Here is a 922,746-nt window from a genome sequence, read left to right on the forward strand (position 1 = left end):
TAAATTAGCTAACGCACTTAAATCACTTGGTGTGGCTAAAGGCGACAGGGTCGCTATTTATATGCCAATGGTGCCCGACGCTGCTTACGCTATGCTGGCGTGCGCCCGTATTGGTGCTATTCACTCTGTTATTTTTGGTGGCTTTTCGCCGAACGCGATTGCCGATCGTATTAACGACAGCGATGCAAAGGTGGTTATTACCGCCGATGAAGGCCGCCGAGCAGGTCGTTCTGTGCCTTTGAAAGCCAATGTAGATAAGGCACTATCAAAAGGTGCTTGCCCATCCATTACTCATGTCATCGTTAAAAAGGTGACTGGCGAAGATGTAGCTTGGAACGACAGTCACGATGTCTGGTGGGATGAGCTAGTCGCAGATTGCTCTACTGAATGTGAGCCTGAAGTGATGAACGCGGAAGACCCACTCTTTATCTTGTATACATCAGGCTCAACAGGCACTCCTAAGGGCGTAGTGCATACTACCGGTGGTTATTTGCTGTATACCGCTATGACCTTCAAATATGCCTTTGATTATCAAGAAAATGATATTTACTGGTGTACTGCCGATGTCGGTTGGATTACTGGGCACAGCTATATGGTGTACGGCCCTATGATCAACGGTGCATCTCAAGTGTTTTTCGAGGGTGTTCCTACTTATCCAGATGTGCGTCGTATCGCGCAGGTAGTAGAAAAATACAAAGTGAATAGTCTTTACACTGCACCCACTGCTATTCGCGCCTTGATGGCGCACGGTGACAAGCCAGCTGAGGGCTGTGATCTTTCATCACTTCGTCTACTTGGTACGGTAGGTGAGCCTATTAATCCTGAAGCCTGGGAATGGTATCACCGAGTGATTGGGCAGAGCCGTTGTCCTATTATGGATACATGGTGGCAGACTGAAACCGGTGGGCATATGATTACGCCATTGCCAGGGGCGACAGCACTTAAGCCTGGCTCTGCTACGCGGCCATTCTTTGGTATTCAGCCAGCACTGTTTGATGCTGAAGGCAACGAACTTGAAGGCGCAGCCGAAGGTAACCTTGTAATTAAAGATAGCTGGCCAAGTCAAGCTAGAACCGTGTATGGCGATCATCAACGCTTTATCAGTACCTACTTTAGTGCCTACAAAGGTGTATACTTCACCGGTGATGGTGCAAGGCGTGACGAAGATGGCTACTACTGGATCACTGGGCGTGTAGATGACGTGTTAAATGTATCCGGTCACCGCTTAGGCACGGCTGAAATTGAGAGCGCATTAGTGGCACATCCAAAAGTGGCCGAAGCGGCGGTAGTGGGCTTTCCTCATGATATTAAAGGGCAGGGTATTTATGTTTATGTTACCCCAATCGACGGTGTTGCCGTTGATGATGCGCTAACCACAGAGCTTAAAACCTGGGTTAGACAAGAGCTAAGTCCCATTGCGACACCTGATAAAATACAGTGGTCGGCTGGCCTACCTAAAACCCGTTCAGGTAAAATTATGCGTCGAATTTTGCGTAAGATTGCTGCGAACGAACATGAGCAACTTGGTGATATATCTACATTGGCGGATCCGTCAGTTGTTGATACACTCATTAAGGAGCGATTAAACAAATCATAAAGGATAATGCAATGACAACCCTGTTAATTGCCGATGATCATCCGTTGTATCGGGATGCCTTAAGAGGCGCTTTGTCATTGTCTTTACCAGCGCTGACGCTATCAGAAGCTGGTGATTTAACATCGACAGTCGATATTCTCAATCGCGAGGATATCGACTTATTGCTGCTTGATTTACACATGCCGGGCAGCAACGACCTTTTCGGGTTAATTCATATTCGTAAACTGTTTCCTGACGTACCTGTTGCGGTAGTGTCTGGCACGGAAGATACCCAGCTAATATCAAAAATTATGAGTGCAGGGGCGCTGGGGTTCATCCCTAAAACTGCCAGCTCGGGTGATATTGCTAATGCGGTACAAGCTATTTTGGATGGGGATGTATGGCTGCCACCTAATTTAAGCGACAGCGTAGACGAAATTGATGAAGCGTTTTCGGAACTTGCGGATCATGTCGCTTCCCTTACGCCTTCACAATATAAAGTACTGTGTTTTATGCGAGACGGATTGCTCAACAAGCAAATTGGTTATAATTTGGATATTGCAGAAGCGACGGTGAAAGCCCACGTTACCGCGATTTTCAAAAAGCTTGGTATTAATAACCGCACGCAAGCGGTATTAATAGCATCGCAATTAGAGCTTGAGCCACCTGCTACAAGTGATCACTAGCATTCTTTAGTGATGGTTCAACCTGTTCGAGTACAGGCTTAGGGGTAAAATAAGTTAGGTAGTGTTTAAGTGCTGCCTTACTCTGTTCACTCAGCAGCGGATTTTCTATTTTAATCACAGTACGTCCACGCATTAGCGCCATGCTCTCTTGGTAAACGGGCTGTGCCATCAATGTTTTCTGAAACTCACCGGACGCCAGCAAAATAGTCAGACCTTCACTAATTCGGTTTGCCAACGCTTCCTGATCTGACGCGACAAAGTAAAACAGTGCGCTTTCATAAGACACTAACAGGTGTGGTTCAATTTTCAGTGTGCTATCAGGCTGCTTATCCAATTCATATTGTATTTCCATTACGCTTCGTGGAAACATATCGGCAAAGCCCTCAGCCACAATTCGAAACGATGCTTGATAGGTGGTTTCAAGTACGGGAATTTCATTGTGACGGAAAATACGCGTGTCAGGCCAGTCATAGCCTTGCACCGCGCGCATCGATTTTAAATTTTCAAACGTTAGGGGGGCATCGAAGCGATTATCATCGGCACGAATAAGCATAATTCGCTTACCAAAAAATCCGCCCATAATAGGAATACGAATTGCGCGATGTTGTTTTTCTCTGTCAATAGAAGACACACTCCATGTGATATCTAACATGTCGTGTTCTAAGCTTCTTAATTGGCGCTCTTGAGCAACTTCCTGTTCGCTCACTTTTAACTCGAAGGTACCATATTTATCTTCAGTTACTTCCAATGCTTTGAACAATAATGTTTTAGCGTACGCGTATACAGGATCGCGACCAGGATGAACATTGGGAAGGCGCAACTGACTATGCTGCATAGCCGGTTTACTTTCCTTTTCCATACGAGGCGACTCGGTGCTTTCGCCTGCAAAACCCGATGGGGAGGATAAGCTACTTAGCAGTAAGAAAGTAGATATTAATAATTTACGGCTAATCATTTGTCCTATCATTGTTTCGACTATTAATCCTTCCCTGTGAGTAAAAAGTCGTGCTCGGGATCAACTAAAAAATGGCCGCTCATGGCTTCTCTACCAAGTAACATAAGATACGTCATTTCAGAGCGGTCGGTTAAGGTTAATTGAATTTCCCATTGCACACTATCCATGATTATAGGCGTTACTATCACATAACGCTTCTCTCTTGTCGCGGTAGAGCTTTTAACTCGCTTTTTTGTTTCAACTTTGACTTCTCTTCTTACCACTCTATCTACATTATGAATATCAGGGTGGATATCGAAGCGTATCCACAATTCGTCATCTACCTCAAACTCTTCAATGTTATCTACATGCAAAGAGGAGGTTGCTGCGCCGGTATCAACTCGTACATTCAAATCGGTGATGGTAAACGCAGGTAGGTCGCACAACTCTACCGCTCCGATTACTTTTTTATCCGTCATGTTACTACCTTAATCAAGTATATTCTGTTTCACCTGGTAGCAGATTATCTTGTAATAATTCAACATGTTCTGCCACAGTGTCCGGTTGAGAGAAGTAGGCGATATGGTATACCGCTTCGCCTTCTTGAGTGAGAGGGATATTTTGCTTCCCAACCACCACACCTTCGGCTGGACTCTCGATACTGGCCAAATAGCCGCCGAAAGGGTCTGCTATAGTTGCCAGCTTATCGCCCTTGTTTACATGATCGCCTAACTGGGCTAAATGGGTAACAAAGCCACTTTCCGTTGCGCGTATCCAGCCGCTTTGGCGGGCAATAAAACGCTCTATATTGTGCCCTTTGCTACGACTCTTATTCAGCATACCTAAGTGACGCATGGTATTAATAATACCGCGAAGGCCCGCACGAATAGAAAACTCATCGTACCTAAGCGCTTGTCCTGCTTCATAGAGCAAAATTTTAACGCCACTCTCGCTAGCTGTTTCTCGCAGAGAACCTTCGCGCAGTTCAGCATTTAGCAACACGGGAACGCCAAACGCTTTTGCCATTTCAAGCACTTCAGGGTCGTCTAAATCGGCGCGAATTTGAGGTAAATTACTGCGATGTATTGCACCGGTATGCAGGTCTATGCCTACATCGCACTTTTGCACAATTTCCTTTAAAAATAGGTTGGCTAGTCGACCGGCCAGCGAGCCTTTCTTACTACCAGGAAAGCTGCGGTTTAGGTCGCGGCGGTCGGGTAAATAACGCGACTGGTTCAACACGCCGTACACGTTCACCATGGGTACCGCGATAAGCGTACCTCTTAACCGTTCAATGGCCCGTGAGCGAATGAGTCGACCTACAATTTCAATACCATTAAGCTCATCACCGTGAATAGCTGCACTGACAAACATAGTAGGTCCAGGGCGTTTCCCTCGGGTTACGTAAACCGGAATACTCATGTTTGTTGCGGTGTATAAAGGGGGCATCTCCAACTCAATCTTGACCGATTCACCGGGCGCAATACTCTGCCCACCAATGACTAAATTATCCACTGCCACTTAGCCTTTACCTCGCGTCTTCGTTTTGTGCGGCTGCGCACTTTTTTCAATAAATTCAATGATCATACCGGCGACATCTTTATTGGTGGCTTTTTCAATGCCCTCCAAACCAGGCGATGAATTTACTTCCATTACCACAGGCCCGTTGTTTGAACGTAAAATATCGACACCACAACAGTTCAAGCCCATGGTCTTAGCTGCATCTACGGCAGTTTTTCGCTCCGCAGGGCTTAGTCTTACCAAGCTGGCTTGACCGCCTCTATGCAAGTTAGAGCGAAACTCCCCCGGTGCTGCTTGGCGTTTCATTGCCGCAACCACTTTACCGCCTACTACAAAGCAGCGAATATCAGAACCGCCTGCCTCTTTAATAAATTCTTGCACTAAGATACTGGCATTTAGTCCCATGAAGGCTTCAATAATCGACTCCGCCGCTTTATGGGTATCGGCCAATACCACACCAATACCTTGAGTACCCTCAAGCAGTTTAATGACCACGGGGGCGCCACCCACGGTTTTTATCACGTCTTCTATTTTATCTGGGTGGTGCGCAAAGCCAGTACGCGGCATGCCAATGCCCTTGCGTGACAGCAATTGCAAAGAGCGCAGCTTGTCTCTGGAGCGGCTAATTGCTACCGATTCATTCACACTGTATGTGCCCATCATTTCGAACTGGCGTACGACCGAGGTTCCGTAAAAGGTAACAGAAGCGCCTATGCGGGGAATAACCGCGTCGTAATAGGGTAGTTTATTGCCTTTGTAACGTACCGATGGACGAGCACTGGTTATATCCATATAGCAATGCATGGTGTCGATAACATCTACTTCGTGACCGCGTGCACGCCCAGCCTCTACTAAACGAGAAGTAGAATAGAGACGAGGGTTCCGGGATAAAATCGCTATGCGCATTGTAAATTGCCTGTGGTTATAAAGTGTGTTTAAAAATGAGTGCTGCTTAATCATTAGCACCTTTTATGGTGCATAGCCAGATTAGTCGGACTACAGCGGATTGGCGCGCATCATAAAGCACCTTTTATTAATGGTCTTACGAATTATTATTGTGGTGGCGACAGTAATATCTGGATGAACTCAAAAACGTTACGCGATAGCATGGGGTAACATGAGGATATAATGAGTTTTTTACTATGATGCAGTGGTGGCAAGAGGTAGTGGTATGGCTAACGGCCTACCAATCAAACCTTATTTGGAGTGGGTTGGTTTTACTGTTTTATTTAGCAGCTTCAAGAAAAATCCTACCCAAACTTGAAACCAATATCGAGAAAACTAAATTAAAGTCTACCAGTGCAATTAAGGGATTATTTGCCGCTAGGGTTATAGTGGCCACGGTATCGTTAGCTTTATTGCTGCTTGCATGGGGAATAGACTTCTCTGGCTTACTGGTATTATCAACCTCCATTATCACGGTAACTGGGGTAGCACTTTTCGCCAGCTGGTCATTAATAAGTAATATTACCGCTTACTTTATACTGTTGACGAACGTTGCATATCGCCGAGGGAATTTTATTCGTATTCTCGATGGTGATAATTTTATAGAGGGTTACATTGCCGACTTAGGGCCATTTAGCACACGGTTGGTGACTTCTGAGCGCGAAACGCTAATGTACCCTAATAACCTTATTTTAACGCGCCCTGTGCTTATCAATCCGAAATCAACGTGGGGCACTATGGGTAAAGTAACCCCAACGACTGTGACGGGTAAAACGGAAGAAAAAACCGATAAGCCGACGAAAAAGAGCAGGGTGAAAAGCGACCCGCAAGTTTAGTCGCTATCGGTATAGTGTGACTCGCGAATGTGGCGAGTCATGCTTTGAAGTAACGCTCTTAGTTTTGCTGGCTTTAAGGGTTTAGATAGATAGTTAACTCCTTGCTCCTTACATTTAGCCACTAAATCTTCATCTGGCGTAGCTGTGATAAGCGCGGCGGGTAATATGGCATCAAGCTGGAACCTGATTTTATCTATCAAGGCTAAGCCGTTTTGCGTTTCATCGTGGCTTAATTGATAGTCCATCAATAATATCTGAGGGGACGTTTGCTCAATTAGGGCTAGGGCTTCATCCCAAGACCCGGCTAACATCACTTTAACGCCCCAGCGAGCTAGCAACGTTTGCATTGCATCTAAGTTCTCCCGTTGGTCGTCTACACAAAGTACCTGCAATCCAGTGAAAGTTGTGTTTTTAGGCTTGGTTGTTGTACTTACTGCAGAACCTGGCTGGGCTTTTGGCAGGCTAAAAGTAAAGCAACTGCCTTTTTGCGGTGAGGACGATACGGTTATATCGCTACCCAATTGCTGACTTAACCTTCGTACCACGCCTAGTCCTAAGCCAATACCATGCTCTGCACTTTGATTAATGCGATAGAAATCACTAAAAATGTTATCTTTTTTATCTTCCGAAATACCAATTCCTGTGTCATAAACACGAAAAGAAACGGATGATTTGGTGGGCTTTATAACAAGTAGAACTTTGCCTTTTTGTGTGTACTTCACTGCATTTGACAGCAAATTTTGCATAATTCGATACAAGTAGGTTTTGTCAGCCATTACCCAAAGTGGTTTCACCCATACCCGCAATGAAAGGCCTTTTTCCTGTGCTCGCATTCTTATATCGTCAATAAGCGGGCTGAGAAGAGCTTGTACATCTACGGGCTCGATGTCTGGTTTCATTTCACCTTGATCAAGGCGTGAAATGTCTAAAAGCGTACCGATAAGTGCCTCACTTGAGGTTACCGAATGGTGCAGCTTTTGAATGATTTCATGTACACCATTCGATAGCTCTTGTTCTTCTAGCGCTGAAATATACAACTTGGCGGCATTCAAAGGCTGAAGTACATCATGGCTGGCCAGTGCCAAGAAGCGCGTTTTACTGGCATTCGCATCTTCAGCCGCCTTTCTAGCCCTAATTAGTTCAGTTTCTGCACCAGAGCGCCGCTCTATTTCAAGCCGTAGTTCGGCGTTAATAGTATGCACCTCTTCGGTACGCCGCTTAATTCTGGCTTCTAAGTCGATATTTGATTCTTCAAGGGCCTGTTGAATCTCAATGTGGTCGGTGATGTCATTAAAGCTGGTTACAAAGCCACCGCCTGGTAGGGGATTGCCCACCATTTCAATCACGCGGCCATCTTTTCGCTGACGTTTAAATCGGTGGGGTGTACCAGAGCGCAAATGTTCCAAGCGCTTTTCTACTTCCGCTTCTACGTCCAGCTTGCCAAATTCCCCTTGTGATGCGTTGAACCGGATAAGTTTCTCTATGGGTATACCCACCGCAAGAAAATCCTCAGGGTAGGTATAAAGTGCTGCGTATCGCTTATTCCAAGCGACTAAATTTAAATGTTTATCGACAACGCTAATACCTTGATCCATGTTTTCCAACGAGGTCAAAAGCGCGGTCATATTAAATTGCATGGCTTGTGTGGTGTCGTCGAAAAAGTTAATGACTTCCGTGAAGTCCATTTTCTTGCCACGCAATGCGCTGTCTAACAATACTTTGGCGCTAGATGCCCCTATAACACCGCCAAGCGCGCGCTCACAAAACGTAAGAAAGTCTTCATCGGGAGAAGCTTGGTGGTTCAACGTGCAGCTATTGTGATGCTGATATTGCTCAATAAGCTGTTCGCACCGACCTGTCCCCATGAAGGTCGATAGTAGGGTAATAAGATCGGATACCGTTACATTGCTATTTGGCCCTTTAATGACACTATTTTTAACCACAGCGGGAGACACAAAAGCCTCGGCTTGAATTCTGTCGATAAGCCGGTGCGGGGCAAACCATGAGAAAATAATGTACATCACGGTATTCGCGCCAAGGCTAATCATCGCGCCTTGGCTGATAAGTTCGTTATTGGCAAATTGTGATGTTTGCTTTCCTACCAACGGGAATACTAACCACAATACCCAAAGTATTATTCCTACTAACAAGCCCGCGTAAACACCATGGGCATGCGCACGCTTCCAATATAATCCACCGAGGATCGCTGGCATCAATTGAATCACCAATGAAAATGCAATAAGCCCAATTGAATGGAGCGAGCGACTACTGGTCATCTGTTGATGATACAAAAATGCCATTAGCAGTATGAAGCCAATAACAATACGTCTTATAAGGCGTATTTGCGCAGAGAAATCTTTCTTCTCAGAGTGGCTGCCACGAAACGCTAAATAGCGGGGCAAGATCACATCATTGGTTAACATGGTGCTTAAGGTTAGGGTTGCCACAATTATCATTGCAGTCGCAGCTGATAACCCCCCAACAAATACAATGACTTGTAGCAAGGCTGAACCAGAGAACATAGCAAGAGACAGTACGTAAGAATCTGGCTCAACACTGGCACCAGCAAAAATGGCTTTACCCGCAATAGCAATAATGGGGATAACTGCAGAAATAATGGCGAGATAAAGCGGGAACAACCATCGGGCTGTTTTTAAGTGTGAAAGGCTCAGGTTATCAATGACCGCCACATGGAATTGACGAGGCAGGCACACAATAGCAGCCGCGGCCATGATGGTTTGAGCGATAAAGTTGAACGAGCTAAATTGCGATAATGCGGCAGTGTTCACAAAGGTCTCTAAAAAAGGGCCTGTTTCAGTTTGTCGCCATGCGCTATACCCCACAAACGCAACCAACACCAAGGCCAGCAACTTAATAGTGGACTCAAAGGCGATAGCGAGCATTAACCCTCTGCGGTACTCGGTTACATCGGCATGCTTAGTACCAAAATAAATCGCAAATATCGCAATAAATGTGGTGGCAGCAATCACGATGAAATTGCTATTAGGCTGTTGAGTTAACAACTGAAAAGTGGAGCCAATCGCTTTTAATTGCAACGCAATATAGGGAATGGTAGCCAGCAGCGCGATAACGGTCACTAACAAGGCGACGGTTTGGCGCTTGCCATAACGAGACGCAATAAAATCAGAAATAGTGGTGATATGTTGCTTTTTGCTCACCAGAGTTAGCTTATAAATAAATCGATATCCAAGCACATATACCAAAATTGGCCCTAACATAATGGGCAGATAAATCCATGTATCGCGGCTGGCTTGCCCTACCATGCCAAAAAATGTCCACGCCGTGCAATATATGGCGAGTGCCAGTGAGTAGATGGCTGGGTGCGAGGTTAACGCTCGTGCTCGAGGCGAGTTCTTATCGCCCCAACTCGCCAAAGAAAAAAGCAAAAATAGATACAGTACCGCAAGCGTAACCCAACCGAACGTCATGAATTTCCTTTAACCTAAAGTTAACAAGTCTGTGTGCATTATAATCATTTCGACCATAGTCTACCTACGACCATGGTCTCATTTGGAATTTGAATGGTGAGGTCTAGAGTATACATCGTGCTCCTAAATGCTTGACTTTTGCCGCTCTAAGGCCTGTTCGGTCTAAACAAAAAAGCTTGGCAATAATGTTAGCAAAGCCGGGCGTTAGGAAAATGTAAAAATAAAACAATTGATTAACCTGACATGAGGACGGAACAATGGCATTTAGAAATGATGACGACAAAAAAGCATATTGGAAGGAGAATTTGTCTCTCCTCGCCAAGCTTTTGGTCGTTTGGTTTGCGGTGTCGTTTGGCGCCGGCATTTTGTTTGTCGATGTGCTAGACAATATCCACTTTTTTGGATTTAAACTGGGTTTCTGGTTTGCGCAACAAGGTTCCATTTATGTGTTCGTCGCTCTAATTTTTGTTTATATGTCAAAGATGAAGGCGATGGATAAACGTTATGGCGTAAACGAGGAGTAATACCATGGACGTTCAACTACTAACATTTATTATTGTAGGCGCAACATTTGCGCTATATATCGCCATAGCTGTATGGGCTAGAGCGGGTTCTACTAACGACTTCTACGTTGCTGGTGGCGGTGTACCCCCGGTACTAAACGGTATGGCTACCGCCGCAGACTGGATGTCGGCAGCTTCATTTATTTCAATGGCCGGTCTTATTTCCTTTATGGGATACGACGGCGCAGTTTACCTAATGGGATGGACTGGAGGCTATGTATTACTTGCCTTGTGTCTGGCACCCTACCTACGTAAATTCGGTAAATTTACTGTACCGGATTTTATTGGCGACCGCTACTATTCCCAAACCGCGAGAACTGTTGCCGTTTTCTGCGCCATCTTTGTTTGCTTTACCTATGTGGCAGGGCAAATGCGAGGCGTGGGCGTAGTATTTAGTCGTTTCTTAGAAGTCGATATCGTAACCGGTGTGGTTATTGGCATGGTTATCGTGTTTTTCTACACGGTATTAGGCGGCATGAAAGGGATTACCTATACTCAAGTTGCGCAGTTTTGCGTAATGATTTTTGCGTATATTGTTCCAGCAGTGTTTATCTCTATCATGGTGACGGGTCATATACTTCCACAAACGGGGTTCGGCGCCACGCTCGCAGATGGGTCGGGGATGCATATATTACAGAAACTCGACAGTCTGTCGGTGGAACTCGGGTTTCATGAGTATACCTCTGGGTCGAAAAGTACCATCGATGTGTTCTTTATTACTTTTGCATTGATGGTAGGTACGGCTGGATTACCTCACGTTATCGTTCGTTTCTTCACCGTTCCGAAAGTACATGATGCACGTAAGTCGGCTGGTTATGCACTCGCGTTTATCGCTATTTTGTATACCACCGCACCGTCGTTGGCTGCATTTGCTCGAGTGAATATGATTGAAACTATTAACGGACCTGAGCTAACCGGAACAAGTTACGCTGAAGCGCCGTCGTGGATTAAAAACTGGGAGCAGACTGGGCTTATCGAATTCAACGATAAGAACGGTGATGGGGTGATGTTTTACTCGGGTGATGAACGCAACGAAATGAAAGTTGACCGTGACATCATGGTATTAGCTAACCCAGAGATAGCAAATCTACCTGCTTGGGTAATCGCATTGGTAGCCGCGGGTGGTGTAGCCGCAGCATTGTCTACGTCAGCTGGCTTATTGTTAGTTATCTCAACATCGGTTTCACACGATTTATTAAAACGAAACTTTATGCCGAATATTACTGACAAGTCAGAGCTATTTTTCGCACGGCTTGCGGCTGGGGTAGCCATTGTAATTGCCGGCTACTTTGGGATAAATCCACCGGGCTTTGTAGCGCAGGTGGTCGCCTTCGCGTTCGGTCTGGCGGCATCCAGTTTCTTCCCCGCCATCATTATGGGTATATTTAGTAAGCGAATGAATGATAAAGGCGCGATTGCGGGCATGATTGCAGGTATTGCGTTCACCGCCGCCTATATTATTTACTTTAAGTTTGTGAACCCTGCTGCAAATGTACCTGAAAACTGGTGGTTTGGTATTTCCCCAGAAGGCATAGGTACCTTGGGTATGATGGTTAATTTCCTTGTTGCTTTCGTTGTCTTTAAGTCTACCGATGAAGCGCCGGAAGAAATCCAAGAGCTAGTAGAGAGCATTCGTTATCCGAAAGGAGCGGGCGAGGCATCTGCGCACTAACGATGAGAAGCTAATTGTCAAAACAAGACACTGACGCTCGGTAATTGGCCGAGCCTTTGTTAAACCAACTCGCTCAAAGAGGTAACTCTAAACGGCGGGTTGGTTTTTATCGTTTCAGGAGCATTACGTATGACCGCTATTGCCCAGCAAGTCGCAGATTTTGTTGCTGCTTCTGCGCCCTTTGATACGCTTGATGTGGATTCATTAACTGATTTACTTACCTCGGCAGAGTTGCTCTACATAACAAAAGAAAACCTAAAAACCTTAATGGGGCAATCTCGCCGAATTTATCTCATCCAAAGTGGTCAGTTTTCGGTAAGTGCAGGGCAAGAGCCCCCCCGTTATGTCAGCGAGGGAGACTACTTTGGTTTTCAGCGTGTTTTGGACGGTAGCGACTATCCGATAGCGGTGACGGTAGAGAGCCCTGGCTTAGTGTATAGCTTTGAAGAAGCACCATTCAAAGCCCTTCTTCAATACGATAGCATTAATACTTTTTTCAATGCCCTGCGACATGATGCGCTGCAAAATCAAGCCATTACAGAATCAAAATCTATGTGGTTGTACAAACCACTTTATGATTTAACCGAAAATGCCCCCATTGGCACCGATGTAAGTACGTCTATTCAACAAGCCGCTCAATTGATGACGGATAACCGGGTGTCATCCCTTTTAATCACTGAAGCAGGGCAGCTGGTTGGAATTGTTACCGACAGAGATTTACGTTCTAGAGTGGTTGCCGCTGGCATTGACCTGACGAATCCTGTTAGCAGTGTTATGACGTCGTCGCCGGCAAATGTTGCCAGTAACCTAACGTTATTTGACGCCATGGCGTTAATGACCGAAAAAAATATTCACCATTTACCCATATTAGATAAAGACAGTCATGAACCTGTAGGTATGGTAACGGCCAGTGATATTGTTCGCCACCAACGAGGTAGCGTACTATTTATCATTGGCGAACTGTCGAAAGCGAGCAATTTGTACGAATTAACACGTTTAGCGTGGCAGCTTCCGCATTACTTTTCTGCACATGCTAAACACGCAGGTGATTATGATATTGCGGGTAAAGTGCTTTCTCAAGCAACTGATATTATGACGCGAAAGCTCATTGGGTTCTTTCAGCAAGAACACGGTAAAGCCGGTATGATGTTTTCGTGGCTAGTATATGGCTCCCAAGCCAGAGAAGATCAGACCATGGGATCAGATCAAGACAATGCACTGCTGTTAGCTGAATCACCCACGCAAGCACAAGCCGACTACTTTGCGGCCATGGCGGAGTATGTCTGCAAGGGGTTAGGAAAGTGCGGTATTAAGCTATGCAGTGGCAATATTATGGCAAGTAACCCCGAGCTTCGGTTATCGCTAGACCAAGCGGTTGAGCAAGCGCGGCAGTGGGTAAATGCACCTACCAAAGATGCTATTATGCACTTTAATATTTTTCTTGATGCACGCTGCGCTGCGGGTGATGTGGGGCTGTTTAAAACGCTACAGCGCCAACGAATGCCTTTGCTCAAACAAAGTTTATTTCTTGCGGCATTATCCCGTCATACAAATGAAGTCTCTGTGCCTCTTTCTATGTTTCAAAAGTTTACTTATGAAAAAGGCGGGAAACTTAAAGATACGATTGATTTGAAAGTACGCGCGGTGGCACTAATTAATAATATTGTACGTATTTATGCTCTAGCGGGTGGAATTTCAGTACCTGGGACCCTTGCAAGGCTATCTTTATTGCCCGAAAAGTCAGAGCTTTCAACCAAGGATGCCGCGAACTTACGGGATATCTGGATATTTTTAAATCGCTTACGATGGCGTCATCAGCTTCAGCATAACGTGGCGGATAATAGTGTGTCAGTGTCATCTTTGTCTTCTATAGAAAGGCATCAGCTAAAGGCATCTTTTCAAGCTATTGAAAGAGCCCAAAAAGCGATAGTCATGAATTTTTCAGGTGGTATGGCGTAAGTATGTTGCAATGGCTAAGTGACTGGTTATCCGAGCGCGGACGAGGGTCACTTGATAGGTTCAAAAACGCGACCTTACAAGACACTACCCTGATGTCTATTGATTTAGAGCTGACTTCCTTAAACGCCAATGAGTCAGAAATTACGTCTTTTGGTTGGGTGTGTGGGCGCAACAGTAGTATTGCTTTAGAAACCTGCACTTACAGTGTTGTGAAAACCAAAGCGCCTTTAGGGCAAAGCCCAGTTATCCATGGACTCATTCAAGACCATATTGCGAAGGGCGAAAAAGTAGAAGATGTGCTAACTAAATTTATCGCACAGTTACCATCGAAGATTTTGGTTATCCATAATGCTAACTTAGATTTAGCCGTGCTAGATGCGGTATTTAGGCGATTAGATTTGCCGGCACAAGAGGTTTATTACATCGACACTTTACAACTTGCTTTGTATGAATTGAAAAAAGAGCATGAAGTCGTTCCCTCAAATAGCGCATCCCTTGGCGCATGTTTACTGAGAGCCGGTTTACCGGAGGTGCCTCAACACAATGCATTAGAAGATGCCATGGCAGCGTTACTCTTATGTTATGCACAGCTAGCGTCATTAGGGTTAACACGACAAAGTTTCTTGGCGGACTTATCACATACCAATGCCCTTGGTAGGAAAACACTTGGCGTGGTTAAACCTTAATAATTTACCCTAAACTAGGCTTTACTATATCTCTTAAACTTCCGACTCCATTACATTATGAGCCGTTTCCACGCTACCTACCACACAGTTTCTACCTTGCCCTTTCGCGGCATATAAGCTTTTATCAGCTTGAAGCATAGTGAAGTCGATGGTTTTATTATCGTCTGGATTTTTCGTTGCCACACCAGCGCTAATCGTCACCCTTGCAAGGTCTGAATCGGCGTGGGCAATATTTAAATCGAACACGGTACTTAAAAGTCGATTGGCGACTAACTTTGCGCCTTCCTCATTAGTGTTGGGCAGAATAACTAAAAACTCTTCACCCCCCACACGAACTAATTTGTCCATAGGGCGCAACAAGCTATCGTTAATCGATTTACTTAGCTTCCATAAGCAGCTATCGCCCTCCATATGCCCATATCGGTCGTTGTAGCGTTTGAAATAATCAACGTCAAACAGCATAAGAGAAAGGGGGTTATGGCTCCGCTTACCATCTTTCATAAAGCGGGGAAGATAGTCTTCTAAATAATGCCTATTGTAGGCGCCTGTTAGCCTATCAATATAAATGAGGTTTTCTAACAGATCGTTTTTGAGCTTATGGTTAAGGTGCGCTTTCACGCGATTTTGTAACGTACACGCATTAATAGGTTTGGTCACAAAGTCTACACAGCCAGAATCCCAACACTTTGATTGTGCTTCGTCTGTCGTTGTTGCGGTAACAAAAATAATGGGGATATCAGTTTTACTCGGATTTTCACGCAAGGCTTGTGCTACTTGGTGTCCATCCATGATGGGCATATTCACATCCATCAGGATTAAGTCGGGCGTGTTTTTTTCACAGTAAGCAAGCGCAGCTTCTCCAGAAGAAACAGACGTACAACTCACCATATCTTCAAGAAGCCCTTCTAAAATCATTCGAGAGCTTGCTTGATCATCTACAATTAATAAATGGCAGTCTGATAATGCTCGTTTATTTACTTGCTCAATAAACATGTTAGTCCTTAACCTACAACGCAGCCGTTTCCAATTATTTGTAAACGTTAAACCCAGAGTAACGCGGCGTATGTAAAAAATGCATTAAACAAAAGTTTAATAATTAACATTATTGCGAATTTAAATTAACGAAACAAAGAGAAGCACATACAGTATTAGGTTAGTTACCAGCCCTATCATATAAAAATAGGTTCTCGGGCTCGGGTTACGCTCAGTAGCCATCCCATAATATAGTGCCATATGAACAATTCTACATAAGCCATACACCCAAGCTAATATAGCCAGATAGAGAGGGGTAACGCTAACAAACATACAAAGTATCGCCGGAATAATAAACTGGTTTACGTTCTCAAGTGAATTGTGAAACGTTCTATGGCTTCTAAATACGAAGCTGTCGTGACTTAAGTCTTCGGCCACTTTTCCCGGTACATAAGATGATTGTTTGCGATGCGCCACAGCGGCAACGATGTTTTGAATTAATACTGTAAAAATGATTACCGCAAGCCCTGCGATAGCGTAGGTGTAAACCGTGAACATGACTTCATCCTTGTAAACTAATTAACTGGTATACGCGCTACAAGATGGTTATGGATTAAAAAAAGCATCGGGGCTAATGGGTTTTGAAATGTAGTTTTGTACAAAAGTGGGGAGTAAGTAGCGGAAACCCGCTACTTATTGAGAATGGGCTACAACGCTTTTTTGACTTCAGCGGGAAGTAATACGGTATCAATAACATGAATGACACCATTTGATGTTTTCACATCGGCTTTTATCACGGTGGCATCGTCAATCATTACTTTCCCCATGGCGGTAACAACAGTGATATCAGTACCTTCTACGGTAGTGGCACTGGTTAGCGACATCACATCTTCAGCCATTACCTTACCCGATACTACATGGTATGTAAGCACCTGTGATAGTAATGCCTTATTTTCAGGCTTAAGCAGCATCTCTACCGTACCTTCTGGTAATTTTGAAAACGCTTTATTGGTTGGGGCGAATACTGTGAAAGGGCCCTCACTTTTTAGGGTATCAACTAAATCCGCAGCTTTAACTGCCGTAACTAAGGTAGAAAACATCTCTTTACTTGCTGCAGTATCAACGATATCTGCCTTCTCTGATTCCATATGATGTCCGGCAAAAGCCGATAGACTTATCAAGCTCATCATTACCAATGGGATTAACTTAACCATAAATACCTTCCTTAAATTTTGGGAGAACATAAATTGATGTAGCGAGAATGGTTACGCTTCTTCTACCAAAATTGATGATTAAGTTTACGTAATAGAAAGCAGAGCTTTAGATGAGAATGTAAAAATAATGTTAAATTTAGTAAATTGCGCTATACTTCGCCAAGGTGTTAATAGGGGAGGGCTGCATTATGTTACTTCGACATCTTATTACCGCACTACTCGTTTTATTCAGTTTAGCTATGCTAGGTTGTGCTAGCACTACGCCTGTTGTTGCCACGAATCCTTATCCAGCATTACACGATCATTTATTCCCCAGCTATGCGTCTTTTCCGATTGAGACACAAGAGCAAGTCTTTGCACTTGAGGAAGATGCGCAGCTATTTGTAGATGAGGCTGTTTTTGAGTCAGGAGGAAAGACAACCAACGTAAAAGGGCTAATTTCCTCAATCTTTGATCATTCTGAAATGGGGTTGTTGTACCGCAGCAATGCGAATTCGGTTGCCAGTGAGACGTTTAATAATCGTTCTGCCAACTGCCTTTCTTTATCAATCATGACTTACGCCATGGCGCAGCACGCAGGCTACGATGCCACTTTTTATGAAGTAGATATACCTGAATACTGGACGCGACGAGATGGCTTTAGTTTTTTAAACGGCCACGTCAATTTAACCATCAATGTACCTAAAGACCCATTAGTGACGAATATCGGGCCAAGTAGCGCAGATGTTGATTTTGATCCGCAAATGATTAGAACGCATTTTCCACGGGTGCCTGTTACCAAGCGCCTTGTGCTGTCTATGTTCTATAACAATAAAGGTGCAGACGCGCTAATTGCGAACAGTTATACGCGGGCATACAGCTACTTTAGGGCTGCTGCAGTTTTATCACCTGAGTTACAACAAAGTTGGGTTAATTTAGGTGTGCTTTACCGTATGGTCGACGCATTTGAAGCCGCAGAGCAAAGTTATCAGTTTGCGTTAAATCTGGATGAGAACAATCTGACGGCGTGGGACAACTTGTCTATCTTGTATTACCACCAAGGGCTATTTGATAAATCAGCACAGATTAAAGCAAAGGTGGAGGCGCAACGAAAAGAAAACCCTTTTTACCATTTCATACTTGGGGAACAAGCTTTGGATGAAGGAGAGTTTGCAGACGCTTTAACACATTACCAGCGCGCACTTCGCTTAGACAATACAAGACACGAAGTGTTTTTTGGGTTGGCTAAAGTGTATTACGAGATAGGCGATATCAGTAACGCTGAGCGTTACATCAAACGCGCCATCCAACTTGCACCCAATCCACAGGATGAGAACCGTTACATGAGTAAGCTTTCTAACATTGCTCTGAATTACTAATTCATAACGACTAACGACTTACAAAACAACTAATGACCACTTACATGCGGCGAACGCACGAATAAATTGCACCAACAAAAAAGCCACGTTTTAACGTGGCTTTTTTTTAAAGAGAATAGCGCTCTTTAGATAACACCTAGCTCTTTCAAACGTTCCTGCAGATATGTGCCTGCAGTATGGCGTTCTGAAAGCTTCACATCTGGACGAGGGTGCAAGAACAATGGCAATGAAATACGGGATTTGGTCATGTCTGCGCCATCTGGATTCACTACACGGTGAGTCGTAGATGGGAAGTAGTGACCCGATGCTTCTTGAAGCATATCGCCGATATTCACAATTAAGCTACCAAAATCGCAAGGTACGTCTAACCAGCTGCCATCTTGCGCTTTTACTTGTAATCCTGGCTCGTTAGAAGCTGGAAGAATAGTAATAAGGTTAATATCTTCGTGAGCCGCTGCGCGAATAGCATCTACTTCTTCTTCGCCACTTAGTGGTGGGTAGTGAAGTACACGTAATAGGGTCTGATCTGAATCTTTGATCATGTCGCCTAACGGTTGACTGTACTTGTCGCTTACTTCCTCTGGAGAGTGTTTTTCAATCCAGCCTAAAAGCTCAGAGGCAAGCGTGTTCGCTTCTGAATAGTACTGTGACAGCAAAGGACGAAGTTCGTCAGGACATTGACCCCAAGGGTAATAATGGAAGTACTCTTTAATATCTTTTTTCGTGAAGCCTTTGGCTACCTCAGAAACGCTTTGAGGGAAAAAGCCATCTTGCTTACCTTTGTTGTAAAGGTAGTCATTTTTTTCTTCACTATCGAAAAAGCCTTGCCAGCTATCATAAATGCCTTGCACAAGTGACTGTTGAATTGGGTGGTTTTTCAATACCCCAAAGCCCGTCTCTCGTAGTGACTTAACGAATTCTTCTTGGGCGTTTTCCGCCGTGTAATCAACAGCAACTAATTGCATAACTTTATCCCGTTTAATTTGATTGCGGCATTATAAGGGTAGACGGGCCGCCAAAAAAGCTTTGGTAGTTGACTTAAATCAATCAACGTCATCTAAGATGCCTAATGTAATCAATGTAGACCATTTAGTCTACATTTGGGCAATAACTTAGCCTTAAACTTAATCTAGTATTAGTTCAATCTAATCGTTTAGCCAAGTGTTAAGTAAAAGCCAGCGAGTGCTGCGCTCATCAAGTTTGATAACGTTGCTGCAATAACCGCCTTTAAGCCTAAATGAGCAATTTCTTTTCTGCGTGTCGGAGCCATAGCACCAATACCACCCATCAAAATAGCAATAGAAGACAAGTTTGCAAAACCACAAAGTGCAAAAGTGACAATAGCTTGTGTTGATTCAGATAACTCTGAACGTACATCAAGGTAGCTCAGGTAGGCCACGAATTCGTTAACTACCATTTTCTGACCGATGAAGCTTCCTGCTATTTGGGCTTCTTCCCATGGAACGCCAATTGCCCATGCTAGAGGTTGAAGTATGTAACCCATGATCCCTTCAAAGGTGACATTTTCATAACCTAATAAACCACCTGTCCAGCCAACTAGACCGTTGAACATGGCAATAAGGGCGATGAATGCAAGAAGCATAGCGCCCACGTTCAATGCGAGCGTCATCCCAGATGCAGCGCCGCTAGCTGCTGCATCGAAGACGTTGGCATAGCCTGAGTCTTCTGAATCTATTTCGCTTAAGCCGTCTTTAGGTTCTTCTGTTTCTGGCAGAATAATCTTTGCCATTAACATACCACCAGGGGCTGCCATAAAGCTTGCTGCGAGTAGGTATTTTAAGTCAACGCCCATACCTGCATAACCTGCCATTACGGAACCTGCAATAGAGGCAAGGCCACCTACCATCACGGCAAATAGCTCAGAACGCGTCATATGAGGTATGAAGGGACGAACGACCAATGGAGCTTCTGTCTGCCCTACAAATATATTTGCTGCCGCTGACATAGATTCAGGGCGGCTGGTTCTCAATACCTTTTGGAGGAAACCACCAATTACTTTAATAATTAAACCCATCACTTTTAAGTGATACAGCACAGCAATAAGTGATGAAAAGAAAACGATAACGGGTAAAACATTGAAAGCAAATATAAAGGCAATAGATTTATCGCCAATAGGGCCAAACAGGAAGTTAATACCGTCTTGGCTGTAGGCAATGATGTTAGCAACAAACCCCGTCGCTGCTAACAGAACTTCTTTGCCAGGCTCAGAATACAGAACAAATGCACCGATTAAAGCTTGCATAGCAAAGGCGCCACCAACAGTACGCAAACTAATGCTGCGTTTCGCCGACGAGAGCGCGAATGCAATACCTAAAAGGACTGCAATGCCCAGTAAACTCACCATAATATCAATCCTTTATAGAAGCGCTTGCTGTATGTGAGATTTGATCACATCTAGAGCAATTTGGTTTTTACCACCTTGTGTAACTACTACATCAGCAGTGAACCGGCTTGGCTCGATAAATTGGTGATACATCGGTTTTACAGTTTCTTCGTACTGTTTGGCAACTGACTCGATAGTGCGTCCACGTTCTTTGATATCTCGTATCATGCGGCGCATAAGACAGATATCCAGTGGGGTATCGACAAAGATTTTCACGTCATAAAGTGGCAGAAGATCTGCACGAGCAAGCAGCATAATTCCTTCAAGAATAATAACTGGTGCTGGGTTCAAACGTTCAGTGTCAGGCAGGCGAGTATGCGTTTTAAAGCAGTAATGAGGATAATCAATAGGTTGACCATCTCTAAGTGCCTGCAAATGCGCTTTAAGCAATTCATGCTCAAATGCATTGGGATGATCGTAGTTGTTTTTTTCTCGTGCTTCCATGGGCAAGTGGTCTTGAGCGCGATAGTAGTGATCTTCGCGAAGCACTTGCACAGGCCTTCCTTGAGCAGAGAAGCCGTTAAACAAATTTTCGGTAAACAGTGACTTTCCAGAGCCTGAAGCTCCAGAAATGGCAATAATTAAAGGCGATTGCATAATTCTAGAAAGCTGATTTTATTGGAGCAAAGATACGCGTTTAGCCTCTATGAATCAATGTTATATTCATACCAATTGGTCAAATGGATCGCTATTTGCTAGCTGAATCAATAACATTCGCTTATTTTGAGCGCGTTTTCATTCCTAAATTTATTTTCATATCACTGTCATAATTGATTAAAAAATAGCTAGTTCCCAATAATTTCCACATCTTCAGGGGACAAACTGGTAAGCGCATAAGAGTGTTGTTTTGAACGAGAGCCTTCCCCCTGAGCTCGTGGAGGGTAATAACGTTCTTTTTCCTCAGGGTACAAGGCAAACACTTCATCTAACGACGCGCGAATCTCGCTTAAGGTTTTATCTAAGTTGGCGTTAAAGTCTGGCCTTTTACGTTTGGTATGCCCTAGTTCAATCAATCGTGAAAAGGCTTTATTAGCTAGTGCTATCAGCTCAATCGGCACATCTTTGTGCGGTGGAAGTGGGTGCTCTGGGTTCTCGGTGCAATATTTAACGAGTGCCGTATAAAAGCAAAGGGGCTTGTTTTGCAATATAACAACGGTGTCATTTACGCTATTGCCTAACGTTTTATCTCGCAAATTAATAACAAGTTTGGGCTTAGGTGGGGCAACTAACTCTTCATTGATAATGTGCTTTGCTTTTCGCTGCCTAGGAATAGCAAACGCTGGCCCAAGCAGCACCGATACTATCAACGCCCACCAACTCATCGTCAGGTTTTGATACATAGGAAGCGATTGCATAGTTAGCGTAATTTTTTGCTCTGCATTTTCGAATATAAAAGTATGGGGTAAGCTGTACTCGGGATACGTTTCATCAGCATTTACACCCTGAATTGAGGTGACTCTAATCGGGTAATTGTCAGCGGCTAAATCTTCGTTGATAGTTTCAATATACCGACCTACCGCATACGTATTTACGGGGGTATTTAGCGTTGCATTCCCAACATCAAGAAACGCACTGTCTAATATAATTCTTCTTTCTACGTTGTCTTTCGCATTATGGCGAGCAGACTGAATACCAATAACCTGACCAAACGTACTGATGATTTGAAGTACCGCAAAAAGTATCAGTACACAAATTAGGGTAAACGGGCGAACAGTTGACATCATACTACTCATCTTTGCTACATCCATTCACGAGAACGAGAGTTTTGTAATAGGGGCGTGAGTGAGAATCGGCGATATCTTTCACTACAGACTGCATGGCGCAAAGTAAATCGGTGTTTTGCATTTGCATTTTTAAAAACCATTGCATGCCGCTAACGCTCTTTAGTAGAGGGGTAGCATAGTTCTTAGACAAAATTTGCTCATCTTCTTCAGCCCAATACGATGAGATAATATCGACTTCTCCCGCAAGCAATGCTCTGCGCAAATCTTTGTGGGAATTGAAGTACACAATGTCTACGTTGTTCTCAGTTAACCCAAGATTTTGAAGTATGGTTTTTGGAACGATGTGACCTGAGCGGCTGGAAGGGTAATCGAGCAGCCCAATTCGTTTGCCAAGCAAGTACTCTTTTTCAAGCAGGGGCTTTTCACGTTGAGATATAAAGAAAGCGCTGTAATTAGGGTGCGATGCTATTAAAGTTAAACCATAAATTTGATCTGCACCGAAGGCATCTACTACATTACGTTTAATCAACGCTAAATCGACCACGCCATGGTTTATATATCGAAAGGTATCGTAGTCGCTTTGCCCGACGATGACCCTGACTTGGCCAAATTGCCTTTTGATGATTTTGTTATCGCATAAACGTTCTAAGGCCATATTCGCGATAGAGCCATCTGTGACATACACTGAAAAGATGTCTAGGTTGTTTTGTAACTCGGTTTGGCAGGTTAAAGTTCGACCAGTTTGAGGGGGCACCGGAATAAATTCTATTTTCTGTGAAAAATAGCCAGCGCTGCCGCAAACAAGTGCGGCAATAAGGAGTATGATCCACCTTCCGGTAGCAATAATTCTGACTTTTGGCAAAAAAATAACCAAATGAGTTAGTGATTTATGTGCTAATTTCATCAGCTAAGGTTATTTATTGCAATAGGTAAATTTATTTTAATTGGTTATAGTCATGAAAAATAAGTGCTTTTTACAAATCAGACTGAATTTTGTTAAACGCTGTTTATTAGTCCATGATATGTCATCAATAGAAACCACAAGAACAAGTCAGACGACCTTGGTTTTGATAAGTAAAATAACTTGACCAAATGGTCAGGTGTGTGGTGCAAAAAATGCGATGAAATCACGTCACGGAATTGACGAAATATACAAAACTGTAATAAATATGACACGAAGGTCTATAACAATTTCATCCACTCAAAGAAGTCTTTTAGTCAATATCAGAGGTCGTAGAGGGGAATAAATTCCCTCTACGCTAAAAAAAAAGAATTTTAAACAAAAAGGGAAACACACATGTACTCATCAGCTAAGCTCAGCCGCGTTGCTGCAGCAGTTGCACTAACAGTGGGTCTAACCACGACTGCAATGGCTCAAGTAACGTCTTCAGATATGAATGGCCAGATAGTCGGTCCAAACGGCAACCCTGCTGTTGGAACCGTAGTTAAAGTAACTCACGTACCAACTGGTGCGGTTAAATCAGTCACGGTAAATAGTGCTGGTACATTTAACCTTCGTGGTTTACGTGTAGGTGGTCCTTACACTGTTGAAATCGACTCAGATGAATTCGCAGATCAAACTATCAGCGACATTTACCTAGAACTTGGTGAAGCGGCAACTATCCAAAGAACACTTGAATCTGCAGCTAACTACGAAAATATCGTAGTAACCGCTTCTCAAGTAGGTAGCTTGGCATTCGGTCAAACTGGTCCTTCAGCAAACTTTGACTTGGCAACACTTCAACAAGCGCCAGCGATCAACCGTGATATCACTGATATCGTTCGTATTGACCCTCGTATCTATGTGAATGAAGGCGGTAGCGGTGGTATCCAGTGTGTTGGTAAAAGCCCACGTTTTAACAGTTTGACTGTTGATGGCGTTCGCATGAATGACCTTTTCGGTCTTAACTCGAACGGTTACCCTACAGAAAGAATGCCTTTCTCTTTTGACGCTATCGAAGGTGTGTCAGTAGAAATTGCTCCTTTTGATGTAATCTACGGCGGTTTCTCTGCGTGTAACATCAGTGCAGTAAGTAAAACAGGTACCAACGAAGTTCACGGTTCTGCGTTCTACGACTATGGTAGCGACAGCCTACGTGGTGACTCTCTTGAAGGTGATGATATCAACCTTGGTAGTTACACTGAAAAACGTTACGGCTTCACAGTGGGTGCACCGCTGATTAAAGATAAGCTATTTGTTTTTGCTGCTTACGAAAAACTAGAAGGCGCGAACACATTTGACCGTGGTGCCATTGGTTCTGGCGCAATTAATGAAGTAGCGCTTTCACAAGCACAACTTGAGCAGATTCAATCTGTTTCTCAGTCATTGTATAACTTTGATGCTGGTACAACGCCACTTAGCATGCCTAACGAAGATGAAAAGCTTCTTGTTAAGTTAGACTGGAACATCAACGAAAACCACCGTTTTGCGTTTACCTATAACTACAACGATGGTAACAACTTCTCAGAATCTGACGGCGACGCAGATGAGTTTGAACTATCAAGCCACATCTACGAGCGTGGCGCAGAGCTACAATCATTTGTTGGTGTACTTTACTCAGACTGGACAGACAAATTCTCGACTGAAATTCGTATTTCTCGCACTGAGCTAGATAACCTACAGCGTTCTATGTACGGTGACGGCACTCCAGGCGGCAACGATTTCGGCGAAATCAAAATCGAACTTGGTAATGACACAGATGATTCTTCTGATGATTTAACCGTTTTCTTAGGTTCTGATGACAGTCGTCAAGCGAACGACCTAGATTGGGAAGCGCTTAGCCTAATGTTCCGTGGTAACTATTACTTCGACAACGGCCACGCGTTAACTTTCGGTTACGAGAGCGACAAACTAGATATCTACAACCTTTTCGTTCAGCACTCTGAAACATCTATTACTTTTGAAAGCCTAGATGATTTCGCTAACGGAACTAATGCAGAAATTGAATACGGTTATGCTTATTCTGGCAACCTATTAGACCGTGCTGCAGAGTGGGGTTACACGTCACACTCTACTTACGCACAAGATGAGTTCTATCTTACTGATGATTTAAAAGTTGTTGCTGGTTTACGTTATGACTGGATTACAACATCAGACGAGCCTGTTGGAAACGTTGATTTCGCAATTGAGAACGGTTACGACAATACGGCTAACCTAGATGGACTTAGCTTGCTACAACCACGTGTTGGCCTTAACTACACAGTAAGTGATTCAACTGAACTACGTGGTGGTGTTGGCTTGTTCTCAGGCGGTAACCCGAACGTATGGATGACAAACAACTATCAAAACACCAATGTTGTTGGTGGTGAAGTTGATGGTGAATACGCCAACTTATTCGACGGCAGTGTTACATGGGTTAACACAGAAGACGGCGTAACTGCTGGTCCTGGTTACTCAGTACCTTCTGATTTAGACGAAGCAATGTCTTCTGGTGCAGGTAGTAACTTTGAAAGTAACAACCTAGATCCAGGCTTCGAAATGCCTCGCGAATGGAAAATTTCTGCGGGTATGACTCACATCAATGACGAAGACTACGTATTTAACTTAGATTTCCTTCTAAGTGTGACGCAGAAACAAGCCATGATTAAATATGTGGGTCTTGAGCGTGTAGGTACAACTGACGAAGGTTACCCTGATTATGATTCAGTAGGTTACGGTTCACTTGAACTGACTAACTCTGATGAAGATTCAGTGTCTTACTCACTAACAGCGACCATGAACAAGTCTTGGGATAACGGTATTACTTTCACCGGTGGTTATAACTACAGCCACGCTGAAGATGTACAACCAATGACGAGTTCAGTAGCGTTCTCTAACTTCCAGTACAGAGCATTTACTGACATTAACGAAGAAGTATCTTCAGTGTCTGATTGGAATATCGAGCACCGCTTTACTGCTGACCTTCGTTACACCACTGAACTTATCGACGGTTACAGCACTATCTTCTCTGCTTACGCAGTAGCGCAGTCTGGTCGTCCGTTTAGTTACACCATCAGTGGTAACTCTGTATATGGCTACACGCCATACCTTGAAGGTAACAACGTGTTACCGATTGGTGCAGAGCGTAACGACCAAACTAGCCCTTGGTGGTTCAAAATGGATATCGCAGTTAGACAAAATATTCCTGCGTTCCGTGAAGATCACTCAGCTCAGGTTTACTTCGTAATGAATAACTTCACCAACTTCATCAATGATGAATGGGGTATTTTGGAAGAAGTTAACTTCAATACTGCTGCGCTAGGTACATCATCTCCTGAAAGTCGTCAGGGTGATGCATCACTTTGGGAAATGCGTGTAGGTATTGACTACCGCTTCTAAGCAACAGTTTAAAAAACAGTTGTAGTGTTAAATGCCACTTTCCAATTTTGGAAGTGGCATTTTTTTTATCTTGTAAATCAACTTCTCTCTATGTTTCTCATCGCATTCCTTTTCTTTTTCTGATCTAACCATTGTCGCCATACGAACGAATAACTAAATGAATTGTTCACATGGAGAACTTATGTCGAAACATATATTGATGGTAATGACCTCACATGAATTATTAGGTGATACAGGCAATAAAACAGGAATGTGGCTGGAAGAGTTCGCGTCACCTTATTACGCGTTCAAGGATGCAGGGTATACCATCACCTTAGCTTCACCTATGGGCGGCCAAGTGCCAATCGACCCCAATAGCTTGGCAGATGATGCCATGACCGACGATGCTATCCGTTATACAAAAGATGAGGTAGCACGAAGCGCAATGTCTTCAACAATTGTGTTGGAAGATGTTCGAGCAGATGAGTTTGATGCTGTGTTCTATCCGGGCGGCCACGGCCCGCTGTGGGACTTATCTGACAATACCCACTCCACAATGCTAATTGAAGATATGATCAAAGCACAGAAGCCTGTAGGCGCTGTTTGCCATGCGCCTATCGTGCTTAAAGAAGTAAAACGTGCCGATGGCGAATTTTTCATTAACGGGAAAACCGTTACTGGCTTTTCGAATAGTGAAGAAGAGGCAATGGAATTAACCGAGGTTGTGCCTTACTTAGTTGAAGATGCACTCATTAGTAAGGGCGGTAAGTACGAGAGTACAGAGGACTTTGGCGTTAAAGTGTGTGTTGATGGTCTTTTGGTGACGGGGCAAAACCCAGCATCATCAGGACCCGCAGCAGAAGCGCTTATTAAGCTACTGTCGTAGTTTAATTCACTCACTTACACTACTTACTTAGTCCACACCGACTAAACAATAGCCGGTGCGCCAGTTTTATAGAACGTTTATACTGGCAGAAATAAGAAAACGCCGCTGACTGTGTTGTATCTCAGAAGACAGGGGATACAACATAGTACAAGCGGCGTTTTTGCGTAAGTTACACGTTAGAAGCTAGCTTGAACGTTAAAGCTCATAGTGCGACCTAGTGGGTCATAAAGTGTGTCATCGAAACCGCGCCATTCGCCGGGCAAGTATTCTTCCAGCTCGTCAGTAAGGTTAGCGATGCCTGCTGATACTTTAACGTTATCGTTTACGTGATATGAAACCGTTACGTTATGTTTAAAGTAGTTATCCGCATAATCGTAAGAGGAGTAAAAGGTTTCTCCGTTGGCACCAATGAATAGTGTCCTCCAAGAGGCAGTCCACTTATCACCGTCTGTCCAATCTACAGTCAGGTTTGCGCGGTTATCAGGATAGAATAATTCACCCGCCCACTCAGTACCTTCTTCTTCGTAACTAAACACATGAGAATACTCAAGGTTAACCCCAAAATCCCCAATCTCAGTTGCTAAGTCGTAGTTGGCAGTAATATCAAACCCGTTTGTTGTCACTTCTGAGTAGTTAGTATAGCCCGATGTAATAGACGTAATTTTACCATCGCTATCACGTACGATACTGCTAGAAGTCCCATCTAAGTCTGCGGCAATTAAGTCTTCAACATCGATGTCTTCAATTTTGTTCTCATAGTCATACTGGTAATAAGACACTTCAAGTGACAAATCATCCGTTACATCATAAACCACGCCTAGTGTAAGTGACTCAGAGTTTTCAGGACTAAGGTCTGGATTACCACCGTAGTAGGTTAGATGCTGTTGACCCGATGAGCAGTAACTGTCATCGCTACCTGGGTTACCTAATGTATCGCAGTAGTAGGAGTCGTAGGCATCTGGGAAACCGTAAGAAATGGTCGCGAACATTTCACTCATTGTCGGAGTACGGAAAGCTTCTCCCCAGCTAGCACGAAGTAATAGTGACTCAGTTGGACGCCAGCTGATACCTAGCTTGGGTACCGTATCTGAGAACTCTGAGGTTGAGATGCTAGCACCCGTATCGCCTTCAAGCTCGTAGCCGTCGTAACGAAGCGCGGCTGAGACTTCGACTTCATGAGGTAATTCAATGGCAAGCTCAGTATAGTAAGACTGTCGTTCACGGCTTGCGTAAACGTCGTCACCGCCAGAACCGCCCGAGATAATGCCCAAACCCGATTCAGGATCAGATACCTGTTCAAAATCAAGGTACGAGTACTCAGCGCCAAACACAGCACTCACTGTCATGAAGTTATTTGAGAAAAGCTGACCTGAAATGCTCCCATCAATGATGTCGCGCATTTGGGTAGTTTGGTATGTACCAGTATGATCTGCGTTGGTTAAAAGCTCAGCGTTATAAGCATACCAATCATCGGTGCTAAGGCCTTGTACGTTGAATAAATCGAGTTGCTCAGTATCAATTAAATCTTGTACAACGGTGTCATTAACCAAGTTGTAACCGAATACTTCTTCTTTTGCTGATGTGCGCTGGTAATAAACTTGCCAGTCCCACTCGTTTCCAGCAATTTCAGTATAACCTTCAAGGCCTGAAACCATTTCAAAAGTGGTTTTTTCAGTTTTAGTATCGCGCGTGCCCAAGCTAGAGGTGCGGAAATAAACCGAACCGTCTTGGCCATATGGGTTCATTGCATTATCGGCGTCGATAGTTAGCGAAGATGTAGAAACCGGGGTAGCAGCATAACGCGTATCTGTAGATGTCTGCATTGCAGAGAAGCGAGTGATGAGTTGTAAGTTTTCTGCCAACTCATATTCCACTTTTGTCATCAGTGAGTTTTTCTCAGTCGCGCCGTATAGCCATGTGGTATTGCCGTAATAGTAACCACAACGGTCTGACTCAACAGACGTATCTGCTACATCGCCACACAAATCTTCGTTGTAAAGAAATTCACCTGCATCTGAATCGTAGAAGTTTGCCACTGGGCTATAGGTTGAATAGCTATTTAGTGCATAGTCACCTGATACCGCAACATCGCTAACTTCTTGTGTGTTTTCATGCTCGGCTATGAATACAATGCTGCCTTTGTCGCTGGTAACACCAGCAGAAAAATTGTACTTACTGGAATTACCACCGTCAGCACCTGGATCTTCAAAGCTATAACCTACATTTACGCCATCGAACTGTTTTTTGGTAATAATATTAATTACGCCTGCAACAGCATCTGAACCGTATATGGCCGATGCGCCATCGCGAAGAATTTCAATGCGCTCAACAATCGACATCGGGATCATCGACATATCAGAAGATGAACCACCATCGTACCCTAAACCAGGAAGGCGACGGCCGTCCATAAGAACGAGTGTTGCGCCTGCACCCAGACCACGCAAGTTTACTTCGCTTGAAGCTGAAGCACCGCTGCCGTAACCAGATTGGCCGCGAAACGAACCAAAGGTGTTAATTGAAGAGTTACGTAAAACTTGCGCTACCGATGTATCGCCAGATAACGCAATAGATTCAGCAGTAATAACAGTGACCGGAGAAACTGACTCTAAATCCACTCGTTTAATCCGAGAGCCAGTAACTTGAATTTTTTCTACAGGTTCAGCTGAATTTTCGTCATCTGATTGTGCGAGGGCCATTGGCGCGACAAACATGGTAGCGGAGCCCGCCAGTACTATTCCGCGCTTCACAGCAGTGCTGAGTTTATTGGTGTTAAACATTTTAATTCCCCTTGTCGAAGGTGATTACACGTTGTAATTACAAAGACGTTTATTAGTTTTTATTTTGAGCAGATGTTTTCTGTCGGGAGAATTAAGCACTTCGTCGTGCTGTTTGGCAATTTACAAAGTGTATAATTTGTTCTATTTAGACCTAATTTACTTTATTTATACGCAGAGTGATGAAACCTTTACGGTTCTATACATTGGTAAAATAATTATTGCTTTTATCTCTCTTAATATTTATTTAAAGATAACGCTAAATATTAATTAAAAGAGAAATAAAAAATAATGTGAGGGTGTAAATAGTGTGCAGGTTTTGTGTGCAAATGGTGTAGGCCTGGCGAAGAATCGGCGCAGGTTTTACGCAGATTCAGTGTGGGTAAATCTGGCTTGAAGTAAAAGTGGGGGATAGCGTTTCAGTACAGGTAAAAAAGTGAGAGAAAGTTTCTGTAATTATAATTAATGATAATGTTATTGTTTTGGGTTTCAGAATTTATACGTTGGTGAATAAGAGGCGGTTTTTAGTGATGGTGATATTATTTAATTTTAAATTTTGCTTTTTTTATTTAAGGAAGGTTTTTGAATTTTATAATTAATTTCTAGTTTTCGAATTCTTTACTTTTCTTTTCTTACTCTTTTCTAAGTCTGTGATAATTTAAATGCACAGCTACCAAGTTGTTTTGTATCTCCCTGGTACAAATTCTTTACCGCCATCTTGTGATGGCGGTTTTTTTTGTTCAAAACTTAAGGCGGTGCCTTACACGTTCTCGAATAAGTCTTCTACCCGTTGGCGCAACTCTTCAATAAGTGTCACGTCGGCTGGGGCGATAAAAATGGTATCGTCGCCCGCAATGGTACCGAGCACACCATCTTTTTTGCTTAATGAATCAAGTAAACGAGCAATAAGCTGCGCCGCACCTGGGCTGGTGCGAATAATTACCATCACATTATTATGCACAATATCGAGAACCAGCTGCTTTAACGGGCTTTTAGCCGTAGGCATGCCTAGCTCAGGCGGCAGGCAGTACACCATATCGCCGCGGGCATTGCGGGTACGTACCGCACCAAACTTACTTAGCATGCGAGAAATTTTAGACTGGCTAATATTGTCATGACCTTGAGTTTTAAGGGCATCCACTATTTCACCTTGAGATCCATAGCTTTCCGCTTTCAAAATTTCTTTAAAGGCTTTAATCAGTTGCTCTTGTTTTGCGTTGGCCATAGCATCCTGCACATCAGTTAGCGGTAATAAGTTAAATAATCATATATGTTATATTGTGCCTTACAGGTGACCTTTGCGCAATTTAATTGCATAATCATGCATGATAGTGAATATCGACGTAAAAATGCCTTAAATGGCCGTATTAAGACCATCAGATGATTGAGTTTTCCCCCGCGTTGCATTAGTGTGACGTTCCGTTTAAATACGTGAGCAATCCCATAGGAGAAATGGTATGAAAGTAGCCGTGTTAGGTGCTGCCGGTGGTATTGGCCAAGCGCTGTCTTTGTTGTTAAAAACACAATTGCCAGCTGGTTCTGAACTAGCGCTTTATGATGTAGCGCCAGTTGTTCCTGGTGTAGCTGTTGATTTGAGCCACATCCCAACTGCAGTAAAAGTAACCGGTCACGGTAAAGATGACCTAGCTGGTGCATTAACAGGTACAGACGTTGTTCTTATTCCTGCTGGTGTTCCGCGTAAGCCGGGCATGGATCGTTCAGACTTGTTCAACATCAACGCTGGTATTGTTAAGAACCTTATTGAAGGTGTTGCTGACAACTGTCCAGATGCTTGTGTTGGTATTATTACTAACCCAGTTAACACAACAGTGGCAATTGCTGCAGAAACGCTTAAAGCGAAAGGCGTTTATAACAAGAACAAATTGTTCGGTGTTACTACCCTTGACGTAATTCGCGCAGAGACTTTCGTTGCTGAGCTTAAAGACGTAGACGTTGCTTCTGTACACGTACCGGTAATCGGTGGTCACTCAGGCACAACTATTCTTCCTTTGCTTTCGCAAGTTGAAGGTGTTGAGTTCTCTGATGATGAAGTTTCAAGCCTAACTACTCGTATCCAAAATGCGGGTACTGAAGTTGTTGAAGCTAAAGCTGGCGGCGGTTCTGCAACCCTATCTATGGGTCAAGCAGCTGCACGTTTCTGCTTATCATTGGTTGCAGCAATGCAAGGTGAGAACGTAGTTGAATACACTTACGTTCAAACTGACGACAGCGACGATGCTGCATTCTTCGCTCACCCTGTTCGCCTTGGTGCAAACGGTGTTGAAGAAATCTTGCCATACGGCGAGCTAAGCGCATTTGAAGAAAAAGCGAAAAACGACATGCTTGAAGGCCTTCGTGGCGATATCAAGCTAGGCGTAGATTTCGTAACTGGCTAAAGCTAAGAATATGGGAGCGCTGCTCCCATGTATAAGGCAGGATTAGTAAGCTCTACACAAACACGCCGAGTATCCATCCATGGAGGCTTGGCAGCAGCATCCATGCTGCTGACAGTTTGTTACGCGCTTACTAATCCTGCCTTTTTGTTTATGGCACCCGCATAATAGCCACGCCGTAAATACTTCCATGTAGGCTCCGCCACCGCATCCTTGGCAAGGGAGGAGCTACTTATTTAATTTCAACTCGTATATCGACCCTAACTTCACACTCAGGCGTACGATGCTGTTCTAGTTGGGCGTGGTAAGGGACTTAATTGCGAACTCTATATAAGGTAAACGCCATGCTTTCTAGTGGTTTGTCCTTATAAACTGAATAAGCATAGCCGCTTAGAGAATCTGCTATTGGAAAAATAAACAGGAGGGAGTTGGCAAAGGTGGGATGTGATGTTTTAACGGTATATACGCTTCCTTCCTTATGAATATCTTCAGGGTTGAAACTCGTTTGATTGGTATAACTGCTACCATTTATAAACCGGACTAAACGGCCTTCTTTTTTTGGGTAAATCTCAATGCTTATGAGCTCATTTTTACCACTAATGCGCATTATTCCCACCCACAAGCCATAAATATCTTCAGTAGCCGAGTTGGCTAATTCTTCTATTGAGTCTCGGTATATATCTATAAAGTTGCGCACGGAAGATTGGTTCTTCTGCTTGTCCAATTGGTAGGTGTTACTCAAGATAGGTTTACCGTTTTTACGGGTAGTCGATTCTAATACTTTGTAACCGGTATCTATGTAGGGAGATAAAATTAGATGTTTAACATACCCTTCATCAAACGAAGGAAATGTTACTTCACAATTTAGCGTACTACATTTTATATCTTCATTATCAAATGGTAGCCGTCGGATATGACGAAACGCATTGCCTATGCCAGCTTCAAACAGGAAGTGTTCCCCGTTTTCATTTATCTGGAGTAACTTATACTTATAGTCAGACTCACTGACGCCCTCCCATAACCCAGGGGGCATAGTAAGGGGTTCGGATTGCGCCAACATAGACGTTAGCGCCAAGTAAAAGGTGAGAGTCAGGCTTGCAAGTAGTCTGTTCAAATGAGACGTCCTGTCTTAAGGATTAACGACTGAATTCGATTGGCTTTATCCTACGACATATCAATAGAGTTTTACAAAAGTAAGATAAAAGACCTAGAAAACTCATAATCATTGTCTACGCTTTCTTTAGTTAATTCTACATGAGTATATTGATGGATAGATTTATAAGGTCTTGTTTTCTCAACGTAAGGTTTAATGATTTTCTAATCGTTAAACCTATTCGTCAGCATCGAAAAAACTCACTGTAGAAATCATTATCTAATAACTAGAATGAAACAATGCTAATCAATAGATTGTATTGATGAAATCCTTTGTCGAACAGCAAGAGGTAACAAATATGAGTAACGCGAAGCTAGGCGATGTAAATGATTCAGGGCGTAAGTGCCCTGTTATGCACGGCGGCCTGACAGCTACTGGCAGTACAAATATGGATTGGTGGCCTGAGGCGCTTAACCTAGATATTTTGCATCAGCACGATACAAAGACAAATCCAATGGGTGATGACTTCAATTACCGCGAGGCCGTTAAATCTCTCGATTTTAATGAATTGAAAAAAGACATGATTGCGCTAATGACGGATTCTCAGTCATGGTGGCCAGCAGATTGGGGACACTACGGTGGCCTTATGATCAGAATGTCTTGGCACGCCGCCGGTTCGTATCGTATTGCTGATGGTCGTGGTGGTGCGTCTACGGGTAATCAACGTTTTGCGCCGCTCAACTCTTGGCCGGATAATGTTAACCTTGATAAAGCGCGTCGTTTATTGTGGCCAATCAAGAAAAAATACGGGAACAAGCTTAGTTGGGCCGACCTTTTAGTGTTTGCTGGTACTGTTGCTTATGAAAGCATGGGGCTTAAAACTTATGGTTTTGCATTCGGTCGCGCCGATATTTGGCACCCAGAAAAAGACACCTACTGGGGTGCTGAGAAAGAATGGCTAGCGCCAAGTGATGAGCGTTACAACGATGTTGAAACCCCAGAAACAATGGAAAATCCATTAGCTGCTGTGCAAATGGGGCTAATTTACGTTAACCCTGAAGGGGTGAACGGTAAACCTGATCCACTTAAAACCGCATTGCACGTTCGTGAAACTTTCGCCCGTATGGCGATGAACGATGAAGAAACTGTCGCACTTACAGCCGGTGGTCACACCGTGGGTAAATGCCATGGTAACGGACGTGCGGAAAACTTAGGTCCTGATCCAGAAGGCGCTGATATTGCCGAGCAGGGCTTGGGTTGGATGAATCACGAATCACGTGGAATAGGCCGCGATACGGTTTCAAGCGGTATTGAAGGTGCGTGGACAACCAACCCTACTCAGTGGGATAACGGTTACTTTGAATTACTCCTTAACTACGACTGGGAATTAAAAAAATCACCAGCGGGTGCAGAGCAGTGGGAGCCTATCGACATTAAAGAGGAAGACAAACCTGTTGATGTTGAAGACCCTTCAAAACGTTATAACCCTATTATGACCGATGCCGATATGGCCATGAAAATGGACCCAATCTATCGTGAAATTTCTGAGAAGTTTTACAACAACCCAGACTATTTCAGTGAAGTGTTTGCTCGAGCCTGGTTTAAACTTACTCACCGTGATTTAGGGCCAAAAGTACGTTATATCGGTCCTGAAGTGCCACAAGAAACACTTATTTGGCAAGATCCTGTACCAGCAGGCAGCACGTCTTACGATGTGAGTGCATTAAAAGCGAGTATTGCGGATTCTGGCCTAAGTATTGGTGACATGGTATCTACGGCGTGGGACAGTGCTAGAACCTTCCGCGGTTCAGACTTACGTGGCGGTGCTAATGGTGCCCGCATTCAGTTAGCGCCTCAGAAAGACTGGGAAGCGAACGAGCCGGAAAAACTAGCTAAGGTATTGTCGGTGTTAAAACCACTTGCTGAGGCCGCCGGTGCAAGTCTAGCTGATACCATAGTGTTGGCCGGTAATGTAGGTGTAGAGAAGGCCATTGAAGCAGCTGGTTTCAGTGCTGAGGTTCCTTTTGCCGCAGGCCGTGGTGATGCGACTGATGATATGACGGATGCTGATTCTTTTGCTCCGCTAGAGCCGCAGGCCGATGGCTTCAGAAACTACTTACCAAAAGATTATGTAGTTAAAGCAGAAGAGCTGCTGTTAGACAAAGCACAATTGCTTGGGTTAACCGCTGCAGAAATGACGGTGTTAGTAGGTGGTATGCGTGCAATGGGCACGAACTACCAAGGCACTGCACACGGGGTGTTTACCGGTAGTGCTGGCTCACTAACGAATGACTTTTTCACTACTATTACCGATATGCAATACACGTGGAAGCCCACAAGTAAAAGCACGTACGGTATTGTAGATAGAGTGTCTGGAGAGCAAGTTTATTCAGCTACTCGTGTTGACTTAGTCTTCGGTTCAAACTCTATATTACGTTCTTACGCTGAGGTTTATGCGCAAGACGATAACAAAGAGAAGTTCGTTAAAGACTTTGTTAGTGCTTGGACTAAAGTGATGAATGCTGATCGCTTTGAATTACAAGCTTAACATTCAGTATGTAATATAAACTCACTAAAAAGCCCGCTTTACGCGGGCTTTTTTATTTGTGCTATTTGTTTCAATAGCATGATTATGTATCTATTAATTTAGGTATTAACCTGTATTACGCATACCGGTTGCGATACCTGTAATAGTTACCATCATGGCACGCTCCAAATCAGGATTGTGTACATCATCACCTGCTTTACGAATTCTGTCTAGCAACTCGATTTGTAAATAATGAAGCGGTTGCAAATAAGCGGCGCGAATTTCCATCGACTCTTTGCCTAGCGGATCGGTCTTCATAATGTCGTCTTCACCAGTAAGCTTCAGTAATGAGGCAATACTTTCTTTGAGCTCCTCTCGAAGTGCTGCACCGAAATGCTTAAGCTCTTCTGGTACTAAGCGCTCATCGTAGGCTTCACTAATACGGGGATCCGCTTTATGGAATACCATGTCCAGCATTGAAAGGCGCGAACGATAAAATGGCCATTCGGCAAACATTTCATTCACGACTTTTTCATTTTCGGCATTTTTCACGCTATCGATAGCGCGCATTACACCCAACCATGACGGCAATACAAGGCGCGTTTGTGCCCATGCAAATATCCAAGGGATAGCACGCAGACTTTCGATACCACCTTGTGGTTTACGCTTAGAAGGGCGACTGCCTAAGGGTAACTTACCCAGTTCCTGTTCAGGCGTAGCCACGCGGAAATAAGGCACGAAATCTTCATCATGGCGTACTGTGCCGCGATAGTTATCACGACCTTGCCCCGCCATAGTGGTAATAAGTTCACGCCACTCTTCTTTTGGCGCCGGGGGTGGGAACAACATGGCTTCAATTATCGCGCTGGCATAAATGCCTAGGCTGCGTTTAGCCAGTTTAGGCATACCAAACTTATAACGGATAGTTTCGCCTTGTTCGGTTACGCGGAATCCACCTTCCAATGAACCTGGAGGCTGCGAGTAAATAGCCGCGTGTGCAGGTAAACCGCCACGACCAATTGTACCGCCACGACCATGGAACAAGGTAAGTGAGCAGTTAAACTCTTCAGCAATAGCCACAAGCGCTTCTTGCGATTGATACTGAGCCCAACCTGCCGCTAGTGCGCCAGCATCTTTGGCAGAATCTGAATAACCAATCATTACGAACTGACGGCCTTTCACATAACCGCGATACCAGTCGATAGAAAGCAATTTGCGCATAACACTTGGCGAATTATTTAAGTCATCAAGTGTTTCGAACAAAGGTGCTACTGGCATTGGCCAATCTACACCGCTTTCTTTAAGCAGCAATTGAACCGCAAGTACATCTGATGGCTCACTCGCCATTGAGATAATGTAAATACCAAAACCGTGTTCGCTATGCTTAGCTATTACTTTGCACGTTTCAAGCACTTCTTTCACATCATCAGATGCACCCCATTGCGCAGGGAATAGCGGGCGTTTCGAGCCAAGCTCACGTAGCAAGAAGGCTTGTTTATCTTCTTCGCTCCATTGTGAGTAATCACCAAGGCCAAGGTAACGGGTCAGCTCGCTAAATACATCAGCATGACGTTCTGAATCTTGACGAACATCTAAGCGAAGTAAGTGAATACCGAATACATGAGCGCGGCGAATGGTATCTAGCAATAAGCCTTTCGCTACCACACCCATACCGCAATCGATAAGTGACTGGTGGCAAAGTAGTAGGGCTTCTAATAGCTCGTCATTACTTTCAATCCAGTTCGACGTATCAGGGTTTTTACCGGCCAAATAGTTAGCAATACCATCGCGGGTAGCTATAAAGCGGTCTAGTAATGGGCGAAGTAGGGCGCGATAAGGTTCGTTTGCATCGCCTACTTTTTCTCGCAGTGCGTCGTTACAGTCGTACATAGACAACTCAACTTGCAAGCGGTCTAAGTCTAAAGCGAAAAGTTTCGCGGCGCGTTTACGCGCTAACAATAATACTTGCTCGGTAACTTTAGAGGTTACGAACGGGTTGCCATCGCGGTCACCGCCCATCCAAGAACTAAATTGTACCGGTGAAGCATCTAGCGGAAGCGACACACTGTAGTCTTCTTGCAAACGGCCATCTAACTCGCGCAAGAAGTCAGGAACGGCTTCCCACAGTGAATTTTCAATAACTGAAAATCCCCAGCGAGCTTCATCGACAGGGGTAGGGCGCACAGAGCGAATTTCTTCGGTATGCCAAGCCTGACTAATTAAATCAGCAACACGGGTTTCAACTTTACTTCTGTCTGCGCCAGTGAGTGATTCTTGATGAACTTCTTGTAGGCAGTCTGCTAACTCTTTGTGTTTATGAATAAGGGTGCGACGTGTTACTTCGGTAGGGTGTGCCGTTAACACTAGGTCGATATTTAATTTGCCTACTGCCTCTTGCACTTTATCAGCCGTGAGTTCGGCTTTATCTAGATGCTTAAACAATGCATCAATAGACGCGTCAACGTTCATGGCACTGTTATATTCTTGCTCAGCAATATTACCTAGATTTAGAAACTGTGCGAATGCACGACCTACCGTCAACAAGTCGCTGTCGGTCATCGTTTTGAAAGTTTCTTTCAGTTCGTCACTACAACTCGTGTCTCCCTGATAAGACGCTCGGCCGTCTTTTCGAATCTTCTCAATGCGATCAAGCCACTCTTGGCCTAATTGGTTTTTGATGGTTTCACCTAGCGTTTTGCCAAGGTATCTAACTGTATCTTTTAGTTCAGCATCGTAATGAGTGTGCATGCTATCCTCCCAATTATATGGCCTTCACCATACTAAGTACTTAACAAGTTGTAAAACCACTTTGCGTTATAATTTACAATATTTTGTTCCATTTGCACCCATCTATTTAATGCTCAAGGCAAGATAAATTCTGGTGTGCTACACTCTTGCACCGGAAAATGCAGAAACATATTCGTGAAACGCGGTTTGTTTGAAATTTGTACTGCATTTGTAATTTAATTTCAGGAGTTCTTGTGACTGATACATTCAACACAGTAGAAACCCAAGCAAGTTACGGCATTGGTTTTCAAATGGGTCAACAATTGCAATCTAACCCTTTCGAAGGTTTAGCGATTGACGCAGTAGTGACAGGTTTAAAAGATGCTTTCGCGGGTCAAGCTCCGCAAGTTGATAACGACGCACTGCGTGATGCATTCGGCGAAATTCACAAGCGTATGCAAGCTGAGAAAGAAGAAGCAAGCAAAGCGGTTATCGAAGAGGGTGTAAAATTCCTTGAAGAAAACGCAAAGCGTGAAGAAGTTCAAGTGACTGAATCTGGCCTACAATACGAAGTATTGGCTGAAGGCGATGGCGAAACGCCAACTGCAGATAGCACAGTTCGCGTTCACTACCACGGTACACTTACCTCAGGTGACGTTTTTGACAGTTCTTACGATCGTGGTCAACCGGCTGAATTCCCAGTTGGCGGCGTGATCAGAGGCTGGACTGAAGCACTACAGCTTATGAAAGTTGGTGCTAAACTACGTTTATACGTACCACACGATCTTGCGTACGGTGAACAAGGTGCTGGTGCAGCAATCGCACCTTACAGCACGTTAATTTTTGATGTTGAATTGCTTGATATCTTAGGTTAATTCACACAAAAAGGTGAGCTCTTGTGGGGGCTCACCTTTTTATTCATGTGTAGTCATGATTCACTCCACGTCATATTCAACGCCACATTTCACACTTCACTTTCCTGTCTCGGCCTTACTTATTTTCAGTTCGTAATATTGTTTCAACCCTCTGTTTCAACCCTCGCTTATTAATTTGCTTCTAGCGCAATAGTCGCTAATCACTTTTGTTTTCGTATACATTACATAGCGTTCCAAGATATTCTTTCGATATAGATTTAAAAAACCGCTTTCGAACTGCGCTACCCGTTTGTACATGTGTATCTTTTTGATGAATAAGGTGTTCGGTGCTTAGTTAGTGTCATCTGCTCCGAGTTGTTATAAGCCTTTGCACGTTTACAATAGGCGCACGCTTAAAAAAGGAAAATGATTATGGTTATCAAGCCTAAAGTGAGAGGCTTTATCTGCACAAACGCACATCCTGTGGGTTGTGCAACGTCAGTAGAACAACAAATTGCCTATATTGAAGAGAAAGGCAGCTTAGGTGATGGCCCTAAAAACGTGCTAGTTATTGGCAGCTCAACCGGCTATGGGTTGGCATCGCGTATTACTTCTGCATTTGGTTATGGTGCAAAAACCCTTGGCGTTTGCTTCGAAAAAGCGCCAACAGAACGTAAAACCGGTACAGCGGGTTGGTACAATACTGCAGCCTTCCATCAGCAGGCGTCTAAAAAAGGGCTTTATGCTGACACTATCAATGGTGATGCGTTTTCTGATGAAATTAAAGCGCAAACGATAGATAAGATTAAAGCCAATATGGGCAAGGTCGACCTTGTGATCTATAGCTTGGCGTCACCGCGCAGAACAGACCCAGATACGGGCGTGGTATACAAATCTACCCTTAAACCCGTAGGGCGTGAGTACACTACCAAAACTTACGATACCGACAAAGATAAAGTACATGATGTTACGTTAGAGGCAGCAAACGACGACGAAATCTTAAACACCATTAAAGTGATGGGCGGAGAAGATTGGGAGCGTTGGATGGATAAGCTTGCCGAAGCGGGTGTATTGGCTGAAGGTTGTAAAACCACGGCATACACTTATATTGGTAAAGCCCTTACTTGGCCTATCTATGGTCAAGCGACCATTGGAAAAGCGAAAGAAGATTTAGACAGAGCCGCTGCCGCTATCATTGGCAAAAATACCGAATTATTGGTTGAAGCGAATGTCAGTTCGTTGAAAGCCTTGGTCACGCAAGCCAGCTCTGCTATTCCTGTTATGCCGCTGTATATCTCATTAATGCAAGAAGTGATGAAGCGCGACGGCACCCATGAGGGCTGTATTGAACAAATTCATGGTTTGTTCTCTACCTGTCTATTTGGTGATACGCCCACATTAGATGAGGCAAACCGCTATCGCATGGACGGCATTGAAACCAATGACGTTACGCAAGCTAAGATTCAAGCCTTATGGGACAAAGTGACCCAAGAGAACTTTCATGAGCTAAGCGATTATGCTGGTTATCATCACGAATTTTTAAAACTGTTTGGTTTTGATATTGAAGGTGTTGATTACGAACAGGATATTGACCCACTCGTGAAATGGTAAAGGTTTACTATACTTAAATAAGCCTAATATTGAGTAGAGCCGTCGAATCAGACGGCTTTTTCGTTGTTTACTTACTACTTAAACGTAAATGGGGTTTACATTAAATTATAGAAAAGTTGCTCTTTATCTATGATTTGCGTGGCACAAACCGCTCGGTTAATGCTAAAATCCCGAAATTAAGTAGGGGTCTATTCTACTCCTACTCAACAACAGCGTTAATTGCAGTAATACAACAACAAAAATAAGTGTGAATTTTCACTGTTGGTCTATAAAAGAAAAGGCGTATAACGTCGCTTATACATTTGGAATGTAAGTTACGGCTTCATAACAGGCTGACCGTAACAGTAAGTAAATTCCGTCAATCTAAATATTAAAGGTGTTCTACACCTTAAAAATAGTACGCTTTTGCATGCTGATAAGCAGGGTTCTCTGCGGTCATGCAAAAGAGTATTTCTATTAGAGTAGTGCGATTACATATGATAAAAATCAAGAAAGGTCTCGACCTCCCAATAGAGGGAGCGCCGAAGCAGGAGATCACTGAAGGGTCTGCTGTTTCACGCGTTGCCATTCTGGGAGAAGAATATGTGGGTATGCGCCCTACCATGCACGTCCAAGTTGGCGATGTAGTGAAAAAAGGCCAGATGCTTTTTGAAGACAAAAAGAATCCTGGCGTTAAGTTCACTGCTCCAGCTGCGGGTGAAGTGGTAGAGGTAAACCGTGGTGCAAAGCGTGTTTTGCAATCAGTAGTAGTTAAAGTTAGCGGCAGCGATGCAGTCAGCTTTGATAAAATTGCTGCAGACAAAATCGCCAGTACTGAGCGGGAGCAACTCCAATCAATCCTTGTTGAGTCAGGTATGTGGACAGCGTTACGTACGCGTCCATTTAGCAAATCTCCAGCCCTTGACTCGGTACCAAATTCAATCTTTGTTACAGCAATGGACACCAATCCGCTAGCCGCGGATCCAGCGGTGATTATTGCTGAGCGCAACGATGACTTCGTGAACGGCTTAAAAGCGTTAACGCAGTTGAGTGGCGGCAAGGTTTACGTTTGTAAAGCAGCGGGCTCATCAGTAGCAACTGGCGATGCCGCAGTAGACGTAGAAGAATTCGGTGGACCACACCCAGCAGGCTTAGCAGGTACACATATCCATTATTTGGATTCTGCTGGCTTGAACAAAACGGTTTGGCACATTAGCTACCAAGACGTAATGGCCTTTGGCGCATTGCTAACTACTGGTGAGCTAGACACACGCCGCGTTATTGCTATCGGCGGTCCATCTGCTAAAAACCCTCGCCTGGTTCGTACCTCTATCGGTGCTGATTTAGAAGAGTTGCTAGCAAACGAACAACAAGACGGTGACGTACGTGTCGTTTCAGGCTCCGTGTTAAACGGCGTAACGGCACAAGGTGTTCACGGCTTCCTAGGTCGTTTCCACACCCAAGTATCACTGCTTAAAGAAGGTCGCGAGAAGAAATTCCTTGGCTGGATCACACCTGGTTCAGACAAGCATTCTGTTACGCGCGCTTATCTTGGTCACTTAGGTGGCAGCAAGAAGTTTGATATGACAACAACAACCAATGGCTCTGAGCGCTCTATGGTGCCAATTGGTAATTACGAACGCGTTATGCCCCTAGATATCATTCCTACGCTTTTGCTTAGAGACTTGATTTCTGGTGATTGTGACAGTGCTCAGACATTGGGTTGTTTAGAGTTGGACGAAGAAGATTTGGCTTTGTGTACTTATGTATGCCCAGGCAAATACAACTACGGCCCGATTTTACGCGACTGTTTGACCACGATTGAGAAAGAGGGTTAGTCATGGGTTTAAAAGCGTATTTAGAAAAGATTGAACCAAACTTTGAGCCAGGTGGAAAGCACGAAAAATGGTATGCACTGTATGAAGCAGCGGCAACGATTTTCTATACTCCTGGTAAAGTAAACAAAGCTAACACGCACGTGCGTGACAGCATTGACCTTAAACGCATCATGATTTTGGTGTGGTTAGCAACATTCCCAGCAATGTTCTTCGGTATGTACAACATTGGTTTCCAAGCGCAAGAAGCTATTGCTGCTGGTGCCGGTACACTTCCTGATACATGGCAAGCAGGGTTATTCACTGCTCTAGGCGGAGACTTAGCAAATTCTGGTTTGCTAGGCATGTTCTTCTACGGCGCCTGCTTCTGGTTACCTATCTATGCAGTTACCTTTATTGTTGGTGGCTTCTGGGAAGTATTATTTGCTTCGGTACGTAAGCACGAAGTTAACGAAGGTTTCTTCGTTACCTCGGTACTTTTCGCATTAACCTTACCGGCAACTATTCCGCTTTGGCAGGTTGCATTAGGTATTACCTTTGGTGTGGTTATCGCTAAAGAAGTCTTCGGTGGAACTGGCCGTAACTTCCTTAACCCTGCATTGTCTGGTCGTGCGTTCTTATACTTCGCATACCCTGCACAAATCTCTGGCGACCAAGTTTGGGTTGCTGCTGATGGTTACTCAGGTGCAACGTCATTGAGCCAAGCGGCTTCAGGCGCGCTTGATTACGCTAACATGGACCTTTGGTTTGACAGCTTCTTCGGTACTATCGCAGGTTCTGCGGGTGAAGTATCTGCATTGGCTATCTTAATTGGTGGCTTGTTCATTATGTACATGCGTATTGCAAGCTGGCGAATTGTTGCTGGTGTAGCAATCGGTGTAGCCGTGTTTGCCACCTTGCTGAACATGATTGGTAGCGATACTAACTACATGTTTGCAATGCCTGCCTATTGGCACTTCGTTATTGGTGGTCTTGCCTTTGGTATGTTCTTTATGGCGACAGACCCTGTGTCAGCATCGTTTACCAACCAAGGTAAGTGGGCATACGGTATTTTCATCGGCTTTATGACAGTACTTGTTCGTGTGCTAAACCCAGCCTTCCCAGAAGGTGTAATGTTGGCCATTCTTTTTGCCAACCTTTGGGCGCCACTGTTCGACTATTTCGTCGCACAAAGCAATATCAAGCGGAGGGTAGCTCGTGTCGGCTAAGAAAGAATCTTTAGGAAAAACGATTGGCGTTGTAGTTGCCGTTTGTCTTGTATGTTCAATTGTTGTATCAGGTGCAGCGGTAGGCTTACGCTCGCTACAACAAACCAATGCGTCGCTTGATAAAAAGAGCAACATTTTGAACGCAGCAGGGCTTTACGAAACAGGTATGACCGGTAAAGCAATCGAAAGTACATATAGCGAAAAGATTGAATCTCGCTACGTTGATTTGGAAAGCGGTGAGTTTGTAGAAGCACCTGAGCCAGATTACGATATGTATAAAGCAGCTAAGCAAACTGAGTACAGCACAAAAGTAACTAGCAGCAACGTTGGCTTCCAACGTCGCCCTAATGTTGCCAGTGTTTATTTGGTACGTGACGAAGCTGGCGATGTATCTCGCATTATCTTGCCTGTGCACGGTAGTGGTCTATGGGATCTTATGTACGGTTTTCTTGCCCTTGACGCCGATGGTGAAACAGTTCGTGAGTTGATTTACTATCAACAAAAAGAAACACCAGGACTTGGTGGCGAAGTGCAAAATCCAGCGTGGCAGGACAAATGGGATGGAAAGAAACTATTTGAAGATGGCGAAGTGGCTATCCGTGTAGTGAAAAACGCAAACCCAAGCAATCCACACACTATTGATGCGCTTTCAGGTGCTACCTTAACCAGTAAAGGTGTTGAAAACACCATTCAATACTGGGTAGGCGAGCAAGGCTTCGGCCAGTTCCTGAAGACTCAGGCATGGCGTTCATAAGGGGAGTCTCATGGCAGATACTAAAGAAATGAAAAAGGCCCTCTTTGGGCCAATTATGGACAACAACCCAATTGCCTTGCAGGTACTTGGTATTTGTTCAGCACTGGCTATTACTACTAAGCTGGAAACAGCCTTGGTTATGTCTTTGGCGCTAACCACGGTTGTTGCGTTCTCGAACTTGTTTATTTCAATGATTCGTAACCAGATCCCATCAAGCGTTCGTATCATCATCCAAATGACTATCATAGCGTCGTTGGTAATCGTAGTTGACCAAATATTGAAAGCGTATTCGTACGAAATTTCGAAGCAGCTGTCGGTATTCGTTGGTTTGATTATTACTAACTGTATCGTAATGGGTCGTGCTGAAGCCTATGCAATGAAGAGCCCACCTCTGATGAGCTTTTTAGATGGTATTGGTAACGGTTTAGGTTACTCATTCGTATTGATTGTTATTGGTACAATCAAAGAGCTATTCGGTTTCGGTACTATTTTAGGTTTCGAAATTCTTCCTTTAGTTCAAAACGGTGGTTGGTATCAGGGTAATGGTTTGTTAATCCTACCATTTAGCTCATTCTTCTTAATCGGCGGTATGATTTGGGTTATCCGTACCCTTCGTCCCGAGCAAGTAGAGCCTAAGGAGTAAGTCATGGAACATTATTTGTCGTTATTTGTTCGCTCAATTTTTGTTGAGAACATGGCGTTATCACTTTTCTTAGGTATGTGTACCTTCTTGGCGGTATCGAAGAAAGTTAAAACTGCTATGGGTCTTGGTGTTGCGGTAATCGTAGTACTGGGTATTTCTGTACCGGTTAACCAAATCATTTATGTAAACATTCTTGCACCTGGTGCGCTAGCGTGGGCTGGTTTCCCTGATGCAGATTTAAGCTTCCTAAACTTCCTAACCTTTATCGGCGTTATCGCGGCATTGGTTCAAATTTTGGAAATGAGCTTAGACAAGTTTTTCCCTGCGCTTTATAACGCGCTTGGTATCTTCCTTCCGCTAATTACGGTTAACTGCGCCATCTTCGGTGGTGTAGCATTCGCGGTACAACGTGAATATAACTTGACCGAAAGTGTCGTTTACGGCGTAGGAAGTGGTATGGGCTGGGCAATCGCGATTGTGTTATTGGCCGCCGTACGTGAAAAGCTTAAATATGCCGATATGCCTGATGGTATTCGTGGTCTGGGCTCTGTGTTCATGATTGCGGGTCTTATGGCACTTGGCTTCCAGTCATTCACTGGTATTCAGCTGTAATCGAGCTCGGGAGCATATAAATGAATCAAGTAGAAATTTTCCTAGGCGTCGGCATGTTTATTGCCATTGTATTGGCGCTAGTATTTATCATCATGTTTGCCAAGTCGAAGCTGGTACCAAGCGGTGATGTAACCATCACTATTAACGGTGACCCAGACAAAGCAATTAAAACTGAGCCAGGCGGCAAGCTTCTTGGCGCACTAGCTGATGCAGGGTACTTCGTATCTTCAGCATGTGGTGGTGGTGGTTCTTGTGGTCAGTGTCGTGTAGACGTGCATTCAGGTGGTGGTGAAATCCTTCCAACTGAACTTGATCACATCACTAAAGGTGAAGCCCGTGAAGGCTGTCGTTTATCATGTCAGGTTGCGATTAAGCAAGACATGGAAATCGAGCTTGAAGAGTCGGTATTTGGTGTTAAGAAGTGGGATTGTGAAGTTATTTCTAACGATAACAAAGCCACTTTCATCAAAGAACTTAAGCTTCAAATTCCTAACGGTGAAAGCGTACCTTTCCGTGCTGGTGGTTACATTCAAATTGAAGCACCTGCGCACCACGTTAAGTACAAAGAGTTTGAAATCCCTGATGAGTATCGCGGTGATTGGGAACGTTTTGGCTTCTTCGATATCGAATCTAAAGTAGATGAAGAAACCATTCGTGCTTACTCAATGGCTAACTACCCAGAAGAAGAAGGTATTATTATGTTGAACGTGCGTATTGCTACGCCGCCACCTAATAATCTAAGCCTACCTGCTGGTAAAATGTCATCGTACATTTGGAGCCTTAAAGAAGGTGACAAGGCAACAATTTCTGGTCCATTTGGTGAGTTCTTCGCTAAAGAAACTGAAAACGAAATGGTGTTTGTTGGTGGTGGTGCAGGTATGGCGCCGATGCGCTCACATATCTTCGACCAACTTCGTCGCTTAAAAACTGATCGTAAGATGAGCTTCTGGTACGGTGCACGTTCACTTCGTGAAATGTTCTATACAGAAGACTTCGATGAGTTAGCTGCAGAAAACGATAACTTCAAGTGGCATGTTGCCCTTTCAGATCCTCAACCTGAGGACAACTGGGAAGGTTACACTGGGTTCATTCACCAAGTTCTTCTTGAGAACTACCTGAAAGATCACCCTGCGCCAGAAGATTGTGAGTTCTACATGTGTGGACCACCTATGATGAACGCAGCCGTTATCAACATGTTGAAAGAGCTAGGTGTTGAAGACGAGAACATCATGCTTGATGACTTCGGTGGTTAATCCGAAATCTACAAGTGAGTAAAGGGGGCGAGAGCCCCCTTTTTGTTTAGTTAAAGGACCCAAAACGTGATTCGATTCTTTGCCAGAATAGCATTAGCGGTTATTGCTATGAGCATCCTTTTTATTGCCAGTTGCAGTGAAAAGCCACTTACGGTTGTGCATTTGCAAGGCCAAACTATGGGTACGACTTACAATATTAAGTACGTACTTGGTGAAGGTGAAACTGCAGTAGAAGGTTTGCAGGAAGAAATTGACGCTAAGTTAGTTAACATCAATAAAATGATGTCGACCTACGATACAACGTCTGAGTTGTCTCGTTTTAACCAATACCGATATTCAGATAACTTTGCGGTGTCTCCAGAAACACTTACCGTGGTGAATGAAGCGCTTCGCTTGGCCCGTTTGAGCGATGGTGTGCTAGATGTTACGGTAGGGCCCTTGGTTAATTTGTGGGGATTTGGACCAAATAAACGGCCAGAGAAAGTGCCAACCCAAGCGGATATTGAGGCCGTACGGGATTATGTAGGTTATGAGAAATTATCTACTACGCCAACCGGTCTTATGAAAGCTAATCCTATGCTTTACGTTGATTTATCGACCATTGCTAAGGGGTACGGCGTAGATGAAGTTGCAGCCATTTTAGACTCCCATGATTTACAAAATTACCTTGTAGAGATTGGCGGCGAAATGCGAGTGAAAGGCGAACGTGGTGATGGCAGTGAGTGGCTAATTGCAATTGAAAAGCCGGTAACGACAGAGCGCGCGGTGCAAAAAGTTGTGTCTATAGGCACTAACGCCATAGCCACATCAGGTGATTATCGTAACTATTACGAAGAAGATGGGAAACGCTATTCTCATTTAATTGACCCAAATACTGGCTCGCCGATAACGCATGATTTGGTGTCGGTTACGGTGGTAAACCCATCTTCAATGATTGCGGATGGCTTAGCCACTGCGTTCAACGTAATGGGGTGGGAACGCGCTATCGACCTTGCAGAGCAAGAACAACTTGCTGTATTCCTCATTCGTCGCACAGCGGACGGATTTGAAGAGTATGCCACGCCAGAATTTGATAAACTGGTAGAAGTAAATAATTAAGGAGTAGGCTATGTCTACGTTTATTTTAGCATTCGGTTTTTTCCTCACCATGGTACTTGCCATGGCGGTAGGCTACTTAGTGCAGCGCAAAACGATATCGGGTAGCTGCGGTGGACTAGGCGCATTGGGTATCGCTAAAGCATGTGATTGCCCAGAGCCTTGTGACAGAAAAAAATCTCGCATGGAAAAAGAAGAAGCGAGAGAAAAGAAATTGAATGAATGGAAACAGAATCAGATCCTTTAATCTGATCTAGTCGCGCTTTTGCTAAGTCAGAAACAATACGCAAAAGCGCCACAATGTATAAATATAGATGCGCGGTAAGTTAAAAGCTTACCGCGCTTTTTTGTATGCTTCATTTATTACTTGCGCAGTAATACCAGTCCGCATAGATAATTACCCTCTCAGCGAGACTTAAAATGTTCGTAATCGCGGCGTGTTACCACAGGTATAGTGGTTCTACACCAAGGTAACACAACAAAGAGTACGGACATTTTAAACTCGCCCTTCGGGAAGGTCTGGCAAGCTTCCTAGCTTCATTCTGGGAATTTGAAAGGGAACAGCCATTCCTGCATTCCCACGCTTTGCTAGGAAACTTGCCAGCGCCTTCTGAGTGGGCGATTATCTATGCGGATTGGTATAAGTAGTTGCTCACTATTCATCTCGTTCGCTGGTAAGGCGAATTAATATGCTCTAGAATACTGTCTTTCTATACAGTTTTTTGTAAAGCGGTTCATTTCGTTTGGCAGTTTAGGGGGCAATACGGCATGCGAAAAATCATCCATGTAGATATGGACTGCTTTTATGCTGCGGTTGAAATGCGTGACAACCCTGCGTTACGTAATATCCCTATTGCTATTGGTGGTAGCTCACAGCACCGTGGCGTTATCTCTACCTGTAATTACCCTGCTCGTAAATATGGCGTACGTTCCGCCATGGCCACCGCATACGCGTTTAAGCTTTGCCCGAATCTCACCTTAGTAAAAGGGCGCATGGAGGCTTATGTCAAAGAGTCTCAACGAATTCGCGAAATCTTTGCCGACTATACCGATTTAATAGAGCCACTTTCCTTAGATGAAGCTTATCTAGATGTCACCAATAGCCAGTATTGCGGCGGCAGCGCTACATTAATTGCCGAAGAAATAAGAAGCCGTATTGAAGCGGAATTGGGGTTAACCGCGTCAGCAGGCGTAGCTCCTTGTAAGTTTGTGGCCAAAGTGGCGAGTGATGAAAATAAGCCTAATGGTATTTGTGTTATAACCCCCGATAAATTAGACAGTTTTGTTAGCGCTATGCCACTTAAAAAAATTCCCGGGGTGGGCAAAGTAACAATGCAAAAGCTGCAACGATTAGGCCTAGCCACCTGTAACGATGTGCGCTCTTACCCCTTTGAGCGTATACAAAAAGAATTAGGTAAGTTTGGAGCGGTTTTATGGGAACGAGCGCACGGTATTGATGACAGAGAACTATCGGTATCACGAGAGCGCAAGTCTATAGGCGTAGAACGCACCCTAAGCAACGATATTCACTCGTTAGAAGAATGTCGAGATTTTATGCCTCACTTACTAGAAAAGCTTCAGGAGCGCATGGAGGCCCATGAAAAGCGCACAGGCAAGCCTGTTCGCATACGCACTCAAGGGGTAAAATTGAAATTTCAAGACTTCCAACTTACTACTGTTGAACACCGATGCCCTTCGTTAAATGCCCATTACTTTGATACCCTATTGCAAGAAGCTTACGAGCGCGCCAAAGGCCGCGGTATACGATTAGTCGGACTGCATATTGGCCTAGGTGAGGCGCAAACCATACATCAACTTCCTTTGCCCTTAGAAGGTGAGTGAATAAAAAGCGAACAAAAAGTGACTAGCAGGAGCCATCATGACTACCCCAGAACCTAAAGCCCCCGACCTTAGAACCCCAGGTCGCTACCGCCACTACAAAGGCAGTGACTATGATGTTTACGAAGTGGCGACGCATTCAGAAGATGAGTCTTCCTTAGTGGTGTATCGTCCATGTTATGGCGAAAAAGCCCTGTGGGTTCGCCCATTGAGTATGTTTCAAGAAGAAGTGGTGATAGAAGGCAAATCTGTTCCGCGATTTGCTTATATTGGTGACATCCCAGATGATGAAAAAATGATCTGAACCGGAAACTAGGTCATAGTGTATGTAGACCTAGTAAATAATAAGCACCTCCTAAGGAAACCCTAATGGCGCAACCACTTATCCGTAGTTTGCTACTTGCTGCAAGTTTAGTATCAACGACCTTCATTCCAGCCGCTTTTTCACAAGACCGTTTTGAAAAGGTTGAAATAGAAGCAACAGCACTTAAAGGTTCCGTGCATATGTTAACGGGGATGGGCGGCAATATCGGCGTTTCTGCAGGCGATGACGGCATTCTTATTATTGATGATCAGTTCGCTCCGCTTGCAGAGAAAATAGCTGCCGCGCTAGGGGAGCTGGGTAGTGATAAGCCAAAGTATGTAATTAACACCCATTACCATGGCGACCATACCGGTTCTAATGCGTTCTTTCACAGTCACAAAGGCGCGACTATTTTAGCCCATGACAACGTGCGTGTTCGATTGGCCAACGATGAAAAAGTCTCTCCTGATGCGCTACCGGCTATTACCTATGAAAACGGTATCAAGCTACATTTTAACGGTGAAACCATTCACATTATGCATCTTAAATCAGGGCATACAGACGGCGACAGCATTGTATGGTTTGAACAGCCGGATGTCATGCACACTGGCGACTTGTTCTTCAACGGATTATTCCCGTTCATCGACTTAAATTCCGGCGGCAGTGTTAAAGGCTACATAGAATCAGTTAAACAAGTGATAGCGAAAATAGATGACGATACGGTCCTCATTCCAGGCCATGGTGCACTTAGTAACAAAGCCGAGTACACCAGCTTTCTTGCAATGATTGAAGAGACCTTTGCTTTTGTAAAAGCACAGAAAGCAAAAGGTATGAGCCTTGAAGCCATTACTGAAGCAGGGCTTGATAGTAAATGGGATAAGTGGGCATGGAGCTTTATCTCGGAAGAGAAGTGGATTGCTACACTTTACGAAGAGGCCTAATCAAGCCGGTTTAGGAGCAGTCATAGCACTGCTCCTACTCCGACTCGTAGCTATATAGTTGCGTCAGTTTTATTCACCCCAGACTCCGGCATTAATACCTCATCAGTATGTGTACTATTGCTAGGACTAGATGCGGTGTCGATTACGCTTTTCTTTGCTGCTTCGTTTGTCGCTTGAGCAACCATTTTAGGTTTGCGTGGTGTTTTATATAGCGGCCAAACGAGTTGCTCTACCCAGTTAGCGTAAAACATTCCTTCAATACCATATTGAGCTGGGTATTTTCGCGTGATTTTGGCAGTTCCAAATAACACGTCCCAGAAAAACAATAGATTTCCGTAATTACCTTTATAGTTGGTGATGCCATCGTCAGCCTTTAGGCCGTGGTGTGCGCTATGGGTAGAAGGTGTAGAAATTGTTCTTTCCACAATCCACGCTAGCTTGTTAAGCATTGGCTTTTGGTATAAAAATCTGTCCCATTTCCATTCGGCATGCGCACCGGTAATGACACTTAGCTTTACCACAAGATAGAACGCGTAGGTCCAACCTAATCCTAAATAGATAAGCGCGCCTGAAAACCAAAGCGACGGCATCAACAAGTAATAGAAGACGTTATTACGATAGATAATGCGCACGCTCATGTACTTGCCGTTGTGGTGAGCACGATGCAAGTTGTACAGGAAACGGGTGGAGTGAGACAGGCGGTGCCACCAATATTGCATCATGTCATCGAATATCAGCAGCAATGCAATATGCAGAAAAATTGATGAGTCGCCCAATGCTCCTTGATTCAAAGCCCCTTGATTTAGCGCCCCTTGGTACTGGGGCACAATAAGTAACATTAACGTTCCAGCACTAAAAAGCACCAAAGGTTGGGTAATGACAAAAAGCACTAAGGTGCCAATGAGTTCGACTTTTCCATCATCACTCACTTCTGCGCTTTTCTTAAAAAGCTTACCTTGCTTTGCTTCCAGTAACGCAAATATTAAGAAAATACCGATAATCGCAATTTGATAGTTCATAGTTCTCTCCACGTATTGCAGTAAAGTTAACACTCTATTAACATGGTAAATATATAGAACTATAGATTTGGTGGGAAAGTGTCTTACATAAAAGCGCTCAATCAAATTATCATGCCTGAATCATTACTTGCGCTGTGCACGCAATTTGGTGCGCCAACCGAGTATGTCAAGGGCGCTATGATCCACAATCGAGGGGATTTAAAACCTGGGCTTTCTATCGTGGAGGCTGGGCAGGTGAAGGTGGGCAACTATGGCTTGGACGGTAATTATCAACTTACTACAGTGCTAGAGCGAGGCGACACTTTTGGTGAATTCACTTTATATGCATCGTTAGCCAGAACGCACCATGCGCAAGCAATGTCCGACTGCACCGTGCTGCAAATTAATGAAAGTCGCTTTCGGCAACTCGAAGATGCGCACCCTAAAGTGGGTGTGTTTTTAACGCGGAACCTTGCCATAAAGCTTCACGCGACACTGGAACGGTTAGATGACATTTTACGCTTGCCTACCCATGTGCAATTGGCAAAATTAATTTATCAAACCAACGTAGCGCAAGCAAACTCAGCTCAAAATAGCGCTGCTGCCGTTCAGCTTAGACAAAGCGACTATGCTGAGCGTTTAGGCGTAACGGTGTTAACCGCTCACAAAGCGCTTAATAAACTGGTATCGCTTTCACTGATTCGTAAGCAGTATGGAAAAGTAGAGATTATCGATAAGGCAGTTATGTCTAAGTGGCTTAGCGATAATATGTCTCTACTTCCTGTCTGATTAATTTTTAACTAAGAAAAAATGGAGTACCGTTGGTCTAGCTTATGTGGGTGTGTATGCGCCTTATCGTTCTGCTAACTTACAAAATAGACATGAAAGACAGGTGTAAATTAGGCGTATTGCGCGTTGCTTAGCGTGCCAAGCTTGTTTATGCTCAATGCCTGCTAATATTTACGTTCTAAAAAGGGTATATCGTGTGTGAACTGCTTGGCATGAGTGCCAATACGCCAACTGATTTGTGTTTTAGCTTTACCGGCCTCACCCGACGCGGTGGCGAAACAGGCCCGCACAAGGACGGTTGGGGTATGGCATTTTATGAAGGCAAGGGCATACGCCTTTTTCACGACCCTGAACCCTGTGCTACCTCTCAAATTGCAGAGTTTGTTTCCCATCTGCCGATTAAAAGCGAAACGGCTATTTGTCATATTCGCCAAGCCAATGTCGGCAATATTAACCTAGCCAACACTCACCCCTTTACCCGAGAAATGTGGGGTAAATACTGGGTGTTTGCACATAATGGGCAGCTACCTAACTTTGTGCCTCGTGAAGGCATGTATGAAGCGGTAGGTGATACCGACAGCGAAGCCATGTTCTGCGATTTAATGAATCAAGTGCGGGAAAGCCTGCCTCGAGATGCTATGCCGCAACAATTGGCCGATACGCTGGTAAATATCGCCAAAGGCTACGCAGAGCACGGTGTATTTAATTGCTTGCTGAGCAATGGCGAATGGTTGTTTTCATTTTGCAGCACTAAAATGGCCAGTATTACCCGCCGCGCGCCGTTTGGCCCAGCTTGCTTAAGTGACGTGGAAGTAGAGATTGATTTTGCCGCTGAAACCACACCCAATGACGTGGTGAGCATTATTGCCACCGCGCCGCTTACTCACGACGAACAGTGGGATATATACGAGCGTGGTGAATGGAAGCTATGGCAGCAAGGCGAAGTGATTGCTAGCGGCAAAGTAGATGTACCCGTTCATAAATCTGAAGCCGCTATGACCAGCCCCGATCCCGATTTGAGTGCTCAACAAGCAAGTTGACCTCGCATTGGGTGTGACTTATCTGATTGATTTTGTTGCTTTATTTAACTTAGTTACTTTCGAGTGCTTCAACAATTAGCGACTGAATTTTCTGATAGCGAAGTGGCAGTGAGCGGTGTGGCGTTTTCACAAAATGCAGCGGCTCTGTTACATCGTGCTTCGCGGGGTAAATGGTTAAGCTGTTTGCCGCATCAGCAAAGCTATCAAGCACCTTAATAGGCAGTACGGTGAAGCCTAACCCTTTGCTTACCGGCAATAAAATTTGAGACAGTTGGTTTATATAACCACGCTTTGGCAATCGGTTAGGATCTAACTGCATCAGCGCTTGCTCGCCGCTGTGACTAAAATAAAGCTTTAAGTAATGCATGGCATCTGGGTGATTTATCAATCCAAGGGCGAGCAATGTATCGTCAATGGCCTCATAAGGCGTACCCTTGGGTAAAATAAGCCCCAGTGATTCATGGCCTATCTTTTCAGATGAAAACAATTCCTCGTCAGGCTGCTGGGTAACTATGCCTAGTTCAAGGCTAGACGCTTGTATATTGTTTAATATGGTGCGGTTTGGGGCAACTTCTAAATGTATGCTCAAGCGAGGATGGGTGACTTGTAGCTCAACTAACACAGGGTACAAACGCTGTGCTAATGCACCAGAACACCCAATTACGCACTTACCTTCATAAGGTGCATCAAACTTTAAACTCTCTATAAGTGCCTGCTCATGCTTACTCAAACTTTGCGCATAGTCGTAAACTCGCTGGCCTTGTTCGGTCAGTTCAACCCCTTTACCCAAGCGAATAAGTAGCGCACAGCCACAGGCCTGTTCAAGCTTCTTAATATGCTGGCTCACGCCTGGCTGGGTCATAAACCGCTGTTCTGCGGTGCGGGTAAAATTACCCGTTTCAACTAACATCTTAAAGGTGTCGAGCCACAAAGGATTTAGCATGCTATAAATTTATATTATGGATTTAAGAAATAATCATAATTTCCAGTGGTGGGTTTGTCTAGTTAATATACCTGCATACTTTACATCGAGGAGATAAAGATGACTGAAGCAGTTAAGACCCCTTATCCACGTACGTTTTCACATATTGGTATTTCGGTTCCAGACCTTGATGCCGCCGTTAAATTTTACACTGAAGTACTAGGCTGGTACTTAATCATGAAGCCAACTGAAATTGTTGAAGATGACTCAGCCATTGGTGAAATGTGTACTGATGTATTTGGTGCAGGTTGGGACAAATTCCGCATTGCTCACCTTTCAACGGGCGACCGTGTAGGTGTTGAAATATTTGAATTTAAAAACCAAGAAAATCCTGAGAACAACTTCGAATACTGGAAAACGGGTGTATTCCATTTCTGTGTTCAAGACCCTGATGTTGAAGGCTTGGCAGAAAAGATTGTAGAAGCCGGTGGTAAGAAACGCATGAAAGCCCCGCGTTACTACTACCCAGGCGAAAAACCGTACCGCATGATTTATATGGAAGACCCGTTTGGCAACATCCTTGAAATTTATAGCCACAGCTATGAACTTCATTATGCGAGCGGTGCCTACCAATAAGTAAAGAAGCCAGTAGGTAAAGGCGAGTGGCTCACTCGCCTTTTTTAATGGGCAGAAAACTGTTCTATTGGCTCTTCTACTTGTTCTTGTATTAACACGTCTTATAGCCACTCAACCCCATTGCGATGCAACGTAAGGGTTACTGTCTTTTTCTTTTGCTACCGTGGTGGTAGGGCCATGACCAGGATAAATCACCATATCATCAGGTAGCGTTAAAATATTCGCGTTTATTGAATCGAGCAGCTGTTGATGATTTCCCTGAGGGAAATCAGTGCGGCCAATTGAACCAGCAAAAATCACATCACCCACAATAACCTTGTTACTTATTCGCTCCACAAGAACCACATGGCCAGGGGTATGCCCCGGGCAGTGCAACACCTCAAGCGTCAGCTCGCCAACTGAAATGGTATCCTTGTCGTTTAACCATTGGTTAGGCACAAAGGGCGTGGCAGGGGGAAAGCCAAACATTTGGCTTTGCTGCATAAGCGCATCTAGCCAGAATTTGTCACCTAGGTGTGGCCCCACAATCGGCACATCGTAGTATTTAGCCAGTTCGACAGTGCCGCCTACATGGTCTAAATGACCGTGTGTAAGAATGATTTTTTCAATAGTTACCTGATTATCTGACGCCGCGCAGATGAGCTTCTGTATATCTCCGCCAGGGTCAACAAATGCCCCTTGCTTGCTGCCTGCGTCCCAAATAAGCGAACAGTTTTGAGCAAATGGCGTCACCGGTATAATATTAATTTCCAATGTGCTTCCTCCCAACAACGACTATTTCGAAAACACATTTTTGCCTGCTATGTAGGTAGCCTGCACTTGGGTTTTCCAAATATCCTTTTTGTCTATGGTAAAGATATCTTGATCAACCAGTATAAAATCCGCCCATTTGCCCGGTGTAAGGGTGCCAAGGGTGTCTTCCATATGACCCGCGTAAGCAGCATCTAAGGTAAAGCCTTTAAAGGCTTGCTTAATCGTAAGTGCCTCGTGGGCATACCAGCCTTTAACGGGTTGGTTTTCTCTGTCTTGGCGAGTTACCGCAGCATGTAATCCATAGAAAGGGTTAGCCAACTCTACTGGGAAATCTGAGCCAAGAGGCAAAGGAATACCTGATTCCAGTAAAGTTTGCCACGCATAGGCGCCTTCCATTCTATCCTTACCAATACGATCTTCAGCCATGTTTTTATCGCTAGTAGCATGTGTTGGTTGCATGGATGGCAATACATCTAACTCGGCAAAACGAGCGAGATCTTCAGGCGCGATAACTTGCGCATGTTCTATCCGATTACGTAATTCACTACCGCCAATAGCCGTAAATGTTTTTTCAAATTCATTAAGCGCAACATGATTTGCTTTATCGCCGATGGCATGATAATTCAATTGGAAACCAGCACCGATTACCGAGGTAAATAACGGTGTCATAACCTCAGGCTGAGTGAGTAATAAACCATGCTGGTGGGGAGCGTCAGAATAGGGGGCTAATAATGCTGCGCCTCTACTGCCAAGCGCACCATCGCCATAGGCTTTGACTGAACGAATATATAAATAATCGTTAGCGTCACGAATGGGCCCTTTTCCTAATAGTTTACTTAAGTCGGGGTCAGTGGCGCTGATCATGGCGTATATTCGAATAGGTAATTCAGCTTGAACCGCTTGTTTAATATAAAAGTCGTACACACCGCGGCCGACACCAGCATCATGCATTGACGTAATGCCATTTGATAGTAAGTGCTTACTAGCTGCATCGAGTTGTCGTTTGTATACCCCATTACTTTGCGTCGGCAAATAGGGTTCGACTAACGCCATGGCATTGTCGATTAATACCCCCGTTGGTTCACCATTAGCATCTTTTACAATTTCACCACCAACCGGCGTGGGTGTATCTTTCGTAATACCCGCCAAGGTGAGGGTTTTAGTGTTTGCCCAACCCGCATGGCCATCTACACGGGTTAGCCAAACAGGGCGATCAGACACTTTTTTGTCTAAATCGTTGCTGGTGGGAAAGGCTCTGTCAGACCATAACTCTTGGTTCCAACCACGGCCAGTAATCCACGGTTGTGTGCTATTTGCCAGTGCATATTCCGCTACGCTATCTGCGGCGTTGCCAGCACTGGTGCTTTCTCGTAAATCCACTTCAAGTAGGTTTGCTCCCAAGCCTAATAAATGCCCGTGAGCATCAATTAGACCCGGCAGCATAACGCGGCTTTCACCATCAATGGTTTCTGTTATCGACACATCATCAGTCATGCCTGCTTTAGTGTCTTTTGCACTGACGTTTAGCGATACCACCTTACCGTCATCAATAAGGATATTTGAGAAGGTCACCAACTCAGCATCATCATTCAGCGTGTAACCTTTTACGTTGGTAAAAAGTGTTGCTGCACAAGCGATACTGGATAGTGTGGCTATAGCAAGCGCACCACCGAATTTAAGAATGGAGCGCTTTATGACGCGGCTGTTATTTTGACTAAGGGTAGTTTCACTTACTATTTCTGTCGTATTAACGTGCATTTTTAGCATGCTTATTCTTCCGTGTTAATAATAGGGGGTTGAAGCAAAAAGTCTCGTTCCCAAATTGCGGCCATAGAGGCTTGGCTAATATTGCCGCCAGACAACATAACCAAAGCCGTTTGGCCAGGTGTTGTGTTAGCAGCCCATGCCGCAACCGCCGCCATACTCATGGCGCAAGTGGGTTCTATGTGAAGTTTCAATAGGTGCTGCAGCCACTGCGTCCAGTAGGCTATTTGCAATTCGTCCACTTCGTAAAAATCATCAAGTTCTTGTAATAGAGGAAAGGTCACATTGCCCACTGAGGGTGTTGCAGCGCCGTCGGCAAGGGTCACCGGCGGTGCATTAAGAGCAACTATTTCGCCTTGCTGCAATGATTGAGAGGCATCGTTGGCGGCAAGTGGTTCAGCCCCAATCACTAACGCATCGGGTTGTAACGCTCGAGCAGTAAGTAACGTGCCCGAAAGCAAGCCACCACCGCCACAAGGGGCAAAAATCGCATCTACCCTGCCTACATCTTCTAACGCTTCCATGGCAGCAGTACCTTGGCCAGCTACAATATCAGGGTGGTTAAAGGGCGGTATCCATACCGTGCCTGCTTCCTCAGCCGCATTGGCCACGGCAATATCGGCTTCTTGGCGTGTAGGGAAGCGCTTCAACTGCGCCCCATAGCTTTCAGTGGCTGCTGCTTTGATAGGAGAAATGGTTTCGCTAGCGAAAATAGTCGCGGGAATACCATATTTTGCAGCAGCATAAGCCACGGCTTGGGCATGATTGCCTGAACTATTGGCAACCACCTTTTTAGGTAGTTCACCCCGTTCATCTAAGTGGGCCAAGAAATTTAATGCACCACGTAGCTTAAACGCCCCAATAGTTTGCAAGCACTCAGCTTTAAATAAAATGCGATGTCCCATCCATTTATTTAACAGGCTCGATTCCATAATAGGTGTGCGCTTAACGTGGTCTTTAATTCTGTCATACGCTTGAATTATGGACGAGTAGGAGAGTTCCGTTTCACTAGGGTGCATGAGTAACGCCTTGTATCTGCATTAGAAATACGTTTATTTAAACGCAGTTATTATTAAGTAAAGGTATACCCTACCATTTAAATGCTAAAAGGCTAATTCATAAAAAATTCATCTTCGCGGTTTATAGTCCCACCCTCTCGATGAGAGGTAATCGTAATGCAATCAAGAGTTACCCAGCGAATATACGGGCTGCCCCTAGTGCTGTTCGCGTTTCTATCCCTGCTTTTTGTCGCAGCAGGTGTCTATCTAGACAACGAAGACAAGCGAGTTCGAATTTCGAAAGCCCAATCCGTTGCCGAACAGGTAAAGATTAGCTTAGAAGCATTCTCTACGGAACGTATTCAAGCCGTTCATAATTTAATGCGAAACTGGCCAACCTTTGCGCCCAACCAAGTGGATTGGTTTAATGCGCAAGCGATGTCGTTGATGGGGATGCAGCGCGGATATAGTTCGCTAACCTTTGCTGATCAAAACGGTGTCATTCAGTGGGTAGCGACCCCTAGCCATGGAACGAAAACTCGCCTATCAAACGAACTTATCGGCAAGCCACTCGCATCGGTAGGGCTCACTATTCCCACACCTGTTGAATCCTTGGCCAGTACATTGGTTCATTCGTCGGTAACGGGGCATTATCATATTATTGTTGGCCGTACCATTAGCCCTCAAGAACTCAATCACGGGTACTTACTGGCGGGCTTTGATGCACAAACGATTTTGGGCGTTATGCTTGGCGAGCTAGAAGGTCCTCAGTTTAATTTTGCGCTTCAAGACGCTGGTCGCACCCTGTTTAGCAATGGTGAGTTAGTTAATGACGGGACCGTGATTGCGACTGAGCCGTTCTCATTTATTGGTCGTCAGTTTTCGCTGTCTATGCAGACCGAAGTGGGGCGTTATAGAGCAGGTGTATTAGTCGCGGTAATAGGGCTTTTCATGTCGGCGTTGGCCAGTTGGATTTTTCATAAGCAAATGAAAGGTGCGGTGAATCTATCGGCCAGTCAAAAGCGTTACCTTACGGCCAGTGAGGCCTCGTTAGATGCGTTAGTCATTTATCGCCCTGCAGGCAATGATTACGAATTAGTTGAAGCCAATCGCCACAGTCGATTCCTATTTCGTGGGGCATGTTCAGAGTTAAGTACTAAAACACTGAAAGATCAGTTAGCGTTTCTAGGCAAAGCTGACTTGTTTGATAGCGTAATTGCGGTGGCCATGAACCACACGCCCTTTGAAGAGTATGTCGCTGTTAAGGGCAGTAAAATTACGCCTGAATGGCTGAAGGTCCAAGTGGTTAAAGCCGGGGATAATCTTGCCTTAACCGCAAGGGATGTCACAGAGAGATTTAAGGCTCAGCAAGCACTTAAACATAGCGAAGAGCGCTATCGCAGGTTGGTAGATGGCATGCACAGGCACTTCGTTTATACCAAAACCGCTGAACATAAGTTTATTTATGTGAGTGCTGGAATTAGTACTATCTTAGGTTTTACTCCAGATAATTTCATCGAAAAACAATCTCGATTGGTCAGGAGAATACCAGACGAGACGTTCGATATTCGAGCGAAATCGGTGCAGGGGGTAAAACCCGACCCTTATCTGGTTCACTACACCAGTTATGATGATTCCGAGTTGGTACTAGAGTTTTCAGATACCCCTATATTAGATGAATCTGGCGTGCTAATTGCGGTGGAAGGCATCGCCAGGGATGTGACGAAAGAGCAAGAATTACAAGCTGAAGTGGCGTATCAAGCAAATCACGATCAATTAACGGGTCTACTCAACCGCTATGCTTTTGATAAGCAACTACGAGAAATTTTAGAGGTCAATACCGCCAATATACCTGCGACCAATGCAGAAATTGACAGACACAACGTTACTGCCATATACCCTTCACGAGCCTTGGCTGATACTAAAACCGCTGGCGTAATGTGCTTTATCGACATGGACAGGTTTAAGTTAGTGAACGACAGCTGTGGTCACCCCGCTGGCGACAAGTTACTTCAAGAAGTGTCTACTATATTTAGGCAGCACATTAGTGATAAAGACTTACTTGCCCGCATAGGCGGTGATGAGTTTTGTATTATTTATCATGAACAGCCTCTCGATAAAGTAAAAGTAAAGCTCGATAAGCTGTTAAAGGCCATCTCTACTTATCGATTTATGTATGGAGATAAACTATTTTTCGTTGGTGCAAGCATTGGTGTCATTGAAATAAACCCTCAAGAACATAACGCGGCAGAGCTTATAAAGGCCGCTGATAATGCCTGTTATAAGGCCAAGCATTTAGGACGAAACAGATACTTTGTCTATCACGCTCAAGATGCACAGCTAGGCATGGATAGCAGCGAAAATGACGTACTGCACACCCTGCATAAAGCGCTTCAGTTCGATGGTTTTGAACTATATAGCCAGGCCATTATGCCGCTTAATAGCATAGGTGAAGACACGGCCACCGCGCTTGAACACTATGAAATATTGCTACGCTTGACGGGAAGCGACGGCAGCCTTATTAGCCCAGGTTTATTTATTCCTCTTGCCGAGCGTCATGGCTTAATGAACAAAGTGGACTATTGGGTGGTAGATAATACGTTAAAGACGTTGGAGGCCAATCCGTTGCACGTAGACAATGTGGCTAAAGTGGCCATTAACTTGTCTGGGATTACCCTTGGTGACGAAATCACTTTGTTGAAAATTACCCAGCGGCTTCAAGGCACCACAGTACCTCTAGAAAAAATCTGCTTTGAAATCACCGAGACCACCGCAGTCACTAACTTAAGTGCGGCAAAGCATTTTATCTCTACGCTTCGAGCAATAGGCTGTAGCTTTGCCCTCGACGATTTTGGTGCGGGCATGTCGTCGTTCACCTACCTTAAGAACTTGGATGTAGACTACGTCAAAATTGACGGCTCCTTTGTTCGAAATATTGTTCACGATCCAATCGATCATGCTACAGTTACCGCGATAAATAACATTGCTCACAGTATGGGTAAGCAAACGGTGGCGGAGTTTGTGGTAGATACCGCAACGGCAAATGTACTAAAGGTATTGCAGGTAGACTACGGTCAAGGTTTTGCCTTAGATAAGCCCCAGCCCCTTGCTCATCGCGTACAGTGGCTTACAAAACTCGTGTCTGTTTAGGAGAATAAAATGGGCTTATTTGACACCTTGCTAGGTAACGCTAGTGAAACCAGCGCTGAAGCGGTAAATGAAGAACTCTCACCCATACTGGCTGAAAATGAAACCGTCACCGCCGCATTTAAACTAGTAAGAGATTTAAGTGTATTTACCAATAAGCGTTTGATTCTTATTGATAAGCAAGGACTAACAGGCAGAAAGGTGAACTACCACTCTATCCCTTATAAGTCGATCACGCAGTTTGTGGTAGAAACGGCAGGCCACTTCGATACCGATGCAGAATTAAAAATATGGTTATCAGGTAAAAGTGATGCTATCGAAATTGAGTTAAGTAAAGCGTCGGCGCAAGATGTGCAGAAGAACTTAGCCAATCAGATGTTCGCCTAACGCTATATTTTCTTATTACCGGCCTAGGTTTAACGGCGGGTTAAAAAAGAATAAGCGAAGTATAAATAAAAACGGCGGTGCTTTTAAAAGCACCGCCGTTTTTTTATTAAAACCTTTTTTCAAAGCTTAAAAATCTAAAACCTTATTGCTCAGGCGTTAAATTTCTATCGAAGAAGTTAGTAATGGTTTTGTACAAATGGATCCCCGTTTGCTTGCCACGAATACTGTGCTTCTTACCTGGGTAATCCATGGTTTCAAATGGAATTGCCAAATCCTGAAGGTGCTTGTATAGCATCGTAGAGTGGGTGAACAACACATTGTCGTCAGCCATTCCGTGATAAATCAGCAAATCACCCTTTAAGTCTTTTGCGTATGGGAATACGGAAGAGGCTGTGTACGCATCATCATCGGTGTTAGGGTTACCCATATAGCGTTCGGTGTAATGGGTGTCGTATAAGCGCCAGTCGGTAACCGGTGCACCAGATACGCCTGCTTGGAAGTAATCACCCGCTTTAAACATGGTCATTAGGGTCATGTAACCGCCATAACTGTGGCCATGAACACCAATACGATTAGCATCTACGTACGGTAGGGTACGTAAAAACTCAACACCTGCTACTTGATCGTCAACTTCAATAAAGCCCATTTTCTTGTAGATAGGATCTTCAAATGCTTTACCACGGTAGTTAGAGCCGCGGTTATCAAGGGTAAACACCACATAGCCTTTATCTACCCAATGCTGCATCAGCAGTCCACGGTTACCTGCCCAGCTATTCGTCACAACTTGCGCGTGTGGACCACCGTAAAGATACACAATAACAGGGTGTTTCTTTTCAAGGTTTTCAGGTTTGTAAATACGGTACTTTAAGGTTGCGCCATCTTTGGTGGTAATGTCACCAAATTCAGGTTTAGTCCACGTATCCATATAAGCATGTAGCGGGTGGCCTTCTTCAACTTTGTTTTCTTCAAGCCATGTAATACGCTTGCCAGAAGCATCATTTAAACTCACTTGGGCAGGTGAATTAATGGTAGAGAAACGGTCGATAAAGATAGAAGCATCTTTACTAAACGATACGCTGTGATAAGCACCTTCATTGGTAATACGTGAAATATCACCGCCGTCTAATGACACTGAATAGGCGTGGCTTTCAAGCGGTGTGTCTTTACGACCCGCAAAGTAAATTCGGTTACTCTTGGCATCAACCGCTTCAATGTTATCAACTACCCAATCGCCTTGGGTTAGCTGACGCACTAACTTACCGCTGTTCTCATAAAGGTAAAGGTGCTTGAAGCCATCTCGTTCAGAAGCCCAGATAAACTGGTCTGAGTCAGACAAAAAGTACAAATCGTTATGCAAGTTAACCCAGGTATTACTGGTTTCGCTTAACAACACGTTCTGCTTTTCTGATGGTACGTTGTATGCTCTAAGCTCAAGCGTTTGTTGGTCGCGAGTCTGCCACTGATACGTGAAGGTTTCACTGTTAGGCATCCACTTACCGCGGGCAAGGTAAATGTCTTTGTCTTCGCCTAAATCTACCCATCTACGTGCACCATTATTGATGTTTTGAATAGCCAGTTCAACAAGCACATTATTGGTGCCTGCTTTAGGGTATTTCTGTTCAATGGTTTTAATATCGTCGGCATAAATTTCAGAACGAGAAATGACATCTACAGGGCTTTCATCTACTTTGGTAAATGCAATAAAGCTTTCATCTGGAGACCACCAGTAACCGGTCATTCTGCCCATTTCTTCTTGGGCAACGAATTCGGCCATACCAAATTTAATGTTACCGCCGCCTTCTTTTGTGATGGCGGTTTCTTTACCTGACTCAATATGTTTTACAAACAAGTTTTGGTCGCGAATGAAAGAAATGTAATTTCCTTTAGGAGAAAGCTTAATATCAGTTTCGAATACGTCGGTATCAAGAAGTTGCTTTGCCCCTTTTTCGCCGAGCTTGTGGTAATACACATCACCACCAAGCGGGAAAAGGAGTGCCTTACCGTCTGCAGACCATTGATAGCTTACAATACCGCTACCCGATAAACGCATACGTTCGCGGCGGGCTTTTTCTTCGTCGCTTAACACTTCTTCGCCACTTTGAAGGTCATTCGAGTCAAATAAAAGGCGGGTTTCCCCACTGTCTATATGGTATTCCCATAAATCGAGACGTTCATAATCGGTCTGTTTTCCTTTTAAGAACGTAACTCTTTCTCCATCAGGAGAAACTTTAAGTGCGCGAGGCGCATTGCCATCAAGGGAAGGAGAAGCGAAAATACGCTCAATATCGAGCGGTTCGGCCTGTACAGCTGTAGAGAGCATAGCGGCTCCTATTAAAAGGGCTTTTTTCATTTTTATCTGCATATTTTTAACTGTCGAATGGTTGATTGTAGAGAAACTGTCTTAGGATACAAGGTACTAAGTATGAAAACCGCAATGGTGCTAGGAGCGACCGGATTAGTGGGACGAACGTTGGTAAATATACTTTTACAGGACCGTCGCTACAGCGAAGTAACCTGTTTGGTAAGAAAACCGCTGCCGTCCAGCCAGTTTGCCGATCCATATAACAGGCTGAAACCTGTGGTTATCGATTTTGATAACCTGCAAAATTACCAAGGATATTTTGGTGTCGATCACGTGTATTGCTGTTTGGGTACCACGCTCAAACAAGCGGGCTCTAAATCGGCGTTTAGGCGTGTTGATTTTGAATACGTGCATATTGCCGCGCAACTAACTCGAGCACAGCGAACCGGTAGTTTCGTATGGATCTCAACGGTAGGGGCAGATGCCAAAAGCAGTAATTTTTATTTGCGGGTGAAAGGTGAGTTAGAAAACGCGATAATGCGTATGCCTCAGCTTCCTCATGCGGCGGCAGTTCGTCCTTCACTTCTGTTAGGCACGCGAAGCGAATCTCGCACTCTAGAAGATGTGGCACAAAAAACCGCACCAGTTTGGAAAATGCTAATGCAAGGGCCGTTAAAGAAATATCGACCCGTGCATGCGGTTGATGTAGCAAGAAACATGATGACAAGGCAAAAGTGGTAGGGCAGAGCACAGCGCATTAAAAAGCCAAAACCAAAACCAAAAACAAAAAACAAAAACCAAAAAATAGAAATATAAAGAGAACCACCATGTTTCGCTGTAAGCAATTCGTTGTTAATCAAACCAATTGTGCCATGAAGGTAAATACCGACAGTATGATTTTAGGCAGTTGGGCTAAGCCCAATCAAGGTGCCCATATTCTTGATATCGGCACCGGCACGGGTATTCTTGCGCTAATGATGGCGCAACAGTCTATCCCATCGGCCAAAATTACCGCTATCGATATTGATAAAGGGGCTGCATTACAAGCAAGCGCTAACGTTGCTGCTTCGCCTTGGCCAACAAAAATAACCGTGCAGCATACCAAGTTGTCCGACTTAGCCGCGGATATCGCTTTCGATTTCATCGTGTCTAACCCGCCCTATTTCGAACAGGTTAAAGGCGATAGCCACGCCTACCAATTACAAAGTGAAATAAGAGAACATGCTAGGCAAACTGTTTCACTCACCCCTGCAGAGCTTCTTTCGTTTGTTGCTGAAACACTTACCCCTACTGGTGAGTTCTATTGCCTTTATCCGTTTGCCCGAGAGGTCGAAATTATAGGCATGGCTGCTGAGTTAGGTTTATCCACAAATCGTATATTAAGAGTGCAGCACAATGACCAGCGAAACCCTTATGTAACGGTATTTTGTATGAGCAAGCAACAGAACCATAAACAGAAAGACATTGAACACCTGGCGATTAGAGATGGCGCCGGAGATTATTCAAGTGGTTTCAAAGCGCTCTGCCGCGAATTTTATTTACGCTTTTAACAAAGGTAGTTAGGCATGTTGATTGTAGCTGAAGCGTTCGGTGCCATTGCCGTCGTACTTAATTTTATTGGTTATAGGCAAAATAGTGTTGAGCGCTATTTGTTTATCTCTGCATTTGCTTTGCTGAGCTTAAGCGTACACTTTTTTATGCTTGATGCCATGGCTGCCGGCGTGGGTACATGCTTAGCGGGGTTACGTAATTTTATCGCCATTAAAAATCGTAGCCGATGGGTACTGTTTATTTTTGTGGCCGCCAATATCCTGTTCATGCTGTATGAGTGGTTTATTTTGCACCATGACTGGAACATTTTTATTGCCTATGCCTCATCACTTATCTTTACGATAGGCTCAATTGTGTTAAGAGAGACAGATAAAATAAGGCGTTATTTCTTGCTCGCAGAAACATTAGGGCTCATGTACGCCCTATCAGTAGGCAGTATTTTTGGTACTATTTTTAATATCAGTAACTTATTTAGTATTGTGACAAAGATGATTAGTGATAGAAAGAAGGTAAACCATTAGTCTAAAAGGGCTGCACGAGGTTTTTAAAAAACCTTTTAAAACATTGCGTTATGCTTTCTACTTTATGCTAATAAGCCAAAGTTGAATTTAATCACACCACTTCAATGGGTATAAAGAATCATCTGAGGGTATCAGGCCCCAGATTTTTACCTTGCAAGAGAATTTATAAACTCTTCCGTAGTTTGAGAAGTGGTGTATTTTATGAATGTAGTGAACTTGCACGCTCATCGAGTGACATCGCTTGCCGAGCGTCATATTGATGAAGCAGCCGAGCCCTGTGCGAAGCTGATTGGTGGTCAATCTAAAGAAGAGACCGAACAACTTTGGAAAAAACGTCTTAACTTATATGTTAATGCAGAAAAAAAGTTGTTAAAAATTAAACGACTGCGTAAAGTAACAGGGGTTGTTACCTTAGCTTGTATGGGAGCATTATTTTTCTCTTTGTACATGGCGCCTATTCTTACTCCTTTCGTGTTTTTTAGTATGGTAGCGGTAATGGCACTGGGCGTGGCAACGTATCCTGCTTGGTTTTTATTGGGGCGTAGTAGCCAGAAAACTCGCGATAGCATTTCTCGAATGTTTTACCAGAGTAACCACGAGCTCGAAATTGCAGACGGTAAGGTTACGTTAATCAATAGAGCAAGCTATGCTAACGTGACTCACGTTAATATTTTGGATAGTAACCTTGGGCAATTCGTTAACTAACAAGCATCACACTCGTTATCTTCTAATTGCCCTATTTATTGCCTCAACGCTCCTAGGATTACTGCTTCTTGCCCCTATGGACGCAGCAGGCCAGCTAATCTCTTCTTCTGTTATTCTGGTTATCATTTCAATATGTAGCCGTGAAGCAAATTTCGCACAACGATTTCAATATTTCTTTAGAACACTCGCGCTGGTACTCGGCGTCGCTATTACTTTGCGCTATTTATTCTGGCGGGGCTTGTATACCCTTTCAGCCACTGACGTGTTTTCATTTATTGCGATATGGCTTCTTTTTCTAGCTGAAATTTATGCTGGAATTACTTCGATACTGGGGTGTATTGTAAATGTATTCCCACTTAGTCGCCCTCAGCTTACTCTTGATGATATAGATAAAACACAGTTACCCACTGTGGATGTCATGATCCCCACCTACAACGAATCACAAGATATTCTAGAGATAACCATCCGTGCAGCCAGAGTGATGGATTACCCTGCTGATAAAGTCAGCATTCACCTGTTAGATGACGGCGGCACTGACGAAAAAATTAACCAAGCAGACCCACAAAAAGCGCAAATAGCTGTGGAGCGACGTGCAGAATTAAAAGCGCTCTGTGAAAGGTTGGGAGTAACCTACCATACCCGCGCGCAGAACCTGTACGCAAAAGCCGGAAATGTGAACAGTGCCATCAATAATACCTCCGGCGAGCTCATTGTTATCTTAGATGCTGACCACGTCCCCACTAGCGACTTTTTAAGCCGAACCGTGCCTTGGATGGTTAAAAAAGAAAAAGTGTTCTTGGTACAAACCCCTCACTTTATGGCTAACCCAGACCCCGTCGAACGAAACTATTTCTCGGCGTTTACCCGCATGCCCTCTGAAAACGACATGTTTTACGGCACTATTCAAAAAGGTTTAGATTACTGGTCTAGCTCGTTTTTTTGTGGGTCGGCCGCGCTATTGCGTCGAGCACATTTAGAATTGGTAGGGGGCATTTCGGGAGAATCTATCACTGAAGACGCAGAGACAGCCCTCGATTTACATAAAATGGGCTATGAATCAGTGTATGTTGATCGCCCAATGGTAAGCGGATTAGCGCCAGAAACCTTTGATGCTTTCATCCAGCAACGTATGCGCTGGGCACAGGGTATGACCCAAATTTTATTGCTGAAAAAACCCTATAACGCGAAAGGCTTGTCTTGGTATCAACGTGTTGGCTACATGAGCTCTATTATGTTTTGGCTGTTTCCCTTCGCACGGGTTGTCTTTCTGTTAATGCCGCTGGGTTACTTGGTGTTTGGCCTACAGGTTTACCATGCCTCAATGATGGAAATTCTAGCGTTTACCATGCCCCACGTTGTTGCAACCTACATGATTTCCACCATGCTATTTGGGCGAACCCGATGGCCGCTGGTCTCTGAGTTGTACGAAATACTACAATGTGCTTTTACACTGATGGCGCTCATCAAAGTATTTTTAAAGCCTCGCGCGCCCTCATTTGTGGTTACTCCCAAAGGGGAGAGTTTAGATAAAAACTTTGTTTCGCCACTTTCTAGCGTGTTTTACTGGATAACCGCACTACTTTCGTTTGCCATGATTATCGGCATTTATAAATTCATTAATGAACCGCTTACCCGAGAGCTTACACTCGTTGTATTACTGTGGAATGGTTTTAATTTATTGCTGTTGTTCAGCGCTATGAGTGTATTGCTTGAGCGTAAACAGCTTCGAAGCCAATCGCGACTACCCGCCACTGATAACGTTGTGATTAGAACGCACGAAGGACAAGCCTGGGTAGGGGAGTTAAACGACTTGTCTTCTAGTGGGGTAAAAATTCAGATTAGGGGGGATTTACCGATGATTTCTTCTAATGTGGTATTAAGTTCGTGGGCAGAGGCACTAAATACTAATGTAGATTTACATCTTAAAGTGGTTGAATTCGATAGCAATAAGAAGACCTTACGTGCAACGTTTAATCCACAAAGTGATGTGGAACGAAATAACGTTGTGGCCTATTGTTTATGTGACAGTAGGCGTTGGCAATCGTTTCAACGACGCCGAACTCGTCCAATATCATACTGGTTTGGTATGCGACATGTTTTAAATGTAGGGCTAGGTCCTATATTTGCTCATCTGTTTTTTTTACTAAAGAAACTTCTTCTACGATTAAAATTGCGTACTGGGGTATTGAAGGAATAATAATGATAAAACCTTACTTCTTACTAATGTTTAGCTTGTTTTTCTCTGCAAGCATTATGGCTGAAACACAAACATTTCGACTGAGTGATTTTTATGCTGGTGACAGTATTGCGCGCTTAGAAGGGAAGTCTAGTAGCGTAGATATCGCAATACCGCTAAGTGCCATTAGTGACATATCAAAAGCGTCTCTTAAATTAGAAATTGTGAGTTCACAAGCGCTAATTGAGAAACGTTCACAAATGTATGTGCGATTTAACAATGCCACTATTGGGCAGATAGCCTATGCCCCAAATCAACCCAATATTATCTCTACAATTGATATTCCTTCTCAGCTTTGGCGAGAAGGCTTTAACAATTTAACGTTGGCGGCCAGCCACCAATACGCGATGCAATGCGTCAATGGTAACTCGCCGGAATTATGGAGCGAGGTGAACCTTTACACTTCTTCGCTCACAGTCGACGCCGATATAGATGTAGATGATTTTGGCATTAAAGATTTATCCGGATTCTTTAGTGCAGGCATTGGCGGGCAGCGTAGTGTTCAGTTACTCAGTGCTGAAGATGCTGATAGCGGTATTATTGAAAATACGTTGCCACTAGTAGCGCAAGCGCTGGCACTCAGAAACCAATATCAACCTCTTGGTGTCATGCATACGCACATTCCACAAGGATATGTTTTACCTAAAGTGATTCAAGAAGAAGAGGGATTTTGGAGTGAAAATAGAATAGATGCATATGAAAAAACAGCGTGGTATTTAGATGAAACCAAGACGCGAGAGATTCATGTTCTGGTAGGGAATAAGCAAGCATTGTCGCCAGTACTATCTGACGCGATGGTAAATGAAATTAACGGCCCTTTTCTAAAAGTGCAACGCACCGAAGCGTTTGTCGCTGCTGATAAAACCTGGGTACCAGCAGCGTATCGGCTTATTGTCAGCGGAAATAATAATGATGAGGTTTTAGACGCAGCGAAAGCTTTGTCGGTAATGGATGATGTATTAAACCCTGGTGCTCGCACTATTGTTCGTTCTCAAACGCAAATGGACGCAATAGGGTTACAACAAACTGCTGCATTGCAACCTGGTGAAAGTTACACCTTCAGCGATTTAGGGGTATCTAGCGATCAGTTTGTTGATGAAGGGCGCTTTGAGAAAAATGTCACAATGAAGCTACCTGCTGATTTCTTTGTACCGGAAAATGCCAGCGTAGCGTTTCTTCTCGATTTCGGTTATGGGGCGGGCATTGGCCCGGGCTCTTCAATGAACGTTAGTGTGAATGGCGAACTCGTTCATGGCTTGTACCTTGGCGACGTGAATGGTGAATCTTTTAGAGATTATCAACTGAAGATCCCTGCACGATTTTTTAAAGGCGGAACGAACAACGTCAGTTTTATCATTACTATGCGCCCGCCTGTTTCTGGGCTCGCGTGTAACGATGTGCAAGGCTCTCATCTGTTGTTCCAATTTAACAACAGCTCTAGCATACAACTTCCCCAAGCAGGTCATGTAGCCGTGCAGCCTGATTTGGGCTTATTTGGTGATACGGGGTATCCGTTAGCACGCTTTAATTCAGCGCCTAAAAGCCAAATATTTATACCATCTAACGACTATTTAGACAGTGCACTGACCCTTGCTGGCAAGCTTGCTCAAGTTGCAAAAATTCCCCTGCTGAATCTTTCAATCACTAAAGATGCCAGTGAAGGTGAAGGCTCATTAATTGTATTAGGAAGCCCAGAAACACTAAACAACCTTGAACAAGATAGTTTTGTTACTGCCATTGGAAATACTAAGCGTTGGCCCTACCGCGCACAAAATATGTTGTACAACCGTGTGAGGGATTTCAGCAACGATAAATCCTACCGCCAAATGCTTACCGAAGGCACTACAGTGCAGGAAAGTGACTTGGGCGACAATGCGGTGTTTGTGGCACAGCGTCACCCCAATGGCACAAATTCCGACACCCTGTTTTTATTGGTTGCACAAACACCTGAAAAATTGGCCGCCAGAGTGGATGATTTGATTAGTTTGTCTTTGTGGGGACAAATGGCTGGCGACTTCTTCGTTTGGAATGATAACGAATCACCATTGCTGGTTATGCAGGTTAACGATAAATATGAAATGGGTGAGCCGGACGATGTTTTGCTTACCCTTCGCTTGTGGTTGTCTAACAATCCTTGGTATTGGTTAGTCACCTTCATGGTACTAGTATTCTTCGTCAGCTTATTCATTTACTTGTTGCTACGACGCCGCAATAAAAGAGCACAAGATTCATGGTAGAGGGTAGCAGGGGCATGCGGTTCATTCGACTCGTCGGCCTGTTTGGGCTGCTAGGTATTTTGGTGTCATGTAGCAACCCTAAAGAGCATGAAATACAAGAAGCATTTCAAGCTTATAACGCCTTGTTTATCGACAATGGCCGTGTCATCGATACGGGTAATGGCGATGTATCTCATAGTGAGGGGCAAGGTTATGGTTTGTTGTTCGCCGTTGCTGCAAGCGATAGAGCAGCGTTTGATGGTATATGGACGTGGACTCACACTGTACTTCAGCGAGACGATAAGCTATTTCATTGGCGCTATCGTCCCTGTGAAAGTAAAAATAAGCAATGTATAGACGACCCTAACAACGCCTCAGATGGCGACATACTTATTGCTTGGGCACTATTGCGTGCAGCTGATAAGTGGGGAGACAAAAGCTATCGGCGTGATGCTCAAGCCATCATAACGGCAATAGAAGAAAAGCTGTTTATTGAAACCGAAGAGTACCTAGTGCTGTTGCCGGGAGAATTCGGTTTTAACAGTGATAAGAATAGTGATGAGGGCATGCAAGTCAATTTGTCTTATTGGGTGTTTCCTGCCATTGACGCGATTGCAGAGGTTTCGTCTAAGCCGCTTCGCTGGAAAGCATTACACAGTAGTGGTACTGCGTTTATTTACAAAGCGCGCTTTTCTGAACACAAACTGCCGCCCGACTGGTTAAGAGTGAACGAAGGTGAGTTGTCTTTAACCAATACGGTGTCTCAGGAATACGGTTTTAATGCCTGTCGTATACCCCTTCACCTTGCGTGGGCAGGTATTGATGATGCGGCATTTTATTCTGATTTTAAACGCTGGTGGGATATAGAAAGCACACCGGCTACGGTCAATTTAATCACAAACGACACGGCTGAATATTCGATGACACCAGGGATGAAAGCGGTTGAGTCTGCGGTAAAACATATTATTGATGATAGCCCACTGTCACTTCCATCGATTGACAGAAATATGGATTATTATTCAGCGAGTTTAACCTTGCTTTCTATGATTGCTGTTATGGATGCCAAGTCTTAATGCCTTCACTACTTTATTGCGAAAAGCGCCCATCAAAACTTTTTTTAGCCATGTTGTCGGCCAGTATGGTAGGCACGATGTTAGGCGGCGCCCAAGTCAGCGCTCAAGTCTCAACTACGTATAAAGAGCAACAAGATAGACAAGGACAAGTAACGCAATATGGCAAACCTGATGTTACTGGGTTGTGGTATCACATTAATCAAAAACAGACACAACTAGCAAACCAAGAATTAGGCCGGCTTAAAAGCGCGTTTCCGCAATGGATAGTACCTAGCGACATTGAAACGGCATTGTATCAATTGAACAACCCTTCCAAGCCCTCTGATGTTGTTACAAATCAGGCTGCTTCGAATCCGGGGTCATCAAAAACGCCATCGAAAAACAAGGTGGCGAAAGACGCACCACTGCAAAAATTTGCACAAAAAACCTCCGCGCAACGTGCATTCATTAGCGCAGGTGAGTTTACGCAGTTATCAACGTTAGCTAACAACCTAGCCCGTTACGATTATCACATGTTATTGGGGTGGACTGCCCTAGACAAAGGCTTGCTAAGCGATGCTCAGCATCATTTTGAGCGTGCTGAAGCTTTATATGAAACTGCAGTGCAGAAAAAAGGCGTAGTTGATGGCAAGCGTGCCATTGTGAATGCGCGTATTCAAAGTGCTCTTGGCAACAGCGCTAGCAACGTAAACTTAAAAGACAGCATAGCCAGAGAAAGCACGGCGCAACTCAAGTCGATGTTGTTGGGTGCCAATGGCCAGCAGGTGAGTGAAACGCTACTGGGCGAAGCCTGGAAGCGTTATGACGCCGAACGCTATCAAGGGGCTTATGTGTTATTTGTACTGTTAGATAATCATGAAGGCGTGTGGCTGAGTCTGCGGGGGCAGGGGGAGAATGCAAAGGCGGGGGCTTATGCGTGTGAACAAGCAAGCTCGCAAAAATTCCTCACTCGCTGCGCTGATTTTTTAGCATCCGAGCAGGCCGAATATTACAACAACGGGCAATTCCAGCGTAGTGTAGATGCTGGATTAGCGTTGCGAGATATTCGGCGTTTAAGCCCTGATGAACAAGCGCTGTTGGGCTGGAGTGCGTCACAAGCAAGCACGAGTCTTACCGATGAAAATGCTCAAATTGCCAGAGATGCTTTTTCCGCTACTCTTGCATCACAACGTACTGCAGGTGAGGCAAGTAACATCGATATCGCCAATGCGCTTATAGGGTTAGAAAATGCCGAGGGGCGTGCTGCATTAGCTAAAAAATACCCTTCGGTTGCACATATTTTGCAGCAACAAAACGCGGCGAGTGCATGGCCAAGAAAGCAATTTATCTTATCGTATAATCTTGAAGATGCTAGAGCGACAACAGCGCAAACTAAAGATGCACATACTGTGGTTGCAGGCTTAACTACTCGGTCTCGAAGTGGTGATGAGGGACTGGGTAATTTTGATGTGTTCACGAGTTATATTGGTGTTGGCGGTATGGTAGACAGTTGGCAATGGCAGGTGGCACTCGATTATCAACAGTTGTATAGCGGTAAGCCTGTAACGAACAGTTGGTTTGCCGATGGGCAAGCTTCAGATGACTTTGCGGGCATTGCTGGTTTTGAAGATAAAGGGCTGCGGGCAGAAATCACGTATCAACAAACTGCTTTCAATTTTTACGCTAACCTAGAGTATGAATTATTTGACCAGCCTGTGGACGCAGAGCTAACAGGGCAACTTTCTGCAACGTGGTTTTTACCTGAAGTCACGTTGGCGACAACGCTATTTCATTTACCTAAAACCGATAGTCTATTAAGTCAGGCCGGTACCTTTAATAGCGAACAAACCGAACGGTGGGGTTATGTTATTGCTGACGGTATTTCGGTGCTAGCTGCACACAGCTTCAAACCACAGTGGTCGGTTGCGGGGACATTAACGTGGGCAAGTTTAAGTGGCGATGGGGTTGCCGATAATAAATATTTATCCCTTCGTACGGATGTGAACTATAACCTTGCGCCACAAATATCGACTACGTTGGATTACTGGCGCGTAGGGCCTTTTTTCAGTTATTTAGGGTACGATGAAAATCTAAGCGGTTTTACTTACGGGCATGGTGGGTATTTCAGCCCAAATTATATGCTAAGTATTGGCGGGTATTCTGAACTGCTGACGATGGAAGCGCACCGTTGGCAATTTAAATTGAGTACCTCATTAGGACTGTCTAGATTAGCAGAGCCTAGCGATCCTAGGTTTCCACTATTAACGGCTAATGATACGAGCAATTCGCTATCAAGCTTAAACCTGCCTTATAGTCGTAGCACGGGCTTAAGCGGTAATATGATGTTTGAAGGCCAATATAGATTATCTGATGAATGGATAGTAGCGGGGTACGTAGGTAAAGCCTTTGCGGTGGAATATCAGGCCTTTGAGGCAGGGATACAAATACGTTGGCGACCAGGAAAAGGCGAAGGCGTAACCAGTGACGAGCTAATGCGCTCGTCACCGCGGTTATCAGGCTTTGCGCTTTAGTTTATTACGAATAAACACTACCGCTAATGCAGGAAGCATAAGAAGTATTGAGCCCGGCGCAGATACCTGCGTTACGCCGAAACTATAATTATTGACTTGCCCAGTGGGCGCTAAATATTCAACGCCATTATCATTGGTTAGGTAAACTTCTGGGGTAAACACGCTACTCGCGATGAGATTCCCATCAATATGGCCGTTGTAGAAAGCAATATCGGCATAAGGCGCTAGTATACTTCCCTTGACCCCAATTGACTGAATAGTCACGCTGGTGGCCTCTACAAAGTTAAATAGAATATTATTGGTGTAGGTGCCGTCGTGACGATAATCTGCATTTTGGTCGTTATCTTGATACTGCCCAGCAAACGCAGTGTTGAAAAAGCCGGTATTAAACAAATCGACCGCATCACCCGTTACGTTGATGATGTTGTAGCTAGTGGTTGAGAAGTCGTAAGTAATACTTTTGTTCGCCACAGATAACCAATCGGCATCGATGTCGTAAATATTGATACTGTCGTCACCAGAGAACACGATACCATCTACGTCACTGCTATCTGCACAGCTTGTATCACCTTGGCAATAAAAGGTGGTACTGCCGTTTGCTGTCATGTCAGCGAATTCTAACGACTGTGCTTTGATTTCAGATTCTATAGCGTCAAAGTCGATATTATCTATCGCCGAAGATGTGACAGTGTCTGCAATGATGCCGTCACTGGCTGTAGAGTTCATATCTATGACAACCGTGCCGCCAGCAGTAATGCTGCCATTGGTAACTTCAGAGCTAACGAGAGCAACACTGTCAACTGCACTAATATCACCATTTTCTACGCTAGTATTAGTTAGCTGTACACTGCCCGCATTAATATCGCCGTCACTGATTTGTGCATTAGTTGAGGTAAAAACACCCCCCACATTAACATCGCCGCTTAAAACCGTACTTTCGGTAATAGTGGCGTTGTCAGCTGCATTAACGGCGCCTTCAAATTCAACATTGTTAGCCACAATATTGCCACTAACGGTGGTTTGGCCGTTACGAATTTTTCCGTTTATGTAGACGATATCGCCACCCACAAACAATGAGCTTGTGGTTAAATCTGGGGAAAGTTGTAGGCCTACATCAAAATCGTTCACGACTAGGCTACCGCCAACAGCAAGGCTACCCTCTACATCGGAGTAGTAACCGGTATAGTCTTCGAAGATGAACGCATTGTAGTCGAATGCTTCGCTCAAGGTAATTTGAGCGGCATGACCAATACCTTGTGCACTAAGTGCCAAGGTTAGCGCGCCAAGGGAACTGGCGAGTTTCGTTGAGATTGAGTGTTTACGTATCGTTGACATATTTTGCTCCAGTGAAATCAGCAACTGGAATCAATTTTCAACATGGATTACCAGGCACACCGAATGGTACGATCAGAACAAAATGTGCGCATCACCACAAGAGATACTTTCGTATAGGTATAGATACGAAAAAGCCGCCCTTGAGGCGGCTTTTTTAAACTTTCGAAAGAACTAGCCTTTCTTAACCAGTACCGAAACTTTAGCGATACCAGCTACTTTAACCTGGTTCATTACTTCTACCACTGTACCGTGTTCAGTATCTTCATCAGCTTGAATAGCTGCTGAGTCAGTGTTGTTTTCCGCTAAAAATGTTTGTGTGTTTGCTACAACACGGCGGATATCAACTTCACGGCCACCCATCATAATAGTGCCGTCGGCATCTATACGGATAGACAATGCTTTAGAAGGCTGATCATTTTTAGCCTGATTGTCTTCTGGGCGGTTAGTATCTAACCCTTTTTCTTTCACGAACGAGGTCGTTACGATGAAGAAAATCAACATGATGAACACGATGTCCAACATGGGGGTCATATCAATCTGAGCCTCGTCTTCGGCCGAGGTATGCTTTTTTCTTTTCATCTCGTCTTCTTTTTTCTGTTACGTTCGAGCGCATTAGTATACTGCCTGTAACAAAAATAAACAGGGTTTTGTACAAAACAGCGTGCTCGTTAACACTTGTTGCTGAAAAATTGCTCAGTTTCCATCGTAAAACAACAAACTTAAGATTGTTTGTGGGAAATGGCGACGCCTAATTGGTAAAAATACAACATCAACGACTCATTGAGCGCTATACGCAAATTACCATGAGGATAAATGCCAAGTCTAGCCTCTGTTGATCTTTTTGTGCCTTGAACCAAGAAAGCGTTTTTGATCAAATGGTCTTGAATGCAGGCCTCAAAGGCTCTGGCGGCCATTTCTTGTGGCATTGCGTAATAATAGATTTTTAATGCGCGATCCGCTTCTACAGATCGTACAAAATAATCGTTAGGCCGATTATTGTTGTCTAAAAACAACGAAGAGAAGCATTTACTCAGTTTTTCATTAAGTGGGTGGGGGTTAAGTTGAGCATTATCTAACCAAGCTTGCGAGGCAAAACTGCCTACACCTACATCGGCAAACATTTTGGGTGCGATATAATGATCAAACGCATGAAACCACTCATGGGCTAATGCCCCTGCGCCGGCATTCTTGGCTAATGCGAGTTGTCTTCGTGCACTATTATAATGGGCACTAGCGCCTTTTTGACCGCCACTGCCAAAAGCCAACGACAATGTGCCGTTTAAAGACAGCACTTGTTCGTTAACATTTAAAATGGTGGCCAGATCATACAAGGCGTCGAAGAATAGATTCGCCGCTATTTGCTGTTCATCAGCCGTTACCCATTTTCCAATGGTGATACTCGAAAAGTTAAACAGTTTGCGAATATCTTGAAAAGTGACATCGGCACCATCTCTATGGCTAGGGCCATTACGATAGAAGTCTTGATGTATGCGCCCTTGGGTCACAGCTAACCCGCTAACGATATAAGCAGTTGTTCACACCATGCAGCAATACGCTCATCTGATTTGTCGTATTGGTTTTCGTCGTCTAACGAAAGCCCTAAAAACTGTGACTTGTCTTCGGTCAATGCTTTAGATGCGGTGAACTCATAGCCCTCGTTGGGCCAATAACCAATGATAGTGCAGTTGGATGGGGCGATAGCGTCGTGCAGCATGCCCAAGGCGTCTTGAAACCAATCAGCATAACCAAGTTGGTCGCCCATGCCATACAAAGCCACGGTTTTACCTTCCAAATTAAGCTGGTGGGCTTCTTCCCAGTGAGACTCCCAGTCTTCTTGCAGTTCACCGAAGTCCCAAGTAGAAATACCAAAGATAATAATGTCGTAGTCGGCGGTTCTAGCCAAACTCACATCTTTAATGTTGTGAACATCTACAATGTCTTCGTCGAATAAGCTGTTCAATTGTGCCTGAATTTTTTCCGCTGCCATTTCCGTATAACAGGTTGTTGAACCGTAGAACAAGCCAATCGACAGCGCATTATCACTCATGAAAACCTCTTTCGTACAAACTAATCATCTTTTAAGGGCGGGAATTCTACCTCTTTACCGTTGCTCAACAAAGCTTTGCAGCCAACAACTGTACTATTTTGTGAAATTTGTAATATACCGATGGCGCAGCCATTATAAAGCTCACCGTATCCTGATGAAGGTTCTCTGGCGGTGACCGACATATTTCTGCGGCGTGTGAACACGTTAAGCACAGATTTTGGCCCGTAGAAAACGCGGTTGAGCCTATCTAACCAGCGAATTAAGCCATCGGGAAAGGCGTTCTTTAATCCGCTACAAGTAAACTGGGTAATGTGAGGGCTATTGCGACGAAAGCGTAATCGTACATCGTATACAAACGAGTAGTGAACATCACCAGATAAGATTATAAATTCAGGGGGTGTTTTGTAATGTCGAAAAATGTTCAACATGACATTCGCAGTGCCCTTGTGCGCCATCCAGTTCTCGGCGTCCACAGTAAGTGCCTTGCCAAAGAAGGTGAAAGTCTTTTGAATAGCTTCTATAAACTTCACCCCATAAATAGGGGCAGCCGACACCACTATTACGGCATCCTTTCCAATAATATTGTGCTGAAAGTCGCACAAGGCTTCCCAGTCCATCAAGCCAGAGGGTTTTTTCATACTCGATTCAGAGCGCCAGCGACGGGTTCGGGTATCTAACACTTCAATAGGTGGCGTAGTGTCTAAGCGGTAATTCCAATGTTCAAAGTCTAACAAGTGGTCGATGAGTTCATCTTGTTTCACCATGCCACTGTCGGTAAAGGCTTCACCGGCTTTAGCTATTAACGTCGCGCACTTTTGCGGCGCATTACCCCATCCTTGGCAAAGTAAATAGCCGATAAGGGCGTTACCAATCATACGTTTAGAGAAAGGATTTCCGTAAACTTCTTGTTCCCAACCTCGTGTAAGATTCCAGTCATCGGTGACATCATGATCGTCAAAAATCATATAAACAGGAATATGCGCCAGTGCCCGTCGAACGTTTGGCAACTTACTTACAAACCCTTCAATGGCACTTTGTTCTTTTTCAAAGGTGTCTTTGTGTTGTGCGGCTATATCATTGATATGAAACGTCACGTTTCGCCACAGGACAGGCGACCACACCAAGAAATACATGGCCATCACTTCGGCGCAGCTTATTAAGTGATTTTGCGCATTAACCGAAGTAAAAATGGGCTTTCTTTTGGCACCAAAAAAGAGTGATGAAAGGGCGGTGTTTGTTTCTGTTTGTGGCAGTAACTGCTCGCGTTCATAAAAACCATGGGGGTGAGTAGGCAACTCTGCTGAGTTATCTAATACCGCGCCATCAAGAGGCTCTTCGAAAAGCCCAAGTAAGGCGATAGTTTGGTGAATGGCTTGCAGGGTAGGCCCGGCGACATCATCGGCGTAAACTTGATCTCCTGTCATCATAAGCACATCAGGGCGAGGGCTGTTTGAAGCAATGGCACTATCGAGCAAATTATCGACTTGGGCGAGGGCGTCGTCACCATCAAAATGAGGCTTTCGACATGAGCCATGCAGTATGGTTTCTGGCTTGTTGGTCCAGCAAAAGCTCAAAGCAGTTTGATTGGTATAAAGTAAGTCTGCTTGCTCTTGTTGCCACTTTTCTTGGCATTCAGTCGCTGCAAAGGTGAGTTGGTAGTAGATAGGTATATTGGCAGTAAAGCTTTCATCTACAGTGGCAGACAATAAGTGAATGAATGCGTGCTTACCTACTTGCACGCAAGTGCTTGTCACCTCTGCGTTAAGCTGCGACTCATGTTGAGTAAGTGCAAACGTTGGCGCTTTAGCCTCAGAGGTTACTAGCCAGATATGACACGCACTTTGTGTGACTCGTCTAACCATTGGGCCTGCAATCACCGCAGGAATATACTGCTTAGAAATAATATGCTCCTACCAAAAGCAATAAGAAGAAAAATGTACCTTACTCTTTTTTGGCTTTAAACGGTATGGTAGATATACTCGCTTACATTTTTTACCCTAACGGGCTTAACTCGTGACGGTTTGCGCCCATAAATTTGTCTTTGCCCTACGGCTAAAACTGCAGGCGGTATCGCAAATGGTGATATCGTAAATTTGACCGGCAGTAGAATTATAGGCCCTGATCCCGTTTGCGGGCTGATTTGTTGCCAGCAGTTTACTGATAGCGGTTTGTTGATAATAAGTTAGTGCTTACGGCTTATGCCAGGCGTGCGCTAAATGGGCATCTTAATGTTGAAGGAAGTGAATATCATGTTGAAAAATTGGCCGGTTGCCGCGTGTATTGTCGTAGCGTTAAGTAGTGTTATGGCAGGCTGTAGCGAGAACAAAGATGCCGCATTTAGCGAAGACGCAGCTAGCGCCACAACTAGCTCGGTTTTAACCTCTGTTGGGCGTTGGATATCCACTGATACTAGCGATGTAATGCAAGACCCTCAAACCTCAGGACTCATTGAAATTGATGGCCAACTAGTCACTATTGCAGATGGGAGTGCCGCGTTCGAGCAGCAAAGAAAACTGCATTTTCTTGATAAAGATACGGCAACACTGACTACCTCAAGTAATGCATTTAAACTTGCCACAAGAGTGCGCCGAAGTTGTTTTAGTGACTATTTAACCAATGCACCAGATTTAGAAGCGCTAGCAAGCGACCCAAGTAACCCGAATGTGATTTATACCGTAACTGAAGATGCCACCCGCACGGGGACTCTCTCTACCCGCTGCGAAAAGAAATATCAAAACACGGGCTCAACCGATTATCCCACCTTGTTGGTTCGATTAGAGCGGGATGAGAATGATAGCGTCACCATGACCCATGTTCGTCCTTTGCAGTTTCCTACCGAATTTGAAGTGGGTAACTTTCCCAACGACGGTATCGAAGGCATGGCCATGGCAGAAGATGGCACCTTGTACTTAGGTCTTGAGAAGGACAAAGCGGGGCAGCCGCGTATTTTCTCGCTAAACATAACAGATGATTTTTGGCAAAGTGCGGACTTCGCTGTGGTAGATGAACCTGATTTATCGGTTCCTATTTTTGATGCGGGTAGCCACCCTATTAATGGCTTAGCACTTTATAGTGCTGAGGGCGGTAATAACTTCTTACTGGCCGCGGCCCGAAACGATAACGAGGTCTGGGTTATTGATGTTGCTGGTAAGGTTGAAACAAAACGTATCTCTATGCAGTTTAATGTAAGTGCGGATAATGAGTGTGGCGAATATGTAATGGATAACGCTTCAATTGAAGGGCTGGTAGTAGTAGAAGATACCTTGTGGCTAATAAACGATCCGTGGAAAGTAAACTACTTGAAGAACATCAAATGTGACGCAGAGACACCACGTTACGAAGCCATGGCACCTTTATTGTTCTCAGTACCTTTAAATGACGCATGGTTTCAGTAGTGCTATGCGTCAGTAGCACTAAGCTCCAGTAGCAAAGAACTCCAAAAATACTGAGTTGCAATAGCGCTGTGCTTCAATGCACGGGCTATCAATAGAAATAAAAAATGCGGTTACAGATTTTAATCTGTAACCGCATTTTTGTTTGGCCGTTCAACGCGAGTAAGCCAAGCTAATTCTATTGTGGCTGCTTATGCCTGCGTGCGTAAACGTGAAGCAAATGTCTTTTTAAACTTCGCTAGTTTAGGTGCAACTACCATTGAACAGTATTGGTTTTGTGGATTATTTTTAAAGTAATCCTGATGGTAGTCTTCAGCCTGATGGTAGTTATCAATGGGCACAACTTCGGTGACAACCGGATTAGGCCAAATCTCCTCAGACGTAATCTCTGCAATAATAGCTTCAGCAGCGTCTTTTTGCGCATCGTTGTGATAGAAAACCGCACTGCGATATTGGGTGCCCACATCATTGCCTTGACGGTTCAATTGAGTAGGATCGTGTAGCGCAAAGAATATCTCTAATATTTCTCGATAACTGATGTTATCTGCATCATAAGTCACTTGAACCACTTCAGCGTGACCAGTACCGCCACCACAAATCGATTCATAGGTTGGTGAGGCATCTTCGCCGCCTGCATAGCCAGATACTGCCTTTTCAACACCTTCAACCGTATTAAATGCTGACTCTATACACCAAAAACACCCGCCTGCTAGGGTGGCTACTTGTAAATTTGCCATTGTGTTACCTCAGAAAAAACTTATGACATCAGTGTGGGTGTGAGCGCGGGTAAACTCAAGTCATCCAAGTGCATTTTTTTAGCGTATAAAAGTATAATAAATAAAAAGCCCAAAATACGAACAGCTTAAAACATAGAAAGTACAAAAACATAGAAAGCTACCGCCAAGTCAGAGGTGACTACATTGATAATTTTTTACGATGGCTACTGCCCCTTGTGTAAAACAGAAATGCGCCATTTACGAAAACGGGATAAAGACGGCGCATTAACCCTTGTAGATATTCAAACACCAGAGTTTGCCGCTCAATACCCTGAGTTAGATTGGCATGCGCTGAATGCCAGAATTCACGGGTTATTACCCGATGGCACGCTTATTACTGGGCTAGATGTAACCCACCAAGCGTGGAAAGCCGTGGGTGTGGGGTGGCTATATGCCCCTTTGCGCTGGCCTGTTATTCGAATTGTTGCCGATTGGTGTTACCTCAAATTCGCCAAACACCGCTATACCATTTCGTATTTACTGACCGGTAAAAAACGTACCTGTGACCGATGTGTGCCTGGCGAGATTCAACAGGAATCACCCTGTGATGCGAATGCTGCGCATACTAAAAGCACAGCTGGGGCGAAAAATAATGCGAGTATCGAAAGCACACAAGGCACAGGTGGCGACAATGACTGATAATCCCAAAGCCGAGCAAAATACTGCTGAGCAAAACGCTAGTACGGTGTCTCTTGTCATTGGGGCGTCGGGCGGGATAGGTAAGGCTCTGGTTCAATTATTGGCAAGCGCTGACGCCGGTGAAGGCGAGAACCCTAAAAAGGTTATAGCGCTTAGCCGCAGTGGTTATAAAGACCCTACGTGGCCAGATAATGTGACGGCAATTAGCTTGTCTGAACACAATGAAGCCAGTATAGCGGCGTTTGTTACACACCTTAAAGCTCAAGGTACACGAGTGAAGTTAGCGATTGTCGCTACCGGCGTACTTCATAATGAACCCTTGGGGCTTCGGCCAGAAAAACGGCTTGAAGATATTAGTGAAGGAGCGCTAGCAACTTACTTTGCAGTCAATAGTACGATGCCCGCTTTATGGATGAAGTACTTGGTGTCTGTAATGGTGAAAGAAAGCCCGTCTATTGTTTGTATTAGTGCGCGGGTGGGCAGTATTTCTGATAACAAACTCGGGGGCTGGTATGGATATCGAGCTTCAAAAGCCGCGCTTAATATGTTGGTAAAAACAGCCGCGGTAGAGTACACACGGCGTTTAAAAGAGCCACTCTTAATGTGCTATCACCCAGGCACTGTCGATACAGGGTTATCAGCACCGTTTCAGAAAAACGTAAAAGCAAAAAAGCTGTTTACGCCTGAATTTACGGCTAATCAACTGCTTACTCATTTGTCAAAATTGAGTGAATCTCGCCATCTAAACGGCAACGAAAGCTGCCACTTCATTGACTGGGACGGTAAAGTGGTAACTTGGTGATACGCCAATTGCCGCTTTCTGTAAGCCCAATATCAAGACTTTTTATTACACTGCTGTTACCATGCATTTCAGGGAATGGTGCAGTGTTTTGACTCGCTTAAAAAAGGCGAGCAATACGACGTAGTCGACGCCATTAGCACGATGAAATAATCATAAGTTATCGCCATCCCAGAAAACATAAAAATAAACTCAACAAGAGGAAGGGATATGAGCGGGGCCAGAGAACAGTTCGGATCGCGCATAGGTTTTATTCTAGCAGCGGCAGGATCGGCAGTAGGTATTGGTAACCTTGTTGGTTTTCCTGTGGGCGCAGCAAAAAATGGCGGTGGTGCATTCTTGTTAATGTACGCCATTTTTGTATTCGCTATTTGCTTACCTGTGATGTTAGCGGAAATGTCAGTGGGGCGTCATGCCAAAAAAGATCCATTAGGCGCATACAGTGCAATCAGTGGTAATTCTGGAAAGTGGAAAATCGCTGGCTGGTTAGCCATTGCTACGCCATTTATGATTGCCGTGTTCTACATGGTGATCACGGTGTGGATTTTCGGTTATCTATTTGAAACTGTCAGCGGTAATTTAGACATCTTAGCTAACCCAGATACCTTTGGGTTATTTATTAATTCATCGTCTATTTTTGCTTATATGGCTGTGGTTGTCGGTGTGGTTTATCTTATTCTGCAAGGTGGTGTTAAAGAGGGTATTGAGAAAGCCGCTAAGCTGCTAATGCCAGCCCTTTTTGTCATGCTAATTGGCCTTGTCGTATTTGTGCTTACTCGCGAAAACGCCATGGCAGGTGTGAAGTTTTATATTATTCCAGACTTCTCAAAGCTCACCGCAACTGTGGTTAATGGTGCGCTTGCACAAGCCTTTTTCTCCCTATCGCTAGGTATGGGGATATTGATTACCTACGGCAGTTATATCGACAAAAGAGCAGATGTACCTACGTCGGCAAAGTTAGTAGCCATAACCGATACCGCAGTGGCCTTCACGGCCGGCTTGATGATTCTACCGGCGATATTCTCATTCAACCCTGATATTAACCCTGATGAACTTAGTGAGTCATCGGTGAGCATGATCTTCACTTATTTACCTAACATATTTTTAGCGCTGCAAAGCTCTATTGGCTATGTTGGGGCGTCTATCGTGGCAAGCCTGTTCTTCCTATTAGTGTTCTTTGCCGCAATTACGTCTTTAGTGTCTATCTTTGAAGTGCCAGTAGCGGCGTTAATGGACGAGAAGGGCGTAAGCAGAAAGTGGGCGTTAGCATCACTTGGCAGCGTAATGCTTGTGCTAGCAATATTGTGTACTTTGTCTTTTGGCAAAGTGGAAGCACTTACTCAGTTTGCCAGCTACGCGGGTGTCGATAAGTCGCTTTTCGACGTTATTATTGACGTATTTTACGAGACCATTTTGCCATTAAACGGCTTCTTGATTTGTATCTTCGTTATCTATCGTTGGAAGAGTGCAAACTTCAATGCATCCCTTGAAGAGGGAAGTTCAGGCTATCGCGGCGGATGGTTTGAAAAGTATGTTGATGTATCGCTTAAGACCTTTATCCCTGCCATCTTATTGGTTATTTTCATCAATACCGTGGCGGTTAAATACTTCGGCGTTAGCCTGTTTGGCTAGTCGTTATTCTCGGCTAATAGCTGTTCTCAGTTAGTCGTTACACTAGGCTAATTGACGTAAAACGTATATCAATAATAAGGCGCTCAAATGTGAGCGCCTTATCTATTTATAACCCCCGCACCTTCTTTGCAAGCATGCATATTTCTTTGTAAGCCTGAACGTTCTTTATAAAACTAGTGTTTCTTTCACAACGTGCAATATGACTAAACCATGTCATCAGGGTTAGCATAGTCAGGGACTATTCCCAGTAAACCCCAACTCGCTTTTGCATCAATCACTTTGCCCGTAGGTGGTAATTCTGACTCACTAAACGTGGGTGCAGGTATCCCTTTTTTGTTTGCAGCTTGGGTATAGTATTCGCCTCTTTTCGGGTGCTGTAAACTACATAAGTGGTATAAGTTTGTGCTGTCAGCATTGCTACTGACACCCTCGCTACTAGTGGACAAAATAAGTGTCTTTAACGCGGCAACCACATCATGAATATGCACTAGGTTAATTCTCTTATTGCCCGCATTCAGGCTTCTTCCACTTAACGACTTCACAGGGTGACGATCTGGCCCTGTTAACCCCGCAAGGCGAACTATCTTAACGTCTGCCTTGGCATTCGTTTTTAAATCTAATAGGTGCTGTTCTATCGCGACATGGGCTTTTGCCGATGCGGTCTCAGGCTGGGTGCTGGCGTGCTCATTTAACTCTTCATTCCTAATGTCGCCGTATACCGAGGTGGTGCTGATAAAGATTATACGGGCTACGTTGGCCGCCACTGCCTTATCAATAAGGGCAAGCATGCTATTGGTAAAACCATCTAACTGGGTATTACGACGACCAGGTGGAATGTTTAGCACCAGTGTTGCGTCGCTAAGTTCATTACACAGCGCGGAGGTGTCGTTCCCCAGACTAAATACCAAACCTTGAATGTGTGTATTGCTAATTTGCTGCGCCTTTTCTTCGCTTCGCGTGGTGGCAATAATGGAGTGGGTAGCTGACATGGCTTCGCCTAGGTAGCGACCAAGCCAACCGTAACCGCATATAACGAGCTTATTATTCATAACGTCTTCTTAGATGAAAATGGGGCGTGAAAGTAAAGTATCAAAAATACGCGGTAAGGCGCAAAACGGATTGATTCAGGGGGCCAAAGCGAGGGCCCATAATTGATAAGGGTGAAAAGCGATTACAATGACATAAGTTAAAAAACAAAAACGCTAGCTGGAAAGCTAGCGTTGTAAGGCTATTAAACGTAATTGGAATGCAGTGGAGGGGGAGTCACTACACCAATAAAAACACACTTACATTTTCATTTCGCCACTGCGCATATCGATTAAGTCTAAGCCTCCTAACCCAGGAATGCTGGCTTGCATCTTGTTTTCTGCATAATTAGCTTCTTGCAATACTTCACACAGGGCATCGCCTTTTTCTTCAAGTGCTGCGGCTTGAGTTTCAACACGGTGTTCAATAGATTCACCAAAGCGTTCCATTTTTGCCTCGAACTCTTCCATGTCGCCACCGTTCCATAGCATTTGCGTACCAACAGCAATCAGAATGCGGCCAATTGATTCACTAACTAGCGACTCGAACTGCGCTTCAAATTCGTCTTCCCAGCTTTCGTCGAAAAAGCCTGGTTCGTCAAATTTAGTCGTATCCACTTTGATATTGCCGTTGTCGTCGTAAAAAGACGTTGCTAACTTTTCGTTAAGCGAAGTGAACATGGTATCGAAGTCTTCAGTAAGCTCATTATCGCCGCCAAGCAGTTCACCGAATACTTCAGAAACGGCAACACTCGCAATCTCTAACCCTTCACTTGCGATATTAAGGGTCATGGGGATGGCAGTATCGATACGGTCGTAATAGGTATTTACCCATTGTTGTTGCTCGTTGTTCAGCGTAACACTTTCGCCGTTAATGACTAAATGGTAAGTGTCATCAATCGACATGGTAGAACCATTTTGCATGTCGACAGTAATGAGGCCCTGGTGGTATTTAAGGTGGCCATCCAATTCGATGTCGCAGCTAGTCTCAAAAGCAAACGCTGGCACGCTAAGTAAAGATGTAGTTACTAAGGCGAGTGGAAGAAATTGTTTGATTTTCATTTTTTGAAATCCTATTAACCATGATGCTGTCTGGAAGACTGTCTAGCGTGATGAGCTCACGCGGTTTTAATAACCTGTTATAACAACCCCAGTTGTATCCTCAGTGGTGCAACCTCAGTGCCATTTTAATAAATTATCATTATTTCAATGGCTTAAGGTTTTTTGGGTAAGCTGTGGGATTCGCTATTTACCAAAAATTAGTAATTAGCTTAACTATTTGGCATTTTTGACTAAGATCAAAGAGGTAAGAAAAAGAGCGCATTACTCGTATTTAATGCTTTTTGAGGCATGTTCATCTAGATTGATTTCATGCATAATAACGCCAGAAAAATTAAAGGGTTTAGAGAATGACTGATTGGATTAACGCAATTGTATTTGGTGTTGCGCTAATTGCCTTCACTCTGGGGCTTAGCAGCATCGTAATGGGTTTCATGACAGCTGAAACTGGCGCAAAAGGCATGCAAGAAAAAATCGAGTATGGTTTCTTTGGTGTGTCTGGGTTAGTGGTTTGCTTGCTAATGGGTTATGCATTGGCTTAAGAAATGATTTCCATAAAAAAACCGGCTTAGGCCGGTTTTTTTTATGTCTAGCGTTTAAATTTCGTTGCTACACGCGCAAGCGCTAGTCTTGTTCACTCTGGCTTATGTCCATGGCACTGGATAAGTAACCTAAGTGACCGTCACGCTGATAAGCAATTAGGTCAAATAATGACAGCATGGCCATCACATGGTCAAATATATCCGCTTGAACCTTTTCGTACTTCACCCAATCTTTTTCAATACTAAAACAATACAGTTCCAGTGGCAGTCCAATCTCATTCGGGGGAAGCTGGCGTACCATCAAGGTCATTTCTTGGTTCACACTGGGGTGTTTTCGCAAATAAGACTCTAAATACGCTCTGAATGTACCTATGTTAGTTAATTTGCGGCTATTTAATAAATCAGACTCATCAATAGAATAGTCTCTGTGGTAAGCGCGCAGTTCATTAGTCTTCTTCTCGATATACTCACTGATGTAGCGAATTTTAGAGAAACGTTCTAGCATTTCGTTGTCACATAATTTTATAGAATGAACATCGATATACACAGAGCGCTTTATTCTGCGGCCACCAGACTCTTGCATGCCTCGCCAGTTTTTAACTGCCTCGGTAGTCAAATTATAGGTTGGCAAGGTTGAAATGGTTTTATCCCAATTTTGTACTTTTACGTTGGTTAAACCTATCTCTTTAATTTCACCGTCTACTTCGTATTTCTGCATGGTGATCCAATCGCCGGTATTAAACATGCGGTTAGCAGCAATTTGAATACCAGCCACAAAGCCTAATATGGTATCGCGGAAAATCAATAGCAGCACCGCGGCAATGGCAGTTAGCCCAGATACCAGCAGAAGCGGGCTTTTATCAACAATTAACGAGATGCTAAACAGTATGGTAAGAATGGCAAAGCCAAGCTTAGTAACTTGAATAAAACCCGTGATAGGCGCACGTTTAGATAATGCAGACGCGTTGTAAACATCTTCCACCGTACTTAAAATGGCATAAATACCCAGCAGTCCGCTGTACAGCATGTACAACAAAGCACTTTTTATTAATAAGCCATACAACACAGAGGCTTCTTCAATAAGCACTGGGGTAGCAAGGAATATAAACAGGGCAGGGAATAAATGCATAAGACGGCGGAAGAAGCCATGCTCTTGCAGTGCGTTATCCCAAATGTTGGTGGTTTTGGTAACCCATCTCGCTATTTGAGGGCGCACAACCAATCTTGCAAAGATATAAATGACTATCGCTATCGTTAAAATGGCGCCTAACGCTAGCGCATTATATAGCGGGTCGTGCATGGTTAGTGACGGAAAAAAATCCTTCACTAAATGCGTGAAACTATCACGTACAGTCGAACTTACTTCCACAATTACGACTCCAAAAGACGTTTGATACGGCTATCTTTATTTTTCCACATGGCATTGAGCCAATCTTGAAACGTGGTGCGAAACTCCGGTTCACTCAATGCAGAGTGTTGCTGAAGTGCAGGCACTGGCATCACATTAACATCGATTATAATTTTGGTCATGGTGCCACTTAGCATCGCCATCATGGGGTGGCGTTTGTTTTCTGGATACAGTAAAGAAATATCGAGTACATTCGTAAACAATTCCCCCATTGCCGCTAAAGTGAAAGAAACGCCACCCGCTTTAGGGGGAAGTAAGGTTTCATAAGGGCTGCGCTTCTGGTGATGTTTTTGTGTGGTAAATCGGGTGCCTTCAACAAAGTTAATGACAGTGGTGGGCACCGTGCGAAATTTTTCACAAGATGCTCTTGTCGTTTCTAAATCTTTGCCTTTTTTCTCAGGGTACTTTTCTAAATAGGCCTTGGTGTATCTGTGCATAAAAGGCATATCTAACGCCCAAGCACCTAACCCTACAAAAGGAAGCCAAATTAATTCCTTTTTAAGGAAGAATTTAGGGGCTGGTATGCGGTGAGTAGCAAATTCAATAAGCAACACAATATCAAGGTAGCTAAGATGGTTGGCGATAATTAAATACCATCTTTCTTTTGATAATTCACCATGCACTGCACACTCAATGTTTACGCTATTAAAAAGGCGAATGAGTAATACACTAACGCGGCCGAAACTAAACAAGCAAGCGTGCATCACGCTATTCCACGCCTCGGTAATTTTACCTGATGGTAGTATTAGTTTAACTACGCCGAACAAGATGATCAGTCCTCCCCACAGCGCTAAGTTAGCTATTTGAAGCACGGTGTGGATCACGAAAATTACAGGGGACAACAAGGTACGGATCATAGTGGCTTCTGAGTTGCGTTAATCGATTCTAATTGGTCGTTTTTATCTTGCCAGCGGCTATTTAACCAACGCTGAAATTGGCTTCTTACTTTCGGGTCGTCAAAGTAATTATCGTTGAAGTAGCCATTTTCGGTAATATCCGTGATAGGAGTCACCTTGATACTGACCCGTATATCACGTACTTTGCCACTGACGAAATCCCAAAATGAGGGAACGCCACCAGGGTAATCAATCGTTACGTCAATTAGCTTGTGTAATTGTGAGCCCATGGCAGAAAGTACAAAGGCCACGCCGCCGGCTTTAGGCTTAAGCAGGTGGCTAAACGGAGAGTTCTGTCGATCATGTTTTTCTTGGGTAAAACGAGTGCCTTCCACAAAATTCATGATACTTACCGGCTTGGTTTGAAACTTTTCACATGCTTTACGGGTAGTTTCCATATCCTTCCCTTTTAAATGCGGGTTCTTTGCTAAGAAAGATTTTGAGTATCGACGCATAAAGGGAAAATCGAGAGCCCACCAGGCTAGGCCTAAAATAGGTACGTAAATAAGCTCTTTTTTAAGGAAGAACTTTAAAAACGGGATTTTTCGGTTGAATACGCGTTGTAAAACCAAGATATCGACCCAAGATTGATGATTAGCAATAACTAAGTACCAGTCATTGCGGGTAAGTTGGTCAAGGCCTGTAACATCCCATTTTGTTCTACTACTTACTCGCTGATTAAGATTATTAATCGTAATCCATGCGGTTGCGCAAGCGTCCAAAATGTACGATATGAATCGTCTCCATGGCGCAAGCGGAATAAGTTTGAAAAAAGACAAAATAATGATGGGCGTTGCCCATAAAACCGTATTTAAAAAATAAAAAATTACTGAAATGGTGCCAACCAGATGATGCATTAGGCTTCTTATCATCGTACTTACCTCAAAAATTAGGCACTTAGTGTAAACGAACTTGATTTAAAATCCGATAGACCCTTTACTGTTTGCTACAGCAAAGTGGTTATTTTTCTAAATTTATTAGTGTACAGGAGCCATTATGGAGCTTATTAGTGAAAATCGTGCGTTTGGCGGTAGGCATTTACGCTACAGTCACGATGCAAAGAGCACCAATTGCAGTATGACATTTGCAATCTATCTACCACCGTTTGCCTCCGCTGAAAAGCCAGTGCCGGTTTTATATTGGCTGTCAGGGCTTACCTGTAACGACCAAAACTTTATGCAAAAAGCGGGAGCGATGAAGTTAGCCGCAGAGCTTGGAATGGCAATTGTTGCGCCAGATACAAGCCCTCGGGGTGAAGGTGTTCCTGATGACGAAAACGGTGCTTATGATTTTGGGCTAGGTGCTGGTTTTTATGTTGATGCAACACAAGCACCATGGAAAGAGCACTATCAGATGTATAGCTATGTCACTGAAGAGCTGCCTAGCGTTGTAGAGGAACACTTCCCCGTGACAAAAGAGCGTGCAATTAGCGGTCATTCAATGGGCGGTCATGGCGCGCTTGTCGCTGGTTTACGTAATCCGAATCGTTATGTCTCTGTTTCTGCGTTTAGCCCAGTGGCGAACCCTTCTGATTGTCCATGGGGTCAAAAAGCATTGGGCCAGTATTTAGGTGATGATAAATCAGCATGGGATGAATACGATGCTGCAAAGATTATTGCGAGTAACAATCATGCCATTCCATTATTAGTTGAGCAGGGAAATAGTGATGAGTTTTTGTCAGAACAATTAAAACCACTAGCGCTCGTGCAAGCGGCTCAGCAAACAGATACGCAATTAACGCTGAACATGCATGAAGGCTACGATCATAGTTACTTCTTTATAGCGTCGTTTATTGAAGATCACTTAGAATTTCACGCTGGGCATTTAGGCCTAATTTAAGCGCCAGCGTCCCGTATAAGTGCGTTAGTTAGCTGCGTGACTAAGCGTTATATCGCCGCTCTCTAATGCGGTTTTCTAGCGCAGCTTTTCTACGAAGTCCCCAATCGACATTGGTTTGTCAAAGTAGTAACCCTGGGCATAAGTACATGCGTTGTCTACCAAAAATGCTTGTTGATCTTGCGTTTCAACACCCTCGGCAATAATGCTAATATTTAAATTTTTGGCCAAGCCTAAAATAGCTTGAATAATAGCTTGATCGTCGGTGTTCGCTTCTAAATCGCTCACAAAAGAACGGTCTATCTTTAGTTCATCAATAGGAAGCTTTTTAAGGTAAACCAAAGAGCTAAAACCGGTTCCAAAATCATCAATTGATATGGTAATACCCATAGCTCTAAGTTCGTTCAGCAGCACAGACACAGTATCCAAACTGTCAATAAACACACTCTCGGTGAGCTCTATCGATAAATGCCTTGGGTCAATAGCGCGGCGCTTCAATGATGACTGTATTTGGTGAAGCAGCACAAGGTCGGTGACCTGTCGGCCAGAGATATTAATCGCTAGGCGAATGTCTAAATTAGCTTCAGTAAGCTTATCAATAGCATTACACGCTTCTTCTACTAACCATTCACCAAATGGGAATATCAGTTCAGTACGTTCAGCTATCGGAATAAAAACATCCGGTGGAATGTAGCTTCCGTCTTCTGTTTTCCAGCGCGCTAATGCTTCGCACTTAACAATTTTACCGGTTTCCAAATCAACGATAGGTTGTAAGAAAAGCGCTAATTGATTGTTTTCAATGGCGGTGCGAAGTTTGCTTTCCAACTCAGACATACTCTGATGCTGGCGTTGCAGCATTTCACTGTATTCAAGAATAACGTTTTTACCTTGAAACTTCGCAATCTGGAGGGCGATATCCGCATGACGCAATAATATATTCCCTTGCTCTCCGTGTTGGGGATAACTCGCAATGCCAATGTTGATCCCAAGGTTCGATTCAGCGCCATGAAGCGAGGTATAGGTAGTCACCAGCTTCTTCTTCATATCCTGCGCATAATCTAATGAGCTAACGCCACTGAAAGTATCGGTGCGTTTTACAATGGAAAACTCGTTGCTCCCTATTCTGGCGATAAACCCACTATTGCCAACAAAACCTTGCAATCTTGATGCAAAAGACTTGAGTATTTCATCACCTGAATGGTAACCAAGTTTTTCGTTAATCTTCTTAAACTCTCGTATATCTATAATAAATAGAGCAAATTTAACGTCTTCTTGAACCAACTTCTGAACATAGCTATTGAAAAAATTACGGTTGGCAATTTTAGTCAACGAGTCCATGCCCGTAGCAGAGAGTACGCTTTCTTCTTTATTTCGAATGTGACTGATATCGGTAAGAAGATATACCCAATGGGTGAGTTCATTATCGTGAATAACAGGATGAATGGTGACCTGTAACCATACTTCATAATTTTGCGTGGGTTGCCAATAGAGCTCACCTTGCCATGCTGAACGCTTTTCGATGAGCGTTGGGAGGAAAGTGTCTGGCACGCTCACGTCTTCAAGTAAATGTTCAAGCCTATTGGCACTGTCATTGGAACGGCTGCAAGAAAGGAGTTGCCTAGCGGACTTATTATCTAACACCGTTTCACGGTCTTTATCTAAAATAACCACCCCAGTTTCTAAGTGGTGGATAGCTTGTTTTATGGGGGGAACCAGCTTTTCGTAATTTTTGTTTTTAAGCAGTGTTTTATCTAGACGTTGACGGATGTATTCATGCTGACCAACAATTTCGTGATGGCTTAAAAGGAGCTCTCTGGCAGCTTGTAGTGTTTTTTGTTTTTCTTCGTATTGGGTTTCTACATTCTTTATGACTAAGAAGTGTTCGCCTTTGCCACTATTAATAGCAAGCGCTTCTAGATGGATCGATTCATTCTCTGTCTCTTCAGTCCAAAACCCTGAGGATAGCGTGAAAACGGTGTCGTTTTGCCAAATATCATTGGCATCTGTCATAAAGTCGTCTAGAAAAATGGAGGAGAAATTGTCTGGATTAACCTTGTTATCATCATCTAGGGTGGCAATCTTATGTAGCCACGAAACATCAGGCGTGAGGCATTGAAGGCTCGTTGTGCTTTTAAAGATAGCGCAGTCTGTTATTCCTAGCGCATTAAGAAGGTGTATATCCATACGTAGCTCCTACCAAAACGCAATTGTACTAAAGAGGTTTTCGACATTCTCTCCGGTCTTTGCACTGGTTTTTGTTAGTGATTCAAAATTTTTTGCATAGGAATCAAGTTCTTCTTCACTCCAGTGCCAGCTTGAAGGCAGGTCGGTTTTATTGACCACGAAAAAAGCCGGAATATCTGGGTAATGCTCCTTTGCCATCTCGAGTATTTCAATACCTTCTAAAAGTGATTGAGAACGAGTCTGATCAACGACAATGATATATGCACTAGCACCACGCAAGTAGCGAGGGTTGAACCCACAGTATCTGTCGATACCTTCTAGGTCCCACAGCAATAACTGAACGCCGCGGCCCTCTTTATTGACTTGTTTTTTATCTATTTTTACGCCAATAGTAGTTTTGTATTTTTCAGAGAAAATACTTTCAACAAACTGTTTTACTAAGCTTGTTTTACCAACGCCAGTAGGCCCTAAAATACATACTTTTTTCTGTATCAATTCTAAGCTTCCTTTCTACTGTGAGTCAGATATCAAAACGTTTAACATAACCGACCGTCCCATTGATGGCTGCTGTAATGGTAATTCTCCTAAACTCACTGGTATGAGCATATCACTATCTACCCCGAGTGATATCATTGAATCAAAGACATTCTGTGCTCTACGTTGACTAAGCTCGCGGTTATTAACACTAGAGCCCGTATTATCACTGGCGCCCATAATAATGATGCTGACATCGGTTTTCGTGGCCTGTGCTAGCGTTTGCAACGCCTTAATATCATTAGCTAACAATGCTAGTTTAGTTAACTGTACTTCAGAAATGGTTTCTTGGTTAGTAGCAAAAAGTACATTTTGCGAAGATATCTTGTTTGCCAGCTTAGTCAGCCTTGCCTTTTTAAGCGCCAAAGTTTCTGTTTGCTCTGAAGGGATAATAGTGATTTTACTGGTATCCAGAAATACTAAGTTTATACCTGGAATAGCGCGAATTCGTTGAAGTAGCTCGTTGGAATGGGCGGTGAACAGTGAGCCCGAAATTTCCCACTTTCCTTCGTCATTTTGCTCAAGGTTAAGAGATTCACCTTCACGTAACGACGCATTATTTACGACGGCTGAAAGCTTTTGCACAATCACTTCGGTTTTTAATGAGAGGTAAGGTTCCTCAATAATAGTTAGTTTATTGAGATTGATATCATTGTCATTGAGCCAGTTTGAAACGCTCATTGCAACGGGGTCACGAAACACTTTCGCATGAACCTTTCCTTTCGATATATAAGTATCGGTAACTAACAAACCAGGAGGGGGCGTAAGTTCGTGTAGTTCGCTTTTAAGAATGCTTAAAGATAATCGTGCAGCACAGAGAAAGCCTAACCCGCAGAGCAAAAGAAGGATAACAATACCGCCGAACATGCGCTTTGACTTGTTTTTTTCACTATCTTTTCTTTCACTTAAAAGGCAGTCAGCCAACAAGGTTTCAGAGCCGACAAAGGGCGCATTATCGCCATCATAGTTAATGAGTGGTTGCTGATAAAACTGGTGAAACTCTTCTAATGCCTGCTGCAACTTGCTTTTTACTTGGGCCGGAACACTTCCTGTCACTGCGGCAACTAATATGGCTTGAGGACCTACTGCGATTAATAACGTGAAATCCTCTGTTTTTATTTCGTCTAATTCATTATCAGTTTGATTGCTTGTGACCCCAAACGCATCTGCGACAAAGTCATTAATGGCCACTAACATTGAAGAAATAAGATCGGCGTCTTTTTCCTTATCTGGATCGGATGAAATACTGTGCAGTAATGTACCCGTTTCTCGATGGATGACGAGAAGCTGCTGAACTTGATATTGGTATATTTGAGACGCCACATACTCAGAGTATTTAATGCCTGACTGCCATGCTTTGAATCGCCAAGAGATACTTTTAGGGCTTAGGCTATTCTCTATAAGTGTGTTGGTACGCTCAACAAATTCCAACAAAAAGGAAGACACCGCTTTTCGTACCAAGGTGCCGACGAGTGGATACAAGGTCCCCACGATTTTTTCGCTATTAGCTTCTATTGAACGATGTAATGATTTCTCGACAAGAGGAACCAAGACTTTATTTACCGAACCGTCTTTAGCTTCTCGTTCAAATAACGCTTCAGAAACTACTTTACTGACAAATCCTTTAGGATCTTTATCAAACTTTTCTTGGATGTATTTTTCATCGCGACCGATTAATAACTCCCTGATCCTATCGAGAGAGTTGTCATCTTGCTCAGATGATGGAGCGTTATCCGTCATTTATTAGTTGTCGGTCGTTAAGTTAGTTGCCATAGTCGATAGCAAGTTGGCCAACGTTTTTCTGTCAGTTTTGTTTTCTGAAAGTTCACTGGTCACTTGTTGTAGTTTTTCAAGAAGCTCTTGATGACGCTTGCTGAACACGCTATCCAATGATTCCAGCTCTTTTACCACATGAGCTTCCAGTGCATTGTTGTCGTTTTTAGCTGTGGTTTCAGCTATCTCTAACTCACTTTGCAATTTATCTGTCGTACTTTGTAGCTGTTCTTGCACATTGCTGTGATTGTTGTTTGCACTGACAAGCTGAGTAGACAATTCACTGATTTGTGTATCAATCAATTTTCGGATTTCAGTAAATTGTTCATCTAAATGTTGATTTAGCTTTGAGAAATTATCATTAACTCGTGACTCAAGGGCCGATAAATCCGAGCGGAAATCACGATTGGTTTGGCCAAAGAGTATTTCCTTTAATTGAGATAACTCGTCAGCGGCTTGGGGCATGCTTTCAGCGCTATTAGCCGGTTGAGCTTGCTGATCCTTTGGCTTTTTATCTGCCATAATTAATATCTCCGAAGGGCGCAGTGTTATTTTGCTGGTGTCGTGAAAGGTGCTTTCACTGTACTGCTAACAATAGGGTATTTGTCATTTCTTATACAATAGCGGTAATTTATAAAATTTGAAATACACAATAGGTAGATAGCGCTTTGTGATACTTAAAAAAAATTTTGCTATTCAGTAAGTTGAAATAAGCACAACCCTGCTAACGAAATTGCTAAGCAGCAGGGATATTGAAGACGTATTAGTAGGGTAAAGTAGATAAAGTGCTGTTGATGTCTTTTTGACTTGGCAGAGCAATAGTTTCAAAAATATTTTGGTCTTGCTTATATGTGATATAGCCCATATCGCAAAACGTTTGTAACCACCGGTACATAGGGAAATAATCGTGCTTACGATTGAAGTAATTAGCGTTATCCACTATCGCTTCTAAGTAGTTTAAAGGCGGCATATATTTGTGATGATATTGATGAAGAACTTCATCGTCGACAAAAATGAAACGAATGCCTTTTTGATTAAATCGTTCAGCAAAATCGGTATCTTCACCACCATAGCCTGTAAAGTTCTCATCAAATCCACCGATGAGATTGAATGTTTCTGTGGTGATGGCAAAAACTAAAGACCAGAAGTTTTTATAGGGTAGGGGCGTATTGGTTTCCAGTGAAACTCGTTTTGGGTGCGTGCATGCGCTTTTTGCTACCATACAGTAATCCCCCGACAGAGGCACAAAAGGAAGATAGCGGGCGGGTGCAGATGTAATCGTTTTATCGTCTGCTTTAGCGATTAGTTTTTCCAGTAACCTAGGGCCACAAATGCAATCGACATCAAGAAATACGATCAAATCGTTGGTGGCTTGTTTAAACCCTAAATTTCTTGCTTCAGAAAGCGGCAAATGGTGACCCGCTAAATAGACTTGTTTAAGGAGGAGCTCAGGGTCTTCTACCGTGCTTTGCTCGGTTTGTGCTTCCATCCAAACAATAATCACCTCTTCAGGTTTTACTGAGCTTTGGCGTATGCTCTGTAGCATATTTTCTAGTTGTTTTTTTCTACCTTTTACTAATGTCACTATTGAGAAGGGCATAGCAAATTATCCTTAACGATTTTTTCAAATTCTGCAGACCAGTCAAGATTCACAGAGTCTTGATACAATGTGTTTAGGGTGCGGTCACATAAACCGCGTGTTTTTTCGATAGCCCGACTGACACTTTTTTCTTCATCTAACACTGCTGGGGATAGCAAAACGGCTGCATTCATATTGTCTAATCTGCGAGCTTTGGTAAGTTGTTCTTGATAAGGCTTTTCTTCGGGAATAATAACCAGTTTCTTTTTACGTGATAGCAGCTCACAGACTGTGTTATTTCCTCCCCCGCATATCACAACTTCTGTCTTTACGTGCTCAATAAGATTATCAACACGACCTATAAATGTTATATGAGAAGGGGGCGTCCAATGAGTGGGGCAACTACCGATAACCTTAACGGGTAAGTCATAATAAGAAAGCTGCTTACATACGCTGTCGATAACACGGATATCGTTGTGAACTAGCGTAACTCCCGCTTCATGTTTGGATAGCGGCGTGGTGTCATTGTTTAGCATACCCAAGAAGTGGGTTTTCTGTCGAAAGGTAAAATCAGGAGACTCACATAATTCAGGATAGGGCGCATAAAGGGCTTCAGAACATTGATAGGCAAAAACTTGGGTGGGGTCGACACTGGTATCACCCGAATGCCTTTGCATTAACACTTTTAGCCCAGCCCCCCGAGCATAAATGGTGAGTTCTGCAGAAACATCGCTAATGAAACCTGTGATATTTCGCTCTACCACAATACGATGAAAGGCACGTGCACGTTTTGCCGCGCCTTGACTAAACGGTACACCTTCAAATGCCCTATCAAATGTTCTATTTTGTACACCATTTATACCTTCCCATTTCGAAGGAAGGAGATGTATGGGAATGTGGGTAAACACACTTTTGAGGGTGTGTGAAAAGTCTTTATCTGCGGCGACTATTTCAATTTTTGCATGTTTTTTAATAACATTGATAAGCTTTTTACAGCGAGCTAAATGGCCTTTACCATGATGATGGATATACAGCAGAATATTAGGCTCGAGCATGTTCATACTCCATCTCATAAGCTTCAAGGGTATGTGAAATATCAAACTTTTTAGCAAATTGACGACAGCTTGCTGGTGATGTTTTTAACGCTTTTTGATAAGCCGTTTTTACTTCAAATTCATTGGTGATATCAATGACCTGTGTAAGCGGTGCACGACGAAGCTCTTCCGGTATCGCTGGGCTCGTTCCGATAACGGGAAGCCCCATCGCCAATGCTTCAAGGGTAATGAGGCCAAAAGGCTCTTCCCACAGCGCACTGATGAAAAGAACATTGTAATCGGTAAACTTCGTCAGTAGCGCGTGGTGTGATAAGTGTCCGCGATATCGCACGGTGTGATTGAGCAAGGGGCGGATTTGTTTTTCAAAGTAATCGGTATCGGTTATCGCGCCATAGATGTCTAAACCTATGTCCAATAACACCGCTGCTTTAATGGCTGCTACGGGGTCTTTTTCGGGGCAAATTCGCCCTGCCCAAACCGCGTCGCGGTTTGGTTTTACACTACCGACCGTGGGCAAGCTATCGAAATCTATGCCATTAGGTATGACTGCGATATCACTTTGTATCGTATTTTCCCAACCTCGCGCTAAGCGGGATGAAACCGCAATGTAACGATCGTTACCCCTGGCACTGTTAAGCTGGTGAGTTAGCGCTAATCGGTCTGATAAAGGACTATGAAGTGTAATAATATTGCTGCGTTGATGAAAAAATGCGAACTCGTACATCGCGTGATAGTAACTATGAAAATGAACAACGTCGTAAGCGGTGCTATCAAATAACCCAAACTGCGCAGCTTGAAACAGTTTCTGGCCTTCATTTTCAGAGGTGATGGCGTCTTGCATACGAAATGCCGACTCTTGCAATTGTAAGGTATTAAACTTGTTGTCCTCATCTGCATCTTGGCATAACACATCTACCTGATGGCCTCTTTTAGCAAAGCCATTGGCCACACTGACAACGAAAGCCTCAGTTCCGCCTTTAAAAGGTTGGCGCAGCGAGACAATAGGGCTGGTAACCATCAAAATTCTCATGCAATTTCCATTAATTTGGTGATATACCGGTTACACATGGTTGTGAGGGGGAATTTCTGTGCGCGGCTCAATACATCATCTTTGTGGACATCTAAAGAAGCGATGATGGCATCCGCCAGACTATCGACGTTATTGCCTAAGGCAAGCGCTCCGCCTTTTTGAGACACAACCTCGGGAAAAGCCCCTCGATTAAATGCAGCTACCGGTGTACCTGAGGCCATCGCTTCTACCGTAGACAAACCGAAAGGTTCGTCCCATCTCACGGCAAAGATTGCTGATTGAGCTGACTTAAGCTGCACTTGTAACTCTTGATGAGATAGGTGCCCTAAATAGTTAACACCTTTGCCAAGATAGGGGGCAATATCATTTTCAAAGTGATGTTTGTCGTAGATAGGACCAGCAATGTTGAGAGGAATACCAACTAACGCAGCTGCTTTTGCAGCTAAATCAAATCCTTTTGAAGGCACTATTCGGCCAAAGCTAAATAGCGAAGCCTTTAATGAGTCAGTGGAAGTTTTCGTGTCATACCAACTCGACAAATCAATGCCATTGTAAATGACGTCAATGGTATCGCTAATATAAGGTTGCCACTGTTCTGCCACACTAAAAGATACGGCATTGTAGTGCACATTCGGTGATAGTGAGGTTAACTCTGCGGAAGCTTTCAATCGGCTGTAAGGCGGAGTATGCAATGTTGTAAGTAGTGGAATGTCGTATTTACACGCCCATACGGCGGGAATAGGGCTAATTGCGTTATTGTGAACCGCATCGAATTGCTTAACTAAAATATCTTCCATGACTTTTAATAAGAAGTCATTCTCAATTAATTCAGGATAGGTTTCATGGGCCTTACTATCTAAAGGAAAAGTGACAAAGTTTACATGTTTGGGAATATCCGATTCAGGATGGGCATAGACAGTAACATCAACGTGTTCAGCGTAGAAGTCTATAAGCGACGACACGAATGCTTCTAACCCGCCGGGAAATGGGGACTTAATAGGAAACCTAGGATGAGCAATAAGCGCAATTCTCATTTCACGTCCCTGCCATGACCTGCTTTATAAAGTATGACCTGTTCACCTCGGTAAGGTGAGCGCAGTTCAAATGCCGCCTCAAGAAGTAGCCAGTCGGCACTTTTTTGTGTTGAAACGGGAGTAATTCCTCTAAAAAGGAGAGGTCAAATATGCAGGACTCTAATGGGCGTTGATAGTTATCGGGGGTTTGTAATCGTCTATCAAAATGGTGTGGTGTTACCGCAAAGCCTTCCCAGTTTTGACTGAGCAATTGAGCAGTAGCTTGCTCGTCGAACTCGTCGTCATCGGTTCGAAATAAAACTTTTCCCTCACACAGCGTACTCAGTGCCAAATTATAAGCATGAAATCTGCAGTTAATGTCACTTTTTATGAAGTGACAACGGGGAGTTAACCTTGCTATATGCTTTGCAAAAAACGAAGTATTCCTATACGCACAAGGCGAGTTATCAACCAGTACCACCCTGCCTGAGGGAATTGCCGAGACGAACCTGTCGATATTATTTAACGCCGCATCAATCATTTTATAGGTCACAAAAATAGCGGTTACGTCACAAGACATAGTGTTATCCCTGTATTTGATGCTTAAGCTGTTTCAGTCTTAGCTCTAACCTTAATTTTTGAGACACTTTCCAGTAGGGAAGTTTCCGCAGAAGCTTCTCGGACTTTTTCACTTCTGCATGCAACTGAGATGTATTTAGAAAAACCATAATCAAATTCCTTTTTGTCGATAAGCTAACACCGTTGAGCAACGCAGCTCCTCGGCGTTTAGTAGCGAGATACTTAATAGAAGATAAAAATACTGAATACGGTGTTACAGATTGCGCTTTGAAATACGAAGCAATAATTCGCTGCAACGTATGCCTACAATTTATGATTAGCAATACATGTGCCGCTTTCTTAATAGGGCTTTAGCCGTTGATTATTCGGTGGTCTGCAGCATTATCGTATTTATTCTCAATGAAAAGCTTTCCCCTCCTTAAGACAAATTTACAAAGACTGAATATTCAGCAAGTGATCTTAATTTACGTAGAAGGTTAAAAATAATTAATGACTTAAGCGACACCACTAAATAGTGGTGTCGCTTAAGCGTGCGGTTGCACGTTATAGACTTACCGAGTTAAGTGAACTGATTTAATAAGGATGCTGAAATATTATGTCGATACTTATTACCCTTACTATTGCCTTTATGAGTGCGCTTGCAAGTATCGTCTTTCACTATTGGTCGCTACGTTTTGTAACCCAATCTACTAAGCAATTCACATCACATTTTTTAATGAGCGTTACTGTGGTGATATGCCTTTTTATTATTCATTTTGCAGAAATAATGTGGTTTAGTGTTGTTCTGTTTATTTCTTACACCGAAATAGGGTTAGCAGGTTTCCAACAGCCAGTTTCACTAACAATGATTGATTACATTCAAATTGCCGCGGTGAGCTTCACCACGTTAGGCGGCTTCTTTTCTGCGCCTATTGATGAACTCGCGCTATTAATCGCACTGATATCGTTGACAGGTTTCATGATGCTGACGTGGTCTGCCACTTATTACTACAATATTTTTTCAAACTCTGACCTAAGAAGTAAATAAGTAAGCTGCTGTGTGGCATTTCCATAGAAGTCTACCTGAATAAATCCCTTTCAGATAAAAGCCCGCTTTACCCGTCACCCTTAGGAAGACATTTTTACTCATACCTGCCTGTAGTGTGAGTAATTTATACCTTAACGCTACATTAATGATCTCTGTAATGTTTGCCGGGTTTCTCTGCAGAGCCCTTGTATAAGGCGGATGTAGCGGTTTCTTTGATTATTGGCGTGAAGGTTGCTGCTTTACATTGCAAGTCTAAAAGCAATATTGCTTTTATAACCAACACTTTGAATAGAAGGAGATAATGATGAGTGATGTAATTACAGGTTTATTTAAACACCCGAGTGAAGCGAGCGCTGCAATAACTGCCCTAGAACAAAAAGGGTTCAGTGATGCAAATATTTCCCTAGTGGCTAATGAGTCTCTTACTAAAGAGAGCTTTGCGCTTACAGAGAATTCAAAGTTACCGGAAGGGGTAGCAATCGGTGCTTCTTCGGGCGGTTTGCTAGCCGCAGTTGTGGGCGGTTTAGCCGCTGTGGGTGTGGTGGCGACTGGCGGTGCAGGAATACTTGCCAGTGGGCCAATAGTTGCTGCATTGGCATCTGGCGGTGCGGGCGCAGCCGCTGGGGGATTGATAGGCGGTGCAGTAGGTCTCGCAATTCCAGAACATGAAGTTAAGTTCTACGAAGATGCTATTAAAGAAGGTGCCGTTTTAGTTGGCGTACATTACGAAGATAGCGATCAGAAAGACACCATTAAAGAAACGTTTAAGCTCTTTGATGATGTGAAAGTAGGCTCAGCGTAAGCTAGCTAAAAAGTAAGGGGAGTGCATTGCGCTCCCTTTTTGCTTACTAAGTGTAGTCTTACCATTCTTACAATAGCTTGATAATTTTCGTGTAGCTATTAAATCGTTACAGAAACACTATCCATAACAATGATTTCCCCGCTTATAATATTCTTCTTTGATTCATGTTAGTTTTAGCATACCAAATGAGTACGACTTGGCCATTTTGCGTTTGATGCGATTTAAGCCCTTTCTTAGTTTCTAAGTTTTATCGAAATGCTACAATAGGCCACTGCATTACTGCTTTCGTGTTCAAATATAGGCTTATTGTGAATTCTACCAACGTTCCATTACATCGCACCATTTCAGTCGCTCCAATGCTCGATTGGACCGACCGTCATTGTCGTTATTTTCTTCGGTTATTATCAAAGCGTGCATTGCTTTATACCGAAATGGTCACAACCGGTGCGATTATTTATGGCAAAGGGGATTATCTTGGGTTTAACCAAGAAGAACACCCTGTTGCGCTACAGCTTGGTGGCAGTAACCCTGAACACATGGCTAAGTGCGCGATACTCGCGCAGGAGCGGGGATATGACGAAGTTAATATCAACGTAGGTTGTCCTTCTGATAGGGTGAAAAACGGTAGCTTTGGTGCTTGTTTAATGGCTCAGCCAGACGTGGTGGCTGAGAATGTAAAAGCAATGCAAGCGGTAGTAGACATCCCTGTAACGGTTAAATGTCGAATTGGCATCGATGATATGGATGAATACGAAGACTTTGCTCGCTTTGTGGATATTGTCGCAAATGCTGGTTGTGAAACTTTTATTGTGCATGCGCGAAAAGCTTGGCTGCAAGGGTTAAGCCCGAAAGAGAACAGAGATATTCCGCCTCTTAACTACCCAAGAGTACATATGTTAAAAGAAGCTCATCCAGGGCTTTCTATTAGTATTAACGGTGGGATTAAAACCCTCGCAGATGCCCATGAACAGTTACGTCATGTTGATGGTGTTATGATTGGCCGAGAAATATATGCGAACCCCTATATTCTTTCTACGGTGGATGCGGATTTCTATGGTGACAATACCGCGCAGCCAATTAGTCGCCGCGATGTAGTACTAAAAATGCAGCAGTACATAGAATCGTGTATTGCAGGTCAAAACGACCCTTATTTTAAACCATGGCATGTCGCTAGGCATATGCTTGGTTTATATCAAGGTCAGGCGGGTGGCCGTATTTGGCGCCGCTATTTGAGCCAAAATGGGACGGGAAAATCGCCAGATCCACATTTGTTGATGAATGCGTTAGAAGCGGTAGAGGCTGCGCAGCAAGAAATTAATGACTACAATGCGCAAAAGGCGGCAAATAATATCTCCTAAGTTTTATTTAGTACCCCCTCTATAATAAGTGGTCAAATGCACTAACGCCCCGTGATGTATTTGACCAAAGCTTGGTGTTGTGTAAAAAAAATCGGCATGACACCAATGTGCTTTTTTTAGTTTTTCTATTAAATACAATAATTTAAATATTATTTCCTTAGGTGGCACGAGTTTAGCTATCTATTAATCAAAGCAATAGCGAAGGGCTGTTGCAGTGATTACCATTAAGGGAAATTATGAAAACTTCACTTTTAGCAGCATCAATCGTTTCTATCACTTTATTTAGCGCTGGCGCAAATGCGCAAGAATCAATCCTTCAGTCAATATTGACGAATATGGTTGATCACGCCGTGAGTATCACTACCAACGAAGTAAAAGCAAATGTGTACCAAACGGTGGCAAATACGGCATATCACTTTGAATTAGAAGGTGAAGCTACAATGGGTAAAGTACAAGTTACCGATATTGCATCAACATCACCTGCGGATACTGAAGAAGTATCTCCACGTGCCGAGTAAGCTATCAGCGGCTCAACCTTATTTATGAAAAGCGACCTAATTAGGTCGTTTTTTTTTGCCTTAATTTTTTAAAACGTAACGCTGATTTTGTCACTGGTTAAATTGACGAATAGTGAGTGGTTAAATTTGCTAAAAAGTTGGTTTATAGGAAAGTGGAGGAGCACCAATTATTTTTGTTTTTTAGTTTTAATTAATAAAAACAGTGCCTTACTGATTTGGCATGCCAATTGTAATGTATTTAATAAGCAAAGAGATGTAAGCGACAAGATTGGCGTCAGCATAGTTAATCGCCAACCGTAGCATGGCCACTGCCTAGTCTACGTTATTAATCACACTGAAACGGAGCAATAACAATGGGTATGTTTTCAAGAATAAATGACATCGTGCAATCAAACTTAAACGCCATGCTAGATAAGGCTGAAGATCCAGAAAAAATCATTCGCCTTATTATCCAAGAAATGGAAGAGACCTTGGTTGAAGTGCGCACTGATGCAGCACGTTACCTAGCCGACCAGAAAACCTTAGCTCGCCATATGGCATCAGCAGAAAAGGATATCAACGGTTGGCAGGATAAAGCACAGCTTGCCATGAATAACGACAAAGAAGGTTTGGCTAAGGCCGCGTTGGTTGAAAAGCAGAAGTATGTTGCCAAGCTAAGCCAATTAGAGCAGCAGCAGGTACAGCTGGCTGAAATTATCGAAAAGATCCAAGTTGATACTGGGCGTTTAAATAGCAAGCTAAATGAAGCGAAGCAAAAGCAAAAGTCGCTTGTTAGCCGCAAACAAACGTTAGAAACGCGCCTTAAAGTAAAAAGCGTGGATAACAGCAACAAAATCGATGATGCCATGATGCGTTTTGAGCATTACGAGCAGCGCATCGACACACTCGAAGCGCAGGTTGATGCTTACGACCTAACGAAGGATAGCGGCAGCGCTACCTCTTTAGCCGCTGAGTTCGACGCCCTAGAAGCAGATGAAACGATAGAGAATGAACTCGCTGCGCTTAAGAAAAAAAAGGTAGCGTAAATATCGCGTAGAGCGTGGGGTAGGTCATTACCTGCGCGCTCTTACCGTACAACCCTAAGCAATCTGAAATGAATTTGAGGAAATGAAAATGAAAATGCCATCACAAAAACGTATTTATAGAGATTTAGACAGCGCGGTTATTTCAGGTGTTTGCGCAGGCGTTGCACGGCACTTAGAGGTAGATCCAATTTGGGTTCGCGTAGGTGCAGCGGCAGGCCTTATCTGTATGCCAGCTATCGCCGTTATCGGTTATTTTGCAGCTGTCATGTTACTACCAAGGGCTTTGTAATGAAAAATTTTCTTATCGCCATTGTATTGGCAGTGATCTTGGTCAATTGTTTAGGAAGTGTTGTTGACGACTGGTTTGATATGCATATCGTGATGTCAGACGAATTACTTAGTCCTTGGGAAAACCTTGCTGCGCTATCTGTTATTGGTGTTCTGTTAGCGGTAGTGGGTTTTGTAGTGGCAGTGAGTGTTCTTGGCACACTGTTGTTGGTTGCTGGCGCAGTATTCTTCGCACTACTCGCTGCAGGTATAGGTGCTTTCTGGCCAATCGTCATTCTTGCTATACTTATCTATGCATTTAAGGACAAATCTAAGCGCGATCAACACCTAAATCGCCCTGTATGATGATTATAAGTTTATTTAAGTTGTGTTATTAGACCGTTAAATGGTGATATAACTGCAACCGTCATAAAGGTTTAGTCATTCTCGCGTATTTATAATTAGTTATACATTGCCGGTTAAGTCCGGCTTTGTGTCATTTGAAAGGAAGGTTGGCATTGATATGAGAAAATCAATTAGCACAAAACGAGTAGCCCTTGTCATTGCAGTGTTGTTTCTAATTTTTTGGTTAATAGGTCTGTATTGGAGCATGGCACCAGACGCCTACGACGTTAAAAATCGGGTCGCGCAACAAGCACAAAATATAAATCCAGAAGACGTGGCCGGCTATACGCTTACTGCAACCATGATTGATGTCTCTGAAACCTTATTAGATAAGCCTGGTGGTTACCTGTCGAACGATGTGATGCCGCCGGGTGTTTTCTTAGACAATATGCCTTCTTTTGAATTTGGCGCGCTGGAAATGATTCGTGACCTTGCGCTTTCTATGCGTAAAGACTTTAGCCGTTCACAATCTCAATCGTTAGAAAACCCTTATCTCACTAAAGCGCATCCTAAATTTAACATGGATCATAAAAGCTGGATGTTTCCGTCGTCTGAGTCCAGTTACCGAGACGGCATTGCGCTTCTTAAGCTTTATCGCGATCAGCTTGCGAACCCGCAAAACTCTGACAGCCAATTTTATACCCGTGCTGATAATTTACGTGAGTGGTTAAAACAAGTTGAAAAGCGTTTAGGCAGCTATTCTCAGCGTTTAAGTGCCAGTGTTGGTTCTGCAAGAATTAATACAGATTTAGCCGGCGATTCGAAAGCGAAGCAGTCTACGTCGGTAGCGCAGCAGCGCACCGTTAAAACCAGTTGGTTCAAGTTAGACAATAATTTTCATGAAGCGCGCGGAGCGACGTGGGCGCTACTGCATTTTCTTAAAGCGGTTGAAGTTGAATTCTACGATGTATTAGAAGATAAAAACGCATTGGTTAGCTTACAGCAGATTATTCGAGAGCTTGAAGCAACTCAGCAGTCTGTGTTCAGTCCTGTTATTCTAAATGGCAGTGGCTTTGGTATGCTGGCTAACCATTCTTTAGTGATGGCGAACTATATTTCTCGCGCTAACGCTGCTTTAATTGAACTTTCAGAACTTCTCAGTCAAGGATAACAAATGAAAAAGTGTCTATTGGCAACCTTAGTAGGTTGTGCTCTTTTCTCCGCATCTTCACATGCAGACACAATTGCAGGGGTGTACGCAGGTGCACAAGTTTGGCAAACCGATACCAGTGGTGGGTTTGCAGACAATTCATCTACCGCCGACTTTAATTTCGATGATGAAACAAACACGGCACTTTATGTCGCGTTCGAGCATCCATTACCGTTTGTGCCTAACGTTAAGATAGGACATACCACCTTAGATAACTCTGGCACCACTACGCTGAATACTAACTTCACTTTCGACGGTGATTTGTATACTGCAGAGAGCCAGATAGATACTATCGTTGAGTTAGATGCTACAGACATTATTTTGTATTACGAGCTGTTCGATAACGACTTAATTAGTTTCGATGTGGGCTTGAATGCTAAATATATCGATGGCGCGTTCTCAGTTTACGATACCGCTAGCGACACGCAGGGCTCGGGCGATTTCTCTGGTGTGATACCCATGGTGTATTCGAAAGTACAAGTTGGCTTGCCGTTTACGGGCTTAGCGGCGTATGCAGAAGGTAGCTATTTGTCATTTGACGATCACGAACTTAGTGATTACCAAGTGGCTGTGACCTACTCATTTATAGAAAGTCTTGCGGTTGATATGACCCTTCAGGTTGGTTATCGCAAAGTGACTGTGGATATTGAAGATCTTGATGATATCTATGCAGACATGGAATTTGATGGTGCGTTTGCAGGGTTAGAAGTCCACTTCTAATTAGTGCTAACTTTATCTGGTAAATAAAAAAACCGACGCATGTCGGTTTTTTGTTTTTTGATATAGGCACTGCTGGGTTAGTGGCCGAATTTAACTCTTATTCCTGCGTTGGCAATGAAGCCGTCGTTGCGAGACCATATATCAGTTGTCCACTGTCCGCTGGCAGCTCGACTAGGTAAAAGCAGCGGGTGTTCGTCAGTTTGGCGCACGTTTAAGAGGTTTTCTAAGTTAATGAAGTAACTGATGCGTCCAAGCGTAATTTCTCCCATTAAACCTAAATGCCAGTAAGGTTTGGTTTCATTAATATAGGGGTTGTCATTCAAACGCTGTACGCCGGTGTAATAGGCTTCGAAACCGGTTCTAAAACTGCCATGTTGTTCCCACATGGCAACAAAGCCTGCAGAGTGACGAGGTGTAAGTGCAATTTCTTGTCTGCCATCACTTGTCTGAGATACTTCACTTGCATCAACGTATAGGTAGCTTGCAGTTAGCTTTATGTCATGCCAGTAATAACGTACTAGAAACTCAGAACCCCTAATTTTACTTTCACCCTCAGCGTTCACCAACCTAACTCGGTCTAGCTCACTTGTTCCGTTGCTTGAAAAAGCCTCGAGCTCTGTAACATTATCAACGTTTGAGCCAAACAAGGTTAAGCTGGTTTCAACGTTGCCTAACGTGTAAGTGACATCAAGAGAAGCGGTTTCTGCCTTTTCTTCTTCTAAATCGTCAATACTGGCTAAGCGAGATAATCCCGCTGCTTCTATTTCTTCAACGAAGGGCGTTGGGGCGAAGTAACCCTGTCCATATGAGCCTCTCACCGTGATGTCGCCTGGACGGTAAAGCAAGGACACTCGTGGACTAAACTGAGTACCAAACTCGTTATGATCATCTACACGGGCACTCAATGAACTGGTGAGTATGTCGGAAAGTTCGTAGTCAAATTGAGTGAAAATTCCAGGTACTTTGTAATCATAATCAAACTCTGGATAGGTGTGTGAAGTGAAGGCTTCTGACTGATAGGCAAGACCAACCACCCAATCACTTTTATCCGTGTAACCAGATAAACTGGTTTCGGCTAAATAGCTTTCATGTTCATCGTCGTCAAAATTGTTACCATAAACATGCTCATGATCTTGCAACATGGCCGAGGCGCGAGCATTGAAGGTTAGGGTATTGAATAGCGGCGTTTTGAATACAAATCCACCATCGATTCGCTCAGAATCCTGCGTTTGTGCGAACGCTTCTCCATTGGCTACGGTTGCACCTAATACTGTGCCGCCTTCACGCTGCTCTGTCATGAAGCCAGTAGTGACATAAAGGGTTTCACCGTCTTCCCCTTCCCAAAAAAGACGAGGGCGAGCGGTGTAGCGTTCATAACCAGCCAAATCAATCCAGCCGTCGCCATCGATATCTTGCTCGTGCTGGTAGTGTGCACCCGCGGTGAGAGACGCTTTTATAGAATCGTTTATCGGTGTTTCAAAATAGGTAGTGAGATCTTGACCGTCTCGCGTAGTGGCATTAAGCAGGGTTTCGCCACTAAATTCATCGCCAGGTTGACGTGATACTAAATTAATAACGCCGCCAAGCGCTGAGCCACCATAAAGAGAAGACGCTGAGCCTTTGATAATTTCGATTCGGCCTAAATCAGTTGGCGGTATTTGAAGCAATCCGATAGAAGCAGCTTGGTTACCGTATAAAGGCAGGCCGTCGGCTAATAACTGGGTATACCGACCATACAAACCTTGCAGTCTAATATTAGCACTACCTAACGCTGGAGAGGTGGTTTGCATTCTTACGCCGCCTGTTTCCGCAACCAGCATCGAGATGTTTCCTGGTCGCATAGCCGCTTTTTCTTCAATTTCTTCGCGATTAATAAGTTCAACGCGAATAGGTTGTTCATCAGCTATACGGCCAGAACGAGACGCTTGAATCAGAATTTTTTCAACCTCGTCGTGATGGTCTTCATGAGCTTGATGTTCATCAATACTTTGCTTATTGTCTTCATCTTTATGCGCCTCTTGATTTAATTGAGATTCTGAATGCTCAAAAGAGTCAGCGTGACTAGATGAAATTGCGCTAAGAAAGAACAGAATGATAAACGAGGGGGTTGATCTAAAAAAAGAAAATTGAGACATAATGTAGCGGTTAAAGAATTTGTGTAATTACAACATACTTTAGCGTATTAGTCTTTATGGTTTGATTCTTAAACCTCTATATTTATTAGATGCTTAAGCTTTTTTTACGTAAACTGAAGTTACTTTGAATTATTCTTAAAACACCTTCGTTTTACGCTTAATTTTACGTTTTTACCTAAAGAAGGAATCACAATATGAAGCAGAAATACCATTTATTAGTTGCTTAACTTTAGAAATACCACCTGTTTATAATTCAATACTTACTCTTAATCACTTTCAGTAATAAAAAAGTCTCATTTATTCTTTTCTCTTCTGTAAGAAAGTCGTTAGCCTTATGCCCATCGAATTAAGGCTAAAGAATTATGTCACAACAATCGAACAATCCATCGGCTACTGGTGCCGTATTAAATGAACAACAGTTCAATGCAATTACCCAAGCAATTTCTGGGTTAAACCGTGATCAACTGACTTGGATCAGTGGGTATGCTGCCGGTATGGCCGCTGCACAAGGCGGCGCCGTTGCGGCAACTGCTGACAGTGCAGTAGCACCTGCGCAGACTGATGCCCCTACGCTTACTATTTTATTCGGTTCACAAACCGGTAATGCGAAAGGCGTGGCACAGCAATGTCAGGCTAAAGCGGAAGAAGCGGGTTTTAACTCTACGTTAGTTAGCATGGCAGATTACAAACCTCGTTCGCTTAAAGCTGAAACCCACGTGGCGCTATTTGTTAGTACCCATGGTGAAGGCGATGCGCCAGATGATGCAATCGAGTTGCATGAATTTGTTAACGGCAAGAAAGCACCTAAATTGAATAACACTAAATATGCGGTGTTAGGACTAGGTGATAGCAGCTACGAATTCTTCTGCCAAACGGGCAAAGACTTCGATGAACGCCTAGGTAAACTGGGTGGTACCGAGTTGGTTGCGCGTGCCGATTGCGATGTTGACTATGAAGCCCAAGCTGAAAGTTGGTTGAACGATTTAATTGCATCCCTTAAGGATGACTTTAGTGCAGCAGCGCCTGCTGCCCAAGCGGTTCAAACCGGCTCGGCGGTTCAAGGTGCACCTGAGCAAGCGTATACTAAAAAAGCGCCTTTCACCGCGACCTTGCTTGATGCTCAAAAAATTACCGGCCGTGATTCAGTAAAAGACATTCGTCATATTGAAATTAGCCTAGAAGACTCTGGTATCACCTATAAAGCAGGTGATGCATTAGGCGTGTGGTTTAAAAATGCGCCAAGCCTTGTTGAAGCGTTCATAGACACGCTTTCTCTTGATGGCGATGCAGAAGTGACGGTTGCTGATGCAACGCTCACGTTGCGTGAAGCACTAAGTAGCAAGCTTGAGCTTACGCTGAGCTACCCTAACTTCATTAAAGCCTATCAAGCAGCTACAGGTTCAGAAAGCTTAGCTGCGATGATGGAAGATAAAGCGAAACTACGTACCTACATGGCAGAGCGTCAATTGATTGATATTGTGCGTGACCATCCGGGCAGCTTAACTGCGCAACAACTTGTTGAAGCATTTCGACCGCTCACACCACGCTTGTACTCTATTGCATCTAGCCAAACCGAAGTTGAAGATGAAGTTCATCTAACGGTCGCTCACGTAGACTATGAGGCCTTTGGTCATCGTCACCAAGGCGGTGCGTCTGGTTTCTTGTGTGAGTATTTAGAAGAAAACGGTGAAGTAGACGTGTTTGTTGAAAACAACGATCACTTCCGCTTACCTGATGATGCCAATACACCAGTCATTATGGTTGGCCCAGGTACCGGTATCGCGCCATTCAGAGCATTCATGCAAGAGCGTGATGCACAAGATGCTGAAGGTAAGAATTGGTTATTCTTCGGTAACCCACATTTCACGCAAGACTTCTTGTATCAAGTGGAATGGCAAGGCTACGTCAAAGACGGCCTGCTAGATAAAATTACGTTGGCTTTCTCTCGCGACCAAGAAGAGAAAGTGTATGTGCAGCACCGTTTGCTCGAGCATGGTAAAGAAGTGTACGAATGGCTTCAGCAAGGCGCACATTTTTATGTGTGTGGCGATGCTATGTACATGGCGAAAGATGTAGAAAACGCACTTATCAGTATTGTGCAACAGTACGGCGAAAAATCAGAAGCCGATGCGAAAGCGTACTTAGTTGAATTACGCAAAGCGAAACGTTACCAGAAGGATGTCTATTAATGAGCAATGAAAAATCACCATTTATCGTTGAGGGCAAACTGGCTGACAACGAGCGCTTAAAGCGTGAAAGTAATAACTTACGCGGCACTATCGAAACCGATTTAAAAGACGATTTAACCGGTGGGTTCACGGCGGATAACTTCCAACTTATTCGCTTCCACGGAATGTACCAGCAAGACGACCGCGATATTCGCGGCGAGCGTGCTAAGCAAAAACTAGAGCCATTACACAACGTAATGCTACGTGCCCGTTTACCAGGTGGGGTTATTACCCCTGACCAATGGTTAGCTATCGACAAGTTTGCCGCCGATCACACTATGTACGGCAGTATTCGTCTTACTACCCGTCAAACGTTCCAGTTTCACGGTGTATTAAAGCCAAAAATTAAGTCGATGCACCAAATGCTTAATAAAGCAGGTATCGACTCTATTGCTACTGCTGGTGACGTAAACCGAAACGTACTTTGTACCTCTAATCCAGTTGAGTCTGCTTTACACGTTGAAGCGTACGCGTGGGCTAAGAAGATAAGCGAGCACTTACTTCCTAAAACCCGTGCTTATGCTGAAATTTGGCTAGATGGCGAAAGAGTGGAAACCACTGAAAAGCCAGTAGAACCAATTTTAGGTGACAATTACTTACCTCGTAAGTTTAAAACCACCGTAGTTATTCCACCGCAAAACGATGTAGATGTTCACGCGAATGATCTTAACTTTGTGGCCATTGCTGAAAACGGCAAGCTGATTGGTTTTAACGTACTAGTGGGCGGCGGCCTAGCCATGACTCATGGCGATAAGAGCACCTTCCCACGTAAAGCCAGTGACTTTGGTTTTATTGGTTTGGACGACACATTAGCCGTTGCAGCAGCAGTGGTGACTACCCAGCGCGATTGGGGTAACCGTGTTAACCGCAAAAACGCCAAAACCAAATACACACTAGAACGTGTAGGCGTAGATAACTTTAAGGCCGAAGTAGAGAAACGTGCAGGCGTGACCTTTGGCGAAACCCGTCCTTATGAATTTACAACCCGTGGCGATAGCTTCGGCTGGGTTGAAGGCATAGACGGCAAATACCACTTAACCCTATTTATCGAAAACGGCCGAATTTTAGATTATCCGGGCAAAACCTTAAAAACAGGGTGTGCTGAGATTGCAAAAATTCATACTGGCGACTTCCGCTTAACCGCGAATCAGAACCTGATTGTGGCGGGTGTACCAGCAGAAGATAAAGAAAAGATTGAAGCTTTGGCCCGAGAGCATGGCCTTATTGCGCCAGAGATTTCAAACCAACGTCTTGATTCTATGGCTTGTGTTGCATTGCCAACATGCCCGTTAGCGATGGCCGAAGCTGAGCGCTACTTGCCTGATGCGGTGACTGAGCTTGAAGGTTTACTAATTAAGCATGGCTTAGCGGATGACAGTATTATTTTCCGTGTAACAGGCTGCCCGAATGGGTGTGGTCGCGCCATGTTGGCCGAAGTTGGTTTAGTGGGTAAAGGCCCAGGAAAATATAATTTCCACTTAGGTGGCGATCGTGAAGGAACGCGTATTCCTAAGATGTATCGTGAAAACATCAGTGAACAAGAAATTATGGCCGAACTTGATTCATTAATTGGCAAGTGGGCGAAAGAGCGTAACGGTAACGAATCGTTCGGTGATTATGTTATTCGCGCTGAAATTGTCGCACCCGTTGTCGATTCAGCTAGAGACTTTTATGAGTAATTCGACGCTACTTAATAGCAGTCCGCTAACACTTGATATCAGCAAGGAAGCCCTTGCCGATATCAATGTTGAACTGGAAGAGATGAGTGCTCAGGCCCGCGTGGCGTGGGCGCTTGAAAACTTACCTGACAGTCACATTGTGTCATCAAGCTTTGGTGCCCAATCTGCGGTTATGCTACACATGCTTACCCAAGCTAAGCCAGATATTCCCGTGGTATTAACGGATACGGGCTATTTGTTTCCTGAAACCTACAAGTTTATTGACGAGTTGAAAGACGCATTGAATTTGAACTTGCACGTGTATAACGCAGATATTTCATCTGCGTGGCAAGAAGCTCGCTTTGGTCGATTATGGGAGCAAGGTGTTGAAGGCATTGAGCAGTACAACCGAATGAACAAGGTTGAACCTATGCAACGTGCTTTGAAAGAACTTAACGCAGGTACGTGGTTTGCCGGTTTACGCCGTAGCCAATCTGATACCCGCGGTAAGTTACCTGTGCTTCAAAAGGTGGGCAGTCAGTTTAAGCTCTATCCTATTATTGATTGGAGCAACAAAGACCTGCACTACTATTTGAAAGAGCATGGTCTGTCTTATCATCCTTTGTGGGATGAAGGCTATGTATCTATTGGCGATTGGCATACCACGCAATCATTGCAAGAAGGCATGAGTGAACAAGATACGCGTTTCTTCGGGCTTAAGCGTGAATGTGGGTTGCACGAGTTTGGTGACGGTATTTAACCTGTCACTCCGTTCGCCTAGCTCACCTAAATAGTGAGACTGGCGAAGCGGGTCTAAATTGGCTGGTCTAAAAAGGCCGGTCTAAAAAATTAATGAATATTAAAGACTTCGCTTAATACGCCCTTGAGTGCCGATAAATAAGCTGGGTTTTGTTTTCGTGGTACAAGCTTATAAAGCTCGCTACCTACTGCGGTAAATTTAAAATACACCAAGGCCACACCTGGCTGCTTACTTTCTAGTGTGAATTGTTCTGCACCACAGCGCCATCTTGTTTGTTGGCCTTCTGCATATTCACCGCTTTCTATCTCGCTGGCATAAAGTAGCTTCATATCTTGAAGCGCCAGTAAATCTGGATAGGAAAGGCCCACAGAGGCTAAATTTAGTTGTTCTGGAACGGCACGTTTGAAAAACGACAGTATGCCTTTTTTCCTATGGAAACCGACTAAAATACGAGGGATGGTATCGAGTTGCCGTCTACTGGCTATACTGACGGCCTTCGCAAAGACTTTCGCGTCTCTGTGAGTAAGCAATTTTAGCATTTGTAAACTGCGAAGAGAAAAGCTGCCGGGTTTACTTACCTCAACGGCAAAAATCTTGCCCCAAAGCTCCTGCATTCCTGGACTGTGGATCTCTTCTGCCATGTTGCTAAAGGCAAAAAACCAATCTGGATCAAGTCCATCGCTTTCCGATTCGGTTATAGTTACATTTAGTGCTATATTTAAGACAGCTTGAAGGTTTGCAGCTTTTTGTAATTCAATTATCTGCTTTCTTCGTTCTAACGTGTTTCGTTGGCTTTTCGGATCTTTGGCCATTGAAGGAGAAATGCCGACACGAGAGAACCAAGAGAGTATCTTTTGCCGTACAAAGTGTGTCGGTGTATCTTGTTGCACGTTTTGAGTCGCACTTTGGTTTGGATTATCGGTACGGTTAGCCTGCGATGGTTCAGTAGGGCGCTTGGTCTTAGGAAGTGAACTGGTATAAGGATCAGGGGTTATCTTCATTTTAATATGTAGATTGCCATTAAAAGCATAAACAATAGGTTACCACTATTGCATTGCAGTATCGATTTAGCAATTCTGATAAGCAGCGTACAGTCAAAAAGTATGTGTTAGTCAGTGACGAGGGTTTAAGCAGTTATGTCGGCAACGGATTACGATAATGATGAACTTATCTTCTTAGATGATGATGGAAGTTCTGATATCGACACTACAATCTACAAGGAATGGAATATTCTCATCGTTGATGACGACGAGGAGATTCATACCGTTACGCGACTCGCGCTCTCAGACCTTATTGTAAATGATAGAAAGCTCAATTTCCTTCATGCCTATTCGGCTAAAGAAGCTAAAACGTTATTACACGATTACGGTAAAACCATAGCTATTATTCTACTGGATGTTGTCATGGAAACTGACGACGCTGGTTTCGATGTTGTGCGTTATATTCGCGAATCTATGGGGCTAACCGAGCCACGTATTGTCTTAAGAACAGGGCAACCTGGTTACGCACCTGAAGAAGAGGTGATTAAGCTTTACGATATTAACGATTACAAAACAAAGACTGAACTTACCCGCGCTAAACTGATGACCACAGTTATCTCTTCTCTGCGCTCTTATCAGCAAATAATGACAATCAATCAAAACCGTGTTGGTTTAGAAAAAATCATCACCTCGTCGGCCAATTTATTTGAAGAGCATTCGGTTAAAGGGTTTTGCGAAGGGGTTGTTACCCAAATTAGTTCGTTGATTGGATTGGATGCTGAAGGGCTTGTTTGCGCTAGGGCGGGTTCGGTTTTAGATAAAGACGACAACGGTGTGTATGTCTTAGGAGCAGCAGGCGAATATGCTTCTTTCATCAATGAATCTATTGAAAACATTAACAACAGTGAAATTTCCGAGCAAGTAGGTCGTTGCCTTCGCCTTAAACGTCATATTTTCGAATCCGATTCATCTGTGCTGTATATCAACCGTTCTGGATTTGAAGCGGCAGTATACGTGAATATGGTAAGTGAAATTACTAATTTAGACAAAAGCTTATTAGAGGTGTTTCTATCCAGCATTTCGGTTGGCTATGAAAACGTAAACTTGTTTCACCAGTTAAGAAATGCCGCCTTTAGGGATTGGCTTACGCGACTTCCTAACCGTAATGAATTTATTAATATGCTCGATAAACCGCATATTTTTGCCTGCGAGAACTGTTCGGTCGCGCTTATTGATGTAAACCACTTTTCAGACATTAACGATGGTTTAGGCCAAGAGGCTGGAAACGAGCTTTTGCGTGCTATCAGTGATAGGTTTCAAGCTTGCTTCGATGACTCGGTAAAAATCGGGCGCATTGGTGCGGATGTGTTTGGGCTTATTGGGCCTTCCAATGTGGTTAACCCAGACAATATCAATTCATTGTTTCAATCGTCGTTTAAAGTTAGCGACCATACCTTACCGGTCAGTGTGACGATTGGGCTATGTCAGCTTGATGACAAACGAAATATTGGCTTAGAAATTTTAAAACGCATTAATATTGCATTAAACCGCGCGAAAAAGAACATCAGCGATAACTTCGAATATTTTGCGAAAGACATTGAAGACAAAACGACGTGGCGCCTTGAAATGATCCGTCGCTTACGTAGCGACTTCATGGCACGTAAGCTGGAGTTATGGTTTCAACCGCAAGTAGACTTAGTCAGTGAAAAAGTGGTTGGCATGGAAGGTTTGCTGCGTTGGCCTGATGGCAATAATGGCTATATTTCTCCTGCGGTGTTTGTCCCTCTGGCTGAGTATTCAGGTTTAATTGTTGATATTGGTGAGTGGGTGCTAGAAGAAGCGTGCCATCGTTTAAAAGATTTAAAAGAGGCAAATTTCGGCGATTTACGAGTTGCGGTAAATATATCAATGCCTCAATTCAGAGATAGATCTTTTGTTAATAAAGTACTTGGCACTATTAGCTCATCTGAATGCGATCCAAGTCTACTTGAGTTAGAAATAACAGAAAGTGTGGTGATGGATGAACCGCAAATTGTAATAGATGCCCTTAGAACGTTAAAAGAACATGGCGTAGCCATAGCAATAGACGACTTCGGTACAGGGTTTTCGTCTATGAGTTACTTGCAGCAACTTCCGCTAGATCGTTTAAAAGTCGACCGCTCGTTTATCCGAGACATTGAACCGGGTAAAAGTGCAGTGCTTGCCGAGACCATTGTGACCTTAGGAAACAAATTAGGACTACTCACTATTGCTGAAGGAATTGAAACCAAAGAGCAAGCTGAGTATATGATTGAATTGGGTTGTAACGAAGCGCAAGGTTTCTTCTACGCTAAACCCATGCCATTTAGTGAATTGATGGATTACCTTGTGTCCCACAAAGACGCGAACTAACGATTTACTTTAGTAGTGGAGTTAAGCGCTCTACCACGTGAGGTAAATACTCAGATTCAAACCAAGGGTGCTGTGCAAGCCAGCGGTTGTTTCTACCAGACGGGTGGGGCAGCACAGCAAACCTCTCATCACAATTGTTCTTTATAGCGTCTGTTAATGTTCGGTACTCAGGTAAGTAATATTGCTGGGCATATCTACCGACAAGTAAGATTAATTCTGGTTGTATGGCGTTTAACATCCTATTGTGCCAAGTGGGGGCGCATTCTTTTCTAGGTGGTGCATCAGCCCCATTTTTGTAGCCAGGAAAGCAAAATCCCATAGGCATAATGGCTAATTTGCTTTCATCGTAAAACGTTGTAGTATCGATATGTAGCCACTGCCTCAGCCTTTCACCACTTTTATCGCTGAAGGCTTTCGTGTTTTTATGTGCGATCAGGCCAGGCGCTTGACCAATTAGGACAACCTTTGCCTGTGACCCAATAGAGAAAATTGGGTTTACGCCATAGGGAAGGTGTTCAATACACAACGAACACTGTTTCGCCTCTTGTACTAAATTATCAAAAATAATCGCCGAATTAGTCATATTATTTCACTTTGTAATATTGCTGTCATATTCCCATGATCCGATTTGACATTAAAACGTATATACATTATTATTTGATCATCGCAGTAATGAACTGCAGAACAGGAGATAAACCATGCGTAAAGTAGTACTAGGATTAACCTTAATGTCCGTCTTTGGTATTGCGCATGCGGGCTCTGGCGAAAACCAGCTTTTCGATTGTATGGACGCAAAATCGTTCGAATTGAATAATGAATGTATAGCTGAAAACATCAATAACAACATTCATTTCCGTGATGCACAAACTGAATTGGTAAATGTTGCCAGCGAAAGTCTTGGAGACTACGCAACTGCAACAATGACATTTGACCAAGAAAAGATGCAGATCGATATCGTAGCACATAGAGATGCGCTTTCAGCGCTAAATACTCTGGCTGCAAACCGAGATTAATCGCACTAAAAAAAACCGGCACTAGGTGCCGGTTTTTTTGTGCCCAAATTTCCTTAAAATATTCTATTTAGCCCATTAATTGCTGCTACACGATAAGCTTCGGCCATAGTTGGATAATTAAAGGTCGTATTCACAAAGTAGTCGATAGTATTTCCTTCGCCCTTTTGCTGCATAATTGCTTGTCCAATGTGTACAATTTCTGACGCACGCTCTCCAAAACAATGAATACCCAAGACTTTCTTAGTTTCTCTATGAAATAGAATTTTTAAACTACCAACCTGTGTTGACGCAATCTGCGCGCGCGCCAAATGTTTAAACTGGGCTCTACCCACTTCGTAAGGTATTTTTGCGGCGGTAAGCTCTTGTTCGGTTTTTCCAACCGAACTAATCTCTGGAATGGTATAAATACCAGTGGGAATATCAGCCACCAATGCGGTGTGTGTCGTGGCCCCTAACATGGCTTCAGCGGCAAATCGGCCTTGATTATAGGCAGCAGAGGCTAAGCTTGGGTATCCGATAACGTCGCCTACGGCAAAGATGTTATCTACTTGAGTTTGGTATTTCTCATTGACGCTGAGTTGACCTCGATTATCTGCTTTTAGGCCAATGGTCTCTAAACCTAGCATGTCAGTATTACCGGTGCGGCCGTTGGCAAACAACAAGCAATCAGCTTTCATTCGTTTACCTGACTCTAGGTTTAATACTACGCTGTCTTCTTTACCTTCCACCGACTTATAGGTTTCGTTATGTCTAATAAGTACGCCGTTGTTCCATAGGTGGTAACTAAGCGCATCTGAAATTTCGGTATCAAGGAAAGAAAGAAGTCTGTCTCGCATATTTACGAGGTCGACTTTTACGCCCATGCCGCGAAAGATGCTGGCGTATTCTGACCCAATAACACCTGCACCGTAGATAATGATGGATTTAGGATCGTGATCAAGAGACAAAATAGTGTCTGAGTTATAAATTCTAGGATGATCAAAATCGATATCGGGTGGTGTGTAGGGGCGCGAACCCGTAGCAATAGCAATTTGCGCTGCCGTTAAAATATCTTTCGAACCATCATCACGGACTATCTGTAAGGTATTGGCATCAAGGAAGCTAGCTTCACCGTGGTACAAGTTAACGCGGTTTCTATCATAAAACGACGATCTAAGACGAGTCTGACTTTTTACCACGCCACTGGCGTGATGCATAATTTCTGCAAAAGTGAGACTTCGGCTTAAATGATTGTCTGCAAAAAGGGGGGAGTTGTTATATTCAATTAAGCGGCTAACGGAGTGCCTTAACGCTTTAGACGGAATAGTACCCCAATGCGTACATCCACCTCCCACCGCTTCATACCTTTCTACTACGGCGACTTTCTTGCCAGCTTTAGCCAATTGCATGGCTACACCTTCGCCCCCAGGTCCTGTACCTATAACAATGGCATCGTATTGGTAAGAAGGGGTTACTGGTTTATCTTTTTGCTTTGTCGCCATAACTACATCCTATTTTTGAGTGGCCGCTTATGTCGTAAAATAACTATTACTTATATTCTACGTTACTGGGTTTGTAACACTAACTCTAGTGCTAATCGCCAAATAAACAAAACCCACATGTGCAAAGCGCATGTGGGTTTTTAAATAAAGCGGGTGGAGCCAATAATCTACGCGGTATGAAGCGATAGACTTTGTAATTGTAGCCACTTTTCTTTTTGAACGGCTAACGCATGCTTAAGTTCTTTGTACTTGTAGGTAAGCTCTAAACCCTCTATTGAGCGTTTGAGTGATTTTTGCTTTACCTTCATCAAACGCTTTTTCGCCGCATAGTAATCAGACATACGTTGCATAAGTAGCTCGTACTCTTGCTCAATAGTGTGCATAAGCTCTTCTGCGTTGGGCAATACAGAGACTTGTTCGCTAGCGCGTTGCAATTGCATTGCCGCTCTTGCTTTTTCAATACGCTCTTCAGGCACACGACGTAGGTTATATGTTAGGCCCATGTAAGACAGTCCGCGGATTAACCATTTTGTTGGATCAAACTGATACCAACGAATACCGTTGCGATAGTCATATTCAAAAATATGATGGTAATTGTGATAACCCTCGCCAAAGGTGAAAAACGCTAGCACACCGTTATCTCTGGCCGTGTTTGAATCAGTGTACGGCTGGTTTCCCCAGAAATGTGCTAAGGAATTAATAAAGAAAGTAACGTGATGAACAAGCACCAAGCGCAATACGCCAGCCACTAAAATCATGCCCAGGATGTCGCCATTCAACCAACCTAAAAAGCCAGTAACGCCAAAGTTAGCAGCAAGAACGATAGGCAGGTAGTAGTTGTGTTGCCACATAACAACCTTATCTTTCTGCAAATCTTTGCAGTTTCTATAGTCGTCATATCGCTTTTCTTGATACTCGCGGAGCATCCAACCAATGTGTGCAAACCACAACCCGCGTTTTGCTGAATAAGGATCTTTTTCGTTGTCATCTACATGACGGTGGTGAATTCTGTGATCTGAACTCCAGTGCAATATGCTATTTTGCAGTGCCATTGCGCCGCCGATAGCAAGTATTACGCGCACGACAATATTCGCATCATAGGTTTTATGTGACCACAGACGATGGTAACCGGCAGTAATTGACATACCAGTGAAATAAAATAAGAAAATCGCAGTGCCTATTTCCGCCCAATCAATTCCATGATTGATAACCCATACAGGTACGCCAATAAAGGCGATGGCGCCGGTAATTATGAACACTAAGACATTCGTCAGGATAAGAGGTGGTTTATTCATTTTCTACAACTCAGCTTACAACTGTGCGCTAATTTATCGTTTTATTGCTCATCAGGCAAGCAGAATGGACAGAAGTTCTGCTTACGTGTGTAAACTTTAATTATAGTAAGCTTCAAAAAATTGCCTACTACACTTTATGCTAAGGGCGTTTCAATGTTGTTTATAAAGGAAATTATTGGATTACTTACATCGATAGGCGCTTCTAGCTGAGGGTAGTGACCAATATTAGGCAGTTTTACAATATGCTGCCTGGTGATAATTTCTTCATATCTTTGAACCATATGTTCACCGGAGATAGCATCCGCACTCCCATTGATTATTTGAATCGGGCAGGGGCTATGTTTTAGAGCATCAACCCATCTTTCTCTGTGTGTAATTCGCTCGTTCATATAGCGAATTAGCTTATGGAAAACCTGCCGTCCTCCTCGAGCATTTATTAATTGCCAAAAGTCTTCTAAGTCTTGTTCACTAGGTTGAGTGCGCTCACCAAATACATCGCACATGCTCCGAGCGATACTTTTTTTACTCATGCATAAGCCAATAATCTTACCTAACGGGCTATTTAAAAGCTTTTGTATGCGTTTCGCCCTATGGGTTTCGGGAAAGAGCCCTCCGTTAAGCAGGGTGACTGAGTTAAAACGTAAAACAGATGAACCGCTTCTTTCCCTCTGACGTGCTAGCATCTCTTGGGCTACAGTGTCGCCATAATCGTGAGCAACGACATGGCATAGTGTTATATTCAAGTAAGCCAACAAAGCTTCGAATAACGACGCTTGTTCGGCAATACTGTATTCGTAGCGCACCGGCTTGCTAGAAAAACCAAACCCCATCATATCTAACGTGATAACTCGATAACGTTCGCACAGCGCTGGCCATATTTTATGCCAATCCCAACTTGCGGTTGGAAACCCATGTATAAGCAGCATTGTGGGTTTGTCGGTAGGGTGACTATTTAACGGGTCACTGTCTTGATAAAAAATATCATAACCGTGATGCATGAATGTTTGACCGCTTTTGTGCCAGTTGGTCAAGTTGTCCGTTTCATTCGCCATTTAAATTACCTACTGCTTTGTGAGTGTTATGTAGTGCTCCATCACGAGAGGCACTTTTATGCGGGTTAAGATTATGCGGGTTAAGGTTTTGCCGAATGGCATCTTCCATAACAAACAATCTATCTTGGCCCCATACCTGAATACCTTTATATCTGAAAACAGGTACACCCCAGCTGCCTTTTTGGTATATATCCGCTTGGTTTGCACTGACCTCTTCTTTCCAGTCAGTATTGGTTAGATGCAACTTCGCTTCCTGCCAAGACAAACCTGCGCCTTCTACTATTTTTCTCATTCCACTATCAGTATCTGCCCTAACACCATGAGCATTTACCAACTTCGCGAACGACAGCAAATAGTCTACGTATTTATTGTTCGCTCGGGCATAGGCTAGTAATGCGTAGCATCGCTCTACACCTTCACCTAACGGGTCAGCAAGAAATCCATAATCAATCCCGAATTTCTGCGCTTCGCGCTTTGTGTCTAGAAAAATATAAATGGCTTTTTTAGGGGGGACATACAACCCACGCATCATCATCGGCAGTACTGGCTTTATTTCAAGGGGAATGCCGTAGTGTATAGTTAGTTTTACCGCCTGTAGCAACGCAATATAAGAATAGGGGCTACGGGCAGACCAAAAAAGCGTTAAGGGTTCAGCGCATTTTTTTGTATCTATCGAAACGTTGAGAGACTGAAGTAACGATGCGTAGGTTTTATTAAATTCAATTTGCGTGTTGGTTTGATTTGCATAGCCTTCATCGATAAGTCGACGTTCTAGGTGATCGAGCCTATCTACACCCCAATACCATTCGCCATCGTAAAAAATCGTGGCGGGCAGATAGTGACCTTTCGAGGAAAGCTGGTGCAGGTGTGCTTCAAAGCGTTTTTCTAATGCCGCCTCATTAACGCTCGTCGAGGCATTAATATGATCACCGTTCCAATAGGCGAGTAGCAATTCAGCAATGCCTGTCCATGAAGCGCCTTCATCTATTTTTTGCTGAATTGCATAGGACGCAATAAAAACTGAGCCAGCTTGGCGAGTAACCCCAGTAGCCGAGCACGGAAACTCAAGGCGGTAGACGTTTGCTAAATGCATCGCATCGTTAACTGAGTGTTGGTTCCACATAGCCAATTCGGGAAACATCACTGGATCTGAATTGATAATGACGCGAGCTGTTATTGTGACGCGATACTTTTCTTCTAGTGTAGGTAAAGCTTGAACAAGTAGAAGTGAGTAAGGATCATCTACTTTAATGAAAACCTCTAATTTAGGTACATCACGAGTAAAAAGGCGTGCACAAGTATAATAGGCACGTTTAATACTTCGTAGCGTGTCACTCGAAATTAACCGTAGCATGTAAGGCTGAATACTTTTTTTCATTATTAGGTCAGCTATTTTTGTTCATATAGGTCGTTAACTCCATGTAGACGCTTAGTGCCATAGCCTTATATTACCCACAGTAATTGGAGCTAGGGGGATAATGTCCATATGGTTAACAACTTGTTAAATAAGGATGTACAGTAACAACAGTTACTAAAAAACGCTACGGAGATAGTATTGAGTAAGGGCTAATAGTTTTTCGGCCTAACGCAGAATAAATTTAAGCTTCTCCCTATAGGTACTCATGCGATAGACTAGTGAAGACTAACAAACTGGTATTATTGTGACTCGTCAGGAACAAAAGCTTAAAACCCGCCAAAATATCATTCATGCGGCATTCCTATTACTGGATGAAAACCGTAGTTTGTCTGCTATTAGCTTACGTGAAGTAGCACGAGAAGCTGGCATCGCACCAACGTCTTTCTATCGACACTTTAAAGACATGGATGAATTAGGGTTAACGCTGGTGGATGAAGCTGGATTAGCTCTTCGTCAATTAATGCGCCAGGCTCGCCGTCGAATTGCTTCAGGTGGCGGGGTAATCCACACGTCAGTTGAAACTTTTATGGAGTTCATTTCTGCAAACAAGAATGTATTTCGGTTATTATTGCGGGAACATACAGGCACATCAGCTGCATACCGAATGGCGGTTTTTCGCGAAATTCAACATTTTATTGAAGAGCTAACCGATTACATCATCGAGCAACAAAGCGTAGAGTACAATATTGCGCAGCTCCAAGCGGATGCTATGGTTAGGTTGGTTTTTAGTGCAGGGGCAGAAGCACTAGAAGCTGATACTAAGTTGAAGATGGAAATTGGCGAAAGGGTTAAAGCCCAATTACGTTTCGTGCAATTGGGCGCAATGTCGAAGCTTTCATCAGAGACATCTTCCGACGCATCTTAAGCTTTAAAATCTAAACCTGCTGCGAATTCATTCACAATATACAGAGCATTACTTTTTGGTGAGTAACACACCTGCTTCTATATGGTGGGTGAACGGGAATTGATCGAACAGCGCCGCATTTGCTACTTCGTGAGTTTCACAAAGCAGGCTTAAGTTTTCAGCTAAGGTTTCAGGGTTACAAGAAATATAGATAATATTATCGTACCCTTGAATCATCTTTAATGAATCTACGTCTAACCCTGCTCGAGGTGGGTCGACCAATACAGTAGTAAAATTGTATTCAGTTAAGTTGATACCTTCTAATCGAGAGAAGGTTCTTTCCCCGTTCATTGCTTCAGTAAACTCTTCTGCAGAAAGCCTAACAATTTTCACGTTATCTAAGTGGTTTGCCGCAATATTGTATTGCGCCGCTTGTACCGAAGGCTTTGCTATTTCGGTTCCTATCACGTTGTCAAAATGAACTGCCAATGGCATTGAGAAGTTCCCTGCACCACAATACATTTCGAGTAAATCGCCAGTTAGGGGAGCAGAGCATTCAAGTGACCACTCAATCATGCTGCAATTCACTTCTGCATTAGGTTGAGTAAAGCTATTTTCGATATGTTTGAATTCAAATTCACGGCCATTAATAGGTAGACGTTCTATAATAAAATCGTTACCCACAATGCGTTTTTGCTTTCTAGCCCGCCCAATAATACTCACCGCGGTAAATTGCGTAGCTAAAAAGGTGCGAAGCAGTTCAGCTTGCGCTTCCCATTCATCATCAAGTGGCTTGTGATAAAGAAGGCTAATAACCAGTTCGCCGGATAGCCCAGTTAAATAATCAATTTGGAAAAGCTTTTTGCGCAGCAGTTCATTTGGCTTTAAATATTCTATTAACTGCTGCATTGCACTGTTGATGGTTTCACTTGCTGGTGGAAATGTATCTACGCGGTATTTCTCTTTAGACCCCTGATCGAACATGATGTGATAAAGATCGTCACCGTCATGCCATACGCGAAATTCAGCTCGCATGCGGTAGTTTTCAGGTTTAGATGGATACACCGACAGGGTAGGGGCGTTAAATGGCGCAAGGAGAGTACCTAACCGATCCACTTTCTCATCGAGTTGAGCTTGATAGTCTTTTGCAGTGGTGGTTGTCATGTGGTTCTCCGAACATCATTTAAATAAGGCTGCGAATTGTAGTGCCTTATATTATATGTGCAACGGATAAAACTCACAGAAGCAAAAATTTCGTATTAAAATTAAACAATACGTGATTGGTGCCGATAACTTGATTGAGGATAGTGAGGATCAAATTATGAACGTGAGTCAAATTAAGGCTTTCATGGGCGACCAGAAAGTGGATGAAAAGGCATCGGTTCACCCGAATGAAGCTATAAAGAAGCAGCTTCAACAGGAAGGCTTACAACAAGCAGCCGAGTTTACCAAGCAGCATTCAGCGACGGTCACCGTGAATAGCACGCAAACCAGTATTGGCTTAAAGGTCTTCAGTGGTAGCTTAAGTCAAAATGTGGTTGTTGATGGCAAGCGCCCGAATGAAAGCAAACAGTCAGATGACGGCAAAGAAAATAAAAGCTTATTCGATTTCGAGAAAGTCGCACGTAATGTACTTGGGTTCGTGACCGGAGTTATTCAAGGTGCGGCTGATGGAGGTGCGGATGATGATACCTTGAAAGGGTTGTTTGGTCAGGCCCGTGAAGGGGTAAGTCGTGGATTCGCTATGGCTGAAAAGGATCTCGCTGGCTTTATGAATGACGAGATTGAAGAAGGTGTTACCCGTAGTCGCGAAATGATAGACGGCGGCATCAATGATCTGGAACAGAATATCTTCAATCCTAATCCAGTGAGTGTGAGCGAGCTTAACGCGGTATCTGCATCTGATGCTAAATCAGGTAGTTTGCTTATTCGAACCAAAGATGGGGATGAAGTAAACCTTAGCTTTGAAAGTATCAGACAATTTAGTGCGGCGAGTCAGGCTTCGCTGTATATACCCGCAAATGACGATACTGAAGAATCTAGTTCGAATACAGGTTCAATTGTGGCGCAGCAGTCATCTCAATATGAATACTTTGAACGAAGTGGCATTAGCTTCTCGTTAAAGGGTGAAATAGACGAAGATGAAATGACAGCTATTGCAAACCTTGTGGGTGAAGCACAAGATTTAGCTGATACCTTCTATAGCGGAGACATGGATAAGGCGTTCGAACAAGCGTTGAATTTAGGTTTCGATGATAAAGAGTTAGTTGGGTATGCGTTGCAGTTAAACCGTACTACACAAACCGAAATGGTAAAGGCTTATGAGAACGTAAAGCATTATAGTGAAGAAGGTGAAGCAGAAAACCAATACGGTAATGTTGTAAGCCCAATAGCACAGTATCTAGAAAAGATGATGTCTACATTCGAAAATGCTGAGAACACCTTAGGCTCTGGCGATGACTACAATACATTGCTTGCAGGTATTATCAGTGAAATGAAAGATGTACAAATACCAGATTTAGTATCGGCGATAAATCGCTTCCATACGTTTAATCAAAACTTATTAAACGCGATGCCACAGCAAGCGGCTTCAGAATAGAGTAAAAAAAACCTGGGTCATGCCCAGGTTTTTTAATTTATGCTTGTTCTACTTTGTCTTTAGCTGGCCTAACTTTTAATGTTCGCTCTTGGAACACTGAGTCGTTAGTCTTCGCTATTACTGGGTCAAGGTCGCTCGTTATCACTTCAATAAAGCCATAACCTTTTCGCTTGCCAGTTTTCCTATCCTTCATGAGTCGGACAGATTGTACTTCGACAAAACTACCAAAATACTCTTTAACCGCAGATTCGTTTGCACGATACGGTAGATTACCCACATAGAGTGTTTCAGTGGTTGTGCTGCTGGTGGAGGGCGCAGCTGTTTCAGAGGGTGAATTGTTAAGGAGTGAAGCTAGCCACGGCGTTAATATACCGCTTATTAATAAAGACGCTGAAACCGTTAACGGAACGTGCGCTTCTATACTAGCTGATGAAAACAACAGATATCCTGCGATTGCAAAGATAGCACTAATAACAGTGCATTGAATAAAGCCTACTTTCATATACCTACCTTTCTAGTGTTTATTATCATAATGAAGGCTGGTCATAGTTTACTCATTTGTAACAATTAGAACAATAAAATGTGAAAGAACTATCCTAAAGACCAATGGAATACACCCAAATGATGTAAAAATGAGCGTTTGAAGGTGGAAATGGTATTAAATACAAATAAGTGTCAAATAACGGTTGATCTTTTACGCCACCTATCTATAATGCGCTCCACGTTTTGAGGGGGCTTCAGGCACTCACAAGACATAGCGCTTAACCCTGCTTTATGACTAATTAAAAAGTTTAAAAACAAGGTTGACATCGTTACTTAACGGTGTAGAATGCGCGCCTCGCTTCAAGGAGTTGGTGACAACACCGGAAAAGCAGTTTTCATTAACTCTTCGGAGTTAACAACGGTTCGAAAAGAAATTTACGAAAAACGTTGACACTGAAAACGAACGGCGTATTATACGCCTCCCGCTTCGAGAGAAGCGAAGCAAGAAAGGCGCTAGCAACTATATGTAGCCACCGTCCTCCTTGCGCAGAAGTCACGACCAAAAGCGTCGCGATTCTGCACTATGTTCTTTAACAATTTATAACAAGACAATCTGTGTGGGCACTCATTAAGAGTGTCACACAACGACGATTCATATTCGATATATTTAATTGAAGAGTTTGATCATGGCTCAGATTGAACGCTGGCGGCAGGCCTAACACATGCAAGTCGAACGGAAACATGTCTAGCTTGCTAGATGATGTCGAGTGGCGGACGGGTGAGTAATGCTTGGGAACTTGCCTTTGCGAGGGGGATAACAGTTGGAAACGACTGCTAATACCGCATAATGTCTTCGGACCAAACGGGGCTTAGGCTCCGGCGCAAAGAGAGGCCCAAGTGAGATTAGCTAGTTGGTGAGGTAAAGGCTCACCAAGGCAACGATCTCTAGCTGTTCTGAGAGGAAGATCAGCCACACTGGGACTGAGACACGGCCCAGACTCCTACGGGAGGCAGCAGTGGGGAATATTGCACAATGGGGGAAACCCTGATGCAGCCATGCCGCGTGTGTGAAGAAGGCCTTCGGGTTGTAAAGCACTTTCAGTTGTGAGGAAAAGTTAGTAGTTAATACCTGCTAGCCGTGACGTTAACAACAGAAGAAGCACCGGCTAACTCCGTGCCAGCAGCCGCGGTAATACGGAGGGTGCGAGCGTTAATCGGAATTACTGGGCGTAAAGCGCACGCAGGCGGTTTGTTAAGCTAGATGTGAAAGCCCCGGGCTCAACCTGGGACGGTCATTTAGAACTGGCAGACTAGAGTCTTGGAGAGGGGAGTGGAATTCCAGGTGTAGCGGTGAAATGCGTAGATATCTGGAGGAACATCAGTGGCGAAGGCGACTCCCTGGCCAAAGACTGACGCTCATGTGCGAAAGTGTGGGTAGCGAACAGGATTAGATACCCTGGTAGTCCACACCGTAAACGCTGTCTACTAGCTGTTTGTGGCTTTAAGCCGTGAGTAGCGAAGCTAACGCGATAAGTAGACCGCCTGGGGAGTACGGCCGCAAGGTTAAAACTCAAATGAATTGACGGGGGCCCGCACAAGCGGTGGAGCATGTGGTTTAATTCGATGCAACGCGAAGAACCTTACCTACACTTGACATGTTGAGAAGTTACCAGAGATGGTTTCGTGCCTTCGGGAACTCAAACACAGGTGCTGCATGGCTGTCGTCAGCTCGTGTCGTGAGATGTTGGGTTAAGTCCCGCAACGAGCGCAACCCTTGTCCTTAGTTGCCAGCATTCAGTTGGGCACTCTAAGGAGACTGCCGGTGACAAACCGGAGGAAGGTGGGGACGACGTCAAGTCATCATGGCCCTTACGTGTAGGGCTACACACGTGCTACAATGGCATATACAGAGGGATGCGAGACAGTGATGTGGAGCGGACCCCTTAAAGTATGTCGTAGTCCGGATTGGAGTCTGCAACTCGACTCCATGAAGTCGGAATCGCTAGTAATCGCAGGTCAGAATACTGCGGTGAATACGTTCCCGGGCCTTGTACACACCGCCCGTCACACCATGGGAGTGGGATGCAAAAGAAGTAGTTAGTTTAACCTTCGGGAGAACGATTACCACTTTGTGTTTCATGACTGGGGTGAAGTCGTAACAAGGTAACCCTAGGGGAACCTGGGGTTGGATCACCTCCTTACCAAAATGTCGATGGTGACATTGTTAGTGTAGTGCCTACACAAATTGTCTTGTTATTAAATGAAGAACGACACGAAGTTTTTTGTAGTTATACAGAAAATGGGGCTATAGCTCAGCTGGGAGAGCGCCTGCCTTGCACGCAGGAGGTCAGCAGTTCGATCCTGCTTAGCTCCACCACTTTGCTTGTAGTTTACTGGTTGCAGCCCTGCCCTCGAATAAGAGCGGTGAGGTCACAATGCCGACCTATTGTAAAATAGGCTTGTAGCTCAGCTGGTTAGAGCGCACCCCTGATAAGGGTGAGGTCGGCAGTTCAAGTCTGCCCAAGCCTACCATTCACCTTCACTTGCTTTGCAAGTGGTCGTGAAAAATCCGTTTAACCGGAAGCAGAGCTTCCTGACGGTTTTTCTACTCGCTAAAGTTAGCGGTAGTTATAAACAAACGTAGAAAGCTTTTTTTGTGTCATGTTGGACCAGAAATCCTAATGAATTTTTACTCGAATGAGTAAGCATTGATTAGGGTTTTTTACTCTAAGGAAGAAAGTAATGCTTTTAGCATGAAATCTCCAACGTTCTTTAACAATTTGGAAAGCTGATATTTAATTAGTAAATCAATCAAAATTTGAGTAATTGAGAAGTCGAAAGACGTACTTACTACTCTACTTGACTTGAATTGCTTGTTATCAATCTTTATTTGATAGCAAGGCAATTTCACGATTAGCTTGTCATGCATACAACTGAGTTAGATCTCATCCAGTCCTGATATCAAAAGGCGGGAGAGTTCTTCGCTCAATCATTGTTTTAATATTCTTATTTATAAGGTTATTAGTGCAATGGGCGAGGTAACAGTTTCTAGTCGACTAAATCGACGAGTAAGCGAAGGCACATACTTTTAGTATGTAACTGAGCGAACGAGGAAAATTTAGGAAGAATAGGAAGTGTTAACGAAGGCCATTTGGGGTTGTATGGTTAAGTGACTAAGCGTATACGGTGGATGCCTTGGCAGTTAGAGGCGATGAAGGACGTGTAAGTCTGCGAAAAGCTGTGGTGAGCCGACAAAATGCATTTGAGCCACAGATGTCCGAATGGGGAAACCCACCTATTTATAGGTATCGTTACATGAATATATAGTGTAACGAGGCGAACGAGGGGAACTGAAACATCTAAGTACCCTTAGGAAAAGAAATCAACCGAGATTCCCCTAGTAGCGGCGAGCGAACGGGGATTAGCCCTTAAGCAATTATGAACGTAGTGGAAGCCTCTGGGAAGTGGCGCGATACAAGGTGATAGCCCTGTACACGAAGTGTTTGTTTTTGTGAAATCGAGTAGGTCGGGACACGTGTTATCTTGACTGAATATGGGGGGACCATCCTCCAAGGCTAAATACTCCTAACTGACCGATAGTGAACCAGTACCGTGAGGGAAAGGCGAAAAGAACCCCTGTGAGGGGAGTGAAATAGAACCTGAAACCGTATACGTACAAGCAGTGGGAGCAGACTTGTTCTGTGACTGCGTACCTTTTGTATAATGGGTCAGCGACTTATATTTAGTAGCAAGGTTAAGCGAATAGCGGAGCCGTAGCGAAAGCGAGTGTTAACTGCGCGTTTAGTTGCTAGGTATAGACCCGAAACCCGGTGATCTAGCCATGGGCAGGTTGAAGGTTGAGTAACATCAACTGGAGGACCGAACCCACTAACGTTGAAAAGTTAGGGGATGACTTGTGGCTGGGGGTGAAAGGCCAATCAAACCGGGAGATAGCTGGTTCTCCCCGAAATCTATTTAGGTAGAGCCTCGGACGAATTCCATTGGGGGTAGAGCACTGTTAAGGCTAGGGGGTCATCCCGACTTACCAACCCTTTGCAAACTCCGAATACCAATGAGAACTATCCGGGAGACACACGGCGGGTGCTAACGTCCGTCGTGAAGAGGGAAACAACCCAGACCGCCAGCTAAGGTCCCAAAATATTGCTAAGTGGGAAACGATGTGGGAAGGCATAGACAGCTAGGAGGTTGGCTTAGAAGCAGCCACCCTTTAAAGAAAGCGTAATAGCTCACTAGTCGAGTCGGCCTGCGCGGAAGATGTAACGGGGCTAAGCAATATACCGAAGCTGCGGATACGTGTTTACACGTATGGTAGGGGAGCGTTGTGTAAGTGGATGAAGGTGAATCGAGAGGTTTGCTGGACATATCACAAGTGCGAATGCTGACATGAGTAACGATAATGGGAGTGAAAAACTCCCACGCCGGAAGACCAAGGTTTCCTGTCCCATGCTAATCAGGGCAGGGTAAGTCGGCCCCTAAGGCGAGGCAGAAATGCGTAGTCGATGGGAAACGGATTAATATTTCCGTACTTATATAATCAGTGATGGAGGGACGGAGAAGGCTAAGCAAGCTTGGCGTTGGTTGTCCAAGTGAAAGCAAGTAGGCCGAGAATTTAGGTAAATCCGGATTCTTAAAGCTGAGATGCGAGACGAGCTACTACGGTAGTGAAGTTGTTGATGCCCTGCTTCCAGGAAAAGCTTCTAAACTTATGATTATATGAACCGTACCCCAAACCGACACAGGTGGTCAGGTAGAGAATACTAAGGCGCTTGAGAGAACTCGGGTGAAGGAACTCGGCAAAATTGTACCGTAACTTCGGGAGAAGGTACGCCCTTGTTTGTGATAGGACTTGCTCCTTGAGCAGATGAGGGCCGCAGTGACCAGGTGGCTGGGACTGTTTATTAAAAACACAGCACTCTGCTAACTCGCAAGAGGACGTATAGGGTGTGACACCTGCCCGGTGCCGGAAGGTTAATTGATGGGGTTATCTTCGGAGAAGCTCTTGATCGAAGCCCCGGTAAACGGCGGCCGTAACTATAACGGTCCTAAGGTAGCGAAATTCCTTGTCGGGTAAGTTCCGACCTGCACGAATGGTGTAACCATGGCCACGCTGTCTCCACCCGAGACTCAGTGAAATTGAAATCGCAGTGAAGATGCTGTGTACCCGCACCTAGACGGAAAGACCCCGTGAACCTTTACTACAGCTTGGCACTGAACATTGAACCTACATGTGTAGGATAGGTGGGAGGCTTCGAAGCACAGTCGCTAGATTGTGTGGAGCCGTCCTTGAAATACCACCCTTGTATGTTTGATGTTCTAACATTGGTCCCTTATCGGGATTATGGACAGTGTCTGGTGGGTAGTTTGACTGGGGCGGTCTCCTCCCAAATAGTAACGGAGGAGCACGAAGGTTAGCTAATCACGGTCGGACATCGTGAGGTTAGTGCAATGGCATAAGCTAGCTTAACTGCGAGACAGACACGTCGAGCAGGTACGAAAGTAGGTCATAGTGATCCGGTGGTTCTGTATGGAAGGGCCATCGCTCAACGGATAAAAGGTACTCCGGGGATAACAGGCTGATACCGCCCAAGAGTTCATATCGACGGCGGTGTTTGGCACCTCGATGTCGGCTCATCACATCCTGGGGCTGAAGTCGGTCCCAAGGGTATGGCTGTTCGCCATTTAAAGTGGTACGCGAGCTGGGTTTAGAACGTCGTGAGACAGTTCGGTCCCTATCTGGTGTGGGCGTTGGATGATTGATGGGAGCTGCTCCTAGTACGAGAGGACCGGAGTGGACGAACCGCTGGTGTTCGGGTTGTCATGCCAATGGCATTGCCCGGTAGCTACGTTCGGAACGGATAACCGCTGAAAGCATCTAAGCGGGAAGCCGGCCCAAAGATGAGTCATCCCTGACTTTTAAAGTCCGGAAGGGTTGTTATAGACGATGACGTTGATAGGCAGGATGTGGAAGCGTTGTAAGGCGTTAAGCTAACCTGTACTAATTGCCCGAGAGGCTTAACCATACAACGCCCAAGAGGCTTTTTATGGCGCTACGCTTAGTCGTAGAAAATGGCTTAAACGTCGAGAAACTCGACTGACCATTTTCTTACTCGCTAAAGAAGTGCGATATGAAGAACTTCGGTGTTGTGTACAAGCTAATTAAAGCAAATAGAGTAGTAATACTCAGTGCTCAAAGATTGATTACGTGAATATCAGAATTCCAAAATTGTTAATTATTAACGTAATATGGACTGAATAAGTCGGTATTACGCGAACGAAAGTTTGCAACCAGTTTTTCCTGGCAGCCATAGCGATACGGTACCACCTGATCCCATTCCGAACTCAGAAGTGAAACGTATTAGCGGCGATGGTAGTGTGGGGTTTCCCCATGTGAGAGTAGCACACTGCCAGGTCCCATTCGAAGAAAGGGCTATCCTAACGGATAGCCCTTTTTTTATGCGTGATAGAAAATTAGTTAAGCCTCGCTGGCGCGAGGCTCGAATACAAAACTGTTCTATTTATTTTCTAGATACTGACGTAACTCTACCTTAGTAATAAGCTGGTTATTATCTTGGTCCATCTTATTGAAGTCACCATCGATATCAGCCTTTTTAATTTCCATCATAGATAGTTTGCCATCATCATTACGGTCGGCTTTTCCAAATTTCTCCGACATTGAAGCCTTCATGTCTGCCGACATTTCTTCACCCTTGGCTTTTACCATAGGTTCATTCATCGACTGGGATGTTGAAGTACTCATTCTGCGTGTAAGCACAGCATCAGTAGTGCCAGTGGTACTCACGGTTGCTACAACTTTCTCAGAAAACTTGCTCGGATTCGCTTCAACGTATTGCTTAAACTCCGACTGGGTTAGTTTTCCATTTCCATCAGTGTCCATTTTACCGAAGTTTTTCATCGACGTTGATTGTTGAAGTTCTGACTTGGTGATGTGTCCATTACCATCATTATCAAGGGATGAGAAGTCAGCAGAAATTTTGGAGTCTTGATTCATCTGCACGTTCCCTGCAAAGGCATTACCCGCTGCGGCGGTCGTTGACATTACTGCACCTATTACAAGTGATAGTGTAAGCTTTTTCATCACATTCTCCTTCTGTAGTGAATAAGGCATTGCTCGATTAGAGCAAGAAATAAAATACTCACTTGTCATCATTCATTGATTGTGCCAGCGTAGTAAGTTATTGAATATTAAACGTTACTGTGAGCAGCTGTAATATGGTGTGCTGTTCATTTTTGTTAAATCGAAACAAGAGTTTGAAATATATTCAGGCAAATATAATCGAATGAGACATTCATGATATGAATAAAAATTTACCGTTACCTTAATTTGGGAATAGCGATAATTGTTCGTTAGTGAGCTGACTAAATGAAAGGTTGATAAGAGGAAGTATGCTATCGGCGATAGGCATAATCTGCTTGTCGATATAATGATCGTAATCAAGCGGTGATAGTTGATGTTCAGTGGTTTGAGGCCCCTGTACGGTCATAACATAGCGGATTGTAGTATTATGTTGGTAACGTAGTCGTTTGCCCGCATTACGGTTAATGTCATCTGCAAGACGCGCTGCTTTAACGTGGGGAGGCAAGGATTTAATATAGTCGTTTAAGGGCTTCCTCAACCGCTTTGCGTAAATGAGCCTCGCATCTTCTTTTCCTTGGCGAATATCATCAACCGTTTGCTTTATGAAATCGGTCACCGGGGCTTTTTCAAAAACTCGTCGATACAATTCATACTGAAAGTTTTTAGCCAATTCAGTCCAGTCCGAACGAACATTTTCTAGCCCTTTAAAAACGAGTTCTTTTTTATCGCCAGTTTGCTTTAAGCCTGCATATCTTTTTTTACTGCCTAACGCCGAGCCTCTTATGGTGGGCATAAAAAAGGTTTCAAAATGCGTCTCAAATTCAATATCCAAATGACAGTCTATATCATATTCATCACGAAGCTTGCGTTGCCATTTGCGATTAATGGTGTTTGCTAGGGACTGTCCCGTTTCATTAGGCGTGCCTAACGAAGTGTTATTATTCACATGTACAAAGGTAGAGTCTGTATCGCCATAGATAACTGAGAACCCTGCTTCTTCTATCCATTTTGCAGTGGTTTGCATTATTTCATGTCCACGCAAAGTAATAGAGCTGGCTAACCTTGGGTCATAGAAAGGACATCCACCACTGCCTAATACGCCATAAAAGGAATTCATTAAAATTTTTATTGCCTGCGAGCGGGGCGCATCGTTTTGCTTTTTTGCTTCGTCCCTCTGACGCCACAGGTTATCTATAATATCGGGCAAAAAATGATTATCACGACTGAACATCGCCCCCTTGAAACCCTCGATAGCACAGCTTGGATCTTTAAGACCTTCAGCAAGCCCCATAGGGTCAATCTTAAACGTGCGAATAATTGACGGGTATAGACTCTTAAAGTCGAGTACGAGTACATCAGAGTACAAACCAGGCTGTGAATTCATTACGTAGCCGCCTGGGCTAGCCAAACCGCCGTGTTCCGGCCGAACACCACTTACATAGTGTTGTCGGTGTAACTTTGGTAAATACACATTGAGAAATGCGGCTACCGACCCACCGGGTCTTCCTAAATCTAGCCCAGTTAAAGTGCCTCTTAAAATAAGAAATTCGATAAATCGGGTTTTTGCAGCAATCTCATTTACCAATACACAGTCTTTGTGGTTATAGCTGGCAAGCGAAGAGGGGTCTTCGTAATACAAGGCTTTTATTGCAGCAAGTTTATCTTCGCTCTGTATAAGCTTTTTATCACCTAATAATTGTTGTGCTACGTTATCCAAAGAAAATGAGTCAAATTGATAGGTCATAGTCTTTAGTGCTTCAATGCCATCTACAATACTGCGACCGGGTATATCCACGATAGTTTGGCCATCCCAATCCCTTACGAAGGCTTCTCGTTTGTCTCTGCCTATTGTAAATTTGACGCCTTGTTTCTTTGCTCGCCTTGCAAGCACAGCCATATCAAATTGTTTGACGTTCCAGCCTAAGATAACGTCGGGATCAATATCGCGTATACGCTTTGCAAATGCGGTAAGTAGCGCTGATTCAGTAGAAAACTGACTCAGTGAAAATGTGTCTGGAACATCTAGCGACTTGGGGTGAGTGGACGCAGAAACCAACATCACTTCGTTAACGTCGCTGGAAGCTATCGCTATACTGAATAGGTTTTCATTTTCATCGCATTCAATATCTATGCTAACTGAGTAGAGGGTTGGCGTGTAGCTTGTAGGTCTAATTCGCGCTTCGGATATTAGTTTTGCGTTTTCATCCGGTGCAACAAATTCTAGTGAACCGTAAATAAACCGCTCCATTAAATACCGATCGACAAGTCTTATATCAGCTTCATACAAAGTGATGTGTAAACTTTTAGCAAGCTGCCTTAATTGATGCATATGAGAGTCAGACGTAGTTTTAAGGGTGTCTACTTCAACTTGCTCAAGTGTAAAGAAACTATCTGAGGAAACTTCAACCTGAATACCTTCTCGCTTTGCCTGTTCTACTATGTTTGTGGTGTTTTCAGTGGCAACAAAGCAAGAGGGTTTCTGTGGGGCGCTTTGAAGACATACAGGGCCATCATCGGTAGACACCCACACTTCAATACAAACCCCGTTATGCTTACCGGACGCATGTTTATTGATAGTATGTTTACTAAGAATATAACCTTTTCTAATCACGACACGTTAATTTTAGTTGGTGGAATAATGAAGGACTCATGATACAGGGCGGCCGATTTTCTCTACCAGAAGACAAACAGGTTAATAGTCACTATTGCTCGCTATCACGTAGTCTGCCGGTGCTATTACTTAACGCTATAGTTGATTATCAAACAGATACGTTTGTTTTTACCTACCTATCGTTATAGAACTAAGTATACCAGCGAAAAGGTGAAGATGTATGCATTACCCAGCAATTGAGCAACCGTCTCCCGGTGAGTGGACAGAGATAGCGGATGGCGTCCTTTGGCTTCGTATGCCATTGCCTTTCGACCTTGACCACATAAACCTCTATCTTGTTGAAGATGATGATGGCTGGGTGGTTATTGATACTGGGCTCGGTACGAATACAACTAAGGCATTGTGGAATGAGATTTTTACCGCATTGGATAAACCCATTTCAGCGGTCTTAGTTACGCATTTGCATCCTGATCATGTGGGTTTAGCCGGTTGGATAGCAGACCAATTCAAAGTGCCTCTTTACATGTCGCAGGTTGAGTATTTTAATGCGAGGGCTTTTACAGGGGGAAAAAGTGACACTTCCGCATGGCGGGATGAGCAATACTATCACCGCGCAGGTTTAAAAGCTGATGACGTGACATCGCTGATGTCAGGAAATAAAGGGTATAGCAATGTGGTATCGCCCATTCCCATCAGCTATAGACGATTGAAGCAAAGTGATGTGCTTACGCTAAAGGGTAACTCATGGGAAGTGATGATAGGGAAGGGGCATTCACCAGAGCACGTGTGCTTATATTCTAAAGAGCTTGGAATACTACTCGCGGGCGATCATATTTTACCAAAGATAACTCCTAATATAGGGGTATATTCAACGGAGCCTGAGGCTAATACGTTACAAGATTATTTGTGTACGCTACTGCCTTTCACTGACTTACCGGAAAAAACCTTGGTATTACCCGCACACCGGCAACCCTTTGTTGGTGTGAAAGACCGAGTGAATGAACTTATTGAACATCACCATCGTCATTTAAATGCACTAGTGGAGGCTTGCAGTAAACCTCAGACGGCGGTCGAGTTGTTGCCCGTCTTGTTTAAACGGGAACTGAGTGGTAGAAATATCGTGTTTGCCGTAGCTGAATGTGTGTCCCACTTAAACTACCTCTTGTCCCATGGAAAAATAACGCGGCATTTATCTGATGACGGAATTTATTTGTATGGAGTGCAATAATAGAGCTTACTGAGGTGCTGTTGCTGAATCGTCTTCTGAAGTGATCGGTAGCTCTATTGTAACCACCGTACCTTTGCCCACTTTGCTATTGATTGAAATTTTTCCTTTGTGCTTTTCTACAATGGTATAGGCAGTAGATAATCCCAACCCTTGGCCTTGACCTTCAGGGCGGGTAGTAAAAAAGGGTTCGAAAACTCTTTTCATATTTTTTTGCTCTATACCTTCACCGCTGTCCAGCACCTTAATGGTAATGTTCTCGCTATTTTTTAATAAGGATAACTTAACGTAGCCTTTGTCTGGAATAGCCTGGGCGGCGTTGAGTAATATGTTCATCAAGGCTTGTTTTATCATCCCGGGGTTGGCCATTATCTCTATTTTTTCGTCGGCTGATTCGATCTTATAGTGATGAGAAGCATATTGGGTAGATACAAGCTTGATGGTTTGTGAGGCAACGTCATTTAACTCTACAATCTGACTGCCTTGTGTGCTGTCGAGGGAGAATTGTTTTAGATTATCGACAATATCCTTAACGCGATTTAAGCCCGCTTTCGATTCTTCAAGCAACTCTTCAATGTCATCTTTTATCAAATCATAGTGCTGTGCTTCGAAAAGGTTTTTTATTTGTTCTTTTACTTCACCGTTAAAATCGGTAACGCGATTTTCTACCCCATCGCAAATAGATATTAAGTTATTAGCGTATTGTGACAGGGTGTCTAAGTTTGCATTGATAAAGCCAATAGGATTATTAATTTCATGGGCAATCCCCGCAGCTAATTGGCCGGTTGATGCCATTTTTTCGGCTTGAATGAGTTGAGATTGAGCGGTATCAAGTTTACGAATAAGTTTGCGTTGGGCTTCATGCTCTTCTTTCAGTGCGGCAGATAGCTTTTGTTGGGTACGGAAGTAGCTGGCTTGCGCGGTAACGTCTTGCAAAAAAATGCAGGCGTATTTTTTGCCAGTGCTTTTATCCTTTACCGGCAATATCTCCATGTTTTGATACATTTGCGTTTCTTCGCCAGTTATCGGTCTACTGCTTTTAAACGGAAATATATGGGGGCGCTGTTCCCAGTAGCTGAAACTAGGATGCTGGAGAACAAAAACCGATTTTAATCTTCGTTTTAGAAATTTGCCTTGGCCGCTAAAAATATCGGTAACTGGGCTGTCTTTGTACGAATCGCGATTCTCGTGAGGAAGACGATCTCTAAAAAAGTCGTTTAAATAAACAACCAGAAAATCTTCATCAACGATGCCAATTCCAACCGGAAGTTTTTCAACCAGTTGCTCAAACATTATTCTAGAAGTTCATCTAAAGTATCTTTCATTCTTGTCAGTGAATCGTCATCTAAGCAGAAAACAACACGCATAGAAAAGGATGAAACGGCTACGGTGAATTGCACTTCCATGACCAAGCTATGTTGCCACTTTAGCTCGTCGAAGTTCTCTTTGTTAGGGGTAAATAACGTTGGCATATTCAAATTGGTGGTCAGCTCTAATTGGCTTGATAAGCCTGCCAAACACGCGCCGGCTAGAATGTTAGAAAGCTCGAGTATAATTTCCTCTACATCTTCTTTACTCAGCGGTTCACTGTATTCCATCAGCTTTGCCATCTCGCTCAGACCCGAGCGGGAAAGTACCGACATCACTTCACCTTGAATATCACCTAGAAAAGACTGGCGGGTATGAAATGTATCTGCAGAGCCAAACAGCAAGGTGTAAAGCTGAGTAGGGGTAACTGACGTTATTTTAGGAATTGAAATATCAATTTTAGTTTCAATGAGTTGCGCGAGTGAATTTGCTGCTTGGCCCATTGAAATATTGAGCAATTCTTGCAGCGCGTCGCGTTGTTCCTCGTCTAATGGTATTACAGCGCTCATAGATACCCCAACTCGAACATAGTCATCGCCAGCTCTTCTTTGTCTAATGGTTTTCTAATGAATCGTTGTGCCCCTAAGGACAGTACGATGCGCTGTTTTTCTGGCTGAAAATCTGCGCTGATCACGATGACATTAGGGAAGGCTTCTTCACGCTTGGATAAGTATTCCAGCACATCCACACCATCAACCTCTGGCATGGTTAAATCAAGCAGCACAAGGTCGAAAGTGTTTTCAGCTAACAAATCTATCGCTTCTTGGCCATTCGTTGCCTCTGAAATATCGTAGTCTAATTCCGGCGGTAGCGACTTTTTTACGCTACGGCGTGACAATTTAGAGTCGTCAGCAACTAAAACAGATAGTGCCATCAACAGCCTCCTTTTACGTCTGTTAGAACAGTGTGTGCAATTTCTCAGCGCCTGAAAGAAGCTTAGTAGACATTCTAAGATTCTAAAACCTAGGTAGGTGTATTTGCACAAGGTACTTTAAGAGTATATGACAAGGAGGGCATTTATGAGCATTATACTTTACGTGTAAATGCTTGTGGATGGGGGAAAACGAGAGAAGCGTACAGCCTAGCGTGGCTGCACGCATAAAATAAAGAGGTGTTAACTCAATTAAGAATTCTGTTTTTTAGTCATTGTTTCAAGTGCTTGCGGAATAGCATCGACATAGCGCTGCACATCTGCGATTTTGCCCATGCTGACTCTTGACCAATTAGTATAGGTGCGATAAATACCGCGGATGTGAATATCTTTCTCCGCCATGGCGGCTCTAAATAATTCAGCATCTCCTTTACCAAGATCCACAAAGACAAAGTTAGTACTAGAAGGGAGGGCTGTTAGGCCATTGGCCTTGAGGCCGTCCATCACTAAGCCTTTTGCTTCTACAACCTTATCTTTAACAAACGTAAGGAAGGCTTCATCATTATATGAAGCAATGGCTGCAGCTAAACCTGCTTGGTTTAATGTGTAACCCCCCATGCCATAGCGATTGATCCATTCTGTATTTTCTTCAGAGGCAATCATGTAACCAACTCGCATACCGGCTAAGCCGTAAATCTTGGAAAAGGTTCGCGCAACAATAATATTGTGCCCGGCTTTCACTAACGGAATCATTGAGTTTGCAGGCGGATCGTCTGTAAGTTCATTATAAGCTTCATCAACAAGTACTAACGTCTTTTTAGAAGCTTTGATACAGAATTCTCGAAGCTTTGCAGGGTCTAGAAGGCGTCCTGTTGGGTTGTTAGGATTGGTGATATGCACCATGCCAACGCTGTCATCAATGGCGGCATACATGGCATCCAAATCAATTGCTAAGTCTTTTGTATTAGGTACCCGAACAATCTCAGGTGCACCTTGCTTCTCTGGTGCTTTAGAGGTGGTATCCCAAAAAAGATCGGGGCCTAAAATCTTTCCTTTCTTGCTCGCAGCAAGGGCGGCGTAAGAAAGAATGGGGCTAGAACCTGCACTTAACGAAATATTCTTAGGGGTAATCCCATGGCGCTCTGCAATCATATCTAGCAAAGTCATTGCGGCGGGGTAGGCATAGTATGCGCCACCCTCGGCAGAGGCAGTAGCAATTGCCTTTAACGCTGCTGAGCTTGGTCCAAATGGGTTTTCATTCGCATTTAATTTAGCGATACCTGGCTTTGGACCATACAGTACCTTGGACATAGTGGGCGTGGCAGCTTGAAGGCCCGCAGAGGTAATCAAGCCAGAAGCACCAATGGCAGTAGCGGCGGCACTGCCACCCAAAAATAGGCGTCTTGAAACATTATGTGACATTGTTAATTCCTTATCTCAAACATCGTAAGTGTTTATAGGGCCTTGTAAAACATAGCGCTAGAAACAATTACTAAGTAAATACCAAACATTCGTTTTAATTTTTTCTCGCTGAAGTTATGCGCCATTTTTGCTCCCATAGGTGCTGTAATAATGGCCCCTATACTAATAGCAACTAACGCAGGGATATTGATATAGCCTATTGTTCCAACGGGCAGAATGGCGGCTTCAGGATGTTTCATAAAGAGAAATCCGATAGCGCCAGGCAGACCAATTAGGAAGCCAACGCCAGCGGCTGTGGCTACCGCTTGCTGGATGGTGCGTTGACAGATAACCATAGTAATTACCATGGGTGTGCCGCCGCCAATACCCAGAAGGGCCGAAAAGCCTCCAAGTACAAAAGCAAGTGCAGATTTAGCAATACCTTCAGGCATAGATAACGCTACACCAGGGCGAATGACAAATTCTGGGAACAAGAAGTAAATAGAATAAAGTAAAACACCTGCCGCAAAAACGACCGTTAAACCGTCGCTACTTGTGCTACTGGCAATGTAAATACCGCCAATTACGCCCATTACTATCCAGATGCTCCATGATTTTAGAATATCAAAATCAACAGCGCCTTTTTTATGGTGAGCCATTACTGAGCGGGTACTAGATACCACAATTGAAGCTAAAGAAGTGCCTATTGCAACTTTGACTAACTCTTGTGACGGGGGCGTAAAAAATGGAAATACAGCTAATAGAGCGGGAACAACAACAAATCCACCTCCATTACCAAAAAGACCAGCAGTAATACCTGCAATAGCACCTGTAATACAAAGAGTAACAACGAACCAGAGAAGCTCTATTTCCATAAAATAACATCTCCAGCAAATACTTCTAATAACATGAACAGACCTTTAAATTTTACTTACAAAACGAGGGGTGAAAACATAAACACCGGCATTTGCCGGTGTTTATTATTGGTTGCTTTTAGAATCTTGCCGCTAGGCGGGTGTAGTAGTAACCACCCTGCCAGTCGACGACTGAGCCTGAGTCATAGACTTGGCCACAGCAAGCATCACCATTTATTGTAGGGTCTGGATAGCTATCAAATAGGTTACGTACACCTACTGATAACGTTAGGTTTTCATTGATAAGGTATGACCCTTCAATATCAAACATAAATTCAGAGCCGTAGGTTTGAATTGTTTCGGCATCGATTACGGTACCATCATCGCTGCCTACATTTTCGTATTCACCGTAGTAACTCAATCGTGCCACCGCAGACCACACATCATAACTATGTGTGACAGAGAATACGCCGCGCATTTCTGGCGTTCCATTTTCAAAATCGAACATGTCTTCAGGGTCTAGATATTCGCTAGGATCTGAGTCGAACGAAGTATCGTTATAGTTAATAGACCCTGTAATCATCGTTGAACCGTAGGTCGTTTCCATTTTATAAGTGGCAACAAGATCAACACCTTCAGTAACCGTATCGAACGCATTTTGGAAGAAGAACACACCACCAATTGATTCTGCACCAGATACACCTGCACCCGATAGTGCCAAGTAATTTTGGTATGCAGCATAACCATCAGCGTCTGGGTCGGTAACTACTGCAGTAGAAACGTCGCGTGTAGATACTGAGTAAAGTCTGTCTTCTAGTTTAATGTTGTAGTAATCGGCAGTAAGGGTTAAATCACCAAAGCTAGCAGTTAAACCAAGTGTAAAGTTAGTCGATTTTTCAGGAAGAAGCTCTTCTGCGCCTAATGCTTGAGCCACATCGCCACCAGCAGGGAACAAGCCCGTTGCTACTGGGAAACCATCAGGTAAACGGGTCGATACGTTAGTCGTACCCTGTTGACCTGGCGTCGGTGCTCTGAAGCCTGTGCCGTATGAACTTCTTACCGCAACTTCATCATTTATTTGATAAATACCCGCAACCTTATAAACCACCTCAGAACCAAAGTCTGAGTAGTCTTCATAGCGGATAGCCGCTTGTGCAAACAATTCGTCGGTAATATCACCAGAAATATCGGTATATACCGCGTAAGAATCTCGGCTATACGTACCTGAGTAGTCAGGTGAATAACCAGGGAAACCGTTTGAGCCTACACCCACCACGGTATAAACCGCATCATCACTGTTAGCACAATCTAGCGTTGAACCGGTCGCAATGACGGCTAAACCAGCTGCACTAGCCGCATCTCCGTCACAGAAGCCCCAAGGATCAGATGTTGCGTAAGGCCCTGCAAAGTAAGAATCAACTTCGCCTTCTGATATTTCATAAGATTCATCAAGGTAGCTTGCACCAAAGGCTAGAATATATTCGTCAAAGTCATAGGTGAAATCGGCTTGAATTTGTGTTTCTTCATTGGTTAAGTCACCGGGTTGAAATGATGTAGGTGACTCATTACCCATAGACGGGTTAATGGTATTGGCAAGCGTATATGAAATATCGTTGTAGCCGTAACGACCACTTATGTCATAACCTAAGTCGCCAGACATCCCTTTAATACCACCAACAAAAGAGTAGTCGGTAACATCGCCAGAAAAGCGCGGTGTAAAGCCACCTGGGAAAAATTCAGTAGGGCTCCATATAGAACCATCTTCTAAGCGGATATCCTCAATAGTGCCGTTACCTGGGTAACGATAATAGAATGAACCATCACCTTCACTTTCAGAATAGTTACCAAATGCGTAAAGCTCCATCTCAGCAGTTAATGCGTAGCCAGCATTAAAGAAGATACGAGCGCCGCTAGTGTTTGGCTGTCCCCAAGGCTGAACTACGTCCGACCCGTGCACAGTATTAGCCATTGCAGTGGCATCTGCGATGTATTGTTCTGACTGGTCATCTACACAAAACCAAGATTCACAGTACTGCTCGCCGCGATATGTGGCTTCGCTGTCTGAGTATTCCGCTGAAATACTTAAGAAACCATCATCACCAAGTGCGAAACCTTTGTTTCCTGTAATGGTAATTTGGTCGCCATCACCTTCAAAGTAGCTTCCGTAATCGGCGGTAAATGATCCACCTTCGGTATTTTCTTTTAACTGGAAGTTGATAACACCAGCAATAGCATCAGAACCATATTGGGCTGCCGCACCATCGCGTAATACTTCTACACTGCCAATCGCAGCAGTAGGGATAGTGGCAATATCAGGGCCTTGTGTACCAGAACCCCCAATAGATACCAAGGCTGCTCTGTGACGACGCTTAGAGTTAACCAACACCAACGTTTTATCTGTGGGCATACCACGTAAGGTTGCAGGACGAATGAAAGTACCACCATCAGAAATTGGCTGTCGAGCTACTGAATAAGATGGGACCAAAGTCATTAGTACGTTGTTCATGTCGGTGAAGGCTACTGCTTCAATATCTTCAGCACTTAATACATCAACAGGTACAGGGGAGCTAGTTACCGACCGAGGTGCACCACGTGCACCAACAACAGCAATTTTTTCAACATTTTGAGTATCTACTGCGGTTTCTTCAGCTTCTTGCGCTAGCGCGAGTGGTGCCGCCAAAGATAGAGTGATTCCAGTGAACGCTAGTGCAATTGAATTATGTATTTTGTTTTTTCTCATGTGTGTTCCCTAAAACGAGCCGTTATGAGTTGTTATTCTTCACTTGGAGCAGGGACTAATGCCGCCCACGTTTGGCATAACAAGCACCACCTTGATGCATCCTGCATCTTATAAATGTTTTGTGTGGTTACCTGTATTAGTGCTCAGGCTAAAAATTCTTTTAAAATCGCGAAAGAAAAAAGAATATTGAGGGGTATAAGGAAAGTATTGAGGTTCTATTTAACTGACTGATTTTACTAATCTTAATTGTTTTAGTTTGACGATAAAAAAATAAATACAGCTTCAAGTTTAACTTTGAATTAACAAATGTCAGTTGGGCTTTACTGGTCTGTGGCATGTAACTTGCTGATTTTAATCTCAATAAAGCGACCTGTGCTTTATGACGATGTGTTACAAAACTGTCATATTCGGGAAACTAGACATTGAACTCTAAACAACTTCAGTATTTTTTGACCACAGTACACAAAGGCAGTATTGCAGGTGCAGCACGTGAGCTTGATATCGCTCAACCAGCCATTAGCCAGCAATTGGCTAGCCTCGAAAGAGAGATGGGGGCGCAATTGCTAAGTCGAACCTTCTCTGGAGTAACGTTAACACCAGCAGGTGACTTGTTTCTCACCCATGCCACTAGGCTCATGGATGATATCAATACGGCTAAATCTGAACTGCGAGAGTTAGTGGGTAAGACCGCAGGCACGGTAAAAGTCGGTATGCTTCCGTCTATTGGCAATGTACTCTCTATGCCGCTTATTGCTGAAGTAAAACAAAACCATCCGAAACTGAAATTAGAAATAAGTACTGGCCCTTCGTATTCAGTAAAGGGGTGGTTAGAAGGGCGGCAGGTCGATATTGCATTAACCTATGAGCAAGACGTTGACCCAAGGTTTATGACGGTTTCACCGCTTATTCGTGAGAATTTGCATTTAGTGATGGCCAATCAAGCAACGTCCAGTGAATACAGCCATCTTGCGGGCAGAGAAAGTATTCCGTTTTGGGCATTGAGCCAATTCCCTTTGCTATCGCCTGGGAATAAAGATGCATTGGGCAAACTTATCGAACATTATGAAAACGCGACAGGGGTAAGTTTACAGCACAATCTAGCCTATTCGGGGCAGTTAATGACAGGTTTGCGACAAGTTATGCAAGGTGAGGGGGTAATGATATTACCGACATCGGCCATTTTTCATCTTGAAGAATCGGGCTTGGTTTCAACCTTAAAAATAGTTGAGCCAGAAATGCAGCGTCTGGTACTGGCTGCTACAAACAAAACGAGTCCGTTGAATGAAGCCGTCTTAAAAATGCTTAAAGTGATAAAGCAGGTTGTCGCCAGTGAGCAGGCGCTGCAACACTGGCGAGGTTCCTTGGCATTTACTGATCAGTCAGAAATGAAAGGGGTATTAGCTTCTGGAAGTCTAATGTCCAGTTGAACCGGCAGATGATCAGAAAAGACCCTTGCCTTTTTAGATGTGAGCTTTTTGCACTGTGAAACAGTGATGTCATCACTTACCCACACACGATCTAAAGAAAAAATAGGAAATTGACTAGGAAAAGTCGGACCTACCTTTTTTTGATTCAAAAGCTGGTTTAACGAGGTGAAAGCCCGAGAAAAAAATTGCCACTCATTGAAGTCTCCGGCCAATACCAATGGCATGGGGTTGGCTTGCATCCTTTGTTCAAGATAATCATGCAATAACGCAAATTGTGAGCGGCGCTCTAATCGCTTCAACCCTTTGTGGGTGTTAACCACGGTAAGCGGCCCCTTGTCAGTTTGTAACACCACCACTTGTACATTTCTGGGCTGACGTCCATGCTGGCTTACATCGAAGGTTTCTCGTTCAAGAACTTTGAAGCGGGAAAGTATGGCATTACCGTACCATCCGCTTGGCTCGTTTAGCGCTGGAGAAGACACCAAGTTGTAGACATTTTTAGCGCAAATATCTTCAATATCTCGCTCAATTGCGCGCTCTGAAGGACGGGTGTCCATCTCCTGTAACAGTACAATATCGGCACCCGATTCAGCTAGGAATTGCCCAATTCGCTGATAGTTTTGTAACTTGTCTCTGCCCAGCCCACTGTGAATGTTGTAACTGATTATGCGGCACATTCTTTACTTTCCGACGCTTCATTATCTGATGCACGCTTTTGACGATTTTCCTGATAATAACGAGCGAACTTTTGAGAACCCCAAATCATTAATCCCCACAGCACGATACCACCCACTAAATAGCTAATGGTTTCAACCGACGGGTTGCGGAAGATTTGCGTGATAGAGTCGCCTACTAGTCCTTTCGCAATCATTGGAGGGAACATGCCAAAGAAGGTACCGATTAGAAACTGTAATAAACCGATAGACGAAATACCGGCGACTAAGTTCACTAAGCTGAACGGCGCAATAGGCAGCATTCTGATAGCTGCTACACCCACTATCCCGCTTTGTTTAAGCTTCTCATCCAAGGCTTCTACTTTAGGTCCACCTACTTTTCGAAGACCAGCGTCACCAGAAAGTTTACCGATAGCAAATAAAATAGCAGAGCTTAGCAGTGCACCCATGATGCCGTATATTGGCCCCCAAATGGGTCCAAAAATAGCGGCAACCGCTAACGACAAGACAGTAACTGGGAAGAAGAGTATGCCTCCCACTACGTAAACTAATAGTACCGTAGGCAGTGCAAAATAAGTTCCTCGACTCTTTTCAAGAAACGCATTAATGCTTTCACCACTTAACCATGAAATGGATTGGCTAGCCCAAAACATAAGGCCACCGAGCAGGGCAATAACGGCCACCCCCAGCATGATCATAATAGTTCGACGTCTTGGGTTACGCGCGGGTAATGCCCCGCCATCAAATGAAGGCATAGAAATCAATGGCTCCTCTGGATCTGACAAAGAACGAAATACGTTGTTCACTGACTGCGTAGTGAATACTTCATCACGAACTTCTGTTAATACATACCCGTGAGCAATTTGCCCATGGATTAATGCTTCAACAGGATATTCTTCAGCGAACAATGCAGGCATATCTGAGATGTCTCTACCCGTATGCTCAGCAAGCAAGTCGTTACGGACATTCAAAATAGCCGCTCTGTTTAAGTCGCTGTTACCGCTAAGTACAACGTCAATTTCGGTATCAAGCGTCATTGAACGGTTACTTAGGTTAGACGAACCTATCACTAAGTATTTGTCGTCAACGGTCATAACTTTGGAATGAATGCGTTTATAGGCTTTCCTGCCTTGTAAGTCTTCGCACGACGAATAAGTCAACTTTACTCTTTTCGGGTCGATATCTTTTTCAAGAATAGATTTAAATTCAATGCGACTTGCCCAGAAGGCTTCACACTCAAACTTACCTTTAGGCTCGTAAGAACTGACGATAATGACGTGTAAGTCAGGACGCTCTTTCATACGTTTATTAAGCGCCTCAGCAATTTCCTGACGAGTAGTAAATTGATTCTCAATGTAGATAAGCGATTCAGCTTGACCAATCAAATCAAGCAGCATAGTGCGTACTTCTTGCGCGGGTTCAACTTCGTCCATAAACGGAATGGTTCTGGCTAGCGCACAATCGACTTCTTCAAATATAGGCGGGAAACCCTCCGGCCACGTGTCCGGAATAGGGCCATCTAAAGACGTATCCGCTTGCTCGCGAATCTCTACTGGTTCACTATCGGCAACCCGCAGCCATCTCCAGCGAACTAATTTAGAAAAGTCGGCAACCACGGGGCCTGAAGAGACCATTTGCACATCGTGTAGTGGCGCATACTCACCGTCTGGACCATCTCGCTCTTCTGACACAACAGGATGGTCACGGGTGTCCCAACGGTTCGTTGAAATATCCATGCCGCCAGAGAAAACCAGTTCATCGTCTATCACGATAATTTTCTGGTGCTGACTGCCGCCCATTGGAATGGTGTCATCAAGCTCGGTTTGCACGTTATCTGGGGTCTTTTCTTCCCACACTTCTTTTGCCCACATTTCTCGTTTAGAGAAAAACGCGAGAGAAGAATCCCAGCGAAGTAGGTAAATATTTAAGTCGGGGTTATTTTCTGCTTTCCACGCAAGTAAATCACTGACAACACTCGGGGCTTCACTGTTTGCTTCATCATCACCTCTTAAAAGGCGTATGCGACTATCAATATCCCACCCAATGATAAAAATACTGTGCTTGGCTTTTACAATAGCGCTGTGTAGCGCTTTGTAATAGTTTCCACAGTCTATCAGTGGTGCAACAAAATTAGCTTTACTGCTAACCCAACAGTTTTCACCTGGTTTGAATATATTATTGTTATCAACCATGTCGTCTCCCGAAATCGCTTCCGTGTAATAAAGTAAATATACGTGAGAAGTTGCAGGAAACGTTCCGGATCACTGAAGAGGTAAGTTTGAACGCTAACTTATTAATATTATTGGTTTTAAGGGTTTTTTAGTGAAAATTTTTCAATGGGCTAAAATTTAAGAGTGTAACTTTTTCACAGAAATAGAGTAATTGAGGCGTAATGAACGGATGAACTAAAGATGGGGGGGAAGCATATAATTTACAGAGTCGCCGTTAAAAGCGTTGGCAGCATATAAACCAAACTGGTTCCATCTTGCCGTTTAACGCTGTCTACATCGAAGGACTCTCCTTGTTGCCACGAAAATACGATATCAGATGAAGGCGCAATACCAATACTGGCAGTAAACATGGGGGCGCTTTCTAATGTTTGGACATTTTTAGAAAACACTTGTTTCACTAATCTATCTGCGACTACATGAACCGAATCAATGGTGACACCGCTTAGCATAATCGCAAATTTACTCTCACTTATTTGTCCTGCTATATCATTTGAGCGGGTAAAATGAATGAGAGACTGACCTACTTGATAACTGGCGCTTTCACCGGCACTTGCACCGTAGTTATCGATAACTTCCTGATAGCCATCTATTTCAACTAGCAAGAGCACGTTTTCTTCTTTGTCAGTGTGTTGAAGTTTCTTTATGGCTTGTTGAATAAAGTCGTCACGGGTTAGTACCACTGCACCAGAGCCACTAAGCGAACGAGTATAACGTGATTGAGAAGCTGACTGTGTGCTGCATCGCATCAGCGATAAAACAATTAATGCTGCACTTATCACCATTAGCATAGAAGTGAGTTGGTACAACAACGATAAATCATCCATACCTCCGGTAATAGAATGCACCACCGATACCGTGCCATGTAAGAAAAGCGAAAAAGAGGAGATAAGCAGCAAATGGCGAAGCAAGGCGCGCCTTTCCTCTTTTACTCTATTGTCGTTGTAAAGTACGCCCTCGCTTAACAGCACAAGCGCGGCACAAAAAAACATAGCCACAGACTCGGCTAGGGCAGGCATTGTCCATAACACGAAAATTCCACTTACACCCACCCCGAGCACAGGAAGTGCATGGCGATTAAGTTTGTAGTCTTTGTGCTTCTGAAGCGACTCCAGCCCCAAAAATATCTGATAGAAGCCCACTAGAAAGGCAATGAGCCCTAAAATAAAAAAAGAAGAGGGAAGTGCAAATAGGGTGTCACTAAGGCGAGAAATTAAGCTACCGCAAAGCAAGCCACTGGCAATTGACCAGTAGCGAAATATTATCTTTTTCTGATATACCGTTTTTATCGTGAAGTAGCCGCAAAGTGCCGCACATACTGCGATAGAAACAAGAATGCAGGTGGCTAGAAAAAAATACAACACACAGCCCTTAAGATTGATTCGAGGCAGGATTATACCAAAGTATAAAAAGTGCAATAGGGCACTCATCCTAAGGCTGGTATTGTAAATTAGATAAAGTTATTAAATCCTATACTTTATTATGGCCAATCTTTCGTTGAAGTTTTGCCTTTATTCAGTATCACACTTGTTTAGCCTCATCCTTTTTAAACTTACCCTTCTTTAACCTCGTTGGGATTAACGGTACTGTCGCAGGTATTAAACTTATCTTTTGCTTCAGTATCTTGTGCTAATACTTGGGTGAGGTCATCCATCCGCTGTTTAATTGCTACGCCATAAGAGTGGTCGTCGCCCCACAACTCAGCAAGTAAATTCATAGACTCAACATCATGTTCTCTAAATAATCTTCCTGCACGTTCGGCGTCGATATCATCGTTCCCTAATAATTTTAATGATTCAACCGCAAGTACCAATGCTGAGTCGAAAGTCTCTCGGTTAAACGTGCCGACCTTCATACGGATAAGCTCATAAGCATGTCGCCGGTCTCTAGCACGAACCGCTAGCTTCAAGTTTGGATAGTGCTTACGGGCAATGTCGATAATTTCGATGGTTTTGTGTGGATCATCAATGGCGATAACAAGCAGATCGGCGGTGTTCGCCCCTGCTGCTTCTAACAATTCTTTTCTGGCGGCGTCGCCGTAGAAAACTTTGTTGCCAAATCGTCTCAACAAGTCGATTTGACTAGGGCTATGATCAAGCACACTTACTTCATAACCTTGGGCTTTCAACAGTCGTCCAATAACTTGTCCGAATCTACCGTAGCCCGCAATAATCACGTGTCGAGAAGCTTCTATTTCCTCAGGCTTATCAAATGCAGGTGCTGATGACTTTTGAAATTTCTGTGCGCGGTCGTAAATCATTAACAGCAATGGGGTAATAACCATGGAAAGCGCTACTACCAAGGTGACAATACTCGCTTCCTCAGAACTTAAAATACTTAATTCTCGAGATAGCGAAAGCAACACGAAGGCAAACTCCCCGCCTTGTGCTAAGGCTAAAGAGAATAACAATCGTTGACGAGAATTAATCGAAAACAGATGGGCTAAGCCATAAAGTACTAAGCCTTTAATAGCGACAAGGCCAACAACCAGCAGCAAAATAAGTAAACTGTTCTCAGCTAATAATCCGAAATCAATGGATGCGCCAACGGTAACGAAAAATAGCCCTAGTAGCAGCCCTTTGAAGGGTTCAATATCAGCTTCTAGTTCATGCCTAAACTCACTTTCTGCAAGCACCACGCCCGCCAAGAAAGTGCCTAGAGCCGGAGAAAGGCCCACGGTCTGCATGAGTAGTGCTATTGCAATCACTAAGAATAGCGCAAAAACCGTGAATATTTCTCGCATGTGGGTTTGGGAGATGTACCTAAATATAGGGGTGGAAATGTATTTGCCCGCTAGGATAATGGTAACAATCACGGCAATAGAAATACCCACTTTACCCATGGCTGACCAATCCGATACTAGAGAGTGGCTCGAACCATCAACGGCACTGGCGGGAAGAAATGAGAGTAACGGCATAAGTGCCAAAATAGGAATAACGGCGATATCTTGAAATAACAGTACCGAGAAACTATTTTGCCCTGCGTCTAATTTTAACCAGCCTTTCTCTTCCAATGATTGAATAACAATAGCGGTTGATGAGAGGGCTAACATTAAGCCAATTGCTAATGCGCTTTGCCAAGCAAGCCCTAACCCGTAATAGGTAATGGCAAAGATAGCCCCAGTAGAAAGTAGCACTTGCAGCCCACCTAGGCCTACTATGGAATGCCGCAACGTCCATAAGCGTGAAGGTTGCAACTCCAGCCCAATAAGAAACAGCATCATTACCACACCAAACTCGGCGAAGTGCATGACTTCGGTTTGGTCGCCTACTAGCGATAAAACAAATGGACCTATAAGAATTCCGGCAATGAGATAGCCTAGCACTGAGCCCAAACCTAATCGTTTAGCAATAGGTACAGCAATTAGCGCAGCACCAAGATATATAAGAGCAAGTGTTAGCATGGAGTCTCTGCCGTTATTCTGTGATATGAATTATTTATGCTATCTCAAAAACATGTGGTTAGCTTGATATTCATTTATCTGTTTTTGAGGTAACTGTTTATAGAAAGGGATGCGAATAAAAATGCGGCGCTTTGCAGCGCCGCATTTAGGAGTAACTCAATTAACTTTTAGTATTTAGAATCGGTATTCAACACCGATGCTTGCCTGCTTCAGGTCTGTCTCGAAGTTTGTGTCATCGATATCATCTACTGCTTCGTCCGCATCTAGCTCTGCGTCGTACACTGTGTATTCGGCGTTAACTAAAAAGTTTTTAGTAATAGCGTAACTTAAGCCTGCACCAACGAAAAGACTTTCGTCATCGTAGTCGCTAGAAATACCACCTAAATTGTATTCAGTTTCTGACCATAATTGACCTACTTTCGCGTACAAAGAGAAACGATCTGTTACCGGAAGGATACCTTTAATTGCTGCCGTGTACCCATCGGTATCCCCGCCAGCGATATCGTTGCCATAGTCACCGAAATCGATGAAACTACCTTCTACCGCAACCCACTCGTTAAATTTATAGCCTAGCAATCCTTGCCATACATCTTTGTCGTCATCAAAATCGTCTTCACCTTCTACGCGAAGGTATCCGTAGTTACCACCGACATAAAAGCCACTTTCGTCGACGGAGTAGTCATTCGACTGAGCGTAACTACCGAATGATGTAAGTGCTGCAATACCTGCAAGTGCTGTAAGTGTGTTTTTCATAATGACATCCTCGTTTTAATTTCCAACGTTCCATTAGCTTCCAATAAAGGAAGATCCACGTGAAGATGAAATGCTTCACGTTTGATAACACTAACTATTCAATCGGCGTGCCAGCGTAAAATTGTCATAAATGGGTGGATTAGTGGGAAAGAGTTTCACGATCTGACCTAATTTTTAATTAGGGTTGAATAAGTTTTAGTCGCCGATTAAAAGTTGTACGGCATAACTTTCTTACAGTATGAAAAGAGTACATGGCTAATAAATATCCAAAAAAGGAAGCTAATAACCCGTACATAATGAGGGGAGTTTTGCATTTAACTCGAACGAAAATAGCTTAATCAGTATTTCCTATCGGGTTCATTCAATTTATTAACTGTCTTTTAAGCTACCCAATCACTATCTTACCTAATGTAAATTAATTGTTAACCTTGCAGTAAGGTTGGTCGGCGGTTCGCCAACACTATTGTTTGCGGGGTAAACACCACTAAATGGGACAACAACATGAAAATTACCAGGGTACGCAAAGCGACATTAGCAGGTTTGATTTCATTGGCGCTAGGAACAACGCATTCATTTGCTAACAGTGAAATTAGTAAACCAGCAGGCGCAAAAGGAACCGGCATGGTTCAGCCTTTTCAAGCAAGAACGAATAATTTTTGGTGGCCAGAACAATTAAACTTATCTCAACTTAGAGACCATGACAGCCGCTCAAACCCGTTTGGTGAAGACTTTGACTATGCAAAAGCATTCTCTTCACTCGATTTAGACCAGGTTAAAGCCGATGTGAATGAATTGCTGACTACGTCGCAAGATTGGTGGCCTGCAGATTATGGTAACTATGGCCCCTTCTTTATCCGACTTTCATGGCACAGTGCAGGTACATACCGTACGTTAGATGGTAGAGGCGGGGGCGATGGTGGTCAAATGCGCTTCGACCCGCTTAATAGCTGGCCTGATAATGCAAGCCTAGATAAAGCACGTCGATTACTTTGGCCAATAAAGCAGAAGTACGGCAAAGCATTATCGTGGGGAGATCTCATGATACTTGCCGGCACGGTAGGTATGGAAAACATGGGTTTTGATACCTATGGTTACGCGGGTGGTCGTACAGACGATTGGGAACCTGATATGGTTTATTGGGGGCCAGAAGTAGAAATGTTGGCTAGTGATCGCGAAGAAAAAGGCGGTGAGCTGCAACGCCCATTAGGCGCGACTCACATGGGTTTAATTTACGTTAATCCAGAAGGGCCTAAAGGTGTACCTGATCCTATGGGATCAGCGAAAAATATTCGTACCGCATTTAATCGTATGGCCATGAACGATGAGGAAACAGTGGCGCTAATCGCAGGTGGACATACCTTCGGTAAAATGCACGGCGCTCACAAGCCTGCCGACTGTTTAGAAGCTGAACCCGGTGGTGCAGGTCTTGAAGAACAAGGCTTAGGTTGGAAAAACAACTGCGGCAAAGGGCATTCTGAAGATACCGTTACTAGTGGTTTAGAAGGGGCGTGGACGCAGCTTCCAACGCGATGGACCAGTTTATATCTGCAAAATCTATTAGGCTTTGAGTGGAAACAAACTCGTAGCCCTGCAGGCGCTATTCAATGGATACCTACTGATGAGTCGGCGCAAACTGCAGTGCCAGATGCTCATGTAGAAGGGAAGCGACACGCGCCAGTGATGACAACGGCAGACCTCGCCCTTAAGTACGACCCTGAATATCGCAAGATAGCGGAACGCTTTCTTGCTGATCCAAAAGAATATCAAACCGCCTTTGCGAAAGCTTGGTTCAAGTTAACTCACCGCGATATGGGCCCTAAAGCGCGTTATCTTGGAAACGATATTCCTGAAGAAAATTTTGTATGGCAAGACCCAGTCACTAACACTGATCACAAGTTGGTAAGTGATGGCGATGCTAAAAAGTTAAAAGCGGCTATTTTAGATTCGGGCCTGAGCGTACAACAGTTAGTTAAAACAGCGTGGGGCTCTGCAGCAAGCTTTAGAGCATCAGACTACCGAGGGGGCGCAAACGGAGCTCGTATCGCACTTGCACCACAAATGGATTGGTCGGTAAATGAACCTGAAACCGTTAAAGCTGTAGTATCTACGTTAAAAGAGATACAAAAAGACTTTAATGGCGGTAAATCATCAAGCCCTAAAATTTCGTTGGCTGACCTCATTGTATTAGCAGGTGGAGCCGCTATTGAAAAAGCGGCTGCTGATGCAGGCGTTGATGTGTCGGTACCGTTTGTACCGGGACGAGGTGATGCTACACAAGCGCAAACTGATGTGAACTCGTTCTCACTGTTAGAGCCAACAGCTGATGCATTCCGAAACTACTACAACGCAGACACTAGCTATCGCTCACCTGCAGAAATGTTGGTAGATAAAGCCGACCAACTGAACTTAACCGTTCCAGAAATGACGGTGTTAATTGGTGGTATGCGTTCCTTAGGTGCAAATAATGGCAATAGCACTCATGGTGTGTTCACAAGTAATGTAGGTACACTGAACAACGATTTCTTTACTACATTGCTTGATATGAATGTGAAGTGGAGAAAAACAGACGATGCTGCGGTTTATGAAGGCGTAAACCGTAAAACCGGTGAAGTGCTCTACTCAGCTACACCTGTTGATTTAGTGTTTGGTTCAAATAGCGAATTGCGCGCCGTGTCAGAAGTTTACGCTTATGACAATGCAAAAACTAAATTCGTAGAGGATTTTGTAGATGCGTGGACAAAAGTGATGACACTAGACCGCTTCGATTTACGTCATGACTTAAGCAGTCCTTTAAAGCAGTAAAGTCAAAGATTAACTGACTGAATAAAAACGCGGGCATGCCCGCGTTTTTTATTGCTAAGAAATTAGACACTACGTGAAAGAGGTAAAAAGATACCAAAGATTAACGCTGCACCTGCCGCAAACTTTCTATACACTGAATAGCTTAGATAAAAAACAATACGCGCTAGCAATGTTGTAAATTACTTCGATATAACTGCAGAGAAGCAGTTGCATAGAATAACTATGAAGACATGACAGTCACAGCAGTGTAGACAGGTAGTGCAAGCGAGATGTTAATGGCAGAGAATATCTGCAAAGTCTTGATGAGAAGGTAGTGATTGATACTGATGCATCAGCTAATAACCCTGAAAACCACCGAGCATACCTAAGTATTTAATAAATAATCATGGCAACTATACAGCGACAGCTTGTGAACCTAGAAATACTGGCCGAGGATTTGGCTTCACTTTCAAGTGAGCAGTATGGGGGCGAGCAGCATATTAAGCTCATTGAAGAATACAAAGAAGCCCTTGAGCACTTATCAGATAGTGCCAAACCTGAAACGGAAAGTGGCTTTAAAAAAAGGCTGGCGACGTCTACGTTAGCCCACATTCTGGAAAGTAAGCAGATGATAGGTGTACACCTAAAACTTATTGGCTACGTGCTCACTTTCTGGGACGCAAATCAAAAGGCCAATCAAATATTAGACAGTAACTTTGGTGAAAGTGCCGACAAACGCTTAGAGTTACTACAGGTAAAAGCTATAAGAGCCAAAGCTCAGCTAAAAACGGTGGCCCATGCCATGGGGCAGGCCGACTATCAGAAGTTTATCGACCTGCTAAATCTGCGCGATGCCCAATGGCAGTGGAATGTATTACTTTCTCGCTACTAAGGCGTGGTATTTCGAATACCAATACCGTTTTCGTTAACCACACGCACTTCACGTTGAGGGAAGGGGATTTCAATCTGGTGTTCTCGCAGGGTTTCGAACACGGTTAATAAAAGGTCGCCGCCAACGCGATTTTTTCCATCATCAACGCCATCCATCCAAAACTCAACAAACATATTAACGCCTGAGTCACCAAAACTGTCAATTTCGCAATCAGGCAGTTCTTCAAAAGGTATGCCTTCGCCGCTAATAACCTGAGGGTGCTGTGCTACTGCATCTTTTATAATTTCTACCATTGCTCGAATATCAGTTTTATAAGCAACTGAAAAATCGATGCGGTAGCGCTGTTTAGGATCTTTGTGGGTCCAGTTTATAAGCAATGAGCTAATAAACTTTTCGTTAGGTACGAGTATGTCTTTACCGTCGAAGGTTTCCAGCACCGCGTAGCGCATTTTAAATTCCCGCACTATACCTTTTTGGCCATCTTCAAGTTCTACGAAATCACCTACCGTAAGCGACCTATCAAGCAATATAATAATGCCTGATATAAAGTTTGAAGCGATAGATTGCAGCCCCAAACCTAAGCCCACACCCAATGCACCACCGAATACCGCCAAGGCAGTTAGGTTTATTCCCATTACGTTGAGTAGCAGCAGGAATACAATGCAAAATAGGGCCACTTCAAAGAGTTTGGCGAACACTTCTTTAGTAGACACATCTAGCGTAGTGTGGCTGCGAATAATATCTTTTCCGAGGGTATTCGAAGCTCTGCCTAACCAAAACAACAAGCCGCCAAAAAGCAAGACTCGTGTTATTCCATAGGCCGAAATATCGACATTGCCAATGGACAACGACATCGATTCTAATGCACCGGTAACAACAGGTAATACACCGACTAGATGTAGAAATAAAATAGGTAAGCCTATCCACCGCATGAAACCGGCGAAAACGGGATTGTCTATAAAACCTTTAATTAGGGAAGCAACAAATAGCATAACAGCCACAACCACAGCTATTTCAAGCACCCACGCATCGAATTGAAATTGCTCACCTAACACGGTAGTCAGTTTCAGTATGCTAATGGTAATGACGGGAAACAGTGTTCCGCCAATTTTAAATAGCATGCTGTGTAAAGTATGTGCCCCGCTTTTTGGCGCATCCCGTGTAAACTTAAAAGGCCTTCTAACTTGTCTTGCTAGAATAAAGGCTAGCGCGTATATCACGGCGATGAGCAAAACTTGAATGAGAAACGTCGAGGTATAAACCGATGCTTGTATCAGGGTCCATTTTTCTTGTATGAAGTCGAAAAACGTATTTAGGATCATTTGATTATAATTCGCAAAACCATGACGAGCAGAATACTCGAAATTATAGACTAAACAATAGCGCGCTTTTTAAACTGAATTTTGCATGCCGTAAAGCAATTTTCTACACAGAGTAGGTATTTATATAAAACTATCAGCGTTGATGAAGCTAACGGTATAGTTGCTTACAGTTTATTGGTAATGCTTATTGGTAATGTCTTTTTGTGTTTGTGGTTGACAAAGTGGCGTGATGTTTATATATTTTGAGCTGAAGTTAACGCGACTAATACTGACGCGCTACTTTTGTGACACCCGTATTAGTAAAAACAGATTTATCCAAATACAAACTCATATCAAGAAAAATAAAAATACTCTGAGTACCCTACTAAGTAACAGGCTTCGAAAGAAGCCTGTTTTGTTTGTGCTATTCGCAAAAGGATTTACACCTTTTAACCGAGGTAGATGATTTATTTACTTAGATGAGAAATTGAATATAAGCCTCTCGTCTTATCCGTCTTGCGCTTAATCTCTTCTAACTCTCTTGCTTCACTAGCATCAAATAACGCATTTATTAGTCGGTTGAAGTGGCTATGCATAGCTTTACGAGCCGCTGCGGTGTCTTTGTTAGCAATAGCATTGAAAATTTCCGTGTGCTCTTTTATGCGTTGATCAATACCTTGAGAGCAGACATCGTTATAGGCCGCTACTATTTCAGGCGTTGAACGACGAAGTTCCCATAAATTTTCAACCGAAAGCTGCACGGCATGGTTATGTGTGGCTTGGGAAATTATATGGTGGAAGCGTTGATCCGCTTCATCTGCAAGACCAGGGGAGGCCATATCTGACAAGGCTTTTTGAAGGTCAGAAACCTCATCGTCGCTTATTGTCGATGCGGCAAGCGCGGCCGCTTCACCTTCAATTAACGCTCTGGCTTGCGTGAGCTCAAAGGCACTTATCGTTTTCGATGAATGCTGAGTATTTTTTTGCGCTAATACGTAAACTCCAGAGCCCGTTTTCACTTCCACACGTTCACGAACCTCTAACGCTATTATTGCTTCGCGAATAGTAGGGCGGCTTACATTATAGGTCTGTGCTAGCTCTCGTTCCGCTGGCAGTCGGCTCCCAGCTGGGTATATGTCTTGATCGATTAAGTTTTCGAGTTTTTCTACGATACTCCAGAAAAGCCGGCGAGATTTCATGTTTTAACCTTATTTACATATATTGGTAACGTCGTTGTTACAATGATTGTAGCCTGAAAGTATGTGTATTCGCAAAGTGCGACAATAATCGCATGACTGATTACGAAAATATGCTCGAACAAAACCAAAGAAATTTTTTCTTGGTAATAACTCGTCTAGCTTCTGGTAAAATAAATTGGTTGTATTTGGTCGTCCAATTGGTTAGATTGTATTTATCGTGTGACATTTCGTTTACACAAAACGAACATCGCTAATGCCCTAATAAGGCTGAGTGGCGAACAAAACGTGAAATCAGTTAAGAGCCAGTGCGATTAGGCTAGACAGCGATGATAGTCCCATAAAAGACGGGATTAAGTAAGTGAAGTCTATCTAGTACTAGCAATCTTTAGCTGGCCTTAGGATTGAACGACTACTACGTTAAGTAGAGTGCATATTAAATTGGAGTCTGTGTAGCATGAGAGTTGGTTTTATTGGCGAATGTATGTCAGAGCTTAGAGAAGCCGAAAACGGCTTACTCTCTCAAGGTTTCGCAGGTGACACATATAATTCAGCTGTTTACATGAAACGTACGTTTCCTCAACATGATGTTTATTACATTTCGGCAGTTGGTAACGATGCGTTAAGTGATGAAATGGTTATGCATGCGGTAAATGAAAAAATAAATCCGCGATTTATTGGCAGGCATGCAGAAAAGCACTTAGGCCTTTATCGTATATATACTGATGATACTGGCGAACGCTCATTCGTTTATTGGCGTTCGGATTCTGCTGCAAAAAGCATGATGCAAACCCTCGATAGCAACGATATTGCTGCAATGACTGCTTTCGACATGGTGTTGTTTAGTGGTATTAGCCTAGCGATAATAAACGAAGACGATCTTCCTAAATATTTCGCTTTATTAACTCGATTAAAATCGGCTGGTGTTAAATTAGTTTTCGATATCAACCATCGTCCGTCATTGTGGAAAAGCAAAGACGACGCCAAGCGTCTATACGCAAAAGCTTATGAACTTGCTGACATAATCCTTCCCGGTATTGAAGACTTCAATTTCTTGTACGGCATAGACACAATTGACGAAACACTGAAATTTTTGAGTGATTACACGTTTGACGAAGTGATTATAAAAAATGGCAGTGATGCTGTTACCGTTATTAATCAGCATGGCGATATATCTCAAGTTCCGCTTACGCCAGTTGAAAATGTCGTAGATACCACATCTGCAGGAGATGCCTTCAATGGTGTTTATCTTGGAGCAAGACTTGAAGATGCTTCACAGAAAGAAGCGGTTGAAAAAGCATCTAAAAGTGCAGGGTTTGTCATCCAGCATAAAGGCGCGATTGTGGATGCCACCGCTTATAGCCTCTTTAGTAAAAATTTAACCTGATCCTTACGCAAAATTACACAGAGAAAACTATGAATTCTATATCTTCAATTATGGGAGAGCAGAAGCTTTTACCTATTATCCAAGTCAACAATGCAGATGATGGTGTAGATATCGCAAAAGCGATGTACGAAGCGAACTTGCGCACGGTAGAAGTGGTACTACGCTCAGAAAAATCTGCCGAAGCCATTACAGCAATAAAAGCTGCGCTGCCTGAAATGATTGTAAGCGCAGGCACAATTATTGATGAAGCATCACTGAAAATTGCCAAAGACGCAGGTGCCGATTTCATCGTAACACCGGCTGTCACCGAGCGCTTGCTCACAGCATTAACCGCTTCTGGTTTACCTGTACTACCTGGTGTTTCAACCGTTGCTGATATTGTATTAGCAAGAGAGCATGGCTTTCGTGAAATGAAGTTATTTCCTGCATCACTATCTGGCGGCGCTGCGTTTTTGAAAGCGGTAGGCGGACTATTTAAAGATACACGTTTTTGCCCAACTGGCGGTGTATCGGAAAGCAATTACAAAGATTACCTATCTATGAGCAATATCTTTGCTGTGGGTGGAACTTGGGTAGCAAAACCCGAGTGGGTTGAAGCGAAAAACTGGCAGGCAATCACTGAAGCTTGTCTAGACGTTAAATAGTAACATAGACCTTCTATATTACGCATTGCTACCAGAGTGAGGGGCTCACTTTTACTTCTGGTAGCGCATAGCATTTCCTTGCAAAAATAATTCTCTTAACTGACTGTCCAAACTGGCGAAAAGTGGATTTTAGGTTAATAATCACAAGATACTGGTGAGAGTTAATTTAATACTTGTTTGCTTATAAGGTTTCCCTTTGGTTAGTCGGTTCACATTACTGCTTTTAATTGTGAGTTTCACTTCATTTGGCACGCTCGCAAAAACGTCAAATGATTTACAATTTTCTGGTTTTGCGCGTTTGGTCGGCGGTTATCTATCTACCGATGAAGCTAAGTACGAGGGCTACGATAATTCAGTAAGTTTTTCTGAAAAATCGTTAGCAGCGCTACAAGCCGATTATGTCATCAATGATTACTTTTCTCTTTCAGGCCAATTATTGTGGCATAGCGATGATACAAGAAAATCAGGTGTAGAATGGTTGTATTTAACCTACCAACCTAGTGCCTCGTGGCAGTTTAACCTTGGCCAAATACGCACGCCTTTTCTAAAGTATTCTGAAGTGATAGACGTGGGGTTCGCTTATCCATGGTTGAATGCGCCACAACAACTCTACAGTAGCTATCTCTTTTCCCAATACAAAGGCGTGAATGCACGTTATCTCGGCTCTCTTGATGAAGTGTCGTATTCCTTTGAAGCTTATTGGGGGAACTACAGTGATGAAATATACTCCAGTGGAACTGCTTTTGACGTTACTGTCGATGGTATGTATGGCGGGGTGGTAGAGGTAAGTTACCGTGGGTTTCAATTTCGTACTGCCACTATTCACGCCAATAACACAGATACTGATTTAACCGAGCTGGACCCATTAATTCAAGGGTTGCGAGCTGCTGGTTTTTTCGACACCGCAGACATTTTAGATATTGATGGTGGCGCGCTCTCTTATTTGTTCGGAATTAGCTACGACTCGTTGAATTGGTTTACTTCAGCCGAGTGGATGTCGGTTAAATCAGACTTGGACATCCTAGCTGGTATCGACAGTTTTTATGTCTCCTTCGGTTACTACTTTGATGATGTTTTAGTTCACGCCACCTTGGGGTCATCTCGACAGTCTTTGAACGATATTGAAAACCCGATCCCTGTTGGTATTGCACCGCAACTGGATGCGCTTCATTTCGCTGTAGAGGAAGTAACAGCGTACTTCCCAACAGATGACCTAGATTCATTAACGTTAGGGGCTAGATGGGATTTTCGAACCAATCTAGCATTTAAAGCGGAAGTTTCATTTTTGAAAGGAAAAGAAGGTAAAACATCGTTTTTTGAATTAGATGCCATTGATTCTGATTTTGACCGGCGAGCCACACTTTACCAGCTAGGCGTGGAGTGGGTGTTCTGATGTCGAAATTTACCTTCGCTATATTCATCATCTCTTTTATGTTTTGTGCTGTAGCTCAAGGGCGCGAGCGAGTGGTAGTGGTCACGCATTTAGCTAATCAATCTGTTTCATTGAGCAGGGGCGAAATCCGAAATATCTTCATGGGTGGGGTATCAGAATCTAATCTTACGGCTGTAGAAATAGCTAGTGGATCCCATATTCGTATTGTCTTCAATACTTACGTTATAGGGCTGCCAGAGTCAAGAATTCAGTCTTATTGGGCACAGATGAAGTTCAGCGGCAGGAATAAGCCGCCCATCAGTGTCGATAATGTCGATGAAATGATAAGTTACTTAGTTGAAAACGAGGCCAGTATTGGCTATTTACCCGAAGGCGTTGAACTTCCCGACAGTCTTACCGTTATCCTTACAACTCAATAAAGTAACTAGCGTCGCATCGGGGATTTATCAAAAAGTATAAACATTACACAACACTTCATTTAGACTGGTATTTGTACGCACCTCTGCTATTAATAATGTAATAAAGACAGGAGCTACCCTTTTGTCTTGTTCTGCTATGGATATCTACCGAGTTATAACCTGAATGCTGAAATATACCACCGCTGCTTTGCTTACCTTGGCCTTTTCTGCCTCTTTTGCAGTTGCAGGTATCCCGAGTAACCTTGAGTTTTCTGGGTTTGCTAGAGGGATTGGTGGCCAATTATCTACAAGCGAAGCGTCTTATGCCAATTACGATAACTCATGGAGTTTTTCTGAAGATTCACTCATCGCACTGCAAGCTGATTATGCCATTAATAATCAGTTTTCGGTTTCTGCTCAGGGAATACTTCACAGCGGCCCAGATAGAGATTCTGGCTTAGATTGGCTTTATCTTACTTATCAACCATCATCTTCGTGGCAGTTCAACCTTGGTCGACTTCGAATTCCTGTCCTTAAGTATTCTGATGTTGCCGATGTGGGATTTTCTTATCCTTGGCTAAATGCACCCGAGCAGGTTTACAGCAGAAGGCTTTTTTATTCAGGTTATGAAGGTCTGAACATAAGGCATAAAACACAAATTAAAAACGTTGGGTTCGAGATTGAGGGCTATTGGGGCGATTTCGATGGCGAGCTTTTTTCAGGCCAACAGGCATTTGATGTTGATATTAATGGTATTTATGGTGCGGTGCTTTCACTGACTTATCATAGGTTTCACTTTCGTTCTTCTTTTATGAGAGTGACTGAAGTAGTAGACAATAGCGTGATAATCGACCAATTAGTAGGAGGATTAACCTCTGCAGGCTTCGACGAGCTTGCTGAAAAATTTAGATTAGACAACGGTGTATCTGTTTATGTATTTGGTGCAGGTTACACATCGCTAGATTGGTTTGTTAGCGCAGAATCCATGTCGGTAGATTCTGATCTTGATGTTCTATCGGGTATCGACAGTTACTACCTCACAATTGGGCGTTACTATAATACGTTGCTATTCCACGCTACGATAGCCACGTCACGTCAAGACGAGAACAGTATCGTAAACACCATCCCATTAGGCGTAAGCCCGTTATTCGATTTATTATCAACCACGGTTGATTCTATTAACGCTTTGTTCCCCACGGATGACTTGGATTCTTTAACGTTCGGTGTTCGTTGGGATTACAGTACTAGCTTAGCGTTCAAAACCGAAGTGTCGTTTTTGAAGGGCAAAGAGGGCAAAACATCGCTATTTTACGTTCCGCCCGAAAATACTGATTTTAATAGGCGAGCGACTCTCTATCAAGTAGGCCTAGAATGGGTATTTTGATACGTTATTTACCGTTACTTGTGCTGATGTCTTCTATGGCATTTACACAGATTACGCAAGCGCGAGAGTCTGTACTGGTGGTTGCTAATTCTGGCGAGTCATCACTTCAGTTGAGCAAAAGCGAACTACGTAACCTATTTATGGGGGGCGCTATTAATGGGTTGTCACCAGTAGAATTCGAACCTGGTTCCTATCTTCGAAAAGTCTTTAATACGCAAGTTATTGGATTACCCGAAGCTCGAATTCAGTCGTTTTGGGCGCAAATGAAATTCAGTGGGCGCAGTGTTCCCCCTTCGCACGTTAGCAATATTGAAGAAATGCTGACTTTTCTCAAAGAGCATAAATTCAGTGTGGGCTACTTACCCGAGGGTACATCTATTCCTAAAGGGCTCACCGTGGTGTATGTATCCATTTAGTTTATTAGCCGCAGCAAGGCTTGCTCTTCTTGTTGCGAAAACAAAGCATCCAGTGGGATGGGTTTGCTGTAAAGGAAACCTTGTAAGATATTGCAACCATTATCGGTTAAAAAAGTGGATTGCTCTTGAGTTTCAATACCTTCAGCACATACATCTAAATTAAGGTTTTTTGCCATTTCAATAATGGTGATAGTGATAAGCTCAGAACGTTTGGATGTCCCAATTTGACTCACAAATTGTCGGTCTATTTTAAGCGTGTCAATGTTGAACTCTGTAATGTAACTCAATGACGAATATCCAGTTCCAAAGTCGTCCAAGGATATCTTACAGCCCTCTTTTTTCAGGTCGGCCAAAAAGGCGTTTGCGATAGAAAAGTTATTCATATAAGCCGATTCGGTGATTTCAAATTCCACATTATTGCTAGGGATCCCACCAGAACGTAAACCCTCTAAAATAAACTGGGTTACATAAACGTTTTTTAGGTCGTAAGCAGATAGGTTGATTGAAACTCTAATGTCTTCACCATAGTGCTCTGTTATATGAGGTATCTCCAAACAAGCTTGGACGATAACCCAAAGTGTGATTTCTGAAATCCGGTCACTTTGCTCAGCAATCGGTATAAATTCTGCTGGGGAAATGTTACCAAGTTCATTGTCAAACCAGCGTAATAAGACCTCAAACCCGACAACTTTTCCTTCGCCGTTAACTTTAGCTTGATATACTAAGTGGAATTCATTGTTTTCAATGGCTTGAGGAAGGTGAGTAGCCACCTGAGTTTTGCGTTTGGTGGCTTCTTGCATTGACGCGGTAAACCAAACGTAGCGACCTTTACCTTCGCTTTTCGCTTTGTACATAGCCACATCAGCGTTTGTAACCAGAGTGGACGCTGCATAATCGCTGTCTGTGGCTAAAGCAATACCTATACTAACGCTTGGGTCTACTCTCCAACCATCAATATGATGTAATTGGGTTATTTTAGTGATGAGCCGTTTTGCAATTGCGCCTAATTGTGGATTAGTAGGGTTACCCACTAAGATAATAAGAAACTCATCGCCGCCAAGCCGCCCCACGATGTCGCCATCACGCATAGCATCAGAAATTTCAGCTGAAATACCGCAAAGTAATTTATCACCCGCGTCGTGGCCAAAAGAGTCATTAACTTGCTTGAATCCATCCAAGTCTAGAAACATCAGCGCAACTTGCGTCTTGTCTCTTTTAGCGCGAGCTAATTCAATCGACAAGCTCTTCATTAGGTATTGCCTGTTGGGTAAGCCTGTTAATGTATCAAAATTGGCAAGCTTCTCCATCTGAGATTGTTGCCTTTCGAGTAACAGGGTTTTACGCTTATTAATATCTATTTGATTCTTAATATGTAGCATCATGCTATTAAAACCGCGTCCAAGAGAGGCAATTTCAATTTTGCCTTCTTCAGATACTTTGACATCGTAGTTTGCTTCTTCTTCCACTTTTTTCATTTTCGCGATTAACGACGTCAAAGGTGTGAGCAAACGTCTTTGTAGGCGCACCGTAGTAATGACGGTGATAAGAAGCAGAATGATGACAACAGGCGTAACTAAGCCAATAAATTTCCAGCGGTTTTCGGCAAGAGGGTGTTGAATGTCATAGGATAGAACGAGCTTTCCCATGGGGAGATCCACTTCACCAATAGTTTTAATAACAAAGATGTTGTTATTAATGGTGTGAAAGCCATTGTCTAAATGAAGGTAATCAGCTTCATCAACAACCGAAGTCACCGCTGACCCACTACCAATATTTGGGTTACCAATATAATGATTGACCAATTCATCGTATTCGTTGTAAATACGCGCAAACTCAACATACTCGTATTTGTCTAACCGAAGTAGAACTTGAGTTTGGTCAAAGCTTCCTGCGCTATAATTGATGACGGGCAGTAAATCGACAGCCATATTTTCGGCCAGTGCGTCAAACTGGTAAGCCACAAAATCTTGATATAGGGTTTCGTAAACACGAATAGACAAAGCCATTATCAATACACTGATAATCGCAACCGAAGCTATAGATGTAAGCGCAATGTCAGAACGAAGACTTTTCAAATAAGAAACCCAAAATAATTAAAATGTCTGATGTCATTGTCATGGCCTAGTTAATTTTAATTAGTAAACACCAACGTGATGCCATTTGACGATGAGTATAATACGGGTTACCTAGTTTCGCTGGCGAAACGGTTGATAACCCCAGTATCAGGCGCATGTAATAGTTAATAATAGGTTGTTTTACACACAATTATGTCGTTTTCTCAAATTATTTCAATTAGACACAAGCGTAGTTTTTAATCTGTGGTTTCTAGCGGGTTATCGGTGGTGAGCTGCAAAGGGGAGGATAATAGCTATCGATAGCCTAATCATATCTTCTTTGCTCTTGCACTCAAGACCAAGGTTAAAAATTAACCTAGCGAGTAAGGGCAAATAGTGGTAGAATACGCCCGCATTTTGTAGGTACTATCTTAATTTGATAATTGTTTCTGCTTTTATAATTACTTTGGCAAGTCCCTCTCGCGTTTCACATTACGAACTTTACCGTTTTACACCTGCTTCAGACTGATAACCCTTCAGCGCAGACCGGTTACGTTGCGTAACCTAATTTTTATTTCCAGGAGTTATCCATGTCTTTTTCTGAGTTGGGCTTAGCTGCCCCGCTACTACAAGCTATTGAAAAACAGGGCTATACAACGCCTTCGCCTATTCAGCAGCAAGCTATTCCCATTATTCTTGAAGGCAAAGACATACTGGCAGCAGCGCAAACAGGTACAGGTAAAACCGCGGGCTTTTCTTTGCCTTTGCTACACCGTTTATTAGATGGCAGACCCGCCGCATCAAACTGTGTTCGTGCACTTATTTTAACGCCAACCCGAGAGCTGGCGGCGCAGGTAGAAGAAAACGTTAAATCGTTTAGTGAATTTCTACCGCTTAAAACCGCAGTGGTATTCGGTGGTGTGGGTATTAACCCGCAAATGAAAGCGCTACGCTCAGGTGTTGATGTACTTATCGCCACCCCAGGCCGCTTGCTTGACCTTTACCAACAAAACGCGGTGAAGTTCAGCCAATTAGAAACTTTGGTGTTAGATGAAGCGGATAGAATGTTAGACATGGGCTTCATCCATGACATAAAGCGTATTCTTAAATTGTTGCCAACTAAGCGACAAACTCTATTGTTCTCGGCGACGTTCTCGTCTGAAATAACCACGCTGGCGCAAACCATTACGAACAACCCTGAAAAAGTGTCTACGGCACCTGCTAATACGACTGTTGAAACGGTTCTGCAGCATTTAGTGCCTATCGACAAGTCTAAGAAGACAGCAGCCTTAATTAGTCTAATTAAGAAAAATGGTTGGAAACAGGTGTTAGTGTTTAGTAGAACTAAGCATGGCGCTAACCGTATTGCAGACAAACTGAGTCGAGCGCGTATTCCCAGTGCAGCAATTCATGGCAATAAAAGCCAAGGTGCACGTACTAAGGCGCTATCTGAGTTTAAAAGTGGTGAAATTGATGTGCTAGTAGCGACTGATATCGCTGCCCGCGGTATCGATATCAACGAGCTACCGATTGTTATTAATATTGACTTGCCAAATACGCCTGCTGATTACGTTCACCGAATTGGCAGAACTGGTAGAGCAGGGGCGAGTGGTCAAGCATGGTCTTTCGTTAGTATTGACGAACTAGATCAACTTAAAGATATCGAAACCCTAATTCAACAATTGCTTCCGCGCCACGTTATTGAAGGTTTCGAGCCTCAAGCTAAAGTACCAGAAACCACATTGTCAGCGCCTAAAAAGCCAAACAAGCCTAAGCGTCCACGCCAATCTCAAGGTGGAAATGGTAACGGTAATAGCCAAGGTGACAGACCAGCACGTCGTTCAGGTAGCCGAAATGGACCTCGTGGGCAGGGTAGGCCGGGCGGTTCTGGAAAACCCAGTGGTTCAGGTCGTTCAAACGCTGGAAAGCCTAGCTCGCGTAGAGCACCAACGATTAAAGCTTAAGACATAAACTAACGTGTTCGGGATTAGCCCGAACACGTTAGCGCTTTCCTTTAATTAGCTTCAAGCGTTAATACCACGCCGCTCTTTTTAAGCTGTAGATGTTGCCGGCTATTAAGTAAAAATAGGCGATTCGCGTTAACTTCAAAATTATTCGCCAAAACGTTCTTCACTGTTTTAGCACGAGCCTCGGCTAAATTAGCAAGTTCCCGCTTCGGTATATCAATACCACTTCTAACTTGGTTGTACATGGCGATATAGAGTGCTTGTTCAACTAGTGCTGCATCAGGTGTTACTTGAGTAGGTGTTGTTTCGCTATTCGCAGTATATCCACGTGTATCTTCGCGTATACCATCACCTGAACCTTCACCGTCCGCGCTTTGCTGCAATTTAGCTATTACCACTACACGTTCTTCTTCCACGGTTTTACCGGTGGTGCTAACGAATAACTCACTTAATGCGTCAGCGAGAGGGCCGCTCACCGGCATAGTACTTGGTGATAAGCCTTCTGGTAGTGCTTCTTGGCCAGAAAGTGCTAACAGCTGTTGTTGCAGTTTCTGTTCTGCTAGTTCATAAGCGTCAGGTACTTCATCTACTGTACCCTCAATGTTTACGCGAAGCCCTGGGCGTTTAGATAGCGCATCGGCAAGGGTAGCGAGCTTGCTTGATGCGGCGTCAGTTAGCTGTGATGAGCCATGCGTAAAGTCAATTTCGTTAAGCTCTTCATCGTCGCTACCTACTAAGTTTGCTAACAATGAGAATGGTGCAGTCACGGCTTTCGTGATCAAGTTTCCAATTGCTTTTAATATGATGGAGCCAAAACCAAAGGTGGGGCTATCTAAATCACCTGACACTTCAAGACCAAGATCAATAACCCCGTTCGAGTCTTCTAATAATGCAATGGCGAGCCCAAGGGGTAAGCTAAGTGCTTGGTCAGAGTCTGTCTTTCTACCCAAGGTAAGCTGGTCGATGACCACGTGGTTATTACCCGCTAATTGATTGTTTTCTAGCAAATACTGTATATCAAGTGACAATAAACCCTTGTCGATGAAGTGGCCCATATACGTACCCGAATAAGGATTTACTGAAGTTAATTCAGCGCCCTCTACGGTGAACGTGAGGTCTAAAAAGATATCTTCTATTAGCGGGTTAATAGAACCGTATAAAGTGACTGGTGCGTAGCCATCTATTTTGCCTTTTATGTCTACATCAGCGGCGGTGTCGGCACTAGATGAAAGCTTGGTAATACTGCCGTTTAGACTTTCAATACCGGACGCAAAGCGTGGGCGTAAAGAATTATCAGCAAAGTAGGCGCTACCATCATTAAAGACTATTTCTTGAATGCGGATAACAAGCTCAGAGGCTGCTTCGGTAGAGGCGGGTTGAGTTTCCTGATTAGATTCAGATTCAGAATCAGAGTGGACACCTTCGGGCGTATTAGTTGTCGAGGCTATTTGCTCCACCACAATATTACTAAAGTTAGTTTGCTTATCTTCAGCGATTAAAAGCTTCGCGTAGGGTTTATCCAGCGTAATTTTTTCTAAAGAAAGGGTACTGTCAGTAGAACTATATGCAATACCCTTTGCTTGAAAGTCAGCCCATTGCAATAAAGGCTCTTGCTTTAAGCCATCGATAATTGTGAGTGACGCTATATTTGCCTGACCATCAAATATTATTTTACTGTCACTATCCGCTTCGAAACTCCCTGAAAGGGTTGCACTACCGTCTTTAAGAGCAAGGTTTAAATACTGTTCCACATAAGGCTGAAGTTGTGAAAGGCCGAACTGGCTGACATCAATAGTACCCGAGACGGCTTGCTCATTGGCTACAATAGTGCCTTTACTGCTTATTGATGAAGCGGGTGGGGCTATCGATGAAGTGTCTGATAGGTCTGAAGGGGAAGACTGCACTAAGCTGCCACCGAGCTTCATATCAATAGCGTAATCGATAGGCGTGGTCAGAGTTGAATCGATCACGCCTGTGCTTACGTTTAACGGGAATACTCGCCAGTTAACCCCGTCAGAAACCATACCTTCTTGAACGAGTACATCGCCATTGTTTAGTGCGAACCCTTGCAGTATTACGCGCCAAGCCGCTTTATCACTTTGTGTGGGGTCAACAGAAGCTGAGTTCCCTGTGTTTGGCGCTGCGCTGGCGCTAGAATCTGATGACGTAGGCGAAGCTTCTGCGGCTGTTGTAGAAGACGGGGCTGTTGTAGAAAGAGAACTCGAGGCCGCTTGCGGCGCTTTTTCATCAAGCCCTTTTGGGGTAAACATTGAGACCAAATCTACCCCCGATTGGTCGATTTGTGCACTTATCCAAGGTTGCTGTAGGCTAAAATTGGCCACATCAACCTGCTGGGTTTTTGTGTCTAGATTTATGTCACTAACACGTAATTCAGCTAGCTTAACTCTAGGATTTTCTTTGTCAGAGATAACTAAATGAGATAGGGATAACTTCGCATCGTTGGCTTGAAAGCGAAAATCGTTGTTGTCTTCTGAAAGGTGATAATTGAGGGCGAAGCTTAGGGCGCCGTCTGTTATTTTTGCATCAATCACGTCATCAGATAATGGCCACAGCGGCGCTAGCGCAATTTGGCTAACTTCAAAACTACCCGCTATATCTATAGGAGAAAGCTGAAACTGCCCATCAAATTGAACGCTTCCGCCTTCGGTGGTCGCTAAGGTGAACGCATAGTGATTAGCAGATTTTTCTTCGCTGCTATTGCCTGTATCTAGGTTTAAGGAGGTGGCGAGGGTATCAAGGTTGGTTAATGTGAATGACAGTTCTGGATAATCAAGTTGTGTGTCGGTGACATGATCGGCCACTGAAATATGACCATTGCTCAGGCGAAATTCTGCCAAGCGAATATGAGGTATTTCGCTTTGCTCTTGCGCTTCAGGCTCTGGACTGTCTTCGTCCGCTTTAGCGAGCGTGTCGATAATGTCAGAAAAATTAAATACAGTGGATTTTTGATCAGGCTGCGGTGAAGTATCACTCTCCGATACCCTAGCAAGGTGTGCATAAGGCGTATTTAAGTAAAAATGCTCTAGGGTAGGGGTAAAGCTGAATAGGGTTTGCCAAAAGCCCACATCAAGCTCAAGTAGTGTAAACGCAATAAATGCGTCGTCGCTACTCGCTTCTTCAATCGTAAATCCAGACACCCTGGCGCGCAGCAAGAAAGGATTAATTCGAATATTGTCGATACTGACATTTCGCCCTAACTTTTCACTTAATATTTTGGGCGCTTTAGATTCAAGAACCAAAGGCGCAACTAGGCCCAGTATTAACGCGTAGAATAAGTATGCCAACAGAAAGTAGGTAGCAATACGCCGCCATTTAGGTTGCTGCTTAAATGAAGTGGTTAAGTTTTTTATGGGCATAATTATTCTAGACGTATTAAAAAGAAGAGGAAAAGGCGGCGAATAAGTGATGGCATAGGTCACTCACTCAGCCGCCAAAAATAAATATTAAAGCATTGAGGCTAAATTACCTAAACCAGACTGAAGTAAAGACTGTGTTTCTTCATTGCTGTTCAGGTAAGTGTTAATTTGTGAGATAAAGCTGCTTATCATATCTGCATCTAAACCCAGTGCATCGAATTGTTGCTTCAATTCGTTTATAGAACCTAGAGAACTACTGTATTCAGAGGCTTTGCTTAGTAAACCTGACATGGTTGAACCGCCATTGGTAGAATCTGCCGCAACAGAAGGTACGTTTTCTAACAAAGAGTCTAACCCAGGGATGGCACTGGCAAGTTCTGAATAATCAGCAGTAGTGAGGTTGCCTTTAGCATAATCAAAAATAGATGCTAAACCACCTTCAGATTGCGTTTCACTTACGCCTAAATTTTCTGACACCATACTGACCAAACTAGACACATCCAACGAGCTAGCCTCAGCTGCTTCTGTGGTTTGTGAAGTGGATGTATTGGCATCACCCAACATACCTTTTAGTTTGTTAAGCGTGTCGTTGGCAGAAGCGTGTGCCGAAAATGATAATGTAGCGATAACGAATAAAGATAAAATTTTCATAAGACTTTCCTTTGAAGTAGAAATCTACCGGGCTTTAGCTAGTGTGTCAGCTCACTAAAAGTAAGGTGTTCGCAAGCATAGCTCGATAATGCGATAGGTGAAATTTCGGCGGTATTCTGAAGCGCTATCCTAACGTAAATTTAGTGCTATTGCCTGAAATAAAGTGTAAAGCCGCTTTACATTCGTGTGGGGAAATACGATGCGTGCAGTAAGTCCTGTGGTCATTATCTTTTATAGAATAGGCGGGCGTTTTATATGAGGCTAAGAGTTGTTATTAAGCTAAGTGCTTTGGGTCGAAAGCATCGTGTAAAAGCGCAGGGGGAAATATCGTCTACACACATTGGGTAGGGAAGTAGTACTTGAGGTTGTTACTTCATAAGGCAATGTAAGCCGGCAGGTAAATGGCTACAACCTGTGTGTTGTAGCCATCGTCAATGCTTATTTTAGTCTAAATCTAGTCTAGCTTTTTCAGTGGTTCAATTTTAGGGATTAATACCCATACTGCCGCCATTGCTACAATGGCAAGTGACGCACCAATGATAAACGCAGGAGCATAGTTACCATCAGCGGTAAGGTATGGGACCAATGCAGTTAAACCGACCGCGCCTAACTTTGCAGCCATGCCTGAAAAACCCGCTAAGGTGCCTACGGCTTTTTTACCCAGTAAATCGCTAGGTAGTGTTTGTACATTACCAATGGCGGTTTGGAATCCAAACAAGATAATCGCCATAATAATCACCGCCATAGTTGGGGAACCAGGTTGCGACATAGCCAAAAGCGAAGGAAGCATAATTAAGCAACCAAGGGTGATGGTTAGCTTTCGGGTTTTATCTGTATTCCAGCCAGCTTTAAGTCTATTTTGAGCAAGAAGCCCGCCAAACCAAGCACCGAACATTGCGCCCACATAAGGTACCCAGCCGTAAATACCGATAGACTTAACATCCATGGCATAAACTTCATTTAGGTAAATAGGGATCCAGAATACAAACAGCCACCAGATAGGGTCAATAGCAGCAGAGGCTATGATTACGCCCCAGCTTTGCTTGCGCTTAAGTAGCTCGCTAGTAGAAGGGTTATATTCTTCTACTTCAGTCTCAACTAAGTCAGCTGACATGGTGGTTTGACGTTGACCAGTAAGGATGTACTCACGCTCTTCATCAGTAATCCATGGGTGTGCGCCAGGTGGCGCTTTCACTAGAATTAACCAAGGAATCAACCAAAGTAATCCTACTGCACCCACAACAACAAACAGCATTTGCCAACTAAAATAAACGGTTAAAAATGCAATCAAGGGTATAGCGATTATGCCACCAATGGCAGCACCGGAATTAAATATACCCTGTGCGAGTGCACGTTCCTTAGTGGGAAACCATTCTGCATTCCCTTTAGCCGCACCTGGCCAGTTGCCAGCTTCCGCAACACCTAATATGGCGCGAAAGAGGCTAAAGGTTAATAGACCTTGTGCAAATGCATGAGCAATGGTGGCCAACGACCATACACCGATAGACAATACAAAGCCTAAACGAGTACCAACCCAGTCGAAAATCTTACCAAAAATGGCTTGCCCAAACGCGTAAGCAAATACAAACACAATGGAAATATTAGCGTAAATTTGCTTGCGTTCTAACGCTGATTCATCCGGAAATAACTCTTCAACAATATCAGGCCACAATACGCTGAGCGCCTGACGGTCGATATAGTTAATCACGGTGGCAAGCGCAATTAATGCGATTACCCACCAACGTAAGCCATTTAATTTCACAATGTTATTCCTCTAAAAAGTCTTCGCGAGGAGGACTAAATGTGTCAATTAAAATGCCGCCAGTAGGACAAACTGCGCCGTGGTCTGCATGAGGTGGAATAAGGCAGCTATCACCCGGTTTCATTACCTTAACTTCGCCGTTGATGCTGAAGTGGAATTCACCTTCAATAACGTAAGTGACTTGAGAGTGTCTGTGCGCGTGCACGTACCCTTCTGCGCCTTTGTCAAAAAAGACTTTAACCATCATTAATTCTTCGTTATACCCAAGCATTTGGCGTTTTAGCCCGCCGCCGATATCTTCTATTTCAGTTTCGTTGCCTGATAAAAAAAGTGCGCTTTGCTTTTGCATTTTACTTGCTCCTAATAATTAAATAGCTCTTAAATGGCGGTCTACCATTTAACAAATAGGGTTTGAATTCTTATGTGAATTTGAAACGAGTGTCATTCAGAGATGTGTTGTTACTAAACGAAGCAAATACGGTAGAAAGAAAGGGTCTTGTTTGTGTGATGTAGGATAAGAAGCACATAGGGTGTTACCTCACCTTTTTATTGTTAATGAAACAGTTCAGTTACTAACACAGTAAGAGTTCGGTTAACTTCACAGCACGTTAACTACAGGTGTGCGCTTTCGTTATAGCCTAGTAACCCCAAAAATCACAGTAGTCTAGTTATTTGCTTTGTAAATTGAGGTGTAACAGGGGGCTTAATACTAACCAATATTAATAAAGCGATTGGTTGGCATCAAGCACCCAAGTAGTTCAGACAGGATCTACTTTTTTAATTTTAGAAAGTAATCAAAAATTTCTGGTACGTTTCCGTTACCCATGCCAGCTTCAAATGCAGCCTGCAAGTTAGAAGATGAACCTTCTGCAATTTTAGACTGTGTTCCTAAGTCTTCTACCATTTGTAAGAAATAGCCAAGATCTTTATTCGCATTTGCGATTGAGAAACCAAGATCACTTACATCATCAACGGCATAGTTCTTACAGAACTGCATGAATGGTGAGCTAGATGGACCTGTCGACATAATATCGAAAAGTTGTTGGCGATCAACGCCAGCCAAGTCAGCTACAGCAAATGCTTGAGACATTGCACATACTGTTGTCATACCCATGAAGTTATTGATTAACTTAGTTGTATGACCAGCACCTAATGCGCCAAGGTGGAAAACGTTCTCGCCTTGGTCTTCTAGTACAGGCTTAACCTTGTTGAAGGTATCGATATCGCCTGCAGCCATAATATTAAGCAAACCATCTTTAGCGTGAGCTGGTGTACGACCAAGAGGTGCGTCAATCATACCAACGCCTTTCTCTGCTAGGTCAGCACCAATCTTGCGAGTAGATGCAGGAATTGAAGTACCAAAGTCTACCAATACAGAGCCTTCTTTCATGCCTGCAAGAATGCCGTCTTCTGCATACATTACTTTTTCGACAATGGCTGAAGTAGTTAAACAAAGCATAACGATATCTGATGCTTCAGCTAGTTCTTTAGCCGAAGAAACTGCTTTAGCACCTCTAGCAACACATGCTGCTACCGCATCTTTGTTAAGGTCCATTACATTAAGCTCGTAGCCTTTCTTTTGTAAGTTTTCGACCATATTGCCGCCCATAAGGCCTAGACCGATGAAACCGATGACAGGTTTTGACATGTATAACTCCTAAAATATCATGGCACAGGCTGTGATGAGAGTGATGTGAACTTCACTTCATAGCCGAGTGCGCTATCTTGCTTCTAATTAATTTAATAAGTAATTTGAGCTTAAGATTAACGTCTCGCTAAATAATTGGGCTCAGTAATGAACAGAGTAACTGATGATAGATGTACCCGCTAAAATTGAAGGGGCAATACATTCTTCCTATCAAAAGACCACTTACCAATTAAATATTCACCATTAACCAATGCCAAACTTAATTCGTGTCTCTTATCGACTAGTATGATGACAGTCCATTTTGCTTCTTGAACCAATCAGCATATCAAAAACATTATTAGTATCATGCCATATTGTCAACCAATAATTAAAAAATGGTACTAATTTGGTTTGTTTTTTAATTTTAATTTGAATTTTTTGTTAACGGTTTTCTTTGCCGTAAAATTGTATTTTACAAAGCTTAATTAATTCATGCTACTGAAATCTAATGGTTTTTATTGTTCATTGATAGTGCATTTGAAATGTTTAATAACCGTGAATATCTTGATCTATTTGGTAATTTTAATTGGTAACTAGTGGTTTGGTAGTGGGTTGACGACTATGATTGGGTTGGTTAGTCTTTGAACAGGTTGAGGGTTAAACCAGATTCAGATATTCATTCTAGCAGTTTTCGCCATAGATTCGAGTCATCCAGTTCACTGGTTTACTATCAACGAGCCTTTCGCGTGAATATCTACTTACATAGAAACATGAATTTCGGGAGATAAGACAATGTCGATGACAGGTAAAGTTGCAATTGTATCGGGTGGGGGCAGAGATATTGGTGCTGCTTGTGCGGTAGAGCTTGCTGCTCGTGGTGCTAATATTGTTATTACGTATCAGGCAAGTGCAGACAGGGCGAAAGACACTGTTGAGCAGATAGTTGCTGCGGGAGGGAATGCTATTGCTATTCATGCCGACCTCACTCAAAAAGCTGATGTTCATAATACGGTTGAAACCACATTGTCGACTTATGGGGCAATAGATTGCCTAGTCCACGTATCAGGTGGTTTGGTAGAGCGTAAAAAGATAGTGGAAATGGACTTAGCACATTGGCATAAAGTACTCGATGTAAATTTAACGTCTTTGTTCCTCATGGTGCAAGGGGTTATCCCCCACATGAAACCGGGTAGTTCAATTGTTACCTTCTCGTCTCAAGCCGCACGAGATGGCGGTGGCGGTGGCGCTATCCCATACGCAACATCTAAAGGTGCTGTCTCTACCTTTACAAGGGGCTTAGCGAAAGAGCTAGGACCAGATATCCGCGTGAATTCAGTTTGCCCAGGTATGATATCCACCGGATTTCATGACACCTTCACTCCAGACAATGTACGCTCAAATGTAGCAGGGGCCACCTGTATTAAGCGAGAAGGTACATCTGAAGAAGTCGCAAAGCTGGTGGCATTTTTAGCGTGTGATGATGCGTCTTATATGACCGGCAATAATGTGGATATTAACGGTGGCTTACTTTTCTCTTAACAGTTAATAACTAAACTCTATCAACGAAGATGTTGATAAATTATTACCGATAGTTAAATAAAAGCCTCCTCCGAGAGGCTTTTATTTTTACTTGGCTTACAAATTCGAAGTTAATATAGTCCCATTAAATCATGCTCTTATGCTTACCTTAAGGTTTGGTAATATCAATAGGTATATTAATTGGTAATATAGAAAGTTAACAACTGGTTGACATTGTGTTGTGGGGTTGGTTACATTGATACCTAGTATCTTTCGGCTCAAGTTGAAACATTTTTGACTTTTGCTATGACGCTAATCAGCACCTCATTATTTGATATCGCTGCTATGCTTCATGCAAGTGTTAAGTGTTGAAGAGCCCCTTCTTTAATCATATAAAGACGATTGTCGTCTTTCAGATAACTTAGGTTGTTTGCATGAATGCTAGTGTGTTTTCTGTTCCTGTTTTAGTCACTTGTAGCCTACTTTTTGTTGCCGGCTGTAATTCAACTTCCCCACAAGCTGGTGTAAAAGAAGACAGCGCCTATGTTTCCAATCCTTTGTTACAAGTATCTCAATCAGGTGGCATTTTAGTTGCCGACAAAGAGCAATTTCTCAAACAAGCTGAGTCGTTAAAAGCGGGTGATACCATTGTACTTGCTGATGGCGTTTGGGAAAATTTTGAAATTTTATTTAAAGGTGTCGGTACACCAGAAAAGCCCATTACACTAAAAGCGCAAACTAACGGTGGTGTCGTCTTGTCAGGGTTATCTAACCTTCGACTAGCAGGTGAGTATCTTGTCGTAGAGGGCTTAGTATTTAAAGACGGATATAGTCCTACCGGTGAAGTAGTATCATTTAAAGAGAACGACGATAACCTTGCTTACCATTCCAGGGTTACTCAAGTGGTTATTGATGGGTTCAGTAATCCAGATAAATTCAACTCTGATAAATGGGTTGTGATGTACGGTAAGCACAACCGCTTCGACCACAGTCATCTAGAAGGGAAAAGTAACGCGGGCGTCACAATGGCGGTGCGCTTGAATACGGAAGATAGCCAACAAAATCATCATCGTATCGATCACAACTACTTTGGCCCTCGTCCAATTTTGGGCTCTAATGGTGGTGAAACCCTTCGCATTGGTACCAGTAAGTATTCATTAAGTGACTCATTTACCATTGTTGAAAATAACTATTTCGACAGATGTAACGGCGAAGTAGAAATCATTTCGAATAAATCGGGTAAGAACCAATTTTTAAATAACGTATTTTTTGAAAGCAGAGGTACGCTTACCCTTCGCCACGGCAATGGAAACCTAGTGGAAGGGAATGTGTTCTTTGGTAATGGCAAACACCACACCGGTGGTATCCGTATTATTAATGCCGACCAAACGGTTCGTAATAACTACATGGAAGGGTTAACGGGTATTCGATTTGGTGGCGGTTTTACCGTAATGAATGGCGTACCAAATTCATCGATTAACCGATATCACCAAGTTAAAAACGCCAAAATTGATAACAATACCTTGGTGAACTTGGATAATATCAACCTAGCAGCGGGTAGTGACGCAGAACGCTCGGCGACGCCTATCAACAGCAGTTTTTCTAACAACCTAGTTGTAAATGAAAGCGCTGAAAATCCATTTAAAATCTTTGATGATGTTTCTGGCATTACCTTTAAAAATAACTTCGCTAGTCAACGGCCTCAAGATGAGCTAGCCCAGGGATTCGATGTTAAAAATATCGAATTAGTACGAGGCGAAAACGGGTTGTTGCAAAGTAAACAAGCGCAGCAATTAGAGGTTGGCGCACCCGCATCTTTAAACCCAACGCTAAAAGAAGACACAGGCGTAAACTGGTATGAGAAAGCAGGTTTACCTATAGAATTTGATTCTGGTAAAACTGTTAGCGTAAGTTCTGCTGATGAGCTTTACCGTGCTGTGGCCGAAGCAGAAAGCGGAAGTACGATACTGCTTAAAGCCGGAAGTTACTCGCTAAACAAACAGATGCAGGTTAAAAGCGTAGTAACACTTAAAGCAGAGTCACCGCGCTCAGTTACCCTGTACCCCATGCGCTCTTTAATGATTGAAATTGAAGATGGGGGAAGCTTGAAACTGGATGGGCTAAATATATCAGGTAAAAAATCGCCTGACAGTGCAGGCAATGTACTTATCCGCAACACTAAGTTGCCTACTTTGTTTAATCACAAGCTTGCCATTCACAATACGCACATTACCGATTTAAACGTGAACCATTCCTCTCATGTATTTGATGCGGGTTACAGAAGCTTAGCCGATAACATCGACATTACTGACAGTGTATTTGAAAACATCACGGGTGACGTATTGCGACTAGATAAAGAGCAAGATGATTTAGGCATTTACAATGCCGAATACGTCACCATCAAAAATTCTACTTTTTCGAACATTGAAGGTGCCATTGCAAAAATTTATCGCGGCGGCACAGATGAAAGTACCTTTGGCCCGCACTTCACCTTGACGGATAGTGATATCACTAATGTTGGAAAGGGGAAGCGCAACAAATCTAAGTCTTCTATTTTCCTACTGGGTGTGCAACAAAGCCTAATTAGTGGCAATACGTTTGTAGATAGCAAGCTAGTAACTATCGATCACACGGTAGGTGAACCACAAACTCAAATTCTTAATAACACCTTTGATTCTACGCCACTTCCTGAAGTGACCGAAACCTTTACTAAAGGGGCATCAACGGCAACGTTAAAAGGGAACCAGTCGAAGTGACACCCTGCGGGCTAACGCTTTAGACAGTACGTTTTATAAAAATGACGACAAAGTAATATTAGGTAAGGTAGTAACATGAAGAATTTGAGATGGTGGGTAATTGCACTGGTTGCACTGGCAACAGTGATTAACTACATAGATAGACAATCGCTTAGTGTATTGTGGCCGTTTATGGGAAAGGAGATTTACCCCAATAAAACGGATGCCGAATTAAAAGAAGTGTACGGTATTATTAGTATTGTATTTCTTTTTTCCTATGCCTTCGGCCAAGCTATATTCGGTAAGGTGTTTGACTGGGTAGGCACACGCATAGGTTTTGTTCTTTCTATTGGTATTTGGTCTATTGCTACCGTGCTGCATGCTTTTGCACAAGGCATATTAACCTTCAGTGTGTTCCGTGCCATCTTAGGTGTTTCAGAAGCAGGAAACTGGCCAGGCGCAGCAAAAGCTAACGCCGAGTGGTTTCCCACTAAAGAGCGTGCTTTAGCTCAAGGTATATTTAACTCTGGTGCAGCCATTGGCGGCATTATTTCTATTCCTCTCATTGCTTACCTTGCCTTATTTTTCAGTTGGAAAGCCATCTTCGTAATAGTGGGTTGTACCGGTCTACTTTGGCTTATTCCTTGGATCATCGTGGTTAAATCGCCACCAGGCTCACACCCTTGGATCACCGATGAAGAAAGAGAGTACATCCTTACCGGCCAAAGAAACGAAGCGACCAATGCCGATGGCAGCGCTATTGCTGAATACACGCCTACCACTGGGCAGTTGTTATCACACAAACAGAGTTGGGGCGTGATTATCGCCACTGCGGCAATCGACCCTATTTGGTGGCTATTTATTGTTTGGATCCCCACCTATTTGGTAGAAGTTTATGCCATGGATGTGAAGGGCTTGGCTATTTATGGTTGGGTTCCTTATGTAGGTGCCATGTTAGGTGCTTGGTTCGGCGGACTGCTTGCGCAAAACAGACTGGGAGCAGGTTGGTCAGTAAACAAAGCGCGTAAGTTAGTGATTACGCTGGGTTGCTTAATCATGTTGCCAGCATTGTTGATGTTATCTAACCCGAACAGTGAAGTTGCTGCTGTATTAATTATGGCCACTATTCTATTTGGCTTTCAAACGGCAATTGGAAACGTACAAACCTTGCCTAGCGATTTATTCGGCGGTAAGTCGGTGGGGACATTGGCTGGCTTTGCGGGTATGGCGGCCAAACTAGCGGCAGGACTTTTGATATACGCAGTACCTTCGTTAACTGCTGACGGTAGTTACACAGTGGTCTTTGTTATTGGTGCGGCACTTGCCATCGTTGCTGTACTAAGTATTTGGGTTCTATGCCCTAAAATTGAACCGGTTGAAGCTAAGCGATAGTAATCGCTTAGCTTTATGGCTGTGTAAATAGGGTAGGTAGCGTTTATGGCGGCAACAGCAAAAGCGTTAATACGCAGTGTAGTTTTTACTACATTAACACTGGCGAACACCGTGGCTGCTAATACTTCACTAGCTGAAAGTTTAGCGGCTACCCATACACTTCCTGAATCACATCAAGCACTTCCTCAAGGGGAGTTGCTTGGTGATTTCAATTCACTTGACCCTTCAAAATCTCCCAATGATAATTTTGATTTATTAAGTTGGACACTTAGTCTCCCAACCGATTTAAATAAAGATTTAAAAGCCGACATCATTTATGAAAAAGCGTTAAGCGATAGTTTTTCATTGAAGCCGCTTTTTTACACAGCTACAGACGGAGGAATGGTATTTGCCTGCCCTAATGCTGGGGCAAAAACATCTAAAAATACCAAGTACGCACGAACTGAATTACGAGAAATGCTCAGACGAGGTAACACCCGCATTAAAACGAAGGGGGTCACCGAGAACAATTGGGTGCTTAATTCGGCGCACGGTTCAGTCAAGCGTAAAGCAGGGGCGGTGGAAGGCAGTCTAGAAGCAACTCTTGCGGTAAATCGCGTTTCTACTACCGGAGACAAGAACAAAGTTGGTCGAGTTATTATAGGGCAAATTCATGCGACTGATGACGAACCCATTAGACTCTATTTCCGCAAGTTACCTGGCAATGACAACGGCTCAATCTACTTTGCCCATGAAATTAACGGTGGCGATGATGTATGGGTCAACATGGTGGGAAGTCGCTCTCATACGTTAGAAAATCCTGAAGAGGGGATAGCCCTTAACGAAAAGTTTAGTTATAAGATTACGGTACAAAACGACATCTTATTTGTGACCTTAATCCGTGAGGGTAAATCAAACCTAACCAAAAGCTTTGATATGAGCAAAAGTGGTTATAACAAAAACAACCAGTATATGTATTTTAAAGCGGGTGTTTATAATCAAAACAACAGCGGCTCAGATAAAGATTACGTACAAGCCACCTTTTATCATCTAGAGAATCAACATTAAAAAGGGGTAATCAAACTCGTATTATTAACCCTAATGATGTCCCTTTTTCACTTCGTTCTGCTCAATTCAACTCTTCTTAACTCTACTCCACATGGCACCATGCCTTACTTTTAGCACTTCTTCGCGAGTGTATCTTGACGCTTTATACCCAACATTCACCGTAAAAATAAATTGGTAATAACAATGTGTTCACCATTGGTCAAAAGTTGCTAGCCCTGTCAGCAAGATCTAGAAACATCTTTGTGAATTAAATGTTATCGCAATGGCATGATAATGGTGGTAAAAGTTATTTTATTGTGGTTATATGTGCCGACAGGTTAACAATGTTGTCTTAATGTAATTTCAATTGGTAACCTATAACTCTTTAATTTGGTAATAATATGGTGTGGTTCGCTACTTAATAACCAAAACCAATCACTCGGAGAATAGAGCCATTATGAAGTTTAAAACATTCGCACTTTGTGCCATTGCTGCAGCAATTACAGGCTGTAACGTTAGTACAGATGTTAGTTCAGACAACAATCCCAATACATTGGGTTCAATTGTGCTTTCAGGGACGGCAATAAGCGGTGAAACACTAAGTGCGACCGTAAGCGATCCTGATGGTATTTCTGACACCGTAACCTATTACTGGTACGCCGACGGTGTTGCTATTGAAGGCGCTAACTCTTCATCATTCACACTCACCGATGATCAGATTGGTTCACCAATTACAGTTCAAGGCCTTTATACCGATGATGGTGGCATTAATGAATCCCACATCAGTGACCCTACCGACGATGTAATGGCTATTGCATCAGATGCGACAATTACGCTGAGTGGCGACGCACTTGTAGGTTCAACGTTAACAGCCACCGTTGCTGACGAAAATGGAATTGAAAATGCGGTTATCGTTTACGCATGGTTCGCGGACGATACGCAAATAGAAGATGAAGTTACTGCAGAATTAGAACTTACCGACGCTCAGTTCGGCACAGTCATAACTGCTAATGCCACATTCGAAGATGATCGTGGTTTTAGTGAATCTGTCACTTCAGCGGCAACGGATGTAGTGGCACGAGTTAACTCTGAGGGTGCAGTTGTTATTACAGGTACGCCGACAGTAGGCAATACGCTTACCGCCGAAATTGCTGATGAAGACGGTGCAACAGGTGATATTTCTTACCAGTGGTATGCTGATGATGCGGCCATTGATGGCGCAACCGACAGTACTTACGTGGTAGGTGCCTCATTGGTTGGCACAGTGATCACCGTGCAAGTCACCTATGTAGATGACAACGGTTTTGAAGAAGACATTACATCTGCACCCACTATTCCAGTTACCAGCGTTGCGGTAGACCAAGCGGGTAGTATCGAAATTATGGGTACTGCGCCTTACTTGGCCAGTGCCACACTAACGGCTGAAATCACTGATAATAACGGCATTGATGAAGCGAACGTTGTTTACACCTGGTCAGCTGATGGTGTTGAAATTGCCGATTCAAACGCTAAAACTTTTACGCCAACTGCTTATGCAGGCGCGATTATTTCAGTGAGTGCAGCTTATACCGATAACGATTCGTTTACTGACACAGTAACGGATGCGTTAGATTCTGTGGTTTATACCCAAGTAGTAGGTGATGCTACAGCGCTTGAATCTGCATTAGTTAGCTTAGCTGATGGCGATGTACTCGGCTTAAATACGAATACCTATACAGGTATGGCTGCGCTGGAATTAACCAGTGGTATTGAACTTCGTGCGGTTGAAGGTGAAACCCCTACCTTTACTGGTGATTTTTGTATTCACGTTGCAAGCTCGGCTGATGGCGCTGCGGTAACAGGCTTAACCTTCACCGATATCGATACCCTTTCAGGTTCTACTTGTGATAGCGGCGAAGAAGCCATGATTTATTCTGAAGGTGATAACTTCGTTTTCTCGCAAAACACCATGGGTAATGAACAAGCTTCATTGAACTACCCTGATGACGCTTTCCATTGGATGGTAGTGAAAGGTAGCGGCGCACTTATTGAACGTAACAACTTCTCTGGCCGCTCAGTGGCTGCAGAAGGCTCTATTATTAAACTAGCTTCTTCTGGTGCTGACCACATTATTCAATACAACTTGTTTAGCGAAAGCCCGAATGAAAACTTCGGTAATTCTAGCCTTCTTCTGCTTAACCTAGGTAGTACTACTGGCGACGATTCAGCGGACATGGCTAACTTCACGGTTCAGTATAACTTGATTGACAATGTGACTACTGGCCGCCGCTTGATGCGAGTTCAAACCTCAGGTGCCACTATTAAAGGCAACACTATCGTTGATGCTAGTGGTGGTATTTCACTAGAAGACGGTGGGTTTAATACGGTTAGCGATAACATCATTATCCGTACAACCGATATTGCAAGCTCTAGCGAAAGACCAAGTGGTGTTCTTGTAACGCCATTAGGCCACACCATTACCAACAACTATATTGCGGGTATTCGCTCTGGCAACAAAGAGGCTGGCGGCATCGTATTCACGGTAAACCCATTCTCTCAAGCTGACGGCGGCGTTCCAAATTCTGGTAACCAAGCGGTATTAGACGGTTCTGGCGACCTATCGCTTACCGTGACTAACAACACGGTACTTAACTCGCTACAACCTATCGTCTTTAGTACTGAAATTGGTTCAAAAGCAGGTGTTGATGATTGTGATGATTTAGCGGAAACCACAACACTATACGGCCTTAGTAACCAGTTTTTCGTTATCGACTTTGACGCGAACTTAATTGCCAATGGCTTAAACAATGACGCTTCGACTGAAGGTTTATACCTTAATGCCGACGGTGGTTTCAGTGACCATTCCTTCGAATACGACTGCGACCTAATCAACCACACAGAATCAACCCTCACCAACAACTTTGGTTTTAGCGACAGCTACATGTCGGGTGATACCTCTGATGACTGGGTAGATATTAGAAATATCGATGGAAATGGCGAGTTTGATACCGATGGCGCCATTGACCAAGACCCTGCTGGAAATGGCAAAGAAGTGCCTGAATTTGTCGTTGCTGAGAGCACGCTTATCGAAACAGACGGAAGCGGTGCGCAGGCAATTGCTGGTGCGAAAGGCCTTTACTACATTCAAGCATCTGATGTGGGCGTAGGCTCTACATGGACAGCAGACGATGAATAACACAACACACACAGCCCTATACACATTAAAAGACACAACGGAGATCTCGTAATGTCGTTGAAAATACAACAGAGTAAAACCTTGAGCGGTGATAACGTGGAGAATGCTGAATTCACGCTTCGCCCTGTGGCCAAGTGGGTACGTACGGCAATTATTGCCAGTGTAGCCACTACCAGCGCATTTTCACTTCACGCTCAAGAAGCCAATGTAACTGAAGAAGACCAGGCTGACGTCGAAGTTATCGACGTAGTTGGTACACGAAAGACAATTCAAGACCAAATTGCTATTAAGCGTGAATCAACAACGGTTGTTGATGGTTTATCATCAGAAGATATTGGTGAATTGCCTGCACTTTCAATTGGTGAAGCACTAGAGTCTATTACTGGTGCAGCTTCTCACCGTGAAAATGGTGGTGCTACTGAAATTACCATTCGTGGTCTTGGCCCGTTTTTGAGTGCTACACATATCAATGGTCGTGAAGCGACAAATGGTAGTGGTGACCGTTCGGTAAACTTCTCACAGTTCCCTTCAGAGCTTGTGAAGAAAGTGGCTATTTATAAGACCCAAGACGCCTCTATGATTGAAGGTGGTGTGGCCGGTGTTATTTCACTAGAAACAGTACAGCCGCTAGATTACGGCAAGCAACGTATTCAAGGTGAAGTTAAAACTAACTACAACCCTGACGAAGGTAACGTAGACAACTCACTTCAAGGTGATCTAGGTTTTCGTGGAACCTTTAGTTACGTAGACCAGTTTGAATTTGATAACGGCCAAGCGTTAGGTATTTCTTTTGGTTTGCAACGTCAAGATATCAGTCAGCCAGAAGCAGAATACAGAAGTTCAAGCCCTACAGGTTCTTCACTGTGGGCGTGTTTGAACGACCCAACTAACACTAACGAAGGTTTCTACCGTAGTAGTGCAGGTGACTGTGAAGACCAAGTTAGCGGCAGCAGTAACCAAGGCTACGATACGGCCATTGACCCTGAAACAGGCAAAGCGGTTAGCGATGGTACGCCGTACGCATGGACTGGAAGCAGCCGTAGTTACCGTCAAAATGAAACGTCTGATGAACGTGATGCACTATTCTTAGCGCTTCAGTTCCAACCTTCTGAGTCTTGGGATATTAACTTTGATGCGCAGGTGTCGGATAGAACGCAACAAGAATCACGTCACGATTTAATCTTCTTACAAAAACGTGCTATTCCTGGGCTTACTGGTCCTACATTGGTGACCAACGATGTGGGTGGTATTCTGCATTGGGAAGGGCAAGATCGTATTGAATCTTCAGGCGAGCAATTTTCTCGTGAAGAGAACTACCGTGGTTACGGCTTGAATATCGAGCACTACGCGACTGATGCATTAACGGTTAAATTGGATTTGGCTTACTCAAAAACGTCACGTGAAGAGTTACAAATATCTAACCGTGCGAGAACTGCTGACAGACAATCTTTTAGCTGGGACATGGGCGAATATATTCCTCATTTCACTGTAAGTGACTTCGATGTTACTGATATTTCTAACTACACAGATAGCCTTCGTACTCGTATCGATAGAGAAAATACACGCGATAACGAAATTAAGTCTGCACGTTTAGATTTTGAATATGCACTAAGTGGCGATGTGTTCACCAGTGTTCAAGCAGGCTTGAGAACATCTGAACTGAGCTTCATTCAATATGGTGGTAGCCAAGGTAATGGTTCACGCAACGAGTTTACGCTAGATACTGCAAATGCAGATGCACTTGAGTTATTGCAGAGCTGTCAGAAAGACTTTCCTGAATCGGACTTCTTAGACGGTGTGTCAGATGGCGACCTCATTACAAATGTCGATAGTGACGGCAATGTAATTGGTGGCGGCTCTTCTTGGGCTACTTACGATAACGTGTGTTTCTCACAAGCTGTAGTTGCATCTCAAAACGGAGAGTTTGGCTACCCAGATGTAGAGTATGAAAACAGTGGTACTATCGACGTAACTGAAAAAACTAACTCTGCATACGTGATGGCCAGTTACGATACAGAAATGTTTAACAAGTACATTCGTGGTAACTTTGGTGTGCGTATTGTAGATACCGAAGTTACTTCAGTGGGCTTTAGAAACTCATTCGACGTTGTTACTGACGAGCTAGGTGTTATTAGCTTAGTGAGCGGCGACTCACTCGAAAGAATTGAAGGTGGCGGTGACTACACTGAAGTGCTTCCAAGCTTCAACTTAGTTGTGGACTATAGCGATGATATTCTTATTCGTGGTGGTATATACCGTGGTATGTCACGTGCCGATCCATCTGATTTAGGTTACAGCCGTACGTTCCAAACCGATGATGACTTAGCGCCAACGTCACTTGCCGATTTATTAGTAGGTGTAAACGGTTCAGGTAACCCTGATACACAGCCGCTTATGTCGTGGAACTATGATGTTGCTTTCGAATGGTATCCTAACGAAGATTCAATCTTTGCGTTTGGCTTGTACTACAAGCAATTCCAAGGTGGTTTCCAACAGCGTACAGTATTAGAAAACTTCGTTATTGATGGTCAAGAGTTTGCACTTCCAGTGACCAACTCTGTAACTACCGATGATGAGAGTGACATTTTTGGTTTAGAAGCGTCAATCGCTTACCGTTGGGACAACGGCATCGGTGTTAAAATAGGCTACAACTACGCAGACACAGACTTCGAGTTTGAAGACAGTTTGTATGGTGACACCTTTATCACTGACGTAGACGGTAACACCACGCAGTTAACAGCAGGTATTGTTGACCCAGCTTCGGTACCAGGTTTCTCTGAGCATGTATTCAGTACTCAGGTTTACTACCAAATTGGCGATTTAGATACGGCTATTATCTACAAGTATCGTAGTGAGTACTTCCAACCTTACACTAGTAACGGTACCCGTTTACGTTATGTAGATGAAGTAGGTGTATGGGAAGCGCGTATGTCTTACAAAGTTAACGAGCATGTGCGCGTGAAACTTGAAGCCATTAACCTATTCAGTGCGCCTAAATCACAGGATTACTATGTACAAGGTAACCTAGGTGAAGTGAACGATTACGGTCCTCGCTTATTCGCAGGCGTTAGCTTGAAATACTAATAGATAGCGCGAGGATAGCCGCAATACAGTGGGTTTATCTTAGCAACAAAAAAGGCTGCGAGTCGAAAGACTGGTAGCCTTTTTTTTGTGTTCATCACTTATTGTTCCAAAGCGTAATTATCAAAGTAGGGGGATCTCCCTATGTCGTAGAAGTCTTCCCGCTGTCTATTATTTAAGCGTAAATGTGTCGTTTATCGATAATTTACTACATCGCCGAAATCAAAAAATAAAGGAGTTCGTATGCGATTAAATATGAATAATATGAGAAGCACGCTGCTCAGAGTATGCCTTACAGTGGGTATAGTGGCAGTATCAAGTTCTATAAACACAGTGAATGCGAGTGTTATCAGTAGTAGTTACGGAAATGCCGTACACATTAATTTGACGATAGACTCTTTGGCAAGTGCGGTTGTGGATATTTCTCACACAAATGGCAGTGCCCCTGATGCTTATACGGATAGTAGTACCCTAGCAGCGGCAGATTTAACCGCAGGGATTTATTCACATACATTTATAGATAATTCGAGTTGGCAAGGAGATATTTCAGCTAGTGTCATAGATGGATTATCAACTTCCTCGTTAACCAGCGTTTTGCCTAGTTATTTTTCTACTTTAGGTGCCGCTACTATAAATGAACTGTCACTTGATTTGATTTCAAGCATACTGGGGATCAACGGTTTCTTATCTATAACTGCAGATTTACTGAGTACAACGTCAAAAGTTGATGCAAACGCCATTTCAGGAGAGTCATATTCGCTTGCTACTGCTGGTGGTTCAACTATCACGAACTTGGAGGTAGATTTGTTAGGTGTCAAAGCCACAGCGTCTGCGATGGAAAATCAATCTCTGTTTGCAGGGTTAAATATTGCTGATTTCGGGCTAGGTATATTCGTCAACGAAGTAAGTAGTGAATGCTCTAATACGCTATGCGCTGAATCGCGAAATGCAGTGAGAGTAGCGTTCAGCGATTTTTCTGTAAGTAATTTATACAACTCAATTTTTTCGGTCTCGCCCCCAGGTATTGGAGGAGTGTTTGACGATTCCATTATTAATGGAGAAATTGTACTGGCTAGCTCGTTCGCTACAACGACAGCAGAGGTCAGCGAACCATCGGGATTAATACTGATAATATTAGGGGGGATAATGATGATAATTGGACGTCCGAAGACGTTGATTAGGCATGGCTAAGCACAAGGATGCGTTATAGAAGCTTAACTTATATATGGTGTGTAAGCGTCTTAAACGCTCTAAAAAACTAAGGTGCTAATGGGTCATTAGCACCTTACTCTTTGTCTATTCGCTGCTTGTATACCCTGTATGGCTATTTTTAATTTCATAGAATGTAGCTTGCGCAAATTCGTCGGGATCACTCGAGTTATTTAAGTGGTATACACCCACTTTAAAATAGTGATATTGACCGTCTTCATCGTACTTACTTTCACTCATATCATAGTGTGCAGTAACATCAGCTTTACCTTCACGGCTAATGGTCACGGTCAATAAGTTTACGTTCACGTTTATGTGGTAACTAAATTTCTCATCTAGAGCAATGCCATCAACAGGATTGCTGGTTGAATTGCTTCTTGAGCCAATGAGTTCGACATAGGTTTCAATATTATCGCCTTCACTGTCTTCAACACGGCTTTCGTGCGCGAAGTACACTGAACCAAGTTCATTACTCGGTAACTTGCGATAATACAAGCGAATTGGCTCATCATCATTGGCATGTATTTGACCTATTACTAGTCGGCCAATTTGATAGTTTTCACCGGTGGTAGTCACATTGTTTACTGCAAGGGTTACACGTAAATCACCATCTACGCCGCCAGCATCTGCTTGCCCTGCTGCGGATGCACTGCCAAATACCCAATTATTTTTATTCACTCCTTGTGTACTTATAGCACGGTTGCCTCTTCGTAACATTTCACGCAATTCGACCCGTACATAGTTGGTGTTTGTTGAGGTTTTAAAGCCATAGCTTGGTGAGCGCATAACAATGCCGTCATCATCTGACGCATAAAAGTACTCTGAGTTACTGTAACCGCCAGCAAGCTCAGTTTCCGAGATAGAATCAGACGTTCCAGTATTGTCATCGTCGGTAGGAACACTTAAATACCAATCCACAAGTTCAATACCTACCTCGCTCGGTAACACGTCGGTAAATAGCCCTGTGGCGTCTTCACAACGGTGAACTTGTACTTCAACAATGCCGTTGTTGGTGTTTTCACTATTACCTAACCCAGTAATTTTGACATAGCGTGCTTGCGATGAGTCGACATTGACGAGTTCGAAGCCACTTTGGTTACCTTTCGATTCAGCTTGAGTGAGAACAGTAACCCATGTGTTCTGATCAACAGAGGTTTCAACCGAAAAGCTGGCAACCCGTTCAGCGCCTTCAAACCACTTTATGGTAAGCGCGCCAACGGTTTCAGTTGTTCCTAAGTCGAGCGTGAGGGCTTTATCTACCCCATCGCTAGACCATCTTGATATTGAAGCGGTGTTTCCATCGATGGCATTCGCAGGCGAAAACTCTGTTGCCGAACTGCCATCATCGGTTGCACTGACTATGGTATGTATTTTGTTAGAGCAAACTTCAGTTACAGGTGTTTCAACAGCAGGTGGAGCGGTTGTTGTAACCGGGGATGTACTGCCGGAGCTTCCACCGCCACCACAGCCGGTTAGCAGTAGTGGAACGAGTAATGAACTCGTAAAAAGGGAAAGGTAAGATTGATTGGTCAGTACTTTTTGAGAAAACACAGCGCACTCCTTAATGTAAACGCAATGTAATTAATAAGTTTCAAGTATAAGGGCGTGGATAGTTTTATCCAACACTTATGTCATACCAAAATTCTTTATTGTTCTTACGCTTTGGTAAGTCTGCTGGTGTGAAGGTTTTTGTTACTGAATATCTTCTAGAAGGGGGGGGACAGACATAAAAAAACCGCTTAAGGTGAATTAAGCGGCTTAATATTAAGTGATAGGTCTAGCTGTCGGCTTAACCGACTAAATGAGTAATAGAGTATCTGTCTCGGGTCTCGCTTGATTTCTTTTTGATTTCTTCCAAAGCTTTGGCCTCTGAAGCTTCAAATAAAGCATTAATCAATCGATTAAAGTGTCCATGCATAGCGGTTCGCGCACTTTGTGAGTCACGTGATTTTAACGCCATAAATATACGCTTGTGCTCTTCTAGCCGGTCTTGACTACTGGAGCTGCAAACGCTTTTGTACGACGATATGATTTGAGGCTGAGACTCTCTTAACTTCCAATAATGTTGAATAGACAATAACAGTGCGTTATTGCGAGTAGCCTTGGCGATAATAGAGTGGAATTCTCTATCGGCTTTTTCCGGCTCGTCGTCATTTTCCATTGCAATAAGGGTGTCGTTAAGACTATTAAGCTCTTCATCGGTTATTGAAAGCGCCGCCAGTGCCGCCGCTTCGCCCTCTACCAGCGCGCGGGCTTGTGTAAGCTCAAAAGCACTAATACGTTGCACTTCACTTTGTTGAGGCTGATTGTCTAGCACATACACACCAGAACTTACTTTAACTTCCACGCGGCCTCGCACCTCAAGTGCAATAATGGCTTCTCTGATGGTTGGTCTGCTGACGTCGAAATTTTCGGCAAGTTCTCTTTCTGGCGGCAAGCGACTTCCAGGGGGATATCGGCCAGCGTCAATTTGCGCTTCTATTTTTTCAACGATATGCCAGAACATGCGACGATTTTTCATCAACTAAACCTTATAACTGCAATAATTAGGTACAAACAGATACAACTTAATCGGTTAAATTGTACTTATTGTTCAACACAATTCAATTGCTTTAAAAGGTTCAAGCATACCGGTGCCTAGCTGCGTTTGTTCTGCTAAATCCGCTAACAAAACCTACCATTTAAAACAATCAATTCAGGATATTCTACGTCTTATTCTACAAATACAGAAGTATTTGTTAAAAGAGGCTTATCAAATCATATATTTATGTGCACCAACGAGATTGAAATTATGCTATTTACAGCTGAAGGTGCTCAAAAACTAAGGGTTTGAAGGATTTTATCTTCTATTAGTTATAGCATATAGAGTGTATTGGTCAACAATTTGGGGTGTTTTTTTGCGCTTTAAATTATCAATTGGTTAACATTTAATGTTCATTTTTCACTGGTTTCATCTGTTCAGTATTAACATAATTGATTATTCATAATAAAATTTCGAACCCGGTTTCCAAATACAACATAAATACTTACTAATCAATTTCCCCCTAGACACTAAAAGTTTGTAAGCGTAGTTGCAGGTCGAAGAACCAATCACTTTTGATCTCTCGCTCATAGGCATTGGTACTAGTTATGTGAGCAAAACAAGATGAGAGACGCAAACTTGTCTTTTTTTGCAGATTAGCGATGGCAGACAAACTAGGAGGGTTTAATGAGTACTAATACGGTTGTTGAAACGCAATACGCTAAAATTGAAGGTCATAATATTGCCTATCAGGATGTTGGTGAAGGAGTGCCGGTGTTGCTTTTGCATGGCATACCGACTAATAAATTTCTTTGGCGCAATGTAATTCCAACTCTTAGTCAGACACACAGGGTGATTGCCCCCGATCTTCTCAATTACGGTGAGTCTGACATGCCAACCGATGTGGATGTATCCATTAACGCGCAATGTCGAATCATTTTAAAGTTGATGGATGCACTGGGTATAGCTAGCGCACACGTGGTGGCGCATGACATTGGCGGTGGTATAGCACAATTGATGGCTGTGAACGCTCCTGAAAAGGTAAACAAGCTAGTGTTAATTGACAGCGTTTGTTTCGACTCTTGGCCCATTCCCGAATTTGAACCCATGCTAGAGCCTGGCTTCGAAGAAAGCACGAGTGTGGAAAAATTTAGCGGTATTCTTGAAGATTTCATTCCAAACGGCGTTTACGGAGACAAGGTGCCGGTTGATGAGATGATAGAGTTATACATTACGCCGTGGAGTAATGAGAAAGGGAAGTCTGCCTTTTTCCGAAATATGCGTAGGCTTAACAAAGAATATACTGAAGCCATAGTGGGTGCATTGCATAACCTTCCCCATGAAACACTGATTCTGTGGGGTGATAAGGACGAGTTTCAGAAACCGAAATATGCACCAATGCTAGCGGATACCATCCCTGATTCGTCAATCAAATGGATAGAAGGCGCGGCACACTGGGTTACTGATGAGCAACCTGAATCTGTGTCAGAGTCACTTGTAGCGTTCTTGTAACTTTACTAAAGTACTTCTGGCGGCTTAACATCGGTAATATGGGTAACTATCTTGTTAGCCGCCTCTATCTTCTCCTCCTTTTGAATGAATAAAACAGCGCTATTGCAGGATGTGTTTGTTAACGATGAATGGTTAGCATAAATACGTCTATTTTGTGTTTATGGTGTTGCCATGTCGGGATTTAAGAAAATATCCAGTGCCATCGTGGCCGTCTTTATCGTGTGTTTTGTTGTCTTTTCTTGTTCGGTCTATTTCCAAATTCGTCAAAATATAAATGATGAAACATCAAGTGCGCTAAACCAAGTGCAAGAGATGCTCAAAGCGAATATGAATGCTAACGATATTAAAGCAGTGGCAGAGCAAAGCCCGCATTTATCGGTAACAGGCTTTACTGGTCGGTTATCCATGCCTACTAATTATCATTCTGACAATCAACCTATCTATATTCCCATCCATGAAAACCAATATTTGGTGGTAAGAGCCCACGATACTGCCGAGTTGGTGCAAAATATGAACCTATTTTGGCTAGTGGCCGCGTTGTTTTTTACAACGCTAAGCGTGTTGCTATTTACGCTTAAGGTTGCCGTAACGCAGCGATTGAAGCCCTTAAATCAATTAGGTGACGCTTTGCAACAACTTGTAGATGGCGAAACAACGAATGATATTGAAGACAGTGATATCAAAGAAGTAAAGCGTGTTATTGGGCAATTCCAACGTCTACAAGACTCACTACAAAATAAAGAAAGGCAGTTAGTTAAAATAGATAAAAAACTCGCACTGTTACAGGAACAAGAAAGAAGCTATCTGGCGAGAGAGTTACACGATAATGTGGGGCAGCTACTTACCACCATTAAAGCCCACGCCTATATTTTAGTGAATTCACATGAGCCCAGTGTACTTGAGTTGTCGGCTCAAAAAGTGCAGACCATGAGCCAGCAAATTAGTGACGCCATTCGCCACTTAACTGCCCATCTTCACCCGTTAGTATTAGATAGGGTATCGTTACAGCAATCTCTTGAAAAACTGGTATTCGAACAAGAGTTAGCCCACCCTCAAATCGAATGGCAAGTGTCTATCAATTTGAATAAATTTGCCCAAGAGCATGAGCGAGATATTCATATTTATCGCTTTGTTCAGGAAGCTATTAATAATGTGGTAAAACATGCTGATGCGTCAAAAGTATGGGTGCACATAGCCGGTGACAAGCAAGGGCTTACTATCAATATTCGAGATGACGGCAAAGGGTTTGACGGGAATGCCGTTGAAAGTATTGGTATGTCATCTATGCACAGTAGAGCCAGGTGTATTGGCGCTATCTGCGCGGTAAAATCACACAAAGAAGGCGGTGTAAAGGTTCAGTTGTCCTTGTGTTTATTGGGCACTGAAAGTTTGCGTCAGGTTAACGTGGCATGAATATCTTGCTTGTAGACGACCACGCAGTAGTAAGAGAAGGCTATAAAGCACTGCTAAACGCCATGTTGCCTGAATATACGGTTTTAGAAGCCGCTGATGGCCAGCAAACTCATCATTTACTTAGAATGCATACTATCGACACCTTGGTTCTGGATATTAATCTTGCGAAAGAGAGTGGTTTATTATTAGCCGCTGACTTTTTAAATGAACAGCCTAGTTTGAAAATCATTTTTTTCAGTATGTTTGAAGATTGCGCCATTTTACAGCGCGCCATGCAAACGGGGGCTATGGGGTATATCAGTAAAAGTAGCCCGCCAGATACACTTATATCAGCCATAAAAGTGGTTGCTAAAGGGCAAAAATACATAGAACGTTCATTGGCGGTAAATTTGGCTAATCAGCTGTTAAATGCCGAAGTTGATATTGCTGCAAAACTGACGAAGCGGGAGTTCGAAATCTTCATGGCAACCGCGATGGGGAAAACCCGTTTTGACATTGCCAATGAATTAGCCTTATCTTCGAAAACAGTGTCAAACGCGCTAACAGTGATAAAGCGAAAGTTAAATACAACCCCTTCAGAATTTACTGAGCTTGCCACTAAGCATGGCTATATTGGCAAGACATAGACTTCCTTTCCCCTCCTAAAGTAGGAGCCAAATCGGCCTATCGCATTATGGTAGATTGGCAGCAAAAGTACGATTATCAAATGACACAGTAAACGATAACTAGCCGCGTGTTGACGCGCTAAGCATTCAAAAAAGGTGTCATTATGATTTACGCAAATCCAGGAAGTGAAGGTTCAGTAGTCAGTTTTAAAGAAAGTTATGGTAATTTTATCGGCGGTGAGTGGGTTGCGCCGGTTAAGGGTGAATACTTTATTACGACATCGCCTGTAGATGGCAGTGATATAGCACAAATTCCACGTTCTACCGCTGAAGATATTGAGCTGGCTATTGATGCTGCTCATGCGGCTAAAAAAGGATGGGCGGAGACGTCGGTAGCAGAGCGCTCAAACATTCTTTTGAAAATAGCCGATCGTATTGAAGCCAATCTTGAAATGCTTGCGGTAGCGGAAACATGGGATAACGGTAAGGCCGTGCGTGAAACCCTGAACGCCGATGTCCCATTGGCTGCTGACCATTTCCGCTATTATGCTGGTTGTATACGCAGCCAAGAAGGTACTATCGGCGAAATAGATAAGAACACAGTGGCTTATCACTTCCACGAACCCTATGGCGTAGTAGGCCAAATCATTCCATGGAATTTTCCACTACTTATGGCGGCGTGGAAACTCGCACCGGCTATCGTAACGGGTAACGTAGTGGTATTGAAACCTGCAGAGCAAACGCCCGTGTCGATTTTGGTGTTTGCTGAACTTATTCAAGACTTGCTACCGCCAGGCGTACTCAATATTGTAAATGGGTTTGGTGCAGAAGCAGGCCAAGCGCTTGCCACAAGTACCCGAATTGCCAAAATCGCCTTCACGGGTTCCACCCCAGTGGGTGAACATATTCTACGTTGCGCCGCTGAAAACCTTATACCGTCTACGGTTGAACTTGGCGGTAAGTCACCGAACCTGTTCTTCCCAGACATTATGGATCATGAGCCTGAGTTCATTGATAAATGTGCAGAAGGTTTAGTACTTGGTTACTTCAACCAAGGTGAAGTGTGTACCTGCCCATCTCGAGCGGTTATTCATGAGGATATCTACGATGCGTTCATGGATAAGGTGATTGAAAAAATCCACAAGATTAAACGTGGAAACCCACTTGATACAGAAACTATGGTCGGCGCGCAAGCCTCTAGCGAACAGTTCGATAAAATTCTTAAGTACATTGATATTGGTAAATCAGAGGGGGCTGAAGTTGTTACGGGCGGAGAGAAAGAGCGCCTTCCTGGATTAGATAAAGGTTACTACATTCAGCCTACTATTTTGAAAGGTCACAACCAAATGCGTGTGTTCCAAGAAGAAATCTTTGGGCCTGTTATTGCGGTACAAACCTTCAAAACCGAAGAAGAAGCTATTGAAATTGCTAACAATACCAGCTTTGGACTAGGCGCTGGGCTTTGGAGCCGCGACGCGAATATTGCTTTTAGAGTAGGTAGAGCTATTGAAGCGGGGCGCGTATGGACAAACTGTTATCACCTTTACCCTGCACATGCCGCTTTCGGTGGATATAAAAAGTCTGGGATCGGCCGTGAAACGCACAAGATGATGATGGATCATTATCAACAGACTAAAAACTTGTTGGTGAGCTACGACATTAATCCACTTGGTTTCTTTTAATTAAGGGGAGGGCAGCACATATGTGCTGCCTATGTCTTTATGTTGAAGTCGCTCCTGTTTCTCTGTTTTACGATAACCTCTATCTCGCTAGCCTTTGCGCAATCTGACGCCACTGCGATCCCCGAAGAAGTACACCGCATTTTTCCTACCGCTACCCGTGTAGGCGCTGCGCACACCGACATTAATGTAATACCGGTTTATCAATTGCAGCAATTGCTAGGGTACGTATTTGAATCGAAAGATTTTGTCGACTTTATCGGTTTCTCGGGTAAGCCTGTTAATGTATTAATTGGTCTTGATCCCCAAGGTAACTTTGCTGATTTAGCCATTAAAAAACACAGTGAACCCATTTTTTTGCATGGATTAGGCGAGCAGTCGCTAAGAGACTTTATCGCGCAGTATAAGAACCACAATGTGAAAGAGCGCTTTGTCGTTGGGGGCAAGAGTCATGTAGGCAAGAATGCGACTTACTTTGATGGTGTGACCAAAGCCACGGTATCGGTACTGGTAATAAACGATACTATTGTGACGTCGGCGTTGGCGGTAGCACGAGCCAAGCTAGATGGTTTTGTGGTACCGAGCACACGCATAATTAACCCTGACTATTTTGAAGCGCTAACCTTTGAGCAGCTTGTGAAAGCCGGTTATATCCGAAAACAAACCATTTATCGTAATGAACTAGATGGCCTTGCCACTGAAATCATCGATGCAGCCAACAGCGTTACCAATCCAGAGGAGCTATTATTTTCTGAGCACTACTTTGGCTTTCTTAGTTTACCTATCGTGGGTAAAAACCTGCTCAGTGAAGATGAATACCTCAGGCTTCAAGAAAGCTTAAAGCCTGGTGAAGTAGCCATGTTGGTAATCAATACCCAAGGCTTTAGTTTTGTGAGCGATGAATTTATCCCCCAAACCGCGCCAGAGTTTTTTCGCCTTTCCCAGTCGGCATTTACGATTGATGCCCGAGATATAGATTTCTACAGTTTTTATGACCCCAGCTTTGCTCAACCAATCCCTGCATTCAACGAACTGAAAATCCTGCGGATTAAATCACAAGGTGGGCTGTCACTTGACCAGGAAATGACAGCCTCCATTAGCTTGCCCTTTAGCCCTCGATTTATGGAGCAAGATGAGCACCTGTTTAACCACACGTTTTTATTACCTGACGTGCTATTTATGGAAAATCCCGATGCACAGCAAAGTGCTGCTGTGCCCCTTTGGCAGCAATTGTGGCAAAGCAGGTGGCTGGAGCTCAGTATTACAATTATTTACTTAATTGCGCTGTCATTGTTCTTTGGTTTCCAGCGAAAGCTAATGAAATACACGCGCATGGTGCATGTAGTCAGAGGGGCATCACTGCTATTTGTCTTGTTCTTTATTGGCATCTACGCACAAGGGCAATTGTCGGTCGTCAATATCTATACTTTGTTACTCGATTTAGCGGATGGTTTTTCTATTGAAGTCTATTTGCTCGACCCTGTCATCTTTGTGTTGTGGTGCTTTGTATTTGTGTCGTTATTTATTGTGGGGCGCGGGCTTTATTGCGGCTGGTTATGCCCCTTTGGCGCGCTACAGGAGATCATGGCAGTTGTTGCACAAAAGTTAAAAATAAGGCAGATTCGAATAAAGCCAAAACACCATAAATATGCACAAAAACTTAAGTATGTCGTGCTTGTTGGCTTGGTTGCAACGTCGTTTTACTCACTGACATTGGCCGAGAAGCTGGCCGAGGTTGAGCCGTTTAAAACCTCAATTACGCTCCATTTTGTACGCTACTGGCCGTTCGTACTTTATGCACTTTTACTTTTAGGATTAAGCTTAAAAATTCACAAAGTCTATTGTCGCTACCTTTGCCCATTAGGTGCCGGTTTAGCGATTTTAGGGCGCTTTCCTATCGTGAAGCTTTTAGAGCGGCGTAAAGAATGTGGTAATCCTTGCCAACTGTGTAAACAGAAAAAGTGCGGCGTAGATGCCATCGAGCAAGACGGCAGTATTGATTACGCAGAATGCGTACAGTGCTTTGAATGTGTCGTAACGCTAGATAATCCCAATCTATGCAAAATTGATAAATATAAGAAAAATAAGGTGCCAACACGTGTCAAAAACTTCCATCCTGTCCGCGCTGAGTAAACCCGCAAGCCAGTCTGTGCATGCCGCCTACTTGGCGGCAGATGCGTGTCACGATGTGGCCAGTGAAATATTATCTAAAGCAGCACTAGATGAAATAGAACTCGTACTTTTTCACACATCCACATCCTTTGATTTAGATGACGTTGCGAAGCAAATGACATCTCTGTTTGCCAATGTGCCCACAGTAGGTTGCACTAGCGCAGGAGAGTTTAATAAAAACGGGTACTGTACTGAAAGCCTAGTTGTTGTGGCTTTTTTAAAATGCGAATTTTCCATAGCTACCGCGCTAGTTTCAAACTTAGATGAAATTAATTTCGACGAAGCCCACGATACGGCAAGTGGGCTGCGTAATACTTTGCAGGCAAGAGACAAACGATACGATACCAATCAACATTTTGTAATCTCTGTTTTAGACGGGCTTACCCGCCACGAGGAGCATTTCCTTGAGACGTTCGCTACCGCGTTTGGCAATATTCCTCATTTAGGAGGAAGTGCCGGCGATGATTTAAAACTTGAAGCGACCTATGTTTTTTATCAAGGTGAGTTTCACCAGAATGCCGCGGTATTGATGTTGGTGGGAACCGGTAAACCTTTCTCTGTTTTTTCAGTTGATCATATCGACTCGCCAGTATCTAAGCTGGTGGTCACCAAGGCAGATCCTGAATCTCGTACGGTTTACGAGATTAACGGCGAACCAGCTGCGCAATACTATGCGAGTTTACTTGGGTTAAAGGCTGCTGATTTAACCCCTGATGTGTTTTCAGTATTTCCATTGGCGGTACTGGTAGGGGATAGGTATTTTATCCGATCGATACAAAAAGTCGATTTGGCCACCAACGCTATTACTTTTTACTGTGCGGTAGATATCGGCATCATTCTTACCTTTGTGCAGCTTGGTGACTGTATTGATGCTATGGAGCAAAAGTTAGAAACCCTTAGCAAGGAACTGGGGGAAGCCGAGTTTGTGTATACGTGTGATTGCTTTTTGCGGCGCTTAGAAATAGAGCAAAATAAAAAAACGGCTGAAATTCAGCGGCTACAAAATAAATATCAAGTAGCTGGGTTTAATGCTTATGGTGAACATATACATTCGGTGCATTTAAACCAGACCTTCACGGGGGTGTATTTTGCTAAAAACTGAGTCGCACATCGAGACTGAAGTAAACAAGGCGCACGAGGAAACTGAACTAGAGAGGCTTCGTCGCGAACTCACACGCCAAGTTGATGAAAACGAAAAGCTTGAAAAAATTAACGCTGCACTCATGTATCGCATCGAAGAAGGTGGGTTCAATCACCATAGTTACCGTGCCTTTGAGCACGCAGTGCAGCTATCAGAAAAAGTAAATGAAAAAACCGAAGCCCTGCAAGTTGTACTGCAAAAGTTAGAAAAATCGAATGCCGAGATAGCTAGAGCCCATCAAGAAACGAACCAGTTAAAGCAGCGCTTAAATGATGCTATTGAAAGTATCAACCAAGCCATGGTGTTACTCGATAGCAAGGGTGCAGTCATCTATTTTAATCGTCACTTCACCATAGTGTGGGATAACTTGACCATTACGCCCCAAATTGGCGATAACTATTACGATATCACCCAGCATGCAAAGCATTTAGGGGTTATCCGTCGGGTGCTTCCTCCTGATTCAGAAGGTCGTATTATCTACCAGCTGTCTAATAGCAGGTGGTATCAGCTTACTATTCGCCGCACCCAAGAAGGCGGCAAAGTTATCTTGTTCAACGATATTACCGAAGTGAAGCTCAATGAGTCGAACCGGTATGAGCAGGTCATCAAAGAGAAAAATAAACTGCTGCAAAGCCTCATTGATAGTGTTGATGTTGGTATATTACTTATTAACCAAGAGGGCGGCGTTGCCTTTTGGAACGATACGTTTTTAACCCAATCTAATTTGTCAAAGCAGACAATGTTCGATTGCAAGAACATCTATTCCCTGCAAATGCATACTGACTGGAGCGGGTTAAACCTTGAAAAAACGGGGGATACCACCCAAATCATCAACGAAAACTTGGTAGTTGATAGACGTATTACCATGCTGCCCGATGGTAACACCCTGTGCACCTTTACTAATGTAACGTCCCAGCATCAGTATGCGGAAACCTTAAAGCAGAACGAAAGCTGGATCCGTATGATTACCGATAATGTGCCCGCACTTATCGCCTATATCGGTACCGATAAACACTTTCTATATACCAATAAGGGTTATCGAGATTGGTATGGATTAGGCGCAGAACCTTTGTATGGCGTAGCGATGGAGCAAAGCCATCTTAAACATGTTTACCCTAACCTGATGCCTTATGTTGAACGAGTGAATAAAGGAGAAGTTGTCACGTTTCAAAGTGAAGAAACCAATGCTCAGGGCGAAACGGGTTTCTTACAAAAAGTCTATTTGCCGCATTTCAACGATAAGCACGAGATAGAGGGGCATTTTGTATTAGCGACTGATGTGTCGGAACAGGTAAGAAGTAAGCAGCAACTGCAGGCCGCGAAAGATCAGCTGGAGTCAAATGTTGAAAAACGTACCCGCGAACTCCACCACGCGAATATTGCGCTGCAAGAAGCGATGAATTCTAAGAGTAAGTTTTTAGCGGCGATCAGTCACGATTTAATGCAGCCCTTAAGTGCAGCAATTTTGTTCAATGAGTCGTTACGAGATCAAGTGCAAGCCTCGGCGGGCCCAATTGTGAGTGCATTAGATAACTCGCTGTCTGATTTGAACAGTCTAATACGTACATTGATTGAAACCTCGAAGTTAGATGCGGGCGTAGTGCAGCCTGATAAACAGCGCGAGAATGCGCTTCCGTTGCTAACGCAGTTAGCCGAGGAGTTCAGCCACATTAGCCACGACTACCAGGTAAATTTTCGCTACAAATTTCAAGACGCTATTGTTCATACAGACGTAAGCTTACTATCCCGAATTTTACGTAACTTACTGAGTAATGCGATGAAGTACGGTGCCAAAGGGAAAGTGCTTTTTGCGGCTAGGACGATGGGTAGTCATCTTCGTATTAGTATATTTGACCAAGGCGTAGGAATAAGCCAAGCAGATCAAACGGTAATCTTCAAAGAATTTAGCCGTTTGGAAAATGACTTTAACTACTCTTATAGTTTAGGACTTGGGCTTTACATTGTAGATAAAATGAGCCGGTTACTTGAGCACGACATCAGCGTTTCATCTACGCAAGGGCTAGGGTCTTGTTTTACTTTATCGGTGCCCCTAGCATCTGTTCAGGAAGTTGAGCACGAGGCTACGTTTGATGCTACACCCCAGTATAATTTGCCTGATAACCTTCTAGATAAGCAAATATGGCATATCGACAACGACACTAATATGCGTATAGCAATGCAAACGCTATTTGAAAACTGGGGAATGGAAGTGGTTACATTTTCTGGTTTCGCGCAATGCATGGCGGTGATGGACAACTGCTTTGATGACTGTGATTTACTTATCGTCGATTATCATTTGGATGACGGAGAGAACGGCTTGGAAATAGCGAAGCAAATTAAGCAAACATTGCCTTCTATGCCCATCATGTTGTGCACGGCTAATCACTCAAAAGCGCTAGAAAACGAGTTAGAAGGGACAAGCATACAGTTGTTACACAAACCCATTAATTCAGCACGCTTAAAACAAGCACTAAAATCGTCTGTTTCATAATACGTGCTATTTACTTAAGCCAATAGACAAGCGGCATGCAGGCATAGTACGTATTAATTGAATACGTACTGGTTAAAATCGATATTAGCAGCGCTGGCCACTACTTTGACTCGATTGCTTGCTCCTAATTTTTTCAAAATCGATGATACATGTGATTTCACGGTTGTTTCTGAAATATTGAGCTCATAAGCAATAACTTTATTCGCTAGCCCTTGGGTTAAATACTTCAAAACCGCTAATTCTTTTCTGGTTAATGATCGAATTTGATCAAGCGAAATAGCATCTTCTTTTTTTACGCGATTTCGGACTGATGACGTACGCAAGATTTCAGATGGAAGGCACACGTTGCCTTCAAAGATAGATTCGACTGACGTTGCAATCTCTTCGATTTTACTACTCTTTGATATAAACCCGACTGCACCATAAGAGATGGTTTGAAGAATGTTATGTTTCTCGGTTTCCGCCGAGATGATAACAACAGGAAGGTTAGGATGTTGGTTCCTAATTTCAAGTAAACCATTAAGCCCGCAGGTTTCAGGCATGTTTAAATCAAGCATTACAAGATCGAAAGCAGAATCAGCTTCAAGTAACTCAAGTGCTTCAGATAGAGAGTTGGCTTCAAGGGTCTGAGACTCAGGAAATTTTTTACCCAATATCGTCACCATGGCGTGACGAAAAATGGGGTGATCGTCAATAATAAGAATTCTTTGCATACTATTACTACCCTCGGCTTAGCAAGTACCCAAATGCACTCACACAATACGTAACTCGACGCATGTTTGTTAAATTTATTTTAACAAAATAGTTACAATGTGAGCAAGCGAATACGACCGAAGTCTTATAATAAAAAAGCCTTAAAAATTATCATAAATTCCCTAAAAGTACTTTACGCTTTTGTTGATATTCTTCTTGGGTAATTAGCCCCTCTTTTCTAAGCTTTTCAAGGGTTTTAAATCTTTTTATAAGTGTATCTTCATTAGGTTTTAAAACTTCCTTAAGGGCCTGTGATGAGGATGTCGTTTTCTTCAACTCTTCTAGGTTTACCGTCACCCAATCAGTTCTATCAGGCTTCATGGCTACACCCGAAAAAGTGAATTGTAATTTTTCGCTAAATGGAAATTTAGACGCAGCTCGGTCACCGTAATTAAAGTCGTATTCAACCAGACCTTGGTTGGTGGGATCGTAAGCCATTTCATAGGCACTGTTAGCTAAACGGTTGTACTCACCAATAATAATGTTGAGTAGCGCATTGTTGTAAAATGCTCTACCCGCAATATAGTAAGTTTGTTTTTTTAACCCTCCTAGGGTTCTGCTTTCTTTTGCCATAGAAAATACAATATCTTGGTGAGGGCCTGCCTTTTGTAAGCCTATCGATAAATATTTTGCAAGTTGACTTTGTTGTTCTTTCGTAAAAAGGGGCTCAGTAGTATTCTTATTTTTTACCACTCTTATACTTGATAAAAAGCTTAATACATTTTTTTCATTTAATACTACGGGTTGGCTATTGTTTCCACCGTTTAAATATTTTTCTTCAACATTATTATCTTGTATTTTTATTTCTGTGTTTTTATCACCACGCCACAAAATCGTACTTGATGAAAATGATGGCGTGGCGAAAATCATAAAAATAATAGCTAACAGGATTTTTGGCATTAATTTAGTCATTGTTTATTACCCTGCAAATTTGAGTGCTATAAAAATCACCTATTTTAAAAATTGCCAGCTTTAGTGACGCAATTTTGCGTCCTAAAGCTGGTTAACAATTAAAAGAAAATAGTGCCACCTAGTTGAATAAGTGTAAGATCCTCTGCGCTGTTATATATTGACTGAGCGGTATCAGAACCTGTGACATCTAAACTCAAATTTTCATATTTAGCGTAAATGAGAAAGCGAGAGCCAAAGTATTGTTCCGCTGCTATGCCCCATTGGCTTAACTCAGAACCTACTACGCCATCTAAATGCGCCATACCATATTGGTCGTTATAGCTTGCATATTCTGCGTAAAAAGCGGAATCACCAAAGTTGTTGTATTGCTTTCGGATACCCGCTTTAAAATAGTATGCGTCTGTATCATCACCAGAACCGACAATAGCGTCATCAGTCTCTTCCATTTGATAGGTGGCCACCCCAAACACGCCAGATTCTAAATGCATTACACCGGCCTGAAATTGCAGGGTCGAAGAGCCGTCGCCACCCACGTTGGAGCCGCCATCTTTATTCACCGAATACCCGCCATGTAGGTTTGTTTTAAACCCATTGTGTTCAGCCGAGTATTTAACCGCGATGTCATAGATTTCATCATTGGCATAGCCTACCGCCACACTAAAATTACCCATTTTAGGTAAATCATAACGTACGCCATTGCGGTAAATCCCATTGCAGTCTAGGCCTATGCCCAGCCCAGGGGTGGCCAAGCACTGTGCAAATTGCCCCCACGCCACATTGGTTGAGCCTTCATCAATCCCCCGAATAAAGAACCCGTTGGCTCTAAATAATGGCGAAATGCCTGACCAAATAGTGCCGGAGGGATCGGCAAGTACCGCAATATTATCAGTGGGTAAGCTTTGTAGGCCGATGGTGACTTTTCCCCAATCGCCGCCAATATGAAGGCTACTGCCTAGAAGCCCAATATCGCCGCCATTGAAGGTGTCTAAGTTATCTTGATTGGCAAATAACAATGGTGTTTGATGGCCGCCGCCACCATAGTTCGGTGTACCGGAAAGCGGTTCAATAATAACTTCAAACCCTACGTCTAAACCATGCTCTTCAAGTTTGTAATCTCCCGATAGGGTAATACGACTGCCAAGTGTGGTACCGTTATCTGAAAGCTGGGCAACATCACTGCCTATGCCGTCATCGTAATAGGTTAACCCTTCATTAATCCAGCCTGAAATATTCCAAGAATATTTTTCATCTTCGGCATAACTGTTTAAACTTAATGTACTTAATATGGCAATTGATAAATACGACTTAACAAGTAATTTATTTTTCATTTTACTGTCCCAGTGTGAGTGGTGTTTTTTAATAATGAGAATTTATTCTTTTCTCATATGCCCTAATGTAAATTTCGGGTGTCAGTAAAATTGATAATAGATTTATATAGTTTTTGAACCATTGGACGTAAGGCTTGTTAGCCTCGTTCTTTAGGACTAAGAAAAATTAGGCGCATAGCGCCTAATTTATATTTTTAGTTTAAAAGCTCGCTAAATTAAAATTTAGCTTTCACATTTAAACTCACCATGCGAGGTTGGGCTGGGCCAACAAATAAGGGGCTTTCTACATCAGGGTAAATGTCTTCTAATACTTCATCTGCTTCGCCATAAGTGCCGAAGGTTTCATAGTCTTTATCAAACACATTGTTTACCCGCAATTGCGCACTAAAGGTGTGATTAAACTGATGGTTCAAGTAAAGGTTAGTCACCACATAGCTATCTAAAGTGTTATTTTCGTTGGCCTCATCACCACGGAAGTATTGGCTAGAGGCTGAAATAACTTCTGCACCTAATGTGGTTTCTTGGCTAAACGCGTAGTCTAGGTAAAATTTGATATTGTGCTTTGGTTGTCCAGGAATGGTGTCACCTGCCTCAACTTGTCTATTTGCCCCTAACGGATTGAAAGGGCTAAAGGAGGTGAAGGAAGATTCGAAGGTCGCGTCTAGATAGTTATAATTAAATCGATAATTAAGCTTTTCCCAAACAGAACTAATGCTAAATTCAACGCCCTGTCTACGAGTAGCGTCAATATTAATAAAGTAGCCTCTAGACGCAACCGAGCCTGCCTGCTGAAATATGATGTCATCTTCACTTTCGCTGCGATAAACATTCAACATCATATCGATATTGTTAAAGGTCGCGGCATAATTTGCTTCAATGGTTTGGGTTACGACTTGATCTAACGGTGGATCGGCAACAAAACCATTAGGTAGGCGACATGGGTCGTCTTCGTCTGCACAGCTTAATTCTGCAGGGCTTGGTGTTCTTGATGACTGACTAAACGCAAGGTTCAGCTGGGAGGTATCACTCAGCGTAATATCTAACCCTATGGCGGGGTTGAACTGCGTGAATCTATGGTCGCCATCAAGTGAATCATCACCATCTTCGCTTAAGTCTTCCATTAGCACATGGTCGCGATTGAAGCGGCCACCAATGTTTAGCGATACCTTATCGGTAAGTTGGGTGGTATTAACAAAAAGCAACGACCAGGCAGTGGTGTCTACATCAAGCCTTACTCTCGCTTCAGCTGATTGTAGCCCTTGAAGTGGGATGACCGTGCGTGAATCGCTTGCGGTATCGTTTTCTAATATCCCAAAGGTTGTATCGGCAGAATAATTGATATCACCTTTATTGTAAGTCGCGCCAATCACCAGCACAGATGGTTTGCCTAATAATTCATAATTGCTGGCAAGCTGAGAAGAAACACCGAAAGCTTCTGAGCTTGATAACCCCGTATTGTAGGTGCCGTCTATCACATCGGGTGATACATCTGAAATATCTGATAGGGCAGTATCTTCATCGTAGCCAATGAAAGCAACGGCTTCTACATCATCGCCAACCGTGGCTAGTTCGTCATCATCGTCGTCGTCACCGTTATCAAAATCATCATCGTCATCATCATCATCGTCTTCCAATTCACACAAGGTGATGCGACCATCGCTAAATTGGCATGCGCCAAAGTCGCTGTCATCACCATTTATACTGGTGGTTTCATTGTCGCGGTAAAAGGCGTTGAACGAGAGTAGATGGTTGTCGCTTAACTGTAGATCGCCAGAAAGACTAAAGTGATGTAGCTCGTTGTTCGTTTGATCGGGGTGAGTATACACCGCTTCGCGGCCTTCTATTTCTAGTAGTTCAATTGGTGAGGCACCATTGCCTAATAGCTCGCTATCGGCATATAGATAGTTGAAATCGATTCGTCGCTTACTGTCTTGGTAAGACACGGCGCTGAATACTTGATTTACCTCTGAAGGTGAGTAATCCCGCCACCCATCTTCTTCATAATGATTAGCGTTAATGTAATAGCCCCAATTACCATTATTCCCGCCAGATTCTATCGACAGCGCTGACTGACCATATTGCCCTACAGTGGCATCTACTTCGTTGGCATCGAAGGAAAAGCCGGTTTTGGTATTTAGTGCTAGTGCGCCACCCAATGTATTTTGCCCGAACAGGGGATTAGAGCCTGAATACAGCGACACCGTATCGATAGCATCAAGGGGCATAAGATCCCAATTCACGGTATCGCCAAACGCCTCGTTAATTCTGCCACCATTCATGTACACCGAAATACCTTGGGGTAAGCCTAGCAGTGGCGACGCGGTGAAACCTCGGTATTGTAAATCGGGTTGAAACGGGTTGTTTTGCGCATCATTCAAATTCACGCTAGCAAGTTGGGATTTTAAGAGTTCTGGCAAAGAGCGGCTTACGCTGGCCTCAATTTCCTCTTGAGACAAAGACTGTACGCTGCCGAAAATTGGCGCTGCATCACTCCCGGTTTGCAACGATGTGGCACCATGAACTTCTATTACTTCTACATCATTGTTTGGCTGTTGGCTTTCTGTTTTAGAATTTGCATAGGCTGGGCTACAAAGTGCTAAAGAGACGCTTGAAGCGATGAGTGCGTAAGATAAAGGCGTTGTGGTTTTTATTATCATGATTCTGATTCTTCAATGTACGAGCATGCAATCAGTATCGTGTAGCTAGGTCCCGAAAAATATCCTCCTAAAGGGGGAGGAAGAGTCGTAAATTGGTAGTATATAAAAGTCCTAAGTGGGCGGTTTTTATTATGCAGGGCTATGACTTACACCAGCATTGATGTCAATTTGGGCGAGCCTGTTTTCAAACCAGAGGTCACGACTCGACGCTTGTCTATCTTGCGCTCCATAAATGACAATCTCACCATTAAACTGTGCTACCCCTAGTGCGTAACACTCTCCGTTTGTACGAGGTTGCCAAAACGAAGCGCCAGTCACGATATCTATCAAGTAATGATGGAATTGGGTATCTACTCGATACACCCAGTGATTACCAATACATTGGAACCTGTTCTCCGGGTTTTGTATCGTTTGTGTCGACAGTACCGACTGTGCGGATCGAGCCGTTTGTGCGGATTGTATAGTCTGTGTAGTTTGTACCGAAAGCGCGGCGAGCTTATGCAGTAATCTAGGTAATACAGGTAGATTATCTAATGACAATAACGAGGCAAAGCTGGTAGCAAGTAGCGCGGTTGTATTGGGTTTTACCTTGTCCTCACCCCCATTTTCATCCCCATCCCCATCCCCATAGTCAATTTCAACCTCAGCAGTAGGAAACCAACTACTGTTTATCTGCGTGTCTGGGTTCTTATTTTTAACATCAACTTCATGCATAGCTGCTTGGCAAACATGCACACTACAAAGATAGTCGGCGAACGGTGATAATTTTAACGGCGAGTGCGGTTCCCTATACCGAGAATGCGTTTGTTGTTGAAAATCTCTAATAAGTTGCTGCACTGCGTTGGGTAATTTAGCGTCGGTAAATAAACGAGGTTTGGCTTCAATGTTAAGGTCAGTTAATAGGGACACCACATTTTCGAGTGCATCTCTACGAGCTTGAGCATTGGCCTTGGTATTGTGCACAAACCGAAGAGCAATCATGCCCGCATGGTTTACTTCACCATCGATAAAAAAATGGCCTAAAGCGTCAGAGCTGCTTTTAAGCTTTTCTTGAACCAAACTTTCAATCTTACTTTTAATCAGGCTTTCGACCTCAAGCAAGTCGTGAGTAAATTCTTGTGGCACCCACCACGTAGACACATAATTTTCTGTTGGCTTCAAAGTGCTTGCGGGCGCTTCAGCAGCGTTACCACGAGGCATAGCATCGCCTGACTTAGTATTAAAACCTCCAGCACCAACCTCTGCGATAGCCTGGCTACATAACGAAATTATTTCATTGCCGTCAGTATCTTCGCCACTGACTAAAAGGGTGATGTGATCACCGTCATACCATGTTTTCTTATAGTCAATTAAGTCGTCAAAACTAATCTCTAATACTGAATCTGAAAAGCCGCCGGCATGTTGATAGGCCATGGGGCTGGTATCATTTCGCCGTATTGCAATGTTATTGGCATAATCGATATTACCTTCAAGCAGCGTGAGTTCATTGAAAAGTACGCCGCTTCGTTCTGCTTCAAAAGCGCACTGGGAGTAGTGGGTATTCACAAGGCCGCTATACAGGAATTGGATAGCATTAGTGAAAAGCGCTTTATTATAAGATTGCACATAAAAATACGTACAGCCTGCGTAGGTCGTCGCGTTTATCGATAAGGGTAGCAGGGCATTTGCTACAAAAAGCTCATGGTCGGCGGGGTAGTACGGCGACCCACGAAAGCACATGTGTTCTGCCAGGTGAGATACGCCAGAATGATCACGCGCTGGGGTATTAACAACAAATACCCCCGTGAATGTTGATGCGCTGCCTTCAGGACTTTGAGCATTGTGTGGTACATACCGAATATTAATCATTGCTGAGCGTTTAAGCATTTAAACGGTAAGGTCTTGTATCATCTTCACAGGAATATTGTTTTTCACTGTGCGAAATTTCAGAGTAGAGCTGGCTTGCTGCCCAGCTTTGTCGGTAATGGTTTTCATTAAATGATGGTCGGGCGACTTATCGCACACGGGGTCAGTTTTGTGCATATCACCAGTCAGTAAGAAGGCTTGGCAACGGCACCCGCCAAAATCTTTGTCTTTTTCATCACAGGTCTTACACGGCGAAGGCATCCAGTCATCACCTCTAAAGTGATTAAAGCTAAAGTCGTGTTCCCAAATATTCTGCACCGAAGATTTTTTCACGTTAGGAAAGGTAAGAGGAAGAATTTTGGCGCTGTGACAAGGAAGCGCACTGCCATCTGGCGTTACCGTTAAAAAAGTAGTTCCCCATCCATTCATACATGCCTTGGGGCGGTTCTCGTAATAGTCGGGGGTGACAAACATAAACTTGGGGCCACCACTTTGCTGGTCTCTATAGCGGTTGATGGCCTGCTCAGCTTCTACTAGCTGGCTTTGTGTAGGTAGTAAGTGCTCACGGTTTTCGTACGCCCAACCATAATATTGCACTGTGGCAAGCTCTACAAAGTCTGCCTTAAGTTCAGTGCTAAGAGCCATCACTTCTTCAATTTCATGAATGTTTTGTGCAGTAATACAGAAGTTCAGCACCATAGGGTAGTTGTAGGCTTTAACCAATTTAGCAATATTCAGTTTTTGTTTGAACGAATGGCGTTTATTGCCAATAAGGTCGTTAACGTCGGCATTCGCTGACTGAAAACTAAGCTGAATGTGATCAAGCCCAGCGTCTTTTAATTTGGCTATGCGCTTTTCTGTCATGCCTATGCCTGAGGTGATCAAGTTAGTGTAAAACCCAAGTTCGCGTGCGTACGCTACCAACTCTTCTAAATCTTTTCGTAGCAAGGGTTCACCGCCAGAAAAACCTAACTGAACCGCACCCATTTCTCTGGCTTCCCTAAACACCTTTTTCCACTGAGAAGTGTTGAGTTCGTTAAAAGTTTCTTCCATGTTCACGGGGTTAGAACAATAGGGGCAATGCAGCGGGCATTGGTAGGTTAACTCGGCGAGTAGCCATAAAGGTGGTGTAGTCGCTTTTGTAGGTTGTGAAGCCTTGGTAGCTTGAGATGCCTGGTTAGTCATAAACCACCCACTTTTTCTCTTCAGCGTGTTGCAGAAAAGTGGTTACGTCATCTTCTAAATCTTCAGGGGCATCTGGGAATGCTTTTCTAAGCGCTACGGCAATGTCATCAGTGGTACGCACACCATTAACAAGGGTTAAAATTTCTGACGCCGATGGGTTTAATTTAATCATGCCTTCGGGAAAGAGAAGCACATAACCATCTTGCACTTTTTCGTATTGTAAGCGAAACAAAGGGTTCATTAACGGGGTTTTTGGTGTGCTTGTCATTAGAATCTCCCTGTATGGCAAACTTGTTGGTCTGCAATGCCATCGAAAGGTTTTCTGCCATATTCGTAGGCAAAACAGATGGCATCGGCAATGCTCCACAGAATATCTATTTTAAACTGAAGAATGTTTAAAGCACGCTCTTGCTGCTCTCGGGTAACAAAGTGGTCGAGGGTTATTTGAAGCCCGTGTTCTACATCGCGTCTTGCTTGCCCTAAACGCATTTGAAAATAGGTAAACCCTTCTTGGTTTATCCATGTGTAATGGGTAGGCCAGGTATCAAGTCGGCTTTGATGTATTTCAGGGGCGAACATTTCGGTGAGCGACGAACAAGCAGCTTCTTGCCACGATGCGCGGCGGGCAAAATTCACATAGGCATTTACCGCAAATTTAACACCGGGCAATATGTGAGATTCATCAAGTAATTCACCGCGGTTAAGCCTTACCGCTTCTCCTAAGCGAAGCCAAGCTTCAATACCACCTAAACTGGTATCACCTTCGCGACCATCATGGTCGATAAGGCGCTGGATCCATGTACGTCTTACTTCTTGGTCTTCACAGTTGGCTAATATGGCGGCGTCTTTAACCGGAATGGCCATTTGATAATACAGCCTGTTTGCCACCCAGCCTTGTATTTCTTCTTTGCTGCAAAGCCCTGAATTCATACGTTTATGAAAGGGGTGATGAATATGGTAGTAAGCGCCTTTAGCGCGTAGTTGTTGTTCGAATTCTTCTTTAGTCCATGCAGGTTTCGACATCTTACACCTCTATTTGCATGCCATCGTAGGCCAATTCTATATTCTGCTCTTGTAAGGCATGGAAGGCTGATGAATCTTCATTCAGCACGGGGTTAGTGTTGTTAATATGAATCAGCACTTTGCGCTTAACGTTGAAGCGGTTAAGCAGCGCAATGGCACCATTTTCGCCATTTACTGGCATGTGCCCCATTTGCGTACCTAGCTTTTGGCTAAAGCCGTGTTCAATCATTTCTTCATTCACCCATAAGGTGCCATCGAAAAGCACGCACTCAGCGTCGGCCATAACCTGTTTCACTGTGTCATTGGCCTGCATGCATCCTGGTGCGTAAAACAGCACGTGACCTGTTTGGGTATCGGTAATTTTAAGGCCAATGTTATTGCCCGGAACAATGTTATCGCGGTAAGTAGAATAGGGCGGCGCATTCGACTCTAGCACTACAGGTTGGAATAAAAGCCCGTCTGCGCCTTCAGGCACAAAGGTATGGGTAAAGTCAGTACTAATTGAGCGTTGCTGAAGGCCACCGTGCCAGTGTTTCAGCACAGTAAATAAGGGAAAGCTGGTGGTTAAGTCTTCGTTTACCACATCGGTGCAATAAACAGGGAGTGGCAGGCCTTCTCTTAGGGTAAGCAAGCCGGTGGTATGGTCTATTTGGCTGTCGGTTAGCACGATAGATGAAATACGTGTACCTCGGGCGACGTGCTCTTCAGGCCAAAGTTGTGGGTGGCTATTTATTTGCTCCCGTAAATCGGGCGAGGCATTAATGAGTACCCATTTATTACCATCGACACTAACCGCAATACTCGATTGGGTACGAGGGGTTGTCTTAATAGTGTGCTGACGTGCGCCTTTGCAATTCTCGCAATGACAATTCCACTGAGGAAAACCGCCGCCTGCGCCTGCGCCAAGAATCAATACCTGCATAACTACTCCTTGGGTATTTGAAAAAGGCTGCAATAGCAGCCTTTTGATTACTTATCACAATGGCTTAGGTTTAGCGGTTGCTGATATATAGCGTTACTTCAAAACCTAGGCGCATTTCAGTGTATTGAGGTTTAGTCCACATTGTCATTTCCTCTGTCTTTTGGATGAGTTCAATATGAGTATATGTTGATTACCTGTTAACAGATATCCTTCTAAAGGAGGAGAATTACCATGAATCATGATGATTTTCGGGTAGTGGCTAAGCGTTGTAAATAGGCCACCAGTAAAGGGATAGGGCGGCCGGTGGCCGAGTTAGCAGTGCCATATTTAAATGCGGTACCAGCCACGTCCATATGAGCCCAAGGAAAACTCTGAGCAAAGCGAGATAAAAAACAACCTGCGGTAATCATACCTGGGGAGTTTTTCCCTGCGTTAGTCATATCAGCATGGGAAGAGGCGATGGCGTCATGATATTCAGGCCACAGCGGAAAGGGCCATGCTGGGTCGTGGCTTTGCTCTCCGGCATTAACTAGCGCTTGTTCTAGCGAACGGGAGTTGCTCATTACGCTGCTGCACGTGTGCCCTAATGCGGTGATTGCAGCACCGGTTAGGGTGGCGATATCTATGACAGAGTGAGGGGAAAACCGTTCGCTGTAACTTAGTGCATCACACATTAGCATTCGCCCTTCGGCGTCAGTGCTTTTAACTTCAACAGTTTGTTTGGAATGGGTAGTAATAATATCGCCGGGTCGGTAGGCATTGCCGCCAATACTGTTTTCAGCGGTAGCCAATATTCCAATAATATTAATATTCAAGCCTAGTTCGGCAGCGGTTTTAATTACTCCGAGGACGCAAGCGGCACCTGCCATGTCGTAAATCATGTGATGCATGTCACCACCGCGTTTTAAGGTGATGCCGCCTGAATCAAACGTCACACCTTTACCTATCAAGACCACTGGCTTGGTGTTTTGACTGTTGCCGTTATCGGTAATGCTATCGTTGTTTTCACCGCTGTGGGCACTATTACCGCTGTGGGCACTATTACCGCTATGGGCATTATCACCGCTAAAGGCACTGTCACCGCTAAAGGCACTGTCACCACTTTCGGCATTTGCAAAGTGATTACCTGAATAATGAATTACCGGCATAGAGGCAGGGAATGCTGATGCGCGATTAACCGCTAAATACGCATTCATGCCTAGTGCTTCTAACGAATATTGGTCGATAATCTCTGTGGTAATTTTAGAATACGTATTCGCGAGTATTGTCGCTTGTTCTGCCAAACACACGGGGGTACATAAATTCGCTGGCATGTGTGATAAATCTCGCGCTAAGCCCATACCCTTTGCTAGGGCTGCCTCATAGTTTACGCAAGCTAGTAATACATTTGCGGTATTGTCCGAGGCTAGCTCTGGACTTTCATATGATTGCTCGCCTGATGCTGCATCTAATTCCTTATCTAACGCTAGGTTATTTATCTCGGCTGTTGAAGATACTTGTATGCTTAAGCTTTGCGCTCTTTTTACCGCTAGGCTTGGCGCTCTCGTCACCGCTAAGCAGGGAGCCGATTTATACCCTTCAAACTGGTAACAACAAAAATGAAATGCGCGCAATAACTGGCTAACAAGTGTTATTTCTTGCTTACTCTGTTTACTTGCGTCTTTCAAACTGCGAGAAACAGCACGGCAAGGTAGCACCAAAGTGATCGTTGCCGCTTTTAACGAAAGGGCGTACTTAAACACATCTACAAATAGCTTACGCGTGCCATGAGAAGCCGAGGGATGGTCAAAACTAAAATTGAGGCTTTCTGCTAAATCACCCACTCCCCAAATAAGCCATCGTTTTGCAGCCGCCCCTACAGGTCGATGCAATAAAATGCTTTGCCCCTTAGCCCCTATAAACGCTTCATCAACAAATACCTGCTGGATAAAAGCTTGCGTGTTCTTGGGGAGGTTGTTAACGGTGGGATTTATATCTGCAAGCGAGCAAAGCCAAATCACGCAATCGGCGTCTACTTTGTGTAAGTTGCACTCGGGTACTAACATCACGTTTGTCATGGGCGGCCTTGTTGGTCAGGACTTTTTATGCGCTGTTTTTTCCGAGGCTTCTGTTTCCAAAGCCAACGGCAGCCGGTTTTGGTCTAAAGCTTCTCACTGCTAGGGTAAAGGTAATAAAGGTAAGTACGGATACAATCATAAGCTCTTTTGTCGCAAGCTTTTCATACAGCCCAAAGCGTAGCAGTTCAACGCCGCTGGTAAACGGATTAAACGCGCATACTTGATACAGCCACTCACTTGCTTCTTGCATTTTCCACAAAGGGTAAAGTGCGCTCGAAAGGAAAAACATAGGAAAGATAACGAAGTTCATCACCCCAGCAAAGTTCTCTAATTGTTTAATGGAATTTGCCAACAATAAGCCTAGCGCGCCAAGAAAAATCGACAATAATGCAATGATGGGTAGCGCGTAGACATAACCCATTAAGGGCAATTGCACGTCAACAAATAACGCCAAGCAAAAGAATAAATAAACCTGTATTGCTGAAACCAGTGTATTGGCTACTAACTTACTGCATAACAAAAATGAGCGGGGCACTGGGCTCATTAGCAGTACCTTCATGCTACCCATTTCACGGTCGTAAACCATAGATAACGAACTTTGCATGCTATTGAAAAGGATAATCATCGCCGCTAAACCCGGCACAATATATTCCTCATACAAAATGTAAGTTTCATAAGGCGGGAGCATCGAAAGCCCTAGTGCCGAACGAAACCCCGCGGCAAATACAAATAACCATAACAAGGGGCGCACTAAGGCACTAAGCAGTCTAGACCGCTGCTGCCAAAACTTCAGCATTTCTCGATTTAAAACACCCACAAAACAGCGCCAATACATCATGCCCGATCCCTAGCCTGTTCGCACTTACAGTAGGTATTGATATTAGTTTGCATGAGTTAATACCTCCCAAAGCCGATGAATATCCGAGACGTGATGTTTAGCAAGCAATGCCGAGCAAATATCTCGTTCTACTAGTCGGCCATTTAACAATATGGCGAGGGGATCAGTTAGCGATACCTCTTCAAATAGATGGGTAGCCCACAACACAGTCACGCCTTGTTTCACTGCTAAGTCATGAACCACCGAATGAATTAGCTGTCGAGAGGCAATATCTAACCCTACCGTGGGTTCATCGAGTAACAAGGTGCTGGGTTGGTGAATAAGGCATCTTGCCAGCTCAACACGGCGGCGGTGGCCTCCGTTTAAATGGCGGATTTTAGTATTCAGACGGTCGCTAAGATCAAGTTCGTTTAATAAGTCACTGATGCGTGAAATTGACTTCTCTGGGGCCAGCCCATGGAGGGATGCAAAATAGGCGAGGTTCTGCTTTACGGTAAGGTCAATATCCAAAGTACTTTGCTGAAATACCACGCCAAGCTGTTTCATTATTGGCGCACGTTTATGCGCTATCGTGCTGCCATTAAATAAGATATTGCCATGGCCAATTCGTTGTAACCCTGTGAGTAACGCAAACAGGCTGCTTTTCCCTGCACCATTAGGGCCAAGTAAAATATTAAAACCAGGCTTTAAGGTAAGTGAAATGTCATCAAGGGCTGTCACTTTACCGTAAGTATGGCTAACCCCTTGGATATCTATTTCCATTTAACGGCAATTCCCCATGGGTAACGTCCCACCTTAATCGTCTTTTCAACATCGAATGTTTCAGTATTGATAACCGATACGTCGCCGCTTACCCCGTTTGTGGTGAGCAATAATGACTGGTCTTGGTTAAACGCTAATTGCCACACGCGTCTACCTACCACTATGTATTTTTCTATTTCAAATGTGTTGGTATTCACCACAGCAATGCGGTTTGCAGGGCCAAGGGCCACAAACGCGTAGGGGGAGTCTCGCATCAACAATATCCCTACGGGTTGTATTTTGTCGCGGTATACGCCCTTAACTGCAAAAGACAAGGTATGCGCTTTTTGTTTGGTTTGAGTATCAAATATGGCGACTGTGCCGCCGATTTCGGAGCTTACCCAAAGATACTTATCGTCGGCGGTGAAGTGGGCGTCACGTGGGCGAGCATCCACTAAGCTATTGGCAATGTTCTCGTGGGTGTTGGTGTCTATCCAGTGCACCATGTTGGTGGTTTCTGAGGTAACCACCATCATGTGGCCGTCATGGCTTACCGCTAACCCTTCTGGTTCAACCCCTACATCTATTTGTGCAATTACTTGGCTGGTGGGAATATCAATAACGGTGAGCAGGGCATCATCTTCATTAGCGGTGTAAATGGTAGTGCCATTGGGATGAAGGGCAATGGTTTCAGGATCTTCACCTGACGGTAAGTCGCCCACAATAGTATGGGTGTCTAAATCAATAATTTGAATGCGATCTGAATCCGAGGCGCAAATATAAGCACGAGATTGATCAGCACTTAATATAAATCCCCTTGGCCGCTCGCCAATGTCTAATGTATCAGTCACTTCAAATGTATTCATATCAATGACTGATAGGGTATTGTCCTTTTCATTGGTCACATAGGCCTGTGGCATAGCGTTTACACTCAGGCTAGAGGCCAACAAGCCTAATAACAAAATGCGAGTGCCTGAAAAGCGAATTTTCATAAGGTGTCCTTACAAGTGTTAGTGGTGTCACCTAAGGTGTCTAGTTCATCGCGCTGGTGTAAAAAACCTGGGAGAGGGGCGTGTATTACCAGGGCGTCTTCATGTGCTAACGCAATAGGTTGACGAAGTTGGCGCGTGCTTTCACGAAAGGTGAGCTGTCTTCCTTTATAGGCGGCAACACTTAGTTGTTCACCAATGAGTGCGTTAAATAATTGAGTTCCTGTAACAGAGCCGTTGTTTTCAGAATCACTACTTTCACTTCGCTGCAAAGCAGTCGATATAGCAATAATGGCGGCATAAGCAGCAAAGTCTACTTCATTCATGGTGCGTGAGAACTTGTCTTTAAAGCGATTTTGAAGCTGCCTTGCTCCCCACTGCTCATGGGTAAAATGCCACCCTAAAGGTTTAAGACCTGCTGAGCCCATAATGGGCACAATAAGGTGGGTATTAAACGGCAAACTGTAGGCATATTGGCGCTGGGTATCGGCAGCAAAAATAGCGTCGTAAGGTTTCTTAGTTCGAGTGAAAAGGGGAATTTCAGAAAAAGCAGAGCGCCGTAAGTCGAAGCTTGCCTGCCAAGTTTTCGCTTCAACAATGTTTAACTTAAATTTCTTCGCGGTACGTAAAAACGCGTCTAAGTAAGCCTTGTCACTTTCATGAGCGCCGCGCAAGGTAAGCACAGAGCCCAAACGCTTAACTCTAAGCCACTGACCAAGCGCATCGGCTTTCATTTGGTAGCTAGGGTAGGTGTGTAATACGTTAAGCTCGCAGTGCATGTGGCGAAATGCATCCTTACCACTGGCTACATTCATAACCAATGCGCTGGGGTTAATCGATGCCACTGAACGGACGGCTTCTTGATATTGCGCATCTGGGCTATCGATAAGCACCACGGGGGCATGGGTAATAGCGTCGATAGCAGCTGAATCTAAAGCGTTTATGTAGGCAAGCGTCAACGCGTAGCCTAAAAACTTTCCCGTAATATTGGCATCTTCAATACCAATTTCGGCACCTGCAATTCCTTCGTCAGTAGGGCTAATTAAATACGAGGGCGTGCCCGCGGGCGGAGTGCGTCTCAGATTAAGGTAAACCATGTTCGTAGTGTTAGGTTGAGCTTCAGCTTGCCCTTTAAATTTGGTTCCAGACTTGTTTGGGGATTGGGCATGCAAGGCTGATACGCTTAGCAGTAGGGTTGATATCCCTATCCATACTTTTGCTTTTTTCATAAACCAGCGAAGGGCTCTATTCACACTTCTATTCACACTTCTTTTTTGAAAGTGCGCCTTTTGTCAGTCGCGATACAAAAAGGGTATATGGCATTATTCCCGAATAACATCCTCCTAAAGGATGAATGCTATGGCGCTAAAGTAGCATTCGGGAATACCCGCCTGCGCATTAGTATAAAAAGCACCTAGCGTAAACAGAGTTCTTCAAGTGGCAGGTTTTCGAATTACCTTATTTTTTCCTTTAGTTTTACTTTGCTGGTGGAGTGCGAACGTCTCTGCTCGGTCTTTTGATGACATTGTCGAAAGTAAGTACATCAATATCGCGGTTTATAACGATTACCCTCCTTATTCATATTTAGACGCTGACACCGCTAGGGGAATAGATGTCGATATTGCTAAAGAAATTGCAGCAAAGCTTAGTGTGAAGCTTATCTTGACGTGGATGACGCCAGGGGAGACGACTGAAGATGATTTTCGCAATTACCTGTGGAAGGGCCATATCATTCACAAAGTAAAAGCTGACTTGATGATGCGTGCTCCTTACGATCGTTCATTTTCCCAAAAGCGAGACGATATAGGCTTGTTGGCCAATGAGTTAGTTCATATGTTTGCGCCCTACCATCAAGAAAGCTGGCAGATAATTCACAACACTGAGCAATTGCCAGAGGTAGAGACCATGGCGATGTTTCAATATCACAAGATTGGCGCTGAAATTGACAGTATTCCTCATTTTTACCTCACCTCTGCCTTTGGCGGAAGGTTAAGAAAGAACACTACGCAGTATGCCAGTAACGAACTCGCCATTGATGCCATGAAAAAAGGGGATGTTGATGCGGTAATGGGGCTTCGAACGCAAATCAGTTATTTGTCTCAATTTCTTGATAACGCAAAATTTCAGCTTGCTAGTAATGCGTTTCCTCTTATAGGAAAGCAGAAGTGGGACCTAGGTATAGCCGCGAAAAACGACTACCGAACGCTGGCTTACGAGGTCGGTGATGTGATCACCGAGATGGTTCAAACCGGCAAGATGGCAGATATATTTAGTCAGTATCATGCCACCTACGAAGTGCCCGATTATTATGCGGGTGAGTAATGTCGTTGAGCAATGCGATTGAACTAAAAACCCGCCCTTGCTAGGCACTCTTCCTGTTAATTCCTCCTACTAAAGGAGGGGACAAATCACTCAGCCGTTCCATAGGCACGGCCGTTATGCACCGCTATTCTAATTCTATCGAATAGTCCGCACGTCAGACTCATTCATGGCCAATACGCATTAGGAAACGTTATGAATAAACAACTACCACTAAAAAGAATTGCCTTAGCTTTATTGGTTTGTGCCGGTGCCGTTTTACCTGCCCAAGCTAACGTGACCGATAACGACATACAAAACGATCAAGCCACTACTGACGATATCGTATCCTATGGCATGGGGCTACGGGCACAGCGATACAGCCCATTGTCTGCGATTAATAAAGACACCATTGAAGAAATTCGACCAGTCTGGGCATTTTCACTAGGCGGCGAAAAGCAGCGGGGCCAAGAGTCTCAGCCTATGGTGAAAGACGGTGTTATGTATGTCACAGGTTCTTACTCTCGTGTCTGGGCTATTGATGCTATGACTGGCGAAGAGCTATGGCAGTACGAAGCCCGTTTACCCGATGGCATAATGCCTTGTTGTGATGTTATTAATCGTGGCGTTGCCTTGTACGACAACTTAGTTATATTCGGCACACTAGATGCCAAACTGGTAGCCCTTGATAAAGACACAGGCAAAACCGTTTGGAAGAAAAAAGTAGAAGACTATAAGGCTGGTTATTCTATTACTGCTGCGCCTATTATTATTGATGGCATGGTGATCACGGGGAACTCAGGTGGTGAGTTCGGTGTGGTAGGAAAGGTATACGCCTTTGACGCTAAAACCGGCAAACAAATTTGGGTTAGACCTACCGTTGAAGGCCACATGGGATATATGTGGAAAGACGGTAAAAAAACCGAGAATGGTATTTCTGGCGGCGGAGCGGGTAAAACCTGGCCTGCAGATTTATGGAAAACCGGCGGCGCTGCAACCTGGCTCGGCGGCACATATGATGCTGATACCGGGCTGTTATTTTTTGGTACAGGTAACCCATCACCTTGGAACTCTCACCTTCGCCCAGGTGATAACTACTTCTCATCATCTCGTTTAGCAATTAACCCTAAAACGGGAAAAATTGTGTGGCACTTTCAAACTACGCCTCACGATGGCTGGGATTTTGATGGTGTAAACGAGCTTATATCCTTTGATTACGAAGATGCTGGTAAAACAGTGAAAGCTGCTGCAACAGCGGATAGAAATGGTTTCTTTTATGTATTGAACCGTGAGGATGGAGATTTCATCCGAGGCTTCCCGTTTGTAGATAAATTAACATGGGCTAAAGGTTTAGATGAAAATGGACGTCCTCTTTACATTGACGATGTTCGCCCAGGTAACCCTTCATTATCTGACGACGGAAAGAAAGGCGCACAGGTTGTTGCTCGCCCTGCTTTCTTAGGTGGTAAGAATTGGATGCCGATGGCGTATTCACCTGATACAGGTTTGTTTTACGTACCTTCCAATGAATGGGAAATGGATATCTGGAACGAGACTACTTCATATAAGAAAGGGGCGGCTTACCTAGGCGCTGGCTTTACCATCAAATCGGTTAATGAAGATTATATTGGTGTGCTTCGCGCCATTGACCCGAAAACTGGGAAAGAAGTGTGGCGTTATAACAACTTCGCGCCACTATGGGGTGGGGTAATGACCACGGGCGGCGGGTTAGTCTGGACCGGTAACCCAGAAGGCTACTTAATGGCCTTTGACGATAAAACTGGCGAGATGGTTTATAAGTTCCAAACAGGTTCAGGCATTGTAGGCTCACCTGTAACGTGGGAGATGGAAGGCGAGCAATATGTGTCTGTCTTATCCGGCTGGGGCGGCGCAGTACCTTTATGGGGCGGTGAAGTCGCTAAGCGGGTTAAACACCTGAACCAAGGTGGAACGGTATGGACATTCAAATTACCTAAACGTTATGAGCAGGTCGCCAAAAACTAATAGTTCATAAATACAATTGAGGCCGGTACTGTCAAAGGTATCGGCTTTTTTTATATCCGAAATAGCCTTTATCCTCCCAAAGGAGGAGCCTTTCAAAACCAAAGTAGAGTTACCCAAATTATCACATTAAGTATAATTTTTTCATCAGCTTTTTGAGGATGTACGAATGATGAAAGTAAAAGTATCTCTTTTAATTACAACGCTTTTTCTAGCCTTAACGGCGCACAAGTTAGCAGCACATGGCAACGTGACGCCACAAGGCGCCGACAGCTCTGAAATGCAAAAAATTACCAACGGTGATGAGTCTGAAGACGGCTGGGTGTTTGAAAATCCATATCGTAATTTAGATGCAGAGACACACAAAAAAGTGTACGAATTTGGTGAGTCAGCCTATTCCAATAACTGCGCTGTTTGTCATGGTCTGCATGCGCAGTCAGGTGGCATAAACCCCGATTTGCGTTTGCTCGACCCAGAAAGTATGGAAGACGATGAATGGTACGTGGAGCGCCTTCGTTTTGGTTCATCAAAAGGCATGCCTGCTTTAGGGGGGATACCTGAAGGTCAATCAGAGCCTATTTTAGATCAAGAGACATTATGGGCCATTAAAACCTATGTAGAAGCACGCAGAATAGTAGCAATTGAAGAAGGCGAGATTGAAGTAGATTAAATGCATTCCCGTTTTGTCGGCCGGGTCGAGAAATCGCCCGGCTTTTTTTGTTTTTAAGATGGCTTCACCACAACGCTTACTCTCCTAAAAGCATAAATTTGCAGCATTAAATGACACCAGCTTATTTTAAAATCCAAGCTTATGCCCAGCTCTCTTATCTCTAGGGCTATCTCTACTAACTATCTTTACTAACTATCACAGCGCTTATTGCTAACCCTTCAAAATTATCCTCACAGTATTTGCTATATGGCTGCCACTAAAACATGTCGATTAATTGGTTTATTGCTACAGGTGTTAACTTTTGCTCTCAGTATTTTGAGTGGAATTGTTAATATTAAGTTTTGGCGAACCTAGTTTTTCTCATAGTTTAACCAGTGGTATTTACATGCCACATCAATTTAGCAAAACTTAACTAATGGTTAAGTTTATGAAAATAAAGGTTTTGTAATAAATTAAAGAGTAAATGAAAATTAATTGTTAAAAAAGTTGTTGACGTTAAAAAATAAAAATGGTCATATGCTCTCAAGTTGAGCATCTGACCGATTTGGTTTTTATCGAAGGTTTTTTGCTCAAAGCGAACAGAGAATATGGGTGGACAAAGGTTTGCCTAAAATTCCAATAACTTTATAAAACCAAACATAGAAACTTGAGGGTTCACCATGTTAGAAAATAACCAGCATCAAATAGCAACTTCTCGACCTAATTCTAAAATTGCCGTAGTGAGTGCATTAGCTTCTGCAGTTATGCTTGCAATGGCGCCGTCCGTAGTGACAGCGCAAGAGTTAAGTGAAGAAAAGCCTATGTATGTTCCGCCAAATGAACCTAATGAGTTTTTAGATGGCCGGGTTCAAGTTAATTTTCTAGCGATGCAGAACTACCAAGCTATACAAGCCTCAGAGGGTGCATTTCGCCCTGAAGACGAAACCCAATCAGATGGTTTTGGGCGTTTGCGCGTAAACTTGATGTTCAAGTTTAAAATTACTGACAACATCACAGCCGATATTGATATTGCTGAAGAGCCGAACGACTTTGGTAATAATGGCGACAGAGACTTCTCGTTCCACCAAGACTTCGCCGGCATAGAGTTTGATATGTTTGGCCTTACTGGTTATGAAAAAGAGAATTCAAGCCTTATCTTGCGAGTAGGTAACATTGGCGCATCTCCTTTCCAATTCAAAGGATTCCAAGATGGCGCTGACAACCAAGGTAATGCGTTAATTGGTAATGGTATCAACGACTACGCTACAGCTGAAAACGGCATTCAATTAAGCTACACCGAAACCTTCGATAGCGGCATTCTTCGTTCATACAACGTGGCGGGCCACATGACCACATCAAGCTTTGGTGAGGCGTTTCAAGATGATCGTGGGTATAACTACCGCCTACAAGGCACATTAGAATTTAAAGGTGGTTTCAAAGCCGGTTTGAACGTTTTCAAAGCTAATCAAGGCGACCAGCTTGTATTTGCCGATGGTGTAGCAAGCCTTGATGGCGTTACGACCACCAACTATCGTTTCGGCGATGGTGAAAACTATAACTTTTCTGCTTCTGCATCTAGTGAGCGTGATACCCATGTTGGCGCACTGCCAGGCTTGAACCAATCAATCATGCAATTGAACTTAGCTTACCAGCCTTCTGATCAAACGAGTGTTGTTGTCATGTTAGGTAAGTCTTCTGACGACTACACTTTCGCAGATGCCAACGGTAACGCGGTTGCTGGTATCACCTATTTCGGCACTGATGGCGTGGCAGACCCTACTGGCACTACCTTTGATTCAAACCAAGTAATTGAAGGTGACTCGTCGGTGGAGTACTGGGCGCTAGAAGCTCAACAATATATTCTTCCAGAAAAGCTTTACGTGGCAGCACGTTACGCAGAATCTGAAAATACCTCTGACCTAATTGAACAAACCGACAATGAAGTCACACGTTTACAAGTATCTGCAGGTTACTGGATAAACAATAGAACATTGTGGAAAGTAGAATATGTCAATCAAGACGAAGGCGTTAACTCAGGTGGCCAAATAGGCACAGGGTTTGACGGCATCACCTCTGAGATTTCAGTTAAGTTCTAATCAGTTTACGAACCACAGAGCGAGTGGCAGGTCCTTAGCGACTCGCTCTTTTAAACCAACCAAAACATTAAGTAGTGAAAGCAGTATGACTTTCGTCCCCAGCTGAATATAGGGGAGGGGAAAGTCATACCCTTCAAAACCTAAAGGGGAAGAACCCGATGTTGAAAAAACTATCTTTAATGCTTGCTGGTGCAATGACGATGAGTGCAGCAGTGAATGCAGAAACTATTACTATTGCAACGGTAAATAATGGCGACATGATTGCCATGAAAGAACTTAGTAGCGACTTTGAAAAGAAGAACCCAGGTATCGACCTTAAGTGGGTAACACTAGAAGAAAACATTCTACGTCAACGTGTAACGACTGATGTAGCCACCGGTGGTGGTCAGTACGACGTGATGACAATTGGTACTTATGAAGTGCCAATTTGGGGTAACCAAGGATGGCTAGAAGAGCTTGATGGCCTTGGCGCTGATTACGATGTTGAAGATTTATTACCTGCGATTCGAAGCGGTCTGTCAGTAGATGACAAGCTGTACGCTGCCCCGTTTTATGGTGAAAGCTCGATGGTAATGTATCGCACTGACTTAATGGCGAAAGCTGGCCTTGAAATGCCTAAAGCGCCTACGTGGAAGTTTATTCGCGAAGCTGCTGCTGCAATGACAGACAAAGATGCAGGTGTTTACGGCATTTGCCTTCGTGGTAAAGCGGGGTGGGGTGAAAACATTGCGTTGTTAACGTCTATGTCTAACTCGTTTGGCGCACGTTGGTTTGATGAAAATTGGAAACCTCAGTTCGACTCAAAAGCATGGAAAGACACCCTAGAATACTATGTTGATGTAATGGACAAGTATGGCCCTCCAGGTTCATCAGCGAACGGATTTAATGAAAACCTAGCGCTGTTTCAAACCGGTAAGTGCGGTATTTGGATTGATGCAACGGTTGCAGGCGGTTTTGTGACTAACGAGAAAGACTCTGAAGTTGCCGACAAAGTAGGTTTTGCACTAGCGCCGGATAACGGCTTAGGTAAGCGTGGTAACTGGTTATGGGCATGGACATTGGCTATTCCTTCTAGCAGCAAAAAGAGTGATGCGGCGATGAAGTTCATTAGCTGGGCTACCTCAAAAGAATACTCTGCATTAGTAGCTGAAAAGAAAGGATGGGCAAATGTACCTCCAGGTACCCGCGCTTCACTTTATGAAAATCCTGAGTACATGAGTGCGGCGCCTTTTGCACAAATTACCCTTGATTCAATTAACTCAGCAGATCCTAAAAACCCAACGGTAGAGCCTGTGCCTTATGTGGGTGTCCAGTTTGTGGCTATACCCGAGTTTCAAGGAATAGGAACGGCGGTAGGACAACAGTTTAGTGCAGCATTAACCGGCCGCATGACGGTAGACCAAGCACTACAGAGCTCACAGCGATTAGTTGAGAGAGCCATGCGCAAAGCGCGTTACCCAAAATAATAAATATTAACTACGGGTAGGTGCAAGGTGCACTTACCCTTCATTTACTTGTAAGGGGCTTAGTAATGGCGACAACCCAATCTCGTACCTTAGCCAAAATGATGCTGTTTCCTTCGGTCACCTTGCTGTTAGCTTGGATGATTGTTCCACTTTGCATGACGTTATATTTCTCATTTTTAGATTATAACCTGCTCATGCCTGGCGATAATGAATACATAGGCTTTTTAAACTACGAGTTTTTTCTTACTGACCCTGCCTTCATAGAGTCATTCTTTAATACCTTATTGCTAGTAGGAGGTGTGCTGTTTATCACAATCTGCGGCGGTATAGGTTTAGCCATATTGCTCGACCAAGCCATATGGGGCAGAAACTATGTCCGCATAATGGTATTAGCACCGTTTTTCGTCATGCCAACGGTTTCAGCGCTGGTATGGAAAAATATGTTCATGAACCCAGTAAATGGGCTGTTTGCTCACCTTGCCAAGTTCTTTGGTGCAACACCAATCGATTTCTTTGCAGAAATTCCGTTGCTGTCCATCATCATTATTGTGTCGTGGCAGTGGCTACCTTTTGCAGCGCTAATTCTGCTTACCGCAATTCAATCGCTAGATAGAGAGCAACTAGAAGCCGCAGACTTAGATGGTGCAGGTCCGTTCAGTAAGTTTATTTATATTGTATTACCTCATTTATCACGGGCGGTTACCGCAGTGATTTTAATTGAGACCATTTTCTTACTGTCTATTTTTGCAGAAATTTTGGTCACAACCAGCGGCGGGCCTGGCTATTCGTCCACCAATATTACGTATCTCATTTATACCCAATCGCTACTTCAGTTTGATGTGGGCGGCGGTTCAGCAGGTGGAATAGTGGCTGTTATAATTGCCAACATTGTTGCCATCTTCTTAATGCGCCTTATCGGCAAAAATTTGGAGGGTTAAGTGATGGCAATGAACAACAGCAATAAATCAAAAGCCATATACACCATATTGGCATGGACCATAAGTGGAATGATTTTCTTCCCTATTCTTTGGACCATGATCACCAGCTTTAAAACGGAATCTGAAGCTATCTCGGCAACACCAAGTTTATTCATGTTTGAGTGGACGCTAGAGAACTACAAAGATGTGTTAGCACGTTCACCTTATTTCGATCACTTTATGAACTCTGTGATCATTTCATTAGGGGCAAGTTTACTTGGACTGCTTATTGCTATTCCGGCCGCATGGTCGATGGCATTTGTGCAAACCAAACGTACGAAAAACTTATTAATGTGGATGCTATCAACCAAAATGCTGCCACCAGTTGGGGTGCTTATTCCTATTTATCTATTGTTTCGAGACTTCGGATTGCTAGATACCCGCTTAGGTTTGGTGATTGTAATGACACTCATTAACTTACCTATCATGGTGTGGATGCTTTATACCTATTTCAGAGAAATTCCTCATGAAATTCTTGAAGCTGCACGTATGGATGGTGCTGGAATAAAAGAAGAAATTTTTCATGTGTTACTGCCAATCGCCTTGCCCGGCATAGCATCAACCCTGCTATTAAACGTTATTTTGGCGTGGAATGAAGCCTTTTGGACACTCATTCTTACTGCCGCGAATGCAGCGCCGTTAACTGCGTTTATTGCCAGTTATTCAAGCCCAGAAGGCTTATTTTACGCGAAATTATCAGCCGCCTCTGTGATGGCTGTGGTGCCAATCCTTATTCTTGGTTGGTTCAGTCAAAAACAATTAGTGCGCGGATTAAGTTTCGGCGCGGTTAAGTAGGAGTATTCCAATGGGAAGCATTACTTTAAAACAAGTGACAAAAAGCTTTGGCGATGTAAATGTTATTAAGCCGCTAGATTTGCATATCCGCGACGGTGAATTCATTGTATTCGTTGGGCCATCGGGCTGCGGAAAATCCACCTTGCTTCGCATGATTGCGGGGCTTGAAGACACCACAAGTGGTAACATTGATATTGACGGTGAAGATGCCACGAATATGCCGCCAGCGAAACGTGGCTTGGCGATGGTATTTCAGTCTTACGCGTTGTACCCGCATATGTCTGTGCGCAGCAATATTGCGTTTCCGCTTAAGCGCGCAAAAGTAGCCCCTGCAGTGATTGATGAAAAAATTGAAAAAGCGGCTAAAATGCTGAACCTTACTGATTATCTTGACCGCAAGCCTGGACAGTTATCTGGCGGGCAGCGTCAGCGTGTGGCGATTGGGCGTGCCATTGTTCGCCAGCCTTCGGCTTTCTTGTTCGATGAGCCCTTATCTAACCTTGATGCCTCGCTACGGGTTAATATGCGCCTTGAAATATCAGAACTTCATAAAAGTTTAGACACCACCATGATTTACGTAACCCACGATCAGGTAGAAGCCATGACCATGGCCGATCGTATTGCGGTATTTAATGGCGGTATTATCGAGCAAGTCGGCACGCCGCTTGAGCTCTACCAAAAACCAGTTAACCGCTTTGTAGCTGGTTTTATTGGCTCGCCAAAAATGAATTTCATTGATGTGATGCCTAAAGCAGGTGACGACACTCATACTATTGGGGTGCGGCCAGAACATCTTAAAATTACGCAAGAACAAGGGCTGTGGACAGGTAAAGTGGGTGTGGTAGAGCACCTAGGTTCTGAAACCTTTTTACATGTTCATGTAGAAGGTGCTGGTACACTTACGGTTAAAGCGGATGGTGACTGTCCTGTGAGTTATGGCGATGTGATTAACTTGACGGCAGCGCAAAGCAAAATTATGCATTTTAATAAAGCAGGCGTGACGATTGCTTCACTTTCTTGGGGCGAAGCGCACTTAGCATAAATGATTGTGGATGACAGCGGGCTATTGTAAACAGCAGTAGCTCGCTTGCGTCTAAGATATAAGATACAAGGAACTTTACATGGGCAGCAGTAAATCTTGCCAACAAGGGATTGATATTCAGCTTGTTATTTTCGACTGTGATGGCGTATTAGTTGACAGTGAAGTGCTGTGTAAACGGGTCATCATCGCCATGCTGGCTGATTTAAAAGTTGTGGTTTCAAGCGCTTACTTTGACGAGCACTTCCTAGGTAAAAGTTATGAATCTGCACATAAGCAGATTTTAACCGACTTCAACATTTCGCTTCCTGCTGAGTTTAGAGATAACTACCTAACCGCGCTATTAAAGGTGTTTGCTGAAGAGTTACAAACTACGCCCGAGCTCAACAGTGTGCTTTCCGGCTTGAATGTTAGAAACTGCATTGCAACCAGCAGTAGCCCAAAGCGGGTTGCGTTTGCGCTAGAAAAAACAGGTCTTCTTTCTTTTTTTGAAGGGCGCATTACCACAAGTACAGAAGTTGAAAATGGGAAACCAGCCCCTGATATCTTTTTACTTGCCGCATCAAAGATGGGAATTAAGCCTAAAAATTGTTTAGTTATCGAAGACTCAGAAGCGGGTATTCAAGGCGCACTAGCTGCTGATATGCAGGTGGTGAAATATACCGGCGCAAGCCATTTTAAAGGTGCACTGCCAACTAGCGCAGATAAGAACGACAAGGTACCGTCGATTTCTCATTGGTGTGAGTTTTTCAATCTGTACCCAAATTTAAAAACAACTGACTAGGCAAAGCGTTAAGTTAAAGCCTAAACCTCGGTTATTAAACAGCCGCTAAAAATTGCGAAATGTGGTTAACACTACACCTTTTGCTGATGTGCTGAAAGGTGCCTAAGTAAGGCATAAATTTGCTTTGGGGGAAGTTTAGTGGGTTCAAACTCGGTTTGTGATAATCGAGCAAGTAACTCAGTAAAAATTGGTGTACTGCCAGCGTAACCCATATTCCACTCGGTGAAGGTGGGCTTATCGATATATTCGTAACTGGTGATAATGATATCTGAGTGTCGATCATCATCTGATTCATGCAGAAAAAATGGCTTCTGTTGGTCATTATGGCAGCTGGAATTGCCCATGAAATAAATAATCCGTTGGCGTTTGTTATCAGCAACTTCGACCCCCTTGATCATTACGTAGAAATGCTAATCAGCATGGTGGATTTGCATGAACAGCTTATTCAATCTATTAACGAGATTGAGCAGCCAGTAAATCAGAAACTCACCCAATCAATACAAAGCTTCAAACAAACTCGTGATATTGATTTTGTGACCGAAGATATAAAAGCGCTAGTGCACGATTCAAAAGAAGGTTTACTGAGAGTAAGGGATATCATTAATGATTTAGGGAGCTATTCTCGTAAAGAGTCACTAGAGAATCAGCCAATAAACCTCAGTGAAGTAACCAAAGAAACCGTTCGAATGCTCAAATACGAATTGAGTGATGACGTTGAAGTTCAACTAGCTATTGATAGTGATATTCAGATAACGTCACATAAAGGATTCATCCAACAGATAATCGCCAATTTGGTTAAAAATGCGATTCAAGCCCACGCCACCTCAGAGAAGCAAACTCAGCAGAAAATCATCAAAGTCAGTGTTGAAGAAAAAGCGGAGTTTGTGCTAATGAATGTTTCAGACAACGCGGGCGGTATAGCAGAAAAAAGTCGTAAGCATGTTTTTGACCCTTTCTTCACTACAAAAGACGTTGGTAAGGGAACAGGCATGGGGTTGTCTGTCTGTTCTAATTTAGCGAAGAAAATACATGGAACGTTAGCACTTTCCCCTGTGGATGAATCGAGCGAATTAGACACTACATTTACGCTTACCTTACCCAAGCAGGTAGGGGTGGAATGACCCTTTGACTGGCATTCTCGACTTTTTATTTCAGTGTTGTACAGTGCACCTGCTTCATCGACGAATAAAATTATAAGGGCAGGTTATGACGACACTTATTGGCGGGAAAACAAAGGAAGAAGCACTGGGCAGTCTTTCAAATATGACTAGCGATCTAGCGCCTATTCAAAAAATGAATACTTATCTCGAATAGATAAAGCTCAGCACTATATGCAGCAAAATAGTATTGCTGCGCTGTACCTTAATGCCGGCACTAACTTAACTTATTTTACGGGTATGCAGTGGTATGCCAGCGAGCGTTTAGTGGGCGCTATTCTTCCTGCCTTTGGCGATATTATCTACGTAGCACCTTATTTTGAAATTGACTCCCTTGAAGAGCGTAAAGTGATAAACGGCGACATTATTGGATGGCAAGAGCACGAAAGCCCTTATGCACTGGTTGCTCATTTACTGGGTGAAATTGATACTGCTGGTGGCAAGAAATTCGCGGTAGATGAATCGACCCAATTCTTCGTTGTTGACGGGTTTAATAAAGCCCTCCCTGAAGGCGTCAGCATTATTAATGGCGCAGAGATTACTGCCCACTGCCGAATGCACAAATCGGTAAATGAGCTTGCACTTATACAGCGTGCTATGGATATGACCCTTGCAGTGCATAAAGCTACAGCCAGCATGCTCTATAAAGGAATTACTACCACAGAAGTGGAAGCCTTTATCAATGATGCCCACAAAAAAGTGGGCGCTAATGGCAATTATTTTTGCATTGTACTTTTTGGTAAAGCAACGTCATTTCCACATGGAGTGAAAGACCCGCAAGTGTTGAAAGATAACGACTTGGTGCTTATTGATACCGGCTGTAAGGTGCATGGTTATTTATCTGATATCACGAGAACCTACTGTTTTGGTAAGCCAACGGAGAAGCAAAAGGCGATGTGGGAAAGTGAAAGACGCGCGCAGTACGCTGCATTTAATGCAGTAAAGCTAGGCGTACCCTGTGGAGATGTTGATAAGGCCGCGCGAGACAGTTTAGCGCCCGATGGCTTAGGTCCAGATTATAATCTCCCTGGTTTGCCCCATAGAACAGGGCATGGTATTGGTATGGACATTCACGAGTGGCCATACTTGGTGAAGAATAATCCACACCCTCTGGCACTAGGTATGTGCTTTAGCAATGAGCCCATGATAGTGGTTCCTAATGAGTTCGGTATTCGTTTAGAAGATCACTTCTATGTATCTGACACTGGCGCAGTGTGGTTCACTGAACCTAGCAAAGCTATAGATGAGCCTTTTTAAAGACAGGGTAGACGCATTTTACGTTCTGCCAGTTTTGTTAGAAAAAGGAAAAGCCAACGCTGAGTGTTAAAGCCTGCTGATATAAGGCGACTTGAGTGTTTAAATAAATTAGTGTATTTTTTGAACAATACTTTGGTGGCGTAAATGCATGTATGGAAACTCTAAGCGTCTCTTTTCTCAAAAGATCAGTAGCTTTGCTATGTGGTTTCCCTTTCTTTATTTCTATGCTTTTTGTGTTTTCTTTCTCTGGATGGGCGGAAGAAAATACATTGATTCCCACCGTGACAGTATCGGACGCTACCACGGCGGATTTTCAATTAAGCCTTAATGAAAAAGCAACGTTTAGAGTTATCCCTACAACGGGGGTGACAGTGCTTATTAAAGCGACGCAATCAGTAGCAAATGTTCGCTTAGCACTTTATGGCACTGAAAATAAAACTAGCAAGCCCTTACTCACCCTTGATATTCCAGCCGCCTATAGACAACCTGAATACCTACTCTTCGATGCGAACGACTGTGTCACTTGTTACGTTGAAATAGATACTTCGGCATCATCGCCAACGCAAGGTCGCAGCGATATCCTTTTTAGTGCAATTGGTACCGGATTGGATGCTCACAGGAATTTCTACAATGCCATTCAACTCGCTTCGTTAACGTGGTCTGTGGCAGAAAATCAGCTTGCAGAGATGGAGTATAAAGAAGCCTTGCATGATGTGCGTTCGCACTATGAAAAAGCAGAGAATATTGCAACATCGTTAGAAGATCACTCTCTCATTATTTTCAGTGCCTATATGCAATCCATAGTGAGCCACTACCTTGGAGAATACGACAATCAAGCTGATTTACTGAAACGTATTTTACATCAGACATCTATTCCCCAATCCTACCTTATTAAAATTAACATGGATTTAGCGAGTTACTATATTTATGAAAAAGGTGAATTTGATACCGCGGTGGCGTATTTAAGCATTGTGTTCGGTCATCTAAATTCTGGGCACTATCCCTTGTTGTATGCAGAGGCGAAAGAGTTAGAAGCGTCAATAGAAATTGAAAAAGGAAGCTATTTGAATGCTGTAGCGGCGTTTGAAGAAACCAGCAAAATTTTCTTGGAACAAGGTGATGTGTCAAATGCTATTAAAAGCATGACCTCTTTAGGGTGGCTTTTTTATCACACGGGCGATTTTAACAACGCCATGCAGCAATACGTTCTCGCCAAGAAATTAGCAACTCAAGTTTCAGATAACTACGCAATCACGAACTTGCATATCAAACTCTCGGGCGTGTATCGACAACTAGGCAATATCGAGCAAGCCAATCATCATGTTACACAGGCGCTAACGCTAAGCGGTAGGTTTAAGCATGCATATTTAGATGCATGGGCTAATGTAGAAAAAGCGAAGCTTCTGCAAGCAACGGGGCAGTATATTTATTCGAAGGATACGTTTGATATAGCAAAGCGCAGATTTTTTAAATTGAATGCCTCAAAGGGGGCGAGTGAAATAGACTTTTTTGTTGGTTTACTCAACATGCAACTTGGAGAGCATCAACAGGCGAAAGAGCGGATAGAGAGTTACTTGTTTAACACTGACGGAATTGCCACGGATTACGAGCATGCTATTGCTGCTTCAAATCTAGCGCATGCCCTTACGTTACTTGGTAGCAAAGATGAGGCAATGAAATATCAGCAAAATGCGTTAAATGTTCTAATGCAAACGCAAGATATTCGGTCAATCGGCTTAGCACAAATACAAATGGCCACGCTGCATGCATCCATGGGTAACGTTAAAACTGCTGAGACCTATTTTAACAAAGGAACGAGCAAACTTATTCAAACGCGTTCTACGTTGACTCAATTAGACAGTACATATGCCTATGCCAATGAAGTAGCCCACCTCGACCCAGTGCTTGCACTACAAATAGGCCGTGATATTAGCGAGCAAATCAATGCTATTTTTTCAGAAATAAAGCGAACCGATTTACGCAGGGGGTATTTCTCCACCTATCAGAAGGTGGTCAGTTTGCTGGTTCGTGTTGATAACTCACTTTCTGCAGAGCAGAGCTTATTACTTGCTGAGGCTGCGCGATCACGCACCATAGGGTATGGGCTTTACCGCGACAACAATACTAATAATGACATTCAACGTGAACAAAAAAAGCTCAATCAAAAGCAGCAGGTGAAATTGATTGAGCTTAGTACACAAATTGAAACACAGCAGAGAAAACAGACCATTAGAGAGATACGGGTATTGTCAGAAGCCTTATATCAGCTTGAGAGTGACAATTATGTTGCTCCGCAGTCTACCGCTAAATTTTCGGCCAAATCATTGGCCCAACTTCAGCAGTCTTTAACAGAGCATGACGTGGTGTTATTTATTGATACCGCAGAAGTGGAGTCTAGGTTGTGGTTTATTGATCAGCAGCAGATTGTAAGCTTTAAGAGTGAACATGAGCGTTTTTTTAGTGAACGTGTGGGCGCTGTACTGAATGTGATATCGCAAAAACTGCCTTTGCGTAAAATGCGTAAAGAGGTGGCAGAGCTACGCAATACACTTTTTCCTAGTAATGCAGAGTATCTATTCAAAGGCAAAACGAACTTAATTGTAATACCGGATGGCGCGTTAACCCGTTTACCATTTTCGTTACTGTCAGCATCTTCCCCCGCGCAGAATGGGTGGTCAGTAAGCTATCAACATTCTTTGCAAAACATAGTAGATTCGAGAAAAGACAATTTCGCTACGGCTGTGGATGAAGGCAGTATTCTTGTTGTGGCAAACCCTTTAATGAAGACCATGCCAAAAGGCCAAAACAGCCCGCTAACCTATGGTTTTCAGTCTTCTTCATTGCCTTATACAGCAAAAGAGGCAAGTTACATAAACGCGTTCTCTGCTCAACCGATAACCCTTCTAAACAAAGGTAACGCCAGTAAACAAGCGTTAGTAGAATTAGATTTATCTACCTTTAATATTGTGCATATGGCGACACATGGGCTAGCAAATAATCACGTGCCTGAATTGGGCGGACTCGTTTTATCAAATGCTTCAAGTGCCGACAATTTGCTGTTTGCCTCAGAAATTAGGCGGCTTAGGCTCAAGGCTCAACTTGTTGTGTTAAGCGGTTGCGAAACTACCCAAGGACACTTAATAGAGGGCGAAGGCATGCTTGGCTTAACCCGTGCTTTCATCGAAGCTGGAGCTCATAGCGTTATAGGCAGTTTGTGGCAAGTACAAGACGATGCAACCGCGATGCTGATGAAGGAGTTTTATCGTTATTTACTACAACACGAATTACCCATCTCTGAAGCATTAGAAAAAGCGAAAGTGGCGGTGAAAAATCACAAAAGAAAAAACGGAACTCACCCGTGGCGATCGCCCTATTACTGGGCGGGATTTGTTTTACATGGTAACGCGGCATGACTGAATCTGAGAGCGCTATTGCAACCGCTTTAGTGAAAGGGATTTTAGCGGGTGATGCTGCCGCAGAATTACAAATGATAGAGCGATATAAAAGGGGGTTACGTTTTGTGCTTCGGCGAAAGTGTCACGACCTTGATTTGACCGCAGATATTAGTCAAGAAACGTGGCGTATCGTTATTGAACGTATTCGAAATAATGAGCTACGTGAACCAGCAAAGTTGTCAGCGTTTATTCTTCAGACGGCCAAAAATCAGCTACTGATGCATTTTAGAAAAAGTGACGTTAAGCGCCAACAAACGGGTATGGGGGAAGCGTTGGAGTCTGAGTATTCCGCTCCGTTGACACAATCGCCCGAGGATGCGCTAGAACGACATAATTTAGGTTTGCTTGTTCAAACGGTTATCAAAGAACTGAATACCTCGAGAGATAGAGAATTACTCCATCGTTACTATATACATGAACAAGATAAGCAGATGATTTGTAATGAGCTAAATGTAAACGCTAAAAATTTCGACAATGTGCTTTATCGCTGTAAACAGCGTTTTAAAACGCTGTGGTTAGCGGTAATGGAAGATAACTGATATGAATTTCACTGAGAGGTTTAGCCTAGTTAGTGCACAAGAAGTTAGTACACAAGAGCATAGGCATTTCACAAACAATAGAACCAGAGTACTTATGGTTAGGAGTTTGCGTAGTGAAGCAAGATGAAAGAATAGAACGGTATGTGCTAGGTAGAATGACACCGAGTGAAGAAGCGGAGTTTGAAGCTTACTTTTTGTCTAACCAAGCGTGTTTAGATCAACTAGAGCTTACAGAGCGCTTGTACAAAGGAATGCAAGCAAACAGTGTTGAGAAAATAACGCCTATGCAAAAAAAATCTCGAATGTGGAAGCAGCCTATACCACTTTGGGCCGCGGCAGCTGCAATGATTCTCGTTTTGTTAATGCCTACGCCGTTCAATACCTCTCAGCGCTTAGCACCCAACCCCGATTTAAATGTTTATCGCTTAGAAATGGCTAATGTTCGAGCTTCAGAATTTGATGCGGTTAAGGTGACTCAATCGGACAGCCAGCTCGTGTTTGCAATCTACGTTGATACTGAAATACCTGAATTTGATTATCCCAGTTATGGGTTCACGTTAACTAATCAAAAAGGAGAGCAAATGTTCACGACAAGCGCTTTACATTTAACCTCTACAAGCGAAATTTTCATCAACATGGGATTACAGCACGTCGAATCAGGAGTATACGATTTTGAAGTGTTGGGCTACAACGATATGACAAAAACACCACTGCATAGTGGATTAATACAATTTAATTAGTCAATGACTAGGAGCGGACCCTAATGACTTTATTCAAAAAAATGGTATCAAGTGTAGGACTGACATTATTACTTTTAACATTACTTGGCTGTTCGCATGACAGTGAAAAGTGCGACGACAAAGACGCTGAGTGCATGCTATCGAAAGTTACAGCTAGCTATACAATTAAATTTTTAGGTACTAACGATGTTTCACCTTCTGAAAACTTCGCTTTTCAGAGTCAAGATGGAAAGGCGTTAGGTGCTATGATCTTGGATAAAAAGAACGAAGCTGAAAAAATCGAAGAGGATTGTAGTTTAAAAGAAGCACTTAATAACAAACCTCAGCCATACATAAATGTAGAACTTGATTCCCCAAAATTACTGGAGCATTTTGAGGCCGACTACATAAGTTACGATGGTAATTGCTATGAAATTTTAGAAAATGACGGAAACATTACGGCTCTTCATATACCAGTATTAGATAACCCTAGCCATGAAACAGAAAGCAGTAATATAACGGGAGGCCTTCCCCATTCCATGCATATGTATATCTATCGCACAAAAAGTGAAAACGTGATGACGTATCGTGTTTTTCACAAAGGAGAGCAATTTAGTAACAACGGAGCTCATAATCACGATGGTGATGGTTCCCACTCGCACGATAAAGGGACATTTGAAGTTCAGAATCACAATACTACTCATGGCGGAGGCATAGGTACCGCAACCGCGAACTAGTTAGCTGTATTCTTACTTTGTAGTTGCGCTGGGCTAGAAGTTAAGCCTAGCTCAGCTTAATCCTCTTTTTATTATCCCGCCATTTGTATTGTCTCTCCCCTAAAAAATAAAAGTATTATTTAGGTGAGAGAATTATCAACGTGCATGCACTGCTCCTATATACCAATAAAAATGGATTGTGAGGGCAACATGAACGTGATTAATTCCGATTGCTATGCCAAATTTGGCAAGTCATTGAACCGATATAAAACCGCAAGTCGATTATCCTCAGTGTGTATTTTGGCAAGCTCTCTGTTTGGCTGTACTACTTTTCCTTATGTTGAAGATCCTCGCCCCGAATTCATAAGAGCGTGCACGATGTGTGAGTCAAGCGAAGTAGAGCTTCAGCGGGCAATGGCTTACGTCGATTACACTTACGACGGCTACCGCAGAAAGCTTTTAGAAGATGCAAAGCAAAGCCAAGATCTAAGCCAAGGCCTGATTGCTCTTGGCACAGTAACATTGGGTTTAGCAGCATTCGAGGCCAATATTGATACGTTCAAAGCGGCGGGGTTGCTCGGAGGAGGCGCCTATCATCTAGGTACGGCAAATGAAAATGTTGGCAGGCGTTCACAGTATATTGCTGGTATGCGAGCAATGGTGTGCATAAAAGATATTGTTAGCCCTATGGCGGGAATTACTAGTAATTATGAGCATATTCAAAAAAATGCCGAACGGCTTCGTAGCGCAATGGACGAGTACGCCATAGCGGCTGGAGACTTGACCAATAACATGAACCAACTCTTTCTTTATGATGACACCACCAAAAGTTTAAAAGCGGCAGCCCAAGCACAGCTAAAGGTGGTAGACAGCGACAGAGAACGGGCCGCACAGTTACTTCAAAGCACCAACACCTTGCTTGCAAAGTCTTCCACGATTGGGCCTAGGGTATTTGCGCAAGTGGATAACATTCGTGTCGCCGTTGACGAAGCCTTAACGTCAACATTGGCGAGTACAGATAATATCAGTTCTCATATCGCGTTATTGAGTGATTACGCACAGTATTTTACGCCTGGGCTAGACTTTGCTCAAATACTACAAACCACACTCGCTAGTGCGGGCAGCCCTGCTACCGATAAGCAGATGACTGATATTATTCAGCAGTCATTGAATAATCTTGATAAAGACTCAAAAGGAAACGCTGAGAACGTTAAAAATGCGATTATAGGCGTTTACGAAAAAGTTATTTCTAACATCAGTGCTGCCATGGGAGAGATACAAGCGAAGCGTCAAATTATGTTGGCAAGAGCCAGCGAATTAAATGGTTTATTGGCGATGCCCCTCAACTTAAATGAAACTACTTTTAAATCTTGTGGCGCCCTTACTGATAATATTACTACTCAGCTAAAACTCGATCATTCCTCATTAGAATTCACACAGGGCACTATTCAAACGGCCACTGTTGAAGTATCTGGTGGAACGAAGCCTTATACCGCACAGTTGACTAGAACACCTAACTCCTCGGTAAATGTTGCGACGGTGGCAAGAGGCTCAGGCATTATCGTTACGCTTACTAGCGAGGCAAAAGCGGGTGAAGTCTTTACGATTAAAGTGAAAGATAGCAGTACTCAGCACGCCATTATTAATGTATCGATTAAAGAGCCGGTTAAAAATAAGACAGCGAATAATAAAGGGGCGGCGAACGATGTAGAGATAACACAAGCCGCGTTGAAAAACTGCGAAAACAGCAAAACTAATATGTGGAATGAAACCTTCGGTGTTATTGGCTACCCGGTAATGGGAACACATGCGAATGGTATTGTTTTGGAAAACCCAGCGTTATTAGGAAGCACTATATCAGGAGAAATAGCGCTTGCCGGTCAGTTTTCTCTCCCCCCTGAAGCGAGGAATATAGAGGCGGTAAAAAGCGCATTGCTCGCGAAGCTCGCCACCGACCCTCTACTAAAAAGTCTACATTGTAAAAACATTACCAGTAACGAGAAGCTAACGCCTCATGCAAGCTTAGCAAATGCCTTGAGCTCAACACCAGATGTTTGCAAAGCCGATGACGATGTAGGAAGGCTAAAATGTGCATTACGCACGCCAATGGAAGCTGGAGATTGCGGTGATGATTTTACGTTAGCCTACTCGAATTTTAGTCAGGGCATACTGACCGTAACACTGCGTGACCTAGATTCAATTTGCCCAACACTTTATGTAGATAAAGTAGATGATTTAGTGGCTCAAGCAAAAGTGACGATTAACAAATCACTTAAGCGGTTTACAGGGGGGAATACATTAAAATACAGCGATTTGAAGTTCAGTAATTATGAGGAAATAAAAGCCAAAATTGACGGTTTACAAGAGGGGAAAGTGCAATGAGTTATATAAAAGTCATTGATACTAAAAAGTCAAAATACGACCAAGGCAGTGCGGTTGCATTAATACGCCGTACCCGAAAAAACCTATCCGTTGAGCACTATCTTGTAAGTTGTTTTCATCTATTTGGATTATTAGCGAAAAACGCAAAGCAGCCTTGTCAACAGGCCGTCATTGAGCATGACGGAAAAGTTATTGCGCATTATAACGATATTTGCGGAAGTATCGCCCCGCTAGGTACTGATACATGGAGCTTCGATGTGGCGTTTGCCAAAGTAGAGCCAAAGAACCTCAAACTTGTACGTAACGCTATTCCCGGTCCAGTACCAACAAAAATTTTGTATTACATGGATGAATTACCAAAGACCGCCATCATGCATAGTCCGCGCGCCAAAATCACTCTATCCAATGTATGTGCTAAAAGGGGTAACCAACAAATTGTTACCTATGGGCCCGAACTTAGCCGTCTTCAAGCGGTACATCGCCTTATTGCAAGCTACGATGGAGAGACAATGGCTGGAGATAGTGGTTCGCCTGTTCTCAGTGAAGATGGAGAAACACTATTGGGCATGCATATCGCTGGGAATGGGAGTAAGGGCTATATGCTTCCTGCTGTCGATTTTATTCAAAATGCCAACCGGTTTATTCCTAAATTTAATAACGATATTTTATCTTTAGATTTGTGAGGTGAATTATGGATTATCTTGATACCGCTATAGTGTTGACCTTAGTGATCATTACCGTTGCTGAGTTTTCAGCACTGACTACCGATAAGCTCATGTCTATGATGGGTTCTCGAACCCGTGGCTATGACTATTGGTGTGAATGTGTAGTTGAAGAAGTCCGGTTGTCTTTAATACATGATGTCGATTTTACTGCAGCACAAAGCGCACATGTGCTAGAAAAGCTTAATATCTTAATGGCATATGAGCGTGAAAAGACAAAGCCATATTTAAATAGGTCAGTATTGTTGAATAATATTTTATCGTCAGCCAGTAAAGTATCAGCACCAAAAATGGCTGATAAATTAGCGCAAGTATTGCCCGATAGAATAGCAAAATGCGATCACAGTGCCACAAGTCGATTTCGTTTGAGGACTGGCATTAAAGTGGCTTGTGTTGCCACCATTGTTGCCTTGGCATTAAATATCAGCAGCTTGTCATTGATAAATGAGCTTGAAAATACTGATGCCGAAGATATGACCCGTCTTCAAAGTCAAATTGAGAGTTTAAACACTAGGCTTGAGGCAGAGGACGACCCGACTAACGCAGGGGCGATAATGATTGAGTTAAGAAGTAGGTTAAATCAACGCTCCGATTTAGAGAGTAAAACATTTTCAGTTGGACCCATAGCGCCAAGTATAAATCGAATGTCTATTGAATGGATTTTTGGCTGTGTGTTGACGGGATTGCTCGCTGGATTAGGTGCGCCATTTTGGCGTCAACAATTAAGTAGGCTAATGACGCTGAAAGACCTTAAAGAGCAAGTTTCAGTAGATAAATCGGCGGAGGGTAATGATGGCGAGGCGCCAGAGAATCAATGGGGGGACGCCTCAGTTAATGAATCTGCAACCAAAGACTCCGCAATAAATGTACCTTCCGGTGTCACCGGAAAATTTATTCCAACAAATATAAGTTGGGATCCTTTAAGCAATCAAATTGACTTGGACGTCATTGCACAAGGGAAGCCAGAGCGCGTATACACGCCGGAAGAATTAATGCATACATTACGTTTAAGATTGGCCCCTCAATATAAAACAAATCTTGCTGCGGTAAATATAAGACCAGAATCACTGAAGAAATTGGCGAACAGTTTTTTTTCCAGTAACTAAAGTGGGGTTACTGCATAGACTGCTTCATTTAAACATGAAGGTTGCGCACCTTTGAAGTTCGCCACTAATGTGTCTTGATGGCGAGTGGTGATTAATTCAAAGGTGCAACGCAGCCTTGAATAAGCGCTATGGCCTATTCACACTTCTCAGCCGCGACTACCGTTATTTCAACCAACAAAGCTTCACGAGCCATGTTAGCGGTAACGCAAGCGCGAGCTGGGGCATGTCCTTCTGGTACCCAGTTATCCCAAACGGCGTTCATCTCGGCAAAGTATTCCATGCTTTTGATGTAAATAGTGGCTGATAGGATATGCGCTTTATCGCTACCCGCTTGTGCTAGCAAGGTATCTACTTTATCTAACATAGTTTGGGTTTGTTCAGTAATACCTTGGGTTGCATCTGCGCACACTTGGCCGCATAAATAAATAGTGCCGTTATGTTTTACTATACGGCTCATACGCTGTTTTGTTTCTATTCGCTCTATGGTCATTGCTAAGGTGTCCGTGCTTTAAATCTAAAAGTTTAAATGGTTTAATTCTCATTTCTACAAGCTTGCTGAATTTCATGCTCTATTTCTTTTGCATCAGCAAGTTGTTCAAACATGTCGCGAATTGGTGCGCCTTCAATCAAACCCATGAGTGTACCTAATACAAAACCACGGTGCACGTTATCCCCTCCTACATTGGCGTTAGCGGTGAGTGCTTTTTTTCCATCGGCTATGTAGCGGTAGGCAAAATACAGCACACTGGGCCATGCATCAGAAATGTAGCAGGCGGGAGAGAATTGACGGCCCACTATTTCGATATCACTTTTATTCTTGGCGATCAGCTTTGCCAAAGACAGGTGGCTCCCTCGCAAGGCAATATCTTCAAGTATGTCTTGAGGAGATTCATTCGTGCGATAGAGCAATCGATACAGCAGCTCGACATAATAGTCACACACTACACCAAGCTCGTCACTGGGGTGAGTTAAAAACAAATGGTTTCTGCATAGGTTTTGAATATCATTCAGGTCATCACCTTTTAACGCGCAACTTAGGGCTAAAGGCCCAATGGTAACAAGGCCACCTATAGATGCCGTATCGTGGGTAACTGCGGCGCATTTGTCGGCAGGTTTACCGTCCACTAGATTTGCAAAAAAGCCCCTATGATACGATTCCGCGTAGGTATCTGGGTGGGCGGGCTTGTCTGCACACACCAGCTTGATGTACCCATCTAAAAAAGCAGCTTGTTGATAGTGCGGTACTGAAGCGTTAAGTACCACTCTTGCACAATGAGCATTCAGGGTATTTTCACCCGCTTTCATACCCTGATGATAATGCTGGTTAGCACCAGTCCAATATTGTCGTTTACCTTTTAAGATAACATCGCCCACAATGTCTTTCTTTTCCTGCTTAGATACTTTGGACCTCCCACCTTCGCTGGTGGAATGCAGTGACATTATAGAGGAGGGGTGAAATGACGGTGCGTCTTCGAACTGCTGAATGCCGCCGGGAAAATCTTTTAAAATGTCGGCAGGGTTATAATACCAATGTACTGGCATTGCCAAAGCGTCAGCAATAAATGCATTTTTTAGCGCCGCGATTACCCGTGATTTATATAATTCAGATGACACTTAGTTTTCCCCTTAAAGGCTAATGCACTTATTGGTTTTGTCTAATACGCAACAAGTAAAATAACATCGAATGATTAGAGGGTTTAATACGTGGTTTGATTGAATATTGATCGCAGGGTGGGCGTTTCTAAAAGCCATTTGCTAAAAAGTGACAGTCTCATTACTATTCTTTTTTTGGTTTGAGTTTTAGTGTGGGTTTTAGTTTGAAAATAAAGGGTAAAGATATGCATGCATCGCCATCAAGTACCGTAGGGAAACCTTTAAATTTTCTATTGTATGTAGAGCAAAATTACTCCTTCGATATTCTTCGACCCATACAAAATGAAGCGAAAAAGCACGGTCATCAGGTTAAGTGGTTGGTGGTGGGAAATGATGCGTCTAAACACTTTTTACATGAAAATGAGCAGGCATTATCTTCTATTGAACAAGCTATAAGCTTTAAACCTGATGCGGTGTTTGTCCCCGGTGATAGAGTGCCCAATTTCATCCCCGGCATTAAGGTGCAGGTCTTTCATGGTCTTAATGAAAGCAAACGAGGCAATGTTTACCCTGAACGAGGGTTGTTCGACTTGTACTGTACAGAAGGGCCAGAACGCACGGGTACGTTAACACGCAGTAATAAAGGCCATTACAATGTAGTTGAAACTGGGTGGGTAAAGCTAGACTCATTATTCCAATATCAATCGTCAGAGCATTTCGATAAACCGCAGGTGCTATTTGGTTCCACTTTCTCTGCGTCCTTGTCTTGCGCTGAACTCGTCTATGAAGAGGTAAAGCGATTAAGTCAAAACGGGAGTTGGCAGTGGTTAGTCACATTGCACCCCAAAATGGCAGCGTCAACGGTTGAAAAATACAAAGCGTTAGAAAGTGAAAACCTAATGTTTTTTGAAAACAATCAAGTCATCGAAGCGTTGCACAGAGCGGATGTGATGATTTGTGATAACTCTTCTATTTTCCAAGAGTTCTTATTATTAAATAAGCCTGTCGTTACGGTAAATAACCGCGACCCACTCGATTGCTTTATTAACATCACAGATAGCAACGCGCTTGAGGGCGCAATAAAACACGCGTTGTCACCATCGTCTGAACTTATCGATAGCATAAAAAAATACGGGCCATCAATAACACCCTACCTAGATGGAAAATCGTCACAACGCGTGGTGAAAGCGGTGGAAGAAATGGTGGGTAGTCATTGGGTTGATAAAAAGCCTAGAAACCTACTAAGAAACTTTAAAATTAGAAAGAAACTAAACTATTGGAAGTTGTGATCAGGGCGTTCGATTTAGCGCGCTTTTGAAAGAGCGCCTGATCGGCAAGCGCTAACTTGAACCTTTCACCCAAACTAAGCTAGTTACAGCATTAGACATAAAAATGGATGATTGTGAAAACTAATTTCATGTAATTCAAGGTCTTGTTTCCATAGGTTAGTTCAACATTGATAGTTGTAGAGCAAAGATATTGTGGCGTACTATAGCGTTTTCTCCTTTTCGACATTAAGACTTCTCTATGTATCAAGATTTTCAAGCTGAGCTTTCCTGGGCCAGTTTACACATGCCGCGCACTCGTGAAGCTATTTCCTCTCTTCCCAGCTTAGACGGCATTAGGCTAGCCTGTAATATGCACCTTGATTTAAAGATGGCCCCTTTGGTTGAAGGGCTATTATCTCGTGGATGTGAGGTGTTTCTGACAACCTGTAATCCCACTACAGTTCAAGATGACGTAGTGAAGTATTTGGTAGATAAAGGGGCTACGGCTCACGCATGGCGAGATATGAGCAACGCCGATTGGTCAGATTCTTTTGATAACGCATTAGCTTGGCAGCCAACCCACTTGTGTGAAATGGGGGCCGATTTAACCACGCGTCTGCATGAAAAAGTGCAAACGAATGAAGCGGTTCCAAGCATTGTTGCGGGCTTAGAGGCGACAGGTTCAGGTATTACGCGATTAAACGGTATGCAGCCCGAGTATCCTATTTTTAACTGGGACGATTTACCGGTTAAAGAGGGCTTACACAATCGCCATATGGTGGGTTTGAGTGCATGGCAAACGTTTTTCCAAACCACTCATCTAACCCTGCATGAAAAAGTAGTAGTAGTCATAGGTTATGGTTTAGTAGGGCAGGGCGTTGCGGCATCTGCAAAAGCTTTTGGTGCACAAGTGCAAGTGGCAGAGCTAGACCCTGCTCGTGCGCTACAAGCTAAATATGATGGCTGGCCGGTGGTTGATTTGGGCATCGCAGTAGAAAATGCCGATGTTATTGCTACTGCCACAGGTGGTTACGGCGTGGTAAGTGCGAAACATCTGGATGCGATGAAAGAAGGCACCTTTATATTGAACGTTGGTCATGTAGCGCAAGAAATTGATGTGCCTTATCTTAAAGAGCATGCCGCCCACAGCGAGCCAATGCCTTACGTGAATGCTTATACCCTAAATGGCAAAACGCTATTCTTACTTGCAGATGGCTCTATGTTCAATCTGACAGCAGGCTATGGTGATAGCTTAAACGCTTTCGACGTAACTTTAGCTGTAATGGCTGCAGGCATTGGGCACATTGTAGGGGACGGTAGTACCCACCCAAATGGGCTATATTTATTACCTGAAAAGGCATGGAAAGCGGCGCTTTAGGGCGCCAAATTTTACCACCATGGGTAAGGGTTTTATTTCGAAAAGTAAGCGAGCAGGGCACATTTACGCTAACATATACATAATTTAAAAGCGTAAGCACTGGACCAGTGTTGTCTGTTGCCGAGAGCGTTTCTTTTGCTAAGGCGCTGACTCAAGGTATAGCTAAAGGGAGTTGGGGGTATGGGAAAATAGTATGGTTCAAGCATCTTCTATCCCTTTGTTTATTACTGCCAGTATCTGCTTACTCTTAAGCTTTTTCTTTTTACTTTTATATTACCGCCTGACTTCCCGCCATGAAGAGTTTGTGAAGTATTACCTGATTTTCGCGCTCTCAGCGTTAACCAGTGGCATTTTTTTTGGTGCCTTCGCGGTGCTCGTTAACTCAAGCAATAACCTTATTTATCTTAGTATTTCTAACCGTATAACCGTTATTGCGGCAATGTTTACCATAGTGCTGAGCTTGCATTTTTACGTTGCTTTTTTTCAATACAAAGTGCCCACCTTCCTGAAATGGTGCTACGTCATTTGTGGTGTCTTTTCATTATTAACTTTGGTGCCTAATCCTTACTTTCTAGAAAATGCTTTCTACACAACATCTCAGTACTACACAGGCCTAAAGTATGGTGCGCTATTCCAGTTGTGGGGGGCATGGATATTAGTACTCGCCGCCTATTGTATATTCATACTCGTGAGAGTGTTTAATCGCCAGCGTGTTAGGCAAGAAAACAGCAATACGAATACAGTGTTGCTGCTGCTGATGGCTAACACCGTATGGGTGATTACAGGACTTTGCGATACGTTTACGGGCATTCAGGTAGTTGATTTACCGCCATTGAGTTGGATAGGCTCATTTTCGGTTACTTCATGTATCGCGTGGGTCTTGGTTTTACATATAGATGAACTTTATGAAGAAAGGCGCTTGCTAAGTAACCGCCTTATGTATGATCATTTAACCCAAGCATTCTCACGCAGTTATCTAGAAATACGTTTAACTGAAGCCGTGAACCTAATGCTTCGTAAAGAGTTGAAATGGCTATCAGTATGCGTATTTGATGTAGATGACTTTAAAAACATCAACGATCAATACGGGCATGCAAACGGTGATGCGTTGCTCACCCAAATTACGAATATTATCAAAGACAATATTCGGCAGTCTGATTGCATCGCACGGTTGGGCGGGGATGAGTTCGTCATTTTATTTGCCAGTAAACAGGATGAAAATTACGCTCCTGCTACTGTCGAGCGAATTCGAAAACGCATTGCTGAAACAGGCTTTGGGAAAGGGGATTGTTCATTTAGTGCGTCTTGTTCGTTTGGTATAGTCAGTGTTGCCCCTGACCAGCTAACGATGGCCGATTTGCCGAACCAAATGTTATCAAGCGCAGATGAAGCCTTGTATAGCGCCAAGCATAAAGGAAAGAATGCTGTGGGTATTGCTACTCTCAGTGATTTTTCCTGACCTTACAGAAATTAGTCGACATCCCCCTTTTCGTTATCATCTTGGTTTATGTCTTCTTGACCGCTTTTTTCTTGCTTGGCCTCGGTAACCATTTCGATTGTGTGCTGCACTTTGGGGTCGGGTAAAATCATCTGCATCAACATACCGAATACTATTGCTGCACCTTTTTGTTTTCTGGCCCATAAATACATGAGAACAAAGAAGCCTACAACAAAAGTGAAACCTACAAATACGCTAAGTGCAAGCAAGGCATCGCTATAAAAATCCATATTGCACCGCCTTTTCCAATTCCACTTATATGTATAGATGCGACAAGACGCTGTATTTGTCGTACCAATTAAAATCCTTTCCCTGAGTTTTAATGGTAATGTTTAAAAAAAACACAAGTGCATGAACTCATTAAGGTAATGCGAATGACTAATGAATTAAATATTTAAGCCTTTACCGTATGGCTAAATACGTTGCACTATATAAATCATAAGAACCTATCCTTAATAAACCACTAAATATAAAAAGGCCTTCAATGATGACATTACGGCGAACACTAGCCGCTTTAGTAGTATCTATTAGCACGCTGGTTAGTCTCTCTTTTCCCGCAATTGCGTTAGAAGATACTGTTAACCCGAAGCTTTTCGAAAAAATGGAATATCGTAATATTGGCCCTTTTCGTGGCGGTCGCTCTGTTGCCGTTTCAGGTGTTGATGGTAACCCCAACCTGTATTATATGGGCGCCGCAGGTGGCGGTGTCTGGAAAACAGATAACGCCGGTTTATCTTGGAAGCCGTTGTCAGATAAGCACTTTGAAGTAGGTAGTATTGGCGCTATTGCTATTGCACCTTCCGATCACAATGTTATTTATGTAGGCACAGGGGAAGGACCTATTCGCGGTGTAACTACCAGCCATGGTAAAGGTGTATATAAGTCTACCGATGCAGGTGAAACATGGGAGCTAGTCGGTTTAGAAAACCGTGGTCAAATCCCTAAAATTCGCATTCACCCCACCAATCCAGATATAGCGTGGGCGGCTGTTCAAGGTAATATTTGGGCGCCAAATGAAGCTCGCGGTGTGTTTAAAACTACCGATGGCGGTAAAAGCTGGAAGCATGTGCTTAAAGTTAATGCCGACACGGGTGCTGCAGATTTAGCACTCGACCCGTCTAACCCTCGAGTGTTGTACGCCAGCATGTGGCACCACGGAAGAACGCCATGGTTTGTAAAATCAGGTGGCGACGGTGGCGGCATTTATAAGTCCACCGACGGTGGCGAAACTTGGGATAAACTAGAGAAAGATTTACCCAAGCTTATCGGAAAGGTTGGAATTGATATTTCTGCCTCAAACCCTAAGCGCGTTTACGCCATTATTGAAGCTGACAAAGGTGGCTTGTATCGAAGCGATGATGCTGGTGCTTCTTGGCAACTAATGAATGGCGACAATATTCTTAAAGCCAGAGCCTGGTATTACAATCATATTAAGGTCGATCCTAACGACGAAAACACCCTGTACGTGATGAACGTACAGTTGCATAAATCTATTGATGGCGGCAAAACCTTCGAAATAAAATCATTGCCACACGGTGATACCCACGATATGTGGATAAACCCTGAAAACAGCCTAAATATGATTAATGCCAACGACGGTGGGGCAACCGTAACCTTTGATGGTGGCAAGTCTTGGTCTAGTATTTACAACCAACCTACTGCGCAGTTTTACCGTGTAGTAACCGATAACCTTGAACCCTACCATGTTTATGGCGGCCAGCAAGACAACACCACCATGGCAACCCCTTCTTCTACTTATGACAGTGGTATTGGTATAGCAGAGCAGTTCGCCGTAGGCGGTGGAGAGAGCGCACATATTGCATTTGATGCAAACAACCCAACGCTGATTTACGCCACCACTATCAATGGCACCCTAACCGAGTTTAATAAAGATACAGGGCTTACTCGCCCTATCATGCCTTACCCTGAATATGTGTTTGGGCGAAACGCACGGGATCAAAAATACCGTACCAACTGGAATGCTCCGGTATTGGTATCGCAGCACGACCCCAAAACAGTGTACTACGGTACACAAATGATATTGAAAACCACTGATAGAGGCGTTAATTGGCAAGAAATCAGCCCAGACTTAACGCGCAACGATGCCGAAAAGCAGGGCTTAAACGGCGGGCCTATTACCAACGAGCAAGCTGGGGCGGAATACTACAATACGGTTTTCTATATTGCAGAATCGCCAGCGAACGCGGGTGAATTATGGGTAGGTGCAGATGATGGCAAGTTACATTTAACCAAAGATGAAGGCAAAAACTGGAAAGACATAACGCCTCACAAAAAAGAAGCTCAAGTTAACGCGATTGAGCTAAGCGTTCACGCTGAAGGTAAAGCCTATGTGGCCGTTACCGGCTATAAATTGAATGACTATAGGCCTTATATTTATAAAACCGAAAACTATGGGAAACGCTGGACTCGTATAGATAAAGGCTTGCCGGAAGATGCGTTTGTTCGCGTGGTACGCGAGGACAAGCAGCACGAAGGTATGCTGTTCGCGGGTACAGAAAGCGGTATGTTTGTTAGTTTCGACGATGGTAAAAACTGGCAAGAAATGGCGCTTAATTTACCACCTGTTGCAATAACCGACATGCAAGTCAAAGGTGATGACTTGGTTGTGGCAACTCAAGGTCGTGGCTTCTGGATTTTAGATGACATAAACCCGCTGCGTGAAGTGAGTAGTTCGTTACACAACGAAGCGCTGTTTCAATTTAGCCCTGTTGATGGAGTGCGTTTATTATCGGGCGGTAATATGAGCGGCCAACCAGAAGCGAAAAACCCCGCTCGTGGTGCAAGGTTCCGTTACTACTTAAAAGATGAACTTGAAGAGAACGACAGTCTTCGCATCGATATTTTTGATTCGAAAAATCAACTCGTGCGCACGTTATCGTCAACCGCAGATGCGTTTGAAAAGTGTGCGAAAGGTAATGAAGATGCACGTAGCCCGTTGAAGTTTAAACACCCCTCTACAAAAGCAGGCTACAACCAGTTTGTGTGGGACTTACGCCGTTCACCATTGCATTGTATTGATAATGTAAAACTGTTTGGTGGATGGAAAGGCGCTAGGGTAATGCCTGGCGACTATAAAGCCACTATAACCGTAGGCGAGCAGTCTCAAACCAGAGCCTTTAAGGTATTACCTGATCCTAGAGAAGAAGCAAACGCTGCGCAACTTCAGGTTGTAGAACAAAGTATTCAAGCTAGTGAGACCTTACTAAATGAACTGTTTGAACATTTGCAAAAAGCCCGGAACGTGCGTAAAACGCTCAATGGGGTTATTGAGTCGAATGTGGTACTGGCCAGTGAAGTATCGGCCTCTATTGACCGTATTATTAGCGCAATTGATGACTGGGAGGCTTTGGTGATTCAACCTAAGCACCAAACGTTTGAAGATGATATTAATTGGCCTAACATGTTAGATAGGCAAGTGCGCTTTTTAATGGATAACTTCGATAGAACTGGCGCGCCAGCGCAAGCTGGTGCAGTGCAACGTTTAGAAGATTTAGAAGCAAGATGGCAAAAGTACAAACTGCAGCTAGAAGTTCTATTTAACGAAAACGTTAAGCCAGTAAATGAAGCGCTTGCTGAAAAAGGCGTTTACGATTTAGACAGTTTGTAGGCTGCTTGTAAGCCGGCTAAGTCCATAAGGTATGGTCCTTAAAGTATGGCCCATAAAATTGGGCCTATTAGATAAACGCGTTAAATGATTGCGTTATATAGGATGTATCAATTAAGCGATTGGTGCGGTGACAGGTGTTCGATAGCACTTTCGAGCGCTCTAAACACTTGGCCTAAAGTAAAAATTATCGATATATTTTGTACATTTAAACAAAAACCGACTTAACGTCGGTTTTTTATTTTTGTAAGCTCAATGTATTTTAGACTTCTCGTATAAGCATGCCCTAATGCTCATCAAATAATGATTTATTTCTAATGTACTTTCGCATGTAGTGGTAGGTAATAGGCCGAAGTAACCAACTACGTAACGATTTTAAAAAACGCTCGTGCGTGGGCGTGTTTTCATAAATTTGATCATCATGCAGCCACAGCATTTTACCTACATGCCAAAAATAGAAAGGAAAGGGGGGCATAAACGTGACTACGTCTAAGTCGCAACAAATACGATATGTTTTATGGTGTAACAGATAATTTTTGTACCACGAACGACTGCCTACTGCAGGTTGACCAAAGGTCACAACGCGTTTAACGGCTTTCGCATTTTTTCGTTCAAAATAATCGGCCATTAATACTGCCACTGCGCCGCCGGAAGAATGCCCGATAAACGTAAAGCGCTTACCTTGTTGTTGCAAAGGTTCTAGTACTTTTACTAGTAGCTCCTGTAGTGGTAGTGCTTGGTCAATCGTTTTAGTACTTGAATACATGGGTTGATGAAGCAACCGGCTAAAACCCCAATGCACATAGAATTTTTTATCTACCTGTTGGATTTTAGCCGGCAAGAAGACCAGATTTGCTAACCAGTCTTTAAGACCTAGTGAGCCTCTAAATACCACGATAGCTTCTTTCTTTTTATCTACCCATAATATTCTCACACTCATCCGGCCATATTTATCGACTAAATGACGTTCGTAAAAGGGTTTAAGTATTTGACGGTAATGCGCTTCGGCGTCGGGATAGGCAAGTTGGCAAAGAATAGCATATCGTTCATATTGATAGCGTTTCAGCTTTTTCATAGAAAACTATATCAACTCGCTTTGCTCTGTATTGTGATCTGAATAGATTCACACACAATTACTCGAATTCTATAAAGCTACAGCGCTTTTATTTCAGTGATATTACGCACAGAATAATGAGGGCGAATAAAAGAAGTCACGTAGAGGGCGGAATAAGCAGGGCGAACAAAAGAGGAGAAGTAAATCATCATAACCAGGCTACAAAACCGCAGTATGCGAAGCTCATAAAAATGCTGATACACCATTGATTGCAATCAAAGTCGTCCCCGAATAAAACGCAATAATGCGGTGCGGTAAAGTGATCTAACTGTATATAAATCCCCCTATTAATTACATGGGAATACAGGTCTTCACTAAGGAGTTTTTATGTCAAACGTGACACGTCGCCATTTTATTCGTATGACAGGGGCTGGTTTATTGGCCGCTCATAGTCCGTTCTCCTTGGCATTAGGAAGCTCTCAATCGCAGAGAAAGTTGGGCGTTGCGTTGTTAGGGTTAGGAAATTACAGTGCTAATTTACTTGCACCAGCACTTCAGCATACCGAGCATTGTGAACTACGCGGCATTATTACCGGTACAGAAAGCAAAATTTCACAGTGGCAGCGTAAATACGGTATTCAGGATAGCAATGTGTATACCTACGATACTTTGGATGAGATTGCGAATAACAAAGATATTGATGTTATTTATGTCGTTACGCCAACTGGTACACATAAAGATTTTGCAGTAAAAGCCGCGAACACAGGAAAGCACGTTTGGTGTGAAAAGCCTATGGCCATGGACAGTGACGAATGCCAAGCCATTATAGACGCATGCAACAAGAATAGCGTAACGCTATCTATTGGTTATCGCATGCAGCATGAGCCAAACACACGCACTTTTCATCACTATCTGCAAAGCATGCCTTATGGGAAGTTCAAAAAGGTATCTAGCTTTGCTGGTTACGCAGGGCAAGGTAGAGACGCTAACAATTGGCGAATGCAAAAACAGATGGGAGGTGGAGCGCTTTATGACATGGGAGTATACGCTATAAATAGCGCCCGTTTTTTAACAGGCAAAGAACCATTGTCTGTTACAGGTAGTCATCCTCCCCAGCGTTTCCCCAATAAATTTACCGACGTTGATGAAACTACTATGTTTACCATGGATTTTGGTGATGGATTGGTGGCTGATTGTGGTACCAGCGTAGTAACAGAATTTAACCACTTTAAAGCGGACTGCGAACAAGGTTGGTATCAGTTAAAACCCATGCAAAGCTACAACGGTGTAACGGGTACAACCTCTGACGGGAAAATACTTGAGCCTATTAAGGGCATGCAACAAACCCTTCAAATGGACAATAATGCTTTAGCCATACTTACTGGTCGACAACCGCTAGTAACAGGAAGCGAAGGGCTAGCCGATATTCGCATTGTTAATGCAATATTTCGCGCTGCACAAACCGGAAAGTCGGTGCCGGTTTGAGTGGTGGTTAGACACAATAGACCGACTACGTCGTATAAATCGCTACCAGCTTGTATTCTTCGGTGGGAGTGATTGTCGTTCATAAACACCTCTTTATTTATAGTAAGAATACTTAACTAAGAGGTGTCTAAGAAAGCAGTGGCGATTCAAATAAAAAGGCAATCAATAAGGTACTAGCCTTCTTTGGCCTGGAATAAATTCACCTATTTAACGGCCATAGGCAACGCAGGACGGGTCAACTTTCTTATCAGAAGTGAGTACAAATGCAGACACTAAAACGAAAAATAATACGGTAAGCCCAATAATTTTGTACGCATCGGCGAAGCCAATTCCATCGTACAACATGCCAAGTAATACTGATAAACCACTGGCAGCAACTTGTCCCATAAATTGAAAGCCGACAATATAAATAGTCGCCGATAGTCTAGCGTCAAATATCGCTGCAATATATTTAAAGATTGCTACCAGCATAATAGGTAACTCTGCGGCGTGTAAAAGCTTCATGGCTGAAATTGAGATAGGGTCTGCAGCATATCCTGAACCTATAATACGTAACGCCATAATTGCTCCACTTAAGAGCAGTCCGTTTTTCGCGCCAATTTTATTTACGATGAATGGTGCAATGAACATACCGCCAGCTTCAAGAAAAACCTGAAACGAATTTAGGTAACCATACATAGCATTCCCTTCGGCTTTAGTGGGAAATTGAGCTGCAAAATAGACGGCGAATTGTTGGTCATAAACACCGTAAATGCATGAAACCCCAACAACCCAGGTAGCAAAAGCCCAGAACTTACGCTGACGAAATAGACCAAGGGCGTCACTTAATTTCAATGAGTTAGCTTGCTTGGAAATATCTAATTCTTTCGCAGTATTTTCACTTATTTTAACGAAGTAAAGACATGACAAAAATATTAACGCACAGAAGCTAGCAAGCACAAAGTTCAAGCTTGCAGATACATTAAAGATTTGACCCGTAAAGAAAGTCGCAATAGCCCAGCCTACAGAGCCCCACATGCGAGCTTTACCAAATTCGAACCCTGTTGAACGGCCAACTCTTTCAATATAAGTTTCGACAGCGCCAACACCGGCAAAAAAAGCAGTAGAGCAATAAAAGCCTCCTACTATTGCGCCTAAATAAAGAGAATGCGTAAGTAAAGGTGTGTATATATAGATAAAAAATGGGCCGCTGAGTAGCAGCATTGCTCCAATAAACCAGAGTAAGTTTTTACGCATACCTAATTTATCTTGCAGAAAACCGTAACAGGGCATTATAAAAAGAGCGGTTAAAGCATTAATGCTAAAAACTAATCCTGTTTCTGTACCGCCTAAACCAATCGACTGATTCAGCCAAATTGGGTAAATCGAAAAACAAAATGACCATGTTAAAAAAAAGCTAAGTATGCAACCGCTGAGTAACCAGTAATTGCGTTTTGATATGGCATCGGTCATTAGTTTTCCTTGGTTTTGATGTTAGATTGCGCGGTGCGAATCACGCAAAAGTAATTGCCCGCTAATCTCTTGGGTTTTAGTGTTTATTTGTAATGCTTTATCAATAGCTATTTGTGCGGCAATTTGCCCCATGTCAAAATACGGAAGGCTTACTGTAGTGAGTTTCGGCACAAGGTTTTCTGCAATCAATTTATAATTGTCGTAACCAACGATTGAAATAGTTTCAGGTATTTTGTACCCCATTTTTCGAATAAGCATAAAAACACGCATCGCCATTTTGTCGTTACCACAGCAGATGGCGGTAGGCCTTTCTGGCATAGACATAATGTCCTTTAAGACATCTGGGAGATTAGCAAACTCATCATCTGGGTTCTTACAAACACCCTCTACAATCAATTCGTTTTCAACGCTAAGCCCCGCTTCTTCGTGCGCTTTTCTAAAGCCCTTTACTCGAAGTGGGGTTGCGGTCATCTCGTCAAATAATGTTAGGTAGGCAATTTTCTTATGGCCGGACTTGATCAATTCACTGGTGAGATTGAACGCGCCTAAATAATCGTCAGGTACTATTGTTGGATGTCTCAAAATGCTTTCGTAACAGTTGACCAATATAAGTGGGCACTTGTTGAATGACTCTTTAATGCTTACTTCTTTATGAGATACGGTAGCAAAAATGATTGCTTCAGCGCGTTGTCGCCTGAAATCATCAACGAGACGAGAAAAGCTTTTAACATTGCCACCTGACTCACCAATCATGAGCAACTTGCCATGCTTTTCGCACTCGTGCTGGATCCCCGCAATAATGTCGAACGAGTCAGGGGTAGTGGTCAGGTTCTCAGTTATAAGACAAACAATGCCTTTTTCCTGTCCTCTCAAGGCTTGAGCGGCAGCTGAAGGATAAAATTCTAACTCCTCCATGGCCTTGTTTACTTTCAGCCTTGTTTTAGCGCTTACACCTTCATAATTGGTTAGCACTCTTGACACTGTTTTGACTGATACACCAGCTTTTACGGCTACGTCTTTTATAGATGACATGAATATATACTGCGATGTGTTTATGGAGACACTAATTGTCTCACATTTGTTCGAATTTGTTGACAAACTGTTAAAATCAGTCATCATAATGACCAACGATAGACATTTAATCAAGTCTTTTTTCCCACATTCGTATTGATGAGTAAGTTATGCATAGTACCCTTCGCGAGACATCCCCATCGCAAAATGGCAAATGGGAGCCACACTTTCATTTTTACAAGTTTGGTCATTGGATAAATGACCCTAACGGGCTGTTTTATTTAGATGGAAAGTATCATCTTTTCTTTCAGTTAAACCCTGATGCGACTGTGTGGGGCAATATGCACTGGGGAGCAGCAGAGTCGACTGATTTGATCAATTGGGAGCACAAACCAATTGCGTTGTATGCTGAGCCAGAAGGGTTGGGATACATTTTCTCGGGCGGGGCAATAGTCGATGGAAAAAACACTTCAGGCTTTGGTATAGATAATGTCCCTCCAATAATTGCTACTTTCACGCAACAGTCTATAGAAGAGGAACAGGTACAAAGTATCGCCTATTCTGTTGATGGTGGTAATACGTTTAGCATGTTTAATGAAAACCCTGTAATTGCTAACCCTGGTATTAAAGACTTTAGAGATCCAAAGGTGGTTTGGTTTGATGGACAAGACGAACAATATTGGGTTAAAGCTGTAGTCGCCGGGCACTGCGTACATTTCTACAAGTCTAATAATCTTAAAACATGGACAAAACTGTCAGAGTTTGGTGAGGGCGTTGGCGCTCATGGCGGTGTGTGGGAATGCCCTGATTTGTTTCCTTTACGGTGTGAAGAAACTGGGCAGCAACTTTGGGTGCTATTAATCAGCATCAACCCTGGTGGGCCTAATGGTGGCTCGGCAACTCAATATTTCATAGGTAGCTTCGACGGTATCGAATTCGTACCGCAAGATGGTGAAATTCGTTGGTTAGACCATGGTACAGATTGCTATGCGGGTATTACTTGGGATAACACACCAAATATACTGGAAGAAAGAGTGTACACAGCGTGGATGAGCAATTGGGACTACGCAAATAATACCCCTGATGATACGTGGCGTGGTGCGATGACGCTACCTAGAAGCATTAAGTTAGGTAAAAGTAATCATTCATATCGGCTGTTGACGCCAGTCTTTCCAGATTTTAGTTCATATGGAACGCAAGAAGCCGAATTTGCGTGTAATCAGGCTCTACCCCAAGCCTACAAGCTCTCATTAAATATATCTCCACGCGAAACGCAAACCGATATCGTATGGACTAATGAGGAAGGTGAAGTCTTTTCTATTTCTATTGACCTAAAACGCTCTGAAATAATAGTAGACCGAAGTCAAACGGGCTTTTCTGACAAAGGATTTGACTCAACGTCGACCATACCCATCGTGTTCGATGTGAATGATACTATTTGTTTAGCGGTTTATGTTGATGTGTGTTCATTCGAATGCTTTTTTAACGACGGTGAGCAATGCATCACCTCGTTAGTATTCCCTTCATCCTCCCTGAATAACGTGAATATTTCCGAACATGTTACCAACATTGCTTTAAAAGACTTAACTTAAAAACTTAAGCGCTGTAATGCAATATCTAGTGAGTTAGCCATACAAGATATTGCGTTTCAGCGCTTATGCAAACTAGGTTTTACAGTAATTCTCTACGTAGGCGCCGTGTTCCGGAATCGACTTCGCGTTTACATCAATTATGTGTTTTATATCAGCCATTCTCTTCTTCAGTTCTTGCTCAGAGTAAATGTCTGCATTTGCATCATATCCGCGAGAAGTAAGACCTTGCCCAACCATGACAGCAAGCCAAGAATAACGATTAAATAGCTCCTCGTTTTCTCTGAAGATCCGCCCTCTGCTTTCAAACAGAGAAAGCTTGCGGGATAAGCTATCTGGTACTTCCATGTTTTTGCAGAACTGCCAATAGCTTGAATCAGTGCGCTCTGTCACTTTGTAGTGACAAATTAAAAAGTCACGAATCTGTTGGAACTCGGTGGTTGATTGTTCATTAAAGTGGTCGATATCGATTTGTTCAAAGTCTAAATCTGGAAAGAGTTTGATGAGCCTAGAGATACCAGACTGAATCAAGTGAATGGATGTCGATTCCAAAGGCTCTAAGAAACCAGATGACAGTCCGATTGCAACACAGTTTTTCACCCAAAACTGTGCACGATGACCTGTTTTGAAGCTTATTTTTCGTGGTTCACCTACTAATTTCCCTTCTATATTTCGCAGCAGTGTATCTTGTGCACTTTGATCATCGGTGTGCGCACTAGAATATACAATGCCATTGCCTGTACGTGATTGTAGTGGTATTCGCCATTGCCACCCGGCTTCTACAGCGGTAGAGCGGGTAAAAGGGGGTTGAGAGTTTAGCTTTTCACTACCCACGGCCCAAGCGCTATTATTTGGTAAATAGTGGCTCCAATCGACGAAGGGGACCTTAAACACTTTGTCTATAAGTAAACCGTAAAACCCAGAACAGTCGATAAATAAGTCGGCTTCTAAGGTTTGTCCATTTTCCATTGTAATGCTTTTCAAAAAGCCATTGTCATTTCGCAATGTCGTATCAACGACTTTGCCTTCTATGCGCTTGACGCCCTTACTCTCTGCGATATCACGCAAATAAGACGCGTATAGAGTGCTATCAAAGTGATACGCATAGCCAATTTCAGATAGCGGCGTATTCTTCTGCTGAACGGGGTGCCTAAAGCGATGTTGTTTAGCAGCCATCGCCATTATGTTGTACTGATCTAAGGTGTCTTTATGGCCACAGGCCTGCAATCGCTGCCAAAACGCGTGGAAACTCACGCCATCCATATCTACGCCATATGGCCCGAAAGGGTGAAAGTATTGATGGCCTTTTTGCTTCCAATCAACAAACTCAATGCCTAGTTTAAAAGTGGCTTGAGTTCGTCTCATAAAGTCTTTTTCAGTAATACCAACGTGACGGTTAAATGTTTTTATATGCGGAATACTTGCTTCGCCAACACCAATGGTGCCAATTTGGTCAGATTCCACCAAGGTGATATCTACGCTGTTGTTTTTAAAGGAGCTTGCTAAAGCAGAAGCACTCATCCATCCAGCAGTACCGCCACCAACTATGATGACTTTCTTTATCGCATTATCAGGTTTGCGCATATTTAAACTCTCAATACCAACATAAAATATTCAGTGTACTTATAAATGTCGTAAAACGTGCATAACGAAAAAAAGAGGGCCAAAGGCCCTCTTCCATGCTCTTATAACAAGAGCCACACAACACTCTCACATATTGGGCTGCACACTGACCCATAATGGAGAGGCATACTTACACTTTGGCAAGTAAACTCACTTAGAAAGTATAGTTGATGCTTGCAACTGCACTTCGGCCACTAATTGAACGCATTCTTACGTATTCATTAGTAAATGGCTCTGATGCACCTACAGCAGCATTCTCACCTTCAGTTAAACCAATTTCATCTGTTATATTATTAACGTTCAGCGATACTGAAAGGTCATCATTGAAACGATAAGTTGCAAACACATTTGTTGTTAGGTAACCGGGCATGACCAATACATTTTCATTTCGTACATATGAGTCAGTTGTACCAACTATGTTTAGCCCTACTGTGTATGAATCTGTGTCATAAGATGCGATTGCAGAATATACCCAATCCGCTTGGCGTTGTGGTACGTTTCCAACAAAGTCAGGGAATAAATCGTCTGCTGCAATTTCAGCATCTGTCCAGGTTACATTACCAGAGAAGTTAAAGTTGTTGATAGAGTAGAAGGCTTCTACTTCGATACCTGAAGACTCATAATCACGTAACGATAATGGACCGCCGGTAACACGGCTTTCGCCAACGACTTCTTGGGTTTCTGCTGAGAAATAAACGGCGTTGATATCTAAACTATCGAAACGATACTTAACACCGACTTCTAACATTTTTACTTGATCTTCAATACGCTCATCATCAATATCACCTACTTTTTTGCCAAAGGCCGAGCTATCTGGATCTGCAACATTCGCAGGTGAATAGACCAAGCCAATAAGACGTTCTGAATTAGCGCGATAGCCTACGGAGTAGCGTCCAAATACACTTAAACCAGTGTCTATTAGGTAATTTGCACCAAGTGAATATGAAAAATAGTCATAGTCAAAGTCGACAGCGAATTCAGGCTCTGGGTTATGCAAAGACACCTGACCTTCTACGCCCTCTATCGTACCGTTGTTATTCACGTCGAAGTCTGTAACTCGAATTGAATTAGCATCAAGTGAACGAGAGCCGGTAGTACGTCCTGAGTCGTAACGGATACCTGCATCTAACGTTAAGTCTCCACTGTAATAAGTCGTATTTACATAAAGTGCATCAATCTTAGTGTTTAAGTCGAAACCACCATTACAACAATTTCCCCACTCAGCTGGACCGTATGAAATTAATCCGCCACTAGTCAGAGTTTCTCCACTCACGTCATCTACAACATCGACATACGCAGTGTCACCACCGCCTTCAACTGATGTTAGATAAGAAGGCCAACTTTGAAAGTTTTCTATTGCTTGCTCTGAGTGGTACCAACCCGTATGAACTTCTAACTCTGAATCATCAGATAACGTGAACACCTTGCTTAAATCTAAGTTATTCATCAGGTTGCTTAAATCTTGCATCTCTGTATTAAACGTGTGAATCACGGCAACAGAGGTATCCGGCGCAAGTGCTTGACCTGTATTGGGACCCGTTGCATAGATATAGCTGAAGTCTGTTCGCCCTTCAGAGCCTGCAAGATAATTTCCAACGAACGCACCACGATTGTCCTGCGTGCCTACCGACGCGGGGAAGGGAACGACAAATTCACCACTTATATCAGCCATTTTAAAGCGGTTTAATAATGACCAGCCGCCGCCAATGTCATCCAAGCTGGCTTCAAAACCAAATTGCTTAACGTCAGACTGCATGCCATCTGAAAGTCGCTTTTGCACAACATTATTTTGTTCATCCAGTACTTGAATAGTATCTGTATGCACACTTTGCAGGGTGTCGCCATTGGCTGAGTAGCCAGGAATAGAGCTATATGTTGGGTTCGCATTTGTACCACTTACGAACATAGGTGTTGGCATATAACCTACTGCACGATCGTTAAGAATTTTCACATTACCGCGGATATAACCGCCATCAAATTCTTTCGTTAGGTTAGCTTTTATCTGGCCGCCTTTGTTAACATCATATCCAGCTTCACGAGGGCCTTCACCTACTCTATAAAAGCCGCCGATGTGTCCGTACCAACCATTTTCCCAATTATGACCGGCCTCAAAATCTAATCGAGTAGTATCGTAAGTTAATCCTTTAGTAAGTCTTGCTGAGCCGCCGCCTTGCTCGCCCGTTTTGCTAATAAAGTTGATAACACCACCCGGTGAGTTACTCGCCAGTATAGATGCTGAACCACCTCGAATAGCTTCAACACGTGCGACGTTTGCGTCTGCGCGTAAAAAGATATCTGCGTTAGCAAAAGAAATATCGCCAAACTCTAATACTGGAAGGCCGTCTTCCCAAAGCTGCAAGAATTTCGCACCGCCAGATGCTATCGGTAAGCCACGAATAGCAATGTTCGCATTACCGTCACCACCAGATGCTTCTGAACGAACGCCTGGAATTTGTCTAAGTATCTCGGCTGTTGTACGAGATACTTCAAAAACGGGGCTGTCTGCGTCTATGCTAGAAATCGATACTGAAGACTCCAGTGGATCTGCACTTCCACCTGGCACTGCAGTAACAAAGATTCGTTCTATTTCTTTTTCCGGCACTTCTTCTTGAGCATAAGCAAGATTGCTCATTGCTAGCATGCTTACACCAGTGCATGCGAAAAGTGAGGATACTAAAACAGACAAGCGCTTTTTCTGGAAATGCTTTGTATTGTGTTGACTTATTTGACGATGACTCATGAAGCCTCCTGACAGACCTAATAATTTTTAGTGTGCTTTTTACACCGAAAATTGTGTAGCGTAATAATGTGTGTGTTTATGACCAACGTTGGACATTTTACAAATATTTTACTCACTTGCAACAACAAAATGAAGGTTTTTAGCCTTTTCAACTAAATTTATACTTTTGATTAATGAAAAGGTTCCTGCAAAATAATCCGCTGAATCTAAGAAAAGCTATAAAATACAATCGCTTTCACATATAAATTTGCCGCCCCGCAGTACTCCCTTCAAAATTGGCATATCGTTCATTAAGTTAATTGAATGTTAGAGCACTCTTATGGAAATAGGTATGGCCCTTTAAGGGGAGGGTTACCCTGTTACGAGAGGGGAGAGATGCTTTCAATGAAGCTACGCGGAACAGTATTGGAGTGCGTTTTAAAGCCTGTCTCTACTACCCCTAAACTGAGACAGACTAATTAAAGTTTTCTACAATAATTGATGCAGGAAACGACTAAGGAACATCACGCGATTCAAATTCTCAGATCATCGGAGTATTAAAAAAGTCGAGCGCCCACTACGCCTGAGTGGCGACTTCATATATTTAAGACACAAAAAAACCGACATTAAGTCGGTTTATTGTTTATCTCTTTCATTGGTAAGAAAAGAGATGGTACCAGTGGGCGGACTTTAGGTTGGTCGCCACGCGAGGGGCCGACACTCGGCCGACACGCTTGCGTGGCGATTTCATGAATTTCAGGCACAAAAAAACCAACTAAAAAGTTGGCTTAAATGTTTGGTACCAGTGGGCGGACTTGAACCGCCACGCCATTGCTGGCAACGGATTTTGAATCCGTCATGTCTACCAATTCCATCACACTGGCTTAGATAGGCTTGCTATCAATGAGGCTGCATTATAGCGATGTAGCTCAGGTGTACAAGTTTTTTTTAGGGTTTTATTACCGTTATGTGTCTGACTGAATAAAAGATAAACACTCTAGACGTTAAGTTGTCGTATTAGCAAGAATGTTAATGCTGGCTACGCTATTTTCATTGAACGAACATTATGTATCTTTAACCACAACAATACGCCAAAGTGAGACAGTGCCATTACCACTAACATTGCCGAAATCGCCGCTATCTGCGGCAATTGTTGAGAGCCTACTAGCATTAACCCCCAGCCAATCAACAGCCATTGAATAACGTAATAGGTCGTAACGTTTCTCCCCCAAAAGCACAAAAGTGAAACAAAACGATTAGCACTCTGATTTTCTGTTAAACGTTGGCAGAGCCATAAAAAAACTAGCGCACCACCTGTTAAGCTAATAACCATACCAGGGCCTGGCCGCATGTTACTTGCCATATGATACGCCGTGTCGGTGATGGTTATTGGTAAACCCACCGCGATTATGGCGGTGCCTACCCACAATGACTTTTGAAAGAACTCACGAATGTTGCACGACTTTCTTAACCAATGGCCAAATGCCATGCCCACTAGTGGGTATGCTAACCAAGGAAAAAGTGGAAACATTGCGCCTTGATTTACGTTTCCAAATAGTAGTTTCAATACGCTATCAATATATATCCAGCCTGTAGATGTATCCCATATAGAGGGTGAAGCGAAAGTTACTAAAAGAGCACTTATTAGCCAATGCTTGGGCTCTGGCAAAAGATGCTTTACAAGTAAACAGCACGCTAACGCTAAGCCAGCAAATTGTAAAATATCCACAATAAAAAATTCAGTAGTAGGCGTATAGCTTCCCAATTGCTCCTGTGTTACTAGCCCGAATTGTAGCGAAAGCCACATTGGAATGGAGCCTCTGGCAATATTTAGCGCATAGCCCAGTGCGAATAACCCTAACGCGCGTTTTAAACCCGTTGATAACGATTGTTGGCCGCTGTAGGTAATAAACATTCCCATAATAAATACAAACCACGCGGCCACTTGCCAGTTGGCAAGAAGCCTAATAGTAGAGCCCACTAAACTTTCACGCGTACTTGTATCGCCATAGAAGTCTAGGACGTGGACCAGTACCATTAAGATAATAAGTATTCCTCTGGCAAAATCGAACGTGAGAAGGCGTTCATTAGCAGGCTGAGAAGCCCGTATTGGCGTTGTGGCCGAAATGGTCATTTTTACTTCCTTACTTACTATACAAGTGGCCGTCTATGCGCTTAAACATGTTTGTTGTAATTGCTGAATTAAATATCTATCGCGACTGAGCACTTGTTTGCAATGGTTTCCGAACCACTCCAATGAGGTATCTGCATTGGCTATACCTGCACCATGGTGTAGGTGTAAATACTCAATAAAATGTTCATAATCTACGGCCCCTTCAAATATAGGTACCATGCCTTCTCGCGTTCCTGCAGCGGCATAAACGTTTTCAGGCGCGAAGACAGAAAGGTGGCTTTCACTGCTAATATTCTTAAAATGGAAATGATTAATATGAGGCAGTAGTTCATCAAGCGCGCGGGTTATATCTGCGCCTGATTCCCACACGTGGAGTACGTCGAAATTAAGCTGAAGGTTAGCCCTATCCACATGAGCAAACATTTCTTGGGTTGATGTTACTGAATCGGCATAGGTTTTGGGATGGGTTTCTATCACCAAATTTAAGTCATGGGGAGCTAGCCAGTCGCATATTTTTTGTAGACGATTGAACAACTCTGCTTTTTGAGTTTCTGTGTAATCATGGCTGCCTTTTCCCCCAGCGAAAGTGCGAATTTTGCTTGCACCCCAGTGTTTGGCTAGTCTGCAGAGGTGTTGTACTTTGTGGTAAAGCACGTTTTCAGAAACCAGCAGCGGAAGATAATCACTAAGCATAGTGGCCTTTAGACCATATGATGCTAGCCAATGTCTATCATAATGCGGTTGGTCAGTAAGGTTATTTGCATGTGCGCCCCAAAGCTCAATGCCCTGAAAATGGTTGGCCTGTGCCCACTGCGCTATTTCTTCTATCGATATCAATTGGTGTCGAAAAGAGATGGTACAAATTGAAAGGTTCATGCTGTAGCGTCCTCTGCGACGATCTGCGAGTTATTAAGGTGTAGGTTGTGTAAAGCAGACCACTGTGAAAATACGTCGAATAAATGCTGCTTAATCCTGAATTCTCGTTCATCTTGCTGATCTAACAACATGAATATTTCAGCGATTAATGCGTTCTTATTCGTTAAGCTAAGCTGCTCTGTCGCTAATTTCATTGCGCGAAATTGAATGTTTTTATAATTGCTAACCAGTGCTTCAATCACATCACACCAGTGTTCAAATTCAGCTTCAGGAAAGCCAATGTCACGCCAGAAAAATGCGAAGCCATGTTCATAGGCATACTTTCGAATGGCTAATACAGGAAGTTGCTTAAGGGCTTCACCTAGCTGGGTGGCATCAGTGTCGTTATTGTCATTATCAATGTGAGCATGAACAACTTCGCGCACTTTATCGGTCATGGGGTTGTTTTTTGCATTGAAGCTGGCAAGAAAGTACTCACCGACAACGGTGTTATTTGTAGGCGTTATGTCTCTGCTATCAAAAATATAGCCGCCCGCCACAGCTTCCGATTCAATAGCTGCGATGACTTGGTTTTTGTTTTGGGTCCCTTCCCAACGAAAGTCAGGGTCGTACATGAACCATGTAGCTGGGTCGTTTGTTTCTTCCAACATCACATAGTGGGGGAAGGGGTTTTGATTAAATTTGTTCTCCCGCTCTGGCAGTAAATACATATCAAGCATAACCATGATATGTTCGCTTTTAGATTTTTGTGCCAATAACGTTTGTAAGGTATGAAGGTTCTCTTGTTTACTGAGGGTCTCGCAGTACCACGAGGTAACCGAGACACCATAAAGTTTTTTATACCATTCCCTAAAGACATCGTGGTTGATATCATCTGAGTGATAGGCTAAATGGTGATCTTGGTTGACGAGCACTTCAGCGTCCCATACTCCAAAGTAAAAAGGCCTGTGATCAACTTGTTCATTAGCTTTAATGCTTTCACATAAGCAACTCACGAAGCAGTGCACCTTAATATCTTCAAATTCTTCCTGAGCTTGCGCTATGTCATTAGGAGCATGGCTGCTGTTACCGTTATCGCTAGTAGATTGCGTTAATAGGAAGTCCGCTAACGAAGACACGGTAGCAACGTCGTCATTGCTTAACGACGCGTCAGGTATATCGATGCCAAGGGTTAATTCAATATGCACGAGCAGCTGCATAATTTGTACTGAGTCTAAATACAAATCTTCATTTAGCCGCGCCGACGAAGTGAAATGGTCTAGCTTCTGATTATTAAGCTCTTGTTCAAGTACCAATTTGATGGCATCAATAATGGTGTTTTTATTCATGGCTAACCTGTTACCTGCTCAAGCGCATTTTGTTGTTTTTGATGTGCGTAATTTTCTGCCAGTTTTTTCCGATTTACTTTGCCATTCGGCAAGCGCTCTATATGTGCTACGGCGTGCAAAAATTGTGGAATTTGGTATTTGGCAAGTTTGCCGCTGCACCATGTGCGCAGCGCATCAGCATCGAGTGTGTCAGTGGTGAAATATAAACAGGCACGCTGGCCCGCTGCGGAATCGTTCACTTTAAATAGTACGGCATCTAATACGCTTGGGTGCTCCAGAACAATATCTTCAATTTCTTGCGGATATACATTTAAACCCGACACAATAATGGTGTCATCTTGGCGGGCAACGAAATGCAGAGTAGGCGACCCATTTTCTTCCTGTTCAAAATAGCCCAAGTCGTTGGTATGGATAACCTGTGGCTGATGGCTCGCATTAATTGCAGGTATGGTTATAACAATCTCTTTTGGATGGCTGGCATCTAGCCCACTCGATATTTGAACATGAGGGAGAACTTTACCAATGCTGGTATTGGACGATTCGATACGGCTTAAGCTTACACATCCAGACTCAGAACACCCATATTGTTGGTATAGATGTGTTATCCGCCCTCTCACTTTTTCAAGTGCTGGTTTTGACATCAAAGTACCGGAGGTCATTGCAGCATAAAGCGAGCTGTTTTTAGGCCAAAGCAAGCTAATCATGCTTAGCATCGCGGGCGAGGAATATAGCAATGGCTTCTTAGCTGCCATTACATTCTTTATAATGAATTTAGGATTAATATTGGTAATAACGGTTGGGCTTTTGCCTCGGCCTAAGGCTACCAGAACGCCGCAAATGAGGCCGTAGGAGTGGGTAACGGGGCATGCTACGAATGGGGTCATGTCATCCGCGTCTTGAAAATGAGAAATGTAACTGGCAATTTCTATATCAATGGCCACCCAGCTTCGTTTTATGCATTTGGGTTCACCTGTGGTGCCTGAACTCATCTGAATAAGCCCTGCTACCTTGTCGTTCTCGCCACTATACTCAACAGTTACTTGATTGTGCATGTCGCCGTAAAACAACGCTGTACACTTTGCCCGGCTTGCCGTTCGTTTAGCAAGTTCTAGTGGTGTGTCTGGGTGTATTGGCAGTACAGAAATTTCATGGTTTTTAGCATAAAGGCATAACGCTAACCAAGTCGCAGTGTCATAAAGACAGACTGCTATGTTGACGTGCTTAACATGCAATGCGGTAATGCTCGAGAACTGCTGGTAGAAACGTTCAAAATCGTGGGTGGAATAGAAAGTGGAATCGACACTTAACATGAAAATCTCCTGCACATTAAAGAGGATGTAAAGGGTTAGGAATAGTGTGATGGAATTCTTGTGTACCTTGTCCGCTGAGCTTTTTAGCGAGCAGAGACTCTGTTTGAACCTTGGGTGCAAGCAAATCGATTTTTTGTATACGGCTACGCCACGATTGTGCGGTTTTCTCATAATCAGATAATGCACGAGTAACCTGTTGCCAAAACTGGGCTTCTTCATAGTGGTAGAAGCGCTGCATTAGTGTGGCCACATCGGTAAGGTTGTATACAAACAAGGTATCGACCAATAACTCCCGGAGGGCATCAACTTCAGACATCCAGTAATACTGATTATCGGGTGCATCAACATAGTCGGGGTGTAATTCACAGAAATCAGGTTTTAGCTCAGGTTGTGCTAGGTAGTCTTCTACATACTCAACACTTTCGTGAAAATCTCGAAGCACGACCGATGTTGGCCATCCTTTTTGATGCCGTAAAATCATATTTTGGGCGTGTGCTTCCACAGCGATGCCATGCTTGACTAACAGATGCCAAACTGGAATGACGGTAACTTCAATGAGTTGATTTAGCCAAGTTTCGCAGCCGTATTTATTTATCCATGGGTCGATGAAAGGTAACCCGTCTTGCTCAATAAGTGACAGTGCAGCAAAGGGGAGGGCGTGTGAATGTGTCTCCTGTAGAGGTTGGCTATTACGAAATATCACACTCAGACTTGGGGCTAATTGGCTTGCCCAATGTTCGCTACTCGCGTCGGTACTAGGGGGGCGAACCACAATGCCAGCATATTCATGTTGGATGGCAAGATGTTGCTTTTCTTGATACCAGCTATCTTGCTTGATAAGCGTATCTAACCAGTTTGAAATTGCCGGCGATGTTGTGACCGAATGAGGTTCAATGGTACGTAAAGATGATGTATTTACCATGTTCATCGGTAATTTTACATGTGCTTTTTGGGGGGAAGTGATATTCAGTAAAGTCCTTACTGAAATGGTGGCTTGATAGCTATCACCACATTCACCCAAGTCGATAATATCTTTGGTATTAATAGGATGTAAGAGTGCTGCGCCGAGGGCGTTGCGTTGCCACGGGTGTATTGGCAGCAATCCATACTCTTGACTATGTGGGCTTAACGCCTTTAGACGTTGCTGAAGTACATGTAGGGTCTTATCGCCAAGTTCTTGCTGCCAAAAACAATCTTCCTCAGTAGGTAGATTTGATGCTAAAAAAGTGCGTTTGATAGCTAACCAATGAAGTTTGAAATAACGACTTGCTTCGGGGCTATAGTTAGCATGATCGGCAAGGCTGAAACCGGTGCGCGCTTTAAAACAAGGGTGATAAGGGTGCCCTTCTAAAATAGCTGACTCTAATGCCGGGTAATCAAACGAGCGCCGGCTTTCAGGCCGGGTTAAATGAGCAGCGTTCCATTCACAGAACCCAATGGTCTGAGATAACTCGTTCAGTAATTGGCCTTTAGTGGCAGCGCTTGCGGGCAAGGCATTTACCAACGTAGGCAAATCAATAGTAGCTGTTTTAAAGGGGGCAATTTGTTTTATATAAGTAGCATCTAATCGAATGCGGCCAAAGCTTGATATCTGGCCGCGGGCAATATACCGGGTGTCACCAACGGCAAACCAAAAATTGCCATTGGTGTAGTGGTAAGGAACAATCTGTTCAAAGAGCAAGGCTTCAACAAGCTGCTTGATCATGCGTGCTTTTGACGCTGTATTTTGCCCAACCAACCAATGCGCTAATTGGGTTTTTCTTTCTATATTAGGCTGATTCAAGGCAGGCCTCGCGCGTGGTTGTTACGTTTACGGTTACAGAGATAGAGGGGGCTTTGCGATAGAAAGGGTTTTTAATCTGGGTATAAACAGCTTGCTCCATCTCAGCCTGTAATTCATCAACGTCATCTACACGAGTCAGTAAATTTCCTTTGCACGGTATAGATTTACGCTCTGTAATGGATTGTATTAAATGTTGCCCAAGGGGCGAGAGCTGGGTGAATAGTTTATCTAACTTGGTGCGAGCTAGGTTTAACAGGGTTTCTTCACCAACTAGCGCATCTATGCCAAAGCGATTAATGACAGAGAAAAGTTGGTTAATAACTAAGTAATAGCCGAATCGGTCAAAAATCATATCGTTATCATAAAATAACTCAGGACATTTAATGAGATCGGGCTCTAGCTGCATTAGCCTGCTTTTAACCAAACTAGAAAGATAAAACCCTTGGTTATCGCGATAAAAATACGTTTTTGGGTAGCCCTCTGTAAGGTCTAACAAAGAGTTTTGTTGGTGGGCTTCTAATGCAATACCAAATTCATCGAATAATCGTATGGCGGGCTCTATTGCGCATTGCCAGTAACGGTTGAACCATGCAATGCTTGTCTGATGCAATGAGCTGCCCTGCTTATCCGAAAGGGTGTGAATAATGGTGGCAAGCTTTGAACGGTCATTAGGAACAATAGCGTCCTGTACCAGTGCTGCTATCGACTGTATTCCTCCAATGCCTAATTCATGCTGGGTTTGCGTAAACGGGTTGTCCCGCAAGATCATTTCAAAGCCACTTTCATCCCTGTTAGGTAAAGAAAGTGAGAGGTAAGCGGGGTCGCCTATCACTTGAAACTGAGGATGAAGAGAAGAAAAGCGTGTTGTGTTAAGTAGCTTCGCTAACGTCACGCCAGCATCAAGCTCATGACCCATATTAATACGCATGGAATTAGTAATTTTAACCGGAATGGAAACTTTCACCATGAAGTTAAGCTGTTCACAATAAAGGGTTCGTACCGACGACGTTGGTGTGAACGTTGCGCCCAGCGGTCCTAAGGGCTGTAGTTGCTGTGTGGAAACTAATTGTTGAATGTAATCTTGTTTCAATAACCACTCTGCTTGAAGTGGGTGCACTGCCACTAACGCCTTGTCAGATTCACTGAACTGTTTAACCACGGCGAGTTGTGCATCACAAGTTTCTTGCTCAGCAATACGAAGCACAATCTGTTCGCCAGACAGTGAAATTGCCGAACTTTGATTTAACCATTTGCGTTTTACGGCAAAAAAATGGAGCTTGAAGCTACCTTTAAGTTCAGGGGCATAATGGGTGTGTTGCCATCGGTGCATACCTTGACGCGATTTGGGCGTTGGGTGCAGCCAATGACCAAACAATACCGATTGTTCAGAGTCAATAAAGCGAGGGCTTTGTAGTGCGGGATCATCTATTCTTTCTTGAATATAATCAGCCATGACCTGATGGCTTTCAATAGTGCGAGATGTTAGCTCTAATTCCTGGTCACAAACATAAGTGTTGTTTGACCGAGCGTAAATTTCTTTAATCAAAAGCATGATGGCTGACACTGAGTCTATCGTGTGCCATTCCATGCTGTTAGGACGTTGATGGTATATGCCAGTGAGTTTGTGCCTTCCTACGATTGACCGATACGCCACACCGAATACTAGCTTTATTTCACTGTGCTGAAGTTGTAATTCCAGCATGAATTTGTCGTGATTTTCTGTGTCGAAACCACTCGCGGTTTTCCATTGTGCTATCGAGTGCCAAACTCCTTCATCTATTTCTTTTAAATAGCCGTTAACAAAAGCTTGGTAGGATGCATTATCTGCGATTTGCTTGGCGGTTGTGGCCATGCTTTTCTCCCATTACTCAGACATTAAAATTCCCCGCCATCGTAATGAGAATGATTATCATACTCAAGTTGGTTTACATTTGTTACTTATTCCAAAAGCGTAGAGGGGCGAAATCGAAAGCTATATATGAGTGCAAAGCCAAAGGTAAGCCATTCGGCAATAGGCAGTGCGATCAGAAATAATAGCGGGGAAGGTGACAGCGGCAATAGTGTGTTGTGATAAAAAACAATGTAGAAGAACACCAGCAATGCTGCGGGAAATATAATACTACGGCATAGCGCCAACAGTGCGGATGGCGCGGGTTTATGAATGGCCGTTAGGTAGCACCCTAAAAGAATATTAATACCATTTACAATAAATACCGGCCACATTAGGCCAATAACGTCACCAACAAGTTCAGTTACCTCGCTGTCCCGTTCATTTAAAAATAAGGTTGTGAGAGATGTTTGTGCAAAAATCAGCGCCCCCGCCAACAGCAAGCCGGTTAGTAATACACTTGAAAGTGAAATCTTTAAAAATGCGTAAACTCGAGGAGTGTTCTTGGCGCCGTAATTCTGGCTAACCAGTAAATGAAGAGCATCGGCTACCCCATAAGACACCATCACGCTAAGAAAAATAAAATAATTCACCACGCTAAACGCAGCAACACCATTTGTACCTAACTGCGCAATCAGTAGCCAATTTAGTAGTAAGAATAGCGCACCAACTGATACTTCATTTACGAATTCTGAAACGCCGTTATAGGCAGTGGACACGATAGCGCGCCAATTTCGCTGTTTAAAAGAAAAGCGTAAGGTACGTTTGGGACTGAAAAAATAGGTTGTTAGCACCATGCACTGTATAAGTTGCGCGATGGCAGTAGCATAGGCGGCGCCCGCTATTCCCATATCAAGGTGCAGTATGAATATCCAATCAAGGGCAACATTAGTAAGCGCCCCTATGACTAAGGCTTTTGTTCCTAGCACAGGATGACCATCGGTGCGCACAAAGTAATAAAGCACCATGGTGCTAAGTTGCAAAATAAACACCCAGCGAATAATGGCAAAATACTCTGTCACCAGCGGTTGGATAGGCTCAGGTACGTTTAAAATGACATAGAGCGTAGGCTCTAGAGCAAAGCTAAGCAGTGCGAAAAAAAGGTTAACCGATACGGCGGTTATCAGTGTTTTACTCATGATGCCAGAGGCGGCGGCAGTGTTACCTTCTCCTAAATACTTGCCAGCAGTGACGGCGCCGCCAATAGCGAGCATGAGTGATATAGCGATAAGAAAGGTTAAATAAGGCAGTAGTAAACTCACTGCCGCGAGGGCATCTGAACCAACGATGTTTCCTACAAAAATACCATCTACAAGGCTAGCTGTGGTGAGTGATAGCAAACCTATCATGGATGGAATAACGTAATAGAAAAACGTGGGAATAGTGGGGCCTGCCAGAACCCGGTTTTGCTCGCGACTACTCATTGCTTGCTCATTTGTAAATATTTAAGCCTGTGCTGGAAACCTCATCGGTGGCCAGCGCGAAGAGGCAAAGGTTATGCGCGAGAAGCGTTAGGTGCAATTAAGGTTACATTTGTGACATTTGATGTGCGTTTGATATGGCATCCAAAAAAGCCGCTTAATACTTTTAGAAAGCGGCCAGTAGGGAAAGCGTAGTATTAATAACCTTTACCAGCGCTGAATCGTCCAATTAGTGGCAATAATAGCAATAACTAAAGAGAGCAGTGGCATCAAGGTTTTGGCGTAAAACGCGAAATGTCGCAGCCACAATAGCAAAGGCAATAATACTGCCACAATAGCTAACTGACCCACTTCCACACCAATGTTAAAAGCAGCCACACTAAGCACAAGGTTATTTGACTGGGCATTTAAATCGGCAAATACGCTGGCAAACCCCATTCCGTGTAATAAACCAAAAGCAAAGGTGATAATACCTAATCGCACAATCAGTGGGTAAATATTGTTAAGGGCCGTTAGCAGTACTGAAATAGCAATACCAAGCTCCACTAAACGGCTATCCAGCGCAATAAAATCAAGTGCGGTAGCGGTTAAGGTAATAGAGTGTGCAAGCGTAAATGCGCTGACTAAAATTACCGTATGCTTTAATACTCGAGAAGCTGAAGGTTCTTTTTGCCAGCGTTTTTGTTCTCTTACTAGGTTAACCGTAAGCAAGGTGGCCACGAGAAATAAGATATGATCGATGCCAATAAATATATGCCGTACCCCTTCGTACACTAGCGAAATGAACAGTGCGGTTAACGACGTAGTGACAGCATCATAGGTCACGCTGCGGTTATCAATATCAAGTACGCTGGTAACTGATGTGTTCTCTGTGCTGCTTTGCGAGCTGTTTTGTGTTCGGCTTCCTGACTGACCCGCAAGATTTACGTTCACTAGAAGCTTGTGAGTAGGGCTATGTTCAAAAATACCGTCATAGCGAATACCGAGTGTGCCAGATGATTTACACATGACTTTAATAGGTGAAACCAAGTAAGAGTCACCGGAAACACTTCTGATATTTGGCATACTAAGGCTAATTTTACAGGGTGAGTCATCTACTCGAATGCTTAGTACATTTGCTATATAGTTCTCTAATAAAGACTGGTTTTGGTGAATTTCACCCCACGTTAGTGCGCCATTGCCGTTAGTATCTAGCCCTGCTACTTGCCCAATATCATCTGGCTTTAACAAAAGCTCGCCGCTGTAAGTGTTTTCTTCGCCTGCGTTTAGCGTTAAATACCCGCTACTAAGTTCGTGGGCGTTTACAACGCTTGCGTTCATAACAATAAATGACAATAAAAGAGTAACTACAAATGCTTTCATATATGTTCTTTAATTCAATGTAGATGATGTGGCCACGGCGCTTTCAGCTCGCGCAAGTAACCTTGCGTCACTTCGTGTTTGAGCCGCTTGCCAGTTTAGCCTAGCGAACTTCAGGGCTATGGCTGGTTGATAGTCAATATCTAAAAAGTAACTAGCCACTTGCGCTGCATGAGACACATCTTCTCGCCAAGTACGTAAGGCCATTCTATCAGCTAATTGCTTTTGAATTTCAGTATCATGAAGACTTAATTGTCTTTCTGCTTTTGCCCAGCGAAGCAATAAACCATCGTCTATGTTCTTGTCTGTGCTGTAGGATGTGCGATTCGAAGCAGCCTGAATTGCGGTAAACCTTTGAATGACATCTTGGGGTTTTGAAAGTTTGAGCTTTGCATCAGCCCATAGCAGCAATGCGCTTACGGGCAGTTTTTGTGCGTCTACTTTTTTCAGGTGTGAAAGTGTTGCCTCGAGTTTATCCAGGGTATAGGCCATTGCTGCCAAGGTTTCGTAATACCACAAACGTTCGCTCGCAGCCGCTTGCGCAGTGTTATTAGTATTAGGGTCTTCTAAACGAGTTTTTTCTATTGAGGGCTTTTCTACACGAGATTTCTCGGCAAATGCCTCAAGATTTAGTAATTTCTCGTAGCTAGCAGTATTGGTATTTAGTGTGAACTCGGCATTTAAAATACACGTGAAAGCTAACAAATAACTGGTTTTACCAATTAGTTGTTGGCATAAGTTTTTGGCCGCTGCGGGGGCGCCTTGTTGTATGTTGATGTCTGCTAGTAGCAATAAAGCTGGAGCATAAAGAGGCGATTTGATTTCGTTTAAAATAGCTTCAGCTTCGCTAAATTGGTGGGTGCCTTGCAACACCTTAGCTTCTAACACCTTCAGCTGAGTTTGCGTGCTGGCTGAAAGCGAATTTTTTTGCTGTTTTTGATAATGGATGAAGCGCATTACCTGCTGCCTTTCATTGCCGGTAGCATCGGGGTAACGGCTTTTATTGAGTATGGTTTGCGCCAGTGCTACGGTCATTTTTGCTTGAGGTTGCGCATGCCATGTTGCAATAACCATATCGCTTGGCATATTGCTAGGTGTGTCTTTAGGTGAAGTCTCATCGTCAAACGCATAGGCCGATAAACACAAGGTGCATAAAGCACTAAACGCGACAAGCCGAGTCAATAATCTCATTGCCTAATCTCCTAGGTTTGATAAGCATAAGGTAAGCAACTTTAAAAAAAGAGCGCCATCCATGGCGCTACTGCTATTTACTGTTGAGGTAGTAAATCATCAAAACTACTTTCTTCGGCATCCTGAGTGAATTCTCTTCCGTTAACCGGAAGGGGCTCATCAGTAGCCTCTTGATTAAATGCATCTCGTGTATAGCTAGAAAACGAGACTTGTTGCGCATCGATAGTAATAGTGACTTCACCTGTGTCAGCATCGGCTACGCCGTCAGATACACTGAAAACAAAAGAGTCAGTACCGGTAAACTGCGCATTCGGTGTATAAGTAAAATCACCGTCTGCTGTTACCGTTGTGGTTCCGTTTTCGCTGTCTGTGGTTAGCGTATAAGTTAAAGCATCGCCATTAGCATCACTTGCACTTAGCATGTCGGTGAACGCAATATCTGCTTGGGTAGTGAACATGGCATCTTCAGCTACCGGTGCTATGTTTACTTCTGGCTTATCATCGTCATTATCAAAGCATCCAGTGAGCGCGCTTACTGCGCCCACTAACACTAAGCCTCTTAAAAGAGTGTTGTTCATAATCATCACTCCTTATTCAGAACCCGCAATAGGTGTTTTAAGGTAAGGGAATGACGCATCAGTCATACTGGCATCAACTGGCGCACCATCAGTGAATGGCACATTACCTACGCTCGCATCTTCTTCTGCGCACAAGCCAAGATTGGTTTCTTCACCATTCACTGGAATGGGATAACACAAACGACCCATCACAACGCGAAGGGCAATATCTACCACATCATCGCCAGGTCTTCTTCCGTTCGGGAAACCAGCTAAGTCGTCGCCTGCTACACCGAATGCAGATTGATCGGCTGCAGGTGTTGCTGGAATGCCTGTATTTAAACGAAGCATTTCAGACGCCGTTACCGTGGCCTGTTGGTTAACGCCAGGGAAACCCGTTAAGAACGCAGCAACTAAATCGTTTCTAGGGAAATTAGTAGGTGCTAGGGTTTCAATTGATGTTCCTAACGTTGTGTTTACTGCATCTTTAAACAAGATATTTAGTAATTCTGGTAGTGCAGGGTGAGTAACATAATCAGCGAACTGGCCGTCATCACTTGGGTGGGCACTAGAGAAGGTATCTTTATCGCCAATACCGATAACCAGTTCGTTAACTAATGGGCTGCCTAAGCGAGATACTTGGGTCATAGCGCCGCCATTAACTTCTGGCGATGCAAAGGTAGCATCAGGATTTAAAATACGGGCTTGAGGAAGACTTGCTGTTGTCCAGCTTCCTACTACGCCGTTTCCATCACCAGTCACACAGGTAGAAGGCACCTCTACAGATATCGACGTCACATTTTTATCGGCCAAATCATCGTTGTCATTACTTTGGGTGATACCGCCGGGGAAACCGCCTCCATCACCAGCGCCAGGTGAACTGTCGCCTTCAACGGGCACATAATTCACCAAGTCGAAAGTTTTACCTAGGTTTACCACAAAGGCATCTTTGCGCTGACCTACAAATACTTTCGCCATGTCATCACAGCCCGGTATCGAGAATGAATAAATAAAGCTTTCGGCATAACGAGCGTATTCTGCTTCGCTGGTGAAGGTTTTATTACCGATGTAATCGAGCGGTTTGGTAAACATATCACCAGCACTTGGCGTTAGCGTAGTTCGCTCACCGCTTTGCATGTCGCCCGACACCATAGTTAAGCTATACATTTCTGAAAAATTAGCGGCGCCTTGATCGTCTGCGCTAACAGGGCCAATGTTCTTTAATGGCACTTTGACCATTTTTTCTTCGCCAGCTGCGCCAATAGGCAATGCAATGCCTTCGTTTTCGGCTGCCAGCATAGACTGAAACTCAAAAACAAAACTAATGTCTTCTACTGCATCGCCATCGCTGTCGATATGAATGGTGTATTGCGCGTTAGGATCCATGGCAAAATAATTAGGACCGCCGTAGGCATCTTGCAGTGGAATGTAATTTGCGATGAAAGTCACGTAGCCCTCACGTCCTTCTTCATAGCTATTAAATGCGTAAAAGTCGGTACTGTCTAAAGCAGGGTGACGTGTAATATTAGGTGCTTCTCGGTGACTTGAAGCCACTGCGCCTGCGGCAATAAGTGCGCAAGATACAGCAACTACTGAACGTTTAATCGAAATCATATTATGTCTCTTAGTGAGTGAGTTCATAAAGCCAAACGATTCGGATGGGAAGTTGGATGCAAAATAATTTACTTTTATTTAAAACCTTTTTATCAAACATAAAAAAGCCGACTTGAATGCCGGCTTTTGTCAGTGTTTATTAAAACTTCTTCGCTATTAAACGGAAACCAGTGGGGCTATATATAGCACTTCAGTAGGTGCACCAGTTTTGGAGCCGCCTGGAGCTTCCAAACTTACCGCAAGCGCTGCAATGCTGCCATCAAGTAATATGGCATTCGTCGCAAAATGCTCAAAGCCAGATTCAGGCAACAAGCCTAACGAAATAGGGGCTTCGCCATTTTCGGGAACCATCCATAACTCATAGTCTTTGTCGGTAATCGCAGCAAATGCGCTGGTTACTTTTACATCCATAGTAGACTCAGATACTTCTATTACCCACAAAGGTGCGTTGTCTGCATTATTAACAACGGCAACATGTGAAATTTCTTCATCAGCTACCGGCATCATTACGACAAGAAGTACTGCAAATATCATTGCAGCCGCGGTAGATAGAAAAGAGAAATAGCGCCACCTAGCCTGCTTTGCTTGTTCAAATTCAAGCACGTTAGATGCTGGTTTTGTTGAATTGCCGTGATCAAGACGGCGCTGAATTTGTTCCCACACCGCATGAGGAGGTTCTACGGGAGTAATGCCGTCTGAAAAGCCCGCTAAGTATTCTTCCCACTTCGCTGTGGTTTCACCTACGATTTGGTACTGCATCAATAACTTTTGATAGCGTAAACGCGCTTTGCCCCGTAAGGTGCCCACCACATATTCGGCCGCAAGTGCGTTTAACCGTTCTTCTTTTAAATAATTCATAATGACAAACACCTTTGTAAGCTTTGAAGGCCACGTCGGATCCAGCTTTTAATAGTGCCCAGAGGCGACGACAAATGGTTCACAACTTCTTGATGGGAAAGTCCGTTTACATAAGCTAGTTGTATGGCTTGGCGTTGGGAGTGGTCCAATTCATCCAAGCATTCGGCTAATTTATCTTGCTCGGTATTCATCCGAACGTTGTTAGAAGACTCATCTAATTGAGGCGCTTCGTTATCCAATTCAACTTCGTTTCGCACATTGTGATAGCGCATTAAATCTAATGCGCGGTAGCGCGCAATGCTTACCATCCAAGTCAATACCGTACCTTTACCTCGTTGGTAACTGCCTGCGTTATGCCATATTTTTATAAACGCATCTTGGGTGGCTTCATCGGCTAGTTCCGGCCGCTTTAAAAGCTTTAACACCACAGCATATAGCTGAGGGCTGGTTAATTTGTATAGCTCAGCAAAAGCGGCTTTATTGCCATTCGCTGTTTCACACAGTAGGGGAAACAAGGTTTCATGTTCCATAAAGTATCCTTCTTTACCGAGCCATACATGGCATTTAGAAATTAAATGGCCTTAAGCATCGGAACTCTGATCAGGGTATAGACACAAGAATTTTTTCGATCGATTATTTGTGTTTACATGTTATTAAACGTTTACCACCTGTAATTAGATGCAAAAAGTACAAATTTTCTTTGTGAGCTTCACCCTACAGCTGTTTCTAATCGATTACGGCTTAGCAGTACACATTACTAAGTATTAAAACTAGCCCTGTTTCACTATCGGTTATTTATGCCTTGTCAGCGTTGTGGCACACTAGCGCGGTATTGAACTGTATCGGAAGTATTTTGAACAAAAGTAACAACAAAGCGTCACGTGCCGCGCGCAAGATTAAAAAAGTAAATAAGCGTGAAGAACACACCGAAAATGAAGCTGTCGAGTTAAGCTCTTCCTCCGAGCGAGCAGGGTTTATTCGCCGTTTAGCTGCCATGATTTACGATACTCTGGTTGCTGTAGCAGTGGGGATGTGTGCAGCTATGGTGGTAATAGTGACGCTTATCGTTTTGCTTTCAAACGGTGTGTTAGATTTACAAGGTTATGAGCAACCTGCTGAATTAATTCAGGCATCGACGGGGTATAAATTACTTATCCAGGTATGGGTTGGTTTGTGGGTAGTTGGTTTCTTTTTATGGTTTTGGAAGCGAGGTGGGCAAACCTTGGGCATGCGTGCATGGCGACTGCGTATTTTCAGTACGGTAGATGCGCCCATGACATGGCCGCGTCTGATTATCCGCTTAGTGGCATCATTAGGGGGATTAGGCACTTTGTTAGTACTTTTTGATTTTAAGCACAAGCAGTCGTTGCAAGATAGATTGGCGCAAACCCAAGTACTTAAATTGACGAAAGAAAGTAACGACCATAAAAGCTGGTAAGCGAAATCCAGTTTACAGATTTAAGGAAGGGAAGCAGTGCTTCCCTTTTTTGTATCCAATATTGAACGGTAGAACTTAGTGTCTGGTAATTCAACGCCTAATCCGCTTTAACCTATGCTGATTCAACCAAACGCTTAATTTAAGCGACTCAAACTAGGCGATTTTAAATTATGCTACTGAAATTAGACTACTTCCGCAGCATAATAGCGGCAATGGCCGCAAACAATAAGCTTGGTAGTAAAGCCCCTAAAAACGGCGGAATTTGATAAACCAAACTAAGCGGGCCAAACACTTCATTTAAGATAAAGAAGCCAAAGCCCGTTAGTACGCCCATGATCACCCGGGCGCCCATGGTAACGCTTCGTAATGGCCCAAAGATAAACGACAGGGCCATTAACAGCATTACCCCTACTGACACAGGCTGTAATATTTTACGCCACAGTGCCAACTCATAGCGTGATGGATCTTGCCCGTTATTGGCTAAATAGCCCACGTAATCTAGCAAACCAGAAATAGATAGGGCTTCAGGTTTTACCGCCACAATACCCAACTTATCTGGCGTTAACGTCGAGTTCCATTGCATGCTTTTTTCATTATCTAGCGTTACCGCAGTTTCACTAAAACGGGTAACGTCTACATCGTTTAAGCGCCACTCATTGCCATCGAAATTACCCGATTTAGCATAGGTAATACTTTCAAGTGAAAGGTCGTCGTTAAAGTCAAAAATATTGATGTCTTTAAGTGAATCGCTGCTCAGCACTTCACCGATACTCACGAAATGCTCGCCATCTTTTGCCCAAACCAGTTGCTCTGAAGAGAACAAGCTACCGCCTGAAATGGCCTCGGTGCGAATTTGTTTTGCTTTAGATTCACTGAACGGTGTTACCCATTCGCCCACCGCCATCACCAATAAAATCATAATAGTGGCAGACTTCATGGTAGAGACAATAATGTTCCATCTACTCATGCCCGCTGCTTGCATAACAACAAGCTCGCTGTTGCTGGCAAGTACACCCATACCAATTAATCCACCTAGCAGGGTTGCCATAGGGAAAAACTGTTCTAAATCTCTTGGTAAGCTAAGCACCACGTAAAGGAACGCCACCATCATGTCGTAGTCGCCTTCGCCTACTTTACGCAGTTGCTCTACAAATTTAATAAGAGCGCTTAAGCCAATAAGGACCGATAAAGTAACCGTTACTGTACCTAACAGCGTGCGAGCAATATATAAATCGAGGATTTTAAACATCTATTTTTTCCCCAATATCCAGGCCCTAAATTGGGTGCCTGTTTTTCTGTCTCGCACAATTAGCGCAACCCCAATAAATAGCATGATGGTATGCACCCACCACAGTCCAAGTTGAGGCGGTATTTTGCCATCTTCTAGTACTCGTCTGCTGGCGAGTAACAACAAAAAGTAGCCAAGATAGAGCAGTATAGCGGGGAACATTTTTCCAAATCGACCTTGGCGAGGATCTACAGCACTCAAGGGCACGGCGATTAGAATCAAGAAGGGCAGTGAAAGTGGAATGGCAATACGCCACTGTAACTCTGCACGGGCTTCTATCGACTCATCACCCCATAATTCGGTAGTGGGCAATACGCTTACCTTGCGCCTTGCTTCCTCTGCGGGCTTATCTGCTATTTGAATTTGGTACTCATCAAACTCTACCTTTCGGTAGCTTTTTTGCGACTGCTGACCTTCGTACTGCACCCCTTGTTTTAACACCAAGTTTCGAGTGCCGTCTGGGGTGCTAGCCACTTGCCCGGTTTGCGCGTAAACCACTTGAACCTGATTTTCACCATTTTCAGTTTTATTTTGCGATAAAAACACGCGGCGTAATTGGTCGTCAGTATCAATGTCGTGAACAAAAATAACCGCTTTTGCATTACCGGTTTGTTGAAAGCGACCAGGGATAATGGCAGAAAGACCCGCCTCATTACGGGCTTTTTCCCTAAGTTGGTATTCGTTTTCAGCCGCCATAGGGGCAAAGTAGAGGGTAATGGCCCCCGTTACTATCATAATGAGTACAGATAAGAACAACATTACCCGGGTGATGTACCACTCACTGATACCGCATGCACGCATGACGGTCATTTCGCTGTCTACATACAGCCGCCCATGGGCAAGCATAATGCCTAAATAAGCACTGATAGGCAGCACGAGTGATGCGAGAATAGGGGCGTAGAGCCCAAGAAAGCCAAGTACTAGTCCTGCTGGTATATCGCCGTCTGAGGCATCACCAAGCACACGTACAAATCTAAGGGTGACAAATATCGCCATTAGAATGAAGAATATGGCTAACTGAGACTTAAGGGTTTCCTTAAGCAAATAGCGGAATATCAACATCTCAGTCCTACCGGAAACTTTGGAATTTTAGTGAAAGAAACCACAATTTTGAGTAAACTTACCGTTTTTACAAGTTTTGCCTGCAATCATAAAATTAATTGCATGGTGTGGCGAAGCAAATTTGACATAATTTACGTCAACATTGCGTCATTCGCAGCTAGCATGCAACTATGGCTGCGTATTAAAACATAAAGCAGCGCGAAACGTTATGTGAATTTAGTCAGCATGCAAATCTTAAACGACGAAAAACGAGGTGATATCGTGGAGTTTAGTGTAAAAAGTGGCAGTCCGGAAAAACAACGCAGTGCCTGTATTGTTGTCGGGGTCTTCGAGCCGCGCCGCCTTACCGCGGTGGCTGAACAACTAGACGAAATCAGTGAAGGCTACATTAGTAACTTATTACGCCGCGGTGACCTAGAAGGTAAAGCCGGGCAAATGCTATTGCTACACCATGTACCGAATGTACTGAGTGAGCGTGTATTGCTAGTAGGTTGCGGAAAAGAGCGCGAACTTGATGAGCGCCAATACAAGCAAATTATTGCCAAAACCATTACTACCTTAAACGAGACGGGTTCGATGGAAGCGGTGTGTTTCTTAACGGAATTACACGTAAAAGGTCGCGACACGTATTGGAAAGTGCGCCAGGCCGTAGAAGCTACCGAAGATTCTTTATATACCTTCTTGCAACTTAAAACCAAGAAAGGTGAGCCACGTCGTCCGTTACGTAAAATTGTATTTAACGTACCTACACGCCGCGAACTCACCGTGGGTGAGCGCGCGGTAGAACACGGGCTCGCTATTTCTCGCGGCGCGAAAGTTACCAAAGACGTGGCTAACATGCCGCCGAATATCTGTAACCCTGCTTATTTGTGGGAGCAAGCGCAGTCATTAGCTAGCCAGTACGAAAGCATAAGTGCTGAAGTTGTGGATGAAACCCAAATGGCTGAATTAGGCATGCAAGCTTATTTAGCTGTGGGCCGTGGTTCTGCAAACGAAAGCATGATGAGTATTATGCATCACCGTGGCGGTCCAGCCGATCAAGCGCCAATTGTGCTGGTGGGTAAAGGGCTTACCTTCGATTCAGGTGGTATTTCAATTAAACCTGGCGAAGCCATGGATGAAATGAAATACGACATGGGCGGAGCAGCTGGTGTACTTGGTACTATGCATACTATTGCCGCGTTAAACCTACCGATTAACATAATTGGTGTATTAGCCGGCTGTGAAAACATGCCAGATGGTACCGCATATCGTCCAGGCGATATCCTAACCACCATGTCAGGCCAAACTGTTGAAGTATTAAATACGGATGCAGAAGGGCGCTTAGTACTCTGTGATGCGTTAACTTACGTTGAACGCTACGAGCCAGAGTTAGTGATTGACGTGGCTACCCTAACCGGCGCCGTTATTATTGCGCTAGGCCACCATGCAACTGGCGTAATGAGCACGCACAACCCGCTTGCCCATGAATTGCTAAATGCCTCTGAGCAAAGCTCAGATCGCGCATGGCGTTTACCCGTGTGGGATGATTACCAAGAACAGCTTGAAAGCCCGTTTGCTGATATGACTAACTTAGGTGGTCGTCCGGCAGGCAGCATTACCGCGGCGTGTTTCTTGTCTCGTTTCACCAAGAAATATAACTGGGCACACTTAGATATTGCCGGTACTGCATGGCGCAGTGGCAAGAACAAAGGTGCAACAGGGCGACCTGTTCCTATGTTATCGCAGTTCTTAATGAACCGCGCTGGCACCAAGTTAGAGGACTAACGCACGATGCCTCAAGTCGTGTTTTATCAACTAAGTGCGAGCGACACCAGTGTGGCGTCTCGTGCGAGCGAACTTATTGCAGATGCTTTTGCGAACAAGCAAAAGATAAGCGTGTTATGCGATACGCAAAAGCAAGCCGAAGAAGTTGATGAATTTTTATGGCAACTGCCAGCCAATCGCTTTGTTCCCCACAACCTATATGGTGAAGGGCCACAAAGCGGCACGCCGGTGGAAATATGTTGGCAACCCGAGCAGGTTGCCCGCCGTCAAATGGTGGTTAACGTTGGTTCGGGTATGGTGCCTTCGCCAAATCAACATCGCCAAATTATCGATTTTGTTCCCGTAGATGACGAAGCCAAACAGGCTGCGCGGGTGCGATATAAGAACTACCAGCAAGCCGGATGTAATATGCAGTTTAAGAAAACTGCCTAGTGATCACATCAGAATCGAGCTTCACAACGAGAGTAAGTAATGGATAAAACCTTCGAACCACAGTGCATTGAGCAGCAATGCTATGAAAAATGGGAAAATTCGGGCCTTTTTAAAGCATCGGGCAGCGGCGATCCGTATTGTATTTTGCTTCCACCGCCTAATGTTACCGGTAGCCTTCATATGGGGCACGGTTTTCAACAAACCATTATGGATGCCTTAACCCGCTATCGCCGCATGAAGGGTGACAACACCCTATGGCAAGTGGGTACCGACCACGCGGGTATTGCTACCCAAATGGTGGTAGAACGCCAATTAAATGCAGAAGGTAAAACCCGTCATGACTTAGGTCGTGAAGACTTCATCAAAAAAGTCTGGGAATGGAAAGAACACAGTGGCGGCACTATCACGGGCCAAATGCGCCGTTTAGGTACATCACCTGATTGGTCTCGTGAAGTGTTTACCATGGACAACAAGTTGTCTGATGCGGTAACCGAAACTTTCGTAAAGCTTCACGAAGAAGGCCTAATTTATCGCGGTAAGCGTTTGGTAAACTGGGATCCAGTGCTGCACACCGCAGTATCAGATTTAGAAGTACTAAACGAAGAAGAAGATGGCCACATGTGGCACATGCGCTACCCGCTTGCTGATGGCAGCGGTGAGTTAGTAGTCGCCACAACACGCCCAGAAACCATGCTAGGTGATACTGCAGTAGCGGTGCACCCTGATGACGAACGCTACCAAGCTTACATTGGTAAAGACATTAAACTGCCTATTACTGGCCGTTTAATTCCTGTTATTGCCGATGACTATGTTGACCAAGAGTTCGGTACAGGCTGCGTTAAAATTACGCCAGCGCACGACTTTAATGATTACGACATGGGTAAGCGCCATAGCCTACCAATGATTAATATCTTAACTGACGATGCGAAAATTAACGATGAGTCGCCAGAGGCTTATCGCGGCCTAGACCGTTTCGATGCACGTAAGCAGATAGTGGCTGATTTAGACGCTCAAGGCGCATTAGTCAAGATTGAACCGCATAAGCTCAAGGTACCTCGTGGCGACAGAACCGGTGCGGTCATTGAACCTTACCTTACCGACCAATGGTATGTTGCGGTTGAGTCACTGGCTAAGCCTGCTATTGAAGCGGTTGAAAGCGGCGAGATTCGTTTTGTGCCAGAAAACTGGAACAAAACCTACTACCAGTGGATGCACAATATTCAAGATTGGTGTATTTCACGTCAGTTGTGGTGGGGGCACCGCATTCCTGCATGGTACGACGACAACGGAAAGATTTACGTGGGTCGTACTGAAGCAGAAGTTCGTGCTAAAAACAGCTTGGGCGACGACATTTCCCTTCGCCAAGATGATGATGTACTTGATACCTGGTTCTCATCTGCACTATGGCCGTTCGCGACCATGGGCTGGCCTGAGAAAACGCCTGAACTAGAAACCTTCTTGCCTTCATCGGTATTGGTAACCGGTTTCGATATCATTTTCTTCTGGGTTGCCAGAATGATCATGATGACGAAGAAGTTCACAGGTCAAATTCCGTTTAAAGATATTTATATCACCGGTCTTATCCGCGATGAGAATGGCGATAAGATGTCAAAATCGAAAGGGAATGTACTAGACCCTATCGACCTTATTGACGGAATCGATTTAGAAACACTAGTGAAAAAGCGTACGTCAGGCATGATGCAGCCAAAACTAGCTGAAAAGATTGAGAAGCGTACGCGTAAGCAGTTTCCCGATGGTATTCATGCTTACGGTACAGATGCACTTCGTTTTACTTTTGCTGCAATGGCGTCAACCAGCCGTGATATCAACTTTGATATGGCGCGGGTTGAAGGCTACCGTAACTTCTGTAACAAGATTTGGAATGCATCACGTTTTGTACTGATGAATACCGAAGAGCACGATACCGGCCGTGATGGCGGCGAAATGGTATTAAGTATTGCTGATCGCTGGATTTGGGCTAAATTCCAACAAACCCTTGTTGAGTTTGAAAAAGCGTTAGAAGACTACCGTTTCGACATTGCTGCGCATATTGTTTATGAGTTTACTTGGAACCAGTTCTGCGATTGGTACTTAGAACTGACTAAACCTGTGCTTAGCAACGAAGCCAGCAGTGAAGCTGAGAAGCGTGGTACACGTCATACGTTAATTAACGTACTAGAAAACTTGCTACGTTTGTTGCACCCATTAATGCCGTTTATTACCGATACTATTTGGCAGCGTGTTGTGCCATTAAGCGCGCTACAGGTTGAAGAGAATGCCAGCATTATGGTGCAAGCATTCCCAGTACAAGATGCTGCTAAGCAAGATGAACACGTGCTTGCCGATATTGAGTGGGTGAAGAAGTTCATCGTGGGTATTCGTAATATTCGCGGTGAAATGGATATTTCTCCAAATAAACCGCTTAATGCCTTACTTAAAAACGTAAGTGCGGAAGATAGCCGCCGTTTAGAGGCTGCTAAAGCCTTCTTAGACAAGTTATCTAAGCTTGAAACAGTAACTATCCTTAAAGACGGTGAAGAAGCGCCTGCGAGTGCGACAGCGCTAGTCGGTGAAATGGAAATACTTATTCCAATGGCGGGTCTTATCGACAAAGATGCCGAGCTTGCTCGTATCACTAAAGCCATGGATAAAGTGGATAAAGACGTTTCACGTACACGCGGCAAGCTGGGTAACGAGAAGTTTGTAAGCAACGCTCCAGACGCCGTAATTGAGAAAGAGCGCGCTAAGCTGGAAGAAGGCGAGAAGCAGCTCGAGAAGCTTAAAGCACAGTACGAGACGATTGCTGCGTTATAGCCACGGTTTAATAAATTAAGGCTAGCAAGCTAACGAAAAAAGGTTGTCGTAAGACAACCTTTTTTTTGATTACTCGTTACACAATATGTACCGCGTAACATTTGAATGCTTTTAGTGATTCATGTACCGCTTTAACATATCTACCAAGGCTTTGCGTTTAATTGGCTTAGTAAGATAGTCGTTCATGCCTACATCGATAGCGCTTTGTTTGTCTTCTTTCATAGCATTAGCCGAGAGCCCGATAATGGGAAGGGTAGTAAAGCCCGCTTTTCTTAGGGCTTTTGTTGCCTCATAACCATCCATTACGGGCATTTGTACATCCATTAACACCAAATCATAATGAGGTGCGTTTTCTATTTTGCGCACCGCTTGATTGCCATCTTCTGCTATATCAAACGTAATCCCTAAGGTTTTCAGCATTTCACCGGTAACAATCTGATTTATATTGTTATCTTCAACCAACAATACATGTCCTTCTAAGCTAATATCTTCAATGATATCTGCATTTTTAGTCATGGTTTTTCGTGTTTCATTACTGACTACCATAGACATGAAATGTTCAAATTGTGCAGGCGTGAAAGGGTGCATAATAAGCGGGCCTTTCCACAGGCTGTTGTACTTATCTTGCAGCGCACTCCCCACGGTATCCATGATCAAGCCAACATGGGTGCCTTTGTCCGCGAGCTCATGTAACCAGCGGATATTGTCTTTAAACACGCTAAAGCTTGGAATATCAACAATAAGGTGTTTAGGCAGAGAGTCGAGGGACTGAGCGGCTTTGATGTCCATGATATTGGCTTGGCTTATCTGTATTACCGACTGATAGATATCTGGTAGAAGAGGTGAAGAGGTCAAGTACACACTGGATGTGGGCAACTGAGGCGTAAGGTCAAAAATACCAGGCTGGTTCTTAAATACACGAAGGGGCAAGGATATTGTAAAGGTACTGCCTTTACCTTCTACTGAAGTGGCTGATAGTGAGCCCCCCATCAAGTCGGTGAGTTGTTTTACAATGGTTAAACCCAAACCTGTTCCACCATACTTGCGGTTGGTCGCGTCATCTGCCTGAGTAAAGGGGTTAAAAATACGAGCAAGTTGCCGCTCACTCATTCCAATACCCGAATCTTCAATGTTCATTGTTAGGGACAGCAAATTACCTTTATCGTTAATATTGCCATCAAATCGAATGCAAATTTGCCCTTGCTCGGTGAATTTCACCGCATTGCTTCCAATATTCATGATGATTTGCGCAATACGTAGCGGATCGCCAATAACCTGGGGTGGTATGGATGGTGACACAATAAAACGAACGGCTAAGTTCTTTTCTTTGGCTTTAAGGGCAATTACAGCAATGAGATTATCGAACAAAGAATGAAGGGAAAAACTGACTTCTTCAATTTTAAGTTTACCGGCTTCAATTTTGGAGAAATCTAAAATATCATTGATAACGCTCATTAAAATTTGGCTTGAATAGGCGGCTTTATCAAGATAGCCACTTACAATATCAGGCACTGGGTGTTGCTGTGCAAGTTCTATTAAGCCAATAATACCATTCATGGGCGTACGAATTTCATGGCTCATATTGGCCAAGAAAATACTCTTCGAGGCCGTCGCTCGCTCAGCTTTAATTTTACTTTCAGTCAGTTCTGAGTTTAAGGATTCCAATCTGCCATTCAGTCCACGGGCTTCCGATAGTAACCTTTCTGTTTGCTTGTTTTTATCACTAAATACATGGGCGGCTCGAGCAAGGTTTCCAATTTCATCGTTGCGGCTGTTGCCTGGAATACTCGAAATGTTTTGGCCTTCAGATAGCCGATTGAATACGTGGGTTATGGTACGAATAGGGCCTAAAATACGATAGGCAGTAAATATAGCGGCGATGACCGCAAGTAGAATGGCGACCAGTGAAAATATCTCACCATTACGTTGTGTTTCTTGCGCTACCAAATAGGTGTTGTGAGTAATAGATTCGGTTTTCGATGTTACTTGATTGGCAAGTTCGCCGCTTAAATATAAAAATTCATTCGCCGAACCGGCCATAACCACATTAACCAAAAACAAATTCCCTTGGGTTATTTGTGTTAGCTTAAATAGGTCAGCTTCGGCCTTTTCAAGTAACTCATTCACTTGGCTATGAAGTGTTTGATTGTTTATGGTAATCGCTTTAACTGCAGTAATTGCTTCATTGAATTGAGTGATTAACGCCATATCAGGCTTCATCAAATAGAGAAGGATTGCATTTTCCGCTTTAGCAATGTGGAAGTTAAGTTTATCAATGGTACTTTGAGGAAGCGCGAAGTCTTCATTGGCAGTATCAAATAGCCGCTTAATCGCCAGTAAATCTGACAATGACCCATCAATGATTAAGTCGTCTTTTCTAGAGCGTGCATCAATAACCTGGCGGAAATTTTCTTGGTAGGCACTAAGGTGCTTATGCATACGAGACAGCACATAGGTATCGTCAATCTCACCGCTTTGGGTAACTGGATCGGCAAGCTCATCTAGCCTTTTATTGATAGAGAGCATCAACCTTTCAAAACGCGTTACCGCAGATTGGCTCGCATTTTCTTTGTAGATAAGTACATTACGCTGTAAGTCGATAACATCTCTTTCGAGTTCTTTTACTATTCCTACATCAACCACAGCACGACTCGATGCCGCCATGCCGCTGCTTAATACAGATTGGTTCTCTCTAGCAATATACCCTTGTACTAAGAGCAGAGCGACTAAAGCAATTAATACGAGAATAAGTTGCGTTCGAATCGATGACAGCATAGCTATTATTGTGCCTTTGACTTAACCAATGGGGTTAAGACGTAATAAATTCATACCATTTTTGGAGGCTATATTCGTAGGTTGGCATGACAGTATTCCATACTGCGATGTTACTAAACCTATCTTCATAGCTTCCACCTGAGCGCTGTTCACCTTTTTGAACGCTAACCTTACCTGCCGGGCCTTTTAAGTTTTCGCTTGCAGGTAACCCTTTGTACCAATAATCCCATTCGGCTTGCGACAAATATTTTGCAGAACGCTCTGGATTAGATATGTAATAGCCCTGACGAGCAATAAACGCCCCGGGCCAGCCTGACAGCCACCAATTCATATATTCATAAGCCACATCTTTACTTCTTCCTTGTGAAGCTGACGATAAACACATTACCCCATGCCAGCCTCGGTAACCTTCCTTCGGCGCAGCAAATTTAACGGGGATGTTCTGGCTGTTTAACGCCGATACCGCAGGAGAGAACATGCTTTCTATAGAGACACGTTGGCTTTTCATAAATTGCACAGATTCAGGCACTGATGTCCAAAAGCCACTGAAGTGATTTAACTGGGATAACTCAATAAGAATACTGAATAAGTTATCTAGCTCTTGCGTGGTCATTGCCCCTATATCTTCAAATGTAATGTAGCCCTTTGCTTGTGCCGCCAACGCTAAGTCGAAAAGTCCAATGGTGGGATCATTTACAATCCCCACTTTGCCAGACAACCGACTATCGAGTAGCCATCCCCAGCTTTCTTCTTGGTTTTGCAGTTGTTCAGGAAATTGAGATGTATTGTAGCCAAACGAGTCTACGTTGTGCACATAGGGAAGGAAGCTAATGGTGTCTGTATGTTCTACACCCAAACTGCCATCAGCTTGTACATTAATAATCTTATGAGGGGCGTCACCAGCGCCTAATCGTGCTGCATCCGTCACTTTACCTGTTTTGGTTAAATCGTTTATTTCATCCCAATAGGTAAGCTTTTTCTTTTCGATAGGTTGAATAGCTTTTGAACGCCACAAAACATTAATGCTGTTTGACCATTGTTCATATAAATCGAAAGCATCAGGGTTCATTGATGCTTTTTGAAGTACGGTAGCGCTTCCACCCGGCTGAAACGCTATATTGATGCCTAGGTCGGCCATTGCATGTTGACGGATTTCTTCTTGCAGTGTGACATGAGTACCCATGACTTTTAACGTTGGCTTGGGTTTGCCAATAGCAAAAGGGGTTACCCCGGCAGTGACGCCAGCGGTTACTCCCAGCGCGGCCGCTCCCTTGATAAAACTACGCCGAGGGCGAGAAGATAAACGTTGGCTGGGTGGCATTAGAACGATTCCAGTTGTTCTTTATAGTATTTTTATTCTGGCATCGATTTTCGATATTTACCAAATTATTTGCCAATATGAGTAAAGCTTTAGACAAAAGAACGATAAAAATTAACTCAACATCCCTGTTCCCAGTATGTGATTAACTCACTGAATTAAATTCTGTTTTATCTTGTTTAGCTAGGCAAACCTGATTTCTTCCGTCCCGTTTAGCACGGTAGAGTGCTTCATCAGCCTTGCTTACGATCTCTTTTGTTTGGTTAGGGCTTATCTCGCTCACATAATAAGCCCCAATACTAATAGTTACGTTGTACCCCTTAAGTGAAGGAAGTGTACTTGAAATTACTTCAACCCGCTTCCTGAGACGCTCAAGAATATCTATGGGGTCGTGGGAGCCGGGTAATACCATGCAAAAAGCAAACTCTTCTCCGCCCACCCGGCCAATGCCATCTTCTTGACGAAAAAATTGTTTCATCGACTTCGCAATAGCTATCAGTACATCATCACCGAAGGCATGACCATAGGTATCGTTGAGTTTCTTGAAGTGGTCAACATCGGCAATGCCGATTAATAGGGAGTGTCCATGACGATGAGCGAAATGCACAGATTTATCTAATGCCTCTTCAAACGCCCGCCTGTTTGGAATGTCTGTGAGAGGGTCGAAATAGGCGAGCTTTTCAAGTTTCACGTTAACGTTACGAAGCTCTCTAGTGCGTTGGGTTACCAAGTTTTCTAAATTTTCTCGAATACTTTTTAGCTCAAAGTTACGGCTGTTCAGTTGCTCGGCTTGAAACTTAACGGCACTTACATCTCGTTCAACCGAAGCGAAGTGAGTCACTTCTCCGAGTTGGTTTCGCAAGGGGAATATACTCATTTCAACCCAGTAGGGGGTGCCGGTTTTAGTATAATTGAGGAGCGTTTCAGTAATGGGTTTTTGCTCTGCAAGGGCGCTGTGAATGCGATTGGTTGCCTCTTTGTCTGTAAGCGTGCCTTGGAAAATTCGAGGTGTTTCCCCTATGAGCTCTTCTCGAGAGTAACCTGTCAATTTACAAATCGCATCGTTGACGTAAATGATTTTAGGAGACAAAGGACCATCAATGGCTTTAGCTTCGGTAACTACAATCATGTCTTGTGCACTTTGCACGATATCGAGGAATGAGAAAGCGGCAATTTTTTCGGTGATTTCAGTAAAATAAACCACCACAAAGCCTGCATCATTACTATTCTCTGGGTAAGCACTTACACTTAACCAACACACTTCAGCACTGGTTTCGTCAACCAGTCCTATCACTTCATCAGTAATAGAGACATTGAGCGATATTACTTTATTGACCGGATATTCGTCTGGATGCAATCGACGATTTTGCCGGTCTATAAACTCCCACCCATCTTCCAAATGGTGCTTGTTTTTTAAGCTATCAATAGATGTTTTAAAAAGTTTCATCGCGGCAGGATTCGCATAAATAATCTGTGAATCCCAAGAATGTATCACTACGCCAATATGCGCATGTTCCAAAAGGTTTATCAGGTTTACATTTTCAATTTTCATCGCACGTATACCATCTCGACTTAACATATCGATGTGGTTGCCATTTGGTAACCACGTTCGTAAGTCATTATGCGGGCTGACCTTATTGCATAATGCTTATTTTTTGTTCTACTACTTTAGTATAGTAATAAACGGATAAAACACCGCTTTTCAATGAAAGTCTTTTTAGTAAACGCTAACGTACTATCGTTGAATTCCTCTACGTGCTACTAGAACAAAGGCGATGAATAGTAAACCGAAGATAGTGGTGCTACCGCCGTGCTCCTCTACCACTATGACCGTATCTTCGTAGATATACTCATGGTTGTCGCTTTCTAAACTTAAGTAAGCAAGGTCGGCATCATCATAGCCGTCAGAAAAAGCGACCAGTTGCTCTGAGTAGGCATCATATAGTTCGATGAGCACATCATAATCTGCCGCAGGGAAGCCTGAAAGCAAGTGGCTTTCCACCACAAAAGCATCTGAAGAATCTTCGCCATACAGCACAAATTCAGAGGTGACATGAATGGCTTCGTACCGATCGTTTCTACCTAAGTAAATAACCCCATATACAAGAGCACTGTCGTAAGCAGTATCTGCATCGAACTCAACGGTAAATTCAGAATAATATCCGTCATAATCAATATCACTATCTAAAGATACCCAGCTGTCATAAATCCAGTAATCGGGCAATAGTGTGGTTGATTGTGCTTCGGCATAGGACTTACTGGTGCCACTAAAAAGACTTTCACGTTTCGCTTTTTTCTCGGCCAGTGACGCCGCCCCCAACGTGTCAGATTTTGTAACGTTATTGCTTTTAGTATCGTTAATTACACTAGTAGTGGCAGTCTTGGCCGCCGCGTTAATTGTAGCCTGAGTAGATGCTTCAGTAGGAGAGTAAACCGCGCCGTAGCGATATTCTGTTGATTCAACAGACACAGGGTCACTTGATAGCGTTTGTTCCGCGTATGAAGTGTTAATCAACGAGCAAGGTAATAGGGCTAGTAGGCAGAGCTTTGCTAGGGGTTGAATGGGTGATTTCATTGTTAACATCCTTTCTAATCAAAATGACAGGTGCCATTGTTGATTAAATAAGATGAACAAAAACTGAAGCCACCCTTAATGTAGTGTTGAGTAAAGGGAGTAGACTGCGAGATTTAGTCTTCTAGGTAATCGTCTTCGTACTCATCTTCGTCATCGCCGCGGGGCATGAAATACGTTCCCCAGCCATCGTATTGAACGTCTTGTTTGTCAGCAATTTTAAGTAAAGCATCGGAATCAGCATTGAGTTTTTCAAGGTTTAACTCTCGCTCAACGATAGCATCGAAACAAAAAATTGTACCGCCATCATCAAGCATTAACTCTTCGGCGTCAGTCACTTCAAAACCTGCTTTGAACGTATCAACCGCGGCTTTTTCTAGCTTGTCGAAGTCGTTACTCGCAAAGTGATGCTCAATGGTGTATTCGGCATCGGCCTGACTACCGTCTTCTAGTAGCGCTTCTATGGTTTCCTCGTTAAAGGAATACCATTCTTCTCTTTCATCAAACTGACTCATAACGCAAAACCTCAATCATTTTTCGCAAGTTTACCTGCTTTTTTCCATTTCAGCGACTTCAGCATCCAACTCAGCCATCTTGTTTTTCATCTGGTCGTTGAAATACTGCATCCACGCTTTAAGTGGCTTGTCGTCGGTAAGTGGTTCAGGTGCACTAATATCGATAAGTACTACGCCATTGTTCCATCGGTTCCACTTTACTTTATTGTGTAGATTACTGGCAGTCACCATAACAATGGGTTCATTAGTGGTTTTCGCTAGCCTGAATGCACCTTGTTTGAAAGGCAATAAGCCACGTCCATAGCTTCTTGTTCCTTCAGGGAAGAACCATACTGAGGTACGCTTTTTGGCAATGCGGTTGGCAGCTATATCTAAGGTGTTTCTAGCTTTACCTGAATTTTTACGGTCGATGAGAATATTGCCTGATAGCCAATAAATTTGACCGAAAATGGGGATCCACTTAAGGCTTTTCTTTCCAATAGTCACCACGCCCGGTAACGCGGCCTTACAAATAGTCATCAGGTCGTAATTATTTTGGTGATTCGCAATAAATACGTAGGGCTCTTTGATTTTTACCGCAGGATCTCGTCGAACAATTACCTTCAAACCCATCACATACGACATTAATGAATAAAGTTTGCCTGCCGTATGTACGTTATCTTTGTGAAAAGGACGAAAAATGCATACTGCAAATAGGGCTAGATTAACTAGCAAAAAGGTGAGTAAAAGCGCGGGAACGCGTAGTAAAGCAATCAAAGTGGCTCCTGAATATAAATGACGCGCGAAGTATAAAGTAAGTTTCAGCGTACACTTGTCCGATGAGTTATTATAGATGCTTTAGCGGTTCTCTTGCCATGGTATAGCTAGAAATACGTTCAAATTAGGTAAGTTAATCTAAAATACTTAACTTTAGTATGAGGTAACTTTGTCGATAGCATCTTACAATAAGAGAAAGCGTAACCTCACCATCACCAACCCGGTATCTATAATGCAGACATTTGTACCTGACGACCTCGAAGAAGATATTCTTTGTGACTTAATGGAAGAAATTAATGAGCTTTACGAATCAAGTGAGCAGACATTAATCGAATTAGAGCTTCGTCCAGAAGACAATGAACTGCAACGTGCGTTGTTCCGGTCAATCCATACCATTAAAGGCGACCTTGGGTTAGTGAATTTCTCACCTATGATCCCCTTGCTTCAGCATGTAGAAGACTTACTCGATTACTTACGTAAAGGGCAGGTGTCGTATACCAGCACCATGAGTGACTTGGTGTTACTTACCATGGATAGGGTTAAGGCATTTGTAGAAGCTGTTATGGCTGAAGGAAAAGCCGAATATGACGATACCTTGCACCAACAGTTGGTCATGGCGATAAGTCGAATTACACCGGATAATGGCGATGAACATGAGAAGCGTCTTACTGAGGCGGTTTTGTTACTCAACCCCGCTTTAGATGTCATTACCGATGACAGCAACCCTGAAAATATCCAAATAAAACCGCCGACATTGGCAACGTCGGGCATACCCAAAGACATGAGTAATGAAAAGAAGCTGGATGTGCTTTTCTTTCGCGACCTTATGCAAACTATCGAAAAACGCTCAAATTTTTGGGTAGGAAGAGGGGATAGGGTTGCTAAGCTAGCGTTATATATTAATAGCACTGCGGGCAAACCAATTGATGAATCTCAGCTAGCCGTAGCCAGTTATGTACATGACTTTGGCATGGCATTCATGCCATTAAAGCTCTTGCATAAAAGCGAGGCATTAACCGATATAGAGTTTAACTTAATGCGGTCCCATGTATATAAAAGCTCTCGTTTGCTCGAACACTTAGACCAATGGGATTTGGCGCGTAAAATAGTGATGCAGCATCATGAACGTACTGATGGTACCGGTTACCCATTAGGCCTTAAAGAAGAAGATATTTGTGATGGGGCTAAGTTACTCGCCATTGTTGATACTTATGATGCGATGACACATTCTCGGGCTCATAATGATGAAAAGCAACTATCCAAGAAAGAGGCGGTTATTGAAATTAACCGCAGTGCCAAAGGCCAATTTAGCATGCAGTGGGTGAGGTTGTTCAACCAAGCGATGACAAGTTTGTTGAAAAAAGGCGGCTAGTCTCCGATTACTAACGAACCTATTTCTTGTTTTCAACAAACATAAAAAAAGCCCGCTATTTCACAACGAATAAAGCGGGCTTTTGTGTATTAGCAGGTCTTAAAACCTAGCGTAAACTAAGTAATACCTAGCTCTTTTAGCTTGCGAGTAAGAGTATTACGGCCCCAACCTAATCGCTTAGCGGCATCTTGCTTATGACCGTGAGTGTGCTGAAGGGCACGTTCCAACATGATTTTTTCAAACGTAAGCATGGCGTCATTTAGAATATTGTATCTGCCATCGCGAAGTTGTTTGTCGGTCCAACGGGCTAGTAAATCTGGCCAATCTCCAGCTTCGGCGGCGGGCTTTTCTATGCTGCTGTCAGAGTGGATTTCAGGAGGTAAGTCACTGGGTAAAACTTCTTGTCCGCTGGCCATCACGGTTAGCCATCGACATACGTTTTCGAGTTGTCTCACGTTACCTGGCCAAGGAAGCTGAGCCATCAACTTTTCAGCATCTTTGCTTAAGCTTTTTGCTTCTACATCTAGCTCTTTCGCCGCTCGGCGTAAGAAGTGACGCGCTAACAAATGAATATCTTCACGGCGTTCAGAGAGGGAAGGCAGATGCACACGTATAACGTTTAAACGGTGAAACAAATCTTCACGAAACTTTCCATCTGCCACACGCTTTTCTAAATTCTGGTGGGTTGCGGCAATAATACGTACATCTACTGCCACCGATTGGTGTCCGCCCACACGGTAAAACTGTCCGTCGGCCAATACCCGTAATAAGCGGGTTTGAACGTCTAACGGCATATCACCTATTTCATCAAGAAAAAGGGTGCCGCCATCAGCTTGCTCAAAGCGACCCTGACGCGCATTTTGTGCACCGGTAAACGCGCCTTTTTCATGGCCAAATAGCTCAGACTCAACCAAGTCGGCGGGAATAGCGGCCATGTTAAGTGCGATAAAAGGCTTGCTAGAGCGCGGGCTATGGCGATGCAAAGCGTGGGCAACAAGCTCTTTACCGGTACCAGACTGGCCATTAATCAATACACTAATTGAAGAGCGAGATAATCTACCTATGGCTCGAAACACTTCCTGCATGGCAGGGGCTTCACCAATAATTTCGGTTTCCGGATCATCCTGCGGGGCTTGCTGCGTTTTTGACTGTTCCCTTGCATGCGCTAGCGCACGTTGAGTAAGCGTGACCGCTTCATCTATATCGAAGGGTTTAGGTAAATATTCAAATGCCCCTTTTTGATAGGCGTTTACCGCACTGTCTAAATCGGAATGCGCAGTCATGATGATTACAGGCATCATGGGGTGGGTGGCATGCACTTCATTAAGCAGTGTCATACCGTCCATCTGCGGCATTTTAATATCAGAGATAATCACTTCTGGCGCTTGACCGCTTTGTAACTGAAGGAGTAAATCTTGCGGGTTTTCAAAACACAAGCATCCAATGCTTGCTGTTTGTAAGGCCTTTTGAAGCACCCAACGAATAGAACTGTCGTCATCGACAATCCATACTGACTCATTCGTCATTGCCTGTCTCCTTGCGGTCTATCGGAATATAAATTACGAATTCGGTGTGCCCAGGGTGGCTTTCTACATCTATTTTTCCGCCGTGATGGTTTATCAATGTTTGCGATATCGATAACCCTAAGCCGGAACCATTTTGCTTACTGCTCACCATGGGGTAAAAAAGCGTGTCTTTTATTTCTGAGGGAATACCAGGGCCATTGTCTATCACTTTTATTTTAGCGATTAGCGCATGGCGGTTTCCCTGAATTGTCATCTGTCGCTCAATCCGCGTTACTAAACGAATTTGAGGGTTAGGTGTTTCACTTTCAGTAAGCGCCTGAATGCTATTTCTAACGATATTCAACACGGCTTGCTGAATCATATCAGCGTCGATCATCAGTGGCGGAATACTAGGGTCGTAATCACGAATGATGGTTATGGGGGTTTCTGAGTCAACCCGCATTAGGCTTCTCACTTGCTCCAATGCTTGATGCACATTGCTCCAATTAAACCGAGGAAGTGAATTTGGCCCTAGCAAGCGGTCAACTAGATTTCTTAGTCGATCAGATTGCTCAATGATCATCTGAGTAAATTCTTTATGCTCTTCACTCAATTCTTTTTCAAGTAATTGCGCCGCCCCGCGAATGCCACCTAGCGGGTTTTTAATTTCATGAGCTAACCCACGGACAAGTTCACGCGCTGCATAATGTTGTGCGTTTTGTAAATTTTCACGGGATATTCTTTTTTGCTGGTCTATTTTTTTTACTTCAAAGAGTAGCCTAGCCCCTTCTTCTAACTGCAAGTTCGTTACGGTTAAATCAACCATGACATTGCGGTTGTCTCTAAAACACAGTCGAATTTCGTTTTCGGTAAAGTCTTCTCCGTGTCTTAGTGCTGCGCGTAAGCGAGCGGTGTCAATATTTCCAGGCAAGAAAAAGTCATCAAGACGATGGCCGCATAGCTGCTTTCTGCCTGTTTCAAACAGCGCCTCCCCTGCGTGGTTGGCGTAAACGATATTTAACCTATCGTCCACCATCACAAGCGCAGTATTCAGGCTATTTAAAAATTGTTGCGTGTCTAACTCGGTTGATTGCATCCGAGCTTATCTCCTCTGCACTATATAGGTGCATTGTAACGTATCAACAAAAATTGTAGGCACAGAATTGGTGTTACTTTTTTTCTGTTCCCCGCTATGGTGCGGGCTTTGCGCTACGATTGAACGTTAGTTGCTATTTATTAACGCTGATGCTTGATGCAGAAACAGCGTTTGTAGTGCAGAGGATGCAAGAGTCTTGCCCTTATTGTCTGTCAGCTCAACCTTATACTGATGTTCGCCCCGATTTATGCCATTTAAGGTAAATACGCCTGTTGTATTGCTCTGCAATAGGGCGCCATCGAAGATTAATTGATAGCGCGGCGCCTTTACTGAAGTCGGTTGGTTCGCACGTATGGTGAAGTTTCCGGCATTGTTTCGAAGGGTGGCGTTAGGGGCTGGAGAGGCAATAACCACTTTATAGGTTTTTGTCTTCGATTTAGTCGTTTGAGCCAGAATGGGTTTTGGTGCTGATGGGCTAGACACAACATTCTGTGTTTTCGCGTCAAACTCGACGGTATCGCTTTTTGGTGAAGGGCTATCCGTATAAAGGATAGTGCCATCGGCTTGCTTCACTTTATACACAGGTGTGCTTGTGGTGTTAGTCTCCTCTTGGACATTTGAGGTGCTTTGCCCATGGCTTTCATAAGGGATTAACGCAATCGCGGTAAGTAACGCAATATAAGGATAAATTTTCAATAGATAGGCCTGCTCATCGTTTCTTACTTATATAGTAGAAAAGCTTTGGCATAAAAAAAAGCCCGCATAAGCGGGCCTTTGTATATTCAAGCACTTAAACGTTGATTAAACGCTGTAGTACATATCGAACTCAACTGGGTGAGTTGACATGGCAAGCGTAGTCACTTCTTCAGACTTAAGATCGATGTATGCATCAATCATGTCGTCAGTCATAACGCCGCCAGCTTTAAGGAATTCACGGTCGTTATCCAATGCTTCTAGTGCCATTTCTAGCGAGCTAGCAACGGTTGGAATTTCTGCCGCTTCTTCTGGTGGTAAGTCGTACAAGTCTTTATCCATAGAGTCGCCAGGATGGATCTTGTTCTTAATACCGTCAAGGCCAGCCATAAGCATTGCTGAGAAAGCAAGGTATGGGTTAGCTGTTGGGTCAGGGAAACGTACTTCGATACGACGCGCTTTATCGCTCGTTACGTATGGAATACGGATAGATGCAGAACGGTTACGTGCAGAGTATGCAAGCATTACCGGTGCTTCGAATCCTGGAACCAAACGCTTGTAAGAATTTGTTGATGCGTTAGCAAAAGCGTTGATTGCACGAGCGTGTTTAATAATACCGCCAATGTAGAAAAGCGCTTCTTCAGACAGACCAGCATACTTATCACCCGCAAAGATGTTTACGCCATCTTTAGAGATTGATTGGTGACAGTGCATACCAGAACCGTTATCACCTACAAGAGGCTTAGGCATGAATGTAGCAGTTTGACCGTAAGCGTGAGCTACGTTGTGTACTACATACTTATATACTTGGATTTCATCTGCTTTTGTTACTAGTGTGTTGAATTCGCAAGCGATTTCGTTTTGACCAGCAGTAGCAACTTCATGGTGATGCGCTTCAATAACTAAGCCCATTTCTTCCATTACTAGACACATAGCAGCACGAATGTCGTGAGCTGAATCTACTGGAGGAACTGGGAAGTAACCGCCTTTAACACCAGGACGGTGACCCATGTTTCCGCCTTCAAAATCAGCGCCTGAGTTCCACTTTGCTTCAGCAGCATCAATCTTATAGAAAGATCCAGCCATATCGGTGTGGAATTTTACATCGTCAAACAAGAAGAATTCTGGCTCTGGACCGAAGAATACTGTGTCGCCAATGCCGGTAGATTTTAGGAATTCTTCTGCGCGGCGTGCAACAGAGCGTGGATCACGCTCGTAACCTTCCATTGTTGAAGGCTCTAAGATGTCACAACGAATGTTAACTTGTGTTTCTTCTGCGAATGGGTCGATTACCGCACTCGTAGGGTCTGGCATAAGAACCATGTCTGATTCGTTAATGCCTTTCCAGCCAGCAATTGAAGAACCATCGAACATTTTACCTTCTTCGAATGTCTCTTCGTCTACTGTACCAGCAGGAATAGATACGTGTTGTTCCTTGCCCTTAGTATCAGTAAAGCGCAAATCAACAAATTTCGCTTCACTTTCTTTAATTAGCTCTAATGCCTTTTCTACTGACATCGTGTCCTCCAGGTTTAATGTAAAAATGCGGAATGATCAGCTTCATCCCAACAGTGGAAAAACTAAAAGCGATTTTCATGCCATCTATCGTGATTCCGATTTTGCTGGCTTAGCAGCAAGAGGATTACTGAATGATTAATGGTGATGCACCCAAATGGTGCTAAATCGCTATATTTTGGTGCAAATTAAAATTAAGTAGCCGTTAGCTAGCCTAGAGTAACTCGTCTTCAGTTACCACCGAAAACAGGGCGCAAAAGTAATAAATTCGTTAATCAAAGACTATAATAATGAAAAACATGCCTCCCTTTAAAAAAAAGGTGCGCAAACGCCGTGGTTTTTCTGTACAATCCGCGCAAAATTTACTATCTGCATTTTTTGCAACAAATCTAATGCATGCTTATTGGCATGTAATGATTTACACAGGCTCCCTAGATGACTACCACTGATATTAATAAATTACGTAACATTGCTATTATTGCTCACGTTGACCACGGTAAAACAACTTTGGTTGATAAACTGTTACAACAATCAGGCACTCTTGAAACTCGCGGAGAGCAAGAAGAGCGCGTGATGGACTCGAATGACATCGAGAAAGAACGCGGAATCACAATCTTAGCTAAAAACACTGCTATTAACTGGAACGACTACCGTATCAACATCGTAGATACTCCAGGACACGCCGATTTCGGTGGTGAAGTAGAGCGTGTAATGTCAATGGCTGATTCAGTGTTGCTTCTAGTAGACGCGCAAGAAGGCCCAATGCCTCAAACGCGTTTCGTAACGCAAAAAGCATTCGCTCAAGGTTTGAAGCCAATTGTTGTTATCAACAAAATTGACAAGCCTGGCGCACGTCCTGATTGGGTTATGGATCAAGTATTCGATTTGTTCGATAACCTTGGTGCAACTGACGACCAGTTAGACTTCCAAGTTGTTTATGCATCAGCACTAAACGGTTGGGCTTCATTAGATGCCGACAAACCTGAAGATGACATGAATGCGTTGTTCCAAACAATCGTTGACCAAGTATCTCCTCCAGACGCAGATGCATCTGGCGCATTCCAAATGCAAATTTCTCAACTCGATTACAACTCTTATGTAGGTGTAATAGGTGTTGGCCGTATTAAGCGCGGTACTGTTAAGCCAAACCAACAAGTTACTGTGGTAACTGCTGAAGGCGAAAAGCGTAACGGTAAAGTTGGCCTAGTATATGGTTACCTTGGTTTAGCACGTCACGAAGTTGAAGGTGCAAGCGCAGGCGATATCATCGCAATCACAGGTTTAGGTTCGCTTAAAATCTCTGACACTATTTGTGATGTTAACCAAGTAGAAGCAATGACTCCGTTATCTGTTGATGAACCAACAGTAACCATGACTTTCCAAGTAAACACTTCACCGTTTTCTGGTAAAGAAGGTAAGTATGTTACTTCACGTAACATTCTAGAGCGTTTGAATGACGAACTAGTACATAACGTTGCACTACGTGTTGAAGAAACACCAGATCCGGATAAATTCCGCGTATCAGGTCGTGGTGAACTTCACTTGGGTATCCTTATTGAAAACATGCGTCGTGAAGGCTACGAGCTAGCAGTATCACGTCCAGAAGTTATTCTTAAAGAAGAAGATGGCCAAACACAAGAACCGTTCGAAACACTAACGGTAGACTGTGAAGAAGCGCATCAGGGCTCTATCATGGAACAACTTGGTCTGCGTAAAGCTGAAATGACCAATATGTCTCCAGATGGTAAAGGCCGTGTACGTATCGACTTCGTTATTCCTAGCCGTGGTTTGATTGGTTTCCAAACTGAATTCATGACGATGACGTCTGGTTCTGGTTTGCTTTACCATACATTCGATCACTATGGTCCGTACAAAGGCGGTATCATTGGCAAGCGTAAGAACGGTGTTCTTATTGCCAACGCTAATGGTAAAGCGCTAACTAACGCCTTGTTTAACTTACAAGAGCGTGGTCGTTTGTTTATCGGTCACGGTGTAGAAGTTTACGAAGGTATGGTTATCGGTATTCACAGCCGCGACAACGACCTAACTGTTAACGCCCTTAAAGGTAAGCAGTTAACCAACGTTCGTGCTTCTGGTACTGATGAAGCGCAAACTTTGGTTCCGCCGATCAATATGTCTCTTGAGCAAGCGCTTGAATTTATCGATGAAGACGAACTAGTAGAAGTAACGCCTGAGTCTATTCGTATTCGTAAGAAACTTCTTACTGAAAACGAACGTAAGCGTGCTTCACGCGAGAAAAAGTAATCACTTTTGCTTTGTTAGCCTCATAGGTTATTAAAAGCAGTAAAGATGATTCAAGAAACGCCAGCGTTAACGCTGGCGTTTTTTTATTTTGCTAAAGCATTTTGCATAAGCTTTTTGCTGAAATTTCGACGAAAGATGAGTTGGCAACATCGAGTTTGGCCTCTATCATCAAGTTAATGAAACTAAAAAGGCAAAGCCCGTGTTCTCTGTAGCAGTTATTGAAGACGATGTTATCACGCTCGATCTTATTACCGATGCATTAGAAACCCGCTTGTCGGCGACGGTTTACCCGTTTAGCCGAAGTAAAATTGCCCGTGAATTCTTACTCCAACAAACACCAGACACCCTTCAGCTTATTATCAGCGACCAAGTCATGAAAGAGTATGACGGGTTAAGTTTGTTAAAAGCATGCCGATCTGCGAATTTATCCGTTCCTTTTTTACTTATCACTAGCGATCCCAATAAAGAAGTCGTCATGGAAGCGCGCAAATTAGGTGTATCTGGATTTTTAGCGAAACCGCTGGAAATGGACGCCTTGGCCGCAAAGGCGAAATCCGTAGTGCTAGCAAATACGAAAAGTCGCGTTAGTTAATAACGAGCTACTCGTCAGTAAAAGTATGCAATGGTGCTAGCAAACAAATAAAAAAGTCCTAAATGGTCTAAGCAGCGCTAGTTTATATGCTTACGAATTATTACACTGGTGCCCATAATGTAATGGCAACAGGATGTATGTGTGACGATTAATTTTGACCAAACTCCACCTCGTAAAGATACCTATTCGTTTAAGTGGCAAAAATATAAAGGTAAGGACATTATTCCTGCTTGGGTTGCCGATACTGAATTTCGTTGCGCACAGCCTATTTTGGATGCAATTTCAGCACAAGTTGAGCACGGCAACTTAGGTTATGTACTACCGGGTCAGCATCAAGGCGCTATAAGCGCAATTCAGCGCTGGTTGAAACTCAAACATGACTGGGATGTGAAATCAGAATGGATTGTGTGGACACCAGGCGTAGTGCCTGCGTTCAACGTAGCCTGTAAAGCGTATTGTGAGCCAGGCGATAAGGTGCTTATTCAAACACCTAACTACCCCCCATTGCTAGCGGCGCCAAAATTAAATGAACTAGAGCGTATCGATATTGGCACTGTGATTGACCCAGAATCACAAGGAAAGCGCTATACGTTGGATTTCGAAGCTCTAGAAGCCCATGCGGCCGACCCCAAATGTAAGCTATTCATTCTTTGTAATCCAATGAACCCAGTTGGCTCGGTATTAACTAAAGCAGAGCTAGATCGGGTTGCTGATATTTGTAACGCCAATGACGTGCGTTTATGTTCAGATGAAATCCACTGTGATTTAATCTTAGAGCCAGGCCTTAAGCATATACCTGCAGGTCGTGAGGCTAACTTAGCCGACAACAGTGTTACCCTAATGGCTGCTAGCAAAACCTTTAACGTTGCGGGCTTAGGCACTTCTTTTGCGATTATTCCAGACTCTAAACTTAGGCAGCAATTTACCAGCGCAGCCGCGGGCATTATGCCTTGGGTTACCGTGCTGGGATTAGCCGCTACCGAAGCCGCATTTACGTTGTGTGATGATTGGCACAGTGCTCAAATTGACTATTTACGTGCGAACCGTGATGCCGTGTTTGAAACCATAAACGGTATCGACGGGTTATCAATGTTGAAACCTGACGCTACCTTTTTAGCCTGGGTTGACGCAAGTGGTTTAGGCGTAGAAAACGTGCAAACATGGGCAGAGGAAAAAGGCGTAGGGCCTTCTCCTGGCGCAGATTTTCATAAAGCGGATCATTTCAGAATTAACTTTGGCTGCAGCCAGTCGATGCTTAATGATGTACTACAACGTTTAGCTAAGTAGTTCACAAGTTAGCGACAAATTACACGCTAGCCACTATTTACGCGCTAATTACTAATTAAACGCTAGCATATAAAAAAAGCCCGTTTGCTTAACGCATAACGGGCTTTTTAGTGGCTAAAATTAGCGGATTAGATGAATAGGCTAGTCAGTTTATAGAGACCTAATCCCACCACAACCGATACCACTAAAACCCCTGCAAGATTGCTCCATAGGGTATTTTTGAAATCACCGAGAGCTTTGCTTTTATTCATCACTACTAACAAAAAAATAGCAATAATAGGCAGCAATAAGCCGTTGGTAGCCTGAGCAAATAAGATAGCTGGCAAGGGTTTAAATCCTAATGCAGCAACGGCAACGCCACACACAATGATTGCTAACCATACTGCGCGAAACCCTTTGCTCTTCATGTTGTCAGATAACCCCAGCGCACCACATACTGCATATGCAGCCGCAAGAGGCGCGGTTATGGCGCTGGTTAGCCCAGCCGCAAATAAGCCTAGTGCAAAGAACCACTGGGCTTTGTCGCCTAACACCGGCTTTAACTGTTCGCCCATGTTACCTGCATCCATGGTGGCGGCTTGATTGAAAAAAGCCATCATGGCCGTGGCCATCACCACAAGGGTAATTAAGCCGCCCATACTAATAGCCGTTGCCGATTGTTTTCTGCACGCTTTAATCGCATCGCTTTTATCAGAATTCGTTTTATCCGAGTTTTGGGATGACTTCGCCACAAGACTCGCATGAAGGAATAAGTTGTAAGGCACAATGGTGGTGCCTATTAACGCAAGTATGGTAGTAATGGAATCGGCGGCTAAACGGGGCTGCAGTAACTGGCTAAACATTAATGATATATCAGGCTTAGCTACAACAAGGGTAACGAAAAACACCCCAGCCATAATAAACACGAGGTACACCAGTACGCTTTCTATCCATGAATAGCTACCCGTCCAAAGCAGTGCGATAGCTAGCGCACCAAGAATAAGTGCCCAAGTGCCTGTGCCAATTTCCCAAAACGCATCCAGACCAATGGCGGCGCCGGTTAGGTTGCCTGATTCATAGGCGGCGTTCCCAATACCAATTGCGCTAACAATTAACGCAATAAAAAGCATTTTCAGCCATGGCGTAGACACCATATCTTTCATCGCTGATGCCAAGCCTTTGCCCGTTGCCACCCCTAGGCGAGCAGCCATATCTTGTAATACGATGGTGGCAAAAATTGAAAACAATAATGCCCACACCAAATGAAAACCGAAGTTAGCGCCTGCTAGACTTGCCGTTGTTACTGTACCTGGGCCAATGAAGGCGGCCGCGATAATATATCCTGATTTATCTTTTGCCATTGCAGTCACTCTTAGTTTAGTTTTGCTATCATGACAATAGGTTAGCTATTGCGCAACTACGCAAACAAACGCTATTGCTATTCGCTCACTATGTTCTCGTGCTTTGGATACAATTGAAAAAATACGTTTTTAGCCAACGTTTTTAATCCAACATGGTAAACGGGCGCGAAGGGTACAGGTTATAAATAGGTCATTTCAACCGCTAGTAGGAAATTTTAATGTCAGAAACGGCGCGTCCCATCGATATTCTTTTGCCTGTGTTTGAAAAGGGCAAATTAACGCACGTACTACCTAGCGCTTACAAAGCCGACGGTATGATATTCGCCGTTGCGGCATCACCAGAAATCCCTATGCCAGAGCAGTGGATGCCATGGTTGATTCAAAGCTCTTCAAGTGCACTAGTAGACAAAGATGTAGATGCTTTAGCGGATGTACTGATGAATAACTTAAGGGCTCACCTGCAGTGTATGACAGACGAAAAAACCTTAATGCCCACGCGCTGTGAGTATTCAGATGGTGAACTTGATACTGCGCCTGAAATCGCCCCTGAACTAGCCCAATGGCTTGAAGGTTTACTTTATGTGCACCAGCAACTTGAAGAAGTCTGGCAACAGGCGTGGGAAAAGCTAAGTGCAAAAGAGGCCCTGCCTGAAGATATCAATGCCTCAGATACCCCAGAGAAAAGGCTGTCTCGTTGCTTGAAGTTATTTACTACCCTAGCGAATGTTGAACTGGCGTTGCAGTATCGTAACCCCGGCCAAGCTCAACAGCTAAAAGAAAACTTACCCTTATTGTGGAAGCAGCTTCCTGCGATGATCCAAGATTATATTGCTCTGGCTGGAGAGCTGAGCGCAGCATTACCTAACCAGTTTGAAACCTTTACGAAAACCTCTTAACGGGCTTTCTGGCGTTGTAGGTGTTTGCGCTGAGAAAGCGTATTTCGCAACGACTTCATATAGGCGTCTAACTCAGCCTTAGCGCTGTCGTAAGCGTTACTCAACTCGCTAGAGCTAGGTTGGCGCATCAGCGCTTTAAACGCTAAATCAGTTTGCGACAACAAGTCTTTTAAATGCTGGTTACTATCATCCATGTAGTTTCCTTTAGGTTATTTAACGGTTATTCCATAACATCAGTCCGTGGTAATACGGCCTGTATAATTTATAGCGGTTTTACTACTGCTAAACAAACAATAGCCAATATTAGCAGTACCGGAGCTTCATTAATAATGCGGTAAAATTTGGCACTGTGACGGTTTTCATCACGGGAGAATTGTTTTACTAGCTTAAACAAATAGAAGTGATAGCTGTAAAGTGCAAGCAAAAGCATGAATTTAATGTGCAGCCAACCTGACATTTTAAACCACGTACTGCCGTAGCTTACGATAAGTGCGACGCCAAACGCTAAGGTTAAAAAAGCGAAAGGGGTGACAAAAAACCACAGCCTTCTCTCCATCACTTTAAACTGATCTTTCACGTCTTGCGATGTGGCTTCTGCGTGGTAAACAAAAAGCCGAGGAAGATAAAAAATTCCTGCCATCCACGCAAGCATGAAGAAAATGTGAAGTGCTTTAAACCATAAAATGTACATTGTTAATACTGTGCCTTTTGTAAAAAGCTTTGCAAAATATTCCAGGTAATAACGCCAATGATGTCGTTGTGTTCCTGATCGTAAATATAGACCGCGCCAGAGCGCGTATTTTTAAGATGTTCATACACTTCATGTAGAGTGCTTTGGGCATTCAAGCCTTCCATCTCGTGATAACTGAGAGCATTAGCATCGTGTTCTAAGCTCACATTATATTGGACCAGACGATACTGCACATCTATTTCAAATTTTGACTGCTGAATGACGATTTTTGTCGGGTTTTTCGACAAATAGTCTTCTAGCGCTTTATCTGGGGCATCATGAAAAAGCTTATAGTCTTTACTTAATGCCGCCAGTACACCGGTTTTTTCAAGGGCTTCGCGAATGGAAGAGATAGCATAGGGTAAGTTCTGATAGTCTAATTGGCGAATAAAAATAGACCGATTGCCGAAAAACTGTGTTGATGTCACATACGCAGGCACGATGACCAGCATAGCGGGCAAGATAATTTCAGGGCTGTAAGATAGCTCCATTACCGCAGATAAGGCCGCTAACGGCGCATGAAGTACGGCGGTAAGCATGCCAGCAATGCCTAATAAGGCAAAGCTGTTAGTAAATTCAGGCACATCGATAAAATATGACAAGGGCACCAATAGTACAGCGCCAGCAAGCATGCCGATAACCATGACAGGCCCAATAATGCCGCCGGGAATACCCAGCCCAATAGCAAATACAGCCAGTACAACCTTGCTCACTAAAATAGCACACAGCAAAAGGGTTTCTGGGTTACTGGCAAACAGCGTTTCAACATCAATAAAGTTCGCCCCTAATGCCTCGGGCAACAGCATACCCACGGTACCCGTTATTAGCGCCGCCAGCATGAGTCGCCACACCATAGGGACAGGTCTAAACCAGGTCATTACCCGCATAAGTTGGTTATTAAATAATGTAGCGAGCATACCGAGTAATACGCCTAGTAAAACGAGGTAAAGGTACATCCATTGACTAAATGCGGTAAAAGACAAAAATGACAGTTCGTTTACCTGCCCAAATACGATACGGGTTAGTACCGATCCGCAGGCGGCGGCAAGCATTACAGGCACAAATATATGTATTTTATATTCCCGCAGCACCACTTCCATAACGAAGATAACTGCCGCAAACGGGGTATTAAATGAGGCGGATATACCCGCAGCAATACCACATCCCGCTAAAATACGAATGCTGTTGTAGGGAAGCCGTAGCCATTGACCTAAGAAACTGCTGGCCGATGCACCTAAATGAACACAGGGGCCTTCTCGGCCTACCACGAAGCCGCCGGCTAAGGCCAACATACCGCCGAAAAATTGATTAATAGTGGTGCGAAAGGGAATATGGCCGTAGTAATATTTTACTCGGTGGATAACGAAGGGAATACCCATTCGATAGTGCTTAAAACCGGTGATATAGGCAATAAGCAAAATACACAGCACGCTAAGTAAGGGCATGAGAAACCAAACCGGCCATTCATCATTGAACCACTCCCGCAGTGCGCCGAAACCTGAAGCTTGGAGCCATTCCACGCAAAGACGAAACATGATGATCAGCGATGCAGCACTTACGCCGCCCACTATACCCAAGAGGCAAAGTTGTATAGACGTCCTCGGGTGAGCCACTTCTTGTCGTAAAGCCTGCAAACGCATGTTGTGATACAGTAGAGAAATCGTAGATATAAGCAGCTTACCACAAACACTTGAAATTCATAATGTTAAGAATTTTAATGTCTCTGGCTCAAGCAAATTAAGAACCAAAACTATTCATGACAACCGATAAATTGAAACAACTCCTAGGCGATTATAAGTGGTCATTGCTTGTCGCTGCTTTGTTACTGGTAATGATAGCGTTTGGCTACAAGTTAGCGCGAATAGTGGATGAGGGTGATAGCCTGAAGGTAGCCGCTCAAGATAAAACCATTGCGATATTAGTCAGTGAAAATAATCAATATGTGACTCAGGTTAATCAACTGGAAGTCGCGTTACAGTTAACAGAACTGGAAAATAAATCGATAGCTGAGCAGCTCAACAACGTTCAAATCGAGCAGGCTCAGCTACAACAGCAATTGGCTTTTTACCAGCGAATTATGGCACCTGAAACCACCCAAGATGGTTTTGTCATTGAAGGGGTAGAGGTTGTCTCACTGCCAGAGCCTAATCAATTTCAAATGCGTTTTGTAGTGCTTCAGCAGCGACAAAACAAAGCGTTAGTTAAGGGCAAACTTGCTGTCACCTTAGTAGGTGAGCGGGAAGGGAAGGAGTACACGGTTGCTATTGGTGAACCAGAGTTTATTCAGCAAGAAATTGAGTATAGGTTTAAATATTTTCAAGCCATTAATACAAGCTTTACGCTACCTGATGGATTTCAACCGACATCAATTACCCTTGAAACTACCGTGTACCAATATAATACTAAGCGCGGAGACTTAGCTAAAACGGTCAAATGGGAAGACGCATTAAACCGTGACAGTTTGTCGGAAGATACTCAGTAGCGCCTCGTCGATACATTAAATGCAAACCGACAGTATCTTGCAACGGTTAGCCTTACTGACATCGCTATCTCTCAAATAGAAAATAATACCCGTAACCTACTGCTATGGCAGGAACCGCGGAATAAACAGTGGCTAGAATGGCCGCTTTTGGCGATAGGGCGATGGCGGGAAACAATGCATCACCGTCGTTACTAATAGCATTACCAAGCTGAGCTGAAAATGGCACTGCACCATTCAAATACAGGCTGGTCACTAAAATTTGTGGACCACATCCAGGTAAAAAGCCAACTAAAATTGCTAGGCCTACAACGCTTGCGCCCATTGATGTTAGCGTGGCACCTATATCTAGTCCAAACCACAGTATCGATAATTCAAACAATAAAAAAGCGACGACAACCCAAGCTAATACAAATTGGGTGTCTAACGCGGCTTTACTCTGCCAGCGTGGTGGAGGCGTAATAGCATCTTCTTTGGTAAGCGAGGCGTAACCTGCACTGCCACCATTTAATGACCACAGTGTAATTGCCGATAGGCACAACACAGCACCAATAAGTTGCAACGTTGGTTCCGTAATACCTAGATATTCATGAACTGGAGATTGAAACGACAAGCCCAGTGCGATGGCAAGTGACGGTAACGCTACAATCAGCCAGAAGTAGGTAGAAAGTTTATCAATAGAAGAGGGAGCCGTGCTTGGTGCTTGCTCACTATCGTCACTATTGCTACCTACATGGCCATCGGTACTATTTAGTGCTCTAGTTGAGGACGGTGGTTGGTAATTGTGGAAACGGTTCACAATAACGCCGGTTAGGGTACCTACCACCATTCCAACACCCATGACCGTTAAACCGTCAAACGGCGCTTGTGCCAATAATAAGAACGCGGCGTCACCCATGGTACTTGTAAGTACAGCAACTACCGCACCAAAGCTTGTGACACCTCGGGTGTATTGAGTGACCACTATGATCGCGCCCCCGCAGCCGGGAAGTGCACCGAGGAAAGAGGCTAAGCCTACTTCATAAAATGGATGCTTGCGCATAAAGTCGCCGATGGCTTCAGCGGAGACTTTTAACGTGGCAATGTAGTAAATAGAAAGTGATGCGTAAACAAATGCCGCTACTTGAAAATAGGCATCAGACAAAACCGCAATGGTCGCTTCCTGAGTGAATGAGTAAACAAGGAGCATAACGACAAACGCCGGTAAGAAGAGGCGCTTGTTTAACATTAGTGTTTTTTGCCTAATGCTGAATTTACTGACTTTTTCAGTTGAGGTTAGGGAAGACACTCTCGATTCCAAATGATAGCAATATGTGGTTAACCCACGCGATATGGTAAAAAATAAAAGTTTTACCGAAGACTCTTACAACGTTTTTCGTTAGCGAACTGTATTAATTCCTACGAATACTTGCGTGTTCAGATCATGCTGTAAATGCCGCTAATGATAATAGTAATTATTATCATTCAATAGTGATCTGTCAATCTTCATCTTCAACGCTTATAAAACACATGTATCGGGCAGTGCTTCTATCAGTGCTTTTGATGTGGGCTTTGATGAATGTATTGACAGATGCACTGTTGTTGAAAGGTAAATAAGGATCCAAACCGTGCAGGGCGAAGTAGCCAAGAGTAGCAGTAAGATTTATTTCTTCAGATTAAGGGGATCGTTATGACAAATACCCGAACAGAAAGTGACAGTATGGGGGAGCTAGAAGTCCCTAGCGATGCGTTATATGGCGCCCAAACACAACGCGCAATTAATAACTTTCCAGTAAGTGGTGAGCGAATGCCGCTTACTTTCATTCGCACTCTAGTGACAATTAAAAAAGCCGCTGCACTTGCGAATAAAAAACTCGATACACTTGATGCCGACATTGCCGACGCTATCGAACAAGCCTGTGACACATTACTGAGTGAACCTGAGTTACAGCAGCACTTCCCTGTAGATATATTCCAAACAGGCTCAGGGACTAGCACAAATATGAATGCCAACGAGGTTATCGCAAACTTGGCGAATCAACAACAGGGGAAACGTGAAGGGGGAGTGGTTCACCCTAACGATCATGTGAACAACGGGCAAAGCTCAAACGATGTTATTCCCACTACTATTCACGCAAGTGCCGCCATTGAACTGAAAGAGTCGCTTATCCCTGCCATTACTAAGCTAATTAGTATCATTGATACCAAAGCGAATTCAGTGTCTGATTATTGCAAAACGGGCCGTACTCATTTAATGGATGCTATGCCGGTTAGGATGGATCAAAGTTTACGTGCTTGGTCTGCGCAGCTTGGCCAGCAGTTAGAAACAGTAAAAATGCTTCAACCTGCCATTCAAACGTTAGCGCAAGGTGGAACAGCAGTGGGCACAGGTGTAAATGCACATCCTGACTTTGCTGAAACCTTTGCTAATAAGCTATCTGAGCTTACTGGCATCGCATTTAGCCCTGCTGACAATTGCTTCGCATTAATTAGTTCGCAAGACACTGCGGTAACCTTATCTGGCGCGATAAAATCCCTCGCGGTCACCTTAATGAAAATTTCAAATGACTTACGCTGGATGAATTCAGGGCCACTTGCTGGATTAGGTGAAGTATCGCTACCCGCATTGCAACCAGGGTCATCTATTATGCCGGGCAAAGTGAACCCAGTAATACCCGAAGCGGTGGCAATGGCTTCGGCGCAGGTGATAGGGAACGATGCAGCCATAACAGTAGGCGGGCAGTCGGGTAATTTCGAGCTTAACGTTATGCTGCCCATGATTGCCGATAATTTGCTTTCGAGTATTAAGCTAATGTCTAATAGCTGTGTGCTGTTGGGCGAACAGGCCATTGAAGGATTTACGGTTAACCAAGAAAACCTTGAGAAAGCATTGGCAAAAAATCCTATTTTGGTGACGGCGCTTAACCCTATCATTGGTTATGCGAAAGCCGCAGAAATAGCGAAAAAAGCTTACAAAGATAAGATGCCTGTTATCGATGTTGCAGAAGCGATGACCGACTTGCCAAGGTCGGAATTGGAATCGTTATTAGATCCTAAAAAACTGACTGAAACTCAGCGTTAAGGTTGTTAATAGAGCGTTTAACTTGGGCTTTAATGCGCTGGTTGAAACGCTCTATGGACAAAATGTAGATATACAAAGCGTGGAGCCCCACGCTTTTTTTATGGGTTTCGAATGTTATTTTTGGTCGATACTAGATGCCCAGTGCAAAGGAATGTTAGATTGTGATTATTTTGTGAGCAGTTGTGCGCTTGTTAAGCGCTTGCCTATTGCCGATGAAGCGGAATTTGATAGAGTGCATACTCGCTTTAAGCCCTCATGGTTGGGCAGTTGAGCAATAAAAATTACTCAGGAATAATTAATGACAGATACATGCTTTCGCATGAAGGGCACTACACTAACCAGTATCGTGTTAGAAGTGATCGATTTTGATCCAGATACCTTTGAATCTCAGCTTGCTGAAAAGGTAAATAGTGCACCCCAGTTTTTCACTCGTTCATCGCTAATTTTGCATTTAGTCAAATTACTGAATGCCACCGAGTTCGAGTTGCTCGTTGCATTGTGTCGACGCTTTAAGCTTCAACCTATGGCTGTACGCGGTGAAGTAGGGCCACTGAGAAGTATCATCAACGACTTGGGCTTAGCGGATGTTAGCCAAAGTAAATTCACAGAAAGCTCGTTGAAAACAACAAAACCAGAAAGCACCACGTTAAAAGAGCAGGCCGCGAATGAGCCTGCAGCACCTACTCCAGTTTCTTCACCAGTGCCTACACCAGCACCTGTCACAAAACCAGTAAAAGTTATTAGTCGCCCAGTACGCTCAGGGCAGCAAGTCTATGCTGAAGGTGGTGATTTGGTCATTACCGCGGCAGTAAGTGAAGGGGCGGAAGTACTTGCAGATGGAAATATTCACGTTTACGGCACACTTAGAGGCCGAGCTCTGGCGGGCGTAAAAGGCAACGTGCATGCCCGTGTTTTTTGTCAGTCGTTAGATGCAGAACTTATCTCAATTGCTGGGCAATTCATTATGCATGAAACCGTAAAAGCATCATGCTGGAAACAGCCCGCACAAATCTATTTAGAAGAGGACACGTTACGCATTGAGCCTATCGCCTAAGTGTTAACGTATTCTACAAGGAATTAAAAATGGCAAAGATTATCGTAGTAACATCGGGTAAAGGTGGGGTGGGTAAAACCACCTCAAGTGCGGCTATCAGTACAGGTTTAGCCTTAGCGGGTCATAAAACCGTCGTGATCGATTTTGATGTGGGTTTGCGTAACCTTGATTTGATCATGGGCTGTGAACGCCGAGTGGTTTACGACTTCGTTAACGTAATAAATAAAGAAGCTACGCTGAAACAAGCGCTAATCAAAGATAAGCGTACCGACAACTTATTTATTCTGCCAGCATCGCAAACCCGTGATAAAGACGCGCTTACCATTGATGGTGTTCAAGCCGTACTTAACGAGTTGAAAGAAGACTTCGACTTTATTATTTGTGATTCGCCAGCGGGTATAGAGCAAGGCGCTCAGATGGCATTGTATTTTGCCGATGAAGCTATTGTGGTTACTAACCCAGAAGTATCTTCGGTACGTGATTCAGATCGTATTTTAGGTATTTTGCAAAGTAAGTCTTTGCGTGCTGAACAAGGAAAGCCGGTAAAAGAGCATTTATTGCTTACCCGCTACAACCCTCAGCGAGTAGAAAGTGCAGAAATGCTTAGCGTTGCTGATGTTGAAGAAATTTTAGCCATACCATTGTTGGGTGTTATTCCTGAATCAGAAGCCGTACTTAAGGCCTCTAACCAAGGTCAGCCAGTTATTCTAGATTTAGAAGCTAACGCAGGTCAGGCATATTCAGACGCCGTTCGCCGTTTGTTAGGCGAAACCATTGAACATAGATTTCTAGAAGCAGAGAAGAAAGGGTTCTTTAAACGCCTGCTAGGAGGCAAGTAATGAGTATTTTCGATTACCTACTCAAGAAAAAGGAAAAGCCGAGTACTGCGGCAGTGGCCAAAGAACGGTTACAAATTATTGTTGCGCATGAAAGACGCAAACGTACTGAGCCTGATTATCTGCCGATGATGCAGCAAGAAATCATTCAGGTAATACGCAAGTATGTGAGCATTGCAGATGACCAAGTATCGGTACAGTTGGAGAACAGTGACGATTGTAGCGTGTTAGAGCTAAACGTTACCTTGCCTGAAAGTTAAGACTCACACGGCCACGACTTGCCATAAAATAGTACTACCCATGTCTTAGTAACAAGGCATGGGTAAACTGCTGTCGTTTATTTGCTTTGGTCAAACGTAATACCAAGTTGCTGCTTCGCTAAATGCACCACGGTTGGGTCGATTGGCGGAGGTTCTACTGTCACGCCTTCACTCAGCGCCTCAACAATGGTTTTTAACACGCTAATACGAGCAAACCATTTACGCTCAGCCTGTATCACATGCCATGGCGCCATTTGAGTATCGGTTTTATCAAACATCTCTTCTATGGCAGTAGTGTAGTCATCTCGTCGGCCACGATTTCGTATATCTTCTTCGGTTAGCTTCCAGCGTTTGTAAGGGTTATTTAAGCGTTCTTCAAAGCGCTCTAATTGCTCGGCTGCTGAAATATGCATAAAGAGTTTTATAATTGTCACGCCGTCATCAATTAACAGTCGCTCAAACTCATTAATCTCCTGAAAGGCTCTTTCCCATGCAGGTTGTGGTGTGAAGCCTTCAATGCGCTCGACCATGACACGACCATAGTAAGAGCGATCGAAAATGGCAAGCCTACCCGGTGTAGGGAGTCGTGTTTGAAACCGGTAAAGGTAATGGCGACCTTGCTCTTCTGGGGTAGGTTTGGCAAAGGGGTGGACTCGAAAACCGCGAGGATCGAGCTTTTCGGTTACCCTTCTAATCGCGCCGCCTTTTCCTGAGGCATCCCATCCTTCAAATACAATAATTGCGCGTCGGCCTTGGTGGTAGTAAGCCTGTTGAACATGGAGCAACTTTTTTTGCCAGCTTTTCAATGCTTGTTTGTAATGTTCACGTTCATCGATAGCAGGTGCTTGTGCACCTTCTGGCAGCCTAAGCTTACGATTTTGAAGGGAAATAGAAGATACTGAATGCGTCATGTTAATCCCGCCGGTTTCTTTTTAGAGTATGCCTTAAGGCCAGTAGTGTCCATGTCGCCACGCATTTTCATGCTAAATGAAAGGCCGATAGCTATTGTTTCAGTTAGTTTCACCCCAATAGTTGATAGCATTACTCAAGTATTAGATAATTGGGTTATCAATGCGTGTACGTGAATCCGTGCAGGCGCACATGGTTAATGAAGAGGTGAGTATGTCCGTAGAAATGGCGTTGCCAATTGAGTTCTCTGATGCAGCGGCGACAAAAGTAAAAGCGCTCATCACGGAAGAAGAAAATCCTGCGTTAAAACTGCGGGTTTATGTTACTGGAGGCGGTTGCTCTGGCTTTCAGTATGGTTTCACTTTTGATGAGAAGGTGAACGACGGCGATATGACAATTGATAAAGATGACGTTACCTTGGTGGTAGACCCTATGAGCTTGCAATACTTAGTGGGTGGCGTTGTTGATTATGTAGAAGGTTTAGAAGGGGCACGCTTTTTAGTACAAAACCCAAATGCAACCACTACTTGTGGATGCGGCGCTAGTTTCAGCGTGTAAATGATTATCGGGCGTACACCGCATCTTGGTGTATGCTTGTCTCGCCTTTACGGTATAGTGCTTTTCTCCTCGTTAATTTTATGGCTAAACTAAGTGTGTAAGTAAATTCACTCAGGTTGAAGCTATGAAATTGTATGGTTCGGTAACATCTCCATTTGTACGTCGAATTCGCGTAGTACTTTCCAACACGCCCCATGAATTCCTCGATTTACAAATATTCTCTGGGGAAGACAGAGCGCTACTCGCATCACGAAACCCCACCTTGAAAGTGCCTTGCCTAGAAGACGATGGGCAACTCATTTTTGATTCTAGAGTTATTTATAGCTATTTGGCGAGCAAACTCGACCATGACTCTCTGTCATGGGAGGAAGAAAACCTGCTTACTCTGATAGACGCAGCTAACGATTCATTCGTGCAATTGATGCTACTTAAGCGCTCTGATATCGATATCAATCAAGATAAGCTCATCATTCGTTTGCAAAAAGAACGTATCGAATCGGTTTTTTCATCACTGTCTAAGCAGCTCGAAGCGGGTGGTTTTAGTGGCTGGACGTATCCCGAAATATGTTTGTACTCAATGGTAGATTGGGTGCTATTCAGAGAATTGCACAGTTTTAAAGACTATCCTTTGTTACTGGAATTCCATGAAAAACACCGCGACCGTATAGAGCTAACCGCTACCGATCCCCGTCAGTAGCCTTTGTTAAAATCAAATTGATATAGAAGCGGTTCGTTGGTCATATAACGCGTTGCATTCGTTACAAACACGCCAGCTACATCCTCAGGTGATGATACTGCCGCAGTATGTGCAGTAACCACCACCTTAGGGTGGCGCCAGAACGGGTGCTGCTCTGGCAGGGGCTCTTGGGTGAATACGTCAAGAACGGCGGCTTGCAGTTGCCCGCTGTTCAGTGCGTTTAAAAGCGCATCATCGACCATCGCACTTCCACGCCCTGCGTTGATAAACACACTGTGTGGCTTTAGTGCTTCAAAGAAAGCCTGGTCTAATACCCCTGTAGTCGCGGGGGTATCTGGCATCAGGTTCACTACATGATCGACTTCTTGAGCAAACTTGAGCAGGTCAGTTGCTGCATAGACGTTATCAAATCCCTCTACCGCTTGACCGCTTCTCGATAAGCCTATGACCTTCATTTCAAAGCTTTTAGCCACGGGAATAAGTGCTTGGGCTATTGAACCTGCACCTAAAATGCCAAAGGTTTTACCCGTAAGAGGCGCGCGAGGACTTTCTTTCCAAATTGGAGGCTGATGATTTTGGTTATGCGCGAACGCTGGAATATTGCGTGCGTATTGCAAAAGGTAGGCAAACACATATTCGCGCATTAGTTTTCCAAACACGCCTTTTACGCCAGTGAGTATGTAATCGCTTTTGTCCAAATTAAGCAGCGGTGCATTGCCAGCCCACGTGGATTGGCACCACTTCAAGCCCGTGCATTGGTCGATAACTTTAGCCGCCAAATTAGGGTCGGCAAGTAGTACCTCAACCTCGTCAGGGTTAATTTGTTCAGAAGTAGTAACGGCTTGGCAGATATGCAGCGAAGTAGGTTCGGCCCACGTGTTGGTTATTTCCTTTGCTAATGCGTTAGCATCTTTGCTGAGTATAGAGACGTTAAGTGTAGGCGATTGAATTGACATGGATGAGCCTTAGTAATCTTTAATAGTAGCTTTATGTGTTTCTAAGTACTTTAACTGCTAGGCGTTACCCTACCTGCTTTACCTAATACGACGAAAGGCATGATCATGCAATGTGCTAAACTTGATAGAGCGCGAATAGGTAACGGCGAGTTGCAACTTGCTAATGACGATACCCTAAGGTAATCATTCACATAAGGCAACGCTATTTGCTGAACTAAAGAAAATGTCGAACATAGCCGATAACATCTTAGAATTCTTTTCTTCTAGCGCCTAAACTTTCCAAGGCACTAGGCTTTTTACAGGCGACTTATCATGTTTCAATTCACCTTAAATGTCTCTCTTCATGCGCCCATTTCTTTTCTATTTGCTGCATTCCATGAACCTGAATACTTATCAGAGTGGTTCGCGCCGGGTAATTGTAAGGTATCGCAAATAATGAGTAGTTTTACAGAGGGCGGAAGGTATCGCATAAAAATGCTTGAACCCAGCGGTGTTGAAATGGCACTAACTGGCGAATATGTGACTATTTTAGCTAACGAGAGGCTTGTGTTCTCTTGGGCGTGGGAAGATGGTGTAGAAGAAACCGTTATGAGCTCAGTGGATATTTCATTTGAAGAAACGAGCGAAGGGGAAGTGGCGTTAACATTAATTCATAGTGGTTTCAGTAACCAACAAGAATGCGATCAACATCAATATGCATGGATGTCTTGCCTAGAAAAGCTCGCGGTATTAGCCGATAAACAAGTGGCGTTTAACTAGCGCAGTGTTACTCACGAAATAGTACTAACGCAGTATTACTAAAGATATAAAAAAGCAGTCATCAAATGACTGCTTTTTATCAACTGACTACAAGATATTTGTTCCAGCAATGAGGTTAACCTTGTAAATTAGGCTAACCCTATTATTTAGTTTAACCCTATTATTTAGGTTAAAGACTCCATGGCTGCTTTGCCGCTTTCTTCGCGGTAAGTATTGTAATCGGTGTAACCTTCTTCACCGCCACCGTACCATGTAGATGGGTCATCAAACGCTGCTAGCGGGTAGTTGTTTTTAAACCGTGTCGGTAAATCTGGGTTGGTGATCCAAGGTCGCCCGAAAGCAATCATATCGGCATCACCGTCGCTAATACGTTTCTCTGCCTCTTCTTGGGTATAACCACAGTTACCCATTAACATGCCGTCGAACAATGCACGAAACTCAGCAAGTGTCATCGGCTCACCGCGTTCATGGAAACCAAACGCTAGACCATCCATCACATGTAAATAGCCAAGGTTAAGTTTATTAAGTGCTTGGGCGACATAAGTGAACGTATCTCGGAAATCATCAGCACCCATATCATTAAATACGCCGTTAGGCGATAAACGCACACCGACTTGCTCTGCAGGCCAAATCTCTAATACCGCGTCCATCACTTCACTAAGGAAGCGATATCGATTATCTACACTGCCGCCGTATTCATCACTACGTTGATTGCTGCGACTGTCTAAAAACTGATTTAGCAGGTAACCATTAGCTGCATGCACTTCTATACCATCAAAGCCTGCAGCTTTAGCATTTACCGCCGCATGTTTGAAATCAGCAACCGTCCTACGAATGTCATCTTGTGTCATTGCTCGTGGCACTTCGTAAGGTTTTTTACCTTTGGGCGTGTGAATTTCATCGCCTTCAATGGCAATAGCAGAAGCAGAAAATGGCAAGTCGCCGTTATGAAAGTCACTGTGTGACGCACGGCCTGTATGCCATAACTGAAGGATAATTTTACCGCCAGCTTCATGCACTCTTTCGTTAATAGAGCGCCACCCTTCTACCATTTCATCGGTATAGATTCCGGGGGTGTCTACCCAGCCAATACCTTCTTCTGAGATAGCTGTCGCTTCGGTAATAATAAGACCAGCATCGGCGCGCTGTACGTATTGATCGCCCATGATTTTGTTAGGTATGCGGTCACTACCTGCACGGCCACGTGTCATTGGTGCTAATACCATGCGGTTTTGAAGCGTATTGTCTGCCCATTCTAAAGGCTTAAACAGAGATAACTCTGACATTTGTCCATCCTTTTAATACTGTGTGATAGTGATTACAGAAATGGACGCGACTTGGATTGATTCAAGATGAAAGGATATGCCGATTGGAACTAATAAATAGCAAAATGAGAGCAAGAGAGGCTAGGGGGAACCCTGCGTAGTTGGTAATGCAGGTGTTAATAGCGTAATACGAAAAGAAGCGTTAACTAATGAAAATGTGCATAAGCTAAAAAGAAAAAAGGTCATCAAAATGACGACCCGTCCGGTGGAAATGAGAGGGAAGTTTGCTGTAATTAGTGCAGTAGTAATCCAGCTAGGTTAACGTCAAACCGAACCCCGACAACCCATACATCATCTAACGATTGAAGGCGATCACGCTCGCTAAACTGGTCTGGATTGATAATATAATGCACGTTAGGTTGAACCCGTATGTTGTCATTAATATGGATGCCATAACTTAACTCCATCATGGTTTGGCTGCTTGCAGGGCGACCTAAGCCGCCATTTGCTTCGCGCAATATACGTTGGTCTTCAATGGCATCTTCATTGTAAAACTGTTGAGTGACAACAAAGCCTATCGTGTCCTTATCTCGTCCTTCGAAGGTACCGCGTTTAACAAAGCCAGCTTTAATATATTCATCTTCTATAAGCTCACCCGATGTGCCCGTTAACACGGCACCAAAAATCGTAACGCTGCGTTTAGAATTTAAATCTGGACGTAAAATGGTTTGCTCGAATCTGGCAAAAATACCAGAGCGCCCATTTAGCGTTGCATAGTCGTTGCCCGTGGCAGCCGCAAAATCACCATTCTCATCTTTAGCTGGATCGGTATAGTCAGCGCCATCGTACCAACCGCCAATTTCGTAACGTCTCGGGTAGTCGTCATTTTCCCATGTAGTCTGATAGCCCAATGTCACAGGTACGACTACGCCAGTAGATTCATCCGTTGACCAATCAAAACCATGATCACTCAAATCTTGGTGAGGAGTGTTCTCTTCATACACACCAGTATGAAAATAGATTTCAGGTGATAGCCAGTACTTTGCGTGGCCTCCCCAACTTGAAACAGGCCACCATGTAAAGTTACTGGTTTTAAATACAAAGGTGGGGTTACCGCAGGCAGAATTCGTTTGAAAGTACTGGCATAGCTCTGAACCAAGAAAGCTGATGTTAGCCACAGTTCTGCCAACTTCTACTTGTAGCTGGTCGTCAAAAAAGCTTTTTTCTACGGTAAGCCTGGCCAAACGGGAGTTTTGGCCACCATAGATTTCTTGAACAGACGTACTGCTTCCAATATGCGTAGCCGCTAGGTTTTGTCCGTGACGATTAGTAAATGCCACATGGACTTTAGTATTGTCCCAACCTGCAAATTTTTCTAAGTCTATTTCTGCGCCCAAAAATAATTGACCAGCATAAGCACTCCCTTCACGCTTACCCCCATCAACATTAGCAGCGGCTTCTCCCGTGTAGCTAGCCTGCCATTCTATGTATTCCGATGTATCTTGAGCAGACAATGTAGGAAAAGAAAAACTGACTAATAGATAGCAGGAAGTAAGTGTAAGTGGCTTTAAATCGAGCGTTTTTTGCTTTAACCAATGAAAATTATGCTTCATATCTTACCCTTAGAGTTGATTGAACGTGCTTATAACTTGCACTTATCTTTGTGCTCATCACGATGTTTACATTTGATTTCAATGCCTAGAACAGAGTGATCTTGAGTTACATTGTGTTAACAGTTTTCGTATAGGAAACGCAATTTAATGCAGATAAAGCAATAAATCAATCATGTTTATTTATTTTTATTTTACATGGGTGTTAATGGTTAAGGTGAGGCGGTATGACATTTTTTGAGTTCGGAAATGCAATTTTTATAGACTTTTGTAGTATCTTTTTCAGCTGGGAATACCTTTTAAGCCTTGTTTAATATAACGAATTTATAAAAATTGGAATAGTGTGGATAGTTGAAGTAATCGCATGAATGTGAATTTGATGAGAGTTTTACAGTTTGGTTTATTATTAAATAAGCTTTGTTGATTTATTGACATGAACATTTTTTGTTGGTTAAATTGCTCAACAAATTGTTTACAAGACGAGGTTGGGGTGATGCAAACTAAAGCGCCTATAGTTTCCAGAGATACGCTATTACCGTTTATTTTATTAACGGTGTGTTTTGCTGCATGGGGTGTTGCCGCCAACATGACGGATCCACTGGTAAAAGTCTTTAGTAAGATATTTACTATGTCGTCACTACAATCGGCCTTAGTTCAGTTCGCTTACTACGGTGCTTATTTCTGTTTAGCGATACCCGCAGCCTTTATTAATAAACGATACTCTTATAAAACGGGTGTGCTAGTAGGGCTAGGATGTGCTGCTGCTGGTGCCTTTCTATTTTATCCTGCAAGTCAAACAATGACTTATGGCTTTTTCCTGTTGGCCTTGTTTGTGATGGCCGGTGGGTTGTCTATTTTGGAAACGTCCGCTAATCCTTATGTCATGGCGATGGGCAACGAGCAAAGCGCCACCAGAAGATTAAACTTAGCACAGGCATTCAACCCTGTAGGGACAAACTTTGGCGTATTCTTAGCCGCAACGCTCATACTCCCTAATTTGAATCAGGCTTCAGCTGAAGAGCGAAGTGCTATGTCTATGACTGAGCTAAAATCTGTTATAGGTGCTGAACTGGATGCGGTGATGATCCCTTATGTTGCTATGGCGTGTGTGCTTCTTGTGGTTTGGGTTGCTGTAGCTTTGATTAAAACCCCTGTGGATGAAGCCACTGAGTCTAAAGCTGATGATATCGACATTGCAGCGTCATTGAAGCGCCTAGTGGCGAACAAACATTATCGTTTTGGTGTAATGGCTCAGTTCTTCAACGTTGGCGCGCAAACTTGTGTGTGGACTTTTACTATCCAATACGTCATGAAAGCGATTGGAGGTAATGAGGTACAAGGCGGCGATGTACTTCAATACAGCATGATAGTGTTTCTTATTTCACGTTTTGTGATGACGTGGGTAATGCAGTATCTCTATCCAGCACGACTGCTTATGGTGATGTCACTGGTGGCAGTAGGGTTGTGTATTGTTATGACACAATCGCCAAATATAGTCGGTGTGGTGGCACTAATTTCAATATCTGCATGTTTATCGCTAATGTTTCCTACTATCTACGGCATCGCGTTAGAAGGGCTAGGGAAAGATACTAAACTTGGCGCGGCGGGTTTGGTAATGGCTATTTTAGGTGGTGCAATTATGCCACTCTTCCAAGCTGCAATTATCGACTCAGCCGGTATCGTTATTTCTTATATTGTTCCTGCTGTATGCTTTATGTTTGTGGCTGGCTATGGACTGTTTGATATTAAAGCAGTTAAAAGTCCTCAGAAAGTATCCATTGACGATTTGAAGACCAACAATTTGAAGACAAACATGGCGAAGTAATACTTACTCTACTGTAGTGATGCTCATCATGATTTAAAAAAATGCCAGCCTTTGCTGGCATTTTTTATGTGAGATGAACAGCGAAGTCGCTTGTTTCAAGAAGCAAGGAGCTAATAGTTGCGGGCAACGTTGTGCGGACTGAAAACACGAGTAGATAAGATTGCTGTCTCAATATCAAAAGGCCAATTACATAAAATTCGAGTTGCGCGAAAAACTAGATTAACTGGCAATTTCGGTCGTTCATGCCAATACTAACTTAATGGTTTTCAACTGCTATTGAGATTATGAATAATTGGTCTGGTTCTATTAACTCCAATATCATCAGTCTTTTTTCGATATTTTTGATTCTATTTGGAAGCTATACGTTTTCGCTTGGCGTTTACGCCGATCAACGAAACACAATTACTTTAGCCACCTCAGAAGCGAGTCCATTCAGTAGCGCGCACGACCCTAAACAAGGGTACGTAAACGAGGTCATTCACCTTACATTTGAAAAAATGGGCTACATCCCCAAAATTGAATTCTTTCCGCATGCTAGAGCGATATATCTCGCCGACGGCGGACAAGTTGAAGGTGTTTTTCCGCTTCGCGATAGCACAGCACGTGTTGAGGGGATGATATATTCCGATGCTATCCGTGGTGGGAGCATCAACTATCTTATCCATAACAGTCGAAACATTCAGAGCTTATTAAACGCCGAATTAGGCGATTCGATTAAACAATTCAATAGCTTAGGTCTTTCCCGTCTTGGGGTTTTACGCGGCGCACAGTTGCCGTCGAGTCTTCGTGAGGCTGAAAATGTCGATGTACTTTTAGCCAAATCATTACCGACATTGTTAGATATGTTAGATAGGGGGCGAGTTGATTTCATTTATATCGATGAGTACAGCGCAAAACAAACAATAACTAATCATCGTCCCCATTTATCACAGAAATTTAAATTCATTAAATCGCTTAGGAAAAGTAATCCCCATTTCTTAGGGATATCTAAAAAACTACCCAACGCCCCACAAATTATGGCGCGTTTCAATCAAGCATTGGCTTCTCTAGAAGCTGATGGAACTATCGATACAATATTAAAGCGATACGGTATTTTCCTCGAGCCGGATAATGTTGTTAGGGAAAGAGGATTAATAGTTGGAGCGCCTAATATTAATGGTATTGAAACCGCTATTAGATACTTGAATGACAGTGGTACGCCTTTTTCAGAGCAAAAAATTCAGTGGCGTGTCATGGAGGAGAGCATACTAAGAAAGCACCTTCAGGGAGATTTTGCAGTTAACGAAACACAGTTTGACTTGGTAATGCTAGGTAATTTCGAAGTGCCTATTTGGGCTAGAAATGGTTGGTTGTTACCTTTCTCCGATCCGCCCTCGAACTACGATATGAAAGATATTGTACCCATCGCAAAGCATTCAAATACGTACGAAGGTGAGGTCTATGGTTTACCGTTTGTAGGAGAAACAACGCTGACCTTTTACCGAAAAGATCTGTTGCAGAACGCTGATATTAGTTTGCCCAAGCAGATGACTTATAAAAACCTAAGTGCCATAGCTATGGAAATTCAAGATCCCAAATCGCAACTGTATGGTGTAGGGCTGCGCACAAAAGTAGGTTGGGGACAAAATATGGCATTAATTGGCACCATGGTAAATACGTACGGTGGAAGCTGGTTTGATGAAGATATGAAGCCGTTGCTTACTTCTAGGTCGTGGGAGCGAGCAATCAAGGACTATGTTTCAATCGAGGTAAACAACGGTCCGCCAGGTGAATACGATTTAGGGTGGAAAGATAACCAGCAACTCTTTGCTGACGGAAAATTAGCATTCTTTGTTGATGCATCATCATTAGGTGGCTACATCCTAGATCCTTCTTCCTCGAAGGTTTCGGAGAATGTCGGTGTGACTTATGCGCCAATAGGAACAACACCAAAAGGAGCACAATGGTTTTGGTCGTGGAATTTCGCTATACCTCATTTATCTCAAAATAAAGAAATAGCACAGGAATTAGCTTATTGGTTAACGTCTAAAGCGTTTATAACTTCGGTTAAAGGTAAGTATGGTTATTACGCAGCGCCAGCTGGCACTCGTCATTCAACCTACAGTGACAGCTATATAAGCGCTATTCCTTATGCTAGCTATGAATACAACGCATTGCTAGCGACTGAGCTTGATAATATTAATATCCCCACGACTGGAAGCCAGTTTGTTCCAATCCCTGAATTTACGGCACTCGGTTACCTAGTGGGAGTACAGATAAATTTAGCAGTGAAGCGGCAAATTACTATTCAAGAGGCATTAAAAACAGCGCAACACCAATCTGAAGCTGTAATGAGGCGCGCTGGTTATTATCAAAACTAAAATTCCCACTTACATTTAGTTTGCAGGGCAAAAAACACCCAATACAGCCTCTCGCGAAGCGCCGGTAACAGCTGGTACGTTGCCTGGAATACTATTTCGATGTGCAAAAGCGAGCCACGCAAATGCGGCCCCTTCAACGTGTTGGGGGTGAATATTGATACTGTGGCTGTCACTCACTTGATAACTTGGCAATAAGTTGGCTATGCGTTGCATCAATACAGGGTTAAAGGCACCGCCCCCACAAACGATGACTTGTGCGCCTATAGGCATTTTTTGCTTGTTAATCTCATCGGCAATGCTTGTTGCTGTTAGCGCTAGTAGTGTCGCTTGCACATCTTGAGGGGGAAGTGTACTGGCTTGTGAACTGGCGAGCGTATCAAGATAAGACGTTAACCATGCTATATTAAAATATTCTCTGCCAGTGCTCTTCGGCGCGGTTTGATGAAAATAACTATCTGAAAGTAACTTTGTTAATAAGTCATCACTTACTTTACCGGTATTAGCCCATTGCCCCTTGTCATCATAGGGCTTATTCAAATGCAGCTTAACCCACGCATCCATTAGGGTATTGCCTGGGCCAGTATCATAGCCAAGAGGAGCAATAGTATTTTGTTTTGCTGCTAATACTGAAATGTTCGCAATACCGCCAATGTTAACCAACACTCTTGGCTGGATATCGTGCGCGAAGATAGCATTATGGTAGGCTGGAACTAAGGGCGCACCTTGGCCGCCAAGAGCAATATCTTTACGCCTAAAATCAGCAATAACATCAATACCTGTTAACACGGCAAGAGTATTAGGGTCGCCAATCTGACACGTAAAACCTTTTTGTTCTATGTCGTTTTGAAGTTCGATTCCCTGCGGAAAGTGCCTTATGGTTTGTCCATGAGAGCCAATTGCGGTGATATCGTTTGATGAAAGCTGAGTTTCTGATAGCAACACATTTACGGCTTGTGCAAAGCCTTCGGCCACCAACCTATCGGCGGTTGCCATAGCATTGAGTTCGTTAGGAGAAGGTGTGCAAAGTGAATGAAGTAAAGAAAGTAGATTGGCTGGATAAGAAATAGATACCGCATGTAAGGTTTGGCACTTATTGGCAGTGATATCGCAAAGGACGGCGTCAACGCCGTCCATGCTAGTTCCTGACATAAGGCCAATGTACTTTGCCATAAGTAGGCTATTTCATTGCAAGCATTATGCGTTTGTTGTTATTAAGCTGCTGTTGACGTACATGGGCAATGTCCATGAATGCTTCACGCTCTTCAGCGGCAATAGGTAATGCTTTTGGCAGCGAAACAGTGCGAGGGTTACGGTGTACGCCGTCTACCAAGAATTCATAGTGCACGTGCGGGCCAGACGCCAAGCCAGTGCTACCTAAATAACCAATAGTTTGACCCTGTTTTACCGTGTCGCCTACTTTCACTGCACGTTTTTTAAAGTGCAGATACTTAGTGGTATATTTTTCACCGTGTTGAACAAATACATGGTGACCATTGTATTTGTCGTACGCTGACTTAATGACTTTACCATCACCCGCCGCCATCACTGGCGTACCAACTGCAGCTACGTAATCAGTACCACGGTGTGCTTTCCAGCGTTTTTGCACAGGGTGGAAACGTGCTTTGGAGAAGTTAGAGCTCACGTACCTAAAATTAATTGGCGCGCGTAAGAAGCTCTTACGCATACTTCTGCCTTCAGGCGTGTAGTAAGTACCATCTTCATGCAAGATAGCGCTAAAGTCTTCACCTTGGTTAGTAAATTCTGCGGCGACTATGTCGCCATAGCCTACGAACTCACCATCGATGTATTGTTCTTCAAACACCACATTGAAGGTATCGCCTGAACGAATTTCTGTCGCAAAATCGATATCCCAGCCAAAAATACCCGCAAGGTTCATAATTTGATTGCTGGTTAATCCCGCCGTTGCCCCAGCATTCCAAAAGCTTGAATGAATTTCACCTTGTGCAAAGTTATAGCGAATATCAACGTCACGTTTTTCAAGATCGGCCGTTAAACTATTATCTTCGCTGGTGGGGTCGGGGCGAATGAATAAGGTTTCGGTAGAAGAAAGCTTATATTTAAGCTCACCAAAGGTACCGTCGTTATTAATTTTAAACGAAAGCTCATCACCAGGTAATAAGGTCACCAGTGTTTTAGCAAGGTCACCAGCTTGAGTAACATTGTAAACGTCACGAGAGGTAAAACCCGCACGCTTAAACAGTTTTGCAAGGGTATCGCCGCTGCGAACTTTATAGGTTTGCCAGTTCGACTCTTCTTCAATTGAAAACACGTCGGTTGACGGCATAATGTTCAAATCGAGAGGGTAACGAATACCGGTATCAAGTACCAAAGCGTCTTGATGACGACTCGCTTCTACCGTGTCAGACGGCAAAAGAATAAGCCCACCTAAAAACATACTAGCAATAGCTAATCCTGTTCGGTGTTGCTTTGGCAATTGTTTAAATATGTTTAGCGCCTTTAGGGCGTCTAGTTTGATTCTCATAATACTACCTACTTGAGAATTTTATGTGCAATGTACTTGTCACATAAGTTGCTCAAAAATGCAACTTTTCTCATTGTTTTTTAGCGCAAAAGTTAATTATTGAACGCAATGGCTATAATAAATAGCGAAAAGCGACTTTGACTGCTGGTAGCTATGCATCGAGGTCATGAGAAGGAGGGAGGGGGCTGTAGCAAACCCTCTATCGCATGGATGCGATGGCGGAGCGCCCATGTATGGGTTTACCGCGTGTTTGCGGAAGCCCCCTCCCTCCTGATCTCAATGCCCTCGACGTGCACCTTGATATGCAAAGTGCAGCAGTTAAAAGCCTGTAACCATTGCGTTCAATAACGAACGTGACGACAAGTCATCCGCTTTTTGACGCAGAAACCTTTTAATGGTTCCAATGTCCGCGTAAAATGCCATTCAAAATAGATTCTACAACATCAAGAGTGTGAAATAACCGATGAAAGACTGGCAAACAGCGCTAGCTGAAATTAAACGGGGAACGGATGAAATTCTCCCCGAAGAGGATTTAATTGAGAAATTAAAATCCGGCAAAACCCTAACCATTAAAGCGGGTTTTGATCCTACTGCGCCTGATCTTCATCTTGGTCACACTGTTTTGATCAATAAACTGCGTACCTTTCAGCAGTTAGGCCATACCGTTGTTTTTCTTATTGGGGATTTTACTGGCCTGATTGGCGATCCTACAGGGAAAAATGTGACACGCAAGCCCTTAAATAAAGAACAGGTATTAGAAAACGCGCAAACGTATCAAGAACAAGTGTTCAAAATTCTTGATCCTGAACTGACTCAAATTCGCTTTAACTCAGAGTGGATGGATCAGTTAGGCGCTGCGGGCATGATTAAACTAGCTGCCAGCCAAACGGTTGCACGTATGCTTGAGCGTGATGATTTCAAAAAGCGTTACAACAATGGCCAACCTATCGCGATACACGAATTTTTGTATCCACTCGTGCAAGGTTGGGATTCAGTAGCGCTTAAATCTGATGTTGAGTTAGGCGGTACCGATCAACGCTTTAATTTGCTAATGGGCCGCGAGCTTCAAAAAGAGCAAGGTATCAAGCCACAGTCTATTGTGATGGTGCCGTTACTTGAGGGCCTAGATGGCGTTCAAAAAATGTCTAAGTCATTAAATAACTATATTGGTATTACTGATGCGCCAAACGATATGTTTGGTAAAGTGATGTCGATTTCAGATGACTTGATGTGGCGTTATTACGACCTACTAAGTTTCCGTCCGCTTGAAGAAATTGCTGAACTTAAACAGCGTGTTGAAAACGGTGAAAACCCACGTGATATTAAGATATTGCTAGCGAAAGAAATTATCGCTCGTTTCCACGACGATGCGGCAGCAGAAGGCGCGCACCAAGACTTCATTCAGCGTTTCCAGAAAAATGCTATTCCGGATGAAATGCCAGAGTTTGAAATTGCACTTGGCGAAGAAGGTATTGCGATTGGTAACTTATTAAAAGAAACCAAGCTAGTAGGCTCAACGTCTGACGCTATGCGTATGATTAAGCAAGGTGCAGTTAAGATTAACGGCGATAAAGTAGAAGATACTCGTCTTGTACTGACCGAAGCTGGCGAAAACGTTTATCAAGTGGGTAAACGTAAATTTGCGAGAATTACGTTAGCCTAGTTTGGTATTAGCGCTTAGGCCTTAGCATTTTGGTGTTAATGCAAATACCAAAAAGCCCCGACTTATCGGGGCTTTTTAATGTCTGTAGGTTTTAGGAAAACCGCAGTAACATTTCTGCGCCTTCGCATTCGCAGGTTTCAGGGCACACAGGGCAGTCGTAACCTTCGTGGATTGACTCATAGCGCCATTTGTTTGGGTGTTTCTTAATGAGTTCGCCGCCGTTTTTAGTAAAGTATTTAAACGCACTATTACCTGGGCTAGAAAGCCAAATATGGGCAAGTCCTGCTTCAGCGCCTTGTGCTTTGGCCGCGCTTACCGACTTCGCTAATAAGGTACTTCCAATGCCCGCTCCTTGCATAGCAGGCGATACCGTATTGCATTTGAAATAGCATACTTTCTCCGGAGCCACCGGCCATAGTTCTGGGCTGCACCATTTATCACATTGCCACTGCGAATGAGCGTAGGTAATTCGAAAGCCAACAATGTCATTACCACAATAGCTTACCAAGCTAGCATTAATATTTTTGTGCCAGCTTTTATCGTACATGACCTTTAATGTATCAGGCATCAGGTAATTTTCACCCTGAACTTCATTGCCTAAGCGTATAACATCATCAAAATGTTCGGGCGCTAAAGGTAGGTACCTAACGCTATTTAAGTTTGGTGCTGTCATGTTGCTCTTTCATACCATCAAGGTGAAAATCTAATGCTTCTACAGAAATGAGTATTTCTTTTACCGACATCCAAAGTGAATATAGAAGAGACACTAGGCTTAATGCGAATATCCAATTCCCCACTTGTTGATAAGTAAGGTAAATCGCAAGCATAGATACGACACACAAAAAGAAACTGCCAACCCCTGCAATTTGCATCCGCTTAATAAGCTGAATACGCAGTCTCAAGTTCTTGATTTGGGCTAGGGTATTGTCGTCACGCTCTTCTTTTGAAAAGTTACGAATAAGCGTAGCAAGGGTTAAAAAACGGTTGGTATAAGCCAGCAACAGCAATGAGATTGCTGGAAAAAGCATGGCGGGTGTTGCGAGATCTATTTTCATGAATTGCCTGTCACCTTGGTGAATGCGTGTCAGTGTATCAAAAGTGTAGGGATGTTGTCGTCTGATAGTGAATAGCGGTGTAGAGGAGCGTTTAGCTGGCTGTCGAAAGTGAAACGCCGTTGCAAAGGCTCTATTTACAGAAGTTATATTTACAAAGGTTTTAATTACACAGGTTTTAATTACAGAAAGCTACATTCTGTCAATTGGCATTTGAGACGCATTCCAGCCCAGCATGTCGCCTTCTAAATGCATGACCTCAGAAAAATCTAAGTCTTTAAGAAACTTCATAGCAAGTTTAGCCTGAGTGCCAGATTGGCAATAAATAATAATAGGCTTGTCTTTATGGCCTTCTAACTCGGTAAGATAGTCGTTAATGTTTTCTTGAGGCATATTGATGGCACCAGGAATGTGTCCATCGACAAAGTCGCTTGGAGAGCGCACGTCTATAAGCATCCAGTCATTGTTTTTCACCCGCTCAATGAGGTACGGGGAAGCCGCAACCGATCCTTGAGAGGTTGCTTTCGCTGTGCATTGCATCGACACAAATAACGTGATTGCAACAACGCAGAGAAACATGACTAAAACGATTCGCATGAATAACCTTTAGATAAAATGAGGCAGTATTATACCTTGTGGCAGTGCTAGTTAATACCCTTACACAGTGTTTTTAGTTCATTAATTAACCGCAGTGAGAACCTGCTGGTAATGTCCGGATTGACGACAATTAAAGGGGCTGACATAAAGCGGCGGTGGGGATGCCAAAATTGCTCAAGATCGGACGCTGGCTGGTTGCTTGCCGCTACCAATGCAAAGGGCTGTCTAGATAGCACTTCTTGTACCGACACTTGTGGGTAATCGACTGGGCTGTCAGCAAATAAGGTTTGCGCACCACATACGTTAAGTAGCTTATTTGGCCACGCATTGTCACCTATGGTCATTAGTGGCGATGTCCAAGAGTAGTAGAACACTTCATGCTTTGATGGCGTGGCGTACTGGTCTCTTAATGCCGCTAAATGGCGTAAAAACGCATTGGTGAGCGCGTTGGCTTTTTCTTCTGTGTTAGTCGCTTTACCTAAACGCTTCAACTCACTGGCAATGTCTTCAACTTCGGTGATTTTGGCTCGAAACACCTTATAACCTAAGCTTTCTAAACGGTGCAAATCTTGCGGCTTATTGCCCCCCTCCCAAGCCAAAATTAAGGTAGGCTGCAGCGCCATTATTTGGGATAAATCTGCCCCTTGATAGTCGGCTACTTTAGGTAATAGCTGAGCTTCTTGAGGAAAGTTGCTGTAGTCGCTAACGCCAATTAAGTGTGACTCTAACCCAAGACTATAAACCCACTCGGTTAAATGAGGTGCAAGCGTGATAATTCGCGGCGTTGACTCGTTAGCAGAAGCACAATGAGGGGCTAGCGCGAGTAGCAATGTAGCGGTTATTGACGCAACTTGCGTGCGCAGCTTGTGATATACGCTTTTCACGTTAGAAGACCTCGCTTAAAGTTTGTGTTTGTACTGCGACTAATAACAAACAGACACTCGCGATGGCGGTAACTACAGCCATGGCACCGACTATTGTGCGCTTGCTGCGTATCATATCTGAATACTTTACTTGCTTGGCACCACCCACGCGAGGGTAGCGGTATTTACGGCCATGATAGATAGCCGGGCCGCCTAATTGAATGTTTTGTATTCCACCAAATAACGCGAGCAATAAGGAGGTTTTATCTCTTGCCTTACTTCGTTTTACCGCTCGAATGCCTTTTACAGGATGAGTGAAAAGAAGCACAGCAATACAACCGAGTAGTGCAGGGGGAATAACTAACAAAGAAACAAGCTTTCTCACCGGTTTAGCAAAATGCACCATTTTAGGATTTCGATAGTGCCATTGCCATGAGGTGAGCAATAACAGACGGTAGGTGAGCGCCCCAATCGGGCCAGCCAACATAAAGTAAAAAATAACGCCGCAATAAAGATATAAAAACTTAAGCCATAACGATTCGATAGCGGCTTTCGCAATACCTACATCGGTTAATTGGGTGCATTCACGGGCAACTATGGCGTCTACGGTTTCTCTGGTAAGTACTTTTTTATTTTTACCTACGGTTTTTAAAATTTGACTGAATTGATGGCGCTGATAGGCAAAGTCGAGCAAGGCAACCATAATCACGGCTTCGAAAAAAGCAGGGTATTGGGCCATGTATATGAGTATGGCAAGGCAAACAATTAAGGGCGCCAATAATACAATGGCGGCTAATGAACCGGAGATATAATGTTGAGAACGGGAGTAGCTTAAAGAGGGGAGAACTTTAAACCCCATCTGCCTAACCAGATAACGCATAAGGGTAAGCGGGTGGCTGCTAAGCGGCCACCGCCAAAGGGCATCTAAAATAACTGCCAACCATAACACCAGCACCGACTGATATGCTGATTGGGTCAGCAATGCTTCCATTTACCGCTACGCCAACGCTTTGATCATAGCCATAACGAGTTGTGCTGAATGCTTTGCCGCAGTATCTAAATATTCTTTGAAACTGACCGTTGATGTCTTGCCAGCGATATCCGACAACGAACGTATGACGAGAAACGGAACATCAAGCATGTGACAGGTTTGGGCTATAGCAGCACCTTCCATTTCAACCGCTTTCGTATCGGGGAAACTTTCACGCAGCGCTTCTACCGCTTCGTCGGTACCGATAAACGAATCGCCAGTACAAATAAGGCCACTGGTAGATTGGATATTTTCTAACTCGCCCGTAGCCGTTTTCGCAGCTTCAATGAGCGTATTGTCACAGCGGTAGTCTTCAGGCATACCAGCACATTGGCCAAGCTTGTAACCGAAATGGGTTAAATCCACATCGTGATGGATAACGTGGGTGGCAATCACCAAGTCACCAATGTTTAAGCTTTTATCAAAGCCGCCCGCTGAACCTGTATTTACTACAGCATCTGGCGCGTATTGCTCAATAAGTACCGTAGTGGCAAGTGCCGCTGCTACTTTTCCGATACCGCATTTTACCAACACAACCTCAACGTTATTAAGGCTGCCTTCATAAAAGGTTAAGTGCTTCCACGTGGTTTCTTTTAGGTTTGAAAGTGAAGCTTTAAGTAACGCAACTTCTTCGTCCATTGCGCCTAGAATGCCAATTTTTTTCATGCCTGTCTCTTTCATGTCAGTCTCTTTCACGTCATTAACGATTTAGTCAAATATGGGGGGAAGCAAAAATTGCTATATATATGGTAATGAATTGTATAAGGAAATGAGGAAAACTGACAGGAAAAAGCCTTTGTCACCTGCTATTACAGCAATAATGGAGCGCAACAAAGGCTAGGGGGAAATAGTAGTATTTTACGCAGCTGCCGCGCGGCTAGACCTTACTGGACGAGTAGGGCGCTTAGTCGGCTCAGGGTTGTGCGTAGGAAGCTGTGACATTTTTTGTTGAATTCTTCTATAAGGAATAAGCTTGTTTTCAAGGCATTCACGAATGTCGTCAACGGTATAACCCGACTTAACCTTAATGCGAGCATGGGGAACACCCGCTGCATCTAATGCGCCAGATACAAACCAATCGCGCTGGGTTTTGTAACCTTCCTTCCCTTGGTTGTGCACAAGGTCGATAGCCAATATCGGGCTCATGTCCTGCTTGTCGACTAAGATAAAATCGAGCTGGCGCGAAGAGGCTCTAGAGATAGCTTGGCTGGCCGTTTTCTTATTGGCCGATTGCCTTACTGACACTATGTCGCTCAAACGAACACGGCAAATGATACGAAACTCTCGCCCCATTGCTTGCTCAATAAGGTTTAAAAATGAGTGCTCTACAGGCGTGAAAAGCTGTGGCTTTCGGCGAAAAGGAAACGCTACGCCACCATCTGATAATTTTATGGCGCCTAATGCCACCACAATAAGTAACATCATTAAAATAATTGCCAGTTCCATCATATTCCTCGCATATCAACGTGTAATGCGCGTCATAAAAATGACGCTTTTTTTGACACCACTGTGGTTCTTTACTGAAATTGCAAAGGCAGTGCCACATTGAACGAGGAATGAAGCTAGGCGAAAATAAAACTTAGGGGAGGTTACGGCTTACTAATGATAAGTACATCAACTTGCGTGCCCATATTATCCGGTGACACCACAATACGAACTGAGTCATCTATTGCTGCAAGCATGGTGCGTTGATTGACCGGCGATTTTTTTACAAATTGCGGATAGGCATTTTGATAGTAGGCAATAACATCTTTAGGTGTGTGCTTAGTAAAATAAACCAAGCTAGCAGGCAAGCTATCGTCGAATTGCTGACACTGACGGGCATTGGCCATCAGCGAGACGTCAAAAAAGGAAGCAGGGCAAGACTGAACAACAGGTGCATCTAATGAACTGTTGGTGGTCACAGTATCGGCTAAAGTTTGACTGGCCATTGCTAGCCCGCCAAGTAAAACTATATTGATGCTTTTACGTAAACCGCTTGCCATTATTCTTGTTAACCTGTAATCACTCTTTGTATCGATAATAGTGGGCTAACTATATAAGAGCAATAGGTAAGTAGTTGCACAAGGTATGTTCATAACATGATGGGTATATAACGACTTTGCAACCGTTTTTCCCATTCGCACCCAGTATATAGCGTAATCTATACCTAAACATTAAACTTCAAAAATTATGCCCCCGAGACCTAACAAGACTATGCACCAATCGTTTTGCGCAAATGCTTAATATTAACAATTCACTCTCATTTTAATATTTATATAACACTTTTTTGAAATTGAGCTAACATATAATTGCCACCGGTAGCATTTGGTGGCTTAAGTAGATATTTTAAGTTGCATTAGAGCTTTTACTTTATTTTATCTTTAATGTCTTTTCTATAATCATTGAAGGTATTGTTTTCTAATATTTAGTAAAAGTTAATTGTTAATTTTATTAAATTAATTCAAGGGTTAAAGATGAATTTTAGAACTAAGATGAAGAATGGAAGGGCCTCGTTGGCCGTATTACTTATGTGTTCAATGTCAGGCGCTTATGCATCAGGTTTTCATACTCAAAATGGAGGTGCAACCGGTGGCAATGGCGGTAATGTAGTGCGCGCAACAACGGGCAAACAGATACATGAAGCTCTATGTAATCGGAACACCAGTGAAACACCGATTATTATCGAAGTAGAAGGCACTATAAATCACGGTAATACCGAAAAAGTGTCAGGAAGTAGCTGCAATACTGCAGATGATAAAATTGAATTAAAAGACATTAGTAATGTAACCCTCATAGGGGTAGGGCAAGGTGCCTTGTTTGATGAGCTTGGAATACATATACGGAATTCTACTAATATTATTATACGAAATGTTCATGTTCGAAATGTTAAAAAATCCGGCTCTCCAACGTCTAATGGGGGCGATGCCATCGGAATTGAAACCGATGTTAGAAACGTGTGGGTAGATCACGTAACATTAGAAGCAAGTGGCGGCGAAAGCGAGGGGTACGACGGTTTATTTGACGTAAAGGATAATTCAAAATACATCACGCTTTCGTACAGTCGCTTACTCAATTCTGGCCGAGGGGGTCTAGTAGGCTCAAGTGAATCCCAGGTCAACAATGGCCCATTAACGTATCATCACAATATTTTTCAGAATTTAAATTCACGTGTTCCCTTAGTACGTGGGGCAACTGCACATATTTATAATAATCATTACGATGGTATTGAATCGTCGGGCATAAATTCACGAGCAGGTGCTGAAGTAAAAGTTGAGAACAACTATTTCGAAGATGCTAAAGACGTGCTAGGAACGTTTTATACCACGACTGACGGTGATTGGCAGGTGGCAGGTAATGTCTTTGGAAGTGGTGTCACATGGAGTTCGTCTGATGATGATTATCAGCCTGCCGGTCCAAACGTAGTTTCTACCACGAGCGTAAGTATTCCGTATTCCTACACCCTTGATAACACTTCTTGCCTCCGTAGTATTTTACAGCAGACTGCTGGCGCGAATAAAAATCTGCAAGTATCTGATGGTAGTTGTGGGAGCACTGGAGGTGGTGGCGATAACGGTGGTGGCGATAATGGTGGTGGTGATAACGGTGGTGGTGATAACGGTGGTGGTGATAACGGTGGTGGTGATAACGGTGGTACCCCTACCGGTGTTAACCTCTCTCTATCGGCTGATGCTGACGGAAGCTCAAAAGCAAGCGGAACCAGCTATGGCAATGTAAAAGATGGTGATACCAGCACCTATTGGTCTCCCAATGGTTCAACTGGTCGAATTAGTATTAAAGGGTTAGATACCACGGTTAATGCGGTTCGAATTGTAGAGCGAAGCGGCGCTGAAGGACGAGTTACGTCTTGGAGGTTGGTCAATAACGACACAGGCGCACTCATTACGTCAGGAAATACTATTCCTGAACCGATAACGTTTTCAGATGTAAACGTAGGCAAACTTAACTTTGTCATTGATTCATCGTCATCAACACCTCAAATAGCTGAATTTGAAACTTATTTTGGACTAGACAGTAATGGAGGTGGGAGCGACGATGGTGGTTCGGGTGTCGTTAATGGCACAGTGAATGGAATTTATAGAATTACCCCAGTACACAGTGGTAGAAGTTTAGATGTAGCCAACTGCGGAACGTCAAGTGGAGTGAATATTCGCCAATGGCAATGGTTAGACAATAACTGTCAAAAGTTTACCATTTCTCAAGTGGATGGAATTTGGCATCGTATTTCACCACTGAACTCACCGCAGCAAAGTGTAGAGGTAACAAATAGCTCGGCGTCTGCAGGAGAAAATGTTCAATTGGGACAATACAGTGGCGCGCAGAATCAAATGTTCCGTTTTCAATCTGCTGGTTCAGGAAAATGGAGAATTATAGCTAGAAACAGCGAGTTGTGCCTTGATGTCGCGGGGCAGGGCGGGGGCAATGGCGCTAACATAATTCAGTGGGCTTGCATTGCTCAAGCAGATAATCAAATGTTTGAATTAACTAGGCAGTAAATAAATGTGCGCCCGATTCTTTGAATGGGCGCCTTAAGTGCCACCGGTAGCATTTTATTTAATTCATGTTAATATCGACTTCATTGTTCAAATATGGAGCAAATAAGCAATGGAGCGATATATCATTCCCAGTGTTTTTCAAGCAATTCAATTGTGCCAATTCATTGCCGAATCTAAGACTGGGCTAACGGCTACTCAAATTGAAGTGGCGCTTCACTTGCCACGGACATCTGTATTTAGATTATTAAAGACATTATCGAGTGAACGGATAATTGAAAAACGCGGAACTCGCTATTTTTATGGGAGTAGAGTTTACGAAATTTCTTCGGCTAATTCTCGTGCTCGCTATGTGCAAAGGCTTATCGCACCGTCACTTGCCTCTTTGTTAACATCTTCAGACTGCAGTGCCATAATATGTGTGCCAGGCGATTATTGTGCATTTGTTATTGATGTCTTGGATGCTCACCCTAGCCGTATTTCAAGTATTCGTCCTGGAAGCAAGCTTCCACTTTTTCACTCTGCACCCGGTCACATAATGTTAACGCACCACGACCGTTATGAACCCCATAGATACTCTGAAGAGACAACGTTTTTCGATCAAAACCTAGCTACAAAACATCGAACTGAAGTATGTACTCGTGGATATGCCATGAGCTATTACAAAAAACGGAATACGACCTTGCTCTCGGTTCCTGTATTTATAAAGGAAGGAGAGCTTGTTGCAATGCTAGCCGTGGAATTAGAGGGCGAGAAAACCGACTATAAGGCATTACAGGCATGGGGCGAAAAACTGAAGTCCATCGCTCGCATTCTCGTAACGTATAGTTTTACCGATGAAGAGGAAGTCGTGTGAAATATTTAGTATCTGCTCGTTTAATATTATCGTCTGTCATTTTCTTTTACGGTTTGTCTAACTGTGAAGCAACACCGCTGGCGTTTGAGGGAGCAAGAGGGTTTGGAAAGTATACCGAAGGCGGAAACCATGGAAGAGTACTGGTCGTTTCATCATTAAATGATAATGCTAAATCCCCTCAAAAAGGTACGCTTAGGTGGGCAGTAAGACAAGCTTATCCTCGGCTCATCGTGTTTAGCGTTTCAGGTATTGTTCACTTGGAAAAGGAGCTTGAAATAAAGCATGGGAACCTGACTATCGCGGGGCATACCTCGCCGAGAGGCATCGTTATTTCGGGAGCTTCCACTAGCATAAAGGCTAATCAAGTTATTGTTCGACACCTGCGTTTTCGACCCGGCCACCTCAGCAAAGAGGGTGATGCGCTTACGGTGCGCAATACGAAAGATGTCATAATAGACCATTGTTCGCTTAGCTGGTCTAGTGACGAAGTGGGCTCCTTCTATAACAATGAACGTTTCACTCTTCAAAACAGTGTTTTGTCTGAAAGTCTCAACAATGCGGGGCATCACAAGGGTAATCATGGGTATGGCGGAATATGGGGGGGGAGTCATGCTAGTTTTGTACAAAATTTACTTGCAAATCATACTAGCCGAAATCCTAGAATTAATGGATGGCGGCTTAAGCCTCCTTATGCTCAGAAAAATGAATTTGTTGACATCAGAAACAATATTATTGCCAATTGGCAGAGTAACTCTACCTATGGTGGGGAAAATGGGAAAGTTAACCTGGTGGGTAATGTATACATACCCGGACCAGCCACAAAGAAAGTATGGTTCTATCAAGTATGGGCCCTTGATAACCCCGCCACGTCGGTTTTTATTGCCGGCAATGTGATGCGTTCTCACCCCCAAATGACATCCAATAATCGTTTAGGTATTGTTGTTAAGAAACTTAAGATAAATACCCCAGTTGCACAGCTTATTTTAGACAATGTCTTAGAAGATAAACCGCTTAAAGCAGAGCTTATTGAAGCGTTAAAAGACCCTATTCTGAGTGCAGAAGAAAGTTGGCAAGCACTAATTATTAAAGAAGACATAGGGGCAAATCAAACCCGATATGGCTTGCAGTTAGATCCTGTCGATAGTCGCATTCTCGCTCAGCTCAGAGATGATGCTTATAAGTTTGAAAAGGGTATTATAGATAATGAGTTAGATGTGATGGATTGGGACGTTTATAGTGAATACTTTAACCTGAAAACGCCTTTTAATAATGAAAATCACCAGCCTATTAGTGAGACAAGGTGGAAAATCCTTGCTGGAATTACCCCACAGCAGAGTAAATGATTCATATATTAATATTTTGTTAATAAGCGGTTAAATTTTGTTTGCACTTCGATTGTTTTGATACATAATGCCACCGGTGGCACGGCAAAGGCAGCTTCGGCGCTGTGTTGATTTTGGCATTTAGGAGTTCAAAACATGAAAGTGTTTAAATGGACAGCGCTTGCGCTAGCGGTTTCCACAGCCTTTTCAGGCATGGCACAAACCAATGAATCGGTTGAAGAAAAAACCGAACAAACCCAAGTTAGTGACACCCCTGATGATATAGAAGTGGTTGAAGTAAAAGGGGTAAAGCAGGCCGATTTGAAAGCTCGTGATTTAGAGCGGATGAAAAGCGGGTTTAGCTCTGTGATTTCGACGGATGACTTAGGGAACTTTGTTGACCAAAACGTTGCAGAGTCTCTTAGACGATTGCCCGGCGTTACGCTTCAGCGCTCGGAAGGTGAAGGGAAGTATGTAACGGTTCGAGGTCTTGGTCCTGGCTTTGTTTCTATCAACATGAATGGGTCACAGATGTCTGGCGCTGGCGAAGAGCGTAAAGTAGGCCTTGATGCTCTGCCAGCCGATTTGCTGGGAACCATTGAAGTACTGAAAACGCTGACCCCAGATCAGAACTTAAATTCGATTGGTGGAACCGTTAACGTAAAAGCAATCTCGGCCTTTGATCGAGGAAAAAATACCCTAAAAATGCGCATTCAAGATGCATACTCAGATGCTCGTGAAGCTCATTCTCCTAAATTTAGTATCGACGGCACCCAGTTTTTTCTAGAGGGGGCCTTAGGAATAGGCTTTGCACTTTCTCATGAAGATCGAAAAAGCCAAATAGACGAAACGCGTCATCATAGTACTAATGAAATGAAGTTTTATACTGCTGATTTAGGTAAAACGGATGAAGAAATTGCAGCGGGAGAAGAAATTCTCGCCCCTGCTCAACTTGAAGTTCGCCGAGAGATAGCAGGAAGAACCAGACAAGCCGCAGCCCTCAATATTGAGTACAAGCCTTCACCAGATGCGTATTACTATGTTAAAGGGACTTACACTCAATTTGAAGATGATGATTTAGCTTTAAGAGAGTTCTACGATTTTCAAGATGCTGGTTCGGTAGGAAATAGCGAAATTGTTTACGTAAATAGTCAAACAAAAGAATTTATTCTCAGCGATATTGATGTTTTTCATCAGCATTTTATTCAAGAAAGTGAAAACAAGACGGCAACCTTCAGCATTGGGGGAGAAAATCGTATTGCCGATAGGTTTGTATTTGATTATGAGTATGCTCAGTCCCGCTCTGACGAGGACTCAAATGGCGACAGACGGGTGCAATTTCGGGAGCGGGACCTGATTGTATATGGTCAAGCATCTAGGGATAACATACGCGCAAAAACGCTTAGTCCAGATGAAGCAGCAAGTATCGCTGGTCTTTCTTATGACCCTAATAACAGCATCTTTGGCACGTCGGGAAGTGGAGACGGCTCTGACCTTTCCAATTATCAATTCGATAATTTGTTTCTCGAAGGAGGCAACCGCGTTGATGAGATTAAGACCTTCAGTTTAAATTTACGCACCGATGTATTCAACGACTGGTTAGACTTCATTAAGATTGGGGCCGAAGTTACCGAACGAGACCATGTGCGTGATAAAGACCGGTGGAGTTTCGATCCGTCCGCAGGTGATTGTAGCGATGAGGCGTGTATTGCGGCGGTTAATTCAACCCTAGCTGATTATGAAAGCAGTATTCCAGCTAACAGCGCCTTTCAATTGCCCTTCGAAAGTCGCAGTGTTGTTGATGACATTGTTAATGCTACACGGCAAACGGTCGTGCCCGCGACCAATGGTGAAGTATCAATAGAAAGTACTAAAGGCGACTACAGTATTGTTGAAGATACACAAGCGGTCTACGCAATGGCTGAACTTCCCCTTGGAGCTGACGCAACGTTAACAACGGGGGGTCGGTGGGCACAAACAGAATTTTCATCTGCGGGTTATATGTCACTTGAAAACGATGACTTTGAGTTTAATGGGGCAGGAGCGGGTACGTTAGATATTGCTATTCCTCTTCCTGATGCAACCATAAAATACAGTGAGTTTTTCCCAAGTGTGCACGTAAAATGGGAACCCTCTGAAACGCTGTTAGTTCGGGGAGCGGTATGGACCAGCTTTACACGTCCATCCTTTAAACAAGCCCGAGCATATGCCATTTTTGATAGTGATATTGAGCTGTGCCCACCGGGCTCTGACGACTGTGACGATAGCCAAGGTGGCGCTTCGTTACAGCAGCTCAGTCAGTTTGTATTGGGGTCTGACAATGCATTAGATGTTGGCAATCCCAATCTATTGGCAATGACGTCGATTAATTACGATGCATCAGTTGGATGGTATCCCAGCGAAAACTTATTCATGGAAGCGGCTGTCTTTTACAAAGACATCGATAATTTTATTGTTGATGTTAACGGCATAGGCATGTCGCTTGATGAGCTTCCCCTTACGTTACCGGTTAACCAAGTGACCGAGTTTGTCATTCCACAAGATTTATACCTCAACGAAATCAACATTACCGTGAATGGAGATAAAGCCACCGTATTTGGGATAGAGCTTAGCTATAACCAATACTTTGAAAACGGCTTTTTCTTGCAAAGCAACGCGACTTTGCTAGACAGCGAAGCCACTTTGGATAGCAGTATTCGACAAGGGACTGTGGCCTTACCCGATCAGGCTGATACTACATTTAACCTTGTTATTGGGTGGGAAAGTAAAACCTTCTCGGCTCGATTAATTGGCAATGTGCGCTCAGAAGTACTTGAGCAAATTGGTTCTTGTCCAGGTTCTGCTAATTTGAACGATGCTAAAGCGTGCAAGGTTTGGGGTGACCAATACCAAGATGACGTAAAAAGTCTCGACTTTAAACTTCAATACGACATCACCGATTATGCCCAAGTGTATTTCGATGCAATAAACCTTACCGATGAAGCCGATTTGCGTTATTTCGAAGGCAATGACCTAAGTGGTGGCAACGTGCTGTTTCAAAAGGAAGAGTATGGTCGCAGCTATCAGCTTGGCGTAAATATTAAATTCTACTAATTGTTTGTGCCGGAGTAACCCGGCCTTATCCACACTATATCGCTGGAGCGGACAATTTAAGGCGTAGTGCGCCCAGTAGAAAATGGAGATTGAGTACCATGAAACTCACAAAAATAGCAGCCCTTGTGGGCGGTGTTATTCTTATTAGCGCCTGCGGCGAAAAAAGCAGCACTAATGTTACCCTTCCGCCGGATCCTGCATTAACAGGGGTGTTTGTTGACAGTCCAGTGTCGGGACTGGGTTATACCTCTGCATCGGTCCCTAATGACATAACCAATGCCAGTGGAGAGTTTTCTTATTTTAGAGGTGAGCAATTAAGCTTTCATATCGGTGACCTCATATTTCCTGAGGCGCCAGCATCCAGTGTTATATCACCTTTAGATTTGTTCGCTACCGACAACCCATTTAATCAATCGGTAGTGAATACCATTCGTTTGCTTCAGTCGTTAGATATTGATGGCGATGCTAGTAATGGTATTACTCTTAGCGATAGTGCGGCTAATGTGGCAGTGGCCACTCTCGATGACGGACAGTCACTTGGGGATTTCTTTAATCAATCAGATACTGATTTTGCTGCCGACGTAGAAGTTTGGCTAGGCTCGGCAGGTGGGGCGAGTAATACCCTTGTTGATAAAGCAACTGCCGTCACTCACTTCGTCAACTATCTGGAAACTGATCTTGGTACATTGTTTCCCAATACGTTCGATGTGACAAAATTCACTGGTGACATATACGCCCCTAATACTGAAGGGCGCACGGTTTCTCAGGCCACTTATACCTTTACGCCAAGCGATGAAACAAATTTAGCGGGTGGTTTTGTGCGAGTTCATGGAGAGGCTAACGTTACTGGTACTTACACGTTTTCATTTGGCAGGAAAGTTATTACGCTAAATTATGACGATCAGACTGAGCACCTTATTTCTCGTGCATACAATACGGTAAACGATGTATACAGCCTATGTCTGGTAGCGGGCGAGGAAGCGACTTCTACCGCGTTGGCATTACATGTTGAAAGTTGTCTGGCCAAAGACGATCCCTCAGCATATTTGTTCGCTTTCACTTTAGCTCAGGCTGATGCGCAACGGGTGAAGTTAGAGGAGGCCGCGAACGCTATTCAAGCCGCACTAGAAGAGAATTTTGATACCGATACCGATACATTTTTTTCGTCTTCCTATAAACGACTAAATGACGAGCCCGACGCCGGTGCGCTTTATTATGTCACCGGTGGTAGCCCATTAGTGGACGCCTCTACAGGACAGCTTACCTTGGAAGGCGATCGCTTTAGCATTGGAAATGCCGCTCAAAACCCTGGTGCAAATACATCAGCATCTAATACTGTTGGCTCGGGAATTTACAACCTGAGTGAAGGTTTTACTATTAGCTTCGATGTTATTTCTCATAATAGTGGAGGGTCATTCTCGCTTTACGTCGACAACAACACTACTGGGCAAGATAACTCTGTCCATGGTGCTGCTTCTAAATTTGTGAGTGAAGGCTTAGCTGACGGCGCAATAGTGGCGGGTGAACGCTTCACCTACACTTACGAGCCTGGCGACGACATTGGCGGCGGTGATCCCGCAGCCCCTGATGCCAAAATACTTGACAGTACTGTCACTAATAGCTTCTTCCAATTACGCACAGACTCAAGTGCAACAATTACCATTGATAATTTAAAAATTGAGACGATAGCAGATGCGGTTGAACCGCCTCCGCCATCAGAACCCGATCCTACAGAGCCGGACGAACCCGTTATTATTCCAAGCGTATCCCTACCCCTGTCGTTCAGCTTTGCTGGTGAGAGCGAAGATATATTTTCAACTAATTTTGCTGCTATAGAGAATCAGGCTGGTGAGCAGGTTCCTATGCTTAATATTACCGGCGGCTCGGTAACACAGATTGCAACTGGTATTGAACTGGATGGAGGTCGTTTCACGTTAGGAAATACAGAGCCCGGTGTAATAAGTTCGCCTGACGATACATCTTCTACCGGTGCGCTTGATTTAAGTCGTCCATACATGGTGGTATTTGATGTTGTCTCAACGGAAGACACGGAAGGCGATAATAACTTTCAAATTTACGTAGATAATAATACTTCAGGTAGCGCCAACTCGCACTTAGGGAGCGATTCACGCTTCTTTAATGAACCAGTGGTTGATTTAGTGGCAGGGACTACCATGACCGTAGAAGGGCAGGTAGCGACACCAAATTCATACCTACAGTTTAGAACCGAAAGTGGCTCTGTTGTCGTCATCGACAATATTCATATTGAGTATATCGAAGCGAATGTTTTGTTAGATGAAACGTTTGAAACCGATATCGACACTTTCTTTAGTGCAGAGTATAAAGCGACCGATGCCGCTACCACGCCTTTTTATAGTGTTACTGGTGGTGGTTCAGGTATTACCATCACTGACGGCGAATTATCTATGGACAGCGCTCGATTCACGCTGGGTAATACCACGCCCGAAACCGATACCACAGCTGAAGATACCACCACGACCGGTGTGCTTGATTTAAGCCGTGAATACACAATTAGCATGGATGTGATTGCCATAGAAGATGCCGAAGCTAATAACAACTTCCAACTCTATGTTGATAACAATACCAGTAGTAGTGGTAAGTCGATACATGGCAGTGATTCTAAGTTCTACAGCGAACTCATTACCTCCCTCATACCAGGCCAAAGGTTAACGATAGAAGGATTGATTGCAACGCCCACATCGTTTATTCAAATGCGAACTGAAAGTGGCGGTAAAGTAGTGATTGATAACGTGGTTATCGCCTACGTTGGTGATGCGCCTAACACTAGTCAGTTCAGTTGTGATAGCGAGCCAGAACTTTATTTTTGTGACGATTTTGCAGAAGGTTCATTGGATAACTTAACCTTGATTGCAGACGATGCAGGCAATAACGGACCTCAAGGCGTATTCGATATTCTTGATGATAATGGCAATAACGTTCTTCGATATACCGCTGGTGGTGAAGGCGGGGAAATTTTGTTAGTTAAAGAAACGGCACTAGGTGGATTACCTGAAAGCGGCAATTATTATGTCGAAGCCCGTATTCGTCCGCGTCAGAATAGTACTACTCGTAACAAACAACTCTTCTTGATGGGGCGTTATGATAGTGCTGGCAACTGGTATGCTGGGGGACTTAATGTACAAAACTCATCGAGTAGCACGCAAGTTGAAGTAGCGATTAGTACCGATGGTAGCATTGCCCGTCCTGTGCAGAAAAAATCACCTATCTTGCTAGGTGAAAAAGAGGAAACTGATGGCACTTGGTATCGAGTACGTTTTGAAATGGATGGTGAAACCCTAACGGTTTACCTCGATGGTGAAAACATGGGTAGTACTGTGGATTCAACCTATAACGCAACGGGTTTAATAGGAATTTTTACCAACAACAGATCTTTTGAAATAGATGACCTAAAAGTGGGTAACCCGTCGATAAAACCGATTCAGCTTACGCTCGATTATAAAGAGCCTAATTGGGAAACCACTACCAGTAACGATCCGTTGTTTATTTATGTCACCGCTGTGCAAGATGATGGTATTACCGAAGATACATTTACCGTAACAACCAGTGATGCCAATGTAGTAACGATTGTGCAAGATGGCCCCCTTGTGACACTTACGCCTGCGGCTGAAGGAAATGCGATAGTCACAATCACGTCGGGTTCTGATCCTACTTTAGTAAAGCTCATTACTGTCACTGTCGAGGAAGGATTTACTATGCCTACGGCCGCTTATGGTGATTTGTCTGCGGATACGATCCCCAGTGCTGGCAATCAAAATGCGTATGTCGATACGCTACTCACCTTGACGTTTGACGATACGCCCACGTTAGGTAGTAGCGGTGAGGTTCGCATTTACAGCGCGGCTGACGATACGCTTGTCGATGTGGTGAACGTAGCTGGTGATACCGACTATATTGGTTTTAAAGGGCAGGAAAGACAGCGCAAAGTTAATTATCGGCCAGTTTATATTAAGGGGAGTTCAATTGTTATTAAACCTCATACAAATGCACTCGAATACGGTCATTCTTATTATGTGTCTATTGGGGATAACGTCTTAACCAGCGGTACGCTGAATGGTGAAACATTTGTAGGCCTCGGGAAAGATGCTAATTGGGCCTTTAGTACTCGAGAGGCCGCTCCTTCAGGTAATTCGATTGTCGTTGATGACGACGCTGAGGCCGATTTTCGTACGGTGCAGGGCGCGCTCAACCACATTATGCAAAATATACCTGTTGATACACCGTCGACCGTCACGATTAGAGAAGGTGAATATCAAGAAATGCTGTTCTTACGGGGTAGCAACAAGGTTACTTTGCAAGGAGAGAGCCGTGACAATACCCTTGTTTATTACGACAACTTTGAAAGTTTTAACAGCGGGAGTGGCAAAAGCGAAGCGCCCTCAACAGGTACTCCTTCAGGCGGAAGAAGTGTATTTCTTATAGAGGGGGTAGATGACTTAACCTTTAATAACTTTACCCTGAAAAATTCACATATTCGAAGTAATGCCTATTCAAACCAAGCAGAAACGCTTTATTTTAATAGCGATGCAGGAAGGTTAACTGCGGTGCGCATGAACTTCGTCAGTGAACAAGATACGCTCTTACTTAAAGGCTTCAGTTGGTTTTATCAATCGTTAGTGGCAGGCAATGTAGATTTCATATGGGGCTATGTTGACACTGCATTGTTTGAAGAGAGTGAAATCCGAACCATTGGTGATTCTAAAAATGGGGACCCAGAGGAAGACACCGCTGGCGGATACATTCTGCAGGCAAGAGTTCCTGAGATTACCAACAAAGGTTTTATTTTCTTAAACAATCAATTCACCAATGGTCCAGGTCCTATTGGTAATGGTGTACTTGATAACTCTACTTATATTGCACGCAGTGGCGGAAGTGCTAGTTACTTCGATAATGTCACCCTTATCAATAATCGACTTGATACTCACATTGCCACAACAGGCTGGGCGGGTGAAGGTGTCCGAGATCAACCAGCACCCAACCCTAGTCCTGCAACATCGACGGCAGGCTGGCGCGAGTATGGCAGTATGGACATTAACGGTAACCCACTAGATCTTTCAGCTCGGGAATTCGTGTACATTTTGTCTGATAGTGAGGTTGCTGCGCTTACCAATCGAAGCGATATTTTTTCTCATTATAACAATGGTGAAGGCTGGGCACCGCAAGCACCAGATGTACCTGAGGTGGCGCCGGCACCTACCTTGACGGCAAGCGGTTTCGCTCAGTATAGTTTTGATTTAACAGGTGGAGCGGGTGGAACTGTCGTTACCGTAGATAATGGGTTGGATTTAAAGGCCGCACTGGAAAATGCAAGTGCTGCGAATACACCGGTAACGGTCTATATTGACGGCACTATTACTGATGCCAACTCAGGAGGCACGGGGGCAGCTATTGAAATACGCGATATGAATGATGTGTCGATTATTGGTGTGGCGAACAGAGGTGAATTTGATGGAATCGGTATTTTAATTAAACGTGCCAATAATGTGATTATTCGCAACTTACGTATCCATCATGTACTCACAGAAGGTAAAGATGCTATCTCTATTGAAGGTGATAATGACGGCTCAAGCACAAGTAATATTTGGATTGACCATAACGAGCTATATAGCACCTTAGCGGTAGATAAAGACTTTTACGATGGGTTGGTTGATAGTAAGCGGGGCGCAAAAAATATCACTATTTCGTACAATTACCTTCATGATCACTGGAAGGCATCCTTACATGGTCATACCGAAACTGATACTGCAAGTGCAAACACTGAGCGCTTAATTACCTTCCATCACAACCGTTTTGAGAATATTGAATCTCGTCTGCCGCTATTTCGCTATGGCCACGGGCATTTGTATAATAATTATTATAACCAAATATCTTCTACCGCCATAAATTCGCGAATTGGTGCTGAATTACAAGTTGAGAACAATGTATTTGAGAATACCAAAAACCCAATAGTATCTTTCTACTCCGAAGTTATTGGATATTGGAACACGTCGGGCAATATATTTGGTGAAGGGGTTACGTGGTCTGAGCCTGCAGAAGGGGATGTTGTCGCTGGGCCAGATGCAACTCCCACATCAAGTTATGAAGTACCTTACGACTATGAACTTGATAACGCAGATGTTGTGAAGCAGCGTGTTATTAACCACGCTGGCGTAGGTAAGATTACCCAAGATGCGAGTGCTATCCCAGACATAAACTAATACGCAACGGGAAAAATTAGTTCAAAGCGCTATTATTGAGAAGATAATGGCGCTTTTGATTATCAGAAAAATATCTTAAAGCGCACGTCTATAAGGTATTATTTTTTGCGTATTAATGGCTTCACTCCTCCTCTTTCGAATACTGAAATACCTCATTAAACGGCTTATTAAATACCAAAGCAATTTTGAAGGCGACTTCAAGGGAAGGGGAGTATTTTCCTTTTTCAATTGCCATGATAGTTTGTCGCGTAACGCCCACCTTTGACGCTAGTTCTTGTTGAGTCATTTCATTTGAGAGAAAGCGTAAGGTTCTTATATTGTTGATAATTGTGTATTTATCAACCATTAACTTTCTTTCCGGCAATAGTAAATCTCAGTACCGAAGCGAGTTACTTCCGATAGCCAAAAAATAAGGACTAATTTTAGCTCGATAGGTGCAAGAGCATAATTGGTGTAGTTATTTTGCGCTTCAAAGTCGATGTTACTGTTGATCATGTGCTGTATCACGCAGCTCACGATACCAACTGACAGTACCCAGTAACCCGCATTGTTCGCGGTAAGTCGATGAAAACGCTCTCGTTCATCCTCAGGTGTGTTGGCGTCTTCTTGCTGGCTCATGGCTAACGCAATATGCAAAGCTACCTCTAAGATAATGAAGGCAATAGTAATTCGCACGATGAGGGCGGTAGTGTCACTAGGGCTAATATTTGGTTGCAAAAATATAAGTGCATATACGCTATCTCCATAAATAGAGGCGATCACCGCAGATACTAACAAAGACACCCACAAACTTTTCTCTCTGAACGAAATCATTATCTTTCTCCATGCCCTAATAATGGTGATTAAATTTTACTTTGTGTATGTTAAATTTAACTCAATGTTAAATATACTATACATTTGAGCTTGTAGAAAGCTAGCAGTAGGTTGTTACAAAGTATGTTATAGGTGAAGGCGCCCAGAGCGGATTTATTTGAAGGTTTAGATATATTGGCCACAAAAAAGCTCGCCTTAGCGAGCTTTTAAATAGATTACATGCGGCGGGGCATGGTTAACGTGCCGTTTTACACGTCGATATTAAACGCTAATATTAAACGCCAATATAATCCATGATTCCGTCTGCGGCTTTTCTGCCTTCGTCGATAGCGGTAACCACAAGGTCACTACCACGCACCATATCACCGCCTGCAAAGATTTGCGGGTGTGAGGTTTGGAAAGCATATTTACCGGCAGCAGGCGCGCGTACGCGGCCTTTTTCGTCTAGCATAATGCCAAACTCAGCAAACCAAGGGGCAGGGCTAGGCTGGAAACCAAACGCGATAATAATTGCATCTGCTTCAACCACGTGCTCAGAACCTTCAATTTCAACTGGACGACGACGTCCGTTAATATCCGGTGGGCCCATTTCGGTTTTCACGAATTTAACACCGCAAGCTTTGCCTTCGCTATCAACAGCAATGTCTAAAGGTTGAATGTTGAACATGAATTCAACCCCTTCTTCTTTTGCGTTAACTACTTCTCGGCGAGAACCAGGCATGCTTTCTTCGTCACGACGATATGCACACACTACACGGTCGGCTTCTTGGCGAATAGACGTACGTACACAGTCCATGGTGGTATCACCACCACCAAGTACCACTACGCGTTTGCCTTTCATATCAACAAAATCGGCTTCGTCTTTTTCAAGACCCATCACGCGGTTTGTATTTGAAATAAGGAAAGGCAAGGCATCGTGAACACCGTGTACATGTTCATTTTCAAAGCCGCCCTGCATTGATTTATACGTACCCATGCCTAAGAACACGGCGTCGTAGTCATCTAGCAGGGTTTGCATTTCAATGTCTTTACCAATTTCAGTCTTAAGTACAAACTCAACACCCATGTCGGTAAAGATTTCGCGGCGAAGCTTAATCACGTCTTTTTCAAGCTTAAACGATGGAATACCAAAAGTTAGCAAGCCGCCAATTTCTTCGTACTTGTCAAATACAACAGGCTTCACACCGTTACGAACAAGAATGTCGGCACAAGCTAAACCGGCAGGGCCGGCACCTACAATAGCAACTTTCTTATCCGTCCAAACTACGTCAGACATATCTGGGCGCCAGCCCATTTTAAATGCGGTATCGGTAATGTATTTTTCAATACTACCAATGGTTACCGCACCAAAATCGTCGTTTAGGGTACATGCCCCTTCGCATAATCTGTCTTGAGGACAAACGCGGCCACATACTTCTGGCAAGCTATTGGTTTTGTGCGACAACTCAGCCGCTTCAATAATACGACCTTCATTCGCAAGGTCTAACCATTGAGGGATGTAGTTGTGTACTGGGCACTTCCATTCGCAATACGGGTTACCGCAGTCCAAGCAGCGATCTGCTTGGCCTTCGGTTTGTGATTGACTTAACGGCTGATAAATTTCAGCGAACTCGTGTTTACGCACCATGATCGGCTTTTTCGGCGGATCGATACGTTCAACATCGACAAACTGGTATACGTTCTTTGCCATAAACTTTTCTCCTCCTACTGAGCCTGAATGCGCAATTCAGCGCTTGAACGACTGATGTGGCCTAATAGGTTCTTCACATCACTGGTCTTCGGCTTAATAAGCTTGAAGCGTTTCAGCGTTGCCGCGAAATCGGTTAGCAAGCCTAACGAATGGTCGCTGCCAGTTTCTTCGTAATGCTGATTAATAAGGCCACGTAAGTGCTCTACTAAAATCGCTTTACCGTCAACAGGCATAATCTCAATAAGATCTTGGTTTACACGGTTATCGAGGTCGTCGTTGTCGTCCATAAGGTACGCAAAACCACCTGTCATACCGGCACCGAAGTTAACGCCTACTGGGCCAAGTACTGCAACAATACCACCGGTCATGTATTCACAACCGTTGTCACCAATACCTTCAACTACCGCAATGGCACCAGAGTTACGTACACCAAAACGTTCACCAGCACGGCCCGCAGCAAATAATTTACCGCCCGTTGCACCGTATAAGCAGGTGTTACCCATAATGGCACTTTCATGCGCATCGTAAGTAATATTTCTTGGTGGATGAATAACAAGCTTACCGCCAGTCATCCCTTTACCTACGTAATCGTTTGCGTCACCTTCAAGATGCATGTGCAAGCCGCCCGCGTTCCACACACCAAAACTTTGGCCGGCAGTACCGGTAAGATTCACTTTAATCGGTGTATCTTCAAAGTCGTGGTTACCATGGTGCTTGGCAATTTCACCTGATAGCAATGCACCAACCGAGCGGTCGGTATTGCGCACAGGGTACTTCAATTCAATAGATTCGCTATCAACTACTGCTTGTTGCGCGTCTTTTAACATTTGTGCGTTAAGCACACCTTTATCAACGGGCTCATTGGTAGTTTGTGAGCAGAATAGACGGGTATGTTCACCTGCTTTCGGTCTTACCAACAATGGCGTTAAATCAAGGCGGTTTTGCTTCGCAGTCACACCATCTATCACTTTAAGTAGCTCAGTACGGCCAACAAGGTCGTCAAACTTAGTCACGCCAAGGGCGGCCATAATTTCACGTACTTCTTGGGCGATAAACTTAAAGTAGTTCATTACCATGTCTGGTAAACCAATGAAGTGGTCGTCACGCAGCTTTTGATCTTGTGTTGCTACACCGGTCGCACAGTTGTTCAAGTGACAAATACGTAAGTATTTACACCCTAACGCCACCATAGGGCCCGTACCGAAACCGAAGCTTTCCGCACCTAAAATACCGGCTTTAACCACGTCTAAACCTGTTTTCAGGCCGCCGTCAGTTTGTACGCGTACTTTATGGCGAAGGCCGTTTTCAATTAGGGCTTGTTGTGTTTCAGACAAACCTAATTCGAACGGGCTTCCAGCATACTTAACCGACGTAAGTGGGCTTGCGCCTGTTCCGCCGTCGTAGCCTGATACTGTAATAAGGTCTGCATAGGCTTTTGCTACACCCGTAGCAATAGTACCTACACCAGGTTCAGACACTAACTTCACTGAAATCAGTGCAGTAGGGTTCACCTGTTTCAAGTCGAAGATAAGCTGGGCTAAATCTTCAATTGAATAAATATCATGATGCGGTGGAGGCGAAATAAGGGTTACACCAGGCACTGAGAAGCGCAGCTGAGCAATATACTTATTCACTTTGTCGCCAGGTAACTGACCACCTTCACCAGGCTTCGCGCCCTGAGCCACTTTAATTTGAATAACATTCGCATTGACTAAGTAATGCGGTGTTACACCAAAGCGACCAGAAGCAACCTGCTTAATTTTTGAGTTCTTTTCAGTACCAAAGCGTGATGGATGTTCACCACCTTCACCTGAGTTCGACTGCCCGCCTAAGCGGTTCATAGCAATAGCCAAGGCTTCATGCGCTTCAGGGCTTAATGCACCAATAGACATAGCAGCGGTATCGAAACGCGGGAACAAGTTCTGCGCGCTTTCTACTTCGCTAATATCAACAGGCTCGTTTTGTGGGTCTAGCGCTAACAAGTCACGAATGTGCGCAGGAGAGCGCTCATTAACCAGTTTTGCATACTGCTGGTAATCGCTGTATTCGCCGGTCATCACTGCTTTTTGCAGTGTGCTAACTACATCTGGGTTGTACGCATGGTATTCGCCGCCATGTACATACTTAAGCAAACCACCGTGATCAACAGGCTTACGTTTCAACCAAGCAACGCGGTTTAGGTTAACCGTATCTTGTTGGAAGTCGTCGAAATCGGCACCTTGAAGGCGCGAGGTAACACCTCTGAAACACAGTTCCATTACCGCATCGTTAATACCAATCGCTTCGAATAGTTTCGAGCTACGGTAACTCGCCACGGTACTGATACCCATTTTCGACATTATTTTGTACAAGCCTTTATTAATACCTTTACGGTAGTTCAATGTGGCTTGCATTGGTGAAATGTCGAGTTCGCCTTTTTCACAAAGCTGCTCAATGGTTTCGTAGGCTAAGAACGGATATACCGCTGTAGCACCTAAACCTATGAGTACGGCAAAGTGATGTGGGTCACGGGCACTGGCGGTTTCAATGACTACGTTCGCGTCGCAACGTAGTGATTTATCAACTAGACGGCGCTGTACTGCACCAACGGCCATAGCAGCTGGAATAGGTAAGCGGTTTTGTCTGATGTTGCGGTCGGATAAAATCACGAACGCCGCACGCTTTTGTTTAACTAAGTGTTCTACTTCGTTACAAATACGCTCGATGGCTTTCTTCAAACCTTCTTGCGGTTGGTACTGAAGTTCAACCACTTCTGAATAGTAGTTATCAGGGTTAAATTCACGTAGCTGTTTTAAGTCGGTATACATAAGTATTGGCGAGTTAAACAATACGCGGTCTGCATAACCTGAGGTTTCGCTGAATACGTTTTGTTCGCGGCCGATACAGGTGGCTAACGACATTACATGGTTTTCACGTAACGGATCGATAGGCGGGTTAGTTACCTGTGCAAACTGCTGACGGAAGTAATCGTAAACGGTACGCTGGCGTGAAGACATGACCGCCATTGGCGTATCATCACCCATAGAGCCTACGGCTTCTTGTCCGTCTTTCGCAAGTACCTTGATAACTTGCTGAATTTCTTCATAGCTATAGCTGAACTGCTTATGGAATACTGAAATGGTGTCGTCATCAAAAACGCGCTTACCAATCAGTGAAGCATCTAGTTCTTCAATAGGGGTCAAATGACGAATATGTTTATCGAGCCACTCTTTATAAGGGTGACGCGCTTTCAAATCTTCATCAATTTCAGTGGAACGCCAGATTTTACCTGTGTAGGTATCAACGGCTAGCATTTCACCTGGGCCTACGCGGCCTTTTTCAATAACGTCAGCTTCTTCGTAATCCCAAATACCCACTTCTGAGGCAAGAGTGATGAAGCCATTTTTAGTGATAACGTAGCGGGCAGGGCGAAGACCATTACGGTCAAGGTTACATGCCACATGGCGGCCGTTCGTCAATACGATACCGGCAGGGCCATCCCACGGTTCCATGTGCATTGAGTTAAACTCGTAAAATGCACGTAGGTCGTTATCCATGGTTTTGTTGTTTTGATATGCAGGCGGCACTAATAAACGCATGGCACGGAATAAATCCATACCACCGGCTAAAAATAGCTCAAGCATGTTATCAAGTGACGATGAATCAGAACCTTCGGTATTAACGAAAGGGGCTGCTTCTTTCAAATCAGGAATAAGCGGCGTAGCAAATTTAGATGCACGTGCCATTGCCCAATCTCGGTTACCTTTAATAGTGTTAATTTCACCATTGTGGGCCAAGAAACGGAACGGCTGAGCCAACGGCCAACGTGGAAGCGTATTGGTTGAAAAGCGCTGGTGGAATACACAAATAGCACTTTTTAAACGCTCGTCGGCTAAATCTAAATAAAAGGCTGGTAAGTCTTTCGGCATTACCAAGCCTTTATATATCGTTACCAAACCAGATAGGCAGGCAACATAAAAGTCTGGATCGCTTTCAAGGCGCTTTTCAGCGCGTCGACGCACCATATAAAGGCGGCGTTCAAGATCGCGCTTGCGCCAACCTGCTGGTGCATTCACAAATACTTGTTCTATTTGTGGCACGCCGGTAAGAGCAAGTTCACCCAAAACAGAGCGATCGACAGGCACTTCGCGCCAGCCAACAACACTAAGGGTTTCTTTTTCAAGTTCTTCATTCAACACCTCACGCGCAGTTTGCGCAAGGGCCTGGTCCTGGCTTAGAAAGATCATGCCAACGCCGTATTTTTTGCTGAGTTTCCAGCCATTTTCTGCGGCGATAGTATGGAAGAACGCATCCGGTTTCTGCAGTAGTAAACCACAGCCGTCTCCGGTTTTCCCGTCAGCGGCAATACCGCCTCGATGCTGCATACGGTCTAAACCGTGAATAGCAGTTTCAACTAGCGCATGGCTAGCTTCTCCGTGGGTATGGGCGATTAAGCCAAATCCACAGTTATCCCGGGAATCGTTGGGGTTGTATAAACTCATCTCTTAACTCCTTCAACCTTTGACTGGGGCAAGGTGTGCGTTGCGTGTAGATGCGCCTAGGTATTGCGTATCACAACATTGTTCAGACGTCTTTTGTCGAGCTGGCACTATTACCGCTCTATGCGCCTTTTCTTGTCGTTATTTATTATTAGAGGATTCCAGTCGTGTTCCGCATTTTTATGCATTATTGCTTTGCGGGGCGTACAAAATACCTATATTGATATGTAAAATCAAACGCTAAAACAGGGGGTATAACAAAGATTTAGCATATAGTTTAAAATCTTCACTATTTTCATAGTGTTAAACTTATAAATTCATCTTTGTAATAAATTTGTTATAACCCGATATATCGTCTTATTGGTAGGCAATGTAATTATAGCAAGTATCATTAAATCACCAATAATGAATAAAAATTCACATAGAGGAGTTTAATATCTAGTCAAGGGCGTGTTTGCTGTATTTTTATGTAGTTGTAAAGCCTTTATTACACGATACCAGAATCACAATGCGTTGTACAAAAAATGCACCGTGTAATCAAGATTCATTTTGCCGCGCCATTGCTCATCAAGCGCGTCGGACCTCGTGAGCATTTCCGTAACGCATAAAGCCTGATAGGATATGCTGAAAATAATCCTAACAATAAGTCGTTCATGCATTCAGATTCTCCAAATGACTCTTGGGCTATTCGCTTTGCACAATTTGTGCAGCGCTTCGGTACGCTTAAGTTAAGTATTCTGTTCGTGGTGCTGTCGCTGGTTTTCACACTTGGTGGCTCTTACGTCATTCGCGTAAGCATGGGCAGTGCGGTACAACCTGATGACTTTATCAGCGCGGTTATCCTCACCATGCTTTCGGCACCTTGGGTGCTGTACTTTTTTAGCGAGCTGATAAAACAGTTAGAAAATTCACGTACCAATCTTAAAGAAGTGGTGAGCCAATTAGAGCGCTTGCGAGAAGAAGATGTTTTTCTTAACCGTGAACTGCAAACTAATATTCGCCAATTAAATCACGAAATTGAGCAGCGTAAATTAGCGCAAGAAGAGCGTGAAGCCTTATTTAAAGACTTAGAGCGTGAAATTCAGGATAAATCTGAACAAGAAGCGCAAGCCCGTCGTTTATCTACCTTGCTTCGCTCAATTATTGATGCCTCGCCAGATCTTATTTACTACCGAAACGAAGAAGGGCGCTTTGCTGGTTGCAACCGTATAGCAGAACTCATGACCGGTAAAACAGAGCAGGAGCTGTTGGGCTTAACCCCTACCGATGTTTATGAAGAAGACTTGGCACGCCAAATTGTTGCCAGTGATCACGAAGTACTAGAAACAAACGCCAGTATTACCGAAGAGTTATGGCTACGCTTTGCCGATGGCCGCCGCCGCTACTTCGAAATGAAGCGGGTTCCATTCTTCGATAAAGAAGGCAACCGTTTAGGCTTGCTATCATTTGGTCGAGACATGACTGAACGTAAACAAGCAGAAAATGCAGCAGCGAAAGCCAGTACCGATAAAACGCGCTTTATCGCCACGATTAGCCACGAGCTACGTACGCCGCTAAACGGTATTGTTGGCTTAAGTAGAATGCTGCGCGATACCGAATTAAGTGAAGAGCAATTTAGCTGGGTAAGTACCATTTATGCCAGTGCTATCACGCTAGGTAATATCTTCAACGATATTATCGACCTTGATAAGCTAGATAGAGACAAAGTTGAACTGAGCTTGAAGACCGTATCGCTTCGAGATTTTACCGAAGAGCTAAGCAGTATTATTCGACTGTTAGCCGGTGATAAACAGCTAGAACTTAAAACGACAATTAAAGAACCTCTTCCAAGGTTGGTTGAAGTAGACGGTACGCGCTTGCGCCAAATTTTGTGGAATATCCTGTTTAACGCAGTGAAGTTTACCCAAAAAGGTCACGTAAGTTTATCGATTGAAGCCACCAAACCTGAAAATGACTTAGCGTTCGTCACCTTTGTGATTGAAGATACTGGGGTAGGAATACCTGAAGAAGAGATAGAAAAAATCTTCGCCATGTATTATCAAGTTGACCACCCTGATCATCAATCAGCCACGGGTACCGGTATTGGTTTGGCTATTTGTAAGCAAATGGTCGATTTAATGAAGGGGAATATCAAGGTTACCAGTGTGGTAGGTAAAGGTACGCGCTTTGAAATAGAGCTACCGGTAGAAATATCGAAAAAGCCTATGCAAGTGGCGCAGCTTCAAGTTACCGATTTGAATATTCTGTTGGTAGAAGATATTGAGCTTAACGTGATGGTTGCCAAAGCCTTACTTGAAAAAATGGGGCAAAAGGTGGATGTGGCCATGACAGGGCAAGAAGCTATTGATAAAGCCCGCGAGAATCAATACGACTTAATACTGTTAGACATTCAATTACCTGATATGACCGGCTTCGACGTGGCCAGTACGCTGCATGAAGAAGACTTAGTGATGCAAACGCCTATTGTGGCACTTACTGCAAATGTGATTAAAAAGCGGGAAGAGTATTTGCAGAACGGCATGGACGATATTATTGCCAAGCCCATTAAGAAGTCTCGTGTGATTGAGGTGTTTAACGAGTTATTCCATGCGCCACCTGCACCGTTAGAAGTTGAAGGGCAGGTAGAGCGCCCACCAGAGCCTAGCAAAATATTAAGTAACATTTTAGATATGGACTTGCTCCAGATGTTAGTGGATACAATAGGCGATGACATGGTGCGGGCAAGCGTTAAAGTGTTTCAGGAAAAAATGCCTGAATACATGGAAATTTTGCAGTTAAGCCTAAGTGCCGATGAAAAATCTGAAGTGTGCTCACAAGCACACAAGATTAAAGGCGCGGCAGGCTCTGTAGGGCTTGCACGTGTACAGCGTATTGCTAATCAAATCCAACAGGGTGACCACCCTACGTGGTGGCAGAACGTCCACGATTGGGTTGAAGAGTTGCAAATGGCCGTTCAGCACGATATGAAAGCCTTACAAGAGTGGCTTAATCAGCAGCGGGTAGACGATTAAATCGTTTAACAAAAAACGGGGCTGATTAAGCCCCGTTTTTATTTGGAAGTCGATTTCGCTAGTTTACAAGGGGTAGACGTAATGACAATGGGCACCGACAACGAGACGTTTAGCAATGCTCAGCTAAACGCTGTAACAACTAATGAGCACAAGACTGCATCAGACATACCGCAACTTAACGAACTTAATTTAGAAGCTATTTCTCCGCGTTACCGCGTTATTAATATCTCATTGGCTTTTGGCATAGCGTTTGTTTTAATCATGGTTGCAAGCGCATTACGTTATCAGTCTTTCTTTATGCTGCCCGAACCTCTAGCCATAGCGTATCCATACATTATTATAGGAATTTGTGTATTGGGTTGTTTATGGGCGACCTATCATTTCTTTGCCGATCCGCTTATTAAATATGCCCTACGTGAACAAGACCTAAGCTTGCAGTCAGGCTTAATATTTAGGTCGTTGTCTTGCCAACCTATATTGCGTGTTCAACACGTTGAATTGAAAAGAGGGCCGCTAGCCCGATTAGCGGGGTTAGCTTCTTTGCAGGTATTTTCAGCTGGTGGCGCCACCCACACATTTGAAATTCCAGGTATAGAGGTGGAAGTGGCCGAGCGATTAAGGCAGTTCATTCTCGATCATAAAGATGTGAGTGCAAAATAGTGGCTTCCCCCGAAGTAGACACAGCGAAGCCTTCCGAAAGCAGGGCGGGAGGGCAAGCCGTCAAGGTGGACACCGGCGAAAACTGGCGAAGACTTTCACCCATCGCCATTGCGTATTTCACCCTTCGCAGCATTAAAAATATGGCGCAAGGCGCTATTTATGCCGTACCCGCCATTGCCGTAACGGCCAATATTACCGATAACATTCAATCGCCAAACACCCTATTAGGTATTGCGGCTATTCTCATTATTTTCTTTTCAAGCGGTGTTGTTAGCTTCTTTATGTACCGCTTTAGAGTAAACAATCAGCACGTTGAAATTCACAGTGGGGTGTTTTCAAGAAGTTATACTAATCTGCCTTTTTGGCGCATTCAGAATGTAAAAATTGAATTACCTTTCTACTACCGACCGTTCGGTTTTGCACTGGTGATACTTGATACCGCGGGAAGTGCCGGAGAAGAGGCCAAAATAGTTGCCGTTCCTTTGGCCTATGCCCATGCGCTAAGAAAGCAGGTACTAGCCGAGCATCAAGACCACAAGTTTGTAGAAGACAGCGAGGACAGTTCTCATACAAATCACGGCACTGCAGTTGCCAATGCTTATAGCGCTATTAATAGTGCGGTTAATGGCGATCAAGGCAAGCGTTATTCACAGACCAATGGAGATGGCGAAACCGTACTCAACAGGCGCTCTATCACCGATATTGTCATTCACGGCATTACCAACAACCGAGTATGGATTTTGTTAGGCGCCGCAGCCCCTTTTTACGACAATGCCTTTGGCTATCTATCGGAATGGTTGGCTGAAAAGGGCTTGCAGCTAAACCAGCTGGTTGGTGAGCAAACCATAGCCTGGTGGCAGTTTGGTTTGTACGCCTTTGTCATGCTGATGATGGCTATGGCAATAGTGGCACTTATTAGTATCGGCGGCGCGTTATTTACCTTTTACGACTATACGTTATCTCGTCAGCATGACAGGTACATCCGTAGAAGTGGTTTATTGAACAAACAAGAAGTGAGTATGCGGGCATCTCGCATTCAGGTTATCTCGGCAAAGCAAGATTGGTTAGACAGAATGCTTAAGCGCGTGAACTTGTATTTCGAGCAAAACGCATCAATTGGGCACAGTACCAATGAGCTAATGTCGCCAAACCGGCTTATTGTACCTTCTGTTACCGAAGACGAAGCGGATGAATTAAGCCAAGAGGTCATGCCGCAGAGTAAAATTCGCCGTAGCGATTACCAGCCCATTAGCAAGCGGTATATTTTACATTGGGTTATCGCCGGGCTTTCTATTCCTTTCGTGGTAGGTACTGGATTTGGTATCTATATAGAGCATTTAGATATTACCGCAGGCGTCACCTTTGTTAGCGCAGTACTGCTGGGTGTTATTGCGCTTAGATGGTGGCGCTGGGGCGTGGCAAGTGATGATAAATACATTTATGTAAGGCGAGGGCGCATAGGCGTGGATTATTTATGCTTCGAACCCTACAAAGTTCAGCAGGTGGTGGTAAAGCAAAGTGTATTTATGAAAAGGCGAAAGCTGGCAACGGTGCAGTTTGTATTAGCATCTGGCGCTATTTCAGTCCCGTTTTTACCTGAAAATTATGCGAATGAATTGGCGAATAATGTGTTGTTTGAAGTGGAATCGAAACGAAAATCTTGGATGTAGCGGCAACGTTGTTAAAAAGCTAAGTGCCGCGGCACCCAAGGTATTAAAGTGTGCCGCTGCATCCAAGGTATTAAAAAGTGATAATGCTACTATCAGCTATCTACTATTTATCAGCATTAAAGGTTAATGCGTCCATTACATCGTAGCAGGCTCCCATAGTATGGTAATCGGTTTTGCCGACTGGGCTTTTAGTGGTTTCTAACTTGCCGTTTTCAGGCGATAGAATTCTGAACCAGGCTCCATACTCATGATCGACAAAATGCGTCCACGCGTATTGCCAAATACGATGGTACCAATCCCAGTATTTATCATCTTGTGTGACGATAGCCAATCTTGCTGCACAGGCGAAACTTTCTGCCTGCACCCAAAAATATTTCTCGTTGTCGCATACACTGCTATCTGGCGCAAACCCATAGGCTATGCCGCCATTTATGCTATCCCAACTTATATCTATCACAGCATCAAACAGGCTTTGCGCTCGCTCAACCAGCCAAGGTTGAGGGCTATACTGATTAAGCTGTAACAAGAGTTTAGACCATTCAGTATGATGACCAGGCTGAAAACCCCATGGGCGGAATAGGTTTTTAGGATCGTCTTTGTTGTACTCCCAATCAACCTCCCAGCTTGAAGTGAAATGTTCCCATATGCGGTTATCAGCTTTTGCTGCTTGGCGTAAGGTAATATTTTCGGCAACCAGTAAAGCGCGTTTTAAGAAGCGCTGGTCTTGAGTGGCTTCAAAGGCCGCTATTAACGCTTCGCAGCTATGCATATTTGCATTCTGTCCACGGTAGTCACTGCAAATACTAAAATCAGCATTAAACTCGTCTTTGTAGAGCCCGTAATCCTTATCCCAAAAGTGGGTGTCCATTAACGCGAAGGTCTCGTCTAAATAGTCTTTCGCCTCAGTCATACCAGCTCGATATGCCCAGCTGTAAGCCAGCATCACGAAGGCTAATCCATAACAATGATTGGTAGCATCTTTAACGTTGTGCTCAACACCCTCTACATTTAACACCCACGCATAGCCTTGAGTTTCGGGGTTTAAGTGATACTCGCGAAGAAACTTAATTCCAGACGCTACTCTAGATAGGTACCGGCTATCACCAAACGTTAAATAAGCGCGAGCATAATTAAAAACAAATCTGGTTGAGCTAACCAAATGGCGTGTGTTTTCATCAAACACACTGCCATCATCAGAAAAGTTTTGATGGAAGCCTCCAGACAGGGCGTCAACATTCGGTTCATAAAATGCCAAAATACTTTTTATATGTTGGCTAAGAAAATCCGGTGATGAGAACGCGAGATCGCGAGATGTTTTATTCGTTGTCACTGAAGTCATCATTATTCCCTCACCTTGTTATTCTTGGTTGGGTAGAAGCCAATAAAGTGCCATGGCCGCTGTCCATGAAAAGTCAGCTCCACCACTTCTTGCGCCTGTTTCTGCATGGAAAGACTCATTAAACCCGCTAGTGTAAATAAGGTTTCTGCTCGCATCGGTCACTTGTTTAGCTTGCTTTAAGAAACCGTAGTCTTCTAATCCCAGCGTAATCATCCAGTTAATGTGTAACCAAATAGGTCCGCGCCAATAACGTTGTGGCTCATAACAAGGATCTTCAGGATGAGTTGACGATATAGCAAAGGGTTGATCGGTAAGCCAGTCATCAAGCACGTCGATAAGTTTTGGCGTGAGGTTTTCGTTTACCAGCCCTGCAAAAAAAGGCAGTAATCCAGCATTGGTTCTTGCACTGCACAGTTTGCCGCTGCGGGTATCAAAGCTATGAAACATACTGGTTTCGCCAGACCACAGTTTACCTATTGCCGCTTCGGTTAAATCCATACGATGGGCTAAATAGGCCGTTTGTTTGTTATCGATGTTTAGCGTGTCGCATAGGGCAAGGAGATCCTTTGTCCCGCGATGCAGAATCGAGATGATACTTACATCATTAACACGATAAGGGCAGTCTTGATAAATCAGCGTGTCATCAAAATTCATTTTGCGGAAGAAATCTACAAGGTATAGAAAACGGTCGTACTCTTCTTTGTGCGGACGCTCAGAGGCATCGATGTGATTAATATCGCGGCGGGTGTATTCCCAACCCACTTTGGGTACAGCGCGTAATGCATCATCCCACGCTGGGCTGTTATCCATGCCTGATTCCCATGGGTGATAGCTTACCACTAGCCCAGTGTATTCAGGATCGCGCTGCTTATACCACCATAAGTGATAGTCAATAAGTTGTTGAACAATCTGCGATATTTGAGAGTCGACTAGCGCTCTATCTTTAGTTTGTTCGAATAATTGGCGAATAACCGTGGCCAGCACCGGCGGTTGAGTAATCGATGTACTGTCGGGATTATTTTTAACACCCCAAATATCAGGGCCAGGGAAATAGGTATCAGAATGCTGGTGGAAAACAACGTGAGGCACCATGCCGTTTTTCCATTGAGCACTTAACAGTGAAGTGGTTTCTTCCCATGCACGAGGTTCATCAAACGGAAGCCAGCCTAGCGCCACAATGGCAGAGTCCCAATTCCACTGAAACGGGTAAAGGCCGTGAGTAGGCACTGTGTACCCACCTAAGTCGTTTTTAATTAGCGTAGCTTTTGCGTCAGCAATTAACTGTTCGTCAGTTTGTGTGGCGATAGTAGTCATCTAAATACCCATCTTGAGTTCGAATTAAGATGATTATTACACAATAGTTAAAAAAATAAACCCATTTTGGGTTGAAAGTAAGAAAAATGTGTTTTATTGTAAATGCGAAGTTAATTATAAATAGGTGATGTACGGCAAAGTGGGAAGCCGTTAGCAACACCAAATGCCAAAACATATTGGAGATACACCGTGAACAAACTACTTCTAGCCACTACCATTTCTTCGCTATTAGCAGGAAATGCATTAGCGCAAGACACAAATCAGCAAACCAAAGAAGAAAGTGTTGATAAGAAGAAAGTCGACTACGAACAGATTGTCGTAACAGGAACGAGCCGAGCGCGCCTAATTGCCGAAACGCCGCAATCGACAACTTCACTTGGTGAGGCTGAAGTGGCAAAGCTTTCGATGAGTAGCCAAGCAGATGTGTTGCGTTATGTACCAGGCGTTAAAGTTGAAGGTGGTGGAGGTGAAGTAGCAACTAACCTTCAAGTTCGTGGTTTACCTTCTTCAGGCCAGTTTCAATTCACGCCTTTGTTATATGACGGGTCGCCAACATTGAGTGCGTTTGGCTTAAACTCGTCCGCTTACGATGTTTACTATCGAAATGACCTAGGTATTGAACGGGTTGAGTTTGTGCGAGGCGGTGTATCTAATTTGTTTGGGCAAGGTTCTGTCGCCGGTGTCATTAACTACCTGTCTAAAAAGGGCACTGAAGAAGCGGAAAGCACAGTGCAACTTGAGCTTTCAGACAATAATCGTAAAAGAATAGATTTTGCGACTAGCGGCCCGCTTAACGAAAAAGGGCTATTTTACGCCCTATCAGGTTTTTATCGTTACGATGAGGGCCCCATTGATACTGGTTTACCTACAGAGGGCTATCAGCTTCGCGGTAACTTACACAAAGAATTCGATGATGGGAGTGGTTATTTCACTATTTATGGCCAAGCTATTGATGATCAAGTGCAGTTCTTTTTACCTATACCGCTGGATTCTCAAAGCCGAGACCGCGTAGCCGGTAATGATGGTAGCGAAGTAGAGTCGACACAAACCTTCTATGCTTCTGGCTTATCCTACGATACCGCGAACGGCAGATATACAACCCCCATTGAAGAAGGTGTGGCCACTCAGGGTGGCTCAATTTCTATGGAGTTTCAAAAAGAACTGGGCAACGATTTCAACGTGCTTGCTCGTGCTAAGTATGCCAGCTACGACCATCAATTTAACTTATTTCTTGATGGCGACGGTATAATCAACGTACCCGAAACGCAGAGTGAATATTTAGCAAGCCGTGGCTTAGGCGATGTTCAAGATGCGCAGTTTACCTATGCTGGTACCGATATTGCGTTACCTGAAGGTGACTTGTTATTTGCTAACCGTATTCTGGACCGAGACAGACCGGTTACCGACTTTTCATCTGAACTGAACCTAGTGAAATACTTAGATGTAGGCGACTTTTCTCACAGCATTACTGTGGGTACCTTCTTTTCTAGTTCAGAAGCAGAAGACAACAATGTTATTACCCGTTACTTAGGTGAATTTAACAACCAAGCAAGATTGGTTGATTTAACCATCACCGATGGCGACAACAACGACATTATTGTTAGCCAAAACGGGGTAACAGGCCCTGGCATAAGCTTCTCTGATGCCACTATTTCTGCTCGCAGAACCGCATTCTATATTGCCGATCAAATGCAAAGCGACGATTGGATTATTGACGTAGGTATTCGCTGGGAAGATATTGACGGCACCATAACACGCGAAGGAAGCCAAACAGTAATTGTAAATGATGACCCTTCTCTTTATACCGATTTACAGCAAAACGTCACAGGTAATGGTGCGCTTACACATGGCAACGTGTCTAATTCTGAAATCGCTTACTCGGTTGCAGCATTGTATAAAATGGCAGACAACTTCAATGTGTACGCCAACTATTCTCGAGGGTTCTTCTTCCCAGAACTGCGTGGTGTTGCGTTCGGTCCGAACGGTGAGCCAGGCACCTACGAAAGTGAAATTGTTAAGCAAGCGGAACTTGGAGCCAAATTCTTCTTCAACGATTTCGTGGGTACCGTAGCGCTGTTTAAAACCGACCTTGAAGATCGCCGCTCAGTCGACTTTGTAAATGATGAAAATGGCGTTGCTGTAGAAGTGCCCGTTTTTCAATCTACCGAGGCTTACGGGGTTGAGGTAGTGGGTAGCTACAATATTACCGAAGACCTTATTTTCGATGCTAACTTCACCTACACCGACCATGAGTTCACAGAGTATGAATCTGATCCAAGTGTGGTAGGTAACGAGTTACGCAGAAAGCCGAAAGTTATGTTCAACTCTTCACTACGCTATACGCTAGATGACTGGGACATCTCTTTTTATCACAACTACCACGGTAAAAATTTCACCAATGATGCGAACTCCGTTGAGCTAGATGATTTCCATGTGTTCCGTTTAGATACAGGTTACACCTGGGAGCTTGGACAAGGTGAACGCATTCGAACCAGTATCGCGGTTTGGAACTTGTTTGATTCAGATGGTGTTACAGAAGGTTCTCCACGTCTTGGCAATAGCCAAACGGCGGGCGAGTCTTATTTTGTAGGTCGTCCCATTTTACCACGCCGCGTATCGCTGCGTGTACGCTACGATTTTTAGTCGACGTTGACCTCCCCATTGCTGATAGTTCCGTATGGCGCTATCAGCATTTTTTATTACTAACGCATAATAAGAACCGCATATGAATTTACTAGATTATATTGTCGTGGTTGGCTACTTGGGTGCTTTGCTTGTAATGGGTTTTTCCATGCGACAACAAGAAAGCAAGGGTGATTATTTTCTTGGCGGCCGTTCATTAGGCTGGAAACCTCTTACTCTTTCAGTCATGGCGACTCAACTTTCTGCCATTAGCTTTATCTCTGCACCTGCATTCGTAGGCTTGCGTGAAGGTGGGGGCATGATTTGGCTTTCCTACGAGCTAGCAATTCCTATTGCGATGATATTGCTACTAGGTACTGTTTTGCCCACACTGTATAAGTCGGGCGTGGTTAGTATTTATGATTACCTTGAGCAACGCTTTGGCCGCGCAACGCGGGTGTTAATTAGCGTTGTGTTTCAATTTAGCCGCGCGTTTGCCACGGGAATAATGATTTATGCGGTGTCTATCATTCTACAGGGCACTATGGGTATTGAAGCGTGGCAAGCGGTAATATTGACCGGTATTATTACCGTGCTTTACTCGCTTCAAGGCGGCATGAAAGCGGTGGTTTACGCTGATGCCATTCAAATGGTTATTATAGTGCTTGGCACCATTGCTTGTATCGCCATTGGCCTTAATGCACTAGGTGGGCTAGATGTGCTTATCGCCGAGGTGCCAAAAGAACGTCTAGTGGCGATTAACTTTACATCATTCGGCTTCAATGGTGATGGGTTTGGCTTTCTACCTATGCTATTTGGTGGTCTTGTTTTATATGCATCTTATTATGGCTGTGACCAAACACAGGCGCAGCGCGCTTTATCGGCTAGGAATGAAAACGACCTAAGAAAAATGATTGTGGCAAACGGTATAGTACGTTTTCCGATCACCTTACTGTACTGCTTTTCAGGGCTTATTGTCGGTACGCTGGCGTTAACGAACTTAGATTTCTTTGAAAAAATTCCAGCCAATAACCCTGATTGGCTAATGCCCACGTTTATTCTTAATTATTTGCCACATGGACTTATCGGCTTGCTGATTGTAGCCATATTATCAGCGGCTATGTCTTCACTAAGTTCGGCCATTAATTCTTTATCTGCGGTTACCGTTGAAGACTATTGTCGCATTACCAATAAAGACTTAGAGCATTCTAACTACCTGCGTCTGGCTAAGTTTACAGGGCTGGTGTGGGGCGCTATTACTCTAGTGCTTTCACTGTTCGCAGGTAATATTGCGCCTACTATTATTGAAGCTATCAACAAAGTAGGCTCGGTATTCTATGGTCCTATTTTGGCGCTGTTCTTATTGGCAGTATTAAGTCAAACGCTAAAAGGGCGCCATGTGAACCTAGGACTTATCGCTGGCGTAGGCACTAATATCATAGTGTGGTTATTTGTACCCGAGGTTTTCTGGTTCTGGTGGAACGTGATTGGGTTCGTGGTGACATGTTCGGTAGCGTGGGTTACTAGCATTGCATGGCCTACACATCACCCAAAAGGGGTAGCACTGCAAAAATTAACTTTCCATTCAATTTTAACGTGGAAAGACATCATTTTACTAAGCGCATTTTTCGCTTTCATGGTGATAACCTGCATGATTTTACCATCACTTTTTAGCTAACAGGATGTGCTATGAATAAAGATTTCTTAACCTCGCTTTACCTGTCAGGGGTAGACGTAAGTAAACCTAAAGCGTGTCTTGGCTCCTATTTTACTGCTTTCTCGCCTTACGAGAAGGTATGCATACTCGGTGCGGGTAAAGCCGCCGCCGATATGGCGCAAGAGGCCTATCGTTATTTTGGCAACAATGCTTACGGCGCGGTGGTTACCCGTTATGGGTACGAAGCCACGGGGTCAACTGGGAATATAAAGGTAATGAGTGCTTCTCATCCGGTACCCGATGAAAAAAGTGTTATAGCGGCTAATACCTTAATGGATATCGCTAGCCGTGTGCCGAAAAACGAGCACGTTATTTTTCTTATCTCTGGTGGTGGCTCTGCGCTGGCCTGTGCACCGGCTAAGGGCGTTACTCTTGAAGAAAAACTAAAACTACATAAGTTCTTACTACGAAGCGGTGCCAGTATTGAAGAAATGAACACGGTACGAAAGCATGTTTCATTAATTAAAGGTGGGCGGTTAGCCGCAGCCAGCAAAGGTAAAAACACGTCTTTGGTGATATCGGATGTTGTGGGTGATAACCCCGCCTTTATTGCGTCTGGTTTAACGGTACAAGATAACTCCACCCCTGACGAAGCACTCGCTATATTAGAGCAATATGGTTGGGATGAAGTCAGTGGTATTGCCGAACATTTGAAGCACGCCCCACCGTTGCCCAGAATAAGTGGTGATTATCACATTGTTGCCAACGCAAATACAGCAATAGATGTTGGGGTTAAAAGAGCACAAACCGAGGGCTGGAATACGCACGTTATTAGCTACGCTGAAACTGGCGAAGCCGCCGAGGTGGCAAAACGTCATGCTGAGATAGCGTTAGACTATAAAAGAAAAGGTGAAACCTGCTTATTGTTTTCTGGTGGTGAACTCACAGTTACTTTGGGTGATACCGAGGGCGAGGGCGGGCCGAACCAAGAATATTTGATGGTATTGGCCGAAGCCTTGCGAGGACAAGCAGGTATATGTGCGCTTGCCGCCGACACTGATGGGGTTGATGGCAGCAAAGATGTAGCGGGAGGTTATATTGACGAAAATACGCTTTCTCGCGCATCAGAAAAAGGGCTAGACTTAAATAACCTTATTGAACAGCACAATAGTTTTGCGTTTTTTGATGGCTTAAAAGACCATATTGTCATCGGGCCCACTCGCACCAACGTAAACGACTTTCGTGTTATTTGTGTTTTTTAAAACTGTAACTGTGTGATGGCAAGGGTATAATTCGGTTTTATACCTTGCCCTCTTACGTTAATGAAGTGCTAATTATGCTTGCGTCTATTAAAAATAATCAGCTTTTACGATCGGCTTTTACTGTTAGCAAAGGTGATAAATTATTACCGGATAACCCTCGCGCTATTGTGCGTGAAGTGTTTTGGAACATGAACACCACGCAAAGCAAAATAGCAGAGCAGACCCAAATTCCTCAGCAAACCGTGTCACGACTTGTGAAAGGACTGATTGAACAAGGCGTACTTCGAGTTAACGAAGAAAAAGACGAAAGCAGCACTGAAACCAAATCATCGAAAGGCAAAAGTGTATCAGGTATAGCGCCCAATCCAGCGTTCGCCTATTCGTTTGGTTTATCGGTATTACTCGATGCAATTTCGGTAGCTGTGCTGGACTTTACTGGCGAGGTTGTCGATACCTTAATTCTTGAGCTTGATGATATGGGTATTGAGTCGGTATTGCGAAAAGCGGTAGCCATGGCGAATGAATTGATTGAGACCCACGCTATTCCTACTGACCGAATTTTAGGTATGGGAGTGGGGATCTCTGGCTTTTTCAGTTCTACTGATGGAAAAATGAATACCCACCATGCCATTGAAGAGTGGGCGGAAATTAATATTGCAGAAACGGTTGCAGAAGCCTTTCAACTGCCTACTTGGGTGGTTAACGATGGAACTGGCGCGGCAGCTGGAGAGGGTATTGCAGGGGTAGGGCGACAGTACAAAAACTTTGTGTACTTGTTTGTTTCAAGTGCGTTTGGTGGTGGGCTGGTCAATAACGGCGACATGATTCGTGGTACGCATGGCAACGCCGGTGAGCTCGGTGACATGCTTCCAGCCAAGCTTTATAGTCATCCTAACTTACAATTGCTACAGAGAATCTTGTCAAAGCACGGTGTCGACGTACCTTCAATCTATAAGTTAAATGAAACCTTCGATCCTAACTGGCCTGGGGTAGATGAATGGATTTATAAGGTTCAGGATTCTTTTGATTTGGTCGCTACCGCAAGCTCCGCGTTACTCGACAGCCAAGCTATAATAATTGGTGGTCATATTCCTACCCAGCTGGCTGAGAAGGTCATTCCTCGAATTGATGTTTATGCGCAGTTCAGGCGAGGCGCAAAGCGACCCTTACCTGAAATTGTGTGCGCGGAAGTCACAAGAAGTCCGGTTGCGGTTGGCGCGGCTACGCTACCTTTAAGGGAATGGTTTCTTTAGTCACCGGATCAATAGGATGTAGCATTGCTGTCACTGGCAATAATCCTATCTTTGCCAGTACGCTTGGCCTGATAAAGCCGCTTGTCGGCTATATCAATTTGCGTTTCAAGGTTAGTGTGTTTTTCTGCGCAAATACCAATGCTGCACGTTATGTTCAATTCGTGTTGCGTGAAACGTGAGCTCCGGACAAGGTTAATAAATTGCGAAACGTTTCCAAGGTGCTCCTTCAACGTGCGGGTAGATATCACCGTAAACTCTTCACCGCCGTAGCGAACCACCAAGTCTTCACCAAAGTGTTCTTTTAATAGAGTGGCAAACTCTTGAAGCAACATATCACCCGCTTTATGGCCTTGGTTATCATTCACTAATTTAAAGTTATCGATATCAATCATACATACGGTCACCCCTGAAGACGGAGTGCTCTGTGTTAATATTGCGCCACCTTGCTCGATAAGGTAGCGGCGGTTATAAACTTGAGTAAGGGGATCGATATTGGCAGATTGCCTGATGGTTTGAATCATTTCCTGGGCTTCTAAATTTTGCATCACTCGGCAAAAGAACTCTTCGTGGTAGAAAGGTTTAGACAGGAAGTCATTTGCGCCGCTTTTGATGAACTTAGAAGAAAGTACGCCATCGTTGGTACCTGAAAGCCCAATGAAAATTAAGTCTTGCATGCGACGCTCATGTCTTATTGCTTTGATGAGTTCGTATCCATCCATATTGGGCATGCGGTGATCGGAGATTACCATACGGATATCTTGATGCTCAGACAGCACATTGAGTGCGTCTATGCCATCATCTGCCTCATATATCTGGAATTGAAATTTTTTAAGGAGGCTACAAATATAGTTTCGACTGGTAACAGAGTCTTCAACAACCAGTACCTTAGTCGTGAGGTTTTTTCTCAAGCGATCAATGAGTTTAATAACCTGATTGTAGGAATAGCGAGATTCTTTGGTTACATAATCAAGTACGCCTAAATCGAGTAGTTGAGCACGTGTAAATTCATCAAAGTTTCCAGTTAACACTAAGGTGGGAATTGAATATGATAAGCTGAGATCTACGCTCTCACCGTTGGGGGCATCTGGTAAATTTAGGTCAACAATAGCGGCGAGAAAATCGCTCCCTCTTTCAAGTTCCTGTGTCGCCTCGGCAAAATCTTTGCAAAGGATTGGCGTTAAGTAAGGGTTGTCTTCTAACAGTTTACTTAAAATTTTGCGGACGGTTAGGCTGTCTTCTACCACCAATACTTTATTCATGACGACATCGGCTCTTAGAAACTAGACGTCAAGAATAACGAAAATGTAGGAACAATGCGCCCCTAGGAGCGCAATATTATACTGAAGTCTACCTTCGTGATAAGCGAAGAAAAGCCTTTACACCTCAATGGGTTGAATTTTGTACTGCCAACTAATTCTGCTCTTGGGGCACGCGAACCCAGCCTTCCATTAAAATTCGAGCGCTTCTGCTCATAACCGCTTGTTCAATGTTCCATTTATCATTTTCGAAGCTAGCTTTTGCGCCTACACGCAAGGTGCCTGATGGGTGCCCGAAAACAACGGCTTCACGATCTGTGCCGCCAGCCGCTAGGTTTACGAGTGTGCCAGGGATAGCCGCAGCTGCAGCAATGGCTACAGCGGCCGTGCCCATCATGGCGTGGTGCAATTTACCCATCGACATAGCGCGCACGAGTACATCAATGTCATTTCCTAAAATGTCTTTACCACTAGAGGCCTTATAGCCTTTAGGTGACGCAACCATAGCTACCTTGGGGGTATGCTGGCGTGTGACTGCTTCGCCAATATCGTTAATTAGCCCCATTTTAACTGCGCCATAAGCACGAATAGCTTCAAACTTGGCTAGGGCGGCATCATCATTATTAATATCATCTTGCAGTTCGGTACCCGTGTAGCCAATATCTTCAGCGTTAATGAAGATAGTAGGAATACCAGCGTTTATCATAGTGGCGCTGAAAGAGCCTACATCAGGCACTTCAAGGGTATCGACTAAACGGCCAGTAGGAAATATTGCTCCTTCACCATCGGCTGGGTCGACAAAAGCCACTTCCACTTCAGCGGCTGGAAACGTCACTCCGTCTAACTCAAAGTCGCCAGTTTCTTGCACTTCACCATTAGTAATAGGCACCTTGGCAATAATGGCTTTGTTGATATTCGCTTGCCAAATATTTACTAGGGCAACGCCGTTGTCTGGAATTTTACTGGCATCGACCAACCCATTATTGATTGCAAATGCGCCCACAGCGGCAGTTAAGTTACCGCAGTTACCGCTCCAATCTACAAAAGGCTTGTCGATAGAGACTTGACCAAACAAGTAGTCGACATCGTAGCCGTCGCGCTCGCTCTTACTAATAAGCACGGTTTTACTGGTGCTCGATGTCGCACCGCCCATACCATCGGTTTGCTTACCGTAAGGATCTGGGCTGCCAATCACTCGCAATAAAAGCGCATCTCGCGCCGGCCCAGGCTGCTGAGCCGCTTCGGGTAAATCAGATACGTTAAAGAACACACCTTTACTTGTACCACCACGCATATAAGTAGCCGGTACACGGATTTGAGGAGCATGCTTCATTGGTTATTCCTTTTTTGATTGGTGGCAATGGTTGGTTACGATGATTTGTTACGATGATTTGTTACGATTGCTGGTTGCAATGGTTGATTATGATGGTTGCTTACTAAAAGTGATAACGATTAAGCCCTGCTCAAAACACACCAATCCATACTGTAGTTAAGGGAGGTAAACATTTAAATTCTGAACAACCTCTAAATCTACCACCTAAATTCATCTTCTAATTAACGCTGTTGGATAATGCATGGGGAAAGGTAATGTCGGTTCAGGGCCCTCAATTCGCATGGATGCGAATTGGGAGCCTACAGGGACGTATTTACGGCGTGCCCTGTACCGACATTACTTTCCCCTATCCCAGCGATAACTACGTAGCTTCAGCTTCTAAGAAGTCTTTGGCAAAACGCTGAAGTACACCGCCTGCGCTGTAAATCGATACCTCTTCTGCGGTATCTAAGCGACAGGTTACCGGTACGTTTAAGGTTTCACCATTGGCACGATTCACCACCAAGGTTAAGGTTGCTCCCGGTGCAGGTTCACCTTTAACGTCGTAGGTTTCAGTGCCATCAAGCTTAAGAGTTTTACGGGTTGTGCCCGGTTTAAATTCAAGTGGCAATACACCCATGCCAAGCAAGTTGGTACGGTGAATGCGCTCGAAGCCTTCTGCGGCAATCACTTCAACCCCAGCTAAGCGTACACCTTTGGCAGCCCAATCACGTGAAGAGCCCTGACCATAGTCGGCACCCGCCACAATAATCAGTGGCTGCCTGCGCTCCATGTAGGCTTCAATGGCTTCCCACATGCGAACCACTTTGCCTTCAGGCTCAATGCGAGCAAGCGAACCTTGCTTCACTTCGCCATTTTCAAGCACCATCTCGTTGAACACTTTCGGGTTCGCAAGGGTGGCACGAAGCGCCGTTAAATGATCGCCCCTGTGGGTGGCATAAGAGTTAAAGTCTTCTTCTGGCAAGCCCATTTTCGCCAAATACTCACCGGCTGCACTAGCAGCCATAATCGCGTTCGAAGGCGATAGATGATCGGTAGTAATGTTATCGCCTAATATCGCCAGCGGACGCATGCCCGTCATAGTACGTTCAGCATCCATCGCGCCTTCCCAATAAGGTGGGCGGCGAATATAGGTGCTCATTTCACGCCAATCGTATAGCGGGCTGATGTCGCTGCCAGTATTCACTTTTAAGTCGAACATGGGCTCGTACACTTTACGAAAATGCTCTGGTTTTACGCTTTGCGCGACAATGGCATCAATCTCTTCATCGCTTGGCCAAATATCTTTAAGCGTGACCGGGTTACCGTCGTTATCAATACCTAGCACGTCTTTTTCAATATCAAAACGGACAGTGCCTGCAATAGCGTAAGCCACTACTAATGGCGGTGAGGCCAAAAAGGCTTGTTTCGCATACGGGTGAATACGGCCATCGAAGTTACGGTTACCAGAAAGTACTGCTGTGGCGTATAAGTCGCGGTCTATAATTTCTTGCTGAATTTTAGGGTCTAGCGCGCCGCTCATACCGTTGCAGGTTGTGCAGGCAAAAGCCACTACACCAAAGCCTAACTGTTCTAGTTCGCCCATCAAATCGGCTTCTTCTAAATACAGTTTTACCGCTTTAGAGCCAGGGGCTAGCGAACTTTTCACCCAAGGTTTACGGGTTAAACCACGCTGGTTTGCATTGCGAGCAATTAAGCCTGCTGCAATCACGTTACGCGGGTTAGATGTATTGGTACAACTGGTAATGGCAGCAATAATTACCGCGCCATCAGGCATTTTGCCTTCTTCTTGTTCCCAGGCACTAGCAACACCGCGCTGTGCTAAATCGCTGGTGGCTAAACGGGCATGTGGATTAGATGGGCCAGCCATGTTGCGACCAACAGAGGATAAATCAAAGGTGAGAACACGCTCGTACTCGGCACTGACTAATGAATCTGCCCATAAACCGGTGTGCTTCGCGTATTGCTCAACTAAGGCAATTTGCTTTTCTTCTCGGCCGGTTAAACGCAAATAATCTATGGTTTGCTGGTCAATGTAGAACATCGCCGCGGTAGCGCCGTATTCTGGCGTCATGTTTGAAATAGTGGCGCGATCGCCAAGGGTGAGGTGAGTGGTTCCCTCGCCGTAAAATTCCAAATAAGAAGACACCACGCGTTCTTTACGTAAAAACTCGGTAAGGGCTAACACGATATCGGTAGCAGTAATGTTTGGCTGAGGCTTACCAGTAAGCTCAACACCCACAATATCGGGTAGGCGCATGTAAGAAGCGCGCCCTAGCATGACGCTTTCCGCTTCAAGGCCGCCTACACCAATAGCAATAACGCCTAGAGCATCAACATGCGGGGTATGGCTGTCGGTGCCAACCAAGGTATCTGGAAAGGCTACGCCGTCACGTGATTGAATAACTGGTGACATACGCTCTAAGTTGATTTGGTGCATGATGCCGTTACCGGGCGGTATCACGTCCACGTTTTTAAAAGCTAATTTAGTCCAGTCGATAAAATGAAAACGGTCGTCGTTACGTCTGTCTTCAATAGCGCGGTTTTTTTCAAACGCGTCGGGTTCAAAACCCGCATGTTCAACGGCTAATGAGTGATCGACAATTAACTGGGTAGGCACGACTGGATTTACTTTCGCCGGATCGCCGCCTTTTGCGGCAATAGCATCCCGTAAACCAGCCAAGTCGACTAACGCGGTTTGCCCCAAAATATCGTGGCATACCACGCGGGCAGGAAACCACGGAAAATCTAAGTCGTTCTTGCGGTAAATAAACTGCTTGAGTGAATCTGTTAGTGCGTCTGGGTTACAGCGGCGCACTAAGTTTTCAGCAAACACACGAGAGGTGTAGGGAAGTTTGTCGTAGGCGCCAGGTTCAATGGCTTCCACTGCCTCGCGGGTATCGAAAAAATCGATTCCTGCGCCAGGCAAAGGTTTTCGGTATTCGTAATTCATATTACTCATGATTTTAAGCCTTAGTCGTTAACTACGTGCAGACATAGGAGGTACGTCACGAATATCTTCACCGGTGTATTCTGCTGACGGACGAATAATGCGGTTGTCAGCGCGCTGTTCCATTACGTGGGCAGCCCAGCCAGTTAGGCGAGACATTACGAAGATAGGAGTAAACAACTTAGTAGGAATACCCATAAAGTTATAGGCTGATGCATGGAAGAAATCAGCGTTACAGAACAGTTTTTTCTCGCGCCACATCACTTCTTCACAGCGCACAGAAACAGGGTAAAGCACATCGTCACCCACATCGGCTGCAAGCTTTTCAGACCAGCCTTTAATAATTTCGTTACGTGGGTCAGATTCAGAATAAATGGCATGACCAAAGCCCATGATTTTGTCTTTACGTGCCAGCATTGCCATCATCTTTTCTTCAGCGTCGTCTGCCGATGTAAAGCCTTCTATCATTTCCATGGCTGCTTCATTCGCACCGCCATGTAATGGGCCGCGAAGTGAGCCAATAGCACCAGTGACACATGAGTGCATGTCTGACAGGGTTGAGGCACAAACGCGAGCGGTAAAGGTAGAGGCGTTGAATTCGTGCTCTGCGTACAAAATAAGTGATACGTGCATCACTTGCTCATGCAACTCGCGAGGCTTTTCGCCATGTAGCATGTGTAAGAAATGACCACCGATTGAATCGTCATCGGTTTCTACATCAATACGAATGCCATCGTGAGTAAAGCGATACCAATAACAAATAATACTTGGAAAACAAGCTAGCATGCGATCGGTTGCGTGATCTTGCTCGCTGAAGTCGTTTTCCATTTCAAGGTTACCCAACATAGAACAACCCGTACGAAGTACATCCATAGGATGGGCGTCTTTTGGGATACGCTCTAGAACATCTTTAAGGGCCTGAGGTAATCCGCGCATACCACGAAGCAAGGTTTTGTATTCATCTAACTCGGATTGGTTAGGCAATTTGCCTTTCAAAATAAGATAAGCCACTTCTTCAAATTGGCAGCTGGCTGCTAAATCTTTTACATCGTAACCACGGTATGTCAGGCCAGAACCTGATACTCCTACAGTAGACAGTGCTGTTTTTCCCGCAACTTGGCCGCGTAATCCCGCGCCACTTAATTGTTTAGCCATCTTGTTGTCTCCGGTCTTGTGTATGTAAGGTACAAAAGTTTGTTTAGTTTTATTAATTATCGCAATTTGCTTGAGGCCGCTTTGCTGCAGAGGTATAGAGTGCGGCTCTGCCACGCCGTGAACCCATCCATGGGGGCTCCGCTTCGGCATCCATGCCTCAGAGGGGCAGCGCTCACACTCTCTACCTCTACATCAGCGGCCCAAGTGAAGTCGCTCTGCTGCAGAGGTATAGAGTGCGGCTCTGCCACGCCGTGAACCCATCCATGGGGGCTCCGCTTCGGCATCCATGCCTCAGAGGGGCAGCGCTCACACACTCTACCTCTACATCAGCGGCCCAAGTGAAGTCGCTTTGCTGCAGAGGTATAGAGTGCGGCTCTGCCACGCCGTGAACCCATCCATGGGGGCTCCGCTTCGGCATCCATGCCTCAGAGGGGCAGCGCTCGCACTCTCTACCTCTACATCGCCGACCTCAGCAGGACCGCGCATATCTGATGCAAAGATAAACAGCGTGGCAGCGCCGTATCCCTGCCTCCTCAGCCAAAGCGACCTCAGCCGTTAGCTTTTGCCTTTGGCAAACAGTTCGTCGAGCTTTTGCTCGTAGTCGTGATAGCCAAGGTAATCGTATAACTCCATGCGGGTTTGCATGGTGTCGACAACGGCTTTTTGATCGCCGTTATCAAGTATTGATTGGTACACGTTTTCAGCGGCTTTGTTCATGGCGCGGAATGCGCTAAGTGGATAAAGCACCATCGCGGCCCCCCATTCGCCAAGTTGCGCTTTGTTCCATAGTTCGGTTTGTCCGAATTCGGTAATGTTGGCAAGAATAGGTACGTCTAACGCTTCTGAGAATGCGCGGTAATGCTCTTCAGTTTTTACTGCTTCTGCAAAAATGCCGTCAGCACCAGCGGCTACATAAGCTTTGGCTCGTTCAATGGCTTTTTCTAACCCTTCTTGGGCGAAAGAGTCGGTGCGGGCCATAATGAAAAAGTCGGGGTCGGTTCTAGCATCTACCGCGGCTTTAATGCGATCGACCATTTCTTCTGTGCTCACAATTTCTTTGTTAGGGCGATGACCGCAACGCTTTTGCGCTACCTGATCTTCCATATGCACAGCCGCTGCGCCTGCTTTTTCCATATCGCGAATGGTTTTTGCAATATTAAATGCGCCGCCCCAACCGGTGTCTATGTCTACCAATAACGGTAAATCGCAGGCTGATGTGATGCGTTGTACATCAACAATCACATCGTTAAGTGATGTCATGCCCAAATCGGGTAAACCGTATGAAGCGTTGGCAACGCCGCCACCGGAGAGGTATATCGCTTTGTGGCCGATAGATTTTGCCATCATGGCGGTATAGGCATTAATGGTGCCTAATATTTGCAGTGGCTTATTGTCGGCCAGTGCTTGTCTGAATTTCTTTCCTGCACTCATAAATAACACTCTCTGGTTTCAAATTAGGTTGGTGTGGGGCTAAGTTTGTTTTCAATATTGTTCTTTGAATAAAGAATATGGCGGCGCATTAGCATTTCGGCTAGCTCTTCATCGCGATTCGCAATGGCATTCACAATGTGTCTGTGTTCATCAAAAGCAGTGCTTACCCGTGGGCCGGCCATACCGAGTTGAACGCGATACATGCGTACAAGATGATAAAGTCCATCAATTAACACGCTAATCAGATGGCTATTTTTACTGCCAGTAACAATACGGTAATGAAAATCCACATCACCCGCTTCTTGGTAATAAAGCTGTGCATCTTTTACTGTGTTGAAATGAGAATCTAGCAGCCCTTGCAGTGAGCCAATTTCTTCATCGCTCATATGTCTAGCGGCAAGACGTGCAGCCATACCTTCTAACGCTTCTCGCACTTGATAAAGCTGAATAAGCCCTTCTGGCGTAAGGGAGACAACTTTAGCTCCTACGTTAGCTTTTCGTTCTACAAGGTGGCAGGCGGCAAGACGGTTAATACCTTCGCGAATAACTGCGCGGCTGACTTCGTATTTTGTCGACAACTCAGTTTCACTGAGTTTGGAACCCGCAGGAATAACCCCTTCCACAATATCTTTTCGCAATTGAAAGAAGGTTCTATCCGCATTAGTTACGGGCTTTTCTAGCTCTATTTGCACCGACAAGTTAGGCACCATGAAATCAATGATATGTCGACAATATAGGCGCTAATAGCCATTTAGTCAAGCGAACTGCCTTATATTGTCGACAAAGTGATAAATATAAAGAAAGTGTACAAAGTGGTTTTATAGGGTTGGTTAATGCGAGTTTTAATGCATTTAGCTAACATCGCCTAATGCAATCAGTGCTACGTATAGTTATTACTAAAAATGACCATTTAATGAGGTATTAATCGTTCATCGGTAGCTTTAGCATTGACCAACGGCAACCCTGGTTGTTTGGGGGAGTCAGAGACAAGCGAAGTAATTATTGTCTGAATGGTCTAGTGAATCTAACGTAAATAGCGATCTGTTTAAACTCCTGCCACTATCTAACGGTATGATTATTTGAGATAAAGTTTAATTTAATGGTGGGTGAACTGAGTAGTAAATAGTCTAACCAATTGGTCTAATTTTAAAGTCTCAATTTAATAAAAGTGCAATATTTCGCTATGCAAGCTAAACGGAAGTCAGTATTATATTTTTCCAGTCTTCAAGCCAAAACTCCAGTCGTGAGTAGATGGGGGCTGGTAGGGTAGAGAAAGTGACATTAAAACCAGTAGGGATACACGCCACTTTCATCAGGATATCCATAAATCAGCTAAATGTTACGGTTCGTAACGCCCTCTATTTGTGAGTCAATTGGTTTTCAACGTTCCGTAGAGAACGGGAAGCAGCCTAAAAACAATAAATTTTCGACACTAAACACTCTCGCAAAGGGGTTACACATGATCACCAATACTGACGTGTCTAAGACACTAGCCAGTAAGCTTTCGCCTGTCGCTTTGGCAGTAGCACTAACTGTACCTGCTATTTCTCACACTGCATTTGCTCAAGAAGTTGAAGCAACTGAAGAGCAACAGTACGAAGCAATTACCGTTACTGCGACTAAGCGTCCTCAAGTTATTTATGAAGTACCAATTGCAATCAGTGCATTTGACGGTGATATGCTAGCTGAACAAGGCATTACTGACTTAACGGATGTTGGTAAGTTTGTTCCAAACTTAAACGTAACCGGCTTCTCAGCGGGTCACACTTCCTCAGTAAACCCTTTCATTCGCGGTATTGGTCTTCAAGATCATCTTATCACCACTGATCCGGGTGTGAGCGTGTATGTGGATGGCGTGTATTTAGGCCGCCAAGTTGGTCAAAACTGGAGCTTGAACAACATCGAGCGTATTGAGGTACTTCGTGGTCCTCAAGGTACGCTTTATGGTCGTAACTCTATTGGTGGTGCAATAAACATCATTACTAAAGAGCCAGATCAAGGCGATGTGACTAAAGTAAGTGCAGAATTTGGTACCCGTGGTCGAGTTAAAACTGACTTGTTCGTGAACCATGCATTGTCTGACACCCTCGCATTTAACATGAACCTTGCTTACAACACCCGTGATGGTTTGGGCGAGTTCATTAACGTACCTAATGCAGAATATGATGTTGGTGAAACAGAAGATATTTCAGGTCGTATCTCGGTAAAATTTGAGCCGTCTGATGATTTCCGTATGGTATTAACTGCCGATGCCAACAATGGTGATGGTGGTTTACGTCCATACACTGTGCTTATTGATGAAATGCCTGAAGGGCGCTTTTATGCTGGCACAAACAGCTTAGGGCTAGAGCTTAGAAATACCGATGTTACCCCAGAAGGTGCTGACATTTACGATAACGCTACTGGCACACCTGAAGTGACTAGCGTATCGAATGAAGCCCGCGGTGTGTCTCTAACTACCGAGTGGGATATTAGCGACGATTACACCGCGAAAGTGGTTGCTAGCCGCCGTACATCTAAGTACAAAGCTGGCCTTGATGATGATGGTACTATTTACTCGTTAGACCAATACCCAGAGCGCGGTGAAGCAGACCAAACATCAATTGAAGTTCAATTGAATGGTTACATCAATGAGTACACTGACTTCGTTGCTGGCCTTTATTACTTCAATGAAGAAGGTAGCAACCGCCAAGGTAGCGATTCAAGTTTCGATGGCGGTGGCAACACCCTTCAACTTGATCAAGAAACCACAAGTAAAGCGGTATACCTAAACCTTCGTCATGATGTAACTGACGAGCTTAGCGTGTCTGGTGGTATTCGTTACACTGAAGATGAAAAAGACGCGTCTGCAAACGTATTTGATGCCCTTGGTACTGTTTTCGACTCAAATGAGTGGGACGAAGTAACGTGGGAATTAGCGACTAACTACACCTTTGAAAATGGCATGACAGGTTATGCCACTATTCAAAATGGGTATCAATCTGGTCAATATCCAGCACGCCCTTATTGCTTGATTGGCGAGTTCTTTGGCGCTGGTGGTTTTGATGATTTAGACAATGCAGTAGCGGCAGTTAATGCAAGCAACTGTTTCGTTGCTTCTGATAACATCACTGCTGTGAACTACGAAGTGGGTGTTAAAGGCCGTATTAATGAATACTTCGATATGAGTGTTGCAGTATTTAATACTGAGTTTGAAGACCTACCGTACCAAGTTAGCCGAGTAAGCGAAGGTGGTTTTGATACAGCAAACTTAGTGGTTGAACAAACCTCTCGCGGTATCGAACTAGACACTACCTTGAACGTAGGCAACTTCAGCATGCTAACCAGCATTGGTTACATGGATGTTGAAGTAGATGAGCAAGACGGCTTTAATCCTGTTGCGCCATTAACGCCTGATTTAACGTTTGCGATTGGCCCGTCATATACCTTCGATCTTGAAGGTGGCGACAAAATTCGCGCACGTATCGACTATTCATACCGCGCAGATATGTACGGTGAGCCTAGCTCAGAGCCTGCTCGCATGACAGAAATTGAAAGCCGTGAATTAGTTAACTTTGATGTGGCGTACACGCCAGCTGATGAGGCTTACACAGTTGCATTGTATGGTCGTAACATTTTTGACGAGCGTTATGACAATGCTCGCTTGAATACGGGCGATTATATTCTGCAAGTATTAAGCAACGACGCTAGCGAGTTTGGCGTACGTTTCTCAACAGAGTTTTAATTAACGAATTGAGTAAGCTAAAAAGCTTAAGAGCAAAAAATAACCGCTGCATTTGTACTAAATGCAGCGGATATAGACAAACAAAGGCTGGTTTATAACCAGCCTTTTTGTTTTGCGATTCTGGCGGCATCGACACGGTTTGTTGCATCTAGTTTTGCTATAGCTTCAGATAAATAATTACGCACAGTACCTTCTGACAAAAATAGCGTTTTCGCGATATCTTGAGTTTTTAATCCATCTCCCGCGAGCTTCAACGCTTTACTTTCTTTTGCCGAAAGCGGGTTACTGTCATCCAATGCCATCAACGCAAGTTCAGGGCTAATAACCCTCTCACCTTTTGCTATTTTTTGTAGCGCATTCACTAGGTATTCACTGTCGGCCTCTTTTAGAACAAACCCTTTAGCGCCCAATGCCAGCGCTCGCTTTATATAGCCAGGTTTAGAGAATGTGGTCATTACCACCACTTTGCTGCTGATAGATAAAGCGTTTAGCTTTTCTGCCAAATCTAGCCCCGATACTAAGGGCATTTCAATGTCGGTAAGAATAATATCGGGTACATCGTTCTTGCCAAGCCAATCTAGTGCTTCTTGTCCATTAGCGCATTTTCCACTTATTTCAAAGTCGTCCTCTAACGACAATAAAGTGGCAATAGCATCACGCACTAAAGATTGGTCTTCTACCACTAAAATTCGATTCATTGCTGGTTGCTCGATATTAAATTAGTCATTTTTATCATGTGCACATGCACATGTACTATGCGCTCGGCTCGCTACTATTATGTTTAACAAGTAGCGGTAATTTAAGTGTGAGCACCGTAGGGGAGCCCCACTGAAACTCCACTGAGGCATTAATTAGTTCAGCCCGCTCGCGGATACCTTGAACGCCGTTGCCCTCTGTTTGGCAGTGGCTGTTTCCGTTGTCTGCAATAACAAGGTTCAATATATCGTTTGTGCATTGAAGGGTAAGCGTTACTTGATTGCCCTTGCTGTGGCGCAGAATATTCGTGGTCGCTTCTTTTACTATTAACGACAATTGGGTTTCTTGAAGGGGAGTAAGGTGAGTGAAGCTGCTCTTGTCTACATCGCTCACTGCATCATTCACCACATTAAAACCTTGCTCAGACAATTTAGCCATGTTCTTAGCTATTTCTTCGCGCAACGATAGGTGTTTAATGCCACTTACCGTTTGCCTAATCTCACTGAGCAATTGCTGAGAAAGCTGAGCCAATGCTTTTACTTCTGCTTGGGCTTCAGCAGTGCGGCCTTTAGTTAGTAGCTTGTCGGCCACTTGAGCTTTCAATGAAATACTACTTAATGCATGGCCAGCTACATCATGAAGATCACGACCTATGCGCTCTCGTTCGGCAATGGCACTTAAAGTGCCCAATGCGGCAGCGTGTTTCGCTTCCTTTTGTTGGAAAAGGGTTTCTTTGCGTTCCATTACGCCAAAGCCAAATAGTACAGCGATGTTTGCCCCTGCGGCGAGGAAGAAAAACAAACCGGTAGGGTATAGATACACTTTCAAAAAAATAAGCGACGCAGATACTGCCAGTAACAAGATAATGCCGATACTGAAGCGATAATAGTAGCCAACAATAAAGTTAACAAAGCCAAAAAACACCGTGCCACCCGGGTTAACCAAGCTGGTGGTATAGGCTAAAAAAAGCATTGCGGTTAGGTAATAAGGCAGGCGATTTAGGGGTTGATTTACACTCAGTACGTAAAGAATAACAAAGGTGACAAAGCCCATAACAATAAGCGCCATTACCCAACTGGAAGGCGTATCTTGCATAAATAGCATTGGCACAAAGTAAAACAGCGAAAAGACCAGAGAACTGTAAGACCACTTTTTCTTACGGCCATCTGCCAGCAAGGGTATTGCTGGCGATTGTAGGTTAGCGGAGGCTTCGCCAGCGTTGATACCTGCAACGCTCGTGGCCTTATCGCTGTTTTTTATTGAATTGCTATTCATCTAGGTATTTCGTCCTTATTGAAATACAACGGCAGACTTGCTGGTGATAAGCAAAGTACCTGAAACAATTAATATAATACCCATTGCAGCATAGAAGTCGAAAGTTTGTTTCCATAAGACTACAGAGGCTGCGGTGATAAGAGCGATACCCATTCCAGACCATATCGCATAAGCAACACCTACCCCCATATGCTTGAGCACAGCGGCAAATAAAATACCAGATACGGTATAAAGCGCGATGGCGCCATAGCCGAAGTACCATTTTCCCCAGCCATCCGAGGCTTTCAATGAAAGTGTCGCTGCTACTTCTGTCACAATGGCTAGGGCGAGTAATAAATAAGTCATGTTTTTCTCCGGTATAAGTCTTAGGTCGTTTAGCTGTTTCGGTTATTTAAGTTTGGCTTTGACTAAACCTGCCCTACTTTGAAAAGCCATAGTTTGAAAAAGCCGTAGATTAAGACGACTTTCTTCAGAACCGCTTCTTATCAAAAAGTAGCTAGTGACGTTTTAGTGGCAACTTTCGGATTGGCCTGTGAAGTACAGCCAGTGTCAGTAGCAGAGGTATTAGTAGCATTAGTTGCAGCACCGTCAACGGCGTTCGAAGTGGCAAGTTTAATATTCTGGTATCTAGACTCTAAAGTAACGAGTGAGACTAAATACACCGCAACAATAACCGCTGATATGGCTTCAATACGGGCTTCTGGAAATACAAACCAAGCAATGAGAATGCCCAAGGTACGGGCAATAGTGTGAAAGTAGCCAACCCAGTGTTGAATAGCCCATGATAGCGGCATCCACATGAGTCCGGTTAATATGCCAATACTGAGTGGAAGCGTAGTATGGTCGATAGCGGCAACGGGCAGGGCGATGGCAAATACCAGTAATGCCATGGCCATGCCAATAAAAAACAAGGTATCGAACTCCGTATTTTGGCGGTCTTTCGAAAAGAAGCGTTCGCCAGTTAAGTAAGAAAATCCTGAACCAATATAGAAAATAGCGCCCGTACCAAGGTAAAGCATCCAGGTTTGAATCACTTCATCGAAAAAAGGCGCTGTACAACCAATGGCCGCCCAAACCAGAGTGCCAGCCAGTGGCATCGCGATAAAGCGGCGTTGTTTCATAATGTCGCGTTGCTGTTCTAGCGTTAGTGTTTGTGTGTTCATCACGAAGCCTTTTTAGTTAATAAGTAAAAGTGCGTAAGCAGTGATGAAAGTATGTAATGCGCGGCGGGTTTTAGTTAGTCACAAAGGTAAGCAAAGTAATGTGACATTTGTCATGAATAAATTGTGAGGTCGGGCACCGTTAGGCAGTCGGTTGTGGGCAAGAAACGGACATTCAATGCCCAAATAATAGGCTTAAAGTTGTGAGCTAAACTAGCTAGGCTCGCGTTAGGCTCGCAGTGTTTAGTCCTATTGATTTGCTTGTTATAGGGTGGCATTTTCATCTCTTAGGATCATAATACGGTGCCTAATTAACTGTTCTATACCTTGTTTGTGACTCTCATTCATAAAGGAGTCTGATACAGTTGATACTGCTTTTTCAATAGACTTTAATAGGTCATCAAGTAACTTGACTGCTGCTTGCTTTTTAAGGCCAATCTCTTCACCTAGTTTGATGAAATCTTGTCTATCGTATTGACCATATTTACGGTCAAATCCTGTCTCAATATCCAATACACTCTCATGCTCTTCTGTCGTCAAAAGTGGAAGTGCCATATAGGAACCACGGAAGTACTCACTGTAAGGTAGCACAGAAACGACGTCATAAACGGGTGATAACGTCGGTATTGCACCTCTATTCGAATATAAAAGCGAAAAGTTTCTTAAATGATGGTCATTATTGCCAACGACATAACTGAATATTACACGTCGATAGAAGTCTGCATACTGTTGCACTGCCTTTAGGTTTTGTGCAATGAAAGCACCTGCTTTAGAGTAACTTATCGTTTGAAAACCGTTTATGTTGCCGAACTTATCATTGACTCCCATGGCGCTATCAAGTTGCTCTTGGTGCAGCTTGGTACCACTTTCACGATCATAGCGCTGTATAATAAACGCCAACTCACCATTGCTTAGTTGAATAAGACCAAAGGGGGGCACTTGAAACTTACAGGTGCTCGCTATCGTCATGATAGCGTGTTCATTTTCTGCCAAGTTTGGAAATTGCGCTGGTGATGGCTTAATGATGAACGTACCATTTTCTTTGACCAAGACCAATTCGTCGTCAATGACCGTCGCAGACATTTTAGGCTGAAACCCAGAAATGCTCATTTTGCCATTGTGTGACGTCGGATAGGACTCCAAGTCCTGCCTATCGAAATTTACCATTGGAGATACTTTCAATGTACCAAACAAATGGCGCACTCCGACATCAGAAAAACCTTCGTACTTTGTTCTCTTGGGTAATGTTTTAAGCGTAATTCTACAGTTATTCATTTTCTATAATTGGCTTAATAGCAACCGCTCCGAGCAAATCTTCACCATTATTAACAAGTAGGCCAAATTCATCCCGCTCATCTATTTTTTGTGCACGTGCATACTGCTTTAGTAGCCATCCCTCGGGTAACAAAGACTTAAAGAATGGAAAGAGTGTTTCAGAATTGTACGGAAATTCATTCAAAGGCAGTGACAATGATAAGGAAGGTCCAAAATAGTCTCTCCGATAGCTAAACGTATACCCTTTTACGTGCTTTTCTAACACACCTACGCGCTTGTTGTACAAAAAAACATCTGCTCTCAGCTCGCCCACAGCGACATTCCTAATGTATCTAGAAAGCTTTCAATGGTGGATAATTTAGCATTAAAAAATGCATCTTTATCTTTGAAAAGTTTGCGTACTGTGTTGGTATGTAGGCCGCTCTGCATAGCTATGAGTTCTACATCTATGGAATTTGTATAAAGTGCATTTACGCAAGTAAATGTCTCTTCAAGAGAGAGATATTTCTGACTTTCTGGTTCAGAAGCTTTGCTTAGCTGACGCAATTCATCTGATATCTGAACTAAACGCTCTGATACACGACTTGCTCTGGTTTGATTACTCATTTTACATCCTAGTGTTATTTTATACACCTATATAGGCAGCATATAACACTAGACTGTTACTGTAAAGCAGTGTGAACGTTATAGTGTTAAAAAGGCTCAATAAAAACCAAAAATTAACTCTATAGTGTTATTTTGCTCATATATTTATGTAGGTCAGAAAATGGTATTGAGTAGTACTTTGCTGACTGGAATTGTAGCGAGAGAACGGAGCGTCTCCTTACTATACCAGTCTGCTTAGAGACTACAGCAGACAAGCGAATCAGTAACTTCAAAGGTCCGCTTAACACTCATCGGTGTCATTAAGCTCTGAATGAGCCAATGTCTGTAATACTTACAGTACGGCCTGTCAGATATAATTAAGTCGGTTGTTGATGTATCGGTTTAAATAGAGATAATCCTGAGGTAATCACACCCTTGGTAATCACCCTAATTCACTTTACCTGAACAACAGCACCTGCCTGTACTGCCTCAGCTTACCTGTTTTTTTAGTCGCTTTTTCAAAACCGAATCGCCATCGGTTTTCGATAGCATCAGGCTGTCGGTAATACTAAGCAGAGCAACAACCGCCATCATGGCCATGGCAATTTTGAAGTTGATAAGCGACGGGTCACTACTTGAGTTGCCTACCATCAGTGAAGCAACGGCGAGCATAAGCGCAGAAATGGTGATCCCCATGCCACGGTTCATTTGCATCAATATAGCCCCAAGCGTATTTGCATCGCGCATTTTATCTTTTGGTACATCAGCAAAGGCAATTGTGTTTAACAAGGTTAAATGCATCGACCTATTCACACCGCTAACAAACAAAATAACAGCAATAATAAACGATGAGCTTTGTTGGGTAATTAACGATAGCGCTACAAATCCCAGCGAAATCATAATGCCATTTACGATAAGCACCCTCTTAAAACCAAAGGTATTCATTATCCATGTCGTCGCTGGCTTAATGGCAATATTACCTACAAACAGCCATAGCAATAATGTTCCTGCTTCTACTGGCGAGTAACCCATACCCAACTGCAGCATAAGCGGCACCAAAAATGGCGCACTGCCTAGGGCAATACGTACCACCGAGCCGCCATACATTGATAGTCGAAAGGTTCGATATTGCATGGCTTCAAAGGAAAACAAAGGTTTGTTTGCACGGCGAATATGAAACACTGCAGTTAACAATAATGAAAGCCCAAACACGGTCACCCCGCCGCCCAGTAGGGTAGAGGTGTTGTGACCAGCAAATAGCTCTATACCAGCCATGAAAGAGGCGAAGCCTATACCGGTAAGCAGAAAACCTACCACATCAAACTTACCTACATTCGCGGTGAAGTTCTCAAGCAAATAAGCGGAAGCGATAAGGGCGAATATGCCTAGTGGCACATTCATAAAGAATATCCATTGCCAACTTAGGTGGGTGGCAATCCAACCGCCAAGGACAGGACCAAGAATAGGCGCACTTAATGCGGGCCACGTAATAATGGCCACGGTTTTAACCAACTTTTCTTTGGGTAAGTCTCGCAGCACCACTAAGCGACCTACGGGCACCATTAGCGCACCGCCAATACCCTGCATAATACGAGACAAAGTAAAGCTAGTTAGGTTAGTGCTAACACCGCACAGTATCGATGCCACCACAAAAATAACAATGGCAGCCATAAACACATTACGGGCACCGAATTTGTCGGCCACATAACCGCTTAGCGGAATAAAAAAGGTAACGGCAACAAGGTAGGCAGAAACGCCAATAGAAAGCTGGGTTGCTGGCACGCCGAAATCAGCGGCAATAACGGGAAGCGCGGTGGTGATCACCGTGGCATCCAGAATTTCCATAAACAAGGCCCCAGCAACAAGTAGGGCCGTTGCGGTATCGCGACTAAATGATCTCAAATGCGCGCACTACGCGGGCTACGCCCGTTATGTTCCTTGCAATATCTACAGCAGCGTTAGCTTCCGCATTGGTTAGCCGACCCATTAAGAACACTTCAGAGTCTTGCACTACTACACTTACCTGTAACGCTGGCACACGTTCGTCGGCCACTATTTTGGTACGGACTTTTGATGCAAGCCAAATATCATTAGCTTGGGTACCCGCGCCAATAGGCTCACCGATGCGAATTTGATTATGAATCTTCTTTAGGTAATCGACTTCCTGCGCCCGTCTAACCGCCTCATCAATCAACGCTTGCGTGGGGGCTTGGCCGGTAAGCAAAGCAATGCCGTTGTACATATCGACCTGAAGATTGGTTTGCTCTTTTAGCGCTTCACTTTTAGACCACTGATAAGCCACAGCACGACCAGCGTTTTGATCGTCAAGTTGAGTGCCAACGGTGCGTCTGTCGTTTGCCACTTTCGCTGCCATTGCACCAGCGGCGCCAACGGCTACCACGCAGCCCTGTAATTGCATCACAAAAAGCAGTGATGCAAGAATAATACTTAACGTTTTAACTCGTTTCATAAGTGGGTAAACGTTATTCGTCTCCATGATCGGCTGGGAATAGGCTGTCATCAATGCATTCACATAAGTTGTGAATAACCAACAAGTGAACTTCCTGAATACGGGCAGTGCGGTTAGAAGGCACACGCACTTCAACATCGTGCTCGCTTAAGAAACCTGCCATTTCACCACCGTCTTTGCCGGTTAAGGCAACAATGGTCATATCGCGAGATAAAGCAGCTTCCATGGCGGCTATTACATTGCGAGAGTTACCGCTGGTTGATATAGCAAACAAAATATCGCCAGACTGACCTAATGCACGCACTTGCTTAGCAAAAATCTCATCGTAGCTATAGTCGTTAGCAATTGACGTAATAGTAGAAGTATCAGTACTTAACGCGATAGCAGGAAGGCTAGGGCGATCGCGTTCATAGCGGTTAAGCATTTCAGAAGAAAAATGCTGTGCATCACCTGCTGAACCACCATTACCACAGCTTAAAATCTTATTGCCGCGAATTAGCGCTTCAACCATCATCATGGCTGCTTTTTCAATTGATTCAGGCAAAATTTCAGATGCAGCAATTTTGGTTTGAATACTTTCAGTAAAATTCGCTTTAATTTGTTCAATCATACTTCTTTTCTCTACATGTCAGGATATCAAGCAATCTCAATAATGAGTGCTCTTCACGCTGTAGGAGGTAGGGCTTGAGAATTTGGCTCAGGCAGTACTTAGGCTTCCGTAAACACGCTGTAAACCCATCCATGGGAGCTCCGCCGCCGCATCCATGCGGCGGAGGGTTTACTACAGCCTAAGTACTACCTACACCTATTCACTAGCACACTTAACAGCTACGCGCTTTTTATCCGATATTTTTAAGCCACTGAAGGTCGCTTCCGTCAATGGCGATAACGTCTATGCGTAATGGGGTAGACGCGGGATTAAGCTTATTATCTAACAAATAGAACGCAAACGCAGCCTGAATTCGTTGAAGTTTCTTCATTGTGACAAATTCGGCAGCGTGACCATACTGCGATTTTTTGCGAAACTTCACTTCTACGCAAACAATGGTGTCCCCATCTTGCATAACAATATCGAGTTCACCACGTTTAGTTCGGTAATTACGACAACGTAATGTAAGCCCTTGTTCCTCTAAGTAATCAACGGCCTTCTTTTCTGCTGCATTCCCTTGCAATACGGACAATGTAGTTTACTCCATTAGCATTTGCACGCGCTCGTTACGAATAACGGCTTGAGGTAAATTTCGTTCTACTTCACTGTTTTTATTCAGCGTAAGTGTGCCGGTTAACCCGTCGAATGTGATGTACGACAGGGCATTAAGCATCCCTAATTGAGGAAGTAACTCGTAAGCATCTACACCGAAGGCGAACAGTCTATTTTGCAACGTGCTGCGATCGGGCCAGGTTTGCTTAGTTTCTTGAGCAAGTTGCTGCCATTTATGATCTGGCATCATCCAAGGCATATCGATAAAGCGTACGTTTTGTAAATCACGCCATTGGTTCTTGCCGCTGTTGTAATCCATTGAGCGAGAGGTCGCATAAACAGGCACTTGTTTTCCATCGTACGGGTTTAAACTCGCTTCAATAATGGGGTTTAGAAGCTCGGTATCTTGCGGCGATGCGAACGCGACAATGGCATCGATGTCTCGTCTGCTACGGGGCATGTTGTAGACTTCTTCGTTCGTCATGTATTCAATTTGGTTAATGCGCTGATTACTTTGCGCTACATCTAAAGCTTGGGTGATGCCTTCTCGTAACGATTCACTATCATTAAATGTTACTGAGGTAATATTGGCTTTTCGGGCTTGCGCTTCTTGTTCGTGCAAGCTGTTCCAACGAGATTTAAACGCATCGTTCATACGCTGGTACAAGTTACTTTGGGCCGCAATAACGATAGGGGCTCTAAAACCTTTGCTATAAATAAACTCTGCAAGCTGGTTTGCTTCATCTTCCGGCGCAAGGGCGAAATAATTAACGGCAGGTGCAGCGCTTGAAGGCATCTCAGATTCAGCGTTAACTGCTTCTGGGTCTAAAGGCTCTGAGTTTACTGAGGCTGAGCTATCTAACATTGTCGGCATTTCGTCTGGTCGGTTTAACGCTAGCATGTTCACGCCAGGTGGTAACGCTGGTATTAATTGCTCGACGGTTTCTTTTAGTAGCGGACCCACTATAAATTTAGCGTCGCCAATGGCGGCGACCATGGTTTGTGTATCGGCGTTGGTGGTATCTACAAACCGAATGGCAGGCAAGCTATTTGGGTTGCTGCTTCGTTGAAGCTGTTGATAATAGCCCGCCATAATGCCGTCTTTCACTGCTTCACCGGTAGCTGCTAGTCTTCCGCTTAACGGTAATAAAACGACGAGTTCGCGAATTTGAGGGGCAGTGAGTTCTTGAGCTAAGGCAACCTCTTTAGGTAAATGCTGTGCCAACATATGGCCTGCATAAACCTGTTGGTATTGCGCAATTGACTGGTTCAACTGCTGCGAGTTTCGTGCACTTTCAATGGTTAATTGACGAAGGGCAAAGAAGGGCTGCAACTTAGGGTATTCGTTTTCACTTTGCGTAAGTGCATCGGCAGGTATTTGATTCAGAAATGTCCACACCTGCGTCACTTTTTGCTCATCTTCTAGCTCGGTAGACAATACGCTATTGGCCGCCTTAGCCCACAACCCTTGCTTGGCAAAAAGGTCTGCTTGTAGGGCTGCCAGTTTGGCAATAAGGGCAGGGCTAGTTTTTACGTCTTCTAACATTGCCGTAAGTTGTGCTGGCGATGAAGAAGGGTCGTTCTGGTACGCCATTGCAACATGTATGGCGTAGCTGTCTTGTAGCGAGGTAGCTACACCGTCTTGTTTCATTTCAAACAAGATTTGCTGCGCTAAAATGGTATCGCCTTGCGCGAGATAAAGACCCACTGCATCTAGCAGTAAGGTATCTCGCTTCACTTTATCCCTAGTTTGAAGCCATACTTTTTTGGCTTCCACCAGCTTGTGTTCAGGTGTAATGTGCTGCTCTACTGGCGCTGCTACTGGTTCAGTATTGATAATTTTAGGTGCCGAGGTGGGTTCAGGTGTGCTCCCGCAGCCTGCTAAATATAGCACGCTGGTGGCTGTCGCCATTGCAAAGGTAATGCGCTTTGTAAAATGTCCAATGTGACCCACAGTCTGTTTCCTTTCACTTCGTTTAACGGCAAGTAGCGGCAAGTTTATCCTAACCACGATGAAAATCTACGTTTGCCGACGTAAACTAGCCCAATGGCGTGGTACACTTTCTTTATTATTCGTTATTTTTTTGTTTCTATGACCCATTTCGCCACCTTGTATATCGTTCCTACACCTATCGGCAACCTTGATGATATTAGCGCCAGAGCTATCGAGGTATTAAAACAGGTTAATTGGATTGCTGCGGAAGATACACGACACAGCTCGCGATTGTTACAGCACTTCAGTATTTCTACCCGTACCTTATCGCTGCATGATCACAATGAAGACAAACGTACCGCAATGCTAGTGCAGCGCTTGAAAGACGGCGAATCGGTGGCGTTAATTAGTGATGCGGGTACGCCGTTAATTAGCGACCCAGGTTTTGTATTTGTGAGGCGCTGTCGCGAAGAAGGTATTCCTGTTACTGCATTGCCAGGCCCATGTGCAGCTATTACGGCGCTAAGTGCTTCAGGGCTGCCAACAGACCGATTCATTTTTGAAGGTTTTTTACCGGTAAAAACTCAAGCCAAAGACAACCAACTTGCTGAATTAAAAGAGCGCACCTGCACGAGCGTATTTTATGAAGCCCCGCGCCGTATTTTAGCCACAGTAAGAGACATTGCCCGTGTGCTAGGAGACAGGCACATTGTGGTAGCCAAAGAACTGAGCAAAACCTTTGAAACCTATGTGAGTGGTACTCCGGGTGATGTTATTGAATATTTGGAAGCTGATGCCGCCCACCGAAAAGGTGAGTTCGTGGTAATGGTGTCGCCAGCCCAAGTGAATTTATCTGAAATATCGGCTGAAGCCATGTCGCTTTTAACCACGTTATGTGATCACATGCCATTGAAAAAAGCGGCAGCCGTTGTGGCCGATCACTATGACTTGAAAAAGAATGCCTTGTACCAAGCTGGGCTTGAAGCAAAAGGTGCAAAAGAAGCAAAAGAGACTGATTGATCTCATACCCGGGGGTTTAGGGTACCTATCTAACAATATAGTTAATACGAGGTAGGCTTAGCGCATTTTGCACTATTGCTTATCGCGTTAAGTGTAAGGTTGGAGGATAGTTATGAGTCAGCAACTCTTAAGAATTGAGATGCCAGAGGGTAAGTGGGTCGTCGATATTTTTGGTAAAGCCGGTGATTCAGGTGAGTATGATTTGATTCATCCCAAAACTCAGGTGAAGATAGCCTTAGCCGATGAAATGCATGGCTTTCGCTATAACCTTACTGGCCCTGAAGGTACCCCATTTGCCATTTATCTTGATGATACGGTTATCGCGGAAGGTACGGTAGATAAAAGCCAAAACCTTAACGGTACTGGTATTTTATAGAATAGGTGCTTATCAACTACGCTTTATTCAAGCGCCACAAATAAAAATGCCCGCTAGCGTTCAGCGCTGCGGGCATTTGTTTTTAGAAGTCGCTATCTATTGTTTATGACAAGCGGCCTTTAAAGTCTTCATATGTAAACTGACGAACGATCTCAAACTCACCGTTTTTGCGCAAGATACCAATGGCGGGGTGTTCAACGCCGTTAAAGAATGACGTTTTCACCATGGTGTAGTGCATCATGTCTTCAAACTGTACTCGGTCACCCGCTTTTAATGGCGCATCGAAAGAGTAAGTATCAATGACATCGCCCGCTAAGCAGGAGTTTCCACCTAATCGGTAATCACACGCTCTCACTCCAGGGAGGTCAGCATTTAAAATAGTAGGTCGATAAGGCATTTCAAGTACATCCGGCATGTGTGCGGTGGCTGAAATATCTAAAATAGCAATGTCGCCATCGTTGGCCACCACGTCCACGACTTCAGCAATCAATGGTCCGGTTTGCCATGCAACGGCAGAACCGGGTTCCAGAATTACATCTAAATGCGGATAACGCTGTTTAAAATCGCTAAGAGTTTTGATTAGATGTTCTACATCGTAACCTTCGCGAGTCATCAAATGGCCACCACCTAAGTTTAGCCACTTTAACTGACCTAAGTAACCGCCAAAGCGTGCCTCTATCGCGTTAAGCGTACGTTCGGTAGCGAATGAGTCGCACTCACAAAGATTATGACAATGGAAACCGTCAATACCCGATAAATCTACGCCTTCTAATTCACTTACCCTAAGCCCTAAACGCGAGCCAGGTGCAGCAGGGTCGTAAAGTGGGGTATCTGCTTCTTGATGCTCTGGATTAATACGCAAACCCAAAGATACGCCCGCAAGCGCATCTTTGTGAGCTTGCCACTGTGACAGACTATTAAACGACAAGTGATTCACCAGCGTAGCCAGCTCTTCTATATCCGCCTTTTTATACGCAGGAGAATAGGCATGGACTTCTTTACCCATTTCAGCGGCTAATTTGGCTTCCCACACCGAACTTGCTGTTGCACCATGCAAATAAGGCTTAATGATGTCGAAGCTCGACCACATTGAAAACCCTTTTAAAGCCAGGATTATTCTAACGCCTGACTCATCTTGTACATGTTTCATCAATTCAAGATTTCGGATGAGTTTTTCCTCTTCAAGCACATAGCAAGGAGAAGGGATATCTGTTCGTTGCGTTAAGTCTGCCAACCTTTATTTGCTCCAGTTACAGTATAATATTACTTAGTGAATGGGCTGCTATCACATTCAAGTACGTGCCAAGGTAGGCCGTGCTCGTTAAGCATATCCATGAATGGATCTGGATCGAATTGTTCCATGTTCCAAACACCGTTTTCTTTCCAAGTGCCGTTTAGCATTAGTGCTGCGCCAATCATGGCCGGAACACCTGTGGTGTAAGATACCGCTTGTGCGCCCACTTCATCATTACACTTAGCATGTTCACAATTGTTGTATATGAAGATGGTTTTTTCTTTGCCATCTTTCATGCCCGTAATGTAAGTACCAATACAGGTCATGCCGGTATAGCCTTCAGCCAGTGAACCTGGATTAGGCAAAACCGCCTTCAAGAATTCTAAAGGCACGACTTTTTGGCCTTGGAATTCTACCGGTTCAATACTGGTCATGCCTACGCCTTCTAATACGCGAAGGTGTGTAAGGTATTCATCACCAAAGGTCATCCAAAAACGAGCACGTTTAAGGGTAGGAAAGTGCTTCACCAACGATTCCAATTCTTCATGGAACATTAGGTAAGACGCGCGCACGCCAATGTTTTGGTAATCTAAATCTTCACGCACGCTCAGTGGATCGGTTTCTTTCCACTCGCCATTTTCCCAGAAACGACCACGTTGAGTAATTTCACGAATATTGATTTCAGGGTTGAAGTTTGTCGCAAATGCTTGACCGTGATCACCACCATTACAATCAACAATATCCAAATAGTGAATTTCGTCAAAATAGTGTTTAGCCGCGTAAGCGGTGTACACGTTGGTTACACCTGGATCGAAACCACTGCCTAACAAGGCCATGATGCCTGCGTCTTTAAATTTCTGCTGGTAAGCCCACTGCCAAGAGTATTCGAATTTAGCTTCGTCTTTTGGCTCGTAGTTTGCGGTGTCTAAGTAGTCGGTATTAGTCGCTAAACACGCGTCCATAATAGGCAAGTCTTGGTAAGGCAACGCAAGGTTAATTACTAGGTCAGGCTTAACATCGTTAATAAGCGCTTCTACTTCTTTGGCGTTATCGGCATCAAGGGAAAATACACCTTTAACGCGGTCTGCACCTACTTCTTGTTGCAAAGCTTCACACTTGGACACTGTGCGGCTGGCAAGAAAGATTTCGTCAAAGTGCTGTGGTAAACGTGCACACTTTTTTACGGTTACTGAGGCAACGCCACCAGCACCAATTATTAAAACGCGAGACATAATAATTAATCCCTAAATAAGCTAATGAATTTTGGGCTGAATGCTAGCAGACGATACCAAATTGGCAAGCAAAGACAGCATAGGTTCGACAAAAAATAGTCATCGTAAACACAAGGAAAACGAATAAGCGCAGTTTATGCGCGATAATGTCTATTCTGGCATTGTATTGATGGGAGGGGAAACCACAATTTTGTCGCCTACGCGATAATAAGGATAGAGCAACAGTTGTTCCTCGTCGTTAGGGCATGCCGCACTGATCGCAATAGCATCTAAGCGGGTATGCTTTTGCGTTTCGACCGTCGCCGCGTAAACAAGAATACTATAACTGTCAGAGTCTGTAGTGGTGTCGATTATTCGCCACTGTAAGCATTCAATAAGCTGACTTTCGTCGATACGGTAATTAGTCTCTTCGCTGAATAAACAGCCAACTTTGCCATCTTCATAGATAGCGGCGAAGGGGTAGAATACGGAACTGGTAGACAGTACCAGCTCGCATAATTTAAGTGCCCTAGAAACCAGTATGTTTAAAGGGGGTGGTAAGCTACTTGTTCCTTTTATCATGGTGCATCTCCTAACGATTATTGCGTTTGAGCGGTAGCTATGAGTAACGCGAAGCTAGATACAACCAGGCTGTGTGTATGAGTAAATACTTCCACAGCCTTGATATTAGGTTAAACGAATATGTGGGTCTATAAGATCAAGGGTTTTTATTTTTTCTGGCGCCTTGCATACCGCCAGTGTGAAGGATGATAAGTGTCTGTCCTTTTTCAAAGGCACTCGGGGAGGCATTCGTTGACGTAAACGTTGCTAGTAAGTGTTTAAGTGCCCAAAACACTTTTCCAGAGTAAACCCCTTCAATACTAAATGGCATTGTTTGATTGAAGTTTTCACAGAATGTTTGCAGGTACGGGGGAATTTTCCCGTATCCACCGCAATGAAAATCATGATTAATGCTGAATTGGTTTTTTTTGTTAGCGGCCGAAGCAGATGCCTGAGCGGGAATTGAAGTATGAGCAAGATTAAGTGCAAGCCCTGGCGTTAGAAATTGCTCAACAAGCCCTTCTAAATATCCTTCTCCTTTTAACACCCCGATGCCAATAGCGTGTTGATGGGGTGAGAGAGCAGAGGTTAATCCTGCCAAGGTCGCGCCACTAGCCACAGGGGCAATAATACGGTCAAAGGGGATGTCTATTTCGTTTATGACATCTTGAACGCCTTTTATCGCTGCCATTTGGCTTCCGCCTTCAGGAATAATTAACGCATCAGGAAACTGTTTTTGTAGGCCTGTTAAATAAGCTGGGTTATCTCTTTGTTGGTAGGTTGCTTTATTCACGTAATGAATTTGGGTGCCCCATTGCACTAAATCCTGAATCATCGGGCTGGGGTGTTTTGTGTAATCGCCGCGAATAATAGCGTGAAAAGGAATATTCAGCTGATTACACAAATAACCTAATGCGTGCAAATGGTTGGAAAACCCTCCACCAAAACTAACTACTGAGGAGGGGGGTTGGCTGTACAAACCCGAATTTACACTCAAGCCCGATCCGGTATCTAAATCCACTGTGTGCGGGGGGGGAAGATTAAACGCGTGCTTTAATTTACGCCATTTATTGCCTGAAATAACGGGGTGTATTCTATCGTCACGCTTTACAAACATTGATACATGTTCAGCACCTTCCCAGTCTGGCGTGAAGGGCTCGAGCGGCGAGGGTAAGCACAGTGTGTCGGCAAAACGTTCTAAATTCAAAATGCGCTGTTCAAATGATCAATGTGGCAATCACAACAGTATAACTAGAGCACACCGTAAAATAAAAAGTGTATCGCTTTTTGGCCTCGTCGTTTTTGGTTTTTCACTACAATGTTGGAGTTGAAGTATCTGGAGCATAAACGCAGTGGCTCAGATTTTAAACGACATTTATAGAAGGTACATAAACATGTTTCAACGCCGTTTTACCTCTTTAAACCTTGTTATCGCATTAGGAATATCACTTTTGGTTCTATCGAAAAATGTGCTGGCGCAAAGCGTACCTGATTATGTAACCAAACAGGTGCCTGAGGCGAAAGTGGTGGGTAATGCTATGTTTACGTATCTTTTTTGGGACGTATATGACGCTACGCTCTATGCCCCTAAAGGAAAGTGGCAGTCTGACGCGCCATTTGCGTTAAAGCTAGATTACCAACGAGGGCTAGACGGTAAAAAAATAGCACAGCGTTCTGTAGATGAAATGCGCAAGCAAGGTATTAGCGACGAAGCAATGTTAAGTGAATGGGAAGACAAAATGGTCGCGCTTTTCCCCGATGTTGAAGACGGTGATGTTATAACCGGCGTGGCTACCGCAAACCGAGCCAGTGAGTTTTATATTAATGGCGAGCTAGCTGGCACTATTGAGGATACAAACTTCACGCAGTCTTTTTTCGATATTTGGTTATCAGAAAAAACCTCTGAGCCTAAATTGCGTAAAGCCTTGTTACAAAAGTAATAAGCATATTCTTTATGGAGCATGGGCAGCGCTCGACGCTTATTAACAAAGTTTATCAAATAAGCTTCCCAACAAGGCCCATAAATAAAGGCTATAAACACAAAAATTAACTATAAAATTAGCTAAAACGATCAGCTTATAAAAAATTAAAGCGCATTAACAAGCGCAGTGAATTGTACTTCTTTAGCGAAAGGCTTATTGAAAAAGTAAGTAGCTAAGCAGCCAGTAGCTAAGCAGACAGATATGTAAATCAAAAATCGAGGTCATAATGAAATTTATACAACGCACGGTGTTAGTCGGGCTTTTATCTTGCCTTACTCTTATAGCCGGATGTTCTACATCGGTAGATGGCAATACATACAAGCAAGTTTCACCCACGTTTAATATTGAGGAATTCTTTGCGGGCAATGTTCGAGCATGGGGAATAGTGCAAAATCGTTCCGGCGAAGTGGTTCAGCGCTTTGTAGTAGATATTGAGGGTAAAAACGAGGGCGGCACATTAACGCTAGATGAGACATTCACCTACGGAGTAGGCGAAGGGCCAAAAACTCGTACGTGGAAAATTGTAAAACAAGCCGATGGCACCTATGTGGGCAATGCGGGTGACATCGATGGCCCTGCAACAGGCACTTCATACGGTAACGCATTTAACTTTCACTACAATATGGATTTACCGGTTGATGACACAACTTACGCCGTTACCTTCGATGACTGGTTTTGGGCATTTGACGATAGTGCCATGATGAACCGCTCATACATTAGAAAGTTTGGCGTGGTGATGGCAGAGGTGACCATCTTTATGCAGAAACAACCTTAATAAATAGTTTACCTATGGTAACGGGGGAAGGTGAAAACAACACCCAACCCGTGACCTTGCATAAGCGGGTCGTGCACAAACCACAGCTTACCTTTATGCAGCTTTATGATTGCCGAAACGAGCGATAACCCCAATCCATTTCCTTCACAGGTTCTGCTTTTATCAGCCTGAAAGAAGCGGCGTTCTAAGCTATCAAGTTCATGTTCATCAACACCCTTACCATTATCGTTTACGCTAATAATCACATGCGAAGATGTGGCGGTGAGTTGTAGCGTTACGGTTCCGCCATCAGGGGTGTATTTTATGGCGTTATCTAGCACATTCGCGACTGCCTGAAACAGCAAATTTGGGTCGCCATAGAACTGAATGTTAGACAGTTGGCTAATAAGCTTAATATCGCGGTCTTCGGCCAATGGCTGATATAAATCCTCCACATCGGTAACCATATCGCTAAGCTCAGTTTCACAAAACCCTTCTTTTTTGTGAACTGTTTCTAGTTTGCTAATACGCAAAAGACTGTTGAACATGTTTAACAGTTTGTCAGCTTCGTAGGTCGTATCGTGTCGTAGCTTTTCATCATCAATATGTTCTAAATTATTGCGTAAGCGAGCCAGCGGTGTACGCAAATCGTGGGCGATACTGTCGCTTACCGACTTTATATTGTTTACCGCACTTTCAATGGTATCGAGCATATGATTAAACACAACGGCTAGTCGACTTAAGTCATCCCAGCTGCTGTCTATTTCCAAACGTTCTTCCAAATTACCGGTACGAATAATGTAATCAGCAGTTTGTGCCATACGGTTTATGCGTTTAACCACGTAAAGTGCGACCGCAAAGCTTATGGCGCCCAATACAGATAGCAAGGCAATAATTATCCAACCAAACGTTTTTCCTAACCACTGTGCACTGTATAAATCATCGATATTGCGGCCAACAAATAAAGAATAACCCTCTAGGTTTACCCTCTCAAAAAGGATACTGTTGGTCGACTCAGAAAAAGAGTAGTTGGCGTCCTCTGTTGTAATGCTACTTTGCTGAGAATTACCGTTGCTTTCAATTAAGGGAGGTAACTCAATAATGCTGGCGGAGGGCGTGCCAGAATCAACGCTGGTAACCATGGCAATAGGCCAAAGAGGGTAGTTACCTGCAATTATCTTATTGTCGCTGTCGCGTAAAACCACAATTAATCGGGCAGGTGTAAAGAAGTGGGATGTATCGGACTTGTTAGAATCTGTCGTAACGTTAGAAACCGCTCTTGTCTGAATATTGCTGATTACGGCTTCAATGCCTGCTTGTTCATGCAATAGCGTAAACGCATACGTTTCTGCATCAACCGCGGCGCTTGCCTCACGAATAAATACGTCACTACTGGCAAGACGCCAGAAGTAAACGATAAATAAAATAGCAACAAGCGCTAGCGAGGTTAATAATACCCCTACACGGAAACTAGAACTTCGAGTGAAATTACCTATTGCTAACACACAACAGGGTCCGCAATTCTGTATCCCGTGCCTCTTACGGTTTCAATCAGAGGAACGTTAAATGCTTTATCAACCTTTTGTCGCAAACGGCTGATATGCACATCGATAACGTTAGTTTGCGGGTCGAAATGATAATTCCAAACTTGTTCCAACAGCATACTACGCGTTACCACTTTTCCTTGATGGCGCAATAAGCACTCTAGCAACTGAAACTCTTTTGATTGTAAGTCTATTTCGGTGTCGCCGCGTTGTACCTTTCTGTTCACAAGGTCAAGGGTAAGGTCACCCACTTTAATAAGTGTTTTGTCACCGCTTTCCCGTTCTCTTCCTGCCAACCCTTCAACCCGAGCCAGCAGCTCTTCAAACGCAAAAGGTTTAGTTAAGTAATCATTGGCACCAGAGCGCAGGCCGCGCACTTTGTCTTCCACCTGGCTTTTCGCACTAAGCAGTAGTACAGGGGTAAGCACGTTGTCATTTCGTAAACGTTCCAAGATAGTAAAGCCATCTAATAAAGGAAGCATTACATCTAGTACAATAACATCTACATCATCGGACAAGGCTTCAGCTAAGCCTCTTTCGCCATCACGCGCTGCAACGCAGCTGTGCCCTTCACCAATAAATCCTTTTTCAATGTGAGCAGCAACCTTGGGATCATCTTCAACAAGTAGCACATTCATGATTTTGGTACTTCTAATTAATGGAGTTAAATATCAACGTTTATACATACAATCTATCGTGTTGCGATCACTTTGAGATGCTATCAGCACCCCTACTAAAACGGACATTAGCGTTATATGGCGTAAAATGTTGAATGTCCCCACGGGCACATTTCATCTGTACTTCATGCCAGTATTCAGGGGTCATTAGGTCACCATGTAACGACTTTAAAATATCCTTAAGTTTCCGTTTTCCAACAATAAAGTGCTCAAACTGCTCAGGGAAAACATCGGTTGGCCCAACCGACAACATGTCCATCGCATAAGGGTCATCTGATTTGGGTAGCGCCCTAAAATGACGTTCGTTCATTAAACATATTTCATCATAGTCGTAAAAGATAACTCTGCCATGTCGCGTAATACCGAAATTTTTATGCAGCATGTCGCCAGGGAAAATATTCGCCATGGCTATTTGTTTAATACACAGCCCTAATTCGTTTAATGCACTGCGCACTTTATCTTCATCTTCTTCTTGTTGAAGGTACAAGTTAAGCGGCGTCATTTTACGTTCTATGTATAAATGCCTTATGACCAGTTCGTCTTCAGTAAATTCTAGGCTAGAGGCGCAGGTTTCCTTTAACTCATCAATGAGTAATGGGTCGATACGAGACAGAGGAAAGCGAAAGTTAACGTATTCATGGGTGTCTGCCATGCGGCCGACACGATCTGACATTTTTACTAACCGGTAGCAGTCTTTAACATGCTCACGAGTAATTTTCTTACTTTCAGCAAACTCATCTTTGATGATTTTAAACACCACACCGTAAGAGGGCAGGTGGAAAACCATCATTACCAATCCTCTAATACCAGGCGCGGCCTCGAAGTGATCGTTAGTGGTATCCATATGATCGAGGAAGTTACGATAAAACACTGTTTTCCCGTGCTTGTAATGGCCCAGTGCCATGTAAAGCTCAAAGTGTTTTTTATTGGGTAGGAGTTCTTGCAGAAACGCAGCCACTTCTGCTGGGTTTTGGGTATCAGCCATGAAGTAACTTCTGGCAAAACCGAAGATAACGCTTAAATCACTTCTGTGTGTAAGCAATGCGTCTACAAACAAGGTATGCTCATCACTACGTTGCAATGAGATAACAAAAGGAAGGGTTTCTTCTGGCATGCATATTCTGCCAATAAGATACGCTGATTTTCCTCTAAAAAACGTGGGCTTTAGAAGTTCGACGGTATGAACGCTGGCCAATTGCTGTGTGGTTAATCGCTTTCTAAGTGCTTCTTCAAGGTTTTGCATGTCACGTTCGTAGTCTTCAAAAGGGATGCCGTAGCGATAGATTTTGAAAATAGACACGTACATCTCACGTACCGTGGTAGTGGTGTCGAAGCTGTGAATGACTTTATCTCGGTCTTGGCCGGGTAAAAAGCAGCGACTTGGCAATACAAACATCATGCTGTTGTCTATTTTGCGGTGCTTGAATAAACGTCCAATCACAGAATTGTAAAAGGTTTCGGCTAGCTCAAATTGCGGGTGGCCTTCAAGTTGTCGTGCGAAGGTCTTCTTTAGGTCTTGCCAAAATTCGTCATTTTTTTTGTGTACTTCAGTTAAATGGTAAACATCGGCAACGGCATCTGAAAGGCTTTGTTCGTAAATAGTAATACGCTCTTTTGACGCTAACTGAATTTCTTTCCATTGGCCTTGTTCAAACCGCGATTGGGCACCTCTTGTTATACGTGTGAACCAACGATAGCTCTTATCAAAATGAGAAAGAATTTGATAAGCAACTTTTTTAGAAAGGGTGACATCCAGCATAATTTAGCCTTTAACAATAAGTGATTTTCCATGCAGCGCAGTGAGTTTTATTTTTAAGTTTGGCTGCATGTACTTTACTAAAGTAACAAAAATTTTCGATAAGCTACTGGAAAATTAGCCTAAAAGTGTTTTTTTATACTTTCGTTTAATATAGTCTTGACCTTACTTTCTTCATCCACGTATTCGACAATACTTTCGCTGCTACCAATTCTATGTGGCGATATAAGTACTTCTAGATTACTAAGAGTAGACCATGAGCTTCAACATTCTGATTTGTGATGATTCGGCGCTAGCGAGAAAAATGGCGCGCCGTAACTTGCCCGATGGATTAGCGAGTGAAATTTATGAAGCATCTAATGGTGTGGATGCGCTCGAAATAATGGGGCATCATCGCATCGACTTAGTGCTGCTAGATTTAACCATGCCGATACTCGACGGGGTAGGCGTGCTTGAAGAAATAAAGCGCCGTAAAATTGAAGTATTTGTTGTAGTGATTTCAGGCGATATTCAGCCGGTCATGCAAAATCGCGTGATGGAGCTAGGTGCGCTAGCGTTTATTGAAAAGCCGCTTAAACGACTGCCTTTAGAGACTACTTTAAAACGCTACGGGTTTATTCTGCCAGAAACCATGGCGTGCTAAAGAATACGTAATAAAGAAAAGCTAAAAATAAAGAACATTAAAAAAGGAGCTCAATGAGCTCCTTTTTGCTTTTAATCTTTCTAGCGCAAACTGATATGAGCTTTAATCGAACCAGTGGCGGGTTCTATTGGCAAACCAAACCAGCGACAACATTACAGGCACTTCAACCAACACACCAACTACAGTCGCCAACGCGGCACCACTGTGTAAGCCAAATAATGAAATGGCAACGGCCACGGCCAGTTCGAAAAAGTTAGACGTACCAATCATACAAGCGGGCGCGGCTACATTATGAGGTAGTTTCATTTTTTTCGCCGCAAAATACGCTATCGCAAAAATTCCGTAGGTTTGAATAAGAAGCGGAATCGCGATAAGCACTATATCTTGAGGTTGGGCTAATATTGTTTCTGCTTGAAAGCCAAACAGCAATACAATGGTAATTAACAGCCCAAGTACCGAGAATGGCTTTAAGCGTTCGATAATTGCGGTAACGGCTTGCTCGCCTTTTTTCTCAATCTTTTTACGGGTCACAACCCCTGCAATTAAAGGCAGTACTACGTAAAGGACAACCGAGAGAAGTAAGGTATCCCAAGGTACTGTAATGTCAGTAACACCTAGAAGCATCGCGGTAATAGGGGCAAACAAGATGATCATGATTAAGTCATTAATAGAGACCTGTACCAAGGTGTAGTTGGCATCGCCCTTAGTTAAATGACTCCATACAAAAACCATGGCCGTACAAGGCGCTACGCCAAGTAAAATCATACCCGCGATATATTCTGTAGCCGTTTGTGGGTCTACCCAGTCGGCAAAAATGCCTTTAAAGAATAACCAACCAAGCAGTGCCATAGTGAAAGGTTTGATAAGCCAGTTTACTATTAAGGTTAGCACTAGCCCTTTGGGCTTTTTACCGACATCTTTGATAGATGAAAAATCGATTTGAATCATCATGGGATAAATCATGAGCCAAATCAGTACTGCAATGACTAAATTTACATGGGCGTATTCAAGGCTTGCAACAAGCGCAAAAAAGTCAGGGAAAAGGCTCCCGACGGTTACGCCAGCAACAATACAAAGCCCTACCCATACAGAGAGGTATCGTTCGAAAAATCCCATGAGACAGCGTCCTTAATGGTTTTAATGTCTTTCGTGTTTATAGTGATAACTAGTATCGCGTCGACTAAATCGTTTTTTGGTTAACCCGTTTGCTTAATTCCTCTGCGCTTTCAACACGCTCAGAATAGCGATTAACAAGATGATCTTTGTTGTCGCGAGTCAGCAGGGTAAATTTCACCAGTTCCTCTACCACATCAACGATGCGGTTGTAATAGGAAGACGGCTTCATGCGGCCATCATCTTCAAATTCTAAAAACGCTTTTGCCACCGATGACTGGTTCGGAATAGTCAGCATGCGCATCCACCGACCAAGCACTCGCATTTGGTTCACTGCATTAAATGACTGTGAGCCACCACTTACCTGCATTACCGCTAGCGTCTTCCCTTGAGTTGGACGAACCGCGCCAATACTTAATGGCACCCAATCGATAATACTTTTAATAATGCCAGTCATGCTGCCGTGACGCTCAGGAGAGCACCAAATTTGCCCTTCAGACCACATCATTAATTCACGAAGCTCTTTTACCTTGGGGTGGGTTTCATCTTCGGTATCCGGCTGAGGTAAGCCTGTTGGATCGAAAATTTTGGCTTCACAGCCATAGTATTCAAGCAGTCTAGCGCTTTCTTCAATCACGAGTCGGCTGTAAGAACGCGCTCGTAACGATCCGTAAAGTAATAATATGCGCGGCTTGTGTTCAGAGTACGTTTTTGCGAAATCTTCAGCACTTGGTGCAGGCGCAATGCTTGTCACTAAATTGCTGGATGGTGATGCTTGTTCAGACATTATTGCGCTCCTTTTTCTTGCAGGGCTTTTTTAACGTCTATCATGGGCATTTTGCGAGAAACGATATCACTAAGTGCGTCAACGCGTTTCTCGATAATATCGATGGTGTTATAAAACGCTTGAGCTTTCTCTGCTTCACTACCTTCTATTTTTGATGGATCTTCAAGGCCCCAGTGAAGCTTTAGCGAATTGCCGAAGTATACAGGGCAGGCTTCACCGGCTGCAGAATCACATACAGTAATAACGATGTCAGGCTGGTAGTCCTCAAAGTCATCCCAAGACTGGCTTTTAAGCCCATCAGTACTATAGCCTCGCTCGGCTAGGTACTTTACTGACAAAGGATGGACTTCACCCACAGGTTGGCTTCCCGCACTGCGCGCTTCTAAAGATGCATTGTTTGAAGCATTAGTAATGGCTTCGCAAAGGATGCTACGGCAACGGTTGTGCGTGCAGATATACAATATTTTCATTACAAAAATCCTGGTGTTTTATGTCACATATTTGAATAAAGTAGGAAGGTCGCTTAACAGCCCGAGTCACATTTAAGGTTATTCAATGCGTCTTTGATGTAATCAGCATTGCTGGTGGCAGATAAATGAAGAACTTCTTTGGCCCACGCTGGGAGGGCAGGATTTAAACGATAATAAACCCACTTACCACGGCGTTCGTCAGCCACCAGCTCGCACTTGCGTAAATCCGCTAGGTGACGAGAAATTTTAGGTTGACTAAGATTAAGTGCTTCGGTGATATCGCACACGCAAAGTTCGTCTTTTACACAAAGCATAAGCAGCGTTTTTAGCCGAGTTTCTTCCGCTAGACATTTGAACAATGAAAGCGGTGAAAGCGACACACATGTGGAAGATACTGATGTAGTCATCACTCATCTCAAATACGTTAAATCATATGTGTTGTTATCGTATGTGATTTTCCGTATATGTCAAGCTAAAAAACGCGCTGATGACTCAGGGTATAGTTCAAAGAAACACAACTACTAATCAATAGAGACTAACCGCTTAGAAGGCAGGTTATTGAGGTGCGGGTTCTATCTGTGGGCTTACGGTTGTGGCAATGTTTGCGTTGTTTCTTGCATTGAAGTCGTCGATAACCGTATTCATAAACGCAAACCATGTTTGGTTAGGTTGCCAAATAGCAAGTAAGTCTTGTTTTGCTGATAGTTCTGATACACCAAGTACTGTAACGCTATAAAGGTAGGTAAATACAGCGCCCCGCCAATTCAATTTACAATGTGTAAGCACTTTATCGCCATTTGAACTCCCTAGCGCCATGTAGCTAACATAATCGTTGAAGTTGGCTAGGGTAGGGTTTCCCCATTCAACCTGAACATTGTGATAGCTTAGTGATAATGCTTCAACGACTTGTTGTTCTTGCAGTCTATCGCCGGGTATTAAATCGATAACCCGATTTACGCCTTCGTCTTTTAATAATTGAAAGTGTGCAGCCGATGGCAAGCCAGAGCTTACCATGTGGCCGTTATTGACTTGATAGTTGGTTAACGAGTCGAGAGTGACTTCAGTGTCAGGCGTAGTGTCAGAGCTTGTTTTGGTTTCTGCGCCAGTTGTTGCACTTGCGTTATTAGGCTCTGTGCTTTTAGCTGTTGGGGTCGCAAATGCATTATTTAGGGTAAAAGCGATAGATAAAACTGATGCCAAAACGGCTAATACCTTTATCTCTTTTTTCACAATGTTAGACACTCTCTTTGTCAAAGGTATACACTAATACGTTATTTGGGTTGTTCGCAAGTTCACTCTCTTTGTTATACATCTTTTGTTAACGAAGTTGAAGAAACCACTGGATTAAACAACGTAAAATACTTCCTACTTAGCCAAACAATAAAAGGGACGCCGATTAAACTTGGTAATACCCAGCTTCCTATTTGAAGTAAGGGGAGGTTTTCAAAGACCGCGTGTTGAAATAGTGAACGGCCACCGAAGGCGAAAAATGCTGTGTATGCTCCAATACCTGAACCAATAATATGTCCTATGTGTTGAATGACCCACTCTCCTTTGGCAATGTCTTTTTTAAATGCATAACGGGCAATACCAATACAGTTAAAAAGAGCTAGGGGGGCAAAAATTTGCGTCAACGTAATGTTGTATTTTATGCCTTGATATAAGGCAATACTGGCCACGATAAATAATGCGCAGGGTAGCCATAAGTATTCAGTATTGCGAAGTTCGGCGCGATTCGCTTTTACACTCAGCACCCGTTTGGCGTGTCTGACATTGTTCCAAACCAGCAGGCTTAGCATAAGTAAAAATATGTATTGGCCCTGAAGGTAAGCAAGAAAATACGCTACAGATTCAAAATGTGCTGGCATAGTCGGGAAGATAAGAAGCGGCGCTAGCAGTACTAATGACGAGCTAACTACACCACTGACGGATGTCAGTGTCATCGTAGCCAAATAAATATTACCTATCTTGTTATGATATTTTCCGCCTTTTTTACTGAGGCAGGGGCCCCAAAAGAGTAGCAGTGAAATTGCACCGCAAATAATGTGAAATATAATGATAGCACTGTGAATGTTTTGCATGACTTACACCTTAAACGTTTGATGTAGTCAGTTTGCCAATAACTTCTTTTTAGTATTAGTGCTGAAAGTCATAAGATAAAAAATGACTTTTGGCCTATGTATTTATTCCCGCTTACGTTAATAATAGGCGCATGAAAATACTAAACTTTTTTAATTTAGAGCGAATAAGTGCATTCATAACGTGGGTGTTCGTAAGCAGCTCTGCACTCTATTATTCTTTTTCATACTACGGTGCCTCATCAATTAGACCTTGGCTAACTAGTAGTGTAGTGGTGGGAATAGCGCTGTGTTTTAGTGTCGTGACACGGCGGGATATGTCACTTCCTCAATGGCGAATTCCACTGTTGGTCACAATGTATTTACTGGCAGTGGCAAGCCTGTTTTTACAGCCGTACACCTATCTCGCTATTTTCCTGGTGATATGGTCGGCATTATTGCCTTACTATTTAGCATGGAGAAAATGCTTGCCAGTGTCTGTATTGGCAGCTTTACCCCTAGGGCTCATTCACACCTTTTACTGGCAAGATAGCGACGCATGGCTTTTAGCTGCTCTATTTTGGACGTTTAATTTTTTCGCCATGATGATGTCAAATGTTGCCATTAACGAAAAATTAGCGCGAGAAAAATCTGACGAACTGAACCGTCAACTAACCAGTACTCAGCAACTTGTTCGACAAGCCGGGCAGCAAGATGAAAGGTTGAGAATTGCTAGAAATATCCACGACGTGTTAGGCCATCACTTAACCGCACTTACTATTAATTTGCAGGTGGCTTCCTTAAAGGCCAAAGGCGCTGGTCAAGATGAGGTAAAGGCACATGTAGATCAGTGTCATAGCTTAGCAAAGCTATTACTTTCTGATGTAAGAGAAGCCGTTTCTGAAATTCGTGAAAACGCCGCTCTGGATTGGCAACAAGCAGTTAGCGCTTTGTTTATCGGCCTGCCTCGGCCACGCTTGCAATTATCTATTGCAGATAACGTTAAAGTGGAAGATGTTAGAACCGCAGATATTTTACTTCGGTGCGTTCAAGAAAGCCTAACCAATACTATTAAGCACTCTCAATCTGCGCAATTATACGTCAGTTTGTCTAAGCACAAAAATAGCTACCTATTGACACTACAAGACGAACAATCAGTGACAGAGAAAACCATGAAGCAGGGTAATGGGTTAACAGGTATGGCCGAGCGCGTAGCGCAATCAGGCGGAGTGATGAAATATGGTTTTAATAGCCAAGGTTTTCTCATTGATATTTTATTGCCGGAGCATTCATGAGTATTCGGGTTGTGTTAGTAGAAGATCAAATGTTAGTGCGCCAAGGCATTCGGTCGTTGTTAGCACTTGATAGCAGCGTTGACGTGGTAGCCGAGTGTGATGACGGCGCTCATGTTATTGATACACTTAACGCAAATAGCGCAGATATAGTGTTGATGGATATTCGTATGCCTGAAATGACAGGTATTGATGCTTTACGTGCTATGCGTAATCTTAACCTTAATATCCCCGTTATCATGCTGACCACATTTGACGATCATGAACTGGTTACCCAAGCGATGCGGTCGGGAGCGAAGGGGTATTTACTTAAAGATGTGTCACTTGAGACCCTGGTTAACGCTATTAAATCCGTCGTTGCGGGAGAAACGCTGATTCAACCAAGCGTGACAGAGAAAGTACTCAAAGGCTTGCAAGGGCTAGAGGTTAATTTCGAGTCGTTTGAGCAGCCAGAAACCTTAAGCCCTAAAGAAATAGAAATTCTACGCTTAGTTGCCGCCGGTTACAGCAATAAAGAAATATCTGAAGCGATGTTCAAATCAACCGGTACAGTTAAAAATCAAGTGTCTGCGATTATGGCGAAAATGGGGGTGCGAGACAGAACCAGAGCCGTACTTAAAGCGCTAGAATTGGGGTGGCTATAAACACAAAAGAGCCCGCATGAGTTACTCAATGCAGGCTTTTTTTCACTTAACGGTCATGGTGACAGCTACGTGCTATTTATTCATATGAACAACAGAGCGAATACTTTCACCTTTGTGCATTAAATCGAATGCATCGTTAATTTCATCCAACCCCATGGTGTGGGTGATGAATTCTTGCAATCCAAATTCGCCATCTAGATAACGCTCAACAATGCCTGGTAGCTCAGAACGACCTTTAACACCGCCGAACGCTGAACCACGCCATACTCGGCCAGTTACAAGCTGGAATGGGCGAGTAGAGATTTCCTGACCCGCACCGGCAACACCGATAATCACCGATTCGCCCCAACCTTTATGGCAGCACTCTAACGCCGAACGCATTACGTTCACATTACCAATACACTCAAATGAGAAATCAACACCGCCGTCAGTCATTTCAACAATGACTTCCTGAATAGGCTTGTCGAAATTTTTAGGGTTTATAACGTCAGTCGCGCCAAGTTGTTTGGCTAAGTCAAACTTACTTTCGTTAATATCAATACCAATAATGCGGCTAGCGCCAGCCATACGGGCACCAATAATGGCTGAAAGCCCAATGCCACCTAAACCGAAGATAGCAACGGTATCGCCTTCTTTCACTTTTGCAGTATTAAGTACTGCGCCCATACCGGTAGTAACACCGCAGCCTAACAAGCAGACTTCTTCAAGGGGCGCTGATTTATTTACTTTCGCCAATGAAATTTCAGGTAAAACAGTGTACTCAGAGAAGGTAGAACAACCCATGTAATGATAAATTGGCTCACCGTCTTTCGAGAAACGGCTGGTACCGTCTGGCATTAAGCCTTTACCTTGGGTTTCACGTACTGCTTGGCATAAGTTAGTTTTGCCAGACGTACAGAATTTACATACACCGCATTCTGCTGTGTATAAAGGAATAACATGGTCGCCGACTTCAACAGAAGTCACGCCTTCACCAACCATTTCAACAATACCGCCACCTTCGTGGCCAAGTACTGAGGGGAAAACACCTTCTGGATCGTCACCTGAAAGGGTAAATGCATCGGTATGACACACGCCAGTAGCAACAATACGTACTAGCACTTCGCCTTTCTTTGGAAGCTCTACGTCTAGCTCTTCCATTTTTAATGCTTCACCTGGGCCCCAAGCAACAGCTGCTTTAGACTTAATATGAGTCTGACCTTCTTTCAATGCTAATGTCATGGCATGCTCCTAATATAATACAGCGTGGGTAAACAGCACGATGCCGCTACCTGTAATGTCTACGTTATGAGATAGATTATAGACCTGAGGTCTGGCTTTATAAATACAGATTTGGTAATTCATTATTACTTGAGTGTAATAATTGGTTGGTGTTTAATGATTAGCTAAATGGGTCTTCTGATATTTTTTACTAACCATAGCGCCAAGCTAGAAACGCTAGAGTTAATAAAGGTTAACGCCATGTCGTGGGAAGGTATTGTTGAATTTTGCGCTGTTGCTAGTACCGGCAGTTTTACTTCCGCAGCGGCTAAGTTAGACACGTCTGGTGCGCAAATCAGTAGAAAAGTCGCCAACGTGGAAAAGCGTTTGGGGGTGAAGTTATTTAACCGCACTACTCGAAGTGTGTCTTTAACCCAAGCTGGGCATATTTATTTTGAGCAATGCCAACCCGCACTGAAAGCTTTAGAAGATGCTGAACTGAACGTGAGCCAACTTCAGAAAGTGCCTCAAGGACTGATTAAGCTTACTGTGCCCGTCGCCTTTGGCGAGGCCTTCATTGCGCCGCTAATTAATCAATTCTTAAAAAAATACGAAGGCATAGAAGTAGAGTGCCGTTTTACTAACGACACTATGGATATTATTGATGAAGGGTTCGACCTTGCTATCCGCATCGGCAATTTAGAAGACTCGACAATGGTGGCCAAAAAGCTGGCTACCCGGCAGCTATATGTTTGCGCCAGCCCTGCATATTTACATGCTTTTCCTGCACCGAAGAGTACCGACAAGCTAAGCGAACATCAGTGCTTAGTAGGTTCACAGCCTCATTGGCGCTTTCATTATAATGGGCAAGTGCAAACAGTACGGGTAAAGGGGCGAGTGAAATATAACAGTGGTAATGCGCTACATCATGCTGCCTTAGCCGGGCTGGGCTTAGTGCAACTGCCTGGTTTTTATGTGCGTGACTCGCTAGCAACAGGCAAGTTAATTGAAGTGCTATCGCCCTATCGAGACAAGCGAGAGGCGGTATGGGCACTGTTCCCATCGAATAGGCATTTAGTGCCGAAAATACGCTTGTTAGTAGATTTTTTATCGGCGAAGTTAATTGATGATGAATAGTGAGTTTCGCTATATTCTTTGCCACTTATAATGGATTATCGCTGAAATCGAAACATGAAATGGTTTGTGTTTCACTTTTTGCAATACAGTATGGTGAAAACTGCGGTTGACAGATAGACGTCTATACGGCAAATTGACCCTATGAAAACGATTCTTCTTATTGGCACCACCGGCATTATGATTACCACCTTAAAACGGGCGGTCGCTGGCTAGTGCAAGTAAGCATAAGACAACGAAAGCCCGCCCTCACAGAGAGCGGGCTTTTTTTTACTCACGTCATAGTAACCGATTAAAGCAGTAACCTGGCGTAACCGATATAGGAGCAGCACATGAAAGTCTTAAAGTTTGGGGGCTCATCACTTGCCGACGCACCGCGCTACTTGCGCGTGACCGACATTAGCACGGCCACCCACCAAACCGATGGCGCTGCAGTGGTACTTTCTGCCCCTAAAGGGGTGACGAATGCATTGTCACTTTTATGTGAGCAAGCAGCCGCTGGCGAAGATTTCCACCCTCTATTTGAAAAATTAACGTCTACCGTAACTGGTATTGCTGATGCCTTAAACGAAGAGCTTAGCGGCTTCGCTCATGCAGATGTCACCGACTTCATTCACGCGCAACTGCGTGTACTTAATCAACACCTTGATGGTATTAAATTGTTAGGTGTAGCGCCTGACAATATTGCAGCCGGAATATTGAGTATTGGTGAATACATCTCGGTAACGTTATTTAGTGGTATTTTGACGGCTAAAGGCGTAAAAAATCGTATTATCGACCCTGTAACTTACATTCTTGCAGAAGGCGAGTATCTCGATAGCATTGCAGATGTATCGTTGAGCAAAGCCCGCTTTACCGATGTGCCAAACGACGGCAGTGAGTTATTGGTGATGCCAGGGTTCGTTGCGGCTAACGAGGTTGGTGAGAAAGTCACGCTTGGTCGTAATGGTTCTGACTACTCAGCGGCTATCTTAGCGGCGTGTATCGATGCGAGTTGTTGTGAAATCTGGACTGATGTAGATGGTGTTTATAACGCCGATCCAAATCAGGTTGAAGGCGCAGTGTTGCTTGATAAGTTAACGTATCAAGAAGCCATGGAGCTTTCTTATTTTGGTGCCAAAGTACTTCATCCAAAAACGATTGGCCCGATTGCACAGCACCATATTCCTTGCCTGATTCGTAATACCCTAAATCCTGCTGCTCCTGGTACGTTAATTAGTAACGAAGCCAGTGAAAAATGGACCTCGGTTAAAGGCATCTCTCAACTTGAAAATGTCACTATGTTCAACGTGGCAGGACCTGGTCTTAAAGGTATGGTTGGCATGGCCAGCCGAGTTTTTGAGGTGATGTCGAATGCGAATATTTCAATTAGTCTCATTACCCAATCGTCTTCTGAATACTCAATAAGCTTCTGTATTCAAAGTAAGGATGCAGACCGTGCGTTAAGCTTGTTAGAAGATGCCTTCGCGCTGGAACTGCAAAATCAATTGTTAGATCCAATAGAAGTGCGCCACGATTTAGCGATTGTTACCCTAGTGGGTGACGGTATGCGTCATGCGAAAGGCTTAGCGGCACGCTTCTTTAACTCGTTGGCGCAAGCTCGCGTTAATAACGTAGCGATAGCCCAAGGCTCTTCAGAGCGTTCTATTTCGACGGTTATCGAAAACAAGCGGGCGAAAAAAGCGGTTAAGGTTATCCATCAGAATTTTTTCTCAGACCGCCATACCATTGATGTATTTTTAGTAGGCTGTGGCAACGTGGGAACTGAGCTTTTAAGCCAAATTGCAAAACAACAGCCAGCTTTGCTTAATCGCAATATCCAGCTGCGAGTATATGGAATAGCTAATAGTCGTAAGTTGTTACTCAACAGCCAAGGAATTGACTTAAATCAAGATTGGAAACCAGCATTAGATGCTGCTAGCGAAGGGCTTTCTGTAGAACGCCTAAATCAGTTCGTAAACGATAACAGTTTAGTGAACCCAGTTATTGTGGATTGCACTAGTCACGATGCTATTGCACAGCAATATGTAGACATGATGGAAAATGGCTTTCATGTCGTGACTCCAAACAAGAAAGCCAATACCAGTTCGTTAGATTATTATCGTAAATTGAAAAAGACTGCACTGTCGACAAATCGTCAATATTTGTACGAAACCACCGTAGGAGCTGGCTTGCCAGTTATCGATAACTTGCAAAAGCTATTTAGTGCCGGCGACGTACTGCATCGTTTTGAAGGAATATTATCAGGTAGCCTATCTTACGTATTTGGTAAGCTTGAAGAAGGGATGACGTTATCTGAAGCAACGCAAACTGCAAAAGAAAATGGCTATACTGAACCGGATCCGCGCGACGACTTAAGTGGTATGGACGTAGCACGCAAACTGCTTATCATGGCCCGTGAAGCAGACTTAGAACTTGAGCTTTCTGATATAGAAATTGAGTCTGTATTACCGGTAGGTTTTGCCGAAGACTGTTCCATTGATGAATTCATGTCACAGTTGCCTGAACTTGATGCTGAATTCGCTAAGCGTGTAGATGCTGCAAAAGCCGAGGGAAAAGTACTTCGCTATATTGGTAGCATTGAAGGGGATAAGTGCAAGGTAACGATTCAAGCAGTGCCTGCATCTAACCCATTATCGCAAGTGAAAGATGGTGAAAACGCGTTGGCTATCAACAGTGATTATTACCAGCCTATTCCTTATGTAATTAGGGGCTATGGTGCAGGTGGTACAGTAACGGCTGCTGGTGTGTTTGCTGATATATTGCGAACTATGCCGTGGAAGCAAATGGCACACTAATTGGTTCTTCTTTTAAAATAAAAGAGCCGCCGAAGTTAAAAGAGTAATTAAAGAAAAGTATTATGAAAGCATTACGAGCATATGCGCCAGCATCTATTGGCAATGTTAGTTTAGGATTTGATGTACTAGGCGCTGCACTTGCCCCTATTGATGGTTCGCGCTTAGGCGACGAAGTCAATATTGAAAGTGCAGATACCTTTTCGTTAAACACCGTGGGCCCTTTCGCACACAAATTGCCTGGCGACGCTGACAGTAATATTGTTACGCAATGCTATCACTACTTTTGTGCGAAGATGGAAAAGGTGGGTAAAACGACCACGCCAGTGGCGATGACCTTATCTAAAAACTTGCCTATCGGCAGTGGACTGGGGTCGAGCGCGAGCTCTATTGTTGCGGCCTTTGTTGCTTTGAATGCCTTTTTTGATACTCCCTTTGACGAAGATACATTGTTGACTATGATGGGGGAGTTAGAAGGGCAAATCAGCGGTAGTATTCATTACGATAACGTAGCGCCATGTTATGTCGGTGGCATGACATTAATGACTGGGGCAACATCTCCTGTAACCTTGTCGCTGCCGTTAGTGAAAGACTGGTACTATGCTATTTGTTATTCTGGTATTAGCGTTTCTACAGCGGCCGCCCGTGACATATTACCTAAGCAGGTAGACATGTCCACGGCACTTACCTTTGGTCGCCAGCTAGGGGTATTTGTACATGCCTTGCATGCAGGTGAAAACGAGCTTGCTGCGTCGGTGATGAAAGATGTGATTGCAGAACCCTATCGTAAACAGTTATTGCCGGGCTTCGATGACGCAAGAGCCTTCAGCGAGCAAGAAGGCGCGTTAGCCTTTGGTATTTCGGGTTCAGGTCCAACGGTATTTGCCGTGTGTGACAGTAAAGAAAAAGCGCAGCGTATCGTTGCCTATTTAGACGAACACTATATTCAAAATGAAGATGGCTTTAGCCATGTGTGCCAAATCCCAGAGCAGGGAACCACGGTTGGCCCTATCGCTTAATCAAAGTGATACAGCAGCTAGACAATATGACGGCACAACGATAAAAGGTATTAAAACGTGGAATTGGTTAATTTAAAAGATGCACAGGACACTGCCTCATTCTCTGAAGCAGTAAAAAGAGGGTTGGGTAAACAACAAGGTTTGTATTTCCCGACGCATATTCCGACACTAGACAACATTGATGAACTGCTTGAAATGCCGTTCGCAGAGCGCAGCATAGCGGTACTTCGTGCCATTATTGGTGATGAGCTTAACAATGGCGAACTAGAAGAAATCGTGAATACTGCATTTGCCTTCGGCGCACCGGTAGAGCAGGTAAGTGACAACGTTTATACCTTGGAGCTTTTTCACGGGCCTACATTGGCGTTTAAAGATTTTGGTGGCCGCTTTATGGCGCAAACCTTATCAAGAATTAGTGAAGGTAAACCGGTCACTATTCTTACTGCTACCTCTGGTGACACGGGGGCGGCGGTAGCGCATGCGTTCCACGGTATTGATAATATCAATGTGGTTATTTTGTTCCCTAAAGGGAAAATTAGCGCACTGCAAGAAAAGCTGTTTACCACCCTTGGTGGCAATATCCATACGGTAGCCGTTGAGTCTGACTTCGACGAATGTCAGTCGCTAGTGAAGGCCTCATTCGACGACCCAGATATTCGTGAAGGTTTGCACTTAAATTCAGCGAACTCAATTAATATTAGCCGCTTGCTAGCGCAAGTGTGCTATTACTTTGAAGCGGTAAGCCAGCTACCTAAAGAAAAGCGTGACCAACTGGTTATCTCGGTACCAAGTGGTAACTTTGGTAACCTAACTGCCGGTATGATTGCGAAATCGATGGGCTTGCCGATTAAACGCTTTATCGCGGCAACTAATGCTAACGATACTGTACCTCGTTACCTAAAAACGGGGGAGTGGTCTCCAAAGAAAACGGTTGCGACTATGTCGAATGCAATGGATGTTAGCCAACCTAATAACTGGCCGCGTATTGAAGCCTTAATTGAGCAAGGTTATGTAGATAAAAGCTGCTTGAAAGGCGAAATGGTTGATGAAGAGTATACTCAGTTAGCCATGCGCCAATTAGCGCAACTGGGCTATACCAGTGAGCCTCATGCTGCTATTGCTTACCGTGCCGTTAGCCACGACTTAGAAGACGGCGAAATCGGTCTATTCTTGGGAACTGCACACCCTGCAAAATTCCGTGAAACGGTAGAAAACGTTTTGGGCACGCCTATTAGCTTACCTAAGCCGTTAGCTGATGTTGCTGGGGAAGACAGCTTAGCCGTTGATTTACCTGCGTCTTACGATGCGCTTAAACAACACATGCTGGATTTACTAAAAGCGTGACCACATGGGCACAAGCATTGGGCGGTGAAGAAGACAAACCTTACTTCAAAGCCTTAATGCAAAAAGTAGCATCTGAACGTGAAGCGGGTAAAATTATTTACCCGCCTTCGGAAGATGTATTCAACGCACTGAACATAACACCGCTTGAAAAGGTTAAGGTAGTGATATTAGGGCAAGACCCTTATCACGGCCCGCATCAAGCGCATGGCTTATGCTTCTCAGTCTTACCTGGCATCAAAACGCCCCCTTCGTTAGTTAATATTTATAAAGAGTTGGCTGACGATATTAGTGATTTTTCTATTCCAAATCATGGCACCCTTACCTCGTGGGCAGAACAGGGCGTATTGTTGCTTAATACGGTGTTAACAGTAGAGCAAGGTAAAGCACATAGTCATGCAAAGTGGGGTTGGGAAACCTATACCGATGCGGTAATAGAGGCGGTAAACACGCACACAGAAAATGTGGTGTTTTTATTGTGGGGCAGTCATGCTCAAAAGAAAGGTAAACACATCAATCGTACAAAGCATTGTGTGCTACATGCACCGCACCCGTCACCGCTATCAGCCTACAGAGGCTTCTTTGGCTGCAAACATTTCAGCGACACTAATGCCTACCTAACAAATAAAGGGCGTTCCCCCATTCTTTGGCAGGTATAGTTTCCGATAGCGGTAGGCTGCTCTCTCTGGTAAGCATCGCGGGTCAAAACGACCCATATCAGGCGTAGTACCCTCGAAGCTTTACATGCAGCGGTGCAAGTAAAAAATTAGAAAGTAAAAAGGCCGCCTGTTATTAGCAGGCGGCCTTTGTATTATCTTTCCAGTGTTTCTAGCTCGTATTCGAAACCACAATCGAGTTCAGAGAGCTCCTTTTCTAGTTTAAAGCGATCTTGAAGTGCTTCAATCTCTCTCCACTTGCGTTTTTTACTTTTTGTTTTCGCTGGGCTTGCTTCAATATCTAGCATGGCAAATAAGTCTGATTTGTCCACTGGGATTCTCCTTTTTATTACCACTACAACAATACAGAGTTTAGTTTTTATTCCCTCTGTACGATTTTGTATCACAGCCACAATTAAAATAAAACAAGTAAATTTACTTTTTATTAACAAATTGTGACAGTGTGATGACACAGGTAGATATCGTCAGTGTGCTAAGCAAAACAGTTGGCAGGTAACATACTTAACAGCGAGTTAGCTTGTACGTTCTTATTTACTGCCAATAAAAACGGCCGGGGGTAAGCCGGCCGTTCAGTTATTATTTGCACCAAATCTGAGTGATTACTTCACTCGAACTTCCTTATTTTGGTGCATTCGCTGCTCTGAAACGGGCAATCAATTGTTGGGTAGATGCATCAAAACTTTCTTCTTCTGCATTTCCCTGAATGCCTGCTAGTACTTGGTTGCCCAGCACTTTTCCTAACTCTACGCCCCATTGGTCGAATGAGTTAAGGTTCCAGATAACACCCTGAACGAATACCTTATGTTCATACATTGCAACTAGTGCGCCAAGTGTCTTAGGCGTAAGGCTATCAAACATTAAGGTGTTACTAGGTTTGTTACCCGGCATCGTCTTGTGCGCCGCCAAACGAGTGCGCTGCGCTTCGTCTAAGCCTTTACCTTCTAGGTCTGCATAACACTCATCAAAGGTTTTGCCTTGCATAAGCGCTTGCGCTTGCCCAAAGCAGTTTGATGCTAACATCGCATGGTGTGTGTCATCTTGGTTAGGCACGTTCAGTGGTAACATAAAGTCGGCGGGAATAACCCCCGAACCTTGGTGAATAAGCTGATGGAAGCTGTGTTGGCCGTTAGTGCCTTCACTACCCCAGATAATAGGGCCTGTAGCGTAATCTACCACTTCGCCACTTTGAGTGACTTGTTTACCATTACTTTCCATATCAAGCTGCTGTACGTAAGCTGGTAGGCCACGAAGGTAGTGATAATAAGGTAATAGCACCTGAGATTGCGCATCGAAAAAATTACGATACCACACGCCCAAGAGGCCAAGTAGTACAGGTAGGTTTTGCTCTAATGGTGCTGTTCTAAAGTGCGTGTCCATGTCGAACGCGCCTTCAAGTAAGCCTTTAAAGTTATCAAAACCCAAAGCTAATGAAATAGGCAACCCAATGGCTGACCACAACGAATAGCGACCGCCAACCCAATCCCACATAGGGAAAATGTTATCTTCTGCTATTCCAAATTCAGTGGCTGCTTTTACGTTTGAAGACACGGCAACAAAGTGCTTCGCGATATCTTCTTGCGTACCGCCAGATTTCAAGAACCAAGCTTTGGCAGAAAGGGTATTCTGCAACGTTTCTTGTGTAGTGAATGACTTAGAAGACATCACAACAAGGGTTTCTTCATGATCGAGTTTAGTTAACACATCATGGATATGGCAGCCATCAACATTCGCTACAAAATGAACCTTAACCGTCTCAACCGTATGAGGTTTCAGGGCTTCAGTCATAATTTTGGGGCCAAGAAAAGAACCCCCAATACCAATAGCAACAATATGCTTCACAGCTTTACCTGTGTAACCTTTGTGCTCGCCACTGTGAACTAATGCCGTGAAGTCGCGAATTTTATCAAGGGTGGCACGTACTTCTGGCATAACGTCTTCGCCATCAACCATGACAGGTGAATCAGAAAAGTTACGTAGTGCCGTGTGAAGAACCGCTCGTCCTTCAGTGCTGTTAATTTGCTCGCCGTTAAACATGGCGTCGCGGGCTTCATCTAGCTTACACGCACGGGCTAAATCAAACAGTGCACCTAACGCGTGTTCGTTTACGCGGTTCTTAGAGTAATCAAGAAAAATGCCGCACGCTTCTAACTGCATTTTTTTAGCACGTTTAGGATCGGCGATAAACCAATCACGCATGTGTGCGTCTTTTATCGACGCTGCAATTTGATTAAGTGCTTGCCATTGTGGCAATGATGTCAGTGTACTCATTTACTAATTCCCTATGGTTTATGCACTTAACTTTTCACGAAGCATCACTTCAAGCTTGTCTTGGTCTGCTGCGAAATTGCGGATACCTTCAGATAATTTCTCTGTTGCCATAGCATCTTGGTTCATTTCCCAGCGGAATTCAGACTCGGTCAGACGATCGCCAGGAGTTTTTGTCGCGCCGTTATCTTTAAGCTTCACAGTAAGCTCGCCAGGTTCATTGGCAAGTTCTTCTAATAAAGCTGGGCTGATCGTTAGGCGATCGCAGCCCGCTAGCGATTGAATTTCGCCAATGTTGCGGAAGCTTGCGCCCATCACTACCGTGTTGTAACCATGTTCTTTGTAGTAGTTATAAATACTGGTAACCGACACTACACCTGGATCTTCATCCGCAGAATATTCAGTTTTACCGGTCGACTTTTTGTACCAATCTAGAATACGGCCTACAAACGGTGAAATTAGGTATGCGCCTGCTTCGGCACAAGCACGTGCTTGGGCGAAGCTAAATAATAAAGTTAGGTTGCACTGTATGCCTTTTTTCTCAAGTATTTCAGCTGCTTGAATACCTTCCCAAGTAGATGCCATCTTAATTAAGATGCGTGACTTATCGATGCCGGCATCCTGGTAAAGCTGAACAAGACGCTCAGCTTTTTCTACCGTGGCATTTTTGTCGAATGATAAACGGGCATCTACTTCAGTCGAAATACGTCCTGGAATAGAATCTGAAATCTCTTTACCAATAGCAACAGCAAGTTTGTCTGATGCATCAATAAGCTGTTGTTCGCTATCAGATGATTGTAGTTTAGCCCATGCTACTGAGTCGTCGATTAGGCTGGCATACTGAGGCAAGCTGGCGGCCTTTAACAACAATGATGGGTTAGTTGTTGCATCTACTGGCTGGTATTTTTTGATTGCGTCGATATCGCCGGTGTCGGCAACAACCGTGGTGATCTCACGTAACGAAGCTAGCTGGTTGCTCATAATTCTCTCTAATCTTAAATTAAAAAACTCGGACGAATTGCCAGAAAGGCAGTTCGCGTAAAGCGGTTCGCTTTCGCGTATGTAGGGCTTAACGGTTTGATAGATTCAAACGTTTGCGTATTTGGGTATAGTTATACCAAACCCGTGTGACAATTTATAGCGCAGACACGGTAAATACTGGCTAATCGGATTTCTCTGTTAACTTGATTTAAGGGTTTTTAACGGTAAATTCAACCTCAACTTTTTCACAGTGGTATAATGAAGCCAGAAAAAGATAAGGAGTCGAAGATGTTAGTTGTAGTATCCCCAGCGAAAAACCTAGATTTTGAAACCCCCATTAAGGTGGATGATTTCACGCAGCCTACCATGCTTCAAGACACTGAGCGTTTGATGGAAGTGTGTCGTACCCTTTCGCCAGCCGACCTTTCTTCATTGATGAAAATTAGTGATAAATTAGCCACACTTAATGCTAATCGATTTGCTGAGTTCTCTACCCCTTTCACTGCTGATAATGCGCGACAAGCCATGTACGCATTCAATGGCGATGTATACACAGGGCTAGACGCTAATACATTAAGTAATAAAGCAGTGAGCTATGCGCAAGACCACTTGCGAATTTTGTCAGGCCTTTATGGGTTGTTACGCCCATTAGATTTAATGCAAGCATACCGTTTAGAAATGGGTACCAAGCTAGCTAACCCTGAAGGTAAAGATCTTTATGCGTTTTGGGGTAGTCGCATTACACAGGTTCTAAATGACGCCATGCAAGCGCAGGGTGATAACGTTTTAGTGAACCTTGCTTCTAATGAGTACTTCAAGGCCGTTAAGAAAAAAGAACTTGAAGGTATGGTGATTACACCCGTCTTTAAAGACTATAAAAACGATCAATATAAGATCATCAGCTTTTTTGCCAAAAAAGCTCGTGGATTAATGGCAAGATATATTCTTGAAAACGAAGTGAGTGATGTGGAAGGGTTGCAGGCTTTCGATAGTGAAGGTTATGTTTATAGCGAGTCACAAAGCACAGCCACTGAGTTAGTCTTTTTACGTCGCCAAGACGCATAAGTTGTTTGCACCGCGTTTTGGTTTCAATATGGCTTTATGCTGTTAAATTGAAGTATTTTTAAACGGGGAGCACGCAATGTATACACTTTATGGATACCCGAAAACTCGCTCGGTGAGGGTGGCATGGGCTTTAGAAGAAATTGGCTTACCTTACGAGTACAAGGTGGTGAATTTAAAAGCCGGTGAACATCTGGGGTCAGCGTTTAAAACACTTAACCCGGCCACTAAAATTCCTGTATTAGTCACTGAGGAAGGTGCGCTTTCCGAGTCGGCAGCCATTGTTACTTTTTTAGCTGAAAAGCACGCAATGGAAGAATTTATACCTGCACCCGGTACTTTCGCTCGCGGACTGTATGAGCAAATGATGGTATTTGCTGTTACTGAATTAGAGCAGCCATTGTGGAGTAAAGCAAAACATACCTTCGCTTTACCTGAGCAGCATCGTATTGTCCAAATGCAAGATACAGCGGCATGGGAATTTGATCGAGCGTTAACGGCTTTCTCGCTACTTCTTAACGACAAAGAGTATGTGTGCGGAAGCTTATTCACAATGGCTGACATTGTGACAGCCCAAGTATTGTCATGGGCTAAAGGTAGCGACCTTGATCTTAAGTTCGACAATGTGAAATCGTACGCTGAAAGGGTGTTATCTCGCCCAGCTTATGAAAAAGCATGGCGTAGAGAGATGGCACAGTTGTCTAATGCTGATGCTTAAGACTGCTTTATGAGTCAGATGTTGGTCGCTCATTTTGATAGTCGATGTAGAGCGAGTTAGCCTGCGGTTAAATAGTCAGCCCAGTTTTGCGCTATTAGGCATAGGCTTGTCGGGGCTGACTAACACCACACCATCTTCACGATAGAAACCTGTTACCAAGCATTCTGACAAAAATGGGCCTATTTGCTTGGGCGGAAAGTTAACTACAGCCACAATTTGCTTTCCCAACAATTCTTCAGCTAAATAGTGTTCAGTTATTTGGACACTGGATTTACGGGTTCCAATATCCTCTCCAAAATCAATAAGTAGTTTGTAAGCTGGCTTACGAGCCTCAGGGAAATCACTGACTTAAATAATAGTTCCTGTTCTTGATTCAACCATATCAAAGTCTTGCCACGGAATAGTGTCCATCACATCCTCCTAGTTTCTGCCTAATTGCTTATTCAAGCCAGCATAAAGGCTGTCGCCAACAACTAAGTTGCAGATAAGCCGTAATTAGTGGGTAAATAGACACTAATTGCAAAATTGTTTCGTTCATGGACACCCACCTTTTCGATATCCTACGTGCTGTCAGATTCGCAATTCAATTTATAGACACCCACATATTTGGAAGATTTACGAGTCTACCTAAGCTAGGTTCGTTCATAGTCCTGAAATCGAGTCCTGAAATCGGACACCCATCCTTTTTGGCTAGTGGCTGACTCCCAAACATCCACAAATACAGGGCTCACATTAAGAATCTCACCAATGGGCTCAAAAATGGACACCCACACATATTTTTAATATCGAACCCTCCTTTACATTTCACCACTACATATTGAGCAATCGTTCTCCACAATCAAATGAATGAAATGAAAGTATTTTGTAATTAAATTGTTTGAATGTTAAATTGGTATTACATTAATTCTTGGTTGGTAATGTTTTCTGGTATTTTAAATCTGCTCCTAAAAGCGACCGTGATGGTTTATTGGTAATGCCATGGGTTGTTTTTACGGAGGAGGTACGTATCAAGCAAGTACCGCATAAGAAGTACGCTTAACATATTATTACAGAGGTTTTTTATGAGAGCTTTTCCTCAACGAGTAAGTCGTAGCAATGCGGCTATGTTGCTCCTACTTTCAGTATTCAGTGTTGGTGCTATTGCGGATGACGTTCCCGCTGATAAATTTGATTTGAGTGAGTGGAACATTACGTTGCCGACTGATGAAAATAATGATGGGAAGCCGGATAGTGTTTCAGTTAAAGACATCCAAGATTTTTCCCATCCTGACTTTTTTTACGTAGACGAAAAGGGCGGTATGGTTTTCACGTCTCCAAACAAAGCGCTGACAACCGCGAATTCAAGTAATACGCGAAGTGAACTGCGCCATATGTTACGCGGAAAAAGCACACGAATTAAAACTAAGTCTCCTAAGAACAACTTTACTGTAGCGAGTAACCCTATAGCGAAACGCTTCGGACGAGTAGGGGGCAAGATGGAAGCTACGTTAAAAGTAAATCATGTTGCTCTACGTGCGAAATATCCTGAAAAAGCGCCAGCTTATTCCGTAGTTATTGGTCAGATACATGCCAGCAAATGGGAGAAAAAGGTAAAAGGTTTTGGTTGGGGGAACGAGCCGCTTAAAATTTATTACAAAAAATGGCCTAACCATGAAAAAGGCTCGGTATTTTGGACTTACGAAAGAAACCTTCCAAAAGATGATGCTAATCGAAGAGATATAGCTTACCCAGTGTGGGGCAACTTATGGACAAACCCTGAAGATCCAGGGGAAGCTGGACTAGCTTTGGGCGAAGCACTGAGCTACGTAGTGAATGTGCACGGTGATGTGATGTATTTAACCTTCGAAGCTGAAGGTCACGAAACCGTTGAATACAAAATCAACCTCGCCAATGCTGTAGATGCTTACGGTAACCTCGATGAACACGACCATCCATACGGTTACACTCTAGATTGGAATTACTTTAAAGCGGGTGCCTATAACCAATGTAGTACTAAAGACGATCCAGGTTTCTGGTATCCGGCGTGTTTAGGTACAGGCAGCTGGGAAGAAGATAAAGCAAATGGCGATTACGCCAGTGTGACGTTCACACGATTAGAAGTAGGGGAGAGCGTTGCGCCAAAAACTAATCATGGTGAACAAGCTAAAATTGGTGCCACGCTAAACGAAAAAGTAAGTATGAGTGTTAGTGAGGTTCCAGCCAATGCATTAACCGCTATCAAAGCTATTGAGCCATCTTTTACAGTAAATGAAGTGGAAAAAGAGCTAAAACATGGCAAGACTTATCTTGATGTTGAAGGTGTATTAGCCGACGGCAGAGAAATTGAGTTTGATATGCTACAAGTGGCTGACGAATGGAAAGTAGTTGAAGTACAAAGAGACATTGTGTGGTCGCAGTTGCCTGAGAATGTTAGTGGGGCATTAAAACAATCTTCACCTGATTTCGAAGCCAAACGCATTATTGAAAGTATTCAGCATGGCACTGGCATAACTGTTTACGAGTTTTACGCTGTAAACAGCCAAGGGAAGGAGTCTCGCAAAGAAGTGAAGGTAGAGGGCGGCGAAGCAGTTGTGCTGACGAAAGAGTGGCAGCACTAAGCAAGCGTAAAAACTGAACGTTTTGCGACCAATTGCCGTGATCTTGCTCGTGCACTTATCTACAGTATGTAATTCATTCTGTTAGGTTCTTAGGAGAACACAGTGCAACCTGGGCTTTTTTCGTTAAGTTTAGCGGTCAGTGACATTGCCATCTCGAAGACGTTTTATGAAACACTTGGTTTTGAGGCTATGCCGTCATGCGGTTCGGTGGAAGAAAAATGGGTGATCATGAAAAGTGGGCAAACCATGATTGGTTTGTTCGAGGGCATGTTTGAAGGCAATGTTTTAACCTTCAACCCCGCTGACGTGCGCGAACTCGAGCAGCGCTTAATGGACAAAGGCATTGAAATAGATGTACCAGTCAAAGGCGAAGAAGGGCCGGGGCATTGTGTGGTGAAAGACCCAGACGGCAACACTATTATGTTCGACCAATTTTAGTAAACATTTAAGAAATATGAGAAATATTAAGAAGGGAAGCTAATTAGTTTCCCTTCTTTTTTATAAAACTAAACTGGGACACAACTAAACTGGGACACCCACCCTTAAGTACCAATCTTTAAATTTTAGCAGCTAGCTCAGCACCTTGGCGAATAGCTCGCTTCGCGTCTAGTTCAGCGGCAACATCTGCCCCACCTATAATGTGGACACTCACACCGGCAGCTTCCAATGGAGCCTGCAAAGGCTTGAACGGTTCCTGTCCCGCACACACGATAACGTTGTCTACGGCTAAGCATTTAGGTTTGTCATTTATTAGTACATGCAAACCTTCATCATCAACCTTTTCGTAACTTACACCATTTACCATTTGTACATTATGAAGCTTCAATGATTGGCGATGGATCCAGCCTGTCGTTTTACCTAAGCCCTTGCCAACTTTAGACGTCTTGCGTTGCAGTAAAAATACCTCTCGACTTGATGGAGTATATTTTTTCTCAGTGAGTGCGCCTTCATTGGTATAGTTTTTATCAATCCCCCAATGAGACAGCCACTTATCAGTGTTGAGCGACAGTTCTTTGTCTTCAACCAAATACTCGGCTACATCGAACCCGATGCCGCCCGCACCAACGATAGCTACTTTTTGCCCCACAGGTTTGTGGTCGCGCAGCACATCGATATAACTCATGACTTTTGGATGCTCTGCACCATCGATAGTTAGCTTTCGAGGATTAATACCCGTAGCCAATACAACCTCGTCAAAACCACTTTCAGTGAGAAGTTCACAGGTAACATCGGTATTAAGTGCTACTGTAACGCCGGTGCGCTCGAGTTGATTGCTGAAGTAGCGAATAGTCTCGTAAAACTCTTCTTTTCCAGGTACTTGTTTCGCATAGTTGAATTGCCCACCAAGCTCACTTGCTTTGTCGAATAGGGTGACTTTATGGCCTCTATCAGCAGCATACATAGCGAATGCAAGCCCTGCAGGACCAGCCCCCACCACTGCAATCTGTTTACTATGCGTTACCGGAGTAAAGGTAAGTTCTGTTTCATAGCAGGCCTGAGGGTTGACTAAACAACTAGCACGCTTTTGTTCAAACGCATGATCTAAACATGCTTGGTTGCACGCAATACAAGTATTAATTAACTGGGACTCATTGCGCATCGCTTTAGCTACAAACTGAGAATCGGCTAAAAAAGGCCGTGCCATAGATACCATATCGGCATGGCCGTCGGCTAAAACACTTTCCGCCACTTCAGGTGTATTAATTCGGTTAGTGGTAACGAGCGGTAGTGATACTTCTTTTTTCATCCGCTGGGTTATCCATGTGAATGCAGCGCGCGGCACCGAAGTAGAGATAGTTGGCACACGTGCTTCATGCCAACCAATACCTGTATTGATAAGCGTAGCACCGGCTTTTTCTATCTCTTTTGCAAGATAAACAACATCATCCCATTTTGCGCCACCTTCAACCAAATCCAGCATTGATAGACGATAAATAATGATGAAATCAGTGCCCACCTTTTCACGGATACCTTTGACAATATCAACTGCTATTTTCACCCTGTTTTCTAGACACCCACCCCATTCATCATCTCGATGATTAGTTCGCTTCACTAGAAACTGATTAATTAAATAGCCTTCAGAGCCCATCACTTCTACGCCATCGTAGCCAGCTTCTTTCGCAAGGGCCGCGCAACTTATGTAATCTTTAATTGTGGATGTCACAGCTTTTGAGGATAAGGCGCGAGGTTTAAACGGCGTAATTGGAGATTTCATAGGGGAAGCAGATACTGCAAGCGGATGATAACCGTAACGACCAGAGTGCAAAATTTGCATACAAATTTTACCACCTTCAGCATGCACGGCTTCAGTAATTACTTTGTGTTTCTTAGCATGACGTTTGGCTGTCATTCTGCCAGCAAAAGGAGCTACCCAGCCTGAAATGTTGGGGCTAATCCCACCCGTTACGATAAGTGCGACGCCGCCTTTAGCTCGTTCTGCGTAAAAGGCTGCAAGCTTGTCAAAACCGCCTTTTTCTTCTTCTAGGCCTAAATGCATAGAGCCCATTAACGTACGATTTTTTAACGTGGTGAAGCCAAGATCTAAGGGCTCAAGTAAGTGAGGGTATGCGTTGGTCATGGTTATTCTCGTTATAATTTTTATTCGGACAGCCACAAACTTGCCCGACCAGTATCTTAAGATTATTTACCAGTATGCTTTGAGGGTAAAGGATTGAGCTATAAAAAATCGAAGATATTGTTAAGACACCCATAGTTTTAAGCACAAATTTAAGCACTACGACATAGGTAAATTAAGGTTTTCAGGATCGATACCGAACATTGGTGAGGCAAAAGGGTGCAGCGAATACTCACTTAAAACTAAAAGTTTTAAGTGTGGCAAATATTAAGAAAAACTTGTGATTGATCTGATTTCAGTGCACCTGGCTGCACGCTATTTTAATGAATTTGATCTATTTAGGTGATATTAACCCGTTCTAGAGAGGGCTAGCTTTCGCTGGGCAATTGAAAGGCCAATAGAGTTCGAAAAGATATCTTCAATTCCAATGACCATACGATTCCAGTTTATTTGCGATAAACCGGTACGTTGTAAAATTGGCGAGGCATTGGGGAGCATGTAACCGGGTTTGCCAGTGCTAATTTGCCTAGCAGTTTCATCGACCAAAGTTAAGTAATCTGCTAAATTAAACGACAACCCCCTTAAAGCTGTCGAAGAGCTTCCCACTAAAGGTTTGAGGAACGTTGGTTGCACCCCAAATTGCGCTGCCTCTATTCGATGCTTAATGCTGGTGAATTCAGATGTTTCTGGCGTTTTTGAAATTCCCACGCGTAGTGGATTTAAATCTACGTAGGCCATACACGCCGCCAATGCGGCTTCATCAAGTAGAGCCTGCGATTTAAATCTTCCTTCCCAAAAACGCCCAGTGCACTCATCCTCCTTGTTAGCTTCACGAGCAATAAACTCATTAAGTAACCTCATAAACCAACTGATATCGTACAACCGTTGTCGATATATATTTGCTGTCGATATGATGGTTGTTATCTGAGCTTCTGTAAGTGAGGCTCGCTGTGCGGGCTGCATATATTGCTGGGTTAATACAGTGCCCTTATGCAGTGAATGCCAACGCCTTAATACTTCCTCGGTGGTCCACGACAACGCTTCGTTTCTATCTACATGTAATACCAAGTGGGTATGGTTACTCATTACTGCATAGGCACATACATCAATTGAAAATACGCTCGTTAACGCTATGAGCCTATCTTCAACCCACTGGCGTCGATGCTCGTAACTCTTCCCCGAGTAACGGTCTGCACCACACAAAAATGCTCGCCTCACACACCGAGATACGCAGTGATAGTAAGGTGTGTTCTGTAAACAAATTAGTGACTTTCTAGGGCTTGGCATAAGTGAGCTCAATCTCAAAATAGTGATTAAGATACTGAGCTATCTTTCAGGTTAAATATACTGAACAAGAGGATAGTTCGGATGGGTGTCCAAGCTTTTAGCGCGCATAAAAAAGGGCGAGTTTTCACTCGCCCTTTGGTGTTTTTACACAATCACATCACATGTTTCATGCTTTTGGACTTACGCTAAACCCTAACCATCAACAAACATTTCTTGTTTAAAATTCAAGGTTTGCATGGTATTTCCGCGTTGAACATCAATACTAAACCGATAGTTTTCTCTGTCTCTAAAAGGCAGCACAGCTAGGTAATAAATAGCATCGCCTTCTTCTACCTTCTTAAAGGTGAGTGTCTTAGTGGTGCCTATCAAGTTTTTAGCAGTACCTGAAACAGATACGCGTTGAGCGGTTCCTGTTACGGCGTCTAGCACTGAAATATTGACCAGGGCGTTAAACTTACTACGAACTATGCCATAAGAGGCCGCAACTTCTGGGGTAAGAAAAGGAGTACTCACTACCATGTAATGCACATCCCACTCACCTAGCTGTTGCTTTTGCTCGGCGTGCGATGAGCTACTTATAATAAGTAATAAACTACCCAATAGACCAAAAAATAACGTACTGATTTTTTTCATGTTTTCACCCAACATTTTCAGCTTAAAAGAACCTAAAGGTGTCTTGAAGCAGCAATTGTAAAAACTGTAGCCCAATAATGGCAATCAGCACCGATAAGTCTAGACCACCTAATGGCGGTATAACTTTTCTAATGGGGGCTAAGAACGGCTCAGTGAGTTGATAAAGCAAGTAGTCGATAGGCGTTTGGCCTTGGGATACCCAACTTAGAATCGCGCGTAAAATTAACACCCAGAACATGATAGAAAGGGTTTCTTTTACTACTTCAATCAGTGCAACAATTACAATACCTACCGGATTCAAACTCCCACCAACCATCAGTGAAAGCGTAATTATTTTCAACGCCGCAACAACTAACGCTAGCACGAAGGTAGCCGTGTCGAAGCGGCCAATCGAAGGGATTATTCTGCGCAACGGCCCCACGATAGGGTGCGTGGCCTTTACAATAAACTGGCTCATAGGGTTATAAAAATCAGCCCTAACCAGTTGCAACCATAGGCGTAAGATAACCACCATTAAATACAAACCAAATAGTGTATCTACCAGAAAAACCGTTGCATTCATGTTTTGATGTTCCTAAAAACGTTAAAGCTGTTTTGCCATTTCTTCAGCGCGAGCTACCGCAGCGCGCATCGCGTTACTTACGATATCACTCATGCCTTGATCAATTAAGGTATTGACTGCCGCCGCTGTGGTGCCGCCCTTAGAAGTAACTTGGGCACGAAGCTCACTTAATTCAAGGTCAGGATTGTGACAAACCATTTCAGCAGCGCCTAACATAGCTTGTTGTACCATCAAACGGGATTGGGCTTTATCAAAGCCCATGTTTATGGCTTCCTCTTGCATGGCTTGTAAAAACAAGAAGAAATAAGCTGGGCTGCTGCCAGCCGCGGCGATAACGCCGTTAATTCCATCTTCCTCTTCAACCCATACCGTTTCACCTACGCTATTCATCACATCATCAACGTAAGTTCTGTCGTCTTCTGACACGGTATTATCTGCGTACATGCCCGACATTCCCTTACCAAGTAGGCTTGGTGTATTCGGCATAATACGAACAACCGGATATTCACCACCTAGCATTTCTTGTAAACGAGAAACGGGCAACCCAGCTGCAATACTAAGAAATAGCTTGCCAGATAAATCGTTTTTTTGCTGAAGGTCTGCGCACATATCACCCATCATTTGGGGTTTCACGGCTAGCACAATAGCATCTGCAAACTGGCAGGCTTCATCATTAGATTGGGTAATTTGAATACCGAATTCTTCTTTTAACTTATCGAGTTTCGGAGTAGACGGGTTGCTCGCTAAGATGCGTGTCTTATCGTAGCCAGACTGAATTAAACCACTAATGATGCTGCGGCTCATGTTGCCCGCGCCAATAAATGCCAATTTCTTTTGTTGCATATGAATCCTATTGTAAGTTGAAAAAACGAACAGCGTTCAGTAAAAATAGTAGGAACTAGTTTCGTGAGCCAAAGATAGCAGTGCCAATTCTTACCATGGTAGACCCATGAGCGATGGCGCTTTGCATATCACTGCTCATTCCTACGGACAGGGTATCAAAATTGGTCAAGTTTGTATGGTATCGGTCAAACAATTCCTTTAAAGCTCCGAGGCTTTGCGCTTGTTCATGGCTGTCTGGGTTCGCTTTTGGAATTGCCATTAGCCCACGTAAGCAAAGCTTGTCTTGCTGGCTAATAAAGCGTATTAGTTCGTCGACCTCTTCAGGTTTTACACCAGATTTGCTCGCTTCATCATCGATATTCACTTGAATACACACATTCAGAGGCGCCATCTCTGCCGGGCGTTGGTCATTCAAACGACGGGCTATTTTTTCCCTATCAACGGATTGAACCCAATCAAAATGCTCGGCGACTACTTTTGTCTTGTTCGATTGAATGGGGCCTATCATATGCCACTCAATATCACTAAGTGCAGACAGTTGCTGTATTTTATCTACACCTTCTTGTATATAGTTTTCGCCGAATGTACGTTGTCCCTCTTCATACGCTGCCATAATATCCGATACCGGTTTAGTTTTGCTCACGGCTAGCAATTTAACTGAATTTGGTGGACGATTAGCGTTGGCAGTAGCTAGGCTCACATCCTGTCGTGCACTATTGAGTCTTTCTGCTATTGTTTGCATTATTCACCTTTTTGAGGAGTTGTTGTGGATATTACCGAACTTTTGGCTTTCAGCGTTAAAAATAAAGCGTCAGATTTGCACTTATCAGCAGGTCTGCCACCTCTTATCCGCGTAGACGGAGAAATGCGTAAGCTTAATGTACCCGCATTAGATCATAAACAAGTGCATGCACTTATTTATGAAATAATGAATGACATGCAACGTAAAGAATACGAAGAGAACTTGGAAACCGATTTCTCATTCGAAATTAGTGGCTTGTCGCGGTTTCGTGTAAATGCTTTTGTGCAAAATCGCGGTGCAGCAGCTGTGCTCCGTACTATCCCCAACACGGTTCTTACGCTTGATGATTTAGGTGCGCCTGAAATATTCAAAGAAATAATCAACCAACCTACCGGAATTGTTCTAGTCACTGGCGCCACGGGGTCGGGTAAGAGTACAACCCTTGCCGCGATGGTTGATCATATCAATTCGCACAAGCGTGAGCACATTCTCACTATTGAAGATCCTATCGAGTTTGTGCACGAAAATAAAATGAGCTTGATAAACCAACGTGAAGTGCATAGAGACACCCACTCTTTTAGTAACGCACTTCGCTCAGCATTACGTGAAGATCCGGACGTGATATTAGTGGGTGAATTACGTGATTTAGAAACTATTCGCTTAGCCATTTCAGCTGCGGAAACGGGGCATCTAGTATTTGGTACCTTGCATACTAATTCAGCACCTAAAACAATAGACCGCATTATCGATGTATTCCCCGCCGAAGAAAAAGCGATGGTGCGCTCAATGTTATCTGAATCGCTAAGAGCTGTAATTTCTCAAACCCTGTTAAAAAAAGTGGGGGGAGGGCGAATAGCAGCGCATGAAATCATGGTAGGTATTCCAGCAATTCGAAATCTTATCCGTGAAGATAAAGTGCCTCAAATGTATTCCGTTATTCAAACGGGGCAAGCTACGGGTATGCAAACTATGGATCAGTGTTTACAACGCTTGTTGGCATTAGGTGCAATTTCTAAAGAAGACGCCGCTGCTAAATCGAAAGACAAGCAATCGATGAGTAATTTTTAAGGACGGGTAATGTTAGATAGCTTTTTAGAAAAAATGGTAGAGAAATCTGCTTCTGACTTATTCGTTACCGCGGGCTTTCCCGTCAGCGCGAAGGTGCACGGTAAGCTTACACCCATTTCGGAAAATTCATTTAGTGATGAAGACGCATTAGCACTTGTACATGAGGCCATGAATGAAAAGCAAAAAGAGGCTTTTCATACTACCAAGGAATGTAACTTTGCCATTGTACGAGAAGGCCTAGGGCGTTTTCGTTGTTCAGCATTTTGGCAAAGAGATCAAGCCGGAATGGTGGTACGTCGTATTGTGACCGAAATTCCTAAGGTCGATGACCTGGGGTTACCTTCGGTGCTAAAAGATATCATTATGTCAAAACGCGGTTTGGTGCTTTTTGTAGGTGGTACTGGTACCGGTAAATCAACCTCTTTGGCAGCACTTATTGGCCATCGAAATAGTAATTCTTTTGGGCATATTTTAACCATTGAAGATCCAATCGAATTTGTGCACGAGCATCAATCTTGCGTGATAACTCAGCGTGAAGTAGGCATAGATACTCATTCATTTGACGATGCGTTAAAAAGCTCATTGCGACAAGCGCCGGATGTCATCCTTATTGGTGAAATTCGTTCAATGGAGACAATGGAATACGCCATGTCGTTTGCTGATACGGGGCATTTGTGTGTGGCGACACTTCATGCCAACAATGCTAACCAAGCCATTGAGCGTATTATGCACTTAGCGCCAAAAGATCAGCACGACAAGTTACGCTTCGATTTAAGCCAAAATATAAAAGCCATTGTGGCGCAGCAACTCCTGCCAACCAAAGATGGAGAGGGTAGGGTTGCGGCCATTGAAATCTTATTGAACTCTCCGTTGGTGAGCGACCTTATTCAACGTAATGAAATAGGTAGCTTGAAAGAAGCCATGAAAAAGGGCAAAGAGTTAGGCATGCAAAGCTTTGACATGGCGCTGTACGATTTGTATCGTGAAGGCAGTATTGATTTAGACCAAGCTTTACATCATGCGGATTCTCCCAATGATTTACGCCTAATGATAAAACTAGACTCTAATGATGGGTCGAGCCTAGGCACATTGTCGAATGTCTCGATAGATATGGATGACTAACACACTTGATTAAACTTTTTATGTCTTCCGACCCTTTCCTGCTGCAGTCGGTAAAAAGTGAACTCGATGCGCTCTCTATACCTTACCTAGTGAAAAACGAATTTGCAGGTGGGGCGATGGGGGAACTGCCATGGCAAGAATCACAGCCTGAACTTTGGCTAATTGATGAATCTTGGTCTGCCAGAGCCAATAAGGTTGTGAGTTCTTTAATGGACAGCCACGAACCTGCCGAAAAATTTCCATGGGTGTGTAGTAATTGTGATGAGCCTAATGGTGAAGCTTTTGATACCTGCTGGAAGTGCGGAGAAAGTAGACCTTAGCGTTACAGATTGCTGATTTACTTATTCGTTAATTTGTAATTGGAACTGTGGGTGTCCAATAGGTAGTGATTAATTCATAATTGAAAATGTGGCTGTCTTGCAATGACGGCCTCTGGCTTAGTTATTAAAAGCTGGCTGTAAAAAGAGTGGGTGTCTTAAAAGAAGGCATGTTAAAAAAGGAATTCCAAACCTTTTAAAAGGTGGGTGTCCAAGTGGTAAATATGACGCATTAATCAAAGCCTAAATAAGTGGATGTCCAGTTAGTAGAAGTGGGTGTCCAGCTAACAGAAAAGGTGAGTGTCCAGATAACGGCGAGCTAACAGAAAAGGTGGGTGTTCAGATAACGGCGAGTAGCTAGTCGCCGTATTGGTTTTCAACCCAGCTAGTAAAAATCACGCAGGCCGATACGCTGTCTATTTTTTCCTTAGTTAGCTTTTTATAACCGCCAAGTTCGAACAACATAGATTTTGCATCTGTGGTGGTAAGCCTTTCATCGCATAAATCCACTGCTACTTTGAATCTACCATGCAAGCGGTTAGCGAATTTCTTAGCGCGCTGGGTGACTTCTTGTTCGGTACCATCCATATTTAATGGTAAACCAACCACCACAAGGTGTGGTTGCCATTCTTCATACAGCTTTTCAATTACATTCCAATCTGGAATACCATCACGGGCTTTAAGGGCTGCAAGCGGCGACGCTGTACCGGTAATTTCTTGTCCAACTGCTACCCCAATACTTTTTGTGCCGAAGTCGAACGCTAGTACTGTTCTGCTACCAATATCAGGCATGCCCAGCTCCTGGTGCAAGTTGCCACACATCTACCCCAAGTTTATTAACCGCTGCTTGCCACTTTTTATGAATAGGCGTGTTGAACAAAATTTCGTCATCGGCCTCTATAGTTAGCCATGAGTTATCTTGCATTTCCTGTTCAAGTTGCCCAGCAGTCCAGCCCGCATAACCTAGCGCGATAATAGATGAATCTGGCCCTGTATTAGTGCCAATTGCGGATAAAATATCTTTTGAAGTGGTAATCATAACGTCAGGCGATAAGTTCAAACTTGAGTCCCAGCCACTTTGACTGGAATGCAGAACAAACCCTCGCTCTTGACTCACCGGTCCGCCAGCAAGAATAATTTGCTCGGCTTTATCTTCCGCCACGGTTAAGTCTTTGTCGGTTTGCTCGAGCAGCTCTTTCAAGTTCATGGTTGAAGGTTGATTGATTACCAGCCCCATGGCACCGTCTTTATTGTGTTCGCAAATATAAGTGAGAGAGCGAGAAAAATACGGGTCATCTAGCGAAGGCATCGCTACTAGAAAGTGGTTTTGTAAACTTTTCAGTTCTGTCATTGTTTCCTCTACTTCTCACTTAACTACTGTTAGTGCTAAACGCTACTTAGCTACTTGTTTGCCAGGCGTTTTTCAATTGCGTCGAATAACGAGGCCATAATATTAATATTATAGTGTCCCTCTATTTCTCTTACGCAGGTTGGGCTAGTAATGTTTATTTCTGTGATTTTTTCGCCAATCACGTCCAACCCAACAAATAAAATATTGTTATCTCGTAACGTGGGAGCCACGGCTTCAGCCAACGCACGATCGGTTTCTGAGATCTCTTGGGGTCTGCCCGTTCCGCCTGCAGCCAAATTACCGCGGGTTTCCCCTTTAGTCGGTAAGCGCGCTAAGCAATAAGGAACCACTTCACCATCTACTATTAGAATACGTTTATCGCCATCTTTAATTTGTGGCAAGTATTCTTGAACCATCATGTAACGTTTTCCCAAGTTGGTTAACGTTTCAATGATTACGCCTAAGTTATTTCCATCTGGCTTCACTCTGAAAATTGAAGCGCCGCCCATACCATCTAAAGGCTTACAAATAATATCTTGATGCTTGGCATGAAATTCACGAATAAGCTTCTGATTATTAGTTACCAGCGTGTTAGGAATGTGCTCAGGAAACAAGGAGGTAAACAATTTTTCGTTGTAGTCTCGAAGCGCTTGCGGATTATTTACAACCAGCGCGCCCTCATCTTGGGCAAGCGATAAAATATGGGTAGCGTATAAAAATTCGCTGTCGAAGGGGGGATCTTTACGCATAAGCAACGCATTAATGTCACCAAGTGAAACAGTATGCTCTTCACCTAGGGTGTAAAAGTCAGTCGCTTGGTCGCGCACGGTGATGGTTCTAGCCAATCCCATTGGTTTGCCATTATTGATATAAATATCTTTAAGTTCGAAATACAGTACAGTTGCGCCACGGCGCTGGGCTTCAAGCATCATAGCTAGGCTGGTGTCTTTATGCGGCTTAATCACCGCGATAGGATCCATAATCACGCCAAGGGTGTATTGCATGTATGTTCTCACTCTTTGATAAAGGTAGATAAATTGGCAACAGCGTTACGCATTAATTGCGATAGTTGGCTGTTGGTGCATTATATATGTCGAAGTTGGTTCTGGTATGAATACCACTAAATGCTAAGTGGGGGCACTCAGCATTTAGATCAAGTATTGGAAAAACCAAACTCTCTAATAGTTAACCTGTAAAGCTCGCGTAAACTGATCGCTTAAAAATCGCCGTGCTGGGCTTGCAGAATACTAATACAGCTAATGGCTGCAGTTTCCGTACGTAGTATTCGAGGTCCTAAACTGCATGATGTAAAACCACTTTCGTTCGCTTGATGAATTTCGCCTTCGGAAAGTCCACCTTCAGGGCCAATTAATAGTCGAAAACCTTGTGTATTATATGGCTGTCTCGCTAACGGCTTTTCTGCACCCGGCGCCAATACTAACCGTGAACTCGAGGTCGACTCAGATAACCATTTGTTAAGCGCAATTGGTGGGTTCAGCGAGGGAAGCGTATTTCTGCCACTTTGTTCGCACGCACCGATGATGATTTTTTGCCATTGAATCAGCTTTTTTTCCCATCGGGCTTCATCTAGTTTAACGGTGCACCGCTCGGTTAAAATAGGCGTGATCTCGGTAACACCAAGCTCTACACTTTTTTGCAGAACCGTATCCATTCGGTCACCTTTAGATACACCTTGGCCTAAATGAATATTTAGCGATGATTCTTTGGATAACGATAAACACGCATCTGCTTCTACAAAAACCTTTTTTCTTTGAGCATTAATTATCTGTGCGCTGTATTCATTACCGTCACCGTTAAACAGTACGATGGGATGATTCGCTTTCAAACGAAGCACACTGGCAATGTGATGACCAGCTTCTTCAGTTAACTGAAATTCTTCTTCAAGAGGAATTGGATTGGGGTAATAAATTCTTGGTATGCGCATTGGGAAACTAAAAATGGCGGATAATGTGGATATGATACGTGGCTAGAGCAAGTGGATGCAACGCATCGTAGCTGAAAATCGCTACAATGCGTTGTAAAAAGCTATTTTTGCCGAGATTTACGGTAGCCTTAATAGTACTAGGGCTAGTTAAGCTGCCGAAGGTGTTGAAGTGGTGTTTTGCGTTTCGTTTTGATGAGGAGGTACTGCTTGCCCGTCCTTTCGTGCATATTTGGTATGTTCGCCTTTATCTGTTCTTAAAGAATACAAGAACAATGCTGCTACGATAATTGCCAGTAATATAAAGTAAAACATAGATTATTCCTTTTATTCTATTTGCTAAGCTGTACAAAGTTGACAATAGCAATACCTGCTAACGTCATATCCGGTTCACATTCTTTTTGAATGTATTTCAGCGCTTTGCAGTCTATAAAAAGCATCCTGCTTATTTTGACGGAAAACTTTACACTAATTGGACTAAAAAATCATCAGTTCTCGTAAAATTTTTCGATAGTCCGTTATGGCTAATGTGCTTTTCTGTTCTGCTAACTAACATGACGAGATATTGAGATTAGGTTGCTTAAATGACACCCTAATGACGAATTTACGACAATACGCTTAAACAGCTCGAGTGAAATTGTGAAGAAAAAATTAGCAGGAAAAAAGTCGACTTTAGGATAACATTTATACGCTGTAGGCCACGTAAATATTAGACTTTTGACCTAAAATGGCTGTTTGTGATTCAAAGTCGTTGGCGTAATTCTAAAAGCCTGCTACCTTATTTCAGCTTTATTATGTTTGATAAAACAAGGACAAAATTATGGAAGAAAATTTATCATTATTCTCATCAAGTGATGTAGAACGCTATATTAACGATTATGCAATTCCATGGGGCATTAATATTGCCATGGCGATTGTCATCTACGTTATTGGTCGAATCGTTGTAGGATTCATTCTATCTTTATTCCGCCGTCTAATGGCAAAATCAAAGTACGATGCAATGTTGGTGGACTTCTTAGAAGCCATAATAAGCGCTATTTTGATGTTGTTCGTTATTGTCGCGTCGTTAAACCAGCTTGGTGTTGATACAACCTCACTTGTTGCAATATTAGGTGCTGCAGGTTTAGCTATTGGTTTGTCACTGCAAGATTCTTTGAAGAACTTTGCTGCTGGCGTAATGCTTCTTGTATTCAAGCCTTTCAAATCAGGCGATTTTGTTGAGGCTGCAGGTACTGCGGGTACTATCAACAAGATTGGTATCTTTACTACCACTATGACTACACCTGATAACAAAGAAATTATTGTTCCTAACGGTGGCATTTACAGCAACAACATTACTAACTACTCGGCGAAAGAAACACGTCGCGTAGATATGGTTGTTGGTATTGGTTATGACGCTGACTTACGTAAAGCAAAAGAAATTCTAAATGAAATGGTTCGTGCTGATGAGCGTATCCTTAGCGAGCCAGCACCTACTGTTGCTGTTTCTGAATTGGCTGATAGCAGCGTTAACTTCGTGGTTCGTCCATGGTGTAAAGCGTCTGACTTCTGGGGCGTTAAGTTCGACTTCACTGAGCAAGTTAAACTACGTTTCGACCAAGAAGGTATTTCAATTCCATTCCCACAAATGGATGTTCATCTTCACAAAAACGACAGCGAATAATTTTTTATTCTCTGATACAAAAACGCCACGTTGATGTGGCGTTTTTTTTGGCTCTATTTTACGTTGGCGACGGCTAATAACTAGCCACAGTTAGGTCTATACGCAGTGGCCTGATAATCAGTGTACGCAGCGTTCATGTTTGCCTGTAAGTTACTGATCCGCGTTTGCGGGGCAGGGTGAGTAGAAAGCAATTCTAAAGGACGTTCGCCGCTGCTTGCTGCATCCATGTTCTGCCATAAGTTTACAGATTGACGAGGGTCAAAGCCTGACATCGCCATAAGTTGAAGGCCAATAACGTCCGCTTCAGACTCATGGGTACGGCTAAATGGTAGTTGAACTCCAACTTGTAAACCTAAACCAATGGCTGCCATGATAGGGGCAGTTTGAGATACTTCGTTCATTGCCAAAGCTGCACCTGCTGCTTGGGTGCCCATATTGATAAGCGTGGATTGAGACATACGCTCATTACCATGTTCTGCAATAACATGACCCACTTCATGTCCGATAACCGCCGCAAGCTGGTGTTGGTTCTCAGCAACATTTAATAATCCGGTATAAACGCCAATTTTCCCTCCAGGTAAAGCAAAGGCATTAACTTGATCATCATCAAAAACCACAACTTCCCATGTACCATCGAACACACTGGTAGGGACTTTCGCGGTGATGGCATTTGCCACACATTCAACATAGCTATTTTGAACTGCTTTGTTTGAAATTTTGAGTTCTTCTTTCATTCCGCTAAATGCTTGGTCGCCCATTTCTGCCAATTGAGACTCAGAATATAAGAGTACCTGATTACGACCTGTAGGCGATGTAGCACAAGCTGTCACTGCTAGGGCTACTGCGGCGATTGATGCGGTAAACCTCAATTTCATATTTTAATCCTTGTTGTCGCGAAATAGAGAAATATTAGTGAATTACAACTCTTATATTTGTTACGTATAGTGCGCAAGAGCAGACCAATATTAGCTTCTATTAATACTACAAATCGGGGTGTTATTCATTTGTAAATTTACCCTTTTGCCAAATTAATATTTGTGTCATACACTGGCTCTAGCTTATATACAGATGTAATTAAAAATAATAGCTAAATCTACATTGTATGTCATAGGTTCGTTCCCGCGCTGAAGGCGAGAATTTAGTAGCCCTCTTGGCAAGCTGAGGTTTGGCGTAACAACATGATAAAAAGGAAATCAAATGTCTGCGCAGTCAAAATTCAAATACGGCGTCTTAGCGCTACTTATCTCAGCGGCCCTTTCTGGCTGTGGTCTAGATGGCGACGATGGTGAACAGGGTGAAACAGGAGCTCAAGGTCCTCAAGGGGAGCAAGGCGAAGCTGGCTCTGATGGCGCCGATGGTGTTGACGGTAGCGATGCATCGTTAGGTGTTTCTCTTGACGTTGTTGCCCGTGCCTTTTTGGGTAACCTAACGTCGGCAGAAATCGTGCAATATCATGCTGACACCCAAACTATTTATGCCACTAACGGTGATACCAACGCTATAGCCGTTATTGCTGCTGATACAGTTACCACTACTGCAATGAGCGACCCAATTAATACTACCAACCTTACGGTGAGTAATATTACGTTACCTGCTGATATTGACGGCGTAACGTTAGGAAGTCTTACTAGTATTGCAATTAGTGGTGACCTAATGGCTGTTGCAGTACCCGCTGACGTGAAAACCGATAACGGCTACGTACTTTTCTATAATGGTTTAGACACTTCTGCACCGGTATTTTTAGATTCTGTGGTTGTTGGCGCCCTACCTGACATGGTGACATTTACGCCAGATGGCGGAAAAGTATTGGTGGCTAACGAAGGTGAGCCTTCAGATGATTATACGGTTGACCCAGAAGGTTCTATCTCGGTAATTAATATTCTTGCAAGTGGTGAGCCTGAAGAAACAGCAACTTCTGTAAGCTTTACGGACTTTAACAGCACTCAAGACGACTTAGTCGCGCAGGGAATGATGTTCCCTAATCCAACTGGCCGTACGATCAAAGGCGTTGATATTGCTACTACTGTGGCTCAAGACTTAGAACCAGAATATATCACGGCGACTAATGATGTTGCGTACGTGAGCCTACAAGAAAATAACGGTTTAGCGATTCTCGATCTTGAAGAACTAACGGTAGAAATTGTTGGGCTAGGTGTGAAAAGCTGGTCTGATTTGAATATTGATATTCAAGAAGATAGCAGCGTGAGTTTTGGTCAGTATGATGGCCTTTACGGTGTGTATCAGCCCGATACGATTGCCAATTACTCGTGGAAAGATGCCACTTTCATTGTCACTGCTAACGAAGGTGACGCACGTGAATATTTCTTTGATTCTGCTGATGAAGCAACCTGCCTAAGTGAAGGTGGATTAGCGTTTGATGCAGACGATGGCTGTTTAGCTTACACCGATGAAGTTAAGGTTGAAGACTTAACGGCAGAAGCGAACTCTGAGCTTGCTGACTTACAAGCGACTGGGGAAGCAGATAATTTGCTTGTCACTAGCGCGATGGGTGATGTGGATGGAAACGGTGAGTATGACGCAGCTTATACGTACGGCTCACGTTCATTCACGATTTGGGATCAAAACGGCTTAGCGGTTTACGATTCAGGTGATGATTTTGAGCGTATTACCGCGTCGGTTCATGGTGCATCGTTTAACAATGGTGATGATGAAAACGCAGGCGATTCGCGCTCTGAGAATAAAGGCCCAGAGCCTGAAGCATTAACCGTTGGTGTTATTGGCGATAGAACTTATGCGTTTGTTGGAACTGAGCGCATGGGCGGCATATTCGTTTACGACGTAACTAACCCTTACGATGTGCAATTTGCAGATTACATTATCAATCGCGACTTAACAGAAGGCCTAGTAGCGACCGACGTTATAGGCGACTTGGCGCCAGAAAGCCTAGTATTTGTAAGTGCAGATGATAGCGCAAGCGGCGTTCCTTTGTTACTTGTTGGTAACGAAGTTAGTGGCACCGTAACGGTATGGCAAATTACTCAAAACTAAGTGAAAGATGTTAGATAGACAATGCTAAGCAAAAACGCTAGCTAAAAACCTTTAATGAAACGGCGCCCTTGGCGCCGTTTTTTTATTTACGCAAAAATCGTGTACATCTTGTGCCTAGGGTAAATCGTCGAGCGGTGATTACATACGGGATGGTTTGAGTTAAGCTATAACTATACGTATTAACATTGAAACGATAAGTGCAGCGCAGTAGCGCTCAAATTGTCTGAGTACAGATTGTGGTTGCCTGCTAACAGTCTGTCGGATTTCACTTATCTTATTTCTTCGTTATGTCATGGCCGTAGGGCTTAAACAGAAATATTAGAAAAAGAGAATGCAGATGTCTCAACAGATCGTTGTTAGCGGTGTGGGTGTTTGGCACCCTGAAAGCAGTATTACAAATCAGGAACTGGTAGACAGTTATAATGCGTATGTTGATTCGTATAACGAAGAGCATAAAGCAGAAATAGAAGCGCAACAGGTTACTGCAAAACCTTATTCAAGTGCTGAGTTCATTGAAAAAGCGTCAGGAATTAAAAGCCGGTATATTTACCAAAAAGAAGGCGCGCTTGATATTTCGCGCATGAAACCAAAAATTGAAGCTCGCGAAGATGAAGCGCTATCTCACCAAGCAGAAATAGCAGTAGAAGCAGCAAAGTTGGCGTTGGCTTCTGCCAATAAAACCGCCCAAGACGTTGATGCGGTTATTGTATCTTGCGCGTATACCCAACGTGCCTACCCCGCTATTGCAATTGAAGTGCAAGAAGCGCTAGGTATTGAAGGCTTTGGTTTCGACATGCTAGTCGCGTGTTCTGCTGCCACGTTTGGTATGCACCGTGCATACGAAATGCTAAGTGCCGGTAATGCTAAGTGTGTATTGGTAATCAACCCTGAATTAGTGTCACCGCAAATTAACTATACCGACAGAGACAGCCATTTCATTTTTGGTGACGTTGCGACAGCCACGGTATTAGAAACTGCCGATACCGTGAATAGCGAACACAGTTACGATGTTATGAGTACCAACGCGGTAACTAAGTACTCCAACAACATTCGCTCAAACTTCGGTTACGTTACACGCACAGAAGATGTAGACCCATATGGTGCAGACAAGCTCTTTCATCAAGCAGGGCGCAAAGTGTTTAAAGAAGTCTGCCCAATGGCAGCAAGTCATATAGAAAACCACTTAAGCAGACATCAGTTAACGGCAACTGACGTAAGACGTTGGTGGTTGCATCAAGCGAATATCAACATGAATACGCTGATCATTAAGCGTTTGTTGGGGCGTGATGCTAATGCTGATGAAGCACCTATCGTGTTAGACGAATACGCGAACACGGCGTCAGCAGGATCGGTTATTGCTTTTGGCTTAAACCATGAGGATTTAGTGACCGGTGATGTTGGTGTGTTGTGCTCCTTTGGGGCAGGCTATTCAATTGGGTCATTGTTACTAAAAAAACGGTAGGCCTTTAGCGCAAGCTGACAGTAACCTAGTTTACTGTCAGCGCCACCTGATTGCACCAGAACCTCAAAAACAGAGCTTAAAAAACAGAGCCTCGAGAACAATAAAAAAGCTAGGTGAGAATAAATAGGGATGATTTCAGATATAGGCTATGCCCTTAACAGTTTGGCTTACTTACTGTTAATGCTATTACTTTTTGCAGTACGAAAGCCTGGGTTAGCCAATCACTTGTTGGTACTGGCCACAGCCACTACGCTGTTTTGGTCTACTAGCATGATAACGGCGCTGTTTGGTCCCATCAGCCTTTCTTGGTTGCTTACCATTGATGCACTCAGACAAGTTGCTTGGTTGCTCTTCCTCGCAGGTTGCCTGAAAAACAATTTCACCAATCTGTTTGATGTTCTGCGCCGCCCCACAACTCTTTTTATATTACTTCCCGGCTGCATAGCTTTAGTGCTGCCCCATGTCTTGTGGATTGATGCCTCCTGGCGTTATCTGATGCTGATTATTTTGGCGCTTGAAGTCCTTATCTTATTGGAAGTTATTTACCGTCAAGCGGATGCAGACCAATGGGCTTATAAGCCGTTAATTTTATATTTAGGCGCTACCCACCTTTTTGATTTTGTTACTTACGCCAATGCCACCATGGTGAATCAGGTTGAGGTTAGTTACATTGCCGCTCGGGGCTATATCTATTTCCTTCTTATTCCATTTTTGGTTATTGCCATTCGACGTATAAAGCACTGGGGCGTCGATATATTTATCTCCAGGGATGTAGTACTACATAGCTCTTTATTGCTGGTAGCGGGCGCTTACCTTTTCATTATGGCTATCATTGGGTATGCCATCAGCTACGTAGGTGGAAATTGGGGCGCCATGGTACAAACCATCTTAGTGGTATTGTCTCTTGCCTTGCTCGTTACCGTATTTTTGTCGAATTCATTTAGAACCAAGTGTAAGGTTTTTATCACCAAGCACTTTTTTGCTAACCAGTTTGATTACCGCGTAGAGTGGATAAAACTAACAAAAACACTCTCTAGCTCAATGGACGCCCCTAATACGGTTCACGAAAGTGCACTTCGCGGCATACTGGAAGCTATCGAATATGACTCTGGCAAGTTGTATAAACGGGTAAATAATGACTTCGAGCAATTGGCACAAGTTAACCCGTTACCAGACACCCGAGATGATTTAACCATCATTCGTGCGCTTACAGAGTATTGTGCGACTAATACTTGGTTAATTGATGTCCATGAATACCAGGCCAAGCCATTTCATTACAAAGGGCTGCAAATCGACAGAGATACCTTAAAAGGCTGGGGTTATCAGCTTTACCTGCCGTTTTATAAAAATGATGAAATTTGGGGCTTTGCTGTACTTGCAGCCGGGGATAATGAACGACTGAGTTTAAATTGGGAAGTTCGAGATTATCTTAATGCTATTACCGAGCAAGTAAGTATGTTTGTGTTCCATCATGAAGCTTCAAAGTTGGTGGCAGAGAATGCCCAGTTTGCTGCATTCAATAGAATGTCTGCGTTTGTTGTGCACGATTTAAAGAATGTAATGGCGCAAGTCGATTTGATCCTTGCGAATTCGCAGCAACATAAACATAACCCTGAATTTATTGAAGACACATTTGAAACATTGGAACATACCAAAGCGCGTATGGATAAAATGTTAAAGCAATTAACCGATAAAAAGATTAATGATGATGGGGCTCACACATCGTGCTCGTTATCGCATATTATTAATGATGTGGTGGCCAATCGATGTATGGGGCTTTCTCCCACTCCCAAAGTGCACTGCAGCAGCGAAGAGCCGGTATTAATTGATAAAGAAAAGGTTGCCAATGTTTTTTATCACCTCATAAGTAATGCGCAGCAAGCAACCGAAGATAGCGGCGAAATAGATATAGTATTAACACATGACATCCAAAACCGTGTTCAATATGTAATGATAGAGGATACGGGAACCGGAATGGATCAAGACTTCATCGAAAACCGTTTGTTTAAACCTTTCGATACCACGAAAGGAAACGCAGGAATGGGAATTGGTGCGTACGATGCGAAAACGTACCTTGAATCTATTGGTGGTAAAATAAGCGTTCAAAGTGAACCAGGGAAAGGAAGTTGTTTTACGCTAGCATTCACGCTTCATTGAGCAAAGTGAGCGATAACAACCAACCTATGTTGATACGGAAGAAGTAACACAGGAACAGACTGATGACAGATACCGTTTTAGTGGTAGATGACGATTTAGGTATACAGAAACAATTAAAATGGAGCTTAACCGACTACGACGTTGTTTTTGCTGACGATCATACCTCGGCAATTGCGCAGCTGCGCCGGTATGAGCCTAAAGTCGTTACACTAGATTTAGGATTGCCACCCGACCCAGCTAATGCGTCTGAAGGCTTGAGAATATTACAAGATATTATCGCCTTAGCGCCTAGAACCAAGGTCATTGTTGTCACCGGAAATAACGAAAAAGAGAATGCCCTTAAGGCTATAAACTTTGGTGCCTATGACTTTTACCAAAAACCTATAGATTCAGACACCATAAAGTTACTTGTTTATCGCGCACTTAATTTGGGTAAATTAGAGCTGGAAAACAGCATTTTATCTAAAGTGCGCACAGGTATGAGCCGTATCATTGGTAACAGTGAATCTATTCAAACGGTAGTACGTAAAGCTGAAAAAATAGCGAATACGGATGTGAGTACCTTACTGCTAGGTGAAAGTGGAACCGGTAAAGAAGTGTTTGCTCGTAGTATTCATGAACATAGCCCTCGCAAAGATAAACCGTTTGTTGCCATTAACTGTGCATCTATTCCAGAAAATTTGCTAGAAAGTGAGCTTTTTGGTTATGAGAAAGGCGCATTTACTGGAGCCAATAAAACCACACTAGGTAAAATTGAAACCGCTCAAGGTGGTACGCTGTTTCTAGATGAAATTGGTGATATGCCTATCGGGCTGCAAGCCAAAATGCTACGTTTTTTACAAGAGCGTGTTATTGAGCGAGTGGGGGGCCGTGCCGAAATTCCTGTGGATATTCGGGTTGTCTGTGCTACCCACAGAGATTTACAAGCTATGGTGGCAGAAGAGCGTTTTAGGGAAGATTTATATTACCGTATTGGTGAAATTCCCATTATGATCCCGCCCCTGCGAGATAGAGATCAAGATATTATCCTGCTTGCGCGTACCTTCCTGAATATTTATCGAGAAGAGTTTAATGCCAAGGCAAAGAGCTTTTCTGAATCTGCGATAAATTCCATGCTTGCTCACAAATGGCCTGGCAATATTCGTGAAATGCAAAATAAGCTTAAGTCGGCTGTGATCATGGCCGAAGGCACCGTTATACAGCCTGATGACTTAGGTTTGTTCGCGGTTGATGGTAGTGGAGAGTCTGAAACATTGAATCTTCGCGAGGTTCGCGAGGTTGCCGAAAGTAAGGCAATTCGTAGAGCGTACCACCAAGCGGATAAAAATATGTCTAAAACCGCCGAATTGCTAGGTGTTACTCGCCCAACCTTGTATTCATTAATTGATAAATACCACTTGGATGACTTAAAAAGTTCAGCGTGAGACTAATCAGAAAAAGCGCGGTTTGATGCGACACTTCTGGGTATCGCATCATTTGGTGCGATACCTTTAATAAATTCTCTGTTTCGTATTTTGGTAAAGCCTGCTGCTACGACAAGTTTAGTTGAGCATACAAGTCATGGTTACGGCTTTTTGTCGACAGTTTCACTGCGACAACTTCACTGCGACAACTTCGTTGCGACAACTTCGTTGGCACAACTCACATGAGTCAATGCTCATGTGGTGGCTTCTAAAGCATTGAAGCTGAGCTGCCTAGTTAGGGGATATGGTATTGGCTGTGATGTTTAGCTAATAAATCATGCCCGTAAAAGGCGACATGCAGCCCAATATTGCCATGGTCATCTTCGGTAAAAATTGGCGTTGAGCATTCATTACAGAAAAACTGTTTGCGGCTTGGTGATAGCTGCAATTCCCCTAACATAGAGGGGGCGCAATCTATGATTAAGTGCTTACGTGCCCCTGCAATGGTGAGGTTAAGCGTTTCACTGCAAGATAGCGTTTCAACGTCCAGTTCATCTTCGCTAATATCAGGCAACTCAAATTGCACGGCCTGACACTGACAACTACCTTTATACATAATGTACGCTCCTACTCATCGGGCCAATTTATGCTCGACAGCGTGTTAAATGATGTAGAAATGTATGACTGCTTAAAATGAAATTTCTTATCAAGCGGGGTTTGCTGCACGTCGCCAATCAGGGCTTTATTAGTATCAATAACCCCAATCCAACCATTACGACCAGACATCTTGGTGGCGTATAAACAATAATCTACCACTGAAAATGTGCTCTTCCAGCTCTCTTCGAAGGACACATGTTCAACAGGGGGAAGAATACTAAAGCCAATACTGCAGGTAACGCGAAGCGAGCGAGTATCGTCAATATGAAATACTTTATCGCTCACTGCGGCGCGGCAACGTTCTGCCAGTTGAGGAAGGTCGTCTCGCATAGAGTGACGGCAAATCACCAAAAATTCCTCGCCGCCCCAGCGAATGAGTAAATCAGTTTGTCTGAAAACTTCACGAAGCACATCGGCAAACTGACTTAATACTTTATCGCCCGCTAAATGGCCATGTTCGTCATTAATACGCTTGAAATGGTCTATGTCTATTAAGAAGCAAAGCAGATCTTGGTTACGTTCGCTGTGGCCTTGCTGATGCTTATTTGCATGAGAGCTACGCTTAAGCTCACCTGGCAACTGAGATTCAAGGTAGTGCCGATTGTACAAGCCGGTCAGCGAATCATGAAGACTGACTTGCTCAAGGGTTTTATAGGCTGTTTGTAGCTCCGAGTTTTTTTGTTCAAGCTCTTTCGTTCGCTGCTTAACTTCACGGCGAAGCCTAATGGTTTGTTGGCGCTGAGTGTATCTGCTCCAAATCAGAAATAGTGTTAACAACCCGGCAATTAACGTGCTCCAGAACAATGTTGTGCGCAAGTTAAGTTGTTCGGCCTCAGCCAGTGCGAGTTGTTTGGTTTTTTGCAGTACTTGAATTGATTGTGCCTGTCGCTCAATTTCTATTTCGGCCTGAAGCTGCGCAATAGCAACCTCGCTACCTGAACTTAGCACTTCTTCTCTTATATTTTGCAACACCGACTGAATATCTAATGCGCGCTTAAACTCTCCCTTTGCTGCTAAGGCTTTCACTTGAATCGATAAGAAGTTCAACTGGCTGCGCAAATCACCACGCCGTCTCGCTTCAATAGTGCCATTTTTTGCATATGCCAATGCATCGTCAAATTGTTGCAACGACATCATTGCATTGGCCAGTGCAAGGCGAGATTGCTGGAGTAATTTTTGCTGACCGGTAGATTTAGCTACCGCAAGTGACTCTTCAAGTAGCATTAAGCCTTGTTCTGTGTCGCCGGTTTTTACCAGCGCTTCGCCTAACCACGCTTGGGTGGTGGAGATTTCACTCGTTTCTCCATTCTCTTTCAACAGGGTTAGTGCGTACTTAAGCGCTTCTGACGCTTCTTCAATATCGCCCTTAAGTAACAGTAAAGCGCCAATCTTACCCAGTATTTGTGCTGTAAGCGGCTTATCATCGCTGGTTTTCGCTATCTGTAGTGCATCTTGATAATAGGTGTTCGCCTCAGAAAATTGATTTAATGTGGCGTAGATGTCACCAATAGTTGCTAGACCTTGGCCGGTACTTTTATCGTCATGTTGTACTCGGAACAAGCTCAATGCTTTTTTTAATGTGTAGAGTGCCGCTTGTACTTGGCCTTGTTCTTTTTGGACAAGACCAATTTCCATTTGAATGGTCGCATTTAACGGGAGGACCCCTTGGGTTTGCGCAATAGATTGTGCACGTCGCAGGTAGCCAATAGATTGCTCATAGTTCCCTAAAAAGCGTTGTGCGGTACCAAGATGGTGTAAGGTTTTTGCCATATCAATAAGTTGTCCGTGGCGGGTGAAGCCATCTAACGCAACGTACAGCGCATCGTTTGCAACGTTGAAACGAGATGCACTTTGTAATAGTACACCTACCTCAAAGAATGTATTGGCCGACAATGTGCTAACCGACAATACGCCGCTTTGATGAGCTTGTTCAATAGCAAGTAGGGTTTGACGCTCGGCCTCTTCGAAAGCGCCGCTTTGAACGAATTCTTGAACAGTTTGAGTAAGGGCATTAGAAACTGCTTTTGTAGGCGAAGAAAAACCCACTAGAGCAAAAAGTAGCGAAACGGTGACAATGCTGGTGGCAAAACGCCGAGCCGACTGTCTGGGCATTATAGAAGTTTCCTTACGACTACGCATTTATTGGCCTTCCCTTTAAAAAAGAAGAAGGACGGAAGTTTATGAGTAAAGCTGAAGTGTTAATATCGTTATCAGCAGTCAATTTCTATCACTACTATTATGGCGAACAACCCGAAGAAATAACGTATCAGCCATTAGACTAAAGTATAAAATTGACGCAGAGAGTACCTGTTCCCATCAGAACTTACACATTACATAAAACAGTTATGCTTATTTTTGAGTTCGGTTTGCCGGAAGCGTAAGGCGGAATCGTTCCCTGACCAGTTAAAACTATTGTCTAACGTAGAATAAGAATATAGCGAGAGACATGGTGTTGAAAAGCATTAATATCATTTGATACGCATTAATATTAGTGGTTACGCATACTAATTTATACCTTTGTTCGGATTAGGTGAACCGGGGCTGTTCTTTTTTCTTAGATTTCTCTATTCTAGCAACTTCACTTATTTGCCAGTAGCGAGAACACTATGTCAGAAAGTCGTTTTATTTCAAAAGAAGGTCAACCAGTACCTTCCGTATCTATTCCTGTTCGCGATGGCGAGACATGGGCAACCAAAACTACTGAAGAATTGTTTAGTAACAAGACTGTGGTGGTTTTTTCACTTCCTGGCGCGTTTACGCCAACATGTTCTTCTACGCATTTACCTCGCTACAATGCACTTGCTAAAGTATTTAAACAGCATGGCGTTGATGACATTCTATGTATATCTGTAAACGATACGTTTGTAATGAATGCATGGGCAGCCGATCAAGAAGCAGAAAATGTAACCGTAATACCAGATGGTAACGGTGATTTTACTGACGGCATGGGCATGTTGGTAGACAAAGCCGACTTAGGTTTTGGAAAGCGCAGCTGGCGCTACTCTATGTTGGTTAAAAATGGCACCGTAGAGAAAATGTTTATTGAGCCTGACGTGCCTGGCGACCCGTTTGAGGTTTCTGACGCCGACACTATGCTTGCTTATATTGCCCCAGACGCAGAGACAAAAGCATCGGTATCGCTATTTACTAAGCCTAATTGCCCATTTTGTACAAAAGCGAAAGCATTGTTAACCGACAAAGGTTACGACTACGAAGAGATTGTACTAGGTAAAGATGCCTCGTTAACCAGCCTTAGCGCAGTGACGGGACGTGATACCGTACCTCAAGTATTCATTGGTGGTAAGCATATTGGCGGGTCAGACGACTTAGCATTGTATTTTAGCTAAATAAAAGTAACGACGGTAACTAAGTGCTTATTAAAGCAACATTTGCGGTTAAACCGTAGGTAGTCAAAACAGCATACCGTCACAGTGTAACTGTAATAGTGTAAGGCCATTATTTAATGGCCTTATTTTGTTATTATTGGCCAAACGTAATGCCTTTTGGAGAATATACGTGCATTCAAAGTTTGCTCTCGCAAAATTATCCCTACTTCCTGTTGCTGTAAGGTGCTGTGCACTAATAGGTGCATTAATAAGTACATTGTTCGCTAGTGCTGCAGGAGCCAGCTCCCTTGAAACACAAGACGCATTAACGCGATTTGCTGATTTTTATAAGCAAGAGTGGGGCGAAACGCAGCGATGCAAATCTTCTAAACTGCACCGCTATACCGTTTGTGGCAACGTACTTCGCAACGAAGGAAATGCTCCCTTTGTGCTGCATCATGATACCCCGGCAAAGAAAGTGGCCGTGTTAGTACATGGGCTTAGTGACTCGCCATTCTTTATGCGAGAAATTGCCAATATTTTATTTAACGAAGGTTTCGACGTTATTGTTCCGTTATTACCTGGCCATGGTTTACGAGATGATGATGGTGCAATGAGTGACAGCGACTTAGCGGAGCGTTGGCAAGCGCATGTCGATGAGGTTATCGCGTTAGCTGATGATATGGGCGATACTTTGATTGTGGGTGGCTTTTCTACTGGCGGCGCACTGGCGGCAGATCAGTACCTAGATGCAAGTGAAAACATCGATGGGCTTATGTTGTTTTCTGGTGCATTAGCACTTTCAGAAAATGCCGAGAGTATGTCACGGATTTGGGGTATCAAGTGGATTGCGAAAATTGTGGATGGTAGTTATATCACCCATGGACCAAACCCTTTTAAATATCCAAATGTTGCAGGCTTTGCGGGGTTAGAGCTGATGGATATTATCGAAAAAATCCGCAACGACTTCGAAGACGGCAAGCGTATTGAAGTGCCTCTTTTTGCTGCGCATTCTCAAGCTGATGCCACCACGCCTATTCACGGTGTAGAAAACCTAATGGAAAATAGCGCAGGGCCGAATACGTTTTTTGTTATCGATGCCTCTTATGCGTTGTGCCACGCCGACCTTGTGGTGAATACGTCAATGTTACACGATATGAAGTTTAATAAAGTCATGGTAAATGAAAACGAAGAATGTGCAGTACCCAAAGCAAACCCTTTATTTTCAACCATGACAATGATGCTAAAAACCTATGCGCAACAATTCTAGCGTTTTACAGCCATAACAAATGCGATTAAGCTTTAAGGCATGATTGATAAATTGAAAAAGCAGCGACGCGGCTATGTCGTAATATTGGTAATGGTTATTTCCTTGGTGACTCAATTGTCGCCGGGAATGGCTATGCCAATGACTATGCCAACGGCTATGTCAAAGCCTACGCCAATGTCTGTGGACGCAATGTCTATGGATGTAATGTCTATGGATGTAATGTCTATGGATGCAAATTCTGAGAACCATTCATCAGAAGAAAGTCGCGCTAATAAAACTATGCAAGTTAGTGCTAGTGGGTGCCATTCAGCTAGTCACGCTTCGACTAGCATTCAATCAACCGCAAAAAATGACCTCACCATTCATAACGTCTCAAGCGCTCCTAGCAAAGCTATGAAATCAATGGACCATAGCACGCACGGTGTCACACCTGATTCGTGCTGTGACGTTCAGTGTCAATGCCCTGCAGGCGCATGCGCCGCCGTTTATGCAGTAATAAATAATGAAGTCTCGGTAGCGGTTATTGCTCATGCTCCGTTGGTGCTTTTTGTAAACCACCAAGCCCCTCACACTATACCTAACGCTCAATTTCGCCCCCCTAAATTCGCTTTCGCAGGATAGTTGTATCTGGCGGGCGCATATAGCACCCACGTTTTTCTTTTTATTCCCTTAGTGCACGGGGAATTAATGTGGTTTTCTCATGTTTAATTTTAATCTGGGTATGATTTTTACTTGCCTAACCCAAGCTCACTCTCGAACTTGTTATCTTCAGCGTGCTTGGCTAGGAATGCTGATTTTTTTGGTGGGAGCGCCTTCCTTCGCTACTACCCTTAGCCTTCAAGAGGCGCAACAGCTCGCGCTCAACCAAGATATTTATTCTCAAGGCAGCAAACTTCAAGAGGCTGCGTATCAGCATGACAGTGATGCGGCTGATAGCTGGGATAATCCTACTATCACCACGACACTGCAAAGCGTACCAACAGATGGGTTTTCACTTAATCAAGAGCCCATGACTCAGTTGAAACTGGGGATTCGACAAGCTATGCCAAGAGGAGACTCTGCCAGCATTTCTCGCACCATCGCTATTGAACAAGCCCAAAAAGAACCGGTGAAAAGAGCGGCAAGGCGAGCCTGGTTGTTGCGAGAAGTGTCGATGGATTGGTTGGCGTGGTATCAAGCGGAACAAACCGTAATCTTATTGCGTGAAGAGACGCAGTCGATACTGCAACTGCTCGAAATGGTTGAATCGTCTTACCGAAGTGGTGTGGGCGGTACGCAGCAACAAGACATCATTCAACTACGTCTTGAGCGCTTACGCCTAGAAGATACGCTTTTGCAGGAACAGCAAGCTGCATCGGTGGCGTTGGCGCAGTTGTCGAGGTGGTTCGATTTCTCCAGTGAAGTTAGTTTTACTGTGCCCGAAACACTTAATCATCGCGACATATATCCTTTTAATGCCTCCTTCGCTAGGCAGGTTGAGCGACGTGACTTACTATATATTATTGATGCTCACCCTTCTGTGCAGTTGCTTGCCAAAGACGAGATAGTTGCCACGCAAAAATTGAGTCTTGCGAAAGAACAAACCAAACCTATGTGGGCCTTCGAAGCAGCCTACGGATATCGACAAGATGCGCAAAATGGGATGAGCCAAGCTGACTTTGTTAGTGTGGGTGTCCAAGTTGATTTACCTTTGTTTAGCAGTAAGCGGCAAGATGCCAATGTGTCGGCGTCAGCGGCAAGGTTAGGGGCGACATCCACACAGCGACGACTAGAAGTCAGACGATTAGCAGCCCTTGCCGAAGCAAGTGAAACACAGCTTGTCAGCTTACTTGCCAGGCAGCAGTTATTTGATACCGCATTACTTGCACAGTCCGAGCGGTTAGCCGAATCCGCGCTTAATGCTTACATGGCCGATAAGGGCGCATTCGACGATGTAATGCGTGCACGTATATCGCACATTTCAGCAAAGTTAGATGCCCTAGCACTTCATGTCGATATAGCAAAAAATTTAGCCGAACTCGCTTATCTGTATTACCCGCTAATACAAGAACAACCTAAAGACACCCATACCTTAAACAGCCAGACACACCCCCGATTCAGCCAATTCGGTTATGGACACTCACTTCAATTCGGCGGTAGACACCCACTTCAAACCTCCGATTCAAACAGTGGACAACTAATCACTAACATGGACACCCATAAATCAGCTATTGGTTCAAGCAGAGGTTCAAACATAGACACCCACACAATCACTGCCATAGGAGCACAACAATGAAGACGCTATTTATTCTTATAGTCGGGTTACTTGGTGGTGCAGCCGCAGTGTTTGTTTGGAATACACATATTCATGGCCAGTTCGGTGTTGAAGCGTTGGCTACCAACGGTGATAACAAATCAAATAATAAAGCGCCCCTTTATTGGGTTGCGCCAATGGATGATGCTTATCGTCGAGATAAACCGGGTAAGTCGCCTATGGGTATGGATTTAGTACCAGTATATGCAGCATCAGGTAGCAGCGAAAAACGTGATGATGGAGAGGTGATAATTTCGCCTCAAGTACAGCAAAATATGGGCGTTAAATTTACCACGGTAAAACGAGGGAGGCTGGATTTAACCTTCGACGCTGCGGGAAATGTTACCTACAACGAAGACTACTTAGTGCATATTCACCCCAGAGTAGAGGGCTGGATTGATAAGCTATTTATTAAAACGGAAGGTGAAGCTGTTAGCCAAGGGCAAAAATTATATACGCTTTATTCGCCCGCGCTGGTGACTGCCCAAGAAGAGTTTGTGATTGCGCTAAAGCGAGGAGATACGCGTTTAGCCGCAGGTGCAAAACAACGCCTTAAAGCACTGCATTTATCTGCTGGGTTTATTGCGCAACTTGAAAAAAGTCGCGAAGTTTCGCAAACCATTACCTTCTTTGCTCCCCAAGATGGCGTGGTCGAGCATTTAGGCGTACGCGAAGGCTTCTATGTTCAACCTGGCACTACGGTGCTTAGTATTGCTCGCTTAGACAGTGTATGGGTTGAAGCCCGTGTATTTGAGCAAGATGTTCCTAACGTAACGCTTGGCCAGCAGGCATCTATCACGTTCGACTATTTGCCAAGTAAGACCTTTACAGGAAAAGTCGATTTTATCTACCCAGCACTAGATGTTGAAACCCGTACCCTTAAAGTGCGAGTTACTTTAAAGAACGACAGTGGTGATATTAAGCCCAATATGTTTGCCAATGTGACTTTTACTAAGCAAACCGAACAGCCTGTGCTGTATGTGCCTTATCAAAGCGTTATTCACATTCAGTCGCAGGGTCAAAATCAAAACCGAGTCGTTATGAACGTTGAAGAAAGCTTTAAATCTATTGCTGTCAGCGTTGGGCGAAAAGCAGGGGAGTTCATTGAAATAACCCAAGGCGTAAACGAAGGTGACAACATCGTATTGTCGGCGCAATTTTTGATTGATTCAGAGTCGTCTAAAACATCAGATTTCAAACGCATGCAGACGCCTCTTGACCAAGAAAAGCACAACGATGAAATGAATCACCATGAAATGAACCACCAAGAAGTACATCAAGATACCAAGCACCACGAGGACATGGCACGCGACGGCATGTCACACGATGGCATGTCTCACGATGGCATGTCTCACGAGTCTGGTCAGCCTAATGCCGAGGACCAAAAGGCGAAGAACGACGCGGCCATGCACAATGAGACCAAGAACCACGAGGGTATGCACCATGATTGAAGCCATAATTCGCTGGTCGGTGGCCAATCGCGTATTGGTGCTGCTGGCAACGGTATTTATATCCATTGGCGGAGTAATAGCGGTAAAGCATACCCCCATTGATGCCATTCCTGATTTATCTGATGTGCAGGTAATTGTAAAAACCAGCTATGCAGGGCAATCGCCTCAAGTAGTGGAAGATCAGGTGACCTATCCGCTCACCACGGCCCTAATGTCGGTGCCGGGTGCAAAAACCGTTCGAGGGTTTTCGTTTTTTGGAGATTCTTATGTGTACGTTATTTTTGATGACAGCACAGATATGTATTGGGCGCGCAGCAGGGTACTGGAATACCTAAGCCAAATAACGCTGCCCGATGGCGTGGTACCCAAACTAGGTCCTGATGCTACTGGGGTAGGCTGGGTATACATGTATGCTCTAGTCGATGAGTTAAATAACCACGATGCTGGCGAGCTTAGGGCTCTGCAAGACTGGTTTTTAAAGTATGAATTGCAAAGCGTGCAAGGGGTGTCGGAAGTCGCCTCTGTAGGCGGCATGGTTAAGCAATATTTACTACAACTGCATCCGCAAAAGTTGCAAGCGTATAACGTGCCTTTGCGCCATATTGAAACGGCACTCGCCCAAGGCAATAATGCCGCGGGGGCGTCAGTGATAGAAATGGCTGAAGCCGAGTATATGGTGACATCTTCCGCTTACCTTTCGGGTACCGAAGATATTGCTAGTATTCCCTTGGGCATTGCTCACAACGGCGTGGCGGTAACAATAGGTGATGTTGCAAATGTTATCGAGGCGCCCCTTATGCGCAGAGGTATCGCTGAGCTAAACGGAAACGGCGAAGTGGTAGGTGGCATAGTAGTCATGCGCTATGGCGAAAATGCGAAGGCGACAATCGATAACGTAAAAGCGCGTCTTGAAACCTTAAAAGCCAGTTTGCCTGATGGTGTAAGCATAGTACCTGTATACGACCGATCCACCCTTATTGATAATGCCGTTAATACCTTGTGGAGCAAGCTTGTTGAAGAGCTTTTCGTGGTAGGTGCAATATGCTTAGTGTTTCTTTTTCATGTGCGCTCATCGCTGGTTGCCATAATCACTTTACCTATTGGCATATTAATGGCCTTTATTGTGATGAAATTCCAAGGGCTTAACGCGAACATCATGTCTTTAGGCGGCATTGCTATTGCCATTGGAGCTATGGTGGATGGCGCTATTGTGTTGGTTGAAAATCTGCACAAGCATATTGAGCAGGCCAAAGTGCAAGGGAAGCCTGTTGAAGGGGAGGCCCGTTGGGCACTGGTAGTGAAGTCAGCCACCGAAGTGGGCCCCGCCTTGTTCTTTTCACTGCTGATAATAACGGTGTCATTTATTCCTGTTTTTACCTTAGAAGCACAGGAAGGGCGTATGTTTGCCCCTCTTGCCTTCACGAAAACCTATGCCATGGGTGCTGCAGCGGCGTTAGCCATTACGTTGGTGCCAGTGTTAGCTGGCTATTTCGTCAAAGGCAACTTAAAGGCGGAGCATAGCAATCCGTTAAACAAGGCTATTTCAACAGGGTATGTTAAGGCGCTAACGGCTGCGCTGAACCATCCTCGAAAAATACTGTTCGCGGCCCTGATTGCTTTAGCTTCTGTGGTATGGCCCATGCAACATATTGGGAGCGAGTTCATTCCATCCTTAGATGAAGGTGATTTGCTCTATATGCCTACCACTTACCCAGGTATTTCGGTGGGGAAAGCAAGGGAATTACTTCAACAAACAGATAAGTTGATTGCCACAATTCCTGAGGTGCAAAGCGTATTTGGTAAAGTGGGCAGGGCAGATACAGCTACCGATCCTGCGCCTTTAACCATGATAGAAACCTTTGTGCAATTAAAGCCAAAATCGCAATGGCGTGCCGACATGACGACATCAAAACTAAAGGAATTATTAAACAGCCAAGTACAATTTCCAGGCGTCTCGAATGCTTGGGTGATGCCAATCAAAACCCGTATCGATATGCTTGCTACCGGCATTAAAACCCCAGTGGGTATTAAAATAGCGGGGCCAGAATTGGCCGGCATTCAGCAGGTGGGTAAACAAATAGAAACTGCTCTAGAAGACTTCGAAAATACCGCATCGGTATTTGCCGAGAAAGTAGCAGGCGGACGTTATATCACTATTGATATTAGTCGTGACAGGGCGGCACGATATGGGCTCAATGTTGTTGATATTCAAGAGGTTATCAACACGGCAATAGGTGGGCGCAAGCTGGGTGAAACAGTAGAGGGAAGGCAGCGCTTTCCTATTAGTATGCGTTACCCGCAGCAGTATAGAGACTCTCCAGAAGCACTTAGGCAACTTCCCATCATATTAGCAAGCGGCGTTAATATTGCGTTGGGCGAGGTAGCCACTATTGCCGTTGAGGGGGGACCCGCGGCAATAAAAAGCGAAAATGCCCGATTAAACGGTTGGGTATTTATCGATATTGAAAGCGGTGACCTAGGCAGTTACGTGAAAAGTGCAAAACAGCATATTGCCAATACGGTTTCCCTGCCCCCAGGCTATTCCCTAACGTGGGCAGGGCAGTTTGAATACTTAGAAAGGGCTGAAGCAAGGCTTAGCGTAGTGGTGCCCTTAACGTTAGCCGTAATTGTGTTACTGCTGTATTTAAGCTTCAGGCGAATTGCAGACGTAGCCCTTATTATGGTCACCTTACCGTTAGCATTGATAGGCAGCTACTGGCTATTGTATGCACTGGAGTTTAATTTCTCGGTGGCTGTTGCCGTGGGGATTATTGCCTTAGCAGGTGTCGCGGTAGAAATAGGCGTTATTATGCTGGTATACCTGCATCAAGCGGTCAAAGCTTTTGATGAAAAAGCGTGCTCTACTTTGAATGCTCAAGTATCTGAAAAGCAAATGAAACACGCACTTAAACAGGCAGTCATTGAAGGCGCTACTCGGCGTGTAAGGCCAGTAATGATGACGGCGTTGTCTATTATTATCGGCTTATTGCCCGTGCTGTATGCAACGGGAACCGGTGCTGAAGTTATGCGGCGTATTGCTGCCCCTATGGTGGGCGGTATGGCAAGTGCGCTGGTACTCACCCTGTTTGTGCTACCTACTCTGTTTTACCTTGTTCAGGTGTGGCAGTTGAAGCGACGTTCGTGAGAGAAAGCTAAACATAGGCACTGCGACCTTAATAACCCAAAAGAACAGCCAAAAAAGGCAGTTAGATCAACCTAACTGCCGATTTCCATCAGTTAAAAATAAACGCTAAGGCACTATTAGTGCTTGCTGGCGTAATCTTCCACTTGGGTCCATACCCGTAACAAATTGCCGCTCAAGATCATTTCAATATCTGCACGGCTGTATTTTCTGTCCAGTAACCCTTGAACTAAATTAGGGAAGCTAGCCACGTCTTTTAGGCCGATAGGTAGCGAATCACCTACGCCGTCATAATCAGAACCAATCCCCACGTGCTCAATACCAACCAGTTCTACTACATGGTCAATATGGTCAAGTACTTCATCAAGTGTTGAGTAAGGGTAAGGCACTTCTTTGCGGTAGTTAGCTTCGAAGTCTTCCAGTTTCGGGCTATCTTCACCTTCGGCGGCGATTAATGCTTTGCGCGCTTGTGTTAGCCCCGTGCGCCACTTACCTGCTTCTTTTGTCACAAAGCTTGAGCCAAAGTTAATCATAATAACGCCGCCATTGTCGCCCAATGCTTTTACCATCTCATCATTCATATTGCGCTCGAAACCCGGTGTAAAGCGGCGAAGAGACGAGTGAGAAGCAATAACAGGCACCTTCGTCAGTTCAATAACCTGATAAAAGGCATCATCTGAAACGTGAGAAATATCAAGCATGATGCCGATGTTGTTCATTTCAGTCACCAGCGTTTTACCAAACGGGCTTAATCCGTTCCACTGACGACGCAAATCGTAAGACGAGTCTGAAATATGGTTCGACTGACTGTGGGCTAATGTAATGTAGCGAATACCACGTTCGTGAAATGCTTCTAAATTAGCTAAATCGCCTTGAAGGGGAGAGCCATTTTCCATCCCCATAGGTAAGGAAATTATGCCTTTCTCGAACTGCGCTTTTACGTCTGACGGGCTTTTTGCAATAGCAAATTTATCAGGGGCTCGCGCCACAATGGCTTCCACAGAGTCAATAAGCAGATGAGCAAGCTGGGTAGATTCCGGTGAATTATCTAAACTCGCAGGTACATAAATTGACATGAAAGGGGCGTTCAAGCCGCCTTTTACAGCGCGAGGGTAATCAAAGTCTCCATCTTCTGTGGCTTCGGTTACATCTACCCATGCGTTTTTAACGCGATAAGGCACATCAATATGGCCATCAACAATAATTGTTTCGTGGGCTATTTTTACCGCTTTTTCGCCTGCAGTGTAAGTGGGGGCATCGTCAGCAATGGCTGATGCGCAAAGTAGAGTGGAAATTGCGAGTGCACAAGATTTTAGCGGGAAGAAGCCCTTCATTCTGTTTTTTCCTTATCGTTGTTGTAAGACAAAAGACTAAAAGAAAACCTTGATACCTACAATGCTCTAAATGCCTTAATCTTTTATTTCTTCTAATTTCCATTCATTTCGGGCTTTTTCATTCCCCGAGCCGCTAAAAACAGTAAAATTGTGCGTTTTTAGAGCGGTTACTACCATTCACTTTAATTTTACATTGCAATAAAAATTTAAAACTTGTTATTGTGTGGACGCGTGACTTCATAACGCGAATGCGGGATACTCCCGAGCGCGTCGCCGAATAGGATGAGAGTGAGTTCATCCGCGCGGCCTACATAATTTTTCGTGGCACCCCTCACTTCTCAGTTATTTTACAGGGGCCACAGTAAACAAGTATGAGAAAGAAAATGGCTATTAATTTTGTACCGCTAGATAAAGAAAAACACAAAGACGTAAAAGTCGCGGTTAGCAATACCTTTAAGTTTGCGAAAGATACGCACCTTGCTGCAGCCACTATCCGTGAGTTTGCTCAATTAGCTGCTACTATGCCGCTAGTATTTATTGAAGATGCTAATGCTAAACGCCACCATGTTGTTGCAATGCTTGGTATGGAACAGAACAAAAACCTGTTTCTTACTGGCGACAAATGGCAGGGCCCTCACGTTCCAATGAATATTCTTCGTTACCCTTTCGATGTTCGCCCTGATGGCGATAAGTTAGGTGTATACATTGATGAAAACAGCGATTTGATCGGTGAAGAGGGCGAAGCCCTATTTACTGACGCTGGTGAGCCAACGGAATTCTTGCAAAATCGTCAGCAGTTCTTAGCTGACCTTGCTAACAGCGAAATGATGACTCAGCGTTTTGTTCAACAAGTTGTTGACCTAGACCTGCTAGATCCAATTCAAATTCGTCTTACTTACCAAAGCGGCCAACAACGTAACGTTACTGGTATGCTAAGCATCAATGAAAAGAAAGTACTTGAGTTGCCAGAAGAGAAAGTAACTGAGCTTCACAAGTCTGGTTTCTTAGGCGCCATGTACGCTGTAATGATGTCAGCAGGTCAATTGAACCGTTTGGTTGAGCTTTCAAACGGTACAGACAACCCAATTCGCAGCATGCAATTGTCAGTTGTTAAGCCTGAAGAAGCACAAGCTGAAGCGCCAAGCGCATAGGCTTTATCATCCACTAGGATGATGTAAACCGCTAAGCTAGATAAAAAACCGATACTGGGAAACGAGTATCGGTTTTTCGTATTTAAAGTCTGTAGTTTTTTCTAACCCCTATTTATTTTGCCCCTCTTTTCTTAGGGGTTATCAACTACTTCGCCAAAACACTGTATGTAACTACAGTTTAAAGCCAGTAAATACGTGGCCTTCACTATGCTTTTTAGCTTGACAGTGGGGATCATTGATACCTAAACTGTCAGTTAGTGGGTAAATGTGGCGAATAGTGGATCGAACCATCATTGTTTTGCAGATCAGTACTCAAAAAACAAGAAAACCAAGAGCAAAATATAGAAGGCTAGGGGAATGTTCCGCGGCGCTAACGCAATCAATCTAGACACAAAAGGCAGACTAGCGATACCAACAAAGTATCGGCAGTCGCTGCTGGATGATTGTAATGGACAGCTGGTCTGTACGGTCGATACACAGCAAAGTTGTTTGCTGCTTTACCCACTTCCCGAATGGGAAGAAATTGAGCTTAAACTCATTAAGTTTTCAAGCATGATTCCGGCGGAAAGACGCATGCAGCGTTTGTTGCTGGGGCATGCAACAGAAGGTGAAATGGATAAAAGCGGACGAATTCTGCTGCCTACTCCTTTACGCCTTCATGCTCACCTATCAAAAGAAGTCATGTTAGTTGGTCAGTTGAATAAGTTTGAAATTTGGGATGCCGAAGTATGGGCTGAGCAAGTTGAGCTTGATATGGATACCGAACGCAAAGGCGAATTTGAACTCACCGAACGTTTACAGGACTTTTCCTTATGAGCCAATCTAACGAATTCAAACATGTTTCCGTGTTACTCGATGAGTGCATAGAAGCCTTAGCCATCAAACCTAACGGCATTTATATTGATGCCACATTTGGCCGTGGAGGCCATTCTGCGCATATTCTTGATGCACTTGGTAGCGATGGAACTTTAATTGCGTTTGATCGCGACCCACAGGCCATAGAAGCGGCTAAGCGTTTTGCCGATGATAGTCGTTTCCGTATTATTCATTCTCCTTTTGGTGACATGGCTGAAGAAATTGAAGCCCTTGGTTTAACCGGAAAGATTGACGGCGTATTAATGGACTTGGGTGTTTCATCCCCTCAGCTTGATGATGCCGAACGTGGATTTAGTTTTCTTCGTGACGGCCCGTTAGATATGCGTATGGACACTTCACGTGGTGAAAGTGCAGCCGATTGGCTAGCCCGTGCTGAAGAACAAGACATTACCCAAGTGATTAAAGAATTTGGTGAAGAGAAGTTTGGCAAACGTATTGCGCACGCCATTGTAAATACCCGTGAAACCACACCGATAACGCGTACTGCTCAGTTAGCCGCACTTATTGACGAAGCGGTACCTGTTAAAGATAAGTTTAAACATCCTGCTACTCGGGCATTTCAAGGTATCCGAATTTACATCAATGCTGAACTAGAACAGCTGCGAATAGGCCTAAAAGCAGCCACTCAAGTGTTAGCAAAAGAAGGGCGTTTGGCGGTTATTTCTTTTCATTCTTTAGAAGACCGTTTAGTAAAACGCTTTATAAAAGACCAAAGCAAAGGCAAATCAGTACCGCATAATTTGCCCATAACCCAAGCTGAGATAGATGCCGATAAAGTATTAAAAGCCTTAAGTCGGGCCATAAAACCCTCTGAATTGGAGATTGCGAACAACGTTCGCTCACGCAGTTCCGTGCTAAGGGTGGCCGAAAAGCTATGACGTTAGGTAAGCCTGATAGGGCAAATACAAACTTCAGTTTACTACTGATTATTGTGTCAGATTTAACCCGCAACAAGTTGCGGGTTTTGTTGTATTTAGCGGTTCTGCTTAGTGGCATGGCGGTTATTCTCGGTAGCCACCAAAATCGTCAGCAAGTTATTGCCCTTGAAGACCTGATGCAACAAAAAGATGAGCTTGACGTTGAATGGCGAAACTTAGTGCTAGAACAACGTGCGCTTACCGAACATAACCGCATTGAAACCTTGGTTGAAAAGCAACTTGATATGTACCGTCCTACAGCCGATGACGAAGTGGTGGTAAGACTTAAATGACCACGCCTACCGTCAAACGTAGCCGCAAAGCGAGCGGAGCAAAACAGAATGTCACACCAAGTTTGGTGCATTGGCGCTTTGTGGTTGTGCTCCTCGTCGTTATCTCGGTTTTTGCGGCGCTTGCTGCCCGCGCGGCGTTTATTCAAGTTATTGAGCCTGACGAACTTATTCAACAAGGTGATAGCCGTACATTGCGCACGCGCAACATGCCTACCTATCGCGGTTTGGTAACGGATAGAAATGGTGTTGAGCTAGCGGTAAGCGTGCCGGTTCGTGCTATTTATGCCGATCCTAAAATTATTCATGAGAACGATGGTTTGGCTGAGCCCCGCCGTTGGCAGGCGCTTGCCGATGTATTAGGGCAATCGGTAGATAGCTTGCAAGAAAAAGTAAGCAATCCTAAGCGTCGATTTGTGTACCTACAACGTCAAGTGTCGCCAGCTATGGCAGAGTATGTCGATAAGCTTGATATTCCGGGCATTTACTTGCGCCGTGAGAGTCGTCGTTATTATCCAACCGGTGAAGTATCAGCGCAATTAATCGGGGTAACCGATGTGGATGATACGGGTGTTGAAGGCTTAGAGCGTATGTACGATGACTGGCTAACTGGCACGCCAGGCTCACGTAAAATTCGTCGCGATGCCAAAGGCCGTCAGGTAGAAATTTTAGAAACTACCTCGGGTGAAGATGCGGGTAATCTGCAGCTGACTATCGACCAGCGTATTCAGGCTTTGGCGTACAAAGAAATTAAAGAAGCCATGATTTACTATCAGTCTAGCTCTGCTTCTGCAGTGGTGATTGATGTGAAAACTGGCGACGTACTGGCCATGGTAAATGCGCCTTCGTTTAACCCTAATGATCGCAGCAATATTTCCCCTCACCGTATGCGTAACCGGGTTATTACCGATGCATTTGAGCCAGGCTCTGCGTTAAAGCCATTAGCCGTGTTGACCGCCATGGAGTTTGGTGACGTTAACGCAGAAGATGTGATTGATACCAATCCTGGTTGGATGCGTTTAGGCGGAAGCTTAGTTAAAGATTCACGCAATTACGGTGAACTTACCCTTGAAGAAATTATTCAGCATTCGAGCAATATGGGTACCTCGAAACTCGCGCTTTCTGTTCCTAAGCAGTTTCTACTCGACACATACTACAATATTGGGTTGATGTCAGATACTGGTCTTAATATGGCCGGTGAAAGCAGTGGTATTTTCTACGACCGAAGTCGGTGGTCTGAGTTTGAACTGGCAACATTGTCATTTGGGTACGGTATTTCCGTGACTACCGCACAACTTGGTAGGTTGTATGCCACTTTGGCTAATGGTGGTATCAAGCAGCCATTGAATATTATTAAGTCGCCACAGCAAACCGGATGGCAGGGCCAACCTGAACGGGTAATCAGCGAAGAAAATGCGAAAGCCATCGTGCAAATGATGGAAAGCGTAACCCAGCGAGGCGGCACAGCGAAAAAAGCAGCCGTACCAGGTTACCGCGTAGCAGGAAAAACCGGTACAAGTCGTAAAGCAGTCGCGGGCGGTTATGGCGAAGAATATGTGAATATTTTCGCGGGTATAGCCCCTGTTTCCGACCCCAGACTTGTTACCATTGTGCTTATCAATGAGCCGGGCGGTGATTTGTATCACGCCGGTGACACGGCAGCACCCGTGTTTTCGTCAATTATGGGCGGCGCATTACATATGCTGAACGTAACCCCTGATGATAAGCATGTAACCTCAGGCGCATGGCTAAAAGGGGGCAACCATGGTAGTTAATTCCTTTATTCAAAGTGCCCGTGCGCTACTGGCAAAATTTGGTATCGATGCACCCGATATTCGTATCGAAGGGTTAACCTTAGATAGCCGCGAAGTGAATACTAAAACCGCATTTGTTGCGGTCAAAGGTCACGAACGTGACGGAAGAGATTTCATACCTCAAGCCATTAGTTTAGGGGCGCGTGTCATTCTGGCGCAAACTGACGACAGTCAGGCCCATGGTCATCTCGAAATGCGTGACCATTCGGTGATTATTTCGCTATATCAATTACCTAGCATGTTATCGGCACTGGCGGCTGCGTTTTACGACTATCCGGCTTTGAAAATGATGACGGTGGCGGTGACTGGGACTAACGGAAAAACCTCGACAGTTCAATTGCTTACCCAGTTAAAAGATGCTCTGGGGACGCGCAGTGCCAGTGTGGGAACCTTAGGTAGTAGCGTATATGAAGGTGAAAATACCCAATGGGTAACAACCGCTGCAGCTAATACCACCCCCGATGCTATTCGTCTGCAGTACGTGTTGGCAGACTTTGTGCAATGTGAAGTGCGACATACGGCGTTTGAAGCCAGTTCTCATGCATTAGTGCAAGGCCGGTTAAGCCAAGTGAAAACAGATATTGCAGTATTCACTAATTTAACCCGTGACCATCTAGATTATCACGGCACCATGGAAGAGTACGCGAAGGCAAAACGGTTGTTGTTAGATCAACCTGGCCTTGAAGCTGTAGTGTTGAATGTAAACGATAGCGAAAGCCAGAATTGGGCTAACTATTTAGATACAAATGCAGCTAAGCATAAAGGGTTAGAGAGAAGCGAAGATAAAAAGCCGAGCGTTATTCGAGTATGGACAGGATTTGAACCCACTGAAGACATTCTAACCACGCACAAACAACCACAAGATCGCCATTGTTTCGCCACAAATGTTTCATACCATTCCTCAGGAATTCGATTCGACCTTGTTTCTTCATGGGGCGCAGCGCCTATTGAATTGGCATTGTTTGGCTCGTTTAACGTGAGCAATGCGTTAAGCGCTATTTCATGCTTATTGGCGCAGGGCGAACGCTTTGAAAATGTAGTGCGGGTAGTGAATGGTTTACAACCTGTACCGGGAAGAATGGAAGTGTTTCCCGTCGAAGGCAGTGCCAGCATGGTCGTTGATTATGCGCACACACCCGACGCGTTAGAGCAAGTGCTGAAAAGCGCTAAAACACATACCGCGGGTAAAGTGTGGTGCGTGTTTGGATGTGGTGGCGATCGTGATAAAGGCAAACGCCCCTTAATGGGAGAGGCGGCTGAGCAGTATGCAGATGTCATTGTCATTACAACTGATAACAGTCGTAGTGAGTCGCCTGAAAGCATTGCTAGTGATATTAAGGCGGGTTTGCAACGTGCCAACGATGCAGTAGAAGAAGCAGATAGAGAAAAAGCTATTCGCTATTGCTTAGAAAATGCAGATAAGAACGACATCATTGTAGTGGCTGGTAAAGGCCATGAAGATTACCAAATTATTGGTACCCAACAGACAGACTATAACGAACGTACAGTTGTGGCTCGACTACAACAGGAGTACAAAAAATGATAACTACAACACTGTCGTGGATAGCCAGCCAAATAGACGGCAAACTTGACGGACAAGATTGTGAAGTCAATGCAGTAAGTACAGACACGCGAACCTTAGATTCGGGCTCTGTGTATCTTGCATTAAAAGGCGAGAACTTTGACGGCCACGCCTTTGCAACAAGCGCTGAAAAAGCAGGCGCAAGTGCAATTATTGCCAGCGAACCTGTGAATGTATCCATTCCTGTGGTGTATGTTGAAGACACTAAACTGGCCTTAGGTCTTTTAGGCGCTGCCGTAAAACGCGAAGTGGCACCTAAAACCATCGCTGTTACAGGAAGTAGCGGTAAAACTACCGTGAAAGAAATGTGTGCGGCCATCCTTGAGCGCCGTGGCTCAGTACTCGCCACAAACGGCAATTTCAATAATGATATTGGGGTTCCGCTTACCTTACTTCGCCTAGAGCAACACCACGAATATGCGGTGATGGAATTAGGCGCAAACCACCTAGGTGAAATTGCTTACACCACTAATCTGGTTAAGCCAGACGTTGCCACTATTGTAAATGCCGCTGCTTCTCACCTTGAAGGGTTCGGAAGTTTGTTAGGTGTAGCGCGTGCAAAAAGCGAAATTTTTAAAGGCTTAGGCGATAGCGGCATTGCCATTGTTAATCTAGACAGCCAATTTGCCGATTTCTGGCAAGGTAAGCTTAAGCAAAAGCGGGTGTTAACCTTCTCGCCAATGCAAAAGAACGAAGCCGATTTTACGGCAGAAGACATCATTGTAGGCCTTGATGGCTGCGCAGCATTTCAGTTGTGTAGCAACGAAGGTGAAGCTGCTATTCAATTAACTATTCCAGGTATTCACAATGTTGGGAATGCGCTAGTAGCTGCGGCCCTTACCATGCAATTAGGTGCCACCCTTGAGAACGTGCGTGACGGTTTGCTTGCGATGAAGCAAGTGAAAGGGCGCTTAAATGTTAAGACCTTGGGCAGCCAAGTGCGTTTGCTTGATGACACCTACAACGCCAATGTTGCCTCTGTGAATGCGGCTATCGATACACTAAGTACTTTCTCTGGCATCAATGTTTTGATATTGGGCGACATGAAAGAGCTGGGCGAAAAAGCGCGCTTTTATCATGAGCAAGTAGGTAATTACGCATTGAGTAAAGGCATTGATTACCTGTATTCGTTTGGTGTGCTAAGTCAGTCTGCGAGTGCCGTGTTTGATGATGTTACAGGAAAAAATGCGGCTGGAAAAAACAGCGGTCATTTCACCGATATCGACAGTTTAATGCAAGCGCTAGAGCAAGACTTACAAGTAGAACAACAAGATATTTCAATTTTAGTAAAAGGCTCACGCAGTTCTCGTATGGAACGCGTGGTAGAGGCGATTGAGGCCTCTTCGCTGGGAAAGTTTGAACGCCGTCGGGAGCGTATTGCATGTTAATTTGGCTAGCTGACTGGCTGACACAATTTGATACTGGGTTTAACGTATTTTCATACCTTACCCTAAGAGCGATTTTAAGTACGTTAACGGCGTTGCTCATTGCTATTTTAATTGGCCCAAAAATGATTCGTTATCTGCAAACTATGCAGATAGGGCAAACCGTTCGTGATGATGGCCCGCAAAGTCATTTATCTAAATCGGGTACACCTACTATGGGCGGCCTACTGATTTTAGCGGCTATCGTAGTCAGTGTTTTACTGTGGGCAGATTTAAGCAACCGCTACGTATTAGTGACCTTAGCCGTGGTGGTGTCTTACGGCATTATTGGCTTTGTTGATGATTACCGCAAAGTTATTCGCAAAGACTCAAAAGGCTTGATTGCTCGCTGGAAGTATTTCTGGCAGTCGGTGGTGGCTATTGGGGTTGCTTTTTTCTTATATAGCAGCGCCACGTTAAGTGCTGAAACCTCGTTGCTTATCCCCTTCTTTAAAGAAGTGTTTCCGCAACTAGGCGCCTTTTTTATCATTATTACTTACTTTGCCATTGTGGGCACAAGTAACGCGGTAAACCTAACTGATGGCCTAGATGGTTTAGCCATCGTGCCCACTATTTTAGTGGCAGGCGCTTTCGCTATTTTTGCTTATGTAACCGGGAACGCAAACTTCGCCGATTACCTCAACATTCCACATATTCCACTTACTAGTGAGTTGGTTATTGTGTGTACGGCCATTGTCGGCGCTGGGCTAGGATTTTTATGGTTTAACACTTATCCCGCACAAGTGTTTATGGGGGATGTAGGTTCATTGGCGTTAGGTGGAACATTAGGCGTGCTCGCTGTGCTAGTTCGCCAAGAAATTGTACTGATTATTATGGGCGGTGTGTTTGTCGTTGAAACGCTATCGGTCATTTTGCAGGTGGGGTCATTTAAGTTGCGTGGACAACGCATTTTTAGAATGGCACCTATTCATCACCATTACGAATTAAAAGGTTGGCCAGAGCCTCGAGTTATAGTGCGCTTCTGGATCATTTCTATCATTTTAGTCCTTGTTGGGCTGGCAACGTTGAAGCTTAGGTAATGACATATAACGTACGTGCACATTCTTATGTGGTAGGCGGCCTTGGAGTAACAGGTCAGGCTTGCGTGCGTTTTCTAAAGCAGCAAGGGGCGAAGGTAAAAGCTTTCGATACCCGCGATACTTTCAATGTGTCAGCACCATTAAATATCTGCGTCACCACTGGGTCATTGCCTCGTGATTTTTTCGCAGGCGTTGATACCTTGGTGCTTAGCCCAGGTCTACCTCTCGATATTGAACAAGTAATACATGCCAAAGCCTGTGGTGTTGAAGTGATTGGCGATGTGGAATTGTTTGCTCGTCTTAACACTACGCCGACGATAGGTATTACCGGTTCTAACGGAAAAACCACGGTTACACTGCTAACCACTCACATGCTAAAGGTTTGCGGGTACGAGGTTTGTGAGGCGGGTAATGTAGGGCGTCCAGTGCTTGAAACTCTTCCAGAGTCCTTGGAAGAGCTTGAGACTCAGTCTCCTGCTTTGGATGTTATTGTTTTAGAGCTATCCAGTTTTCAGCTTGAAACGACAACTAGCTTGAAGCTAAACGCCGCATCAATTTTAAATGTCAGTGATGATCATTTAGACAGACACGGCGATATGCAGCACTACACAGCTGCCAAACAACGTATTTTTAGCCATTGTGATACCGCAGTAGTATGGCGCGGCGACCAGCAGGTAGCACCAACGTCAAACTGTGAAAACACCATCACCTATGGCCTTGATGCTAGCGATACCGGTTTTGGTTTAAGCGAAGGTGCTATTACTTTTGACGGTGAATTGGTGCTTAATACCGCCGATATCCGTTTGGCGGGTATGCATAATGTGCTAAACGTGATGGCGTCGTTGGCATTATGCCAAGCGTTTAATACTTCAATGAATAAACCAGACTTACTTAGCAAAGCTGCCCTTGCGGTGGCAAGCTTCACTTCAGCGCCGCACCGCTGTGTAGAAATTGCCAACATCAATGGCGTGAAGTGGATAGATGACTCAAAGGCTACCAATGTGGGGGCCACCATCGCTGCTATTCAAGGGCTTGCACCTACCACCAAAGGAAAGATTATTCTCATTGCTGGTGGTGATAGCAAAGGGGCAGACTTAAGTGCATTAAAACCAGCGCTGGTTGAAAGTGTGAGTGAAGTGATAGCCCTTGGCAAAGACGCAGAAAACTTCAGCGCTATTTTTAGTGAAACCACGATAGTGGCTTCAATGGAGATGGCAGTGTCGGCTGCTAACTTACGTGCTAGTAACGGCGATATTGTCTTACTGTCTCCGGCTTGTGCCAGTATCGACATGTTTAAAAACTATATGCACCGCGCACAAGTATTTACCGACGCAGTCACACATATTACCACAAGTGTAAAATTTGCCCGTGACGCAGGCGCAATGAAAGAAGCAGGAGGCTTGCCATCATGATGACAGCTGCCAATGCTTCCCACGCAAATAGCGGGCAAAAAACAAAAGATATGTCGTCAGCAGACACTAAATTAAGTGCATTATTTGCCGCGCGTCATGACGAAAAAAATCTTCAAAGCCCTTACGATATCGGCTTAATCATTGTTGCGTTAGCGCTAATGACGATTGGTATTATTATTGTGACATCAGCGTCAATGCCGGTTGCTGAACGAATTCACGATAACCCTTTTTACTTTGCTATTCGCCACGGCATCTACATAGTGGGGGCAATTATTGCTGCCATGGTGGTACTAGAGCTTCCCATGCAGTTTTGGCGTACAGCAAACCCTTATTTGTTATTGGCGGCCATTGGGCTGTTGGTGGCAGTACTGCTTATTGGGCGCACCGTAAACGGTAGTACCCGTTGGTTGGCACTAGGCCCCATTACCATTCAAGCGGCAGAGCCTGCCAAACTTTTTTTCTTCACTTATTTAGCGGGTTACCTCGTTCGCCGTTATGAAGAAGTAACCGAAAACTTAAAAGGTTTTATTAAGCCGTTAGTGGTGTTTTTCGCGTTAGCTATGTTGCTGCTGCTACAACCCGACTTAGGTACTGTGGTTGTGATGTTTGCCACTACCATTGGGCTGCTATTTTTAGCGGGCGCTCGCTTGTGGCAGTTTTTTGCATTGGTATTCGCGGGCGTATTGGCGGTTGTTGCTCTTATCGTATTTGAAGAATACCGCATGAAACGGGTTACCTCTTTTCTCGATCCTTGGGCAGACCCATTCGGCGCTGGCTATCAGCTAACTCAGTCATTAATGGCTTATGGTCGTGGCAATTGGTTTGGCCAAGGTTTGGGCAACAGCTTACAAAAATTAGAGTTTTTACCAGAAGCGCATACCGATTTTGTTATGGCTATTTTAGCTGAAGAGCTCGGCTTCGTGGGTGTGCTTGCCGTACTCGGTTTAATTTTATGGATGGTGGTGCGTGCCCTACAGATAGGGAATAAAGCGTTATTGAAGTCACGTCCGTTTGAAGGGTATTTAGCTTACAGCGTAGGTATTTGGTTTAGTTTTCAAACCGCTGTAAATATTGGTGCAAGTGCAGGTATCCTGCCCACCAAAGGGTTAACGCTGCCATTAGTTAGCTACGGCGGCTCATCGCTTATTGTTATGTCTGTTGCGGTGGCCTTACTGTTGCGAATCGATTTTGAATTGCGTGTAGACGGTGTTCAAGCATTAGGGCGTGGCGATAATAAGAAAACCAGCAAAGTGAAAGCAAAGCCTTCCGCTAAGTCTGGGGCGACACCGCCTGTGAAAACCAAGCACACCAATGCTGAACCTTTTGCTGACGCCGATGCGGATTACAACCAAGACTCTGGTGTGAACGCTTCTGATATAAAAGAGACTAAGGAAGAAGCGCCAGCAGCTACATCAAAAAACGCTGGAGCAAAAAAAACGGCTAGTGCAATTTCTCCTGAAGACGAAGGCAAAGCAGGCATCAAAGCCATTTTAGCCCGAGTATCTAAGGAGGCCACAAGTGAGTAAGCGTTGCTTAATTATGGCGGGTGGCACTGGGGGGCATGTTTTCCCTGGTTTAGCTGTTGCTCACGCGTTGCAATCAGCTGGCTGGGAAATAGAATGGCTTGGTACTGCTGAGCGAATGGAAGCCGACGTTGTCCCTAAACATGGTATTCCCATTCACTTTATTCCAGTGAAAGGTATCCGCGGAAAAGGGCTTAAAGCGAAGTTGTCGGGCGGAATAGCGCTGATCAAAAGTTTATTCTCGGCTCGGCGTATCATTAAGCGGATACAACCAGATTTAGTGCTGGGTTTTGGTGGTTATGCCAGCGGACCTGGCGGTATTGCGGCAAAATCCTTAGGCATTCCCGTGGTTATACACGAGCAAAATGCGGCCGCAGGTATGACAAATAAGTTATTGGCCAAAGTCGCTACGCGGGTGTTACTCGGTTTTGAAGATGCTAAACCACAATTTGCTAGCGTTGCGTCTAAAGTGCACACCGTGGGCAATCCTGTGCGGGACGAAATTTGGCAGGTTAACCCGAAAGAACAAGTTACAGATGAGTCAACAAACGGCAAACTTAACGTATTGGTTGTTGGCGGAAGTTTGGGTGCCAAAGTACTTAATGATACTGTGCCCGACACTTGCGCGGCGCTAAACGGTTTATCTATTCGTCATCAATGCGGAAAAGGCAATAAAGCGTCGGTAGAGGCGCTTTATGCGGGGTCGGATAATTCCGTTGAAGTTAGCGACTTTATTGATGATATGGCAGCAGCCTATGAATGGGCTGATTTTGTGATTTGCAGAGCGGGCGCACTTACCGTTGCAGAAGTGGCGGCAGCCGGCAGGGCAGCATTGTTTGTACCTTTGCCACACGCGGTAGACGATCATCAGACCAAAAATGCGCAGTCGCTAGTGAAACACGGCGCAGCCATTATGATCGCGCAATCAGCATTGAAAGACAATTTAAGGCAGGCAGTTCGGCACTGGGTTACACACCCTAGCGATTGCCTAAAAATGGGTGCAGTAGCAAGGCAACACGCCAGTACTCACGCCACTGAACAAGTAGTAAGCCATTGCATGGCAGTAGTAGGAGTAGGGGAATAATGGTTTTTAAGACCCCATTTGAGAGCCCGCAAATGCGCAGGGTGAAGAAAATATTTTTTATCGGCATTGGCGGTGCGGGTATGGGCGGTATTGCAGAAGTACTGCTTAATGAAGGTTACGACATTGCTGGTTCTGATATAAATTCAGGGCCTATGACACAGCGCCTTAGTGATCTGGGGGTGGATGTAAAAATTGGTCATAAAGCACAAAACGTTGATGGTATGGACGTGATTGTGGTTTCTAGTGCCATTAACGAAGCTAACCCAGAGATTATTACCGCTAGAGAACAACGTATTCCAATTATACGTCGTGCGGAAATGTTAGCGGAATTGATGCGTTTTCGCCATGGAATTGCTGTGGCCGGAACCCACGGTAAAACCACAACAACCAGTTTGATCTCGACCATATTTGCACAAGCGCAGTACGATCCAACGTTTGTGATTGGCGGCTTGTTAAATAGTGCAGGTACTAACGCACGTTTAGGCCGAAGCCGGTATTTAATTGCTGAAGCTGACGAAAGTGATGCATCGTTTTTGCACTTGCAGCCAATGGTGTCGGTAGTCACGAATATTGAAGCTGACCATATGGATACCTATGGTGGTGACTTCTCGAAAGTGAAAGACACCTTTGTTGAGTTTTTAAGTAATTTGCCATTTTATGGGCAAGCAATCGTATGTGGCGACGACGCCAATATTCAAGATATTAGCCCTCGCATTGGCCGAAGTATTATTACTTATGGTTTTGAAGCGCATAATGATGTTCGTGCCCAGGATATTACATTATCGTTTGGACAAGCTAATTTCACTGTTATACGCCCAGAGCGCGAGCCGTTGAAGGTAACACTAAACCTTACCGGTAATCACAATGTGCTAAATGCATTGGCAGCTATTGCGGTAGCGACTGATGAAGGCATTGATGATGACGCCATTGTGGCCGCATTGGCAAGCTTTGGTGGTATTGGTCGTCGGTTTGAAGTACTTGGCGATTTTGATACCAGTGTGGGTAACGTTACCTTGGTTGACGACTACGGCCATCACCCTACAGAAGTGAAAGCGACAATAGCGGCTGCAAGGGCTAATTGGCCCGAGAATCGCTTAGTGATGGTGTATCAACCACACAGGTTCACCCGTACTCGTGATTTATACGAAGACTTTGTTAACGTACTTTCTACGGTAGATGTATTGCTATTGCTAGACGTTTATCCGGCCAGTGAACAGCCTATTGAAGGTGCTGACAGTAAATCTTTGTGTCGTTCTATCCGTCAACGTGGCCAAATCGAGCCCGTTTACGTGGGCGGCAAAGAAGCGCTTCCCGCTATTCTTGCCAATATTTTGGTAGAAGGCGATATCGTGATGACGCAAGGTGCTGGGAATATTGGTCAAATTGCTAAGTTGTTAGCGAGTCGTGAGATGGAGCCCAAAGCGCTGCATCAGGAGAGCGACGCATGAGTCTTTTTAGCAACGTAACAAAATATGATGCTGCCGCCTTTGGAAAAGTAGCGGTCATGTTTGGCGGCGATTCCGCCGAACGTGAAGTGTCGCTAAACTCAGGTAACGCGGTGCTTGCAGCGCTTTTACGTAAAAATGTAAACGCCATCGCTTTTGACCCAGCAGAGCGACCGCTTACTGATTTGATCAGCGAAAAAGTCGACCGCGTGCTTATCATGTTACACGGCCGAGGTGGTGAAGATGGCTCAATGCAAGGGGCACTACAACTGCTCAAAATTCCTTATACCGGTACGCCGGTTTTAGGTTCCGCATTGGCGATGGACAAGATTCACACCAAGCAAGTATGGCAAAGCCTTGGCTTACCTACTGCTAAATATGAAATTGCTGATAAAAGGCGCTTTGAAGCTGGTAAGTGCAGCGCTATAATGGAAAAGTTGGGGAATGAAGTCATGGTAAAACCGGCCCGAGAAGGGTCGAGTATTGGCATGGCAAGAGTGACAAGTGCTGAACAACTCGAAAATGCCATACAGGACGCCTTTAACTATGACAATCAGGTTCTGTTAGAGCAATACATTAATGGCCCTGAGTTTACGGTTTCAGTAATTCAGGGGCAGGCATTGCCGTCTATCCGCATGTCTACTCCACATACGTTTTATGATTATGCTGCAAAGTACCAAGACGATACCACCGAATACTTTTGTCCAAGTGGTTTGTCTGTCGAGCAAGAAGCACATCTTGCTCAGCTATCGACGCAAGCATTCGATTCTATTTCTGGCTCTGGCTGGGGTCGCGTTGACGTAATGCAGGATAGTGATGGGCACTTTTATTTGCTTGAAGCGAATACGGTGCCGGGAATGACGGAAAAAAGCTTGGTGCCTAAAGCGGCCAAAGTGGCAGGGTTAAGTTTTGATGAGCTGGTATTGGCAATATTGGCCACCAGTTTTGACCCTGACAGCAGAGCATAAAACGCAATGACGAGTAAGACGAGCACTGCAAGCGCTGCGAAAAGTAAACCAGCCAAAGACAAAACGTCTTTGTGGGGCGGTGTAGCGTTCTTATTGTTTGTTATTGCGGCATTGGTGTTTGGGGCTGTGAAGGCCAACGACTATATGCAAGATGAGCAGCAAATGCCTGTTCAGGTAATTGATTTTTCTGGCGATTACCAACATGTGAATATTACTAGGCTAGAGCGCCTGATAAGAAAATCACAACCGGGCAGTTTTTTCGCCCTAGATGTGAATGAAGTGTTTGAGCTGGTAGAAGCACAGCCATGGGTATATCGGGCGTCGGTACGCAAAAAATGGCCAAATACGTTAAAGATATATTTGGTTGAGCAGCAACCCGTTGCCAAATGGAACGAAGATTTGTTGCTAAACCCCTACGGCGATACGTTTAACGCCGATGGGCATGATTTAGCCTTACCAAGGTTATACGGCCCAGGTGGTAGCGAGAAGACCGCGCTTGAAGGATATAACTCCATGCATGCGCTGTTAGCCACTACCGCCATGAATATTGAAGAATTATCGTTGAGCGAGCGCTTCGCATGGCAAGTTCAACTTGAAAATGGTATTGAATTGAATTTAGGGCGCAAGGAATTTATCGATAGGTTACAACGCTTTATCGATGTATATCCTTTACTTGCGCAGCAAGAGAAGACGGTGAAATATATCGATCTTCGTTACGATACGGGTGTCGCGGTTGGCTGGGAAAACAGCAGCAGCGATACAACAAACAAAGAGAGTTAAGGAAACCATGTCAAAACCTGCTGAACGTAATTTGATTGTAGGCTTAGATATAGGCACTAGCCAGGTAAAGGCTGTAGTGGGCGAGCTGTTAGACGACGATCAAATCAGTATCGTTGGTGTCGGTACGCATGCTGCAAAAGGCATGGATAAAGGCGGCGTAAATGACTTAAACCTAGTGGTTAAGTCGGTGCAACGTGCGGTAAATGAAATGGAGCTAATGGCAGATTGCCGTGTTTCTTCAGTTTTCATGTCTATTTCAGGCCGTCACGTAAAATGCCAAAACGAAAACGGTATGGTGCCGATTAATAACCAAGAAGTAACCCAAGAAGACGTAGACAACGTTATACATGCAGCACGTAGTGTTCCTATTGCAGCTGAACGCAGGTTACTTCATGTTTTACCACAAGAATTTACTATTGATGTGCAAGAAGGAATTAAGAACCCAATTGGCATGTCAGGCGTAAGAATGGAAGCCGACGCACACATCATTACGTGTGCAGACGATATGGCGAAAAATTTAGTGAAGTGTGTTGAGCGCTGCGAACTAAACGCCGACCAATTAATATTTTCAGCATTGGCATCAAGTTATGCTGTGCTAACGGATGATGAGCGTGAATTAGGTGTGTGTGTAGTCGATATTGGTGGTGGCACCATGGATATCGTTATCTACACAGACGGTGCCATTAGGCATACTGCTGTTATCCCTGTTGCCGGTAATCAGATTACCAGTGACATCGCTAAGATTTTCCGTACGCCAATTAGCAACGCAGAAGAAATTAAAGTTAATTATGCCTGCGCGCTGAAAGATATGGTCAGTATGGAAGAGAGTATTGAAGTGCCGAGTGTAGGCGGGCGTGCCGCGCGAGTCATGTCGCGACATACGCTAGCTGAAGTGATTGAGCCTCGATACCAAGAACTTTTTGAACTGGTACATGATGAAATTCGTGCCAGTGGTCTGGAAGAGCAAATTGCTGCCGGCTTAGTGCTAACCGGTGGTACCGCCAAAATGGAAGGTGCGGTTGAATTTGCCGAGGAAATTTTCCAGATGCCTGTGAGAGTAGGCAACCCAATCAACGTTAAAGGTTTATCTGAATACGTTGATGATGCAGGATTTGCAACCGTCGTAGGGCTTCTGCAATACGGCAAAGTGCAAGCAGATAATAAGAAGTCCAGTAAGCAAAAAACCGGTGAGAGTTTATTTCATCGCGTGCAAAGCTGGTTTAAAGGTGAATTTTAATTTTTTGGGGTCGCTATAGCTACGGCATCACGATTCGCAGGATGCAGATAATCGACTATGTGTCGTAGCGAAGCATAGAAGACGTACAACCGGAGAGTAAGTATGTTCGAATTAATGGATAGTCACGGCGAAGAAGCCGTAATCAAAGTCATCGGTGTTGGTGGTGGCGGCGGAAATGCAGTTGAGCACATGGTGTCTCAAAGCATTGAAGGCGTAGAGTTTATTGCGATAAACACCGACGCACAGGTACTACGTAGCTCAAATGCTGACGTTACCTTACAAATTGGCTCTAGTGTTACTAAAGGTTTAGGCGCAGGCGCCGATCCTAACATTGGGCGCGACGCAGCACATGAAGACAGAGAAACCATTCGCCAAGCATTAGACGGCGCAGATATGGTTTTCATCACCGCAGGTATGGGTGGTGGTACAGGTACTGGTGCGGCACCTGAAGTGGCAAAAATTGCCCGTGAAATGGGAATTCTTACTGTGGCTGTTGTTACCAAGCCATTCCCATTTGAAGGTAAAAAGCGTACTACGTTTGCAGAGCAGGGCATTGTTGAACTGGCTAACAACGTAGATTCACTTATCACTATTCCTAACGAAAAATTGTTAAAAGTGATGGGGCCAGGTACGCCTCTACTTCAAGCATTCAGTGCAGCGAACGACGTATTACGTGGTGCTGTTCAGGGGATTGCAGAGCTAATTACTCGCCCTGGATTGATCAACGTGGATTTCGCCGACGTACGTACAGTAATGTCTGAAATGGGTAAAGCCATGATGGGCAGCGGTTCAGCAAGTGGTCCAGACCGTGCTGAAGAAGCGTCTGAATCTGCTATTGCTAGCCCGTTACTTGAAGATATCGATTTATCAGGTGCGCGCGGTATTCTTGTGAATATTACAGCTGGCCCAGATTTCGCTATCGATGAGTTTGAAACTGTTGGTAACGCGGTTAAAGCGTTTGCTTCTGAAAATGCAACAGTGGTAGTGGGTACGGTTATCGACATGGAAATGACAGATGAGCTTCGCGTGACGGTTGTTGCAACCGGTATTGGCGCAGAGCGTAAGCCTGACATTTCGCTAGTAAGCTCAGAAGGTTCGCGTTTAACTACGCCAGCTAAAGAGTACGGTAGCACAACAGCGTCTGAACCTCGTTCAGCATCGGTTGGCAGTACTGAAGGCAACCAAGCACTTAAAGCTGAAGATGAAGCGCAACCTGGTAATGATTTAGAGTATTTAGACATTCCAGCGTTTTTGCGTAAGCAAGCAGACTAATTCACCTCGCTGAAATTGAAGTGAATTTTTCTGAAATACCGTTGTCAGAACGGTATTAAGGGCACTATCTGTCTGGTAGGTTTTAAACTGGAAATTTTCCAGATTAGTGACCAGAGTAGCTACTTGCGCGTAAAATTTTGGATTAGCGAATGGTCCAAATTGCGTATTTTTTGACAAACAAGTGGTAAGTCACTATAATTCGCGACCGCTTTTTTTATAGGTAAAAGCATAAGCAGATGATTAGACAACGTACAATCAAGCACCCGGTGCAAGAAACCGGAATTGGGCTTCATAAAGGGGAAAAGGTCACAATGACTCTCCGGCCTGCGCCTGCGAACACGGGAATTGTGTTTAGGCGTGTTGACCTTGAACCTCATGTTGATATTCCGTCGCGTGCAAACGCGGTGGGTAATACCATGCTGTGTACCTGTTTGAATAATGAAGACGGCGTAACTATTCAAACCGTTGAGCATTTGGCATCTGCGCTTGCAGGGCTTGGTATCGACAACATCATTGTTGAAGTTGATAGCAACGAGCTGCCTATTATGGATGGTAGTGCTAGCCCCTTCGTATTCTTGCTTCAATCAGCAGGAATTGAAGAGTTGAACGCCCTTAAGCGCTTTATCCGTATTAAGAACACCGTTCGCGTTGAAGATGGCGATAAGTGGGCCGAATTAGTGCCTTATGATGGTTTCCGTGTCGACTTCCAGATTGACTTCGATCACCCAGTTATCAGCCAAACTCGTCAACATATGACCATGGATTTCGATTCATGCTCTTATGTGAACGAAGTAAGTCGTGCACGTACCTTCGGTTTTATGCGCGACCTTGAATACATGAATGCTAATAACTTGGCATTAGGTGGCAGCATGGAAAATGCGGTTGCACTTGATGAATTTCGCGTGTTGAACCCTGAAGGCTTACGTTACGACGACGAATTTTTAAAGCATAAGATTTTAGACGCTATTGGTGATTTGTACTTAGGTGGGCATAGCCTTATTGGCGAATTGCGTGCTTATAAAACAGGTCACGGCTTAAACAACAAACTATTGAACGCCGTGCTTGCGCAGAAAGACTGCTGGGAATTTATAACTTACGATTCTCAAGACAAAGCACCTATACATTACGCTCAACCAGTATTAGCGTAAACCGATATATAAAAAGCCGCCTACATGGCGGCTTTTTTTCGTTTAGCTTTTAGACTAAACAATGATAAAGTAAGCAATCTATATAATTATAATTAATGTGCCATAACTTCTTTACGTTCCAGTTCGGCCTTCAGCCGAGTCTATGTTTGTCAGCAAACAGGTATTGGAAGTTAACTGAGCACGACAGAAATTTCCTATTTGTGGTATGAAGCTAACAATAACGCTATCAGGCAAGAACAAACGCTATCGTCATAGCATCAGTGTACGTACGCTGGTGAGCGCGACCGTGTTGTCGTCGATATTTATGTTAGTGTCTAGTCGTTCCACAGAATCTGTGTCTGAAGATGTTGCTAGGGTTCGCCTGGCACAATCTGAAGTGAATGAAACGCAACAAGACGTTGAAGCGCTTAAACAACAGACCACCATTAAATTACAAACTTTGATTTCCCATATTGCCGAGCTTTCAGCACAAGCGTCTATGCTCGATGATAAAGGAAAACAGATAGCAACAGAATTAGGTATGACAGCGGCTGACCTGGACGCTTTTGTACCTGTATCGATACCGGACAACCTCCAAGATGATCCCTTACTCAGCGAGATTAATAAGCTCCAGCAATCTCTCGACGTAAAATCTCAGCAGCTTTCTATGCTTGAAAGTTTGGTGAGGGGTCACCATATCCATGAGCAGAGTCAATTATCTGGTCGACCGATAGCATCGGGATGGTTGTCATCTTATTATGGTATGCGCGCCGACCCCTTCACTGGTGAAACAGCCATGCATAAAGGCTTAGATTTCGCTGGCAAAGCGGGTAATGACGTTTTAGCGACTGCGGCAGGTATTGTTACCTGGGCAGGCGAACGTAGCGGTTACGGGCATCTAGTAGAAATAGAACATGGTGATGGTTTTATAACCCGTTATGGGCACAATGAAACTTTGACTGTCTCAATAGGCGATGTGGTGACCAAGGGTCAACCTATCGCTAAAATGGGCAATACAGGGCGCTCTACTGGCGTTCATGTTCACTACGAAGTAATAAGAAACGGTAAGCAAATCGATCCTCTGCCATACGTTTATAAAAAATAAACACGGCAGCAGCCAGGTAAGTAAGCATTCAGCTTACGCAACAATTAGTAATCGCTTGGCATTATCTTAATGAGATAGTGTCTTTTACGTTTAATCGCAGCTGTGCTCTTACCGTGCGGCGTCTCGACAAGTAGTGGAAATAACAAGCTAATGTTTTCAAGCATCCTTAGAAAAGTGTTCGGTAGCCGAAACGACCGTCTATTAAAAAAATTACAAAAAAATGTAGATGCCATCAATGCACTGGAAGCAGAGTATGAACAGCTTTCTGATGAGGCGTTAAAAGCAAAAACGGCTGAGTTTAAACAACGAATTGAAAAAGGCGAAAGCCTTGAAGATCTCATGTACGAAGCTTTTGCGACCGTTCGTGAGGCAAGTAAACGTGTGTACGGTATGCGCCACTTTGACGTACAAATGCTGGGTGGCCAAGTATTACACGAAGGCAAAATTTCAGAAATGCGTACCGGTGAAGGTAAAACCCTTACCGCGACTTTGCCTACCTATTTAAATGCATTATCTGGCAAAGGTGTTCACGTTATTACCGTGAACGATTACCTTGCTAAGCGTGATGCTGAATGGGCTAACCAGCTGTTCACTTTCTTGGGTATGCGCGTAGGTTGTAACGTACCTGGTATGGCGCACGAACAAAAGCGCGATGCCTATCAAGCTGACGTTACCTATGGTACGAACAATGAATTCGGCTTTGATTACTTGCGTGACAATATGGCGTTTAGCCCGCAAGACCGCGTTCAGCGCCCACTTAATTTTGCTGTAGTGGATGAAGTGGATTCAATCTTAATTGATGAGGCACGTACTCCGCTTATTATTTCAGGCCAAGCAGAAGATAGTTCTGAACTTTACCGCCGTATTAATTTAGTTATTCCTGAATTGATTCAGCAAGAAGAAGAAGACGAAGAAGGCAAAGAAGGCGACGGTGATTACACTATCGACCTTAAAGCAAAACAAATTCATTTAACTGAACGTGGCCAAGGTCATGTCGAAGAAATTTTGCATCGTGCAGGTATATTACCAGAAGGCGAATCGTTATTTGCTGCGGGTAATATTTCATTACTTCACCACATTAACGCTGCGCTTCGTGCCCACAAGTTGTTCTCAAAAGATGTAGATTACATCGTTAAAGAAGACCAAATTGTTATTGTTGATGAACATACCGGTCGTACAATGGAAGGCCGTCGTTGGTCTGAAGGTTTACACCAAGCTGTTGAAGCAAAAGAAGGTGTGAAGATTCAAAATGAGAACCAAACCTTAGCGTCTATTACTTTCCAAAACTACTTCCGCTTGTACAACAAGCTTGCAGGTATGACGGGTACTGCCGATACGGAAGCGTTCGAATTCCAGCATATCTACAGCCTAGAAACGGTTGTGTTGCCAACGAATAAACCTATGCAGCGTAAAGATAAGGCCGACCTTATCTACTTAACGGCAGAAGAAAAATACGATGCTATCGTAGAAGATATTAAAGCGTGTGTTGAGCGCGGTCAGCCTACCTTGGTTGGTACGGTATCGATTGAAAACTCTGAGTTGTTGTCTCGGGTACTTAAGAAAAGCAAAATTCCACATAAAGTGCTTAATGCGAAGTTCCACGAACACGAAGCCGACATTGTTGCTCAAGCAGGTAAGCCTGCTGCGGTCACCATTGCAACAAACATGGCAGGTCGTGGTACGGATATCGTGCTTGGTGGTAACTGGCAAGCAGAGATTGAAAAAATTGAAAACCCTACTCAAGCACAAATCGACAAGATTAAGGCTGAGTGGAAAGTGCGTCACGATGCCGTTTTAGCATCAGGTGGTTTACACATTATTGGTACAGAGCGTCATGAGTCTCGCCGTATCGATAATCAGCTACGTGGTCGTTCAGGTCGTCAGGGCGACCCAGGTTCAAGCCGTTTTTACTTGTCACTAGATGATGCCCTAATGCGTATTTTTGCCTCTGAAAAAATGGGCAACATGATGAAGCGCTTAGGGATGGAAAAAGGTGAAGCCATTGAACACCCATGGGTAACTCGTGCTATCGAAAACGCCCAGCGTAAAGTAGAAGGTCGTAACTTCGATATTCGTAAGCAACTACTTGAATACGATGATGTAGCAAATGATCAACGTAAAGTGATTTACGAGCAACGTAATGAGTTGCTTGATGAAGGCGACATTAGTGAAACCATCGCAGTAATCCGTGAAGATGTGGTAAGCGGTGTAGTTGATGAATATATTCCACCACAGTCTTTAGAAGAAATGTGGGATGTGAAAGGATTAGAAGAGCGTTTACGCGCTGACTTCGCCGTAGACTTACCTATTCAAACGTGGTTAGAAAACGACGATAAGCTTTATGAAGAAAAGCTTCGTGAGCGAATTCACGATGAAGTGGTTTCTAGCTATAAAGAAAAAGAAAGCGTAGTAGGTGAACAAGTGCTTCGACAGTTTGAAAAAGCAGTGATGCTACAAAACTTAGACAGCCATTGGAAAGAGCATTTAGCGGCAATGGATCACCTTCGTCAAGGTATTGGGCTACGCAGCTATGCGCAGAAAAATCCAAAGCAAGAATACAAGCGCGAGTCGTTTGCTTTGTTCTCACAAATGCTAGAAGCACTGAAAGTTGAAGTGATTACTATTCTTTCACGTGTGAAAGTACAAGCTGAAGAAGACGTTGAGAAAGTAGAAGAACAGCGTCGCCAAGCGGATAACGTGTCTAAGCAATTTGAGCACGAAAACGCATCAGCCACTGAAGCACCACCAGAAGCTGCAAGCGATAAGGTACGTACCGAAGTGCGTGACGGTCCTAAAGTAGGTCGTAACGATCCTTGCCCTTGTGGTTCAGGTAAAAAGTACAAGCAGTGCCATGGTAAATTAAGCTAATGAAACTTGTGCATGTTGCCGTTGGGGTAGTACTTCGCGGCACACAAGTGTTTATCAGCCTTCGGGCTGACAACGCACATCAAGGCGGCAAATGGGAATTTCCAGGCGGTAAAGTGGAAGCCAATGAAACCGTACTTGATGCACTACGCCGAGAGTTGCAGGAAGAAATTGGCATTCTAGTGCAATCTAGCGAGCCTTTACTGGTAATAGAGCATGATTATGGCGATAAGCTGGTTAAGCTTGATGTGCATGCTGTGAGTGCGTTTGACGGTGAGCCTGAAGGTAAGGAAAGCCAACAAACGCGCTGGGTTGAAGTCAGTGCATTGGAAACCAGTGAATTTCCAGCAGCGAATGTGGCTATTATCGATGCGCTTCATAAGAAATATTCAAAGTAGCGGCTGGCTTCTAACTTAAAACATACTTCAAAATAAAAACAAAAAGGGCGGTCTCAATAGACCGCCCTTTTTTGTATCTGTATCCCGTCCTGAAATACGGGTTTTAACGGCTTATAGCATAAGCCGTGTTGCAGTGGCGAAGGCCACATCAAGCTTGTGATACGCCGCTTCATTAATGAAGTGAGGATAGGTTTCTTGCGCTTCTTGCCATTCAATGTCTTTACCATCAAAAGATCGAAATACTGGTGCGCCAGGAATGAGCGGGGCGAAATCATTGTCTTGCAATGAATGGTGGATCATCGCAGTACGTTTACCCTCGGCATTTAGTGGAAATTTAATATTTTCCCCTAGTCTAAATACCTCGCACTCGGGATATTGTTCAAGGCTATCTGTGTTGTAGGCTTGGCAAAAATCGAGGATCACTTCAGCCATGGTTTGGGTAAGCAAATAAACGTCTTCTCGCAATACACCTTGAGGCTGTGCGCCTACTTCAATCATCACGCCACGTTTGCCCGTGGTACACAAATAACCGTGTTCTAAATACGGTTTTTCATCTTCCAATAGAATGTTCGCTTCAGGCATATGATGTTTTACAAATCGAGCAAGCTGAACGTGGAAGTCATCAGCTTCTAAAATAATAAGCGTTGCACCCATGTTACTGGTGGTGTTGTGAATATCAATCACCAAGTCAGTGGCAGAGTCGCCTTTCGGGCCAAATTGTTGGTTAAGCTGTTTGGCCAGCTTAGCCTCTTTAGCATCACTATTTTTTTCTAACGCTTCTAGCGTGAATTGACGATTCAAATCTTCTTCAACAAACCGTACATTAGCGCTTAGGGCATCTGGGTTAGCTATGGTCAGCGAAATATCCAATGATGAAAATCGCGATGATAGCTCGTCAGAAATTCCTTCAGATTGCCAATTATGAATAAGCTGAATACCACTGGTTTCATTACCATGGGTTCCACCAACAAGCGCAATTTTATTAATCATATACTTCCTATTAGTGTTTGAAAAAGTCGTCAGACTGTTTAGCAAGCATTGCTTCTATTTCTTCAATATCGACTTCTTGGGCGGAAGGCTGTTCAGAAGGCTTTGCAGCAATTTTCCTTTCCTCTGACGCCCATTCTCCTAAATCAATAAGTTGGCACTTTTTGCTACAAAAGGGGCGAAATTCGCTGTCGTTATTCCAAGGAACCGACTTCGCGCAAATCGGGCAATCTACAACCATGAATTACTCCAGTGGTACAATAAAAGTGGTACAGTAAAATTACAATGGGAGTAGTTTAACAGGCTGCCAGTTTAAACTGAATATTAGATTCGACAGCGGCGTTTTGGCCTTGTACAGGAGAAAACCATAAAAAGCGTAGGGCGTAGCGGTATTTATTACCACTAAGGGTAGGATAGTAGCCTTCATCTACACGGCACTTAATACGGATAAGCTCGTTTTTATCTTCAGCAGCACCTTGGTAGAAGCCGTTGTCAGCGGTAACCGTTTTGAATTGCCCGCGTTCTCGAATAAAAGACAAGCTAACGGCTATGGTGTCGTCTAGTAAGCTCAAGGTGTCGAGCCATTGCCCGATTTCTTGTTGGCGAACCTCGGCGGGTTGCTGTAGCCAAAAGTGAAGATTGGGTAGGTCGAAACTACATGAACCACCTGGAATAGCGAAACGCTGCCTAATGGCACTTAGCAGCTTATCTTCTTTAAGCGCACTGCCAAAGCGGCGGTCAGTTTTTAGCTTTTGCTTGAGATTAACAATCGTTTTAAGTGCTTGATCTAATGCGGCACTGTCAATTTTGGGGTGTTGTGACCAGTAAACGAGATTTTTTTCATGGGCATCTAAATCTTTGCTCATGTCTGAGCGCAAATCTAATCGCTCAATCAAATCGAGTAATTCAAACAACTGCTCAAAGAAAACCATTTGCAGTGGCACACTGTCAGATTTCGCGGTGCTCTTTAACTGCCCAAGAAGCTGCTCTACGCGCAGATAGTTACGCACTTTTTCCTTTAGGGGAAATTCGAATACAGCTTCGCTCATGGATATCCTTAAAACACATAGACTTAACCCTAAAGCCTAATGCATGAACTGCCCTAAGCCAAGCCTACTTTCATAATCAATTAAACTTTTGACGAGTTTTAAGGAAAAAAGTTGCAGTTAAACCAGATTTACGGAGAATTTTCGTTATTTGCACTGTATTTACCAGTTACTCACCGGTGTACTTACTGTGTAGGGTGAGTACTTGCTCATTCAGAAAATCGAGGGTTTTACTATTATCGATGACATCATCTGCAGCAGCTAATCGTTCTTTTCGCGTCGCTTGCGATGCCATAATACTTTCAATAATTTGCTTGGTACTGCCATCGCGTTGCATGGCTCGTTCAAGCTGCATAGACTCGGGGCAATCTACCACAATTACGCGGTCGCATAATTCTGTGAGGTTGCCCTCAACCAATAAGGGAACCGATAATATACAATAATGGCTGGTCGCATCAGCTATTTGTTGCAGCATAGTTTTGCGAATAAGCGGATGTAACAATTGATTGAGCCATTGCTTTTCTTCGCTGCTATTAAAAACTCGTTCTCGTAAAGCAGCTCTGTTAAGGGTGCCATCTTCTAACAAAATATCGGACCCAAAGTGCTCGGTTATTTTAACTAGCCCCTCGCTTCCGGGAATAACAACATCTCGAGCCACTTCGTCGGCATCGATAATATCAATACCTAACGCTGCGAATTGACTTGTAGCGGCAGACTTCCCGCTACCTATTCCGCCAGTAAGGCCAACGACTATTTTATCATTTGTGTTCGAAGGCACTTTCTTTTCTGCTTCTGTTGTTTTACTTGCAGCCATTACTGTAGCACCCATTTTATATAGTGGGTAATAATCGTGTCTTTATAAAACAGGGTTATCCAACCTGCGACGGCAAGATATGGCCCGAAGGGGATAGCTAATGATTTGCCTTTATTTTGGAATAGCATAATAGCAATGCCAGCAATGGCCCCTACAATTGAAGACAGTAAAATGATGATAGGCAAGCCCTGCCAGCCAGTGAAGGCGCCAAGTGCTGCTAGTATTTTGAAGTCGCCATATCCCATACCTTCCTTTCCGGTGACTATTTTAAACAACCAGAATACAGACCATAAACTTAAATATCCGGCGGCAGCACCAATAATGGCGTCAACTGGTCCAACAAAAATGGATTGGGTGCTAAGTATTAAACCAAGCCAAAGTAAGGGTAGAGTAAGTTGGTCTGGAAGCAGCATTTTATCTAAATCAATAAAAATTAGGGCAATAAGAATATAAGTAAATATCACCGCCCATATTGCTTGCGGCTTTGGGCCAAAATAATAGGCGGCGAACGTACAGGTTAGTGCAGTGAATAACTCTACTAACGGATAGCGAATAGAAATAGGGGTTTTACAGTTTGAACATTTCCCGCGAAGGAATAAATAGCTAACGATCGGAATATTTTCCCATGCCCGAATTTTGTGACCGCAACTAGGGCAGGTGCTATCTGGCTTGGCCAAATTAAACGTTTCAGGGGAAATTTGTGTACTAGCATCTAGAACAGCGTTTTTCTTGCTACTGGCTGTATCGCTATCTTTTGCATCGCTATCTGTTTCACTAAAGTAACTGGCGTATTCCTGCTTCCAACTGTTTTCCATCATAATAGGCAAGCGATGAATAACCACATTTAAAAAGCTTCCTACCATTAGGCTAACCACAAAAACAAATAGATAGAATAACCACGGATATAATTGGCTGGTAAGCAATATCGCTTCCATAAAATAGCGTTCTCTTTTTTATTTTAGTTAATAATGCAAAAAAGGCCTGCGCTGGGCAAGCCTAATCATGTGTAGTGCACGAACAAAAAAGTGCTAGCTGGCGTAAAAGGTTATACCACATTACCCATTTCAAATATGGGAAGGTACATGGCGATAATAAGGCCGCCAATTACCACACCAAGCACAGCCATGATCATTGGCTCTAATAAGCTGGTTAAGCCATCGACCATATCATCCACTTCAGCTTCATATATGGTAGCAATTTTACTTAACATCGCATCTACAGCACCAGATTCTTCACCAATGGCGACCATCTGCGTCACCATATCAGGGAATACATTGGTGGCGCGCATCGATGTATGCATGGGCATACCACTCGCGACCTCTTTTCTTATATATAATATAGCATCTCTGAATACCGCATTACCGGATGCGCCGGCTGCCGATTCCAGTGCGCCGATTAGCGGTACACCTGCGGCAAATGTAGTTGCAAGGGTACGAGTAAATCGCGCGATACTAGCTTTTTTGAGTATTTCCCCTATCACTGGAATTTTAAGTACGACCTTATCAACCCTATCGCGAAAGTTTTGACTTTTCTTGTGGGCTCGCGAAAACATAAAACCTATAATCGCTAAGACTGCACCAATAAATATCCCATAACTTTGTACAAAATTTGAAATTCCCAGTACTAATAGAGTGAATCCTGGGAGTTCCGCACCAAAACTGCTAAATATTTCTTCAAACTGAGGAACTACGAAAATCAATAATATGGTGGTTACAATAAGCGCTACAACAACCACAGCAATAGGATAAAACATGGCCTTTTTGATTTTAGATTTAAGGGCTTCCGCTTTTTCTTTATAAGTTGCTATTCGGTCGTAAATAGTTTCTAAAGCACCGGATTGTTCACCGGTATAAACTAAGTCACAGTATAAATCATCAAAATAGTCTGGGTGTTTACGTAGCGCTGAAGAAAGTGGATTACCTGCGCGAACTTCGTCAGTTATCTCCGATAGGAGTTTCCGGGCTGCTGGATTTGCATGACCTTGTGAAATCATTTCTAAGGACTGAATTAAAGAAACGCCCGCTGAGAGCATTGTTGCAATTTGGCGAGATACTATCGATATATCTGCAGCTTTGATTTTTTGTTTACGCTTAAACAGTGAGGCGCTTTGTTTTCTGACTCTGTTTGCGGAAATCCCTTGTCTGCGCAATAGAGATTTAGCTTCAGTAATGTTGATAGCGGAGAGTTCGCCTTTTTGGCTATTACCTTTTCTATCTTTCCCCTGCCATTCAAATACTAATGTTGCCTTTGCCATTTTGAGTTTCCATTTAGCTAGACAAAAAAGCCCAGTATTCACTGGGCTGTTCAATCAAATATGATTAGGTGGTAGGTGTTGCTGCTGCAGTTGTACAGCTGTTAGAAAGTGAATCGTCACTACAAGTAATTGTCCAAGTTAAACGATTACTTGTTACAGTAGGAGTAAATGTAGCAGTTGTGCTAGCCAAGCTAGAGTGGTCAGCATGCGTAGCTACCGATATAACGCCTGCAGCTGTCGACACTCCAACTATATCACCTGAAGCAGTTATAGCCGTAGGGATCCCATTTGTTCCAGAATTACAGTTTGTTAAAGCAGCATTTGACTGGTAACAAACCTCAACAGCGGTTTTAGCTGCGGCAGATGCATTAAGAAGCTCTGAGAATCTAGCTTTCTTCACATAATTTTGATAAGCAGGTAAAGCGATTGCCGCCAAAATACCGATAATGGCAACAACGATCATTAATTCGATTAGGGTGAAACCCTTTTGGTTTTTATTATTCATGTTCATCATGGTTTTCTCCGGGACGTGTATAGCACGTTAAGTTTAAATGTAATTCAAATTGACGTTTATACCCGAGTCGTCCTTAAACGCCCCTGGTACTTGAATCTAAGTATATAAATTTATTGGTCAGTGACAAGTATGCAGAAAAATACCTATGTCTGACTTTTTCAGTATGACACGTTCAAAAAGGGCTTTGCAGCCCTATGTTGTTGAACTTTGGTATAAATTTACAACTTTCGTACGTATAGATAACTATACTACCTAGAACGAAACCGGTGAAACGTGCCTATAAAGTAGTAAAGTAATTTTATACCCAAGCACGTCATTTGAACTGTTACATGTGAACTTAACGCAAGCTAATCGACAAATCTGTTTTACGCTAAATTCACTCTTAGCGATAAATCAATTGCCTTCACATTCTTGGTTAGTGCACCAGATGAAATATAGTCTACACCCAGTGTTGCTAGAGACGATAACCGTTCATCGGTAATGTTACCTGACACTTCCAGTTTACATTGCCCTTGGGTTAGCGCTACTGCCTTTTGGATCTGTTCGTTGGTAAAGTTATCCAACATAACGATGTCAGCCCCTGCAAGAAGTGCTTGTTGTAATTCATCTAAGCTTTCTACTTCTACTTCAACAGGCTTACCAGGTTTCATTTCTTTGGCGCGGCTTATTGCTTTCTCTATAGAGCCGCAGGAAAAAATGTGGTTTTCTTTAATTAAGAACGCATCAAATAAACCGATACGATGATTTTGCCCGCCGCCACAATGCACCGCGTACTTCTGTGCCATGCGAAGACCAGGGAGGGTTTTGCGCGTATCAAGAATTTTAGTGTTGCTTCCCGCAAGCAATTTAGCGTAGCTTGCCGTCACTGTCGCGGTAGCAGAAAGGGTTTGAAGAAAATTAAGCGCTACACGCTCTGCAGTAAGAATGGCACGAGCCGAGCCTGTTAAGGTAAGCAGAGTAGTATCGGCCTCTACGGTATCGCCATCTTTCACTTGCCATGCTAATTCTAGGCTCTCATCAATTAACGCAAACGCTTGCTCAACCCAAGCTACGCCGCAAATAACACAATGCTCACGGGTAATAATAGTGGCCGTCGCGTTTTCGCTTTCATCTATTAAATTCGCAGTAATGTCGTTATGCGCGTTAAGCTCGCCACCTAAATCTTCAATAAGTGCGAGAGAAACTTGTTCGCGGATGGCGTTAATGTCGGGTGAAATCATGATGGCTGCTGTTTAGAATTAAAGGGTACGCAATATTAACCAATCTCCGCGCTGAGTAAACTCTAATTGCCGTAAAACACTCATTCCAAGCAAGATATGTTCACTTTGCATACCGGGGTTTAAGTTTGCGCTAACATTGTTTAATACAATGTCGCCAATTCGAAGGGTATCGATACGTGATTCAGCAACGGTAACGGTTCCATTCGCCGTATTGGCTAAGCCTTTACGACCAGCTTGTAGTTGCAGCCTCTGGGCTAAATGAGCAGGAATAGACACATCGGTAGCACCGGTATCAACCAAAAATACCACTTCCTCGCCATTTATATAACCAGAAGTAACATAGTGACCAGCCCGATTCTGCTTCAAACGCACTTCGGTTTGAGACCCAATACGCTGTGACTGGGGCTCGCTATTCGGGTTAACTTGCTTATCGAGCAAGCCGGAAAACACATAGACCAGTAGGCCAAACCCACAAATCCACGCCAGCACCACCATATACTTACCAGCAGAACTCTCGCCCACAGAATCATCTTCACTCATATAAAACATCTCACTTCTTTTTATCGTTCTCTTTATACCGCCTTTCTACGTACATATAAATGTATCGGCCTAACTAATAGAGTTCGTAACCATTTATTCCTTGTGCAGCAGGGAGCTGCATTTCTTTCTATTCTCAAAATTATTAGCGCTCTAATAAGTGTAAGGTGAGAGTGAAGATAAAGCCGTCTGCAGCATGGATGCTGCAGCCGAGCCTCCATGGATGGATTCACGGCGTGCTTTACCTTCACTCTCACCATGCACAGATACGCAGTGCGTTAAGCTTGTGCCTGTGGGCGGCTGGTGTCACACTGTTATTAATGAAAACAACGTAACGAATTTTCAAATTATATGGTGTTATACGAGCCCGCGACGCAAATTGATTGCCCCCATTATGATGAACGGCCCGACGAAAACGATGTGAGCGTGTTGGTTATTCACAATATTTCGTTGCCTCCCTCGCAGTTCGGTACATCAGGCATTCGTGAATTGTTTACCGGTACGTTAAATCCTGATGAGCATCCTTTTTATAAAGAAATAGCAGGTATTAGGGTGTCTGCGCATTGCGTTATTTACCGCACCGGTGAGATAGAGCAGTTCGTGCCCTTTAATAAGCGGGCGTGGCATGCAGGGTTATCAACGTTTCAAGGCCGCTCTCGTTGTAACGACTTTACCATTGGTATCGAGTTAGAAGGCACCGATACTTTGCCTTACACAGATGCCCAATATGAACAACTTTCGAGATTGAGTAAGTTTATATTGCAACAATACCCGCAAATTTCGTTAGGGCGTATAGTAGGCCATAATGATATTGCGCCAGGGCGAAAAACCGATCCGGGTGTTGCGTTCGATTGGGCACGCTACAGACAGTTACTCGATTTAAATAGCATCTTAAGAGACACCCCAAGAAACATCATAAACAAAAAAAGATAAATAGGGCGCTTAACCGCCAGTCCATTACCCCATAATTCAGCATTTCTACGGTAGGGAATAACATGATACTAATGAGTTTACTGCTGGTATTAAGTCTTGAAAGGCTTATTACTAAAACACCGGTATGGCACATCGAGCGTTATGCAGTTGCCTATCAAAATTGGCTTTACGAGCGAAAATGGCTAGAAGAAGACACGTCATCTGTAGCCTTCTATTTATATATGTTACTGCCAGCGCTAATAATAGGGTTAATTGAGCATTGGCTGTTCGGTGCTTTTCTTACCTTTATAGAACAAAGTATAATTCTGTTTATCTGTATAGGCTGCCCTGTATTGCGCGCCACTTACAAATGCTTTTTGAATGCCGCAGACCGTGGCGATTTACAGGCTTGCAGTATGTACACCGACCAATTAGGGCATTGCGGTAGCGAGCGTGATAGCGACGGTACGGCCATGGCTGAAGGGAAAAGCTTCGGGCAACACCTTACTTGGCTGAACTACCAACATTATGCAGCGGTTATGTTGTGGTTTATTGCATTTGGCGCACCGGGCGCTGTGTTCTACTGTTTTAGTAGAAGCGCCACAGAGCGTTTTTGTGCATCTCAGCATCCGTTGTCTATGGCGGCAGGTAAGTTAATGTATGCGCTTGATTTTATTCCGGTACGCATTACCGCTTTTGGCATGCTGATGATGGGGCACTTTTCCCGCGCGCTGCCTGAATGGTTAAAGGACGGCTTATCATTGAATATTTCGGCGTATGACTTACTTACTCGAGTGTCGTCGAAAGCGGAGATGTTAACGCCCGAAGAATATAAAGCTCAATCGGAAAATGCCGCGGTAGAACCTAAAGTGTTAGTCAAGTTAGCAAAACGTAATGTTATTTTTCTGCTCGTAATTACCTCTGCGCTTACCGTTATAGGCACCGTAGCTTAACTATTCCCATTAACAAACGTATTACCATTCTATCCTGGTCTATAAATTTTTCATTTATAGATCAGGCATTTCACGTCTCACAGGCTGGTTGCTTCACCTCATCAGACCAGTGCGTCTTTGCTAAATTTTTGCAACAAATTCAACAATAAAGCTTAACAACAAGCAACTCCTTACAAGTTTGCTATGCTTGAGAGTATTTACCTCGGTTTCAATCTATCTTAAACTGTATAGGTAAAATGGTATTACCAATTGTGACTGTAGACCTTACTTGTTTACAAAATAGTCGCATACTCAAGTAAACGAAGGAATATAGTCACGCATGCGTCAGCAGCGAAAAAAACTTGCCGATGTTATCACCGAGCAGCTTGAATCCATGATTTTGGATGGGAGCTTATTGGCAGGTCAGAAATTGCCACCAGAGCGTGAACTTGCGATTCAATTTGAGGTATCGCGACCTTCGTTACGAGAAGCCATTGGTAATCTCCAGGCCCGTGGATTAGTTGAGCGCAAGCAAGGGGGCGGCACGTTTGTAAACCGCAACCTCAACTCAGCTATGAAAGACCCGTTGATGGCGCTGGTAAGTAAACGGCCTGAAACTCAGTTTGATTTACTTGAGTTTCGTCATGCCCTAGAAGGTATGGCGGCGTATTACGCAGCGCTTCGTGGGCAACCTGAAGATTATGAAGCACTGAAAAATGCGCTTAATGAACTGCCCACGCCAGCCCCCGAAGAAAGTAAGCGGGAACAAGCTGAAGCGCTAGGTAAGTTCTACATCATTATGGCAAGAGCATCCCATAACATGGTGCTTTTACATGTAATGAGCACCATGCAGAGTATGCTGGTGGAAAACATTGAACGTAACTTTGACATGTTAGCGACTCACCCCGATGCAGTGGCCGATATTGCTCGTCAAAGACGAGAAATCGTTGAGGCTATCGCGGCAAGGGATCCAGAAGCGGCACGTCAGGCGTGTAATACGCACCTTGCGTTCATTGAAAAGACACTATTAACCATTAATCAACGTGACACCCGTGTACAACGTGCGTTACGACGATTAGAAATTTAACATGCCTTCTTGTTTACCCAGTTTTATGAGGCGTGATTATATAAGCAGAGGCTTAAAGCGAATTTTAGCTACTGCGATAGGCAAAAAGCACAGGTGAGCCATTAAGGGTCACAGCGAGTACAACGTAATTTGGTCATTCTTCTTTCGATAATTAGGTCGAAGGAAGAATTCTCTATATATAAAGCAAAAATAGGATGGCACCATGACTGATATGATGCACCAAGATGTGGATCCTCAAGAAACTAAAGAGTGGATTGACGCTCTTGAATCTGTTTTGGAAGAGGAAGGTGTAGAACGCGCCCATTATCTACTCGAGAAACTTATTGATAAGGCTCGTCGTAGCGGAGCGCACTTACCGTACGACGCCACCACAGCGTACATCAATACAATTCCTTCAGCGCAAGAGCCGAAAATGCCTGGCGACCTAACGATTGAAGCGCGTATTCGTGCTGCTATTCGTTGGAATGCATTGATGATTGTATTACGTGCTTCTAAGAAAGACTTAGAGCTTGGTGGTCACATTGGTAGTTTTGCGTCATCTGCCATGCTATACGATGTTGGTTTTAACCACTTCTTTAAAGCGCCTACAGAAAATGCTGGCGGCGACTTTATTTTTGCCCAAGGTCACATATCTCCGGGTATTTATGCTCGTTCTTTCATTGAGGGTAACCTTTCTGAAGAACAGCTAAACAACTTCCGTCAAGAATGTGCTGGTGAAGGCTTATCTTCATACCCACACCCTCACTTGATGAAAGACTACTGGCAGTTCCCAACAGTATCGATGGGCTTAGGTCCACTTCAAGCCATCTATACTGCACGTTTCCTTAAGTACCTAACTAACCGTGGTATCAAAGACTGTTCTGAACAGCGCGTATACTGCTACATGGGTGACGGTGAGTGTGATGAGCCAGAATCATTAGGTGCTATTGGTCTTGCGTCACGTGAAGGCCTAGACAACCTAACTTTCGTTATCAACTGTAACCTACAGCGTCTAGACGGCCCGGTACGTGGTAACGGCAAAATTATCCAAGAACTTGAAGGCACATTCCGCGGCGCAGGCTGGGAAGTAGTCAAAGTTATTTGGGGCAGTTACTGGGATGAGCTTCTTGCCCGTGATAAATCAGGCAAACTTATTCAGTTGATGGGCGAAACCGTAGACGGTGAGTACCAGAACTGTAAAGCGAAGGGTGGTAAATACACTCGCGAAAACTTCTTCAACAAGTACCCAGAAACGGCTGCACTTGTAGCGAACATGTCTGATGATGACATCTGGCGCTTGAACCGTGGTGGACACGATCCAGTTAAAGTCTTTGCTGCTTATCAAAAAGCGAAAGAAACCAAAGGTCGTCCAACGGTTATTCTTGCTAAAACCGTTAAAGGCTTTGGGTTAGGTGCTTCTGGTGAAGCCTTGAACATTGCGCATAACGTGAAGAAGATGGACGTTGATTCACTTAAAGTATTCCGCGATCGTTTCAACATTCCAATCGCTGATGAGAAGATTGAAGAGCTACCTTACTTCAAGTTCCCTGAAGACAGTGAAGAAATGAAGTACTTGCGCGAGCGTCGTGAGTCTTTAGGCGGCTACTTGCCTTCTCGTAGAGAACAAGCAGAAGAACAACTTGAAGTACCTGAACTAAAAGCATTCGATGCAATCTTGAAAGGTTCTGGCGATCGTTCAGTATCGTCTACTATGACCTTTGTTCGCGTACTTAATGCGTTGTTGAAAGACAAGAAAATTGGTAAGCGTATTGTGCCAATTATTCCTGATGAAGCACGTACATTCGGTATGGAAGGGCTTTTCCGCCAAGTGGGCATTTATGCTAACGAAGGCCAAAAGTACGTTCCACAAGATGCAGACCAAGTGGCTTACTATCGTGAAGATAAGAAAGGCCAGGTACTGCAGGAAGGGATTAACGAATTAGGTGCAATGGCATCGTGGGTAGCGGCGGGTACGTCTTACTCAACCTGTAACGCCACGACGATTCCGTTCTACATCTACTACTCAATGTTTGGTTTCCAACGTGTTGGCGATTTAGCATGGGCAGCAGGCGATAGCCAAGCAAGAGGCTTCTTGTTAGGTGCTACTGCAGGTAGAACAACATTGAACGGTGAAGGTCTACAGCACCAAGATGGTCATTCACATGTTCAAGCGAACCTGATTCCGAACTGTGTAACTTACGATCCAACTTACGGATACGAAGTGGCTGTTATCGTACAAGACGGTTTACGCCGCATGTATGGCAACAACGAAAACGTATTCTATTACCTAACATTGATGAACGAGAACTACCAACACCCAGCTATGCCTGAAGGTGATGACGTAGCAGATCAAATCATTAAAGGTATTTATAAGCTTGAACGAGTTGAAAACAAGAAGACCAAGACCAATGTACAGTTAATGGGCTCGGGAACTATCTTGAATGAAGTACGTAAAGCGGCACAAATTCTTTGTGATGACTACAACGTTTCTTCAGACGTTTACTCGGTAACCTCGTTCAACGAATTGGCTCGCGAAGGTCAAGAAGTGGCGCGCTGGAACATGTTGAACCCAGAAGCCGATCAGAAAACCGCTTATGTTGGTCAGGTAATCACGAAAGATGCAGGTCCTGCTATTTCTGCGACCGACTACGTGAAGAACTACTCTGATCAGGTTCGTGCATTTATCGATACTGATTACCGCTGCCTAGGTACTGATGGCTTTGGTAGAAGTGATAGCCGTGAAAACTTGCGTACTCACTTTGAAGTCAATGCTGCATACATTGTAGTGGCTTCATTGTACGAATTGGCGCAACGCGGTGAGTTCGATAAGAAAGATGTTGCCGAAGCGATTAAACGTTTTGATATTAACGTTGAAAAATTAAACCCACTTTACGCGTAGCCTCAGGCAGATAAGGTATTTTACATATGTCAGATATTCAAAAGATTATCGTACCCGATGTAGGCGGTGACGAAGTTGAAGTTATCGAGCTATGTGTTGCCGTAGGCGACACCATTGATGCAGATGAAGGCGTTGTTACCGTAGAAAGTGACAAAGCCTCTATGGATATTCCTGCACCATTTGAAGGTGAGATTGTTAGCTTGTCTGTTGCTGTTGGCGACAAGATTAAAGAAGGCGATGTTATCGGCGAAATGAAAAAAGCAGGTGGCGAAGAAGCCTCTTCAGAAGAGAAAGATGAGCCAGCTCAAGAAGCGCCTGCTAAAGAAGAGTCAAAAGAAGCACCAAAAGAAGAAAGCAAATCAGAAGCGGCACCAGCATCATCAGGTGGCGGTGAAGTGATAGAAGTTGCGGTTCCTGATATTGGTGACGATGGCGAAGTAGACGTTATTGATGTATTGGTTTCTGTAGGCGATACCATCGAGAAAGAAGATGGGCTTATTACGCTAGAAACCGATAAAGCGACGATGGATGTGCCTTCTACTCACGCAGGTACGGTGAAAGAAGTGTTCATCAGCACTGGCGATAAAGTGAAAGAAGGTACGCTAGTTATTAAACTAGAAACCGCCGGAAGTGGTGAAGCAGCTAGCAGCGATGCGCCTGCGCAATCAAGTTCTGAAAAAGCGGCACCTGCGGCCGACTCTTCTTCTGATGAAGCAGCTTCAGATCAATCTTCAGAGAATACAGCCGGCGGCGTAGTAGAAGTTGAAGTACCTGATATCGGTGAAGATGGCGAAGTAGACGTTATCGATGTATTAGTTTCTGTGGGCGACACCATTGAAAAAGAAGATGGTCTTATTACCCTTGAAACTGATAAAGCGACAATGGATGTTCCCTCTACCCATGCAGGTACAGTAAAAGAAGTATTCATTAAAGCCGGTGACAAAGTTAAGCAAGGTACGCTAGTTATCAAACTAGAAACCGCTGGAAGCGACGATGCTGCAAGTGCAGCACCTGCTCCTAAGAAAGCGGAATCGGCCCCTGAGAAGCCAAAAGCGGCTGAAAAACCAGCCGCTCAGAATAAGTCACCTGTACCAGCACAAGAAGCGCCAGCGCCTAAAGGCAATGGCAAAGCACATGCTTCACCTTCTGTGCGCCGCGTAGCGAGAGAGTTTGGTGTAGACCTTACCCTTGTTAATGGCTCAGGGCCTAAGAATCGTATTCTTAAAGAAGACGTTCAGGCTTACGTGAAAGCTGAGCTTGCTAAGCCTAAAGGTAATGCAAGCAGTGCAGCTGCCCCAGCAGGCGATAACGTACTTCAAATTGTGCCGGTTAAACCTGTCGATCACAGCAAGTTTGGTGAAGTTGAAGAAGTTAAGCTGTCGCGTATTCAGAAGATTTCTGGTCCATTCTTACACCGTAACTGGGCGACTATCCCTCATGTAACACAGTTTGATGAGGCTGATATCACCGACGTAGAAGCGTTCCGTAAAGAACAAAATGCGTACCATGCGAAAATTAAGTCTGGCCTTAAAATTACGCCACTTGTATTCGTTATGAAAGCGGTAGCTAAAGCGCTAGAGAAATACGAAATATTCAACTCTTCGCTTTCTGATGATGGTGAAAGCTTGATCATCAAGAAATTCATCAACATTGGTATTGCGGTTGAAACGCCTGGTGGTTTAGTGGTTCCTGTTATCAAAGATGTAAACAAGAAAGGGATTGAGCAGTTGTCTCAAGAGCTGATTGAAACGTCTAAGAAAGCCCGTGACGGCAAACTGAAGTCTTCAGACATGCAAGGTGGTACGTTCACTATTTCTAGCTTAGGCGGAATTGGTGGTACAGCGTTTACGCCAATTGTTAACGCCCCTGAGGTTGCTATCTTAGGTGTGTCTAAGTCTGATATGAAACCGAAGTGGAATGGTAGCGAGTTTGAACCTCGTCTTATGGTTCCATTAAGCTTGTCATACGACCATCGCGTTATTGATGGTGCGGTAGGTGCAAGGTTCTCCACAGAAGTGGCGGCAAACTTGACTGACTTGCGCAGAATTATACTTTAAATCAAAATACGAGAATGTTTGTTATATCATTAACATTCTCGGTGATTTTATAAGCCCTTGGGGCAGTATTTAGGTTATGCTATTACGCACAAGGTGATAGCTAACAAAAAATAGGATTGAGGTTCACAATGAGCGAAATTAAAACGCAATTAGTGGTACTGGGCGGCGGCCCTGGCGGTTACTCTGCAGCATTCCGTGCTGCCGATTTAGGCATCGAGACCGTTATTGTTGATTCACGTGAAGTGCTAGGCGGCGTATGCCTTAACGTTGGTTGTATTCCTTCAAAAGCATTGCTTCACGTAGCGAAAGTAATGAAAGAAGCGAAGCACTTGGCTAGCCATGGTGTGACTTTTGGTGAGCCAAAAATTGACCTAGACAAAATTCGTGAATACAAAGACAGCGTTGTTAAGCAGCTAACAAACGGTCTTGGCGGCATGTCTAAAATGCGTAAAACCAAGCACGTTAAAGGTTACGGTAAATTTACCGGTGCTAATACCCTTGAAGTAAAAAATGGTGACGACGTTACTACTATTACTTTTGAAAAAGCGATTATTGCAGCAGGTTCTGAACCAGTAAGCTTGCCGTTTATTCCAGAAGACGATCGTATCATCGATTCTACTGGCGCTTTGGAAATGAAAGATATTCCAGAGAAAATGCTAGTACTTGGTGGCGGTATCATTGGCCTAGAAATGGGTACAGTGTACGAAGCACTAGGTTCAAAAATTGACGTTGTTGAATTTTTAGATCAGCTTATCCCAGCTGCTGATAAAGACATCATGAAAGTCTTTATGAAAGACTATAAAGAAAAATTCAACATCATGCTTGAAACCAAAGTAACTGCGGTTGAAGCAAAAGAAGACGGCTTGTATGTAACGTTTGAAGGTAAAAATGCACCTTCAGAGCAAGTACGCTACGACAAAGTGTTAGTTGCTGTTGGACGTCGTCCAAACGGTAAAATGGTTGGCGCAGACACTGCTGGTGTTAACGTTGACGACCGTGGCTTTATTAACGTTGATAAGCAAATGCGTACTAACGTTGAACATATCTTCGCTATCGGTGACTTAGTAGGCCAACCTATGCTTGCGCATAAAGCGGTTCACGAAGGTCATGTTGCTGCTGAAGTTATTGCCGGACAGAAACATTACTTCGACCCACGTGGTATTCCTTCAGTAGCGTACACTGAGCCGGAAGTTGCCTGGGTTGGTGTTACCGAGAAAGAAGCGAAAGAGCAAGGTTTAAGCTACGAAACAGCCGTATTCCCATGGGCTGCTTCAGGTCGCGCCATTGCCTCTGATGCCACTAACGGTATGACTAAAATGATTTTTGAAAAAGACACCGGTCGTGTACTTGGTGGCGCAATGGTAGGAACTAACGCTGGCGAAATGCTTGGCGAAATTGGTCTTGCTGTTGAAATGGGCGCAGACGCTGAAGATGTTGCATTAACTATTCACGCTCACCCAACGCTAAACGAGTCAATCGGCCTAGCGTCTGAAATTTTCGAAGGTAGTATTACCGATTTGCCTAACGCTAAGGCAAAGAAAAAGAAGTAAGTTAGCTTAGTAGTTAACGCAAAAACCCGCCATTTGGCGGGTTTTTTTATTTTTAGCGAAGCTAACTTGGCGTAATGCAAAGGTAGCGCCTATTATTAGTGAAGGTAGTTAGCAGTTAGTTTTAAACGAGACAAAATGGTCCCGAGCAACATTCATACTATTGGAAAAAACACCTCTCATGCAGAAACCAAACACGCCGAATATGATATTGCGCTCATAGGTAGTGTGCTACGTGTAGACGGACGAGGCGTGGTTAATGAAGAGATTTTAAAGCAATATCATAACGACGTAAAAGATATTGTTATTAGCCTTAAAGGGCAAAAATGGGGCTTTCTTGGCTTTGTTCTTGGCACGGGTATTTTAACCCCAGCAGCAGAAACTATCCTGATAGACTCAATTAAACTTCGCAAAATATACGGTATGTCAGCCTGCGCTTTAGTGGTTAACAACGCTGACATTCCAGCGCTGGTGCAAAGTCAGTTTGAGCGGGTGTATTTGGCAGCCGAAATCGACTATTTCTTTTGTGTTGATGAAAAAGATGGATTAGCGTGGCTTGCCAGTAAAGGGTGTAAGTACAAGTAACGCTAAGAGGGTAAAGCCGCCTATCACAGGGGTAATAGCGGCTTATCGCAAAGAGACACCAATAACGCTTATCAAAACACTATGCGGTTACTTTTCCTTTCGCATCATTCACGGCTTTATCTAAGTTCAGAATATCTGCTGTTTCGGCAACCTCTAATGCTTCATCATGCTTTATATGTGATGGTGTAAAGTCGCCGCTGTCCATATTATTACGCTGCGCCAAAAAACGCTTAACTGTCTCAGCGCAGTATGCTTTTCGACAACACTGAGATAGCAGCATTTCATGGCGTTCTACACGCTCTCGAATAAACTTCACGACGAGTTTGCGTAACCACTGTAATCCTGCGTCTAAGTCTTGGCGTTTGTGCCACATTACAGACATTGGTAAGCTTTTAATTTCAACGGGTGTTTCAAATACCGCAAGCTCACCAGAGAAAATTTCCTTCTCAACGACCAGTGATGGCGCAACACAAATCAAGTTACTTTCTTTTAGCAGCGGCGTGGCGTTGTAGAACTGATTGACCGACATGGCAATACGGCGTTTTAACCCCATGTTAGCTAATACCTGATCGGTAGGGCCGGTGACATCACCTGTTACCGACACCAACAGGTGATCTGCGGCAATAAAGTCTTCAAGAGTAAGCTGTGCTTTAGCTAGCGGATGGTCGGGGCGCATCACCACTACCCAACTAGGATCTAATACGTGCTCGGTACGTATCACAGCATCTGGTTGATGATATTTAGAAAAGGTCAGCTCAGCTTCTGCGTCTTTTAAAACCTTATCAGTGCCTAAATCGTAACTGGGAATAGCGTGAATATTAATACCTGGCGCTTCATTTTCAATTACCTTGCGAAGCGGCCCCCACACCATGGCAACGATGCTATCGGTGGCTGATATACGAAAGGTACGCTTGGCCGTAGCAGGGTCAAATTCCGCCGGGCTGACGGCAACTTCAAGTTGCCCTAATGGGCCTTGAATTTGGCTCCATAAGTTGGTGGCAAACGAGGTAGGTTGGATACCACGGCCATCCTTTACGAATAACTCGTCTTTCCATGCGGTACGCATGCGAGAAAGGGCGTTCGAGACAGCTGGTTGGGTCATCGACAATCTATCAGCAGCTCGGGTAATCGCGCCCTCTGTCATGATGGCATCAAATATCATCAATAAATTTAAATCATGTGGACGCATCAGTCTCTCCGGTTATTCGTAAATTAGTTCTGTACCAGTATATTAGGCCGAGCAGAGGAAATACGCCGTAAACACGTGGTAAACCCATCCATGGGCGCTCCGCAATCGCATCCATGCGATTGAGGGCTGCTTCACGTTTACGAGACACGTATTTCCTCACCTCGTCCTTAGTACGATATAAAACCGAGGTAAGGAATACTCCTTAAACACGCGGTGTACCCATCGCTTTTTATCACGTGAGTTTATCGCTACACGGCGCGTTTAAGTATTGTCTCTACCTTTATTTGCTTCATATCGTGCTGCCAAATTACATGTAACACCTTGAGCAAAATAGCCTAAATTTCATACTTCTCAATATATATCATTTTATGATGTGTTGCATACGAAAATATAATTATTTTTATTGTATTGCGATGTGCATAATGCACGCCTTCACACTTTTAGAGACTCTTGCAATGACGACTTTAACTCGATTTTTGGCAATTCTAAGCCTAACAGCGCTTGTCGCCGCATGTGGTAGCGACGATACGGATCCTGGCCAACAAATGCATGCGAATGCAGGCATTCCTGTAGATGTTGCGCCAGTGGTCTCGCAGCGTTTAACTGAATGGGACAGCTTTACTGGCCGTTTAGAAGCTCCGCAAACCGTATCGCTTCGCCCTCGTGTTTCAGGCTACATTGAATTTGTAGCGTTTGAGGAAGGCGAATATGTAGAGCAGGGCGACACGCTGTTCCTTATTGATAACCGTGCTTTTAAAGCAGAAGTTGAGCGTTTAACCGCGCAACTTGAAGAAGCAAAAAGCCGTTACGACTTATCTGTGCAAAGCTACGACAGAGTCGTAAAGCTTCGTAAAACCCAAGCGGTTTCGCAAGAAGTGCTAGATGAGCGATTAGCGGGTAAGAATCAAGCTTTTGCTAGCATTAACCAAACAAAAGCGGCGTTAGACGTTGCCCGCTTGAACCGCGGTTTTGCTCGTGTTGAAGCGCCAATTTCTGGCCGTGTTTCTCGCGCAAACATCACTGAAGGTAACTATGTAACAGCTGGGCAGTCAGAGCTGACTAGCATCGTGTCTACTCATCAGCTTTACGCTTACTTCGATATTGATGAGCAAACGTACCTAAATTACGTGAGTAGTGATGATAAAGCCGACTCAGCGGTTAACGACCAAGCTGTGGCTATGCGTCTTGCCAATGAGCAAGATTACGGCCATTGGGGACAAATCGACTTCGTAGATAACCAAGTTAACGGCAATACTGGCACCCTGCGTGTTCGCGCAGTTTTCAACAACGAAAACGGTCGCCTAATGCCGGGTTTATTTACTCACTTGAAACTAGCTGGAGATACCAACGAACAAGGTATCTTAATTAAAGACAAAGCGATTGGCACCGACCTAAACAACAAATTTGTGTTGGTGGTAAACAGCGAAAACAAAGTGGAATACCGCGCCGTTACCTTGGGTGACAAAGTAGGCAGTATGCGCATTATTAAAAGTGGCTTAGTGGCTGGCGACACCATTGTAGTAGATGGCCTTCAGCGCGTACGCCCAGGTGCTGTTGTTGCGCCAAACCAAGTTGATATGGGTGATAAAGAAGCACTAGCAAGCCTGCAAAACTGGCAGTCTCGTGTAGATAACGTAACAAATTTGGCTAACGTTGACGCCCTTACCGGTAGCGCAGCGGGTACTGGAATTAACTAATGAATTTCTCGCAATTTTTCATTCGCCGCCCTATTTTTGCAGGTGTTCTAAGCCTGCTCATTTTCATTGGTGGCGCCATCGCTGTTTGGCAGCTTCCTATAACAGAATATCCAGAAGTGGTGCCGCCTACGGTAGTGGTAACGGCTAACTATCCTGGCGCGAACCCCAAAGTTATTGCCGAAACCGTGGCTACGCCATTAGAGCAAGAGATTAATGGCGTGGAAGACATGATTTATATGTCATCTCAAGCTACGTCAGATGGCCGTATGACCCTGACTATTACGTTCGCTATTGGTACCGATCCTGATGATGCTACTACGCTGGTTCAAAACCGTGTTAACCGCGCCACACCGCGATTGCCACAGGAAGTACAGCGCTTAGGAATTGTAACCGAGAAGTCATCGCCTAACTTGACCATGGTAGTACATTTAACTTCACCTGATAAACGTTACGACATGCTTTATTTGTCGAACTATGCCGACCAATTCGTAAAAGACGAACTAGCCCGAGTTGAAGGCGTGGGGCAAGTGCGCTTATTTGGTGCTGGTGAATACAGCATGCGTGTATGGCTAGATCCAAACAAGTTAGCTTCACTGCAAATGAACCCTGGCGATGTGGTTACGGCTATTTCTGAGCAAAACCAACAAGCAGCGGCCGGTAGCCTTGGTGCACAGCCTACGGGTACCAGTGAGTTTCAATTGCTGATTAACGTGCGTGGTCGCCTTGAAGATGAAAGTGAATTTGAAAATATCATCGTTAAAACGGGCGATAATGGCCAAATTACCCGTTTAAAAGACGTAGCCCGAATTGAGTTAGGTGCCGATTATTACACCTTGCGTTCATTGCTAAATAACAATCCGGCAGCTGCATTACCTATATTTCAGGCTCCCGGCTCTAACGCTATTCAAATCTCTGACGACGTGCGTGCTCGCATGGCAGAGCTTGAAAAGATGTTTCCAGAAGGGTTGGAATACGACATTGTTTACGATCCTACCGTATTCGTACGTGGTTCAATTGAGGCTGTGGTTAATACGTTATTCGAAGCTGTGCTATTGGTTGTATTAGTAGTAGTTCTGTTTTTACAAACCTGGCGCGCGTCTATTATTCCTTTAGTGGCTGTGCCTATTTCATTGGTAGGTACCTTTGCGTTTATGCAAATGATGGGCTTCTCGTTAAATGCACTATCGTTGTTTGGCTTGGTACTGGCTATCGGTATTGTGGTTGATGACGCCATTGTGGTGGTGGAAAACGTAGAGCGAAATATTGCCGACGGTAAAGCGCCATTCGATGCTACCGTTCAAGCCATGAAAGAAGTCACTGGCCCTATTATTGCCACGACCTTGGTATTGGCTGCGGTATTCATCCCTACTGCCTTTATGAGCGGTTTAACCGGTCAGTTTTATAAGCAGTTTGCGTTAACCATTACTATTTCTACCTTTATCTCGGCGATTAACTCATTAACGTTAAGCCCGGCATTATCGGCCTTGTTATTGAAGCCTCATGGGCAATCGAAAGATTGGCTAAGCCGAAGTATGGATAAAGTATTTGGCCGCTTTGTATTTACGCCATTTAATAAAATGTTCGATCGCGGTGCGAAAAAATACACTGGTGCTGTAGGCGGGCTTATTCGCAAAAGCGGTGTGGTAGTGGTGCTTTATGCTGGTTTATTAGGGTTAACCTACTTCCAGTTTGCGAACACACCAACCGGTTATGTACCGCCTCAAGATAAGCAGTACCTTATTGCATTTGCACAGCTTCCTAATGCGTCGTCGTTAGATAGAACCGAGGAAGTTGTACGTGAAATGTCGCGTATTGCAATGGAACACCCAGGTGTATCTGATGCAGTGGCATTTCCAGGGTTGAACATAAACGGCTTCACCAACAGCCCAAGTTCGGGTGTGTTGTTTACGCCGCTTAAACCGTTCAATGAGCGTCAAAGCCCAGAGTTATCAGCCGGTGCTATTGCTATGCAATTGAACCAGCAATTTGGCTCTATTAAAGGTGCTTATGTGGCTATCTTCCCGCCACCACCGGTAATGGGTCTTGGCACCATCGGTGGCTTTAGGCTACAAGTGCAAGACAGAGGAAACTTAGGTTTTGCTGAACTTGAAAAAGTAACCCAAGAAGTGATTGGCAAAGCGTGGGCGCACCCTGCATTAACCGGTAACTTCACTAGCTTTACGGTTAACGTACCTCAGTTAAATGTGGATGTAGATCGCGAGAAAGCCGTTAGCCAAGGGGTAAACATAGGCACCTTGTTTGACACCATGCAGGCGTATTTGGGCTCGGTGTATGTGAACGACTTCAACTTGTTCGGTAGAACCTATCAAGTAAATGTTCAGGCCGATGCTCAGTACCGCCAAGATGTTGAAAACATCACCCAGTTTAAAGTGCGAAACGATAAAGGCGATATGATCCCGCTAGGTTCATTCCTAAATATTGAGCACAGCGCAGGACCAGACCGAGTGATGCATTACAACGGCTATGTCACCGCTGAAGTTAATGGCTCTCCGGCGCCGGGTTACAGTTCTGATCAAGCCAAAGCAGCAATAGAGCAAATTCTTGATGAAACCCTGCCATTAGGTATGACCTACGAATGGACCGAGCTAACTTATCAGCAAATATTGGCAGGCAACGCCTCGGCCTTTATCTTCCCGCTGGTGGTTCTGTTAGTGTTCTTAGTCTTGGCAGCGCAGTATGAAAGTTTACGCTTACCACTGGCCATTATATTGATTGTACCCATGACCTTGCTGAGCGCATTAATTGGTGTGGTGATATATGGCGGCGACAACAACATATTTACCCAAATTGGCTTAATTGTGTTGGTGGGGCTAGCCACTAAAAACGCCATTCTTATTGTGGAATTTGCCAAAGAGCTACAAGACAACGGCATGGATGCGCTATCCGCCATTAAAGAGGCCAGTAAGTTGCGTCTTCGCCCAATCCTAATGACGTCTATAGCCTTCATTATGGGTGTGTTGCCTATGGTGCTTTCCACAGGCGCGGGTGCAGAAATGCGCCAAGCCATGGGGGTTGCAGTATTCTCAGGCATGATTGGCGTAACCGTGTTTGGCTTAATTCTTACTCCTGTATTTTACTATTTGTTGAAACGTAACGGTTAACTCTCCCGTTTACCCAAGCGTTGCCTCCTCCTCGTACTTTGGAGGCACTTTAGGCCACTTATTTAAGTGGCCTTTTTTTATGGTAGGCGCTGGGGGAGAAGGGCGCAGTGGCGCAAACCTATTGCGCTCTGCTTTTTGGTAGCAGACTATTGATAGCAAAATGCATTTGTACTGTATATTTATACATGATATAACGTTTTTATATTCTGAAAACGCTATTGTCGATACACACGTCTTTTTTCATCAGTGATTACTGAACCCACTGACGCTGTGTATTTGCTAAGAGAAAGTACAAATCTGCGATGCATGACAAACTGATTCAAAAACTCGAAATCCTCTCAGATGCAGCCAAGTATGACGCTTCATGTGCAAGCGGTTCTGCAGGTAAACGAAAGGCTGGCAAAACCGATAAAACGGGCATAGGCTCTCTTACCGGTGGTACAGGTATATGTCACAGTTTTACCCCTGATGGGCGCTGCGTCTCTTTGTTAAAGATACTCATGACGAACTACTGTATTTACGACTGTCACTATTGCATCAATAGAGTATCGAGTAGTGTTCAACGTGCCCGTTTCACTGTGAAAGAAACCGTAGATCTAACACTGAATTTTTATAAGCGTAACTATATCGAAGGCTTATTTCTTAGTTCAGGCATTGTGGGTTCCCCAGACCTTACAATGGAAAGCATGGTGCGTATTGCCAAATCTTTACGCCTCGATCACGGGTTTAAGGGGTATATCCACCTTAAGACAATTCCCAATGCCTCGCCGGAACTGCAGGCCGAAGCGGGCTTATACGCCGACAGGCTAAGCATTAATGTAGAAATGCCGACCCAACCTTCTTTAAACAAGTACGCACCAGAAAAAGATTTAGGCGCTATTCATAGCGCAATGGATACGCTGAAAGACAAAATTGCTGAGCATAAAGTAGATAAAACGCATACAGGTAAACGTCCTCCTCGCTTTGCCCCAGGTGGGCAGTCTACTCAAATGATCATAGGAGCCGATGGTTCTAATGATAAAGTTATCTTAGGCACGAGCGTAAAACTTTATAGTAAACAAAAGCTACGCCGCGTTTACTACTCAGCATTCTCGCCAATACCAGATGCGTCTGAGGTTTTACCGCTAAAGCCAGCGCCTTTAATTCGAGAGCATCGCCTTTATCAAGCTGATTGGCTTTTGCGTTTTTATGGATTCAAGCTTGATGAAATATTGCACGATGACATGCTAGATATGGATCATGATCCTAAACTTGCCTGGGCACTACGCAATCGTCATGTGTTTCCAATCGATTTAAATAAAGCCGACAAACTGATGTTGCTACGGGTACCTGGCCTTGGTGCTCGCACCGTACAAAAAATTCTGACTATTCGTCGTTATGCAAAGCTTAGCTGGATGGATCTTACTAAAATGCGCCTGCCTCTACAAAAGCTGAAACCTTTTATTAGCGTAAGCGACTACTCGCCAAATATTCATTTACTCGATAGCAATAACTTTGAGTTGCAATTCAAACAGCCAAAGCAGTTCGAGCTATTTAGTGCCTAATTGAATTAGGATTAGCAGTAAGAATAAGATGAAAACAATCACCATCACTTCAGTGCCAGGATACGAAGAGTGGCGCACAGCATCAAGAGAATGCTTGGCGCTATCTATCCCCCCTGAAAACATTATTTGGCAAACTTCAGAGTCTATACAAGACGACTTGTTTGGCGGCGGGGAACAACTTATAACAGCCAGTAAGTCAAAAGCGAAACACACCATTCCCAAGTCAGTCTTAACGCTTATCAAATATGCGCTGTGTCACCAAGATGCTAGCCGCTTCGCATTGTGCTATCGGGTGTTATGGCGTGTTATTTTCGAAAACAAAAATCTTATTCAGTTAAAAACTGATGAAGATGTCATGCAACTTATTACGTTAGCCAAAGCAGTAAAACGCGATGCGTATAAAATAAGTGCTTTTTTGAGATTTCGAGAAGTTAACCATGACGGACAAGAGCACTTTATCGCTTGGTATGAACCGGAACATTTTAGCTTAGAGATTAAACTCGACTTCTTCCAAACTCGCTTTAAAAATATGCGGTGGTCTATTTTGACGCCTTACCGGGCTGCCCATTGGGATACTGAAAAGCTAGTTTTAGAAGACAACCCCGATCCTAGCGTGTTCCCTGATGACGACCGTATCGAAAAATATTGGCTCACTTATTACGCTAATATTTTTAATCCCGCCCGCATCAAAAAATGTGCGATGTTAAGCTCAATGCCCAAAAAGTACTGGAAGAATATGCCTGAAACAGCATTGATTGACGATATGATTCGAAATTCGGATGCAAGAGCGCGCAAAATGATAATTGATGGGAATAAACGCTAATACATTTCTTCAGCCTCTTTGCGGCCACATTTGGTCATTATGTATCGTTAAGTATCAATAATTTTGGCTTTTTTCCTCCCTAAATTCGACTCCAACAGAACGTAAGCTAGCACTATCAACAATAAAAACTGGAACGAGAGTTATGAAGATAGGTGCAGCAGTGGTAGTGGCATTAGGCATGGTGAGTGCGCTTGGCATATTGGGTCAACAGGTGTCTTCGGCGCTAAACGACATGCAAACGTGGGACAGGGTAGTTACCGTTAAAGGGTTGTCAGAACGAGAATACGTGGCAGATCGCGTAATTTGGCCTATTCAATTTGTTGATGCAGGCAATGATTTACCCGCGCTGTACAATCAGATAGAAACAAACAGCATCAAAGTGTCTAACTTCTTACAGAGCAAGGGTATTGCCAAAGAGGGTATTACCATTGGTAAGCCAGAGATTACCGATAAACTAGCTCAGCAATATGGCGGCACAGAAAAAGCGCCATTTCGTTACACCGCAGTGCAAACCATTACCGTGTTTTCAAACGAGGTCGAAAAAGTACGCGTAGTCATGAGCCAGATAGGTAGCTTATTAAAGTCTGGTGTTGTGCTAACCAATCAACACTATCAGGCACAGCCTGACTATGTATTTACGCGTTTAAATGAAGTAAAGCCGGCAATGATTGAGGAAGCCACCGTTAATGCCAGAGAGGTTGCTGAAAAGTTCGCGCAAGACTCAAAAAGTACGTTAGGGAAAATAAAACGGGCTAATCAGGGGCGGTTTTCTATCTCTAGTAGAGACCATCATCACCCACATATCAAGCAGGTACGGGTAGTTTCGACTATTGACTATACACTGGTAGATTAATACTGGTGTATTATTACAGAGTTGCTATTTTGGTGAGTTTGCCCAAAATATACTGGAGTAATGTAAAAGCTATCTTAAATTACGTGGCCAGCTTAGGTTGCCAATAACAATGCGTTAGTGGCATTAAGAGGGTGTTTTTAATTTAACGAAACGCGTGTTAGCAAGCGCATACAGGTAAACATGACAGACCAAACACCGCCAGCACAGCAATTGGAGTTCTTTGAAATTCCTAGTCCCTGTATTGGTGTTTGTGAGTCTGGAGTGCGAGGGTATTGCAAAGGATGTTACCGCAGCCGAGAAGAGCGGCTGTATTGGCTTAAGATTGATGATGGAACTCGCCGAAAGATAATTGGGGCATGTCAGCGAAGAAAGCAAGCGGCGCTAAGTAGAGTCCGTCGCCAAAATGAAAAACCAATAGAAGTACGAGAGCCTAGTCAAATAAGTATGTTTGATGTGCCTCCCGAGACAATTGATAAAGCATAAACAGTGAGGCTTACCTCACCATAGCTGTTAATGCAGATGATAAAAGTGGAACCTTTGCATGTCCTTAGATAAATATGTGTCGTTTGCTACAAAGTCGTTTACCTTGCCTGATATATGTATACGTATCCGCTCGGTATTAGATAACCCTCGTTCAAGTGCAAGCGATCTTGGCGATTTAATCAGTTTAGATTCGTCATTAACAGCCAAGGTGCTGCGATTGGCAAACAGTTCACTGTTTCGGTTTCCATCACAAGTAGAGTCTGTTTCAAAAGCCATCAACATTATTGGTGGTGAAGCTTTGTATAATTTGGTGGTAGCAGAAACCGCCAACACCGCCTTTAAATACTTTGATACCCAGCTTATTAACCTTGATAAACATTGGTTTGACTCTGTTTATTGTGGAATGGTGGCGAAGCATTTGGCTAAGGCCAGCAATATGCGCGGCAGTGAGCGTTTCTTCGTGATGGGTATATTGCAAAACCTCAGTGAGTTAGTCATTGCTAAACGCTCGCCAGAGCTTTATAAAAGCTATATTGAGCAAGATAGCGATATGCTGCTAGGGGCAAGACAAATTCAACATTTTGGTTTTACCTTTTCAAACTGTAGCGGTACCATATTAGAAAATTGGAAGCTTCCTCTTGTGCTCTACTATCCGGTTATGCACGCTAATGATATGTCTAGACAGGCTACAGATAGCGATATTGCGCTACTGGCATTAGCATCAAGGGTCACTGCCATGCAGCAAAATGAAAAAACTGACGCTAACATTGAACTTTTCTTAGAAGACATAGCCAATAATAGTGGCGTGAACATAGATGACGTGGCAAATGCCATAGAGTTCGCCGATAGAGAAACAGCAAAAATTTCCATGCTTATCCATTGATTTACCGGCAATGAGGTAAAACAGAGATAAGCAGCCCTGAGCTTTATAAAGCCAAGGCAGCTTGATGGTTGTTGAATGTAAGTTCATAAGCCGCTTTACAAGTGTTCAATCGTAAAACTAAGCGGTAAAAAACACATAGCTAACGTAATACCCATGGAAGGGCATGATAGGGTGTTAAATGGCTATGCCATAACAACACCAAACCAATAAAAATTTATTAAAAATTATGCTTAATCTAACAAAATTATTCTGTGTAGTATGCTGTCTTCTTGGCATAAGTACTGCCGTCTTCGCAGCAGATCGCGACTTAATTCAAACGCTTTATCACGCCGACTTTACGCCAGACACTGACGACGAAGTACCAAGATTCTCGTTAAATGGTGAGTTAGGCATACTCTCAAACACGGGTAATACCTCTGCAGCAAGTATTAAAGCGGGTATTAACGCCGATCATGAAACTGAGAATTGGAGCAGTCTGTACTTTGCAGAAATGCTTTATCAAGAAAGTAACACCGATGGCACGGGTCGCGATGTGTCGGCCAAACGCTTCTATGGCAGTGCTCAGTTCGATTACAAATTAAACCAGCCTGGTCGACGCTTGTTCATGTACGGCGATTATGAAGATGATGCCTTTAGCGGCTATGATCATCGTGCTTCACTGGCAGCCGGTTGGTCACAACGGGTTTGGCGAGATGAAGTCAGCGAGTTCCGTTACAGTGTTGGGCCTGGCTATGCTTTTGTTGAGCTAGAAGAACCCCTTGAAGAAGATATTAACAACGGGGTAATTGTTCGGGCATCAGCTGAATACAAATACCATTGGGCTTCAGGTGCTAACCTTCGACAATTTGTAAGCACGGAAGCGGGCGATGAAAATACTAAATCTCGTTCTGAGACGTCTTTGTCGGCTAATGTTTTCGGCTCTTTAGCCATGAAGCTATCGTTTATTCTGAACCACGAAACTGATACTACCGAAGATGTAGATGGGTTAAGTACCGAGACCTCGGTTGCCCTGGTTTATCAATTCTTCTAATAATTACGCTTAAAGCTTATCAATAAGTGTAAATTTTACGTCTTATCGTCTAATTTTTGTTCAACCCTCATTGACTCGCACTAATAGGTAGGTACTATTGGCGCAGAATTTTTCAAGCTATGCTGGCTAGCGCTTATGCTAGGTGTTTGCAGCATGGTAAAGGATAAAACACTACTAGGATTGCTAATGAAAAAACAGCTTCTCGCATCACTTTTGGCCTTGTCTTTCTCTTCTGTTACTTTTGCTCAAGACGATGTTAAACCTTTCACGATGGAAGGTGAGTTAGGTATTATCGCAACAACAGGTAACACTGAAACATCATCAATCAGTGCCGGTATCACTGCTCACCAAGAATTAGAGCAGTGGAGCAACGACTACACGCTTGAAGGTCTTTACAAAAAAGAAACTGTTGATAACGATGATGGTACTGAAGAAGAGTACACATCTGCGCAAAAGTTTTACGGTTCTGCACAGGGTAACTACAAGCTAGATAACCCTGATTACCGTTTATTTGGTTTCGCATCGTATGAAGATGACCGCTTAAGTAACTTCGATTATCAATCAACACTTGCTGTGGGTTGGAACCAAAAAGTACTTGAAAACAACCGTCATACTTTAGAGTACTCAATCGGTCCTGGTTACTCGTTTGCTGAAACGCAAGAAGGCGAAGAGCAGAACAGCATGATTGTTCGTGCTTCAAGCGCATACTCTTGGAAAATTTCAGATACGGCTAAATTCACGCAAACTGTGAGTACGGAAGTGGGTTCTGACAACACGAAGTCTCGTGCTGAATCGGCGCTTACGGCTACTATTAGCGGTAACCTTTCTATGAAGTTGTCATTCAAGTTAGACCACAACTCTAATGTGTCTGACGACGTAGAAAAGCTAGATACTGAAACAGCGGTAACGCTAGTTTACAACTTCTTCTAAAATCGTATTAACGATTGTAGAAACAAAAAACGCTGCCAATAGGCAGCGTTTTTTTGTCTTTAAAAGTGTATGACGATAATTAACTACCGTCATACAGAGCATTAGTGAAGAATACGGGTCTTAATCGTACCGTCAATCTGCTGCAGTTGTGCAAGCGCGTCATAAGCTCTGTCTTGCTGAACATCTACCACTACATAACCAATTTCAGCGTTAGTTTGAAGGTACTGGGCTTCAATGTTAATGCCTTTCTCTGCAAACGCTTGGTTAATTTGAGTAAGAATACCCGGCTGGTTTTTATGCACGTGAAGCAGGCGAGATCGGCTAATGTGCTCTGGCAATGATACTTCAGGGAAGTTAACCGCAGACAAAGTAGAGCCATTATCGCTGTACTTAGCTAATTTACCGGCCACTTCAATACCAATGTTTTCTTGCGCTTCTTGGGTGCTACCACCTACATGCGGCGTCAGAATAACATTATCGAACTTACGTAGAGGCGATTGGAATTCCTCATTGTTCGATTTAGGCTCAACAGGGAATACATCAATAGCTGCGCCATTTAACTGGCCGCTTTCAAGTGCGTCGGCTAGGGCATCAATATCTACAACCGTACCGCGAGACGCATTAATAAAAATGCTGCCTTTCTTCATTTGCGCAAATTGCTCAGCTGCAAACATGTTTTGCGTTTGCTGAGTTTCAGGCACATGTAGCGATACCACATCAGAGGTGTTTAATAGCTTCTCTAACGACTTTATCTGCGTAGAGTTACCTAATACCAACTTATCTTCAATATCGAAAAACTGTACACGCATACCAAGGTGTTCAGCAAGAATACTTAGCTGGGTACCAATGTGTCCATAACCAATAATACCCAGTGTTTTACCTCGGGCTTCGTATGAACCATTTGCTGTTTTTTCCCATTCACCACGATGCGCTTTTGCGCTTTTACTCGGTACTTGGCGAAGCAAAAGAATAAGCTGACCAAGAACAAGCTCTGCCACTGAACGGGTATTAGAAAATGGTGCATTAAATACCGGAATACCGCGGCGTTGTGTTGCTTCTAAATTAACTTGGTTTGTACCAATACAGAAACAACCAATAGCCACCAATTTCTGAGCAGCATCAACTACCTTCTCAGTAATTTGAGTACGTGAACGAAGGCCAATAAAATGCGCATCTTTCACCTTCTCAACAAGCTCTTCTTCAGGAAGGGACGTTTTGAGATACTCAATATTGGTGTATCCATTATTCTTAAAGGTTTCTAATGCACTTTGGTGTACACCCTCTAACAACAATATCCGGATCTTATCCTTCTCTAGTGAAACTTTGCTCATGGATTTGCTATCTCTCGCTGTAGTAGAACTTAATAAGTACGCTGTTTTGGCGGCAGCTGGGAGTGAGCAAGGCCTACACAAACACGCGGTAAACCCATCCATGGGCGCTCCGCCACCGCATCCATGCGGTGGAGGGTTTGTTCCGGCCTTACTCCCTCCCATCTGCCACGCTATATACATTCTTTGACGTGGGCAGCTTCATCGAATCGGCGAGTTTTATCCGCGTAAAACGACAAAGGTACATCCGACTAGTACTAGCCTCAAACTCTCGAAAGGCCATCTAGACGTCTAAACGGAAATCTAACAGAAATCGGTTTAACTTGAAAGCTATTATTTAAAGCTGTTATTTAAAGGTATCAACACCGCTTTCGGTGGCAGACAATACGATGTCTGCGCCACGTAGGGCGAATATGCCGTTGGTTACCACACCAGGAATGTTATTAATCGACTGCTCAAGCTCTCTAGGGTTCAGTATTTCTAGATTATGAACGTCTAAGATGACATTACCGTTATCGGTAACTACGCCTTGGCGGTATTCAGGATCGCCGCCTAGTTTTACCAACTCACGAGCCACAAAAGAGCGCGCCATTGGAATAACTTCAACAGGAAGCGGGAACTTGCCAAGCACAGGTACACGCTTGCTGTCATCTACAATACACACAAACGTGGTTGATGCACCGGCCACAATTTTTTCGCGGGTAAGGGCAGCGCCGCCGCCTTTAATCATGTGTTTGTGTTCAGTAACTTCATCAGCACCGTCGATATACACCGAAATATTGCTTACATCGTTTAGTGCGAAAACTTCAATGCCTAGGGCTTCTAGCAACTTGGTAGAGGCATCAGAACTTGATACCGCCCCTTCAATGTTGTTCTTAATTTTGCCGAGTTCTTCAATAAAAAAATTAACTGTGGAGCCAGTTCCTACACCAACAATACTGCCGTTTTCAACATACTCAATGGCTGCTTTAGCTACTGCTTGCTTCTTTGCATTCTGATCCATAGTGACTCTCCTAACTAAATTTTCATCAGTTTACCGGAAAACCACGGGCTAACCCACCGTGAAGGGGGAATTAACGACGCGTTAGGCTCGATTAAAGGTCAGTTGCTGCGTGGGGGTAACAATACGGTTTACAGGAATGTCCCAATGCTGAACGGGAAGTTGGTCTACTTGTTGGCAATCGTGGGCAATACCAATGAGTTTTGGTCTTATCGTTTGTGTTTGAATACTGGCTAACGTTCTATCGTAATAGCCGCCGCCCATACCTAAGCGGTTTCCATTTGCATCGAATCCCACCAATGGCATAAGTATCACCTGATGATGAAAGGTAGGAATAACATCTGGGCAAGCGAGTATTGGCTCTTCAATGTTGTATTTGTTCACGCGCATTGGCGTTTTATCTGTATACCGAAGAAAAAGCAGGTGGCCTTTGCAAACAGGGTGCAATACAGGCAAAGAAGTATGCAGGGCAGCCCCTTTGTTTAGTTCCCAGCATGCGTGCATAAAAGGGCGTAAATCTACTTCACCGTCGTTTGGCAGGTAACAAGCAATAGATGATGCATGGGTAATAGCAGGCAATGACAGCAGGTTATCTCGAACTGCTAAAGAGGCATGCTGCTGCTGTGAACTAGATAATGCGTTGCGTGCTGCTCTTAATGTTTTTCGTAGCGTTACTCGTGACGTGATTTTTGACATTTTTTTTAATGTACTTGGGGCGTTCTGTGGCTCCACCTTTTTTACTTCCCTAAATAGTGATTAAGTACCCTTATAAGCTCTGCGTTTTCGACAGGCTTGGTGAGTAGGTCGTCTAAGCCACTTTTTAATAACTGGTCTTGGTGCGTAATAACATCCGCGGTCAAGGCAATAACAGGCAATGCGGCGCGCATGTGCTTAATTTGCCTGGTGGCTTCTGTTCCGTCAATACCCGGTAAGTTAATATCCATTAGTACCAAATCTACAGGGTTTGATTTTACATACTCAACGCCTTCTTCACCGCTACCTACAATCGATATCGGCATACCAAGCTTATCAAATATAGTTTTAATTACTATTTGATTAATGTAATGATCTTCAACGACCAATACATGGGAATCAGCAGGAATACTTAGTTTTTGAGGCTGTAATAACCTAGGATCATGCTCGATAGTATCGATGCTAACTTCGTCTGCTGGAATCGCCACGCTCACACGGGTGCCTTCGTTTAACTTACTGCTAAGCTTTATAGAACCATTCATAAGTTCTATCAGCTTTTTGGTAATATTTAAGCCTAAGCCAGTACCATCAAATTGATGCGCGTTTTCCATTCGCTCGAAAGGTGCGAACAGCTTTTTTTGCTCCTCTTCACTAATACCAATGCCTTCGTCTTTAATAACCAGCAGTAATTTTCCCTTCTTGTATTTCACTTGAATAGAAACGTGTTTGTTGGCGTGCGTGTATTTAATGGCATTTGATAATAGATTTAGCGCTACCTGACCAAATTTAGTATCGTCAAAATTAAGAGAGTGGGGGACATTGTCATCAATCACAGCATTAAAAATCACATTGCCATCTTCAGCGCGAATGCGAGTTAACGAAAATAAATGCGTGAAAAAGTCAGTTGTGCCTACAGGTCGAGGCATAACGCGCATTTTACCCGCTTCTATCTGCTTCATATCTAGTACAGAGTTCACTATTTCAAGCAAACGCTCACCGCTTTTGCTTATATGCCCGAGCGAGTCGGTAAAATTAGCGGGCAGAGAATACTGTTTGGCTTCACCTTCCAGTAAATGGCTAAAGGTATTTATTGCATTTAACGGGGTTCTGATTTCATGACTAACGTAAGAAAGAAAATCCGATTTGAACTGACTAGTTCGCTCGAGTTCTCTATTTTTACGTTTTAATTCCAAATGGGAAACTACTGATTCACTCAGTGTTTTAAGGGCATTGCGTTGATGGGGAGTAAGGGTTTTAGGCTGGTAGCCTATAGTGCATAGTGTACCAATAGCATGCCCTGACGGGGTAATTAACGGAGCACCAGCGTAGAATCGAATATTGGGCTCGCCCGTAACTAATGGGTTGTCGTGAAAGCGCGGATCTTCTTTTGCGTTAGGTACTTCGAACACTTCACGCTGTAAAATAGCATGAGAGCAAAAGGCGATATTACGAGAGGTTTCGGTCGCTTCTATTCCTACACGAGATTTGAACCATTGTCTGTCGGGGTCTACTAGGCTAATTAACGCAATGGGTGAGTCGCAAATTTGCGATGCAAGTTGAGTTAAGTCGTCGAAGAGTTGCTCGGCCTCTGTATCGAGGACATCATAGCTTAGTAGCTCTCTTAGGCGCTGTTCTTCGTTCTCTGGAACCTTGGCAGGGATCATACTTTCACATTTCCTCAACTAAAATGTGAAAGTAAGAGGCTGACTACTGTAGAACAGCCTCTTTTCACACTTATAAAGCGTAGGTGTCTATGAACAATTGTTCCAATTTAGCGTGATCTACTTTTGTAGCCACTTTAATGGTGTTCGCATTGTTCCACAGCGGGCTAGGGGTTGTTCCCTTAGGCGCCACTGCTGTTTGACCACGATCTAGCTCGCCAGTACCTACACGTACATGACCTTCTGTGAGTTCGAACAACTCAGGGTGGCGTAAGTGTGCAAGTGGGAAAGCATCGTGGAAAAAGCAAACACGATCTTCACGGTTGGCAGAATAGAAATCCATGTAGAACTGAGCCGTGTCTTTTACAAAACCGCCAAGCTTCTCATTTTTCGCTTCAAGAGTTTCAACGAAAGAAGGAGAAAACGGCGTATCGTTGGTTACATCTAAACCAAACATGGTTAAGTCCCAATCTGCACCAAATACAATCTCAGCAGCGTAGGCATCGTTCCAAATATTGGCTTCGGCAAGTGGCGTTACGTTGCCACGTACAAATGCAGCGCCGCCCATAATGGTAACGCCTTTCACTAACTTAGGTAGTTCAGGCTCTAAACGCAGTGCTAGCGCTAGGTTACCTAATGGGCCAATAGCCACTAGGGTTATTTCCCCAGGGTATTTACGGGCCATATCTACAATAAATTGTGCAGAACTACGAGGGTCTAGCTCAGTTTTTGGGGCTTCAGGTTTAATGTGACCAAAACCATAGTCGCCATGTACAAAGTGCGCGTAAGTTGACTCAGGACCTACCCAAGGCATACCAACACCTTTGGTTACCGGAATATCTTTACCTGCAATTTCGCAAAGCGTAAGGGCGTTTTGTGCCGCCATAGTGACCGGAACATTACCGTAAACCGTTGTTAAACCAAGTACTTCGATATCTGGAGATTGAAACGCAAAAAATATTGCCATCGCATCATCGATGCCAGGATCCGTGTCTAAAATTATCTTATGTGCCATTAATAATACTCTAGTGCGTTTTCTTATTTAGTGTGCTTTGCCAAAAAACGGTCAACTTCTTTTTGCGTAGGAATGCTTTGTGCAGCGCCCTCGCGGGTAACCGCAATAGCAGATGCTGCACAGCCTCTAATCAATGCACGTTTAGCATCAGTGTGAGTACTGTAAGCAGACAAGAAGTAACCTATAAACGTATCGCCAGCGGCTGTGGTATCTACTGCATCAACAGAAAACGCTTCCACTTCAATGGTATCGTTTCCTCTTAACATCATTACACCCGCTTTGCCTAGTGTAATGATAACTTCGCAATGAGACCACTGCTCTTTGAAAACGTTAAGAATATCGTCAAGATCTTCTTTGTCGGTTAATGCTGCTGCTTCCGTCTCGTTTACAATCAGTAAATCGATACAATCTAAAGGAAGGGCTTTAACCGACTCGCTCATAGGCGCAGGGTTAAAGGCAACTTTAAGCTGACTTTCTTTTGCTAAGCGAAGTACGTCTGCAATGCTGCTGGTTTCGTTTTGGGTTAGTACCCAATCAGAAGACGACGTATCTAACAACGCTTTGTTTACAGTATCGGCAGTAATGGTTTGGTTTGCGCCACCAAATAACACAATGGCATTTTCACCACTGGGCGTTACTTGAATAATGGCATGGCCTGAAGGGGTTTCAGAACATTTAACGCCACGGCAATCAACGCCTTTTTTGATTAGCGTTTGTTTGAACGTTGCGTCATTTTCATGAATGCTGCCTACATGACGAACATCAGCACCCGCTTGCGCTAGGGCAATTGACTGGTTCGCACCTTTACCACCAAGCAATTGTTGGTAGTGAGTAGACGCAAGGGTTTCACCAGGTTGAACGAAGTGATCTACCTGATAAACATGATCGATATTTATAGAGCCAAAATTTATTATTGCCATTTCTTCTTCCGTCGAAAGAGGGCGTCTCCCGAAATGCCGCTGTTCATCGTTCGCCCGTGAACCGAAAGTTCAGGGCGGAAGCATCACTATGGCCGTAGGCTTCTCGATACGAGCCGAGCTTGCACAGTAGCCATTGTTTCAACTTCCTAGTTTAATAGCATCGGCCAGGGACAAGAGTGAACTGGCGAACATTCCAGGAAACATTGTTATTGTATAACGCAACAGGGTATATCAAACGCGGTGTGGGGTGAAGTAGATCACCAAAGCGCCAATGAATTATTTGCGTAGCTAATTTAACCATTACTGATGAGATTCGACAAATCTAATCTTGACCAGTTGGTCAGCAATTATACACGCTATTCACTTAAGCTCAAATTTGCTTGGCTTAAGCAAGCTTTACCTTACTGCTGCAAAGGAAGCTCCATATCCAATAACGTCGATCATAGAGCAATTAATACTAGGTTGCCAGTTAAAACCCATAAGACCAGTACTACTTGAATAACAACTGACCAAATCAGCAATAGTGTGTTTTGTAGCGCTATTTTGCTAATATTAAGTTTCAACGTAAAAGGAAACCTATTTGTGGAAAAACAGCTCGATTACGACAGTGTTAGCAACAAGTTATCGCAACACGGCATAGTAGTAGATGGCGCCGAAGTTCACGGTATTTTATGTGGCATGTTGTGTGGCGGTATGTCGCTAACCGATCAGAAGTGGCTTTCTGCATTAAGTGACACTATTCATCAAGGTGAAAACTTCAACGATGCCACCACGCATCTATTGAACACACTGTTCAACCAAACGTGTCAGCAATTGCTTGAGCCTGAGTTCGCCTTACAATTAATGCTACCTGACGACCAAGCGCCAATTAATGATAGAGGCGAAGCACTGATTAACTGGGTGCATGGTTTTATGTTGGGGTTTGGCTTACATCAGCAAGACCTTATGCAGTGTTCTGCCGACGTGAAAGAAGCGCTAGAAGATTTTGCTGATATCGCGCGTATGGAAGAGCCTATGGAAGCCGATGAAGAGTCAGAGCGTGCTTTATTCGAAGTCATGGAATACGTGAAGATTTCCGCTATTTTATGCTTCAGCGAGTTAGGCCAATCGTTACTTGATGATCAGCAAGATAAACCGTCCGTTCATTAATTTAATAATCTCAAGCTTGTTGGAACGCGTAAGTAATAAAACGTTGTTCCGTAAGGCACGAGTGAAGTGACAAGCAAGAGTAATGTTGCAAATAGCATTAATGTCATTGGATGTATGAGTTTTATAATATTGATGAAGAAAGGCGAATGAGATGATTAGTGCGCAAGAATTTATCGCTCGTCAAGATAGGCTGTTGGCGCAATGTTTACCTAACAGTGTTTGTGTTATTCCGGCTGCGGGGCTAGTGACTCGAAGCCGAGATACTGAATACCTGTTCAGACAAAACAGCGACTTTTGGTATTTAACTGGATTCGAAGAAGCTGACGCGTGGTTAATTTTGTCGAATCATCCACGCTATGGCGAAAGCTATCGGGCTATGGTGTGCTTACCCAAAGATAAAGACGCTGAAATTTGGCAAGGCAGACGTTTGGGTGCAGAAGCGGCACTAGCGCGCTTTAGCCTAGATGAAGCGTTTGAACTGTCTGAATTAGGCGATGCTTTGCTTGAATCACTTCAAGGCCAAGACCATCTTTATTTCGCCTTAGGTGAAAACGATAGCGCCGACGCACAAGTTAATAGCGCCCTTGCTACTTTGCGTAATGCACCTAAAGAAGCCTTAGCACCTACTTCTATTACAGACGTTCGCCCCATTTTGCATGAAATGCGCGTGTTTAAATCGGCCTGTGAAGTCGCCATGATGAAAGCCGCGGCAGAAATTACGGCAAGTGCACATAAGCGCGCAATGCAATATGCAACACCTGGCTGCTTTGAGTATCAACTTGAAGCTGAACTTCATCATGAGTTTGCAATGGCAGGCGCTCGCGCACCGGCGTATAGCACGATAGTGGGCAGCGGTGAAAATGCCTGTATTTTGCATTACACCGAAAATTCATCTCAAACTAAAGACGGCGATTTAGTGCTTATTGACGCTGGCGCTGAATTTCAAGGTTACGCCGCTGACATTACCCGTACTTTTCCCGTTAATGGTAAATTTTCTGCGCCCCAAAAAGCAATTTACGAATTGGTATTAAAAGCGCAAGAAAGCGTGTTAGCTATGCTTGGCCCGGGTATCACGTTAACGGATGCCATGATGCATAGCGCTGAAGTGATTACTGAAGGTTTAGTCGCCCTTGGTGTATTGAAAGGTTCGGTAGCTGAAAATCTTGACGACAAAGCATGGCAGCAATTTTATATGCACGGGCTTGGGCACTTTTTGGGTTTAGACGTGCACGATGTAGGAAACTACAAAATTAACGGTCAAGACCGCTTATTAAAACCTGGCATGGTGCTAACCGTAGAGCCGGGTATTTATATTGCCAGCGACAGCGATGTGCCAGAACAGTACAAAGGTATTGGCGTGCGTATTGAAGATGATGTTGTGGTTACCGCAACAGGCGTAGACATACTTACCGCAGACGTTCCTAAAACCGTGCAAGAGATCGAAGCGCTGATGCAAACAGCCAAAAAAGAAAGTAAGAAAGAGAGTACGAAAGAAGGTTCAAAAGCGTGAACCAGCAGGATGTAGTGATTGTAGGTGGCGGTATTGTAGGTTGCGTATTGGCGAAAGGCTTATCTGAACAAGCCGGCCTTTCGGTGACTTTGGTCGATGCAGCCAGCCCTTCGAATGCAGCTAGCTTGTCCAAGACAAGCAGCACTTTTAATCCGTTAACCGACACACGAGTAATCGCCCTTGCTAGACGCACAGTAAATGAATTAAACGCCATGGGGGTAGGCTTAGCTGAGCTTGCAAAGCAGAACCAAGGCAAAATTGAACACATTGAAGTAAGTGATAAAGGTGGTATTGGCCTAACGAATTTATCGTGCAGTGAATTTGGTATTAACACCTTTGGTCAAGTGGTGTCGCTAAGTGCACTTACCCATAAAGTGATGACGCAAAGTAAGCAGTATCAACACATTGCGCCAGCCACGGTTACTGACTTAAAACGCGAAACTGATGCAACGGTAGTTACGCTTGATAACGGCAGCACCATTAATGCAAAGCTGCTGGTAATTGCCGATGGCGGCCGCTCTTCACTTGCCCAGCAAGTAGGGCTTACTCGCCACACTGATAACTACGAACAAGTGGCTATTATTTTCAATGCCCATACTAGCGAGCCTCATCTCAATAAAGCCTACGAGCGTTTCACCAAAAATGGCCCCGTAGCGTTTTTGCCTTTCGACAGCGAAATAAACGGGCATGTGGCGAAAGGAAACGGGTTCTCGGTAGTATGGACGGTTGCAAAAGATCACGCGGAATCACTTATTCAACTTAGCCCTGAAGCCTTTATTCATCGGTTACAGCAAGAATTTGGTTACAGGCAGGGGCAAATTACCGCAATCAGCGAATTAGCCAGCTATCCACTAGCCTTGAGTTACACCGATTCATTAACCGCGCACCGTGCAGTAGTAGTAGGTAATGCTGCCCAAGCATTGCACCCCATTGCGGGGCAAGGGTTTAACCTTGGCCTTCGAGATATTATTACGCTGGTAAATACGCTGAAAGGCGTGACCGATCCCGGAGAATTTAACGTACTCAACGAATACGCTACTAAGCGTAACAAGGACAGAGCCGCCACCATTACTTTGACCGACACGTTAGTACGTACGTTTTCAAATCGCCATTTTCCGCTAGTGGCTGCAAGAAACATGGCACTGACTGCATTAAATATGATGCCAGCGGCCAAACGTGCTTTTGTGCAGCAAACCACCGGATATGGGCGCAGCGCTTAAGTGATATAGTTAAGCTATGCGCGAATAGGTAGCACCATAAATAGGTAGCACCATAAATAGATAGCACCATAAATAGATAACACCATAGTAGAGTTTGGATTAATAGTTGTAAGCAGCATAAATAGAAAATAAGAGAGCCGATATGCAACATGCCGATATCGCCATTGTAGGCGGTGGAATAGTAGGGTTAACCCTGGCCGTAGCGCTTAAAGACGCCCCGTGCCGCATCGCTATTATAAATAAAGGCTCTATAGACCAGCCTCTTGGCGACAAACCAGGCGCACGTGTAAGCGCCATTAATCAGGCCAATATTAACGCGTTAAAAAAAGCCGATGTTTGGCAGCATATTGATGAAAGCAGAGCCAACCCGTATAACGCGATGCACGTATGGGATAAAGACAGCTTCGGTGATATTCACTTTGCTGGTAACGATACTCACTTTGTGGATAACGGCACTCACTTCGTGGGTAACGATACTGGGGGAGGGGAGCTTGAAAGCGATACCTTGGGCGTTATCATTGAGAATCAGGCGTTAATAAATGGCTTAGCTCATTCGGTATTAAAGCAAGAAAACGTTGTGGTAATTGATACCACTATAGAGCGCGTATTAAGTAGCCCGCAGCAAAATATGCTAATGCTAGAAAATGGCGATGCGCTATCGTGCAGATTATTAGTGGGCGCCGATGGCGCTAATTCCTTCGTGCGCAAACACGCTAACTTTCCTATTACATTCCGCGATTACGAACACACCGCCATTGTTGCTAATATTCGTACTCAGCAACCTCATGAAAACGTGGCGCGCCAAGCGTTTACGCCAACAGGGCCGTTAGCCTTATTACCTATGCGCGACTCTAACGTGTGCTCTATTGTGTGGTCGCAAACCCCCGATGCGGCCAAAACGTTGCAAGAGTATTCCGATAGCAAATTTTGTAATGCGCTAGTAGCAGCAAGCAATAATGCATTAGGTCCTGTAACGTTAGAAACCTCTAGAACTGCATTTCCACTTACTATGCGCTATGCCCGTGAATGGGCCAAAGACGGCGTTGTGCTGGTGGGCGATGCTGCCCATACTATTCACCCACTTGCAGGGCAGGGCGCTAATTTAGGCATGCAAGACGCATTAGCATTGGCCGCATTATTAGGCACCCTGCTAGAAGCACAAAAAGACATAGGCCAGCTTCGCTACTTGCGCCCTTACGAACGAGCGCGTAAAACCGAAGCAATGAAAATGATTGCCGCTATGGATGGGTTTAAATTCCTATTCGCTGGCAACGACCCCCTTAAAAAGTTGATTCGCGGTGTCGGCCTAGCCGCTACCGACAAACTTGGCGCGGTTAAACAGGCATTTGTTAGCCACGCAATGGGTTTGTAAATACAAGTTCACCTTTATCGATTTCAAATTGGCTGCAAATAAGAGCAGCCAAATGCACCTCAATCATTGAGCTAGGCGCTTTATAACGATACTCTTAAGCTATCCGTTTTATAAAAGCGCCTAAATTAATGATAATTCAACAATTTATTCAGAAAGTCGCCTTTTCATCTTTGATGGCGATCTGCACTTCACTTTCTTTTTCCGTTTTAGCTAACGCAGAAATAGCAGCTTCTAAGAGCGGCGATCCCGCACAAACTATCGGTATCACCGCTAGCATTACTGATGCCGATTTAGACCTATACCGCACTCATGTAAGTACCTTAGCAAGCGACAAGTTTGAAGGCCGCGGGCCCTTGTCAGCTGGCGAAACCCTTACCGTTAACTATCTGGTTGAAGCCTACAAAGCCCTTGGGTTAAAACCCGCTTTTGGCGATAGCTACACCCAGCCTGTGCCATTGGCAAAAATTACGCCCTCGAGTGATATGGCGCTAACGTTGGGCCAGCACACCTTTGCCGGTGGCAGTGCATTTACCGCTAGAACCCAACGAATAGTTAAAGATATTACATTAAAAAATAGCGATGTTATTTTTGTGGGGTATGGCATTAATGCCCCTGAATATAATTGGAATGACTACGCGGGATTAGACGTAAAAGGAAAAACGGTGGTCATGCTAGTAAACGACCCCGGTTTTGCCTCAAAAGACCCTGATTTATTTCAAGGTAATGCCATGACTTATTATGGACGCTGGACATACAAATACGAAGAAGCGGCTCGCCAAGGCGCTGAAGCGGTATTTATTGTTCACGAAACCATGCCAGCAGGTTATGGCTGGGGCGTAGTTGAAAATTCGAATTCAAATACCAAGTTTACTTTAGTGGATAACAATAAAAACTTGTCTCAAGTTGGCGTAATGGGATGGTTACACCTCAATACAGCACGTACTGTATTTGAACAAGCTGGGCTAGATTACGCCACGCTTAAAGAGCAAGCATCAGCGCCTGGGTTCAAAGCTATTCCTATGAATGTAAAGGCTTCGTTGACCTTTTCAAATACCATCACGCATGCTCAATCACAAAACGTAGCAGCCATTTTGCCTGGCGCGTCTGCACCTGATGAGTGGGTAATGTTACACGCCCATTGGGATCATCTGGGTAAAAGTGAGAAAAACGGCAAAACGGTGATTTATAATGGCGCGGTAGACAATGCCTCAGGTGTGGCAGGTGTGCTAACCCTGGCCAATAGTTTGGTAGCAAAAAGCAAGCAAACACCGTTTGAACGCACCTTAATGTTCAGTGCGTTTACTGCTGAGGAAACCGGCTTGTTGGGGGCTGAACACTTTGCCAAAAATCCGCCTATTCCAACTGCTAAAATGGTGGCGTTTTTAAATATAGACGGCATGAACGTGAACAATGCGGTTGATTACATTTTACAGTACGGCGAAGGCTATTCTTCACTAGAAGATGATTTGCGTACAGGAGCGGCTGCACAAGGACGTTCGGTTAAACTGGATCCACGCCCACAAAATGGTCTGTTCTTTCGGTCTGATCATTTCGCGCTTGCCCGCCAAGGTGTGCCTTCGTTATTGTTTATGAGCTTAGGCGATACAGACCCTAACTTCATTGCTAAACGCTACCACAAAGCCGATGATGATTACCTACCAAGTTGGTCTTTGGGCGGAGTGCAGCAAGACTTAGCCTTAATTGGCACTATGATGTCAGATTTAGCGAACAGCCAACAATGGCCGGTTTGGAAACGAGACTCTGATTTCAAGAAAAAACGTGAATTGGATACCGCCGCGGCCAACGCATCAGATGCGGTTCAGTAAGCGTAGATTCAGTATGTGTGTATATACACGTACATCTGGTAATGCCTGTAACACGAAGTTAGCAACAAAAAAGCGAATCTATATCGATGAACTGGGTCTTTTACACCCTAGGCGCGGTAGTCTTACAAACCGTTCGTAATGCCCTGCAAAGCAAACTTAGCACCCACGTAGATACCGTGGGTGTAACGCTTTCTCGGTTTCTATTCGCGCCACCTATTGCCCTTATTTACGTGGTGGCGCTGCATACAACATCGCCACAGCAGATACCTAGCTTTAGCCACGCTTTTATGATTATGGTTTTACTCGCTTCGGTGCTGCAAATAGCTGCCACGGCATTTATGGTTATGCTGTTCAAACAAAAGAACTTTGCCATAGGTGCAGGACTAGCTAAAAGTGAAGCGCTGGTAGCCGCTGTGCTGGGTATGCTTTTCTTTGGTAGCTATTTAACCTTGCTTGGTTGGATAGGCATTGGTATCGGAGCCGTGGCCGTCTTTGTATTAAGTAGCGGGAATAGGGCTAAAGGCTTAAGCTTAAAAACCCTAATGATAGGGATAGCGTGCGGAACGTGCTTTGCACTTACCTCGTTATTCGTAAGAGAGGCCAGTCATATGCTTGCCATGCCATTTGTGCATGGAGCCGCATGGGTGCTTTTATGGGTGCTATGTACACAAGCCATTGGGTTAAGTACGTATATACTCTTTACTAATCCAAATGTTTTTAAGCAGCTATTTGACCGATTCACCCATACGTTGGTGATCAGTACGATAAGCTGCCTAGGATCTATATGCTGGTTTACTGCTATGGCACTTCAGCATGTCGCTTTGGTGAAAACATTAGGTCAATTAGAAGTATTGTTAACCCTATTGTTAGCGCACTATTGGCTTAAACATAAAGTGACTGTTCAGGAAATAGCTGGCTTATTCTTAATTGCGATTGCCGCAGTGCTTGTTATGTGGGCGTAGACAAAGCCTTTACCACGTTTATTACTAAAGGAATAATAATGAAAAAACGCGATTTTCTTCGACTTTCAGGCGCGGCAGCATTAGCTCCTTTGGCGTTAACGCCACTGACCAGCCTTGCCGCTGCCAATGCAACAGGTAGCACTAAAGGCAATTCGTTATCGTTACAGCCAATTACCTCAAGCGTTTCTCCTATTACCAACGCCGAGCGCGAAGCGCGAATTAAAAAGGCGCAGTCGTTAATGGCCGAAAATGATATGGCAGCAATGATAATAGAGCCGGGTGCAGCCATGGATTACTTCTCGGGTATTCAGTGGTGGCGAAGCGAGCGACTCACCGCGTTAGTTATACCGCAAAAAGGTGAGGTTGGTGTGGTAACGCCTTATTTTGAGCAACCCAGTGTTTTGGAAAGCTTGAAAGTAGGCGACGATGTTCGCGTATGGCAGGAACACGAAAGCCCCTTTGATGTGGTTGCCAGCATTTTGAAATCTCGCGGTATTACCAAAGGCAATATTGGCTTTGAAAGCAGCGTTCGCTACTTTGTGGTTACAGGGGTAACTAACGCACTGCCTAATATGAATATTGTGGCGGCAGAGCCGGTTACTCGCGGCTGTAGAATGTATAAAACCACCGCCGAGCTAACCTTGATGCATAAGGCGAATGAAGTAACGCTTCGTGCTTACGAGTATGTATTTAGTCAGCTAGAAATCGGCATGAGCCAAACGCACGTGAAAAGCTTGATGAAAAGTGCACAACAGCAGCTCGGCGGCAGCAGCCCTTGGTGTTTAGCATTATTCAACGATGCCAGTGCGTACCCGCATGGCACTAATGCAAAACAAACCATTAGTGAAGGCTCAGTAATATTGCTCGACAGTGGTTGTAGCGTTCATGGGTATCAATCTGACATTAGCCGCACCTTAGTGTTTGGCAAAGCCTCGCAAAAGGTAGTAGATGTATGGAATACCGTGCGAGAAGGCCAAAACGTTGCATTTGCGGCGGCTAAAGTAGGTACGGCTGCGGGCAAAGTAGACGATGCGGTGCGCGCTTATTATGTTACCCAAGGCTACGATAAAGACTATGCTCTACCTGGTTTAAGCCACCGTACCGGCCACGGTATTGGAATGGAAGGACATGAAAGTGTGAACTTTGTGCGCGGCGAAACCACGCCACTTAACAAAGGCATGTGCTTTTCGAACGAACCCGGCTTGTACATACCCGGCAAATTCGGCGTTCGCCTAGAAGATTGCCTATACATGACAGACAAAGGGCCGGCTTATTTCACCGAGCCGCCAGAAAGCATTGAAAAGCCGTTAGGGCGTTTAGTGCCATTAAGCGCATAGCCCTTAAATGCGTAGCGCCTACATTTTTATCGAAGTTTAGGCGCTTACGCGCTGTTTTTTAATCTTGATGTAATAAACTCTGCCAACGTTTTACTAATAACGGGGTGTTGGGTGTCTTGGTTAAATAAACAAATATTCACTCTGCCTAGCTTTGGCAGTTTAGGGTGATTAAGGGGCGATACGTTTTGCGGCAAACTGGAACGGGCAAGGGCGGTAATGCCTAAGCCTTGTTGAATAGCGGCCACTAGGCCACTTAAGTCTGCGTTGGTGTAGGTAATTTTCCAAGCAAAGGTTTGCTGCTTTAATTGTTCTATAACGCGGCTTCGGTACATACAACCATCAGGGGCAAGTACCAGCGAAATATTGTCACCTACAAACGGGCGGGTGGTATCACCTACCCATACTATTTCATCCTCTAAAACCACTTCCCCTTCAGTATCTTCATTAGGGTTTACCAGCGCTAAAATTAAATCGAAGTGATCGCGCTGGCTAGGGTGCAGTAAGTCGCGGCTAAGAGATGAGGTAACTTCAAGGGATACATCTGGGTAGCGGTTAGAAAATTCACCAATAAGCCCAGGTAGTAGCGTTGATGCAAATTCGTTGGGAATACCCAAGCGTAAACGGCCGCTTAATGGCGCTGGGATCAGGCTTTTAAAGATGTTGTCGTTAAGCTCTAGTAGTTCCTTTGCTTTAGGATAAAGCCAATTACCATCGGCGCTAGGTAAGTGTCGTTGCCCTACTTTGGTAAACAGTTTTCGCTCTAGTTGGGTTTCTAGCTTTTTAATTTGTAGGCTGATGGCTGGCTGAGAGCGACCCAAAAAGTCACCCGCTTTAGCATAGCCGCCAAGCTCTATTACACTGACAAAGGTGCGCAAATTATCTAGCGACAGCTGCTTCATTAAGATTTGAATTCCTGATGTAGTAAATCGTATACATTACCTTTATAAATGTATTGATAAGAATTTTCAATTTGTTGTGTGTTATTTCACTCACTATACTCGATAGCGTTTTCTACCCTTACCTAAGAGAAAGTGGAATGTCTAACACCACCGCCCTACATGCAAAGCACCTAGAATCTGGTGCCAAAATGGTTGATTTCTTTGGCTGGGATATGCCAATTAACTATGGTTCTCAAATAGAAGAGCATCACGCTGTTCGCCAAGATGCGGGCATGTTCGATGTGTCGCACATGACCATCGTTGATGTAAAAGGCACACAAGCTAAAGCATACCTTCAACACCTTCTTGCAAACGACGTTGCTAAACTTCAAGTAAAAGGCAAAGCGCTATACAGCGGCATGCTTAATGAAGAAGGCGGCGTGGTAGACGATTTAATCGTGTATTACTTCGATGAAACTAATTATCGTCTAGTAGTGAATTCAGCCACACGCGAAAAAGACATGAACTGGCTAAATAGCAACGCCGAAGGTTTCGACGTATCTATTACCGAACGCCCAGAGTTCGCCATGATTGCTGTGCAAGGCCCCAACGCCAAAGAAAAAGCCGCTACGCTTTTCAGCGCTGCACAAAAAGAAGCAGTTGCAGGCATGAAGCCATTCTTTGGCGTACAAGCTGAAGATTTGTTCATTGCTACTACGGGTTACACCGGTGAAGCAGGCTACGAAATTATGGTGCCTACCGCGCAAGCAGCCAGCTTCTGGCAAGACTTGTTAGACGCAGGCGTGAAACCGTGTGGTTTAGGTGCACGTGACACCCTTCGTTTAGAAGCAGGCATGAACTTGTACGGCCAAGATATGGATGAAACTGTATCACCACTAGCCGCAAACATGGGCTGGACTATTACGTGGGAACCAGCAGAGCGTAACTTTGTTGGCCGCAGCGCACTAGAAGCACAGCGTGCAGCCGGTACCGACAAGTTAGTTGGCCTAGTAATGACAGATAAAGGCGTGTTGCGCCACGGTCAAAAAATTAAAACCGAAAGCGGCGAAGGCGTTATTACCTCGGGCACATTTTCACCTACGTTAGGTCATTCTGTCGCGTTAGCACGCGTACCTTCAGATGTAGGCGAAACGGTTGAGGTGGAAATGCGCAAAAAGTGGGTTACAGTAAAAGTGGTTAAGCCCTCCTTTGTTCGCAACGGAAAAAGTGTTTTATAAGTTAACAGAGAATAACAGGAACGATTATGAGCAACATTCCAACAGATTTACGTTACGCATCTACCCACGAATGGGTTCGTCCAGACGGCGATGGTGTTTTCACAGTAGGTATTTCTGAGCACGCTCAAGGCTTGCTTGGCGATATGGTATTTGTAGAACTACCAGATGTTGGCGACACTGTAAGTACTGGCGACGATATCGCTGTTGCTGAATCGGTTAAAGCGGCTTCAGACGTTTACGCGCCTATTAGCGGCGAAGTAGTTGGCGTTAATGAAGAGCTAGAAGATTCACCAGAGCTTGTAAACTCAGACCCTTACGGCGATGGCTGGTTATTCAAAATTAAAGCAGATGATGCCGAAGAAGTTGAAGGCTTATTAGACGCTGAAGGTTATGAAAACAGCATTGACGAAGAGTAATTCGTTAGTTGCTTCTGAACCGGAGCGTAGTAATCAGTAATTAATAAAAAGGGGCTTCTAATTAGCCCCTTTTTATCTTTACGTTTTTATTTGTGTTTTATCCTGCCTTTCGGGGCAATACATTGCGAGTGCTTAACAACGTTATGTCGAATACTTCCCCTACATTAGCTCAACTAGAGCAAAAAGACGCATTCATTCGCCGCCACGTAGGCCCAGGCGAAGAAGAAATTCAACAAATGCTGTCGGCTATTGACGCAACATCGTTAGACGATTTAATTGCGCAAACCGTACCGGCTGGCATTGCGCTACCTGAGCCGCTTAAAGTAGGCGAAGGGGCAACTGAAGTAGATGCATTAGCAGCATTGAAAGAAGTGGCTGGCAAAAACACGGTTAATCGCTCGTTTATTGGTATGGGCTATTACGATACCCACGTACCCAATGTTATTTTACGCAACGTATTAGAAAACCCAGGTTGGTACACAGCATACACGCCTTATCAGCCAGAAATTGCCCAAGGCCGTTTAGAAGCCATTCTTAACTTCCAACAGTTAACCATTGATTTAACCGGCTTAGAATTAGCGTCTGCTTCATTACTTGATGAAGGTACCGCAGCGGCTGAAGCCATGGCATTGGCCAAGCGCGTATCTAAAAACAAAAAAGCCAGCAGCTACTTTATTGCTGATGACGTACACCCACAAACACATGACGTAGTAGCCACACGCGCTGAAATGTTTGGTTTTGGTATTATTACCGGCCCAGCAAGCGAAGCGGCAAACCACGACGTATTTGGTGCGTTGTTACAATACCCAAGCACCACCGGTGAAGTAACCGACATTTCCGATATTATTGCAGCAGTACAAGCGAAAAAAGGCATAGTGGCAGTAGCCGCCGACTTAATGAGCTTGGTAATGTTAAAATCGCCCGGTGAACTAGGCGCAGACGTTGCCCTAGGTAGCGCACAACGCTTTGGTGTACCTATGGGATACGGAGGCCCACATGCTGCCTTCTTCGCAACACGCGACAGCTACAAGCGTTCATTACCTGGCCGTATTATTGGCGTAAGTAAAGACACTCGTGGCCGCCCAGCACTTCGTATGGCGCTGCAAACCCGCGAGCAACATATACGCCGCGAAAAAGCCAACTCAAACATTTGTACCGCACAAGTATTGCTAGCTAATATGGCCAGCTTTTATGCCGTATACCATGGCCCTAAAGGCTTAAAAACTATTGCTCAGCGCATACACCGCTTAACCAGTATTTTAGCGACAGGCCTAACGAAAAAAGGTGCAGCCCTTAAGCACAGCACTTACTTCGATACCCTAACTGTATTGGTAGATAACAAAGAAGCAGTACTAAACAAAGGCTACGAGCATGGGTTAAACCTACGTGCCGACCTAGAAGGCGCAGTAGGGGTTTCTATTGATGAAACCACCACCCGTGAAGACGTTGCTACTTTGTTTAACGTTATTCTTGGCAGCGACCACGGCCTAAGCGTAGAAGCGCTAGATGCCGAAGTAACTACGCAGCCAACTAACGCTATTCCAGAAAACCTAGTACGCACTAGCGATATTCTTACGCACGACGTGTTTAACCAGTACCATTCAGAAACTGAAATGCTGCGTTATATTAAAAGCCTAGAGAATAAAGATTTAGCCTTGAACCACTCAATGATTTCATTGGGGTCGTGTACCATGAAGCTAAATGCTACTGCGGAAATGATTCCCGTAACTTGGGCAGAGTTCGGCCAAATTCACCCGTTTGCACCACTAAACCAAGCAGAAGGCTATCAAGAAATGATTGCCGAGCTAGCCGAGTGGTTAATTAACGTAACGGGGTACGATAACCTTTCTATGCAACCTAACTCAGGTGCACAAGGTGAATACGCAGGCTTGTTGGCCATTCAGCGTTACCATGAAAGCCGCGGCGAAGGGCACAGAAACGTATGCTTAATTCCAAGTTCAGCACATGGTACTAACCCAGCATCTGCGCAAATGGTTAGCCTGAACGTAGTGGTAGTGAAGTGCGACAACAACGGTAACGTAGACATTGCCGACCTTCGCAAGAAAGCTGAAGAAGTGGGCGATAACTTATCGTGCGCTATGATCACTTACCCATCTACCCACGGCGTGTACGAAGAAACCATTCGTGAAATGTGTGAAATTGTGCACCAGTACGGCGGCCAAGTGTATATGGATGGCGCGAATATGAACGCGCAGGTGGGCATTACCTCACCGGGTTATATTGGTTCAGACGTATCACACTTAAATCTACACAAAACTTTCTGTATTCCACACGGTGGTGGCGGCCCAGGTATGGGGCCAATTGGTGTTAAATCGCACCTTGCGCCTTTCTTACCAAACCACACGGTAGTGAATATTGAAACAGCCGGTAAAGACTGCGGTGCGGTTTCGGCAGCACCATGGGGCAGTGCGTCTATTCTGCCAATAAGCTACATGTACATTAAAATGATGGGCTCGGCTGGCCTACGTAAGGCAACTGAAGTAGCCATACTTAACGCCAATTACGTAGCTAATGCCTTAGAAGGACATTACAACGTATTGTACAAAGGCCAAAACGGTCGCGTAGCGCATGAATGTATTATTGACCTGCGCCCATTAAAAGAGGCCAGTGGTGTAACCGAAGTAGACATAGCAAAACGCTTGAACGACTACGGTTTCCACGCGCCAACTATGAGCTTCCCAGTAGCCGGCACGCTAATGATTGAGCCGACTGAATCGGAAGCTAAGTACGAGCTAGACCGCTTCGTAAACGCCATGATTAGCATTCGCCAAGAAGTGGCGAAAGTAGAAAGCGGCGAGTGGGATGCTACCGACAACCCACTACACAATGCACCACATACCCTAGCCGATATTTGTGACAACGACTGGAACCGCAGTTACGACCGCAACCTAGCGGCGTACCCTGCACCAGAAGTACACAGAAACAAATTCTGGCCAACAGTTAACCGAATTGATGATGTATTCGGGGACCGTAATTTGATTTGTTCTTGCCCTAGTATAGAGAGTTATATTGAGGGGTAGGGGAGTGCCCTACTAGATACTTCAAGCCCACTTCTTAGTGGGCTTTTTACACATTAGCGCAAGGTTTTGAGGGGCAGTTTTCGGCCAATAGCGGACATAACACGAACGGCAAATAAGAGCGATAAACGGTCGCTCATCAATCAACTTACCATAGTCAGTTTCAGACAAACTGCGGACGATCGGGGTGAAACGATCTAGCCACGTTTTAAATAAATGACTGGCCACATTTACTGAGCCACTACGTAACGACCTATAGCAGGATCATAGTATCGTGCTTGCATATAAATTAGTACGAACTACGATCCGTCAACCATTTAATGTATATATTTAAAAGTCATCGTACATTTATTGCTTTAAACAGATTTTAGCTGGGTATCAAGTTAGCGCTAATGGTTAACTTCTTTTAATTGGGTTTGACACTTTATCTCTGACGTTTGTTGTTAACTCAATTATTTTGCAACCTTCCGCTTGGTCTAGTTTATCAATCAACTTTGGGTGCATAATAACTTCAGCGCCTTGCAACTCAATTACATCTACTTCGTAAGAATTTTCATAAACTTTTTGCCAACTTCGAAAAACTACAACTTCTTCCCCAGTGTCATCAGTTAACGTAAATAGACTATCCGGTTTCAAATTTAGAGCTGATATTAGATTTGAATGAGGGATGATTATTTGAATTTTGCCTAGAAATGTCCTGTAGTCAGCTATTCCAAAACATAGCCCCATTGGAATATCTAATCCATTAATCGGGGAACTTTCCCAGCTAATATCATCCGCCGTGAATATTGGGGCAATACCCTCTGGAGCAGGAGAGTCATCGGGTTCTATTGCTAAAGCGGATTGGACTTCAACCTTTTCTTTCGCTTCTTTGGAATAGCCCCCTTTATCAAAAAGCCATTGTTGCTCGATATATGCAGCTCTTATCCAGCCTCTATATGGGCCGCTGCTCATAATGTAAGTAAATTCGTTTCTTTTGCCTGTCTCTTTAAGTTCAACGGGGAGAGGATAGTTTTCTCTAGCGCATTGAAGCTCGTGAAATGTGATATAGACTTCTACGTCTGGAAGAAGTGATACTGCCAAATCAATTGCTTCAGATGTATCTGAGAACACTTGCTGCTCAATTTCTAAATTGTTAAGCACCTCATTAGTAGTAATTTCTGCTAGTTCCTCGTTCCAACCAAGAACTTGAACACCGGGGTAGCAGTCTCCTCTTTCTCCGTGTTGTAGGTGTAACCGTACCTTCCATTGTTCTTTATTAAATTTGGATTTTGTAAGTCTGTGGTTAAGAGTGTCGGTATAGGCTTGGGCGAATTTATCCCAAACTGAACTTAAAAAAAATGTTTTCCTCGATTTATCCATTGAAAGAAGTTCGGGAACAAACCTTTTCTCTAATGGTTTCTTAGTCATATCAATTTTATAATCTTTATGTTTGTAGTCAGTAATTTGTTTTAATAAAGCCCTAGCGGAATTTTTTACAATCCATAAAGGCGAATCTGCTAACAGCTCTAGCGTTGCTGTTATTTTTTTAGTTATGGAATAGCTCACAGTGTCATATCTTAGTAACAGGGCTAACAATACTTCCAAAGATGTAACAAGTGTCGATTCAGTAAGATACCAACTCAGAGGTTTAATCAAGTTCGAATCAGCAGTTTCGATTAAGTGTTTTATTGCTAGCATTGCTTGATGTTTAATTGCTATGTATGGAGAGTCTAACTTTGCTAGGAGAACAGCTATGATTCCTTCCTGTGAAGACCAGCCCCGTGACTTCGCAACAGGTGTTGAGTTTAACCAACAGTAATCATCCTCTTCAGTTAGAGGTAATCGATGCTTTATGACTTCATACGCGGCCCACCAAGCTTGATTAGCATCATCGTATAAGCCGATACTTGACAGCCTACAAATAATACCTTCCGTAATTCCATGATTGTAACTGCTGGCAGATAATAAATGACCAACACCTCTTGCATATATGTTCAGCGCAAGCTCTTTATTGATCTCAACTGCCTTTAAAAGGTGATGTTCTGTTAACTCATCACCAATGTTTCCCCAGCCCCTATTTCCTCTTCGATACACATGCGCAAGCGTATAAGCAATACAAGACAATTTACGTTTCTTTAAACGACTAAATCCTTCTGCTAAATCTATGATTGGGTGATGATCAGACATGTATGCCGTATGTGCTTTTTCAACAAATAACAACAAAAACTCTCCAGCTTGGTGCTCTCCATTGGCTTCAGAATATTCGTACAATGAATAACCAAAATAATTTATGAAGGAGTCTAAAGATACTCGCCCCCTAGAATCCATTCTTTCGGTAACAAAATTTATAGTTTTTCTAAACTCAGTCTCTTTGCTGTTAGAAAGAGCACTGCTTAAAGGTAATCTGATTAGCGGGGTTATTTTCTGTCGAATGCAACCTGAAAAGTTATCTGATTTTAAATATTCGGACTTCTTTTCTTTTGGCTTTAGCGAAACTTTTCGATTGAAGTTCAAGGAATGTGTTTCTGCAAATTTTTCTAATTGTGGCAAAACCTCTTCAGGGTATTTGGATGAACTACCAAGATAACGCTTAACTAAGTTTTCAAAGTACCTTGTGCCGAGCTTTTTATCATCATTTAAGAAGTCTTCAATTATTTTCAGCTCTTCATTAATTCTTTCTTTTGCATCTCCTTCATACCTGAAGTTGAATTCGGTAGTGCAAAGAACATGGTAAGCTATTGGATCAATTGATTTTTTAAAATATTCGTCAAGCACGGTGTGCGTTGCAGTATCTAATACCCAACTGACACCACCGTCATAGTCGTGGAGAGTGCCACTTAATACTTCTAGAGCTATGTTTAAATTTGAACGACAGAGACTTGAAAACCAATTATTGATTGCATGTTTTGTTTCCCTGCCATCGGTATGTCTGCGTAAAGCTTGAGCCAATGGAAGAGATTTAAGAAATGCATCTTTTCCCGTTGACCAGTTTGGCTTAGCGATGGAAGGCAAAGAGTTCAATATTCCATTAATGGTAACATCTTTTCGCCAACCATAAGCGCACAGGTATTGCGCGATTTTCCGCCATTCTTGCTTGGATTCATCATGAAAGCCAAATGAAGAAAGCAAATAAGCTAAAGACATACCTATCTCAGCATGGCTTTCAAAGTAAGTACCGGAGGATTCGAAGTCCTTCACAACTTCCATGCAAAACTCCAAAATCTCATTTTGAGCACATTTTAAGTGACTTATGGCACATAACTGTGTAAGTAAGGGGATTGTTTGTATCGGCCCTGACTCACTTCTATCCATAGATGTCCCTGTTTCATCCATAGCTATTTTTACGCAGCGAATACACTCTTTAAATTCTTGCTCTGTATTGGTCAACTGCAAGCCATCAATAATTGACTTAATTATTAGCGGTTGAACACGGTACAGATCGCAAGAGCGAGGCTCCCCTTTGAACGGAGCTGTATTCTCAGAGATAAGTTTGAAGATTTCTGTAATTTTTAAAGAATTATTAGAAGTGCGGTACTCAGCTAGTCGAATTAAAAACTCTAGCCATTGAGAATACCAATTATCACCTTCCCTTACCCTTTTTAACTCTTCTTCATAACACTTTGGGTTAATATGAAGGGACAAAAACCACTCTAGAATATTCTCATATTCAGGTGAATATTTTCCAACCGAAAGGTCTATTTCGCTTGGTTTTTGGGAAGTAGCTGTACAATTTTTTGGATCAGCACCAAGCGTTAGGCAAAGTTTAATTTTATCTCTACTTTTCAAATACCCTATTGCTTGATCTGCTTCGGAAGCCCGTTTTTTCCCAGTTTCACCCTCAGCTCTGCATAAATGAGCCACTCCTAAAATTGAACTATTATTTATACATCTATAACGAGATAGAAATTTTGCTAACCTTAGGCTTATATCGATGTCAAAATAGTTTTGTAACGCTGTGATTAATTCATAAATGTAATCCTCTTCTAGAGCTTTTCGTTGTTTTAGAAGAAATTTAACTAATCTTTTGTAACCTACTAGCCTTCCTTTTGTCGCTAATAGTCCTTTGAATCGATTTATAGAATGTTGGAAGCTATCTTCATAGTCAGTGTTACTCCCTGACTGAGTAGAAGAATTACTGACTTTTTCCGAGGAGTCTTTGGAAAGATACTCTCTCCAAGGAGCAACATGTTCAGCATCTGCTATAAGAGCACACACAGCTAGTCCTATACTGGTAGGCAAAGTTGGTTGCCCTTCGAAAAGTAAACGTTCTGCTGTTAATTCCGCACCGAAAACCTTTGTAAAAGTTTCCCAGTAACTTAATTGGTCGTTAAGTTTTTCTTCAAAGCAAGTGTGCAAAGAACGTTTTAATTCGGCGAGCCTTGTTAAGGCTGCCCAATTATTAAGCTGAGATGCTACTTCTAAAGCTATCTCAAGATTCTTTTCTATCGCTATTTCGGTATGGCCGAATTCAAGACTTTTAGAAACAAATTCGGTTGTAACCAGTTCCATGACTTTATGAGCTTCTTTTTGCCGTCTAAGTAATACAAGTAAAAAGCGATAAGATTTTGCGGATTTGAAAAAACCAATTTTAACAAGCCACTCAGTTATTGGTTGTAAGATATCCCTAATGTGAACCGTATTAGGTTGACTCTCAACAACAAATCTCCTGAAACTCTCATGGTAAATCCTTACGCCACCTTGCCCTGTAACGTCGGTTAGGATAGGTGATAAATGCTTGATACTTGAGTCTACGATAGGAGATAGTAATGGCGAAACTTGCTTCAGTTCTTCAATTGATATTCCAAAGTCTATTAGTCCCAAAATGTTAGCTATTAATAGCGTTCCATCATCTTTATTTGATAATAGATACTGATAATACGAAGTTACATTTCCATTCAAGCTAGGTTTTAAATCAAGCCAATCATCTAAATCTTTGTCTGTATTTATATCATTGCTATTGACTAGTTCCTTTGCCAGAAAAGTGGCATATAGTGGATTACCATCTGATCTTATCAAAACTGCATCTGTTACCTTTTTAAAGGAAATAGATGCAGCGCTATCGCAATAGTAAGGTATGTTAAGAGAATGCATCAGGTCTTCGATTTCGAATCGATTCCAAGATGGTACAGAATTCAGGTAAACACGTTCGCCTAGAGACTCAGTTATTTTTTTTATATGCTCGCCGGGTTGCGAGCCAAGTATTAAAACGACATTATCTGGAAGTGATAAACTACAAATTTGGCCTATTATATCAGTGTCAGAAAAGCTTAATTGTCCCGCTTCAGACAAAATCCTGCTTATATGGTCTAAGCCATCTACTATAAGTACCACTAGTTCTTCTTGCTCAGATGCAACTTTGATAGCTTCATCTAATGATTCGAAAGTGGATGAGTATCTAGAAGTAAGGTTATCTCGTAACTCCGTATTTTTGCTCGTTAGTTCATATAGCAAGTTAGCAAACAAACTTTCCGTACTGATTCGTCTCTCTAATTCTTCATCTCCCGGTTCAAGATAACAGTAATGTTTTGCTACACATATCCCTTGCTCTTCAAGCTTTTCTGACAGCCGGGTTAGGCTCCAAGATTTTCCTGCTCCGGGGCTACCCAAAACAACTTGGTGATTTAACTTTTTTGCATTAGAAATAAGCGATGTTTCGAAAGAATCTCTGTTAACAAAAACATCAAAGTTGACAGGGAAACTCTGATTGATTTTTCCAAAATCAGTTCTCAAACCTAGCTCTAATTCGATGCTAGTAGGTGTATGAGTTGCGTTTTGAGTTCTTGCCAAATTAGCGAGGGAAATTGCTAAAGCTGAAAAGTCAACAGGGTCTCTGTCCTGATTTGGGTATGAACCTACACCTACTTTATGCTTAGCTAAATTTATGAGTTCTTGCTCTAAGATACTTGGTTCAATTAAGGTTTCGCTAGAAATAGGAAGGGCTAGTTCAATCGTAAAAGCATCGCAAAAATCAATGAAACTTAATCTGTCGTATTTTTCATTTTGTAGAGGCTCCCAAATAGGAGCTGCATTAATAGGCCAAATGGCGTTAGCATCCAACTTAAAACTAATGCTTGAGGTGCTATTCATACTTTTTAAAGTTCGATCTTCACGCAAATAGTTCCTATCTTCAGGAGCTAACCACGTAGCACATAAAATATAGAGGTCTTCATTACTATCAGACTGAAGAAAACTGTCGAATAATAAATCAATTCGAATGTCAGATGATTTTCGAAGTAACTGAGAATGATGAAACTGTTTGCTCTCATTTCTACTGGATTTTACTTGGTAGTGTGTAGCGATAGGCCCCTTTTGAATATGTAGATCGTCAAATATATCCCCTTCAAAGCGTTTTTTATCTACAGAAATGCTTTCATACCTTTCGCTAAGACATCGCATAAAAAAATATGCAGTAAAAATATCTTGATAACGATAGCCCTGATGAGCTGGGGTTAATCCACGACCTTTCAAACTAAATCCTTATTCTAATATGTGACTTCCTGAAATAGGTTGTAATCTTGAATAAATTCAAACATTCATATGCTTTATGACTCTAGGAACTTCTAGGTTAATTTACAACCAGCGTGTTGTTACGATACGACCGTTTTACGAAAAAACAATTATACGCAACAGGATTGCTGTTTGATAACTTATTCTGAGGTTAAAGAAAGTTACACCCTTATATATTCGATATTTACTACGCCCGAATTCAAGGTTTATAAATAAAGGGGTCAGAGTCTGAGGGATCCCCACGCGAATAAAGGGGTCAGAGTACATTATCCCTCAAAAACTCTCAGCCCTCAGTTTTTGGAGGGCGCCCTAATTTTTCGTTTTTTAGGGCGATACCGGTTAGGTTTTCAATTTGTTGTTTAAATTTATTGTTACCTAATACTAACTCTTTTTTTGAGCAGTATTGAATATTACCAATAAGTGTTTGGGAGATTTCAGTTTCGAAAAGTGCACGGTAGGCTTTCATGCGCTCAGTTTCAGTTTTCCCTAAAGATAAATATACTCCATGGGCACTGCATAGTGTCGATTTTACCCCTAACGCGTTTATTGAGTAGCTAGACCATTTATATTCAGCTGGGTCTAACACCATTTTCGCCCTTACAGGGTTGAGTTCAATGTATCTGTATACGGTAAGCAGATATTTTTCTGAATCTACCAAGCTAGAGGTAAATCTACCTTCCCACAGGGTTCCAGTCCGCTTGTATTTTTGGTTAAAGTACCTAACATACATGCGCCCTAAAGACTGCATCATAGCGCTCACACCGCGGTTATCATCTTTAGGGGTGCAAAGGAGGTGGGTATGATTAGTCATTAGCACCCATGCATGAATGCTAACATCAAATTGTAGGGAAAATTTCTTCAACCAGTGGATGTAAGCAATGTAGTCACTCTCACAGGCAAAACAAATTGACCGGTTATTGCCTCTTTGAATAACGTGCTGTGCAAAGCCTACTGGTGCTAGTCGTCTTTTCCTGGCCATTTCTAAATCTGCCCTATTGAATTTTTACTTATCACGATGGATAAATTCAGCTTTAGCTACAACCCTGTACCAGTTAAAACTAATCTAAAAGACAGTGATGAAAAGTTGGGACGGTAGGCATTTATACAAAATAAAAGTACTCTGACCCCTTATTCTTGACCCCTTATTCTTTGGCTAATTGGTAGATTTATTGTTACCTCACGCGAGTAAAAGGATAAATACCGTTAAGTAAAAATCAGACTTACGCACACATCTACTTTTAAAGACAATCTCAAAACAGGTAAAGTTATCTGCATCAATAACCTAGAGCAGAGTCGTCACGCATGTCATTTTTCCATTTCTAAAGATGACTGTCTTGCTTATTATGTAAACCTATAGTTTTATGATTCACGTCGATATCGCAATATTTAAATTAGAGAAAAGTAAATGAATGGAAAAGTCGAACAAATAAAGGAACTTGTAAAGCTAAAAGAAAGCGGCGCATTGTCTGAAGGTGAATTTCAGAAACTTAAGCAAGAATTGTTGGCAAGCGAAACCGAACAAGATTTAAAAGCCCAAAAACCCAACAATACAATTAGAAACCTCACTATCGTTACACTTGCCCTACTAATTATTGGAGTGGCATATTATTTTTTGATATTTGATGCGTCGAATAAAAAGCAAGTAAACAAAAATACCATTAAAGAGAGTGCTTCTGTGGAGTTTTCTTTCTTAGGTTCATGGGCAGGTGTAGGGTATCAAAGTGGCGGATCTAAATGGACAATTAAGGTGGTTTTGAATGAAGGCGATTATCGCATTGATTACCCATCATTAGCTTGCGGAGGGCCTTTAACGTTGATCTCAAAATCGACAAATAGAATGGTTTTTAGAGAAAGTATTACCAGAGGCGTAGGAAAATGCACTGATGGTGGGAAGCTTATAATATCAAGAATAAACAACAACGAATTGAAATGGTTTTGGTTAGATAGCAATGATGAAAGCGAGGTCAGTTCTCGCGTTTTTCGTTATGAAACACAAAGTGAATTTGATCAAATAATTAATTTGATGGATCCTAGCCTTGGTTTGAAAGCGGGTGATTGCGCGCAAGTGAACTTTGTTGGAAAGGGACTGTTTAATTCTGGTGAAAGAAACACAGTACGAGGCAGGCTTACCTATACTGGGTCGAGTAACGCTTTTATGAAGATAGTATCTATGTCTAATGGCAGCCTTTATTATGATGGAGAAACCCGTTACATAGGTAATGAAATAGAAGTGCCAAAGTCCTGGATAAATACCTGCGACTAAATGTTGCAAACTGTCTTTTTGACTGAAGCGCAATAACAGTAAAACCATTACATGATGGCCTAATAACGACGACGGCATGAAACCTGCCGAGAGTGAACTAATTTGGTGTAACTGCCTATCTCAAATTACTCAATAGAGAGTTAAAGATAGGCAGATGAACATGATGAATAAAAGGGGCAGAGTACATTATCTCTAGAAAGTACTCTGCCCCATATTTCTTACTCTTTCTTCTCACCCCGTATATCATCATCCATCACAATCGTCTTAACGATTCCGTTGTCGTCAATCTCAAAGCTAATACTACTGCCGTTCTTGGCAAAAAAGCGGCCATCACCCTCATGAAAATACCTTTCATTTTCAATGTACGGTAAAGCATTAAGCACGAAGCCGTTTTTTGCTTCCTGCAATACCATTTCAACATTAACAGGGTCTGTTACCACGTAAGTACCTATATACTTACTCAGCTGCGTTTGGCTGATTGGCACTAAAGGTATAACCTCAGCTTGCGAGTACCCCACATCCAAGGCTTCTTTTAGGCGAACTTCTAATTCGCTAATTAACTGGCTACCGTTATCGCCGTTAGTCATGATGGCGTAGCCGTTGCCGGTATCTAACTCAATATATAACTGCGACATAAAACCTTTATCTGCGCCGCCATGCCCAAAGCCAACAATTTCACCATCTTCATCCATATTGATAAAAAAGCCTATGCCTACATTGGGCGCTTTATTGCTTGGCGTATTATTGGTTAATATTTCTTGTGCAGTGGCCTTCGTTATCCAATTTGTGTCTAACCCTAAATACGCGCTACGTACGCCGCTTGCCATTTTCAGCATATCAGACGGCGTACTCCACATGCCCGCAAAATAATGGGGTCAGAGTACTTAATTCGTTTAAAGTACTCTGCCCCCATTTTTTTGGGTGGCAATTTTACTAGGCATGATGCTAGTAGTCTCAAACAATCATCGTCGCTTCCAAGCGAATACTGAGACCAACAGCGTGTTATCGTTTTGCTATCTTAGGCTCAGGACTATTGCGTGCCGTTTACGTTTTACTGTAAAACAATGGAGAGTCGCACTAAAGTGGTGCGACCACCTTGGTAGGCGGGGCTTGGGTCCGAGGAATATAAAATTAACTTCGTGCGGTTCTTCAGATATTGTGCCCATGTTTATTTTAAAAATCTTTAATAAACTAATGTGGTAATAGATTTAAAAATTTTACTTTAATGGTTTAAGCTTCTGAAATATATAGCTTTATTCTGAAAAGTTGAAGCTTTCACTTTGCGTAAGTTGGCAGGTCTAATGTCGGCGATTTTGTTTTTTTTCACCAATGAAATATACCTTCAAGACCAAGTGAAACCTCAGTTTTTTGGTTAATAAAAATACACTATCAATCCGCTAATTTGAGAGGTAAATGCGTTAAGTTTTATTATTTTCAGCATATTGACAGATCCAAAATATTGTGCCAGTTTAATTACGCAGATGAGTATTTTAATACTCAAGTTCAACGGATTGAGCTGTCATTCAGGGATAGGGAGTATCATCCTCGCAATAATCACTCAATCCATTGAAAAGTTCTGTGTTTATTAACATTTATAAATCGGAGAATAATAATGGAATTGATCCAATCGAATGAAGATAGCACTAAAGAGAACGAAAAAGACAACCTTGAAGTCATTTCTACTTTTGACGTTGTAGAGTTGGAACAACGTTTCGAGTACGACACAAATGTCACCATTTGTCATTATGAATGGCATTAAGAGGTTTGACATGGAAAATCACAAATCTGTAAACGAGCAAAATGAACTATTAGTTATAGAGTCAATTGACGATGTCCAGGAGTTGGAGCAACGTTATGAGTACGAAGATACCGTATGGTTATGTAAGTACACCGTGCACTTTTAACTTTTAGGAAGCATAGTGGCTGGTTACCAGCCACTTTTTAAATTATGCAGAAAACTATTAAGCTTACTGTCATCTCAAACTTTTTACGATTAGGTGTGTCACTGCCACAAAATGTATACTCACATTTGAGGAAGTGGCTTCAATATCAAAAAAAACTACAAAGCATTTTATTCACTCAATCCATCGACCAATTCAATCTACAGCCAGAAAGCCAATCACAAGATCTGCAAAATCGATTTTTTGTTACAGCGCATTTTGGTATGTATCCGTTAATTATAAAATACCTTTCGAATATCTTCCCAGACCGAAAGATTATCTGTTTAGTAGGGAAGCAAAAGTCCATTCAAGGCATTATCCAGCTAACTAATAATCTCGAATTAGACGTTCAATACGTTGAAGTGGGTGATTCGTTAATGTTTTTCAGAAAGCTGATTAAACTGAATAAAAGTGGCGCTGTCTTTTTATCCCTAATTGATATACCTCTCGGCGTTTCTGACAAAAATGAACAATGGCTACCCTTTTTAAATGGCAACATTAAAGTTAAGACTGGCTTACTAAAAATTGCTAAAAAGCTCAAACTTCCAATCCGTTTTATCGTTTCTCGATACAATTTAGAAACAAACGATGTGCCTATTACCAGTAACACAGTTAACGATATAGATACTATTTTTGGCCTGTTCAGCAAATATGTCGAGAATGAGCCTTACTTGTGGGACAAAGTCATGGACATATTCAAGTTTTACGAAAGCTCAATGCAGCCTGGTATGTTTATCCCATTTAAACTAGAAGGCAACTTTTTTGCTCTTGACGTTTCCAGTCACCAGGTGCATCGAATAAACGAAGCTTTCTATAATAAAATTTGTGACTTAAAGGCGTCTAAAAAAATAAGTAGCGAACATGTTGAACAGTGTAAGAAGCATATAAATGATCAAACAAATTTCAATATTCAATGCGCAGTTTGAGTCGTTAGTCGAGTCGATTAATGAGGCTGATGGTAAATATGTCATCCGTACCCATGATGACCGTTTTTTCCTTTTTGGGGAAAACTCTGTTTCTTTGTTAAATAGACTTGAAACAGCCACCGCGAATGAGATAGAGGAAGACGAAGAACAGCGCTTAGCACATTTCATTGAAAAAGTGCTATTGCCAAAGGGTATCTATCAAACTAAGGGAGCTCGTGTCACCTACAAACCAAAGAAACCTACACTCTCTTTACACTTTGAGATATTAAATGCTTCAATGGTGAACCAATTATGCAAAGGCTTGGTCTGGCTTTTTATTCCATTAGTGGTTTTGTCAGTGGGGCTGATATCGTTGGTTGCTCATGTAAGCTATTTTACCAGTCACCTTCATGTGTTCTCTTATGAGTATATTTTATCGTACACCCCCATTGAGCTGGCCACTATATTAGTATTATCTTTAATTACGTCATTTTTTCACGAGCTAGGGCACGCGAGCTGTTGCAAAAGGCTATCTGGTAAAGCCGGTGGAATTGGTTTTGGTATGAATTTTTTTATACCAGTATTTTATGCAAATGTATCAAATTTGCATATTTTACCTAGATCGAAAAAAGCGGCGATTGCGATATCAGGTATCTACTTACAGTTTGCAGTGGCTACGCTATTTATTTTACTAGAGCCTTATTTCCCCGCGGTAGAAAAATATTTAGTACTTAACTTAATTGGCATATGTTTTAACCTGATTCCATTTTTTAGAAATGATGGTTATTGGCTTCTTAACGACCTGTCAAAGAAAGACGACTTGTTGAGTGAAACTTTTTCAAGGATGAAACGCCTTGATAATATTGAAGTGATTCACGTTATATATGCGCTGCTATTGGTGACCTTCTTTGCTGTTTCATTCGCTCTTATGGCAAATTTTTCCCTGTTTCGCGGCCCAGACATTATCGAACAACTACTCAATCAAAGTATCTATTCATTTTCTGCTTATCTAAAAGGTGGCTTAGTCCTTCTTCATTATCTAGTTATTGCGATTTCTCTATTCCTGTTAATACGTCATGTGGGCAACCTTATCATCTTAAAATTTAGAAACTTACTAATTTCAGAGGCAAATTAAATGAAAAAAATTAAAATACTAATAGCGTTCATATTTATATTAGTTACCACGGCATGTTCAATAACAGTAAACGAAGATATGATTACATCACCATCTAAAGAGATAGATAGTGAAAATTTAAGAACGCTTCAATTAGCCTACCGACCGGTTGAGCTTCTCTCTGAAGATGGCTCAAAACTCTTTGCGTTAGAGAAAAGCAACTCAACAAACTCTACGACTGTTGTTATTTTTCATGGGAATGCCCTGAATTTAACCAAACAGCCATGGTTTGGAGTATTAAACACGCTTAGCGACTTAAATGTGAATGTCCTAGCCATCGATTATAGAGGCTTTGGTAAAAGTGAAGGTAAAGCTAACTTCACTAATATGAAAGAGGACGCAATCACAGCAATTGAATCTATTTCTAAAGAGCAAGATATCTTTCTTTATGGCCTGTCTCTTGGCTCTGTAATGGCAGCAGAGACGGCTAAGGACCCACGAGTCAAAGGGCTCATAATCGAAGGCGGCATAACCAACGAAACTGACATGATTGACCTATTTAAATCACGTAAAACATTTGGATCCTTGTTTAGTGTAGAGTTGGATGAAAACCTTAAATTTGATATTCCAAATATAGTAGAACAAAGCAATTTACCCTTATTGGTAATTCACGGACTACAAGATGAAAATATCCCAGCCAGTATGGGGAAATCAATCTTTGCAGCATCGTCGAACCCAGATAGTGACCTATATTTGGTTGAAGATGGGGGACATTGCGATACATTTTCAGTCGATAGAAAAGCTTATCTGAAAAAAATTGATACCTTTATTAATACAGTCAATCTTAGGGATAGTAAGTAGGTGAGTGATGATCTCAAGGATAAATACGCTTACGCTATACCTTATATTTCCGTTCTACTTTTGACTGCCTTTGGCTCAACATCGCCACAAAGCTATCAAAAACACAGCGGTTGAGAACAGAAACGAATACTCTGATTTAGAAGGCATGCAACAGTATCAAAATGATCAGTATTAACTAATTTACGAAGCCTAAATGAAATGTTAAGAAAGGCTCATCAATAGTGTAATAGCGAAAAGTTCACAACGTAATGTTTCAAACCTAAAATTATTTATGTTTCGCTGGGCTATGAAAATAGCTACCTTACATCGTATACGTATTGCGACTATAAAATTTCTTATAGTAAAAGTGCTCGAGCGTAAATGTCTCAATTATCTTGATTTTTTTGTTGGTACCCAGTGTATTGATATCTCCTATAAATGCCGATATTTATAAGAGATATCAATTTAAAAGGCGCTATTTAGATTGGCGTTTATCAAGCGCATACTGAACTGCCATTCGAGCAATACCCGCTCCAATGCCTGACACTACCGCCCAAGTGACGGCCTCTTTAAGGTCGGTGTTTTCGCTACCCTTATCTTTAGGAGCAGGTTCGTTAGTTACCTTTTCCCACGACTTTTGTAACGTTTTTCGTGCAAGAATACCTGCAGATGCCGCAGCAAGTCCGATACCAACGTTCGTAATCATTTGTTTATTACTCATCATTTTCTCCATTGGATATTTAGGGTAATGCTATTCCTATGCAGCGTTTTAGGCTCGCAAAGGGCAACCAGTAATATATTCGACAACTTACGTACCTGAAAAAAAACAGCCATTAATCAATTGACTAATGGCTGTTTAATTCAGACTCAAAATAAATCTTCAAACCAATCGCTAAATTGGTGATTGTCTATTTTTTGCCTCTAACCATATTCATCACAATTGAAATGATGAGTAAGATGACAAAAATACCGAATATGATTTTAGCGATACCGGCTGCTGAACCAGCAATTCCACCAAATCCTAATACTGCTGCAACTAATGCAATAACTAAAAATATCAAAGCCCAACGTAACATAATGTATCCCTTCAGTTTGTGAGTTAATGTGACTTAATATTAAAAATGCAAAGCATAGGCCTACTTTCCAAACTTTTTAGGTTATTGTTTAAAAGTCAGTCAAAACGTGGCTTGTAGCTTGGTTGCAAATAAAAAAGTATCGTATCTTTTGGTGCCTCGATAAGAGTACTTGCGAAAAACGTTAACGATATTACGAAAAAATTGTAAAAATTTCTTGGTACTGAATAAAGACATCTGCGTACATTATTCTGCGCACGTATCTTTTGATGTACTCTCCCTCGATTTTTCTAGCGGGCGTAAAAAATCGATATGTTGTAGCTGGTATTTGTTTAAGCTGGAGAAGCGTAATGCAAGAAGTCACCAAATCAGAACCATCGCTAACGGAGGGCTCAATAGTCGCTCACATGCTGCGGCTTGCTATCCCGGCATCAACGGGCATGATCTTCAATACATTGTATAACCTTACCGATATTTGGTTTGCTGGCTATTTGTCAGATAATGCGCTTACCGGTTTATCCATTGCATCTAGTGTCTTCTTCTTACTGCTATCTATTGGTATTGGCATTCAAACTGGGGCATCAGCTATGATTGCACCTGGCGCAGGAAGAGGCGAGACTCACGAAGTGAAAGGATGGCTTGATAACGTCAGCGGCCTTGCCATTGCCTTCAGCGCACTATCATTTGTTTTGGGCTATTTTGCTGCGCGGCCTCTTGTTGTATTACTTGGCGCCGAATCTCACATTGAACCTCTCGCTATGGAATATTTATGGGTAACGCTGGCAGGTTCGGTAGGCTTCACTTTATCCTTCGGTGCTGCGGGCGCATTAATGGCATTAGGAGATACCAAATCTAACCGAAACGCACTTATGATTGGCTTTTTTGCTAATTTTGGGCTCAACCCATTCTTCACTTTCGTACTCGATTTAGGGGTAGGCGGTATAGCGCTAGCTACTGTTGTTATTAAGTTTGCTACCGCGTTCTATCTGTTTCGAGTACTCATGAAGCGATTGAACATATCGGTTATGCCAGCCTTTGATAAAGCGCGGTGGCAAGAACTACTTAAACAAATATTGCCCGCCAGCTTTAACATGCTCACCATCATTCTAGGTGGGTTTATTACCGTTGCGCTTATTGGACAATTTGGAAGTGAACATGTAGCTGGTTACACCGTTGGGCTGCGCTTAGAGCAGGTTTTGTTGCTACCTGCACTAGGCTTAAATAGCGCGGTAATGGCTATTGCGGGTCAAAATATGGGCGTAGGTCGTTATGAACGCGTGGGTGAAACCTACCGAAAAGGACTGTTAATCGGTTTCTTTATGGCGGTAGTGTCTATCCCTATTATGTATTTTTTATCGCCGCTGGCGATGAACCTTTTTACAAGCGACAGCGCCATTAAAAACACAGGCGTTACCTACCTTCGAATTGATACGTTAGCCTTTTACGCTTACGTGGTGTTGTTTCAAAGTGTGGCTATTCTACAGGCCATGCAGAAACCTATGTTTCCTATGTATTTAGGCATTGCTCGGCAACTTGTTGTGCCCGCGTTTATAAATTATATGCTGGTTGTGGTGTGGGGCTATCCCATGGTGTCTATGTTTTACACCATCGTTACCGTTGTCATCCTAAGCGCCATACTTGCCTTCTTCTATACAAGACGGAAGATAAACAAAGTAAAAAAAGAAGGGGGCAGTACTGCTTAAATGTACGCCGCCCATCGCTTTGTCGCTTTATTAGTCACAACTAATAAGTTGCGTAGAACTGCTGTAAAAATCGTCCTCTAGAGCAACTTTATCAAACTTATATTCTTCATCCTGATATATTCTTTCTATTGAGCCTGCCCAATGGTACGAATCAGATTCTACATAAATGAAATAAGCATCGGCTTGGGTTTCTAAAACCGTTTTTGTTGTGTATGGCGCTACGTTTATCCAACCGTTAATTTGCCAATCGTCCTCTATGAACGTAAGAACAGATATGGTTTCGTTGCACGTATTTTTCACTTTTATCGTGTTAAAAAGGTTGAAAGATGCTTTTAGTAACTTCCCGTTGTCGTACTTTCCGTATATTGTTCTTCCGCGCTCTTCATCGTATAACTCCCAAACGCCGTCCATTTCACCGTCTAAATAAATTCCGGCTTCTAAAATTTGGCCGGTGCTATCAAGCTTTTGGTATTTCCCTGACTTGGTCTCGTTTATGTAGGTAGTTTCTTCTGCTAAGTTACCATTTGGGTGGTATTTATAATATCTCCAAATGCCTTTCCTGAAGCTTTCAAGGCCGGTACCGTCGATGTTTTCTTGAGAGTAGTACCCACGCACTGCCAGTTGTCCATCTTCGTGGAACCTTACATACAAACCACTTTCTAGTCCGTTGAATGTATCTGTATGCGTTTTGAGTTGGCCATTATCATAAAACGTATTTACCTCACCTAAACCCACTTTTTTTCCATTCTTGAGCGTGTATTTTTGTACGATTTCATTCTGAGCCGTTAGGTATAGAATTTCTCCGTCTTCTTCACCATCCTTAAAACTGCCTTTATAAGCGATATTACCGTTTGGATGATACTCAACTAAAGAACCTGATGTATCTTGGTGAATGTATTCCATAGCAAAGTCAGAAGCGTCGGTCATAAAGCTCTCTAGCTCTTTGGCTTCGTTATTAAACTCTACAATACTATCAATCTTAACAATTCCGTTGCTGTGATATTCCTTGTAAGTCAATTGCGTTAACGTTGACGAACCTGAGATACGTGTTTTTAAATCACCGTTTGAGAAATAATCGTTAAATACGAAATCTCCGAGTAATTGTCCGTCCTCCATAGTATGTTTTGTCGACAGCAGACCTGGAGCGACGTAATTTACTATTTTGTAGTTATGCATACCCCATTTTTCAGGTGCGGTGACAAAATGCATACTAAGTTCACCGGTGTCGAAGTACTCTTTGTAGTTTGCTATTAAATTGCCTTCCTCAACTACGGATATACCTTCGAATCTAAGCTGACCATTTTCATGGTAGTCTCTTTCTATTTCCTGAGCGTGAACAACACTCTGTAGTAGAAAGGTAAAAAGAATAAATTTAAAACTTCGACGCATGTGCTTTCCTTTCAGTAACTGAATCACCTTCACCCTCAAAAAAGGGCAATAAAATACGCTTACACGGCGCACTAAAAATTGTTTTTATTCATTTCCTGCTTACTCAACGGAAAGGAAAATGCGCTCTGACTTTTTAGGTTTAGTGCAACACGTGTTAAGCAATCATTTTGTTGATTATTTTTTATTTTATTTAATATTAACTCTTTTTTTAAACAGTATTAAATAGTCGTTATAAATATTGGCGATTTTAAGTACATTTTTTAAGTTTGAATAATACACTGTTGGCTTTCGTGGGCAGTATTTCGGTTTACCCTTAACTGCGAATAGCCCATTCCTATTTTTATCAGTGAAACAGGTTATAATAGCTGATAAATGTAAATAGGAATTGATATGAAAGTCTGTGGTGTAGATTTAAAAGGTAACGAAGCAAATGTATGTCTGTTGTCGCTGATAGATGGGTTGTTTCATGTTCCCGACTGTCGTACGCGTCGGTTAACGTTAGCTGACAGCAGTGCCAAAGGGTTAAAAAGTTTTCAAAGTACGTTTGCTAAACTTGTCGCAGACTACCAAATTGATGCCGTGATCATTCGCCAGCGTCAAAGCAAAGGTAAATTTGCGGGTAGTTCTATTGGCTTTAAATTAGAAGCGGCTATTGAATTAATTGAGGGGTTAAACGTTGTGGTATATAGCCCTACTGATATTAAAGAATCTTTACGCCGAAACCCAATGGCAGTGCCTTTTGCCGAAACCGGTTTGAAGCAGTTTCAAGAGCCTGCTTTTACTACTGCCTATGCGTGGTTAATGCAGAACCATTACGCTTCGCAAACAGACGAGTAAATAAAGGGGGCAGGGGAGTTTATCTATTAATACCCTTGCCCGGTTTAAGCGTCACAAGGTGGTGAAATAAGCGCGCTATTTTGTCTGCGTAAGCGCCTGCATTAGCTCCTGCACCAGCTCCTAGAACAGCTCCTTCCTTTTCAGAGTAAATCGCCATGGTAAAGTTGCGTCATCTTCGGCGTAGTCTATACCAATGCGCGGCGAACACGTGATGTCATCACTTAATATTTTGTTTCCTTCATCATTACCTTCATCTTGAACCCAAACCACGTTTTGATTCATTACTGATGTTGCATTAAGAGAGGGCGTCAACGCGAGCGCTTGGGTCAGTTTAGCTGGGCCAGAGCATAGGTTTTTGTTGGCAGACTTCATGTTTCTTCTTGATAACATGGTATCTAGTCCTTGCGTCGGTTCAATTGCCCGGATAAGTACAGAGTCTGCAAAAGACTCGCCGTTTGTTACTATGTTGAACATACTGTGGTAGCCATAAACATTATAAATATACGCAATGCCGCCGTTGCGCTTCAATGTTTTTACAGAAGAAGGGCGCCTCAGTAAATGCTTTTGCATTGCCAAATCATTGCTATGAGAATAAGCCTCAGTCTCTGTAATAATGCCGCCGGTACGTACACCATTCATTTCACTGTATAGGTACTTGCCTAGCAAATTCTTCGCGATGCTTACAACATTGCTTTGAGTAAAAAAAGAAGAGGGCATCATAATGAGTGCAATAAATAGCAGAGAAGTTAAGACGTTTTCTTAAGTTCGCTATGCGATTTCAGTAATTCAGTACCATCATCTTGCTCAATAAGGTAAGCCGGGTCATTTTCGCTGGCCTTACGTTTCACTGATGAGCCTTTTATCGTGCGTTCAACATCGCTTGTATATTTCTTTCGAATATTACCCGAGGCGCTACCTTTACCCCATTCCCATTCAACTTCTGTGTTAATAGCATAATTTTTCATTTTAAATCCCTGTCTAAATGGAAAAGAGGGTTGTGCTAAATTAAATTTCTTGAACCCCAACCATGGTGCTTAATAGCGCATTTGTATAAAGTTTATAACGGGGGCTGTGCGGGTTAAGTTCACTATTAAAGCGGGGAGCAAGGTACATTACCCTCTTAAAAATTCCCGACGCCTTTACTTGCACTGGCAAAATGAACAAAATTTGTCGATAATCAAATCTTTAAACTATTCAAAGATATAATGGAAACACGACTCCCTCTGTACAAAAAGTTGTTGGTGATGTGTCGCATTGAGCCTGGCTGCCTTGGGCCGCAAGGCACAGATTACGTTGAGGAGTTTTGTGTTTTCGCCAAACAAAAGCTGAAAGACAACCGCGGTCATTGCTTGCGATGGGCTGTTAAACCTCGTTACGACAAATCACTTCCCGAGCTAGAATTCCAGATGAAAAACATTACGGTATCGCGTGAGAATGCTGACAAGTATATGAACAGTTTCGATATCGACATTGATGTTTTCGAGGAAGAGTTGGAAGAAACCCTTGCCGATTTAGTTGATGTGTTTTTTGAGCGATGATTGCTCTGAAGTAGAAATATCAGCGTTAGCGCACATTATTTAATGTAGGTTAGCTAAAGTGCACTATCTATTGATTGTCATCCGACGCCATTATTTCCTTTCCTGTTTATTGGAGCTAGCGGCGCTTTCTACGTCCTTTCGACCGGCCTTTACCCTTAGAAATAAAGGGGTCAGAGTACATTACTTAGACCCCATTTTTTCTTAGGCTATCTAAAGTGATCTACCTGTTAAATGTACACCGACCCCATTTTTCAAACTAGCGGCGCTTTTTACGTCCTTTCGACCGGCCTTTACCCTTCGGTTTATCGTCAGCTTCAAAATTCCCGTATAAGTCTTCTTCTATCTTAACTGTAGGTGGCTTCGGTTTTGGTTTTGGCGCAAAACCGGAAATAAAGGTCTTTTTAAATTGTCTGCCCAGAAGGCGTTCGATGGTTTTTAGCTGCTTTGCTTCGTCGTCGCTGAATAGCGAAATAGCCAATCCCTCTGACGACGCTCTGCCTGTACGGCCAATTCTATGAATATAGTCTTCGGCTACATAGGGCAGGTCGACATTAATCACACAGGGTAATTGCTGAATATCAATACCTCTAGCGGCAAGGTCTGTTCCAATCAGAACCTTAATGCTGCCATCTCTAAAACCATTTAGCGCTAATGTGCGAGCTTGCTGTGTTCTATTTGCATGAATAGACTCTGCCGCAATGCCTTTCGCTTCAAGCTCATTCCTTAAGCTATCTGCACCGCGTTTAGTGCGCGTAAATACCAATATTTGAGACCAGTCATTGTTTTCAATAAGGTAAATAAGAAGCTCGTTTTTTCGCTCCTTGTCTACCGGATGCAATACTTGCGTGATCTTTTCGATATGATCTTTGGCTGTAGCTAACTCGATAGTTTTAGGGTTGTTCAGCATCGTGGCTGCTAATGTTTTAATTTCTTTTGAAAATGTGGCTGAAAATAACAGCGTTTGACGCTTCTCTGGCAGAAGCTTTTGTATGTGATGAATATGGTCAATAAAGCCTAAGTCCAGCATGCGGTCGGCTTCATCTAGCACCAATATTTCAAGATGGTCGAAGTTAATATCACCTTGCTCATATAAATCTAGCAAGCGCCCCGGTGTTGCGATGAGAATATCGACACCTTGCGCTAATTCATATTTTTGAGGCTCAATTCGCACGCCACCAAACACGGCGGTTGAGCGAAGATTTAGATTTTGGCTATATTGTTCAACGTTTTGAGCAACCTGTGCGGCAAGCTCGCGAGTAGGGGCAATAATAAGCGCCCTTATATCCTTGGTTTCTAGGCGCGGCTTGTCTACCAATAGCTGCAAAATGGGTAATGAAAAACTCGCTGTTTTCCCCGTTCCTGTTTGAGCAATTGCGATAAGGTCTTGCTTACTCAATATTGCTGGAATGGCTTCCTGCTGAATTGGCGAGGCCGAGGTATAGCCCTTGTCAGCAACGGTGTTTAAAAGTTCAGTACATAAGCCTAAATCGCTAAATGACATAAGAGGGAACCCTACAACGCATTAAAATTGGCGCCATGATACTTGAATATAGGGGGCAGAGTACACTGGCTACCCAAAAGTACGTTATCTCCCAACAAGTTCTTACTCTACTTAAAATTGCTTTGGTTTCATTTCTGCGCCGCTTCTACTTGAAGGCTATTTTTTTGAATTCTGTTTCTGTAGCCCTGTTTCTAACTCATCATTTCTTAGTTATGTCCTTTTTGACCCGCTAAGATTAAGTTTTTGCCCTACCATCCATGTATAAACAGGCATAATATCTTTATCAACAATCATCTGGGCATACCTGTATGTTGATACTTAAACCTAATTGCGAATGCTGTAATGCTTCATTACCTGCAAACTCATCAAAGGCTTACATTTGCACTTACGAATGTACGTTTTGCGAAGATTGTTTAACGGGAATATTGCAAGGGATTTGCCCTAACTGCGGCGGTGACTTGCAAAAAAGGCCTATACGCCCTGAAAAAGCCTATCGGCCAGGGCTGGGTTTACAGTATCACAGTGCAAGTACCCAGAGGATAATAGGGCAACTTAGCGACCAAGAAATCACTACATTTGTAGACAAAATGAAACATATTCCGGCGCATCAGCGCTAATTTAATTAATGGCAGCGAAAAGGGTAGGGTATGTTAGGTAAAGATTTATTGATCGCAATATTTATTGTGGTGATATGGGGCGTGAATTTCGTTGCAATTGCTTGGGGGTTAGAAGGTATGCCTCCTTTATTAATGGGCGGTTTACGCTTCTTGCTAGTAGCTTCGGTGGGAGCCTTATTTTTCAAACGACCCAACACGCCGTTTATATGGTGGGTGGCCTATGCTGTGCCCATTAGCTTCCTGCAATTTGCATTTCTATTTTCGGCTATGGCCTATGGCATGCCGGCAGGATTAGCGTCGCTTGCATTGCAAGCACAGGCGTTGTTTACCATGATTTTTGCTATGTTTTTCTTGAAGGAATCAATAAAAAATTATCAGGTGTGGGCCTTTTTTATTGCCGCGTTTGGTTTAACGTTTATTGCACTGAGTAAAGATGAACACAGCATTACTGCGTTGGGGTTTGGCTTAACCATGGCAGGCGCGGCAAGCTGGGCTTTGGGTAATATTAGCGCCAGAAGCATTAGCAATCGGGGCTTTAATTCGAACGTTAATTTAGTGGTGTGGAGTGCATGGGTACCGCCTATTCCATTTTTTATTGGTAGTTATTTTATTGAAGGCCCCGAGCAAATCATCGCTAGTTTAAGTGGGTTTAGTTGGGTGTCGTTTGGCGCGTTATTGTATTTGGCGGTTGGGGCCACTATTACCGGATATGGGCTTTGGAGCTACCTGTTAACTCGTTACCCCGCTGGCCAAATAGCTCCTTTGTCACTAGGTGTTCCCGTTGTAGGGCTAAGTTCTGCTGCGCTAATGCTTGGCGAAAGCATTACGCCTATGCAGTGGTTGGGTATTATTTTGGTATTGTTTGGCCTTCTACTTAATACCTTTGGTGGTCGTTTTCGCCGTAAAGTAGCAGTGAGTGTATGATGGCTGAGTCTATTAACACTTATGAAGCTGACACTTTGGATGCTGACACTCTAGATACTGACAGTTTCGGTACTGGCTCTCTCGGTACTGGCATTCTTGGCGCTGGCATAAGTACAAATGCCGATACTGAAAATGATACTATTCCCATCTACATAGTATTGCTGCCTGAACTTTTGATGTTAGATGTGGTAGGGCCCGCAGAAGTGTTCGCTTATGCTAATCGCTACGGAAAAATTCATTTTAAACTGCATTTTGTTGGGCCAGAAACCACACTTAAAAATTCCCTTGGTATGAGCTTAACGGTAGACCCTCTACCAAGAACCGTCGAGCCAAACGCTTGGCTATTAGTAACCGGCATGGTGGGTAATGAACTTAAGCTTGATACGCTGCCGTTGCAAAAGGTATGTGGGTGGTTAGCAGAGCATCAATTCGCAAAAGTGATAAGTGTGTGTGCGGGGGCCTTAGTGTTGGCAAAAGCGGGGCTGCTCAATAATAAAAAATGTACCACGCACTTTATGCACTGCAATGAGTTATCTGCTTTACTTACCGCTAAGCAAGTACTCGAAAATCGCTTGTTTGTGCAAGATGGTAATGTTTATACCAGTGCTGGCGTATCGGCTGGAATTGATTTGGCGCTTCACTTGGTACAACAGCAAGTTGGCCCCCAAGTATCTGCAAAGATAGCCAGGCAAATGGTATTGTTTATTCGCCGAGGAATGCAAGATCCTAGCTTGTCACCGTATTTGGAGCACAGAAACCATTTACAGCAAAGAATTCATACTATTCAAGATAAGATTCAGCAAGACCCCGCTAGAAGTTGGAGCCTAGATGAACTGGCTGATTTAGGGCATTGCAGTAAACGCCATTTTGCGCGCATATTTAAAGACAGCACCGGCATTACTAGTAAAGAGTATATTTACAAATTGCGATTAAGTCTGGCCCAGCAACTCTTGCAGAGCTCGCCGCTACAAGTAGAAGAAATCGCCCAGCGGTGCGGGTTTGAAGACTCAAGGCAGTTTAGGCGCCTTTGGGCTAGATACCACAGCAGCCCGCCATCATCGTATCGGTAGGGTGTTGGCGGTCTGCGAAATAAAGCAAAATTAGCCGATGTTAGCGCAAGTGAGCCGTAGTGAATAAACATGCGTAAACATCGTTATTAATCATTATTTGCGTGGCACATTACGATGTGACAAGTATTACGCGAACCTTTTACAAGGTTAAAAACGACTATGCGAAAACGTATCACGCGACAAAAAATAGCCCTCCTTATTACCTTGCTAGCGACCTCCTTCGTTGCGACGTCTCAGTCTGAGTTGCCAACTCAAATCGACATGAAAGGCAGTAAGGGCACTACACTCGTTGGAAAAGCCATTACTTCATTTGAAAACCCATGGGCGATGGCGTTTTTACCTGATGGGCATAGTTTGGTTACAGAAAAGGCTGGCACGCTGTGGCTGCTTGATAAGAACCAGCAGAAACGCTTTGCAGTCACTAACACTCCCAACGTTCAAGCGCGAGGACAGGGCGGTTTAGGCGATGTTATTGTTCACCCTGAATTTAATACTAATAACACCATCTACATTTCTTATATCGAGCGCGATCCTAAAGACGATGCCTACAGCGGGGCAGTGATTGAACGCGCAACGTTAACCATTTCTGATAGCGGTGCAAACTTGTCTGACAGAGAGCTTATTTGGCACCAATCCCCCAAAGTTACCGGAAATGGCCACTATTCCCATCGAATGGTGATTTCTCCAGATGGCTACTTGTTTATTACTTCCGGAGACAGACAAAAATTTACGCCGGCCCAAAATATGGCAATGAATTTGGGAAAAGTTTTACGCTTGAACGCTGATGGTAGCGTGCCCCAAGATAATCCTTTTTATGGCAACGGTAGCGTGACAGAACAAATATGGACGCTAGGTCACCGCAATCCCCTCGGCATTGATTTTGATGAGCAAGGGAATTTGTGGTCCCACGAAATGGGGCCGCGTCATGGTGATGAACTCAACGTTATTGAAAAAGCACGCAACTACGGTTACCCCATTGTTTCGCAAGGCGACCATTATTCAGGCGTGAAAATACCGAACCACGAAGATTACCCTATTTATAAAGCACCAGAAAATGCGTGGGTACCAGCCATAAGTCCCGCGGGCTTTATTATTTATAAAGGTGATTTACATAATGGCTGGAAAGGTAATGGCTTCATAGGTGGTTTATCATCTGAAGCATTAGTGCGGGTTACTTTCAGCCAAGACGGACAAAAGTGGAGTGTGGAAGAAGCGGAACGTTACGAGTGGGGCAAACGGGTTCGTGAAGTGGAACAAGATAATAAAGGCAACATATATGTACTTGAAGACAAAGAACACGGTCGTTTAATAAAACTTCAGCCAAGTAATTAGCAGCTAAAACATAATAGGTTAAATTGAAAGAGCACAAAAAAGCCCGAGTAAATCGGGCTTTGATTACCTAACAATCCGTTAAAACGCGTAACGGGCATTCAGGCTTATAAAATCTACACCATCCCATGCTTCGTAAGTGGCACCTACCGCGATGTTGTCTGTAAAGTAATAGTATGCAGATACACCCAACGCCGTTTCTGACTCTTCGGCAATATCTAAGTAACTGATGTTAGCACCCAGTTCAAGTGCGTTTGTCACCATAGAGCGTACGCCGATAGTGGCACCAAAACCGTTGTCATCTTCAGATTCCGAATTACCTTGAGCTGAAGCGCCTACTTCCAAGTTCTCATAAGTCACTTGGGCATATACATCAGTACTTTCTGTTACATTAAAGCGATACCCACCACCCAGTGACAGTTGGGATAGATCTACGTCAACGTCTTGGCCAAAAACATTTACGTCTTCGCTCACATCGCGATAGCGTCCAGTAAGGTAGAAACCTTCACCAAGCGCTTTAGAAAATGAGGCGTTAAAACCTGATGGCGAAAAATCATCGCCGTCGATTTCAGTTTGTACATAACCAAGTTCAGCGAGATCCCACTTCGGGTCTTCAGCTAAAGCTGGCGAAGAAGCCACAATAAGTGCGACCATAGATGCGGCTAATTTATTTCTTAATTCCATTTAAATGTCCTTATAAAATCACATTGCTTTGCGAATGCGGCCTAAATTTAGCATCGACTAAATTTTGCGTCCACCGATTAAACCCATTTTATTTATTGCTATTGATTAGCGTGAGTTAGCAATTTTTCGTAGGCTTGCGAGAACCCATCAAGGGAAAAGGGGAGTGTCGTTTGTTCTTTTTCGGCATTCATAAAAGCAACCATAAAGCGCTTGCCATTATTAAGTTCTGCTAGCATGGTATCGTCGACAACAATATTACTTTCACACACTTTAGTATCACACTGCTGAATGCTGATGCGAACCGGCTTTCCTTCATCTATTTTTATACCTAAACCGAATTCTTTCTTTGCAGTGCTGCTAAATCTTAGCGTAAGAATAGGTTGTTTTTGTGCAGAAAGTGCAATGTTTATAGCACCTACAACGCCAGCTTTTTCATTGTTGCGAGCAATCAATACTTGGTTAATGAAGCAATGGTTATCTTTGCACTGATAGCTCCACCTCTCTGAAACACTGCTCTTCGAAGTCATTGGTGCCGCAGTTGATGGAGAGGCGAGGTGTGTTTGTGCTTTTGCGTTAAATGTAAATACGAGAAGAAGGGCTGCTAATTTCGCAATATTGGGTTGCGATAATATGAAACTCATTGTCAATTTCCAGTGTAAAAAAAGAAGGGGCTGTGAAGCCCCATGTAAACAACTTAAATTAACCGATAATGGGCTTATTTAGTTCTTTTACGTGCGCGGATGGCGAATAATCCAAAAGCTGTTAGTAGAACGAAAAACATTCTTGGCTCGCTTACCGATGTAGGCTCAGCAACAAATTCAGTGATAGGTGTTTGAGACATAACCACGTCACCAGAATCAACGAATGATAAACCAGTAACAAATGCCAATGCATCGTCTGGGTCAATCATGTTCGTAGTGTCGATACCCAAAACACGAAATTCAGTCACGCCGTCAGTACCAAAGAAGTACTCTTCTTCAGCCGTTAGGTTGTCAGTGAATTCCCATCCAGAATCACCCATTAACCACAATTCGTAATCAGCATCGAAGCCCGTTGGCAAAATAACTGAGGCTATTTCTGGACCAGACTCCACCACATAGTCGTAACCAATCGCTACGTCAGGGTCGATAAATACCACTTGATCGTCTGAAATACTAAACTCGAATTCCCAACTGCCATCAACATCATCTGAAGGCATGAAAGGGTCAAGCTCAGTTCCTGTGCCTTCGCTACCCGTTGACGCTGTGGCTAGTGTTACTTCACCGTTACGAACAGAGTATGCCCATATACCATCCTCGCCTACATTTGAGGCGTTAACGAGTTCTAAAATCGCTTCTGAATCACTACCAGGTAACGCAATAAATTGTTCGTCAGTTAGAGATATCCCTGCTCTTGATTGACCCCAAGTAATCCCATCAAATGAGATCCCTTCATCGCGGTATGAAAGCTCGTCGTAGCGAAATTCGATATCAACATCACCAGCGAGGCCGGTCTCGTCAGAGCGGTCGATGATCAATGCTTGAAAAGTGTTTTGACGATTGTTTTCGTCGTCGTCGTTATAAAATGCATCTACGCTCATGTTTAGCCACGTAACAGCGACAACACCTTCTGACGGTGAGCCAATATAAGTGTCACCGCAGCTCCAGCAGTCGTAGTTTCCCGATGCAAAAAAAGGCGTTAGGGACGCTATAGCAGGCTCTAAGTCAGAAAGCTCACTGCTATATAAATCGATGCCCCCGCTTGTAAATGCGTTAAACGTGTCAAAGTTTACTCCATCAATATTTACATCGAAAGGGAGGTCGATCGTGGGGGAATACTCGGTAAAAGTTTGGTCAGAACCGTAGTCGGCTGCGCCGCCCATACCTGAGATAATAACGTCAGCATGAGTTTGCAGAGAAAGCACAGCAAAAGACAGAGTGGCGGCAATGAGTGTGTGTTTGAATTTCATTATAAATTATACCCTAATAGACAATTTTTTGTTTTTATTTACAGCGTAGCGCGGGCTGAGTTAGCGAAATCCATGCCATAAGGTAACAATCTGATTTATAAAGGGTAATTTTTGTCTTTCGATATGAATGATAAGAGTGTGTAAGTAAAGCTGACAGTATAAGTTATTGATTGTACTAAATTTAATCAATCGGGGTTGGGCGTAGCGGAGGGCGATGATATTTATAGAGCGTACACCAAAGAGGCCGAGTACATTTCTTTTAAAAAATGATTCTGCCCCATTGTTTTATCTATCTATAAATTATCATCATCAGAAAAATTAATGCGGGCTAATCGTTCTTGCTCTTCGTCAGCAGCAGCTTGTATCTCTTCGAGTATTGCGCCTACGTCAGCCTCTTCACTGTCATCTTCAAACTCACCGGTTAGCACAGAGTTAGGCGTTAAGTTAGCTTCTTCAAACAGCGCCCACATTTCTTTTGCGTAGTTAGTATTTAATAGCTCAGGAGCAAACTCGCCGTAATAGCGTCGAATATTGTTAACGTCGCGGGCAAACATGGCCTCGGCATTATTGTTCGCCGAAGCATTAACCGCTTGAGGCAAATCGATGATTACCGGCCCATTGTTGTCAACAAGCACATTAAATTCAGATAAATCGCCGTGAATAATACCCGCGCAAAGCATAAGCATAATATTATGCATCATGATTTTATGCTGTTCTATAGCGTCTTCTTTACTAAAGCTAACGTGCCCTAATTGTGGGGCTACATCACCGTGTTCATCAGACACCAGCTCCATCAGCAGCACGCCGTCAATACAACAGTACGTATCAGGCACACGCACGCCCGCTTCGTTCAAGCGTGATAGGGCATCCACCTCTGCTGTTTGCCAAATCTCTTCCTCTATTTGGCGACCGTAGCTAGAACGTTTGCCCATGGCGCGTGCCTGGCGTCCGCCTCTTACTTTTCGGCCTTCTTGATACTGCGCCGCTTTTTTGAAGCTGCGTTTAACGGCATCTTTATAAACCTTTGCACAGCGAACATGTTCACCACAGCGAACAACAAAAACATCGGCTTCTTTACCGCTCATTAAGCGGCTTAGTACTTCGTCGATTAAACCATCATCGACGAGGGGTTGTAGGCGTTTAGGTATTTTCACTCACTGCCTGCTAAATGGTGTTGTGTTTTCATCATTGTTTATAAAGGTGCTCTATGTGTTTATTCAATTTGCTTAACTAGTATACCAGTGTTGAAAACTAAGAGCAGTGAAGTAACAGCACTTTTTTACCAATCCCTCTTTAAATGAACGACATAAATTAAATACCACTTTATTACCTAAGTGAAGTAAGCACAGGACTTTCACTAAAAACGACGCTTTCCTCTTTTTGTTCAGCAGATCTGTTAAAAGCCAATGCGCGTATCAAATTTAGGAATGGATTTCTAAATAACGGACAACGACATGAACAATAAGCAACCTGTCACGCCAAGTTTGTTACTTGCCTTAACCCCTGTGGTGCTAACCCTAATTATCTTGGGCACGCAAATTTTTTACTTTGGGGTATTTGAACCTCATATTCCTCTTACCCTCGGTCTCGCGCTAACCAGTTTAGTTGGCATGTATTTAGGCCTTACTTGGGTAGACATACGAGAAGGTATCTTCCACGTTGTTCATGTTGCACTCCCATCGGTATCGGTCTTGATAACCGTTGGTATGATTATTGGGGTTTGGATAGCCAGTGGAACGGTTCCCACCATTATTTATTACGGTCTAAAAGCGCTTTCCCCTGAAATTTTCTTGGCTGCTGGCATGATTATATGTGCGGTAGTGTCGGTTTCTCTAGGCACCAGTTGGGGAAGTGTCGGCACAGTAGGGCTGGCATTAATGGGTATCGGTGAAGGCTTCGATATTCCCATGTATTGGACTGCTGGGGCAGTTGTATCTGGCGCATTTTTTGGTGACAAAGTATCACCGTTATCTGACACCACTAACTTAGCCCCAGCAGTAACGGGAACCGACGTGTTTTCTCATATCAAAAATATGATGGCGACCACTATTCCCGCCATGTTTATAGCGTTAGTTATCTACATAGCCGTTGGCTTTTTTGTTATTGATACACAAAGCGTTTCCTTTGCAAAAATTGCAGGCATAACTAATGCGCTAGAAGATAATTTTTACATCTCTCCTTGGGCACTGTTGCCGGCGGTTGTTGTAATGGCTTTAGCGCTTAAGAAATGCCCGCCATTGCCCTCGCTATTTGCAGGTGTAGTAGTGGGGAGTGCCATGGCAATGATTACGCAAGGGCAAAATTTGCAGTCGGTCTTTGATTTTGCAAATAACGGATATTCAATTGAAACCGGTATTGCAGAAATTGACGGTCTATTGAATCGAGGTGGTATTCAATCGATGATGTGGACCATCTCCCTTGTATTAATTGCTCTTGGCTTTGGTGGTGCGCTTGAAACTACAGGGTGTTTGCGAAGTATTATCAATGCGATTAAAAGCAAAGCAACCACATTTGCAGGCACACAAACTGCCGCCGTTGGAACCGCATTTGCGACTAACTTAGTAGCTGGTGACCCCTACTTATCTGTGGCGTTACCGGGGCGTATGTACTCACCGGTATACCGAGGAATGGGCTATTCTACCTTGAACCTTGCCAGAGGCATTGAAGAAGGTGGTACCTTGATGTCGCCGCTAATTCCATGGAACGCGGGTGGGGCATTTGTCATTACTGCACTGGGTTTAGGTGTAACTGGCGATAACCTAGAAAACCTACTGTATATACCCTTGGCCTTTGCATGCTGGACCGCGCCATTAATCGGCATTTTTTATGCTTACACGGGGCTTTTTTCACCAAAAGCGACCGAAGAAGAGCGTGAACGTTGGGAGACTTCCGGCGAAGCAATTGCTGAATTTAACGAAGATGGATCGCCCAAGACCGATTAAGCCACTGTGTTAAAATAAGCAGGAGCAGGGTACATTTCGTTATAGCAACGCGAAAAATACCCTGTTCCTTTCCTTTTAATATTCCCCTGTTCCTTTCCTTTTAATATTCCCCTAACCCTTGCTCTGTAAAATCACTCTGTTTCACCTTCATTACCTACCCCAAAATATTCGAACAATACTGTTCGATATCGAACATACAACCGCTAAGTATATAACTGGTTTAATTTTAAGTTATTGAGTTATTAGTGTTTTTTAACTTGGCATGGCTTTTTCATTGTCAGTTGCAAAGTGAAAAGGCAGAGCACCATGAAAATAGAATTAACTCGGAAGAAAAACCATAAACATTGGTACGCGATGGGCACATTAGTGGTGGTAGCGCTGATCGCTACTTTCTTATTGAACGCAGAAGATGCACTTGTAGTATCAAGTGGCGAAGTGGACGTGTTGAAAGTTGAGCAAGGCAATATTGATTTATTCAGTCATGCTTTTGGCGAGCTTTTTTCAGAACAAGAGCGATTATTAACATCGCAAGCATCGGGTAAAGTTGCAGAGATTTATCTTCGCCCCGGCGCTTCCGTTGAACCTAGCACGGTAATACTGTCACTTGCCAACCCTGAACTTAATAGAGCTTACCAGTCAGCCGTGGGCGATTACAATGGTCAAAAAGTACAGTTGGAATCCTTTGAGTTAGAGCAGCAGAATGAACGTTTAGATTACCAGAGTCGAATGGCAGATATTGAAGCAGCATTAGAGCGTGGCCAGCTTGAACTCAGTGTAAACAAGCAGCTTTCTGAGCGAGGGGTATCAGCAAAGCTTGAAATACAGCGGGCTGAACTTACCGTTAAACAAGAAGCGAAGAAACTCGAATTCGAACGTCAAAAATATCAACACTTCTTAAAAGTACAAGCCTTCCAGCTCAAGCAACGTCAAATTGAGTTAGAGCAACTAAATCAGCAAGTGGCGTTACTTTCAAATCAATTAGACGATATGCAGGTTAAGGCTGGCATATACGGTACGCTGCAAAGCTTAGAGGTAGGAATAGGTGAAACACTTCCTCAAGGTACTGTGCTTGGAAGAGTGGGCTCGGTAGATAAACTCCTTGCTCGCTTACGAGTGCCACAACATCAGGTCGACCAAATTACCTTAGGGGCACCTGTTGAACTTACCACCCGAAAAGGGCAAATAAGTGGAGAGGTCAATCTTATCGAATCTGTTGTTAGTAACGGCGTGGTTATCGCTGAAGTAAAGTTAACCAGTGAGCTACCCTCTGATGCTCGGCCCTTGGCGCCAGTGACTGGGCAAATATTTATAAAAACGCAAATTAATGCCTTGTATGTCACCCAGAACGCTGGATTACGGCCTATGTCTCAGCTTGATAGGTTCGTCCTGGGGACAGATAAAATCCATGCTGTGAAAAGACGCATTCAGCTAGGAGGATTAACCAAAGGTAAGCTCATCATTCAGTCTGGCGTAGACGTAGATGAACACTTCATATCGCAAATGCAGGACGAATGGTCTGTACACGACTTAATGACAATCAGAGAAGAGGGATAAGAGATGGGAAATGAAACGGTAGTGAGCATGCACAACATACACAAGAAATATTCTGGCTCTGAAATAGAGACACTAGCGCTGCAAGGTATTTCGCTTGATATACACAGTGGTGATTTTGTTGCTATTACTGGCCCCTCTGGTTGCGGTAAATCTACCTTGCTAACCATTATGGGGCTGCTAGATAGTGCAAGCGAAGGGGATTATCAAATAAGTGGTATTGATACCAAAGGGTTATCAGTAGACCAAAGAACTCAAGTACGAAATCAACATATAGGCTATGTATTTCAGTCTTTTAATCTCATCGATAGCATGACGGTTTTTGACAACGTTGCACTTCCCTTAGCGCATAGAGGCGAGAAAACAGAAGTAATAAAAGCCGCTGTTTTTGAGGCACTAGATAGAGTGGATATGCAGCATAAAATTAACTATAAGCCTAACCAGCTATCGGGTGGCCAACAACAGCGCGTGGCAATCGCCAGAGCACTTGTTGGTAAGCCAGACTTAATACTGGTTGACGAACCAACTGGAAATCTTGATACCAAAAACGGTGATGCAGTGATGAAGCTGTTGATGGAGCTAAATCAGCAAGGAGCCACCATCGTTATGGTAACGCATGACAGCCGTTATAGTGGCTTAGTAAGTCGTCAGATTCAATTGTTAGACGGTAAAATAGTGGGCGAGAAACAAATGCGTTTTGAGCATGAGCAGGGGGTTGTATGAAGCTATACATCAATGCGTTTAAACAAGGCATCGCTAAGGTTTTTATATTGTCCCGGCTAAGCTTGCCGTTAATATCAACACTGGGTTTAACCCTGGCTGCGGTTCTCACAGTGGTTGCTGTAGCCAATACTCTGCTGCTTAAACCTTTGCCTGACATAGATGAAAACAATCTTCATTACGTTGAGTTAAATCTAGAATTTAATGAAGGTCTTGTGGTTCCCTTTTTCAGCGATTTGCGACGAGTGGCCTCGGCTAAACAATATTGGGGAAAGCAATTAGACTGGGGCTATCTTTCGCCCAACAATACCAATGTTAGCATTGCAAATACCGATATCAATGTGACGTCCTTTAATGCTTCAACAGGAACGCCAGAAATACTAGGGCTTGAACTTCTCATTGGCCAAAGTAGCACCATTGAAAACGCTGAAGAAGGGATATGGATTTCAAAAAGCTTGTGGCAATCGTTTTTTGGTAGTGCAACGGATATATCGCGCATGACACTTCGCGTTGAAGGAAGTGATGTCCCCGTATTTGGTGTGTTTGACAACTACACCAGTTTAAACACGGTAAGCTTGAGTGACGATATGCCAGAACAAGTGTGGCGTTTCGAAAAGTTAGATGACAGTTTGGCGTCACCAGACACCATTACTCTTAATATGGGCCCAATTACGGTGGTGCGGGGTCCCATGAGTGCCTTACCCCAGCCTAGCGACCTAGAAAGTTGGTTTATTGATTATGCTAACAACGACATCACTGCCGAGCGCGCTCGAGACTTTTTGTTAAGCAAGAAGGTAGTGGGGCAAGTATCTAGCTATAGAGATGCCTTTATTGGTGACAGTGAGCAATTAGTTTTTGTACTTATTATTGCCATGGTCTGTTTACTGATTATGGCGTGCCTCAACTTGTTGAACCTATTTATTGCGCACTATCAAACTCGAAGTAAAGAGTTTGCGATCCAAATTTGCATGGGGGCATCTGTGGGTAAACTTCGCCGTCTAATATTCGTAGAAAACCTACCTATGTTTTTGATGGCGACTTTACTCGGACTAATATCGGCAGGGTGGTTAATTAAGATTCTACCCATATTGGCAGGGGACAACTTACCTTTGTTAGATCAAATTTCAGTCGATATGAGCAGTGTGTTGCTAGCGCTCATTTTTATTGTACTGATTAACGTTACCTTCGCCACCATTGCGCTTCTATATGTCGACAAATTGGCATTAACCGATAGCCTAAATTCAAGCGGAAAAGGCACTCCAGCGCAGCAGAAACAAATCATTAGCAAAGTACTTATGGTGTTTCAACTTTCCTTAGCGTGTGTGTTACTTACTGCCGCCAGTGTGTCGGTTAAAGATAGTTACAACAGTGCCTACCAAAGCTTGGGTTACAGTATGCCGAACGCCTACGAAGTTGGCTTGCAAGTCAGTGATGATACATGGCGAGGATCGCTTGAAGAGTTTGAAACTTACCAAGGCAGTGAATGGCAACAGTTAAGACAAGAGCTTACAGAGCGCCTATCTACTCTTGGTGGCGAGGTTTTCGATATTAATGCACTACCATTAACGGCTAATGTATCTATGAGTGCTTACCCAGACCCAGATACGGGAGATTCAGTAATGATTCGACCGTTAATGTGGGCACCAGAAATGTTGTCGGCGTTTGATATCCAATTACTTGCTGGGCGTGATTTAACCAAAGATGATATCGATCTGCCTAATGTCTTAATTTCTCAGTCTTTCGCTATCGATCGTGCAGGCGAAAGCGAGTGGATGTCTATGGTGGGGAAAGAGATTAAAATGGGAGAAGATGCTGAAGATATTTACAAGGTTGTAGGTATTGTCATAGACATCGACCCCATGCCATCAGGCACACTAAATGTAGATGCGCCGGAAGTGTACTTCAGTAGCCCAACCAGAATGAACTTCGATACACTCTCAGCGGTGGTTATTATGCCCGAAGGAGAAGTGCTAACCCGAGATGACGTAGTTAATTTGCTGGTGGGAATAGATGAACGTTTAGGGGAAGTAAGTGTAGTGTCGATGGATGAGCGCTGGGATAGCATTACACAAGCTACACGTTTGAATATGATTGTTATTGCAGGTTTAGCCGGATTAACCCTAGTGTTAGCAATTATTGGCGTTTCGGGATTAAGCCAAATGACTGCCAGCCAAAGAAGCTATGAACTTGCTGTAAGAATGGCAACCGGAGCAAAACAAATTCGACTTCTTCAATTACTCATGAAAGAGTCGTTATGGATACTGATTGTTGGCCTAAGCGTTGGCGCGATTGCCGGCGTGGTTGTTTATCAATATATTTTAGGCCTGTTTGAAAGTGCGCCTTCGCTTGACTGGACTGCCACAGCCATAATAAATTTTGCTTTGGCGCTAGCTATGTTGGTATCGGTCGCTATTCCTGGTTGGAAAGTGATTCGAAAAGATCCAATGCGCACGCTCAGAGAGTTGTAAGTCTGTTACAACGAGATTAAAGCTATAACGCTCCAAGACTATGAGGTCTTGGGCGTTCATCAAAGGTGTCAAATGCCTAGTACAAAAGGAATGGTGGTCGTTGTCGACGACGATGAAGATATTCGCTTCGCGTTGTCAATGCTGCTATCGAACGAAGGGTATCAAGTTTTAGAGGCTAACGACCCAAAACAGTTGGCTCGCATTCTTGCGCAGCAGACTCCTAATCTCGTGCTGCTTGATATGAACTTCCGCAGAGATACCACCAGTGGTGGAGAAGGGCTTGAAGTCCTTGAGCTTTTAACACAGCAAAACATAGCAACCGTACTAATGACGGCATGGGGAAATATTGAGCTTGCGGTGAAAGGTATGCAGTTAGGTGCGGCTGATTTTGTAGAAAAGCCTTGGGATAACCAAAAGTTGATTGAATTGGTCAACAAACACGTATTTGCTAATCCACAATCTCCCCAAAAAAGAGCGCGTAATACCCCCGTGGAAGGGGTCACAAAAATAAGTGCGTGGATTGCACAGTCACCCGCTATGCAAGCACTGGAAGCCATGATTGAGCAAGTTGCTGATACGCAAGCTAGTGTGCTTATTTTAGGCGAAAACGGGACGGGTAAGTCGCTGCTTGCTGAGCGTATTCATCATTTATCAAGTCGACATTCCGCACCTTTAGTGTCTGTTAATATGGGGGCTATACCCGAAAGCCTCTTTGAAAGTGAGCTTTTTGGACATGTTAAAGGCGCCTTTACAGATGCCAAAGAAGCCCGCAAAGGGCGCTTTGAATTAGCGCAAAACGGCACGTTATTTTTCGATGAAATTGGCGCGTTGCCTAACGCAGTTCAACCGAAGCTGCTTCGGGTGCTGGAAAGTAATGAATTTGAGCCGGTGGGTTCAAGCATAACGCATAGTGCAAATGTCAGAATTATAAGTGCTACAAACGCGAACTTAAATGACATGGTGGAAAGTGGCACGTTTCGACGAGATCTCATGTTCCGCCTAAATACGTTTGTGCTATTGCTACCACCTTTACGAGAAAGAAAAGAAGACATTGCTCTATTGGTAAAAAATCTTGTTGATAAATTTTCCGTGAAGTATAAGAAAAGCAAATTAAAACTAAATGACGAGGTGGTGAGACTTCTAAATGATTATAGTTGGCCTGGGAACGTGCGTGAACTCAGTCACGTTATTGAGCGTGCTGTCATTCTTTGCCGGGAAAACGTTATAGAGCCATCGCATATCATGTTGACGGATAAAAAAGCGCCGCAAGATGAGATTGATAAGCGCGCTTTGCGTTCCTTAGATGAAGTTGAATTTGATATGATCATTCACGCGCTAAAAAAATATCAGGGTCATATGAGTAAAGCTGCTTCTGCATTGGGGATCTCTCGTAACGCCTTGTACCGAAGGTTGGAAAAATACCAGCTAAACAAAGAGGACTTTGAGATTGAATAATGGAAGTTATTCGGTAGAGTTCAAGGTTAAAGCCGGACTGGCTGGCGTAGTTGTTATTTTTCTTGGTTTAGCGGCCTTTATTGGACTCACATTAAACTGGTCCTTACTGGCTATATTCACACTTCTTTTTTTTCTATCTTATCCACTATGTTGGGCAGCGTGGCGAGCATGGGATTTTTGGCGTTCATCCATCATGCGGGTAACGGCTTATGTGCAAAGCATTAACATGGGAGAGTCGGGAGTAAGCTTAACTCAGCGCGGCAAGTCAGTGCTTATTGGCGATTTAGTTCGTGAAATTAAACTACTGCAATCAACACACTCATCAAACACAGCTTCAACGCAGATGCTCACGGTATTGTTGGCGCAATTGTTTGAAGATATTCCCATTGCCATTATTCTGTTTGACGATAATTTCACGTTAATTTATGCAAACCGAGAAGCCTATGCCATTAGTGAGATAAGTTTGCTGCAAGGCATGAATGCCTCTCAGTTGGGCTTCGTTGTAAAGAATGCAAAAATCCATCATCCATCACTTTCAAAAAGTTGGCGCTCTCAGTCTAGTGCGCTTAACTACCTGCAACAATCTGCACATTTGTTTACTGCTGTGAATATCGATTCCGAATTAAAGCAAAGCGAGCAAGCCGTTCAGAAAAACCTTGTTAGAGTGCTTAGTCACGAGTTACGAAATACCCTTACGCCCATGTCGTCAATGGCCGAAACCATTCTTTCTATGCAGCAATGGGATACCGAGCAGGTACGTAAAGTACTATCAAGGGTTAAAACGCGCTCTGACGGTTTGCTTAACTTTGTTGAGCGGTTTGCTGAAGTAGCAAAAATCCCCGAGCCAAGTTATGAATACTTCGATTTAACACTCCTGATTGAGCAAACCAAAGTATTGCTAGGCAGCAATGACACGCTGAGTTTTGTGGGGCAAAAAAGCGGTTACGGTGATCCTCAGTTACTGGCTCAGGTGCTTATTAATTTGATTAAAAATGCCGTTGAATCCGTTGATGGAAAAGGGGTTAACATAGAGATTCAATTTTATATAAAAGACACCCAACAACATCTTATTGTCTCTGACAATGGCACGGGCTTTTCAAACATAGAGAACGCCATTACCCCGCTTTTCACCACCAAAACCAATGGCGCTGGTATTGGTTTGACCTTCGTTGAATCGGTTTTAAGTAAGCATGGCGGTAAACTGAAACTCTCAAATAAATCGACGGGTGGGGCTCACGTCGAATTACTATGGCCCTCGAGTAGCGTAAGCAGTGTGGCTAACTAATCACAAATAATAGGGGCAAAGTACGTTTTACGTAAAATGTACTCTACCCCTTTTTTTATTTTTCTATAACTCATCTGTACCTATATATATTACCAATATAAATATTACTGATAGTGGTGTCATGTTAGTTTAGCTCACACATTGAGTTTGATTAACATAGCGAGACAACCAAAATGAATAAATCAAAACAGCTGTTTACTCTTATCAAATCAGAAGGCGAACTAGAGGTTTCTATCAAAGAGATAGACGTTCCAGAGCCTCAGTCCCATGAAGTAGTAGTTCGTATGGAAGCTTCACCTATCAACCCTTCTGATATGTGGCCCATGTTTGGCCCTGCCAGCCTCGATAAAGCCACCTTTGATGCCAGCAAAAATGCGTTGGTTGCACCGGTGCATAAGTCAATGTTGATGCGTATTAAGTCACGCCTCGATCAAACTTTACCTATCGGAAATGAGGGGGCTGGAACGGTTGTTGGGGCAGGCGATAGCCCTGAAGCTCAGGCGTTGATGGGTAAAACGGTTTCTATTCTTACTGGCGCTGCGTACACCGAGTATGCGTGCGTTCCAGCTCAAGCATGTTTGCCACATATGGACAGCACAACGGCGCAGCAAGCAGCGTCTTCGTTTGTAAACCCGTTGACAGCATTGGGTATGGTAGAAACCATGCGTATGGAAGGGCACAAAGCCTTAGTTCATACCGCAGCGGCATCTAACTTGGGCCAAATGCTAAACAAAATCTGCTTAGAAGAAGGCGTAGATTTGGTTAACATTGTGCGTAGTCAGCAACAGGTCGATATTCTTAAAGGTTTAGGCGCTAAAATTGTGCTTGATTCTACCAGCCAGAATTTCAAAGCAGAGCTTTATCAAGCTATCGATGAGACGGGCGCTACGTTGGCGTTTGACGCCATTGGCGGCGGCGAGTTAGTCAGCGATATTCTTACCATGATGGAAGCGTCTGGCAGTAAAGATGCTAAAGGCTTCAATACCTATGGTTCAGACAGCAACAAGCAAGTGTATATCTACGGCGGCTTAGACTTCTCTCCAACTACGCTAAATCGCGCATTTGGTATGACATGGGGAATTGGTGGCTGGTTGCTAATGCGCTTCTTAGGCAAGCTAGATAAAAAGCGTGTTGGTGCACTTTATCAGAAAGTTGCTGCTGAAATTAACACTACCTTTGCGTCTTCTTACACCAAAGAGTTAACCCTTGAAGAAGCGCTGCAGCCTGAAAATGTAGCGCTATACAACGCTAAGAAAACCGGCGAGAAATACCTTATTGTTCCTAATAAGTAAATAAATAACGGGTCAGAGTTAATTATTCCAAAAAGTACTCTGACCCCATTTTATTAAAGAAAACTGGCTATTTCGTTAAGTGATTTTTTCTGCTTAGCATGAGCCGGTACGGTGGCTTCGGCTGCGGGATAGCCAGCAATAATTAGCATATAAGCCCTTTCATTTTCTGGCCTGTTACACACTTGCGTTAAAAAGTTCATGGGCTTTGGGGTATGAGTTAACGTAGCCAAACCCGCATTGTGTAGGGCAGTGATCAGCATTCCAACCGCAATGCCTACCGATTCATGAACGTAGTAATTCTGACGCCTGTCTCCGCTTTCTGTTTCACCAGACTTCTGGCTAAATACGGCAATAAGCCAAGGTGCCAATTCCAAATAGGGTTTACTTGAGTCTGTACCTAACGGTTTAAGATCTTGTAGCCACTGCTCTCCAGCACGCCCTTCATAAAACCCACGCTCATGGGCTTCTGCTTGCTCCCTTACCTGCTGTTTCACGGAAGAAGAGTTAATTGCCGCAAAATGCCAAGGCTGGTGGTTAGCACCGCTTGGTGCAGTGCCAGCCGTTAGTAGGCAATTTTCGATAACCTTTTTGTCTACAGGCCTGTCGCTAAAATGGCGAATGCTGTGGCGACGTTGCATGGTTTGCAAGAAGTCAGCGCTGCGCGATACCATTTCATTTTCTGGATATTCAACAAAGTCATCTAGCGGTGAGTGGTCGTGTGGTTGCATTTTGTAGTCTCATTTCCAGAATTAATGGGGTCAGAATATAGTAACTGAGCACATTAACCGAATACATCAGCTGAGTACATTAGCCAGAGCGGTTTAGATGAAATTAGCGTTTCATTCGATAGCGCCGTGGCTTGACGAGCTGCCTTCATATAGCGTTTCTTTCCATATCGTCCTTTCATATCTTCCTGTCCATAGCGTTCCTGCTCGCTTGTGTTTTGCTATAAAGGCTACGTTAATCGCAGGTAGATTGTGTGTGTGCTTTGCACTTATAGTAGAATAGGCATAAGCAGATCATCACGTAATCATTATGGTGTGTTATTTAACCTGAACCTCAGATAAGCAACGCCTGTAAGCCAAGCTTTCCTCTCTGTTTTTATCGCCCAGCATGGATTGAAAATAGATAGCCAATAGTTCATTAATTGAAATGTTTGGTAGGAATCACTGTGTTTTGATATTTCTTATCTAAGATTTAGGTTGGTTAGCTAATTTTTGTGGTGATTTAAAGATAATACCTACCTTCTACTTTTACATATTTGGAACACCAAATGTCAGATAAATTTTTTTTTAAAGGTCGTAAAGACGCCCGTCAAACGACCCTAACATACGGTTATGAAAGAAACGCTAGCCGTATTGCAGGCAGTAAAAAATACCCGCTTAAATTAATGGTAACCAATGAAGCTAGAAAACAAGAAGTAGATGCATTAGTGGCGGAAGCTGGTTTGTATGCAGATATTACCGTTGATACAAAGGAAGGCGCGATAGAGTCTATACAAGAATTAACAGTGTTGCTGAATAAAAAGGGTACTGTAACCGTAGAGAAAGTCCCTGCTCGTAACGACCCGTGTATCTGCGGTAGCGGTAAAAAGTATAAGAAGTGCTGCGGTTAGTAAGAATCTAAATTAATGGTGTCAGAGTACGTTATTGCTTTGCTTGAAAAGTACTCTGAACCCATCTTTGCCTTTTTTATTTGCAAGTCACACCAGAAAGCATTTCGGTTTCACCGGTTTGATTGTTGCGTAAAATGCAGTGCTTACCATCGGTCAGCAAAGTAAACGTAAACGCAGGGTTGTTGTGCCTTCCTTCAATAGGCAATCTTCGCTCATCCATATGCGCTTTGCGCTCAATGCTGACCTGCGAAGACTCAGAAAAGACATCGTCGGCAAGGGTAATTTTTACCCCGCCAAACCAACTGCTTATTTTACTCTCAATTTGCTGTTTTTGCGCTAAGTTCAAGTTGCTAGCATAAGCTTCAACCAAGTCGCTTTCTTGGTTGGGCGCGGTGGTTGCGCAACCACTTGCGAAGGCAAGTGGAATCGCAACTAAACCTATTACAGCGTTAATAATGAGGGGCTTATTAAGCGCCATTATTTGCGCTCCTCAATAACAGGTTCGTTAATTTTATTGTGTAAAATTAACGTTTCTCTTTGTGTGTTGGGGTTATCGATGGCTAGCAAAGTGCTTCCTTGAGCTTGAGCATTTTCCGAAGCACTCGCCGTATTTTCTTTACTGGTCGATGCATCGGCTAAGTCTTCTACTGAAGTCACTACTGGGCAATTTCCTGTCGCAGAATATCCTATCGCTGCTGCCAACATACCTTCTTCGGGATTACCTAGTGCTGTTGTAAAGTCGTCCTCTACAGCACAACCTGGTAGTTCAAAGTCGAAGTTGGGTGAATCTGTTGGCATAAAGCCGTCAGCATAATCACCAAACCCTTTATTATTCACGCCTTGGAATTGAATTGTAAAATAGGTTTCGCCGCAGTTGTCGGTAGGGTAAAAACCATAGGGTTTGCCACAGGTAGTAGAGCCTATTTGAATCACATCTACATCTATACCCCGTAATCCATTCATTACCGCCTCACTGGCGGAGCATGTTGAGTCTGTGGTGATCACATATACGCGAGTTAGCGACAAGCTAGGTAACAAGGTACTGGTTAATACGCCAGCATTATAGTCAATCTCATTGCTGTAAAACGGCGTGGCTTGGAGTGCCGCTCCGGTTACTGGGTTCGTTGTTGTGCTCTTATCATTAAAGCGGGTGGTTTCGAAAATAGCGTTATTGGTTTGGCTTGGCCCCGCGACCATATAGGAAACCTGAGAAGCCAGTGCCAACAAGCCACCACCGTTGTAGCGCAAGTCTATAACCAGTTCGGTTATGTTCTCTTCTACAAATAAATCAAACGCATCGATAAGATCATCTTGAGCCGTGCGAATAAAGGTATTGAACTGAAAGTAGCCGGTTTTGCTAGTATCAAGGTTAAGCACACTTACGTTTTGCACTGGCGTTACATTTATATCAGCGGATGTGATATCTACCACCAGTGGGCTACCATCAATAAGTTCGAATTCGAAGCTGGTTTCAGTGCCTGCGTTGTCGGGAAACAGTGCTTCGTTAATGGCATCTACACCGCTTTGGCTGTTGTCGTTAACGAAATCGATACCATTAATTGTAATCAATGAAGCGCCGCGAGGAACATTGGCTAGCGCTGCAGGAGAGTTCGGTTCAGTAAATCGAACCACAAGCTCACGGGGCGAAGTGTTAGCAACAAACTCCCAGTCGAAGCCGTAGCCAGAAGAAACACCGGTTTGTGTGAGTTCATTGTATTCAGCGGTATCCTGAGAAAAGTGAAAGTTATCTTTTGCAGTTCCGCTAGGGGTTAATTCGTTGGTTTTTAATTGATCGAAGTAACCCAATACCGAAAAGTTATCAGGGTTGTTGTCATCAACTTCGTCGTACCAAAGGTAGGTGTCGTTGGTCCATGAACGCAACCATAGTTTTTCTTCTAATGCTGAGCCTTGTGAATCAGGGTAAGCACTACCCGTAAAAGGATCTGTGCCTGTTCTAGGTGTTTCACACTTTGCGATGAACGTTGACTGTGATTCATAAACACCAGGCTCCCAAGACGGCCCGCTGCTTACCGGTGGTGTAGGTGTTACGGTGTTGCCGCCACCCCCTCCGCCGCCACAGCCACTTAACATGGCAACAGTTACTGCAAGAGCAACACCAGTACATTTACGCGCGTTCATCAGCATAGATTTCCCTTATCTAGTCGGCCAACAAAGCGCAGGCCTTCGAATTAAATAAATACTGCCACATCAAGATAGACCTGACTACATAGGAACTTTAAATTAATGTAGGGATTCGATAGGGGCATGATAGTGATTCCTTTATAATGGTACGTACTAAGGAGAAAGTGAAGTGAGTGAATACGCACGATATTTCAATGGCTACCCCCAGACTGTTGTTGCGCAAGCACTTCAACTAATAGCCGACAACAAGTTAAGTAATTACCTCGTTAAAAAATACCCCAATGCGCATACTATAACGACCGATAAATTACTTTATAGTTATGCAACCGCCTTAAAAAAGCGTTACGTAAAAAATGCGCCACCCTTTGGCCGAGCGGCATTTAAAAAGCAAGGTGATATGGTTACTAATGCCTTAGGTACGCATACCTATCGCATGCAAGGTAAAACACGTAAACATGACTTAGCCATTAACAGCGACTTATTGCACGCCCCCGAACCATTATTAAAGGCGCTTGTGGTACATGAACTTGCTCATTTCAAAGAAAAAGATCACAACAAGGGCTTTTATCAACTTTGTTGTTATATGGAGCCGGATTACCACCAGTTAGAATTAGATTTACGTTTGTTTTGTGTTGCGGTTGCTATGGGCGAAAATCCTTACAGATAAGTCGGCGAGCACATGTTTAAATTTGATGGGTAGAACGACTTTCGCTAATTATCCGTTGCGATGCACGAACTACCCAGCCTTTCCCTTACACAATCAAAAACAAGGTTGCAGCAGTGGCTGCGGCCATCGTGAAGTTAAAACGCTTTCTGCGCATGGGCGAACTAAGCCAAATTTTGATTTTTGCGCCCACGGCAGCCCATATAGAAATGCACGGAAACCCAATGAGCGCGAAAGCGATAACAATGGCAAGGCCAGATTCCACGTAGTGTTCACCAGGAACCGTGAACGTACCTACACTTGCCAGTGCCATCATCCACGCTTTAGGGTTAATTAATTGAAATAGTGCGCCCTCCCACCACTTAAGAGGCCCTTGGCGGGTGGTTTTCTTTATTTCAATTTCATCAGTAGGGGCGGTCGCAATTTTGATCGCCAGCCACAATAAGTACGCAATACCCAATACTTTTAACACGGTATATAAGGCGGGAAACAAAGTGAAAAGTGCACCTACGCCTAAAAGCGTACTAACCATAAGCCCTGCAACGCCTATAACTATGCCCAACATGTGTGGAATCGACTTCTTGTAGCCATACTGTGCTCCAGATGCTAATAGCATTAAGTTGTTGGGGCCTGGCGTTACTGTGCTAACAAAAGCAAAGGTAGCGAGTGCAAAAAGTAACGAAGTTTCCATGGTTTTCCTTTCCTCTAATGTTCTATTCAAACCAATAAGCGACAGTTGAGCTGCACATATATGGGCGTTATTTAGTAACGCCACAAAATAGTACATTTAAAAATGTGTATGCATCAGAGCCAAAGGTGCTAAAAATAAGCCATACAGATGGGTGGGAAAGAGCACTGTATGCTTAAATACCAATAGAACTGTATGGTAAATTCTTACTGTAAGTTAAGGTATAGTTATCTGTATGGTTGTCGTCTGTATGATTCTTATTTGTATGGTTATTGTCTATGTTGGGAAATTTAAATGACACTGTATGAGTCGCTTGCCTGTGAACTGAAAGCGCAAATAGATCGTGGGTTATTTGAGGAAGGAGATAAACTTCCCTCGGTAAGGCAACTGTCTAAAGAGCATCACGTTAGTATCGCTACAGTACAAGAGGCCTATCGGGTTTTAGAGTCTCAAATGTACGTTGAAGCGAAGCCTAAATCAGGCTATTTCGTTTCGTCAAATACCACATTGAATAACACGCCTAAAATGACCAAGCCGCCGCAACGGCCTATGGATGTGTCTCAGTGGGAAGATGTACTCAACATGTTGCTGAATACCTTTAACAAAGACAACGGTATTGAAACACGGTGCCAATTTCAGCACGCCATGCCTAATATGACCGCTAAAACACTAAAGCCACTCACAAAACGTTTGCATGAGTTAACGAAAAATCGGCCACTTGATGGCATGGTGTATGGCGATGTTAAAGGCGATCATAACCTAAGAAAGCAGCTTAGCCGTCTTACCGCTGCATCGGGTTGTAGGCTGCAGTCGGATGAATTTATTGTTACTTCAGGTTGCCAAGAAGCGTTATCAGTATGTCTTCGTGCGGTGGCCAATGCGGGTGATGTGATTGTGGTTGAATCTCCGGGTTTTTATGGTGCCATGCAAGCGATAAAAGGCGCGAATTTAAAAGCACTAGAAATACCTACCGACTCCGAAACTGGCTTGAGTTTAGATGCCCTAAAGCTGGCGCTAGATCAATGGCCGGTGAAAGCTATTCTAGTCGCCCCAACCGTCAATAATCCTCAGGGCTTTGTTATGCCCGATGATAAGAAAAAAGCGCTTTACGACATGGCCAGAGAATACGATGTTGCCATTATTGAGGATGATATTTACGGCGACATTGCCTATTCGTATCCGCGGCCAAGAACGGTTAAATCGTTTGATGAGGATGGCCGAGTATTGCTGTGTTCGTCATTTTCGAAAACCTTGGCACCAGGGTTTAGGGTAGGGTGGATAGCACCCGGAAGTTTCAGGAACAAAGTACTTCATGCAAAGTATGTTAGCAGTTCCATGTGCCCCACATTGCCTCAGTTAGCTATAGCAAGCTACATTGAACAAGGCGGTTACGATAAACACATACGGGCAATGCGACACTATTATTTAAGTGCAAGAGAGGCGCTTCGCTCTGATATTAAGCGCTATTTTCCATACGATACGTGCGTGAGTTACCCACAAGGCGGATACGTACTTTGGGTTGAACTAAATGCGAAATATGACGCGGTTAAACTGGCAGATAAAGCCAAAGAATATGGTATTTACATTGCGCCAGGGCAGCTTTTTTCGGCGACAGGGAAGTATCGAAATTGCTTACGCTTCAACTTTATTGACGGTACGCAGGAGGTTCGTACCCAAAGCATAAAATTGCTTGGCGAATTGATTGAGTCATTAACACAGTGAGCGGCAAAGCATTATGTGTTTGGTAACAAACGTACCAAACACATAATATTGGAGGGCGTAAAGTTAGTCTTTACTATCACATTCGCTTACGTCACCACCCATTTTTTTCTTCATTGCAATACAGGCTTCACGTACTTTTTCAGCGCCAGCGTCCATCATATCAGCACCTTTTTCTTTACCATCTTCATACGCATCAGAGGCCATGTCTTTGCCGTCTTCATAGGCATCTGAAGCCATATCTTTGCCATCTTCATAAGCACTTGATGCTGAATTTTTAGTCTCGTCCCAAGCATCAACTGTTTTTTCTTTTGCTTCTTCGTAGCCTTCAGCTGTCGCGTCGCCAGCTTTCTCCATTTCCATCATGGCTTCTTTTTTGGCTTCTTCTGCTGACTCTTTGTTTGACTCAGAACAGCCTACAATAGTAAGTAATAATGCTAACGCAATTGCTTTGTTTTTCATGGTGAAACTCCTTTTGCCGAATTTAGTGCAAGTGTTAAGGTTAGTTAAAATGTTGCATTCATCTATTAGCGCTAAACCAGATTATGCTGCTAGCTTATATAACTAATATTTGATATTTCCAGTCTAGCCTAAATAATCCTCAAAGTGTAAAGAGTATTGTATGTACCTACTTACTTTTTAACTAACTAACCGGCTTGATTGATGGTTGAATTTCAATTTGTGGGTCGCAGTTAATCTTATCTACAATAAATTCCCCAGTTAGTTGTGAACGGTAGGTGTGCTGTACCCATACATCTAGCGCCAACTCACAGGTGTTTATGCTTACCCAGCGCTTCCCCTTTTTGTATTGCATTTTATCGGTTAAGAAAAATGACACTCTGTCATTCTGCCAACTTTCCATTTCGAACCTCTGACCCCGTCCAATATATTCTTCTTCATCACCCGCTCGGCGTGCATGGATCCAAGCAAATTTATAGCCTGTCTTTTCCTGCTTGTGTGCTGGTGCGGATTGATTCAGTTCTAAAATGATCTTCACGTCCGCTTCAGCGAAATTGCTTTGGGGTATTGATAATATTCCGTTTAAAAAATCTTTACCCTCATACTTGAAGAAGTAGGTTTCACCTTCTTCAGTGCCTTCGCCTCCTTTCAACGATTGCCCTAGTAAGTTGTCAGTAAAAACCGATAAATTTAAGGTGTAGCTATGAACAGTTTTATGGCAATGCTTTTTATGATGGTCCATCTGAAGCTCCTTTCAGGGTTTAAATGTCGTCTTTAGCGCGATTAACGGCGTCTGATAACTGAGGATGTAAGTACCCTTTTTTTTGCAGACCTAGCAGCACATCTTTAGCCGCACTTCGCTTAGATGACACAAGTAAAAAATAGAATTCAGTTAGTGAAGCATTCATATCTTTCGATAGTTTGTCAGTGTTCGCTGATGTGAGATGTGCGAGGGCTAAGCTTTCACGTTCTCCTCTGTCTACATCTTTTCCGGTATCCTCACCAAGAGTGCAGGAGTGATTTCTGCATTTTAAATGCAATTCCCAAAGTAGGCGTGGGGTAGACTCACTATTGAAATCTAAAGATGGCTTAGCAATATCTAATATTACCTGTGAGTTTTCGCGGTTTTCGAACCCCAATTTCACACTGTAAATTTTCTGTTTTATGGGTAGATTTTTGGTTTTGTTAAATGCAGCATAAGTGAGGTTGAGCAGTTCTGGGGCAGGTTTCTTTTCTTGTGTGTCGAAGAGTAAATGATAATCCCAATAGAAGAACATTAATGTAGCAACTTTGGTCATCCAGGCTTCATTTTCAGGTTCCTGTTTAGCCAGTTTTTGTGCCAGTACTACACCGTCGGCTATTGTTTTTTCAGCACCTGACGTGTTGCCAATGGACATTTGAGCTTGTATCAGCAAATTGGCAGATGACAAGGTTTGATAGGCAATGTTGTAGTCGTCAGGGTTTTCTAATAGCAACTTACCCGCAAGGGTATAGGCTTCTTGTGCCAGTTGCTCGGCTTCTCTAAATTCAAAAGTTTGAAAGGCGACCGCCACTAGCCCCAATAAAGAACCTCGCAGCGAAGTTTGAACTTCACTATGGTTAGGTTGCGACATTAGCATTTTGCGTTTTAACGCAATGGAATCACGGAAGCTTTGGCTGGCTTTTTGGTACTGGGAAATACGAAGCGCTAAACTACCAATATTGTGTTGAGCAGAGCTAACTTCCAGCATCCATTTGGGATTTAGCTCATCAAGCACTAACAGCTGTTGTGAGTAGTTAAGGTACTTCGTCCATTCTTCAATGGTAGTGGTATAGTTTTGTTTAAAGTAGGCGATGACGCCAATCCAATAATGAATATTTCCTTTTAAGAACAGCACTTGCTCACTAGTTTGTGCTGTACCTTGTGAAGTCGCATTTGCTGCAGCTATGCCCTCTAGTGACGTTTCTTTCGACAAGCCATAAGAAGCTTTTAGTGGCGCAGTGTCCTGTTTATTTAAAATATTTAACGCTTGAGACAACTGCTCGCTGGCATCTTCAAACTCTCCTCGGTTAATGTTTATTTCGGCTAAAAGCTTCAACGAATTGGCTTGCCTTAGCCCATCACCGGTTTCAATACCTGCGTAATAATCTAACGTTTTTTGTCCAACGCCTTCGAGTACATCTAGCTTTCCTATGGGCTCTAACTGACTGCGTAAGTCGCCCAGCATGTAATCAACTAAGCTTTCCGCTTTGTTTCGAAGTACCTGTGCGTGGTGACTTTGTTCAACGGCTAGCTGAGTTTGATTATTGCTATAAATGGCTAGGCCCGTTGTGGCCACAGCCAATATCGCTAGCGCGGCGATGGCCGTGGTTTTATAGCGCTGCGTTTTTTTATGCCGGCCTTCAGACAGACGAATGAATAGGGATTCCTGCGGTGTTAAGTGCAAGTGGGGTTGTTTTGCCATCCAGCGAGCGTCGTCTAACTTTCTGCCTGAGGGCAGCAACATGTCTTGAGGTTGGCCCGCATTTAACCAGCGACTGCAATCGGTATTGAGCTCCGTTCTTTTTAGCAACGCCGCACGGTTTTTTTGTGCCCAGTCGGTAATGCGATCCCAGTGTTTTAACAGGGCTTCATGGGCTACACAAACGCGCGTATTGCTTTTCACATCAAAGGGCGGAGTATTAGAAGCATATTCATTGGCTGCAATGTCAGACTCGGTAACAAATAATCGAGCATCAACAAACTGCTGAATAAAAGCTAAGTCGTTCTCATCACTGAATTGCTCGAACGGTACTTTTCTAGCAATCAAGCCGGTTTGGTTAACATCGTTAACGGTTACCAATTCGTGCATTACGCTCTTCCAACTCGCTTTAGCTGTGTCGCTCATGCTTTGGTAAGTACTCTCGGCTTGTTGCGCTATTGCGCCTTCTAAACCGCCAATGTCGGCAAAGGCAGAAAACAGCAGCGTGTTTTCTTTGTCGCGGCGCTGGTAAAGCAAGTCTAGGGTGAACTCCATTAAGGGCAGTGCATCGGGGTGCCCAATCGCCGCTTCTAGCAATACCTCATCAAGCTTTTCTCCCGTTTGTAAGTTTTCTTCAAAGCTAAGCCCTGCGGAAAGTGCCGGCAGGCGTATCATACGGGCAATATCTGTAGCATTTGGAGGTTGAAGATCGTATTGCTGGCCTTCGTCTTTAAGCCGTGCGAACCCCTCTAATTCCATGCTGTTGGCATAAAAGTCGTTTCGTAACGACACAATTAAAATAAGGCGTTGGGTTTTTACCAGCACGGTTAAAAAGCTAATTAAGCTAGCCGCGTCATCTTTTGATAAGTTTGCGTCTTGTAGCACTTGCTCAAATTGATCGATAACAATTAGATTGTTAGGGCGCGCTACTGAGTCCCTTGATGGCGCACTGTCATTTAATTCAGAATTGCTATCACTTTTTTTAAGCAATGCTTTTAAGTGAGACGGGTGTTGGCTTAGGTCATAGGCATGGGCGTCTAAATTCCAAGTATCAACCAACATGCCCATATCGTTAAGGGCCCCTAACAGCTGCCTGAATATACTACTGGCTTTGCCGCGGGTAGGGGTGATAACCGTGTAGTGCTGCACTTTTATACCCGCTAAACCTTCACTTCGGGTAATAAAGGGGATAACGCCAGCACGCAGCAATGATGATTTACCGCTGCCGCTTTTTCCCATTAATAACAAAAAACTGAAGTCATCATCCATCGCTTGGTTAAGGTGATGAACCACTTCAGCAATCGCTTTGTTTCTACCAAAGAAAATAGCCGCATGCTGAGGCTGGAAAGTTTGTAATCCTAGGTAGGGTGAGCCTTGGTTCCACTGAGTGAGTTTTTGAAGGTTGCCCCACCGCTGACGCTCGTCTAATTGCACCACATTCGCAATAATGCGATAGCCACGGCGCTGAACGGTTTCTATGTATGAAGGTTGCCTTGAATTATCGCCAAGCTTCTTGCGCAACATGGCAATACATTTTTGTACTGGAGCATCGCCATAAAACGTACCTTGCCAAAATTCTATAAGCAGTTGTTCGGTACTTATCACCTCGCCTGCGTGGGCTGACAGGTAGGCAAGCACGTCCATCATCTTAGGTTCAAGGTGAACAGATGTGTTGTTACGAGACAGGGAGTTCAGCGATGTGTTGACTTCCCAGTCACCAAGTTGAAAGGTTTCGCTCATGTCTACAGATATCCCATATCCAAGACAGACTGAACTCCAACCCCTTGATGGTTCTTCTTTTTGGGTCATCAATTTGCCATGTATAAGTCTAAACCGAGCGGGTGAGTTTGCAAGACTATTCATCGATTCTAAGGTTTTAAGTAGGTTGAACCCTGCCGCAAAAAACACTGCGGCAGAAGCCAATACGCCATGATTAATCCAGTTGGGCTACTTCGATGCTATTGTTTGTGGGAACGTCTAAGTGATTCAGAATAACGAAGTCGTAGGCGGTGTAACCGCGTTTAATAGACGTATTACATCGGGCAAGCGTTAGGGTACTTCTGCCTTGCGGTGATGTTAGGCATTTTCCACTACGTTGATTTTTAATCTTGCCAGAGCTTGTTATTGTCCAAGTATCGTAACTATCTATGCGGCAGTTTTCATAAGTTAACACATTGGTGCCCTTACGATTATAGCCGTAAGTCGACAAGCACTTAGTTTCATCGCTGTTATAAATAACCATTTGCTGCGGCGCATCTAGATTGTTACTCACCACACCCACTTTGTTCAATTCGTTGAAATTTGCTGCCTGAACGGCAGTGAATAAGAGTACTGCAGGGACTAGGCTAAAGGCTGCTTTTCTAATGACGTTTTTCATTATCGTTTCCTTTTTCTATAAATTTCGATAGTAAATTTAGGGTCTAAGTTAATTTTTTTAAGGCCATTAAACTGCGATCATCAGTGGCGGTAAGTGTGATGCCAAACAACTTAAATGAGGTCAGTCGTTCACGCTTCCCAACGAAATCTAATAAGGTTATTTCGTTTTTGTGATTGGCCCACGCAATATGGGTGAAATCATCGGCTGACATGGGCAAGGCATAGCTGTGTTTACGTAACGGTGAATAAACGCGAGGGCGAGTTTCTGTTTGGTTGTGCGATATAAACAACAACCAATTTCCTGCGCTTGACCATTGGGGGGAGTATTTGGTTTTTGATGCTGTACTTGGCATCGACTCAATAAGGCGGAGCGTGGCAAGCTGTGTATCATATAACCACAGGTGCAGGTTATGCGTCGTAAAGGTAAGATAGCGATTGTCATTCGACCAACTAAACTCACTAGCTTGCTGAACACGAGGAAGGTGAACTTCACGTTTAGACGTATTGGTTCCCAGCTCTATAACCAGAGTTTCTGGCTCACTCATATAGGCAACATAGCCATTGCTTTTATTGGCAGCATAGTGATTATCTGTATGTGTAACTGCGCTTACCCAGGTAGGAAATACCAAGATTATTGCGCAACAACCTAGCATTAACGGTTTCATGTTCATTCCTTAAAGTAGGGTGGAAAAGACCAATCCTTCTTGTCGCGACATCAACCTGCGCTTTTAAAGCGATTGGTGTTGGAATGAGTATTGCCGGTTACCAAGAAAAAGAACTTACGGAAACTTAACGGTTTGAAAATACTTCATGAAGTCAAACTTACGGGGTGGGAAAGCTATTATATTCAGTGGTATAAGAGTATTTTTTAGCAAACTACTTAAACGTTAAATAGTTTGGTGAATTCCTGTTTTGCAGCTATACGACTAAGTGTTAGGGTTGCTGAGCGTAATATAATAAGAAATTAAAGGGAATTTGATGAGTAAAATATGGTTGGTTCTGCTTGGTACGCCGTTTCTGATTGCTGCCTTAATAGTAAATTTTCTATTTAGCAGTGAGGACATTCCATTAGCGCAGAAAGCGGAAAATACAGCCATGTCTGGTAATCATGCCACGGCAGAAAGAATCTATGATGAGATGTTGCTCTCGGACCCATTAAACATAGCGCTCCACAGAGATAAAATTCGTAGCCATTTCAATATCCCAGAAAAAACGGGTAGAAGTTCGTATCGGGATGACAAAACAATAAAAGAGAATTACAAAGATTTATCTCAATCAGCTAGAAGGGAAAAATCTGATATTGGTTTTTATGGTTTGGGATACATTGAAATCATGGATGGAAATTCGGATAGAGCCTTAGATTTCTATCAATTAGTTAGGGATCCAGAGTTACCTTATTTGAATAACTCCATAGGCTACGTTTATTTAGAGCAAGAGCGCTACCTTGAAGCAGAGAAATACTTTTTAAGAGAGCTTGACGCCAACGCCAATATATCAGGTGCCTATTCAAATTTAGCTAATGTTTATAAGGCTACTCAGAATGACGCTAAGTTAACTAGGTTATTAAGCAATGAAGAAGTTGTTGGGTATGTTTCTAAAAGGCTTCTAAGGCATCACATGCTAGGTCAGGGCGATTTTGAGACATACAGCCATCATGCCTTCAAACTAGGTGATTACACAACATCAGGCGTGGTGGGGGCGGCATTAATTCTAATCGTTTGGGTGATTTTCTTGTTGTGGATAGACGTTTATGAAACTGAAAAAATTAGGCATATCCTTTTTGCACTGGTGATAGGTTGTGGTTTCTCTATGTTAGCCACACCCTTATACGATTTATATTTTGTTTGGCTTGGATGGGAGCTCAACGGAAACTACATTAACGATCTGCTGTACTGTATATTTGCTATCGGCGTAATAGAGGAAGCCGTAAAAATTATACCCTTTCTAATCTTGTTAAGATTCAAAAGTATTATCAACGAATCAATGGATTACATAGTATACGCATCAGTCTGCGGGTTGAGCTTTGCTTTTATGGAAAACATAATGTACTTCCATGAAGGTGGCTTAGATAATGTTTTGAGCCGATCTGTTTCTGCTACCGTCCTTCATATGACATTAACTTCTTTTGTTGCTTACGGTTTAATGTACGCTAAATATCAGGCCAAAAGTGGTGCGCTAGTTTATTTCATCTTCGCATTTTTCGCAGCTTGCGTAGTGCATGGGCTATATGATTTTTGGATAATATCTGATGGGTGGGTTGGTCATTTTAAGATCTTTTCGGTTGCAATTCTGTTTTACGCAGTGCATCGGTATGCGCTAGCTATCACCAATGCATTAAACGCTTCAGAGTTCAGTATTGGTAGGGGACAGTTGGTGCGTAGTGCAGAATTTCTCGGTGCTGCCATGACGATCATCGCCGCATACCAATACACCATAATTGGTTACAAGTTTGGTGCTGAAAACGCAAACTTAAACTTATTTTCAATGCTAATAGGGTCGGCCTTTTTAGCATTTATCCTTGTAACAGTGCTTGGAAATATCAGGGTAACCAACGGAAGATGGGTAAGCATACTCAAATTTTGGTAAGTAAAATAAAGTATAATTAACGGAAGTATTCGATTTTTGTTTAAGTTTAGCGCCTGTAAACGCTAAACCTTAAGATGGATCCCATAGATGAAAAAGCTTTCTAAAGTGCAAATTAAACAACAAGCACTTGTCCTTGACGTTGCGAACATGCTTGAAGCGCAAGGGCGCGCTGAAATTCCTGGCATGCTGCAATGCTGGTTTGATATGAAATACGAGCTATTCCCAAGCTCTTTACTACTGCGCTTTCAGTTTGAAAATGAGCAAGCCCTAGCAGCTGCAGAACCGGAATTATTAAAATGGCGAAAGCGCTTAAGCGCCGCAATGGTCAAGAAAGGCGTTATTTTAAAAGATATGCGCAGGCACTTGGTGTTTACCCTAGAAGGGCCTGATGATTAAATCAGGCCTTAAACTGGGCTTAAATGTCACTGCTGCTTAGGCTGGAATAATTTTATTTGAAATCAACCAATCCTTGGTAACATCGTCTAACGTTTTGTTATTTCTAGATACGTGGTAATCAAGCTGAGCAATAACATCATTGTTGAAACGCAAAGCATTTAGCGCATTTAATTGTGCTTTGGTAAATAACTGCTTTTTGTCGTCACGAATTAAAAGCACGGCACGATCAACAACACCTAATAGCCCTTTGGGCTCTTTAATTTCTCTAATCTTATGTTTGAAGTGCAAAAACTGAGGCTTCCAAAGCGGAACAACAAACCAATCTTCTCTTTCAACCTGTTTTTCAAACGCAGTAAAACAGTCCTCTTCAGTGCCAGTATGGAATTTATAACCCGCGTTATTTAGACCATATTTTTCCATCATTTTAATTGAAAACCGAGTGATACCCGCACCAGGATTTATTCCCTGAATATTAGCGTTGGTTTTTTCAATGACAGAAGGTTTTAGTAAATCCGCAACTTCAGATACTGCAGATTCAGGAATATAATCCGGCACTCCCCACAAGGCATAAGGTTCATAATGCAAACCGAGCTCTGTTAGTGAAATTACTTCCTCAATATTAGCCTTGTATACACCATGACTAGACGGCAACCAAGCAGACGCGAGTAGGTCTACTTCACCAGATTTGAGCTTTTCAAAGTTACTTTCATGAGGAGAATAGATTCTTTGTACATCAAATCCCATATCGCTGAGCACATTCGATACTAGCGACGCCGCTACATGGTGAAACGATAGGTTAGTAACACCTATCTTGATTAAATTTTTCATAACGTACCCTGATTCACTTTCATCATTTCATCAACGGTAAATTGCTCAAAGGCACCTTTTGTCGCGGCAACGAATGCCGTTAAATGCTTACTCTCATTATGTGCTTGCCACAGTTCTCGGGTTTCCCATATTTCGTAAACCATAAAATGCGCTTCGTTTTCTAAGCCTTGGTGAAGGTCATAGGTGATACAGCCTTCTTCGGGTAAAGTCATTTCAACAAGTTTTATCAGCTCAGATTTTACAACATTAATGTTGTCTTTCTTTGCAGTGATATTGGCAACAATCGTTAATGTATTCATGAAACGTTCCTTAACTGTGTGGCATTTGGGGGAGTTATTAGAGAATAAATGAAAAAATGAGAGTGAAATGGGTGCATTGCACCCATTCAAAATAGTTTTTAAGGCTGGTAGCTAAAACGATAAAGTGTGTAAGGTGGTTTAGCGTTTCCTAAACCTTGGCTAAATGCAGGATGTTGATGCAGTTGATCTTGGGTTACGTAAATATAACCGTTGCTTACCGCTAAGCTATCAGGCCATGAAAGACGTTTATCTTGAATCAGTATTTCGTAATTCCCCTTCGTTGTTAATCCCACCGCATTATGCTCTAAATCTGTGGCTAAAATGCCGCCGCCAGGTGCATAAGCAATACCATCGCTAGGGTTTTTAGGGCCATAAACTTCAATGCTTTGTGCTAGTTTTTTGTCTGAGTTTTTTGTGTTGCTAATGGCTGATGTCGGAATTCTGTAAACTTTTGTGCCAGTAAATGCACCAAAATATAACCACTCGTTTTTATCATCAATGGCAATTGGGTTTAAACCAAAGCGTAATGCGTTAGTTTCACCTTCTGGTGTTTTCGACGCCAATAAAGAAGCTTCAATCACTATGTCTTGGTCTTCAGGCATTAATTGTGCTGCACTTTCCAGTACACGCTTTGACTTGCCAGATTTCAGGTCGACAACGATAATGGCAGGCTTAGTAGCCCCTGCAAAGTTACCGAACGTCATATCGGCAATATAAATTTTGCCGTGTTTTTCATCAATAGAGAAATCTTGGATGAATGAATTTGGTTGAAGCGATGATTTTGCCAATGTAATCGTTGTGTGAAGCTTATGATTTACGCTGTCCCACGCGACTATTTGAGCTGGCGATGTTTCGCTACCCATATCAAGGATCCATACTACGCCTTGACTATCGCTGTGAACGCCAATAACAGATGTTAGTCCTACTTCCCCAGTTTCTGAGCCATCCGCCCAATCAGTGGTAGGGAAAGGTTGCTTTGAGCCATTTGCCATCACTTCAACCACTTTCACTTTAGGGTTATCTAGCGGATGCATGCTGATAATAGTACGACCACTTGGCGTAATAGTAATACCACCACCACGATATTCAGTAAACTGAGTAACAGGCTCTAGCGGGCCCACTTCTGCTGCATTTACCAGCGCGCCTACAACACTTGATAAGCCAATAGCAGCAGTAATAAGAGATGCTTTAAATAGTTTCATTGTCTTTCCTGTAATGGAGTAATAATTCAAAAAGCCCAAATGACACCCTTAAAGTCTGCTGTGTATTTGCACTGGTTTGGTGTTGTTTATTTCGAGAGGTATAGAATAGAGGTTAATTGCCAAGTTAAAAACAGTGTTTAATTTGAATGATTATCAAATTTTATTTGATAATTAATGTGAAGAGGAAACTACTGATCGTTAAAGCATCTTCATAACCAGTCACTCTGATGTTTGATCAATATCAATTTACGCTTTTTAGGTATCCGCTATATTAAAGATTCTATAGTCACTACGCTGAGCATCATTGAATGGAATTTAAAGATTATTATCAAATCCTTGGTGTTAAAGAAGATGCTGATTTAAAAGAAATAAAAAAAGCATATCGTAAGCTTGCTTTAAAGCTGCACCCAGATATGCAACCTGACAGTAATTCCGATGAAGAATTCAAAGAGTTAGTCGAAGCTTATGAGGTACTTAAAGACCCACAACGCAGAGCTGAATATGACGAATTGAAAAAATATGGTGCTGCCCCACACGATAATTTTCAACCGCCACCAGGCTGGCAAAGTAACAATGATTTCAATGGTGCTCACACCGGCGGCGACTTTTCCGACTTTTTTAATTCAGTATTTGGCGGTGGGTTCAACCAGGGGCCGCGTAGCCATCATTCAGACGACTTTTCAGGGTTTAACAATCACGGGCAAGATGCTGAGATTGAAGTTCCAGTATTCCTCGAAGATTTGTTTTCAGAAGCGCCCAAAACCATTCAGTTTTCGATGCCAATGCTAGAAGATGGAGAGGTTAAACACGTCAATAAAATTCTCAAAGTTAAAATACCTACCGGCGTGGTTGACTCAGAGCGGATAAGGCTAAAAGGTCAAGGCGGCAAAGGGCTGGGGCAGGGTAGAAACGGCGATCTCTATTTACATATTCGTTTAGTGCCGCATCCACTGTTCGATGTAGAAGGACACAACCTCGTCATTACAGTGCCGATATTGCCGTGGGAAGCCGTACTTGGATGTAAAGTTGAGGTACCTACCTTGGCAGGTAAGATTAACCTGAATATAAAGCCAAATAGTCAAACTGGTCAAAAACTGCGAGTGAAGGGTAAAGGGCTTAAAATGAAAACGGGCCTTGGTGATATGATTGCTGTTTTAAAAATCGTTGCTCCAGATAAAACGACTGACGAAGACAAGGCTTTGTGGCAACAACTAGCGCAATTAGAGCACGATGATCCTCGCGCGCACTGGAGTAAGTAAAATGACTAATTCACTGCTAATAATATCATTTGAAGAACTTTGCCACGTTGAACGACTAGACCAAGAAATGATTATCGAAGTTATTGATTATGGCATTGCTGAGCCTATCTCGGGTGACGGTACGAGTAATTGGATATTTGACACAAATAGCGTGCGGTGGGTAAAAAAAGCCATCAATCTGTACTCTCAATTAGAGTTGGATTGGGTAGCGGTTGCGATGATTGTTGAGTTGCTAAAACAAAAAGAAAAACTGGTAGTGGAAAACGAAAACCTTCAACGTCGGCTAACGCGGTTTTAACCTTTTTTTACGTTTGCAGTGCTTCATGGCTTGCCATTTTTTCTGTCAGCCATTCACAAAAATGCGCGATACGTTGCTGCTTCGGTGAGTTTTTAAGATAAACAAAGTGAGATTTCCAGCGTACTGGATGAGGAGTATCAACGGGCACTATCAATTGCCCTGATTTTAAATACTGCCCAATCATAACATCAGAGGCTAACATGACGCCTTGTCCTGCCAGCGCAGCGCTAAGTGCAAGATCGCTTGACGATACCACTGTTTTTCTCAACACTTTATTCGATAGATTTATTTTATTGTGTTCGAAGTATGACTCCCAACTTGCTTTCTCTTCTCCAGCAAGTGCTAGCAGGCGCGTGCCTAGCATATCTTCAACAGTATGCAGTTGCTTTTGAGTTTGAAAGGCAGGTGAACAAGCAGGTACGACGCCATTTTCACCAAATTTTCGCGTAATAAGGCCTTCATCCTGAGATGCGGTGGTTGAGGTATAAAAACGAATGGCTACGTCGATATCGCCTTTATGTAAACTTTCAATGCGATTAGATGCTTGAATATTGATATTAATATTGGGGAACTCATTAAAAAACTCGAACAAATTAGGCATAAGCCACAATGAACAAAAAGCTTGAGTAGATGTAACGGTTAAGCTTCCCTCTAAAGGCTCTTCGTGTATTTGGTTCAACCCATTAACGATTTCGCTAAATCCTTTTTCACATGATGCATAAAGTGTTCTGCCCGGGCCAGTTAAAATCATCTTTCGTGATTGCCTACGAAATAAGCTTACGCCTAGATTGGTTTCTAGTTGTCTCATCTGTTGGCTAACTGCCGCTTGTGAAATAAATAACTCTTCTGCTGCCTTGCTATAACTCTCATGTCTTGCGGCGACTTCAAAACAAAGCAGGTTATTCAGCCATCGTAATCGCTTATCCATTATTTTCTATTATATAAGTTCAGCTTATTTTATAAGTTAGATTTAATCGTTGGTTTAGTAAAGAACTAATCGCGACACTAGCTACACTAAATGACAAGGAGCTAGTGGCGTGAATACGAAAAAAAGTGGGGCGGTTTCATATTTAATGGCAATAAAAGATAAGCTTGCAGGCAGTTTTGACTACGCGAGCAAACGAGATTCTTTACAAGGTGATAATATTGCTAACGTTGAAAGCGCTGACAGTAATGAAACAGATGATACTGGTAAGAACAGCGCTTCAAAGGGCATGCTATCTAACATGGGAGATAAGTTGTACTTATCAAAGTGGAGTGCGTTTAAGTAGCCGAGGAAAAATGCGCCTCTAGTCTTGGTTTAACTACAAAGCTCATTAAACATGCCATTGCAATACCAATAGGTAATGCGGCAAATAAACTTAACGCTGCTTCTTTTGCGAATAGCTCAAGTGAAGGGAAACCTTGATTACTAAACGTTGTAACCATCGCTAGAATCGATTCCATGATAAAGGCCATTGTAAACCCGTGAATTAAATTGCGCTGCAACACTGAGGATGAGGCGAAAACACGCTGCACGAGTTTATTAACGAAATAAAAGATTATTCCGCCTATGGGTAACATGACTAAGAATGCAAACCTAAACGCGCTTAACCACGTTGGAATGAATGCTTGTTCTGGTAGAATACTCACAGATGTCATTATGGCCGTAAGTACTCCAATCAGTAGCGACGCTACTGGCAGCAGCATTAAGATTTTCTTGATATGGTTCACGATGATTTTACCCATTTAATTGGTTGACAATGTCAACTTTAATGATTTAAGTTGATAAAGTCAACTAAATAGGTTCCGTGTACGCTATGAAATTCAATGACGCCTTATTCAATTTGCTCAATACTATTCGAAATAATATTTTCTTAGAGATTAAAGATACTTCTTTAGCATTGGCACCAATGCAGTTGAAATCATTAAAAATTATCAGTCAAATAGATGCCTGCACGGGGCAAAAGCTGACAGATTTTTTGTGCAGAGATAAAGCGCAGATAAACAGATTAATCAAAGAGTTGGTCGATAACGACTTAGTAAAAAAAGTACAAAGTGAAGAAGATAAACGCAGCCAGATATTATCGTTAACGGAAAGTGGAAAACGCGCACTTGATATATTCGTAGAAATAGAAGAGCGCGTTTTTTCTGACATGCTTAAAGATGTTAGCGATGAAGAAAAAGAGATATTTAAGAAACTAGTACTTACATTCAAACATAATTTAGATGAAAGGTGAGTTAACTCACCTTAGTGTTATAAATGCTTTTCAATTTCTACTTCTATACATTCGCTATTGCCAGCGCTTTCGATAGTTAGCCAAATTTGGCCATCTTGCACCGTTACTTGCATTTGCATAGAACGGTCTACGGCACTGGCCAACGTGGTAGATAAGCTTTCAGGTAAGGTAAATACCGATAAGTTTTTTCGGGTGCGCAAGCTGTTCTGTTCTTTCTTCCACCAAGCATCGAAGCTGTTATCAGCGTATGCGTAAATCATCATCTGCTGGCTTTGATTGCAGCCTTTTTTAATGCGTTGTTCAGAAGGTTGGCCTAACTCAATCCAGAGTTCTATTACATCGCTGAAATCTTTTTGCCAAATGTCAGGCACTTCGTCATCGGAAAGCCCTTTTGTAAACTGCAATTGCTCGTGAGCATTAACAATAAATGCGACGATACGAAGCATCATGCGTGCATCATTTTCAGAAGGATGACGAGCAATAGTGAGATTGTGCTCATTGTAGTAATTACGATCCATATCAGTTATCGATATGTCCGCTTTAAAAATGGTTGCTTTAAGAGCCATGGTAATCCTGGTTATTCTTCACGACGCGTTACATCGCGCCTGACACTAGCATTACGATAATAAAGAGAGTACTACCGTTTTACGCGCATAGTAACAGGTAATAGCGATTGCAACACTACACAACCCTTTATCTGAATAGCGTTTGGCCAGGGTAAAACGCTCACTTTCGGCTTTAAACCCCTGACTGATCTCTAGTGCCCGGTATTAAGGCGCAGGAAATAGATCTGGTCGGTTCATAAACGTTACTATGTATTTAGCGATTTCAACTGATTTTTCTTCAACGCTGAAATGACCTGAATCCAGCAAATGTAGCTCAGCATTGGGTAGGTCTGTTAAATAAGCTTCTGCCCCTGCGGCAATAAAAGCCGGGTCTTTTTTACCCCATACAATTAGTGTGGGGGGCTGTTTCTTTCTTAAGAATGCTTGCCATTTTGGGTAGTCTAATAAATTGTTGTAGTAGTCTTGAAGCAACTGAACCTGTATGGCTCTGTCTTGTTCAGATTGCAAGAAATGTAAATCGTGAGTCCAGCTATCTGGGCTCATCACTTCTGTATTATGTTGAACATCACGTAAGTACTGTTTATGAATAACAGCTTCTGGAGAGGTAAAAGAGAAGATTTTTGTAGCTTGAGCAACCGATTTATCTTGATTGGCCGCTTTAAAAAAGGCTTGTCGCGGCGAAGTTAAACCGGCTAAGTAGGCATTGCCGTTTTGCACAATAAGCGCGTCTAACTTATCGGGATCACGCATTAGCATTCGAAACCCAACAGGCGCACCGAAGTCTTGAATATATAAACTGTATTTCTCTAGTTTAAGTACATTGAGTAAGCCATTAACGTGTTCGGCTAAGACATCAAATGTATAGGTTTGTTCTGAGGTACTAGGGCGATCACTATAACCGGACCCTAAATAATCTGGGGCAATGACATGGAAGCGACCAGACAATAACGGAATTAATTCTCTATACGAATGCGAGGAGGACGGGTATCCATGCAGCAGCACAATGGTGCGCTTGTGTTGTTCGCCCGCTTCGCGATAACAAATACGCTTTCCATTTACCATTTGGTATCGATAAAAGGTTTTAGATGGCCACGTTGCGCCATTGTTTTCAGAGTGAACTTCTGTTGCCGGCGTTTTGTTGATTGCAAACATTAAGGTTAGACATAACAAAAACGAAAGAAGTGCGGTTAGTGTCCCATTTTTAGACCAGCCTTGATTATATGAATTACCGGTTGTTGAACGATTTGGTGTTGCCATAAATACCTTCTATGCGTTGCGGCTAGAGCCATAGGTATTTACGCTAACAAAAACATTCCTTTTCAATGCACTTGTACACAAACACTTAAACTCTTGATACGAAAACTGAGCATAAATCCTCTTTAATACAGACCTGAAATGTCTGGTTTTCTTTCAAAAGTTTATAGGTTTTTCCTTTTTTGTTAACGGGTGGGCACCCGTCAAGCATTTCGCACTAGCATCAATTGCGTCACCATCGTCAATACATCAGCATAGCGGCAATGTTCACAGTGGCCAAAACCAGTTACCTGTCTTACTTTTAAGCGGGTGAATAAAGGCATAGTCATGCCTGTCAAAAACCTACAATAGATAGACGTTGTGATAGTGTCGCTAAATTTTCCCTGTAAATGAAAGTCTAGTGCTTGCATTGCCTCAGACACTTGAGTTTCATCTGGCATAGCGATGGGGGCAGAGTAATCTAGTTTGGCCACTTTACCATTGCACACACTGCAATGGCCGCATGCTTTTGGCGCCTGTTGGTCATCAAAATAGGCCGATAAGTTATAGTTTAAACAGCTATTAAGCTCGAAGAACCGTACCAGAGCAGCAATACGTTTTACTTCTTTAAGCTCATTTTCAGCAAAATACCGGGCTAAGCTTTCTGATAGATCATCTGCTAACAGTGCTTGTTGATTCACCTCGTAAACATCGGTGATTAAACGCGACGCGAGTTCGATATGATTATGTTCGTGTAAATATTCTAACGCCGTCACCACTCTTGAACGCTCGGCGCCGTAATGCTCAAAAATACTGTCAAAATTCACTACGCCCCATACTTTTTTCATATCGGTATGGGTGAAAACGGCGTTTAGGAAATCGCTTCGTTCTTTACTAAATAAGTTGAGAATATCGGTTTTTTCGGTATTAAAGCGGTATTTGAATTCAGCAAAATAGGCGTATAACGGACGGATAACTTTGGCTAGTTCCAACTGTACTAACAGCGTTTTAAGGGGCAGCTGACGAATATTACTTAACGTCGATAAGCTATTAATTTGTGTTTCCCATTGATACATACCTTTGTCCGATGCACTGTTTACAGTACTGCCTGAAGTGCCAGAGACTTGCTCTGGCGCTTGACTGGCAATGTCCTTAATTACCCGCTCAATAGCGGACTGGTCTGGCGTATCGCCATAAACAAAGTTTTCGATAGTTACCAGACCATCAAGGTTAGCCAGCACCGTGCAGTTGGCGTTTTGACCGTCGCGCCCACCACGGCCAATTTCTTGGCTGTAGTTCTCTATAGACTTAGGCAAATCGTAATGCACAACAAAACGAATGTCAGATTTATCAATGCCCATGCCAAACGCAATGGTGGCCACTACCACTTGTAGCTTGTTCGTCATGAAATCTTGTTGAATGTTCTGGCGAACATCACTATCTAGCCCCGCGTGATATGCACTTGCTGCACAGCCGTTTTGTTGTAAATAGCGGGCCACTTGTTCAGCGGTTTGTTGCAACGTGACATATACAATACCCGCACCTTGTTGAAGTTGAAGCTCGTTTAATAGCGCTTGGTTTTTATTTGCTTCTACCACCGGCAGCACATTCAAATTAAGGTTTGGGCGGTAGAAACCGGTTTGGACAATATTCTCGGGCGCAATATCAAACCGGCGTGCCATATCGAGTTTCACTTTTTTAGTGGCCGTTGCGGTTAGCAGCAGCACTAAAGGGATATTTAATTCTTGTTGATAGGCTGGCAGTTTCAAATAATCAGGGCGAAAGTTGTGCCCCCATTCAGAGATACAGTGTGCTTCGTCGATGACCAACATTGAAACCGCAACAGACTCTATAAATTGCCTGAAACGTTCGTTCTTAAAACGTTCTACCGACACCATTAAAATTTTACACTCACCAGAGCGAACATCGTTCATGACTTGCTTATTTTGCTCAGCAGTTAGTGTTGAATCGATGCTCGCGGCAGCAATGCCTTTGCTATGTAGAAAAGCGAGCTGATCTTTCATTAAGGCTAATAACGGGGATACCACTAATGTTAAATTAGGCAGTTGGGTTGCCACAAACTGATAACACAACGACTTGCCAGAGCCGGTAGGGAATATGGCAAGCGATGAGCGCTGATTTAACAGACCTTCTACAACCTCTTGCTGGCCGGAACGAAACGAGGGAAATCCAAACAGGTTTTGTAATAGTGAAGAGTAGTCTGTGGTCATTTAGCTGCGCATAGCCTTAAAGTATTTGAGGTTATGATACAGTAAGTAGCAGCATCTTTGTGCCTTCAACATCAACTTCCCCTCAAATCCTCTGGCGTGTTATCTGCTACCACGGCATCTCGTTCACCCATAGGTTTGTCTTCGCCTACGGTGCTGTCTGCCGAGGTTTGAAGCTCAATGGACGAGTTTACTTCCGCGCCAATAAGTATGATATAAGCGCTTAAGTACAGCCACATAAGTAGAATAATAATGCCACCTACCGAACCGTAGGTTTTGTTGTAACTGGCGAATTCATTCAAATAAATAGAAAACCCATACGATGCGGCAATCCACAATAAGGTAGCGAATAACGACCCCGGTGTAACCCATCGCCACTGCGCTGAACGCCTATGGGGTGCGTAACGGTATAGTGCCGATAGGCCGATGTTAAAGAGCAATAGCAACACAGGCCAGGTTATCCATGAAGCTTGCTTAAAGCTTATTAAGCCGCCAGACACCCAACTTATCATTTCTGGCAGTACCGTAATGCAAACTAGCGCAACAATAACGGTAGCTATCATACTGATGGTGCCGGTTATGCGGGCAAGCAAGCCTTTAAAAAAGCCTCTGCCATTATCTTCGATGTAGGTAATGTTACATGCGGTAATAAGTGCGTTGGCACCTTTGCTACTACTCCACAATGATAAAAAGAGCGTAAGAAAGAAGCCCCAACCCAGTGCTGAATTCGATTTTTGGGTAAGATTTTTAAGCTGTTCTTCAATAATATAGCTACTATCGCTAGGTACTACGTTAACCAATAAGGCCATGTGGCTTTGTAATTCTTCCGGCGACACCATTAAGCCATATAAAGAAATGGTTGCACCAAGAAGTGGGAATATTGCCAGCAAGCAATAGAATGCAACGCCTGCGGCAATAAGAGGAATGTTATGGCTTTGGATATTGGTAAAGGTTCGTTTAACAATACTCCACCAGTTTTTTAGCGTTAATCCCAAAGCAGATTCTGCTTGAGTAGATTGCGTCGTGCTCATGTAATTCCGTTCACTTTGCCCTTTGATAACGTTTATACAGTGCGCAGTACCAGTCAGATTATAAAAAAAACTGCTAGCTCGTTTGTACTTACGATTAACACGCACCAGTATCGCATCTAGCAATACTAAGTTGGCGTGATAAACGGGGCTGTTTTGCTTCTTGAGCAACTAGCAACATTTTTAGGTGTACCGCAAACGACTATTTTTCCACCCGCATCACCCGCACCAGGGCCGATATCTATTACGTAATCACTGGCCGAAGCAACCTGCATATTGTGCTCTACCATTACCACGCTGCTGCCTTCATCCACTAACGTATTTAAATGCTTCATGAGTAGTGCGATATCAGCGGGGTGAAGCCCAGTAGTAGGTTCATCTAGTACATAAAGTGTGTGTTTCTTTTCGGCGCGTTTTAACTCTGTAGCGAGCTTTATTCGCTGTGCTTCGCCGCCTGAAAGTTCGGTGGCGGGCTGGCCCAATCGTAAGTACCCTAAACCTACTTTCATCAGTGCATCGAGTGCACGATAGATAGGGGCTTCATTAGCAAATATACTATGGGCTTCGGCAACAGTTAGCGACAGTACATCAGCTATCGATAAGTCGTTCCAGGTAATGTCTAGGGTATCTTGGTTGTAGCGTTTTGTGTCGCACACGGGGCAGGGGGAATACACCGATGGCATAAAGAGTAATTCTACCGACACATAGCCTACACCCTCGCAATTAGCGCACCTTCCTTTGGTGGTATTAAACGAAAATCGCCCTGCGTCGTAGCGTCGTTTCTTCGCTAATGGCGTGGCGGCAAACAGTTTACGTACATGGTCGAACAAGCCTGTGTAAGTCGCTAAATTCGAACGGGGCGTTCTGCCAATTGGTGATTGGTTGACTACCACCAACCGCTTTATTTGTTCGGCATCACTTTTATTCGCACTATCAATATAGCCACCAACGGCTTTATCATCGTTGCTTTCCAACAGCGTGGCTTCGGTAATATCGGTCGCTGTTTTTTTAATGGGGGCGTTTTTAACCGCTGCGTTTTTATCTGAAGCTTTACTCGCATCAAGTGACGCTTTCACCAATTCCACCAAAGCATGACTCACTAAGCTCGACTTACCGGAACCCGACACGCCGGTTACCGTGGTAATAGTACCTAGTGGAAAGGCGCAGTCGATATTTTCAAGATTATTTTTGGTAATGGCTTTTAATGACAACCAACCTTTCGGTGCGCGGTTATGGTGCTTAAGGGCTAATGCGTTATCGAAAAGATACTGCGAGGTTATTGAATTAGATGCTTGCTGCAACGTACCTACTGGCCCACTAAAAACTAATTCCCCGCCATTTGTGCCGGCATTCGGGCCAATATCAACAACCCAGTCGGCGTGTTTAATGACTCGCGGGTTATGTTCAACTAAAAATAAGCTATTTCCCGCTTCTACCAGTGCATCAAATGCCTCTAGTAACGCATTTACATCGTTCGGGTGAAGGCCAGAGGATGGCTCATCCATAATATATACCACACCAAACAATTTTGATTTTATTTGGGTGGCCAGCCGTAACCGCTGTAGTTCACCTGCTGAAATCGTCGTGGTACTTCGCTCTAAGGAAAGATATCCCAATCCTAGGGCAATAATAGGTTTGATGCGCGCTACTATGTCTTTAGCAATGTTGCGAATAACTAGTGCCCGTTCATTGTTTTGGGCTTCGGCTGTTTCAAGAAGCGTATTTAAATGTTCCACCACGTCGCTTAAAGACAGCCGAGAGAAGGCGGTGATGTCTAGGCCACAAAGTGTCACTGAAAGCGACGCTTGTTTTAACTTCTTACCTTGGCATCGTGGGCAGGTTGAAACAGCAAGATATTGGGCGACTTTTTGCTTAACCTTTTCTTTTTGAGAAGTTTTAAAGGTTTCAAGTACATAGCGTTTAGCCCCAATAAACTTACCATTATAACTGGCGGGTTCTCCTTCTTCCTTGGCGGCGAGGGTTTGCGCCAAATTGTAGTTTCTGTAAACAGGCACTTGGGGGGTATCGTCGGTATACAAAATCCAATCTCGGGTAGACTCAGGTAAGGCTTGCCATGGTATGTCGACATCAATATCTAACGATAACAAAACCCTAACTAAATTTTTTCCTTGCCACGCACCTGGCCACGCGGCTATGGCGCCTTCTCTAATGGTGAGGGATGGGTCGGGAACAAGTTTATCTTCGGTAACATCAAATACCGTTCCAATGCCATGGCATTGCTCGCAGGCTCCCTCAACCGTATTCGGCGAGAACCCGTCTGCGTAAATGATCTTTTGACTAGCAGGGTAATCACCTGCACGGGAATACAGCATACGCAGGCTATTTGAAATGGTAGTAATACTGCCTACCGAAGAGCGAATGGAAGGAGCGCCCCTGTTTTGATGTAATCCTACAGCAGGAGGTAAACCTTCAATACTCTCTACATCGGGCGTTTCAATTTGGTCGATTAGCCTTCTAGCATAGGGGGAAACCGAATCTAGATAACGATGCTGCGCTTCCGCGTACAAGGTGCTAAAGGCGAGAGAGGACTTACCAGAGCCAGAAATGCCCGTAAAGACAACAATTTTATTACGGGGAATATCAACATCTATGTCTTTTAAGTTATGAACCCGTGCACCACGAACCTGTAAACAGTTGTTGTTAGCTTTTGTCATGCGTCCCTTACCATCCTTACCGTTTCCAACCTTGCAAAATAGGGCGAACCTAGAATGAGTAAGGTTTAAGCTTTTATAACGATCATAAATTGGGTAGATAAATCTATTGCTAGAAGGGCTAACCCACTCCACTTAATTTACTTAGCATGCTAACTAATGCTATTATACTTAGCATGCTAAGTAAGTTGAGGGTGTTTATGTCTTCGCAAAAACCGTTTCACGAAACGTTAGATTTTACACTTATTGGAAATATGGGCCGGGTACACCGGCTATGCCGAGAAGCCGTTACCTTAACGGTTGAGCCCTTAGGTTTAACGCAATCAAGATGGCTAGCATTAATGCACATCAATCTAATTGGGGAAGGGGTTACTCAATTAGCGCTAGCGCAAAGCTTGGGTATAGAAATGCCCTCGTTAACCCGCACGTTAAAGCAGCTTGAGCAGCAGACGCTGATTAGTCGTCAAGTTGATGGTAATGATAAACGCAGCAAAAAATTGTATTTCACTCAGGAAGGCCGTGTTGTTTTAAATTCGCTAAATGAAAAAATAGCGGACGTTAAACAGCAGTTTTATGCAGGACTCACCCATGAACAGCTCGATGCAATGGCGCGGGTATTGTTGCAAATAGAGCAAAACGCATCAGCCTGCATTTCTCTACAGGAGAAACGTGCTAAAAGTAACACAGAGGAAGACGAATAATGACGCCTGATCAAAAATTTTCTCGCTACGTAAGGTTATCCCTAGTCGGCTTTGTGTTGATATTTATTTACTACCTTATTGCTGACACCTTTATGCCAGTTACGCCCCAAGCGCGAATTTACCACCCTGTTGTGCAAGTAGCGCCTCAATTAAGTGGTGAAGTCACACAGGTTTTTGTTAGCAACAATCAAACGGTAAAAGCAGGCGATGTGTTGTTTCAAATTGATAGAGGGCCATACGATATAGCGTTAACCCAAGCAAAGTTAGCGTTAGATGATGCCAAATTACAAAACAAACGGCTTGATACCAATATTAAATCGCTTGAAGCTCAAATCAAGGCGGCTAGTGCCAAGCTACACGAGCAAAAGTTACTTCAACAACGTAGTACCGCGTTATACAAGCAGCGCGCGATTTCAGAGCAAGAACTTGAGGCTATGCGGGCTAACTATGAAGCGAGTGTTGCCAATAAATCGGCGCTTGAAGCGCAGTTATCTGAGGCCTTATTGGCAAGAGGTGATTCGGGTGAAAATAACCTTACTGTTCGCCATGCCGCAAACCAGCTTGCCGAAGCCAAACTAAATTTATCGTATACCCAAGTGCGTGCGCGAAATGATGGTGTTGTGTCTAACATGCAGTTACGTGAAGGGGCCTATGCAGTAAAAGGTAATCCGCTACTCGCGATAGTAACCAGCGAGACCGATTTGGTAGCCGATTTTAGAGAAAAGTCGTTAATGCACATGGCCGAAAACAGTGCTGCTAAAGTGGTGTTCGATAGCTTACCTGGTGAAGTATTTGATGCGCATATTGATTCGTTTGAGGCCGGGGTTAGCGATGGCCAGTTAAGTGCAAATGGCACATTAAGCAAGACCGAAACAAGTAATCGATGGGTGCGTGATGCTCAGCGTCAACGGGTTCACATTGTGCTACAAAAAAATGAAGACTTAGTAGAAGGTATGCCAAGCGGTGCCCGTGCCACTGTGCAATTGTTACCTGAATCAACATTAGGCCAGTGGTTTGGTACGTTACAAATTAACGCCATTAGTTGGTTACACTACATTTACTAGCGGAGGTTAAATGTCGACAACAGTTAGCCAACGGCCGCAGTTAGATCCCAATGGTCTGCGCCAGGCATTGCGAATAGCGGGTGGTTGTACGCTTGGGTTTACCATCAGTAACTTGATGAACTGGCCTTATGGTATTTTCTTTACGGTTTATCCCATGTTGTTGCTGGGGTTAGTACCTGTTATTAGCAAGCCAGTGATAAAGCAGTTCATCGCCAGTGCGGGGTTTAGCGCCTTTATTGTATTGGTATTGCAAGGGCTGTTTTCCCACCTTCCAGTGGTGATGACCCTAATTGTATTTCTCTCTTTTTGTGTTTTGTTCTATCAAATGAGCAGTGGCGGCGGCTTTTTGTTTGGAGCGTTAGGTGCAGTAGGGCTTTCAATACAGCTACACTTCTCAAGCTATGTAACCGGCGTAGATACTGTATACCCGTTAATAGTGAGTAACGGTGCAGCTACGCTTTTATCAATTGTTATTGCGGTTCTCATGCATGGCATATTTCCGGATGTTGCACCGCGCATACCTCGTGTTCCACCGCCTAAGGCGAAAGAAAGTATTCGTCACGAAGTGCTGTTATGTGCAAGTGTGGCAACCTTATCGTTTGTGGTGTTTCAAGTGCTGGATTTACAAGACTCGATATCAGCTCAGGCGTCATCGGTGCTAATTCTATTTTCACTTTGCTGGAAAGCCGCAAGTTTAGCCGGGTGGCAACGGGCTATTGGTACACTCATTGGTTGTAATTTAGCACTGCTGGCGCAATTGTTTTTGTACAATCACAGTGATTTTTTACTTTTTCCGGTGCTTGTGTTGTGGATTTTAGCGTTCATTTTTAGCCGCTATCATATTTTAGGTGGCGGGATGCCGGGCATTGGGTTTGGTGTGCTAACCACGTTTGGTATTTTGTTTGGAAACTCGCTAACACCCAACCAAGATTTAGTTTACAGCGCGCTTTACCGTTTTAGCTCTGTGGCCGTAGCCATTGCCCTTAGTTTGAGTGCCGTTTACGTTATGCATCATATATTAAATCGCTTTAGCGTTACCCGTCACCATACCTATGAATAGCAAAGTAGAATGACCAAGGGCTTGAGCCGAGTGTTTATCGAAAGCGGAAACTAACGGGTAAATAAGCCATACTTTTTTGCTACTTGGGTGCAAATGAACGTGGTCAAAAAAACGACCACAATCACCAAGAGCGTTTTAGCATTCTCTAAAGGCCAGATCATTTCTACAATCTTTACGGTGGTTACGGTGATAACAATAATACATGCCATTAAAAGGGTATAGCTTATAATCTGTTTAATATTCTTCAGCATATTGGCTCCTAATAAGGGGCCTTAGCCCCTAAAATTACTCATCAGTTGTGGATGTGGTGCGCTCGGACATCTTGTCGCCAACTTTACTACCTGCATATCCTAACCCACCAGAAATAGCACCTATAGCAGCACCAACCCAGCCACCACCACGGACACCGCCTAGAGCTCCAGCTCCCATTGATGCAGCTAATCCTGCTACGCTAAAATCGCCCCAGCAATGTTCTGCGTAACCGCCTGATACAAGGTTTACCTCATTATTCGTAAGCACTTCCATTATTAATTCCTTCTAAAAGTGTTAACCCAAAAGTGGGAGTACTTAGAATACTCATGCTTGCTAACAAAGGTACCTGACCTTGGGAATAGTTCTTGTTATATACAAAAACGAAATACGGTTTTATGGCATGTGATTTTGTAATGTAATTTTGGCTGCTAATATTGCTAGCATATAAAAAATGCCGGATGTTTTCACATCCGGCATTTTTTTTGAGTTTTAACTTACAAGATTAATTAAAAGCTATAAGTCACTTTTCCGTAAACATAACGGCCCGTGAATCCATAGGGCGAGAAGCCTGAGTATGGGAAAATCATCGAGAAGGTAGTTACGTCATCTACTAGATCGCGTGTAGCTTCTGGGTATACATCGAAGATGTTATTCGCACCAACTGAAACCGCTAAGTTGTCGGTAAGAGCTACGCGTACATCTAAATCTGTGATCCACTCAGAAGGAATGATTTCGTTACGTGCTTCAATTGAAGATGGGTCTTCTACTTCGCCGTAACGTGTGGTGCGCAATGTTGCATTGTAACGATCGTAAGACCAAGTAACGCCAAGATTCACTTTGCTATCTGGCGAGCTTGTTTCAAAGCGGCGTAGTTCAACATCGTCAAACAAGTTACTTTGATCGAACCCTGCATTTTGAAGTACATCTGGTGCATCTATAATATCGGTCACTTCGTTATCATTGAAGTTGATACCCGCATTGAAGTTAAACGCACCAAAATCAGCTGTGTTTAATGTATAAGTAGATACAATATCTACCCCTTCAGTACGAGAATTAATCGCGTTTAAGAAGAAGCGAGCTTGGTTAGCACCAGTACCTTCAAGCAACGCTTCAATAGCATCACCCGATAGGTTGTTCGACAACACGATACGATCGTCAATATCAATACGGTAGAAATCTACCGTTAAATTGAAATTAGCCGTAGGCGAATAGGTGAAACCTGCACTGTAGTTATCTGACTCTTCAGCATCAAGACCTGGGCTACCCAATGCCTGTGCAACATCACTTGAAGCGGCAAACGTACCCGTTTCAGTTGGCTCGCCATCCACAAATACTGTGGCAATAGAAGTAAAGTGCTGTTGTTGAAGCGATGGCGCTCTAAAACCAGTAGATACTGATGCGCGAAGGGCAAGTGCATCGGTAATGGTTACTCGATGTGACATTTTCCAGTTAAACGTACTGCCAAAATCTGAATAGTCTTCATAACGACCAGCTACTGCCACATTCCAGTTTTCGAGCACATCGGCTTCAACATCTACATAAAAGCTGTAGTTGTGGCGAGTGTTTTCACCTGCTGACTCTGGCGTGAAGCCAGGGAATACTTGTGATCCCGCTGAGCCAAAAGGGCCATCTACAGGGTCGGTAACTACACCACCTGGGCCAAACGTACCTTGGATATACGAGTTTTCTTCACCAGCGGTAATTTCATAGCTTTCGTGACGATATTCCGCACCCATGGCGAAGTTCATTTCACTAAAGAAATAGCCTGTATCCACCAAACGCGACGCATCAGCGTTAACAATAGTGGTGTTGTATTCAAGCTCACCCGCGTTAAAGCTGGTTTGGCTTGTTGGCCCAAGAGAGGTGTTTAAGCTATTTACTACGCTGTACTCTAGTGCATTTCCACCGTGGGTGAGTGATAAATCGTAGTTCCACACATCGCCATAACCCTTAATGCCGCCTAGTACAGACATATCTTGAATATCGGTTTGTATAGAAGGTAAAAAGCCATCAGGATAGATAGAGGTAATGTTACGGCTATCTGATGCTCTTCGATAAAAACCGCCACCAATAGAATCACGTGAACTAAAGCCCGCAGTACCATAAAATTCGATGCTGTCGTTAATGGCTTTACCTGCGTTTACGAACAGCGCGTAATCTTCTACTTCACCGTTACCATATACATGGTTGTAGCGGTTAACCGTAAATTCTCTTTCATCTAAATTACCATCAGCGTCACGAGCATAATTTTCGCGGGTATCGAAGTCGGAACGATTTGATTCACCGCGATCGCGGTATTCTGCTGATACATTTACAAAGCCATCATCGCCCCACTCAAAGCCCATGTTGCCGCGAAGGGTAAAAGTTTGACCGTCGGTCAGTTCACGGTCTGAACCAGTATTGAATGCAAGGTTGCCATCAGCATCTGCACTTACGCCTTCTAAATTCGGCACGCCGTCCATCGTAGTTACGTTCGCGCCGTATGTGGCCGACACTTCACCGCCTTCGCTAGCATCTTTCAATACAATATTAATTACGCCCGCAATGGCGTCTGAACCGTATTGTGCCGCCGCGCCGTCGCGAAGTACTTCAATGCGTTTAATCGCATTAGCGGGTATAGCATTTAAATCTACAGCCGAAGAGCCACGGCCTACAGAACCGTTTAGGTTAAGTAGCGCTGAAGTATGGCGGCGCTTACCATTCACTAAAACAAGTGTGTGATCTGGCGCTAACCCACGAAGCTGAGCGGGGCGAACATGGTCTGTTCCATCAGTAACAGAAGGCTGCGGGAAGTTGAAGCTTGGCAACAACGAGTTAAGGATCATGTTGGTTTCGGTTAAACCAGTGGCTTCAATAGAAGACGCATCGATAATATCGATAGGAACCGGAGAGTCATTAACAGTGCGGCCTACACGGCGCGAACCAACAATTTGAATCTGTTCAACATCTTGTTCGTCAATATTGGTTTGTTCTTGAGCGAAGGATGAAGTCGAAAAAGGAATAGCAGCGATTGCGCCAGCGATTAAGGAAAGCTTAAAAGCAGAAGCGTTAAATTTTGCCTGTTGCATTGTGTGTTCCTGAATTTTTATAAATGTATTTCAACATGAGCATAAACTGCATTTACAGGGCGCTAAAAGCGCGTCTGTTTTACGCGTATTTTTGGTACGCATACTGCACCGCAGTTATTGCGATTACTTTCTTTTTATGTGGGGTACAGCTAAACGCCGATTTGTCTGATTAGACTTATTATTATTAGATGTGATAAACGCGTTTCGTTCATGTGCTTGAGTAAATCACAAAAGAGAAGGTAGGCACAATACTAAAGTTGCAACAATTTCTATATATCAAATAACGTAGGAGTGCTTCTCTGTGGTACAAAACATACATCACATTAACTTTCTGGTAAGAGAGTTAGATAAAGCTGTAGCGGCATTCGCCGAACTCACCAATACCCATCCTATATTTGAGCCACTCTCTAGCCGTGGGGCTAATTCGGCGCGTTTCCAATTGGGCGACACGTGGCTTGTATTTGTCAGCCCAACAGATGAAAACGGCATTATCGCGTCGATTTTAGAAGAAAAAGGAGAGGGGGTTTTTCTCATTTCATTTGGCAGTGACGATCTTTCAAAAACACTCGCTGGATTAACGGGAAACCCTCGCATGGGTGAAATGCGTAAAGGGCTGGCCAATTGGTATGTGCAAGACATTTCATTAGATTATGATTTCGGTTCAATACTGCAGCTTTGTGAAGCGCTTTAATATTTATACCTATATATACCTACATTATTATTTCAAATTGAAATTTATTTATTTCATGTTGAAATATTAATGCTGGTTATTTTCTCATCGATATGACTACACTGGGCGCTTGATTATTGTACAGCCCCCGTGAATCCTACCACACACTGTTTTTTTATTAAGTTGGCACAACTGGTGCAATACCCAGTGTAACTATAATAAAAATTCACGTTACTTCATGGGGCAACCTATTGGAGAAATGTGATGGAAAACAACAACGTGAAATCGGTAAGATTGGTTCAGCCTCAACTTCGTATCCTTATCGTTGGTTATAACGAATTTAGCCAGCTGGTGGGGAGCGTGCTACCTGAATACGTCGGTGAAGCCCAATTTAAGATTGTAGATTCCATCGTTGGAAGTACGAAAGAAATTCAACAGCATATTTCAGAATTTGACCCTGATGTAATAGTCAGCGCAGGTTCAAATGCGCGATATCTACAATCTGCGTTGTCTATTCCAGTAGTCTCGATGCAAACAACAGAATGGGACGTATTCGAAGCGGTTGAAAAAGCCTCTAAGGTCTCAAAGTCAATTCACATCATTTCTTTTGCAGAAGCATCGTGCGCAGCAAAGCTTGCTGATTCCCACCTCAATATCAATATTGTAGAGTCGATTTACTTAACGGCCGACCAAGCAAGAGAGCAGTTTCATATTGCGAGTCAATCTGAAGGCATCGCAGTAGTGGGAGCTAGCCTAGTATGTGGTTTAGCGAATAGCAAAGGTATTCCCTCATTCTTAATTTATACAGAACGCTCGTGTAGAAAAACCCTTCAAAGCGCCATCGACGAAGCTAAGAGAGCCCGTTTGTTAGCCAAAGAACAAGCGTTGGTATCATGGTTACTCACTAAATCTCAAACCCCCATTATCATGGTCGATGAGAGCGATGATGCCTTAACCCTTAATAGCGCTGCCAAGCATCACTTGAATCTAAGTACAAATGCAGAAGTTGATTTAGATGCCCTTATTCATCCAAGTGGTGGAAAACGTGAAACTGATGGCGAATGTGAAATTAACGGTGAGGAGTGGTGGTTTCATCTAGACACGTTATCAGAAGGCAGTACGAGTAAATTCGTTTACCAACTTTATCGCAAAAAACTTAGAAAAACGCCATCCAAGCAAGCGGCATCCCCTCGCCACGATTTAGTCTACCAATCTAACGAGATTGAAGCGGTGTTACAGCAGGTCAAGGCGTTTTCAACATCGCCAAGTAACGTATTGCTGTTTGGAGAGTCGGGCACGGGAAAAGAGTTAGTTGCCAGGCAAATACATCATCAAGGCCCCTATGCGGGTGGCAAGTTTGTCGCCCTTAATTGCAGTGCTATCCCATCTGAGTTGTTTGAAGGTGAACTGTTCGGACATCAGGATGGCGCGTATACAGGCTCAAAGCGAGGTGGTCGCAAAGGGTTAATAGAGGAAGCCGAGAACGGCGCACTATTTCTTGATGAAATTAGCGAGCTAGCGCTAGACCAACAAGCTAAATTGCTAAGGTTTTTACAAGAAAGAAGCTACCGTCCTTTGGGGGGGAACCAAGAGCGAGAAGTTGACCTAAAACTGATCGCCGCTTCAAACCGTTCGTTATCTGAAATGGTTAATGAAGGCGCGTTTCGTGAAGATCTCTACTACCGACTCAATGTATTCAATATCTCTATTCCTCCTTTGCGCGAGCGCCCCGACGATATTCTTCACATTGCGGCGCACAAGCTTGAAAAACTATTAAATCGTTATGGGGTTTTACACAGCCCATCAACCATTCTTGAACATCTCAATGACAGCTTCGCTGCGCACAACTGGCCTGGAAATATACGCGAGTTAGAAAACGTGTTAGAGCGCGTGGTGGCTTATCTTCATACCGTAAACGACCTTGGTCGATTGCAAACAGCATTATCTCAAATTGCGCCAGAGTTAAGTGGGGGGCGTCAGCCTGTATTGACAGACAAAGGAATAATAAAAATAAAAGAAAACGAACTCATTCTAGCCGCATTGGCGCGATGGAAGGGTGATAAACGTAAAGCAGCTCAGGACTTAGGAATTAGCCAAACCACATTGTGGCGAAGGTTAAAAACAATAAATCACAACAATAATTAGTGTTCGGAGATAGTCATGCAAACCACCGGAAAAACATATTTAGCATTGCAAGTGTCGCTCGCGTTAACCATAGGAAGTTCAGCCATTCCTGCTTTTGCACAAGAAGAAAAGCAAGCAACGTCTGAGCTCGTTGAAATTATCAGTATTTCACGAAAGCGCCCTGAAAGTATTCAGGAAGTGCCGATTGCGGTAACGGCGTTGTCAGCAAGGGAATTAGAGGCTGCGGGGGTAGAGCGTCCTTCCGATTTTATTAGCCTGATTCCAAACGTAAGTATTGTTGATGCAGCCAACGTAGGTGATACGCAGGTAAATATCCGGGGGATTATTTCTACACGCGATGCAGAGTCTACGTTTGCGTATGTAGTGGATGGGGTGTTGCAGACTAACCCGAATAGTTTTAACGAAGGGCTAACCGATATAGCCCAAATAGAAGTTTTAAAAGGGCCTCAGGGGGCGCTATATGGCAGAAACGCGGTAGCCGGTGCCATTCTGATAACAACGGAAAAGCCCTCAGACGTGATGGAGGCCAGAATTGAAGGTGGCGTTGGTAATAACAATTCGCAGCGCTATTCAGGAATGCTTACCGGGCCGCTTGCTGACAACGTGTTTGGGCGCATCGTTGTAGCGCATTCAACCACTGATGGTTTTTATGAAAATGTGTATCTGGGACGTGACGACGCGGTAGATTACTTAGAAGATACATCGGTAAAAGGGCGTCTTATTTGGGAAGCGACTGATGACCTTACTTACGATTTTCGCGGTTCGTACAGCGAGGCAAAAGGCGGTGCAATAAACTTCAACGCTGTGTTCGCGCTTCCTAGTTTTGTAGAAGATTTTGGGCAAGATGCATTTTTCAAAGATGTAAATGATCATGAGTTTATTTTTGCTTTTAATGTACCTGGTGAAAATGAGCAAAAAACCACAGAGTTCTCAGTAAAAGCTGACTGGCAAGGCGATGGTTTCGACGTAACCTCTGTGCTTGCATACAATAATTTAGAAGAATATCTGTTATCAGATGGTACAAGCGCTTCATTTTATGGCTATGAAATTACAGAGCAATGTCAAACCGATCGTGCCACATTAAATAACCTTCCTGTCGATTTTGGTGGAGCAGGAAGAAGCGACTTATTTGGCGATTTCCTATCTCCATTTGTAGTCCTTCCGCCAGGACAGGATTTTCAAGGCGTATATGGACCCTACACGCCATCTACGTGTGATGGTTATCAATATCAAGAACGAAGCCAACAAGATTACAGCGGAGAAATTAGATTTACATCGAACGACACAGATTCGCCCCTGCAATGGATAGCGGGCGTCTATTTCGCCAATATTGATAGAGATGTTGTCGTAGCTTACGGTGCTGATTTAGGCCAAGGTTTCTTGCGTCAAGCATACGTTCCGGCCGACGGGCCAAACCCTACAGACTTACTGTTTGATGATACGTTTTCAACCACGGTGTTATCTACGTTCGGCCAAATTGAGTACGACGTTAACGACAAATGGGAAGTGTCTTTCGCACTCAGGTATGACAACGAGTCGCGAGAAGTGGCAAATAATGTACCCAATGTATCTGCCTCTGGTTTTAATGTGAATACCATTGTCGACGGTGTAGTAGGGCCTATCAACCCTGCATTTACGGCTAATCCTGATGGTATTCCCGATCGCGAGCAAAGCTTTAGTCAGTGGCAGCCAAAGCTAACCGTTAGTTACGAAGCAAGCGATGCCCTAAACCTTTATGCCAGTTATGGAGTGGGTTTTAGAAGCGGTGGATTTAATTCTATCGGCACTGAAGCCACGTTAGATTTTTGGTTCAATGCAAGTGGAACCGGTACACCTGGTGATGCGGTTGATGCTCAACTTATCGTACCTGATAACTATGATAAGGAAATTACCACAAGTATTGAATTCGGTGGCAAGGGAACGTTTTTAGACAACCGGTTAAAAGTGAACAGCGCGGTGTTTCACACCAAAGTTGAAGATAATCAGTTCTTTGAGTTCTTTGCTGGCCCGTTTGGATTATTAAGGGCGGTTACCACCATTGATGAGCTAGAAATTCAGGGCTTCGAAATGGACGCAAACTACCGGGTTAACGACAACCTTAGTGTCTTCGCAGGATTGGGGCTTATTGATAGTGAAATCATTGAGAACAGAAATAGACCGCTCTCGGTAGGTAATGAAGCACCACAAACACCAAAATCTTCTTACACCCTAGGTATTTCTTACGATCACGAGATTACCAGCGACTTACAACTTACCACCCGAATTGATTATCAATATGTGGGAGAAACCCATTTCCATACGCTGCAAGGTGAAGAAACGCCTACTATCTGGGATTTCTTCGGCACGTTGGGTGGCGGTGTTCCTCCCGGCCCTCACTCTCAAAACTTCAGTAACGCTCAGCGTGATGCTTATAGCACCGTTAACGCTCGCATTTCCATAGAAGGTGAAATGTGGACGGTCGCATTGTGGGGCAAAAACTTAACTGATGAGGCTTATTTGCAAGAGGTGATCCCTGCGCCAGAATTCGGCGGCTCGTTTGTTCACCCCTCGGCGCTACGTTCCTACGGTTTAGAACTTAGCATGAGTTTCTAATCCCTACGCTTTGAAGATTGAATTGTAATCAGGAAGAATTTATGAATAAACCATTGTCAGGCATTACTGTCATTGACCTTACGCATATGCTGTCAGGGCCATACTGCGGAATGATACTCGCCGATTTAGGGGCAGAGACGATTAAAGTGGAGCCATTGCAAGGGGAAGGCACTCGAAAGCTTCTCGCAACCGACCCCGATAATTCGTTGGACGGTATGGGCGCCTACTTCATTACACTGAACCGAAACAAAAAAAGTGTCTGCATCGATTTAAAATCTGAAGAAGGCTTAAACGTATTCTATGAATTGGTAAAAAAAGCCGATGTGGTGGTCAACAACTTTGGTGCAGGTGTACCAACGCGTTTAAAAATCGACTATGAACAGTTAAGTAAAATAAACCCCGAGATAATCACTTGTTCAATTACGGGTTTTGGTAGCAACGGCCCCAAATTCAAACGTCCAGCGTTTGATCAAGTGGCACAAGCGACTGGTGGCGGTATGTCTATCACGGGTACCGATCCAAATCACCCTGTTCGAGCCGGTATTCCAATCGGTGATTTGGGCGGCGGTATGTTTGCCGTCATGGGGATTCAAGCCGCGCTTTTGGAACGGGCAAAAAGTGGTAAAGGACAAGACGTTGATATCTCAATGTTAGATTGTCAGATATCACTGCTTAACTACATGGCTACAATGTACTTTCTGTCAGAGAAAGACCCATTCCCCATTGGCAATTCGCACTTTGTTCACGTGCCCTACAACACTTTTAAAACAGCGGATGGTTTTATTGTGATTGCAGTTATCACCGATAACTTTTGGCAGAACTTAAAAACGGTGGTGAAGATAGATGCATTGGACTTACCCGAATTCGATACCCAGCCAGGACGGTGGGCAAAGAAAGACTTTATCGACGAAACCCTTAACCAAACACTGCAAACACAAACCTCAAGCTATTGGATTGAAAAGCTAGAAGCGGCGCGTATTCCTTGTGCGCCTGTTAATACGTTCTCTCAAGCCCTCAGTGATGAACAAGTACAACACCGTAATATGGTGGTTGAGCTTACCTCGGGTGATGGCAACAAAACCAAAGGGCCGGGAAATCCTATTAAGTTTTCACGTACCACAGACGAAGTATTCTCGCCTGCACCCAAGGTAGGCGAACACACTAAGGATGTGTTGAAAGATTTAGTAGGCATGAGTGACAGTGAGTTAGCCCTTTTATTTGAGAAAAAGGTAGTTCGCTGATGAAAACGAAAGGAAAAATCATCATCAACGATGTTGGCCCCAGAGATGGCCTACAGAATCAGAAAAAGCACCTGAGTGTGGATGAGCGACTTGCATTAATAAATGCATTAGTTGCAGCTGGATTACCCGCCATTGAAGTAGGGGCTTTTGTATCGCCTAAAGCGGTTCCCGCTATGGCGGGGACAGATGAGGTGATTAATCAACTCGCGGCCAAAGATAAGGTGGCGTATTCAGTGCTTATACCCAACGAAAGAGGGTTTAGCACTGGGGTTGAATTAAATGTGCCGCTGATGTCACTGGTAGTTGCTGCCAGTACAACGATGAACGAAAAAAATATTCGAATGACGACTACCCAAGCGCTGTCTATGTCATCTGACGTGCTTGCTCTAGCCACACAATTAAATCGTAAAGTGCAAGCTTATGTTGCAACAGCATGGGAATGCCCTTTTGAAGGGCACATCAGCGTGGATGAAGTGATTAAAGTATCAGCCGCATTATTAGATGCTGGGGCTGCTCACATTGTGGTGGCCGATACGATTGGTGCGGCATCTCCAGATCAGGTACATGCGCTGATGAGCAAAATGGTATCGGAGTTTGGCGCCAACAAATTGTCGTGCCATTTTCATGATACACGCGCAATGGGCGTTGCAAACGTTTACGCCGCGATTGAAGCGGGTATTCGACAATTTGATGCATCAATAGCGGGCTTGGGTGGCTGCCCATTTGCACCGGGCGCCACCGGAAATGTAGCGACAGAAGACGTGGTGCTGCTAGTAGAGCAAATGGGTTATAGCACAGGCATAGATATGGGCCTGTTACTTGCAGCATCGGACAAAGCCAAGGCATTAACAGGCACAGCACGTGGTGGACATGCTAAAACCTGGTTAGAACAACAAGAAAATAAAAGGGGAAGCAAATGAGTTATCGATTAGGGGTTGATGTAGGCGGAACCTTTACCGACCTACTATTAATTAACGAAATATCTGGGGAAACCTTTACTGCAAAAGTGCCTTCTACACCGCACGATTCTTCCGTTGGGGTGCTTAACGGCATAGACCGTATTTGTGAAGAATCAGGTGTTAATGTTACTGATATCGCGCGTGTTATGCACGGTACAACTGTTGCAACCAATGCGGTATTAACTGGCAAAGGGGCAAGTGTCGCACTGGTTACCACACAAGGCTATAAGCACGTGCTGCAAGTGGCACGTTCATTTTGTCCGGGGGGGCTGGGAGGCTGGGTAAGCTACATGAAGAAGCCTTTGCTTGCACCGTTAGAACTCACCATTGAAGCAAGTGAAAGAGTGGGCGCTGATGGCAGTATTGTAAAAGCCCTAGACGAAGAGAAGCTCACGCAAAGCTTACAGGCATTAAAAGATAAAGGTGGATTTACTGCACTCACTATCTCTTTTATAAACGCCTATGTGAACGGAGAGAACGAGCGCCAAGCTCAAGCGGTTGCACAGCGTGTTTTCCCTGATATGCCAATCTCTATTTCTTCTGATGTTGTTCCTGAATTGCAAGAATACGAGCGAACTGAAACCACAGTGGTAAACAGTTACGTTCGCCCTGAAGTAGCCAAATATGTCGATAATTTATATGGCGCGCTAACCGATCGTATGGGCAGTGATATTCATCTGTCTATCTTGCGCTCAGATGGCGGGCTGGCGTCTGCACGTTCAGCCGCAGAAAGCCCAGTTAACTTGCTAATGTCTGGTCCTGCTGGCGGTGTAGCGGGGGCTATCCATTTTTGTAAACAAGGTGGGTTTAACGACATACTCACTTTTGATATGGGCGGTACGTCTACTGATGTTGCACTAATACAAAATGCGACAGCACGGGTAAGACGAGAAACTCGTGTTGGAGATGTTACCGTACGTGCACCATCGGTAGACGTAAGAACCGTTGGCGCTGGTGGTGGCTCTATTGCTTTTGTGCCTGAACTGACTAAAGCACTGCGCGTAGGTCCAGAGTCAGCTGGCGCTAAACCGGGCCCAGCGGCTTATATGAAAGGCGGTGTAGAACCAACGGTATGCGACGCCAATGTGGTACTCGGTTATCTTCCTTCAGATGTGCAGCTTGGTGGCAAAATGGCTATCAATCGAGACGCTGCAGTAGCGGCGGTAAAAAAAGTGGCAGACGCCATGGATATTTCGGTTGAAGAAGCGGCTGAAGGTATCATTAAGATTGCTAACGAAGCTATGTTCGGCGCCCTTCGGTTAGTGTCGGTAGAGCAAGGATTCGATCCAAGAGAGTTTGCCCTTGTAGGGTTTGGCGGAGCTGGTCCATTACATGCCAATGCACTGGGTATGCTAACCCAAGCGTGGCCTGCCATTATTCCTCCTGGTCCGGGCGTATTATGTGCTTATGGTGACGCCACCACACAGGTACGTGACGAGGCCTCCCAAACACTGGTTTCGCTAATCGACAACCTCAGCGACGATGCATTTAAGCATGTACTCACTGAATTAGCAGAAAAAGCATCTTCTACCCTGCTCGCCGATGGAATTTCAATGGACGAGCAAACTATTACTTATGAAGCGGATGTTCGCTACACCGGGCAAGCCTTTCAACTCTGCGTTCCTTTTTCTAAGCAAGATATTGAAGACAATGGACTTTCTTTACTTAAAAAGCACTTTGATGCTGAACATACGCAGCTATTCACCTTTGAGTTAGAAGAGGGCCATGAGGTTGTGATGGTTCGCGCAGTTGCCACAGCAAAAAGCAAAGCGCTCCCGGCTCCTCCGCCTGTCAACACCAGTTATACCTTGGAAGATTGCATGTTAACCGATAGCCAAATTTATTATGAAGGTAGCTATCACGATGCAATCATTTATGAGCGTAGAAAACTTCACGAAGCGTTATCGGTCAAGGGCCCCGCTGTAATTTGTGAAATGGACTCGACTACCGTGGTTCTCCCTGGTTACGTTGCAACCGTTGATGCGGTGGGCAACCTATTACTTAACCCGTTAAGCAGCCCTGAATCGACTGGCAAATAAGGAGGCGTTATGAATAATAAAATTAAACAAACGAACACAGCTGAGTTGACCAGAATTGACGTTGATACGGTTACCGTTGATATCATTGAAAATGCATTGCGTAATGCCAGAGAGGAAATGGATGCGGTGTTATTTCGTACCGCAATGAGCCCAGGGATCCGCGAGCAGGGTGATTGCTTTCCCATGATTGCTAATAAAGACGGCAAAATGGTAGTAGGGCAATTTGGTTCTTTTATCCATGGCTTCCTAAGTGCATTTGAGGGCGAATTGGAAGAAGGGGATATCATCCTTACCAACGACCCTTACATGACAAATGCAGCCGTTTCCCATTTACCCGACTGGATTATTCTTGTTCCTATCTTTAAAGAGGGGCGACACATTGCGTGGACTGCAATGTTTGGTCATATGTCAGATAACGGCGGAATGGTGCCAGGTTCTATACCCATTAAAGCGGAAACCATATTTCAAGAAGGTATTCGAATTCCACCCACAAAACTTTATAAAAAGGGTGTGCTACAACGCGATATATTAGAGCTCATTTTACATAATGTGCGAACGCCACAGTGGAACCGATTTGACTTAAACGCACTTGTGGCAGCGTGTAAAACGGCGGCAAAACGCTGCCAAGAAATAGCCGAGCGTTTTGGTGACGATATGTTTTACTCCACCATGGAAATTATGCTCGAGCGTAACCATGTTGCGATGGAAGCCATTATCAATATGTTGGTGCCAGAAGAGCCTCGCGTATTCGAAGATTATTTATGTGACGATGGTGTGGGCATGGGGCCATACAAAATACGCTGCAAGATGTGGCGTGAGAATGGCAAGGCAATTTTCGACTTTGAAGGCACCGACCCGCAAGCGAAAAGCTCAATAAATTTCTACTTAAATGAAGACATGTTCAAGATGTTCTTCGGCTCCTTTACTATCAATTTGGTTGACCCTCAAATACTGTTCAATGATGGGTTTTATGACTTAGTTGATGTGCGTATACCTCAAGGCAGCTTACTTAAACCAAACTTTCCAGCCGCTCTTTCGGGAAGAACGCACGCATTAGGCCGTATCTTTGACGTAATGGGAGGGCTATTAGGACAAGGTGCACCTGATGCCATGAATGCAGCCGGTTTCTCTGATTCTCCTCATCTGTTTTATTCTGGCTATGACGATAAAGGAGAGTGGTTCCAACTCTTCCAGATTGGCTTTGGTGGGATCCCAGGCAGGCCTGTAGGTGATGGGCCAGACGGACACTCTCTGTGGCCGGGTTTTACTAACGTACCGAACGAATTTATCGAAGCGTACTTTCCTCTACGTGTTGAAACTTACGAAACTATTCCAGATTCCGGTGGCCCTGGTTTTCACCGCGGCGGTAATGGCTTGTCGGTGGGGTATCGGTTCCTTTGTGATGGGGCCATCGCTATTCATGATGACAGATGGTTAACTTATCCTTGGGGCGTTAATGGAGGGTTGCCAGGTAAACGTTCAACAAAACGCCTCATTCGAGAAGATGGCAGCACAGAAACTCTCCCAGCCAAATGCGAGGGCATTGTAGTAAAAGCGGGTGATGTATTGTATTTCGATACATGGGGCGGCGGCGGTTGGGGCGATCCATTTGACCGCGAACCTAATGCGGTAGCTGATGATGTCGCCAGAGGATTAGTATCTTTGGAAGGCGCGCGTCGATACGGTGTGGTGATTGAAAATGGGTCGGTAAACGACACCGAAACCCAGCGCTTGCGAGCGACATTGAAAGAAGAGAGAGGTGAAGTGTCGTTGTTTAATCGTGGCGGAACAATAGAAGAAATTAAAGCCAAAGCGAAAGAGGAAACGGGCTTAGCCGCACCAGTATCACCATCGTTCAACGTTGCGAGACAATAATATGCAGCTTAGTAGCAGCGATTTACTAACGCAAGGTGTCGCCTTTGGCGTGCGCCCTGCGTTAATTGTTGTCGATATGACAGTAGGCTTTGCGTCACCTGAGAGTCCTCTTGGCGGTGTATTTGATAGTGAAATTACCGCCGCTGAAGCACTAATTCAGCACTTTGATGGCGCAGGCTTACCTGTTTATTTCTCAACAGTTGTGTATGACAACGACAGCCAGCAATCGGTGTTCAGACAGCATTTGCCTGACTTAGATATGCTTGCTCGGGGTAGCCGGTGGGTTGAGATAGACCCCCGCCTATCGTTTTCTAATAATGCCACTTTAATAGAGAAAACCGCCCCAAGTGCTTTTTTTGAAACCCAGCTAAACGAGAAGTTAAAAGCCGGCGGGGTGGACAGCGTAGTGGTGTGTGGCTTAACAACTAGCGGTTGCGTTCGCGCAACCGCAGTAGATGCATTGTCGTGTAATTTTCCTGTGTGGGTTGTTGAAGAGGCCTGCGGAGACAGAAATATTGACGCTCACAAAGCGAACTTGCACGACCTACACGCAAAGTATACTGAGGTTGTCAGCCTTGACACTGTGTCGTCATATTTTGCTAAGAAAAAAGCGGAGGACGACCATGCCTAAAACACTTTATGACAAGCTTTGGGACAGACATTTTGTTACTTCAGTTGATGGTGACGGGTTGCTTTACATTGATAGGCACTTGATTCATGAAGTGACTTCACCTCAGGCATTTGATGGCTTAAAACAATTCAACAGAAAAGTACGACGACCTGACTTAACGATAGCAACAATGGATCATAGCATTTCTACGCAGTCGACGAGTCTTGATGCATGTGGTCCAAAGAACGCGTTGCAGTTAAAGACATTAATTAAAAACTGCCAAGCTAATAATATCGTTTTATATCCAGTAGGAGACAGTCACCAAGGTATTGTGCATGTTATGGGGCCGGAAATGGGGCTTATCCATCCTGGTATGACCGTGGTGTGTGGCGACTCGCACACAGCTACCCACGGCGCCTTGGGTACGCTAGCGTTTGGTATTGGCACATCTGATGTGGAGCATGTGTTAGCAACCCAAACTATTCGGCAAAGCAAAGCAAAGAATATGCGGGTGAATTTTAATGGCGAGCTACCCGAAGGTGTCTTCGCTAAAGATATGATTTTAGCCTTAATTCGAGAAATTGGACACGACGGTGCAACCGGGTTTGTTGTGGAGTATAGCGGAGACGCGATATCGAGTTTGTCGATAGAAGGGCGAATGACAATCTGCAACATGAGTATCGAAGCCGGCGCGAAAGCAGGCATGATTGCACCGGATGATGTCATATTTCGCTACTTAGACGGAAAAGCATTTTCGCCTAAAGGAGAGAAGTTCGAGGCAATGAAAGTCGCTTGGTCGGCGCTTTATTCAGATGTTGATGCAGAATTTGATAAAACAGTCGACATTGATGTGTCTCGTTTATCCCCTCAGGTGACGTGGGGAACTAACCCAGGGCAAGTTATCGGCATCGATGAAGCCGTACCTCAATTGCCTGACAGTTATTCTGATGGCGACAGTAACGCTATGCAAAAGGCGCTGCAGTATATGGACATTAACGCTGGACAAAGCATAGACGATGTTGCTATTTCCCATGTGTTTATTGGTTCGTGTACAAACAGTCGAATAGAAGACTTAAGAGAAGCCGCTGCGGTGGTATCAAATGGGCGAGTGGCCGAACAAGTAAAAGCTATTGTGGTGCCAGGTTCTATGCGAGTAAAAAAACTGGCGGAAGAAGAAGGGCTAGACCGCGTGTTTATCAATGCGGGGTTTGAATGGCGATTGCCCGGGTGTTCAATGTGTTTAGGGATGAACGATGACGTGCTTAAAGAAGGCGACCGCTGCGCGTCTACCAGCAATCGAAACTTTGAAGGCAGACAGGGGCGAGGCGCTAGAACACACTTAGTCAGTCCAGCCATGGCCGCTGGGGCGGCACTAAAAGGTAAACTCACCGATGTTAGATTGCTATTAAGGAGGCAGCCATGAAGCCATTAATAACGGTTGAATCTAAGGCAATACCTTTTGTAGAAAATAACGTGGATACTGATCAACTACTGCCAAAGCAATTTCTGACAGAAATAACGCGTCAAGGTTTCGGAAAGCATCTTCTCCATGATGTACGTTACCTCGACGCTAATGAAAGCGTTTTGAACCCAGATTGTGTGCTCAATGACCCTGTGTATGTTGGAGCGGAAATACTGCTTGCGGGCGAGAACTTCGGTTGTGGCTCTAGTCGAGAGCATGCGCCATGGGCCATTGCCGACTTTGGATTTCGTGTAATTATAGCCAAAGGATTTGCCGATATTTTTTATGCTAATTGTCTTAATAATCAGATTCTACCAATTACATTACCCCACGATGTGGTTGACGATATTGCAATGCAATGTCGGCAGAATCCGAATCAACTGGTATGTGTTGATTTAAGTAATCAGCAGGTTCGTTTTAACAGTGATGTTTTCAATTTTGCTATTCCGCTTCACCATAAACAAAATTTGATAACTGGAGTAGATAAAATAGGAAGAACATTACTGGAAGAAAACGCTATCGCTGGGTACGAAGCAAAAACATTGTATTATATGTAAACGTTCTATTAAACGCCCAATAGAGAGCCTTGTTTGAAGGTGGATAGGCAATTGATTGGGCGCCAGCTAATCTGACAGTCTCAAGTGTACGTGAAGCGGATGTTCACGATTTTTAATTTCTAATCAAACCTAAGCCAGTCTGAGGTTTGCATTTTTTATTTTAAAACGAAGTACAACAGCTAAGTAGATGTTTCCAGTCGCAAGTTTTCAGAAGAGAGTAGAGCAAATCGTTCTTCATCACAGAATGGTGTTACGCTAACGCGTAGATAAAAAATAAATATGACAGTGGAGCGTCAACCAAGTGAATCAGAAATCAACATTAGTTTTTATCCTATTTTTTTCCTTTTGCTCTTTTGCTTTTGGTGACGAAAATGACCAAAACGCAAAGAATACGACTCTTCCTGCAATCGCGAACGACATCGCAACGCAATTTCATGATATGGGGTGGTTTTCCGGAAGTGTACTGGTAATACAAGATGATAAAGAAATATTTGTATCGTCTTATGGTTTTCAGAACATTAAAGAGCAAATAAAGAACACGGGGCAAACTCGGTTTAACCTTGGTTCGATCATGAAGGACTTCACTAAAGTATTGGTATTACAACAAATTGAAAAAGGCAAGCTTAGGTTGAACAGTCAGCTGATTTCCTTTGATTTGGGTTTCAAACAGTCTTTTACTGAAGACATAACAATCGAACAACTACTAAATCACAGCGCTGGTTTTGACGATATCTTTGTCGCTGAATATCGGGAAAACCCTCTTGCATTTGATACTCTCGATAAGAAACTGAGTATATTGATCGATCGCCCCCTCATATTCAAACCCGGTACTGACAATCAATATTCGAACTACGGATATATCGTATTGGGTAAGATTCTTGAAAAAGTTACGGGTGAGCCATTCGAAGAACTACTGAAAAATAAGATATTCTTACCGACGGAAATGACAGACACCACATTCGAGCCTTCTCATTCACATGATCACCAGTCGGTAAAATATACTTATCAATACGACAGCACATTGAGGGAAGTGGGTGTTGTTGAGCATCCAAGTCCAGATGGCGGTATTGAGTCAACTGTAAGAGACGTACATCGATTTTATAAAGCGCTCTTTTACACCAATAAACTATTACAAAATTCAAACCCAATTAATCGCAAAGTATTTGCTATGGATAAGCCTCATTGGGGGGCATATGGTGGCGGACTTGGAGTCAGTGCCGCCGTGGAAATTGACCTAGCTAGTAACTATCAAATTGTGGTTCTTGCAAATAGTGACAACTTAGTCGCGGAACTCATATCTGGTCGAATACTCTCGTTTATCAAAAACGGGGAGTATGCGCCAGTTAGGCAGTTGGAAAAGAATTTTGCTTACGAATACTATAAGACCAACGGGAAAAAGAAGTTTTCAAAGCAATTTAAACTGGCTTACAGCGATGAGGGATACGAGCGATTCATTGGCAGAACCATCAATGAACTTGGAATGGAACTCCTTAGGGCAGAATCATTTACGGAGGCATTTGACATGTTTTATTATTTAGTTTCACTTTTTCCAGATGCACCTCAGGTATACGACAGTCTAGCCTTTGCCTATCTATCTAAAGGGGATGAGACGACTGCGAAAGATACTTTCAGTCAATCTTTAGCGATCAAAGCTGATTTTGAAAGCGATTACGTGAGTGATAATTATGGTCATGATGACACTGTAGTTGACTGAGTGCACAGTATTTCTAGCTTTAAGCACTGCATTGCTCTACTTGTAACTATCCACACGAAGCTTTTAATTTGGGATGTAGTGGCATAATTTTTTTGCAATTAACTACCCAAAGGTTAGTCAATTTTCTGCATGCTGAATGTCCGCTCCTTGTCTCAAGGTGCCTCTGAAGCTATTGGGCTGCTCAGTACGTGAAGCGGACGTCTAATATCCTTTCCATGAGTAAATGTTAGATGGTTTTTTAGGCAAAACGGGTGTTAGTATGAAGTCTTTGTAGGCAGCTTTTAGTTAGCCCTTAATCTACATGGATGTAATATGAGAGTTTTGGTTTTCTTTTTCGCTGTTTTCATTGCAACTAGTAGTAATGCTGTAGTGAAACGGCACGATATCCCCTCCCGAAATTATGTCTTAGAAAAAGCACCCGAATACTTAATTGATCTACCTCATGAGGGGCATGGGGTATTGATAAAACCTCAATGGGTTGTGACAGTCGCTCATACCATTTTTTATAATTACATAGGTAAAAAATTACGCGTTGGCGATAAAGTCTTTGAAATAGAAGAGGTTCACATACATCCACTTTATATTGAACCAGATGAGGTTCTCTTCAAAGGTGATGCAGCTCCCTTAATGAAGTTTCTAGAATCTAGAAGTGACATTGCTTTAATAAAGCTATCTTCCCCTGTTACAACGAGAGAACCAATTGATATCTACCCAAACATTGATCAAGCGGGCAAAGAGATCACAGTATTTGGTCGTGGAGCAACAGGTGACGGAGAAATTGGTGAAAACCTCGAAACAAAATCATTGCGAGAATTAAACCATTGTAGAAACATTATTGAATCTTCAAAAGGAAACTGGCTCTCATATAAATTTAACAAGCCACCTGATGCATTGCCCCTTGAAGGAATGCACGGTGCTGGTGATAGTGGCGGAGCTTCAGTGATAATTGAAAACGGTAAAGCTTATTTGGTTGGTTTATCGAGTTGGCAAGTTTGGCGTGGAGATCTTGCTAATTTTAAAGGCGGTTTATATGGTACTACCGCTTATCAAGTTAGGGTGTCAAATTACCGAGACTGGATTGAAAGTGTATTGGGCAACTCGTGAGTCAGCCTAAAGAATACTTATCGTTTAGTTTCTTCTCCTTTTTACCTAGTTTAATCAAGTATTCATATGCCCATAGGTAAAGGGAAAACGGCGGCGCCTTGTCTCAAGGTGCAGCTAGCACTTAAGGGCTGAAACGCTCGAAAACGGAGCTTCGAGCTTTCGGCTCTGTCTATTGCCTTCATTCATCTCATGGCTTAGCAAATGCACATTATTTCTTGGCATTTATTTTTGCTAAAACGATTTGGTTCTGTTCCGATATTGGCATTGATTTAAATGCGCTGATATTGCTGCCGCCAGTATTACCATGAGGTAAAAGTCCTACTACCGTTTTAGTTATAGCTCCCAATAAGCGCACAGATTGTCCAATGACTTCGTTGAGAATCCTATAACGAACGCCAAATACCAACATCTGCCAATGAACTAGCGTATGCAGATACGTTGAACGTTGGCCGATGACATGAGCATCCTCAAGATGTTTAAACTCAGCTTTAACATCGCCTGTTTCGCGAGCTGTGTTTGCTTGATTTAGTTTTGTTTGTACAAATGGCTTTGCTCTTTCACAGTAGCCTTTTTGGTGCTTAGAACCAGAATTTCCAACGTTACGCTCACGATAACTAAAAGCTATCAATGAGAGGCTGGCTAGAAGCACAATAGGGTGTAAAACTAAGCTATGAACTACGCTTTGCCCTGTGAAAAAACCATGCACTAAACATATACAAATGGAAATTACACCAATCCATACTCCAACTGATTTCATTTCGAACTCCTCGCTCGCTTTTGCTTGCCGTTTAAAAACAAAACTATAATGTCTATACTCGGTATAGGGTCAAATAAGAATTGAAAGTTATGCAAATAGGCGAACTGGCTAGAAAAACAAGCTGCACTGTTCAAACGATTCGACTCTATGAGCGAAGCGGATTGTTAAAACTGCCTTCGCGCAGTGCAGGAAACTATAGAGTTTATGATAGCGAAGCGTTAGAAAGGCTGGTCTTTATTCGACAATGCCGCGCACTGGGAATATCAATTAAAGAGATTGCGACATTGTTACACCGGAAGGAGGCGCTCGACGAAAGCTGTAATGAGGTAAATCAGCTTATCGCAAAACATCTTTTAAAAGTTCAGGAAAAGATATGTGAACTGCAAGGACTGCAAATCACATTAGAGCAACTATCAAACGAATGCTCAGGTACGAGTACAATTCAAACTTGCGGTATTTTCAGTAAGCTCGAATCCACTTAAACCTTGACCAGTTGGTAGATGAGAAAGTTACTCTCTTTAGAGACTGGTAAGGTCCGCTCTTTGTCTATTCCTGCCCGTCAGATTAAATCGAATCTTCCCTGCGACAGTATCAAATTAGATATAAGCGACTAGACATAAGGCGCGCTATCGCTGTCACCGCATATGTATTTTTATTGATGCACTAATAACGTAAAGGCACACCTCAAAAGCCTTTTTATTGACTTTTGTAAGCCGCTGAATAAATGTAGAGCGCGCAAACGCGTACTTCAGCGTCTAGATTCTATAAAACAAATAAAATAATAAGGGACAGAATGAAAACATTTTTTAAATGGTTAGGCATAGGTGTGCTAGTAATTATACTGGGTTCAGCTGCGTGGGGAACGTATGAATGGAAAGCGGAAAAACCGCTTTCATTTCGTGTATTTCTAGACAGAACGCTTATCAAGCAAGCATTAAAAAGCCCTCAAACGTTAACCTCAATTGGCGTGTTAGATGGTATGGGTATAAAAGGCCATAACGCCCACCTTGATGATGCGAGTTTAGCGTCTTCACAAGCTACGTTTGATGAGCTTATGCAAGTTAAAAGTGTACTCATGCAATATGAAGACTTGGATGAAGACCAGCAATTATCCAAAGACATCGCAATGTATTTGCTCGATACCTTAAGCGGGTTCGAAAAGTACCAATATCATAGTTACCCGTTCAACCAAATGTCTGGGGCACAAAGCAACTTTCCGAGCTTCATGGATGGGCAGCACCCAATTACTGATGTAGAAAGCGTTGATTTCTACGTTAGCCGGTTAAGTGAAAGTAAGCGCTACTTTACGCAGATGCTTGAAGGCATGAAGTTGCGCGAAGAAAAAAATATCCTTCCACCACGCTTTGTTATTCAGCGTGTGATAGATGAGATGCAGAGCTTCATCGATAAGCCAGTGAAAGAAAATATTTTGTATACCTCAGTTCAGCGCCGTATGGAAGAGTCTGAAGCCATTGTTGAAGCTGACTACAAAGGGCTTTTGTCCAACGTTGCTACAGAAATAGAAAGTACGGTTTATCCTACTTACCAAATGCTTATTGACTACTTCACTGGCCTTAAAGAAAAGGCGGGTACCGATGACGGCTTATGGCATTTAGACGGCGGAGACGAAGCGTATAAATTGGCTCTGCGTTTCTTCACTACCACTGATTATACTGCTGACTACATTCATAATGTGGGTTTATCAGAGGTTGATCGTATACAAGCTGAGATTTTGGCGATATTAGCGCAAGAAGGTTTTGATATTAGCCAAGGCTTTACTGCGGCAATAAATACGCTAGCAGAAGACGAGCGCTTTTATTATGAAGATACTGATGAAGGACGGGAGCAAATTCTAGCCGATTACCAAACTATTCTAGATGAAATTGATGCAGGCCTTGGCGATGCATTTTTAGTGCGCCCAGAAGCGGGTATGGAAGTGAAACGCATTCCACTGTTTAAAGAGAAAACGGCGCCAGGTGCATATTATCAACCGCCTGCTTTCGACGGTTCTCGTCCTGGTGTTTTCTTTGCCAATCTTTATGATATTAAAGCAACGCCTACTTACAGCATGCGAACACTTGCTTACCATGAAGGCATTCCTGGCCACCACTTCCAAATTGCCATTGCAATGGAGCTAGAAGGTTTACCAATTTTTAGAACCGTTGCGCCTTTCGTGGCTTACATCGAAGGCTGGGCGCTCTATTCTGAACGCTTAGCATGGGAACTCGGTTTCCAAGACGACCCGTTTGATAATATCGGCCGTTTACAAGCCGAGCTTTTCCGTGCAGTAAGGCTAGTGGTAGATACTGGTATTCATGCGAAACGCTGGACGCGTGAAGAAGCAATAGCGTACATGCTTGCTAATACAGGCATGGCCGAATCTGATGTAACCTCTGAAATTGAACGTTACATCGTGATGCCGGGCCAAGCCACTGCGTACAAAGTGGGCATGATGAAAATTTTGGAACTGCGTGAAAAAGCCAAAGTAGCGTTAGGCGATAAATTTGTTTTGGGTGAATTTCATGATGCAGTACTGAAAAACGGTGCCGTGCCGTTAGATGTATTAGCACAAATAGTTGACGGCTATATTGAAGATACGCTTAATTAAATAGTGCTTATAAACAGCGTTCAATAATAGCGCAAGCAAAAACTGGCAATGCAAAGTTAGAACTAAACGCTGTAAACAAACACTTAATATACAAAGTAAAAAGGCGTTACCTGTGTGAGGGTAACGCCTTTTTTGCTTACACAGTATTGCTACTAGGCTAACCCATCCACAAAGCGTTGAATGCATGCATTCACTTTGTCATATTGCTCGGCAAACACCATATGGGTTCCGGCTTCTACAATCTCTAATTGGGCATTAGGCAATTGCGCGAGTAAGTATTCAGAGTACTTAACGGGGGTCATAATGTCTTTGTCGCCTACAATTAGCTGAACTGGTAATGGTAGATTCGCTAGGTCGTGCATAATGTCGAAATGGTCACAAGCAGTAAAGTCGTTCAACATAACCGCTGCACCGTTGTTAATAATTGCCGTATTCACCTGGGTTCTTAACGGTTCTTGCAGTTGTTGGTTTGAAGCCAATAGGTAATCGGGAAATTCGCCGCCTTCTTCTATAAGCGTGGCTAGCGAGGTAAGCAGTTGAGGCATTACCTTTAATTTCGCGCCAGCCCCAATCAGCACCAGTGCTTTAAGTCTATCGGCATCAAAAGTCGTTGAGTTGCTATGCGCAAGCAGAGCAGCTTGCATGGCAACTGCACTTCCCAAAGAATGGCCTACTAACACCACGTTGGTTAAATCTTCTTGTTCAACGGTGTTAAGCACCCATTGCGCAATAGATTCCACATCGCGCAAGGCTTCCCCTTCAGGGTGGCCTGGAAAATTAAGCGCTAAGCTATCGTTGAAAAACGAAACTTGATGTTCCCACACGTTACTTGTGCAACCAGAGCCGTGTAAAAAAACGAAGGTCATGCTGAAGCCTCTCTTGTGTTTATATTTTTTTGCGGTGCTGCTTTACACATGCTGTTTTCTTTTTTGAAGAAGTGTAAAGCAGCGTCCTCGATAGGGTCGTTCAATAGCATTTTTCTGTCTTTTCCATAATGCATAGTGACTTTCCAAGGGTATTTAGCGCCTTGACGAGGAAGTTGGTGTTTGCCCCTTTGTACATAGCCTGCTTGCAGAGAATCCATGACACCGTCATCCAGCGCACAGTTATCATGATCTTCAGGCACAACTACTTCAAAATCATTATTTTGCATGTATTTAAACAATCGACAAAGGTATGTAGCGGAAATGTCTGCTTTCAATGTCCAAGAAGCGTTAACGTAACCAAATATCCACGCCATGTTAGGCATGCCCTCAATCAACACGCTTTTGTAGGTCATTTTTTCTGAGAATGAGCAGGGGGTATTGTCGACGCTAACCTTAATGCCACCTAAGGTAAGTAGGTTTAAGCCCGTTGCAGTAATGATAATATCCGCCTGAAGTGTTCTACCGTCTTTCATGGTAATACCGTTTTCAGTGAACGACGCTATTTCGCCCGTTTCAATAGCAGCTTTTCTACTTCGAATAGCATTAAATAAATCGGCATCAGGTACTGAACAAAGGCGTTCATCCCATGGCATATATTTGGGGGTGAAATGACGCATATCTACGCTGTCGCCCACATGCTTTCGCACATGTGAAAGTAGATACTTTTTCATAAAATTTGGCCAACGACGACAAGCTAAATAAATCCCCCGCTGCAGGGCCAAGTTCCGTTTGCGCGCAAGCTTAAAAGCCCACTGCTTAGGTAGAATTCGTTGAAGCATTTCAGTCATTTTGTCTTCTGAAGGAACTGAAAAAATATATGAAGGGGAGCGTTGAAGCATGGTGACACGAGCCGCGTCATTTGCCATCGCGGGCATCAAGGTTACCGCGGTGGCGCCACTTCCTATAATGACAACGTTTTTATCCTTGTAATTAAGGTCTTTTGGCCAGTGTTGCGGATGAATCTTCCGCCCTTTAAAACATTCCTCATTAGGAAATGTAGGCCGATACCCAGCATCTTGATCGTAGTAGCCGGTGCAGCTTATGAAATACCCACAGGTATACTGACGTTTCTCACCCGATTTTTCGTGAAGCGCTATAACCGTCCAGCATCTTGATTCACTATCCCAATTGGCACTTAGCGTTTTAACGCCAAATTGAATTTTCTCTGTTACCCCAAATTCATCTGCAGTATCAGAAATATATTGTTTAATTGCGGGGCCATCCGCCAAAGTGTGCAACTTATTCCAAGGGCGAAAGTTATAGCCAAACGTCAGCATGTCAGAGTCTGAACGAATACCTGGGTAATTAAATAAATCCCATGTGCCGCCCAGTGTTTCACGCCGTTCTAGTAGGGTGATAGTTTTTTTGGGGAATGTATTTGTAATATGACAAGCGGTGCCAATACCCGAAAGCCCAGCACCGATAATGAGTACATCAAAATGGGGTATATCATCATGTTGCACTGACGCCATGTCGTTCTTCCCTTTCAAACTTCAGTAACTGGATAATAACGCAAATGTTAATTTTATGTTTATTTTTAAGTGGGCGGAACGTGGATATAAAGGTGATTTTGCCCTTATATCGATCAATTCGTTGGTGCGCGGTGTAGTCGGTACAAATATTGTAACTACCTATCTGTTGGCATATTAAGTGGTTAAAGTGTGAGCAATTTACAGGCTTAGGAGTGTAATCAAGTAAGTGTTTCTTATGGAACTTGTTTGAATTGGCTTTTATAAAGCATCGCAACAATCGGCCGTCATTCACAGCGATGGTAAATATCACTACATATCAACACATACTGTCAAGCAGCTCGCTGAGAGTACTGCACAGCAACGTTAGTAAAAGATGCTATTAGCGCGTTTTATGCAATCGAACCAACACTATTAGCAAAGATGAAAAAAGGGGAGAAACATGAGTAAAACTGCAATCCTTTACAGAATGGTCACCGACAATCATATTTGCCCATTTGGCTTGCGATCAAAAGATTTGCTGGAAAGAGAAGGCTATGAGATAGACGATCGACCGCTTACCTCCAGAGAAGAAACCGATGCGTTTAAAGCTAAGCACGATGTAAAAACCACGCCACAAGCTTTTATAAACAATGAGCGGATAGGTGGATACGATGAGTTGCGTACGTATTTTGGCAAAGGCGAGGCGGGACAAACTGGTACAACGTACACACCCGTAATCGCCATATTCTCTGTTGCAGCGCTATTAGCTTTAGCCGTTCAATATGCTGTCGCGGGGGCGTATTTCTCGCTTCGCACGCTAATGCTCTTTATTGCGTTTTCAATGTCGCTGTTGGCAGTACAAAAGTTGAAAGATCTTTTCAGCTTCACCAATTCATTTATTACCTACGATTTATTAGCCATGAAATGGGTTCGCTACGGGTATATCTATCCGTTTATAGAAGCCTATGCAGGTATTGGTATGGTGGCTCATTTGCCCGCACTAGTAGTAGCGCCGTTCTCCCTATTTATCGGAACGGTAGGAGCGGTTTCAGTTATCAAAGCGGTGTATATCGATAAACGGGAGCTTAAATGTGCCTGCGTAGGTGGCGACAGCAATGTGCCATTGGGTTTTGTTTCGTTGACTGAAAACCTGTTTATGATAGCTGGTGCTCTGTTGATGTTTTTCTACATGTAGCTGGGTTCATCCTCATGTAAAACCTTCATAAATGCTGAAAAAGTCGCACGCTCAAGGTTCCGGCCAAAGCACTGTAACTTTTCATCTCTAGTAAAAAATTGCATATAAACAGAAGCTTAAGGTTTTTATAGCACTGGTTTGGATATTGCAGTCTCAAAGCTACACATACAAATTAGTTATTCGAATTGCCGGCTTAGAAAGTGTACCGCTGAATAGCGTACATACAAGCAATCTTCATTTTCAGCTTTGCTTTACGCAAACACTGAATGGGAAGCGGCATTAGATGTTGTTTAAGAGATAGGAGTTTCATTATGAGTAATCAGCAAAATTTGGAAGGCAAAAAAATCGCTATTTTAGCTACCGATGGTTTTGAGCAAAGTGAGCTTGTGCAGCCAAGAGATATGCTGACAGAGCAGGGCGCCACAGTAGAGATACTATCAATTGATGACCAAAGCAGTATCACTGCATGGAATGAAGGAAATTGGGGTAAACAAATATCGGTAGATGCGCAAGTGTCCTCGGTAGCGCCAAGCGATTACGATGCGCTGGTATTGCCTGGTGGTCAAATTAACCCTGATATTTTACGTACAAACAGCGATGCGGTTTCATTTATAAAGCAAGCGCACGCTGAACCTCGCATTAAAGCCCTTGCCGCTATCTGCCATGGACCTTGGTTACTCGTTGAATCGGAAGTGGCAAAAAATAGCGCCCTGACTTCCTTCCCAAGTATTAAAACCGATTTAATAAATGCGGGCGCAACATGGAAAGATGAGCAGGTGGTGCAAGATGGTAAATTGGTTACCAGCCGAAACCCAGATGACATTCCTGCCTTTGTAGAGAAAATTAGTGAACTCATAGCTTAAGCATTTTAGGTGAGACTAGAAACTCTCACAAAGAACTTTAGGCGAGTAAATAATTAGATTGACCAGGAGTATGTATGTCTAGTCAGAAAACAGATTCAAAGGTTATTGTTATTACCGGTGCATCAAGCGGGATTGGCAAAGCAACTGCCCAAGCATTGGTAAATGAAGGCAATAAAGTTGCCTTAATTGCAAGAAGCGAAGATAAGCTTAACGACCTAGTGGCAGAACTTGGCGATGAAAATGCATTTGCAGTTACTGCCGATGTGAGCGATTTCGATGATTTAGAAAAGGCGTTTAGCAAAGTAACTAAGCATTACGGCCAAGTAGATGGTGTATTCGCCAATGCGGGTACAGGCGCTAAAAGCGCAGGTATCGAAAATGGCGATGTTGAAGAATGGCAAAGCATGTTGGGCGCGAATATAAATGGACTTTTATACACTGCAAAGCTTGGACTACCTTTGCTGAAAAAGACTAAAGGTCACTTTATATTGACCAGTTCGGTAGCGGGCAGAATTGCGCTTAAAGGCTCAGTATATGGCGCGAGCAAATGGTTTGCTTATGGCTTTGGGCAAAACTTAGCGGAAGAAATGAAAGAGTGGGGCGGGCGATGCACTACCATTTGCCCAGGTATGGTTAATACGCCATTTTTCGATGAGCCCAAAGAAGATAAGCTACAGCCCGAAGATATTGCCAAATCGGTGTTGTTTGTATTATCTGCTAATGATTCGGCCTGCGTACGAGAAGTTTACGTAATGCCAACATCGCAGACGACTTAACAGGCTTAATGTTTGTAACTTCACGGTAGATCTATGGCAGCGGATGTAAGCATGTCCGCTGCCATATGCTTTAAATGTTCCTCATATCCCACTCATTGATCGCACATACTTAGCATATAACCTATAGACAAGGCCTCGCCGCACAACGATGGAGTGGCACTACAATAGCGATGCACATTCTCAATTAAATCCCGCGCTTGAACACTTGGGCTAGATGAATTAGGCCACAATGCATAGATGGGGCGAGTAAATAACTGCTCACTATGAAACTGCAACTCAGGCGTTTTATCATCTATGAGTGTCTGAATTTCAGTACTGGGTAACAGTGCTGCCCCATTTCCTGACGCTACAAACTGTCTCGCTAGCGTAATATCACCCACGAAATGCACATTGTCATACGCGCCGGCTAAAGTAGTAAACTGCTCAGCGTTGGGAATTTGTTTGATGGTGTAGGGTACAAAAAGATGAGAAGTATTTAGTTTATTATCCCTTCCAACAATGTGAACAGAAACACTGCCCATTTTTCTCTGTATTAATGAAGAGTCTTGCTGTTCTCCTACCCGAAACGCGATATCAAATTGCTTTTGACTCGTTAATACGTTTCGGTTGTTAGGCTCTATACGCAGTTGTAATGTTGGGTGAGCAAATTGAAATTCACTGAATGGCGTAAATAATGGGCCGGCTACCAAATTTTGTGGGCATAACACACTAAGCATATTTAGTTGTGTGCTGTCGTATGCTTGCACCTTTTGTTTTACGCGTAAAATAACATCGGCAACATCATCGTATACCATTTTACCAAATGCAGTCAGCACTACGCCCCTAGACGAACGAGTCAGTAGAGGGGTACCAAATCGCACTTCAAGTTTTGCGATACGTTTTGATAACGCTGAGGGAGATATATGCAAATCTTCCGCCGTTTTAGCGAAACTGCCTCTTTGGATCACTTCGATAAAAAGCGTTAAGTCATCTAGCACATCATTTCCTGCAATCTAAGGTTTCCATTTCGCTTATTCTCACCAAGCGACACACGTATACACTAACATCGCTTTAAGGAGGAATGGATGGAAAGAATTATCTTTACTGCGCTGTTTTCATGTTGTCTGTCTGGACTGATGTCCGGTTGGGTGACATTTATTAATTTAGGGATCACAGATACGTTTTTGTCAGATTGGTCAATAGCATTCATTAAGGCTTACCCCATGGCCTTTGTGGCTGCGTACGCCCTTGCTAAGCCAATTAAATTATTAACCCAAAAAATCATAGGATCAAATTCATGAAGAAAGCCGACAAACCGGTGCATATTGTTGCCATTATTCAACCACAGCTACGCTATTATGAAAAGGGAATAGAGGCACTACAGCGCCTTCTCATCCCCACTAGAGGTGAGCCTGGGTGTATTCGCTTTGATGTTTTTGAAGATAGAGAAAATGGCCAATATATTTTGGTGGAACACTTCAAGTGCCAGGCCGACTTAGACTTTCATTACGCGCAAGAATATACCAAGTCGGTATTTGCACTGTATGAAACCATTTTGGCAACAGCACCTGAAATTCGCCATCTTTCTCCCATAGAAGCGAGCTAGCACCTAAACCGCTACGTAAAAGAGTTTAACTAAAAAAGGCTTAAAACGTTGCTGTGATAATCCACAGCCATGGCAATTGAGAGCGCCGTGATATTGATAATCGAAAACCCGAACACTTGGCGCGCCCAGCCTTCAATATTGATATCGCGGCGATATCCCCGTAGCGCCATTATCAACCACCACAAGCTTGTGGAAAAGGCGACAGCCAAAAAGCCTACGCCAGTATAACCACCAATTGGTAACAGTAGTGTGACCATGGCATACACCGCAATGTATAACACAATGTGTTGCTTAGCTTTTGCAATGCCTTGTGCCACAGGAAGTACCGGTATATTGGCCGCTTCGTAATCTTTGTAACGAAAAATAGCGATTGCGTAAGAGTGAGGCATTTGCCATATACTGAACATCACTAGTAATATCGCGGCGGCCATATCAAATGTGCCAGTTACTGCGCAGTAACCTACCACGGGCGGCACCGCGCCAGACAAACTGCCCACAAGGGTGCCATATACAGAGTTACGCTTCATGTATAAGCTGTATACACCTACGTAAACCACATAACCCAAGGCAGCGAAAAACACTGCCGTTAGGTTTGTATAAAAAGTCAGTAAAGCGAACCCTGCAACCCCTAGCACTGCGCCGTGCCAGAAGGCTGCTTTCAACGACATTTCGCCGGTAACTGTCACCCGAGTGCGTGTTCGCTGCATTTTGTTGTCGATGTCGCTGTCTATGCAGTTGTTAATCGCACAACCAGAAGCCACCACTAAAGACAAGCCAACCAAGGTCGCTATCATTAAAGGCCAGTCAACATCCCCGCGAGCAGCGAGTAAAAAACCACCTGCTACGGAAATTAAATTGCCCATAATGATGCCGGGTTTAGTCACCGATAAATAGCGGCGAAATATAGCGTTCATTTAACTGTTTACCTTTTTCGTTGTCAGTGCCTAACCTTCGTTACGCGCGAAGGGCTAGTACATCATCATGGCGTTCGATTCGTAGATTATCCAAATCGACAACCCTACTACCATGAAGATAATGAGTGCGCTGAATAAAAACGAAATAGTACTGGCTCGACCGTCTTCAGTAACAAAGTTAAGGTGAAGGAAGTACTTTAGATGAACCCAAATTTGTACAATCGCGAAAACGACGATGCTCCATAAGGTGGTCACTTTTGAGAAGTCTCCTTCCATTACCATCCAAAATGGAATAACCGTTAAAATCACTGACAATACAAAACCAATTAAATAGGTTTTCACGTTGCCATGGTCTTGCGCATGGGCGCATTCAGCATGAGTTATGGCATTTCCGTTACTCGAATTGGCGGTTATTTTGTTAGAACGATGACCCGTCATCACATTGCCCCCATTAAATAAACCACAGTGAAAACACAAATCCATACAATATCGAGGAAATGCCAGAACAAGCTTAAGCAACTTAATCTTGTTACCGTTTTCTCCGGTAAGCCACGGCGCAACACTTCGATAAACAAAATTGTCATCCAAATAAGCCCCGACGTTACGTGGATACCGTGTAAGCCTACTAGCGAGAAAAAGGCAGTAAGAAAGGCGCTTTCTTGAGGGCCGTTACCATGCACGATTAAGTGATGGAATTCATACACTTCCATACCTATGAAGGTAGCACCCAACACCCACGTAATAGCAAGCCATGCCAATGCACCACTTTTGTTTTGCTTGTGCGCGCAAATCATGGCGAAGCCGAAGGTGATACTACTAACGAGTAGCGCGGCGGTTTCAACCGCCACAAAGTTAAGTTCGAAGATATCTTTACCAGACACGCCTCCGGCCGTGTTCATGAACAACACGGCGTAGGTAGCGAAAAACGACGCGAACAACAAGCAATCGGTCATTAAGTAAAGCCAAAATCCGAATACCGTATTGTTTTCGTGATGTTCGTGCTCATGTTCTTGTTGTATATCGCGAGCCATATCAGTTGCTAATGCGCTCATACAGACACTCCTTTCGCATTGGCAGCTAAATGCGCTTGTTCAATTTTTTCAATCTCATCTACCTGAACGTAGTAATCAACATCACAGGTGTAACAACGCTTAATAAATACACCTATTCCAGCGATAAGCGCAGCAGCGGCTAACCACCAAATATGCCAAATAAGCGCAAAGCCCATTACGGTGAAGCTCATGCTCATGAATACGCCAGCAGAGGTATTCTTCGGCATGTGAATAGGCGCGTATTTCTCAGGTTTTTGATAAGAGTCACCTCGTTCTTTTGCGTCTGTCCACGCATCGATATCGTGGATGTGAGGAATGTGCGCAAAGTTATAAAACTGAGGCGGCGATGCAGTTGACCATTCCAGTGTGTGTCCATTCCATGGATCGCCGGTGGTGTCATCAAGCTTGTCTTTATTTTTGAAGCTTATGTACAACTGTAATAGCTGGAAGAAAATACCAAGGGCAATAACAAACGCACCCACTGCTGCAATGTATAGCCACAAGTTCCAGTCAGGGTTGTTGGTATGGTTAAGCCTACGGGTCATGCCTAAGAAGCCCAGCACGTACAATGGTAAGAACGCCATCATGAAACCAATTTGCCAGCACCAGAAAGCGGCCTTACCGGTTCTTTCATCAAGCTTGAAGCCCATGGCTTTCGGGAACCAAAATGCAAAACCTGCCAAGTAACCAAATACCGCTCCACCAATAATGGTGTTGTGGAAATGAGCAATCAAAAACAGACTGTTATGAAGTACATAATCGGCGCCAGGTATAGCCAGCAGAACACCGGTCATTCCACCAATGGTAAAGGTCACCATAAAGCCTAATGCCCATAGAACAGGTACGCTAAGTACGAGACGGCCGCGGTACATGGTGAATAACCAGTTGAATAGTTTCACCCCTGTTGGCACCGCGATAACCATGGTCATAATACCGAAGAAGGCATTTACATTGGCACTTGAACCCATGGTAAAGAAGTGATGCAGCCATACTACAAAGCCTAAAATGGCAATTGCCCCCGATGCATACACCATTGAGGTATAACCAAATAAGCGTTTTGCCGTAAAGGTTGAAATAACTTCTGAGAAAATACCAAAAGCAGGTAGCACCAAAATGTAAACTTCAGGGTGGCCCCATGCCCAAAATAAATTAATGTACATCATCGAGTTACCACCAGCTTCGTTCGTGAAGAAGTGGAAGTCTAGATAGCGGTCTAGTGTTAGCATGGCTAGCACAGCCGTAAGAATAGGGAACGACGCGGCAATAAGGATATTTGCCCATGTACATGTCCACGTGAAAATTGGCATTTGCATCAATTTCATGCCCGGTGCACGCATCTTAAATACAGTCACTAAGAAGTTAACCGCAGTAAGTAGCGTGCCGAGCCCTGATATCTGCAAGGCCCATATGTAGTAGTCGACGCCAACCCCCGGGCTTAATTCAAGCCCCGCTATTGGCGGATAAGCTACCCAACCTGTTTTTGCAAACTCACCTATACCTAATGAAATATTAATGAGAATGGCACCGCCAGCGGTAAGCCAAAAACTTAAATTATTCAAAAACGGGTAAGCAACATCACGGGCACCAATTTGCAGCGGTAGCACAATGTTCATTAAACCAATCATAAATGGCATGGCCATAAAGATGATCATAATAACGCCGTGAGCGGTGAAAATTTGGTCGTAGTGTTCTGGTGGCAAATAGCCAGGTGCGCCATTCGTTGCCACCGCAAGTTGGGTACGCATCATAATAGCGTCTGCAAAACCACGTAGTAACATCACCATAGCCAGCACAATGTACATAATGCCTAGGTGTTTATGGTCAACAGACGTGATCCAATCATTCCACAGTGTGCCCCACTGCTTATATTTTGTTATGAGCAGTGCAATCGCAATACCCACTACAGCAATCACTGCCAACGTAACCATAATAATGGGTTCGTGGTAAGGCACTGACTCTATAGATAATTTACCTAAAAAAGACATAATTATTCGTTAACCTCTTCATGATGACCCTTGTGCATATCAGGCATCGCTTTTTTCATACCTGTAGCCGCGTTATTAGGCTTGCTGTAAAAATCCATCGAGCCGTGGTCTTTCATGTATTTCATTAGTATTTCGTGGAATAACCCATCACTTACATCGCCGTAGTAGGTCACAGGATGATCTTCGGTGGGCTCTGCGAGTTCTTTGTAAGAGCCAGAAGTTAATGCCGTATCTTCTTGCTTAACCTTCTCTACCCAAGCGTCGAAATCAGCTTCTGTAGGGGTGGCAATAGCATTGAATTTCATGCCCGAGAAACCCGCGCCACTGTAGTTGGATGAAATGCCTTTGAACGTACCCGGCTCATTTGCAATGAGGTGTAGCTTGGTTTCCATTCCGGCCATTGAGTAAATTTGACTGCCCAATTGTGGAATGAAAAACGAGTTCATGGCGTTTTCAGAAGTAATTTTGAAAGCGATGGGTTTGTTAGCAGGAAAAACTAATTCGTTCACCGTAGCAATGCCTTGCTCTGGATAGATGAATAACCACTTCCAGTCTAATGACACCACTTCTACAGTAAGGTGTTCACCTTGACCTTCAAGCGGTGCATAGGGGTCTAACGCTATGGTTGAACGCCAAGTTATAACGCCTAAAGCAACAATAATGAGTACGGGAACTGACCATACCAAAGCTTCAATTTTGGTAGAGTGGGCCCATTTGGGGGTGTAAATTTCAAAGTCGCGACTGGCGCGATATTTCCAAGCGAAATAGAGTGTTAGCACAATGACTGGGATCACAACAATGAGCATAAGAATGGTGCAAAGAATGATTAGATTCTTTTCATCCACACCTACTTGCCCTTTAGGATCGAGTACGCCGCCACTGCAACCGGCTAGCATCAGCACGATTGTGGTAAAAGTTAGTTTCAAGAGGTTACGAATAGACAAAAATATTTTTCCTATAACCCGTAAGTTCAAGGGGTTGCGGCAATTAGTCAGCACAAATAAACAGTGCAGACGAGCAGCAAAGATAAGTATCAAAGGTAAGCAGCAAATAGATCATCGATATGCATACCGAAGACAATAGATGGCCGCGGTGCTTAGTCCGCAAAGACAAGCACGCCATTTAGCGTTTTCGGGTAACGATCAGTGTTTACACATCGATATCAAAAACGGTTAGCTGAGAGTAGGAGGTGCTCGGCTACCAATTTTTTGAATAAAGGGGTGAGGGTATTCGTGAAAAACGAAAGGAACAGGTTGGTCATTGCCAATAAACTGGGCTCTAGCGGTGGCGCAAGCATGAACTTGAAGGCCAACCAGCACCAATATAATGGTAGGAAGAGAAAACAGGGAGAGCGCTTGGTTAAAAGCGGCAATGAAAAAAGGCTCAATAACAATATTGTCGTGGAGCGCACTAACAAACTCGCCGGAGTCGGCCATTGTGCCGCTGGCTATCAATGCTACGTTAAGCAATAAGGCGGCGTTTGCAATCCATAGGAATACCCCTACACCTGTGGTGTAGCGTTGAAGTTTCTGCACAAATGCAGCGAAAGCAGGCTGCAGAAAAACATCAATTGAAGGGTGTGGATTAGCCATGCTTAAGTAAAAATCCTCGAAAATTGCCGGGGCAATTAAATGAACTTGAGTCGCTATTTCAGCGAGGGAGAGTAATGATTAATTCTATTCATCACAAGGGGCGACTGCCCACTTTATTAAAAATCACTTCAATAAAAAACTTTCGATTTTTACCCGCGTTAACAAATAATTAATTTTTAATAAGGTTGGGAGTGTAGAGGCTGTGGGTAGTTGAAAGCCCTAAGAATTGGACGTGTGCGTTCGATTTGTGTATTTAACTCACTGCTAAGATATGATTTTGTTAATTTAATGTTTTGTTTTTTCGCGTGGTTAGGCTTACATGAAGTCAGTTGGGATAACAGTTAAGTAAGCCGATTTTTGCGATGAGTAGAAGCACTCTATTATGGCTTACAGCCTAAATATATTTTGAAAATCAGTCATATTCTATTAAGAAGTCATATTATTAGAATAATAAAGACGGGTTGGTTTTATTAGCTTCACTAAAAAGCAGTAGTCTATTTTCTTCCCATTATTGATTTCATGAAGTATCTGAAATTAGGCAAATAAAGTATCTACCCTCACATCTGCAGACTACTCTACTTATCGATTATATAACTCATTGAGCTCCGCTTCTTTGTTGACCTTACTTCGTCTGGTCGTAGTGGTGGCGGCAAGCAGACGTTGCAGCAATCGTATTTGCTGCGCTAATAAAGGCAACAGGAGAGCAGATGTCTCAGTCTAATGAATTTTCAGGTAAAACCGCGGTTATTTCTGGCGCAGCGGGTGGAATTGGCTTAGCCCTAAGTGAAGCATTGGCGGCGCAGGGAATGAATATTGTGATGGGCGATATAGATGCCGCAGCCCTTGCACAATCTAGCGAAGATTTGCGCGCTAAGGGTTACAAGCTAATAACCTGCTCACTTGATGTCACCGACTATGCCCAGTGGGAAGAGGTTGTCGCGAAAGCCAAAGAAGCGTTTGGCAAAATACATATGGTCATCAATAACGCGGGTGTTGGTGGTTCGCCTGGAAAAATAGAAGACTCAGAAGCTGAAACCTGGCGCTGGGTGATGGATGTGAATGTGATGGGCGTTCTTTATGGTGCTCAAGCTTGCGTTCCTGCTATCAAAGAGCACGGCGAAGGGGGCTGGGTGTTAAACGTGGCGTCGATGGCCGGCATGATGGGTATGCCATACGCTGGCGCATACTGCGCCTCTAAGGCGGCGGTTGTGTCTATGACTGAAGGTTGGGTGCCAGAGCTTGAGCCATTTAATATTCACACGTCGGTATTATGCCCTGCATTCGTAAAAACCCGTATTCATGAGTCTTATCGTAATAGACAAGAAAAGTATGCGGTAGCCACTGCAAAGCGTATCGATAAAGAAAAACTAAAAGCAGGGGCCAAAGCTGCCACTATGGCCGTGGAATCTGGAATTCCTGTATCTATGTTGGCTGAACGTGTGTTAGAAGCATTACGTTCAAAACAAACGTACATTTACACGCATCCTAATTACCGCAGGGTAACGCGTGGGCGCGCTAAAGCCATTGATAACGGGTTTATCGATGCTGAAAACAGCCCGATAGTCGGTCATTTGATTAATGATGACATCGTCACTTTTTGATAAAAGCGTACGTTTAACAAGAACGTACTTTTAAAAAGAGCACACCTTTAATTAGAACTTACTTTTACTCATGCTGCACTTTCTAAAAGCAGCTTAGTTTTACTGAGCGCATACGCTTCCAAAAGAGCCAAGTTTTCATCAGAAGCTTGGCGCTTTTTTAAATGGTGTCCACTCAACTGGGCAATATATTTTTTCGCTTATTATCTCACCAGAATTCGTTTTCCACTCACGACCATTTTTTAACCTCTATATTCGTTAGTTGGTCGTGTGTTTATTGAATCTTTAAAGGTTTGTTAGTAGTTGTATAAAATCACATTTACTTAGCGTGATAATATAACAACTAATCTGTGGATAATAATAATGAAGAAGCTTTTTAAAGCTGCAGTAGCTGTATCTCTTGCACTCTCATGCTCGACTGTTTTTGCAGAAAAATCTAACGACGACAAATCTATTTTTAGCAGTTCAACTTTTAAAGCCATGGAGCTTCGAAATATTGGGCCCGCTTATATGTCTGGCCGAATAGCTGATATTGCTATCGATCAAAATAACCCTTCAACATGGTTTACCGCAGTAGGTTCTGGTGGCGTATGGAAAACTACGAACGCTGGTAACACCTGGACGCCTATTTTCGATAAACAAGCGGTTTACTCTATTGGCGATGTGACCATTGCGCCTAGTAACTCAAATATTATTTGGGTAGGTACAGGTGAGAATAACGGCGGGCGTCATATTAGCTTTGGCGATGGCGTATACAAATCTGTCGATGGCGGTCAAACATGGGATAATGTGGGCTTAGAGAAATCTGAACATATCTCTGACATTATTATTCACCCAACAAACCCCGATATTGTGTGGGTTTCAGCCCAAGGGCCATTGTGGTCTGGCGGCGGTGAACGTGGCTTGTACAAAACCACCGATGGTGGTGATACTTGGAAGCAAGTACTTACGCCTGCCGACAAATGGACTGGCGTAACCTCCTTACTTATCGATCCGCGCAACCCTGATAAACTTTATGCAGCAACGTGGGCTCGCCAGCGTTCTATTGCGGTATATGTAGGGACTAATGAAGGCGCAGGCATTCATACCTCTGACGATGGCGGTGAAACCTGGACCGAACTTAAAACTGGTTTGCCAGAAGGCAACATGGGTAAGATAGGTATGGCGATATCGCCTATGAATCCTGATGTACTTTACGCCACTATCGAAACTGATAATCGCAAAGGTGGCTTCTATCGCTCAGCCGATCAAGGCGCAAGTTGGACCAAAGTGTCTGATGAGATAGGTGCTGGAACAGGCCCTCATTATTACCAAGAAATTTTTGCTGACCAACACCAGTTCGACCGTGTTTATATTGCCAGTAACTACAGTAAAGTGTCTGACGATGGCGGTAAAACGTGGACACCAATCAATACCAAACGCAAGCACGTGGACGATCATGCCATGGCATTTCATCCCACCGATCCTGATTTTGTGTTGATGGGATCAGATGGTGGTATTTATATGTCTCATGACAGAATGGCGAACTGGCACTTTATGGCGAACTTGCCGCTAACCCAGTTTTATAAAGTGGCACCGGATGACTCAAAGCCCTTCTACATGATTTATGCGGGTGCTCAGGATAACTCGACCCAAGGCGGGCCATCACGCACAATGCGCAAAGACGGCATTAAGAACAAAGATTGGTTCTTAACCCTAGGCGGAGATGGGCATCAGCCAGCAGTTGAGCCGGGTAACCCAGATATTATTTATTCACAGTGGCAGCAGGGTAACCTTACCCGCGTAGACATGACCACCAAAGAAGGTGTTTACGTTAAGCCGCAGCCACTTCCAGGCGACCCAGCAGAGCGCTACAACTGGGATGCACCGATTAATGTGTCTAGCCACGATCCTGCGCGTATTTACTTTGCTTCACAGCGCGTATGGCGTTCAGACAATCGCGGCGATAGCTGGACAGCCGTTTCTGGCGACCTCACCCAAGACGGAAACCGCATGCACATGCCTATGATGGGCAGAACATGGTCGGTAGAAGCGGGGTGGGATTTGTATGCCATGACAGAATTCCACACGATTGCTAACTTCTCTGAAAGTCCAGTGGATGAGAATATTCTGTGGGCAGGTACTGACGATGGCATTATTCAAGTCACTACCAATGGCGGTGAGTCGTGGAAGAAAATCGAATTAGACGATATTAAAGGTATTCCCGCCACCGCTTATGTGAATGATATTCGCGCTGATTTATACGATCCGAATACGGTATATGTTGCTTTAGATAACCATAAATATGGCGACTACAAACCTTACTTAATTAAGTCGACTAACCTAGGTAAAAAGTGGACATCACTTGCCGATGATTTACCTGCAAAGCATCTTGTTTGGCGTATTGTTCAAGATCACGTGAACAAAGATTTGATGTTCATTGGTACCGAGTTTGGTGTTTTCTTTACGGTGAATGGCGGTAAAAAGTGGGTTGAACTAGATGGCGGTATGCCAACCATTTCTACTCGCGATGTGAAAATACAGCGCAGAGAAAATGACTTAGTGGCTGGTACGTTCGGTCGTGGAATTTATATTCTAGATGATTACGCTCCGCTTCGTGCATTAACTGAAAAGTCGATGCAGCAAGACGCGCTTTTATTCGCGCCTAGTCGCCCTGTGAAATGGTTTCAGTTAGATACTAAACACACCGACTCAGACGGCGATGACCGTTTTGTGGCAGAGAACCCTGCACATGGTGCTACGTTAACCTATTTCTTAAAAGACAGTTTGTTAACCGCGAAGGGCAAGCGTCAAGAAGCTGAGAAAAAGCTACTGGAAGATGACAAGTATCCTAAGTACCCAAGTTGGGAAGCGATTGAAGCCGAGCTTCAAGAGCCAGCGCCTGCTATTTATGTTGAAATTCGTGACAGTGCGGGTGACGTCATAAATCGCGTAGCGGGTAGCACTAAGAAAGGGCTACATCGTATTACGTGGGATATGAAATACTCAAATACCACACCGCTTACTAAGAAAGACAGCAAAAATAATGGCTTAATGGCATTGCCAGGCACCTATAGCGCTACGTTGTTTAAGCGTGAAGGAGCAACGGTTACTCAGCTGGCTGAACCTGTTGAGTTTACGCTGGAATCTATCTATGAAGGTGCATTGAAAGGGGCATCTGCTGAGGACATTACCGCTTACGGCAACGCCGTTACTAAAGCGCAGAAACGTATAATGTCTTCTAGCACTGTGCTTAAACAAGTGAAAGAGACAATGGAATTGCTTCGTGTCGCTATTGACCGTACCCCTAGTGATGTAAGCCAACTAGAAGCTAAGTTTGCGAGTATTCAAAGTGAATTAAACGATATTAATAAGGCGTTTAGTGGTCTAGAGTCGCGCAATCGTAAAGGCATTAAACCGGCGAATATTATGAGCCGTTTACGCTATGCAAGATCGGCACTGGGTTCATCTTACGGACCTACTCAACAGCATAAAGATCAACTTGGTTATGCTGAAGATGAATTAAACAAAGTGAGTGCACGTATTAAAACACTGCATGAAACTACTGTGCCTGCACTACAACAAGCCGTAGTGAATGAAGGTGGTCCTTGGACCGCTGGTATTCCTGTTATTACAAACTAGCTTACGTTAGTAAAAATAGATGCGGCAGCATTATGCTGCCGCGTTTTTTATTCTTACCCTTCCTTTTATTAGTTTTATCACCGTAGCAAGACCCAATGAAAAGCCTGTCGTATTCTTTCTGTTTTATCTTCCATGCAAAGTTTTTTGAATTGCCTTCTGCTAAGTTATCGATGTTTGGATTAGCCCCCTTTAAGCTATTTTTAGCCGTTTCATTTTTAGCTGCCCCCATTTTTTGTGCCGCTGCCACTGATGATAAAAGCGCTGACGATATAAGTCCTGATAGTAAGCGCGTTGAGGAAGTCGAGCGGTACACTGTCACCGCAGAGCGCCCTTATTACAATGAAACCTTAAACAGTATTTTTCCCCAATATAGCTACGATAAATCAAATCTTGTGGGTAGCCCTCATATCAATGATATTTTGCTTCAATCGCCTTCAGTTAATTTAAATGGGCAAGGTGGGCAAATTCAAAACATCAATATTCGCGGCTTTTCTCGCTGGCGAATTCAATCGTTACTTAATGGCGTACCTATTGTGAGCGACCGCCGAGCGGGGGCGAGTGTTGGCTTTGTTCCACCGTCTTTTATTCAAGGTGTTGCCGTCATTCCAGGTGCTGCATCTACCTATTTAGGCTCGGGCGCTATTGGTGGCGCAGTGGATTTGTTACTTCCTTCCAATACTGAATCTAACCTTCAATTAGGGTGGAGCAGTAACCAACAGGCACAGGATTACAGTTATGCCGATTACGCAGGCAATACCGATTGGAATCTGTCATACCGTAAAGGGAATAATGGCTCTGACGCACAAGGGAATACCCTGTTTGATAAGTTTGAACAAACCGCGCTATTCATAAGGCATCGACCGGAAAGTGGGGTGCTGAAAGAAGCGTGGACTTTGTATTCAGACAACCGTGATATTGGTAAATCCAGCAGTGATTTTCCAGAAGATAGAGTAACAACCTACCCAGAAAACACGCACTGGCTAGGCAAAATGACCTTTGCATTCTCTGACTTATTTAGCGAAGACATAGCTAGCTCTGACACATCTAGCACAGACCTAGTAAGCCACCTTTGGTGGCACCAATCCACATTGGACACCCATATTTTAAGGCCAGAGGATCGGATAAACGAAAGTGAAAGCGAGGCGTTAGATTTTGGGTTTGATGTGGGCAGTAACGCACGCATTAATAACTGGCAGGTAAACTGGCAAGTTCAACTGATGGGGCGAGAGGGGGTAATTATTGATGAAAGAGAGTTCTCTTTGGTTTCCTCTGCTAGCGGATCGCTTGTAGACGACTCTCTTGTAGACGAATCCCCTACAAATCAGCCTCTTTTAGATGAAGCTTCAAACCTAACAGACTCATCTTTTATCTCGGAATTGGCTTACGAGCTTCGTACATTGGATGCTAGTGAAACCACAGTGGCAGGTATAACCGATGCCTCGCGTACCTTTGGTGCTACTTCGCTAGCATTTGGAGGCAGGCTTGATTGGCAGCAGCAGTCTAACAACGCTGATGATGTCACTAATACTAACGTTAGCGGTTTTATTGGGGCCAGCCATACGCTTTCAACCCAATGGTCGGCAAGTGTTTACTTATCTAGCGCCTTTAGAAATCCGTCATTAACCGAACGCTATTTTTCGGGAGAAACCCCTAGGGGCACCGTGCTAGGTGATGCCGATTTAGACACAGAGCAGGCCACAAATATACAGGCTTCGTTGTTGTACAACAGCACTTTTTTAACCGGCTCAGTTGAAGTATTTCGTCAGAAAATCAATCACTATATTGAACGAACTACGGTATCTGAGGATGTGCAGGTTTATAGCAATTTAGACAGTGCGACCATTCAAGGCATAAGCTATCAGCTAGATTGGCAACAGTCACAAGCTGTAATCAGACCGCAAAATAACGGAACAGATCCGGGGTATTGGTTTGCTCAGTTAAATGGTGCGTGGATTGATGGAGAGGATGCTGCAGGAAACGCTATCGCTGATATTCCGCCAAACAGTCAGCGATTAACCCTAGGGTATGAACTAGAGGGAGTACGATTATTTTCAACGCTTGTTTATCGTGCTAGCAAACGAGATATTGGCGATGGTGAAAAAGCACTCGATAATGTAACTACGTTAGATATTGGCGCGGCATGGGAATTGAGCCAACGTACGTCGGTGCAAGCGAGTTGGCGGAATCTTACTAATCAGCAATATTATGTGAGCGCCGACGACAAAGCAGCATTTGCTCAAGGTGAAAGCGTACAGTTAGCACTAACCTTTTTGCTGTGAGCGATAATATTGCTTTAGATATTTGCTTTTAAGCGTAGTAAATAACATTACTAAGCCCGTCAGCCATAAAATGAACAGCAAAATGGCGGCGGGCAAAAACAACCATAGTTTTGCCCCTTCAAAAAACCAGCTGCCATCGTGAATAGCTTCGATAGTATCGGTGCGCCGGTAAGCAACCTGCAGCACTTCGCCACTAATTGCATCTAGCTGCACTTCCCAATGATTCTTTCCGCGTACTTTTATAATGCCTTTACTGGGGCGAACGTCTAACCGGTCGATGTCATCCCAGCTATTCAGTTGAGCTTCGGGGGCGAGTTGCACTGATTCGATAACTTTTTCGAAGCTAATAGATGGCGCACTACCCGTGGCTTTTTGGGTAGGCGGTTGTAGCCAGTCGAACTCTTTTTTCACCTGCAGCAACAAGCCACTGCCAATCACAACAACGACAGGAATAAAAATGACCAAAGAAAGCCACAAGTGAAGGTTGCGGCTTGTTTTACGCAGGTTAATCGACATTCATTTACTACCTAAAAGTGGACACTCACTATACTGCATCTGACTTTAGGAGTAAAAATGACCTAAGGTACTTCAACGTATATCGCCCCGCTTTTAGCGCATTATTTCCATCTTTACTATAAAAGGTTTTGTCGCCTTAATTAGCGAGCTTGCTTGGTGATGGCAATGCTACTTTATAAACCTCGAACTCCATGCTACTTACGTCACTGCCAGCATCTTGAATTTTACTGTTGGTGTAGTAAAGCGAGTCATTATGAATACTAAATGTATCAGCCCAATTTACTGCATCCCCATCTACTAAAGTGTGCAGTGTTAAATCGGGCGTTAAGTACTGAACTAACTGCTTCTCTAAATCGGCGAGGTACAAAATCCCATCATGATAAATTAGGCCGTCAGGTGCCCCTGTAGTGGCGACTTTGCGTACTTTACTGGCAATGTCGTTGTTACTTGTAGGCTTTATATCTAGGGTATCTATCGCGTATAGGGTGTAGCCACTTAATGCGTGAAAATAAACAATGTCATGTTGGCTATCAAGCGCTAGGCCATCAGAGTGAACTGTGTTCGTAAACGGTTTTCCAGCAATGTCTAACGTAGAAGTTTCTGCACGGGTAAATTGATGGTTATCTAAAATACGGTAACTATTGTCGTCGCCTAAGTCGTAGATGACGAGTCCGGCATGGCCAGAATCTGTCATGTAAATTCGATTCGTTTTATCATCAACGCGCAAATCATTAATGTAAGAATCAGAGTGATAGGCATTGCTGCCTATGGTGAGCACACTTTCCACCTTATTTGTTTCAAGGTCTATTACAAAAATACGAGGGGCATCTTTAACCCCTTTAAATTGCGGGTTGCGGGTATCTAAAACATATAATTTATCTTCGTGAGCCACTACCGATTGTACCGCTAAAAAGCAATCGTCACTTACTCGGACTGAAGCCACACAGCTATTTAATTCTTTATTTGGATAAGCTTCAAAATGGCCTGAATCTGATATTTTTGCCACGGCAAACTCGACGCCACTTCGCCAGGTAGGGGCATTAACAAATACCTCGCCTTTATCACTGACTGTGACACCGGTTATTTGCGTCCCCTTTACACTTGCTAGCTTTTGTATTGTTTGTGCACTTAACGCATTTGCTGAAAAGAACGCTAATCCCATCGTGAAAAATAACTGTTTTAAAGCCATGTCCTTGCCCTGTATTATGAATGAGTAGAGTTTGCCGGATAATAGTTAGTGTAAGAGATTTTTATCATTGAACTTGATAAATGCTACGTGTGGCTTAAAAGAAAAGCCCAATGGTAGATTGTATTGGCTTTAGCTCTTTAGTTGGCTGTTACTGCGCAATTTATATTTTCCAGTTACCTAACCGCCCGTTATTAAATTGGTTTCAAATGAGTAAACTATATGAAAAATAAACTCGTCGCACTTTTCTTGGTGGCTTATTCTTCTGCGCTTAGTGCGAACACACTAAAAGTCGCTACGTTTAACGTCAGTATGGAATCAACTAATTACGAAGCGCTTGGTTTAGCGCCTAGTGCTAAAGTTTTAAAGCAAGTGCTATCTAATGGTGATAATCAGCAAGTTAAGAATATTGCTGAAATTATTCAGCGTGTTAATCCTGACATTCTGCTACTTAATGAATTTGATTATATCGCGGACCAGTCAGTTGGAATTGATAACTTTATAAAACACTACCTGAATGTTTCACAGGCGGGCCAACAAGCGGTGAATTACGAGTATGTTTATACCAACACTGTGAATACGGGCGAGCCCACGCATTTTGATTTAGACAACAACGGCAAGAAAGAAAAATACGGCGGTGATGCTTATGGTTACGGCTTATACCCTGGGCAATATGGGATGGTGGTGTTATCTAAGTATCCTATTGAACAGGCCAATGCACGCACCTTTCAGACCTTCAAATGGAAAGATATGCCTGGTGCACAACAGCCTATATTACCTGCTACTAATGCGAAAGAATTGGGTACACCATGGTATTCAGAAGAAGAATGGCAAGCCTTTCGCCTAAGTTCGAAATCTCATTGGGATATTCCGGTTAATGTGAACGGAGAAATAGTGCATGTGTTAGCGATGCACCCCACACCGCCAAATTTTGATGGCGAAGAAGACAGAAACGGTACCCGTAATCACGATGAAATTCGGCTCATGGCAGATTATTTAACGCCTAATCGTGGTGACTATATTTATGACGATGCTGGCGCGCAGGTGAGTTTAAAAGAGAACGAACGGTTTGTGCTAGTTGGCGATTTTAATGCAGCTGATATGGGCGATAAGCATAGAGTTGATGTGATTGAGCAATTGACGGAAAGCCCTTTGGTGAACAATAGCCTTATTCCGACAAGTGCGGGTGGTGCAGAAGCATCAAGGGAAGATTTTAGTAACCGGTTCACTGCGTATTGGGGGGCAAGAGCCGATTATGTGCTGCCTTCACAGTATGGTTTTGACGTAAAAGACGCTGGCGTATTTTGGCCTAGTAAAGATAGTGACCTATATCGCTTGGTCAAAGACAGGCAAGCAAGTTCTGACCATAGGATGGTGTGGGTGTCGTTAACGATAAAATAGCTTGTCTCTAGCCGCTAAACGTTAAAAAAATTTAATGAACTGCTAATCTATTCTGGTTACTTGCCCGTTTATAACCTCATACACCTTCGCCTATGTCACCTGACGTAGGCCATGTTTCGGGAGAGGCAAGTTTCTATGGACGATCCTACGCTAATAATCCTAATGTATTTCATCATTCCCATCTGGTTTGTGGCGGGTATTGTCGATTGGTACTGCCATAAGCGAAGTAATATTTCCGGTACTAGCGGCGCAAAAGAATCGCTTATCCACTTACTCATGTTCGCCGAAGTGGGCATTCCACTTTTCATGGTGCTGATATTCGAGGTTAATAGCTTAATTATTGGTATTAGTATTTTGCTCTTTTTTGTGCATGAAGCTACCGCCATGTGGGATGTCTCTTATGCGGTAACTAAGCGCCGTGTAGGGCCCATTGAACAGCATGTTCATAGCTTTTTAGAAATGATCCCGCTATTAGCATTAGTTTTAGTGGTGGGCCGACATTGGCCTCATTTCACAGCGCTGTTTGGTATTGGCGATATCCCCGCCGATTTCGCACTTCAACTTAAAGAAGACCCTTTACCTACATGGTATTTAGTTACCGTGCTATTGATAGCGCTAGCCTTAGAATTTGTACCTTATTTGGAGGAATTAATGCGTGGTTTAAAAGATAAAAATCAAGTTAATAGCGGCAGAAGCAACGGCACCCGTGGCACCGGTGATAGAAACGTCACGCCCGTTTCAGATGCTGAAGCCGAGGCTGCTAGTCCCTATGCTACGTCAGTGGCTGGGGAAGAAGACCCCGGTGTAGCATTAGAAGAGTTGGTAGAAAGTCGCAATGGGGGTACGCCAATCAACAAGAAGCGGTAAACAGCGGTAATTGGGATGTATTGATTCGGTTTACCGACATAAGTGAGGGCTCCTTAATCTGCGTGCTATCCTCTCCATGTAATGCCTTAATAGGCATGACATGGAGTTAAATTCAGCGAGGTTTATGCGCCTTGTTTTACCTTATTACTCGGTCTGCTTTTTCCTCATTTCAGCTTGCTCTACTTGCCATTCCCGATAATCTTCAAAACGCTGTTCGTAGCGAAGCACCTTACTGTTAGGGTCAGCAATTACTGCATCGTATTGGCTTACTGCTAAGCTGGTTTGGTTTTGCATATCAAGCGTGGTTAATTTACCGTTTACGCTAACTTCTAACGGCATAGGGAAGGGTAAGTCACCTTCTGTTTTCCACGTAAATGTAATGTCATTTTCGGTGCGAGCAACAACTAATTTAGGTAAAGCTGCACTGAATATATACACGTCAAAAAACCAATCTAGATTGTGCTCACTGTTTTTATTGACGATATCAATAAAATCTTGAGTATTGGCAAAAATCGGTTTGAAATTGCCAGGCTTGGGGTCACTGCGGCCATACACTAATTCGGTTACAGAGCGGAAAAAGTCTTCGTCGCCCATTAGCCCTCTAAGCGTATGAATAACCCATGAACCTTTGGCATAAATATCACCCGCAGGGCCTTTTTCATAAACATCTTCTTCAGATAACAATTGGTTGCTTACAATAGGGTGAGCGTTTGCCAACCCTTTTCGCTGTGCATTCAGCTTCACAAAGTAGGCTTCGTTGCCGTGTAGATATTGGGCATATAACGGTTGCATGTAGGTGCCAAACCCTTCGTGTAACCACATATGATCCCAGTTGTCGTTGGTAAGCTGATTACCAAACCACTCATGCGCAAACTCGTGCTGCATTAACCAATCGTATCCTGCATCGTCTTTTCTATATTGGTTGCCGTAGGCGTTTATGGTTTGATGCTCCATACCCAAGTGAGGGGTTTGTACTATGCCTACTTTCTCGTCAGCAAAAGGATAGGGGCCAATCATACGTTCGAAAAAAGTAACCATTTCAGGTAGCTCGGCAAACAACGCTTTTGCTTTGTTTTCGTTTTCTGGAAGGTGGTAGTAGGTTAACGGGTAAGTGTTGCCGTAAATGCTGGTAAAACTTTTGGTCAGCTTTTCGTAAGGCGCTATGTTCAAGGCAATGCCGTAGGTATTGTGCATTGATTTGGTTTGCCAATGAAAGGTGCGAGCATCACCATTTTCTTCAGTTGCAACTAATACTCCATTGCTGGCCGCTACTAGTGGCTTGGGAACGGTAATGAAAAGTTCGGTGTTAGCGGGTTCGCCATAAGGTTGGTCGATACACGGCCAGAAAAGATCGCACCCTTCACCTTGCACTGCAGTTGCCAACCATGGGTGTCCATCAGGGGTTCCTTCCCACATCACGCCGCCATCCCAAGGGGCTCTAATCGGCGTGCGAGGATGGCCTGAATACACAACCCGTAAGGTTGCAGGAAAAGCCACATTACTAGTTGGCGATACAATAAGCTCGCCTTCAAGGTTACTAAATTGCTGTGCAGGTAGCTCAGTATCATTCAGCCAAACGCCTTCAATAGCAAAACGCGTGTCTAAATCCACAGAGATTTCTTGTTGTGGTGAAGGCGCTTGCAGGGTGAGGGTAGTATCCCCAAACAAAATCTCTTTATCGAAATCGAAGGAAAAGGCGAGCGTTGCATGGCTAATAGATAGGTTCTGTTGCCTTTTAGGAATTTCTCCCCCGGTTTTTAACGTGTAGGGTGTTGATAGAACGGCAGCGTGTATAGGATTCACTGAAGAAGCGGGTTGAGTTGCACACCCAACAATAATTGATGATGCGCACGCTAAGGCCAGCGTTTTTAATTTCATGTGTTTTCCGTTTTTATTATTGTGAATTCGTTATCTCGTTCTTATGGTTATACGAACGGGAGCAAGATAAATCAATCACTTATCTTTCACAAAAGTCTCAATACAATGCAACGGGTAAACGGTTAATACGAGGGTAAGTAAGATGAAAGGCGGTAACCGACTGCGTGGCTAATTCAATCTTTGATAAAGGCGCCTTTGTATAAGCCGATTATTTTAATGGTCTATCTTAGCTGGCTATCTTTACTGCCTCTACGGTTAAACAACGACTCAACCTTGCTTGTTTTTTCCATTTCAGCTTGGCAGTTAATACACAATTGAACGCCAGGCACTGCTATGCGTCTGCGCTCAGGAATAGGGGCGTCGCACTCTTCACAGAACTCAGCACTCTCACCGTGATACATGTTGTTTTTAGCACGCGCCACGGCATCTTCAACGCTTGCATCTATTTGGTCTTGTACTGCACCATCTTTTGCCCAGCCACCAGCCATGTTTCCTCCTAAATGTTACTTGTGCGTTGTGCTAACTAACCTACATTGAAACTAACCAATATCGAAACTAATCAGCATCAACCATAAGAACTTGCTTTAACCATAGAGTGAAGCAAAGACAGTGCCGAGCCCTCCTTTAATTATTTTTGATAATAATTACAGGAGGTTAGAGAAAATGAATACGATGAAGCATGGTATGGCGTATGAAGTGCCCGTAGTCTTTACTGATAGCAGTGAAATATTTGCTTCGTGCTATTTTGGTATAGGCAAAGACATAATAGGTTAAGAGAGAACAGCTTAAGTGAGAAAAGCCTTGTTTGAGGAAAACACTAAAAGGAGCAACAGCTCCTTTTAGTATTCTTACTTGTTAGGCTTAAGCCTATTTTTCAGTGCCCGCCGTTAAAGGCTGATCAAGTTTATAGTCGAGCTGTACTAACAAACCCGTTTGCCTGCGGGCAACACCACCTTTAATTGCTGGTTTGTATTTCCATTGTTTGAGCGCGGCTTTAGCACTCTCATCAAATATACCGTCGGGAGTGGCATTGACTACCGTGATATTGTCGGTGCTACCGGTTTTAGTAATATCGAATTGCAGTACAACGAAGCCTTCAATATTGCCTTTTTCGGCCGCTTCGGGGTATGCAGGCGATACAAATTCTACCGGTGCAGCGTCGTTAACCTTCGACTGTTTGTGTTCAGTATTGTGAAGCGGGGCGTTAGCTAATGCCATATTGGCAGTGATTAAGGCAAAAATAGCCGCTGTGCCAGCGGCAAGTAACTTATTACCTTTATGCGGGGTTTTAATCGCGTTTAGTCTTTTCATCATTGTACTTTTCTCTCCAAAGGTGGGGTACAGGTTTACTGCTTTTGAATTATGCTCGGCACAACAAACAAGTGCTTTTGCATAAATGAGTTTCTCGTCTGGTGATTTGTTGGCTAGCACTGAGTTATCACATGCTAATTCTTGACTACTACGAAACGATTTCAAGGCAAGCCAGGTTGCAGGGTTGAACCAAAAAAGTACTGTAAAAGCTAACGCAATAGCATTCCATACGTTGTCTTTGTGTTGGTTATGTACTCTTTCATGTTCAAGTATTAATGCTTGCTGAGTACCTGAAAATGCAGTCTTGAAATAACTAGGCAGCAGAACGACAGGCTTCAAAAAACCAAAGAGCATAGGTGTAGAAGCTTTATTGGAATAATACGCGCTAAGGGAAGGTGACGTATTAGAGCCTACTGAAACGGTAGATTTAGGCGAAGGAACAACGTGCTTTTTATCAATAGAGCGAAATAGGCTTATATGATGCACCAATATGTAAGCTGCTACTGCACTAGCACCTGTTGCCCATAGCCAAAACAGCACGCTGAATTGCGAACCGGATACATTAGGGTTAATACCCACTATATAGCGGCTGATGCTATTAGCAGAAATAGAGACCAAATCAACGGGCAGGTTGTTCATCACAAGTGCGACAGGTATTAACAACCACGCTTTGTAAACAAACTTAGTACCTAGTTGGTTAGTAAGGAAGCGTTCACAAAAGATCAAAAGCGCCAAAACAACCGTTAACATAGCTTGCTGAGAAATCACCCACTCAATCATTGTTTTGCTCCCACTGTTTGATAACCGCTTTAAGCTCATCGATATCTTCTTTAGATAATTCGTTTTGGTTAGCAAAGCCCGCAATCATTGGAGCCACTTTACCTTTGAACATCCTGCCTAAAAAGCTACTGGTTTCTTCTTGAACATATTCTTCACGGGCCATTAATGGGTAGTAAAGGTATTGGCGCTGTTGCTTGTGAAAACTGACAGCCCCCTTTTTAACTAGACGGCCGAGTAAAGTTTTTACCGTTTTTTCATGCCAAGGTTTATGTTGATTTAGACGCTCAATTACCTCGTTAGACGATATTGGGTTTCTGTCCCAAATTACGTCTAATACTTCAAACTCAGTATTACTAATATCTGGCTGCGCTTTAGATGTCGTCATAAGTATTTTCGCTTTACCCAATCATGTAGTGGCTTTTTAATTAAATAGATTACAAGCGTAGTCTAAACTTAAGATTACATGTGTAATTCTAAAGTGCAAGTTTCTTTAGCACTTTTTTGAGTAATGGCTGTAGGTGTAGGGCGGAAGCGGGGGAAATGGCCACAAGTTAGTGACGGGCCATTATCTATTCATTGTTGTAAATTTCGTTTTGTAATTGCTCTAACTCATCCAGTACTTTCATAAACTTACTACCAAACTCGGTTACTTCGTACTCCACTCTTGGGGGGACTTCGTTATAAGACGTTCGAGCTAAAATGCCAAATTCGATATTTTTCCGCAAACACTGGTTGAGTACTTTTGTGGTAAGGCCATCTACACGACGAACCATTTCGCCGGGGCGATTTATTCCATGGCTCAGCAATTGATAAATAGTGAGAGACCATTTGCAACCGCAAACAGCTTGCACCATTAATGCTGCTTTACTCGGCGCTACTTTTTTTGAAAAATTCTTCTCTATAGTTTTCATTAAGATGTACCTAAAAGTACCTACCTTACCGATAAGTGCTTACTTTTTAAGTCTATTAATTGCCGTTAGATTGGCCTTTCATTTTAACACAAGCAAGGTCATTAATAATGCAAACTTCTAATATTGCAGTGGTAGTCGGTGGTTCAAGTGGAATGGGATTGGCAACGGCTAAACAGCTTTCTGCAAAAGGAATTGATACGGTTATTTTAGGTAATAACAGTGGCAAGCTAGCATCAGCAAAGGTTGATATTGAATCATATGCTTCAAGTGGTGCTACTGTTGAGACTATTCAGGCCAATTTACATAAACAACAAGACGTCGAAAAAGTGATACAGCAATTGAACGCCGAAGACAGGCATATTCAATACTTGGTTAATGCAGTAGGCTATTTTAGTCCTAAGCCATTCCTATCACATGAGCCTGGTGACTATGATATATATGCCACATTGAATCGCGCCATATTTTTTATCAGTCAATCGATTGCTAATAATATGATTAAGCATGGCGGGGGCGCCGTGGTGAATATTGGTTCAATGTGGGCTAAACAGGCAATTAAAGCCACGCCTTCTTCTGCATACTCAATGGCTAAAGCGGGGCTACATGCATTAACGCAACACATGGCGATGGAATTAGCAGAATATAATATACGCGTAAATGCAGTGTCGCCTGCGGTAGTGAAGACTCCTATTTACGAATCATTTATTAATCCGGCTGATGTCGATGAGGCATTAAAAGGGTTTAATGGATTCCACCCTATTGGGCGTATTGGTACTTCTGATGACATTGCAAATAGTATTATGTTTCTGCTTCAGGAGCAGAGCAGTTGGGTAACTGGTGCAATATGGGACGTTGATGGTGGTGTTATTGCCGGGCGAAACTAAGCGTATTGTTTGGTAGCGATGTTGTTGTCGAAGAAGCATAAAGGCCAGCTTTTCTCTCTGGCCTTTACATATGAGTGAAAGCGCATAAAGAAAAGTGTATGGGGCATCTGAAGTTAGTTAGCAAAATCAACAAGCTATCTGAAAGCGTTTAATTGACTCTACGCGCCACATATCTTTTTAATAACACAAGCACACAATAGTGATAAAAGCCCCACCGTTATTCCCGTAAGTAAGCCAACCCAAATAGCGTGCAATGGAATAAAAATTAAAGCCAGGCTGGCTGTTGATGATAAATGCCCATCTGTATAAGAAGAGTAGTTTACCCCCCAATATCCCCAGCAATGAAAAAGAGTGATGGCGATTAGAGCTGCCCAAAAGGCTATTTTTTCATGGACACAATAATGACGACCTTGAAATGCGGCTAGACCAGCAAGCAGCAAATAAGGAATAAGTTGAAAAATAGCGGAATCAAAGTAACTAGAAAGGGAAAAGTATCGGAAGGTATGTTCATCACTGGCATCGAAACTATACCCACCAATGGTAATCGCAAGTAACCAATCGACAGTTTCTGCATTAACCATTAAAAAACACAAAATCAATACACGCCAAAACCATTTGTTCATCTAGAAATCCATTTTAATTAATCTATTTGCCGCCACTGGTTAATAAAAACCATAATTAACTTTCAGCCAATATGCCTTAGGCTTTACGTTTAATTGATGGTTCTTTACTTGTATTGACAACGGGGCAGCAGCACTGCAAACCTGTCTTCCTATTCATTTTCTTATTGCATGACATAAATACAAAGTAGGGGGCTTGATACGCTTTCGCCTATCGAGGAGCAAAAGAGGCTCAATTTGAAGGAACACACATTAATAAATCATGTGGTTCAACAATTGCTTTGTTTGGCCGTAGAAGATTTTTTGTGGCTCAAATTCATTGAAATTCAGGCCTTTTTTATTTTTTCAAGCGTAGTAGTGAGGGGAAACCCATGAGTGTAGAGCCAGAGCATTTAAACCGCAGACATATGCTAAAAGCCCTTGCAGGAGGGGCGTTAGGATCGCTAGCGGTGTCCCAGTTGGTTCATGCTAGCAGCGAGGTGGCACCATTGAGAACGGTCAAAATCCCTCCAAGGCCTAAAAATATATCGCCCGAAATACTGGCAAAAGATGAGTCATTTTGGGCTCAAGTTGCACTGAATTATGACAAAGTGCAGGGCATTGTTAATTTAGAGCATGGTTATTGGGGAAAGATGTCTAAGCAGGTGCAGGAAGTATTCATTGCGAAGACGGAAATGGTGAATACACAGCTTTCTGTTTATGGTCGTAGACACTTTAAAGATGACCTAGCTCATAGCACCAATAGAGCAGCACAAGCGCTCGGCGCTGAAAACGAAGAAGTGGTTCTTACCCGTAATGCCACTGAGTCTATTCACAATTTGATGCGGCAGTACAATAATTTTGAGGCAAACGATACAGTGCTGTTTGCCGACATTGATTACCCAAGTTTTAAAGATACCATGCGTTGGTTGGCAAAAACGCAGAACGTAGAACCTGTAGAAGTTATTTTACCCGCGCAAACCGACCAATCTGAAATCCTCGATATTTACGTTAAAGCATTTGATAAACATCCTAATTTGAAGTTAATGCTGCTTACCCATGTGAGTAACCAGCACGGGCTCATACTGCCCGTTGCAGACATTGCTAAAGCGGCAAAAGCGCGAGGGATAGATATTATTTGTGACTGTGCCCAATCGTGGGGCTTGCTCGACTTTACCATTGCCGAATTAAATGTGGACTGGGCAGGCTTTAATCTACATAAATGGATTGGCAGCCCTGTAGGTGTTGGGGCGCTATATATGAAGAAGGGCAGTTTAGAAAAAATCTCTCCCTATCCGGGAGAAATCGACCCCAATAATACGTTAGTAGATAAACGAGTTCACACTGCCACTTCAAATTTTGCATCTATCCTAACGGTTCCTACTGCTATCGATTTCCATGAATCTATTGGGCCTGCCAATAAAGAAGCTAGATTGCGTTACTTGCGTAATCTGTGGGTAAAAGAAGCAAAGCAGTTACCCAATATTGAAGTGCTGGGCGGCGAAGATGATGCATCAAGTACGGGAATGGGGGCATTTCGTATAAAAGGTAAAGTGTCGCTAGACGAAGCAAAGATGCTACAGCAAAGACTGGAAAATGAATTCAATGTATTTACGGTGGTAAGGGTAGGGTTAGCCAGTGGCTGTTGTATAAGAGTGACCCCACAAATATTTATTTCAGCTGAAGAAATTAAGCAATTAACGCTTGCGTTAAAAAGCCTATAGAAAGGAAAAACGATGAAGAAATTTATACTAGCGACAGCCGTCTCATTAATGTTTGCGCCCATAGTGGCAAGTGCGAATACGCCAGAGCAAAGTTTGAAAGCAGATGGCTTTACACTGCCTGCGCCAGTGAAACCCATTGCGAATTACGTTACATGGCGCCGTGCTGGCAACCTTTTGTATCTGTCGGGTCACGGCGCCTGTGAAGGCAAAAGTGTACTTGGAAAATTGGGGCAAGATGTAACAGTAGAGCAGGGTTACGATGCCGCACAATTGGTGGGGTTATGTGCTTTGGCAACGATTAAAGAAGCCACTGGCGATTTGAGCAAGGTTAAACAAGTGCTGCAGATTACGGGCATGGTAAACGCCACTGATGATTTCACGGGGCATTCACTGGTGATAAATGGTTTTTCCGATATATTCGTCACCGCGTTTGGTGACGATGGCAAAGCAGCAAGAGCCGCCGTTGGCATGAGTAGCTTGCCCGGCAATATGTCGGTTGAGGTAAGTGCTATAGTCGAACTGAAGAATGAGTAAAGAGCACGTATGCTTAACTAAAAAGCTCAGCGGAAAAAAAGCCTGTGGAATGGTTAAGCCATAGAGAGTAAGGGTATTTACCGTTAACTAAAATAGACAGCTTTCAAGCGTAAAGTGAATTGCGCACATGCTCATTTACTCCCACCTAATCAAACCAATCAATACATAGCCGGCATGCCCGGCTTCATTTTGCACGCCTTTCAAAGCGATAACCACTCAGCGCCACGCTTTTTGTGTGAAGAAGAACACCCCGCAGATGATTACGCAATATTGGCAGTACCTACCATTGTGTCCTCAACGCGTTTTTGCAACGAAAGGCCTATTTTTGAACTAAAGTAATAGCGAAGGCTTGCGGAGGTATTTGAAGAAAATATATGGCGAGCTTGATGACAAAGGATAAGTTGATATGTATTTCACTATGTTTATATATTGTAAATTAAACCTTTGTCTAGAACGATTAAGTTAATTAGGAGTGAATTTTGAAAGTAAATTGAACTTTTTTTCTTGTTGTTGTTTTTAGTTAGGCTTTTGATTTAACTTTATTTTAAATAATTCTGCTTGTTTCGGTTAAAATATTTTTAGCTATTTTTTTAAACAAATAATTTACATGTCAGCATTCTTCGAGTAATCTTTAACTTAATCGATTAAGTTGACGTTTGTTAATTTATGACTTTAGTTCTCTTTCGCTTCTTCTCACACAACTAAGCGTAAGAGAGTTTCGCTTAGCTTTGGAGAATACCCATGCACACACCATTTAATAAAAGCGCATTGGGCATAGCAGTGTTATTAGGCCTAAGTGGCGCTGCTTTAGCTCAAGAGAATCTACCTCAAGAAGCACAAGAAAAGAAAGCAAAAGAGACGTATGAACAAATCGTAGTGACTGCCAGCCCCGCAGGTGTTTCTGCGCAAGAGGCGAGTGTTTCTGTCAGTTCATTCAATGAAGAAGAAGTGATGAAACTAGCTCCTCGCTCAACAGCTGAGGTTTTCCGTGCACTGCCAGGTATTCGCGCTGAATCTTCAGGCGGTGGCGGTAACGCAAACATTACTATTCGTGGTATTCCTTTAGCTACAGGTGGTTCTAAATTCATGCAAATTCATGAAGACGGCCTTCCAGTTTTAGAGTACGGCGATATCAACTTTGGTAACGCAGATAACTTCCTGCGCTACGATTGGTCTGTAGAGCGAGTAGAATCTGTACGTGGTGGTTCTGCATCAACATTTGCCAGTAACTCACCGGGTGGGGTCATCAACATGATCAGTGCTACCGGTGAACAAGGTGGTGGTGCAATTGGCACATCGTTTGGCCTTGATTACGAAGAGTTTCGTCTAGACTTCGCTTACGGCGGTGAAGTAAACGACGACCTATACTTCCATATTGGTGGTTTCGCGCGTGGCGGCGAAGGCGTTCGCGACACTGGCTATAACGGCGACCAAGGTGGCCAAGTAAAAATCAACTTCACTCAGTTGCTAGATAATGGTCATCTACGTTTTTACTTCAAGCATTTAAACGACAGAGTGACTACTTACTTACCTGCACCTGTAATGGTAAAAGGTAATGGTAGCTATGGCGCGGTTGATAACTTTGATGCAAGCAGCCAAACACTACATTCTGCTTACACTACCAATGTGTCGACGTTCGATTCTTTCGGTAACCCGGTTAATCGTGATCTAACAGACGGTATTGAATCTGAAGTGACCTCATTCGGCTTTGAAGCTGACTTGGAAGTGGCAGAAGATCTTTACCTGCTTAACAAATTCAGAACGTCTGATGTAGGCGGTGGGTTCGTTTCTCCTTTCACTGATACTTTCGGTGCTTATGGACCGCAGTCTGCTAGCAGCATGGCGACAGCGATATGTGCCTCAGCCTTAGATGGCGACGGTAACGCTTTCAATTGTGATTCAACTAGCGTAACCCTTGCGAACGGTCCAAATGCCGGTGACGAGTACAACGGTTTAGCGTTCCTGAACTTATTGTTTGATACAACTTACAATGATTTAGGCAACATGATCAACGATTTAAGTCTTCGTAAAGAGTATGACAATGGCGTAACGCTTACCGCGGGTTACTACTACTCTAAGCAAGACATCGCGATTAGCTGGAACAGCTGGAATACCTACATTCAAACAGTAGATGGTACTAACTCTCAGTATCTTCATATTGAAGATGCCGACGGTACTGCACTTGTTGACCAAGGACTTTGGGCACCAAGCTTCCTTTCATGGGAATGGGATTTAAACTACACCACTACAGCACCTTACATTAACGTAGGCTTTGAGGTGGGTGACAACTGGTTGTTTGACGTGAGTGCTCGTCGTGACACCGTACAAGCAAACGGTGAGCTTATAAACTCATGCTGTGGCGGTAACACTGACGTAGACATTAACGGCGACGGCATTATTTCAGGCAATACCGAAGATGCATCTGCATCAAATGGTTTCGGCTTTGGTGGTGGTGCTATTCGCCTAAATCGTGCTAATGCAACAAGCCAAATAGTTGATTACGAAGCAAGTAATACATCATTCTCGTTAGGTGGTTCATACCTGTACAGCGACTCTGTGACTTTCTTTGGTCGCTATAGTGAAGGTGGCCGAGCGCTAGCGGATAGACTACTTCAAATTGCCGGTACCCTTAATGGGGATGGTAGCTTAACGAGTACGACAAGTGGTTTCGATGAAACAGAGCAGTTAGAGTTTGGTATCAAGTACGGTACACGAGACTTTAAATTTAACGCGACATTGTTCAATACGGTAACCCAAGATACTCAAGCTGAAGTGACAAGCGGTTTAACCTTTATTCGTGAATACGAAGCAACAGGTTTAGAACTTGAGAGTAAGTACGATTTCGGTAACGGTTTCACAATGTCAGGAAACGCAACCTGGACAGATGCAGAAATTAGTGAAGACAAGTTCAACCCTGCATTAGTAGGCAAGACACCTCGTCGCCAAGCCGATTTCATTTATACGGTTATTCCACAGTACGACTTTGAAAACTTCAGTATTGGTGCGTCGTTACAAGGTTCAACAGAGTACTATGTTCAAGACTCTAACGAGCTTAAGCAAGATGCTTACGTAGTGGCTAACTTATTTGCCACTTGGTATGTATCTGACCAGTTCTCGGTATCGTTGAATGTAAATAACGCTACTGATGAATTTGTTATTACTGAGTCTGAAGAGAGTGCTGCTTCAGCTGGCGATATCATTCGAGCTCGCCCAATTAGTGGAAGAACGTCTTCAATTCAATTGAAGTACGCATTCTATTAATGGTCGTTATAACTATTCACTGCGGCGCTTTTTAATAAGCGCCGTAAGTGATAGTTCTGGTATTTCGGCGTAAGCGCTAGATAAGATTTTTAAGCGCAGCAACGCGTTTATCTTTCTTAAGTTTCTAAGGTAAATCTCCATGTCTACTAACCAAACGAGCGAACACAACTACGGGTTAATTCGCTGGTTAACCTATTTGATGTTTATGATGTTCGCGATGACATCCGACTCAGTAGGCGAAATCATTAAAGAAGTAAAAATTGAGTTTGCAGTTACCAATACTCAGGCGAGTTTAATGCATTCTTTGTTCATGATAGGTATCGCATTTTCTGGGCTGTTTCTTGGCTTCTTAGCCGATAAGTTTGGTCGCAAAAAAACGCTAATCTTAGGTTTAGCCTTATTCGCGATTTCTTGCTACTTGTTTATGGTAGGCAGTACCTTTTCGTTTATTTTAAGTTTAGTCACGTTATCAGGCTTGGCGGTAGGGGTATTTAAAACCGCTGCACTTGCGTTGATTGGTGATATTTCTCGCTCGACCAAAGAACATACGGGCACCATGAACGGCGCTGAAGCTTTCTTCGGTGTTGGTGCTATTATTGGGCCAATTTTAGTTGCTTGGCTTATTGTTCAGGGTGTGCACTGGACGTGGTTATACGTTATAGCCGGTGGATTATGTACCGTACTAATCTGCATGGCGCTGATGGTGGAATACCCTGAAAGCAAGGCGGTAAAAGAAAAGCCTACCAGTCTTGTCGATAGCCTAAAGCTCCTTAAAGACCCTTACGCGCTAGGATTCTCTATTGGTGCGTTTCTGTACGTTGCGGCCGAGAGCGCAATTTATGTGTGGATGCCAAGTTACTTAATATGTGATGCCAATGCTGCATCAGATATTTACAGCTGCTACGCCAATGAATCTACCCAAACACTCGCTATTTACGCGGTTTCCGTTTTCTTCGCTTTGCGTGCAGTAGGCCGGTTTGTGGGTATTTGGATGATGCAGCATTACGAGTGGACCAAAGTACTACTGTTATTTAGTTTCATGATAATGCTGTGCTTCGTGGTTGGCTTATTATCAGGCCCATCGCTGGCCGTTTTCCTTTTCCCTTTAAGCGGCATATTTATGTCGGTCATTTATCCTACTTTTAACTCTAAAGGCATTAGCTGCTTCGAGAAGCGACAGCACGGTTCAGTAGCGGGGGTTATTTTGTTTTTTACCGCTGCGGGCGCGGCCGCGGGGCCTTTTATCATGGGAGTGGTAAGTGATGCCTATGGTGGTGATGCCAAGTACGGATTTGTCGTTGCTACAGGCTTCTCTATCTTGTTGTTCCTAGGCTTACTTTACAACGCTATTGCACAGCCAACACGTGAGCGACTCGCCATGATTGAGAAACGTGAATATGGCGTTGACTCAACCACAGCTAGCTAAAACAAATACGCTTAGTTAGAACAGTATTACGTTTCACTATTTACATAAATCAATGCAGTGTTTCTTATTGCCATAGAGGCACTGCAAATTTTCGGTGCATTTTTGCTTTTTCAATACGCAGCACCCCGATATTTGGAGAATTTTCATGCCTTTACGCAATGGCGTTCAACTTATTACCTACGCAGACCGCTTAGGTGAAGGAAATATGTCTGGCCTCAACACGCTTCTAAGCACCAAGTTGAAAGGGCTGTTTACCGGCGTTCATATTTTACCTTTCTATTACCCTTTCGATGGCGAAGATGCTGGATTTGACCCTATCGATCATACTACCGTTGATTCACGTTTGGGCAGCTGGGCCGATGTGAAACAGGTTGGTGAGTCGATGAATATTATGGCAGACCTTATTGTTAATCATATGTCTGCGCAAAGTGAGCCATTCTTAGATGTGATTAAGCACGGTCGTGAATCACAATACTGGCCGCTATTTTTAACGAAACAGTCGGTGTTCAGCGAAGACGATGCGGCTAATGTTGCAAACATCGGGAAAGTATTTAGGCCTCGCCCTACGCCTTTTTTCTCTGAATATGAGTTAGATAACAAAGAGGTTGTGCCTTTTTGGACAACGTTCACCGCGAATCAAATTGATATTGATGTTGAGTCTGACTTGGGTAAAGCGTATCTAGAGTCGATCCTAGAGGCTTTTACACAAAGCAATGTTGACCTAATTCGTTTAGATGCAGCAGGTTATGCCATTAAACGCGCGGGCACTAACTGTTTCATGTTAGAAGAAACTTTTGAGTTTATCGAAGCATTGAGCAAGCGTGCGCACGAGATGGGCATTCAAAGCTTGGTTGAAATTCACAGTCATTTTGAAACCCAAATTGCTATTGCATCTCGTTGTGACAGCGTTTACGACTTTGCGCTTCCGCCATTGGTATTGCATACCCTATTTAGCAAAGACGCGTCTGCCTTAGCGCATTGGTTGTCTATTTCGCCACGTAACTGCTTCACGGTGCTAGATACCCACGATGGAATAGGTATTGTTGATGTAGGATCAAGTGGCGATAAGCCTGGGCTTTTAACTAATTCGCAAATAGACAACTTGGTAGAAACGATTCATGTTAACTCTGATGGTGAATCAAGAAAGGCCACAGGTGAAGCCGCTAGCAACGTAGATTTGTACCAAATTAACTGTACTTATTATGATGCGTTAGGAAAAGACGACTATAAATACTTGCTCGCCCGTGCAATACAGTTCTTCAGCCCAGGTGTACCACAAGTGTATTATGCTGGGTTGTTAGGGGCGACCAACGACATGGAGTTGTTAGCGAAAACGAATGTGGGACGAGACATCAATCGTCCTTACTTAAGTGAAAGCGATATTGATGACGCGCTCACAAAGCCAGTGGTAAAAGGCCTCGTTGAATTAATTCATATTCGAAACAACACAAATGTGTTTAACGGCGATTTCTCTGTTACTGAAGACACAGGTACTTTGTTGCTGGTTTGGACATTAAATGAAGATCGTGCCGAGTTACGGGTGGAGATGAGCACACTTGATGCAACTATTACATTGCTAGAAGGCGGGGTAAAATCTACTCTTTCGCTGGCGAAACTTACGGCATAGTCGTGTTCTAGCCGGAACAAAAAAAGAAATAAATAAAGATTAAAACAAAAAAATTCGGACGTGACTTCCATCACTCTATCGAAGTCACTTCCGATTATTCAATATTAAATTCAAATCGTTACCCTTCTAAATAACCGCAAAGCCTAGTCTCTTTAAATGTACGCTTACCATTCTCTTCGAATTGCCCGTAAAGTTGAAACTGAATTGGTTGTATTTTGTACAAATAATGTTAAGTTAATATAATAGTTTAAATAATAACCATCGAAATGAAGTATGTTTCAAGGTTGCATGGACACAACCCAATGCACTTCACCACTTCAGAACGACTAAAACGAATTCAACAACACTTGGGTGTATCACCTGATGGTGTACTTGGTGGCGAAACGCTTTGTGCACTTGAAAAGCGGTTACTTCCCATTTCAGAACGCCTAACCCAAGTTACTTCAACAACCACGCCTGTCACATCAAATGAAATTAGCCTTACGCTCTCACAAAAGGGGATAGATCTTATCGTGCAACATGAGATCAGTTCGAAGCAATACTATAAGAAAAGGCTTACCCATCCTACGTGGCCTAAAGGTGATTCGGGGATCACTATTGGTATTGGCTACGATTTAGGTTATGCAAGTAAGAGCCAATTTCAATCAGACTGGCAGTCGCTTCTTAGTACCTTTGATATGAAGAAGCTTACGCGGGTATGCGGCCTGAAAGGGCAAACCGCTAAAATTCATGTTTCATCTTTACGTTCTGTCACTGTGCCTTTCGATGCCGCAAAGCATGTATTTGTGCACTCATCGCTACCTAAATATGCACAAAAAACAAAATCTACTTTCCCTGGAGTCGAGTACTTGAATGCTGATGCTCAAGCTGCCTTGGTTTCATTAGTTTATAACCGTGGGGGGAGCCTGAAAGGTGACTCACGACGAGAAATGGCTGCCATAAAACCTTTGGTAGCGAGTAAAGATTATATTGGAATAGCGCAGCAAATTACGAAGATGAAACGATTGTGGCAGGGCAGAGGGCTTGATGGCTTGTTACACCGACGAGATGATGAAGCTAATTTAGTTAGGAATTCAGATAGAAGGTATTTAGTTGACGACCTGGTGAGGGTTGCGTAATGAAAACCCTCCAGCACGATTTACATTTACGGTACGAAGCCTACACCCGAGCACATCAACGTTTCGCAGAAAGGGGAGAGTTTCGAGTTGAAATTTACCAAGGCAGATTGGAAATCGACAATCAGCACGACTTGAAGCATTTGGCTACTTATCCATTTTCACCAGAAACGGTTGAAGAAAGCGCCGTGATACCTGCATCTATACCCGCAGTTCAGGGCTCCGCCTTGCCCTTATTTAAAGCGCTATTCAATACAAACTTTGTTAAGGCAATAAAGCTGCTTTTTTATTAATTTATAGAAGGAATTTTATGATGGGAAAGTTCAAAGACGCAATGCAAACCATGGCAGACGGTATTGGTGATTTGTCTAAACTTGATGTAGTGACATTTCAAGGCTCAGTAACACTGAACGCGGCGGATACCGCGCCGTTAAAGTTTGATGACGTCATGTCGTCTGCAATGGGAAACGCCACGGTGGCAGTTAAGGTACTCGCTAGTACTCAGACGAGTATTGATGGCGACATTGTTGCTTTTTACGATAAGGATATCACCGAAGAACAGCGACTTGCTCATGCCGATTTGGTGCTAGCGGGGGCTGAATCTCGAGCAGCATCTATCGAATTCGTGAGATCTATCGTAGGGGAAATTGCGGATTTGTAGTGATGGACGACAAATTTGGCATACCCGACAAGTTGGGAAGGGGGCTTGATGCTTCGATATCTAAGCATTATTTGCCCAACCCGACGTTAGGCTCTGATAATCCGAATGAGACTGATTCTTCTGCCTATATCCGCGCTATTAGAGCCCGTTTAATTGAGCTAGGCTACTTAGGAGAAGGGCACAAATTTACAAATCGCCATAACCCGCAAATTGACCGCATTCTGATCAAAAAAATAAAGCAGTTTCAACATGATGCTGGTATTACCGAAGACGGTTGGGCCGGAAAGCTTACATGGCAGGCTTTGGAGTGCCTAGTAAGCTTTGAAAATCAGCAAAGTCCTGCGCTATGGGGAAATGTTTGGCGAAATGCTTCTAGTGAAGAATGGAGAAGCTCATGGCAGCAGTCACGGCAGCAATTATCCCAGCAGTTATCGCAGCAACCAATGCAGCAGTTATTGCAGCAACCGACGCCAGAAAATCAACACCAAGTTTGGCTATTTAAAGATGGGGTATTACACAACAAAGCAGTGATGCGGGCGGCGTATTGCCGCCTCTATACCCTCGGTTTTTTCTCTGAGTGGGAACCACATCGCATTCACACTAAAACCATAATCAACCCCAGCGATAATGCCGACTTTCAACATGCGATTGACCAGTTTTGTGGGTTTGCCAAGCAACTTAAATTAGTAAAAATCACGTGTTCTGGATTAAATATGGACTTACTCAATGCCATGTTTGAATACGACAACATTGTTGCGACGTTAAGCGACAATACGTACTTTGACCCTGCAATGACTGCGTACCCCAAAACGATAGAAGCAATAGCCAGAATAGAGCTTTGGATGCTTGGTTATGATATTACACCGGGGAAAGATCAAACTGTTAGAAGAGCTACAAGAAGGTTTAAAAAGCGCACTTTTATTAGCGCCTCAAAAACTCAACTTGCGATTAAACAGTTTTATTCTGACTACCCTGTTGTAAGCCTAAGCAATGAAAGTAATGATAAAAAAAGTAATACCGAAAGCGCTAATAGCACCAGCGGCCACCCACTAAATGCTTATTTAATGGCGGCATTCTCTGCGCTTTCCACCGATGTAGAAGTGACTGAGAGTGACAATGAAAGTTTAAACGCTTCGGTAAACCAATTATGGCAAAGTAAAAGTAAGCAAAATGCGTTAAGAGCGCAGTTTAACAAGCTAGCCAATGGTATTTTCGACGGATTAAAGCGAATGGTAAGTTGGCTGTTTGGCGCAGTAAAACGCGTGCTTGAAAAAACAAAGGAAGTGATTGCGAACATTGCACGTTACATTAGCAAAAAAGCACGAACATGTTATTTAAGTGTAGTGAAAGCGTTTGATATTGTTTATTCAGGCATGTCATATCTAAAGGGGAATGCATTTCATTATGGCGCTCCCTCTAAAGCTTGCTTTGCTCATGATAATGACTTTGATCAGTTTTGTTGCATAGATCCTATGGCTCAGCCCCACCATATTAGTTTTGATAGAACCCAGTATGGTTTTCAAGCTAAACTTTATGCCGCAGGACTCACTATTGTTGGTCATCTTTTAGGTATAGCGCAGCGAGTAGTACGAACAATCTCATCACCGGTGGGGTGGCTTTTAGCCCTGCTTTCATTGGCAAATGTTGCTAACGCAGTAAAAGAAATAAATACGCAAGTTAGGCTTATTGAAAGCTATGAACTGGATATTACACACCGGAAGTCTTTGTTTAAAACCCGTATCTCTTAGCTTTCTTGCTTTCTTTCCTTCCTTTATCTTCTTTCTCTCCCTTGTCCTCTTGCTCCTTTATTCCCCACGACCGGTTATTTTCTATATTCACTTATTTCAAACATAAGCTTATGCCTATTGCGGCTTTGAGCGATGGCATGCGGGTGCTAAATCTTCAGCATACCTTTGCGTTAAAATTCGTTACCATGGCTTCATTACATTCATTTTAGCAATCAGTGGTATTGCTTGTTGCGCTTACGTAGCAAGGTTGACGTGGTTGTATCTTGATAACGTAGAAATTGAGATAGAAATAAAAGAAAGGATACGTAAATGAGTAAAAACACCAAGCTGGCCTTCGGCGTAGTGGTAGTACTAGGCGTTTGTTATGTAGGCGGCAATATTTATGCTTCAGCAAAAGCTAAAGACGCAGTAGATGAAATGATTGCCGATCTTCCTGCTACCACTCAAGTTTCTTACGGCGATGTGAGTGCGACTATTTTTGGTGATGTGTCCATTGATGACATTCGCATTGGTGATGACAGGCAAGGGCATATTGTGGTTAAAAACGTTGCCCTTTCAGGTTTCGAAGAAAAATTAGAAGACTCTACTGAAGGAGAAGTGCACTTTTCTGGCGTCTCGTTTTCTGAATATAAAGGTCATGGTGTTGATGATACGCCCGATGATATTCAAGAAATTTTAGTTCACATGCTGATGAAAGAAGGGAAAACCTTAGATCAACGTTTTGCTTTTGAAGTAAACGAAGATGACAATGAATACCGTATTAAAGAGCTGACCTTCGATGTGGAAGACGCAGGACGCATTTCACTTTCTACTGACCTTTTCACAAAAGCCCCGATATCATCAGCGCCTGAACTTATGGCACAACACTTAATGGCGGCGATAGAAATTGGTGAGTTTACCCTTTCGTTAGAAGAGGATGGGTTGGTTGATAGGTTGTTTGCCCCACAAGTTACTGACGAGAAAAGCCTTGATGATTTGCGCGCAGAAGCGATAGATGGATTGAAAAGCGCATTGAAGCAGGCCGAACCGCAAAGAAAAATGCTATTAGAAGGAACAATCGCGTTACTCGAAGGGGACGAAGTTACGTTGTATCGCGAAAATGATGAGCCTTTTTCCATAGTGCCTATGACGATGATGGCAGGCCCTAATGGCGCGCTGTCTAATTTCATACGAGATGGCAAGTTTCAAATTGAGGTAAAATAGACGCGTATCCAAAACATCCGATTTTTTGGCTGCTCATCATTAGAAGAGCAGCCTTGTTGTAACTAACAACAGCCGGATATACCGCTATTTTTACTCACGCTTGCATTCACCTCAATTTCAGGCAAATCCTTCCTCTAATTCCACACTCTTATCTATACATCTATATTTCAGAAAGAGCTTTCTAGCGCTTTACGTTTTTACGTTAAGACACATACCTTCCTTTGAAATATCAAAATGAACAAAAACCTCAATTTTTACTGCGAGGTTTTCTAACCACAGTGCACATAAGTCTTAGGTTGCCTAGATTTTGACGGCTGTACAAAGGGCATCCATTCATTTGACTTAAAAAATACTTAAGGAAATAGCACTATGGCCCTTCCAGAACAACGTTCAGAACAAGAACAACGCATCATTGATAGCGAGAAAGTTCGAATTAATGCAGCCCAAGTGGCTCGCCAAAGAATAGAATCCGAATACGGTCCACTCTCGCCTGCCGAGACTATCCATAAAGCGAATAGTGATGAGATGCTTACGTCAAAATCCATGAGTTTTACTAAAGGCTTACAGCACAATGAACTCACTGGTTTATTGTCTAATGAAGACGACTTTGTAAAGTTTGTAAAAGGCATTAATACTGGCAATCCACACGACATTTTAGACACCCCTATTGGAACAACGGTTAACTATAAATGGCGAGGCTGGGAAAGTTCTGCCGCTGGCCTTACTTATGATTTACAGGGGCCTGATAGTCACTCGGTCACTATGCCGGCCCCTCCAGGTTTAGAAAACAAAGATGAATTGAGTGCGGAAATAGGTGAAGTTTACGCGCAGGCATTGCTAAGAGACGCACACTTTGCTGCTTTTTCAATGAATGAAAATGTTTATAAAAAGTTTGTTGGACAAGAGTTAGAGAGCAAGCGGGTTAAAACAAAATACGCTCATGTTGAATCGGTGGTCGAGTGCCTAAATAGAATACCTTTTTTTGCATCTAACAATGCTCGCGGCCCCTTTACGCCGGTGAATGCATTTCGTGGTATTTCCAAGGGCGATTTAGATGGTCCTTATCTATCGCAATTTCTACTGACGGGTGACAATGGCTTAAATAATAAGAACGATGGCTCTCCTGAACATGATGCATGCGATGGAATAATTTCTTACGGCGCTCAAACCATTAATCAAAAGGTGCGAAATGCACGTTCAGATGACTATTTGACTGATTGGAGTGAGTGGTTAGATATTCAAAATGGCGGCGATGCCCGCGGTTGTGAAAAATACGTAGGCGATCAAAGACGCTTCATAACCACCCCTAGAGATTTAGCCACATATGTACATTATGACGCGCTATATCAAGCGTATTTAAATGCTTGTTTATTACTATTAAATGTAAAAGCTCCTCTTGGAGAAAGTATTCCATACGCCAAGAAAGAGGGGGAAACGGACGTAACCTATAAGCAGCAGGGCTTCGCACTCTATGGTGGGCCACATATTCTGTCATTGGTGACAGAGGTTGCCACCAGAGCCCTTAAAGCGGTGCGTTATCAGAAATTTAATTTGCATCGTCGTTTGCGTCCAGAAGCGCTGGCTGCGAGATTAGAAAAATGCCAAGCATATCCTGCTAGCTTCGAGCCTCAATTTGCAGAGATACGCGAAGTAATAGAGAGCTCGGGGTTGGCTGATAAGCTTGATAATAGTCTGTTATTGCCAATGGCATTTGCTGAAGGATCGCCAATGCACCCATCCTATGGTGCTGGACACGCAACGGTGGCAGGGGCGTGTGTCACAATTTTAAAAGCGTTTTTTGATGGAAGTTGTTTTCTACATATTACCAATGATGGTGAGAGGTTTTCTGTAGATAGACACAGTCGACAGAACGACAATGCTTTTATTCCTTCGTCGGATGGCCGCCGTTTACGAGTCGTCGAAGTTAGTCAGTCATTGAGTCTTGAGGGTGAGTTAAATAAGCTAGCTGCTAACATTTCTATCGGGCGAGATTGGGCAGGCGTACATTATTATTCCGACTATGAACAGTCTCTTTTAATGGGAGAAAAAATAGCTATTTCTATGTTACAAGAGCAAACACTAGGACACAACCCGTTAGAAAATCTCGCATTTACACTTAACCGGTTTGATGGCAGTGAAGTGGTTATAACTGAGGGGCAAGTGCATTAGCACAGCTTTTAAAAGATGACTGAAAAAGGGAATTAAGGGAATATTTACCGCTCCCTATGATTCCCCTCCCCAAGGGGGAGTTTAAGAAGGCTTCCACAATTCATACTGTGTCATCACTTTATTAAACATAACACTTTGCAAATACCCGTTTAGCCACTGCTTTAGGTTTGGGTAGGGCGATTCTCGATACCACTTTCGTTCAACTTTCGAAAACTGACGAATGAACGGTAGTAGGGCGATGTCGGCCAAGCTTTCTTTTGCGCCGAAAATAAACCGCTTCGATTGGCCTTCTTCCAAACCTCCTTCAGTGTTACCACCACCTAAACGGTCTTCCAAGTCTTGGATGTATGCCTCGCAGGCTTGCCTGCACTCAACTACGTTGTTTTCACGATAACGTTTAGCGCATTTATACGCATTTAACTGTGTTTTGAATCCATCATCGAATGTTGCAATTAATGCTAGCATGGCAGGCAGGGCGGCAGTGTCTTGCTGATGCAGTAGGTCTTCGGGATCGTTTTGATGCAGCGCCCATAGCATCACATCTAAGCTTTCATCTATTACTGTATTGGTGCCGTCTGCATTTGGCAATACTAGCGTGGGCACGGTACCTTTAGCTGAGGCCTCAATCATGGCATCAGGTTTATTGCTTAACACCACTTCGCGCACTTCAACGTCTTGCGCCGCTTTATATAAACCAATTCTTCCGCGCATGGCATAAGGGCAATTGCGTAAAGAGTAGAGTATGGGGCGCTGATCCCTGTGAGACTCGGGTTTAACACCGTGTTGTTGTGAAAATTCAGTCGCGAATTCTGATTTTGCTTCTGGCATTGGGTGTTTTATCTCCATTTACCTCGATTAATCTGCCGTTATGATATTCATTGGGCAAATATGTAGGTAAAATCCTTGGCATAAAGTTTCCCACAATATAGCATCTAGATGAACAGTACTCACACGAATCCGAAAATTGAATTATTAGCCCCAGGTGGCGATGTTGATGCGATTAAAGCCGCCATTATTGCAGGCGCCAACGCGGTGTACTGCGGGTTAGATAATTTTAACGCTCGAAATCGTGCGTCTAATATTTCATTCGATGCGTTAATTGGCGTTATTCGATTGGCGCATCAGTATGACTGCGAAATATTTTTGACGTTGAATATCGTTATTCTGGAAAAAGAATTTCCAACGCTTGCCAAGCTATTAAGTAAATTGGTTAATACCACGCTTGATGGTGTGATTGTGCAAGATATTGGTATGTTCAACCTTATCAAAAAGCATTTTCCTACATTAGATATTCATGCTTCTACCCAGATGACTACACATAACGTGGGGCAAATACCTTTTCTTAAAAAGCTAGGGGCATCACGGGTTAACTTATCTAGAGAATTGAACCTACGAGAAATTACTGCCATTGCCAAGGTTAGCCGCGAGCATGACGTGCTAACCGAAGTGTTTGTGCATGGTTCTTTATGTGTGGCGTTCTCAGGTTTATGTTATTCAACCTCTGCCAGTGCGGGGAACTCGGGTAACCGAGGCCGTTGCAGTCAGGCTTGCCGCGAAGAATACGAAACCACGGAATCTGGGCATAACTTCCCGTTAAATATTAAAGATAACTCGGCGTTTTTCGACCTGCCAGCATTGATAGAAGCTGGCGTGTACTCGTTTAAAGTAGAGGGTCGGATTAAAGGCGCAAGTTACGTTCATACAGTCATCGACAGTTTTAGAAAGCAGATAGATGGCTTTTTGGAAACTGGCGAATTGTTAGAAGACGGCGAACGTCTTTATAAGGTATTTAACCGAGACTTTTCTAACGCGTTCTTGCGTGGCGATTTGAATCAATCGATGTTTATTGATAATCCACGCGATAACTCAAAAAATCATGCCATTGAAAAAGCGGTTCAAACGGAGAGCACAAGCGATGCGTCTTCAAAAGATGTTAACCGTATTTCAGTGGTGCAAATACAAGAAGTGAAACAAACCCTTTATCAAGAAAAGAACGAACTACACGACTTGGTAAGAGAAAAAATTCAGTATTTATCTATCGATAAAATACCTACTACGCTAGTGTTTTCGGGTGAAGAGGGAAGTTGTTTAACCCTCACTATTAAAACCCATGGTTTAGCAGCCGGCCAGTCGATTAATACTGAAGACGGCTCTGTTAAAGACGACATCAATTCAATTGCCCCTAAAACCATTACGCTGCGTTCTGAAGGTGTGTTGTCTAAAAGCGAGAAAAACGCGTTAGACGAAACCTTGTTAGAGAAGCGTTTTAGAAGTTTAGGCACGGGCGAATACAGTATTAGTGGCCTTGAACTTGAGCAATTAGGTACTGGCCTTAGTTTGCCATTTCGCGATGTAACGGCGCTTAAAAACGAAGCCATGAAGCAGCTTAATGGTGAACAGTCGTTAATACCTGAAGTGATATTACCAAAACTCACGAGTTACCCTAAAAGCGAAGCCGATAAGCCGCCAGCGCTTTCGTTGCTAATCTGTGATGAGGCAGACGTGCATTTAGCCGATGCAACGGATGCTGACATTTACTTTAAATTACCTGATGCCTACAAGCGCAATTGCACCAAGTATGTTGGTTTCTTAAAAGATAACCCACGTTTGATACCTTGGTTCCCCGCAGTGCTTATTGGTAAAGACTACGATGTGGCAGTGAACATACTTGAACAAGTTATGCCGCCATTAATTGTGACCAACAATACTGGAATTGCCTTTAAAGCGAATGAACTAGGTATTAAGTGGATTGCAGGGCCTTTCTTAAATACCACAAACTCGTATGCGTTGATGGCCATGAAAGAAGATTTCGATTGTCATGGTGCGTTTATTTCAAACGAGTTAAATCGAATGCAAATGAAGAACATTGCACGGCCTGAAAACTTCAAACTGTTCTACAGCATTTATCATCCTATATTGTTGATGACCAGCAGACAGTGTTTCTTCCAGCAAAGTGTAGGTTGCGAAAAACCGCGTATCGATAACGGGTGTATGCTCTCGTGCGACAAATCAACCAGCATCACTAATGTGAAGGGCATGTCGTTTGCCATCGATAAACAAAAAGCGGGTTATCCGAGTATTTACAACGAAGATCAGTTTTTAAATATGGAAGTCATGAACGATTTATCTGACTTGTTCGACGGCTTTATGATTGATTTAACGAATATTGGGGCGGGAGACAAAGTATCGCCGGACAAAGTAGCGTTAATTCGTCAATTCGAACAGCTATTGGCCGGTGATAAGCAGGTAGAAGATACGCTAAATAGCATGGTGCCAGCTTCCACAGTAAGCCAGTACCACGCGGGATTATAAGCTAGCGCATACCCGTGTAAGCATTAATAAAAGCCCTTGGTTGTTACAAAACACCAAGGGCTTTTTTGTATCTTACTCTTGAGTATAAGACGCATCTTTATCGAAAGTAATGGTACAGCGCTGGTTATCAAGCAATACAAAATCTGCTTTAGGAATGAAGTCGTCGTGTTCTTTTTGTATTCTAGCCTGCGCTTCACGTTTTACTTTATTACGCTTAATCGTTGTTACAAAATGGCGCATTTCGTGCGGGTTGCTGAGTTCCAATTCTGGCACTTTTACCGGCACACCGTTGTCGTCTTTAGCGACCATAGTGAAAAAACTGTTGTTGGTGTGCTTTACTTTATTGTTCTTGATATTCTCAGACGTGACTTTTATACCAACCACCAAAGAAGTGTTACCAACGTAGTGCACGGTAGCGTCTAGCGATAATAATTCGCCTACTTCCACAGGCTGTAAAAACTCAACGCCATCTACCGTAACCGTTACGCAATAGGCGCCGGCATGTTTACTGGCACAGGCGTAGGCCACTTTATCCATTAAAGACAAGATAATACCGCCATGGACTTTTCCGCCAAAGTTGGCAAATGAAGGTACCATTAGCTCAGTTAAACGTGTTCTTGAAAATGCGACAGTACGTGGGCTCATAGTTAACCTTTATATTTTTATAGTTGATGTAGTTGTAGGGTAAATTGCTTTTTAGGGTAATGCTTTTAGGGTAATAGTTAGGTTACTTGTTAGGTAAAGCCCTACTATAGCAGTGGGAATTCAAGCATCAATATTTAATAAAAGAAGGGAAGGCATTCCCTTCTTTCTTTTTGATTTTTTCCACGAGTGCAAACATAAGCGCAAAGAGGTACAAGCGTTTTAGGTATAAGCTCGCTTAGTGCTTAGCTTCGAATGCGTCGAGTAAATTCACCTATCGCGTTAATGAAGTAATGAGTTCATCGTGTTGAGGAAATTGCTTAATTAACTCTGCTCGTTCGCCTAATTGCATATCGATATATTCGAAGCCAGGCGCTACCGCTTCCCCTATAAGGCCATAACCATACGGGCCTGTAGTCAGTATTTTTGATGCCTTCCAGGTACCGCCTTTCACCATCATTTGCATTTTATGACCTTGCGTAGGGTCGGGGCCTAAAATATGAGTTTCAAGGCTGCCGTCTTGATTAATTAGGTAGTACGTAATGGGGTCGCCCATGTGAAAGTAATGCATGATGTCAGAGCGATTCATATGAAAATGCCCGATAGGAGACTTTGCGCTTAATAGGTAATAAATAGAGGTCATATTCACTCTATCGCCGTTATCTGTACTTATTCGCGGCCTGTGATCTGCTTTAAACGTTTGGCGAAAGAAGCCGCCTTCAACGTGGCCGGTTAAATCAAGGGACTCGATTAATTGTTCTGCGGTGAGTTTCTTATCTAATGACGTTACAGCTTGCGTAGTGCTAGCAACATGAGTATCAGCAACGAGAGTACTAGTAACATTAGTACAGGCACTTAACAGGGTACACGGTAAGGTTACTGACAAAACAAAGGGCAGAGCGGATTTTTTGGTTTTAATATTAAGCATAGTAGCGCCATAATGTAATACGTAGATTCGTTTTCTAGCATACCTAGATAAACAAAAAAATATTAGCTTTTTCAGGCGCCAGAAAAGTAATCACATGGCATGTATTGGCACAGTGGCAGTTTAGCAAAAAGACAAGTACACAATTGAAAGGGTAGAAAAGAGAAGGCGGGTTTAGTGAATAAGGGAAAAACTCACACCTGTGGATTCTAAAAACTCACCCTGAATACGAGCTTGCTGATTTCCGCGAGGTACCATGACATAACAGGGCGGGGCAGGCTCCGTTTCTTCAAGCTCAAACCAGAGTGTATCCAGCACATCTTTCCCGTGGAATAAAAAGGTTTCGCCCCACGATGTGGTGTACAACACTGAGACTTCTTCAACGCTCGCCTTTTGCCTGAGCGTGTTAAAATTCACAATAGCTAGGCAGGTTGTAACGCGAGCGCTAGTTAGTAGGTTTTCTCTTTGCAACGCAGAAACTTTAATTGGCGGAAAGTAGCGGCAAATATGTTTCAATAAGTCGTTCAAATCCAGCTCACTTACCTCCCCGGCATTGTAATCAAGATAGATGGTGGTTTTTGCGTCGATAATACGATTTGCTACGCACCATACGATTAACTCAATAGCAGAGAATGTTTGCGTTATTTTCTGACTTTGCGCTATTTTTCCCGACTTGCTGAGCGTGTCCGTAGCATATACAGTCCAAATCTCTTGCCCTGTTTTGTTTTGCTTTAATGCCACGGTTACCGTGTCGCAGTAGAGGTTTTCATCAAACGCGCGGCGTAGAAACTCAATTTTGTTAGGCTTCTTGCCATAAAAAGTACTAAGACGACGACCTAGTACGGTCATGTCTTTTTTATTCATGGATTGTTGTTCAGCACCAAGCTGACTTGAAATACGTCGATAGCATTTCAAAAGAAATCGATGAATACGTCGGCTTAATTGAACCCGTTCGTGAAACGTCCATTCATGCTGATTATCTAAGTGGTAAAGGTCTTGTTTCGTCCATCCCCACTTCTTAGCATATGCCGCTATTATCTTGCGCTTAAACGTAGAGGTTTCACCACGTTGCGGTGGTTGGCTTAGTTTGCAATTACATTTGAGGTACAGGCACTGTTGAAGTAACAACATGTCTTCAGGCTGCCCCTCTTTTTCGTAATGCTCAATAAGTTGGTCGAACATTAGCGCATAAGGGTCGATAACCGCGACTTGTCCAGGTGCTTCGGCACCCCGATGAACATGCTTTTTAAGCAAGCTACACAAGGGCTGACCGTGCTCAATATGAGCAAGGTAAACTTCTAACTTCGCAATTTTCAGTACTGACTTAAACGGCGAGTCCATGGCCTTGCTTAACTGCCATATTGCAGCGCCGAACAATTCACTGGCGTCGAGCCTTTCAAGGTTGCCAAGATCCATAAACCAGCTTAAATCTGGAGAACCACCGTCTTCTAGATGACTTTTTAATGCAGTATATTGCTGGTCATTGGTTTTTTCTGGGGTTAACCACCAAAAAGGTGCTTTTCCTGCCACAACAATATTGGTGGTATAAAATTCAGCTTTAAGAAATAGCGCTTGGGCTGAGCCTGCGCTTTCTCCATCGGCAATGCCAAAGTCGTTGCGTCGAACATTATCAATTTCAGACAGGAAGAAGTGCACTTCAATACTGAACTTGCTGTCTGCCCAACGTTCAATGGCCGTTAACTTTTCTTGTAGTTTATTAAGCGACGCTTCTGAGAGTTGATTGCTATCGACACACACCCAATAGTCGAAATCAGAGGTGTCAGTTTGTGCAATGGTACCAATACTTCCCATGAGCACTAACGCATCAATAGCGCGCTGACGAGGCCACAGAGACTTTATATCAGCAAACAAATCTCGCTTCTCTGGGAAACACTGCAAAAGTGCATTTTCAACAACATCGCGAAATGAATAATTATGAATACCAAAGGGGATCTCTCCACCTTCAATATAGCCTGGAAGATCAGGATGATTTACGTGCAGTAAAAAGGGCAGCACATGAAACAACGGCTTGTGCTCAGCAGGCATAAGCATAAGTGCACGTTCTACCCTTGCCTTGTTGTACCTAAGTACTCGTAACAGGCGTATTGTTAGATTCTTTTTAATTGATAGAGACTGCTGCTCTGTCATTACTGCTCTTTTGTATCGATAGTTATTTCAAAAATAGCGCGATTTCCCTTTGTCTGCCTCTTATTTCTAGTGCTGCAGTGAAAAGTAGCCAATTAGCCTGCGCTTCCATTATCAAAAATTTGTGTAAACTCATTCAATCATTAATGGGCTTATCGCCTTTAGTATAACTCGTTAAACTTCTCGGCATCTAAAGTATTCGCATTAAATATTAGGAGTTACTTGTGTCTAACCAAATTATCAGTGATTTAAACCAGCGCTATACCGTTAAAAAGTACGACAGTAGCAAACGTATTTCTTCAGAAGATTTAACCATTATATTGGAAGCGCTAAGATTATCAGCTTCTTCAATAAACTCGCAGCCTTGGAAGTTTGTTGTAGTTGAAAGTGACAGTGCAAAGCAGCGTCTACACGACACTTTTGCTAATAAGCATCAGTTCAACCAACTGCATGCAAAAGAAGCATCGCACACCATCTTATTTGCTTACGACCCTAAGTTTACCAAAGAGAAATTTGTTAAGCGTGTTGATGCAGAAGTGGCGTCTGGTCACTTACCAGAAGCAATGCGTGAGTCGTTTATGGGGGCTTACGCTTTTGCCGAAGCTAATACGGATGAGAACGGCTACAATGGCGCATGGACAAAAGCACAGGTTTATCTGGCGTTTGGAAACTTGCTTCACACATTAGCCCGCTTGGGTATAGCGTCTACACCGATGGAAGGCGTAGATGCTGACTTGATTGGTGAGCTGTTTAGCGAAGAACTAGACGGTCATATTTGTGAAGTGGCGCTAGCACTTGGCTATGCCGACGAAGAGCAAGACTGGAACCACGGTTTACCCAAGGCTCGTTTGCCAATGGAAGATGTCATTACCGTAGTGTAATGGCGTTAGTCCTGCGCTCTAGCGAGAGCTTCGCTCCATAACGTCACTTGATTACGGCCTAACGATTTCGACTTAAATAGGGCGAGATCGGCTTGGTCTATGAGTTCAGATGGCGATTTCGCATCAAAGCGAATAGATGAAACGCCTAGGCTACAGGTCACCGCGATATCATCAAAGCGACGAACTTGAATAGTTTCTCGTAAATTTTCAGCTATGCGCATAGCTTGGTGATAGGAGGTATCTGGCAATACAATACAGAACTCCTCTCCACCAAATCGTGCGACCACATCGTTTTGGCGAACGCAGCTTTGTAAGGTATTAGCAACCCCGCGAAGCACCGAGTCACCTATGGTATGCCCGTAATTATCATTGATAGATTTAAAGTAGTCGATGTCTACCATTATTACGCAGTAGTCTTCTGGCTGCGGATTTCTCGCAAAATCCCGTTTCATTAAATCAAATAGGACACGGCGATTAAAGCTGTTCGTCAATGGATCGCGTGTGGCTAAGTAGCCCAGTTCTTGGTTGCGTTGTTTCGATACCATAAAGCGTCGATAAATAAGCAGTACCAGTATTAAGCAGACGGCTAACAATAATGCTAAAGCGACACTGGCATATCTGTTTTTAGTTAGTTCTAATTCTGAAATGGTGGTGGCTTGTTGGGCTATCTCAATTTCATTGTTCTTTCTAGCCAACTCGAGCTTGTCGAGTTTGGTTTTTTCTCGCAGAGTTTCTAATTCTATTTCTAGTCTTAAAGAGTGTAGTTTAGCTTTTTCAAGCGCGAGTTCGTTGTTATTATTGTCTTCTTGAATAACTTCGCTCATGGCAATTTCTTGTTCAGCGTATTGTAATGATGCTGCTGTATTGCCTCTACTTTTCTCTGCTAAACGTAAATAACGATAACTCTCTAACATAAAGCCCTTGTAGCCATTCTTGTGTGCTAATGTTGCGGCTGTTTTTAACAGTGTTATGGCCTCTTCCATGTCAGTATCAAAAAGCATGGTAGCGAATGGAATAAGGGTTTTAATTTGGTAAAAATCACTTTCTATCTCTGTGGCTAAATCCAGTGATTCTCTATAGTAATTGAGTGCGCTTGAAACGTTATTTTCGTCTCGTTGAATGTTCGCCATTATTCTCTGGGTTATTGATTGCTTTGCCTTGTCGTTGCTTTTTCGATAAATATTATCTGCTTTTTTCGCTAACGTGGTTGCCGATGCATAGTCACCCTTTTTCCAATCAATAATCGCGCTTTCTCTAAGCGCGGTAGCAAGGGTTTTGGGCTCGACTTTTTCCTCTGGCAAGCTAATAGACAGCATGTAAAATGAACGGGCTTGGTCGAATTGTTCTAATCTAAAATATATATGACCTATCTGGTTCGAAGTTTTAGCAATGCCCGTTGCATTATTAACCTTCTTATAATATCGATGAGCCTGGTGAACGTGCTTTAAAGACTGTTCATAACGACCAATGTGGCGGTAAATAATTCCCGCTCCCATTAACGCTTTAGCACGGCCTTTAGCATCATCTATTTGCCCGTGAAGGGCCAAGCTTCTTAATGCATAGTCTAGTGCAAGCACTAAATTCCCTAGGTATCGCTCTGCTTCGGCCAGTGTATTGAGCGTACGCGCCATAGACTTTACTTCATTTAAATCAGTAAATACGGCTAAGGCTATTCCGTAATGTTCGGCGGTTTTTTCTCGGTTCTCTAATCGCTTGTAGGCCTCTGCAATTCTTACGTGGGTTCTTGCGTTTAGCTTTTGAATGTGACTTTCGTTGGCGGTCAGGTATTCAATGGCCATCAAGTATTGTACAACCGCAATAGAGTATTGAGTTTTTGCAAAATGGTAATCGCCCTTGGCCCTTAATGTGATGGCGATAGGAAAAGCTTCACCATATTGAAAAGCCAAAGGTACCAGCGTTGCAATAGCGTTTTCTGCTTTGGTTAACTGTTTATCTTTCACCAATACATCGATATAGCCCACATACGACAATATGTAATTTTCCGTATCGTTGAGCTTTTCGAATATGGCTGAAGCTGCAAAAAAATGGTGCTGTGACGTTTTGTTTTGACCGGTTCGAATCGATAATTTTCCAAGCAGAAAATGTGCTTGTGCAGTAGTGCTGAAGTCGTCTATTTCTTGTGAAAGTTCCAAGGCTTGATTAGCCCATATAGTACTGCGTTTTGGTGAGGAATCTTGTGCTAATTGTGCTTTTGAAAGGAGTGCATCAGCGCGCTGAAATGAAGCTTTATCCGCAGAAAGCAAGGGGCTAGCCTGCTGCGCATGGGCAGAAGTAAGCACAATTAATAACAGAGTGAAAACGAAAAAGCGCATTTGCTATGGGTTCGGGTTAAAACAACTGAATGAACAGAGTATAAATGCTCAAGCTTTCTACTAACAGAGTGAATATAGTGCTATCAAAGGTCAAATAGTCTAAGTGGTTGTACAATAAATCATCTGTTACTGCTTTTATTGTTGTCTATTGCTTTGATTGCCCCCACTTAAACTACAAATGAAGCCACTTGGCCACTTAACTATAAGGATACTATTTCAATGAGCCGACACTTTGATAACGCTCAAGGGTTATGTGAAGACAAAGATAAAGCCACCGAAGGCTTTGTTTTCAACCAAACGATGTTGCGTATTGCCGACCCTGCACGCTCACTCGATTTTTACACGCGAGTAATGGGCATGACATTGTTGAAACGCCTAGATTTTGAAGAGATGAAATTTAGCCTTTATTTCTTAGCGGCGGGTGATGACTTTTCTGATATTAGCGAAGACGATAGTGAGCGCACCGCCCAAACTTTTGGAAGGCCTGCCATGCTAGAGCTCACTCACAATTGGGGGGATACCGCAGATAGTGTTGACTATCATAATGGCAATAGTGAACCAAAAGGCTTTGGTCATATTGGCTTTCACGTACCGAATCTAGATGCTGCATGTGAAAGATTTGAAGCGCTAGATGTCCCTTTTCAAAAACGCCCTAATGATGGTTCGATGAAAGGTATCGCATTTATTAGAGATCCAGATGATTACTGGATTGAAATTTTTGATGCTAAACAAACGGCTAAGGTATGCGCCCCACACTTGAGCAAGTAATGCAAGGCGCCACATTCTTGTAAACCAAACTTAGTCAGCGTAGCCCCATGGTGCTGCCGGTACGGGTATTGATTGGGTTAAATCAAAATCTACCCGGAACTCTCTGCCTTCTCTAATCAATCGGTAGGTAAAGGTTTCCGGGTAAATAAACATTTGCCAAATATTGGAGCTTGATTGGGGAATGCCACTTTTTGCAAACAAGGCTTTAGAGTAGGCGTCGGCGGGGAAAGATTGGACCTGGGGCCAACCAGCATCGAGGGTATGACCGCCGTACATGGTCGATTCCGAATAGCTACCATCTTCATGTCGATGATCATGCTTAAGCGATAATCCAGAGCCCGTTTTAGTGATGATCCACGTTCTAGATGCATTGTCGCCTATGTGGAAGGGAATATGTAACACGGTGTCTGTACAGCGGCGAACATGCATGACCAAAGGTTTACCTGCCATGCTGCTAGTAGGCTGGTTATCAACCGTTATTTTTCCAGCAAACGCTTTTCCGCATAGCGCGCGTATACTGTCAAAAAAGCTATCGTGGCTGGCAATCGACACTAACGGAGCTGGCTGAACAATAGGTTCAGCGTTAGAAGTCTGTGCGGCCATCAGCACTGGCACTGGTGTAGAAACAAGCGCCAAGGTGCCTATAGCCACTAATCGGGGGGCTATTTGAAGCAGTGTTGAGCTAATCTTCATGCGTTATCTTCTTCTTATTATTATCATTATTGATTAGTTGTTCCAGTTTCTTGGCACCAATTGAACAGCACCTTCAACAACTTTCATGTCTAGCGGTACTTTACTCAATAGTGCCACTTTAGGGTTATTCATATCTAGTTTATAAACAGGGTTAGCAGCCAGAAAAGCGTTGAGTAAGTTCATCACTTCGTTGTTTAAAGGCTTTAAGTTCCCTTTGTAGTTTCCCGCTTCTACACTTGAATTTAACAGATTAAGATTGCGCAGGAATACGGCTTTTTGCTCACTGTCATAGTAAGGGCTGCCTTCAATCTGAAAGGTTAAGCGTACAGGGTATTTAAATGCGAAAGCATTAATTTCTGCGCCTGTGTCTAAACCAAGGGATATAACATCGCGATTATCAGGGCCGATATTCACATTTATATCGTTCACATTTAGCTGTACGGGCAAGCCCATAAGATTAACGTTTTCAGTCAAATTCGGCATTTGCTTATTAAGCAATGATTGGACTTCAGCATTTGTAAAAGAGAAAACGGCTATGCCATTCGTACTTGCACATCCGGTAAGAAAAAGGGTGATAGCAAAGAGTATAACTTTCATAAAAAACCTTCTGTTTAGAGTTCATAGCCTGCAATGAATACAAGAAAAAATCTCATAACAAGCAAGCTAATTACTCCCATTATGCCATTTGCTTCATATAAATGACGTTTATTTTGCTGGAAAGGCTTCAAGTAAACTGACCACTAACTCGCTTAGTTTATTTTGGATAGTGACGGCATCGGTAGACTCTACCTCTACCTCTACACTGCCCACTGCACTGTAAATAAACGTATCGCCACGTACCACATCAATTTGAAGGTTTTGATATTGGGTCACGCGCTCACCAATAGGTACACTGAAAATACTGCCAAGGGAAATACCGCCAGAACGGCCAAATACACCCGTGCCTAAGCCTAGGTTTAGTCGTGTGTCATTTTCTTCACTGGCAGTTGAAGGAAGGAAACCTACCAGTACATCTGCACCTTCTTCAGGCGAAGGCTTGAGCCCCTTGGCGATAAGTGCTCGGCTAATAGCCGATGTGAGTTGGCTTTCTATTTCGGGGTTCAAGCTATTAAGTGGCGGTCGAACAAAAAACGTATCTATTTCGGCAAAGTTCTGGCTTTCATCAATATTAATTTGCGGGCCCTTGTTGGCACAGCCAGCTAAGAAGCTTAACGCCACTAAGGCAAAAAGCATGTAAAAAGGTTTTCTTGCTCTATGTTTACTTCTATTTGTTGGTGTCATAAGTACGCCCAATAAAGAACTGCTGTAGTGGTTTAAAGATGAAAACCACCATTTAGGATCGATTTATTATCGTAAATAGCGCAAATTGAACGTCAAGCCTCATCAATTCACGTAAACCAGTGGTTTTAATTCGCGGTCTATTAGCCATTGCGATAAACTACGCCATAATAAATGAGCCACTTCTAGATTAAGACGAAAAACCATGATCCACAATGATGTTCTACGACGCCTACGCTTTGCTTTGGCAATTAACGATACCGCTGCTATTGGTATTTTCAAGTTAGTAGACTACGACATGGATGTAGATTACCTTCATTCAATTATGAAAAAAGAAGGTGAAGAGGGCTATTTGCCTTGCAGAGATAAAATCATCTCTTTGTTCTTAGACGGCTTAATCATTAAAAGACGTGGCAAGCAAGAAGGTGTTGAGCCAGTTATTTTAAAATCCGGTGAGCGTTTAAGTAACAATGAAGTGCTTCGAAAAATTCGTATTGCTATGAGCTACAAAGACGAAGATATGATAAACGCGCTTCAAATGGCTGATTTTAGATTAAGCAAAAACGAGCTTTCAGCTTTTTTCAGAAAACCAGATCACAGAAACTATAAAGTGGCTGGCGACCAAGTGGTACGTAACTTATTACAGGGCATGGTGAAGAAGTATCGCCCTGATGCGAAAAAAACAGCGCATACAAAAGAGCAAGTACGCGAGAACGTAAAAGCGGATATTCAGGCCAAAAAAGCCAAAGAGAAAACTAATAAGCCAAGTTCTGTGTGGGGCAAAACCTCTTAACCGTGAACTCATAACTATTGGGCGTTACGCTTTGCACCATGTAAAGTGGGCAAAAGCATGAAGATTTAAACTGTGCGTAACGCTATCTTCCTCGGCAAGACACCATATTAAACCTGTATGCTACATTCCTCGCCGCTTACCAAATATCAAGCACTAGTCGATTCGGGAAAGCTTCAAAAAGATCCCTCTCAACAACACGCCATTGCATTGCTACAGCAGCTGTACCTTTCATTACAGCAGGTTCACGAAAACGCTTCTCATAAAAGTACGCAACTACAGAGTAAAGGTATATATCTGTGGGGCAAAGTAGGGCGGGGCAAAACCTTTTTGATGGACTTGCTAGACGCGAGTTTGACAAGCTCCTTGTGCAAACGGCAACACTTCCATCATTTCATGCAGGATGTGCATAAGCGGCTCACCGAGCTGTCCGGTAAGTCAGAGCCTTTGCGCCATATTGCGAAGCAGCTAAGTAAGCAGTACAAGGTGTTGTGTTTCGATGAGTTCTTTGTGTCTGATATTGGCGATGCCATGTTACTTGGTAACTTACTGCAATACATGTTTGAACTTAACATGGTGGTGGTGTGTACCAGCAATTGTGCGCCAAACGAGCTTTATCGAAATGGTTTGCAGCGTGCACGCTTTTTGCCGGCTATTGCGGCTATCGAAGCCCACTTAAACGTATTGCATTTAAATGGTAAGCACGATCACCGAAAACGTGAACTCACATACATTCAACGGTATTTTGAGCTGCCAGAATCATTGGATGGACAACAAACGCTGCACCAAACACTTTTACACCAGTTTAAATTAACCGCTAATGATACGCCGTCAAACATTACTGTGTTAGGGCGAACGATTAAAATCATTACCCAAAGTGAAGCTGCTACAAACAATGCGGGCATGAATCATAAAGCGGTTTGTTTCAATTTTTCGGCATTATGTGAAGGGCCTCGTAGCCACTTTGATTACGTAGAATTAGCTAAGCTGTACAAAACAATATTGGTGTTTAACGTACCACCTATGAGCGGCCAAGCCTACGAGAGAATTAAGGCTCGAGGTACAGAGGACAATGGCTCCAATATCAATATTGCCTCTGCTGAAACAGGAGAGCGCGAGGTGGTACTAGCACCCATGGATGATGCATTACGCCGATTTATTGCTTTGGTAGATGAATGTTACGACAGTAGAACTAACTTGGTAATAACGTCTTACGTGCCTCAAGATGAAATTTATACCAGTGGATCGCTTATGTTTGAGTTTGAGCGTACCAAAAGCCGACTAATAGAAATGGCTTCTGCGGAGTACACCACCACTGTGAAGGAAAGGTAGGCACCCCTGTTTACATGTACAAAGTAGTTTAAAAATCGATAAGTAGAGCATTGAACACTTTGTATTAAACATTTACTGAAAAGATGGGTGCCTATTCATGTTACTAAGACAAACTTAACTAGGCACAGGTGCGTTCTGCGCAATAAGGTTTTTAGACTTCAATTCACGCCAAAATTCGCTTGGAATTTTCACTTTCATCGCTTTGATGTTCGCGGTAACTTGTTCCATTGTGCGAGCGCCAGGAATGATGGCAGAGACTGTCTCCGGGGCTTCAGCAAACTGAAGTGCAGCGGTTTTCATATCAATACCGTGCTTTGTGGCAACAGTACTAATAGCATCAAACTTTTGCGACATTGCGTTTGGGATCTTGCTTGAATAGTTAAATCTATTTCTGCCGGCTAAAAAACCTCCGTTTAATGGCGCGCCTACCACCACAGACATGTCGCGCTTATCGAGTAGCGGAAAGGTCTTCTCTAAGGCTTCAGTATGATCCAATATGGAATACTGTAAAGCTAACAAAAATATGTCTGGATCTGACATTTCAAGGGCTTTGTATGCCGCATGAGGAGTGTTAATACCAAATCCCCAGCCTTTAATGATGCCTTCATCACGCATCTTCGCTAACTCTGGAATTGCCCCTTTGGCGGCTTGGTCAAAGTAGTGCACCCAATCCTCACCCATATCACTGTTTTGAGGTGATAAGTCATGAATGTACACAATATCAAGAGATGAAACGCCGATACGTTGTAATGAGTCTTCAATAGAACGACGTGTGCCTGATGCCGTATAATCGTATCGATAGTGGAAAGGTGAGTGATCGGCCCAATGCCAACTATTCTCTAAAGGCTTCGATGACGCGGTTAACAGCCTACCTACTTTCGACGAAAGTACATATTCATCACGTTCTTTATTTCGTAATAAATCGCCGTAGCGTCTTTCGCTCAAACTCAAACCGTAAAAAGGCGATGTATCATAATGGCGTATTCCAGAATCCCATGCGGCATTGAGCATTTGTAAAATTTCTTCATCGCTGGAAATAGTATTAAAGCCATTACCGGCTGCCAGGCCACCTAAACCCATTCGATATTTGGGCCGATAGTGTTTGGTGTTTGACATGGCGTTAGTGGGTAGACTAGCGCCTTTGTCGATTTCCCCAAGGGTAGGCATTAAAGGCCCGACAGATGTCTTTAGTTTAAGTTCTTGTGCCGCAGCTGTTGAACTCATTATAGAACCAAGACTTAGCGCCGCACCTGCTCCTGCACCAGCTTTTATGAAACTCCTTCGTGTTAACATGTAATTAATCTCCGTAAGTGATTTTCAATGCGGGTGATTCCCCTTTAAAAATACTAATCAAATAACTAATGAGATCATGATTAATTTTTGTATTAAAAATTAAATTTTTAGTCTTAATTATTATCTTTTAATTTATAATTAAAGCACATTTTATTAAGGGTTATTAATGGCCGAATTTTTTATAAAGTGAATTATCGTTTTGATAAAGATATTATCGATATGAATCTTTCTTGAAAATAAAAGTTATGGAATTAATATTGACGCTAAATTTTGGTCAAAATAACTAAATTTACGTATTTTAAATATCAAGAAATTAACATTTTTCGGCATTGTTTTTGTTTATCTTGTTGATTAATAGGTTTTTTGTTGTTTTGGCATTTAGGTTGCAAAACTTACTTCGACTTAACCTAAAGGATAACAATGATGAATACTTTCACTAAAACATTAGCTACAATTACGCTTTCTTTATCAACTATCGGCATGGCAAGTGCAGCAGACTCATTATTTGCAGCAGACGATTCAATTACTTCTAAATTATGTGTTGTTGCAGCGCAAGGCAGCAAAATTCAACTTCACAAATCAATTAAAGATTCTGGTTTGAGTAAAAGTTATATTGCCGAGAGCGTAACCTGTAATGATCAAAATATTTTAGCGTTTGTGCAAGATCATGCAGAAGAACCAGACACGATGAATAATATTTTAACAGGTGGTAAATTTAAGACTCAGGTCGATATTACAGACCTAGCAAACGTAAAATATTAATTCTTTGGCGGTGGGCGGTCACCAAGTTTAATTGCCAATGCATTCATACTATTTACGAAAGATGGCGAATGCCATCTTTTCTTTTTTGTCTTTGGTTTAAAACGCGCTTGGATTGCGCGCAACTATAGAGCACAACCCGCATACTGGCCTAGCTATTGGTTACTATTATCGCCCGTGTCCTCACTTGTGCTCTCAATAATGCGCTTCGTGTGGCCGTCAGAGCTAAAGCCAAAACCGTCTTGGGAGAATGTGAACGTATTCGTGTTGTTGACAACTTCTCGGGATTGAAGCAAAAAATGCTGCACTTTTTCTTCAACTACACCAGTTTCAGTTAAAATAGCAGCTTGGGTTTTGGCGTCTTCCCATTCAACTAACTGTGACAATTTTGATGTTTGGCTAATTAGCTCTCGAAGGTTGTCGTCTTTTTCAATGTAACGTGTAAGCCGTTGATTTTTATCACTAGGCTCGATTATTGATAAGCCTTCTTCATCAACAAGAAAACTTGTTTCGTTCTCAACCCCTAAGTTTTTTGCAAGGCTACTAAGTTGAGATGCCAGTTTCTGTTGATTAAATTCAAGGTAATTAGACAGGATCCCTGAATCTAAAGACAATTCGCCACTGTCTATTTTATTCAGTGTGGCGTCAATTTTTCCTTCGTCTAATCCTGCATTTAAGGTGGCATAAGTTAGCCCTAATTGACTATTCTGTTTCGACTTTTCCGATAGCGCTTCCATTGTCCCACTTGATGTGGAGGAATTATTAATATAATCAAACAAAGAGGGTTTGTTGTACGTTACGTCCATTACCGTCAAAAAATAGTTGTCTGAGAGGATAACCCTAAAGAGGCAATTTCAGTGCCAATTACCCCTTTTCCTAATGAAGGCTGTACCGCGTTTAACGCACCGCTATTTACGCCCGAAAACTCAGCAAGTATGGTATTGAAAAATCCATTTTAATTGTCCACTACAGGCCAAGTTTTTCCTCTATTTTCCGCCGTTTCCTATATGTGCAGTAAACGAATGAGCTTCCTTTACATCATGTGTTGTTGCAGCGCAGGACAGTAAAGTCTCGTTCTTTTGCTCTATACAAGGCTCTATTTTGAATATACTGGCCCACGCTTAATAATTTCTACATGGAGGTGTAAAAGTAACGACAAAATAGGCTTAAATCATTTTTAGTGCATCAACAATATCTTGAGGCTCTGAACGCGTTCGATAATCTACATCCACATAGCGCCATGTGACGTTGCCGCGTTGATTGAGTACAAAGGTTGCCGGAATAGGCAGAATGTTGCCATTGCCATTGTTGATAGCTTCAAGGTTGAGTTGCCTGTCGTTTTTCATATGTTCAATTAAAAACTCGGGCACTTCCCATGCAACACCATATTGACCTGCCACGTTGGCATTTTGATCTGATAATACGATAAAATCCATCTTACTTATTTCATCTTCGCTGAGCGAATCATCGGGCATCTGCGGGCTTATAGCCACTAGCGTTGCCCCAAGTTGTTTAATATCGTCTAATCTTGATTGAAGAGCTCGAAGCTGTAAATTACAGTAGGGGCACCAACTCCCGCGATAAAAAGTGACTACAACAGGCCCTTGTTCTAGAAGCGCTGAAAGTGAGACTGTACTTGCCTTTGCATCAGGTAGCGTGAATTCAGGTGCTTTATCGCCAATAGCTAACGCATTGCTACCTTGTTGAAACGACTTGGCTTTGGCTATTTCTGCATCTACCCCTTTCATGAAATCAGGGTTGCCTTTCCGGCCGGCTTCAACCTTCGCTTCGGTTTGTTCTTTTAACGTTGTCATACAAGTCTCATGTTGTGATACATCACAATGGCGTATCGGAATGATGATAATGCCGTAAAATTAGCGCTTTCTAGATAATAATAAAACCGATTTACACGGAATTTAAGACTATTGTTGCCATAAATGCGGTACGACGCAAAAGTACGCCTATTCTCATAATAAATTGGATAATATTCTGGACACCCATACGCATTTAGTTATTAACTAAACATTCACTTTGCCAGCCCTTCCACTTTGTATTATTAAGGATTTACTATGAGCCTTCAGCAGAAAAACACCGCTATTCCAAAAGAAGCCTTTGACTGGTACGACGCTTATGCCCACGGTGGAATGGACAGACGTACATTCATGACCAAGCTAACCGGACTAGTTGCCCTTGGGTATTCCATGTCATTTTTAACTTCTGCATTATTACCAAACTACGCTCTAGCTGAACAAATATCCTTTAACGACCCTGATATAACCGCAACCTATGAAACATTTTCCTCCCCGAAAGGGCACGGAGAAGGTAAAGGTTACTTAGTCGTGCCGAATGCCTTAACACAGAATGAAACCATGCAAAAGAAAGCGCCAGTTGTCTTGGTAGTACATGAAAATCGTGGGCTAAACCCTTACGTTAAAGATGTAGCAAGAAGACTTGCCAAGGCAGGTTTTATCGCGTTTGCTCCCGATGCATTATTTCCATTAGGGGGCTACCCTGGCAATGACGATGAAGGTCGCGCTATGCAACGAACTCTCGAACGCTCAAAAATAGAACAAGATTTTGTAGCCGCTGCTGAATTTATTAAAGCGCATGAAATGTCTAACGGAAAACTAGGTGCCGTGGGTTTTTGTTTTGGTGGTTATATGGTGAATTATTTAGCCGCCGTAGACAGTGATCTCATTGATGCAGGTGTGCCTTTTTATGGTACGCCTGCTGCAAAGGAGCTGCGTAAAAATATAGAAGCGCCGTTACTGATACAGCTCGGTGAATTAGATGAGCGGGTAAATGCGAGCTGGCCTGAATACGAAGAAGATTTAAAAGCGAATAACGTACAGTATGAGATGCACATGTACAAAAACGCGAACCATGGCTTTCATAATGATTCCACGGGGCGGTTTGACAAAGATAATGCGGAATTAGCGTGGTCTAGAACCATTGCATTTTTTAACGCTAAACTGGCGTAAATTAAAAGTTTTAAACAGACTTGGACGCAGATGCCTTTAAACATTGAAGCTGAAGAAGGTAAATTTAAACACACATTTCTAATGCAAGGTCTTCAGTGTTAAACCCTTAACTCAAAGGAGTTACATGAAGACCTTGTCTGTATTAAATGCTTTTTCCCATTCCATCGTGTGCTTTTATGCTACGGCACATCGTATCTAGTGGCCTGTTGTCTCTCTCTTTAAAACTATAAATCGCGCTATTTTCATTAAATTCAAAGTGAATATGTGCAAAAATTTTCCACTTTTTCTGCTAGTACCAATATAAAGATTGGCAAAAAAGAATAGCCAGTTAAGTCTATTTTTTACGGTAAGGTGGCTTTGAATAATAGCGTAAACCCTGCTATGGGAATGCAGCTTAACTGTTGAAAATTAAAGAGTCTTTTAAGTTTTCGTATGATTTTGTCACTTTTGTGGTGCACCGAATATTGATGTTAGCAATCTCTTGGTGCATTGCTCATTTGTAATCAGTGCACTAGTGCTTGGTTATATTAAAAAATGATTACCACTGAACTCATCAGATGAGTTGTCAAAGCTAGATATACCCTGTACTGGGTAAATATTAGGTCTGCTGTATACTAAAGTCTAACGTTGTTGGTATGTTTATTGTGATGTGTTGACTGAACTCTAGCTTGGTTTTCCTCCGAGTTGGTACGTAGTTGCAGTCACAGCAGGAAACACACTCATGATAAAAACAAATACACCGTTTCGTCCCACACTATTAAGTGTATCTATTGCGGCAATGTTTGCCGTTAGCCCTGCGTATGCACAAGAAAGTGACACCGCCAGTGCTGAAGCTGAAGAAGAAAAAATTCAAGTAGTAGGTCGTCGTATCTCTACTACCGAGGTAGCAATTGGTACCGGAGAAGTGACCAATACGCTTGCTGTTACGCGCGAAGCCTTGCTATCGGCCCCAGGCGGTATCTCTGGGCTTAAAATGTTAGAAAGTTTACCTGGATTTAATGTGCAAACGGACGGTGCATTGGGGTTATATGAGTTTGGTAACTCTGTGAATGTGCGTGCATTCAATTTAAGCCAAATGGGCTTTGTACTGAATGGCGTGCCAATGGGACGCTCAGACGCGTTCGGCGGAAGCCCTATATTCAGATATGTCGATAATGAAAACTTAGCGTCTGTAGTGGCATCTCCTGGCGCGGGTGATGTCTCTGCACCTAGCTACTCTTCACTAGGACCTATTGCGTCTTATTATTCTGTAGACCCGTCTGATGAAGCTGGTGGCATGATGTCTTATACCATTGGCGATGATGATTTAAACCGTACTTTCGTTAAACTGGAAACCGGTGACATTAATGGTTTCAAAGCCTATGTCAGCCGCTCAAAAACTGACAGCGATTTATGGAGGGGGCCCGGTACCATCGATAGAGAGCACATTGAAGGTAAAGCTGTCTACGCCTTCAGTGATGAGACTAAATTTACTGTCAGTTATGTAGCGAATGACTTTTTTGATTACGACTCACCCTCTGCTACAGAAGCCACCTTCGATGATAACTATTACTACAGCTACCTAGACGCTATTCCTGAAGGCTGTATTACCCCATTAACGGGTGTTTACGATTTCAACCAAGATGGGGTAGCGGATGAAAGCGATTTTACCCCTGTGTTTACCGGTAGTAATTGTACAAGTTACTACGAAGATCGCGTAAACGTTCGTGACGATAAACTCTATTCTGCCCAGCTTGAAACCTACCTGCTAGATAACTTGTTGTTTACCGGTACTTATTATTTTGAAGACAAAGATGGTTATGGTGTTTCTCCCGATTCTTACAGTAACACCTTAAGTATTTACGAAGATCAGGCAGCAGCAGGACTAGATGTAGTGCACCCGCGTGGCGTGCAGTATGGCTTATCATCGGTAGGTGGAGATAGAAAAGGTTTTGTAGCTGATTTTAGCCTACAGCTTGATGCCCACGATATACAATTTGGTGCCTGGCAAGAAAAAGATACCTACCATCGTACGCAGCAGCGTTTGAATAAAACCGGTGGCAGTGCAGATGGCGGCGTAATTTGGGATGAAGTGGCCTATTATCGCCGCGATTACACCTCTGTGCGTGAAACCACGCAGCTCTACGTAAAAGACACCCTTAGCTTAATGGATGATAACTTAAAACTTGAATTGGGTATTAAATCTTTAAGTGTTGATTATTCCCTAGATGGGTATCGTGATTATGACGATTATGAAATTGATGGTGAAGCGGGTTATGGTCCCCAGTCTGTGGGCGGCAAATTTAGTAACCATTTCTTACCTTCAATAGGTGCGGTATATACCCTAAATGACACTGACCAAGTATTTGCTTCTTACTCGAAGAACTACGCACTACCTAATGGTACAGATGACATTTATGACAATGCGGTTAGCTTTGAACCCGATACTCCTGAAGGTGAAGAAGCCGATAACCTTGAATTAGGTTACCGTACCAACAAAGAAAACTTTAACGCGGCATTAGCGTTATTCTATACCCGCTTTGATAATCGTCTGTTTGCCAGTAACGTATTAAATCCTGCGACTGGTCAGCCTGAGAGCTTTTATATTAATGGCGGCGCTTCAGAAGCCTACGGATTTGAATTGTCAGGTGTTTATCAGCCTGAAGTGTTCAAAAAACAGTTATATATGAACGCTAATATCTCGTACAAAAATGCCAGCTTAGTAGACGGTTTTGGTAGTAACCCCGAAGGCAGCGCCTTAGCTGATAGCCCAGATTGGGTGATGACAGGTGGCATTACCTATGAGCCAACAGAATGGATAGTAGCAAATGTGTCGGCGAAATATACCAGCAGTCGTTTTACCGACTATGCTGAGACCTACGAAATGGATAGCTACACCACAGTAAGTGCCTATGTGGATTTAGGTGGTGTGAACCCCTTCGGTATGCCTGAAAATGTGAGCTTACGGTTAAACGTAGATAACCTTTTCGACAAAGAAGTGTTGTCGTTTGCGTTTGTAGGATCGGCTTTCTATCGCCCTTTGAGCCCTCGTAACGTGCAGGCATCATTAACGGTGGCTTTCTAACATGACAACGAAAACAAAACTAAATCAGTTAAACAAAACAATGGTTGGGGTAGTGGTCGCCTTAGGGCTAGGAACCGCTATGACGAGTTCCATAACACAGGCAGCCGACGCTGTGACGTTAGAAGAAGCGGAAGCTATTCAGCGAAAGCTAGTGACCTTGGACACCCACCTTGATACGCCTGCGCATTTGGTAAGGCCTGGGTTTGATATTATGGAAAGGCATACTTATGGCCACGACTTTTCGCAAGTTGATGTACCGCGTATGCAAGAAGGAGCGTTAGACGGTGGCTTTTGGGTACTTTACACACCGCAAGGACCGCTAACTACTGAAGGCTATCAGCAAAGCCGAGATACCGCTTTACTGCGTGCCCTTGCAGTACGCACTATGGTTACCAAGCACCCAGAAACGTTTGCGTTGGCCTTAGATCCTGAAGATGCGAGTGAAATAAAGAAAACCGGTAAACATATAGTTTATATGAGTATGGAAAATTCGTATCCCTTAGGCACAGATATGAGCCTACTTGAGACGTTTTATAAGTTTGGGCTACGTATGGCAGGGCCAGTACATTTCAAAAATAACCAGCTTGGCGATAGCTCTACCGACCCAGAGGGAGTGAAGTGGGGTGGACTTTCGCCGCTAGGTGAATCCTTTGTCAGCGAAGCGAACAGATTAGGCATTGTGTTAGATGGGTCACATGCGCATGATGACACGGTTAAGGACATGATTAAATTGTCTAAGACACCCATCATCTTGTCTCATACAGGTGTGAAAGCCATTTACGATCACCCGCGAAACATTGACGACGACTTACTGAAGCAACTTGCGGAATCTGGCGGTGTCATTCAAATGAATGCTTACAGCGACTACCTTACTGCACTGCCTGAAAATCCCGAGCGAAAAGAAGCTTACAAGGGGTTAATGGCCATGGTTAAACAAGGTGCTGATCACACGGATTTGTTAGAAAAGCGCAGGGAAATTGAGCATGAGCATCCCGCGGTTAAAGCGTCTTTTGATGTTTACATGAAACACTTTTTACATGCGTTAGCGGTGGTAGGGCCTAAGCATGTAGGAATTGGCGCTGACTGGGATGGCGGCGGCGGTGTAGACGATATGATGGATGTGGTTAATCTGCCCATGATCACACAGCGATTGTTGGAAGAGGGCTATACCGAAGAAGACTTAGCAGATATATGGAGTGGTAATGCATTAAGAGTGCTTCAACAGGCTCAAGACTATGCTGCTAGTTTGAAAACAGCGAGTAAATAGTTACACTGAATTGAAAACGCGCCCTATTCATTTGGTGAGTAGGGCGTTTTTTTATCTCTGATTAATAACGTGGAGTATGCATGAAATCATTACCCCTTTTAGCCTCAACATTTGTTGTAGTATCTGCTTTATCGACGCCATTATCTGCCCATGCGGGTAGTGATGATTTTGCAGCAGGTCCTGTATTCAATAACTATGGCAAGCATGCACCTGTGCCAGGCGTGAGTGTGTCGCCTCAGCAACAATTTAAAGTCGCCTTCGATGTGGCTAAAGGGGCTGATGCAGGAAAGGTAAACCGCAAATTTGATTCGCTTGCCCGTTTTATAAATATGCACGTGGCCAATGGCGCTAAGCTTGAAAATATTCAACTCGCGTTAGTGGTTCACGGCTCAGCAACGCTTGATGTGATTAATAACGCAGCCTATCAAAAGAAAAAAGGTGAAGATAACGGCAACTTAGGTTTATTGCGTGCACTTATGGGTAAAGGTGTGCGTGTAATCGTGTGCGGCCAATCATCTGCAGCGAATGATGTGCAAAGAGATATGTTAATAGAGGGCGTTGAGATGGACTTATCTGCAATGACAGCCCATGCCCGCTTAAGTGAACAGGGTTTCAGTACTAACCCGTTTTAATCTTTGCTACTGCTAAGCATTCCTTTTTTAATAATATCTAAAAAAGGTGTGTTAGCAGGCAGTGTTCCATACGCTAAGCCTTGCTGTTTGCCTAACCTTGCTTCGCAAAAAGTGTTCGCCATTACGCTATCGCTTCCATTTAGAAGCAAGGCACCTTGCATGGCAAGAGCAGTATGCTCTGTAATTAAACGGCTGCGAATTTCTAGGGTAGCGGTATCTTCGAAAGCGTCTAAAAGGCTTTGCAGGTGGTTATCGTAAAAGGCATTTTTCCCTTTTGCGCTATGTAATAAATCAAAAAGCGCCGCTTTAGATTCTGGCTCTTTGTGCAATGCGCGAAGTACATCTAAGCATTGTACGTTACCACTGCCTTCCCAAATTGAATTAAGCGGCGCTTGGCGATAAAGCCTAGGCAAAATATTCTCTTCCACATAGCCAATGCCCCCCAAGCACTCTTGGGCTTCGTTAATAAATGCTGGGGTTCGCTTACATATCCAGTATTTACCAATCGCCGTTGCGATACGAGCCAGTGCAGCTTCTTTCGGATTGGTTTTACTGGCATCAACGGCGCGAGCGACCCGCATGGTAAGAGCCAGTGACGCCGAACATTCAAGCGTAAGATCGGCGATGACATTTTGCATTAAAGGCTGATTGATAAGCGTGTCACCGAAAGCCTCACGGTTGCTGACATGGTGAAGGGCTTGCACTAACGCTTGTCTCATAGAAGCCGACGAGCCAATCATACAATCAAGGCGAGTAAGAGACACCATGTCGATAATCACCCGTACGCCTCGACCTTCTTCACCTATCAAATACGCAGTAGCGCCTTGAAACTCCACTTCTGATGAGGCATTGCTCCAGTCTCCCAATTTGTCTTTCAACCGTTGAATGCGTACTTCGTTTAAGGTGCCATCAGGCATAACTCTTGGTAATAAAAAGCACCCTAGGCCAGCGCCAGTTTGCGCAAGAATTAAGTGCCCGTCACACATGGGAGCAGAAAAGAAGAACTTGTGCCCTACAATACGGTAACTACCATCTTCTTGTTTTGTAGCAGTGGTTGTGTTGCGGCGAACGTCGGAGCCACCTTGTTTTTCGGTCATTCCCATACCAATGGACAGACCATGCTTGTGTTCTGCTGACAAGGTGCGGTCATCGTACTGCCCATGAACAACTTTATTCACCCAATAATCTGGTAAGCCTTTGGCTTGTCGTAGTGCCGGAATGGCGGCGTGGGTCATGGTAAGAGGGCAAGTTGTGCCCGCGTCAGCTTGATATTGCATGAAAATTAACGCGGCTCTTATGACATGCGCGCCTTGCTGACTTTCATGCTGCCAAGAATAATTGTGTACATTACCCTTCATGGCTGCACTCATCAGCGCGTGGTAGCTAGGATGAAACGCTACATCATCAATTCTGCGACCATACCGATCGAAAGGATGAAACTCTGGCTTGTTTTTATTGGCAAGTTCGCCGTGTTCCATTAATTCAAAGCCAGCGACTTGCCCAAATACATCTAGCTGTAATGCTACGTCAGCGTTTGGCGACGTTACATTAGCCATTACAGCGCACTTAAGTAGTGGGTCGTCCTGCCACAAGTTATAAGCGGGTAAGGGAAGTGGCTGATTCTCAACAACATGGGTATCGAACAACGTAGGTGCAGACATAATAAACTCGCCTTGAAAATTTATTAAACATTACTAGTTTTGTCTTTTTGTGTCAAATGTTGTAATTATTGGTTTTATGACTTTCCAATTTCGATAGCTGATTGAGTGTTTGTTTTTAAGAGCTTTTTTCAAGCGCTTATTATCAAGTGCTTATTATCAAGTGCTTATTTTCAAAAGCTTATGCCCAGTAAGAAAGCGGAAAAAGGATATACTTTGTAAATGCATGACATTTAGGTAAAGTGCTCACTCGATGTCGTTTTAATTACTAATAGATTGGTAAAGCAATATGTCACCCGAAAAACCTACCGGTAAACCCGTAGCCCGCCACTTGTTGATGAAGCTACTTGGTTCACGCCCCGGTATAAAAATGGATGCAGCCAGCGCGGTTAGGGTAGGCGCCTTGTTTGGCATGTCGGAAAATAACATTCGCGTTACCCTGACTCGCTTACAATCGGCAAAACTGCTTAAGCTGGTGGAGCGTGGTTATTACCAATTAGGTAAAGAGGGCGAGCAATTTGCTGGCGAGATCAGTAGCTGGCATACCGCAGAATCTAGATTATGTGAATGGCGTGGTGATTGGCTTACCGTGCTAACCACCGCATTAGCAAAAAGTGATCGTAAGGCCACACGGGCACAAGACAGGGCGCTTAAATTAATGGGCTTAAAAAAGCTCTCTGCAGACTTTTATGTCAGGCCTAACAACTTTAATGATACGGTAGGAACAACGCGAGAGCGCTTGTTCCGACTGGGATTAGATAAGAGTGCTGTGGTGTTCAACGCATCTCACTTTGCTGACGCGACGGAAAAAAAGGCAGCAGGGTTGTGGCAGACCAAAAATCTTGAAGCTAGTTACGAAGAAGGGTTAATTGAACTCGCGCGGTCGCGCAAGCGTATAGAAGGCCTGTCACTAGATGATGCAGCAAAGGAATATTATATCGTCGGCGATAACGCCCTAAAACGATTAGTGTTCGACCCGCTGCTGCCAGCGCCTTTGGTTAATGTTGACCTTCGCAAAGCTTTTCGCGCAAAAGTAGAAGAGTACGATAAGGCTGGCGCTGAAGTCTGGTATGAATTTTTAAATATAAATAAGTGAGGAAAGAGGTACGAGCACGGAGGTGCTTGCCTGATGCTATCTTTGTGGCACACTGTAATTTGAATTGCTGATAAACGTTTGCATAGATACGCACAGATTTTCCAACTTAAATACGTGACATGGAATAAGTAGTATGAAGTCAAACCGCCCCCTGTTTAAACATATACGAAATCACACTGCACTGTTCAGTGAATTATCGCGTTATCGCAACATCGCAGTGCAGGGCTTAGGCCTTTCTCAGTACGAATTTCACAAAACCCCCAAGTTTGTTGCAGAAGACGGACGCCGGCTTACCATTGAGCCGGAGCGCAGTATAGTATTGCCTAACGTAGAGCATCTTAGCGGGGTAAAGAGTAAGCTTGAAAAAGCCATACCTACACTTACGATGGTTGAAAATAGCGAGATTGGTTATCGCTATCCTACCGCAGCTTTAGCGGGCTTAGATGCGCCATTTATTAAACGAATGCGATCTGAATATTTTCATAAAGTTGATGAAGATCGTAGTATCTGCCGACCCGTAAATTTATCTTACGGTATTAAAAGCCGCGGAAAAGCAGATAACCGCCAAGAATATGAAGTATGGATGCCGGATGAGGCACCAGAGCAAAATCCGTTACCATTGTTAATTGACCTTTATGGCGAAGACCTACCTAACGATGTACGTCATTTTGTAGAGCAACCTTCGAAAGTGCACGGCTGGATGGGCGTTAAGCGAGCGGCATTCGAAGCCTTGTACCAAAACAAAGAAATATGTGGCGATTTGGTGATTTGTGTGGCTATGAGTGTAGATGCCTACAATATTGGTGCGCGACCTGATTTGTCGTTCTCGCCAGAAGCTGAAAGCAGTATTGCGGCCAGCAATGCAGAGCTAGAGTGGGAAATAGAAGGCTATTACGCGCCACGTGACTGGGAGTTTGACCACGACATGGTGTGGTCGGCAATCAATCACACACTGGCAGCGATTAATGCGCCTTTAACTGATTTATACGGCAGTACCATTTTGCCAGTGGTAGAAAGCAAAACAGAACGTATTTTGTCAACGCTTAAAAGCTTAGGTGTTCAACAGGACGAAATTGATGATATGAACCTACAACCTTGGGAGTTTATGCTTAATGAAAGTTCCCATAGGGTTAAATCTCACGATCCATCCAGACCGGTTAACCTGTTAGGTAGGCTAAATCGTTTGTTCTACCAGCAAGACCGAAAACTTCCTTCATTAAACTGGATGCACGATTTAATCACGTAGTCGTGAAAGTGCAAAACCAGTTGCAGCTATTGACTTAATTATTGATGCCTGCCGCACTAAGTCGGTGGGCATTTTTGTATCTAGTGCCTCATTGCCTTTCTAATAACGTTTTATAAATACCTACCATCACTCTCGTACTATTTCGTCTAGTTCGTAAAAACAGTTTAAGCACGTCGGTTGCTTCAAATAGGCACCTTCAGGCTACTGAATATAGCCGTATCCAATATTAGATAACAATAATATAGGTTACATATATTCGCATTTTGTAACATCGATTGTTAAAAAGGTTAAAATTTGTAAAAAAATTACAGGGTTGGTGTGAAAAGTACGGTTTTTTGTCATTTTCTGTAATTTAATTACGAAATTAGCTTTATTTTACGTAATTTTTGGTCATAATGTACTCGTTGCTTAAGAAAAATCTAATTTTGTTACACAATAGGAATTACATTATGAAACTGTCAACTTTAGCCATTGCTCTTATCTCTTCAGTAGCGTCTTTAAATGCTTTTGCTCAAGACGTTCGTTTAAACCCAGTTAATCAAAACATTGAAACGCAAGCTTGCTACACAGCCGCGACAGAAGGCTACAGAGCAGCAAAACGCTTAATTCGTGATAATGGATTAAACGTTGAATCTTTCAGTGCATCATTGCTTTGTAACGATGTAAGCTTAAGAAAGTTTGCTGATTTATACAGCAAAAAAACGCCTAGTGAAGCTAAAGGCATCGCCCTTGTTGCTAAGAACGAAGATATCGCTTCAAAAGCATGTCTAGATGCAGTTTCAATTGGTGCAGAAGAAGCACTTGCTAAGCACGGCTTAGAAGGCGAAACCATTATTTGTAACCACAAAGAAATGTCAGTATTTGCCCGTGCATACAGCACAGAATCAGTTGTTGTACGTCCATTCTCTGAATAGTACAGTCTCACTGATTTAACGTTTGTTTACAGTTTCATGGCCCACTCGGCAACTGGGTGGGCCAGTAACTTATTTTAATCACCACGCTTGCTGGTGTTAGAAAATATCCCTCGAAAAAATTCCCTTGAAAAAACTCCCAGCGATAATCTTCACTCGAACAATATTCCCTCTTTTAAATATAAACAATCCAACCCATTATCTTAGCCTAAAAATAATTAATACCACTTACCCTTAACACCGCGTTATTCGTTTTGACACCTGTACTTTTGTATCCAGTTACCTATCCGTCCTCCCATCAATAATCTCCACTGAATATGCACATTGTGCACGTAAGCACTGTGCTAATTTACTGACTATTCACGATCCTTACGTTTGTTTGCACCGTGTATAAACCTATGAATATTGCTGCAGTAAATACCAATAGAGAGAATCACTATGTCGAAAAGCCACTACGCACTACGTGCATTATTTTGTGTAAGCCTTCTGTCGGTATTAGCAGCATGCGGCGGGGGGGCATCTACCGATGAAACCGCAACCAACGACACCAGTGTTGATACGGGAACCGGAGCAGACACGGGGAGCGGCAGTGATTCGAGTACTACAACGTGCGACTCACCCATGACCGAGCTTTCAAGCGCTTATCTAGAGTTTGTTGCTGCGCCTAATGTCACTATTGTGTTGTCTGAAGATGGATGCACAGTGTCACTAGAGTCGGCAGGCAAACCTGATCACACATCGTCATACTGGGATTCAGGCAATGCTAGCGGCTTATACGTTGAACCTGAAGATGAAACCTTATTTAACCAACAACGTTCCCCTGGCGACATTGAAGATTACATTAACGATTACGACTTAACTGTGCCTGTATCACCAGAAATAGCTGCCACTTCATCTGCTACGCCGTTAGGTGCAATAGGTATTGCTTTAAGCGGCGCGCCCATCTTCAATGATTCAGAAGGAACGGGAGATGTATCGCTAGGCGTCATACAGGGGTTTGATCGCAATGGTGCGCACACGGGGCCTCAAACTTACCATTACCATTTAGAGCCTCAAGCTATCTCTTACGATGATGATTCGCTGGTTGGTATTATGGCAGATGGTTTTTTCATCTTTGGAAGACGTTGCTATTCAACCGTAGGCTACCCGACTGATTTGGATGAGTCGAACGGGCATACATCAATAACTCTTTATACCGGTGGTTCAGAAGAAGATGCTGAATATCACTATCACATTTCTTCCGAACAATACCTAAATGGCGATTATTACCTTATTTTCCCAGGTAACTTTCAAGGTACGCCGAGTGACATTAACTAATCCATCAACCTACAAGGTATTGGTGTTCTGTGCGCTCTGGCTTACAGCAACCCATGCGTCGATAGCGTTTAACGATAGACCGCAAGTGGTGGTGTATGAAAGCGATATATCGCTAAATAAGCAAGGTGTTAGGATTTACAAAAAAAGGCCTTTTACTGGGAAAGTGGTGAGCTATCACTCAACCGGTGCGCTTGCTACAGAAGATGAATTCGTTGCCGGGCGCCGTGCAGGCATGGCAAAAAAGTGGTTTTCAAACGGCATCTTGGGTTACCAAGCTAACTATGTCTCTGGAGAACGAGAAGGCAGAGTAAAGACGTGGTGGCTAAACGGCAACCTTCGCTCGGATTTTGTTTACGTAAACGGCAAAGTCGAGGGTGAGGGCTGGCGTTGGTATAGAAGTGGTGCCAAGTTCAAGAAATTTAACTACCACGCAGGCCAGCCAACGGGCTTACAACAAGCGTGGCGTAAAAACGGCACCTTATATTCAAATTTCGAATACAAAAATGGGCGGATTTATGGGCTTAGAAAAGCAAACAACTGTGTGGGGCTTGAAGATGAAGTTATCTCTGTTGATTACTACCAAAATCAAGCAAGTCTTAGTTTCTAGTGCACTGGTGTTGCTAGGCAGTACCAGTGTAATAACGGCAACTACAGCCTACGGCGCGGATGATTTACCCTACCAATTACCTTATTACAACAGTAAAGAATTTACCCCGCACTGGATTGAAAGCGGTAGTGAAGCGCTTGATGGTTTTCACCAAATACCCCCTTTTAGTTTTACCAATCAAGATGGTGAAGAGGTCAGCGAAAAAGACTTCGATAATAAAGTTTACGTGGCTGGCTTTTTCTTTAGCACGTGTCCGGGAATCTGCCCCATGATCCGCTCTAAGTTAGCAAAGGTGCAAGAAGCGTTTATTGACGACGATAACGTAAAAATTCTTCAGCACTCGATTAGGCCCCATACCGATACGGTCGAATTGCTAAAGGCCTATGCAGATAAAAACGGCATTGTGAGTAATAAATGGTATCTGGCAACCGGAGAGCGAGACGCTATCTACTCTCTAGCGAAAAGCGCATATTTTGCCAGTGATGACTTGGGTAATTTGCAAAACACAGAAGACTTTTTGCATACTGAAAGTCTGCTGTTAATAGACCAGAATCGGCATATTCGAGGCATTTATAACGGGCTAAATAGCGCGTCTGTCGATTATTTAATTGCGGATATTAAAGCATTAGAATCAGAGGAAAAGAGCCCAGCCAATAAAGTGGACGCAGAACACGAATAGCAATCTGAGCAAAGTGGATGTTAGAGGGCAAATCGGCCTTTAAATAAGCTGGTTTGTCTGCGCGAAACTTCCACTTTTGCGCCGCTTTCCATTGATAGCTCAAGCGCACCAGAACTGCATGGTTGAACGGTTGCTACTTTGTCTAATTGCACAATGTAACTTCTGCTTACGCGAAAAAAATGGCGGTCGGGAAGGCGCTTTTCAATTTGAGCCAATGTTTTGTTTAACATAGGGTGTTTGCCTTCAAAGTGAACGCAAGTGTAATTGCCCATGGCTTCGAAACGTTCCACGTTAGATAATGGAATTAGCCAACATTGGGTGCCGTCTTTAACAAAAAAACGCTCTTCCATTGTCATGGGGGCAGTCTTTGAGGGCGTGGTTTCTTCGAGTGCTAAACTAAGGGTTAACTTTTCACAGGCTTGTGCAAGCCTTGTTTGTGTAATAGGTTTTAGTAAATAATCCACCGCGTTATTGTCAAATGCATCCAAAGCGTACTGTTCAAAGGCGGTAGTGAAAATAACCTTTGGAGCGGGCAGCAATTCAGTCAGTAAATCAAACCCGTTTCCGTCGGGTAAATTTATATCTAGAAAAATAACGTCTATTTGATGCTGGGCTAAAGCATCCCTAGCTTGGACTAAATTTTCTGCTTCGGCCACCAGTGAAATATTGGGTATTTGCGCAAGTTGAGATTTTAGCTCTACGCGGCCTAAACGAGAATCTTCTACAATCATCGCATTATAACTTCTGGTTTGCGTTACTGATGTCATGGACCTTCCTTGATAACAATTTTTGCCGTGACTTGATTTTGATTTTCCGTCAAAGAAAAGTGCGCGCTATCGGCATAGAGTAAATTCAGACGCTGTTTAATATTGGTTATACCTAGACTTGTTGAGCCTTCTAAAGGCGTTAAATTACCTGGATTAATCACAACGATTGATAATTCGTCATCGGCCAAAATGTTAATGGTAATTGTGCCTCCAGATATCAGCGCACTAATACCGTGTTTTATGGCGTTCTCAACTAATAGCTGAAGTGCTAAACAAGGCACTTGCCACTTTTCAGTAGGGCCAGATACGTTCCACTCAACGCGTAAACGACGTTCAAATTGAAGTTTGTTCAATTGAATGAAGCTTTTTGTGAGGTCAATCTCTTGTGGTAATGACCATACTTTGTCTTGTTTCGTTTGCAGTGTGGTTCTAAGTACTTCCGACAGTTGCGCTAAGCTATCTCTGGCCTTATTAGTGTCTTCTAAAATAAGTGCTCGAATATTGTTAATGACGTTGAACATAAAGTGGGGATTAAGCTGATTAATCAACAAGTCCATCTGGCTTGACGCTAACGCTTGGCGTAATTCGGCTTCACGTCGATAGGCTAGTTTCAACGATTTTTGACGTTTTAGAAGTAAGTAAACCGCTGACCAACACAACAAAAAAATGAAAATAGTAGGGAAGGATGCTACCAATTGGAGAAGCGGTAAGCTGCCCACTTCACCAAATAAATACTGTTGATTGGGAAGTAACACTAAGCCAACGATAAATATAGCGATACACGACGCCGCTGCACTGCCCAATACTGCTTGCCCAACGCCTTTGGGTATGGAAGCTGAAACTTGATCTCGATAAAACGTTTTAAGAAAACCACTGGCTGCAAGAAGCGCAACAAATAGACTCAGGGAGTTCACCAGCTCACCCAATTTGTAATGGGTAAAGTAACCACGTGCTAATAAGTTGAACAAGGTTAAGCTGCCCCAAATACCAATTTGGAACAGCCAAAAGGTTAAGTTTTGCTTCATTGTTGTTCTAGCCAAAGGCTTATGTCCTCGACGACTTCGGGAGACAAAGTGGTGCTAATCGCAGCATACTCTTCAGGTAAACCTTGGTCTGCAGGTTGTAATAAGTGGTTTAGGTTAGGGTAAATTTTATAAGTTAGCCATTGTTTATCAATAGATTGTATAAAGCCATCAAGGTTTTGACTAACAGGAACTTGTAAGTCTTTCGCACCATGCACTGCAAATACCGGAAGGGATAACTTTTTAAGGTAATCCTTAGGGTCGGTTTTAATGAAATATTGCATCCACTCAGATGTTAGCTGAGACAGTTGTGCTTCTTGCTGAGACGCGGGAACACCCGAAGCTGACATCAGTGCTCTAATATCTTCTTTTGAATCATCTTGTGATATCGCACTTATCAGCTTACGTTGCAGTTTATCGTCTTTTTCAAGTTCACTACTGGCCATTCCTCGCATCTTTTGGATTAAGTAAGATTGATCAATTAATATCTCCCCCCCTGTAGTGCTCGGTCCAGCAAGTGAGATGTAAAAGTCGGCAGAGGCGTTCTTGTTATTTGCCAATGCGATAGCGGCAATGAGGCTGCCTTCGCTATGGCCGATATAACCTACTTTACTTGAAGCTACCGAGTCATGATGCTTCAAAAAGCGTAACGCGGCATTGGCATCATTCGCAAAGTCTTTGCTGGTGGCGGTAGCGTACTCTCCGCCCGATTCACCCACGCCTCTGTCGTCGAATCTTAATACTGCAATACCTTTTTTAGTCAGTAAATCAGCTAGCACAGCGTATAGCTTGTGGCCAACAATATCACCGTCTCGTTGGGTTGGCCCTGAGCCCGATAAAATAATAGCGGTATGAGTAAAAGGCTGGTCGGGTATAAACAATGTACCAGCCAACGTATGGCCATCTCTGTCATTTAAAAAGTTAACCTCTTCTACCGTATACTGAGGTGTTAGACTGGGATCTTGCGGTTTAGCTTGGCGAGTAACCTTGTCTTGGGTTTTGACCAAATCAACGGGCGCGCTAAAACTACCTTGTTGGTAAACGCCTTTTATTGCGTTTTTTTCCAACGTACCTTCGTAGTGTATACCTGCGGCATTTAATACTAACGTAATACCATTTCCTATCTGCGAAACACTGTCGAATTGAAGGTCAAACTGGTTTTGAGCTGGAACATCTAAAGTGGCTACCAAGCCATTTTCTGAGTTCTCGATGTTAAACACAAATTCAATGCTTTGGTGTTCGCTGACACTAAGTTTTCCTTGCCAATGGCCTACAAATTTTTCGCGACTAATGCCTTCATTGTTTAGGGAAACTGTTGAAGAAGATGCGTCTGAATTAACGGCGCTACTCATGCTTTTTGGCTTAGCCTCATTATTAAGTGATTGATGATTAGCTGCATAGCAATTAAAAAAAAGGCTGCTGGCAAGCACGGTTGCGATGGTTACGTGTAAATATGATTTCATTTTATTTCCTCTTAAGTAAGTAGAGCCAGCTTACGTATAAGAAAATGGCGTATGAGCTTTTTTATATAAGCGGTAAATAAATCATGTGAGCGGTGCTAAAGTGAGGACGGAACAATCAAAACACTTTCGAAATTTTTTTGGTTAGCAGTGTGCGCGCTTAAAATACATTAATAAGCGCGCGATAGTCTGTGTATTAAAGTTTTGAGGAAGAAATGAGATGGAGTACTTTTTGCCTGCCGTCGAGGTACTCTACTTTTTCACCATCGAAAAACGCATCTTCCTCTAACATAATGCGAATATCTTTACCCCATTCAGGAATGTGAGTGGCAGCATTGAGTTCAATGGAATATACGGTGTTTGGGTACATGGGGTAGTCGCCCTGTACAGGAACGCCTTCTTGGGCATCCCACATACCAATGGTTGGCCCAGCAGCGTGACCATGAAGCCCAAGGGGGTGAGTATAAATAGCGGGTGTTAGACCTTCTTCTATGGCTTGTTCTCGAGACATTTTTAAAATCTCATTGCCGGTGCGTCCCACCTTAAAATTGTTGGTAAGGATATCTTGCAAACGGTTACCTGCCGCGAACGCTTTTACAATGCTCTCGGGCGGCGCGGTTTCACCAGGTTTTAACACGTATGCATGCTGTTGTTGGTCGGTGTTTAAGCGCAGGTAAGTAATGCCAAAATCAACATGGATAAGGTCTCCTGGCTGAATAGTATTTTCACCGGCGCGCTTACTAAACGCTTTTATTTGATCAAATTTTTCATTGTCGGCACGTTGAATAGACACTGAAGGATGAAACCAGTTTTCTAACCCTAATGCCTTGCTTTGATCACGCAGCCACCATATAACATCGTCAGTGGTGGTGATTCCTGGGGTTATAACTTCATTTGAAAAAGCCGTTGCAATAAGTTTGTGGCCAATTTGAGTCAGGGTAGGGTAGTGTTGCATTTCAAGCTTACCACGAGTTTCTAGCCAAGCAATGGCAAGTTTTTCACCTGATACCACACGGGTTTTAAATTTAGGCGAAAGGGCCGCCATGAACTTGCTGTTTTCGGTGCTACTCATACCATCTGCCAGAGCGAACGCATCTGAAACATTTACTGCAATCTGTTTGGGGTTGCGCGCTTCGATAACTTCAGCAAGTGCTTTCCACTGATTTGGCTGGGCTTCTTTATCCCATGCTTTTTCAAATAAGTCGGCAACGGCATAGCGAGCTACCGCTAAACGCTCTAGAGGTTTTCCTTCCCCATGGTTATAAATGACTAACATGGTATGCCTGCGGGCAGATAGCCACGTTGATGGCAGCATGGTTTTAATGACGGGGTCTTCATTGTATTCCCGCGACATGATTACCCACATATCAATATTAGTACGCTGCATAAGACCGGGTAAAACCTGCTCGAATCGTTGCGTTAGTATTTCATCAACCAACTCACTCCTTGCCTGCATATCCATGACATCCTTGGCCATACACTGCAAACTCACCAATACTAAAACAAGCGTACAAACTGCTCTCATTCCCTTTCCTTATTTGTTTGAATTATAAGCATGTAATGATTAAAACTAGCACAAGCTGTTTAGCTTAAGCAATGGTGACTACAATTAAGAATAAGGGGAGTTGGTTTGTTTCATTCAAGCCAATACACGCTAAATGAAAGCCAGATAGATGCCAGATGAAAATGCGATATAGCCTGGCGTTATAATGAGTATAAGCCTTCATAGACGCGCATCGTCAATCGTATTGATGCGGATCAATACGCTTAACGAAAATTCCTTGTTTACTTAGCCTTAACGCGAAAGGCATGTTGTAGAATTTTTTTGAATTCAATGTCGGCAATTTTCCTTCAATAGATAAATTAAATTGTGATTGCAGTTTAATCATCATCGATTTAGGTATTACCCTAGCCGGAGCCAGTTATGAATGCAGAGATTGATTTACAGCAAATAATAGAAAGTACGATGGTGTTAGTGCTAGCTGGTGGGCAGGGCTCACGGTTAAAAGCACTTACTGAAACCCGGGCTAAACCTGTACTAGAGTTTGGCAGTCATTGTCGAATCATCGATTTTCCCCTTTCAAACTGTGTCAACTCCGGCCTTAACCGAATTGCAGTACTCACCCAATATAAGTCTCAGTGTTTAATTCGGCATTTAATGCAGCATTGGGGCACGTTGAATAACAGTTTTGGGGGGCGACTAGATATTCTTCCCGCTTCCCAGCAACAGTCAGAAAGCTGGTATCAAGGCACTGCCGACGCCTGCTTTCAGAATATTGAATACATTAAAGCCCGAGCGCCTAAATATGTGATGATCTTATCGGGTGATCACGTCTATCAAATGGATTACCGAAAACTGCTTGCTGAACATGTGAAAAACGGCGCTGAAATGACAGTATCTTGTATAGAAGTACCTACTAAGAATGCTGCAAATCAGTTAGGTGTATTAAGTGCTGATAGTAAAGGGCAAGTAACCGCTTTCGATGAAAAACCAAGTAAACCACACCCATTATTAGATGCTCCAGAATATTGTTTAGCTTCAATGGGCAATTATGTAGTGAATGCTGAAGTGCTATATCGGCTACTTAAAGCAGACGCTAAAGCGTTAGAATCAGACCATGACTTTGGCAAAAACGTTATTCCCAATATTATTGAACACCACAAAGTGTTTGCGCATCGCTTCAGAGGTGCCGATGGTTGCCAGATTCCTTATTGGCGCGATGTAGGCACTATCGATAGCTATTGGCGTGCCCATATGGATTTGCTAAACAACAGCGACATGTTGAATTTAGCCGATCCGGCTTGGCCTATCTGGGGAAGTGCCTTGTCTAGCGCGCCAACCCAAATACGGGGCGGGGCTCAAAAAGGCCAGTGCGATCTTAATCAAATACTCATTGGCACGGGTTGCCAATTGAACAATTGCCGAATACACCACACTGTTTTGTCATCCAATTGCACAGTTGGTGATGGCGCCTCACTTCAAGGCTGTGTATTGCTGCCTGATGTGACTATCGAGGCTGGCGCTAAATTAAAAAATGTTATCGTAGATAAAGGCGTGACTATTCCCGTTAACTTAGCGATTGACGACGTTAATATTGCCAAACACTTCGGATTTTCAGTGAGCGAAAAAGGGGTGGTTTTAATCACTCAGAACGTTATCGATAGCTTTGCTGAGATGGAGCTACATTTTGATGTACCGCAGAAACCTTCGAGCGTAAGGTCAATTAGGCCTTTGCCCTCAGAGGTTACGGCTAGAAAAATTGCTCGCTCAATTGTACCATCGGCGTTGAGCGAGCGTTAAGGTAAACCTAGTTCATGGGCAAAAAAATAGGCGCTTAATGCGCCTATTTTTATTTTTACAGTCTACTAACTATAGCGATTAAAGCGTTTACTATGCATAGCGTGGGCTACAAACAGAAACGATAAGATTAGTTAATGGTTAATCAATTAACGGCTCATCGTCATCTTCTTCTTCCTGCTTCTCGTATTTCTCTTCTTCTACAGGAATAACTTCCTCAGAAGAATAGTAAACACTGACAGGCGCAGAATAGTTAGGTACATCGTCGTAAGCAAAAACAGAGTAGTACTTTTCGACATTGGGGTTACCAAAGTTGTCGTAAGTATACTCATCAGAACCTGCATAAAGCTTCACGCCGTCAAGCGGCGAACGTGGTGAGTGGAAGCGGTTTCTAACCACAAACGCGCCAACTAAATCGGCATGTTTAGGGTTACTCCAACTCAGTTTCACCTGACGATTCTCTAAGGTTACGCTTAAGTTCGCTGGTGCCGGTAAAGGTTCTTTACGGCGCTCAATGTACTTAATAACCAACTTACACACTTGGTTACTGTGTAAGTCATGCCAGTTTACTAGCATGTTCTTTTCAGCACTTGAAGACGTAGAGCGAACCACGAAATGAAATGGCGCATGCTTCGCATGCATTTCTTCCAACGCTTCACGGCAATAACTATCAAAAATAAAGTTGTGAGAGTTCTTGTCTTTGAGTTGAGCGTTACTCACCTCGTAGCCAATAAACTCTTTCTTCTCTCTATTCTTAACGCTTTGATAGTCAAGATCTTCAAGACCTGCTAATTCAATGGTGAAACGAATATCTTGCGATGTAGGCAGGGCATTGTCGTTGCTCATGGTTAAGTAGGCTTCAGTGATCACCGTTTTCTTAGGATCAGGTAGATTTTCGGTTAAGAAGGTCATTTGACCGTAAACCACATCGCCGTTTGAATCGAAACCAGACTGCAGCTCGTTTTTATTCACTTCAGCTTTTGAAACAGTACTAAGCGATGACGGGGTGAGCTCTACCTGTTTGCTTGGAAGCGTGTAAATAACTTCCAAGTTAGGGCGGTAATGAATACCTGAACCAAACTTTCCGTAACCAATATCAAATTGCATCATTTGCGAGTCTGCACCAAGAGGAAGTTTTCTTGGGCCTTCAACGCGAAGCAACAAGGTACCGTTCTTAATAGATTTACGAATAATGCGACGTTCAGCCACATTCAAATCCCAGTGGGACCAAATACCTTGAGTTAGCTTATCTGAGCGAATTTCATCACCTAGTGTTTGAATAGGCTTCGCTTGATGAATTTGGTTGAAGTCTGTGATGTCAGAAATTTCTGACGGATCGAGAATAGACACTGTCCATTCACCAAAATTTTCTACCTTCGCGTTAACACGGTTCATTGGGTACAAGGAGAAACTCGCATTCTTAATACGGGCTTCTTCAGGTAAGTTTTCCATGTTAAACGCTATTACGCCATAACAAATACCACGGCGTTTGTTCACACCTACAAACAGTGAGTTGTAACCGAAATGGTCGCGGTTTTTCTCAAGGGTATATTGGCCTACATAACCAATACCGCGCTTCGACGGGAACAAACCTCTGAAGTATTCATCTTCAGACAGCTGGGTCTTAAGCTTAATTTCAGGGCTGAAAGGCGACTTGGTGTCGGTAACTTTATTGACCGCACGTAAATTGTAGAAATATTTCTGGCCACTTTTAAGCTGCACATCTGTGAACGTGTGTTTGCCAATAATCGCAATAAGATTATCTTCACGACAAGGGCTTTTCACCGTTTCAGAGCGATACAATTCAAAATAGATATCATCAGATTCTGGGTAATCCCAGCATAGGGTCGCTTCATAAACGCCCACTGATTCAATAGTGAAGTTATCTACCCGAGCAGGAGCTTCATCAGAGTAGTTTTTCGCTTCTGAAAGTGCGTAAAGTACCGCAGGTACATTTTCATCTACACTTTGCGACATATTCGCCATGTAATCAGGAATGTTGCGAGTGCCAACTTCTACCACCGCCGAAATGATACCTAGCGAGTAGTAATATTCACGGCCACTACCATTGATAAGGTTTGTAGGTGGCTTGCCACGGTGTATACCGTACTGGCGACCCGTTACTTTATGGATTTCACGGTTCATATTGGCGCACAATACGTTTAAGTCAGTGCCTTCAATTTCAGACTCGTGATTAAACTTATGCGCAGGGAAAAACACGTTACCTTGCGAGTGATAATCTAGCGCAATAGTAATGTTTTTATGCTCGAGTACGAAATCACGAATGGCCGCAGTTTCTGGCTCAGAAAACGCCGCTGGGCCTGAGTAGGTGTTTACCGTGGTATCAGCAGAACGCTTAAAGCGAACACCAAAGTTACGGTTCAAGTCTACACCAAAGGTGCCATCGCCGTTGTCACGTCTATTCTTACGCCAAAAAGAGAAGTGGGTACGAGAATACTCAAACCCATCTGGGTTTAAACAAGGCACCATATATAAGGTATTACGGCTTAATGCCTGTTGTATAGATGGGTTGTGATCAATATTGGTTAGCACGTTATCAATAAACTTAATGCCTAACTCGTTGCCAATCCACTCGCGCGCGTGGATGGTTCCTGTAAAAAGCAGAGCGGGTTTACTGTCCGCAGTTTCAATGTTAGCAGAAAGAGTAGCCATCATAATTGGCCTACCTTCCCACGTCGTTCCAATGCTATGCACGCGAATAAGCTCAGGGTATTTTTCCTGAGCTTGTTCTAAAAACGCCATTGTTTCTTGATACGAGGTATATTGTTTTTTCATTATTTCTTCTTTACTAAGAGAAATCAGTGGTTACCAGCGTAGTCTTGAAATTATCCCAATGCGCGATAATTGCATCGACTTTCTTCTGCTGAATGTTTTTAACCGTCAGAAACACGCTTGGATCAGCGTAAATCGCTTTTGACGTGCCCTCTTCACCAAGAGTACTGATTATCACCTCTGTAAGTTTAGGGCCTATACCTTTTACGCCAGCAAAAAAGCTTTCTAACTCTGACGTAGTTAAAATGAGTTCGCCCGCATCTATTTCGGTGTCGTCTTCAAACTCATCGTTGCTATCATTTAATACACGTTCTAGCCCATCACCGATGACATCTTCTATGCCATCATCTTCACTCACATCTTGGTTTTCTAAATGCAAGTCGGTCACTATTTTGGCTTTACTTTTGGGCGTGTAGTTATCTTGAAAATTCCAAGATTCACTTGGCCATTCTTCGTCGAGTTGTAGTTCAACGGGTAACAAAGGATAAAGTTCAGGATTAGTTACCGCTGCTGAGTCTGCACTATCACTGCTTGGTGTATATTCGCCAAAAGTAATATTTCTCATAGTGCGTAAAAGCGGCGTGCGAATCTTACCCAGTTCCTCCCAGTTATACAAAGGAATATGCGGCTTCTTAAAGCGCTCTGAACACAAGGTCCACATTATATACTGGCCAATCCAGTCACGAATATAAGGGAAGGCGGCAAATGCAGTGGCGCATTCTAGTATACGGAACTTACCATCCACACCTAACGCAATATCAGACGCCCAATATTCAGCTTTTGCGGCTTTAGACGCATTCACTGCTATTTGTAACGCTTCTTTGGGCACATCAGAATAATCCATCGAGCCACCCTGACTGGTGTTGGTTAGCCATTCACCTTCTGGTGGACGACGCCAAAACGCACAAACTGGTTTGTGGCCAATCAGCATCACGCGAATATCTGCCATCATAGGCACAAATTCTTGCACATAAACGGGGTGATATTTCTTTTTCTTAAGCAGTTCGGCCGCTTCTTTAAAGCTATCTACTTTATGTACGAAATAACCACCATAGTTAGATGGACCATAAGACTTTTTAATAATTTTTGGATAACTGGTTTTACGTAAAAACGCCATAGCTTCGTCTTTCTCGTAAAAAATATCCGTTTTGGGAATAGGCAAGTCGTGCTTTTCGCAAAAATGGGTCACATTTTCTTTCGACTTGTTGGCAAACTGCGTATCCATTGAAGGCAAAAAGCGCACATCTGGCAGTTCGCGAGCAATTTCACGGAACGTCTCATAAGCTGTAGCAGGAATATTACCAATAAGAATATCGATATTTTTGCTTTTCACTTCACGAACAAAGCGGGCTTTGTCGTTACCCCAGTGGTAACACACAGTTTCAATTTGATCTGGCCAGCCTTTAAAATTAGACTTGTCGAAGAAGCGCAGTACATGGTCTAAGTAGAGTAGGCCAATAGTAGGTAGTTTAGTCGTAGACATTTTACTTTCTCGTTTAAAGTTGAGAGGTTAGCGCGGCTTGCATACTGGCGCGCTTTTCAATTGCTTTTCGCTCAATCAAGTTAACGATCCGCTCGATTTTTCCATCATTGAACGTCAACCCTGCAGCTTCTTGCTCAGGCGTTGCGAATGCAGGAATACCGTTTACTTCTAGTACTACATATTCTTCATGTTCTTGGTCATAGATAACATCTACCCCAGCGATATCTAGCCCCGTTACCTTGGCGGCTTTGATTGCAAGTGCAACTAATTCATCATTAGGTTCACGGCGAATAACAGATCCACCACTCGTTACGTTAGTTTTCCAATCGTCTTTAGGTGCTTGGCGTCCGTAACAACCTACGAATTCACCATCAACAATGTCGATGCGATAGTCTGTCATGTCGTAATTGATAAAGCGTTCAACGTAGAAGTGGGGAATATTGGTTTGATCCAAAAAGGGAATAAGCATATCTAATGAACGCTCATCTTCCACTTTTACTATGCCCATTCCGCCCCAGCCATCGGTAGGCTTGTATACCAGGCGTCCGCCCCATTCGCGGATAGTATTTTTAAGCATCGGCTTATCTTTGGTATTACATAATCGGTAATCAGGTGTACGAATACCCGCGCGAGATAAACGATGTGAAGTGCGAAGTTTGTCTTCAGATAACGAAAAAGACTCAAAACTGTTAAGGCACGGAATTGATTCGTTCAATACTTGATAAAGAAAAACTTGATAAGGTGTTTGTTGACCTGCATTGTATGAAAAGAACGCATCTAACTCTTCCATATTCACGTTATGACACGTAATGGTTCCGTTGTGTGCGTTTGCATGGCCTAAGTTAAGATCGGTAATTGCTTCGATATCGCGATCTCGTAATTGATTGACGATTTTAGCCTGTATGGCAGTACCGCCGCTGTTGCTGTACATCCACATCCCGACTGTATACTTTGGCACGACTTTTAACCCTATTTTTATGAATCGATGAATTGACATTCTGTTCGATTTACGTAAGAAGATTTCTCAAAATAAAAATTTGCACCAAAATGGGTGGTAAATATCTATTTTAGATGAGAAATATGACATATATTAGACTTTAGGGTACGTCTTGGTACGAGGAGTCCCTCCCAAAAGCGGCGCCATTAAACGGCTAAATTGCGTACTATTCAAGTTTAATTTTTGCTCAGTGGAAATTATTTTCAATATTTGTAATTTTAACGTTTAAAGCATGTGTGATTGCTGTTAATTGCCCAATTAAAACAAGGGCTTCAGCGTAGTTTGGTTTTAATCAATACTTGGAATAAATAGCATGAATAGTAGTCTGGACTTTACCGAACTTGCCACAATTATATCGCTCAATTCTTACACTAAAAATAAAGCGGGTGTAGATCACAATGCTGACATCTTTAATGCGTGGATGGAGCAACTTGGATTCTCTGTAGAAACGCATCGACGCGAAGCAATTGGTAACCATGTTCACTATCTGTCTAAAAAGAGTGAAGGCGTAAAATTACTGCTACTTGGTCACCTAGATACCGTGTTTCCGCCAGACACCTTTACCGAATTCCGAGAAGATGATGAATGGATTTACGGCCCAGGTGTGTGCGATATGAAAGGCGGTAATTATATTGCGCTAACAGCACTTCGAAATGTATTTGCCGAACAAGGCCACATCGCGAACATTGATATGCTATTGGTGAGCGATGAAGAAAGTGGCAGTGACGACAGTAAGCTGCTTACCAGTGAATTAGCCAAAGCCTACGATGCCTGTATGGTTTTTGAAGCGGCGGGCCCCGATCATGATGTGGTTATCTCTCGAAAAGGGATTGCGACTTTTCAAATCGAATTCGAAGGCAAAGGCGCTCACGCGGGTAATCATTATACCGACGGTATTAATGCGAACTTGGCTGCGGCTCATATGTTAATTGCCCTGACCAATCTAACAGACCTTGAAAAAGGCACCACGGTTAACGCCGGCAAAATGAAAGGTGGATTAGGCGCAAACACTATTTCGCCTAGTGCTAGCTTGACGGTAGAAGCGCGGTTCACTCAATCAGAAGAGCGGGACAGAGTGTTAGCTGCGTTTGAAGAAGTCACCCAAAATCCTGCTGTTGAAGGGGTAAAAGTAGTGGTAACTGGTGGTTTGCAGCGAGATGTCATGCAGCCTACAGAAGCACAGGCACAGTTTATTGCCGAACTAGAGTCTGTATTGGGGGCGCCACTTAAATTAGAAAAACGTGGTGGGGTGAGTGATGCGAATGTAGTGTCGGCTGCAGGCGTGCCAACCCTTGATGGCTTTGGTCCTTACGGCGATGGCGATCACACCATTCATGAACGTGCGAGCAAATCGAGCTTTGAACGGCGTATAGGCGAGGTGAGTAAAATTTTAGCGCACTTTAATGGTTGCTAAGTAATTAATAATTAGGCAAAACGATGCGAGGTCAGAGTGAGTTTTATTAACTCTGACCTTAAAGATTAGTATAGTTTAGCTAGTATAAGACACCACTTCAGCCTCAAGTCCTTCTCCAAGCATGAAATAAAAGCGTCTTCCTGGCTCGTAATCGCCATGGTTATAGGTATCAAACCCTAACGCGAATACCTTTTTTTCTACCTCGTCTAAATTGTCAACCACAATGCCTAAATGATTAACGTGAGCTACGGTAGTGTGATCGAAGAGTTGGGCAGCGTTCGCATCATCAAGTACTCCACTTAAGCTACCTTGATTCGAGCCAAGCTGCTTTGGCTTATATAACGCCAAGTAAGCGATATCCGAACCCACATGTACCGTATAGCCATCGTCCTTAGCTGGACCGCTCCAGCGTATATGCCAGTTGAACAATTGGCATAAGGCATCAGCTATGGCATCAGGGTTAGTTACCGTAATATTGGCGTGTTCTAGTGAGGCTGCTTGCATTGTATTTCCTTATTTACTGTTGTGTGTTTTTACGCGCTAACGTTTGTGGATAAAAGCGCAGTGGATTAATAGACAACAACAGCCTAATATCTTAAGTTAACTTTAGATCAAGTATTAAATGCGAATTTTTTTAAAATGGCACCTGAACCCCTAGTAAGTATTGGCTTTGTCGCAAAGCGAACCGGTAACGCAGTATCGCTTATTCGCTATTACGCCAATGAATCCCTTATTCCTTCTGTGCGAACCCAAGGAGGAAATAGAATGTTTCCTCGTTCAGTCATTCGAAGGGTATCGTTTATTTTGATTGCACAAAACATGGGGTATGCACTTGATGATATTCGACAACTACTGCAAACCCTGCCAGATAATCGTACGCCGAATAAGGAAGATTGGGCTACGCTTAGTGAAGTATTTAACGCACACATTACGACGCGAATCGCTGAACTTACGGCGTTAAAATCCTCGCTAGAGGGCTGTATTGGTTGTGGGTGTTTGTCTTTAGATAAGTGCAAGCTGTACAATAAGCACGATCGCATTGCCGAGAAAGGGGCGGGCGCTCGGTTCTTACTTGGGGATAGCCCTAGCGATACTGTTATAAAATAGCCTTTTCTCATCTATTTAGTTATTTCTGATGTGGTGCTTGTAGCCTCGAGGCCGACTAAACATTTATTTAGAAATTCACTTAGCCAAATACCTAAAAATAGGATAGTCGCCTTGGTAGACTCCACACCTGATAGCAACTCAAGCTCAACCAGTAAAACCAGAGCCAAAGCAAAAAGTTCGCCTAAGCCTTCGTCAAAATCTTCACCTAAGGCTGGCAATACAATGCATGTTCGTAATGTGCATAAAGATGGTTACCCAATGGCAGCGCTTTGCCAAGCACACCCTGCATTGTCGGGCTATGTGATTAACGCAAAAAGCGGTAAAAAGAGTATCGATTTTGCCAACCAAGATGCGGTTAAAGCCCTCAATGCAGCATTGCTAATTCATTACTACGGGTTGAAAACGTGGGACATACCCAATGGATATTTATGCCCTCCTGTTCCTGGCCGTGCCGATTATATTCACGGCATTGCTGATATACTGGCGTCTACCAATAAAGGCGTAATACCGAAAGGGAATAGCGTAAAAGGACTGGATGTAGGTATAGGCGCTAATGCTATTTACCCCATTATTGGCAGTCAAAGCTATGGTTGGCAGTTTGTAGGAAGCGACATTGATGCGGTATCGGTAAAGTCGGCTAAATCAATCGCTAACAAAAACCCAAAGCTTACCCCTTTATTGTCGGTTCGAAAGCAGCCGAATAAAGCGAAAATCTTTGAAGGTATTATTCAGCCTAACGAGCACTTCACTTTTACTATGTGTAACCCGCCGTTTCATAAATCTGCCGAAGCGGCAGCATTGGGAAGCGAGCGTAAAGCCATAGGCCTTAAGGGAAATAAGCACAAGCGAAGTGGTAAAAAACCTCGTATTGATATTAACGCTCATGCCAATGCTAGTACAAACGCGAAGACCTTTGCTAAAACGAAGCCCGATATCAGTAACATAAAGCTAAACTTTGCTGGAACCGGCAACGAATTGTGGTGCGAAGGGGGCGAACTTGCCTTCATTCAGCGTATGATTATTGAAAGTGTAAAGTACAAATCACAAGTAGATTGGTTCACCTGCTTAGTGTCAAAAAGCGAGCACCTAAAACCCATCGAGACCAGTATAAATTACTACGGTGCAACGAAATTTTTAAAAGTAGACATGGGGCAAGGCCAAAAACAAAGCCGCTTTGTGGCGTGGACGTTTATCGAGTAAACGCATTGATTAAAGATGATGCAGCGCTAAAAGCTTCAATTACCGAATTTTTAGACACATTATAAGGCGCTCAAAATATGATGGGGCAGAGTATTTTAATCAAGCGTACTCTGCCCCCCTTTTCATTTATTTAGGAGAACTCAATTGTTGCTCAAACTGGTTCGAAATCTCGTACTTCTTAGCTCAACATCGCTCTTTTGTTCTGTTTCTACTGCTGATACCAAAATAGAGAGGAAAATGTATAACCCGTGGGAGGCAGAAATTGGTTACTCCCAAGTGGTTATTGCAGGTAACAACGTTTACTTATCAGGTATCGCAAGTGATAAAGCTACACTGGAAGAGCAAGTAAGTGAAATCTATACCCTTATACAAAATACCTTGAAAGATAATAACCTAGGCATGGAAAGTATCGTAAAGCAGGTAATTTATACCACTGATATTGAAGCGTTTAAAAAGCTGGGTAAGGTGCGAAAAGAAAAGTTTAAAGAGGGCCAATACCCAAGCTCTACGCTAGTAGAAGTACAAAGGCTCTATAGCCCAAACCACCTGGTTGAGATAGAAGTGATTGCATTTAAAGAGTAGACGTATCAGAGAATTAATTTAGCTATCGCTCGAGTTATGAGAATGTAATAAAAAGATTGGAATGGCTCGCCAAAGCCACTTGCCCCCTAAAATGGAGTAGCGCTATGAAACGGATATTCATTGTTCTGATATTGATGTTTACTCAGCACGCCAGTGCCGATGCTGTCAGAGAAATAGAAGAAAGAAAAATTGTCTCTACAGCGTTAAATGAGCAGCTCTCGCTGTTTATTCAGCTTCCCCTTTATTACCATGAGAATGCTGACTATGCCTATCCAGTGTTGTATTTATTAGATGCGCCTGTAGGTATCACATTGAATTCCGGTATTCTCGACCCCTTAGTTGGTTACAACAACGCGCCTCAAATGATTATTGTTGGGGTGTCTACAAATGATAGAGATCGGGATTTCACCCCCACCAATGACCCCAAATATGCAGAAAATAGTGGTGGCGCAGATACATATCTGAAATTTATTGAAACGGAAGTTATTCCCTACGTAGATGCTAATTTTAGAACCGAAGAATACAGAATATTTTCTGGTCACTCTTTCGGCGGCCTGCTAGTGGCTCACGCATTTTATTCAGCTCCAGACCTATTTGATGCCTATTTTGCGTTTAGCCCTAGTTTGTTTTGGGATGAGAAGTTAGTGGCTAAATCCCTTGTATCATTTACGGGCCAACAACAAAGTAATCACAGTGTGCTTTACCTGAATATTGGAAATGAAGGGAATGCGGAAGTTAAATCTCCAGAGGGTAAAGCAATGCTAGAAGGCGTTGAGTTTATTGATACTGCCTTAAGTCAACACACACCTAAAGGTCTTCGCTATAAAATTGATTACTTTTCACAAGAGCCCCACCAAGTAACCCAAATTATTGGTACCTATCACGCTTTTAGGCACCTCTACCCGTCGTGGGATGTGCCATATGAAGCTTATTTATCTGGATACGATGCAGTTGCTGCTCACTTTGCTTCGTTAAGCGAGCTATATGGTTACCATATAGTAGCTAAAGACTGGCAACTCTCTGATGCCGCACTATATGAACTGCATGAGCGTAACAACCCCAATGAAGCCCTCAAATATTTACACGCGGTGTTAAAGCAAAGACCTGAAAATATTGAATATATGTCAACGCTAGCATTGGCCTATGAAAAGAGTGGCGCCCTGCCAGAAGCTATAAATACGCTTAATGAAATAAGTGAGCGGATAGGTGAAGCAGACGAAATGTACTCCGACATCGCTGCAAGAATTAGCAGAATTTCTAAGTTGCTGAGTACAAATTAAACAAATAGGTGCCGCGAAATAACATTTATGTACTCTGCCCCCTGTTTTTGAGTCACTTTGTAGTATGAATGTTTAACAGCTAGACGTTTGCTGAATAGGGGATGTCTTCAATTGAGTGGTCTAACGCGTATTTGCAGCTATTTCGAAGTTCACTTTCCTAATGGAATAATAGGACAACTTTAAGGAGCCCTGATGATATGGCGTAAAAGCATCAGCATCTTACACATAGATGGTAGTGCTGGTTTAGCTGTGGGCTTGGCTTTATTTGCTTTCGCGGGATGGATTAGTGAGCTTTATCGCTTACCTCATAACACTATTCTTTTCCTAGCAAGTGCAAACACTATATATGGTTGTTATGCATTAGCGCTGGCATTGTCACACAAGAAAAGCTTGATGAGCATTAAGGCTCTTGCCATCGCAAATAGCGTTTGGGTTATCATTTGTGCTGCTATCGTCGTTTTGTATGCCCACATAGCAAGCCCAATTGGTGTGTTTTTTATCTGTGGGGAAGCATTATTTGTCGGCATGTTGGCAGTCTACGAATGGAAGAATAGGTTCCTACTTTCGGAAGAAGATCGCTAAATAGTAGGGCCAGAGTATATTAGTAACCAGTAAAGTACTCTGACCCCATTTCGATTTACTCGCCGACTATGTCAGTGGTTTCAAGCGCTACATCGATACTATTCGCTACCCCAGGGTAAGCTGAAGATGAAGTGCTTCCATCGTCATTGGTTAAGTCACGGATATTTTTCTGAACGGTAATGATAGAAAATAAGCTGAGTATAAATGCCATGCCGTAAAATCCTTTTTCACTTAGAAACATGTCGGCGTTAAAAAGGCCTATACCCAGCAGGGCAACAGCACTAAAAAAAGCTGCCCAGCACATGCCAACGAAAACAGTGGTGGTTGGTAAGCCTTCTTGTTTATCTCTTACAGTCTTTTGTAAGGTTACAGCTGAAAACATAGCTAGAATGAATATTGCTAAATAATAGCCTTTTTCATTGAGTAGAATGTTGGCGTTCCATAATCCAACAAGGTAGCCAATAACCCCAATCGCAAGAGAAGCCCATGTTGCGAAGATATATGCTTGTGTTGGTTTATATACTCGATGTGACGTTGTTTGCATTTTTATAAATTCCTTTTGAGTTATCTTTAACCCTACACGAGTTCCTTTGAAAACATATCTAACCGCGGTTAGATATATACTTTTAATTATCAGCATCCTAGTTTATACAAACCTCCTTGTTAACCGTGTCAGCCACACAGCGTAAACACTTCTAATTTCTTCAATTACACCCTTGTCGTAATAATTACCAAGCTTATAGATGGTCTTCCGACAAAACGCTTACCGATGAAATACTGATTTTACAAGCAATTACATGGATAGTTAGTTTTTAGAAAATACTGATGCAAATATACGAACATTAATTGTATTAGTAAATACGAACGCTTGAATCTGCTAGATAGCGTTTGATCTAGCACCTAACGGATAGTTTCTAGTTGGTATTAAATACAAACTAAAAATTAGAGGCTAATAAACTTTGCTATTTCGCTATAACTCTTTCATTACTAAGTGTAAATCTTTGGTAAATGCAATTCGCTTATCATGCATAGCCCATACGTTCAATGGCGCCTTGAACATGGTTAATGCTCCGGCCACAAAGCAAATGAATAACAGTAAGCCTGAAATAATGCCGGTCCAAATGTGTACTTGCTGATAGCTTTTATAATTCTGTAATTTCATTGGTGTTACCCCAGAACCTGTAAAACGGAAAATTCAAACAGTGTAATAAGCGAAAGCAGAGCCAGTAGTGGCCAAGGTTTTCTAGCAAAAAAGATAAGGCTTAACGGGGTTAACCATAAAGGGACTATTAGCCACATCAAAAATTGGCTCTTCACATCAAGAGGCGTGTGAGAAAGAAAAAGAAAACTAATCAAACTGCTAGTGAATAGCGCAAAGGGAAAACTAATTAATGTTGCACCAATAATTTTTAGCCACCAGTGCGCCTTAAAGGTGGTGTAACTCTCATCTCTGGTGAGCCCTGTACCGCGAGAGCGCACAGATTTAAGTGGCGCGGTGTAACGGGTAAAGAACGGAATGGTCCCCAACAGCAGCATACACAGCGTGATAACGGTATAGATGGCGGCAGGTAATGAAAACGTTAAGGTGAATATTGTCGTGCTTAAGATCAATATCGCCAAGGCAATTAACAGTGCAGTTTTAAATGGTAGCGGCCTTTTCTTAAACCATTGTTGGTTCGGACAGCCTGCGTAAAACACTAGATTAGCCAGTAAGTAGACGAGTGCGCATTTTTTGCGCAAAATACTTTAAAGTGGCAGTAGACTAAAGTTTAACTTTTGCCAATGCAAATAAAAATGATTTTTATTTGTAAATTTACATTTTTAGATCACAAATTCAAAAAACGAGCACAAAATCAACTTCTAAACCTCTGTTTAAAGGCGAATTGCTATTTAGCTAAGGCATGGGTTTACAAATCAAAATCAATCTTTCTGCCTTTGGCGTGGGTATGAATATGTAGGTAGGTTTGTGCGCTCGGTTAATGCAGCATTGATTAACACAGTATTTGAACCCGTATCTACTCAGTATTTGACCCAGTATTTGAAAAATTTAAACAGTAGGTGGCATATGGAAAATGTAAAAGTAGCCTTAGTAACAGGCGGCGCGAAAGGCATTGGCGCAAGCATCGTTGAAAAGTTAGCGTCAAATAATTTTGCCGTGGTGATTAATTATGCCAGTAGTGCTGATGCAGCAAACGAACTCGTTGAACAGATTAAATGCAAAGGCGGGCAAGCGATTGCGGTGCAAGCTGATGTGTCGAAATCCACTCAGGCAGAAAGCTTGTTTAAAGCATCGTTACAGGAATTCGGTAAAGTAGATGTACTGGTGAATAATGCAGGCATTATGGCGCTTTCACCGCTGAGTGAAACGAGCGATGAAGATTTTAATAAACAGTTCGACGTTAATATGAAAGGGGTATTTAACATGCTTCGCTTAGCATCGACTCACCTTAGTGAGGGCGGCAGCATTATTAATTTATCCACCAGTGTCGTAGGCCTTAAATTAGAGCGTTATGGCGTTTATGCTGCTACAAAATCTGCGGTTGAAACCATGTCGGCTATTTTATCAAAAGAGCTTAGAGGTAAAGATATCGCGGTAAATTGTGTCGCGCCCGGGCCTACTGAAACTGATTTGTTTACCGAGGGGAAATCCCAAGAATTTATCGATAAGCTTGCCAGTATGAGTCCTATGGAAAGGCTAGGGCAGCCAGAAGACATTGCCAATGTAGTTAACTTTTTAGCCAGTGACCAAGGGCATTGGGTTAATGGGCAAGTGTTACGAGCTAACGGGGGAATTGTTTAATAGTTGTGGCAGTTTCACCCATTGTTAAGCGGTAAGTTAGCCTAAGTGTCCTGTGCTTAGGCTAATACCCTCATTTCTCTACGTTCATAATACCGCCTTTTATAACTAACGATTTAAAACCCACTAAATTACTATTATCTCCACAAAAAAAACGGTACTATCTTTTTTCTTTCTGGAATAAGAATGTTTATCATTTGTGTTAGTGTCAGTTTTGGCATTTAAAATTAGAAAAATAAGGAATTTTAATGCAACGTAGTCGTTTATTTATCGGTGTGGGTTTAGGGCTTGTCGCTTTATCAAATCCAGTGTACTCGAATGAGAAAGCCGAAAATGAAAAAGAAGTAGAAGTGATTAATGTAAAAGGTACATACTTTAACGACTACAAAGTAGGCGATGCTTCTGGTGCCATGCGTGCAAATATTTCATTGCTTGAAACGTCTCAAGCCGTAACGGTTATTCCAGAAACTATTATCGATGAGCAGCTTGCCACCACGTTAGGGGAAGTACTCAATAACGATGCAAGTTTGTCACCGGGTTCAAAACAACGCAACCGTGAAGTATTTAGCTCTCGAGGCTTTGAATTAAGTTCATCTACTGGCTATTTACGTGACGGACACCAGCACTGGTCTCACTATCAACAGCCTATCGAAACGCTTTCAAGAGTAGAGGTTATTAAAGGGCCTTCAAGTATCCTATACGGTCAGTCTGCGCCGGGTGGCCTAATAAACATGGTAACCAAGCAACCAACTGCATCTCGTTTATTGGAAGTTAGCGCAGATACCGACCAGTATGGCTCTACCCGATTTATGCTGGATGCTGGTGGCGAGATTATCGAAGATACAGGCTATCGCGCGGTATTGGTAAAGCAGGATGTTAATTTTGATCGCGAATATCAAAATGGCGAAACAAGAGAGCGTGATCGTTTCCTGGGTTCATTGGTACTTGAACATAAAATTAACGACAGCTTAATAGTGAATGCTTATTACGATCGCACTAACGATAAAGCGGGTTTAGATACCGGCGCATGGTTAGATGAAGATGCTAACGTAATAAGTAATAGAAATACCATTAACGACTTCTCGTGGGCGTTCACTGATATCCATGTTGAAAACAAAGGGGTTAAGTTAACCTATTTCATGAACCCAGAGTGGCAAGTGAAGGTGGGTTACAACGAGCAATCGTTTGAAAGACAACGTTTCGAATCATCGCCTCGACTTCCTTCAGATTACGAAATTGGTAACAGCTATACCTCTAACCCTTACGATCGTTCAGACGATTGGCAATTTAAAACCGCGTTTATCGATTTTAACGGTGAAGTTTCGTTTGGCGGTATTGAACACAATATTCTGATTGGTGGAAATGCTCTAGATTATTATTATGGCCAGCTTATCGAAAGAGGGGATTCAATCACCTACACCGTAGGGCAACCAGAGCCTGCCAAGCCAGATTTAAACTTCAATAATGATGAAACCTTAAGTACCACTGAATACGATTATTACGGCGTGTATTTTCAAGATTTGATGACGTTTAACGATCAATGGCAAGTTGCTATTGGTGGGCGCTTCGATAAGCAAAGCCGTGAAGGTGCTGACAACGAATCTTTATTGCCAAAAGTTGGTGTGTTGTATCACCCAGCAGAGAACAGCACAATTTATGTGAACTACTCAGAAGGGTTTGAGCCTCAATCAAGTGAAACCATTGAAAACGAACTTGATCAAAACTTTGGTATGGAATTAGACGCAACTACTTCGAAGCAAGTAGAGTTGGGCGCGAAATGGGAAGTGTCGGAACGTCTATTGTTGAATGGTGCGCTATTTAACATAGAAAAAACGGGAACCCTTATTTCAGAGCAGCTATTAAATGACCCACTTTACACCACGGTTACCACTCAATCCGGTAAGCAAACTCACAGAGGCCTAGAACTTGCTGCACAGGGTGCGATTAGTGATAAATGGTTTGTGATGACATCAATGATGTACTTAGATGCTGAGTATGAAAAAGATGAGAACTTTGAAGGTAACACGCCGGTTGATGCACCTAAGTGGTCTGCATCGGTATGGAGTCGCTACGAAGTTACTGAGAAATTAGCATTGAATGCGGGTATCTTTTACCAAGGTGAGCGCTATGCTGACAACGCTAATACTGTGCTAAAAGACGCTTACAGCCGTGTTGATATAGGTGCGACATACCGTACTGATATCATGGGTAAACAAGTTGATGTAAGGCTAAATGTAGAAAACGTATTTGATACTAATTACCTTGTGGGTGGCGGTATTAACAACGTGACTATTGGTGACGGTGCCACTGCACGTATAGAATTAAAAACGTCTCTGTAATAGCGTTTTATACGGTAAAAAAGCACTGTAGAAAAGCAGCGTAATACTTAACACCGCCTCAGCTTATTCAAGCTAAGGCGGTGTTTTATTTACCCACTATATATCGCATTAATTAAGCAACTAACCACACTAAAAGTCTTCTTAAATCCTTTCGCCTTAAAACGCGCCAAAGTTTTTTTATAAAACAGCTTTTTTATAATACCTTCTCTGTAAATAACTGCCGCTTCAAAACACCTTCGCATTAGCATCTTGATTTACTGACTACATTGTATTGTGTTCGTTAAGCACACGCTGATTTATCAATATTGTCATTAGTTGTTCCAGCGCTTAACCCCCCAGTTGTTAAGTAACCAGTATTTAGAGAATTCACGAGTTCATGTGGTGTATCCACACATAAATAGACTTCGGTAGGGCGTTCACAAAAGGTACCCATCAGCGTGAACCAATAAACGGGGGTTGAAAACGTAAGCTTAATATTCGCCATACCGCGACCTATTTTTAATTGCTCTTTGTCGCACTCCCACTCGCCTGCTTCACAGGTTTGAAGGTGAGATAAAGGAATAAAAAGTAGATTGAAAAAAGTGGCATTTACAATAAGGTGCTTGTTGTGACAATAAACAGAAAAGCGCCTGCTAATTCGATGACTCGCCGTCACACTGATAATGCCGTAGAAAATGACCGACGCGACAATAATGGCAGCAATTTCACTCCATAAAATTAACAAAGAATAAGACACCCACGTAATCGCAACTAAACCTAACAGTACTAATGCGAAGTGCCATCGTTTGGCGCTAAGTAAGGATAAGTTAGCCAAAGTAGCAGTATGGTTTCTTGTGAATTTAGGAATAGCGTAATACCAACTTGCTGGTTCACTAGCCATAATTAAGGTTATTTCTCTTTTCTTATCGTCTGCATCAATATTGTCAATTAAGGCGTTAATTCGAGGGTCACCTTTTAGCTTTCTTGATTTCCAAAGCATAGAAACCACGTGATAAATAACCACAAACTCAATAATAAGCAGTATGGCGATAATGGGGTAGCGTACCAGGCTTAAAAATTCAAAGTAATTAGCAAGAGAGGCGGGCATAGAATAACGGGCCACCACGCTGGCAATACTGAACGGAATAATGATCTTCCATTTTTTCTGCTCTCCAATTTTAATTACGCAAAACCAAAAAACAGCGGGCAGTATTACAAAGTAGGCAATCAGGAAGCCAGCAGAAAGTATCTGGTCGAATGAAGAGCTAATGGTTTCAGGTAATAAGGTAAAGCCTAAAACGTAGGTAGCAACGGCAAATAATAAGTAAAGTACCCTAAAGCGAACGGCCTTGCGCATGAAACATCCTTGTAGAATTGATAACTCAATGATTTTTAGTTTTATCTTTGTCTTCGAAAAGGTAAGTTATATTGCGCGATAAGGCAATTTTTAGTGGCTTTTGCGATTAAACCTTTTTTAGGAGCTTCGCCCTACTTTTGTCGACTTTGCCATGCACTATTTCTAAACTTCTCAACAAGACACGCAAGACTCAGTAAGTGTCATTACTTTCACGCGCCTACCCACGTTCTCTTCTAGTTTGCTATCCATTTGACCTAACTGTCGGCTTTACGACAGTGTGAAGTGCTATTTCTCGATAATCTCTCCTCAGTATAAGAAAAAGTTTATAGGTAGCTAAATGAAAACGCTTGAGCAGCATCTAAGTGAGTACGCTAAATACCATAGAGATCAGCGTAATATCTTTACCCATTACATTGGTATTCCCCTTATCGTTTTTGCATTTTTAAGCTTGTTAAGCCGCCCGGCTTTTGAAGTTACTGCGCCAATTGTAGGGCCATTATTGCTAAGCCCCGCGTTGTTCGTGTGGGTAATAGGTAATGTATTTTACCTAAAGTTAGATGTGAAACTTGGCCTAACTATGGTGGTGTTAACTGGGGCTTTGCTTTACATCGCACAGCCTTTAGCACAAAGCGCAACATGGTTATGGCTATCTGCTTCAATCGGTATTTTTGTTGGCGGTTGGATTTTACAATTTGTTGGGCATCATTTTGAAGGTAAAAAGCCTGCCTTCGTAGACGATATTATGGGCTTGGCTATTGGTCCGTTGTTTGTGGTTGCAGAACTTGGCTTCGAGTTGGGTTTGCGAGGAGAACTTCAAGCGAAAATTGAAGAAACCTCAGGTGCAGTGCATTAGTTAAATTGCCCAACGGCTACGCAATGAAGCGCGCTTCGTTAAGTGGTGAAAATAGTGGAACTGCGCGAGCAGCAAATGGCACCTTTTCGGTGCCATTTTAGTTTTTTGTTTAGCCTCGCATTTTAGATAGCGTTTCTTTGCGAAGTTGTAGCTTCGATTCAGCAAACGCTTTCGCAGGCAACATTTTAAGTTTTTCAGCATAGCCCATTGCGGTAGCAAGTACTTGCTCTTGAGGTACTGCTGCATCCAAATAGCCCACTTTTACTGCTTCCTTCCCTTGATATACACGCGAAAAGAGCAACGCTTCGGTTAAAGAAGTAGGGGCTAAACGTGACTTCGCCAGTTCCATACCAAACGCAGGTAAAACCATGCCGATAGCGGTTTCTGTTAAACCATATTTAGTGTCACCATCTTTACCTATACGCAAGTCAGCGGCCATCAAGAATATTGCCCCTAATGCGATACTATGGCCTTCAGCGGCAACAATAAGGGGTTTAGGATAGCTGTAAAGCCTTACAATCAAGTCGGCCCCTGCTTGCACTAATTTTACTTGTTCGGTTTTATCTTCAGCTTTCATCACGGAAAGGTCGAAGCCACCGCAAAACTTATCGGCACCGCCATACATCACCACGGCATCTGCTTTTTGTTCAGCCTCATCTAATGCGTTATTCAACGCATCAATAAGGGCAAAGCCTACTGCGTTTACTTTCCCGTCATCAAAGGTAATAAGTGCTACCTTGTTTTCAATTTTTAATTCGAAAGCCATCACTGCCTCTTTATTGTTAATGCTATTGTGGGGAGTTTGTTTTTAGTGACGCTAAGAAGCAAGTTTTTTTAAATAATGAAGGGTATTGGCGTTCGCTTATACACGCAAAAGTCGAAATGCTTAAAGGCCTCCATACCGCCGATTTTCTTAGTCGAATTATTTTTAAAAGTTCGCTATCTCAAGCCTTTACGAGGGGGGAATCTATATTAAGTATCCTAATTGATGAGTGTAAGTGATTGTTAGTAATAATAAATGATTATACTTCAGTTGAGTTTAGGTTTTTTGAATTATTACTTAAGATAAAGTGCATTTAAGCGTTGACTAATCGCCATATTATTTCTATGTTGGTAATTAAAGTGATTAGCCAATGCGCTAGGCAGCAGTATGGAAGATGTTCATTTGAGGGATACAAGCGGCGAATTTACCGAAGTGTTAAACGCTTGGGTAATTAATAACGATTTAAAAAGTGCCAATCAGCTTCGTAGTATTGTTTACTATCATTTGAAAGGCATGGTGAAAAAGCAGATCAGCAAAAAAGCGGAGTCTGACAATACGCTAAGCCTGCTCGACAAGCTTCCTAATACCACCTCACTCCTTCACGATGTCATTATTAAACTGACTGCGCCGGATGAAATTTTTGAAAACAGGCAGCAGTTTTATGCTTCGCTCGCGGTGTTTGTGCGCTGGATGTTGCAAGATGAAATTAAAAAGCGCTCTGCGAAAAAACGCACTAACGATTTTGATGACGTGGTACAGATAACCGACGCTTCTATTGACTCAGGTTTATATCTTAGTTTCGACAATGCGTTATCTTCACTCGAAAATGTATCTAAGCGTTGTTACCAAATAGCGCTTCTTCACTATTATCTAGGGCAAAATGTAGGCGAAATAACCTCGCAGCTCAGTTTAAGCGAATCTACGGTTTACAACGAATTGTCGGCGGCGAAAGCCTACCTTCGGGTTCAGTGCGAAGCCGCTTAGTTCACCCCGCCATAATGTTGTTCAGTTAAATCAAAAGAGCTATTCATGAAGTTTGAAAATGCTTTACTCTTTTTTCAGCACCTTATTGGGTTGGATGAAGCTAAAATGCGCGAAAATTTATCGCAGTTATGTCCAAAAGAAGCCCCAATATTCGCTGAAACCTTGGCATTGATCGATGCCCATTATGCGAATCAACAACGAAGTGGCTTCACACAGTTAGTGGGTGCTCAAGCCGATTTACTGTGTGATGATAATCACGCGAAATCCCTAGAAGGTAAACAAGTTGGCCCTTATCTGCTGAAGCACAAGCTTGGCCAGGGCGGAATGGGAGCGGTGTATTTAGGTCAGCGAAATGATGGGTTAATTGAGCAAAAAGTGGCGATTAAATTCGTTTACTCATCGATTGCCGATTTAGCGGGCGATAACTTTATACAAAGAGAAGCACAGCATTTAGCCAATTTAAATCACCCTAACATCGCTAAAATTTATACCATTGATGTTACCGAAGAGAACATTCCTTATTTGGTAATGGAATACATTGATGGCGCGCTTTTGTCTGAAGCGCCAATTTCAAATAAACAGAACCTGTCGCACGCCACGAATGCCTACCTTTCAATTTTAATTAAGCTGTGTAGTGCCCTATTTGAAGCGCATCAAAGCGGTATTATTCACGCTGATATTAAACCGTCGAATATTATTGTGGATGAACACAACCAACCAAAGTTACTCGACTTTGGTATTTCTCACTCGTTAAGCCATCCAGATAACCAACAGCTAACTGCAGTTAGTAACGATTTCGCCAGCCCGCAACAACAAAGCGGCAATCAAGCTAAGGTGACCGATGACATCTATGCGCTAGGTAAAGTGATGGCGTTTATGTTTCAGCACCATACAACCAATGCTGAATTTGAGGCGGTCATTCAAAAAGCGACATCCAGTGAACCAAAGGATCGTTTTCAAAGTGCCGAGCAATTTAGCGATGCACTGGAATGCTTATTCGCCAATCGGCCACTTAAGTGGTTTAAAAGCAGCAAGCCATATTACTACAAAAAATGGTTTCAACGTTCGCCCGCAACTGCGTTATCAGCCGTAATCATCCCTTGTGTACTAGCGTTAGGGGCTGCTGCACTATTTATGCAAAATAAGTCGTTACTACAAGAATCTAAGAAAACACAGCAGACACTTTCTTTTTACGACGAGTTATTTTTGGCGCACTCACCACAATCAGAAGGCGGCGGGGCATTAAGTGCCGCTGATTTTATTAACCATGGTGTTGATATCGCGTTTTCGACATCGCTGAGCGATAGCGAAACCCGTGCATCGATTGTGGCCACCTTATCTCAAACGTTATTGAACTTAGGGTATGTAGAAAAGGCAAAGTACGTTATTGAGCGACTGGATGCGCAAGACACGAGTGGTGCATTGATGCAGGCAAAAATAGCCTATTACCGCGGTGATTTGAACAGCGCAACCCACTGGCTTACAAAACATAATAACGACTTCCCAAATACCTTTGAAAGCGAATTCCTTAACGCTCAGCTTCATTATGCCGTTACGCAAAGCGCACAAGTATTAGATACTTTAGCGAGTCTTCTAAACCGATTCGACAAGCAAATGTTGCCGGAAGATAAGTTTAGGCTGCAAAAATTCCAATGGGAAATTTTGCTTAAACACGAGCCTGCTACGTTACTTACCAGGGTTGAGGAGCCCTTGCCGTCAGATACGCCTACCCACCAAAAAGCATGGTTTGAAGGTATGAAATCATTAGCGTTAGCTAAACACGGCGATATGGATAGCGCAGCAGCACGAATGAAATCATCACTGGCATTAGGTGAGCAAGCCTACAATGCAACCAATCCAGAGCTCGCACAATTATATGGGTATTTACTGGAAACCGCGGCGCTAATAGACGACCCACTTGTGGTAGAGTTTTTACTTAGTAAGCAGCAAAGTATTTACCTTGCACTAACGCCCTTGTTTGAAAATCAACTGATAAAAGTTTATGAGCAGCAACACAACTATTATGCCTACGGCAAAATGTATGCTCAGAGTGTGTCTTTTATAGAATCTGCGGTAGCCTTGTGTGAACAACAAAGCCATTGTGCTCGGTTAAAGTTAAAACAAGCAATAGCCTTATACCTTGTTAATGATTTCACACGCGCGCTATCGGTTATTAAGGCAGCGGAAATAAAAGCGCCGAAAAATAGTGACGGCGCGTCCAACGAAAATTTAACGGCGTCTTTCTTTTTTTTCTCCTCGCTGGTGGCATTGAATAGTGAAATAGGTTTGGGATCTGCGGTGAAGCAAACTGATATTCAAGCATTGGCCGCGAAAGATACCTTGGGTGAGCATACCGCCTATATTATCCATACTGCTTTACGTGCAGGATTTACTGATTTCGCGATTGAGTATGGGCTCACACATACTCAAAACGATGATATCGAAAGACACTTAGCTCTGGCTTCGGCGTATGCGGTTAAAGGGGAGAAGCAAAAAGCAGAGGAAGTGTTAGCAACATCGAGCTCGCTTCCCATCAGCAAAGAGTATGGCGATACGCTTGCCAGTATTTTGCCCCCTGAGGTATTAATCGCACCTGATTTTAAGACCCTTCATATGATGGTGTTAGAGGGGCAAAATCGCTTAGTAAGTAATCGAAGAGTTGTAGGGGTAACCGCGCCAACCCACGGGGACAGCCTTAAAATGGGCACGCCTTTTACTTTTAAGTGGAATAAAGATGCCCTTAAAGGCGAAAGCATTTCTTTGTATATCAATCATAAGCTAAATTTTGAAGCCAAAGCGTTTGATTCATTTGAAAACATACAAGGCTTGCGCTGGCAGATGTTTGCTAAGCAAGTACCTAACACGGGCGAAGTAGAGATAGATCCTTTCTTTCTTATGGCAAATGGCGGGCAGGGCTTTAAGGTAATGATGGTATCCGATCAAGGCTATTGGTCACTGAGCGATGGCTCGTTTGGTGTACTAAATGGCACTGCGATAGATAACGGCATTACCCATACCATCAATCCCCGTTTACTCGTTGATGCTGTCAGTAAACCTGAAGCGTCTGAGGTTTATAATGTGGGCGAGCGTAATACTATTGAATGGGACAATGCCGCGTTAAAAGGCGATGCCGTAGGGATATATGTACTTCACGACAACCCTATTAATATTGGCAACGGACGCAATGCGCAGATCACTACTGTGATGAAACGACGTTGGTACTTAGTGACAAGTAGGACACCCAACTCGGGAGAGTATGGGCTAGATCCAGCGCAATTTAATGGTCAAGGAAATGCCTATAAAATACTTATTATAAGTGACTCAGGTTATTGGGCTGTGTCCGATGAGCGATTTACGGTAGTTAATCCGCATTAATAACATCTAAAAACACCTAAGAATAATCACGTGTTATTAATCTGTGTTATCAGTCTGTGATATTAGGCCGTGCGAAGGCGTAGCGACAACCTATTAACGGCTTGCCGCGAAGGCCTTCGTACTATCGGTTTGGGTATAAATTGCGGGACTCACACCTTCGTATTTTTTGAACAAGGTAGAGAAGGTTTTGTGTTCATAGAAGCCTAGCTTATCGGCAATAGTGGAAGGTCTTTCACCCACTAAAAGTAATTTCCTCGCCTCTGCAATACGCATTGTATCTATACAAGCTTTAGGCGATTTCCCGTAATGCTTCTGGCATAATCGCCTAAGGGTCGACACATCCATATTTAGGGCGTTGGCCATATTACTTACCCGTATATCACACATGTCGTGACTCAGCGCTCTTCTATCTATTTCACAGCTAAGCTGTTGTTCAAATTTCACCATGAACCGTATTTTTCGTTCTGCCTCACTTACCTTCATTGCCTTTAACCTACTTGAAATTGGCTATGACGGTATTGTGTTTTTATTCCACTTATCGCGGTAGAAAGAAAATGCGCAGGTATTTTCCAAAATAAAATTTAATTTTTTCGTTTTTACTATTCTTTTTATGTTTTTGGTTTTGCAGCGCTTTGCGATAGCAATTTTCACCTGTGTGATGAACAAGTTGCGCGATTTAAGGAAGGAAAGGGGCGGGCGATTAGGTTTATGCTTTTTTAGTTTAATGTTTAACCAATAAAAAGTATAAGGAAGTGTTTCATGTTCATCAGAGCAAATTATAAGAAAAGCATTATTGCTGCATCACTGGTACTAGCCTTGTCAGGTTGTAACGACGATGATAAAGAAAATGTTATTGTAAATGAAGAAGAGGCGGTTAATGAAGAGGTCGTTAATGTTGTCCCCGTCGCTCAAGCCGGTGAGGATGCAACCGTTGATGAGAATACGCAGGTTACACTATCCGGTAGTGGTATTGATGATGACGGTACAATTGCATCCTATAGTTGGGTGCAAACCGAAGGCGTAGCGGTGACGTTAACCAATGCCGACCAAGCTTCTGCTGAATTTACCGCCCCAGATGTGAAACCTTCCGAAACACTTACGTTCGAACTGACTGTTACTGATGATGCTGGGGCGACTGCCACAGATAGTGTGTCTGTCACAGTTACTCACATCAACGCATCGCCGACAATTTCAATATCAGCACAAGAAGTAGAAGAGAAAGAGGCTCACTCTATTGATGCGGTAGCTGAAGACGACGGTGAAATTGCCAGCTATTTGTGGGTTCAAACGGGCGGTACCGAGGTTGAGCTAAGCGGGGCGACTACCGCAACGCTTTCCTTTGTTGCACCATCAGTAGAGGGCGATGAAACTTTATCCTTTGCCCTTACCGTAGAAGATGATGAAGGTGAGACGACGACCGAAACGGTTAACGTAAATGTACTCCAGAAAAACGTAGAATTGACGTTAGTAGGGCTAGTGACTGATTCCCCTATTATTGATGCAAACGTTGTTATTAACGTGGGTGATGAGCAACAGGAAGTGACAGCCGGTAGTGATGGAAGTTATACCGCCACACTGAGTGTGGATGACGATGCGACTGATAAAATGGTGTCGATTGTAGCCAGTGGTGTAGGATCGCAAACGCAAGCTAAACTTATGTCAGTGCTGGGGTCGGTTGAAGCACTCAATGAGGCTTCTACTGGTGATGGCGAGGTAACGAAAGATGATTTTTTCGGCGTGAATGTGACCAACGTTACCACTGCAAACGCCGGTTTAATGCAGCGAGAAAATCTGGGCGCCCCCATCGTTGATGACGAAACACTAGCGGCACTGAATCTTCGAGTTTCACAACAAGAGAAATTTGCGCTAGCCACCGCGATTAAGGTGGCAATAGATAAAGCGGGCGATGATGCCAGCCTAGCCCTTCCTGACGGTATAGTTGATACGCTAGCACTAGCCCAAAATCCCGAAGCTTCCACAGCCTATATTGAAACCATTGAAGATACCGAGGCTTATGCGTCAGCTTACGAAGAAATTATTGCAGACCCAGAGCTAGTAGATAGTGATTTAGACTCATCGGTTACCACCTACTTTTTGCTTGATTACTACAATCCTTTAATTAGTTATCCTGGCAAAAAGCTTACGTTAACCAGTGATACGACGGCGACTTATAGCAACTATTTAGGCACGTTTGAAGCTGAACGATTTAGCGATAACAGTGAGATGACGTTGGAATTTGATGAGGGCGTTTATCGGTTCTCGCAAAGTGAATTTGTCGACGTTAACGGGGTTATTCAGGAAGTTGAAGTAGGATATGATTACCATGAAATCACTTTTTTACCGCTAAGTGAGCAAGATGGAGTAGTAACGTTTGAAGTGACGTCGCTTTACTCAAAGTATTACCCCAATGGTGAATTGGAAGACATTCACAATATTATCGATGATCCTTCGCAAGTTACGGCAATTACCTTAAATAACGCCACAGAAATTACCATTGATAGTGCCGACAATAAGGCGTTATCACTACCCGTGACTTCTTCTTTTTTTGAACCTGATAACAATAACTTATTTACCTTCAATTGGTCTTCAGACACGTTTGAATTTAACGAAGACGGGACGGGTAATACCCGTGTTGTCGATAATGATTTTACATGGGTGAAGCAACCTTACGGGTTAAAACCTGATATCAACGAACTTGTCATTACATTTGATGACGGAACAACACTGTCTTATGTGCAGCTAACCGACTCAAGCGACAATAATCTTTATGCGGTTAGCGGAATCTCGTCAGACGGACAACGCGATTCATATAAAGTAGATGCTGGAGGCGCGATAACCGATGAAGATAAGTTCGACGTGGCATCTGTACCCGGTATCTATACTTACGCCTTTGATGGAGACAGCCTTAATGAATTTTGGTGGGAGCTTTGGCCGAATGGAAAGGCCTATACCATTGAAGTCGGTGATTACAACGGTGACGGCAAAATTTCAACAGAAGAAATTTTGGTGATGTATGGTAATTGGTCAGTGGAAGCGAATGGGGAACTACAAATAAATCGCTACCGCTTTACTGACTATAGTTGGCCTGGTTGTTTCAACGAATCTGCGGATTGTTACTTATACAACAGTCGAACATGGTCGGTATTTGCTCAGGTTGGCGATGCCTATCATATTACAAATCTGCACAAATTTGATTTCAATCAACAAGATGGCAGCAGCGGATTCGATGGCATCGTTGATTACTTTACTCAAGATAACCGCCGCGTGTCTAAGCAGGCGAACCGTCCTGTAACCGTAACACTGCCTGAACACCCGCACTTACCAGCGCTACCCCCTCAAGCATTTGTGAACTTAGTAGTACCCTCAGATTTCATAGGTACAACAATCTATGGTGTTGAGCAAAACGGGTTGTATACGGTAGAAGACGCATCAATAGCATTGAGCCTAGAAGCCGACGATACGTATACGCAAACCTTCGAAGGATTACCGCAAGGCCGTGAAAGTGGAAGTTACCTAGTTGCAGCAGATAACAGTATTCTTCTACAGGCAGAAGATGTTACGGCGCCGAATGCACTTCAAGCATTCTTGCTAGCGTCTGACGGCGTTGCGATTGGCGCTTATCTAGGTGCGCCAGTTCCGTTTTTTGAAACTCAGCAAGAGGCTGATGATTATGAAACGGTGTTAAGAGACGGAACTTCAGTTGCTTCGTTTGATTCGTTAAAAGATAAGAGTCTAGTGTTGGTAGACGCATCACAAAACGGTGAATGGTCTGCCACTTATTTACAGTTTGATGGCACCAATGTGGTCATCTATACCGACAGCACTTACTCAGAAGTAGACAATAGTTTCGCCTATGCGTTGAATGATGATGGGAGCATAGATATTGACGGTAGATTGTATCTCTCTTTGAGTACTACTGGATTCTCGGTATTCGTTTCTGATGAAGGAGAGGGTGATTATATTGACTTCAACTATCTTTTTGAAGATACGACACTAGCGGCTCAGTTCGTTGAAAATGCGAATAATGTGCGTGCGACGGCAGAGCAGTTGGGTGACAACTGATTGCCTAATTCCTAAATTAACTTTGAATAATTAAAAGGGCCTGACGGCCCTTTTTTATTATTAATGGTTAAATCTGCTCGATAACTAAGCCGAAGATCAGTATTTTACTTTATTAACTGTTAGTAAGCTTTCCTTGCTAGACAACACTAGCGAATTAATTGAATACTTAAAAAGGAAAGCAAGCATATGAAACAACTCACTGAATTAGAATTAAATGAAGTGGCTGGTGGCTACGAATGGGAGCAAATCGGCGTGGGTATTGCTATGGTAGGGCTAGGTATTGCTATTGTATCTACCGCTGGATTGGCAACCGTTCCTATTGCCTTGGCGGGCGCAGCAACGATAGGTGAAATTGGGTTAGGTGCAGCAGGCATAGGCCTAGCTGGTATGGGAGGCTTTGCCGCAGGCGGAGGCATCGGTGGCAGCTCTAGCAGCTCAAGCAGTATGAAAATGCAAGAATCTGAAACTGAAGACGAATAGAGCCAACTATGTATAAAGTCATTGTGAGTGGAAATAATATTGATACCGTATCTGCACTAAAAGTGCTACGTACGCTGGTTGATTTACCGCTGTCGAAGGTGATTCAAATGGCGAAAGCCATTAGCTCACTTGAGCGCTTTACCTTAGTAAGTGGTGTTGATGAAGCGTATGCTCAGCAATTAGCGCTTGAACTCACCAATGTTCAAGTGGATGCCAAAGTCGAGCCTTGTGATACTGACGAGCGGGTAGTAAGGGTTCCGCTGGCGCAGCATCGAAAGAAATGGCGTTTATTTGGCTTGCTTAAATGACTCTCTAACGGTCAGCAATAACACTGACCGTATTCTGCCTACTTGTAGAATTACTCCGCGCTAGGAATGAGTGCTAGAGGGCACTAAAGCCAGTGCTACCGCTTCTGCTACGCGAATGCCATCAATACCTGCAGACCAGATGCCTCCTGCATAGCCTGCCCCTTCGCCTGCCGGGTACAAACCCTCAATATTCACGCTCTCGTAGTGTTTATCACGTTTGATACATACTGGTGATGAAGTACGGGTTTCAACGCCGGTTAGCATACCATCAGCCTTAGCAAAGCCTTTGATTTGACGATTAAATGCGGGAATGGCTTCGCGGATAGATTCGATAACAAAATCAGGAACGACTTTACTTAAATCTGTCAGGGTAATACCTGGTGTATAAGAAGGCTTTACGTCACCCACTTCTTCGCTTGGTTTGCCAGCTAAAAAGTCGCCAATAAGCTGCGCTGGTGCGTGGTAGTTTTCGCCGCCAACTTTATAAGCCAATTCCTCCAGTTTACGCTGAAGATCTATGCCCGCCAACGGGTGTTCTGGGTAATCTTTTTCAGGGGTAATACCTACCACAATAGCGCTGTTGGCATTTCGTTCGTGACGAGAATATTGGCTCATGCCATTGGTGACTACGCGGCCTGGTTCAGATGTTGCAGCCACAACAGTTCCACCTGGACACATACAAAAGCTGTATACAGTACGGCCATTTCTACAGTGGTGCACAAGTTTGTAATCGGCTGCGCCCAAAATAGGGTTTCCAGCGTTATCGCCAAATCGACAGCTGTCGATCATGCTTTGTTCGTGTTCAATTCTAAAACCAATTGAGAAGGGCTTAGCTTCTATGTACACACCTTGGTCATAAAGTGATTGAAATGTATCGCGCGCGCTATGGCCTATTGCCATAATCACTTTGGTGCAGGGGAGGTAGCTACCGTCAGATAAGAAAAGCCCTTTAATTTTATGGCTTTTTGAGTGTTCATCTGCACCAGAGCTGTTTGTATCAGCACCAGGGCTGTCTAAATCCAAACGTTCTACCCTAGTACTGAAGCGAATTTCACCGCCAAGAGAAATGATCTGCTCGCGCATTTTCTCTACCATGCTCACCAGTTTAAACGTACCAATATGCGGCTTACTCACATACATGATTTCTTCAGGGGCGCCAGCAGCAACAAATTCATTCAGTACCTTACGGCCATAATGCTTGCGATCTTTTACCTGACTATATAGCTTGCCGTCAGAAAAAGTGCCCGCGCCGCCTTCGCCAAATTGTACATTCGACTCTGGGTTTAAGGGTTGTTTACGCCAAAAACCAAAGGTGTCTTTGGTGCGTTCCCGAACAGCTTTGCCTCGCTCAAGTACAATGGGTTTAAAACCCATTTGTGCCAAAATCAGCGCAGCGAATAGACCGCAAGGCCCAAGACCAACCACCACTGGACGGTCTGTAATATCACTCGGTGCAGTGGCAACAAACTTATAACGCATGTCAGGGGTTAATCGCACGCTGGTATCTTTGGCGAATTTTTCGAGCAGCGCAGCTTCGTTTTCTACCGCTACATCAAGGGTGTAAATAAGCTGGATGTCTCTATTGTTACGCGCATCGTAACCTCGTTTAAATACCGTGGTTTCAAGAAGCATCGATTTGGTGATTTGAAGCTTATGTAAAATTGCGTTTTCTATCGCAACTTCATCGTGATCTAGCGGTAATTTAATATCGGTTAAACGTAACATAATAATAGGTACTCTTGGCTTTGCCGGACGGCCTCTCCGTCAGGGCGCGCGTATGGTAAATCAGCAACAAGACTAATACTAGCTGCAATCACGGGTAAGCAGTGGGTTAATTAGCTTATTTACCCTAGAATAATAGAGTAAAAAGAAATTTGAGTTTTACACAGGCTAATTTAAACTTGGCACCCTGAAATAATAACCCAAGCATGTAGGTGCAAATGACCTTTGTAGTGACAGACAATTGCATAAACTGTAAGTACACAGACTGTGTTGCAGTATGCCCAGTAGATGCATTCTTTGAAGGACCTAATTTTTTAGCCATAGATCCTGCTATATGTATCGATTGTGCGCTATGTGTACCTGAATGTCCTGCCGACGCCATTGTTCAAGACACGCACCTCACTGATGCGCAAAAACCGTATTTGGCCATCAACGAAGCGCTTGCCGCGAAATGGCCTAACATCATCGAGCTTAAAGCGCCGCCTGAAGACGCCGATGTATGGAATGGTGTGCCAGATAAACTCGCCTTGCTTGAACACGAATAGCGTGCCCGATTAATAAACAACAATGCACCTGTGCGCTTCGTCTCCTAAAACGGAAGAAATAGAATGTTGAAACTGGATGATGTTAAAAAGCTGCATCAGAAAAAATACCGTAGCCAATTCGGCTTTTATTTAGTGGAAGGCGAGCATTTGGTATTGGAGCTTGCTAAGACGATAAATGCTCATACTAGTGAAAAGCCAAGTGCAGAATCTATCACGCTTTACATCACCGATGACTTTGAACAAAAGGCGAGGGCACTTGATTCGGGTTTTACGGTTGTAAACGTCACCCAAAAGCAAATGTCACAGCTAAGTGATACTAAAACGCCGCAAGGTATTATTGCCTGTGTGCCACTGCCTAGCCCTACAGCTAGCGCAGCCAATACTCTAGAGAATGCGTCGAACAAAGGTTCTAAACAAGAGCTTAAACATACAGGTAAGCAGCGCTATGTGTATCTGCACGAAGTTCAAGACCCAGGAAATTTAGGCACCATAATAAGAACATTAGCCTGGTTCGATAATTTCACCTTATTACTAAGCCCCAACAGTGTAGACCCTTTTAATTCTAAAGTGGTGCGTTCAAGTATGGGGGCAATCTTTCACGTGCCTATTGAATTAGACGTGAGCCTAAACGCATTACAATCCCGCTTTAGCCGGTTTGCCTATTTAGATATGGCAGGTGAAGCCGTTACCGCATCGTCGTTTTCAGATTTCGACTGCTACTTATTTGGTAATGAGGCCCGCGGCGTGCCTAAATCGGCGCTTTCTCAGTTTAATGCCGAGGCGTACACCATAGCCGGCAGTGGTAAGATAGATTCACTTAACTTGGCCAGTGCCGTGAATATGTGTGTTTATGAGTTGTCCCGTTAGCCTTTTGCTAAGGTTAATCAAACATATATTCACCCCACTGCGACAATACGCAGTAAACTCATTATTGAAAGATTAATGCGGCTTAGCGTTATTCGCTGGTTCCTCATTAGCTTGATAACAACCTAGACATTAGCAAAGTACTAATAGCTTGGTATCACACCCGAAAAGGATAATAACAGTGGCCTTACAATGGTTTCCTGGGCACATGCACAAAGCCCTTAAAGAGATTAAGGAATCGCTTAGTCAGGTAGATGTACTGATTGAGGTGCTTGATGCACGCATCCCGTTTTCAAGCGAAAACCCAGAGATTGCAAAATTACGAGGCGATAAGCCGTGCATAAAAATTCTCAATAAGTACGACTTGGCCGACCCGGAAATAACGGCGCAGTGGCAAGCATACTTGGAATCTGAACGTGGGGTTAAAACCCTTACTACCTCTAGCGATAACCCTGCTAGTAGTAAACAAGTGATGGGGCTGATTAAAACCATTTGTGCGCACAAAGACGTGCAGCATAAAGCGATTAAAGCCATGATCACGGGAATTCCAAACGTAGGGAAGTCTACCCTTATAAATATTTTGGCCGACCGTATTATTGCTAAAACGGGTAACGAGCCAGCGGTGACGAAAAGCCAGCAACGTATTAATTTAGGTGATGGCATTGTGCTTTTCGATACCCCAGGGGTGTTATGGCCAAAGCTAGAAAACCCTAATTCTATTTATCGTTTAGCCTCTTCGGGTGCTGTTAAGAACACCGCCATGGAATATGATGATGTAGGGTTTTACGCAGCGGATTACCTAATTAAAGCGTATCCTGAAGTGCTAAAAACGAATTACAAATTAGAAGACATTCCCGATACTGAAATTGAGTTTCTAGAAGCCGCAGCGAAAAAGCGGGGCGCGATAATGACTGGTGGGCGCGTAAATCTTCACAAAATATGTGAAGTATTATTGAACGAACTGCAATCAGGTAAATTAGGTAGAATAACCCTAGAAACCCCTGAAATGATTGAAGCAGAAAAACGTGAAATAGCAGAAGCGGCAGCAAAGAAAGCGGCTGATAACGCCAAGCGCAAGCAACGGTTCAAAGATGGCTCGCTTACGCCAGATAAAAAAGCTAGAAAAGAAAAACGAAATGAAAAGCGTGAAGCACAAAGTATAAGAATGAAAAAAAACGTGAAGAAGTAGCGCGCGCAAAAGCATAGCGCAGATAGTTTTGTTGTGGATTTAAGCGAGCCCAGTACGAAAGCGTTCGTTGCTAGCTATCAACAAGCTTATGCCGATGTGCCTTTTAAGTTAGAGCATCTTGCAGCCTTTGTTGATGGCTATATTGTTGACCCAAACTATATTCACGGTTTTAACATTGCTTCGGTGGTTGCCAGCCAACGCAGCGGTGATTGCACAGAATATGCGGTACTGACAGCGGCATTGGCTCGCTCTTTAGGTCTATCTGCAAGAGTCATTATTGGTACTGTCATTTTTGAGCAAACTGACCATGTCAATGCGTTTGGGCACGCTTGGACTGAAGTGTGGCATGATGGACAATGGCACATTGTAGATTCAGCCTTATATCGCTCAGATGCAACACAGCAATTTTATTTGCCAGCCTCTGAATTAGACAACGAAGGGCCGGGTTATGGGATGGGGCTTGCTAGGGCCTTTGTACTTATGCCCGAGAAACTTGATTCACTTCGTAGTAGGCCCTGAAGGTATTCACACATCTCTGATATAACAGCTCAGCCCTGTAAGAATAAGTGCTAGGGCGTAGTTTTATCCTTTTGCCTAATTGCGATAATTTCAAATACGCATAGAATTGTGGCTCTTAAAATCACTAAGGATGGATTGTCGGCAGCGCCCTTTGCACCCTGCTCACAATAAAAAATAAATATGAAAAAAATTTACGCTCTAGTTTTAGTATCAGGACTTACCGTTGCTCCTCAAAGCCATGCCGAAGGATGGTTGGATTCCCTTAAAGGCTTGTTTGGTATGACCGAAGAAGTTGAAGCCGTACCCAATATTTCTGACATGACACGCTCAGTCAGTGACGCGGTAGGCATTACTGAATCTCAAGCGACAGGTGGCTTAGCATCTATCTTCAACTACGCAAAAGATAATATTTCAGCTAGCCAGTTCAGTGAGCTTAGTAACGCGTTGCCAGGGCTTGATTCTCTATTGGGCTCAGTGCCTGATATTAGCAACGTCACTTCTGAAGGCGGTTTAAGCAGTATTCTTGATAAAGCCGCAAGTTATAGCGATAGCTTTAAATCAGTTAATGAATTGAACAAGCAATTTGAAGCGCTAGGCCTAGAACCAGAGCAGATTATGCAAATTGTGAATAGTGCAAAAGCTTACCTTGATACCGAGCAAGGGCAAGAGATTAAAGCACTATTGGTTGAAGGTTTAGGCAAGTTCAGCGGCTAACCTAATAGGCTAACATAAAACGCTAAGCCTAAGGCTCAGACTGTGACCGAATGACAAAGGCGAGCAATATGCTCGTCTTTTTGCTTTTTCAACACTGTCGATGCTAACGTAAAGGGTACTACAAAATACGAGAAGCCCTCGTTGACCGGGCTACGCGTTAATCTAAATGTGCAGCCCTTTAGCCCTTTTGGGCGTCGAAGACAGGCAACCCTGTTAAAAAAGCAATACAAGGAAGGTGTCATGCTTAACCATATCCAGCTTTTTAATCACGAACAGCGCGACGCACTTAAAGAAAGTGCGAAAAATAGCCCAAGACGAAGAGCGAATCACAACGTTCATAAAAGTTATGAAGATTTAGTCCAGCGCCTATTCATTGCAATGGAGCCAGACTCTTATGTTCGTCCGCATCGCCATACCCAAGAGCACAAATGGGAGTTTTTTATGGCTGTGGAAGGGAGTATCGATTTACTCTTTTTTGACAACAATGCTGTATTGACTAGGCGCATAACCTTAAGCGCCGGAGGTGATTGTGTAGGGGTAGAGATCCCGCCTAACGTATGGCATGCCACGGTTTGTTTTGAGCCAGTGGTATTTATGGAAGTGAAACAAGGGCCCTACGAAGTCATGGACGACAAGGGCTTTGCAAGTTGGGCGCCTGAAGAAGGCGATGTAGCGGTTGCGGCTTTTTTAGAGAAACTAAAAGGGGCTGAAATAGGTACGCAGTTTTAACGTTTATTGTGCTTGAAACAGAAGCTCGCAACAGTCGCTTGTAATAAAAGTTTGTGATTAACGTTTCATCCAACATGCGTTAGCACTTTTGATATTTATCAAAACATGAAAAGTGATCGCCCATACCGCGATTAATAAGTGTATGAGCGATGACTTATCAATTAATAAGGATTGGCAAATTTGAGTTTATCTTCCTCTGACGCTGATTCTTGGCACTCGCCGAGAAGGTGATAACGGCCTTCAGTTTCATGAGTATCAATTTCGATATAGCCATTACGGCAATATTGCGTTTCAAATAACTTTTCACTCAAAGTATCGTAAAAAGCTTCCATACGTTCGGCATTACGATCGTTACCGCCCCTAGCTTCTGCGCCACCATTTTGGCCGCCACTTCTGCCGCCGCGACCACCACCTTCACCACCTCGAGAAGGGCGCTGACTGCTGCCATTTTCTCGATTACCTCGGCTCGGCATACCAATGCTAAAGGCAAATAATTTGGTGCCATCAGGGTTAATCTTGGTTTCGAAAAACACTTCACCTTGATCTCGGTGGTCTGGTTTACCGGCGCAGCCTGCTAAAACGCTAGTAGCAACTAAAAAGGGAACAAGTAATTTCATAATTATAATTTTTGAGGTAGCTAAAGATAATCTTAAGAGAGAGTTTAAAGGTGAAAGTTGCCAAGTAAAGTGTAAGTTTCTGGTAAAGGTGAATAGGGTAGTCGACAAATTCCAAAATGGAAAGTCGTTGTTATTGCCAATAATAATGGTATGGTTAAGGATAAGTGAACAGCGCACGTGCGCCTTTCAACTATTAAAGAGAACTCATTATGCAAAACGTTACTTTTAATTACTTTTACAATTATACCCAATAATAGCGCCTGACGCTGAGTGTTCAGGGGCAAGTATTCGCTTCTGGGCATAGCATAAAAGTAAGAACGTTTTGCAAAAGCCCAGAAAGGTTAAACTATCTGGGTTTTTTTATGCCCAAAATATATCGGCGGCAAAACAATGAGAGAATTAACGTTAGGTGAAATTAGAAAGCAACACAGAGTAAAACAAGAAGTGGTGGCGATGGCGCTTTGCGTTACTGCTTCTGGCGTAAGTAAACTTGAGTCGAAGCGCATTCAAGATGTGCCTCTTCATAGAGCGTCGGCTTACCTAGCGGCGGTAGGGGGAAGCATTAGAATAGAGATGACATTACCTGACGGTAGCACCGTGAATGTAGGAGAAAATACGTTAGGTTAATTTTGCCTAAATGGAATGAGCGGTTAAACTGTGTAAAACAGATACTTAAGGAAGTAAAATGGCCGTTCATGAAATAACTCACCCATTGATTGCACACAAATTAGGGTTAATGCGTTATGCCAAAATTAGCAGCAAAGACTTTCGAGAGTTAGCATCAGAAGTAGGTAACTTACTGACATACGAGGCAACTCGAACACTACCCACAGAGCGTGCGGTGATAAAAAGTTGGTCTGGTGATGATGTTGAAGTTAAGCAAATTAAAGGTAAGAAGATTACCGTGGTCCCTATCCTTCGTGCTGGGTTGGGCATGCTAGAGGGCGTATTAGAACTAATCCCTAATGCAAAAATTAGTGTGGTTGGTTTGTATCGCGACGAAGACACACTGCAGCCTGTTGCCTACTTTGACAAAGTAGTAAAAAATATTGACGAACGCACCGCGTTAATCGTTGACCCAATGCTTGCGACTGGCGGTACGTTAATTGCCACCATCGACCTACTGAAGCAAAAGGGTTGTAAGAAAATCATGGGGCTCTTTTTAGTAGCCGCGCCAGAAGGTATTAAAGCTGTGGTCGATGCCCATCCTGATGTAGAGATTTTCACTGCAGCTATTGACCACCGACTGGACGAAAAGGGCTACATATTGCCTGGATTAGGTGATGCAGGCGATAAAATATTTGGAACACGGTAATCACAACAGTGATAGTTATCAAGGTAACTAAGCACAATAGTCTTCATGCCTCATTCGCTTAAAACCTTTCAGTCATAGGTATTCGATAAGAGGTGTGAATTAATCGTTTAAGTGGTGATATAGTTAAGGTTATCTTTACTGTAAATAGCGGGTAGCAAACAACTAGGTAAGCTTAAAGTGTGTTTTATGCGCAAATAGTTACTGTTAGTGTTGTTGCTAAAAACGCAGGGAATAGTACAAATAAAAATGACCAAAACAAAATTGACACTTAAAGATGTAGCGCTGCAGTTAGGTGTGTCTACCGCCACTATTTCAAATGCATTTAATAGGCCCGATCAACTTTCTAAAGCACGTCGAGAGCATATCCTTGCCGAGTGCGATCGCATTGGTTACACCGGGCCTAACAAAGCGGCACAAATATTAAGAAAAGGGCGTTCTAATATTGTCGCCTTAGTACTGGCTGATAGTATTCCTTATACCGTCAGTGACCCTGTGGCCAGCACCTTCATCAAAGGGGTTTCAAGTATATTGCAGCAGCAAGGTAAGCACCTGCTTCTTTATGCGGGCGACTCAGAAAGTATCCTCGATGTGGTGGATTTCGTTGATGGGTTCATTTGTTACGGTGCACCACGAAATTATAAGTTAGCGGAAGAGCTGGCCAAACAAAGTAAACCTGCTATTACAGTAGATTTCGATATTGAAGGGCTTCCTTCCGTTAATATCGATAATTATAACGCCGCGTATCAAATCGCTAAAAATGCCATTTCCCCAGGTGATCATGTCGCCATTTTAGGGCTGCGATTAATTGAGTCTCCAAGTACCTGCCGCATTTATGACAGTCCGCTTATCGAAGTTCAAACTTCTATTTCTCATCGCCGATTAGACGGTTATATGAAAGCAATTGATGAAAGCGAAGCAACAATTTCAAATGATTGGGTTTGGCACATTCCAGAAAGTGAACGGAGCTTCGCAAAGCAAGCGGCTAAAGAGGTGTTAAATAGTAACCCTAGGCCTAATACCGTCTTATGTATGAGTGACATTATAGCCCTAGAACTACTGCAATCAGCGCTTTCGATGGGGATCAAAGTACCTGAAGAGCTAAAAATTACAGGCTTTGACGGTATTGAAGAAGCAGACAGAACGCGCCCTAATTTAACTACTGTTTGCCAATCAAGTGCGCTTAAGGGAGAGATGGCCGCACAAGCCTTGCTCAGCGAATCATTGAAAAGCACAATACTACCCTTTGAATTGAAGGTGGGTGAAACCGTAAGTGCTTAATGGCTAATCTTGTTTTAGGGTGTCTCACTGTCGTAAAACATAGATGTTATTTGCGCCACACGCTTTAAGTTATCGATATCATTTTGAGACCATTGGATTGCACTGTGTGTCTTTTCGCAGCATATAACACCAATAGGGTTGAACTGGTGGTGGAAAGTGAAATCCAGTAGTGAGTAAATGTCGTTTGGCTTAAAGTAATTTTCGTTGAAACACTTGGTGGCAGGGTGGTTGCGGGCATCTGAAGCTACTAACACACTTTGTTTTAATATGTCGTCAAAATAATTGGGAATATCTTCTTCAGATAGCGATAAACCATGGGTTGGCAAATTTTGGCCATCCTGATTTAACGTAAGGCACCGGATTCGGGTTTTGTTTTCTTCAAATCGCCATAAGCTTATTCGGTTCGCAGCTGGAATACTTAGTCGAAGGCACGACACTATCGCAGATAGTTTATCCTGCTCATCCAATCCGCGTTTTGATAATGAAATGACGAGTGTTGTATAGCGGTCTAGATCCAAAGCGACACTCTTTGAGGTAATTCAAACGTACTAGTTGAAGTATATACTTACTTTCAAAGAGTGAAGTTCAAGAAACATTAAATTTTGTTTTTATCCCAGACCAACTCTTTAAAATGCTTTCTGCACATTGACTCGTAGCGATCGTTGCCACCAATTTGTACTTGATCTCCATCGGTAACCGCATTGCCGTCTTCATCTAGCCTTACCACGAAGTTCGCTTTGCGCCCACAGTGGCAAACCGTTTTAAGTTCGAACAACTTATCAGCCCAAGCCAGAAGGTAGTGGCTTCCTTCGAAAGTGCCACCCAAAAAGTCAGTACGTAATCCGTAAGCCAGAACGGGGATATCTAATTCGTCTACCACTTCTATTAACTGACGAACTTGAACTTGTGTTAGAAACTGTGCTTCATCAATGAAAATACAATCTAAGCGCTTTTCTTCATTATCTTGTTTAATGGCTTCATATAGATCGTCATCATTGCCATAAAGTTTTGCGTCGGCTTGTAACCCAATTCTAGAGGTTACTTTTCCTACGCCATAGCGGTCATCAAAGGCAGCGGTATAAATCAGAGAGTGCATGCCTCTCTCGCGATAGTTATAAGCTGATTGTAAAAGAGAGGTCGATTTTCCTGCGTTCATTGCAGAGTAATAAAAATAAAGTTGAGCCATGAATATTATTTGTTTTCGTTATACCAGGTTTTAAGGTCGCTCAATGGCATTGGTTTAGCGTAAAGAAAGCCTTGGATATAATCCACACCTAGGGTCTTGATGTGGTTCATTTGGTCTAAGGTTTCAATGCCCTCAGCAATAGTCTTACAACCAAACTCGTTTGCGATGAGCATGGTTGCGCGCATAATAGTATCACTACCTTCATTGGTATTCTGTACAAATGAGCGATCAATTTTTATAAAATCACACGGCATTGACTGCAATCTGCTTAAGGAAGAGTACCCTGTACCAAAGTCATCGATTGATATCTTAACGCCCCGCGCCTTAACGTTATGTATTTGGTTTGCAACCGCATTAACATTGTTGGCGAACACGCTTTCTGTTATTTCCAAGTAAAGGCGGGAAGGGGCAATATTGGAAGACGCTAGCACCTTATCCAGCGTATTAATGAAGGTTTCATCAAGCAACTGACTAATAGATACATTCACAGATAACGCGATGTCATCTTCGAATGGCCATTCGGTTGCATCTATACAGGCATGGTTTAACACCCATGCGCCTATTTCAGGCATTAACCCTGTGCGCTCAGCTAGGGGAATAAAGCGCGCTGGTGAGATTACTTTGCCATCACAATTCCAACGCAGTAGCGCTTCAACCGATGTTAGCTTTTGTGTATCGGCGCAAATAATAGGTTGGTAGTGCACAGTAAACGCGTTTTTATCTATGGCATGTCTTAATTGCTCACAAAGTCGCTGTTCGCTCTTTATTTTTTCATGTAAGTCTTCACTAAAAACGCCGATAGTGCCCCGTTGTTTGCGTTTTTGATCGTACATGGTCAAGTCAGCTTGTTGAATAAGCGTCATGGTGTCATTGCCATGCTCAGGGTATATCGCAATGCCGATAGTGGCATCTAGTGTGATTTGGTTTTCTAAAGCTATGATAGGCTCTGTGACTCCGCTACGCATAGCATGGGCAACGGCCACTGCGGTATGAACGGTTGCGTAGGGAGTTACCGCAACAAATTCATCACCTCCCCATCTGGCAAGATGATCTTTTTCGCAGTATTCGGCAAGTCGGTTAGCAATTTCTGCAAGTACAATATCGCCGACCTTATGCCCTAAACTATCGTTTACCTGCTTAAAACCATCTAAATCGATAAACAAAACCGCAAGGTTATTATCAAGCGCTTTGGTGCTTTCAATGAGAGTATTTAACTGTTTGAACAGACCGTTTCTGTTCAGTAAATTAGTTAGCGGATCTCTATTAGATAATCGAAAAATATCGGCGGTACGTTTCTCAACTTCATCTTCTAAATTGGCATTAGCATCATCTAACTGCTCGTTAGATTTACGCAGCATGGCGTTAATTTTGGCCGTCTCTTTTCTATCGGCTTGCATCTGCTCGACAAGACGGTTGTTCTTATACCTCAGCGATACGGTGTCAAAAAAGAATCGGTGGTAACGCAGGGAGCTAACCAGTATACCGATACAAAAAATAAAGCCCAATATACCCAAAACAACAAAATTTCTATCATCGTCAAACAAGGCTCTAATTGATATGGGCACAAGCAATGACGTGGTGTAGACAAAAACGAAAACTTTACTCGGCGCTAATACTGAAGCTGCACCACCGGCCATCGCGCCTAAGACAACCATGGTTGTCGCTAACTCTACAGGGGACATAGAGGAGTAAAGAAGTATTGAATAAAGTGCCCATACCGCAGAGGCTAAATACACGCCAATCGCGAACCTAAATTTTACAGGTCGCACATTATATTCGGTGCCTTTTAATCTCGTTAACCAGAAAAGGCCATCCGCAAACCGAAGAAGAATAACCGTGCTCATTGCGATAAAAAGCAATACTTTTGAGTTTTGGGCTTTTTCGGTATCGAATCCGAAACCGAACGTTAAGCCTAAAAAGGCAACGAAGGTCATGACTAAACCAGTAAACATATTACTGTTTAGCATATCTACCATGTCGCGCTGCATTTGCGGCGTTATGGGAATAGGGGAGGTTGAACCTCTTTGTTTATCAAAACTTTTCACTATAAATCTACGTTCCAACTCAATAAGCTTTTAAGCTAAATTTGGTGTGAAGTTTTATTGGTTTAGTAAACAATAGCAGTGATATAGCTTTTACTGCTTTAAATCTACACACTTACCTTGGTTAAATTACACGCAAACCATCAAAATTGCTATGCGACGTAAGAAGTAACGGTTTTTATAGCAACGGCCATTTAGCGCCAATCGCGTTAATTACTAGCCTTAATTGCATTAACTTCCTTTAAAACGGTACTCAGAGCTTTTGATAAGTCTTCCTGCAGGTGAAGATATTTGTTGTTAACCACATGAACGATATTGTGCTCTACAATAACAAGATGTTGAGCACCTAAATTTTTAAACGTAGCTTCATCGGAAAAGTCGGTCGGCAATAACGCATAGTCGTATCGGCCTGAAACGAGTAGATTCACAACTTGGTCGAAGCGGTCGTATTCACGGATATCTGCGGTAATGACAAGACCACAATCGTCTATATTCACGTTAAATCGGGTAGTGGCGGCAATGGCGATATTAGGGTTTGAAAGCACACTGCTTTCACATAGGCTATTACGATGCACAATAAAATTGTCGCGCCTTTTGCTATAACAGGGTGCAAGATATAAAAATTGCTAAACTCGCCTGCAACTAGTTCGTAGCGAACGGTATCGGCATCAGTAACGCCTTCATCGAGTAATCGAAGACCTCGCTCACCACCCACTTCAATAAACTCCACACTGATGCCAAGTTTGCTATAAGTTCTGGCAACAATATCGTTGTAATGACTCACCACTCTAGGGTGCCCCACATAACCAATGAGCATAGGCGAATCGTCAGCACCATTAGCTAAACAATCAGCTGAGCAAATAAAAGAAAAAAATAAAGCAGTACTAAGAAGCTTTAGTATTTGCATAAATCTTTATAGATAAGAATGGATATATAAAGCGTAGATGTTAAAGGGGGAATTTTCACCCTTTAGTGCAAGCCACGACGGTTTGAATATACAAGGAGGGTAGGCTGCGCTTTTTTGCGCTAAAGCAAAGTCACTTTCACATACAAAAAAGCTCCGGCCATAGGCCAGAGCTTTCTATAAATAGCGAGCTAAATAAGTAGTACTAAGCCGCGTTTTTTCCGCCATCGATTGCGCGCAACGTCTCAGTTGCTGGCAATAGTTCCATGTCGAAAGTGTACTCATCAACACGAACCGCCAATTGGCGTTTTTCGTTGTAATCATGCAACTGTGCAGCTTCTTCGGCATTAATAACACCTTTTTCTTGAAGCTTGTTTAGTGCGTGTTCAAACGAGATAAACGGCACTACTGGCTCTTTGCGAAGGGCTTTTTGCACTTTACCTAACAGGTGTGCAACCGCATGTTTCGCTTTAAACGCTTGTTCGTTAATATCGTTACCATCACCTGGGCTAACGCGAACTAAGTGAGTAAGCTGCGCTTTCACACTGTTGTCTTGCATAGATGCCATAGACAATTCACGTACTAGGTCATCGCTGATACCTGCAACACTGTTTGAGTAAGTGTTGGTCAGTAAGCGCATTAGGCCACGCGTCGGTGTGTTCGGGAAATTGTTGATGAAGTTAACAATTGCCTGATCAGCTTGTTGTAATGACCATTGCATAGCGTATTCGAAATACGGTAGTGCAAGTTTACGGTCTTCAATGCGCTGCTCGTAAAAACGAATGGCTGCCATTGCACCGTAAAGGTAGCTCATCACATCACCCAGACGGGCTGAAAGTAACTCAGCCTTCTTAAGGTCTCCGCCAAGTACTGCTAGTGACAAGTCAGCAAGAGGCGCTAGTTTAGCTGAAATGCTGTTTACACGCTTTTCATACTTACGTACTTCAGGCAATGCAGACTCTGAACCGCGTAGGAAAGGTAGGTAACCTTTACCAAAACTGCGGAATGCATTCTTAACACTAAAACCAACAGTTTTACGTAACACTTTGTTGAATTCTTTATCAGCAGAACTTTCGTTGCTGTGAATAAGGTCAACCATGTCTTTCAAGTATGGGTGGCAACGCATTGCGCCTTGACCGAAAATCATTAGATTACGAGTAAGAATGTTTGCACCTTCAACCGTAATGGCAATAGGAAGTGCTGCATATCCACCGGCAAGGGTATTTTGCGGGCCGCGCTGAATCGCTTTACCTGCTTGAATATCCATAGCCGAGTTCATCACATCACGACCAAGTTCGGTCATGTGATATTTAGCAATAGCGGTAACAACCGATGGTTTAACACCTAAGCCTAAGCCTTCAGTGGTAAGTACACGCATGGCTTCCAATAAGAAAGTCTTACCCGCGATGTCTGCCATCTTCTCTTGAATACCTTCGAAGCGACCAATCGGCACACCGAACTGCTCACGTACAAATGAATACTCAACCGTACCTTTGAATGCAGATTGTGCTGTTGCAACGCCCATCGCTGGAAGTGAAATACCACGACCTGCACCAAGACACGCTACTAGCATCTGCCAACCGCGACCGATATTTTTCTGACCACCGATAATAAATTCCATAGGAATAAATACATCTTGGCCACGAGTTGTACCGTTATAAAAGCGCACGCCCATAGGGTCGTGACGGTTACCAAGCTCTACACCAGGGTGAGACTTAGGCAGTAGGGCACAGGTAATACCTAGCTCTAGTTTGTCACCAAGTAATTGCTCTGGATCGAATACTTTAAATGCCAAGCCAAGTACGGTAGCAATTGGCGCTAGCGTAATATAACGCTTGTCCCAGCTGATACGAAGACCAAGTACTTCTTCGCCGTTGTACTCGCCTTTAGTGACGATAGCGGCATCAGGAATAGCACCGGCATCTGAACCTGCTTCTGGGCTAGTTAGGGCAAAACACGGGATATCACGACCATCAGAAAGGCGTGGTAACCAGTAATCTTGTTGGGCAGTCGTACCATAATGCATAAGCAACTCACCCGGACCTAATGAGTTAGGTACCATAACGGTTACTGCGATTGCACCAGATTTTGCCGCTATAGTGGCAACAATCGTTGAGTTAGCGTACGGGCTAAACTCAAGACCACCAAATTTTTTAGGAATGATCATTGAGAAGAAACGGTTCTTACCTAAGAAGTCTAAAACGTCTTGAGGAATGTGATCGCCGTTGTTTAACTCGAAATCATCAATCATACCCAGTAATTCTGATACTGGGCCGTCCATAAATGCTTGCTCTTCAGCGCTCAATTTTGCTTGAGGAATATCACGAAGTGCCTGCATATCAGGTTTACCCTGATAAATAGAAGATTCAATCCAAACGTCACCCGCGTCTAACGCTTCCTGCTCGGTTACAGAAATTGGTGGTAACACTTTTTTTAAGCTAGTTCTAATACTCATATTTGACTCATCCGCTCATCTGACCAGTTGTATGATGTTAATACTACATCAGTTTCAGAAAAGATCAAAAAAATTGCTCATAAATAGTGTTGTATATGTAAAATTTAATAAAAAGAAGCGATTACGATAGTGCTTTAAATGGAAGATATGAGCTTATGTAACAAATGTGAGGCAGCATCTAAAAATATTCTGGTAACTGAGTTATGTTTATTAACCATTTACGGGTAAACTTTCGATAACAGAGCGAGTTACAGGAAGTTGTAATGCAAGAAACATCATCGAACACATCAAGGTGGTTTGCGTCACCAAAGTTAACTATCTGTGTGGTTATTGTTGCGATGTTAGTAGCGATAGTCGGTGCCAAAAATTTATACTTTAGGGGCGACTACAAAGTATTTTTTGAGCCTGACAATCCGCAACGACTTGCCTTTGAAGAAATGCAGAACATATTTAATAAAAGCGAAAATGTCGCTTTTATGGTGGTGCCCGACGACGATAATGTGTTTAAACCGTCTACCTTATCTTTAGTTGTTGAGCTTACAGAAGCTGCATGGCAACTCCCTCTTTCTACCCGCGTGGAGTCCATATCTAACTTCCAATACACCTACGCCGAAGATGACGATCTTATTGTAGAAGACTTAATTACCACGGGTTCGCTCTCGAATTCAGAAATAACGGATATTAAAAATGTACTTGATAGTACCCCTGAACTAACCGGAAGGTTAGTATCGTACCCAGGAGATGTTTTGGTAGTGAATACGACCATTCAACTACCTGACGGCGACCAAACGAAAGAAGTAATCGAAATCGCCACGGCTGCCACTGCATTAAAGCAGCAGTTAGAGGAAAAATACCCCGGCCACACTATCTACCTTACCGGTATGGTTGTAATGAACGATGCCTTTGCGGTGGCTGCACAGCAAGACGCAAGTACGCTTATTCCCCTCATGTTTTTCCTTATCATTGTCATGATAGGCGTGATTGTTCGTTCCGTGTTTGCAGCCCTTGCCACATTATTAGTGGTCATTGTATCTATTGCCACATCCATTGGTGTATCTGGCTGGCTTGGTATGTTCCTAAGTACCGCTACGGTAAATGCCCCCACCATGATAACCACGCTGGCAGTGGCTGACTGTATCCACATCATTGTGGGTGTGCAGTACTTTCTTGGGCGCGGCCTCACTAACGCTAATGCGATCAATGAAAGCTTAAGAATTAATACTAAGCCTATTATTATCACCAGTGTTACCACGGCGATTGGCTTTTTAATGCTGAACTTTTCTGCCGTTCCTGTCTTGTCCGATTTAGGTAACATGACTGCATTTGGTGTAATGCTCGCTTGTGTATTATCGCTTTGGTTCCTGCCTGCTTTATTGCTATTGAAGCCGCTAAAAGTGAAGACAACAAAAAATAATAAGATCTTCGAGCGATTGGGAAATAGAGTCACATCGAATTACCGAGCTCTGTTACCCATTTGTGCGGTAGTGATTGTGGGCATCAGTTTTTTTGCTACCAATAACGAGTTAAATGATGTTGCAGTGAAGTACTTCGACGATAGAAGTACGTTTGGCCAAGCGGTGGAAATAAATGAAGAGAAGCTTGGTGGTATGTCTAACATCGACTTCGTCATTTATTCTGATACCCCTTATGGTGCTACAGAACCTGACTTTTTAGCGCGAGTAGAATTACTCACTAAATGGCTGCGCGATAAAGAAGACGTTCATCATGTGCTGTCATTTGCCGATACATTAAAACGGTTAAATAAAAATATGCATGGTGATGACGATACTTATTATCGATTACCAGAAGATGGGGAGCTGGCCTCGCAGTATGTTTTGCTGTACGAAATGTCGCTGCCATTTGGTCTAGACTTAAGCAATCAGTTAGATATTGATAAATCGGCAATGAGAATTATCGCCGTTATTGATAACTTAGGCAGTAAAGATTTAACCGCATTAGAGTCTGATGCCAAAGCGTATTTTAAAAGCCTTGGCAGCGACAACCGTCTGGAAGCCGCAAGTCCGCCTTTAATGTTTGCGCATATTGGCGATCGAAATATGGAAAGTATGGTAAAGGGCTCTATTTATGCCTTAGTCCTTATTTCTGTTTTGATATTGTTCGCGTTACGTTCGTGGCGACTGGGGTTGGTAAGCTTGTTTACTAATTTGCTACCCGCCGCTATCGGGTTTGGCGTTTGGGGGTTAATCTCTGGCCAAATTAATATGGCACTGTCGGTGGTTATCAGTATGACCATGGGCATTATTGTTGATGATACAGTGCACTTCTTGTCAAAGTATCAGTCGGCGAGGCTGACCCGTAAGTCGGTTAAAGAAAGTGTACTTTATGCATTTAATACGGTTGGAATGGCACTGACCACAACCACAATCGTGCTGACAGTCGGCTTTAGTGTGCTAGCGTCTTCAAGCTTTATGCTGAATGCACATATGGGCATTTTAACCATTATAATTATCGTCGCGGCTTTGGCCGTCGACCTTATTTTCCTACCCGCGTTGTTAATGTGGTTGGATAAAGATGAAACCCCGTTACCGGAGAAGAATAGTGAGATACATTAGCCTTGTTTTACTGGCGTCGTTCATATCTATCACCACATTTAATGGCGTTGCCGCCGAGAGTGAGCCTAGCGCAAAGGGACTGGAAATAGCGCAAGAGCGAAAAGCGAGAGATCGTGGGTGGAATAATTCAGAGGCCAAAATCTTAATGGTACTGCGCAATGCGCAAGGCCAAGAAGCAACCCGTAAACTCAACGTGAAATCGATGGAGTTAACCGATGATGGTGATAAAGCACTAACGGTTTTTCAATCGCCTCGGGATGTAAAAGGGACTGCATTTTTGAGCTTCTCCCATGTTTTCGATGCTGATGAACAGTGGATATTTCTTCCTGCTTTAAAACGGGTAAAGCGTATCGCGTCTAGAAACAAGAGTGGGCCATTTGTCGGCAGTGAGTTTGCTTTTGAAGACATGACATCATTCGAAGTAGAGAAATTTTCTTATTCCTATGTGGGTGACGAGACGATTAATGGTGAAGCCTGCTTTGTATTAGAGCAAGTTCCTCAATATGACTATTCAGGTTATACGCTGCAAAAAGTATGGATTGATAAGTCTCACTACCGTGTACATAAAGTTGAGTTTTACGATAAGAAAGGGGCGCTACTAAAGGTGCTTGAGCTAAAAGATTACGAGCTTTATAAAGAGAAATACTGGCGTCCTATTCGCAGCGAGATGACGAACGTACAAACGCGTAAGTCTACGTCGCTAATTACAGAAAGCTTAATTTTTGATACCGACTTGTCAGAATCAGATTTTGACAAAAACAGTTTAAAAAGAGCGCGGTAATTCGTGATTAAATCCATCGCTTTATTTGTATCGAGTATTACGGCTTCATTCTCTTTACTGGCCAATACGGAAATAACAGGCTCTGCCGGTGGAGAGCTGCGCTATTTCATGCAAGACGCCCTCTACGAAGTGCAAGAAAGAACTTACGGCTCAGTCTTTTTTAGCCCCGAAACTTATACTGAGTGGAATGATGGTGAAGACAGCTTGCTGTTTAAACCCTTTTTCAAGGCCGACCAACACGATGAGGAGAGAACACATTTCGATGTTCGAGAACTGCAATGGATGCATGTGGCAGACACATGGGAAACCAAAGTAGGGATTGGAAAAGTATTCTGGGGGCAAACCGAGTCCATCCACCTCGTCGACATCGTTAATCAAACCGATGCCATTGAAGCGGTAGATGGCGAAGATAAACTTGGTCAGCCTATGGTTAATGTTTCTTACTTTAGTGACTTCGGCACGTTTTCAGCCTTTGTGTTGCCCTATTTTAGAGAGCGTACCTTTGAAAGTGCTGATGGACGTTTGCGACCGCCTATTGCCGTAGGAGATGCCTTGTACGAGTCGGATGGTGAGCAAAGCCATGTTGATTATGCGCTGAGGTGGCAATCAAGTATCAGTGATTGGGAAGTGGGGCTATCTTATTTTTCAGGTACAAGCCGAGAGCCAGAACTTGTTACTACGGTAAATAACGAAGGTCAGCCAGAGATTCTTCCCTATTACGCGCAAATCAGTCAGGTAGGCGTTGATTTACTCACCGTTTATGGTGCGTGGTTACTTAAATTTGAGTCGATATATCGTGAAGGGCAATCGGAAGATTTTACAGCGGTAGTGACAGGTTTCGAATACACCACACAAGGCATATTCGACACTCAATATGGCCTAGGTGTATTGAGTGAGTACCAGTTCGACGAGCGTGAAGATAACTTTTTTGCTGTGGGTCAAAACGACCTTATGGTGGGCTTACGGTTTATCTTTAACGATATTGATGGAACCGAAGTGCTAATGGGGTACGTGCAAGATTTAGATGAATCGAGTACATCTAGTGCATTTATTGAAGCGTCCAGTCGTATATCACCTCATTGGCGCTGGAAATTGGATGGCTATTTCTTTTCAAGTGATGATACTGACGATACCTTTTATTTCCTAAGAAGAGATGATCATCTCCAATTTACCCTAGAGTACTTTTTTTAGTACGAGGCGTTATTTCTGATTTAAATTAAACATTTACACTCGTAACCCTAGTTATTTACTATTAGGGTTATTTTTTGTGGTTCTAACTTGAGGTTTTAATGAAGCAGTTTGTCGTTGGTTTTATTGCGCTTTTTTCAATGTTTAACGCACATAGTGCTTCTACTCATTATGGTATCGCGTCAGTTGGGTTTAGTGATTTTGAGTTCACAAATGTCGAAAATAGCGGGCTAGCTTACAGTGTTGCTTTTGGACGCCAAATCCACAGGCAGTGGTATGCAGAAGTGGGTTACCTTAATTTAACTAATGATAGCGAAGGTGATACCGAGCTTTCGGGTGACGCGCTTTACCTTGCTGTACTTGGAAAGGCAAATAGTCAGTATGGGGAGCTGTATTACAAATTAGGGATTGCTAACGCTGATATCGCAAGTACGCGCTACTGTGGAAACTCAGCTTTGTTAGGTGATGCATGCTCATTTGATGAGGGTGTGGTTGCAGGTATTGCTGGCCTTGGGTTTGATTATCATGTTGGTCTAAAATCTATGGTGCGACTGGAATATATTTACTTAGGCGGGGAGGACGACCTCTCAACGCATTTAGTGTCTTTGGGCTTTCGCTACAATTTTTAATGCTCAATAGGGTTGGGTGACCAAACACATACAAGTACAGCGGTGTAATCCAAACACTATCATTCAGCGTAAAAAGAGTTGCTAGTCAAAAACTAAGGAGCCATTTATGAAAAATGAATTAGACAGTAAATTTCTGTTACAGGTGTTTGAAAAAATCCGAACTAACGGTGATAAGAAAGAAGACCAGTATCATCTGAATGGTATTGTTGCGTACACCGACCTCGATGGTTACACGCTATTTATTGAAGATAAAAATTGTAAACTGCAATTTGGTTTCCATAATCAATATCACTTTGATTATGAAAAAGACGATCACTTTCAAACTTTTGAGAAAAAGTTGAAGCAGATAGATAAAGAGTACGGCGCTAACTAAACCGCTTGATTGGGAGGGGAAACCTTTTTTCAAAACTTGACGTTTATCGAGATTGTTAAACTAAAGCTTGGCGCATTGAAAACAAAATACCACGGCAGTAGTGTCGAATTATTCCACCAACGCACTTTCGACTTTAATTTGGTCTGCTACAATAGCGCTCCTCTTAATTTGTTAGGAATAGAGTGCGTTGGCTGCGGCAATTAAGGCTCCTAAATTCAAACTGTCTTTTCTTACTCCAAAATTTTGGCCAGTATGGCTAGGAGTATTCCTTCTTTACATCATCACTTGGCTCCCTCTACCAGTCATACGATTTATTGGTGGTGGTGCAGGTAAACTGATTGCGAAAATCGTTCCTAAGCGCGTGCGCGTGGCAAAGCGAAACCTTGAACTTTGGAACCCTTCATTATCAGAGTCAGAAGTGCAGGCACTATTAAAGGAAAACGTGCGTAGAACCGGTATGGCGTTATTTGAAACGGCTATGGGGTGGTGGTGGCCTGATTGGCGAGTGAAAAAGGCCATAGAAATTGAGGGTGCAGAGCATGTTGAAGCGGCCATAGCCAGCGATCATGGAGTTTTTGGTATGGCACTGCACAATATGAATCTTGAATTTGCATGCAGGGGAATTGGTTATTTCCACCCAAGCATCGCCTTCTATAGAAAGCATAATAATCCGCTAGTCGACTATTTACAGTACCACGGTCGTAACCGCTCAAATAAGTACATGATTGATAAGCGAAATGCCAAGGCCTTATTAATGGCCTTGGAAGACAAAGAGCTTTGCTTGTACCTTCCAGATCAAGATTACGGACCAAAACAAAGCGTGTTCGTCCCCTTTGGTGGGGTCGCTGAAACCGCGACCACTACTGCTACGCTGATGTTTATTCGTCGCTCTACCAGTATACCCATGATAATTACGTCTCAGTACACTGCGAAAGGTTACAAGATCAAAATATACCCACCATTGACGCATTTAGGGGATATGGACGATGTTGCTGCATTAACGGAATTGAACACCCATATCGACAAGGCCATTAAAGAACAGCCTGAAAGTTACTTGTGGATGCACAAACGGTTTAAAACCAGACCCAGTAAAGACACCCCGTCATTGTACTAACGGAGCAGTTACCTATTACATCGTTAGGTGTACAATTACTGATGTAGCGCGCTTTTTGTGCGTAAGGTAAAAGCGAGGTAAGCTGTACCTTGGGTTTAAGTTATTGGAAGCATTAATAAAGTCATGGCTAAAAAAGGTTATTCAAATACATTATTTTGGGCGCGTCACGTAGCGCTGGCATTCGTATTGATAGTGATTGCGGGTGTGATGATTTATTTGCAACAAAATAACAGTGATGACGTTCCTTCTGGTAAACCTGTTGAAGAAAAGTCGGTGGCAAAGGGATTGAGCGAGTTTTACCGCGAATTTAGAATGTCTTCCACCGATCCAGTAAAAGAAGAACAGGGGAATTTTGTCATCGAAACTGGTGGCGTTGATCCCCAGCTTGATAGCAGACTAGAGAGCATGTCCAGCTTAAATACGACAGTAGATACTAGCTGGACTGGCGAGCAAAAATACCGCACCTTTAAAGAAGGGAGTACGCTGCGAGAAGCTATCTCTACTTTTGCGCAAGCGGAAGGAATGCAGCTGATATGGAATTTAGAGCAAGACTTCATAATCAAACATCAGTTTCAGTTAGATAATACGGTAGCCGGTTCGTTGGCAAAAATTGCTAGCGCTATCGACAGTAGCTTCGAAGGGCAAGTGAATGCCTATCTATGCCCCGAGCAACGTTCCTTAGTAGTGACCGCTGAAGAAACCGACTTTTTAGCTACCCGATGTACTCTAGTTCGTTGATGTTTAGCTAAATCAAAGGTGAGCTACTGCTCACCTTTGTTATTATTATCATTACTACTATAAATGTCGGCACCACTGCCAAACAATGCCCGCCAATATTCACTTACCGTCTCTCTCATTTGACTTAAATGCTCGGTTTGCTCTGCATACTTTGTGTCGGCAAGAGTGAGGTGATGATATTGTTCTCTTAGCGCAAGGTAAGCTTGTTGCAGCGCGTGAGATTGTTTTTCATCAATAATGTCTGCGTTATGGGTAGCGTCTAGTAAACGCAAATTGTCTGAAAATTCCGTTAAGCTTTCAATCTTGTTCGCATGGGCTAACACCCAGTACTGAGTCATAAATTCAATGTCCGCAATACCTCCCACACATTGCTTCAAATCGACTTTTTGATGACTTGCAGAAAGTAAATGCTTGCGCATTTTCGCACGCATTTCGCTTACTTCAGTAGATAGCGAAGCCTGATCTCTATGAATAGATAGAATGTTATGACGCACAGTATTAAACGCACTAAGCAGTGATATATCACCACAAATACCGCGGGCTCTCACCAGCGCTTGATGTTCCCATGTCCACGCTTCTTCTTGTTGGTAGCGCTCAAATCCATCTACATGACAACAAAGCAGCCCGGCATTTCCGGAGGGGCGCAAGCGTAAATCTGTTTCATACAACTGACCAAATAAGGTTTTGGTATTCAGCAAGTGCATAATACGCTGAGCAAGTTTGATGTAAAACTGCTGGGCTTCGATAGACTTAGTCCCATCGGTGGTGGACTGACGGGGGGCATTGTGCAAAAACACAAGGTCGAGATCAGAGCCATATCCAAGCTCATAGCCACCAAGCTTGCCATACCCAACAACCGCAAAGCCCAGTTCGCCATCATTCAAGTGACTCGGCACACCAAAGCGCGCTGAAACTTGGTGCCACGCTGCTTCAACAACCTGTTCAAGAAGCACCTCCGCTAATACGGTGAGTTTATCGCTTACATTCGCAATAGGCAGCGAGCCGCTAATATCACTGGCGGCAATGCGCAATTGCTGACAAAGCTTAAACTGTCGCCAAGTGTCCATAGCAAGCTCAACATCGTCGTGTTCAACTCGCAGCATGGTTTGGCGCAACTCTTGGGCGTATTCGTATTTGCTAGTGGTGATATCTGAGTTTTGCTGTTGTAAATAGAGTGGGGTGAGCAGTTCATCTAACAGTAACGGGAAGCGTTTGATTTCATTTGCTATCCATTCGCTCCTGTCGCAAAGTTTGACCAATTGTTGCAGAACATTGGGGTTTTCCAGTAATAAATCTAAATAGGTTGTTCTGCCCGTAATTGCATCTATCACGCCGAAGATTCGTTTTAGTACATTGTTTGCTTTATTAGGATCGAATTTAATCAGCACATACAGTATTTCGGGGATGAGTTTATTAAGCGTGTCTTCGCCTTTTTGACCCATTCGATATCCGCGCTGATTGGTTTTAAACGCTTGTAGCTGGGTACAAATACCTTGCGCTTCCTCTGCGTTAATAAAAGGGGTTAGCGTAGTGCTAAACTCTTCTTTATCGAGGGAGAGTTGCCAAGCGTCGCGGCATGCGTCATACAACGTATCTTCGCTAGTGTGAGTATCTTTAGCTTCTTCAACTAATTCATTGAAATGCCCATGTATTCTAGACATGGTGTTTTGCAGCTTCGCCATAAACTCGTCATAAGAACTGAAACCAAGCACGGCAATTAATGCGTTTTTCTCCCACTCACTATCGGGCAAGGTTTGAGTTTGGCGGTCTTGGCATTGTTGAAGTGTATGCTCAATTTTACGAAGAAAGAGATAGTCAGTTCGCAGCTGTTCAGTCACATCGGTTTCAACAATTTCAAACTCGGCAAGCTTATTAAGGGTAGTAAGTAGCGACTTACTTTGTAACTCAGGCTCTCTACCACCATGAATAAGCTGAAAGCTTTGCGCAAAAAATTCAACCTCGCGAATACCGCCCGCACCAAGCTTAATGTTATTGCTCAAGCGCCTACGTCTAATTTCGGTGGCAATAAGGTGCTTCATATTTCTTAGTGCATCGATGGTAGTAAAATCTAAGTACCGCCTGAAGGTAAAGGGCGTAAGTATGGCGTTTAATAAGGCTACGTCTTCTGAATTATCGTCGTTGATCACCCGCGCTTTCACCATTGCAAAACGTTCCCAATGACGGCCTTGCTCTTGATAATAATCTTCCATGGCGTCAAAGTGCATCACCAAAGGCCCTGATTCACCGAATGGCCGTAATCGCATGTCTACTCGGTACACTTGCCCGTCGGTGGTGACCTTGTTAAGTGCTTGAATCAACTTTTGCGCTAGGCGGGTAAAAAATTGCTGATTTTCAATGGGTTTCTTTTCACCATTTGTCATGCCTTTCTCGGGATAGGCAAAAATCAAATCGATATCTGATGAAAAGTTAAGTTCACGACCACCTAATTTCCCCATGCCCAAAATGTACATATGAATAGGACCATTTTCACCATAGGGCACACCATGTTTTGCACTTAGCATGGTGTAAATCCATTGATAAGCTGATGTAATTAATACATCGGCTAATGCCGAAACCTGCGCTAACGATTGCGTAATAGTCTGTTTGTTAAGTCCATCTCGTAGGGTAATCGCTGCCATATGAAAGTGGCGACAGTGGCGAAGTGCGCGAAGCAGTTCATCTTCGGATTTAACGTTTTCCAATTTTTGCGTAACAGCCTTCTTGTAGAAGGTGTGCGGCTCGTCAGGAATCGATTCAACCAGCATAGTGCCAACCCACTCAGGGTGCTGAAGGCAAGTCTCTGCAAAGAATAGCGAGCGCCCAAATAGGGTGGTGAGATCGCTTCGATGATGCGCTAAGTCACTATTAAAGCGTTCATTATCTGAAAGCTTTTCCCAGGTTTCGTTAGCTAGTTGTGCATTGCTCATGGTAATTGTGTTGTCTGTTGGCATAATACTGGCTTCGACAATAATAAATATTTCAAAACGTTGAGATAAAAAAGAGTCTGTCACAGTTTTTGGGGCGTAACCACCCTAAGGTTGTGTTTAGGTTAAAAGGAGTAACAATACGTGGATGCTTTAATTAAACTCGTGCCGCTAGGTTCTGACTTATGGATTTACCTTGCTATCGATGTGAGTATCGCCCTAGCACTGTTGGTGGTTATGAAGTGGGTGACTGGGCTTATGAGAAAAAACTCTGTCACCGAAGAGTTGGGTATTAAAGATAATTTTGCTTTTGGTATTAGCATAGCCGGTGGCATGTTGTCGCTTTGTATCGTGCTTAGTTCGGTAGTAGGGCGACATATTGGTCAGGGCTACAGTGAAGCTGCAACTGGCATGGTCACGTTTGGTATCGTCGGGATCTTATTAGTTAAGTTTGGACGATTTGCCCACGACAAACTAGTGCTCAATCGCGTAGATACCCATGCCATGATTTCAGAGCGAAGCGTTAGTGTTGCACTGGTAGATGCTGCAAGCTTAGTTGCTAGCGCCATTGTGCTGAAAGATATTATGGTTTGGGTAGATGGTAGTGACATGAATGCCATCATTGCTATTGTGACAGGATTCTCTGTCGTACTTACCATGTTGTTGGTGATGACCCGTATTTTAGAAGTGCGCTATGCAAAAGATAATCAAAACGATTCATTTCAAGGTGCTTTGAGAAAAGGACAACTAGCTCTGGCTATCGAGCATTCGGGCAATTTGCTGGGCACCGCGATGATTGTTTCTGCAGCAAAAAACTTACTTATCTATAACCCCTCAGGTTATGTGAGTAACGTAACAGGCTGGCTAGTAGTAAGTGTAGCGCTGGCTATCGCATTGCATATACTGGTGCTAATCAACAAAAAAGTGATTATGTTTGGTATGAACTTTAGGCAAGAAGTCGACCAACAACACAACGTTGGCGTAGCTTCATTAGGCTTTACGCTAAGCATAGGTACTGCCATGGTAATTAATGGCGTACTAGGTGGTTAAGCTAGTTCGTCTTCTATCTATTGGAGTAATTCGATTTATATTCAATAAATTTATAATGTTAAAGCATAAAGTAATACATTGTATTTATGCTTTAACATTGACCTTAGGAGACAATTGATACCCATCATATTCATGAAGTACATCAAGGAAGTCTGACCATTGTTTTTCTGATTTTGTATCTCCTATACTTTTTGCAAAATCTCGACTGTTTTTAATTTGAGCAATAAAGTCCTTACTCTCTACGCCAACGAATGAGCCGTTTTCAAATTTAAAGCTATCATATGGGAGAACAAGTAATCGACCATCACCAGTTTCTTTGATAAGTGCATTTAATTCATCCATGCCAATGTTGTGCATGTCTACAGTTCTTGATTCTGCATTTTTTCCTGTGAGATCAGGCAATTCATTGCCGCTTTTTTTTGGGTCTTCAGGTTGTTGAGCTGGCTGGTATTGACTGTAGATAGGTGTTTGATTACCGATAATCATGAGGAACATCCTTATTGCTGGTTTTAAGTATATAAAATTAGCAATAAGGATGCCGTTTTAAGAGGTGATGGCTCTAAAGTAGAGCTTTTATAATTACCCGAAGTTAAAACAAAGCTTTTAAATAAGTAATGTTAAAGTGAAATATTGGGATCGAGATTGATACAAATATGAGGAATATAGAAATCAATATGGAGCAGGGGAAGTGGTTGCCTGAAATATGCTTGGTAAACATTTGTGGCGTGAATTTGAGGGCTTTGATTACAAACGATTTTACTGATACTTAGAAGGAGAAATATACTGGCTGTTTCGATATAGATCTTCACATAGGTTTTCAAATAGATTTTTAGGCAAAACCTTCTGTTTGACGATAGCCCGTTTTTTCTCTTTAGAAAGCCGTTTTACTTTGTATTCAATTTGCGAAGCTGTCGACCTATCTCCGATTAAAAAAATTGCCCTAAAGTGAAGAGGGCCTTTTCCCTTTAATGCCCGAGCGCCCCCTACGATTTCACCTCTATGCTGAGATATTCTTCGACCCGGCGAAGTCGTAATGCCCGTATACAATTGACCCAGTTTATTTTCGATAAGATAAAGGTACCAAGTTGATGGCTGCTGGTGGGTATTCACGTTGTTGGCTGTTATACTCATTGGCAATTTGAAATACATCGATAAAGTTGTCTCATCAATGATTTTACCAGATTTTAGTAAAGCGAAAGTGCTTATTGTAGGTGACCTAATGTTAGACCGCTATTGGAGCGGTGGCACAGGTCGTATTTCCCCTGAAGCCCCTGTACCTGTGGTGAATGTTCAGTCATCTGAAGATCGTCCTGGCGGCGCGGCCAATGTGGCTGTGAACGTAGCTACCCTTGGAGCTAAAGTTACCTTGCTCGGTATGTGCGGTAACGATGAAAATGCCAAACTATTACGTGAGCGCTTAGAGTCTTTTGATATCGATTGCCAGTTTTTTGCCGTTGAAGGCCAAGACACAATAACTAAACTTCGTGTGATGAGTAGAAATCAACAACTGCTCCGACTTGATTTCGAAAAGAGCTTTGCTGATTCAGATAAATCAGAACTAGAAAACGCGTTTGATGGCGCCCTTGATGATGTTGATATTGTTATATTATCTGACTACGCCAAGGGCTGTTTAAGCAATCCTCAGGCACTTATTCAAGCAGCGAAAGCAAAAGGCAAGCGAGTGATTGTCGACCCCAAAGGGAGCGATTTCACTAAATATGCTAATGCCACGCTAATCACACCGAATATGGAAGAGTTAAACCATGTGGTGGGCGAGTCTACAACAGAAAAGTCACTGGTTGAAAATGCGCAAAGCGTTAAATCTGATTTGCAGTTAGATGCTTTACTACTCACCCGTTCTGAACAAGGGATGACCTTGTTTGAGGGTAATAATGCAGAGTTTCATTTACCTGCAAAAGCCAAAGAAGTTTACGATGTTACCGGTGCGGGAGATACAGTTGTGTCTACGTTAGCAGTAGCTTTAGCGAGTAAATTACCCCTGCAAGCCGCTTGCGTGTTAGCTAATTTAGCCGCCAGTGTAGTGGTAGGGAAATTAGGTACGTCTACGGTAACCAATACCGAATTAGCGCTAGCCTTAGGTGAGCAATCTGTGCATTTAGATGGCGGTGTGATGACCGAAGGGCAGCTTGAGATGGCGATGGCTGCGGCGAAAGCGCGAGGCGAACGTATTGTTATGACCAATGGTTGCTTTGATATATTGCACTCTGGCCACGTAGCCTATTTAGAAGAAGCCGCGCTGCTAGGTGACAGACTTATTGTAGCAGTAAACACTGATGACTCGGTGACTAAGCTTAAAGGTCCTGGGCGGCCAGTGAACAACACTAATCGCCGCATGGCTGTGTTAGCAGGCTTAAGTGCAGTTGATTGGGTTGTGCCCTTCACTGAAGATACGCCACAGCGGTTAATTGCCTCACTTTTACCAGATATACTGGTGAAAGGTGGTGATTATCAAATTGAAGAAATCGCTGGTGGAAAAGAAGTCATTGCTAACGGCGGTGAGGTGCAGGTGTTAACGTTTGAAGATGGCGTTTCGACCACCGGAATCATAGAGCGTATAACACGAAACAGGCTAACCTAGCTTTTTCACCGTTACCTCAACTTTTTATCTCAGTAAATGTAGTCGTTTGCTAGCCATACCCATTGCTCGGTAAGCTAGCAAAGTGAGCAGTTTTTTCAAACGGATATCAGAATGTACGAAAGTTACTACGGACTTAACGCCAAACCTTTTCAGTTAACACCAGACCCAGGCTTCTTTTTTGCCAGTAAGTGGCACAAACGCGCCATGTCATACCTTCAGTATGGGCTGTCGCAGGCTGAGGGGTTTATTGTTATCACGGGTGATATTGGTACAGGGAAAACTACCGTCGCGAATAGCTTGCTGGCTGAAATTCAAGACGATATTTTCGCAGCCCAAATCGTAACGCCGAAACTGTCTCCTGATGAGCTGGTTAAAATGGTGGCCTCAAAGTTCGATATCAATACGGACGGAAGAAGCAAAGCTGAAATTTTAAAGATGCTTGAGGTGTTCTTGTACGACTTGAGCACCCAAGGCCGCCGTGCATTACTGCTTGTTGATGAAGCTCAGAACTTGCCGCTAGAATCGATAGAAGAGCTACGTATGCTGTCTAACTTTCAGCTTAATGGTAAGCCGTTAATTCAAAGCTTTCTATTAGGCCAAGAAGAACTACAACCCATTTTGCGTGCACCTAATATGGAGCAGTTCAGACAGCGGATTGTGGCTTCTTGTCATCTAGCGCCCCTCACGTTAGATGAGTGCAAAGAGTATATTGAATATCGCTTACACCATGCTGGCTGGAATGGCGAAGATTTGTTTTCAGAAGGGGCGTATGAGCGCATCTATAAGTTTACCCGCGGTGTGCCTCGTAAAATAAATACGCTGATGGATCGTATCATGCTTTTTGGCTTTTTAGAGGAGCTTAAAAGCTTTGATGAAGATGCCGTTAAAGAAGTGATAGATGAGGTTAAAGCAGAAATGTTTGAGCCTGAGAGTGGGGTGGGCCATTCACCATCCCAAGCCCAAGATTTCGCAGAGCATCCTGAAAACAGAGCTATTATGACACCAGGCGGCAATATCATACGAGATAGTAAGTACTATCTTGATATGTTGGCAGAGTTGGTAGACGCGCTCGATGACGCAATATCACATAAAGTTAAAATGACGCAGTATGTAGATAAACTAATGAAGAAAAAGTTTAAAACTTATGTAAGGCTGAAGAGTACGGATAAGAGTGAGTAGAGGGGCTAGAGTGACGCGGAAATCCCGTCACTCTAAATAACCTACTGATAAGTATAAATGATGGATAGGGTAATTCTTCGGTCCGTGTAATTCTCTCCAAATTGCCCACCCCCGATTGCGAGGTCACCATTTTTCTCAAGATAAGTAATGTCAATATTAGTTTTGAGTGAGCGTCCAATATTCCGTTCTAAGCCTAGTGAGGCATTCCAATTGTCAGTGCTTCCTGTATTTATCCCGTCACTATTTGAACGTTCATCTACATTTGCATAATCGACACTGGTGTTTAAATAAGTATAATTACCAAGTTGGTATGCTACCGTAGTCCCCAAAGCATAGGTTCTTCGCAACCTATCTTCATCTAAATAATCACTTTCATCATATCGCCAAGAAAATGCAAATGTTAGTCTAGAAAAGCTATAGCCGGCTTGAAAATTGGTACTTTTCAACAGAATTATATTATCGTCAAAAGATAAATTTTGAGTAGTAAGTTGAACGAACTGCTCGTCTGCGCTAGTGGTATAGTCTAAAGAGTTTGGTTGAAAGCAACCTGAAATTGAAGTTGAGTTAGTCGGACACACAAAAACACCCAAGTTTTCAAAGTCAGCTAATAATTGTGATGTGGTAGTTACGTCTTCAGAGTAAGATAAGGCTGTTCGGAAATATTTTGAATTGTAAGTAATATCTGCCGAAGCCGATTCACCATAAAAGCGTCTGCCGTAGCTGCCCTTAACGGAAGTACGGTTACTTAGCGCCCATTCGATGTCTAAGCCCACATAAGTACTATCATCATCGTTAGAAACGTCTGAATCACTTTTATTTGCAGTTACCGATATATATCGATTAGCGTTTTGTCGATAAGTTAATCCTGCACCATAAGAGTTAAACTCTCGCGTACTGCTTGTTGTATCGGTTCTATCGGATATTTGGTTGGCTTCATGAGATCCCGTGAGACGTATTGCCCAGTTTTTTGCAAAAGATGTATCAATGAAGGCATCGACAGTTCTTGCTAAATAGTCACCGCCAACACTTTCATCTCTATCTGAGTCTTGATATGTCCCCGATACCTCCCAAATAAATTGCTTTGCTTGGTCTCCATTCTCGAAAGTGCCTTCAAATTGAAGAATATTGTTGTTTAACGTATTCCCTAAATCCAGTTCTAATCTTTCACTCTTCACATTTGAGTACGACACTCTGCCAAAACCTTGGGCCCAATTACCTTGGTCCGAGAATATTGAAGTAGCAATTCGATTGGAGCGTGTTTTTGACAAGCTATCAGCATTACTTAAAAAATCTGATACAAGATAATTGCTAGAATCTGTATTTTGATAAGTTAACGCTCCAGATGCATCAAATAATACAAACCTTTCGAAAGGTGCCCACCTAGCTGAGTAGTCGTATTCACCGAATGTATCGTTCCGGCTATCGTCGCGCTTATCACGCTCCAAATGAGTTATCGTTCCAGACCAAAAACCCGAAAAAGTTCTCGTTTCTAGAGATGTATTTAGCTTAGGGCTAATAGAAAAAGTTGTTAATGATAAAGTCCCATCGTCTTCTGAATCAACTTCCTGAAATATGGATTCACCTTGTACAGTTCCAGTGATGTCAATATCAGCAAAAGCATAAGGGGACAACAATGAAGCTATTGAAAGCGCTAAGTAAATTGTTCCATGTAAACGACACTTTGTGTTGATGTTTTTAAACTTTACGCTCGGCATAGTAGTATCCATAATATCCGCTTCCGTCGGTATCATGATGGACCGATTTATTTACAACAAATCCAATCGCCATCTCAGGGTTTAATCGCTCAACCGACATTTTAATATCGCTAATTTTGGCTTTGCCTTCTTCAACCACCACCACCGCTTGCCCAGCGAAATTTGCCAAGATAGCACTTTCATTTATGCCAATTAAAGGAGGTGTATCAAAGATTACTACACGATCTGGGTATCTATTCGCGAACTCGTCCACAGTTTCATGCATTTTATGGCTGGCAAGCATTTCGGTCGATAAATGATGTGACTTCCCTGCTGGAATTATCTTTAACTTATCAATATTAGTGGGGTATAGAACTTCAGAAATATCACTCACATCTCCGGTTAAGTATTCCATTAAACCTTTTCTACGTTCTAAGCCCAGAGTATTTAAAACATTTGGTTTTAATACATCGGCATCAACCAAAAGCACTGTCTTATCTTGCTCAGATGCAATACTCAGCGCCAAGTTAGTGGCTGTGAAAGTTTTTCCCTCAGATGGCCGGCTACTTGTGACCATGATGATATTTGGATTGTTAATGGTTTTAGCAAGTGCTCCGAAAGCATTCGCAAGCAGTTTCCTTTTGATTTCACGATACTCTTCATTTATTTGTTTCCGCTCGCCGAGCAGAGCAATGTGGCCATTTTCGCTTAACCGCTGTAAATCGATATTGAAAGGTTCCAATGATGAACTCAATGTTGCAGATGGGGTCGTTAAAACTGGCTCTTGCCTTAAAACGGGAGCTGCATCATTAGGAGCCTTCGGCTCTATGAATTTACTTTTGCTTTCTTTTTCTTTTTGTTTTTGAAGTGCTTTCTCAATAGTATTGCGCATTACAAAAACCTCTCGACTACATTAATATTCATAATTTCAGCAGCGATTAAGACGCCGTAAATAATCACTATAGCCAAAGATGATATGATAAAGACTAACAGTCTTAGATTGTCTCGCTTTTTAATACTATCGTAATCTAGGTGAGTAACGGTTCCCCATATAGGATAGTCTGATAACTTTATCAACTGGTTGGGGCGTGTAAGAATAGGGCTTAATTGACTCACAATAAACGCTAAACCAATACCAGCACCAAAGCCTAAAAATAATACAGCGGTATACAATATTAATCTATGTGGACCTGACGGGGTATTTGGAACTAATGGTGGTTCAATAATCCTAAACTGTAATTCTTCAGACGACACTTCTGCCCGACGAGATAGATCGGCAGCTTCTCTACGACCGAGTAACTCTTCATACTTATCTTTAGTAATTCCGTAATCTCGGTTTAAAGCAGTAGATTCAGCTTCGATCTGTGGTATGAGGTCTACTTTCGATTCTAGCTCTGCAATTTTATTTTTAAGATCCAGCTCTTTGACTTTGAGTGAGGCGATCTCACTCTGCGATTTGCTAACCTCTAATTTAATTTCTTGAGTAAGTTCATTTAGAGGGGCTTGCTCACCTTCACCAGCATTGGCAAGAAATGATTCAATTTCTCTTTTTCTATATTCTTCAAGGCTATCTAATAATTGTTGAGTCTCGATAACATCGGGGTGTAGTTCAGTAAAACGCAATTTTAGCCTATCAAGTTCTTCTTCTAGATTCTTTATTCGCTCATCGTATCGAGTTTTAAGTGTTGGACTATCCTGATTTGTAACTCCGAAGCTGTCCACTGCTGAATCTCTCTTTATTTGTGAGTTAAGAGATTCAACTTGCTGGGTTATCTGTCTTATTGAGAGCTGTGTGTTCTCTAATTCAGAATTTAAGTTTTGAAGACGTGAATAATAGGTACCAGACAGCGGCAATATATTGTTGTATTGACGTTTAAACTGCGCTAATCGTTGTTCAGATTCTGCTAGCCTACTTTCATATTCAGCGATTTGTTCTTGTAAAAAACGACCGGCGGTATCCGTGTCTCTGCGATTGTTACCGAGCGAACCTTCGACAAACAAATCAAGGGTCTCTTGAACGACTTTTTGCGCAGTGGCAGCGTTAGGGTTACGGTAGGTGATATTGTAGATGTTATCTCGCCCAGTCGATTTTAATTGTATCTCAAGCGCGAGGTTTGTGACGAGATCTTCAAATTCTCTCTCGGTTTCAGTAGTAATATCTAAATCGCTTTCTCTAGCAATTATTTCCACGTTAGAGCGACTTAACAGGGTTCGCGCCATCATTTTGACTTCTTGATCGGGATCAGATTGAATCGCGAGTCCTTTAAGTAATGGCTGAAGCACTGAGCGAGTATCTACATATACCTGCGCTTTGGAGGTGTACTCGTCCGGCAGCGTTGCCACCATGATAAAACCAAGCGGACATAGCAGCCATGACATTATGATAACATGACGCTTTTTAATCCAGATCCCCTTCACAAGGTCAAGGAACTGGACTAACGTTTGTTGAAAATCCTGCATTTAAAAATGTTCCGTTTACTACTTAGAACTAAAACCAAGCTTCTGGAATAATAATTATATCGCCTGGGAGAATGTCTACATTTTGTTGAATGTCGCCGCTTCGAATTAAGTCGTCAATGCTTAGGGCAAATGTGGATTGCTTTCCATTGATTACGCGAACTAATTTTGCGTTATTACCGTCAGCAAACTCCGTTAATCCGCCAACAGCTATCATTAAATCGAGCAAAGTCATGTGTTCGGTATAACTTACCGCGCTTGGGTTAGTGGCTTCACCGATAACTCTAACTTGTTCACTAAGAGGACCAGAGAAATTATTTACACTCACGGTAACTCGAGGATTGTTTATGTAAATTGATAACTGTTCTTCAATTTCGCGAGCGAGCATAGAAGGCGTTCGTCCTGCTACATCGATATCCTCGACAAGTGAAGTAGTTACTTTGCCATCAGGTCTAACAATAAATTGACCGGACACTTCAGGATTACGCCAAACAAAAATGGTAAGCGAGTCGCCAGGACCGATTAGATATTGATATTCATTTACATCGGTTGTTAATGATGCTCTGGTGGTAGCTTGGGGGAGAGTTGAAGTATTCGAGCACCCAGCAAGTATTAAAACAAGTAAAAATGCAAAGCTTAAATGCATGTTTTTAAAACGAAACATAAGAGATCATCCTACACTCATTATGGTTAAATTGTTGCTTTCGGTGTTTACCCTACGGCAAATCTCACTATAATGCCAATAACAATTCTAGTCTATTAGAATAAATCCCTCTATGATAGGGATTAGTTCGTAGTATTAAGGGGCCAGGGGTGGCAGTAAATAAGCGAAATCAAAATAAGCGCTCTAATATTCTTGTAGTGACAGAAGCGCTACTTATAGCTTATATGGGATATATTACGTACTTTATCCTTACACAAGTTGGGCTTGTTTCAACAGTTCCACCGGAAAAGCTAATCATTAATGTAGGGTTACTTACCGTTTCTATTCTTCTTTGCTCACTATCTGTGGGCTTGTATGAAGCAAAACTAAGGGAAACTTTTCGCGGGATTATAAGACGGATATTTGTCAGTGTAGGGCTAAGTTACTTCCTTGTTGAAATCGTCAGTAGAGCGTTGTTCGATGATTTGGTGATGGATGCTTATTTCCTGCCGGCTGCTGTATTTTCCATTATCATCACACTGGTCATTTTTCGCTACTTTACTAACCGATTGGGGCTTTTAGGTTTAGGCAAAGTTCGTATAGTGGTGTTGGGCGCGGGTGAGAGAGCATCAATTATTGAAAAGCGTATGCGTCGAGATGTCGATAGGATCGGCTTTGAAATGGTCGGGTTTGTGCCTATTCCTGGTGACAACCGAGAAGATGGTATTCGTAGGGAAAAAATCGTTCACATAAAGGTGGATGAGAACTTTCAGCAGTTTATCAATGACAATGATATTGAAGAAATTGTCATTGCGTGTGATCAGCGTCGCGGTACTTTGCCTGTTGAAGTCCTTTTTGAATGCCGCCTTCGCGGTATCGAGGTTACCGAATTACTCGACTTTATGGAAAGAGAGACTGGGCAAATTGTTGTAAACCTGATGTATCCAAGTTGGGTCATCTATTCTAACGGTTTCCAAAGCCAAAATTATCTAAGAGATGCACTGGATTACAGCCTTAACGCCATATTAGCATTATTTGTGTTTATATTTGTATGGCCAATCATGCTCACTACGGCACTCATTATCTATCTTGATGATGGTCGACGCACAGGGGTTTCTGTGTTTTACGCTCAAGAGCGAGTTGGCTTAAATGGACAGTTGTTCAAAATACTGAAGTTTCGGAGTATGCGGCCTGATGCCGAAAAAGACGGTGCAAAATGGGCAAGTAAAAATGACGATCGAGTAACGCGAATTGGGCATTTTATTAGAAAATATCGCGTCGATGAATTGCCTCAGTTACTAAACGTATTTAAAGGTGAAATGTCTTTCATTGGCCCTCGCCCAGAAAGACCTCAATTTGTTGAGCAGTTAGTGAAAGAAGTTCCCTATTACAATCAGCGACACAATGTAAAGCCCGGATTGGCTGGGTGGGCTCAGCTCAACTATCCCTATGGGGCAAGTGTGGAAGACTCTATGGAAAAGCTTAAGTTCGACCTTTATTACGTTAAGCATCAAAGTTTGCTATTGGATATTTTGATTTTGATAAGAACGGTTGAAGTTGTGCTCTTTGGCAAAGGTCGTTAACTACGCAATTAAATGATAAATAGCTCTACAGGGATTTAGCAGTATGTGGAACAATATAGGAAAGCTTAAACACTTCTGGGTATTCGTGTTTCTGCTGTTGGCATGGGCCGTATTCAATTACCCGATTATGCAAACATTGTGGAAGTATAGTTTCGATGACGGCACGTATTCTCACTCTTTTCTTGTTCCTTTTATCATACTTTATCTTGCCTTTATTCTTGAGGTTGAAAATAGAATTCATTTTCGCTCATCAGTTAGCGTCCTCTGGGTCGGCGCCTTAATAGTTGCCGGATTGGGGCTCTGGGTAGCCACATTATCTCAAATTAGCTTGCTTTACTGGTCCATGTCCTTGCTGGTGCTGACCGCACTCATGTTTCAAGTGTTTGTTTTTAATATATCGACGTTGTTTCCCCTCGTTTACCTTGTTTTTATCTTTCCTTTCTGGGGCTCTCTAGCGTTACTCTTCCAGAAGATATCAGTATTTATGGTGACGCTGATGATGTCGTTAACCGACATCCCCGTCTACGTAGAAAACGAATTTGTCACTATTCCCTCGGGTATCTTTGAAATTGCAGAGGGATGCAGCGGTCTAAGGTATATTATTGTCGCGTTAGCGATTAGTAGCCTGTACGTTTTTCTTTATTTGCGAACGAGAAAATCTGCCGTTATCTTTACTTTTTTTGCTCTCTTTGGCGCATTGGTAACTAACTGGATCCGAATTGTGCTGCTTATCGTCATTGGCCATATGACCGATATGGAGAGTTCATTAATGACAGATCATAATAACTTCGGTTGGTATATTTATATTCCTGTTGCCATTTTTCAGTTCTATTTGGGAAGAAAGCTAGAAGATAAAGAATTTGAAACGTTAGGGAGTAGGCAGAAAGCAAAGTTTGAAGACCAGCGTCAACTTCCCAAGCGATTAATGCTCAGCACCTTACTATTCAGCTTATTATTTTCTTCATGGTTCGCGGTAATGGCAGTGAATAACGATAACCAAGAAATAGCATGCAACGCGATAAGTACGCCAGTAACGCCCATCATATACAATGCTTCAAGTGCATGCCAAGAGCAGGTACGAATTGATAATGTTGAAGTGACTACGTTGCATTATTTCTTCGACGGTAAAACGCTTGATGCTAAAGCATCGTATTATCTCAACTCTCCAATTCCGGATGGATTTCAAGAAGTTAGGATGATAGTAAGCGAGGAATGGAACGTTTTGGTCGTGTCAGATAGTGCCTATAACCAGTGGTTGTTGGCTTATCGATATCAGGTGGGCGCTAAGTATGAAACTAATTTGTATGCGCTAAAAAAAGCAAAGCTAATCAGCGGGCTGAAGGCAATTAACTCCACGGCAATTCAATGGGTCACAACGAAATGTAAAACCAACTGTGGACCGAAGGATTTAGCACGGTTAGGTCTGTGAAAGCAGGGCTGACATTCCAGGTTTTGACTACGTTGAGTGAAGTAGAGTCCATGCAAACTGCGTGGGAAAGCCTTTACGCAAAAAGTAAAAATGCCACAATATTTACCAGTTTCGCTTGGGTTACAACTTGGGCGTCAGTGTATCAACATACCATAGAGAAGCTGTTTATCGTCACGGTAAATAGGGCTGGGGTATTGGTAGGGGTTATCCCTCTTTATGTGCGAAAAGTAGATACGACTGCGGCGTGGTTTATTGGTAGTGGAGAGCCATCTCAGTCTGAAACGTGTAGTGAAAGACAAGACCTTCTGTGTGATGAATCTATTCTTGCTAGCGCATTGGATCCTCTGGGCGACTTAATGATTGAATTCGGTATCAAGCGCCTTAGTTTGAATAATGTGTCTCCTAGTTCTTTGATAACAAGTTGGTGCTCATCATCTAATATAAGGTATCTAACGTCGAAAAGAGGGAGGCGCTTTTACATTCCGAGTGAATGTGGGCGGAGTAAACTCGAGAAAAAAGTCCGTCGAGGTAGGAGGGCAGCTAAAAATTTAAATGCAAAATACATTCACGTTAAGAGCCGGGATGAACTCCAGACTGCGTTTGCGAGCTTAAAAGCACTGAATGCTAAACGGTGGAAGGAAAAAGGCCACCCAGCCATCTTTGACGACTTACTATTTAGCCAGTTCCATCAGGAAATACTTAATAAGCTTCTGGATGAACAACGTTTGTCGTTAGTGATGCTGGAAGTGGAAGACCAAATCATCGCTGTGAATTATTCAATCGTTTCTGGACAGGAGCTCATTTTTTATCAAAATGGTATAGATACCCACTTTAAACCCAATATTTCTCCAGGTTTGCTGCTGCATTATGAACAACTCCTTTTAGCAAAGGAGCGTGGACTGAGTGCCTACGATTTCATGATGTCTACTAATGCTGATAGTTACAAACGAAGCATAACAGAACGAAGTGAAGCGGTGCTATCGTTGTGTATATATAGCCACTCATTCCCATTTTTGTGTAGTAAAATGAAACGTTATTTAACCATGATTATAAAAAGAAGCATGAAGGGTGTTGCGGATGACAAGATCTAAGTCTCGATTTGGCGCAGAGTCACAAGAGTCCACCGCCCCTTTCGGTTTTTTTCTTTTGTGTGTTTACACTGCGCTTGTTCTGATAAGGCCACATGAATGGCCTATCCTCAGCCTTCAATTTCCAGTGCTAAGAATATTCCTTATCGCAACGTTTTTTGCCTATTTAGTTTCATTGCGGCCAAAGGTATGGAATGCGCAATGCACGATAATGATATTGTTATTGTTTTCCATGCTTTTATCAGAAGTAAGGGCATTGAGGTTCTTTAGCGATTTAACGTTTGTTATCGATTGGATAAATACAAATACAATTCCTTTCATTTTATTTTTAGGGTTTCTGGTTTCATTTGGCAGACAGAAAATTATTCTATTAATCTCTTTATTAGCATGCATAGTGATGACACAGCATGCATATGTACAGGTTAATAATCCCTTCGGAGAAGGGTGGGCTGAAACAGTTATTTATCGCAATGATGGGGCTAATCAAATGGCACAGGCGCGGTATATCGGAATTTTTAATGACCCCAATGACATGGGAATGTTTTTAGTCATGAATATTCCTATCGCGGTTTTCTTTTTGGTTTCGGCAAAAGGCTGGCTAATGAAAGGTGTCTATTTACTGACAACTATCTTTCTTGTTTTCGGCATTTATTGGACTGGGAGTCGAGGATCCCTATTGGGGCTTCTGGCGGTGTTATTCGCGTTTTTCTATTTACGTTTCGGCAAAATTAAGTCAATTTTGTTGGCTGGAATTTCCCTTCCGGTCATTTTGGTGGCAATGGGTTCATTTCGTACTATTAGCAAAGATGATGAAAGCTCGATGCAGCGACTAACAGCGTGGTATGAAGGTATTCAAATGCTATTACATCGCCCACTTTTTGGATTTGGAAAGGAGCGCTTTCTGGAATACCACTCTAAATTAGCCCACAACTCATTTGTTACCGTTATGTCTGAATTAGGAATTATCGGGTACACACTCTGGATGTCGTTTGTATTGCTAATCTTTTTAATGCTATTACGTATTATAAAACTGAAAAGCGACCCAGTTTCATCCGATATCTCGATAAAACAAGAAGTCACGCTCGCTGTTTTTATATTAGTTTCGATAATAGGCTATTGTAGTACGGCCTTTTTCATTAGCCGTAGCTACATTATGTTTTTCTACATATTTGCGGCAATGGCAGCTGCGTCTTTTATAAGAGTATCTAAGGCAAAGCCTGAGTTGCAATTGGAAATAACGGGCAAAGACTTGCTGAAAGTAGGGCTTCTTAGCTTGGTAAGCTTGGTACTACTCTACATCATAATAATCACGCTACTTCGAATATAGTCTAAGCAGGGAGAGCACATTGGTAGATTTAAAAGCGAGCATTATTGTCGCTGTATATAACGGTGAAAAAACACTTGAATACACCATAGAAAGTATACTGGCCCAAACCCGAGACAACTTCGAATTATTATTAATTGACGATGGCTCAACAGATGGCTCTGCACAACTGATATCGAAGTATTTAACACATCCAAATGTAAAGTATTTCAAGAAAGAGAATGGTGGTGTAGCATCGGCTAGAAATTTTGGGATAAAGGTGTCCACAGGTGCCCTTATCGGCTTTTGTGATCAAGATGATCAATGGAAGCCAGAAAAATTAGAAAAACAGGTACCCCTGTTCGAGCGGGAATCGGTAGGCCTCGTTTATAGTTGGGTTGACGTTGATGATCATGGTGAGAGAACGTTGTCTCAACCTACGGCTGAAGGTTATTGCTTTGACGCGTTGTTAGATAAAAACTTTATATCCTGCTGTACAGTTTTAGCCAGAAAGTCCGTTTTAGAAGCGGTCAATGGTTTTGATGAAAGCAGAGAACTCCATGGTGTAGATGACCGACATGTCTGGCTTAAAATTGCTAAAGTGTCAGACGTCGCGGTTGTAAAACAATCCCTAGCAATTTATTTTATTCATGGTGAAAACTACTCACTCAATAATCAAAAAATGTTAGTGGCGGATTTGTCTTGTATTCGCAAAATATCTAGTTTGCCTGATTTAACTAACAATGAGCGAGCATTGTGCCGTAAAGCAACCTTCAATGCTTTCATGCATTATGCTAACAACATGTTCTACCGAAACGATAGCGTAGGGGCTTCAGAATGTTTATTCAATGCATGGAAACTTAAACCGCTTTATATTCATCTTCTGGCTTCATCTTTACTTTTGAGAGTGCTATCCAATAATGCGTTAGTGAAACTCAAGGCCATTAAAAACCGTATCAGGTAATTCATAATGAAACAAAAAGCCATACTCGTAATAGGGATGCACCGAAGCGGTACTTCTGCTTTATCAGGGCTTCTCGATGAAATGGGCGTGTTTATGGGGAAATCGTTATTCTCTGCTCAAAAAGGGGTTAACGAGAAAGGTTTTTTCGAAAACTCTGCGCTAGTGTCTTTAAATGAAAAATTGCTAGATGCAACGCGGTGGTCTTGGGATGATCCACTAGCAGAGTGTATAGATGCTCATGGTATGCGATCGTTAGTTAATTTTGAGTATGAGGCGAACGACGTCCTGCATCGCGACTACGAAAATAGGGAATGCTGGGGGATGAAAAATCCTAGAACCACGTTATTGCTTCCTTTTTGGAAAAAAATAGTGGCGGCAAAACCAAATTTGGAAACAAGTTATATTCTGATGGTTCGTTCTCCGTTCGAAGTATTCGGTTCTTTAAATAAACGGGACGGTTTTTCCTTAGAAAAATCACTCATGCTTTGGATGAACTATACGCTTTCTGGATATTTCAATACGCTTGACCAAAAATGCCAAATAGTGGCGTACGATAGGCTGCTAGAGGAACCTTCAAAGGTTGCAGTAGAAATTGCGTCTAATGCGGGTCTTCAAGTTGACTTTGATGAAAGTGCGTTGTCTTTTGTAGATAAAAAATTACGTAACCAAAATATCGCTGAGGTACCTTCATCTCATCTAGTGACACTTGCCACATCTTTATATCACGCACTTGTTAAAGAGGTTGTACCTCACGATGATGTTATTGAAATAAATAACCAGTATCAGCTTTTTTTGCAGTCTTTATCTGAGGTTCTTAAAGAGCATTTATCAACAGTGAAGCAAGACGAAGTCTACTACAGGCAACTCTTTCTTAGCGCTTACAAGTCCTATTGGTGGAAATTGAGCTGGCCAATGAAAAAAATAGAACATATTTTACGAGGGAAAGCGTGATATGCAGCATGTGGTAATTGGGGTTATTACCTGCAAAAGACCTGAGTGGCTTGCCAGGCTTCTTGATAGCTTACTCCTGCAACAAGGAGTATTAGGATTAAAGGTCACTGTGATTGTTGTCGACAACGCTTCCGACCTAACAACCAAAGAGGTGGTTGATGTTCGCTCAAACATCAATCCTGACATTCCGTTGGTTTATTATATTGAAAAACAACCAGGTATTGTTTTTGCGCGAAATCGGTGTGTTACGGAATTCACTGCACTCAATGCAGATTATCTAATGTTCATCGATGATGACGAATGGCTTGAAGACGAAGATTGGATAAGAAAAATGGTGGGAGCGGTGGAGAGATTCAATGCTGATGTTGTAACCAGTCATGTTGTTTCGGTAGGTGGAGAAGGAACCCCCGCATGGGCTATAGATTTGATTTATGGTAACAATACTTTATATGAAGGCCAACATACGGACGTTTTCTATACCAACAACCTATTACTGAGTAGACATGTTATTGAAGCTACCTTACCGTGTTTTGATGATAGATTTGCGATGACAGGAGCGAGTGATTATCACTTTGCGCTTAGGTGTAAACATCAAGGGTTCAAGTGTGTCTATATTAATTCTCCCGTCAAGGAAGAGTTCCCCGCGAGTAGGGCGACTATCAAATGGTTTTGCCGCAGAGGTTTTCGCTCAGGGATCGGCTACACACGATCACACCTCTTTGAAGAGCCGACACTGAAAGCGGTCTTGCGGTGTGTAGCTATGTCGTTAGTAAGAGTGGGGCGCGGTATGCTAAGTTTGTTGAAGGGGGCGGTAACGCTCAATAAAATGACATGGGTAGAAGGTCTATTTAGAGTCAGTTCGGCTGCGGGAACTATCGCAGGGTTCTTTGGTGTTAAGCACGAAGAATATAAAATAATACATGGAAAATAAACGTAATAAACTTTTCATCGTTCTATTGGCAAGTGTTGTATTTACACTTGCGCTCACCAAGCCTGCACTAAGCGCAGTCGTCGATTCACAATGCAGTATTAAAGAGGTATCGATTTACCGGTGGGGGGTTAGGCATGTAGCGGCACTCCCCGCAACGTTAAATGTGCAGCCCAACTCCCTACTTCAAGCTTGTATTAGGCTTAAAGGCGTGGGAGACGCCCCGCTGACCTTAAAATCTAAGCGAATAACGTTATCCGTTAATGGCGCTCCTTTTGTGACAAACCAAGCCCTAACTATCCACGATGACGATGAAATTCGGTTACGTTTAAAAGCACCTAACCATTATGGAACTCATGACACTGTGAGGCTGGTGTTCTTCGAAACAGATAAAGCCATGCGAAGGGATGTGTTTAGAATATCATGGCAAATTCAAACTATTAACAATGTGCGCCAGCCTACGGTATGGGAAGTAGGATCTGATAAACGTTTTAAACAAGTTTCTGACATACTGCCCAAGTTAGTCGCAGGCGACACGATTGTCCTTAATGAAAAAGAGGAGTTTGCGCCATTTGAGGCAAAATTTATATCTGGTACTGAAGACGACCCCATCGTCTTAACCTCTTCAGCAACCGATGCGAAAAATAGGCCTGTCTTTAGAGGCGGGGTTAAGAAATACGGCTGGAACATAGGATTGAGAGGTTCTCATTATTGGACAATTAAAAATGTTAAGTTGCAAGATAGCTTAGTATGTTTTAGAAATGAGGCCACGGGGACAGTTTTGAGAAATGTGTATATATCAGGCTGCCACAACGGGGTCTTAGGAACAGACTATAATTCGGGTAGCTTAACCATTTCTCACTCAGAGATTACACAAAGCGGCGGTCTTGAACGAGGAGGAAAATGGGGACATGCTATTTACGTAGCAAGTGATCAACATAGTTTCCCTGATAGCCAATTCCAAATGGATAATAGCTTCCTTCATGGTAATAAAGGAAATAATGTTAAGTCACGCTTTCAGAACACCATCATCGCCCATAACTGGATTGAACCTAGTAGTGATAATCAGGCACGCTATTTATTAGAGCTAATAGGTTACGATGGGATTTATGATTTTGCGGGGCAGCAATATGATGTGAATGGGAACATTCTTATACATAGACGACCAGGACTCGGTGCGAGAGTTGGGGGGGATGGTAAAAGTGCCTCAAGAGGAGATATTATTTATGACAACAATCTCTTTGTGGTTTACTCAGATTTCAAATACCCATTAATACGAACGTTTGAGGGCCTAAACTCTCTTACAATGACCCGCAATACTGTAAGTTATGTTGGAGATTCGGTTCCGGTAACCTTGCTTGAAGATGAATTGTCTTTAGATGAGTGGGCTTCTGGTAAACCTAAAATTACAATACGTGATAACACCATCAATAAATATGTTGTGCCTTTAAAGGCAATACATTACCGCAAAAATCGTTACGACGAGGTAATAGTAACATCGCCTAACCTCATACAACGGCCCGTTGAACTAACGCCAAAGAATATCCACCAGAACAGGCCGATACCGCAAACGTATATTGGAAAGATCGGCCTGTAGTAGTTTTAATCTGTCGTAGAAGATATAAATAAGTCAGCGTACTCTCGTTTTAGTGCTCTTCTTTCTTCCTCGAAAAGTGGAGCAAACTTTTGATACTGTGCGGGGGTAATTTTAGGCACTGGTTTTGTCGCAGAGTGCTTAATGGTATTGATAAAACCTTCGGGCAAAGTTTTCTTTATAATCTTTGTGGCCTTTTGAATATATTTGGGCTTCACATACTTAAGAATTGCTGCCGGCCCGCGCCATTGGTACGATTTGTTTGTTGTTTTCGAAGATTCACCTTGCTGAAGTGGGGTGTCATCAAGTTCCAAAAATGCTAAAATTTCTTTGTAAATTGCCGATGGAGAATTAATGAAGTCCTCGAACTCTATAATACGTATTTGAGAACGGGGAAAGACAGTTTCGTAATTTCTAATCTGCGAATAAAAACACGAGCCAACGTAATGCGGCGAATTTATATCGGTAATGGCTTCCTCTGGCGATCGATGTTCAACGCCGTTTCTAACATAGTGCCAGTAAGACGACCAAGCCCTTTTGGCAGGATCTCTCACTAAGTAAAGGATCTTTGCTAGAGGGTCTACACGATAGAGTCTTTCGGCAATGAGTTCACTGTCAGTACGCTCTGAGTAAGAAGTTGATGCGTCAATCCGTATCTTAGCTGCTGAGTCAAATAACGTATTATAATCATTTAACAGAGTTTCAGAAAAATCTGAATCTGCAAAGGTGTCTGGCTCTTTATCAGAAGAAAGCGTGATGTCTGGATGAAGATCGAGTAGGTCAGCCAGCTTGGTAGTGCCAGACTTAGCTGAGCCAACTAAGAACGTATATTTTACCTGGTTTTTTGGCATCCGTTAGGGTTCTCATTAGTCAATAAATAGATGTACTATACAGTGTTAATATGGAAGAATATTCGCCCTATCATACAGTTGTATTTTCAATAATTAAACAGCACCGCTAGCTCAACGTAATTAATGAAGACGTTTATTTTCAAAAAGCGTCACACATTGAGAAAGAGCAAGGAAGCCGCCGCGATCAAAGTGAAATTTCATGAAAATTTTTTACTTTTGTCATGTTAGTGACAAATTATAGTCACGCAAGAAACTGAGAAATGTTAATGAGAGAAGTCGTGCTTAACTCACTGAAGTGGGTAGCAATTGGAAAAGTGTTGGGCCAATCAGTTCGCTGGTTAACGACGATATTCACCTTGCGTTTTTTGTTTCCAGAAGATTATGCTGTCATTGCGCTTTCTTCTTTTTTTACGGCATTGCTTTGGTCATTTAGCCGCAGTGGGATAGCCGCAGCGCTAATCAGAGAGAAACAGGTTGATAATAGACTGCTTGGAGAGTTTTTTTTACTTACCATTTTAGCGCACACCTTTCTCTTTATTTTACTCCAGATTAGTGCCCCTCTGTTAGCTGATGTGTACGGTGATCCTCGATTAGAAGCGGTCATTCAAGTGACGTCTTTCACGTTTTTGATTTCTCTCATTGGTTTTATTCCTGGAACACTGTTAAATCGAGAAATGAAATTTAAAAAGCTTTCGATGGTAGATGCGTTGGCCGAGTCATTCAGTGCGTTAGTCACCGTTATGTTAGCTTGGTTAGGATATGGCTACTGGTCGATTGTCATTGGCTTACTGACACTTGAAACAATTAAACAATGTGGTTATCTTTCTAAAAATATGATGTGGGTTAAGCCACAAAGATTTACACACAGGTTTAAACCGTTATTTGAGTTCTCGTGGAAGGCTGCTCTTCAGGCTACCATAGGGTATTCGATCTTTAATATCGATATCGCGATAGCGGGTCTATATTTGTCGACAACTGATTTAGGTTTCTATCAATTTGCAGTTGTGCTTGCAATGATGCCTGCAGCAAAGGTATTACCCTTGTTACGACAAGTTGCGTTCCCTGTTTACACTAAGATCCAAGCGGATACTAAAGGGATAGAACGTTACTTCTTAAAAAGCCAACGAATTAGCGCGCTTTTATTTGTGCCGATTTTTTGGGGAATAGCGGGTACGGCAAGTACGTTGGTGCCTGTTGTATTCGGAGAGAAATGGCAGCCGGCTGCGTTAGTGATTACTATTTATTGCTTATCAATGCCAATCAAGTGCCTTGAACAGCTTTTTGGGCCTGTGTTAAAAGCACGAAATAAATTGAACGTTACTTTAAGTAATACCGCGATTTACGGTTTCGTTCTCATCCCCTCTTTTTTTATTGGTGCCCATTTTGGTGGTGTAGGGATCGCACTAGCGTGGTTGCTAACTTTTTTCTTTTGTTTCTTGATTGCAACATATCGAGCCTGCCACGCGCTCGATATTTCATTTAAAAATTATTTATTCGCAATTAACAAGCCACACATCAATGGGCTTGTGATGCTCACCACTTGTTTTTTGATGGGGTTAACATTAGTTGATGTTGTTGGACCATCTGCAACACTCTTGCTTCAGATAGCTGCTGGAGCAATTATTTATATAGGGCTAACGTGGGTATTTTCTAAAGAAGATATAAAAGAGTTAATCAATTTATTTAGAAAGAAAGCACTATAGTGCTTTTCAGTTAGCTCAGATTGTGTGTGGTTTGTGGCTATAAAAAGGGAGATATTGGTGAAAAGAGCAATTCTTTGTGTCTATTATGTACCTGATGACATGGAATGGATGCTGTCGCTTCATTTAAAACAAATTCGAAAGCATTCGCCTAGCGGCACCTATAAAATATATGCGGCTATCATAAAATGCTCAAGCTCTGTAAATCAGATCCTTAATGCTTCTCCAGATATTAAAGTTTGTGAGGTTGAAGCGGAAAATAGCCATCCGAGTAAGCAGCACAGCATGGCGCTCACGCAATTGATGGATCGTGCATTCCGAGATGGTTGCGAAGTCGCATTCACGTTAGATGTTGATTCATTTCCCATTCGAGATGACTGGATGACTTCGATGGAGACTAAGGCTGCAGAGCGACAAGGAGTTTGTGCTGTACATCGAAAAGAGAACGGGGATAGCTTTTTACCTCACCCTTGCGGGGCAGCCATTTTATCGACGTTTGTCGACAAGTATCCCTTTGAATTTTATCCTGAGGGTATTGAGGATAAAGCTAAGCATTTTTTGTCTAAATATAATCAACGCCCTGATAGCGGTATCGGACTCGCTTATGTGTTGTGGGAAAACGAACACAGTTGGAGTGAAATACTGAGATCTAATCACGTAGACCTACATTATATGATAGCGGGCATCTATGGTGACCTTATTTTTCATTTGGGAGCAGGTTCAAGACGGCCCATATTCTTTCAAGAAATGCGTTGCAACCGCATCATTCATTTGATTGCGCCACTGAAAGGGAAACCATTACTTTGGCGGCTTCATTCACTGATTGAACGTGGCGTCGAAGGATATTTAGTTCGGCGCAACCGCAAAATTGTGAAGAGCGTGATGCGAGAGCTCACTAATAATGCGGACGCGTTTATTGAAAGCATTAGGTAAGATTAACAAGGAGAAAGGTTATTCATTCAACGGCGTTTTAGTCGCAAAACCATCTCAATACAATGATAGAGAAAGGCCGAGATTTCACGTTTTTTCCTTTCAGTGACCAAAGAAAGTAAGTAGCAAAATAACAGTGCAGATGAGATAGATAGAACGTAACTTGCCCCGTTTTCAAAACCTACTAGCGGAGTACATGAGAGTAAAATGAAAAAAGGTGTGTGATACATATAGGTGCTAAAGGAGAACCCAGCAAAAAGCTTTATCACCTTACTAATGACACCATTAAACGTAAAATTTAAATGGTAAGCACAATAGAAGTTTACCACGGCTATGAGCGCTAAAAAATAGTCACCTAAAAACTGACTTGCTGGAAGAAAAGCCGAAGCACTTCCCAATACCAAGCCGTTAAATTGGTCCAAATGATCATCAAAACCTAAATATTTTGTTACTGCGAAGCCGAGAAAGGATAAGACAAAAAGAATAATGCAAAGCGGTTTTGGTACATGAAACTTGTCTTTCGTTAAATAGAGTACAGCGCCTAGGCCCCAAATAGGAAGAAATAAGGCGATAAATGGCCCCATAAGGATTACGGCCAGTATTACAAACAAGATTTTGTAGCGCTTGGTAAAAAGGATAGCGCCAATAAAAATGTAATACCACACTTCGAAGCTTAGTGACCAATAGGGGAAGTTACCCGCAGGAAACAAAAAGCCAAACCAAGATTGAGAGTTAAATGTAAGGAATAAGGGATAGTAAAACCACGCTTTTGAAAGGGTGTAGTGGGCTTGTTCAGCATTGATGGATGTATACGTTAAGCTTGCTATTATACCCAAGAATAGACCTGGCAACGCGACAGAGTAAATGCGGCTAGCTCGACTTAAGGCAAACGCTTTTATAGTAGTTTCTTTTTCAATACCGCACCATGTAATCACATAGCCACTCAGAACAAAGAATAAGATAACGCCATCTCGTCCCAGCTTGAGTTCTGCAAACACAAGTTGGAGCCATTGTGGCGCGAAATGCGCAGCATGGGAGACAAGCACCAGAAACGTGGCGATAACACGTATTAATTCCAAGTAAATTGACAGTCCTTTATTCATCTTTTTTCTTTTTATTAATTGTCGCTTAGTAATTTAATTATGTGTTGGGCGGTTTGCTGCCACGAGTAATGTGCAATCGAATGAGCAATTTTCTGAGGATACCATTTAGTTTGCATTGCTCGTAAAATACCGGTCGTCACAGAAGTTGAGGATTCAGGCTCAATAAGTATACCATTCACTCTATCTTCCACGACTTCTGGGATACCCCCCACTTTTGTAGCAATAACGGGCGTTCCTGTAGCCAACGATTCCATTATGACGTTTGGAATACCCTCGCGATAACTGGGAAGAATTAATGCATCAGCGTTCTGGATATGTTGAACGAGTTCGCTATGCTCAATGGCTCCCTTCATAGTGACTGTTGATTGTAGGCCAAGAGATGTAATGTTGTCACTTAATGATGAGCTACTATTGCCCGCGCCGATAATAGATAGTTTTACCCTACTTCTGTCTTCTAATGCGGCTATTCCTAACAATAGCTCAAAAATACCTTTGGTAGGAATGATGGAGCCAATGAAAACGAGATGTGTATCAGGTCTTTCGAAGACGGGTAAGCTTCTAAGCGAAAATGTGTCAAAATCTACCCCATTATAAACCACCTTAGGCGCTACACGTGGAGCATGCTCTACCACAACCTTCGCAAGTGCATGGCTTTTTGTGGTGACGGCATTGGCAACGTCAAAAGCCCAACGCATTTGTGCCTTATGGGCTGGCTTCTTCATTAAAGCATTTACGTCACTTCCTAAACACTCTATCACTAGTTTAAACTGAAAAATTTTCTTCAGTAATGCCGCGCAAACGCCCTCTGCATATGACCAGCTCGCGATAACATTATTCGCCTTACTAAATAGAAATAGTGGTTTAATACTAATGAAGACAGATAACACTAAAAACAGAGGATGTAAAAAACTCAACACCTTTGGAATATAAAAGAAGGGAAACAAACACATATTCGCTTCACTTCGATAACCGTTAATAAGCACTTCTTTGACCCAAATAAACCACGGCACGGGAATTAAAAGCGTGATGTCAGCGTATTCACCAAGATGGCGTATTTCTTCTCGGTTATAGGTTGCGCGTGTAGGCTGCCAAGGTAAGGGGTGTAAATTCGTAAAAAAGAGTATTTGTTTTTTCATCACTGGTAGCTTTTTTCATATATTGCTGAAACGCGTTCGATAGAGTAATGATCTTGCATAAACCGCCTTGCACCAGCTCCCATCGCTTTTAACTGTTTTCTATCAGTGTTAGCGGCCTGTAGTTGTGTGCTCCAGGTTAACATATCCGAAAGTGAATAAATGACACCATTCTTCCCATTAGTAATGACGTTAGGTATTTCTCCAACATCTGACGAAAACGCAGGGATTCCTCGCGCCATGGCTTCAAGCAATGACATCGGGAGCCCTTCAGTGGTTGAATTTATCAATAAGGCATCTTTGTCATGGTAAATTTCATCTTCGTCAAGTATAGCGCCATGAAACCTCACAACGTTATCTAAGGATAACGAGGTGGTTAACTGTTGTAGTGTTTCCATCTCCGGGCCATCGCCGTAAATATGCAGGCTGGCGTACTGATAGCATTCATGATATTTGAATGCCTCCAACAAGTGTGCAAGATTTTTAAGAGGTACCAATCTACACACAGCACATAATTGTAGGCTATCACGTTCGCCTATTTTTACTGGCTCACTTGGGATAGGGACACCATTTTCTATTACTTCTATTGAACTCGTTGCCCAGGCATACCGTTGAGAGATCCCTGATTTAATTTTTCCTGAAACACCAAAGGCTTTATTTAAATAAAGCATAGCGAGCCAATGAGATTGCTTAATGAAACTAACGGGAGGTTCAACTTCGCCATGAATAGTGTACACAACATTTTTTATTAATAAGAAAGGAAATATCAAGGTGAAAGCGCGAATAACCGCAGGAGAATGCACGTGAAGCGTGGTGAACTTGCTAATGACTTTAAGTAAGAAGAACGTTCTTGAAATTACATTTCCTGATAAATTGATAACGCTTATACCCAAATCCTCGAGGTCTTTTTGGAAGGCATCTTTCTTATCCCCAAAAGACAATATGGCTACATCTAGCCCTGAACGTTGCTGCGCAATCACTAGATTCTTTACGCACTTTTCTGCTCCGCCCACCTGTAAGCTGCTAACGCAGTGCAATATACGCATGGTGACTAAAACCTTCCGGTGTAGCTAAACATCTTTTTCAATGCCCGCTGATTCATGTTCGGGGCAACAGGAAAACGATGTAAGTCATAGGGCGTGGCTGCAGGTGAAGCATTTACACCAGGTAAAAAGTTAAACGCAATCTGGTAGCCCGTATTTCTTAGCCCTTCTATAACCTTTTCATTATAGGTCGATTTATTGCCTACTGGGTAAGAGAAGGCTGTAACACTGCACGCTAACTTCTCTTCTAAAAGCGCCTTTGAGTGACTTAGTTCATAGAAAAGTTCTTGATCAGTGAGCTTCGTTAAAATATCGTGATTGTGCGAATGAGCGCCGATTTCCATACCTTCATCGAGCAACGAAGATAGGTGTTCCCAATGCATGAACTCAGCGTCGGGGTACCCTGATACATGCGAAAATTTTGCTTCTAGCTCAGCTATCTGACTTGCAGCTGAGTGCTTGCAGCTTTTAACCGCAGTCAGTATTTCTCTGATATCGTTGACTTGGCAGGCGGAGGAGGTAATGCCCTCTTTCCAACCAGAAAGCTTTAAGCTAGCTGGACGGTAGCGTTTAATTAAAAAAGCGATTTTATCCCACCAAGGTGCCGTATTACTGCCAATCAGGCCAGTGGCAATAAAAAAGCTCGCTTTTAAGTTATGTTTCTTTAGGATGGGAAGAGCATTGGTGTAATTGTCAATATAACCGTCATCGAAGGTGAGACACATATAACGCTTATCGGGGACGGAATGACTTTTTACCAACGATTCAAGTTCGGCGAGCGTTATCACCGTGAAGTGGCACTTTATGAATTCAAGGTGCTTATCGAGTTCCTCAGAACTACACGAAAACACACAGGGGTCGAAGGGGGTATCTGCACCTAAACCAATTCGATGAAAATTGAGACAATATAGACCATTAGGCCGATTTTCCCAGTAGTAGCTATCAAGTCCAAGTAAGCCACCTAACTTCCTTTTTAAACGGGAAAACTTCAAGTTACAACCTCTTAAACGTTGGCGCTGGCAAAACGAAATTTCTAAATTCGTTGGGGTTACCTTCTGCGCCAGCTTCTGCAGCTTTGATTATATTGTACATTTCTCGAGCGGAAACATAGTGAAGTAAGTAGTTTTCGCCATCGTTGTACTTGTCATTAAGGTGGCGATGCATTGCTTCTACAGGTTTCCCTAAAAGCGTATCCATATCCCCATCCTGCGCACCATGAGTGTGAATTTTGATAAATACCCACTCAGGCTTCCCTTTAACATGAATGCCTTGGTCAACCCACAAATCGACGCGGTTTGGGGTTGGGGGGAAAGTATGTCTGACATCAGAATTTTCAATTTGTGGGAAAATTCCTTTTTTCTTAACCTTCCAATTCAGCCCTAAAATACCTTGGATAAGAAGTAGGTCGCCCCATGCTCGTCCACCTTTTTCTATTGGCTCGCCAGTTTCGTAGGATTTTGGTTTTTCAGGATCATCTTTAGCGTAATAAATAGTATTGAGCATGGCAGGCTGAGATGTATCTGGTGATGGGAATGTGAAATCTGCATAACAACCCGTTTCGTTTAATACAATTAACTCATCGTTCACACCACACCAATGACCTTCAGGGTGTGAATTATCCAATACCCAGTTTCCATGAATAAAAGCATAGGTAGGCTTCCCTGTTTGAGGATCAATACTCAATGCATTGTGTTCTTCATGAAGGCATTGCGCAAATCCCGACAGGGTCTTTCTCAAATTATCACTCGTATCATTCTCATGGTGTAAATGAATTTCAATTTCGCCGAATCCTTTAGCACAAAGGTCTGAAATTTTGTCTAGGTGTTCTTTTCTATATTCTTCTTCTGGGTAGAAAAAACTATGTTTGGGATGGCAACCATCTGAATCAGTAAACTTCGATGCCATTAATGGATAATCTGACATCCAGCGATCTACACGTTTTCTTTCTAATTCAATATTATCTTTGTTAAGCCATTGAGGCTCATAATGGTCTACGAAGCAAAACATGACATGCTTCGTACCAGAATGTTCTGGCGCTGTCGAAAATTGGCTCTTGGTATAGTTCCATAGCCAACTTTGCATTTTTTTCTTTCTGACAATGAAAATAAAAGCGGCTATGAAGAGTGTAAGTAAAATTATTGCAACAACTGCAATCATCGAGATGTCCTTTGCCAAGTAGCAGATAAATTGCTTGTTAAATATCTAATGTAGCCGCGAAAGAGCGATATATTCATGGATACAAAAAACGTTATTAATGATACTAAACCACTAACAATAGGTATGTTTTTTAAAAGCTTAAGGCTTCCAAGTAGCCATAGGCAATAGAATGCAACTTGCGCGCTAAAAAGATAAGTGTAAATCGAATGGCTATGCCAAAGCAAAGCGAAATTTGTAGATAAAGAGAGGATCATGAAGTGTGGTACAAACCAACGAATAACTTTATGACTTATATAGGAAAACCAGCGCCACTTATATTTAGGGTTGAGTAACCATGTCAGCCTAGCAAAAGCTTGGTAATTGCCTGCGCCAATGCGTACGCGACGATTGGCTTCTTCTTGCATGCTTGGGGCTATCTCTTCTATTGCTTTTGCTTCTGGCGTGTAAACCACAGATTGATTTTGTCGCGCTACATTCATTACAATACAGAAATCATCGATAATCGTGTTGCTTGGCAGAGGTATATAAAATTCAGTTTTAATGGCATATATGCCGCCATTCGCTCCCAATAGAGCATCTAACCTTGATTCATGGAATTTCAGTACTTGTTCATACTTCCAATAAAGGTTGTCTTTGTTATCTCCTGAATGTGCATCAATGAGAACTAGCTCACCACACACAGCGCCGACTCCTTTCTGATTGATAGACATAACAAGTTGGGTAACCGCGTCTTTTTCGAAGGCAGTATTCGCATCCGAAAAGATAGTTATTTCTGAAGTAACACGTTCCATCAAATCATTTAATACATTAATTTTGCCTCGATTCTCCTCGAAGCAAAAAGTACTTAGTCGAGGGTCGTCAAATGAAGTCAATATGGAATTAGTGTTGTCCGTACTTCCGTCAGACGCAACGAAGATATTGAGCTTTTCTGCCGGATAATCTAAAGCGAGTAAGTTTTCAATGCGTTCTTTAATACATGATTCTTCGTTGAATGCAGATATAACGATAGTGACTGAAGAGTCATCAGATGTATCTAAACGCCGTTCTTTTTTCATTAGCGTATAACGGGTGTCTCTAACGCATTGAACCAACGCGCTGACCAGTATTAATATGAAAGGATAGATAACATAGCTATAGATAATAGCCAAAGAGACAACCCAGAATAAAATTTCAATATACTTCATTTATGCTTACTTTGATTTCGCGGGAATACCAAGTGCAGTTTTGTTCGACTCTACGTCCTTTACGACTACTGCATTAGCGCCTACTTTTACATTATCACCCACAGTGATAGGGCCAAAAACTTTAGCGCCAGCACCAATAAATATATGGCTTCCAAGAGTGGGAGATTTTCCTTTTTCATCACCCATTACGACACCGCTTTCTACAGTGATATTGATTCCACCCTTAACTTTGGAGTTTATAACCACGCCGATAGGATGCATAATGACGAAACCTTCGCCAAATTCTGCACTTACGCCAATTACACAGCCGTTGTAGACCCTGTTTATGTGTTGAATTATCAGAGCAATAGGCGCCAAAATTTTTGTTTTTGCGCACCTGCCAGCTAAGCGGAAAAGGATATTAGCACTAGTTCCGTCAGTAAGGCACGTTCTAAGTAATGAAATTTCAGCGCCATCTTGATGAAAAATTTCCTGTTTTCTTTTTAAGTCAGATTTTATGAGTTGCAATGTAGATGGCATGGTTATGTGTCTTTACTTTCTTCTAAAATCTGTTTCACTTTCTTAAACATATATTTTTGCAAAGGGTTTCTGTTTCCCCAAGGTCTCCATGTCTTTATTAAGTTATTTCGGTAAGCATCAAAGTGTAGACCTTTAGGAGCACAGACAACTTCGCCTCTATCTAGTAGAAGTTTCAGCACATTGGTACACAATACCCCCGCCGCTAACGAAATACCCATACATGTTGAGGGCACTTTCTTTTTCATGAAGTTAACTGACGAATTTTGAACGAGGTAATGTCTTTGCTGTACTGATGGGGAAACGCCTATCACAAAGCGAACAATATTATCTTCGAAGTATCGTTCCTTAGTGGCATCGTCAGCACCGTAGGGGGCGTCAACCATTGCAAAGTATTCGTCGAAGGACATGCCCCCTGGTTTGAAACATAGCATAGCTGTACCCATCCCCATTGGGGCTGCAGTAATAGTAGGTATACCTAATTCATAGCAGCGGCGAAAGACTTGTCTTCTAATTTCTAATGCGAAGATATCCAAACTATCTATGTATACATCCACGCCATCTAAAAATGCTTCAAGGTTTTCGAGCGAAATCCCTCTGTCAAAATTCTTTATCTGCGCGTCAGGGTTGATGTCTCTTAACGTTTTTTCCATCACAACTGACTTTTCTTCACCAATTGTAGATACAAAAGCACCGGCCTGACGATTGAAGTTGGCGTAATCATATTCGTCTAAATCAGAAATATGGAAATTTGAAATGCCCATTCTAGCACATACAATGGCGTGATCGCCTCCAACGCCACCCAATCCGCCAATAGCTACTTTGGTATTTTTAATTTTTTTTTGCTCAGCTTCCGTTACCCAGCCGATATTTCTCGAGAATGCTTCGTTATAATTGAACATAGATTTTTCACCCTATTCCGACGCGATTATTCTTCTAGTTTGTCATATAGAGCGCTAGCTTCATTCTGCTGTTCAACGCTTTTTGGCTCTAATTTTGTGAATACAATTTTGGCATAGTCCTTGTTACCAGACTTATGCAAAGCTTCTATATAGTCTAGCGCTATTTCGAAGGAGGATGGAGCTTTTTCATATGCTGCTTTCAAGTTTTGTAGAGCTTTGTCATATTTTTTCAAACTAACATAAACGTTTCCTGCGGTTGCCAAAATTGTAGGGTTTTGTGGCAGCAGAGCTAATGCTTGTTCTATGTAACCTAACGCTTCATCTGCTTTATTACTCTCAACTAGAAGCCATGCCAAATTATTAAGCACAAGAGGGCTAGCTGGAGAGGCATTCAATGCTAGGAACTTAAAATGTTCGATTGAATCTTGCTGATCTCGATTCATGAGCTCATTAGCAAGTATTAACCTCATAGCAGTGTCGTTAGGATCTTGTTTTATATGGTTCTCGGCAAATTTAATGCCTTCATCATAGCTATTTTGTTTAATTAATGCGGTATACAAAAAGCGAGCCGTATCAGCATTGGCGGCTATAGCATATGAACGACGAAATAGTCCCTCAGCGTCGTTGTACTCTTTCTTAACAAGTAAGAGTCGACCTTGGAGAGAAAGCCCTGAGGCCGTTGATTTTAAGTTTGCGGGAGTTGAACTGAGGACGCGCTGCGCCTTATCGTAATTTTTATTCAATATTAGTAAGTGTGTATGAATTAAATCTAGCTCACGTTGCTGGGGAAATGTAGTGGTAGCTTGGTCAGCAAGGACTAACGCTCGAGAGATATCCCCCGACATTTCTGCAACTCGAATATTCTTAACAAAAGCACTAAAACTTTTTTCTTTGTTTAGCCAATTGGTATAGGCATTTATACTTTCTTCTGTATTTCCCTTTTCCCAGAGGGCATCACCTAAAAGCATCCAATACTTTGGTTCGTTTTTACCTTGTTCCGAGATAGATAATAAATGGGCTACTTGTTCTTCCACTTTACCTTGAGAAGCAAGTGAACCGACATATATTAAATCATAGAGGACATCATTAGAAGAATCGATAGCTTTTCTCATAGGGGCTAGAGCTCTTTCGTGATTACCAAGTAACTCATGGACCTGGAAGTACTTTACTAACGCATTAGTATTTAGTGGGTTTTCTGATACAAGAGTTTCGAGGTAGTGAAGAGCAACGTCAATATTATCGCGCTTGATGTTTTGCTCTATGAGAAAAAGAAGCGCAGCAGGATTAGCTGTATCTATCGCTAGTGAATCCCTGTAAATTTCCTCTGCCATCAATGGCTTTTGCATATAGCTATAAGTGCGGGCTTGTAAATTCATCACTGCTACATCAGTAGGCTTTTTCTTTAGCCATTCACTGGTAAGTTCAAGGGTCTTCTCAAAGTAATTCATATCTAAATAAGCTGAGGCAAGTATAAAAAGCGCCTCGCTGGAATCGGATTCTATAGCATAGCTTCTCTCTAAATCTGCTACGCCGCTTTGATCATCGGCCAGTATTTTTAATGAGCCTAACGTCCGTAAAGCCTCACTATTTTCTATTTTATTCGAGTCGACTTGGTTCAAGAGTAATTTAGCCGAAATACTATCCCCACTTTTCAACAGACTGTCTGATGCTTGGATAATAAAGCTTGTGTCGTTGGTACTTAAATCAGATATAGCCCCTAGAGTTTTAGAGGCATCTCTGGTGTATCCTAACTGAAGTTGAATAACGCTGAAAAGCTTGTATGCAAAATGGCTTTTGGGGACATCGTCAATAATAACGGATAGGTTTTGGTAGGCTTGCTCTACTTGCCCTAAATTATAGCTGGTTAATGCTGCTAACAAACGTGAAGTTGTATTGGAACTGCCATTTTTTATCGCTTTATCTAAATGCACTAACGCTTGTTGGAAATTTGCTTTAGAAAACTCGATTGTCCCTTTTAGTTGGTTAAAATAAGGTTGTTCTTGAGATATCTTTAGTAGCTGATTAACTAAAGGCTCAGCTGCGAGGTAATCACCATTGTTAATATACGTATCAGCTAGCTGAAGCTTAATTTTATAATCGGCTACTCTGAGTTGCAGTATTGATTTAAGTGTATCAATGGCGTTAGACCAAAGCTTTTGTTGTATTTCTATTTTTGATTTCAATTGCAAGGCGGGTAAGTAATTCGGTCGAGATGCTAAGCTTTTGTTTACAGATGAAATTGCCTTTTCGATATTATTGTTTAAACCAGCTAAATAGGCATCGGCTAAATTTGATGTTTCCGGCTTATTGGCGTTCTCGGCCAAGGATGCGAACTTTTCTAACGCTTTGAGTTTGTTACCTTCTCGGAATAAGGCAATAGCTTTGTAAACATCCAGTTCATCAGAAACTTCCGATTTTTCTTGAGAGCCTGTAATCGTTAATTCGTGTATTTCTGCATGTTTTTCTTGCCATAAAAGTGATTCTGCAAGTCCCACTTTCGATGAGTCACTTGTCGCTCTAGATAATTCTTTCTCAGCGGCTGAATATAGGCCTTGATGTAGGTAAATGACACCCAACATTTCTCGTGCTTCAGTATTATTTCTGTCTTGTTTTATCGCATTTTTTAGTGCAATTGAAGCTGCTTGATAGTTGCCATCACTTTGATGTTGGGATGCTATATCAATATATTCTTTACCGCTTTTTTCGCCGCAGGCTGAAAGTAAAATTGCACTGAAAACACAAATGCTTAATTTAGTCGAAGTCACAATAATGTCCTTTTATTCACAATACTCTCTAAAATATCGTAACTGCGTCTATTTACAAGATAAGAATGCTATCAGATATAAAGGGCGTATAATACGCTGCGGTAAAATAGATACAAAAAAGCCCCGACAAAAGTCAGGGCTTTAGTAACTCTTCAAATGTAATTTTAGCTACGACGCTTACGCGTTGCGCCAGCTAGACCCAAAAGACCTAAACCGAACAAAGCAATAGTTGCCGGAGCAGGAACTTGGAATTCTACACCCGCATTGTGATCATCAGTTACTAGAACAGTAGTCCCTTCAGAAATGGTCGAGGCAACAATGTTGGCTTCCAATTCTGCAACGCTTACTGTCTGAGCTGCTTCAAGGATAATATCCATTGCAGTTGCAGCAATGTAATCTTCAAAGGACTGGTAAGTTACGCCATCACCGAAAAAGAAAACGTCTTGACCAGCTGCAGTAATGCTTGTGTTAGTGACTAAGCTTTGAACAACTTGCTCACCAGGGAATATACCGCCAGAAGCCAGTTGAGTCGTCATCAACATGGTCGCACCAGCACCAAAGTTGAGCGAATCAAATGAATATATGTCTAAGTAACCTGAAGTATAATTAACACCTACTGTAGGGGTTAAAGTACCTTCTAAATACAAGTCGAAAGTAAGCTTGGTAAATGAAGGACCTGTAGGGTCAAAACCAGCTAATGGAAAATTAGGTGTTGTAGTGAATGTGTTTGTTTCACCGCCACTTGGCTCAGTCAAAAGATCTTCAAGATCGGTATACGCAGGAGGAGTTCCACCGAATGTATAACCAATTAAGCTGATACCGGCGCGCGTTACCAATGAACCTGTTGCAGTGTCTACTTCAGTATTAGACACATAAGAAAGATCTAGTTGGTCAATCTCGCCTGTTGGGTTGATTATGCCATCGTTAGTAAGATCAAGATAAAAAGGGGTAGCTGCGGCTTGTCCACTAAGCACTAAACCCGCAGCTGTAATCGTTGTAAGTAGTAACTTTTTCATTTCTGCTCTCCGTAAGTATGCAGCGATCTAAATATTGCATTTTTACAAAGCAGTTAGCGTGCCACTATTTAAGTTGTTGATTTTGTTGCCTAATAAAATTGGTCGAAAAAGATCTGTAAATAAACTCGACAATTCTATCGGCGTTTTTAGCGGAAATATCATTATTCTCAACATCATGCCCAAGTGAGGCTTGAATATGCTTAAACATAGCGGCAAAGCCTTTTGGTAGGTTCTTATGTAGCATCTCGGGCGTTATATAATAAGCGGCACGTTTTCCGTGGTAGTCCACAACAGGACCAATTTGTTCAAATTTTATGCCGATGAACCGCATTGAACGAGCTAGACGTGGTTCCATCATTACATAGGTATGCTTAATACCCGAATTGATTGAGATGGACGCCGCGGCAAGGTAAAGCCCGATAGCAATAAAGGGGAAACATCGAAGTTCAGTTTCCGAGTACGTCGATGTATTGATCACACCTGTAGATGCACCATCAAACTTATCGCTTTTACGACGGCGAAATTCTTCAGGTACTGCTAATCTCGATACTTCACAAATTTCGCTACGCTTGAAATTTGCCGGGTTAAGTTCAGGATGGGTTATCGAAGAGGGGCAATATTTTTCAATAGGCAATAACTCATCTTCTTTTTGCGGGCGAACGAGTCGAACCGTACCAGCAAAACGATGTGTCTTTTTATGTTCAATCATGCAAGCTGTAGAGTAAGCATCAAACTCGTCAATTTCTAGTTTTGATTCTCTTTCTGGTTCAAAGCCTTCTTCTACGCAATAGACTTGATGTCTAATGCCGTAAGACTGTTCTTTTAAATCCTTATTGCTTGCGACAAGTGGTGTTAAATACGCAGAAAAGTGCGAAGAGATTTCTCTGACCTCTTGTAACTTTTGATATCCACTTAATGCTTTTGATATTCTACTTTTTTTTCCAAAGATAGTTTGGATCGTAGAAAGTAATTTCCTTTTTTGCATGTTAATTCGTACCTATTTATAAAGACCATACATCCAGAAAGGCTATAAAGGTATCTGCAACCTAAGCAGTGCAACATCTAAGCAGTATAGATTGTATTCCTAATATTATGAACGTATTATTTTTGTAGTTGTATTTATTGGTAAATATAAGTGAAACTGTTAGTTATATCTTTCCTGATGTCTACATTGATATCGATTAACCCAAAGGTGCATCGTGAAAACAGACTCAAAAAGTAGAGCTTTAATGCTATGCGTATTCACAATAGCTTGTATTTTATCGACTCAAGCGCTAGCAAAAAATCTCGTTGAGCTAACTAAAAGCTCGGTAAAATCTACGGTGGCCATTGCGTTACATAGCCCTTTGAAACACACAACACCTCAAATTAAAGGTACAGGCTTTGTTGTTGGCAATGGTAAACATGTTGTTACAAACTACCACGTTGTTGATGAAGAGCTAGACCCTACTATAGTCGAACATTTCGTTGTGATGTTGCCAGATGGCAAACAAGTACGCTTTGATAAAGTAGAAATACTGGCCATTGATGAGAAGCATGATTTAGCCTTATTAAAGGTTAATAATCCTTTCCCTTCTTTTAAATTAGCCAATAACACCTTAGTTGATGCCGGCACGGAGCTTGCAATCTTTGGTTATCCATTGGGAGGAGCATTAGGATTGTTCCCTGCTGTCCATAAAGGCATAGTGGCAACCATTACGCCTGATTATATGCCTTCAAACAATGCGAGATCGCTTACTGCGAAAAGTCTTGATAGACTTAAGAATCCAGACTTGATTTATCAATTAGATGTGACCGCTTATCCAGGAAATTCAGGTAGCCCAGTTGTTAATGTTGAAACGGGGGAGGTCTTCGCGGTCATCAATAAAGTTTACGTTAGAGACAGTAAAGAAAGTGCGTTAACGCATCCTTCAGGCATTTCTTATGCTATCCCAATTGAGCACGTTCATGCACTGTTAAAGCGTGAAATGGAAAAATAGAAAATAGGACTTTTATGAAAATTCTGGTTACCGGTGCTGCTGGCTTCATTGGCGCAGCAGTTTCTCAATATTTAATTAATCGCGGTGACGATGTTGTTGGGATTGACAACATTAACGATTATTACGATATCGCGCTTAAACATGCCAGGCTTGAGCAAGTTCAAAACTCAGCGGCAGGGGAACGCTTTACATTTGTTAAGATGGGTGTTGAAGATCGCCCTGAAATGGCAGCCTTATTCGAAGACCAAAAGTTCGACAAAGTGGTGCACTTGGCGGCGCAGGCAGGGGTAAGGTATTCAATTGAAAACCCAAATGCTTATGTAGATGCTAACTTGGTTGGCTTCATGAACATCCTTGAGGGATGTCGCCATAATAAAGTAGGTCATTTAGTTTATGCATCATCAAGTTCGGTTTATGGTGCCAACGAAACCATGCCGTTCTCAGAACAGCATAACGTCGATCACCAAGTAAGTTTATACGCAGCGTCGAAGAAGGCGAATGAGCTCATGGCGCATACCTACAGCCATCTATATAACCTTCCTACCACTGGATTACGCTTCTTCACCGTATACGGCCCTTGGGGTCGCCCAGATATGGCGCTGTTTAAATTCACTAAGGCCATATTAGAAGGTAAAACAATTCAGGTCTACAACTTCGGTAACCACAGACGAGATTTCACCTACATTGATGACATCGTCGAAGGGGTGATTCGTTCACTTGATAACGTGGCGCAGCCAAACGAGAAGTGGAACGCGAGTGAGCCAGATCCAAGTTCAAGTAAGGCACCTTACAAGGTATATAACATTGGTGCACAGACACCTGTGCACTTGCTGAAGTTCATTGAGACGTTAGAAGAATCATTGGGCGTTGAAGCGAAAAAAGAGCTATTGCCATTACAGCCAGGTGATGTTCCAGATACCTATGCGGATGTATCATCATTAGTTAATGACACAGGCTATAAACCGTCTACGTCTATCGATGTGGGTGTTAAAAACTTCGTCGATTGGTACAAAGACTTTTACAACATTTAAAAAGCCAGTCTAAAGTAATTTCTAGCCAGTAGAAGCCACTTTGAAAGATTGAAAAGCGGCGCACTTTTTGGGAAGAAATTCTTTAGTGGTTTCGTAACCAAGTTCAAATAAATGGTTCTTCATTTCAGCGGTTAACGCAAAGTCTACCGCTGAAATTTCCCCCGTATTAATGACCACAGTGTTATGCCAGTACTTCGCATTAATATATTCTCTAGATATTGCGGTCATAAAGGTGCGTATCAGCATAGATAAATATTGAGGTAGCAGTAGTACCCCTTTCTTTATTATTTTGCGTTTTTGAATAGCACTTTGAAGTCGAAAGCATACTGTGGGCGTGCCATCATGTTGCCAATCTTCGAACAAAGCATCTTCTGATAATATTGCGCCGTCTACCAATAAGTGTTCTTTGAAAGGTTTAAAGGAAAAAAGCAGAGGGATAGACATTGAGTAACGCACGGCTTCTGACACCTTCATGTCGGGTGTATTGTCTTTTCCAAACAATACCGGGCCACCACCGTTTACATCGGTCGCTAAAATAGTAAGTGCGATGGGAAGGTCGGCAAAAGTAATGCCTTCAAGCTTATCATCAATCCAGCGTTCGAAATGATCTCCAGACGACAATCCGCCTTCTCGCAACAATCGCCATACAGAAAAGGCAGTAAACTGTTTGAAGTCGGTGGCGATGACTAGCTCTCGCATCTCTTCAATGTTATGGCCTTTGGCGTACATCGCCGCAATAATTGAGCCTCCTGAGACGCCCACAAGGGTGTTAATTTCTACATTTAAATCTTTAAGCGCTTTAAGTATGCCTATATGGGCACTAAGCCGAGTGCCCCCGCCCGACAAAATAGGCACGATGGAAGCGGGTACCTTAGCAACGGGTACCGATGAAGTTACCTGCATGTTTTTAACTCCAGTGATTATAGTAAAAGCGTAGTAGAGTTAGCCGAACCTGCCACTTTATTGGTGTACTAGTATGTGTCGTTATCAAGTGATTAAGCACTCATGCGAGCATTACTGAATGTGCAACAGAGTCGTGTCTTAAAGTGTATTTGTAGCGGTAGATACGAGATGGTAAACATCGGTAAAAAACATCGATAAAATAGCGATAAAAAGAGATTTAAAAGATAGCGGGGGAATAGGTAGTAAATAAAACTCAGGCAATGGCTGAAAGAGCTAGTAAGTGGATGTATATTCCAAAAGAGAACTAACAAAAATGCCGAACTTAACTAACCTTAATAATAAGTTAGCTAAGCTCGACATTGCTTTTACTGGCGTATCCATAGAAATAACGACAACGAATACACCATTGTATTAGCTCGGCTAATTTAGCCAGTTCAATTTCTCTAGGCTAATTTCGCCTTCATCTCACGGCGTCTCGCGTGCAGTAATGGCTCTGTATAACCACTAGGTTGCTCTTTGCCTTTAAAGATAAGATCGCTAGCGGCTAAGAAACCAATTGAGCTATCTAAATCAGGCATCATAGGGATGTATTCTGCATCACCAGCATTTTGCTCATCCACTAGTTTTGCCATACGGCGAAGTGATTCATCAACTTGCTCTGCACTTACAATGCCGTGCTCAAGCCAATTTGCAATATGCTGTGATGAAATACGTAGTGTGGCTCTGTCTTCCATCAGTCCAACATTGTTAATATCTGGCACTTTAGAACAGCCTACACCTTGATGCACCCAACGAACCACATACCCTAATATACCTTGTACATTGTTATCTATTTCACGCTGTATGGTACCGGCTGATAGCGAATCTCTACTTTCTAGCAGTGGAATCGTCAAGATATCGTTAAGGCCAGAGAAACCCTCGTCTAATCCCTTTTGAATGTCGAAAACATTTACATCGTGATAATGCAGAGCGTGCAAAGTGGCAGCGGTAGGTGAGGGAACCCAAGCGGTATTTGCGCCAGATTTTGGGTGTCCAATTTTGGTATCCATCATATTTTGCATTTCATCGGGAATAGGCCACATGCCTTTACCAATTTGGGCCTTACCAGAAAGACCACATCGAAGGCCGACGGCTACATTTGCGGTTTCATACGCTTTAATCCACGGCATAGTCTTAAGCGTCGCTTTCTCGGCGAAGGCCCCTGCAAGCATAGACGTATGAATTTCATCGCCTGTTCTGTCTAAGAAGCCGGTATTAATAAATACAACACGAGACTTCGCTGCATTGATACAAGCGTCTAAGTTCACACTGGTACGGCGTTCCTCATCCATGATACCCATTTTCAATGTGTTTTTGGGCACATTGATAACGGTTTCAATCTTGGCAAAGAGGGCATCAGAAAAGGCGACTTCTTCAGGGCCATGCATTTTGGGTTTAACGATATAAATGCTGCCATGACGAGAATTTTGGAATGGGCTATTATTCAGTAAATCATGCTTGGCGATGAGCGAAGTCACTAAACCGTCCATAATACCTTCTGGTACTGGCTCACCATCAAATAGCATAGCGTCGTTTGTCATTAGATGACCTACATTACGGACAAACATAAGGCTGCGTGCAGATAAAGACAATTGCTCTTGGTTCGTTACATGTTTTGAAGGCGAGTACACTCTATCTTCATGCATAGCGCGAACGATGGTTTTGCCACCTTTGTTCATTTCAATGCTTAAAGAGCCTTTCATTAGCCCTAACCAATTACTGTAAACCAGGGTTTTGTCTTCGGCATCAACGGCGGCAACTGAGTCTTCGCAATCCATAATAGTAGTAAGCGCGGCTTCAATTAACACATCTTTCACGCCAGCGGCGTCAGTTTTACCAATAGGGCTGGTGATATCTATCTGAATTTCAAAGTGCAGACCATTGTGAACAAATAATAGTGCGGTAGGAGCAGTAATATCACCTTGGTAGCCTTGCCACTGTTCGGTGTTTGCAAGCGTGGTGATGTCACCGTCGGTTAACGAAATCGCTAATTTGCCGGTTTCAATTTTATAACCGGTCACATCAGCGTGACTTCCCTTCGCAAGTGGAAGCATATTGTCTAAATAGGCTTTCGCTTTCGCTACCACTTTCTCGCCACGTACTGGGTTATAGCTTTTGCCGGGTTCTGCCCCGTTCTCATCGCTAATAACATCAGTGCCGTACAAAGCATCGTACAAACTACCCCAGCGGGCATTAACAGCATTTAATGCATAGCGGGCATTGTTAATTGGTACCACTAATTGAGGACCAGCCATGGTAGCAATTTCTGCATCCACGTTTGTGGTATCTGCTTGCACCGTTTCAGGCTGCTCTACTAGATAACCAATTTCTTTTAGGAAAGTAATGTACTGCTCACCAAAAGCGGGGTTTCCTGCTTGGTGATAATTATCGATAGCGAGTTGGAGTTGTTCTCGTTTTTCTAGCAGGGCACGATTTTGAGGAACGAATTCTGAAAAGAGGGCTTCTGCACCTTGCCAAAATGCGTCTGGTTGAACACCAGTGCCTGGCATTGCCTGTTGGTTGATGAAATCATCGAGTTGCTCAGCAACCTGTAAACGGCCTCGAGTAATATAATTTTGCATAACTACCTCTATACATTTTCTGTAGCTCTAGTGTAGAGAGTATAGAGGCAGTTTTTTAATTTATGGTTCCTATCTTTGCCATTTCTTCAGTGAATGTTCATGTGCAATTAGTATTCACATTTGAAATCTTAACGGCATGAAGCAAGATGGTGCTCTAGCTGTCACTCATTTCATTCGCGACATCGCTAATTAAACGGCGCAACCAAATGTGTCCTGCATCATGATGCAGTAGCGCACTCCAAGCCATTTTCAACGCGATTGGGGGAATATCAAAAGGCGGCTCTTTTACCACAACGCTAGGGTCGTCTTTGAATAACTTCGCTGCTTTGCTTGGCAAGGTGGCTATAAGCTTTTGCGTTTTGGCTATTTGCAATGCGGCATGGTAGTGGCGCGTAAATACTCGAATAGCCCGTTGCTTGCCTATTTTGGTTAGCTCAGCATCTACCCAACCTAGTTTCTGTACTTCCGTTGGGTCAATACCCACGCCAACACCGAAGCCAGTTTTACTCACCCAAATATGTTGAGCGTTTAAATAACTGTCTAAGTCGCATTTTGCTACCAGCGGGTGATCTGAACTCATTACACAGCTGAAGGTATCGTACCAAATCACTTTTTGGTGAAAAGATAGCGGCAGTTCTTCAAAGCGGTTAATGGCCATATCGACCTTGCCTTGCTCTACATCATGAAAGGTCACGTCACTAGGGGTGATTAAATCTAATGTAATATTCGGCGCCAGGTCGGCTAACCTGCCTACTAGCTCAAGCAATAACGTGCTTTCAGCATAATCACTGGTCATGATACGAAAGGTGCGTTCACTGGTTAGCGGATCAAAATCGGTTTCAGGCTGAATTGAGCTTTCAAGTCGACTGAGTACATCACGAATAGTGGGTTGAAGTTCAAGTGCTCGTTTTGTTGGCGTCATTCCGTCGCTGGTGCGCACCAATAAAGGGTCTTTAAACAAGTCACGTAAACGCTTTAGCCCATTGCTCATCGCAGGTTGCGTAATGCTTAGCTGATTGGCCGCTTTTGTTACACTGCCTTCCCGCAGTAAGACATCTAAATATACCAGTAAATTTAAGTCGACCTTCGCTATATTCATTATTGTAATGCTCTTAATAAACTCAATTAGACTCAGCTATTATAAAGCCTTTTTAATCTGCTGTCAGATACGCTTTTGGTCTTACGTTTAAAAAGCGCAAAATCCCTAAGCTGCTGAAAAATATGTTTAATTATATTTATGGTGCTAGTTTGGGCATAACTTCTAGAATTTAGCGACATGGTAAATACAGATAAATTCGCTGAATAATAAAAAAAGGCACCCGAAGGTGCCTTTGAACAAAGTTGGGATACTTTGTGTTTAAACGTCGAACTGGTTCATGGTGTTATCATCACCAGAAGCTTTAAGTGCACCTTCACCAGAGAAGTACTCTTTGTGTGTATCACCTAAATCTGAACCTGCCATTGCTTGGTGTTTAACACACGCAAGGCCTTGGCGAATTTCTTGGCGCTGAACACCGCGAACATAAGCCAGCATACCTTCTTCACCAAAGTAGCCTTTAGCCAAGTTGTCAGTAGACAATGCCGTAGTATGGTAAGTCGGTAGTGTAATAAGGTGATGGAAAATACCCGCTTCACGTGCAGCATCTGCTTGGAAGCTCTTGATTTTTTCATCAGCTGTAGTGGCTAGTTCAGTTGTATCGTACTCTTCGCTCATCAACTTAGCACGGTCGTATGAAGAAACATCTTTGCCTTCTTCAGCCCAAGTATCAAACACTTGCTGGCGGAAGTTCAGTGTCCAGTTGAAAGAAGGTGAGTTGTTGTAAACCAATTTCGCGTTTGGTACTTCTTTACGAATGGCGTTAACCATTTCAGCAATCTGACCAACGTGAGGTTTTTCAGTTTCAATCCACAACAAGTCTGCGCCGTGTTTAAGTGATGTTATACAATCTAGTACTACGCGGTCGAAACCAGAGTTGTCTTTAAAGCGGAACAAACCATTAGGTAAGCGCTCAGGTTTTACTAGTTGTCCGCCTTGTTTCAATACAAGGTCGCCTTCAGATAAATCGTCAGCACCGTTAACGGGTGTTGTTTTTAAGAATGCATTGTACTGAGCCGCAAGGTCGCTTTCAGAGGTTGATACGGGGATTTTTTGCGTTAAACCTGCACCTAGTGAATCGGTACGAGCAACAATAACGCCATCGTCTACGCCAAGCTCTAGGAATGCATAACGAACGGCATTGATTTTAGCGAGGAAGTCTTCATGTGGAACGGTAACTTTACCATCTTGGTGACCACATTGTTTTGCATCAGAAACTTGGTTTTCAATCTGAATACAACAAGCACCGGCTTCAATCATCTGCTTAGCTAATAAGTAGGTAGCTTCTTCGTTACCGAAACCCGCATCGATATCGGCAATGATAGGTACTACATGGGTTTCGTAGTTATCAATTTGACTTTGAATGGCTGCCGTATCGCCGCCATTGGCTTTCGCGTCATCTAACTTATGGAACAAGTCGCCTAACTCACGAGCGTCCGCTTGGCGCAAGAAAGTGTATAACTCTTCAATGAGTGAAGAAACGGTCGTTTTTTCATGCATTGATTGGTCTGGAAGAGGTCCGAATTCAGAGCGAAGGGCGGCTACCATCCAGCCTGAAAGGTATAAGTAGCTCTTATCAGTAGTACCTTGGTGTTTCTTCACTGCCAACATTTTCTGTTGACCTACAAAACCATGCCAGCAACCTAAAGACTGAGTATATTGCGCCGTGTCAGCATCATAATCTGCCATGTCTTTTCGCATGATAGCAGCAGTGTAACGCGCAATGTCTAAACCAGTCTTAAACCGGTTTTGGATTTTCATTCTAGCAGCGTACTCAGGGCTAATGCCTTCCCAAGCACCTTTTTGTGCTGCTTTTAACGTGGCGAAGTTATCAATATCTGTTTGATACTGCGACATGAGCGTTTCTCCCTACTATAATTGTTATCAAATGTTGTTTTGAGAATTCGCATTGGTGCGTTCTCTTAAGCTTCCATTTCATCCTAGTGCGGCTATCAAAATAATAAAAGTGTATAATTTTGATTGCCGTCATTCATGGTGTGAATATATTTTGTGTTGAGATAGTGTTGATAAGACGTTTTGAAAAGTGTCTAGAGTCGGTTCGTACCCAGCATCGATGTTCACTAATATTCGTAAGAACGTGATTTGTGGACTAGCTTTTACTTTGGAGAATAAAAATTAGGCGGGTTATTAGCATAATTGATAATAGGTTTCTGATTGCAGGGCGTGTAAATTCTTTTGACACTTAGCTGTATTTCAGCAAATGGTAGCAGGCATTCCGAATAATTGGTTTAGAGAATTAAAGTGAGTAACGATGAGTAACGGCGTCCTTTCCTCAGTTGATCAGCGCACTAAGTTAGTGGGTGAAAACAGACTTGAATTGCTGATGTTTCAGTTGGGTTCTCGTCACATCTTTGCCATGAATGTTTTCAAAATCAAAGAAGTTATCAACATTCCTAAATTTAATAGCATGCCTGGTTCTCACCAAAACCTTAAAGGTGTGATGAACTATCGAGGCAGTGCCATTCCTATCATTGATATACGCCAAGCGATTAAAATGCGCGGCGGTTCAATAGGTAGCGATGCACATAACGTTATCATTACAGAGTACAACCGAACTGTTCAGGGTTTCATTATTGGTAAGGTAATGAATATTGTGAATACGTCTTGGGATACTATCCAGCCACCGCCCAGTGGAATGGGTAAAACTAATTACCTTACTGCCATCACACAAGTTGAAGTACAAGGTAAAAAAGAGATTGTTGAAATTATTGATGTGGAAAAGGTACTAGCCGAGATCATTGATTACGATATCTCTATTTCCGACAAAGTGCTTGATAAAGACATCGTTAATCACTTTAAAGACAAAAAAGTACTGATTGTTGATGATTCAAGCACGGCAAGAAAACAAGTTAGAGACACGCTAGAGCAATTAGGAATAACCATCATTGAGAGAAAAAATGGGGCTGAGGCATTAGCTTTACTTCAAGAGTGGGCAGATGCAGGTAAGCGCCCCAGTGATGAAATATTGATGATGTTTACCGATGCTGAAATGCCAGAGATGGACGGCTATAGGTTAACCTCGGAAGTACGAAATGATCCCAGAATGCAAGATCTCTTCATAACGTTAAACACCTCATTAAGCGGCAGTTTTAATGATGCTATGGTTGAAAAGGTAGGCTGTGACCGGTTTATCTCCAAATTCCAACCCGATATGCTTGTAGAAGTTGCCCAACAACGACTTCGAGACTTCCTCTCAGAAAATTAGTTATTCCTCAAAAGACATCAACCCCCTGTCGACGCTATTTACCCTTAATGCTTTGAGAAAAGGGCGGGTCTGCCTTACACTAACGCCTTCAATAATAAGCATGTTCAACATTCTCGCCATGTTCTGGTGAATATTTTGTGCAATGTGTGAAATGACACAATTCTTAAATGCGACCCATTTAGGATGAGGGTCGTCCGCGCCCTCGTTTTTTGATATATGGCGCTTTTTTAGTTCTCAGGGAAGTTTCATGATTTATAGTAAACGCAAACTATTAACCACCTTAACACTATGCGGCTCGCTTTGTGTATTGTCTGGGTGTGGCTCTACATCAAATGAAAGTGCGCAAAAGACAGTTGCGCAAAACTCAGCACCTAAAAATATTATCATGGTGGTAGCTGATGGAATGGGGCCTGCTTTCACTACGGCTTACCGTAATTATGTTGATGACAAAAATACCCCTGAAGTTGATGCGGTAGTATTCGATGATATTTTGATGGGTAACGCATCTACTTACCCAGCGCCAGTATCAGGTTTTGTAACCGATTCAGCAGCTGCGGCCACCGCATTAGCGTCTGGTGTGAAATCTTATAATGGTGCCGTTGGTGTTGATGTGGATAAAAAGCCTGTTAAATCGGTTATGCATTACGCCAAATTGAAAGGCATGCGGACAGGCCTAGCGGTCACCTCACAAATTGTTCACGCTACGCCAGCGGCTTATATCGCACACAACGAAAGTCGTCAGAACTACAATGCCATTGCCGACGATTTTTTCGATGTGCGCGTAAATGGAGAGCTTGTTGCTGATGTAATGTTAGGTGGCGGAACCGATTTTTTTGAACGCGAAGATCGTAATATCATTGGCGAGTTTATCGATGCCGGTTATGAATATACTGACACTTACAACCGCTTAGCCACTGTGCCTAAAGGCAGTAATGTATTGGGCTTGTTTGCTTCGGTAGCTTTACCTGCCATGCTGGACGATAGCCGCGACAATCGTCTTAAATACTTAACAGAACATGCAATTAAGCACCTAGAAAACGACAATGGGTACTTCTTGTTGGTTGAAGCCAGCCAAGTAGACTGGGCGGGTCACGCCAATGATATCGCATCGGCGATGGCTGAAATGCAAGACCTTGCCTACACCATAGAGTTCTTAAAGACTTATGTGCAAACGCACCCAGACACCTTGGTTGTTCTCACGGCTGATCACAGTACTGGCGGTCTAACTATAGGTGCTAGAGGTGACTATAGCTGGAGCCCAGAGTATTTAAATAATCTGAAAGCGTCACTGGGTACTATAGCCAAGAATATGGTTGAGCAAGATAACCCAGGTGAATATGTTGCAACGACTTTTGGTTTTGATGTTACCGATGAAGAAATCGCCACGTTCGACAGCATTGCTCAGCAAGATGTGAAAGCACGCTTTAATGCCTTGAAAGTATTTTTAGATAACAAAACCAATACTGGCTGGACAACATCAGGGCATACCGGTGTAGATGTAGAAGTATTCGCGTTCGGCGCCGGCCATAATGATTTTATGGGGCAAATAGACAATACGGATATTGCTAAGAAAATTTTTAACTTCATTGATAAACGTAATTCGACTACCCAAGGTATTTCAACAAATGTTGAGTTAATAAAAACAACTGACAAAAAAGATGCGACCAACACAAGTTGTGATTTTAAAGAAAATTGGCGTTGTGATTAAAAAATAAAGGAATACTGCGCTAATGCTTGAACTGTTAGAAGCCATTTTTGATGAAGTAAAACCAATGCTAGGGGAGGGGAAAGTCGCAGACTATATTCCTGCGCTAGCCAGTGTTGACCCTCATCAATTTGGCATTGCCATTTGTGATATTGAAGGGCGCATTACATCAATTGGTGATGCCGATGTGCCTTTTTCTATTCAAAGTATATCCAAAGTTTTCAATTTAGTGCTTGCCATGAATCACTATGGCGAAGATATGTGGGAACGAGTGGGCTGTGAACCGTCGGGTCTGCCTTTCAACTCGCTAGTACAGTTGGAGTATGAAGATGGTATACCACGAAACCCGTTTATTAATGCGGGTGCACTAGTGGTTAGTGACATGACACAGTCTCGTTTCGCCTCACCTCATATCGGTATGCGAGATTTTGTTAGGCGCCTATCCTGCAACGATAATATTTTTGCCAATAAAGTGGTTGCTGATTCTGAATTTGAGCACCGTGCTAGAAATGCAGCCATGGCCTATTTAATGAAAGCCTACAACAACTTTGAAAATGAAGTTGAAGATGTATTGCATAGCTACTTTAACAACTGCGCATTGGAAATGAGTTGTGTGGATTTAGCACGCGCCACAAACTTTTTAGCAAATAGAGGTTACTCTATTTGTGCCGATGAACAGGTACTAAGCCCAGATCAAAACCGTCAAGTGAACGCATTGTTAGCTACAAGCGGTATGTATGACGAAGCAGGGAGTTTTGCTTTTAAGGTTGGCTTACCGGGGAAAAGTGGGGTTGGCGGGGGAGTGATTGCCGTAGTACCGGGTCGCTTTTCTATTTGTGTGTTCTCACCTGCGCTAAACGCGGTGGGGAACTCTCATTTAGGTGTTGCTGCGCTTACTTCATTAAGCAAGCGCATTAATTGGTCGGTTTACTAACCGTGTTTTGCTTTTTCTTAACGCCTGATTTTCCCATCTTGATGAAAGGCTGTTCTATTATTAAAAAGGTCAAGCAAGAAAAAATAACTACGATAATTGATACTATTGGAAGTATTGTCAAAAATTCAATAAAAGACCTTGTTTTAAAGTCAACTAACTCTATCTCAGTGAACAATACGTACAGAACAATCCCATGCAGTAAATATATGCTATAACTTGCTTCACCAAGTACTCTGCAGCTTTTCCACCGAAGAATACCGAATATTGAATTTCCGTTAGTAATGAGAAAAAATAAGACAAATATTAGTATCGAATGTGCTACATCTAAAGTACGAGGGTATAGGGTAATAATTAAAATAAGGAATAAGGTCGCGATAGATACCGACGTTGAGTCATAATTAAAATCGTTTCTAAGAGTTTTTAGTAAGTAAGCTGTAAGTCCCCCAAAGAAAAAGTAGAGAAAAAACTTAGAGCTTATTCCCAATACTTCTAATGGGTAGAGAAATAAATAAAACACCCCACTGAAAAAAATTACAAGAGTTAATATCTTACTTCTAAATACAAGCTGTATTAAAGGTAAAGATAGGTAAAAAAGCCATTCGTATTTTAAAGTCCAATCTACGGATGCAATTATTCGTTTTGAATCAGCAAATTCGTTAATTGACCGGCCATAGAATAATAGCCATAAGACAATGTCTTTAAAAAAACTTTGCCAATCACCAATCTGAAAGTTAGTGTTTTTGAGTGACAAGATTAAAACTATTATGAGAGCGAAAAAATATAAAGGCTGAATTCGAAATAATCTTGATTTAAACAGCAAAAACCAATTAACTTTCTTTTTTGAAATGAGTCGGTCTATGAACAAAAAACCAGTAATCATGAAAAATAGTACCACTCCCACTTTACCAAAATTTTGATAAATATCACTTTCTGGGCGTCGCCAAACCCCATCGATTTTCCAATAATAGGTGATTACGAAATGATGTATAAAAACGGAAAATGCCAAAAAACCTCTTAGGCCATCTAATGTTACCAAACGGCCATATTGAGGAGGAAGAATTGATGGGAAAAATCGAATAAACGATTTTGCAGCTAGTATTGCGATGGCAAAACTAGAAAGAACAATAAACGCTTCCATGGTTACTTTCTTCAATCAAGTTTAATCAAATTGACTATAGCAGTATTTATAGTGACATATATCACTAATTACTTTGTTACAAGCTACTGATTAATAAAATCATCCAACTCTTCGCCAGTTATTTTCTTAATCTGGCTGAATAAATACCACAGTGCAGTAATAAGCAAAATCATGCTAGGGATAACAATGACTGGGTAGCTCAATGCAGTCATTCGGCCTAGCTCTTCGGTGTACGCCGTAGTGCCTGGCTCGCTTACTAAAATAACTTTGGCCAAAATATAGTTTAAGGCAGAAGATAAAAAGAACGAGCTAGCCACAATGTATGAACTAACGGCGACTTTGCGCTTAAACAAAGCCTGTTTGTTTTGTTCATCAAGTACGCGATTTAAGTGAGGCCAGTTTATAATTTGGTCGTTTAAGATAAGCATTTTGACCAGCGGCTTTTCAGTGTATTGGGTTATTAATACTGCCAAACCAATAGCGGCAGGAATAGCCGCTTCTTTAATAGCAATATACTCAGCAGGTAGTTTTAACAAACTAAAGCCGCCAGTCAGCAATACGCTGATAATACCTAAAACAGAAAATCCGTTTACTTTACCTGATTCTTTTAAATCCCATAGTCCGTAACCGATGGGGAAAGCAAGTGCGGCGACGATACTCCATTCTGGGCCTAAATAGTCTTCAGAGCTAGCATAGCTCATGAGCACTACGGGTATAATAATGTTGAAAGCGAGGTTGCCGAAAAAGCCCTGATTTTTTTGCTGCGATTGTACTTCTGCCATAACGCCTTTATCTTTCTCTTATTAGCCGCACTGTTTAATGAACTGCAATTATACGGCATCCATTCATCGTGCCCAGTGCCAAGCGGCAAATAACCCACCTAAAAAGCCAAATAGATGATATTCAAATGAAATAAATCTAGAGGTTGGCAATATACCTACTAACATTCCGCCATAAACGATGGCAACAATAATAGAAATAAGTAGGTACTTAACTTTTTTACTTTTAAAGCCGGCTAACACTAAGAAGCCGAAGTAGCCGTAAACCATACCACTTGCGCCAATATGCATAGCGCTACGACCGAAAATCCACACACCCAGACCGCCAATAATCAATGCACTTGCGGTGGCGATGAGGAAGGTGCGCTTTCCCCACTGCATGGTAAGCCACATAAATAATAACAAAGGGATAAAGTTAGCCATTAAATGCGACGGCGTACCGTGTAAGAAGGGGGCTGTGAAGATAAAGGGCAAGTGAGACAACGAGCGTGGATATACACCAAACTGATTTAAGCTATTTCCAGTTACTAAGTTCACTATCTCAATGACAATGAGAAATGCGCCTAAGGTAAGTAACACGCGAAGTTGAAAAGACAGTGGCTTCATAAACAGTATTTTATTCCTTCGTTATAACACTTTGTACAGCGCGGTAGTATTGGTGCCAGCTAGGCGCATCAATCAATAACGTTGAGTTGTTTGATTACAAGATGATATGGGGTAGATATCGAGACAAGTCTTGCGTAATCGCATTGCTGTCTTCACGTACCGAAATACCTGCAGGCATGTCATCTACTAACCAACTACCGATGAGTGTATGGTTTCCATCAAACACAGGGAGGGGGTGGAAACCTTGCACAATAAACCCTTCTTCTCCATACGGGCCAGGGCTTAATTCCGATTCCTTTCCATTTTCAATCAATGAAATATTCGCGCCTTCTCTTGAAAATAACGGCTTTTTCACCCACTTGCCGCCGTGTATCGCATTATGAGGAATATCATCGGCGAAATAGGCAGGGAGTAAATTAGGATGGCCTTTGAACTTCTGCCACAACAAAGGCAATAATGCTTTGTTTGAAATAATAGACTTCCATGCAGGCTCTAACCAATTTACTTTTGCATCAGCGAGGGCATCACCGAACTCTTCTCGCAGAATAAACTCCCAAGGATAGAGCTTAAAGCAATCGGTAATGGGGGCATTAGCAAGGTCGGTAAATACGCCAGTATCTGCCAAACCAATGTCTTCAATAAAAACAAAGTCGCTTTTAATCCCAGCTTCTCGCGCGCAATCTTGTAAATACTGCACCGTACCGCGGTCTTCTTCTGTGTCTTTGCAGCAAGAAAAGTGCATTTGATTCAATTGATAATGCTGGGCTATTTCACCAAAGCGAAACACCAGCTTTTCTTGCAAGCTATTAAATTGATCGGCATTACGCGCTAATACGCCCGCATTCACTTGCTGTTCTAACCATAGCCACTGCCAAAAGCCTGATTCGTACAAGCTGGTGGGCGTATCTGCGTTGTTCTCAAGCAGTTTTGCGGGGCCCTTGCCGGAATAAACTAAATCTAGGCGGGAGTACAAGCTTGGGTCACGGTTGCGCCAACTCTCTTTCACTAAACCCCAGTGGGCTTCGGGAATAGAAAAGCGGGTGAGTAACTGCTCACTATTAACTACATCATCAACCACTGCCAAGCACATTTGATGAAGCTCAGCGGTAGGATCTTCAATGTCCTTTTCAATCTGAGCAAGGGTAAATTGATAGTAGGCGCGCTCATCCCAGTAGGGTTCGCCATACATGGTATGAAAGTGGAACCCAAATTCGCCGGCCAATTGCTGCCAACCTTTACGAGGCTGGCATGGCATTCTAAACATGGCTTATCCGCCCCAACTGCCTTTGCGTGAGCTACTTCCCCACGACGATTTTGCCCTAACACTGCTACCGAAGCCGCCGCGTTTCATGGTGCGGTTTACGGTAGGTTTAGGTTTTAGTGTATCTGAGCCCACTTTGTAATTGCGCTTGCGAATATCACCACTAAACACGTTACCATCGGCGGTAACCCAACGAGAACGATAAGAAGAGTAGGGTGAATATGAGGTATAGAGCGGCTGTGAATAATAGCGATTTGGTGATAATAACTGGCTCACCATGAAGCCGGCCATAAAGGGCATAAATACACTGCCCGAATTGGTATTTACCGTACGACATTGGTTGGCGCCAAATTCGTACTCACAATCGTATTCGCTATTGAAGCGAGGGCTGGTGCGCATCGCTTCTTCTGTCGCGGTTTTATAAGCTGCATCACAGCGTTCTACCGCATCAGGGAAATCTCGTTTACAGTCTTCCAATGAAGTATAAATTTGTGCGTCTTGCTTCTCTTCACCGCAAGCACTCAGGAAAACACTGGCAATACCAATAGCTAGAGGTTTTAAGGCGTAACTTTTGCGCATACGAGAAAGGTTGATACCTGAGCTACGTTTACGGCCGGTGGCTACACCTGATTGGCTATCCATCATATCGTCTTGTACGGCCTGTGATTTATTAGAATTTGTCATGGATCCCCCTTAATAGGTCATGCATGCCGCATTTAATAAACCCACAGCAATAGACATACTGGCTAGCATTACGCCTGCGGACACTTCATTTTCGTTAATACGCTGTGCAATTTTAGGCATAAAGGTGAAGCGTAATAATGCAAAGGCTAACGATTGCGCGATAATAGCGACAACAGCCCAAATAATGAAATCGACAATGGCGACTGAGTGAGTCGCTGCGCTAGCAAGTGCAATGGCAAAACCTACAATCGCGCCGCCAAAACCAATGGCAGCTGCTACGTTTTTCTCTTCTTTTACCAGTTTCCACTCATCGTGTGGGGTCACTAGCGCATAAACAAGTTTGAAGACGAATAAGAAAACAATTGAGAGGCCGAAGTACACCGCAAAGTTATCTAATCCAGCCAATGAATCCATAATAGTGTCCATAGAACGTCCTTACCTTTATATGTCGATTAACCGTTTATTGTAATGTCAGCGGGCTCTACATCAAACCCAGTGGAGATGACCAAGCAGCGGTCAAAATTGCTTCCAACTACCTTTTCTTCACCCACCACCAACAATGATTCTACTCTATCATTTTCTATCTCTCGTTCGTAGAGCATCATAAACTGATCAGTTGTGCTGATATCTTCATCTTCTTCATAAGTGGTCTCTGATACCGCTACGGGCGGTGATTCTACGCCTACTGCTTCCCAAACGCGCTTAAACACCTTGCCATCAAGGGTATAAGTCGGTTGGCTTATGAGGGTGTTTACACATGACTTCCATTGTTGTTCACTACCAATGGTTTCAGTGCTATAAAAATGCCAGAGTTTGACGTCAGTAATATGGTTTTCGGTTAGTCCGCCATCTAATACAACTTGCAGAAAAGCATCATCGTCAGTGTAAAAACGCAGCAAAGTGCCGCCAGTATCAAGGGGGGCTTCGCCAACGGCCTGAATAAGTTGCGAGCGTGCTGCACCTTCAATCGTTAGTGAAGGCTCAAGTAAAGACAGCTTCAGGTTATCAAGCTCGAATGAACCGCCTAGGTACAAGCCCATTACCTCAGGCACTTTGGGTTTTTCGGGTGCTTTTTTCTTAAATAATTTACTAAACACAATACACTCCTGTGCTATTCGGCGTCTAACGATGGCCAGTTAATAGCATTGATACGCCTGTCGGCAATGTAAAATAAGGTATCGCCTGGTGCTAACGTCGACTCTAACGGCGGGTTCACCACCATCTCTTTCACTTGTCCGCCTGGGGCGTAACCAATGAATATGGCATCGTGTCGACGCTTTAAGTTCATAAATAATTTAGCGACAGAAATAGTAGGGCTATCGCTAGGAATTTTTACTGAAAATTGGGCTTGGCCTTCATCCACGCTGAGTAAGTCGTGATGCAGCATGCTAGAGCCTGGGTCGAACGCCGCTTTAGCTAGCATTTCAACGGCCACGCTGGGCGTACATTCCACTTTCGGGCAATGCTCTTGTAGTAAACCGACTAGACTATCATCGTTAAAATAAGCCACTTGATGGGCTTGTGGATTTCGCTTTGAGCAATACAATGCGGTGGTCATAGTCACATCGTCTTGCGGATTGTCGATAAGAATAGTTTGCGCTGAGGCGATACAGGCTCTATCCATGTCGTCATCTTTGTTAAACGAGTCTACTTTTACAAATTCAATGATGCCGGGCATGGGGTTGGTAATGTCGGCTTTTACACACAAGACAATGTCAGGCCGCTCGGTCATGTCTTCTCGTTCTTGCAGAAGTAAATTAAGTAGCAAGATGGTGCGTTGCTCGTTCCAGCCAATAACTAAAATATGTTTACTAACGTGAAGGCTTGTCATGCCCATGACCCCTTTTCTCCATTGTCCAGATACCCAGGCTGCAATTCGGCCAATCACCATGGCAAAAATACTGAGCCCTAGCGGAATAACATAAAACGCAACGATGAGTTTGCCGGCTGATGTGGTGGGCGATAAGTCGCCATAACCTACGGTAGATGCAGTGACGGCTAACCAATAAATAAAGTCTGCTTGTGCAATTAACGCATTTTCATTGGCAGCATATAAAAGCCAATAACTACTGACTCCATAAAAAGCAGTTGCGCCTAAAATGGTGTACCAACGAGACTCGGCGAAATACTGCAACATCATCTTGCGCAGTTTTGTCCATTGCGACATAGCGAGAAACAACCTTAGTTTGTCTTTTCTTAACTGTGCCTTTAAGCGGGGGAGATGTCTATAAAAGACAAAGCGGGAGCCTAAGCTCCCGTTAAATATTACTTTATTTGCCTAAAATACGAGCAAGCTCATCATCGGCTGAGGTTTTGCCCCCTTTAATACCGGCTTCTGAGAGGCGCTTTTCTAAATCGCTGCTCGACTCTTCAGTGGCAAGTTCTTCCGCCGCTTGAAGTTCAGCGTTGCGCATCTTCTGCTTATCTTGAATGCGTGAAAGCGATTCCGTTGCGGTTTTCATTTTACTGTTCGCGCCCATGTGGCGAGATGAAACAGCAACTTGTGCCTTCTGTACACTTTCAGTGGCTTTCACCATATCCACTTGCTGCTCTAAACGGCGCAAGTTCGCTTTTGCTTGCTGGATATTCTGTGCCAATTGCTTCTCTGATTGCTGGAACTGATCAAGATACGCTTGCTCTTGCGCTTGTTCTTCTTTCAATTCAGACACCTTTTGAGCACAATCCAAGGCTAACTGGCGATCGTTATCAATGGCTTTACGTGCATGCGCTTCGTATTCAGCAATGGATGAATTAAAGCTGTCTACTTTTTGTTGAGACAACTTACATTTCGCTAAAATCTGCGTTCTTGCATGATCAGATTTACGTAACTCTTCTTTAGCTTCTCTGATTTCTTGCTCCAGAATACGGATAGCTTGGCTATCTACTACCGACTGTGCCGCTTCGTTGGCACCACCCTTTACTGCAGTAACTAATTTTTTCCAGACTGACATTCGCTTCTCCTTCGAAGTAAATATTAACTAAGGTGTGTTTCGTAGGCATCTAAAAATGATGCAACGTTCTGAAACAGTGTTTCTACTTCAATCACAATACTTTCTGACTTCGACTGTGCACTTAGGGCGCCAAAGGCAACGTAGTACTCTTCGTCACCAACGGTCGAAATGCCTACCGTGGTTAATGGGAACAGCATGTGGGTAGATAAAATCTCGTGATCTAAAGCCGCTTTGTCTTTCACTTCTGATGAAGCAAACAATAAGGTTTCTACTAAAATTTGCTCGCCGCTTATCGCTAGCCACGCGTCTATACCGTCTTGATTCGCAATGAGTAAACAGTTTTCCTCACGCGTCACCACAAAGTCATCGTGCCCTTTAAACAAAGATTCGATGCTCTCTAGATCCCAACTCATACAGTTCTCCTTTTCGATTGAAGCGATAATGTCGAGTGCCACTGTAACCACAAATTACGCACTCGCCAATATTCTTGACTTGCAGTGTAGACCCATTATGCCATAATCGTCAACAACGAATACGCTTTAAATGTGTAAAAAAGTGTGTTTTTGTAAATCATACGTCACAAATGGGGTGTTAAATTGAGTGCTAAAAATGCATGGCGACAAACCGTAGCACGACTCGTTAAGTCTGAAATGTCTGTGCGTGGAGTAAAATATCAAGCGCTCAGCCAGCGTTTAGCCGACATTGGTGTGGAACAAAGTGCTGATAACCTGAGGAACAAGGTCAATAAAGGCATAATGGGCGCAGATTTGTTAGTACAAATATTATACGTCCTTAAAGCGCGTGCAGTAGATGCGGCGTTAATCGAAGAAATCTTAACTGATCTTGATGATACAAACGGGTAAAATGCTTTATCGCAAAAAGATATGAAGTGAAAAGTTCGCTCAGGAAGTCGGTAGCAATCGACAGGCGAAAAAAAACCCGACAAGTGTCGGGTCTAAGATAAGGAATGTTAAGGGAGAACATCATCACTATCTGGGATGAATCTTAACCGTTTAAGGTTTTCTCTTCTATCTTTGTTTGATATTTAACCGTATTGGGTTCTATAAGTAGGTATAGTAAATTATACATGGCTACTTTAGGCTAATAAAAATAAGAGGTTGGATGGTTGGGTGAAATTGTATTTTGGTTAAAAGTAACCAAAGTCTATGGAACTTAAATATTACTTAATATTCAACTTTTGTCTTAATTCTTTAGTTCAATTTTGGCGTCTTTAAATAGTAAATATGAAATTATCAGATTATCGCTTCACACTTCCAGAACACCTCATTGCCAAGTACCCAACAGAAGACAGAACGGCAAGCCGTTTACTTCAGTTGAATGGTAAGTCGGGCGCTGTCACTCACTCTATGTTTAACGACATGCTGTCATTAGTAGAAGAGGGTGACCTTCTGGTATTTAATAACACCCGGGTTATTCCTGCGCGCCTGTTAGGCAAGAAAGAAACCGGCGGCCAAGTTGAAGTGCTCATAGAGCGTATTTTAACCGAGCACACCGCGCTTGCGCATGTGCGAGCCAGCAAAGCACCAAAGCCTGGTACCCGTTTATTGCTTGAAGAACATGTGAATATTACGGTTGAAGGACGTGATGATGCCTTGTTTTTACTTCGCTTCGATCATGAAGAAACCGCGCTTTCGTTGTTGGAGCAGTATGGTCACATGCCATTGCCACCCTACATTGACCGCCCTGATGAATCGACCGATAAAGAGCGCTATCAAACGGTTTACAACGAAACGCCAGGGGCAGTTGCAGCGCCTACCGCGGGCTTACACTTTGACGACGATATGCTAGCGGCGCTTAAAGCAAAAGGCATTAATTTAGCCTTTGTTACCTTGCATGTTGGTGCGGGTACTTTCCAACCAGTGCGGGTGGAGAATATTGAAGAGCATAAAATGCATGCTGAATATGCCGAGGTATCCCAAGACGTGGTAGATGCCGTATTAGCAACGAAAGCAAAAGGTAAGCGGGTGATTGCAGTAGGGACTACATCGGTACGTTCATTAGAATCTGCGGCAAAAGCCAGTGCAGAGCAATCAAAAGAAAAAAATGCAGCTGAAAGCCCCGTGATTGCGCCATTTTATTCAGATACCGAAATTTTTATTTACCCAGGTTTCACCTTCAAAGTAGTCGACGCCATGTTTACTAATTTTCATTTGCCTGAATCGACACTTATGATGCTAATAAGTGCTTTTGCTGGCAGAGAAAATGTAATGAATGCTTATCAAGAAGCTATCGAAAACGAGTATCGATTCTTTAGCTATGGCGACAGTATGTTTATCGAAAAAGCCTGATTGAAAGTTTTAGTATCGGCGATATTTTAAGGAATAGAGCAGAGGATGACCGTCCTATTTCTTTATCTCAACGATAAACATGCGTATTGGGCATGATCTCAGAAGAATAACTGGTATAATCGCCCACAATTTCGTTTGACCCAGCGCCAGTGCGCGCACCTAATTGGGAACGCTTTACATGCAATTTGAGTTGTTGAAAACCGATGGTAAAGCCAGACGCGGACGTCTGGTTTTTGATCGTGGTGTGGTAGAAACCCCAGCATTTATGCCAGTGGGTACCTACGGCACAGTAAAAGGGATGACCCCTGAAGAATTAAAAGACAGTGGTGCACATATTTGCCTTGGCAATACGTTCCACTTAATGTTGCGTCCAGGTACTGGCGTTATCCGCCAGCACGGCGATTTGCATGACTTTATGCATTGGGACAAGCCAATCCTTACCGATTCAGGTGGTTTCCAAGTATTTAGTTTAGGTGATTTACGTAAAATTACCGAAGAAGGGGTAACCTTCCGCTCGCCAATTAACGGTGAGAAGATTTTACTTACGCCAGAAAAGTCGATGGAAGTACAACGTGACCTAGGCTCTGACATCGTGATGATCTTCGATGAATGCACGCCTTACCCTGCTACTGAGCAGGAAGCGCGAGTATCCATGGAAATGTCTCTTCGTTGGGCGAAGCGAAGCAAAGAATCTCATGGCGATAACCCTGCTGCTTTGTTTGGTATCATCCAAGGTGGTATGTACGAAGGTTTGCGTGATGTATCGCTAGCTGGGCTTGAAGCTATTGGCTTCGACGGATATGCCATTGGTGGCTTATCAGTTGGTGAGCCTAAAGAAGATATGATCCGCATTATCGATCATACCGCGCCGCAAATTCCAGAAGACAAACCTCGCTACTTAATGGGCGTGGGTAAGCCAGAAGATATTGTAGAAGCGGTGCGCCGTGGTATCGATATGTTCGACTGCGTTATGCCAACCCGTAACGCGAGAAACGGCCACTTATTTGTTACCGATGGCGTAGTAAAAATTCGTAATGCGGTGCACCGCAATGATACGTCGCCTCTTGATGAAAATTGTGACTGTTACACTTGTAAAAACTATTCTCGCTCTTATCTACATCATTTAGATAAGTGTAATGAGATTTTGGGTGCGCGTTTAAACACCATCCATAACCTTCGTTACTACCAACGTGTTATGCAAGGCCTTCGCGATGCTATTGAAGCAGATTCGTTGGACGATTTCGTACACACTTTTTATGAACAAAAAAATATGCCGGTTCCGGCACTATAACAACGAAAATAATTGGGGAATTTTATGAGCCTATTTATCTCAAGCGCACATGCGCAAGCTTCTGGTGGCGCTGCACAAGGCGGTGGCATGGAAATGATCATCATGTTGGCCGTATTCGGTTTAATCTTTTACTTCCTTCTTTATCGCCCTCAAGCGAAGCGTGTAAAAGAGCATAAAAACTTAGTTACCTCACTGGGTAAAGGCGATGAAGTGCTAACACAAGGTGGCATTGTTGGTCGTATTACCAAAGTGTCTGACGACAAAGATTTCATCGAAATCTCGCTTAACGACACGAACAACATTGTTGTACAGAAGTCGTCTGTAACAGCTGTGTTGCCAAAAGGCACTATGAAGTCGCTGTAATTGACAAACGCCGGGGCCGGGACCTTCCCGGTACTGGCACGAAAGGAACTATCCAGTGCTAAATAAAAATTCAATCTGGAAAGTGCTAAGTACGCTTATTGTCATTGGACTATGCGCACTTTATGCACTTCCCAATATCTACGGTGAAGATCACGCAGTGCAGATTTCTGCAGGCCGTGACGCTGTTGTAACCGAGTCAATGGTAGGCCAAGTTGAGTCTACGTTGGCGGCAAAAGGTATTACCCCTAAGCGCATCGAATTCGAAGATGAGCAAATTCTCGTTCGTATCTCAGATTCAGACACTCAATTAGTTGCCCGTGAAGCATTGGAAGATGCACTAGGTGACGAGTACTTTGTGGCAATGAACCTTGCTCCTGATACGCCAGAATGGCTTGAAGGTTTAGGCGGTACGCCAATGAAGCTTGGTTTGGATTTACGTGGTGGCGTTCATTTCTTGATGGAAGTGGACATGACCGAAGTCATCACTAAGTCATTGGAAGATGCTGAAAGCGGATTCCGTACTTCATTGCGTGAAGAAGGCATTCGTTATCGTGGTGTTACGCAAAAGGAAGACTACGTAGAAATCACTTTCCGTGATGAAGAAACGCTTGATAAAGCAGAGTTTTTCTTACGTAACCAAAATCGTGACCTTACGCTAAGCCAAACTGATGACTTAGTGCTTCGTGCAGTATTTTCTGAAGCTAAACTTCAAGAGATTCGCGAGAATGCGGTGAAGCAAAACATTACGATTATTCGTAACCGTGTTAACCAATTAGGTGTTGCTGAACCCTTGGTTCAAAAGCAAGGTGCCGACCGTATTGTTGTGCAACTTCCAGGTATTCAAGATACGGCCCGTGCGAAAGAAATTCTAAATGCCACAGCAACCTTAGAATTTAGAATGGTTGATCAGAAAAATGACGTGCGTGACGCTATCAGCGGTCGTGTACCTGCGGGCTCTCAGGTTATTGAAGACCAGCAAGGTATTCCTCAGTTGCTTGAAAAACGCATCATGCTTACGGGTAGTCATATTATCGATGCCAACAGTGGTGTGGATGAGTACGGTTTACCTAACGTTAATATTTCTCTTGATTCTGAGGGCGGCAATAAAATGTCTCGCTCGACCCGCGGCAACATTGGCAAACCAATGGCTACGGTGTTTATTGAATACAAGTCAAATGGCGAGCGTAACAAAGACGACAAGCTTATCTTTGAAAAGCATGAGCAAGTGATCTCTGTTGCCACCATTCGTGCTCAGCTGGGCAGTAAATTTCAAATTACCGGCCTTGATTCTCCGAAAGAAGCCCGCGATTTAGCCTTGCTACTTCGCGCTGGTGCATTGATTGCACCTATTCAAATTGTTGAAGAGCGCACGGTAGGGCCAAGCTTAGGTAAAGAGAATATTGAACTTGGTACGCAAGCTATTGTGTATGGTTTGTTAGCGGTTCTAGTATTTATGCTTATTTACTACAAAGCTTTTGGTATTGTGGCAAACATTGCACTTATCACGAACTTAGTGATGATTGTGGGCATTATGTCTATGATCCCTGGTGCTACGCTAACCTTACCCGGTATGGCAGGTATTGTACTTACCGTTGGTATGGCGGTAGATGCTAACGTGCTTATTTTCGAACGAATTCGAGAAGAGTTGCGTGATGGAAGAAGCCCTCAACAGGCTATTCATCATGGCTATGACAGCGCGTTCTCTACCATTTTAGATGCTAACATCACCACGTTTATTGCGGGTCTTATTCTGTTCGCTGTAGGAACCGGTCCAATTAAAGGCTTCTCTATTACGCTTATGATTGGTATTGCTACCTCTATGTTTACTGCTATTTTACTGACACGCGTTATCGTTAACGCAGTGTGGGGCGGTCGACGTAATGTTCAGAAATTAGCGATATAGGAGCAGGACATGCAATTATTAAAGTTATCTGAAACCATTAATTTCATGCGTCTGCGTGTGCCAGCGATGGTGCTATCTACCATTCTTATTTTAGGCTCGTTCGTCTCTTTGGGCGTGAACAGTCTTAATTGGGGATTAGATTTCACTGGCGGAACGCTAATTGAAGTGGGTTACGAAGATTCGGCAAACCTAGAATCGATTCGTACCTTACTTAATAACGCGGAATTCGAAGACGCTATTGTACAAAACTTTGGCAGCAGCCAAGAGGTGCTTATTCGTATTGCACCTCGTGACGGTGTTAAAGCGGCCACCATTGGTGAGCAAGTATTAGCCGCGTTACGTGCCGATGGCACTGCGGTTGATATGCGTCGTATTGAGTTCGTAGGGCCAAACGTTGGCGAAGAACTTACCGAACAGGGCGGCTTAGCCATGCTGGTGGCGCTAATTTGTATATTAGTTTATGTTGCCATGCGTTTTGAATGGCGATTTGCGCTAGGTTCGGTATCGGCCCTTGCTCATGATGTTATTCTGACCTTGGGGTTATTTTCGATACTTCAAATTGAATTTGATTTAACGGTACTTGCAGCAGTATTAGCGGTAATCGGTTATTCGCTTAACGATACCATTGTTGTATCCGATCGTATTCGTGAAAACTTCCGTAAAATTCGCAAAGGCGAGCCTATTGATATTATCAATATCTCTCTTACGCAAACCTTGAACCGTACCATTATTACGTCTTTGACTACGGTACTGGTATTGGTTGCACTGTTTTACAAAGGCGGCGCGCTAATTCACGGATTTGCTACTGCATTGTTGTTCGGTGTGGTGGTGGGTACCTATTCTTCTGTTTATATTGCCAGCTCGGTTGCACTAGCACTGGGTATCAGCAAAGAAGATTTGATGCCACCTCAGGTGGAAAAAGAAGGTGCCGACTTAGATCCTATGCCGTAATCATTAACGCTAGGTATCAGCAGATACGAAAAAGCTAGTCACCTAAAGTGACTAGCTTTTTTTTGCCTTCAATTTATGACGCAGGGGTTAGTCGGGCTTTTAAGGTGTCTTTGTAACGCCTAGAGACGGGAACTTCTGTGCTATCTAACAACGTCAGAATGCCATCACCGCTATCTTCAAATCGGATGTTATCTATTAGGTTACTTTGCACCGCATAAGAACGATGAACACGAATAAAGCCTTTAGCACTGGCGTGTTCACAGAATTGTTTCATGGTATATCGCAATGGGAATGTCGATTTTGAAGTGTGAAGGTTAATATAGTTCCCCGAAGCTTCTACCCAATAGACGTCACTGAGTTTTACCAAAAACTCTTTGTTTAGCTTCTTTACCAACAAATTGTCGGGCATGGTCGAGGGCGAGATGTTTCCTTTATTACCACTAACTTCCTCAGGCGCATCATGCTCTCGAATAACCGAAGCCTCTCCAATAAGCCTTCGATAACTGAACATAATAATGTAATAAAAAGTGACAAGGGTGATATAGCCCCATATATCCTTACGGTACTCATAAAAAAATTCGCGGGCTAGCGGCCCGAAATTATATTCTTTATCTGATAGTAAGTAGCAAAGCTCTCTAAACGTTACCATTAATGTGACATGAGCAATTGAAAATAGGCTCGCAAAAGCAAAGTGCCAAACTAGCCATGTTCTAACCCCAAATGCGTAATTATCAAGTTTGCGGATGAAATAAATAAGGGGGACGACTATTAAGGCCGTGGCCAATGCACTGCTATATTCCCACAGGTAAGGTTCCCATAACGCAGTGCTGTTGTTCGCGTCTCTTGATAGTTCTGTCCAATCTGATGCAGCATTAATGGAGTTATTCAAAAATAAATAAATCACCAGCAGTACAAAGGCTGCCCATTTATGATATCGCTCTGTATTGCGAAAAAACTGACTGAGTTTTTCGTCACTACTACCCACCGCTTATCCCCAATTTCTCATTCATTCGTCACTCTACGCTAGTGACAGTAAGAAAATCTACGTTATATAAAACCCTATTACTACATTATTGAATAGGATAGACAGTAATGACACAACTAAAAAAAGGCAGCGATTTAACAGAGCTGGCCAAAAGCAGTGGGGAAGCAATTCGGTTTCATGCGCTCGATGCGTTAAGAGTGATCGCGTTTGGTGTGTTGATTCTTTATCACATTGGTATGTACTACGTGTTGGAATGGGGGTGGCATATCAAAAGTGAACAGCCACAGGCGTGGCTGCAAGATGTCATGATTCTAACTAACCAGTGGCGGATGTCCCTGTTGTTTTTGATTTCATCAATGGTACTTACCGCGCTGTTAACTCGCGTTGAGCCTCAACCGCTTTTATTTTTAAAACGGGCTGGGGTGTTGATAGCCCAACGAACGCAGCGATTATTAATTCCGTTGCTGTTTGGCATGTTTGTGATAGTTGCTCCGCAAGTCTATATCGAATGGACAGTCAGTGGAGTGATAGACACTACCTTTACACAGTTCTATTTAGCCTATATTAACCCCAATACGCAGTGGTTAGCTGAGCGTCATTCCGACATTGGCTTACTGACATGGAATCATCTTTGGTTTTTACCATATTTGTGGGTGTATTCGTTACTGATAATTTTGCTTTATCCGGTGATGACTCAGTTGGCTAAAGTTCAGATTGGATTGATAACCTTCGCTTTTGCATCTTCTACGGCAATGGTAGCGATATGGCTAATGTTACGAAATACGTACCCGACAACCCATGATTTGCTCAACGATTGGTACAGCCACGCTAAATACTTTCTTGTGATGCTGGTGGGGGCGGTCATCATCTTGCAGCCAAAGTTATGGGAAGCGCTAGAGCGTACTCGCTATGTAAGCATGCTGGTGGCGTTGTGCATGTATTCACTTATTATCGCCGATAGGCACGATATGTTAGGGCCTGTTGGCGATTGGATGACAGAGTCCTGGTGGTTCAGAGTGATGGTGGGATACATTGTAGTGCTTAATCATTGGGCTTGGTTAGCCGCGATACTAGGCTTTGGTAAGCGTTATTTAAGTAAACCCATGGCCTGGGTAAAATACCTTAATAGCGGTGTGCTTCCTTACTACATGATGCACCAAACATTAATTGTGGTTGCCGCGTATGCTCTGCATTCAATAGGCTTTCCAGTAGGAATTCAGTTTGTGCTCATTTTACTGGTTACGTTAGTTGGCTGTGCGCTTACTTATGAACTTGCCAAGAGAAACCTAGTGACACGGATATTATTTGGATTGAAGGCCAAACCGCAGGGAATTACCCAGATAAACGACATAATGAGTCAAGCACCTTCCACGTCGGTTTTTACTAAGACAGTTTCCAAGCCATTTACAAAAGCCTCTCAATAAACAGGCACAAAAAAAGCGGTGTATGAATGACACCGCTTTTTCTTAACTTTTTACAGGCAATAATCAACTTATTGCCTTGTCTAAAGAGCTTATTTCAAGTGCTTAACTAAGCCTTGAACTACTTTGGCACTACCTGCCACGATTTCGCCGCTATAAAGTGGATCGTTACCGCCTTTAAAGTCGGTTACTAAGCCGCCAGCTTCACGAACAATAAGTTCACCAGCTGCGATATCCCACGTTTTAATACCACGTTCCCAGTAGCCATCATGACGGCCAGCAGCAACGTATGCTAAATCTAGCGCTGCGCTACCTGCACGGCGAATATCACCACATTCGTGGAAGATTTTGTTTAGGCTAAGTGCATACTCACCGAATTTGGCTTTGTTCTTAAACGGCATGCCGGTGGCAAGAATCGTTTCGTTTAAATCACGAGGCTTAGACGCACGAATACGGTAACCATTCAACTGGGCGCCTTGTCCACGGCTAGCGGTGAATAATTCGCTACGGATAGGATCAAATACAACAGCTTGGTCTAGACGACCTTTGTGAAGTAATGCAATAGATACGGCAAAGTGAGGGATGCCTTTAATGAAATTGGTAGTGCCATCTAATGGGTCAATAATCCACTGAAAGTCAGTATCTGCCCCAGCAGTTTCGCCAGACTCTTCACCCATAAAGCAGTGATTTGGAAATGATTGCTGAATTTTAGCAATAATAGCTTGCTCAGCTTCTTTATCAACTTGGGTGACGTAATCGTTCAAACCTTTTGATTCAGTTGCTACTTCGTTGTGTTTTTCAAAACCACGAACAATAATTGTGCCAGCCGCACGCGCTGCGCGCACCGCAATATTCAGCATAGGATGCATAGATAAACCACCAATTGTAAAAGACCAAAGAACTGACCTTGACCATAGGTTAGCCCAACATGCGTTTTACGCAAGTGACCAACAAGGTAAGGTGTTCAAAACGCGCGCATCTTAACCAGAATGGCGATGTGATGCAAATGAAATGTGGGTAGGCTGCACAAGCACGTGTGATGCTGACAACATTGAGGTATCAATGTAGGGCTGCAGATAGCCATCTATACCGCCATTGTGCTACTATTCCGTTCAATATTGACGAGGCTACAGGTAATAAAAAGCATGCTCGGGAACATCCGTATTATTTTGGTGAGTACATCACACACTGGCAACATTGGCTCTACTGCACGAGCGATGAAAACCATGGGCTTGAGTAGCCTCTATCTAGTTAATCCTGTCCATGAGCCTGATGGTCAAGCAAGTGCTTTGGCTGCTGGGGCGGGGGACGTTTTAGCTAACGCCAAAATAGTTAGCACCTTAGAAGAAGCCGTGTCTGATTGTGGTTTGGTTGTGGGTACATCGGCCCGTTCTAGAACGCACTCATGGCCTATGCTAGGTCCACGTGAATGCGGTGAAAAACTAGTACAAGAAGTGAGTAACTTTCCGGTAGCGCTGGTATTTGGTCGCGAAAATAGTGGGTTAAGCAACGAAGAGTTACAACAATGTCACTTTCATATGTGTATTCCTGCAAACCCAGAATACAGCTCGCTGAACTTAGCCGCTGCGGTACAAACCTTATGCTATGAAATTCGTATGGCGTACTTAAACAAAGAAGCTTTACCTACGGCTGTAGAAGCGTACCCGCTGAATGAAGATTTAGAACGTTTTTATACGCACCTTGAATCAACATTAGAAGGTACGTCTTTCATTCGTAAGAGCCACCCAGGCGTAGTAATGACTAAACTTCGTCGTTTGTTCAATCGCGCTCGTCCTGAATCTCAAGAGCTCAATATATTACGCGGCATCTTGGCGTCTATCGATAAATCGGTCAAAGCGCCATTGCCAGAGCCTGACAACGAAAATGAATTACCTAACTAGGCGAGGCACTCGTGTTCTCTAGAATTAAAGACGACATTCAAGGGGTATTTCATCGCGACCCAGCGGCGCGAAATACCTTTGAAGTGTTAACCAATTACCCAGGTTTGCATGCCGTGTGGCTGCATCGTGTCAGCCACAAATTATGGAAAGCCGACTGGAAATGGTTGGCACGCAGCCTATCCACATTCAATCGGTGGCTAACGGGAATAGAAATTCACCCCGGGGCGACCTTAGGCCGCCGTGTATTTATCGACCATGGCATGGGCGTTGTGATTGGTGAAACAGCAGAAGTGGGCGACGACGTTACTTTGTATCACGGGGTAACATTAGGCGGTACTAGTTGGACGCCGGGGAAACGTCACCCTACGTTAGAAAAGGGCGCGGTAGTAGGTGCAGGTGCTAAAGTGCTCGGTCCTATTACCATTGGTGAAAATGCCAAAGTCGGGTCTAATTCGGTAGTAGTAAAAGATATACCTGCAGGCGCCACAGCAGTGGGGATTCCTGGGCGAATTATTATCTCTAAGCAACAAAGTGATGCTGCCCAGATTAACCCCAATCGCCATAAAATTGCGGAAAAATACGGGTTCGATGCTTACGCAGTTGCGCCCGATAATCCAGATCCTGTCGCCAATGCTATGGGGATTATGTTAGAGCACATGCATCAGATGGACACCAAGGTAGAAGAGATGTGCAAAGTGATTCAATCTCTCGGTGGTGACGTTTGTACTGATAACTTACATAATATATCTGCGCAAGATTTCGCCGATACAGGTATTGAGTTTGCAGGCGAGAGTAAAGCTAAAGCTGGCCAAGAGGCATTTGACCCAACAATCTAATCATTAATGGTTATTAAACTAATGGTATTTAAGTTACTCATTTTAAAGCTCAAATAGTTCAGCGGTAAAACCCTTCTTACGCTAGACGCTGCTCGAGAGATAGTAGAGCGCGTCATGTATGACAAAATCATTGTCGCGCGTGTCTGACAGAAATTGCCGATTCCATTGGCTTTCTGCCGAACAGAGTAAGAAAAATCGCTGCCCTAGCTGGCGGCTATAACCGATTCACTTGAAGTGCTTCACAAACATGATGAGAACGCTAAAGGCCTATGAACTACATTCTGAAAAAAGCCAACAGTCTGTATTGACCGAAGGCCAACGCTATTATTATTCGATTACTGACTTCATGTTGCCATACCGATAAAATTAAAACTGGCTGTTCAAACCTCCCCTTGATATATTTCCATGCTCAATAAACAAGGCCAGAAGTAACATGGACGTGCCGTAGTGGGAATACCAGACAAACATAAACAGGAAATTTCTCTATTACACGGCTTTATTGCCCTTTTCTTAATTCTCGTTGTTAGTGGTTTTACTTCTTATGCGCTGAACCTAAGTTGGGGATGGCTTCGTCAGGCGCTAGCCCTTGTGCACCTGTTTGCAGGTTATGTAATTGGTGCCATTTTCTTTTTTTACTCCTATAAGCATTTTAAACGAACGGTGGGTTTTCGACGGACTGGCTCGATCATTCTTGGCGTAATTTTATTTCTTGCAATCTGCTATCTCGCGCTAACAGGTGTTCTGATCAGTTTTACCGGAGTATTAAAAAAACAAGCTTGGTTGCTCGACAGTCACATAGTGTGTGCAATCCTAACGCTTTTCCTGTTAGTCGTTCATTTAATTTGGCATTACATAACATTCCCAAGAAACAGACGTTCAAGCGTTCCCTCCGGGTTTGTTACGCTTTCTAATAAAATAATCAAACCTATTTTGGTTTTAGTGGGGGTTGCATGTGCTTTCACCATTACCCTGTTGACTGGAAACTACCTAATCCAAAATAACTACCCAAATAATACGGTGGACGATTATCTTTATGCTTATGGCGACGGTCCTTTTTTGCCCAGCTTAACTATGACCGAGAGTGGTACTTTTGTACAACGAAGGCATATTGCAGAATCTGCACAATGTATTGAATGCCATAAAGGGATAGGTGATCAATGGATGGCTTCTACGCACAGACATGCGGCGGATGACCCTACATACGTACGAAACGTGAATTTGCTGACGGAATCTAAGGGCATTGCACCAACCCGATATTGTGAGGGGTGTCACGCACCAGTGGCTTTGTTAACCGGACAGTTAACACCTGGGGGGAGCCATGGAGGTAAACTCGGTACTGTTGCAAACAAAGAGGGGATCAGCTGCATGTCATGTCATGGCGTGAGTCACTTAACTAGCTCAGAAGGGGTGGCAAGTTATCATTTTTCCCCCAGAGAATCGTATCTGTTTGCCGATGTGGATGTATGGCCTCTTAATTTTTTACATCAACAGGCACTAAAGTTGGTTCCACAGCGTCATGCGAAGGATCTTTTATCACCGCTGCTGCAAGAGTCGCAATTTTGCAGTTCATGTCATATTCAGTTTATGGATAAATCCATGAATAACTGGGGCTGGGTAAAAATGCAGGATGAATTTCTAGCCTGGTCAAACAGTAAGTTTAATTCGCCTAAAGAGCTGAGATTTTCTCATCCACAAAACAAACAATGCCAAGACTGCCATATGCCGATGATAAAGGCTGACGACATTGCAGCCGATGGCGCAGGGCAAGTACGTTCTCACTACTTTGTCGGTGCCAACGTAATGTTGGCGAAACATTTCGACAACGAAACATTATTTGAAATGACCAAAGAATTTCTGCAGCAAGACAAAATTCAGTTGTCGATTGAGCCTCCCGAAGATGAGCAGGCCAAACAAAGCGCACTGTACCTTAAAGCTGAGCTGAGAAACCAGCACAAATATCCGGTTGCGATGTATCGGGGAGAGCACAAAAAAATCAAAGTGTTATTAACGAATCAAGGCGTTGGTCATAGTTTTCCCGGTGGCACCATAGACTTAAATGAAGCTTGGATTGACTTTAAGGTATATGACGGACAGCAACGTCTTGTCACCTCCAGTGGTCAGTTGCAAACAGACGGGTCCCTGGGGGCAGATACGGTTGTTTACAAAGAGATCGCAATCGACAGACACGGAAAAGAAGTATGGCGTCACGACTTGTTCAATATGGTTGGGCGAAGTTATGTTAATGTGATCCCTGCGGGTTCTACTGACGTCGTAGAATTTGATCTCATAGTGCCAGACTGGGCCACTTCACCACTTACTATTTCAGCCACACTTAAGTTTCGCAAACTCAACCAGAAGTATTTAGATTGGGTTAATCTAAAGCAATCAGTTGATACCAATCCAATTATAGATATAGCACGAGACAGTGTCAGTGTAAAAGTGCTCAAGGCACCAGCGAGTCAGTAGCTTTCTTTGATGCGAGCACATAATGCTGGCGCCACTGCGAATCAAGTACATAACCTTTAGCTTGCGCGTAATGAATAAAGCTAGCAATCCAAACATTATTTACCTGATTAGTAGAGACATCGATGTAACTGTGCTGAAGATACAAAAACTCAAAAATTCTGGTCAGCTGTGGGCTTGGTTCTCCTAACCCTTCTTTTTGTGCATTTCGTGCAGCACGGGCCAGTTGATTTATTACTACCCGTTTTTTCACCTTTGAGTCGGATTGCATCAAATAATTAAGTGTCATGGGGTTGTCTTCCAAGATAGCACTAAAACCACTTCTAAGGTGCTTCATGTCTGGCTCAAAGCGTTGCTTACAATACTCTGTTAAAGAAGTGCGAATACGACACTCCTTTGATATAGCTGACTGAAATGCTAGGGAGTACTGGTTTAAATCTTGGTTTTCGAAAAAGGACTTTAAGCTTTGCAAAGTTAAGTAAGGAATAAACCAAGATTGCTCAGGATAATGCTCTAGTAGTAACTGTGAGTAATCTTCAGACAGGGGCAGACCGAGTTGGTCCATTTTTAAAATAATGCGTTCAATATCCTTTTCTGAGCGCAACCGATTAAGTTGACTTATCGCTCGCAATTTATCCTGCTCTGTTGCTGCTGAAACAATATCGATAGTATGGGCGATGGAAAAATGACTAAACAAAGTCGAATTAAGGTAGGTGCTGACCCAGGAAGTTTTAGTTGGGTTTGATTCCGTCGTCGTTGTGGGCCCAAAAACGTTTTGTAAAACAAGTCTGTCAGGATGAAGCCTGAATACCAATTCATCATTTTCAGTCCGCTCAAGAATAGATTTTATCCTGCCAGGTTTTACGTCAAGTTTGGTTAACGTCACAACGCATTCGGCTTTGAGTACTGGTTCGTAAACGTTGGAACAGATCTGCGTTAATGGGGCTAGTGCTTTTCGGTACTTCAAAAATCCAATTGTTCTAATGACGGATGAGGTTAGGGCGTTCGGTGCGTGTTGATTCTGTTGGTTCTGGCGAAGAAATACCATGAGCGAAGCGCCTATTGTTGGGTCTTCGCTCGCGCTCAAAGCGTGAAGCGCACAAATTGTCTCAGATTCAGAGGGCGTTCTCAGTGCGCGGTGCAACAACTGAGACTTCAGTACTGGCTTATTTAATGGAGCCACCTCTTCTTCCCAGAACCAGTAATTAAGGTTATCTGTTAGTTGGCAAAATTGCGGTTCTGGCAGTGAACGAATCAAATAATCCAAGTGTTCGACAAACAGATCACTTTCGGTTTTGCTGATTAACTCAATAAGCATGGCATAAAGTTCACCACGCTGCTGCGATGGCGGAAATCGCTGCATCTGGTTAAATAACCAACTGATTAGTGTGATGACTTCCTGACTTCTCGCCTGCGAAGTTTTCACTGTTACAAATTTATCATGGTTTAATTGTCTGGCAAATGTCAGCAGTGAGCTAAGCGAGGGCTCAATTGTTTGCGATAGAGCGGGAATAAGTTCATTCACCGGTAAATCTATATACGCAAACAAATTGTAATGGCCGGCCTCAATTGAGTCAGTATGCATTCTTGTTTTTTTCGAGATAATGTCGATCTTACCTTGTGCCAAACTCAACTGATAAATGTTATTTAGTGATAAGTTTTCAAAAATATTTTTGTTATCAGGTCCTGTCACTTTAAGCGATACGTTAGAATCAAATTGACCTAGGCCGAAATGCACCCTGCGTTGGCTTGAAGACAGAAAGGGCTGAGGCTTCACTAATGTCTCGGTTGCTAACTGCGTGTTTGACTCAGTGTTTAAAGTAAATTCTACTAGATTGCAGAGGTTTATTGGCTGACAGTTGAAAGATATCCAGTTATTGTTGGTATGAGTGCGATTCATATACAGTGATAGCACACCATTATTGTTGTTTACGGCGTAATCAAGTTTCCCATCGTTGTCAAAATCAGCAGACGCGATCCCTCTGGAGGAACGTTTTAGTGTGGGAAACTGGGAAAATAAAGTTGTCTCAAATCGTCCATTGGCTATCTGAAGTCTTCCGGAATTGACATTTCCTACAGGCACATAAGGGGTTTCAATATGGGGTTCAGCGTTGCCCTTTGCTATGATGAAGTCTTCACGGCCATCATTATTTAAATCTTCAACAATAGCCCCCCAAGATTGCACTGAAGCGTCCTTATCGGATGTTGCGAATAATTCCCAAGCTCTGTCCTTGTTTACTTGTTCACCTACCAGATGCAATTGAGTGCTTCCCCCTCCAAAGGGGATGAACAACAATGCAGTTTTATCTGCAACTTTTATAGAACTGAGTTGAACGTTGGGGGACTTCTTAAAACTCAATAGTTTGGTAAAGAGGTTACTTGACTGGTTATCGCCAAAATCCATAAAGTCTGAATTTGAACCTGAGCCGTTTGCAATATAGTAGCCGCCTGAAGCGGACCTATTTCCGGCAACAATTTGTTTGGGTATGATACTTAAAGTTCGGTCATAACTTGATAGTTGCAGAGTTTCGAATAGAGGAGTGGATGTGTTGGCTTGGGAACCGCTATTCAGCAGAATTGCGTTTCTTAATCCATTGTAGTTTTCAGCATTAAATTGGGAATCGGTTTCATAACCGTATTCCTGATTCCCTATTTTTATGTCGTTCTCATAATCTAGAAAGTTGGCGACGAGAATATCCTGCTTGCCATCTAGATTGTGATCCCAAATAGTAATAGACAGCGGCCAGTAAGGTTTTGGGATTTCACCTATTGTGGACTGACTAAAAGTTTTGCCATTTTTGTTAGTGAGCAAGATTAATTCGTTAGTTTTACCATAAACGAGGTCTGGATATCCATCGTCATTCAAATCGCCAACAGCACAGCCATATCCACCAGGTAACTGCGCTTCTCCTGCTAAGGTGGTGACATCTGTAAAATACTGTCCGGCGATATTCTGATAAAGCTTGGAACCTGTCGGGTTGTTCCACCAATGTTTTTTTCCATATCGACGAGTAACGCCTTCGCCACCCACAACAAATACATCCTCATACCCATCTTGATTGAAATCTATGACACATACACCTGAACCCATTGCATCTTTGATACCGGATAGCTTTTCAGTGCGCTGAATATGTTTGAACATGATGCCCTTTATAAAGGCTGATTCTACAAATTGAACAGGCGTTTGCTCAGTTTGAAAACTGATAGGATTTACTGACTTGGAGGTTGTCGAAAAAGTAAAATCAGAAATAAGATTTAGTGATAAACAGATAACACTTATCAATCCAAAGGTAGTTAGTACTTTGATATTAAGAAGAGCTTTTTTCACAACAGTCCTTGTTTTTCAATAAACTGTAACACTACGGGGAAGATGCCTTTAACGAAAGTCTATTCTGTTCACAGAATAGCAACAAGAAAAAGAATATTCTTTACTTGAAAAAGTGACAAGTGTAATATTTACTCGCTGGTGTGAAAAATATACAACTTGTAGTGCTTTATTCATATTTCGATGATTTGCACTTGGTCTTAAGGTTGATGAAATACGACCCCGTGGGTTCAGGCAGGGCGTAATTTGTACGGAAAAAATAATAACAGAATGGATGCGGTTTTATGAAAAGCAGTAAAGTAACTAAAGCCTGTATTGTGCTTTTATGTCTTGTGCAATCTCTCTTTTTTAGTGCGGCAGCACTAGCGACCCTAATTAATAATGGTGATTTCTCATCAGGATTGAATGACTGGAGCGACGCGAGTTTCACTGGTTCAGTGACAGAGAATGGCGGTCAAGCTATTTTATCATCAGGTGATAATACTGACCCGTTTGCAGCCGTCCTAATACAAGGTGATGATGGAAGCTTCCTTTTTGATTCTCCCATCATGGTTGATCCTAATGTGTCAATGTTAAGTGTCGACACGGCGCTACTAAGTATGCTTTTTGATCCAACAGAGCAAGGCGGCTCAGCTTTTAGTGACACGCTTTTTTTGGCAATTTATGATGCGGCTGACTACACCCTTGATGCTACGTTTGAAATTCCTGCACTTGGGAATGTAGCTGAAACCTTCTTATTTGATATGAGTGATTGGTTAGGCCGAGGAATTGCCATCTCATTTGAACTTGCCGATGAAGATGATGGTTTTAATCTTTCCTACTCAGTAGACAATGTCCTCTTTACTTACAACAACACACCGGTGCCTGTGCCGGAACCAGCGTCCTTCATTATGTTACTCGTTGGTCTCACGCTGTTAGCACGTTGTCGCAAGTCTGCGTAAACAAAAATCAAAAATTATAGGGGCTAATCAGGTCCTTTTTAGGGAAGACGCTCGTTCTTTTAAAAGATCGAGCTATCAGGGAGATAAAAGTTTGAACACGGTTAAGTCACTACTTTTCATATTCGTTTGTTCGGTTGCTGCTTTACTCGTGAACGTAGGTAAGGCAAATGCGCAAACAAATTCAGATGGTTGGGTAAAAGATACAAATATAGAAGTAAGCTGGAATAATCCAACACGTAGTAGGCGCTCACCCGATGCTACCGTTACGGCACAAATCACAAACAATGGTGATGAACCGATAAACGGCCCGGTCCGCTTTGTTATCGAATCGCTTACGCCAGCTACTATAACGGTTGGCAATGCTGACGGCGAGTTAGGCGAACTGGACTATGTTGTAGCACTTCCTCAAAACCAGATACTAGAACCCGGTCAAAGTCTGACGGTTGGTCCCATCACTATTGTTGGTGGGCGCAACAGTTTCGATATCAGTGGCTCTGCCTATGTTCAGGTATCATTAGAGCCTGTGGCACTGGAAGTGGATATCCTTTCACCCACCACGTTATCCACCTTTGGAAGTTCGCCAGTAACTGTTACGGGTACTATTAATCAGGAAAATGCGGAATTAACATTAAATGGTGCAGTAATTGCGCATGATGGCAAACAATTTAGTGCCAATGTTGAACTAGGCGAAGGATTTAACACCGTCGTAGCACGAGCGACCAATGCAAGTGGTGAGCAAACAACCGATTCTATTTCTGTATCACTGGACTTAACCCCTCCTTACATAACAATCGAATCTCATACAGAAGCACAAGAAGTCTACAGTGACAAAATAACTGTAACAGGCCTGGTTAATGATATTGTGCGCGGGACCGTCTCTGAAGAACAGGCAACGGTTGAAGTTAATGGCATTAAAGCGACCGTGAGTAACCGTAGCTATGCCGCAACGGACGTGTCCTTAAACGAGGGCGAAAATGTTATTACGGTTACCGCTATTGATGAATCTGGCAACAGCGCATCTATTTCCCAAAAAGTTATCTACAAAATTGCAACAGATAAACGCTTAGTATTGGTAAGTGGCCAAAACCAAACTGCACAAATCGGCAATAAACTACCTGAACAACTAATTGTAAAATTGCTTGATGGCTCTGATGCGCCAATCGCAGATGCAATTGTTGTTTTCAGGGTAACGCAAGGTGCTGGAATTGTTGGCAGCACGCCAGAAACATCTGGCCGAGCAATCATTGCGACGACTGACGCTGAAGGTATGGCGCGCACTGAATTTCAGGTGGGCTACCGCACAGGTGTCGCTAACCATAAGGTTCGCGCTAAAGTCGTGGGGGTTGAAAACGAGGTTATCTTTCCTGCGTCAGCAACCAGTGTAACGGGCGACAAAATCAGCGTTAACTCAGGTAATAATCAGCGTGGTGTTGCAGGACAAACCTTACCAGCTCCATTTGTTGTTGCAGTAACAGATAGTGGTGCCAATGTAGTGCAAGGAGCACGTGTACGCTTTGATGTGATTAAAGGCGACGGTGTTTTCCAAAATGAAGAAAGTAGCTATGAAACCTCGACCGACAGCGACGGACGAGCCTCGGCGCAACTCGTTTTAGGTCCACTTACGGGCATAGATGCCCAGCGTGTTGAAGCTGTATTGATTGACTCGCCTGAGGGTATTGATTTATTGGCAGGTTTCTCTGCGACGGCATTTGTACCAGCAGACGCCGGAATCACTAGCGTAAGTGGTGTTGTACTGGACAATCAAGACAAACCTTTGCCCGGGGTGACGGTGCGTATAGAAGGCACAGACAGGACCGCATTTACAGATCAACAAGGTCAGTTTACTGTTAGTCAAGCGCCAGTAGGACCGGTTCATTTAATCGTGGATGGCTCAACCACGACTGCTTTTGGTGAGTACCCGACGTTAAGCTATCATATTGTAACCGTGTCAGGTGTGGACAACCCACTTTCTGGCCCGATCTACATGGTCAAACTAGACACAGATAACGGTGTGTATGCGGGTAAAGAAGACGTAGTACTTACTCTTGATAACTTCCCAGGATTTAAACTGGAAATCGCAAAAGATTCAGTGACATTCCCAGACGGTTCGCGTGAAGGGATTGTTTCAGTCACACCTGTAAACGCTTCAAAAGTACCAATGGCGCCGCCCAATGGTATGCAACCTCAATTCATCGTAACAATCCAGCCAGTTGGCGCGACCTTCTCTCCTGCTGCGAAATTAACGCTACCTAATGTAGATGGCCATGCGCCAGGTGCACAGGTTGAAATGTATTCTTTTGATCACGACCTAGAAGAGTTCGTGGCAATAGGTTTAGGTACAGTTTCGGAAGATGGTTCAGTTGTTTCATCCAATCCTGGTGTTGGTGTCGTGAAAGCAGGCTGGCACTGTGGTTCACAGCCGGGCGGTTCAGGTACAGCCCACAACTGTCCAGAGTGTCAGAAGTGTCAAGGCAGTTCATGTGTAAGAGATCCGGGACAGGATAGTAAACCTCGTTCTCAGCAGACACCAGAAGATTGTAAAACAAAATTGTGTAAGGGCTCTAAAGCAAATCCGGGCGACATTCCGGTAAGTGCAGATGTGAAATACGATTGTAAAAAGCCAGGATGCGATGGGGAAAATCCAATTTTTGATGTTCCAGACGATGGAGATATATCTGAAGACGACAAAAAGTGCGGGATGTGCTCTGGCGGAGAAAAAGTGCCAGATGAAAGTAAGAATAAACAGGAATGTGGTGACGGCTCCGATGCTAAAGAGTGTTACACCTGTAAAGATGGAAGTTGTGGAAACCATTGCGAAGCAAGTAATGCAAAAACAACAAAGTCCATTGAGGTAAAAGGCGATCACCCTTTGTTAAAAAAACTTGATGTTTTAAGCAATGGGATGCCGTACGCAAAGCTTGAAGTCAAAGGTTCATTTGCATTAAACGAAGAAAGTGGTGAAAAGTGCTGCAAAGATTGCTCAATTGGCAAAGACCCGAAACCATACACTAAAACTGAATTAAAGGGCTCAGGTTCACTGGAAGGGACCTTTATTGTTCCGGGACTAGGTCTATTGTACCAGCTGCCAATCAAAACCTATGGCCCAGTTAAACTAGGTGGTGAGGTTGAGTTTGGGCCTGGTGTGAAAGGTAATTTAGGTGTTTCTGCATCTGGTTCAACAGAAGTATCAGAGTGTGACCCAGAAACGTGCGGTTTATTGACGATAGGAGTCTCAGGGTCGCTAACTTTAGGTGTTTTTGCAAAGGTCAAGGGCGATGTCAAATACTGTAATGTTTTTAATGAAAAAGACTGTGACAAATTAATTGAAGGTGAAGCTGAAGCTTCATCAACAATTAATGCTGGTGTTTCTTTCGATTACAAAGATTATGAAGGTGACAATTGCACCAGCTCTGATTGTTATAGCTATAGCTATGGCAAAGCGGAATTTAAAGCAAATGCTCAGTATAAAGTTGAAGTAGGTGGGTTGTATAAATATCAATATCAAAACGAAGTTTCAGTAACGTTTGGTGAGGCTGGTTCAGGAGGTACGTGTGGGTAACACGAGAATTTTTAAAACTTTATTTTTTTATATTTTTTTAAGCTCATATTCAATTGATGCATTAGCTGAGCAAAAGAGAACCTCATTTATTTTGGCTGAATCACCCAGTGGTGAGGTTTCAGTTGCTGGTAGCATTGTTATAGATAATTTGTTTCATAAAACTCAACTGTCGTTGAATGAGAGCGATACTAAAAACAGTATTCAAACCTTATCTAGGTATTACACACTTGCGAAGGAAAACGACAAGGCGAAGTTGCGAAAGTTGTCGTACGTCAAAGATGGTACCTATTCTTGGATGAGTAGAGAACTGAATAGTATTCCTGATAAATTCGAGGGCTTTGCTAAGTTGCGAAAAGCTGATGCCACTCACAAATTGTTCTGGGGTGATTACGAACTTTTTATTGTTGATTGGTTCACCGAAGCTCCTCAGAAAGTTATGAGCTGGTACGAGGCGGTTATATGTGCAGAAAATAGCCAATGCCATATCAGCAATTTATTGCTTAATGGGAAAACTTCGAGCTCTATCTTCTCCGGTGTGCTTACAGACGTTTACGTTAAGCCACTAAAAAAAGTGCCAACCTTGCCATACTCTGTAAGCTATCTACCTAAACCATTTAGTGGTTCTAATCAAAATGCGCTCGTTTTTAATTTTGAAGTTGAGTGGTTAAACAAGCCATTGGAATTTAAGGTGGATGAGAAAAGTAAACTTCAAGATAAGAATGTTCAGTTCGTACATTTAGAGTCATTTCTGAGAGAACTTTGGTCTGTGCGCGGGAATACAGTAAAAAGAATAGTTAAAGAAAAGGCATATAAAACGTCTTTAGATGCGCATTGGCTCGACTTTTCTACGAGAAATCTTATTCCTGTGATAAATCCTGGTTCGGGGTTTAGTCTAAGTAACTACACGCCTGTTGCTTATTTGGACAGGTTGTCCAAAATTGATGAAGTGAAAGTTGAGGGTGTACTTCATGCTACAAATGAAATGTACGTCGTCATGACAGCTTCGTTACTAAATCAACAGCAGTTAGTTATTATTACTTTGGACCGAAAAACAAAAAAACTAAAACAGACACCAAACAACTTTAAACTTCAAGAGATTGTTAATACTCCAGAGTTCTATAGAAAAATGGCTTCTATTGTCAATAAGAGAGCTTAAATTTGAAAGCGAGCGACGAGATTGATGTTACAGGATACCTAGTTGCTTCTAGTTATTGCAACGCTAAATTGAACATAAATAAAGATGTAGTCGCTATCACTCCTAACCTCAGAAGTTATTTATTTGAATGTGGATTGCATTTTTTTTGTTGGGCATGTTGCATATTTATGTCGATTAAAGTTTGGCAGTTGGAACCAAACCTTGATTCGAAAACCAAATTCGTTATTGGTGTGCTTACACTGGGTGGGCTCTTTAGTTTAGGCACAGCCTTTATATGCAGAAGAAGCAGAAGAAAATTCTATTTTGACCTAAACGAAAGAGTGCTGAATGTCGGCAGTTCGAATGACCCGAAGACTAAAGTTGCTTTTGATTCGTTTGAAAAGCTTCTGTTTGTTACGACACAAATATATGGTACTGAGTCATCATTCACTTGTTTTGAACTAAGCGTTCTAACCAACAACCGAAAAAGAGTTGTTTTGATGTATCACAGTGATTATCACAAAATCCAAAATGATTTAGATGTACTCGCTGAAATACTGGGATTAGAAGTGGAAAGTCTAGAGGCTTGACACCACCACCAATAATTAGTTTTGCTCACATTAAAATGATTGCAGTTGCAATTGCAGTAAAGTTGCTTGTTTAAGTTAACCAATATACACACACAACGTGTGGCGCAGGGATAGAGATGAGAAAGGGACAATTAAACTTACTTTTACTCACTGGCTTATGTTTTTCGGCATTTTTTCACAAGACTAATGCAACAGAACTTGATGAAAATTGTGTCATAAATATTTTAAATCGTACCATTCAAGTAAGTGAAGATGGCGGCTGGGCGTTACCAAACGTTCCTTCTAATATGGGGCAGATCAGAGCCAGAGCGACCTGTAAATTGGAGGATGGCCGAACTGTCTCTGGTCAAAGTGATTACTTTAATGTGGTACGTAACGGCATCACAAAAGTTGGTGATATCAAATTTGAAACATTGGATCCTATCCCCGTATCATTGAGTTTCTCGACGACCGATACGCTTCTTCTAAACAATCCAGAACAAACCTTTCCTTTAACCGTCACTGGCTTTTTTGCCGATAGCAGTGTAGATGACTTAACCGCAGGGGAAAAAGGAACAAACTACTCGAGTACAAATGAGAATATAGCTACTGTTAGCCCAGACGGTTTGGTTACAGCTAAAGCCAACGGTGTTGCACTCATCAGTGCTAGGAAAGATGGTGTCCTAGCTAGCCGTCGAGTAGAAGTCAAAATCGGTGGCGATCTCGATTCGGACGGAATTCCAGATGACGCAGAGCGTGCGCTTGGACTTAACCCAAATGACCCAATTGATGCGTTAGAAGATCACGACAACGATGGGTTATCGGCGCTCGAAGAGTATCAGGCGGGTACCAACATTTTTGAAGCCGACACAGATGGTGATGGTCTTACTGATTTAGAAGAACTTACTGGTGGAACGAATGGTTATGTTACTAATCCGCTTCTAGCTGACTCCGATGGTGATGGTATTTCTGATGGACTGGAAATAGCCGGTGGTTCGGATCCGAATGATTCAGCAAGCGGTGATTTGGCAGACTATCTTGATTTCATAACGGTATCCCCAGAGAACTTATTCCTAACTTATAATGCCATTGATGGTGAAGCTAGCGGCAAGCTTTCTGTCACAGGCTACATGCTTGACGGTACTTCTGTAGATTTAACCCAGCAATCTAGTGGCACACGCTATACTACCGACGATATAACCATTGCTAACTTTGGCTTATCAGACGGCGAAATTTTTGCTGGTCAATCAGGCGAAACGAAAATAACGGTGACCAACCGTGATGAAAGTTTCGTTGTTAATGTGACCGTGACTCAGTTCGATCCAGTTGTGCAATCTACGGTGTCTATTCCGGGCTACGCAAATAATGTGGATATTCAAGGTAACTTAGCTTATATAGCGGCTGGCGATTCTGGGCTGCAAGTGATTAGCGTCGTAGATACCTTAAATCCTGAAATCATTGGAAGTGTAGATACACAGGGTATTAGCATCGATGTTAAAGCAGTTGGGTCATATGCTTATTTGGCTGACGGTTCTGAGGGTATGCAAATAGTAGATATATCTGAACCTGAAAACCCGAAAATTGTATCAAAACTTGACACTGCAGGTATTGCTCAAGACTTATCGGTAAAAGGGGACTTCGTTTTTGTTGCAGATGGCTCTGCAGGTATCGAAATATTCAATGTTGCGAATCCTAACAAACCTTTTGCAGTTGGTTCTACCGAACACCTTACCGATGTAAAAGGTATTGCTGTAGAAAACAACTTTATGGTCGCCGTGGGTGGTACAACGTTATCCTTGTTTGATATTGAAGACCCATCAGCACCATTACACCTTTCTTCGGTTAATATCGGCACAGTTAAAGACGTCGAAATCAGCAATGAGTATGTTTATGTGGCAGCATACAGCACTGGCTATCGTATCTATAAGATTACGGATGCTGGAATGTTGGAGCTAAAAGGCGGAGACAGGACCTTCGTTCCACGCGATGTTGCGGTGACAAATGGCTTTACCTTTTTTGCTGAGCAATTATTCCCAAATGTAGTTGCTTATGTGAATACTAAAAATCCTGACGAACCTTTCTTTCAGGATACGATCAACCTTTCTCCTTTAGGTGATTACGCAGGTACCGGTATTGCGCTTAACGCAACCCATGCTTTTATTACAGAAGAAAGATATGTTGTGGGCTCAGACTACAAAGCGACGGGCGATACGAAACTGTTTATCGCGCAATATAGAGAGCTAAACGATGCGAATGGAATACCTCCAACAGTCTCGCTAGTTGAGCCTGCATCAGACGGCGTTACAGTTGAAGGTGCCAGACTAACGTTAACTGCAGATGCACAGGATGATATTGCCGTTGGCAAAGTCGATTTCTATGTCAATAATCTGCTCGTAGCGCAGGATACAACCTATCCATACTCAGTTCCTTTCACCGTACCTCAGGATGTAGGAAATATTGCGGTTAAAGCAGTGGCTACAGATCTAGGCGCTAATAGTACAACAACAGTTACCGTTACGCTTGAAGTGCAAAATGATGAAGACGGTGACGGTCTCGGTGATGAAGAAGAAGCTAATACGTGGATGACGGATGCCAATAACCCTGACACCGATGGGGATGATCTGTCAGACGGGGAAGAAGTAGCGCGTGGTATTAACCCTAACAATCAGGATTCCGATGGCGATGGCAGAAAAGATGGCGATGAGATAGCAGCAGGTACCGATCCAGCAAACCCTGATATTGTTGCGCCTACTATAATTACAACTGAGCCAACTGCTGACCAAACTGAGGTGGCGGAAAATAGTGCTATTATTGTTACTTTTTCAGAGGCTCTATCACGTAAGTCTGTCAATGCTAATTCTATTCGTGTGTATGGAGACGGTGGAGTACCAGTTTCGGGGAACGTTAAGTTAATTGGCGGTGATACGCAGGTATTGTTTACGCCTAATGCACTAATGGCAGATTACACAGTGCATGAAGTTGTTACCGGTATTGTAAAAGACACTGCCGGTAACTCATTGGCAGAAGAACACCAGTTTACTTTCGAAACCGGAAATACTGTTGATACAGTTAGACCGACTGTTAGCAATATTAACCCAATTCACAACGCAAAAGATGTGCCCGTGAATATTGCATTAACTGTGGTGATGAGTGAACGTATCGACCCGGAAAGTGTAACCAATGATAGCTTCTACATCGAAGATAACTCGACAAGAGAACTTATTGAAGGGTTAATAGATGTTAAGGACGATAGCACAACTATCACTTTTACTCCTAATGCGGCGTTTCTTGTGGGAAGGCAGCACAGAATATATTTGGGAAGTGGAATTAAAGACCTCTTTGGTAATTCCATGTCTAATCGTAATTACTATTTTACTACAGCGTTCGATGCTGATGGTGTTGCTCCACTAATCAATAGTACCAGTGTTATTGAAGGAGAAACATCTGTACCTGTTAATGCCAGGTTCAATATAAGGTTTGATGAAGCAGTAAACAGCTATTCAACTAAGAACATACGACTCTTTAAGGAGGATGTGGTTGTTGCAGTGGACCTTACTAATAGCAGTGATCTGCGTACAGCAACCTTAAAGCCTAAGTTAAATTTGGAGCCTGAGACAGTCTATACCCTAGTTGTAGACGGTATTTCTGACCTTAGTGGTAATCTGCTTGAATCTGCGCAATCAACCTCTTTTACGACAGGCACTCAAACTGATACACAAACAGGGTCATTGATAAGTTACAGCCCGAAAAGTGGTGCAACGGACGTGGCATTGAATGCGACGATTACGGCAGACTTCAGTGAGCGTATTGACCCGACATCACTGACCAGTGAGTCATTCAGGTTGTATAACAATACGGAAAAACGTAATGAGGCTGCGACATTGAGCCTAAGTGCAGACGGTAAGCGTGTGACGTTAACCCCGGATGCATTGTTAGAAGAAGGGCATCATTATTACGTGTATATCAGTTGGGGTAGCTACCTGAAGGATATCGCAGGTAATAACGTGGGCAGTTATCATCAGTATACGTTTACAGCAGGTGACAGTGAAGATGCGCAGGCGCCGAGTGTTATAGCAAACAACCTGTCGCAAGGGTTAACGGATGTACCAGTGAATGCCCCTGTGAGACTGTTTCTGGATGAGGCGTTAGCGGCACATTGTGTGAATGAAAAGACGGTATCGCTCCAAAGCAGTACAGGTGCAGTATCGGGCAGTGTAGCACTGAGCAGTGATCGCAGAACGATTACGTTCACGCCGGATGAATATCTGATGGCGGGTGAAGCTTATGAGCTGATTGTTGCGGGAGTGTGTGATGTAGCGGGTAATGAAGTTGTTGAGTATCGCATGGACTTCACAGCCGACAGTAGCGGCAGTGTTGATACTGCCTACCCAAGAATAAGCAGTGTTACACCGACAAACAATACAGCAGATGTATCAGTTAACACAGCGATTGTGGTGACCTTTAACGAAGCAGTCGATGCACTAAACATTAATGAAGCAGTGCGAGTTCAGGTGAATGGCCAAAGTGGCTATGTAGCGGGTGACTATCAGGTAGAAGGCAGCGTGGTGACGTTTACGCCAAGTGAGCCATTACCGGGTAGTACACAAATCAGAACAAGCATTTACTACGTCAAAGATAGAGTTGGAAATAGTGCATGTTGTTGGAATTATTACTTCACAACAGAAGACGAGCTTGATACTACGGCACCAATCGTAAGCAGTATAAGTCCGGCAGACGGAGCCATGGATATAGGAGTAGGTACGCCAATCGTACTAAGCTTCAATGAATCGTTAAATGCAGCTACGGTTAACAGTAATCACTTCAAGTTGTATTCAGAGGGCAGCATTATTACGCCGAGCGTTTACCGCTCTGCAGACAGTAAAACAATCACGTTGCGTGGCACCTGGCCAGCCGGGAAGTCACTGTCAGTAATCGTCACGGACGATGTGCAGGACTTAAGCGGTAATGCAATGGCGGATTATGTCAGCCTATTTAGCACAGCAGTGGTAGATAATGACAATGGTAGGCCAAGTGTCTCACGCCTATACCCGAACAGTGGTGCCAATAATGTACCGAGTGTCGGCAGTATAGTGATGTACACCTCAGAGCCAATGGATGAAAGTTCCTTACATGAGGCCTTCCATGTAGCGGAAAACGGTGTACTGGTAGAGGGACAGATTACGCTGTCAGCATCAGGTCAGGCAATCGAATTCACACCAGATGAAGCCTTTGTAGAAGGAGCACTCGTTCATGTTTATCTGGATAGCACAGCACGTGATGATTCAGGTAATGCGATGAACCATTATCAAGGTCAGTTCCGCATGGCGACAACTACGGCAACAGCAGGGGTGCGACCAACGCCTAATGCTTATCTGCCAAGTAATGGTTTAACCAATGTGTCGCTAAATCCGACCATGCGTATCGTTTATAACCAAGATATGGATGAGACTACCATTACCGATGAATTCATTGTGATGCGAAACAATGATGGCAGTGCCTTCCCTGCGACGATAAGTCTGGCAGATGACTTACGTACAGTGGAAATCACGCCGCAATCACTCTTATCGGCCGACAGTTACTATTATGTGAGCCTATCAAGTAACATTCTGGATACAGATGGTGACCGTCAGTATTGGAGTCGCAGTTATGGCTTCACCACAGGTGAAGCAGCGCTAGAAGACTTACAGGCCCCACGAGTAACTGCGATGAGTCCGGCAACGGGAATGGAAAATGTGGCATTGAATCCGCGTTATCACGTGCGCTTTGATGAAGCGATTAACCCATACAGCTTCGAACGCATAGCAGATATGAGTATCTCGTACAGTGCAAGTAATACCGAAGTGTTGTACCACCGTTACTCACCATTACCAGAGAGTACGGAACACACAGAAACAATTACACAGGTAGAAGACTTGTCGGGCAATAAAGTTGTTTCACACAGTGAAACCTTTACAACCGGAACAGGGCCAGACCTGACAAGCCCGAATTACAGTACTTATCTACCTTACGCGAACAGTACAGTTGCAGTAAATAGTAGTGTGATCTGGGTAATGAACGAGGTTGTTGACCCACTCACGGTGAACAGCAGCACCGTATATGTACGAGATGTAGACAATGGTTGGACCCATGTCGCGGGTAGTGCCAGTATTGGTCAGGATGGTAAGACAATCACTTGGGTGTCAGACAATGTACTGACAGCGGGTAGACGGTTTAATGCCAGAATCGACGGTGTAGCGGATATCAGTGGTAATACAAACTCATCAGATAGCTTCTACTTCTATACCAGTTTGGAAGAAGATACAGCAGCACCAGTTGTAACTGGCACGTCAGTGCACGAAGGCTTAACCGATGTGGCGGTAAATGCCCGAGTGAGAGTGAAGTTTAGTGAAACGATAAGTCATTTATCACTGGGTGACATTACCCTGACTCATAACGGTGAGCAGATTGCGGTAAATCGTGCACTAGACAGCTCACATACGCTGGTCACGCTCACTCCTGTGACCCTGCTTCCGGCGGGCGAGACGCTAAGCTTGAATGTAAGCGGTGTGAAAGACCTGGCAGATAACGTGCAGGTAGAAGACATCAATATCCACTTCACAACAGAGCTGGGTATCGATACGCAAACAGGGTCATTGATAAGTTACAGCCCGAAAAGTGGTGCAACGGACGTGGCATTGAATGCGACGATTACGGCAGACTTCAGTGAGCGTATTGACCCGACATCACTGACCAGTGAGTCATTCAGGTTGTATAACAATACGGAAAAACGTAATGAGGCTGCGACATTGAGCCTAAGTGCAGACGGTAAGCGTGTGACGTTAACCCCGGATGCATTGTTAGAAGAAGGGCATCATTATTACGTGTATATCAGTTGGGGTAGCTACCTGAAGGATATCGCAGGTAATAACGTGGGCAGTTATCATCAGTATACGTTTACAGCAGGTGACAGTGAAGATGCGCAGGAGCCGAGTGTTATAGCAAACAACCTGTCGCAAGGGTTAACGGATGTACCAGTGAATGCCCCTGTGAGACTGTTTCTGGATGAGACGTTAGCGGCACATTGTGTGAATGAAGAGACGGTATCGCTCCAAAGCAGTTCAGGTGCAGTATCGGGCAGTGTAGCACTGAGCAGTGATCGCAGAACGATTACGTTCACGCCGGATGAATATCTGGTGGCGGGTGAAGCTTATGAGCTGATTGTTGCGGGAGTGTGTGATGTAGCGGGTAATGAAGTTGTTGAGTATCGCATGGACTTCACAGCCGACAGTAGCGGCAGTGTTGATACTGCCTACCCAAGAATAAGCAGTGTTACACCGACAAACAATACAGCAGATGTATCAGTTAACACAGCGATTGTGGTGACCTTTAACGAAGCAGTCGATGCACTAAACATTAATGAAGCAGTGCGAGTTCAGGTGAATGGCCAAAGTGGCTATGTAGCGGGTGACTATCAGGTAGAAGGCAGCGTGGTGACGTTTACGCCAAGTGAGCCATTACCGGGTAGTACACAAATCAGAACAAGCATTTACTACGTCAAAGATAGAGTTGGAAATAGTGCATGTTGTTGGAATTATTACTTCACAACAGAAGACGAGCTTGATACTACGGCACCAATCGTAAGCAGTATAAGTCCGGCAGACGGAGCCATGGATATAGGAGTAGGTACGCCAATCGTACTAAGCTTCAATGAATCGTTAAATGCAGCTACGGTTAACAGTAATCACTTCAAGTTGTATTCAGAGGGCAGCATTATTACGCCGAGCGTTTACCGCTCTGCAGACAGTAAAACAATCACGTTGCGTGGCACCTGGCCAGCCGGGAAGTCACTGTCAGTAATCGTCACGGACGATGTGCAGGACTTAAGCGGTAATGCAATGGCGGATTATGTCAGCCTATTTAGCACAGCAGTGGTAGATAATGACAATGGTAGGCCAAGTGTCTCACGCCTATACCCGAACAGTGGTGCCAATAATGTACCGAGTGTCGGCAGTATAGTGATGTACACCTCAGAGCCAATGGATGAAAGTTCCTTACATGAGGCCTTCCATGTAGCGGAAAACGGTGTACTGGTAGAGGGACAGATTACGCTGTCAGCATCAGGTCAGGCAATCGAATTCACACCAGATGAAGCCTTTGTAGAAGGAGCACTCGTTCATGTTTATCTGGATAGCACAGCACGTGATGATTCAGGTAATGCGATGAACCATTATCAAGGTCAGTTCCGCATGGCGACAACTACGGCAACAGCAGGGGTGCGACCAACGCCTAATGCTTATCTGCCAAGTAATGGTTTAACCAATGTGTCGCTAAATCCGACCATGCGTATCGTTTATAACCAAGATATGGATGAGACTACCATTACCGATGAATTCATTGTGATGCGAAACAATGATGGCAGTGCCTTCCCTGCGACGATAAGTCTGGCAGATGACTTACGTACAGTGGAAATCACGCCGCAATCACTCTTATCGGCCGACAGTTACTATTATGTGAGCCTATCAAGTAACATTCTGGATACAGATGGTGACCGTCAGTATTGGAGTCGCAGTTATGGCTTCACCACAGGTGAAGCAGCGCTAGAAGACTTACAGGCCCCACGAGTAACTGCGATGAGTCCGGCAACGGGAATGGAAAATGTGGCATTGAATCCGCGTTATCACGTGCGCTTTGATGAAGCGATTAACCCATACAGCTTCGAACGCATAGCAGATATGAGTATCTCGTACAGTGCAAGTAATACCGAAGTGTTGTACCACCGTTACTCACCATTACCAGAGAGTACGGAACACACAGAAACAATTACACAGGTAGAAGACTTGTCGGGCAATAAAGTTGTTTCACACAGTGAAACCTTTACAACCGGAACAGGGCCAGACCTGACAAGCCCGAATTACAGTACTTATCTACCTTACGCGAACAGTACAGTTGCAGTAAATAGTAGTGTGATCTGGGTAATGAACGAGGTTGTTGACCCACTCACGGTGAACAGCAGCACCGTATATGTACGAGATGTAGACAATGGTTGGACCCATGTCGCGGGTAGTGCCAGTATTGGTCAGGATGGTAAGACAATCACTTGGGTGTCAGACAATGTACTGACAGCGGGTAGACGGTTTAATGCCAGAATCGACGGTGTAGCGGATATCAGTGGTAATACAAACTCATCAGATAGCTTCTACTTCTATACCAGTTTGGAAGAAGATACAGCAGCACCAGTTGTAACTGGCACGTCAGTGCACGAAGGCTTAACCGATGTGGCGGTAAATGCCCGAGTGAGAGTGAAGTTTAGTGAAACGATAAGTCATTTATCACTGGGTGACATTACCCTGACTCATAACGGTGAGCAGATTGCGGTAAATCGTGCACTAGACAGCTCACATACGCTGGTCACGCTCACTCCTGTGACCCTGCTTCCGGCGGGCGAGACGCTAAGCTTGAATGTAAGCGGTGTGAAAGACCTGGCAGATAACGTGCAGGTAGAAGACATCAATATCCACTTCACAACAGAGCTGGGTATCGATACGCAAACAGGGTCATTGATAAGTTACAGCCCGAAAAGTGGTGCAACGGACGTGGCATTGAATGCGACGATTACGGCAGACTTCAGTGAGCGTATTGACCCGACATCACTGACCAGTGAGTCATTCAGGTTGTATAACAATACGGAAAAACGTAATGAGGCTGCGACATTGAGCCTAAGTGCAGACGGTAAGCGTGTGACGTTAACCCCGGATGCATTGTTAGAAGAAGGGCATCATTATTACGTGTATATCAGTTGGGGTAGCTACCTGAAGGATATCGCAGGTAATAACGTGGGCAGTTATCATCAGTATACGTTTACAGCAGGTGACAGTGAAGATGCGCAGGAGCCGAGTGTTATAGCAAACAACCTGTCGCAAGGGTTAACGGATGTACCAGTGAATGCCCCTGTGAGACTGTTTCTGGATGAGGCGTTAGCGGCACATTGTGTGAATGAAGAGACGGTATCGCTCCAAAGCAGTACAGGTGCAGTATCGAGCAGTGTAGCACTGAGCAGTGATCGCAGAACGATTACGTTCACGCCGGATGAATATCTGGTGGCGGGTGAAGCTTATGAGCTGATTGTTGCGGGAGTGTGTGATGTAGCGGGTAATGAAGTTGCTGAGTATCGATTGGCTTTTACCACTGAAAACACGGGTGAAGTAGATAATTCTTACCCAACCCTTACAGCTATGACACCAGCACATAGTTCAACAGGCAATGCAGTTAATGCGCCTATCGAGATGACTTTCAGTGAGCCACTTGATATTAGAAATATTACGTCTAATCATTCAGGCGGTGAGATTCGAATTTATTCGGGGTCAAATTATTACGACGGCTTTTTCTCATTCGATGGTAATGTCGTTATCTTTTCGCCGACCAATCCGTTGCCGCAAAATACGCAAATTACGATTTATCTACGATATATTAAAGACCGCGTTGGTAATTCATATTGTTGCAGAAGTTATTCGTTCACAACGCAAACCTTATAAGTAGTTTAAGGAAAGTCAATGAAAACAAAAAAAAACGGAGTCTTAGTCGTAAGTGTCGGTGTTGTAGCTATAGCGGCACTGGGTTACCTGGTTTTCAGCGAAAATAGTGAGAATCCGCGGTCACATACTGTTAATGAAAATCTTGAGGAGCAGGCCATAGGTCAGGAGAAGGACAGTAATATCGTAAATGTTCCTGTTGTGTACCCTGATTATCGTCCGAAGGTTGCAAAACAAAATGCGAGTGATAGCACCGAGACAAACAACGCTAATGTCGATGCAATGTTACAGGAATCTGAAGAGAAGCTTGTTGCAGCTATTACTGCTTTCAACGATGCCCTTGATGATCCAACAGCGCAAAAAGAAATAATACAAAAAAGCAAAGAAGCACGAGAAGCAAAGAAAAGGGCGATCTTGCAGAAGCTAAAGAATGGAGACTTGTAGCAGTATGAAGTACCTAATACTCTTTTTAAGTATTTTTTTTGGGTATAGCGGTTTAGCTAAAGCAAATGATGCAAATAAACTAAACGCAAAAATAATCCCTACCCCAGAGGTATATAGTGATTTTTTAATAGAGCCTTGGAAACCGAGCGCACCCAGCGTAATTGTTTTTAAAGATCCTAATTGCGGTTATTGTATTCGCGCACTGAAGGCGTTAGATAAATACAAAGACTACAACGTGTTTATGTTTTGGTCTCCGATTTTGGGAGATTACAGTGACAAACGTGTTGCAGCTATTATGAAGTGTGATGATCCAATTAGTCAGGGCGTTTTTGATGACGTTATTACTCGCACGCCAATTGACTGCAAAAGTTCGGATGCCCTAAACCAAAGACATTTCAGGTTGCAACAGCTGAATAAAGAAATTGTTCAAAATTACAACCCTCAGTCAGTACCTTCTTATTATTTCGGCGGGCAAAAAGTATATCTGAGCTCGTTGAAAAAGTTCAAGCAACAACTCACCAATGGTATTACACCAGTACAACTTGATTGGGCCCGATATGAAACATTGCGTTTAAAGCAGAGTGGAAATCAAGGGTTAGCTAACGCAATCCTATTTGTATCTAATGAATTGTCTACCAACAAGAGTCTCATTTCTTCACTGGAAAATGACTTTCGTTACAACTGGCATCTTGCTCAGAGTACTTGTGAAAACAAAAATTGTACAAAAGATGAAGAATCAAATCGCTCGGCAGAGCTGAGACTATTAATGGATGTACCAGAAGGTGCTCAAATTGCGTTAGCGATTGATGGTATGGTTATTCAATCAGAACGCATCAACCAATATCTAAGCAATGACTCTATTAATGCAATCAATGTTCTTTAGTTAATCTGTCCTAGCTCAGACCTGATCTGACTGTTCCTCTGTTTTTCTAGTTGCATCGTCAGATTAGATTTGAGCTTAATTTTTTCAGCCCAATTCTGTTTCCCACCAATTAATTTTTCCATTGGCGTTCTGCCACAGCATATTTTGCCTTGATGATATTGTTCACTAATTTAATATTTCAGCTACTCGTCTAGATTTTTTCTGCAACATCTCCAGCGAATCATAAATTTTCTTGCTGGATGTGACCTGATAAAACTGGTTGAGATTGGTTTTGGGAGAGCTTTCACAGATCCCATTAGTCTGTGGATGAGACACTATTGATAGACTATGAAATCATTTCTATCAGCACGATATAATTATCAAGAGAAATTTGCTCGGTAATGAAACCGCTAACCTAACTTGGTAATTACACTAACTTAAATTAACTCATTAGCTACGATCGGCTATATAGGGGCCAAGATAGAAAAAATACGAGGCTGCTAGAAGCCCCATGGCTTGGTTCCACGCTTGTTCTGCGTGAGCATTCCAGAATCGTTAGAAACCATTCCAGCTTTAGAATGGAAACTACAATAATACTTGACTAAAATACTAGGTCTTATACTTGACCATTTTAGTCAGGTATGTGAAAATTCTTGCTATCTTAATAGCGGGAGGATTCTATGAAATTAACATCTAAAGGGCGCTACGCAGTAACGGCAATGCTTGATGTAGCATTGCATTCAACACGCGGTCCTGTGCCTCTCGCTGATATCTCTGAACGCCAAGCTATCTCGCTATCTTATTTAGAACAGCTTTTCTCTCGATTACGTAAAGATCAGTTAGTCGATAGTGTTCGCGGGCCCGGTGGCGGCTATTTACTAGGGCGCGATGCAGCCAATATATCAATTGGTGAAGTTATTCGTGCGGTAGACGAATCTGTTGATGCTACCCGTTGCCAAGGGCAAGCTGACTGTCAAAGTGGTGACCGCTGCCTAACCCATAGTTTGTGGCAAGATTTGAGCGATCGTATAAGCTCCTTTTTAAACGATATTACCCTTGGTGAATTAATGGCGAAGCGCGATGTTCAGGAAGTGGCTGGGCGTCAAGATAAAAGCGCGTCTCTTCGTAATGTCGCCAACGATATCGAAGTTAGTTTTCAGTTATAACATCAGCTTTAGAGAATGTATTAATCGCTATGTCTCGTACAAAACCTATTTACTTAGATTATGCCGCTACCACACCTGTCGACCCAAGGGTTGCAGAGAAAATGGTGCAGTGCCTGACGATAGACGGCAATTTCGGTAATCCTGCTTCCCGTTCGTATCGTTTTGGTTGGATGGCCGAAGAAGCAGTAGACGTCGCCCGCAATCAGATAAGTGATGCGCTGAACTGCGACCCACGTGAAATTGTATTTACCTCAGGTGCGACAGAGTCAAATAATTTAGCTATTAAAGGTGTAGCCGAAGGCTATGCGAATAACGGCAAACATATCATTACCGTTAATACCGAACACAAAGCAGTATTAGATACCTGTGAACATTTAGAGAAGCAAGGTTTTGAAGTGACATATCTAGACGTAGATGCGTCGGGTCTTATTTCAATTTCACATCTTGAAGCGGCCATAACTGATGAGACTATTTTAGTCTCAGTAATGCATGTGAATAACGAATTAGGTGTCGTTCAGGATATCAGCGCGATTGGTGAGCTTTGCCGAGCGAAGAACATTTTGTTTCACGTAGATGCGGCGCAGAGCGTAGGTAAACTTCCTATCGATTTGCAAGCCTTGCCAGTCGATTTGTTATCTATTTCGGCACATAAAATTTATGGTCCGAAAGGCATGGGGGCCTTATACGTTCGCCGTCGTCCAAAAATTAATTTAGCTGCCCAAATTCATGGGGGCGGGCATGAGCGGGGTATGCGTTCAGGCACACTAGCAACCCATCAAATTGTGGGCATGGGCGAAGCAATACACTTGGCCTATCAGCAGCTAGAACAGGATTCAGCCCACATTAGCGAGTTGAAAACAGCGTTATGGGAAGGGCTAAGCCAGTTAGATGATATTCACCTTAATGGCCATGAAACTCAGCGTATAGCGAACATTTTAAATGTGAGTTTTGGTGGTGTGGATGGGGAAAGTATGATGATGGCGATGAATGATATTGCGGTATCTTCTGGCTCTGCCTGCACATCGGCAAGCTTAGAACCTTCATACGTGTTACGCGCCATTGGTAGAAGTAGTGAACTTGCTCACGCTGGCATACGTTTTAGTATAGGTAGGTTCACCACATTAGATGATATTACCTACGTCATCAGCAAAGTCACCGATGTGGTTACCCGTTTACGTGAAGCAACAGTGCTGGCTGCAAGCCGATAGCACCTTTTATCGCACGTCATCGCAGTTAACGATTGGTACGATATTTAATTTTTATTTAACAAGGCTGTTGAATATTTGAGTGAAATACTCAGGTATTATATAATACGGCTCCAAAATTTTAGGCTGTCTAGATATTCGATAGGAATATCGCAAATACGTTTTGGCAATTAGATAAATAGCCAAAACGGCAACGTGACTTACTGGCAAGACCGAGAGGCCAGTAGTGAAGGCAGCAAACGCAGGCAAACAAGTGAGATCCCAACATGAGTGAACAGATCGAACAGGCGTTAGAAAGAAAGTACGATGCTGGATTTTATTCAGAGATCGAATCTGAGACTTTTGAAAGTGGCCTCGACGAGTCAGTAATTCGCCGTATTTCAGCAATGAAAGACGAGCCAGAGTGGATGCTAGAGTGGCGCTTAAAGGCGTATCATTCGTGGCTTGAAATGGAAGAGCCTGATTGGGCCCATGTCGATTATCCTAAAATTGACTATCAAGCCATTTCTTATTACTCGGCACCAAAGAGTATGAAAGATAAGCCTCAGTCACTTGATGAAGTTGACCCTGAACTACTGCGTACCTACGAAAAGCTAGGTATTCCGTTGCATGAACAAGAAATGCTAGCGGGCGTTGCAGTAGACGCGGTATTCGACTCAGTATCAGTGGTAACTACTTTTCGCAGCAAGTTAGAAGAAGCGGGTGTTATCTTTTGCCCTATTTCAGAAGCGCTTGTGAAATATCCAGATTTAGTGAAAAAGTACATCGGCTCGGTAGTACCGCGCACCGATAACTACTTTGCCGCATTAAACAGTGCTGTATTTACCGATGGATCATTCGTTTATATTCCAAAAGGCACACGTTGCCCAATGGAGCTTTCTACCTATTTCCGTATAAACGAAATGAACACAGGTCAGTTTGAACGTACTTTAATTGTTGCCGAAGAAGGCAGCTATGTAAGCTACTTAGAAGGCTGTACTGCACCTCAGCGTGATGAAAATCAATTGCACGCTGCGGTGGTTGAATTGGTTGCTATGGATGACGCTACTATTAAGTACTCAACCGTACAAAACTGGTACCCAGGTGATGAAAACGGTAAAGGTGGTATTTACAACTTTGTGACCAAACGTGGTATTTGTCATAAAAACGCAAAAATTTCGTGGACCCAAGTTGAAACGGGTTCAGCGGTGACGTGGAAATACCCAAGCTGCGTACTTAAAGGTGATAATAGCGTAGGTGAGTTTTACTCAGTGGCGTTAACCCGTGGTAGGCAGCAGGCCGACACGGGTACTAAGATGATTCACCTTGGTAAGAACACACGCTCTACCATTATCTCTAAAGGTATTTCAGCGGGTAACAGTAACAACGCCTATCGTGGATTAGTGCAAATGGGCCCACGTGCCGATGGCGCACGTAATTTCACAGAATGTGACTCGCTATTAATTGGCGATAAATGTGGCGCACACACGTTCCCGTATATAGAAAGTAGAAATCCAAGTGCCATTGTTGAGCATGAAGCAACAACGTCGAAAGTTAGCGACGAGCAGTTGTTCTTATGTAAACAACGTGGTTTAGACACAGAAAAAGCCGTTTCTATGATTGTTAACGGTTTCTGTAAAGAAGTATTCAAAGAGCTGCCGATGGAATTCGCCGTAGAAGCCGGCAAGCTGCTCGAAATTAGTCTTGAAGGTTCAGTGGGGTAATCAATGCTTAGTATCAAGAATTTACATGCCAGCGTAGAAGAGAAAAACATCATTAAAGGGCTTAGCCTAGAAGTTAAGCCAGGTGAAGTACACGCTATCATGGGCCCCAACGGTGCCGGTAAGAGTACCCTTGGTTACGTACTTTCTGGCCGTGATGGCTACGAAGTGAGCGAAGGCGATGTAACACTGAACGGTAAAGATTTACTTGATTTAGAAGTTGAAGAACGTGCCCGCGAAGGTTTGTTCTTAGCGTTTCAATATCCAGTAGAAATTCCTGGTGTAAGCAATATGGAATTCATGAAAGAGTCTGTTAACGCTATGCGTGAACAACACGGCAAAGAGCCTCTTACTGCTGCTGAATTTCTAAAGAAAGCGAAAGAAGCCTGTAAGCAAGTTCAATTGCCGCTAGATTTCTTAAAGCGTGGTGTTAACGAAGGCTTCTCTGGTGGTGAGAAAAAGCGTAACGAAATCATGCAAATGATTTTGTTAGAGCCAAAGCTTTGTATTCTAGATGAGTCTGACTCAGGTCTAGACGTTGATGCACTTCAAGTGGTTGCCGATGGTGTTAACAGCCAACGTGACGGTGAGCGCAGCTTTATTGTAGTGACTCACTACCAGCGTTTGCTTGATTACATCAAACCTGACTTTGTACACATTCTTGCCGACGGTAAAATTGTGAAAAGTGGTGATGCATCACTGGCGCTAGAAGTAGAGAAAAGTGGTTATGCTTTCTTAGGCAAAGCATACGAGGAGGCTGAAGCATGAGTCAATGGCTAGAACAGGTCATTGATGGGGCAGCGCTAGATGATTATCTGGCGCCCGTGCGTCAGCAGGCCTTAACACAGTTAAAAAACGATGGATGGCCGAAACGCCGAAACGAAAGCTGGATCAATACACCACTTACGCCAGTTGAAAAGCGTAACGTTGCTATTGCTACTCAGGCTGACAGCGTACCTGTACCAAACATCGATAACCTAAACGCACTTGATATCGTATTTGTTGATGGTGTGTTAGTGACGCAAATTAACACGCTAGACGTGCCAGAAGGCATGACAATTACATCGCTTAACGTTGACGATGCAAGCACGCAAGCAGCTATTGCTAGTGTATTCGGTCAAGTGAAGCCAACGCGCCATTTATTTGGCCGTGTTAACGATGCACTTTGCCAGCACGGTGTTTTCATCAATGTAATAGACGGCGCAAAAGTTACCAAGCCTATTCGCATAGTGAACTTAGCGACTAAAAACGTGGACGCCCATACTCGCGTATTGGTTAAGCTAGGTAACGCATCAAGCGCGGTTATCATTGAACAAGGTTCAGGTGATACCGATAGCCTTACAACCGCATTCGCTGAATACGATATTGCCGATGATGCGCACTTAGAGCATTACCGTTTTGCTATGTTTACCGGCAGCGCTAAGCAAATAGGTGGTAGCCACTTTATGTTGCATAACCGCTCAACGCTAAATAGCACCCTAGTGGGCTATGGCAGTGAGTTGTCGCGCTTAGATGTGGATATGCATCATGCAGGTGAATTTGCGAACGCCAAAATGAACGCTATTTACTTATTGGCGGAAGGTGAGTTATTCGACTTACATTCAACCATTGAGCACGCTATGCCTAACGGTACTACGGAAGAAAACGCTCGTGGAATTGTGGGTGATAAAGCTCGTGCGGTATTCAATGGTCGTATTCACATTCACCGTGATGCACAGAAAACCTTGGCAGAGCTTAACAACCGTAACTTGTTGTTGTCTCGTCGTGGTGTTATCAACACAAAACCTGAACTAGAAATTTATGCCGACGACGTGCGCTGTGCTCATGGTGCAACAGTGGCAGAAATTGAGGGTGAAGCGCTTTATTATATGCTGACTCGCGGCGTACCGCGCAGCAAAGCTTTGGTGATGCTGAACTTTGGCTTTATTCAAGAGTTAATTAACGATATGCCGAACGCGGCTATTCGCGACTGGTTACTTCCCGTGCTAAGCGAACGCTTTGCACACATGGAGGTTAAATGAGCTTAGACGTTGCTGCGCTTCGCGCCCAGTTTCCAATCCTTGCTAAAACGGTAGATGGTAAGCCTTTGGTTTACTTAGACAACGCGGCCTCAACGCAAAAGCCGCAAGTGGTAATTGATGCCATTGTCGATTTCTATACGAACACCAATGCAAACGTGCATCGCGGTGCTCATCATTTGTCTGATGAAGCAACCCGTCGTTACGAAAACGCGCGCACTAGTGTAGCGGGCTTCATTAACGCCAGTGCGCGAGAAGAAGTGATTTGGACTAGCGGTACCACAGAAGCCATTAATATAGTGGCTAATGGGGTAGGGCAGTTACTTCGCGACGGCGACCAAGTCATGGTGACGGAATTAGAGCACCACGCGAACTTGGTTACTTGGCAGCAAGCGTGTCGACGTTCAGGCGCAACATTAAACATTGTGCCTGTATTCGACAACGGTGAGCTTGATATCGATGCATTCGATAGACTGCTAACACCCAACACTAAAATGGTGGCGTTTCCGCATGTATCTAATGCATTAGGTACGGTTAACCCCATTAAACTGTTAACTGAAAAAGCAAAAGCGGTAGGTGCCTGGGTATTAGTTGACGGCGCGCAGGGCATTGCCCATGGCGGTGTTGACGTGCAAGACATAGGCTGTGACTTTTACGCTTTTTCTGGGCATAAGCTGTTTGGGCCAACGGGGATTGGTGTTTTATGGGGCCGTAAATCGGTACTAGAAGACTGGCCAGTATGGCAAACCGGCGGCGAAATGATTAAAGATGTGTCTTATCATGAAGCGACTTGGGGCGAATTACCAAATCGCCTAGAAGCGGGTACGCCTAATATTGCAGGCGCTATTGGTCTAGGTGCAGCAGTTGATTGGTTTAAAAACCTTGATATGGCCGCATTACATAACCATGAACAAGCTTTATTAAGCTACGCCACTGAACAAGCACTTGCTCTAGACGGAATGCGTTTAATTGGCACAGCGCCTAACAAAGTCGGTGTATTAAGCTTTTTATTAGACGGCGCGCACCCTGCAGATGTCGGGTTTATTCTTGATAGGCAAGGTGTGGCCATTAGAACGGGCGATAACTGTGCGCAGCCGCTAATGAAGCGCTTCGGTATTCCAGGTACTGCTCGTGCATCGTTCTCGATTTACAACACGCTTGAAGAAGTGGACAGCCTATTTGCTGCACTTAAGAAAGCGAAAATGATGTTGGCCTAAGGAGGCACTATGAGTGTTGAAACATTTGTTCCAAGCACAAAGCTAATTACCTTGAGCGACAGCGCCATCAAGCACTTTGAAAGTAAGCTTAAAGATAAGCCGGGTCAGTTAATTCGTTTATCTACTCGCGTAAGTGGTTGTACTGGATACGCCTACGAACTTGATTTTGCAGACAGCGCGAAAGACGGCGATGAAATTGTTGAAATTTCGCCAACACTTCGTGTTGCGGTTTCAGAAGATGCGGCAGAGCTTGTACGTAGCACAGAAATTGACTACGTGACAGAAGGCGTGAATGGCATTATTAAGTATAACAACCCGAATGTGGTTGATGAGTGCGGTTGTGGCGAAAGCTTCAACGTTGGCTAACTGCAGCAATATAAAGAAGTTATAGCATGAAGCAGAAGATGGTGGTAACAGAACGAGAGTGTAAAGCACGTCTTGTTCCAGCAGGTAACCCTGCGACCATACCAGAAGGTGAGTTTGTTACGATTACGCAAGATTTAGGTGGAAACTACACCGTTACATGGCGTGGTAACATGTACCGTATTGACGGTACCGATGCAGATGCTATTGGTCGGAAAGCCCAAGTGCTTAACTTCGCTGAGCCTGACGACGGTAAAGTGAGCGAACAGCAAGTATGGGATGCGCTTGAAACTATCTTCGACCCTGAAATACCCATTAACTTGGTGTCGCTGGGGCTTATCTATAAGGTTAGCGTTAATCAAGATAACGGTGAAGTTGATATTGATATGACATTAACCGCGCCGGGTTGCGGCATGGGCCCAGTGTTAGTGGGCGATGTTGAATATCGTGTAGCATTGGTTCCTTTCGTTACCGCTGTGAATGTAGAGTTAGTCTTTGACCCTGCATGGTCAAGAGAAATGATGAGCGAAGAAGCGCAGCTAGAAGCTGGCCTTTTCTTTTAATAACACAGGATTATCCATGGCATTACCCTCTACTGAAGAAATTATTGATGATTTAGCGTTTTTCGATGATTGGGAACAGCGCTATCAATATATTATCGATTTAGGTAAATCTGTACCTGGCTTGCCAGAAGAGAAGCGCACGCCAGACAGACTTGTAAAAGGTTGCCAAAGCAGTGTGTGGCTAGTTGAGTCGTACGACAATAATCAAATTACATTCGAAGTAGACAGTGACGCCGTGATTGTTCAAGGCTTATTAGCGTTAGTTTTGGCGGCTTACAATAATAAATCGCCGAAAGACATTCTTGAATTTGATATCAATGGCTATTTCGAAGCACTAGATTTGGAACGCCATATTACGCCTACTCGCGGTAATGGCCTTCGTGCAATAGTGGCGAAAATTCAGCATCTTGCTAAAGAAAACAGCTAGTTATATATAAATTGGCGTGGAGCGTTAGCCTAAATTAAGTGCTACAACTACTCCTTGCCTAACACGCGGTAATCACTGTCATAATAGTGTCATCGTTATCACGTGTAGTAGAACGCCATGGGGTGTTGAAATCGCCGCTGGTCAAGCCGTTAATAATTGCCTATAATTCGCGGCCAAAAATTCATAAGACTTAATTTGTTTGGAGAGAACAATGGCTCTAGAGCGTACTTTTTCGATTATCAAGCCTGATGCGGTAGCTAAAAACGTTATCGGTGCAATTTACAACCGTTTCGAATCTGCAGGTCTTCGCATCGTGGCATCTAAGATGATCCACATGAGCAAAGAACAAGCTGAAGGTTTTTACGCAGAACATAAAGAACGTCCTTTTTTCGGCGCTCTAGTTGGTTTCATGACATCTGGCCCAGTTATGGTTCAGGTTCTTGAAGGCGAAAACGCTGTTGTTAAAAACCGTGAAATCATGGGTGCAACTAACCCAGCTGATGCTGCTGCCGGAACACTTCGTTCTGACTACGCTGCTTCAATTGATGAAAATGCATGTCACGGTTCTGATGCACCAGAATCAGCTGCACGTGAAATTGCTTACTTCTTCTCTGAAGAAGAGATTTGTCCTCGTACGCGTTAATCGCAAACGACCGAATCTAAAAAACGAGGCTTCGGCCTCGTTTTTTGTTTCTGTAAGTCTATTTATTTAGCTTTATTGTCTTGCGTCTGGCATTGGTTCACTTCGTCAAGTAACAGCAACAATATAGCTTGTTACACCCTGTATTTAGTCTGTGGGTTACGCTTTTTCTAGTTGAACAAGTATGGTAATATCCGCGCAAATTTTGAACGGCTTTGGTCTATGACTTTTGACCGTTTTGGGCGTAACGTTTTTCTTAGCAGCATATCTTCTGCTTACGTCCTACAAGTGAACGGCTTTTCACTACTTACTTTTTAAGTGTAATCCATTATTAAGGGGGCACCTGATAAAGGCTTCCGAGGCTTCACCTTAATAACGCAAGTAGATTTAGAGCAACATGGATTCGAACCTCCAAATGTCCGTTCGCGTCATCATATTAGCAGTACAAGGCAATAGCCTTGAATAGGTAAAAGGGTCATCATTTTATGGCAAAGACAAATTTGTTAAATCTTAATCGCGAAGGCTTGCGTAATTTCTTCAAAGAAAAAGGAGAAAAACCATTTCGTGCCGATCAGGTAATGAAGTGGATTTATCAGCAGGGTGAAAGCGATTTTGAGAAAATGAGCAACCTGAATAAAAACCTGCGCGCGATGTTAATAGAACACTGTGAAGTGAAAGCGCCAGAGATTGCCTATTTCCAAGAAGCCAGCGATGGCACCATTAAGTTCGCGTTAGCCCTTGAAGGTGGTCAGGAAGTGGAAACGGTATGGATCCCAGAAGCCGACCGTGCAACGCTTTGTGTATCGTCACAAGTAGGCTGTGCCCTAGAATGTACATTCTGTTCTACTGCTCAACAAGGCTTTAACCGTAATTTGAGTGTCAGTGAAATTATCGGTCAAGTATGGCGTGTCGCTACCTTCCTTGGTTTATCAAAAGATACCAGCAAACGACCTATCACTAACGTAGTGATGATGGGTATGGGTGAGCCTTTGCTTAACCTTAAAAACGTGGTGCCAGCCATGAACATCATGCTAGATGACTTCGGGTTTGGCTTATCTAAGCGCCGCGTGACATTAAGTACCTCGGGTGTTGTACCTGCACTTGATATGCTTGGTGACCAAATCGATGTGGCCTTAGCGATTTCATTGCATGCGCCAAACGACGAACTGCGTAATGAAATTGTACCGGTGAATAAAAAATACAACATTGAAGCCTTTTTGGCTGGCGTACGTCGTTATCTTGAAAAGTCGAAAGCTAACCAAGGCCGAGTGACGGTTGAATACGTTATGCTTTCGCACATTAACGACAGTACCGACCAAGCCCATGAATTAGCGAAAGTATTGAAAGATACACCGTGTAAAATAAACTTAATTCCGTTTAACCCTTATCCGGGTTCACCGTATCTTTGTTCAAGCAATTCTCGTATCGATAGATTCTCAAAAGTGCTTATGGATTATGGATTTACCACCGTTGTACGTAAAACACGAGGCGACGATATCGATGCTGCTTGTGGGCAATTAGTGGGTGATGTAGTAGACAGAACTAAACGATTGTTAAAAAAACAGGTGAAGGGCGAAGCGATTTCGGTAAAAATAGCCCAATAATCATTAAGATATTAGGGTAATAACATGCGAATAGGATTGATAGCAGCTGTAGTCTTTTTAGCGGGGTGCGTAAGCAACTCGCAACCTGGAAGTTACAATAGTAACTTTGACCGCCAGGAAGCTGCTAAAACTCGTATGTCTTTAGGGTTAACCTACCTTAAAAACAATAATTATAAACAAGCTAAAGTGAACTTAGACCAAGCGCTAGAGTACGATCCACGTTCAGCTGAAGTCAATTACGCTATTGCGTACTATTACCAACTGGTAGGGGACGTGAAGCGAGCCGATGATCTCTATCAAACGGCAATGTCGTTAGCACCATATAACGGTGATATCGCAAACAGTTATGGTGCGTTCAAGTGCCAAGACGGTGATTACGATGGCGCTAAGGAGTACTTCCTTAAGGCCGTCAGTAATCAACAATATGCTAATTCCGCAGAAACTTATGAAAATCTGGCCTTATGTGCTCAAAGCCAAGGTAATACTGAAGATGCTATTACCTATTTTCAAAGTGCACTCAAACACCAGCCCTTACGTGCTAAAAGCTTATATTTACTGACAGAGCTTTATGTTGCTACCGAGCAGTGGACATCAGCGAAGTACACGTTAGACAAGTATCAACGTGTCGCTAAACCTTCTCCCGATTCTTTATGGCTGTCTTTTGAAATACACCAAGGAACAAACGACTGGGAAGGGGCAAAAGAAGTGGGGTATCAATTATCAACCTTATTTCCAGACAGCCCGTATACAGCTGACTATAAGAATATTCTTGCGCAGCATACTCCACAGGTTGAACGAAAAGTAAAAGGGGAAGATACTAGCGCTGATAAAGTATCTGACTCAGTACAGGCAGAAACAGAAACAGAAACAAAAACGGGGTTGTCTTCCCAGCAAGCGCAATTCCACATAGTAAAGGCGAACGAAAACCTTTATCGTATTTCTCTAAAGCATAACATTAAAATTACCTCGCTGAAGGAGTGGAACAACATTGAAAATGCTGGCTCGATTTTTGCCGGTATGAAGCTTTGGTTAGTACCACACAACATGCAAGGGGAATAGGAAGTCGAATGGTGTCAGAACAACAAACGACTGAAGAAGCAGGTTTAGCACAAGAATCTACCGTGCCAAGCCCAGGTAAAATGCTTCGAGAGCGACGGGAATCGCTAGGGCTAACTCAGCAACAAATTGCTGATAAGCTTTTCTTGAAAGTCTCGCAAATCAACGCCTTAGAAGAAGATGCTGTGGATAAAACCACGTCCATTACTTTCACCAAAGGCTATGTAAGAAACTACGCGAAACAACTTGGGCTAAATGCCGAACAGGTTGTTGCCGCGTTTGAGCAATATCATACAAGTGTGGAACCACCGGCTAAACTGCAGAGTTTTTCTCGTCGTGTCGCTAAACAGACACACGATGATCGCTGGATGATGGTTACCTATATTATTTTGTTGCTGATAATCGGTGGCATTGTAGCGTGGTGGGTTCAACAACCTAGTGATGAAGCTATCGTTGAAGCGCCTAATCTTGACAAAATTAAAGAGGAAGCGGCAAACACCTCCATTCCTGAAGCAACTATTCGTACCAATTCTGGCGTGTTAAACAGCACAATTCCTGATTCGACTACTGAAACGGGAAGTTCCACGCTTCCTCAATCTAGCGATGGCAACTTCAACAGTAGCGGCAATAGCAGCTTTGCGCCTTCACCATCTAATAGTCAACGTAATAGCAGTAATGCAGACGATGAAAGCTTGCCACCATCTGCAGGTATTAACCAAAGTAATAACCTGACAGCATTAGTGAGCGACTCAGATTCCGGCGAAATCCGCTTAGGTAACCAGGTTGCGAGTAATTCATCAACCTCAGGTAATCAAAGTGGGGCAGTGCCTATATCGATGACATTTACCTTTGATGATGATTGTTGGGTGAACATAAAAGACGCAACCGGTGAGGCAATTGCTTACGGTGTTAAGCAATCTGGCCGCGTAATGGAAATTCAAGGTGTGCCTCCTGTTGCAGTTACACTCGGCAAACCGGATAATGTACGTATATCAGTTAATGGCGACCCCGTGGATATCACGGCCTTTCAAAATGGCCAGATTGCGCGATTCTCGCTTCCTATGTAGGTAATTAGATGTTTGCAGAAAGTCCTATCAAACGCAGAAAGTCCACGCGTATTAATGTAGGTAATATTCCTATTGGCGATGGCGCGCCCATTGCCGTTCAATCTATGACGAATACTCGTACCACTGATGTGGCTGCGACGGTTGATCAAATTAATCGTATTGTCGCAGTGGGTGGCGAGATTGTTCGCGTGTCCGTGCCTACCATGGACGCCGCTGAAGCATTCAAAGAAATTCGTAAGCAAGTTAGCACGCCTTTGGTCGCTGATATTCATTTCGATTATCGTATAGCGCTTAAAGTGGCCGAGTACGGTGTTGATTGTTTGCGAATTAACCCAGGTAATATCGGCAATATGGAGCGTGTACGTTCTGTTGTTGATTGTGCCAAAGACAAGAACATCCCCATTCGCATTGGCGTAAATGGTGGCTCGCTGGAAAAAGACTTACAAGAAAAGTATGGCGAACCTACGCCTGAAGCTTTGGTTGAGTCGGCCATGCGACATGTAGACATTCTCGATAAGCTTAACTTCGACCAGTTTAAAGTGAGTGTTAAAGCCTCTGATGTATTTCTGGCGGTAGGTGCTTATCGACTATTAGCGCAACAAATCGATCAGCCACTTCATTTAGGTATTACTGAAGCTGGCGGTCAACGTGCAGGCGCAGTAAAAAGCTCTGTTGGTTTAGGTATGCTGTTGGCAGAGGGTATCGGCGATACTATTCGTGTTTCACTGGCTGCCGATCCGGTTGAAGAAATTAAAGTGGGTTTCGACATTTTAAAGTCGCTGCGAATTCGCTCTCGTGGCATTAACTTTATCGCATGCCCAAGCTGTTCAAGACAAGAGTTCGACGTAATCGGTACGGTCAACGCGTTAGAACAACGTCTTGAAGATATTCTAACGCCTATGGATGTGTCTATTATCGGCTGTGTTGTCAATGGTCCCGGTGAAGCTGAAGTATCAGACTTAGGCTTGACGGGCGCCAGAAACATGAGCGGGTTATACGAAGATGGTAAACGCGTGAAAGAACGATTAGCCAACGATGACCTTATCGATAAGCTTGAGGCAAGAATTCGTGCCAAAGCAACCCGTATGAGCGAAGCCAACAAAATACAGGTATCGGTGAAAGACTAAGCCTGTACGATTGTTGTTTATCTTCAAAGCCCCTATAATGCGGGGCTTTTCACTATTTAGCAGTATGAGAATTTCACGTGGCTAAGACTATTCAGGCAATTCGCGGAATGAATGATTGCCTGCCGGAAGTATCCGGTACATGGCAGAAAGTAGAATCTGTACTCCGTCAAGTGGTGGCCAGTTATGGCTATCAAGAAATTCGCACGCCTATTGTAGAGAGCACTGACTTGTTCAAGCGCTCTATTGGCGAAGTGACCGACATTGTCGAAAAGGAAATGTATACCTTTGAAGACAGAAACGGTGACAGTTTAACCCTTCGCCCTGAAGGTACTGCCAGCACGGTGCGTGCTGGCAATGAGCATGGCTTGTTGTACAACCAACAGCAGCGCTTGTGGTACATGGGGCCAATGTTCCGCCATGAACGTCCCCAAAAAGGGCGTTATCGCCAGTTCCACCAGTTCGGTGTTGAAACCTACGGCCTTGATGGCCCAGATATTGATTTGGAAGTGATTTTATTAAGCGCTCGACTATGGAAAGCGTTTGGTATTGAAAAGCACGTTACGTTGCAAATTAACTCTTTAGGTTCAAATGAAGCCCGTCAGGCCTATCGTGAAACCTTAATTGGTTATTTGAAAGAACGCGCAGATAAACTTGATGAAGAATCGCTTCGCCGGTTAGAGTCAAACCCACTTCGCGTACTTGATAGCAAGAACCCCAATGTGCAAGCGGCCATTGCTGATGCACCATCTTTGCTAGATCATTTAGATGAAGAGTCTAAAACCCATTTTGATAATTTATGCGAACGCTTAACACAGGCAGGTATTGCCTTTGAAATTAACCCTCGCTTAGTGCGCGGGCTTGATTATTATAATCGCACTGTTTTTGAGTGGGTAACCGAAAGCTTAGGTTCACAAGGCACAGTTTGTGCGGGCGGCCGGTACGATGGATTGGTAGAACAGTTAGGCGGAAAAGCAACGCCTGCAGTAGGTTTTGCCATGGGTATGGAACGTTTAGTTCTTTTGCTTACCACGCTAAGTGAAGACGCACTAGATTCTAGCAGTGCTGATGTGTATGTTACCGCGATGGGTGATGATGCTCAGGCTTATGCCTTAGAAGTATCAGAACACCTTCGTGATACATTGCCGAATGTGCGGGTGATGATGCACTGTGGCGGCGGAAACTTTAAAAAACAACTAAAACGCGCTGACAAAACAGGGGCAAGTTTGGCCTTGTTGTTAGGGTCACAAGAAATGCAATCACGTGAAGTGGCAGTAAAGCCGTTACGTGATGGTCAAGAGCAACAGACAATCGCTTTTGATGCGTTGTCGAGCACTATTGCCGACCTGCTGAACGCATAATAAGAGGAAATCATGGAACAATTCGCAACAGAAGACCAACAAGTAGAAGCGATTAAACGCTTTTGGAAAGAGCACGGTACCGCCATTATTGTAGGTGCAGCATTGGGTTTAGGTGGCCTTTGGGGCTGGCGTTATTACTCTGATACGCAGATGGCAACCAAAGAAGCGGCATCAGTGGAATACCAAAATGCAGTTGAAACCTATGGCGAAGAAGGTAGTGCAGATAAAATTACCGCCTTTATTAATGCAAACGAAGATTCTGGCTACGCCAGTATTGCTAGCCTTTTGGCAGCAAAACAAGCGGTAGATGCTGGCGATTTTGACGCCGCTGCTTCACACCTAAACCGTGTGGTTACCTTTGCTGAAAATGAAGAATTAAAAGCGCTAGCTGCTATTCGGTTAACGCGAGTACAAATTGAAATGAACCAGCTAGACGCTGCGTTGTCTACGCTAGGCAATATTACGAACGAAGCATTTGCTGCTGAAGTATCTGAGCTGAAAGGCGATGTATATCAGCAACAAAGTAAATTTGATGATGCTCGTTTAGCCTACTCAGGTGCGCTTGAAAAAAATGCCAACAACCCGTTATTGCAAATGAAGTTAGACAACTTAGCCGTTGCTGCGGGCCAATAAGCTGGTACATAAAAATAAAGAGGTAAGCAATTTGTTTCACAATACGTGTGGCCGTAAGGGCCGATTTGCTCGCGTGATGGGCATGGCATTGGCCATCTCTGTAACGCTTTCTGGTTGTTCTACCGTCTCTGATTGGTTTGCAGATGAAGAAGAGCTTGAAATTCGCCGTTTGAAACCAATCGATGCGAAGTTTACGCCCTCAGTAAAATGGGACAGAGACATCGGCGATGGTGTTGATCATTACTTCTCTCGTCTTCGTCCAGTATATGCTTACGAAAATCTTTATGCCGCCGATCGCCATGGCAGCGTTGTTGCTATGAACCCAGAGAGCGGTGATGTTCTGTGGGAACGCAACTTCGCCGTATTTGAAGGTGACGGTTGGTGGGACTCAATTGCACGTCTTTGGCGTAGTGGAGCAAGTGCACGTATTGGCGGCATTTCGGTTGCTGACCGATTATTGTTTGTAGGTACAGAAAACGGTGTCGTAATGGCACTTGACTACGAAACTGGCGAAACCAAGTGGGAAGCATCAATTCCTGGTGAAGTGTTAGCGGCTCCTTCTGCAGACGAAGGAATTCTGGTAGTTAACACTGGCGCGGGTACCTTGTTTGGCTTCGATACGCGTACTGGTGAGCAATTGTGGCGACATGAAGGTGACACTCCTCCTTTGACCCTTCGTGGTATTTCCGGCCCGGTAGCGGCAAACGGCGGCGCTTTAATTGGAACGCCTACGGGTAAGTTGCAAGTTAACTTACTTGAGTCAGGTATTCTTGCTTGGGAAACGGTTATTGCCACGCCAACGGGCGCCACAGAGTTAGAACGTATTGTTGACCTTGATACCACCCCTGTACTTTTTGGCGGTACTATTTATACGGTTTCTTACAATGGTACGCTGGCAGCAGTAGAACTGCGTAGTGGTCGTATTATTTGGAAGCGTGAGTACGGTTCATATCGCAACCTAAGTATTGAAGGGAACAGTATTTTTGTTGTAGATAACAACTCTAATATTTATGCCCTAGACAGACGAAACGGTGTAGAGCTGTGGTCACAAAGTGGCTTAAAGTCTCGCTCTGTTACTGCGGCAACGCCAGTTGGTGAGCATATTGTTGTGGGTGACAACTGGGGCTTCGTTCATTGGATTGAACAAGAAACCGGCCAAATTGTTGCTCGCGTCGATGTAGGTGGCGACGATGAAGACGATGCTATATACGATGCACCATTGAACGTTGACGGAGTGGTAGTAACCATGACCCGTAACGGCGTAGTGGCAGCTATCTCTACGTTATAGCCTGCTCAACAGCATAATTTGTTGGATTGTTAGCCTAATATCTTCTGTTAGGCTGACGCATCATACCTAAACAGGTATAATGCCCAATCACACTCTGACCGCAAGTAAGCTATGCTTACTTGCGGTTTGTGTTTTTTAGCTTTTTTTCCTTTAGGATTTGATACATGTTGCCCGTTGTTGCTTTGGTAGGCCGCCCTAATGTGGGTAAGTCCACCTTGTTTAATCGTTTAACTAATACACGTGATGCGCTGGTCGCTGATTACCCAGGGCTTACCCGTGACCGCAAGTACGGTCAGGCTAAGTTTGAGCAGCGTCAATTCATCGTGGTGGATACCGGTGGTATCACGGGTGACGAAGAAGGTATTGATGCTGAAATGGCGCAGCAGTCTCTTTTAGCCATTGAAGAAGCCGATGTTGTATTACTACTTGTTGATGCTAGAGCAGGTTTGTTGCCGGCAGACCAAGGTATTGCTGAGCACATTCGCCGCCTTAACAAACAAGTTTTTGTTGTTGCGAATAAAGTCGATGGCATTGATGGCGATAGCGAAAGTGCTGATTTTTACGCGCTAGGCTTAGGAACCGTTAAGCAAATCGCCGCGGCTCACGGGCGTGGTGTAAGCCAATTACTTCAAGATGCACTAGTTCCACTTGAAGCGTCTTTTCCTGACATGCGAATTGTTGAGGAAACGCAAGAAGAAGAGCTTGATGCAGAAGAGCAACTCAAGCGCCTTCAAGATCAGCCTATTAAGCTGGCTATTGTAGGCAAGCCTAACGTGGGTAAATCTACATTAACAAATCGTATTCTAGGTGAAGAACGGGTTGTCGTTTTTGACCTACCAGGTACAACCCGCGATAGCGTTTTCATTCCAATGGAACGTGACGAGCGTGAATATATTCTTATTGATACCGCTGGGGTTCGCAAACGCAGAAAAGTGAATGAGGCGGTTGAAAAGTTCTCTATTGTTAAAACCTTGCAAGCGATCGATGAAGCCAACGTTGTGCTGATGGTAATAGATGCCCGTGAAGGCATTACCGACCAAGACTTAAGCCTACTCGGCTTTGTGTTAAATTCCGGTCGCTCACTGGTAATTGCAGTGAACAAGTGGGATGGGCTTAGCACAGATATTAAAAATGATATAAAACGCGAACTCGATCGTCGTCTTGGTTTTATTGACTTTGCACGTTTGCACTTCATATCTGCAATGCACGGTACCGGTGTAGGCAACTTATTTGAATCAGTACAAGAAGCCTACCTAAGCGCCACTAAGCGTATTAATACCTCTATGCTTACGCAGATTATGGAAATGGCGCAAGATGACCATCAGCCGCCACTAGTGCGCGGACGTCGGGTTAAAATGAAATATGCCCATGCTGGTGGTTATAATCCGCCTGTGATTGTTATTCACGGTAACCAAGTTGACGATTTACCTACGTCGTACAAACGCTTCTTGATGAACTACTTCCGTAAAGCGCTTCAGGTGATGGGAACGCCTATACGTATTGAATTTAGGGAAGGGGCGAACCCGTTTGAAGGCAAAAAGAATAAGCTTACCCTTACTCAAGAACGTAAGCGCAAGCGTTTACTGTCTTATCATAGTAAGAAAAAATAGCCGAGCATTAGCGCCAGCGCGATAACAAAGCGCTTTGCTGCAATAACGAAATGCGGGTTTTGAACCGTACTATTTCATATATATTTCAAACAAATAAAAAGGTCGACGCTATTACAAGCGCCGACCTTTTTTGTTTTAGTGAGCGTATTCTTCACGCGTTTATTTATTATTTACGAAGGGATTTCATGAGCTTTTCGCTAAGTTTTCTATCTAAAAGCTAGTCGCTAAAAGCTAATCGCCACAAACGCCTAACTTCGAACTATTCTCTATGAGCCTGTAATAACTCGCTTTTCAAAAAGCCCCCTTGGCAGGGGGCTATTGGCCGAGCATTCTACTTAAGCATGGCGCGAACTTGCTGCATAAGCATAGATTCTTCTGGCACTGTGATATGAGCAATGAGTTCGTTGGCTAAGTCGTCAGAAAAGTCGCTAGGGAAGGTGGTAGCCACTTTCACTATTTTATCATTACGGGTAAATACATAGGTTGTCGCGAAAATAGGATCGTCTACTGGCGAGTCTGCTTTAAGCACTAATCGCCACCCATTGGCAAAACCCTTTACATTAAACGCCGATATTGGCTGGGGTTGAGAAAGGGTTAAATTGCGCGCGTTAGCGACGTGATCAGCTTTATTCCAGTCGTCATCTAGTTGCTGATGAAGTAAAGCGTCAGTGCGGGCTGAGTTTTCAATACTGGTGTTCGCCGTGTCCGCTGTATCACTTGATGCATTTGTGTCGAGTTTCGCCAAAATGGGAAAAACCGTTACGTCCACTAACGCATCTTCAAAGGAAGGATGGGTGTAGCGTGTAATCGAGCCCTTAAATGGGTCTGGATACAGCTGAGTATCAAGTCTGGTGAAATCACCCAAAGACTCAGGAACGCTCAAATGGTTACCATAATCGCTTGCGTTCAATGCATGATATAAAAAGGTTGGGGTGAACAGCTCGTTTTCAGTAGCATGCTTGTACCAAGAAACAAGCGGTTCTATGGCCTTCTCTGTTGAAGCTTCACTGTCATTCACTTGGCTGGCAATAACCAAAGAATCAATCTCTATACCTCGCCATTGCAGGGTTAATTCAGTAAAGTGCTTTTCTTTGCTTAGCTTTTTACTTAAATTTACGGTTTCACCTTGCTTAGCCACGTTAGCAATAAGCAATTCATAGTCTGAGTCATTACCGAAAGGTTTAATCTCAGTGAACCAAGACTTTGTTATCAGTGTGGAGATAAATGCTTCTGGGGCAATAGTATCCTCAATACACTCCTGCGTAGCCTCTGTATCGCCACAGGCATCTAAAAGGGTTTCACTGGGGTAAGTAGAAAACACCGCCAGTGAAATTGCTATAGCAGGGGCTTTAGGCACAGCCGTCGATGAAGATGACGGTTCAGGCAAAATCGGCAACTCAGATAATGCTGCCTGTTGCTGACCATAAACGGATGGTGCGCATAAAGAGGCTAGGGCTACTAACAACCAGAGCGAACGCGAAAAAATAGGAAACAAAAGCCAACCTTTATTGATGACGACGAATTTCCACTATTTTACTGGTTATTTCTCCATCAGTCACTCGAGACTTAATTATATCGTTCTCTTTAACAGTATCCACTGAGGTAACTGCCGTACCGTTCGACATGGTAATACTGTAGCCTCGAGACAATGTAGAAAGGGGACTGACCGACTGTAACAAACCGACTTTTGCAGCAAATGCCTGTTGATTAGTATTCATTAGCTGCTTCATGTTATTACAAAGGGTTTTATGGGTTTGTGCTATGCGCGCTTTAGCTTGATTTACTCTTACCGCTGGGCTTTGTTGCGCTAAGCGATTATTGATATGCTCGAACCGTTTATTTTCGATTGCGAGTTTATTATTGATAGCATGGCTTAAGCGTAATTGAAGCCTATCAAGGGCTTGCCACTGATTTTGTATTTTGCTTTGCGGATGCACTGACTGTAAACGTTGGTGCCCGAGTTTATGCTGTTGCGCTAAATGACTGAGTTTTTGCAGCATGGCACGGGTTAAGCGTTGCTTATATTGCACTAGGCTCTCGCTGAGAGCGTTAGTATCCTGGCTCAATATTTCAGCGGCCGCCGAAGGAGTAGGGGCGCGTAAATCGGCAACAAAATCAGCAATAGTAAAATCAACCTCATGACCTACTGCGCTAATTAGCGGCAATTGTGACTCGGTAATTTCTCTAGCAAGGTTTTCATTGTTAAAACACCATAAGTCTTCTAACGAGCCTCCACCACGAGTTAGCAAAAGTGCATCGACTTCATTTCGTTGATTCGCAGTGCGTAAAGCATTAATGAGCTGAGCTGGCGCGGTCTCACCTTGCACCATTGAAGGGTAAACAATAACTTCCGTTTGTGGGCTACGGCGTTTTAACACACTAAGTACGTCATGCAGCGCTGCGCCCGTTGATGAGGTAATAATACCAATGCGATTAATAACCTCTGGCATAGGGCGTTTACGTTCGATGCTGAATAAGCCTTCAGCGTTTAGCTTTGCTTTTAAAGCTTCATAGGCTTGCTGTAGTGCGCCTTCGCCGTCGCTTTCCATGTGCTCAATGACAAGCTGGTAGTCGCCTCTTGCTTCGTAAATACCCACGGATGCACGTACAAGTACCTTATCGCCTTCTTTCGGGCGCTGTTTTACAGTGCGATTAGTATTTTTAAACATGGCAGCACGCACTTGTGCCTTATTATCTTTTAACGTGAAATACCAATGACCGGAAGCGGCACTTACAAAATTAGATATTTCAGCGGATAACCATATAAGTCCCACTTCGCTTTCAAGCACGGTTCGAGCAAGCCGATTTAGCTTAGTAACTGTTAAAATTTGTCGCGATGTAGAGGGTGAAGATGTAAACATAAGAAAAAATCGTCTGGTTTAATAAAATAGAGTTTACCTGAAATCTAAAAAACACTACAATTGCGCCGCAATTAACCCTCAACTGAATAGGTGTTGTTGCATGCTACGAATCATCCAAGAAGCCCTGACGTTCGACGATGTGTTGCTGGTTCCCGGCCACTCGACAGTTCTTCCACATACTGCCAAACTTCAAACTCGTCTAACTCGTGGTGTCACGTTAAATATCCCTATGGTCTCTGCGGCGATGGATACCGTCTCTGAAGCACGCCTAGCGATTGCACTTGCTCAAGAGGGGGGCATCGGTTTTATTCACAAAAACATGGAACCTGCACAGCAGGCAAAACATGTTCGTGAAGTGAAAAAGTACGAAAGTGGCGTGGTATCAGACCCCGTTACGGTTGCTAAAGATGCCACAATCGGCGAAGTTATTAATCTTTCTAAGCGCCTTGGTTACTCTGGTTTCCCGGTAACCGACCATCAAAATAACCTCATTGGTATCGTTACTGGCCGTGATTTACGTTTTGAAAAACGTCTTGAGCTGCCTATTAGCAATGTTATGACAGGTAAAGACGACCTTGTTACTGTTAAAGAAGGTGCAAGTTCAGATCAAGTACTCGATCTTATGCATGAACACCGCATTGAAAAAATTCTTGTGGTAGATGATGCGTTCAAACTTACCGGTCTTATCACGGTTAAAGATTTCCAAAAAGCCGAAAACAAACCGAATGCCTGTAAAGATTCATTGGGTCGATTACGCGTAGGTGCAGCAGTTAGCGTTGGGCCAGGTACTGATGAGCGCATTCAACTTTTAGTTGAAGCCGGTGTAGATGTTTTACTTATCGATACCTCTCATGGTCATTCGCAAGGCGTTATTGACCGCGTTAAGAAAGTACGTACCGATTATCCTGATGTACAAATTATTGCAGGTAACGTTGCAACCGGTGATGGTGCAAAAGCACTGGCCGATGCAGGCGTTGATGCGGTTAAAGTAGGTATAGGCCCAGGTTCTATTTGTACTACCCGGATCGTTACCGGTTGTGGTGTACCACAAATTACCGCGGTATCTGATGCGGTAGATGCACTTGCAGGTACAGACATTCCGGTTATTGCCGATGGCGGTATTCGTTTCTCTGGTGATATCGCGAAAGCCCTAGCCGCTGGCGCAAGCTGCGTAATGGTAGGTAGCATGTTAGCGGGAACGGAAGAAGCGCCAGGTGAAGTTGAACTTTATCAAGGTCGTTACTTCAAATCGTACCGCGGTATGGGCTCACTAGGCGCAATGAACCAAAATCACGGTTCATCTGACCGTTACTTCCAAGAATCAAACAATGCAGAAAAACTTGTGCCTGAAGGTATTGAAGGTCGCGTAGCTTATAAAGGACCTATTGCGAATATCATCCATCAGCAAATGGGTGGGCTACGCTCTGCTATGGGGCTTACAGGCTGTGGCAGTATCGACGAACTTCGCACCAAAGCGCAGTTTGTTCGTGTTACTTCTGCTGGAATGGGCGAGTCGCACGTTCATGATGTTAGCATTACTAAAGAAGCGCCGAACTACCGTCTAGGTTAGATTCGCGACAAGTTATATTATTATTACAGCGCATTAAGAGGCGGAGACTTTCCCGCCTTGTTGCCGCCTTCGTTCTATTATAAAACGGGTAAAAACATGACCACAAATATCCATGACCAACGCATTCTTATTTTAGATTTTGGATCACAGTACACGCAGCTTATTGCGCGTCGCGTACGTGAAATAGGCGTTTATTGTGAGCTTTGGGCTTGGGATGTGACCGAAGAGCAAATTCGAGAATTTAATCCACAAGGTATTATTTTGTCGGGCGGCCCTGAATCGGTGACCGAAGAAAACTCTCCACGCGCCCCTGAATACGTGTTCGAAGCTGGCGTGCCTGTTTTTGGTATTTGTTATGGCATGCAAACCATGGCGGCCCAACTGGGTGGCGGTGTTTTAGGCTCTGACAAGCGAGAATTTGGTTACGCACAGGTAGAAATTATTAAACCTACGTCTTTACTTAGCCACATTGAAGATAGCATTGGTGAAAATGGCAATGCACTGCTCGATGTATGGATGAGTCACGGTGATAAAGTTGCCGCAGTACCTGCTGGGTTCGAAACTATCGCGCAAACGGCTTCTTGTCCGCACGCTGCTATGTATAACGAAGAAAAGCAATTTTACGGTGTTCAGTTTCACCCTGAGGTTACCCACACTAAGCAAGGCATGCGTTTGCTAAGTCACTTTGTTATGGATGTGTGTAAATGCGAAAAGTTATGGACTGCCGATGCCATTATTGAAGATGCGATTGCGCGCATTCAACAAAAAGTTGGCGACGACCGCGTTATATTAGGTTTATCGGGTGGTGTCGATTCATCGGTTACTGCCATGTTGCTTCACCGTGCTATTGGTGAAAACCTCACCTGTGTGTTCGTAGATAACGGCTTGCTTCGCTTAAACGAAGCAGACCAAGTGATGGAAATGTTTGGTGACCATTTCGGTCTCAATATTATTCGTGTTGACGCTGAAGAGCGCTTCTTAGGGCGTTTAAAAGATATTGAAGATCCAGAACTTAAACGTAAAGCGATTGGTAATGAATTTGTCCGTGTATTCGATGAAGAAGCCGGGAAGCTTGCCAATGCGAAATGGTTAGCCCAAGGCACTATCTACCCAGATGTTATTGAATCTGCAGGTTCTGCTACAGGTAAGGCTCATGTGATTAAGTCTCACCACAATGTTGGTGGCTTGCCAGAAGATATGGCGCTAGGTTTAGTGGAGCCATTGCGAGAACTGTTTAAAGATGAAGTGCGTAAAATTGGTCTTGAGCTAGGTTTACCGTATGACATGCTTTATCGCCACCCATTCCCAGGGCCTGGTTTAGGTGTACGCGTTCTTGGTGAAGTGAAAAAAGAGTATTGCGATTTGCTACGACGCGCAGACGCTATTTTCATTGAAGAGTTGTACAACGCCGATTTATACCAGAAAGTAAGCCAAGCCTTTACTGTATTCTTACCTGTACGTTCTGTGGGCGTAATGGGTGATGCCCGTAAATACGATTGGGTTGTATCGCTGCGTGCGGTAGAAACAATCGACTTCATGACAGCGCATTGGGCGCATTTACCTTATGATTTCTTAGGTAAAGTATCGAATCGTATCATCAACGAAATTGATGGTATCTCCCGTGTTGTTTACGATATATCGGGTAAACCGCCAGCGACGATTGAATGGGAATAAGAAAGAAATAACCTCATTGTTGTGCGCTTAGATACGTAATTGATATGATTTTTAATCGCATCGAATTAGAAGCTATGACGCTTTATAAAGTTCAAAAGCGCACAATTTTTTTAGGGTGATTTAGAAAATGCCAGTGTTAATTTTCTTATAGTTACGCGAAGATAAAGTATAACAATACAAATCCCTCTAGATAACGTCTTCACTATTACCGCAACGTTAAAGATGTCGACTGAATAGGGGAAAGAGCAGCTATTTCCTAAAGGGACTTTATTTTGCAATATCGCTCCGAGATTGATGGCTTAAGAGCATTAGCCGTATTACCAGTCATTCTATTTCATGCCGGGTTCAAATTCTTTGCCGGTGGCTTCGTTGGTGTCGATGTTTTCTTTGTTATAAGTGGCTATTTGATTACTTCTATTCTCATCGTAGAAATTGAGCGTGAAAAATTCAGCCTAGTTAATTTTTACGAACGTCGCGCTAGGAGAATATTGCCTGCGCTCGTATTTGTTATCGTGTTATGTCTCCCTATTGCATGGTTGACCATGACAGTAGACAGTTTTAAAGAGTTTTCCCATAGTATTGTTGCAGTAAGCCTTTTTGCATCCAACATCCTTTTTTGGCGAGAGAGCGGCTACTTTGAAGCTGCTGCTGAAGAGAAGCCTTTACTTCATACATGGAGTTTAGCGGTTGAAGAACAGTATTATCTAATATTTCCTCTACTCCTTATGTTTGCATGGCGACAAGGTTTTAAAAGAGAACGGCTTTTTTGGTTGATAGCATTTATTGCCGTTCTGAGTCTGCTGGCATGTGAGTGGGGCTCTCGAAACAGTCCAAGTGCAAATTTTTATCTCGCTCCATTTCGTGGCTGGGAACTGTTAGCTGGCTCTCTAGCCGCTTTTATAGTTCAGAAACATGGTGTGAGATCTAACAATATCGCGGCATCTATCGGCCTTCTAATGGTGCTTTATGCTACATTTTACTTCGATAGCTTCGTGCCATTTCCTAGTTTTTATACGTTAGTGCCCGTGCTTGGTGTCGTGTTAATCGTTCTATTTGCCGATACTAAAACATTAGTTGGCCGCTTGCTTAGCCTTCGACTATTCGTAGGAATAGGCTTAATCAGCTATTCAGCTTACCTTTGGCATCAGCCTATTTTCGCCTTTACCAGAATACTTTCAGTGGAAGAGCCTTCCCATGGTTTGATGCTATCTCTTAGCATGTTAACTATGTTGTTGGCCTATGGAAGTTGGAAGTATGTAGAAACCCCCTTTAGGTTTAAGGATAAGATAGATCGTAAAACGATATTTACGTATTCTTGCGTATCATTAATCGGTTTTATTGTAATAGGTGCTAGTAGTGCAATTTTTTCCCAAAAGCTAAATCCTGGCAATTTTAATACGCTAAACAGTTTTCAAATTGCAGAGGCATCGCGGAGTAATACACTATTAAGAGAAGAATCTTGGCATTTAGTCCGTCAATATGACGAAGATGAGCTGTGGTTCGATTTAGATAAAAACTATGAGAATGCATTGATTATTGGAAACTCTCATTCCAAGGATTTATATAACGTACTGGAACATTCAAAGTATAGTGAGTCGCGTTTTTCTTTTGCTCGTTATGGGAGTGAAATTAGTGACATCAATAAGAATTTTTCTGAGCTTTCGGGCGTACCAAACTTCAAATACGCTGATACTATAATTATAGCTTCTAGGTATGACCTAGAGGATGTAGCTTCTTTAAATCAAGTTATAGAAAAATTTATAGAAGCTGGGAAGGAAATTATTGTAGTGAATAATATCCACGAATTCCCTGAATACAGAACACGTAGTTGGACACTTGCAGACTTTATTGCTTATGCCGTCAGAGATGACAAGTCGTACGCCGATGATGAGGTTCTCGTAAACCATATCAATTCAGCTTATTTCAATGCCTACAGTGGTAATAAAACAACTACAAGAGTGGACTTCACTGGAACAGTGAGTGAAATTAATGAATCGCTCGCCCTTATAGCGAAAGCGTTTCCTAATGTTACGCTGCTGGATAGGATGGACTATATTTGTCAACCTGAGTTGAAACTGTGTTCTGGAGTAAATGAATCATTAGAAAAGCTATTTTACGATTATGGGCATCATACGTTAGCAGGGGCAAAATACTTTGGTGCTGAAGTTAGCCGTATAAACTGGTTGGAACCCTAGTTGTTAGCGCTCTTTTATTGTCAGAGATGAAAGTTTCAAAACTTGCTGTTAGTTCTATAATTTTTACGTATTAACGAATAGGTAAAGGTATTCAGCGTGATACCTTTTCTGTCACGTTTCTGTCATCAATATATCATTTAATGGTGGCGTTTCATGATTTTCGCATTTTTATTAGACTAAAGGTTAGCCGCTGTGTTCAATTATACCAGTATCAGTCGATTGGTAATTACCCCTGTGCTTGCGAGCTTATGTTTATTGGTTTTTCTAAACGCCGCATCCATCTACAAATCTTTCTCGCTGCTAAACAGTTTCGAATCACTAGAGCATACCCTTGTTCAGGCAGAGCGTGACGTTAACGCAACCTTAAATACCTTCAAAACCCAAGTTCAGGAGTGGAAAAATACATTGCTGAGAGGACACAACGACGACGATCGTGAAAAGTACTGGTCTCGTTTTCAAAAACGAGAAGCTGAGATAAAGCAACAATTTAGCCAAATGCTGGCAAACCCTGTAGTAAGCGACAAAGCCAAAGCGGATATTCGAAAATTCCAGACAGCGCACGCCTTTATGGCAGAAAAGTACAGAGAAGGTTATGCGGCTTTTATCGCATCGGGCCTAGACCCGAAAGTAGGGGATAGTTACGTTCGTGGTATCGACCGAGAGCCTGCAAAATTACTTGGAAGCATTGCTGATGAAATAGCACATCAATCTGAACTAGCCATTACTGATTTAAAAAACGGTACGCGCAGGATGTTGTGGCTCATTTTGCTTGCTGCTATTGTGCTGTCACTGCTATCTGTAGTTTATGTAATTAGTCGTCTTCGCTCTCAAGTGATTAACCCTACTCGTGAAGTAGCCGCGTGTATTTCTAACCTCGCTACTAGTCAATACGATTACCCGCTGACTTATTCAAGTGGACACGAGCTAGGCATTTTGGCTGACTCTGCCAGAGCATTACAAAGCAAGTTAAAAAACTCGGTTACCCAATTGCATCAAACTGAATTAGAAATGGAACGGGCTTTCGTTGCCCTTGGCGATGTAGGGCAATCAATTATGGATGGCGCGGTAGAGCAGCGCGATGCTTCACTATCGTTAGATGCCACCACTGATAAACTAAAAGGCATAGTACAGAACTTGGTTGCGATTACTGACCAAGTGGCTGTGGCTACCAAAAATTCAGAAGAGAACGTAGCGAGTTGCTATTCAACTTTTGAGCGTGCAAATACTGGGTTTAAACAACTAGCAAAAACAGTAACAGAGTCGAGTGATATTGTAAGCGACCTACAAAGCCGCAGTAAAAATATTCTCAAAGTGGTTAATGTAATTAACGAAATTGCCGATCAAACCAACTTATTAGCACTGAATGCTGCCATTGAAGCCGCTAGGGCAGGCGAGCATGGCAGAGGCTTTGCCGTGGTAGCAGATGAAGTGCGGGCGTTGGCAGCGAAAACACAGCAATCGACGAAAGAGATAAACGATATTCTTAGTAGTTTTGAAGCCGAAGCCCGTGGAGCCGTGTTGGCCATGGAAGAAGGTAAGCAGCTCTCAGACAGCAATGCGGCTGAAGCTGCTATTGCATTACAAACCCTGAATAATGTGGTTGATGATATTAAGGAAACGGCAAGCGTTGTGGTTGCCCTTAATGAAGCAGCTGACGAGCAAGAGGCAGTGTTATCGCAGGTGGAAAGTATTATTGCGAATGTGGTGGCATCGTCTGACCGCTATCATAAATTGGCGCAACGTGATGACATGGCTGAGTCGATGAAGAGTATGTCGGTCAATGTGGAAAAAGTGGTGAACAGTTTAACCCGCTAATACATGATATTGAGTATAATGAAATGAAGTTAGTTTAAGTGCATGCTTCGTTTTCACAAACTCACTGGGGTTTTCGCCGCAAATAAAACAAGGTAGTGACTGAGACGTTATGATCCCACTGGTATTCCATCCTATTTATAGCCAACTCAGCTTACCTGAACGCCATCGCTTCCCCATTGATAAATACCAAGGTATTCGAAATGCGTTATCGGCTCATGGTGTCGCTGATAATGTATTTCACACACCTTCGCCGTTTGCGGTATCAGAGTTGGAGTCTCACTTTGACAAAGACTATGTTCAGCAGTTAACAAGCGGCACATTAGATAAAAAAGCCATGCGTCGTATCGGCTTTCCTTGGTCTGATCAACTCATCGAACGTACGCTTACCGCCGTGGCTGGCACCTGTTTAACTGCTGAGTTGGCTATAAAGCATGGTAAGGCGTTGAATTTGACCGGCGGCTACCATCATGCTTTCTCAGACTTTGGATCAGGGTTTTGCTTATTTAACGATTTATTTCTTGCCGCTAAAGCGATGCAAAAATGTGATGGTATAGATAATGTGTTAATTATCGACTTTGACGTCCATCAGGGTGACGGTACCGCTAAGCTTGCTCAATACGATAATAGTATTTTCACTGTGTCAGTTCATGGTGAGAAAAACTTCCCTTATCGAAAGCAGCATTCAAATATCGATATAGGTATGGTGAAGGGCTGTGAAGACGACGAATATTTAAATGCGGTACAAGAAACCCTCGCCATGGTGGCCATGCAATTTCAAGCAGATGCCATTATTTATGACGCTGGCGTAGATATTCATATTAATGACGACTTGGGTTTATTAAATATCACAACCGAAGGCGTTGGTGCTCGAGATGATATGGTTTTTGCGTTTGCTGAACGTATGGGAGTACCCATTGCGGCGGTTATTGGTGGTGGTTATCAGCGCGATATAGAAGCGTTAGTGGATGTTCATTTGCAATTGTATAAAGCTGCTGGTGTTATTTAAATAAGAGGCCCGACAAACGAGGCCTCTTATTGATTTAATGCTTATAGGAAAAGTAGCTGGAAGCCTAAACCCACACGCTCTTGAGAGCGGTTATAATCAATCAGTGAGTCGCCATAGCCGTTAAAGTACTGAAACAGTAATTCATAACGGTCGGTAAGCGGATAGGTTAAATCAACTTGAATACTACCTCGGTTATTCCCTAAGTTAAGGTTATTGCGAAGCAATGCCATTACTTTGAAATTACCAAGCTTTCGCCCGTAACCAAATTCCATACGGCCATAATAGTTTTCGATATCAGGGTTATCATCACCGGTAGGGTCAAGGGGGCCTTCTTTGTCGTCTTCAGGAATACGATACCAAGTTTTTAAATAATAAATATCATCTTGGTCACTAAACACAACAGAGGCGAAAATACGGTTCCAGCTTCTAGAGCTAAGGCCACTCTGTCCGTTAGACATATGGTTGAACCCTACTTGAAAGGTATTAAATTTATACCCTAAAACGGAATAGTCTGCCGTTTCTTGCCAAAATATTTCTGGCTCATAATTGGTTTCTCTGAAAGGTTTAGACACTTCGCTGTTGTATAACTGCCAAAACGAAGTAAGGGTAAAGCCAAGGTAAACGCCGTCAAACCCAGTGTCTTCCAAATAAAGAGGCAGCTTTACGCTAACCTGAAATTTGGCTTCTTTTTTATCGACATTTTCTTCTGTGAGTTCGTCATTACCGTTTGAATTTGGATTGGTAATGTAAGTCATAGGAAGTAAATAGTTTTGTCTATGCTGTGTGATAGCAAAAACGTTATCAATGGCTTCCTTGTCACCTTCCAAGCGGTTATCGAGCGCACTTTCAGTTGTGGTATCTCGTTTAATGATATCAATAACTTCAATATCACTCTCTTGTTCATCTTGCGCATTTTCTTGGGCAAGAGCACTAATGCTGCACAGACTGACTGCAGCCAATATTAAAAATGGCTTAAACACTGACACTTGTGGTGTTCTCCGTTAGGTAAGTCGTTATTATTTGCTGAGTTATCTTAATCAGCGAAGTCCAATGTTTGGCCTTCCGCTGATGCAAATATTTTAAGGTTCGATTCTGCAATAGTGATGTAATCTATACAGTGTTCAACCACCATATCAATATCCTCATCTGTGCGATCTGGATCATGGCTATACAGCGCTAATTGTTTTGAATTGCTTGCCATGGCGAGTTTTACCGCTTCTTCAGCAACTGAATGACCCCAACCTGTTTTAGCAGGCATATCTGACATCATATATTGTGCATCGTGAATAATAACGTCTGCATTTCTAGCAAAATCGACAAATGTTAGAAAGTCAGTTTCTTTTTTATACGGCGGGTAGAGTTCGTTGTCAGTAATGTAGGCTATTTTAGTGCCTTTTTCTTCAATACTATAGGCGCTACCCTTGCCAGGGTGATTAATTGGTATTCGGCGAATGGTCGCAGAACCAATTTCCCAAATATCTTGCTCAGGCGGAATAATGGTTAGATGGAGCTTCGATTGTAACGCACTGACAGGAACAGGAAACGTTGAGCCTTCCATTTGTTTTAAAATTTGATCGTGTTCGGGCAAGGTCGTTTGCCCTGGATAAATATAGATATCTCTGTCTTTTTGAAAGATAGGGCTAAAGAATGGAAAACCTTGTATGTGATCCCAGTGATTATGGCTGAGCAACAAGTGAATAGGGGTATCTTTGCTGCGAAGTTTATTTCCTAACAGCCTGATACCCGTTCCCGAATCAAGCACAATATCTGTGCCATCGGCTAATTCAATATGAACGCATGCGGTATTACCACCATAGCGAGCATAGGCTTTTCCAGGAGTAGGAATAGAGCCTCTCACGCCGTAAAATGTTAACCGCATATGTTCACCGTTTTTATTTTTTTAGCTAACCGCTATTGCAAAGCTATATACAAAATTAAATGCAAGATTACTAATATTTATCTTTCAATAATAGACAATGTTAAAGACTAACAACAAAGTCTTTAGCCGAATCTAAATCTAGTAATTGCTTTTCACCTGTACGGCGGTTTTTGTACTCAATTTGTTGATTGTCGAGGTTTCTCTCACCGATAACAATACTATGAGGTATGCCAATTAATTCCATATCATTAAACATCACACCTGGGCGTTCTTTACGATCGTCAAATAATACGTCTATACCCAACGCAATCAGTTGTTCATAAAGTGCCTCAGCCGCTTCTTTAATGCGGTGAGATTTGTGCATATTCATTGGAATTAATGCAATTTTAAAAGGCGCAATTGGATCAGGCCACATAATGCCGTATTTATCATGGTTTTGTTCAATAGCTGCCGCAACAATACGTGAAACGCCAATTCCATAGCATCCCATGGTTAGGGTTTGATGCTTGCCAGTTTCGCTTAGTACACCACAATTCATCGCTTCTGAGTATTTGCTACCCAGTTGGAAAATGTGGCCCACTTCAATACCGCGCTTTATTTCAATAGTACCATTGCCGTCTGGTGAAGCGTCACCAGCTACAATGTTACGTAAATCAGCTGTTTGTAAATCGACAGTCCAGTTTGCATTTTTCATGATTTGGCCATTTTCGCCGGCACCACATATGAAATCGGCAAGTGCAGCGGCACTAAAATCGACATGCATTGGCAATGTAATATCATTAGGGTTAACGAAAGCTGGGTGAACGCCTAAAATTTCAGTGGCTTTTTCTTCACTAGCTATAACAAGCGGACTGGCTACGCCAGCTACTTTTTCTGCCTTAACATCGTTAAGCGCGTGTTCTGCGCGCAACACTAATACTACCCATTGTTCGGTTGTATTTTCTTCCTCTGTTTCGCCTTTAACAACATAAATGCTAAGCGCGCTATCAGAATCTTTGCCACTTACTACTTCAGCTGCTGCGCCTGAAGCTTGTTGTTTTTCTGGCATTGCTGTTGCGGCCATTTCAACGTTTGCGGCATAGTCACTGTCACTCGCAAAGGCAATTGCATCTTCACCAGACTCGGCAAGTACGTGGAACTCATGGGAATGGTTTCCACCAATTGAACCCGAGTCGGCAATAACAGCACGGTAGTCTAAGCCCATGCGGTTAAAGATATTGCCATAGGCTTCATACATTGTTTGGTACGTTTTATCTAAACACGTATCGTCTAAGTGAAAGCTATAGGCGTCTTTCATGGTGAATTCACGTCCACGCATAATGCCAAAACGAGGGCGTACTTCATCACGGAATTTAGTTTGAATTTGATAAAGATTGATAGGCAGTTGTTTGTAACTACTGATTTCGTTTCTGACTAACGATGTGATCACTTCTTCATGTGTAGGACCTAACACAAAGTCTCGCTGGTGGCGGTCTTTAATGCGCAGTAATTCTGGGCCGTACTCTTCCCATCGTCCAGACTCTTCCCACAAATCAGCAGGTTGAACCACGGGCATTAACACTTCTACACCGCCTGCTTTGTTCATCTCTTCACGAACGATGTTTGCCACTTTATTCAGCACGCGAAGCCCGGAAGGCAACCATGTGTAAAGGCCTGAAGCCAGTTTTCTTATCATACCAGCACGTAACATTAACTGGTGGCTGATAACCTCAGCATCGGCCGGAGTTTCTTTCTGCGTGGCAAGTAAATATTGACTAGTGCGCATTCGAAGCGGTCTTCCTATAACTATGAAAAATACAATTGAGCGTATTCTAATTAACTGTGAGCAATAGTGCTACAACCACGTGCGTCTAAAGCGTGTTAATCCCAACGACGTCGACTACACCATTTTTTACCGTGAAGGCAAAATCATAGTTATACAGTGCAGTATGGTAAGTTTTTTCATCATTGCTTAGTTTATGACGATAAGCGGGACGGGGGTCTTGAGCTAGCACCGCGGTTAGTAATGTGGGCAGGTCGGGATGCTGTGCCGCGGCTTCTTGCAACAAGTCTTGCACGAGCGGGTTAATTGTCACATCTAAGTTAGGGATAGGTGCGGCATGTGTCAGTTCTGCCATGCTGTCAGTAGCATGGGGAAGCGCATCGGCATAGGGCAAATAAGGCTTAATATCGATAATGGGCGTGCCATCTAACAAGTCTACCCCTTCAACATTTAAGGTAAGCTTTCCATCCACAGTTTCAGAACCTAAATTTTTCACGGCCGACATGCCTATACCGTTCGGGCGATGTGTACTTCTTGAGGCAAACACTCCAAGCGTTGCGTTTCCACCTAAACGAGGGGCTTTAACTGAAGGTTTCCAGCCTTTGTCTAAATTTTCATGGAATAGAAAAAGTAGCCATACATGACTAAATACTTCTAAACCTTTAAAGACACGAGGGTCATCAAAGTCCGGTGCTAACACGACTTGTCCCTTAGCCTTGGCTAAATTGGGCTGTCGGGGAATAGCAAACTTTTGTTTAAACGGTGTTTGTATATGGCCGATGGCACAAAGGGGGAACTGATTGGGAGTCATTACCGTAAAATCCTATTTGCATAGCGCACTGTCATAAAATTCTCACATAGTTTACGTAGAGTACGGGTTCAAGTTTAAAACCTTGAACCAATTACGGACATCTGGGGCGGCCGTATTTGGCATCCCTGGACCCAATCAAACCCTTTGGCCTGTGATTTTACAGGCCGTTTTTATTTTTAGCGCTTCGCATCTCATTCAATGCTTTTTCAAAATAAGGGCAGCCTAGTTCATTAGCTTTGGCAATATTGTGAGTGTAAATTTTCTCTGCATCATCTTCGTTTTTCATATAGCGGGCAATATCACGCTCGCGAATTAAATGAAGTAAAGGGTAGGGAGAGCGGTTGGTATAATTTGCTACGCTGTCTATCGCTTCGCCATCGAACTGATAGTTAGGATGAAAACTAGCAAGTTGATACACGCCCGTATACCCCCAATCAGATAGCATGCGGTCACATATCGCCAATACATCTAGGTAGTCATCAAAGGAAGCTGTAGACGATGAGGGCACAATAACAAGGGTAGTGGCAATATCGTCTTGTTCGTCTAAGCGTTTACACTCATCGAAAAGCGAGGCAATAACATCGCCTGCATCCCCATTAACCACGACACAGTGAATTTGGCCCGGTTGACGGACGAAACCTGCAAAGGGGCAAAAGTTGTGGTTGATGACAATGTCATCAACCCAACGCATAGTGGCTTCAATAAGATGGGTATCGTTCACGATTTCAACTTAAGAGTGGTATTTAACGTAAGCTTCTAAGGTATTTTCTATTAAGCTAGCAACTGTCATGGGACCCACACCACCAGGTACCGGGGTGATCCATCCTGCACGTTGTTTGGCTGGCTCAAAGTCCACGTCACCCACTAATGAACCGTCACTCACACGGTTAATACCTACATCGATAACAATAGCGCCGGGCTTAATCCAGTCGCCAGGAATAAAGTTTGGTTTACCTACCGCAACCACAAGAAGGTCTGCACGACTTACGTGGGCTTTTAAATCTTGTGTAAATTTATGACAAGTAGTGACCGTACAACCCGCAAGCAATAATTCTAAGCTCATTGGGCGACCCACAATATTAGAGGCTCCCACAATCACAGCGTCTAGTCCTTTCACTGGACGCTTAGTGGCCTCAATCATCGTCATGATACCTTTCGGAGTGCATGGGCGAAGCGCTGGGATACGTTGTGCCAATCTACCTATATTATAAGGATGGAAGCCATCTACATCTTTATGGGGGTGAATACGCTCTAATACTTTTTCTGCATTCAAACCGGCAGGTAAGGGCAACTGCACTAAAATGCCGTCTATTTCCTTGTCGTCATTTAATTGGTCAACAAGTGCTAACAGTTCGCTTTCTGTGGTATCGGCGGGTAAATCAAAAGAGCGAGATACAAATCCCACTTCATCACACGCTTTTCGTTTGTTAGAAACATAGACTTGTGAGGCGGCATCGCTACCGACTAACACAACGGCTAATCCAGGTTGACGTTTCTTTGCGTCAATAAGTGAATCTACATAAGAAGCAACATGCTGGCGAACTTGTTTGGCAATTAATTTGCCGTCAATTAAATGAGCTGTCATAGAAGTGATTATAATGTGTGGTCATTAAGTGCTAATTATTGTTTCATAAAACAGCATGTGGCGACCAGTAGAAACACACAAATACTGTAAATCGCAAAAAGTTTAAAAAGATTTGCGCTTATATAAGGTAAATTTCGATAAATAATGAAAATGTCTATCATAGGTAAACACGTGTCGAACCTTCAGGTTCGCATTTAATTATCGGTTTTTAGGTTTTAATTAGTTTGAAAAATGCTCAAAGTGCTCAAAAAAGCACATTTATGGGCGCTTTATGAGCGGTTGAATATTTTATTTAAAAAAGTGTTTGACGAGGTGGGGTCTTGTCAGTAATATTCGCACCCCGTAACGGCACAGACGCAAATTGCTTCAAACGTATCGTTACGCAGTCGGTGAGTGGCGCAGCTTGGTAGCGCACTTGTTTTGGGTACAAGGGGTCGTAGGTTCAAATCCTATCTCACCGACCATTTTTTGCAAGCGAAGATTCGCCGAGCGTCCGTAGCTCAGCTGGATAGAGCAACGGCCTTCTAAGCCGTGGGTCGCAGGTTCGAATCCTGCCGGACGCGCCATGCGAGTCAGGTAGGACCTGATTCGGATTGGTCGAATCTTTAAAGGTAAACATGTACTATCAATTCAACATGTTTATTTATTGCAAGCACCTCAGTGGTGGGCGTAGCTCAGTTGGTAGAGCCCCGGATTGTGATTCCGGTTGTCGTGGGTTCGAGCCCCATCGTCCACCCCACTTTTTCGCGGGAGTGGTGGAATTGGTAGACACGCTGGATTTAGGTTCCAGTGCTTCACGGCGTGAGAGTTCAAGTCTCTCCTTCCGCACCATGTTTTAAGCTTTTTTTACAAAAGCTGTTGTAAGTGCTTTCTTTAGCACTGTTGTAAGTAATATTGTCGGTGAGTGGCGCAGCTTGGTAGCGCACTTGTTTTGGGTACAAGGGGTCGTAGGTTCAAATCCTATCTCACCGACCATTTACTCTATCCTCTTTATATTTTCCTTATTAAATTCCTTATTTCTATCCGTTTGCACACTTATCATTCAAAAGCGTGTTACAAACTTGTGTTTCCCTCTCGACTCTCGTTCTCTGCGACTGTATACTACGGCGTCTTTTTTTAACTCGTATGTTTGTAACAAATACGCGATTAACACAGTATTGTGTGGTGTTTTGTTAGTGCAAACGTCGGAAACGACCTCTACCCCGGTGTGATATGCCATATAGGCATGACGGGAGAGGGGATTGAGAACAAAGCGCTTAAATAGGCGTAAAGTTGAGGTAATATAATGCAAGTTTCAGTCGAGACGACCCAGGGTTTAGAACGCCGTCTTACTATCACCGTTCCAGCTGACGCTATTGATTCAGCTGTTAAATCTCGCCTACAGCAATTGGCGAAAACGCAACGAATCAACGGTTTCCGCCCAGGCAAGGTACCAGTAAGCGTAATCAAAAAGCGTTTCGGCCAAGCAGTGCGTCAAGAAATTGCTGGTGATGTAATGCAGCAAAACTTCTACCAGGCTATCGTTCAAGAAAAAATTCAACCAGCTGGTATGCCTAATTTCGAACTGACTAAAGATGAAGATGGTCAGGATTTGGAATTTGTTGCTTCTTTTGAAGTGTATCCAGAAGTAGAAGTTAAAGGCATCAACGATATCGAAATCGAAAAGCCAGTAGTAGAAATTACTGACGAAGATCTTGATAACATGATGGTAACGCTACAGAAGCAACACGCTTCTTGGAAAGAAGTTAAACGTAAAGCGAAGAAAGACGATAAAGTTGTTATCGATTTCGTTGGCTCTATCGACGGTGAAGAATTTGAAGGCGGAAAAGCTGAAGATTTCGAACTTGAACTAGGTCAAGATCGCATGATCCCAGGTTTCGAAAAGCCACTTGTTGGCGCGAAAGCGGGCGAAGAAGTAACAGTAGAAGTTGCTTTCCCTGAAGATTACCACGCTGAAAACCTTAAAGGTAAAGACGCGGTATTCCAAGTAACAGTGAAAAAAGTAGAAGGCCAGTCACTTCCTAAAGTTGACGAAGAGTTTGCTACCTTGTTCGGTGTTCAGGAAGGGGGTGTTGACGCGCTTAAAGCTGAAGTTCGTAAGAACATGCAACGCGAGTTAGATCAAACACTTAAAACTCAGGTTAAAGAAGACGTTATTGCTAAATTGGTTGACGCCAACGAGCTTGATATTCCTCAAGCACTTATCGACCAAGAAGTTAACGCTTTACGTGAACAAGCTAAACAGCGTTTCAGCCAACAGGGCGGTGGTCAAAACCTTCCAGAGTTGCCAGCTGAATTATTTACCGATAATGCCAAGCGTCGTGTTTCAATTGGCCTATTATTAGGTGAAGTAATTAAGCAAAACGAACTTAAAGCTGACGAAGCAAAAGTAAACGAGATGATCGAAACTGCTGCTTCTGCGTATGAAGACCCTCAAGAAGTTGTAGAATACTACAACAACAACCAAGAGCTTATGCAGCAAATGCAAAACGTTGCACTAGAAGAGCAGGCGGTTGAGTGGGTACTTGAGCAAGCTAAAGTTACCGAAGTAACTAAAGCTTTTGACGAGGTTATGAACAAACAGGCGTAATTTTTTACTGTCTGATTGACTTCACCTGTCAGCAACTGCTTAAATGCTCGGAGCCTTCCGAGCATTTTTGTTTTTAACGCTAGATAATCAAGGTAGCTATGACTAATACCCCATTTGATCCAATGAATGCACTTGTTCCTATGGTAGTTGAACAGACTTCCAAAGGTGAACGTTCGTACGACATCTATTCTCGTCTACTAAAAGAAAATGTTATTTTCTTAGTAGGGCAGGTAGAAGACCACATGGCCAACCTGATTGTGGCTCAAATGCTATTTTTGGAAGCTGAAAATCCAGAAAAAGACATTTTCCTTTATATCAATTCACCTGGCGGTTCTGTAACTGCGGGTATGGCAATTTACGACACCATGAATTTCATCAAGCCAGACGTAAGCACAGTATGTGTTGGTCAAGCGGCTAGCATGGGTGCGTTCCTGCTATCTGGTGGCGCTAAAGGTAAGCGTTACTGTTTACCAAATTCTCGCGTGATGATTCACCAACCTTTAGGTGGTTTCCAAGGTCAAGCATCAGATTTTGAAATTCATGCGAAAGAAATCCTGTCTATTAAAGAGAAGTTGAACCGCTTAATGGCGCAACACACTGGGCAAGATTACGAAAAAGTTGCCCACGACACTGATCGTGACAACTTCCTTAGTGCAACTGAAGCCAAAGAATACGGCTTGATCGACCAAGTTATGACAAATCGATCTGACGCGGCTGCAACTAAGTAGTATAGTTATATATAGTAGACCTGAACTAGTGCTTGGCACGATTTGGTTTTCGGTTCAGGCAAGGCAGAGGCAATAGTAATGAGTGATAAACAAAGCGGTGACGGTGATAACAAGTTACTGTACTGCTCGTTTTGTGGCAAAAGCCAACACGAAGTAAGAAAGTTAATAGCAGGCCCGTCGGTATTTATTTGCGACGAGTGTGTTGAGTTATGTAACGATATCATTCGCGAAGAAATCAAGGAAATCGCGCCTAAGCAAAAGCAGGATGCTTTACCAAAGCCAAATGAAATCCATGCACACTTAGATGACTACGTTATCGGTCAAGAGCACGCCAAAAAGGTATTGTCTGTAGCGGTGTATAACCATTACAAACGTTTGCGTAACGGTGATGTGCACGATGGTGTGGAGCTTGGTAAGAGTAACATCCTACTTATCGGGCCAACGGGTAGTGGTAAAACATTACTGGCAGAAACCCTTGCTCGTTTGCTTGACGTTCCGTTCACAATGGCAGATGCAACGACATTAACCGAAGCCGGTTATGTGGGTGAAGATGTTGAAAACATCATTCAAAAGCTTTTGCAAAAATGTGATTACGATGTAGAAAAAGCCCAACGCGGTATTGTCTACATTGATGAAATTGATAAAATTTCGCGTAAATCAGATAACCCATCTATTACTCGTGATGTATCGGGTGAAGGTGTACAGCAAGCATTGCTTAAGCTTATTGAAGGTACTGTTGCTTCAGTGCCTCCACAAGGCGGCCGTAAGCATCCACAGCAAGAGTTTTTGCAGGTTGATACCTCTAAGATTCTGTTTATTTGTGGTGGTGCGTTCGCTGGCCTAGATAAGGTTATTGAACAACGTGCACAAAAGGGCACGGGTATTGGATTCGGTGCGGCTGTTAAGTCTAAATCTGAAAACACCGCGCAAATAAGCGAGTTGTTCAAGCAAGTAGAACCACAAGACTTGGTCAAATACGGGTTAATTCCTGAATTTATCGGTCGTCTACCTGTGGTAACTAGCCTTGAAGAATTGAATGAAGAAGCCTTGATTCAAATTCTTAAAGAGCCTAAGAATGCGATTACGAAGCAGTACTCAGCATTATTTGATATGGAAGATGTGGAACTTGAGTTCCGTGACGACGCATTGCACGCTATCGCTAAAAAGGCGATGGATCGTAAAACCGGTGCCCGTGGTCTTCGTTCAATTGTTGAAGCTGTTTTGCTTGATACCATGTACGAATTACCGTCTGCGGTAGACGTAAGTAAAGTAGTTATTGATGAAACCGTCATTCGTGGCGAATCAAAACCTATTTTAATTTACGACAATACAGATAAGAAAGCGGCTTCTGAGTAAGCCTGTTTACTTTCAAAAAAAGGTCCTTCGGGGCCTTTTTTGTTTTCTAGAGGCGTAAAAAATGCGCCTGCATTAGGTAGTGCTAATCTCGCCTTACAACCCACCCCAACCCAACTTCAAATTCAATATTCAGAGTTTTTATCTCAAATGTGTAACGTGATGCTTAAATTTTACGCTTTCCAATATAGTGTGAACCAGCTTTTCTCTGCCTTTTAAAAAACAACTTGCTGGTTATTTAAGCAAACAAACTCGTTTAACCTATCCTTTCTGATAGATTCGGCAACAAACTGTTGCCATACGGTCTAAAATCGATAATGGTAAAGAAAAGCAGGGAAAGCAGCGAATTTACGTACATTAAGAATGTTTTATTTGAACTTTGCGCTAGCATCCCCATATCAATCGACAATGCTAACTAATAGAGAACACGTATGACAGTTGAGCGAGAAAATCGCATTGAAATTCCTGTGCTTGCCTTAAGGGACGTGGTTGTTTATCCGCATATGGTCATACCCTTATTCGTCGGGCGAGAAAAATCAATTCGTTGTCTTGAAGCGGCAATGGAAAACGAGAAACAGATTTTCTTAGTGGCCCAGAAAGACGCCGGTGTGGACGAACCCGATGCCGATGACATTTATACCGTTGGTACTATTGCTACCATTCTTCAACTTTTGAAACTACCTGACGGCACCGTAAAAGTGTTAGTAGAAGGAAGTGTGCGTGGTGAAGTTGAAGGTTATGAGCAATCAGAGCCTTTCTTTGTTGCTAAGGTAAATAAAATTGAAGACGGTGCTATCGATGAGAGCGAGCAAGAAGTGCTTATTCGCTCTGCGGTATCGCAGTTTGAAGGTTACGTTAAGCTAAACAAAAAAATACCGCCTGAGGTACTTACGTCGCTAAATGGTATTGAAGATGCTGCACGCTTAGCAGATACCATGGCCGCGCACATGCCACTTAAACTCACCGAAAAACAGAAAGTGCTAGAAATGAAAGGGGTGAATGAACGCCTTGAGTATTTAATGGCCTTGATGGAAGGTGAAATCGATTTGCTACAGGTTGAGAAGAAAATTCGAACCCGTGTTAAAAAGCAAATGGAGAAAAGCCAGCGTGAGTACTATTTGAATGAGCAAATGAAAGCCATTCAAAAAGAACTTGGCGAGCTTGATGATGCACCGGACGAATTTGAAGCGTTAGCCAAAAAAATCGAAGAAGCCAAAATGCCGCAAGAGGCTTTAGATAAAGCGAAGTCTGAACTTCAAAAGCTCAAGATGATGTCGCCTATGTCGGCAGAGGCGACGGTTTTGCGTAGCTACATTGAGTGGCTAACTAATGTGCCGTGGAACAAGCGTTCACCGGTGAAAAAAGACCTATCGCGCGCTGAAGTCGTTCTAAATGAAGACCATTACGGCTTAGAGAAAGTTAAAGAACGTATTTTAGAGTATCTTGCTGTGCAACAGCGGGTGAAAAAACTTAAAGGGCCTATCTTGTGTCTTGTTGGACCACCGGGGGTAGGTAAAACCTCTCTAGGCCAATCTGTCGCAAAAGCGACTGGACGCAAGTATGTTCGCATGGCACTTGGTGGGGTTCGTGATGAAGCTGAGATTCGTGGGCACAGACGTACCTACATTGGTTCATTGCCCGGTAAGCTAGTGCAAAAGATGGCAAAGGTGGGGGTGAAAAATCCACTCTTCTTATTAGATGAAATCGATAAGATGTCGTCTGATATGCGCGGTGACCCAGCGTCAGCGTTATTAGAAGTACTTGATCCAGAGCAGAACAACAGCTTCAGTGATCACTACTTAGAAGTGGATTATGACTTATCTGACGTGATGTTTGTGGCCACCTCGAATAGCATGAATATTCCAGGCCCTTTACTTGATCGTATGGAAGTTATTCGTCTTTCTGGTTATACCGAAGATGAGAAACTAAACATAGCGACGCGTCACTTGCTGAGTAAGCAAATGGAACGCAACGGCCTTAAGTCTAAAGAGCTTGAGATTACCGAGTCGGCCATTATCGGCATGATTCGGTATTATACCCGTGAAGCAGGTGTACGTAGTTTAGAGCGTGAAATTTCTAAGGTATGTCGTAAAGCCGTAAAAGATATCCTGCTCAATAAGAGTAAAGATAAAGTGTCAGTGACCCAAGATAATCTTAAGGATTACTTAGGCGTACAACGCTTCGATTACGGTAAAGCTGATAAAGACAATCAAATTGGCCAAGTTACCGGGTTAGCATGGACACAAGTAGGTGGTGATTTACTGACTATCGAAACCACGTCCGTGCCGGGTAAAGGCAAAATGACATCAACCGGTTCGCTTGGTGATGTTATGCAGGAATCTATTAAAGCTGCAATGACGGTTGTGCGCAGTCGCGCTGAAAAGCTTCGTATTAACGAAGATTTTTATGAAAAACGCGATATTCACGTGCACGTGCCTGAAGGTGCTACACCAAAAGATGGCCCAAGTGCGGGTATCGCAATGTGTACTGCTTTAGTGTCATCGTTAACAGGTAACCCTGTTAAATGCGATGTGGCCATGACCGGTGAAATCACACTACGTGGTGAAGTATTAGCCATTGGTGGTTTGAAAGAAAAGCTACTGGCCGCACACCGTGGTGGAATTAAAACGGTGGTTATTCCAGCAGAAAATGAACGTGATCTGGAAGAAATTCCAGAAAATGTGAAAAAAGATTTATCAATTCACCCTGTAAAGTGGATTGATGATGTGCTTGATATTGCACTTCAAGAGCCAGTAGAGTCTTTTGAGGTTGCAACGAAAAGCTAAAATGGTTGGCTGCATGTCCTAATTTTAAAGGCTTGCAGCCTTAAATTTGCAATAATTGATTAAAAAGTGTGCATACCTTCGCCAATTCGCCTATTTTTTTCAAAATAGGGCTTTCTTGTCGCAAGAGTTGTGTTACCTTTAATTTGTATTCGCTTGAAGCCTTGCCACAAAAGGGATTGCAGCGATTCAATAAAAGTTAATTAATTGTGACAGATGCTTGATGTTCAGAATCAAGCTTGCTATAACGTTCAATCAAATCGTTTTGGACAAACAGTATAATAACAATCGAAGGGGATCATAATAGTGAACAAGTCTCAACTTATCGACCAAATTGCTGCTGGCGCAGATATTTCAAAAGCAGCTGCCGGCCGCGCTCTAGATGCATTCACTGACTCAGTAACTGCAGCACTTAAAGACGGTGACCAAGTGGCACTAGTCGGTTTCGGTACTTTCTCAGTACGTGAGCGCTCTGCTCGTAGTGGTCGTAATCCACAAACTGGTGAGACTATTCAGATTTCAGCGGCGAAAGTTCCTTCTTTCAAAGCTGGTAAAGCTCTGAAAGACGCTTGTAACTAAGCAAAACTTGCAAGAAAAAGGCGATGGCGTATGCCATCGCCTTTTTTATTTGTAACGCCGAATTTATCATTTCCCACTATTTTCTTTATCTCACCTATAGCGCGACAGTGCATTGCGCACCACGCTGCGGTTTTATTGAACAATAGAAGGATTAGTTTTTGTTAAGCCGTTTATCTTCACAGGTATTAGGTTATAATCACCGCTTATTTTTTGCCATGACGTTAGCGTAGGCATTTTCCAACGCTAAAGGGCAAGTGTAGTAAGCAACGGAGTTGAAGAACAATCATGCTAGAAAGAATCAGAGAAGGTTCTCAAGGCCCATGGGCAATGGCAATTATTGCCCTAATCGTATTGAGTTTCGTGTTTGCTGGTGTAGGAAGCTACCTGACGTCTTCAGGTACTACGGCAGTAGCAACAGTTAATGGCGAAGAAATTTCTGCTCAGGAATTAGAACGCGGTTATCAGAACCAACGGGCACAAATGGAATCACAATTTGGCGAAAGCATTGCCCAGTTGTTTTCGAGCGAACAGTATTTAAGTGACTTTCGTCGTAACGTACTAGATAGACTTATTGCTGAAAAACTAATTCAGCAACAAGCACAGGAAATGGGCTTACGCGTTAGCGATGCGCAAATTCGTGAAACTATCGTACAAATGCCAGAGTTTCAGTTCGGTGGTCAATTTGACAACGACCGTTTCCAAACTATCTTGCGTCAAAACGGTTTTCAGGTTGCTGACTTCCGTGACTACTTACGAATTCAAATGACACAAAATCAATTGGCTGCTGCGTTAACAAATTCTGAGTTTGCGTTACCTGGTGAAGCTGAACGTGCAAATGCATTGCAACTTCAAACTCGTGACGCTAAATATGTGATGATTGATTCTGCTTCATTCGCCGAGTCGGTGGAAGTAACAGAAGATGATATTGCTGAATATTACAACGCTAACATCACTGCATTTGATACCGAAGAGCAAATTAAGCTTGCCTATGTAACACTCACAGTAGAAGACGTTAAAAGCCGCGTAAGCGTAGATGACGACGCCGTTCGCACTTACTATGACAATAACCTAAGCGGTTATGGCAAAGAAGAAGAGCGTCGTGTGTCACATATTCTTATTGAAGCTGGCGATGACGCTGAAGCAGCGAAAGCGAAAACTCAAGCGTTGTTAGACCAACTGAACGACGGTGCCGATTTTGCGGAGTTAGCTGAAAGTAGTTCAGATGACACCTTTTCTGCTGAAAATGGTGGTGATCTAGATTTCATTACGCCTGGAATGATGGACGAGGCGTTTGATGAAGCGGTATTTAGTTTAGCCAATGTGGGTGACTATACCGACGTTGTTGAGACTGAGTTCGGCTTTCACATCATTAAACTGACTGAACTTAAAGAAGCACAAGTTCAGCCATTTGAAGAAGTAGAAGCAGAAATCCGCGAGACACTGCTAACGGATAAAGCATTAGAAGAATTCTTTGAGTTGCAAAACACCATGGCTGAAATTGCATTCGAAGTGCCAGATACACTAGAAGATGTAGCTAACGCAGTTGATTTACCTGTGCAAGAAACTGGCTTGTTTAGCCGTAACTCTGCGCCAGTAGATATGAGCTCGCCAGCACTGACGGAAGTCGCGTTTTCTTCTGAACTTATTGATGAAGGCGTTAACAGTGACATTATCGAGTTAGATGATGAAACGGTAGTTGTAGTGCGTGTTGTAGAACATTTGCCACAGCGTACTCAAACGCTAGATGAGGTGCGTGAAGGTATTGTATCAACCGTTAAAGCACAGAAGGCGCAAGAAGCGGCAGAAAGTTGGGCCTCCGATGTTGTCGATTCGCTGAAACAAGGTGAAAGTGTAGACGCTGTATTGGCAGAAAAATCACTAAGCTGGGAAAGTGCCGAAGCTGTAGCGCGAAGTGGTAGTACGTTAAACCGCAGTATCGTTGATAAGCTGTTTACCTTATCTAGCGAAGCCGAAAAGCGGGTAGATGTAATTGCAACTGTGAATGGCAATGTTGCTATTGTTGAACTCGTTAAAGTAAACAGCGCGCCTACGCTAAGTGCTGAGATGTCAGAAAGTCTGAAACCTCGTTTAGCACAGATGCAAGGTCAACGTGTTTACCAACAGTTTATTGAAGCATTACGTGCTGATGCCGATGTGACGGTGTCTGAAAGCCTTTAGTATTATTGAGCTTACTGTTTAGGGGCTGGCGAGAATATAAGCGGGCTGAAACGTAAAACTATTATGTTTTAGTTCTAACCTTAAAGGTAAGCGAAAAATACACAAAAAAAAGCCAGTGTTGGCGAAGCGATAACCATATCGCTTGTTCAACACTGGCTTTTTTGTGGGCGCTTGTCTTTAATAAGTAAAAGTATTAATGGGTGAGAAAAAGCATAAGCGCATAAAACGCAGCGATAACACTCGATAAAACCAGTATGTAAGTAAAACCTTGTTTACCTTGCGCTAGAGAATAGCTATTCACCCTTAAGTAGCCAAACCACAATAACGACAAGATAAGTGGTATCAGTACAATAATCTTAAGCAAAACTCGACCTCGCGTTGTATCGGTAAAGGGGCATCACATTATGTGTAGTGCAGTAGCTTTCAGTAGTAAGTCAATCCCACTGCATGATTATAAGTTTAACGATAAACCATAACTCTAACTATATATGAGTACAGTCTAGAAAGGGAATACAGTTTAGCCTGCGGGTTATTTTAATTTTCGGGAGCATTGATACCTGTAATAGTCATTAATGCGCTAGTAACAAATTACCCTCGATATGTGCTTAGTGGGCGACCCTACTGCTACGCACACTACTGGCGATACCATAAAGGTAGGACGTAGAGGTTCCTGATCAGGCTCTATTGTCGTATCGGGTAAACAGGGGCACGTAGCCTACCCACATACCTGCGATAACGCTATTCACAAAGCAAGCAGAATTATACAGGCGTTATCCTCTTATGAATTTGAACAAGGTAGCCTAGACTTTCCAGGTACATCCCTGCAAGTCACTCACGTTGATACGGGCGCTTTTACTGATAATTTAGTGCTGGTAAGTACACGTATTGAATTTAATGTGCGCTATGCATGGCAATTTAACCGCGACAGCCTAGTTAAGTTGCTAGCAAGTATTATTGGCGAGGTAGATGGTGGTGCGTCGGTAAGCTGGTCTAGACCTTGTGAATCCTATATGAGTAGAACCAATACGCAAAAGCGCTGCTTAATTACTATTGCAGAAAAAGCCATTGTGCAAGCCACTGGCCGTTATCCCGTAGTCAGTACATCTGGCGGGGCATTTTGCGGTAAAGCAGACGGACGGTTTTTCGCATCAGACACAACCCAAGTGGTAGAACTGGGTGTGCCAAATGCTACTATTCATCAAGTTAACGAGCATGTGCATTTATCGGATATAGTAACGTTAGAAGATATCTTCACCGATATTCTGCTAAGCCTATAAATTTACGCCTGTAAATTTACGCCGACTTCTTCAATTCAGGCTTTAATTGAGTTGCTCCTAAATAACGTTCCTTTTTCTTTGGCGTTAGCGCTTCTAAATCGACCACTACCAAGCCATCTATGCAGTCGTTAAAATCAGGATCTACATTGAAATCGAGGAAGGCCACTCCACCCGTTTTCGAGAGTTCACTGTATTGCTTGTATAAAGTAGGTACATTCACTCCCATATTAGCGAGTAGATGCTTTAACTGGGTAAACTCAGATTTGTAGTCTTTACCTGTAAAGGTATACAAGGCATCTTGCGACATTTGATAAGGGCGTTTCGATTTAGCTTGGCCAAATTTAGCCGGAAAGTAAATTGAGTAAAACTGTACGATCAAATCTTTAGCTGGCTGAGGATAAGCGTTACTTAACGACACGGCCCCAAACATATATCGGTATTTCGGGTAACGATTTAAAAACGCGCCAATGCCTACCCATAAATAATCTAGGCTACGTTTACCCCAATAGCAGGGTTGTACAAAGCTTCTGCCCAGTTCTAACCCTGCACCAAACATGGTGGCATTAGCACTAGCATCGGTATTAGTCTTGCCTGTGCCATAATCGAACAAGGTGGCTGAATATAACCCCGTAGGGTGGTCTTGTTGACTAAGTATTTCTGCATCTCCAAATCGATAAGCGCCTACGATTTCTAAATTACTCTCATCCCACAAAATCAAATGATAATAATGAGTATCGTATTGGTCTATATCACGGCGTTTGTTCGTGCCTTCGCCCACTGCCCGAAATGCAATTTCTCTCAAGCGACCAATTTCACGCATAATTGGTGAGCAATTTTTATGTTGGTATAAATATATCGACTGACCATCACTGGTGTGGCCTAAGTGTTCACATTGCTTCATTGCACGGGAAAGCTCTTTTCTGTCTTCCGGCATGGCCACTGGGGCTTGGGTGTCGAAAATACCTTTCTTGTTGCTGCCAATTCGATATAAGTGGCGTTTAAATAGTTTCACCTGATCTTTAAGCGCTATGCTGGTTTGTTGGTAAGACTCAAAGGGAATAAGCTCGCCTATTCGCATAGGAAGGTGTTTCTTGCGTTGCTTAAACATTTCTTTTACTAGCAGCGCAGTGGCTAAGGGTTTGTATACCATAGACACCCCATAAAACAGCGGGCTATTTTTGGCATCAATATAAACCGGAAGAATAGGGGATTTGGCTTGTCGGGCGATGCGCAAAAAACCGGAATGCCAAAGCGTATCTCTTACACCTTGAGGTCGTAGTCGTGAAACTTCCCCAGCGGGAAAGATTAAAATGGCGCCGTCTGATCGCAAGTGTTCTTGTATAGCGCTTAAATGCTGTTTCGGCGTACCGCCTTGCATGTTGTTTACTGGCAGTAACATATCGTGCAAAGGCTCAATGGCCATGAGCATTTGGTTCGCCACGACTTTTAAATCGTGACGAACTTCACTCACCAGCTTAATTAACGCAAGGGCGTCTAGCGAGCCGATAGGGTGATTG

General features: G+C 43.4%; 742 protein-coding genes, 8 tRNA genes, 3 rRNA genes, 1 other RNA gene and 6 pseudogenes (2 of these 760 running past the window's edge). 409 read left to right on the forward strand and 351 right to left on the reverse strand.

Translation table 11 applies throughout. The annotated features are described in order from the left end of the window. A protein-coding gene (acs, locus tag R1T43_RS03525; protein ID WP_317352924.1) for an acetate--CoA ligase crosses the window boundary here: on the forward strand, positions 1–1,597 show its 3' portion. The gene continues 353 nt to the left of window position 1, outside the view; only the last 1,597 of its 1,950 coding nucleotides appear in the window; its start codon lies beyond the left edge, outside the window; it ends in the stop codon at positions 1,595–1,597. Positions 1,598–1,608: 11 nt separating this feature from the next. Next, positions 1,609–2,262, forward strand: coding sequence for a response regulator transcription factor (locus tag R1T43_RS03530; RefSeq protein ID WP_211071751.1), 654 nt, complete (start codon positions 1,609–1,611; stop codon positions 2,260–2,262). Here the strand turns inward: R1T43_RS03530 and R1T43_RS03535 are convergent. The 4 genes from R1T43_RS03535 to rimK are packed head-to-tail and all read right to left on the reverse strand — an operon-like array spanning position 2,246 to position 5,623. After that, positions 2,246–3,229 (reverse strand): amino acid ABC transporter substrate-binding protein, encoded by a 984-nt coding sequence (locus tag R1T43_RS03535; RefSeq protein WP_317352929.1) that lies wholly within the window; start codon positions 3,227–3,229, stop codon positions 2,246–2,248. The two genes, R1T43_RS03530 and R1T43_RS03535, sit on opposite strands and share 17 nt — an antisense overlap. 11 nt (positions 3,230–3,240) lie before the next feature. Further along, the gene (locus R1T43_RS03540) at positions 3,241–3,675 is read right to left on the reverse strand and encodes an ATP-dependent zinc protease (RefSeq protein WP_317352932.1); all 435 of its coding nucleotides are present in this window, start codon (positions 3,673–3,675) and stop codon (positions 3,241–3,243) included. 13 nt (positions 3,676–3,688) lie between these two features. Continuing rightward, entirely contained in the window at positions 3,689–4,711 is a 1,023-nt protein-coding gene (locus R1T43_RS03545) for a succinylglutamate desuccinylase/aspartoacylase family protein (protein WP_410549009.1), read from the reverse strand. A gap of 6 nt (positions 4,712–4,717) precedes the next feature. Further along, positions 4,718–5,623: a 30S ribosomal protein S6--L-glutamate ligase gene (gene rimK / locus R1T43_RS03550; RefSeq protein ID WP_211071755.1), complete on the reverse strand. Its 906-nt coding sequence runs from the start codon at positions 5,621–5,623 to the stop codon at positions 4,718–4,720. Positions 5,624–5,859: 236 nt separating this feature from the next. On the opposite strand from rimK, the gene R1T43_RS03555 reads away from it, so the two are divergent. Continuing rightward, positions 5,860–6,498, forward strand: coding sequence for a mechanosensitive ion channel family protein (locus tag R1T43_RS03555; RefSeq protein WP_317352940.1), 639 nt, complete (start codon positions 5,860–5,862; stop codon positions 6,496–6,498). On the opposite strand, the gene R1T43_RS03560 is transcribed toward R1T43_RS03555, so the two are convergent. Continuing rightward, entirely contained in the window at positions 6,495–9,947 is a 3,453-nt protein-coding gene (locus R1T43_RS03560; protein WP_317352942.1) for a PAS domain-containing hybrid sensor histidine kinase/response regulator, read from the reverse strand. The two genes, R1T43_RS03555 and R1T43_RS03560, sit on opposite strands and share 4 nt — an antisense overlap. 257 nt (positions 9,948–10,204) lie before the next feature. Between R1T43_RS03560 and R1T43_RS03565 the strand changes: the two genes are divergently transcribed. The 4 genes from R1T43_RS03565 (at position 10,205) to R1T43_RS03580 (ending at position 14,827) form a co-directional block, all read left to right on the forward strand. Further along, complete coding sequence (locus R1T43_RS03565; protein WP_211071758.1) at positions 10,205–10,471, forward strand: DUF4212 domain-containing protein; 267 nt, start codon at positions 10,205–10,207, stop codon at positions 10,469–10,471. A 4-nt stretch (positions 10,472–10,475) separates the two neighbouring features. After that, positions 10,476–12,182 carry a sodium:solute symporter family protein gene (locus R1T43_RS03570; RefSeq protein WP_317352947.1) on the forward strand — a complete coding sequence of 569 codons (1,707 nt, stop codon included), beginning with the start codon at positions 10,476–10,478 and terminating at the stop codon, positions 12,180–12,182. A 129-nt stretch (positions 12,183–12,311) separates the two neighbouring features. Continuing rightward, positions 12,312–14,141 (forward strand): DUF294 nucleotidyltransferase-like domain-containing protein, encoded by a 1,830-nt coding sequence (locus tag R1T43_RS03575; RefSeq protein WP_317352950.1) that lies wholly within the window; start codon positions 12,312–12,314, stop codon positions 14,139–14,141. Positions 14,142–14,143: 2 nt separating this feature from the next. Continuing rightward, entirely contained in the window at positions 14,144–14,827 is a 684-nt protein-coding gene (locus tag R1T43_RS03580; RefSeq protein WP_317352952.1) for a 3'-5' exonuclease, read from the forward strand. Positions 14,828–14,860: 33 nt separating this feature from the next. Here R1T43_RS03580 and R1T43_RS03585 read toward each other — a convergent pair whose 3' ends face one another. The 3 genes from R1T43_RS03585 to R1T43_RS03595 all read right to left on the reverse strand — a co-directional run bounded on the left by R1T43_RS03585 (position 14,861) and on the right by R1T43_RS03595 (position 17,013). Then, the gene (locus R1T43_RS03585; RefSeq protein ID WP_317352955.1) at positions 14,861–15,820 is read right to left on the reverse strand and encodes a diguanylate cyclase; all 960 of its coding nucleotides are present in this window, start codon (positions 15,818–15,820) and stop codon (positions 14,861–14,863) included. A gap of 120 nt (positions 15,821–15,940) precedes the next feature. Further along, positions 15,941–16,357 carry an MAPEG family protein gene (locus R1T43_RS03590; RefSeq protein WP_317352958.1) on the reverse strand — a complete coding sequence of 139 codons (417 nt, stop codon included), beginning with the start codon at positions 16,355–16,357 and terminating at the stop codon, positions 15,941–15,943. Between the two features lie 149 nt (positions 16,358–16,506). Continuing rightward, positions 16,507–17,013 carry a fasciclin domain-containing protein gene (locus tag R1T43_RS03595; protein WP_317352961.1) on the reverse strand — a complete coding sequence of 169 codons (507 nt, stop codon included), beginning with the start codon at positions 17,011–17,013 and terminating at the stop codon, positions 16,507–16,509. Between the two features lie 188 nt (positions 17,014–17,201). Between R1T43_RS03595 and R1T43_RS03600 the strand changes: the two genes are divergently transcribed. Continuing rightward, positions 17,202–18,371 (forward strand): tetratricopeptide repeat protein, encoded by a 1,170-nt coding sequence (locus R1T43_RS03600; RefSeq protein WP_317352964.1) that lies wholly within the window; start codon positions 17,202–17,204, stop codon positions 18,369–18,371. A gap of 125 nt (positions 18,372–18,496) precedes the next feature. On the opposite strand, the gene R1T43_RS03605 is transcribed toward R1T43_RS03600, so the two are convergent. The 5 genes from R1T43_RS03605 to R1T43_RS03625 form a co-directional block, all read right to left on the reverse strand. Continuing rightward, a complete protein-coding gene (locus R1T43_RS03605; protein ID WP_061997909.1) occupies positions 18,497–19,336 on the reverse strand; it encodes an isopenicillin N synthase family dioxygenase in 840 nt (279 codons plus the stop codon). A gap of 188 nt (positions 19,337–19,524) precedes the next feature. Further along, positions 19,525–20,736: a NupC/NupG family nucleoside CNT transporter gene (locus R1T43_RS03610; RefSeq protein WP_317352970.1), complete on the reverse strand. Its 1,212-nt coding sequence runs from the start codon at positions 20,734–20,736 to the stop codon at positions 19,525–19,527. Positions 20,737–20,748: 12 nt separating this feature from the next. Further along, entirely contained in the window at positions 20,749–21,372 is a 624-nt protein-coding gene (gene udk, locus R1T43_RS03615; RefSeq protein WP_061997908.1) for a uridine kinase, read from the reverse strand. A gap of 188 nt (positions 21,373–21,560) precedes the next feature. Continuing rightward, positions 21,561–22,499, reverse strand: a complete 939-nt coding sequence (locus R1T43_RS03620; RefSeq protein WP_317352974.1) for a hypothetical protein — start codon at positions 22,497–22,499, stop codon at positions 21,561–21,563. Between the two features lies 1 nt (position 22,500). After that, positions 22,501–23,361, reverse strand: coding sequence for a PhnD/SsuA/transferrin family substrate-binding protein (locus R1T43_RS03625; protein ID WP_247670851.1), 861 nt, complete (start codon positions 23,359–23,361; stop codon positions 22,501–22,503). 435 nt (positions 23,362–23,796) lie between these two features. On the opposite strand from R1T43_RS03625, the gene R1T43_RS03630 reads away from it, so the two are divergent. Next, positions 23,797–26,817: a TonB-dependent receptor gene (locus R1T43_RS03630; protein ID WP_317352979.1), complete on the forward strand. Its 3,021-nt coding sequence runs from the start codon at positions 23,797–23,799 to the stop codon at positions 26,815–26,817. A 181-nt stretch (positions 26,818–26,998) separates the two neighbouring features. Beyond that, a complete protein-coding gene (locus tag R1T43_RS03635; RefSeq protein WP_317352982.1) occupies positions 26,999–27,682 on the forward strand; it encodes a type 1 glutamine amidotransferase domain-containing protein in 684 nt (227 codons plus the stop codon). 176 nt (positions 27,683–27,858) lie between these two features. On the opposite strand, the gene R1T43_RS03640 is transcribed toward R1T43_RS03635, so the two are convergent. Together R1T43_RS03640 and argR are read right to left on the reverse strand one after the other, a co-directional pair. Further along, a complete protein-coding gene (locus R1T43_RS03640; RefSeq protein ID WP_317352985.1) occupies positions 27,859–30,459 on the reverse strand; it encodes a TonB-dependent receptor in 2,601 nt (866 codons plus the stop codon). Positions 30,460–31,216: 757 nt separating this feature from the next. Continuing rightward, a complete protein-coding gene (gene argR, locus R1T43_RS03645; RefSeq protein WP_013782583.1) occupies positions 31,217–31,681 on the reverse strand; it encodes a transcriptional regulator ArgR in 465 nt (154 codons plus the stop codon). A gap of 232 nt (positions 31,682–31,913) precedes the next feature. On the opposite strand from argR, the gene mdh reads away from it, so the two are divergent. Further along, positions 31,914–32,852: a malate dehydrogenase gene (mdh, locus tag R1T43_RS03650; protein WP_129740136.1), complete on the forward strand. Its 939-nt coding sequence runs from the start codon at positions 31,914–31,916 to the stop codon at positions 32,850–32,852. Between the two features lie 310 nt (positions 32,853–33,162). Here mdh and R1T43_RS03655 read toward each other — a convergent pair whose 3' ends face one another. Next, positions 33,163–33,963, reverse strand: a complete 801-nt coding sequence (locus R1T43_RS03655; RefSeq protein ID WP_317352992.1) for a hypothetical protein — start codon at positions 33,961–33,963, stop codon at positions 33,163–33,165. Between the two features lie 337 nt (positions 33,964–34,300). On the opposite strand from R1T43_RS03655, the gene katG (R1T43_RS03660) reads away from it, so the two are divergent. Next, complete coding sequence (gene katG, locus R1T43_RS03660; protein WP_317352995.1) at positions 34,301–36,490, forward strand: catalase/peroxidase HPI; 2,190 nt, start codon at positions 34,301–34,303, stop codon at positions 36,488–36,490. Between the two features lie 105 nt (positions 36,491–36,595). Here katG (R1T43_RS03660) and ppc read toward each other — a convergent pair whose 3' ends face one another. Beyond that, positions 36,596–39,217 carry a phosphoenolpyruvate carboxylase gene (ppc, locus tag R1T43_RS03665; RefSeq protein WP_317352998.1) on the reverse strand — a complete coding sequence of 874 codons (2,622 nt, stop codon included), beginning with the start codon at positions 39,215–39,217 and terminating at the stop codon, positions 36,596–36,598. 233 nt (positions 39,218–39,450) lie between these two features. On the opposite strand from ppc, the gene R1T43_RS03670 reads away from it, so the two are divergent. The 13 genes from R1T43_RS03670 to R1T43_RS03730 all read left to right on the forward strand — a co-directional run bounded on the left by R1T43_RS03670 (position 39,451) and on the right by R1T43_RS03730 (position 52,124). Continuing rightward, entirely contained in the window at positions 39,451–40,071 is a 621-nt protein-coding gene (locus R1T43_RS03670) for an FKBP-type peptidyl-prolyl cis-trans isomerase (RefSeq protein ID WP_057789303.1), read from the forward strand. Positions 40,072–40,482: 411 nt separating this feature from the next. Next, entirely contained in the window at positions 40,483–41,661 is a 1,179-nt protein-coding gene (gene fabV / locus R1T43_RS03675) for an enoyl-ACP reductase FabV (RefSeq protein ID WP_211071777.1), read from the forward strand. A 476-nt stretch (positions 41,662–42,137) separates the two neighbouring features. Then, on the forward strand, positions 42,138–43,478 hold the full coding sequence (locus R1T43_RS03680; protein WP_211071842.1) for a Na(+)-translocating NADH-quinone reductase subunit A: 1,341 nt from the start codon (positions 42,138–42,140) through the stop codon (positions 43,476–43,478). A gap of 2 nt (positions 43,479–43,480) precedes the next feature. Then, positions 43,481–44,683 carry an NADH:ubiquinone reductase (Na(+)-transporting) subunit B gene (locus R1T43_RS03685; protein WP_013782591.1) on the forward strand — a complete coding sequence of 401 codons (1,203 nt, stop codon included), beginning with the start codon at positions 43,481–43,483 and terminating at the stop codon, positions 44,681–44,683. Next, entirely contained in the window at positions 44,673–45,437 is a 765-nt protein-coding gene (locus R1T43_RS03690) for a Na(+)-translocating NADH-quinone reductase subunit C (protein WP_013782592.1), read from the forward strand. The genes R1T43_RS03685 and R1T43_RS03690 overlap by 11 nt, the downstream gene beginning before the upstream one ends. A gap of 10 nt (positions 45,438–45,447) precedes the next feature. Then, complete coding sequence (locus tag R1T43_RS03695) at positions 45,448–46,080, forward strand: NADH:ubiquinone reductase (Na(+)-transporting) subunit D (RefSeq protein WP_013782593.1); 633 nt, start codon at positions 45,448–45,450, stop codon at positions 46,078–46,080. A gap of 3 nt (positions 46,081–46,083) precedes the next feature. Then, positions 46,084–46,692: an NADH:ubiquinone reductase (Na(+)-transporting) subunit E gene (gene nqrE, locus R1T43_RS03700; RefSeq protein ID WP_013782594.1), complete on the forward strand. Its 609-nt coding sequence runs from the start codon at positions 46,084–46,086 to the stop codon at positions 46,690–46,692. 20 nt (positions 46,693–46,712) lie between these two features. Beyond that, positions 46,713–47,945, forward strand: coding sequence for an NADH:ubiquinone reductase (Na(+)-transporting) subunit F (gene nqrF, locus R1T43_RS03705; RefSeq protein ID WP_126872854.1), 1,233 nt, complete (start codon positions 46,713–46,715; stop codon positions 47,943–47,945). A 66-nt stretch (positions 47,946–48,011) separates the two neighbouring features. Beyond that, the gene (locus R1T43_RS03710; protein WP_317353010.1) at positions 48,012–49,043 is read left to right on the forward strand and encodes an FAD:protein FMN transferase; all 1,032 of its coding nucleotides are present in this window, start codon (positions 48,012–48,014) and stop codon (positions 49,041–49,043) included. 10 nt (positions 49,044–49,053) lie between these two features. Continuing rightward, positions 49,054–49,287, forward strand: coding sequence for a (Na+)-NQR maturation NqrM (nqrM, locus tag R1T43_RS03715; RefSeq protein ID WP_013782597.1), 234 nt, complete (start codon positions 49,054–49,056; stop codon positions 49,285–49,287). Positions 49,288–49,808: 521 nt separating this feature from the next. Beyond that, positions 49,809–50,882, forward strand: coding sequence for a DNA polymerase IV (gene dinB, locus R1T43_RS03720; RefSeq protein WP_211071779.1), 1,074 nt, complete (start codon positions 49,809–49,811; stop codon positions 50,880–50,882). A 37-nt stretch (positions 50,883–50,919) separates the two neighbouring features. Then, the gene (locus tag R1T43_RS03725) at positions 50,920–51,183 is read left to right on the forward strand and encodes a DUF1653 domain-containing protein (RefSeq protein ID WP_317353016.1); all 264 of its coding nucleotides are present in this window, start codon (positions 50,920–50,922) and stop codon (positions 51,181–51,183) included. 65 nt (positions 51,184–51,248) lie between these two features. Continuing rightward, positions 51,249–52,124: an MBL fold metallo-hydrolase gene (locus R1T43_RS03730; RefSeq protein WP_317353018.1), complete on the forward strand. Its 876-nt coding sequence runs from the start codon at positions 51,249–51,251 to the stop codon at positions 52,122–52,124. Positions 52,125–52,174: 50 nt separating this feature from the next. On the opposite strand, the gene R1T43_RS03735 is transcribed toward R1T43_RS03730, so the two are convergent. Beyond that, positions 52,175–53,143 (reverse strand): sterol desaturase family protein, encoded by a 969-nt coding sequence (locus R1T43_RS03735; protein WP_317353021.1) that lies wholly within the window; start codon positions 53,141–53,143, stop codon positions 52,175–52,177. 78 nt (positions 53,144–53,221) lie between these two features. Between R1T43_RS03735 and R1T43_RS03740 the strand changes: the two genes are divergently transcribed. Further along, positions 53,222–53,911: a Crp/Fnr family transcriptional regulator gene (locus R1T43_RS03740; protein WP_317353022.1), complete on the forward strand. Its 690-nt coding sequence runs from the start codon at positions 53,222–53,224 to the stop codon at positions 53,909–53,911. 194 nt (positions 53,912–54,105) lie between these two features. Next, positions 54,106–54,951, forward strand: a complete 846-nt coding sequence (locus R1T43_RS03745) for a class II glutamine amidotransferase (protein ID WP_317353024.1) — start codon at positions 54,106–54,108, stop codon at positions 54,949–54,951. Between the two features lie 49 nt (positions 54,952–55,000). Here the strand turns inward: R1T43_RS03745 and R1T43_RS03750 are convergent, their stop codons facing one another. Further along, positions 55,001–55,894: a LysR family transcriptional regulator gene (locus R1T43_RS03750; protein WP_317353026.1), complete on the reverse strand. Its 894-nt coding sequence runs from the start codon at positions 55,892–55,894 to the stop codon at positions 55,001–55,003. Between the two features lie 99 nt (positions 55,895–55,993). Here R1T43_RS03750 and R1T43_RS03755 point away from each other — a divergent pair, with 99 nt between their 5' ends. Continuing rightward, positions 55,994–56,509 carry a lactoylglutathione lyase family protein gene (locus tag R1T43_RS03755; protein WP_057789322.1) on the forward strand — a complete coding sequence of 172 codons (516 nt, stop codon included), beginning with the start codon at positions 55,994–55,996 and terminating at the stop codon, positions 56,507–56,509. 111 nt (positions 56,510–56,620) lie between these two features. On the opposite strand, the gene R1T43_RS03760 is transcribed toward R1T43_RS03755, so the two are convergent. From R1T43_RS03760 to R1T43_RS03770, 3 genes are read right to left on the reverse strand one after another with little or no spacing between them, the layout of a single operon-like run. Then, on the reverse strand, positions 56,621–57,262 hold the full coding sequence (locus tag R1T43_RS03760; protein ID WP_317353029.1) for an MBL fold metallo-hydrolase: 642 nt from the start codon (positions 57,260–57,262) through the stop codon (positions 56,621–56,623). Between the two features lie 21 nt (positions 57,263–57,283). Continuing rightward, on the reverse strand, positions 57,284–59,029 hold the full coding sequence (locus tag R1T43_RS03765; RefSeq protein WP_317353031.1) for an amidohydrolase: 1,746 nt from the start codon (positions 59,027–59,029) through the stop codon (positions 57,284–57,286). Between the two features lie 2 nt (positions 59,030–59,031). Continuing rightward, complete coding sequence (locus R1T43_RS03770; RefSeq protein ID WP_317353033.1) at positions 59,032–60,045, reverse strand: serine/threonine dehydratase; 1,014 nt, start codon at positions 60,043–60,045, stop codon at positions 59,032–59,034. A gap of 156 nt (positions 60,046–60,201) precedes the next feature. Here R1T43_RS03770 and R1T43_RS03775 point away from each other — a divergent pair, with 156 nt between their 5' ends. Then, the gene (locus R1T43_RS03775; protein ID WP_317353036.1) at positions 60,202–63,174 is read left to right on the forward strand and encodes a putative bifunctional diguanylate cyclase/phosphodiesterase; all 2,973 of its coding nucleotides are present in this window, start codon (positions 60,202–60,204) and stop codon (positions 63,172–63,174) included. 9 nt (positions 63,175–63,183) lie between these two features. Then, a complete protein-coding gene (locus R1T43_RS03780; protein WP_013782610.1) occupies positions 63,184–63,558 on the forward strand; it encodes a PH domain-containing protein in 375 nt (124 codons plus the stop codon). A gap of 142 nt (positions 63,559–63,700) precedes the next feature. Here the strand turns inward: R1T43_RS03780 and R1T43_RS03785 are convergent, their stop codons facing one another. Next, positions 63,701–65,908, reverse strand: coding sequence for a S9 family peptidase (locus R1T43_RS03785; protein WP_317353040.1), 2,208 nt, complete (start codon positions 65,906–65,908; stop codon positions 63,701–63,703). Between the two features lie 72 nt (positions 65,909–65,980). Here R1T43_RS03785 and R1T43_RS03790 point away from each other — a divergent pair, with 72 nt between their 5' ends. The 8 genes from R1T43_RS03790 to R1T43_RS03825 all read left to right on the forward strand — a co-directional run bounded on the left by R1T43_RS03790 (position 65,981) and on the right by R1T43_RS03825 (position 76,672). Continuing rightward, positions 65,981–66,601, forward strand: coding sequence for an NAD(P)H-binding protein (locus R1T43_RS03790; RefSeq protein WP_317353042.1), 621 nt, complete (start codon positions 65,981–65,983; stop codon positions 66,599–66,601). Positions 66,602–66,687: 86 nt separating this feature from the next. Then, positions 66,688–67,410, forward strand: a complete 723-nt coding sequence (locus tag R1T43_RS03795) for a tRNA1(Val) (adenine(37)-N6)-methyltransferase (protein ID WP_317353043.1) — start codon at positions 66,688–66,690, stop codon at positions 67,408–67,410. A gap of 15 nt (positions 67,411–67,425) precedes the next feature. Beyond that, on the forward strand, positions 67,426–67,932 hold the full coding sequence (locus R1T43_RS03800; protein ID WP_211071796.1) for a YgjV family protein: 507 nt from the start codon (positions 67,426–67,428) through the stop codon (positions 67,930–67,932). 201 nt (positions 67,933–68,133) lie between these two features. Beyond that, entirely contained in the window at positions 68,134–68,637 is a 504-nt protein-coding gene (locus R1T43_RS03805; protein ID WP_211071797.1) for a hypothetical protein, read from the forward strand. After that, entirely contained in the window at positions 68,618–70,834 is a 2,217-nt protein-coding gene (gene bcsA, locus R1T43_RS03810; protein WP_317353045.1) for a UDP-forming cellulose synthase catalytic subunit, read from the forward strand. Before R1T43_RS03805 ends, bcsA begins: the two co-directional genes overlap by 20 nt. 2 nt (positions 70,835–70,836) lie before the next feature. Beyond that, entirely contained in the window at positions 70,837–73,110 is a 2,274-nt protein-coding gene (locus R1T43_RS03815) for a cellulose biosynthesis cyclic di-GMP-binding regulatory protein BcsB (RefSeq protein WP_317353046.1), read from the forward strand. 14 nt (positions 73,111–73,124) lie between these two features. Beyond that, entirely contained in the window at positions 73,125–74,162 is a 1,038-nt protein-coding gene (locus tag R1T43_RS03820; protein ID WP_317353048.1) for a glycosyl hydrolase family 8, read from the forward strand. After that, positions 74,162–76,672 carry a cellulose synthase subunit BcsC-related outer membrane protein gene (locus R1T43_RS03825; protein WP_317353050.1) on the forward strand — a complete coding sequence of 837 codons (2,511 nt, stop codon included), beginning with the start codon at positions 74,162–74,164 and terminating at the stop codon, positions 76,670–76,672. Before R1T43_RS03820 ends, R1T43_RS03825 begins: the two co-directional genes overlap by 1 nt. Here R1T43_RS03825 and R1T43_RS03830 read toward each other — a convergent pair. The 5 genes from R1T43_RS03830 to R1T43_RS03850 all read right to left on the reverse strand — a co-directional run bounded on the left by R1T43_RS03830 (position 76,655) and on the right by R1T43_RS03850 (position 81,916). Beyond that, a complete protein-coding gene (locus R1T43_RS03830) occupies positions 76,655–78,007 on the reverse strand; it encodes a choice-of-anchor A family protein (RefSeq protein ID WP_317353052.1) in 1,353 nt (450 codons plus the stop codon). The genes R1T43_RS03825 and R1T43_RS03830 overlap by 18 nt on opposite strands. Before the next feature lie 171 nt (positions 78,008–78,178). After that, positions 78,179–78,586 carry an ExbD/TolR family protein gene (locus R1T43_RS03835; protein WP_211071803.1) on the reverse strand — a complete coding sequence of 136 codons (408 nt, stop codon included), beginning with the start codon at positions 78,584–78,586 and terminating at the stop codon, positions 78,179–78,181. A 140-nt stretch (positions 78,587–78,726) separates the two neighbouring features. Further along, the gene (locus R1T43_RS03840; RefSeq protein ID WP_211071804.1) at positions 78,727–79,512 is read right to left on the reverse strand and encodes a CLCA_X family protein; all 786 of its coding nucleotides are present in this window, start codon (positions 79,510–79,512) and stop codon (positions 78,727–78,729) included. Positions 79,513–79,514: 2 nt separating this feature from the next. Then, a complete protein-coding gene (gene fldB / locus R1T43_RS03845; RefSeq protein WP_317353058.1) occupies positions 79,515–80,054 on the reverse strand; it encodes a flavodoxin FldB in 540 nt (179 codons plus the stop codon). Positions 80,055–80,074: 20 nt separating this feature from the next. After that, complete coding sequence (locus R1T43_RS03850; protein WP_317353061.1) at positions 80,075–81,916, reverse strand: alkaline phosphatase family protein; 1,842 nt, start codon at positions 81,914–81,916, stop codon at positions 80,075–80,077. Positions 81,917–82,303: 387 nt separating this feature from the next. Between R1T43_RS03850 and R1T43_RS03855 the strand changes: the two genes are divergently transcribed. Further along, the gene (locus R1T43_RS03855) at positions 82,304–83,449 is read left to right on the forward strand and encodes a hypothetical protein (protein WP_317353063.1); all 1,146 of its coding nucleotides are present in this window, start codon (positions 82,304–82,306) and stop codon (positions 83,447–83,449) included. 188 nt (positions 83,450–83,637) lie between these two features. Here R1T43_RS03855 and msrA read toward each other — a convergent pair whose 3' ends face one another. Then, positions 83,638–84,183, reverse strand: a complete 546-nt coding sequence (gene msrA, locus R1T43_RS03860; RefSeq protein WP_317353066.1) for a peptide-methionine (S)-S-oxide reductase MsrA — start codon at positions 84,181–84,183, stop codon at positions 83,638–83,640. A 183-nt stretch (positions 84,184–84,366) separates the two neighbouring features. Between msrA and R1T43_RS03865 the strand changes: the two are divergent. The 3 genes and pseudogenes from R1T43_RS03865 to R1T43_RS03875 form a co-directional block, all read left to right on the forward strand. Then, positions 84,367–84,747: pseudogene (locus tag R1T43_RS03865) on the forward strand (thiol-disulfide oxidoreductase DCC family protein); the annotation flags it as partial. A gap of 106 nt (positions 84,748–84,853) precedes the next feature. Then, on the forward strand, positions 84,854–85,663 hold the full coding sequence (locus tag R1T43_RS03870; protein WP_317353069.1) for an SDR family NAD(P)-dependent oxidoreductase: 810 nt from the start codon (positions 84,854–84,856) through the stop codon (positions 85,661–85,663). 207 nt (positions 85,664–85,870) lie between these two features. Further along, positions 85,871–87,292 (forward strand): sodium-dependent transporter, encoded by a 1,422-nt coding sequence (locus R1T43_RS03875; protein ID WP_211071809.1) that lies wholly within the window; start codon positions 85,871–85,873, stop codon positions 87,290–87,292. A gap of 203 nt (positions 87,293–87,495) precedes the next feature. Here R1T43_RS03875 and R1T43_RS03880 read toward each other — a convergent pair whose 3' ends face one another. Both R1T43_RS03880 and R1T43_RS03885 read right to left on the reverse strand, forming a co-directional pair. Continuing rightward, positions 87,496–88,341 (reverse strand): NAD-dependent epimerase/dehydratase family protein, encoded by an 846-nt coding sequence (locus R1T43_RS03880; RefSeq protein WP_317353072.1) that lies wholly within the window; start codon positions 88,339–88,341, stop codon positions 87,496–87,498. Between the two features lie 237 nt (positions 88,342–88,578). Continuing rightward, positions 88,579–89,379 carry a DUF2884 family protein gene (locus R1T43_RS03885; RefSeq protein ID WP_211071811.1) on the reverse strand — a complete coding sequence of 267 codons (801 nt, stop codon included), beginning with the start codon at positions 89,377–89,379 and terminating at the stop codon, positions 88,579–88,581. A gap of 347 nt (positions 89,380–89,726) precedes the next feature. On the opposite strand from R1T43_RS03885, the gene R1T43_RS03890 reads away from it, so the two are divergent. Further along, positions 89,727–89,918, forward strand: coding sequence for a hypothetical protein (locus tag R1T43_RS03890; protein ID WP_013782633.1), 192 nt, complete (start codon positions 89,727–89,729; stop codon positions 89,916–89,918). Between the two features lie 82 nt (positions 89,919–90,000). On the opposite strand, the gene R1T43_RS03895 is transcribed toward R1T43_RS03890, so the two are convergent. From R1T43_RS03895 to R1T43_RS03905, 3 genes are read right to left on the reverse strand one after another with little or no spacing between them, the layout of a single operon-like run. Further along, positions 90,001–91,287 (reverse strand): mechanosensitive ion channel family protein, encoded by a 1,287-nt coding sequence (locus tag R1T43_RS03895; RefSeq protein ID WP_317353077.1) that lies wholly within the window; start codon positions 91,285–91,287, stop codon positions 90,001–90,003. A 2-nt stretch (positions 91,288–91,289) separates the two neighbouring features. After that, complete coding sequence (locus R1T43_RS03900; protein ID WP_317353080.1) at positions 91,290–92,183, reverse strand: acyltransferase; 894 nt, start codon at positions 92,181–92,183, stop codon at positions 91,290–91,292. After that, positions 92,180–93,094: an acyltransferase gene (locus R1T43_RS03905; protein ID WP_317353083.1), complete on the reverse strand. Its 915-nt coding sequence runs from the start codon at positions 93,092–93,094 to the stop codon at positions 92,180–92,182. Before R1T43_RS03905 ends, R1T43_RS03900 begins: the two co-directional genes overlap by 4 nt. A 124-nt stretch (positions 93,095–93,218) precedes the next feature. Between R1T43_RS03905 and fghA the strand changes: the two genes are divergently transcribed. Next, a complete protein-coding gene (gene fghA, locus R1T43_RS03910; protein ID WP_317353085.1) occupies positions 93,219–94,061 on the forward strand; it encodes an S-formylglutathione hydrolase in 843 nt (280 codons plus the stop codon). A 75-nt stretch (positions 94,062–94,136) separates the two neighbouring features. Here fghA and R1T43_RS03915 read toward each other — a convergent pair whose 3' ends face one another. The 9 genes from R1T43_RS03915 to R1T43_RS03955 form a co-directional block, all read right to left on the reverse strand. After that, positions 94,137–96,242 carry an EAL domain-containing protein gene (locus tag R1T43_RS03915; RefSeq protein WP_317353088.1) on the reverse strand — a complete coding sequence of 702 codons (2,106 nt, stop codon included), beginning with the start codon at positions 96,240–96,242 and terminating at the stop codon, positions 94,137–94,139. Positions 96,243–96,251: 9 nt separating this feature from the next. Next, on the reverse strand, positions 96,252–96,737 hold the full coding sequence (locus R1T43_RS03920; protein ID WP_317353091.1) for a Rab family GTPase: 486 nt from the start codon (positions 96,735–96,737) through the stop codon (positions 96,252–96,254). Positions 96,738–96,752: 15 nt separating this feature from the next. Further along, a complete protein-coding gene (locus R1T43_RS03925; protein WP_317353095.1) occupies positions 96,753–98,516 on the reverse strand; it encodes an OmpA family protein in 1,764 nt (587 codons plus the stop codon). A 3-nt stretch (positions 98,517–98,519) separates the two neighbouring features. Beyond that, positions 98,520–99,071 (reverse strand): hypothetical protein, encoded by a 552-nt coding sequence (locus R1T43_RS03930; RefSeq protein WP_317353098.1) that lies wholly within the window; start codon positions 99,069–99,071, stop codon positions 98,520–98,522. Between the two features lie 241 nt (positions 99,072–99,312). Further along, on the reverse strand, positions 99,313–100,149 hold the full coding sequence (locus tag R1T43_RS03935) for a glycosyltransferase family 2 protein (protein WP_317353100.1): 837 nt from the start codon (positions 100,147–100,149) through the stop codon (positions 99,313–99,315). Then, complete coding sequence (locus R1T43_RS03940; protein WP_317353102.1) at positions 100,134–101,183, reverse strand: glycosyltransferase; 1,050 nt, start codon at positions 101,181–101,183, stop codon at positions 100,134–100,136. The genes R1T43_RS03935 and R1T43_RS03940 overlap by 16 nt, the downstream gene beginning before the upstream one ends. Next, the gene (locus R1T43_RS03945) at positions 101,170–102,213 is read right to left on the reverse strand and encodes a glycosyltransferase (RefSeq protein ID WP_317353105.1); all 1,044 of its coding nucleotides are present in this window, start codon (positions 102,211–102,213) and stop codon (positions 101,170–101,172) included. The genes R1T43_RS03940 and R1T43_RS03945 overlap by 14 nt, the downstream gene beginning before the upstream one ends. Continuing rightward, positions 102,210–103,247, reverse strand: a complete 1,038-nt coding sequence (locus R1T43_RS03950) for a glycosyltransferase (RefSeq protein WP_317353107.1) — start codon at positions 103,245–103,247, stop codon at positions 102,210–102,212. The genes R1T43_RS03945 and R1T43_RS03950 overlap by 4 nt, the downstream gene beginning before the upstream one ends. Position 103,248: 1 nt before the next feature. Next, the gene (locus R1T43_RS03955; RefSeq protein WP_317353109.1) at positions 103,249–103,806 is read right to left on the reverse strand and encodes a hypothetical protein; all 558 of its coding nucleotides are present in this window, start codon (positions 103,804–103,806) and stop codon (positions 103,249–103,251) included. 594 nt (positions 103,807–104,400) lie between these two features. Between R1T43_RS03955 and R1T43_RS03960 the strand changes: the two genes are divergently transcribed. The 9 genes from R1T43_RS03960 to R1T43_RS04000 all read left to right on the forward strand — a co-directional run bounded on the left by R1T43_RS03960 (position 104,401) and on the right by R1T43_RS04000 (position 111,077). Further along, on the forward strand, positions 104,401–104,832 hold the full coding sequence (locus tag R1T43_RS03960; protein ID WP_317353111.1) for a hypothetical protein: 432 nt from the start codon (positions 104,401–104,403) through the stop codon (positions 104,830–104,832). Positions 104,833–105,136: 304 nt separating this feature from the next. Beyond that, positions 105,137–105,634: a hypothetical protein gene (locus R1T43_RS03965; protein ID WP_317353114.1), complete on the forward strand. Its 498-nt coding sequence runs from the start codon at positions 105,137–105,139 to the stop codon at positions 105,632–105,634. Positions 105,635–105,942: 308 nt separating this feature from the next. Beyond that, positions 105,943–106,992, forward strand: coding sequence for a tRNA dihydrouridine(20/20a) synthase DusA (gene dusA, locus R1T43_RS03970; protein WP_317353116.1), 1,050 nt, complete (start codon positions 105,943–105,945; stop codon positions 106,990–106,992). Between the two features lie 236 nt (positions 106,993–107,228). Beyond that, the gene (locus R1T43_RS03975) at positions 107,229–107,510 is read left to right on the forward strand and encodes a hypothetical protein (RefSeq protein ID WP_317353119.1); all 282 of its coding nucleotides are present in this window, start codon (positions 107,229–107,231) and stop codon (positions 107,508–107,510) included. A gap of 353 nt (positions 107,511–107,863) precedes the next feature. Then, a complete protein-coding gene (pspA, locus tag R1T43_RS03980) occupies positions 107,864–108,535 on the forward strand; it encodes a phage shock protein PspA (RefSeq protein WP_063457797.1) in 672 nt (223 codons plus the stop codon). 88 nt (positions 108,536–108,623) lie between these two features. Beyond that, positions 108,624–108,824 carry a PspC domain-containing protein gene (locus tag R1T43_RS03985; RefSeq protein WP_211071822.1) on the forward strand — a complete coding sequence of 67 codons (201 nt, stop codon included), beginning with the start codon at positions 108,624–108,626 and terminating at the stop codon, positions 108,822–108,824. Then, a complete protein-coding gene (locus R1T43_RS03990) occupies positions 108,824–109,168 on the forward strand; it encodes a hypothetical protein (protein WP_211071823.1) in 345 nt (114 codons plus the stop codon). The genes R1T43_RS03985 and R1T43_RS03990 overlap by 1 nt, the downstream gene beginning before the upstream one ends. Positions 109,169–109,325: 157 nt before the next feature. After that, on the forward strand, positions 109,326–110,318 hold the full coding sequence (locus R1T43_RS03995; RefSeq protein WP_211071824.1) for a DUF2333 family protein: 993 nt from the start codon (positions 109,326–109,328) through the stop codon (positions 110,316–110,318). Between the two features lie 3 nt (positions 110,319–110,321). After that, positions 110,322–111,077, forward strand: coding sequence for a TIGR04219 family outer membrane beta-barrel protein (locus tag R1T43_RS04000; RefSeq protein WP_317353126.1), 756 nt, complete (start codon positions 110,322–110,324; stop codon positions 111,075–111,077). 77 nt (positions 111,078–111,154) lie between these two features. Here R1T43_RS04000 and R1T43_RS04005 read toward each other — a convergent pair whose 3' ends face one another. Further along, the gene (locus R1T43_RS04005; protein ID WP_317353129.1) at positions 111,155–113,212 is read right to left on the reverse strand and encodes a TonB-dependent receptor plug domain-containing protein; all 2,058 of its coding nucleotides are present in this window, start codon (positions 113,210–113,212) and stop codon (positions 111,155–111,157) included. A gap of 362 nt (positions 113,213–113,574) precedes the next feature. Between R1T43_RS04005 and R1T43_RS04010 the strand changes: the two genes are divergently transcribed. The 3 genes from R1T43_RS04010 to R1T43_RS04020 are packed head-to-tail and all read left to right on the forward strand — an operon-like array spanning position 113,575 to position 117,858. Then, positions 113,575–115,401, forward strand: coding sequence for an assimilatory sulfite reductase (NADPH) flavoprotein subunit (locus tag R1T43_RS04010; protein WP_211071827.1), 1,827 nt, complete (start codon positions 113,575–113,577; stop codon positions 115,399–115,401). Beyond that, positions 115,401–117,119 (forward strand): assimilatory sulfite reductase (NADPH) hemoprotein subunit, encoded by a 1,719-nt coding sequence (gene cysI, locus R1T43_RS04015; RefSeq protein WP_317353133.1) that lies wholly within the window; start codon positions 115,401–115,403, stop codon positions 117,117–117,119. The genes R1T43_RS04010 and cysI overlap by 1 nt, the downstream gene beginning before the upstream one ends. Then, a complete protein-coding gene (locus R1T43_RS04020) occupies positions 117,112–117,858 on the forward strand; it encodes a phosphoadenylyl-sulfate reductase (RefSeq protein ID WP_211071829.1) in 747 nt (248 codons plus the stop codon). The genes cysI and R1T43_RS04020 overlap by 8 nt, the downstream gene beginning before the upstream one ends. An 89-nt stretch (positions 117,859–117,947) precedes the next feature. Here the strand turns inward: R1T43_RS04020 and R1T43_RS04025 are convergent, their stop codons facing one another. Continuing rightward, a complete protein-coding gene (locus R1T43_RS04025; RefSeq protein ID WP_317353136.1) occupies positions 117,948–118,859 on the reverse strand; it encodes a TIGR03899 family protein in 912 nt (303 codons plus the stop codon). Between the two features lie 135 nt (positions 118,860–118,994). Between R1T43_RS04025 and R1T43_RS04030 the strand changes: the two genes are divergently transcribed. Next, entirely contained in the window at positions 118,995–121,229 is a 2,235-nt protein-coding gene (locus tag R1T43_RS04030; protein ID WP_317353138.1) for an EAL domain-containing protein, read from the forward strand. Between the two features lie 4 nt (positions 121,230–121,233). Here the strand turns inward: R1T43_RS04030 and R1T43_RS04035 are convergent, their stop codons facing one another. Then, positions 121,234–121,812: a uracil-DNA glycosylase family protein gene (locus R1T43_RS04035; protein ID WP_317353140.1), complete on the reverse strand. Its 579-nt coding sequence runs from the start codon at positions 121,810–121,812 to the stop codon at positions 121,234–121,236. Between the two features lie 115 nt (positions 121,813–121,927). Here R1T43_RS04035 and R1T43_RS04040 point away from each other — a divergent pair, with 115 nt between their 5' ends. Continuing rightward, entirely contained in the window at positions 121,928–122,242 is a 315-nt protein-coding gene (locus tag R1T43_RS04040; protein WP_057789421.1) for a hypothetical protein, read from the forward strand. Positions 122,243–122,295: 53 nt separating this feature from the next. On the opposite strand, the gene sthA is transcribed toward R1T43_RS04040, so the two are convergent. From sthA to R1T43_RS04060, 4 genes are all read right to left on the reverse strand, one after another. Continuing rightward, on the reverse strand, positions 122,296–123,723 hold the full coding sequence (gene sthA / locus R1T43_RS04045) for a Si-specific NAD(P)(+) transhydrogenase (protein WP_211071833.1): 1,428 nt from the start codon (positions 123,721–123,723) through the stop codon (positions 122,296–122,298). A 167-nt stretch (positions 123,724–123,890) separates the two neighbouring features. After that, a complete protein-coding gene (locus R1T43_RS04050) occupies positions 123,891–125,018 on the reverse strand; it encodes an acyl-CoA desaturase (RefSeq protein ID WP_317353143.1) in 1,128 nt (375 codons plus the stop codon). Between the two features lie 134 nt (positions 125,019–125,152). Then, the gene (locus R1T43_RS04055; protein WP_317353146.1) at positions 125,153–126,070 is read right to left on the reverse strand and encodes an alpha/beta hydrolase; all 918 of its coding nucleotides are present in this window, start codon (positions 126,068–126,070) and stop codon (positions 125,153–125,155) included. Next, the gene (locus R1T43_RS04060) at positions 126,060–127,448 is read right to left on the reverse strand and encodes a DsbA family protein (RefSeq protein WP_317353148.1); all 1,389 of its coding nucleotides are present in this window, start codon (positions 127,446–127,448) and stop codon (positions 126,060–126,062) included. The genes R1T43_RS04055 and R1T43_RS04060 overlap by 11 nt, the downstream gene beginning before the upstream one ends. A 283-nt stretch (positions 127,449–127,731) precedes the next feature. On the opposite strand from R1T43_RS04060, the gene fabR reads away from it, so the two are divergent. Continuing rightward, positions 127,732–128,352: an HTH-type transcriptional repressor FabR gene (fabR, locus tag R1T43_RS04065; protein WP_013782659.1), complete on the forward strand. Its 621-nt coding sequence runs from the start codon at positions 127,732–127,734 to the stop codon at positions 128,350–128,352. 48 nt (positions 128,353–128,400) lie between these two features. Here fabR and trmA read toward each other — a convergent pair whose 3' ends face one another. After that, positions 128,401–129,495 carry a tRNA (uridine(54)-C5)-methyltransferase TrmA gene (gene trmA, locus R1T43_RS04070; RefSeq protein ID WP_317353153.1) on the reverse strand — a complete coding sequence of 365 codons (1,095 nt, stop codon included), beginning with the start codon at positions 129,493–129,495 and terminating at the stop codon, positions 128,401–128,403. A gap of 157 nt (positions 129,496–129,652) precedes the next feature. Between trmA and R1T43_RS04075 the strand changes: the two genes are divergently transcribed. Beyond that, positions 129,653–130,930 carry a DUF5610 domain-containing protein gene (locus R1T43_RS04075; protein ID WP_317353155.1) on the forward strand — a complete coding sequence of 426 codons (1,278 nt, stop codon included), beginning with the start codon at positions 129,653–129,655 and terminating at the stop codon, positions 130,928–130,930. Positions 130,931–130,967: 37 nt separating this feature from the next. Here the strand turns inward: R1T43_RS04075 and R1T43_RS04080 are convergent, their stop codons facing one another. Next, positions 130,968–131,432, reverse strand: a complete 465-nt coding sequence (locus R1T43_RS04080) for an RNA recognition motif domain-containing protein (protein WP_057789431.1) — start codon at positions 131,430–131,432, stop codon at positions 130,968–130,970. Positions 131,433–132,081: 649 nt separating this feature from the next. Between R1T43_RS04080 and R1T43_RS04085 the strand changes: the two genes are divergently transcribed. From R1T43_RS04085 to rrf, 5 genes are all read left to right on the forward strand, one after another. Further along, positions 132,082–133,614 (forward strand): 16S ribosomal RNA (locus R1T43_RS04085). A 100-nt stretch (positions 133,615–133,714) separates the two neighbouring features. Then, positions 133,715–133,790, forward strand: a tRNA-Ala gene (locus R1T43_RS04090). Between the two features lie 78 nt (positions 133,791–133,868). After that, positions 133,869–133,945 (forward strand) — tRNA-Ile (locus R1T43_RS04095). A 631-nt stretch (positions 133,946–134,576) separates the two neighbouring features. Continuing rightward, a 23S ribosomal RNA gene (locus R1T43_RS04100) occupies positions 134,577–137,454 on the forward strand. Positions 137,455–137,728: 274 nt separating this feature from the next. Beyond that, positions 137,729–137,844, forward strand: a 5S ribosomal RNA gene (rrf, locus tag R1T43_RS04105). Together the 16S, 23S and 5S rRNA genes with 2 tRNA genes alongside form the textbook arrangement of a ribosomal RNA operon. Positions 137,845–137,945: 101 nt before the next feature. Here the strand turns inward: rrf and R1T43_RS04110 are convergent. After that, positions 137,946–138,530, reverse strand: coding sequence for an EF-hand domain-containing protein (locus R1T43_RS04110; RefSeq protein WP_317353159.1), 585 nt, complete (start codon positions 138,528–138,530; stop codon positions 137,946–137,948). Positions 138,531–138,771: 241 nt separating this feature from the next. Next, positions 138,772–141,141, reverse strand: a complete 2,370-nt coding sequence (locus tag R1T43_RS04115; RefSeq protein ID WP_317353162.1) for a DNA polymerase II — start codon at positions 141,139–141,141, stop codon at positions 138,772–138,774. A 220-nt stretch (positions 141,142–141,361) separates the two neighbouring features. Here R1T43_RS04115 and R1T43_RS04120 point away from each other — a divergent pair, with 220 nt between their 5' ends. Next, entirely contained in the window at positions 141,362–142,369 is a 1,008-nt protein-coding gene (locus R1T43_RS04120) for an MBL fold metallo-hydrolase (protein WP_317353164.1), read from the forward strand. A gap of 6 nt (positions 142,370–142,375) precedes the next feature. Here R1T43_RS04120 and R1T43_RS04125 read toward each other — a convergent pair whose 3' ends face one another. From R1T43_RS04125 to R1T43_RS04150, 6 genes are all read right to left on the reverse strand, one after another. Next, entirely contained in the window at positions 142,376–143,659 is a 1,284-nt protein-coding gene (locus R1T43_RS04125) for a sensor histidine kinase (protein WP_317353166.1), read from the reverse strand. Beyond that, entirely contained in the window at positions 143,659–144,243 is a 585-nt protein-coding gene (locus R1T43_RS04130; protein ID WP_211071596.1) for a chemotaxis protein CheX, read from the reverse strand. The genes R1T43_RS04125 and R1T43_RS04130 overlap by 1 nt, the downstream gene beginning before the upstream one ends. Then, positions 144,240–144,608, reverse strand: a complete 369-nt coding sequence (locus R1T43_RS04135; protein ID WP_211071595.1) for a response regulator — start codon at positions 144,606–144,608, stop codon at positions 144,240–144,242. The genes R1T43_RS04130 and R1T43_RS04135 overlap by 4 nt, the downstream gene beginning before the upstream one ends. A 249-nt stretch (positions 144,609–144,857) precedes the next feature. After that, positions 144,858–146,027 (reverse strand): pyridoxal phosphate-dependent aminotransferase, encoded by a 1,170-nt coding sequence (locus R1T43_RS04140; RefSeq protein ID WP_211071594.1) that lies wholly within the window; start codon positions 146,025–146,027, stop codon positions 144,858–144,860. Positions 146,028–146,059: 32 nt separating this feature from the next. Beyond that, positions 146,060–146,881, reverse strand: coding sequence for a sulfite exporter TauE/SafE family protein (locus tag R1T43_RS04145; RefSeq protein ID WP_057789454.1), 822 nt, complete (start codon positions 146,879–146,881; stop codon positions 146,060–146,062). A 118-nt stretch (positions 146,882–146,999) separates the two neighbouring features. Continuing rightward, positions 147,000–149,600 carry a TonB-dependent receptor plug domain-containing protein gene (locus R1T43_RS04150; protein ID WP_317353174.1) on the reverse strand — a complete coding sequence of 867 codons (2,601 nt, stop codon included), beginning with the start codon at positions 149,598–149,600 and terminating at the stop codon, positions 147,000–147,002. A gap of 422 nt (positions 149,601–150,022) precedes the next feature. Here R1T43_RS04150 and R1T43_RS04155 point away from each other — a divergent pair, with 422 nt between their 5' ends. Next, a complete protein-coding gene (locus tag R1T43_RS04155) occupies positions 150,023–151,027 on the forward strand; it encodes a LysR family transcriptional regulator (protein WP_317353177.1) in 1,005 nt (334 codons plus the stop codon). Here the strand turns inward: R1T43_RS04155 and R1T43_RS04160 are convergent. From R1T43_RS04160 to R1T43_RS04180, 5 genes are all read right to left on the reverse strand, one after another. Further along, positions 150,976–151,704, reverse strand: coding sequence for an endonuclease/exonuclease/phosphatase family protein (locus R1T43_RS04160; RefSeq protein WP_211071591.1), 729 nt, complete (start codon positions 151,702–151,704; stop codon positions 150,976–150,978). The two genes, R1T43_RS04155 and R1T43_RS04160, sit on opposite strands and share 52 nt — an antisense overlap. Continuing rightward, the gene (locus tag R1T43_RS04165) at positions 151,692–153,893 is read right to left on the reverse strand and encodes a VTT domain-containing protein (protein ID WP_317353182.1); all 2,202 of its coding nucleotides are present in this window, start codon (positions 153,891–153,893) and stop codon (positions 151,692–151,694) included. Before R1T43_RS04165 ends, R1T43_RS04160 begins: the two co-directional genes overlap by 13 nt. A 239-nt stretch (positions 153,894–154,132) precedes the next feature. Further along, a complete protein-coding gene (locus tag R1T43_RS04170) occupies positions 154,133–155,293 on the reverse strand; it encodes a GGDEF domain-containing protein (RefSeq protein WP_317353183.1) in 1,161 nt (386 codons plus the stop codon). A gap of 188 nt (positions 155,294–155,481) precedes the next feature. Then, positions 155,482–157,332, reverse strand: coding sequence for a monovalent cation:proton antiporter-2 (CPA2) family protein (locus tag R1T43_RS04175; RefSeq protein ID WP_211071588.1), 1,851 nt, complete (start codon positions 157,330–157,332; stop codon positions 155,482–155,484). A 174-nt stretch (positions 157,333–157,506) separates the two neighbouring features. Further along, positions 157,507–158,085 carry a porin family protein gene (locus R1T43_RS04180; RefSeq protein WP_057789472.1) on the reverse strand — a complete coding sequence of 193 codons (579 nt, stop codon included), beginning with the start codon at positions 158,083–158,085 and terminating at the stop codon, positions 157,507–157,509. A gap of 501 nt (positions 158,086–158,586) precedes the next feature. On the opposite strand from R1T43_RS04180, the gene katG (R1T43_RS04185) reads away from it, so the two are divergent. Both katG (R1T43_RS04185) and R1T43_RS04190 read left to right on the forward strand, forming a co-directional pair. After that, a complete protein-coding gene (gene katG / locus R1T43_RS04185; RefSeq protein WP_317353186.1) occupies positions 158,587–160,887 on the forward strand; it encodes a catalase/peroxidase HPI in 2,301 nt (766 codons plus the stop codon). A 385-nt stretch (positions 160,888–161,272) separates the two neighbouring features. After that, complete coding sequence (locus R1T43_RS04190; RefSeq protein ID WP_317353188.1) at positions 161,273–161,758, forward strand: hypothetical protein; 486 nt, start codon at positions 161,273–161,275, stop codon at positions 161,756–161,758. On the opposite strand, the gene R1T43_RS04195 is transcribed toward R1T43_RS04190, so the two are convergent. Together R1T43_RS04195 and R1T43_RS04200 are read right to left on the reverse strand one after the other, a co-directional pair. Continuing rightward, entirely contained in the window at positions 161,755–163,080 is a 1,326-nt protein-coding gene (locus R1T43_RS04195) for a mechanosensitive ion channel family protein (RefSeq protein ID WP_317353191.1), read from the reverse strand. The two genes, R1T43_RS04190 and R1T43_RS04195, sit on opposite strands and share 4 nt — an antisense overlap. Positions 163,081–163,526: 446 nt before the next feature. Further along, positions 163,527–164,258, reverse strand: coding sequence for a FadR/GntR family transcriptional regulator (locus tag R1T43_RS04200; RefSeq protein ID WP_317353193.1), 732 nt, complete (start codon positions 164,256–164,258; stop codon positions 163,527–163,529). Positions 164,259–164,712: 454 nt separating this feature from the next. Between R1T43_RS04200 and R1T43_RS04205 the strand changes: the two genes are divergently transcribed. From R1T43_RS04205 to R1T43_RS04230, 6 genes are all read left to right on the forward strand, one after another. Continuing rightward, on the forward strand, positions 164,713–165,642 hold the full coding sequence (locus R1T43_RS04205; protein ID WP_317353194.1) for a sugar kinase: 930 nt from the start codon (positions 164,713–164,715) through the stop codon (positions 165,640–165,642). Positions 165,643–165,671: 29 nt separating this feature from the next. Further along, positions 165,672–166,286: a bifunctional 4-hydroxy-2-oxoglutarate aldolase/2-dehydro-3-deoxy-phosphogluconate aldolase gene (gene eda, locus R1T43_RS04210; protein WP_317353197.1), complete on the forward strand. Its 615-nt coding sequence runs from the start codon at positions 165,672–165,674 to the stop codon at positions 166,284–166,286. A 229-nt stretch (positions 166,287–166,515) separates the two neighbouring features. Continuing rightward, complete coding sequence (locus tag R1T43_RS04215) at positions 166,516–167,679, forward strand: hypothetical protein (protein ID WP_317353200.1); 1,164 nt, start codon at positions 166,516–166,518, stop codon at positions 167,677–167,679. After that, positions 167,679–168,098: a hypothetical protein gene (locus tag R1T43_RS04220; protein ID WP_317353203.1), complete on the forward strand. Its 420-nt coding sequence runs from the start codon at positions 167,679–167,681 to the stop codon at positions 168,096–168,098. The genes R1T43_RS04215 and R1T43_RS04220 overlap by 1 nt, the downstream gene beginning before the upstream one ends. 163 nt (positions 168,099–168,261) lie before the next feature. Beyond that, positions 168,262–169,461, forward strand: coding sequence for a hypothetical protein (locus R1T43_RS04225; RefSeq protein WP_211071579.1), 1,200 nt, complete (start codon positions 168,262–168,264; stop codon positions 169,459–169,461). Beyond that, positions 169,449–169,877: a hypothetical protein gene (locus tag R1T43_RS04230; RefSeq protein ID WP_317353206.1), complete on the forward strand. Its 429-nt coding sequence runs from the start codon at positions 169,449–169,451 to the stop codon at positions 169,875–169,877. The genes R1T43_RS04225 and R1T43_RS04230 overlap by 13 nt, the downstream gene beginning before the upstream one ends. Here R1T43_RS04230 and R1T43_RS04235 read toward each other — a convergent pair. After that, entirely contained in the window at positions 169,874–171,952 is a 2,079-nt protein-coding gene (locus tag R1T43_RS04235) for an EAL domain-containing protein (protein ID WP_317353209.1), read from the reverse strand. The two genes, R1T43_RS04230 and R1T43_RS04235, sit on opposite strands and share 4 nt — an antisense overlap. Positions 171,953–172,521: 569 nt before the next feature. Between R1T43_RS04235 and R1T43_RS04240 the strand changes: the two genes are divergently transcribed. Further along, positions 172,522–173,895: a DEAD/DEAH box helicase gene (locus R1T43_RS04240; RefSeq protein ID WP_317353212.1), complete on the forward strand. Its 1,374-nt coding sequence runs from the start codon at positions 172,522–172,524 to the stop codon at positions 173,893–173,895. Between the two features lie 50 nt (positions 173,896–173,945). Here R1T43_RS04240 and R1T43_RS04245 read toward each other — a convergent pair whose 3' ends face one another. From R1T43_RS04245 to R1T43_RS04265, 5 genes are all read right to left on the reverse strand, one after another. After that, the gene (locus R1T43_RS04245) at positions 173,946–177,275 is read right to left on the reverse strand and encodes a DUF748 domain-containing protein (RefSeq protein ID WP_317353214.1); all 3,330 of its coding nucleotides are present in this window, start codon (positions 177,273–177,275) and stop codon (positions 173,946–173,948) included. 87 nt (positions 177,276–177,362) lie between these two features. After that, the gene (locus tag R1T43_RS04250; RefSeq protein WP_317353218.1) at positions 177,363–177,926 is read right to left on the reverse strand and encodes a DUF2780 domain-containing protein; all 564 of its coding nucleotides are present in this window, start codon (positions 177,924–177,926) and stop codon (positions 177,363–177,365) included. A gap of 454 nt (positions 177,927–178,380) precedes the next feature. Then, positions 178,381–179,688, reverse strand: a complete 1,308-nt coding sequence (locus R1T43_RS04255) for an MFS transporter (RefSeq protein WP_211071575.1) — start codon at positions 179,686–179,688, stop codon at positions 178,381–178,383. A gap of 4 nt (positions 179,689–179,692) precedes the next feature. Then, a complete protein-coding gene (locus tag R1T43_RS04260; RefSeq protein WP_057789516.1) occupies positions 179,693–180,037 on the reverse strand; it encodes a cupin domain-containing protein in 345 nt (114 codons plus the stop codon). A gap of 420 nt (positions 180,038–180,457) precedes the next feature. Continuing rightward, positions 180,458–181,336 carry an NAD(P)-dependent oxidoreductase gene (locus R1T43_RS04265; RefSeq protein ID WP_159533141.1) on the reverse strand — a complete coding sequence of 293 codons (879 nt, stop codon included), beginning with the start codon at positions 181,334–181,336 and terminating at the stop codon, positions 180,458–180,460. Positions 181,337–182,107: 771 nt separating this feature from the next. Here R1T43_RS04265 and R1T43_RS04270 point away from each other — a divergent pair. From R1T43_RS04270 to R1T43_RS04300, 7 genes are all read left to right on the forward strand, one after another. Further along, complete coding sequence (locus R1T43_RS04270; protein ID WP_211071573.1) at positions 182,108–182,854, forward strand: SDR family NAD(P)-dependent oxidoreductase; 747 nt, start codon at positions 182,108–182,110, stop codon at positions 182,852–182,854. A gap of 413 nt (positions 182,855–183,267) precedes the next feature. Continuing rightward, positions 183,268–185,589: a polysaccharide lyase 6 family protein gene (locus tag R1T43_RS04275; protein WP_317353229.1), complete on the forward strand. Its 2,322-nt coding sequence runs from the start codon at positions 183,268–183,270 to the stop codon at positions 185,587–185,589. 75 nt (positions 185,590–185,664) lie between these two features. Beyond that, positions 185,665–186,960 carry an MFS transporter gene (locus tag R1T43_RS04280; RefSeq protein WP_211071571.1) on the forward strand — a complete coding sequence of 432 codons (1,296 nt, stop codon included), beginning with the start codon at positions 185,665–185,667 and terminating at the stop codon, positions 186,958–186,960. A gap of 45 nt (positions 186,961–187,005) precedes the next feature. Beyond that, positions 187,006–188,007 (forward strand): polysaccharide lyase family 7 protein, encoded by a 1,002-nt coding sequence (locus R1T43_RS04285; protein ID WP_317353233.1) that lies wholly within the window; start codon positions 187,006–187,008, stop codon positions 188,005–188,007. Between the two features lie 436 nt (positions 188,008–188,443). After that, on the forward strand, positions 188,444–191,161 hold the full coding sequence (locus tag R1T43_RS04290; RefSeq protein ID WP_317353236.1) for a chondroitinase-B domain-containing protein: 2,718 nt from the start codon (positions 188,444–188,446) through the stop codon (positions 191,159–191,161). 51 nt (positions 191,162–191,212) lie between these two features. Then, positions 191,213–194,245: a TonB-dependent receptor gene (locus R1T43_RS04295; protein WP_317353239.1), complete on the forward strand. Its 3,033-nt coding sequence runs from the start codon at positions 191,213–191,215 to the stop codon at positions 194,243–194,245. Positions 194,246–194,485: 240 nt separating this feature from the next. After that, positions 194,486–195,433: a hypothetical protein gene (locus R1T43_RS04300; RefSeq protein WP_317353242.1), complete on the forward strand. Its 948-nt coding sequence runs from the start codon at positions 194,486–194,488 to the stop codon at positions 195,431–195,433. A gap of 105 nt (positions 195,434–195,538) precedes the next feature. Here R1T43_RS04300 and R1T43_RS04305 read toward each other — a convergent pair whose 3' ends face one another. Continuing rightward, positions 195,539–197,002: a polysaccharide lyase family 7 protein gene (locus R1T43_RS04305; protein ID WP_317353245.1), complete on the reverse strand. Its 1,464-nt coding sequence runs from the start codon at positions 197,000–197,002 to the stop codon at positions 195,539–195,541. Positions 197,003–197,240: 238 nt separating this feature from the next. Then, positions 197,241–197,972 (reverse strand): FadR/GntR family transcriptional regulator, encoded by a 732-nt coding sequence (locus R1T43_RS04310; protein WP_211071567.1) that lies wholly within the window; start codon positions 197,970–197,972, stop codon positions 197,241–197,243. A gap of 687 nt (positions 197,973–198,659) precedes the next feature. On the opposite strand from R1T43_RS04310, the gene R1T43_RS04315 reads away from it, so the two are divergent. The 7 genes from R1T43_RS04315 to R1T43_RS04345 all read left to right on the forward strand — a co-directional run bounded on the left by R1T43_RS04315 (position 198,660) and on the right by R1T43_RS04345 (position 208,985). After that, the gene (locus R1T43_RS04315; protein WP_317353247.1) at positions 198,660–199,484 is read left to right on the forward strand and encodes an alpha/beta hydrolase; all 825 of its coding nucleotides are present in this window, start codon (positions 198,660–198,662) and stop codon (positions 199,482–199,484) included. Positions 199,485–199,655: 171 nt separating this feature from the next. Beyond that, the gene (locus tag R1T43_RS04320; protein WP_317353250.1) at positions 199,656–200,897 is read left to right on the forward strand and encodes a histidine kinase; all 1,242 of its coding nucleotides are present in this window, start codon (positions 199,656–199,658) and stop codon (positions 200,895–200,897) included. After that, complete coding sequence (locus R1T43_RS04325; protein ID WP_317353252.1) at positions 200,894–201,523, forward strand: response regulator transcription factor; 630 nt, start codon at positions 200,894–200,896, stop codon at positions 201,521–201,523. The genes R1T43_RS04320 and R1T43_RS04325 overlap by 4 nt, the downstream gene beginning before the upstream one ends. A 143-nt stretch (positions 201,524–201,666) precedes the next feature. Next, positions 201,667–203,184: an aldehyde dehydrogenase family protein gene (locus R1T43_RS04330; protein WP_317353254.1), complete on the forward strand. Its 1,518-nt coding sequence runs from the start codon at positions 201,667–201,669 to the stop codon at positions 203,182–203,184. Between the two features lie 39 nt (positions 203,185–203,223). After that, the gene (locus R1T43_RS04335; protein WP_317353256.1) at positions 203,224–205,314 is read left to right on the forward strand and encodes a 4Fe-4S binding protein; all 2,091 of its coding nucleotides are present in this window, start codon (positions 203,224–203,226) and stop codon (positions 205,312–205,314) included. Further along, positions 205,280–206,455, forward strand: a complete 1,176-nt coding sequence (gene nosP / locus R1T43_RS04340; RefSeq protein ID WP_317353258.1) for a nitric oxide-sensing protein NosP — start codon at positions 205,280–205,282, stop codon at positions 206,453–206,455. The genes R1T43_RS04335 and nosP overlap by 35 nt, the downstream gene beginning before the upstream one ends. Beyond that, on the forward strand, positions 206,442–208,985 hold the full coding sequence (locus tag R1T43_RS04345; RefSeq protein ID WP_317353260.1) for a PAS domain-containing protein: 2,544 nt from the start codon (positions 206,442–206,444) through the stop codon (positions 208,983–208,985). The genes nosP and R1T43_RS04345 overlap by 14 nt, the downstream gene beginning before the upstream one ends. Before the next feature lie 53 nt (positions 208,986–209,038). On the opposite strand, the gene R1T43_RS04350 is transcribed toward R1T43_RS04345, so the two are convergent. From R1T43_RS04350 to R1T43_RS04420, 15 genes are all read right to left on the reverse strand, one after another. Then, positions 209,039–209,698 (reverse strand): response regulator, encoded by a 660-nt coding sequence (locus tag R1T43_RS04350; protein WP_211071560.1) that lies wholly within the window; start codon positions 209,696–209,698, stop codon positions 209,039–209,041. 151 nt (positions 209,699–209,849) lie between these two features. Further along, positions 209,850–210,650, reverse strand: a complete 801-nt coding sequence (locus tag R1T43_RS04355) for an SHOCT domain-containing protein (protein ID WP_317353263.1) — start codon at positions 210,648–210,650, stop codon at positions 209,850–209,852. A gap of 98 nt (positions 210,651–210,748) precedes the next feature. Further along, positions 210,749–211,978 carry a porin gene (locus tag R1T43_RS04360; RefSeq protein ID WP_317353266.1) on the reverse strand — a complete coding sequence of 410 codons (1,230 nt, stop codon included), beginning with the start codon at positions 211,976–211,978 and terminating at the stop codon, positions 210,749–210,751. Positions 211,979–212,193: 215 nt separating this feature from the next. Next, a complete protein-coding gene (locus R1T43_RS04365) occupies positions 212,194–214,635 on the reverse strand; it encodes a TonB-dependent receptor (RefSeq protein WP_317353269.1) in 2,442 nt (813 codons plus the stop codon). 129 nt (positions 214,636–214,764) lie between these two features. Beyond that, entirely contained in the window at positions 214,765–216,501 is a 1,737-nt protein-coding gene (locus tag R1T43_RS04370; protein ID WP_317353272.1) for an insulinase family protein, read from the reverse strand. After that, complete coding sequence (gene pqqE, locus R1T43_RS04375; protein ID WP_317353274.1) at positions 216,502–217,665, reverse strand: pyrroloquinoline quinone biosynthesis protein PqqE; 1,164 nt, start codon at positions 217,663–217,665, stop codon at positions 216,502–216,504. Beyond that, a complete protein-coding gene (gene pqqD, locus R1T43_RS04380) occupies positions 217,658–217,933 on the reverse strand; it encodes a pyrroloquinoline quinone biosynthesis peptide chaperone PqqD (protein ID WP_317353276.1) in 276 nt (91 codons plus the stop codon). The genes pqqE and pqqD overlap by 8 nt, the downstream gene beginning before the upstream one ends. Next, the gene (gene pqqC, locus R1T43_RS04385; protein WP_317353278.1) at positions 217,933–218,688 is read right to left on the reverse strand and encodes a pyrroloquinoline-quinone synthase PqqC; all 756 of its coding nucleotides are present in this window, start codon (positions 218,686–218,688) and stop codon (positions 217,933–217,935) included. The genes pqqD and pqqC overlap by 1 nt, the downstream gene beginning before the upstream one ends. A 1-nt stretch (position 218,689) precedes the next feature. Continuing rightward, positions 218,690–219,610, reverse strand: coding sequence for a pyrroloquinoline quinone biosynthesis protein PqqB (pqqB, locus tag R1T43_RS04390; RefSeq protein ID WP_317353281.1), 921 nt, complete (start codon positions 219,608–219,610; stop codon positions 218,690–218,692). 70 nt (positions 219,611–219,680) lie between these two features. Then, entirely contained in the window at positions 219,681–219,752 is a 72-nt protein-coding gene (gene pqqA / locus R1T43_RS04395) for a pyrroloquinoline quinone precursor peptide PqqA (protein ID WP_073324441.1), read from the reverse strand. Between the two features lie 94 nt (positions 219,753–219,846). Next, positions 219,847–221,667 (reverse strand): leucyl aminopeptidase, encoded by a 1,821-nt coding sequence (locus R1T43_RS04400; RefSeq protein ID WP_317353284.1) that lies wholly within the window; start codon positions 221,665–221,667, stop codon positions 219,847–219,849. Positions 221,668–221,692: 25 nt separating this feature from the next. Further along, entirely contained in the window at positions 221,693–222,502 is an 810-nt protein-coding gene (locus R1T43_RS04405; protein WP_317355658.1) for an ABC transporter permease, read from the reverse strand. Between the two features lie 45 nt (positions 222,503–222,547). Further along, positions 222,548–223,267: an ATP-binding cassette domain-containing protein gene (locus R1T43_RS04410; RefSeq protein WP_317353286.1), complete on the reverse strand. Its 720-nt coding sequence runs from the start codon at positions 223,265–223,267 to the stop codon at positions 222,548–222,550. After that, the gene (locus R1T43_RS04415) at positions 223,258–224,166 is read right to left on the reverse strand and encodes a PQQ-dependent catabolism-associated beta-propeller protein (RefSeq protein ID WP_410549010.1); all 909 of its coding nucleotides are present in this window, start codon (positions 224,164–224,166) and stop codon (positions 223,258–223,260) included. The genes R1T43_RS04410 and R1T43_RS04415 overlap by 10 nt, the downstream gene beginning before the upstream one ends. 68 nt (positions 224,167–224,234) lie before the next feature. Beyond that, positions 224,235–225,464, reverse strand: coding sequence for a hypothetical protein (locus R1T43_RS04420; RefSeq protein ID WP_317353292.1), 1,230 nt, complete (start codon positions 225,462–225,464; stop codon positions 224,235–224,237). 208 nt (positions 225,465–225,672) lie between these two features. On the opposite strand from R1T43_RS04420, the gene R1T43_RS04425 reads away from it, so the two are divergent. The 9 genes from R1T43_RS04425 to R1T43_RS04465 all read left to right on the forward strand — a co-directional run bounded on the left by R1T43_RS04425 (position 225,673) and on the right by R1T43_RS04465 (position 236,340). Continuing rightward, positions 225,673–226,557: a substrate-binding periplasmic protein gene (locus R1T43_RS04425; protein ID WP_410548995.1), complete on the forward strand. Its 885-nt coding sequence runs from the start codon at positions 225,673–225,675 to the stop codon at positions 226,555–226,557. 192 nt (positions 226,558–226,749) lie between these two features. Further along, complete coding sequence (locus R1T43_RS04430) at positions 226,750–228,537, forward strand: PQQ-dependent methanol/ethanol family dehydrogenase (RefSeq protein ID WP_211071548.1); 1,788 nt, start codon at positions 226,750–226,752, stop codon at positions 228,535–228,537. Positions 228,538–228,703: 166 nt separating this feature from the next. Beyond that, a complete protein-coding gene (gene pedF, locus R1T43_RS04435; protein WP_247670821.1) occupies positions 228,704–229,204 on the forward strand; it encodes a cytochrome c-550 PedF in 501 nt (166 codons plus the stop codon). Positions 229,205–230,004: 800 nt separating this feature from the next. Next, on the forward strand, positions 230,005–231,279 hold the full coding sequence (locus tag R1T43_RS04440; RefSeq protein WP_317355664.1) for a hypothetical protein: 1,275 nt from the start codon (positions 230,005–230,007) through the stop codon (positions 231,277–231,279). A 158-nt stretch (positions 231,280–231,437) separates the two neighbouring features. Further along, a complete protein-coding gene (locus R1T43_RS04445) occupies positions 231,438–232,745 on the forward strand; it encodes a sugar ABC transporter substrate-binding protein (RefSeq protein WP_317353298.1) in 1,308 nt (435 codons plus the stop codon). A 65-nt stretch (positions 232,746–232,810) separates the two neighbouring features. Next, a complete protein-coding gene (locus tag R1T43_RS04450; protein ID WP_317353300.1) occupies positions 232,811–233,683 on the forward strand; it encodes a sugar ABC transporter permease in 873 nt (290 codons plus the stop codon). A gap of 3 nt (positions 233,684–233,686) precedes the next feature. Continuing rightward, positions 233,687–234,517 carry a carbohydrate ABC transporter permease gene (locus tag R1T43_RS04455; RefSeq protein WP_211071607.1) on the forward strand — a complete coding sequence of 277 codons (831 nt, stop codon included), beginning with the start codon at positions 233,687–233,689 and terminating at the stop codon, positions 234,515–234,517. Between the two features lie 10 nt (positions 234,518–234,527). After that, positions 234,528–235,559 carry an ABC transporter ATP-binding protein gene (locus tag R1T43_RS04460; RefSeq protein ID WP_317353302.1) on the forward strand — a complete coding sequence of 344 codons (1,032 nt, stop codon included), beginning with the start codon at positions 234,528–234,530 and terminating at the stop codon, positions 235,557–235,559. 79 nt (positions 235,560–235,638) lie between these two features. Continuing rightward, the gene (locus R1T43_RS04465; RefSeq protein ID WP_317353305.1) at positions 235,639–236,340 is read left to right on the forward strand and encodes an HAD family hydrolase; all 702 of its coding nucleotides are present in this window, start codon (positions 235,639–235,641) and stop codon (positions 236,338–236,340) included. 71 nt (positions 236,341–236,411) lie between these two features. On the opposite strand, the gene R1T43_RS04470 is transcribed toward R1T43_RS04465, so the two are convergent. Continuing rightward, positions 236,412–236,684 (reverse strand): hypothetical protein, encoded by a 273-nt coding sequence (locus R1T43_RS04470; RefSeq protein ID WP_317353306.1) that lies wholly within the window; start codon positions 236,682–236,684, stop codon positions 236,412–236,414. Between R1T43_RS04470 and R1T43_RS04475 the strand changes: the two genes are divergently transcribed. The 9 genes and pseudogenes from R1T43_RS04475 (at position 236,664) to R1T43_RS04515 (ending at position 248,393) form a co-directional block, all read left to right on the forward strand. Next, positions 236,664–237,461 carry a sensor histidine kinase gene (locus tag R1T43_RS04475; protein ID WP_317353307.1) on the forward strand — a complete coding sequence of 266 codons (798 nt, stop codon included), beginning with the start codon at positions 236,664–236,666 and terminating at the stop codon, positions 237,459–237,461. The two genes, R1T43_RS04470 and R1T43_RS04475, sit on opposite strands and share 21 nt — an antisense overlap. A gap of 85 nt (positions 237,462–237,546) precedes the next feature. Continuing rightward, positions 237,547–238,754 (forward strand): annotated as a pseudogene (locus R1T43_RS04480) (M24 family metallopeptidase). Positions 238,755–238,906: 152 nt separating this feature from the next. Beyond that, the gene (locus tag R1T43_RS04485) at positions 238,907–242,167 is read left to right on the forward strand and encodes a CHAT domain-containing protein (RefSeq protein ID WP_317353308.1); all 3,261 of its coding nucleotides are present in this window, start codon (positions 238,907–238,909) and stop codon (positions 242,165–242,167) included. Further along, a complete protein-coding gene (locus R1T43_RS04490) occupies positions 242,164–242,748 on the forward strand; it encodes an RNA polymerase sigma factor (RefSeq protein ID WP_211071541.1) in 585 nt (194 codons plus the stop codon). The genes R1T43_RS04485 and R1T43_RS04490 overlap by 4 nt, the downstream gene beginning before the upstream one ends. 113 nt (positions 242,749–242,861) lie before the next feature. Beyond that, positions 242,862–243,488, forward strand: a complete 627-nt coding sequence (locus R1T43_RS04495; protein ID WP_211071540.1) for a hypothetical protein — start codon at positions 242,862–242,864, stop codon at positions 243,486–243,488. Positions 243,489–243,511: 23 nt separating this feature from the next. Then, a complete protein-coding gene (locus tag R1T43_RS04500; protein ID WP_317353309.1) occupies positions 243,512–244,204 on the forward strand; it encodes a hypothetical protein in 693 nt (230 codons plus the stop codon). A gap of 189 nt (positions 244,205–244,393) precedes the next feature. Further along, on the forward strand, positions 244,394–246,565 hold the full coding sequence (locus tag R1T43_RS04505; protein ID WP_317353310.1) for a hypothetical protein: 2,172 nt from the start codon (positions 244,394–244,396) through the stop codon (positions 246,563–246,565). Next, complete coding sequence (locus tag R1T43_RS04510; protein WP_317353311.1) at positions 246,562–247,248, forward strand: hypothetical protein; 687 nt, start codon at positions 246,562–246,564, stop codon at positions 247,246–247,248. The genes R1T43_RS04505 and R1T43_RS04510 overlap by 4 nt, the downstream gene beginning before the upstream one ends. Before the next feature lie 8 nt (positions 247,249–247,256). Beyond that, positions 247,257–248,393 carry a hypothetical protein gene (locus R1T43_RS04515; RefSeq protein ID WP_317353312.1) on the forward strand — a complete coding sequence of 379 codons (1,137 nt, stop codon included), beginning with the start codon at positions 247,257–247,259 and terminating at the stop codon, positions 248,391–248,393. A 133-nt stretch (positions 248,394–248,526) separates the two neighbouring features. On the opposite strand, the gene R1T43_RS04520 is transcribed toward R1T43_RS04515, so the two are convergent. Further along, positions 248,527–248,883, reverse strand: coding sequence for a RidA family protein (locus R1T43_RS04520; protein ID WP_211071535.1), 357 nt, complete (start codon positions 248,881–248,883; stop codon positions 248,527–248,529). A 41-nt stretch (positions 248,884–248,924) separates the two neighbouring features. Then, positions 248,925–250,007 (reverse strand): ADP-ribosylglycohydrolase family protein, encoded by a 1,083-nt coding sequence (locus R1T43_RS04525; RefSeq protein WP_317353316.1) that lies wholly within the window; start codon positions 250,005–250,007, stop codon positions 248,925–248,927. A 224-nt stretch (positions 250,008–250,231) separates the two neighbouring features. Here R1T43_RS04525 and R1T43_RS04530 point away from each other — a divergent pair, with 224 nt between their 5' ends. From R1T43_RS04530 to R1T43_RS04540, 3 genes are all read left to right on the forward strand, one after another. Further along, positions 250,232–251,275, forward strand: a complete 1,044-nt coding sequence (locus tag R1T43_RS04530) for a UDP-N-acetylglucosamine 2-epimerase (protein ID WP_317353319.1) — start codon at positions 250,232–250,234, stop codon at positions 251,273–251,275. A 238-nt stretch (positions 251,276–251,513) separates the two neighbouring features. Then, positions 251,514–252,632, forward strand: coding sequence for an adenosylhomocysteinase (locus tag R1T43_RS04535; RefSeq protein ID WP_317353322.1), 1,119 nt, complete (start codon positions 251,514–251,516; stop codon positions 252,630–252,632). A gap of 193 nt (positions 252,633–252,825) precedes the next feature. Next, complete coding sequence (locus R1T43_RS04540) at positions 252,826–254,091, forward strand: GGDEF domain-containing protein (protein ID WP_211071531.1); 1,266 nt, start codon at positions 252,826–252,828, stop codon at positions 254,089–254,091. 11 nt (positions 254,092–254,102) lie between these two features. On the opposite strand, the gene R1T43_RS04545 is transcribed toward R1T43_RS04540, so the two are convergent. Beyond that, positions 254,103–254,360, reverse strand: coding sequence for a hypothetical protein (locus R1T43_RS04545; protein ID WP_317353325.1), 258 nt, complete (start codon positions 254,358–254,360; stop codon positions 254,103–254,105). Between the two features lie 254 nt (positions 254,361–254,614). Here R1T43_RS04545 and R1T43_RS04550 point away from each other — a divergent pair, with 254 nt between their 5' ends. Next, positions 254,615–257,758 (forward strand): VPS10 domain-containing protein, encoded by a 3,144-nt coding sequence (locus tag R1T43_RS04550; RefSeq protein ID WP_317353328.1) that lies wholly within the window; start codon positions 254,615–254,617, stop codon positions 257,756–257,758. Positions 257,759–258,041: 283 nt separating this feature from the next. On the opposite strand, the gene R1T43_RS04555 is transcribed toward R1T43_RS04550, so the two are convergent. Beyond that, positions 258,042–258,830: a lipase family protein gene (locus tag R1T43_RS04555; RefSeq protein WP_211071528.1), complete on the reverse strand. Its 789-nt coding sequence runs from the start codon at positions 258,828–258,830 to the stop codon at positions 258,042–258,044. Positions 258,831–259,196: 366 nt separating this feature from the next. Between R1T43_RS04555 and R1T43_RS04560 the strand changes: the two genes are divergently transcribed. Next, positions 259,197–260,294 carry a Gfo/Idh/MocA family oxidoreductase gene (locus tag R1T43_RS04560; protein WP_317353334.1) on the forward strand — a complete coding sequence of 366 codons (1,098 nt, stop codon included), beginning with the start codon at positions 259,197–259,199 and terminating at the stop codon, positions 260,292–260,294. Between the two features lie 207 nt (positions 260,295–260,501). Here R1T43_RS04560 and R1T43_RS04565 read toward each other — a convergent pair whose 3' ends face one another. Beyond that, positions 260,502–261,746, reverse strand: a complete 1,245-nt coding sequence (locus R1T43_RS04565; RefSeq protein ID WP_211071526.1) for an MFS transporter — start codon at positions 261,744–261,746, stop codon at positions 260,502–260,504. A gap of 21 nt (positions 261,747–261,767) precedes the next feature. Beyond that, on the reverse strand, positions 261,768–262,778 hold the full coding sequence (locus R1T43_RS04570) for a LacI family DNA-binding transcriptional regulator (protein ID WP_211071525.1): 1,011 nt from the start codon (positions 262,776–262,778) through the stop codon (positions 261,768–261,770). Between the two features lie 149 nt (positions 262,779–262,927). On the opposite strand from R1T43_RS04570, the gene R1T43_RS04575 reads away from it, so the two are divergent. Beyond that, complete coding sequence (locus tag R1T43_RS04575) at positions 262,928–264,349, forward strand: glycoside hydrolase family 32 protein (RefSeq protein WP_317353338.1); 1,422 nt, start codon at positions 262,928–262,930, stop codon at positions 264,347–264,349. Positions 264,350–264,421: 72 nt separating this feature from the next. Here the strand turns inward: R1T43_RS04575 and R1T43_RS04580 are convergent, their stop codons facing one another. The 16 genes from R1T43_RS04580 to R1T43_RS04655 form a co-directional block, all read right to left on the reverse strand. Next, on the reverse strand, positions 264,422–265,930 hold the full coding sequence (locus tag R1T43_RS04580) for a tryptophan halogenase family protein (RefSeq protein WP_211071523.1): 1,509 nt from the start codon (positions 265,928–265,930) through the stop codon (positions 264,422–264,424). A gap of 193 nt (positions 265,931–266,123) precedes the next feature. Continuing rightward, on the reverse strand, positions 266,124–268,709 hold the full coding sequence (locus tag R1T43_RS04585; protein ID WP_317353340.1) for a TonB-dependent receptor: 2,586 nt from the start codon (positions 268,707–268,709) through the stop codon (positions 266,124–266,126). A 776-nt stretch (positions 268,710–269,485) separates the two neighbouring features. Next, positions 269,486–269,572, reverse strand: a tRNA-Leu gene (locus R1T43_RS04590). A gap of 155 nt (positions 269,573–269,727) precedes the next feature. Further along, entirely contained in the window at positions 269,728–270,822 is a 1,095-nt protein-coding gene (locus R1T43_RS04595) for a heparan-alpha-glucosaminide N-acetyltransferase domain-containing protein (RefSeq protein ID WP_317353343.1), read from the reverse strand. 33 nt (positions 270,823–270,855) lie between these two features. Then, a complete protein-coding gene (locus R1T43_RS04600) occupies positions 270,856–271,698 on the reverse strand; it encodes a sugar phosphate isomerase/epimerase (protein WP_317353346.1) in 843 nt (280 codons plus the stop codon). Then, positions 271,695–273,026 (reverse strand): DUF6005 family protein, encoded by a 1,332-nt coding sequence (locus R1T43_RS04605; RefSeq protein ID WP_317353349.1) that lies wholly within the window; start codon positions 273,024–273,026, stop codon positions 271,695–271,697. Before R1T43_RS04605 ends, R1T43_RS04600 begins: the two co-directional genes overlap by 4 nt. A 2-nt stretch (positions 273,027–273,028) precedes the next feature. Next, positions 273,029–274,336: an AMP-binding protein gene (locus R1T43_RS04610; RefSeq protein ID WP_317353352.1), complete on the reverse strand. Its 1,308-nt coding sequence runs from the start codon at positions 274,334–274,336 to the stop codon at positions 273,029–273,031. 16 nt (positions 274,337–274,352) lie between these two features. Then, positions 274,353–276,119, reverse strand: coding sequence for an IucA/IucC family protein (locus R1T43_RS04615; protein ID WP_317353355.1), 1,767 nt, complete (start codon positions 276,117–276,119; stop codon positions 274,353–274,355). Further along, positions 276,106–277,971, reverse strand: coding sequence for an IucA/IucC family protein (locus tag R1T43_RS04620; protein WP_317353358.1), 1,866 nt, complete (start codon positions 277,969–277,971; stop codon positions 276,106–276,108). The genes R1T43_RS04615 and R1T43_RS04620 overlap by 14 nt, the downstream gene beginning before the upstream one ends. Before the next feature lie 86 nt (positions 277,972–278,057). Beyond that, positions 278,058–279,431 carry an MATE family efflux transporter gene (locus R1T43_RS04625; protein ID WP_317353360.1) on the reverse strand — a complete coding sequence of 458 codons (1,374 nt, stop codon included), beginning with the start codon at positions 279,429–279,431 and terminating at the stop codon, positions 278,058–278,060. 204 nt (positions 279,432–279,635) lie between these two features. Continuing rightward, positions 279,636–280,790, reverse strand: a complete 1,155-nt coding sequence (locus R1T43_RS04630) for a HupE/UreJ family protein (protein WP_317353363.1) — start codon at positions 280,788–280,790, stop codon at positions 279,636–279,638. Positions 280,791–280,799: 9 nt separating this feature from the next. Continuing rightward, positions 280,800–281,978 carry a hypothetical protein gene (locus R1T43_RS04635; RefSeq protein ID WP_317353366.1) on the reverse strand — a complete coding sequence of 393 codons (1,179 nt, stop codon included), beginning with the start codon at positions 281,976–281,978 and terminating at the stop codon, positions 280,800–280,802. 77 nt (positions 281,979–282,055) lie between these two features. After that, entirely contained in the window at positions 282,056–282,556 is a 501-nt protein-coding gene (locus tag R1T43_RS04640; RefSeq protein ID WP_317353369.1) for an Ig-like domain-containing protein, read from the reverse strand. A gap of 12 nt (positions 282,557–282,568) precedes the next feature. Beyond that, complete coding sequence (locus R1T43_RS04645) at positions 282,569–284,149, reverse strand: DUF4331 domain-containing protein (protein WP_317353372.1); 1,581 nt, start codon at positions 284,147–284,149, stop codon at positions 282,569–282,571. Between the two features lie 156 nt (positions 284,150–284,305). Continuing rightward, complete coding sequence (locus tag R1T43_RS04650) at positions 284,306–285,007, reverse strand: anti-sigma factor domain-containing protein (protein WP_317353374.1); 702 nt, start codon at positions 285,005–285,007, stop codon at positions 284,306–284,308. Then, complete coding sequence (locus R1T43_RS04655; RefSeq protein WP_211071509.1) at positions 285,004–285,537, reverse strand: sigma-70 family RNA polymerase sigma factor; 534 nt, start codon at positions 285,535–285,537, stop codon at positions 285,004–285,006. Before R1T43_RS04655 ends, R1T43_RS04650 begins: the two co-directional genes overlap by 4 nt. 464 nt (positions 285,538–286,001) lie before the next feature. Here R1T43_RS04655 and R1T43_RS04660 point away from each other — a divergent pair, with 464 nt between their 5' ends. Beyond that, entirely contained in the window at positions 286,002–286,445 is a 444-nt protein-coding gene (locus tag R1T43_RS04660) for an RDD family protein (protein ID WP_247670829.1), read from the forward strand. Positions 286,446–286,632: 187 nt separating this feature from the next. Here R1T43_RS04660 and lptG read toward each other — a convergent pair whose 3' ends face one another. Together lptG and lptF are read right to left on the reverse strand one after the other, a co-directional pair. Next, a complete protein-coding gene (lptG, locus tag R1T43_RS04665) occupies positions 286,633–287,694 on the reverse strand; it encodes an LPS export ABC transporter permease LptG (protein WP_317353376.1) in 1,062 nt (353 codons plus the stop codon). Then, complete coding sequence (gene lptF / locus R1T43_RS04670; RefSeq protein ID WP_063457745.1) at positions 287,695–288,795, reverse strand: LPS export ABC transporter permease LptF; 1,101 nt, start codon at positions 288,793–288,795, stop codon at positions 287,695–287,697. It abuts the gene before it with no gap. 261 nt (positions 288,796–289,056) lie between these two features. Between lptF and pepA the strand changes: the two genes are divergently transcribed. From pepA to R1T43_RS04685, 3 genes are read left to right on the forward strand one after another with little or no spacing between them, the layout of a single operon-like run. After that, positions 289,057–290,562, forward strand: a complete 1,506-nt coding sequence (pepA, locus tag R1T43_RS04675) for a leucyl aminopeptidase (protein WP_211071606.1) — start codon at positions 289,057–289,059, stop codon at positions 290,560–290,562. Positions 290,563–290,568: 6 nt separating this feature from the next. Next, a complete protein-coding gene (locus R1T43_RS04680) occupies positions 290,569–290,994 on the forward strand; it encodes a DNA polymerase III subunit chi (RefSeq protein ID WP_211071506.1) in 426 nt (141 codons plus the stop codon). Positions 290,995–291,033: 39 nt separating this feature from the next. Beyond that, on the forward strand, positions 291,034–293,808 hold the full coding sequence (locus R1T43_RS04685) for a valine--tRNA ligase (RefSeq protein ID WP_317353385.1): 2,775 nt from the start codon (positions 291,034–291,036) through the stop codon (positions 293,806–293,808). 111 nt (positions 293,809–293,919) lie between these two features. Here the strand turns inward: R1T43_RS04685 and R1T43_RS04690 are convergent, their stop codons facing one another. The 6 genes from R1T43_RS04690 to R1T43_RS04715 all read right to left on the reverse strand — a co-directional run bounded on the left by R1T43_RS04690 (position 293,920) and on the right by R1T43_RS04715 (position 301,744). Beyond that, positions 293,920–296,583, reverse strand: a complete 2,664-nt coding sequence (locus R1T43_RS04690) for an ATP-binding protein (RefSeq protein WP_317353388.1) — start codon at positions 296,581–296,583, stop codon at positions 293,920–293,922. A 34-nt stretch (positions 296,584–296,617) separates the two neighbouring features. Continuing rightward, positions 296,618–297,904, reverse strand: a complete 1,287-nt coding sequence (locus tag R1T43_RS04695) for a PotD/PotF family extracellular solute-binding protein (RefSeq protein WP_317353391.1) — start codon at positions 297,902–297,904, stop codon at positions 296,618–296,620. A gap of 142 nt (positions 297,905–298,046) precedes the next feature. Continuing rightward, positions 298,047–299,453, reverse strand: a complete 1,407-nt coding sequence (locus tag R1T43_RS04700) for a diguanylate cyclase (protein WP_317353394.1) — start codon at positions 299,451–299,453, stop codon at positions 298,047–298,049. A gap of 183 nt (positions 299,454–299,636) precedes the next feature. Further along, positions 299,637–300,476, reverse strand: coding sequence for a choice-of-anchor H family protein (locus tag R1T43_RS04705; RefSeq protein ID WP_317353397.1), 840 nt, complete (start codon positions 300,474–300,476; stop codon positions 299,637–299,639). Positions 300,477–300,589: 113 nt separating this feature from the next. Further along, positions 300,590–300,988, reverse strand: coding sequence for a ribonuclease E inhibitor RraB (gene rraB / locus R1T43_RS04710; RefSeq protein ID WP_057789688.1), 399 nt, complete (start codon positions 300,986–300,988; stop codon positions 300,590–300,592). A 30-nt stretch (positions 300,989–301,018) separates the two neighbouring features. After that, the gene (locus tag R1T43_RS04715; protein WP_317353402.1) at positions 301,019–301,744 is read right to left on the reverse strand and encodes a 1-acylglycerol-3-phosphate O-acyltransferase; all 726 of its coding nucleotides are present in this window, start codon (positions 301,742–301,744) and stop codon (positions 301,019–301,021) included. A 232-nt stretch (positions 301,745–301,976) separates the two neighbouring features. Here R1T43_RS04715 and R1T43_RS04720 point away from each other — a divergent pair, with 232 nt between their 5' ends. Continuing rightward, complete coding sequence (locus tag R1T43_RS04720; RefSeq protein ID WP_305444174.1) at positions 301,977–303,116, forward strand: HD domain-containing phosphohydrolase; 1,140 nt, start codon at positions 301,977–301,979, stop codon at positions 303,114–303,116. A 116-nt stretch (positions 303,117–303,232) separates the two neighbouring features. On the opposite strand, the gene glnG is transcribed toward R1T43_RS04720, so the two are convergent. The 4 genes from glnG to glnA form a co-directional block, all read right to left on the reverse strand. Beyond that, positions 303,233–304,642 (reverse strand): nitrogen regulation protein NR(I), encoded by a 1,410-nt coding sequence (gene glnG / locus R1T43_RS04725; protein WP_057789694.1) that lies wholly within the window; start codon positions 304,640–304,642, stop codon positions 303,233–303,235. Next, positions 304,632–305,717 carry a nitrogen regulation protein NR(II) gene (gene glnL, locus R1T43_RS04730; protein WP_317353408.1) on the reverse strand — a complete coding sequence of 362 codons (1,086 nt, stop codon included), beginning with the start codon at positions 305,715–305,717 and terminating at the stop codon, positions 304,632–304,634. Before glnL ends, glnG begins: the two co-directional genes overlap by 11 nt. A 126-nt stretch (positions 305,718–305,843) precedes the next feature. Further along, positions 305,844–306,413: a DUF4124 domain-containing protein gene (locus tag R1T43_RS04735; protein ID WP_317353410.1), complete on the reverse strand. Its 570-nt coding sequence runs from the start codon at positions 306,411–306,413 to the stop codon at positions 305,844–305,846. Between the two features lie 105 nt (positions 306,414–306,518). Then, positions 306,519–307,928, reverse strand: coding sequence for a glutamate--ammonia ligase (glnA, locus tag R1T43_RS04740; RefSeq protein WP_211071496.1), 1,410 nt, complete (start codon positions 307,926–307,928; stop codon positions 306,519–306,521). Between the two features lie 432 nt (positions 307,929–308,360). On the opposite strand from glnA, the gene typA reads away from it, so the two are divergent. From typA to R1T43_RS04755, 3 genes are all read left to right on the forward strand, one after another. Then, on the forward strand, positions 308,361–310,190 hold the full coding sequence (gene typA / locus R1T43_RS04745) for a translational GTPase TypA (RefSeq protein WP_317353414.1): 1,830 nt from the start codon (positions 308,361–308,363) through the stop codon (positions 310,188–310,190). A 199-nt stretch (positions 310,191–310,389) separates the two neighbouring features. Next, complete coding sequence (locus R1T43_RS04750) at positions 310,390–310,782, forward strand: response regulator (RefSeq protein ID WP_211071494.1); 393 nt, start codon at positions 310,390–310,392, stop codon at positions 310,780–310,782. A 147-nt stretch (positions 310,783–310,929) separates the two neighbouring features. Beyond that, positions 310,930–312,069, forward strand: coding sequence for a MalY/PatB family protein (locus R1T43_RS04755; RefSeq protein WP_410549011.1), 1,140 nt, complete (start codon positions 310,930–310,932; stop codon positions 312,067–312,069). Between the two features lie 128 nt (positions 312,070–312,197). Here R1T43_RS04755 and R1T43_RS04760 read toward each other — a convergent pair whose 3' ends face one another. Then, a complete protein-coding gene (locus R1T43_RS04760) occupies positions 312,198–313,409 on the reverse strand; it encodes an Nramp family divalent metal transporter (protein WP_317353420.1) in 1,212 nt (403 codons plus the stop codon). A 218-nt stretch (positions 313,410–313,627) separates the two neighbouring features. On the opposite strand from R1T43_RS04760, the gene R1T43_RS04765 reads away from it, so the two are divergent. After that, entirely contained in the window at positions 313,628–314,305 is a 678-nt protein-coding gene (locus R1T43_RS04765; protein ID WP_317353422.1) for a UPF0149 family protein, read from the forward strand. Here the strand turns inward: R1T43_RS04765 and R1T43_RS04770 are convergent. The 3 genes from R1T43_RS04770 to R1T43_RS04780 all read right to left on the reverse strand — a co-directional run bounded on the left by R1T43_RS04770 (position 314,302) and on the right by R1T43_RS04780 (position 316,675). Then, positions 314,302–314,499 carry a hypothetical protein gene (locus tag R1T43_RS04770; protein WP_211071490.1) on the reverse strand — a complete coding sequence of 66 codons (198 nt, stop codon included), beginning with the start codon at positions 314,497–314,499 and terminating at the stop codon, positions 314,302–314,304. The two genes, R1T43_RS04765 and R1T43_RS04770, sit on opposite strands and share 4 nt — an antisense overlap. A 68-nt stretch (positions 314,500–314,567) precedes the next feature. After that, entirely contained in the window at positions 314,568–314,996 is a 429-nt protein-coding gene (gene hemJ, locus R1T43_RS04775; RefSeq protein WP_057789716.1) for a protoporphyrinogen oxidase HemJ, read from the reverse strand. A gap of 2 nt (positions 314,997–314,998) precedes the next feature. Then, a complete protein-coding gene (locus R1T43_RS04780; RefSeq protein ID WP_211071489.1) occupies positions 314,999–316,675 on the reverse strand; it encodes a chloride channel protein in 1,677 nt (558 codons plus the stop codon). 116 nt (positions 316,676–316,791) lie between these two features. On the opposite strand from R1T43_RS04780, the gene R1T43_RS04785 reads away from it, so the two are divergent. Then, a complete protein-coding gene (locus tag R1T43_RS04785) occupies positions 316,792–317,517 on the forward strand; it encodes a DUF6776 family protein (protein WP_317353429.1) in 726 nt (241 codons plus the stop codon). A gap of 64 nt (positions 317,518–317,581) precedes the next feature. On the opposite strand, the gene R1T43_RS04790 is transcribed toward R1T43_RS04785, so the two are convergent. Further along, complete coding sequence (locus R1T43_RS04790) at positions 317,582–318,802, reverse strand: putative manganese transporter (protein WP_317353432.1); 1,221 nt, start codon at positions 318,800–318,802, stop codon at positions 317,582–317,584. Between the two features lie 381 nt (positions 318,803–319,183). Here R1T43_RS04790 and R1T43_RS04795 point away from each other — a divergent pair, with 381 nt between their 5' ends. The 4 genes from R1T43_RS04795 (at position 319,184) to minE (ending at position 322,725) form a co-directional block, all read left to right on the forward strand. Further along, entirely contained in the window at positions 319,184–320,575 is a 1,392-nt protein-coding gene (locus R1T43_RS04795) for a class II fumarate hydratase (RefSeq protein WP_317353434.1), read from the forward strand. A 298-nt stretch (positions 320,576–320,873) separates the two neighbouring features. Further along, entirely contained in the window at positions 320,874–321,629 is a 756-nt protein-coding gene (gene minC, locus R1T43_RS04800) for a septum site-determining protein MinC (RefSeq protein ID WP_317353436.1), read from the forward strand. Between the two features lie 29 nt (positions 321,630–321,658). Continuing rightward, positions 321,659–322,468, forward strand: coding sequence for a septum site-determining protein MinD (gene minD, locus R1T43_RS04805; protein WP_013782808.1), 810 nt, complete (start codon positions 321,659–321,661; stop codon positions 322,466–322,468). After that, positions 322,468–322,725: a cell division topological specificity factor MinE gene (gene minE, locus R1T43_RS04810; protein WP_211071485.1), complete on the forward strand. Its 258-nt coding sequence runs from the start codon at positions 322,468–322,470 to the stop codon at positions 322,723–322,725. Before minD ends, minE begins: the two co-directional genes overlap by 1 nt. Before the next feature lie 77 nt (positions 322,726–322,802). On the opposite strand, the gene R1T43_RS04815 is transcribed toward minE, so the two are convergent. Further along, positions 322,803–323,636, reverse strand: coding sequence for a polyphosphate kinase 2 family protein (locus R1T43_RS04815; protein WP_317353443.1), 834 nt, complete (start codon positions 323,634–323,636; stop codon positions 322,803–322,805). A 211-nt stretch (positions 323,637–323,847) separates the two neighbouring features. On the opposite strand from R1T43_RS04815, the gene erpA reads away from it, so the two are divergent. Both erpA and R1T43_RS04825 read left to right on the forward strand, forming a co-directional pair. Further along, positions 323,848–324,192, forward strand: coding sequence for an iron-sulfur cluster insertion protein ErpA (erpA, locus tag R1T43_RS04820; RefSeq protein ID WP_317355669.1), 345 nt, complete (start codon positions 323,848–323,850; stop codon positions 324,190–324,192). A gap of 124 nt (positions 324,193–324,316) precedes the next feature. Next, positions 324,317–324,889 (forward strand): glutathione S-transferase family protein, encoded by a 573-nt coding sequence (locus R1T43_RS04825; protein WP_057789730.1) that lies wholly within the window; start codon positions 324,317–324,319, stop codon positions 324,887–324,889. Here the strand turns inward: R1T43_RS04825 and R1T43_RS04830 are convergent. After that, on the reverse strand, positions 324,883–325,845 hold the full coding sequence (locus R1T43_RS04830; protein WP_317353446.1) for a D-2-hydroxyacid dehydrogenase: 963 nt from the start codon (positions 325,843–325,845) through the stop codon (positions 324,883–324,885). The two genes, R1T43_RS04825 and R1T43_RS04830, sit on opposite strands and share 7 nt — an antisense overlap. Before the next feature lie 312 nt (positions 325,846–326,157). Between R1T43_RS04830 and R1T43_RS04835 the strand changes: the two genes are divergently transcribed. Beyond that, the gene (locus R1T43_RS04835) at positions 326,158–326,604 is read left to right on the forward strand and encodes an SRPBCC domain-containing protein (protein WP_317353447.1); all 447 of its coding nucleotides are present in this window, start codon (positions 326,158–326,160) and stop codon (positions 326,602–326,604) included. 164 nt (positions 326,605–326,768) lie between these two features. Here the strand turns inward: R1T43_RS04835 and R1T43_RS04840 are convergent, their stop codons facing one another. Further along, positions 326,769–327,890: an alkene reductase gene (locus R1T43_RS04840; RefSeq protein WP_317353450.1), complete on the reverse strand. Its 1,122-nt coding sequence runs from the start codon at positions 327,888–327,890 to the stop codon at positions 326,769–326,771. Positions 327,891–328,162: 272 nt separating this feature from the next. Further along, entirely contained in the window at positions 328,163–329,482 is a 1,320-nt protein-coding gene (locus R1T43_RS04845; RefSeq protein WP_317353452.1) for a carbohydrate porin, read from the reverse strand. Between the two features lie 490 nt (positions 329,483–329,972). Between R1T43_RS04845 and fucP the strand changes: the two genes are divergently transcribed. Continuing rightward, on the forward strand, positions 329,973–331,304 hold the full coding sequence (fucP, locus tag R1T43_RS04850; RefSeq protein ID WP_317353454.1) for an L-fucose:H+ symporter permease: 1,332 nt from the start codon (positions 329,973–329,975) through the stop codon (positions 331,302–331,304). 284 nt (positions 331,305–331,588) lie between these two features. Continuing rightward, on the forward strand, positions 331,589–333,664 hold the full coding sequence (locus tag R1T43_RS04855) for an extracellular solute-binding protein (protein WP_317353457.1): 2,076 nt from the start codon (positions 331,589–331,591) through the stop codon (positions 333,662–333,664). Between the two features lie 15 nt (positions 333,665–333,679). Here R1T43_RS04855 and R1T43_RS04860 read toward each other — a convergent pair whose 3' ends face one another. Together R1T43_RS04860 and R1T43_RS04865 are read right to left on the reverse strand one after the other, a co-directional pair. Then, complete coding sequence (locus tag R1T43_RS04860) at positions 333,680–334,834, reverse strand: anhydro-N-acetylmuramic acid kinase (protein WP_317353460.1); 1,155 nt, start codon at positions 334,832–334,834, stop codon at positions 333,680–333,682. 7 nt (positions 334,835–334,841) lie between these two features. After that, positions 334,842–336,167, reverse strand: a complete 1,326-nt coding sequence (locus tag R1T43_RS04865) for an OapA family protein (protein WP_057789743.1) — start codon at positions 336,165–336,167, stop codon at positions 334,842–334,844. 463 nt (positions 336,168–336,630) lie between these two features. Here R1T43_RS04865 and tyrS point away from each other — a divergent pair, with 463 nt between their 5' ends. Beyond that, positions 336,631–337,830: a tyrosine--tRNA ligase gene (gene tyrS, locus R1T43_RS04870; RefSeq protein ID WP_062088115.1), complete on the forward strand. Its 1,200-nt coding sequence runs from the start codon at positions 336,631–336,633 to the stop codon at positions 337,828–337,830. 91 nt (positions 337,831–337,921) lie between these two features. Here the strand turns inward: tyrS and R1T43_RS04875 are convergent, their stop codons facing one another. The 8 genes from R1T43_RS04875 to R1T43_RS04910 all read right to left on the reverse strand — a co-directional run bounded on the left by R1T43_RS04875 (position 337,922) and on the right by R1T43_RS04910 (position 343,303). Beyond that, positions 337,922–338,503: a GNAT family N-acetyltransferase gene (locus R1T43_RS04875; protein WP_317353467.1), complete on the reverse strand. Its 582-nt coding sequence runs from the start codon at positions 338,501–338,503 to the stop codon at positions 337,922–337,924. Then, positions 338,481–338,885, reverse strand: a complete 405-nt coding sequence (locus R1T43_RS04880; RefSeq protein ID WP_211071472.1) for a DUF2721 domain-containing protein — start codon at positions 338,883–338,885, stop codon at positions 338,481–338,483. The genes R1T43_RS04875 and R1T43_RS04880 overlap by 23 nt, the downstream gene beginning before the upstream one ends. A gap of 189 nt (positions 338,886–339,074) precedes the next feature. Then, positions 339,075–339,479 carry a rhodanese-like domain-containing protein gene (locus tag R1T43_RS04885; protein ID WP_317353469.1) on the reverse strand — a complete coding sequence of 135 codons (405 nt, stop codon included), beginning with the start codon at positions 339,477–339,479 and terminating at the stop codon, positions 339,075–339,077. Between the two features lie 47 nt (positions 339,480–339,526). Beyond that, a complete protein-coding gene (locus R1T43_RS04890) occupies positions 339,527–340,363 on the reverse strand; it encodes a helical backbone metal receptor (RefSeq protein ID WP_317353472.1) in 837 nt (278 codons plus the stop codon). A 1-nt stretch (position 340,364) separates the two neighbouring features. After that, on the reverse strand, positions 340,365–341,333 hold the full coding sequence (locus R1T43_RS04895; protein WP_317353476.1) for a cobalamin biosynthesis protein: 969 nt from the start codon (positions 341,331–341,333) through the stop codon (positions 340,365–340,367). A gap of 6 nt (positions 341,334–341,339) precedes the next feature. Then, positions 341,340–342,038 carry a 5'-methylthioadenosine/adenosylhomocysteine nucleosidase gene (locus R1T43_RS04900; protein WP_317355672.1) on the reverse strand — a complete coding sequence of 233 codons (699 nt, stop codon included), beginning with the start codon at positions 342,036–342,038 and terminating at the stop codon, positions 341,340–341,342. Positions 342,039–342,230: 192 nt separating this feature from the next. Then, positions 342,231–342,818, reverse strand: coding sequence for a DUF2726 domain-containing protein (locus R1T43_RS04905; protein ID WP_013782829.1), 588 nt, complete (start codon positions 342,816–342,818; stop codon positions 342,231–342,233). A 143-nt stretch (positions 342,819–342,961) separates the two neighbouring features. After that, positions 342,962–343,303, reverse strand: a complete 342-nt coding sequence (locus tag R1T43_RS04910) for a hypothetical protein (protein ID WP_317353479.1) — start codon at positions 343,301–343,303, stop codon at positions 342,962–342,964. A gap of 543 nt (positions 343,304–343,846) precedes the next feature. Here R1T43_RS04910 and R1T43_RS04915 point away from each other — a divergent pair. The 5 genes from R1T43_RS04915 to R1T43_RS04935 all read left to right on the forward strand — a co-directional run bounded on the left by R1T43_RS04915 (position 343,847) and on the right by R1T43_RS04935 (position 357,372). Continuing rightward, a complete protein-coding gene (locus tag R1T43_RS04915) occupies positions 343,847–345,868 on the forward strand; it encodes an RICIN domain-containing protein (protein ID WP_317353482.1) in 2,022 nt (673 codons plus the stop codon). Between the two features lie 109 nt (positions 345,869–345,977). Further along, on the forward strand, positions 345,978–346,721 hold the full coding sequence (locus R1T43_RS04920; protein ID WP_317353485.1) for an IclR family transcriptional regulator: 744 nt from the start codon (positions 345,978–345,980) through the stop codon (positions 346,719–346,721). Then, complete coding sequence (locus R1T43_RS04925) at positions 346,718–348,064, forward strand: pectate lyase C (RefSeq protein WP_317353487.1); 1,347 nt, start codon at positions 346,718–346,720, stop codon at positions 348,062–348,064. Before R1T43_RS04920 ends, R1T43_RS04925 begins: the two co-directional genes overlap by 4 nt. A 135-nt stretch (positions 348,065–348,199) precedes the next feature. Then, a complete protein-coding gene (locus R1T43_RS04930; RefSeq protein WP_317353489.1) occupies positions 348,200–351,136 on the forward strand; it encodes a TonB-dependent receptor in 2,937 nt (978 codons plus the stop codon). Between the two features lie 98 nt (positions 351,137–351,234). Next, positions 351,235–357,372 carry a pectinesterase family protein gene (locus R1T43_RS04935; protein ID WP_317353491.1) on the forward strand — a complete coding sequence of 2,046 codons (6,138 nt, stop codon included), beginning with the start codon at positions 351,235–351,237 and terminating at the stop codon, positions 357,370–357,372. Between the two features lie 121 nt (positions 357,373–357,493). On the opposite strand, the gene R1T43_RS04940 is transcribed toward R1T43_RS04935, so the two are convergent. The 4 genes from R1T43_RS04940 to gltB form a co-directional block, all read right to left on the reverse strand. Further along, positions 357,494–357,718: a helix-turn-helix transcriptional regulator gene (locus R1T43_RS04940; RefSeq protein WP_317353494.1), complete on the reverse strand. Its 225-nt coding sequence runs from the start codon at positions 357,716–357,718 to the stop codon at positions 357,494–357,496. Then, positions 357,718–358,185 carry a hypothetical protein gene (locus R1T43_RS04945; RefSeq protein ID WP_211071467.1) on the reverse strand — a complete coding sequence of 156 codons (468 nt, stop codon included), beginning with the start codon at positions 358,183–358,185 and terminating at the stop codon, positions 357,718–357,720. Before R1T43_RS04945 ends, R1T43_RS04940 begins: the two co-directional genes overlap by 1 nt. A gap of 274 nt (positions 358,186–358,459) precedes the next feature. After that, complete coding sequence (locus R1T43_RS04950; RefSeq protein WP_211071466.1) at positions 358,460–359,875, reverse strand: FAD-dependent oxidoreductase; 1,416 nt, start codon at positions 359,873–359,875, stop codon at positions 358,460–358,462. A gap of 14 nt (positions 359,876–359,889) precedes the next feature. Beyond that, positions 359,890–364,356, reverse strand: coding sequence for a glutamate synthase large subunit (gene gltB / locus R1T43_RS04955; protein ID WP_317353499.1), 4,467 nt, complete (start codon positions 364,354–364,356; stop codon positions 359,890–359,892). A gap of 650 nt (positions 364,357–365,006) precedes the next feature. Here gltB and arcB point away from each other — a divergent pair. From arcB to R1T43_RS04970, 3 genes are all read left to right on the forward strand, one after another. Then, a complete protein-coding gene (arcB, locus tag R1T43_RS04960) occupies positions 365,007–367,364 on the forward strand; it encodes an aerobic respiration two-component sensor histidine kinase ArcB (RefSeq protein WP_211071464.1) in 2,358 nt (785 codons plus the stop codon). Between the two features lie 81 nt (positions 367,365–367,445). Next, the gene (locus R1T43_RS04965; RefSeq protein ID WP_317353504.1) at positions 367,446–368,024 is read left to right on the forward strand and encodes a PH domain-containing protein; all 579 of its coding nucleotides are present in this window, start codon (positions 367,446–367,448) and stop codon (positions 368,022–368,024) included. Beyond that, positions 368,024–369,694 carry a PH domain-containing protein gene (locus R1T43_RS04970; RefSeq protein WP_317353506.1) on the forward strand — a complete coding sequence of 557 codons (1,671 nt, stop codon included), beginning with the start codon at positions 368,024–368,026 and terminating at the stop codon, positions 369,692–369,694. The genes R1T43_RS04965 and R1T43_RS04970 overlap by 1 nt, the downstream gene beginning before the upstream one ends. A gap of 103 nt (positions 369,695–369,797) precedes the next feature. Here R1T43_RS04970 and R1T43_RS04975 read toward each other — a convergent pair whose 3' ends face one another. After that, positions 369,798–371,036 carry an AGE family epimerase/isomerase gene (locus R1T43_RS04975; protein WP_317353509.1) on the reverse strand — a complete coding sequence of 413 codons (1,239 nt, stop codon included), beginning with the start codon at positions 371,034–371,036 and terminating at the stop codon, positions 369,798–369,800. Positions 371,037–371,051: 15 nt separating this feature from the next. Next, entirely contained in the window at positions 371,052–372,347 is a 1,296-nt protein-coding gene (locus tag R1T43_RS04980; RefSeq protein ID WP_211071461.1) for an MGH1-like glycoside hydrolase domain-containing protein, read from the reverse strand. A gap of 189 nt (positions 372,348–372,536) precedes the next feature. Between R1T43_RS04980 and R1T43_RS04985 the strand changes: the two genes are divergently transcribed. The 4 genes from R1T43_RS04985 (at position 372,537) to R1T43_RS05000 (ending at position 379,141) form a co-directional block, all read left to right on the forward strand. Beyond that, positions 372,537–374,990, forward strand: coding sequence for a TonB-dependent receptor (locus tag R1T43_RS04985; protein ID WP_317353513.1), 2,454 nt, complete (start codon positions 372,537–372,539; stop codon positions 374,988–374,990). Positions 374,991–375,072: 82 nt separating this feature from the next. Continuing rightward, the gene (locus R1T43_RS04990) at positions 375,073–376,647 is read left to right on the forward strand and encodes a sodium:solute symporter (protein ID WP_211071459.1); all 1,575 of its coding nucleotides are present in this window, start codon (positions 375,073–375,075) and stop codon (positions 376,645–376,647) included. Between the two features lie 11 nt (positions 376,648–376,658). Then, on the forward strand, positions 376,659–377,888 hold the full coding sequence (locus R1T43_RS04995; protein WP_317353518.1) for a glycerate kinase: 1,230 nt from the start codon (positions 376,659–376,661) through the stop codon (positions 377,886–377,888). Positions 377,889–377,962: 74 nt separating this feature from the next. After that, on the forward strand, positions 377,963–379,141 hold the full coding sequence (locus R1T43_RS05000) for an ROK family transcriptional regulator (protein WP_317353522.1): 1,179 nt from the start codon (positions 377,963–377,965) through the stop codon (positions 379,139–379,141). Between the two features lie 8 nt (positions 379,142–379,149). Here the strand turns inward: R1T43_RS05000 and R1T43_RS05005 are convergent, their stop codons facing one another. From R1T43_RS05005 to R1T43_RS05030, 6 genes are all read right to left on the reverse strand, one after another. Beyond that, positions 379,150–380,400: a diguanylate cyclase gene (locus R1T43_RS05005; RefSeq protein ID WP_317353525.1), complete on the reverse strand. Its 1,251-nt coding sequence runs from the start codon at positions 380,398–380,400 to the stop codon at positions 379,150–379,152. Between the two features lie 151 nt (positions 380,401–380,551). After that, positions 380,552–381,730: a 2-methylaconitate cis-trans isomerase PrpF gene (gene prpF / locus R1T43_RS05010; RefSeq protein ID WP_317353528.1), complete on the reverse strand. Its 1,179-nt coding sequence runs from the start codon at positions 381,728–381,730 to the stop codon at positions 380,552–380,554. A gap of 361 nt (positions 381,731–382,091) precedes the next feature. Beyond that, positions 382,092–384,683 (reverse strand): Fe/S-dependent 2-methylisocitrate dehydratase AcnD, encoded by a 2,592-nt coding sequence (gene acnD, locus R1T43_RS05015; protein WP_317355678.1) that lies wholly within the window; start codon positions 384,681–384,683, stop codon positions 382,092–382,094. Positions 384,684–384,710: 27 nt separating this feature from the next. Beyond that, positions 384,711–385,835 carry a 2-methylcitrate synthase gene (gene prpC / locus R1T43_RS05020; RefSeq protein WP_317353531.1) on the reverse strand — a complete coding sequence of 375 codons (1,125 nt, stop codon included), beginning with the start codon at positions 385,833–385,835 and terminating at the stop codon, positions 384,711–384,713. A gap of 555 nt (positions 385,836–386,390) precedes the next feature. Beyond that, positions 386,391–387,266 (reverse strand): methylisocitrate lyase, encoded by an 876-nt coding sequence (gene prpB / locus R1T43_RS05025; protein ID WP_317353533.1) that lies wholly within the window; start codon positions 387,264–387,266, stop codon positions 386,391–386,393. Positions 387,267–387,289: 23 nt separating this feature from the next. Then, a complete protein-coding gene (locus R1T43_RS05030; RefSeq protein WP_317355680.1) occupies positions 387,290–387,958 on the reverse strand; it encodes a GntR family transcriptional regulator in 669 nt (222 codons plus the stop codon). 767 nt (positions 387,959–388,725) lie between these two features. Between R1T43_RS05030 and R1T43_RS05035 the strand changes: the two genes are divergently transcribed. Next, positions 388,726–390,990, forward strand: a complete 2,265-nt coding sequence (locus tag R1T43_RS05035; protein WP_317353535.1) for a TonB-dependent receptor — start codon at positions 388,726–388,728, stop codon at positions 390,988–390,990. A gap of 92 nt (positions 390,991–391,082) precedes the next feature. Here R1T43_RS05035 and R1T43_RS05040 read toward each other — a convergent pair whose 3' ends face one another. From R1T43_RS05040 to R1T43_RS05095, 12 genes are all read right to left on the reverse strand, one after another. Continuing rightward, positions 391,083–391,688 (reverse strand): response regulator transcription factor, encoded by a 606-nt coding sequence (locus tag R1T43_RS05040; protein ID WP_317353537.1) that lies wholly within the window; start codon positions 391,686–391,688, stop codon positions 391,083–391,085. A 55-nt stretch (positions 391,689–391,743) separates the two neighbouring features. Then, the gene (locus R1T43_RS05045; RefSeq protein WP_317353539.1) at positions 391,744–392,961 is read right to left on the reverse strand and encodes a sensor histidine kinase; all 1,218 of its coding nucleotides are present in this window, start codon (positions 392,959–392,961) and stop codon (positions 391,744–391,746) included. A 15-nt stretch (positions 392,962–392,976) separates the two neighbouring features. Continuing rightward, the gene (locus R1T43_RS05050; RefSeq protein WP_211071620.1) at positions 392,977–393,306 is read right to left on the reverse strand and encodes a DMT family transporter; all 330 of its coding nucleotides are present in this window, start codon (positions 393,304–393,306) and stop codon (positions 392,977–392,979) included. Positions 393,307–393,446: 140 nt separating this feature from the next. Further along, a complete protein-coding gene (locus tag R1T43_RS05055) occupies positions 393,447–394,124 on the reverse strand; it encodes a DUF7010 family protein (protein ID WP_317353542.1) in 678 nt (225 codons plus the stop codon). A gap of 261 nt (positions 394,125–394,385) precedes the next feature. Then, positions 394,386–395,288 (reverse strand): HipA domain-containing protein, encoded by a 903-nt coding sequence (locus tag R1T43_RS05060; RefSeq protein WP_317353544.1) that lies wholly within the window; start codon positions 395,286–395,288, stop codon positions 394,386–394,388. Positions 395,289–395,388: 100 nt separating this feature from the next. Beyond that, positions 395,389–395,709 (reverse strand): HipA N-terminal domain-containing protein, encoded by a 321-nt coding sequence (locus R1T43_RS05065; protein WP_211071622.1) that lies wholly within the window; start codon positions 395,707–395,709, stop codon positions 395,389–395,391. After that, positions 395,697–396,002: a hypothetical protein gene (locus R1T43_RS05070; RefSeq protein ID WP_317353546.1), complete on the reverse strand. Its 306-nt coding sequence runs from the start codon at positions 396,000–396,002 to the stop codon at positions 395,697–395,699. The genes R1T43_RS05065 and R1T43_RS05070 overlap by 13 nt, the downstream gene beginning before the upstream one ends. Positions 396,003–396,470: 468 nt before the next feature. Beyond that, positions 396,471–397,826, reverse strand: a complete 1,356-nt coding sequence (locus tag R1T43_RS05075) for an MFS transporter (RefSeq protein WP_317355683.1) — start codon at positions 397,824–397,826, stop codon at positions 396,471–396,473. 43 nt (positions 397,827–397,869) lie between these two features. Further along, the gene (locus R1T43_RS05080; RefSeq protein ID WP_211071624.1) at positions 397,870–398,451 is read right to left on the reverse strand and encodes a BON domain-containing protein; all 582 of its coding nucleotides are present in this window, start codon (positions 398,449–398,451) and stop codon (positions 397,870–397,872) included. Positions 398,452–398,464: 13 nt separating this feature from the next. Then, positions 398,465–399,061, reverse strand: coding sequence for a phosphoheptose isomerase (locus tag R1T43_RS05085; protein ID WP_211071625.1), 597 nt, complete (start codon positions 399,059–399,061; stop codon positions 398,465–398,467). 229 nt (positions 399,062–399,290) lie between these two features. After that, the gene (locus R1T43_RS05090) at positions 399,291–399,632 is read right to left on the reverse strand and encodes a YraN family protein (protein WP_317353549.1); all 342 of its coding nucleotides are present in this window, start codon (positions 399,630–399,632) and stop codon (positions 399,291–399,293) included. 6 nt (positions 399,633–399,638) lie between these two features. Further along, positions 399,639–401,606: a penicillin-binding protein activator gene (locus R1T43_RS05095; RefSeq protein WP_317353551.1), complete on the reverse strand. Its 1,968-nt coding sequence runs from the start codon at positions 401,604–401,606 to the stop codon at positions 399,639–399,641. A gap of 138 nt (positions 401,607–401,744) precedes the next feature. Here R1T43_RS05095 and rsmI point away from each other — a divergent pair, with 138 nt between their 5' ends. Together rsmI and R1T43_RS05105 are read left to right on the forward strand one after the other, a co-directional pair. After that, positions 401,745–402,605 (forward strand): 16S rRNA (cytidine(1402)-2'-O)-methyltransferase, encoded by an 861-nt coding sequence (rsmI, locus tag R1T43_RS05100; RefSeq protein WP_317355686.1) that lies wholly within the window; start codon positions 401,745–401,747, stop codon positions 402,603–402,605. Between the two features lie 112 nt (positions 402,606–402,717). Beyond that, a complete protein-coding gene (locus R1T43_RS05105; protein ID WP_211071627.1) occupies positions 402,718–402,981 on the forward strand; it encodes a hypothetical protein in 264 nt (87 codons plus the stop codon). 103 nt (positions 402,982–403,084) lie between these two features. Here the strand turns inward: R1T43_RS05105 and nspC are convergent, their stop codons facing one another. The 4 genes from nspC to R1T43_RS05125 all read right to left on the reverse strand — a co-directional run bounded on the left by nspC (position 403,085) and on the right by R1T43_RS05125 (position 407,194). After that, positions 403,085–404,215 carry a carboxynorspermidine decarboxylase gene (gene nspC, locus R1T43_RS05110; RefSeq protein WP_317353553.1) on the reverse strand — a complete coding sequence of 377 codons (1,131 nt, stop codon included), beginning with the start codon at positions 404,213–404,215 and terminating at the stop codon, positions 403,085–403,087. A gap of 29 nt (positions 404,216–404,244) precedes the next feature. Further along, entirely contained in the window at positions 404,245–405,447 is a 1,203-nt protein-coding gene (locus R1T43_RS05115) for a saccharopine dehydrogenase family protein (RefSeq protein WP_317353554.1), read from the reverse strand. A 150-nt stretch (positions 405,448–405,597) separates the two neighbouring features. Further along, the gene (locus R1T43_RS05120; RefSeq protein WP_317353555.1) at positions 405,598–406,008 is read right to left on the reverse strand and encodes a hypothetical protein; all 411 of its coding nucleotides are present in this window, start codon (positions 406,006–406,008) and stop codon (positions 405,598–405,600) included. A gap of 136 nt (positions 406,009–406,144) precedes the next feature. Then, on the reverse strand, positions 406,145–407,194 hold the full coding sequence (locus tag R1T43_RS05125) for a pyridoxal-phosphate dependent enzyme (RefSeq protein WP_317353557.1): 1,050 nt from the start codon (positions 407,192–407,194) through the stop codon (positions 406,145–406,147). 187 nt (positions 407,195–407,381) lie between these two features. Between R1T43_RS05125 and R1T43_RS05130 the strand changes: the two genes are divergently transcribed. Continuing rightward, on the forward strand, positions 407,382–407,927 hold the full coding sequence (locus tag R1T43_RS05130) for a chalcone isomerase family protein (RefSeq protein WP_317353559.1): 546 nt from the start codon (positions 407,382–407,384) through the stop codon (positions 407,925–407,927). Between the two features lie 268 nt (positions 407,928–408,195). Further along, positions 408,196–408,744, forward strand: coding sequence for a DUF3833 domain-containing protein (locus R1T43_RS05135; protein WP_211071631.1), 549 nt, complete (start codon positions 408,196–408,198; stop codon positions 408,742–408,744). 8 nt (positions 408,745–408,752) lie between these two features. Here the strand turns inward: R1T43_RS05135 and R1T43_RS05140 are convergent, their stop codons facing one another. The 3 genes from R1T43_RS05140 to aceK form a co-directional block, all read right to left on the reverse strand. Further along, a complete protein-coding gene (locus tag R1T43_RS05140) occupies positions 408,753–410,228 on the reverse strand; it encodes a HAMP domain-containing sensor histidine kinase (protein WP_317353561.1) in 1,476 nt (491 codons plus the stop codon). Next, positions 410,222–410,905, reverse strand: coding sequence for a response regulator transcription factor (locus R1T43_RS05145; RefSeq protein ID WP_057789835.1), 684 nt, complete (start codon positions 410,903–410,905; stop codon positions 410,222–410,224). Before R1T43_RS05145 ends, R1T43_RS05140 begins: the two co-directional genes overlap by 7 nt. Before the next feature lie 67 nt (positions 410,906–410,972). Further along, positions 410,973–412,703, reverse strand: a complete 1,731-nt coding sequence (gene aceK / locus R1T43_RS05150; protein WP_317353563.1) for a bifunctional isocitrate dehydrogenase kinase/phosphatase — start codon at positions 412,701–412,703, stop codon at positions 410,973–410,975. A 253-nt stretch (positions 412,704–412,956) separates the two neighbouring features. On the opposite strand from aceK, the gene R1T43_RS05155 reads away from it, so the two are divergent. Beyond that, positions 412,957–413,343 carry a response regulator gene (locus tag R1T43_RS05155; RefSeq protein ID WP_013782875.1) on the forward strand — a complete coding sequence of 129 codons (387 nt, stop codon included), beginning with the start codon at positions 412,957–412,959 and terminating at the stop codon, positions 413,341–413,343. A 102-nt stretch (positions 413,344–413,445) separates the two neighbouring features. On the opposite strand, the gene arsB is transcribed toward R1T43_RS05155, so the two are convergent. The 6 genes from arsB to R1T43_RS05185 form a co-directional block, all read right to left on the reverse strand. Continuing rightward, positions 413,446–414,459, reverse strand: a complete 1,014-nt coding sequence (gene arsB / locus R1T43_RS05160; protein WP_317353567.1) for an ACR3 family arsenite efflux transporter — start codon at positions 414,457–414,459, stop codon at positions 413,446–413,448. A gap of 64 nt (positions 414,460–414,523) precedes the next feature. Next, a complete protein-coding gene (arsH, locus tag R1T43_RS05165) occupies positions 414,524–415,243 on the reverse strand; it encodes an arsenical resistance protein ArsH (protein ID WP_317353569.1) in 720 nt (239 codons plus the stop codon). Then, positions 415,243–415,713: an arsenate reductase ArsC gene (locus R1T43_RS05170; RefSeq protein WP_211071636.1), complete on the reverse strand. Its 471-nt coding sequence runs from the start codon at positions 415,711–415,713 to the stop codon at positions 415,243–415,245. Before R1T43_RS05170 ends, arsH begins: the two co-directional genes overlap by 1 nt. 53 nt (positions 415,714–415,766) lie before the next feature. Then, positions 415,767–416,120 (reverse strand): metalloregulator ArsR/SmtB family transcription factor, encoded by a 354-nt coding sequence (locus R1T43_RS05175; protein ID WP_317353572.1) that lies wholly within the window; start codon positions 416,118–416,120, stop codon positions 415,767–415,769. A gap of 148 nt (positions 416,121–416,268) precedes the next feature. Further along, entirely contained in the window at positions 416,269–416,943 is a 675-nt protein-coding gene (locus tag R1T43_RS05180) for a hypothetical protein (protein ID WP_317353574.1), read from the reverse strand. A 74-nt stretch (positions 416,944–417,017) separates the two neighbouring features. Continuing rightward, positions 417,018–417,794 carry a hypothetical protein gene (locus tag R1T43_RS05185; protein ID WP_317353576.1) on the reverse strand — a complete coding sequence of 259 codons (777 nt, stop codon included), beginning with the start codon at positions 417,792–417,794 and terminating at the stop codon, positions 417,018–417,020. Between the two features lie 314 nt (positions 417,795–418,108). On the opposite strand from R1T43_RS05185, the gene R1T43_RS05190 reads away from it, so the two are divergent. Then, positions 418,109–419,065: a sensor histidine kinase gene (locus R1T43_RS05190; protein ID WP_317353578.1), complete on the forward strand. Its 957-nt coding sequence runs from the start codon at positions 418,109–418,111 to the stop codon at positions 419,063–419,065. Beyond that, complete coding sequence (locus tag R1T43_RS05195) at positions 419,062–419,706, forward strand: response regulator transcription factor (RefSeq protein ID WP_317353579.1); 645 nt, start codon at positions 419,062–419,064, stop codon at positions 419,704–419,706. The genes R1T43_RS05190 and R1T43_RS05195 overlap by 4 nt, the downstream gene beginning before the upstream one ends. A 72-nt stretch (positions 419,707–419,778) precedes the next feature. Here R1T43_RS05195 and R1T43_RS05200 read toward each other — a convergent pair whose 3' ends face one another. Next, the gene (locus R1T43_RS05200) at positions 419,779–420,927 is read right to left on the reverse strand and encodes an S-(hydroxymethyl)glutathione dehydrogenase/class III alcohol dehydrogenase (RefSeq protein WP_057789854.1); all 1,149 of its coding nucleotides are present in this window, start codon (positions 420,925–420,927) and stop codon (positions 419,779–419,781) included. 240 nt (positions 420,928–421,167) lie between these two features. Between R1T43_RS05200 and R1T43_RS05205 the strand changes: the two genes are divergently transcribed. From R1T43_RS05205 to ung, 5 genes are all read left to right on the forward strand, one after another. Continuing rightward, positions 421,168–422,043, forward strand: a complete 876-nt coding sequence (locus R1T43_RS05205; protein ID WP_317355689.1) for a LysR substrate-binding domain-containing protein — start codon at positions 421,168–421,170, stop codon at positions 422,041–422,043. 329 nt (positions 422,044–422,372) lie between these two features. After that, positions 422,373–424,838, forward strand: coding sequence for a bifunctional aspartate kinase/homoserine dehydrogenase I (thrA, locus tag R1T43_RS05210; protein ID WP_317353583.1), 2,466 nt, complete (start codon positions 422,373–422,375; stop codon positions 424,836–424,838). A 62-nt stretch (positions 424,839–424,900) separates the two neighbouring features. Next, entirely contained in the window at positions 424,901–425,854 is a 954-nt protein-coding gene (thrB, locus tag R1T43_RS05215; RefSeq protein ID WP_317353586.1) for a homoserine kinase, read from the forward strand. A 57-nt stretch (positions 425,855–425,911) separates the two neighbouring features. After that, positions 425,912–427,198 (forward strand): threonine synthase, encoded by a 1,287-nt coding sequence (gene thrC, locus R1T43_RS05220; RefSeq protein WP_317353590.1) that lies wholly within the window; start codon positions 425,912–425,914, stop codon positions 427,196–427,198. Further along, positions 427,195–427,854, forward strand: a complete 660-nt coding sequence (gene ung / locus R1T43_RS05225; protein ID WP_317353593.1) for a uracil-DNA glycosylase — start codon at positions 427,195–427,197, stop codon at positions 427,852–427,854. The genes thrC and ung overlap by 4 nt, the downstream gene beginning before the upstream one ends. A 152-nt stretch (positions 427,855–428,006) precedes the next feature. Here ung and R1T43_RS05230 read toward each other — a convergent pair whose 3' ends face one another. The 3 genes from R1T43_RS05230 to tal form a co-directional block, all read right to left on the reverse strand. Beyond that, entirely contained in the window at positions 428,007–428,183 is a 177-nt protein-coding gene (locus tag R1T43_RS05230; RefSeq protein WP_013782890.1) for a DUF3545 family protein, read from the reverse strand. Between the two features lie 307 nt (positions 428,184–428,490). After that, complete coding sequence (pgi, locus tag R1T43_RS05235) at positions 428,491–430,140, reverse strand: glucose-6-phosphate isomerase (protein ID WP_317353598.1); 1,650 nt, start codon at positions 430,138–430,140, stop codon at positions 428,491–428,493. 18 nt (positions 430,141–430,158) lie between these two features. Continuing rightward, entirely contained in the window at positions 430,159–431,118 is a 960-nt protein-coding gene (gene tal / locus R1T43_RS05240) for a transaldolase (RefSeq protein WP_317353601.1), read from the reverse strand. Positions 431,119–431,406: 288 nt separating this feature from the next. On the opposite strand from tal, the gene yaaA reads away from it, so the two are divergent. Both yaaA and R1T43_RS05250 read left to right on the forward strand, forming a co-directional pair. Continuing rightward, positions 431,407–432,183: a peroxide stress protein YaaA gene (yaaA, locus tag R1T43_RS05245; protein WP_061997874.1), complete on the forward strand. Its 777-nt coding sequence runs from the start codon at positions 431,407–431,409 to the stop codon at positions 432,181–432,183. Between the two features lie 76 nt (positions 432,184–432,259). Then, entirely contained in the window at positions 432,260–432,898 is a 639-nt protein-coding gene (locus R1T43_RS05250) for a glutathione S-transferase family protein (protein ID WP_317353605.1), read from the forward strand. 75 nt (positions 432,899–432,973) lie between these two features. Here R1T43_RS05250 and R1T43_RS05255 read toward each other — a convergent pair. Beyond that, positions 432,974–433,234: pseudogene (locus R1T43_RS05255) on the reverse strand (tRNA-binding protein); the annotation flags it as partial. Between the two features lie 767 nt (positions 433,235–434,001). Here R1T43_RS05255 and R1T43_RS05260 point away from each other — a divergent pair. Further along, positions 434,002–435,018: pseudogene (locus R1T43_RS05260) on the forward strand (polysaccharide lyase family 7 protein); the annotation flags it as partial. A gap of 579 nt (positions 435,019–435,597) precedes the next feature. Continuing rightward, positions 435,598–435,933, forward strand: coding sequence for a VOC family protein (locus R1T43_RS05265; protein WP_317353608.1), 336 nt, complete (start codon positions 435,598–435,600; stop codon positions 435,931–435,933). Positions 435,934–436,051: 118 nt separating this feature from the next. Here R1T43_RS05265 and R1T43_RS05270 read toward each other — a convergent pair whose 3' ends face one another. The 6 genes from R1T43_RS05270 to R1T43_RS05295 form a co-directional block, all read right to left on the reverse strand. Beyond that, on the reverse strand, positions 436,052–438,073 hold the full coding sequence (locus R1T43_RS05270) for an NADPH-dependent 2,4-dienoyl-CoA reductase (protein WP_317353613.1): 2,022 nt from the start codon (positions 438,071–438,073) through the stop codon (positions 436,052–436,054). A gap of 345 nt (positions 438,074–438,418) precedes the next feature. Next, positions 438,419–439,273 carry a transposase gene (locus R1T43_RS05275; RefSeq protein ID WP_410549000.1) on the reverse strand — a complete coding sequence of 285 codons (855 nt, stop codon included), beginning with the start codon at positions 439,271–439,273 and terminating at the stop codon, positions 438,419–438,421. A gap of 276 nt (positions 439,274–439,549) precedes the next feature. Then, a complete protein-coding gene (locus R1T43_RS05280; RefSeq protein WP_317353617.1) occupies positions 439,550–439,990 on the reverse strand; it encodes a DUF4426 domain-containing protein in 441 nt (146 codons plus the stop codon). A 22-nt stretch (positions 439,991–440,012) separates the two neighbouring features. Beyond that, positions 440,013–440,552 carry a YggT family protein gene (locus R1T43_RS05285; RefSeq protein WP_013782901.1) on the reverse strand — a complete coding sequence of 180 codons (540 nt, stop codon included), beginning with the start codon at positions 440,550–440,552 and terminating at the stop codon, positions 440,013–440,015. A 21-nt stretch (positions 440,553–440,573) separates the two neighbouring features. Continuing rightward, entirely contained in the window at positions 440,574–441,395 is an 822-nt protein-coding gene (proC, locus tag R1T43_RS05290) for a pyrroline-5-carboxylate reductase (protein WP_317353622.1), read from the reverse strand. Positions 441,396–441,450: 55 nt separating this feature from the next. Then, positions 441,451–442,137 (reverse strand): YggS family pyridoxal phosphate-dependent enzyme, encoded by a 687-nt coding sequence (locus R1T43_RS05295; RefSeq protein WP_317353623.1) that lies wholly within the window; start codon positions 442,135–442,137, stop codon positions 441,451–441,453. A 24-nt stretch (positions 442,138–442,161) separates the two neighbouring features. On the opposite strand from R1T43_RS05295, the gene R1T43_RS05300 reads away from it, so the two are divergent. From R1T43_RS05300 to R1T43_RS05310, 3 genes are read left to right on the forward strand one after another with little or no spacing between them, the layout of a single operon-like run. Further along, positions 442,162–443,205, forward strand: coding sequence for a type IV pilus twitching motility protein PilT (locus R1T43_RS05300; protein WP_317353626.1), 1,044 nt, complete (start codon positions 442,162–442,164; stop codon positions 443,203–443,205). A 9-nt stretch (positions 443,206–443,214) separates the two neighbouring features. Then, a complete protein-coding gene (locus R1T43_RS05305) occupies positions 443,215–444,327 on the forward strand; it encodes a PilT/PilU family type 4a pilus ATPase (protein ID WP_317353627.1) in 1,113 nt (370 codons plus the stop codon). 5 nt (positions 444,328–444,332) lie between these two features. Next, positions 444,333–444,647, forward strand: coding sequence for a DUF2007 domain-containing protein (locus R1T43_RS05310; RefSeq protein ID WP_317353629.1), 315 nt, complete (start codon positions 444,333–444,335; stop codon positions 444,645–444,647). Positions 444,648–445,001: 354 nt separating this feature from the next. Here R1T43_RS05310 and ruvX read toward each other — a convergent pair whose 3' ends face one another. From ruvX to R1T43_RS05335, 5 genes are all read right to left on the reverse strand, one after another. Beyond that, on the reverse strand, positions 445,002–445,436 hold the full coding sequence (ruvX, locus tag R1T43_RS05315; protein WP_057789897.1) for a Holliday junction resolvase RuvX: 435 nt from the start codon (positions 445,434–445,436) through the stop codon (positions 445,002–445,004). Then, on the reverse strand, positions 445,429–445,995 hold the full coding sequence (locus R1T43_RS05320) for a YqgE/AlgH family protein (RefSeq protein ID WP_317353633.1): 567 nt from the start codon (positions 445,993–445,995) through the stop codon (positions 445,429–445,431). The genes ruvX and R1T43_RS05320 overlap by 8 nt, the downstream gene beginning before the upstream one ends. Before the next feature lie 50 nt (positions 445,996–446,045). Continuing rightward, positions 446,046–446,999 (reverse strand): glutathione synthase, encoded by a 954-nt coding sequence (gshB, locus tag R1T43_RS05325; protein ID WP_317353636.1) that lies wholly within the window; start codon positions 446,997–446,999, stop codon positions 446,046–446,048. Positions 447,000–447,211: 212 nt separating this feature from the next. Next, positions 447,212–447,940 carry a 16S rRNA (uracil(1498)-N(3))-methyltransferase gene (locus R1T43_RS05330; RefSeq protein WP_211071661.1) on the reverse strand — a complete coding sequence of 243 codons (729 nt, stop codon included), beginning with the start codon at positions 447,938–447,940 and terminating at the stop codon, positions 447,212–447,214. Positions 447,941–448,087: 147 nt separating this feature from the next. Beyond that, on the reverse strand, positions 448,088–448,252 hold the full coding sequence (locus R1T43_RS05335; RefSeq protein ID WP_013782911.1) for a hypothetical protein: 165 nt from the start codon (positions 448,250–448,252) through the stop codon (positions 448,088–448,090). Between the two features lie 505 nt (positions 448,253–448,757). On the opposite strand from R1T43_RS05335, the gene R1T43_RS05340 reads away from it, so the two are divergent. After that, positions 448,758–449,600: a mechanosensitive ion channel family protein gene (locus R1T43_RS05340; RefSeq protein WP_211071662.1), complete on the forward strand. Its 843-nt coding sequence runs from the start codon at positions 448,758–448,760 to the stop codon at positions 449,598–449,600. A gap of 80 nt (positions 449,601–449,680) precedes the next feature. Here the strand turns inward: R1T43_RS05340 and R1T43_RS05345 are convergent, their stop codons facing one another. After that, positions 449,681–450,475 carry a M48 family metallopeptidase gene (locus R1T43_RS05345; protein WP_317353644.1) on the reverse strand — a complete coding sequence of 265 codons (795 nt, stop codon included), beginning with the start codon at positions 450,473–450,475 and terminating at the stop codon, positions 449,681–449,683. 322 nt (positions 450,476–450,797) lie between these two features. On the opposite strand from R1T43_RS05345, the gene R1T43_RS05350 reads away from it, so the two are divergent. From R1T43_RS05350 to prsR, 4 genes are all read left to right on the forward strand, one after another. Then, positions 450,798–452,609: a choice-of-anchor I family protein gene (locus R1T43_RS05350; protein ID WP_317353646.1), complete on the forward strand. Its 1,812-nt coding sequence runs from the start codon at positions 450,798–450,800 to the stop codon at positions 452,607–452,609. A 337-nt stretch (positions 452,610–452,946) separates the two neighbouring features. After that, the gene (locus tag R1T43_RS05355; protein WP_211071665.1) at positions 452,947–454,071 is read left to right on the forward strand and encodes a beta-ketoacyl-ACP synthase III; all 1,125 of its coding nucleotides are present in this window, start codon (positions 452,947–452,949) and stop codon (positions 454,069–454,071) included. A 129-nt stretch (positions 454,072–454,200) separates the two neighbouring features. Further along, positions 454,201–456,228, forward strand: a complete 2,028-nt coding sequence (gene prsK / locus R1T43_RS05360; protein WP_317353649.1) for an XrtA/PEP-CTERM system histidine kinase PrsK — start codon at positions 454,201–454,203, stop codon at positions 456,226–456,228. Positions 456,229–456,290: 62 nt separating this feature from the next. Next, on the forward strand, positions 456,291–457,652 hold the full coding sequence (gene prsR / locus R1T43_RS05365) for a PEP-CTERM-box response regulator transcription factor (protein ID WP_317353651.1): 1,362 nt from the start codon (positions 456,291–456,293) through the stop codon (positions 457,650–457,652). Positions 457,653–457,926: 274 nt separating this feature from the next. Here the strand turns inward: prsR and R1T43_RS05370 are convergent, their stop codons facing one another. Together R1T43_RS05370 and R1T43_RS05375 are read right to left on the reverse strand one after the other, a co-directional pair. Then, positions 457,927–458,247, reverse strand: coding sequence for an ADP-ribosylglycohydrolase (locus R1T43_RS05370; RefSeq protein ID WP_317353653.1), 321 nt, complete (start codon positions 458,245–458,247; stop codon positions 457,927–457,929). 11 nt (positions 458,248–458,258) lie between these two features. Beyond that, the gene (locus tag R1T43_RS05375) at positions 458,259–460,400 is read right to left on the reverse strand and encodes a diguanylate cyclase (protein ID WP_317353656.1); all 2,142 of its coding nucleotides are present in this window, start codon (positions 460,398–460,400) and stop codon (positions 458,259–458,261) included. 494 nt (positions 460,401–460,894) lie between these two features. Here R1T43_RS05375 and R1T43_RS05380 point away from each other — a divergent pair, with 494 nt between their 5' ends. From R1T43_RS05380 to R1T43_RS05405, 6 genes are all read left to right on the forward strand, one after another. Beyond that, entirely contained in the window at positions 460,895–461,635 is a 741-nt protein-coding gene (locus R1T43_RS05380) for a glutathione peroxidase (protein ID WP_317353659.1), read from the forward strand. Between the two features lie 169 nt (positions 461,636–461,804). Then, the gene (locus R1T43_RS05385) at positions 461,805–462,884 is read left to right on the forward strand and encodes an alpha/beta hydrolase (RefSeq protein ID WP_317353662.1); all 1,080 of its coding nucleotides are present in this window, start codon (positions 461,805–461,807) and stop codon (positions 462,882–462,884) included. A gap of 39 nt (positions 462,885–462,923) precedes the next feature. Beyond that, positions 462,924–463,505, forward strand: coding sequence for a hypothetical protein (locus R1T43_RS05390; RefSeq protein ID WP_317353664.1), 582 nt, complete (start codon positions 462,924–462,926; stop codon positions 463,503–463,505). 79 nt (positions 463,506–463,584) lie between these two features. Then, the gene (locus R1T43_RS05395) at positions 463,585–465,159 is read left to right on the forward strand and encodes a TolC family protein (RefSeq protein WP_317353667.1); all 1,575 of its coding nucleotides are present in this window, start codon (positions 463,585–463,587) and stop codon (positions 465,157–465,159) included. Continuing rightward, complete coding sequence (locus tag R1T43_RS05400; RefSeq protein WP_317353669.1) at positions 465,156–466,628, forward strand: efflux RND transporter periplasmic adaptor subunit; 1,473 nt, start codon at positions 465,156–465,158, stop codon at positions 466,626–466,628. The genes R1T43_RS05395 and R1T43_RS05400 overlap by 4 nt, the downstream gene beginning before the upstream one ends. Beyond that, the gene (locus tag R1T43_RS05405) at positions 466,621–469,773 is read left to right on the forward strand and encodes a CusA/CzcA family heavy metal efflux RND transporter (protein ID WP_317353672.1); all 3,153 of its coding nucleotides are present in this window, start codon (positions 466,621–466,623) and stop codon (positions 469,771–469,773) included. The genes R1T43_RS05400 and R1T43_RS05405 overlap by 8 nt, the downstream gene beginning before the upstream one ends. Before the next feature lie 116 nt (positions 469,774–469,889). Here the strand turns inward: R1T43_RS05405 and R1T43_RS05410 are convergent, their stop codons facing one another. After that, complete coding sequence (locus R1T43_RS05410) at positions 469,890–471,104, reverse strand: dipeptidase (protein WP_317353674.1); 1,215 nt, start codon at positions 471,102–471,104, stop codon at positions 469,890–469,892. A 383-nt stretch (positions 471,105–471,487) separates the two neighbouring features. On the opposite strand from R1T43_RS05410, the gene R1T43_RS05415 reads away from it, so the two are divergent. From R1T43_RS05415 to mutT, 20 genes are all read left to right on the forward strand, one after another. Further along, positions 471,488–472,255, forward strand: coding sequence for a SapC family protein (locus tag R1T43_RS05415; RefSeq protein ID WP_317355691.1), 768 nt, complete (start codon positions 471,488–471,490; stop codon positions 472,253–472,255). 357 nt (positions 472,256–472,612) lie between these two features. Then, a complete protein-coding gene (mraZ, locus tag R1T43_RS05420) occupies positions 472,613–473,071 on the forward strand; it encodes a division/cell wall cluster transcriptional repressor MraZ (protein WP_057789935.1) in 459 nt (152 codons plus the stop codon). Next, positions 473,068–474,009, forward strand: coding sequence for a 16S rRNA (cytosine(1402)-N(4))-methyltransferase RsmH (gene rsmH / locus R1T43_RS05425; protein WP_317353678.1), 942 nt, complete (start codon positions 473,068–473,070; stop codon positions 474,007–474,009). Before mraZ ends, rsmH begins: the two co-directional genes overlap by 4 nt. Continuing rightward, entirely contained in the window at positions 474,006–474,341 is a 336-nt protein-coding gene (ftsL, locus tag R1T43_RS05430; protein WP_013782930.1) for a cell division protein FtsL, read from the forward strand. Before rsmH ends, ftsL begins: the two co-directional genes overlap by 4 nt. Next, positions 474,338–476,113, forward strand: a complete 1,776-nt coding sequence (locus R1T43_RS05435) for a penicillin-binding transpeptidase domain-containing protein (protein WP_317353681.1) — start codon at positions 474,338–474,340, stop codon at positions 476,111–476,113. Before ftsL ends, R1T43_RS05435 begins: the two co-directional genes overlap by 4 nt. Further along, positions 476,103–477,695, forward strand: coding sequence for a UDP-N-acetylmuramoyl-L-alanyl-D-glutamate--2,6-diaminopimelate ligase (locus tag R1T43_RS05440; RefSeq protein ID WP_317353685.1), 1,593 nt, complete (start codon positions 476,103–476,105; stop codon positions 477,693–477,695). Before R1T43_RS05435 ends, R1T43_RS05440 begins: the two co-directional genes overlap by 11 nt. Next, positions 477,692–479,122: a UDP-N-acetylmuramoyl-tripeptide--D-alanyl-D-alanine ligase gene (locus R1T43_RS05445; protein WP_317353688.1), complete on the forward strand. Its 1,431-nt coding sequence runs from the start codon at positions 477,692–477,694 to the stop codon at positions 479,120–479,122. Before R1T43_RS05440 ends, R1T43_RS05445 begins: the two co-directional genes overlap by 4 nt. Beyond that, on the forward strand, positions 479,116–480,198 hold the full coding sequence (mraY, locus tag R1T43_RS05450) for a phospho-N-acetylmuramoyl-pentapeptide-transferase (protein ID WP_057789946.1): 1,083 nt from the start codon (positions 479,116–479,118) through the stop codon (positions 480,196–480,198). The genes R1T43_RS05445 and mraY overlap by 7 nt, the downstream gene beginning before the upstream one ends. Continuing rightward, positions 480,198–481,610 (forward strand): UDP-N-acetylmuramoyl-L-alanine--D-glutamate ligase, encoded by a 1,413-nt coding sequence (murD, locus tag R1T43_RS05455; RefSeq protein WP_317353693.1) that lies wholly within the window; start codon positions 480,198–480,200, stop codon positions 481,608–481,610. The genes mraY and murD overlap by 1 nt, the downstream gene beginning before the upstream one ends. Positions 481,611–481,660: 50 nt before the next feature. Beyond that, complete coding sequence (gene ftsW / locus R1T43_RS05460; protein WP_317355694.1) at positions 481,661–483,136, forward strand: cell division protein FtsW; 1,476 nt, start codon at positions 481,661–481,663, stop codon at positions 483,134–483,136. Continuing rightward, a complete protein-coding gene (murG, locus tag R1T43_RS05465) occupies positions 483,129–484,217 on the forward strand; it encodes an undecaprenyldiphospho-muramoylpentapeptide beta-N-acetylglucosaminyltransferase (RefSeq protein WP_317353696.1) in 1,089 nt (362 codons plus the stop codon). Before ftsW ends, murG begins: the two co-directional genes overlap by 8 nt. After that, entirely contained in the window at positions 484,217–485,665 is a 1,449-nt protein-coding gene (murC, locus tag R1T43_RS05470; protein ID WP_317353698.1) for a UDP-N-acetylmuramate--L-alanine ligase, read from the forward strand. The genes murG and murC overlap by 1 nt, the downstream gene beginning before the upstream one ends. Next, positions 485,662–486,630, forward strand: coding sequence for a D-alanine--D-alanine ligase (locus R1T43_RS05475; RefSeq protein ID WP_211071683.1), 969 nt, complete (start codon positions 485,662–485,664; stop codon positions 486,628–486,630). The genes murC and R1T43_RS05475 overlap by 4 nt, the downstream gene beginning before the upstream one ends. Before the next feature lie 6 nt (positions 486,631–486,636). Continuing rightward, positions 486,637–487,410 (forward strand): cell division protein FtsQ/DivIB, encoded by a 774-nt coding sequence (locus tag R1T43_RS05480; RefSeq protein WP_317353701.1) that lies wholly within the window; start codon positions 486,637–486,639, stop codon positions 487,408–487,410. A 7-nt stretch (positions 487,411–487,417) separates the two neighbouring features. After that, positions 487,418–488,647, forward strand: coding sequence for a cell division protein FtsA (gene ftsA, locus R1T43_RS05485; protein ID WP_057789956.1), 1,230 nt, complete (start codon positions 487,418–487,420; stop codon positions 488,645–488,647). 102 nt (positions 488,648–488,749) lie between these two features. Beyond that, positions 488,750–489,919 (forward strand): cell division protein FtsZ, encoded by a 1,170-nt coding sequence (gene ftsZ / locus R1T43_RS05490; protein ID WP_013782942.1) that lies wholly within the window; start codon positions 488,750–488,752, stop codon positions 489,917–489,919. A gap of 236 nt (positions 489,920–490,155) precedes the next feature. Then, positions 490,156–491,067: a UDP-3-O-acyl-N-acetylglucosamine deacetylase gene (gene lpxC, locus R1T43_RS05495; RefSeq protein ID WP_317353707.1), complete on the forward strand. Its 912-nt coding sequence runs from the start codon at positions 490,156–490,158 to the stop codon at positions 491,065–491,067. A gap of 205 nt (positions 491,068–491,272) precedes the next feature. Continuing rightward, positions 491,273–492,151: a M23 family metallopeptidase gene (locus R1T43_RS05500; RefSeq protein ID WP_211071685.1), complete on the forward strand. Its 879-nt coding sequence runs from the start codon at positions 491,273–491,275 to the stop codon at positions 492,149–492,151. A 150-nt stretch (positions 492,152–492,301) separates the two neighbouring features. Further along, entirely contained in the window at positions 492,302–495,019 is a 2,718-nt protein-coding gene (secA, locus tag R1T43_RS05505) for a preprotein translocase subunit SecA (protein ID WP_317353711.1), read from the forward strand. Further along, positions 495,019–495,414, forward strand: a complete 396-nt coding sequence (gene mutT / locus R1T43_RS05510) for an 8-oxo-dGTP diphosphatase MutT (RefSeq protein ID WP_317353713.1) — start codon at positions 495,019–495,021, stop codon at positions 495,412–495,414. Before secA ends, mutT begins: the two co-directional genes overlap by 1 nt. Positions 495,415–495,525: 111 nt before the next feature. Here the strand turns inward: mutT and R1T43_RS05515 are convergent, their stop codons facing one another. From R1T43_RS05515 to R1T43_RS05555, 9 genes are all read right to left on the reverse strand, one after another. Continuing rightward, positions 495,526–496,404, reverse strand: coding sequence for an aspartoacylase (locus tag R1T43_RS05515; RefSeq protein ID WP_317353715.1), 879 nt, complete (start codon positions 496,402–496,404; stop codon positions 495,526–495,528). Positions 496,405–496,414: 10 nt separating this feature from the next. Continuing rightward, positions 496,415–496,642 (reverse strand): DNA gyrase inhibitor YacG, encoded by a 228-nt coding sequence (gene yacG / locus R1T43_RS05520; RefSeq protein WP_057789970.1) that lies wholly within the window; start codon positions 496,640–496,642, stop codon positions 496,415–496,417. A 55-nt stretch (positions 496,643–496,697) separates the two neighbouring features. Next, positions 496,698–497,450 (reverse strand): cell division protein ZapD, encoded by a 753-nt coding sequence (gene zapD / locus R1T43_RS05525; RefSeq protein ID WP_317353719.1) that lies wholly within the window; start codon positions 497,448–497,450, stop codon positions 496,698–496,700. 166 nt (positions 497,451–497,616) lie between these two features. Further along, positions 497,617–498,261 (reverse strand): dephospho-CoA kinase, encoded by a 645-nt coding sequence (gene coaE, locus R1T43_RS05530; protein ID WP_317353722.1) that lies wholly within the window; start codon positions 498,259–498,261, stop codon positions 497,617–497,619. Further along, complete coding sequence (locus R1T43_RS05535) at positions 498,261–499,196, reverse strand: A24 family peptidase (protein WP_317353725.1); 936 nt, start codon at positions 499,194–499,196, stop codon at positions 498,261–498,263. Before R1T43_RS05535 ends, coaE begins: the two co-directional genes overlap by 1 nt. A 110-nt stretch (positions 499,197–499,306) precedes the next feature. Continuing rightward, positions 499,307–500,515 carry a type II secretion system F family protein gene (locus tag R1T43_RS05540; protein ID WP_317353728.1) on the reverse strand — a complete coding sequence of 403 codons (1,209 nt, stop codon included), beginning with the start codon at positions 500,513–500,515 and terminating at the stop codon, positions 499,307–499,309. Between the two features lie 64 nt (positions 500,516–500,579). After that, positions 500,580–501,029: a prepilin-type N-terminal cleavage/methylation domain-containing protein gene (locus tag R1T43_RS05545; protein WP_317353731.1), complete on the reverse strand. Its 450-nt coding sequence runs from the start codon at positions 501,027–501,029 to the stop codon at positions 500,580–500,582. A gap of 365 nt (positions 501,030–501,394) precedes the next feature. Next, positions 501,395–502,249 carry a carboxylating nicotinate-nucleotide diphosphorylase gene (gene nadC / locus R1T43_RS05550; RefSeq protein ID WP_317353734.1) on the reverse strand — a complete coding sequence of 285 codons (855 nt, stop codon included), beginning with the start codon at positions 502,247–502,249 and terminating at the stop codon, positions 501,395–501,397. A gap of 18 nt (positions 502,250–502,267) precedes the next feature. Next, positions 502,268–502,798 carry a TIGR02281 family clan AA aspartic protease gene (locus tag R1T43_RS05555; protein ID WP_211071694.1) on the reverse strand — a complete coding sequence of 177 codons (531 nt, stop codon included), beginning with the start codon at positions 502,796–502,798 and terminating at the stop codon, positions 502,268–502,270. 339 nt (positions 502,799–503,137) lie between these two features. On the opposite strand from R1T43_RS05555, the gene ampD reads away from it, so the two are divergent. The 7 genes from ampD to R1T43_RS05590 all read left to right on the forward strand — a co-directional run bounded on the left by ampD (position 503,138) and on the right by R1T43_RS05590 (position 512,784). Next, on the forward strand, positions 503,138–503,719 hold the full coding sequence (gene ampD / locus R1T43_RS05560) for a 1,6-anhydro-N-acetylmuramyl-L-alanine amidase AmpD (RefSeq protein WP_317353737.1): 582 nt from the start codon (positions 503,138–503,140) through the stop codon (positions 503,717–503,719). Between the two features lie 62 nt (positions 503,720–503,781). Next, positions 503,782–504,651 carry a beta-lactamase regulator AmpE gene (ampE, locus tag R1T43_RS05565; RefSeq protein ID WP_317353740.1) on the forward strand — a complete coding sequence of 290 codons (870 nt, stop codon included), beginning with the start codon at positions 503,782–503,784 and terminating at the stop codon, positions 504,649–504,651. A gap of 319 nt (positions 504,652–504,970) precedes the next feature. Next, a complete protein-coding gene (locus tag R1T43_RS05570) occupies positions 504,971–505,717 on the forward strand; it encodes an FCD domain-containing protein (RefSeq protein ID WP_057789987.1) in 747 nt (248 codons plus the stop codon). 202 nt (positions 505,718–505,919) lie between these two features. Then, the gene (gene aceE, locus R1T43_RS05575) at positions 505,920–508,595 is read left to right on the forward strand and encodes a pyruvate dehydrogenase (acetyl-transferring), homodimeric type (protein WP_129739857.1); all 2,676 of its coding nucleotides are present in this window, start codon (positions 505,920–505,922) and stop codon (positions 508,593–508,595) included. A gap of 26 nt (positions 508,596–508,621) precedes the next feature. Further along, complete coding sequence (aceF, locus tag R1T43_RS05580) at positions 508,622–510,652, forward strand: dihydrolipoyllysine-residue acetyltransferase (protein ID WP_317353749.1); 2,031 nt, start codon at positions 508,622–508,624, stop codon at positions 510,650–510,652. A 128-nt stretch (positions 510,653–510,780) separates the two neighbouring features. After that, complete coding sequence (gene lpdA / locus R1T43_RS05585; protein ID WP_057789993.1) at positions 510,781–512,202, forward strand: dihydrolipoyl dehydrogenase; 1,422 nt, start codon at positions 510,781–510,783, stop codon at positions 512,200–512,202. Between the two features lie 135 nt (positions 512,203–512,337). Beyond that, entirely contained in the window at positions 512,338–512,784 is a 447-nt protein-coding gene (locus R1T43_RS05590; RefSeq protein WP_317353754.1) for a hypothetical protein, read from the forward strand. 79 nt (positions 512,785–512,863) lie between these two features. Here R1T43_RS05590 and R1T43_RS05595 read toward each other — a convergent pair whose 3' ends face one another. Together R1T43_RS05595 and R1T43_RS05600 are read right to left on the reverse strand one after the other, a co-directional pair. Continuing rightward, positions 512,864–513,973, reverse strand: coding sequence for a LysR family transcriptional regulator (locus tag R1T43_RS05595; RefSeq protein WP_211071698.1), 1,110 nt, complete (start codon positions 513,971–513,973; stop codon positions 512,864–512,866). Next, positions 513,960–514,121, reverse strand: coding sequence for a hypothetical protein (locus R1T43_RS05600; protein WP_317353758.1), 162 nt, complete (start codon positions 514,119–514,121; stop codon positions 513,960–513,962). The genes R1T43_RS05595 and R1T43_RS05600 overlap by 14 nt, the downstream gene beginning before the upstream one ends. Positions 514,122–514,428: 307 nt before the next feature. On the opposite strand from R1T43_RS05600, the gene R1T43_RS05605 reads away from it, so the two are divergent. The 9 genes from R1T43_RS05605 to R1T43_RS05645 all read left to right on the forward strand — a co-directional run bounded on the left by R1T43_RS05605 (position 514,429) and on the right by R1T43_RS05645 (position 525,338). After that, positions 514,429–515,670, forward strand: coding sequence for an efflux RND transporter periplasmic adaptor subunit (locus R1T43_RS05605; protein ID WP_317353762.1), 1,242 nt, complete (start codon positions 514,429–514,431; stop codon positions 515,668–515,670). Then, positions 515,670–518,792 (forward strand): multidrug efflux RND transporter permease subunit, encoded by a 3,123-nt coding sequence (locus R1T43_RS05610; RefSeq protein ID WP_317353763.1) that lies wholly within the window; start codon positions 515,670–515,672, stop codon positions 518,790–518,792. Before R1T43_RS05605 ends, R1T43_RS05610 begins: the two co-directional genes overlap by 1 nt. Positions 518,793–519,094: 302 nt before the next feature. Then, positions 519,095–520,336, forward strand: a complete 1,242-nt coding sequence (locus R1T43_RS05615) for a putative DNA modification/repair radical SAM protein (protein WP_211071701.1) — start codon at positions 519,095–519,097, stop codon at positions 520,334–520,336. Between the two features lie 28 nt (positions 520,337–520,364). Beyond that, the gene (locus tag R1T43_RS05620; protein ID WP_317353766.1) at positions 520,365–521,159 is read left to right on the forward strand and encodes a TIGR03915 family putative DNA repair protein; all 795 of its coding nucleotides are present in this window, start codon (positions 520,365–520,367) and stop codon (positions 521,157–521,159) included. 142 nt (positions 521,160–521,301) lie between these two features. Then, a complete protein-coding gene (locus R1T43_RS05625) occupies positions 521,302–522,012 on the forward strand; it encodes an SIMPL domain-containing protein (RefSeq protein ID WP_317353769.1) in 711 nt (236 codons plus the stop codon). 180 nt (positions 522,013–522,192) lie between these two features. Continuing rightward, complete coding sequence (locus R1T43_RS05630; RefSeq protein WP_317353771.1) at positions 522,193–522,495, forward strand: DUF1289 domain-containing protein; 303 nt, start codon at positions 522,193–522,195, stop codon at positions 522,493–522,495. A gap of 58 nt (positions 522,496–522,553) precedes the next feature. Further along, positions 522,554–523,378: an HDOD domain-containing protein gene (locus R1T43_RS05635; RefSeq protein WP_317353774.1), complete on the forward strand. Its 825-nt coding sequence runs from the start codon at positions 522,554–522,556 to the stop codon at positions 523,376–523,378. A 226-nt stretch (positions 523,379–523,604) separates the two neighbouring features. Then, positions 523,605–524,408 carry a DUF481 domain-containing protein gene (locus R1T43_RS05640; protein ID WP_317353776.1) on the forward strand — a complete coding sequence of 268 codons (804 nt, stop codon included), beginning with the start codon at positions 523,605–523,607 and terminating at the stop codon, positions 524,406–524,408. 186 nt (positions 524,409–524,594) lie between these two features. Continuing rightward, positions 524,595–525,338 carry a YdiY family protein gene (locus R1T43_RS05645; protein ID WP_211071706.1) on the forward strand — a complete coding sequence of 248 codons (744 nt, stop codon included), beginning with the start codon at positions 524,595–524,597 and terminating at the stop codon, positions 525,336–525,338. 101 nt (positions 525,339–525,439) lie between these two features. On the opposite strand, the gene serA is transcribed toward R1T43_RS05645, so the two are convergent. The 7 genes from serA to ssrS form a co-directional block, all read right to left on the reverse strand. Then, positions 525,440–526,669: a phosphoglycerate dehydrogenase gene (serA, locus tag R1T43_RS05650; protein ID WP_013782973.1), complete on the reverse strand. Its 1,230-nt coding sequence runs from the start codon at positions 526,667–526,669 to the stop codon at positions 525,440–525,442. A gap of 343 nt (positions 526,670–527,012) precedes the next feature. Next, a complete protein-coding gene (rpiA, locus tag R1T43_RS05655; protein ID WP_317353781.1) occupies positions 527,013–527,669 on the reverse strand; it encodes a ribose-5-phosphate isomerase RpiA in 657 nt (218 codons plus the stop codon). 81 nt (positions 527,670–527,750) lie between these two features. After that, on the reverse strand, positions 527,751–528,362 hold the full coding sequence (locus R1T43_RS05660) for a 5-formyltetrahydrofolate cyclo-ligase (protein WP_317353784.1): 612 nt from the start codon (positions 528,360–528,362) through the stop codon (positions 527,751–527,753). Between the two features lie 41 nt (positions 528,363–528,403). Further along, complete coding sequence (locus R1T43_RS05665) at positions 528,404–530,023, reverse strand: ATP-binding protein (RefSeq protein ID WP_317353787.1); 1,620 nt, start codon at positions 530,021–530,023, stop codon at positions 528,404–528,406. A 70-nt stretch (positions 530,024–530,093) separates the two neighbouring features. Next, positions 530,094–531,035, reverse strand: a complete 942-nt coding sequence (locus R1T43_RS05670) for a nucleoside hydrolase (protein ID WP_057790021.1) — start codon at positions 531,033–531,035, stop codon at positions 530,094–530,096. Positions 531,036–531,058: 23 nt separating this feature from the next. After that, a complete protein-coding gene (locus R1T43_RS05675) occupies positions 531,059–531,955 on the reverse strand; it encodes a ribokinase (RefSeq protein WP_211071711.1) in 897 nt (298 codons plus the stop codon). Between the two features lie 21 nt (positions 531,956–531,976). Further along, positions 531,977–532,158, reverse strand: a non-coding RNA gene (gene ssrS / locus R1T43_RS05680) — 6S RNA. 379 nt (positions 532,159–532,537) lie between these two features. Here ssrS and R1T43_RS05685 point away from each other — a divergent pair. The 7 genes from R1T43_RS05685 (at position 532,538) to R1T43_RS05715 (ending at position 541,331) form a co-directional block, all read left to right on the forward strand. Further along, positions 532,538–533,104: a UPF0149 family protein gene (locus tag R1T43_RS05685; protein ID WP_317353793.1), complete on the forward strand. Its 567-nt coding sequence runs from the start codon at positions 532,538–532,540 to the stop codon at positions 533,102–533,104. Positions 533,105–533,255: 151 nt separating this feature from the next. Further along, on the forward strand, positions 533,256–534,614 hold the full coding sequence (gene pepP, locus R1T43_RS05690; RefSeq protein ID WP_317353795.1) for a Xaa-Pro aminopeptidase: 1,359 nt from the start codon (positions 533,256–533,258) through the stop codon (positions 534,612–534,614). Continuing rightward, positions 534,611–535,834, forward strand: coding sequence for a 2-octaprenyl-6-methoxyphenyl hydroxylase (ubiH, locus tag R1T43_RS05695; protein WP_317353798.1), 1,224 nt, complete (start codon positions 534,611–534,613; stop codon positions 535,832–535,834). The genes pepP and ubiH overlap by 4 nt, the downstream gene beginning before the upstream one ends. A gap of 142 nt (positions 535,835–535,976) precedes the next feature. Continuing rightward, positions 535,977–537,206: an FAD-dependent monooxygenase gene (locus R1T43_RS05700; protein WP_317353801.1), complete on the forward strand. Its 1,230-nt coding sequence runs from the start codon at positions 535,977–535,979 to the stop codon at positions 537,204–537,206. A gap of 128 nt (positions 537,207–537,334) precedes the next feature. Beyond that, positions 537,335–539,032 carry a M28 family metallopeptidase gene (locus R1T43_RS05705; protein ID WP_317353804.1) on the forward strand — a complete coding sequence of 566 codons (1,698 nt, stop codon included), beginning with the start codon at positions 537,335–537,337 and terminating at the stop codon, positions 539,030–539,032. A gap of 86 nt (positions 539,033–539,118) precedes the next feature. Continuing rightward, entirely contained in the window at positions 539,119–539,994 is an 876-nt protein-coding gene (locus R1T43_RS05710) for a DMT family transporter (protein WP_317353807.1), read from the forward strand. A 38-nt stretch (positions 539,995–540,032) separates the two neighbouring features. Further along, positions 540,033–541,331 carry a Xaa-Pro peptidase family protein gene (locus R1T43_RS05715; protein WP_317353808.1) on the forward strand — a complete coding sequence of 433 codons (1,299 nt, stop codon included), beginning with the start codon at positions 540,033–540,035 and terminating at the stop codon, positions 541,329–541,331. Positions 541,332–541,375: 44 nt separating this feature from the next. On the opposite strand, the gene R1T43_RS05720 is transcribed toward R1T43_RS05715, so the two are convergent. Then, positions 541,376–542,230, reverse strand: a complete 855-nt coding sequence (locus R1T43_RS05720) for a LysR family transcriptional regulator (RefSeq protein WP_317353811.1) — start codon at positions 542,228–542,230, stop codon at positions 541,376–541,378. Positions 542,231–542,367: 137 nt separating this feature from the next. Between R1T43_RS05720 and gcvT the strand changes: the two genes are divergently transcribed. The 3 genes from gcvT to gcvP all read left to right on the forward strand — a co-directional run bounded on the left by gcvT (position 542,368) and on the right by gcvP (position 546,904). Beyond that, the gene (gene gcvT, locus R1T43_RS05725) at positions 542,368–543,447 is read left to right on the forward strand and encodes a glycine cleavage system aminomethyltransferase GcvT (protein WP_317353814.1); all 1,080 of its coding nucleotides are present in this window, start codon (positions 542,368–542,370) and stop codon (positions 543,445–543,447) included. 26 nt (positions 543,448–543,473) lie between these two features. Beyond that, entirely contained in the window at positions 543,474–543,863 is a 390-nt protein-coding gene (gene gcvH / locus R1T43_RS05730; RefSeq protein WP_057790052.1) for a glycine cleavage system protein GcvH, read from the forward strand. 143 nt (positions 543,864–544,006) lie between these two features. Continuing rightward, entirely contained in the window at positions 544,007–546,904 is a 2,898-nt protein-coding gene (gene gcvP / locus R1T43_RS05735; protein ID WP_317353816.1) for an aminomethyl-transferring glycine dehydrogenase, read from the forward strand. Between the two features lie 393 nt (positions 546,905–547,297). Here gcvP and R1T43_RS05740 read toward each other — a convergent pair whose 3' ends face one another. Together R1T43_RS05740 and R1T43_RS05745 are read right to left on the reverse strand one after the other, a co-directional pair. Continuing rightward, positions 547,298–553,351, reverse strand: coding sequence for an ATP-binding protein (locus R1T43_RS05740; protein WP_317353818.1), 6,054 nt, complete (start codon positions 553,349–553,351; stop codon positions 547,298–547,300). A gap of 322 nt (positions 553,352–553,673) precedes the next feature. Continuing rightward, entirely contained in the window at positions 553,674–554,369 is a 696-nt protein-coding gene (locus R1T43_RS05745; RefSeq protein WP_317353820.1) for a transposase, read from the reverse strand. Positions 554,370–554,795: 426 nt separating this feature from the next. Here R1T43_RS05745 and R1T43_RS05750 point away from each other — a divergent pair, with 426 nt between their 5' ends. Further along, positions 554,796–555,653, forward strand: coding sequence for an SHOCT domain-containing protein (locus R1T43_RS05750; protein ID WP_317353823.1), 858 nt, complete (start codon positions 554,796–554,798; stop codon positions 555,651–555,653). 218 nt (positions 555,654–555,871) lie between these two features. On the opposite strand, the gene R1T43_RS05755 is transcribed toward R1T43_RS05750, so the two are convergent. Continuing rightward, on the reverse strand, positions 555,872–556,510 hold the full coding sequence (locus R1T43_RS05755) for a DUF3471 domain-containing protein (RefSeq protein ID WP_317353824.1): 639 nt from the start codon (positions 556,508–556,510) through the stop codon (positions 555,872–555,874). Positions 556,511–557,265: 755 nt separating this feature from the next. On the opposite strand from R1T43_RS05755, the gene R1T43_RS05760 reads away from it, so the two are divergent. The 5 genes from R1T43_RS05760 (at position 557,266) to R1T43_RS05780 (ending at position 560,473) form a co-directional block, all read left to right on the forward strand. Continuing rightward, complete coding sequence (locus R1T43_RS05760; protein WP_317353825.1) at positions 557,266–557,412, forward strand: hypothetical protein; 147 nt, start codon at positions 557,266–557,268, stop codon at positions 557,410–557,412. Positions 557,413–557,422: 10 nt separating this feature from the next. Continuing rightward, entirely contained in the window at positions 557,423–557,557 is a 135-nt protein-coding gene (locus R1T43_RS05765; protein WP_317353828.1) for a hypothetical protein, read from the forward strand. 95 nt (positions 557,558–557,652) lie between these two features. After that, positions 557,653–558,519, forward strand: a complete 867-nt coding sequence (locus tag R1T43_RS05770) for a hypothetical protein (protein ID WP_317353830.1) — start codon at positions 557,653–557,655, stop codon at positions 558,517–558,519. Beyond that, on the forward strand, positions 558,482–559,633 hold the full coding sequence (locus R1T43_RS05775) for a hypothetical protein (RefSeq protein ID WP_317353832.1): 1,152 nt from the start codon (positions 558,482–558,484) through the stop codon (positions 559,631–559,633). Before R1T43_RS05770 ends, R1T43_RS05775 begins: the two co-directional genes overlap by 38 nt. Beyond that, positions 559,634–560,473, forward strand: coding sequence for an alpha/beta hydrolase (locus tag R1T43_RS05780; RefSeq protein WP_317353836.1), 840 nt, complete (start codon positions 559,634–559,636; stop codon positions 560,471–560,473). 454 nt (positions 560,474–560,927) lie between these two features. On the opposite strand, the gene R1T43_RS05785 is transcribed toward R1T43_RS05780, so the two are convergent. Both R1T43_RS05785 and R1T43_RS05790 read right to left on the reverse strand, forming a co-directional pair. After that, complete coding sequence (locus R1T43_RS05785; RefSeq protein WP_317353838.1) at positions 560,928–561,173, reverse strand: DUF4235 domain-containing protein; 246 nt, start codon at positions 561,171–561,173, stop codon at positions 560,928–560,930. A gap of 187 nt (positions 561,174–561,360) precedes the next feature. Then, positions 561,361–561,528 (reverse strand): DUF1328 domain-containing protein, encoded by a 168-nt coding sequence (locus R1T43_RS05790; protein WP_211072042.1) that lies wholly within the window; start codon positions 561,526–561,528, stop codon positions 561,361–561,363. A gap of 347 nt (positions 561,529–561,875) precedes the next feature. Between R1T43_RS05790 and R1T43_RS05795 the strand changes: the two genes are divergently transcribed. Further along, complete coding sequence (locus R1T43_RS05795) at positions 561,876–563,228, forward strand: MATE family efflux transporter (protein ID WP_317353842.1); 1,353 nt, start codon at positions 561,876–561,878, stop codon at positions 563,226–563,228. A gap of 30 nt (positions 563,229–563,258) precedes the next feature. On the opposite strand, the gene R1T43_RS05800 is transcribed toward R1T43_RS05795, so the two are convergent. Then, on the reverse strand, positions 563,259–564,617 hold the full coding sequence (locus R1T43_RS05800) for a hypothetical protein (RefSeq protein WP_317353844.1): 1,359 nt from the start codon (positions 564,615–564,617) through the stop codon (positions 563,259–563,261). A gap of 390 nt (positions 564,618–565,007) precedes the next feature. On the opposite strand from R1T43_RS05800, the gene R1T43_RS05805 reads away from it, so the two are divergent. After that, complete coding sequence (locus R1T43_RS05805; protein WP_211072040.1) at positions 565,008–565,454, forward strand: DUF3010 family protein; 447 nt, start codon at positions 565,008–565,010, stop codon at positions 565,452–565,454. 120 nt (positions 565,455–565,574) lie between these two features. Here R1T43_RS05805 and R1T43_RS05810 read toward each other — a convergent pair whose 3' ends face one another. Continuing rightward, positions 565,575–566,174 carry a DNA-3-methyladenine glycosylase gene (locus R1T43_RS05810; RefSeq protein ID WP_317353847.1) on the reverse strand — a complete coding sequence of 200 codons (600 nt, stop codon included), beginning with the start codon at positions 566,172–566,174 and terminating at the stop codon, positions 565,575–565,577. 26 nt (positions 566,175–566,200) lie between these two features. After that, positions 566,201–566,419: a DUF2945 domain-containing protein gene (locus tag R1T43_RS05815; protein ID WP_317353850.1), complete on the reverse strand. Its 219-nt coding sequence runs from the start codon at positions 566,417–566,419 to the stop codon at positions 566,201–566,203. 240 nt (positions 566,420–566,659) lie between these two features. Between R1T43_RS05815 and R1T43_RS05820 the strand changes: the two genes are divergently transcribed. Beyond that, positions 566,660–566,992 carry a hypothetical protein gene (locus tag R1T43_RS05820; RefSeq protein WP_211072032.1) on the forward strand — a complete coding sequence of 111 codons (333 nt, stop codon included), beginning with the start codon at positions 566,660–566,662 and terminating at the stop codon, positions 566,990–566,992. Positions 566,993–567,248: 256 nt separating this feature from the next. Here the strand turns inward: R1T43_RS05820 and R1T43_RS05825 are convergent, their stop codons facing one another. Further along, a complete protein-coding gene (locus R1T43_RS05825) occupies positions 567,249–568,493 on the reverse strand; it encodes a DEAD/DEAH box helicase (RefSeq protein WP_317353854.1) in 1,245 nt (414 codons plus the stop codon). A gap of 308 nt (positions 568,494–568,801) precedes the next feature. Here R1T43_RS05825 and R1T43_RS05830 point away from each other — a divergent pair, with 308 nt between their 5' ends. The 4 genes from R1T43_RS05830 (at position 568,802) to R1T43_RS05845 (ending at position 572,436) form a co-directional block, all read left to right on the forward strand. Then, a complete protein-coding gene (locus R1T43_RS05830; protein ID WP_317353857.1) occupies positions 568,802–569,110 on the forward strand; it encodes a DUF1272 domain-containing protein in 309 nt (102 codons plus the stop codon). A 30-nt stretch (positions 569,111–569,140) separates the two neighbouring features. After that, positions 569,141–570,034: an EamA family transporter gene (locus R1T43_RS05835; RefSeq protein ID WP_317353859.1), complete on the forward strand. Its 894-nt coding sequence runs from the start codon at positions 569,141–569,143 to the stop codon at positions 570,032–570,034. Next, positions 570,031–571,104 (forward strand): GlxA family transcriptional regulator, encoded by a 1,074-nt coding sequence (locus R1T43_RS05840; RefSeq protein ID WP_317353862.1) that lies wholly within the window; start codon positions 570,031–570,033, stop codon positions 571,102–571,104. Before R1T43_RS05835 ends, R1T43_RS05840 begins: the two co-directional genes overlap by 4 nt. A gap of 159 nt (positions 571,105–571,263) precedes the next feature. After that, complete coding sequence (locus tag R1T43_RS05845) at positions 571,264–572,436, forward strand: PQQ-dependent sugar dehydrogenase (RefSeq protein WP_317353865.1); 1,173 nt, start codon at positions 571,264–571,266, stop codon at positions 572,434–572,436. A 78-nt stretch (positions 572,437–572,514) separates the two neighbouring features. On the opposite strand, the gene R1T43_RS05850 is transcribed toward R1T43_RS05845, so the two are convergent. The 4 genes from R1T43_RS05850 to R1T43_RS05865 form a co-directional block, all read right to left on the reverse strand. Further along, on the reverse strand, positions 572,515–573,117 hold the full coding sequence (locus R1T43_RS05850) for an outer membrane beta-barrel protein (RefSeq protein ID WP_317353868.1): 603 nt from the start codon (positions 573,115–573,117) through the stop codon (positions 572,515–572,517). A gap of 98 nt (positions 573,118–573,215) precedes the next feature. Then, positions 573,216–573,758, reverse strand: a complete 543-nt coding sequence (locus R1T43_RS05855) for an invasion associated locus B family protein (protein WP_317353870.1) — start codon at positions 573,756–573,758, stop codon at positions 573,216–573,218. 74 nt (positions 573,759–573,832) lie between these two features. Continuing rightward, the gene (locus R1T43_RS05860; RefSeq protein WP_317353872.1) at positions 573,833–575,065 is read right to left on the reverse strand and encodes a nidogen-like domain-containing protein; all 1,233 of its coding nucleotides are present in this window, start codon (positions 575,063–575,065) and stop codon (positions 573,833–573,835) included. A gap of 293 nt (positions 575,066–575,358) precedes the next feature. Then, on the reverse strand, positions 575,359–576,219 hold the full coding sequence (locus R1T43_RS05865; protein WP_317353874.1) for a PA4780 family RIO1-like protein kinase: 861 nt from the start codon (positions 576,217–576,219) through the stop codon (positions 575,359–575,361). Positions 576,220–576,519: 300 nt separating this feature from the next. Between R1T43_RS05865 and nhaC the strand changes: the two genes are divergently transcribed. The 7 genes from nhaC (at position 576,520) to R1T43_RS05900 (ending at position 586,778) form a co-directional block, all read left to right on the forward strand. Then, on the forward strand, positions 576,520–578,007 hold the full coding sequence (gene nhaC / locus R1T43_RS05870; protein ID WP_317353876.1) for a Na+/H+ antiporter NhaC: 1,488 nt from the start codon (positions 576,520–576,522) through the stop codon (positions 578,005–578,007). A gap of 306 nt (positions 578,008–578,313) precedes the next feature. After that, positions 578,314–579,561 (forward strand): efflux RND transporter periplasmic adaptor subunit, encoded by a 1,248-nt coding sequence (locus tag R1T43_RS05875; RefSeq protein WP_211072022.1) that lies wholly within the window; start codon positions 578,314–578,316, stop codon positions 579,559–579,561. A 3-nt stretch (positions 579,562–579,564) separates the two neighbouring features. After that, positions 579,565–580,281 (forward strand): ABC transporter ATP-binding protein, encoded by a 717-nt coding sequence (locus R1T43_RS05880; RefSeq protein ID WP_211072021.1) that lies wholly within the window; start codon positions 579,565–579,567, stop codon positions 580,279–580,281. Continuing rightward, complete coding sequence (locus R1T43_RS05885; RefSeq protein WP_317353879.1) at positions 580,278–582,746, forward strand: FtsX-like permease family protein; 2,469 nt, start codon at positions 580,278–580,280, stop codon at positions 582,744–582,746. The genes R1T43_RS05880 and R1T43_RS05885 overlap by 4 nt, the downstream gene beginning before the upstream one ends. Positions 582,747–582,818: 72 nt before the next feature. Then, positions 582,819–584,201 (forward strand): sigma-54 dependent transcriptional regulator, encoded by a 1,383-nt coding sequence (locus R1T43_RS05890; RefSeq protein ID WP_317353882.1) that lies wholly within the window; start codon positions 582,819–582,821, stop codon positions 584,199–584,201. Beyond that, positions 584,194–585,486 carry a sensor histidine kinase gene (locus R1T43_RS05895; RefSeq protein ID WP_317353885.1) on the forward strand — a complete coding sequence of 431 codons (1,293 nt, stop codon included), beginning with the start codon at positions 584,194–584,196 and terminating at the stop codon, positions 585,484–585,486. Before R1T43_RS05890 ends, R1T43_RS05895 begins: the two co-directional genes overlap by 8 nt. A gap of 173 nt (positions 585,487–585,659) precedes the next feature. Beyond that, positions 585,660–586,778 (forward strand): zinc-binding dehydrogenase, encoded by a 1,119-nt coding sequence (locus tag R1T43_RS05900; protein WP_317353887.1) that lies wholly within the window; start codon positions 585,660–585,662, stop codon positions 586,776–586,778. A gap of 53 nt (positions 586,779–586,831) precedes the next feature. Here the strand turns inward: R1T43_RS05900 and R1T43_RS05905 are convergent, their stop codons facing one another. Then, a complete protein-coding gene (locus R1T43_RS05905) occupies positions 586,832–587,506 on the reverse strand; it encodes a nitroreductase family protein (protein ID WP_317353890.1) in 675 nt (224 codons plus the stop codon). Positions 587,507–588,051: 545 nt separating this feature from the next. Between R1T43_RS05905 and R1T43_RS05910 the strand changes: the two genes are divergently transcribed. Further along, positions 588,052–588,393, forward strand: a complete 342-nt coding sequence (locus tag R1T43_RS05910) for a PBPRA1643 family SWIM/SEC-C metal-binding motif protein (protein ID WP_317353893.1) — start codon at positions 588,052–588,054, stop codon at positions 588,391–588,393. A gap of 76 nt (positions 588,394–588,469) precedes the next feature. On the opposite strand, the gene R1T43_RS05915 is transcribed toward R1T43_RS05910, so the two are convergent. Both R1T43_RS05915 and R1T43_RS05920 read right to left on the reverse strand, forming a co-directional pair. Further along, positions 588,470–588,871 (reverse strand): hypothetical protein, encoded by a 402-nt coding sequence (locus R1T43_RS05915; RefSeq protein ID WP_211072015.1) that lies wholly within the window; start codon positions 588,869–588,871, stop codon positions 588,470–588,472. Continuing rightward, entirely contained in the window at positions 588,871–590,532 is a 1,662-nt protein-coding gene (locus tag R1T43_RS05920; RefSeq protein WP_317353896.1) for a S41 family peptidase, read from the reverse strand. The genes R1T43_RS05915 and R1T43_RS05920 overlap by 1 nt, the downstream gene beginning before the upstream one ends. Positions 590,533–590,704: 172 nt before the next feature. On the opposite strand from R1T43_RS05920, the gene R1T43_RS05925 reads away from it, so the two are divergent. Next, positions 590,705–591,202 (forward strand): M48 family metallopeptidase, encoded by a 498-nt coding sequence (locus R1T43_RS05925; RefSeq protein ID WP_211072013.1) that lies wholly within the window; start codon positions 590,705–590,707, stop codon positions 591,200–591,202. Positions 591,203–591,287: 85 nt separating this feature from the next. On the opposite strand, the gene R1T43_RS05930 is transcribed toward R1T43_RS05925, so the two are convergent. Then, entirely contained in the window at positions 591,288–591,890 is a 603-nt protein-coding gene (locus R1T43_RS05930) for a LysE family translocator (RefSeq protein ID WP_317353901.1), read from the reverse strand. Between the two features lie 291 nt (positions 591,891–592,181). Here R1T43_RS05930 and R1T43_RS05935 point away from each other — a divergent pair, with 291 nt between their 5' ends. After that, complete coding sequence (locus R1T43_RS05935; RefSeq protein ID WP_317353903.1) at positions 592,182–593,609, forward strand: PLP-dependent aminotransferase family protein; 1,428 nt, start codon at positions 592,182–592,184, stop codon at positions 593,607–593,609. Positions 593,610–593,672: 63 nt separating this feature from the next. On the opposite strand, the gene R1T43_RS05940 is transcribed toward R1T43_RS05935, so the two are convergent. The 5 genes from R1T43_RS05940 to R1T43_RS05960 all read right to left on the reverse strand — a co-directional run bounded on the left by R1T43_RS05940 (position 593,673) and on the right by R1T43_RS05960 (position 599,547). Next, on the reverse strand, positions 593,673–594,068 hold the full coding sequence (locus R1T43_RS05940) for a hypothetical protein (RefSeq protein ID WP_317353905.1): 396 nt from the start codon (positions 594,066–594,068) through the stop codon (positions 593,673–593,675). A gap of 181 nt (positions 594,069–594,249) precedes the next feature. Then, complete coding sequence (locus R1T43_RS05945; RefSeq protein WP_317353908.1) at positions 594,250–594,807, reverse strand: hypothetical protein; 558 nt, start codon at positions 594,805–594,807, stop codon at positions 594,250–594,252. Positions 594,808–594,826: 19 nt separating this feature from the next. Then, positions 594,827–598,246 carry a winged helix-turn-helix domain-containing protein gene (locus tag R1T43_RS05950; protein ID WP_317353911.1) on the reverse strand — a complete coding sequence of 1,140 codons (3,420 nt, stop codon included), beginning with the start codon at positions 598,244–598,246 and terminating at the stop codon, positions 594,827–594,829. 193 nt (positions 598,247–598,439) lie between these two features. Beyond that, positions 598,440–598,883: a ricin-type beta-trefoil lectin domain protein gene (locus tag R1T43_RS05955; protein WP_317353913.1), complete on the reverse strand. Its 444-nt coding sequence runs from the start codon at positions 598,881–598,883 to the stop codon at positions 598,440–598,442. A 43-nt stretch (positions 598,884–598,926) separates the two neighbouring features. Further along, positions 598,927–599,547, reverse strand: coding sequence for a hypothetical protein (locus R1T43_RS05960; RefSeq protein WP_317353916.1), 621 nt, complete (start codon positions 599,545–599,547; stop codon positions 598,927–598,929). Between the two features lie 313 nt (positions 599,548–599,860). On the opposite strand from R1T43_RS05960, the gene R1T43_RS05965 reads away from it, so the two are divergent. Beyond that, entirely contained in the window at positions 599,861–601,468 is a 1,608-nt protein-coding gene (locus R1T43_RS05965; RefSeq protein ID WP_317353919.1) for a PrsW family intramembrane metalloprotease, read from the forward strand. Between the two features lie 87 nt (positions 601,469–601,555). Then, complete coding sequence (locus R1T43_RS05970; protein ID WP_211072004.1) at positions 601,556–601,864, forward strand: hypothetical protein; 309 nt, start codon at positions 601,556–601,558, stop codon at positions 601,862–601,864. Positions 601,865–601,900: 36 nt separating this feature from the next. Here R1T43_RS05970 and R1T43_RS05975 read toward each other — a convergent pair whose 3' ends face one another. The 3 genes from R1T43_RS05975 to R1T43_RS05985 all read right to left on the reverse strand — a co-directional run bounded on the left by R1T43_RS05975 (position 601,901) and on the right by R1T43_RS05985 (position 604,193). After that, entirely contained in the window at positions 601,901–602,692 is a 792-nt protein-coding gene (locus R1T43_RS05975; RefSeq protein WP_317353922.1) for a glycine betaine ABC transporter substrate-binding protein, read from the reverse strand. Next, positions 602,689–602,991, reverse strand: coding sequence for a putative quinol monooxygenase (locus R1T43_RS05980; protein WP_211072002.1), 303 nt, complete (start codon positions 602,989–602,991; stop codon positions 602,689–602,691). Before R1T43_RS05980 ends, R1T43_RS05975 begins: the two co-directional genes overlap by 4 nt. Positions 602,992–603,089: 98 nt before the next feature. Next, complete coding sequence (locus tag R1T43_RS05985) at positions 603,090–604,193, reverse strand: L-dopachrome tautomerase-related protein (protein WP_317353926.1); 1,104 nt, start codon at positions 604,191–604,193, stop codon at positions 603,090–603,092. A gap of 308 nt (positions 604,194–604,501) precedes the next feature. Between R1T43_RS05985 and R1T43_RS05990 the strand changes: the two genes are divergently transcribed. After that, positions 604,502–605,452, forward strand: coding sequence for a DnaJ C-terminal domain-containing protein (locus tag R1T43_RS05990; protein WP_317353929.1), 951 nt, complete (start codon positions 604,502–604,504; stop codon positions 605,450–605,452). A gap of 1 nt (position 605,453) precedes the next feature. After that, positions 605,454–605,750, forward strand: coding sequence for a chaperone modulator CbpM (locus R1T43_RS05995; protein WP_211071999.1), 297 nt, complete (start codon positions 605,454–605,456; stop codon positions 605,748–605,750). 7 nt (positions 605,751–605,757) lie between these two features. Here R1T43_RS05995 and R1T43_RS06000 read toward each other — a convergent pair whose 3' ends face one another. Beyond that, the gene (locus R1T43_RS06000; RefSeq protein ID WP_317353932.1) at positions 605,758–606,678 is read right to left on the reverse strand and encodes a LysR substrate-binding domain-containing protein; all 921 of its coding nucleotides are present in this window, start codon (positions 606,676–606,678) and stop codon (positions 605,758–605,760) included. Between the two features lie 109 nt (positions 606,679–606,787). Between R1T43_RS06000 and R1T43_RS06005 the strand changes: the two genes are divergently transcribed. After that, complete coding sequence (locus R1T43_RS06005; protein WP_211071997.1) at positions 606,788–607,021, forward strand: hypothetical protein; 234 nt, start codon at positions 606,788–606,790, stop codon at positions 607,019–607,021. Here R1T43_RS06005 and R1T43_RS06010 read toward each other — a convergent pair. Beyond that, on the reverse strand, positions 607,014–607,439 hold the full coding sequence (locus tag R1T43_RS06010) for a DUF2798 domain-containing protein (protein WP_317353935.1): 426 nt from the start codon (positions 607,437–607,439) through the stop codon (positions 607,014–607,016). The two genes, R1T43_RS06005 and R1T43_RS06010, sit on opposite strands and share 8 nt — an antisense overlap. Positions 607,440–607,549: 110 nt before the next feature. Between R1T43_RS06010 and R1T43_RS06015 the strand changes: the two genes are divergently transcribed. Continuing rightward, complete coding sequence (locus R1T43_RS06015) at positions 607,550–607,969, forward strand: MarR family transcriptional regulator (RefSeq protein ID WP_211071995.1); 420 nt, start codon at positions 607,550–607,552, stop codon at positions 607,967–607,969. A 17-nt stretch (positions 607,970–607,986) separates the two neighbouring features. Here R1T43_RS06015 and R1T43_RS06020 read toward each other — a convergent pair whose 3' ends face one another. The 5 genes from R1T43_RS06020 to R1T43_RS06040 form a co-directional block, all read right to left on the reverse strand. Further along, positions 607,987–608,535 carry a YaeQ family protein gene (locus tag R1T43_RS06020; protein WP_211071994.1) on the reverse strand — a complete coding sequence of 183 codons (549 nt, stop codon included), beginning with the start codon at positions 608,533–608,535 and terminating at the stop codon, positions 607,987–607,989. 204 nt (positions 608,536–608,739) lie between these two features. Further along, on the reverse strand, positions 608,740–609,792 hold the full coding sequence (locus R1T43_RS06025; RefSeq protein WP_317353941.1) for an alpha/beta hydrolase: 1,053 nt from the start codon (positions 609,790–609,792) through the stop codon (positions 608,740–608,742). A gap of 200 nt (positions 609,793–609,992) precedes the next feature. Continuing rightward, positions 609,993–611,999 (reverse strand): RecQ family ATP-dependent DNA helicase, encoded by a 2,007-nt coding sequence (locus R1T43_RS06030; RefSeq protein WP_317353943.1) that lies wholly within the window; start codon positions 611,997–611,999, stop codon positions 609,993–609,995. A 71-nt stretch (positions 612,000–612,070) separates the two neighbouring features. Continuing rightward, on the reverse strand, positions 612,071–613,027 hold the full coding sequence (locus R1T43_RS06035; RefSeq protein ID WP_317353945.1) for a YihY/virulence factor BrkB family protein: 957 nt from the start codon (positions 613,025–613,027) through the stop codon (positions 612,071–612,073). A 125-nt stretch (positions 613,028–613,152) separates the two neighbouring features. Beyond that, positions 613,153–615,699 (reverse strand): excinuclease ABC subunit UvrA, encoded by a 2,547-nt coding sequence (locus R1T43_RS06040; RefSeq protein ID WP_317353948.1) that lies wholly within the window; start codon positions 615,697–615,699, stop codon positions 613,153–613,155. A 197-nt stretch (positions 615,700–615,896) separates the two neighbouring features. Here R1T43_RS06040 and R1T43_RS06045 point away from each other — a divergent pair, with 197 nt between their 5' ends. The 3 genes from R1T43_RS06045 to R1T43_RS06055 are packed head-to-tail and all read left to right on the forward strand — an operon-like array spanning position 615,897 to position 618,521. Further along, a complete protein-coding gene (locus R1T43_RS06045; protein WP_317353950.1) occupies positions 615,897–616,397 on the forward strand; it encodes a MarR family transcriptional regulator in 501 nt (166 codons plus the stop codon). Beyond that, the gene (locus tag R1T43_RS06050; protein WP_317353952.1) at positions 616,397–617,461 is read left to right on the forward strand and encodes an HlyD family secretion protein; all 1,065 of its coding nucleotides are present in this window, start codon (positions 616,397–616,399) and stop codon (positions 617,459–617,461) included. The genes R1T43_RS06045 and R1T43_RS06050 overlap by 1 nt, the downstream gene beginning before the upstream one ends. A gap of 10 nt (positions 617,462–617,471) precedes the next feature. Next, positions 617,472–618,521, forward strand: coding sequence for a DUF2955 domain-containing protein (locus R1T43_RS06055; protein ID WP_317353954.1), 1,050 nt, complete (start codon positions 617,472–617,474; stop codon positions 618,519–618,521). Between the two features lie 285 nt (positions 618,522–618,806). Here the strand turns inward: R1T43_RS06055 and R1T43_RS06060 are convergent, their stop codons facing one another. Both R1T43_RS06060 and R1T43_RS06065 read right to left on the reverse strand, forming a co-directional pair. Continuing rightward, positions 618,807–619,046: a hypothetical protein gene (locus tag R1T43_RS06060; RefSeq protein ID WP_317353956.1), complete on the reverse strand. Its 240-nt coding sequence runs from the start codon at positions 619,044–619,046 to the stop codon at positions 618,807–618,809. Between the two features lie 233 nt (positions 619,047–619,279). Then, the gene (locus tag R1T43_RS06065) at positions 619,280–621,841 is read right to left on the reverse strand and encodes a TonB-dependent receptor (protein ID WP_317353958.1); all 2,562 of its coding nucleotides are present in this window, start codon (positions 621,839–621,841) and stop codon (positions 619,280–619,282) included. 301 nt (positions 621,842–622,142) lie between these two features. On the opposite strand from R1T43_RS06065, the gene R1T43_RS06070 reads away from it, so the two are divergent. The 12 genes from R1T43_RS06070 to R1T43_RS06125 all read left to right on the forward strand — a co-directional run bounded on the left by R1T43_RS06070 (position 622,143) and on the right by R1T43_RS06125 (position 638,809). Beyond that, complete coding sequence (locus R1T43_RS06070; RefSeq protein ID WP_317353960.1) at positions 622,143–622,532, forward strand: glyoxalase; 390 nt, start codon at positions 622,143–622,145, stop codon at positions 622,530–622,532. A gap of 243 nt (positions 622,533–622,775) precedes the next feature. Beyond that, positions 622,776–624,656, forward strand: a complete 1,881-nt coding sequence (locus R1T43_RS06075) for a sigma 54-interacting transcriptional regulator (protein ID WP_317353962.1) — start codon at positions 622,776–622,778, stop codon at positions 624,654–624,656. Between the two features lie 15 nt (positions 624,657–624,671). Next, on the forward strand, positions 624,672–627,248 hold the full coding sequence (locus tag R1T43_RS06080) for a TonB-dependent receptor (protein ID WP_317353964.1): 2,577 nt from the start codon (positions 624,672–624,674) through the stop codon (positions 627,246–627,248). A 41-nt stretch (positions 627,249–627,289) separates the two neighbouring features. Further along, on the forward strand, positions 627,290–628,489 hold the full coding sequence (locus R1T43_RS06085; RefSeq protein WP_211071983.1) for a CaiB/BaiF CoA transferase family protein: 1,200 nt from the start codon (positions 627,290–627,292) through the stop codon (positions 628,487–628,489). Continuing rightward, positions 628,489–629,409 (forward strand): hydroxymethylglutaryl-CoA lyase, encoded by a 921-nt coding sequence (locus tag R1T43_RS06090; RefSeq protein WP_317353966.1) that lies wholly within the window; start codon positions 628,489–628,491, stop codon positions 629,407–629,409. The genes R1T43_RS06085 and R1T43_RS06090 overlap by 1 nt, the downstream gene beginning before the upstream one ends. Further along, entirely contained in the window at positions 629,406–631,487 is a 2,082-nt protein-coding gene (locus R1T43_RS06095; RefSeq protein ID WP_317353969.1) for a hydantoinase/oxoprolinase family protein, read from the forward strand. Before R1T43_RS06090 ends, R1T43_RS06095 begins: the two co-directional genes overlap by 4 nt. A gap of 9 nt (positions 631,488–631,496) precedes the next feature. Next, positions 631,497–633,362 carry a hydantoinase B/oxoprolinase family protein gene (locus R1T43_RS06100; RefSeq protein WP_317353972.1) on the forward strand — a complete coding sequence of 622 codons (1,866 nt, stop codon included), beginning with the start codon at positions 631,497–631,499 and terminating at the stop codon, positions 633,360–633,362. Position 633,363: 1 nt separating this feature from the next. Then, positions 633,364–633,993 carry an isochorismatase family protein gene (locus R1T43_RS06105; protein ID WP_317353975.1) on the forward strand — a complete coding sequence of 210 codons (630 nt, stop codon included), beginning with the start codon at positions 633,364–633,366 and terminating at the stop codon, positions 633,991–633,993. After that, positions 633,986–635,395: a 3-isopropylmalate dehydratase large subunit gene (leuC, locus tag R1T43_RS06110; RefSeq protein WP_317353978.1), complete on the forward strand. Its 1,410-nt coding sequence runs from the start codon at positions 633,986–633,988 to the stop codon at positions 635,393–635,395. The genes R1T43_RS06105 and leuC overlap by 8 nt, the downstream gene beginning before the upstream one ends. Beyond that, a complete protein-coding gene (gene leuD, locus R1T43_RS06115) occupies positions 635,392–635,991 on the forward strand; it encodes a 3-isopropylmalate dehydratase small subunit (protein ID WP_317353981.1) in 600 nt (199 codons plus the stop codon). The genes leuC and leuD overlap by 4 nt, the downstream gene beginning before the upstream one ends. Before the next feature lie 301 nt (positions 635,992–636,292). Beyond that, positions 636,293–637,705 (forward strand): serine hydrolase domain-containing protein, encoded by a 1,413-nt coding sequence (locus tag R1T43_RS06120; RefSeq protein WP_317353984.1) that lies wholly within the window; start codon positions 636,293–636,295, stop codon positions 637,703–637,705. Positions 637,706–638,017: 312 nt separating this feature from the next. Further along, positions 638,018–638,809: a S1 family peptidase gene (locus R1T43_RS06125; protein ID WP_317353987.1), complete on the forward strand. Its 792-nt coding sequence runs from the start codon at positions 638,018–638,020 to the stop codon at positions 638,807–638,809. A gap of 208 nt (positions 638,810–639,017) precedes the next feature. On the opposite strand, the gene R1T43_RS06130 is transcribed toward R1T43_RS06125, so the two are convergent. After that, positions 639,018–639,566 (reverse strand): DUF3703 domain-containing protein, encoded by a 549-nt coding sequence (locus tag R1T43_RS06130; protein WP_317353990.1) that lies wholly within the window; start codon positions 639,564–639,566, stop codon positions 639,018–639,020. Between the two features lie 89 nt (positions 639,567–639,655). Between R1T43_RS06130 and R1T43_RS06135 the strand changes: the two genes are divergently transcribed. Both R1T43_RS06135 and R1T43_RS06140 read left to right on the forward strand, forming a co-directional pair. Next, a complete protein-coding gene (locus R1T43_RS06135; protein ID WP_317353992.1) occupies positions 639,656–640,048 on the forward strand; it encodes a MerR family transcriptional regulator in 393 nt (130 codons plus the stop codon). A gap of 311 nt (positions 640,049–640,359) precedes the next feature. Continuing rightward, positions 640,360–642,174: a DUF885 domain-containing protein gene (locus R1T43_RS06140; protein WP_317353996.1), complete on the forward strand. Its 1,815-nt coding sequence runs from the start codon at positions 640,360–640,362 to the stop codon at positions 642,172–642,174. 152 nt (positions 642,175–642,326) lie between these two features. On the opposite strand, the gene R1T43_RS06145 is transcribed toward R1T43_RS06140, so the two are convergent. Both R1T43_RS06145 and R1T43_RS06150 read right to left on the reverse strand, forming a co-directional pair. Beyond that, positions 642,327–643,040: an alpha/beta hydrolase gene (locus R1T43_RS06145; protein WP_317353999.1), complete on the reverse strand. Its 714-nt coding sequence runs from the start codon at positions 643,038–643,040 to the stop codon at positions 642,327–642,329. Next, positions 643,037–644,572: an NAD(P)/FAD-dependent oxidoreductase gene (locus R1T43_RS06150; RefSeq protein ID WP_317354002.1), complete on the reverse strand. Its 1,536-nt coding sequence runs from the start codon at positions 644,570–644,572 to the stop codon at positions 643,037–643,039. Before R1T43_RS06150 ends, R1T43_RS06145 begins: the two co-directional genes overlap by 4 nt. Positions 644,573–645,011: 439 nt before the next feature. Here R1T43_RS06150 and R1T43_RS06155 point away from each other — a divergent pair, with 439 nt between their 5' ends. The 3 genes from R1T43_RS06155 (at position 645,012) to R1T43_RS06165 (ending at position 647,385) form a co-directional block, all read left to right on the forward strand. After that, a complete protein-coding gene (locus tag R1T43_RS06155; RefSeq protein ID WP_317354005.1) occupies positions 645,012–645,746 on the forward strand; it encodes a MauE/DoxX family redox-associated membrane protein in 735 nt (244 codons plus the stop codon). 311 nt (positions 645,747–646,057) lie between these two features. Further along, positions 646,058–646,609: a type 1 glutamine amidotransferase domain-containing protein gene (locus R1T43_RS06160; RefSeq protein WP_317354007.1), complete on the forward strand. Its 552-nt coding sequence runs from the start codon at positions 646,058–646,060 to the stop codon at positions 646,607–646,609. A gap of 74 nt (positions 646,610–646,683) precedes the next feature. Then, the gene (locus R1T43_RS06165; RefSeq protein ID WP_317354010.1) at positions 646,684–647,385 is read left to right on the forward strand and encodes an SDR family oxidoreductase; all 702 of its coding nucleotides are present in this window, start codon (positions 646,684–646,686) and stop codon (positions 647,383–647,385) included. 92 nt (positions 647,386–647,477) lie between these two features. Here the strand turns inward: R1T43_RS06165 and R1T43_RS06170 are convergent, their stop codons facing one another. Beyond that, the gene (locus R1T43_RS06170; protein WP_317354013.1) at positions 647,478–648,362 is read right to left on the reverse strand and encodes a LysR family transcriptional regulator; all 885 of its coding nucleotides are present in this window, start codon (positions 648,360–648,362) and stop codon (positions 647,478–647,480) included. Positions 648,363–648,500: 138 nt separating this feature from the next. Here R1T43_RS06170 and R1T43_RS06175 point away from each other — a divergent pair, with 138 nt between their 5' ends. Together R1T43_RS06175 and R1T43_RS06180 are read left to right on the forward strand one after the other, a co-directional pair. Next, entirely contained in the window at positions 648,501–648,665 is a 165-nt protein-coding gene (locus R1T43_RS06175) for a DUF2798 domain-containing protein (RefSeq protein ID WP_317355697.1), read from the forward strand. Next, entirely contained in the window at positions 648,662–648,970 is a 309-nt protein-coding gene (locus R1T43_RS06180) for a putative quinol monooxygenase (RefSeq protein ID WP_317354015.1), read from the forward strand. Before R1T43_RS06175 ends, R1T43_RS06180 begins: the two co-directional genes overlap by 4 nt. A 29-nt stretch (positions 648,971–648,999) precedes the next feature. Here the strand turns inward: R1T43_RS06180 and cyoE are convergent, their stop codons facing one another. The 6 genes from cyoE to R1T43_RS06210 all read right to left on the reverse strand — a co-directional run bounded on the left by cyoE (position 649,000) and on the right by R1T43_RS06210 (position 654,513). Continuing rightward, entirely contained in the window at positions 649,000–649,875 is an 876-nt protein-coding gene (gene cyoE / locus R1T43_RS06185) for a heme o synthase (protein ID WP_317355699.1), read from the reverse strand. Positions 649,876–649,938: 63 nt separating this feature from the next. After that, positions 649,939–650,322 (reverse strand): cytochrome o ubiquinol oxidase subunit IV, encoded by a 384-nt coding sequence (gene cyoD, locus R1T43_RS06190; protein ID WP_317355702.1) that lies wholly within the window; start codon positions 650,320–650,322, stop codon positions 649,939–649,941. Then, positions 650,322–650,936, reverse strand: coding sequence for a cytochrome o ubiquinol oxidase subunit III (cyoC, locus tag R1T43_RS06195; RefSeq protein WP_317354017.1), 615 nt, complete (start codon positions 650,934–650,936; stop codon positions 650,322–650,324). Before cyoC ends, cyoD begins: the two co-directional genes overlap by 1 nt. Continuing rightward, on the reverse strand, positions 650,933–652,921 hold the full coding sequence (gene cyoB, locus R1T43_RS06200) for a cytochrome o ubiquinol oxidase subunit I (protein WP_317354019.1): 1,989 nt from the start codon (positions 652,919–652,921) through the stop codon (positions 650,933–650,935). Before cyoB ends, cyoC begins: the two co-directional genes overlap by 4 nt. A gap of 2 nt (positions 652,922–652,923) precedes the next feature. Next, positions 652,924–653,865: a ubiquinol oxidase subunit II gene (gene cyoA, locus R1T43_RS06205; RefSeq protein WP_282100420.1), complete on the reverse strand. Its 942-nt coding sequence runs from the start codon at positions 653,863–653,865 to the stop codon at positions 652,924–652,926. 228 nt (positions 653,866–654,093) lie between these two features. Beyond that, positions 654,094–654,513, reverse strand: coding sequence for a hypothetical protein (locus R1T43_RS06210; protein ID WP_211070400.1), 420 nt, complete (start codon positions 654,511–654,513; stop codon positions 654,094–654,096). A gap of 707 nt (positions 654,514–655,220) precedes the next feature. On the opposite strand from R1T43_RS06210, the gene R1T43_RS06215 reads away from it, so the two are divergent. The 3 genes from R1T43_RS06215 to R1T43_RS06225 all read left to right on the forward strand — a co-directional run bounded on the left by R1T43_RS06215 (position 655,221) and on the right by R1T43_RS06225 (position 662,011). Then, a complete protein-coding gene (locus tag R1T43_RS06215) occupies positions 655,221–656,114 on the forward strand; it encodes an SDR family NAD(P)-dependent oxidoreductase (protein ID WP_317354022.1) in 894 nt (297 codons plus the stop codon). 360 nt (positions 656,115–656,474) lie between these two features. After that, positions 656,475–659,732: a VPS10 domain-containing protein gene (locus R1T43_RS06220; protein ID WP_317354025.1), complete on the forward strand. Its 3,258-nt coding sequence runs from the start codon at positions 656,475–656,477 to the stop codon at positions 659,730–659,732. A 95-nt stretch (positions 659,733–659,827) separates the two neighbouring features. Beyond that, positions 659,828–662,011 (forward strand): TonB-dependent receptor plug domain-containing protein, encoded by a 2,184-nt coding sequence (locus tag R1T43_RS06225; RefSeq protein ID WP_317354028.1) that lies wholly within the window; start codon positions 659,828–659,830, stop codon positions 662,009–662,011. On the opposite strand, the gene R1T43_RS06230 is transcribed toward R1T43_RS06225, so the two are convergent. Next, positions 661,994–662,527, reverse strand: a complete 534-nt coding sequence (locus R1T43_RS06230; RefSeq protein WP_317354030.1) for a PepSY domain-containing protein — start codon at positions 662,525–662,527, stop codon at positions 661,994–661,996. The genes R1T43_RS06225 and R1T43_RS06230 overlap by 18 nt on opposite strands. A gap of 136 nt (positions 662,528–662,663) precedes the next feature. Beyond that, positions 662,664–663,716, reverse strand: a complete 1,053-nt coding sequence (locus tag R1T43_RS06235) for an L-dopachrome tautomerase-related protein (protein ID WP_317354031.1) — start codon at positions 663,714–663,716, stop codon at positions 662,664–662,666. A gap of 219 nt (positions 663,717–663,935) precedes the next feature. On the opposite strand from R1T43_RS06235, the gene R1T43_RS06240 reads away from it, so the two are divergent. Then, the gene (locus R1T43_RS06240) at positions 663,936–665,114 is read left to right on the forward strand and encodes an endonuclease/exonuclease/phosphatase family protein (RefSeq protein ID WP_317354034.1); all 1,179 of its coding nucleotides are present in this window, start codon (positions 663,936–663,938) and stop codon (positions 665,112–665,114) included. A gap of 135 nt (positions 665,115–665,249) precedes the next feature. Further along, complete coding sequence (locus R1T43_RS06245; protein ID WP_317354037.1) at positions 665,250–665,981, forward strand: diguanylate cyclase; 732 nt, start codon at positions 665,250–665,252, stop codon at positions 665,979–665,981. Between the two features lie 144 nt (positions 665,982–666,125). On the opposite strand, the gene R1T43_RS06250 is transcribed toward R1T43_RS06245, so the two are convergent. The 5 genes from R1T43_RS06250 to R1T43_RS06270 all read right to left on the reverse strand — a co-directional run bounded on the left by R1T43_RS06250 (position 666,126) and on the right by R1T43_RS06270 (position 670,861). Beyond that, positions 666,126–667,859, reverse strand: a complete 1,734-nt coding sequence (locus R1T43_RS06250; protein ID WP_317354040.1) for a M1 family metallopeptidase — start codon at positions 667,857–667,859, stop codon at positions 666,126–666,128. Between the two features lie 221 nt (positions 667,860–668,080). Continuing rightward, positions 668,081–668,347, reverse strand: coding sequence for a DksA/TraR family C4-type zinc finger protein (locus R1T43_RS06255; RefSeq protein ID WP_211070409.1), 267 nt, complete (start codon positions 668,345–668,347; stop codon positions 668,081–668,083). Between the two features lie 379 nt (positions 668,348–668,726). Continuing rightward, entirely contained in the window at positions 668,727–669,950 is a 1,224-nt protein-coding gene (locus R1T43_RS06260; protein WP_317354046.1) for a M56 family metallopeptidase, read from the reverse strand. Then, positions 669,943–670,335 carry a BlaI/MecI/CopY family transcriptional regulator gene (locus R1T43_RS06265; protein WP_317354049.1) on the reverse strand — a complete coding sequence of 131 codons (393 nt, stop codon included), beginning with the start codon at positions 670,333–670,335 and terminating at the stop codon, positions 669,943–669,945. The genes R1T43_RS06260 and R1T43_RS06265 overlap by 8 nt, the downstream gene beginning before the upstream one ends. 184 nt (positions 670,336–670,519) lie before the next feature. Further along, a complete protein-coding gene (locus R1T43_RS06270) occupies positions 670,520–670,861 on the reverse strand; it encodes a helix-turn-helix domain-containing protein (RefSeq protein ID WP_317354051.1) in 342 nt (113 codons plus the stop codon). Between the two features lie 107 nt (positions 670,862–670,968). On the opposite strand from R1T43_RS06270, the gene R1T43_RS06275 reads away from it, so the two are divergent. Further along, a complete protein-coding gene (locus R1T43_RS06275; RefSeq protein ID WP_317354054.1) occupies positions 670,969–671,742 on the forward strand; it encodes an SDR family oxidoreductase in 774 nt (257 codons plus the stop codon). 158 nt (positions 671,743–671,900) lie between these two features. Here the strand turns inward: R1T43_RS06275 and R1T43_RS06280 are convergent, their stop codons facing one another. Continuing rightward, positions 671,901–672,365, reverse strand: coding sequence for a hypothetical protein (locus R1T43_RS06280; protein WP_317354056.1), 465 nt, complete (start codon positions 672,363–672,365; stop codon positions 671,901–671,903). Between the two features lie 368 nt (positions 672,366–672,733). Between R1T43_RS06280 and R1T43_RS06285 the strand changes: the two genes are divergently transcribed. The 11 genes from R1T43_RS06285 to R1T43_RS06335 all read left to right on the forward strand — a co-directional run bounded on the left by R1T43_RS06285 (position 672,734) and on the right by R1T43_RS06335 (position 687,809). Continuing rightward, entirely contained in the window at positions 672,734–674,065 is a 1,332-nt protein-coding gene (locus R1T43_RS06285; protein ID WP_317354058.1) for an aminotransferase class V-fold PLP-dependent enzyme, read from the forward strand. 12 nt (positions 674,066–674,077) lie between these two features. Next, positions 674,078–674,599: a RidA family protein gene (locus R1T43_RS06290; protein ID WP_317354060.1), complete on the forward strand. Its 522-nt coding sequence runs from the start codon at positions 674,078–674,080 to the stop codon at positions 674,597–674,599. A 741-nt stretch (positions 674,600–675,340) separates the two neighbouring features. Beyond that, positions 675,341–677,860 (forward strand): TonB-dependent receptor, encoded by a 2,520-nt coding sequence (locus R1T43_RS06295; RefSeq protein WP_317354062.1) that lies wholly within the window; start codon positions 675,341–675,343, stop codon positions 677,858–677,860. A gap of 199 nt (positions 677,861–678,059) precedes the next feature. Then, a complete protein-coding gene (locus R1T43_RS06300) occupies positions 678,060–679,286 on the forward strand; it encodes an MFS transporter (RefSeq protein ID WP_247670687.1) in 1,227 nt (408 codons plus the stop codon). A gap of 145 nt (positions 679,287–679,431) precedes the next feature. Next, positions 679,432–680,913, forward strand: coding sequence for a sucrose phosphorylase (gene gtfA / locus R1T43_RS06305; protein ID WP_317354065.1), 1,482 nt, complete (start codon positions 679,432–679,434; stop codon positions 680,911–680,913). Between the two features lie 302 nt (positions 680,914–681,215). Then, positions 681,216–682,031 carry a glycoside hydrolase family protein gene (locus tag R1T43_RS06310; protein WP_317354068.1) on the forward strand — a complete coding sequence of 272 codons (816 nt, stop codon included), beginning with the start codon at positions 681,216–681,218 and terminating at the stop codon, positions 682,029–682,031. Continuing rightward, the gene (locus R1T43_RS06315) at positions 682,031–682,321 is read left to right on the forward strand and encodes a hypothetical protein (RefSeq protein WP_317354071.1); all 291 of its coding nucleotides are present in this window, start codon (positions 682,031–682,033) and stop codon (positions 682,319–682,321) included. Before R1T43_RS06310 ends, R1T43_RS06315 begins: the two co-directional genes overlap by 1 nt. Before the next feature lie 17 nt (positions 682,322–682,338). Beyond that, entirely contained in the window at positions 682,339–682,689 is a 351-nt protein-coding gene (locus tag R1T43_RS06320; protein WP_138118201.1) for a hypothetical protein, read from the forward strand. Between the two features lie 2 nt (positions 682,690–682,691). Next, the gene (locus tag R1T43_RS06325) at positions 682,692–684,437 is read left to right on the forward strand and encodes a peptidoglycan-binding domain-containing protein (protein WP_317354077.1); all 1,746 of its coding nucleotides are present in this window, start codon (positions 682,692–682,694) and stop codon (positions 684,435–684,437) included. A 309-nt stretch (positions 684,438–684,746) separates the two neighbouring features. Next, on the forward strand, positions 684,747–685,640 hold the full coding sequence (locus R1T43_RS06330) for a hypothetical protein (protein WP_317354079.1): 894 nt from the start codon (positions 684,747–684,749) through the stop codon (positions 685,638–685,640). A 369-nt stretch (positions 685,641–686,009) separates the two neighbouring features. Then, complete coding sequence (locus R1T43_RS06335; RefSeq protein ID WP_317354081.1) at positions 686,010–687,809, forward strand: vanadium-dependent haloperoxidase; 1,800 nt, start codon at positions 686,010–686,012, stop codon at positions 687,807–687,809. A gap of 81 nt (positions 687,810–687,890) precedes the next feature. On the opposite strand, the gene R1T43_RS06340 is transcribed toward R1T43_RS06335, so the two are convergent. After that, positions 687,891–688,637: a glutathione S-transferase gene (locus R1T43_RS06340; protein WP_410549001.1), complete on the reverse strand. Its 747-nt coding sequence runs from the start codon at positions 688,635–688,637 to the stop codon at positions 687,891–687,893. A 108-nt stretch (positions 688,638–688,745) separates the two neighbouring features. On the opposite strand from R1T43_RS06340, the gene R1T43_RS06345 reads away from it, so the two are divergent. Then, positions 688,746–691,121, forward strand: coding sequence for a peptidase U32 family protein (locus R1T43_RS06345; protein WP_317354083.1), 2,376 nt, complete (start codon positions 688,746–688,748; stop codon positions 691,119–691,121). A gap of 72 nt (positions 691,122–691,193) precedes the next feature. Here the strand turns inward: R1T43_RS06345 and R1T43_RS06350 are convergent, their stop codons facing one another. From R1T43_RS06350 to R1T43_RS06360, 3 genes and pseudogenes are all read right to left on the reverse strand, one after another. Continuing rightward, positions 691,194–691,766 carry an acyl-CoA thioesterase gene (locus R1T43_RS06350; protein ID WP_211070429.1) on the reverse strand — a complete coding sequence of 191 codons (573 nt, stop codon included), beginning with the start codon at positions 691,764–691,766 and terminating at the stop codon, positions 691,194–691,196. Positions 691,767–692,037: 271 nt separating this feature from the next. Then, positions 692,038–692,541, reverse strand: a pseudogene (locus tag R1T43_RS06355) (cupin domain-containing protein); the annotation flags it as partial. Positions 692,542–692,862: 321 nt separating this feature from the next. After that, positions 692,863–694,836 (reverse strand): class I adenylate cyclase, encoded by a 1,974-nt coding sequence (locus tag R1T43_RS06360; protein ID WP_317354088.1) that lies wholly within the window; start codon positions 694,834–694,836, stop codon positions 692,863–692,865. 221 nt (positions 694,837–695,057) lie between these two features. Here R1T43_RS06360 and R1T43_RS06365 point away from each other — a divergent pair, with 221 nt between their 5' ends. Then, positions 695,058–695,714: an NAD(P)H-dependent oxidoreductase gene (locus tag R1T43_RS06365; RefSeq protein WP_211070432.1), complete on the forward strand. Its 657-nt coding sequence runs from the start codon at positions 695,058–695,060 to the stop codon at positions 695,712–695,714. Between the two features lie 5 nt (positions 695,715–695,719). Here R1T43_RS06365 and R1T43_RS06370 read toward each other — a convergent pair whose 3' ends face one another. Continuing rightward, positions 695,720–698,047 (reverse strand): tetratricopeptide repeat-containing diguanylate cyclase, encoded by a 2,328-nt coding sequence (locus tag R1T43_RS06370; protein ID WP_317354091.1) that lies wholly within the window; start codon positions 698,045–698,047, stop codon positions 695,720–695,722. A gap of 219 nt (positions 698,048–698,266) precedes the next feature. Here R1T43_RS06370 and gloA point away from each other — a divergent pair, with 219 nt between their 5' ends. Beyond that, complete coding sequence (gene gloA, locus R1T43_RS06375; RefSeq protein WP_211070434.1) at positions 698,267–698,815, forward strand: lactoylglutathione lyase; 549 nt, start codon at positions 698,267–698,269, stop codon at positions 698,813–698,815. Positions 698,816–698,845: 30 nt separating this feature from the next. Here gloA and R1T43_RS06380 read toward each other — a convergent pair whose 3' ends face one another. From R1T43_RS06380 to R1T43_RS06390, 3 genes are all read right to left on the reverse strand, one after another. Then, complete coding sequence (locus R1T43_RS06380; RefSeq protein WP_317355711.1) at positions 698,846–699,418, reverse strand: hypothetical protein; 573 nt, start codon at positions 699,416–699,418, stop codon at positions 698,846–698,848. A 123-nt stretch (positions 699,419–699,541) separates the two neighbouring features. Continuing rightward, complete coding sequence (locus tag R1T43_RS06385) at positions 699,542–700,105, reverse strand: DUF1439 domain-containing protein (RefSeq protein ID WP_317354095.1); 564 nt, start codon at positions 700,103–700,105, stop codon at positions 699,542–699,544. Between the two features lie 108 nt (positions 700,106–700,213). After that, complete coding sequence (locus tag R1T43_RS06390; protein WP_317354096.1) at positions 700,214–700,789, reverse strand: DUF4136 domain-containing protein; 576 nt, start codon at positions 700,787–700,789, stop codon at positions 700,214–700,216. A gap of 202 nt (positions 700,790–700,991) precedes the next feature. Here R1T43_RS06390 and R1T43_RS06395 point away from each other — a divergent pair, with 202 nt between their 5' ends. Together R1T43_RS06395 and zapE are read left to right on the forward strand one after the other, a co-directional pair. Then, positions 700,992–701,579, forward strand: a complete 588-nt coding sequence (locus tag R1T43_RS06395; RefSeq protein ID WP_211070437.1) for a DUF1456 family protein — start codon at positions 700,992–700,994, stop codon at positions 701,577–701,579. A 117-nt stretch (positions 701,580–701,696) separates the two neighbouring features. Continuing rightward, complete coding sequence (gene zapE / locus R1T43_RS06400; protein WP_317354101.1) at positions 701,697–702,908, forward strand: cell division protein ZapE; 1,212 nt, start codon at positions 701,697–701,699, stop codon at positions 702,906–702,908. 114 nt (positions 702,909–703,022) lie between these two features. Here zapE and R1T43_RS06405 read toward each other — a convergent pair whose 3' ends face one another. After that, entirely contained in the window at positions 703,023–704,132 is a 1,110-nt protein-coding gene (locus R1T43_RS06405) for an aldo/keto reductase (protein ID WP_410549002.1), read from the reverse strand. A gap of 489 nt (positions 704,133–704,621) precedes the next feature. Between R1T43_RS06405 and R1T43_RS06410 the strand changes: the two genes are divergently transcribed. Then, positions 704,622–704,963, forward strand: a complete 342-nt coding sequence (locus R1T43_RS06410; RefSeq protein WP_317354106.1) for a DUF3718 domain-containing protein — start codon at positions 704,622–704,624, stop codon at positions 704,961–704,963. 152 nt (positions 704,964–705,115) lie between these two features. Here R1T43_RS06410 and R1T43_RS06415 read toward each other — a convergent pair whose 3' ends face one another. Further along, the gene (locus tag R1T43_RS06415) at positions 705,116–705,697 is read right to left on the reverse strand and encodes a hypothetical protein (RefSeq protein WP_317354109.1); all 582 of its coding nucleotides are present in this window, start codon (positions 705,695–705,697) and stop codon (positions 705,116–705,118) included. Positions 705,698–706,126: 429 nt separating this feature from the next. Next, positions 706,127–706,774, reverse strand: coding sequence for a peroxiredoxin-like family protein (locus R1T43_RS06420; protein ID WP_317354112.1), 648 nt, complete (start codon positions 706,772–706,774; stop codon positions 706,127–706,129). Positions 706,775–707,029: 255 nt separating this feature from the next. Here R1T43_RS06420 and R1T43_RS06425 point away from each other — a divergent pair, with 255 nt between their 5' ends. The 4 genes from R1T43_RS06425 (at position 707,030) to R1T43_RS06440 (ending at position 712,904) form a co-directional block, all read left to right on the forward strand. Continuing rightward, the gene (locus R1T43_RS06425) at positions 707,030–707,941 is read left to right on the forward strand and encodes a dienelactone hydrolase family protein (RefSeq protein ID WP_317354115.1); all 912 of its coding nucleotides are present in this window, start codon (positions 707,030–707,032) and stop codon (positions 707,939–707,941) included. 721 nt (positions 707,942–708,662) lie between these two features. Continuing rightward, positions 708,663–711,005: a TonB-dependent receptor gene (locus tag R1T43_RS06430; RefSeq protein ID WP_317354117.1), complete on the forward strand. Its 2,343-nt coding sequence runs from the start codon at positions 708,663–708,665 to the stop codon at positions 711,003–711,005. Positions 711,006–711,045: 40 nt separating this feature from the next. After that, positions 711,046–712,272, forward strand: coding sequence for a dipeptidase (locus tag R1T43_RS06435; protein WP_410549012.1), 1,227 nt, complete (start codon positions 711,046–711,048; stop codon positions 712,270–712,272). An 80-nt stretch (positions 712,273–712,352) separates the two neighbouring features. Then, a complete protein-coding gene (locus R1T43_RS06440; protein ID WP_247670676.1) occupies positions 712,353–712,904 on the forward strand; it encodes a DsrE family protein in 552 nt (183 codons plus the stop codon). Here R1T43_RS06440 and R1T43_RS06445 read toward each other — a convergent pair. Beyond that, the gene (locus tag R1T43_RS06445; protein WP_317354120.1) at positions 712,901–714,565 is read right to left on the reverse strand and encodes an isovaleryl-CoA dehydrogenase; all 1,665 of its coding nucleotides are present in this window, start codon (positions 714,563–714,565) and stop codon (positions 712,901–712,903) included. The two genes, R1T43_RS06440 and R1T43_RS06445, sit on opposite strands and share 4 nt — an antisense overlap. Before the next feature lie 286 nt (positions 714,566–714,851). Between R1T43_RS06445 and R1T43_RS06450 the strand changes: the two genes are divergently transcribed. From R1T43_RS06450 to R1T43_RS06475, 6 genes are all read left to right on the forward strand, one after another. Further along, the gene (locus R1T43_RS06450) at positions 714,852–715,658 is read left to right on the forward strand and encodes a PaaX family transcriptional regulator (RefSeq protein WP_317354123.1); all 807 of its coding nucleotides are present in this window, start codon (positions 714,852–714,854) and stop codon (positions 715,656–715,658) included. Positions 715,659–715,791: 133 nt separating this feature from the next. Continuing rightward, entirely contained in the window at positions 715,792–716,904 is a 1,113-nt protein-coding gene (locus R1T43_RS06455) for a hypothetical protein (RefSeq protein WP_317354125.1), read from the forward strand. Positions 716,905–717,353: 449 nt separating this feature from the next. Beyond that, positions 717,354–717,818, forward strand: coding sequence for a DUF3718 domain-containing protein (locus R1T43_RS06460; protein WP_211070446.1), 465 nt, complete (start codon positions 717,354–717,356; stop codon positions 717,816–717,818). A gap of 435 nt (positions 717,819–718,253) precedes the next feature. Beyond that, on the forward strand, positions 718,254–719,132 hold the full coding sequence (locus R1T43_RS06465) for a YHYH protein (RefSeq protein WP_317354128.1): 879 nt from the start codon (positions 718,254–718,256) through the stop codon (positions 719,130–719,132). Then, the gene (locus R1T43_RS06470; protein ID WP_317354130.1) at positions 719,119–719,739 is read left to right on the forward strand and encodes a toxin-antitoxin system YwqK family antitoxin; all 621 of its coding nucleotides are present in this window, start codon (positions 719,119–719,121) and stop codon (positions 719,737–719,739) included. The genes R1T43_RS06465 and R1T43_RS06470 overlap by 14 nt, the downstream gene beginning before the upstream one ends. Next, positions 719,687–720,418, forward strand: coding sequence for an SCO family protein (locus tag R1T43_RS06475; RefSeq protein ID WP_317354133.1), 732 nt, complete (start codon positions 719,687–719,689; stop codon positions 720,416–720,418). The genes R1T43_RS06470 and R1T43_RS06475 overlap by 53 nt, the downstream gene beginning before the upstream one ends. Positions 720,419–720,438: 20 nt before the next feature. Here R1T43_RS06475 and R1T43_RS06480 read toward each other — a convergent pair whose 3' ends face one another. The 4 genes from R1T43_RS06480 to R1T43_RS06495 all read right to left on the reverse strand — a co-directional run bounded on the left by R1T43_RS06480 (position 720,439) and on the right by R1T43_RS06495 (position 725,144). Continuing rightward, entirely contained in the window at positions 720,439–721,185 is a 747-nt protein-coding gene (locus R1T43_RS06480; RefSeq protein ID WP_317354136.1) for a LytTR family DNA-binding domain-containing protein, read from the reverse strand. After that, positions 721,182–722,210 (reverse strand): sensor histidine kinase, encoded by a 1,029-nt coding sequence (locus R1T43_RS06485; RefSeq protein WP_317354139.1) that lies wholly within the window; start codon positions 722,208–722,210, stop codon positions 721,182–721,184. The genes R1T43_RS06480 and R1T43_RS06485 overlap by 4 nt, the downstream gene beginning before the upstream one ends. Continuing rightward, positions 722,207–723,670: an alpha/beta hydrolase family protein gene (locus R1T43_RS06490; RefSeq protein ID WP_317354142.1), complete on the reverse strand. Its 1,464-nt coding sequence runs from the start codon at positions 723,668–723,670 to the stop codon at positions 722,207–722,209. The genes R1T43_RS06485 and R1T43_RS06490 overlap by 4 nt, the downstream gene beginning before the upstream one ends. A 193-nt stretch (positions 723,671–723,863) precedes the next feature. Beyond that, positions 723,864–725,144, reverse strand: a complete 1,281-nt coding sequence (locus tag R1T43_RS06495; RefSeq protein ID WP_410549013.1) for a M24 family metallopeptidase — start codon at positions 725,142–725,144, stop codon at positions 723,864–723,866. Between the two features lie 447 nt (positions 725,145–725,591). On the opposite strand from R1T43_RS06495, the gene glgC reads away from it, so the two are divergent. Then, a complete protein-coding gene (gene glgC, locus R1T43_RS06500) occupies positions 725,592–726,968 on the forward strand; it encodes a glucose-1-phosphate adenylyltransferase (RefSeq protein ID WP_317354146.1) in 1,377 nt (458 codons plus the stop codon). Positions 726,969–727,106: 138 nt separating this feature from the next. Here glgC and R1T43_RS06505 read toward each other — a convergent pair whose 3' ends face one another. From R1T43_RS06505 to R1T43_RS06515, 3 genes are read right to left on the reverse strand one after another with little or no spacing between them, the layout of a single operon-like run. Continuing rightward, positions 727,107–729,761 (reverse strand): M14 family metallopeptidase, encoded by a 2,655-nt coding sequence (locus R1T43_RS06505; protein WP_317354149.1) that lies wholly within the window; start codon positions 729,759–729,761, stop codon positions 727,107–727,109. A 13-nt stretch (positions 729,762–729,774) separates the two neighbouring features. Continuing rightward, positions 729,775–731,241, reverse strand: coding sequence for a hypothetical protein (locus tag R1T43_RS06510; RefSeq protein WP_317354152.1), 1,467 nt, complete (start codon positions 731,239–731,241; stop codon positions 729,775–729,777). 13 nt (positions 731,242–731,254) lie between these two features. Then, a complete protein-coding gene (locus R1T43_RS06515) occupies positions 731,255–732,199 on the reverse strand; it encodes a RimK family alpha-L-glutamate ligase (RefSeq protein ID WP_317354155.1) in 945 nt (314 codons plus the stop codon). A gap of 352 nt (positions 732,200–732,551) precedes the next feature. On the opposite strand from R1T43_RS06515, the gene R1T43_RS06520 reads away from it, so the two are divergent. Then, the gene (locus tag R1T43_RS06520) at positions 732,552–733,652 is read left to right on the forward strand and encodes a M20 family metallopeptidase (protein ID WP_317354158.1); all 1,101 of its coding nucleotides are present in this window, start codon (positions 732,552–732,554) and stop codon (positions 733,650–733,652) included. A gap of 75 nt (positions 733,653–733,727) precedes the next feature. Here the strand turns inward: R1T43_RS06520 and R1T43_RS06525 are convergent, their stop codons facing one another. Then, the gene (locus R1T43_RS06525) at positions 733,728–734,156 is read right to left on the reverse strand and encodes a VOC family protein (protein WP_317354160.1); all 429 of its coding nucleotides are present in this window, start codon (positions 734,154–734,156) and stop codon (positions 733,728–733,730) included. A gap of 135 nt (positions 734,157–734,291) precedes the next feature. Between R1T43_RS06525 and soxR the strand changes: the two genes are divergently transcribed. The 5 genes from soxR to R1T43_RS06550 all read left to right on the forward strand — a co-directional run bounded on the left by soxR (position 734,292) and on the right by R1T43_RS06550 (position 738,403). Then, a complete protein-coding gene (gene soxR / locus R1T43_RS06530) occupies positions 734,292–734,759 on the forward strand; it encodes a redox-sensitive transcriptional activator SoxR (protein ID WP_211070461.1) in 468 nt (155 codons plus the stop codon). Between the two features lie 222 nt (positions 734,760–734,981). Then, the gene (gene rlmF / locus R1T43_RS06535; protein ID WP_317355714.1) at positions 734,982–735,959 is read left to right on the forward strand and encodes a 23S rRNA (adenine(1618)-N(6))-methyltransferase RlmF; all 978 of its coding nucleotides are present in this window, start codon (positions 734,982–734,984) and stop codon (positions 735,957–735,959) included. Positions 735,960–736,196: 237 nt separating this feature from the next. Further along, positions 736,197–736,541 carry a RidA family protein gene (locus R1T43_RS06540; protein ID WP_317354163.1) on the forward strand — a complete coding sequence of 115 codons (345 nt, stop codon included), beginning with the start codon at positions 736,197–736,199 and terminating at the stop codon, positions 736,539–736,541. Between the two features lie 104 nt (positions 736,542–736,645). Next, complete coding sequence (locus R1T43_RS06545; RefSeq protein ID WP_317354166.1) at positions 736,646–737,821, forward strand: alpha/beta hydrolase-fold protein; 1,176 nt, start codon at positions 736,646–736,648, stop codon at positions 737,819–737,821. Positions 737,822–738,013: 192 nt separating this feature from the next. After that, a complete protein-coding gene (locus R1T43_RS06550) occupies positions 738,014–738,403 on the forward strand; it encodes a hypothetical protein (protein ID WP_317354169.1) in 390 nt (129 codons plus the stop codon). Between the two features lie 55 nt (positions 738,404–738,458). On the opposite strand, the gene yiaA is transcribed toward R1T43_RS06550, so the two are convergent. The 3 genes from yiaA to R1T43_RS06565 form a co-directional block, all read right to left on the reverse strand. Beyond that, entirely contained in the window at positions 738,459–738,947 is a 489-nt protein-coding gene (gene yiaA / locus R1T43_RS06555) for an inner membrane protein YiaA (RefSeq protein WP_211070466.1), read from the reverse strand. 426 nt (positions 738,948–739,373) lie between these two features. Beyond that, positions 739,374–739,565, reverse strand: a complete 192-nt coding sequence (locus R1T43_RS06560; protein ID WP_211070467.1) for a PepSY domain-containing protein — start codon at positions 739,563–739,565, stop codon at positions 739,374–739,376. A gap of 5 nt (positions 739,566–739,570) precedes the next feature. Next, a complete protein-coding gene (locus tag R1T43_RS06565) occupies positions 739,571–740,101 on the reverse strand; it encodes a hypothetical protein (RefSeq protein ID WP_317354174.1) in 531 nt (176 codons plus the stop codon). 367 nt (positions 740,102–740,468) lie between these two features. On the opposite strand from R1T43_RS06565, the gene R1T43_RS06570 reads away from it, so the two are divergent. Together R1T43_RS06570 and R1T43_RS06575 are read left to right on the forward strand one after the other, a co-directional pair. Next, positions 740,469–741,203 carry an SDR family oxidoreductase gene (locus tag R1T43_RS06570; protein WP_317354177.1) on the forward strand — a complete coding sequence of 245 codons (735 nt, stop codon included), beginning with the start codon at positions 740,469–740,471 and terminating at the stop codon, positions 741,201–741,203. A 245-nt stretch (positions 741,204–741,448) separates the two neighbouring features. Continuing rightward, positions 741,449–743,539: a TonB-dependent receptor gene (locus tag R1T43_RS06575; RefSeq protein ID WP_317354179.1), complete on the forward strand. Its 2,091-nt coding sequence runs from the start codon at positions 741,449–741,451 to the stop codon at positions 743,537–743,539. Between the two features lie 280 nt (positions 743,540–743,819). Here the strand turns inward: R1T43_RS06575 and R1T43_RS06580 are convergent, their stop codons facing one another. Further along, complete coding sequence (locus tag R1T43_RS06580) at positions 743,820–744,875, reverse strand: hypothetical protein (RefSeq protein ID WP_317354181.1); 1,056 nt, start codon at positions 744,873–744,875, stop codon at positions 743,820–743,822. A gap of 337 nt (positions 744,876–745,212) precedes the next feature. Here R1T43_RS06580 and R1T43_RS06585 point away from each other — a divergent pair, with 337 nt between their 5' ends. Next, positions 745,213–745,728 (forward strand): DUF962 domain-containing protein, encoded by a 516-nt coding sequence (locus tag R1T43_RS06585; protein ID WP_211070473.1) that lies wholly within the window; start codon positions 745,213–745,215, stop codon positions 745,726–745,728. Between the two features lie 109 nt (positions 745,729–745,837). Here R1T43_RS06585 and R1T43_RS06590 read toward each other — a convergent pair whose 3' ends face one another. Next, positions 745,838–746,494: a crotonase/enoyl-CoA hydratase family protein gene (locus R1T43_RS06590; protein ID WP_317354184.1), complete on the reverse strand. Its 657-nt coding sequence runs from the start codon at positions 746,492–746,494 to the stop codon at positions 745,838–745,840. A 384-nt stretch (positions 746,495–746,878) separates the two neighbouring features. On the opposite strand from R1T43_RS06590, the gene R1T43_RS06595 reads away from it, so the two are divergent. Further along, a complete protein-coding gene (locus R1T43_RS06595) occupies positions 746,879–747,475 on the forward strand; it encodes an ECF-type sigma factor (protein WP_211070475.1) in 597 nt (198 codons plus the stop codon). 45 nt (positions 747,476–747,520) lie between these two features. After that, a complete protein-coding gene (locus tag R1T43_RS06600; RefSeq protein ID WP_317354187.1) occupies positions 747,521–750,850 on the forward strand; it encodes a serine/threonine-protein kinase in 3,330 nt (1,109 codons plus the stop codon). 93 nt (positions 750,851–750,943) lie between these two features. On the opposite strand, the gene R1T43_RS06605 is transcribed toward R1T43_RS06600, so the two are convergent. Continuing rightward, complete coding sequence (locus R1T43_RS06605; RefSeq protein WP_317354189.1) at positions 750,944–751,333, reverse strand: helix-turn-helix transcriptional regulator; 390 nt, start codon at positions 751,331–751,333, stop codon at positions 750,944–750,946. 276 nt (positions 751,334–751,609) lie between these two features. Between R1T43_RS06605 and R1T43_RS06610 the strand changes: the two genes are divergently transcribed. The 3 genes from R1T43_RS06610 (at position 751,610) to R1T43_RS06620 (ending at position 755,700) form a co-directional block, all read left to right on the forward strand. Continuing rightward, positions 751,610–754,912 carry a PKD domain-containing protein gene (locus tag R1T43_RS06610; RefSeq protein ID WP_317354192.1) on the forward strand — a complete coding sequence of 1,101 codons (3,303 nt, stop codon included), beginning with the start codon at positions 751,610–751,612 and terminating at the stop codon, positions 754,910–754,912. 186 nt (positions 754,913–755,098) lie between these two features. After that, positions 755,099–755,392, forward strand: coding sequence for a hypothetical protein (locus R1T43_RS06615; protein ID WP_317354194.1), 294 nt, complete (start codon positions 755,099–755,101; stop codon positions 755,390–755,392). An 8-nt stretch (positions 755,393–755,400) separates the two neighbouring features. Then, positions 755,401–755,700: a hypothetical protein gene (locus tag R1T43_RS06620; RefSeq protein ID WP_317354196.1), complete on the forward strand. Its 300-nt coding sequence runs from the start codon at positions 755,401–755,403 to the stop codon at positions 755,698–755,700. 60 nt (positions 755,701–755,760) lie between these two features. Here the strand turns inward: R1T43_RS06620 and R1T43_RS06625 are convergent, their stop codons facing one another. Then, the gene (locus tag R1T43_RS06625) at positions 755,761–757,425 is read right to left on the reverse strand and encodes an NAD(P)/FAD-dependent oxidoreductase (RefSeq protein WP_317354198.1); all 1,665 of its coding nucleotides are present in this window, start codon (positions 757,423–757,425) and stop codon (positions 755,761–755,763) included. A gap of 215 nt (positions 757,426–757,640) precedes the next feature. Between R1T43_RS06625 and fdxA the strand changes: the two genes are divergently transcribed. From fdxA to R1T43_RS06655, 6 genes are all read left to right on the forward strand, one after another. Continuing rightward, positions 757,641–757,967 carry a ferredoxin FdxA gene (gene fdxA / locus R1T43_RS06630; protein WP_211070482.1) on the forward strand — a complete coding sequence of 109 codons (327 nt, stop codon included), beginning with the start codon at positions 757,641–757,643 and terminating at the stop codon, positions 757,965–757,967. A gap of 66 nt (positions 757,968–758,033) precedes the next feature. Then, the gene (locus R1T43_RS06635; RefSeq protein WP_317355717.1) at positions 758,034–758,834 is read left to right on the forward strand and encodes an RNA methyltransferase; all 801 of its coding nucleotides are present in this window, start codon (positions 758,034–758,036) and stop codon (positions 758,832–758,834) included. 178 nt (positions 758,835–759,012) lie between these two features. Beyond that, on the forward strand, positions 759,013–760,020 hold the full coding sequence (gene ylqF, locus R1T43_RS06640; protein WP_317354200.1) for a ribosome biogenesis GTPase YlqF: 1,008 nt from the start codon (positions 759,013–759,015) through the stop codon (positions 760,018–760,020). Between the two features lie 33 nt (positions 760,021–760,053). Beyond that, entirely contained in the window at positions 760,054–760,539 is a 486-nt protein-coding gene (locus R1T43_RS06645; protein ID WP_317354203.1) for a transglutaminase domain-containing protein, read from the forward strand. 180 nt (positions 760,540–760,719) lie between these two features. Further along, positions 760,720–761,253: a DUF2780 domain-containing protein gene (locus tag R1T43_RS06650; protein ID WP_211070486.1), complete on the forward strand. Its 534-nt coding sequence runs from the start codon at positions 760,720–760,722 to the stop codon at positions 761,251–761,253. Between the two features lie 240 nt (positions 761,254–761,493). Beyond that, complete coding sequence (locus tag R1T43_RS06655; RefSeq protein WP_211070487.1) at positions 761,494–761,982, forward strand: WbuC family cupin fold metalloprotein; 489 nt, start codon at positions 761,494–761,496, stop codon at positions 761,980–761,982. Between the two features lie 161 nt (positions 761,983–762,143). On the opposite strand, the gene R1T43_RS06660 is transcribed toward R1T43_RS06655, so the two are convergent. Further along, complete coding sequence (locus tag R1T43_RS06660; RefSeq protein WP_317354207.1) at positions 762,144–762,599, reverse strand: hypothetical protein; 456 nt, start codon at positions 762,597–762,599, stop codon at positions 762,144–762,146. 390 nt (positions 762,600–762,989) lie between these two features. Between R1T43_RS06660 and R1T43_RS06665 the strand changes: the two genes are divergently transcribed. The 3 genes from R1T43_RS06665 (at position 762,990) to R1T43_RS06675 (ending at position 765,192) form a co-directional block, all read left to right on the forward strand. After that, positions 762,990–763,226, forward strand: coding sequence for an XRE family transcriptional regulator (locus R1T43_RS06665; protein WP_211070488.1), 237 nt, complete (start codon positions 762,990–762,992; stop codon positions 763,224–763,226). A gap of 58 nt (positions 763,227–763,284) precedes the next feature. Further along, positions 763,285–763,914 (forward strand): uracil phosphoribosyltransferase, encoded by a 630-nt coding sequence (gene upp, locus R1T43_RS06670; RefSeq protein ID WP_057790428.1) that lies wholly within the window; start codon positions 763,285–763,287, stop codon positions 763,912–763,914. A gap of 246 nt (positions 763,915–764,160) precedes the next feature. Further along, on the forward strand, positions 764,161–765,192 hold the full coding sequence (locus R1T43_RS06675) for a LacI family DNA-binding transcriptional regulator (RefSeq protein ID WP_317354212.1): 1,032 nt from the start codon (positions 764,161–764,163) through the stop codon (positions 765,190–765,192). Between the two features lie 14 nt (positions 765,193–765,206). On the opposite strand, the gene R1T43_RS06680 is transcribed toward R1T43_RS06675, so the two are convergent. From R1T43_RS06680 to R1T43_RS06705, 6 genes are all read right to left on the reverse strand, one after another. Further along, a complete protein-coding gene (locus R1T43_RS06680) occupies positions 765,207–765,710 on the reverse strand; it encodes a hypothetical protein (protein WP_317354214.1) in 504 nt (167 codons plus the stop codon). Positions 765,711–765,787: 77 nt separating this feature from the next. Then, positions 765,788–766,378 carry a thymidine kinase gene (locus R1T43_RS06685; RefSeq protein ID WP_126871640.1) on the reverse strand — a complete coding sequence of 197 codons (591 nt, stop codon included), beginning with the start codon at positions 766,376–766,378 and terminating at the stop codon, positions 765,788–765,790. Between the two features lie 5 nt (positions 766,379–766,383). Beyond that, entirely contained in the window at positions 766,384–768,423 is a 2,040-nt protein-coding gene (locus tag R1T43_RS06690) for a bifunctional diguanylate cyclase/phosphodiesterase (RefSeq protein WP_317354217.1), read from the reverse strand. Between the two features lie 206 nt (positions 768,424–768,629). After that, on the reverse strand, positions 768,630–768,917 hold the full coding sequence (locus R1T43_RS06695) for a hypothetical protein (RefSeq protein ID WP_317354220.1): 288 nt from the start codon (positions 768,915–768,917) through the stop codon (positions 768,630–768,632). Then, complete coding sequence (locus tag R1T43_RS06700; RefSeq protein ID WP_317354223.1) at positions 768,914–769,237, reverse strand: hypothetical protein; 324 nt, start codon at positions 769,235–769,237, stop codon at positions 768,914–768,916. The genes R1T43_RS06695 and R1T43_RS06700 overlap by 4 nt, the downstream gene beginning before the upstream one ends. Before the next feature lie 292 nt (positions 769,238–769,529). Next, the gene (locus R1T43_RS06705; RefSeq protein ID WP_208805746.1) at positions 769,530–771,779 is read right to left on the reverse strand and encodes an acyl-CoA dehydrogenase; all 2,250 of its coding nucleotides are present in this window, start codon (positions 771,777–771,779) and stop codon (positions 769,530–769,532) included. 263 nt (positions 771,780–772,042) lie between these two features. On the opposite strand from R1T43_RS06705, the gene R1T43_RS06710 reads away from it, so the two are divergent. The 7 genes from R1T43_RS06710 (at position 772,043) to R1T43_RS06740 (ending at position 779,175) form a co-directional block, all read left to right on the forward strand. After that, the gene (locus R1T43_RS06710; protein WP_317354229.1) at positions 772,043–774,352 is read left to right on the forward strand and encodes an efflux RND transporter permease subunit; all 2,310 of its coding nucleotides are present in this window, start codon (positions 772,043–772,045) and stop codon (positions 774,350–774,352) included. Then, entirely contained in the window at positions 774,339–775,133 is a 795-nt protein-coding gene (locus R1T43_RS06715; RefSeq protein WP_211070494.1) for an outer membrane lipoprotein-sorting protein, read from the forward strand. Before R1T43_RS06710 ends, R1T43_RS06715 begins: the two co-directional genes overlap by 14 nt. Before the next feature lie 3 nt (positions 775,134–775,136). Beyond that, entirely contained in the window at positions 775,137–776,324 is a 1,188-nt protein-coding gene (locus tag R1T43_RS06720) for a hypothetical protein (RefSeq protein ID WP_317354232.1), read from the forward strand. 98 nt (positions 776,325–776,422) lie between these two features. Then, positions 776,423–776,950, forward strand: coding sequence for an outer membrane beta-barrel protein (locus R1T43_RS06725; protein ID WP_211070496.1), 528 nt, complete (start codon positions 776,423–776,425; stop codon positions 776,948–776,950). A 106-nt stretch (positions 776,951–777,056) separates the two neighbouring features. Continuing rightward, a complete protein-coding gene (locus tag R1T43_RS06730) occupies positions 777,057–777,323 on the forward strand; it encodes a DUF3081 family protein (RefSeq protein WP_317354237.1) in 267 nt (88 codons plus the stop codon). A 187-nt stretch (positions 777,324–777,510) separates the two neighbouring features. Then, positions 777,511–778,437 (forward strand): LpxL/LpxP family Kdo(2)-lipid IV(A) lauroyl/palmitoleoyl acyltransferase, encoded by a 927-nt coding sequence (gene lpxL / locus R1T43_RS06735; RefSeq protein ID WP_317354240.1) that lies wholly within the window; start codon positions 777,511–777,513, stop codon positions 778,435–778,437. Between the two features lie 123 nt (positions 778,438–778,560). After that, on the forward strand, positions 778,561–779,175 hold the full coding sequence (locus tag R1T43_RS06740; protein ID WP_317354242.1) for a TcpQ domain-containing protein: 615 nt from the start codon (positions 778,561–778,563) through the stop codon (positions 779,173–779,175). A 23-nt stretch (positions 779,176–779,198) separates the two neighbouring features. Here R1T43_RS06740 and glnE read toward each other — a convergent pair whose 3' ends face one another. Continuing rightward, on the reverse strand, positions 779,199–782,126 hold the full coding sequence (gene glnE / locus R1T43_RS06745; RefSeq protein ID WP_317355720.1) for a bifunctional [glutamate--ammonia ligase]-adenylyl-L-tyrosine phosphorylase/[glutamate--ammonia-ligase] adenylyltransferase: 2,928 nt from the start codon (positions 782,124–782,126) through the stop codon (positions 779,199–779,201). A gap of 117 nt (positions 782,127–782,243) precedes the next feature. Between glnE and R1T43_RS06750 the strand changes: the two genes are divergently transcribed. After that, positions 782,244–783,149 (forward strand): DUF350 domain-containing protein, encoded by a 906-nt coding sequence (locus R1T43_RS06750; RefSeq protein ID WP_317354244.1) that lies wholly within the window; start codon positions 782,244–782,246, stop codon positions 783,147–783,149. An 84-nt stretch (positions 783,150–783,233) separates the two neighbouring features. Here R1T43_RS06750 and R1T43_RS06755 read toward each other — a convergent pair whose 3' ends face one another. Further along, positions 783,234–783,635 (reverse strand): hypothetical protein, encoded by a 402-nt coding sequence (locus tag R1T43_RS06755; RefSeq protein WP_317354247.1) that lies wholly within the window; start codon positions 783,633–783,635, stop codon positions 783,234–783,236. A gap of 270 nt (positions 783,636–783,905) precedes the next feature. Then, entirely contained in the window at positions 783,906–784,298 is a 393-nt protein-coding gene (locus R1T43_RS06760; protein ID WP_317354250.1) for a GIY-YIG nuclease family protein, read from the reverse strand. 19 nt (positions 784,299–784,317) lie between these two features. Between R1T43_RS06760 and hldE the strand changes: the two genes are divergently transcribed. Both hldE and R1T43_RS06770 read left to right on the forward strand, forming a co-directional pair. After that, positions 784,318–785,748, forward strand: coding sequence for a bifunctional D-glycero-beta-D-manno-heptose-7-phosphate kinase/D-glycero-beta-D-manno-heptose 1-phosphate adenylyltransferase HldE (hldE, locus tag R1T43_RS06765; protein ID WP_211070501.1), 1,431 nt, complete (start codon positions 784,318–784,320; stop codon positions 785,746–785,748). A 111-nt stretch (positions 785,749–785,859) separates the two neighbouring features. Next, complete coding sequence (locus tag R1T43_RS06770) at positions 785,860–786,927, forward strand: XrtA/PEP-CTERM system-associated ATPase (protein ID WP_317354252.1); 1,068 nt, start codon at positions 785,860–785,862, stop codon at positions 786,925–786,927. Between the two features lie 41 nt (positions 786,928–786,968). Here the strand turns inward: R1T43_RS06770 and R1T43_RS06775 are convergent, their stop codons facing one another. Genes R1T43_RS06775 through R1T43_RS06790 form a run of 4 tightly spaced genes read right to left on the reverse strand, consistent with a single transcriptional unit; the run spans position 786,969 to position 791,742 of the window. Continuing rightward, complete coding sequence (locus tag R1T43_RS06775; RefSeq protein WP_317354254.1) at positions 786,969–788,654, reverse strand: TIGR03016 family PEP-CTERM system-associated outer membrane protein; 1,686 nt, start codon at positions 788,652–788,654, stop codon at positions 786,969–786,971. Further along, positions 788,623–789,513, reverse strand: a complete 891-nt coding sequence (locus R1T43_RS06780; protein ID WP_317354255.1) for an XrtA-associated tyrosine autokinase — start codon at positions 789,511–789,513, stop codon at positions 788,623–788,625. Before R1T43_RS06780 ends, R1T43_RS06775 begins: the two co-directional genes overlap by 32 nt. After that, complete coding sequence (locus R1T43_RS06785; RefSeq protein WP_317354257.1) at positions 789,513–791,081, reverse strand: XrtA system polysaccharide chain length determinant; 1,569 nt, start codon at positions 791,079–791,081, stop codon at positions 789,513–789,515. The genes R1T43_RS06780 and R1T43_RS06785 overlap by 1 nt, the downstream gene beginning before the upstream one ends. A gap of 28 nt (positions 791,082–791,109) precedes the next feature. Further along, entirely contained in the window at positions 791,110–791,742 is a 633-nt protein-coding gene (locus tag R1T43_RS06790; RefSeq protein WP_317354260.1) for an XrtA/PEP-CTERM system exopolysaccharide export protein, read from the reverse strand. 149 nt (positions 791,743–791,891) lie between these two features. Between R1T43_RS06790 and R1T43_RS06795 the strand changes: the two genes are divergently transcribed. From R1T43_RS06795 to R1T43_RS06830, 8 genes are all read left to right on the forward strand, one after another. Further along, positions 791,892–793,304 carry a TIGR03013 family XrtA/PEP-CTERM system glycosyltransferase gene (locus tag R1T43_RS06795; protein ID WP_317354263.1) on the forward strand — a complete coding sequence of 471 codons (1,413 nt, stop codon included), beginning with the start codon at positions 791,892–791,894 and terminating at the stop codon, positions 793,302–793,304. 43 nt (positions 793,305–793,347) lie between these two features. Beyond that, entirely contained in the window at positions 793,348–794,733 is a 1,386-nt protein-coding gene (gene xrt, locus R1T43_RS06800) for an exosortase (RefSeq protein WP_317354265.1), read from the forward strand. After that, positions 794,730–795,824, forward strand: coding sequence for a GNAT family N-acetyltransferase (locus R1T43_RS06805; protein WP_317354266.1), 1,095 nt, complete (start codon positions 794,730–794,732; stop codon positions 795,822–795,824). The genes xrt and R1T43_RS06805 overlap by 4 nt, the downstream gene beginning before the upstream one ends. Before the next feature lie 394 nt (positions 795,825–796,218). Further along, the gene (locus R1T43_RS06810; RefSeq protein WP_317354268.1) at positions 796,219–797,148 is read left to right on the forward strand and encodes an O-antigen ligase family protein; all 930 of its coding nucleotides are present in this window, start codon (positions 796,219–796,221) and stop codon (positions 797,146–797,148) included. Between the two features lie 19 nt (positions 797,149–797,167). Continuing rightward, a complete protein-coding gene (locus tag R1T43_RS06815) occupies positions 797,168–798,088 on the forward strand; it encodes a glycosyltransferase family 2 protein (protein WP_317354270.1) in 921 nt (306 codons plus the stop codon). Between the two features lie 6 nt (positions 798,089–798,094). Continuing rightward, complete coding sequence (locus R1T43_RS06820) at positions 798,095–799,039, forward strand: hypothetical protein (protein WP_317354273.1); 945 nt, start codon at positions 798,095–798,097, stop codon at positions 799,037–799,039. A 1-nt stretch (position 799,040) separates the two neighbouring features. Then, positions 799,041–799,970, forward strand: a complete 930-nt coding sequence (locus tag R1T43_RS06825; protein WP_317354276.1) for a glycosyltransferase family A protein — start codon at positions 799,041–799,043, stop codon at positions 799,968–799,970. Beyond that, positions 799,960–801,564 carry a hypothetical protein gene (locus tag R1T43_RS06830; protein ID WP_317354279.1) on the forward strand — a complete coding sequence of 535 codons (1,605 nt, stop codon included), beginning with the start codon at positions 799,960–799,962 and terminating at the stop codon, positions 801,562–801,564. Before R1T43_RS06825 ends, R1T43_RS06830 begins: the two co-directional genes overlap by 11 nt. A gap of 5 nt (positions 801,565–801,569) precedes the next feature. On the opposite strand, the gene R1T43_RS06835 is transcribed toward R1T43_RS06830, so the two are convergent. Beyond that, positions 801,570–802,412 carry a sulfotransferase gene (locus tag R1T43_RS06835; protein ID WP_317354281.1) on the reverse strand — a complete coding sequence of 281 codons (843 nt, stop codon included), beginning with the start codon at positions 802,410–802,412 and terminating at the stop codon, positions 801,570–801,572. Between the two features lie 266 nt (positions 802,413–802,678). On the opposite strand from R1T43_RS06835, the gene R1T43_RS06840 reads away from it, so the two are divergent. Further along, positions 802,679–804,115, forward strand: coding sequence for a lipopolysaccharide biosynthesis protein (locus R1T43_RS06840; RefSeq protein WP_317354283.1), 1,437 nt, complete (start codon positions 802,679–802,681; stop codon positions 804,113–804,115). 57 nt (positions 804,116–804,172) lie between these two features. Then, positions 804,173–805,045: a hypothetical protein gene (locus R1T43_RS06845; RefSeq protein WP_317354286.1), complete on the forward strand. Its 873-nt coding sequence runs from the start codon at positions 804,173–804,175 to the stop codon at positions 805,043–805,045. A gap of 26 nt (positions 805,046–805,071) precedes the next feature. Here the strand turns inward: R1T43_RS06845 and R1T43_RS06850 are convergent, their stop codons facing one another. The 11 genes from R1T43_RS06850 to R1T43_RS06900 form a co-directional block, all read right to left on the reverse strand. After that, the gene (locus tag R1T43_RS06850; RefSeq protein WP_317354289.1) at positions 805,072–806,145 is read right to left on the reverse strand and encodes an acyltransferase; all 1,074 of its coding nucleotides are present in this window, start codon (positions 806,143–806,145) and stop codon (positions 805,072–805,074) included. A gap of 14 nt (positions 806,146–806,159) precedes the next feature. Continuing rightward, positions 806,160–807,281 carry a glycosyltransferase gene (locus R1T43_RS06855; RefSeq protein WP_317354292.1) on the reverse strand — a complete coding sequence of 374 codons (1,122 nt, stop codon included), beginning with the start codon at positions 807,279–807,281 and terminating at the stop codon, positions 806,160–806,162. Continuing rightward, positions 807,281–808,324 (reverse strand): glycosyltransferase family 4 protein, encoded by a 1,044-nt coding sequence (locus tag R1T43_RS06860; RefSeq protein WP_317354293.1) that lies wholly within the window; start codon positions 808,322–808,324, stop codon positions 807,281–807,283. The genes R1T43_RS06855 and R1T43_RS06860 overlap by 1 nt, the downstream gene beginning before the upstream one ends. A 5-nt stretch (positions 808,325–808,329) precedes the next feature. After that, positions 808,330–809,313 (reverse strand): polysaccharide deacetylase family protein, encoded by a 984-nt coding sequence (locus R1T43_RS06865; protein WP_317354296.1) that lies wholly within the window; start codon positions 809,311–809,313, stop codon positions 808,330–808,332. A gap of 1 nt (position 809,314) precedes the next feature. Further along, positions 809,315–810,478, reverse strand: coding sequence for a hypothetical protein (locus R1T43_RS06870; RefSeq protein WP_317354299.1), 1,164 nt, complete (start codon positions 810,476–810,478; stop codon positions 809,315–809,317). Beyond that, the gene (locus R1T43_RS06875) at positions 810,475–811,662 is read right to left on the reverse strand and encodes a glycosyltransferase family 2 protein (protein ID WP_317354301.1); all 1,188 of its coding nucleotides are present in this window, start codon (positions 811,660–811,662) and stop codon (positions 810,475–810,477) included. Before R1T43_RS06875 ends, R1T43_RS06870 begins: the two co-directional genes overlap by 4 nt. Before the next feature lie 6 nt (positions 811,663–811,668). Beyond that, on the reverse strand, positions 811,669–812,181 hold the full coding sequence (locus R1T43_RS06880; RefSeq protein ID WP_211070525.1) for a serine O-acetyltransferase: 513 nt from the start codon (positions 812,179–812,181) through the stop codon (positions 811,669–811,671). A gap of 2 nt (positions 812,182–812,183) precedes the next feature. Continuing rightward, a complete protein-coding gene (locus tag R1T43_RS06885) occupies positions 812,184–813,080 on the reverse strand; it encodes a ThiF family adenylyltransferase (protein WP_317354303.1) in 897 nt (298 codons plus the stop codon). A 26-nt stretch (positions 813,081–813,106) separates the two neighbouring features. Continuing rightward, positions 813,107–815,845 carry an XrtA/PEP-CTERM system TPR-repeat protein PrsT gene (gene prsT, locus R1T43_RS06890; protein WP_317354305.1) on the reverse strand — a complete coding sequence of 913 codons (2,739 nt, stop codon included), beginning with the start codon at positions 815,843–815,845 and terminating at the stop codon, positions 813,107–813,109. A gap of 164 nt (positions 815,846–816,009) precedes the next feature. Then, entirely contained in the window at positions 816,010–816,861 is an 852-nt protein-coding gene (locus R1T43_RS06895) for a PEP-CTERM sorting domain-containing protein (RefSeq protein WP_317354307.1), read from the reverse strand. A gap of 64 nt (positions 816,862–816,925) precedes the next feature. Then, positions 816,926–817,846 carry a PEP-CTERM/exosortase system-associated acyltransferase gene (locus R1T43_RS06900; protein WP_317354308.1) on the reverse strand — a complete coding sequence of 307 codons (921 nt, stop codon included), beginning with the start codon at positions 817,844–817,846 and terminating at the stop codon, positions 816,926–816,928. 214 nt (positions 817,847–818,060) lie between these two features. Between R1T43_RS06900 and R1T43_RS06905 the strand changes: the two genes are divergently transcribed. Beyond that, the gene (locus R1T43_RS06905; RefSeq protein ID WP_317354310.1) at positions 818,061–818,840 is read left to right on the forward strand and encodes a serine protease; all 780 of its coding nucleotides are present in this window, start codon (positions 818,061–818,063) and stop codon (positions 818,838–818,840) included. A 14-nt stretch (positions 818,841–818,854) separates the two neighbouring features. Further along, entirely contained in the window at positions 818,855–819,871 is a 1,017-nt protein-coding gene (locus R1T43_RS06910; RefSeq protein ID WP_317354312.1) for an NAD-dependent epimerase, read from the forward strand. Positions 819,872–819,892: 21 nt separating this feature from the next. Here R1T43_RS06910 and R1T43_RS06915 read toward each other — a convergent pair whose 3' ends face one another. The 4 genes from R1T43_RS06915 to R1T43_RS06930 form a co-directional block, all read right to left on the reverse strand. Continuing rightward, entirely contained in the window at positions 819,893–820,774 is an 882-nt protein-coding gene (locus R1T43_RS06915) for a patatin-like phospholipase family protein (protein WP_317354315.1), read from the reverse strand. A 443-nt stretch (positions 820,775–821,217) separates the two neighbouring features. After that, entirely contained in the window at positions 821,218–823,395 is a 2,178-nt protein-coding gene (locus R1T43_RS06920) for a malate synthase G (protein ID WP_317354317.1), read from the reverse strand. A gap of 154 nt (positions 823,396–823,549) precedes the next feature. Continuing rightward, positions 823,550–824,494, reverse strand: a complete 945-nt coding sequence (locus R1T43_RS06925) for a LysR family transcriptional regulator (protein WP_057790522.1) — start codon at positions 824,492–824,494, stop codon at positions 823,550–823,552. 258 nt (positions 824,495–824,752) lie between these two features. Continuing rightward, positions 824,753–826,348, reverse strand: coding sequence for an isocitrate lyase (locus R1T43_RS06930; protein ID WP_317354323.1), 1,596 nt, complete (start codon positions 826,346–826,348; stop codon positions 824,753–824,755). 415 nt (positions 826,349–826,763) lie between these two features. Between R1T43_RS06930 and R1T43_RS06935 the strand changes: the two genes are divergently transcribed. From R1T43_RS06935 to glsB, 3 genes are all read left to right on the forward strand, one after another. Then, positions 826,764–827,717, forward strand: coding sequence for a chemotaxis protein CheV (locus R1T43_RS06935; protein ID WP_057790526.1), 954 nt, complete (start codon positions 826,764–826,766; stop codon positions 827,715–827,717). Positions 827,718–827,964: 247 nt separating this feature from the next. Further along, positions 827,965–829,425: an alkaline phosphatase gene (locus tag R1T43_RS06940; protein ID WP_317354328.1), complete on the forward strand. Its 1,461-nt coding sequence runs from the start codon at positions 827,965–827,967 to the stop codon at positions 829,423–829,425. Positions 829,426–829,447: 22 nt separating this feature from the next. Then, complete coding sequence (gene glsB, locus R1T43_RS06945) at positions 829,448–830,356, forward strand: glutaminase B (protein ID WP_057790530.1); 909 nt, start codon at positions 829,448–829,450, stop codon at positions 830,354–830,356. Here the strand turns inward: glsB and R1T43_RS06950 are convergent. The 10 genes from R1T43_RS06950 to R1T43_RS06995 form a co-directional block, all read right to left on the reverse strand. Continuing rightward, positions 830,337–831,494, reverse strand: coding sequence for an acyltransferase (locus R1T43_RS06950; RefSeq protein ID WP_317354331.1), 1,158 nt, complete (start codon positions 831,492–831,494; stop codon positions 830,337–830,339). The two genes, glsB and R1T43_RS06950, sit on opposite strands and share 20 nt — an antisense overlap. Before the next feature lie 83 nt (positions 831,495–831,577). Continuing rightward, positions 831,578–832,276: a VC0807 family protein gene (locus tag R1T43_RS06955; protein ID WP_057790532.1), complete on the reverse strand. Its 699-nt coding sequence runs from the start codon at positions 832,274–832,276 to the stop codon at positions 831,578–831,580. A 63-nt stretch (positions 832,277–832,339) separates the two neighbouring features. Beyond that, positions 832,340–832,879 (reverse strand): rhomboid family intramembrane serine protease, encoded by a 540-nt coding sequence (locus tag R1T43_RS06960; protein ID WP_317354336.1) that lies wholly within the window; start codon positions 832,877–832,879, stop codon positions 832,340–832,342. A gap of 94 nt (positions 832,880–832,973) precedes the next feature. After that, complete coding sequence (locus tag R1T43_RS06965) at positions 832,974–834,143, reverse strand: glutathionylspermidine synthase family protein (RefSeq protein WP_317354338.1); 1,170 nt, start codon at positions 834,141–834,143, stop codon at positions 832,974–832,976. A gap of 3 nt (positions 834,144–834,146) precedes the next feature. After that, on the reverse strand, positions 834,147–834,824 hold the full coding sequence (locus R1T43_RS06970; RefSeq protein WP_317354342.1) for a DUF1190 family protein: 678 nt from the start codon (positions 834,822–834,824) through the stop codon (positions 834,147–834,149). Positions 834,825–834,833: 9 nt separating this feature from the next. Next, positions 834,834–835,250 carry a DUF350 domain-containing protein gene (locus R1T43_RS06975; RefSeq protein ID WP_057790539.1) on the reverse strand — a complete coding sequence of 139 codons (417 nt, stop codon included), beginning with the start codon at positions 835,248–835,250 and terminating at the stop codon, positions 834,834–834,836. A gap of 26 nt (positions 835,251–835,276) precedes the next feature. Next, positions 835,277–835,921: a YjfK family protein gene (locus R1T43_RS06980; protein WP_317354347.1), complete on the reverse strand. Its 645-nt coding sequence runs from the start codon at positions 835,919–835,921 to the stop codon at positions 835,277–835,279. A 14-nt stretch (positions 835,922–835,935) separates the two neighbouring features. Next, positions 835,936–836,991, reverse strand: a complete 1,056-nt coding sequence (locus R1T43_RS06985; protein WP_317354349.1) for a potassium channel family protein — start codon at positions 836,989–836,991, stop codon at positions 835,936–835,938. A 103-nt stretch (positions 836,992–837,094) separates the two neighbouring features. Next, complete coding sequence (locus R1T43_RS06990) at positions 837,095–837,775, reverse strand: PspA/IM30 family protein (protein ID WP_057790545.1); 681 nt, start codon at positions 837,773–837,775, stop codon at positions 837,095–837,097. A 23-nt stretch (positions 837,776–837,798) separates the two neighbouring features. Continuing rightward, positions 837,799–838,188: a DUF2170 family protein gene (locus tag R1T43_RS06995; RefSeq protein WP_062087694.1), complete on the reverse strand. Its 390-nt coding sequence runs from the start codon at positions 838,186–838,188 to the stop codon at positions 837,799–837,801. Positions 838,189–838,425: 237 nt separating this feature from the next. On the opposite strand from R1T43_RS06995, the gene R1T43_RS07000 reads away from it, so the two are divergent. From R1T43_RS07000 to secF, 6 genes are all read left to right on the forward strand, one after another. Next, positions 838,426–838,638: a DUF6471 domain-containing protein gene (locus R1T43_RS07000; protein WP_247670699.1), complete on the forward strand. Its 213-nt coding sequence runs from the start codon at positions 838,426–838,428 to the stop codon at positions 838,636–838,638. A 381-nt stretch (positions 838,639–839,019) separates the two neighbouring features. Next, positions 839,020–840,084, forward strand: a complete 1,065-nt coding sequence (queA, locus tag R1T43_RS07005; protein WP_317354357.1) for a tRNA preQ1(34) S-adenosylmethionine ribosyltransferase-isomerase QueA — start codon at positions 839,020–839,022, stop codon at positions 840,082–840,084. A 178-nt stretch (positions 840,085–840,262) separates the two neighbouring features. Further along, a complete protein-coding gene (gene tgt, locus R1T43_RS07010; protein WP_317354360.1) occupies positions 840,263–841,375 on the forward strand; it encodes a tRNA guanosine(34) transglycosylase Tgt in 1,113 nt (370 codons plus the stop codon). A 24-nt stretch (positions 841,376–841,399) separates the two neighbouring features. Further along, positions 841,400–841,738, forward strand: coding sequence for a preprotein translocase subunit YajC (yajC, locus tag R1T43_RS07015; RefSeq protein WP_013783253.1), 339 nt, complete (start codon positions 841,400–841,402; stop codon positions 841,736–841,738). A gap of 55 nt (positions 841,739–841,793) precedes the next feature. Beyond that, positions 841,794–843,641, forward strand: coding sequence for a protein translocase subunit SecD (gene secD / locus R1T43_RS07020; protein WP_211070543.1), 1,848 nt, complete (start codon positions 841,794–841,796; stop codon positions 843,639–843,641). Between the two features lie 9 nt (positions 843,642–843,650). Next, a complete protein-coding gene (secF, locus tag R1T43_RS07025) occupies positions 843,651–844,592 on the forward strand; it encodes a protein translocase subunit SecF (protein WP_057790557.1) in 942 nt (313 codons plus the stop codon). 73 nt (positions 844,593–844,665) lie between these two features. Here secF and R1T43_RS07030 read toward each other — a convergent pair whose 3' ends face one another. Further along, positions 844,666–845,577, reverse strand: a complete 912-nt coding sequence (locus R1T43_RS07030) for a LytTR family DNA-binding domain-containing protein (RefSeq protein WP_317354368.1) — start codon at positions 845,575–845,577, stop codon at positions 844,666–844,668. A 107-nt stretch (positions 845,578–845,684) separates the two neighbouring features. On the opposite strand from R1T43_RS07030, the gene R1T43_RS07035 reads away from it, so the two are divergent. Further along, positions 845,685–847,001, forward strand: a complete 1,317-nt coding sequence (locus R1T43_RS07035; protein ID WP_317354372.1) for an acyltransferase — start codon at positions 845,685–845,687, stop codon at positions 846,999–847,001. A gap of 89 nt (positions 847,002–847,090) precedes the next feature. Here the strand turns inward: R1T43_RS07035 and suhB are convergent, their stop codons facing one another. Next, a complete protein-coding gene (gene suhB / locus R1T43_RS07040) occupies positions 847,091–847,867 on the reverse strand; it encodes an inositol-1-monophosphatase (protein WP_211070549.1) in 777 nt (258 codons plus the stop codon). 276 nt (positions 847,868–848,143) lie between these two features. On the opposite strand from suhB, the gene trmJ reads away from it, so the two are divergent. The 4 genes and pseudogenes from trmJ (at position 848,144) to R1T43_RS07060 (ending at position 852,201) form a co-directional block, all read left to right on the forward strand. Next, positions 848,144–848,899, forward strand: coding sequence for a tRNA (cytosine(32)/uridine(32)-2'-O)-methyltransferase TrmJ (trmJ, locus tag R1T43_RS07045; protein WP_317354377.1), 756 nt, complete (start codon positions 848,144–848,146; stop codon positions 848,897–848,899). 11 nt (positions 848,900–848,910) lie between these two features. Beyond that, complete coding sequence (cysE, locus tag R1T43_RS07050; protein ID WP_317354380.1) at positions 848,911–849,735, forward strand: serine O-acetyltransferase; 825 nt, start codon at positions 848,911–848,913, stop codon at positions 849,733–849,735. Between the two features lie 60 nt (positions 849,736–849,795). Beyond that, positions 849,796–850,031 (forward strand): annotated as a pseudogene (locus R1T43_RS07055) (PhoH family protein); the annotation flags it as partial. A gap of 151 nt (positions 850,032–850,182) precedes the next feature. Continuing rightward, positions 850,183–852,201 (forward strand): multiheme c-type cytochrome, encoded by a 2,019-nt coding sequence (locus tag R1T43_RS07060; RefSeq protein WP_317354383.1) that lies wholly within the window; start codon positions 850,183–850,185, stop codon positions 852,199–852,201. Here R1T43_RS07060 and R1T43_RS07065 read toward each other — a convergent pair. Further along, positions 852,179–855,526: a CRTAC1 family protein gene (locus R1T43_RS07065; protein WP_317354386.1), complete on the reverse strand. Its 3,348-nt coding sequence runs from the start codon at positions 855,524–855,526 to the stop codon at positions 852,179–852,181. The two genes, R1T43_RS07060 and R1T43_RS07065, sit on opposite strands and share 23 nt — an antisense overlap. Positions 855,527–855,807: 281 nt before the next feature. Between R1T43_RS07065 and R1T43_RS07070 the strand changes: the two genes are divergently transcribed. The 25 genes from R1T43_RS07070 to der all read left to right on the forward strand — a co-directional run bounded on the left by R1T43_RS07070 (position 855,808) and on the right by der (position 892,583). After that, complete coding sequence (locus tag R1T43_RS07070) at positions 855,808–856,464, forward strand: PEP-CTERM sorting domain-containing protein (protein WP_317354389.1); 657 nt, start codon at positions 855,808–855,810, stop codon at positions 856,462–856,464. Between the two features lie 91 nt (positions 856,465–856,555). Next, positions 856,556–860,023, forward strand: a complete 3,468-nt coding sequence (locus R1T43_RS07075) for a carboxypeptidase-like regulatory domain-containing protein (RefSeq protein ID WP_317354392.1) — start codon at positions 856,556–856,558, stop codon at positions 860,021–860,023. After that, complete coding sequence (locus tag R1T43_RS07080; protein ID WP_317354394.1) at positions 860,016–861,179, forward strand: hypothetical protein; 1,164 nt, start codon at positions 860,016–860,018, stop codon at positions 861,177–861,179. Before R1T43_RS07075 ends, R1T43_RS07080 begins: the two co-directional genes overlap by 8 nt. A 2-nt stretch (positions 861,180–861,181) precedes the next feature. After that, on the forward strand, positions 861,182–861,748 hold the full coding sequence (locus R1T43_RS07085; RefSeq protein WP_317354396.1) for a hypothetical protein: 567 nt from the start codon (positions 861,182–861,184) through the stop codon (positions 861,746–861,748). Between the two features lie 116 nt (positions 861,749–861,864). Further along, positions 861,865–872,238 (forward strand): Ig-like domain-containing protein, encoded by a 10,374-nt coding sequence (locus tag R1T43_RS07090; RefSeq protein WP_317354399.1) that lies wholly within the window; start codon positions 861,865–861,867, stop codon positions 872,236–872,238. Positions 872,239–872,256: 18 nt separating this feature from the next. Further along, entirely contained in the window at positions 872,257–872,679 is a 423-nt protein-coding gene (locus R1T43_RS07095; protein WP_317354402.1) for a hypothetical protein, read from the forward strand. Positions 872,680–872,683: 4 nt separating this feature from the next. Then, a complete protein-coding gene (locus tag R1T43_RS07100; RefSeq protein WP_317354405.1) occupies positions 872,684–873,562 on the forward strand; it encodes a thioredoxin fold domain-containing protein in 879 nt (292 codons plus the stop codon). Positions 873,563–874,221: 659 nt separating this feature from the next. After that, positions 874,222–874,707, forward strand: coding sequence for a Fe-S cluster assembly transcriptional regulator IscR (gene iscR / locus R1T43_RS07110; protein WP_057790573.1), 486 nt, complete (start codon positions 874,222–874,224; stop codon positions 874,705–874,707). Positions 874,708–874,736: 29 nt separating this feature from the next. After that, a complete protein-coding gene (locus R1T43_RS07115; protein WP_317354408.1) occupies positions 874,737–875,915 on the forward strand; it encodes an IscS subfamily cysteine desulfurase in 1,179 nt (392 codons plus the stop codon). 263 nt (positions 875,916–876,178) lie between these two features. Continuing rightward, on the forward strand, positions 876,179–877,615 hold the full coding sequence (gene sufB, locus R1T43_RS07120) for a Fe-S cluster assembly protein SufB (protein ID WP_057790577.1): 1,437 nt from the start codon (positions 876,179–876,181) through the stop codon (positions 877,613–877,615). Positions 877,616–877,618: 3 nt separating this feature from the next. Further along, the gene (gene sufC / locus R1T43_RS07125) at positions 877,619–878,380 is read left to right on the forward strand and encodes a Fe-S cluster assembly ATPase SufC (RefSeq protein WP_211070551.1); all 762 of its coding nucleotides are present in this window, start codon (positions 877,619–877,621) and stop codon (positions 878,378–878,380) included. Continuing rightward, positions 878,377–879,633 carry a Fe-S cluster assembly protein SufD gene (gene sufD / locus R1T43_RS07130; protein WP_317354412.1) on the forward strand — a complete coding sequence of 419 codons (1,257 nt, stop codon included), beginning with the start codon at positions 878,377–878,379 and terminating at the stop codon, positions 879,631–879,633. Before sufC ends, sufD begins: the two co-directional genes overlap by 4 nt. Next, on the forward strand, positions 879,630–880,847 hold the full coding sequence (locus tag R1T43_RS07135) for a cysteine desulfurase (RefSeq protein ID WP_317354414.1): 1,218 nt from the start codon (positions 879,630–879,632) through the stop codon (positions 880,845–880,847). The genes sufD and R1T43_RS07135 overlap by 4 nt, the downstream gene beginning before the upstream one ends. A gap of 9 nt (positions 880,848–880,856) precedes the next feature. Further along, complete coding sequence (locus R1T43_RS07140) at positions 880,857–881,213, forward strand: HesB/IscA family protein (protein WP_013783279.1); 357 nt, start codon at positions 880,857–880,859, stop codon at positions 881,211–881,213. A 26-nt stretch (positions 881,214–881,239) separates the two neighbouring features. Then, positions 881,240–881,773, forward strand: coding sequence for a putative Fe-S cluster assembly protein SufT (gene sufT / locus R1T43_RS07145; RefSeq protein ID WP_211070553.1), 534 nt, complete (start codon positions 881,240–881,242; stop codon positions 881,771–881,773). A 16-nt stretch (positions 881,774–881,789) separates the two neighbouring features. After that, positions 881,790–882,200, forward strand: a complete 411-nt coding sequence (locus R1T43_RS07150) for a SufE family protein (RefSeq protein WP_211070554.1) — start codon at positions 881,790–881,792, stop codon at positions 882,198–882,200. A 211-nt stretch (positions 882,201–882,411) separates the two neighbouring features. Beyond that, positions 882,412–882,843 (forward strand): nucleoside-diphosphate kinase, encoded by a 432-nt coding sequence (ndk, locus tag R1T43_RS07155; RefSeq protein WP_211070555.1) that lies wholly within the window; start codon positions 882,412–882,414, stop codon positions 882,841–882,843. 482 nt (positions 882,844–883,325) lie between these two features. Then, positions 883,326–884,444 (forward strand): bifunctional tRNA (adenosine(37)-C2)-methyltransferase TrmG/ribosomal RNA large subunit methyltransferase RlmN, encoded by a 1,119-nt coding sequence (locus tag R1T43_RS07160; RefSeq protein ID WP_211070556.1) that lies wholly within the window; start codon positions 883,326–883,328, stop codon positions 884,442–884,444. Positions 884,445–884,468: 24 nt separating this feature from the next. Then, positions 884,469–885,503, forward strand: coding sequence for a type IV pilus biogenesis/stability protein PilW (gene pilW, locus R1T43_RS07165; protein WP_317354422.1), 1,035 nt, complete (start codon positions 884,469–884,471; stop codon positions 885,501–885,503). 8 nt (positions 885,504–885,511) lie between these two features. Continuing rightward, a complete protein-coding gene (locus R1T43_RS07170; RefSeq protein WP_211070558.1) occupies positions 885,512–886,567 on the forward strand; it encodes a RodZ domain-containing protein in 1,056 nt (351 codons plus the stop codon). Between the two features lie 8 nt (positions 886,568–886,575). Then, the gene (gene ispG, locus R1T43_RS07175) at positions 886,576–887,694 is read left to right on the forward strand and encodes a flavodoxin-dependent (E)-4-hydroxy-3-methylbut-2-enyl-diphosphate synthase (RefSeq protein WP_317354425.1); all 1,119 of its coding nucleotides are present in this window, start codon (positions 886,576–886,578) and stop codon (positions 887,692–887,694) included. Between the two features lie 77 nt (positions 887,695–887,771). Next, positions 887,772–889,052, forward strand: a complete 1,281-nt coding sequence (gene hisS, locus R1T43_RS07180; RefSeq protein ID WP_317354428.1) for a histidine--tRNA ligase — start codon at positions 887,772–887,774, stop codon at positions 889,050–889,052. 12 nt (positions 889,053–889,064) lie between these two features. Next, complete coding sequence (locus R1T43_RS07185) at positions 889,065–889,685, forward strand: YfgM family protein (RefSeq protein ID WP_211070560.1); 621 nt, start codon at positions 889,065–889,067, stop codon at positions 889,683–889,685. Between the two features lie 31 nt (positions 889,686–889,716). Beyond that, the gene (gene bamB / locus R1T43_RS07190; RefSeq protein ID WP_317354431.1) at positions 889,717–890,973 is read left to right on the forward strand and encodes an outer membrane protein assembly factor BamB; all 1,257 of its coding nucleotides are present in this window, start codon (positions 889,717–889,719) and stop codon (positions 890,971–890,973) included. A gap of 164 nt (positions 890,974–891,137) precedes the next feature. Beyond that, positions 891,138–892,583 carry a ribosome biogenesis GTPase Der gene (gene der, locus R1T43_RS07195; protein WP_317354432.1) on the forward strand — a complete coding sequence of 482 codons (1,446 nt, stop codon included), beginning with the start codon at positions 891,138–891,140 and terminating at the stop codon, positions 892,581–892,583. 331 nt (positions 892,584–892,914) lie between these two features. On the opposite strand, the gene R1T43_RS07200 is transcribed toward der, so the two are convergent. Both R1T43_RS07200 and xseA read right to left on the reverse strand, forming a co-directional pair. Continuing rightward, positions 892,915–894,078, reverse strand: a complete 1,164-nt coding sequence (locus tag R1T43_RS07200) for a hypothetical protein (RefSeq protein WP_317354433.1) — start codon at positions 894,076–894,078, stop codon at positions 892,915–892,917. A gap of 10 nt (positions 894,079–894,088) precedes the next feature. Next, the gene (gene xseA, locus R1T43_RS07205; protein WP_317354436.1) at positions 894,089–895,444 is read right to left on the reverse strand and encodes an exodeoxyribonuclease VII large subunit; all 1,356 of its coding nucleotides are present in this window, start codon (positions 895,442–895,444) and stop codon (positions 894,089–894,091) included. Between the two features lie 100 nt (positions 895,445–895,544). Here xseA and guaB point away from each other — a divergent pair, with 100 nt between their 5' ends. From guaB to R1T43_RS07230, 5 genes are all read left to right on the forward strand, one after another. Next, positions 895,545–897,014, forward strand: coding sequence for an IMP dehydrogenase (guaB, locus tag R1T43_RS07210; protein ID WP_062087657.1), 1,470 nt, complete (start codon positions 895,545–895,547; stop codon positions 897,012–897,014). A gap of 96 nt (positions 897,015–897,110) precedes the next feature. Continuing rightward, complete coding sequence (gene guaA, locus R1T43_RS07215) at positions 897,111–898,688, forward strand: glutamine-hydrolyzing GMP synthase (protein ID WP_057790607.1); 1,578 nt, start codon at positions 897,111–897,113, stop codon at positions 898,686–898,688. A 272-nt stretch (positions 898,689–898,960) separates the two neighbouring features. Beyond that, positions 898,961–900,883 carry an acyltransferase family protein gene (locus R1T43_RS07220; protein WP_317354441.1) on the forward strand — a complete coding sequence of 641 codons (1,923 nt, stop codon included), beginning with the start codon at positions 898,961–898,963 and terminating at the stop codon, positions 900,881–900,883. A 192-nt stretch (positions 900,884–901,075) separates the two neighbouring features. Further along, complete coding sequence (locus R1T43_RS07225; RefSeq protein ID WP_317354444.1) at positions 901,076–902,698, forward strand: methyl-accepting chemotaxis protein; 1,623 nt, start codon at positions 901,076–901,078, stop codon at positions 902,696–902,698. 109 nt (positions 902,699–902,807) lie between these two features. Beyond that, positions 902,808–903,704, forward strand: a complete 897-nt coding sequence (locus tag R1T43_RS07230) for a histone deacetylase (RefSeq protein ID WP_317354447.1) — start codon at positions 902,808–902,810, stop codon at positions 903,702–903,704. Positions 903,705–903,745: 41 nt separating this feature from the next. Here R1T43_RS07230 and R1T43_RS07235 read toward each other — a convergent pair whose 3' ends face one another. The 6 genes from R1T43_RS07235 to folD form a co-directional block, all read right to left on the reverse strand. Then, entirely contained in the window at positions 903,746–904,690 is a 945-nt protein-coding gene (locus tag R1T43_RS07235; RefSeq protein WP_317354450.1) for a phospholipase A, read from the reverse strand. A gap of 47 nt (positions 904,691–904,737) precedes the next feature. Next, positions 904,738–905,583, reverse strand: coding sequence for an MBL fold metallo-hydrolase (locus R1T43_RS07240; RefSeq protein ID WP_211070569.1), 846 nt, complete (start codon positions 905,581–905,583; stop codon positions 904,738–904,740). Positions 905,584–905,683: 100 nt separating this feature from the next. After that, the gene (locus R1T43_RS07245; RefSeq protein WP_317354453.1) at positions 905,684–907,348 is read right to left on the reverse strand and encodes a proline--tRNA ligase; all 1,665 of its coding nucleotides are present in this window, start codon (positions 907,346–907,348) and stop codon (positions 905,684–905,686) included. 85 nt (positions 907,349–907,433) lie between these two features. Continuing rightward, positions 907,434–908,156, reverse strand: coding sequence for a tRNA (N6-threonylcarbamoyladenosine(37)-N6)-methyltransferase TrmO (gene tsaA / locus R1T43_RS07250; protein ID WP_211070571.1), 723 nt, complete (start codon positions 908,154–908,156; stop codon positions 907,434–907,436). 157 nt (positions 908,157–908,313) lie between these two features. Continuing rightward, positions 908,314–908,877, reverse strand: a complete 564-nt coding sequence (locus R1T43_RS07255) for a DUF1415 domain-containing protein (protein ID WP_211070572.1) — start codon at positions 908,875–908,877, stop codon at positions 908,314–908,316. 9 nt (positions 908,878–908,886) lie between these two features. Further along, a complete protein-coding gene (gene folD, locus R1T43_RS07260) occupies positions 908,887–909,741 on the reverse strand; it encodes a bifunctional methylenetetrahydrofolate dehydrogenase/methenyltetrahydrofolate cyclohydrolase FolD (protein ID WP_057790623.1) in 855 nt (284 codons plus the stop codon). 387 nt (positions 909,742–910,128) lie between these two features. On the opposite strand from folD, the gene R1T43_RS07265 reads away from it, so the two are divergent. From R1T43_RS07265 to R1T43_RS07320, 12 genes are all read left to right on the forward strand, one after another. Next, positions 910,129–910,205, forward strand: a tRNA-Pro gene (locus tag R1T43_RS07265). Between the two features lie 25 nt (positions 910,206–910,230). Then, positions 910,231–910,307: transfer RNA gene (locus R1T43_RS07270), tRNA-Arg, on the forward strand. A 97-nt stretch (positions 910,308–910,404) separates the two neighbouring features. Then, a tRNA-His gene (locus R1T43_RS07275) sits at positions 910,405–910,480 on the forward strand. Between the two features lie 7 nt (positions 910,481–910,487). Continuing rightward, positions 910,488–910,572: transfer RNA gene (locus R1T43_RS07280), tRNA-Leu, on the forward strand. A gap of 67 nt (positions 910,573–910,639) precedes the next feature. Then, a tRNA-Pro gene (locus tag R1T43_RS07285) sits at positions 910,640–910,716 on the forward strand. A 310-nt stretch (positions 910,717–911,026) separates the two neighbouring features. Further along, positions 911,027–912,331 carry a trigger factor gene (gene tig, locus R1T43_RS07290; protein ID WP_013783303.1) on the forward strand — a complete coding sequence of 435 codons (1,305 nt, stop codon included), beginning with the start codon at positions 911,027–911,029 and terminating at the stop codon, positions 912,329–912,331. Positions 912,332–912,429: 98 nt separating this feature from the next. Next, entirely contained in the window at positions 912,430–913,059 is a 630-nt protein-coding gene (gene clpP / locus R1T43_RS07295) for an ATP-dependent Clp endopeptidase proteolytic subunit ClpP (protein ID WP_013783304.1), read from the forward strand. Positions 913,060–913,137: 78 nt separating this feature from the next. Continuing rightward, on the forward strand, positions 913,138–914,415 hold the full coding sequence (clpX, locus tag R1T43_RS07300) for an ATP-dependent protease ATP-binding subunit ClpX (RefSeq protein WP_057790625.1): 1,278 nt from the start codon (positions 913,138–913,140) through the stop codon (positions 914,413–914,415). A gap of 428 nt (positions 914,416–914,843) precedes the next feature. Further along, a complete protein-coding gene (gene lon, locus R1T43_RS07305; protein ID WP_317354460.1) occupies positions 914,844–917,198 on the forward strand; it encodes an endopeptidase La in 2,355 nt (784 codons plus the stop codon). Between the two features lie 303 nt (positions 917,199–917,501). Continuing rightward, positions 917,502–917,774 (forward strand): nucleoid-associated protein HU-beta, encoded by a 273-nt coding sequence (gene hupB, locus R1T43_RS07310; protein WP_012518978.1) that lies wholly within the window; start codon positions 917,502–917,504, stop codon positions 917,772–917,774. A gap of 285 nt (positions 917,775–918,059) precedes the next feature. Beyond that, the gene (locus R1T43_RS07315) at positions 918,060–919,952 is read left to right on the forward strand and encodes a SurA N-terminal domain-containing protein (protein ID WP_317354486.1); all 1,893 of its coding nucleotides are present in this window, start codon (positions 918,060–918,062) and stop codon (positions 919,950–919,952) included. Positions 919,953–920,635: 683 nt separating this feature from the next. Next, positions 920,636–921,229: a M20/M25/M40 family metallo-hydrolase gene (locus tag R1T43_RS07320; protein ID WP_317355726.1), complete on the forward strand. Its 594-nt coding sequence runs from the start codon at positions 920,636–920,638 to the stop codon at positions 921,227–921,229. 16 nt (positions 921,230–921,245) lie between these two features. Here the strand turns inward: R1T43_RS07320 and R1T43_RS07325 are convergent, their stop codons facing one another. Next, on the reverse strand, positions 921,246–922,746 hold the 3' portion of the coding sequence (locus tag R1T43_RS07325; RefSeq protein WP_211070578.1) for a GNAT family N-acyltransferase. Its footprint extends 254 nt past the window's final position; 1,501 of the gene's 1,755 nt are visible here — the last part of the coding sequence; its start codon lies off the right edge, out of view — the gene reads right to left on this strand; it ends in the stop codon at positions 921,246–921,248.

Origin of the sequence: Alteromonas sp. CI.11.F.A3 (genome assembly GCF_032925565.1) — a bacterium.
In the GTDB taxonomy this organism is placed as follows: domain Bacteria; phylum Pseudomonadota; class Gammaproteobacteria; order Enterobacterales; family Alteromonadaceae; genus Alteromonas.

Excerpts from the sequence above, each read along its gene's own strand:
- R1T43_RS07150 (WP_211070554.1), top strand. The coding sequence starts at position 881,790 with ATGGCATTACCCTCTACTGAAGAAATTATTGATGATTTAGCGTTTTTC.
- udk (WP_061997908.1), bottom strand. The coding sequence starts at position 21,372 with ATGCAATCGCCTTTAATTATTGCCATTTCTGGAGCTTCAGGCTCTGGA.
- R1T43_RS04945 (WP_211071467.1), bottom strand. The coding sequence starts at position 358,185 with ATGATTTCGTTCAGAGAGAAAAGTTTGTGGGTGTCTTTGTTAGTATCT.
- R1T43_RS05340 (WP_211071662.1), top strand. The coding sequence starts at position 448,758 with ATGGAAGAAAATTTATCATTATTCTCATCAAGTGATGTAGAACGCTAT.
- R1T43_RS05855 (WP_317353870.1), bottom strand. The coding sequence starts at position 573,758 with ATGAGTTTCATATTATCGCAACCCAATATTGCGAAATTAGCAGCCCTT.
- R1T43_RS04780 (WP_211071489.1), bottom strand. The coding sequence starts at position 316,675 with ATGCGTTTGCAGGCTTTACGACAAGAAGTGGCTCACCCGAGGACGTCT.
- katG (WP_317353186.1), top strand. The coding sequence starts at position 158,587 with ATGAAAATTACCAGGGTACGCAAAGCGACATTAGCAGGTTTGATTTCA.
- R1T43_RS04000 (WP_317353126.1), top strand. The coding sequence starts at position 110,322 with ATGAAAAAGTGTCTATTGGCAACCTTAGTAGGTTGTGCTCTTTTCTCC.
- R1T43_RS04140 (WP_211071594.1), bottom strand. The coding sequence starts at position 146,027 with ATGTCACATAATGTTTCAAGACGCCTATTTTTGGGTGGCAGTGCCGCC.
- R1T43_RS04845 (WP_317353452.1), bottom strand. The coding sequence starts at position 329,482 with ATGAAGCATAATTTTCATTGGTTAAAGCAAAAAACGCTCGATTTAAAG.
- R1T43_RS06625 (WP_317354198.1), bottom strand. The coding sequence starts at position 757,425 with ATGTTACGTTTAACCGATATTAAATTACCGCTAGATCACGATGAAGTT.
- leuC (WP_317353978.1), top strand. The coding sequence starts at position 633,986 with ATGCCTAAAACACTTTATGACAAGCTTTGGGACAGACATTTTGTTACT.
- R1T43_RS03695 (WP_013782593.1), top strand. The coding sequence starts at position 45,448 with ATGGCAGATACTAAAGAAATGAAAAAGGCCCTCTTTGGGCCAATTATG.
- R1T43_RS06100 (WP_317353972.1), top strand. The coding sequence starts at position 631,497 with ATGAATAATAAAATTAAACAAACGAACACAGCTGAGTTGACCAGAATT.
- R1T43_RS06010 (WP_317353935.1), bottom strand. The coding sequence starts at position 607,439 with ATGCTGCTGCCAGTAGCGTCGCTACTGATTGGAGTACTTACGGCCATA.
- R1T43_RS07315 (WP_317354486.1), top strand. The coding sequence starts at position 918,060 with ATGCTAGAAAGAATCAGAGAAGGTTCTCAAGGCCCATGGGCAATGGCA.
- R1T43_RS03595 (WP_317352961.1), bottom strand. The coding sequence starts at position 17,013 with ATGGTTAAGTTAATCCCATTGGTAATGATGAGCTTGATAAGTCTATCG.
- R1T43_RS06965 (WP_317354338.1), bottom strand. The coding sequence starts at position 834,143 with ATGTTTAGAATGCCATGCCAGCCTCGTAAAGGTTGGCAGCAATTGGCC.
- R1T43_RS06830 (WP_317354279.1), top strand. The coding sequence starts at position 799,960 with ATGGAAAATAAACGTAATAAACTTTTCATCGTTCTATTGGCAAGTGTT.
- R1T43_RS06135 (WP_317353992.1), top strand. The coding sequence starts at position 639,656 with ATGCAAATAGGCGAACTGGCTAGAAAAACAAGCTGCACTGTTCAAACG.
- R1T43_RS04270 (WP_211071573.1), top strand. The coding sequence starts at position 182,108 with ATGTCGATGACAGGTAAAGTTGCAATTGTATCGGGTGGGGGCAGAGAT.
- R1T43_RS04055 (WP_317353146.1), bottom strand. The coding sequence starts at position 126,070 with ATGGCGAATGAAACGGACAACTTGACCAACTGGCACAAAAGCGGTCAA.
- pilW (WP_317354422.1), top strand. The coding sequence starts at position 884,469 with ATGCGAATAGGATTGATAGCAGCTGTAGTCTTTTTAGCGGGGTGCGTA.
- mutT (WP_317353713.1), top strand. The coding sequence starts at position 495,019 with ATGAAACTTGTGCATGTTGCCGTTGGGGTAGTACTTCGCGGCACACAA.
- clpP (WP_013783304.1), top strand. The coding sequence starts at position 912,430 with ATGACTAATACCCCATTTGATCCAATGAATGCACTTGTTCCTATGGTA.
- R1T43_RS05775 (WP_317353832.1), top strand. The coding sequence starts at position 558,482 with ATGATCAAACAAATTTCAATATTCAATGCGCAGTTTGAGTCGTTAGTC.
- R1T43_RS04765 (WP_317353422.1), top strand. The coding sequence starts at position 313,628 with ATGTCAGAAACGGCGCGTCCCATCGATATTCTTTTGCCTGTGTTTGAA.
- mdh (WP_129740136.1), top strand. The coding sequence starts at position 31,914 with ATGAAAGTAGCCGTGTTAGGTGCTGCCGGTGGTATTGGCCAAGCGCTG.
- R1T43_RS06315 (WP_317354071.1), top strand. The coding sequence starts at position 682,031 with ATGAAAACCCTCCAGCACGATTTACATTTACGGTACGAAGCCTACACC.
- R1T43_RS04520 (WP_211071535.1), bottom strand. The coding sequence starts at position 248,883 with ATGACCATAGAGCGAATAGAAACAAAACAGCGTATGAGCCGTATAGTA.
- R1T43_RS06590 (WP_317354184.1), bottom strand. The coding sequence starts at position 746,494 with ATGGCTTTCGAATTAAAAATTGAAAACAAGGTAGCACTTATTACCTTT.
- R1T43_RS03570 (WP_317352947.1), top strand. The coding sequence starts at position 10,476 with ATGGACGTTCAACTACTAACATTTATTATTGTAGGCGCAACATTTGCG.
- R1T43_RS05410 (WP_317353674.1), bottom strand. The coding sequence starts at position 471,104 with ATGAAGGGCTTCTTCCCGCTAAAATCTTGTGCACTCGCAATTTCCACT.
- R1T43_RS05755 (WP_317353824.1), bottom strand. The coding sequence starts at position 556,510 with ATGTGGAGTACGCCGTCTGATATGCTGAAAATGGCAAGCGGCGTACGT.
- R1T43_RS04240 (WP_317353212.1), top strand. The coding sequence starts at position 172,522 with ATGTCTTTTTCTGAGTTGGGCTTAGCTGCCCCGCTACTACAAGCTATT.
- R1T43_RS05965 (WP_317353919.1), top strand. The coding sequence starts at position 599,861 with ATGAGTAAAATATGGTTGGTTCTGCTTGGTACGCCGTTTCTGATTGCT.
- R1T43_RS05035 (WP_317353535.1), top strand. The coding sequence starts at position 388,726 with ATGATCACCAATACTGACGTGTCTAAGACACTAGCCAGTAAGCTTTCG.
- R1T43_RS05960 (WP_317353916.1), bottom strand. The coding sequence starts at position 599,547 with ATGAAACCGTTAATGCTAGGTTGTTGCGCAATAATCTTGGTATTTCCT.
- R1T43_RS04940 (WP_317353494.1), bottom strand. The coding sequence starts at position 357,718 with ATGGTTGATAAATACACAATTATCAACAATATAAGAACCTTACGCTTT.
- R1T43_RS05745 (WP_317353820.1), bottom strand. The coding sequence starts at position 554,369 with ATGGCCAGGAAAAGACGACTAGCACCAGTAGGCTTTGCACAGCACGTT.
- R1T43_RS04835 (WP_317353447.1), top strand. The coding sequence starts at position 326,158 with ATGTTTCAATTCACCTTAAATGTCTCTCTTCATGCGCCCATTTCTTTT.
- R1T43_RS04635 (WP_317353366.1), bottom strand. The coding sequence starts at position 281,978 with ATGAGATTATTGACTCGGCTTGTCGCGTTTAGTGCTTTATGCACCTTG.
- suhB (WP_211070549.1), bottom strand. The coding sequence starts at position 847,867 with ATGCATCCTATGCTGAATATTGCGGTGCGCGCAGCGCGTGCGGCTGGC.
- R1T43_RS05995 (WP_211071999.1), top strand. The coding sequence starts at position 605,454 with ATGACTAATTCACTGCTAATAATATCATTTGAAGAACTTTGCCACGTT.
- glgC (WP_317354146.1), top strand. The coding sequence starts at position 725,592 with ATGAATGCAGAGATTGATTTACAGCAAATAATAGAAAGTACGATGGTG.
- R1T43_RS06230 (WP_317354030.1), bottom strand. The coding sequence starts at position 662,527 with ATGTCGATTAACCTGCGTAAAACAAGCCGCAACCTTCACTTGTGGCTT.
- R1T43_RS03735 (WP_317353021.1), bottom strand. The coding sequence starts at position 53,143 with ATGAACTATCAAATTGCGATTATCGGTATTTTCTTAATATTTGCGTTA.
- R1T43_RS06990 (WP_057790545.1), bottom strand. The coding sequence starts at position 837,775 with ATGTCAGTCTGGAAAAAATTAGTTACTGCAGTAAAGGGTGGTGCCAAC.
- R1T43_RS03620 (WP_317352974.1), bottom strand. The coding sequence starts at position 22,499 with ATGATGTCAACTGTTCGCCCGTTTACCCTAATTTGTGTACTGATACTT.
- R1T43_RS05380 (WP_317353659.1), top strand. The coding sequence starts at position 460,895 with ATGTCAGAAAGTCGTTTTATTTCAAAAGAAGGTCAACCAGTACCTTCC.
- R1T43_RS05590 (WP_317353754.1), top strand. The coding sequence starts at position 512,338 with ATGGTCCCGAGCAACATTCATACTATTGGAAAAAACACCTCTCATGCA.
- R1T43_RS04700 (WP_317353394.1), bottom strand. The coding sequence starts at position 299,453 with ATGAAAATTGAAAATGTAAACCTGATAAACCTTTTGGAACATGCGCAT.
- R1T43_RS06380 (WP_317355711.1), bottom strand. The coding sequence starts at position 699,418 with ATGGCCGCACAGACTTCTAACGCTGAACCTATTGTTCAGCCAGCTCCG.
- R1T43_RS06460 (WP_211070446.1), top strand. The coding sequence starts at position 717,354 with ATGAAACTGTCAACTTTAGCCATTGCTCTTATCTCTTCAGTAGCGTCT.
- nqrF (WP_126872854.1), top strand. The coding sequence starts at position 46,713 with ATGAATCAAGTAGAAATTTTCCTAGGCGTCGGCATGTTTATTGCCATT.
- R1T43_RS05250 (WP_317353605.1), top strand. The coding sequence starts at position 432,260 with ATGTATACACTTTATGGATACCCGAAAACTCGCTCGGTGAGGGTGGCA.
- R1T43_RS06210 (WP_211070400.1), bottom strand. The coding sequence starts at position 654,513 with ATGGCTAATCCACACCCTTCAATTGATGTTTTTCTGCAGCCTGCTTTC.
- R1T43_RS06330 (WP_317354079.1), top strand. The coding sequence starts at position 684,747 with ATGAGTAAAAACACCAAGCTGGCCTTCGGCGTAGTGGTAGTACTAGGC.
- R1T43_RS03925 (WP_317353095.1), bottom strand. The coding sequence starts at position 98,516 with ATGACGGATAACGCTCCATCATCTGAGCAAGATGACAACTCTCTCGAT.
- R1T43_RS06850 (WP_317354289.1), bottom strand. The coding sequence starts at position 806,145 with ATGAATAAAGGACTGTCAATTTACTTGGAATTAATACGTGTTATCGCC.
- tyrS (WP_062088115.1), top strand. The coding sequence starts at position 336,631 with ATGAAAGACTGGCAAACAGCGCTAGCTGAAATTAAACGGGGAACGGAT.
- R1T43_RS06095 (WP_317353969.1), top strand. The coding sequence starts at position 629,406 with ATGAGTTATCGATTAGGGGTTGATGTAGGCGGAACCTTTACCGACCTA.
- R1T43_RS04930 (WP_317353489.1), top strand. The coding sequence starts at position 348,200 with ATGAAAGTGTTTAAATGGACAGCGCTTGCGCTAGCGGTTTCCACAGCC.
- R1T43_RS03905 (WP_317353083.1), bottom strand. The coding sequence starts at position 93,094 with ATGATAAGAAGCCTAATGCATCATCTGGTTGGCACCATTTCAGTAATT.
- R1T43_RS05720 (WP_317353811.1), bottom strand. The coding sequence starts at position 542,230 with ATGAAGCAGCTGTCGCTAGATAATTTGCGCACCTTTGTCAGTGTAATA.
- R1T43_RS03555 (WP_317352940.1), top strand. The coding sequence starts at position 5,860 with ATGATGCAGTGGTGGCAAGAGGTAGTGGTATGGCTAACGGCCTACCAA.
- R1T43_RS04030 (WP_317353138.1), top strand. The coding sequence starts at position 118,995 with ATGTCGGCAACGGATTACGATAATGATGAACTTATCTTCTTAGATGAT.
- R1T43_RS05060 (WP_317353544.1), bottom strand. The coding sequence starts at position 395,288 with ATGGTAAATTTCGATAGGCAGGACTTGGAGTCCTATCCGACGTCACAC.
- R1T43_RS06475 (WP_317354133.1), top strand. The coding sequence starts at position 719,687 with ATGAAGTTATCTCTGTTGATTACTACCAAAATCAAGCAAGTCTTAGTT.
- R1T43_RS04680 (WP_211071506.1), top strand. The coding sequence starts at position 290,569 with ATGCCTCAAGTCGTGTTTTATCAACTAAGTGCGAGCGACACCAGTGTG.
- R1T43_RS06430 (WP_317354117.1), top strand. The coding sequence starts at position 708,663 with ATGATAAAAACAAATACACCGTTTCGTCCCACACTATTAAGTGTATCT.
- R1T43_RS03725 (WP_317353016.1), top strand. The coding sequence starts at position 50,920 with ATGACTACCCCAGAACCTAAAGCCCCCGACCTTAGAACCCCAGGTCGC.
- R1T43_RS06660 (WP_317354207.1), bottom strand. The coding sequence starts at position 762,599 with ATGAAATTACTTGTTCCCTTTTTAGTTGCTACTAGCGTTTTAGCAGGC.
- R1T43_RS07160 (WP_211070556.1), top strand. The coding sequence starts at position 883,326 with ATGGCAAAGACAAATTTGTTAAATCTTAATCGCGAAGGCTTGCGTAAT.
- R1T43_RS04555 (WP_211071528.1), bottom strand. The coding sequence starts at position 258,830 with ATGAAAAAGCTGAAACGCTATCAATATGAACGATATGCTATTCTTTGC.
- R1T43_RS05540 (WP_317353728.1), bottom strand. The coding sequence starts at position 500,515 with ATGGCAAAGGCAACATTAGTATTTGAATGGCAGGGGAAAGATAGAAAA.
- R1T43_RS06160 (WP_317354007.1), top strand. The coding sequence starts at position 646,058 with ATGAGTAATCAGCAAAATTTGGAAGGCAAAAAAATCGCTATTTTAGCT.
- R1T43_RS07070 (WP_317354389.1), top strand. The coding sequence starts at position 855,808 with ATGAAAAGCAGTAAAGTAACTAAAGCCTGTATTGTGCTTTTATGTCTT.
- R1T43_RS03950 (WP_317353107.1), bottom strand. The coding sequence starts at position 103,247 with ATGAGAATTGCGCTTATTGCTCATCCTAGGTTTCCTATTAAGTCCCCA.
- R1T43_RS06340 (WP_410549001.1), bottom strand. The coding sequence starts at position 688,637 with ATGCCAGAAGCAAAATCAGAATTCGCGACTGAATTTTCACAACAACAC.
- thrB (WP_317353586.1), top strand. The coding sequence starts at position 424,901 with ATGAAAGCATTACGAGCATATGCGCCAGCATCTATTGGCAATGTTAGT.
- R1T43_RS05915 (WP_211072015.1), bottom strand. The coding sequence starts at position 588,871 with ATGGCGCTTAATAAGCCCCTCATTATTAACGCTGTAATAGGTTTAGTT.
- R1T43_RS06835 (WP_317354281.1), bottom strand. The coding sequence starts at position 802,412 with ATGCCAAAAAACCAGGTAAAATATACGTTCTTAGTTGGCTCAGCTAAG.
- minE (WP_211071485.1), top strand. The coding sequence starts at position 322,468 with ATGAGTATTTTCGATTACCTACTCAAGAAAAAGGAAAAGCCGAGTACT.
- R1T43_RS06345 (WP_317354083.1), top strand. The coding sequence starts at position 688,746 with ATGAACAGTACTCACACGAATCCGAAAATTGAATTATTAGCCCCAGGT.
- R1T43_RS04225 (WP_211071579.1), top strand. The coding sequence starts at position 168,262 with ATGCTGAAATATACCACCGCTGCTTTGCTTACCTTGGCCTTTTCTGCC.
- R1T43_RS05705 (WP_317353804.1), top strand. The coding sequence starts at position 537,335 with ATGATAATTCAACAATTTATTCAGAAAGTCGCCTTTTCATCTTTGATG.
- R1T43_RS05980 (WP_211072002.1), bottom strand. The coding sequence starts at position 602,991 with ATGAATACATTAACGATTGTTGCCAATATCACTGCAAAGAAAGACAAC.
- R1T43_RS06940 (WP_317354328.1), top strand. The coding sequence starts at position 827,965 with ATGATTTATAGTAAACGCAAACTATTAACCACCTTAACACTATGCGGC.
- R1T43_RS06880 (WP_211070525.1), bottom strand. The coding sequence starts at position 812,181 with ATGCCATCTACATTGCAACTCATAAAATCTGACTTAAAAAGAAAACAG.
- argR (WP_013782583.1), bottom strand. The coding sequence starts at position 31,681 with ATGGCCAACGCAAAACAAGAGCAACTGATTAAAGCCTTTAAAGAAATT.
- R1T43_RS05905 (WP_317353890.1), bottom strand. The coding sequence starts at position 587,506 with ATGCAACCACACGACCACTCACCGCTAGATGACTTTGTTGAATATCCA.
- R1T43_RS04420 (WP_317353292.1), bottom strand. The coding sequence starts at position 225,464 with ATGAAAAAAGCAAAAGTATGGATAGGGATATCAACCCTACTGCTAAGC.
- R1T43_RS05885 (WP_317353879.1), top strand. The coding sequence starts at position 580,278 with ATGAAGCTATACATCAATGCGTTTAAACAAGGCATCGCTAAGGTTTTT.
- R1T43_RS06405 (WP_410549002.1), bottom strand. The coding sequence starts at position 704,132 with ATGAGTTCAACAGCTGCGGCACAAGAACTTAAACTAAAGACATCTGTC.
- R1T43_RS05990 (WP_317353929.1), top strand. The coding sequence starts at position 604,502 with ATGGAATTTAAAGATTATTATCAAATCCTTGGTGTTAAAGAAGATGCT.
- R1T43_RS04795 (WP_317353434.1), top strand. The coding sequence starts at position 319,184 with ATGACAAATACCCGAACAGAAAGTGACAGTATGGGGGAGCTAGAAGTC.
- zapE (WP_317354101.1), top strand. The coding sequence starts at position 701,697 with ATGCTACATTCCTCGCCGCTTACCAAATATCAAGCACTAGTCGATTCG.
- ftsW (WP_317355694.1), top strand. The coding sequence starts at position 481,661 with ATGTCGTCAGCAGACACTAAATTAAGTGCATTATTTGCCGCGCGTCAT.
- R1T43_RS03875 (WP_211071809.1), top strand. The coding sequence starts at position 85,871 with ATGAGCGGGGCCAGAGAACAGTTCGGATCGCGCATAGGTTTTATTCTA.
- glnG (WP_057789694.1), bottom strand. The coding sequence starts at position 304,642 with ATGACGAATGAGTCAGTATGGATTGTCGATGACGACAGTTCTATTCGT.
- R1T43_RS05440 (WP_317353685.1), top strand. The coding sequence starts at position 476,103 with ATGGTAGTTAATTCCTTTATTCAAAGTGCCCGTGCGCTACTGGCAAAA.
- yaaA (WP_061997874.1), top strand. The coding sequence starts at position 431,407 with ATGTTAGTTGTAGTATCCCCAGCGAAAAACCTAGATTTTGAAACCCCC.
- R1T43_RS04885 (WP_317353469.1), bottom strand. The coding sequence starts at position 339,479 with ATGCGAATCGTTTTAGTCATGTTTCTCTGCGTTGTTGCAATCACGTTA.
- R1T43_RS06655 (WP_211070487.1), top strand. The coding sequence starts at position 761,494 with ATGCTTAACCATATCCAGCTTTTTAATCACGAACAGCGCGACGCACTT.
- R1T43_RS06725 (WP_211070496.1), top strand. The coding sequence starts at position 776,423 with ATGAAGCAGTTTGTCGTTGGTTTTATTGCGCTTTTTTCAATGTTTAAC.
- R1T43_RS06420 (WP_317354112.1), bottom strand. The coding sequence starts at position 706,774 with ATGACAACGTTAAAAGAACAAACCGAAGCGAAGGTTGAAGCCGGCCGG.
- R1T43_RS06575 (WP_317354179.1), top strand. The coding sequence starts at position 741,449 with ATGCAACGTAGTCGTTTATTTATCGGTGTGGGTTTAGGGCTTGTCGCT.
- R1T43_RS05345 (WP_317353644.1), bottom strand. The coding sequence starts at position 450,475 with ATGAAATTGAGGTTTACCGCATCAATCGCCGCAGTAGCCCTAGCAGTG.
- hemJ (WP_057789716.1), bottom strand. The coding sequence starts at position 314,996 with ATGTACATTTTATGGTTTAAAGCACTTCACATTTTCTTCATGCTTGCG.
- R1T43_RS04485 (WP_317353308.1), top strand. The coding sequence starts at position 238,907 with ATGGAAACTCTAAGCGTCTCTTTTCTCAAAAGATCAGTAGCTTTGCTA.
- R1T43_RS05405 (WP_317353672.1), top strand. The coding sequence starts at position 466,621 with ATGATTGAAGCCATAATTCGCTGGTCGGTGGCCAATCGCGTATTGGTG.
- R1T43_RS06175 (WP_317355697.1), top strand. The coding sequence starts at position 648,501 with ATGTCCGGTTGGGTGACATTTATTAATTTAGGGATCACAGATACGTTT.
- R1T43_RS05335 (WP_013782911.1), bottom strand. The coding sequence starts at position 448,252 with ATGTTTTACTTTATATTACTGGCAATTATCGTAGCAGCATTGTTCTTG.
- R1T43_RS06045 (WP_317353950.1), top strand. The coding sequence starts at position 615,897 with ATGTCTTCGCAAAAACCGTTTCACGAAACGTTAGATTTTACACTTATT.
- guaB (WP_062087657.1), top strand. The coding sequence starts at position 895,545 with ATGCTACGAATCATCCAAGAAGCCCTGACGTTCGACGATGTGTTGCTG.
- R1T43_RS05935 (WP_317353903.1), top strand. The coding sequence starts at position 592,182 with ATGACACTGTATGAGTCGCTTGCCTGTGAACTGAAAGCGCAAATAGAT.
- R1T43_RS04120 (WP_317353164.1), top strand. The coding sequence starts at position 141,362 with ATGCATTACCCAGCAATTGAGCAACCGTCTCCCGGTGAGTGGACAGAG.
- R1T43_RS04165 (WP_317353182.1), bottom strand. The coding sequence starts at position 153,893 with ATGGTTGATAACAATAATATATTCAAACCAGGTGAAAACTGTTGGGTT.
- R1T43_RS05005 (WP_317353525.1), bottom strand. The coding sequence starts at position 380,400 with ATGAATAAAGTATTGGTGGTAGAAGACAGCCTAACCGTCCGCAAAATT.
- R1T43_RS04920 (WP_317353485.1), top strand. The coding sequence starts at position 345,978 with ATGGAGCGATATATCATTCCCAGTGTTTTTCAAGCAATTCAATTGTGC.
- R1T43_RS05155 (WP_013782875.1), top strand. The coding sequence starts at position 412,957 with ATGAGCTTCAACATTCTGATTTGTGATGATTCGGCGCTAGCGAGAAAA.
- R1T43_RS05675 (WP_211071711.1), bottom strand. The coding sequence starts at position 531,955 with ATGGCAATAATAAATTTTGGCTCTATAAATATCGATCATGTTTATCAG.
- R1T43_RS07100 (WP_317354405.1), top strand. The coding sequence starts at position 872,684 with ATGAAGTACCTAATACTCTTTTTAAGTATTTTTTTTGGGTATAGCGGT.
- R1T43_RS04515 (WP_317353312.1), top strand. The coding sequence starts at position 247,257 with ATGGATTATCTTGATACCGCTATAGTGTTGACCTTAGTGATCATTACC.
- fghA (WP_317353085.1), top strand. The coding sequence starts at position 93,219 with ATGGAGCTTATTAGTGAAAATCGTGCGTTTGGCGGTAGGCATTTACGC.
- R1T43_RS05670 (WP_057790021.1), bottom strand. The coding sequence starts at position 531,035 with ATGGCACATAAGATAATTTTAGACACGGATCCTGGCATCGATGATGCG.
- R1T43_RS06425 (WP_317354115.1), top strand. The coding sequence starts at position 707,030 with ATGAGCCTTCAGCAGAAAAACACCGCTATTCCAAAAGAAGCCTTTGAC.
- R1T43_RS03940 (WP_317353102.1), bottom strand. The coding sequence starts at position 101,183 with ATGCTCGAGCCTAATATTCTGCTGTATATCCATCATCATGGTAAAGGC.
- R1T43_RS05445 (WP_317353688.1), top strand. The coding sequence starts at position 477,692 with ATGATAACTACAACACTGTCGTGGATAGCCAGCCAAATAGACGGCAAA.
- R1T43_RS03785 (WP_317353040.1), bottom strand. The coding sequence starts at position 65,908 with ATGAAAAAAGCCCTTTTAATAGGAGCCGCTATGCTCTCTACAGCTGTA.
- R1T43_RS05830 (WP_317353857.1), top strand. The coding sequence starts at position 568,802 with ATGTTGATACTTAAACCTAATTGCGAATGCTGTAATGCTTCATTACCT.
- R1T43_RS05280 (WP_317353617.1), bottom strand. The coding sequence starts at position 439,990 with ATGAAAAAAATCAGTACGTTATTTTTTGGTCTATTGGGTAGTTTATTA.
- R1T43_RS06775 (WP_317354254.1), bottom strand. The coding sequence starts at position 788,654 with ATGGATACTACTATGCCGAGCGTAAAGTTTAAAAACATCAACACAAAG.
- R1T43_RS06140 (WP_317353996.1), top strand. The coding sequence starts at position 640,360 with ATGAAAACATTTTTTAAATGGTTAGGCATAGGTGTGCTAGTAATTATA.
- R1T43_RS03965 (WP_317353114.1), top strand. The coding sequence starts at position 105,137 with ATGAGTGATGTAATTACAGGTTTATTTAAACACCCGAGTGAAGCGAGC.
- nadC (WP_317353734.1), bottom strand. The coding sequence starts at position 502,249 with ATGATTTCACCCGACATTAACGCCATCCGCGAACAAGTTTCTCTCGCA.
- gcvT (WP_317353814.1), top strand. The coding sequence starts at position 542,368 with ATGTCTAACACCACCGCCCTACATGCAAAGCACCTAGAATCTGGTGCC.
- R1T43_RS04990 (WP_211071459.1), top strand. The coding sequence starts at position 375,073 with ATGAATTTACTAGATTATATTGTCGTGGTTGGCTACTTGGGTGCTTTG.
- R1T43_RS06300 (WP_247670687.1), top strand. The coding sequence starts at position 678,060 with ATGTTTATGATGTTCGCGATGACATCCGACTCAGTAGGCGAAATCATT.
- R1T43_RS05195 (WP_317353579.1), top strand. The coding sequence starts at position 419,062 with ATGAGTATTCGGGTTGTGTTAGTAGAAGATCAAATGTTAGTGCGCCAA.
- R1T43_RS04595 (WP_317353343.1), bottom strand. The coding sequence starts at position 270,822 with ATGACCATTTCGGCCACAACGCCAATACGGGCTTCTCAGCCTGCTAAT.
- R1T43_RS05055 (WP_317353542.1), bottom strand. The coding sequence starts at position 394,124 with ATGAACACACAAACACTAACGCTAGAACAGCAACGCGACATTATGAAA.
- R1T43_RS05480 (WP_317353701.1), top strand. The coding sequence starts at position 486,637 with ATGACGAGTAAGACGAGCACTGCAAGCGCTGCGAAAAGTAAACCAGCC.
- R1T43_RS04205 (WP_317353194.1), top strand. The coding sequence starts at position 164,713 with ATGAGAGTTGGTTTTATTGGCGAATGTATGTCAGAGCTTAGAGAAGCC.
- R1T43_RS03635 (WP_317352982.1), top strand. The coding sequence starts at position 26,999 with ATGTCGAAACATATATTGATGGTAATGACCTCACATGAATTATTAGGT.
- R1T43_RS04265 (WP_159533141.1), bottom strand. The coding sequence starts at position 181,336 with ATGTCAAAACCTGTCATCGGTTTCATCGGTCTAGGCCTTATGGGCGGC.
- R1T43_RS06325 (WP_317354077.1), top strand. The coding sequence starts at position 682,692 with ATGGACGACAAATTTGGCATACCCGACAAGTTGGGAAGGGGGCTTGAT.
- R1T43_RS06755 (WP_317354247.1), bottom strand. The coding sequence starts at position 783,635 with ATGATTATCGGTAATCAAACACCTATCTACAGTCAATACCAGCCAGCT.
- arsH (WP_317353569.1), bottom strand. The coding sequence starts at position 415,243 with ATGTCTGAACAAGCATCACCATCCAGCAATTTAGTGACAAGCATTGCG.
- gshB (WP_317353636.1), bottom strand. The coding sequence starts at position 446,999 with ATGCAATACACCCTTGGCGTGATTATGGATCCTATCGCGGTGATTAAG.
- R1T43_RS04950 (WP_211071466.1), bottom strand. The coding sequence starts at position 359,875 with ATGGCAAAGAACGTATACCAGTTTGTCGATGTTGAACGTATCGATCCG.
- R1T43_RS03955 (WP_317353109.1), bottom strand. The coding sequence starts at position 103,806 with ATGTCTTGTGACGTAACCGCTATTTTTGTGACCTATAAAATGATTGAT.
- coaE (WP_317353722.1), bottom strand. The coding sequence starts at position 498,261 with ATGGCTGCAAGTAAAACAACAGAAGCAGAAAAGAAAGTGCCTTCGAAC.
- lptF (WP_063457745.1), bottom strand. The coding sequence starts at position 288,795 with ATGTTGATATTCCGCTATTTGCTTAAGGAAACCCTTAAGTCTCAGTTA.
- R1T43_RS04145 (WP_057789454.1), bottom strand. The coding sequence starts at position 146,881 with ATGGAAATAGAGCTTCTCTGGTTCGTTGTTACTCTTTGTATTACAGGT.
- R1T43_RS04505 (WP_317353310.1), top strand. The coding sequence starts at position 244,394 with ATGAACGTGATTAATTCCGATTGCTATGCCAAATTTGGCAAGTCATTG.
- R1T43_RS04840 (WP_317353450.1), bottom strand. The coding sequence starts at position 327,890 with ATGTCAGAGTTATCTCTGTTTAAGCCTTTAGAATGGGCAGACAATACG.
- R1T43_RS05395 (WP_317353667.1), top strand. The coding sequence starts at position 463,585 with ATGTTTAATTTTAATCTGGGTATGATTTTTACTTGCCTAACCCAAGCT.
- tgt (WP_317354360.1), top strand. The coding sequence starts at position 840,263 with ATGCAATTTGAGTTGTTGAAAACCGATGGTAAAGCCAGACGCGGACGT.
- R1T43_RS05790 (WP_211072042.1), bottom strand. The coding sequence starts at position 561,528 with ATGTTACGTTGGGCTTTGATATTTTTAGTTATTGCATTAGTTGCAGCA.
- ftsL (WP_013782930.1), top strand. The coding sequence starts at position 474,006 with ATGACGTTAGGTAAGCCTGATAGGGCAAATACAAACTTCAGTTTACTA.
- R1T43_RS05880 (WP_211072021.1), top strand. The coding sequence starts at position 579,565 with ATGGGAAATGAAACGGTAGTGAGCATGCACAACATACACAAGAAATAT.
- minC (WP_317353436.1), top strand. The coding sequence starts at position 320,874 with ATGACAGATACATGCTTTCGCATGAAGGGCACTACACTAACCAGTATC.
- R1T43_RS05370 (WP_317353653.1), bottom strand. The coding sequence starts at position 458,247 with ATGTATAAAGGTAGTTGTCAGTGTCAGGCCGTGCAATTTGAGTTGCCT.
- R1T43_RS04620 (WP_317353358.1), bottom strand. The coding sequence starts at position 277,971 with ATGGCCACAACCGCCAAGCAAATCGCAGATAATGCATCCTACCAAGCT.
- trmA (WP_317353153.1), bottom strand. The coding sequence starts at position 129,495 with ATGACAACCACCACTGCAAAAGACTATCAAGCTCAACTCGATGAGAAA.
- R1T43_RS06545 (WP_317354166.1), top strand. The coding sequence starts at position 736,646 with ATGAAACGGATATTCATTGTTCTGATATTGATGTTTACTCAGCACGCC.
- R1T43_RS03825 (WP_317353050.1), top strand. The coding sequence starts at position 74,162 with ATGCCTTCACTACTTTATTGCGAAAAGCGCCCATCAAAACTTTTTTTA.
- R1T43_RS06090 (WP_317353966.1), top strand. The coding sequence starts at position 628,489 with ATGAAAACGAAAGGAAAAATCATCATCAACGATGTTGGCCCCAGAGAT.
- R1T43_RS06435 (WP_410549012.1), top strand. The coding sequence starts at position 711,046 with ATGGTTGGGGTAGTGGTCGCCTTAGGGCTAGGAACCGCTATGACGAGT.
- acnD (WP_317355678.1), bottom strand. The coding sequence starts at position 384,683 with ATGAATTACGAATACCGAAAACCTTTGCCTGGCGCAGGAATCGATTTT.
- R1T43_RS05950 (WP_317353911.1), bottom strand. The coding sequence starts at position 598,246 with ATGAGCGAAACCTTTCAACTTGGTGACTGGGAAGTCAACACATCGCTG.
- tig (WP_013783303.1), top strand. The coding sequence starts at position 911,027 with ATGCAAGTTTCAGTCGAGACGACCCAGGGTTTAGAACGCCGTCTTACT.
- R1T43_RS05500 (WP_211071685.1), top strand. The coding sequence starts at position 491,273 with ATGAAGCTAACAATAACGCTATCAGGCAAGAACAAACGCTATCGTCAT.
- R1T43_RS06240 (WP_317354034.1), top strand. The coding sequence starts at position 663,936 with ATGAAAAATAAACTCGTCGCACTTTTCTTGGTGGCTTATTCTTCTGCG.
- R1T43_RS06040 (WP_317353948.1), bottom strand. The coding sequence starts at position 615,699 with ATGACAAAAGCTAACAACAACTGTTTACAGGTTCGTGGTGCACGGGTT.
- cyoD (WP_317355702.1), bottom strand. The coding sequence starts at position 650,322 with ATGACGGGTCATCGTTCTAACAAAATAACCGCCAATTCGAGTAACGGA.
- R1T43_RS04325 (WP_317353252.1), top strand. The coding sequence starts at position 200,894 with ATGAATATCTTGCTTGTAGACGACCACGCAGTAGTAAGAGAAGGCTAT.
- clpX (WP_057790625.1), top strand. The coding sequence starts at position 913,138 with ATGAGTGATAAACAAAGCGGTGACGGTGATAACAAGTTACTGTACTGC.
- nqrM (WP_013782597.1), top strand. The coding sequence starts at position 49,054 with ATGTCTACGTTTATTTTAGCATTCGGTTTTTTCCTCACCATGGTACTT.
- R1T43_RS06580 (WP_317354181.1), bottom strand. The coding sequence starts at position 744,875 with ATGCGCAAGGCCGTTCGCTTTAGGGTACTTTACTTATTATTTGCCGTT.
- R1T43_RS04135 (WP_211071595.1), bottom strand. The coding sequence starts at position 144,608 with ATGGCACTATCTGTTTTAGTTGCTGACGACTCTAAATTGTCACGCCGT.
- R1T43_RS05955 (WP_317353913.1), bottom strand. The coding sequence starts at position 598,883 with ATGAAAAACGTCATTAGAAAAGCAGCCTTTAGCCTAGTCCCTGCAGTA.
- R1T43_RS04440 (WP_317355664.1), top strand. The coding sequence starts at position 230,005 with ATGTATGTTCCGCCAAATGAACCTAATGAGTTTTTAGATGGCCGGGTT.
- R1T43_RS03775 (WP_317353036.1), top strand. The coding sequence starts at position 60,202 with ATGCAATCAAGAGTTACCCAGCGAATATACGGGCTGCCCCTAGTGCTG.
- R1T43_RS05665 (WP_317353787.1), bottom strand. The coding sequence starts at position 530,023 with ATGATCCCTGCCAAGGTTCCAGAGAACGAAGAACAGCGCCTAAGAGAG.
- tsaA (WP_211070571.1), bottom strand. The coding sequence starts at position 908,156 with ATGACTCCCAATCAGTTCCCCCTTTGTGCCATCGGCCATATACAAACA.
- R1T43_RS05615 (WP_211071701.1), top strand. The coding sequence starts at position 519,095 with ATGCATGACAAACTGATTCAAAAACTCGAAATCCTCTCAGATGCAGCC.
- R1T43_RS04785 (WP_317353429.1), top strand. The coding sequence starts at position 316,792 with ATGACAACCGATAAATTGAAACAACTCCTAGGCGATTATAAGTGGTCA.
- R1T43_RS05640 (WP_317353776.1), top strand. The coding sequence starts at position 523,605 with ATGCTTAATCTAACAAAATTATTCTGTGTAGTATGCTGTCTTCTTGGC.
- R1T43_RS03900 (WP_317353080.1), bottom strand. The coding sequence starts at position 92,183 with ATGATCCGTACCTTGTTGTCCCCTGTAATTTTCGTGATCCACACCGTG.
- R1T43_RS04050 (WP_317353143.1), bottom strand. The coding sequence starts at position 125,018 with ATGAATAAACCACCTCTTATCCTGACGAATGTCTTAGTGTTCATAATT.
- R1T43_RS06055 (WP_317353954.1), top strand. The coding sequence starts at position 617,472 with ATGTCGACAACAGTTAGCCAACGGCCGCAGTTAGATCCCAATGGTCTG.
- R1T43_RS03530 (WP_211071751.1), top strand. The coding sequence starts at position 1,609 with ATGACAACCCTGTTAATTGCCGATGATCATCCGTTGTATCGGGATGCC.
- R1T43_RS06415 (WP_317354109.1), bottom strand. The coding sequence starts at position 705,697 with ATGGAAGCGCTATCGGAAAAGTCGAAACAGAATAGTCAATTAGGGCTA.
- queA (WP_317354357.1), top strand. The coding sequence starts at position 839,020 with ATGAAATTATCAGATTATCGCTTCACACTTCCAGAACACCTCATTGCC.
- R1T43_RS06255 (WP_211070409.1), bottom strand. The coding sequence starts at position 668,347 with ATGGCTGGTGGCTGGGCAAAAGATGGTGCAGTACAAGACCAAATAGAT.
- R1T43_RS04460 (WP_317353302.1), top strand. The coding sequence starts at position 234,528 with ATGGGAAGCATTACTTTAAAACAAGTGACAAAAAGCTTTGGCGATGTA.
- ftsZ (WP_013782942.1), top strand. The coding sequence starts at position 488,750 with ATGTTCGAATTAATGGATAGTCACGGCGAAGAAGCCGTAATCAAAGTC.
- R1T43_RS05810 (WP_317353847.1), bottom strand. The coding sequence starts at position 566,174 with ATGATGCCCTCTTCTTTTTTTACTCAAAGCAATGTTGTAAGCATCGCG.
- R1T43_RS05910 (WP_317353893.1), top strand. The coding sequence starts at position 588,052 with ATGTCAGATAAATTTTTTTTTAAAGGTCGTAAAGACGCCCGTCAAACG.
- R1T43_RS06550 (WP_317354169.1), top strand. The coding sequence starts at position 738,014 with ATGATATGGCGTAAAAGCATCAGCATCTTACACATAGATGGTAGTGCT.
- R1T43_RS04040 (WP_057789421.1), top strand. The coding sequence starts at position 121,928 with ATGCGTAAAGTAGTACTAGGATTAACCTTAATGTCCGTCTTTGGTATT.
- R1T43_RS06020 (WP_211071994.1), bottom strand. The coding sequence starts at position 608,535 with ATGGCTCTTAAAGCAACCATTTTTAAAGCGGACATATCGATAACTGAT.
- R1T43_RS04720 (WP_305444174.1), top strand. The coding sequence starts at position 301,977 with ATGCAGACATTTGTACCTGACGACCTCGAAGAAGATATTCTTTGTGAC.
- R1T43_RS04335 (WP_317353256.1), top strand. The coding sequence starts at position 203,224 with ATGTTGAAGTCGCTCCTGTTTCTCTGTTTTACGATAACCTCTATCTCG.
- R1T43_RS06730 (WP_317354237.1), top strand. The coding sequence starts at position 777,057 with ATGAAAAATGAATTAGACAGTAAATTTCTGTTACAGGTGTTTGAAAAA.
- glnL (WP_317353408.1), bottom strand. The coding sequence starts at position 305,717 with ATGCAATCAACCGAGTTAGACACGCAACAATTTTTAAATAGCCTGAAT.
- katG (WP_317352995.1), top strand. The coding sequence starts at position 34,301 with ATGAGTAACGCGAAGCTAGGCGATGTAAATGATTCAGGGCGTAAGTGC.
- R1T43_RS05845 (WP_317353865.1), top strand. The coding sequence starts at position 571,264 with ATGCGAAAACGTATCACGCGACAAAAAATAGCCCTCCTTATTACCTTG.
- R1T43_RS06150 (WP_317354002.1), bottom strand. The coding sequence starts at position 644,572 with ATGGCGTCAGTGCAACATGATGATATACCCCATTTTGATGTACTCATT.
- R1T43_RS06615 (WP_317354194.1), top strand. The coding sequence starts at position 755,099 with ATGAAACAACTCACTGAATTAGAATTAAATGAAGTGGCTGGTGGCTAC.
- R1T43_RS05710 (WP_317353807.1), top strand. The coding sequence starts at position 539,119 with ATGAACTGGGTCTTTTACACCCTAGGCGCGGTAGTCTTACAAACCGTT.
- gloA (WP_211070434.1), top strand. The coding sequence starts at position 698,267 with ATGAGCCGACACTTTGATAACGCTCAAGGGTTATGTGAAGACAAAGAT.
- R1T43_RS04640 (WP_317353369.1), bottom strand. The coding sequence starts at position 282,556 with ATGAACAACACTCTTTTAAGAGGCTTAGTGTTAGTGGGCGCAGTAAGC.
- mraZ (WP_057789935.1), top strand. The coding sequence starts at position 472,613 with ATGTTCCGCGGCGCTAACGCAATCAATCTAGACACAAAAGGCAGACTA.
- pgi (WP_317353598.1), bottom strand. The coding sequence starts at position 430,140 with ATGAGTACACTGACATCATTGCCACAATGGCAAGCACTTAATCAAATT.
- R1T43_RS03915 (WP_317353088.1), bottom strand. The coding sequence starts at position 96,242 with ATGGATATACACCTTCTTAATGCGCTAGGAATAACAGACTGCGCTATC.
- R1T43_RS04980 (WP_211071461.1), bottom strand. The coding sequence starts at position 372,347 with ATGACTACTATCGCCACACAAACTGACGAACAGTTAATTGCTGACGCA.
- R1T43_RS06935 (WP_057790526.1), top strand. The coding sequence starts at position 826,764 with ATGAGTAACGGCGTCCTTTCCTCAGTTGATCAGCGCACTAAGTTAGTG.
- R1T43_RS05920 (WP_317353896.1), bottom strand. The coding sequence starts at position 590,532 with ATGAACGCGCGTAAATGTACTGGTGTTGCTCTTGCAGTAACTGTTGCC.
- R1T43_RS04280 (WP_211071571.1), top strand. The coding sequence starts at position 185,665 with ATGAAGAATTTGAGATGGTGGGTAATTGCACTGGTTGCACTGGCAACA.
- R1T43_RS06960 (WP_317354336.1), bottom strand. The coding sequence starts at position 832,879 with ATGAAGCCACTGTCTTTTCAACTTCGCGTGTTACTTACCTTAGGCGCA.
- xseA (WP_317354436.1), bottom strand. The coding sequence starts at position 895,444 with ATGTTTACATCTTCACCCTCTACATCGCGACAAATTTTAACAGTTACT.
- R1T43_RS05000 (WP_317353522.1), top strand. The coding sequence starts at position 377,963 with ATGCTTGCGTCTATTAAAAATAATCAGCTTTTACGATCGGCTTTTACT.
- R1T43_RS07240 (WP_211070569.1), bottom strand. The coding sequence starts at position 905,583 with ATGCGGTTAACATTTTACGGCGTGAGAGGCTCTATTCCTACTCCTGGA.
- R1T43_RS04360 (WP_317353266.1), bottom strand. The coding sequence starts at position 211,978 with ATGAAAAATAAATTACTTGTTAAGTCGTATTTATCAATTGCCATATTA.
- R1T43_RS05175 (WP_317353572.1), bottom strand. The coding sequence starts at position 416,120 with ATGACTACATCAGTATCTTCCACATGTGTGTCGCTTTCACCGCTTTCA.
- yacG (WP_057789970.1), bottom strand. The coding sequence starts at position 496,642 with ATGGTTGTAGATTGCCCGATTTGCGCGAAGTCGGTTCCTTGGAATAAC.
- R1T43_RS04180 (WP_057789472.1), bottom strand. The coding sequence starts at position 158,085 with ATGAAAAACACACTTACAGCACTTGCAGGTATTGCAGCACTTACATCA.
- proC (WP_317353622.1), bottom strand. The coding sequence starts at position 441,395 with ATGCAACAAAAGAAATTGGCATTTATTGGCGCGGGCAACATGAGCCGC.
- R1T43_RS04400 (WP_317353284.1), bottom strand. The coding sequence starts at position 221,667 with ATGACAAACGTGATGTTAGTACCCGAGTGCAACTTACACAAAGTAGAC.
- R1T43_RS07090 (WP_317354399.1), top strand. The coding sequence starts at position 861,865 with ATGAGAAAGGGACAATTAAACTTACTTTTACTCACTGGCTTATGTTTT.
- R1T43_RS07035 (WP_317354372.1), top strand. The coding sequence starts at position 845,685 with ATGACACAACTAAAAAAAGGCAGCGATTTAACAGAGCTGGCCAAAAGC.
- pqqD (WP_317353276.1), bottom strand. The coding sequence starts at position 217,933 with ATGACAAGCACACCAAAAACCCCGTTAATGAACCCTTTGTTTCGCTTA.
- R1T43_RS05295 (WP_317353623.1), bottom strand. The coding sequence starts at position 442,137 with ATGCAAACAATAGCAGAAAGACTCAATAGTGCACGACAGGATGTGAGC.
- thrA (WP_317353583.1), top strand. The coding sequence starts at position 422,373 with ATGAAAGTCTTAAAGTTTGGGGGCTCATCACTTGCCGACGCACCGCGC.
- rraB (WP_057789688.1), bottom strand. The coding sequence starts at position 300,988 with ATGAGTCAGTTTGATGAAAGAGAAGAATGGTATTCCTTTAACGAGGAA.
- arsB (WP_317353567.1), bottom strand. The coding sequence starts at position 414,459 with ATGGGATTTTTCGAACGATACCTCTCTGTATGGGTAGGGCTTTGTATT.
- R1T43_RS05850 (WP_317353868.1), bottom strand. The coding sequence starts at position 573,117 with ATGGAATTAAGAAATAAATTAGCCGCATCTATGGTCGCACTTATTGTG.
- R1T43_RS03995 (WP_211071824.1), top strand. The coding sequence starts at position 109,326 with ATGAGAAAATCAATTAGCACAAAACGAGTAGCCCTTGTCATTGCAGTG.
- R1T43_RS04865 (WP_057789743.1), bottom strand. The coding sequence starts at position 336,167 with ATGAGAATCAAACTAGACGCCCTAAAGGCGCTAAACATATTTAAACAA.
- R1T43_RS04370 (WP_317353272.1), bottom strand. The coding sequence starts at position 216,501 with ATGCTTAAACGCTCAGCAATGATTAATATTCGGTATGTACCACACAAT.
- R1T43_RS05605 (WP_317353762.1), top strand. The coding sequence starts at position 514,429 with ATGACGACTTTAACTCGATTTTTGGCAATTCTAAGCCTAACAGCGCTT.
- R1T43_RS04825 (WP_057789730.1), top strand. The coding sequence starts at position 324,317 with ATGAAATTGTATGGTTCGGTAACATCTCCATTTGTACGTCGAATTCGC.
- R1T43_RS05135 (WP_211071631.1), top strand. The coding sequence starts at position 408,196 with ATGAAATTTATACAACGCACGGTGTTAGTCGGGCTTTTATCTTGCCTT.
- R1T43_RS06925 (WP_057790522.1), bottom strand. The coding sequence starts at position 824,494 with ATGAATATAGCGAAGGTCGACTTAAATTTACTGGTATATTTAGATGTC.
- R1T43_RS04355 (WP_317353263.1), bottom strand. The coding sequence starts at position 210,650 with ATGACTAAATTAATGCCAAAAATCCTGTTAGCTATTATTTTTATGATT.
- R1T43_RS06970 (WP_317354342.1), bottom strand. The coding sequence starts at position 834,824 with ATGACAAATTCTAATAAATCACAGGCCGTACAAGACGATATGATGGAT.
- R1T43_RS05535 (WP_317353725.1), bottom strand. The coding sequence starts at position 499,196 with ATGGAAGCGATATTGCTTACCAGCCAATTATATCCGTGGTTATTCTAT.
- R1T43_RS03640 (WP_317352985.1), bottom strand. The coding sequence starts at position 30,459 with ATGTTTAACACCAATAAACTCAGCACTGCTGTGAAGCGCGGAATAGTA.
- R1T43_RS04195 (WP_317353191.1), bottom strand. The coding sequence starts at position 163,080 with ATGATCCTAAATACGTTTTTCGACTTCATACAAGAAAAATGGACCCTG.
- prpB (WP_317353533.1), bottom strand. The coding sequence starts at position 387,266 with ATGAGTGCAGGAAAGAAATTCAGACAAGCACTGGCCGACAATAAGCCA.
- pedF (WP_247670821.1), top strand. The coding sequence starts at position 228,704 with ATGATGAAAGTAAAAGTATCTCTTTTAATTACAACGCTTTTTCTAGCC.
- R1T43_RS05350 (WP_317353646.1), top strand. The coding sequence starts at position 450,798 with ATGTCTGCGCAGTCAAAATTCAAATACGGCGTCTTAGCGCTACTTATC.
- R1T43_RS04250 (WP_317353218.1), bottom strand. The coding sequence starts at position 177,926 with ATGAAAATTTTATCTTTATTCGTTATCGCTACATTATCATTTTCGGCA.
- R1T43_RS07000 (WP_247670699.1), top strand. The coding sequence starts at position 838,426 with ATGTCTGTGCGTGGAGTAAAATATCAAGCGCTCAGCCAGCGTTTAGCC.
- R1T43_RS04245 (WP_317353214.1), bottom strand. The coding sequence starts at position 177,275 with ATGCCCATAAAAAACTTAACCACTTCATTTAAGCAGCAACCTAAATGG.
- R1T43_RS06860 (WP_317354293.1), bottom strand. The coding sequence starts at position 808,324 with ATGCGTATATTGCACTGCGTTAGCAGCTTACAGGTGGGCGGAGCAGAA.
- R1T43_RS05645 (WP_211071706.1), top strand. The coding sequence starts at position 524,595 with ATGAAAAAACAGCTTCTCGCATCACTTTTGGCCTTGTCTTTCTCTTCT.
- R1T43_RS04575 (WP_317353338.1), top strand. The coding sequence starts at position 262,928 with ATGCATAGTACCCTTCGCGAGACATCCCCATCGCAAAATGGCAAATGG.
- R1T43_RS04125 (WP_317353166.1), bottom strand. The coding sequence starts at position 143,659 with ATGTTTGAGCAACTGGTTGAAAAACTTCCGGTTGGAATTGGCATCGTT.
- leuD (WP_317353981.1), top strand. The coding sequence starts at position 635,392 with ATGAAGCCATTAATAACGGTTGAATCTAAGGCAATACCTTTTGTAGAA.
- R1T43_RS05785 (WP_317353838.1), bottom strand. The coding sequence starts at position 561,173 with ATGAGTAATAAACAAATGATTACGAACGTTGGTATCGGACTTGCTGCG.
- R1T43_RS03575 (WP_317352950.1), top strand. The coding sequence starts at position 12,312 with ATGACCGCTATTGCCCAGCAAGTCGCAGATTTTGTTGCTGCTTCTGCG.
- R1T43_RS03580 (WP_317352952.1), top strand. The coding sequence starts at position 14,144 with ATGTTGCAATGGCTAAGTGACTGGTTATCCGAGCGCGGACGAGGGTCA.
- R1T43_RS03855 (WP_317353063.1), top strand. The coding sequence starts at position 82,304 with ATGTTGAAAAATTGGCCGGTTGCCGCGTGTATTGTCGTAGCGTTAAGT.
- R1T43_RS04965 (WP_317353504.1), top strand. The coding sequence starts at position 367,446 with ATGACAATGGGCACCGACAACGAGACGTTTAGCAATGCTCAGCTAAAC.
- R1T43_RS06895 (WP_317354307.1), bottom strand. The coding sequence starts at position 816,861 with ATGAAAAAGTTACTACTTACAACGATTACAGCTGCGGGTTTAGTGCTT.
- gltB (WP_317353499.1), bottom strand. The coding sequence starts at position 364,356 with ATGAGTTTATACAACCCCAACGATTCCCGGGATAACTGTGGATTTGGC.
- pqqC (WP_317353278.1), bottom strand. The coding sequence starts at position 218,688 with ATGTCGAAACCTGCATGGACTAAAGAAGAATTCGAACAACAACTACGC.
- R1T43_RS05375 (WP_317353656.1), bottom strand. The coding sequence starts at position 460,400 with ATGCCCAGACAGTCGGCTCGGCGTTTTGCCACCAGCATTGTCACCGTT.
- R1T43_RS04035 (WP_317353140.1), bottom strand. The coding sequence starts at position 121,812 with ATGACTAATTCGGCGATTATTTTTGATAATTTAGTACAAGAGGCGAAA.
- R1T43_RS04500 (WP_317353309.1), top strand. The coding sequence starts at position 243,512 with ATGACTTTATTCAAAAAAATGGTATCAAGTGTAGGACTGACATTATTA.
- R1T43_RS06075 (WP_317353962.1), top strand. The coding sequence starts at position 622,776 with ATGGAAAACAACAACGTGAAATCGGTAAGATTGGTTCAGCCTCAACTT.
- lptG (WP_317353376.1), bottom strand. The coding sequence starts at position 287,694 with ATGTTTAAAATCCTCGATTTATATATTGCTCGCACGCTGTTAGGTACA.
- R1T43_RS06390 (WP_317354096.1), bottom strand. The coding sequence starts at position 700,789 with ATGACACCAACAAATAGAAGTAAACATAGAGCAAGAAAACCTTTTTAC.
- R1T43_RS06310 (WP_317354068.1), top strand. The coding sequence starts at position 681,216 with ATGCACTTCACCACTTCAGAACGACTAAAACGAATTCAACAACACTTG.
- R1T43_RS05305 (WP_317353627.1), top strand. The coding sequence starts at position 443,215 with ATGTTAGATAGCTTTTTAGAAAAAATGGTAGAGAAATCTGCTTCTGAC.
- rimK (WP_211071755.1), bottom strand. The coding sequence starts at position 5,623 with ATGCGCATAGCGATTTTATCCCGGAACCCTCGTCTCTATTCTACTTCT.
- cyoB (WP_317354019.1), bottom strand. The coding sequence starts at position 652,921 with ATGTCTTTTTTAGGTAAATTATCTATAGAGTCAGTGCCTTACCACGAA.
- msrA (WP_317353066.1), bottom strand. The coding sequence starts at position 84,183 with ATGGCAAATTTACAAGTAGCCACCCTAGCAGGCGGGTGTTTTTGGTGT.
- R1T43_RS05130 (WP_317353559.1), top strand. The coding sequence starts at position 407,382 with ATGTTTCAACGCCGTTTTACCTCTTTAAACCTTGTTATCGCATTAGGA.
- R1T43_RS05545 (WP_317353731.1), bottom strand. The coding sequence starts at position 501,029 with ATGATGAACATGAATAATAAAAACCAAAAGGGTTTCACCCTAATCGAA.
- R1T43_RS04300 (WP_317353242.1), top strand. The coding sequence starts at position 194,486 with ATGCGATTAAATATGAATAATATGAGAAGCACGCTGCTCAGAGTATGC.
- guaA (WP_057790607.1), top strand. The coding sequence starts at position 897,111 with ATGACCACAAATATCCATGACCAACGCATTCTTATTTTAGATTTTGGA.
- R1T43_RS05270 (WP_317353613.1), bottom strand. The coding sequence starts at position 438,073 with ATGACCAACGCATACCCTCACTTACTTGAGCCCTTAGATCTTGGCTTC.
- R1T43_RS07095 (WP_317354402.1), top strand. The coding sequence starts at position 872,257 with ATGAAAACAAAAAAAAACGGAGTCTTAGTCGTAAGTGTCGGTGTTGTA.
- sthA (WP_211071833.1), bottom strand. The coding sequence starts at position 123,723 with ATGGCGACAAAGCAAAAAGATAAACCAGTAACCCCTTCTTACCAATAC.
- cysI (WP_317353133.1), top strand. The coding sequence starts at position 115,401 with ATGAGCAATGAAAAATCACCATTTATCGTTGAGGGCAAACTGGCTGAC.
- R1T43_RS03770 (WP_317353033.1), bottom strand. The coding sequence starts at position 60,045 with ATGCACCCTAGTGAAACGGAACTCTCCTACTCGTCCATAATTCAAGCG.
- R1T43_RS04450 (WP_317353300.1), top strand. The coding sequence starts at position 232,811 with ATGGCGACAACCCAATCTCGTACCTTAGCCAAAATGATGCTGTTTCCT.
- R1T43_RS06930 (WP_317354323.1), bottom strand. The coding sequence starts at position 826,348 with ATGTCGCAGTATCAAACAGATATTGATAACTTCGCCACGTTAAAAGCA.
- ampE (WP_317353740.1), top strand. The coding sequence starts at position 503,782 with ATGATACTAATGAGTTTACTGCTGGTATTAAGTCTTGAAAGGCTTATT.
- R1T43_RS03790 (WP_317353042.1), top strand. The coding sequence starts at position 65,981 with ATGAAAACCGCAATGGTGCTAGGAGCGACCGGATTAGTGGGACGAACG.
- R1T43_RS03960 (WP_317353111.1), top strand. The coding sequence starts at position 104,401 with ATGTCGATACTTATTACCCTTACTATTGCCTTTATGAGTGCGCTTGCA.
- R1T43_RS03890 (WP_013782633.1), top strand. The coding sequence starts at position 89,727 with ATGACTGATTGGATTAACGCAATTGTATTTGGTGTTGCGCTAATTGCC.
- R1T43_RS06220 (WP_317354025.1), top strand. The coding sequence starts at position 656,475 with ATGAAGAAGCTTTTTAAAGCTGCAGTAGCTGTATCTCTTGCACTCTCA.
- typA (WP_317353414.1), top strand. The coding sequence starts at position 308,361 with ATGACTACCACTGATATTAATAAATTACGTAACATTGCTATTATTGCT.
- lon (WP_317354460.1), top strand. The coding sequence starts at position 914,844 with ATGACAGTTGAGCGAGAAAATCGCATTGAAATTCCTGTGCTTGCCTTA.
- fabV (WP_211071777.1), top strand. The coding sequence starts at position 40,483 with ATGGTTATCAAGCCTAAAGTGAGAGGCTTTATCTGCACAAACGCACAT.
- R1T43_RS03800 (WP_211071796.1), top strand. The coding sequence starts at position 67,426 with ATGTTGATTGTAGCTGAAGCGTTCGGTGCCATTGCCGTCGTACTTAAT.
- R1T43_RS06975 (WP_057790539.1), bottom strand. The coding sequence starts at position 835,250 with ATGGACACTATTATGGATTCATTGGCTGGATTAGATAACTTTGCGGTG.
- R1T43_RS05630 (WP_317353771.1), top strand. The coding sequence starts at position 522,193 with ATGACAGACCAAACACCGCCAGCACAGCAATTGGAGTTCTTTGAAATT.
- R1T43_RS05105 (WP_211071627.1), top strand. The coding sequence starts at position 402,718 with ATGAGTCAGCAACTCTTAAGAATTGAGATGCCAGAGGGTAAGTGGGTC.
- R1T43_RS04295 (WP_317353239.1), top strand. The coding sequence starts at position 191,213 with ATGTCGTTGAAAATACAACAGAGTAAAACCTTGAGCGGTGATAACGTG.
- R1T43_RS05620 (WP_317353766.1), top strand. The coding sequence starts at position 520,365 with ATGAAAACAATCACCATCACTTCAGTGCCAGGATACGAAGAGTGGCGC.
- R1T43_RS03590 (WP_317352958.1), bottom strand. The coding sequence starts at position 16,357 with ATGTTCACGGTTTACACCTACGCTATCGCAGGGCTTGCGGTAATCATT.
- R1T43_RS06955 (WP_057790532.1), bottom strand. The coding sequence starts at position 832,276 with ATGGCAGAAGTACAATCGCAGCAAAAAAATCAGGGCTTTTTCGGCAAC.
- R1T43_RS06085 (WP_211071983.1), top strand. The coding sequence starts at position 627,290 with ATGAATAAACCATTGTCAGGCATTACTGTCATTGACCTTACGCATATG.
- R1T43_RS06320 (WP_138118201.1), top strand. The coding sequence starts at position 682,339 with ATGATGGGAAAGTTCAAAGACGCAATGCAAACCATGGCAGACGGTATT.
- R1T43_RS05435 (WP_317353681.1), top strand. The coding sequence starts at position 474,338 with ATGACCACGCCTACCGTCAAACGTAGCCGCAAAGCGAGCGGAGCAAAA.
- R1T43_RS05205 (WP_317355689.1), top strand. The coding sequence starts at position 421,168 with ATGTCGTGGGAAGGTATTGTTGAATTTTGCGCTGTTGCTAGTACCGGC.
- R1T43_RS05945 (WP_317353908.1), bottom strand. The coding sequence starts at position 594,807 with ATGGACCATCATAAAAAGCATTGCCATAAAACTGTTCATAGCTACACC.
- pqqB (WP_317353281.1), bottom strand. The coding sequence starts at position 219,610 with ATGCAGGTATTGATTCTTGGCGCAGGCGCAGGCGGCGGTTTTCCTCAG.
- R1T43_RS06700 (WP_317354223.1), bottom strand. The coding sequence starts at position 769,237 with ATGCTCATTGGTTATGTGGGGCACCCTAGAGTGGTGAGTCATTACAAC.
- R1T43_RS03820 (WP_317353048.1), top strand. The coding sequence starts at position 73,125 with ATGCGGTTCATTCGACTCGTCGGCCTGTTTGGGCTGCTAGGTATTTTG.
- R1T43_RS05400 (WP_317353669.1), top strand. The coding sequence starts at position 465,156 with ATGAAGACGCTATTTATTCTTATAGTCGGGTTACTTGGTGGTGCAGCC.
- R1T43_RS06825 (WP_317354276.1), top strand. The coding sequence starts at position 799,041 with ATGCAGCATGTGGTAATTGGGGTTATTACCTGCAAAAGACCTGAGTGG.
- R1T43_RS03975 (WP_317353119.1), top strand. The coding sequence starts at position 107,229 with ATGAAAACTTCACTTTTAGCAGCATCAATCGTTTCTATCACTTTATTT.
- ppc (WP_317352998.1), bottom strand. The coding sequence starts at position 39,217 with ATGCACACTCATTACGATGCTGAACTAAAAGATACAGTTAGATACCTT.
- R1T43_RS05940 (WP_317353905.1), bottom strand. The coding sequence starts at position 594,068 with ATGAAAAACAAAGCAATTGCGTTAGCATTATTACTTACTATTGTAGGC.
- R1T43_RS04550 (WP_317353328.1), top strand. The coding sequence starts at position 254,615 with ATGATGACATTACGGCGAACACTAGCCGCTTTAGTAGTATCTATTAGC.
- R1T43_RS04190 (WP_317353188.1), top strand. The coding sequence starts at position 161,273 with ATGGCAACTATACAGCGACAGCTTGTGAACCTAGAAATACTGGCCGAG.
- R1T43_RS06790 (WP_317354260.1), bottom strand. The coding sequence starts at position 791,742 with ATGTTTCGTTTTAAAAACATGCATTTAAGCTTTGCATTTTTACTTGTT.
- R1T43_RS05985 (WP_317353926.1), bottom strand. The coding sequence starts at position 604,193 with ATGAAACTATTTAAAGCATCTCTTATTACTGCTGCTATTGGCTTATCA.
- murD (WP_317353693.1), top strand. The coding sequence starts at position 480,198 with ATGACATATAACGTACGTGCACATTCTTATGTGGTAGGCGGCCTTGGA.
- R1T43_RS05390 (WP_317353664.1), top strand. The coding sequence starts at position 462,924 with ATGATTGATAAATTGAAAAAGCAGCGACGCGGCTATGTCGTAATATTG.
- lpdA (WP_057789993.1), top strand. The coding sequence starts at position 510,781 with ATGAGCGAAATTAAAACGCAATTAGTGGTACTGGGCGGCGGCCCTGGC.
- fdxA (WP_211070482.1), top strand. The coding sequence starts at position 757,641 with ATGACCTTTGTAGTGACAGACAATTGCATAAACTGTAAGTACACAGAC.
- R1T43_RS06445 (WP_317354120.1), bottom strand. The coding sequence starts at position 714,565 with ATGTCTGCACCTACGTTGTTCGATACCCATGTTGTTGAGAATCAGCCA.
- R1T43_RS04455 (WP_211071607.1), top strand. The coding sequence starts at position 233,687 with ATGGCAATGAACAACAGCAATAAATCAAAAGCCATATACACCATATTG.
- R1T43_RS06215 (WP_317354022.1), top strand. The coding sequence starts at position 655,221 with ATGTCTCAGTCTAATGAATTTTCAGGTAAAACCGCGGTTATTTCTGGC.
- R1T43_RS04705 (WP_317353397.1), bottom strand. The coding sequence starts at position 300,476 with ATGAAATCACCCATTCAACCCCTAGCAAAGCTCTGCCTACTAGCCCTA.
- R1T43_RS03685 (WP_013782591.1), top strand. The coding sequence starts at position 43,481 with ATGGGTTTAAAAGCGTATTTAGAAAAGATTGAACCAAACTTTGAGCCA.
- R1T43_RS06015 (WP_211071995.1), top strand. The coding sequence starts at position 607,550 with ATGAAATTCAATGACGCCTTATTCAATTTGCTCAATACTATTCGAAAT.
- R1T43_RS04470 (WP_317353306.1), bottom strand. The coding sequence starts at position 236,684 with ATGGGCAATTCCAGCTGCCATAATGACCAACAGAAGCCATTTTTTCTG.
- R1T43_RS05085 (WP_211071625.1), bottom strand. The coding sequence starts at position 399,061 with ATGATTGAACAAATTAAAGCGAATTTTACTGAAAGTATTCAAACCAAA.
- R1T43_RS04830 (WP_317353446.1), bottom strand. The coding sequence starts at position 325,845 with ATGTCAATTCAATCGCCTACACTTAACGTCTCTATACTCAGCAAAGAT.
- aceK (WP_317353563.1), bottom strand. The coding sequence starts at position 412,703 with ATGCTGGATGTCACCCTTTCTAAAAAAGTTGCTTATCAAATTCTTTCT.
- R1T43_RS03730 (WP_317353018.1), top strand. The coding sequence starts at position 51,249 with ATGGCGCAACCACTTATCCGTAGTTTGCTACTTGCTGCAAGTTTAGTA.
- R1T43_RS06600 (WP_317354187.1), top strand. The coding sequence starts at position 747,521 with ATGAAGTTTGAAAATGCTTTACTCTTTTTTCAGCACCTTATTGGGTTG.
- R1T43_RS03565 (WP_211071758.1), top strand. The coding sequence starts at position 10,205 with ATGGCATTTAGAAATGATGACGACAAAAAAGCATATTGGAAGGAGAAT.
- R1T43_RS06785 (WP_317354257.1), bottom strand. The coding sequence starts at position 791,081 with ATGCAGGATTTTCAACAAACGTTAGTCCAGTTCCTTGACCTTGTGAAG.
- R1T43_RS05120 (WP_317353555.1), bottom strand. The coding sequence starts at position 406,008 with ATGATAAAAGGAACAAGTAGCTTACCACCCCCTTTAAACATACTGGTT.
- R1T43_RS06105 (WP_317353975.1), top strand. The coding sequence starts at position 633,364 with ATGCAGCTTAGTAGCAGCGATTTACTAACGCAAGGTGTCGCCTTTGGC.
- R1T43_RS06280 (WP_317354056.1), bottom strand. The coding sequence starts at position 672,365 with ATGAACAAATGGTTTTGGCGTGTATTGATTTTGTGTTTTTTAATGGTT.
- R1T43_RS05930 (WP_317353901.1), bottom strand. The coding sequence starts at position 591,890 with ATGGAAACTTCGTTACTTTTTGCACTCGCTACCTTTGCTTTTGTTAGC.
- R1T43_RS03795 (WP_317353043.1), top strand. The coding sequence starts at position 66,688 with ATGTTTCGCTGTAAGCAATTCGTTGTTAATCAAACCAATTGTGCCATG.
- pspA (WP_063457797.1), top strand. The coding sequence starts at position 107,864 with ATGGGTATGTTTTCAAGAATAAATGACATCGTGCAATCAAACTTAAAC.
- R1T43_RS06395 (WP_211070437.1), top strand. The coding sequence starts at position 700,992 with ATGATCCACAATGATGTTCTACGACGCCTACGCTTTGCTTTGGCAATT.
- lpxC (WP_317353707.1), top strand. The coding sequence starts at position 490,156 with ATGATTAGACAACGTACAATCAAGCACCCGGTGCAAGAAACCGGAATT.
- R1T43_RS06705 (WP_208805746.1), bottom strand. The coding sequence starts at position 771,779 with ATGAGTATTAGAACTAGCTTAAAAAAAGTGTTACCACCAATTTCTGTA.
- R1T43_RS06510 (WP_317354152.1), bottom strand. The coding sequence starts at position 731,241 with ATGTCTACGACTAAACTACCTACTATTGGCCTACTCTACTTAGACCAT.
- R1T43_RS05890 (WP_317353882.1), top strand. The coding sequence starts at position 582,819 with ATGCCTAGTACAAAAGGAATGGTGGTCGTTGTCGACGACGATGAAGAT.
- R1T43_RS05975 (WP_317353922.1), bottom strand. The coding sequence starts at position 602,692 with ATGAAAAATTTAATCAAGATAGGTGTTACTAACCTATCGTTTCACCAT.
- R1T43_RS06770 (WP_317354252.1), top strand. The coding sequence starts at position 785,860 with ATGTACGAAAGTTACTACGGACTTAACGCCAAACCTTTTCAGTTAACA.
- R1T43_RS03540 (WP_317352932.1), bottom strand. The coding sequence starts at position 3,675 with ATGACGGATAAAAAAGTAATCGGAGCGGTAGAGTTGTGCGACCTACCT.
- R1T43_RS05320 (WP_317353633.1), bottom strand. The coding sequence starts at position 445,995 with ATGACAGAACTGAAAAGTTTACAAAACCACTTTCTAGTAGCGATGCCT.
- R1T43_RS04475 (WP_317353307.1), top strand. The coding sequence starts at position 236,664 with ATGGCAGCTGGAATTGCCCATGAAATAAATAATCCGTTGGCGTTTGTT.
- glnA (WP_211071496.1), bottom strand. The coding sequence starts at position 307,928 with ATGTCAGTAGAAAAGGCATTAGAGCTAATTAAAGAAAGTGAAGCGAAA.
- R1T43_RS07185 (WP_211070560.1), top strand. The coding sequence starts at position 889,065 with ATGGAACAATTCGCAACAGAAGACCAACAAGTAGAAGCGATTAAACGC.
- R1T43_RS05750 (WP_317353823.1), top strand. The coding sequence starts at position 554,796 with ATGAATGGAAAAGTCGAACAAATAAAGGAACTTGTAAAGCTAAAAGAA.
- R1T43_RS06900 (WP_317354308.1), bottom strand. The coding sequence starts at position 817,846 with ATGCAAAAAAGGAAATTACTTTCTACGATCCAAACTATCTTTGGAAAA.
- R1T43_RS04080 (WP_057789431.1), bottom strand. The coding sequence starts at position 131,432 with ATGAAAGTAGGCTTTATTCAATGCACTGTTATTAGTGCTATCTTTGCA.
- R1T43_RS03880 (WP_317353072.1), bottom strand. The coding sequence starts at position 88,341 with ATGAATAATAAGCTCGTTATATGCGGTTACGGTTGGCTTGGTCGCTAC.
- R1T43_RS05185 (WP_317353576.1), bottom strand. The coding sequence starts at position 417,794 with ATGCAAAACATTCACAGTGCTATCATTATATTTCACATTATTTGCGGT.
- R1T43_RS06480 (WP_317354136.1), bottom strand. The coding sequence starts at position 721,185 with ATGACATCAGTAACGCAAACCAGAAGTTATAATGCGATGATTGTAGAA.
- R1T43_RS03990 (WP_211071823.1), top strand. The coding sequence starts at position 108,824 with ATGAAAAATTTTCTTATCGCCATTGTATTGGCAGTGATCTTGGTCAAT.
- R1T43_RS05415 (WP_317355691.1), top strand. The coding sequence starts at position 471,488 with ATGGCTATTAATTTTGTACCGCTAGATAAAGAAAAACACAAAGACGTA.
- sufB (WP_057790577.1), top strand. The coding sequence starts at position 876,179 with ATGAGTGAACAGATCGAACAGGCGTTAGAAAGAAAGTACGATGCTGGA.
- R1T43_RS05610 (WP_317353763.1), top strand. The coding sequence starts at position 515,670 with ATGAATTTCTCGCAATTTTTCATTCGCCGCCCTATTTTTGCAGGTGTT.
- R1T43_RS03870 (WP_317353069.1), top strand. The coding sequence starts at position 84,854 with ATGACTGATAATCCCAAAGCCGAGCAAAATACTGCTGAGCAAAACGCT.
- R1T43_RS05800 (WP_317353844.1), bottom strand. The coding sequence starts at position 564,617 with ATGCGTCGAAGTTTTAAATTTATTCTTTTTACCTTTCTACTACAGAGT.
- R1T43_RS04570 (WP_211071525.1), bottom strand. The coding sequence starts at position 262,778 with ATGTCATCTATAAAAGACGTAGCCGTAAAAGCTGGTGTATCAGTCAAA.
- R1T43_RS06740 (WP_317354242.1), top strand. The coding sequence starts at position 778,561 with ATGGCTAAAAAAGGTTATTCAAATACATTATTTTGGGCGCGTCACGTA.
- R1T43_RS03805 (WP_211071797.1), top strand. The coding sequence starts at position 68,134 with ATGAATGTAGTGAACTTGCACGCTCATCGAGTGACATCGCTTGCCGAG.
- R1T43_RS05595 (WP_211071698.1), bottom strand. The coding sequence starts at position 513,973 with ATGCGTCCACATGATTTAAATTTATTGATGATATTTGATGCCATCATG.
- R1T43_RS05570 (WP_057789987.1), top strand. The coding sequence starts at position 504,971 with ATGCGTCAGCAGCGAAAAAAACTTGCCGATGTTATCACCGAGCAGCTT.
- R1T43_RS03680 (WP_211071842.1), top strand. The coding sequence starts at position 42,138 with ATGATAAAAATCAAGAAAGGTCTCGACCTCCCAATAGAGGGAGCGCCG.
- R1T43_RS06995 (WP_062087694.1), bottom strand. The coding sequence starts at position 838,188 with ATGAGTTGGGATCTAGAGAGCATCGAATCTTTGTTTAAAGGGCACGAT.
- yajC (WP_013783253.1), top strand. The coding sequence starts at position 841,400 with ATGAGCCTATTTATCTCAAGCGCACATGCGCAAGCTTCTGGTGGCGCT.
- R1T43_RS05805 (WP_211072040.1), top strand. The coding sequence starts at position 565,008 with ATGAAAGTCTGTGGTGTAGATTTAAAAGGTAACGAAGCAAATGTATGT.
- prsK (WP_317353649.1), top strand. The coding sequence starts at position 454,201 with ATGATTTCAGATATAGGCTATGCCCTTAACAGTTTGGCTTACTTACTG.
- R1T43_RS04430 (WP_211071548.1), top strand. The coding sequence starts at position 226,750 with ATGAATAAACAACTACCACTAAAAAGAATTGCCTTAGCTTTATTGGTT.
- R1T43_RS07140 (WP_013783279.1), top strand. The coding sequence starts at position 880,857 with ATGAGTGTTGAAACATTTGTTCCAAGCACAAAGCTAATTACCTTGAGC.
- R1T43_RS05355 (WP_211071665.1), top strand. The coding sequence starts at position 452,947 with ATGTCTCAACAGATCGTTGTTAGCGGTGTGGGTGTTTGGCACCCTGAA.
- nhaC (WP_317353876.1), top strand. The coding sequence starts at position 576,520 with ATGAACAATAAGCAACCTGTCACGCCAAGTTTGTTACTTGCCTTAACC.
- R1T43_RS03750 (WP_317353026.1), bottom strand. The coding sequence starts at position 55,894 with ATGCTAAATCCTTTGTGGCTCGACACCTTTAAGATGTTAGTTGAAACG.
- R1T43_RS04560 (WP_317353334.1), top strand. The coding sequence starts at position 259,197 with ATGTCAAACGTGACACGTCGCCATTTTATTCGTATGACAGGGGCTGGT.
- rpiA (WP_317353781.1), bottom strand. The coding sequence starts at position 527,669 with ATGGATCAGAATGCAAAGAAGCAAGCAGTAGCTAAAGCAGCCATTGAG.
- serA (WP_013782973.1), bottom strand. The coding sequence starts at position 526,669 with ATGAGCAAAGTTTCACTAGAGAAGGATAAGATCCGGATATTGTTGTTA.
- R1T43_RS07170 (WP_211070558.1), top strand. The coding sequence starts at position 885,512 with ATGGTGTCAGAACAACAAACGACTGAAGAAGCAGGTTTAGCACAAGAA.
- R1T43_RS06570 (WP_317354177.1), top strand. The coding sequence starts at position 740,469 with ATGGAAAATGTAAAAGTAGCCTTAGTAACAGGCGGCGCGAAAGGCATT.
- R1T43_RS06685 (WP_126871640.1), bottom strand. The coding sequence starts at position 766,378 with ATGGCTCAACTTTATTTTTATTACTCTGCAATGAACGCAGGAAAATCG.
- R1T43_RS03815 (WP_317353046.1), top strand. The coding sequence starts at position 70,837 with ATGATAAAACCTTACTTCTTACTAATGTTTAGCTTGTTTTTCTCTGCA.
- mraY (WP_057789946.1), top strand. The coding sequence starts at position 479,116 with ATGTTAATTTGGCTAGCTGACTGGCTGACACAATTTGATACTGGGTTT.
- sufD (WP_317354412.1), top strand. The coding sequence starts at position 878,377 with ATGAGTCAATGGCTAGAACAGGTCATTGATGGGGCAGCGCTAGATGAT.
- R1T43_RS06275 (WP_317354054.1), top strand. The coding sequence starts at position 670,969 with ATGCAAACTTCTAATATTGCAGTGGTAGTCGGTGGTTCAAGTGGAATG.
- R1T43_RS05970 (WP_211072004.1), top strand. The coding sequence starts at position 601,556 with ATGAAAAAGCTTTCTAAAGTGCAAATTAAACAACAAGCACTTGTCCTT.
- secA (WP_317353711.1), top strand. The coding sequence starts at position 492,302 with ATGTTTTCAAGCATCCTTAGAAAAGTGTTCGGTAGCCGAAACGACCGT.
- murC (WP_317353698.1), top strand. The coding sequence starts at position 484,217 with ATGGTTTTTAAGACCCCATTTGAGAGCCCGCAAATGCGCAGGGTGAAG.
- tal (WP_317353601.1), bottom strand. The coding sequence starts at position 431,118 with ATGAGCAACCAGCTAGCTTCGTTACGTGAGATCACCACGGTTGTTGCC.
- R1T43_RS03935 (WP_317353100.1), bottom strand. The coding sequence starts at position 100,149 with ATGCCCTTCTCAATAGTGACATTAGTAAAAGGTAGAAAAAAACAACTA.
- R1T43_RS05115 (WP_317353554.1), bottom strand. The coding sequence starts at position 405,447 with ATGTCTCGCGTTTTAATAATTGGTGCTGGTGGCGTTGCCTCAGTAACC.
- R1T43_RS04415 (WP_410549010.1), bottom strand. The coding sequence starts at position 224,166 with ATGCCACAGGCCTATGTGACCAATGAAAAGGACAATACCCTATCAGTC.
- R1T43_RS03985 (WP_211071822.1), top strand. The coding sequence starts at position 108,624 with ATGAAAATGCCATCACAAAAACGTATTTATAGAGATTTAGACAGCGCG.
- R1T43_RS04315 (WP_317353247.1), top strand. The coding sequence starts at position 198,660 with ATGAGTACTAATACGGTTGTTGAAACGCAATACGCTAAAATTGAAGGT.
- R1T43_RS04320 (WP_317353250.1), top strand. The coding sequence starts at position 199,656 with ATGTCGGGATTTAAGAAAATATCCAGTGCCATCGTGGCCGTCTTTATC.
- xrt (WP_317354265.1), top strand. The coding sequence starts at position 793,348 with ATGTGGAACAATATAGGAAAGCTTAAACACTTCTGGGTATTCGTGTTT.
- R1T43_RS05900 (WP_317353887.1), top strand. The coding sequence starts at position 585,660 with ATGAATAAATCAAAACAGCTGTTTACTCTTATCAAATCAGAAGGCGAA.
- R1T43_RS06885 (WP_317354303.1), bottom strand. The coding sequence starts at position 813,080 with ATGTTCAATTATAACGAAGCATTCTCGAGAAATATCGGCTGGGTAACG.
- R1T43_RS03585 (WP_317352955.1), bottom strand. The coding sequence starts at position 15,820 with ATGTTTATTGAGCAAGTAAATAAACGAGCATTATCAGACTGCCATTTA.
- R1T43_RS06610 (WP_317354192.1), top strand. The coding sequence starts at position 751,610 with ATGTTCATCAGAGCAAATTATAAGAAAAGCATTATTGCTGCATCACTG.
- R1T43_RS04110 (WP_317353159.1), bottom strand. The coding sequence starts at position 138,530 with ATGAAAAAGCTTACACTATCACTTGTAATAGGTGCAGTAATGTCAACG.
- prsR (WP_317353651.1), top strand. The coding sequence starts at position 456,291 with ATGACAGATACCGTTTTAGTGGTAGATGACGATTTAGGTATACAGAAA.
- R1T43_RS06080 (WP_317353964.1), top strand. The coding sequence starts at position 624,672 with ATGCAAACCACCGGAAAAACATATTTAGCATTGCAAGTGTCGCTCGCG.
- R1T43_RS03560 (WP_317352942.1), bottom strand. The coding sequence starts at position 9,947 with ATGACGTTCGGTTGGGTTACGCTTGCGGTACTGTATCTATTTTTGCTT.
- R1T43_RS05815 (WP_317353850.1), bottom strand. The coding sequence starts at position 566,419 with ATGAAAAATTATGCTATTAACACAGAAGTTGAATGGGAATGGGGTAAA.
- prpC (WP_317353531.1), bottom strand. The coding sequence starts at position 385,835 with ATGGCTAAACAATTAAGTGGCGCGGGATTACGCGGCCAAGTTGCGGGA.
- dinB (WP_211071779.1), top strand. The coding sequence starts at position 49,809 with ATGCGAAAAATCATCCATGTAGATATGGACTGCTTTTATGCTGCGGTT.
- rsmH (WP_317353678.1), top strand. The coding sequence starts at position 473,068 with ATGAGCCAATCTAACGAATTCAAACATGTTTCCGTGTTACTCGATGAG.
- R1T43_RS06875 (WP_317354301.1), bottom strand. The coding sequence starts at position 811,662 with ATGAAGTATATTGAAATTTTATTCTGGGTTGTCTCTTTGGCTATTATC.
- R1T43_RS06505 (WP_317354149.1), bottom strand. The coding sequence starts at position 729,761 with ATGAAAAAACAATATACCTCGTATCAAGAAACAATGGCGTTTTTAGAA.
- pqqE (WP_317353274.1), bottom strand. The coding sequence starts at position 217,665 with ATGACTAACCAGGCATCTCAAGCTACCAAGGCTTCACAACCTACAAAA.
- R1T43_RS03930 (WP_317353098.1), bottom strand. The coding sequence starts at position 99,071 with ATGGCAGATAAAAAGCCAAAGGATCAGCAAGCTCAACCGGCTAATAGC.
- erpA (WP_317355669.1), top strand. The coding sequence starts at position 323,848 with ATGTCCGTAGAAATGGCGTTGCCAATTGAGTTCTCTGATGCAGCGGCG.
- R1T43_RS04625 (WP_317353360.1), bottom strand. The coding sequence starts at position 279,431 with ATGAGTAGTCGCGAGCAAAACCGGGTTCTGGCAGGCCCCACTATTCCC.
- R1T43_RS04935 (WP_317353491.1), top strand. The coding sequence starts at position 351,235 with ATGAAACTCACAAAAATAGCAGCCCTTGTGGGCGGTGTTATTCTTATT.
- R1T43_RS05825 (WP_317353854.1), bottom strand. The coding sequence starts at position 568,493 with ATGTCATTTAGCGATTTAGGCTTATGTACTGAACTTTTAAACACCGTT.
- R1T43_RS04175 (WP_211071588.1), bottom strand. The coding sequence starts at position 157,332 with ATGCTAACACTTGCTCTTATATATCTTGGTGCTGCGCTAATTGCTGTA.
- R1T43_RS04530 (WP_317353319.1), top strand. The coding sequence starts at position 250,232 with ATGCATGCATCGCCATCAAGTACCGTAGGGAAACCTTTAAATTTTCTA.
- aceE (WP_129739857.1), top strand. The coding sequence starts at position 505,920 with ATGACTGATATGATGCACCAAGATGTGGATCCTCAAGAAACTAAAGAG.
- R1T43_RS04770 (WP_211071490.1), bottom strand. The coding sequence starts at position 314,499 with ATGGATGATAGTAACCAGCATTTAAAAGACTTGTTGTCGCAAACTGAT.
- R1T43_RS05285 (WP_013782901.1), bottom strand. The coding sequence starts at position 440,552 with ATGAATGCAACGGTTTTTCTGGTAGATACACTATTTGGTTTGTATTTA.
- R1T43_RS05330 (WP_211071661.1), bottom strand. The coding sequence starts at position 447,940 with ATGCGCATACCAAGAATTTATTACCCCAATCCAATTCCTCTTGAAGAA.
- iscR (WP_057790573.1), top strand. The coding sequence starts at position 874,222 with ATGAAATTAACATCTAAAGGGCGCTACGCAGTAACGGCAATGCTTGAT.
- R1T43_RS06370 (WP_317354091.1), bottom strand. The coding sequence starts at position 698,047 with ATGCGCTTTTTCGTTTTCACTCTGTTATTAATTGTGCTTACTTCTGCC.
- R1T43_RS06520 (WP_317354158.1), top strand. The coding sequence starts at position 732,552 with ATGAATAGTAGTCTGGACTTTACCGAACTTGCCACAATTATATCGCTC.
- R1T43_RS07245 (WP_317354453.1), bottom strand. The coding sequence starts at position 907,348 with ATGCGCACTAGTCAATATTTACTTGCCACGCAGAAAGAAACTCCGGCC.
- R1T43_RS06235 (WP_317354031.1), bottom strand. The coding sequence starts at position 663,716 with ATGGCTTTAAAACAGTTATTTTTCACGATGGGATTAGCGTTCTTTTCA.
- R1T43_RS05875 (WP_211072022.1), top strand. The coding sequence starts at position 578,314 with ATGAAAATAGAATTAACTCGGAAGAAAAACCATAAACATTGGTACGCG.
- R1T43_RS05145 (WP_057789835.1), bottom strand. The coding sequence starts at position 410,905 with ATGAATGTGCTACTTGTTGAAGATGATCCCAAGGTTGCTGCTCACATT.
- R1T43_RS06950 (WP_317354331.1), bottom strand. The coding sequence starts at position 831,494 with ATGGAAGCGTTTATTGTTCTTTCTAGTTTTGCCATCGCAATACTAGCT.
- R1T43_RS04910 (WP_317353479.1), bottom strand. The coding sequence starts at position 343,303 with ATGGCCAGTCAAACTTTAGCCGATACTGTGACCACCAACAGTTCATTA.
- R1T43_RS06385 (WP_317354095.1), bottom strand. The coding sequence starts at position 700,105 with ATGAAAGTTATACTCTTTGCTATCACCCTTTTTCTTACCGGATGTGCA.
- R1T43_RS04600 (WP_317353346.1), bottom strand. The coding sequence starts at position 271,698 with ATGAACCTTTCAATTTGTACCATCTCTTTTCGACACCAATTGATATCG.
- R1T43_RS07135 (WP_317354414.1), top strand. The coding sequence starts at position 879,630 with ATGAGCTTAGACGTTGCTGCGCTTCGCGCCCAGTTTCCAATCCTTGCT.
- R1T43_RS04645 (WP_317353372.1), bottom strand. The coding sequence starts at position 284,149 with ATGATTTCGATTAAACGTTCAGTAGTTGCTGTATCTTGCGCACTTATT.
- R1T43_RS04655 (WP_211071509.1), bottom strand. The coding sequence starts at position 285,537 with ATGGAACATGAAACCTTGTTTCCCCTACTGTGTGAAACAGCGAATGGC.
- R1T43_RS04545 (WP_317353325.1), bottom strand. The coding sequence starts at position 254,360 with ATGGATTTTTATAGCGATGCCTTGCTTGCACTTAGCGTATTTGTAGGT.
- R1T43_RS06455 (WP_317354125.1), top strand. The coding sequence starts at position 715,792 with ATGAAGTCAAACCGCCCCCTGTTTAAACATATACGAAATCACACTGCA.
- R1T43_RS04860 (WP_317353460.1), bottom strand. The coding sequence starts at position 334,834 with ATGGCAAAGTACATTGGCCTTATGTCAGGAACTAGCATGGACGGCGTT.
- gcvP (WP_317353816.1), top strand. The coding sequence starts at position 544,007 with ATGTCGAATACTTCCCCTACATTAGCTCAACTAGAGCAAAAAGACGCA.
- R1T43_RS06295 (WP_317354062.1), top strand. The coding sequence starts at position 675,341 with ATGCACACACCATTTAATAAAAGCGCATTGGGCATAGCAGTGTTATTA.
- R1T43_RS05820 (WP_211072032.1), top strand. The coding sequence starts at position 566,660 with ATGGAAACACGACTCCCTCTGTACAAAAAGTTGTTGGTGATGTGTCGC.
- R1T43_RS04585 (WP_317353340.1), bottom strand. The coding sequence starts at position 268,709 with ATGAGTCATCGTCAAATAAGTCAACACAATACAAAGCATTTCCAGAAA.
- R1T43_RS04855 (WP_317353457.1), top strand. The coding sequence starts at position 331,589 with ATGAATAATTGGTCTGGTTCTATTAACTCCAATATCATCAGTCTTTTT.
- R1T43_RS06060 (WP_317353956.1), bottom strand. The coding sequence starts at position 619,046 with ATGGAAGTGCTTACGAATAATGAGGTAAACCTTGTATCAGGCGGTTAC.
- R1T43_RS06810 (WP_317354268.1), top strand. The coding sequence starts at position 796,219 with ATGACACAGCATGCATATGTACAGGTTAATAATCCCTTCGGAGAAGGG.
- R1T43_RS06485 (WP_317354139.1), bottom strand. The coding sequence starts at position 722,210 with ATGAAGCAAAACTTAACCTTTTGGCTGTTCCAAATTGGTATTTGGGGC.
- R1T43_RS04060 (WP_317353148.1), bottom strand. The coding sequence starts at position 127,448 with ATGAAAAAAAGTATTCAGCCTTACATGCTACGGTTAATTTCGAGTGAC.
- R1T43_RS06290 (WP_317354060.1), top strand. The coding sequence starts at position 674,078 with ATGAAGAAATTTATACTAGCGACAGCCGTCTCATTAATGTTTGCGCCC.
- R1T43_RS06620 (WP_317354196.1), top strand. The coding sequence starts at position 755,401 with ATGTATAAAGTCATTGTGAGTGGAAATAATATTGATACCGTATCTGCA.
- fucP (WP_317353454.1), top strand. The coding sequence starts at position 329,973 with ATGCAAACTAAAGCGCCTATAGTTTCCAGAGATACGCTATTACCGTTT.
- R1T43_RS06035 (WP_317353945.1), bottom strand. The coding sequence starts at position 613,027 with ATGAGCACGACGCAATCTACTCAAGCAGAATCTGCTTTGGGATTAACG.
- R1T43_RS03630 (WP_317352979.1), top strand. The coding sequence starts at position 23,797 with ATGTACTCATCAGCTAAGCTCAGCCGCGTTGCTGCAGCAGTTGCACTA.
- zapD (WP_317353719.1), bottom strand. The coding sequence starts at position 497,450 with ATGAGCGAAGCTGTATTCGAATTTCCCCTAAAGGAAAAAGTGCGTAAC.
- R1T43_RS04905 (WP_013782829.1), bottom strand. The coding sequence starts at position 342,818 with ATGGAACTGGCAATTATTTTAATGATGTTACTTATTGTGGTGGCATTA.
- R1T43_RS05190 (WP_317353578.1), top strand. The coding sequence starts at position 418,109 with ATGTCACTTCCTCAATGGCGAATTCCACTGTTGGTCACAATGTATTTA.
- R1T43_RS05835 (WP_317353859.1), top strand. The coding sequence starts at position 569,141 with ATGTTAGGTAAAGATTTATTGATCGCAATATTTATTGTGGTGATATGG.
- sufC (WP_211070551.1), top strand. The coding sequence starts at position 877,619 with ATGCTTAGTATCAAGAATTTACATGCCAGCGTAGAAGAGAAAAACATC.
- R1T43_RS04535 (WP_317353322.1), top strand. The coding sequence starts at position 251,514 with ATGTATCAAGATTTTCAAGCTGAGCTTTCCTGGGCCAGTTTACACATG.
- soxR (WP_211070461.1), top strand. The coding sequence starts at position 734,292 with ATGGCACCTGAACCCCTAGTAAGTATTGGCTTTGTCGCAAAGCGAACC.
- gtfA (WP_317354065.1), top strand. The coding sequence starts at position 679,432 with ATGCCTTTACGCAATGGCGTTCAACTTATTACCTACGCAGACCGCTTA.
- R1T43_RS06410 (WP_317354106.1), top strand. The coding sequence starts at position 704,622 with ATGATGAATACTTTCACTAAAACATTAGCTACAATTACGCTTTCTTTA.
- R1T43_RS04880 (WP_211071472.1), bottom strand. The coding sequence starts at position 338,885 with ATGAAAATAGATCTCGCAACACCCGCCATGCTTTTTCCAGCAATCTCA.
- R1T43_RS06540 (WP_317354163.1), top strand. The coding sequence starts at position 736,197 with ATGTATAACCCGTGGGAGGCAGAAATTGGTTACTCCCAAGTGGTTATT.
- R1T43_RS06820 (WP_317354273.1), top strand. The coding sequence starts at position 798,095 with ATGAAACAAAAAGCCATACTCGTAATAGGGATGCACCGAAGCGGTACT.
- R1T43_RS04285 (WP_317353233.1), top strand. The coding sequence starts at position 187,006 with ATGGCGGCAACAGCAAAAGCGTTAATACGCAGTGTAGTTTTTACTACA.
- yiaA (WP_211070466.1), bottom strand. The coding sequence starts at position 738,947 with ATGCAAACAACGTCACATCGAGTATATAAACCAACACAAGCATATATC.
- R1T43_RS06145 (WP_317353999.1), bottom strand. The coding sequence starts at position 643,040 with ATGACCTTCGTTTTTTTACACGGCTCTGGTTGCACAAGTAACGTGTGG.
- R1T43_RS06225 (WP_317354028.1), top strand. The coding sequence starts at position 659,828 with ATGAAAAGCCTGTCGTATTCTTTCTGTTTTATCTTCCATGCAAAGTTT.
- R1T43_RS04660 (WP_247670829.1), top strand. The coding sequence starts at position 286,002 with ATGATTTACGATACTCTGGTTGCTGTAGCAGTGGGGATGTGTGCAGCT.
- R1T43_RS06165 (WP_317354010.1), top strand. The coding sequence starts at position 646,684 with ATGTCTAGTCAGAAAACAGATTCAAAGGTTATTGTTATTACCGGTGCA.
- R1T43_RS03755 (WP_057789322.1), top strand. The coding sequence starts at position 55,994 with ATGACTGAAGCAGTTAAGACCCCTTATCCACGTACGTTTTCACATATT.
- minD (WP_013782808.1), top strand. The coding sequence starts at position 321,659 with ATGGCAAAGATTATCGTAGTAACATCGGGTAAAGGTGGGGTGGGTAAA.
- R1T43_RS06025 (WP_317353941.1), bottom strand. The coding sequence starts at position 609,792 with ATGGCAACACCAAATCGTTCAACAACCGGTAATTCATATAATCAAGGC.
- ampD (WP_317353737.1), top strand. The coding sequence starts at position 503,138 with ATGGTGTTATACGAGCCCGCGACGCAAATTGATTGCCCCCATTATGAT.
- glnE (WP_317355720.1), bottom strand. The coding sequence starts at position 782,126 with ATGCCAACAGACAACACAATTACCATGAGCAATGCACAACTAGCTAAC.
- R1T43_RS06335 (WP_317354081.1), top strand. The coding sequence starts at position 686,010 with ATGGCCCTTCCAGAACAACGTTCAGAACAAGAACAACGCATCATTGAT.
- R1T43_RS07230 (WP_317354447.1), top strand. The coding sequence starts at position 902,808 with ATGATCCCACTGGTATTCCATCCTATTTATAGCCAACTCAGCTTACCT.
- R1T43_RS04310 (WP_211071567.1), bottom strand. The coding sequence starts at position 197,972 with ATGAAAAATCGTCGCATGTTCTGGCATATCGTTGAAAAAATAGAAGCG.
- R1T43_RS04630 (WP_317353363.1), bottom strand. The coding sequence starts at position 280,790 with ATGAAAGCATTTGTAGTTACTCTTTTATTGTCATTTATTGTTATGAAC.
- R1T43_RS05200 (WP_057789854.1), bottom strand. The coding sequence starts at position 420,927 with ATGACATTAGCATTGAAAGAAGGTCAGACTCATATTAAGTCTAAAGCA.
- R1T43_RS05070 (WP_317353546.1), bottom strand. The coding sequence starts at position 396,002 with ATGAGTAATCAAACCAGAGCAAGTCGTGTATCAGAGCGTTTAGTTCAG.
- R1T43_RS03885 (WP_211071811.1), bottom strand. The coding sequence starts at position 89,379 with ATGAAAATCAAACAATTTCTTCCACTCGCCTTAGTAACTACATCTTTA.
- R1T43_RS03780 (WP_013782610.1), top strand. The coding sequence starts at position 63,184 with ATGGGCTTATTTGACACCTTGCTAGGTAACGCTAGTGAAACCAGCGCT.
- ftsA (WP_057789956.1), top strand. The coding sequence starts at position 487,418 with ATGTCAAAACCTGCTGAACGTAATTTGATTGTAGGCTTAGATATAGGC.
- R1T43_RS06855 (WP_317354292.1), bottom strand. The coding sequence starts at position 807,281 with ATGAAAAAACAAATACTCTTTTTTACGAATTTACACCCCTTACCTTGG.
- R1T43_RS05760 (WP_317353825.1), top strand. The coding sequence starts at position 557,266 with ATGGAATTGATCCAATCGAATGAAGATAGCACTAAAGAGAACGAAAAA.
- R1T43_RS03765 (WP_317353031.1), bottom strand. The coding sequence starts at position 59,029 with ATGCTAAAAATGCACGTTAATACGACAGAAATAGTAAGTGAAACTACC.
- R1T43_RS04330 (WP_317353254.1), top strand. The coding sequence starts at position 201,667 with ATGATTTACGCAAATCCAGGAAGTGAAGGTTCAGTAGTCAGTTTTAAA.
- R1T43_RS04915 (WP_317353482.1), top strand. The coding sequence starts at position 343,847 with ATGAAGAATGGAAGGGCCTCGTTGGCCGTATTACTTATGTGTTCAATG.
- R1T43_RS04025 (WP_317353136.1), bottom strand. The coding sequence starts at position 118,859 with ATGAAGATAACCCCTGATCCTTATACCAGTTCACTTCCTAAGACCAAG.
- R1T43_RS04365 (WP_317353269.1), bottom strand. The coding sequence starts at position 214,635 with ATGATAATAAAAACCACAACGCCTTTATCTTACGCACTCATCGCTTCA.
- R1T43_RS06605 (WP_317354189.1), bottom strand. The coding sequence starts at position 751,333 with ATGAAGGTAAGTGAGGCAGAACGAAAAATACGGTTCATGGTGAAATTT.
- R1T43_RS04490 (WP_211071541.1), top strand. The coding sequence starts at position 242,164 with ATGACTGAATCTGAGAGCGCTATTGCAACCGCTTTAGTGAAAGGGATT.
- R1T43_RS06155 (WP_317354005.1), top strand. The coding sequence starts at position 645,012 with ATGAGTAAAACTGCAATCCTTTACAGAATGGTCACCGACAATCATATT.
- R1T43_RS06285 (WP_317354058.1), top strand. The coding sequence starts at position 672,734 with ATGAGTGTAGAGCCAGAGCATTTAAACCGCAGACATATGCTAAAAGCC.
- rlmF (WP_317355714.1), top strand. The coding sequence starts at position 734,982 with ATGCATGTTCGTAATGTGCATAAAGATGGTTACCCAATGGCAGCGCTT.
- secF (WP_057790557.1), top strand. The coding sequence starts at position 843,651 with ATGCAATTATTAAAGTTATCTGAAACCATTAATTTCATGCGTCTGCGT.
- R1T43_RS05515 (WP_317353715.1), bottom strand. The coding sequence starts at position 496,404 with ATGATTAATAAAATTGCGCTTGTTGGTGGAACCCATGGTAATGAAACC.
- R1T43_RS03945 (WP_317353105.1), bottom strand. The coding sequence starts at position 102,213 with ATGAGAATTTTGATGGTTACCAGCCCTATTGTCTCGCTGCGCCAACCT.
- R1T43_RS03835 (WP_211071803.1), bottom strand. The coding sequence starts at position 78,586 with ATGAAAAGAAAAAAGCATACCTCGGCCGAAGACGAGGCTCAGATTGAT.
- R1T43_RS04465 (WP_317353305.1), top strand. The coding sequence starts at position 235,639 with ATGGGCAGCAGTAAATCTTGCCAACAAGGGATTGATATTCAGCTTGTT.
- R1T43_RS04020 (WP_211071829.1), top strand. The coding sequence starts at position 117,112 with ATGAGTAATTCGACGCTACTTAATAGCAGTCCGCTAACACTTGATATC.
- R1T43_RS06665 (WP_211070488.1), top strand. The coding sequence starts at position 762,990 with ATGAGAGAATTAACGTTAGGTGAAATTAGAAAGCAACACAGAGTAAAA.
- R1T43_RS04405 (WP_317355658.1), bottom strand. The coding sequence starts at position 222,502 with ATGTATTGGCGCTGTTTTGTGGGTGTTTTAAATCGAGAAATGCTGAAG.
- R1T43_RS04130 (WP_211071596.1), bottom strand. The coding sequence starts at position 144,243 with ATGAGCGCTGTAATACCATTAGACGAGGAACAACGCGACGCGCTGCAA.
- R1T43_RS06870 (WP_317354299.1), bottom strand. The coding sequence starts at position 810,478 with ATGATTGCAGTTGTTGCAATAATTTTACTTACACTCTTCATAGCCGCT.
- R1T43_RS06560 (WP_211070467.1), bottom strand. The coding sequence starts at position 739,565 with ATGAAATTACAGAATTATAAAAGCTATCAGCAAGTACACATTTGGACC.
- R1T43_RS06125 (WP_317353987.1), top strand. The coding sequence starts at position 638,018 with ATGAGAGTTTTGGTTTTCTTTTTCGCTGTTTTCATTGCAACTAGTAGT.
- R1T43_RS04410 (WP_317353286.1), bottom strand. The coding sequence starts at position 223,267 with ATGGAAATAGATATCCAAGGGGTTAGCCATACTTACGGTAAAGTGACA.
- R1T43_RS05635 (WP_317353774.1), top strand. The coding sequence starts at position 522,554 with ATGTCCTTAGATAAATATGTGTCGTTTGCTACAAAGTCGTTTACCTTG.
- R1T43_RS05170 (WP_211071636.1), bottom strand. The coding sequence starts at position 415,713 with ATGAAAATATTGTATATCTGCACGCACAACCGTTGCCGTAGCATCCTT.
- R1T43_RS06050 (WP_317353952.1), top strand. The coding sequence starts at position 616,397 with ATGACGCCTGATCAAAAATTTTCTCGCTACGTAAGGTTATCCCTAGTC.
- arcB (WP_211071464.1), top strand. The coding sequence starts at position 365,007 with ATGCATTCAGATTCTCCAAATGACTCTTGGGCTATTCGCTTTGCACAA.
- R1T43_RS06760 (WP_317354250.1), bottom strand. The coding sequence starts at position 784,298 with ATGTATTTCAAATTGCCAATGAGTATAACAGCCAACAACGTGAATACC.
- R1T43_RS04565 (WP_211071526.1), bottom strand. The coding sequence starts at position 261,746 with ATGACCGATGCCATATCAAAACGCAATTACTGGTTACTCAGCGGTTGC.
- R1T43_RS04075 (WP_317353155.1), top strand. The coding sequence starts at position 129,653 with ATGAACGTGAGTCAAATTAAGGCTTTCATGGGCGACCAGAAAGTGGAT.
- R1T43_RS06490 (WP_317354142.1), bottom strand. The coding sequence starts at position 723,670 with ATGAAATCATATTTACACGTAACCATCGCAACCGTGCTTGCCAGCAGC.
- R1T43_RS04510 (WP_317353311.1), top strand. The coding sequence starts at position 246,562 with ATGAGTTATATAAAAGTCATTGATACTAAAAAGTCAAAATACGACCAA.
- R1T43_RS05075 (WP_317355683.1), bottom strand. The coding sequence starts at position 397,826 with ATGGAAATTCTGGATGCCACGGTGATCACCACCGCGCTTCCCGTTATT.
- R1T43_RS06000 (WP_317353932.1), bottom strand. The coding sequence starts at position 606,678 with ATGGATAAGCGATTACGATGGCTGAATAACCTGCTTTGTTTTGAAGTC.
- glsB (WP_057790530.1), top strand. The coding sequence starts at position 829,448 with ATGCTTGAACTGTTAGAAGCCATTTTTGATGAAGTAAAACCAATGCTA.
- R1T43_RS05700 (WP_317353801.1), top strand. The coding sequence starts at position 535,977 with ATGCAACATGCCGATATCGCCATTGTAGGCGGTGGAATAGTAGGGTTA.
- ruvX (WP_057789897.1), bottom strand. The coding sequence starts at position 445,436 with ATGCCTGATATTGGTAGCAGAACAGTACTAGCGTTCGACTTCGGCACA.
- R1T43_RS04275 (WP_317353229.1), top strand. The coding sequence starts at position 183,268 with ATGAATGCTAGTGTGTTTTCTGTTCCTGTTTTAGTCACTTGTAGCCTA.
- R1T43_RS06910 (WP_317354312.1), top strand. The coding sequence starts at position 818,855 with ATGAAAATTCTGGTTACCGGTGCTGCTGGCTTCATTGGCGCAGCAGTT.
- R1T43_RS04900 (WP_317355672.1), bottom strand. The coding sequence starts at position 342,038 with ATGAAAAAAATTGGCATTCTAGGCGCAATGGACGAAGAAGTTGCGTTA.
- R1T43_RS04685 (WP_317353385.1), top strand. The coding sequence starts at position 291,034 with ATGGATAAAACCTTCGAACCACAGTGCATTGAGCAGCAATGCTATGAA.
- fldB (WP_317353058.1), bottom strand. The coding sequence starts at position 80,054 with ATGAGTGATAATGCGCTGTCGATTGGCTTGTTCTACGGTTCAACAACC.
- R1T43_RS04160 (WP_211071591.1), bottom strand. The coding sequence starts at position 151,704 with ATGTGCCGCATAATCAGTTACAACATTCACAGTGGGCTGGGCAGAGAC.
- R1T43_RS04610 (WP_317353352.1), bottom strand. The coding sequence starts at position 274,336 with ATGTTAAGTGTCGATTCCACTTTCTATTCCACCCACGATTTTGAACGT.
- R1T43_RS06710 (WP_317354229.1), top strand. The coding sequence starts at position 772,043 with ATGCAAGAAACATCATCGAACACATCAAGGTGGTTTGCGTCACCAAAG.
- R1T43_RS05860 (WP_317353872.1), bottom strand. The coding sequence starts at position 575,065 with ATGAAATTCAAACACACACTCATTGCCGCCACTCTGTCTTTTGCTGTG.
- R1T43_RS05555 (WP_211071694.1), bottom strand. The coding sequence starts at position 502,798 with ATGTTTTATATGAGTGAAGATGATTCTGTGGGCGAGAGTTCTGCTGGT.
- R1T43_RS04005 (WP_317353129.1), bottom strand. The coding sequence starts at position 113,212 with ATGTCTCAATTTTCTTTTTTTAGATCAACCCCCTCGTTTATCATTCTG.
- R1T43_RS05660 (WP_317353784.1), bottom strand. The coding sequence starts at position 528,362 with ATGTCAAAAATCACGTCACGAGTAACGCTACGAAAAACATTAAGAGCA.
- R1T43_RS05080 (WP_211071624.1), bottom strand. The coding sequence starts at position 398,451 with ATGAAACGAGTTAAAACGTTAAGTATTATTCTTGCATCACTGCTTTTT.
- R1T43_RS06840 (WP_317354283.1), top strand. The coding sequence starts at position 802,679 with ATGAGAGAAGTCGTGCTTAACTCACTGAAGTGGGTAGCAATTGGAAAA.
- R1T43_RS04540 (WP_211071531.1), top strand. The coding sequence starts at position 252,826 with ATGGTTCAAGCATCTTCTATCCCTTTGTTTATTACTGCCAGTATCTGC.
- R1T43_RS03535 (WP_317352929.1), bottom strand. The coding sequence starts at position 3,229 with ATGATAGGACAAATGATTAGCCGTAAATTATTAATATCTACTTTCTTA.
- R1T43_RS06650 (WP_211070486.1), top strand. The coding sequence starts at position 760,720 with ATGAAAAAAATTTACGCTCTAGTTTTAGTATCAGGACTTACCGTTGCT.
- R1T43_RS04290 (WP_317353236.1), top strand. The coding sequence starts at position 188,444 with ATGAAGTTTAAAACATTCGCACTTTGTGCCATTGCTGCAGCAATTACA.
- R1T43_RS06675 (WP_317354212.1), top strand. The coding sequence starts at position 764,161 with ATGACCAAAACAAAATTGACACTTAAAGATGTAGCGCTGCAGTTAGGT.
- R1T43_RS05475 (WP_211071683.1), top strand. The coding sequence starts at position 485,662 with ATGAGTCTTTTTAGCAACGTAACAAAATATGATGCTGCCGCCTTTGGA.
- eda (WP_317353197.1), top strand. The coding sequence starts at position 165,672 with ATGAATTCTATATCTTCAATTATGGGAGAGCAGAAGCTTTTACCTATT.
- R1T43_RS06270 (WP_317354051.1), bottom strand. The coding sequence starts at position 670,861 with ATGAAAACTATAGAGAAGAATTTTTCAAAAAAAGTAGCGCCGAGTAAA.
- R1T43_RS07115 (WP_317354408.1), top strand. The coding sequence starts at position 874,737 with ATGTCTCGTACAAAACCTATTTACTTAGATTATGCCGCTACCACACCT.
- R1T43_RS06030 (WP_317353943.1), bottom strand. The coding sequence starts at position 611,999 with ATGACCACAGACTACTCTTCACTATTACAAAACCTGTTTGGATTTCCC.
- gcvH (WP_057790052.1), top strand. The coding sequence starts at position 543,474 with ATGAGCAACATTCCAACAGATTTACGTTACGCATCTACCCACGAATGG.
- R1T43_RS05040 (WP_317353537.1), bottom strand. The coding sequence starts at position 391,688 with ATGAATCGAATTTTAGTGGTAGAAGACCAATCTTTAGTGCGTGATGCT.
- R1T43_RS04875 (WP_317353467.1), bottom strand. The coding sequence starts at position 338,503 with ATGACAGCACCAAACTTAAATAGCGTTAGGTACCTACCTTTAGCGCCC.
- der (WP_317354432.1), top strand. The coding sequence starts at position 891,138 with ATGTTGCCCGTTGTTGCTTTGGTAGGCCGCCCTAATGTGGGTAAGTCC.
- R1T43_RS04975 (WP_317353509.1), bottom strand. The coding sequence starts at position 371,036 with ATGATGACTTCAGTGACAACGAATAAAACATCTCGCGATCTCGCGTTC.
- R1T43_RS06245 (WP_317354037.1), top strand. The coding sequence starts at position 665,250 with ATGGACGATCCTACGCTAATAATCCTAATGTATTTCATCATTCCCATC.
- R1T43_RS06130 (WP_317353990.1), bottom strand. The coding sequence starts at position 639,566 with ATGAAATCAGTTGGAGTATGGATTGGTGTAATTTCCATTTGTATATGT.
- R1T43_RS03605 (WP_061997909.1), bottom strand. The coding sequence starts at position 19,336 with ATGCAATTAGTTGCTGTTGATTACACGGCGGAAAACGCCCAAGAAGAA.
- R1T43_RS03600 (WP_317352964.1), top strand. The coding sequence starts at position 17,202 with ATGTTACTTCGACATCTTATTACCGCACTACTCGTTTTATTCAGTTTA.
- R1T43_RS06985 (WP_317354349.1), bottom strand. The coding sequence starts at position 836,991 with ATGTCGCAATGGACAAAACTGCGCAAGATGATGTTGCAGTATTTCGCC.
- R1T43_RS03610 (WP_317352970.1), bottom strand. The coding sequence starts at position 20,736 with ATGGTGAGTTTACTGGGCATTGCAGTCCTTTTAGGTATTGCATTCGCG.
- hldE (WP_211070501.1), top strand. The coding sequence starts at position 784,318 with ATGATTTTACCAGATTTTAGTAAAGCGAAAGTGCTTATTGTAGGTGAC.
- R1T43_RS06260 (WP_317354046.1), bottom strand. The coding sequence starts at position 669,950 with ATGATTGAGTGGGTGATTTCTCAGCAAGCTATGTTAACGGTTGTTTTG.
- R1T43_RS04605 (WP_317353349.1), bottom strand. The coding sequence starts at position 273,026 with ATGAATAAAAACACCATTATTGATGCCATCAAATTGGTACTTGAACAA.
- cyoC (WP_317354017.1), bottom strand. The coding sequence starts at position 650,936 with ATGAGCGCATTAGCAACTGATATGGCTCGCGATATACAACAAGAACAT.
- R1T43_RS04150 (WP_317353174.1), bottom strand. The coding sequence starts at position 149,600 with ATGAGAAAAAACAAAATACATAATTCAATTGCACTAGCGTTCACTGGA.
- rsmI (WP_317355686.1), top strand. The coding sequence starts at position 401,745 with ATGACCCATTTCGCCACCTTGTATATCGTTCCTACACCTATCGGCAAC.
- R1T43_RS06440 (WP_247670676.1), top strand. The coding sequence starts at position 712,353 with ATGAAATCATTACCCCTTTTAGCCTCAACATTTGTTGTAGTATCTGCT.
- R1T43_RS06450 (WP_317354123.1), top strand. The coding sequence starts at position 714,852 with ATGTCACCCGAAAAACCTACCGGTAAACCCGTAGCCCGCCACTTGTTG.
- R1T43_RS03850 (WP_317353061.1), bottom strand. The coding sequence starts at position 81,916 with ATGGTTAGACGAGTCACACAAAGTGCGTGTCATATCTGGCTAGTAACC.
- R1T43_RS04580 (WP_211071523.1), bottom strand. The coding sequence starts at position 265,930 with ATGCGCAAACCTGATAATGCGATAAAGAAAGTCATCATAGTTGGTGGC.
- R1T43_RS05795 (WP_317353842.1), top strand. The coding sequence starts at position 561,876 with ATGCAAGAAGTCACCAAATCAGAACCATCGCTAACGGAGGGCTCAATA.
- R1T43_RS04895 (WP_317353476.1), bottom strand. The coding sequence starts at position 341,333 with ATGGAAGCATTGCTGACCCAATCAGCATATCAGTCGGTGCTGGTGTTA.
- R1T43_RS04650 (WP_317353374.1), bottom strand. The coding sequence starts at position 285,007 with ATGAATTATTTAAAAGAAGAACGGTTAAACGCACTTGCGGCCGAATAT.
- R1T43_RS06495 (WP_410549013.1), bottom strand. The coding sequence starts at position 725,144 with ATGGCCAAGGATGTCATGGATATGCAGGCAAGGAGTGAGTTGGTTGAT.
- R1T43_RS04220 (WP_317353203.1), top strand. The coding sequence starts at position 167,679 with ATGTCGAAATTTACCTTCGCTATATTCATCATCTCTTTTATGTTTTGT.
- R1T43_RS04010 (WP_211071827.1), top strand. The coding sequence starts at position 113,575 with ATGTCACAACAATCGAACAATCCATCGGCTACTGGTGCCGTATTAAAT.
- R1T43_RS05840 (WP_317353862.1), top strand. The coding sequence starts at position 570,031 with ATGATGGCTGAGTCTATTAACACTTATGAAGCTGACACTTTGGATGCT.
- R1T43_RS03830 (WP_317353052.1), bottom strand. The coding sequence starts at position 78,007 with ATGTCAACGATACGTAAACACTCAATCTCAACGAAACTCGCCAGTTCC.
- R1T43_RS06525 (WP_317354160.1), bottom strand. The coding sequence starts at position 734,156 with ATGCAAGCAGCCTCACTAGAACACGCCAATATTACGGTAACTAACCCT.
- R1T43_RS06360 (WP_317354088.1), bottom strand. The coding sequence starts at position 694,836 with ATGACAGAGCAGCAGTCTCTATCAATTAAAAAGAATCTAACAATACGC.
- ispG (WP_317354425.1), top strand. The coding sequence starts at position 886,576 with ATGTTTGCAGAAAGTCCTATCAAACGCAGAAAGTCCACGCGTATTAAT.
- R1T43_RS04445 (WP_317353298.1), top strand. The coding sequence starts at position 231,438 with ATGTTGAAAAAACTATCTTTAATGCTTGCTGGTGCAATGACGATGAGT.
- R1T43_RS06065 (WP_317353958.1), bottom strand. The coding sequence starts at position 621,841 with ATGCAACAGGCAAAATTTAACGCTTCTGCTTTTAAGCTTTCCTTAATC.
- R1T43_RS06350 (WP_211070429.1), bottom strand. The coding sequence starts at position 691,766 with ATGAGCCCACGTACTGTCGCATTTTCAAGAACACGTTTAACTGAGCTA.
- nqrE (WP_013782594.1), top strand. The coding sequence starts at position 46,084 with ATGGAACATTATTTGTCGTTATTTGTTCGCTCAATTTTTGTTGAGAAC.
- R1T43_RS05045 (WP_317353539.1), bottom strand. The coding sequence starts at position 392,961 with ATGAATAGCAATTCAATAAAAAACAGCGATAAGGCCACGAGCGTTGCA.
- trmJ (WP_317354377.1), top strand. The coding sequence starts at position 848,144 with ATGCTCGGGAACATCCGTATTATTTTGGTGAGTACATCACACACTGGC.
- R1T43_RS06595 (WP_211070475.1), top strand. The coding sequence starts at position 746,879 with ATGGAAGATGTTCATTTGAGGGATACAAGCGGCGAATTTACCGAAGTG.
- R1T43_RS04200 (WP_317353193.1), bottom strand. The coding sequence starts at position 164,258 with ATGAAATCTCGCCGGCTTTTCTGGAGTATCGTAGAAAAACTCGAAAAC.
- R1T43_RS04760 (WP_317353420.1), bottom strand. The coding sequence starts at position 313,409 with ATGGCAAAAGATAAATCAGGATATATTATCGCGGCCGCCTTCATTGGC.
- R1T43_RS04690 (WP_317353388.1), bottom strand. The coding sequence starts at position 296,583 with ATGCTGTCATCGATTCGAACGCAACTTATTCTCGTATTAATTGCTTTA.
- R1T43_RS05765 (WP_317353828.1), top strand. The coding sequence starts at position 557,423 with ATGGAAAATCACAAATCTGTAAACGAGCAAAATGAACTATTAGTTATA.
- upp (WP_057790428.1), top strand. The coding sequence starts at position 763,285 with ATGGCCGTTCATGAAATAACTCACCCATTGATTGCACACAAATTAGGG.
- sufT (WP_211070553.1), top strand. The coding sequence starts at position 881,240 with ATGAAGCAGAAGATGGTGGTAACAGAACGAGAGTGTAAAGCACGTCTT.
- R1T43_RS06250 (WP_317354040.1), bottom strand. The coding sequence starts at position 667,859 with ATGAAATTAAAAACGCTGGCCTTAGCGTGCGCATCATCAATTATTGTT.
- R1T43_RS06265 (WP_317354049.1), bottom strand. The coding sequence starts at position 670,335 with ATGACGACATCTAAAGCGCAGCCAGATATTAGTAATACTGAGTTTGAA.
- R1T43_RS04230 (WP_317353206.1), top strand. The coding sequence starts at position 169,449 with ATGGGTATTTTGATACGTTATTTACCGTTACTTGTGCTGATGTCTTCT.
- R1T43_RS04995 (WP_317353518.1), top strand. The coding sequence starts at position 376,659 with ATGAATAAAGATTTCTTAACCTCGCTTTACCTGTCAGGGGTAGACGTA.
- R1T43_RS06180 (WP_317354015.1), top strand. The coding sequence starts at position 648,662 with ATGAAGAAAGCCGACAAACCGGTGCATATTGTTGCCATTATTCAACCA.
- R1T43_RS05625 (WP_317353769.1), top strand. The coding sequence starts at position 521,302 with ATGAAGATAGGTGCAGCAGTGGTAGTGGCATTAGGCATGGTGAGTGCG.
- R1T43_RS05715 (WP_317353808.1), top strand. The coding sequence starts at position 540,033 with ATGAAAAAACGCGATTTTCTTCGACTTTCAGGCGCGGCAGCATTAGCT.
- R1T43_RS06920 (WP_317354317.1), bottom strand. The coding sequence starts at position 823,395 with ATGCAAAATTATATTACTCGAGGCCGTTTACAGGTTGCTGAGCAACTC.
- R1T43_RS04260 (WP_057789516.1), bottom strand. The coding sequence starts at position 180,037 with ATGCAAAAGCAAAGCGCACTTTTTTTATCAGGCAACGAAACTGAAATA.
- R1T43_RS06915 (WP_317354315.1), bottom strand. The coding sequence starts at position 820,774 with ATGCAGGTAACTTCATCGGTACCCGTTGCTAAGGTACCCGCTTCCATC.
- aceF (WP_317353749.1), top strand. The coding sequence starts at position 508,622 with ATGTCAGATATTCAAAAGATTATCGTACCCGATGTAGGCGGTGACGAA.
- R1T43_RS04695 (WP_317353391.1), bottom strand. The coding sequence starts at position 297,904 with ATGCCACCCAGCCAACGTTTATCTTCTCGCCCTCGGCGTAGTTTTATC.
- R1T43_RS05050 (WP_211071620.1), bottom strand. The coding sequence starts at position 393,306 with ATGACTTATTTATTACTCGCCCTAGCCATTGTGACAGAAGTAGCAGCG.
- R1T43_RS06585 (WP_211070473.1), top strand. The coding sequence starts at position 745,213 with ATGAAAACGCTTGAGCAGCATCTAAGTGAGTACGCTAAATACCATAGA.
- R1T43_RS04350 (WP_211071560.1), bottom strand. The coding sequence starts at position 209,698 with ATGCAAAGAATTCTTATTATTGACGATCACCCCATTTTTCGTCACGCC.
- folD (WP_057790623.1), bottom strand. The coding sequence starts at position 909,741 with ATGACAGCTCATTTAATTGACGGCAAATTAATTGCCAAACAAGTTCGC.
- R1T43_RS06780 (WP_317354255.1), bottom strand. The coding sequence starts at position 789,513 with ATGCGCAATACTATTGAGAAAGCACTTCAAAAACAAAAAGAAAAAGAA.
- R1T43_RS05780 (WP_317353836.1), top strand. The coding sequence starts at position 559,634 with ATGAAAAAAATTAAAATACTAATAGCGTTCATATTTATATTAGTTACC.
- pepP (WP_317353795.1), top strand. The coding sequence starts at position 533,256 with ATGATTAGTGCGCAAGAATTTATCGCTCGTCAAGATAGGCTGTTGGCG.
- ndk (WP_211070555.1), top strand. The coding sequence starts at position 882,412 with ATGGCTCTAGAGCGTACTTTTTCGATTATCAAGCCTGATGCGGTAGCT.
- R1T43_RS06465 (WP_317354128.1), top strand. The coding sequence starts at position 718,254 with ATGTCGAAAAGCCACTACGCACTACGTGCATTATTTTGTGTAAGCCTT.
- R1T43_RS04815 (WP_317353443.1), bottom strand. The coding sequence starts at position 323,636 with ATGACGCATTCAGTATCTTCTATTTCCCTTCAAAATCGTAAGCTTAGG.
- prpF (WP_317353528.1), bottom strand. The coding sequence starts at position 381,730 with ATGAAGCATGCTCCTCAAATCCGTGTACCGGCTACTTATATGCGTGGT.